Source organism: Microbacterium sp. ISL-59 (assembly GCF_018613945.1).
Lineage (GTDB): Bacteria > Actinomycetota > Actinomycetes > Actinomycetales > Microbacteriaceae > Microbacterium > Microbacterium oxydans_B.
Genome location: NZ_JAGGPG010000002.1, coordinates 1,198,105 through 1,844,894 on the forward strand (window position 1 = coordinate 1,198,105; position 646,790 = coordinate 1,844,894).

Here is a 646,790-nt window from a genome sequence, read left to right on the forward strand (position 1 = left end):
GGGTCGGGGATCACGAGACCGAGGATGTTCATGAGGTCGTGTTGTCCCTTCTTGCGACGAACCGGGCGACGGAGATCGAGCCGAACACCCCGATCGCGGCGATGATGAGGAGCACGGGGATGTTGCGGGTGTGACCGTTGATGGCCATCTCCGCCCCGAGCACGCACATGACCTCGGTCAGGAGCACATCGGAGGCGACGGCGCGGTCGAGGATCGACGGACCTCGGACGATTCGTATCAGCGTGAGGATCGCGGCGATACCGAAGACCACCATGATCAGCATCAGCAGGATGTTCATCGGGCACCGCCCTTCGTCGATCCGGTCAGGCCGGCGCGCTGGTCGGCCTTGAGCGCGCGGTACTGGGCGGGGTCGCCCAGCGCCCGGACGACCCGTCGCTCCCAGCGGAGCACCCCGGCGCGCTGCTTCTCGACGTCGGCGCGGTTCCTGACGCCGATCACGTGCAGGTAGAGGATGCGTCGGTCGCGGTCGGTCTCGACCACCAGCGAGCCGGGGACCAGCGACGACACGACGGCGACGTGGGTCATGACCAGGTCGTCGGCGTAACGCAGCGGCACCGCGATGATCGCTGTGCCCGGCTGGCGGCGGAAGTCGAACACCTGCAGGGTCACCGAGATGGCTCCGCTGAGCACTGCGAAAAGGAACTGCACCACGAACAGTGCGGCATAGCCGAGGTTGATCCGGCCGGAGAGCTCGACGGTCGGCAGCCGGAACACGCGGGTCACGAAGATCGCGACGACGAGTCCGGAGAGGAATGACAGCACGGTGAACTGCGCCCACAGCAACATCCACAGCACGACGAGCCAGGCGAGGAACGGCAGCTGGACCCGGATGTCTCGCCAGAGGTGGCGCTTGGTCTGACGTCTCATCCGCCCACCTCCTCTTCTAGCTGGACGAGGCTGACAGGCTGCAGCAGAGCGGCGCCGATGCGGTCGCAGAGCGCGTACAGGGGTCCGGCGAAGATCGTGAGCGAGACGGTGACGGCGACCATGCCGGCCGTGGCGATCGTCATGATCTTCGGGATGCGGCGTCGCTCCTGCTGCTCGTCGGCGGCCGGGGCGTTGCCGAGGTACGAGATGCGACCCTCGGTCTCGGTGGAGTCCTCCTCCTCGCGCCAGAACGCGAGGTTCCAGGCGCGCATGAGTGCGTACAGGGTGAGCAGGGAGGTGACGATGCCGCCGAAGATCAGCACGATCATGATCGGTGTGCCGACGGATGCTGCCGCCTCGAAGAGTGCGAACTTGCCGATGAACCCGGAGAACGGGGGGAGTCCGCCCAGGTTGATCGCGGGCACGAAGTAGAGCACGGCGATCACCGGCGCGACCTTGAGCAGCCCCTTGACCCGCAGGATCGACGTGCTGCCGGCTCGACGTTCCACGAGACCGACGGCGAGGAACAGGGTCGTCTGCACGACGATGTGGTGGACGATGTAGTACACGGTCGCCCCGATCGCGGCGGGTGTCGCTATCGCGAGCCCGAAGATCATGTAACCGACGTGGCTGACCAGCGTGAACGACAGGATTCGTTTGAGTTCCGCCTGCGCCACGGCACCGAGCACACCGACGATCATGGTCGCGAGCGCGATGATCAACAGCACCGTGTCGATGCTGTTCGAAGCGAAGAGCTGGGTCTCGGTGCGGATCAGGGCGTAGACGCCGACCTTGGTCAGCAGGCCCGCGAACACCGCCGTGACGGGGGCGGGAGCGGTCGGGTACGAGTCGGGCAGCCAGAACGACACCGGGAAGATGGCGGCCTTGATGCCGAAGGCGACCACCAGCATCAGGTGCAGCACCAGCTGCGTCTCCTGTGGAAGCTCCGACATGCGCTCGGCGATCTGCGCCATGTTGACCGTGCCGAGTGCGCCGTAGATCATGGCGATCGACGCGAGGAACAGGATCGACGAGACCAGCGAGACGACGATGTAGACGGCGCCGGTACGGATGCGGGACTCGGTGCTCCCGAGGGTGATCAGCACGTACGAGGCGACGAGCAGGATCTCGAAGCCGACGTAGAGGTTGAACAGGTCGCCGGCGATGAAGGCGTTGAAGATACCGGCTGCGAGGATCAGGTACGAGGGGTTGAAGATCGAGATCGGGGTCTCGTCGGTGCCGTCGGCGGCGCCCTGCCCGATGGAGAAGAGGAGGACGGCGAGGAGCACGATGCTCGAGATGAGCACGAGGAGTGCGGCGAGCCGGTCCACGTAGAGCACGATGCCGAAGGGCACAGGCCAGCCGCCGACCGAGACGGCGAGCGGGTCGCCGGAATCCACCACGACCAGGAGCACGGCGGCGATCACCGAGACCGCGGCGAGTGTGGCCACGGTCACGACGACCTGGAGCCGCGCGTTCCTGCCGAACACGAGGGTGATGGCGGCGCCGAGGAGCGGGAGCCCGACGAGGAGCGGGACGAGAGCGGTCATGGCCGGCCCTCCTCGTTCTCGTCGTGGTCGTCGGGTTCATCGGGGCGCGCGTCGTCGCCCTCGGTTGAGCGCGACGAGGGTTCGTCTCCCCACCCGGTCGGCGCATCGAACGGTGCATCGTCGTGGATGGAGGGGTGGTCGCGCATGTGCAGCACCGTGATCGGTGCGGTCTGCACGCCGACGAAGTCGGTGGTCGCCTCGTCCTCGTCCGTCTCGGACTCGTCGTCCATGAGGTCTTCGTCGGCGTCGGTGCGCTCGCGGAGCGCGATGTCGGCCTCGTCGTCCTCGACGGTGTCGGCCTGGCCGAGCTGCCAGGAACGATAGATCAGGGCGAGGAGGAAGGCCGAGACCGCGAAGGTGATCACGATGGCGGTCAGGGTGAGCGCCTGCGGGAGCGGATCGCTCATCTCGCCCTCGGTGCCGAAGAACGGCGCATTGCCCGGGACGCCCATCACGGTGAGCAGCAGCAGGTTCGTGGCGTTGCCGAGCAGCAGGAAGCCGATCAGCACGCGGGTGAGGCTGCGCTCCAGCATCGCGTACACGCCGCACGCGAAGAGGATGGCCATGATGACGATGAGGGTGAGCGAGACATCCATCAGCTGCTCCCCCGTCCCCGCGAGAGGAAGCCTTCAGGACCGGGGGTCGAGCGCAGCGCCGCCTGCCGGTCGACCTCGGCGCCGAGGCTGCGCAGCACGTCGAGCACGAGCCCGATCACGACGAGGTAGACACCCACGTCGAAGATGGTCGAGGTGACGAACTCCATGTGACCGATACCGGGGATCTCCCATTCCCAGAACGTGCTCGTCAGCGGCGCGAGCCCGAAGAAGAGCGGGACGACGGCCGTGCCGACGGCGAGGATGAGGCCGGTGCCGAGCAGCCGGCCGGCATCCGTCGGAGCGGCGGCGCCGAGCTCCCAGCGACCACCGGCGATGTAGCGCATGACCAGCGCCATGCCGGCGACGAGCCCGCCGGCGAAGCCGCCGCCCGGCAGGTTGTGCCCGGCGAACAGCAGGAAGATCGACACCACGATGATCGTGTGGAAGAGGATGCGGACGATCACCTCGAGCAGGATCGACCTGTTCTCGGGTTTCATCTTCTGACCGCCGACGAGCCACGCCCGCGGGCTGCTCTCGTTGTCGGAGTCCTGGAACCGGATGCCCTCGGTCGTCTCGACGAGCGGACGGCTGCGCGCGGCCCTCCGCGTCGCCTTCGGCAGGTTCTTGGTGGCGGCGAGCAGGTCGGCTCGGTGCGTGACGAACACCAGCGAGGCCACGCCGGTCGCGGCGAGCACGAGCACCGACAGCTCGCCCATCGTGTCCCAGCCACGCAGGTCGACCAGGGCCACGTTGACGACGTTCTTGCCGTGACCGATCTCGTACGCGAGCTGCGGGAACGCCTCCGAGATCGGATCGGCGATGCGGGATTGGGTGGCGACCACCGCGACGAAGGCCATGGTGACGCCGACGCCGATCGCGAGCAGCGCCCGGGGGACGCGTCCGACCGAGGCGTTGTGCTCGCCCATCCGGGCGGGGAGGCGGCGGAGCACCAGCGCGAACGTGACCATGGTGACGGTCTCGACGAGGATCTGCGTCAGTGCCAGATCGGGTGCGCCGCTCGTCGCGAACAGCACGACCATGCCGAGGCCGGTGACCGAGACCAGGACGACGCCGGTGTAGCGCTTCTGGGCGCGGACCGCGAACACTCCGGCGATCGCCATGATCGGGGCGACGACGATCTGCGCGGGCGTGTGCCAGGCGGAGAGGTTGTACCGATCGATGTCGCTGGCGATGAGCGCCGTGACCTCGGCGGCGACGAAGACCACGAAGATGGTGCCGACGTAGACCGGCAGCGAGCCGCGCTGCGTGAGAGTGGTGCTGAGCACGGAGAGCCGGTCGATACCGCGCATCACCAGGAAGTAGACATCGGCGGCGGTGAAGCGCAGGAGGCGGGGCTTGCGGTCCCAGCCGGTCCTGCGGGTGAGCAGGAAGAGCCCGATGCCGAGAAGGATCGAGACGATCGAGATGCCGAGGGCGGGCTCGAGGCCGTGCCACAGCGCGAGGTGACCCGGACCCTCGACGGCTTCGCCCGCGTGGTCGAGCCCGGGTGTCGCGGTGACGGCGTAGCCCTGCAGCGCCACGTCGAGCGCGGGGGCCCCGATCCCCGCAGCGAGAGTGACGCCGGCGAGGATGATCGGCGCCGACAGGAAGCCGACCGGCGGATCGGGCCAGGCGGTGTCGGGCAGCTGGCCCTGCTCGTCGCGCTTCTTCCAGAAAGCTCCCCAGAGGAATCGTGCTCCATATGCCGCGGTGAGCATAGAACCGAGTACGACGCCGATGAGCGCCACCAGCCCCCACGGAGAGCCACCCAGGGCGTCATCGAGCAGAGCCGTGAGCGTGGACTCCTTGGCGACGAAACCGATGGTCGGCGCGATGCCCGCCATCGATGCCACCGAGATGAATGCCGCCGTCGCCATGACCGGAGCCTGCCGCCCGACGCCGGAGAGCTCGGTGATGTCACGGGTCGACAGCTGGCGGTCGATGACGCCGACGATCAGGAAGAGGGCCGACTTGAACAGGGCGTGCCCGATCACGAGCGCGAGCCCTGCCAGCGCCGCCGCCTGCGTGCCGTAGCCGACGACGATCGCGAAGAATCCGAGCTGGCTGACCGTGCCGAAGGCGAGGATGCGCTTGAGGTCGGTCTCCCGCAGCGCCTGGATGCCGCCGATCAGCATCGTGAGGATGCCGAGGGTGATGACGATCGGGCGCCAGGGCGCGCTGAAAGCGAAGATCGGCGCGAACCGGGCGATCAAGTAGATGCCGGCTTTGACCATCGCGGCCGCGTGCAGGTACGCGCTGACCGGGGTGGGCGCCGCCATCGCTCCGGGAAGCCAGAAGTGGAACGGGAACAGGGCCGACTTGCTGATCGCGCCGATCAGGAGCATCACGATCGCGGCATCCACCGCGGGGCCCGTCGGGGCGATCTCGAGGATCTCCCGGATGCTCGACGTGCCGGTGTCGACGACGAGGACCACGACGCCCACGAACATCACGAGTCCACCGAGAGTGGTCACGAGCAGCGCCTGCAGTGCCGCACGTCGGCTGGCGGCACGGCGGCGATAGTGGCCGATGAGGAGGTACGAGAGGATGCTCGTCACCTCCCAGAACATGACGAGCATGACGAGGTCGTCGGTCAGCACGAGGCCGTACATCGCGCCGGCGAAGCCGAGGAGGACACCCGCGAACTGCCCGACCCCGGCCGAGTCCTCGTAGAAGTACCACCGGCAGTAGAGGAGCACGAGGGCGCCGACACCCGTGACGATCAGCGTGAGCACCCAGCCGAGCACGTCCATGTTCATGGAGAGGTTCAGCCCGAGCTGCGGAATCCACTCGACCGACTCGAACGGAACGGGGCCGTCGAGCACCTGCGGCGTCAGGACGAGCGCGTGCACGAAGGCCGCTGCGGGGACGAGTGCGGCGATGGCGAAGGCCTGAGCTCCGAGCCATCGCACCAGAACGGGCATCAACAGCGACCCGAGCAGGAACACGGCGAGGAGCGTCAGCATATACGCGGCTCCCTCGGGGGTCGTCGGCCTTGAGGCCAGGCGGGGGGTGTCGCCATTAGTTTACCCGGGCGAAAAGGCCGTCCGGTCCGCGGGTTGCACGATCGTGCAAGAGTGGTCGCATGCGGCGGGTCTGGGTGCGGGAGCTGGCCGGGTGGTTCGGCGCCCTGTCGCTCGCACTTCTCACCGCCGCACAGGTCGCATCATCGGCGCGATCGGAGTTGCTGTTCCGCGACGGAGATTCCCTGATCGTGGCGCTGTTCGCGCGGTCATTCCTTTCCGGTGAACCGCTGAATTGGGCGATGTCGAGCGTGCTCTTCCTTCCCGAATCCGCCGTGTTCTCGGGGCTCGACCTGCTCGTGCCGCTCGACGTGAACGGCCTGCTCGCGGTGAATGCCGTGATCAACATGCTCGCCTTCTACGGTGCGCTTCGGCTCGTGGCCGGTCGCCGGAAGGACGGCGGAGCACCCGTCGCGTGGGCGCTCCTCGGGCTCGCGGTGTTCTGCACCATCGCCGTGACCGAGCTCTCCGCATCGCGCGATGCCCTCGAGCTCGCCTCCCTGCAGCTCACGACGACCTACTACTCGGCCACCGTGATCGCGGTGGTGCTCTCGGTGGGGCTGGTGCGACGCGCGCTCGACCGCGAATCGATGAGCCTCGGTCTTCCGATCGCGCTCGGCGCCACGGCCGCCCTGTCGACGCTGTCGAATCCGCTGTATGCGGCGTGGGCGACGGTTCCGATCGCGGTGTTGCTCGCGATTCTGACCATCCGATCGCGGCAGCGCTTCCGGCTGGCGCTACTGCTCGGTGTGCTCCTGGGCGGCACGGCACTCGGCATCCTCGGACGCATTCCCTTTCGGGCATGGATCGCCAACACGGGCGCCGGCTACGTGCAGCCGGAGCGATGGGCCGAGTCGCTCGGGTACTACGGCGGGCTCGTGGCAGACCGCCTCTCGACCCCCGGCGGGGTGTTCGGCTGCCTGATCGTGCTGGCACTCCTCGTGCTCGCGGTGGTCCGCACGACACGTGCCGTGAGCGAGGGCTCGCGCTTCGTCGCCGCCATTTCCTGGCTCACGCCCGTTCTCGTCGTGATCGGCGCCATCGCCCTCGGCACCCACGCGGCCCGCTACCTGCAGCCCGTCGCGTTCGCGCCCGTTCTGGCCCTGGTCGCCCTGCCGCGCGCGGGGTGGATGCCGTTCCGCCCCCGATCGCTCCTCGCCGCCGTCGCCGCGGTGCTGCTCGCGATCGGCGGCATCCTGAGCATCCCTCGACTCGCTGCGGCCGCCGAGGCCGGCGACCCCGACCTCACCTGCGTCACCGACTGGGTCGGTGCCTCCGGCCGCACCGGAGCCGGTCAGTTCTGGACCGTGCGCCTGCCGAAGCTGCACCTCGACGACCCGGCGCAGCTCGTGCAGGTCGATCACGAACTGCGCGGCTATGCCTGGTTGGTGAACCGTGACGATTTCGGAGTCGGCGAGGTCACGTTCCTCGTGGAGGATGCCCAGTCGATCCCGTGGAACCTGCCCGCGCCGGCCATCCCCGACGAGGTGATCGACTGCGGCCGCTACCGCATCCTCGATCTCGGTGACACGGCGCTTCCGCTCGGCCCGCAGCGCAGCTGACCGCGGCCCCGGAGCCGCGTCGGGGGACGGATCTCAGCGTGCGGCCGGGCCGGTCGTGGTGCCGGCGCGGAAACGGCAGGTGAGATGCTGCGTGATCCCCGGCTCGCCTCGCAGCATGCGCGCGACCTGCTCTCCCGCGGCACGGCCCTTCTCGACGGCCGGCTGCACGCTGGTGGTGAGGGTGAGGTCGCCGAGGCCGTCCAGCGCGATGCCGTCGAAGCCCGCGACGGAGAGGTCCTCCGGGACGCGGAGTCCCAGCTCTTCGGCCGCCCGGATGACGCCGACGGCCAGCAGATCGCTCTGTGCGAGCACTGCGGTCGGCCGGGTGGCGGGGTCCGCGAGCAGCATCCTGCCGACCCGCACGCCTTCGTCGATGAGGCTGCCGGAAGCCGAGATCGCCGGGGCGTCGGGGAACACCTCACGGGTGCCGGCCAACCGGTGGACCGTCACGTCGACGGTCGCGTTCGCGAGGCGCTCCGGGGTGACGGCCGCGCACTCGCGGTCGCTGTCGAGCGGCAGGGTGACCAGCGCGACATCGCGGTGGCCGAGGTCGCGCACGTGCTTCGCGATATCGGCGGAGGCCGCCGCGTTGTCGAGTGTGACCCGCGGGATGGCCTCTCCGGCGTCGCCTTCGATCACGACGACCGGGAGGCCGCGGCCGACGACCACCTCGAGGGATGCCCGGGTGCGTCCGGAGCAGCCGATCAGCACGACGGCATCGACGGGAGCATCGGCGATCGCCGTGCCCTCCCCCGGCTCGTCGCGCATCAGCAGGATGCCGGCGCTGAGTTCGGCGAGGCCGTCGGTGAGGCCGTCCATCATGGCCGTCGTCACGGGGTCGAGGAAGGCCGCGCGCAGGTGTCCTTCGAGCACGACGGCGACGATGCCGCTGCGTCCGCGTCGCAGGGAGGCGGCGCGGGGGTCTGGTCCGGCGTAGCCGAGTTCAGCGGCCGCGGCGAGTACGCGCTCGCGGGTCGCGGGTGCCACCTTCGCCTTGCCGCTGAAGACGACCGAGGCCGTGGACGTGGCCACACCCGCCTCGCGTGCGACGTCGGCGATCGTGGGCCGACGCGGCGTCTCCTGACTGCTCATGCTTCGAGGATAGCTCGCTTCCGTCCCCCCGGGTCGAATCGATTCGATAGGCTGTCCGGCATGGAAGCAGCCCTGACCCGTTCGCAGTTCGTCCGCTGGCGCGCCGCGATCTTCGCCATCTTCCTGGCGAGCGGCCTCTCGATCGCGACCTGGGCGTCGCGCGTGCCGGGGATCAAGCAGGCGCTCGAGCTCGACAACGCGCAGGTCGGGATGCTGCTGCTGGGCATGGGTGTCGCCTCGATCATCGGCATCTCGACGAGCCCCGCGGTGATGGCGCGCACCGGCGCCCGGCGCGGCATGCTGGCGGCGATGCTCTTGTTCGCGCTGGGCATCGCACTCGTGGGCCTCGGCGCGACGGTGTTCGGCTCGGTGGCCGTCGTCCTCCTCGGCATGGCCCTGTTCGGATTCGGCAACGGCTGCGTCGACGTGATGATGAACGTCGAGGCCACCGCGATCGAGCAGCAGATGGGCCGCACGATCCTCCCCGTCTTCCACGCCTTCTTCAGCTTCGGAACCGTCATCGGCGCCGGCATCGGCGCCCTCGCCGCCCACCTCGCGATCGATGTCGCGACGCACGCGGTGTCCATGGGCGTCCTGATCGCCGTGATCGCGGTGGTCTGCTTCTTCCAGGTGCCGGCGCGCGAGGCCGCGCTCGACCCGGAAGACCACGTCAAGCCGCCGTTCCGCGAGCGCATGCACACCGCGCTCGAGGCCTGGCGCGAACCCCGCACCTACCTGATCGGCGTCGTCATGCTCGGCATGTCGTTCGCCGAGGGCGGCGCCAACGACTGGATCGCGCTCGGCACCGAACAGGGTCATGGTTTCGCCGAGGGCACGGGAGCCGTGTCGCTCGCCGTGTTCTCCATCGGGATGACGACGGTGCGCCTGTTCGGCGGCCCCCTCGTCGACCGATTCGGACGCGTCCTGGTGCTGCGCATCCTCGCGGTAGCCGCGGCATCGGGGATCCTGCTGTTCATCCTCGCGCCCACCTTCCCGCTGGTGCTCGTCGGCGCGGCGCTCTGGGGCATCGGGGCCTCTCTCGGCTTCCCTCTCGGCATGTCCGCCGCCGCAGACGACCCGGCCAAGGCGGCGGCTCGCGTGAGCGCGGCCGCCACGATCGGCTACATCTCGTTCCTCGGCGGCCCGCCCGTGCTCGGCGTCATCAGCGAACACATCGGCCTGCTGAACACCCTGTTCATCCTGGTCGCCCTGGTCGTCATGTCGGGACTGTTCTCGGGTGCTGCCCGCCCGCTGCGCGACGACGAGAAGACCCCGGCGGCGAGCGAAGGGCAGCGCTGAGCGCTCAGTCCTCGCGGCCGCGCACGATCGCGGCCGCGTGCGAGCGGCTGCGCGCACCGAGCTTGGTCAGCACGTTCGACACGTGCGTCTTGACCGTGGGCACCGAGATGCGCAGGCGCGCCGCGAGCTGCGCATTCGACCAGCCCTGCAGGATGCCGTCGAGGACCTCCCGTTCGCGGACGGTCAGGTCGGCGTGCTCCGTCGCACTCGATGCCGGTGGCGGTGCCGCCACACCCTGAGCCACGGCGGCGAGCGCGCGTCGCGTCACCCGAGGGTCCAACGCACCCTCTCCGGCAGCGACGGAGCGCACCGCTTGAACGAGTGCGGGGGCATCGACCGTCTTGAGGAGGAAGCCGACGGCACCCGCGCGTATCGCCCCGAGGACGAGCTCATCCTCATCGAAGCTGGTCAGCACGAGCACGTCGCCGAGTCCTCGTTCGACGATCTCCCGTGTGGCGGAGACGCCGTCCCTGCCGGGCATCCGCAGATCCATGAGCACCACGTCGGGTCGCAGGGCCGCCGCGTTGCGCACGGCGACGTCGCCGTCCGCCGCCTCGCCGACCACGGTGATCCCGTGCGCCTCGAGCATGATCCTCAATCCCGCTCTGATGGCGCCGTGGTCGTCGGCGAGCAGTACGGTTGGCGCGCTCATACGCGCACCTCGAGCGGAAGCCGGCCTTCGACGGACCACCCGTCCGGGACGGGGCCCGCCGAGAAGAATCCGCCGAGCGCTCCCACGCGCTCCCGCAGCATCTGCAGACCCCACCCTTCGCCTCCGTGCGCGGCTGCCGCGCTGGCCACACCTCCGCGGGACCGGACCCTCACCTGCACCTCGGCGTTCCGCTCCACGATCTCGATGTCGACCTCGGCGCCGCCCGCGTGCCGGATGCAGTTCGTCAGGGCTTCCCGCACGATGCGGACGACGGCCTGCTCTGCGGCGGCTCCGAGCTCGGGCTCGTCGGCGGCGTCGAAACGGACCACGAGCCCCGCGCGCTCGGCCTCTCGCACGATGCCGTCGAGATCGGCCCAGCGCGGGGTGGGGACGAGGGCGCCGTCGCCGCGACGGAGCACCGAGATCATCGACCGTAGGGCGCCATGGGCGTCCAGGCCCGCATCGCGCACGGCCTGCAGCGCTTCTCGGTCCTTCGTCTGGTCGGGTGCCGTGGAGAGGGCGGCTTCGGCTCGGATCGCCATCGCCATCACGTGGCCGGCCACCACGTCGTGCAGCTCGCGCGCCATCGCCTCGCGCTCGCGCTGCACGGCTTCGGCGCGGTCCCGTTCGGCGACGGCCGCCGCGTCCTCCGCGCGCTGACGGTGCAGCTCGGCCAGCTCCTGCGCCTGTGAGACCGCGACCGCCCACCAGTAGTCCGTGCCGAAGATCGCGCCGAACTGCACCCCGATGAGGACGGCGACCGCGAAGGGCATGTCGGTGAAGAGCCAGGCGACGACGAAGAGGATGACCGTCGCGGCGCTGAGGAGCACCAGAAGAGCGCGCCGGCGACGCGGGCCCGAGAGGAACACCGTCGTCCACAGCACGTCGAGCAGCACGAAGAGCGTCCCGATGCCGCCGACCGTGAGGAGGTCGGCGACGAAGAGGATCGTCACGAGTCCGAGCACGGTCATCGGCAGACGTCGCTTGACGAGCGCGAGCGCACACGCCGGAAGAGCGAAGGCGAGCGCCCACCACGGCGACACCGATCCCGACAGGAGGGAGAACGAGCCCCAGACACCGCGGAATCCGAGCGCGGCCATCACGACCGCGAGGAGCGCCATCCCGGCCGGGTCAGCCCACCCGCGGTGCCGGCGATACCAGGCGCCGATACCGTCGTCGACCTGCTCGTGCATGACCTCATGCAACCACGGCGGGGGTGCGGTCGCATCCGTCGAAGGGATGAGGGGCCCGCGGCGAACGATACTTTCGCCCGATCCCCCGCCTCGCCCGCTCGGGCGACAGTGGGGCCATGGAACTCTTCGGCGGGCTCCCGCTCCCCCTCTCCCTCGCGCTGCTGGCGCTGATCGACGGGCTCAGCGTCGGCACACTCCTCATCCCGGTCTTCCTCCTGCTGCACCCCGGGCGCGTGCGTGCCGGACGCATCCTCCTCTACCTCGTGACGATCGCGGCGTTCTACCTCGTCGTCGGCCTCCTCTTCCTGTGGGGGCTGGTGAACCTCGTCGACGTGGCCTCCGACTTCCTGGCCTCACCGACCGGCCTGGTCGTCCGACTCCTCGTCGGAGCCGCACTCCTCATCACCGCGTTCGTGATGCCGACCGGCGACAAGCAGTCGAAGGAAACTCCCGTGGGGGCGGGGACTCCGTCCGTCGCGGCTGCGCCCCAGGTCTCTCCATGGACGGGGATGCCCGGGCGCGACACCCCTGCTCCGGCGACGCTGACACCACCTCCGCCCTCCCCTGCCGCAGACCAGGCCGGAGCGACGGCGGCTCCTCGCCCCGGACGCATCACACGCTGGCGTGAGCGCCTGCTCGATCCGCGTACCCGTGGCACCGCCGTCATGGCCGTCGCGATCGCCGCCGGGGTGGTGGAGGTCGCCACGATGCTGCCGTACATCGTCGCGATGACGATGCTTGCGGATGCCGCGGTCGACACCCCGCTGCGTGTGCTCTCACTCGCGGGGTACTGCGCCCTGATGATCCTGCCGGCGATCGTCCTGCTCGTCCTGCGCATCGTCGCCGCTCCCCTCGTTCAGCGCCCGCTCGAACGCTTCGTCGCCTGGATGGAGCGCACGGGCGCGGAGAACACCGCCTGGATCATCGGCATCATCGGGTTCCTCATCACCCGCTCCGCAGCCACCGAGCTCGGAATCTTCGAGGCGCTCGGCGGGTTCCTCGGCAACTGATCGTCACGCACCCCGAGGCGGCGAACAACAGGACTCCGACGAAGTAGGCTCGACGGGTGCGTCTCGTCATCGCCCGCTGCTCGGTCGACTACACCGGTCGGCTCAATGCCCATCTCCCGCTCGCCACGCGTCTGCTCGTGCACAAGGGAGACGGGAGTCTGCTCGTGCACTCCGACGGCGGAAGTTACAAGCCGCTGAACTGGATGAGCCCGCCCTGCTCGCTGTCGAGCGAGGAACCGGGCGAGGAGGAGGCGAGCGCCGGCGTCGTCGAGGTGTGGCGCGTCACCCACAAGAAGACGGGCGATGCACTGCGCGTGCAGATCTACGAGATCATCCACGACACCTCCCACGAGCTGGGCCTCGATCCGGGACTCCAGAAGGACGGCGTCGAGGCCGACCTGCAGCGGCTGCTCGCCGAGCAGGTGGAGCGCATCTCCGAGGGCGCCACCCTGGTGCGCCGCGAGTACCCGACGGCCATCGGCCCGGTCGACCTGCTGGTGCGGGATGCCGACGGCGCCGCGATCGCGGTGGAGATCAAGCGCCGCGGCGACATCGACGGCGTCGAGCAGCTGACCCGTTACCTCGAACTGCTCGGCCGCGACCCGCACCTCTCCCCCGTGCAGGGAGTATTCGCGGCACAGGAGATCAAGCCCCAGGCCCGTGTGCTCGCCGAGGACCGCGGCATCCGCTGCCTGGTGCTCGACTACGACGACATGAAGGGCATCGAGTCGGGCATCCCCCGGCTGTTCTGAGCCTCTTCCGTCTGATCCCCGCACGGATCAGCGAGCCGCCATCAGCCGCGGAGCCGGACCCTCGAGTCGCGCGACCGCGATCTTCACCTCGGTCATCTCGAGCTCGACGAGACGGAGCCGCTGATCGACCCGGTCGAACCGTTCATTGAACCGCTTGAACCGTTCATCGACCCGTTCGAAGCGGCGGTCGATGCGATCGAACCGCAGTTCGAGCTTCACATCCTGCGCTTCGAAGCGTGCGTCCATCCGAGCGATCATCCAGCCGCACCCGCTGACGATCGCGACCAGAGTCGCCGCTGCTGTCGCCAGCATCGTGATGACTTCTACCGACACGTACATGCCCCCATTCTGACCTGCAACTCCGCTCTTGTCACGACCTTACATGAGGACATTTCGCCCTCACATAAGGTGTGAGCAAGCTTTTTCGGAGCACAGCTGTGCAGGAGGAATGGCCCTCGCCGCCGGGCCCATAGGCTGGAGGCATGCCCCACTCCCCCTATTCCTGCGTGCTGTGGGACGTCGACGGCACAATCATCGATGCGTCCGTCGGCATCCTCCGCCGACTGAACGTCGCCCTCACCCACTTCGGCCGACCGGCGCCGACGCGTGAGGAACTGGTGCACTGGATCGGGCCGCCCATGTTCCAGTCGTTCCAGGACCAGGCGGGGATGACGCCCGAGGAGTCCCGCGAGGCCGTCACCTTCTATCGCACGCTCGGCAAGGCCGACGGGTACACCACCGATGTGGCGACGTACCCCGGCGTCACCGACCTCATCCACGAACTGGCGGCGGCAGGCATCCCGCAGGCGACGGCCAGCTCGAAGCCGGAGCACCAGGTCGACGCACTCGTCGACCACTTCGGCCTCCGCCCGTCGTTCCAGACGACCGTCGGCGCGACACCCGATGAGGCGACTCTCGCGTCCAAGACCGACATCGTCGCCGAGGCTCTGCGCCGGCTGCGCGAGCTCGGCGCCGACACGTCACGACCGGTGCTCATCGGCGACCGGCACCACGACGTCGAGGGCGGCAAGGCCAACGGCGTCCCCGTGATCTTCGTCGGGTGGGGGTTCAGCGACGCGCACGAGGGCGACGACGCGGAGTTCCGCGTGACGAGCGTGGCCGAACTGCGCGCTCTCCTGATCGACTGACGCCGGCACCGGCGACCCGCGCGCATCCGGGGGTCGCCGTGTCGGCACATCGGAGCACACCGCCAGAAGCACAGAACTCCCCGCCGGATGACGCCGTCATGGCGCTCCGGTCGGGGAGTCCTGTGTATCGCCCGTCTCAGACGGGGCGGATGTTCTCTGCCTGCAGGCCCTTCGGGCCCTGTGCCACGTCGAACTCGACTCGCTGGTTCTCTTCGAGAGACCGGTAGCCGGACGATTCGATGGCGGAGTAATGTGCGAAGACGTCAGCGCCTCCGTCGTCGGGGGAGATGAAGCCGAAGCCCTTCTCCGAGTTGAACCACTTAACCGTGCCCTGGGTGCTCATGTACTGCCTGTTCTGCTGATGAAGAAGCCGACGCAGGGATGCCCCGACATCGCTAACGCTAGTGGAGGAGACCCCGAGGGGAATAGCCGCGGCAAGAAGGTAATCCAAATGTTGCACGAGCGGCACATGGCCGTCATGCGGCGGATTCCAGGGGCGCGCGAGCGGACGACGCCCAGAAAATGGTGTGGCCCTCACCGCGGGGGGAGCGATGAGGGCCGAAGACGACCGGAGGGTGCGTCAAGAACAGCCTAACTCCTTTTCGGAGCGCGTGTCCCCCTTTTGGGGGACAAATCCGAAAATCGGTGTGCAGGACCCGATAGCGACCCCCTCGAGCAGTCCATTGGGGACTGAACTACTCGAGGGGGCCCAATCGCATGCACGGATCGTCTTGCCCCTGGGGTGGGCCGTCCGTCTCCTGGGGAGAGACGGAGACGATCAATCCCCTTGTGCACGCACCTTCACCATAGGGGAGTGCGCACGGTCCCGTCACGGACCTCCTCCGGGTGAGATCGACCCACGTCGGGCACTGCTCCCGGTGCCCGAAAGGACGCGGAGGTAGCCTGATGCGGTGACGCTGCTCAACAAGGACATGACGCTCTGCATCTCGCTGTCGGCGCGGCCGAGCAACAACGGGACGCGCTTCCACAACCACCTCTACGAGGCGCTCGGACTCAACTGGATCTACAAGGCCTTCGCTCCGACCGACCTCGCGCAGGCCATCGCCGGCGTGCGCGGACTCGGCATCCGCGGCTGCGCGATCTCCATGCCGTACAAGGAGGACGTGATCGCGCTGGTCGATCGGATGGACCCCTCGGCGACGGCGATCGATTCGGTCAACACGATCGTGAACGACGCGGGCGTGCTCACGGCGTACAACACCGACTACTCCGCGATCGCGCAGCTGATCACGCGCAAGGAGCTGGATCCCGCAGCCTCCGTACTGCTGCGCGGCTCCGGCGGCATGGCCAAGGCCACCGCAGCCGCCTTCCGCGACGCCGGCTTCACCGACGTCACGATCGTCGCGCGGAACGAGTCGAACGGGCGCGCACTCGCCGACCTGTACGACTTCGCCTGGGCGGCGGAAGTCGGCGATGCGACGGCGGACATCCTCGTCAATGTCACTCCGATCGGGATGGCCGGTGGCGCAGAGGAGCACACGCTCGCGTTCTCGGAGGCGGCGATCGGGGCGGCATCCGTCGTCTTCGACGTCGTCGCGCTGCCCGCGGAGACACCCCTGATCATCGCGGGCCGCGCGGCAGGCAAGACCCTGATCACCGGGGCCGAGGTCGCGACTCTGCAGGCTCTCGAGCAGTTCGTGCTCTACACCGGCATCCGCCCGAGTGTGGAGCAGGTGCAGGCGGCTGAGGAGTTCATGCGCACCGGAACCGCGTGATCGGGAGCCCGATACATCGGTACCCTTGGCGCATGAGCGCCCCTCGCACCGCACGAAGGACCACCATCCGGCGAACACCTGCCGCCCTGGCGACGGCGGCGATCGTCGCGCTGGTGCTGGCGGCCTGCACCGGTGGGGGAGAAGAGCCCACCCCCGACGACAGCCAGGGTTTTCCCGACGACGGCTGCACGCACATCACCGTGGCGACCTCGTCGGAGAAGGTCAACATGCTCGACGAGCTGGCGACCGCGTTCAAGGACTCTCCGGAGCACGACAAGCTCGACACCTGCGCCACCGTGCGTCCGACGAACGTCTCATCCGGCAACGCCGCCCGCTACCTGACATCCGGCGAGGACTGGCCGAGCGACGACCGTGCACTGTGGCCCACTCTGTGGTCGCCCGCATCCACCGTCTGGACCGACCGTGTTGCGGCGGCCGCCTCGCAGAACCTTGTCGGCACACCCGCATCCTTCACCCGCACCCCCGTCGTGTTCGGCATGCCCGAGCCGATGGCCAAGGCGCTCGGCTGGCCGGACAAGCCGATCAGCATCACCGACCTCGAGGGCCTGTGCCAGGACCCCGACGGCTGGGGGAGCGTGGGCAAGGACATCTGGGGCGCCTTCAAGATCTCGAAGACGAACCCGAACACCTCGACCACCGGGCTGTCGACCATCCTGATGCAGTCGTACGAGGCGTCGGGCAAGGCGGAGGGGCTGACCTCGGCTGATGTGGATGCCGCAGCCGACTTCTCCCGCGTGTTCGAGGAGTGCGTGATCCACTACGGCGACACCACGGGCAACGTGCTGTCGACGCTGTACGACGAGACGCAGAACGGCGCCAACGGCTCGGCCTACGTGTCGGCGGTCGCACTCGAGGAGACCTCGCTGCTCAACTACAACAAGGGCAACCCCGACTCGCACACCGTGCAGCCGGGAGAGACCCTGGTCCCGCCGAAGACCAAGCTGGTCGCCGTGTACCCGGAGGGCGGCTCGATGTGGTCGGACAACCCTGTCACCGTGCTCGGTGCCGACTGGGTGACGCCGGAGCAGCGCACGGCGGGTGAGGCCTTCGCCGCGTTCCTGCAGACCGAGGCCGCGCAGACGATCCTTCCCGAGTACGGTTTCCGTCCGCTCGACGAATCGGTCCCGCTGGGCGACCTGTTCACCGCGAACTTCGGTGTCGATCCCGCACAGCCCACCGTGACGCTGCCGAAGCCCGAGGTCGACGTGATCTCCACCGCGATCGACCAGTGGACGCAGGTTCGCAAGCCCTCATCCGTGCTCGAGCTCATCGACATCTCCGGCTCGATGGACGAGCCGATCGGCGACGGACGCTCCCGGCTCGACGGGGCGATCCAGGGCGCACAGTCGACGCTCGACCATTTCCGCTCCACCGACGAGGTCGGCGTCTGGGCGTTCACCACCGGCGTCTCCTCCGACGAGGGCGAGAGCATCCAGGTGCTTCGCGGGGTCACGCCTCTGGGGGCCGACGGCGAGAAGCTCGACTCCTCCCTCGACGACCTCCGTTACGCCGAGCGCAACGGCACACCGCTGTACGACGCGGTGCTCACCGCGTACGAGGCCATGAGCGAGCGGGCAGAGCCCGGACGGATCAACGCGATCGTGGTGCTCTCGGACGGTGAGGACACGGACTCCACGACTTCACTCGACTCGCTGATCGCGAAGATCGGCAAGAGCACGAAGGAGGGCGGCACCGACGCCCCGGTGCGGATCTTCCCGATCGCGTACAGCTCGGCCGCAGACACCTCGGTGCTGCAGCGGATCGCCGACGCCACCGGGGGCCAGATGTTCGACGCGTCGGACGCCGAGCGCATCGACCTCGTCTTCGCCTCCGTGATCAACAACTTCTGAGGTGGGAATGATCATCGTCGCGGCATCCGACCTGAGCGGGGTCACCGACACTGTCGCCGGCGCTCTGCAATCGGAGAACGTCTACGTGGCCCCCGAGGTGAAGGGCGGAGACGCTCTGACCGCCGCGCTCACCGATGTCCTTCCCGCTGACGGCTCGATCGCCGTCGTGGTGCTGCCGACGGATGCCGATCTCGGCGCCGCATTCGACCTCGAACTGCTCAACCGGATCACCAAGGAGGCCCCGCAGAAGACCGTGGTGCTCGCCATCGGGGACGACCTCCAAGCCGCGTCGACAGCCATCGAAACCACAGAGGCGCTGCGGATCGCCAACGAGAACGAGGCAGCGGCGGGCGACACCCAGACCGCTCTCGTCGAGACCGTACAGCAGATCGTCGAAGAGACCCCCTCCTCTCCGGGTGCGAGCGGCACCGGTGGAGGAGCGGACTGGTTGCTGCCCGTCGTGATCAGCGGCGCCGTCCTGCTCGCGGCCGGCGGCACGGCGATCGGACTGCTCGCCCGACGCCGTCGCACGCCGAAGACCGCGGCGGATCCGGTTCCTCGCGGCATCCGCCTGCGGGTGAACCGACTGCGCGAGCTGCGGGTCGACTACGCGAACCTGCCGAACAACCCGGTGGCCGCGGAGACGGCCGCGGGCATCGACGCGCTCGCCTCACACGTCGAGCAGCTCTTCGTGCGACTCGACGCCAAGGCAGAGACCGACCAGGTCGCTCTGGCCGAGGCGGAGTACTCCGATAAGCTCGCCCGCCTCGTCGCCGCGCTGGAGCCCGACTATCTGCTCGACCTGCTCACCCGGCCCGACCTGTGGGATGCGCCGGAGGAACGGATCGCCGAGGTGCGCGAGGCGCTGGCGGCGGTGACGACGCAGATCGTCGACAACATCAAGCAGGTCAACGCCCGCAAGGGACTGCTGTTCCAGGTGTCGCTCGACTCGCTCATCGGGCGCTCCGAGCTGCGCGACTGGGAGCGGCAGTTCAAGAAGAACTCGGGGGAGTGATCCCGCCCGCGTTCCTGTCGTCGCCTCCCGCTCGCCCCTCGGCGAGGTAGGCGAGCCGGTGCAGCGTCTCGGCGTTGCGCCAGCGCAGCATCGGCGTGGTGAGGAATCGGGGGATGAGGGCGGCCGGCCCCTTCACGGGTTCCTCGTCGATGCGCACCTGACACCCGGATGCCGTCGTGCGCGCGCGCAGCGTGACCTTGGCCTCGCCCATCGGCCAGCCGCGCGCGGTGAGCACCATCCGGTGCGGCGGATCCCACTCCTGCACCTCGGTCCTGTCATCGAGCAGCGCCGGCCACACACCGAAGGAATGATGCAGCTGCGTGCCGACCTCGGGCCAGGAGGCGTCGACGTCGCGCATGCGCGAGGCTCCGACCACCCATCCGGGATACAGCCAGCCGTTCGCGAGCACGCGGAACACGTCTTCCGTGGTGCAGGTCAGGTCACGAGTGTTCGTCGCCATGATTCCTCCGTCCGCGATCATCCTGCACGCCCGGAGACGACCGCAGAAGACGCTTGACACGGGCGGCTGCGCGTCTGTCAACCCGGTTGGCTGTGCCGCATCCCTCGACGAACGTGGGCCGTCACGGACCGATGATCGGAGGACACCATGAAGGCACTCACCTGGCAGGGCAAGCGCAACGTGACCGTCGAGGAGGTCGCCGATCCGGTCATCCAAGAACCCACGGACGCCATCATCCGTGTCACCTCCTCCGCGATCTGCGGATCGGATCTGCACCTGTACGAGTTGCTCGGGCCGTTCCTCGACCGCGGAGACATCCTGGGCCATGAGCCGATGGGCGTCGTCGTCGAGGTCGGTGCGGGCGTTACGACGCTGTCGGTCGGCGACCGCGTGGTGATCCCGTTCAACATCTCGTGCGGCGAGTGCTTCCTCTGCCGGCGCGGACTGCAGTCCCAGTGCGAGACCACGCAGGTGCGGGAGTACGGCAGCGGGGCGGCACTGTTCGGGTACACGAAGCTCTACGGCCAGGTGCCGGGCGGGCAGGCCGAGTATCTGCGGGTGCCGCTCGCCGACTACAACCACATCCCCGTAGCGTCCGACCTTCCCGACGAGCGCTACCTCTTCCTCAGCGACATCCTCCCCACGGCCTGGCAGGGCGTCGAGTACGCGCAGGTTCCGGAGGGCGGGACGCTCGCCGTGATGGGCCTCGGGCCGGTCGGACAGTTCGTCTCGCGCATCGGACGGCATCGCGGGTATCGGGTGCTCGCGGTCGATCCGGTGCCGGAGCGGCGGGCGATGGCCGAGCGCCACGGCATCGAGACGTTCGACCTGACCGACACCGTCGTCGAGGAGCTGCGGGATCTGACCGAGGGGCGCGGCGCCGACTCGGTGGTGGATGCCGTGGGACTCGAGGCGCACGGCAACTCGGGAGTCGAGTTCCTGCAGAAGGCGGTCGGGCTGCTTCCCGACCCGGCCGCGCGACAGGTGTTCGACAAGGCCGGGGTCGACCGGCTCGCCGCCGTCTATGCCTCGATCGATATCGTGCGCCGGGGCGGAACCGTGTCGCTGAGCGGTGTGTACGCGGGGGACGCCGACATCATGCCCATGAAGACCCTCTTCGACAAGCAGATCACCCTGCGCATGGGGCAGTGCAACGTGAAGAACTGGGTCGACGACCTGCGGCCGCTCGCGGAGGATGCCGCCGATCCGCTGGGCGTCATGGACCTGACCACCCATCACGCACCGCTCGACGATGCGCCCGACCTCTACCGCACGTTCCAGAAGAAGGAGGACGGCTGCATCAAGGTCGTGCTGCATCCGTCGACCGTCTGAGGGGCCCCGCAGCGATCCCGGCGAAGCAACCCAGGTTGACACGGCGACCACGAGCAACGTAGGTTGACAGACATGGAATCCCTCGATGTCGCACAGATCGCCGCGGACACGACAGACCCCCGTGCGGGACTGCGGGCGGTCGCCTCCCTGCGCACCCTCGCCGATGCCCTCGAACTGCGCCAGGTCGAAGCCGGATTGCGCTCCGGCATGAGCTGGCAAGCCATCGCCGACGCCCTGGGTGTGACCAGGCAGGCCGTGCACAAGAAGCACTCGAAGCGGATCGATCCGACCATCGTCGTCCCCCGGAGGAACTCATGAGCCGGTTCATCGACGCCGCCAGCACGATGCATGCCCTGTCACTGGCCGCGATGGAGGAGGCCTCCCGCTTCGGAGTTCGTGATGCCGACATCGATCACCTCCTGCTCGCCCTGACGATCGACCCCGACACCGGTGGGCAGATCCTGCGCAGCATGGGCGCGGGCCTGAACGCGGCGCGTGCGGCCGTGACTGCCCAGCACGCGACTCAGCTCGACCTCGTGGGCATCGCCTCCGACACGGACAGCACCGGTCGCATCGTGTTCCACGAGACCTCGGGCTACGAATGGACCGAACGGGCGATCGCGGTGTGGAAAGAGGCGTCGAGTGGAGGTCGCCGGGGTGACTCCGCAGCGGTGCTGCGTGCACTCGTGGACGAGCCGAGCGGCCTCATCGAGGCGATCCTGCGACGACTCGACATCGATCCGGATGCGCTGCGGTCCCGCCTCGACGACGCGCGGCGATTCGGCCTCTCGCGGCGCCCGACATTCACCGAGAACACCTTCTCCGGCACGCGTGCGGTCTTCGTGCCCGCGTCGCTCGACGACGTGTGGGAACTGCTGTCGTCGGCGACCCGTATCCCCGAGTGGGACCATGTGGTCGACGAGGTCGACGCGCCCGCAGCACCCACGGGCCCCTGGGAGGCGAGGACGAGGACCACCGCTCGTGACGGCAAGCCGATTCCCGTCAAGGATCCCGTCCGGCGACAGCTGGTCCATCTCGATCGGTCCGAGGACCGGGCGTTCGTCACCTGGCGCTTCACGTATCCCGACTCCGACAACGGAGTCCCGCGAGTGGTGGCCTTCGCGCTCGAACATGCCGCGGGCGGAATGCAACTTCGGGTGACCCTCACATGGGAGACCGTCCCGCGCCGCCGCCGGGTCCTCCGTCGCGTCCGCCGCGCACTGCTGGGACCGATCCTCCGGCTCCTCGTCTACATCCAGCTCACCCAGATCGAGAGCGGCATCACCCGCGTCTTCCGGTGAGGGACGGAGTCGGCGGATGCATCACCGCCCACACGAGGATGCATCCGCCGTGGTCGAATCCGATCAGCCCTTGGCGCCCTTACGCGGCTTGATGAACTCGGCTGGTGCGTTCTTCTCCCGCTTCGCAGCGCGCTTCTCCTTGAGCGATAGCTGCGGCGTCTTCTTGCTGTCGCGACCCTGGATGGACTTTCCGGACATGGTTACTCGCTTCCCCTTCGGTGGCTGGCGTAACCTCCGACCATAGCCCGGAACCACAGGAAGTCAAATTTCCGCGTGACCGGGAAAAAAGTACTCTTCTTCAACCTCCTGCTCGCGTGCCGCGAAGGAGGGCGTAGGCCCCCAGCACCGGCATCCATCCGGGCGCCGATCGACCGTCGTCGGTGAGCAGCAGGACGTACCCCGACTCCTCCGCCGCGCGCCCCCAGCCCGGGGGGAGGGCGGTCAATCGGTCGGCGATGAGACTCGGGCGCCCGCCGAGGCCACGAAGGTCGTGCACCACCAGACCCCGATCGCCTCGGAACTCGACTCCGACTCCGTTCACGGGAGCGAGCGGTCCGTCGAACGGCGGCTCGAGCGTGCTCCAGCCGTGTTCGCGCAGATGATCCGCCGCTTCCTCCGCATCATCGTCAGGCATTCGGAACAGCATCGCCGCGATCGGCTGGTCACCGCCCCCCAGCACCAGGAATCGGCATGCCAGGCGCGGCAGCGAAGCCCGCCTCCGTCGGGCGTGACGAACCGCGGTGATGCCGACCGCGATCGCAAAGGCTCCGAGCGCGCCCTGAAAGCCGCCGAGGACGAACCCGAGTACGACGCCGGACGCACACAGTCCGAAAGCCACACTCGGGCGCCATGGATCAGCGCCTCGGGTCGTCGGCATTCCCGGTGCCCAGCATCTCGGTCTCTCGCCCGGCATCGACCGCGTGCTCATCGGATCCGCGCTTCGCGTGCGCATCGACCGCGTCGATGTCGGCCTGTGTGAGTGGCACCAGACGGTCCTCGAAGAACCAGCGCGACACGGCCGAGCGCACGTTCTCGGTCCACGGGATACGCCCCTTCGCATTCGGGCGCACCACCAGAGGCTCATACCCTTCGACGTCGATCAGCTTCCATCGGTCGTACTCGTCGACCGGCTGATGCACCTCGACGAACTCGCCACCCGGCAGACGGACGATGCGCCCCGACTCGAAGCCGTGCAGCACAATCTCGCGGTCCTTCTTCTGCAGCGCGATGCAGATGCGCTTCGTGACGAAGTATCCGAGGATCGGGCCCAGGAACAGCAGCGCCTGCAGCGAGTGGATGACGCCTTCCATCGTGAGCATGAAGTGCGTTGCGATGAGGTCGGACGATGCCGCAGCCCAGAGCACCGCGTAGAAGATCATGCCCGCCACGCCGATCGCCGTGCGGGTCGCCGCGTTGCGCGGACGCTCAGCGATGTGGTGCTCGCGCTTGTCGCCCGTGACCCACGCCTCGATGAACGGGTAGATCGCGACCGTGACGATGAACAGCCCCATGACGGCGACGGGAACGATGATTCCGAACGACCAGGTGCGGTCGAACATCACGACATCCCAGTTCGGCGGCGCGAGCCTGAGTGCCCCGTCAGCGAAGCCGATGTACCAGTCCGGCTGCGTGCCGGCCGAGATCGGCGAGGGGTCATACGGTCCGTAGATCCAGAAGGGCAGGATCTGGAAGAACGTGCCGAGGAGCACGATGACCCCGAAGACGATGAAGAAGAAGCCGCCCATCTTCGCCGCGTAGACCGGCATCATCGGGTAGCCCACGACGTTGGCGTTCGTGCGGCCGGGGCCGGCGAACTGCGTGTGCTTGTTGATGATCATCAGCATCAGGTGCACCACGATCAGCGCGATCACGAGCATCGGCAGGATGAGGATGTGCAGGGTGTAGAGCCGGCCGATGATGTCGGTTCCTGGGAACTCGCCGCCGAAGAGCATGAACGAGGTCCAGGTGCCGATCAGGGGGAGGCCCTTGATCATGCCGTCGATGATGCGCAGACCGTTGCCCGAGAGCAGATCGTCCGGCAGGGAGTAACCCGTGAAGCCCTCCGCCATCGCCAGGATGAACAGCACGAAACCGATCACCCAGTTGAGCTCACGCGGCTTGCGGAACGCTCCCGTGAAGAACACGCGAAGCATGTGGAGCCCGATGCCGGCCACGAACACGAGCGCCGCCCAGTGGTGGATCTGCCTCACCAGGAGTCCACCGCGGATGTCGAACGAGATGCGCAGCGCCGAATCGAACGCCGCGGTCATCTCCATCCCGCGCATCGGCGCATACGCACCCGTGTAGTGGGTCGGCACCATCGACGCCTGGAAGAAGAACGTCAGGAAGGTGCCGGAGATGAACACCACCACGAACGCCCATAGTGCGATCTCACCGAGCATGAACGACCAGTGGTCGGGGAAGACCTTGCGGCTCAGCTCCTTGAGGAGTCCGGAGACGCTGGTGCGCTCGTCGATGTAGTTCGAGGCGGCGCCGACGAAGCGTCCGCCGAGGGGCGGTGCCTTCTTCGGGGCCGTCTGGTCGAGAGTCGGAGACTCACGGGGCATGGTGCGATCCTCTTCGGTCGTGGCTGGCCAGGGAGCTCTGAGGCTGCGCATGCAGAACCGCCCGCGATCGGCCGGCAGCACGAGTTGGCTGCCGCGACGCGCGAGGAAGAGGCGTCCGCGAGGGACGACGGGGAGGATGCGGGACGGTTCCACACGCAAATGGCAACACGAGACGACCTTCTGGTCAGTCTTGTCGCTTTGCGGGTACTGCGCCCTCGTCCGCAGGTTCGTTTCATGAACCTGCCGCCAAGCTACCAGAGAACGCGACGGCCTGCCCGAGCCCTGGCACCAGGAGGAGCCTGCCCCCGATTTGCTACCCTGGAGAAAGCACGATCACGACGGAGGACGACCTCCGACGGTGAGACAGACCGGGGACGGCCCCGAGGGGAGTCTCCCGTGAATCATCCGTCCGTCTGGCCCATCTGGGTCGTATCCCGCGAACCGCGGGCCGCCTGCGCCACACTCGCGCTGTGCTTCGTCGCGTTCACGATGGTCAGCGCCGCAGCGCTCTCCGTCGGGCCTCGCGGTATCTGGCTCGAACTCGTTCTTTCCGCAGGATTCCTCGTGTGGGCGGTCGCGCAGTGGGCCTGCGTGGAGCGCCGCCGGCACCGTGAATCGCAGTTCCGCCGCGACGTGGAGCGCTACATCCACGCCCTCTCCCACTCCTCCTCGGAGTGACCCCCCTGCGGTCGAGTCCGAGGTCACCCTCCGACCTCGACCGCGTACCATCAGATGCAGTGCGCTGACACGGCGCTGCGACCGGGACGACCCGGTCGTGGTTATCATTCGGGGACGGCCCCACCTCGAAGGAGTCCGGCGATGTCACGCACGGAGCTTAAGCAGTTGATCGGACCGACGGACATCGTCCGCGTCGCACTCGGATGGGGAGCATTCGCGGCCCTGCTCCTGCTCCACCCGGTGCTGGCGCCGCCTGTGCCCGGCCCTGTCCTCATCATCGCGCTCGGGGCGATCATCGCCGTGATCCTCGTCTGCGCATTCGGCGTGGTGAAGCAGGCCGAGGCCCTCGCACATCGACTCGGCGACCCCTACGGATCCCTCGTCCTGACGCTCTCGATCGTGCTGATCGAGGTCATCCTGATCTCGGCCGTCATGCTCGGACCGGGCGAGCATGCGACCATCGCCCGCGACTCGGTGATGGCCGTCGCGATGATCATCATGAACCTCGTCATCGGTCTGGCGCTCCTCCTCGGCGGGCTCCGCCACCGCGGCATGGCCCACAACCGCACCGGCACCTCGGCCTACCTGTCGATGCTGGTGGTGCTGGTCGCCCTCGCGTTCGGACTCCCTGCGCTCATCGGGACGGACGGTTCGTACACGACGGGGCAGGAGATCCCCATCATCGTGCTCACCCTCGTGCTGTACGCGTTCTTCCTCTACCGGCAGATGGGTGCGCAGGCGAGCGACTTCACTGAGGTCGATCCGCGGCTGGTGCAGAGCGCCGCGCGTCAGGAGAAGGCGGAGGCAACCGGCGGGATCCGGCAGGTGCTGGCCGAGCACCGCACGGAGGTCCTCGTCCGCCTCGCGCTGCTGGTGGTCACCGTCATCCCCATCGTGCTCCTGTCGCACGACATGGCGGCGCTGCTCGACGACGGACTGGGCCGCCTCGGCGCTCCGGTCGCCCTCGCCGGCGTGGTCATCGCGGGAATCGTGTTCCTGCCGGAGTCGATCACCGCGGTGCGCGCCGCTCTCGGTGGCGAAGCCCAGCGCGTGAACAACCTCGGCCTCGGAGCGCTGGTCTCCACCGTCGGCCTGACGATTCCTGCAGTCCTGATCATCGGGATGCTCACCGGTCAGACGGTCGTCCTGGCGGAGTCTCCGGCGAACCTGCTGATGCTCGGCGTCACGCTGCTGCTCTCCGTGACCACGTTCGCGGCGAAGCGGGTGACCGCGATGCACCGCGCCGCGCACCTGGTGACGTTCGCGGTCTACGTGATCGTCCTGTTCGGCTGACGGTTCGGATGCCTGCGGGCATAGGGGATCGCGATGTTCACGCTCCGTGGCGGCGAACCGTGACGCGAGAAACAGTTGCCTCAGGCAACTAAAGGCGTAGACTGACGGCATGACGGTCGCAGACGGTGTCGCAGGCATCCATGTCGCGCTCGTCCGGGTCGTCTCCGAGTGGACCGAGAGCGACGTCCAGGCCTCGGTGGCGGAAGGCGTCGGCGTCGCACTCGACCCCACCGGCATCCGCGCCGTCTATCTGATCGGCCTCAACGGCGGGGCGATGGGGTTCGGGCAGCTCGCCGAGCATGGATCGATATCGCGCCCGACCGCGTCGAAACTGGTCTCCCGCCTGGAGCTGCAGGGCATCGTCGACCGGGTACGCTCCGGACGCACGGTCGAGGTGCGACTGACCGATGCCGGAACGCAGGCCTACGCACGCCTCGTCGCCGCCGGGCATCGCATGGTCGACGACGCACTGGCCGGCTGGGATCCGCGTGAGGTCGAGCAGTTCCAGTCGCAGCTCTCGCGCTTCGTCGTCGCCCTGTCCCGCACGAGCATGCAGCCGTCTCACGACGTCTCCACCGACGTCGCCATCCCCCAGGAGGAAACATGACACGCACGTACATCGTCACCGGCGCCGCCTCCGGCATCGGTGCAGCCACCACCGAGCTGCTGCGCAAGCAGGGCCACACCGTGATCGGCGTCGACCTCGCCGGCACCGAGGTCGAAGGCGACCTGTCGACCCCCGATGGCCGCAGGGCGGCGGCGGATGCGGCCATCACGGCCGCCGGCGGCATGATCGACGCGGTCATCGCGTGCGCGGGGATCGCCGCGCCGGTCTCGAAGACGATGGCCATCAACTACTTCGGCGTGACCGAGTTCCTGGAAGCGCTTCAACCGACGTTGAGCCTCGCCGACCAGCCCCGCGCCGCCGTGGTCTCGTCCATGGCCTCCCTGCAGCCGGTGTCGGCCGAACTCGTCGACGCCGCGCTGAGCGGCGACGAGACGCTGGCACTGTCGATCGGCGACCAGCTCGCGACCACCCCGGAGGCCGGATTCCTGAACTACTCGTCGAGCAAGCGTGCTCTCTCGCGCTGGGTCCGGCGCGAGTCGGTGTCCGCGGCCTGGGCCGGCGCCGGCATCCCCCTCAATGCGGTTGCTCCCGGCACGGTCACCACGCCGATGACGGCAGGACTGCTCGGGAACCCGGAAGGTCTGGCGCAGGTCGACGCCGCGGTGCCGATGCCGCTCAACTACCACCAGCCGGCATCCTCTATCGCCGAGCTGCTGGTGTGGTTGACGAGCCCTGCCAACACCCACATGGCCGGCCAGACCATCTATTGCGACGGGGGCGCCGACGCAGTGCTCCGCGGCGACGACATCTGGTCTTGGAACGACACTCCGCGCGGCTGACGCGCAGGGGATGACTGGGCCCGATCCGCAGCGGATCGGGCCTTTTCGCATTTCAGTGTCTCTGTTATTTTGAATGACTCAAAATAACGTGATACGGTCAGAGGGAACCGGACGGCCAGATCGTCCTTCCTGCGTCGACATCCGACAGTCTTCGGGAAGGCCCCTGGCCGCAGGACCGCGCGCCGTCCATCGGGGGCACTTCACCCCAGGGCTATTCGGCGTGCCCGCGCACGAGACCGAGTGCACCCGCATTCGACAGCGTCCGGCGAGACGAGAGGAAACGCTGATGGAAGAGACCCGAACCGGCTGGAAACCGAGCCCGGTGTTCAGCTCGATGCCGCACTCGATGGGCCGTGGCTCACGCGAAGACATCGTCTGGGAGGCGCTCGAACGCGTCAACGGAAAGCCGACACCCACGATGGGCGCCATGCAGGCCGCCATGGGGAACGAGTCGCAGATCCGTCTCGTGCACGATGTGATCCGCGCCTACCTCGACGCACACGATCTCCGCGATCTCGCCGAGCTGGGCGCCCGTGCCGGGGGTGCCGCGTGAAGGCCCGGCCGGGGCAGGCCGACCTGACCCTGCGCATCCGCCCGGCGGACCTGTGCCGCACGCCGCCGAAGAGCCCGGGCGCCGACCAGTTCATCGCCCATCTCGGCTCGACCGGACTCGGCAGCGTCTCCTACATCGTCGGGCGCCGTGATCCCGAGGCGCCCCGATGGATCGTGCTCGCCTACGCCGACGACGCGCATGAGCGAGTGTGGCGACGAGCGTGTGCGCACGCAGACGGTGTGCTGTCCTACGCCCTCGTCGAGGACGACTCCTCGAACGGGTACCTCAGCGTCGCCTGAGGGGAAGGCCCTGGGTTCCGGTCATCCTCCGAAGACGACCACTGAACCGGACCGCGACCTGGCGGCCCGGAGCGCCACGGCGCCCAGCGCTCCGGTGGCGAGGATGCGCACCAGGGTCAGCACGTTCGAGACGAGGATCATCGCGCCTTGGTCGGTCACACTGCCGGACATGAAGGCGACCTCGAGCAGTGACCCGAGGACAACGGCGGCGAGCGCGATCGCAGGAATGAGCCTCCAGGGGCTCGGCAGCGCACTGCGGAGGATGCCGGCGACGATCGCACCGCTCAGCCCCAACTTGACGAGGGCGTTCAGATAGAGCGGTGCCGCCGAGGTGATGCCGAATGAAGCGGTCAGCACCGGTGGAGCCACAGGAAGCCAGACCGCGAGGAGGAAGAGCGAGATGATCGCGACCCTCGGCAGGCGGAGGGTGTGGTCGTGGCGCACAGCCCCGACGCCGGCGGCGACGAGCGCGAGGCTGAAGGCCAGGGTTGCCGCGGTCGAGATCCCGATGAGAGCATCCAGGTCAAGCGAACCGGGAAGACTGCGGAACGCGGCCAGCAGTGCCGAGGCGATGAACAGCGCTCCGGATGCCAGCCACCACGGCGACCACCGCGACGGTGCATCTTCGACCCCGATCACCGGGGAATCAGGTCCACTCATCGTTCACCGCTTCATCGTCCAGGGGCAGGGCCTGCGTTCCACCCTGTCAGAAACCGCAGAGTATCGCCCTAAAGCCCGGACCGAGGGCCCACCGGGCTGACTCCCTCGCGAAGGCAGGACGCACTCACCTCACGACGCGGGTGTTCCCACTGGTCAGCGGCGCACCGTCGGCGCCGAGGGGCGCGGATGCGACTACCCGCTCGCCCGCAGCATCGACGAGAGTCGAATGAGATTCCCCGGCGGCGAAGGCATGGCGCTCTCCCCAGCCCCGCAGGGCGAGGATCACCGGGAAGAACTCTTCGCCGGCCGGGGTGAGCTCGTAGTGCTTGCGCTTGGCCGGGGGAGCATCGACCTGCTCGATGATCCCGTACGCGGCGAGGCGGCGGAGCCTGTCGGCGAGCATGTTGCGGGCGATGCCCGTGCGCTTCTGGAAGTCGGTGAACGTGCGGGCGCCGTCCATCGCGTCGCGGATGATCAACATGCTCCAGCGGTCGCCGACGAGGTCGACGGTGCGCGCGACGGGACAGGTCGGATCGGTCCATTGCGGACGATCGGGGGCATCGCTCATGAGATCTCCAAGAGTTGCAATATGCAACCATTATGCCCTACCGTCACTTTGGTAGCAATTTGCAACCAAAGGAACGATGTGACTCTCCGGATGAAGACACTGCTGGCCGCCATCTGCGCCGTCGCGGTCGCGACGGTCTATGCCGCGCAGCCCGTGCTCGGCGAGATCGGGAAGAGCCTTCAGGTGCCGACCGATGCGCTCGGCTGGCTGGTGTCGGCGGGGCAGCTGGGTTACCTCATCGGCCTCGTCCTGCTCGTACCGCTGGGCGACCGCTTCGACAGGCGACGCCTGATTCCTCTCCATCTGGGCCTGGTGGGCATCGGGATGCTCGCGGTCGCACTCGCTCCGGCCGCGTGGGTGGCGTTCGCCGGATTGGCGTTCGCCGGGCTGTTCGCTGTGGTCGTGCAGACGACGGTGGCCTACGCCGCAGCAGTGTCCGAACCCGGCGAGCGCGGACGGAACCTGGGCTTCGTGACGTCGGGCGTGGTGGTCGGCATCCTCGGCTCGCGGCTGATCGCCGGCATGATGGCCGATCTCTGGGGGTGGCGCAGCATCTACGTCCTGCTCGCGGCGCTCTCCCTCCTGCTGGGGGCCGCAGCGCTTCGACTGCTGCCCGTCGATGTGCGCCCGCCATCCCGCCACCACAGCGTCCTCGTCGGCGGCATCGGTCGGCTGCTCACCGAACCGGCCTTCCTCAGCCGGGGCGTGATCGCCTTCTTCCTCTTCGCCTCGTTCGGAACGCTCTGGAGCGGGATGGCGCTGCCCCTGTCCGAGGCGCCCTGGCACCTCACGGAGACCCAGATCGGACTCTTCGGCCTGGCCGGCCTGACGGGTGCTCTGGGCGCCGTTCGCGCGGGCCACTGGGCTGACGGCGGTAAGGCGAATCGCGTGACCGGTCTGGCCCTCGTCGCACTGGTCGCCTCCTGGGTGCTGATCGCACAGCTCCCGTGGTCACTGATGCTGCTGATCGTCGGCATCGTCGTGCTCGACTTCGCCGTTCAGGCCGTGCACGTCAGCAACCAGCACACCCTCACCACGCTGCATCCGGATCGGGTCTCGACGACCATCGGCGGGTACATGGTCTTCTACTCGCTGGGGTCTGCCGTCGGCGCCGTCACCACGACGGTCTCCTTCAGCGCGTGGGGATGGGCCGGATCCTCGATCCTGGGCGCGGTGTTCGCCGCCGCGGCTCTCGTCGCGTGGGGACTCGGACTTCCCTTCGTCCGGAAGCCCCGGAGTGGCGAGCCGGACTCGGCACGCCACTCGGGCTCGGTCACGCACCGGGAGTGACCGGCGACATCAGTGCGCCAGGTTGGTCCAGACCGTGCGCGTCTCCAGGTACGACTCCAGGTTGGCGTGACCCATGTCCCTGCCGTAGCCCGACATCTTGAATCCGCCGAAGGGGGCGGCCGCATCGGTCGCACCGTACATGTTGATGTAGACGGTTCCCGCCTGCAGGAGCGCTGCGAGTCGGTTCGCCTTGCCGATGTCCCGCGTCCAGATGCCCGCCGCGAGGCCGTAGGGCGAGTCGTTCGCCCGGCGCGCGATCTCGTCGATGTCGTCGAAGGGCTGCGCCACCACGACGGGGCCGAAGATCTCTTCACGCACGGCGGTGAAGGTGTCATCCACGTCGGTCAGCACGGTGGGACGGATGTAGTAGCCCCCGGGGATCGCGGCATCGGGGAAGGCGGATCCTCCCGCGGCGACCGTGGCCCCCTGTTCCTGAGCGCCGTCGATGTAGCCGAGCACGCGCTCGTGCTGGCGGGTGGAGATGACCGGCCCGATCTGCGCCGACGGGTCGAAGCCGTGGCCGACCGTCATCGACGAGGCGATGTCGGCGAGCCGACCGACCACGTCGTCGTACGAGCGCTTCTGCACGTACAGCCGCGAGCCCGCGGCGCAGGCCTGACCGGCGTTGAAGAAGATCGCGCTGGCCGCGGCGGCCGCGGCCTCCTCGACAGGACTGTCGTCGAAGATGATGTTGGGGCTCTTGCCGCCGAGCTCCAGTGTCACTCTCTTCACCATCGGCGCGGCACGCTGGGCGATGCGCGTGCCCACAGCCGTCGATCCGGTGAAGGCGACCTTGTCGACGTCGGGGTGGTCGACCAGCGCCTCGCCGGCCTCGGCGCCGTATCCGGTGAGGATGTTGAGGACGCCCTTGGGTATACCGGCTTCGAGGGCGAGCTGGCCGAGACGCAGCAGGGAGAGCGGGGTGTTCTCGGCGGGCTTCATGACGATGGTGCAGCCGGCGGCGAGCGCGGGAGCGATCTTCCACACGCCCATGAGCAGCGGGTAGTTCCAGGGCACGATCTGGGCAACGACCCCGACCGGGACCCGCTCGGTGCGCACCATCGCGTCCGTCACGGACACGGGGATCGTGTTGCCCTCGATCTTCGACGGCCAGCCGCCGAAGTACTCGAAGTGGTTGATCGCGAGCGGCAGGTCCACGCTCGCGGCGGCACTCTTGAGCTTGCCGCCGTCGAGCACCTCGAGCTCCACGAACTCGTCGGCCCGCTCCTCGAGCAGGCGGGCGAGGCGCAGGATGATCCGACCGCGGTCGAGCGCGCTCATCTTCCGCCAGGGCGCATCCGGTGCGAAAGCGCGACGCGCAGCCTGCACGGCACGGTCGGCGTCCACGGCGTCGGCGGCGGCCGAGCGAGCGATGACGGCACCGGTGCCCGGGTCGACGATGTCGATGGTGCGTCCGGAGTGGGCCTCGACGAGCTCCCCGTCGATGAGCAGCCGGGGAGGCTGGGCGAGGAAGCGCTTCGTCGCCTCGCTGATGTCGGGGTCGATGCTGATGTGCGTGGGGACGGTCGTCATCGCGGCTCCTGTTCAGGCGTGGTGCAGGGCGGCGAGCGCCTCGGCGGGGAAGGCGGACTCGGTGTCGCCGAGGAGCAGCGCGCGGTAGGTCGCGGTGGCCGCCTCCTCGAGGTTGAGTGCGCGGCGGAAGGCCATGCTCACGGAGTCGCCGAGGGCGGAGCAGCCGTGGTGGCCCATGATGATGCAGTCGTGGTGCGCGGCCTGCTCGGCGGCGGAGTCGGCGAGCTCGTCCGATCCGTTCGGGTAGTACGGAGTGGTCCCGACCGAGCGCACGTAATACGCGTGGTCGAGGGTGATCAGACGCACATCGTGACCGAGGGCGTTGAGGAGCACGGCGTGCTGCGGGTGCACGTGCACCACGGCGTTGACGTCGGCTCGTGTCGCGTAGCTGCGCTGATGCAGCTTCCACTCGCTCGACGGGCTCGGCGAGCCGCTGATCACCTCACCCGACAGGCTCATGACCGAGAAGTCCTCGGGCGTGAGCCTGTCGAGCCAGGTGCCGGAGCCCGTGACCACGAAGGTGTCCTCATCGATGCGCGCCGAGATGTTGCCTCCGGAGGCGAGGGCGAGCCCGCGGGCGACGATGTCGACACCGACGGCCGAGAGTTCTTCGATGAGTGATTCCACACGCGTGGTCATGGGTGACTCCTTGTCAGGGTGGGGGATTCAGGCGGTGACGGCAGTCGGGGCGGGGCTCGCCGAGACCGCGTCGTCCGCATCCTTGGGCGTCTTCAGCAGGAACGTCAGGCCGAAACCGACGAGGTAGAGCGAGGCGATGATCCAGACCGTGCCCTCGACGCCGACGGGTGCGGCGAGGCCGGCGATGACCGGCCCGATGAACTGACTGAGGCCGGCGCCGAGGTTCAGGATGGCGACCGCGGCGGCCTTGTTCTTCGGGGCGAGCAGCGGGACGATCGCCGACAACGGCACGAACATGCCCAGCGCGAGACCGTAGACGAAGGCGATCGAGATCGTGATCCAGAAGTTCGGCCCGATGAGGGTGGGGACGTAGAACAGCGCGAGAACCGTGACGAAGCATCCGATGCCACCGGCCCAGGCGACCACGTTGACGCGCCCGATCCAGTCGGCGAGGTAGCCGGAGAGCAGGTTCGCGGCCACGTTCGCGGCGAGCATCGTGCCCCAGATGATCTGCCACTGGGCGAGGTCGAAGCCGACGTCGCGGACCATGTAGGTCGTGAGGAACACGACGAACGCATAGAAGGAGAGCGTGTTGATGATGCGGACCACGCCGCCGACGCCCACCTTCGGGTTGGTCGCGACGATGGTGAGGGAGCTGACGACGCCCTTGACGCTGCTGGCCACGGTGACCTTCTTGGTCACGGGGTTGCGCAGCAGTACGAGCACCATCACTCCGCCGACGACGACGAAGGCCAGCGCCATCCACAGCGTGGCCAGCTCGCCGATGATCGGGATGACGGCTCCGGCGAAGTACGAGCTCAGGACGCCGAGTCCGAGCGTGGAGAAGAACCAGTACCAGCCGACGGCGCGGCCCATCACGTGCTCATCGGTGTCGATCGTGACCCAGACCAGGAACCCGTAGGCGAACATCGGGTATCCGAGCCCGCGGATTCCGAAGGCGAGGAGCATGATCTCGAAGTTGCCGGCCATGACGCCGAACACGAGGAAGAGCACCTCGAAGACGACCCAGATGCCGAAGCCGAGCATCATGACGCGCTTGGGCCCCCAGGCTTCGGCCAGCGCGCCGCTCAGCCAGGCGGCCACGGCGACGACGATGCCGTAGACCGACCAGAGCATGGCGATCTGGCTGCCGTCGAAGCCGCGCTCGTCGAGGTACGGCGAGAGGAAGCCGGCTTCGATGCCGTCGCCGATCATGAAGATCGTCAGGGCGACGAAGCCCCAGGCGATGGGCCGCGAGATGCCCTGAGAGCTGAGGAGGCGCGCGAAGCGGCCCTCGGCGGGAGGTGATGCGGGGGTGACCATGGGTGTCTCCTCGTTGAGCGCGTAGAGATTTCGGGATGTGGTGTACATTTGTTCAGCATCGTGAACGAATGCCCATGGACATCTTGGGCACGTGTCGCGGAATTGTCAAGCAGGACCGGAGGAGTCGGCGTGGGAGGATGTTCAGCATGCTGATGGGTCGCGTGGCGCGCATGTACTACGAACTGGGGCTCACGCACCAGGAGATCGCCGACGCACTCGGCCTGTCCCGCGTCCGCGTGACGAGACTGCTCGCCGAGGCCCGCGACAGCGGCATGGTCGAGATCATCGTGCACGTGGAGGAGTCGCTGTTCGCCGCCGAGGAGCAGGCGCTGCTCAGCCGCTACGGACTGCGCCAGGCCTGGATCGCCCCGAGTGTGGACGATCCGGCGAAGGCCTCCCGCGCGATGGCGACGGTCGGGGCAGAGGCGCTCGCGAGCGTCATCGACAAGGACACCACCGTCGCCATGGGTCTCTCCACGGCGGTCGCCGCCGTGGTCGACGCCTTCCCCGCCCGTCCTCTCGGCGCCCGCTTCGTGCCCCTCACCGGATCGAGCAGTGGTCTCGCGAACGGTGCCAACCCACACGAGCTCACCCTCGCACTGGCGCGCCGCACCGACGGATCGGCCTTCCACCTCCCCGCACCTCTCGTCGCCGCGACGCCGCAGGCCGCGGAGAGTGCCTACGCCGACCCCGGGGTGCGCGAGGTGCTCGCACGAGCGGCAGAGGCCAGCACCCTGATCGCGGGCATCGGCAGCACGCACGACAGCCGCGGACTGCTCTTCGGGTCGCTGAGCGAGCGCGAACGAGCCGCGCTTCTCGAGGCCGGAGCGATCGGCGACGTCGGCGGACGCTTCTTCGATGCGAACGGAGCACCGGTCCGCGGCGAGCTCGACTCCCGCGTCGTCGGACTCGACCTGGATCAGCTGCGCGCCATCCCGCACCGCCTCGCGATCGCGGCGGGCGCGGCGAAGCTCGACGCCGTGCGCACCGCCCTCTCGAGCGGCATGGTGAACATGCTCGTGACCGACTCGAACACCGTCACCGCGCTGCTCGACTGACGCGCTGAGGAGCGGACCGCGCGACGCACGATCCGCTCCCGGGGCTCAGACGCTCCTACGCTCAGACGCTCAGCCGACCGCGGCGAGCGCCTTCTCGTTCGCGGTTCCGGGAACGCGCTGCCCGCTCAGCCACCCCCGCAGCGCCGCCGCAGCGATGCGCGAGTGCTCGACGATGACGTCGTCCGAGGCTCCTGCGATGTGCGGCGTCAGCGTGACGTTGTCGAAGGAGAACAGCTCGTGGTCCTGCGGGAGCGGCTCCTGGTAGTAGACGTCGAAGCCGGCACCGGCGATCCGGCCGTCGCGCAGGACGGCCATCAGCGCCTGCTCGTCGATGATCGCCGCACGGCCGGCGTTGATCAGATAGGCGTCCGGGCGGAGGAGGGCGAGCTCGCGCTCACCGAGAAGTCCCTCGGTCTCGGGCATCAGGGGCACGTGCACGGTGACGATGTCGGAGGTCGAGAGCACCTCGTCGAGGGGCACGACGCTGGCCTCGTCTCCGAACGCATCGGGGGCGAGGAACGGGTCGTACACCTTGACGGTCATACCGAATCCGCGGGCACGGGTGACCATCCGGCGGCCGATCGCCCCGCCGCCGAGGATACCGAGCGTGCGCCCGCCGAGCCCGATCGAGCGGAAGACCTCGTAGGGCTCGAACACGTCGTCCTCGGTCCAGTTGCCGGCCCGCAGCCACCGTTCCGACTGGCTCACCTTGCGCACGGTGGCCAGCAGCAGGGCGAAGCTCAGGTCGGCCGTGACCTCGGCGTTGCGACCCGGGGTCGTGAACACCGGGATACCCCGAACCGTGCAGGCGTCGAGGTCGACGTTCGCCGGCTTCGCACGGCAGGAGACGACGGCCTTGAGGTCGGGAGCCTTCGCGAGCGCGCTCTCGTCGACCACGTCGAGCTCGGCGATCACGACATCCGCTGCAGCGAGTGCGTCGTCGACGCCGCGGTCGGCGAGGGATCCGCCGTCCATGGTCGGGTCGACCAGAGTGACGTCGAACGCGTCGGCGAGGGAATCGGCGATGCCGGCATCGAACGGAGCGGTGATGAGCACCTTCGGGCGGGACGTTTCAGTCATGTGTCTTCTTTCAGGTGGTGGTCAGTGAGCCGGGGATTCGGGGGCGGGATGCTGCTCGGCGCTGTCGCGTAGGCGGCGGAGTCCACCCCAGTGCGGGCGCAGGGCATCGCGCGTCGCGAGGAAGAGCGCATACGCGTCGTCGTACAGCGCGGTGCGGGCGGCGTCCGGCGAGAAGGTCGTCGTCGATGGCGTCAGTCGGCGCGATGCGTCGTGCAGGTCGTCGGCGAGTCCGATCGCTGCCATCGCGAGCGTGGCGACCCCGCGGGCGCCCACCTCCGGTTCGTCTTGACGCACGATGTCGCGTGCCAGGACGTCGGCCAGGATCGTGCACAGGAGGTCTGAGTCGGAGCCTCCTCCGCAGACGAGCAGCGGGCCGTCGAGCCCCAGTGCGTCGGTGGACTCGCGCAGGCTGAAGGCCAAGCCCTCGTAGACGCTCCGCAGCAGCTGGCCCGCCGTCGTGGTGACGCTCATCCCGAGCCAGGATGCCGAGGCGTCGGGGGCGAAGAACGGAGCCCGTTCGCCGCTCGGGGCGCCGTACGGGAGGTAGATCACGCCCCCGCTGCCTGGTGCGACCGCGACGGCCTGCTTCTCGACGACGACCCAGTCCTCGTCCGCGAGGCCGAGCGTGGCGCGCACCCAGTCGAGGTTGGGGGTACCGGTCATCGGGGCCATGGACTCCAGAACCTGGCTCCCTCGACCGGTGGCGAGCACGATGCTCGATTCGCTGCGCACGTCGGCACGCGAGGCGTGATTGATGCCGACGAGGCTCGTTGTGCCGAGGATGGCGTAGCCGCGGCCGTCGTCGAGCACGCCGAGTCCGATGCCGGCAGCCGCGGTGTCGACGACTCCGACGACGACGGGCAATCCTTCCGGGAGACCCAGTGCTGCCGCAACTCTCGGCTCGAGCCGGCCGGCGATCTGCTGCGGATCGAGCACCTCCGGCAGGTATTCGCGCACGTGCTCCTGTCTGAGTGCGGGGAACAGCTCTTCGGCGTACGCCCCCGTCGCGGTGTCGAGGTAGGTGCGCGAGGCCTCGCTGGGATCGGTCGCACGGCGACCGGTGAGCTTGAAGCGCAGCCAGTCCTTGCAGTTCAGCTGCGTCGTGACCCGCTCCCGCAGGGTCGGATCCGCCGCCATCAGCTCGTCGACGAGGATCGGCAGCGCTCCGGAGAAGAGGGGAGAGCCGGTGGCCTGGTGCACGGCCGCCGCGCGTCCGTCATCCAGCCACTCATCGAGGCGTTCGTGAGCGCGCCCGTCGAGCCAGAGGGCTGCGGGACCGACGGGCCGACCGTCGGCATCGACCAGCCAGGCGCCGTCACCCTGACCCGTCACGCCGATCGCCACGATCTCCGCGTCGCCGATGTCATCGACCACCGCCGCGATCGTGGTGGCCGCGGCATCCCAGATGTGGTTCATGTCGGCTTCGGCGCGCCCGTCCTCGGCGCGCTGCACGCGCACGCTCGAGCGGGAGACACTCGCGATGCGACCGTCGAGATCGAAGGCGACGGTCTTCACCGATGTGGTGCCGGCGTCGACGCCGAGGATGATGCGAGTGCGGCTCTGCACACTGAACTCCGAACAATAGTGCGGGCTGGTGATCTATTGTTCAGTATAGCTCGGTGTCCGCAGAGCGCAACGGCGGGGGTCGGCAGGGCCACGGACACGGCGCCTCGGCCCAGAGCACGCGCGCGAACCCGGGTGCCGGCCGGAAGGCGGGCACCCGGGTAGGACGAGCGCGACGCTACTCGATCGACTGACGTCGGCGGCGGATCGCCACCAGGAGCCCGCCCGCGACGAGCAGAACGACACCGGCAGCCAGTGCGCCGACGGCCACCTGGCCACCGGTCACCGCGAGTGGATCCGGTTCACCCAGCGGATGCGTGGTGCACAGGCCGTTCCCGTCGACGCAGATCGGTTCCTCACCGGTCACCGCGATCACGTTGCCGAGGCTGTGATTCCCCTGGTCCGCCCACGGCTGCACCGTGACCACGTATGTCACGGTGGCCGTGCCTCCGGATGCGACCGAGCCCGTGATGCGGATGGTCTGCCCCTCGACCGCCGTGGCCAGCGCCTCCGTCGACCCCTGGGGTCCGCGGGTCAGTGTCGCATCGTCGAGGACGTCATCCAGGTGATCGGTGTAGTCCACGTCTGCACCCGCCGCATCCGGGTCGGTCGAGACGTTGCGGAACGTCACGGTGTACTCCACCTGCTGCCCTTCCTCCACCTCGGTTCCCGAGGCCGGGTCGGCCGACTTCACGACCACCACGCTGCTGACGTGATCGACCGTGCAGTCCGGGTACTCCTCGCCCTCGGCGATGACGCACTCGGTCGGCGGGGCTGCGTCCGGGTCGAGGAGGTAGTTCGACAGGCGGTCGTCGCCACGCTCACCGTCCGCGTTGACCGTGGCCTGGTAGGTGACGGTCACGGCATCTCCGGGTTCGAGCGCTCCGGTGATCCCGAAGCGCCCGTCGACGATCCCGGAGACGGCGAGCAACTCGTCGGAACTCACCGGATCCGACGTGGCAGTCGCATCATCGATCACGGCCGTCAGATCGTCCTCGCGGTCGACCGTGATCGACCCGGTGCCCACGCTCTCGAAGTGCAGCGTGTACGTCACCACCTGTCCGGGCACGACCGTGCCTCCGGAAGCCGGATCGACCGTCTTCCAGTCGCGCAGTTCGCCGATGAAGTGCTCGGTGCGGGGTGGCACGAACGGGTCGCAGTCGGGGTCGCTGTCGTCGCACACGTAGGGCGGGGCGTCCGGGGTGAGGACGTTGGTGAGAATGTTGTCACCACGATCACCGTCCGGCAGCACCGTCACCTGGTAGGTCACCGTGACGACGGCGCCCGCGGGGAGGGAACCCTCGATGCGGATCTCCGCCGCGTCCGCATCGAAGGCCGTCATGATGCCGGCGACATCCGCCGTCGGCTCTGTCGTGACCTCCGCATCGTCGAGCACCTCCGACACGTCGTCGGTCGACGCCACGTCACCGGCGCCCTGGCCGCTGTTCGTGAACGTCAGCGTGTAGGTGACGATCTGGCCGGCCACGACGGTCGTCCCCGAAGCCGGGTCCGACGATTTCTCGGGAGTGATCCGCGGCAGATCGATGTCCACCGGCGGCGTCACCGGATCGCAGACGACACCCGGCGCGCACACCGGTGTCGCGGTGTTGACCAGGTCATCGTCACCGGCATTCGTCACCGTCACCGAATAGGTGATCGATACGGACTCGCCGACGGCGATCGGACCCGACCACGCGAGAACGGGACTCTCCAGAGTCGGAGCCGGCACCAGCGATCCATCCGACGCCACCGCTGCGGCGTCGCCGTTGTAGGAGGCGTCGTCGATCACATCGGTGAGGTCATCCGTGAAACCCGCGGGTACGAACGACGTGTACGCGCTCTCCCCGTCATTCGTCACGGTGACCGTGTACGTCACCACATCACCGGTCTGCACGCCCGCCGTCGCATCCGCAGCCTTCTCGACCGAGAAGTGGCGGATCGGGTTCGAGGTGTCCGGACAGTCCTCGATGCCGCACGATCCGTCCGGGTTCTGCACCACGTTCGCCAGAACATGGTTCTCCTGATCGGCGAACGCACTCACCGTCACGGAATAGGTGACCGTGTACGTCGCGCCGGCGGGCACGGATCCGGTGAGCACCAGATCGGTTCCCTGCAGTACCGCGGTCAGCGCGACGTTCGACGTCGTGATCGAACCGGCGACCAGCGCCGCGTCATCGAGCACGTCGGACAGGTCGTCGACCTTGTCCACCGTCGATGCCGCGGCACCGACACTCTCGAACGTGAGCGTGTAGGTCACGACCTGCCCGACCTCCACAACCGTGCCGGATGCCGGGTCCACCGTCTTGCCCACCGTGAGCTGGCCGACGGGGTGCTCGGTGCTCGGCGGCACGAACGGGTCGCAGTCCGGGTCGCTGTCACCACACACGTAGGGCGGCACATCCGGGGTCAACACATTGGTGAGGACGTTGTCCCCGCGTTCGCCGTCCGGAAGCACGGTCACCTGGTACGTGACCGTGACCGCGACACCCGCGGCGAGCGCGCCCTCGACACGGATCTCTGCGGCGGCCGCATCGAACGTGGCCGTGATGCCCACGACGTCCGCGGTCGGGTCCGTCGTGACCTCCGCGTCGTCGAGCACGGCGGAGAGGTCGTCGGTCGAGTCCACATCGCCCGCGGCCTGGCCGCTGTTCGTGAAGGTCAGTGTGTAAGTGATGACGTCACCCGCGACGACCCCCGCGCCCGAGACCGGGTCAGACGACTTCTCCGGAGTGATCCGCGGCAGGTCGATGTCCACCGGCGGCGTCACCGGATCGCAGATCACGCCCGGAGCGCACACCGGCGTCGCCGTGTTCACCAGATCCGCATCACCGGCGTTCGTCACGGTCACCGAGTACGTGACCGATACGGATTCGCCCGCCTCGAGCGGGCCCGACCACGCAAGCAGGGGCCCGGTGACCGTCGGCTCCGGCACCGTCGATCCGTCCGACGCCACCGCGGCCGCATCACCGTTGTAGGACGCATCGTCGATCACGTCGGTGAGATCGTCCGTGAACCCGGCCGGCTCGGTCGCCGTATAGGCACCCTCACCGTCGTTCGTCACGGTGACGGTGTACGTCACCACATCGCCCGTCTGCACGCCCGTGGTCGCATCCGCGTCCTTCTCGACGACGAAATGACGGATCGGGTTCGTCGTCTCGGGGCAGTCCTCGACACCACACGATCCATCCGGATTCTGCACGATGTTCGCAAGGAGGTGATTCGCCTGGTCGGCGAACGCACTCACGGTCACGGAATACGTCACGGTGTAGGTCTCGCCCGCTCCGACGGACCCGGTGACCACCAGATCCGTGCCCTGGAGCTCTGCGGTCAGCGCCGCATTCGACGTCGTGATCGACCCCGCCACCAACTCCGCGTCGTCCAGGACGTCGGACAGGTCGTCGACCTTGTCCACCGCCGATGCCGCGGCACCGACGCTCTCGAACGACAGGGTGTAGGTCACCACCTGCCCCGCGTCCACCGAAGTGCCCGACTCCGGGTCCACCGTCTTGTCCACCGCGAGCTGCCCGACCGGGTGCTCCGTGCTCGGCGGCACGAACGGGTCGCAGTCCGGGTCGCTGTCATCGCATACGTATGGCGGCACATCCGGGGTGAGGACGTTGGTGAGGATGTTGTCGCCGCGCTCACCGTCCGCCAGCACGGTCACCTGATACGTCACGGTCACCGTCGCACCGGCGGGGAGCGACCCCTCGATGCGGATCTCGCCCGCGCCCGCGTCGAACGTGGCCGTGATGCCCGCGAGATCGGCCGTCGGGTCGGTCGTGACCTCCGCGTCGTCGAGCACCTCCGACACATCATCGGTCGATGCGATCTCACCGGCGGCCTGGCCGCTGTTGGTGAAGGTCAGCGAGTACGTGATCACATCACCCGCGACGACCCCCGTCCCCGAGACGGGATCGGACGACTTCTCCGGAGTGATCCGCGGCAGGTCGATGTCCACCGGCGGTGTGACCGGATCGCAGATGACGCCCGGTGCGCACACGGGCGTCGCCGTGTTCACCAGATCGGCATCGCCGGCGTTCGTCACCGTCACCGAATAGGTGATCGACACCGACTCGCCGGCCGCAAGCGGTCCGGACCAGGCGAGAACCGCACCGGCCACCGTCGGAGCCGGCACCGTCGATCCGTCCGACGCCACCGCGGCCGCGTCACCGTTGTAGGACGCATCGTCGATCACATCGGTCAGGTCGTCCGTGAACCCGGCCGGCTCGGTCGCCGTATAGGCACCCTCGCCATCGTTCGTCACGGTGACCGTGTAGGTCACCACATCGCCCGTCTGCACACCCGTCGTCACATCCGCGTCCTTGTCGACCACGAAATGACGGATCGGGTTCTCCGTCTCCGGACATCCTTCGACATCACACGACCCGTCCGGGTTCTGCACCACGTTCGCCAGAACATGGTTCTCCTGGTCTGCGAACGCACCCACGGTCACGGAATACGTCACGGTATACGTCTCGCCGACCGCGACGGAGCCCGCGACGATCAGGTCGGTGCCCTGGAGTTCTGCCGTCAGCCCCGGGTTCGAGGTCGTGATCGAGCCCGCGACCAACTCCGCGTCGTCGAGCACGTCGGACAGGTCGTCGACCTTGTCCACTGCCGCCGCTGCCTCGCCCACACTCGCGAACGAGAGGGTGTAGGTCAAGACCTGACCCGCGTCGACCGCGGTGCCCGACTCGGGGTCCACCGTCTTGTCGATCACGAGTTCTGCCGCCGGGATGCGCACACTCGCGCAGTCGTCCTGTCCTGCTGCCGTCTCGTCCGTCGGGATGCAGACGAGGTTGTACAGGATGTTGTCGCCCGCGGCGGAGTCGTACGTCGCCGTGTACGTGATGGTGACACTCTCGCCGGCGGCGAGCGGACCGACCCAGGTGAGTTCGTCCCCGACCAGCTCGGCGGATCCATCGGTCGGCGAAGTGATACCTCCGAAGGTCGCGTCATCGAGCACGGCACTGAGGTCATCGGTCACGCGGGCGGGCTCGGCGGCCGTGTAGGCACCGGGTCCGGTGTTCGTGGCCGTGATCGTGTATTCGACCACGCCGCCGTCCGCAGGGAGCTCGGTCGTGTCGGCAGCCTTGGTGACCGACAGCTTCGGCAGCAGGAACTCCGCCTCGGCACAGGCGATCCCGGTGGTGGGGTCGACCCCGTCGCCGTTCGGGGGGTTGCACGCCGGGGTCGGGGTATCCGGCGTGCCGCTGAACACCACGTTCCGGGCGATGCCGTCTCCTCCGGCTGCGACCGTCGCCGTGTAGGTGAGCGTCATGCTCTGACCCACCGCGAGCGGGCCGGTCCAGGTCAGATCGGGGGCCGCGTACGCGATGGTGCCCGGCATCGTCGCGGTGGCGTCACCGTTGTAGGTGGCGTCGTCGAGGACGGCGGTGAGGTCATCGGTGACGACCGCCGGGTTCGCCGCGGTGTACGGCTCCTCACCGGTGTTGGTCGCGGTGATGGTGTACTCCACAGCGTCACCCGGACGGGTGTCGATGGTGGCGTCGGATGTCTTCGTCAGCGTCAGGCAGTTCCCGGGCGAAGACGCCTGCGCGCTGACGTCGATGTCGCCGTAGGCCCAGTTGTCGATGGCCGCGAAATTCCCCCACTGGTTCGTGCCGGTGGATGCCCACCCGTGGATGAAGCCGGCGCTGCTGAGACCGGCGAGATTGACGACCGGAGTGCTCGTCGTGGACTTGGGGCCCACACCCGACAACGGAACCTCGGTGTCGTCCCAATAGATGGTGTCGTTTCCGGCGCTCGACCCGACGATCTGCGTGATGCGGATGCCGCCGGGCAGAGTCTCCACGTCGCCGAGCACGAAGTGGATCTCGTCGGTCTTCTCGATCGCCACCTCGAAGTTCACCGTCGTGCAGACGTCGACGAGCGTGCCGGCGGAGTCCCGACCGTTCCACGGAGCGCTCACGGTGCCGTCCGTTCCCGACTGGGGGAGAGCGACATCCAGAGGATCCGTGTACGAGCCGTTTCCGTCGACATCGACCCGCACGACGTAGTTGCCCGTGAAATTACTCAGGTCATACGAGAGCGCTCCGGCGTGCGAAAGAGCGTTGGTACGCGTGTACGTGGTGTCATCGAAGCTCGGAGTGACGTAATCGGGATTGACGAACTCGTTCCCATCGGCCGACGAAGCGAACCCGGGAAGGTCGGCTGCCGGGGGTTCGAAGAAGAGGTTGTAGCCGGGCCCGCACTCCGGGCCCGGACCCTGATGCTCGGGCGAGTTACTCGTCTGCGCGAGCGATCGGTAGGCCGGGGTGCAGAGCGCCGGGTCGACGACGTTCCCGAAGGCATCGCTGCTGAAGCTCCAGCCACCACCGTTGAACACGGGCATCTCCACGGTGTACTGCGAGCCGTTCTCCGACACGACCCAGAAACCGAGGTCGGAGTTGGGGAAGGCGGTGCCCGATCCCGGAGTGAATGAGCTGTACGCGCGGTACTGCTTCGACCACACTCGACCTTCGATCGGTGCGCCGCCGGAGAGCACGGTGATGTCCCATCGCGTGTCGTTTCCCGACCCCGCCGGCCAGTTCGGCGTCTCCGCCCCGATTCCGTCCGTCTCGAGTAGCCATACCCCGCCGGGACCGGTCATGCCGGCCGGCACGGTGCAGACGGTTTCCGGGGCAGTGGCCGGCGGAAGGTCGCAGGTCCAGCGCACGGCGCCCGAGGGGTCGGTCAGGGTGAAGGTCTGTCCCTGCGTCGGATTGAGATCATTGGCGATGAACTCTGCTGTGACGACGTCGCCGGCGGCGGCGTACACATAGAAGGTGTTCTCGCCGATGAGCACCGTGTTCGGTGCATTCGACTCGGCCTGCGCTGGCGCAGCGGCCAGGGGACTCAGCGCCCCGAGCACACCGACGGTGAGGGCGACGGCCGCGGCCGTGAAGCGGCTCCTCAGAGAGTGCGGGTTCTGCCGGGCGCGCCTGTTGCGGGACTTGTCGGTCATCAGAACCTCTTCGTGTCGGGCGAGGTCCGTGCGGACTCGCGGGGCGCGCCCCTATGGACCCGCTCCCTCCCCCGAGAGGCTGCGCATATTCAACCACGCCCACACTTTTTTCGCACCTGATCCGGAGAATATCGCCAGGACTGAAGTGGCTGCCGCGGCATCCGACGCGTCACCTCAGTTCGGCATGCACCGGTTTCGGGATGAACATCGAGAAGATCAGCGCACCGACCAGCACGACGGCTCCGGTGACCAATGCGGCGATGTATCCGGTTCCCGCTCCCGCCGACTCCGAGGCGAACGACGTCTGAGCGGCGTAGATGACGACGAAGCTCAGCCCGGCGCCGAGGTTGATGGCGCCGGTGTTCAGCCCGGGAAGCGACCCCGGGCGCTCCTTCGGCGAGAGCACGACGCCCAGGCCGTTGAGCATGATGTTCCCGATCCCGGCGTAGGTGATGCCGACGGCGACGGAGAGCAGCAGCAGAACGAGGCGTGAGGCGGTCTCGACGTTGGCGACCATGAGCCCGAGCACCACGATGGTGCCGCCGAGGCCGATCCGCAGCATCGTCCGGTAGCCGACGGTGGCGGCGAGTCTGCCACTGAGGGGACCCATCAGCAGACCGGCGAGGGCATACGGCATGAGGATCCACAGGGACACCTCCTCGGCACTCATCCCGAGGTTCATCGAGGAGTCCTGCGCGAGGGCCGGCACGACGCCGTTCATGATCGCGAAGATCCCGGAGAGGGTGAGGAGTGAGGTGGCGCTCAACGCCCAGGTGGCGCGCTGCTTCAACTGAGGGATCGAGACGAGCGGGTGCTCGATCGTGGCCTCGAGCTTCCAGAAGGCGGCGAACGACACGACGGCGACCACGGCGAGGACGAGCACGAGGATCAGGTCCGCGTCGGCGAGCTTTCCGAGCTCGTTCAGAGCGACGAGCATCGAACCGACGGAGACGACCAGCAGCAGCGACCCCCACCAGTCCATCCGCGGACGGTCTTCGGCCATCGTCTCGGGCGCGAGGAAGCGCACGACGAGAGCAGCACCGACGGCGACACCGCCCATGGTCCAGAAGATCGAGGCGAAGCCGTGGTTGGTCGCCAGATACCCGCCGAGCAGAGCGTCACCGCCGGCGATCCCGCCGTTGACGGCGGTCACGACTCCGAGCAGGGTGCCGTAGACCTTCGGATCCGCGACGGCCGCGCGCAGCATGATCAGGCACAGCGGAACCACCGGTCCCGACACACCCTGGATGAGGCGACCGATGAAGAGCATCGGGACGTTGGTGGCGAGCGCCGCGACGACGCAGCCGACCGCCATCACGACGAGCATCCCGACGAGAACCCGTCGGCGACCGATCAGGTCGCCGAGACGGGGGAGGAAGAGAGTGAACAGCGCGGCAGCCGTGAAGAAGACGGTCTGGGTCGACGCGATCTCGGTGGCGGTCGCGTCGAGCTCACGCTCCATCGTGACCAGGGCCGGGCTCAGCATGCTGGCGTTGAGTTGGAACGCGAGGCATGCCGCGAGGAGCGCGATCATCAGCGAAACCACGCTGGAGCGGGTACGAACCGCATCTGTCTGGTTGTTCATTGCTCACTTCTTCGTGTCGAGTCGTCGGGTGTTCGGGTGCGTAGTCCTTTACGCACGCCATATCTTTGAGTCGTGGTGCCGTCGGCACCGGGGATGAGGGTCGTGATGAAGAAGGCGTCCGTCACACTGCACGAGGTCGCGGCCGCCGCCGGCGTGTCCATCGCGACGGTCTCGCGGGCCCTCAACGGCAAGGACCGCGTGTCGGGACGCACGGCCGAGCATGTCGCGCAGGTGGCCGAGCAGCTGGGCTACCGGGTCAACCTCATCGGTCGCGGCCTGCGCGCAGGCACAGGCGCCACCATCGGCGTGGTCGTCCCCGTCATCAGCAACCCCTTCTACGGTGAGCTCATACACCGCCTCGAGGACCATCTGCAGCGCCGCGGATTCGACCTCGTCATCGCGGATTCGCATGGCGATGTCGACCGCGAGCGCGACCGCCTGCGCATGCTGGTCGAACGGCGCGTGGAGGGCATCTTCGTGGTGCCCGCCGACGCCGAGCTCTCGTTCGAGGCGGTCGCCGACACCGCGCTGAGAGTTCCGCTGGTGCAGCTCGACCGGCGCGTGCTCGATCTTCCGGCCGACTTCGTCGGGGTCGACAACGACGCCGGGATCGACCTCGCCGTCGAGCACGTGACCTCCCGCGGTGCGAAGCGGGTCGTCCTCGTCTCCGGCAACGACGTGACCTCTGTGGGTCGCGAGCGGCGGACCGCCTTCGAGGCGACGGTGCGCACCCGGGCTCTGCCGCAGGAGGAGAACATCTTCGGCGAATACCTGCTGTCGTTCGGCGAGAGCGCCGCGGAAGCGCTGCTGGCCCGCGGTCCGCTTCCCGATGCGATCATCGCCGGAGACGACCTCGTCGCGGCCGGCGCGATCGCGGCGCTGAAACGTGCGGGGCGGAGTGTCCCGTCCGACGTGCAGGTCACCGGGTTCGACGGCACGATGCTCGCGGATGTCTGCGAGCCGCGGCTGACGACCGTGGTGCAGCCGTTCGACGAGCTGGCCCGCGAGGCGACGGAGGCGCTGGTGCGGCGGATGGAGGATCCCGACGCCCCGTACATCCTCAGCCGTCTGGCACCGAGTCTGCGCGTGGCCGAGTCGACGACGCCCGTCGCGCCGCGCTGAGCGTCAGGCCAGCGCGCCGACAGCATCCGTCACCAGATCCCAGAACTTCGGCACATCGAGGGTGATCGCGACATCGGCGTTCGGCTCCTTGCCCAGCATGTCGTGCAGGTCGACACAGGTCGCACCGGCGGTGAACTCGCCGGTCGTCTCGATGTCGACGTGGCAGCGCTGGATCGTGGCGACGGCCCGGTCGATCGCGATGGCGACGGTGATGGGATCGTGCAGAGGTCCCTCCGGCATCCCCTCGGCCTTCTCATAGGTGCTGCAGAAGAAGCGCAGCAGCTCCACTCCGAACGCCGAGGTATCGTTGCCGACCGCACCGATGCGCTGGATCACGTCTTCGGTGATCAGCGCCTGGTGGGAGATGTTGAGCCCGACCATGGTGAGCGGAACGCCGGATGCGAACACCACGGCCGCGGCCTCGGGATCTGCCCAGGCGTTGAACTCCGGATACGCGCCGACATTGCCGCGGCCGGTCGAGCCGCCCATCCAGATGATCTCCTTGATCTGGGGCACGACCTCCGGATGCTGCTGCAGAAGCAGCGCGATGTTGGTGAGCGGGCCGGTGGGGATCACGGTGATCGGCTCCGGCGAGGCGGCGAGCGTGTCAGCGAGGAACTGCACGGCGTGGCGCGGGTCGAGCGACACGGTCGGCTCGGGGAGAACCGGTCCGCCGAGCGCGTTCTCGCCGTGGATCCACGCGCCGGGGGTGAGTTCACGGACGAGGGGCTTGTCGGCACCGGCGGCGACCGGCACGTCCGTCACGCCGGCGACGGTGAGTGCGATCCGCGCATTCCGAGTGGTGTGCTCGAGGTAGCCGTTGCCGCCCACCGTCGTCACACCGCGCAGGTCGATGGCGTCGTTTCCGGCCGCGAGCCAGATGGCGAAGACGTCGTCGTGGCCGGGATCGCAGTCGAGAAGGACGGGAATTGTCATGGTGCTCCTTTGCAGATGTGCGTGCGTAAACGTTTACACTTTCTATCATGAACGTCAAGTCGACCGCGATCTCCGCGTTCCGATGCCTCCGCTCGATCCGAAAGATGCTGCCATGACCTCTCCTGCTCTTCCGTCCGTCGTCGTCGTCGGCAGCGCGAACGTCGACGTCACCGCGTTCGTCGAACGACTCCCCACTGCCGGGGAGACCGTGGCGGGCGGGCGGCTCTCCCGCGACCTGGGTGGCAAGGGCGCGAACCAGGCCGTCGCCGCCGCGAAGCTGGGGGGAAAGGTCCGGATGGTCGGCGCCGTCGGTGACGATGCCGACGGTTCCTGGACCCGGCAGGAGATGAAGCGGGCCGGGGTCGATGTCAGCGACCTGCGCACCGTGGATGACGCCACCGGCACCGCGCTCATCGTCGTCGACGCGGATGCCGAGAACCAGATCGCGGTCTGCCCCGGTGCCAACGACCACGTCTCGCTGGACGGCGTGACCTTCGGCGCAGACGAGGCCGTGCTCATGCAGCTGGAGATCTCGCTCGCGGTGGTCGAAGAGGTCGTCGCCACGGCGGAGGGATTCATCGCGCTCAACGCCGCGCCCGCCCAGCCGTTGCCCGAGGCTCTGCTGCGCCGGGTCGACCTGTTCATCGTGAACGAGACCGAGCGCGAGCTCATGCCCGAGCTGGCCGAGGCGGAACTCGTCGCGGTCACCTACGGCGCGGCCGGCGCTGCACTGTATCGCCGTGGCGAGGAGATCGCCCGAGCCGACGGCGTCCCCGCCGAGGCCGTCAACACCGTCGGTGCCGGTGACGCGTTCTGCGCGGCGCTCGTGCTCGCCCTGCGCGCCGGGCACGCACCGGCCGATGCACTGGCCGCCGCTTGTGCGGTGGGATCCGCGGCGGTGTCGCACCTGTCGTCCCAGCCGCCGTTCGAACACCTGAGTCGGTATCTGCCTGTGGCCTGAGCGGCGCCCGGAGACGGAGAAGGCCCGGTGTCCTCAAGGAAACCGGGCCTTCATCAGAATGACAAAGGCCGAACCCTCTGGGCCCGGCCTTCTGTCATTCGCTGTGCGCGAGGGGGGACTTGAACCCCCACGTCCTTACGGACACTGGCACCTGAAGCCAGCGCGTCTACCATTCCGCCACTCGCGCGAGTGTCTCGTTCCGAAGAACTCAACTTTCCAAAGATATCACGCGATTTCACCCCCTGATGCACACCCCGGAACCCCGATCGGCGGCGTTCCCCCAGGTCACCTGGCTACGATGTGTCTACCGGTCGGCATGCCAGAGGAGCCCAGTGGGACTACTTGACAGCTTTGAGAAGGGTCTCGAGCGCGCAGTCAACAGCGCGTTCGCGAAGACCTTCCGCAGCGGCATTCAGCCGGTGGAGATCGCTTCGGCCCTCCGCCGCGAGGCCGATACGAAGGCGGCGGTCGTGAGCCGCGACCGCATCATCGCGCCCAACAGCTTCGTCGTGCGCCTCAGCCCCGACGATGCGGAGCGGATGCGCGGCCTCGGTGGCGCCCTCACCGATGAGCTGCTCGCGCTTCTGACCAAGCACGCCAAGGCGCAGGGGTACAGCTTCTCGGGCCCCCTGTCGATCAACCTCGAGGCCGACGAGAAGGTCGCCACGGGAACCGTGCGCGTGAACTCGGGCACGGTCGAGGGCCGCGTGAGCTGGCAGGCCGTGGTCGACGTCGACGGCCGTCGTCACGCGATCAACCGCGCCCGCACGGTCATCGGCCGGGGGACGGATGCCGACATCACGATCGCGGACGCCGGATCGAGCCGCAAGCACGCCGAGATCCTGTGGGACGGCGAGCGCGCCATGATGCGCGACCTCGGCTCCACGAACGGCACCAAGGTCAACGGCCAGAAGCTGCGCGAGGCCGCCCTCCCCACCGACACCACCATCACCATCGGACGTACCGACCTGGTGTTCCGGATCGTCCCCGTGGCCAGCCCGTCGCGCCCCGCGCCACGCGGCGACGACGCCACCCGAGCGTTCGGAGCCCTCGGTTGAGTGAACTGATCCTCCTCCTTCTCCGCATCGGGTTCCTCGTCCTGATGTGGTTCTTCGTTTTCGGCGTCGTGTACTCGCTCCGCGCCGACCTGTTCGGCGTGCGTGTGCGCAAGCTCCCCGCCGAGGCGTCCACGGGCGCTCCCGCTCCTGCGGCAGCGCCGGCTCCGACCCCCGCGGCGAGGCCGGCATCCGCACGCCCGTCGACCGGACCCGCCACCGTCGCGACCGCCAAGCGCCTGGTCATCACCTCCGGCCCCAAGGCGGGCCTCGAACTGCCTCTCAGCGCCGACTCGCTCACGATCGGCCGCTCCAGCGAGTCGGCTCTCGTGATCCGCGACGACTACACATCCAGCCACCACGCGCGCCTGATGCTGCGCGGCGACAGCTGGGCGATCCAGGACCTCGACTCGACCAACGGCACCTTCGTCGCCGGCCAGCGCGTGTCGGGCTCACCGGTTGCCCTCTCGCTCGGCACCCCCATCAAGGTGGGCGCCACGACCTTCGAGCTGCGAGCCTGACCCCGGCATGGTCTTCGAAGGCTCGAGCGTCGCGATCTCCCACACCGGGAAGATCCGCTCCAACAACCAGGACTCCGGGTATTCCGGAGCGAACCTGTTCGCCGTCGCCGACGGCATGGGCGGCCACGCCGGTGGAGACGTCGCCTCGAGCATCGCGATCCAGCGACTGCAGCCCCTCGACCAGGGCTACTCCTCGGTCGAGGACGCGCAGGCTTCGCTGCAGGCCGCCGCGACGACCGCCGCGGGCGATCTCATCCGCGCCGCGAAGGAGCGTCCCGAACTCGCCGGCCTCGGCACCACGGTCAGCGCGATCATCATGGTCGACGAATACGCGGTCATCGGCCACATCGGCGACTCGCGCATCTACCTGTATCGCGACGACGCGCTGACCCAGATCACCGCCGACCACACCTTCGTGCAGCGCCTGGTCGACTCCGGTCGGATCACCCCGGAGGAGGCGCGCTACCACCCGCGCCGCTCGGTCCTCATGCGCGTTCTCAGCGACATGGATGCCGACCCCGAGCTCGACATGTTCGTCATGCACACGCAGCCCGGCGACCGGTGGCTGCTCTGCTCTGACGGTCTCTCCGGCGTGGTCGACGAGACGCGCATCCTCAAGGCGATGCAGCTGGGTGTCGCACCCGGCCGCACGGCGGACTACCTCCTCAAGCAGGCGCTCGACGGCGGGGCCCCCGACAACGTCACCATCGTGCTGGTCGACGTCGGCGGACAGCATCCGATCCACTCCGGCACCCCCACGATCGTGGGCTCGGCGTCGAACCCCGACGGCGTCTACGTCCCGCCGGTGCGCCCGCCGCGCGGAAACTGGCTGCACCCGGTGCGACAGGCCGCGAACGAGCCCAGCCACTTCGAGCCGGCCCCCGAGTACCTCGAGGAGCTCATCGAAGAGGATCGGCGTCGCGCGAAGCGCCGCCGGGCGGGCTGGATCGCCGGTGCGCTCCTGGTCGTCGCGATGCTCGTCGTGGCCGCCTTCGCCGCGTACAGCTGGACCCAGACCCGCTACTTCATCGGCGCCGACGACGACAGCGTCGTGATCTTCCAGGGCGTGCAGCAGAACATCGGCCCGATCACGCTGTCGACCCCAATCGAAGACACCGACATCCTCCTCGCGAACCTCCCGCAGTATCAGCGGGCATCCGTCGAGCGCACGATCAACGCGCGCTCGCTGGCCGACGCGATGGCCATCGTCGACCGCCTGCGGGCGGGCGCCGACGCGAACGTGATCGAGCAGACACCACTGCCGACCCCGCTGCCGACACCGGCACCGACCGCAACCCCCGCGGGAGGTGAGGGATGAGCACCGACCTGCAGGCCGACACCACCGTCATCAAGGCCCTCAAGCGGCTCCGGATGCCGCAGACGCAGCGCAACCGCGAGTTCTGGCTGCTGCTGTTCGCGTGCGCGATGAGCGGCGCTGCCCTCGCTCTCGTCCAACTGGGCGCACTCGGTGTGATCGACCCGATGATCCTCGCGATCGGCGGCGGTCTCGCGGCTCTCGCGTTCGCCCTGCACATCGTGCTGCGTTTCGTCGCCGCCGATGCGGATCCGTTCGTCCTGCCGATCGCGACACTGCTCAGCGGCCTCGGCATCGCGATGATCTACCGCATCGACATCGCCTTCAAGAACACCGGCTGGGACGCCTACTCCACCAAGCAGCTGGCCTGGACCGCGATCTCCCTCGCAGGTGCCATCGCGGTCGTGATCCTGCTGCGCAACTATCGGATCCTGTTCCGGTACACCTACATCTTCGGTCTCGCCGGAATCGTGCTCCTGCTGCTCCCGTTCGTCCCCGGTCTGCGCATCGACGACGCGAACGCGGCAGTCTGGGTGTCGTTGGGTGGCGTCTTCGCCTTCCAGCCGGGCGAGCTCGCGAAGATCTGTCTCGCGATCTTCTTCGCCGGCTACCTCGTGCGCACCCGCGAGAGCCTCACTTCGGTCGGCAAGAGGGTTCTCGGCATCACCTGGCCCCGCATGCGGGAACTGGGACCGGTCCTCGTGGTCTGGCTCATCTCGCTCGGGATCATCGTCTTCCAGCGTGACCTCGGCACCGGAACCCTGATCTTCGGCATGTTCGTCGCGATGCTCTACGTCGCCACGGGGAAGACCAGCTGGGTCCTCATCGGCCTCGGACTCGTGGTCGCCGGCGTGGCGGTCGCGACGCAGATCCTGAGCTACGTGCACGGCCGCTTCATCAACTGGCTGTTCCTGTTCGACGCGAACCAGGTCGACCCCGACGGAGCGGGTTATCAGCCCATGCAGGGCCTGTTCGGGCTCGCCCGCGGCGGACTCATCGGCACCGGCTGGGGCCAGGGACGCCCCGAGGTCACGCCGCTCGCGCACAGCGACTACATCATCACCAGCCTCGGTGAAGAGCTCGGCCTGATCGGGCTGTTCGCCATCCTCTGCCTCTACATGGTCTTCGTCAGCCGCGGCATGCGCATCGGTCTCGCCGGTCAGGACGACTTCGGCAAGCTGCTCGCCACCGGCCTCTCGTTCACCATCGCGCTGCAGGTGTTCATCATGGTCGGTGGCGTCACCCGACTGATCCCGCTGACCGGCCTGACCACCCCGTTCCTCGCCGCCGGCGGATCGTCGCTCGTGGCCAACTGGCTCATCGTGGCGCTGCTGCTGCGCATCTCCGACGGCGTCCGCCGCCAACCGAGGGTCGTGATCGGATGACGCGAGAGCTCCGCCGCCTCAGCATCGTGATGCTGTTCATGTTCATCGCCCTGTTCGCCGCGACCAGCTGGATCCAGGTCGTCGAGGCCGATGCCCTGGCCCAGAACAGCCACAACAAGCGCACGCGCCTCGACAGCTACGAGATCCAGCGCGGCGCGATCATCGTCGACGGCGCCACCATCGCCAACTCCGTGCCCAGCGACGACAGGTACCAGTTCCAGCGCGTGTACACGGATGCCGCGATGTGGGCGCCGGTCACCGGCTACTTCAACGCGGCGCTCGACTCGCGCACGGGCATCGAGCGCGCCATGAACGCCGAACTCTCGGGCACGGGCGCCAATGCCCTGCTCGCCGAGGTCGAGCGCATCATCTCCGGCCAGCCGCAGCGCGGTTACAGCGTGGAGCTGTCGCTGAACACGGCGGCTCAGCGCGCCGCCTACGAAGCACTCGACGGGCTGCAGGGTGCCGTCGTCGCGATGGATCCGAAGACCGGACGCATCCTCGCCATGGTCTCCACGCCCGGTTTCGACACGAATCAGATGGCGACGCACGATGCGGATGCGGCGAACGCCACCTACGATCAGCTCGTCGCCGACCCCGGCAAGCCGCTGTCCAACCGCGCGATCGCCGGCGACCTCAACCCGCCGGGATCGACCTTCAAGGTGGTCGTCGCGGCGGCCGCGTACGCCAGCGGGAACTGGACCCCGCAGTCGACACTGCCGAACCCCATCTCGTACACCCTCCCCGGCTCGTCCAATCGGGTGTCGAACGCCTGGGGCGGCAAGTGTGGACCGGGCGCAACGGTCACGATCGCCGAGGCCATCCGGCTCAGCTGCAACATCCCGATGGCGGAGCTCGCCGTCGAGCTCGGCGACGACACGATCCGCGAGATGGCCGAGAAGCTCGGTTTCAACAAGTCCTTCGAGACTCCGCTGGAATCGACCGCCTCCAACTACCCCCGCGCCCTCGACGACGCGCAGACCGCGCTCACCGGATTCGGTCAGGGCAAGGTCACCGCGACCCCCCTGCAGATGGCCATGGTGTCGGCGGGTCTCGCGAATGACGGGGTCGTGATGAACCCGCGGATGGTGGATGCCGTGATCGGGAACGATCTGTCGGTGATCGAAGCCTTCCAGGACAGCGAGTTCGGCCGTGCGATGGAGGCCGATGTCGCCAACGACGTGACCGCATCGATGGTGGCCAGCGTCGCTACGGGCGCGGCCCAGGGTGCAAGAATAGACGGGATCGACGTGGCCGGTAAGACGGGCACCGCAGAGAACGGAAACAGGCCGCACACGTTGTGGTTCACCGGCTTCGCGCCGGCGGACGACCCCGCGGTCGCAGTAGCGGTCGTCGTCGAAGACGGCGGCGGACAGGGACAATCAGGCAGTGGCGACACCATCGCCGCTCCGATTGCGAAGAAGGTCATAGAGGCGGTGCTGGGCAGATGAGGCCGACGCAGGGTGTGTCGTTCGGTGGTCGTTACGAGCTGCAGTCGCGTATCGCGATCGGTGGCATGGGCGAGGTGTGGGAAGCGACGGATCACGTCATCGGACGTACCGTCGCGATCAAGATCCTCAAGGACGAGTACATGGGGGACCCCGGGTTCCTCGAGCGGTTCCGTGCAGAAGCGCGGCACGCTGCTCTCGTGAACCATGAGGGCATCGCCAGCGTCTTCGACTACGGCGAGGAGAACGGCAGCGCCTACCTCGTCATGGAACTCGTGCCCGGCGAGGCTCTCTCGACCGTGCTTGAGCGCGACGGTGCGCTCAGCGCCGACAAGACGCTCGACATCGTGGCCCAGACGGCATCCGCTCTGCAGGCCGCACACGCGGCCGGTCTCGTGCACCGCGACATCAAGCCGGGAAACCTGCTGATCACGCCCGACGGCCGCGTCAAGATCACCGACTTCGGCATTGCCCGCATCGCCGATCAGGTTCCGCTGACGGCGACCGGTCAGGTCATGGGCACTGTGCAGTACCTGTCGCCCGAGCAGGCGTCCGGTCACCCGGCCTCGCCCGCCACCGACACCTACTCGCTCGGCATCGTCGCGTACGAGTGCCTGGCGGGCAAGCGTCCGTTCACGGGCGAGTCGCAGGTCGCGATCGCGATGGCGCAGATCAACGAGCAGCCGCCGCCGCTGCCGCCGACCGTGCCGATCCCGGTGCAGAACCTCGTCATGGCGATGATCGCCAAGAAGCCCAGCGACCGCCCCTCGTCGTCCGCGACGGTGGCCCGCGCAGCGCAGGCGCTTCGTCGCGGCGACCTGAACTCCGCAGCCATCGCCGTTCCCGCGATCGCGACCGGGGGGATCGCCGGCGACGACGACGCGACGCGCATGCTCACGGCGTCGGGAGACGACGGCACCACCCGCATCCTTCCCACCACCGCCCAGCTCCCCACAGACGAAGCGGCGGCGGACGAGAAGAAGAAGAAGAGCCCGTGGACCTGGCCGCTGATCGCTCTGATCGCCCTGCTGGTGATCGTGCTCGGCGGAGCCGTGTGGGCGATGCTGATGAACCAGGGTGACCCTGACGCGAAGCCGTCGAACTCGGCGTCGTCCACGCCGACGCAGACGCAGACGCAGCCACCGGCGACCACACCGCCGCCCGAGGTGGTCCGCGTCGACGTCACCGCGTTGAACCTGGTGAAAATGGACTGCGGCACGGCCACATCCACTCTCAAGGAGGCCGGCTTCACGGGCGAGATCACCTGCCCCGAGGGCGACCCGGCTCCGACCGATGGCGACGTCGGCAAGGTGTACCGCGTCGTCCCCTCCGGCAACGTCGAGACGACGCAGCCGATGACCCTCACGATCTACGCCGCGCGCGCAGCTCTGCCGACCCCGACCGACACTCCGACCATCACGGGTGACCCGATCGCCGGCAGCACGGTCACCATCTCCTGGGGCACCGGGTTCACATGCCCCAGCGGCACGACGCTCTCCGGATACGTCGTCTCGCTCCAGAACGGCACGTTCGTGTCGGGCGGGCCGAACTTCCAGCCGACGCAGCGGAACACGCAGATTCAGGTTGCTGATGCCGCGGGCCAGCAGCTCATCGTCACGTACCAGGGCATGTGCTCGGGTGGCGACCAGCGCACGTCGTCCGCGTCGCCGCCGCTCTCCGTGCCGATCGTCGCCGCGACCGACCCCGGCGAGGGTGACGGAGGCGGCGGCACCGAAGGGTAGCCTTTAATCCAGCTCAGCCGCAGTCGTTTTCCAGGGGGTAGTACGTGTCCACAGAGCCACGAGTCATCGCGGGTCGATACCGCGTCGACGAGCTCATCGGGCATGGCGGTATGGCCAAGGTCTATCGCGGCTACGATCTGACGCTCGGCCGTGAGGTCGCGATCAAGATCCTCGATCCCGACCTGGCACGCGACACCGCCTTCCGCACCCGGTTCCGCCTGGAGGCGCAGGCGGCGTCCCGCATGTCGCACCCGTCGATCGTGCGCGTGTTCGACGCCGGCGACCCTTCGTCGAACGACCCGTCGTCCGACGAGCCGCCGTACATCGTGATGGAGCTCGTCAAGGGCACGCTCCTCAAGCAGATCATCTCCGAGGGACCGGTGCCGGTGGCCGACGCCGTGCGCTACGTCGACGGCATCCTCGAGGCGCTCGACTACTCGCACCGCGCAGGTGTGGTGCACCGCGACATCAAGCCCGGCAACGTCATGGTGACCGACAAGGGCCAGGTCAAGGTGATGGACTTCGGCATCGCCCGAGCCGTCTCCGACTCCTCGTCGACCGTGGCCGAGACCACGCAGATCATCGGCACCGCTGCCTACTTCTCTCCGGAGCAGGCCAAGGGCGAGCCCGTCGATGCCCGCGCCGACCTCTACTCGACCGGTGTCGTGCTGTATGAGCTGCTCACCGGCCGCCAGCCGTTCCGTGGTGAGTCGCCGGTGGCCGTCGCCTACCAGCACGTCAGCGAGACCCCGATCCCGCCGACCGAGGTGAACGAGGATGCGCCGGGCGCACTCGACCCGATCGTCCTGCGGGCCCTCGCGAAGGACCCGTATCAGCGGTACCCGGATGCCGCGCACTTCCGCGCCGCCCTCGATGCCGCCGTCACCGGGATCGCGCCGACCCGCAGGCAGCTCGGTGCGCTGACGAGCGAGCTGTACGGTCCGAGCCCGCGTCAGGCGCAGGAGACCGCGCGTTCGCTGCGCCAGCTCAGCTCCGACACCACCATGACCCGCACCCAGTCCGGCCCTCCGGTCGCCTGGATCTGGGCTGGTGTCGCCCTGCTCGCGGTGCTGTTGGCGTCCGTGCTCTTCTGGGTGGTCACGATCAGCATGCGTCCGCCCGAGGTGCCGAGCACCTCGCGCATCATCCCCAATCTCGTGAACGTGTCGTCCGAGCGCGCGCAGGACGACCTCGCCAAGCTCGATCTCACGGCGAAGATCGTGATCGAGTCGAGCTCCGAGATCACCGAGGGCAACGTCATCCGCACCGACCCCGAGGCTGGAGTCTCGGTGGAGGAGGGCTCGACGGTCACCGTGCACGTCTCCTCGGGCGTGGAGACCGTGGTGGTGCCGAAGATCGAAGGCATGGGCCTCGACGATGCCACCAAGGCGCTGAAGGCCGCCGGCCTCGAACTCGGGACCGTGATCCAGCGGAACGACAAGGGTCTCGCCGCCGGCACCGTGATCTCCGCCAGCGAAGCGGCAGAGACCGAGGTCGCCCCCGACACCGTCGTCAATCTCGTCGTCGCCAGCGGCAAGGTGACGCTGACCGACCTCGTCGGCTGGACCGTCGAGGCCGCGACGACGAACCTCACCGACCTCGGGCTGACGCCGGTGCCCGTGGAAGAGGCGGACTGCGCTCCCACCGAGCCCCCGACCGTGCACTCGATGTCGGTCGCACCGGGCGACGTGCCGATCGGATCTCCCGTCGAGCTTCGCTACTGCACCGCGCCCTGAGTCTCTCGCGACGCGCCCCGTGCGCCGTCGTGTCAGCGTGAGAGTGGATGCAGGCTTTCGGATCGAGCCACGGCATCCGCGTCGCCGCAGAGCTCCAGCCAGTTCGCGAGAAGCCGGTACCCGCCTTCGGTGAGCACGCTCTCCGGATGGAACTGCACACCGTGCAGCGGCAGCTCTCGGTGCGACAGCGCCATGACCGTTCCGCTCTCGGTCCAGGCGGTGACGACGACCTCGGGAGGGAGGTCGGCTGCCGCGAGCGCCAGGGAGTGATACCGGCCGACGTCGAACGGCGACGGGATCCCCGCGAACAGCGCTGATCCGTCGTGCGTGACCGCGGAGACCATGCCGTGCATCAGCTCGGGTGCCTCACTCACCGCGGTGCCGAGCGCTTCGCCGATGGCCTGATGCCCGAGGCAGACCCCGAGCGTCGGCATCCGTAGTCGTGCGGCGATCCGTACCGCGTGGAGAGACATTCCGGCGTCGGCGGGGCGGCCGGGACCGGGGGAGAGCAGCAGGGCGTCGTATGCGGAGAGCATCCGCTCGAGTTCGGCGGCGTCCAGCGCGTCGGATTCGACCATCGTGGTCTCGGCGCCGAGCTCGTGGAGGTAGCCGACGAGGGTGTGCACGAAGCTGTCGTGGTTGTCCACCACGAGAACTCGGGTCATTCGACGTCGACCTCGCCGGGGGCGATGATCGGGCTGATCCAGGGGAACACGTACCAGAACAGCCCGTAGAGCACGGCGGCGATGACCACGACCAGGATGAGGACCCGCAGCCACCACGGGCCGGGCAGCAGGCGCCAGAGTGCGGCGTACATCAGTCTTCTCCCTCGTGAGCGTCCACGGTCACACCGATGGGGCGGCCGGAGGCGGCGGCGGGTCGGTCAGCGCGGTCGGAAGTCCCTCGGCGCGGGGCTGGAAGCTCTCGAACACCCCGTAGGCGACGATGCGCTCCGCGAGGGAGTACAGCGGGGAGCAAGCCGTGAGCGTGATGTACTGCTCTCCGGTCTGCTGCTCCGGCATCTGCGGCACGTCGGCGAGCACATCGGTCTGTGTCGGCTTGACGTATTCGAGCGTGCGGAAACGGTACGTGTACCAGCCGTCGGGCGTCTCGACGACGATCGCATCGTTCAGCTGCAGCTTGTCGAGCTGGTTGAACGGCTTGCCCCAGGTGGTGCGGTGTCCGGCCATTGAGAAGTTTCCGACCTCGCCGGGCATCTTCGAGTCCTTGTAGACGCCGATGCCCTTCTGATCCAGGGTTCGCGCACGGCTCGTTCCGCCGTAGATGCCGAAGTTGTAGTCGGCTCCGAAACGGGGGATGTGCATCTGCCCGAACCATGTGGCGTCCGCCGGTGCTGCGGGCACCGGGGGCACATAGGCGGTGGTGCCGTCGTCCTCTTCCACGACCGGCGGCAGCTCAGGCGCCTCGCCTTGTGCGAGCTCCTGCGAGATGGCTGCGCCCTCGTCGTTCTTCTGAGCGCTGATGATGATGTCGCCGATCCACATCTGCCACGCGACGAAGAGCAGGACGAGCACTCCGGCGGTGAGGAGCAGTTCGCCGAACACGCTCGCGAACGTGGCGCGAGAGCGTGGTCGCTCTCGCCGCGGGCGTCGCCCCCCAGGCACGACGGATGCAGTCATGCCGCGATCATATCCCGGGACGCTGAACGGCTGTCGGTGAGCCCGCCGTCCCTCGCTCGCTGCGGACTCGGCGGCTCATGGGTGTCATGGGTACAATGACGGCATGGCACGTGACCGTAAGAGTGAAGAACCCGTTGTCGAGCGCGCCGAAGGCGAGGCCGCTCCCAACGCGGTGTGGTTCAAGCCGGTGATGATCGGCTTCATGCTCCTCGGTCTCGCGTGGATTCTGGTCTTCTACATCTCGGGCATGCAGTTCCCGATCCCGGGGCTGGACAACTGGAACCTGGCCATCGGTCTCGGCATCGCTCTGATCGGCTTCCTGATGACCACTCGCTGGCGCTGACGCCACTCCTTCTTCCCGAAAGGCCCCTCGCACAGCGAGGGGCCTTTCTTCATGCTCCGAGTGAGGGACGGCTCAGGCAAGGGCGCGGGGTTGTTCCCGGAGCGAGCATCGGCAGGGCCCCGCGAAGCGGGAGGGACCCGCTCTGCGAGCGAAGGGAACGACCCCGCGCCCGACCCACAAGCCGAACCGAGCGAAAGTTATCCACAGATCTATCCACAGCCTGGGGAGAATTACACCGGTGTTATTCACAGGGGTTAACAACCCTGTTAACAACTCGGGATCAGGACAAAATGATCAGCGGCGGGATGAACGCGACGATGACGATCAACAGGACGACGAGCGCGGAGAGGAGAACGATCTGCCAGGTGCGCTGGTCGCGACGCCTCGTGCGGGTGTAGATGAGGGCCACCAGGGCGCCGACGATCGCACCGCCGAGGTGCGCCTGCCAGGAGATGCCACCGGCGAAGAAGCCGAAGGCGAAGTTGATGCCGAGGATCACGAGGATCCCGGTCACGTTCGCGCCGATGTGGCGGCCAATGATCAACAGTGAGGCCAGCATTCCGAAGATCGCACCGGATGCGCCGACCGTCGGGTCCAGGGGTGCGAGGAGAGCGACCGCCACCGATCCGCCAAGGCCGCTGATCAGATAGAGGGCCAGGAAGCGGGCGCGACCGAGCATGGGTTCGAGGCTCTGGCCCAGCATCCACAGGGCGAGCATGTTCAGCGCAAGATGGATGAAGCCGCCGTGCACGAACAGCACGGAGAGAAGGCGCCAGGGCTCGAAGCTCGCGCCGAAGAGGTTCGGGTAGAGATACGGCGCGTAGAAGGCGAGTGCCTGCGTGATCGGCCCGTTCATCCCGGGGATCAGCTGCACCAGGCCGATGAACGACGTGACGGCGAGCAGGATGTACGTGACGATCGGCTTGCCGCTGCGGGCGATCGCCATGGTGCCGCCGCTGCGAGCACCCCACCGACGCTGGGCCTTCTTCTGCGCGGGGGTGCGGTTCTTGCGCTCGGCGTTCATGCACTCCGGGCAGATGACGCCGACGGGCGCCTGTGTCTGGCACTCGGGGCAGATGGTGCGCATGCACCGCTGGCAGAGCACGAAGCTCTGCCGATCCGGATGCCGGTAGCAGAAGTTGTCGCGATTGCTCGTGAACTCAGGCGTGGTCATCCGGATCGGCCGCAGCTGTCGTCAGGCCGCGACGATGTCGATCGACTGCAGCACGACGGGCTCGACCGGACGGTCTCCGCCACTGGTCGGCACGGCACCGATCTTGTCGACGACAGCCCGCGAGGCGTCGTCGGCAACCTCGCCGAAGATCGTGTGCTTGCCCTGAAGCCACGGGGTCGGGTCGGTGGTGATGAAGAACTGCGACCCGTTGGTGCCCTCGGGCTTGCCGGTGATGGCGTTGCGGCGAAGGCCGGCGTTGGCCATCGCGAGGATGTACGGCTTGTTGAAGTCGAGCTCCATGTTGATCTCGTCGTCGAAGTTGTAGCCGGGACCGCCGACGCCCTGTCCGAGCGGGTCGCCGCCCTGGATCATGAAGTTCGGGATGATGCGGTGGAAGATGACGTCCTTGTAGAGAGGACCCTCGCCCGGCTTGCCGGTGGCGGGATCGGTCCACTCCTGGGTGCCGTCGGCGAGGCCGACGAAGTTCTTGACCGTCTTCGGTGCGTGATCGCCGAAGAGGTTGATGACGATGTCACCGTGGTTGGTGTGCAGGGTTGCGACGTGGGAAGCGTGAGCCATGCCCTCATTCTCGCAGAGCTTTCGGTGAGTTCGCCCGGCGTACCCCGGATCCGCCGACAGCGCAAGGGCCGGGCGATTCCCGCCCGGTATCCAGCCTCCCGTGGCAAGATGGGGAACCCGTACTCCAATGGACAGGAGAGCATCGTGAGCCTCAGCCGCAAGCGGAAGAAGGAACTGCGTCGTCTTCAGAACGACGCCAACCAGCTCTGGGAGAACCAGCAGGTGCTCGTCGGTCACGCCGCCGATGTCGCCCGCGAGGCCGGACGTCAGCTCGGAAACATCAATCGCGAGCAGGTCGTGCCGGTCATCCAGGACACGTACAACCGCCGTGTCGCCCCGGTCGTCGACCGTGGCGTGAAGCTCGGCAAGCACGTCGTCGACGACAAGTTCGTCCCGATCGTGGGCGGAGTCGTCGGTACGGCGCTGACCGCGTGGGACGTCGCGAACGCCAAGCGCCACGGTGTGGCCGTGCAGGTGCGCAAGGCGACCGCGCCGCAGAAGTCGGGCCCGGGCGTCGGCTCGGTCATCGCGATCATCCTCGGTGCTGCCGCGGCCGTCGGTGTGCTCTACGCCGCATGGCAGGCGCTGCGTGCCGACGACGAGCTCTGGGTCGCGGACGACCCGCTCGCCGCGCCCGACGCGTGACCCCGTCTGATCTCGCCTCCGTCGCCTCTGGTGGCGGGGGCGATCGGCATGCGCGGGTGCGTGAGGCCGCCGCCGCGCACGGACTCGACATCGAGATCCGCGAACGCCCTGCGGCCGGCAGCCTGTTCGAGGCGGCCGAGCTGCTGGGCATCCCCCCGTCGGGCATCGTGAAGACGCTCGTCGTGAAGCGCTCGGACGATACCTTCCTGTTCGCGCTCGTGCCCGGCGGACGCTCGATCTCGTGGCCGAAGCTGCGCGCCCTGGTGGGCGTGAACAAGCTGCGCCTGCCCGAGCCCGAGCTCGCGCTCCAGGCGACCGGCTACGAGCGGGGCACCATCGTTCCCATCGGCAGCACCACGGATTGGCCGATCTACGCCGACGAGTCCATCGTGGGTCAGCGCATCGCGATGGGTGCCGGCGCTCACGGTTACAGCCTCTTCGTCGAGTCCGACGACCTCATCGCCGCGTACGGAGCGACCGTCGCCGACATCTCGGTTCCCGAGGAGCGCTGACCTCAGAGGATGCCGGCCATGCGCATCGCGATGTCGACGAGCTTGACCCGCTGCAGTTCGGCCACGGACTTCAAGGGGAACCACTCGGCCATGTCGGTCGAGCCATCGGTCTCGAAGCGCAGCTTGCCGCCCGTGACCTGCGCGCGATAGACGATGCGCAGCGTGTGCAGCGGATCCGCGGCCTTCTGCACGCGGCGTCCCGCGGGGATGACCCGGGAGTGGATGCCGAGGAGCTCGCCGACCTTCACGGTGTAGCCGGTCTCCTCCCGGAGCTCGCGGCGCACCGCATCCTCCGGGGACTCACCGGGTTCGAGTCCGCCTCCCGGCATGGTCCACGCGACGCGACGCCCGTCGATCCACCGCGCCAACAGCAGACGCCCGTCGTCATCGGTGACGACCGCGTACGCCGCTACACGCAGGTCCATGGCTCACACACTATCCGGCGGCGGAGACCCCGGATGACCGCATGTCAGACGACCCGGGCGCCGCTCACATAGGTCGCGGTCACCTGAGTTTCGGCGAGGTCTTCCGCCGAGACCGTGAGGGGATCACGGTCGACCACGATGAAGTCGGCGAAGAGTCCGGGGGCGAGGGTGCCGACCTCATGCTCGCTGAAGAGCTGCCAGGCCGCGTTCGCGGTGTGCGCGAGAAGTGCCTGTTCGCGCGTGACCGGGGTGCCGCCCGGCATCCTGTATCCGTTGCGAGTCGTGCGGGTCTCGGCGACGGCCATGTTGCGGAAGGGCTCGTTGGGGGTGACCCAGCCGTCGTTGTGGAAGGTCGCCCGATGACCGGCGGCGAAGGCGGCACCGGCATCGGCCCACGCACCGCCGTGCTCCGGGCCGAAGAGGTCGTCGACCAGCACCTCTCCCCAGTAGGTGATGTGGTCGACGAAGAGACTGACGGTGACGCCGAGGGATGCCGCGCGCTCGAACTGCTCCGGCGTCATGGCTCCGCAGTGCTCGAGCCGGAAGCGGTGGTCGGTGAGCCCGTGCTGCCGGATGAGCTGCTCATACACGTCGAGGGTCGCGTCGATAGCGCGGTCTCCGTGCGCATGGCAGGCGAGCTGCCAGCCGGCGGCGGCATAGGGGTCGGCGATCGTCCGCAGCTGTTCGGCCGTGTAGTTCGCGTGCCCGACATGGTGCGGCTCGAGTCCGAGGGAGCGGGTCGCCGCGGTGTCGAGGTAGGGGAAAGAGGTGGCGATGTTGCCCACCCACGGGGAACCGTCGGACCAGGTCTTCACCCCGGTCTGCCGGAACACGGGATCGTCTTCTCCGCGCGGAGCCGCGACTCCGCCGGGGCGGGACATCTCGTACCACCGCAGCCGCACAGGCATCGCACCCTGCGCACGAAGGGCGTCGATGAGCGGGTTGAGCTCGGGGTTCCACGACAGGTCCGACACCGTGGTGATGCCGCGGGATGCGAGGTCGTGCAGGTGCGCGGGGAGGATCCGGGGGAGGTGCTGCTGCGCCTTCGCGAGCATCGGCGCCACGACCTGCTCGACCGCGGCGGCCTCGAGGGCGACGCCCGTGAGCTCCCCTGCGGCATCGCGGCCGAACGAGGCGCCGACCGGATCGGGGGTGTTCCGATCGAGGCCCGCGGCGAGCGCGGCCGCGGTGTTGAAGTACACGGAATGGCCGGAGTTGTGGATCACGACAAGGGGCACGCTGCCCGCGAGCTCGTCGAGGAAGTGGATGTCGGGGTCGGGCAGTCCGCGCTGCAGCAGAGCATCCCACCCGTTTGCGAAGACCGCTTCGTCCCCGGCATCCGCCACCGCCGCTCGGAGCGCGGCCAGGACGCCTTCCGCCTCGGGGATCAGGACGGGACGGAGGTCGACCACGAGGTCGGACAGCAGGATCGCGGAGAATCCCGGATGCCCGTGCGGCTCGATCAGACCGGGCATGACCCAGCCGTCGAGGGCTGTGGTCTCGGCATCCGGGAAGCGGCGGAGGAGGTCGTCCGCCGCCCCGACCGCGACGATCGTGCCGTCGTCGACGGCCATCGCCTCCACTTCGGCGTCAGCGCTCGGGGAGAGCGGACGGATGCGGCCGGTGAAGACTGTCGTCATGGCGCCAGTCTGGCAGTCACGGTGCCGTGGAGGATCGATCACAAATCAAGAAGCACATCGCGGCCGAGCATACGTAGTCTGAGTCCCACACCCGGCAGCACATCGAGAGGACCGACCATGGCCGAGAAAGAGAAGAACTTCAGCGCCGAGGAACGCGAGGCCATGCAGGCCGCCGCGAAGGAGGCCCGCACCCGTCGCTCCCGCGCGAAGAAGTCGCCCGAGGAGCTGCGCGCTGCGGGGGAGGCCGACATCAAGGAGGCGATCGAGAAGCTGACTCCCGAGGATCAGGCGCTGTCGAACAAGCTGCACGCCCTCGTCTCCGAGGTCGCGCCCGAGCTCGTGCCCCGCACCTACTACGGCATGCCGGCGTGGGGTCGCGACGGCAAGGTGCTCTGCTTCTTCCAGCCCGCGAGCAAGTTCAAGGTGCGCTACGGCACGTTCGGCTTCGAGCCCATCTCGAACCTCGACGACGGCACGGTCTGGCCGACCGCGTACGCGGTCACGGACCTCACGAAGGCCGATCTGGAGTTCCTCGCGGAGCGCATCCGCGTCGCGATCAGCTGACCGCGCGGCGAGGAGAGGTGCGCGGCGACGGACCGCGCACCTCTCGCTCAGCCGTTGATGATCTGCGGCACGGCGACCGACTTCAGCCCTTCGACTCCGAACTCGAGCCCGTAGCCCGACGACTTGTGGCCCCCGAACGGGATCATCGGATGCACACCGCCGTGCGAGTTGATCCACACGGTTCCGGCCTGGATGCGCGCGGCCACCTTGCGGGCCTCCTCACGTTCCCCCCAGACTGATGCGCCGAGGCCGACGTCGAGGCCGTTGGCGCTGGCGATCGCGTCATCCACGTCGGTGTAACGGATGATCGGCAGTGCGGGTCCGAACTGCTCCTCGTCGACCAAGGCCACCCCGTCTGTCACATCCGCCACGAGCGTGATCGGGTAGAAGAGCTCTCCGAGCTCCGTCGCCGGTGCACCACCCGTGACGATCCGGCCGCCGTTGCGCGCCGCGTCGTCGACCAGGTCGCGCACGATCTCGAACTGGGCGTGGTTCTGCAGCGGACCGAGCACGTTCTGCTCATCCAGGCCGTTGCCCATCGGGGTCTGCCGAGCGACATCGGCCAGCGCGTCGACGACCTCGTCGTAGACGGAGTCGTGCACGTACAGGCGCTTGAGCGCGGCACAGGTCTGTCCGGTGTTGATGAACGCGCCCCAGAAGAGATCTTGCGCGATCGCCGTCGCGTCGACGCCCGGCAGCACGATCCCGGCGTCGTTGCCGCCCAGCTCGAGCGTGAGGCGGGCGAGGTTCTGCGCCGAGCTCTCGACGATGCTGCGTCCGGTCGCGGTCGATCCCGTGAACATGACCTTGCCGATGTCGGGGTGCGACGCGATCCTGGCCCCCACCTCGCGATCACCGGCGACACCGATGAGCACGTCGCGGGGCAGCACCTGGTTCATGACCTCGATCAGCGCCAGCACGCTGAGTGTCGTGTATCCGCTCGGCTTCACGACGACCGTGTTGCCCATGCGCAGCGCCGGAGCGATCTGCCAGATGCCGATCATGAGGGGCCAGTTCCACGGGCCGATCGCACCGACCACGCCGATCGCGCGGTAGTGCAGCTCAGCATGAGTCTCACCGTCGTCCACCACGGTCTCCGGCTCGAGGGGCGTGGCAGCGGCGGTGCGCAGCCACGCGGAGCAGGCACCCACCTCGAAGCGCGCGTTCGGACCGTTGAGCGGCTTGCCCTGTTCGCGGGAGAGCAGCCGGGCGAGCGGCTCGGCGTTCGCGTCGATCGCATCGGCCACCCGGTTCAGAAGCGCACTGCGCTCCGCATGGCCGAGTGCATCCCACCCGGGCTGAGCCGCCTTCGCCCGCGCGACCGCGGCGTCGAGCTCGTCGACCGTGTGCACGGGTGCTCGTCCGATCGGTTCGCGCGTCGCCGCGTCGACCACTTCGCGACCCCGACCTTCGGGGGCGCCGACGCGCTCCAGCAGGGCGGCCTCGTCCAGAACCGGGGCGTTCTCCGACATCACTGTCTCCTCACGATGGGGTGCGCGACAGGTTCATCGCGCAGTTCGAGTCTGTGCTCGGCGGTCGAGCGGGGTTTGACTGCCCGTGCGGCGCGCTTGTCGGTCCGTGACCGAACAGCGGAGCCCGGAACGCGGCTCAGTGACCGCCGCCGCGGTACGGACCGACGGTCGCCAACCGGTCGAGGTGGGCGGCCAGCGAGAAGTGCGGGTCGATGCCGGCGTCGCCCGGCTGCGTGGCGAGCCGAGCGGCCCATTCCCCGAGTACGGGCGCGAACTTGAAGCCGTGGCCCGAGAGACCGGTCACCGTCACGACTCGCTCGCTCTCGCTCACGTCGACGATCGGGGTGCGATCGGGCGTGTAGGCGCAGTGATGCACGCTGGAGCGCACGGGCTCGGGGTTCAACGACGGGAAGAACTCCTTCGCCTGCTGCCCGATCTTCACGAGTTCGTGCCGGGTGTACTCCCGCGGAACCTCGTCGACATCGCGGGCGACCGGCCAGGTCGGGTTGCTGCTCGCCTTGATCGAGTAGCCGTCGAGGCTCGGCGCTCCGAAGAAGTGCACGGGGCCGACGTCGCGCAGGAACGCGGGGAACCGTTCAGGGAGGAAAGCGGCGATGTCCGTGGGCATGAACCAGGTGAGTCCCAGGACCTGCAGTCGCAGCAGGTCACGCAGTCGACCGTCGAGTCGAGTCGACCAAGACCCCGAGGCGAGGATCACGGTGTCAGCGCGGAGCGCCTCGGTCGGGGTCCGCACCACGACGCCACCGGGTTCTTCTTCGATCGCGAGCACCGGGGTGTGGAAGTGCAGCTGCGCGCCGGCGGCCTCGGCGAGATCGAGCGCGGCCATCAGCGAGACCTCGGGACGGATGCCTCCGCCGTGGTGGTCGAGCACCCCGACATCACCGTCGTGCACGTTGTGCTGTGGGTGGGCGCGACGCAGCTCTTCGGTGTCGTAGAGCGTGTGCGGCAGGTCGAACTCACGCACGGTCTCGAGTGTCGTGCGCATCTCCACGCGGTCGGGCTGCGCGATCGACAGCGCACCCACCTCGAGGTAGAGCTCCCGTCCCGACTGCTGCTCGAGTTCACGCCACAGCCGCCGCGACTCCTGGAGCATCGGCACGTAGCGCCCGCCCTCGTGATAGGCCGTGCGGAACACGCGGGATTCGCCGGCGTAGGAGCCGCGGTCGTGCACCTTGCCGTACTGCTCGATGCCGATGACCTCGACGTCGTCGCGCTGCGACAGTCGCCATGCGGCGAGCGCACCCACCGCGCCCAATCCGACGATGACGATCCGTTTCCTGACCTGCGCACTCATGGGGACTCCTGACGAGAAGACGATGGGGGACGCACGCCGATCATGCGAGAGCCGGGGTATCCCAGAGCAGCAGCTCCGTGCCGATACCTTCTGCCACCGCGCGCCGGTAGACGACGGTTCCCCACGCGACGTCTTCCACCGGCATCCCGCCGACGGAGTAGAGGAAGATTTCGTCCTCGCTCCCACGCCCCTCGGCCTCGCCGCTCATGATCGCGGGGAGGTTCTCGAGAACCTCGTCGCTCACGTCTCCCGAACGGATGCGGTCGAGCAGGTACATGCCGTGGAGGCCGATGTGCTCGTGCGCCGGGTGCGGCACCTCCTCGCTCCACGCCTCGTACAGGCCGCGGAAGTCGGCGACGTGCCGCGCTCCGCGGAGCAGCTCGTCGTCGATCATGATGTCGGCGGGCAGGCTCACCAGCGCGCCCGGCTTCAGCCAGCGCTTCTCGATCCGTACGTAGTTCGCCGAGCCGGCCGGCGTCGTGGGGGCGATCGTGACCAGGTCGCTGTCGCGCACGGCGTCCTCCACGCTGTCGACGACCGTGACCGTCGTGAACTGCGGGTACTCGCGCCGCACCCACTCGACGAAGGAGTCGATGCTCGATCGGCTGCGGCCGGCGACCTTCAGGGTGTCGAGCTCGGGGCGCACGGCCACGAAGGCTTCGAGCGTCGTCCGGTTCATGACGCCTGGCGCCACCACGCCCACGCTCCGGGCATCGGGGTTCGCGAGGTGGCGGGCACCGACTCCCGGGACGGCGCCCGTGCGATAGGCGCTCAGCAGGTTCGCCGACATGTGCGCGAGAGGTGCGCCGGTGTCCTTGTCGCTCAGCGTGAGCATCAGGATCGAACGCGGCAGGCCGTTCTCGCGGTTGGCCATGTTCGATCCGTACCACTTGCATCCGGCCGTCTGGAAGGTGCCGCCGAGGTACGCCGGCATCGCCATCATCCGGCGATGCGGTCCGTCGAGCGGCATGCCGTCGTGGGCGGATTCGGCGGGGAATGTGACCATCGAACCGTGCGAGTTCCCGTCCGGTCCGCCCATCCGGTAGTCGCCGGCGTCGACGAGACGCAGGGTCTCCTCCATCACGTCGACGCACAGCCCCATGTCTGTGACGCCCGCCGCGATCGTGTCCGGCTCCGACAGATACCGGAAGGTCAGTCTGGTGTCAGGCGTGCTCACGGGTTTCCTCTCGTCGCGTCGACCACCGGTTCCGGCTCGCCCAGGAGCGGAGCCTCCGGCAGCTCCGTGCCGTGACCGATCTGGCGATAGACCTCGGGCCTCGCCCTGCGCAGCCACAGCGCCCACACGACGGCCAGGGCGGAGGGCACGAGCAGCACGGCGGGGAGGATGAAGGTCGTCGGCGTGGACTCGGCCTGACCGAGCAGCACATCCCAGTTCAGAAGGATCAGCACCCACACGATCGCCAGCGCGACGAACGCGACGATCGGTGCGACCAGCCTGCTGCCGGTGCCCACTCCGCGCTGATCGCGGCGGAAGAAGCCGATCACGGCGACCGAGACGAGTACCAGGAGCAGCACGAGTCCGAACGCGCCGAGGTTGGTGAGCCAGGTGAAGAGCGTGATCACGGGGTACGGACCGTTCTCGGGGTTCCAGCCCTGCTCACCGATCGCGAAGCCGACGATCACGACGACCGCGATCGCGGACTGCAGCAGCGACCCTGCCCACGGCGCACCGCTGCGAATGCGGACGGTACCCAGCACCCGGGGCAGCACGCCCTCGCGGCCGAGCGAGAAGGCATATCGGGCGACCGCGTTGTGGAAGCTGACGAGGGCGGCGAACAGGCTCGTGATGAAGAGGATCGACATCACGTCGACCCAGATCACGCCCAGGTGCTCGGCGACGAAGTTGAAGAACAGCGGGGGACCGGCCTCCTCCGGCGAGATGCCCGCGGGGTCGGTGATCTTGCTCGGGCCGACGGCGAGCGCGAGCGCCCAGGAGGAGATGGCGTAGAAGATGCCGGACACGCAGACCGCGAGGAACGTCGCGCGCGGGATGGTGCGCTTCGGATCCTTCGACTCCTCGCCGTAGATCGCCGCCGACTCGAAGCCCATGAACGCGGCGATGCCGAACGCGAGCACGGCCCCGACCCCCGGGACGAACAGCGCCGACGGGGTGATGGGTGCCGCCGTGAATCCCTCGGCCGGGTTCCCGAAGGCGAAAAGGTCGAACACGATCACCGCCACGAACTCCAGCGCGACGAGCACTCCCAGCACCTTCGCCGAGAGATCCACCCGGTGCACTCCCAGCACGCCGACGAGCACGATCGTGAGGAGGACCCAGACCCACCAGGGGCTCGCCCAGCCGGTCTTCGACTCGATGAACGAGCTGATCTGGAACCCGAGCATCCCGTAGATGCCGATCTGCATGGCGTTGTACGAGAGGAACGCGAGCACCGACGCCCCGACGCCGGTCGGGCGACCGATCCCCTGCGCGACGTATGCGTAGAACGCCCCCGCATTCGTGACGAACCTGCTCATGGCGGCGTAGCCGATCGCGAAGATGCCGAGGGCCACCGCGAGCACGATGTAGCCGAACGGGATGCCGTCGACGTGGGTGACCGCGTAGGCGCTCGTCACCCCGCCGGCGAGCACGGTGAGCGGCGCGGAGGCGGCGATGATCATGAACGCGACCGCGAAGACGCCGAGGCGCCGATGTTCGGCCGTTCTCGTCGTCGACGTTGTGGGAGTGGACGTCACCATGGCACAGCTCCTTCGATGCTCGGGTAGTCCTCATACTCGCCACGGGGCGGCGTCGTCGATTGACGGCGAGAGCAGAACACTTGTCTACGCGGGCACAGCGCCCGAATGCTAAAATGCAGCATCGTATATGATCGGCCACAGTGAGGTGAGCCCTGATGCAGAGTCTGTCGTTCCTCGACTACCGCCATGCGGTCTCCCGCGCCGTCGTCGCGCTGGATGTGACCGCGCCGGAGCAGGATCGCTTCCGAGGTGCGATCGATGCCACCGCTGCCGGAGACATCCACGTCTTCGCGATCGACGCCGACGGGCACGGAGTGCACCGCACCCCCTCGCTCATCTCCCGTGCCCCGCAGCAGTACTTCAAGTTCTCCCGCATCGAACGCGGCAGCGGCATGATCGTGCAGGACGGGCGGGAGACCGCGCTCGGCAGCGGCGACATGGCGCTCTACGACACCGACCGTCCGTACTCCCTGCTCTTCGATGACGCCGTGCAGATGTCGGTGGTGATGTTCCCGAAAGTCCTCCTCGACATCCCCGCGGAGGACACCAGCCGCATCACGGCCACGCGCCTCAACGCCGGCGGAGCGCTGGGCGCGATGGTCGGTCCCTACCTCGGCTCGCTCGCCGAAGGGGCGCACCACCTCGACAGCCGCATCGCTCGGCGGATGCTGCGGACCGCGGTCGACATGCTGAGCACGGTACTGGAGGCGAACCTCGTCGCGACCGACGGGCCGGTGAGCGCGCATTCCACGACGCTGACGCACATCCTCACGTACATCGACGTGCACCTCGCCGACAGCGAGCTGTCTCCGTCCCAGATCGCGGCGGCGCACTACATCTCGGTGCGGCATCTGCACTCGATGTTCAGTGAGCAGGGCGCTTCGGTCTCCACGGTCATCCGACGGCGCCGACTGCAGCGGTGCTACGACACGCTGACCGACCCGTATCAGGCGCACCGCTCCATCGCCGAGATCGCGATCGGTGCGGGCTTCGTCGATGCGGCGCACTTCAGCCGTGTGTTCCGCGCCCAGTACGGAGTGCCGCCCCGCGCGGTGCGTGGCGGCTGACCCCGCGTTCACGGAACCGGATGCCGCTGCGAGCACCCGCGCAGTAGCGTGGAACCCGTGAGCACACTGCCCTTCCCCGCCTCCGTGTACGCCGCCCGCCTCGCCCGCGCCGCATCCCTCGCCGCCGAATCCGGGCTGGATGCGATCATCGTCGGGCCGGGCCCTGACCTGCAGTATCTGCTGGGCGTCGAGGGCGACACGATCGAGCGACTGACGGCCCTGGTGATCGGCCCCGACATCGCTCCGACGGTCGTCGTGCCGCGGATGGAGCTCGCGAAGGTTCGCACCACCGCTGTCGGTGAGCTCGGTCTCGCGGTCGCCGACTGGGTCGACGGCGAAGACCCGTACGCGCTCGTGACCGAGGCCGTGGGTACGGTCTCCCGCGTCGGCGTCTCGGATACGCTGCCCGCGCTGCACGTCGTCCCGATCGGCGAGCGTCTCGGAGTGCGTCTCGAGCTGGCGACACCCGTGCTCCGCGAAGGACGCATGATCAAGGATGCCGAGGAGATCGCCGAGCTGCGCCGAGCCGGAGATGCGATCGACGCGGTACACCGCCGCGTGCCGGAGTGGCTTCGGGGCGGACGCACCGAACGCGCGGTCGCGGCCGACATCGCGGAGGCCATCGTGGCGGAAGGCCACCGCACGGTCGAGTTCGTGATCGTCGGGTCGGGCCCGAACGGTGCCGACCCGCACCACGAGGTCTCGGACCGGATGATCGAAGAGGGCGATATCGTCGTGGTCGACATCGGCGGCGCGGTGCCGAGCGGCTACAACTCCGACAGCACGAGGACCTACGTCGTCGGCAGCCCTGACCCGGAGGCGGCCGAGCGCATCGCGGTTCTCGTGCGCGCGCAGCAGGCGGCGGTGGATGCCGTCCGTCCGGGCGCGACGGCCGCACAGGTCGATGCCGCGGCCCGCGACGTGCTCGCGGACGCGGGTCTCGGCGAGGCGTTCCTGCACCGCACCGGCCACGGCATCGGTGTCTCGGTGCACGAAGAGCCCTACATCGCGCCGGGCAACGACCTGGTGCTGCGGGAAGGGATGGCGTTCAGCATCGAGCCGGGCATCTACTTCGCCGGCGCGTGGGGCGCGCGCATCGAGGACATCGTGATCGTCACGGCCGACGGCGGCGAGCGGCTGAACGTCGCCCCGCACGAGCTCGTGTCGGTGGGTGCGCACGCGATCGGTTCCTGATGGACGACGTACCGGCGCGGCCACAGAGTCCCCAGAAGATCTCCGCCACCCACGGCGGTCTCATCCACGAGGTGAGGATCAGCTGGTGGCAGACCGATGACTGGCAGTGGGTGGTGGTCGTGAACTCCCCGGAGCTCGGCGCTGTCGAGAGGCAGGCGAACGATGCTTTCGAGGCGCTGTGCCTGTTGCGGGAAGAACTCGACCCGCGCGGGTGGCGGTTGGGGGTCGCCGGTGCACGGGCCGACGTCTGGCCCAGTGGCATGGCGCGCGATCAGGGTGGTGGTCTGAGCGCGTACCGGCTCGGCGCCGCTGGTCCGCAGGACCTCGTGTTCACGTTCAGCCCCGCGGATCCGACGACCGTCGCTTCCGTCGCAGAGCAGCGCACGGCGGCTGACCGCTTCTTCTCGAAGTTCGGCGGCGGCGGGCGTTGAGCCCGCATCCACCGCGGTAGCATCAGCGCATGCGCCGCCCCCGCAAGGTCTCCTCCGCCAACGCGTCGCCGGCGACACGTGCGCGGTACGCCAAGCGTCGGACGAACCGACTCGCCAAGGTCGACAACGATCTCACCGACGCCCAGTGGCACGACCTCATGGATGCCTGGGGCGGATGCGCCTACTGCGGCGGCGAGGGGGCCGCGTTGCAGCGCGACTGCATCCAGCCCATCTCGCGCGGCGGCCGCTACACGCTCGAGAATGTCGTCCCTGCCTGCGCATCCTGCAACGCCAGCAAGCACAACGACGAGGTGACCGGCTGGCTTCGCCGAAAGAAGCTCGACGAGCGCACGTTCCTCGTCCGGCAGGCGACGATCCTGCGCGATCTGCGTCCGGTCGAGTGAGGCTGTGCCGGGCGAACAGAAGAAGCCCCCGGCAACTGCCGGGGGCTTCTCGATCCTGTGGAGCCTAGGAGATTCGAACTCCTGACATCCTGCTTGCAAAGCAGGCGCTCTACCAACTGAGCTAAGGCCCCGTGAGGGAATTTCTTGAGTTAAAGGGTGGGGCTACCAGGACTTGAACCTGGGACCTCTTCATTATCAGTGAAGCGCTCTAACCGCCTGAGCTATAGCCCCGTCAACCTCCAAGACTTTACCGGAGAAACACGGAAAATCCGAATCGAGGGTGGGGACCCGGGAGAGTCCCCACCCTCGACGGTGTTCAGCGGCCGGGACGGATCGTCGCGGTGCCCGCGGAGAGCGACACGTCGATGGTCCTTCGCGAGCTGGAGCCCTCGTCGACCTTGGCGTTCAACGTGCCGGCACTGACGTCCTGGGTGATCGCGTACTCGACGTCCGGCACGGTCAGATCGAGCGTTCCGGCATTGACCTCGATCGTCGTCTCCGAGGGTGCCGTGCCGGTCAGCTCCACCGTGAGATCGCCGGCGGAGACACCGAGGTCGGCGCGGCTCACCCCGTCGAGGAGGATGTCGGCACGACCCGCGTTCATCTGCGCATCGAGCTCCGCGGCAGACCCTTCCACGTCGAGCGACCCTGCGTTGACGCTGACGTCGAGCACTCCGAAATCGCCCACGACATCCAGGCTGCCGGCGTCCAGATTGAGGTCGGCATCGATCGCGTCGCCGCGCAGGCTCTCCGGCAGCGTGAGGACGGCGATCTCCTCATCGCCGAACCAGTTACCGAACCACCAGCCGAACACACCATCGGGGCTGCGGACGATCAGTTCGTCGCCGTCCCGGTCGAAGGTCCATGCGGTGCCGCGGCCGTTGGTGATCGAGAGCTGTGCCTCATCCACATCGCCGAACTCGACACGCATGCTGCTGGCATCCGCATCGACGTCGATCCCCTCGATGCCGTCGACGCCCACGGTCTGCACCGAGTCCGGACGGCTCGAGGACACGATGTTCCCGGCCGCAACTGCGGCGGCCGTTCCTCCGGATCCGAGCAGGGCGATGCCGCCGACCACGGCCGTGATGACCATGACCGCCGTCGCTCCCGACGAGCGGCGATCAGAGCCCCCAGGCGGGGGCGTCGTCGGAGCCGCCTGCGCGGCGGGCGTCGGGGGTGCCGGCGTCTGCGGCGCGGAAGCGGGCGGGGGAGAAGCGGGCGGCGGGGTGAGCGGGGTGTGCTCGCCCGGGGCGCCGTTGTTGTCGGTGGTCATCGTGCCACTCCTGTCTGGCCGGTCGGCGGCGTCGGGCCACCGGTGTTCTCGATGTGGGCGAGCGCGGCGAGAACGCGGCGGTTGCCCGACTCGTCCTGCTCGAAACCCAGCTTCTGGAAGATGGCGGTGATGTGCTTCTCCACACTCGCCTCGGAGAGGAACAGGATCCCGGCGATCGCCTGGTTCGACTTGCCCTCGGCGATCAACGCGAGCACGGTGCGCTCCCGTTCGGTGAGACGCATCATCCTGTCGTCGCGGTTCCGCCGCGTGAGCAGCTGAGCCACCACCTCGGGATCGAGCACCGTCGCGCCCTCGGAGATGCGCTGCACCGAGGCGAGGAACTCCGACACGTCGGCGACGCGATCCTTGAGCAGGTAGCCGAGCGGGCCGCCCTGCGCCGCGATCAGGTCGGACGCGTAGCGCTCCTCGACGTACTGCGAGAGCACGAGGATGGCGAGCGACGGATGCGTGGACCTCAGTCCGAGCGCGGCCCGGATGCCCTCGTCGGTGAACGTCGGGGGGAGTCGCACATCCAGGATGCACAGATCCGGTGTCGTGTTCAACACGGCTTCCTCGAGTCCATGCGTGTCGGGGAGAGCGGCGACCACCTCGTGGCCGGCGTCCTCGAGCAGACGGACAAGACCTTCTCGCAGCAGGACCGAGTCCTCGCAGATCAGGATGCGCACGGTACATTCACCTCCAGGCTGGTGGGTCCGCCCTGCGGACTGTCGAGGCGGAACGTCCCGCCGGCGGCGAGGATGCGGTTCGCGATACCGTCGAGGCCGCCACCCGGCTGCACCTGCGCGCCGCCGATGCCGTTGTCCTCCACCCGCGCCCAGAGGGTGTTCCCCTCACGGAGTCGCACGATGACGCGGGCCTCACTGGCCCGCGAGTGCTTCGCGGCGTTGGTGAGGGACTCCGCTATCGAGAAGTAGACGGCGGCCTCGGCCTCACGGCTGCATCGTCCGTCCATGCGCACATCGAGGTGCACGGGGATGTGCGACCGGCTGGCGAGAGCCGACAGCGCGGCGTCGAGCCCGCGGTCGTCGAGCACGGAGGCGTGGATGCCGCGGGCGAGCTGGCGCAGCTCCGTGATGGCCGCCTTGGTCGAGGTGTGCGCCTCGTTGATGAGTTCCTTGGCCGTGTCCGGATCGCTGTCGATCTTCTGCTGGGCGAGCCCGAGGGTCATGCCGACCGAGACGAGCCGCGGCTGCACGCCGTCATGCAGGTCGCGCTCGATGCGAGTGCGCTCCAGGTCGGCGGCGCGGACCGCTCCTTCCCGCTGGGCGGTCGAGGTGCGGACCCGTTCAGTGAGCTCCGTCTCTTTGCTGCGGACCACGATCGCCAGTGACAGCGTGCGGTGCAGCAGAGCCAGCCCGATCATCCCGACCACCGAGGCCGCGATGCCGAGGATGCCGACCAGCGGCGCCCAGGCGACGGGGATGCCTCCGCCGCCGAACGGTCCCATGACCGCATCCGCCGCGGTGAGCGGGGCGAAGGAGATGATGATCGACCACACCAGGCTCCAGGCGAGCCGCAGCACGATGAAGCCGAGCACGGCTGAGATCGCGAAGTTCGCGACCGCACGCCACATGCGGGGGTCGATCGCCTGTCGCCCGAGGGAGCGCAGCCAGCCGACGAAACCGGGGCGGTCACGCTGCTGCAGTCGCAGCGGGGTGATCGGCGTGCGGTAGAGGGCACCGACACGGGCGACCTCGAACCAGCCGAGTCCGTACAGCGCGTATACGAGGCCGACGAGGAGCACGACGCCGACACCGGCGACGAAGAGGAGCCCGAGGCCGGTGCCGAGGAGTCCGCCGAGCATGCCGAAGATGGCGCCGCCGAGCGCGCCGACGCCTGCGAGATGCAGGATCGTGAGGAAGATGCGCAACGGCGGCTTCACCGCCGTGACGGGTGCCGCGGTCGCAGTCTGAGTGGTCATGGTTCCAAGGTACGGCGGGGCCGACACGCACGACACCGAGTCAGCCGGACACTCCGCTTCGGGTTTTCCGTAACCGGTCGCAGGTGATTTCCGCCCTATCGAGCGCACGGTCTGCTTCACTGGCTGCATGACAGCCCACGAAGGCGAGCTCCATCGCGCAGGTCTCGGCCAGCGACTGAACTGGTTGCGCGCAGGAGTGCTCGGCGCGAACGACGGCATCGTCTCGGTCGCCTCGCTCGTCGTAGGCGTGGCGGGCGCGACGAGCGACAACGCGGCACTGCTCACCGCGGGAATCGCCGGACTGGTCGGCGGTGCGATCTCGATGGCGCTCGGCGAGTACGTCTCGGTGAGCAGCCAGCGCGACAGCGAACGCGCTCTGATCGCGAAGGAGAGCGAAGAGCTGCGGACCATGCCGACCGCGGAGCTGGCCGAACTCACCGAGCTCTATCGCGATCGCGGTCTCTCCGAGGAGACCGCACGTCAGGTCGCCGAGGAGCTCACCGCCCACGATGCGCTCTCCGCCCACTTGGAGGTCGAGCTCGGCATCGACCAGAACGATCTCGTCAATCCGTGGCATGCGGCGATCTCTTCGGCCGTGTCCTTCACGCTCGGAGCGCTGCTCCCCCTGCTCGCCATCCTGCTGCCGCCGCCGGAGTGGCGTGTGCCGGTCACCTTCGTCGCCGTCATGATCGCCCTCGCGATCACGGGTGCGGTGTCGGCGCGGATCGGCGGTTCCCCGCCCCTGCGAGCGTCGATCCGACTGGTCATCGGCGGGGCGCTCGCTCTCGCCGCGACCTGGCTGATCGGTACCCTCCTCGGCACGACCGGCGTCGTCTGACCGCCGAGCACCTCGTGGGACGACGAAGGGCGGATGCCGCAGCATCCGCCCTTCGGAAATCCGGTTCGACGGTCAGTTCGACATGAACCCGACGAGCAGTCCTCCGGTCACCTTCACGGCGAGGTTGTAGATGCCGGCGACGACGGCGCCGAGCACCGTGACGACGATCAGGTTCAGGATCGCGACAACCGCAGCGAAGGCCATCACCTGCGGCAGGCCGACGACCTCCGACAGCACGAACTCGTTGCCGGTGATTCCGAGCAGGAAGCCCTCAGCGGTGTTCATGACGTTGGTTGCCTGGAGCACCAGGAAGATCAGGAAGAAGGCCACCATCGTGACCACGGCGAGAGCGACCGCTCCGAGGAACGAGAGCTTCACGGCCGACCAGAAGTCGACGTAGACGAGACGCAGGCGAACCTGCTTGCCACTGGTCTTTCGTGTCGACTTCTTCGCCAGCTTGTCGGCCACTGTACTCATGCGTCTGTATCCTCGGGGGTCTCTGTCGTCTCAGGTGCCTGTGTCTCGGCATCCTCCGCATCCGCCTCGTCATCGGCGAGGCCACGCTCGCCATTACGGGCGATGGCGAGGATGCGGTCGGCCTCCGTCGTCCGGGCGAACACCACTCCCATGGTGTCTCGACCCTTGGCGGGGACCTCGGCCACGGCAGAGCGTACCACCTTGCCGCTGGAGAGAACCACCAAGACCTCGTCGTCCTCGGCGACGATCAGACCACCCGCGAGAGTGCCCCGATCGTCGTTCAACTTGGCCACCTTGATGCCCGTTCCACCGCGTCCCTGGACCCGGTATTCCTCGACAGCGGTGCGCTTCGCGTAGCCGCCGTCAGTGACGATGAACACGAACTTCCCGGGGGCGGCGACGGATGCCGACAGCAGGCAGTCCTCGTCGATCTTGAACTTCATGCCGCGCACACCGGCCGTCGCCCGACCCATCGGACGCAGCGCCTCATCGGTCGCCTCGAAGCGCACCGACATGCCGCGACGGCTGATGAGGAGGATGTCGTCCTCGGCGTTCACGAGGAGAGCACTGACGAGCTCGTCCTCGTCGTTGAGGCGGATCGCGATGACGCCGCCCTGACGGTTGGTGTCGTATGCCTCGAGGCGGGTCTTCTTGACCAGACCCTCGCGCGTGGCGAGCACCAGGTAATCGGCTACCTGGTAGTCGCGGATGTCGAGCACCTGAGCGATGCTCTCGTCCGGCTGCAGCGCCAGCAGGTTCGCGACGTGCATGCCCTTGGCGTCGCGCCCGGCCTCCGGCACCTCATAGGTCTTCGCGCGGTAGACGCGACCCTTGTCGGTGAAGAAGAGCAGCCAGTGGTGCGTCGTCGTCACGAAGAAGTGCTCGACGATGTCGTTCGCACGAAGCTGCGCGCCCTTGACGCCCTTGCCGCCGCGGTGCTGGGAGCGGTAGTTGTCGCTGCGCGTGCGCTTGATGTAGCCCTCGCGCGTGACGGTGACGACCATCTCCTCTTCGGCGATGAGGTCTTCCATCGAGACGTCGCCGTCGAAGCCATGCAGGATGTGCGTGCGGCGCTCGTCGCCGAAGCGGTCGACGATTCCGGTCAGCTCTTCGCGGATGATCGTGCGCTGGCGACCCTCGTCGGCCAGGATCGACTTGTAGTCGGTGATCTGAGCCTCGAGCTCGTTCGCCTGGTCGATGATCTTCTGACGCTCGAGTGCAGCCAGTCGGCGCAGCTGCATCTGCAGGATCGCGTCGGCCTGGATCTCGTCGATGTCGAGGAGCTTCTGGAGTCCCTCATTCGCATCGGCCGTGGTCTGCGAACGACGGATGAGGGCGATGACCTCATCGAGCGCGTCGAGCGCCTTCAGGTATCCGCGCAGGATGTGCATGCGCTTCTCGGCCTCGCGCAGACGGTACTCCGTGCGCCGGACGATCACCTCGATCTGGTGCGTGATCCAGTGCGTGATGAAGCCGTCGATCGCGAGGGTGCGCGGCACTCCGTCGACGATCGCGAGCATGTTCGCGCCGAAGTTCTCCTGCAGCTGCGTGTGCTTGTACAGGTTGTTCAGCACGACCTTCGCGACCGCGTCGCGCTTGAGCACGACGACCAGGCGCTGGCCCGTACGGTCGGACGACTCGTCGCGGATGTCGGCGATGCCGGTGATCTTGCCGTCACGGGCGAGGTCGCCGATCTTCACCGCGACGTTGTCGGGGTTGACCTGGTACGGCAGCTCGGTGACGACGAGGCAGGTGCGACCCTGGATCTCTTCGACGTTCACGACCGCGCGCATCGTGATCGATCCGCGGCCGGTGCGGTACGCCTCGTGGATGCCCTTGGTGCCGAGGATCTGCGCGCCGGTCGGGAAGTCCGGACCGGGAACGCGCTGGATCAGACCGTCGAGCAGCTCCTCGCGGGAGATGCCGGGGTTGTCGAGCGCCCAGAGTGCCGCAGCCGAGACCTCGCGCAGGTTGTGCGGCGGGATGTTCGTGGCCATGCCGACCGCGATGCCGACCGATCCGTTGACCAGCAGGTTCGGGAAGCGGGCCGGGAGGACCGTCGGCTCCTGCGTCTGACCGTCGTAGTTGTCGGTGAAGTCGACGGTGTCTTCTTCGATGTCGCGCACCATCTCGAGCGCGAGCGGGGCCATCTTGGTCTCGGTGTATCGGGGAGCCGCGGCGCCCATGTTTCCGGGCGAGCCGAAGTTTCCCTGACCGAGAGCCAGCGGATACCGCAGCGACCACGGCTGCACCAGACGCACGAGGGCGTCGTAGATCGCCGAGTCGCCGTGCGGGTGGTACTGGCCCATGACCTCGCCCACCACACGGGCGCACTTCGAGAACGACTTGTCGGGGCGGAACCCGCCGTCGTACATGCCGTAGATCACACGACGGTGCACCGGCTTGAGGCCGTCGCGCACGTCGGGGAGCGCGCGCCCCACGATGACCGCCATGGCGTAGTCGAGGTAGCTGCGCTGCATCTCGAACTGCAGGTCGACCTGATCGATCTTGCCGTGGTCGTGTTCCGGCTCGGTGCGTTCTTCGTCAGTCATCAATCAATCTCTCTGTCACACATCTGGTCTGAGCCCGGGGGGCGTCAGATGTCGAGGAAGCGGACGTCCTTGGCGTTGCGCTGGATGAAGCTGCGTCGGGACTCGACGTCCTCACCCATCAGCACGCTGAAGATCTCGTCGGCGGCGGCGGCGTCCTCGATGGTGATCTGCTGCAGGGTGCGCGTGGTGTGATCCATCGTCGTCTCCCACAGCTCCTTCGGGTTCATCTCACCGAGACCCTTGTAGCGCTGGATGCCGGCATCCTTCGGGATCCGCTTGCCGTTGTCGAGACCGTGCTTGAGCAGGGCGTCGCGCTCGGAGTCGCTGAACACGTACTCGTGTGCGGAGTTCGACCACTTCAGGCGGTACAGCGGCGGCATCGCGAGGTACACGAAGCCGGCCTCGATGAGTCCGCGCATGTAGCGGAACAGCAGCGTGAGCAGCAGCGTGGTGATGTGCTGACCGTCGACGTCGGCATCCGCCATCAGCACGATCTTGTGATAGCGCGCCTTCTCGATGTCGAACTCTTCGCCGATGCCCGTGCCGAAGGCCTGGATCATCGCCTGGACTTCTTTGTTGCCCAGGGCCTTGTCGAGACGCGCGCGCTCGACGTTGAGGATCTTGCCGCGGAGGGCCAGGATCGCCTGCGTGTGCGGGTCGCGACCCTGCACGGCGGAACCACCGGCCGAGTCACCCTCGACGAGGAAGATCTCGCTGATCGAGGGGTCCTTGCTCGTGCAGTCCTTGAGCTTGTCGGGCATGGCCGCCGACTCGAAGACGCTCTTGCGTCGAGCAGTCTCGCGCGCCTTGCGGGCGGCGAGGCGAGCGGTCGCCGCATCGAGAGCCTTGCGGATGATGTTCTTCGCCTGGACCGGGTTGCGTTCGAACCAGTCTCCGAGCTGATCGCCCACGACCTTCTGCACGAAGGCCTTCGCCTCGGTGTTGCCGAGCTTGGTCTTGGTCTGGCCCTCGAACTGCGGCTCACCCAGCTTGATCGAGATCACCGCCGTGAGACCCTCTCGGACGTCGTCTCCCGAGAGGTTGTCGTCCTTTTCCTTGAGGATGTTGTTCGCGCGGGCGTACTTGTTCACCAGGGTCGTCAACGCAGCACGGAATCCCTCTTCGTGCGTGCCACCCTCATGGGTATTGATCGTGTTCGCGTAGGTGAAGACGTTCTCGGTGTACGAGGTGGTCCACTGCATCGCGACCTCGAGCGAGATCTTGCGCTGCGTGTCCTCGGACTCGAAGGCGATGATCTCGTCGTTCACGACCTCGGCATGGCGCACCTTGTTGAGGTACTCCACATAGTCGACGAGTCCGCGCTCGTAGAAGAAGACGTCACCGGGCTGCTTCGTGATCGTCGAGCCTTCTTCCTCCACCTCATAGGCGGAGGACTCGCGCTCGTCGCGCAGCTCGATGCGCAGCCCCTTGTTGAGGAACGCCATCTGCTGGAAGCGCGTGCGCAGCGTGTCGTAATCGAAGTCGATCGATTCGGTGAAGATGGACTCGTCGGGCCAGAACGTGATGCTGGTTCCGGTCTCGTCGGTCTCCTCGCCCTTCTCGAGCTTCTGCTGCGGGATGCCGCCGTCGGCGAACGAGTGGCGCCAGACGAAGCCCTTCTGCTTGACCTCGACGTCGAAGCGGGTCGACAGCGCGTTCACGACCGAGGAGCCGACGCCGTGCAGACCACCGGAGACGGCGTAGGCGCCGCCGCCGAACTTTCCACCGGCGTGCAGGATCGTCAGCACGACCTCGACCGTCGACTTGTTCGGGTCGGAGGAGTGCGGATCGACCGGGATGCCACGACCGTTGTCGACCACGCGCACGCCGCCGTCGGCGAGCATCGTCACCAAGATCGTGTCGGCGTAACCAGCGAGTGCTTCATCGACCGAGTTGTCGACGATCTCGTAGACCAGGTGGTGCAGACCGCGCGGACCCGTGGATCCGATGTACATACCGGGCCGCTTGCGCACGGCCTCGAGGCCTTCGAGGATCTGGATCGAGTCGGCACCGTACTCGCCGGGCTGCTTGATCTTGGGGGAGATCGTGTTGCTCGTGGTCTCGGAGCCGTCGATGGGGTCGGAGGGTCCCCCGGTGTTCGATTCCGTCTCGTCAGCAGGGGATTCAGGCGTCATCAGAGGGCATTCTCCACATCGATATCACGAACTCCCATTCTAGCGGGGTTTCGTCGGGAAATGCCGCTCAACGGCCGTGTGTGGCCCTCTGAGCGTTGCGGACCCCATTCGTGGTGTCCTACCCGTAAGTGTCGCGCGGACCCCGTCCTGGAACGACTCTGGGACCCCATTTCCAGGAGGGGACGTCCGGCCCGATGAAGCGGAGGTTCTCGACACCCGCATCCGGATACCGCCGTCCGATCTCGGTGAGAATCGTCGCGCGCATGAACTGGAGGTTCTTCGCCCACGCCGTCGAGTCGCACTTCACCGTGAGCAATCCGCGCTCGAGTGAGACCGGTTCCGAGTGCTTCGCGGTGTCGGCGCCGGCCAGATCGGCCCACTGCCGGACCAGGTCCTCGCGGGCGAGCGTGATCTGCCAGCCGGAGTCCCGACTCAGCTTGTCGAGCACCGCGCCGAGTGCACCCGGATCCCGACCCGGAGTGAACGGCGCGTTGTCGTCGTCGGTGACGATGCGGCGCTTGCGCTTCCAGCTCTTCGAACTCGGCTGCAAACCGCGCAGACGCAGGTACGTTCCCACGGTTTCGGGCACCTCGACAGGCGGGGTCGATGCGGCGTCAGTCATCCGCTGCCTCCCGCTCATCGCTGATCGTCCCGGCGTTGATGCGCACCACATGCGCATGCAGCACCTCGGGGATATCCTCCTCCACCGCTGCGGTCACCACCACCTGCTCGTAGCCGGCCGTGAGGGTCGCCAGTCGCTGACGCCGGTCGGCATCGAGTTCGGCGAAGACATCGTCGAGGATCAGGACCGGATCGCCCGCGGGGGATTCGCTGCGCAGCAGCTCGGCCGACGCCAGTCGGAGAGCGAGCGCCACCGACCACGACTCGCCGTGCGAGGCATAACCCTTCACCGGAAGATCGCGCACCCGCAGCACCAGGTCGTCGCGGTGCGGACCGGTGAGCGTGAGCCCTCGATCGATCTCGGTCGACCGTTTCGCCGCCAGCGATGCGCGGAACAACTCGGCGATGTGCTGCTGATCACCGAGCTTGGCGATGGCCGGTGCCTCCTCCGCATCCGTCGCTGCGTCGTCGTCTTCCTCCGGATCAGCGCCGCCGACCGACAACGCCCACTCCAACTGCGGACGATGGTCGGCCCCGGCGATGGCTTCGTACGCGTCGGCCACCGGTTGCTGAAGATCGGCAGCCAACCGCTGCCGCGCCGTGATGATCTCGGATCCCAGTGAGACGAGCTTGTCGTCCCAGACATCGAGTGTGCTCAGCCCTTCTCCGCGGATGCCACGAGCTCTCGCTGACTTGAGCAGAGCATTGCGCTGCTTGAGCACACGGTCATAGTCCGCGAGGACCGCCGAGATGCGAGGAATGCGCTGGATGAGGAGCTGATCCATGAATCGGCGACGCGCAGACGGATCGCCGCGCACGATCTGCAGGTCTTCCGGGGCGAAGAGCACGACATGCGCGTAGCGCGGAAGCTCGTTCGGCTTCGACGGCGAGCCGTTGATGCGGGCCTTGTTCGAGCCCTGCCGGTTCACCTGCACCTCGGCGAGAACGCGCCGTTCGCCGTGCGAGAGTCGCGCACGGATGATCGCGAACTCCTGCCCATCGCGCACCATCGGCGCATCCGACGACACCCGGTGCGAACCGAGAGTGGCGAGGAACACCACCGCCTCAGCCAGATTCGTCTTGCCCTGCCCGTTGCGACCCACCAGCACGTTCGGGCCGCGGTGGAGGGCGAGTTCGGCGGTCGCGTAATTACGGAAATCGACCAGACTCAGGTGCTCCACAATCACGGAGTCAGCCTACCTTCGGGGTCGGACAGTAACTTGTGGGTCGCGGACAGCGACGCACCCTTCGCTCGCAGAACGGGGACCCTCCCGCTTCGCGGGCCCCTCCCGATGCTCGCTCCGGGAGCATCGCCGCCCGCGAGAGTTGCGCCACCCGTGGCCAGGCTGAGATCCGGAACCGTTACGGGACAGGTGCCGCATCGTCTCGCTGCGCTCGACGACTGCGTGTCGTCTTCCCGATCAGCGGAGGAGGAGGTTCGGCTGAAGAAGGTACTTGAACGAGTCGAGACCGGCCTGATCGACCGAGGTCTGGCTCGTGATGAGCACGGGGCTGAGCTTGTTAGCGTTGTCGCTCGACGTGAACGTCACGCGGACGAACTCGCTCTTCACCGCACCGAGCGCCTCGATCAGATACTGCGGGTTCAGGCCGAGCGTGACCTCGTCGCCGCCGGAGAGGATCGCGTCGACCGACTCGGAAGCCCTGGCGTGCTCGCTACCCGAAGCATCCATCGTCACGCTGTCGCTCGAGAACGTGAATCGCAGAGGCGCGGCACGGTCGAGCACGAGCGACACACGCCGGACGGCCTCGACGAGATCAGCGGTGTTGACGACCGCGTAGTGGTCGGTCTGCTCGGGGAAGAGCCGGCGGACGGGCGGGAAGTTGCCCTTGATCAGCAGTGATGTGACGGTCTTGTTGCCGGCGGTGAAGGCGATGATCTCGCGGTCGCCTGCTCCGGAGAAGGCGATCTGAATGGTGCCGGCGTGACCGAAGGTCTTTCCGACCTCGAGCAGCGTGCGTGCCGGAACCAGTGCGGTCGCCTCGACGGATTCGCCGTCCCAGGGCACATCGCGGAGCGAGACACGGTAGCGGTCGGTGGCGACGAGGCTGAGGCTGTGGCCCGACACCTCGAGCTGCACACCCGTGAGCACAGGGGTCACGTCGTCGCGGGAAGCCGCGAAACCGACCTGCGAGATCGCCGTGCCGAAGTCATCCGCAGGGACGACGCCGGATGATCCGCTCACCTCGGGGATCGACGGGTATTCCTCGACCGGCATGGCCGCGAGGGTGAATCGAGCGGAGCCGCAGGTGACGGTGATGCCACCGTCTTCTTCGACCGCGATCTCGATCGGAGCATTCGGAAGGCGGCTGGCGATGTCGGAGAGAAGCCGACCGTGCACGAGGATCGTGCCGGGAGTCTCGACGGTGGCTTCGATGGTCGTACGTGCGGAGGCCTCGTAGTCGAAGGCCGAGAGTGTGAGTCCGGAACCGTCTGCCTCGATCAGCACTCCGGCCAGGATCGGCTGCGGATTGCGCTGCGGCAGAAGCTTGACGACGAACGAGACAGCCTCGCTGAAGACATCGCGGTTGACCTGAAACCTCACTGGTGCTCCCTTGTCGTCGAACTGTGACGCGTTGTCGTCGGCCCTGCCGGTGCAGGGCTTCCCATGCTAGCCCCCAGTCCGGTCTGTTCCCTACGTCGGAGTTCTTGTCGTTCGTTCGACGGTTCTCCCCACCGTCTGGTGATGGGATCGCGCCTTGAAAGACTTAACTCCTTAACGGTGTTAACAGCTGTGGATACTGTGGATAACTCGGTGGATAGCAAGAGCGAGTAAGGAACTACACGCTTGTCAGTTGTGGAATCCCTGAGGAATCCGGGGGTTACGGCCGACTAGGGGTGCGGAGGCTCCCCCAGAGTTATCCACAGGTTTGACCGATTGGCCCACATTCGTCCCGACCTGAGTGACAGTCATCCACAAGTTATCCACATGTGCATAGAGGCATCCTTCCGCGGCCGGGAATGCCTGTCCGGACGCGAAAAGGGGGACTCAGCACCCCTTCGGATGCCGAGTCCCCCTCATGCCCGCGTGTCGCGGCGTCAGCGTCGCCCGAGCTGCGTCGTGATCTCGGTGACCTGGTTGTAGATCGAACGTCGCTCTTTCATGAGCTCACTGATCTTCTTGTACGCGTACATGACGGTGGTGTGGTCACGGTTGCCGAACAGCTGACCGATCTTCGGCAGGGACAGACTGGTGCGCTCACGACAGAGGTACATGGCGATCTGCCGAGCGGTGGCGATCTGCTGCGACCGACTCGAGCCGTAGAGGTCGTCGACCGTGAGCTTGAAGTACTGTGCCGTGGCGGTGATGATGTCCGTCGGCGAGATGATGTTGTCCTCGGCCGTGTCGATGATGTCGCGGAGCACGGTCTGAGCCAGCGAGATGTCGAGTGCCGATCGATTCAGGCTGGCGAACGCCGACACCCGGATCAGGGCTCCCTCGAGCTCACGGATGTTCGACGAGACGACGGTGGCGATGTACTCGAGGACCTCGTCCGGGATGTGCAGTGCCTCGCTCTGCGCCTTCTTCCGAAGGATCGCGATGCGTGTCTCCAGGTCCGGCGCCTGAACGTCGGTGATCAGACCCCATTCGAAGCGGCTGCGCATCCGGTCTTCGAAGCCGGTGAGGTGCTTCGGGGCGACGTCGCTGGTGATCACGACCTGCTTGTTGTGATCGTGAAGCGTGTTGAAGGTGTGGAAGAAGGCTTCCTGCGTCTCCGCCCGCCCCTGCAGGAACTGGATGTCGTCGATCAGGAGGATGTCGACATCGCGGTATCTGGCCTGGAACGCGGCGCCACGGTTGTTCGCGATCGAGTTGATGAAGTCATTGGTGAACTCCTCACTCGAGACGTAGCGAACCTTGACCCCCGCATAGAGGGACTGTGCGTAGTCGCCGATCGCGTGGAGGAGGTGTGTTTTGCCGAGGCCGGAGTCGCCGTAGATGAACAGGGGGTTGTAGGCCTTCGCCGGGGCTTCGGCCACAGCGACGGCTGCCGCGTGGGCGAAGCGGTTGGACTGGCCGATCACGAAGTTGTCGAAGGTGTACTTCGGGTTGAGCCGCGACTCATGGCGCAGCTGTGTCGGCTGCTCCATGGGCGACTCCACGCGGATCTGCTCGTGTCGCCCGAAGTCGCCGACCGCGATCGGAGCCGCCTGCTGCTCGGCGAGCTCGTGGTTGACCACGACTCGATAGGAGGTGACCTCCTCGCCGATGTGCGAGAGCGCCTCCATGATGGGCAGCCGCAGGCGCTTGTTGATCTGCGCGGCGGTGAGGTCGTTCGGCACCTCGAGGTAGAGCGTCGCGGACATGACCCCGGCCGGGACCGCCAGACTCAGAAAGCCTTGTAGCTGGGGAGTGACGCGATCGTCATCGACCAGAAGCTCCTGCACCGTGGTCCAGATGGGGACGTCGGGCTGGGCAGGTGATGACATGACGCTCCGGACGAGGAATCGAGGCGGGGTCGACGTGCTGTGCCCCTGTGGATAACTTAGGATGCCACGGTAGTCACCGCGGCTGTGAACGGCAACCTGCCCTGGAAAATACGCGCGCGTGTTGTGCTCGTCGGGCGCCCGTCGGTTGTGGATAATGGCTGTGCGGTTCGTGCCGGTGTCCGATCACGGAAGCGCGCAGATTTGCTCTGCGCGCCGGTAAGACGTACCCTAAGTCGGTTGACTTATGCCTTTTTCGGCAGTTCCCCATGTCTCCGGTCGAAGTGAATCCGGTGGCAGCATTCCCGGAGTGATTCCATGAGCAAGCGCACCTTCCAGCCCAACAACCGTCGTCGCGCCAAGAAGCACGGCTTCCGTGCCCGCATGCGCACGCGTGCCGGCCGCGGCATCCTCGCTGCCCGCCGTGCGAAGGGCCGCACCGAGCTCTCCGCGTAGTCCACTGTGCTCGCCCGCCCGTATCGGCTGACCCGCGGGAGCGACTACCGTCTGGTCGTTCGACGCGGATCCCGTTGTGGCGGGGCGCGCGTCATCACCTCGGTGCTGACGACGGGCGAGAGCAGGGCCGCGAGGTTCGGATTCATCATCAGCAAGCAGGTAGGCACCGCTGTGGTGCGCAACACCGTGCGTCGGCGACTCAAAGCCGTCTGTGCGGAGTCGCTCCCGCGCGTTCCTGAGGGCACGGATGTCGTCATCCGTGCCCTTCCTGCGTCGGCGACCGCCTCCTTCGCGGAACTGCGCGCCGATGTCGATCGCTGTCTGAGCAGACTCGCGCCGGTGCCGGCCGCGGTGTCGGCATGACCGCTCTGCCGGCCTCGTCCATCGGGACGGCGCACATGCAGTCGCAGGATGTGCTGCGCAGCGTTCCTCTGGTTCCCCGCAATCTGGTGCTGGGGTTCCTCACCGCGTACCGCAAGGTGATCTCCCCGATGTATGGAGATGTCTGTGCGTACTACCCCAGCTGTTCCGCCTACGCTGTAGGTGCGGTGCAGCAGCACGGCGCGGTGAAGGGGGCGATGCTCTCGGCATGGCGCATCCTCCGCTGCAATCCCTGGACCAGCGGTGGCGTCGACGACGTCCGTCCGCATGAACACTTCCGCTACGACCTGACTGCACACGGTTTCGTCGTCCCTTCCCGAAAGGACTGATCGGTGGGTCTTGACCTTCTGCTAGCCAGCTCCACTCCCAGCGACGCCCCCGCTGCAGGTGGGTTCGATCTGCTCGGCACCATCCTCTGGCCGCTGAAGTGGGTGGTCGAGCTGATCCTCGTCGCCTGGCACTGGCTCCTGACGTCTGTCGGTCTCCCTGCGGCATCCGGACTGACCTGGGTGCTGTCGATCGTCGGACTCGTCATCGTCGTCCGTGCTGCGCTGATCCCGCTCTTCGTGAAGCAGATCAAGAGCCAGCGAAAGATGATGGAAATCGCTCCTGAACTGCGAAAAGTTCAGGAGAAGTATCGTGGCAAGAAGGATCAGCTCTCTCGCGAGGCCATGAGCCGCGAGACCATGGGCCTGTACAAGAAGCACGGCACGACACCGATGTCGAGCTGCCTGCCGCTTCTGGTGCAGATGCCGATCTTCTTCTCCCTCTTCAGTGTTCTGAGCGACGTCAAGAAGCATGCGGAGGCAGGCATCGGCGGCGTGGGCTTGATGAGCCCCGAGCTGACGAAGGAGTTCTACGACGCCAAGCTGTTCGGTGTCGCCTCGCTGCACGAGAACCTGGGCAACGCGGTCGACGCGAAGAACACCACGGCGATCGTCATCCTGGTCACCCTCGTCGTGCTCATGATCGCCTCGCAGTTCTTCACGCAGCTGCAGATCATCTCGAAGAACCTGTCACCCGAGGCCAAGACCGGCCAGGCGTACCAGATGCAGAAGATCATGCTCTACGTTCTGCCGCTGGGCTTCATCTTCTCCGGTGTGTTCTTCCCCCTCGGCGTCGTCGTCTACTGGTTCATCTCGAACCTCTGGACCATGGGCCAGCAGTTCCTCGTCATCCGCGAGATGCCGACTCCCGGCTCGGAAGCCGCCAAGGCCCGTGAAGAGCGCCTCGCTCGCAAGGGCAAGGCGCTCGACTCCTCGGGCAAGGTCGTCCCGATGGCCGCGTACGAGGCAGAGCAGCAGCGTCTGCTCGAAGAGGCTGAGAAGGCCAAGGCGGAAGCACCGAAGCGTCAGCAGCCGGTGGGCAAGAAGCGCGCGAAGAAGAAGGGGAGCGGTTCATGAGCGAGACCATGACCGAGAACACTGAGCCGACGGTTGCTCAGCTCGAGAACGAAGGCGATGTCGCGGCCGACTACCTCGAGGAGCTCCTCGATATCGCCGACATCGACGGAGACCTGAATCTCGACGTCCGTCAGGGTCGTGCCTACGTCTCGATCGAAGCCGAGGGCGACGGGCTGTCCCTGCTCTCCGCTCCCGATACCGTGCAGGCGCTGCAGGAGCTGACTCGCCTGGCGGTGCAGAGCAAGACCGGTTCGTTCTCGCGACTCATCCTCGACATCGCCGGTTCGCGCGACACGCGTCGCCGCCAGCTCGAGACCCTCGTCGACGCGGCTGCCGCGAAGCTCGATGAGGGTTCGTCGCAGGCATCGCTGCCCTCCATGTCGAGCTATGAGCGCAAGCTCGTGCACGACATCGCCGCGGAGCGCGGTCTTGTCTCCGAGTCCTACGGCGAAGGCGCCGACCGGCACACGGTCCTCCGCCGTCGTTGATGTTTCACGTGAAACATCGATTTATCGCGCACGCTCATGAGTGAGCTCGAGCAGGAACCCGAGATCTCCGCGGAACTCTTCGGAGATCGCATTGAGGTCGCCCGCGCGTTCACAGAAGCGCTCGCTCGCGAAGGTGAAGAGCGAGGACTCATCGGTCCTCTCGAGCTTCCTCGCCTGTGGACGCGGCACATCCTCAACAGCGTGATCGCCGCACCGCTCTTCCACGGTTCTGTTGCGGACATCGGATCGGGAGCAGGTCTTCCGGGGATCGTCCTCGCTATTGCTCGACCTGATGTGCAGTGGACTCTCGTCGAGCCGATGGAGCGCCGCGTCACCTGGCTGAACGAGCAGGTGTCGGAACTGGGACTGACCAACACAACGGTGCTGCGGGCGCGTGCCGAAGACGTGCCCCCCGCAGCTTTCGACATCGTCACTGCCCGCGCCGTGAGCGCGCTGCGAACTCTGATCCCGATCACTGCACCGCTGGTGCGTGACGGGGGAGAGCTCACTCTGCTCAAGGGCATGAATGCACCGAACGAGATCGAAGCCGCCCAGAAGCAGATCAAGAGGTTCCGCCTCTCCGACGTGCGAGTCGAAGTATTGGGCGAGGGTGTGCTCACGGAGACGACCCGTGTCGTTCGGGCTCGCATCCGCTGAAATTCTCGCATCACGACAGCGGGGTGTTTCACGTGAAACACCCCGCTTCGGATTTTCTGGACACGCTTATCTACACCGATGTTTCACGTGGAACATCGGGGTAGCTGCGTCGTGCCGTCCTTCTTCTCTCGCTTCATGAGGTGACCATCAGGCAGTCACCCTGTGAGCACACAGTGGTGACAGGGCTCACGTTCGAAGGATTGAAGAAGAGGTCGCGGTCCCGGGTGCGGAGTGCGCGTGGACAGTCCCCGTTCGGTTGAGGCATTCCATCCAGAGAGACAGCCGGAACTGGTCTTGTGTGGACGTCGATGGCTGGCAGCCCATCCTCTCGGCTCCGAAGTGTCGGAGCGCCATCTGTGCCCTGTGCGCGCGTTCGGCGTCTCCGCGATCCACGATGTTTCACGTGAAACGGCGCGGTGCGGCGTAGGGAGATGTCCCTGTCCCATGGGGTCATATCCGCATGTCGATCGTGGGCGTGGTGTCGGGGGAGGTAATTGACACCGTGCCGATCGCGACAGAGGGAGGGATGCGCAGGCGATGCCTCCGGCAATTGCGATTGTCGGGCTGCGTGCTTCGAGTCGACCTCGGTATCGGTTGTGTCGGACGGCTCTTCTGAACCGGAGCGCCGCTGGTCGGATAGTGCGCTCCTCGAGCATTAGTGCCGTGTTGATCGCGGGTCTGATGGCGTGGAGACGAGCCTTACCACCGGAAACAGGGGGAGGGGGAGGGATGCGCGGCGAATGCGTGCACGTCGTGCTTAGCCAAGCGGATGTTTCACGTGAAACGGACGTGTCTGCTCGAGAACGCGCAGGATTCTCGCGCGCCGACAAGCGCCAGGGAGCCTCCAAGGCGCCGTTGATCTCTCCGCATTCGTGGCCGCGATCGGGCATGGCCCCGCCCTTCGAACAGCCAACGGGGGTCGCCCCTCTGGCATCGGACTTTTCTCGCTCCGGATCGGCTGAAGGCGGTGAATCGGTCCTTGTTTCACGTGAAACATTGGTCCGGGCCACTCCGCGGTGGGGTCCGGGCCCGCGCACCACCCCGCTGTGGTCTCCACCACAAGCTGATTGTGGGAGTCCGGCCTCGTGGGGCGGCTTTCCCACAAGTGGGCGCACGTAAGCCGGTGTCGCCCGCAGCGATTAGAGTGGAACGCGGCCCCGAAAGGAGTGGATGTTTCACGTGAAACAATCCGAGAAAACATCGGCGAACGAATCGTTCGGGATGGATACGCCGCTCGCGCGGGAGATTGCCGACCTTTCGGCTCGGAGGCGCGCGCTGGAAGCCGCGTCGGTCGAGTTCACGGGTGAGACGCGCGTGCTGACGGTGTCGAACCAGAAAGGCGGCGTCGGTAAGACCACGACGGCCGTGAACGTCGCCTCCGCCCTCGCGGGCCTGGGGGCGAAGGTCCTTGTCATCGACCTCGATCCGCAGGGCAATGCCTCGACCGCGCTGGGTGTTCCGCACAGTGCCGACATCCCCAGCGTTTACGACGTTCTCATCGAGGAGGTCCCCCTCGCTGACATCGTGCAGCCCAGTCCGGAAGACCCGAACCTGTTCTGCGCACCCAGCACCATCCACCTCGCGGGCGCGGAGATCGAACTCGTCGCGCAGGTGGCCCGTGAGCACCGACTGCGTCGCGCACTGGTGGACTACCTCGCCGACAACCCGATGGACTACGTCATCATCGACTGCCCGCCGTCACTGGGTCTGCTCACGATCAACGCCTTCACGGCGGCATCCGAGGTGTTCATCCCGATCCAGTGCGAGTACTACGCACTGGAAGGGCTGAGCCAGCTGCTCGGCAGCATCCAGATGATCCAGAAGCACCTGAATCCCGACCTGCATCTCTCCACCATCCTGCTGACCATGTTCGACGGCCGCACCCGTCTCGCCCAGCAGGTTGCGGAAGAGGTGCGCACGCACTTCCCGGACCAGGTGCTGGAGACGGTGATTCCGCGATCGGTCCGAGTGTCTGAAGCGCCGAGCTTCGGACAGACCGTGATCGCCTATGACGGACAATCCGCCGGTGCCATCGCCTACCGCGAAGCCGCCGTCGAGATCGCATCGCGAACCGCGACGCAGAGCAAGGAGAAATGATGGCCAAGCGCACTGGACTGGGTCGGGGTATCGGAGCCCTGATCCCCACGGCTGATCAGGCGGAGCGTCCCGTCGATGTCTTCTTCCCCGGCGCGAGCCTGCGGCCGGCTGCCGCGGAGGCGACCATCGGGCCGGATGCCGAGGCCCCCGCGCTGGAAGAGGTGCCCGGGATCCATCTGGTCCAGGTGGACCCGAACGCGATCGTCCCGAACCCCCGCCAGCCGCGGACGCACTTCAACCCGGAAGACCTGGCAGAGCTGGTGCACAGCGTGCGCGAGTTCGGAGTGCTGCAGCCCGTGGTCGTTCGCAAGAACACCGAGGGCGAGTATGAGCTGATCATGGGGGAGCGGCGTACCCGCGCTGCTCGTGAGGCAGGACTCGAGACGATTCCCGCCATCGTCCGCGAGACGGCCGATGAGGATCTCCTTCGCGATGCCCTGCTCGAGAACCTGCACCGGTCCGAGCTCAACCCGCTGGAAGAAGCCTCTGCGTACCAGCAGCTTCTGGAGGACTTCGGCATCACTCAGGAGGAGCTGGCCACACGCATCGGCCGCTCGCGTCCCCAGATCAGCAACACGATCCGACTCCTGAAGCTGCCCGTCCCCGTGCAGCAGCGCGTCGCCGCCGGCGTGCTGACCGCCGGCCACGCCCGCGCGATCCTCAGTCTCGAGAATCCCGAATCGATGCAGCGCCTCGCCGACAAGGTCGTGAACGAAGACCTCTCCGTGCGCGCCACGGAAGAGGCCGCCAAGTCGCAGCCCTCGGCCAGCAAGACGACGAAAGCGACTCCCGGAGCACGACGGGCGTACCTCGACGAGGTCGCCGGCAAGCTCGGTGATCGGCTGAACACCCGCGTCAAGATCGCACTCGGCGCACGAAAAGGCCAGGTCACAATCGATTTCGCTTCGATCCAGGACCTCAATCGTATTCTCGAGGAACTCGGCGAGAGCGGCTACGGCTCCGCCAGGTAACACCCACCGTCGTCCGCCCTTCATCTAGACTCGCGTCATCTTGACGTCGAGGGGGAGTCAGTCATGTCCAAAGCATCAGGTCCAGCTGCCATCAAGCGCCGTGTGATCACGGTGAGCATCGCGGCGGCGTTGGGTGGTTTCCTTTTCGGATTCGACACCGCCGTGATCAACGGAGCGGTCGACGCTCTCGCCGGTGACGTCTCCGGCTTCGACCTCGGCACCGCACTGAAGGGCTTCGCCGTCTCGTCGGCCCTCATCGGCTGCGCCGTGGGTGCCTGGTTCGCGGGACCGGTGTCGAACAAGTACGGGCGCATCCCTGTGATGGTGGTCGCCGCGGCGATGTTCTTCATCTCGGCGATCGGATCCGGACTCGCGTTCGGCGTCATCGATCTGATCGTCTGGCGCGTGATCGGCGGCCTCGGAGTCGGCGCGGCATCGGTCATCGCCCCCGCCTACATCGCGGAGGTCTCGCCGGCCGCGGTGCGCGGGCGCCTCGGATCTCTGCAGCAGCTGGCGATCGTGACCGGTATCTTCGCGGCGCTCCTCTCCGACGCGCTGCTCGCCAACCTCGCCGGGGCCGCCGACCAGCCGCTCTGGGGACTCACCGCCTGGCGATGGATGTTCATGGTCGCCGCGATCCCCGCCCTCGTCTACGGGCTCATGTCGCTGCGGCTGCCGGAATCGCCGCGGTATCTGGTGCGCAAGGGCGAATTGGAACGGGCGGCCAAGGTCCTGGAGACCGTCACCGGGACCGTCGACACCGACGCGAAGATCAAGGAGATCACCGGGACGATCAACACGGAGCGATCCGAGTCGCTCCGGGACCTTCGGGGCAACCGCTTCGGGTTGAAGCCGATCGTCTGGATCGGCATCCTGCTCTCGGTGTTCCAGCAGTTCGTCGGCATCAATGTGATCTTCTACTACTCGACGACCCTGTGGCAGTCGGTCGGATTCGACGAGTCGAGCGCTCTGCTCACCTCCGTCATCACGTCGGTGACGAACATTGTCGTGACGATCGTCGCCATCCTGCTGGTCGACAAGATCGGGCGACGGATCATGCTCCTCGTGGGCTCCGTCGGCATGACCGTCACGCTGGGACTCATGGCCGTCGCGTTCTCGTTCGGCACGCTGAATGCCGAGGGCACGGCGACGCTCCCCGACCCGTGGGCGACTGTCGCACTGGTCTGCGCGAACGGCTTCGTGGTGTTCTTCGGCGCGAGCTGGGGTCCTCTGGTCTGGGTGCTGCTGGGCGAGATCTTCCCGAACTCCATCCGCGCCGGTGCTCTCGCGGTGGCCGCGGCAGCGCAGTGGGTCGCGAACTTCTTCATCTCGACCACGTTCCCGGCCTTCGCCGAGATCGGACTCACGTTCGCCTACGGTTTCTACGCGTTCTTCGCGCTCCTGTCGTTCTTCTTCGTGTTCTTCAAGGTTCCCGAGACCAAGGGCAAAGAGCTCGAGGAGATGACCGAGAACATGAAGGTCGTGCGACGCGGGCGCCCGCAGCAGACGTAGGCTTGTTGCATGACCGAGTCCGTTCAGCGCCGCGCCAGCCTGGAAGTGCTGCGCGCGGAGGCCGCCGACGAACTCGCGGTTCTCATCCAGGAGCGACTCCTCGGCGGGGAAGACCCCTGGGAGTTCATGGAGGAGTTGCCGAGCGTCGACGAGTTAGTCGTCTATCTTCTGCGGGCCGACAACATCAACGCGAACGACGGAGTGCGCCCCAACGCCGCTCGGCACTACCGTGTGCTGCGTCAGATCGCACTGGAGTACCCCGAGCTCACCTCGGCCGTCTGGGGGCTTCTCGACGAGAAGCAGCGCCACCGACGCTGGGACCCCAGCGTCGCCGACGCCTCCTGACCGCCTGAGGACACGAAAAGGCCGCCACCCCCGGGGGATGGCGGCCTTTCGACGTCAGAGGATCAGCCGATGAATGCGGCGAGGTCCTTCTCGAGCGCGAACTTCGGCTTCGCACCGATGATGGTCGTCTTGACCTCACCACCGTGGAAGACCTTCATCGCCGGGATCGACGTGATCTGATACTTCATCGCCAGCTCGGGGTTCTCGTCGACGTTGAGCTTGAGGATGGTGATCTTGTCGGGGTTGTCGGCCTGGATCTCGTCCAGAACCGGCGCGACCATGCGACACGGACCACACCACTCAGCCCAGAAGTCCACCAGCACCGGACCGTCGGCCTGCAGAACGTCCTGCTCCCAGGTCGCCTGGCTCGTAGCCTTTGCACTCATCAGAGTTCTCCTTGATTGGGGTTCGCCTGCTACAACAGCAGACGAGCGAAAAGTGTTCCCGCCGCCTCAGGCGACGATGATCTCGGCGGCCTCTGCGGCCGGAACCTCGACCGAGGCATCCTCGAGATCCGCGAGGAAGTGCTCCGCATCCAGGGCCGCGATCGTTCCGGTGCCGGCAGCCGTGATGGCCTGGCGGTAGGTCGGGTCGATCACGTCGCCGGCGGCGAACACACCGGGAACCGAGGTCTTCGACGAGCGGCCGTCGACCCAGATGGTGCCCTCGGGCGTCAGCTCGAGTTTGTCGTGCACGAGGTGCGTGCGCGGGTCGTTGCCGATCGCGATGAAGAGTCCGTCGATGGGAAGGTCGCTGAGCGTGCCGTCGATCGTGTTGCGCAGCTGCACACCGGAGACGGAGTCGCCACCGAGCACCTCGGCGACCTCGCTGTTCCACACGAACTCGATCTTCTCGTTCGCGAACGCGCGCTCCTGCATGATCTTCGAGGCCCGCAGGGTGTCCTTGCGGTGGATCACGTAGACCTTCGAGGCGAAACGGGTGAGGAACGTGGCCTCTTCCATCGCGGAGTCGCCACCGCCGACGACGGCGATCGTCTTCTCGCGGAAGAAGAAACCGTCGCAGGTGGCGCACCAGGAGACGCCGTAGCCGGAGAGGCGCTCCTCGCCGGCGATGTCGAGTTTGCGGTACGCCGAGCCGGTGGCGTAGATCAGCGACTGGGTCTCGTGCACCGCACCGGAGCCGAGCGTGACCGTCTTGACGGGGCCGGCGAGGTCGAGTTCGGTGACGTCGTCGTAGAGGACCTCGGTACCGAACTTCTCGGCCTGCTCCTGGAACTTCGCCATCAGCTCAGGACCCTGGATGCCCTCGGGGAAGCCCGGGTAGTTCTCGACCTCGGTGGTGTTCATGAGCTCGCCGCCGACCTCGACCGAACTCGCGATGAGCAGCGGCTTGAGGTTCGCCCTGGCCGCGTAGATGGCAGCCGTGAATCCGGCGGGGCCGGAGCCGATGATGATGACCTGACGCATGTGCTCTCCGTCTTAGAAACTGCGGTCGAATGACCTTCGACTGCTTCAACCCATGGTAACCGCGGGGCATTCCCTCAGCAGTGTGCGCCACCGGGCTGGGAGACGCCTCCGTGCGCGGATCAGCGGCCGGGCAGGAAACGGCGCACGAGGCCGCCGGCCGCCTTGAGCTCCGGGGCGCGCATGAGGGCGAGGATCGCGACGTAGACGACCACGACCGTGAGGCCGATGATCGCGGTCGCGAGAGTCGCCGGGATGACACCCGACGTCGCCCACCCGGCAGTGCCGCCCAGAAGCAGGTAGACGCCCCAACCGGCGAAGCCGGCGGGGATTCCCGCCACGGCGAAGCGCAGGATGGCGAGCATCCAGGATGCCACGCCGAGGCCGCCGATCTTCCGGTGCAGCAGCCAGGTGGCGACGATCGTCTGCAGGGTGCTCGCGATGGACTGGCCGAGCGCCACGGCTGCGGCGAGCTGGGTCAGCGGGATCACGTCTGCGGCGAGAAGCCCGGCGGCGGCCAGGGCGGTGATCACGATGAGCACGCACTGGAAGATCGTGAACCAGAACGGCGTGCGGGTGTCGTCATAGGCGTAGAACGTGCGCTGGACGATGAACAGGATTGTGAGCGGGATCAGGCTGATCAGGTAGCAGAGCAGAACCAGGGCGGCGCCCTGTGCATCGGGTGCGCTCTCGGTGAAGACGCGTGAGGCGGGAATTGCGGCGGCGGCGACTGCCGCGACGGCGGCGACGATGAAGAACAGAAGTGTGCGGATGCTGCGGGAGATGTCTCCGCGCACCTCGTCGTGACGACCCGCTGCCGCATGCTCGCTGATCTGCGTGAAGTATGGCGTCCCGATCGAGAGCACGATCACCGAGTACGGCAGCATGAAGATCAGCCAGGCATTGCCGGTGACGGCGAGCGAGGCACCCGATTCGGAGGCGGCACTGACGATCCGCCCCTGAAGGATCCCTGCAGCGAGCGATGCGAAGGCCATCAGGAAGGTCCAGCCAGCGAGTCTTCCGACACCTCCCAACCCGACGCCGCGCCAGTGGAAGTCCGGGCGGAGCGAGAGACCGGTGCGCCGCCAGAACAGCAGGAGGACCAGGGCCTGCACGGCGATGCCGAGGGTCGCGGTCCCACCGAGCGCGGCGATCATGTCCGGTGTCCAATCCCCAGCACTTCGGGATACGGGCGAGAACACCCATCCCAGCAGGAGGAAGCCGATGATCGAGACGATGTTGTTGATGACGGGGGCCCAGGTGAACGGGCCGAAGATGCGACGGGCGTTCAACGCCTCTCCGAGGAGCGCATAGAGGCCGTAGAACAGGATCTGCGGAAGACACCAGTATGCGAGTGCTGTCGCAAGTGCCTGGGTCGTGGGCGGGAGACCACCCGCGACGAGCTGGATCAGCCAAGGGGCGGCGATCGTCGCGACTGCGGTGACGGCGACGAGCACGACCGTCCCGAGCGTGAAGAGCTTCGAGATGAACGCGTTGCCGCCGTCGGCATCCGCGGCGGCTTTCACGATCTGCGGCACGATCACGGCCGTGAGGATGCCGACCGAGATGAGCGAGAAGACGCTGTTGGGCAGCGTGTTCGCGGCGGCGAAAGCATCGGCGGGACCCGACTTGTAGGAGCCGATCACTCCGACGAGGACGATACTGCGCAGCAGGCCGGTGAGACGGGAGACGAGGGTGCCGGCGCCGATGACGGCGCTCGCGCGGCCGAGGCTACTCACGCGGGTCTTCTGTCGTGGTGGCATCCGGGCGGGCTTCCACGGCATCCTCTTCTTCCAGGGCTTCGATCTGCGCTTCGACGGCCGACTCCTCGGCTGTTTCACGGCGCTTGCGGCGCACGGTGCGGATCACACCGAGCGCGATCAGCAGCACGATGATGCCGCCAAGGACGACGAGTCCGATCGTCTCCCACTCCGCACGCACCGCGACCCTGAGCGTCTGATCGCCCTGGATCTGCACGCCCGTGGGGCTGTAGAGACTGAGCCGGAGGTCGACCTCGCCGCTGCCCACGCGAGCCGACACCGGAACCTTGATGCGGGTCGTGGACCGGGCCTGCACGATCGTCTCGTCCGGGGACCTGACCTCGAGACGCGGATCCGTCGGCGAGACGAAGAGTTGCACCGTCACGGGCCACGGCAGGTCGTTGCGCACCGCGATCGGCAGATCGGCGTTCGCCGTGAGCAGTTGGATGGTGCTGGACGGGGGGATGTTGACCGCGTCGAGCGTGGCGCTCGTCTGTGCCTGATGATCCGCGAAACCCTCGGCGAACGCGGCGGCCGATGTTCCGACCGACAGCGTGCGTAGGATCCGGATGCGTTCGGGGCTGAGCAGCACCTGGGGGTCGGCGAGGATCGACGAGAACGCGGTGAGCCGGGACTCATCGGCGAGGAGTGTCGTCACGGCGGCGGATCGCGCAGCATCCGGCTCCCCGGTGACGGTCGCCGCGGCGGGCGGGGTCGCCCGGAGCGTCGCGAGCTCGAACCCGGCGGAGTCGGCGGCGGTGATCGCGTCGCGCAGCGCGTCGGAGGAGCGGTTCTCGTCTCGGTCCAGGCCGATGAGCAGGGGAGCGGTGGGGGCGGCACGCTGTGCCAGCTGGAGGAGGGCGGCCGCCTCGGCGAGAAGTCGCTGGCGGTCGGCGGGATTCCGCGCCGCCGCCACCCGCGAGAGCACGTCGGAGGTCGCGGCATCCGTGACCAGGAGGTCGTTGCCGCCGGCTGTCGCATGAGCCGTGCTCTGTCCGCCGACCGCCGTCGAGGAGACGATCGTCGTGGTGTCGGCGCCCACGTAGCCGGCGAAGGCGGTCAGGTCGGCGGAGGTGGGGGTCTGCGGCCACAGGATGTGCGGCAGAGCGCCGTCGATCGCCGTGAGCTCGTCATCGCTGGGGAGTGCCGGAGACTCCGTGGCGCTCGGGGTCGGACCGGGTGTCGCATCAGGCGCATCGGTCGGTGCGGCGGTTGCCGGGACTCCCGGGAAGTTCGCGGGATCGAGCAATGGGGTGAGAGCCCGGGGCTGCAGCAGCTCGGGCAGGCCCGCCTGCGCCTGCGCCGTCGCATCCGCATCACCGAACTGCAGCGCGAAACGCGCGTTCGGGAGGTTGTCGAGTCGTGTGAGCCAGTCGCGGGCGGTCTCCGGGGCGGCGGTGCCGAGCGCCCGGATCGCGGCGGGGATGGACGGATCGATGGCCAGCACGGCGGTCGTCCCAGCGACGCCGTCGAGCTGCGCGGTCAGGGCTCCTTCGGGAGCGGTGAGCTCCGAGAGCTCGGCGGCCGTCAGCAGTGCGCCGCCTTCCGGCGTCGCTGTGACGGGAACGAGCACCCCGACCTGCGCGGTCTGGGGGGCGGCGATCACCAGCACACTCGTCGCGGTCGCATCCACGGCCTCGGCGTCTGCGGCATCGCCGGTCGAGGCCGTGAGTTCCGCGCGCAGCGGGTAGACGCCGGGCGCGAGGTCACCCAGGGTCGCCTCGGACACGAAGATCGTGGTCGTCGCCGACGCACCGCCATCGATCGGGTCGGTGTCTTCGGCGCCGATGGAGGCGAACGAACCTGTCGCCTCGCCGTCGTCGAGCCAGGTGGAGACGGCCGCAGCATCGGTGAGCGGGATGCGATTGAGTTCGACCTCGACCTGACCCGTGGTGAGTGCCGAGTCGGTGGCGTTCTCCACGGTGACGATCGCCGACGTGGACGACCCCGGTGCGACGAGCCCGCGAAGGCCGGCCGAGACATGCAGCTCGACGCTCTTCTCGTCGTCGGATTGCGCCTGATCGGCGGCGACCGCGGCGCTCGGTGCGACGAACGCACAGCCGCTCACTGCGATCGCGAGAACAGCGGTCGCTCCTGCGAGCCGTCGCAGGCGCGCACGGAGGCCGATGTCGGGGGTGATCGCGGTCATGAAGGTCTTCCTCGAACGCCCGGGAAGAGGCTGCTCGTGAGTACTGACCTAGTGATTCTAGGAGGCTCTGCGAAAGAGAACCCTGAAGACGCGTAGAGTGACGGCCGTGTCCGACACCCCCGCACCGGTCCCAGACCCGCTCCGCACGGCCGCGCTCGCCGCGGATCTCGACGCTGCGGACCTCCGCTCCGAGCCGCTGCGGCGCCTGTGGGGTGAGGAGGCGGACGACGCACTCGCCCGTGGGATGCGGGAGCCGATCCTGCGGGCGATCGACGGCGAATCGGGGCCTCTCGCGACGCTCGGCCGTCTGCTCGTGCTGGGGATGCCGCAACCGCGCGCTCACGTCAGGGATGCCTTGCCGCGGCTCGGGGTGGACGGACTCGTCGCGCTCGGTCTCGCCGAAGCGGATGCCGAGACAGTGACGCCGACGGCCCTGCTGCGACCGCAGTCGTTCGTCGATGCCGAGGGCGTGGGGGAATGGTGGATCGCGAGCGATCTCGACGAGGTCGCCCTCGACGGCCCGCTGCCGGCAGACCACGTGCTCGGCGTCGGCGGGGCATCGCGCACGCTCGCCGAGACCATCGTTCCGATCGAAGTGGAGCGCGCGCTCGACCTGGGGACCGGATGCGGCATCCAGGCGCTCCTCGTCGCACGACGGGCCGGGACGGTGGTCGCGACCGACATCTCGACCCGGGCCCTCGCGTTCGCCGAACTCAACGCCCACCTCAACGGGGTGACGAACATCGATTTCCGCCACGGCAGCATGTTCGAGCCGGTCGCGGGGGAGGCGTTCGACCTGATCGTCTCGAACCCTCCGTTCGTGATCACCCCGCGCGTCGAGGGGGTTCCGGCGTACGAGTACCGCGACGGCGGACTCGTGGGGGATGCGCTGGTGGAGCAGTTCGTCCGCAGCGCCCCTGCCCATCTGACGCGGAACGGCATCGCGCAGCTGCTCGGCAACTGGGAGTCGAAGACCGCCGTCACCGGGCTCGCGCGTCTCGAAGCCTGGGTGCCGGCCGAGCTCGACCTGTGGGTGATCGAGCGGGAGGAACTCTCGCCTCTGGGCTACGCGGAGCTGTGGATCCGCGATGGTGGGACCACGCCGCGCGACCCCGCCTTCACGCCGCTGCTGACCGCGTGGCTCGACGACTTCGCGGCCCGCGGGGTGACTTCGATCGGCTTCGGCTACGTGCTGATGCGTCGGGGCACCTCGGGCGAACCACTGCGGCGCACCGAGCGCATCGTCCAGCACATCGCGAACGTCGGGGCCGCCCTGGCGACGGGCCTCGCGGCGCAGGATGTGCTCGCCGAAGGGCTGCCGGCCACCCTGGTGGTCGCTGCCGATGTCACCGAGGCGCGGCACCTGATGCCGGGAGATGACGACCCGAGCGTGATCGAGCTGCGTCAGGGCGGCGGCTTCGGTCGCACGATCTCTGTCGACCCGGCTCTCGCCGGTTTCGTCGGCGCCTGCGACGGCGAACTCACCGTGGTGCAGATCGCGGCCGCGCTGGCGGACCTCTTCGAGGTGCCGCTCGCCGACCTGTGGGCCGAGCTCGAGCCCCGCATCCGCTCCCTCATCCTCGACGGCATCCTGCTGCCGGGGGAATAGTCCTCAGATTCATGCGTTGGAATAGATCATGAAGGCTTTCGGATTCCTCTCTTTCGGTCACTACGCCGACGTGCCCGGCTCGGCGACCCGCACCGCGGGCGACATGTTGAAGCAGACGATCGAGATCGCCGAAGGGGCCGACGAGATCGGTGTGAACGGCGCCTCGGTGCGCGTGCACCACTGGGCGCGTCAGGCCGCGTCCCCGATGCCGCTGCTGTCGGCGATGGCCGCGCGCACGAAGCGCATCGAAGTCGGCACCGGCGTGATCGACATGCGCTACGAGAACCCGTTCCAGTTCGCCGAAGAGGCGGCCGCCCTCGACTTCATCGCCGACGGCAGGATCGCGCTCGGCGTGAGCCGTGGTTCACCCGAGACGGCGCTGCGCGGCTATGAGACGTTCGGCTACGTCGACGAAGAGGACCCGGAGCGCGGCAGTGTGCTCGCGCGGGAGAAGTTCGACCTGTTCCTGCGGGCGATCGACGGCGAGGGCCTCGCTCCCGGTGACCCGCGGATGGTGGGTGCCGGTCGGTACCTCGCGATCGAGCCGCAGTCGCCGACCCTGCGCGATCACATCTGGTGGGGCTCGGGTTCGCGCGCCACGGCCGAGGAGACCGGACGCAAGGGGCTCAACATGATGAGTTCCACCCTCGTGACCGAGGCGACCGGTCAGCCGTTCCACGAGCTGCAGCGCGAGCAGATCGAGCTGTTCCGCTCCTCATACAAGGAGGCAGGACACACCGGCCGCCCGCGGATCTCGGTCAGCCGCAGCGTCTTCCCGCTCGTCTCCGACATGGATCGGGCGTACTTCGGCCTGCGCAGCGAAGAGAACGCCGACCAGATCGGTGTGATCGACGGATTCCGCTCGACCTTCGGCAAGACCTACGCCGCCGAGCCGGACGTGCTCATCGCGCAGCTGAAGCAGGACGAGGCCGTGATGGCTGCCGACACCCTCCTTCTGACGATCCCGAACCAGTTGGGTCCGGAGTACAACCTGCACGTGCTGGAGGCGTTCGCGACGCACGTCGCGCCGGCGCTCGGCTGGAAGCCCAACACCGAGGGACCCGTTCAGGGATACGAGATCTGAGCGTGCCTCCCGGTTGACATGCACGCACTGTCGAGGATCGTCTAGGGCGGGCTGAGATCGCAGAGCCGTCGGTCTATTAGCCGTACGGTTCTGGACTCACATCAACGCGTCTAGCCTCGCGGATAGACGATCGTGATTCCGAGATGAGTAGCAAGCCCTGTCGAGGTAAGCCGGACAAGGCGGTTCAGGAATGCGATGCAACCCTCCGCGTCCTTCAGCTGGAGAGTTGGGTCGGAGGTAACTCCGAGATTGCGAACCGCAAGTAGCGCTTGATTGACGGGAAGAGTCTCGTGGCCATGTGCGAGCGCGTGTCGAATTTTCAGCCACTCGTTGAGCCTGACTGAGACCATGTGAGGTGTCCAAGTGGTGCGAGGTCTTCCTTGGCCGCCGGCGATGGTATATGTCCAGAGCGGCCGTGGATCAAAACCCGCACTGACCATCAGCCGCCGGGTGTTCTCAGCGTTGGGAGTTGCAAAGTCGGTGATCGCCTTTCTGGCTGATCCGGTTAATGTGTCGTAGCGCGCGATGTCGATAGGAGTCGGGCCGGTCGGTCGCGCAGTGTCCAGAAGCGCTGTGGTTAGGTCTTGCACCGCTGCTTGCCAAGCGGCTACTGCGAGCACAATGACTGCGCGGTCGATTGAGACCTCCAGGTACCGGCGCCCTCGATTTGCTCCGCCGTGGCCGCGGTGGACCGCGACGAGGTTGTCGCAGTGGGTGATCGCATTGTCAAACTGATCTACCGCTTGCTGAAGGTCCATGAGCGTCATACTCGCGCATAGGAAACCCCTGGGGCAATCCTCATGAGTATCCATACACGGCAATCTGAACCCGTCTCCTCGTCGACATGCACACACTGTCGAGGATCGTCCAAGGCGGGCTGAGATCGCAGCTTAGGCGCGCTGAGGGCACGAAGAAGACCGGGGATCAGCTGTCGAGATTGTGCCAGTCATCGCCGAGAACCCAGCGCACAGCCGAGATCCTGCCCGAGAGGTAGCCCCAGGTCCAGTCCGATGAGACATCCTTTGCCAGCTCCTCCACGCCGTATTGCTCCTCCATTCGACGCTTCGAGGCAAGCAGGCCAGCCTTCAGATCCTCGGACAGGTCCTCCCTGGTCGCTACATCCTCATCGGAGGGCTTTCGCCCGTACCAGAGCCGATCCATCAGCTCAGACTCTGCCGCCAGGATCTCGGTCACTCGCCTGAGCGTGCTCGTGCCGACATCATGCTTGAAGGCCAGATCGAGATTCGTCTCGACTAGCCGGAGGAGCTGAGGCTTCTCCCATACGCGGATGCGGAAAGGCGGGCGATTGCTGCGCTCGTACTTTGCCACCCAGTCCTTGGCTCCGTTCGTGAGGTAGCCAGAGGCGATGAAGAGAACCACAGCGGGACGGTCTGCGTTGGCCCAGGCAAGCGTGCCCTGGAGGGCATCGGGCGGCACGCCTCTTGCGTAGTGCTTGCAGTCGATGAACCAGCGCTCCTGGTACTCGTGGCCGTCGATGTCTCTGAGCGTCTTTGAAGCGACGATGTCGCGGCCTCGGTCCGAGGGTGAGGCAGCGAGCGGAGTTCCCTTCCTCCAGTCAACATTGGAGAAGCCACTTTCGGACACGAGGTCGAAGCAGAACTCCTCGAAGTCGGTGGGCGACAGACCCGAGAAATCGAGGGAGCCGAGGGCGAAGTCATCTTCGGATTCATCGAGATCCGGCTCCTGCACTTCGGGCCGATCCTCCGGCGTCTTCTCCATGCCCTGAGTATATGGATCGACCCGTGGGGGGAACGCGGCACGAACCAGAGGGCGGCGCGCTGAGGGCACGAAGAAGGCCGGGGATTCGTTTGATCCCCGGCCTTCAACACTTTGAACCTTCAACGGCGGATCAGGCGATCCGTCTGGTTTCTCATATCGGTCAGATGAATAGCTCTGCCACCCACGCCACCCCGAACAGGAGCGCCGTGACCACGACAACCGGCACGAGGAGTTTGGTGTGCCAGGGGAGCCACGCGTGGAACGAGCGAGCGATCCTCTTGGGCTGTTGCTTCAGCTTGATAGCCATTGCCACCACCTCCAAAGAGCGCACCGGCGACGACAGTCACGCCGATGCCGATCGAGAGCCAGACCCACCACGCACCACGAAGCTGCACAACCCGCTTGGGCTGTTGGCGCGGTTCGTAGCGGCGCGGCTGGTGGTGCTGAGGCGGAGCCTCGGGGGATGGTTCCGTTGTAGCGAGGGATCTCCTGGCTCGGGCGAGGGTTGTGGAATCGCTCAGGCATCAGCGGCCTCCTCTCGCTTGAGCTGGTTGACCCGGCGCATCGTGCCGGCTGTCTTGTACATCTGCTCCCGCACCTTGTCGTTGGTGACTTGCCACTCCTCTACCGTCATCTCGCACTTACCGTTGAGCACCTTTTGAACAGTCGTCGGGCTGATGGGCATCTCCCTGCCGTGCTTTCTTGCTGTGGACCTTGACGGCCCCGGCAATGTGCTTGATCCCGTGCCCTTCTGCGTAGAGTGTCTGGATGTATGCGACATGACTCCGCGAAAGCTTCGGCTCCTGACCGAGCTTCATCCCCGCCGCGCTCCGCAGCTTGAGTGCGGTCTTAGTCCGGGCACGAGTCTTCAGAACTTCAGAGGTTCCAGAGAAAGACTTGATGTTGAGGTTGAGGATCTGAGTCTCGTTGTTGATGTCGTCATAGATGAGACCATCGTCGAGTGTCCACACGCTCACGCCCCGCTTGTTGAGCTGGCCCACAGCATAGATCAGCTCGTGATTCTCTCTGCCGAGTCGAGAGAGCGAGATAACCACCACTCGATCACCCGGCTGGACCACTGTCGAAAGCTCCTGCCAAGCCGTTCCCTCGTCAGTCATGTTGCTCATGCCGGACTGGTCATCATCCACGAACACCCGGACGCTGCCAGCCGCTTCTAGCTCGTCCTTCTGAGTAATGAGCGTCCCGCGCTGCTCTTCGGTCGACGCTCGGATGTATCCGTAGCAAGTCGGTACTCGTTCCTCGTCCTCGACCTTCCAGAATGCCGACTCCTGTCTTTTTCTCGGTCATTTTCCTACTCCTTGCTCTGCGACTAAATGGCAACCGTTTAGTGGTGCCGAGAGTTCATATCAACTAACGGTTGACACGAAACGCTCGTTAAGTGATCCGCTCCAGGAACAGGTGTGCGACACCACAGGCCGCCCAGGAACGAGCGTCGGGCATGCTCGCTATTCTGATGTCGTGAGCGAAGAAGCATGGCGGCCCGTGATCCCGACCGGTCGAGAAGACGCACTGACCGAGGAGTTCCCGAGCTACCTGCGGGAAGCACTGTTCCGCTGGATGGCGCGCGCTGTCAATGAGGACCGAGGGTATGTCTACCGGAACAGGTTCATCGACTTCCAGAACGCCGCCCGCACTGATCTCGGATTTCGGGGAGAAGGCCTTCTGAGCTGGGATAACCAGGTGCTGCCGAGCTTGCGCAAGCTCGATGACGCCACCTTCACGAACCTGTTGGACTACCTCGCGAGCACCACTCACTTCGCCGGTGGAGCAAGCGAACACCCCCTGGAAAAACCGCTGAGCGACGGCGGCTCTGCCTGGACGGTCACCCGGTGGCATCAGACCAAGGCACGGCTCGTCAAGCGCGTTTCCGACGGGGTTCGCAAGGCGCTGGGCGAAGCGCTAAGCGGAACGGACGCAGCATCCAGCAAACTGCAGGAAGCGTGGCTCGATGCGTACGGCACCAATCCCAGAGCCTCCGTGGCCTACAGTCACGCCGTAGTAGCAGTCGAAACAGCGGCCCTCTCTGTGATCCCCGTCGGGGGACCGGACCCGACTCTCGCAAACCTCTTCTCGATCCTGGAAGCCGAAACCCCAAAGTGGCGATTGGTGCTTCGGGACAGCCCGAAGGCTCCGGGTGCCAAGAGTCTTGCCATGATGCTCCGGACCATCTGGAGAGGGCATGAGAGTAGGCACGGACGCCCTGACTACGCAGACGCGACGCTAGAGGAAGCTAGGGCGGCTGTCATCCTGGCGGCAACGCTCGTGCAATGGTTCACTTCAGGCGTCGTCGTGCCCGTTGTACCTAGCCCTATCTCGAACAACTAGCCGACGCTAGACCGATCGAGGAACCTGTGGCAACGAAGCAGCAGCCTGAGCTCAGCCCCGAAGCAGCGGAGTTGATGAGACGCATCCGAGAGCGCTATCTCGGATCCCGAGACTGCAACGGCCTGCATATCTACGGGAAGCTCGTAGACCCAGTGCGCCAACCCGCGATCGAGCTTGTCGATGCCGGCCTCGTCCAGGTGGTTACAGGCGCGGACTACATGAACATCCACATTCGCCCTTGGCCCTCACGGCGGACTACGGAGAACCAGATCGAAGACATGCGGGAGCTGTCCCCGTCGGACTACGGCGTTTGTCTGTATCCCACCCCTGCCGGGATGAAGGGAGTCCGGCTCCCGGCTCGTCTCAACGGCCGTCCCTACGGGAGAGCGATGGCACGGGGCAAAGGCACCTTGGAGCTGGCCTACTTTCAGTTCGATGTCCTTGAGCAATACCGCAACGACAGCCGGTTCCGATTCGGCTTCGGCGATTCGGGAGCGAGCATGGGCCTCACTGACGAGGCATTTGAGGACAAGGATGTGTTCGAGCGCGACCATGTGGGTCTGAGTCACATCGGCTTCGCCTATGACCTGAGTGGCTACGATCCTACGGACGCCGAGTCGCCGATCTTTCGTCGAGTGGCTGTCTTTTACTGCGACCTCATCACACTGACGCCGGAGCATCAGCGCCGATGGGAGACATACCAGGTCGACGAGGAGAATCTCGAGCCGCACCCCCTCTGGTGGATGGCTCAGATGGGTCATTGGCCTGACGGCGTCGGTCCGATCGAGAAGCTCTTCATGGAATTGAAGAACCTCAACGATCTCGCGATGCTGTCTTTCGGTGAACCGCTCTTCCGCTCGACGGACCGACCAGCAGACATGGGCTGGCTCCTCCGCCCCGATCAGCGCGAGTGGGATGACTTCATGCTTCAGCTCGACAAGGTTCTGTCGGACAACCTACGCTCGGACTTCTTCAAGGCCGCGGGCGTGCCCGCCGTCGAGGAGAACGGCGAACGGATCGGCACGCTCAATCGCTTCCAGCGCTTCATGCAGGGCGCAGGTGTGGCAGAAGAGCGGGCGAGGAGAGTTCTCGGACCGCTGCGAGATGTCAGGAAAGCTCGCCAAGCTCCCGCTCACTCGATTCGTCCAAACATGACCGACAGGACCTTCATCCATCGGCAGATTGAGCTTCTGGACGACATCAACTCGGCTCTGGGCGCGATTCGATACTGGCTCTCCACTCATCCAAAGTGCGCGAGCTGGAAAGACGAGGATAAAGACCTCAAGGTCTACATGCTCTGAAGGTGCCTTACTCCTCAGAGCTCAGGGAACAGCTGACCCGGGCGAGCATCGAAACCGCGGTTAGATAGCAGCAAATAGCCCATCGACCAGTCAGGCCAGGGAAGGTCCGGGCGCTCGGTCGGTGCGTAGAGGTAGTGCACCCCGAACCAGCCGAAGTTGATCTGATGCGAGACGAAGTAGGGATCCTCGTAGAACGGGGCGTCGGTCTCGAAGGGGTCTCCTAGCCCCCTCGGGACCATTTCCTCAGCTATGCGGAACTCGATTCTGGTCTTGCTGTTTGCCGCCTCCCAGGCTTCCGAGCCAAGGACGAAGTCGGCTACTTCGGGACTGATGTCTAGCTGGTCATCGCTCAGCCGGGAGAACTCAAGCTTCAGTAGTGCGCGGTAGAAGTTCAGGGGCTCGTGGGTGCCCAGCGCATCCGTGAGCGAGATAGTCCGAGTCGCAAGTACGGTGTCGTGGTTGTTCTCAAGGTAGGTCAGAAATGCGCTCAGCGCTCGGTCCTGCGGCGCGGTCCGTTCGTTGTTGCATCTTGGACAGAGAACCGAGTGCTTTAGATTCTTGGAGTTCGATGCCTTGGTGTTGAAGCGGTGGCCGTCCCAGCGACCATGCTGAAGCTCGCTCCAGTCGTTGGCGTGGTACTTCCTCAGGTACGAGTGTGGCCATTTGTGCTCACCCGTGGTGGCGGGCTCAGAGCGACAGACCCAGCAGGTTTTCGTCTGTTCCATGAGCCAACCGTACTGACAGCAGAAGCGAGGGCCACGATCCAGAACAGGTCGCGGCCCTCAGCCGTGGCGTGACACACCCAGTCAGCATGTGCTCCCATCGAGCCACGCTTGCCACTCCCCACGTGGCGCCGGCGCTCGGCTGGAGGCCGAACACCGAGGGACCCGTCCAGGGCGACGCGGTTTGACGCCGCGCGCGAGCATGCGCATCCGCAGAAAGCATGGCCTCACATAGATTGAGGCCATGCCCTCCCGTGTTCCCCTGCTTCGGCCGAAGTCCGGGATACGCCTGCTCGCACTCCTCGTGGACTACGCGGTCATCCTCGGCTGGATGGCGACCCTCGCGCTGGTCACGGTGATCCTCACCGCCATCACGGGAGAGATGTTCAACTGGCTCGAGCTGGGTACCGCCGGCGCGCAGCTCCTCGGGTTCTTGCTGCTGGTGCTGCCGGTGGGGGTCTACCTCTTCCTCGGCGAATCCTCCTCGCGGCAGGCGACCCTCGGCAAGCGTGCCCTCGGTCTCCGGGTCGTGGACGCGCGCAACGGCGACCGGCCGTCACGGCCCCGGATCCTCGTGCGGACCATCGTCAAGCTGCTTCCGTGGGAGATCGCGCATTTCGCGGTGTGGCACACGATCGCGATCGTGGCAGAGGGGGGATCCGAGTTCCCGGCGTGGTTGATGATCGTCCTCGTCGCGGCCGACGTGCTCCCGCTCGTCTACGTCGCGTTCGTGCTGTTCCAGAAGGACAGACGCGGACCCCATGACCTGATCGCGGGCACACGCGTGGTCCGCGGAGAGATATTCACTTCCGGTGAAACCGGTATACCAGTAATCTGACCGCATGCGTGCCTCCCGCAGAGCGACCATCGCCGGAACCATCGTCCTCATCGCGGTGCTCGTCGGCGCCCTTCCGGCCTCGGCCGCGACCGTCGCCTCCTGGGCGACCTGGCAGCCGCTCGTCGGTGTCGGCGGGGCATTCACGACGTCGGTGCAGGTGGCGGCGAAGCCCGCCATCACCGCGACCGTGACCAGCGATTCGCGCGGCGGACAGGTCGGCGTGATCAGCGGTGCCTCGACCTGGCTCTCGGAGGGCACCGCGATCGGGGCGAAGTACGGCTCGAGCAGGGACCAGCCGTACCTGAACCTGCGCCCCCGGGCCGACAACGCCACGAGCCCCTCGACCACGACGTACTCCTTCGCGACGCCGACCCCGACCTCGGGGTGGGCCTTCGCAGTGGGGGACATCGACGCGGACTCGGTGCGCATCCAGGCCGTCGCCCCCGATGGACACGTGCTCGACGCGACGGAGATCGGGCTGCGGGACCGGTTCAACTACTGCGCCCCCGGAATCGCGGGGAAGCCTTCGTGCACCGGTGCTGCCGATGACGTGCCGAGCTGGGATGCCACGACCCTCACCCTCACCGGCAACGCGGCGGCCCTGGACACCAGCGGCGCGGCGGCCTGGTTCGAGCCGAGCACCCCGATCAGCTCCCTCAGCCTGATCTTCACCCGCCGCTCGGGCCTTCCCGTCTACCAGACGTGGTTCGCGTCGATCGCCCAGGACATCACCGGCACCGTCACCGACACGGGGGCGCCGACGCCCGGCGTCACCCTCACGCTGACGGACGCGAACGGCACGGTCGTGGGGACGACGACCACGGCGGTGGACGGAACCTACTCCTTCCCCGGGTTCGTCGCATCTGACGGGTACACGGTGCGCGTCACCCCGCCTGCCGGCAAGATCTCGACGGGACCGACCACGGTCGCCGCGAACCTCAGTGCGGGCGACGCGGTCGCCGACTTCGGGCTCCGCGACATCGTGCCCGTCGCGGTCTCCGGAACCGTGACCGATACGACCGGCGCCACGGTCCCCGGTGCGACCGTCACGATCGACGGCCAGACCACGACGACGGATGCTGACGGGAACTACCTGTTCGACCAGGTGGCCGTCGGGACGCATCCCGTGTCGATCACGACCCCGCCGGGCTACACGGTCGCGACTCAGCCGCCGCCCGTGACGGTTCCGGACGGCAGCGAAGTCCCGATCACGGACGTGGACTTCGTGATCGCCGAGAACGCGGATCTTCGCGGCACGGTGCGTGCCAACGGATCGGGTGTGGCCGGCGTGACCGTGACCGCGATCGCTCCCGGCGGGGCGACCCTCACGCGCGTGACGGACGCGTCAGGGGCGTACACGTTCCCCCGACTCGCTGCCGGTGACTACACGATCACGATGACGACCCCCGCAGGATTCACCGCGACGTCTCCCGTCACACGGAACGAGCAGGTGGCCGCGGTCGACGTGGCGAACGTGGACTTCGAGCTGGCGCGCCTCGGTGCGATCGACGGCACCGTGCGCGACGACGACGGTGCCCCCGTCGCGGGCGTGGTGGTGACACTCACCGGACCGGGCGCGCCGCAACAGCTCACGTCCGACGCGGACGGCACGTTCGGGCTCGGCGCCCTGCCGCCCGGCACCTACACCCTCACGGTGGTTCCCCCGACGGGCACGAGCGTCGTCGGCTCGGCGACGCGCACGGTCGTGATCACCGCCGCCGGAGACGTGATCGCCGAGCAGGACTTCACGCTCGCCGCCGATGCCGTCGTCGTGCCGCCGGACCCGACCGACCCTCCGGACCCGAGCACCCCGCCGACCGATGGAGGCAACGGGACCGATCCGCTTCCCGCGACGGGACTCGGTCCCGAGACGCTCGCCTGGGCCGCAGGCGGTGCTGCCGTTCTCGTGCTCGGCGCGACACTCCTGATCCTCGGCCGCCGGCGCTCCGCGCGGAAGTAGTCCGGGCGGAGATTCGCACCCGCGTCGCACGGTTCCCCGAGAATCGTGCGACCGCGGGCAAAGACTGCGACCGCGGTCAGCTGCCCTTCGCCGGGCCGAAAAGCTCCTCGCCGTGCTCGTGGAGGATCTTGTACGCATCGGCGAAGGTCTCCGGCTCCTTCTCGCCGGGCTTGCCATAGCGGGCCAGAAGCAGTCCGAGCAGTCCGCGCGCCGGGGGCGTCAGCGGCTTGAGGTGCTCCTTCACGTCGGGTTGCGGCACCGCTTCCTCCGGGTTCGGCGGCGTGTAGGAGGGCTTCGTCGTCGGCCAGTCGGCCGGATGCCGCGGCTGATCCAGGTTCACCACGTTGAACAGGGTGTTGGCCGAGGCGTCCCGTTCGTTGAGGGGCTCCAGGCCGTGCAGCCGTGAGAGCGTCGCCGTGACCGAACCGTGGTGCATCTCGTCGTGGATGATCGTGCCGCGCTTCGTGTACGCCGACACGGCGATGGCCGGGACACGGCATCCGAGTCGATCGAAGGTGAATCCCATCTCACCCGCTTCGGTGTCTTTCGTCGGCTTCGTCGCGGCGGGCGGCGGCACGTGGTCGTAGCATCCGCCGTGTTCGTCGAAGGTGATCAGCAGCAGGGTGTTGACGGCGTTCGACCCCGTCGGCGACGCGCTCGTGCGCACCGCCTCGTAGATGTCGTGGATCAGCAGGTCACCGGCGCGCACGTCGGAGATCGCGCTGTCGAAGACCTCCTCGCCCTCGACGAAGCCCTCCCGGGGTGAGCCGAACGGCGGGTGGAAGTCGTTGTGGTCGTAGACCATCCGCGGCTCGATGAAGGCGTACGCGGGGAGCTTGCCGTCTTTCGCGTCGGCGTAGAAGTCCTCCATCGTGCCGAAGTGATCCGTGCGCCAGTACTTCTCCAGAACCGGGGCATGCAGCATGCCGGTGAAGGAGACGAGCTGGAGCTTGTCGATGTAGATCTTCCAGTCGAGCTTCTTCTCCTCGAGCCGGTTGAACACCGTCGGCGCTGCGGGTGCATCGATCCACTTGTCGTAGCCGCCGCCGGCCTGGTTCGTCACGAAGCCGTGCGACGTCGAGGCGTGGAAGAAGGAGCGATTGCAGAACGTCTGCGACGGGACGCCGGCGTACCAGTGGTCGAACACCGCGAACTCGGCGGCGAGCGTCGACAGCACCGGCAGCATCGCGGGGGAGAAGGAGCCCATGATGTGCTTCGCCTCGTCGACGCTCGGCTCCTTGCCCTTGCGCAGCCGACGGAAGTTGATGATGTAGTCCTGGAGGAACCCCGACATCGAGGCCTTCTCGCCGTTCGTCGGGGCGTTGTAGGGCGCCTGCATCTGGTCGACGAAGAGCTCGGCATTCGACTTCGGATCCACCGTTCCGAAGATCTGGGTGTTGACGTGCGGATACTCCTCACCCGGATCGGGATCGGGGTGACTCATGATGCGATCGGTCTCGCCCTCGTAGACGTGCGCCTCGACCACGGTGCCGTCGGACGCTTTGTTGCTGTGCGTGCCGAATGCCAAGCCCTCGAACTTCTCACCCGCCGGCAGGTTCTCCTTCGAGTAGAGATACCCGAGGAGATTGTCGAACGAACGGTTCTCGCCCATCACGACCACGACGTGGTCGAACCCCGGCTCACTGCGCGGGGTCAGCGCGGCGTACGGGTCCGGATCGTCGGCGAAGCCGTCGCGCGCACCCGCCGCGACGGATGCTCCGATGGCAGCGCCGCCTGCGCCACCGACGACCGCGCCCGCGAGGGCCGCCCCGCCGATCTTGAAGAAGCCTCGGCGGGAGGTGTCGGGTGCGGGGGAGGACTGCACGTCATCGTCGGCCATGCCGCGATCCTATGGCCGTGGCGTCTCATCGCCGTGGGATGCCGTGGAACTACCCCTGGTGAAGATGCGTCGGGTCGGTGATCGAGGGGCCGGGCCTTCAGGCGGCGGCGATCCAGAGCAGGGCGCCAGCACGCCAGCCGAGACCGGCGGTGCCTTCGGGGATCGGATCCTCGTGCCGGGGACGCACGACCCTCATCCGCTTGCCGGCGAGCTCGACGATGTAGACGATGTCGGCCCCGCGGTAGACGTGGGCGATGACGTCGACGCTCACCGGGGCATCCGCGCCGACGGTGGGGGACAGGTGCAGGTCCTCCTGACGGAGCACCACCTCTCCGCCGCCGTCCGGGCCCGCACCGGTCAACGGCATCTGGATCCCTGTTCCGTCGAGCGTCGCGACAGCGCCCGAGCGGGTCGCCGGAAGGAGGTTCGCCGCCCCGATGAAGTCGGCGGCGAACGGGGTGCGCGGTGCGCCGTAGAGCTCGGCCGGTGCACCCTCCTGCTCGATCACACCGCCGTTCATGAGGACGATCCGGTCGGAGAGGCTCATCGCCTCCTCCTGGTCGTGCGTGACGAACACGGTGGTGAGCCCGAGTGTGCGGTGCAGCTCCTTCAGCTCGACCTGCATGTCTTCACGCAGCCGGGCGTCGAGGTTCGACAGCGGCTCGTCGAGCAGGAGCACGCGGGGCTCGAAGGCGATGGCGCGGGCGAGTGCGACGCGCTGCTGCTGACCGCCCGACAGCTGCGCCGGCATCCGATCGGCGAGGTGTCCCATCTGCACGCGCTCCAGAGCTCGTACAGCCAGCTCCTTCTGCTCGGCCTTCGACTTCTCGCCCGACATCCGCAGACCGAAGCGCACGTTCTCGACCACGCTCATGTGCGGGAAGAGCGCGTAGCTCTGGAACATCATGCCGAGGTGCCGCTTCTCGGGCGGGAGCTTGGTCACATCCTGACCCGCGATCTCGATCGTGCCGCCGCTGGGCGACTCGAGACCCGCGATGCAGCGCAGGAGTGTCGTCTTTCCGCAGCCCGAGGGGCCGAGGAGGGAGACGAACTCTCCGGACTGCATCGAGAGGTCGATGCCCTTCAGCACCTTCGTTCCCTTGAAGTCCTTGGTGAGTGAGGTGATGGTGAGTGTTGTCATCAGACGAACAACCTTCCCAGGCCGATGATGCGTTCGAGCACGATCATGAGGACGACGGTGAGCAGGACCATGAGAGTCGAGACGGCCGCCACGGTGGGCGACGTGCTGAACTCCAGCTGGCCGTAGATGGCGATGGGGAGCGTCTCGAGCTGCGGGGTGCGCAGGAAGAGGGCGATGACCGCATCGTCGAACGAGATGTTGAAGGCGAAGAAGGCACCGGCGGCGATGCCGGGGCGGGCGATCGGGAGCACGACCAGCCGGTAGCGGTTCCAGGTGCTGGCACCGAGAGTGCGCGCCGCCTCCTCGGTGAAGTGGTCGGCGCGGGTCATCACGCCGGTCACGGTGCGCATCACGTACGGGATCGCGATGACGATGTGGATCGCGATCAGCACGCCCACGTTGGGCGAGCCGATCGTGAGCGACGCGATGGAGAGGGCGCCGATGGCGAGGATGATCGTGGGGATCGTCAGCGGCGACATCAGCAGCGCCTGGATCGCCGCACCGCCGGGAACCTTGAAACGGGTGAGCGCGAGCGCGGCCGCGGTGCCGATCGCGGCGGCGAGGATCGCGACGGCGATACCCACGAGCAGGCTCAGGCGGAACGGCTCGAGGTACGTGTCGGAGGTGAGCGCCTCGACGTACCAGTCGAGCGTGAAGCCCTGCCCGGGAAAGGTCAGGAAGCGGTTCTCGCCGACCGAGGCACCGGCGACGACCATGAGCGGCACGAGCATGTACAGCGTCACGATGACGCCGAGGACGATCGCGAGGATTCTGCCGAGGATCGGAACGGAACGGACCATGGTCACACCTTCTGCTTCCCGAGCCGGGACGTCGCTGCGAGCACGAGCATGACCCCGGCGAACAGCAGCACGGCCTGCGCGGCCGCGAACGACCAGTCGAGGTTGGTGGTCGCGTCGACGTAGATGGTCTGCGCGAACACCGGGATCTGGGCTCCGCCGATGAAGCGGGGGGTGATGAACGAGCTCACCGACAGGACGAAGACGAGCGAGGCGCCGGCGACGATGCCGGGCACAGCGAGGGGGAGGACGACGTGCCGCAGCGTGCGCCAGAATCCGGCGCCGAGAGTGCGGGACGCCTCTTCGAGCTGCGGGGTGATGCCCGAGATGACACCGAGGATGCTGAGCACCGCGAAGGGGAGGAGCACCTGCACCATGGCGATCACGACGCCGGTCTCGGTGCCGAGGAAGCCCTGGGTGCCGCCGACGAGGAACTCCGCGCCGGGGATCTGCATCATCAGCCCGGAGGGTCCCATCAGGACGACCCATCCGAACGTGCGGACCACGACGCTCGTCATGAGCGGGAGGATCACGACGATCAGGAGGAAGGAGCGCACCTTCGAGCCGGCCCGCGCCATCACGTAGGAGAGGGGGATGGCGATCACGAGCGTGATCACCGTCTGGATCACCCCCAGGCGGAGCGAACGGAGCGCCGCCTGGAGGTGATATTCACTCGTGAACAACCGGGTGAAGTTGTCGAGGGTGAACCCGCCTGCCGACGATTGCACGCTCATGAGGAGCATGCCGGCCACCGGCGTGACGAAGGCGAGCGCGAGCAGTGCGATCGCCGGCAGGAGCAGGAGCCAGGGCTCCCTACGGGTTCGGACGCTCATTTGGTGATCAGCGCATTCCACTCGTCGGTCCAGGACTGACGGTCGGCGGCGATGTCGCCGGGCGCGTAGACCACGACCGTGTCGAGCTCGTCGCCCGTGAGGACCGCATCCGCCGCGTCGTCCGAGAGCTCCGCCTTGGTGTTGACCGGCGAGTACCGCATGTTCTCCGCGAAGACGGCCTGCGCTTCGGGGCGCAGCTCGAAGTCGATGAAGAGCTTCGCGAGGTCGGGGTTGTCCCGGCCCTCGACGACGTTCGCCGTGATGAGGGAGGCGGTGGCGCCCTCATCGGGCACGATGAACTCGACCGGAAGACCCGCATCCTGCAGGGTGCCGGCGTAGTCCATCGCGTACGGAGCGATCCACGTGTCGCGCTGGGCGAAGGCGGTCTGCAGGTCGGGCGACGTCGGGACCACGATCGCGTCGCCCGCCGAGGCGAGTGCCCCGAGGTCGGCGATGGCCTTCGAGGGGTCGTCGATTCCGCCGCCGAGAGCGTCGGCGACACGGAGCATCGAGAGCACGCCGTACGTGTTCGAGAAGTCCGTGAGGGCGACGTGACCGGCGTACGCGTCGTCGAACAGGTCGAGCCACGAGGTGGGCGCCGGAGCATCCGCCTCGGTGTTGTAGACGAGTCCGATCGGCGCCAGCTGGATGACGGGGCCTTCGCCCCGCTCGAGCCCCGCGGTCGCGAGGTCGATCAGGTCACCGGACTCGGACAGGTCGTCGGCCGCGATCGGGGCGATGAGCCCGTCCTGAGCAGCCGTGAACTCCTGGCCGCCCGAGAAGTGCACGACATCGATCTGCGGGCTGGCCTTCTGGGCCGTGACCTGTGCGAGGGCGTCGGCGCTGTACAGCGTGATCAACTCGACCTTAGCGCCGGTCTCCTCCTCGAAGGGATCGACGACGGCCTCGATGAAGGCCTTCTCCCAGTCGCCGCCGAAAGAGGTGACGACGATGGTCTCGCCGGCGAACTCCTTGTCGCCGGAGGATGCGGTGTCGTCACCGGATGCGCAGCCGGCGAGGATGAGGGCGCCGGTGGCGACGAGCGCTCCGGTGGTGAGGATTCTTCGGGTATTCATGCACTGCTCCTTCGGGATGGGTCCAGCACTGAGTGAACGCCTTAGACCAGGCGTCCGATGGTGAGCTGCTTCGCTCCGTCGATGCGGATCGCGGCGCTCTCCTTGGCGAATTCCGCGAGTCCTTCGGTGATGCCGCCCCAGATGTTGACGGGTGTCCATCCGAGCGGGCCGAGAGTACGGGCACCACGATCGTAGAAGACTCCGATCTCGTACCACTCGAACGGCAGGCCGCCCATCTGCATCGGACGCTGCCAGTACCACTGCAGGTCACCCGGTGCGGGCACGACCTGCTGGTTCTCGAACGGCACCTTCTCGGGGTCGAAGTTCTGTGCCTCTTCGGGAAGGCCGACCATGACCTCGGGTCCGGCGTACATCGCGTGCATCGCCTGCATGGTGACCGGCTTCTCCAGCGCACCCCACATGGCTTCGCAGGTGCGAGGGGCGAGGTCCTCGAACAGGGTGGCGACGGCGCGGACGCCGTTCTCGTACTCGAGGAAGACCTGCTTGGTCATCGTGTTCCTTTCTCTGCAGCGGGGTGTTCCGCTGCGCGTTCACGGGCGGCCGAGACGAACGCCGCGAACAGCGGCATCTCCTCTGCGGCCTCATCGGGGGCGATCATCTTCTCGGGGTGCCACTGCACCGCCCAGAAGGGCCAGTCGTCGTCGGCCTCGACGGCTTCGACGATGCCGTCCGGCGCCCAGGCGGCCGGATGGAGGCCGGGGGCGGGGACGTCGATCGACTGGTGGTGGATGGTGTTCACGACGCGGTTCCGCGTGCCGTAGAGCGCCGCGAGACGGCTGCCTTCGGCGAGCGTGATCGGATGCCGAGCCGCCAGCTGCTGGTCGGCGCCGCGCACGGGCTGGTGGTCAGCGGTCGTCGGGATGTCGACGATCAGCGATCCTCCGAAGGCGACGTTGCTGACCTGGAGGCCGCGGCAGATCGCCAGCATCGGCAGACCACGTTCACGGGCTCCGCGGGCGAGCGCGAGTTCGTAGCCGTCGCGCGAGGGGTCGTAGTTCTTGCCCTCCTGCGGCGCGGCGCCGTAGCGCGAGGGGTGCACGTCTTCTCCGCCGGAGAGGACGAGCCCGTCCAGACGGTCGAGCACCTCGTCGACACCGGCGGTCGGCGGCAGCAGCACCACGGCACCACCCGCGGCCTCGATGGGCGCCGCGTACTCCGTGCCCAGGCTGTGGGCGGGGCGACCGCTGCCGAGGTCGGTGTCGATGAAACGGCGCCAGGTGGTGATGCCGATGAACGGGCGGATCACGAGAGCTCGATCCAGGTGGTCTTCAGGTCGGTGAACTTCTCCAGGGCGTGCAGGCTCTTGTCGCGGCCGAAGCCCGATCCCTTGACGCCGCCGAAGGGGATCGTCATGTCGCCCTCTTCGAAGCAGTTGACCCAGACGACTCCGGCGCGGAGGCGTCGCGACAGGGTGTGCACGGCATTGAGGTCGGTGCTCCAGAGGGCGGCGGCCAGACCGAACTCGGTGCCGTTGGCGATCGCGAGTGCGTCTTCGACGTCGTCGTATGCGATGACGGAGAGCACAGGACCGAAGACCTCGCGCTGGGCGACCTCGTGTTCGGGGGTGACGCCGAGCACGACCGGGGCGAAGTAGCTGCCGCCGTCGACGGCCCGGAACCGCTCGGCACTGCCGGCGGCGAGTTCGCCGCCCTCGGCCTGGGCGCGCTCGACGAATCCGGCGATGCCCGCGAGCTGCCTCTCGCTGACGATCGCGCCCATCGAGGTGGCGACGTCGAACGGGTCGGCGGGGAGGCTCGTGCGCGCGACCTCGGCCGCGATCTCCAGCGCGCGGTCGCGCTGAGCCCGCGGCACCAGCAGGCGGGACGATGCCGTGCACATCTGCCCCTGGTTGTAGAAGCAGCCGTCGGCGGTGGCGCGCACGGCCCGTTCCAGGTCAGCATCCGGCAGCACCAGGCTCGCGGTCTTGCCACCGAGCTCGGGCCAGACGCGCTTGCCGTTGGACGCGGCCGAGTAGCCGAGGAACTTCCGGCCGACCTCGGGCGAGCCGGTGAAGGTGACCACGTCGACGTCGGGGTGTTCGCCGAGTGCGCGGCCGGCGACCTGGCCGGTGCCGGGTGTGACGTTGAGGACGCCGGCGGGGATCCCGGCCTCGACCGCGAGCTCGGCGAGGCGCAGCGCGGAGAACGTGGTGTGCTCGGCGGGCTTGAGCACGACGCTGTTGCCGACCGCGAGGGCGGGGGCGAGCTTCCACGCGGTCATCGTCAGCGGGAAGTTCCACGGCACGACGGCTGCCACGACTCCGGCCGGCTCGCGGGTGACCAGGGCGAGGCTGTTCGGCGCGGTGACCGGCATCTCGTCGAGCACCTTGTCGGCGGCCTCGCCGTACCAGCGGAAGCAGTTCACGACCGCGCGCAGCTCGGTCTGCAGGGCCTCGCGGATGGGCTTGCCCATCTCGAGCGAGATCGTGAGGGCGAGCTCCTCGGCGTTGTCGTGGATCTTCTGCGCGAAGGCGATGAGCAGCTGTCCGCGTTCGCGGGGCGCGATGCGCGACCAGACGCCGGAGTCGAACGCGGCGCGGGCCGAGCGGACCGCCCGGTCGACGTCGGCGGCGGAGGCGGCCGTGATCGGCGGGAGCGCACGACCATCTCGCGGGCTCACGGGAATCAGCGGCTCGGCAGAGCCCGCCTCCCACGCGCCATCGATGAACATGCGCGTGTGCAGGGGCAGCGTCGCAGCGCGATCCGCCCAGTCGTCTCCCGTAGCCGTGAACACGATCGTCCTCTCCAGGGGTGTTGGCCCTGGAGAGGATACTCGCCCTATTTCGCCACTAGGTCAAGCGGTTAGGAACTATCTCGCCATTTCGTTACATGCCAGTAACAGAATCGGCCTATAGGCGGATGGCGCCGGTAGGCATGTCGTTCGCCAGCGCCTCGGGCGCTTCGTCGACGATCAGCGAGCCGCGCAGCACCGGGGTGATCACCACGAGCGACTCCACGACCTCGAGACCCTCATGCCCTGCGACTGCCGGGCCGGTGAGGAAGCGGTAGAACTCGTCGGCGTCCTTCACGAGCACATTGGCGAGCAGCTGCGAGGTGCCGGTGGTGGCCGCGATGAACTTCACCTCGGGGGCGGCGGCGAGGGCCGCGCCCACCTTCTCGAGCCGGGCCATCGGCACGCGAAGCCATACGAGCGCCTCGAGTCCCAGACCGAACAGGCTCGGCACGACCTCGGTGCGCGGATGCATCAGTCCGCGGCGGCTCAGCGACTCCATGCGTCGCCGGGTCGTCGTGACGTTGAGGCCCAGGGCGCGGGAGAGCTGGGCCACCGGCATCCGTCCGTCCTTCAGGAGCAGTCGGATCAGAGCCTCCTCATCGTCGCTCAGGGAGTCGGCGGGGTCGACCTCCGAGCCGGACGACTCGTCGAGCATGCGTGCCTGTTCGTCGGTGAGCACGCCCGCACGCCAGTCGTGCCCCGAGCGGAAGAACTTCAGGACAGTGGTGACGTTGATCGAGTCGATGCCCTCGAGCTCGGGGAAGTCGGTGAACAGCAGCTCGCGGATCGAGGCGTCGTCGTGGGGGAGCAGCATGCCGGCGATGTCACTGCTGCCCTCGAGAACCGAGACCGATGAGGCATCCGCGCGGCGGGCGAGGGTGCGTGCGACGTGCCACAGGGCGTGCGGGTCAGTCGTGATGCGGAACAGCACCGCGCGGGCGTGCAGCACGCGGGCGGGGTCGACGTAGGTGGAGACGCGAACCAGTCCGCGATCGAGCAGCCGCTGACCGCGACGGGCGACGGTGCGCTCGGGCAGGTCGACCACGCGGGCGATCTCTCCCCACGACGCACGGCCGTTCACCTGCAGGGCCGCGGCGACGATCCGATCGGTCTCGTCGGCCATCACATCGTTCGCGGGCACGGGCTCTCCTTCAGCGGGACGGACTCGGTGGAAGGTTATCCCAGTCCGGGGTCGCGCTGAGGCGGTCGGGTGTGCGAAAACGGAGACGGTCCGCGTGCCTGGCGGCGTGTCGGGGCGCGGCGCGCCGGGGGCAGCAGGGCGCGTCCGGGTTTTCGCAGGGCGCCGCGCAGCAAGGGCGCCGCCGAGGTCGAAACCCCGACGGCGCCCGTGGATGCTGCGGACTACTCCGCGTCGATGACCTCCACCGCCGCGTGCTGCCGACGGCGGCGCATCGCGAACAGGCCGAGGCCCGCCGCGAGGAGCACGACGGCCGCGACGATGTACGGCACGCTGTCGGCACCCGTGGTGGCGAGGTCGCCGTCCGGGCCATCGGAACCGCCCGAGCCGTCGCCCGGAGTGACCGCTCCGCCGCCGGACACCGCGGTGACGGTGACGGAGGCCGTGACCTCGGTGCCGTCCGGCAGGATCGCGGCGAGCGTGTGCGCCCCGGCCGGAGTGTTGGCCGGGATCGTCACCGTGCGCTGGAACGAGCCGTCCGCACCGGCGGTCGCCGTGCCCAGCTGCACCGGGTCGGAGCGCAGCTCGAGTCGCAGCTCGGCGCCTTCCGCGAAGCCACTGCCCGAGACCGTGAGGGTGCCGCCGGCCGTGACGGATGCTGCGCCCAGCTCGATCTCGGCGGGAACCTCGGGCTCCGGCGTGACCGGAGGCGTGACGCCCTTCTCGGTGACCCACTTCTCGCCGGCATCCGACTTCGTCACCGTGAACGTGTCGTACACGGCGCCGACGGGGAGGTCGGTGGTGGCATCCGGCTGCTTCTCCGCCAGGTACGAGCGGTAGACGAGCTGGTTCTTCGAGACGTCGATCACCTGGTAGGTGGTGACGCCCTGGCCGCGCAGCACCTGGGTGGCGCCGTTGTTGGTCCAGACGTTCTTCTCGGGCGTCTCGAGCTCGTAGTGCTTCGCGCCCGAGTTCGACACGACGTAGACCGGGCCGGTGGTGATGCCGGGCGTCTCGGTCGCATCGGTGTTCACGTAGCCGCGCGCGTAGGTGTGGTCGTGGCCCATGAGCACCAGGTCGATGTCGTTGCGCTGGAACACGGGGACCCAGTCGGCGCGGAGCTTCGGCTCGTCGCGACCCTCGGATGCCGAGAAGACCGGCTGGTGGAAGGTGACGACATTCCACTTCGACGGGCTGTTCTGCAGCAGCAGGTCGAGCCAGGCGCCCTGGAAGCGGATCCACAGCTCCTCGCCCTGGGCGATCGGGCAGTCGGCACTCGTGCAGGACGGCAGGGCCGGCGGGGTGAGGAAGGTCGCGTCGCGCGTCGCGTTGAGCGTGATGAAGCGCACGCCCTGGTAGTCGGTGTAGTACGCGGTCTCGGCGGCGAAGGCGCTCCAGTGCTCGAAGAGGGCGCGGTACTGGGCCGCGACCTCGGTGTCACCCTTGGCGAGATCGGCCAGCTCGCCGATGGAGCTCATCGACGGGTTGTTGTGCGGGTACTCGAAAGCGGCCTTCCACGCCGTGAGCAGCTTGTCGCCCGAGTACTCGTGGTTGCCGGGAGCGGCCATCACGTTGGTGCGCACGGCCGAGTCCTTCATGCCCTTGAACCAGTTGACCCACTCGTTCTCGTTGCTGGACGTGTTGATCAGGTCGCCCGCGTGCACGGAGCCGATGGAGCGCGGAGCGTTGGCCTCGGCCTGCTTCACGACGCTCGGCCACGTGGTGTCGAGTCCGATCTGCGCGTCACCGTAGTAGATGAACTGGAAGTCGGTGGCTTTCGGGTCGGCCGTGCGGAACTCGTACCAGTCGCTCCAGCTGCCGGGCAGGCCGACGCGGTAGCGGTATTCGGTTGCGGCGGTGAGGCCGGTGACCGTCGCCGAGAAATGCTTGTTCGGGTTGCCGTTGACCACACCGGCGTCGTACGCGTCGACGGTTCGGACGTCGCCACCGGCAGTCGGTGCGATCTCGACCTGTCCGACCGTGTGCGACGCGTCGCCGGCGAGCCACGAGAACGCCTGCGAGATGGCGGGCTGCTCGGTCGGAGTCAGGATGACGCGGGTCGGCGGGGCGATCACAGGCGTACCGGGGTCGGATGCCTTCACCAGGGTCAGCGACGACATGTCGAAGTAGATGTCGGAGCTGGTCTCGCGGTCTTGGAACAGGGACACGGCGATCGTGTTGGTGCCGTCGTGCAGCAGGTCGCCCTCGGCGCTGAACGTGGTCGTGAGCGGGTCGCCGTTGGAGTCGCCGGCGTACTCGACGTTCTTCGTGTCGGTGATGCGGCCGTCGACGTAGCGGGCGACCTCTTCGCCGTTGATCCACACGACCACGGCGTCGTCGTAGGTGATGGTGCTCTGCAGCGCCGCGACCTGCTCGGCCACCCCGGCTTCGAGCTCGAACGTCGTGCGGAAGAAGTACGTCGGCACGGTCGGCGCCTTCGCACCGTCGAGGTAGTGGTTCAGGAGCGTCTTCGGCGTCTGCGGGCCCACCGATCCGAGCTTGCCGTTCTTCGCGCCGAACGAGCCGGGCGCGGTCTTCCAGCTGCCGTCGTCGAACGCCGGGAGCGTCCAGTCGCGGAGTGCGGCCGGGGCGGGCGACGGGTCGGATCCGTCGTCGAGGTAGTGCCAGGCGGTGTCGCCGGTGACCAGCGAGCCGGTCGGCACCTCGGGCTCGGGGGCGGCGAGGGCCGCGGGGGCGACGACAGCGCCGCCGAGCAAGGCGAGGAGCGCGACGGACGTCAGTCCGTGACGCCGCCAGCGCACCGCAGGGGTGGGGGAGGTCATGTCAGTCCTTCATGGGGGTGGGGTTCCGTGCTCAGCCGCACGGGGCTCCTCCACCCCATCGGTGTCGGGTGACGGGAGGCTGGCCTTCGGGCGACCGGGAGGTGAACGGTGCGTCCGGTACCTGCCGAAGCCCCACCGGCCCGCCCCGGTACGCTGGAAACCATGCTCAACATGGCTGACGGCCTCGCCCGTCTCGGTGCGCTCGCCGAGAACCCGGTCGTCCGCACCCTCGCGACCGCGTTCGCGGATGCCGGTTTCGACCTGGCCGTGGTCGGTGGTCCGGTGCGCGATGCGCTGCTGGGTCGGGCGACGCACGACCTCGACTTCACGACGAACGCCGCGCCCGACGACATCCTGACCATCGTCACGCCGATCTCGACCGCGCAGTGGGACATCGGCCGCGCATTCGGCACGATCGGTGCGCGCGTGCAGGGCGAGCAGGTCGAGATCACGACCTATCGTGCCGACAGCTACGACGGCGTGACCCGCAAGCCCACGGTCGAGTTCGGCGACACGATCGACGGCGACCTCGTGCGCCGCGACTTCACCGTCAACTCCATGGCGCTGCAGGTACCCGCCGTGAAGCTGGTCGATCCGACCGGTGGCGTGGAAGACCTCATCGCCGGCATCCTGCGCACCCCGGCCGACCCGCGGATCTCGTTCGGCGACGACCCGCTGCGGATGCTGCGTGCTGCCCGCTTCAGCGCCCAGCTCGGGTTCCGCGTCGAGGAGGCCACGGCCGAGGCGATCGCCGAACTGCGCGAGACCCTCAAGATCGTGAGCCCGGAGCGCATCCAGTCCGAGGTCGTGCGCCTCATGCAGACTGACGATCCGGTGCGCGGCATCCGCGTGCTGGTCGACACCGGTCTGATCGACGAGTTCCTCCCCGAGGTCACCGAACTGCGCCTCGAGGTCGACGAGCACCACCACCACAAAGACGTCTACGAGCACTCCCTCACCGTGCTCAGCCAGGCGATCGAGCTCGAGCACTCCCGGCATCCGGGCGCCGCCCCCGATGTGCCGCTACGCCTCGCCGCGCTGCTGCACGACATCGGCAAGCCGCGCACGCGCAAGCTCGAGCCCGGTGGTGTGGTGACCTTCCACCACCACGACGTCGTCGGCTCGCGCATGGCTCGCAAGCGCCTGCAGTCCCTGCGGTTCGATACCGACACGACCGATGCCGTCTCCACGCTGATCGAGCTGCATCTGCGCTTCTTCGGTTACGCCGAGGGCACCTGGACGGATGCCGCAGTGCGGCGGTACGTGCGCGACGCGGGTGACCTGCTGGAGCGCCTGCACATCCTCACCCGCGCCGATGTCACCACGCGCAACAAGCGCAAGGCCGGACGCCTGGCCAGCGCGTACGACGACATCGAGTCGCGCATCGCGGCGCTGCGCGAGCAGGAGGAGCTCGACTCCATTCGTCCGGAGATCGACGGCAACCGCATCCAGCAGGTGCTCGGCATCGCGCCGGGCCGCGAGGTGGGCGAGGCGTACCGGTTCCTGCTCGATCTGCGTCTGGACGAGGGCGTGCGGGGTCCCGACGTCGTGGAGCAGCGGCTGCGCGAGTGGTGGGCTGCGCGTAGCTGAACCCCGGGGTCAGCGCAGTTCGGGGACGATGATCTCGACCTCGTCGGACACGAGCTCGAAGTCCTTCGGGTTCGGCGACCTGTCGTGCCGGGGCTAATCGGAGGGGCGGGCGATCACCGCGGCGGTGTCCGGCGGGAGGGCGGCCGCCCCGCTCTCGTGCACGGAGTCTCCCGTCGACAACAGCACCTCGTACCCCGGCGCGACCTCGAACGTCGCCGGCTCGGCCGAGAGGTTCACCAGCACCGAGAGCCCGCCCCGATCGATGCGGTACACCCGGTGCTCGGGGCACCCGTCCGTGTCGCGAACCTCGACCCGCGTGCTCCTCGCATCCGGATCGGTGAGCTCGCCGCGCTCACGCCGCAGTCGGGCGAGGTCGCGGTACAGCCTGAGAAGACGGTCGTGCGCCGGGTCGTCGAGCTCGCTCCAGTCGAGGTGCGACCACCGGAAGGTGTCGGGATCCTGCGGGTCGGGCACGGCATCCGGGTCCCACCCCATCCGCGCGAATTCCGCGGTGCGTCCCTCGGCGACGGCCCGCCCGAGCTCGGCCTCGGGGTGCGAGGTGAAGAACTGCCACGGGGTGGACGCGCCCCATTCCTCTCCCATGAACAGCATCGGTGTTCCCGGCGAGGTCAGCGTCAGTACGGCGGCCACCGCGAGCCGGTCGGGCGAGAGCGTGGCCGAGAGCCTGTCGCCCGCCGCACGGTTCCCGATCTGGTCGTGGTCCTGCGCGAACGTCACCAGGCGCCAGTCGGGCACCTCCGGCGGGATCGGCGATCCGTGCGGGCGCCCGCGGAAGGACGAGAACGTGCCGTCGTGGAAGAACCCGTGTTCCGTCACCTTGGCGAGAGCGTCGTGCGCGGCGAAGTCGGCGTAGTAGCCGGTCGTCTCGCCGGTGAGGGCGACGTGCACGGCATGGTGCCAGTCGTCGGACCATTGCGCGGTGAGCCCGTGGCCACCGGCCTCGCGCGGAAGGATCATCACGGGATCGTTGAGGTCGGACTCCGCGATGAGGCTGAGCGGACGGTTCAGCTGGGCGGAGAGGGCATCGACACGCGTCGCCAACTCCCGGAGGATGTGGACCGACTGCCGGTCCCGCAGGGCGTGCACGGCATCGAGCCGCAGCCCGTCGACATGGAAGTCGCGCAACCACATCAGCGCGTTGTCGATGATGTATTCCCGCACGGCCGGCTCGTCGAGGTTCACCGAGTCGCCCCAGGCGGTGCCGTCGCCCTCGCGCAGGTACGGCCCGAACTTCGGCAGGTGGTTCCCGCTGGGTCCGAGGTGGTTGTACACGACGTCCTGGATCACGGCGAGGCCGCGCCCGTGGGCGGCGTCGACGAACCGCTGATACCCGGCCGGGCCGCCGTAGGCCTCGTGCACGGTGTACCAGAGCACCCCGTCGTACCCCCAGTTCCACCGGCCGTTGAAGGCGTTCACCGGCAGGAGCTCGACGTGCGTCACACCGAGGTCGACCAGATGATCCAGTCGCTCCGTGAGCGCGTCGAGAGTGCCCTCGGGGGTGAACGTGCCGATGTGGAGCTCGTAGATCAGGCCGCCTGCGAGCTGCCGGCCCGTCCAGGAGACGTCGTTCCATGCGTGGGCCACCGTGTCGAAGACCGCCGACGGGCCGTGCACGCCCTCCGGCTGCCGCCGCGAGCGGGGGTCGGGCCGCAGCTCCTCCTCGTCGTCGATCACGAAGCCGTACCGCTCGCCGTCGCCGAGGGTGACGGCGCTGCGCCACCAGCCCTCGGCCGCGGGGCGGAGGTCACTCTCGTCGACCGTCGTGCCGTCGCTGTCGATCCGCCGCAGCCGCATCCGATTCGCGTGCGGCGCCCACACCTCGATCACCGGGGCTCCGTCTTCACCGTGCGAGCTCGATCAGCGCGACCGGGTAGGTGTCGAGCAGTTCGGCGAGTCGCACCGGGCCCGGCGCGATCCGGCGTCCGGTCAGCACATCTGTGCCGGGGATGTCCGGCCGCATCATCACGGTGTCGCCCCACCCACCGCGGGCCGTCAGGCCGACCGGAAGACGTGTCGCCACGGCGGTGACGCCGCCGCGATGGACCGCGACGGCGTGCTCCGCCGCGGGTCCTTCGACCACCGCCGGACGGTAGACGGTGAAGAGCTCGGGGCTGTCGCGCCGCAGTCGCAGCGCACGCGAGACGACGAGCAGCTTGGCCCGGCCCGAGTCGTCGATGCGCGGAAGGATGCCGCGGGCGACGTCGGCGTCGAGCTCCTCGAGCATCCGCGCGCGCAGGGCGAAGTCCACGGGGCGACGATTGTCGGGATCCACGAGCGACAGATCCCACAGCTCGCTGCCCTGGTACACGTCGGGGACGCCCGGCCCGGTGAGCTGCAGCAGCGTGGCCGACAGCGAGTTTGAGCGCCCCGCATCGACGATCTCGCCGACGAAGCGGTCGAGGACTGCCGCGGCATCGCCCTCGACGGCGTGGGCGATCCGGCCCAGTCCCTCTTCGAATGCCGCATCCGGCTGCTGCCAGGTCGTCGCCTCCGCGGCTTCCCGCGCGGCCTTCGTGGCATAGGCGAGAAGGCGATCGGTCGAGATCGGCCATGCACCCACGGTCGCCTGCCAGATCAGCGCATCGAGAGGACCCTGACCGGTCGTCGCGATCGCCCGCAGCTCGTCCAGCACCGCCGCCCAGCGCTCGGGCATCTCGGACAGCACGCTCAGCCGCGCGCGCACATCCGCGGAGCGCTTCGTGTCATGCGTCGAGAGCGTGGTCATCGACGCCGGCCATGCGGCGAGCCGCGCCCGCTGCGCCTCGTGGAACTCTCCCACCGTGAGAGCGGGGATCGACGGGTCGCCGCCCACCTCGGTCAGGGTGCCCAGGCGGGTGCAGCGGTAGAAGGCGGTGTCCTCCACGCCCTTGGCCATGACCGCTCCACTCACCTGCGGGAAGCGCTGGGCCACCTCGAGGCGAGGGTCGGCGAGAAGCGGCTCCAGCTCGGCGAACGTGGCGGCGAGGTCGGGCCGTCGGCGTCGTGCCTCGGTGAAGGCATGCTCCAGATGCTCGCGTCCCTCCGGCAGGTAGGAGCGGTACACGGGGAAGCAGGCCAGCAGCTCGACCAGCCCGTCCTCCGCCCGCACGATGCCGCGCGGCAGCGTGCGCACCAGTCGCCGCACCTCCGATCCGAGGAGCTCTTCCGCCACCAGGCGCTTGGTGTCGTGGATCAGGTCGGTCCATGACTGCGCCGGCGGCAGACCCGTCTCGGCGCGAAGGCGCTCGTCGAGACGGTCGAGCTGGTCGACGCCATCCCGGTCCACCAGCACGCGGTCGAACTCGACGAGCGCGTCGTACCCGGTCGTGCCGTCGGTGCGCCACCAGGCGGGCAGCGCCTCGCCCGGCTCGAGGATCTTCTCGACGACGGTGTATGCCCTTCCCGTCGCATCCGCCAGCTGCTCCAGGTAGCCACCGGGATCGGCGAGGCCGTCCGGGTGGTCGACGCGCAGCCCGTCGGCGAGACCCTCCCGGATCCAGCGGACGATCTCGCGATGCGAATCGGCGAAGACGTCGGGCAGCTCGACGCGGATGCCGGCGAGCTCGGACACCGCGAAGAAGCGGCGGTAGGTGAGGTCGGTGTTCTGGTCGCGCCAGAACCGCAGCTCGTAGTGCTGCGCGTCGAGCAGTGCGGGCAGGTCATCGGCCAGCGTCGAGGTGCCGGGAGCGAGCGGGAGCACGTGCTCGAAGTAGGTGAGCACGCCGTCCGGCGCATCGGGGGCGAAGGTCGCGTCGACGACGAGCTCGCCGTCTGCGATCGCCTGCTCGGGGGAAGAGCCGAGCACCGGCAGGATCACGCGTCCGCCGCCGGCGGCCCAGTCGATGTCGAAGGCAGCGGCCCGGCGCGTTCCCTTCCCGAGCCGCAGCACCTCCCACCACCACGGGTTCTGCCGCGGCACCGCGACACCGACGTGGTTGGGCACCATGTCGACGAGGATGCCGAGGTCGGCTGCGCGCGCGGCGGCGGCGAACCGGACGAGGCCCTCCTCGCCGCCTCGGTCGGAGTCGACGCGCGAGTGGTCGACGACGTCGTACCCGTGGTTCGATCCGCGCACGGCGGCGAGCAGCGGCGAGAGGTACGCCCACGAGACGCCGAGGTCGGCGAGATAGCCGGTCACCGCCGCGGCTTCCCCGAGAGGAAAGTGCTCGCTGATCTGCAGCCGGTAGGTCGACAGCGGTCTTCTCGTCACGATGTGGCCTGCTCGTTCTGGATCCGGAGGGAGGCATCGACCGAATCGTCGATCTGCGGCGGAGCCGCGTCGGCCTCCTGCAGCACGAGCATCGCCTTGCCTTCCAGAAGTACCGTATCGCCGGGCCGAACGGCAGTCGCCTCGTGGAGCGCGCCGGCCGTATCGACCGCGGCGTCCCACTGGTCTCCGTAGCCCTCATCGGGCACCACGACATCGACCGGGTCGTCGCCGCTGTTGAAGTACAGGAGGAAGTTCACGTCGGTGACAGGCCGTCCACGGCTGTCGTTCTCACGGATCCCTCGACCGTTCAGGAACACGCCGACGCAGCGTCCGAATCCCGAGTCCCAGTCCTCCGGCGCCATCGGAACGCCGTCGGGTCGCAGCCACACGACGTCGGGGATGCGCTCGGCATCCTCGGCGCGCACCGGACGCCCGTCGAAGAAGCGGCTCCGACGGAAGGTCGGATGCTCGCGCCGCAGCCGTGAGATCGCCGCCGTGAACTCGACGAGCGGCAGGTCGGCGTTCTTCCAATCGACCCAGGCGATCTCGTTGTCCTGCGCATAGACGTTGTTGTTGCCGCCCTGGGTGCGCCCCAGCTCGTCGCCGTGGGCGAGCATGGGAACACCCTGCGAGAGCAGCAGCGTCGCGAGGAGGTTGCGCTGCTGGCGCGCTCGCCGCCGGTTGATCTCGAGGTCGTCGGTCGGTCCCTCCGCGCCCATGTTGTCGGAGCGGTTGTGGGATTCGCCGTCGGCATTGTCCTCGCCGTTGGCCTCGTTGTGCTTCTCGGCATAGGAGACGAGGTCGCGCAGCGTGAAGCCGTCGTGCGCGGTGACGAAGTTGATGGAGGCCACCGGCCGCCGCCCCGAGTGCTCGTACAGGTCGGCCGAGCCGGTGATCCGCGAGGCGAACTCGCCGAGGGCCTGCGGCTCCCCGCGCCAGAAGTCGCGCACGGTGTCGCGGTACCGGCCGTTCCACTCCGACCACTGCGGCGGGAAGTTCCCCACCTGATAGCCGCCGGGGCCGACGTCCCACGGCTCGGCGATGAGCTTCACCTGCGACACCACCGGGTCCTGCTGCACGAGCTCGAAGAAGGCAGCCAGTCGGTCGACGTCGTAGAACTCCCGGGCCAGGGCGGAGGCGAGGTCGAAGCGGAATCCGTCGACGTGCATCTCGGTCACCCAGTACCGCAGCGAGTCCATCAGGAGCTGCAGCGCGTGCGGGTTGCCGGCGTTGAGGCTGTTCCCTGTCCCGGTGTAGTCGGTGTAGTAGCGGCGGTCCTCCTCGAGCCGGTAGTACGCCTCGTTGTCGATCCCTCGCATCGACAGCGTCGGGCCGAGGTGGTTTCCCTCGGCGGTGTGGTTGTACACGACGTCGAGGATGACCTCGATCCCGGCTTCGTGCAGCGTGCGCACCATCGCCCGGAACTCCTGCACCTGCTCGCCGCGCTCTCCCGTCGAGGCGTAGGCGTTGTGCGGGGCGAAGAAGCCGAGGGTGTTGTAGCCCCAGTAGTTGGAGAGGCCTCTGTCTTCGAGGACCGAGTCGTCGACGAACTGATGCACGGGCATGAGCTCGAGCGCGGTGATGCCGAGCCGCTGCAGATGCTCGATGACCGACGGATGCGCCACGCCCGCGTAGGTGCCGCGCAGCTCTTCCGGGATGTCCGGATGCAGCTGCGTGAGGCCCTTCACGTGAGCCTCGTAGATCACCGTCTCGGCGTAGGGCGTGTGCAGCGGCCGGTCGCCGGCCCACTCGAAGAACGGGTTGACCACGACGCCCTTGACCATCGCATCGGCCGAGTCGTCGTCATTGCGGGATTCGGGGTCGCCGAAGTCGTAGCCGAACAGCGACTGCCCCCAGTCCATCCGGCCGGCGACGGCCTTGGCGTAGGGATCGAGGAGGAGCTTGTGCGGGTTGAACCGCCGGCCCTGCTCGGGCTCGTGCGGACCGTGCACCCGGTAGCCGTACAGCTGTCCCGGCTGCACCGTGGGCAGGTAGCCGTGCCAGACATAGGCGTCGACCTCGGTCAAGGCGATGCGCTCCTCGTTGCCGTCTTCGTCGAAGAGGCACAGCTCCACACTCTCGGCACCCTCGCTGAACAGGGCGAAGTTGGTGCCCTGCCCATCGAAGGTCGCCCCCAGCGGGTACGCCGAACCGGGCCAGATCTCGCGGCTCATCCGGCGAGAGGGCGCTGTCGCGACCGGGCGGCGCGTTCGTCGAGCAGCCGCACGGCACGATCGAATTCGTGCACCTGCCCGACCTCTTCGGCCTGTGCGTACGGATGGCCGAGGTAGCAGACGAAGACCGGAGGTACGGCTTCGATGTAGCCGATCGGCCCGTCGTGCGACACGACGTAGCGGTCGAAGCCCACTCGGTCGTACTTCGGGGAGACGACGGCCTGGATGTCGGCCTGCTCTTCGCGCTGTGCGGAGCCAGTGGGGATGGGGGTGCGGACGTTCATGGCGCCTCCTGACTCGTGGTGTGCTCACACGCTAAGGGGGTGCGGCCGGCGGGGAAATGATCTTGCCAGGAGGGGCCCGAGGGGGTATGCGTTCTCGCGGGGGCCGCCCGAGGCCCCCGCGAGAATCGTCATCGGTCGAGCCGCCGTTCCAGCTCGGTGACGACGACGCCGGACTCGTACGCCGTCGTCGCGACGGCGTCGAACCGCTCGGGACGGTACGCGCGCTCGCCGAAGAGCGGGATGCCCGACCCGAACAGCAGGGGCTGCCGCTTCAGCACGAGCCGGTCGATCTCGTCGGCGAGCGACGCGGCGAGAGCTCCGCCTCCACAGAGCCAGATGTCGGCGCCGTCCTCCTGCTTCAGCCGCCGCACCACCTCGACCGGATCCTCGGCCGTGACCTCGAGGTTCTCGGCCTCCGCGGTCTTCGTGCGGCTGAACACGATCTGGCGGAGGTGGGAGTAGGGGCTGGGGAGGCCTCCCACCCGATAGGTGTTCCCGCCCATCAGCACCGTGTCGAACACGTCGCGCTTCTGGGTGATGCCGAGTGCTTCGGCCGCGACCGTGGGGAGCGTGTCGGCGAAACGCTGGTTGATGCCATCCATGTGGTCGCCCTCGACGAGGAAGGCGTCGAACTCGCCGTTCGGGCCGGCGATGTAGCCGTCGAGGGTGACGGCGGCGTAGTACACGAGTTCTCGCATGGTGCTCCAATCACTACAGATGTCGCAGTTACAGTACAACAGGTGTAGTGATTGCGCTAGTGTCGTGTCATGGTCAAGAACGACTCGCGGCGACGGACGATCGCGGATGCCGGACTCACGGTCCTCGCCCGAGAGGGTTCGCGGGGGCTCACCCATCGCGCGGTCGACAGCGCCGCACAGGTTCCCACCGGCACGACCTCGAACTACTTCCGCAGTCGGGACGCGCTGCTCGAGGGTCTCGTCGAGCGGATCGGGGAGCGCCTCGCACCCACGCCCGAAGATCTGGAGCGCCGCGCGACGACCGCTCCCGGCCCCGCCCTGTTCGCCGACTACCTCCGCGACATCGTGCGTCGGCTGACCGAGGATCGGGATGTCACCCTCGCGTTGTTCGAACTGCGGCTCGAAGGAGGGCGGCGACCCGAGGTCGCGGCGGTCCTCGGCGCCTGGCAGCGGGCCGGCTTCGACGGCGACGTCGCCTTCAACACCGCGGCCGGCCTCCCCGGTGGGCGCCGCGAGATCGCCCTGTTCCACTACGCCATCGACGGTCTGCTGCTCGACAGGCTGACCACGCCGATCGATCCGGAGACGTCCACCGACGAGGTGATCGACGACCTGGTCGCCGGGCTCATCCGCTGAGGCGACGGGGTGTTCCCTCGGGCGCGCGCTGCTCGTACACTGAGGCAACGCACCTCTTCGACGATCGGAGACCGCTGTGTCTGCGCCGTGGCAGGTATCCCGCGAGTCACTTCCGGCGACATCGCGACTGATCGTCGAGCGTGCGCATGAGGAGCTGCTGGCCGGCAACCTCGAAGACCGGCGGCTGCAGGAGGTGCGGCCCCTCGTGCGGGAGTCGTGGGAGCGGTCGTGGCGGCGCAGGGTCGGACCCGAGGCTGCGCCACCGCTGGAACTCGTCAGCGACGAGCTCGAGGAGTACCGCCTCGCTCACCCGCTGGCATCGGCCATGGACATGATCCGTGCGCTGCTGCTGCCGGGCGAGACCGAGGACACCGGCGTGATCATCGCGGTGGGCGACCAGGCCGGACGACTGTTGTGGATCGAGGGCGACGACCAGCTGCGCACGCTCACCGATGACATGGGTTTCGTCGCCGGGGCGAACTGGTCGGAGGATGCGGTCGGCACGAGCGCGCCCGGCACCGCCCTCGCTCTCGGGCAGTCGGTACAGATCCGCGGCGCCGAGCACTACAACCGGCTCGTGCATCCGTGGTCCTGCACGGCCGCGCCGGTGCGCGATCCGGAGACGAAGCGGGTGCTGGGCGTGATCGACATCACCGGTGGTCCCGAGGTCGTCTCACCGCAGGCTCGGCTGCTGGTCGATGCGACCGCCCGTGCCGTGGAATCGGAGCTGATGGTCGCGCGGCTGCGGGAACGGAGCGAGGCCCCCCGGAACAGGCCGACGACCTCGAAGCCGCGCACCCCCGTGACCGCCCGGGCGACGCTGCATGTGCTCGGACGGGACCGCGCGCGGTTGGAGACGGAGTCGGCGCACGACGAATCGATGATCGAGCTCAGCGCGCGGCACGCCGCCATCCTGCTGATGCTCGCCGTGCATCGGCAGGGTCTCTCTGCCGAGCGGCTGTGCGAACTCGTCTACGGCTCCGGCGTCTCGCCCGACACGCTGCGGCCCGAGATGGTGCGCCTTCGCAAGGTGCTCGAGCGCACGGCTCCCGACCTGGTTCCGGAGTCGCGTCCGTACCGGCTGCCCGTCGCCCTCGACACGGATGCGCACGACGTGCTCTCCCTGCTCGACCGCGGCGCGCACCGCGTGGCGCTCACCGCCTATCGCGGACCCGTGCTGCCCGAGTCGACGTCGCCCGGGGTCGAGGACTTCCGCGAATCGGTGCGCGCGGCGCTGCACGAGGCCATGCTGTCGGAGGCCAGCCTCGACGTGCTGCTCGCCTACGCCGAGATCCCGGAGGGGCAGGCCGATGCCGAGGCGCTGCGCCTCGCCCTCGAGATGCTTCCGGCGCGATCGCCGAAGCGCGCGGGAGTGGTCGCACGGATCGAGCGCCTCGCCGCCGAGTGACGATTCGAACGGAAGCCACCCGGTGTCGGTGGCCCGCAGTACGGTGCTCGCATGTCCGAGATCCGGCCGTTCCGACTCCATGTCCCCGACGAAGTGCTCGATGACCTGCGGGCCCGCCTTCGAAGAACCCGGCTGCTCGAAGATTCCCCGGGGCGGATGCCTTCGGGTATGAACGCCCGATGGCTGCGTGAGCTGGTCGAGACCTGGGCGGACTGGGGCTGGAGAGCGCGTGAGGAGTGGTTAGCCGGGTTCCCTCAATTCCTCGCCGACGTCGATGGCACCGACATTCACTTCGCTCATGTGAAGTCGGAGCATGCGGATGCCCCGGTGCTGCTCATCATGCACGGGTGGCCGCACACTTTCGCCCTGCAGCTGGACATCACGAAGATGCTGCCCGATTTCGACGTCGTCGTCGCGAGCCTGCCGGGCTTCGCCTTCTCGGAGCCGTATGCCGACGGGCCGATGAGCGAGCGGCGGATCGCCGAGACCATGCACCGGCTCATGACCGAGGTGCTCGGCTACGAGAGCTACATCACCTACGGAGAAGACGTCACGGCCAACGTCAGCGACCTCATCGCCGGTGCGTATCCGGGTCAGGTGGCCGGGATCGTCGCGACGCACGCCCACTTCGGCACGCCCGCCGAGCGCGAGGCATCGGACGACCCGGAGGTGCGGGCGTTCTTCGCGAGGCTCGACGCCGAAAGCGGCCCGAACGGCTCCTACGGGCATGTGCAATGGGCGCGTCCCGACACGCTCGCCGCCGCCCTCAACGACTCTCCGGCCGGGCTCCTCGCCTGGCTCGCCGAGAAGCTCGCCGAATGGTCCGACACCCCGGGCGACGACCCCGCGTCGGTCGAGGCGGTGATCTCGCGCGATCGCATCCTCACCGAGGCGATGATCTACTGGGTCACGCAGAGCATCGCGACTTCCTTCCGTCCCTACCACGACGACGCAGACACCCCCGAGGCGATGCCGCCGGTCGACGTTCCCGCTGTGGTCTACGTGCAGCGTCACGAGCACGACTTCCCGGAGCCTCTCGCCCGTAGCTTCTACCGAGACCTGCGCGTCTTCGAACGGCTCGAGCACGGCGGGCACTTCACGGTCGCCGAGGCGCCGGAGGCTATGGCCGAGCGCTTCCGGGCTTTCGCCGCGGCCCTCCGGGAGTAACGCAATATATTGCAACGTTGCGCATCTGCGTGCAACCTCACGCGACCTACCTTCGGAGCACAGCCGCGAACCGAAGCGCGGCTCCGTCGAAGGAGACCCCCATGAGCATCGTCGAAGAAGACGTATCCCTCGCCTACGCCGCTCCCGGGCAGCCGGGTGCCGTCGCGAACTATCGCCCGCAGTACGGCCACTACATCGGCGGCGAGTTCGTCGCACCCGTGAAGGGCCAGTACTTCGAGAACATCAGCCCCGTCAACGGCAAGCCCTTCACCGAGGTCGGCCGCGGCACCGCAGAAGACATCGATCGTGCGGTCGAGGTCGCCTGGAAGGCCTTCGCGAGCTGGGGCAAGACGAGTCCGGCCGAGCGCTCGGTGATCCTCAACCGCATCGCCGATCGGATCGAGCAGCACCTCGAAGAGATCGCGGTCGCCGAGACCTGGGAGAACGGCAAGCCCGTGCGCGAGACGCTCGCCGCCGACATCCCGCTGGCCGTCGACCACTTCCGCTACTTCGCCGGGGTTCTCCGCGCGCAGGAGGGCGGCATCAGCCAGCTGGATGAGAACACCGTGGCGTATCACTTCCACGAGCCGCTCGGTGTGGTCGGCCAGATCATCCCGTGGAACTTCCCGATCCTGATGGCCGTGTGGAAGCTGGCGCCGGCGCTCGCCGCCGGCAACTGCGTCGTGATCAAGCCGGCCGAGCAGACGCCGGCATCCCTGCTCTTCCTGTTCGACATCATCGGCGATCTGCTGCCCGCCGGCGTCGTGAACATCGTCAACGGGTTCGGCATCGAGGCGGGCGCTCCGCTCGCGCAGCACAAGCGCATTCGCAAGGTCGCCTTCACGGGAGAGACCACGACCGGGCGCCTCATCATGCAGTACGCCTCGCAGAACCTGATCCCGGTGACGCTGGAGCTCGGAGGCAAGAGCCCGAACGTGTTCTTCGAGGATGTCGCCCGCTCGACCAGCGACCCGTTCTACGACAAGGCGCTCGAAGGCTTCACGATGTTCGCGCTCAACCAGGGCGAGGTCTGCACCTGCCCGTCGCGCGCACTGATCCAGCGGTCGATCTACGACGGCTTCCTCGCTGACGGGCTGGAGCGGGTCGGCAAGGTCGTGCAGGGGAACCCGCTGGACCCGGCGACCATGATCGGCGCACAGGCGTCGAACGACCAACTGGAGAAGATCCTCAGCTACATCGACATCGGCAAGCAGGGCGGGGCGCGGCTGCTCACTGGCGGCGAGCGGGTCAACCTCGGCGGCGATCTGAGCGAGGGCTTCTACGTCGCTCCGACCGTGTTCGAGGGCACGAACGACATGCGCATCTTCCAGGAGGAAATCTTCGGCCCCGTGCTGTCGGTCACCTCGTTCGACGGTTTCGACGACGCGATCTCGATCGCCAACGACACCCTCTACGGCCTCGGCGCGGGAGTGTGGAGCCGCAGCGGTGACACCGCGTACCGCGCGGGCCGGGCGATCGAGGCCGGACGTGTCTGGACGAACACCTACCACCAGTACCCGGCGCACGCGGCGTTCGGCGGATACAAGCAGTCGGGAGTCGGGCGCGAGAACCACAAGATGATGCTCGACCACTACCAGCAGACGAAGAACCTCCTCGTCTCCTACGCGGAAGGCCCGATGGGCTTCTTCTGAGCTCGACTCCGGGCGGGCGCTGCGGCGTCCGCCCGGATCCATTCCCCGGGAGGCATGAATCATGGTCAGCATCGGCACCTATCAGCGAGTCGACGTGACGGATGCCGCGGCATCCCTCGTCCGCGATCTGACCGCGCAGCACGGGCCGCTCATGTTCCATCAGTCCGGCGGATGCTGCGACGGGTCATCGCCCATGTGCTATCCGGTCGGGATGTTCATCACCGGCCCGGGCGACGTGCTGCTCGGCGCGCTCGATGCCGGGCTCGAGGGGCCCGTCGAGGTCTACATGTCGGAGTCGCAGTTCGAGTACTGGAAGTACACGCACCTGACGATCGACGTCGTACCAGGGCGGGGAGCCGGCTTCTCGGTCGAGGGTCCGACCGGGATGCGGTTCCTGATCCGCTCGCGGATGCTGAACGACGCGGAGCTGGCGTACTTCGGGTTGGCGGCGTCGAAGACTTGAGGGGCGGAGGGGCTTCAGCGCGGCAGTCGCGGAACCGCGTCGACCAGCGCCCGGGTGTACGGGTCCTGGGGATCGTGCAGTACATCCGCCGTCGCACCCTGCTCGACGACGCGGCCGTTCTGCAGCACGACCGTGCGGTCGCACGCCGCGGCGATCGCGGTGAGGTCGTGCGACACCATCACGAGCGAGAGGCCGTTCTCGCGGCGCAGTCGGTCGAGCAGCTCGAGCACCTGCACCCGTGTCGTGACATCGAGCGCACTCACCGGCTCGTCGGCCAGAAGCACACGCGGGCGCGAGACCACGGCCCGCGCGATCGCGATGCGCTGACGCTGACCGCCGGAGAACTCGTGCGGGTACCGGCGTGCGGTGTCGGCGGGAAGCCCGACGGAGTCGAGGGCCTCGGCGATGCGGCGCTGTGCGTCAGCACCGGACGCCAGGCCCAGTGACCGGAGCGGTTCGCCGATGATCCGGTCGATGCGCTGGCGGGGGTCGAGCGACGAATACGGGTCCTGGAAGACGGGCTGCACGCTCGCGCGGAACCGCCGCATCTGCGCGCGGTCACGCAGCGACAGCGGAGCGCCGTCGAACAGCACCTGGCCGTCGCCCGGAGCGGCGAGGCCAAGCATCAGTCGCAGGATCGTGGACTTGCCCGCACCCGACTCGCCCACGAGACCGAGCGAGTCGCCGTCAGAGAGGCTCACCGAGATGTCGTCCAGCACCCGGCGGGAGCCGTACGCGAAGCCGGCGCCGTGCAGTTCGAGGATCGTCATCGCGTGCCCTCCCCGGCGTCGAGGTACGCGTCGAGGGCGCGGGCACTGTCGACCAGCATCCGCGTGTACGGCTCGGCCGGCTCCTGCAGCACCTGGGCCACCGGCCCTGCCTCGACGACACTTCCGTCGCGCAGCACCACGATGCGATCGACCATGCGCGAGACCACGGCCAGGTCGTGGCTGATGAACAGGAGTGCCATGCCCCGTTCGGCGATCAGCCGCTCGAGGAGCGTGAGCACGCCGTCCTGCACCGTCACGTCGAGCGCCGTCGTCGGCTCGTCGGCGATGAGGAGCTGCGGTTTGGCGGCGAGGGCGATGGCGATCGCCACGCGCTGACGCTGACCACCCGACAGCTCGTGCGGGTAGGCGCGCGCGAACCGCGGTTCCGACAGGGCCACCTCGTCGAGGGCGGCATCGACGGCTGAACGCAGCTCAGTACCGCGAAGCCCGAGATGGCGGCGCAGCGGTTCGGCGACCTGCCGGCCGACCCGCATCAGCGGATCGAGAGCGGTGAGCGGCTCCTGGAAAACGATCTGCGCCACCGGTCCGCGCAATGGGCGGAGGTCGGCATCCCGAGCGCCGACGACCTGATGCCCGTCGAGCAGCACGGAACCCGAGGCGACGAGGGCATCCGGCAGCAGACCGGTGACCGCCAACGAGGTCAGAGACTTGCCCGAACCGGACTCTCCGATGAGCCCCAGGCGTTCGCCGGCTCCGAGCGAGAACGAGACGTCGCGCACGAGCACGCCGGACGAGGAGCGGACCGTGAGGCCGTTGACATCGAGAAGGCTCATCGGCTCCTCCTGCGGGTCGGGTCGGCGAGGTCGCGCAGACCGTCGGCGAGGAAGTTCACGCCGAGCACGAGCGCGATGATCGCGACACCGGGAGCGATCGCGCCGACGGGGGCCGTGAGCACGGTGCCCTGCGCCTCCTGCAGCATCCGTCCCCACGAGGCGTTGGGCGGCGGCGCGCCGAGGCCCAGATACGACAAGCTCGCCTCCGCGAGCACGGCAGCGCCGAACTGCAGCGCGAGGCTCACGGCCAGAGTCGGCGCGATGTTCGGCAGGACGTGCTGGAACACGATTCCGATCACGCTCGTGCCGCTCGTGCGCGCCGCGGTGACGAACTGCTCCTGCAGCACGCGACGCGCGAGGATGCGGGTGAGACGGGCGATCACCGCCGACATCGCGAGCCCGATCGCGAGCACCGCCGACCACAGCGACGCGCCCTGGACGGCGACGACCAGCATCGCGAGCAGCAGCACGGGGAAGGCGATCACCACGTCGAGTCCGGCCGAGAGCGTGTCATCGACCCAGGGCCGGGCGAAGGCGGCGAGGAGGCCGATGATCGTGCCGAGGACAGCCGCGATCGCGACCGAGCAGGTTCCGACGATGAGGGCGATCCGCGCGCCCCACATCAGCTGCGAGAGCAGGTCGCGACCGAGTCGGTCGGTTCCGAGCAGGTGCAGCGTGCTCGGTCCTTCGAGACGGCCGCCGCTGGTGTCGGCGAGCGGGTAGGGAAGCCAGAACAGGGAGACCAGGGCCATCAGCACGATGAGGCCCGTGAGCACGATCCCGATGACGAGGGTCGCCTTCGGACGCCGGCGCACGGGCACGGATCCGGTGATCAGCTGTTCGGCGACGCGGCTCATCGGTTCCCCGAGACGCTGGTGCGCAGGCGCGGGTCGATCAGGCGCTGCACGATGTCGGCGGCGAATCCGACGAGCAGCACGAAGAGGGTGCTGACGACGAGGACGCCCTGGATGACCTGGAAGTCGTGCTGCTCGATGGCCGACAGCAGCAGGCTGCCGAGACCGGGAAGGGTGAACACGCTCTCGACGACGACCGCGCCGAGGAGCGTCGTCGACAGCTCGATGCCGAGGATCGCGACGACCGGCACCGCGCCGTTGCGCACACCATGACGCAGCAGCGCCTCACCCATACCGGAGCCTCCGGCGCGAGCGGTGCGCAGATAGTCGCTGCCGAGCACGTCGAGCGTGGCCGAGCGGACGTACCGGCTGAGGGAGGCGCTCATCACGATCACGATCGTGGTGATCGGCAGGGCGAGCGATCGCAGCGCGTCGGCGGGGTTTTCCCAGTCGTCACGCGGGAAGCCGCCGGAGGGCAGGACGCCGAGCCCGAGCGCGAACACCCAGACGAGCACGACGCCGACCCAGAACACCGGGACGGCGACGCCGAGCTGCGCGAACCCCGAGAGCACGATGCCGTACCAGCGGTCGGACTTCACTGCCGCCGTGATGCCGATCACGAGGGAGATCAGCAGGGCGATGGTGAAGGCGATGAGCGTGAGCGGAATGGTCACGGCGAGGCGGTCGGCGATGTCGGGTCCGACGGGTCGCGAGCTCAGGAACGACTCACCGAGGTCGAAGCGGAGCAGCTGCCCCGCCCACGTCGTGAACTGCTGCAGCAGGGGCTGGTCGGAGCCGACCTGCTCGCGGGCCGCGGCGATCTGCTCGGGGGTCGCGTTCACCGAGAGCAGCGCGTTGGCCGGGTCGCCGGGGAGCAGACGCAGCAGCACGAAGATCGCGACCATGGCGACGACGAGCGACACCACGAGGAACGCGAGGCGGCGCAGCAGGTAGGCGAGCATGTGTTCTCAGGATGACGAGGGGATGCCGACGCGCGGCATCCCCTCGCACGTCAGGACTTGACGATGTCGTAGGCGAAGAACTGCGAGTTCAGGCCGTTGACCGGGTACCCGCTGAGGTCACTCGAGGCGACCACGATCTGCGGGTACAGGTACAACCATACGCTCGCGGCATCCGCGGCGATCTTCTCGTTGACCTGCTTCAGCAGGGCCGTCTGCTCGTCGGTCGTGGTGGCCTGTTCGGCATCGGCGACCCACTTCTGCACCTCGGCATCGTTGTAACCCCAGTAGAAGTCGGGGTTGCCGTACCAGACCACATCGCGGTCGTTCACGTGCTCCTGGAGGGTGGCCTCGAAGTCCTGCTCTTTGAAGACCTTCGTGTACCACTCGTCGGCGCTGATCGTGTTGATCTCGACCGTGATGCCGACCTCGGCGAGCTGCGACTGCAGGAACTCCGCGACGGCGGGGTGCGGGTCGTAGCTCGGGGTGTCGAGGGTGAACGTGAAGCCGTCGGCGTAGCCGGCCTGCGCGAGCAGGTCCTTGGAGAGCTCCACGTCGTACGGGTTCACCGAGGTGAGGTCTTCGTACCAGGGGTCGGTCGGGGGAACCATCGAGCCGATCAGCGTGCCGTAGTCGCCCCAGATCGATTCGAGCAGCTTCTTGGTGTCGATCGCGGAGTAGATCGCCTTGCGCACGAGCGCGTCGTCGAAGGGGGCGACGCGGTCGTTGAACGCGAGCAGCTCCTTCGTGGTCGAGGTGCCCTCGCTGATCACGTACTCGTCGTTGTCGAACTGCGCGAGCGAGTCGGGGCTCTGCACGCTGGTGATCACGTCGATCTCACCGGTGAGCAGCGCGTTGTTCTCGGCCGTCGCGTCGGTGAAGTACGTGTAGACGACCTCGCCGTTCTTGGCGGGCTCGCCCCAGTAGTCGTCCCAACGATCGAGGGTGAGGGTCGAGCCCTTCTTCCACTCGTCGAGCGTGTACGGACCGGTGCCGTCTTCGGCGCTGGTGATGTCGCCGGCCTCGTCGTTCACGATCCAGACATAGCTGAGGTTGTAGAGGAACGAGATCGACCGCTGCGACAGCGTGAACACGACGGTCGTGTCGTCGGGGGTGGCGATGTCGGCGATCACGCCGAAGCTCGACTTGCGCGCCGACACGGAGTCTTCGGCGGTGACGGCCTCGACGCTCGACTTCACATCGGCGGAGGTGAGCGGGTCGCCGGAGTGGAAGGTCACGTCGTCGCGCAGCGTGATCGTGTAGGTCAGACCGTCGTCGGACACCTGGGCGTCTTCGGCGAGCAGGGGCTCGACCTCGCCGTCGTCCGTCAGCCGGTACAGGCCCTCGTAGACGTTGCCGGTGAGCGCCTCGGTCACGCCCTGGCCGCCACCCTGGGTGTTGCTCAGGTTGGTGGGCTCGTACAGCGAGCCGATGAAGATGGTGGCGTCTTCGCTCGAGGCGTCGTCGGTCGTTCCCGACGCGCAGCCGGCCACGAGGGCGAGCGTGGCGACGGCACCGAGCGCGCCGAGGATGCGAGTTCTTCTCATGACTACTCCAGGGTGAGAGTGCGCGGTGTCAGACCGCGTAGATGTCGAAGCCGTCGCGGAAGACGACGTTCTTCTCGCCTGCTCGGATAGGCAGGGGGAAGCGGTTGGATGCCGGCGGCAGCGGGCAGTTGTACTGGGCGCTGAAGCCGCAGGGTGGCACGAACGCGCGGTTGAAGTCGAGGGTGACGGAGCCCTCGTCGTCGCGCAGCTGGACGAACAGGAAGCGACCGGATCCGTAGGTCTCCGAGCCGTTGGTCTCGTCGCCGAAGACGAGCAGCAGCGTGCCGCCGTCGTCGAAGGCGGCGAGGTCATACTCGCGGCCGTTGAGCTCGAGGCGGATGTCGCCGGGGACGACGAGGTCGCGGGTGCCGCCGTTGTCGCGGATGTGCTCGAACGAGACGCGGCGACTACCCGACACAGGGGTGAAGTGGCCCTCGAGGACCCACTCCGGGTCGTACTCGTACGTGTCGATGCGGTCGAATGCGCGGATGGCGGGGGCGTCGGCATCCCAGAGCCGCAGGCCGTGTTCCGCCTGGCCGGTCTCGATGTTCGTGCGCTGGATCGGCGTCACGGTCTCGGTGGGGGACGCGGCGCGCTGCGCCGCATCCAGGTCGGGGAGCTCGCCGGTCCAGCGCGTCTCGACCAGGGCGAGGTTGCCGGTGGCAGACGTGACGGAGGCGCGGCGCTCGGCCTGCCACTGGGTGTGCTCTTCGCGTTCAGACATCACTCTCAATTCTCCTGCATGCAGAACGGGGTGGGGCCGGACCCGTCACTCGGGGTAACGAGGTCAGCGCGCGGCGATGATCTCCGCATCGACCGCCGCGCGCAGCCACGCGGCGTAGCGGTCGGTCGTCCACCCGGACTGCGCGACGAGCTGCTGGTAGCTCTCGGGGGAGAGCAGGAACGACAGGGCGTCGGCCGTCGTCGCCTCATCGATGCCGGGGGCGGCGATGCCGCGCCGTCGCAGCTCCGAGACCAACATGCGGTAGTCCGCGCCGCGACGCTCCAGGATGCGGTGCAGGGCGGCGTCGACGACCGGGTCGGAGAGTGCGGCACCGAGCAGCACCGTCCACAGCCCGTGACCTCGCGCGTTCGCAGTGGTGATCTGGGTCAGCACCACATCGAGGAAGGCCTCGTCCGGCAGCTCGAGCAAGCCGGCGGCGACCTCGGTGTCGGCGAGGGAATCCGCGCCCTCCGATCCCGAGAACGTGGTCTCGAATGCGGCGATCAGCAGCTCGGCCTTCGCGGCCGTCGTCTTCACGGTCTCGGCGGACACCCCCGCCTCGCGGGCGATCGCGGCGATCGTGGTCGCCTGATACCCCTGCGTCGCGAACAGGCGGGCGGATGCGGCGACGATGCGCGAGCGGGTCTCCTGCGCCTGGCGGGCGCGCAGCTCCGATCGATAGGCGCGGGGAGTGGCCTCAACCATTGACTTTCCTAACGGGGTGATGAATACTACGACGGTACATCCGATCTTAGGGAAAGAACCCGCCATGTCCCGCTACCTCATCACCTGCACGCCCGCGCACGGCCATGTCGTGCCCTTGCTGCAGATCGCTCGCCACCTCCTCTCCCGCGGCCACGACGTGAGCTTCCTCACGAGCAGCCGCTATGCCGAACGCGTGCAGGCCGCTGGTGCGCGCTTCCTCCCGCTGCCCGTCGACGCCGATGTCGATCTCGACGACGCCGACGGCGCGTTCCCCGAGCGTCGGGGGCTCACCGGTCCGGCTGCCCTGCGGTTCGACATGAGCAACCTCTTCGTCCGCCCCGGCGCTGCTCAACTGGCGGCGATCCGCGCCGAGCTCGAAGCCCGCCCCGTCGACGCCGTCCTCACCGAGCCGCTCTTCGTCGGCGGGGCGCTCCTGCAGCTGCTGCCCGCGCACGAGAGGCCGCCTGTCGTGGTGCTCGGCATCTTCCCGCTTGGGGCGCGCAGTGCCGACACGGCGCCGTTCGGACTCGGTGTCACCCCGTTGCCCGGCCCTCTCGGTCGCCTGCGCAATGCCGCACTGCGCACGGTCGCCGAGCGCGCGATCTTCGGTGGAGTGCAGAAGGAGGCTGACGCGATGGCGCGGCGTGAGGTCGGCCGCGACCTGGGCGGCTTCGTGCTCGATTGGGCGGGCCGCGCCGACGCCTACGTGCAGTTCACCGTGCCCGAGTTCGAGTACCCGCGCCCGGACCTTCCCGCCACCGTGCACTTCGCGGGGCCGCTGCCTCCGACCCCCTCCGACCCCGTCCTGCCGGAGTGGTGGTCCGACCTCGACGGTTCACGGCCGATCGTGCACGTCACGCAGGGGACCATCGCCAACTCCGACTTCGGACAGCTCGTGCAGCCGACCATCGCCGCGCTCGCCGCATCCGATGCCCTGGTCGTGGTGTCGACGGGTGGACGCCCGGTCGATGCGCTGGCCGGAAAGCTGCCCGACAACGTGCGCGTCGCCGAGTACCTTCCGTACGACCGTCTGCTGCCCCTCGTCGATGTGCTGGTCACCAACGGCGGCTACGGCGGCGTGCAGCAGGCGCTCGCGCACGGGGTTCCGCTCGTGGTCGCCGGGCAGACCGAGGACAAGGTCGAGGTCTGTGCGCGAGTGGGCTGGTCGGGTGCCGGGGTGAATCTGCGCACCAGCACCGCGACGCCGGCGCAGGTCGCGCGCGCCGTGGAGCGCGTGCGGTCGGACTCCTCCTATCGCGCGAACGCCGAGCGGATCGGTGCGGCCATGCGCGATGCCGATGCGTGGCGAGAGCTGGACCGATCCCTCGACGAGCTCGCGGGTCGGTGGGCGCGGGTCCGGGGCGGTGCCCGGAGCTGACCCCGCGCTAGAAAGCGCATTCCGGCGCATAGATGCAACGCGTTGCAACCCCATCCGGTATACCATTCGGATATACGCCCAGCAGTGTCAGTCCCCAGCTGACGGTGGGCGGGGCGGCTCAGCCGCCATGCGGAGGGAGAGTCGATCTTCTTTCGATCCCGAGGGGGGATGGGGTGGGAGTTCGGTCCCCAGCCGACACCCACCCCCACACTCGGACTCCGCCTCAGTTCATGCGACTCAGGAACCAGAACGCGGCGAACGCGATCACGACGATCAGCGGCAGCCACGTGCCGCCGCGCTTCAGTCGTCGTCCCTGCGGTGCGACGCCCGCCGGCGGCGTGAGCAGGCCCGCCGGCGCAGCGAACGGCAACGCCTGGCCCGGAACCGCAGCGGATGCCGTGGCACCCGGGTTCTCGGCGACCAGGCGCTCGTCGCGCCACCGCGCCCACTGATCGAACTTCGTCAGCAGCGCGCCGACCGTGCCGAACAGCCAGGCCCAGGTCGCCGGATCGAGGGTCGACACCTTGCGCTGCGTGTACAGGAAGAGCCAGTCGTCGACGATCTCGACGTCGAGCTGAGCGGCGTTGTCGATGAACCGCGCCATGATGTCGGGCGTGAACAGGTAGAGCGCATCGCGTTCGTAGCCGGCCGGGCAGTACAGGGTGAAGTGCTGGTCGAAGTCGCCCTCGAGCGACAGGCGCTGTTCCTTCTGGAACGAGGCGGGCAGGTTCGAGCCGAAGCCGTTGTTGCCCTTCGCGTCGAGCACGATGTTCGGCAGCGGCACGTCGAGCTTCACGGCCACGTAGCCCCAGCGGTAGGTGGTCGAGTTCTTGCCCGACTGCACCGTGTACTGGTAGTTGCCGAACTCCACGAAGCGCGGCCTCGTGCCCCGGAGCAGGTCTGTCGACTGCCGCGACCGGCCGAGGCTGAAGATCATGCCGGGCAGGGGAGGGTCGGCCACCTTCGGCTCGTACGACATACCGTTCGCCTGCGCGAACCGATGCAGCCGGTACCGCGTGGTCTGCGCATTGCGCACACCGAGCCAGATCATGACGCCCGCGGCCGCCAGCAGCAGGACGATCAGCACCAGCGGGATAGCCATCGCAGACGGGCTTCCGCCGAGCGACGCGATGCTCACGATCACACTGACCATGACCGGGATCAGCACGACCGCGGCGATCGCGACGGCGATGATGCCGATGACGGTGGATGCCGACGTCCGCGACGACGGACGCGAACGCAGCTCCGCGGCGAAGGCGCGCACGGCGGCTGCGTCGACCGGGTCGGTGAGCGGTCGCGCGTCGAAGGGCGTCTGCGGCGAAGTCACCGGTTCACCGTGTCGGCGTCCCAGGTGAGGTCGGCGCCCTCCGGAATCGCGAAGGCCTCGAGCCGCTCGTCGGCGCTGAGCGCGGCGATCAGCGCGGGGGAGCCGGCCACGATCGTCGAGTCGAAGTCGACCTCGCTCACCATCACCCAGGCGTGATCCTCGGGCCACAGCAGGCTCGGGCTCTGGGGCGGCCGGGGGAACCCGCGCTCTTCGGCGAGGCGATCGCGCCACGGAACCTGCCGGGCCCACTCCGGGTCGGCGAAGGCGCGCGGCGGCGCCGAGAACAGCACGTGATCGCGCATTGGGAGCCGGAGGCGCGGCCCTTCGGAGATCTCGCGCGAGAGGATGCCCTCCTGCCAGGTGGGCTTGCGGAAGACGTTGTTGAACGGATCGTGCGTGCTGCGATCGAGCATCGCCTGATGGTTCGGGTCGTCCGTGAAGGCCAGGGAACCGCCGGACGGGGTGATGCCGTAGAAGCCGAACAGATCGCCGCGGCCCTCCCAGAGCGCGGCGAAACCGGCATCCGGGGTCTGGGTGTGACCGACGAGGTGCGTCGCGATGGCCGCCAGATGCTCGGGGGCGAGCTCGCCTTCCAGTGGGGCGGAGAACTCGCGACCGTCCGGAGCGATCCGCGTGCGCCAGTCCTCATCGGTCGGTGTCCGCACGATCCGGTGCCACTGTGCGAGCGGGTGCAGGGTCGTGTCGAAGGCAGCGGCCGTCCGCGCCCAGGTGGCGGGCTCGTCGACGAACTGCCCGCGCAGCGCATGCTGCTCCGACTCGGGCAGCCGGTCCCACTCGTCCGAGGTCGGCACCGCACGGTCCGGCAGCGAGCGGACGATCGCCGGATGCAGGATCCGCGCATAGGCGGCGAAACCGCGCGGGACCACCGAATGCATCGTCTCGAGGTCCGTGTCGAGTCGCTCGCGCACCCAGGCTCCCGCCGAGGGATCAGACATCCACTCCATGCGACCACGCTACCCGGCCGTAAGGTGAGAGCCGTGTCCCCCACAGCCGCGCCTTCGTCCGGTGCGTTCGCCCCGGAGTATCCGATCCGCACCGAACGCCTGATCCTGCGTCCGATCGCTCCCGGCGACGCCACCGCGATGCACGTGTACAAGTCCGACGTGGATGCCGTGCGCTACGTGCCCTATGGGCCGCTGGAGCACGCGGACATCGAGCGGCGCATCGCCACGATCTGGTCGAACACGCGCTTCGACAACGAGGGCGACGCCGTGAGCCTCGCCGTCGAAGAGCGCGAGACCGGCGAACTCGTGGGTGACGTGGTGCTGTTCTGGCGGAGCGAGAACGATCGAGCGGGCGAGGTCGGCTACATCTTCGACCCTCGTGTCGCCGGACGCGGCTACGCGACCGAAGCCGTGCAGGCACTGCTCACGCTCGGCTTCGACGGACTCGGCCTGCACCGTATCGCGGCACGGATCGATGCACGCAACACCGCATCCGCGCGGGTCGTCGAACGACTCGGCTTCCGACTCGAAGCGCGGTTCGTCGAGAGCGAGTGGTTCAAGGACGAGTGGTCAACCCTGCTCGTCTACGCACTCCTCGAAGACGAATGGCGCGGGCGGCGAACGGCCGGCGCGTGACGGCATCCCGCATAATCGAGGGTGTGACTGCGACAGCAACCCTCCCCTCCCTCGACGGCCGCCGCTTCCGGATGGTCTCGTCCACGACTTCTGCGGTCGACCCCGAGTCCCCGAGCATCTTCGAGTACTTCGAGCGCGACGGCGCGATCTGGGGCGGGTACGAGGGCGACACGGTCACGTTCGGCAAGTTCGTCGGCACGCGCACCGCTGACACGATCTGGGTGTCTTTCGTGCACGTGCTCAAGGCCGACGGCACCGTGGTGACCGGCGACGGCGAGAGCGAGCTCGAGCTCACCGACGACGGCGGCATCCGCCTGGTCGAGCACTACGAGATGCACGGACTCCCGCAGCTCAGCGTGTGCGAGGAGATCGCCGCCTGACCCCTCAGCGGGGAGCGGGGGCTCAGCGCGGCGGCAGTGCGTCTCGACCGGCGGTGGCCGGCGTCCAGCGCGTCATCCCGAGCGGGATCTCGGTGCTGCGCTCGGGCAGATCGGCCGGCAGCAGGTAGGGCCGGCGGATCACTTCGTCGAGCACGACGACGCTGACCACGGTCCGCACCTCCGGGAGCTGCGCGATGACCCCCGTGGAGAACTCGTGTACGCCGCTCACGTCGACGGCGCGGATCAGTAGCATCGCGTCGTGCTCGCCGGTGGTGATGGCGCACCACTCGACATCGGGCATCTCGAGCACACGCTCCCGGAACGACGCCCAGGCCTGCGGCATCACCGTGACGAACACGAGCGCGCCGATCGAGAGTCCGGCCTTGGCCTGATCGACCCGGGCGCTGAACCCGGTGATGACCCCGTCGTGCACCAGCGACTCGACCCGCGTGTACGCACTTGCGCGGGAGATGCCGACCTTGTCGGCGAGAGCGGCGATCGAGACGCGACCGTTATCACGCAGCACATCGAGGATTCTGTATGCCGTCTCGTCCAATGGGGCGGCACTTCGTCCAGAATGCTTCGACTGATCCGCATCCTTGCTGGACATATTGCTCCTCACGACCGACGTTCTGGACAGAGCGTGCTGGGACCACCCACACTCGCTGGACACATCGTCGCATATGATGCGAATCTGAACCCCGGTCGTCCACATCGGTGGCGACTCACCCGAATGTACTCCTCGCCCCTGGAGGTCCTCATGTCGTCACGCCGTATCACGCCGGTCATCGCGCTCGGAGCGGTCGCGATCTTCGCGCTCGCCGGATGCTCGGGAGGGAACTCGGCAGGCAATGGCGACTCCGCCGGCTCCGACTCGCTCGTCATCGACACCGCGTTCTCGATCGAGACGGCCGACCCGGGTCACACCTACGACCCGACCGGCAACATGATCGCGAAGGCGCTGTACGAGACCCTCGTCGACTTCGAAGGCTCCGACGTCTCGACCCCGGTGCCCGGCCTCGCCTCGTGGGAGCAGAACGACGAAGCGACCGAGTTCACCTTCACGCTCGAGGGCGACCGCGTCTTCTCCGACGGCTCGCCGATCGAGGCGAAGGACGTCGTCTTCTCGCTCCAGCGCATCCAGGGCATGGCCGACGCCAAGCCGAACTTCCTGCTCGGCGGCCTCACCATCACCGAGGTCGACGACAAGACGATCCAGATCACGTCGGAGACCCCGCTGCTGCAGCTGCCCGCGATCCTCGCGAACCCGGCGCTCGGCATCGTCAACTCCGACGTCGTGATCGAGAACGGCGGCACGATCGACGGCACCGACTCGGCGCAGAAGTTCCTCGACGGCGAGTCGGCGGGTTCCGGTCCCTTCGTCCTCGACACCCTCGACCTCAGCTCGCAGGTCGTGCTGACGAAGAGCGACGAGTACAACGGTGACGAGGAGTCGGCGTACAAGCGCGTCGTCGTCCGCAACGTCTCCGAGAGCGCCACGCAGCTCGCCAACCTCAAGGGTGGCGACTCGATGGTCGCGATGGACCTCAACGGCGACCAGGTCGCCGGCCTCGGCGACGGTGTCACGGTCGACTCGGTTCCCTCCGGGCAGACCATCTTCCTGCTGCTGAACCAGTCCGAGGCGGTCGCCGGTGAGCTGGCGAACGTGAAGATGTCCGAGGCGATCCGCTACGCGCTCGACTACGACGCGCTGCTGGAGCTGGCCGGTGCCGGCTCCGTGCAGGCGACCGGCGTCATCCCGCCCGGATTCGAAGGCGCCCTGGACTCCGGCGTGGAGCAGGACCTCGACAAGGCTGAGGCGGCACTCGCCGAGGCCGGTTACACGGGCCAGACCCTCCAGCTGAAGTTCCCGAACGACTACCCGGTCGGCGGCGTGGAGTTCACCCCGCTCGCCGAGCGCATCCAGGCGCAGCTCGAGGATGCCGGCATCACGGTCGAACTGGCCCCCGCGCCCTTCGCGACCGAGCTCGACTCCTACGTCAACGGCACCGAGGGCTTCGGCCTGTGGTTCTGGGGTCCGGACTACGCGGACTCCGCGAACTTCCTGCCCTTCGCGCCCGGCCTGAAGGTCGGACTCCGTGCCGGCTGGGCTGCTGAGGCCAACCCCGAGATCGCGGGAATCGCCGCCGGTGCTGCCGCGGCGACCGACCCCGAGCAGCGCACGGCCGCGTTCACCGAGTTCGCCGAGGCGATGCAGGCCGAGGGCCCGTTCGTCCCGCTGATCGTCCCCGGTCGCAACATCTCGTCGGCCGACAGCGTGAGCGGTGCGGTGTACAACTCCGTCTGGGAGATGGACATCGCCGAGATCACGCCCGCCGGCTGAACGGAAATCCCATGACGACAGTGGCGGTGCAGAGGCAGGCGCAGCGGCGCCGATCGCCTCTGGTCGGATATCTGCTGCGGCGGGCGGGAACCTCCCTGCTCCTGCTGGTGGGCGTGACGCTCGTGACGTTCGCGCTCACCAACCTGGTGCCCGGAGACCCGGTCTCGGCCGCGCTCGGTGAGGGCGCGTCGCAGAACCCGGCGACGCGTGAGGCGTTCATCCAGGCGAACGGACTCGACCAGCCACTGTTCGTGCAGTACTTCATCTATATGGGGAACCTGCTGCGCGGGGACCTCGGCACGTCGCTGGTGACCGGACAACCGGTCACCAGCGACCTCGCCACCGCGGTGCCCGCGACCATCGAGATCGCGATCGGCGCGATCATCGTCAGCCTCGCGGTCAGCATCGTGCTCGGCACCCTCGCCGCGTACCGTCGCGGCCTCGTCACCGACCAGGTCATCCGGGTCGTGACCCTGGTCGGGCTGAGCGTGCCGACCTTCTGGCTGGCGCTCGTCAGCTTCTACGTCTTCTTCCTCGAGCTGCGCATCGCGCCGGGATCCGGGCGCATCTCGCCGTCGATCACGCCGCCGCCGCGCGTGACGGGCCTCTACACGGTCGACTACCTCCTGAACGGCGATGCGGTCGGCTTCTTCGACGCCCTCGCGCACCTCGCGCTGCCGGTCATGGTGCTCTCGCTCGTGACGATCGGACTGCTCACCCGCTTCATCCGCACCTCGGTGCTCGAGGTCCTCGGCAGCGACTACGTGCGCGCCGCCCGGGCCAAGGGCCTTCCCGCCATGCGCGTGATCCTCGACTACGTGCTCCGCGGAGCCTCGCTGCCGATCCTCACCGTCGTCGGTGTCGCATTCGGGGCCCTGCTCTCGGGCACGGTGCTCGTCGAGTCGGTGTTCGCCTGGCCGGGGCTCGGCACCTACGCCTACAACTCCGCCGCGAACCTCGACCTGCCCGGCATCATGGGCGTCGGTCTCGTGGTCGGCATGATCTACCTCCTCATCAACTTCATCGTCGACATCCTCTACGGCGTGCTCGACCCGAGAGTGAGGATCGCATGAGCCGCATCGCCGCCGCCACGCCCGCCGGCCGCTTCCGCTTCCGTTGGCCCCGCGCCTGGCGCACCCCGCTCGGCATCATCGGCACCGTCATCGCGGGCGCCTGGGTGATCGTGGCGTTCACCGCGCAGTGGTGGGTGCCGTATCCGCCGAACGCCCAGGTGCTGCCTCGCCTGCAGGCGCCCGGCATCGACACGCTGCTGGGCACCGACGGCAACGGCCGCGACATCTTCTCGCGTCTGATGACGGGTGCGACCGTGAGCCTGCCGCTCGCGCTCATGCTCGTGATCGCCGCGATGATCATCGGTACCGTCATCGGCGCCGTCGCCGGCTACTTCGGTGGCTGGATCGACGAGACGCTGATGCGCATCACCGACCTGTTCATGGCGTTCCCGACCGTGATCCTCGCGATGGTGGTCGCGGCCTCGCTCGGTCCGTCGCTGTTCAACGCGGTGATCGCGGCGATCGTGGTGTCGTGGCCGCAATACTCCCGCGTCACCCGCAGCATCGTGCTGGGTCTGCGCGGCCAGAACTACGTGATCGCCGGACGACTGCTCGGGCACTCGCCCGCCCGGACGCTGTTCGTCGACATCCTCCCGAACATCGCCGGCCCGGTCCTGGTGCTCGCGACGCTCGACATCGGCGCGGCCATCCTGCTGCTCTCCGGACTCTCCTTCCTCGGCCTCGGCGCCCAGCCGCCGACCGCCGAGTGGGGGTCCATGATCTCGGGTGCGATGCAGAACTTCGACGCCTGGTGGCTCGGGGTCTTCCCGGGTCTCGCGATCCTGACCGTCGTGCTGGCGTTCAACTTCCTCGGCGACGCGATGCGCGACGTGCTCGACCCCACGGCCGAGATCACGCACGAGAAGGCCGCGGAGCACAAGGCATCGGCGACGGGGGTGGCGGCATGACCACCGTGCAGGGATCCAGCGTGCTCAGCATCCGCGACCTGACCATCGACATCGGCCGCCCGCTCGTCAAGGGCGTCTCGCTCGAACTCGAGGCCGGTCGCATCCACGGTCTCGCCGGCGAATCCGGATCGGGCAAGACGCTGACCTCGCTCGCCGTGCTGGGACTGCTGCCCCGGCAGGCGAAGACGGGCGGATCGATCCTCCTCGGCGGTGAAGAGCTCGTCGGGCTGAAGCGTCGCTCTCTCAACCGGGTCCGCGGCAAGCGCATCGCGATGGTGTTCCAGGACCCGTCGGCGTCGCTGCACCCGCAGCTGCCGGTCGGCCGCCAGCTCACCGACCACATGCGCGTGCACCTCGGGCTCAAGGGCGCGGCGGCACGAGAACGGGCGATCGAACTGCTCGAGACCGTGCAGGTGCCGAACCCCGCCGAGGCCCTCAAGCGCTACCCGCACCAGTTCTCCGGCGGACAGCGGCAGCGCATCGCCATCGCGTGCGCCCTGGCCTGCGACCCCGAGGTGCTGCTGGCCGATGAGCCGACCACGGCCCTCGACGTCACCGTGCAGGCCGGCATCCTGCAGCTGCTGCGCGACCTCGCGGTGCAGCGCAACCTCGCGGTGCTGCTCGTGACGCACGACCTGGGTGTGATGAGCGCGATCGCCGACCGGGTGGCCGTCATGAAGGACGGCCGTGTGGTCGAGCTCGCCGATCGCGAGACGCTGTTCCTCGACCCGCAGCACGACTACACGCGGATGCTGCTCGCGGCCCTGCCGGGGTCGCGCATCGATGAGGCACCGGAGCAGGAGGCCGCAGATGAGTGAGGTCGCAGTCCTCGACGCGCAGGACGTGGTCGTGCGCTACCCGGGCAACCCGCCCGTGATCGCCGTGAACGGGGTGTCGATCCGTGTCGCCGCGGGTGAGACAGTCGCGCTCGTCGGCGAGTCCGGCAGCGGCAAGTCGAGCCTCGCCCGCGCCGTCGTCGGCATCGAGAAGACCGCCGGCGGAACGGTGCTCTTCCGCGATGAGCCCGTGGCCCCCCTCGGCATCCGTCGTCGTCCGACCGCGATGACCGGCATCCAGATGGTGTTCCAGGATCCGGCGACGTCGCTGAACCCCCGCCGCCGTGTGGGCGACCAGATCGCCGACGGCATCGCGACCGCCCGGGCGCGCGGCGCCGAGGGGTCGACCGTCGACGAGTGGCTGGAACGCGTCGGCCTGCCGACGACCGTGAGCACCCGCTTCCCGCACCAGTTCTCGGGTGGGCAGAAGCAGCGCATCGCGATCGCCAGGGCCCTGGCCGCGCGGCCATCGCTCCTCGTCGCCGATGAGCCGATCTCGGCACTCGACGCCTCGACGCAGACGAGTGTGGCAGGCCTGATGCGTGACCTGGTCGCGGAGTCGGGAGCCGGGATGCTGTTCATCTCGCACGACCTCGCCGTGGTGCGCCGCATCGCTGACCGCACGTTCGTGATGTTCGGCGGGCGTGTGCTCGAGTCCGGTCCGACGGATCAGCTCTGGGCGGCGCCGCAGCATCCGTACACGAAGGCGCTGCTCGCGGCGATCCCGGAGCCCGACGGTGCCGGCCGCATCCCCGCCGCACCCTCGGTCGACGACCGCACGGTGTGGGCCGAGATCCCGCCGGTCATGTACTGAGCGGCCATGTACTGAAACGCGTGACACGAAGGAGATATCCCGACCTGAAGGACCGGATCGGGCACGAGCTCCTTCACAACGCGCGATCTCCTGCATTCCGTGTGACCCGGAGCCTCGCGGAGATCCCCGAACGCACTGCGGGCCGAGGCAGCAGCCCCGGCCCGCAGCATCAGCTCTGGATCAGAGCGGTGCGACGATGTCCTGCTTCACGTCCCACTCGGTGATCTCCATCGAGATCTCGACCGACTGGCCCTCGAGCGAGGCGGTGCTGGTCGACGCGAGGTTGACGTAGTCCGCCGTGACCTCGAAGACGACGTCGACCGTGGTGCCCTGCTGGTCGATCGAGCCGGTCAGGAGGAAGACCTCTTCGCCCAGGCGCTCGCCGGTGCCGGTCACCGTGAACTCGCCGGTCATGGCCTCGGCGGCAGCAGCCGGGTCGAGCGACGTGACGTCGGCGGCGGTGGCGCTCAGCGCGGCGATGACCGGGTCGCTCGACTTCGGATCGGCGACCTGCCACTCGCTCGTCGCGGACTTCACCCAGACGTCGTCGCCGATGGCGATCAGCGAGCCGGCCGGAGAGATCGACTCGAGGGCCTTCTCCGACGGGTTGAACTTCGCCGTCGACTCGATGCCCATGACGGTGGTCTTCGCGGCGTAGCCCGCGGTGGTCGACATGGCGTCTGCGATGCAGGCGCCGAGTGCCGAGCCGTCGACGGTGTCGCCGTCCTTCAGCTCAGGGCAGTCCGTCGCCGGAGCCTCGGCCTCCTGCGAAGCGCCGCTGCTCGGCTTCGACTCGGCCGGCTTGTCCGATCCGCCCGCCGAGCATCCGGTGAGCAGCACGGCGGCGGCGAGAATCACGCCGACCCCCCATTTGTTGACGCGCATGGCGTCCCCCCTCTGGTCGAGTGCCTGATGACCGTCACCGGGCACGCCCTCCAGCATGCCAAGGGTGGGCGCCGACCCGTGCGGGCGACACGGAGGAATCTCCGCTAGACTGTCGAGGTTGTCTGCTTTCCGGCGTCCATTCGGGATTCCTGGGGCGGGCACGTGCACACACCCTCCTGCTCCCGGGAAAGTCCCGAGAGCCGTTCTAGTCCGAAGGAGGTGGGTAAGTGACGCACCAGTACGAACTCATGGTCATTCTGACTCCCGAGATCGACGAGCGCCAGGTCGCACCTACGCTCGACAAGTTCCTGAAGGTCATCACCAACGATGGTGGCTCGATTGACAAGGTCGACATCTGGGGTAAGCGCCGTCTGGCCTACGAGATCCAGAAGAAGAACGAAGGCATCTACGCCGTCGTCAACTTCACCGCTACCAGCGAGGCCACGCAGGAGCTCGACCGTCAGCTGAAGCTGAACGAGCAGATCATGCGCACCAAGGTCCTCCGCTCGGAAGAGGCTCAGGCGATGGTCGCTTCGGAGGCCAAGCGCTCCGAAGAGAAGGCTGCTCGCAAGGCCGCCAAGGCTGCGAAGGCCTGACGTCCATGGCCGGCGAAACCGTCATCACCGTTGTGGGAAACCTCACGGCCGACCCCGAGCTGCGCTACACGCAGAACGGGCTGCCGGTGGCGAACTTCACCATCGCTTCGACGCCTCGGAACTTCGACCGTGCCGCGAATGAGTGGAAGGACGGCGATGCGCTGTTCCTCCGTGCATCCGTCTGGCGCGAGTTCGCCGAGCACGTGGCGGGTTCGCTGACGAAGGGCATGCGCGTCATCGCGCAGGGCCGTCTGCGTCAGCGCTCCTACCAGGACCGCGAGGGCAACCAGCGCACCGCGATCGAGCTGGAGGTCGACGAGATCGGCCCCTCGCTCCGGTACGCGACCGCGCAGGTCACCCGTGCGGCCTCGACCGGTGGTGCCGGCGGTGCCGGTGGTGCCGGCGGCGGACAGGCTCGTCCCGCGCAGCAGCAGGTGTCGGAAGAGCCGTGGTCGACCCCCGGTTCCTCGACGAGCGCAGATGCCTGGAGCACTCCGGGCAGCTTCGGCGACGACACCCCGTTCTGAACAACTTCTGGATCCGGCCGCCGAGCTCGTCTCGGAAACCGGCATCCGCTCATCACTAAGGAAAAACAATGGCTGGAAAGTCGAGCGGCGACCGCCGCAAGCCGCGGAAGGGTGGCAAGCCCACCGCTCCCGCGAAGTCCATCCGGGTTGGTGTCATCGATTACAAGGATGTCGCCACCCTTCGCAAGTTCGTCTCGGAGCGCGGCAAGATCCGTGCCCGTCGTATCACCGGTGTCTCGGTGCAGGAGCAGCGTCTGATCGCCACGGCGATCAAGAACGCGCGCGAAATGGCGCTCCTGCCCTACGCTGGCGCCGGCCGGTAAGGGGTATCGAGATGGCAAAGCTGATTCTCACGAACGAGGTCGCCGGGCTGGGTAGTGCCGGTGACGTTGTCGAGGTCAAGAACGGGTACGCCCGGAACTTCCTCATCCCGCAGGGCTTCGCTACGGCGTGGACCCGCGGTGGCGAAAAGCAGGTCGCTTCGATCCAGGCCGCGCGTCAGGCACGCGCGATCCACGATCGTGACGACGCTGTCGCGCTGAAGAACGCTCTCGAGGGCACCAAGGTGCGTCTCGCGGTCAAGGCCGGCAAGGAGGGTCGTCTCTTCGGCTCCGTCAAGACCGACCACGTCGCGGATGCTGTCGCAGCCGCCGGCCTGGGTTCGATCGACAAGCGCAAGGTGCACATCCCGTCGCCCATCAAGGTGACCGGTGACCACGAGGCGACCGTGCGTCTGCACGAAGACGTCACTGCAGTCATCACGCTGCAGGTCGTCGCCGCCAAGTAAGGCACTTCCCGGAACGCCCCCTGTCCTTCGGGACAGGGGGCGTTCTGTGCGTGTGGGGCGTGTGCTTCCGCGGCACGCACAGACCGCGACGCGGGTGATTTTGGATCCAGAATGCAGAGTTCGGGGCGCTGATCCGATAACCTCGGCCCATGGTGCAATCAGGAAACGCCGCGTCGCCCAAGGAGCGGGCCGAGGCGCTGCAGAAGCTCGCGCAGCGGCACGGAGCCGGATACCGGTCGGTCGGCGCGATGGCGTACGACATCATCCGCGATGCGATCCTCGACGGCACACTCCCGCCGGGGATGAAGCTGCGCCAGGAGACGCTGGCCGAGTCCATCGGCATCTCGCGACTGCCCATCCGCTCGGCGCTGATCCAGCTCGAGGCCGACGGGCTCGTGATCTTCCACGCGCGCCGCGGTGCGATGGTGCGTGCGCTCTCGGTCGAGGAGGCCACAGAGGTCTACCACCTGCGCACTCTGCTCGAGAAGGAGGCGCTGCGGCTGGCGATGGCCGAGATCACGCCGGAACGGGTCGCCCGCCTGCGTGACCTCGCGAAGACGGCCGACGACATCTCCGAGGGCGGCGAGTTCGTCGAGGCACGCACCGAGTTCTACGCGACGCTGTACGACGCCGAATCGCGTCCGCTGATGTGGGAGATGATCGAGCAGCTGCGCCTGAAGCTCGGGCGCTATGTGCTCGGCTGGCGCCTGGTCTCGCCCGGTGCGCACGACCATTCGCACAGTGAGCTCATCGACGTGGTCGCCGCGGGCGATGCGGACGAGGCGCTGCGCGTGCTCGAGTCGCACCTGAACCACGTGCGCGACGGCGTGATCGCGCTGCTGGATGCCGCGGCGACCGAGGCGGCGGGCGAGAGCGCCTGACGGGCGACGCACCACCATGCGATGAGGGGACCGGCGACGTATCGCCGGTCCCCTCCTCGCATGGTCCCGCCGGTCAGGTGACGGTGCCGCGGCGGGCGAAGCGCGGTTCGCGCCAGATCTCGGTGCGCAGCACGTCTTCCAGCACGTCGACCGCATCCCACACGTCGGCATATGAGGTGTAGAGCGGCGTGAAGCCGAAGCGGATGAGGTCGGGCGCCCGGAAGTCGCCGATGACCCCGCGCTCGATCAAGGCCTGCATCACCGCGTAGCCGTCTTCATGGCGGAGCGACACCTGGCTGCCGCGGCGAACGGACTCGCGCGGGGTGACCGGCTCGATTCCCCAGTGGGGCGTGAGCCGCGTGTCGACGAGGGACATGAAGAGCTCGGTCAGCCGCAGGCTCTTCTCGCGAACTGCCTCCATGTCGACGTCGTCCCAGATGTCGAGGCTGGCCTCGAGTCCGGCGACCGACAGCAGCTGCGGCGTGCCGACCCGGAAGCGCTCGATGCCCGGGGCAGGAGCGTAATCGACGGTGAAGTCGAACGGGCGGGCGTGGCCGTGCCAGCCGGTCAACGCCGGACGCGCCGCGTCATGGTGCCGGGTGGCGGCCCAGATGAACGACGGCGAGCCGGGACCGCCGTTGAGGTACTTGTAGGTGCAGCCGACCGCGAAGTCGGCATCCGCTCCGTTCAGGTCGATCGGCACGGCACCGGCACTGTGGCACAGGTCCCAGACCACGAGGGCGCCGGCCGCATGCACCTTGCGCGTGACCTCGGCCATGTCGTGCATCCGACCGGTCCGGTAGTCGACCTGGGTGAGCACGACGACGGCGACGTGCTCGTCGAGCACGTCGTCGAGGGTGGGGCCGTCGTCGGAGATGAGCCGGCGCTCCAGGGGCGTTCCCCCGCCGAGCAGCTCCTGCACCGCCTCCAGCATGTAGAGGTCGGTGGGGAAGTTGCCGCGCTCCGCGACGATCACCCGGCGGCCGGGTCGAAGCCGCACCGCGGCGACCGTCGCCTGGAAGAGGCTCGCCGACGTCGAGTCGCCCAGCACGACCTCGCCGGCATCCGCCCCGATCAGCGGCGCGATGCGGTCGCCGACCGTGCGCGGCTTCGCGAACCACCCGGCGTCGTTCCAGCTGCGGATGAGTCCCGTTCCCCACTCCTCGGTGATCACCCGCTGCACGTGCGCGGCGGTGTGCCGGGGCAGCACGCCGAGCGAGTTGCCGTCGAGGTAGATCACGCCGTCGGGCAGCACGAAGCGCTCGCGCATCGGCGCCAGCGGATCGCTCTCGTCGAGGGCGGTGCACGTCGCACGGTCGATGGCCGGGCGGAGGGAGGTGGTGCTCATGAGGGTCCGTTCGAGGTCGGGATCAGCGGCCGAGGAAACGCAGGGCGTTGTCGCGGCGGATGGCGCTCTTCTGCGCCTCGTCGAGGAAGTCGGCGCGGTCGACGACGCTGCCGACGGGCCGCTCTCCCAGGGGGTAGGGGTAGTCGCTGCCGACCATGACCTGCGAGGTGCCGAGCGTCTCGACCAGCACGCGCAGGGCGATCGGGTCGAACACGACGCTGTCGACGCTGAACCGGTCGAGGTAGGCCGACGGCGGCCGTTCGCTCACACCGATGAGATCGGGCCGCTGCTGCCAGGCGTTCTCGAAGCGGCCCAACCAGAATGCGAAGGATCCGCCGCCGTGTGCGAATGCCAGGCGCAGCGTCGGCGGCACGCGGTCGAAGACGCCGCCCAGGATGAGGGCGATGATCGACAGGTGCGTCTCGGCGGGCATACCGGTGAGCCAGCGCGCCATCCACCGATCGAGCCGGGGCGAGCCCGCCATGTCCCACGGATGCACGAAGACGGGGATGCCCCGATCGGCGCAGTGCTGCAGGAACGTCACGGTGCCCTCGTCGTCGAGGTCGCGGTCGCCGACGTGGTTGCCGATCTCGACCCCCGCATGGCCGGAGGCGATGGCACGGTCGGCCTCGGCGCACGCGGCATCCGGATTCTGCAGGGGCACCTGCGCGAACGGGATCAGCCGGTCGGGGGCGGGTGCGCAGATCTCCAGGGCGAGGTCGTTGAAGATGCGCGCGACCTTGACCGCCTCATCGCCCGACTTGTCGTACGAGAAGAAGACGGGCGTGGGGGAGACGACCTGCATCTCGACGCCGTCGGCATCCATGTCGGCCAGGCGCACCTCGGCATCCCAGCAGTCGTCTCCGATACGCCGGAACTCGGTCTCGCCGAGCATGATCATCGCCTCGCGCTCGGAGTCCACGCGCAGCGTCGGCCAGAGACCCGGCCCGACCTGCGATGACAGGTCGGGCCAGGAACTCGGCACGAAGTGGGTGTGAACGTCGATCGTGCCCAAGGGGCTTCAGCCCTTGCCGGGATGGACGGCGCCGCACTCCGGGCAGGTGCGCCCCTCTTCGCTCTCGTAGAAGTCGCGGAACACCGGCGGCAGGTCTTCGACGATGTCGCGCACCTGCAGCTCGACCTCGTGCACCTTGGCGTTGCAGTTCGGGCAGAACCAGGCGAACTTCTCGAGCGTGCCCTCTTCGCGGATGCGCTCGATCACGATGCCGATGGAGCCCTCTTCGGGGCGCTGCGGCGAGTGGAAGACGTTGCCGGGCAGCAGCCACATCTCGCCCTCGCGGATGTCGATGCGCTGCAGCCCCTCGGGGGTCTGGATGTTCACGTGCATGTTGCCGCGGTACTGGTAGAACCACTCCTCGTACGGATCGAAGTGGAAGTCGGTGCGCTGGTTCGGGCCGCCGACGACCTGCACGATGAAGTCGCCCATCGGCGTCCAGGCGGCCTTGTTGTTGACCGGCGGCTTCAGGAGGTGTTCGTTCTCCTTGATCCATGCGGCGAAATCGATGACGGGTGGGATGGTGCTCATTTCTCCTCCTCGAGAGTGGCAGCGGTGGTGCGGTCGGTGATGGTTTCGGTTTCGGGGCGGCGCGCGATCGCCTGGATCTCGATGCGCAGGTGCGGATGCGGCAGGGCGTGCACGGCGACCGTGGTGCGGGCCGGGCCCTGCTCGTCGAAGTACTCGGCCCAGACGGCGTTGTAGGCGGCGAAGTCGTTCATGTCGACGAGGAAGGTCGTCGCCTGCACGAGGTCGTCGAGCCCGCAACCGGCGGCGGCGAGCACCTCGCGGATGTTCTCGATGACCGCGCGGGTCTGCACGGCCACGTCGAGGCGGGTGGCCCCGAACTCGTCGGCCTCGGCACCGGCGATGGTGTTGTCGGGGCGCCTGCTCGACGTTCCCGAGACGAAGACCAGGTCGCCCGAGACCTTGACGTGCGGGAAACGACCTCTCGGGGTCGCCTTGCCCTCGACGAGGATGCCGCCTGATCCGGTCATCGTGCTCCCTCCTGCGCGAGGCTGTCGGCCCCGTCGTGCGTGCGGATGCCGACACGACCGAGTCCGGCAATGGTCGCCTCGACGACGCCGTGGTCGGGGAGCGGAACCGCAGTGGTCGCGGCTCCGGCGAGCAGCACCGTGCCGGCACGCAGCGTGAAGCCGTGGCGGGCGGCGAGTCGTGCCGCCGCGGCGATGGCGCGGCCGGGATCGCCGAGGATCGCGGCGGTCGAGCCGGTGGCGCTCACCCGGCCGTCGACCTCGAGCTGCACCGCCCGGTTGTCGAGCGCGCCTGCCTGTGCGAACGCGGTCCACGGGCCGATCACGTAGGCGGCGGCCGAGGTGTTGTCGGCCACCACGTCGGCGAGGCTGAATCGGAAGTCCCGGTACCGGGAGTCGATGATCTCCAGCGCGGGCGCGACCGCGGCGACGACCTCCGACAGCGGGCGACCGGCCTCGGAGCCGTCGATGTCGGCCGCCAGAAGGTACGCGACCTCGGGTTCGATGCGTGGGTGGATGGCGGATCGGCGGTCGAACACCGCGCCGTCGTGGAGGCGCATGGCATCGGTGAGCGTGCCCATGATCACGTCGTGCACGCCCATCTGCTGCGCCTTCGCCTGGCTCGTGAAGCCGAGCTTGAGGCCGGCGATGCGCTCGCCGCGGGCGACACGACGGGCGATCAGCGCATGCTGCGTGGCGTAGGCGGTGTCGAGGCCGACGTCTGCGGTCGAGGAGAGCTGGCTGATCGGGCTCGCGGTGCGCTGCGCGGTGTCGAGCGCGGCGGCGAACACAGCATCGGCGGTCACGAGGTCACCCCCGCGCGGGCGGCGACGAGGTCGAGGGCGACGTCGACGATCATGTCTTCCTGGCCGCCCACCATCCGGCGGCGGCCGAGCTCCACGAGGATGTCGCGGGCATCGATGCCGTGCTTCTCGGCCGCGCGCTCGGCGTGCAGCAGGAAGCTCGAGTACACCCCCGCGTAGCCCAGAGTGAGCGTCTCGCGGTCGACGCGGACGGGGCGGCGCTGCAGCGGACGCACCAGCTCCTCCGCCGCATCCTGCAGCGCGAACAGGTCGCAGCCGTGCTCCCAGCCGAGCAGGTCGGCCACCGCGATGAACGCCTCGATCGGGCAGTTCCCGGCTCCGGCACCCTGCCCTGCGAGAGAGGCATCGACCCGGTACACGCCGTGCTCGACCGCCGTGACGCTGTTGGCGACACTCAGCGAGAGGTTCTCGTGGGCGTGGATCCCGATCTGCGTGCCGGGGTCGAGCACCTCGCGGTAGGCGTCGACGCGATCGGCGACATCGCGCATCGTGAGACGCCCGCCCGAGTCGGTGACGTACACGCAGTGCGCGCCGGCCGCCTCCATGATCTTCGCCTGCTCGGCGAGTCCGCGCGGGTCGTTGAGGTGGCTCATCATCAGGAAGCCCGACACATCCATGCCGTGTTCGCGCGCCCAGGTGATGTGCTGGATCGCGACGTCGGCCTCGGTGCAGTGCGTCGCGACGCGCACGCTCGCGACACCGAGGTCGCGGGCGCGGGCGAGGTCGTCGATCGTGCCGATGCCGGGCAGGATCAGGGTGGTCAAGACGGCGCGGTCCAGCACCTCGGCGGCCGCCTCGATCCACTGCCAGTCGGTGTGCGCGCCCTGCCCGTAGGCCACGCTCGAACCGCCGAGGCCGTCACCGTGCGCGACCTCGATGGCATCCACGCCCGCAGCTTCGAGAGCTCGGGCGATGCCCTGCACCTGCTCGGTCGTGTAGCCGTGGCCGATGGCGTGCATGCCGTCGCGGAGGGTGACGTCCTGCACGTACACGCGGGGAGGAGTGGTGGTCATGCGGGAACCCCTGTCCGTTCGGCGACGAGTCGCTCGGCCGTGCGCAGGGCGGCCGAGGTCATGATGTCGAGATTGCCCGCGTACTCCGGAAGATAGTGGCCGGCGCCCGCCACCTCCAGCAGGACGGTGACGCGCGTGCCGCGGAACGGGCGATCGAGGGCGGGCACGTAGGCCTCGTCGACCTCGTCGAACTGCACCTGCTGCTTGAGCCGGTAGCCCCCGACGTACGCCTGCACATCGGCGACCATGTCGGCGACCGACGCGCTGACGGCATCGCGGTCCAGCGCGGCGGGGTCTCCCTCGACCAGGCAGAACACGGTGTCGCGCATGATGAGGGGCGGGTCGGCGGGGTTGAGCACGATGATGGCCTTGCCGTGGTCGGCGCCGCCGATCACCTCCAGTGCGCGGGCGGTGGTCTCGGTGAACTCGTCGATGTTGGCCCTGGTGCCGGGCCCGGCCGACTTCGAGGCGATCGAGGCGACGATCTCGGCGTAGGCCACCGGGGCGACGCGCGACACCGCGGCCACCATCGGCACCGTGGCCTGGCCACCGCACGTGACCATGTTCACGTTCGTCGCACCGAGGTGCGCCTCGAGGTTCACGACCGGCACGACGTAGGGACCGATCGCCGCGGGGGTCAGGTCGACCATGATGCGTCCGACATTGCGCACGAGCGCGTCGTTGCGGGCGTGGGCTCCGGCCGAGGTGGCGTCGAACACGAGCTCGACGTCGGCGAATTCGGGCATCGCGATGAGTCCGTCCACGCCCTCATGAGTCGTGGCGACACCGAGCCGCCGCGCACGGGCGAGCCCGTCGGACTGCTCGTCGATGCCGGCCATCGCGACCACATGCAGCGTGGTCGAAAGTCGCTTGACCTTGATGAGCAGGTCGGTGCCGATGTTGCCCGAGCCGATGATGGCGATGCCGACGGTCATGCCGCAGCCCCTTCCGTCGATGTTCCGGATGCGGCGCCGGATGCCGTGCCGAAGAAGTCGGCACGCACCTCGCCGAGGCCGTCGAGCCGGGCGCGATACACCCCGGCGGTCGCGTCGACCATGGGGCCGAGCGCGCCGGAGAGGATGACCTCGCCCGCGCGCAGCGGCTGCCCGCGTCGCGCGACCTCGCGTGCCAGCCAGGCCACCGCGATCACCGGGCTCCCGAGGCACGCGGCGCCCGATCCGGTCGAGACCGGCCGTCCCTCGCGGTCGAGCGTCATGCCGAGCGCGGTCAGGTCGAACCCGTCGAGGCGTCGGGGCGTGGTGCCGAGCACGACCGCCCCGCTGGAGGCGTTGTCGGCGATGGTGTCGGTGATGCGGATGTCCCACCCGGCCACGCGGGAGTCGACGACCTCGATCGCGGGCAGCACGAACTCCGTGGCCCGGATCACGTCGGCGACGTGCGTGGTGGGGGAGTCGAGGTCGCGGCCCAGCACGAAGGCGACCTCGGCCTCGGCCCGCGGCTGCAGGAAGCGGGCGAGGTCGATCGGCTCGCGGTCGGCGAAGATCATGTCGTCCAGCAGCACGCCGTAGTCCGGGCTGTCGACGCCGAGCTGCGTCTGCACGGCCGGCGAGGTGAGGCCGATCTTGCGACCGACGATGCGGCGACCCTCGTCGAGGCGCCGGGCGATGCCGAGCGACTGCACCGCGTACGCGGCATCCTGATCGGTCTCGCCGAGCAGGTCGCGCACCGGTGCGCACGGACGCCCGGATTCGGCCGCCCGTCGCAGCCGCTCGTCCGCCGCACGGACAGCATCGGCGGCGGCGTCGGAATCCTGGATACCGGTCACAGCTGCACGCACACGTTCGTCGGCTCGGTGTAGAACTCCAGCGAGTGGTGTCCGCCCTCGCGGCCGATGCCCGAGAGCCCGACGCCGCCGAAGGGGCTCCGCAGGTCGCGCAGGTACCAGGTGTTGACCCACGACATCCCGGTGCGCATCTGCTGCGCGACGCGGTGTCCGCGGGTGAGGTCGGTGGTCCAGGTGACGGCGGCGAGCCCGTAGTCGGTGTCGTTCGCGAGCGCGATCGCCTCTTCCTCGGTGTCGAAGGGGATCAGGGCGGCGACGGGGCCGAACACCTCTTCGCGCACGGTGCGGTGGCTGTTGTCGAGGCCCGTCCACAGGGTCGGCTCGATCCACGATCCGCCGTCGAGTCCGTCGCCGAGGGTCGGGATGCCGCCGCCGGCGAGCACGGTCGCGCCCTCCGCGACGGCGAGGTCGAAGTAGGAGCGCACCTTCTCGCGGTGCGCCTGCGAGATGAGCGGACCGGTGGTCGTGGCCGGGTCCTCGGGGCGACCCAGACGCAGGCGGGCGGCGTGCTCGGCGAGACCCGCCGCGACGTCGTCGAAGACCGCACGCTGCACGTAGATGCGCTCGGTGCACAGGCACACCTGGCCGGTGTTGAGATACGTGGAGCGGGCGAGACCGGCGACGGCGGCGTCGAGGTCGGCATCCGCGAACACGAGAGCGGCGTTCTTGCCGCCGAGCTCGAACGAGACGGGGCGCACGCGGGGCGAGACCGCGCGCATGATGGCGGAGCCGGTGGACGACTCCCCGGTGAAAGTCACCCCGTCGATGCCCGGGTGCTTCGTGAGGGCCTCGCCCGCCGAGTCGGCACCGAAACCGTGCACGACGTTCACGACCCCGGCGGGGACACCCGCTTCGGCGAGGATCTCGGCGAGCAGGGTGGCCGACGACGGCGTCTCCTCCGAGGGCTTGATGACGACCGTGTTGCCGGTGGCGAGGGCCGGAGCCAGCTTCCACGTGAGCAGCAGCAGCGGCAGGTTCCACGGCACGATCACGGCGACGACCCCGAGCGGCTTGCGCACCGCGTAGTTCAGGGCGCGGCGTCCGTCGGGCAGCTCGGTCAGGAACGAGTCGAGACCCGCTGACGAGACCGTGTCGGCGAAGGAGCGGAAGTTCGCGGCGGCGCGTGCCACATCGAGGTCGCGGGCGAGGGCCTCGGGCTTGCCGGTGTCGCCGACCTCGGCCGCGACGAGCTGGTCGGCGCGGCGGTCGATCGCGTCGGCCACCCCGCGCAGCAGGCGGGCGCGCTCGGCGACGGTCATCCGTCCCCACGGGCCGTCGAACGCGGCGCGAGCAGCGGCCACGGCACGGTCGACCTGCTCGGTGCCGGCCTCGTGCACCTCGGCGATGACCGAGCCGTCGACCGGGCTGATCTTCTGGAACGTGGCGATCCCCTCCACGCGCTCGCCGGCGATCATGTTGTGGATCGCGCGCGGCGCCCGCCCCGGCTCGGCGGCACGGAGGGGAGGCGTCATCGTCTCGGAAGGCATGGGCTCAGGCTAGGAAGGTTCGAGGGATGCCGACAAATACTCTCTTGATGCACTGCCATGCCCATACGGCTATAGTCCCGATCATGGTCACCGATCGACTGCTCGACGGACGGGTCAAGATCCGCCACCTCGTCCTCATCACCGCCATCGCCGACGAAGGCACCCTGGTGCGCGCCGCCGAGTCGCTGCACATCACCCAGCCCGTCGTCACCCGCGGCCTCCGCGAGGTCGAAGACGTCTTGGGCGTGCCGCTGTTCGAGCGGCTGCCGCGCGGGGTCAGGCCCACGCAGTACGGACACTCGTTCATCGAACGCGCCCGCTCGGTACTCGCCGAACTGCGCGCTGCGGGCGAGGAGGTGCGGCTGCTGCAGGCCGGCCAGCTCGGCACCGTCACGGTCGGCACGCACCTCGCCGGCTCGAACCTGCTGCTGCCGCGGGCCATCGCCGGGCTCAAGGCCGAGCATCCGCGTCTGACCGTGGTGGTGCGCGAGGGCACGCCCGACACGCTGCAGCAGCTGCTGCTCTCGGGCGACCTCGACCTCACGGTCGGGCGGCTCTCACCGACGGTGCCGGTGCGGCTCGAGCAGGAACGGCTGCACCAGGAGCCGATCCGCCTGGTCGCGCGAGCGGGGCATCCGGTGCTCGGCGGCATCAAGGCCAACTCGCTCGCCGAGTTGATCTCGTATCCGTGGATCTTCCCCGTCGCGCAGACCGCGCTGCGCGCCGAGCTCGAGGCCGTCTTCTTCCACGAGGGGCTGCCCTTGCCGCCCGACCGGGTCGAGTGCACGTCGATGTTGACGCTGCGCACGCTGCTCATCTCGACCGACGTGATCGCGGCGCTGCCGATGTTCATCGCCGTCGACGACCGCGAGCTGCGGATCCTGCCCACGCCGCTGAGCTCCATCCGCCGTTCGGTGGGCGTGACGGTGCCGAAGGATCGGGCGCCGTCGCCCGCGGCATCCGCTCTGCTCACCCACCTGCGCGAAGAGGGTGCACGTCTCGCCGAGCTCGAGCGCGAGTACGCCCAGACGGAGCCGCGCTTCGCCGGCTGATATGTCCGAATGGTCATAGCTCTGACCCGTATGGATATTGGACAGCATCGCTCCCGCAGGGTGAACCTGATGAGACGACACGACGTCGTGACGATCTCACCCGATTCAGCCAATGGAGGCGACATGGCCGGCTCTCCCTACGTGCCCGATGCGAAGAAGTACCGCCCGGAGGACTTTCAGCGCGTCGAGGGTGAACCGGCCGACCCGGACCCCTCGACCTGGGGTATGCAGCCCGACGGCACCTTCCTGCCGCCGGAGCACACGCCGTCGGTTCCGCGTGATGTGTTCGTCGACTGGCCGGGCCAGCTCGACTACCGCGACCCCGAGACCTATTCCCTCAACGCGACCGCCGAGGCGTTCTACCCGATCGTGGTGAACACGAGCCACTCGTGGCAGTGCATCTACGACTGGGACGGCCGCCGGCTCATGCTGCACTACGGCGGCGGCAACCACTGGAAGCTGTACGACATCACCGACCCGCGCGACCTCACCATCGTCGACGAGGAGCAGTGGGGCTGGGACGACCCTCGCCCGCAGTTCGGCGCCACCACGGTGCAGTGGAACCAGAAGCTCGGCAAGCACATCGCCATCCAGGCGAGCGAGACCCCGCGGTACTTCCTCAAGGGACGTGTCGCCAACAAGTGGATCGACGACACCGTCGAGGGGCAGCTCAAGGAGTGGGAGGGCCTGCGCGGCTTCCGCACCTGGGAGATGAACGGCCCGAGCCCGCGCGACTGGACGCTCATCACCGAGGTCTCGACCGATCCGAACCACGGACCGGACGAGGTCCAGGAGGGCAATGGGGTGCTCGACCTGCCGGTGTACTACGGCGACAAGTACCTCTTCGTGGCCACCGCGCCCGACAACACATTCACCAACCAGCCGTACAAGACCACGCTGTGGACGGCGGGGCACGCGGCCTACGACGTGTCCGACCCGGCGAAGCCCGAACTGCTCTCGAACTGGTGGGTGCCCGGCTCCCGTGCCGGCGAAGAGGTCGACTCCGAGTACCTCGCCGACAACGCGCGCTGGAACAACAAGACTTCGTGGTTCGGCTCGCGCATGGGCATCTTCCTGCCGCGCTCGGTCGAGTCCGGCGCGAAGTACGGCTACGCGGCGCAGGGTGGTCAGGGCCTCTTCGTGCTCGACGTGTCGGACCCCACGAACATCCACCACGTCGGCTGGTGCGACCTGCCGGTCAGCGTCGCGGGCACCGAGGGCGACAACGTCGACACGACCCAGGTCGAGGAGACCGGATACGTCTACGTCTCGGGCTACCCGATGAACACCGACTGCTACGAACCGGCCAAGGAGATCTATCAGGTCGACGTGTCCGACCCCACGAACCCGCGGGTCGTGCGCACCCTGCCGCGGCCGACCCCGCCGGCCGAGGCCGCGTTCACCGACTGGGCGCAGCGCCGCGGATCGTTCGGTCCCAAGCGCTCGGGCTACTTCACCAACACGGGCACCCCGCACGGCGGAGTCGTCCCCTACGCGTTCTACGCCGCGGGGCTGCAGATCTTCGACGTGCGCGACCCGGAGAACCCGAAGGTCGGCGCGTACTTCGTGCCGCCGATGGGCCTCAAGGACGACGATGACCTCGCCGCCCCCGTGCACGGCATCTTCGTCGAGTGGGACCGCAACGTGATCTGGCTCTTCGCCAACCACGGCATCTACGCGGTCTCGACCCCGCTGCTGGGTGAGGTCGTCACCGGCATCCCCGCCACCGACGGCTGAGGCCGCCCCGGAACTTCGGCGTCCGTCCTGCACATCAGGGGCGTGCAGGGCGGACACCGGACCACGTTCCCGCAGCATCCACGACGATCCCTCCCGAAAGAGATCCATGAACCAGAACGTCCGACCGTGGCCGGCCCTGTGGGCACTGTGCATCGGCTTCTTCATGATCCTCGTCGACACGACGATCGTGGCGATCGCCAACCCGGTCATCCTCGCGGCGTTCGACGCCGACCTCACCACGGTCATCTGGGTCACCAGCGCCTACCTGCTCGCCTATGCGGTCCCGCTGCTGGTGACCGGCCGGCTCGGTGACCGGTTCGGCCCCAAGCGGGTCTATCTCGTGGGCCTCGTCGTGTTCACCCTCGCCTCGCTGGCGTGCGGGTTGGCCGACAGCATCGGGATGCTCATCGCCGCGCGGGCCGTGCAGGGTTTCGGAGCCGCGCTGATGACGCCGCAGACCATGGCGATCATCGCCCGGGTCTTCCCGCCGCGCGGTCGCGGTCAGGCGATGGGGGCGTGGGGCGCGGTCGGCGGACTGGCGACGCTCGTGGGGCCGATCCTCGGCGGTGTGCTCACCGACACGGTCGGCTGGGAGTGGATCTTCTTCGTCAACGTCCCGGTCGGCATCGTCGCCTTCGTGATCGCCTGGCGTCTGGTGCCGAACCTGGAGGGGCACCCGCATCGCTTCGACTGGCTCGGCGTCGCCCTCTCCGGACTCGGCCTCTTCCTGCTGGTGTTCGGCATCCAGGAGGGCGAGGTCTACGACTGGGGTGTGATCCTCGGTCCGATCACGGTGTGGGGACTGATCGTCACCGGCGCCGTGCTGCTGGTGCTCTTCGTGCTGTGGCAGCGCTTCAATCGCGCCGAGCCGCTCATGCCGCTCGCTCTCTTCCGCGACCGCAACTTCTCGGTCGCGAACGCCACGATCTTCCTCGTCGGGGTCGGCATCACGGCCATGCCGGTGCCGCTCGCCTTCTACTTCCAGGTCGCCCGCGGCCTCGACCCCACACTCGCGGCGCTCATGCTCGCGCCGATGGCGGTGGTCTCGGGAGTGCTCGGGCCGTTCGTCGGCAAGCTGAGCGACCGGATCGGCCCGCGCTGGGTGACCTTCGCGGCCTTCGTCCTCTCGGCTGTGGCCATGGCCTGGTACGCGGCGACCATGACCCTCGACGCGCCCTTCTGGCTCCTGCTGCTGCCGTCCGCGCTGCTGGGGGTGGGCGTCTCGGGGATGTTCGGCCCGCTCGCGTCGACGGCCACGCGGAACCTGCCGCACACGCAGGCGGGAGCGGGATCCGGGGTGTACTCGACGACCAGGCAGATGGGGTCGGTGATCGGATCGGCGTTGCTGGCCGTGCTGATGAACGTGACGCTCGCCGCACACATCACCGGCTTCGTGCCCGGCGCGATCCACCCGGGAACCGAGTTGTCGGCGAAGGACGGCGCCGGGCTGGCCGCGGCCATGTCGCAGTCGCTGCTGCTTTCGGCCATCGCCTTCGCGGTGTGCGCGATCGTCGTGGTGTTCTTCGAGAAGCCGCGGCCCTGGGGTGCACCGGCCGCCCCGCAGACGGTGAGCTCGGTCGTGAGAGAGGGACGATGATGACGGCACTCGCAGTGGATCCAACATCCAGAACAAGGAAGCAGGAGAAGGCTCCGATGACCGAGAGATCCGGAGGCGGCCGACTCGTCGTCGATGCCCTGAAGAAGGACTACGAGCTCGACGGCGCCGCCGTCCCCGTGGTCAAGGACGTCACCTTCACGATCGAGCCGGGGACGTTCTACTCCCTCCTCGGACCGTCGGGGTGCGGCAAGACGACGACGCTGCGCTGTGTCGCAGGCCTCGAGCGGAGCAACGGCGGCGTCATCTCGCTCGACGGCAACGTGCTCTCGACCGGCACCGAGCACGTGTCGCCCGACAAGCGCGACATCGGCATGGTGTTCCAGAACTACGCGATCTGGCCACACATGACGGTGTTCGCGAATGCGATCTTCCCGCTGCAGGTCGCGGGTTCCAAGCTGCCGAAGCAGGAGGCGCGCAAGCGGGCGATGGAGGCGCTGGAGCTGGTGCAGCTCGACCATCTCGCACAGCGTCCGGCCACCGCGCTGTCGGGCGGTCAGCAGCAGCGACTCGCCCTCGCTCGCGCCCTCGCTCATCGCCCGCGACTGCTGCTGCTCGACGAGCCGCTGTCGAACCTCGACGCCAAGCTGCGCGACACCATGCGCAACGAGCTGCGGAGCCTGCAGCGCACCCTCGGCATCAGTGCCCTCTACGTGACGCATGACCAGTCCGAAGCGCTGTCGATGTCCGACCGCGTGGCCGTGATGAACGGCGGGCGCATCGTGCAGGAGGCCACGCCCCGCGAGCTCTACGACCAGCCGGCCGACCGCTTCGTGGCGAACTTCGTCGGCCGCGCGAACATGATCCCCGCCGTGGTGATCGAGCGCGACGGTGCCGGCGACGCGGTGGTCGAGGCGCTCGGCACCCGGCTGCAGACGCCCGTGCCCGACGGCGTCTCGGCAGGCGACGAGGTCACGCTGACCTTCCGCCCGGAGACCGTGCGCTGGCACGAGACCGACGTCGAGCGCCCCAATGTGCTCCCCGTGCGCATCGTGCGGGTGGAGTTCCTCGGCGAGATCGTCGAGTACGAGGCCGAGGTGCTCACCGAGGGCGAGCCCGTCGCCACGATCGTCGGCCGCGGAGCACCGCTGGCGACACCCCCCGAGGGCGGCAGGGTCTTCCTCGAACTGGTCCCGCACGCCTGCCGCGTGCTGGGCGCATGATCCATCCCGCACCACACCCGCAATCACACACCTGATGTCAGAGAGGACATTCAGATCATGAAGAGAACACTGGGAGCAGTCGCCGTCACGGCGACGTTCGCGCTCGCCCTGACCGGCTGCGGCACGCAGAGCGAGGCCGCCTCCGGCGACAGCGCGCTCAAGGGCGATGCCGCCTCGGCCGTCTGCGACGCCGTCGAAGTCGGGGCGATCACCCGCTGCGAGAACTTCTACGACGACTACTGGCCCGAGATCGACAAGCAGCTCGACGCCCTCTACGAAGAGGCGAAGAAGGCCGACGACGGCACCCTGGTCATCTGGGACTGGTACGAGCTGTCGCCGGACGTGATCGCACAGTTCAACGAGCGCTTCCCCGACATCAAGGTCGAGACCCGCGGCCTCACCTACAACCTGTCGTCGGCGATCATCTCGGCCAAGGCCACGGGGTCGCGCAACACCGACGTCGTGTCCGGCTCGATCACCTCGATGGCCGCGATGTACGACGAGGGCTTCTGGGAGAAGGTCGACTGGGCGAGCTTCGGAGTGCCCGAGGAGTACCTCACCATCGGGGCGCCCGAGCTCATGCCGGACAGCATCAACGGCACGCTCATCCAGTACAACACCGAGAAGGTGGATGCCGTTCCGGAGACGCTCGACGGGCTGCTCGCCCCCGAGTACAAGGACAAGGTGTCGGTCGCCGGGTACAACGCGGTCGTCTTCGCCGGCTACGGCATGGCCGAGGGCGAAGACAAGATGGTCGACCTGATCGACGAGCTGATGTCGTCGGGCAACCTGAAGCTGCTGGAGGACCAGGGGGCTCCGCTGTCGAGCGGTGACGTGCCCATCGCGCTGAACCAGACGCTGTTCAACCCGAACCCGGCGCTGCAGGTCTCGCCGTTCGAGCACGCAGGGGTCTGGGCGCAGTTCTCCGGAGTCAACTCCGACGGGAAGAACAAGCCGGGAGCAGCACTGTGGACGCTGTGGAACGCGTTCGACCCCGACTGGATCAGTCTCCGCATGACGGACGAGCGCTTTGCCAGCACCCAGGTGCCGTTCGCCGGCCTCCCCGCCGAGACGTTCGCCGAGTCCACCGGACTCATGAAGACGAACTCCGACGCACTGCTGCTCGGCCTCGAAAGCGGCGCCGAGACCGAGACGCAGGCCACTCGTGACGACTGGCAGGCCATGATCAACGCCGCCGACAAGGCGCTGAACGGATAACCATGTTCAAGGCAGGACGGACCACGGGGCGAAAGCGCCCCACCTCGATGACGATCGCGATGGTCGTCTCGGGTGCGGTCATCTTCATCCTTCTCGCGGTACCGCTGATCGTTCAGGTGATCACCGCGTTCCGTGGTCCGTTCCTGCCCTTCGGCGTCTCATCGGCCCAGTGGGGTGTCGAGAACTTCGTCACCCTGTGGCAGCTGCGCGAGGACTTCTGGGGCGTGCTCGGTGCGACCGGCGCCTTCGTCGGCGGCTCCACACTGCTCACGCTGCTGATGGCGTTCGGCCTCGCCTGGATCACCGTGCGCACGGATGCTCCGTGGCGTCGGCTCATCTCGGTGCTCGTGATCGTGCCGTACATCATCCCGCCGATCGTGAAGGCGCAGGCCTACCTGCTGATGCTGTCGCCCGAATCGGGCGTGCTCAACCAGATGCTGCGGCTGCTGCCCTTCGCGAGCGACGTGCCGATCGATCCGTACGCGTTCCCGACCATGATCTTCATCCAGGCGCTCACGAACGTCACGTTCCCGTACCTGATGATCGTGCCCATCCTGACGAACATGGACGGCTCGCTCGAGGAGTCGGCGCGGGTGTCGGGGGCTTCCTGGCCGCAGACCCTGCGCCGCGTGACCCTGCCGATGCTCTGGCCGGGCCTGCTCGGAGTGACCGTGCTGACCTTCATCCTCGGCCTCGGCAGTCTCGAGGTGCCGCTGCTGTTCGGCCAGGAGTCGGGGCGCGACATCTTCGCCCTCAAGCTCTGGACGCTCATCAGCTCCAACGCGGGTGAACTGCCCCAGTACGGTCTGGCCGCCGCGTGGGGGCTCGTGTTCCTCGTGATCACGACCATCGCGTTCGCCATCTATCTGCGCGCGACGCGCAACGCCGAGCGCAGAGCCTCGGTGTCGGGCAAGGGCTTCCGACCCTCGACCATGCGGATGGGACCGTGGAAGATCCCGGTCATGGTGCTGGTTGCCGTGTTCGTGCTGCTCACCGGCATCCTTCCGCTGCTCGCCCTGCTGTGGGCGGCGATCACGCCCTACCCCGTGGCATTCTCGATCGACGCGCTGCTCGGCAACACCGACTTCGGGGCGTTCGGCACCGTGCTCGCCGACCCGGAGTTCTGGGTGTCGCTCGGACGCACGGTCATCATCGCGGGCGGCAGCGCCACGATCGCCGTGGTCTTCGCCACCGTGCTCGCCTATGGCATCGCGCGCAGCAAGAAGACCTGGTGGGTGAAGGCGATGGACCTGTTCGCGTCGTCGTCGGTCGCGATCCCCGCGACCATCGCCGGCTTCGCGATGTTCCTCACCTTCATGGTGATCAACCCGTACATCCCGATCGCCGGCACGCTGCTGGCGCTCGTGATCGCGTACTCGTACCGGGTGTCGATCGCCTACCGCTCGTCGTACAGCGCGACGCTGCAGATCCGCCCCGAGCTCGAGGAGGCCGCTCTCACCAGTGGTGCCAGTCGGTTCGAGGGGTTCCGCCGCATCATCGCGCCGCTGCTGATGCCCACCGTGATGGCCGTGTGGATCCAGATGTTCATCCTCGGCACCAACGAGTTCACGCTCCCGGCGTTCCTCGCGACCCCGTCGTCGCGTCCGCTGTCGATGTACATCTACGCGATGATCAACCCGCGGTCCGCGCAGCTCTACGCGCCGGATCAGGGTGCCGCGATGGCGCTGATCTTCACGCTGATGGTGTTCGCGATCGGCTACGGCCTGCAATGGGCGCTGTCCCGCCGGGCGATCGGTCGGGCCCGCAAGCCCGTCGCCGCCGGTCTCCCCGACCTCGCCGCGCCTCCGGTCCCCGCTGCCGATTCCGCGACGGTGACCCTGGCGGTGCAGCGCCAGAAGCGCTGACCCGTCCCGGTCCCCGTCCCGTCCCCGCCCACCGACGCCGACTGCACGGGTTCGTGACGAGTGCACGGCTTCTTGACGCGAAGAAGCCGTGAACTCGGCAGGATGCCGTGCACTCGGCGGACCTGCGAGGGGCGTGAGGGTGGGGGCGAGAGGCGCAGGCGGGTCTTGACTTTTGGATCCAGTATCCATTCAATGGGAACAACGGTAGAAGAACGGTGAGGAGGCGACATGCACATCGGGTACGCCGCGATGCTCGAGCAGGTCGAGCCGACCGCCGTGATCGCGAACTGCGTCCTCGCCGAGGCGCACGGGTTCCGCGGGATCATGGCCACCGACCACTTCCAGCCCTGGCTTCCGCGCCACCGCAACGCCGCCCACGTGTGGACCATGCTCGGCGCGATCGGCGCGCACACCACCGGAGACCTCGGTCCCGGTGTCACCACCCCCGGCTTCCGCACGCACCCCGCCGTGGTCGCACAGGCCGCGGCGACGCTCGCGATGCTGTATCCGGCACGCACCTGGCTCGGCGTCGGGTCGGGGGAAGCCCTGAACGAGCACATCGTCGGCGACTACTGGCCCGAACCCGCCGAGCGCATCGACCGCATGTTCGAGGCCGTCGATCTGATCCGCAAACTCTTCACCGCCTCGCTCGCGGGCCGCGACACCCGCCACCGCGGCGAGCACTTCCGCATGGAGTCGACCCGGCTCTGGACGATGCCGCCGACCGCACCGCCGGTCTATGTCGCCACTGCCGGCCCCGCCACCGCGCGCCGCGCCGGCCGCAATGCCGACGGACTGATCACGACCTCCGCCGAGGTGGAGCGTCTCGCACCGCTGCTCGCCCGGTTCACCGAGGGAGCGCGTGAGGCAGGCCACGACCCCGAGGCTCTCCCGAAGGTGCTGCAGCTGCGCCTCTCCTGGGCGCCGACCGACGAGCAGGCCCTCGCGAACGCGCTCACCGAATGGCCGGTCGCCGGACTCCGGATGCGCCGCGGCGACGTGCGCTCGCCCTACGACTTCGAGCAACTGGTGCGCGGGGTGACGGCCGAAGACATGCGGGCATCGATGCTGATCTCCGCCGACCCTGACGTGCACCGCGCGCAGATCCAGCGCTATGCCGACCTCGGCTTCACGCGCATCTACCTGCACAACGTCGGCCCCGACCAGCGGGAGTTCCTCGAGGTCTTCGGCCGCGATGTGCTGCCGCAGGTGCACGCATGAGCGCCCCCGCGATCACCGTCTTCGCCCTCACCGGTATGGGCGAGGTGCAACCGGGCGACGACCTTGTGGCCCTGATCCGCGCGACCGGCGTCGAGCTCGCGCACGGCGACATCCTCGTGGTCACCTCGAAGATCGTCTCCAAGGCGGAGGGCCGCTACGTGCAGGCCGCCGACCGCGAAGAGGCGATCACCGCCGAGACCGTGCGCCTCGTCGCCTCCCGCACCTTCGACGGGCACACCATGCGCATCGTCGAGAACCGCCTGGGCATGGTCGCCGCGGCCGCCGGCGTCGACGCCAGCAACACCCCCGACGGCTGGGTACTGCTGTTGCCAGAAGACCCCGACCGGTCGGCGCGAGCGCTCGCCGCGGGGCTGCGTGCGGCCACCGGCGCCGAGGTCGGCGTGATCCTCAGTGACACCCTCGGTCGCCCCTGGCGCGAAGGACAGACCGACGTCGCGATCGGTGGTGGCGGCGTGCGCATGATCGCCGATCTCCGCGGGACGACCGACCAGGCGGGCAAGGTGCTCAGCGTCACGACCCCGTGCGTCGCCGACGAGCTCGCCGCGGCATCAGATCTCGTCAAGGGCAAGGCCAGCGGAAACCCGGTTGCCGTGGTGCGCGGCCGCGCCGACCTCGTCGGCCCCCTCGACCTCCCCGGCGCCTCGAGCATCGTGCGCCCCTCGGAGCGCGACCTGTTCTGGTTGGGCACCGCCGAAGCACTCGACCAGGGATACCGCGACGGCTACGCCGCCGCCCTGGCAGACCTCACAGCACACGAACAGAAGGATGCGACATGACACTGACCCTCGGATACAAGGCCAGCGCGGAGCAGTTCGACCCACGGGAGCTCGTCGAGATCTCGGTCGCGGCCGAGGCGCACGGCATGCAGTCCGTGTTCGCGAGCGACCACTTCCAGCCCTGGCGGCACACCGGCGGGCACGCCCCGTTCTCGCTCACTTGGATGGCGGCGGTCGGCGAGCGCACGTCGAGCATCCGCATCGGCACCTCGGTGCTGACCCCGACGTTCCGCTACAACCCGGCGGTTCTCGCGCAGGCCTTCGCGAGCCTGGGCTGCCTGTATCAGGACCGCATCATCCTCGGCGTCGGCTCGGGGGAGGCGCTGAACGAGATCGCGACCGGATTCCGGGGTGCGGGCGAGCAGGAGTGGCCCGAGTTCAAGGAGCGCTACGCGCGGCTCCGCGAGTCGGTGCGCCTGATGCGGGCGCTGTGGTCGGGCGACCGGGTGAACTTCGACGGCGAGTACTACTCGACGCACGACGCCTCGATCTACGACCGCCCAGAGGGTGGCATCCCGATCTACATCGCCGCGGGCGGACCGATGGTGGCGCGCTACGCCGGCCGCGCCGGCGACGGCTTCATCTGTACCTCGGGCAAGGGGCAGGAGCTCTACGTCGACCAGCTGCTCCCCGCGGTGAAGGAGGGGCTGGAGCAGTCCGAGCGCTCGTTCGACACGTACGACCGGATGATCGAAATCAAGCTCTCCTACGAGGAGACGCGGGAGGCGGCACTGGAGAACACGCGCTTCTGGTCGCCGCTGTCGCTCTCGAAGGAGCAGAAGCACGACATCACCGACCCGGTCGAGATGGAGAAGGCCGCCGACGCGCTGCCGCTGGAGACCATCGCGAAGCGCTGGATCGTCGGGAACGACCCGGATGCCGTGGCCGCCGACATCCAGCAGTACATCGACTGGGGCTTCAACCACCTCGTCTTCCACGCGCCCGGACACGACCAGCGTCGCTTCCTGCAGCTCTTCGAGCGCGACATCGCGCCCCGGCTGCGCGGCTGAGGTCTCCGACATGATCCGCGGTTCGGGAATCGGGGTGCCGCTGCCGGGCGCCCCCGCACGGGAATGGGTCGTGGTGATCCCGGTGAAGCGTGCCGAGATCGGCAAGTCACGGCTGCGGATCCCCGGCGTGGATCGCGAGCCCCTCGCCCGCGCGATCGCGCTCGACACGGTCGAGGCCGCGGCCGCGTGCGAGCGGGTCGCCCAGGTCATCGTGGTGACGAGAGACGAGGTCACGGCGACCGCGCTGCGGCTGCTGCCCCGGGTGCGTCTGGTGCGCGACCGCAGCGAGGGGCTCACGGCGGCGATCGAGCAGGGGGTGCGTGCGGCACCGGGTGACCGGCCGCGGGCGGTGCTGCTCGGCGACCTCCCCGCACTGCGTCCGGACGAGCTCGCCAGGGCGCTCGCGTTCGCCTCGTCGCACCCGCGGGCGTTCGTGCCGGATGCAGAAGGGACCGGCACCGTGCTCGCCACCGCGCGCGCGGGTTTCGGCCTGCGCACCTGCTTCGGCGGGGACTCGGCGGCCGCCCATCGTGCCGCCGGGTTCGCCGAGGTCGGTCTTCCCGTGCTGAGCGGACTGCGTCGTGACCTCGACCGGGCCGAGCATCTCCGCGACGCGCGTCGCGCCGGTCTGGGTCCCCGCACCTCCGCACTCGTCGACCGGCCCCTGGTCCTCGCCTCATGACGGCATCCGGGGCGCCGCGCATCGTCGTCCTCGCGGGCGGCGTCGGCGGGTCGAAGTTCGTCGTCGGGGTGCGCGAAGCCGCGCGGCGGCGGTGGCCGGATGCCGCGGGCGGCACTCGTGCCGAGATCACGGTGATCGCCAACACCGGCGACGACCTGTGGCTGAGCGGCCTGCGACTGCAGCCCGACGTCGACTCGATGATCTACGCACTCGCAGGAGTCAACGACACCGAGCGCGGGTGGGGCAGGGCGGGGGAGTCGGAGCGCGTCGCCGCGGAACTGCATGCGTGGGGCTCCGGCTGGCCGTGGTTCACGCTCGGCGACCTCGATCTCGGCGCCCACATCGCTCGGACGGGGTGGCTGCGCGAGGGCGCTTCGGTCACCGAGGTCATCGCCCGGCTCGCGTCGCGCTGGCCGCTCGGGGTTCGGCTGCTGCCCACGACGGATGCCGAGGTCGACACGCATGTGACGACCGCTCAGGGCCGCATGCACTTCCAGGAGTGGTGGACCCGGCACCGGGCATCGCTTCCGGCGCAGAGCTTCGACTGGCCGGGCATCGAGCACTCCACGCCGGCGCCGGGCGTGCTCGCAGCGATGGCCGCGGCCGACGCCATCCTGTTCGCCCCGTCGAACCCGGTGGTGTCGATCGGCCCGATCCTCGCCGTCCCCGGCATCGCCGAGGCAGTGCGCGCGACACCCGGAACCGTGGTCGGGGTGTCGCCGATCATCGCCGGTGCTCCGGTCCGGGGCATGGCCGACGCGTGCCTGGCCGCCGTCGGGATCCCCGCCACGGCCGACGCGGTCGGACGGCACTACGGTGCGCGTGCGACGGGCGGTCTGCTCGACGCGTGGGTCATCGCCGAGGAGGATGCGGCGCTCGCCCCAGGCCTCGAAGCCGAGGGTCTTCGTGCGCCGGTGCGTCCGCTGTGGATGCGCGACCTCGACGCCTCGGCCTGTCTCGCCGCGGATGCACTCGACGTCGCGCTCCCCGTCTGATCGGCTCGCCAAAGCCCGGCCCGGCCGCACGAACCGCCCTGATAGGCCAAAGGTCGTAGACCGTCGCGCGAAGACTGGACGAAGGTTTTCGGCCTTTCGGCGTAATGACCGGACCCCCTTCACCGTCTCTCCCCGTGAGGGAATGTTCGGCCGAAAGGGGGCCGGATTGCAGGAGGGGTGAAGCAATGATGAATGATCGACGTCGCGTGGAGCGGCTGTTCGAAGAGCTGGAGGCCGAGTCCGGCACCAGCGTGGAGTGTCTGGCCGACCGCGTGTCGGCGCTGACCGGCATGGATGTCGAGATCGACGTCCTCGCAGACGAGGAGTGGATGGCGGTCGCACCCTTCGTGCTGGCCGAGGGAGATCGCGTGCGGATCCCCGTGCGTGGTTCCGATCCGCGGTGGTTTCGACTGCACGTCGTGACGCACGAGCTCGCGCACGTGCTGTGCGGGCACGCGCGGTGCGAGACGCTGCCGATGGCGTTCGACCAGCTGATGGCCCCGGCCCGATCCTGCGCGCTCGCCGGAGTCGGGGGCGGATCGTCGGGTGCTGCTCCGTCCGACACCTTCGTGGTGGAGTACGAAGCAGAGGCCGAAAAGCTCTCGCTGCGGCTGAGCGCGTTCGTCCGCGCACCGAGCCTGGCGCACGCCTAGTGCCGCTCAACTGACCGCCGCCGAAGGTTCCGGGGAGGCCGCCGTCGCGTCGGATCCCCCGAATAGACTGACGCTCCCGGCGCGCAGCGGCTCCGGGGGAGGGGACGCCATGGGGAAGCGCAAGACGCCGGAGCAGCTCGCGGATGAGGAACGCCGTTATCGGCTGGCTCGGGGCGCGCACACCCCGGAGGAGTTCGCGCAGCTCGTCGACGACCCGAATCAAGGGATCCGTGCGGCGGCGGCTCACAATCCGGATGCCGACGCGCAGGCCCTCGCCCGCTTCGCCACGGATCGGTTCTGGGGTGTGCGGATCGAGGTCGCCCATCACCCGAACGCCACTCGTGAGATCGTGCTGAGCCTGCTCGAGACCGACCCGCGCAAGCGCGGCGTCGTGCATCATGCCGCCCGTGAACGCCTGATCTCCGAGGGCGTCGTGTTCGATGAAGAGGGCCTGCCCGTCGTCGACTGAGGCTCTCAGCGACCCGGGGTCGGAGCCATCGCGGCGTCGAAGACGATCAGCGGTCGGTCACTGCCCGACCGGGTGAGCACCTCTGCCTCGACGCGCCACACACGGGCGATGAGTTCGCGCGTCAGCACCTCCTGCGGTGAACCGGCCGCCTGCACATGCCCGTCGGCGACCACCACGACGCGATCGGCGAAGGCCGCCGCGTGGTTGAGGTCGTGCAGCGCGGCGAGCACGGTCATCCCCTCGTGGGCGAGGGAGCGCAGCAGCACGAGCGCGTCGAGCTGTGCCCGGATGTCGAGGTGGTTCGTCGGCTCGTCGCACAGCAGCAGCGATGGACGCTGAGCCAGCGCCCTCGCGAGGTTCACGCGCTGGCGCTCGCCGCCGGACAGGGTCGCGGCGTTACGGTCTGCGAACTCGAGCGCACCGGCGCGCATCATGGCCGCATCCGTCGCGACGGCATCCGCCTCCTCGCCCTCGAACGACAGCCACCCGCGGTGCGGCAGCAGCCCGAGGCCGACGATGTCACGGCCGGTCATGCCCTCGGCCGCCGACCACTCCTGCTCCACCAGCGCCACCCGCTGCGCACGTTCGCGTCGCCGCATCGCAGAGAGGGAAGCGCCGTCGAGCGCGAGGGCCTCGACCTCGCCGCGCAGCGTGCCCGCGATCAGACGCAGCAGGGTGCTCTTGCCCGAGCCGTTGGGGCCGAGCAGCGCGGTCACCGCTCCGCCGGGAGCGGTGATGTGCATGCCGTCGACGACCAGCCGGTCGCCGTGACCGAACCGGATGCGGCGGGCGTCGAGGCCGCTCGCCCGCACGCCGATCATGCGCGGCTCTTCCGCATGCGCAGCATCAGCAGCGCGAACACGGGCCCGCCGATCAGGGCGGTGACGATGCCGACCGGTAGCTCGCGGGGCTCGAAGACGGTGCGGGCGATGGTGTCGGCCCAGATGAGAAAGACCGCCCCGGCGAGGAACGACACCGGCAGCAGCGCGCGATGCCGAGCGCCGACGACCGCGCGGACGGCGTGCGGCAGGATCAGCCCGACGAAGCCGATCGAGCCGCTGACGGCGACGAGGGCTCCGGTCAGCAGAGCCGTGCACACGAAGAGCAGCACCCGCAGGCGCGTCACGGGGATGCCGAGCGCCTCGGCGGCGGTGTCGCCAAGCACGAGGCTGTCGAGCGGACGGGCCGAAGCCAGCAAGGGGACCGCGCACACGACCACGGCGACCCCGGCCAGGGCGGCATCCGCCCAGTCGGCGCCGCCGAGCGAGCCGAGCAGCCAAGCGAGGATCTCGCGGTAGCTGTCGTTCGTGGCACTCCAGAAGATCACCAGACTGGTCAGCGCCGCGAGCACGGCCGACACGGCGAGACCCGCGAGCACTACGGCGGTCGCCCCCGCGGAGCCGGCCGCGCGCGCCAACCCGAGCGTCAGCGCCAGGGCCAGCAGCGCGCCGGCGAAGGCCGCGAACGGCAGCGCCACCGCGGCGCCCAGGACGATCACGATCACAGCGCCCGTCGAGGCCCCGGACGAGAGCCCGAGCAGGTAGGGGTCGGCGAGCGGGTTGCGGGTGAGCGCCTGCATCACCGCGCCGCACAGGGCCAGGCCGCCTCCGACCGCGGCGGCCGTCAGCACCCGCGGCACGCGGCCCTCCCAGATGATCGCGTCGCGGATGGGAGTGAGCCCGCTGGCGGCTCCGGTCAGGTGCGACCAGACGCTCGCCACGAGCTCTGCGGGCGTGATGGCGGCGGGACCGATCGCGACCGCCGCGACCACGGAGCCGGCCAGCGCGAGCAGCAAGACCGCGATCGCCGAGACCGTGCGTCGTCGCGGGCGAGGGGCGGATGCCGCTGCGAGGGGGATCGCCGCCCGCAGGGGAACCGTGACGCTCACTGCTCTCCGAGCTGCGTCACGATCGACTCCACGGCCTCGACGTTGCGGATGCCGGCCTCGGTCGCGGGGAAGTCGACGATCACGAACCGCTCGTTCCGCACGGCGTCGAGCTGCGCGGTGACCGGGTTCGACGTGAGCAGCGCGATCTTGGAGGCCGCCGTGTTCCAGGCCGCATCCACCAGCACGATCACGTCGGGGTCGGCCTCGGCGATCAGCTCCCACGAGCTCGACGTCCAGGTGTCGTGCACGTCGGCGAACACGTTCTCGAGCCCTGCCGTCGACATGATCATCTGCGGTGCCCCGATGCCCGCGCCGACGAAGGGCTGGTCGGTGCCGGACGAGTACCAGACGGCGGTGAGGCCGCGGTCGTCGGGGGTGATCGCGTCGAGCGCCGCCTGCTGCTCCTCGACCAGTGCCGCCGCGGCCTCCTCTTCGCCGAGCAGCTCCCCGGCCTCGGTGAAGCCGTCGAAGACCGTGTCGAAGGTGAGGGGATCGGGCATGTACCCCTCGGCCTTGCACGCGGCGGGCGCGACGTAGGTGGTGATACCGAGCTTCTGCAGGTCGTCGCGCTCGCCGGCTCCGTCGACCGAGAAGTTCGACTCCCACCCCGCGAACACCAGGTCGGGCTCGAGTTCGAGCACCGCCTCCTTCGACGGCACCTTGTCCGAGACGACCGGGATGTCTTCGGCCTCCGCGGCGAGGTCTTCGGGCACGGGGCCGTCAGAGAAGGCGGATCCGATGATCCGGTCGCCCGCCCCGAGCGCCAGAGCGAGTTCGAGCGTCGACGACTTGACGGTGAGGATCCGCTGCGGTGCGGCGTCGACCGACACCTCCGTGCCGCAGTTGTCGAGCACGACGGGTTTCGGGTCGGCGGCAGCGGCCGAAGTCGCGGGAGCTGCGGCGCATCCGCTCAATCCGGCGGCGAGGAGGAGGGCGAAGACGGGGGCGGCGCTGAGAGCGCGGGCGGTGGCAGGCATGGTTCTCCGGGAGACGAGGACGGGAAGGGGCGCAAGAGAGAGCACGTTCGCAGTCCAGGTCGGGACCACCGGCATCGACCAATCGGGTCGGTGCGATGCAGTCATGCTACCGCGGATACTGGATCCAAATCAATACTGGATTCTGGATCCAAAATGGGTCAAGATGGGAACCGCCCCACCGCAGCGGCACAGATCGCCGACCGCGATGCCGCGTTCAGCCGAGAGGAACCCATGCAGACCACACCCGTCTCGTACTTCAGCGAGGGTCAGCGCATCTCCGCCGTGTGGCGCACGCCCGACCACGACGGACCGTACCGCGCGATCGTGCAGGGGCCGGGCTGGCTCGGACTCAAGGACGCCAAGCTCTACGTCCGGTATCACGAGGCCCTCGTCGAGGCCGGCTTCGCCGTGCTCGTGATCGACTACCGCGGCTTCGGCGACTCCGAGGGCGACCGCGGCTACCTCTCGCCGGCCTGGCAGCTGCAGGACCTGGTGAACGCCGTGACCTACCTCACCACCCGCGATGACGTGATCGCCGACGCGATCGGCGTCTTCGGCACGGGCGGCACCGGCGGCGGCAACGCCGTGCTCCTCGCTGACGCCGACCCGCGCATCAAGGCCGCCGTCAGCCAGGTGCCCGTCGCCGACGGCGAGGACTGGCTGCACCGCATGCGCAGCGAGTACGAGTGGCTCGACTTCCAGAACTCCCTCGCCGAAGACCGCCGTCTGCGCGTCACCACGGGGGAGGGGCGCATCGTGCATCCCCGCGAGGAGATCATGATCCCCACCGCCGAGCGCCGCGCCACCAAGATCAAGGCCGACGTCGACGACCGTATCCCCACCGCCGTCCCGCTCGCGTGCGCCGAGGGCATCATCGCGTACCGGCCCATCGAGGCGGCCGCCCGCCTGACCACGCCGCTGCTCGTGATCGGCGTCGAGGGCGATGCGACCACCCCGACCGACCACGCCGAGGCGCTGTACGAGGCCGCGCGCGGCCCGAAGCAGCTGATCATGCAGCGGCACACCACCCACTACGCCGCGTACGACGCGTACTGGGAGCAGACCACCCCGGTGATCGTCGGCTGGTTCGACCAGTACGTGCGCCCGGCGCACCTGATCCACCGGTCTTCGCCGTCGCCCGCGATCGGCGAGTCCGTCACCACCGACTCCATCCAGGCGGAGTCCGTCAGTAAAGAGGAGGTCGCGCGATGAGCGTGGATCTGAAGATCACCGGCGGCACCGTCGTCACCCCCGCAGGACCGGTCGTCGCCGACCTGCTCGTCGCCGACGGCAAGGTCGCCGGCATCGTGGCCGCCGGCACCGAGATCGCGGCCGAACGCACGGTCGACGCCACGGGCAAGCTCGTGCTCCCCGGCATGGTCGACGTGCACGTGCACACCCGCGAACCCGGCTACGAGCACAAGGACGACATCTACACGACGAGCCTGCAGGCCGCGGCCGGTGGCGTCACGACGATGTTCGGGATGCCGAACCTCAAGCCGCCGACCACCGATGTCGCCACCCTGACCGACGTGTTCCACCGGTACGAGGAATCGTCGATCGTCGACTGGAACCACAACCCCGCGCCGACCAAGTTCGACGAGATCGCCGGCATGAGCGAGATGGGGATCCGCGCCTACAAGATCTACATGGTCGTCGACACGGGCCGCGACTACCCGCACCCCTCCGGCACCGGCATCCACAACCACGGGCACCTGCTCGAGATCATGGATCACATCGCCCAGACCGGCAAGCGCTTCATCGTGCACCCGCACGACCAGGCCCTCATGGACTACATCGAGGGCGCCTACCTCGCCCGCGGCGAGAACACCCCGGAGGGCTACGCCTCGGCCTACGCCGCCCGCGAGGGAGTGATCTGGGACACCGCGATCGACGTCGTGCTGCGTCTCGCCGAAGCATCCGGCTGCCCGGTGCACATCGCGCACATCCAGACCCGCCGCTCGATCGAGGCCGTGCGCCGCGCGAAGCAGAACGGCATCGACGTGACCTGCGAGGTCAACCACTGGGCCCCGTTCCTGTCGACCTGGAACGACGTCGAGACGCTCGGCCCCTACGCGCTCAGCTACTGGGTGCCCGACGACAACCGTGCCGCCGTGTGGGAGGGCATGCGCGACGGGACGATCGACATCGCCGCCAGCGACCACGCCCCGCACACGCGCGAGGAGAAGGAGGTCGGCTGGACGCAGATGTGGAGCTCGCACACCGGCACTCCCGGCATCCAGTACTACTACGAGCTCATGCTCGACGCCGTGAACAAGGGCGAGCTCGACCTGCAGCGCGCGATCGACATGGTCGCCCACATCCCCGCCGCCAAGTTCGGCCTCGAAGGCGTCAAGGGCGCGCTCACGATCGGGGCGGATGCCGACATCGTCATCGCCGACCTCGCCGAGGAGTGGACCATCACGAACGAGGGCGTGCTGTCGAAGATCGGGTGGACCCCGTACGACGGGCGCACGATCACGGCCCGCATCCAGCGCACCCTCGTGCGCGGTGTCGACGTCTACGTCGGCGACGAGGTCGTCGGCGATCGCACATTCGGAAAGCTCGCCGCATCGGCGGAAGACAGGGCGGCATTCGCCGCTAGAGAGGAACTGACATGAAATTCGGACTGCTGCTGCCGCACTTCGGCGAGGAGGCGAGCAAGGAGAAGCTCCTGGAGGGGTCCAAGCTCGCCGAGAGCTTCGGATTCGACTCGGTCTGGGTGCGCGATCACCTGGTGTTCGAGCCGCACGGCGAGATGGAGAAGCCGAATCGCACGTTCTACGACGCGCTGACGACGCTCACCGCCATCGGTGCCGTCACCGACAAGATCGAGCTCGGCACCGGATCGCTCATCCCGTTCCGGCATCCGCTGGTCACGGCCCTCATGGCCGGCACGATGACGCAGCTGCTCGGCCCGCGCCTGATCCTCGGGTTCGGCGCCGGCACGTTCGATCACGAGTTCGACGCGATCGGCTGGGGCGACCTCGACCGCGTGGAGATGGTGCGCTCGAACGCCGAGATCCTGCGTCGTGTGTTCACTGAGAACGACGTCACCTACGACGACGGCATCTTCACCTTCGAGAACGTCACGATCGAGCCGAAGCCCGTGGGCGGACGCATCCCGTTCTGGTACTGCGGCGCGACCCCGCGCTCGGCCCGTCTCGCGGCGGAGTTCGCCGACGGATGGATGCCGGGACGCACGGGCCTGCTCACCATGGAGAAGCGCATCCAGACCATGCGCGAGATGACTGACGAGAACGGCCGGCCGATGCCGACCATCGCCGTGATCCCGCCGACCTCGATCGAGGACACCCGCGAAGAGGCCCTGAAGCACGTGAACATCCCGGGCCTTCTCGCCTGGGCGAACAAGGCCAAGTTCGCGGTGAAGCCGCCGTCCGGCAGCTTCGAGACCGTCGAAGACCTCGAGGGCCAGCTGATCGTGGGCGACCCCGATCAGGCGGTCGAGCAGATCCGGCGGTTCGAGGAGGTCGGCACCGAGCACCTGGTGTTCGACTTCCGCTTCAAGTTCGATCGGTTCTTCGAGCAGATCGAACTCCTCGGCACCGAGGTGCTTCCGAAGCTGCGATAAGCCGCGCACCGACGCGCGGCGATGAGACGAGAGGTCGACGATGACTGACGTGAACGACACCGCACGGGACTCGGCGGATCCGCTGATCTCGGTCACCGGGCTCTCGGTGAGCTACGACGTCGCGCGGACGGGTAAGAAGCTGATCGCCATCGAGAACGTCGACCTCGACGTGTTCGAAGGCGAGTTCATCACGGTGCTCGGCCCGTCGGGGTGCGGAAAGACGACGTTCATGAACGTCATCGCCGGCCTTGTCGCGCCGAGCACCGGATCGGTCCTCGTCGACGGCAAGGAGGTGCACGGCCCCGGACCCGACCGGGCCGTGGTCTTCCAGGACTACGCACTGCTGCCCTGGCGCACCGTGTTCGACAACGTCAAGTTCGGGCTCGAGATGCAGAAGGGGCTGCGCACCGCCGACTGGCGTGCGAAGGTGCAGGAAGCCATCGACATGGTCGGGCTCAAGGGGTTCGAGTCGTCGTATCCCCGCGAGCTCTCCGGCGGCATGCAGCAGCGCGTCGGCCTCGCCCGCGCGTTCGTCGCGGAGCCGCGCATCCTGCTGATGGACGAGCCGCTCGGCGCCGTCGACGCCCTCACCCGCGAGGTGATGCGCGACGAGATCGAGAAGCTGATCGAGGCGACGGGCAAGACCGTCCTCTTCATCACGCATTCGATCGAGGAGGCCATCCTCCTCGGCGACCGCATCGTCGTCTTCAAGAGCCACCCCGGCGCGATCAAAGAGATCATCACCACCGGCATCCAACGGCCTCGGTCGGAGCGGTCTGTGCAGCACGATCCGCGCTTCCTCGAACTCCGCGACCACCTCTGGGAGGCGCTGGAGGGTGAGGCCACGGCGGCAGCGGTGTCGAAATGACCGCGCTCCTCGCGACCGGGCCCAACCTCGGTCGGGGTGGTGTCGCCGCCTGGCTCGCGGGCCTGAGTGCCCGGGGCAAGGCTGCCGTCATCGCGATCGAGGTCGTCATCCTGCTCGTGCTGTGGCAGCTCGTGGTGGGGGTCTTCGGGTGGATCAGCCCGGTCTTCCTCCCACCGCCCCTCGCCATCGCGCAGGGTTTCGGCGAGATCGTGGCGAACGGCTCGCTCGCCGCCAATGCCGGCATCTCGGTGCAGGCGTGGCTGACGGGCTTCGCGCTCGCGGTGGTCGTCGGCATCCCGGTCGGGCTTCTCATGGGTGCCTCGCTTCCGGTCGACCGGGTGATCGGCCCGATCGCCTGGACGATCTACGCGACGCCGTCGATCGCCTATCAGCCGCTCGCGAAGGCGTGGTTCGGCTTCGGCATCGGTCCGGTGATCTTTCTCGTGACGATCAGCGCGATCTTCCCGATCCTGCTCAACGTCGCCGCCGGCATGCGCACCACGAACCCCTCGATCATCCGCGCCGCCCGCGTCTACGGCGCCGGTCGGATGCGGCTCTACCGCTCGGTGTACCTGCCGTCGACGGTGCCGTTCCTGTTCGCGGGGCTCCGCCAGGCGGTCGTGCTCGCCACGATCGGCATGGTCGTGGCCGAGCTCGCGGGTTCGTCGAGCGGCATGGGCGCGCTCATCATCCGCGCCTCGAACACCTATCAGACCGACCAGGCGTTCGCCGCGATCGCGGTGGTCGTGCTGTGGAGCGTGGGCATGACCCAGGTGGTCACGGCCATCGAGCGCGGGGTCGCGCCGTGGACGAGGAAGGGCAAGCGATGAGTGTCGTCTCGGCAACCGGAACCGTCCGCATCGTGCGGCCGCGGCGCGTGGTGCGCTCGGGCGAGGGCAAGTGGACGCTGCTCCTGATCGGAGTGATCGCCGCGGTGCTGCTCCTGTGGGAGGCGGCCGTCAGCTGGTTCCACTGGATCCCCGAGGCGTTCCTGCCCGCACCGACCGCGGTGGCTGTCGCGTTCGGGCAGCTCATGGTCGACCCGGAGTTCTGGAGCGCCTTCGCGTTCAGCGTCACCAACCTGCTGATCGGGCTCGCGATCGCGATCGTCGTCGGTGTGGTCGTCGGTCTCGCGGTCGGCTGGTCGCCGGTGCTGCGCTTCATGGTCGCGCCGTTCCTGTGGGTGCTGTACTCCACGCCCAAGGTCGCGCTCGCCCCGCTGTTCATCCTCGGGCTCGGCCTCGGCAGCGAGTCGAAGATCGCGCTGGTGATCCTGCTGGCGGTGTTCCCGATCCTGCTGAACACGATGGAGGGTGCGGTCACCGTGAACCCGTCGCTCGTCAACGCGGCCCGGGTCTACGGCGCCAAGGGGATCGGCCTCGGGTGGAAGGTGATCTTCCCGGCCACGCTGCCGTACAGCCTCTCCGGTATCCAGCGCGGCGCGGCCCTCGGGTTCACGGGTGAGGTGCTCGGCGAGTTCCTCGGCGGCACCGGCGGCCTCGGCCACCTGCTCGAGTTCGCGGCGTATCAGTTCCGGATGGACGAGGCCATCGCGATGGTCGTGGTGATGGTGATCATCGCCAACCTCACGCTGCTGCTCATCTCGATCCTCCGGCGCCGGCTCGCGCCCTGGTACGACGAGCGCAAGATCGTCGGCTGACCCCGGCGCACGACTCCCGACTCCCGGCCCCCGTCTCATGCGCGACGGGGGCCGGGTCCTTGTGCCCCCACCTGAGGGGTCAAGACACGCCGCAGGCGCACCCGCGCACGCGGCGTGTTCTGACTCCTCGCGCGTGGGTGCGGGTGGGGTGCGGTGCGTGCGGGTGTGGGGGCACAAAGAGGCCCCACCGCCATGCGCAACGGTGGGGCCTCTTCGTGCGAGTCAGCGACTCACGGGTAGGTCAGTGTGGCCGGTCCCTCGTTGTCGAGGCCGAGGAGCTCCTGCGCCTTGCGGAGGTAGACGAGCTGCTCGTCGTCGAACTCGAGCGGCTCGAGCTTCTGCGTCTCGATGGTGGTGTCCCACGCCTCACCGTCGAAGTACAGGTTCGGGCAGGCGAGATGGCCGTCGAGGATCCAGACGCTGTCCGACTCCCGCAGCTCCGCGACGTCGAAGTCGTTGGCCTCGTAGATGTCCAGCGCCTCCTCCGCATTCTCGGGGAACTCGCCGGGTGCGGGTGCCGTCATGAAGTCGGTGCCCTTGAGTGTGGCGCGCAGGAACCGGACGAGGGTGTTCGGGTTCTCCTGCGCCCACTGGGTGCCGGCGATCTGCACGTCGTTGGCCCAGTTGCGCAGCGACTCCACGACGATGTTCGCGCCGTGGTCCTCGAGGGCGGCGCGGTCATCGGCGTAGAACGGCTGCAGGCTGATCTTGTCGTTGACGAAGAACTCCGTCCACGACTCCGAGCCCGGGCCCGGGTAGACGACCTCGGCGTTGATCGACGAGACGTCCCAGCCCTCCTCCTTCAGCACCTGCGCCCGCTGGAACTCGGCGGGGTCGCCGGGGGTTCCGGCGAGCACGATCGAGGTGCCGTCGAGGTCGTCGACGCTCTTCACGTCGGACTGCACCGCGAAGTCGAAGTTCTGCCGGCAGTAGTGACCGGAGACCAGGTCGATCTCGACGCCGCCGCGGATGGCGTCGATCACGGTGCCGGTGGATTCGACGCCGATGTCGGCGCTGCCGCTGGCGACCGCGGCCGTGACGTTGTCGGCGGTGATGACCTCGACGGTGAGGCCCTCTTCCTCGTAGTAGCCGAGGTCGCTCGCGAGGGTGAACATCGAGTACATCGTGATGTCGGGGAAGGGGATGGCCACCGTGATGTCGGTGTCTTCGGCGGCTCCGGGTTCGCCGTCGCCGAGGTCGACGGGCTCTGCCGGTGTCGGCGTCGGCGAGGCGCAGGCGGCCAGCAGCGTCAGTGCTGCGGCTCCTCCGACCACGGCGATGCCGAGTCTGTTTCGTGTCGTGCGCATGACTCTCCATTCGGGCAAGTGCGTGCGACTCCTCCGTGGAGTGGGGCGCCTCACGCGGATTTTGGGATACGGTATCCAATTTGGAATCCGGTGTCCATGCTTTGCGGGATATCGTGCTCGAACAGGGTCTAGACGGCCGTGATGGAAATTGGATACAGTATCCCAAACAGATTCCCGCGATGAAGAGGTGAAGATGCGTGCCGCCGTGCTGAGCCGTCATGACCTGGACGGGCTGACCCTCCAGGAGACGGCCGAGCCGACGCCCGGGGAGGGCGAAGTGCTCGTGCGTGTCGACACCGTCGGCGTGAATCAGCTCGACCTCAACGTCATCGCCGGCATCGGACCGGGAGCACAGGCGCAGCTGCCCCGCATCCTCGGCATCGACCCTGCCGGCGAGATCGTCGCCGTCGGGGCGGGTGTCGACCGGAGGCGCATCGGCCAGACCGTCGTCGTGAAGCCGAACATCGCCTGCGGAACCTGCGCGCACTGCCTGGCCGGAGACGAGGCGAACTGCCCGGCACAGACCGTCGTCGGCGTGCACCGCGATGGGGGAGCGGCCGAGTTCGTCACCGTTCCCACCCGCAACGCGATCGACCGTCACGGCCTCGACGCCGCACAGGCGACCGCGCTGGTGCACAGCGCCTCGATCGTCATCAACGCGGCCCGCACCGTCGCGCTCGCCGCCGACGACCGCGTGCTGATCACGGGAGCCGGCGGCACGCTCGGACGTGCGGCGGTGGCCATCGCCCTCGCTCGCGGCGCCGACGTGGTCGCCGCTTCACGCCGCGCCATCGCCCCCGTCGGCGATGAGCAGATCATCCAGGCATCGGATGCTGCCGCCCTCGCCTCTGCGCTGAGCGGGGGAGAGGGTTTCGACGTCGTGCTCGACGTGTCCGGCCACGCTCCGACCCTGAGCGCCGGGATCACCGCGCTCCGCTGGGGCGGTCGGGCCGTGTTCTGTGCGGCATCCGTCGACAGCGATCTACGCATCGACGCCCGCGACTTCTACCTGCGCCGCAAGCAGCTGTCGGGTGTCGCCAGTGCGCGCTACGCCGACGTGGCCGAAGCGCTCGCGCTCGCGGGGTCGGGGGCGCTGCCCTCGCTCGTCGGCACCCGCTACGCGCTGGACGACATCGCCACGGCGTATCGCGACTTTCCCCGCAAGGGCGACGGGAAGGTCGTCGTCGATGTGCGCTGACCACCCTCGGTATCGAAGAGGAGACCAGAAGTGACGAGTACTGCATCGCCGGGCGCCGGAGCGCTGGCCGGGATCCGCGTGGTCGAGCTGGGCCAGTACATCTCGGGTCCGTTCGCCGCCAAGCTGCTCGCCGACCTCGGCGCCGACGTCGTCAAGGTCGAGTCGCCCGAGGGCGACCCGATGCGCCGGTGGGAGGGGCGAGCGACGATGAGCCCGCAGTTCGCCGCTTACAACCGCGGCAAGCGCGGCGTCGTCCTCGACCTCAAGAGCACCGAGGGGCTCGCGGCCCTGTTCGGTCTGGTCGACGATGCCGACATCGTGCTCGACAACTTCCGTCCGGGCGTGGCCGAACGGCTCGGCTTCGGTCCTGAGGCGCTGCATGCCCGCAACCCGCGCGTGATCACGTGCTCGATCACCGGCTTCGGGCCTACCGGACCCGCCTCGAAGCGACCCGCCTACGACACCGTGATCTCGGCCACCGGCGGCATGTACAGCCAGGTGGTTCCCGCGTCCACGATCCGTCCGCTCGGGCCGGCCTTCTCCGATCTGCTGTCCGGCATGTCGGCGGTGCAGGCGGTGCTCGCCGCCCTCCACGCCCGTGACGTCAGCGGGGTGGGGGAGCACGTCGAGGTCACCATGGTCGGTGCGCTGCTCGACTTCCTCACCGAATCCGCCTCGGCGTTCCTCGAGACCGGCCAGGTCTCGTCTCCCGACTCGCGTCCCCGCCGCGCCCAGGCCTACGCCTGCCGGGGGTCGGACGACAAGGCGTTCGTCATCCACATGTCGGTGCCGGAGAAGTTCTGGACCGGTCTGCTCGTCGTGCTGGAGCGGCCCGACCTCGCCGACGACCCGCGCTTCTCGACGCGCGAGGGGCGCGTGCGCAACTACGACGAGCTCGACGGGGTGCTCAAGGAGATCGCCGCCACCCGACCCCGCCAGTACTGGCTCGACCGGCTCGTCGCGCACGACATCCCGCACGGCCCGCTGAACACGATGGGCGACCTGTTCGACGATCCGCAGATCGCGAGTATGGGGCTGGTGGAAGAGATCGAGGGGCCGGATGGTGCGCTGCGCGTGCCTGTCCCCAGCATCCGATTCCAGCGATCCGGGCGTCCCGAGCTGCGCTACGCCCCGGGGCTCGGCGCCGACACCGAGGCGATCACCGGACTGCGCCCCGCATCCGGATCCGCAGACACCGAACCCGTACCAGCGAAGGAAGGGGCTGCCTGATGCCCGGCATCGACGACCTCGTCGCGATCGACGTCCACACCCACCCGCAGACAGAGGAGTTCATCGCGGCGATGGGCCAGCGGCACTCGCAGATGTCGGCGCACTTCGGGCGGGAACGCCCGGTCGTGTCGTTCGCCGAGCAGGCGGATCAGTACCGCGACCGCAAGATGATGGCCGTGATCGTGAACTCCGACTCCGAGACCACGAGTGGCATCAAGGGTGCGCCCAACGACCTGCTCGGCAAGGCGCAGCAGGACCATCCCGACGTGTTCCTCGCCTTCGCCGGCATCGACCCGTGGAAGGGCGAGGCCGCGGTCGCCGAGATCCGTCGGATGCACGACGAGTACGGCATCAAGGGCGTCGGTGAGCTCAACCCGTCGCGGCAGAAGTTCCTCGCGAACGACCGGCGCTTCTTCCCGATCTGGGAGACCTGCGCCGAGCTCGGACTCGTGGTCATGTTCCACTCCGGATTCCCCGGCGCCGGTGCGGGCACCCCTGGCGGTGGCGGCTACCGTCTCGAGAACGCCCGCCCCGTGCCCTACATCGACGACGTGGCGGCTGAGTTCCCTGAGTTGAACATCATCAGCGCGCACCCGGCCTGGCCGTGGCACCTCGAGAACCTGGCGATGGTGTGGCACAAGTCGAACGTCTACCTCGACCTCTCCGGCTGGGCGCCGAAGTACCTGCCGCCCGAGGTGGTCCGCTACGCCGACTCGCTGATCTCCGACCGGGTGCTGTTCGGATCGGACTGGCCCGTGATGACCGCCGACCGCTGGATGGCCGAGTTCGACGAGCTCGGCCTCAAGGAGGAGTCGCGCCGGAAGATCCTGCTCGACAACGCACGCAAGCTGTTCCGGCTGTGAGCGGCAAGGAAGGAGCCGATCGTGGCTGAACTGGTGATGGCCGCGGCGACCCCGCACAATCCGCTGCTGTGGCGGGCGATGCGCGAGCCGATGCCCGACGATCTCGTCCAGGTCGAGGCGAACTTCCGTCGCATCCGCGAGGCGATCACGGATGCCGACGTCGACACGCTCATCGTGCTCGGCACCGACCACGTGCGGCAGTTCTTCTCGGACAACTCGCCCGCGTTCATCGTCGGCAAGGCGGCGTCGTACCACGGCACCTACGAGAACGAGGTGCGCACCTTCGGCATGGAGTACGCCGAGCTGACCGGCAACCCGGAGCTGGCGACGCAGATCACCGGCCGCGAAGTGCTGCCCGAGACGATCGACTTCTCGGTCTCGCACGAGTGGCGCCTCGACCACAGTTTCGTGTTGCCGCTGCAGTATGTGCGCCCCGAGCTCGACCTGCCGATCGTGCCGATCCACGCGAACTCGATCCTGCCGCCGCTGCCGACCGCCGCACGCTTCGCCGCTCTCGGGCAGCACCTGCGCACCGCGGTCGAGTCGTGGGAGAGCGACGCCAGGGTGGGGCTGCTCACCTCTGGCCACATGGCCACCGACGTCGGCGGACCCCGCACGTTCAACGGCTCACCCGACCCGGAGTTCGACGCCGAGGCGGTGGAGTGGATGCGCGACGGTGACCTCGACGGCGCGATCGCCGGATGCCGCTACGACCGCATCATGGCCGCCGGCAACGTCACCTACCAGTACGTGAACATCGTTGCCGCACTCGCCGCGATGCAGGGCCGCCCGGCCGACCTGGCGGAGGCCACGACCTCACGCTTCGCCTCCAGTCCGTTCTTCCTGTGGAGGGCCGCATCGTGAGCCGGTACATGATGAACAAGTTCATCCGCGCGGTCGAGATGAGCACCGCGAACGTGAACGCCTACGTCGCCGACACCGAGGGCTTCGTCGACGGGTGGCTCGCCGGGGGAGCGGGACCCGACGCGGTCGCCGACGACCGGGTGCTGACCCCCGAGGAGCGCGAGGCGTTCGTGAACCGCGACTACGGGATGCTCTACGGTCTTGGCGCGCATCCGTATCTGCTCTGGCACTTCACCGAGGCGGTCTACGAGCACGAGTACACCGAGGGCTTCGGGTGGCGCGAGCTCGTCGAGCGCTACCGTGCCGCGATCATCCCGCACGGCGAGGTCGACGACATCCCCTGATCCGTTCCGCATCCCCGTCGGAGATTCGCAGTTCCCTCGGCCACTTTCCTGCAGAGAGGCCGAGGGAACTGCTGTTCTCCGAGCGAACTGCAGCGGGCAGGGCGCGACGGATGCCCCGTGGTGGGGTCCACGGGGCATCCGCCCTTGTCGCGCCGGCGTCGAGCGACGAGCGGGGGACCCGTCGGCATGGGGATGGACGCCGTGCGCACCGGCGATGCGGGGTCTCCTCCCCCGAGGACGACCGCACCGCCGGCGTCTTCGCTACGCCGTCAAACGACGACGGCGCAGGAGTCCGGCCCCTCCGAGGAGGAGCAGGGCTGCGGCGAGGGCGATCAGTCCTTCGGTCGGAGCGCCGCCGGTCATGGCGAGCCCTTCCGCCTGGCCAGTGGTCACCGCGCCAGAGGCTGTCGCGGCACCGGCCGAAGTGCCCGGGTCCGTTCCGGGGTCGGTGCCAGGGTCAGTGCCCGGGTCCGTTCCGGGGTCGGTGCCAGGGTCAGTGCCCGGGTCCGTTCCGGGGTCCGTCCCCGGGTCAGTTCCCGGATCGGTTCCGGGACCGGGGTCGGTCACCGTCGCCTCGCCGACCACCGAGATGGCGTTCCCGCCGATCGTGATCGGCAGCGTCACCGGCAGCCCCAGCTGGGTGCCGCCGAGGATGCCGTCGGTTCCGGTGGTGGTGTTGCCTCCGGTGGTGGGTGCGGTGGGTGCGGCGGTGGTTCCGCCGGTGCCGGTGACGGTGGCGTCGTCGAGTGCGGAGATCGCGTTGCCGGTCACGGCCACGGGGGCGGTGACGGGTGCGGTGATCTGGGTTCCGCCGAGGATGCCGTCGGTTCCGGTCGTGGTGTTGCCGCCGGTGGCGGGTGCGGTGGGTGCCGGGGTGCCGGCCGTGCCGGATCCGGTTGCCGCGCTGTCGCCGAGCAGCGAGATCGCGTTGCCCGACACCGTCACCGGTGCTGTCACGGGTGCGATCGCCTGCGTGCCGCCGAGGGTGGCGTCATCGCCGGAGGTTTCCCCCGTCGCGGCGGGAGCGGAAGAGCCCCCGGTGCCGGCCGTGCCGGATCCGGCCGAGCTCGTGTCGCCGAGCAGCGAGATCGCGTTGCCCGACACCGTAACCGGTGCCGTCACGGGTGCGACCACCTGGGTGCCGCTGCCGGTCCCGTCGTCACCGGACGTCGTGCCCGATACCGCCGGAGCAGAGGATGCCGGTGCTGCGGCTCCCTCGCCACTCGGTGCGGCGCTCTCGGAGTCACCGAGCAGCGACACGGCGTTGTCCGTGACGGTGATCGGCGCATTGACCGCGAGTAGCGCCTGGGTGCCGGAGAGCACGCCGTCCACGCCGTTCGTGGTCACGAGAGGTGCCCCGGCAGGGGTCTCGGCCTGGGGAGCCGAGTTCTGGGGAGTTGCGGCCGGGGCGCTGGTCGATGAGCTGTCGTCGAGCACGCTCACGGCGTTGCCCGACACGGTGACGGGCAGGTTCACGGTCACCACTGCCTGGGTGCCGGATGCCGTGCCCGAGGACCCACTGGTCACCGGCGCCGGCGCCGGAGCCGGCGCGGCAGCGGGTGCGGGTGCCGGTGCGGGTGCAGGTGCCGGTGCCGCTGCCGGGGCCGGTGCAGGCGCCGCGACGACGTCGCCGAGCACGGAGATCGCATTGCCGACCGCCGAGATCGGTGCCGAGATCGCTGTCTCCGCCTGCGTGCCGGAGAGCAGTCCGTCGTCTCCGGATGTCTCGGCCGCGTTGGCGGCCGTCGCACCGAGGAGCGTGATGCCCCCGGCGATGAGCGTGCCCCACAGGGCTCGCTTGAGGTAAGTGCGCATGATCGTTTCTCCTGACTGGATGGATCGTCTGATGGGTGCGCGCGATCAGAGTGCGCGCGCAGCACGGCATCTGTCGTCCCCGGGGGAACGACGTGACGGTCCGTCAGTCAGGTGAGACGTCGGTGTCGGCGACCGGCGACGAAGGAAGCACGTCGTCGGATGCGCCGGATGTCCGCTCGCCAGCACGGAGCGGAGCAGGGTCCACGTCGCTGAGGCGCGCGTGGGCAGGACTGGAACCTCCGCCGGGGCCGGCGGAGGAAGATGCGGGAACGGGGGTTCCAGGCGGACTCCCGGACGGAGTGCCCGTGAGTGCCGTCGCGGTGTCTTCCCTTGCCGGGGCGGACTCATGCGAGACGAGGTCCGCGGCCGAGAACGACGCGCCGGATGCGCGCGCGGATGCGGCGCCCGAAGCACCGAGGATGGGCGAGGACGTCACCTGCGCCACGGAAGCAGCGACGGTCGACGGAGGCACCGGGGGATCGACGGCACCGGTCCCCGGAGTCGGATCGGGGGTCGTCGGATCGAGCGCCTCGAGCACCGGCGGCACGGTCCCGTTCGTCACCTCTCCGAGGAGAGCCGTTGTGTCATCGACCACTCCGACCACATCGGTCACCGCGGTGACCAGGCCGAGATCGGTGACGAGTTCGCCGACGACGGGGACGCCCGCGACGGTGTCGAGGATCGGGTCGGTGATCTGCGCGACCGGCGAAACCGTCAGAACCTCGGTGACCGGGGCGACGACCGCGTCGACCGTCTCGGTGACGGCGTGCACGACCGGCGCGGTCACAGGGCCAACGACGGGGGTCTTCGCGACGGTGTTCGTCACGGTCTCGACGACGGCGGGAACGGCCTTCTGCACGGGAGCGACGACCTTCGTGACGACGGGTGCGACGACCTTCGTGACGACGGGGGTCACGGGTGCGGTGACGGCCGACACGGTTTCACTGACGATCGAGGTCAGCCCGTCGAGCGGGCCGTCCTGCTGCTCGTCCGCGTGCGCGGATCCTCCCCCGAAGAAGAGGGTGAGCGTCGCCCAGGCGATCGCTCCGACGCCACCCCAGAGGACAACGGCAGGAACGCCGCGTCGGGTGGCCGGAACGTCCACGTCGACCTCCCCCTCCGAAGGCAACGTACCTCGACGCAGGTGCATCGATTGCGGGTGACGATACTCGCGAGCAGACCGTCTGTCTAGGGGGTTCTGCGCGCGTTTCCGGGGATGTCGGGTTGTGACGCGCCCGGTGAAATCTCGGCTTGACTTTCCCCAGGTTCTACACATCCCCCTCCCGAGAGGGGCAACCTTCAATGCGCGATTTAAACTGATTCTCATCCACAGGCTGGGGAAACAGCTAAACCCTGGTCAGAAGCAAGAAAAAAGTTTGAAGTCACACCCATCCACGGGGTTATCCACACCCGTTGTGCACAGACACTCCGGCTTTGTCCGCACGCTTTCCACATGGTTATCCACAGGCCGTGTTGCGTGTGGAAACAGTCGCTCGTAGCGTGGGCGAGCGACCGAATGTCGGAGGCACCTGTTTCGCTGTGCGGAGCGGCACTTTTGGCCGAGAGCCACGCGGGCCCGCCGTCGGAACGCCTCATCAGAACATCGCATCGGAAACGTCGCATCGAAGGGAAGACTGTGTCGATCGCCGACATCTCAGAGGAGCGGATGGGCGCGAAGCGCGCGCCGGAGCGTACGCCTCCTCACGACCTTCTCGCCGAGCAGAGCGCGCTGGGCGGAATGCTCCTCTCGAAGGATGCCGTCGCCGACGTGATCGAGACGCTCAAGGGCGCCGACTTCTACATCCCGAAGCACGAGCTCATCTTCGAGGCGATCCTCTCGCTGTACTCGCACGGCGAGCCGACCGACGTCGTCGCCGTCACCGACGAGCTCATCAAGACCGGCGAACTCGGTCGCGCCGGTGGCGCCGACTACCTGCACACCCTCACCTCGATCGTCCCGACCGCGGCCAACGCCGGCTACTACGCGGGCATCGTCTCGGAGCGCGCCATCCTCCGACGCCTCGTCGACGCCGGCACGCGCATCGTGCAGCTCGGCTACGCGGGCGAGGGCGACGCGACCGACATCGTCAACAACGCGCAGGCCGAGATCTACTCGATCACCGGATCCGAGACCGCCGAAGACTACGTCCCGCTGCAGATCGCCGTCGACGCCGCTCTCGAAGAGATCGAGGCCGCCAGCGGCCGCGACGGTTCGATGACGGGTGTCCCCACCGGCTTCCGGGAGCTCGACGAACTCACCAACGGCCTCCACGGTGGGCAGATGATCGTCGTCGCCGCGCGTCCCGCCATGGGTAAGTCCACGCTCGCGCTCGACTTCGCGCGCTCGGCGTCCATCGGCCACAACATCCCCTCGGTCTTCTTCTCGCTCGAGATGGGCAAGAGCGAGATCGCGATGCGTCTGCTCAGCGCCGAGGGCCAGATCCCGCTGCAGAACATGCGCAAGGGAAACCTCGACCCGCGCGACTGGACGACCGTCGCCGCGACCCGAGGCCGCATCAACGACGCCCCGCTCTACATCGACGACAGCCCCAACATGACGCTCGTCGAGATCCGCGCGAAGTGCCGTCGACTCAAGCAGCGCGAGGGCCTGCGTATGGTCATCATCGACTACCTGCAGCTGATGACCTCGGGCAAGCGCGTCGAGTCGCGTCAGCAGGAGGTCTCGGAGTTCTCGCGAAGCCTCAAGCTCATCGCCAAGGAGCTGCAGGTTCCCGTCATCGCCCTGTCGCAACTGAACCGTGGTCCCGAGCAGCGCACCGACAAGAAGCCCGCGATCAGCGACCTGCGTGAGTCCGGCTCGATCGAGCAGGACGCCGACATGGTCATCCTGCTGCACCGCGACTCGGTGTACGACAAGGACGTGCGTCCCGGCGAGGCCGACCTGATCGTCGCCAAGCACCGTAACGGCCCGACCGCCACGATCACCGTCGCGTTCCAGGGCCACTACTCCCGCTTCATGGACATGGCCCCGGGCGGCGACTTCAACTGACGCCAACGGTGTCAGCCGGGCACTACCGCCCGCCGACCAGCTGATTGCCGGATCGCGCGACCAGCGGACCGAGAACGGTGGCGGCGTCGAGCTCGGCCACACCGTCGATGCGGAACACCGTACGCTCGCCGGGAAGCAGGGTCACCAGGCCGCGGTCGACCCGGGCGTCGGGAGACAGCCGGTCGACGAGCAGGGTGAGGTCCCGCACCAGTGCGCCCGCCGTCACGGTCACCAGGTGCCCGCCGCCGTCGGTGCGCTCCACCTCGGCGGTGAGGCGCGGCTCGGCGAGGGCGCTGTCGCGGGGTTCGGCGAACCACCAGAGGCCGCGCGCTCCGGACACATCCGCGACGATCAGCTCGGCGGAGGCGTCGCCGGGCGCGGCGACGGCATCCGGAATCGCAACGCGCGTCGACTCCCGCGGAGCGATCGACACCGCCACCTCGACCGAGGCATGCACCGTGCCGTCGAAGCCGATCCGTCGCAGGGAGAGGCTGTCCGACCAGGAGTCATCGGTGTCGTTGTGCAGCACGGCTTCGAGGCCGTCGCCCGAGGGCTGCACCGTCACCACGCGGGGTTCGAAGGCGTTCTTGATGGCGAACAGCAGCGGCTTCTCTCGTCCGTCGCCGTCGATCGCCGCCCAGGAAGTCACCGGCCAGCAGTCGTTGAGCTGCCACACGATCGCGCCGGCGTTGTGCGGGGCCAGTGAGCGGAACCAGTCGAGCGCGAAACCCACCGCATTCGCCTGATTGAGCTGCATGGCCCAGTGCCAGGTCTCGATGTCGTCGGGGATCGGGTAGTGCGCGACCAGACCGGAGCCCAGCTTCGCGTTCCCATCGGCGGCCTTCTGGTGCACGATCATGCCGGGGGAGTCGGGCGTGATCGGATCGTCCGAGATGGATCGCGTCAGTGTCGACCACGCGGGCGGCCCCTGCCACCCGAACTCGGCGACGAAACGAGGGCGATGGTTGCGGTACGTCGGCCAGTCCCGCCGGTTCCACTGCTCCCACAGGTGCATGGTGCCGTGCGCCTCGTCGTTCGGATGCGGGCCGGTCTGCTGACGCCCGTCCCACCCCGCGCCCGGGCTGAAGGGGCTTCCGGGCGCGTAGGGAACGTGCGGGGCGAGCTCGTCGATGATCGCCGGGAACAGCTCGTAGTAGTAGTGGGCACCCCAGGTCTTGCCGTCGAGCAGCGTCTTCCAGCCCCAGTCCTCGTATCCCCAGTTGTTCTCGTTGTTGCCCGTGAGCAGAGCGAGTGAGGCGCGGTGCGCGAGGCGCGCGACGTTCTCCCGCGCTTCCGCCTCGATCTCGGCGCGCAGGGGATCCTCCTCCGCGTACGCGGCGCAGGCGAACAGGAAGTCCTGCCAGACCAGCAGGCCGAGCTCGTCGGCGAGATCGTAGAAGTCCTCGGACTCGTAGATTCCGCCGCCCCAGACGCGGACCAGGTTGAGGTTCGCGTCCTTCGCCTGCTCGAGCCGGGTGCGATACCGGTTGCGGTCGACCCGGCTCGGGAACGCGTCGTCGGGAATCCAGTTGACGCCCTTCACGTAGATCGGTCGGTCGTTCACGAACAGGGTGAACGGTGTGCCGGATGCATCCGCGGTGGTGTCCCAGCGCAGGTCGCGGAACCCGACGCGTCTGGTCGCGGAGTCCAGCGCCGTGCCATCGGCCAGGAGGGCGATCTCGACGTCGTACAGCGGCTGGGCGCCATGGCCGGCAGGCCACCAGCGCTCCGCATCGCTCACCCGGACCTCGATCTCACCCGACGTCTCCGAGGCGGCGATCGGAACCGTCTGCACGGTCCCGGCGACCTCGACCATCAGGTCGAGCGGGAGCGCCGAGGCGCGCTCGATCTCGACGGCGACGCGCACCGTGCCCTCCGTGCCGTCCGGTGTCGCGTGGACGCGGACGTCGCTCAGGCGGGCGTCGGACCAGGACTCCAGACGCACCTCGCGCCAGATGCCGCTCGAGTAGGTGGCGATGCCCCAGTCCCAGCCGAAGCTGCACGCCGACTTGCGCAGGGCGTTGAACGGCGAGGGGTAGGGGCGTGGGCGTGCACCGAGCGCCACGCTCTGCGCGTCGGCGTACCGGACCGGACTGCGGAAGGCGACGGTGACCGTGTTGTCGCCCGTGCGGAGCAGCGCGGTCACATCCAGGCGATAGGAGCGATGCTGGTTGGCGACCTCGGCGATCACCTGCCCGTTCACGGTGACGGTCGCCACGGTGTCGAGCCCGTCGAACACGAGCTCGTGACGGGACGTGGCCTGCTCATCCGGCTCGAGCGCGAAGCTGCCCTCGTAGGTCCAGTCCACGAGACCGATCCACGCGAGGGCGGATTCATTGTCGTCGAGGTACGGGTCGGGGATGAGGCCCGCCCGCAGCAGGTCGAGATGCACCACACCGGGGACGATGGCGGGGATCCACGCATCGGCCACCTGTGCGGGGCCGCCGTTCGGGCGGAGGCGCCAGCCCTCGGCGAGCGGACGGCGGATGAGGGGAAGGGTGGACGCGACGCTCACGGGACGGCTCCTGCTTCGACGCTTCTGCAGTTCCCACTCTGGAAGGAGCATGAAGGCGACGGGGGTGGGGGATGATGACGGCATCCAGCTTCGCAGCTTCGTCGACCGGGAGACGGATTTGCGGGACGAGTCGGGCGAAGACGCGCGAGTCCACCCGATCCCGGCCGGCGCCATCTCTCCGAGAGGACTACCCGGCGGATCCTGGTGCCGGCTTTTCTCCGCGGCTGCCCGCGGAGACCGGCGCGAACCGATCGGTCCCCGCTGTGCCCGCGCGGAGACGGATGCGGATCACCGGGAGCGGGCCCATCGGCCGATCCTGCGGGATCGAGATGACCAGGTTCCCCCAGGGGTCGTCGTCCCGGGCGTGCGCGGGATCGACGATGGCTCGGAAGTCGAGGTCTTCCCCCGTCGTCAGGAGTTCCACGCCGAGCACGGACTGAGGTCGAATGCCGCGCACGGTGGCGGTCTCGTCCGGCCAGGCGACGAGGTGCAGGTACAGGGCGTTCTCGTTTATCGTCGTCGGACCGTAGAACTGCCACGGTTCCAGCCCCGGTCGAGCGCCGATCACGCTCTCGCGATGGGTGCGCATCCAACCGGCGATCTCGTGGAGCGACTTCTCCTCTTCGGGCGGCAGAGCGCCGGTGCTGCTCGGCCCCACGTTCAACAGGAGCGAGCCGCCGTTCGCGACACAGTCGACGAGCGTCCGGATCAGGTGCGCGGTGGTCTTGTAGTCGTGGTCGCTCGGATCCCATCCCCACGTGTCGTTCATGGTGATGCACGCCTCCCAGGCGTCGCTGAGAAGCTCCGCAGGGATCGACTGCTCCGGCGTCACGTAGTCGCCGATGCCGGGGAGGCGGTCGTTGAGGACGATGTCCGGCTGATGGGACCGGATGTGTCTTTCCAGTTCCGCGCTGTCCCATTCCCCCTCGGTGCGCTCCCACCCGCCGTCGAACCAGAGCAGATCGATCGGCCCGTAGTTCGTGAGCAGCTCGCTGAGTTCGGCCTTCATCCCTTCGCGGAATCTCGTCCACTGTTCGGGCGTCGCGCGCGGGTACTCCTCGAACGCGTACGGTGCGAACTCGGCGCGCCATGCCGGGTAGTCGGGATCCGACCAGTCGGACACCGAGTAGTAGAAGCCGATGCGCAGTCCTGCCTCCCGGAAGGCATCCACGTAGTCGCGGACGAGATCGCCTCCGCGAGCTCCATAGGGAGACGTGGAGATGTTCAGCGGCGTCGCCTCGCTCGGCCAGGACGCCCAGCCCGAGTGATGCTTCGTGGTGAAGACGGCGTACTGCATCCCCGCATCCCTCGCTGCCTGTGCGATGGCGTGAGGATCCCACTCTCGAGGGTCGAATTCGTCGGCGTGCCGGAAGTAGTCGACCGCTCTTCGTGCGTGCACGCCCGTGCCGTCATCGCTGGTGAGCCCGACCATCGGCCAGGACAGATCGACTCCGAGCCGGCTCGCCTGGTCGAAGTGGATGAACAGTCCGAACGAGGCGGAACGGAACCAGTCGAGGCGGGAGTGGCGGGGGGAACCCACGGCGGCAGATGCCGGAATGGGAGGCGTGGCGATGGGCATCTGCTTCTCTTCGTCCAGGGCGTGATCAGGGTCGGATCGCCCGCAGATGCGAGCACTTGACAAGGCGACGCGCATCAATTTACGCTCGCCAGCAACGTTAGGCAACCGGTTACCTAAATATCGGTGCGGTGATGGGACAACCATCGACAACGTCCTCGCGTCCCGATAAGGAGATCCTTCAATGAAGAAGTCGCAGCAGCGAATGATTCGTTCCGCCAGTGCCTTCACCGCCCTCGTGACGGCACTGGCTCTGGCCGGTTGTTCATCCGGCGATTCGTCGACCACGACCGACGACGGCCGGACCGTTCTCACGGTGTACGGCTGGAAGGGCGGCGAAGGCGAGCCGGCGAACGTCGCCGAGATCAACGCGGCTTTCGAGAAGGCGAACCCCGACATCAAGCTCGAGTTCGAGGCCATCCCCGCGAACGAGGCCTATTCGCAGCGCGTGCAGCCTGAGCTGCTGGCCGGCAATGCCGCCGACGTGATCATGCTGGACAGCAACCTTCTTGCGACATGGGGGAAGTCCGGATACCTCGCCGACCTGTCCTCGGCGTCCTGGGCCGACGACATCACCCCCGAGGTCGAGAGCTTCGCGACCTATGACGACGCCGTGCTCGCCATGCCCATGGAGGCCATCGGTGTCGGCCTGTACTCGAACATGGAACTGCTGAGCGAGGTCGGTGTGACCGAGGTGCCGAAGGACTGGGAGAGCTTCCTCGACGCGCTCGCCAAGGTGAAGGCTGCCGGCCACGACCCGATCACTCTTCCCGACAAGGCCGGGTGGACGGGCGCGATGGCGCTGCTGAACGCTGCGGCCACGACCGTCGACAAGGGCTGGGACGAAGAGTTCTCCGAGGGTGATGCGAGCTTCTCGGACTGGAAGCCGGCGGTCGAGCAGCTGCTCGACCTGCAGGAGCAGGGCTTCATCGATTGGAAGACCGAGCTCGGTGAAGACGAATGGTCGCAGGGCGCAGACGACTTCACGGCGGGCGACACGGGCTTCTGGCTCCAGGGCGCGTGGAACCTCGGCGGCGTCGCCGAAGCCGGAATCAGGAGTCAGTTCACGGCCTGGCCGGGTGGGGAGCCGGGCGTCGACCCGAACGAACTGCTGTTCGTGGGGACGATGTGGGGCGTCAACGAGGCATCCCCGGTGAAGGACGCCGCGGAGAAATACGTGGACTTCTGGTCCCAGCCCGAGAACCTCGATCTGTTCCTCCAAGCGGAGAACGCGATCTCTCCGTTCGAATCGGGCACCAGCCCGAAGAACGACGCGACGGGCGAGTTCCTCGCGTCCTACGAGGCGGGGAACTACCGCTTCATGCAGACGAACACCTGGATGGCGGGCGACGTGCAGACGCAGATGGGCTCTCGCCTGCAGGCACTGTTCCTCGGTGAGATCACGACCGACGAGTTCCTCGACGAGATGGACGGGATCGCGAAGAAGGCGGATTAGTCCCGTTCCTGGTGCGGTCGCCCTCTCCGGCGGCCGCACCGCTCTCGCTGAAGGATTGTCATGATCTCCAAACGTCCCCTCGTCGCTCTCGGGTTCCTCCTTCCCGCGCTCGTCGTCTACGGGCTCCTCATCCTCTACCCGCTGGTCAACGGCCTCTGGCTCAGCTTCACGGACAGCAGCGGGGGCCCCCGGGCAAACTTCGTCGGCCTCGAGCAGTATTCACGACTGTTCACCGACGGGGAGGTGATCCGAGCAGTCGGCACGACCGTGCTCTACGCCGTCATCGTCGTCGTCCTGCAGAACCTCTTCGGGTTGCTCCTGGCCAGAGCGCTCTACAACCGGCCGCGGATCCGCAAACCGGTCAGCGTCCTCATCCTCATGCCGACGCTCGTCGCCCCGGTGATGGCATCGTTCATCTTCTCGTATCTCTACGCACCGGATGGAACGATCAACGAGGTGCTCCGCGCCCTCGGGCTGGACTCCCTCACCCGCATCTGGCTGGGCGAGACGAGCACGGCACTCGGCGCGGTGGCTCTGGTCAACATCTGGATGTTCGCCGGCTACTCCGCGGCGATCTTCCTCGCCGGATACCTCGCGTTGCCCGCCGATGTCCTCGAAGCGGCCGACCTCGACGGTGCGACGGGATTCCGCCGATTCCGCACGATCGAATGGCCTCTTCTCGCCCCCTCGCTCACGGTGAACATCACGCTCTCCCTCATCGGCTCGCTGAAGGTGTTCGAGTTCCCGTTCGTGCTGACCAACGGCGGCCCGGCGGGATCCACCACAACGCTCACCCTCCTCGTCTACCGCAAGGTATTCGGCGGGGCGGGCGAGTTCGCCTACGGAGTGACGATCGCGGTCCTCCTCCTCGTCATCGTCGTCGTGCTCAGCAGCGTCGCCACGTCCGTTCTGCGCATGCGCGAGAAAAGGATCTGAATCCATGTCCGCATCTCTCCCCGCCCCGGCCCGGTCACGCGACCACCGCCTGTGGAACGCGGGCAAACGTCGGCTCGGCGACATCGGGCTCGTCGTCGGCGTCGCACTGCTCGTGACACCGTTCGCGTTCGCCGTGCTGACCGCGATCCGACCGGCCGCTGACGTGTCGGCGAATCCGCTCGGGTGGCCCGAACACCTCACGCTCGACAACGTCGTGGATGCGTTCCAGCGCATCAACTACGCGCAGAGCGTCGCGAACACCCTCATCATCCTGGTGTGCTCCTGCGTGCTGACCGTCGCCTTCGGCGCCATGGCCAGCTACCCGCTGAGCCGGATCGGGCGCTCCTGGACGAACACCACCTACCGCGTGTTCATCATCGGGACCACCATCCCGATCTATGTGCTCATCGCACCGCTGTACCTGATGATCCGGGATCTGCACATCCTGGGCACGCATCTCAGCGTGATCCTCGTCTACACGGCCATGAACCTTCCGATCGCCGTGTTCTTCTACACCAGCTTCATGCGCCAGGTGCCGACCGAGCTGGAGGAGGCCGCGGCGATCGATGGTGCGGGTCCGCTGCGGATCTTCTTCGTCGTGATCTTCCCACTGCTCGCGCCCGTGACCGCGACGCTGGTGACGTTCATCAGCCTGGTCGTGTGGAACGACCTCATCGTTCCTCTCGTGTTCCTCCAGGGCGAGCAGAACCGCACGATCATGGCGAACGCCTATGCCCTGATCGACCCGAACACGGTGGAGCCGACGACGCTGTTCCCGGCGGCGCTTCTCGGCGTCCTGCCGCTGATCCTGGTGTTCAGCTTCCTGCAGCGCTACGTCGTCGCCGGTATGTCGGCGGGTGCCGTGAAGACCTGACCAGATGAGCGGTGCTCGGCGGCTCGTGGGATCCTGAGAGGATGAGGGATCGGGAAGGAGCGCGATGAGGCGGCCGGTGACCTTGAAGGATGTCGCGGCAGAGTCGGGTGTCTCTGTGCCCACGGCCTCGCGCGTGCTCAACGGCGGTGGACATGTATCCGTCGAGACGCGGCAGCGCATCCATGAGGCCGCGGCACGACTGGACTTCAGGCCCAATGCGCTCGCGCAGTCGTTCGCGCTCGGGCGCAGTTTCACGGTCGGTGTTCTCGCCCAGAAGGCATCCGGCAACTTCTCGACGCCGGTCATCACCGGGATCATCGCGGAGCTCAGCAAGCACGACGTCGCCGTGCTCGTCTACGACGATGAGGACAACGCCGCTGCCCGGCCGGACAATCTCCGCACCCTGCAAGCCCGTCGAGTCGACGGGATCATCGTGGTGGGCGACGGCACGGACGTTCCGTTCCCCTCGATATCGGAGTCGTTCCAGACACCGGTGATCCATGTCTTCGGAGTCTCGGACAACCCCGAGGACACGTGCTTTCTCCCGGACGATGTGCAGGCAGGGCGCCTGGCCGCCGCGCACCTCCTTCGCCAGGGGAGAACGAGGGTCGCGCATGTGACCGCGATGGAGTATTCGCGGGCGGTCCAGGATCGTCTGAGCGGTTTTCGTGCCGAGCTCGCTGATGCCGGCGTGGAGATCGCGCTGTCGGAACCCCTGTTCGGCGACTGGACCATTCCGTGGGGCTACCGTGCCGGTCTCGAGCTGCTCGAACGGCGCGGCGAGTTCGACGCCGTGTTCTGCGGCAACGACTACATCGCTCTGGGCGTCACCCGTGCGTTCGAACAGGCCGGGGTCCGAGTCCCGGAAGACGTCGCACTGGTCGGCTACGACAACTGGTCGAAGTACAGCGGGAGCCCCGATCGATTCCTCACCTCGGTGGATCCTCAGCTGAACAGCCTGGGGCGAGTGGCAGCCGAGGCATTGCTGGCGGACGACCCCGCAGCCCGGCAGCCGGGCGTCAGCTATCAGCCGTGCGTCCTCGTTCCGGGCATGTCGTCAGGGGCGGTCGCCTCCGACGGGCTGGGCGCGATCGCCCTCAGATGAGCGTGTGAAGCGGAGGAGCCGGTGAACCCGTCCACGCGCTGAGACGCGGGCAACCGTGCCGTGAACGGCGACGTGCCCTCCCCACCCGGCATCGCGGATGAGAAGGGCACGAGGGGCGGACGCGTCAGTCCGCAGGTGCAGTCGTGAAGGATGCGGAGAAGTCCGCCACTCCCTCCGGCAGGAACGGTGCCGTGCCGACCTCGACGAGCGGGTCGTCCTTGGTGTGCGTGTTCCACAGCTCCGGGAGCACGCGGAGGAGGAACTTCTCGATCTTGACGATGGAGCCCGCCTCGGGGTTGACCGTCAGGCGGAACCGGGCGTCGTCGGTCTCGTAGACGAGCACTTTGTCGGCCGTGGCGCCGTCTTCGACGGTGATCCCGTCGGCCAGAGCGAGCGCCTCGAGGAAGGTCGCTCGGTACTCGGGGGATGCCGTCAGGATCGGAACCGACCGCAGGAGCTCATTCAACATGTACTCGGCGGCCGGCATCTCGTACTTCTCCTCGATGCTCTCGTACAACCCGTTGGTCTCCGGCTCTCCGTCCTGAGGCATCTTCGCCGCCTCGGCCTTCTCGGCGATCAGCCGGTCTTCCATGCCGCTCTCCCATGCAGCGAGGAATGCCGCGGGTTCGGACGGGAAGTCGGAGGTGGGGACGGGGAGGTCTTCGACGAAGGCGTCATACGTGTGAACCTCAGCGAGCGTCCGAGGCTCCTTCCCGATCGGATACGAAGAGCCGTAGTACGACGTCCACGCCGCGTGGGCGGCCGCCTCATCGCCGAAGATCTCGACAGCGTGGAACTCCGTGTGAGAGGTCTCGGAGAACTTGCGATCCGGTGTGCTGAGATAGGTCGCGCTCGACTCGGTGAGGACGGCGGCCGTCGCATCCGTCCTGAGGTTGCCGAACGGCAGGAACTTCTCGTTCGGGCCGCCGATCATGCCCAGGTGCCGCGTCGTGATCGTCACTTCCATCGGCGCGGCGACGGCGGCGCGGATGGAGGCCGCGGTCTTGTTGAGGTACGTCGATGCTGAGGCCGCTTGCGGCTGGCCGACGACTCCCGGGGGAGTGAGGACGGTGGCTGTCACCGCCACCGCGGCGACGGCCGTGCCTGCCAGTGCCACCGCGACGATGCGTCCGACGGGGCGTCGGCGTCGCGACCGGGCGATCTCCTGGTGGAGGGCGCGACGGGGAGCCTGCGAAGACGCGGGGTAGGTGGGCTTCATCTCGCGCACCGTGTCAAGGATGTCCATGGATGATCTCTTTCTCAGCAAGTCGAATGTGTGCGGTCGCGGGCCGGGGCTCATGGGGAACCTTCGGCGGTGGCGACGGCGGTGGGGCCGCGAGTTTGGTGCGGATGCGGCTCAGCCTCGATCGCACCGTGCCGACCGGGATCCGCAGCGCGGCGGCGATCTGTTCATAGGTGAGGTCTCCCCACGCATGCAGGAAGAGCACTTCCCGATCGCGGGCGGAGAGAGCGGCGATCCGCGGATAGAGGCGCTCGATCTCACCGGCCGCATCGAGCTGTGCGGTCGATCGATCGTGGTCATCCGCGGCGACGGGCTCGCTCTGGGCGACGGACGCCTGCAGAGCTCGCCAGTGCTGGGCCTGTGCGCGGCGATGCTGGCCGAGGACGTTCGTCGCGATGCCCATCAGCCATGGCAGCGCCGATGGCCTGGACATGTCGTAGCGCCCGCGCTTGCGGAACGCGATCAGGAAGGTCTCGCTCACGACGTCGTCTCTCGCCGCCGGTCCGATGCGGCGGGCGACATAGCCGGAGACCGCGTCGATATGTCGTTCGAAGATCTCGGAGAATCGCTCCGCGGCGTCGAACGATTCACGGATGATGTCGTTGTCGTTGCTCACACTGGTTATTCGTCTCCCGCCGGCATCCGGTTCCATCCCTCCCTGTGGGATCGATCCGGGCCGCGCGACTACCGGCGCATCCGGTCGGTCGAATACTCCGCGCTCGCGTACGTCCCGCCCTGCGGCATCGACGCATCGAGCGGCTCTTCGGCGCCCCAGTCGGCGGCATCGTCCTGCGGCGTGAACCCGATCGCCGTGCCCGCGTCGAGATCCCACCAGCGCGTCGTGTTCGCGGACACGGCGTAGAAGACGGCCGTGTGCTCCGTCGTGCTCATTGCGGCGAGGAACGCGCGCACGGCATCCGCAGGGCTGAGCCAGGTGCGCTGTTCGCGCGCGGACCCCGGGCGCTGCTCATAGCTGCCGATGCGCACCGAGACCGTGATGATGCCGAACTTGTCGGCATAGAGCCGGCAGAGCGCTTCGCCCGCCACCTTCGCCACCCCGTAGAAGCCGTCGGGCCGAGGCGGCATCTCCGGCGAGACGCGCTCGCCGGTGGGATACATGCCCGTCAGGCGGTTGCTGCTCGCGAAGACCACTCGGGGAACTCCGGCTCGTCGCGCGGCCTCCAAGACGTGGTAGGTCCCGACGATGTTCACCTCGGCCAGGTCGTGGAAGTCGGCCTCGTCGGCGATCCCGCCGAGATGGATGACCCCGTCGGCGCCGGCGAAAAGCTCGACGAGTGACTCCAGGTCGCCGAGGTCCATCTCCGTGACGGAGTCATCGGGGCCGACCGGCGACGTCGGGCGGATGTCGGTGGACACCAGCTCGACCTGCTGTTCCGCGAGGGCGGCGCGCAGCGCTGATCCGATGGTTCCCGCAGCACCCGTGACGACCCAACGGCTTCCAGTGATCATGGTCGGATGCTACCCGCGGTTCGAGGGGTGGCGGCCGGATCGCGGAGCATCCGAGCGCCCGGGCTAGCGTGGGGCTGACCCTCGGCAGTGTTCGAGGCTGATCCGCTTGCGCTGACGACCACCCTCCCGGCTATGCTCGTGATTGCTATAGCAAACGGGAAGTGCATCCGACCCACTTCAGCGCCGAGAGGGACACATCATGACCGAATCCGCACGCAGCGTCGTGGTGACCGGCAGCGGAAAGGGCATCGGTCGCGCCATCGCCGAGCGACTCACCGCCGACGGATGGATCGTCGTGGGGCTGGAGAGGTCTCCCGGGTCGGGCACGCTCGAGGAGGGGATCGTGGCCGAGGTCGTGCTCGGCGACGCCTCCGACCGCGCCGTCCACCAGCGGGCTGCGGAGGCGGCGCTCGCACGGGCTCCACTGGCCGGTTGGGTGAACAACGCCGGCATCACGAAGCACACCCCGCTGCACGAGCTCGATGAGAGCGTCGTGCGCGAGATCCTCGACATCAACGGCTTCGGCTACATCTGGGGATGCTCGACCGCGGTGTCGGCGTTCATCGATCAGGGCCTCGCCGGGGCGATCGTCAACGTCGGCTCGATCCACGGCCGCGCCAGCCACCCCGACCACGCGGCTTACGAGTTCACCAAGGGCGGCATCGACGCGCTGACCCGCAGCGTGGCCGTGAGCTATGGCCGCCTCGGCATCCGCGCCAACACGGTGGCGCCGGGCGGCGTGCGCACCCCGCACCTCGAAGCGAAGATCGCCGCAGCCCCCGACCCCGCCGCCGAGGAGCGTGGACTCGCCGAAGGGCCGCCGATGGGACGCATCGCCCGATCCGAAGAGGTGGCCGCGGTGACCGCGTTCCTGCTCTCGGACGAGGCACCGTACCTGAGCGGCGAGTCGATCGCGGTGGACGGGGCGTGGACGGCATCCTTCGGCGATGTCGATGTCGACCCGGCGCTGGCCGCCCGGTTCCGGCGGGCGTGAGCGCCGGCGGGGAGACACGGGCGACTCAGCGGAGGATCGCGGCGTCGTCGCGCTGAAAGCGGCTCCGGTACTCGCTGGGCGTGAGGCCGTAGAGCGCGCGGAAGCGCCGGCTCGCATAGTTCGCGTCGTCCCATCCGACGGCCTGGCCGACCTCGGAGACGCTCTTGTCGGTGAGAGCGAGCTGCGTCGCGGCCGCTTCGCCCCGTGCGCGGGTGAGCCACGCCATGGGGGAGATGCCGACATGCGTCTTGAACACCCGATGCACCACCGCGGGCGAGAAGTTCGCGACCCTGCTCAGGTCGGCGATCGTCCAGCGGGCGCTGAGATCGTCCTGCATCAGATTCATCATCGTGATGACCGAGCGCGCGATCGTGCTATCCGTCGCCGGCTGCGGGGAGAGCGCGAGGGTGCTGAAGGAGTCGAGCACGCAGGTCGCCAGACCGATCAGTGTGGGCGCGTGAACCGTGCGCGAGTGCTGCGTGATCTGCTCGAGCCAGCTCAGTACCCGCGCGCACGACTCCTCGTCGAACTCACCGAGATTGGGCTCCCCTCCGAGGAGCGCACGCGCGAGATCGGGATACTCCACGATCCACGAGAGCTCGCGGAGCAGCAGCTCCGGGGCCAGGTAGAGGTTGAAGGTCCACAGCTCATCGGTGTCACGATAGGCATGCCACGAGCCGGGTCGGATGATGATGACCGACCCGCGCGCGATGGGCAGACGCCCCTCACGTGTCACGTGCACCCCGGTTCCCCGGGACACCACCGCGATCTCCAGGTAGTCGTGGGTGTGCTCGGGGATGCCGCCCAGGGCGGGCACGTCGTTCGAGGCGATGGGGAGGGCGCCGGCGCGGAAGACCTCGTAGCGCTGGATGGAGGGGTAACGGACGACCACCACCCCACACTGACATAGCGGACCTCATCGGAGAAGACACCCGCGAGGATCGTGCTAGTGATGAACAGCATCGTGCTGGCAGCGGCACGGAGCGCCGGACAGGATTGTCGATATCCCCCGCTGGGCGACGACGCGAGAACTCAGGGAGCAGTACACGCATGTTCAATGCCGAACAGAAGACCGCACCACCGATGAGGAGTGCCTTCGCACCCGCTCGTCGACGGCGGTGGCGTGGAGCGCACGTTCCGCTCTGGTTCATCGTGCCGGCACTCCTCCTCTACGCCTTCGTCACACTCGTGCCCTCGGCGCGCGGCACCGTCTTCGCCTTCTCGGACTGGGACGGGATCAGCGCCGACTTCGACCTCATCGGGTTCGGCAACTTCGTCGAGGTGTTCACGGACCCGCTCGCGACAGCGGCCCTGGTGAACACGTTCGTGTTCGCCGCGGTCACGATGATCCTGCAGAACGGTCTCGGCCTGCTGCTCGCACTGGCGCTCAACACGGTCGTCAAGAGCGGCGGGCTGCTGCGCACGATCTTCTTCGCCCCGGTGGTCCTGACCCCGCTCGTGTGCGGATACATCTGGAGCTACCTCCTCGCGCCGACGGGCGGCGTCAACGCCGTGCTCGGAGCCCTCGGACTCGACTCGCTGCAGCAGAACTGGCTGGGCGATCCGCAGTTCGCGCTCGGCGCCGTGTGCGTCGCGTACCTGTGGCAGTTCACGGGCTTCTCGATGGTCATCTATCTCGCAGGTCTCAAGGCGCTGCCCTCCGAGGTGATCGAGGCCGCCGTGATCGACGGTGCGGGCCCCGTGCGCCGATTCTTCTCCGTCGTGCTGCCGCTCATCAACGGAGCGGTCGTCATCAACCTGCTCCTGACGCTCATCAACGGCCTCGCGCAGTTCGACCAGGTGTACGCGATGACGGGCGGCGGACCCGCGCGGGCCACGGAGACCATCTCGACCGTCGTGTACAAGGTCGGATTCCAAGGAGGCGACGTGCCCTACGCCACCGCGCTCGCCACAGTGATGGCGATCGTCGTCGCGGTGCTCGCCACAGTCCAATACCGCCTCACTTCGAAGCAGGTCGACCGATGATCAACCGATACACGGGGCGCACCCTCACGCTCGAGATCGCACTGTGGGCAGTCGCGGCCGTCTTCCTGCTGCCGCTCTTCGCCCTCGTCAACCTCTCGCTCAAGGCACCGCACAACCCGACCGGCGCGTTCGTCATCTCGGGCCAGTACAGCGTCGAGAACTTCGGGCGCGCGTGGGAGGACGGCCACCTGGGTGCCGCTCTCATGAACAGCGCCGTCGTGGCCGTGGTCAGCATCGTACTGGTGCTCGTGGCGGCCTCGCTCGCCGCCTATCCGCTGGCGCGGCTCGGCTCCCGCTGGTCGCGGGGGATGTTCTACCTCTTCATGGTCGGGCTGGTCGTGCCCGCGCAGCTCGGCGTGCTGCCGCTGTTCCTGAGCATCCGCGACCTCGGTCTCAACGGCAGCCTGCTCTCGGTGATCCTCGCCGGGGCTGGCAGCTCGATCCCGTTCGCCGTGTTCATCATCACCATGTTCCTGCGCGAGAGCCCACGCGACTTCGAGGAGGCCGCATCCCTCGACGGATGCGGTCCGATCCGCACCTTCTGGCACATCGTGGTCCCGCTGCTGCGGCCCGCGATCGGCACCGTCGCCATCCTCAACGTGATCTCGATCTGGAACAGCTTCTTCATCCCGCTGCTGTTCCTCTCCGGAACCGGCAACGAGACACTGCCCGTGCGCATCAGCGGATTCGTGCGCACCTATCACGCCGACTGGCCGGCGGTCTTCGCCGCGCTCCTGATCTCAGCCGCCCCGATCCTGATCGCGTACTTCTTCCTGCAGAAGTACATCATCCAGGGATTCGCCGGCGGTCTGAAGAGCTGAACCCTCAGCCACCCCCTGCCCCACCCTGCCCCACCCGAGAGGAAAACCCGCATGTTACAACGCAGTGCACCCGCGGCGGCTGTCGGCATCGTCGCCGTCCTGGCCCTCACCGCCTGCTCGACGTCAGACGAACCCGCGAACCCGGGGTCGACCGGCGATCAGAAGACGCTCACCATCGCCACCGACAACGTCGCTCCGCTGGAGGCGGTCGTCGAAGAGTTCGAGGCGGCCCACCCCGACATCACCGTCGAGATCCAGGACGGTGGCAGCGACTATCCCACCTTCCTCCGCACGGGTCTCGCCGCCGGCACCGCCGCCGACGTCATCCGCACCTTCCCCGGCGCCGGCAACGTCGTGAGCGTCGTTCCGCTCGACGAAGCCAGCCAGCTCGTCGACCTCAGCGGGGCCGAATGGGCGGGCGAGCTGTCGCCCACGCAGAACAACCTCTTCAGCAACGACGACAAGCTGCTGTCGGTGCCGATCGGCGCGCTCGGCCTCGGGCCCGTGTACAACGACCAGACGATGGAGGAGCTCGGCCTCGAGATTCCCGAGACCTACTCCGAGGTGCTCGACCTGTGCGCCGCCGCGAAGGACAACGGCAAGGTCGCGTACACGATGTTCCTCAAGGGCGGCAGCTCGATCCCGAGCTACGCCATGCTGGCGCCGCTGCTCTATGGCCCGAACCCCGACTTCACCGTCGAGCAGATCGCGGGCGACCAGTCCTTCGCCGACTCGGAGTGGGTCGACGCCTTCGCCATGCAGCAGGAGATGCTCGCCGCCGGCTGCTTCAACGAGGGGCCGACCGGCACCGAGTGGAACGTCTCGTTCGAGCAGGTCGCCACCGGTCAGGCGCTCGCCACGTTCGCGTTCTCCGACACCACGTCGCTGGAAGACGTGGCTCCGGAGGGCACGACCTTCTCGATCGCCCCGTTCCCGGTCGACGACTCGGGTGACAACTACCTGGCCGCCGCCGACTCTTCGGGCTTCGGCATCAACGCCAAGTCCGACAACCAGGATGCCGCGAAGGTGTTCATCGACTTCCTCGCGACGGCGGATGCGCAGAACGCCTACGCGACCGCGTCGAAGGGGGCGCCCTCGCTCCCGAACGACTCCTTCTCGCCGGACAGCCCGAACCAGGCGACGGTGCTCGAGTATGTGGTTTCGGGCAAGACGGCGACCTGGCCCGACCAGGGATGGCCGGGGACGGCGACCCAGCTCGAGCTGAACGAGGTGACTCAGACGGTCATCCTCGGCTCCGATTCGCCTGAGGTCGCGGCCGAACGGCTCGATGCGGCCTTCGCCAAGGACCTCGCCGACAACTGAGCACGTGAGGTGGCGGGCCGTGACCGGCCCGCCACCCGCGCTGCCCGTCCTCACGGAGAACGAGCTGATGCCGAACACCTTTTCCCGCCTGCGCGTCAACGGGCTCGATTCTCCACTCGGGGTCGACTCGACGTCGGTGCGTCTGAGCTGGAGCGCCGACCAGCCGCTGCGGCCCGACGACCTCATCGTCGTCGAACTCGACACTGACTCGGCCACCGATCACCTGCACGTGCTGAGCGCCGATGCGCGGTCGATCGTGCTGCCCCGACCGGCAGGCCGGCTCGTGCAGTGGCGGGTGGGAGTGCGGCGAGAAGGTCGAATCGCGTGGGATGCCCCGCGCGGCTTCACGACCGCCCTCGATCTCGAATCGACGGGGGCGCAGTGGGTCGCCCATCCCGAGGTGGCGCGCGCTCGCGCCGAGGGCGACGACCGCACGGTGTGGTTCGCCTTCGACATCGAGTCCCGCGCCTCCGACACCCGCACGCTCCTTCACCTGGCAGCCCCAGGGGTGGTCGAGGTGCGCGTCGACGGACGTCTGCGACGCGACGGCCTGCTCGGCCCCGGTTACAGCGACCTGCGCACGGAGGCGTCTGCGGCGACGCACGACCTCGGCCTGCTCGCCCCGGGGCCGCACACGGTGACGATCGAGATGGCATCGGGTCCGTATTGGATCTCGGACGACCCCGCGCGCTACCGGAAGTTCGCCGCGCAGCATCAGGCTCCCCGCCTGCTCGCCGCGATCGAGCAGTTCGGAGCGAGCCCCCGGGTCACGACGACCACGGCGGGGCACACGCGCACCGGCCGCGGCGCGACGCTCGCCGCGCACTGGTATGGCGGCGAGGACTACGACGCGGGCGTCCCCGAACCGTGGGAGCACGGCGCCGACACGGTCGCGGTCGCGGCCGGCGCCCCCTCCCCGAAGATCTGGTGGCCGGAGCATCCGCCCCTCGCCGTGGTGGAGACGCGGGAGGCGAGCGCCGCCTGGGAGGGCTCGCGCGGACGTGTCGTCGACTTCGGGGTCAATATCGCCGGCGTGCCCGAGATCCGGTGGCAGCCCGCCGCGGAGGACCGCGTCGTGGAGCTGCACCCCGCCGAGCTGATCAGCGGTGACGGCGTCGACCAGGACAGCACGGGAACGCCGATCTTCGACAGCGTGCGCATCCCGGCGGGAACAGCCGGCTCGTGGTCGCCCCGGTTCGGCTATCACGGCTTCCGGTACGTCGAGCTCCGAGGACCCAGCGCGGGGATCGAAGTCTCCGCTCACGTCATCCGGGCCGCCAACGCGCGCGCCGGCGGTTTCACGAGCGGCGATCCGTTCCTCCAGCGACTGCACGAGGTGATCGACCGCGCCGTGCAGGGGAACATGCACAGCGTCTTCACCGACTGCCCGCACCGCGAGAAGCTCGGCTGGCTGGAGCAGCTGCACTTCTGCTTCGATGCGATCGCCCGCGGCTACGACGTCGAAGCGCACCTGCGCGACATGCTGCATCACGCGAGGACGGCGCAGCTGCCATCCGGCGCCATTCCGAACACGGTCCCCGAGTTCGTCGACTTCAGCGGACACGCCTACCTCGACGACGACGATGCGTTCCGTTTCGACGTCAACTGGGGCGGCGTCATCGTGCACCTCCCGCTCGCGCACTACCGGGAGTACGGCGACCGACGCGTGCTCGAAGACGACATCGCTGCCATGAAGGCGTACGTCGCCTATCTCGCAAGCCGTCAGGTGGCGGGGCTGATCGACTTCGGCCTCGGCGACTGGATCGCCATCGACGCCTCGGCCCCCCGCGAACTCGTGGCCTCGCACGGGTTCCTGCGCGTGCTCGAATCCGCCGAGGTGATCGCGGAGATCGTGGGCGAGCAGGCGTGGGCGTCGGAGCTCCGGGCGCTGGCGGGTTCCGTGCTCCACGCGCTCCGGCGGCATGAGGCTCCCGGCGCCGATGCCAGTCAGACCGAGCTCGTGATCCTCACGGACATCGCCGAGAAGCGCGGTGACGGCGCGGCATCCGACGCCTTCTTCGCCTCGCTGCTCGAGCGCATCGCGGCCGACGGCGACGCGTTCACCGTCGGCGAGGTCACTTTCGCGCTGCTCGTCGATCTGCTGCACCGGCGCGGTCATGCCGAGCTCGTGCATCGCACGATCTCGCGCACCGATGTTCCGGGCTACGGCATGCAGCTCTCGCGCGGGGTGACCGCCCTCGCGGAGACCTGGTCGGCCGAGAGGCTCACCGTCGGCGAGGGCTCCAACAACCACTTCATGCTCGGGATGATCGACCACTGGCTGCAGAGCGATGTCGCGGGTCTTCGTCAAAGCCCGACCTCCATCGCGTGGCGGTCAGCGGTGATCTCTCCGACCTTCCTGGCCGACGTGCCGAGCGCCGCATCGGTCTATCACTCGGTGCGCGGCACCTACCGGGTGGCATGGCACCGGGAAGGGCCGCACGTGCGCGTGGAGATCGAGATTCCGGTCGACGGGCAGGCGAGCGTGCTGATCCCGGGCGTCGCGCCGCATGACGTCGGCCCCGGTACGCACGTGTACCTCGCAGACGACACCGACATGGTCTTGGCTGCGGCGGAGGTGAGCGCTCATGGTTGACGTGCGCTCCGGCACGCCGGCTTTCGTGTCGGCACTCGAGGAGGATCACGCGCTCCGCGCCTCGGTGCAGAGGCTGCTGCGTGACGACTACGAGGTGGCCGACGTGATGCGGAGCACTCTCGAGAGCGACTGGCCGGGAGACCTCGCCGGGCGCCTGCTGCTCTCGCTCTCCCGGTACGCGCGGGCCGGAATGCCGACCCTCGAGCGTGCGACGCAGCTGAACGAGGCGATGCTCGATGTGCTCGTGCCGCGCGGGTATCTCGGCCCCGAGGTCGGGGAGGTCAGCGATGAGCAGCAGGTCGCCTGCCATGGGTGGGTGGCCGCGGGGCTGCTGCAGTTCTTCCACGTCACCGGCGACGAACGCTCCCGGAGGGCCGCGTTCCGCGTGATCGACGCGCTCATCGCCCCGGCTCTCCGGCGCCGCGACTATCCGTGGGCGCGCGTCGTCCCCACCTACGGCGGTGCGCCATCGGGCACCGCCACCGAGGTGATCGACGGGTGGGCCGTCTCGAGCGACGTGTGGTGCGTGCTGCTGTCCTTGAACGCGCTCGTGCCGGCGGCCCTCCTCAGCGGGCGCTCCGATCTCGCCGATCTCATCGTCGAACTGACGCAGACCGTGAGCACCCTGGATGTCGTCGCGCACCGGGCCCAGCTGCACGCGGTGCTCGCCGCCGCCCGCAACCTCGCCGACTGGTCGGTCGCGACCGGCGACGCACAGGCCGCCGATGTCGCGGCCGTGCTCTACGAGACATACGCGCGCGAGGGCCGCACGCTCAATCACGCCACCTTCAACTGGTTCGGCCGCCCCGACAGCTGGACGGAGCCGTGCGCGATCGTCGACTCGATCGGCGTCGCGGGATCCCTCCACGAGCTGACCGGCGATGGCCGGTACCGAGTGGATGCCGCCCGCATCGCGCACAACGGGCTGTCCTTCGCCGAGCGCCTCGACGGCAGCTTCGGGCTCGACACGATCGCCACCGCGAGCGATCCGATCCTCGCGGCGGTCGAACCCGATGCGCACTGGTGCTGCACGATCCGCGGGGCGATCGGGCTGCTCGAGGCTCGGGAGACCGCAGCCCGGCTGCACGGGGAGGTGTTGGTGGTCACCGACCTGTACCCCGGCACGCACGTGGTGCACACGGACGTCGGTGTCTGGCGCATCCGCCAGGAGACGCGCTATCCCGCGGACATGACGGTCGGCTTCACGGTCGTCGACGCGCCGGAGACGACCGGGGAGTTCGTGATCGAGATCGCGATGGAAGACGTTGTCCAGACCGTGTCGCTCCCCGCCCAGGCCGGTGCGACCGAGGCCGTCGAACTCGTCTTCTCACCGCACCGGGAACAGCTCACGGACGCGGATGTCGAGCGGGTGGGTCCGGTGCTGTGGGTGCGCGACGCACACGATCCCGACGCGCCGGCGCGGTCGCTCACCGACTTCGCGGGCACCTTCCCCGGCGTGGACGGCCCCCGCCTGATCCTCACTCTCGACGTCGACGGGCGGCGTCGATAACAGCCGAACACCGGACCGGCACCGATGCCGGACGCTCAAAGGAGAGCACATGAGATATCGCAATCTGATCGGGGCGCTCGCCGCGGTCGCGCTCGTGGCCACGGGTGCAGTGTCGCCCGCTGTCGCCGCGGTTGGCACCGCCGATACCGCCGCCGATGCCACCACCACCGGCGCGGCCGACACTGCCGCGACCGCGGCCGCTACGCCGAATGTCGGAATCTGGTACGCCACCTGGTACTCGAAGGTCCCTGCGCTGCCGATCACCTCCGCGACGGGCCACGGTGCCTCCAGCGCGAGCCAGTTCCTCGCCGATGTGAACGGCGACGGAAAGGACGATGCCGTCACGTTCGACGCCACGGGTGTGTGGAGGGTGGGGCTCTCGACGGGCACCGGTTTCGCGGCGGCGACCGCCTGGGTGTCCGGCCACGGAGCCGGGTCGAGTGAGCGCTTCATGGCCGATGTCAACGGTGACGGCCGCGCGGATGCGGTCGCGTACTTCGCCACTGACGGCAACGGCGACGGGCAGCCGGGCGACTGGTACGTCGCGCTCTCGTCGGGGACGTCGTTCCAGCAGTACACGCTCTGGAGGGCGAACACCGGGGCGAGCGCCAATGCACGTTTCGTCGCCGACGTGACCGGAGACGGCCGCGCGGATCTCGCCACCTTCACCAACGGTTCCGGAGCGGTGAACAGTGGCACGTGGCACGCCGGCGCCTCATCGGGCACCGGCTTCGCCGCCCTCACGACCTGGCGGACCGGTTTCGGCGGCAACACGACCCGCCAGTTCCTCGCCGACACGACCGGAGACGGCAAGGCGGATGCGGTGTACTTCGCCGCGTGGGACGGGTCCTGGTACACGACTCCGTCGACCGGCACCGCGTTCGGAGCCCCCGCCGCGTGGACCACCACGCACGGCATCGGATCGAACGACCAGTTCGTCACGGATGGCAACGGCGACGGCTACGCGGAACCCTACGTCTACTTCCACGCCGACGTCACAGGTGACGGTGTGGGCGGCGACCTGATGGGCCGCGAATACGACCGCGCGCTCAAGGCCATCTCGCCGGAGAACATCGCGCTGCACACGGGGTTCGGGGTGGGCGCGACGCGTCTGTTGCAGGGGAACATCACCGGCGACCGCTACGGCTGGAAGGCGACCGTCGCCTTCACCGCCGGAGTCGGCGGCGGAACCTGGAACGCTCTGCGATATCGTTCGGCGGACAGCGTCTCGACGAACACCTGGGCGGGATTCCCCGGCAAGCCGGCGATCCGGTACGTCCCGTACACCCTCGGCAGCTACCAGACGTACGACAGCGGGAACTCGGCGGTGATCGACGAGCACCTGAACACCATCTCCGGTGCGGAGATCGACTGGCTCCTGCTCGACGAGACGAACGGTCTGAACAACGTCAGCGGTGCCATCCTCAACCGGGCGGCCGACGTCGCGGCGCGCATCGCGGTGCACAACGCGCAACCCGCGAAACGCGACATCCGATACGCCTTCGCCATCGGCCGGGTGCAGTGGACGGGCACCCCCGTGACGATCGAGCAGGAAGCGGCCCAGACCTGGGCCGAGTTCGCCGGTGATCCCACGATCGGCGGGCCCGAGCACTACCACCAGGTCGACGGGAAGCCGCTGCTCGTGGTGTACGCGCCGGTCTCGACGCAGAACGCGTGGCGCTCCTACACGGGTGACAAGAGCGCGTCGAACCACTTCACCGTGCGCTTCGCCTCGAGCGCGCTGCCGGGTGAGTACGGCTGGCAGCTCGGCCCCGACGGCTCGCCCTCGAACGACGAGGTGATGCTCACCATGCCCGGGTGGAACAACAACGTGCCCGGCTACACCCCGGTCTCGCGTCAGAACGGGCTCTACTACATCGAGAAGACGTGGCGGCGGGTGCTCGACCGGCCGACCCCGCCCGAGAGCGTCGTGATCAACTCGTTCAACGAGTTCGCCGAGGAGACATCGGTGCAGATCGCCGACACGAGCGGTCTCGTGGCACCCGCCGAGAAGTGGACCAACACCGACGGCGTGATCGACAACTCGATGTACTGGAACATGACGAAGGACTTCGTGCGCCAGCTGAAGCATCCGGACGCCGTGCATCATGCGAAGTCCGACTTCGCCAGCACCCAGGGCGCCGGAGGGTGGTCGTACGAGCAGTGGACCTACCCGAGCGGCTCACGGGTGATCACGCCGATGACGTGGGATGCCGCCAACACCCGGTGGAAGGGAACGGCCACCTGGACCATGGTCCGGTCCGACGCACAGCATCCGGATGTCGGAGCCGATGCCGCGCGCGTCTATGTCGCCCCGACTGCGGGCAGCACGGTGGTCACGGGCGTCGTTTCCAAGCCGCAGGCGGGTGGTGACGGAGTGGTCGTGCGCATCCTCAAGAACAACACCCAGATCTGGCCGACCGGCACGACGGGCACCACTCTGACGACGGCCGCGGCGCGCACGTTCCGGGTGCCGGTGACGGTCGCGGCCGGCGACCGTCTGGAGTTCGTCACCCAGGCGCGCTCCACCGCGGCGTACGACACGACGGCGTGGGACGCGACGGTCACCTACCAGTAGGCGACGAAGCGGGCACCCTTCTCGGTCGAGGAGGGTGCCCGCTTCTTCGTGCCTCAGGGAATCGGCACCGCGCGGTCGGCGCCGAGGCGCTTCATCACCATGGTCGAGGTGAGCCGCTGCACGCCGGGGAGCGCTCCGAGGGTGCTGTCGTAGAGCTCCTGGTACGCGCTCATGTCGCGGGTGAGGATGCGCAGCATGTAGTCGGGGTCGCCGAACAGGCGCTGCGCCTCGGCGACCGCGGGGATGGCCACGACCGCCTCTTCGAACGCGACGATGGTGTCCTTGTCGGTGCGCCCGATCGTCACGAACACGATGGCCTCGAACGTGAGCCCGACCGCCTTCGGAGCCACCACCGCGCGGTACCGCTCGATCGCCCCGGACTGCTCCAGCTCCTTGAGCCGTCGATGACAGGCCGAGAGGCTCAGACCGACCTGCGAAGCGAGGTTCGTCGCGCTCATCCGGCCGTCATCCTGCAGCAGCGAGAGAATCTCCCGGTCAAGTGCATCCATGGCGACAAGTCTTGCAGGAATCGGTCGCGAGTACGCGAAGAATCGAAGCACCTTTCGCGGAATCCTTCGTAGTCTCTTCCTCGGATTGAGGAGGGTTGATGGATATCGCACTGGTCATGCAGTTCTGGGTGGTCGCGGTCATGCTCGCGCTGACCCCCGGCGCCGACTGGGCGTACGCGATCTCGGCCGGCTTGCGGGCCCGCTCGATCGCGCCGTCGATCCTCGGGATGCTCGCCGGCTACACGGTCGTCATCGTCGCCGTCGCGCTGGGGCTCGGCGCGCTCGTCACCGCGTATCCGGTCACGCTCACGACCCTGACTGTGGTCGGGGCGCTCTACCTGATCTTCCTCGGCGCGACGACGCTCGCCAGCCGCCCGGCTCCGATCGCCGAGAGCGGGGAGCCGATCGCGACCGGCGGATGGTCGCAGTTCCTGCGAGGGTCGGGAGTGAGCGGCATCAACCCCAAGGGATTGCTTCTCCTGCTCGCTTTGCTGCCGCAGTTCACGAGTCCGGACGGCTGGTCGTCGACGACGCAGATGCTCGCGCTCGGCGGACTGCACCTGCTCAACATCGCCGTCGTCTACACGACAGTCGGGCTGCTCGCCCGCCGCCTGCTGCGCACCCGCCCACGCGCGAGCTCGCTGGTCACCCGCCTCGCCGGCATCGCGATGACCGTCATCGGCGTCGGGATCCTCGTCGAGCAGGTGTTCGAGTGGTTGTGAGCAGCGCTTAAGCACGGTGCTCGGCGACGCCTCGATCACAGGGCCGGGGTAGCGTCGGACGCGGATTCATCTGGGGACGACGGGAAGGGTGACAGGCATGGCACGGACCACCACGGCCCTCCGTCTGCTGCTGCCGGCGTTCCTGCTCGGCGCGATCATCGCCCTCTCCTTCCTGGAAGCGCCGCTGAAGTTCCTGGCGCCGGGTGTCACGATCCCGATCGGACTGGGCATCGGGCGGCTCGTGTTCACGGCGTTGAACGTGCTCGCGGGCGTGGTGCTGATCGTCCTCACCGTGGTGAGCGTGCGCGCGCGGGCGGGGCGCGCGACGCGGGGGATCCTCGGCGCGATCTGGCTCGTCTACCTCGTCGAGGTCGCGGTCATCCGCCCCGTGCTGAACCAGCGCAGCGACCTGGTGATCGCAGGATTCGCGGCCGCCGGGACCAACTGGGCGCACTACGCGTACATCGTGGCCGATGTGACTCTGGTCGGTCTGCTGATCGCCCTGATCGTCGTGACCGTTCGGAAGGTCCTGCCGGGCGGCGCTCGCTGAGCTCCCGCGTCAGGGGCGGACGCGCACCGTTCGGCCCTCGAACGACACCAGGTCGCCGTCGCGCAGCTGGCGTCCGCGGCGGCGATCGACCTCACCGTTGACGGTCACATACCCGTCGATGATGACCTCTTTGGCGTTGCCGCCCGAGTCGAGGAGGCCGGCGAACTTGAGGAACTGTCCGAGGCGGATCACTTCGCCGCCGATGGAGATGTCGTCGATCGGTCCGGAGCTGCTCATCCCTGAATGCTAGCCGTCGCCGCGTCCGCCCCGGCGCATGATGATGCCGCCGCCCCCGGGGGAGGGGCGGCGGCATCGGGAGTGTCGGACGTCGCAGGACGGCCCGGGGACGAGGCCCTCGGCTCAGTCGATGTCGGTTCCGACGACGGCGAAGTCGGCGCTGAAGTCGATGTCGATCGAACGGTTGTCCGACGTGAGAACCGACGCGTCGTAGGGGCTCACGTCGTCGCCGTCCACATCGAGGTCGGTGATCATGCCGTCGGCCTCGGCGAGCGCGGCATCGACCAGCGAGCGGATCGCCGCGTCGTCGAGGGTGAGCGCGGGACCGGTGTCGTCGCCGTCAGCGGGATCGGTCTCGATGACGGAAGCCGCGAGGTTCTCGTCGACGCGGACGTCGGTCTCGGTCCCGTCGGTCGTCGTGAGCTGCACCTCCCAGGTGCCGTCGCGCTTCGCGTCGATCGACGTGACCTCGCCCTCGGCGGCGCCTCGTGCGGCATCCGCGATCTCGATGAGCTCGTCTGCTGATGCCGTGCCGATGCCGGTCACCGGGCCGCGGTCGTTCGACGAGGTGTTGTCGTCGTCCTGTCGATCGTCGTCGTGATCGCCCTGGGGCGCTCCTTCGTCGTGACGGGGGCCGTCGGACATCGAAGAGTGGTCGTCGTCGTCGCCGAACTCGTCGCCGATCGCCGCGCCGACTGCGATGCCGCCGCCCGCGAGGATCACGGCCGCAGCGATGCCGCCGCCGATGAGGAGGGCGCGCTTGCGTCCGGGCTTGGCCTCGGATGCGGCGGGGGCGGCGACCGGCTCGGCCGCGGCGAACGTCGGGTGCTGCCCGGCGTCGGCGGTCGGGGTTGCCGCGGGCGGAGCCGGGGCGACCGGGACGGTCTGCGCATCCGGGGTGCTCGCGGGGGTCTGGTCGGGAGTCTGGTCCGGGGTGGGTGTCTTGTCGTCCATGTCCCGATGGTCTCGCGCGGGCGCTGAAGCCTCCCTGAAGCCTCCTGAAGCCGTCTTCAGGAACGGGGGGATCCGCGCTCAGGCGCCGAGCGGCAGCGTGACGACGAAGCGGGCGCCACCCCAGCGGGAGTCGTCGACCGCGAGAGTCCCGCGGGCCGATGAGGCGATGCCGCGGGCGATCGCGAGACCGAGTCCGCTGCCGCCGGCGTCGCGGCTGCGCGCGTCATCGAGGCGGACGAAGCGCTCGAAGATGCGCTCCCGCTCCTCGGCGGGCACGCCGGTGCCGTCGTCTTCGACCGTCACGAACACGTGCCCGCCGGAGGGCGTCACGCCGATCGCGACCCGGCCGCGGCTGTGCCGCACGGCGTTGTCGGCGAGGTTGCGCACCAGCTGCCCGAGCAGACGGGGATCACCGTTCACCCTGGCCGCCCGGATGCCGGAGCCGTCGACATCGAATCCGGCCGCGCGCAGTCGGCGCACCTCACCGAGCGCGATGTCGTCGAGGTCGACCGCCTCGTCGTGCGTGCTCGCGCCCTCGTCGAGGCGGGCGAGCAGCAGCAGGGACTCGACGATGCCCTGCAGGCGCAGCCCCTCTTCCGAGACGACCTCCGCGAGCTCGCCGATGCTCGTCACGTCGGGGTGGGCTTGTGCGAGCTCGGCGTGCTGACGGATGGTCGCGAGGGGAGAGCGCAGCTCGTGCGAGGCATCCGACACGAAACGTCGCTGCGCGGTGGCCGCGGCATCGAGTCGATCGAGCATCCCGTTCATGGTGGTCGCGAGCGCCGCGATCTCATCCGCGGTCTCCGGCACCGGCACGCGCTGGTGCAGGCGCTCGGCGGTGATGCCGTCGACCTTCTCGCGGATGCGCTCGACCGGACGGAGCGCCCGGCCGACCACGAGCCAGGTGGTCACCGCGACGAGCAGCAGGAGCAGGGGGACGGCGATGGCGAGCAGGGTCGCGACCGTCGTCAGGGTCTCGGCGTCGTCATCCATCGACACGGCCAGCACGAGTGTCTGGTCGTCATCGAGGTCGTCCGAGACGACGAGCATCCGCTCCCCGTCGACGGTCAGCGTCTGCGGGTCGTCGGACACGGGCAGAGCCGCGGAACCGAGCGCTTCCCTGGCGTCTTCGCTGGCCGCCCGTACCGATCCGTCCGGGCCGACGAGCTGCACGAACTCGTCCTCGAGGGAGTCGATCCCGCCGCGGCCCGGTCCGTCGCTGCGCTCGGCGAGCTCATCGAGGCGCTGCTCAGCCGCCCGCTCTGTGCTGCCGTGGATGCTGGCGCTGAGCACGCCGTAAAACGAGAAGGCGCCGATGAGCAGGGCCACCGCGACGACGACCGTCGCCCCGAGCGTGGTCCTCCCGCGCACCGAGCGCCAGCTGCGCCTAGCCACCGTCGGCCGCCAGCCGGTAGCCCGCACCGCGGATCGTCTCGATCGCCTCGCGCCCGAACGGCTTGTCGAGCTTGCGGCGCAGATGCCCGACGTAGACCTCGACGATGTTCGGGTCGCCGTCGAAGTCGTCGTCCCAGACACCCTCGATGAGTGCGCGCTTCGACAGGACCTGACCCCGGTGGCGCATGAGGTACTCCAGCACCGAGAACTCGCGTGCAGTGAGCGTGATCGGGGTGTCGCCGCGCCAGACGCGGTGGGCGGCGGGGTCGAGTCGCAGATCGCCGGCCTCCAGGATCGCGGGGCGCGCGACGGCCCCGCGGCGCACGAGGGCACGGAGGCGGGCGACGAGGATCGCGAACGAGAACGGCTTGGTGACGTAGTCGTCGGCCCCGGTCTCGAGCGCCTCGACCTGGTCCCACTCGCCGTCCTTGGCGGTCAGCATCAGCACGGGCGTCCAGTTCTCCTCAGCGCGTAGCGCCTCGCACACCTTCCACCCGCTCATGCCCGGCATCATCAGGTCGAGCACGATCGCGTCATACCGGGTCTCCCGCGCCCGCCAGAGTCCGTCGACGCCGTTGTGCGCGACGTCGACGGCGAAGCCCTCGGCCTCCAAGCCGCGGCGTACGCCCTCGGCCAGGCGCACCTCGTCGTCCACCACCAGGATCCGCATTCCTCCAGTGTGGCCGGTGGACGCTGAATCGGGGCTGAAGCTCGGGAGGACGCATCAGCGGAGGTGAGCCTGGATCTCGCGGATCACCTCGCCCAGCGTGCCGGTGGCGAGCAGGCCGGGGCCGAGAGGGCCCGCGGAATCCTCGCCGAGCGGGGGGAGTGCGCGCAGAGCGGCGGATGCCTCAGGGGAGAGGGCGGCGAGTTGCCGGCGCACCTCCTCGGCGCGGGCCGATGGATTCGACGGATGCGCCAGCTCCACGGCTTTCGCGGCGTATGCCGCCGCTCCGAGTGCATGGGCGCCCATGTGTGCGACGCCCGCGGCCTGCGCGGCGGCACGGGCGGCTGCAGCCCCTGCCGGAGAGCTCGCACTGTGCGCAGCCCTGCCCGCGACGAATCGCCGACGGATCTCGCCGGCGGCGGTGAGCTCGCCCCGGGCGAAGGCTCGAGCTCTCGCGATCGCGTCGCGCGCGCGGTCGTCGTCCGGCGCCTCCGTCTCGAACAGGGGCAGCACCCGCTCGGCGCAATCGGCCGCCCACTCCGCGACGATCCGCCGGTCGGCCTCGGTCATGCCCTGGGGAGTGGTCATGCTCGCCTCGCCCGCCGCTCGGCCCGCTGTCGTGCGGATTCGTGCGCCTGGCGGAGCAGATCGAGCACGGCGCCCTCGGTTCGCTCGCCCGGGTCGATCACGCACACCCACCCGGCCGCACCGTAGAGCGGATGCCGGTGGAACACGTCGACCTCCGTCGGCGCGGGATCGATGGCGGCGAGTGACACGGCGCGCTCGCGGCCGACGTTGATGTTGACGCGGAACCGCCCTGGCGCATCCAGCGCGGATGTCGTGTCGTCGGGGTAGTCCTTCGTGATGATCGTTCCGTACGGCTGGGTGCGCTCCGGCATCCGCCCGTCCGGTGAGTGATAGAAGTAGGCGTCTCCCCAGGAGAGCGCGGGGAAGTCGCTGCCCTCTTCGGGGGTGACGACGAGGGCGCCGTCGAAGCCACGGACTGTTTCGATGATCTCCTGCATTGTCATCCCTCAATGATGAGGTTCACGTGCTTATGTGGACTTTGATGCGGGAAGGAGGATGAATCGCATGCTGAACCCTCAAGAGGATGTCATGACGACGGCTGCGCTCGGACGACGCGTGGGCTACTCGACGCAGCAGGTGCGCGACCTGGAGCGGCTCGGGGTCATCCCTCCGGTCGCGCGCGCGTCCAACGGCTACCGCCGCTACGCAGGGCGGCACGAGACCGCCGCGCGCGCCTATCGTGCGATGGCGGCCGCCATCGGCCCTGTGCCCGCCCGACGACTGATGCCGACTCTGATCGGCGCCTCGGTCGACGCCGCGGCCGAGCGCATCGACGAGGTGCATGTCGGCCTCGCGGACGATCGCTCCCGGGTGCGCGAGGCCCTGCACGGCCTCGATGTCGCTCTGGTCGAGGCCGACGACGACTTCGATGACGCGGACGCGATGACCATCGGCGAACTCGCGCAGGCTCTCGGCATCCGCCCGTCCGCGCTGCGTCACTGGGAGCGGGAAGGGCTGGTGCATCCGCTTCGCGGCACGGCATCCACGCGGTCGTACGGCGCGGCGGCGATCACCGAGGCGCGCATCGTCGCCGCCCTGCGCGCGGGTGGCTACGGTATCCCTGCGATCTCGCGCATCCTCGAACACGTGCGGCAGCATGCCGACACGGGCGAGGTGCAGCGCATCCTCCGGGACCGGCTGGTCGCGCTCACACGACGCAGCGTCGCGCTCCTCGCAGCCGCCGGGCACCTGCACGCGCTGCTCGCCGATCGGGGCGAGGGAGACTGACGGTCGTCGTCGACCGCGAGGTCGGACGGCTCGCTTAGGGTGGCTCGTATGACGTGCAGCTTGCGGTGGCCGAAGATGATGCGCGTGCTCGCGGCGCCGATCCGGAATCCGGGGTGCTGACCATGCAGAAGTCGGGACGATACGTCCGCGCCGGGGACACGGAGTACCCGCTCGCCAGCCCGGGCGGCAACTGGGCGCTCTGGAGCCCCACCCCGGTCGAGGGTTTCCGGAAGATCGGGAACGGGTGGGTCCGCAACATCGCACCCGACGAACAGCTGGAGTGCTTCCGCGTCGCGCACCGCGGCACGTATCGCGGCATCCCGGTCACCGTCGAGCCCGGCGGCGGAGCATTGGTACGCCTCGACACCCGCGATCCGCGCGCAGCCGAGCAGGGGTTCGAGAGGTTCGGGTTCGAGCGGCCCGAGCTGCAGTCGTGGCTCAAGTTCGTGTCCGCCGACGACCGGGACCTCGTCTTCACGACCACCCGCACACCCGAGCCGATGCCGTGGGCGGCGTCGGCCCGAGACGCCGTCGCGCAGCGCCCGGTCCCGCGGCCGTCCGACGCCGAGCCGTCGGCCTGGGGAGCGTTCACTCTCCGTCTCATCACGGCGCTCCGCGGTGTGACCGACGGCGTGTTCCTCATCGTCTGGGTCGATGGCGACCCGCTGCGCTACGTCCAGTTCGCCGGAAACCCCGAGACGCTCCACGCCGAGGCGCCCGCGAGCGATCTGGTCGCGGATGCCGATGAGGCGGTGCTGCGAGCCGCCGGATGGAACGAGCCGGGAGCCGCGCAGCCGAACTGGACCTCGGAGCTCCCGCTGCCCGCGTACGCGAGCGACTTCCGGGAACTCGCCGAGCGTTGCGGCGCGGCGCTGCGGGATGCCTATGGAGCGACGAGCCCCGACACCCTCGTGCACCGTGCCTGGCGGGATCCGGAGAAGACCTCACTTGAGTTCCCAGGACTCGGTCCCGCCCAGGTCTGATCAGCGCCTTCGGGACGCCGGCGCGGTTCAGCGACCGCCGAGGCCGGCCTGCTCGCGCATCGCGGTGCGGTCGAATTCCTTCGCGTCGAAGTAGAGCGCGGGATCCACGGCGACCGGCTCGGAGTCGATCCAGAGTTCCTTCCCCGCGACGCGGATCACGCCGATGTACATCGCCCGGTCGGCGTCGGAGGTCCAGATCGTGAGCAGTCGGTCGTCGCCCCGGTGTTCGATCACATCCTTCAGCGCGGCGACGATGCCGGCGCTGTCGGAGCTGCCGCGCTGCAGCGCGGAGACGGTCTGATCGAGCGGGAATCCCGCGGCGACACCGTGGATCACAGGATTCGTCAGGACGCCTCCGCCCTTGATCCGCCAGCGTCGGGCGCTGACGAAAAACATCACGATGCCGGCGACGAAGACAGCCGGCGGGAGGAAGAAGGCACCGGCGATCGCGAGTCCGCTGCGCACGCGGCCGCCGAGGAGCTCGGCCGTCGACTCCGGGTTGAGGTAGACGACGAGCATCACGACCACCATGAGCCCGGCGATCACGAGCCAGGTCGCCGACTTGCGGGGCGAGCGCTCGGAGACGAAGAGATCAGGGCGTGTGGCGAACCAGGTGTAGAGATTGCGCGACCGGGACCGGAGGGGCGTGAAGCTCATGGGAAGACGCTACTGGAGCGCGAAGGGCAGGCGGGGACCTCAGACGATCGTCCGGAAGAAGTCCCGGCGCACCGCGGTCACATCGGCGCCCTCCCGTGAGGGATGCACGCGATTCGTCAGCAGCACGCCCCAGCCTCCGGAGTCGAGATCGACCGCGAAGGCGGTGCCGGTGAAGCCGGTGTGGCCGACGGCGTGCACCTCGCCCATCCACGCCGAGTCCCGCACCCGCAGACCGACCGCCTGGCCGTAGCCCGCCGCCGCGGTGACGACCGGGGTCACCATCAGGCGCACGCTCTCCACAGAGAGAACCGGCCCACGAGCCCCCTCGCCGCCGTCGCGGATCGTGCGGGCGAGGGCGGCGACGTCGTGCACGGTCCCGAACAGCCCGGCGTGACCCGCGGGGCGAGCGAGCGCGTGCGCCAACTCGTCGTGGACCTCTCCCCGGACCAGCCCGCGATGCGGCTGCACTTCGGTGGCCACCGCACGGGTCACTGAAGGGCTCCAGGTGAGTGCCTCCGCGCCCATGACCGTGGCCGCGTCCGCGACGAGCTCCGCGAGAGAGCGGCCCGAGACCCGCTCGATCAGCTCACCGACGGCAATGAATCCGACGTCCGAGTAGAGGTGCGCGGTGCCCGGCTCGGCACGCAGTGTACTTCGCAGCACGGTGGAGCGCAGTTCTTCGCCCGCGAGCCCCGATCGCCACGCGCCGCCTTCGGCCGGAAGCCCAGCGGTGTGCGTGAGCAGGTGCCGGGGGGTGATGAGCGCGGCACCCGTGCCCGTGCCGACCGGGAGCACAGGCGCGACCGGTTCATCGAGGTCGAGAATCCCGGCATCCGCCAGGCGTAGCGCGGCAACGGTCGTGAAGATCTTCGTGAGCGAGGCCAGGTCGAACAGATGATCAGCGCCGAGCGGCTCGGGGTCGTCGTCCGCGGGGGTGCCGAGCAGCGTCAGCTCCTCGGCCACCCCTCGGTGCGTGCTCCGCAACGAGGCCCACGCCGAGCCCGGCGCGCCGTTCACCACGGGCGCCTCACTTGCTCATTCCGGAGGTGAGCCCGTTGATGATCTGCTTGGTCGCGAGCAGGAACAGCACGATCAGCGGGATCGTCGCGATCGTCAGCCCGGCGAACAACTGCGGCCAGTCGGTGGAGTACTCGCCGAAGAAGCGGGTGAGCCCGACGGGCAGCGTGTAGGAGTCGCGGTCGCGCAGCAGGATCAACGGATAGAAGAAGTCGTTCCACACCGGCACGAAGCGGAACACGATCACGGTCGCGAGGGCGGGCCGCACGAGCGGCAGCAGGATCTGGATGAACGTGCGGAACGGACCGGCTCCGTCGATGCGGGCGGCTTCCTCCAGCTCGATCGGCAGCGCCCGGAAGAACACCGTCAGCACGAACGTCGTGAACGGGATGCCGAGAGCGCCGTAGACGAGGATCAGGCTGAATACGTTGCTGGTCATCTTCAGCGAGTCGAGCAGGTAGAACAGCGGAAGGATCGCCAGGTGCACGGGCAGCATGAGCCCGGAGAGGAAGACCGCCTCGATGCCGCGGAAGAACTTCGCCCTCGCCCGGGCGAACGCGTACGCGGCGAGCACGGACACCACCGTCGTGACGATGACGGACCCGACCGTGACGGTGATGGAGTTGAGGAAGTAGGTGTCGAAGGATGCCGTGATCCACGCGCTCTGGAAGCTCGTGAAGGTCGGCGGCACCGGGAGGCCCAGCGGCTCGGTCGCGATCTGCTGCTGGGTGCGCAGCGAGTTGTTGACCATGAGCAGCAGGGGACCGATCGCGATGAGCGCATATCCCCAGAGGAAGATGTTCGCGAACAGCCGCCCGATGAACGGGGTGTCCGAGGTGCGGCTCGTGCGGCGACGCGGTGCGGAGGGACGGCCCGAGACGATCGCCTCGGTCGTCGGCTCGGTGCGGGGTTCGGTGGCGGTGCTCATCAGAACAGCTTTCGTTCGGCGCGACGCATCGTGGAGGTGATCACGACCGAGATCACCATGATGAAGATGAACAGGACGGTCGCGAGCGCGGAGGAGACGCCGATCGAGTTCGGGTTCCCCGACTCGAACGCGGTGCGATAGAAGAGCAGCATCATCACGTCGGTGGATCCGGCCGGGGCGCCGTTCGAGCCCGCGAGCGCGAACGGGATCGCCATGGCCTCCATGCTGCCGATGAAGGTGAGCACGGTGATGATGCCGATGGTCGGCGTGAGCATCGGGAGGGTGATGTACCGGAAGCGCTTGCCTGCGGTGGCGCCGTCCAGGGCGGCGGCTTCTTCGATCTCCTCGGGGATGCCGCCGAGCGCTGCGCCGTAGAGCAGGATCGGGAAGCCGATCCACTGCCAGGCGCTCACGAGCACGATCACCCAGATCGCGAGCTGCGGGTCGCCGAGCCATGGAAGGGCGAGGCTCTCGAGCCCGACGCCGCGGAGGATCGCATTGACGGGACCGAACAGCGGGGAGAGCATGAGCGACCACAGGTAGCCGATGACCATCGGGCTCACGAGGTAGGGGAGCGCGAAGATCGTCTGGAAGAAGCGCTTGGTGCGCTTGCGACGGTGCAGCAGCGTCGCGATGCCGAGGCCGAGCGAGTTCTGAAAGACGAGTGCGCCCGCGAACAGCAGCAGGTTGTGTCCGAACGCGTTCCACAGCTCGGAGGCGTACGGCTCCTTCGTGAGGAGGGTGATGTAGTTCGCGACGCCGGCGAAACCGCCCTGCTTGGTTCCCTGCCAGTCGAAGAACGAATAGCTGAGCGCGGCGAGCATCGGATAGAGGATGAGCACGGCGAACAGCACCGCGGCGGGAAGGACGAACAGCGTCGCGGTCGGGGTCGACAGCGCGATTCCCGCGCGTGAGCGCCGTGTCTTCTCCCGGCGGAGGGGGAGGGTCAGGGCCATGATGCCTCTTTCGCTGCGTGAGGGGCGCCGAGGCCGGCGCCCCTCACGGTCGGGTCAGGATGCGGGGGTGAACCAGGTGGAGATCCCGGTCTGCAGGTCGGTGCCGAGCTGCTCCGGGGTCTTGTCTCCGAGGAACATCGCCTGGATGTCCGGTCCGAGCACGGCCGTGCCGGTCGGGTCGCCGTAACGGAAGTCGACGAGCAGCAGGTACGGCGCCGGGTTGGCGGTGTACTGCTCGTTCATCTCCTGCATCAGCGGGTCGGAGTACTTCACACCGGGCAGGGCGGAGAACTGGTCGACCTCGTCGGCGACGAGCTGGCCGAACTCCTTCGTGGTCATCCAGTTCAGCAGCTCTGTCGCGGCCTCCTGCTGGTCGCTGGAGGCGTTGATGCCGAAGCTGCCGTCGGCGTAGCCGGGGGTGACGGCGTGGTCGAGCGCGCTGCCCGGAGCCGGCGGCACCTCGTAGACGCCCCACTCGGTGTCGGGTGCCGAGTTCTGGAAGGTCGGCAGGTCGAACGAGCCGCCGGGCCACTGCGCGGCCTGGCCCGACGTGAACTGCAGCACGGCATCCGCCACGGCGATCGCGTTGACGTTCTTGTCGAGGTACTTCTGCATGTCCTTGACGATCCCGAGCGACGACACGTAGGCCGGGTCGGTGAAGTCGACGTCGCCGGCGAGCACCTTCTCCTCGAAGTCGGCACCGCCGTAGTTCGCCGAACCGACGATGTCGTGGAACATCGGCAGGACCCAGTCCTCACGGGCGCCGAGGGCCATCGGGGTGACGCCCTCGTCGAGGAGCTTCTCCTGGAGCTCGATGAACTCGTCCCAGTCCTTCGGCTCCTTCAGTTTCATCTCGTCGAACATCGTCTTGTTGTAGAACATCTGCATCGTCTGGTACGCGAAGGGCACGCCGTAGGTCTTGCCGTCGTCCTTGCCCTGAGCCGCGCGCAGCACTGTCGGATCGAACTGGTCGAGCCCGTCGACGATGTCGTCGATCGGGACGATCTGCTCGGACTGGATCGCCGGCTGGATGCCGCCGTACGCGCGGAGCATGGCGATGTCGGGGCCGTCACTGCCCTCGAGGCCGGTTGCGAGGATCTGGTTGTACTCGGTCGGCTGGTAGCCCTCGAACTCGATGGTCACGCCGGGGTGCGATTCCTCGTACTTGTCGAAGACGGCTTCCCACTTGGGGGAGGAAGAAGCCTGCCACGACCAGATCTTCAGAGTGACGTCCTCGCCGCCGGCCTCTCCGCTGGAAGCCGCGGGTGCACATCCGGCCACGGCCAGCCCCGTGACCAGGAGACCTGCGGTGAACGCGAGTCGGGTGGTGCGGTATCGCATGGTGTTCCTCTCGGTTGTGAGAGCCGTCGGCGGGACCGGGGCATCTCTGCTGTGAAAGCCTCCGCCCACTTTGGGGAATCTTTTACAGAAACTCAAGCCCTTTCCGAAAATTACTTCCATTCGTAACATGGTCGTGTCATCCTGGTGCCGTGTCCACCAGTGCGATGACCGCCATCCATCAGCGCCTGTCCGCGCTCACGCCCACCGAGCGCCGCATCGCCACGCACGTGCTCGCCGATCCGCAGAGCGTGGTCGACAACTCGATCACCCATCTCGCCGCCGCCTGCGGTACATCGGTCGCCAGCATCGCCCGCTTCACGCAGAGCCTCGGGTTCTCCGGGTACCCGGATCTGCGCCTCGCTCTCGCGACCGAGCTCGACCGCAGCGCCTCCGACCGTGAGCGGTTCCAGGTGTCGGAGAGCGATGTCAGCCGGCACGACGACGCGCTCACCACCGTGCGCAAGATCGCGTTCGCCGAGGCGTCGGCCATCGAACGCACGGCACGGCAGATCGACATCGACGAACTGGAGCGCTGCGTCGATGCGGTGCGCGCCGCCCGCCGCATCGACATCTATGGCGCGGCCTCCAGCGGCCTCGCCGCGCAGGACCTGGAGCAGAAGCTGCACCGCGCGGGACTCGTGGCGCAGGCGCGGACCGATCTCCACCTCGCGCTCACCGGTGCCGCACTCCTCGACGAACGGGATGTCGCGGTCGCGATCTCGCACTCCGGTCGCACTCTCGAGATCGTCCAGTCGGCCAAGGTCGCAGCCCGCGCCGGGGCGACGACCATCGCCATCACCAACAATCCCCGGTCTCCGCTCGCACGGGTCTGCTCGCTGGTCCTCGTCACCGCGGTCTCGGAGTCGACGTTCCGATCCGGCGCGATGGCGAGTCGGATCGCCCAGCTCGCAGTGCTCGACTTCCTGTTCACCCGCATCGCGCAGGCCGACTACGACACCATCTCCGACAACCTGCAGCGCACCTACAACGCCGTCACCGACCACAGAATCGACTGATCCCATGCTTCTCGGCATCGACCGCCTGATCCGACGCGACATCCGTCCCGATCTGCTCGCGCGCCTCGAAGGGGGTCGCGTCGGGATGGTCACGAACGACCTCGCGCTCACCTCCGACCTCCGACGCGGACGGCAGCCGCTGGCCGAGACCGGATGGCGGTTCACTCGGCTCTTCGGACCGGAGCACGGGCTCAGCGGGCGTGCGCGAGAGGGTGAACTCGTCGGAGATCTCGTCGATCCGGTCACCGGCGTCGAGGTGCGCAGTCTGTACGGCGACGCCGTGCGTCCTGCCGCCTCCGACCTGGCCGACCTCGACGTGATGCTGATCGATCTGCCCGACGTCGGTGCCCGGTTCTACACGTACATCTGGACGATGAGCCACGTGCTCGAGGCGTGCGCCGATGCCGGTGTGGCGGTCGTGGTGCTCGATCGTCCGAACCCGATCGGCGGCCGCCTCGACCGGGCCGAAGGACCGATGCTCGACGAGCGGGCGCAGTCCCTGGTGGGACGCTGGAGCATGCCGATTCGGCACGGGCTCACGATCGGCGAGCTGGCCCGCCACTGGGTGCGGACGCGCGGGATCGATGTCGAACTCGAAGTCGTCACGGTGGACGGATGGTCTCGCGATACGGCTCGCCGCGTGGATGAGGGCACGTGGATGCCGCCGTCCCCGAACCTCCCCAGCCCCACGACGGCCCTGCTGTACCCCGGCACCTGCCTGGCGGAGGGCGTGAACGTCTCGGAGGGGCGAAGCACCGCGGTGCCGTTCCGCGTGATCGCGGCGCCCTTCATCGACGGGGAGCGCTATGCCGCAGCCATCATGGCGGCCGGGCTTCCCGGCATCGCCGCGGTTCCCTACGGCTTCACACCGCTGGTCCGCGATCACGCCGGTGACGCCTGCGAGGGAGTGATCCTGCACGTCACGGATGCCGAGGCGCTGCGGCCCGTGCACACGGGCGTGCGCCTGCTGTCGCTGATCGAGGAGATCCACCCCGGGATGCTCGAGGAGCGCTCCCTCGTGCCCATGCCCGGGGAGTCCGACTGGACCCCGCTCGAGAAGCTCTTCGGTGTGGAGGGGGCGTTCGCGCAGGTCGTCGGCGGCGAATGGGACGATCCCGAGCGCCTCGCCGTTCCCGGGTGGAGGGATGCGGTCGCCCAGGATCTGCTCTACGTCTGAGGTTCCCGCCCGTCTCGGGCCCGAAGCGGGGGTCAGTCTCCTCCGACCCGTCCCTCGATCTCCGCGATGAGCGGGTTGGTGTCGGCGGGGTCGGCGACGATCGCGGTGATGGCATCGAGTGCCAGCACGGGGTAGCGCGCGACGGCGCCGATCTTCTCCTCGCTCGCGAGCACGACGGTCTCGGTGCAGCGCGAGGCCAGTGCGCGCTTCGTCACGGCGTCGTCGAGGTCGCCCGTGGTGAGGCCGCGGTCGGGATCGATGCCGGTGGCGCCGAGGAAGAAGGTATCGGCGGCGAGGTGCTGGATCGCCTCGATCGCCAGCCCGCCGCCCGTCACGAGGGAGTGTCGGGAGAGTTCGCCGCCGATCATGATCACCCGCGCGTCCGAGTGCTCGGCGACGGCGAGGGCGACGGCGGGGCTCGGCGTGATGACGGTGATTCCTGTGCCGGAGGGCAGCATCCGGGCCATCGCCAGTGTGGTCGTGCCGGCGTCGAGAACGATCGTCGCTCCGGGCGGAATGGTGGCCACGGCCGCGCGGGCCACGCGTTCCTTGCTCTCGGTCGCCAGCGCGGTGCGTTCGCGTACGGGGGGCTCCGGGGCAGGGGCCGGGAGTGCGCCGCCGTACACGCGCAGGAGCTTCCCCTCCTCGGCGAGCTCACGGAGGTCGCGGCGGATGGCATCCTCCGAAACCCCGAGTTCGTCGGCGACGGCTTTCGCCACCACTCGTCCGTCACGGTCGAGGAGGGCGAGCAGGTGGTCTTTGCGTTGCGCGGCCAGCATGTGTTTCCTCACGAAGTTGCACGTTCTTGCATGATTCAGACTACAGTCATCTCCATGACAAAACCACTCCTGATCCTGATCGCCGGTCCGTACCGCTCGGGCACCGGCGGCGACCCCGAACTCATCGCCCGGAACCTGGCGCGCCTCGAAGAGGCCTCCGGGCCGATTTTCCGCCTCGGCCACGTGCCGATGATCGGCGAATGGGTCGCGCTGCCGATCCTGCGCACCCTCGATGCCGCCGAAGCCGGTGATGGCGACGGCGATGTGATGTACGAGACGGCGCACCGCCTGCTGCAGCACTGCGACGCCGTGCTGCGCCTTCCCGGTGGGTCGTCGGGTGCGGACAAGGATGTCGAGATCGCCCAGGAGCGCGGACTGCCCGTCTATCGCTCGCTCGAGGAGATCCCCCCAGCCTCGATTCCGTAGGCTGGAGGTATGACCAAGAACATCTGGACCATCCTCGGCGTCATCCTCGCCGTCGTGATCGCGTGGTGGATCGTGAGCGCGCTGTTCTCGGTGCTCGCGTTCATCTTCAAGCTCGCGATCGTCGCGGTCGTCGCCGTGGTGGTGTTCCTCGTTCTGCGCGGGATCTTCAGTCGCAGCGACGACTGACGCATTCGTCGGACGCGTTCTCGGCGAGACGTCCTAGCGGAGGACGCGGTAGCGGAGGTGGGTCTCACTCGCGTAGGCCGACGTCTCCAGGCGTTCCAGCTCGATGCGCTGCCCGAGACCGGCGAACAGCGAGATGCCGCCGCCCAGCAGGACCGGCGCGACGTCGAGGTGGAGTTCGTCGACGAGCCCGAGTTGGAGACACTGTCGCGAGATGCTCCCTCCGAGGAGGCTGACCCACTTGGCGCCCGCCGCCTGCGCGGCTGACTCGACCGCCTGCGCGATGTCGTCGACCACGAACGTGTAGGTGATCCCGTCGCGTTCGATCGGCTCGTGCTCGCTGTGGGTCATGAGGTAGACCGGCACCTTGAGCATGCCGCCGTAGGGGATCTCTCCGTCGTCGATGGTCTGCGTCTTGTTCGCCCCGCCGACGATGGCGCCGATGTTCTTCATGACGTTCTCGACGACGACATCGTCTTCGGGAGCGGAGGGGCGGCCGAACATCCAGTCGACTCCGCCGTCCGCATCCGCCAGGAACCCGTCGAGGGTCACGGTTGCGTGGACGATCACTCGAGCCATGATCTGCTCCTTCCGTGGAGGTGAGTCAGGTGACTTACCTACGGAGGGTACCGAGCCGGCGAGTCCTGTGTCAGCGAACCCTCAATCGGAGTACTGCTCTCAGGCGCTCGGCGCGAACGCCCCGACCCGGTACTTCGCGGCGCGGTGCGTGTCCTGTACGCGGTCTCCCTTGCCCTGCAGCTTGTTTCGCAGCGTGCCCGGCGTGTACTCATCCGGGTAGACGCCGCGCTCGCGCAGGACCGGGATCACGTGCTCGATCACGTCCTGCCAGGTGCCGGGCGTGACCGCGTAGGCGAGGTTGAAGCCGTCGATGTCGGTCTCTTCGACCCAGGACTGCAGCTCGTCGGCGATCTCGACACCCGACCCGACGACCGTGGGGCCGAGGCCGCCGATCGCGTTGTGGCGTCCGAAGTCGCCGACGGTCCATTCGCGGCCGAGGTCGGCCTCTTCCTTGAGGTGCTGCAGCACCGACTGGATCGCGTTCGACTCGACGTTCCCGACCGGCTCGTCCTCGGCGTACTGCGAGAGGTCGACGCCCATCCAGCCCGACATGAAGGTGAGCGCGCCCTCGGGGCTCGCATACGAGAGGTACTCGGCGTGCTTCGCGGTCGCCTCCTCGCTCGTCGCGGCGGTGATCACCGTGAGCAGTGTGTAGACGCGCGCGTCGTAGCGGTCGCGGCCGGCGGCTTCCAGGGCATCGCGGATGCGCTTCACGGTGCCGGCGAGCACCTCCTTCGAAGGGGCGGCGACGAAGATGGCCTCGGCGTTCTCGGCCGCGAACTTCACTCCGCGCGGGCTCGCTCCGGCCTGGTAGATCACCGGTGTGCGCTGCGGCGACGGCTCAGAGATGTGGATGCCGGGAACGCTGAAGTGCTTTCCCTCATGCCCGATCGGGTGCACCTTGGACGGGTCGGTGAAGATGCCGCGCTCGCGGTCCTCGACCACGGCGTCGTCTTCCCACGAGCCCTCCCAGAGCTTGTAGAGCACCTCGACGTACTCGTCCGCGTGGTCGTAGCGGTCGTCGTGCGCGAGCTGATCCTCCTGGCCCATGTTGCGGGCGGCGCTGGGCAGGTATCCGGTCACGACGTTCCAGCCGATCCGGCCTTGGGTGAGGTGGTCGAGGGTGCTCAGCCGGCGCGCGAAGGGGTACGGGTGCTCGAACGCGGTGCCCGCGGTGATGCCGAAGCCGAGGTTCTCGGTGACCGCGGCCATCGCGCTCACCAGCAGGATCGGGTCGTTCACCGGCACCTGGGCTCCGTTGCGGATCGCGGCCTCGTTCGTGCCGCCGTAGACGTCGTAGGTGCCGAGCACGTCGGCGATGAAGACGCCGTCGAAGGTCGCGCTCTCCAGCAGCTTCGCCAGATCCGTCCAGTACGAGATCGTGTTGTACTGCCGGGACCGGTCGTCGGGGTGCCGCCACAGGCCGGACGACTGATGGGCGACGCAGTTCATGTCGAAGGCGTTGAAGCGGATCTGACGGGTCATGCCCCCATGAAAGGCGAACGGCGCGGGGTGGTCCAGGGCCGCCGAAATGCGCGGACACATTCCGGGGATGTGCCGGGCAGGGTGGTCAGCGCTCGTAGACGTCCCGCCGATGACCCAGCGTGACGACCGCGACGATGAGCACGTCGTCGTCGATCGTGTAGATGATGCGGTAGTTCCCGACGCGGACGCGGAGTCCGTTGCGTCCCTGCAGCGCCTTCGTTCCCGGCGGGCGGGGGTTCTCGCCGAGCAGGGCGATGGCACCGCGGATCCGGTCGCGATCCTGATGGTCGACTTTCTTCAATGCTCGAACCGCAGCGGGGCGCAGTTCGATCCGATAACTCACGTCCAGCCCAGGTCGGCCTTCACCTGATCCCAGGGGATGTCCGGGCCTTCTTCGGCCATCGCCTCGTCGAACGCGGCCACGTCTTCGGCATCTTCGAGTGCCTCGATCATCCGCTCGTACTGCTCCGGGCTGACCACGACGGCGGCACGCTGACCGCGTCGCTCGATGAACACGGCCTCCTCCTGAGAGCGGGCGATGACCGTCGAGAGGTTGTTGCGCGCGTCGGCGACGCTGATCGTGGACATGGGCCAATTGTACATCTCGAAGGATGAGATGTACATGTTTCGTCCGGCGCCCTCCTCCCGTGGCTCTACCCTTGACAGGTGACCGACGAGACCGTGACCGCCCAGCGTCTGGTGCGCCGCTTCGCCCGCGAGACCAACCTGCTCGTGTCGGGTCGGGACTTCTCGGTCGTCGGGTCGGATGCCGTGGCCGATGCACTGCGTCAGCTGCTGCCCGCGCTCGGTGCACACCTGGGCGACGACGGCGTCACGTTCGTGACGGGGGAGGCGCCCGAGATCCTCCTCGACGGCCACCCGTTGCCGGTGCGGAAGACCGCCGAGGACCGCGTGGATGCGGCCGGACGCCACATGCCCGTCTCGTCGGACCTCGCCCGGCGTCTCGGCGAGGCCGGGACCGTGCGCGACGTCCGGATCGGCATCGCGATGGTGCTCGAACCCAAGACCGCCCAACTCGCCCTGCTGCTGCGGGATGCCGGAGCCACGGTCGCCGTCTACGCGCACCCCGACGAGATCGACGTCGAGGTGGCCGCGGTGCTGCGCGCCCGAGGCATCCCCGTCGACGGCGACCCGGCCCTCTCGGGCGCGGCCGAACGCACCGCTGCCGTGGCGTTCCTGCGCCGCGGATTCGACCTGCTGCTCGACGACGGCTCGCATCTGATCCGCCTCGCGCATGAGGGGGGCCTAGCCGTAGAACTGAAGGGCGCGGCGGAGGAGACCACGAGCGGGCTCACCCCGCTGCGGCTCATGCAGCGGGAAGGCGTGCTCGACATCCCGGTCATCGCGGTGAACGACGCCCTCACCAAGACCTCGTTCGACAACCGCTACGGCACGGGCCAGTCGTGCGTGTTCGCGATCGCCGATGCGCTGGATGCCGCGGGCATCGACCTCCGCGACCAGCCCGCGGTCGTGGTCGGATACGGCCCCGTCGGCGAGGGCGTCGCCGCGCACCTGCGGGCACTCGGCGTCGAGGTCGCGGTCACGGAGACAGACCCCGTCCGCGCGCTCCGCGCCGCCCACGACGGATACCGCATCGGTCGGCTGCATGACCTCGCACCGGGCACACTCGTCGTCTCGGCCACGGGTGCTCCGCACACGGTGGACGCCGAGGTGCTGCGCACGGCGGCGGTCGTCGCGGTCGCGGGCGGCGTTCCGCACGAGATCGACCTCGATCCCTCGACGCTGCGACCGTATGCGGGCGAGAACGGCGAAGCCTCTCCGTTCGTCGAACGCGCCGGAGACGGTGCCCTCGTGATCGCCCGCGGCGGCTGCGTGAACCTGTCGGCCGGCGAGGGCAACCCGATCGAGATCATGGATCTGTCGTTCGCGGTGCAGCTCTTCGCCGTCGAGCATCTGCTCACGCACGACCTGCCCGCCGGCGTGCATCCGCTGCCGCCCGAGGCCGACACCACGATCGGCACAGCCGCACTCGCCGCCCGCGGAGAACGCATCGACGAGCGCAGCCCGGCTCAAGTCGACGCACTGCGCGAGTGGCGCTCGCCGCGATTCCGGGGAGCATCCGCATGACCGCCGTCACCGTCTACTCCGCCGGGCTCGTGGTGCCGATCACCGCGCCACCGATCGTCGACGGCGCGGTCGCCGTGCGCGACGGCCGCATCATGCACGTGGGCGAGCGCGAGTGGGTGCTGCGGTCGCTGTCCGAGCGCGGGATCGAGGCCGACGAGGTGCACTGGCCCGGCGTGCTGACCCCGGGTCTCGTGAACGCGCACACCCACCTGCAGTACACCGGCATGGCCTCGGTCGGCCGCGGACAGTACGACGGCTTCGACGACTGGGTGCGGGCGTTCGACCCGGTCTACGAGGGCGGGCGTGACTGGGCCGCGGATGCTGCCGACGGTGCCGCTCAGGCACTGCGCTCGGGCACGACCGCGGTAGCCGACGTGGTGACCGACCGCGCGGCCGTGACCGCCCTGCACGACGCCCGACTGCACGGCATCACCTACTGGGAGGTGATGAGTTGGACCAACGACGACTGGGCGCGCACCGGACGCGCGCAGGTCGAGCAGGCTCTCGACGCGCTGCCGACCCCGCCCGGGACTGGCCTGTCGCCGCACGCTCCGTACTCGCTCGACATCGAGCCGCTGCTGGAGATCCCCGACATCGTGCGTGAGCGCGGCGGACGCATCCACATCCACCTCGGCGAGGCCGCGTTCGAGAGCGAGTTCGCGCACGAGCATCCGCAGGCCTGGCACACCGCCGGTCTCGCCAGCTTCCAAGAGCTGCGCAAGGCCGGATTCGGGACCAGCGCCACCGAGTTCGTCGACCAGCTCGGGGTCCTCGGGCCCGACTGCCACATCGCGCACGGCGTGTACATGAGCGCCAGGGATCGTGCCATCCTGCGGGAGCGCCGCACCACCGTGGCGCTGTGCCCGCGCTCGAACGCCGTCATCGGACTCGAGGAGCCGCCCATCGCCGCGTACCTGCGCGAAGGCAGCCCGATCGCCGTCGGCACCGACTCCCTGTCGTCCAGCCCCTCGCTCGATGTGCTCGCCGATGTGGCGGAGCTCGCCCGCATCGCCCGCTCGCAGGGCTACACCGACCGCGACCTGCACGCGCGCCTCCTCGGCGCCGCGACCCTCGGCGGCGCGCACGCCATGGGGATCGACGTCGGCCCCGAGCGCACCGGATACCTCGCCGTCGGCGCGCTCGCCGACCTCACCTTCTTCGACATCCCGGCCGGCCCGGATGCCGTCGCCGACCTCGTCGAGCACGGGGCCGGCCGCGCCGCCGCGACGGTCGTCTCCGGCGAGGTGCGCTTCGCGATCGAGTCCTTCGAGCGCGCATCCGTCGAATCCGCACCCGCCGAATCCGCACCCGTCGAATCCGCATCCGGAGGTTCCGCATGACACCGCGACCCGCGACCGCCGAACGGCTCGACCTCGCCCCGCACCCCGAGGGCGGCTGGTTCCGCCGCACGTGGACGAGCCCGCTGCCCGTGGAGACGCCGAACGGCCCGCGCCCGGCCGCCACCTGCATCCACTACCTGCTGCTGCCCACCGAGCGCAGCGAATGGCACGTCGTGACCAGTGACGAACTGTGGCTCTGGCACGGTCCGGGGCGACTCGAACTCAGCCTCGGCGGCGACGGTGCGGAACCGGGCGCGGCGACCACGGTCGTACTCGGCCCCGACGATGCCGCCCAGGTGCTGGTTCCCGCCGGTGTCTGGCAGGCCGCCCGCCCGCTCGATGCCGACGAGGTCCTGGTCTCGTGCTTCGTGTCTCCAGGTTTCGATTTCGCCGATTGGCGTCTCGCCGAATCGCCTACTCTGTAGAGGCAGACCGTCTCTGCAGAAGCAGACCCGCCTGCCTCGCCGTCTCCTCCACACCCTTCCTCGCACTGGAGTCATCGTGCCCTTCGCTCCCTCCCTCCGCCGCGCGACAGCTGCTGCCGCTGCCGCCGCCCTCGCCATCACCCTCGCCGCCTGCAGCGCTCCTGCTGCCGAGACCGGATCCGGCAGCGGTGACGACTCGGGCCTGCAGACCGTGACCGAGGGCAAGCTCACGATCGCGACCGGCGAGCCCAACTACGAGCCCTGGTTCGTCGATGACGACCCCTCCAACGGTGAAGGCTTCGAGGGTGCGGTCGCGAATGCGGTCGCCGAGCAGCTCGGCTACAAGGCCGACGACATCGTCTGGGTGCGCACGACCTTCGACGGCGCCATCGCGCCGGGCCCGAAGGACTGGGACATCAACCTGCAGCAGTTCTCCATCACGGATGACCGCAAGAAGGCCGTCGACTTCTCGTCGCCGTACTACACGACCACGCAGGCCGTGGTCGCGGTCGGCGACTCGCCCGCGGCATCCGCGACGACCATCGACGAGCTCAAGGCCAACAAGGTCGGCGTCGCCAGCGGCACCACCAGCTACACAGTCGCCAAGGCCGAGCTGGGCGAGGCGAACCTCAGCGTCTTCAACTCGGTCGACGACGTCGTGCTCGCGCTCAAGGGTGGCCAGATCGACGCCATGATCACCGACCTCCCCGGCGCGTTCTACGTCGTCGGCGCACAGCTCGACGACGGCGTCGTGACCGGACAGTTCGCCGGGGCCGACGGCGGCGACGATTTCGGCATCGTGCTGCCCAAGGGCTCGGCGCTCACGCCGGCCGTGACCGACGCGGTCGACGCCCTGCGTGAAGACGGAACGCTCGACGAGCTGCAGCAGAAGTGGCTCAGCGACGCGGTCGACGTCCCCGTCTTCAAATGACCTCACAGCCCGTCGACACGGCGTGGCAGCCGAGCGAGCTCGAGCTGTCGCGCCGCGTCCTGCGGCGCCGGGCGACCACCCGGTCCGTCCTGATCGCACTGATCAGCAGCCTCGTCGTCGCGGCGGTGCTGGTCATCGTCGTCGTCAACACCCCCGGGTGGGCGGTCGTCAGTCAGACGTTCTTCGACCCGCAGGTCGCGCTCGACAGCATCGGCCCGATCTTCCAGGGGCTGCTCGTCAACCTCCTGGTGCTGGTGATCGCCGCGGTCTGCGTCGCGATCTTCGGCACGACCCTGGCCACCATGCGCTCGCTGCGCGGTCCGGTGTTCTTCCCGCTGCGCGCGCTCGCGGCGGCCTACACCGACTTCTTCCGCGGCATCCCCCTGCTGATCGTGCTGTACCTGATCGGCTTCGGCATCCCGGCGCTGATGATCTTCCCGCGCATGCCCGCGATGTTCTGGGGCACGATCGCGCTCGTCCTCACCTACTCCGCTTACGTGGCGGAGGTGCTCCGCGCCGGCATGGAGGCCGTGCACCCGTCGCAGCGCATCGCCGCGCGATCGCTCGGACTGACCCACGGCCAGACACTCCGGATCGTCGTGATCCCGCAGGGTGTGCGCAAGGTCGTGCCCGCGCTCATGAACGACTTCGTGTCGATGCAGAAGGATGTCGGCCTGATCTCGGTGCTCGGCGTGGTCGATGCCGTCCGCGCCGCCCAGCTGATGGTCGCCGACACCTACAACTACACGCCGTACATCGTCGCCGGGCTCATGTTCATCATCCTCAGCTGGCCGATGATCCGGCTGACCGACGTCGTCACGGCACGGATGAACAAGCGCGAGCAGGCCGGAGGAGTCGTATGAGCGTCCCGGTGATCGAGGCCAGGGGAGTGCGCAAGCGCTTCGGCGACCACGACGTGCTCCGCGGCATCGACCTCGCCGTCGGCACGCACGAGGTGGTCGTGCTGATCGGCGCCTCCGGCTCGGGCAAGTCGACGCTGCTCAAGACGATGAACCTCATCGAGGGCATCGACGACGGACAGATCTTCCTCTCGGGTGAGGACATCACCGATCCCCGGGTGGATGCCGACGCCGTGCGCGCCCGGATCGGCGTCGTGTTCCAGCACTTCAACCTGTTCCCGCACCTGACCGTGCTCGACAACGTCACGCTCGCGGCCGTCCGCGTGCACGGCATGCGCAAGACCGAGGCGCGGGCCAAGGCACGCGAGCTGCTCGAGACGCTCGGGCTCGGCGCCAAGGCCGACGAGTACCCCGACCGGCTCTCCGGCGGGCAGCAGCAGCGCGTCGCGATCGTCCGCGCGATCCTCACGCAGCCCGAGGTGCTGCTGCTCGACGAGATCACCAGCGCGCTCGACCCCCAGCTGGTCGGCGAGGTGCTCGACCTGGTGCGCCAGCTCAAGCAGCAGGGTGCGACCATCGTGATGGCGACGCACGAGATGTCGTTCGCCCGCGAGGGCGCCGACCGCATCGTGTTCCTCGAGCACGGCGTGGTCGTCGAGCAGGGGCCGCCGTCGCAGGTGTTCGATGCGCCGCAGCAGGCCGCGACCGCGGAGTTCCTCGCGCGCGTCCGGCACTGAGCGCGGCCGACGGCGGCTCCGTCAGCGGCGGGCTCAGGAGAGCTCGTCGTCTTCCGGTCGTCGCGGGTTCGGGTCGGGCGGCAGGATCACGACCGGCTGCGCGGCGGTGCGCTGCGCCCGCCACCAGATGACGAATCCGACCGCGGTGAAGATGCCGTAGAAGACGTACATGAAGCCGGTCGCGTAGTAGCCGGAGCTGAACAGCAGGGGTACGCCGACCACGTCGACCGCGATCCAGATGAGCCAGAACTCGGTCCAGCCCTTGGCCATGCCGTAGGTGGCGAGCAGCGATCCGACGAAGGTCCAGGCGTCGGCCCACACCGGCTCCCACGAGCCCAGCGCGCGGAACAGCGGGGTCAGCGCGACGGTGCCGACGACCATCACGATCACCAGGCCGATGCGTGCCCCCGTCGGTGCCCACTTCGGCACGATCTGTCCACCCTCGGCGTTGCGCCAACGAATCCATCCGTAGATCGCGACGGCGATGAACATGATCTGCCGGCCGGCCTGACCGAGCAGATGCGGCAGCGAGGGATCGGGGCTGAGGGCGGATCCGAGGAAGACGGTGAGCAGCAGCAGGTTGCCGATGATGCCGACCGGCCACGCCCAGATCTTCCGGCGCATGCCGCCGAGCGCGCTCGCCAGGCCGAACGCGTTGCCGACGACCTCACGGACGAGGAGCGTCTGGCCGCCGGGCAGCGTCCAGTTCGAGTTGAAGCCGTCGACGAACCACTGCAGCAGGTCCATGGTCAGGATGCTGCGCCGGGTTCGGCGCGGTCGTCGAGCACGAGCTGGAGCATGCTCAGGTCGAGCCAGCGCCCGAACTTGGCCCCGACCTGCGGCATCCGGCCGACCTCGGTGAAGCCCAGGCGCTCGTGCAGGACGATGGAAGCGGCGTTCCCGCTCTCGATCCCGGCGATCATGACGTGCATCCCTGCGGCGCGGGCGCGTTCGACGAGTACGGCCATCAGCGCGGTGCCGATGCCGCGGCCGTGCTGACCGCCGACGACGTACACGGAGTGCTCGACCGTGTGCCGGTAGCCGCTGTGCGGACGCCACTGCGCGTACGACGCATAGCCCAGCACGCCGGAGTCGTCGACCGCGACGATCACCGGGTAGCCGCGGGAGGTGCGGTCGGCGAGCCAGGCGATGCGGTCGGCGAGGTCGACCGCATCCTCGTTCCAGATCGCGGTGGTGTGCAGCACTGCGTGGTTGTGGATCGCGGTGATCGTCTCGAGGTCTGCGGTCTCCGCATCCCTGATTCGGACGTCTGTCATCGGCGGGTGTCTCTCTTCCCGACTCAGACGTGCACGTCGGCGGGGGATTCCTCGCCCTCGTGGAAGTTCGGTGTCTTGCCGAACAGCTTCGCGATGCCCAGCACGATCCCGACGATGAGCAGCCCGAGGATGAGACCGGCGATCGCGGAGATGATGGTGTCGACGATCCAGACGACCACCGGGCCGAGGTTGTGGAGCGCGTGCTCCATGCCGTGCAGCACGTCGACCGGGAAGTGCCAGCCGACCTCGCCCAGGTTCACGAGCACGAGGTGTCCACCGACCCAGAGCATCGCGACCGTGCCCAGGATGCTGATGAAGCGGAACACCGCGGGCATGGAACGCACGATCCTGGTGCCGGTGTGCCGCACGCGTCGCACCGGGTTCTTCGCCATCTTCAGGCCGATGTCGTCGATCTTCACGAGCAGGGCGACCGCCCCGTAGACGACGCCCGTCATCAGGAGCGCGATCACGGCGAGGATGGCGAGCGTCGCCCAGATGTCGAGCCCCTTCTCGAGGCTCGCCAGCGAGATGAGCATGATCTCGGTCGAGAGGATCAGGTCGGTGCGCACCGCGCCCAGCACCAGCTTCTTCTCGTCGCGGTCGCCCTCGTCGGCATGGCCGTGCTGCACGCCGAACCACTCCAGCACCTTCTCGGCGCCCTCGAAGCACAGGTATGCGCCACCCAGGATCAGCAGATACGGCAGCACCCACGGCGCGAACGCGGTGAGGAGCAGCGCCGCCGGGATGATGATGAGGAACTTGTTCGCGAGCGAGCCGAGCGCGATCTTGCCGACCACCGGCAGCTCGCGCGCGGGCGTGATGCCCTGCACGTACTGCGGGGTGACCGCGGCATCGTCGATCACGACACCCGCCGCCTTGGCCGAGGCCTTCATCGCGGCGCTCAGGATGTCGTCGACGACGGCGAGCAGTCCTACGGACATGTGGTTCCCCTCGGGCGGTGTGCAGTGCGGAGGCAACTCTATCGACTTCGCAGAAACTCACAGCGCGCTCCCAGCCCTGCGGGACCAAAACGGCGCCGTCCACGGTTCTCCTTCTATGACGCCGCAGCCAGCGACGTCGGACTAAGGAGTCAGAGCATGTCGAACGACTACGGCAAGACCCCCGAGGCCGTCAGCGGTCTCACGAACCTGCAGTACGAGGTGACGCAGCAGGACGCGACCGAACCGCCGTTCCGCAACGCGTACTGGAACAACCACGACGACGGCATCTACGTCGACGTCGTCTCGGGCGAGCCACTGTTCTCGTCGACCGACAAGTTCGACAGCGGAACCGGATGGCCCAGCTTCACCAAGCCCATCGATGCGGATGCCGTCACGACACGGACCGACCGCTCGCTGTTCATGAAGCGCACCGAAGCGCGCTCCGCGAACGCCGACAGCCACCTCGGCCACGTCTTCGACGACGGCCCCCGCGATGAGGGCGGACTCCGCTACTGCATGAACTCGGCGGCCCTGCGCTTCGTCCCGGCTGACAGGCTGGAGGAGGAGGGGTACGGTCGCTACAGTCCCCTCTTCGCGAAGACGCCGAACACCCCCACCACCGACACCTCTGAGGAGCAGTCATGACCGACACCGGAACCATCACGCGCACGCCCGGGACCGAGACGGCCGTCCTCGCCGGCGGCTGTTTCTGGGGCATGGAAGACCTGATCCGCCGCCAGCCCGGCGTGATCGGCACGCGCGTCGGCTACACCGGCGGCTCGAACGAACACGCGACCTACCGCAACCACCCCGGCCACGCCGAGGCCGTGGAGATCGTGTTCGACCCGACCAAGACGACGTACCGCGACATCCTGGCGTTCTTCTTCCAGATCCACGACCCGTCCACCAAGGACCGTCAGGGCAACGACATCGGCTCGAGCTACCGCTCGGCGATCTTCCCGCTCTCGCCCGAGCAGGAGACGGTCGCGCGTGACACGATCGCCGACGTCGACGCCTCGGGCCTGTGGCCGGGTAAGGCCGTCACCACGATCGAGCCCGAGGGCCCGTTCTGGGAGGCTGAGGAAGAGCACCAGGACTACCTGATCAAGTACCCCAACGGCTACACCTGCCACTTCCCGCGTGCGGGATGGGTGCTGCCGAAGCGTGCGGAGAGCTCCGCCGTCTAGGCCGGGGTCCCGAGCCCCTCACGCCAGTCGCGCGGAACGAAGGAGAACTCACGGCATGAAGGAGCGGATGCTGCATCCGCTCCTTCATTCCGTGAGAACTCCTTCGCAATGGGCGGGCGGGCGCGCGGCTACGCCTCTTTCAGGAACTCCAGCGCGGCCTCTTTGAAGTCCCGCGAGCCCGGAGCGTTGAAGTGGTTCCGATTCGGGATCTCGAAGAAACGACCGTCAGGGGCAGCGGACGCCAGCGCCCGTGAGCCCTCGATGATCGCATCCTTCGACCCCGTGGCGAACAGGATCGGGCGGGTCGGCGCATCCGATGGATCGGGGTCGATCATGCCCGACGACCGCATGCCCTCCGCGAGCGCGACCAGCGCCTGCAGGTCGTTGCCGGGAACCCGCTCCGTCAGCGCGATGTAGTTCTGCGTCGTGGGGTCTTCGACCGGGGTGCCGTCGGCGATGTACGCCCGCACCTGGTCCAGGTCGAGGCGGGCCAGGGGGATGCCGTCCGGCACTCCGCCGAGCACCGCCCGGCCGATGCGGTGGGGCAGCTCGCGCACCACTTCCCAGCCCACGCGGGCGCCGAGCGAGTATCCGACGTAGAACGCATCGTCCACGAGGTACGTGTCCATCACGGTCTCGACATCGGTCACCAGTGTCCGGATGCGGTAGCCCTCCGGATCGTGCGGCTTCTCGCTGCGCCCGTGCCCCCGCTGATCGAGCGCGAGCACCCGGTAGCCGGCACGGTCGAGCTCGCGCACCCAGCCGGTGAGGACCCAGTTGTCGCGGGCGCTCGACGCGAATCCGTGCACGATCACGACGACCGGAGCATCCGGATCGCCCCAGGTGTACGTCGCCAGGCGTGTGCCGTCGGCGGCGTACACGTGCTGCGGGTCGGGCATGCTGGTCAGGTCGGAGAGGGGGGTGGCCACCCTTCCATCTTGGCCCGGTTCCGCGTCAGCGGCGCGGCTCCCACGGCCCTGCGCCGAGACCCGGCCTCCAACCCCGAGCCCCCGCCGTAACGCCGAGACCCCCTCCTGCCGACGTGCGCAGGAGGGGGTCTCGGTGCGAAGACGGGGTCTCAGCGGATGACGCGGATCAGACCCGATCCCGCAGGGCTGCGCCGAGCTCGGCATCCACGTTCGTCCAGTACTGGAAGAACCGCTCGCGGATGTCGTCGATGGTGATGGAGCGGCCCTGACCGGTGAGGGTCTCGAGGAACCGCGCCCGCTGCTCGCCGTCGAAGACCTCGCGGTAGAGCGTGCCCGCCTGGCCGAAGTCGTCGTCCTCGGCGTGCAGCGTGGCCGCCGAGCGCACGAGCTGGCCGTCGGCCTCCCAGTTCGCCTCGAGGGCCACGGTCGGATCCGCCTCGGGGCCCCCGGCTGCGCCGAACGAGTTCGGGTGGTAGGTGCGGTGTGCGGCGTCGTTGTGCTGGTACCGCATCGCCCCTTCGTGCTGGTAGTTGCGCGCCTCGGCCGCGTGCGGCTGGTTCACGGGCAGCTGGTTGTAGTTCGGGCCGATGCGGTGACGCTGGGCATCGGGGTACGCGAAGATGCGGCCCAACAGCATCTTGTCCGGCGAGAGCCCGGTGCCGGGCACCAGGTTGCTGGGCGAGAAGCCTGCCTGCTCGATCTGCGTGAAGAAGTTCTCCGGGTTGCGGTTCAGGGTCAGCGTGCCGACCTTGATGCGCGGGTAGTCCTTGAGCGAGATGGTCTTGGTGAGGTCGAACGGGTTGAACCGGTAGTCCTTCGCCTCGCCGTACGGCATGATCTGCACGTACAGGTCCCAGGAGGGGTGGTCGCCGCGGGCGATCGCGTCGAACAGGTCGCGGCGGTAGAAGTCGGCGTCGGATCCGGCGAGCTGCTGTGCCTCGTCGGCGCCCATCGCCTCGACGCCCTGGTTCGAGACGAAGTGGTAGCGCATCCAGAAGAGCTCGCCGGCTTCGTTCACCCACGAGAAGGTGTGCGAGCCGTAGCCGTTCATGTGCCGCCAGCTGCGGGGAAGGCCGCGGTCGCCCATGAGGTAGGTGACCTGGTGCGCGGTCTCGGGAGAGAGCGTCCAGAAGTCCCACTGCATGTCGGGGTCGCGCAGGCCCGAGTCGCCGAGGCGCTTCTGGGAGTGGATGAAGTCCGGGAACTTGATCGCGTCGCGCAGGAAGAACGTCGGGGTGTTGTTGCCGACGATGTCGAGGTTGCCCTCTTCCGTGTACAGGCGCAGCGAGAACCCGCGCACGTCGCGCCAGGTGTCGGGCGAGCCCTGCTCGCCGGCGACCGTCGAGAAGCGGATGAGCGCCTCGACCTTGGCGCCGGGCTGGAACACGGCAGCCCGCGTGAAGGCCGACACGTCTTCGGTGACGACGAACTCGCCGAAGGCGCCGCCGCCCTTCGCGTGCGGGTTGCGCTCCGGCACACGCTCGCGGTTGAACGCCGCGATCTTCTCGACCAGGTAGTGATCGTGCAGGACCGTGGGGCCGTCAGGGCCGACAGTCAGCGAATGCTCGTCGCTCACGATCGGGGCTCCGGCCTGCGTGGTGGTGGACGGACGGTACGAATCGGCAGGTTTCGTCATGGTTCTCTCCTTCTCCGCGCAGGCGCGACGAATACCCCCATCCGTGGATGGGTGTTCGTCGGTCGGCTATTGCGCGGCGTTCTGGCAGCTGGGGCAGAGGCCCCAGAAGGTGACCTCGGCGGTCTGGACGGTGAATCCACCCGTCGAGGACGGGGTGAGACACGGCGCTTCGCCGACGACGCAGTCCACATCGCCGACCGCACCGCAGGAGGTGCAGACGACGTGGTGGTGGTTGTCGTCGATGCGCCGCTCATAGAGCGCCGCGGAACCCGCCGGTTCGATCCGGCGGATGAGGCCCGCCGTCGTCAGGTCCGCGAGGATGTTGTGCACCGACTGGATCGACGTGGTCGGCAGCACTTCGGACACGGCACGGTAGACCCGCTCCGCATCCGTATGGGCCATGGAGTCGAGAGCCTCGAGAACGGCGACGCGGCCCGCGGTCGCCCGAAGCCCGGCAACGCGAAGCGCCGAGTCGAGTTCTGTCTCCATGCCTCGAGTGTACCCCGTTATTTGAATAACTCAAAAGAACGCATATCAGGATGCTGCGCCGAGGCGGTGGATTCTCGGCTCAGGCGCGTCCGGCCCAGTCGAGCACGCGGGTGCCGATCAGCGTGAGCCAGCGGGACGGGTGGCCCTCTCCGACATCGACGGGGAACCAGGTGCGACCGGCGAGCGGAGTGGTCTGCGTCCACGTGCCGTCCGCCCGTCGCGCGGTGCGGACCAGCTCGACGGCATCCGAGATCCGGTCGTCCGGAGCGCGGCCCTCGACGAGCGACGCTTCGCGGAAGTGGTCCAGGGCCGTCAGCGCGCTGTACCGATGGCGACTCGGATACACGAAGCGCCCCACGAACGGGCCGACCTGCTCTCCGGTCGACTCGCGGTACAGCAGCCGCCGCCGCAGCAGATACTCCTCGCCCGAGTGCCGCGCCTCGCGCAACGACGTGTCGCCGGTGAGTCGCTCGTAGGCGAGCATCCCGCGCAGGGCGTTGAGTGTGGAGTGGAAGGACGACCGCACCGAGTCGCCCTCCTCCGCCTCGCAGTTCCACCCGCCGTCGTCCAGGCGGTGGGCCGGGAACCAGGCGGCGAGGGCGGCCACGTCCGCCCCCAGCCAGGCGCCGTTCGCCAGCGTGTAGGCGTTGATGCACACGTCGACCTCGCCGCCCCAATAGGGCAGGTCGTCGTACTCCCACCGGCTGTTCTGCGCCAGGCGCTCCGCGGTGTCGCCGAGCACGGCGGCATCCACGCCCCACTCGCGCAGAGTGTTCAGCGACCAGGTCGTGGCCGTCCACGGCTGCCCCGGTTCCTCGGCCTCCGCGCTGCCGAAGAAACCTGCGGGGAAGTATGCGCCGCCGGCCCACTGGCCATCGTCATCCTGCCGGGCGAGGAGCGCGGCGCCGAAGCCCTCGGTCGCCACCCGGGCCCGCGTCGCCTGCCACACCTGCTCGGGCACCCGCAGCAGGTCGCGCTCCACCTGCCAGCGCAGCGCGGGGTCCCCGTCGAGCAGCCACTGCATCGTCTCCGTCGAGATCGCCATGCGGGCACGCTACTCCTCGGCGCGGCGGACGCATACCCCCTGGCGGATGCCGTCGCGTCAGGATTCGGCGGGTGCCGAAGGCAGCTCCGGGCCGTAGTTCCACGACAGGATGGCGGGCTGCTCGCGCGCGAAGCCGAGCACCGACACCGATCCGGCATCCAAGCTGATCTGGGCGCCGAAGCGCGGAGCGAGTCGCAGGTACACCGCCGTCAGGATGCGCAGGAAGTGGCCGTGGGCCACCAGCGCGACATCTCCCTGCGACATCGCCGGGAGGACCCGCGTGAGCACCCGCGACGCTCGCGCGGCGACCTCTTCCACGGTCTCGCCGGGGGTGCGTCCGGGGATCACGCCGTGGGTGAACGTGCTCCAGCCGTAGCCGAGCTCCGCGCGGATGTCCTTCGTCGTGCGCCCCTCGTATCCGCCGTAGTCCCACTCGACGAGCAGCGGGTCGATCTCGGCGTGGAGGCCCGCGAGTTCCGCGGTGCGCTGCGCACGGACGAGAGGAGAGGTCAGAACGAGGGAGAAGTCGTAGTCCGCGACGAGCGCACCGGCGCGACGGGCCAGATCCTCTCCGCGGGCGGTGAGGGGGATGTCGGTGAGCCCCGTGTGCCTCCCGGTCCGCGACCATTCGGTCTCGCCGTGGCGCAGGAGGATCAGCTTTCCGGCCGGTGCTTCGGGGGCGGGGTGTTCGAGTATCGGTTCGTCTGCGGGCACAACGACACCGTAACCCCCGCCGGCCTCCGAGTCAGACGAAGCGGACGGTCTGCTGCAGTCGGGTGCGCACGTCGAACAGCTCGTTGCCGCCGATGGCCCGCGCCTGTGGAACGCCCTGACGCAGCACCATCGCGAGCGCGCTGCGCCGCACCACCACGACCGGGACGCCGCGGGTCGTGCCGAGCGGGGTGACCGCCTGGGAGAGGTCGTCGTCGGGGAGCACGATGATCGCACCGCCGAACTTCACGCGGGCGGCCTTGGCGACCGTGCGCATCCGCCCGAGCGCGGCGGTCACGGGCGCGCGGGTGCCGAGGCTCGGACCGGTGATCTCGCCGCGGCGGAAGCCGACGACTCCGCCGAAGTCCTCCGACATCACGCCGTACAGACCCGACGGTCCGAGCACCACGTGGTCGAGCTTGTCGTCGGCGGTGGCTCCCGCGGCGACGTCGTGCCACACCGTGAAGCCCATGCCCAGGTCGGACACCGTGCGCGCGGTCGCCTCTTCCGCCAGCGCATCGGCGAGGAGCCTGCGCAGATCGCGCGGAGCCGAGCGTACGAGTGCGGGGTCGTAGGGGTCGGGGACCTCGACGCCACGCCCCACCCATTCGCGGATGAGGTCGAGGTAGCGCTCGCGCCGCCAGCCGCCGGGGTGGCCGTACGACCGGGCGCGAGGGCGGGTGTCGGTGCGGGTCGGCGGCGGCCGCCATCCGCTCCACTCGGAGCCCGCCTCGTGGGTCACACCGGTCCGGCGGTCGTAGGCGGCGCGGCCCTCTGCCGTGCCGATCAGCTCCCAGGCGCGCTGCACCTGGATGAAGATCGCCGCGTCACCACCGGTGTCGGGGTGGGTCTGGCGCAGGCGCAGACGGTAGGCGCGGCGCAGCTCGACGTCATCGACGCCGGGGTCGACCTCGAGGATCTCGTAGGCCGAAGCCGAGAGCGGACTGTCGAACATCGCTCTCCCTCCGCGACCGCGGCATCCAGGATATCCGCCGGATCTTGTGGTTTCGCCGTTCCCGCCGGGTTCAGTCGGGGACGTCGACGATGCGCTCGACGCCCAGCACGGGGATGACCGAACCCGCGGATGCGGCGGCCAGGTCGTCGGCGAGCCGGGGGAGTTCTGCCTCCGGAGCCCACAGCTCCAGCATGGCGGTCGCCGTGTAGGTCGGTTCGCCGAGCGTCGCACCGTGATGCACCGCCCACTCGCGCAGCAGGTTGTCGTAGCGCCCAGCATCCGCGTGCGGCACCTCGAGCGTCACCTGCCTGAGTGCCGCACGCCGCACGAGGGCCGCCCGGTCGAGCGCCTCCGACACCGCCGAGGAGTACGCGCGCACGAGCCCGCCCGCCCCGAGCTTCACGCCGCCGAAGTACCGCGTCACCACCGCGACCACATCGGTCAGCTCGCGTCGACGCAGCACCTCGAGCATCGGGATCCCCGCGGTGCCCGAGGGCTCTCCGTCATCCGACGACCGCGCCTGATCACCGAGCAGACCGGTGATCATCGCGGTGCAGTTGTGGTTCGCGTCCCAGGCCCGCTTGCGGATGCCGGCGATCACCGCTTCGGCCCGCTCGACCGACGAGACGGGCTCGACATGGGTGAGGAAACGCGACTTGCGGATGACCGTCTCGTGCTCGACCGTGGCCGCGATGGTCGCGGGGTAGCTGCGGGCGGAGGTCACCCGCCTCACGATACCGAGGCCGTCGGCGGCTCAACGGTCGACGAACGCCATCTGCTGCGGGTTGTAGCGGTCGCCGGCCACACCGATGCGCGCGGCCAGGGTCGACAGGTCGGCGACCTCGTCGGCGGAGAGCGCGGTGGCGGTGCTGCCTGCGTTCTCGGCGATGCGCGCGGTGCGCCGGGTGCCGGGGATGGGCACGATCCACGGCTGCTGGGCGAGCAGCCAGGCGAGGGCGATCTGGCCCGGGGTGGCCTCCTTCGTCGCGGCCAGCTCGGCGACGTGCGCCACGAGCGCCTGGTTCGCCGCCCGGTTCTCGGCCGTGAAGCGCGGGATCGTGGCGCGGATGTCACCTGCCGCGAAGTCCGCCGCGGCGTCGACCGTGCCGGTCAGGAACCCCTTGCCGAGCGGGCTGAAGGGCACGAACCCGATGCCGAGCTCGGCGAGCACCGGCAGGATCTCGGCCTCGGGCTCGCGCGTCCACAGCGAGTACTCGCTCTGCAGCGCGGTCACCGGATGCGCGGCATGGGCGCGGCGGATGGTGTCGGCCGAAGCCTCCGAGAGACCGAAGTGGCGCACCTTGCCCTCGGCGATCAGCTCGCCCACGGTGCCGGCCACGTCTTCGATCGGCACGTCGGGGTCGACGCGGTGCTGGTAGAAGAGGTCGATCACATCGGTGCGCAGACTCCGCAGCGATGCCTCGGCCACCCGGCGGATCTGGTCGGGTCGGCTGTTCAGCCCGACGCTCTTCCCCTCCTGGATGTCCCACCCGAACTTGGTCGCGATGACGACCCTGTCGCGGATCGGCTCGAGCGCCTCGCCGACGAGCTCCTCGTTCACATACGGTCCGTACACCTCGGCCGTGTCGAAGAAGTCCACGCCGTGGTCGACCGCCGACCGGAGCACCGCGATCATGTCGTCGCGGCTGCCGGGGTTCGGGCCATAGCTCTGCGACATCCCCATGCAGCCGAGTCCGACCGCCGAGACCTGGAGGCCCTGTCCGAGAGTGCGAGTGTGCATGAGTTGTCCTTTCGTCTTCGCCGCGGATGCGATCCGCGGCCGTCGATCCGACGCTACGCCCGGCGGCCGCGATGAGGGAGGGCCTGAGGGAACCCCGTTCGCGGGAACCTCCCGCGGCGGTACGGAGCATCCATCGAACGATGGAGACGCGTCTCACCCTCCCGCCCGATCCTCCTCGGCGCCGTCGCGGCTGGACTGGACCCATGCTCCGCACCCTCCGCTCCCTTCCGCTGTGGCTCACCTCTCGACGCGGCGGGTGGATCTCCCTGCTGATCGCGGTCGTGGCTTTCACGGCGCTCCTCGGCGCGCTCGGTCGCGCATCGCTCCCCTCGGGCAACGACGTGGCTCCGCCGGACTCCGAATCGGCTCGGGCGGCGGCGCTCGCCGAGCAGTTCCCCGACGCGGACGAGCACGCGGTGCTGCTGGTCGCGGCTCGCGATGACGGCGGACGCCTCGGCGATGCAGACCTCGCTGCACTCGGATCCCTCGCCACCGATGTCGAGGCGCAGACGGGGGTCGCACCGCGGGGTCCGATCGTCAGCGACGACGGGCAGGCAGCGGTGATCCAGGCGACGCTGACCCTGGACGAGGCCGAAGACGATGCCGCCGCGGATGCCGTGCACGGCATCCGCGACAGCGTGGCCGAGCACCCGATCGACGGGGTGAGCGTGCAGGTCACGGGTGGCCCCGCGTTCGGCGTGGACGTCGCCTCCGCGTTCGATGGTGCTGACTTCACGCTGCTGATGGTGACGCTCGGTATCGTCGCGCTGCTGCTCATCGTCACCTACCGCTCGCCCGTGCTCTGGATGATCCCGCTCGTGGTGGTCGCCCTCGCCGACCAGCTGGCCAACAAGGCGACGGCGGCTATCGGGGCGGGGCTCGGCCTGCAGTTCGATTCCGGGATCGTGAGTGTGCTCGTGTTCGGGGCCGGGACGAACTACGCTCTCCTGCTCATCTCCCGGTACCGCGAAGAGCTCGCGCGCGACACCGACCACCGGCGCGCACTGGTCGCCGCCTGGCGCGCGACCGTGCCCGCCATCGTCGCCTCGAACGTGACCGTGGTCCTCGCCCTTTCCACGCTCGCGTTCGCCGTGATCCCCGGCACCCGCGGGCTCGGCATCGCCTCGGCCATCGGCCTCCTCATCGCGCTCGCCGCGGTGCTGCTGGTGCTTCCGCCGGCTCTCGCCGTGTGCGGTCGACGGATCTTCTGGCCCTTCGCGCCGCGCGTCGGCGACGGCGCCGTGACCGGGCGCGCCTGGGGAGCGGTGGCGACGCGGGTCTCCCGCCGTCCGTGGGTGCTGCTTGTCGGCGGTCTCGCGCTTCTCGGCGTGTTCGCGGGTGGGCTGGCCGGAGCATCCGTCGGTCTCACGCAGGTCGAGAAGTTCCGGGTCGAGTCGGAGTCGGCGGCAGGGCTCACCGCGCTCGGCGAGCACTTCCCCGCCGGCGAGGCGCAGCCGATGATCGTGATCGGCGACACGGCCGAGGTCGAGGCGCTCACTGCCGCGGTCGAAGACGTGCCCGGTGTGCTCCGGGTGTCCGCGACGGGGGAGAGCGCCGACGGCACGCTCACCCGATTGCTCGTCGTCGGAGAGCCGGCGCCCGGCACGACCGAGAGCCTCGATCTCGTCCGGGAAGTGCGGGGCGCGGCGGCGGCGACACCGGATGCCGATGCCGTGGTGGGCGGACCGGTCGCCGCCGATCTCGACGCCCGCGACGGCAACCGGCGCGACCTGCAGCTCATCGTCCCGCTCGTGCTCGCGGTCAGTCTGCTCGTGCTCCTCCTACTGCTGCGCTCCCTGGTGGCGCCCGTGCTGCTGCTCGCCGTGAACATCCTCAGCGCCGTCGCGGCGATCGGCGCGGGCACCTGGCTGAGCCGGATGCTGTTCGGATGGGACGCGCTCGACCTGCAGGTGCCGCTGCTGTCGTTCCTGTTCCTGGTGGCGCTCGGCATCGATTACACGATCTTCCTGGTCCACCGCGCGCGGGTCGAGGCACGCACCGTCGGTACCCGGCAGGGGATGGTGGTGGCGCTCACCGCGACAGGTGGCGTGATCACCAGCGCCGGCGTCGTGCTCGCCGCCGTGTTCGCCGCGCTCGGACTGCTTCCGTTGGTCACGCTCGGTCAGATCGGGCTCATCGTCGGGATCGGTGTGCTCGTCGACACCTTCGTCGTGCGGACCCTGATCGTGCCCGCGCTCTTCGCCATCGTCGGCGATCGGATGTGGTGGCCGGGGAGTGTGGGGCGCGACGGATCCCGCGCCGATCGAGGTGCAGATCGACCGCACGGGGGAGAATACGAGGATGCCGCAGTCGCCACCTCTCCCGACGCGGGCTGAGCGCACCGCCCGTGACGAGCGGGCGGCCGGCTTCCGCGCACCGCGCACCTGGGCAAGCCTGGTCGGTTCGATCCGGATCGGGCAGGCCCTGATCACGGTCGTGCTGCTCGTGATCGGCGCCTGGCGTGCCGCGGTCGATGGGGTCCCGCTGCCCTGGGTCCTCGCCCTCTCGCTCGTGTTCCTCGGCTGGTACGGCGGCGGGTTGCTGCTCAGCGAGCGCACCTCGGATCGTCGTCTGGCGACCTGGTGGCTGCTCGGGCTGACTCTCATCTGGCTCGGAGCCGTCGTCGTCTCGCCGGAGTTCGTGTGGCTCGCCTTCCCGCTGTGGCTGCTGGCCGGATTCGTGATGCGTCTGCGGTGGGCGCTGCTGCTCAGCGTGGCGATCCTCGCCGTCGTGGTGACCGCCCCGCTGCTGCACACCGGCGCCACGAGCTACGCGAACGTGATCGGGCCCCTCGTCGGCGGTGTCTTCGCGCTGGGAATGTCTCGCGGCTATCTGGAGCTCGTCCGCGACGGGAGGGAGCGCCGTCGGCTGATCGCCTCGCTCGTCGCGACCCAGGAGGAGATGTCGGCGCTTCAGGACGAGCTCGCCCGCACCCAGCGCGAGTCGGGGGCGAGTGAGGAGCGCACCCGGGTGTCGCGCGACATCCACGACACGATCGCGCAGAGCGTGTCGTCGATCGGGATGCTGGCGCGCTCGGCGCTGGAGTCCGGCGATCCCGCGCAGAGTGACCGAGCGCTCGAGCAGATCGACGCGCTCTCCGTCGAGGGGCTGGCCGATGCGCGACGCATCGTGAACGCGCTGATGCCGGCCGAACTCGAATCCACGGCCCTCGGCGACGCGCTCGCCCGGATGCTGGAGCGCCTGATCGACGAGACCGGGATCGAGGCGACCCTGCACGCCGACGACGATCTGCCTTCGCTGGGGCTCGATGCCGAGGTCGCCCTGCTGCGGACGGCGCAGTCGGCTCTCGCGAACGTCCGCTCCCACGCATCCGCGTCGCGCGTGGTGGTGACCCTGGCCGATGCCGGTGATGCCGTGCGGCTGGACATCGTCGATGACGGGAAGGGATTCGACGCGACGCGGTGGGATGCGCAGGGTGGCGTCGGCGGCCAGGGCGGCGGCTACGGGCTGCGCTCGATGCGGGCACGGCTGCGGGAACTCGGCGGCGGACTCGACGTCGAGAGCGCCCCGGGCGACGGCACCGCGCTCTCGGCGCACGTCCCGCTCGGCGGCATGGCGCAGGGGCGACGGACCGGAGGCGAGGGATGACTCCGGTTCGCGTGCTGCTCGTCGACGATCACCCCATCGTCCGGGCCGGGGTGCGCTCGCTGTTCGACCGCCGCGACGACGTCGAGGTGATCGGCGAGGCGGCGTCGGGCGAAGAGGCCGTGGTGCTCGCGCGGCACCTACATCCCGACGTCGTGCTCTGCGATCTGCGGCTCGGCGAGGGCATGGACGGCGTGCAGACGACCGCCGCGCTGCGCGCGCAGCATCCGGCACCGGCCGTGCTCATCCTGACGACGTTCGACCGCGACGCCGAGATCCTCGGGGCGATCGAGGCGGGAGCGGCCGGTTACCTGCTCAAGGATGTCGCACCGGACGACATCGTGCGGGCGATCCGCCAGGCCGCGTCCGGCGGGCTCGTGCTCACCCCCGAACTCAGCGCGCGCGTCGTGCAGGTCATGCGTGCGCCGCGGGTGCGCCTGACCGATCGCGAGCTCGACGTGCTCCGGCTGCTCGACACGGGCGCATCGAACCGCGAGATCGCGAAGACCCTGTTCGTCACCGAGGCCACCGTGAAGACGCACCTGGTGCACGTGTTCGAGAAGCTCGGCGCCGTCAGTCGTGCCCGTGCCATCGCGATCGCCCGCGACACCGGGCTCCTCTGACCACCGGAGCTCAGTCCGTGTCCGCCTCGACCGAGTCGTCGCGCAGGTGCGCGATGTGCGCCGCGTGCCGGGCCAGGTGGTTCGGCGACTTCCGCACGAACAGCCACGCCACGAACAGCAGCACGAACCAGATCGGGGTGACCAGCAGCGCGGTCAGCGTGTCGGGCTGCGTCGTCAGCGCCCACAGGACGAACACGAAGAACGCGAGCACCACGTAGACCATGAACACCCCGCCCGGCATCCGGAACGTGGATGCGGCGACCTTGTCCTTGCGGGTGCGTCGGTACACGAGGTAGCTGCACAGGAAGATCGTCCACACGAACATGAAGCACAGCGCCGAGACCGTGGTCACCATGTCGAAGGCCGTGCCGATGTCCTTGCCCGCGTACAGCAGCACGACGCCGGACAGCAGCAGGATGCACGACAGGAACAGGGCGTTCTGCGGCACACGGCGACGCGAGAGTCGGCCGAAGATCCGCGGGGCATCCCCGTCCTGCGCGAGGCCGAACACCATGCGCGAGGTCGAGTAGATGCCGGAGTTGGCGCTCGACATCGCCGAGGTCAGCACGACCAGGTTCACGACCGTCGCCGCGATGCCGAGTCCGGCGAGGGCGAACATCGCGATGAACGGACTCTCGCCGGCGACGTACTCGGTCCACGGGGTCACCGCCATCAGCACGATGAGTGCGCCCACGTAGAAGAGCAGGATGCGGATCGGGATCGCGTTGATCGCCTTCGGCAGATTGCGCTTCGGGTCCTTGGTCTCGGCGGCCGCGGTGCCGACGAGCTCGATGCCGACGAACGCGAACACCGCGATCTGGAATCCGGCGACGAAGCCCATGAATCCGTGCGGGAACATGCCGCCGTGCTCCCACAGGTTCGAGAAGCTCGCAGTCCCCGCATCGTGCTGGAAGCCCGTGAAGATCATGACCAGACCGGTGACGATGAGCGCCACGATCGCCACGATCTTGATGAGCGCGAACCAGAACTCCATCTCCCCGAATGCGGCGACGGTCGGCAGGTTGAGGGCGAGCAGGATCACGATCACGAGGACGCCCGGGATCCACAGCGGGATGCCGGGGATGAGTGCATCCGTGTAGCCGGCGATCGCGATCACATCGGCGACGCCGGTGACCACCCAGCAGAACCAGTAGGTCCACCCGGTGAAGAATCCCGCCCACGGCCCGAGCAGATCGCTCGCGAAGTCGCTGAACGACTTGTACTTGAGGTTCGACAGCAGCAGTTCGCCCATCGCCCGCATGACGAAGAACAGCATGAAGCCGATGATCATGTAGACGAAGATCACCGAGGGTCCTGCCACCGAGATCGTCTTGCCGCTGCCCATGAACAGGCCGGTTCCGATCGCTCCACCGATCGCGAGCAGCTGGATGTGGCGGTTGCTCAGCGCTCGCCGCAGGTGCTGCTCCTCCCCGGCATCGGCATCGTGCGTGCTTCCGGTTCCCCCCGGGTGCTGCTTCGTCACTCTCGTCCTCCGGTCTCCGTCGACAGTTCGGCTCCGACGGTACCTTCCACCTGCCCGACCGACAGAATCGAGATCGGGGATACCGCTCCGCCGAATCGATTCGATAGGCTTGCCGAGCCCCGATCCATCCCCCAGTTCTGCGAGCCGCTCCTTCATGGCCACCTCTCTCACCACGGGCCGCCCGTGGCGCGTCATCCTCGCCTTCTCCATCCCGCTGCTCCTCGGCAACGTGGTGCAGCAGCTGTACCAGTTCGCCGACGCGATCGTCGTCGGACGGCACCTCGGCGTCACCTCCCTCGCGGCGGTGGGCGCCACCGGCAGCCTGCTGTTTCTGCTGCTCGGTTTCGCCTGGGGTCTGACGAGTGGATTCGCGATCCCCATCGCGCAGGCCTTCGGGGCGCGCGACGATGCGGCCGTGCGCCGTTCGGTGGCCACGGGAGTGCTCCTCAGCGCCATCACGAGCGTGATCCTGACGGTCGCCGCACCACTCCTCGCGGGCCCGATCCTCGCGCTGTTGCAGACGCCGCCCGAGCTGATGGCCGAGGCCACGATCTTCACGCAGATCAGCTTCCTCGGTGCCGGCGCGACGATGTTCTTCAACTACCTGTCCGCGATCATCCGCGCGATCGGCGACTCCAAGACGCCGCTGGTGTTCCTCACCGTCTCGTGCGTGCTGAACGTCGGGCTCGTCGTGCTCATGGTCGGTCCCCTCGAGTGGGGTGTCGGCGGCGCCGCGCTCGCGACCGTGGTCGCACAGGCCGTCTCGGTGGCGCTGTGCCTCGAGTTCGTCCGCCGACGCCTGCCGATGCTGCACCTGCGTCATGCCGACTGGCGGATCACCGCAGGCGACATCGCCGAGCACCTGCGCCTCGGCCTGCCCATGGGCTTCCAGGCGTCGATCATCGCGATCGGCACGCTCACGGTGCAGGTGGCGCTGAACACCCTCGGGGCCGACGCGGTCGCCGCCTACACGACCGGGTCCCGCGTCGATAGCCTCGCGGTCGCGCTGCTGTCGTCGCTGGGCCTCGCGGTCTCGATGTACGCCGCGCAGAATCACGGTGGCCGCCGCCCCGACCGCATCCGGCGCGGAGTCGTCGAGGCGACCTGGATGGCGGTCGCCGCCGGTGTGGTGCTCGGTGGCCTGCTGATCGCGCTCGGCGCCCCGATGGTGCGGCTGTTCATCGGTGCGGGGTCGGACGACGTGGTCGACATGGCCCACCGGATGCTCATCATCAACGGCTGCGGCTACTGGGCGCTCGGCATGCTGTTCGTGCTGCGCGGCGCGCTGCAGGGACTCGGCCATACCCTCGTGCCGACCGTGACCGGGGTGATCGAGCTCGTGATGCGCGTGGGCGCGGCCATCGTGCTGGGCGCGTGGATCGGGTTCGACGGCGTCGCGCTGAGCAACCCGCTCGCCTGGGTCGGCGCGATCGTGCTGCTGGTCCCGGCATACGTGCGCGCACACCGCGAGCTCGGACGGCTTCCCGTCGCGCCGGCCGAGGCCACAGAGACCTCGGCGATCGCGATCGTCGGACCGACCGACGGCTCGATGGTCGTGGATGCCGTCGTCACCCAGCCGTTGCGCGTCGTCCGCCCCCGTCGTCTGCGGTGGCCGAGCCGCCGCTGACCCCGCGCCGCTCCGTGTTCCGCGTCGGCAGATCTCCGTCTGCAGGATGATGCAGATGGGACTTGAGACGGATGGCCTTTCCGCGACACACTTCTAGTGTCGAGGTAGCGGAGTTTCCGCTGGACCGGGGGGTCGTCATGACGACAATGAGAGTGGCCAACGATTTGGCCGAAGTGATGGTGCCGATCGGTTACGTGGGTGCGGCCATCGCCGGTGCCTGTGCGATCGTCGCTGCGGTCGCGGTCATCCGCGGTTCCGGTGGTCTGACCGGGGGTGCGGTGGGCGTGTGGATCGTGGGCGCGCTGATGAGCTTCACCGCGTCGTTCGCACAGCAGTGGTTGCCGCTGATACTTGCGTGCTCCTCGCTCGTGGCGATGCTCGTCATCGGCGGTGTCGTGCGGGCCATCGTGAATGCGGCCGGAGTCGGGCGGACCGACGAGGCGGCGGCTGATGCACTGCCGCGCGCCGCGTCTACGGTCAAGCCCGCCGCGGTGTCGAAGCCGACGCTCGCGACGAAGTCCGCCGCGACGGCGTCGATCCCGGTCGTGTCCTGAGCGCTCAGCGGTAATCGCGGTCGCGGTGCTGTCCGGTCTCGTCGCCGGACTCGACCCGCGCCGCCTCTCGAGCGCGCAGCTCGACGCGACGGATCTTTCCGGAGATCGTCTTCGGCAGCTCGGGGACGAACTCGATGATCCGCACCCACAGGTGCGACGACAGGCGTGCGTGCGCGTAGGTGAAGATCGCACGGGCGGCGTCTTCCGCGCCGCCGGTGGCATCCGAGGTCAGGCAGACGTACGCCTTCGGCACGGCCAGCCGCGTCGGATCGGGGCTCGGGATCACGGCCGCCTCGATCACCAGGTCGTGCTCGAGCAGCACGGACTCGAGTTCGAAGGGCGAGATCTTGTAGTCGGAGGCCTTGAACACGTCGTCTGAGCGACCGATGTAGGTCAGGTAGCCGTCGTCGTCGCGCACCGCGATGTCGCCGGTGTGATGGAACCCGCCCACCCGTGACTCGGCCGTCTTCTCGGGGTCGTCGTAGTACCCGGCCATGAGTCCGAGCGGCGGCTGCGACAGATCGAGCGCGATCTCACCCTCGCCCTCGACGATCTCTCCGGTGACCGGATCGAGCAGCACGACCGGGTAGCCGGGGAGCGGGCGTCCCATCGAGCCGACCTTGACGGTCTGGCCGGGGGAGTTGCCGATGCAGGCCGTCATCTCGGTCTGTCCGAAGCCGTCGCGGATCGTGCCGCCCCAGGCGTCGCGCACGCGGTCGATGACCTCCGGGTTCAGCGGCTCGCCCGCGCCGACCAGCTCGCGCGGCGGGTGGGTGAGACGCGCGAGGTCTGCCTGGATCAGCATCCGCCACACCGTCGGCGGTGCGCAGAAGGTGGACACGTGGTGGGTGTCCATGACCTGCATGAGGGCGTTCGCGTCGAAGCGGTCGTAGTTGTAGACGAACACGGTCGCCTCGGCCAGGAAGGGGGAGTAGAAGCTCGACCACGCATGCTTCGCCCAGCCGGGGGACGAGATGTTGAGGTGCACGTCGTCGGGCCGCACGCCGAGCCACCACATGGTCGACAGGTGCCCGACCGGGTACGAGACGTGGGTGTGCTGCACGAGCTTCGGCCGGTTCGTGGTGCCCGAGGTGAAGTAGAGCAAGGCGGTGTCGGTCGCGGGGGTCGGGCCGTCGGGCTCGAAGGCGATCGGTGCGGCGGTCGAGTCGGCGAAGCGCGCCCACTCGGAAGGGACGCCGTCGCCCACGCCGATGCGAAGGATGCCGGGGTCGATGTCCGCGAGCCGGTCGGCGAGCGGGCCGAGGGTGATGACCGCGCCGGCACGACCGTGTTCGACGCGGTATGCGAGATCGGAGGCGGAGAGCAGGGTCGAGGTCGGGATCGACACGGCGCCGATCTTCGTGATCGCCAGCATCACCTCCCACAGCTCGATCGTGTTGTTCAGCATCACGATCACGTGGTCGCCGCGGCGGATGCCGAGACCGGTGAGCCAGGCCGCGACCTGATCGGAGCGCGTCGAGAGCTCGCCGTAGGTCCACGTGCGCAGGCTCAGGTCGGCCTCGACGATCTGCACCGCCGGCCGGTCGGGGTTCTCGCCGGCGATCACGTCGAACCACTCGAGCGCGAAGTTGAACTCGTCGACCTCTGGCCAGGCGAACCCCGCGCGGGCTGCGGCGTAGTCGGTGGCGTTCGCGAAGAGGAAGTCCCGCATCTCGCGAATGGTGTGCGTGGCGGCGGTGGCGCTGCGGCTCATGGTGCTCCCTTGCTCCGGTGCGGACGTGCATTCCATCTTCGCGCAGGTCATCCGGATCCCGGGGTCACCGCGACAGGACGCCCGGACCGTCGCGCAGTTCGAAGACGAGTTGGGTCTCGGTGCCGCGCACGACCGGGTGCACCGTGATGTGCTCCAGCACGATGTCGCGGAGGGCCGTCGCGTCCTCCACCGCCACGTGTACGAGGAAGTCGTCGACCCCTGCCACATGGAAGACCTGCAGCACCCGCGGGACGCTCGCGAGTGCGTCGAACAGCGCCGTCACCTTGGCGCCGGTGTGGTTCGCGAGGCGCACCTTGATGATCGCCTGCAGCGGGAATCCGAGGGCTGTGCCGTCGATGCGGATGCGGGTGTCGCGGATCACGCCCCGCTCACGCAGCGCCCGCACGCGGTGCGCGCAGGTCGATTCGGCGAGGCCGAGCCGATGCGCCAGGGCCTTGTTGGTCGTCTCGGCGTCACGGGTGAGGATCGCCAGCAGCTCGAGATCGATCTCGTCGAGTTGTGCTTTCGCCAATGTGCGCGCCTTTCCGATGTCGGATGCTGCACAGAATAGCGTTCAATGCCGAAACGATTGCATGTTCTGTCGGGTTCCTGCGCGGATCCTGTGATTCCGGCAACGTGGAGGCATGACTGCACCGCTGCATCCCGACACCGTCGCCGTCCACAGCGGGCGTTCCGATCTCGAGGGTCTCGGGGTCCACGCGCTGCCGATCGACCTGTCGACGACGAATCCGCTGCCCGACATCGAGCGCGGTGGCGACTCCTACGAGGCGATGGCCACCGGAGGCCGCCCGCCCGCCGACGGCAGCATGGTCTACGCGCGACTGTGGAACCCGACGGTCGCCCGCTTCGAAGAGGCGCTCGCCGAGCTCGAGCATGCCGAGGCTGCGGTGGCCTTCGCCTCGGGCATGGCGGCGATGACGGCCGTGATCCTCGCGCACACGGGGGCGACCGGCGCACGCCACGTCGTCGCGGTGCGTCCGCTCTACGGTGGCACCGACCACCTGCTCGGTTCCGGGCTGCTCGGCGTCGAGACGACGTACTGTCACCCCGACGAGGTGGCCGCGTCCATGCGGGCCGACACCGGACTCGTGGTCGTGGAGACGCCCGCGAACCCCACACTCGACATCGCCGACATCGCCGATGTCGTGCGCCAGGCGGGCTCCGTGCCGGTCGTGGTCGACAACACGTTCGCGACCCCGATCCTGCAGAACCCGATCGACCTGGGCGCCGCGATGTCACTGCACAGCGCGACCAAATACCTCGGCGGCCACGGCGATGTCATCGCCGGCGTCGTCGCCTGCAGCGAAGAGACCGCGGAGGCGCTGCGCCGCGTGCGGGCGGTGACCGGGGGGCTCCTGCATCCGCTCGGGGCGTACCTGCTGCACCGCGGTCTCACCACCCTGCCGGTGCGGGTGCGGCACCAGCAGGAGAGCGCGCGGCGGGTGGTGCAGTGGCTGATCGACCGTCCCGACGTCGCCGAGGTCTTCTATCCGGGGCTCGACGGAGACCCGCGCGGCATCCTCGAGCGACAGATGCGAGGGACGGGCGCGATGATCGCGATGCGGATGCGGGGCGGGTTCGCCGCGGCATCCGCCGTCACGACGGCGACCACCCTGTTCACGCACGCGGTCTCGCTCGGCGGGGTGGACTCGCTGATCCAGCATCCCGCCGCCCTCACCCACCGCCCGGTGCCTCCCGAGGCGCGTCCCGCAGCCGATGTGCTGCGTCTCTCGATCGGCCTCGAAGACGTCGACGACCTGATCGCCGATCTCGCTCAGGCGTTCGCGGCGGTCGCCGCTCAGAGCGAGGGAAGTCTGATCGTCCCAGTCGCGATGCGCTCGGTCGGCATCCGGTCGCGGTCGTAGGTGATCTCGCGGTAGCCGTGCGGGGTCGGCACGCCGTCTTCGTCGAGGCTGACGAACACGATCTTCTCGATCGTGAGGATGCGCCTGCGCGTGATCATGTTGCGGGCGACCGCGCGCATCGTCAGTGAGGTCGTGCCGAAATGCGTGGCCTGCAGGCCGATCTCGATCAGGTCGCCCTGGACCGCCGACGCCTCGAAGTTGATCTCCGAGATGTGCTTGGTGACGGCGCGGTAGTTGCCGAGCTGCACGATCGCGTAGATCGCCGCCTCCTCGTCGATCCACTTCAGCAGGCTGCCGCCGAACAGCGAGCCGTTCGCGTTGAGATCTTCGGGGCGCACCCACTTGCGGGTGCGGAAGTTGAGTCCGTCTTCCGACCACGCGGGTGTCTTCTGCTTCGCCATGGGCATGAGAGTAGGCGGGCAGTGAGTCCGCGATGTTACGGCTGGTTTTCCAGACAGCGACAAGGGCTACCGGGCCACGTTTGTGGACTCACGACAAGAAACTGAGTCCCAGCGACTCTGAGACTTGGTTTCGAACGGCAAATCCGTGGGTCGCGTACCGGCGCGCCCATACAGTCGCCCGTGGCAACGACGCCACTGACCCCCGGGAGTCCTCGATGACGAGTACGAAACCCCACGCGCACGGCAACGGCATGCGCATCGCCGTGATCGTGCTCAGCCTGCTGTTGGCCACGATGGTGATCCTGTTCTTCGTGGTGACGAACAAGATCGCCGCCGGCGCCTCCGAACTCGCCGACGGGACCACGTCGGCGAAGAGCGGTTCGTCCGAGCTCGCGGCGGGTGCCGCCGACCTCTCGGACGGCGCCGATCAGCTCGCGGAAGGCAGCGACGACCTCGCGTCCGGCGCGGCCAGCGCGCAGGACGGCTCGCAGAAGGTGAGCGACGGGGCCACGAAGGCGGCGACCGGCGCGACGACTCTCGCGGAGGGCGCCGGAAGTCTCGCCACAGGCGCGGCCTCGGCCGTGGACGGCGCGGGCAGGGTCAGCGGGGGAGCGCAGACCGCGTTCGCCGGAGCCCAGGAGCTCGCGTCGAAGATGGCGAAGGCGGATGCCGGAGCGCAGACCGTCGCGACGGGAGCAGCGAAGCTCGCGGCTGGGGTCGACGGTGCGCATCGATACACGAACGCCGTGCTCGCCGGTGCGACCACCCTGAGTGACACGTTGACCGCCGGCGTGACCCCCTCGGTGCGCACCCTCGCCCGCCCCGACACGAAGACTGCCCTCCAGGGCCTCGCAGCCACCGCGCCCGGGCATTCGCAGCAGCTCGCCGACGGCCTGGCCGGTCTGCTCGCCGCCGACCCGACCAACCCGAAGCTGCAGGCGCTCGCCGCGCTCGCCGCGGGCGTCGACAAGGAAGTCGATGCGATGGCCGCACCGACGGCGGCGGCCCCGGCGCTCGCACAGGGACTCGTCGGCGCCGCAGACGGTGCGACGCGCGTCACGGCCGGTGTCGGGGCGATCGTGAACGGTGACCCCACGCAGGGGTGGCCCGGGACCGTCGCCCTCGTCGCCCCCCAGGCGGCCCCCGCCCTCGCCGCCGGGGCGCAGACCCTGAAGTCCGGCACCGCACAGCTCTCGGCGGGTGCCGCCAAGCTGGCCTCGGGACTGCAGACGCTCTCTTCCGGAGCCTCCTCGCTGTACGCCGGAACCTCGAACCTCAGCGCCGGTGCGACCCGGCTGAACGACGGCGCGACCACGCTGGCCACCGGTATCGGCACGCTGCAGTCCGGAGCCGGTGATCTCGACGCGGGCATCGGAAAGCTGGCCGTCGGAGCCGATGCCGTGGCGCAGGGGTCGGGAGACCTCGCCGCGGGTGGCGACAAGCTCGAAGCCGGAGCCGCCGACCTCGCCGAGGGCAACGGCCTGATCGCGGAAGGATCCGGGACGCTCGCCACCGCGACGGCCGGAGCCGCGCCGTCGATCCTGCCCTGGATCCTCGGCATCGCGTTGGCCGGACTCGTCGCGATCGGCTTCTGGGTCGGCCACCGCGTCAGCCACCGTCGATCCCTGGCGCTGGCCGCCTGACCCCCACCCCACCCCACCCATCCCCCTGCCCTGAGCGGGTGCCGCCCCGCCGGCATCCGCTCAGGGCGCACCCGCACGGGCTGCGATCCACCGCGATTGGCGCGTCGCATCCGGAACGGGCACGATGGAATGCGGGGGAGTTTCCCGACGAGGATGCGATGCGGTTGTGTCCCGGGAAGAGGCCCCTCGCCCGTCCGCAATCGGGGAAGGATCTGTTCGTGGCTGGTCACGCGCCCGCAGGATCGACTCGGCCGCGTCGCCGCGCATGGTGGGTCATCGGGATCGTGGCGGGTGCCCTCGTCGCCCTCGTCATCGTCGCGCTGGCGATCCTGGATTCGAAGCCCGGTTTCGCGACGAACGTGACGATCTCGCTGAGCTACGTCGCCGATGACGGGCAGAAATACTCCTGCACGTACGACTACAGCACTCCGGACCGGCTGCCGATGCCCGCCGACATCGCCGAGAGCATGAACTCCCGCGACTGGTCGCGGACCGGCCAGGACATCTACGAATGGGCGAAGAGCCATCCCGCCGAGCACTGGACGACCGAGGATGAGCTGCCCGCAGACGACCCCGAGTCGACACGGGCGGACGCATCCTGGAGCCTCGCGAAGGAGAAGTACGTCAGGTTTCCCCCGTGGCTGATCGATGCGGGGGAGGGGGACGAGTACGCGCTGTGGTGGGAAGCGCGCGCGGGCAGCAACTGCGAAGACGGCTTGCGCTGAGACGGCGTCAGGACGCATCTGCTCAGGGCAGAGCGGCTCAGGGCAGAATCCGACCGCACGCGTGCGGCGGCGACGGATGCTGGGGGCATGAGCGAAGACAACCCCTCCATCCCGCAGTTCGGCCCTGAGGCTCGGCGCGCGCTGTTCCACGAGCGGGTGCTCGTGCTCGACGGCGCGCTCGACGACGACAACGGCACGCTGCTGATGACGCAGCTGCTCGCGCTGTCGGCCGAGGACCCCGCCGCCGACATCGCCCTCTGGATCCACTCGCCCGGGGGCTCGGTGCCGTCGATGCTCGCGATCCGCGACATCATGCGGCTCATCCCCAACGACGTGGCCACTCTCGCCCTCGGGCTGGCCTGCAGTGCGGGCCAGTTCCTGCTCTCCGCGGGCACTCCCGGCAAGCGGCGGGCCCTGCCGCACGCGCGCATCCTCATGCATCAGGGATCGGCGGGCATCGGCGGCTCCGCGGGTGAGATCGAGACGCAGGCCGACGACCTGCGGCACACGCGCGACACCGTGCTGGGCCTCATCTCCGCCGACACGGGCCAGCCCCTCGAGCGCATCTTCGAGGACTCGCTGCACGACCGCTGGTACACCGCGACCCAGGCGCAGGACTACGGCTTCATCGACGGGATCGTGGCCTCGATCGCCGAGGTGATGCCGCGACAACGCGCGCGCGTCGGGCTGGGGGTGAACGCATGAGCACGTACTCGATCCCCAACGTCATCGCGCAGCATCCGCGGGGCGAGCGCATCATGGACGTCTACTCCCACCTGCTCGCCGAGCGTGTCATCTATCTCGGGACCGGCATCGACGCGGGTGTCGCGAACGCCCTCATCGCGCAGCTGCTGCACCTCGACGCCGACAGTCCGGAGAGCGGCATCCAGTTCTACATCAACAGCGAGGGCGGTGACCCCGGAGCGGCGCTGGCGATCTACGACACCATGCAGCACATCCGTCCGGCCATCGCGACGACGTGCGTCGGTCAGGCGATCGGTCCCGCCGCGCTGCTCGTCGCGGCGGGTGCATCAGGTCAGCGCGCCGCGCTCGCGCATGCCCGGATCGTGCTGCATCAGCCGGCCGGCCAGTCGCGCGGCGCGATCCCCGATCTGATCCTCGCGGCCGACGAGGTCGTGCGGGTGCGGTCCGACATGGAGGAGATCCTCGCCAGGCACAGCGGGCGCACGGTCGCGGAGCTCCGCGCCGACACCGACCGCGATCGGGTGTTCACGGCATCCGCGGCCCTGGACTACGGACTGATCGACACGGTGCTCGGCCCGCGGGGGGTGTGAGTCAGGCGGCCAGGGCGAACGCGCCGCGCGACACCGAGACGGCAGCGGATGCCGGCACCGCGGCCGAGCGCAGGTCATCGGCCACGGCGCTCGTGAGGTCGATCAGACTCGTGTCGAGGGCACCGGCGATGGCGGCGATCATCTCGCTCGACGGCTCCTTCAGCCCCCGCTCGACCTCGGAGAGGTACTGGGGCGAGACGCCCGCCTTCTCCGCGGTCTCGGTGAGGGTCTCCTCGCGGTCGTGACGGCGGCGGCGCAGCTGGTCGCCCAGCATCTGACGCCACAGCGGCTCGGGCCCGCTCGACTTCGGGCGGTCGGGGCGAGGGGTGCGCGGGAACGAGATCAGGTCGGCCATGCCTCACGATAAACCGCGGTGTTCGGCGGGTTCGAGCGGTTCTGCTCAGAGCAGAACCGTGCGCTCAGGCGTCGGCGCGGCCGGTGGCGCGTTCGGGTGCCGTGTCGACGTCGTGCGCGGTTCCGGAGGCCACCGCTTCGGGTGCCGGTGCCTCGGATGCTGCCGCCTCGGTCGCCGCCCAGCTGGCGAGCATCCGCAGCTTGTCGGCCGATGCCGTCCCCGGCTCGGCCGTGTAGGTCGACAGGTGCAGCCCGGGGTCTGCCGGCAGCGCGAACGCCTCGTACGTCAACTCGATCTCGCCGACGACGGGATGCGCGATGCGCTTCACGCCCGTCCGGTGGAAACGCACATCATGCGCGGCCCACAGCGTGCGGAACCGCTCGCTTCTCGTGGAGAGCTCGCCGACGAGGTCGGTCAGCTTCCGGTCGAACGGGTTGCGCCCCGCCTCGCCTCGCATCGCTGCGACGAGCTCCCGGGTGTTGCGATCCCACTCCGGATAGAAGTCCTGCGCCGCCGGGTCGAGGAAGGCGAAACGCGCACTGTTCGGCTGCGGCTGCGCGAACACCGGCGCATAGAGTGCGCGGCCCAGCGCGTTCGCGGCCAGGTAGTCGAAGTAGTTGTTGCGCACGACCGCCGGGGCTTCGGTCATCGCATCGAGAAGACGGAGGATGCTGGGTCGCAGCTCGCCCGGTTTCTTCCGCGGCGTCCGGACGACCGGTGAGGCGTTCGCTGCGCGAGCGAGGTCGAACAGGTGCGCCGTCTCGGCCTCGTCCAACTGCAGTGCCCTGGCGAGGGCATCGAGCACGCTGTCGGAGGCCCCGGACAGGTCGCCGCGTTCGAGCCGCGTGTAGTAGTCGACGCTGACGCCTGCCAGCAGCGAGACCTCTTCGCGGCGCAGGCCGGGCACGCGACGGTTGCCACCGAATGCGGGCAGACCTGCCTGGTCGGGGGTGATGCGTGCGCGCCTCGTCGAGAGGAACTCGCGCACCTCGCTGCGGGTGTCCATGACTTCGACGGTACGCCTTCCGTGTCGGAGGAGGGAGGTACTGGCGGTACCGGGAAGAGAGGGGGCATGCCAGGCCCTCCCTCCGATCTCGACGGCGGCGCACACTGGAGGCATGACCATGAATCTCACTCTCAACAACGGCATCGAGATGCCCGCCCTCGGCTTCGGAGTGTTCCAGGCCGCCCCGGACGAGACCGTCGATGCCGTCAGCACAGCCCTCGAGACGGGCTACCGCCTGATCGACACCGCCGCCGCCTACGGCAACGAGCGCGAGGTCGGCGAGGCGATCCGACGTACCGGCATCGCTCGCGACGAGATCTTCATCGAGACCAAGGTCTGGATCAGCGACTTCGGCTACGGCGAGACGCTGCACGCCTTCGAGAAGTCGACCGGCAAGCTCGGCGTGGACCAGCTAGACCTGCTAATCCTGCACCAGGCGCTGCCCACCCGCTTCGACCTCACGCTCGGTGCCTACAAGGCACTCGAGACCCTGCTCGCCGACGGCCGGGTGCACGCCATCGGCGTCAGCAACTTCATGGTCGACCACCTCGAGAGGCTGGCAGCCGAGACGAGCATCGTCCCGGCGATCAACCAGATCGAGGTGCACCCCTACTTCCAGCAGCGCGAGGTGCAGCAGGCAGATGCCGCGGCGGGCACCGTCACCCAGGCGTGGTCGCCGATCGGCGGGATAACGGCGTACCGCCCCAACGGCGCCTCGGTCTTCGACGACGCGACACTCCAGGCGATCGCCGCCGCGCATGGCAAGTCGCCCGCCCAGGTGATGCTCCGCTGGCACCTGCAGCAGGGTCGCTCGGCCCTGCCGAAGTCGGTGCGTCCGGCACGTATCGCCGAGAACTTCGACGTGTTCGACTTCGAGCTGACGGCCGATCAGCTCGGCGCGATCGATGCGCTCGACACCGGAGTGCGCCGCGGCCCCGAGCCCGAAGCGGTCACCCTCGAGGCCTTCGGTCGGGAGATCCCCGAAGCATGACAGATCTGAACATCCTGCTCGTCGGCGGCACCGGCAGCATCGGACGCCACGTCGCGCGCGTCGCGACGGCGGCCGGCCACAGCATCCGCATCCTCAGCCGTCAGGGCGGAGCGCACACGGTTCGCGGAGACCTGACCGACCCGGCGAGCCTCGCCGACGCCGTCCGCGACATCGACGCGGTGATCTTCACCCATGGCACGCACGGCGCTGAGGCGGGCTACCGCGATGTCGACTACGGCGGAGTGCGCAATGTGCTCGAGGCCGTGGGTGATCGGCCTCTACGGATCGCACTGATGACAGCCATCGGGGTCACTTACCGCGAAGGCTCCTACAACCGCAGCAATCGCGCCCACGACTGGAAGCGTCGGGCCGAGCGGATCGTCCGCGCGAGCGGCCACGGGTACACGATCGTGCGCCCCAGCTGGTTCGACTACAACGACGACAACCAGCACGAGCTGCACTTGCTGCAGGGCGACACTCGCACCTCCGGCAGCCCCGCTGACGGAGTGATCTCGCGCGAACAGCTGGCCGAGGTGCTGCTCGCCGCCCTCACCTCCGACGCAGCGAACGGCAAGACGTTCGAACTCGTCGCTGAACGGGGGCCCGCTCAGACCGATCTCGAGCCTCTCTTCGCTGCCCTGGCGCCGGATACCGGCCTCGACGGCGCGAAGGATGCCGAGAACATGCCGGTCTCCGAGGAGCCGGCCGCGGTACGAGATGACCTCGACCGCATCGCGCCCCGCAGGGGCTGATCGCCCTAGAGTGCCGCAGTGACGCCCGGGAGCAGCTTGGTGAGGATCGTGCCGAGCTGCTCCCGCTCGTCGTCGGTCAGCGGATCGAAGACCAGCTCGCGGATCTGCGCCACGTGCACGGGGGCCGCTCCTCGGAGCAGTTCGCGACCGGCATCCGTGAGTGCCGCCGTCAGGGTGCGCTTGTCGCTGCTGCACGAGGTGCGGGTCACCCAGCCGCGCTCCTCGAGGGAGTCGATCGCATGGCTGAGGCGCGAGCGGCTGAGGCCGGCGATCTGGGCGAGCTCGGTCATCGGCACCGCTCGGTCGTCCTGGCCCGCGAGCGTGACGAGGATCGCATAGTGCGCGTGCTTGAGGCCCGTCTCGGCCTTCAGCGCGCGGTCCAGCACCTGTGGCAGAAGCTGCACGAAGCGGATGGTGGGCAGCCACGTCTGCATCTCGGCGTCGTCGAGGCGGCGGTCGCTCAACACCTGCGCAGTCATCAGGCGGCCGACAGGTCGAGCGTGTGGGCGGTGTGGTCCCGCTTGGCCTGCAGGTAGCGGGTGTTCGCCTCCGACAGGTGCACCTCGGTGGGCACGCGCTCGGTGACGCGGATGCCGAGGGCCTCGAGCTGCACGGCCTTGTCGGGGTTGTTGCTCAGCAGGCGGATGCCGTCGACGCCGACCGCGTTCAGCATCTGCGCGGCGACGGTGTAGTCGCGCTCGTCTTCGCCGTGGCCCAGGGCGACGTTCGCCTCATACGTGTCGAGTCCGGCATCCTGCAGCGCGTAGGCGTCGAGCTTGGCGTACAGGCCGATGCCGCGACCCTCCTGGCGCAGATACAGCAGGAATCCGCCCTCGTCGGCGATGCGCTCCACGGCCTCGCGCAGCTGGGGGCCGCAGTCGCAGCGCTCCGAGCCGAAGACGTCACCGGTCAGGCACTCGCTGTGCGGGCGCACGAGGGGAGCAGCTCCTCCCTCGGCCGCGCGCTCGAGTGCCGCGCGCCAGTCGCCGAGGCCGAGCAGCAGGTGTTCGCGGCCGTCGATCAGGCCGTCGAAGGTGACCACGTCGGCGGTGGTGGAGAAGCCGTCGCCGAAGCGCAGTGGCACGCGGACGCGGGTGCGCTCCGTGGCGACCGGAGCGACGGTTGAAGTTTCAATCATGCCGGGTGCAACGCGCGGCCCGTCGAACTATTCCCGTCCGCAGCGATCCGAGGGGTGCCATGAGAGAGCCTCCCACCTGTGACGGAATCGGCGTTGACTGGATTCACACGATAGAAGGAGCAGTAAGAATGCGTGGAGTAGTCATGTACGCCCCCGGCGACGTCCGGGTCGAGGAGCGCGAGAAGCCGACGATCACCCGGGCGACGGATGCCGTCATCCGGCTCGCCGCGACCTGCATCTGCGGGTCCGACCTGTGGCCGTACCGCGGCGACGACAACGTCGATCACACCCCGATGGGGCACGAGTACGTCGGCGTCGTCGAGGAGATCGGCGACGAGGTGCAGACCCTGAAGGTCGGCGACTTCGTGGTCGGGTCGTTCATGGCCTCGGACAACACCTGCGAGATCTGCCAGGCGGGCTACCAGTCCCGCTGCGTGCACGTGGTCCCGATGGGGAAGTACGGCACGCAGGCCGAGTACTCGCTCATCCCGCACGCGGACGGCACGCTCGTCGTCACGCCGGGGCAGCCCGACGCCGACCTGATCCCCTCCCTGCTCGCGGCATCCGACGTCCTCGGCACGGGCTGGTTCGCGGCGGTCGCCGCCGAGGCCGGACCCGGCAAGACCGTCGCCGTCGTCGGTGACGGAGCGGTGGGACTGCTGGGCATCCTCGCCGCCCGCGAACTCGGGGCCGAGCGCATCATCGCGATGAGCCGGCACGCCGACCGGCAGGCGCTGGCGCGCGAGTTCGGAGCCACCGACATCGTCGAAGAACGCGGAGACGAGGGTGTGGCGCGCATCAAGGAGCTCACGAACGGGCTCGGCGCGCACTCGGTGATCGAGGCGGTCGGCACTCAGGAGTCGATGATGCAGGCGATCCGTTCGACCCGTCCCGGCGGGCATGTCGGCTACGTCGGTGTCTCGCACGACGTGGCACTGCCCGGCGAGGAGCTGTTCTTCTCCGGCGTGCACCTGCACGGTGGCCCCGCTCCGGTCCGGCGCTTCCTGCCCGAGCTGATCCAGCTCATCTGGGACCGCAAGATCGACCCCGGCAAGGTGTTCGACCTCACCCTCCCGCTCGAGGACGCCGCCGAGGGCTATCGCGCCATGGACGAGCGTCGCGCCACCAAGGTGCTGCTCACGGTCTGACGACCGGGCTGACCTCGACCCGCTGACGCCCTGCCTCGGGCGGAGATCTACCTGTCGGGCGGAGGATCTACCGGAGGTTCTCCGCCCGGGGCGTGGTTCTCCTCCCGACGCGGCGGCTGTTGTGCGGCCTCTTCGGTCACCTGCCCCTGCCGCCGCTGCCCCTGCCGCCGCCGCCGCACGAGCTTCAGCTCGCTGGCGAGGATCCCGAGCACGACGAGCGCTCCGCCGATGAGCGCGGTCGCGGGCAGTCGCTCGCCGGCGATGCGCCCGATGATGCCTGCCCACACCGGCTCTCCGGCGTAGATGATGGTCGCGCGGGTGGGAGAGACCGACTTCTGCGCCCAGTTCATGGTCAGCTGGATCAGGCAGCTCGCCGCACCCAGCCCCACCGCGCAGCCGACCCAGATCCACGAGAACTCCGGCACGCCCTCGCCCACCACCGGCATCGTGAGCAGCCCCAGCACCCCGGCGGTCAGCAGCTGGATGACGGTGATGCGGCCCAGGTCGATCTTCCCGGCGAACAGGCTGATCAGGATGATCTCGGCCGCGATGGGCAGGGTGCTGATCATGGTCGCGATCTCGCCCGCGCCGAGGGTGAGCGCGAAGGCGTCGGGCCCGGCGATGAGCAGCAGTCCCACGAACGCCAGTCCCGCACCCACGAACGCCATCGCCGGCGGTCGCTTTCGGAACACGGCCCACTGCGCGAACGGAACCAGCGGCACGTACATCGCGGTGATGAAGGCAGAGGTGCTGCTGTCGATCGTCTGCAGCCCGAGCGTCTGCAGCCCGTAGCCGAGGTAGATCATGACGCCGACCGCGACGCCCGCGCCGATGTCGCGCCAGCGGATGCCGCGCAGCACACGGCGGAAGATCACGACGCTGATCAGCCCCGCGATGAGGAACCGGATGCCGACGAAGAACCAGGGACCCGAGTGCTCCATCGCCCAGTGCACGAGCAGGAACGTGCCGCCCCACACCGCGGTGATCGCGATGAGCGCGGCTTCCTGCGGGCGCAGGCGCATCCACCGAAGACGAGAGGGCATCGCTGCCCCTTTCTCGACGTTGCCGGATCGAGCTTAGTCGCGCGGATCGGGACGGGAGAAGACGGCCCCGAACCGGATGCTGCGGCAGACTCGGTAGCCTCGCAGGATGAGCGACTTCGTGAGTGCATCCGAGCTGAACGACCTGCTGAGCCGAGGCGCGCCGGTGCGTGTGATCGACGTGCGGTGGCGGCTGGATCGACCCGAGGCCGGGCATGACGATTACCTGACGGGCCACATCCCCGGTGCCGTGTTCGCCGCGCTCGACACGGAGCTCTCGACCCACGGCGAACCGTCGGAGGGGCGGCATCCGCTGCCGTCGACGGCCACCCTCCAAGCCGCGGCTCGTCGCTGGGGAGTCCGCGCTGGCGACACCGTCGTGGCCTACGACGACTTCACGGGCATCTCGGCGGCGCGCGCCTGGTGGCTGCTGCGCCAGGGCGGCGTCGATGTGCGCGTGCTCGACGGCGGCATCCGGGGCTGGCAGGCCGAGGGGTTCGAGGCCGCGACCGACGATGTGGTGCCCGAGCCGGGCGATGTCGTGCTCGACGAGATCGGCGGCGACGCGCTGTCGATCGACGAGACCGCCGCATTCCCGGAGTCGGGCGTGCTGATCGACGCGCGAGCGGCCGACCGGTACCGCGGCGAGTCGGAGCCGTACGACCCGGTCGCCGGACACATCCCCGGCGCGCGCAACCTCCCCGAACCCGTGCACTTCGATGCGGAGGGCCGGATCCTCGACCGCGAGACGATCCTGGCGTCCTTCGCCGAGATCGGGGTGACGCCCGGCACGCCGGTCGCCGCCTACTGCGGATCCGGCGTCACGGCCGCCCACACCGCACTCGTCCTGCACGAGGTCGGCATCGACGCGCGGGTCTTCCCCGGCTCGTGGAGCCAGTGGTCCAACACTCCCGGTCGCCCGGTCGCCACGGGAGATCAGCCCGGCTGACCCTCTCGCGGGCCGAACCCCCAGTGCAGCGCGAGCGCGCCGGGGCCGAACGCGCGACGCACCAGGTGCACCGATGTGCCGCGGGTGAGCGGCACGTCGGTGACGGTGACCCCCTCGGGGGTCTCGACCCGTTCCTCGCACCAGTCCGGCACGGCATCCGGGTGGAACCGGGTCCACACCAGCAGCTCTCTGGCTTTCTGCGCCAGGGCGTGGCCGGTGTCGCGCATCGGCGGATACTCGGGCGGATACGTCACCGACCACTCGACCATCGCGGTGTCCGGTGCGGTGAGCGGCACGTCGAGTTCGAAGAGCACCCCGTGCACCTCGCCGTCGGGGTGCGAGTAGCGCGCGGTGATGCGTCCGCCCGACACCGCGCTCAGGATCGGCGCCGGGGTGCTGACCCCTGGCGTGATCTCGAGGAACGGGATGGCCGTGATCGTGCCGATCGTGGACTGCACGATGCTCCGGGTGATGCTGAACGCCACGTTGCCGTCGGCATCGACGTCGGTCACGGAGTGGGTCGTCAGCTCGCGCGAGGTGTCGGGGTACGACGCACCCAGCGCGCTGAAGGCGACCATGACCGCACGTTCGAGTTCCTCCTCGTCGAGGGGGAACTGATTCGGCCCGAGCGGACCGGTCCGGTTCGTGGGGCCGAGGTGTCCGCGCAGCGCCCCGGCATCGAGGCAGAGGAGGTCTTCGATGTCGGCGAGCGCGGCGAGCGACTGCGCGCCTTCCGGGCGGCGTGCCCCCGAGCGCCAGTAGCTCAGCGTGGCCATCGACACGCGGTTCCCGCGCAGGTTGAGCTGCTGATGCAGCCACGACAGCGTCACGTGCCTCGCGTTGATCGCGTCGCGCAGAGCCGCCGCGAAAGCATCGGATCCGGACCTGCGTTCGTCATACTCGTAACTCATCACAGCCCCCGTCCGGTATGTGAAGACCACCGCCCTAAAGTGAGCATACGACCGCACGCGCGCACCTCAGGGGACCGGGTGGGCATGTGGGGTCACTTGGCCGTCATCGCAGGCAGGGTGCCCGACCCTGCGAAGACCGGTCTGACGCAGTGATGCCCCCCTTGCTGCGTACGTCGTGAAGCCCGGCAATCGATCTGGGGAGATCAGCCGGGCTTCACGAATCCTCCTCCGCACACCCGCGGGCGCTGCGGCTCCGCGCCCCCGCGTAGACTGGGAGGAACACCCCGGAGGACTCTGGACCGTCATGTCTGCCCCTGCTCGCGCATTCACCATGCGCCACGTGCAATTGCTGCGCGCGCTGTTCGCCGCCGTCGCCGCACTGATGATCACGTTCTCATCGGACCACTCCGCTCCGATCGGCCTCTCGGTCTTCAGCGGCTTCGTCTTCACCACCGCGCTCGTGCAGCTGCTCGCGGCCTGGCTGGTGCTCCCGGCGGGCTCGCGCTGGTCATACATCCTGCTCGCCGCGCTCGGCGTCGTCGCCGGTGGTGCGAGCGGCATCCCGGCCTGGCGATCCGACGATCTGTTCTTCATCGTCGTCTCCTCCTGGGCGATCGTGAGCGGCGGCATCGAGATCCTCGCCGGCATCCGCTCGCGTCGTACCGCTGATCCGCTCTCGCGCGACGCGATCACCGTCGGCGCGCTGGGCGTGCTGCTGGGCATCGTCCTGCTGCTGATCCCGGCCGGATTCCTGCAGGAGTACACGATCGAGAAGGCCGGCACGTTCGTGCTGTCCGGCATAATCCTCGGTGTCGGCATGTTCGGCGGCTACGCGGCGATCGTCGCGGTCTTCCTCGGCATCGCCGGGCTCACCCCGAAACGGGTGGATGCCGCCGCCGCGGTCACCGAATCGAACGACAGCGCCGCGCCTGCGGAGCACGGAGGAGAGCGATGAGCGACGAGAAGCCCACCCGTCGGGACATCCTGCGCCCGCTGCACCTGCTGCTGATCGCGCTGGGCTGCGGCGTCTTCGCCATGGTGGTCACGCTCGTCTCCACCGGGGCCTTCACGCTGCGTGTGAACACGGCGATCGCGAACGGCACCTACGACGGACTGACCCCGGTGGCGCTCGGGCTCGTGGTCGGCGGTGGGGCGTTCATCGTCACACTGCTGATCCTGGCGATGCTGATCCTCGCGGTCGACCCGGCCGACGTCACCAAGACCATCGACCGTCCGGTGCTGTACGACCCGGAGCCCGAGGGCGAGGCGGAGGGCGACGAGCCCGGCCGCACGTCGTCGTCCTGAGGACTCCGCCGCGCCGGTCCTGACGGGCTGGGGGAGCGGCTCAGCGGGCGGGCAGATCCATGCCGGCGAGGCGCGCCGGATCGAGGATCGACACGACGTCGACCATCCTTCCGTCGACGATCGTGCACGACATCAGCGCGATCGGCCGGCCGCTCGGACCCCAGGCGAGGATGCCGGGCTCGCCGTTCACGCTGACTCGGCGGGCTTCGACGCGGGTGGGGTCGCCCCGGCGCACGGCACGGAGCACCTCGTTCGCGCCGACCTGGACGGACCGTCCGCGCGCCATGTGCAGGTGCCAGGTCATCTCCGGATCGAGCACGCGGAGCAGAGCGTCGAAGTCGCCGCCGCGAGCGGCCGCGAGGAACGCATCGACCACGTCGCGCCGCTGCTGTCGGCCGCCGTTGGGCAGCGGGACGCCCTGCACCTTGCGACGCGCGCGACTCGCGAGCATCTTCGCGGCATCCGTCGAGCACCCGATGATCGACCCCACCTCTGCGAACGGCACCGCGAACAGGTCGTGCAGCACGAAGGCGAGCCGCTCGTCGGGTCGCAGCGACTCGAGCACGACAACCAGAGCGAGGCCGAGCGTGTCGGCGACGACCGCCGCATCCTCCGGGCCGTCGGTGTCTTCGGTGACGACGAGTTCGGCCTCCCACACCTCGAGCGCCGACTCGGAGCGTGTCGCACGGCTGCGCAGGATGTCGATGCAGATCCGGCCGACGACCCGGGTGAGCCACCCTCCGAGGTTGTCGATGTGCTCCGTCTGCCGGTCCAGGCGGAACCATGCCTCCTGAACGGCGTCCTCGGCATCGGCGCGTGAAGAGAGCATGCGGGTCGCCAAAGCCAGCATCTTCGGCCGGTTCTTCTCGAACCCCGCGGTGAGGGAGTCTGTGTCCATCGCTGTTACCTCCGTGCTCGTCGATCCGTCATCACTGTGACGAGCCCGCACGGGCGAACGTAACGACGAAAGGACGCGATCGTGAACATCGCATTGTGGATCATCACCGGGGTGCTGGCCGTCGCCTTCGCGAGCGGTGCGGCCGGACAGCTGCTGCTCCCGAAGGAACGGTACCGCGCTCTCGGCCCGAGCCAGCACTGGGCGGACGATTTCAGCGCCGGGAAGATCAAGGCGATCGGCACGATCAAGCTGATCGGCGTCATCGGTCTGGTCGTCCCGCCGCTGGTCGGTGTGGCCGTGATCCTGTCCCCGCTCGCCGCGTGTGGGCTCGCGCTGCTGATGTCCGGAGCAGCCACGACGCGATTCCGCCGCAGTGAGTGGGGGTACATGGTCGGCGACGTGACCTTCCTCCTGGCCTTCGCGTTCGTCGCCTGGGGGAGGTTCGCCCTGGTTCCGTTCGAGTGAGTTCGGAATAGTCCCGGCGCCGCGGGGCTTGTCCCTGAAGTGACTGCCTCCGTCGACCGCGCCTCCATCGGACTCCGGTCGCCGAGAGGCCCCATCCTCGGTGCGCTGATGCTCGCGACCGGGCTGATCGCGATCGACGCCACGATCCTCGCCACCGCGGTGCCCAGCATCGTCCGCGATCTCGGCAGCTACCAGCAGTTCCCGTGGCTGTTCTCGGTGTATCTGCTGGCGCAGGCCGTGAGCGTCCCCATCTACTCCCGGTTCGCCGACACGGTCGGCCGCAAACCCATCATCCTGCTCGGCATCGCCCTCTTCCTCCTCGGCTCGATCCTCTGCGGCTTCGCGTGGAGCATGCCGGCGCTGATCGTCTTCCGCATCATCCAGGGCCTCGGCGCCGGTGCGGTCGCACCGATGGCCATGACGATCGTCGGAGACATCTACACGGTCGCCGAGCGCGCCAAGGTGCAGGGCTACATCGCGAGCGTGTGGGCGATCTCGTCCGTCGTCGGACCGGCGCTCGGCGGCATCTTCGCCCAGCTCGACGCGTGGCGCTGGATCTTCTGGGTCAACATCCCGCTGTGTCTGATCGCGGCGTGGATGCTGCAGATCAAGTACAAGGAGCAGAAGCAGACCGAACGGCACCGGATCGACTACGCGGGAGCCGTGCTGCTCACGGTCGGGTTGACCGGCCTGATCCTCGGGATGCTGGAGGGCGGCAACGCCTGGGCGTGGATCTCCGTCCAGAGCGCGCTGTGCTTCGGGATCGGCATCGTCGCTCTGGTGCTCTTCGCGATGGTCGAACGCCGCGTCGCGGAGCCCATCGTCGACCTCCGCCTGGCGGCCAGGCCGCTGATCCTGACCACCACCCTCGTCTCGCTCGGGGTGGGTGCGCTCATGATCGGCGTCACCAGCTTCGCGCCCGCCTACCTCGAGGGCTCGCTGGGCATCGCGCCGCTGCTGTCGGGTCTGGCCGTCGCGGCGTTGACGCTCGGGTGGCCGATCGCCGCAGCGAACGTGGGGCGCCTGTATCTGCGCATCGGGTTCCGTCGCACCACACTCATCGGGATGAGCATCGCCTCGGTCGCGGCGATCGTCCTCGCGTCGGTGTCGGCCTGGCCGAACCCCTGGGTGCTGTCGCTGATCGCGTTCGTCCTCGGGTTCGGGCTCGGGTGGAGCGCCGCGCCGACGCTCATCGCCGCGCAGTCCTCCGTGGGGTGGGGCGAGCGCGGAGCCGTGACGGGCATGAATGCGTTCGCGCGGTCAGCGGGCAGCGCCGTGGGCGTCGCGGTGTTCGGGGCGATCTCGAACGCGGCCATCGCGCAGGGCGCCGGTCCCGACGACCCCGACACGATCATCCACGCCTCGGTCTGGGTATTCGTCGCGGTCGCCGTGACCGCGCTGCTCACGCTGCTCGCCGCCGCCTTCATGCCGAAGGACAAGGTCGAGGACCACTCCGGGGAACCCGCGGCCTAGATCGCTGGACCGGGCTGGGTCAGCGGGCGAGGCGCTCGGCGATGCCGGTGTACGTGGCCGGAGTCAGCGCGAGGAGGCGCTGCTTCGCGGCATCGCCGATCTCGAGCCCCTGCACGAACTCGGCGAGGTCGGCGGCGCCCACCCGGTGACCGCGCGTGAGCTCTTTGAGCAGGGCGTACGGGTCGGTGATCGTGGACCGACCGGCGACGACCTCGGCACGGATGACGGTCTGGATCGCCTCGGCGAGCACCTCCCAGTTCACGTCGAGGTCGGCCAGCAGCACGTCGCGCGAGAGCGAGATCGCATTGAGGCCACGGCGCAGGTTGTCGAGCGCGAGCAGCGAGTGCCCGAACGCGACGCCGATGTTGCGCTGCGTGGTGGAGTCGGTGAGGTCGCGCTGCAGGCGGCTGGTGACCAGGGTCTGACCGAGCGAGGCGAGCAGGGCACCCGAGATCTCGAGGTTCGCCTCGGCGTTCTCGAAGCGGATCGGGTTGATCTTGTGCGGCATCGTCGACGAACCGGTGGCACCGGCGACCGGGATCTGCGCGAAATAGCCGAGCGAGATGTAGGTCCAGATGTCGGTGGCGAGGTTGTGCAGGATGCCGCCGGCGTGACGCACGCGGTCGTACAGCTCGACCTGCCAGTCATGCGACTCGATCTGGGTGGTGAGGATGTTGAAGCCGAGTCCGAGGCCCTCGATGTACTCGCGGGCGATGGTCGGCCAGTCGGCGTCGGGGTCAGCCGCCAGGTGCGCCGACCAGGTGCCGGTCGCGCCCGAGAACTTGGCCAGGTACTCGGATGCCGCGATCTGGCCGCGCACGCGCTCCAGGCGCCACGCGAAGACCGCGATCTCCTTACCCATGGTCGACGGGGTCGCGGGCTGGCCGTGCGTGCGCGAGAGCATCGCGGCGTCGGCGTGCTCGACGGCGAGTTCACGGAGCTTCGCGATCACGGTGTCGAGGGCCGGCAGCCAGACCTCCTCCACGGCGCGCTTCACGGTGAGCGCATACGACGCGGAGTTGATGTCCTCGCTGGTCGCGGCGAAGTGCGTGAGCTCGGCGATGGCGTCGAGCCCGAGCGTCGAGAGGCGGTCGCGCACGAGGTACTCGATGGCCTTCACGTCGTGCTGGGTGACGGCTTCCTTCTCGGCGAGCCAGTCGATCTCGGCCTGCCCGAAGTCGCGGTACAGCGCACGCAGGCGATCCTTGTCGGCATCCGAGAGCGGAGCCGTCTCGAACAGCGAGCGGTCGGTGAGGGCGATCAGCCACTCCACCTCGACCTCGACCCGTGCGCGGTTGAGCCCCGCCTCGGAGAGGAAGTCGGCGAGACCGGTGACGGCGCCGCGGTAGCGACCGTCGAGAGGGCTCAGGGGCTGCGGCGGGAGCGAAGGCTGGAAAGTCAGGGGAGTCCTCCTGATGAGGCCCCGAAGGTTCGGGGCGAGCGGGGGAGACGAAGAGCGGGTTCGAGCTGGCGGAACAGGCCCCGAGTCGCCGCCTCAATCATACCGAGCACCGAATCGAACATCGCCGCCCCCGCGTAGTACGGGTCGGGGACGTCGTGGGTGGAGGCGTCCGGGTCGAACGCGAGGAGCAGCGTGACCTTGCCCTCCTCGTCCTCGTCGTGCGCCCACTCCCGCAGGATGCGCTCGTGGGTGCGGTCGAGCGCGACGACGAGGTCGTTGTCGGCGAAAGCCGCGGCGGTGAACTGGCGCGCCCGATGCCGGGAGCCGTCGTAGCCGCGCCGGGCGAGGGAGTCGATCGTGCGGTCGTCGGCGCGCTCGCCCAGATGCCAGTCGCCGGTGCCGGCGCTGCGCGAGACGATGCGCGAGCCGAGTCCCTGCCGCTCGGCGAGGTCGCGGAAGACGACCTCGGCCATGGGAGAGCGGCAGATGTTCCCCGTGCAGACGAAGATCACGCGGAAGGGATCCGGGGATGTCACAGATACATTCTGCCCGCCTCCGGCGATCCTGCACAGCGCGGGGTGCTCAGGCGCGCCCTCTCTGCACACCGAGATCCGGCTTTCCTCTCTCCACCGACCGCGGGAATCCGGTCGGGCCCGGAGCCGTCGAACGCAGAGGCTGAGAGCCATGTACTCCCTCGCGCAGAATCATGCCATCGCCTCCGACGCCAGCTGGGTCTGGATGCTGACCAGTCGCGAGATCGGCACGGCGATCTCGCTGCTCGAAGACGCCGGAGCCGTCCTGGTGTCGCTCGTCGACGCGTCGGATTGGCAGTCCGAGGGGTTCCGCGCCCTGCATGAGCGGCTGGCGCGACTGCGCGAAGACTGCGGTGCCGAGATCGGGCACCTCCGGGTGCGTCAGTGGGAGCTGAACGCCGGAGGAGCGGAATGAGCGGGCTGGACATCGAGCACGGCGGGGTGATCGCCGTCGACACCGAGCAGTTGCGCGATATCGGTTCCCGCATACGCACGGTGGTGATGCAGTGCGAGGAGGTCCGGACCGCGATCGTCCGCGCGGGTGCGCTCCTGGCCTCTGCGCCGGAGGCCGCCCCGCAGGTCGATATCGGTGCGCTGCATCGCAGCGGGGAAGGTGTGGAAGCGCTGCGGGCGGAGCTCGACGACGCACGCGCGGGCACCCTCCTGATGGCGGACGCGTTCGAGGTGGTGGAGCTTCGGGCGAAGGCGGAGGCGCTCACCCTCGCGGATGCCGCGGCCGCGAGGACGATCCAGGCGCGCATCGATCGGCTCATCGACGGCGATGCGCGCATCGGAGTGATGGCCGACTGGCTGGTGGCCGACTGGGCGGGGCGACGCCACGGAGGGATGCCCGAGCCGATGGGCATCTTCGGGATGCTGCCGTCACTGCTCTTGGCCGGAGCGTTCGCCGGCCTCACGTCCACACTCGGGAAGGTGCCGTCGGGAGCTCGGCTCACGGGGGCGGCCGACCCCGTGCGCGTGACTCCGACTGCCACGTCGACCCCGGCAGGTGCGCCGAAGGGCGTGGCGGGCGCACTGAAGCGCCTGCCGTCGACAAGTGCGCAGGTGGCGGTCGAGAAGTACACGATGCCCGACGGCGCGACCCGCTACGTGACCTACGTCAAAGGCACCCAGAACTCGGTGCCGTGGGAGGGCGGCGAAGAGGATCCGTGGGACATGAAGTCGAACGTGGAGCTCTATCAGGGGCAGCGGTCGGCGTCGTATCAGGCGACCGTCGACGCGCTGGCCGCCGCGGGCGCAGAGCCCGGAGACCGTGTGGACATCGTGGGGTATTCGCAGGGCGGGATGATCGCGGCGCACCTCGCGATGGAGAGCGGCTACGACGTCGCGTTGCAGCTGACGGCGGGAAGCCCGCAGGAGTCGTCGCTCGACGACGGCCAGACTCTCATCCAGCTCTCACACTCCGACGACGTCGTCGCGAAGCTCGCCGCGGGGGGATCGGCCACGGGCACCGGTTCGCCCGACAGCTTCACCGCGACACGCGAGGTCGACCCGCAGGACGGCGTGTTCGACCTGTCGCTGCAGCCGCACGCGATCGAGGCCTACATCGAGACCGCGCAGATGGTGGATGCCTCGTCCGATCCGCGTGCCGAGGCGCTCGACGCGTACTGGCGGGAGCTCGGCGATGCCGTCGAGATCGAACGCACCGAGTTCCATGCCGAGCGGGTGAAACAGTGACCGTGGCGGCTGGTGTATCCGAGGTGTACCGTGCGTGTATGGCTCGCACGAACATCGACATCGACGAAGAGCTCGTCCGGGAGGTCATGCGCAGGTACGACCTCTCCACGAAGAAGGAGGCGGTCGATCTCGCCCTCCGCAGGCTCGTCGGCGTGCCTCTCACGAAGGACTTCCTCCTCGGCCTGAAGGGCACGGGCTGGAGCGGAGACCTCGATGCGATCCGCGACGATCCGCCGTCGCCGTGGGGCGACGCGTGATCCTCGTCGACTCCTCCGCGTGGATCGCCTACCTTCGCGGGGTCGACGCACCGGTCGTCGAGCGACTCGACGGACTGATCGCCGCCGGCGCGGACATCGCGATCACCGAGCCGGTGATCATGGAGCTGCTCGCCGGAGCGCGGCGACCGCAGGAGCTCTCGAGGGTGGAGGCGCTCGCGAACGGGCTGCCACTCGCACCGCTGCACGCGGTCACCGACTTCCGAGACGCGGCAGAGCTCTACCGAGCCTCGGCGGCCGACGGCCACCCGATCCGCAGCATGATCGACTGCCTGATCGCCGCCGTCGCGATTCGCCGTGACATCCCGCTCCTGCACGGCGACCGCGACTTCGAGTTTCTCGCCGAGATCAGTCCGCTTCGCCTCGACGTTCCGGCGTAGTCGCCGGGCTCAGCCGCGCCGGGCTCAGTCGCGGCGGGCGGCCTTCTTCTGCGGGCGCAGGATGAAGCCGAAGATGCCGTTGATCACCGAGATGATGAGCGCGGCGAGCACGCCCCACCAGAAGTCTCCGACCGTCAGGCCCCAGCCGAAGCCGCTCGTGATCCACGCAGTCAGCCACAGCAGGAACCCGTTGATCAGGAAGCCGATCAGGCCGAACGTGATGATGTAGAGCGGGAACGCGACGATCTTCACGACCGTGCCGATGATCGTGTTGACGATGGCGAAGATCGCGGCCACCGCCAGCAGCGTCAGGACGACCTGCAGGGTCTCGCCGGGCGGGAACGCCCTGATCGTGACCTGGAGGGCGGGGATCAGCGTGACGACCCAGATGGCGAAGGCGTTGACGACGACGCGGATGATGAAGCGCATAGTCCGACCAGTGTCGCACGGACGCCGGCGAGAGTCAGCTGCGAGCGGTGCTCACGGGAATGCGGTTCGCGCGAATACGTCGCTCAGACTCGTCGAGATCGATCGCACCGGAGGCCACTCCGACGACGAGGTCGAATGCGTCGTCGGTGGTGAAGCGGTGCTTCCATCCGTTGATCCACAGGAACGCGACGAGGCTCGTCCACGCCGTCCGCTTGTTCCCATCGAATAGCGGGTGATTGCGCGCCAAGGATTCGAGGAGAGCAGCAGCTTTTCGGTCGATGGTCGCGTATGCGTCGTCGCCGAAGAGTGATGCGGAGGGTCGAGCGAGAGCCGAAGCGAGCAGTCCGGCATCGCGGACATGGAAGCCGAGTCGTTCGACGATCTGAAGGCCGTCCGCCAGAGTGAGGTACTCGGTCATGCGTCTTCGAGGCGCTCGAGCAGGGCTTTGTCATTGTCGAGCACGAAGTCGACGGCGGAATCCACGAGAGCCGAGCGGCTCGTGTCATTCGCGAACCGCTCCGCTGCTTCGATGATCACCGCGTGCTTCGACGTATGCCGCGCACGCGCGATCGCCTCGAGTCGTGCATCGAGTTCTTCCGGGAGTCGCACCGTCATCGCCATACCAAAATGGTATCACCGCACTTCTCCGCCCGACAGGGTGCCTGCCGCGCCATCCTGACCTGTGCCGCTCCCTCGTAGACTCGACCCGTGACCGAGCCGATCCTGCCCCGCATCCGCCCCGCCATCGCCGCCCTTGCGCCGTACCGGCAGGGCAAGCAGGCAGGGCCCGACGCGTTCAAGCTCTCCAGCAACGAGAACCCGTTCGATCCGCTGCCGTCGGTGCTCGAAGCGCTGCAGCACACGACGCCGATCAACCGCTACCCCGACGCCACCGCCGGTCGTCTGCGCGAGCGCCTGGGCGCGCGCTACGGCGTCGGCCCCGAGCAGGTGCACGTCGCCTCCGGCAGCGTCTCGATCCTGCACCAGCTGATCCTCGCGACCGCCTCCGTCGGCGACGAGGTCATCTACGCCTGGCGCTCCTTCGAGGCGTACCCGAGCCTTCCGCTCGTCGCCGGCGCGACCGGGGTCCAGGTGCCGCTCACCGCCGACTCCCGCCACGACCTCGACGCGATGGCGGATGCCGTCACCGAGCGCACGCGCGCGATCATCCTGTGCACCCCGAACAACCCGACCGGGCCGATCATCACCTCGGCCGAGTTCGCGGCCTTCGCCGAGCGCGTCCCGAGCGACATCCTGATCATCCTCGACGAGGCGTATGCCGAGTTCGTCACGGCACCGGATGCGGTCGACGGTCTGGCCGAGCGCGCGTTCGAGCAGCACCCGAATGTCGTGGTGCTGCGCACCTTCTCGAAGGCCTACGGTCTCGCCGGCCTCCGCATCGGTTACGCGATCGGGCACGAGAAGGTGCTCGATGCCGCACGCACCACGGGAATCCCGCTCTCGGTCACGTCCGCTGCCGAGAACGCCGCCATCGCGAGCCTCGATGCCGAGCCCGAACTCCTGGAGCGCGTCGCCGTCATCGTCGAACGGCGCACCCGTCTCGTGGAGGGACTCCGCGCGCAGGGCTGGGACGTCCCCGACTCCCAGTCGAACTTCGTGTGGCTGCCGGCCGGTGAGCGCACCGACGAGGTGGCTGCCGCGTTCGTCGAGAACGACCTCGTCGTGCGTCCGTTCTCGGGCGACGGCATCCGCATCTCTGTCGGCGAGGAAGCCTCCCTCGAGCGCGTGCTCGAGGTCGCCGCCTCGGTTCGCTGATCCGCGCTCGCCGCGGCTTTCCGCGGTTTTCTCCGGCTTCCGGGCAGTTACGAGGGCGTCCTAGGTATGCGTGACCGGGCATGCCGACGCGGGTAGCGTGAGAGCGTGACCACCCCCGAGACCCCCCTTGTGAGCGTTCTGGACGAGACCGGACGGTTCGCGCCGTCCGCCGCCGCCGAGCGATACCTTCCGCTGATCGAGGCCATCAGCGACGCGGAGCTCGAGCAGTTCTACCGCGACATGGTCGTCATCCGCGCGATCGACACCCAGGCGACGAACCTGCAGCGGCAGGGGCAGCTCGCCCTGTGGCCGCCGAGTCGCGGGCAGGAGGCGGCGCAGGTCGGCTCCGGTCGTGCGGCCCGTGCGCAGGACACGATCTTCCCCTCGTACCGCGAGCACGCCGTCACCCGCATCCGCGGCGTCGACCCGGTCGACATCATCAAGCTGATGCGCGGCGTCTCGCACGGCGGATGGGACCCGACCGACCCGAAGAACGGCAACACGCGGCTCTACACGCTCGTGCTCGGCTCGCAGGTGCTGCACGCCGCCGGCTACGGGATGGGCCTCGCCTTCGACGGCCGCACGGGCACCGGTGACGTCGACCGCGACGAAGCCGTCATCACCTACTACGGCGACGGGGCCTCCAGCCAGGGCGACGTGCACGAGGCGATGGTCTTCGCCGCGAGCTACCAGGCGCCGACCGTCTTCTTCCTGCAGAACAACCACTGGGCGATCTCGGTGCCGGTGTCGACGCAGTCGCGCGTGCCGCTCGTGCAGCGCAGCGCCGGCTACGGCATCCCGAGCGTCCGTGTCGACGGCAACGACGTACTCGCCAGCTACGCCGTCTCGCGGGTGGCGCTCGACGAGGCCCGCGCCGGCAAAGGCCCGCAGGCGATCGAGGCCGTCACCTACCGTCTCGGCGCGCACACCACGAGCGACGACCCGACGAAGTACCGCGGCAGCGACGAGGAGCAGTACTGGGCCGGTCGTGACCCGATCGTCCGGATGCGCGCGTTCCTCGAGAGCCGCGGAGCGTCCGCGCAGCTGTTCGCCGATGTCGAGGCCGAGGCGGCGGACGCCGCGGAAGACCTTCGCGCCCGCAGCGTCGAGCTCGGACCGCCCAGCGTCGACAAGATGTTCGACCACGTGTACAGCGAACCGCATCCGCTGATCGATCAGCAGAAGGCCTGGCACGCGCAGTACGAGGCGTCGTTCGAAGGAGAAACCCGATGACCCTCGAGACGATGCCGCTCAGCAAGGCCCTGAACGCGGGGATGCGCAAGGCGATGGAGAACGACCCGAAGGTCCTGCTCATGGGCGAGGACATCGGCAAGCTCGGCGGAGTCTTCCGCGTGACCGAGCACCTGCAGCGCGACTTCGGCGACCGTCGGGTGCTCGACACCCCGCTCGCCGAGTCCGGGATCGTCGGCACCGCGATCGGCATGGCGATGGTCGGCTACCGCCCGGTCATCGAGATCCAGTTCGACGGCTTCGTGTTCCCGGCGTTCGACCAGATCACCACGCAGCTCGCGAAGCTCACCAACCGGCACGAGGGCGCGCTCAGCATGCCGATCGTGATCCGCATCCCCTACGGCGGGCACATCGGCGCGGTCGAGCATCACCAGGAGAGCCCGGAGGCGTACTTTGCGCACACTCCCGGCCTGCGCGTGGTGTCGCCGTCGACGCCCAACGACGCGTATTGGATGATCCAGGAGGCGATCGCCTCGAACGACCCCGTGATCTTCATGGAGCCGAAGAGCCGCTACTGGCAGAAGGGCGAGGTCGATCTCGACGCTTCCGCCGTTCCCCTGCACTCGTCGCGCGTCGTCCGCACGGGCAGCGACGTGACCCTCGTCGGCCACGGCGCCATGGTCACCACGCTGTTGCAGGCCGCCGCGCTCGCCGAAGCCGAGGGCACGAGCTGCGAGGTCGTCGACGTGCGCTCGCTGTCGCCGGTCGACTACGAGCCGATCCTCGACTCGATCCGCAAGACCGGACGCATGGTCTACGCGCAGGAGGCGCAGGGCTTCGGAAGCATCGGCGGCGAGATCGCGGCCACCGTCATGGAGCGTGCGTTCTACGCACTCGAGGCTCCGGTGCTGCGCGTCTCCGGCTACGACACCCCGTTCCCGCCGGCGAAGCTCGAGGGCGTGTACCTCCCGGATGCGGACCGCATCCTCGAAGCCGTCGACCGTTCACTGGCCTACTGACCGCCCGCTCGGCCGAAAGGACTCGTCATGAGCACGCAGAACTTCAACCTCCCCGACGTCGGGGAGGGCCTGACCGAGGCGGAGATCGTCGCCTGGAAGGTCGCCCCCGGTGACACGGTCGCGATCAACGACGTCGTCTGCGAGATCGAGACGGCCAAGTCGCTCGTCGAGCTGCCGTCGCCGCACGCGGGCGTCGTGGGCGAGCTGCTCGTCGCCGAAGGAGCGACGGTCGAGGTCGGTTCACCGATCATCACCTTCGTGACGGATGCGCGCGACGACGCCGGCCCCGGAGTCGTCGCCACGGCCGAGGCCCCCGCGCCGGAGGAGGGCGGCGGTTCGGTGCTCGTCGGCTACGGCACGGGCGGCGGTGCCACCTCGCGCCGCAAGCGCCCGGCCGAGCGTCCGGTGCGCTCCTCGGTGGGCGTGATCGCCAAGCCCCCGATCCGCAAGCTCGCGCGCGATCTCGGCGTCGACCTCACCGCGGTCGCCGCGTCCGGTGCCGACGGCGAGGTCACTCGCGACGACGTGGTCAAGCACGCCTCGCAGGCCAGCGTCTTCCGCAACATCGAGACCCCGGAGTGGGGCGACGTCCGTGAAGAGACGGTGCCCGCGCCGCAGGCCGCTCCGGCCGGACTTGCCCGCGGCCTCACCGCGACCCGTCCGTCCTCCGCCGGCGACGACCGCACCGAGTCGATCCCGGTCAAGGGTGTGCGCAAGGCCACCTCCTCGGCCATGGTGCAGAGCGCGTACTCCGCTCCGCACGTGACGGTGTGGAAAGAGGTCGACGCGAGCCGCACGATGGAGCTCGTGAAGCGGCTCAAGGCCTCGCCCGACTATGCCGACATCAAGGTCTCGCCGCTGCTCATCGTGGCCAGGGCCGTGATCTGGGCGGCTCGTCGCACGCCGATGGTGAACGCCGCCTGGATCGAGACGGATGCCGGCGCCGAGATCGCCGTGCGCCACTACGTGAACCTCGGTATCGCTGCCGCCACCCCGCGCGGCCTGCTCGTGCCGAACATCAAGGACGCGCAGGACCTGAGCATGAAGGACCTGGCGCGGGCGCTGAACCGCCTGACGCTCACGGCGCGCGAGGGAAAGACGCCGCCGGCCGATCAGCAGGGTGGAACGATCACGATCACCAACATCGGTGTGTTCGGGATGGATGCCGGCACCCCGATCATCAACCCCGGTGAGGCCGGCATCGTGGCGATGGGCACCATCAGCCAGAAGCCGTGGGTCGTCGACGGCGAGGTGCGCCCGCGCTGGGTGACCACGGTCGCAGGATCCTTCGACCACCGCGTGATCGACGGCGACGGCATGAGCCGCTTCATTGCCGACGTCGCCTCCGTGCTCGAGGAGCCCGCGCTGCTGGTGGAGTGAGCTATGAGACTGCGCTGAAGGTGCGATTTCTCTAATTGAAGTTGAACCAACTCAGCGAAGTCGATCCAAAACGACATTGTTGATCCCGGTGTGTAAAGGGATCCAGGGTTGGGAGGCTGTGAGATGGCACGTAAGGAAGCACGAGCGAATCCTGCAATGCTCTCTCCGAAGTGGCCGGACGAACCATCCGCGGATCCGTCGGGTGAGGCCGCTCGCCGCTTCGCGCTGAATCTGCGGGCCGCCATCGGGGAGAGGTCGGTGCGTGGGGTTGCCCGCGATGTCGGGCTGGATGAGGGAACGATCCGGAAGATTCTGTTGGGTGAGTCGTGGCCGGACCTGCGCACCATTTGGAAGTTGGAGTCCGCCCTCGAGGCTCATCTATACACCCGGAGCTAGTTGTCGTCCGACCGCGGGGAGAGGAACGGGAGTTCTTCCGTCGTTACGGACGACGACAAACACTGCGATTCCGGTCGTTCCTTCCGCAAAGAGCTTGTTCGATTCGATGAGCTGGCGGAACTCACTGCCAGCGATGAGGAGCATGGTGATGGCGACCAGGGCTGCAATGACAGTGCCCACAACCTGCACAGCACTCCAGAAGACTGCTTCGGTCATATCTCTGTTGTAGCGGTGAGCACAGACATCACGCCGACTGTCTGCGCCCACCTTTACGCTCGACCATGTTCGGCCGGAGGAAGGATTCGCCGGCTTGGGTACCAGCAAACGACTAACGCCGCTCTACGACAGACAGATGCAACACCGCTCCATTATTCAGGCGTCGAAGGCAGGACCACTGCAGTCACTATCGGATCGGGAACTCGCCCTCCGCGAGCACCCGGTGACGATCTACCCGCGCCCGTACAAGAAGGTCACAGCGTGGGTGAGATTCGGGCCGGAGGCGATCCGGGTAGATGCGGTCCTGATGCGCTCGACTCCGATGGCTGCAGGGATCGCCTTTCGTGCTGAGGGCGAGACGTTCCGCTGTTGGGTGTGGGGAAATGCGGTGACAGCGAACGAGGAACGGTGAATTCCGAGGTCAAGGACGTTCAGCGACACCACCCTCGACTGAACTGTCGAGGGCGGTACCGCTGACCGAGGCGCTTCAGGTTACTCTGGAGGTTCGCTGTGGATCGGAGAGATGCTGTTCGGTTGCGTGAGCGCATGGCAGGCAGGGCACCCTGAGCCGCGGTGAGCGCGGCTGGTGCCCGTCGTCACCCACGCGTGGTCGAGAGCGCACTTCCAGTGGATGCGGACGTGGGTCCCCGCGACGATGTCCTGCGGAGTCAGTGTTCCGTTGGCGTCCCAGTCCCATTCCGTGACGAGGTCCGGCCGAGTCGTGCCCATGTCGTTCCACCCGACGAGGAGGCGCTTGTTGGCGCAGGTTGGGCAGCCGCTGCCTTTGCGGCGGTCGCTCCCCCTGGCCTCCCAGGTGTGCGAGTAAGTGCACTTCCAGTAGAGCTTCGTCCCCGTCCCAGCGGTGACATCCGTGGGGTGCGTGTCTCCGTTCTCCTCCCAGTCCCACTCAGTGAGCCAGTCCGGTCGGGTGGTGGCCAGGTCGTTCCATCCCGACCACACCCGGGTGTTGGAGCAGAACGGGCAACCGGTGCCCTGCCGCGCACGCACGCTGACAATGGCGGGCCAGTCATGCCCCTCCTCACAGAGCCAGATGAGCGTGCGTCCACTCTTGCCCGTGACGTTGTCGGCGTTCCATGAACCGTTCCTGGTCGGGTGGACCTCGTCAGCGAGAGCGGGGAACATCGTGCGCAGGGAGTTCTGAGCGTTCACGACTTTGCCCCTGCAGACGTTGCAACCCTTGCCGATGGTCTGCCCGTGAATCGGAGCCTCATAGTCGTGGCCCTCGGCGCACACGAACCAAGCCTTTTCCCCGGAACCCGACAGTACGTCGTACGGGGTGAGGTCTCCGTTCAACGACTCGTGCCAGCGGGCCGCGACAGCGGGGTCAGTAACCGCGAGCGAGCTCGTGCGGTGAACCTTCTGGCGGCTGCAGTATGTGCACGACCCGCCGGACGTGCGCCGAGAGATGAGCATCTTGTACTCGCCGTGCGACGGACAGGACCACCAGGCGACCTGCTCGGACCCGGCTACGTAGTCGTCAGGTGTACGGTCGCCGTTGAGCGTGGCGTGCCAGGCAGAGGCGACATCGCTGTGGGTGACGGAGAACGCGTTGACTGCAGCGTCGACCGCCTTGTTGGAGCACACTGGGCACCCCACGCCTTTACTGCTCCGGTTGTTCAGGCTCTGTTCGAACGAGTGACGGGCCGAACAGCGCCAATGCACCTTGTCCGCGGAGCCCGCGATGACGCCATCGGGACGGAGCTCACCGTTCTTGTCCCAGTCCCATTCGGAAATCAGATGCTTGTGAGTGTCGGCGAGCGTATTGAAACCAGCGAGGGGCTTACGGTTGGCGCAGTAGCCGCACCCGCCGCTCTCCTTGGAGGCGCGCAGCATGCGAAGCCGTGACGAGAACAGATGACCGCGGGCGCAGACGTAGTCGTTCAGCTGGAACTCGTGGCGCACACGGTCGCGCCGCGTGCCGGGCTTACTCGAGGAGACGTACTGGGTCGCGTGGAGATGCTCTGCACGCGGGAGGCGGCACGTGCGCAGTTGCTCGAGCTCGTCACGCTCGTCGACGTTCCCCTCCTTCGGGGTGCACACGAATGCGTGCGGGTTGTCCTGGTCCTGGTGGCCAAGCGCCCGAATGAGAAGCCAGATGGCATCGACGAGCACGACGCACGCCTCGGTGTTCGCGATGTCGATGACGACCAGGGACAACGTCGCGTAACGCTCCTGCGCTTCCACGCCGCGGTCTGCGTACGCGTCGAGTGATCGTGGCCGGAACACCTGCTGGCCGATGCGCACGGCCAGGGTGAACCGCTGCGCTGCGTCGAGCGGCGCGCCCTCCGCGTCGGCCCAGTCGTCGACGCACGCGAGGACTTCGGCGAGACGATGAGCGTCCAGGGCGCCCTGCCTACGCAGCCGGCGGTACATGCGGTCTGCGCGGAGTGCTTCGACACCGACCCGGAACTGATCCTCGGGTGCGATGCCGGGGCCCACCCACATGAGGTGGCGGCGGCAGACGCGCGGGCCGTCGTGGGCGTCTTGCTCGACACGCTCTCCTGGGGTGCAGCGTGCGCAGCCGAACCGGTTGTCGAGTCCGGTGACGCAGTTGACGCAGGTCTCACCGTCAGCGTGGCGCGGGAGTGCGGCCCCGTCTCGGGCGAAGTGGCCGGTGCTGAGGTCGCCCACGGCCTCTGCGATGAGTGGCAGGGCATCGTTTCTTCCGAGGCCGGTGGCGCGCACGGTCGGCTTGACCCATGCACCCCAGGTGGCATCGGTGATGAGGTTCGCAGAGCGCAGGCGCCGTAGGTAACTGGCGACGGTCTCGAACGAGCCGGGGCGGACCGAGAACGGCCACGTGCGCTCAGGCAGCATGGGGTGCCTCCTCGGCGGCGGCCTTGGCCTCGGAGAGCAGGCGTTCGCTCGTCAGGTCGAGCGGGATGGTGTCGAGCAGCTTCTTCGTGATGATCTCGGAATCGGGGTCCTCGTTCTCGATGAGGTCGAGGGCGGCTGTCGTCAGCAGTCGGGAGAGCGCGGCGATGGAGCCGCGGGTACGCGTCCACAGGTAGGCGGCGTGTTCGAGCAGCGACTGCGGCGGGTGGGCGAGCAGTGCGAGCTGCTCCTCGAATGCCACGATAACGCCACTCCAGAGCTCGCGGCCGGGGATAGTGGTGATGTTGAGCTTGCCCAGGTGCACGGGTGCGCACCGCGAGGCGAACTGGGCGCCGAGTTCGTCGTTCGTGAACTGGGAGTTGCCCAGGTTGAACCCGACGTACATCGGGACGGCTTTGACGGCGTTCATGAGGTTCTTGATGGCTTGCGCGCTCTCGAACCGACCGGTGGCATTGGACTGGGCGAGGTTCTGAATCTCGTCAAAGACGACGAGGGACGTGTGCGACTTGGCAAACAGCTCGGTGACCAGACGCGTGCGCTCCTCCAGTGTTTGCCGGGGCACGACGGGCTCGCCGAAGAAATTGAGGATGCGTCCCATCAACATCTTTCCGGTGCAATTCGGCGGAATTTCCAGGTATACGACGGACACGTGACCGTCTTCTTTCCAGTGAGGGTGAAGGTTGACGTGTCGGCGGTGCGCCTCGCCCATGAGCCACACCGCTGCGGTCGTCTTCCCGGTGGTGGGTTCGCCGTCAAGGATGATGCCGGTGCGTCCGACAGGGCGGTGCGCGACGCGTGCAGCGCGTCGGTAGGCCAGCCTCAGCTGCTTGAGGGCGGGGGTGAGGATGACGATGGAGTCGGCGATGCGGCGGCTGCGTTCCTGGTTGAACGCGAGCTTCTTGGCATGGGGCCAGCTCTTGTACTCGTCGAGGGTGACACGGGCGGGTGTGACGTGGGCGCTGGCTTCGAGAAGTTCAAGCAGCTGTTCGCGCTGGTCGAAGTGACCGATGAAGTTGGACATTATCGTGTCTTTCCTGATGGGGGTCAGCCGATATCCAACTTCGCGAAGATCGAGAAGTCGTGGCTGCTGTCGATGGTGGGGGTGAGAACGGCGGCGAGGGTCTCTGTGGCTTTCGTCTCCTTGTCTTTCTTCTTCTGTTCGAGGGCAGCGGCCTGCACACGGTCGGTGGATTCGGTCATGGCTTCGTTGCGGAAGCGCACCATCAAGTCGTCCGCCTCCTCGTCACTGAACGTCAGCGTCTCGAGCGTCCGACGGTGGGCTTCGAGGCTGATGGCGTCGGCGAGCGGACGGGACCTGCCGCGCTCTTCGATCCAGTAGCAGGTAATCCATCCCGCGTCGCCGGAGGAGCGGAGCCAGATGCGGTGCTCGTCGCTGGGGTCGTAGCTGACGACGACCTTGGGGGTGGAGTTGTTCGACCGCTTGCGGTTTCGGAGGGGCCCGAGGTGCGGGCTGTCGTACATGCGCCCGTTCATCTCGATGCCGTCGGACTGAACGGTGCGCTCATCTCTGGGAAGCAGGGCGATGAAGTCCTCCTCTTGGAATGCGAGAACGAAGTGTCCGGTCAGCTCCACGCAGGCGGCGTACATCGAATTCGGGGAGTGGCTCCAGTTCTTTCGGTAGTCATCGTCGAGGCCCTCGTGACGACGGTTCTGCCACACCAGCGCCGTCCATTTATCGAGGAGCTCAGCGAGCTCGGCCAGGGTGAGCAGCGGCCCCTTGGCGACGTCCTTGCCTCGGTTCAGAACGTCACCGCCGGAGTACCCGGGGACGAACTGGCAGAACTTCGTCTTCACGGAGTGGAAGAATCGTTCCACGATGGCCTTCGCTGTGGGGTCGTGGATGGGCGTCTGAGTTAGGGAGATGCCGTACCTGTCGCATCCGGCGCCGAAGACTGTGCCTCGGAAGTCCTGACCGTTGTCGATGAGGATGCGCGACGGGAAGATGTAGGGACGGTATGAGTCGTAGGTCTCCAGCTGCTCCTTGCTCAGGTGCTTCGACCACGGCATCTGGGGGAGCCCGAAGGCGTCGTAGTCCTTCGCCCACGCTCGGATCTTGCGGGGCACGAGAGCGTTGGCCAGGAGCACCGCATGGTCGATTGCCTTCGGCGGCGCTTCCGTGAGGTTGAGGCCGACGACGCTACGGGTGCGCTTGTCGACCAACGCTGTGAGGTGCGGTCGACCGATCTCGTTGTTCGGCATGCGGACGAGGATGTCGAGCTCGGTCGCATCCATCTGACATTCGTCTCCCGGCCCGAAGACCTGGCGTGAGCGGTGCATGCGCTTCGGGGAGAGTGCCGCCGTCTCTCGCCTCTTCGCAGGGAGGACGGGGTTCTGGTCCCCGCCCATGTGCTTGACGAGCCGCTCCACCGTGGACAGCGACGGCGCCTTGGGCCGGTCCGCGGGGTCGGGGAACTGGTCCATCAGCATCGCCTTGAGCTCCGCGCGGATGACGGTGTACGTGACAGTCGACTTGTTCTCGTAGCCGACGATGAGCTTCGCCAACGCATTCTGGACGGCCTCGGGCACCCGAGCGAAAGCCTTCTCCTTTCGGCCCTCCCGTCGGTCGACGAGGCCAGCGACTCCCTTCTGCTCGAACGCGGTGAGGCGACGCTTCAGCGTGCCGAGGGGTACCTCGAAGCCCGCCTTCGAGAGCGCGAGGACCGTCGAGTCGAGACGCTTCGTCTTCGACACATGAGTGGCGAACTCCGGCAGCGGATCGCCTCCGTCGACGGGAGTGCCGTCGATGAGCTGCTGCAGGAAAGGGATGACGGCACGCTTGGTCTCGTCGAGACCGTCGAGGACCTCGTCGATGGGCTTCGCGTCTATGGGGTCCGAGGTTTCCAGCGTCTCCCCGGGCGGCATCTGGGCAGCGAGCTCGAGGTGGTGCATGACCTGGTAATCGCCGGTGAGGTCATCGCGGAGGCGGTAGCTGCCGTTGGCGAAGCTGACGAGGGTGAAGTCTCCGGCTTCGAGGTGGACGGTCTGTCCGAGGGTGACGGTGCGCTGCGCAATCATGGTGGTTCTCCTTAGCTGGGGTTATGAAGCGGTGAGCGGTGTGTGCTCGGTGAACGCTCGGGTGAGGTCGAAGGTGAGTTCCCGGCGCCACATCAGGTGGAAGAGGAACGGCATGAGTTCGCCGGGCATGTCGGTGGCGAGAGCGCGGCGTAAGTCGCCAAAGCTCTCATTTGCCTTGGCTGTGAGGAGAATGTGTTCCTCGATAGCGGCAATCGGCGTGTACCGGTGGTGGCGGTAGCGGCCCATCATCTCCAGATTCATCCGGACGATGTCGCTGAGCTGGTCGATGAGCGTGAATCGCCATCCGAGGACCTCGCACACTCGCGCGGTGTTGGCGAATGCGAGATCACTGGCCTCAGTTGTCAGCGCCCGAGGGTGTATGTCGATGACGTGCGCAGTGCCGTCAGCTTCACGAGCAAGATAGTCCGGGTAGTGGACGGTGCCGTCGGCAAACGTCATGAACATTGGCTGCGCGTCGACCCTGACGATGTCGTACAGGTGGTCGATGAGCATCATCCCGGCGTACTCGGCCATCGACTCATGAAAGACCGATGTGCGCGAACCGGCGCACCAGTAGTGACCGTGGTAAGGCCTCTGCCCCTTCCACTTCCCAGGTTTCCGCGTGCGCTCGCCGGGCAGGACCGTCAGTGCGGTCACGGGGTCGTTCGCGCGGATCGTATGGGTGAAGCGCCTGCCGTCGAACCACTGAATACGGTCGTACCCGTCACCGGGTGTAGCGCGGAGCATCTGGTACTTCATGAACTCTCCTTTGAGTTGCATCGGTGAACCTGAGAAGCAGTCTAGCAAAACTTAGGTCTTTTAGACCTAATGTCTGTTCTTCAGTACACTTTCCGTGTGTCAGACCCGCGATACGTGCCCAGAGATTTTCTGGTCTACCCCGGAGAGTTCGGGCGACTTCCTTCCCTGCAGTGGAGGCGGGTTGAAGAAGACTGGTCGCTGGAGCGGCGGGCGCAACGCGAGGCGTCTATCACTCAGCATCAGATTTCATATGGTGTGCGAGCGCTCTACATGCAGAAGCCGCGTTCGACGAAACTCACCGACCTTGCGACAGAGCTGCAGGTTGAGTACCACCGCCTGCAGAAGATGCTGAGAGGTGTCGTCGTCATGCAGATGGTCGACGTCGCCCGCTTGCGCCTGCTAGTTGGTGTTGACCAGGGCTGCTGGTCGGAACGCGGTGGTTTCACGCATTTCTCGTGGGGGGACTGCGGCTGCCATGGGCGGTGCACATCCCCCAACACGCCGGAGGAATAGTCATGTGCGGAATTCTTTCCGCATTTCGGCTAGGATGCAAGCACTTCTTCTGAGGAGGCTTCATGAAGGCACTCGAATACGCCTCGGACTTCGACATGCCTGACCGGCGCGTAGCGGTGTGCGGTGACTGGCACGGCAATGTTGGCTGGACGCGAACACTGGCCCGCGCAATCCCCGCACTCGCACCGGACGTGACGACGATCCTGCAGTTGGGCGACTGGTGGATCGACCCAGAAGTGGTCGACGAGGTCTTCTCTGACACGAGCATCAGCCGCATCTTCGTCACGCTCGGCAATCACGAGCCGTGGGATCAGGTCACCCCGCTCCTTGACGCGAACGCCGGTTCTGCTGTGCGGGTATCGGAGATCACCTGGCTTCTGCCGCGACCTGGCAGGCTTACTATCGGGGGACGCACGGTCCTGTCGCTTGGAGGCGCTGCCTCGGTTGACCGACTATGGCGTATCGAGGGCGCCGGTTGGTGGCGAGACGAAGCCATCACTGACGTCCAGGTTGCCGAAGCTATCGCCGGAGGCCCCGCGGACCTGATGTTGACGCACGAGTCGCCGGCCCGAACCCCGGTCCGCGCTGTGCGGGAGGTGTTGCGAACGAATCCCATGGGTTTCCCCAACGAGAGGCTCGCTGAGTCGATGGCGTCGCGAGACAGAGTGAAGCAGGTGTGGGATGCGGTACGCCCGGAGCTGTTGATGCACGGTCACATGCATGTCGCGGGCGGCGGAGCGACCGACGACGGGCGTCGAGTCGCCAGCTTCGGACGCGACACGATGCAGGGAAGCCTCGCGTTCCTTGATCTGCAAACGCTGCGGCTTGAGGTGCCGACCGTCCAGCAGATGCGAAAAGCGGCGTTTCCCGATGGGTGACGACGGCGGTCTCGGCCGTACTCGGCAGGAGCGGCTGAACGGCGTGCTCGAGGCGTTTCATTCCTGCCGCCTCGATGGGCTCAAGCCGACGCGCGCTGCCGTCCGTGACGGCTGGGACTACATCGAGGGGCGACGGACCTTGGACGAGCTCATCGAAGATGTCGTTAGACGGCGCACAGGCGAGCGATGACCGATGAGGGCCCCTGGGTCAAGATCATCGGCCCCTGCTACACCGTGTCGAGCATGGCACGCGCGCTCGGGTGGATGGAGGCTGAGGTCACCACCGGCGGGAACTCGCTTCGCCTCCTGATGCTCACGAGCGACGAGGGCGTGTTGCTGTTTCCCGCGTTCCAGGTCAATGCGGGAGCCATTGTCGCAGGACTGAGAGAGGTCCTTCGCGTGCTCCAAACGGGCGTCGAGGACCCATGGACCTGGGCGCAATGGTTGAATTCGGAACCGTCCGAAGCAGACCCGAAAACTAGCATCCAACTCTTGTATGACGGGCGTATCGACGAGGTGCTTCGCGACGCTGAGCAGGATGCGAGGTCCTGGAGCTCATGAATGCGGAAAGTGCTGTGACCGGAGACAGCGGATGGCGGAAGATCGTCGGGCCCTGCTACACCACAACTGGCGTCGCGCAAACGCTCGGTTGGGACGAGGAAGAGGTGCGGAAGGCCAGCGAAGACCTTCGTCTGCTCTGTGTGCGCACCTCAGACGGCGTCCTGCTATACCCGGCGTTCCAGCTGCACGACGGTCATGTCGTCGACGGGTTGCAGGAGGTGCTTCGGATCCTGCGAACCGGAACTGCGGGCAGGTGGACCTGGGTCCAGTTTCTCAACGTCGCTCTCCCTGGTCAGGCGCCGCACATTCAATGTTTGCGCGAGGGGCGCCTCCAAGACGTGCTTCGTGACGCACGACATGAAGCCGCTGCCTGGGGTGAGTGATGTGCGGCGTCACCGACGTCGGACTCGGATTCATCTCCGCGTTGAGCGGCGGCTACCGCAGTCGGACTCCGGGTGTCACTTCCAAAGCTATTCCGGACTACGGGCTTGCTGGAGCGATGTTCTTCGGACAGAGGATCTCGCGGACCTTCCGACGCTACGCTGACGCGCTTTCCACAGCTACTCCAGACAAACTGTTCGGATAAAGCCAGTTCATATCGCCTATTTCTGGCCACGAGACATCGCCCGGTGGTGCTCCAGAGCCGACCTAGTAGGGTGAGTTCCGCATCACGTTTCATGGCGACCTAATCTTCGCGGCTGTCGCTTGCGATGAGGACGGCCCGTTCGACCCTGAGCATGAGGCTCGTCTGGCCATCGCGCACCGCGCACGTTCCTCAGCAACGCCCGTGGAGATCCGGTTCCGGTCGAGAACTTTAGCTGGTGCGACGACAAATGGGGAGACGCCTGTCAGTCAACTGCGACCGCGCTTGCCCTTCCCCTTCTTGCCTGGGTTCAGACGCTTTGTCGTCCGGCGCGCCGACGGTGGAACTGGACGCCCCATGACCGCTGCGGGGATAAGCCCCATCTCGATAGCGGCGTCGTCGAGTTCCTTGTTCTCTTCGGGAGGGCTGTTGTCGTACCGGACCGAACGAACTTGTTGGTCCTCATCGAAGATGACCATGAGAGCGCGGTCTGATTTGATCTGATGCTTCTTGGTGAAACCGTAGATCGCAAGTCTGCGGTTCGCCTCGTGATCAGACATCCCCTTGGGCTTGGTGCCCATGAACAATGTTGGGTATCCCCAGGCCCCCGCAAAGGTCATCAGCGAGTTGTGGTGGAGTCCATCACTCGCCGTTGTCCTCACCAGGTGCTGCACCATGTCGGCGACGGAGTCTTGCCCCTCCTTTGCCAGGTTCAGAAGGTCCGCACTGAAACGAAACCACCCAGGTTTCCGCCCGTCCTGAAGAAAGTTCACGAGATCGTTCACAGCGGGCATCGCCTCGAATACGGGCTTCGGAGCATCCTCAGCGCTTGAACCCTCCTGGTAATAGACCCATGCATCCAGCGGATCCGTGTGCGTCATCACCCGCGTGGGCGTCGCGGACTCTCGGTACCGGCGGCGTTCCTTTCCTGTCGGCCGGGGAACGCCGAGGAACTCCTCGCTCACCCGGTCCGGGTCGGGTTCCACCCACAGGCCCCCGGCGAGGAACAGCATGAACAGGTCGAGCTCATCGATTGCCTTGAACGTCAATGACACCTCCGACTCCGTGCGGCGCCGTAGGTAGAGAAGGAACTCTGCCGGCCGGTCCATCACCTCGGCGATGATCGTGAGGTCGTGAAGCGTGATCAACCAGGGGAAACGTTCGCTCTTGATGACGTCGGCGCGCACGAGCTCGTCGAGCGCGGTCGATATGGGGCCGAAGTCATCGAGGAACACCGTCACAGACCGAATTTCCCGGATCTCAGACAGGTCCAGCCAGGTGCGATCCTCAAGCCACAGTCCACCATTCGTGCGGATGTGGTCCTCGAGCCGTAGTGCCTGGGCGGTCGCGCTTCCGACTGTGTCACGGAGGTCGGCAGAGAGTCGCTGTACGTTGCCGCGGCGAGCTGCGCTAGAAAGGCTTTTCGCTTTCACCTCCACACAGATCGCGACGTCTTCAACGAGGAACAGCCCGTCCGCTTCAGTCTGCTCAGCGAGAGAGGTGATGTTCTGGGCGTCCGGTCCTAATCGGGCGACGTCGACGGCGGGGTTTGCGCGGAAGTACTTGAGGTTCGTGTAGGTCGTACTCGTGCCGAGCAGTGCGGCGAGCCGTTGCAGCGCAAGCTCTTCACTCACCGTGACACGTCGCTTCTCGTACAGCTTGAACTTCGGGGCGGAGCGTTTCAGCGCCTCCTCAGCGACCAAACGGAAGCAGTCGGTGCCGATGGGCTTGCCCGTGGAGATATAGACACCATCCGCATCACGAACGAGGGACGCAGACCGGAAGGGATGGTCTCCGCTGAGGAACTTCCTCACCACGTCGAGAGCGTCGGTCTCCTCGAAAGACAGACTGAACAAGTCCAGGACGGCCTGAGCACGCGCGGGGTCAACGTCCGCAGACGGTGCGATCTCTTCCACGCTGAGGGTGGCCCGGCTGCCCGGCAGTTCCATCATGCTCGTCAATGCAATGCGTGCCTCAGCCAGGAACGCAGGGGCATTCGCTCTCGCGTCCCTCTGCTCGAACATGGCCGCCGTTGCGTCACGAAGCGCGAAGAACTTCTCGCCGTGCACCTGAGCAACGGCCTCTCGAACAGCCAGGAAGTCCTCGTAGCTAAAGCCGAGTGCCTCGACCAGCAGGTCGCCAATGTGCTCCGACGCGAACAACGCCGTGTTGATCTCGTCGTGGACATGCAAGTACTGCTTGAACTGCACCGTCAGGTCGTGACTGACATAGGAGGCGGATAGTGCGGTCAGAGGGCCGTACTTATCCCGCTCGCCTGAGTCGAGAAGCGTGAACGACCCCAGGGTGAGTATCTCCGCTGCGCGGTCATGAAGATCGGGGACTACCCCGGCCGGTCGCGTTTTACTGGTGGGAGGGTAGACCGGTGCTCGCTGGCCTCGCGCGAGCAGGATGAGGGCGATGAGCTCGCCCGCCGACGGTAGATTGTCTTCCACGCTCTCGCGGTAACCCTCCAGGAACATGGGGAGTTCCCGCATGCGCATCAGTTCGATCACATCGAAAGCGTCCGCGTCCTTCAACAACTCGACGATGTGGCTGACGTGCTCTTCGATGATCCCCGGACCACGTTTGACGTAGTCGCGGGGATTCTCGCCCTCCCCGAGTCGCCCGAGAGTTTCACCCATCCTCTGGAACGCGGCGGCGAGACCCTCATCGTCGGCGGAGATGATGCGGCCCGCGGGCAGGTTCGGCGATTGCTTCTTTGCCATGTGTTGCCCCCCTAGTCACGGGAACCATAGCGCTGACTGCAGACACGCGCCGATACGTCGGCGCACCGCGGAGCGGTCGGAGCAAGGCAGCTAAAGCGAAGGTTGCTCGTGCTCGTGCTCGTGCTCGTGTTCGTGTTCGTGCTCGTGCTCGTGCTCGTTCAGTTCTACGACCCCTCGCCACCAATGAACACCAGAGGGCGTGGCGCCATCTACCCGGACCTCGACAGGAAACTCCAAGCTCGCGGCGGCGTAGACGGTCTTCAACTGTCCAGGAATCCACGTCCTTAATGTCGGTGTCGACGCCCACGACCGGAAGTCCGGCAACCTGCGACGGTCGTCCAGCTCGGTGTAGAGCGGAACGTTCGCGGTCCCGTACGGAAGCGGCCGCTCCGACACGCGCTGCGCCTGAATCGTCGCGCCGGCGAGCTCTTCGCCCATCCATGTGATGTCGAAGCGGATGCCCCCGTCCACCCGGCTGGCGGCCACCTCAGCCACAGGCGCACGCACGTCTGTCGGCCGAACGGCCAACGCATCAGCCAACTTGTCCCTCGTTTTTCCTTCCACGAGCAGAACCCGGGGCTGGAGCCAGTTGCCGTTTGAGTCGATCCGACGGGCGTACCCTGCGATGAGCGCGGAGCGGAAGTCAGTGATGTCCCGATACTGACGCTCGCGCGGCCAGTACATGTCCAGGATGGACACACTGCGTTCGGAGCTTCCCGCAAGCCAATCGCGGATCATGGCGTTGATGTGTGCGTCGCCGAAGGAGTATCCGACGATGGTCAGGTGAGTGGCCCGGTTGAGCGCCGTTCTCGCAGCGAAGTTCAGCGCCAGGGTAGGTCCGTCTGTCGCCAGCTTCTCGCGGTCACCCACCACAATCCAAGGCAGATCCTCGTGGTAGCGGTCCGCTATCGCTTGGGGTGCGGTCACCTGAATCTTGCGAGGCGAGATCTGCGAATGCATGCCCGGTTCGGAGATGGACGCCCGCCAATCCAGCGAACCGTGGAGCTTCATCAAGTTCAAAGTGCCGTCCGCTGCGGGAAACTGCAGCGGCTCGCTGGGAGACGCGTTCTCGACGCCTCGGTTGATGGGCACCCCCGCGTTCGCTGCAGCGGTCTCCACGGTGAGGTCATAGTTGAGCGTGATGACGTCGAGGCCACCCGCCTGCGTTCGGGCGAGGTCCAGGAGAGGCGTGAAGTACGACACGTCCTTATGGTCGCCGAGGAGATCAACGAGCGATGAAAGGACGAAAGCCTCGGCGTCTCGGAAGGGCTGCTCGAGGTTGGGTTGCACGGCGGCCCGAGCGATCTCTGCGACCGCCTCGGTCACATCGTTGTCGGCGAAAGGGTGTCCGCTGACGAGCGTCTTGCCGACGGCGTTTAAGAGTTTCTCGCCCGCACGGGTGGGGAGTTCCGAGGAATCGAAGTTGTTTAGCGACGGCACCCACGAGGCGACAAACGGCGCGACTTCGTGGTCATTCCGAGCCTGCAATAATCGGACTGCGGAGACAAGCGTTTCGATGTTCACCGCCGAGAGGGGGTTGTTTCCCCTAGCGCCCAGGTGCCCGATCATGCCGGCGTACACGGCGTTCAGGGCGCGCACCCAGTCCGGTTTCAGCACGCTGGCTGATTCGTTTGCCCGCTCGACGATGGCCCTGGCAAGTCCCGAGGTCAGGAGCAATCCGGCGTCAGCGGATGCGCCTGCGCCGAGGAGAACGGCGACGCGTTCACCAGCCATGGGCGCCTCGCCATCGGGTACCGCCTCTCCAGCCCCTAGCGGCGGAGCAGCAAGAGAGGTGTCAGCGGTGAGATCGTCACTCATGCCGACAACCTATCGGGGGCGCTGCGGGACTCGTGCGACACTTCCGAACCGCGCACGCTGACGGCGCTGGTCTTCGAATGGTCACAGCGAGTCCGGGATCCGGTTCGCGACCTAGGGGCCCCAGACAGATCTACTTTCGACTGACCCCGGAAACACTCCGAAACCCTTCGGCGAGCTCCGCGATACCCTCCCGATAGCGCCCGAAAGGTGGAGGCACACTCCGAGCCGAAGAATGCACACATGCTTCATGTCTGCGCCGGCGGGCTGAGCCTTGCTTTCTCGTGCGCCTCCATCAGATCTGTAGATAGCCGTCCTCGAACCCCGACCGGGTAACCGTTCGCGATACCCCAAGCACGAATCTCGCCCGGTGAGGCGGTGGTCGCGGTCGGCCGAGACGTGCTGATTGCCACTCCCGTCGTGGTTGCAGTGGGAACGACGCGCCTGGAGGCAGGTGCCGCGGCGGTCGCCGGTTGGAGATGCTTGACCAGTACCGCGTAAGTCTCGGGGTCGACGATGCGCGTCCCGAGTGCCTGCGCTCGCTCGAGCTTTCCGCCGGCGAACGATCCATCGGTCACCAACATTGCTGTCAACCCAGACACCGTGCCGAGGACCCGTACACCCAGTTCTTGCGAGCGTTGCTCCAAGCGAGTCCGTTGCCGTTCATGCTCGACGAAGCCGGTAAACACCACCCTGTCGCCGACGCGAAGAGGGTCCCCATGGGGCCAATCGATGGGTAGCGCGCCAAGCTTTGCGCTCAGCCGGGCCTTGCGGGCGGCGTCCGCCTCCGTGATGAGGCTCGGGACGAGGTCGGCGGGCAGCCGGAGGGACGACGCGATTGCCTCCAGCTGTGCGCGTTCATCGCCGGACACATGTCCGTCGTCGAGTGCCTTATGCGCGAGCGTTTGAAGGAGCGCGGTGTGAGCAGCCGTCACGTCGGTCTCGTCGAGATCGTAGACCTCGACAAGGTCCTGCAGAGCGGTCGCTTCCTGATTAGAAATGACGCCGTCCTCAAGCGCATCCAAGAGCGTTTCAACGTAGGTGAGCGACCCGGCTGGGGCGCCTTCGTCGATCACTTCCGCGAGGCTGAGCTCCGTCAGTTGTGCGATGAGTGCGGGCCGCGTCGGCCTCGCTGTCGCGATGCGGACGCGACCTGAAGCGTGAGCCGTTGGCTCCTTCGGGAGGAACGCGAGCGGTGGCCGCGCGGGGCCTGCCGGCCAGACGACGCTTCGCGCTTCGTGTGGCACCGACATGAGAGCCGGGTGAGGACGAACCCGATCCTGTGACTGGAGATAATGGCGGAGGAGGCCAGCGGTCGCGCGCGCGTCCCCGAGCGCGGAGTGAGCGTCGTGCAGCGGGACTCGAGCGCTCCAACAGCAGTCAACCAGGCGGCGCCGGTCGAGGTTGGGTAAGTAGTGGTGGCTGCCGTCGAGCGTGCAGTACGCGGGTAGCCACGGAACGTCCCAGCCAGCACGCCGGAACTCCGCCCGGAGGAAGGCGAGGTCGAAGCGGGCGTTATGGGCGGCGATAGGCAGGCCGGCGATGTACGGGACGATGGAGGGTGCGACGTCGCGGAAGAGCGGAGCGTGGGCGACATCGGCTTGCGTGATGCCATGGATGTGAGACGCGCCGACCGGGCCCTCGGGGTTGAACCTGGTCGACCACTCGTCGACCACGTGACCGCTTTGATCTACGCGCACTACAGCTAATTCAAGAACACGGTCCTTCTTGGGCGACAAGCCCGTTGTCTCGACGTCGATGATCGCAAAGTAGGGCGGCGTCCCGGCTGAGACTGGTGTGGTGGTTGCCCGTGCCATTGATGTCGTCTTGTCGCCGCCGAAGAACAAGCGATTGAGCCAGCTCATCCCACCCCTTTGCTTCCGTCGCCAACAAGCTGGCGCGCGTCACCATCATGCCGCGGACCGCGGACAGAACGGTGATCCCGAGTCGCTCCCGCCTCTGTGTTCTCGGAATTGACCGCGTGAGAATCGAGGGGTCGAGGTCTGTCCCATCCGCGGAAGAACCCCTCGCGTGCCACCCATGAGATTGTGCCACCTCGACCCCGTGCCTCGGCCCGTGAAAACCGTGCGCCTCACCGGTTGCCCGGCCGCTCATGCCATGGGCACCTCTTGCACCCGCCCGACAAACGTCGGTCGGGATGCTCTGGTGGGTCTCGTGCCCATCACGGCAACGCCAGTGGTGCTTGTCGGTCGAGCCGCGCATCACCTCGTCCGGGTTCTTCCGGTTGAGATAGGGGTGCCAGTCGACCACGAGCGCCAGGTCCGTGGTGATGAAGTCGTTGAACCCGGCGAGGATGAGCCGACCGGCACAGTATGGGCAGTCGCATCCTCGAGTGCGTGCTTCGAGGCGCATCTCGAAGGTGTGCTCGTGACCACTCTTGTCGCAGAACCAGACGACGTCGAGCTTGGAGCCCTTCGTGTAGTCGGCGGGCTCGCGCCCTTCATTGAGTTCCGGCAGCCATGTCGGGACCAGGTGCGGGTGAGTGTCGACGATGCTGCGCCCGGAGGTGCGGGTGCGCTGCTTTTTGCAGTCAGGGCAGGTCTTGCCGCGGACGCGTGCCTTCGCGGAGGCGCGATACGGGTGGTCCTGCGGGCACAACCAGTCCCGCGTCTTGGGGTCGCTCGCGTTCAACTGGGTAGCGGACTTCGCGTAGGCCTTGCTGGGGTTCAGCTCTCGGGCGATGCGGGGGTGGGTGGTGGCGAGGTCGTTGATGCCCGTGATGGTGACGCGGTTGAGGCACACGGCGCACCCGGCGTCGTTCACGGTGCGGTTGAAGGGCATCACCCGGAACGGGTGCTGCTTCTCCTCGCACTGCCACCAAACCACCGTGTGGCTCCGGGCCGAGATGTCGGAGGCGGTGGCGTGTCGATGAGTCTGCCCTGAAGTTGTTAGCGTTGGATATGTCCAACGGGCAATTCCGCGCCGACATGGCGCAGCGCCCTCAGTAGATCTTGGTGTGCGATGTGGGGTCAGGAAGCAGCGATACGGCTCGGTGCGGTCGTGCGCGAACATCGCATTGACCGTGGCATATCGCAGGAGATGCTCGCCCGCGGGGTCGGGATCTCAAAGAATCAGATGCAGCTCATTGAAGCCGGGCGCTCGGCCGGGGCGAAGGACGACGCTCGACCCTCGAACCCCCAGATGTCGACACTTTCCGGGATCGCCCACGTACTAGAAGTCTCAGTCGCGCAGCTGATGACAGAGTCCGGCCTTTAGCCGGAACCCGGCTCGGTTCAGTCGGACTGGCTGTGCACGCGAGTTCAGCCGCCAGAGCGAGCGAGATAGTCCTTCCGGAGGTCTTGGACCGTGAGCAGCGCTCTCGAGGCTGCTGACCGTGATCCACCGACACCCTTCACGGAGTCCGCAAGGAGTGTCGGTGTCGCGAGAAGCGAACGCCGACCAGCTGCTTCTGGAAGTGTCCGCGTCTGGCGAACGAGGTCCCGGAACTGCAGATCCGTGATCGTTTTCAGATCGCGCAGTCGCTGTGCCAGTACCCGTGGCCGAACGCCCCACCGGTCCGCGGCTGACGCGAGATCGAGATCCGGGCGGAGGGTATCGTCGTCGCGAACATCGCGGCCCGGCATGAGGAAGCCGGCTGCGAACATATCGGCGTCTCGCTCTGGTTCTTCGGAGAGTTCGTCAACGAAGGTGAGGTGACCGAGCTCGTGCGCGATTGCCCAGGCAAGGTCAGTTTTCGACGCGGACGAGTCTAGGAACATGAGGTATTGACCGCCCTCGGATGATGACAGGACAGCGTTGGAGGTGATGGCGGTCAGGTCGCGGTAGATGCAGATGATGCCGTGCGCCTCGAGCTCTGGCAACAGCTTGTTGATGGGGCCGGCGGGCAGCAGCCAGCGTCGGCGAAGGCGTTCGGCGAAGTCGTGGGGGTGGGTGTAGCCGTCGGGGTCACGGAGCACGCCGGTGAGCGTGGTTCTGGCAAGCAGGCTCACGTGCGCATGCGCCATCGTCACAGACGCGAGGAAGAGGTTGCGCGCCGTCCGAGGAAGCGACGCTTTGAATGCGTGCAAGATCCTCGGGCTCGGGTCCGGTTGCGCCATCAGCTCGCGAGGAATGGCCAGCGCGGCCGCGATGGCGTCGACAACCGCCGGTTCCGGGGGCTGTTCCCGGGACTCGATCTGGGAAACGGTCCACTGCGAGAGGCCCGCCGCTTTCCCGAGGTCAGTCTGCGTCCATCCGTGCATTACGCGCGCCGCCTGCATCACGGAACGAGGAGGTTGAGGCACGGGTCAAGCCTAGAACGCAGCCCCACACGTGCACCACTAAACCTCAATATGGTGTGTATGTATAAGTCGGAGCCACGGGAAACAGGGGGAATCGAACCTCGTTGGCGAAAGACGCCAAGTCCTGCCAAGGAGACCTTGGCTGGAGGGATCCCAGTGTTTTCAAGGGTTTGAGAGGCCCTGGCAAGGTTGCCAAGTAGTAATTGTTCTTCATGAGAGATCAAAAGAAGAAGTAGAGATAAGGGGCAACTTCTCTTCTGAAATCCCCTACAGGGCACTCCCCGCACTTGGTCGCCTTGGCAGGCTCACCGCCTGCCCAACTCCCGGCAGGGATCCGAAGGCATCGCGACCTTGGCAATGACCTTGGCAGCAGCTTGGAGTCAAAGAGTCTCAAAGTACTTTCGGAGCATCCTCCGATGGACCCCCGTTTCCGCCGCAGGGTAGAAGGCGAGAGAGAGGCGCGGAGAACACATCCCCGGTCGAAGCAGCCTGCGAGCTGCCGAGCGCGCCGCGACCGTTGCAGGAGGAGGAGTCCTCGCGCCGGGGCCGGTGTTCAACCTGTGACAACTACACAGAGCCGCAACACACCTCTGAAATCTCGCCCATCAGCTCGGCCCGTGTAGCGCTGTCGCGCGAGGACTCGGCAACGTCGACAGTTCGATGCGGCGGGCGTCATGCCTCGGCGGCGTCTCGAATCTGATGGAGACTGGGCGCCTCCATCCGAAGCGTCCGCATGTCAAGGAATCCGAGGTTGCCCTCCTGGCCGTCTCGGCCGAGGCTCGCCACGCGTCGTCCGTCCTTCGTCGCCCCACCTCCGGGGATGTGCAGATGCCCATGCAGGAGCAACTCGGGGCGAACCGCGTCCCATACCTCGGTCACGCGAGCGCGAGACGCCGCGGACTCGGCAAGCGTATCCTTGGGAAGCCTCCAGGGGTTGGTCCGTAGCAGCTCTCGGACGGCGCGCACGGGGCTGCCGGCGGGCGACTCGTGAGTGAGCATGACGTCTGCGGGCCCACCGGCGATTGCCTCGGCAACGTCCTCGTCGCTGATGGCTTCCTCTGGCCACCATGTCAGTCCTTCGATACGGGAGTGGCGGTCGATAGATGCCGCGCCTCCGAGCGAGAGAACCTTGCGTCCACCGATGGTGAGGCGCGCCGGTCGCGCGAGGAGCCAGGTCATGCCAGATACGCGCACAGAAGCGCCAGGATGGGCTTCGAACAGGGGAGTGATCTGACCGAAGTTCTCGTGGTTTCCGACGCAGACGAGGACCGTGTCGATGCCGGCGTTCTTGAACTCCGAGTCCATGGCGGATGGTTTCATGCCCCAGTCTCCGAGCTGCACGATGGTCGTCACGTCCGGCGCCAGGACCGGCAGTGCACGAGCTAGCATCCGTACCCAGCCGACGCTGCCGTGCCAGTCTCCGCACCCGGCCACGCGCTCGTCAGGTAACGCGAGATGCGTCGCATGCTCGAGGACTTTCATGAGGTCTTGGCCTGCCCACGGCTCGCACCGCGACTACCGCCCCGGGTCAGTTCGACCAAAGCGAGTTGCAACTCGGCATCGGCCGCTCCGGTTGCCTCGCCACCTCGTCGAGCGCTGACCGTTGCGTAGTTGATAGCGGACGAGCTACACGTTGGGCGGTTCCGGTAGCCGACCGTAGCGCCCATTCTCAACTGCTCCACGACGAGGCAGCGTGTCGCGCATCTCGAAGCACCTCTTCGAGTTGACTCGCGCCAAGCTGCTCGATGGCGCTGGGCGCTGTCTCCTCGGACTCATCGTCCACCCGCGTGTTCAACCATTGCGCCCAAGTCCGCGGATCGTGCGTCCCAAAAGCCAGCGCGGTCATGACGTCGGCGAAGCCATCCACCAGCCGCCCCTCCCCGACCTGGAAGGCCGGATAGAGACGATGTCCTCCCGAGACTCGAGCGCAAGCAGCGTCGACAAGGTCTCGTCCGCGACCTGTTCTTCTGTCCATCCGAGCTCGCGGGCGATGGTGGCCGCGGTGTAGCACGGGCCAATGGTGTCGGCCCAGGGGGGCGGTACGTCGATGCTCATCGTTCCAGCTCCTCGGGGCTGTTGGGGATGCGGGTGTGGCGAACGATGACGTCCTGGATGATCTCGTCCAGAGTTCGACGCCCTCGACGTAGTCCCAGGCGTCACGGATGGCCGCGGGCGTGACCCTGAGCCCGTCCAGACGTACCGAGTGCAGCGCCTCCAGCGATCCGATGAAGCGCTCGTCACGACTCGTGCGCATGTCCTACTCCTCGCTGTTCGGCTTCAGCGGTGCCAACGCGCTGTAAATTGAGTCTTGCTTCGCGGCCGCTGCGATACCGCATGACCATCTTGACATGGTCGAGTGTTGATTTGTGGACAAGGTCAGTTGGGCACTGCAGGATGCCGCCTGAACCTTCCACAAACGATGGCCCTCGCCGTTCAGATCAGGTGTCCACAAGACCGCGTTCGGCTCCGAAGTTCTAGGGTGATCTCTCATCGAGCTCAGCAACGGCTGCCTCGGCCAGTTCTCGTCACCCGTGCATCGGCGGAGGGACCGGCCACTCGCTCCGCCAAGGGGGGTCTGACCGCGCCTTCGCCTGTCCTGCCGTGTCGTCATGGCTATCGAACTGAACCGACCCGCCGTGAAGTTTGCTCGTTCACTCGTTCGCGAAGGCAGGGTCGTCCGCGACGAACGCGCTGACTGGTCCGAGGCAGCACCCAGCGCCGATGAGGAAAACAGATTCATCGAGAAGCATGGATGGACCCAGTTCTCCCACTGGCACCTCGGCGTCGACAGAGGCGAGAACTCCGAGACGAAGCAGGCTTACACCTTCCCCTTCGGGGACTTCCGAGCGGTTCGGCGCTCCGGTGTCATCTCGACGGAAAGCCGCGCGGGGCAGCACGGTCACACCGAGATGAAGGAAGAATTGCGCAAGCTTCTCGAACTCATCGACTCGGCGGACGGCTAACAAGCGACGCGCTGTTCGGGAGCCGGTGTGCTGCTCCCAACGGTCACTCGCCGGGCGATTCGGTCTGGCGGTTCTGGCGCGGGATCCATACTTTTCGGATGATGATCAGAATCGACGCGGTCAACGGGATGGCAACGAGCGCTCCGAGGAGGCCCAGGAGTGTGGCACCGATCATCGCCCCGATGATCACCAGCACGCCGGGCACCGCGGCTGCCTTGCCCATGACCCGCGGCGTGACGACGTACGCCTCCACCTGAATGTAGACGAGGTAGCACACCATGAAGATCAGCGCTGCCATCGGGCTGACGAGCAACGTCGCCACACCGCCGATCCCGAGGAACACGAGGGAACCGATCATCGGGACCAGGGTGATGAAGAACGCGACGATTGCCATGACCGCCGGCACCGAGGAGCCGACGGCGAGCTGGATCACGAACACGACGAGCGCGTTGATGGCCGACAGCGCGACGCCGCCCGCGACGACTCCCCCGACCGACTGGGTGATCTCCTCCAGGAGCGCGACGAAGCGGTCCCGCCGATACAACGGGACGAGATTGGCGACCGCCTCTCGAATGCTCTGCAAGGACGAGAGGAAGTACAGCGTGAGGACGACGACCATGATGAAGCTCGAGATGGCACCGATCACCCCGAATCCCGCTTTCAGCACTCCGCCGGAGATCGCGAGGAAGGAGGAGAGTGTCGTGAGCGACCGGAGTCCGTCGGCGATGAGGGCGGAGAGGTCGACGCCGAGGTTCGCCTCGAGCGAGAGAAACCAGTTGCTCTGCTGCACGGCGGCGATGGTCTCGGGTGCAGCCTCGACTGCTGCGGAGACCTGGCGGACGGTTGTCGGGACGAGGACGAGCAGGATCGCAGCGACGACGCCGAGGAACACGACAGCCACCATGGTGACGCCCGCGGCTCTACTCGCCCCCTGCCGTTCGATGGCGCGCACCGCAGGATCGAGGCCGAGGGCAAGGAACATACCAAGGAAAATCGAGATGAGAACCGTGGAGATCCCGGCGACGGTAGCGGCCAACGCAATGGCCAGCAAGACGCCCACCGCGACGGAGAAGCCGGAGAGCAACGGCTTCGCAGGGAGCACGAGCTGAAGCCGCGAATGCCGCCGTACGCCCCCTCGCTTCGGCTTTGGTCCAGGTTCGATCTCGTCCACACATGCACGCTACGGGAGGACCGGGGGCGCACGCATGCCCCTCACCCGTTCCTGGTGACCACGGAGACTCCGCCCTATACTCGCTGACACGCGCCTGCGCGGGCCGAGCGCGACCCTTCGACACGATCTGACACAGCTTCACCACGATGAGTGACATCGGGAAGGTTGGCGAGACGATGAGCGACGAGACAGAAGGCCAAGAGAGACAGCACGGCGTGCGGCGTCGCACGCTCCTGAGGGGCGCAGCGTGGTCTGTCCCCGTGATCGCGGTAGCGACCGCGACACCGCTCGCCGCGGCATCCACGGACGCGCGCGGCCGGTTCGTGATCGAGTCGATGCTCGGCGGCACGTGGGTGAATCCGCAGTACTACGGTGCGTCGATCCAGCTGCGCAACGACGACACTCAGGCGTCCACACTCCCTGTGGAGCCGATCACCAGCGGCATCGTCGTGGTGATCTTCGCGACCGTCGATGTGGGCGCTGTGCAGCCGGCGATCATCGCCAATGCAGGCGGAAGCAGTCCCGTCGTCGGCGCGCTCCCCGCCACCGACCCGACGTGGACGTCGGCCGGGGCGAGCGACAACGGCGATGGGACCGTTTCCTACACGCTGGCCTTCGTGGGGTCGATTGCAGGGCAGGGTGTGACCCACGTCAGCTTCGGTGTCCTCGGGTCGACTCCGCTGCATTCGGGTATCTCGGTTTCCGTCCAGGCCACGGGTTCGCCGACCGACGGATCGACGAGTTCCCGCACCGTGACGCTGTTCTGACGGAGACACCTCGTCGGGCGTTCACCCCGCCGGGGTGAACGCCCGCTTTCGCCTCCGCGGCATTTGGTCGAAGATCAAGGCCATGCAGACGGAAGCCTCGGATGAACCGCGCCGCACGACTCGGGTTCTCGACATCATCACCGTCGTTCTGCTTTCGGTGACCGCGGTCCTGACGGCGTGGTGCGGTTTCGAGGCCTCGAAGTGGGGCGGCGAGATGTCCATCGCCTTCAGCCAGGCATCGAGTGCGCGAGTCCAAGCAGCCTCGGCACAGTCGACGGCTCAGGCCGCACGTCAGTACGACCTGACGCTTTACACCGAATGGGTGCTCGCCGATGCAGAGGGGCGTGACGACCTGGTTCGGTTCGTCGAAGCACGCTTCACCGAAGAGTTCGCGGTCGCGTTCGATGCATGGACAGCCGAAGGACGCACCGCGCGCGGTCCCTTCGTGATGGACGAGTACGTGCCGCCCGGCGCGGTCGAGTCCGAAGAGCTGGGCGCCCGCGCCGATGCGAAGTTCGACGAGGCCCTCGCCAACAATCAGCGCGGCGATGACTACTCTTTGCTCACGGTCCTCTTCGCGCTCGTCCTGTTCTTCGCCGCGATCTCTCAGCACCAGGCAGCGCCGTGGAGGCGCTGGGTGTTCCTCGGCTTGAGCGGGGTCATCTTCATCGCCGGAATCGCAACGCTGCTGACCTTCCCCATCAAGATCTGAGGAGAGGCCCTTCGGGTCACCCCCTGGGGGTGATGCGCGGCCCACAAGCCGCAGTCGCCTGGGTAGCGTCACTGGTGGTGGCGGGTTCACCGCCCGATCTCGAGACGGGGGTATCGGCATGGCTGAACAGTTCAACGGCAAGATCGCACTCGACGTGCGGGACTCGGTGCCGGACTGGGAACCCTACCTCCTGCCGACCGCAGCCGAGAACACCCCGAATGTTCTCGTGATCCTCTACGACGACACCGGGATGGCCTCGTGGTCGCCATACGGCGGCCGGATCAACATGCCCGCCCTCGACCGGCTCGCCGCGAACGGACTCACCTACACGCAGTGGCACACGACCGCGCTCTGCTCGCCGACGCGCTCCGTCTTCCTCACGGGACGCAACCACACGCGCAACAGCATCGCCTCGCTCATGGAGTCGACCAACGGGTTCCCCGGCAACTCCGGCCGGATTCCCGACGACTGCGCACCGATGGCGCACATCCTGCAGGACAACGGCTACTCGACGTTCTGGCTCGGCAAGGATCACAACGTCCCCGAACAGGACAACGCCACCGGCGGCAGCCGCTACCAGTGGCCGCTGCAGATGGGCTACGACCGCTTCTACGGATTCCTTGGCGGAGAGACGAACCAGTGGTACCCCGACCTCGCCGAGGACAACCACTTCATCGAGCAGCCGTACACGCCCGAAGAGGGCTACCACCTCTCCAAAGACCTCGCAGACCAGGCGCTGCAGATGCTGCGCGGCCAACAGGCGACCAACCCCTCCAAGCCCTGGTACATGTGGTTCTGCCCGGGAGCTAACCATGCCCCTCACCAGGCGCCGCAGGAATACATCGATAAGTACAAGGGCGCCTTCGACGACGGGTACGACGTGTACCGCGAATGGGTGCTCGGCCGCATGATCGAGCGCGGCATCCTGCCCGCGGACACTGACCTCACGCCGTTCAACCCGATGCCGGAAGATCAGGCGAACGCCGCCGACCACGTCAAGCCCTGGGACACGCTCAGCGACGACGAGAAGACGCTCTTCCGTCGCATGGCCGAGGTCTTCGCCGGGTTCAGCGAGTACACCGACGCGCAGATCGGACGCATCGTCGACTACCTCGAGGAGACGGGCCAGCTCGACAACACGATCATCTTCTACTGCGCCGACAACGGCGCATCCGGAGAGGGGTCGTCCGACGGCTCCGTGAACGAGAACAAGTTCTTCAACAACTACCCCGACGACCTCGCAGAGAACCTCACCCGCATCGACGACCTCGGAGGACCAGAAGCCTACAACCACTACCCGACGGGTTGGGCAGCCGCCTTCTCCACCCCGTTCCAGATGTTCAAGCGCTACAGCCAGTACTCCGGCGGCACCTGTGACCCGATGGTCATCCACTGGCCCGCCGGCATCAAGGCCAAGGGCGAAATCCGGCACCAGTACCACCACGCCACCGACATCGTCCCCACGATCCTCGACGTCGCCGGCTTGGAGATGCCCGACGCGTATCGCGGTGTCGAACAAGCCCCCCTCCCCGGAGTGTCCATGCGGTACTCGTTCGACGCCGAACCGGACGCTCCCACCCGGAAGCGACGTCAGTACTACAACATGCTCGGCACCAGAGGGCTCTGGCAGGATGGCTGGAAGGTGGCGGCCACGCACGCCCCGATCTCCGGGCACGGTGACCTCGATCAGGACGCGTGGGAGCTTTACCACGTCGCCGAAGACCGCTCGGAGTCGAAGAACGTCGCCGCGGACCACCCCGAGAAAGTCAGAGAACTCGTCGATGCCTGGTTCGAAGAAGCCGACATCAACTACGGGCTCCCCATCGACGACCGCACCGCGATGGAACAGCTCACCATCGACCGCCCATCCTCCGAGCCTCCACGGCACCGCTACATCTACTACCCCGACAGCGGGGCAGTCCCCGAAGGCGTCGCCGTGAACGTGCGTGGCCGGTCGTTCAAGATCATCGCCGACGTCGACGTCGTAGACGGCGCCGAAGGCGTCATCTTCGCCCATGGTTCCCGCTTCGGAGGTCACTCGCTCTTCATCCAAGACGGACGACTGCACTATGTCTACAACTTCCTCGGCATCCAGCCGGAGCAGACGTTCGTGTCGGAGAAGCTCACTCCGGGGAAGCGCTCCCTCGGCATGGAGTTCAGCCGCGAAGGGGCCGGCGAGTACAAGGAGTCCGTCGGCACCACGACCCTCTACGTCGACGACCAGGCGGTGGCGACCGGCCCGATGCGCGCCCAAGTCGGGAAGTTCACATTGTGCGGAGACGGCCTGTGCATCGGATATGACAGCGCCGACTCGGTGAGTCGGTCCTACCGGGCCCCCTTCACATTCACCGGCGGGACGATCAAGGGAGTCGCCGTCGACGTCAGCGAGGAGCAGTACCTCGACCTCGAGCTCGAAGCGCAGGCGGCCTTCGCACGGGAGTGAAGCGATCCAGACGGGAACTCCTAAATGCCGACTTCCGACGTAACGGGTGCATTAGCTCGGCCACCGAGCCTGCCGGATGCGGCGCAACCGAGATGATTGAACGGCGTCTTCGACAATGACGCGGTCCTCGTCGACCCGTAAGTCTGCTCAGAGTTGAGGCTCACCGCTGTGGTGTGGGTGCGATGCTCGCAGCCATAGAGAAAAGAAGGGGCTCGATTTCTGCTGGCCGCTGAGCTACCAAGGGGTAAAGAGCGGAGAACCCTATGTCGAACGGTGTCGTGGAGACCTTTCACGAGGACGGTGCCTGGTACAACCGTGTTGAGGGCGAACCAGGCTATCTAGGTGACGGCTACAGCACGCAAGACGAGGCTGTATTGGCCGGTCGTGAGGCCGCGCTGGCGCGAGGTGCTGCGCAAATCGTCCAGAACACGGATCGACGCATCGGGCAGCGCAACTCTCGTGACGACGAACCTCGCCAAACCCGCGGGTGAGCGATGCTCGACTCACGTCAGGGATGTAGATCGCAGGAGGAAGCATGCGGGTTCGCCGGCGACGCATCGTGATGGGCGGGATGGCGTTCCGTGTCATGGAAACCATGGCTCCAGTGCGGTCAGCACGTGTGACGGTGGTGCTGATCCACGGCATCGGGATGTCTCATCGGTATCTGGCCAGCCTTCACCGCGAACTAGCACTGGCGACCAGGGTCGTATCCGTGGACTTGCCAGGTTTCGCGGGCTTACCCAAGCCGCGCGCCGACGTCGATATCCCGCAGATGGCAGCCGCTCTGGCCGACGCGCTCGCAACTCTCGGAGACGGGCGCCTCGTGCTTGTCGGGCATTCGATGGGTGCACAGTGGGCGGTAGAAGTTGCGATCCAGCAACCCGTTCTGGTGGCCGGTCTCGTTCTCATCGGCCCCGTCACTGACGACAAGCGCCAGACATTGGGCGGGCAAGCGAGGGCACTCGCCCTCGACACCGTCGGCGAAACTCCAGCGATCAACGCCGTCGTCTTCACCGACTACGTCCGCTGCGGAGTCCGCTGGTACCTCACTCAAGTCAGGCACATGCTGGCGTTTCCGATGTGGCGTCGCCTTGGTGCCGTCGCCATGCCTGTACTGATCATCCGCGGAGACAAGGACCCGGTCTCCGGAGGCGAATGGTGCGAGAGCCTGCGACGCCGTGCACAGTTCGGCAGGCTCGTCGAGCTCCCGGGACAGCATCATGTCGTGCAGCAATCCGCACCTGTCGCAGTGGCGTCGGAGATTTCACGTTGGGCAGGCTTCTAAGCGCCGCGCGCGCCGCCTTCGCAACCCTGGTGACCGTTGTGGTGGGGATCGGAGTAGGTTGCGTGGATGGCTGATGTGAAAACGATGGTCCAAACCGAAGTTGTCATCGATGGTGTGGTGTCCCTGCTCGCCCAAGATCAGAACGTCGAAGAGCTGATCCATCGCATAGAGGACGCAACCGCATCAACAGGAAGGTTCGTCCGCATGACAGTGGTGGGGAACCGAGAAGTGCATGTGCTCGTCACCCCGACGAGCCGTGCCTCGATCACGGTCGCCACGGTGCTACACGATGCTCGCGACAGCGGTGACATCGAGTTCCCCTACGGCGGATTCTACGACCCCGGGTTCGACGGCTAGGACGACACACGCGCCAGCGCTGGGCGCTTCTGCAGAAGGCTATGGTTTGACGTATGGGCACCATCCAGTACGGCACCGGCGACGAGATTCACATCGACGACCGCGCTTTGGCGCACCTGAAGGTCGTCATTGCGACCAAGCTTCGTCGAAACGAGAGTTTCACGCTCTCGTGGAAGCACCCTGAAGGTGACCCCATTGGGAGGTCGACGATCTGGTTGCACCCCTCGATCCCGCTGCGCTTCACCTTCGACGAACCGGAGGCACCGCAACTAAACACGCAGTGGATCCAGCAACTGATGCAGTCCGCGAGTTCGTCCGGTGGGATCTCCCTCGTCGACGAAGTACTCGACACGCCGGAGCTCTGAACCCGTCGCTACCGGCTTCCTAAGGCGGAATCAAGCCCTTTCCCTTCGCGCGGATGTAAGTCGTACGTTGAGGAGAATCGGTCGCGGCGTGAGGCCGTGCCGCGAGAGCGGAGGGCAGATACCAATGGATGGCACCGACAACCGCCAGACGAGGGCCGTCTTCTGGTTCTGGCTTGCGATGATCGGGCTGGGGCTTGCCGTGATGATCGTGCTCCCGCTCGCGGGACGGTAAGTCATGCGCAGAGTCATCCGCGACAACGGGCTGAGCCTCGCATTCCTCACGATCTTCCTACTCGCGCTCCTCGGGCAGTCGTTCGCCGGCCACGCCTACACGAACGAGCAGTTGCAGCAGCACAACCAGGCTCCTGTCGGTTACTTCGAGTTCATCACCTCGTCGGATTTCCTCGTCGATGTTGCGGAGAACTGGCAGTCCGAGTTCCTGCAGTTCTTCCTTTTCATCCTCGCCACAGTCTGGCTCGTCCAACGAGGCTCACCAGAATCCAAGAAGCCAGGCGACGAAGGAGTCGGTAGTGACCAGGACCAGTTCGTCGGACACCACGCGCGGTCGGACTCTCCACGCTGGGCGCGTGCACGGGGGGTGCGCTTGTGGGCGTACTCGAATTCGCTTCTCATCCTGATGGGGGCAATCTTCCTGCTGTCCTGGTTCGCGCAGTCCCTGGGCGGTCAGACCGTCGCGAACGAAGAGAACGCGCAGCACGGATCCCCGCCGCTCTCATGGATCGAGTACGTCGCGTCCCCCGATTTCTGGAACAGGACTCTGCAGAACTGGCAGTCGGAGTTTCTCGCCGTGGGGGCGATGGTCGTCTTCAGCATCTACCTCCGCCAGCGCGGCTCCAGCGAATCCAAACCCGTCGGCGCACCACATGGGACCAGCAGCGTCGAATCCGAGTAGCTACGTACTGACAGCCCCGTATCCCCGGGAATGTCGCTCGTCGAATAGCAGCAATGCGTCTCGACGGTAAGCGCGCGACGGTCAGCCTCGGCTGAGGCAACTCTTCGGCGTCCGCATAGTACGTCGGTTGTCGGCCCAGGTCGAGGGAGGCAGAGAAAGCCGTTCGCGGGTGCAGTGTGGCTCTCACACTGCACGACTTACCACCGGAGGCCGACATGTATTTTCACGTCCAGGAGTTCATCAACGAGATCGCTCACGACGAGCCGGACCCCGCTGCGGCGAATGCGCTTCAGGAAGGGCTGGGTGGTCAGTTCGGTGAGATGCGGACGATGATGCAGTACCTCTTCCAGAGCATCAATTTCCGGGGGCCGGACGGCAAGGCGTACAAGGACCTGATCCAGGGGATCGGCACCGAGGAGATCAGCCATGTCGAATTGATCGGCACGACGATCTCGCGACTGCTGGACGGATCTCCGCAGTATCAGGGCAAGCCGACCGACCCCCTGGATGAGCCGGGCGCGGGCGGGGCGACACCCCTGCGCATCGCTGTCGACACGAGCAACATCCATCACTATCTCGTCGGAGCTCAGGGAGCTCTTCCCGTCGATGCGGTCGGCAACCCGTGGTCCGGCAGCTACGTCTACAACTCGGGCAACCTCGTGCTCGATCTGCTCTACAATCTCATGCTCGAATCCACCGGCCGGTTGCAGAAGTGCCGGCTGTACGAGATGACGGACAACAAGATGGCCCGGAGCACGATCTCGTACCTCATCGTGCGCGATCAGGCGCACGAGAACGCCTACGCAAAGGCGCTCGAGACGCTCGGCGTGAACTGGCGCACCTCCCTGCCGATCCCGAAGACGAATGCCGAGCAGTTCCCCGAGGTGAAGAAACTCCTCGACCGCGGCCTGCAGAGCAAGCAGTACTCGTTCGACCTCACCGCCAAGTCCGAAGCCGGCAAGATCTTCCAGGGCGCGTCACCGTCGAACGACGGCACCGAACTCGACGCCAGCGAGCAAGCACCTGTCGGGCACCCCATGACGATCTCTCCGGAACGCCTCGAGGAGTTCGCCCCCGGTGCGGACGGCGAGCTCCGGGCACTGATCGAGGCGACGGCTGCCATGGAGATGGCCGACATCGATGCGACCTTCGGGCGCATGAAATGACCATCTCCGAGGCCTCCTGATGGCCACCAACACCCGACGCATGAGGTGCACTCCCGACGATGTGTTCCGAGTACTCCAAGACGGCTGGCTGTATCCGGTCTGGGTCGTCGGCGCCACCCGCATGCGCGAAGTCGACGAGAGGTGGCCCGCCCCCAATGCGGAGCTGCACCACACCTTCGGCACGTGGCCCCTCGTCCTCGATGACACGACGCGAAGCGTCGAATGGGCACCCCCGCACCGCATGCGACTCATCGCGCGAGGCTGGCCCGTCGGAGAAGCCAGCGTCACCATACGAGTGCGCACTGATGCTGATGGCTGCGTCGTGCGCATCGACGAAGAACCCCGCACGGGGCCAGCAACCCTCATACCCCGCTTCCTCACCAACCCGCTCCTCCGAGCACGCAACGCAGAAACACTCCGCAGGCTCGCCTACATCGCTGAAGGACGCGCCACCCAACGGGAGACGGACGAAATGAACACGGCCAGCAGCAAAAACGACATCGGCACAGAGCCATCCCCCGGCCCAGAAGACCACGACAACCTCGGAACCGTAGACGCCGAGGCAACACCACCGACCGTACCGCCCACCAGTAGAGGACACGATGACGGGACCGAAGTTGTAGCCGACGAGCGCGCCGACTGATTACCGAACGAGTCGTCACCGAGAAGGAACGCACGCGTCATCCCTCGAACGATGGTTGCAGCAACGAGCGCGCGAATTACGACCCTCGACAGGATGGGTTGAAAACACTGGCCCGCTCGTCGAAGTCAAGGGCCTGCACTCAGAGTGTCCCTCAGAGCATGCTGTGGCCACGATGAATGGAGACAAACATGTCTGATGCACAATCCACCCCTGAAGAACCGATGATTCCCGACAAGCTCGTTCCCCGCCAGATGTCCGACGACCCGGTCCCGACCGATCCCTCCGCAACCGACGATGAGTCACCGGATGAAGACGAGAACTTCGACCTCAGCGATCTGCCGTAGCTGAACCCATCGCGTCGCGCGATGACGAATCGGGTTCCGTCGGCCGATAAGGTGTGCGACGCTGGGAGGACACCACCAGCGACCATTTCGGTTACACCTCTTGGCACGGGTTCCGTGGCGAGCAGAGGAAACCCATCATGGGCAAGTTCATCTACGAAGGCACTGTCAAGACCGAGATCGAGGATCGTGCGCTCGCACACCTGCAGCTCGTGATGATAGCGAAGCTGCGTCGGGGTGAGCCGTTCGGGTTCACCTGGAAAGAAGACGTCAGCATCGGCGGCGGCCGTACCACAGTCTGGGTCCACGGGGGCAGCGACCTGGTCTTCAAGTACGGCGGAAGCCGCCAGCCGTCGATCAACCGGGAATGGATCGAAGCCCTGGCATTCACCGCCAACGCGCCCGGTGGCCTGTACATCGTGCCAGAACCTGCTGAGACTTCGTCGCACGACGTTCACCGCATCGCTGAGTCGGCGTAGCTACTCACTGGAGGGCAGCTACGTACTCGTCTTCACAGCCCGCTCTCACGTCACCGTTTCGGCCAGAGAGACAGACCGATCCTCAACGCTCAAACCGATCCGGTGCCTACGCAGGCGGGAAGCCCGGCAGCCCGATGAGACCTTCGAAGATCGAGTGTGCGACCCGCACGTCTAAGCCCCAGACATCCCCTGGACCGATGGCAAGCGATTCGCCCTACGACTCGGGTCGCAGGGAAGGCGACGGGATCGATTCGCAAGCCTGCCGCTGAGGTCGACCGTAGGCCGCCAACGGAGTCGTCGGAGATCAGTCCATCTGGCTCGCGAGCTTTAGCCGCTCATGCCCGGTCATCGGCTCGATGGCGGGGAAGTCGAATGTGACAGTGTGGATCTTGCCGGTGAAGGGGAAGAGGCCGCGGTCGGCGTAGTCGTCGCAGACGGGGGAGACGCAGTCCATGCCGACGTCCATGGTCTCTGTGCCGCATCGCTGGGGGATCTGCTCGGGTAGGTGAAGGTCTCCTGCGGGCTGACCGTCCACCGTCATCGTGACGTCCGCAGGTCCTCCTGCTCGCGGCGTCTGAGGTGTGATCTCGACGGTGACCGTGTGCGTGCCCGGCGTGAGTGGTTCAGGCGAGACGAGATCGTTGCGCCGGATTCCGAAGAAGTTGTAGTGGAACCGGACGGCGCCTTCCCATCCGAACAGCGACCAGCCCGCGGCGTCGCCGCCGACGGCGAAGATGACACCGTCGGCTCCCGCTTCAGGGATATCGATCTCGGCGGTGAGGGTGAGGGGGACGCTGACGAGTTTCGGTCCGCTGCCCTCGGGCAGGCGCACCATACCCTCGTGAAACGTGATGTGGTTGCGGCCGGCGAAGAAGCTGGGGCGCAGGGTCACGTCGAGGCGTTCGGCGAATCGGTCATCGAGGGGGAGAACGTTGTAGCGAGCGGCTTCGGCCATGAACATGTCCTGGAGCGCGCGGAGCCGCTCGGGTTCTTGAGTGGCAAGGTCGTGGGCTTGGCTGAAATCGGTTTCGATGTTGTAGAGCTCCCAGACGTCGTCGTTCCAGCTGTACGTGCCGGAAGTCTCCCAGGGCAGCCGGCCGTGGCGACAGGAGGCGATCCAACCGTCGGAGTACATCGCACGGTTGCCGAGCATCTCGAAGTACTGCTTCGTATGGCGACTCGGAGCATCGGCGTTCGTTTCGGCGAAGGTGTAGGCGAAGCTCGTGCCCTCGAGGGGCTTCTGGATGACGCCGTTCACCTCGGTCGGCTGAGTCATGCCGACGATCTCCAGCAGCGTCGGTGCGACGTCGATGACGTGATGGAACTGCGAGCGTGTTCCCGATGTGGTGATCTTGTCGGGCCAGGACACGATCATGCTGTTCCGGGTACCGCCGAAGTGGGAGGCGACCTGCTTCGTCCACTGGAACGGGGTGTCGCCGGCGTGGGCCCATCCGACGGCGTAGTGCGGGGACGTGCCCGGCAGCCCCCATTTGTCGATGAAACCGATGGCTTCGTCGATGGAAGGCTGCCGACCGTTGAGGCTCATGATCTCGTTCGGTGTGCCGACGAGCGAGCCCTCGCCGCTGGAGCCGTTGTCGCCGAGGATGTAGATCACGACGGTGTTGTCGAGCTCGCCCAGTTCCTCGAGCGCGTCGACGACGCGACCGACCTCATGGTCGGCGTGCTCCAGGAAGTCGGCGAAGTTCTCTGCCTGCCGCGCGAACAACGCTTGGTGCTCCGGCAGCTGGCTGTCCCACGAGGGAATCTGCTCCGGTCGCTCTGTGAGCTTCGTGCCCGCGGGGATGATGCCGGCGTCGAGCTGGTTCTGGTGCACGACTCTGCGGTACTCGTCCCATCCCGCATCGAACCGGCCCTTGTTGCGTCCGCGCCAGTCCAGCGGCGGCTGGTGCGGCGCGTGTGCTGCCCCTGTCGAGAAGTACGCCAACACCGGCCGTTCGGGAGCGATGGCCTTCTGGCTGCCGATCCAGGAGATGCACTTGTCTGCCAGGTCGGTCGTCAGGTGGTAGCCGTCCTCAGGGCGGGCGGGCGGCTCCACGGCCTTGGTGCCCTCGTAGAGCGAGGGGTAGAACTGGTCGGTCTCGCCGGAGATGAAACCGTAGAAGTAGTCGAATCCCTGATTGGTCGGCCAGTTCTCGAACGGGCCGGCCGGGCTCGTCTGGTTGTCGGGGACGTTGTGGTTCTTCCCGAACCACGCGGACGTGTATCCCGCGTGCTTGAGGAGTTCGGCGAAGGTCGCCGTCCCCTTGGGGATGATGCCGCTGTAGCCCGGATAGCCGGTGGCCATCTCCTGGATGACACCGGTGGCGACGGTGTGGTGATTGCGACCAGTGAGCATGGCCGCTCTCGTGGGGGAGCACAGCGCCGTGGTGTGGAACTGGTTGTAAAACAGGCCCCGGCCGGCGAGGCGTTCTGCTGTGGGCATCCGTACCAGTCCACCGTTGACGCTCGGCCACCCGAAGCCGACATCATCCAGCAGCACCAGCAGCACGTTGGGAGCGCCCGACCTCGCGGCCTTCGGCGGTGGGAAGTCCGGCACCGACTCCGTCGCGTGCAGGCCGATTTCGGCTGCGGGGTAGGACCATTCCGGTTCCGGGAGATGGTTGCGATCCAAGCTCAGCGGAAACTCGTCGTATTCGTCGTGGTTCGACACATCGATCCCCTCGTCGCTACTCGTGTGTTCGAGTATCCGCCGATTGCCGCGCCAGCAAGGTTGAGCCCTCGCCCGAACCGGGTGACTGCTTGCTCGAGTCGCGATGCTAGTGAGTTGGTGACCGCGGGCTGATTGCAAGCGTGGTCTCCTCGTTGCGGCAGACGATGGGCCTGTCGGAGTCCGAGGCTAGTGAGCGGCGAGCGCGAGGGACAGAGGAACAGTGAGTTCAACCCGTTCGGGTCGGTCTGAAGTAGCTCAAGAATGTCCGGAATAGCTTTGGAAGTGACACCGGGGGACTATGCGTCGTTGGCGGTGGCGCTGATGAACGCGCGCATGTCGGCTGGTCGCCGATCCGCGTTGGCACTCAAACGCTCGACCTCGGATCCCAATGCCTTACCTTGTTGTCAGCCAACATAACGACCGACGGGAAAAGTGCTCGCGCCGTCCCCCTGGACAACGACACGGTACACCGGACATACGCGGGTGCCGGGTCACCGGATGCCCCCGGCGTCGTTCGCGGCCGGAAGCACACCGAGCCTGACGATGTAACGCAAGGATAAGCGGGAGGGTGGTTGAAAGCGCTCAGGATCAGTAGCTCGCCAAGGCCCCTGCAGCCCAGCTTCGGGGAAGTGCCGCACCGGATCACATAGTTTGACGATCTCGCCCAGGACGACTTCTCACCTTCTCTTGTGTTTACCTGGATCAACAACGACAGGTGTGGATCACATGTAGTCGACGGGTCATATGAGCCTGCGGCGTCGAGCCCGGGAACGCGGCATCCCGCTCAACTTGATAATGGTTCTCATTAACGTTTAGAGTGAAGGCATGAAGAAGCCCGTCGTCGCCCTCGCCCTCGCATCCGTCGCCGCACTCACGCTGGCCGGATGCTCCACCCCGGCAGCGGGAGAGGGCGACGACGGCACCATCACGGTCGTCGCGAGCACCAACGTCTACGGCGACATCGCCGCGCAGATCGGCGGCGACCGCGTCGAGGTCGAGTCGCTCATCACCTCGGCCTCGCAGGACCCGCACTCCTACGAGGCGACCGCGCGCGACCGCCTCACGGTGCAGAAGGCCGACCTGGTGATCGAGAACGGCGGCGGCTACGACGCCTTCGTCGACACGCTGCTCGAGGACGCGAAGGACCCGCACGTCGTCACGGCGGTCGAGTTCTCGCACGACTTCCCCGGCAACGAAGGCCACGACGAGGCCGAGCACGACCACGCCGACGACGAGTCCCACGACCACGATCACGCCGAGGGTGAAGAGGGTCACGAGGGCCACAACCACATCGAGGGCTTCAACGAGCACGTCTGGTTCGACCCGCACACGATGATCCATGTCGTCGAGGCGATCTCCGACGAGCTGGCCGAGCTCGACCCCGACGGGGCGAAGGAGTTCGCGGCCAACGCCGACGAGATCGTCGCCGACCTGGAGGGCTTCGAGGCCGACCTCGAGACCATCAAGACGGATGCCGCCGGGGCGACGGTCTTCATGACCGAACCGCTGCCCGGCTACCTCGCCGCCGCGGCCGGCCTGACCGACGTCACGCCCGAAGGGTTCGCCGAGTCGGTCGAGGAGGGCACGGATGTCGCCCCCGCCGTCCTGCTCGAGGCGCTCAAGGTCATCGACGGCGGCGAGGCCACGGCGCTGCTGACCAACGCGCAGACCGGTGGCGCGGAGACCGAGCGCGTCGAGGCGGCCGCGAAGGATGCCGGCATCCCCGTCGTCGCGTTCACGGAGCTGCTCGAGGACGGATCGTCGTACTCTGAGTGGATGAGTGACGCGATCAAGAGCCTCGCCGCCGCTGTCCAGCCGTGAGCGGCGGCGCTCCGGTCCTCGAGATCACCGACGCCGCGCTCCAGCGCGGGGATCGCGAACTCTGGTCAGGGCTCGACCTGACGGTGCAGCCCGGGGAGTTCATCGCGGTGCTCGGCCCGTCCGGGTCGGGCAAGACCACGCTGCTGCGCAGCATCCTCGGTCTGCAGCCGCTGTCTTCAGGGTCGATCCGCGTCGCGGGGGAGCCCGTGCACCGCGGCAACTCGCGCATCGGGTACATCCCGCAGCAGCGCAACCTCGCCCCCGACACCAGCATGCGAGCCCGTGACCTGGTGGGGCTCGGCGTCAGCGGAAGCCGGTTCGGGTTCCCGATCCCGCATCGCGGCGACCGCGCCAAGGTCGACCGTCTGCTCGAGTCCGTCGGGGCCTCGCACTTCGCCGATCGTCGCGTCGGCCTGCTCTCGGGTGGCGAGCAGCAGCGGCTGCGGGTCGGTCAGGCCCTCGCCGACGAGCCGGCGCTGCTGCTGTGTGACGAGCCGCTGTCGAACCTCGACCTGGCCAACCAGCTGGCCGTGACCGACATCATCGACCGCCAGCGCCGTGAGCGCGAGGCCGCGGTGCTGTTCGTCACGCACGACATCAACCCGATCCTCGGTCGCGTCGACCGCATCCTCTACATCGCGGGCGGCAGGTTCCTCCTGGGCACTCCCGACGAGGTGCTGCAGACCCGCGTGCTCAGCGACCTCTACGGCACCCCGGTGTTCGTGCTCCGCGCGGGCGACCGGCTGGTCGTCGTCGGTGTTCCGGATGCCGAGCCGCACCACGACCACGGCGACCACGAGCATGGAGGAGCGGCATGAGGCCCCTGGTCGACTGGAGCGACGTCTTCTCGTTCCAGGACTACGGCGAACTCGTCGCCCTGCTGTCGAACTCGATCATCGCGGGTGCGGTCCTCGGCATCGTCGGCGGACTGATCGGCGTCTTCGTGATGCAGCGCGACCTCGCGTTCGCGGTGCACGGTGTGAGCGAGTTGTCGTTCGCGGGTGCCGCCGCCGCCCTGCTGTTCGGCGGCAGTGTGGTGTTCGGGTCGTTGGCCGGCGCCCTGGTCGCGGCGATACTGATCGGCATCCTCGGGGCCAAGGCCAGGGACCGCAACTCGATCGTCGGGGTGCTGATGCCGTTCGGCCTGGGCCTCGGCATCCTGTTCCTCTCCCTGTACGACGGCCGCAGCGCCAACCGGTTCAGCCTGCTGACCGGGCAGATCGTCTCGGTGTCCAGCCCCGACCTCGGGTGGCTCATCGGCATCAGCATGGTCGTGCTCATCGGGCTGCTGGTGATGTGGAACCCGCTGCGCTTCGACTCGCTCGACCCGGAATCGGCCGCGGCGCGCGGAGTGCCGACCCGTGCCGTGAGCCTGATGTTCATGGTCCTGCTGGGCCTCATCGTCGCGGTGAGCGTGCACATCATCGGTGCGCTGCTGGTGATGGCGCTGCTGGTCACACCCGCCGCCGCCGCGATGCGTGTGACGGCCGGCCCCATCGCGGTGCCACTGCTGTCCGCCCTGTTCGGATTCGTCTCGGCCGTCGGCGGCATCCTGCTCGCCCTCGCCGGCACGCTGCCCGTGAGCCCGTACATCACGACCCTGTCGTTCACCATCTACGTCGTGTGCTGGATCGTGCAGCGCTCGCGCGCCAGGGTGAAGCGCGTCCGGGCCTGAGTCATGCACGGGCGCATCCACTCCCAGCCCTCGCCAACTCCTGCGGCCTAGACTCGTCTCATGGCTCAGCGGAACACCTGGCAGCGCGAACGCGTGCGCGAAGCACTCGCCGACGCGCGCGGCTTCGTGAGCGCGCAGAACCTGCACGCCTCGCTGCGTGACGACAACACGGGCATCGGCCTCGCCACGGTGTACCGCGCGCTCGCCGGCCTCGCCGCCTCCGGTGACGCCGATTCGCTGCAGAGCCCCGAGGGCGAGGCGCTGTACCGCGCCTGCACGACGCAGGGGCACCACCACCACCTCATCTGCCGGTCCTGCGGCCTGACGGTCGAGATCGAGGCCAAGGACGTCGAGCAGTGGGCGCACCGCACCGCGGCGCTGCACGGATTCACGGATGCCGCGCACGTGGTCGACATCTTCGGGCTGTGCACCCCGTGCACGAACAAGCGCGACGCCGAAAGGGCTGCGAACGCGTGACCCCCTCGGCAGGTACGGCGACCCGTCACGGTCACACGCATCGCCCGGCGCCGTCCGCGCGCTCGGCCTGGATCGGAGTCGGTCTCGGCGTCGTCATCATCGCGGCGCTGTTCCTCATCGACGCCTTCCTGCCGACGCTCTTCCCCGCGGCTCTCCCGACCCGCGCACAGGACGGTCTCACCCTCGCGCTGAGCGTGCTGATCGAGGCGCTGCCGTTCGTGATCCTCGGCGTGCTGCTGTCGATCGTGGTTCAGGTGTGGCTGCCGCCCGACGTCATCCACCGCTGGCTGCCCCGGCGCGCATGGGCCCGTCGTGCCGTGCTGTCACTGCTCGGCATGCTGATCCCGGTGTGCGAGTGCGGCAACGTGCCCTTCGCCCGCGGGCTGATGATGCGCGGGCTGGCTCCGGCCGAGGCGATGACCTTCCTCATCGCGGCGCCGATCGTGAACCCGATCGTGATCCTCACCACGCACGCGGCATTCGGCTGGGACGGCGGCATCCTGGTCGCCCGCCTCGTCGGCGGCTACCTGATCGCGAACCTGATCGGCTGGATCTACAGCCGCCACCCCGACCCCGACGGCATGCTCACGCAGCGTTTCGTCGACACCTGCGACCGCGTGACGCACGAACCGGGCACGCCGGTGCGCCGCAGCCTGACGCAGTTCCTCGTCGAGCTGCGTGCCGTGATGCCCGCGCTGGTGATCGGCTCGGCGCTCGCCGGAGCCGTGCAGGTGCTCATCCCGCGCGAGTGGTTGCTCGCCATCGGGTCGAACCCGGTGCTGTCGATCGTCGCGATGATGATCCTGGCGATGACCGTCGCGATCTGCTCGAACGTGGATGCCTTCTTCGCACTGTCGTTCGCGTCGACGTTCTCGTCCGGTGCGATCGTCGCCTTCCTTCTGGTCGGTCCGCTCGTCGACGTCAAGATGCTCGCGCTCATGCGCACCACGTTCACGACGCGCACCCTGGTCGGCATCGTGGGAATCGTGCTCGCCTCGGCCTTCGCCATCGGGATCGGGGTGAACGTCCTTGTCTGAGCAGACCGCCATCCGTGCCCGCGCGCTCGGCACCCGCTGGCTGGGTGTGGGGCTCGCCGCGGTGATCTCGGTCGTCACGCTGGGCCTCGGACTCACCGGGCGCCTCAACCTCTACATCAGCCCCGAATCGGTGTGGTTCGCCTGCACCGCCGCGGTCGTGACGCTCGCCGGCGCGATCTGGTCGTGCACCCTCCCGCTCGGCGAGGAGGGCGACCACGGACACGATCACGGGCCTGCTCCGGAAGTCTCGGATGCCGCCGATGGCGCGGATCACGGCTCGCCCACCGCCTCCCCTCGACGTTCGCTCGCGGGTGTCGGGGCCGTCGCGGGCGGTGTGATCGCCACGGGCGTCGTCGCCGCCGCCCTCGTGCTGCCGCCGGCCTCGCTGTCAGTCGAGCTGGCGATGTCGCGCGCGGGGGAGCAGAGCGCCCTGTTCGCGGGGTCGGATACGGTCGCGCTCGGCGTCGCCGACACATCGACCTTCGGCGTGGGTGACTGGGCGAGCGTCTTCGCCGCGTCCACGAACACCGCCGCCTATGACGGCGCACCGGTGACCCTCACGGGATTCGTGACGCCCGACTCCTCGGCTGACGACGGCGTGAACCTCACGCGATTGGTCATCACGCACTGCGTGATCGACGCGCAGACCGCCGCACTCCCGGTCGACGTCGATCCGGATGACTACGCGACCGGACAGTGGGTCGAGATCACCGGGACCGTGCGCGCGGATGCCGATGGAAAGCTCCGTGTCGAGCCGACCGATGTCGTCGCGATCGACGAGCCGGGGGATCCGTATGAGTACTGACGACGAGCGCCCCGAGGTGCCCGCCGTTCCGCAGACTCGTGCGGAGATGCGCGCGGCCAGAGAAGCTGCCGAGGCGGCCGAGGCCGAGCGGATCGAGCGCGCGCTCGCGACGCACCATGAGCCCGAACCGAGCGCCGAGGAGCCGCGCGCCGATGCGGGCGAGCTTTCTGCTCGCGAGGCCGCTGCCCGTGAAGCTGCTGCTCGCGAAGCCGCCGCCCGTGAGGCCGCTGCCCGCGAGGCCGCGGTGCGAGAGGCAGGCGATCGCGAGGTCGCGGAGCAGGAAGCCGCCGCCCGCAAGATGGCCGCCTTCGAGGCTGCTGCGCGGGAAGACGCCGAGGCGACGGCGCTTCCGTCTGTTCCTCTCCCCACGGAGCCCGTCGTCGTGGGTGCGGCCCCCTTCGTCGCGTCCCCTGACGCTCCCGATGCCGCCGCCGCTGCCGACACCGAGGCCGAAACTGACGCCGATGCTGAGCCGCGCGATGAGGCGTTCGATCCGGCCGACTCCCGCGACCCGTCCGCCCGCGAGCCTGCCCGCACCCCTGCGACGTCACGCCGTTTCCTCCTCACGATCGGCGCTGTCCTCGGCGTTCTGGTGCTCGTCGGCACCGTGTTCGGCATCGTGAGCCTCCTGCAGGGGCCACGGATCAGCGAGGTGCAGGTCGACGCCGCGCAGGCGATCGAGTCCTCCGGGAGTCGGGTCATCCTCACGGCGAATCAGGCGCTCGCGGACATCGATCCCGAGCAGGTCACCGTCGAGCCGGCCGTGCCGTTCACGGTCGATGCATCGGGTCGGGGCGTCGGTGTGCGCTTCACGGTCCCGCTCGACGATTCCACGAAGTACACGGTGCGTGTCGCCGATGTCACCGGTGCCGGCGGGGGTCCCTCGACGACCCTGACGACGAGCTTCGAGACCCCGGCATCCCACATCTTCATCCTGCGCCGCGATGTCGACGGCAAGGACAAGATCTTCCTCACCGACCTCAAGGGCGACGGGGTCGCGGTCTACGAGCACGACAAGATCAACGACTTCCGCGCGACCTCGAACCAGCTCGTCGTCGCGGTCGAGGAGGATGACGGGTCCCGGTTGATCGTGATGGATCGCGACGGGGGGAACCAGCGCGAGCTGAAACTCCCGGGCGACGGCTACGTGGGGGCGGTCCAGGTCTCCGAGCGCGGAGGCCTCGTCGGCTACAGCTACTCCGACCGCGAGCTGAGCGACGACGAAGGACGAGCGAGCGTGCTGGTCACGCAGTCGCTGAACGGCAAAGACGACCCTCAGGTCATCGAGGTCGCGGGCAAGGAGGCGAGCGTCTTCGTCTGGCAGTTCGTGCCCGACAGTGCCGCCGTGCTCTTCATCGACTTCGACGGAGCGCTCTCGCTCGTCGACCGCTCGACCGATGCGGGGGTGCAGTCCCTCGGGCTTGCCGCGACCATCCAGGGCATCTCCCGCGGTACCTACACGGCGATCGTCGAGCGGCTCGACGCCACCGTGGTCGAGCTCAACCTCGCCGACGGATCCGAAGAGCCCCTCGCGGCATCCGATCCCGACTACGGCACGGCCTCCTCGATCACGCCGTACCCCGGTGGCACGCTGCGGCATGTGGTCTCGCGCGACGATGCGGGGCTGCCGATCGGGCAGGCCGTGATCCGCGTCGACGACGACGGCACGGCGACCCCGCTGGTCGAGGTCAGCTCGGCCGATTCGATCCTGCAGGCGTGCGCGTCGCCGAGCGGCCAGTACGCGGCGGTCGTCGTCGCCCCCGACCTGGCGAGCAACCCCTACGACGGGATGCTGCTGCCGCTGCCCGAGAACGTCGAGACGCATCTGATCGACATGGAGTCGGGCAAGGAGATGGTCGCCCTCACCGGCTTCGATGCCTCCTGGTGCCAGACGGCACCGCGGTTCTGACATGTCGACGCAGAATGCTCTGCGCCGTGCCGTTCGCGCCGATCTGGGCGGCTCTGCCGTCGACGTCGCGCCGCGACTGCTCGGCGCGGAACTGCGCACGGTCGTCGTCGGGCCCGAAGCCACCGGCCCGGTCGAGGTGCGGCTGCGCATCACCGAGGTCGAGGCGTACCACGGGCGGGGCACCGGCGAGATCGCGGATCCCGGATCGCATGCGCGGATGGGGCCGACCGCTCGCAACGCCACGATGTGGGGCGAGCCCGGGCACCTGTACGTGTACCTGAGCCACGGCATCCACTCGTGCGTCAACGTCGTGTGCGGGCCGGAGGGACAGGGCGACGGCGTGCTGCTGCGCGCGGGCGAGATCGTTGCCGGAGCGGATGCCGCGGCTCGCCGACGCGGTGCCGCACTGCCGCTCGGGCGCATCGCCCTTCGCGACCTCGCCCGCGGACCGGGACGCCTCGGTCAGGCCGTCGGGTTGCGGCATCCGCTGCACGACGGGATCGATGCCGTCACAGGGGAGGAGCGGCACGGAGCCCGCGCCGAGCTGTGGCTGGGCGATCAGCGAGACGACGTGGTGAGCGGCCCGCGCGTCGGTGTCGCAGGGGTCGCCGGCACGCACGCGTTCCCTTGGCGCTTCTGGATCGATGGTGACCCCACGGTGTCGCCGTTCCGCTGGGGACGGGGTGCTGCCGAAGCTGCGGCTCTCGTCGACCCTCCGCGCGTGCTAAACTGACTCTTTGTCTGCGCACACTCCTGTGCGCAGTTCGCGTGCTTCCCCTTCTGCGGCCGAGAGATCGGCGGGTCGTGGTTGCGTGCAGACAAGGGATCTTGGGTGAGGCCGTCCGGTCTCACGGTATAGAAGGAGTCACATCATGGCAGCAGTGTGCCAGGTGACCGGAGCTGTTCCCGGCTTCGGACACAATGTCTCGCACTCGCACCGCCGGACGAAGCGCCGCTTCGACCCGAACGTGCAGAAGAAGACCTATTTCGTCGCTTCGCTCGGTCGTAAGATCACGCTCAACGTGTCCGCCAAGGGCATCAAGGTGATCGACGTCCGCGGCATCGAGAACGTGGTCAAGGACCTCCAGGCGAAGGGTGTGAAGCTCTAATGGCCAAGAAGGCTCAGGACGTTCGTCCGATCATCAAGCTGCGTTCGACGGCAGGTACGGGTTACACGTACGTGACCAAGAAGAACCGCCGCAACACCCCCGACCGCCTCGTGCTCAGCAAGTACGACCCGGTAATCCGCAAGCACGTCGAATTCCGAGAGGAGCGTTGATCAATGGCTAAGAAGAGCAAGATCGCTCGCAATGAGCAGCGCAAGGTCATCGTCGAGCGTTACGCCGAGCGTCGCGCCGAGCTGAAGAAGACCCTGGTCGACCCGAACGCCACCGACGAGGCCCGCGAGGCCGCACGCGTCGGCCTGCAGAAGCTGCCGCGCAACGCGTCGCCGGCTCGCGTGCGTTCGCGCGACGTCATCGACGGCCGCCCCCGCGGTGTCCTCACGAAGTTCGGCATCTCGCGTGTCCGCTTCCGTGACATGGCACACCGTGGCGAGCTGCCCGGTGTCACCAAGTCGAGCTGGTAAGTCTCAGCTGACAGAAGGGGCGAGGATCTTCGGATCCTCGCCCCTTCTGCGTGCCCGGGCGCTTCGTCCTGCGTTGTGGTGCCCTCGCGTGAGGTGCCCTCGCGTTGTGAAGGACTTCTCGCGCTTTGAAGGACGCGAGGCAGCATCCACTCCTTCATTCCGCGTCTTCTCCTTCATTCGGTGCGCGGGCGCGGGCCGCGCGGGCGCTCTGAAGGAGTTCTCACGCTCTGAAGGCCTGCTGACGGCATCCACTCCTTCGCTCCGTGTTTTCTCCTTCAGATCGTGAGATCAGACGTGCCCGGCGGGAGAGCGGGCGCGTTCGTGGGGGCTGGATGCTCCGCAGGGAGCTGTCCTGCACAGCCACTGCTGACTGAAGAACAGTGCCCGTCTACCGAGGTCGTGGCCGTGCCCGTGCCAGGCGGGCGGGCACGATCGTTCGATGGATGCCGTGAGCGAGTTGCGACGTCGTGGGGGAGTCGCGCGAGTGCGCACGCTTCGAGAAGCCGGGGTGAGCGAGTACGCGCTGCGGCGGTCGAAGGAGCAGGGGGAGATCGCGACCGTGCGCCAGGGGTGGGTGGCGCTGCCCGACGCCGATCCGCAGACCGTCGGAGCGGTGTCACGCGGAGTCGTGCTGAGCTGCGTGACGGCGGCGGAGCGGTACGGGCTCTGGATTCCGGAGAAGTCGCCGCTCCACGTCGCCGCTCGACCGAACGCTGCGCGCATTCGGGTGCCGTCGCGGGTCGTCGTGCACTGGTCGAAGCCTGTTGTCCCCCGTGCTCCGGATGCCGCGGTTGACGAGCTCGTGAACGCCCTCGCTGTGATCGCGCAGTGTCAGCCGTTCGAGACCGCCCTCGTGATCTGGGAGTCGGCGATGAACAAGCGGCTCGTAGACACCGCGCGGCTCCGAGGCCTCGAGCTTCCGCCGCCCGCCCGAACGCTTCTCGCGAGGGCGCGCCCCTTCGCGGACTCCGGGCTGGAGACCATCGTCATCCATCGGCTCCGGTGGATGGGGCTCCGGATGCTGCCGCAGGCGTGGGTCGTGGATCGCCGGGTCGATCTCCTCATCGGTGACCGGCTGGTGATCCAGCTCGACGGCGCGACCCATGCGGGGGAGCAGCGGACCAAGGACATCGCGCATGACGCGCAGCTCATGATCCGTGGCTACCGTGTGATGCGTTTCAGTTATGAGCAGGTGATGGAGCGCTGGCCCGAGGTGCAGTCGGTGATCATGGAGGCCGTTACGCAAGGAACGCACCTTGCGTGACAGCGTGTTCCGCGCAACGTGAAGGAGATCTCGTGGAATGAAGGAGCAGATGCGGCATCGACTCCTTCATTCCGCGAGATCTCCTTCATTCCTGGAGTCTGCCCGTCGCAAGCCGGCGTCACGCGACGGCGGCGGCGGTGTGCGCGACGGCCCAGGCGAGGGCCTCGTCGGCGATCTCCTCCCAGCCGTCCTGGCTGACCAGGCGGTGGGTGCGCCCGGGGTACTCCTTGTACTCGACGACGGCGGGGCTGCCGGTGGCGAGGTACTTCTGCACGATCGCGCGACCGATGGCCGGCGGCACGACGTGGTCGATCTCGCCCGTGATGACATACAGCGGGGCCCGGTCGGTGCGCGCGTAGTCGACGTGGGTGACGCCGCCCTTCTCATTGAACGCGGATGCGACACCTTCGAAGAAGACCCGGTTGTAGGAGTTCACGGCCGATTCCTCCCAGAGGCGGTCGGATTCGGCGCGGCTCAGGTCGTTGCCGAACGTGAAGTGGAAGTGGCGCTTCGACAGCGGCTTGGCGCCGTTGCGGCCGAAGGGGTTCGCGAGGATCGGGGTGCCGGTCCACAGCGTCGACAGCGGCAGGGTGGTGATGCCCGCGGTCTGTCCGGGGGCGACGCCCACGTACGCGGCGCCGACGCCGCGGTCGGCCAACATCTGCGTGATGACGCCGCCGAAGGAGTGGCCCATGACGATCGGCTTCACGGGGAGTGCGCGGATGATGCGCTCGTAGGGGTCGACGATCTGCTTCAGTCCGATGCCCTTCAGTGCGGACGGATCGCGGCGGATGTCTTCGACCGAGCGGTCGTCGATGCCGGGCCAGCCCAGGACGATGACCTCGTGGCCCTGGGCGCGGAAGCGCTCGGCCCAGGTGTTCCAGCTGGCGGGGGTCATCCACAGGCCGTGGATCAGGACGATCGGGGTCTTGTCGGTGGTGTTCATGGTCTTCTTCTCTCTGTTCGGCTCCCGCTGATCGGAAGTGCGTTACGCTGATAGTAGACCGAACGTTCTATCTACCACAACCTATTCCCAAAACCGGGAAATCGGATTCGGATGCCGGGGTTCGGATGACACGATGAGAGGAAGATCATGGACACCAAGACGAAGCGCCCCAGCCCCGCCCGCGCCCGGCTGATCGATGCCGCCACCCGCCTCTTCTATGAACAGGGCATCCACGCGGTCGGCGTCGACCGCGTGATCGAGGAGGCCGGTGTCACCCGCGCCACGCTCTACAAGCAGTTCGGCGGCAAGGAGAACCTCGTGCTCGCCTACCTCGGCCACGAGGACGAGATGCTCCGCGCGATGTTCACGGAGGCGGGAGCGGCCGTCTCCGATCCCGACGCGCTGCTGGATGCGGTGGTCCAGGGCATCGCCGCCGACATCCGCGAACACCACACGCGGGGGTGCCCCTTCATCAACGCGGCCGCGGAGTATCCGGATGCCGGCGGCGCCGTGCGGCAGCTCATCGACGAGCACCGGGAGTGGTTCCGCTCGACCCTGCAGCAGGTCGCCGAGGCCGCCGGTCTCGAGCAGCCGGAGGAGGTCGCCGCGTCGCTCGTGCTGCTGCGCGATGCCGCGCTCGTCGGCGGATATCTCGACGGCGAAGGCCGTGTCAGCCCGGCGTTCGAGCGCACGGCCAGGGCCGTGATCGACGCGCACCGGGCTCGCTGACGACCCCGGAATCTGTGACTGGAGTGGCCAAAGTGGTGCGACACGCCCAGTAATTGCCCAAAACCCGCGAAATGACGCGGAAATGTGGGTGGTGGTTGATACATTCGAGGCGGTCACTAGACCAGGAGCATCCGCTCCGATACCCACAACGATGCGACGGGATCTCGTCGCTGGAGGATGACATGGCTGACAAGTCCATCACCAAGACCGAGCTCGTCGCGAGCATCGCAAGCGCCACGGGCCAGAGCCAGGCCACCGTCTCCGGTGTCCTCGACTCCCTGTTCGCCACGGTCTCCGACGCTGTTGCCAAGGGCAGCAAGGTCTCCATCCCGGGCTGGATCTCCTTCGAGCAGGTCGACACCGCTGCTCGCACGGGCCGCAACCCGCAGACCGGCGCCGAGATCAAGATCCCGGCCGGCAAGCGCGTCAAGGTGACCGCTGGCTCCAAGCTCAAGGCTGCCGTCAAGTAATCTGACCGCACCTCATCGAAGGCCGCTCCCGTTCCGACGGGGGCGGCCTTCGTGCTTTCCCCCCTCCGGGCGCGCCTAGGCTGGAGGGGTGAGTTCCCGCAGCGAGTCGACGAGCCGGATCTCGGCGTATCGCATCGCCGGGATCGTCATCCTCCTCGTCGCGGCACTGGTCGCCCTGACGCTCGCGCTCCTCGTCGGCGGAGGTGCGAAGCCTCCGCTCCTGCAGGACCCCGGCCCGTTCGTGCTCTGGGGCACGCCGATCGCCAAGCTCGTGATGAACATGTCCGGCGCGGTGATGCTCGGCTCCCTGGTGCTGGCCCTGTTCGGGTTGCGCGCGGGGGATCGCTCGTTCGACGCCGCGCTGAACATCGCCTCGGTCGGCGCCGCCGTGTTCACGATCTCGGCGGGCCTCGCCGGGTTCCTCGCCTTCATGGCCGCCTTCAACCCGAAGCTCAGCATCGAGCGCGAGTTCGGTACGCAGCTGGGCCGCTTCCTGCTGGAGCTGCCGCTCGGCCAGTCCTGGCTCATCACCACGCTCTTCGGCGCGATCATCACGGTGCTCGCGTTCGCCTGGCGCTCGTGGACGCCCACGCTCATCACGGCGCTGCTGGCCGCGGCATCCTTCCTCCCGCTCGCGACGCAGGGCCATGCGGGCGATCTCGCCGGGCACAACATGGCGGTCAACTCGATCCTGCTGCACACGATCGGCGCGGCCGTCTGGCTCGGCGGACTCCTGTTGCTGATCCTGCTGCGCGGACGAGCCGACGTCGACACCGCGCAGCTCGTCGGACGCTACTCGTCGCTCGCGATCGCCGCCTTCGCCGTGGTCGCCGTCTCGGGGGTCACGCGATCGATCGTCGCGGTCGGTGACTGGACCGCGCTGTGGACCACGCCCTACGGCTGGATCGTGCTCGCCAAAGTCGCGCTGCTGGGCGGCATGGGCCTGCTCGGCGCCTGGTACCGCGCCCGCCTCATCCCGAAGCTCGCCGGAGCCCGCGCCGCCGGCTGGTTCTGGCTGCTCGTGCTGTGCGAGGTCGCGCTGATGGGGCTCGCCTCCGGCGCCGCCGCCGCGCTGGCCCGCACGCCCCCTCCCACGGGCGAGACCGCCGCCTTCCTGCAGACGCCCGCCCAGATCCTGACCGGGGCCACGCTGCCGCCCGAGCTCACCCTCGAACGCTGGTTCACGGCGTGGGACATCGACGTGCTCTGGCTCATCGCGGCGGGCCTCGGACTGTTCTTCTACCTGGCGGGTGTGTGGCGCCTGCACCGGCGCGGCGACCGCTGGCCGATCCACCGCACGGTCTTCTGGGTGCTGGGGATGCTGCTGCTCGTCTGGGTCACCGGCGGGCCGATCAACGCGTACCAGGAGTACCTGTTCAGCATCCACATGATGGGCCACATGATGCTGTCGATGGCGATCCCGCTGTTGCTCGTCTCCGGGGCGCCGATTACCCTCGCGCTGCGTGCCATCCACAAGCGCGACGACGGCACCCGCGGCGGCCGCGAGTGGATCATGTGGGCCGTGCACTCGCCGTTCGCCCGCGTGGTGACGCATCCGTTCGTCGCGGCGGCCATCTTCATCCTGTCGCTGTGGGCCTTCTACTTCACCGACCTCGTGCGCTGGTCGATGTTCGAGCACCTCGGTCACGAGTGGATGGTCATCCACTTCCTGATCTCGGGCTACCTGTTCGTCATGAGCCTCATCGGCGCGGACCCGGTTCCCTACCGTCTGCCGTATCCCGGACGCCTGATCACGCTGATCGCCGTCATGGCGATGCACGCCTTCTTCGGCATCGCGATCATGATGCAGGAGGGGCTGATGGTCGCCGACTGGTTCGGGGCGATGGGTCGCGACTGGGGTGTGGACCCGATGCAGGACCAGTACGTCGGCGGCGGAATCGCATGGTCGATCGGGGAGATCCCGACGCTCATCCTCGCGATCACGGTCGCCATCCAGTGGAGCCGCAGCGACACGAAGCTGCAGCGTCGGGCGGACCGGCACGCGGACCGCACCGGAGACGCGGAGCTCGAGGAGTACAACGCCAAGCTCGCAGCGCTCGCCGAACGCGATCAGCGCCGTGAGGATCGCGAAGGCCGCTGAGACCCGTCGCGGAGTGCTCAGTCGTCCGGGACCTCAGTCGACCGGGACGTCACCCGGGGCACCGACCCTGATCGACGCCGAGCCGTTCGGCAGGATCACGATCGTGCCGTTGAGCTGGAACGGCACGTCTTCGGACAGCGGTGCGATCGACCCGTCGAACAGCGACTGGATCTCGACGTCGACGTGCGCCACGGCCTCGGTGGTCGGGATCTGCCACTGGCCCTCGTCGGGGATGACCGTGACCTGAGGCTGGCTCGCGATGGACCACTTCGGCGGGGCGGTGATCCGGTTCGTGACCCGCAGTCCGAACGGGCAGGCGGTCGGCTGCAGCACCTCCTGCGTCGTGCACTCGGTGAGGAACTGCTCGACCTGTTGCTGCACGACCTTGACGAACTCCTCGGTCGGCTCGGTCTGCACGTCGAGCGGCGTGACGGCCAGGGGCGTGTCTGACAGCACGCCGTGTCCGGATGCGGTCGCGATGGGGGTGTCGACCGTGATCGAGTACAGCCCGGGGGTGAACACCAGAAGCGGCAGGGGATCGAGTGCGCCCGCCTCGGGCCCGAGGGCCGACACCTGTCGACGGTCGACCTCGAAGCCGTTCACCGCGAACTGGTCGGCGCCGCGAACGGTGAGGTCGATCACGGCGAGGGGGCTGGTGGTGAAGCGCCAGTTGGGGGTCACGCCCGCCCAGCCGTCCTGCTCGATGAGGAACGTGCTCGTGCCGGAGTGGCCGCTCGCCTGGTAGCTCACGGTGACTGCGGTGCCGCCGTCTGCGGGCTTCTCCGACTCGACCTTCACATCGGTCAGCGGTGCGAGTGCCGAGCGCCGGAGCATCGCCTCCGAGGCTGCCGGGTCGATGCCCGCCTTCTCGAGGGTCTCGCGGTCGATCGCGACGCCGGGAATGCGGAGAGCATCGGCGGCGCGGCCCGCGGAGAGCAGGTCGAGATAGCGGGTCACGAAGGCGGAAGGGCCGTAGAACTGCTGGTACAGAGTCGCCCCGCCGGCACCGAGTGCGGCGACCAGCATGAGCCCGACGACGGCCAGCATCGCCAGATCGACGCCCAGGCGCGATCGCCGGGGCGCGCGCGTGCCGGCCCGTCCCATGGCGTCAGTCTAGGAGGGCGTCCTGAGGGGACGCCGAGCGTCGGCAGCCGCAGGCGGATGCCGGGACGTAGCATGGGTGGCGCCCCGTTTCCGTCTGCTTCCCCTGTGAGTGCCGTGTCCCTTCCCGCCCTGTCCGAGGAGCAGCAAGAGCTGTTCCGGCTCATCGAGGACACCGGCGAGCACGTGTTCATCACCGGGCGCGCCGGCACCGGCAAGTCGACGCTGTTGCAGCACTTCGCCTGGCACACGAAGAAGCAGATCGCGATCTGTGCACCCACCGGTGTCGCGGCGCTCAACGTCGAGGGCCAGACCATCCATTCGCTCTTCCGGCTGCCCATCGGCCTGATCGGCGACGCCGACATCGACCAGAACGATGCGACGCGACGCATCCTCAACGCCATCGAGACGCTCGTGATCGACGAGATCTCGATGGTCAACGCCGATCTGATGGATGCGATCGACCGCTCCCTGCGCCAGGCCAGAGGACGCAGGGGTGAACCGTTCGGCGGCGTGCAGGTGGTCATGTTCGGCGACCCGTACCAGCTGGCGCCGGTTCCCCCGAGGGGCGACGAGGCCCGCTACGTGCAGGACCACTACCGCTCGTTCTGGTTCTTCGACGCCAAGGTGTGGGCCGGCGGGTCCGGGATCTCCGATCAGGGAGGCCTGTTCGAGGTCGACACCCGTGCCGAGCTGCACGTGCGGGAGCTGGTGCAGATCCACCGCCAGTCCGACGACGGGTTCAAGGCGATGCTCAACGCCGTGCGCTACGGGCGGGTGACCGCCGAGATCGCCGGGGTGCTGAACACGCAGGGCGCGCGCACGCCGCCGGATCCGGAGCCGGGCGAGGTGCCGATGATCACCCTCGCCACGCGCAACGACATCGTGAACAGCATCAACAGCAGGCATCTTGCTGCACTGCCGGGCAAGGAGCAGACCGCGCGCGCCGAGGTCAGCGGCGACTTCGGGCGCGGCGAGGCGTCGCTGCCGGCCGAGTCCGAGCTCAAGCTCAAGGTCGGCGCGCAGGTGATGTTCCTGCGCAACGACACGGCGATGTCCGGAGAGCCGCCCCGCTGGGTGAACGGCACCATCGGAACAGTGGTCCGCATCATCGGCAGCGCGGTGCGCGTCGACATCGACGGCGAGGAGGTCGACGTCGAACCCGCCGTGTGGGAACGGTTCCGCTACGCGTACGACCAGAACACCAAGAAGCTGTCGCGCGACGTGGTGGCCGAGTTCACCCAGTTCCCGCTGCGGCTCGCCTGGGCGGTCACGATCCACAAGTCGCAGGGCAAGACCTACGAACGCGCGATCATCGACCTCGGCTCCGGGGCGTTCGCGCCGGGGCAGACGTACGTGGCGCTGAGCCGGCTGACCTCGCTCGAGGGGCTCTACCTGTCGCGCCCGCTGCGACCCCGCGACATCCGGGTGGACGAGGACGTGCGCCGGTTCATGCGCGACGCATGGCTGGCGGCATCGACGCCGGAGCTGCCGAAGAGCTGACGCCGATGCCTCAGGCCGCGGCGCGCGCCCGGTCGAGGTCTTCGAAGAGCTCGGTGTTGAAGCGGTAGGCGAGGAGCACCTCGTCGATCACGCGCTCGCGCTCGGCGTCGTCCCACGGCGCCGCATCCAACTGCTCGCGGTACACGTCCTTGAAGGCCGACGGGTCGGCGATGTCGTCGAACAGGTAGAAGCCGATGCCGTTGGTCTCGAAGCCGAAGCGACGGGCCATCACGCGGCCGATGAAGATCCCGCCGGAGAGGTCGCCGAGGTAGCGCGTGTAGTGATGCGCCACGAAGCCGCCGGCCCAGGTCGCCCCGACCTGACGGATGCGGTCGACGTAACGCTGCGTGGTCGGCAGCGGCACGATCTGCTCGCGCCAGTCGGCGCCCAGGAGGAACTCCAGGTCGGCCTCGAGCGCGGGAAGACGCGTGAGCTTGTCGCTGAGGAAGACCGAGGCGATCGGGTCCTGGCGCATGCGGTCGCCGGCGCTCTCGAGTGCCTCGTAGATGAAGTAGTGCTGAGCGACGAGCGAGATGTAGTCCTCGCGGGAGCCCTCACCCTTCAGGAGGTCGGACATGAAGCCGGCGGTCTCGCTGCGGGAGTGCGATCCGGACGAGCGCTCGCGCAGGGCGGCGGAGAAGGAGAGGATCTCGGGCATGACCTTAGTGTAAGGGTCGCCTTACCTCAGAGGAAAGCCCGGAGTCACCGGAAGTCGTCCGGCGCCACGTCTCCGCGACGATCAGGCGTGCGGACGCGGCTCGACCCCGAGGCGGGCGCAGGCCTCGTCGTAGAGCGCCACGACCTCGCGACGCACCGACGGGCGGTCGTCGATGGGTCCGCCGGGCCACGGCACGCGCAGCTCGGAGGCGGCACCGCCGGCGGTGATCGCCCACACCCCGCCATCGCCGTCGAAGCCCGTCATGACGGAGTCGCTGATCTCGGCGTCGGTCTCGGCGAAGGCGCGGGCGATGAGCAGATTGTCGTCGGTGTGGTCGCCGTTCATGTGGCGGAGAACGGCGGCGATCACGTCGGCATCGAAGAGGTGGGACACGATTCTCACCTTACGCGCGCGCAGGGATCGCACGGCGCGGGGCCGACTTTCAGGATCCGCGTTCTAGACTCGGGAGACACATCCTCGGGGGTTCTACATGCAGCTTCTCTCGTCGCGCCGTTGGCGCGCCGCAGCGGCCAGTGCGGCCGTGCTCGCTCTCGTCCTCACCGGATGCTCCTCCGAAGGCTCCTTCACCTACACGCCACCGGCTCAGGTCGACGGCGCACTGCCCGACGCGACGGTCGAGGCCATGCAGGCGGCCGTCGACAACGCGCTCACCGCATCCGGCGCCTCCGGGGCGATCGTGGGCGTCTGGGTCCCGTGGAGCGGCAGCTGGGTCACCGCATCGGGCACGCAGGACCGCGACGGCGGCGAGCTGTCCACCGACATGACCTTCCGCGTCGCCGACGTGACCCGCCTCATGACGTGCGACGTGCTCTACGCCCTCGCCGACGAGGGGACCGTCAAGCTCGACGCCAAGGTGCCCAAGTACGTCTCGGGCGTCGCCGACATGAAGGACGTCACCCTCCTTGACCTGTGCAACGGTACGAGCGGTGCCGGATCGTCCGAGCCGACGATCAAGGGCGCGCTGCTGAACACCCCGGAGCGGATATGGGCTCCGCTGGAGCTCGCCGGCTACGGGCTGGGCCGCGAGCGGGTGGCACCGGCGACGACCTTCCGCGATTCCGACGCGGGATACCTCCTCCTCGGCCTCGCTCTCGAGCGGGCCACGGGCATGTCGGCATCCGAGCTGATCGCGGAGTACGTCACGGAGCCGCTCGAACTCGCCGCCACCTCGCTCCCCGGCTCGACGCCGGCTGCGCCGGGAGACACCCCGTTGAACGGGCACTACATGTCGGCTGTCGAAGGCGGCTTCAACTGCGCCGCCCCCGTCGACATCACCACGCTCTCGGCCAGCTCCGGCTACACCGACTCCGGCGTCGTCTCGAACATCACCGATCTCGGTCGCTACGTCCAGGCCGAGGCGAAGCAGGTGCTGCGCACCAAGGACAAGCCGGCTCGCTTCGGCAGCCCGCTCCCGGCCGGTGCACACGACCCGTCCTGGTTCCAGACCGCCGGTGGGGCGTTCCTCGTGGGCTCGATGGTCGGTCAGCACGGCTCCGTCCCGGGCTACGCCACGGCCGCATACTCCGATCCGGCGACCGGGTTCACCGTCGCCGTGGTGCTGAACGACTCGACGGCAGGCGTGGCGATCGCGCAGCAGCTGTCGTGGGAACTCGCGGCGATCGCGTCGAAGGCCCCCGCGGCGTCCGGCCAGACGGCGCCGGAGTTCGGGCTCCCCTTCACGGCGGAGCAGTACCACGAGGCGATCTCGAAGTCCGCGCTCGCCTGCGTGCCGCCGCCTGCGGAGTGACCACCGGCCCGACCTCGGTGCGGAAGGGAAGGGCGACGATGGCGATCATCGACAACGCGATCTACGTGGACGGTGTGCGCGCCGAGAATCCGCAGAGCCTGAGCGAGACGTTCGAGCGCATGCGGGAACGCGGCGGGATGAGCTGGATCGGGCTGTACCGGCCCAGTGAGGAAGAGATCCGCGAGGTCGCCGACGAGTTCGGCATCCACGCCCTCGTCGTCGAGGATGCTCTCTCGGGGCACCAGCGCGCCAAGCTGGAGCGCTACGGCGATGTGCTGTTCATGGTGCTGCGCCCGGCCCGCTACCTCGACGAGGCCGAGGAGGTCGAGTTCGGGGAAGTACACGTGCTGGTCGGCCCCGATTTCGTCGTGACGATCAGGCACGCGGAATCGCCCGACCTCGGACGCGTGCGGCACCGGCTGGAGGGCGACCCCGCGCTGCTCGCCCTCGGTCCCGAAGCCGTGCTGTACGCCATCCTCGACGAAGTGGTCGACGAGTACGCGCCGGTCCTCGCGGGCCTCGAGAACGACATCGACGAGATCGAGAGCCAGCTCTTCGAGGAAGACGTGGATGCCACGCAGCGCATCTACGAGCTCGGCAGGGAGGTCATCGATTTTCAGCGCGCGACACAGCCGCTCTCCGGGATGCTCGAGGCGCTGCTGCGCGGCTCGGACAAGTATCTGGTGGGCGAGGAGCTGCGGAGCTACCTGCGTGATGTGCTCGATCACACGCTCCGGGTGAGCGACCGCGCGACGACTTTCCGGACCGTCCTCGACAACGCCCTCACCGTCGAGTCGACGATCGTGGCCCGTCGGCAGAACGAGGAGATGCGGCGGATGACGGAGCTCAGCATCCGTCAGAACGACGAGGTCAAGAAGATCTCGGGATGGGCGGCGATCCTCTTCGCCCCGACGCTGGTCGGCACGATCTACGGCATGAACTTCGATCACATGCCGGAGCTGCACTGGCTGCTGGGCTATCCGATGGCGGTCGGCATGATGGTCGCGCTGGGATTCGGCCTGTACGCGGCGTTCAAGCGCAAGGGCTGGCTCTGACGCTGGCCGGAACCATGCGGTCGTTGGCCGGATGGGACCTTGCCCGGCGCCTCGGCGGCGATCACGATGAGCCCATGACGACTTCTCCCGACACCGCCCTGCTGGTCATCGATGCACAGGAGTCGTTCCGCCAGCGCGCCGACGACTGGGCGGCGACCGCGAACCCGGCGGCGCTCGACAACATCGCGCTCCTCGTCGCGCATGCCCGCGAGATCGGCGACCCGGTCGTGTGGATCACCCACTCCGAACCGGGCACCGGAGGCGTGTTCGATCCCGCCAACGGATTCGTGCGGGTGATCGAGGAACTCGAGCCTCGGGAGTCCGAGGACGCGCTCACCAAGACCACCGTCAACGCGTTCGGCTCGACCGACCTCGAGGAGCGACTGCGGCGTGCAGGCATCCGCCGCGTCGTCGTCTGCGGCATCCGCACGGAGCAGTGCTGCGAGACGACCACCCGTATCGCCGCCGACCTCGGCTTCGAGGTCGAGTTCGTGACGGATGCGACGACCACCTCCGCCATCCCGGCTCACGGTGCGCTCGCCGCGGTGTCGGGGGAGGACCTCATGCGCCGCACCGAGAGCATCCTCTCGGCACGCGGGTTCGCGACCGTCACGAGCACGCGGGAGTGGATCGGCGCGACCGCGGGCGTCTGAACCGCGGATCAGTCCTCGTCGGCCTCGACCCCCGGACCAGGGCCCGGACGCACCGGAGCGTCGGGGGCGATGTCGATCCGGGTGTTGCCGTCGTGCTCGCTGACCTCGATGCGCGGGGCGGCATCGGCATCGGTCGCATCCGGCGCGGCAGTGAGCTGATCGTGGCGCTTCTCGGCGCTCGTCATCTCGTCGGCGTTGTTCTCAGGCGTGCTCATGATTCTCCTTCGGGTCGGTTGCGGTGTCAGGTTTCGGGCCGGTCCCGAGCGGTGCGCCACCGGTGCGCTTCCGGTTCCAGCGGGTGAGCAGGTACAGGACACCGCCGACGGCGAGCAGGATCGCACCGAAGAGCCAGACGACGGGGCGCTGCTGGGTGAGCAGCAGGATGCACGAGGCGATGCCGAGCACGGGGACGAACGTCCAGACCCGGAAGTGATCGTTCTCGACGTGATCGCGCCGGAGGACCAGCACCGAGATGTTCACGCTGAGGAAGACGACCAGGAGCAGCAGGACCACGGTCTCGGCGAGCGTCGCCAGATCGCCGACGAGGGTCAGTCCCATCGCGACGAGGGTCGTGGTGAGGATCGCGACCCACGGCGTCTTCCGCTTCGGGAGCACGCGGCCGAGCATCGGGGGCAACAGGCCCTGCTCGGCCATGCCGTAGGTGAGGCGGCTGACCATGATCATGGTCAGCAGGGCGCCGTTCGCGACGGCGACGAGGGCGATGAGGCTGAACAGCCAGGAGGGGATGCTGACGCCGGTGGCCTCGACCACCGCGAGCAGCGGGCCGCTGGACTCCTGCAGCTCGGCGGGCGGGAGGGCGATCGAGCTCGCCAGCCCGACGAGGACGTAGACCGCGCCGGCGGTGATGAGTGCTCCGAACAGGGCCCGCGGGTAGGTGCGCCGCGGGTTCTTGACCTCTTCGATCATGTTGGCCGAGGTCTCGAAGCCAACGAACGAGTAGTACGCGATGACGGCTCCGGAGAGCACCGCCATGGCGACGCTCGTTCCCTCTGGCGCCTGCCCCACGCGGGAGATGTCGCCACCCCCACCGCCGAGGAAGATCGCGACCACGGCGATCACGATGACGAGTCCGCTGAGCTCGATCGCGGTCATCACGAGATTGGCGCCCAGGGATTCGCGGATGCCGCGGGCATTCAGCAGGCCGACCAGGGCGAGGAAGGCGATGGCCACCGGGATCGTCGGCAGGTCGAGGAAGGTGCCCAGGTAGTCACCCGCGAACGCGATGGCGAGTCCTGCCGCGCTGGTCACGCCCGCCGCGAGCATGCTGAAGCCGACGAGGAACGAGACCAGTGGGCTGTGGAACGCGCGCTCGGCGAAGACCGCGGCCCCGCCGGCACGAGGGTACTTGGTGACCAGCTCGGCGTAGGAGCCGGCGGTGAGCATGGCGAGCAGCAGCGCGAGGAGCAGCGGCGCCCACAGCATGCCGCCCACCTTCTCGGAGAGCACGCCCATCAGCGCGTAGATGCCCGCACCGAGCACGTCGCCGAGGATGAAGGCGAATAGCAGGGGTCCGGTGATCGCTCGTCGCAGCCGCGTCGGGGCCTCGGCGCCGGAGGCAGTCTCGGTGGTCATCCTCGCACGCTACGGGGGAGGGGAGGCGCGGACCACGGGGTTGACATCACCGCCCTGATTCCGGCATCCGAACGACGTCGATGTCGCTTCTGTCGTGGCGCGGGTCCGAGTTCAGGGAATTCACAGCAATACCGCGCGGCATCCCGATATTCCGGCGCGCGCAGCGATAGCGTCGGTGCCGCACGAGGGGTGCGTCGGCCAGGGTGCGCGGGCAAACGGATGACTTTCCCCTCTCCTGAATTCCCAAGCAAAGGGCTCTCTCATGACCGGTACGGCACGCAAGGCGCTCGCAGAAGCGGTCGCCACCTTCCTCTTCGTTCTCGCGATCATCGCGGCGGTGAACAGCGGCAGCCCGCTGACGCCCCTCGCGATCGGCTTCACCCTGATGGTGCTCGTGTTCTCCACGGGCCACATCTCGGGCGCCCACCTCAACCCGGCCGTCTCGGTCGGTGTGTTCCTGCGCGGCGGCCTCAGCGTCGCCGACTTCATCGCCTACCTCATCGCGCAGTTCGTCGGTGGCGCGGTGGCCGCACTCGTCAGCATGTCGGTCTGGCCGGCCGGTGAAGAGGCCATGGTCATCGAGGTCGGCCCGGCGTTCCTCGTCGAGGCGCTGTTCACGCTGATCCTCGTGTGGGTCGTGCTCAACACGGCCACGTCGAAGGACACCGCGGGCAACTCGTTCTACGGTCTCGCGATCGGTGCGACCGTGTTCGTCGGTGCGGCCACGGTCGGCTCGATCTCGGGCGGCGGTTTCAACCCGGCCGTCGCGCTCGGCCTCTCGGTCAGCGGTCACTTCGCGTGGAGCTCGCTGTGGCTCTACATCGTCGCCCCCGTCGTGGGCGCCGTGATCGCCGCGATCCTGTTCCGCGTGCTCAACACGGACGACGCCAAGAAGATCGCCGCAGCGGAGTAACGCGCGCTGCACGGCCGAAGCGCCGCATCCTCTTCGGAGGGTGCGGCGCTTCTTGCGTGTGCGGGACCTGTGGGAGCCTGGGACCGATGGAAACCACCCCGGCGCCGCGGCGCACACTCCTGGTCGGATTCGGCAAGCTCGGCGCGCGCCTCGCGCCCCGGCTTCTCTCCGATGGCGGTGAGGTCTTCGCGTTGCGGCGGAGTGACGGGGAGCTGCCCGCCGGCGTGGTCGGCATCCGCGCTGATCTCTCCCAGCCGCTCACGACGCCGCTGCCCGCCGTCGACGCGATCGTGATCACGTTGCCGCCGGGCGCTGCGGAACACTCCTATCGCACGGCACTCGGACACCTTCGGGATGCCCTGCCGGCGCTGCCCGCCCGCACCGTGTTCGTGTCGTCGACCGGTGTCTTCGAAGGGAGCGCCTTCACGGCCGACCGTCCTCTCACCGAGCAGGATGAGCCCGCGGCGGAGACCGAGCGCTCGCGGGGGCTCCGTGACGGCGAGCGGGCGGCGGCCGAACTGTTCGACGCCGTGGTCGTGCGCCCGGCGGGGATCTACGGTCCCGGTCGCGAGTTCCTGCTGCGCAAGGTCCGCGAGGGCGCGGCGGTCGACCACTCCCGGCTCACGAACCGCATCCACGAGACCGACCTCGTGCGCACGCTCGACCTGCTCCTGCGCACCGACGATGCGCCACGGCTGGTGCACGCGGTCGACGAACGACCGGCACCTCTCGGCGACGTCGTCCGCTTCATTGCCGGGGAGCTGGGCGTCGAAGTTCCACCCGACGAGGCATCCGACGCCCCCCGCGGGTTCGTGTACGACGGGTCGCTGCTCCACTCGCTGCTCGGGCGTCTCGACTACCCCACCTACGAAGAGGGGTACGCCGAGATGATCGCCGGATCCGCCTCGCACCCGCTGCCCGGCCCGTAGCCTGGACGCATGACGAGCACCCGCACGAGCGCCCGCACCGCCCTCGAAGTCGCCGACTGGCGCCGCCGGGTCTTCGCCCTGTACGACGCCGTGCGTCTCGCCGACTCTCCCGAAGACGCCCACGAGCTGTGGCGGATGGAGCGGGACGAGCTGATGCTCCATCACCCCGCGACGCCGCTGCTGCCGGAGGACCGGCCGCTGTTCGAGGGTCTGCCCCTCGCCTCGTACGATCCCGACTGGCGCTTCGAGCTGCCGATCCTGCCCGCCGACCCCGGCGGCTTCGACTTCGCGACCGGGACCGACGGCGTCGTGCCGTTCGAGCGCATCGGCCGGGTCGAGATCCCCGATGCCGGATCGCTCGACGTCTGGCGGCTCACCACCTACGGCGGCGGTCTGTTCATCCCGGTGCGCGACGCGCTCGCCGGACGGGAGGGTGGAACGTACGGCGGCGGCCGCTACCTGATCGACACGATCAAGGGCGCCGACCTGGGATCGGATGCCGCAGGCGGCACGATCGTGCTCGACTTCAACTTCGCCTACAACCCGTCCTGCGCCTACGACCCGGCGTGGGCGTGCCCGCTCGCGCAGCCGGGCAACGTGCTCGCCGTTCCAGTTCCCGTCGGGGAGATGTACTGAGAGCTCTCAGTCGACGATCTCAATCGCGGTCGAGGTCTCCTCGTCGTCACAGGCGGCCCCGACCCACAGCCGGATCCGCCCCGGTTCCACCCTCCGCACACCGTCGACGCCCGTGAATGCGAGACGCTCTGTGGGAACCGTGAACTCCACGCGCTGCTCCGCGCCCGCTTCCAGCGCGACCCGCTGGAACCCGATCAACTGCGCGACCGGGCGGGCCACGCTCGCGACCTCGTCGTGCGCATACAGCTGCACGACGTCGGTGCCCGCGCGGGAGCCGGAGTTGCGCACGAGCACCGACGCCCGGAACTCCGCGCCCGCACCGACCGTCGCGTCGGCGGTCAGCTGCTCGTGCGCGAAGGTCGTGTAGCCGAGTCCGAACCCGAACGGCCGCGCCGGCGACGGATCGACGCTCGACACATCCGTGCGTCCGCCGAGGGCAGGATGCAGGTACGAATACGGCTGCACGCCCGCGGACCGCGGCAGCGACACGGGGAGCCGTCCCGACGGGGCGACGGCCCCGCTCAACACCGCCGCGACGGCCGGGCCCCCTTCTTCGCCGGGGAAGAAGGCCTGCAGCACGGCCGCCGGGACCAGGCGCTTCTCGGCGGTGGCGGAGCCGGACGGAGCAGGGGAGTTCACCGAACCGAGACCGGCGGTCAGGCCGGCCCCCGACTCCCGATGCGGCAGCGCCCAGTCCAGCGCATACGGGCGACCGGTGAGCGCGACGATGACCACCGGGGTGCCGGTCGCGACGACGGCCTCGACCAGGGCGCGCTGCACCCCGGGGAGTTCCAGCGAGTCGACGTCGTTGCCCTCGCCGACCGTGCCGCGCCCGAACAGTCCAGCGCGGTCGCCGACCACGACGATCGCCACGTCGGCCTCGTCGGCGGCGGAGACCGCGGCCGGGAACCCGCTGCGGTCCTCGCCCTCGACCTCGCCGCCGACGACATGGGTGATCGTGGCTGCGGGGAGCTCGGCACGGAGTCCGTCGAGCACGCTCGGCAGGGCGATGCCGGCGGGCACCTCGGGGTGATGCGCCAGTACGTGGTTCACGAACGAGTAGCACCCCATGAGCGCCTCCGCGCTGTCGGCGTTCGGTCCGATCACGGCGATCCGCGGCGCACCGGCGGCATCCAGCGGCAGCATGCCGTCGTTGCTCAGCAGCACGATCGACTCCTCCGCGAGGCGGCGGGCGAGTGCGCGATGCTCGGGGGAATCCAGGTCGATCGCGTCGGGCGCGACCGTGAAGTCGGCATCCAGCAGTCCCAGCTCCTCTTTCTGCGCCAGGACGCGTCCGACCGCCCGGTCCAGGATGCTCTGCTCCAGCGACCCGTCGCGCACCTGTGCGGCGAGAGTCGTGAACGCGTCCGGGGAGGGGAGCTCCACGTCGATCCCGGCGGTGATCGCCAGCGCGGCGGCCTGCGCGGAGTCGGCCGCGACGTGATGCATGCTCTGCAGGAAGTCCACGGCGAAGTAGTCCGACACGACCACCCCGTCGAACCCCCAGCGTCCGCGCAGCACCTCGTCGAGGTAGTACGGATCAGCGGCCACCGGCACCCCGTCGATGTCGGTGTACGAGTTCATGACGCTGCGCACCCCGCCCTCGCGCACGGCCATCTCGAACGGCGGGAGCAGCACGTCCTCGATCTCGCGCCGCCCGGCGTGCACCGGCGCGTGGTTGCGGCCCGCGGTCGACGCCGAGTATCCGACGAAGTGCTTGAGGGTGGCGTGCACGCCCTCCGACTGCAGGCCGCGGACGTAGGCGGTGCCGACGGTTCCCACGAGCAGCGGGTCCTCGGCGATGCACTCGTCGACGCGCCCCCAGCGCGGATCGCGGATCACGTCGAGCACGGGAGCGAGTCCTTGATGGATGCCGAGTGTCCGCATCGACGATCCGATCGCCCGCCCCACCTCCTCGACCAGCTCGGGATCGAAGGATGCGCCCCACGCGAGCGGGGTCGGGAAGGTCGCCGCCTGCCAGGCGGCCAGGCCGGTCAAGCACTCCTCGTGCACGAGGGCAGGGATGCCCAGCCGGGTCTCGCGCTGCAGCCGTGCCTGCTCACCCCACAGCCACTGCGCGCGCTCGATCGGATCGACCGGGCGCGTGCCGTACACACGTGTCAGGTGGCCGATGCCGTGCGCCGTCGCATCCTCGTACCGGGTCGAGGTCTTCTTCTCGCCGGCCATCGGGGCGACGAGCTCGTCTCCCTGATCCACCCAGAAGCCGACGAGCTGCGCCTGCTTCTCCTCGAGCGTCATCTGCTCGAGGAGGCCCTCGACGCGCGCGGAGAATCGGGGGCGGGGTGTGGGAGCGAGCACGTGCGTCTCTTTCTGTGGGGTCTGCGTCGACATCGTCAGCCCTTGACCGCGCCGGTCAGTCCGCCGACGATGCGGCGCTCGAACAGGCTGAAGAAGATCAGGGCGGGGATCATCGACAGCGAGGTGAAGGCGAGGACCTTCGCGGTGTCGACCGAGTATTGCGAGGCGAACGACTGCACGCCGAGCGGCAGGGTGAACGCCGCCGCATCGTTGAGCACGAACAGCGGCAGGAGATAGCCGTTCCAGCTGCCGATGAACGCGAGGATCCCGGTGGTGATCACGCCGGGGATCGAGAGTGGCAGCACCATGCGCCAGAAGAAGCCGATCCGGCTGCATCCGTCGATGAACGCCGCCTCCTGGATCTCGTCGGGGATCGCGCGCAGGAACGGGACCAGGATGATGATCGTCGTCGGCAGGGCGAAGGCGATCTGCGGCAGGATGACCCCGCCGAGCGAGTTCATCAGCCCGAGGCTGCGCACCACGATGTACAGCGGGGTGATCGCGACCGTCAGCGGGAACATGAGCCCCGCGGCGAAGAACGCGTAGAGCACTCCGCGTCCGGCGAACCGGTAGCGGGCGAGCACGTACGCGGCCATCAGTCCGAGCGCGACGACGCCGATCGTGGTGGCGAGGGCGACGATGGTGGAGTTGAGCACCTGCCGCCAGAACACGCCACCGGTGATGACGTCGAAGTAGTTCGAGAACACCCACGGCTGCGGCATCCCCGACGGGTCGGTCGTGATCTGCGCGTTCGTGCGGAATCCGCCGATGATGATGTACGCGATCGGGGCGAGCATGAGCCCGACGACGATCAGCGCGACGAAGTACACGGTCGGGTTGGCCCAGGGTGGCCGCGGGCGCGGGGCGCGTCCGGGGCGCCCGGCGCGTCCGGGTCGCTGGGTGACGAGTACCGAGGTGGCGGTCATCGCGTCGTCCTCTTCTTCCGTGCAGGGGCGCCGGTCAGGGCGCCGTCCGTGTCGCGACGCAGCACCGCGCGCTGGTAGATCAGCGCCACGACGAGCGAGATCAGGAACAGGACGACCGCGACCGCGTTGCCGTACCCGAAGTTGCCGGCGTTGCGACCCTCGGAGACCATGTAGGTCGCCATGGTCGAGGTGCCGGCGGTGGAGGCGATGTACTGCCCCCAGATGATGTAGACCAGGTCGAACAGCTGCAGCGAGCCGATGATCGACAGGAACGCCCAGATGCGCAGTGTCGGCGCGAGCAGCGGCAGCGTGATGCGCCACTGGATCTGCCAGTACGAGGCGCCGTCGATCGAGGCCGCCTCGTGCAGCTCCTCCGGAATGCCCTGGAGCCCCGCGAGGAACAGGATCACCGCGAACCCGACGTACTTCCAGGTGATGATCACCATCAGCGTCCAGATCGCGATGTCGGGGTTCGACAGCCAGTCGTTCGCGAGGAACCCGAGGCCCATCTTCTCCAGCAGGTCGTTGAACGCGCCGCTGGTCTGCAGCATCAGGCTCCAGCCCGTGCCCACCACGACCTCGGAGATCACGTAGGGGATGAAGATCAGCACGCGGATCAGCGACCGGCCGCGCATCCGCCGGTTGAGCAGGAGCGCGAGGAGGATCGCTGCCGGCCCCTGCAGGATGAGCGAGAACACGAGGATGAATCCGTTGTGGGCCAGCGCGTCGTGGAACAGCGGATCCTGCAGGATCGTCAGATAGTTCTTCAACCCGACGAAGTCGGTGGGCGGGCCGTAGCCCTGCCAGCTGAAGAAGCCGTAGTAGCCCGCCATCAGCACCGGGAAGATGACGAAGGCGAGGAAGACCAGGAGGGCGGGCCCGGCCAGAAGGATCACTTCCAGCCGGGCGGCCGCCTTATGCCTTGGCTGCGGCATCCTGGACGGCCTTGACGATGTCCTCCGGGGTTCCTTGACCGGCGAGCATGTTGACCACGGCGACGTTGAGCGCGTTGCCCACGTTCTGTCCGTAGACCGTGTCGAGCCACTGCGTCGCGTACGGCGCCGCGTTGTAGGCCGCGAGGATGTCCTTCAGGTACTGCTCGGTCACGGCCTCCTGCGCCACGGTGTTGACCGGCGGGGCGTTGAACGCCTTGTAGTAGGCGGTCTGCACGTCGGACGTGCCGAGGTAGTTGAGGAAGTCGACGCAGGCGTCGGGCGCATCCACCGAGCACGAGTATCCGTCGACGCCGCCCATCATCGAGCCGGCCTCTCCGTCGCCGCCCTCGACCTCGGGGAACGGGAACCACGACAGGTCGGGCAGCGGCTTCTGGTCGGGCGTGAGCGATCCGATGACGCCGGGGTTCCACGCGCCCATGAGCTCCATGCCGGCCTGGTGGTTGGCGATGAGCCCGGCCGAGCTGCCCGCGCCCTGCTGGGCGGTGGTGGTGAGGAAGCCGGAGTTGAACGGCTCGGTGGCCGCGAACGCCTGCAGGTCTTCGCCCGCGCGCACCCAGCAGTCGTCGTCGAAGTTCATCTCGTCGGCGGCCTTCGCGAGCGTCTCGGCACTGCACTCGCGCAGCGCCAGCCAGTAGTACCAGTGGGCTGCGGGCCAGGCGTCCTTCGCGCCGAGGGCGACCGGGTCGATGCCGGCGGCCTTGAGCTTCTCGGTCGCGGCTTCGAGCTCGTCCATCGTGGTGGGGTTCTCGGTGATGCCGGCCTCGTCGAACAGGTCCTGGCTGTAGAAGAGTCCGCCGGGGAGCACGGCCACCGGCATCGCGTAGATCTTGTCGTCCAGGCTGCTGGCCGAGTAGGCGGCGTCGGAGATCTCCTCCGCAGCGCCACCGCTGATCGAGTCGGTCAGGTCCTTGAGCTGGCCGGCCTTGACCATCGCGGCCATCTTTCCGCCACCGCGCTGCAGGAAGATGTCGGGAGCATCGCCGGAGTTGAGCGCGGTCTGGAGCTTGCCGTCGAGGTCTTCGTTCTGGACCGACTGGATCTCGATCGTGACCCCGGGGTTCTCCTTCTCGAAGTCGGCGACGGTCTGCTCCCAGAACTCCACGCCCGGTCCGGTGGTGGAGTTGTGCCAGAGGGTCATGGCGGCGTCGCCGCCACCTCCGCCGTCGGGGGTGCTGGCCGTGCACCCGCTGAGTGCGAGAGTTCCGACGGCGGCTATCGCGGCCGCGGAGATCAAGGAACGCCGTGTGCTGTTCATGTGATGGTTCTCCTCATCGAGAGTTGCGCCGCGTCTCTGCAGGCGCCGCGGCATCAGGGGGTGTGACCGCGTCGCGTTGCAGTCTGCTGTCGTTCGAGGGAGTCGTCAAACGTTTTCGAAAACAGTTTCCATCGAGGCCGCATCCCCGGATACGCTGGGCGACCATGAGCGGGAGAACCACGATCCACGACGTCGCGAAGGCCGCCGGCGTCTCGGTGTCGACCGTGTCGAAGGCGGTGAACGGGCGCTACGGGATAGCGGATGCGACGGTCCGGCGCGTGCTCGACGTAGTGCAGGAGCTCGGTTACGAATCGAGCCTGGTGGCCAGCAGCATGCGCGCCAGGCGCACCGGTGTGATCGGGGTGCTCCTGGCCGACTTTGAGCCCTTCAGCGCCGAGATCCTCAAGGGCGTCGGTGCGGCCGTGCACGACACCGCCTTCGACCTGCTGGCGTACAGCGGTTCGCGGCACGGACAGGGTGAAGGGTGGGAGCGGCGGTCACTCAGCCGGCTCTCCGGCACCCTCATCGACGCCGCGATCATGGTCACCCCCACGGTCGTCGGCGCGTCGACCGAGATCCCCGTCGTCGCGATCGACCCGCACACCGGCCGCGCCGACCTGCCGACCGTCGAGTCGGACAGCTTCGGCGGCGCGCTGACGGCGACCCGGCACCTGCTCGACCTCGGGCACCGCCGGATCAGCTTCCTGGGCGGGCGCCCCGATCTGCGGTCCGCGGGCCTGCGCGATGCCGGGTATCGACGCGCGCTGAGCGACGCCGGCATCCCGGTGGATCCCGACCTGATCCGCTCCGGACGCTACGAGCTCGAGGCCACGAGGGATTCGGCGCGGATCCTGCTGGCCGGACCCTCCCGGCCCACGGCCGTATTCGCCGCGAACGACCTCTCGGCCATCGCGGTGATCGAGGTCGCGCACGAGCTCGGGCTCCGGGTGCCGGAAGACCTCTCGGTGGTCGGGTTCGACGATGTGCCGGAGGCCTCCCGCCGCGCGTTGCCGCTCACCACGATCCAGCAGCCGATGCGACGCCTGGGGTCGGTGGCGGCCGAGATGGTCTTCGCCCTCCTCGCCGGGCAGCCCGTCGAGGAGATGCACGTGACCTTGCCGACGAGGCTGGTCGTGCGGGCGACCACCGCGGCGCTCGCCCGCACGTAAACGACGGACGTCAGGCCCGAGCGACGTCGAGCTCGATGACCGACCACGACAGCGGCGGCAGCGTCGCGCGCACGGCGCCGTCGACGACCTCGGCAGCCCCGAGCGGCACCATGTGCACGCTGTCGGGCGTGGTCTCGAGGTTCGACGTGTGGCGGTCGCCACCCTCGGGGATGGTCAGGGTCTCGGCGGTCACCACGCGCAGGTCGCCGAGTCCGTGCAGGTCGATCGTCAGATCGCTCGACTCGTCGAGTGAGCGGTTCGCGACGAACACGACCACACGACCGGTCGCCTCGTCCCAGGTCGCCGCCGCGTCGACAGCGTCGACCCCGCCGTAGCGCTTCGTCTCGATCTGCGGAGCCGACACCGCGAGGCGCAGGATGCGGCCCTTCGCGAGCCGCGCCATCCGCTCGAACGGCCAGAAGCTCGTCTGCCGCCAGGCCGGACCGTTCTCCTCCGAGCGGATCGGGGCGATCACGTTCACGAGCTGCGCCTGGTTGGCGATCTTCACTCGGTCGCCGTGGCGCAGCAGGCTGTTCAGCAGCGTGCCGACCACGACGGCATCCGTCACCGAGTAGGTGTCTTCGATGAGTCGCGGATGCTGGCGCCACCCGGCCTTCTCGATCTCCTTGGCCTCGACGTCGTTGTACTTCACCTGGTCCCACACGTTCCACTCGTCGAACGAGATGTCGACCTGCTTCGTGTGCTTGCCGGACGCCTTGACCGCGTCGATCGTGGCGATGACGCCCTCGATGAATGCATCCATGTCGACGGACTCGGCGAGGAACGACTCGGCGTCGCCGTCGTGCTCCTGGTAGTACGCGTGCATCGAGATGAAGTCGACCTCGTCGTAGGCGTGCGTGAGCACCGTGTGCTCCCAGGTGCCGAACGTCGGCATCGTCCGCCCCGACGACCCGACCGCGACCAGCTCGATCGAGGGGTCGACCAGGCGCATCGCCTTGGCGGACTCCTGGGCGAGCCGCCCGTATTCGGTCGCGGTCTTGCCGCCGATCTGCCAGGGGCCGTCGAGCTCGTTGCCCAGGCACCACAGCTTGATGTCGAAGGGCTGCTCGGCGCCGTTCTTGCGGCGCAGGTCCGACCAGTACGTGCCGCCGGGGTGGTTGGCGTACTCGACGAGCGCGCGCGCCTCCTCGACGCCGCGGGTGCCGAGGTTGACGGCCTCCATCACCTCGACGTCCGCCTCCTTCGCCCAGTCCATGAACTCGTGCAGGCCGAAGGCGTTGGTCTCGATCGTGTGCCAGGCGCCGTCGATGCGCACGGGCCGGTCCTCGACCGGGCCGACGCCGTCTTCCCAGCGGTAGCCCGAGACGAAGTTGCCGCCGGGGTAGCGGACCACGGTCGGTCCCATCTCCTTCACCAGGGCCAGCACGTCCTGACGGAAGCCGCGTGCGTCGGCCTGCGGATGCCCCGGCTCGTAGATGCCGGTGTAGACGCAGCGCCCCATGTGCTCGACGAACGACCCGAAGAGCCTCCGGGGGACGTCGGCGATCGTGAAGTCGCGGTCGATGGTGATGCGGGCCTGAGACATTGCTCTCCTAGATTTCTGGCTCTCGAGCCGGGTGGGGGACTACTGACCGCCGAAGCCGCTTGTCGCGACTCCCTTGACGATCTGCTTCTGGAAGATCATGAACACGATGATGAGCGGCAGCGCCGCGAGCACGGCCTGTGCCATCACCTGGGCGTACTGCACGCCGTAGGCGCTGATCACGGTCTGCAGTCCGACCGGCAGCGTCATCAGCGTGGTGTCGTTGATGACCAGGAACGGCCAGAGGAAGTTGTTCCACGCGCTGATGAACACGAAGATCGCGACCGAGGCCATGATCGGTCGGGAGAGCGGCAGCACGATCGACCAGAAGATCCGGAATCGGCCGGCGCCGTCGACCCGTGCCGCGTCTTCCAGCTCGATCGGGATGGCGTCGAAGAACCGCTTGAGGATGAACACCATCGCCGGGGCCACGACCTGCGGCAGGATCAGACCCCAGTAGGTGTCGACCATGTTGAACGCGAGCATCTCGTAGAACAGGGGGATGATCAGCACCTGCGGCGGCACGACGATCGAGGCGATGATCACCACGAACAGCCACTTGCGGCCGGTGAAGTCCAGGCGCGAGAAGGCGTAGGCCGCGAGTGCCGAGATCGCCAGGGTGATCACGGTGATCGCCACGGAGGTGAGCAGGCTGTTCAGCGCCCAGGTGTAGACGTTGCCCTGCGAGAGGATCGCGGTGAACGCCTCGATGGTGGGTCCGCTCGCGCCGATCCAGCCGGGGTCGCCGGATGCGGCATCCGTCTCGGTCTTGAACGCGGTCGCGACCGCCCAGAGGAACGGCAGCAGCCAGCCGATCGCGAGCAGCAGCAGCACGACGAACGCGGTGATGCGGAGCGGCCCGAACGGCTTCTGGCCGGGCAGGTGCGAGCGCCGGGGGCGACGCGACGACGCCGTCGTGATCGTCTCGGTTGCGGTGGGGGCGAGGGGGGATGCGGTGGCGGTGGACATCAGAACTGCTCCTTCCGGCGGCGCGTGATCAGGGCCTGCGCGACGCCGAGGATGACGATGAGAGCGAAGAAGACGTAGGAGATGGCGGCCGAGTAGCCGAACCGGTAACTGACGAAACCGGCCTCGTAGATGTACTGCACGATGGAGCGCGTGGTGTCGCTCGCGACCCCGCCGAGCATCTGGTACGCCTGGTCGAACAGCTTGAGCGAGGCGAGGATCTGCAGGATCAGGATGAGCACCGTCGCCGGTCCCAGCTGCGGGAGCGTGATCGACCAGAACTGGCGCCAGGCGCCGGCGCCGTCGAGGGAGGCGGCCTCGTACTGCTGCGGCGGGATGTTCTGCATGGCCGCGAGGTAGAGCAGGAAGTTGAAGCCGACCGTCCACCAGACGGTGGCGATCACGATCGACAGCATGTTCGTCTCGGGGTTCTGCAGCCACGCAAGCGGCTCGAGACCGAAGAACTCCAAGATGTTGTTGGCCGCGCCCACCTGGGGGTTGAAGATCCAGACCCAGATCTGCGAGATCACGGTGGAGGCGAGCAGGAACGGCATGAAGAACGACAGACGCCAGAGCCACTGGCCGGGGATGCCGCGGTCGACGAGGGCCGCCATCGCGAGGGCGATCACGACGAGGGGCACGGTGGAGAGCAGCGTGAACCAGACGGTGTTGCCCATCGACTGCCACATCTTCGGGTCGACGAACGCCTCGGCGTAGTTGGCGAATCCGATGAACGAGCCGCCGGCCCCGGTGAGGGACTGGTCGGTGAAGCTGAGGATGAGCCCGTGGATGATCGGCCAGGCGAGGAACAGCGCGAAGGCCACGAGGAACGGTGCGAGGAAGACCCAGCTGATGAGCTGCTCGCGGTTGCGGGAGCCGGCGCGGCGACCGCGCGGGGTGGTGCGCGACCCGGTGACGATCGTGCGGGTGGAGTCGGTGGCGGAGGTCATGATCCGAACGTCCCTTCGGGGTCTGCCGGGTTCGGCTGTCGGAGCAGGGTGTTCACCCGTGCCTCGAAGCGGTCGATCGCGGCCGCCGGGTCGTCGCCCGAGAGCAGCACGTTCTGGACGGCGGCACCGAACTCGGCCTGGAAGTTGGAGCCCGAGCCGGTGAACCACGCGGTCGGGTCGTACACGACGTGCTGCGCTGCCTCGGCGTAGTTCGCCTGCGGGATGAGGTCGGCGTACTCGGGGGATTCGGTCACGGGGAGGAACGCGGGGATGTGGCCGGCCTCGGCCCAACCGAAGGAGTTCTTCAGCATGTCGGCGACGAACTCGTAGGTGAGATCGCGCCGCACGGGGTCGGCACTGGACTGGTGCGGAAGGACGAAGGAGTGCGAGTCGGCGTACACGGCCGGGGTGCCGTAGAGCGTCGGGATCATGGTCGCGTCGAAGGGGATGCCGGCGGCCTGCATGGTGCGCAGCTCCCAGACTCCGGTGAAGAGCATGCCGCTCTTCCCGGTCGCGAACTCGGCGACGGCGCTGCCGTAGTCGTTCTGGGCGGCCGCGATCTCGCCGTCGAGCAGCGTCTGCATGAGGGTGAGCGATTCGACCGCGACGTCTTTGTCGATCACGGCCGGGCCGCCGGCGGGCAGTTCCATGGCGCCGCCGTGCTGCGCGTAGAAGGTGTAGAACAGGCGCCACATCTGCGCGCCGTCGCCCAGGTAGCCGTACGAGAGGGCGTGTCCGGAGGCGGTGCCGCTCACGGCGCGCAGCTGGTCGAGGAACTCCTCGGGCGAGCTCGTCTCCTGCAGCTTGCCGTCGGAGTCGAGGACGCCGGCGGCATCGCACACGTCGGTGTTGAACATCATCACGAAGGGGTGGGCGTCGAGCGCCACGCTGTACATGTCGTCGCCCACGAAGCCCTTCTCCCAGATCGGCTTCGGGAATTTCGAGCTGTCGACGCCGAGCTCGGCGAGACGGTCGAGGTCCCAGGTGTCGAGCAGGCCGCCGGGCGCCCAGCCGACCGTGCGCGTCGCGTGCATGATGGCGACGTCGGGGGCGCGGCCGCCGGCACCCGCCATCGCGAGCTTCGTGTAGTACGGGGTGCCCCAGGCGAGCACGGTCGGGCGGATGCGGAAAGCGGACTGTGCGCCGTTGACCTGATCGAGCAGCGACGACATCGTCACGCCGTCACCGCCGGAGAGCAGGTGCCAGAACTGCAGGGTCTGCGGGCCGGAGCCGGGTGTCGTGCCCGGCGCGCAACCGGCGAGCAGAGCCGTGCCGGCGGCGAGCGAGGCGGCAGTGAGGAACTGCCGACGGGACAGATCGAGTGGGGGTGTCATCGTCACTCCTTCGTGACTGTGCGGGGGTCGCCTCATCATTACATCGATGTAATCGACCGCGCAAGCATCAGATCAGTGCCCGGGTGCACGCGGGTGTCAGGGACGGTAGCCGCGCGGGCGACCCTGCGTGCTGGCGCGCTCGAGCAGGTGGTGGGGGAGGGTGAGCGCGCGCGGGGGAGCGGCGCGATCATCCATGCGCGACTCGAGCAGACCGAGTGCCGCGATCGCGAACGCCTGTCGATCGAACGCGACCGATGTCAGGGCCGGCGAGGTGTACCGCGAGAACTCGACGTCGTCGAAACCGGTCACGATCACGTCGTCGGGCACGCGGATGCCGTTGTCGTGCAGCGCATGCAGGGCCCCGAGCGCGAGTGAATCCGTGAACGCGACGATCGCGTCGAAGGGCACTCGACGGTCGAGCAGCATGCGCACGGCATCCGCCCCACCGCCCATCGACCACGGGAGGCGGTTGATCTCGAGGGCCGGATCCCGGGGGATGCCCGCTTCGCGCAGCGCGTCGTGCACGCCCTCGAGGCGCAGACGGCTGGTGGCAGTGGCGATCGACGGATCGTCGTCGGCGCCGACCACCGCGACCCGGGTCGCGCCGCGGGAGAGCACGTGGCGGGTGGCGTCGGCGGCGGCCTGCCGGCTGTCGATGCGCACGTGGTCGGCGCGGTTCTGCTCGACCTCGCCGATCACGACGAGCGGGGGGAGGCGGTCGGCGTACTTCAGCACGCTGTCCTCGAGGCGAATCGGGTTCAGGATGAGGCCGTCGACCAGGTGCGCCCGTGCGCGGGAGACGAGCTCTTTCTCGCGCTCGGGCTCGGATGCCGTCTCCTCGATCTGCACGGCGAGGCCCCGCTCGTGGGCGGCCTCGACGATGCGGTGCACGAGCTCGGCGGAGAACGCGGTGGCGAGATCGGGGAGGGCGACGGCGATGATCCCGGAGCGTCCCTTGCGCAGCCCCCTCGCGCTGAGGTTGGGCACGAAGTCGAGCTGCGACATGGCGGACTCGACCTTCGACCGCGTGCTCTCGTTGACCGGAACCGTGCCGGTGACCACGTTCGAGACGGTCTTCGTCGACACCCCGGCGAGGGCCGCGACATCCTTCATCGTGGCGCGGGGCGGCGGCTGCGCTGTCATCCGGTCAGCCTAGCGTCGAGGCCGGGAGTGGACGCTGTACATCGATGTAGTCGGCGCCGCCCTGGCTATCATGGCGCCATGACCACCGAACGCAACTGGGCAGGCAACCTCACGTACCGGGCCTCGACGATCGCGCACCCCGAGACGGTCGACGAGCTCGGTGCCCTGCTCGCCCAGGGTGGACCGGTGCGCTTCCTCGGCTCGCGGCACTGCTTCAACGACATCGCCGACACCGAGGGCGTGCTCATCGCGCTCGACCGGCTGCCCGCGGTGTTCGAGGTGAACACGAACCGCACGGCGGTGAAGGTCGCAGGCGCGGCCCGCTACGGCGACATCGCACCGCTGCTCGAGGCCGAGGGGCTCGCGCTCGCCAACCTCGCCTCGCTGCCGCACATCTCGATCGCCGGGGCGGTCGCCACCGGGACGCACGGTTCCGGTGACGCGATCGGCTCGCTCGCGAGTGCGGTCCGCGGCCTGACGATCCTCACGCCGTCGGGCGAAACGCGCACGCTCGAGCGCGGCGACGCCGACTTCGACGGTGCGGTCGTGAGCCTCGGCGCGCTCGGCGCCGTGCTCGACGTGACGCTCGACGTCGAGCCGACGTACGAGGTCGCCCAGCACGTGTTCGAGCGGCCCGACTGGGATGCCGTGCTCGCCGACTTCGACGACGTGACCTCGATCGGCACCAGCGTGAGCCTGTTCTCGACCTGGGAGCGCACCGACTTCGTCGACCAGATCTGGGTGAAGCAGCGTCAGCCCGAGGCGCGCGAGGCCGCGCGGGAATCGTTGTTCGAGAAGCTCGGCGCGGTGCCCGCCGTGAGCAAGCGGCATCCGATTCTCGGCGTCGATCCGGCAGCGTGCACCGAGCAGCTCGGGGTCTCCGGTCCGTGGTTCGAGCGGCTGGCGCACTTCAAGCTCGAGTTCACCCCGTCGGCCGGCGCCGAGATCCAGAGCGAGTACCTCGTGCCCCGTGCGGATGCGGTCGCCGCGATCCAGGCCGTGCGCACGCTCGCCGGGCAGATCGCGCCGCTGCTGCTCGTGAACGAGATCCGCACCGTGCGCGCGGACGACCTGTGGCTCAGCTCGTCGCACGGGACGGATGCCGTCGGCCTGCACTTCACCTGGAAACCCGACGAAGCCGCGGTTCGCGCCCTGCTCCCGACGATCGAGGCCGCGCTGCCCGAGACCGCCCGCCCGCACTGGGGCAAGGTGTTCACGCTCGACGGTGCCGAGACGCGCTCGCGGTATTCGCGGTGGGACGACTTCGCCGCGCTCGCCGCCCGCTACGACCCGGAGCGCCGTCTGGTGAACCCGTACCTGGAGCGCCTCGGACTGTAGGCGGGGCAGCGGTCGGGATCCCGGATCGGCGACCAATCGGGGAAGAAGTCTTGTGTTCCGGAATCTGTTACCGGTAACATCGAGCCAGTGGTGATCATCACACACGGCCCGCCGGGCCCGCCGGACTTGCTCTGCGCGCGGCTCCGGCTTCTCAACGAGGAGAGTGCATGAACAGCGTCGCCGGTCCCCATCTCTGCCGACACGTGCATCGCGCTGCACGCCGTCGCCCGGCGCGCGGATCCCGGCAGAGGCAGCCCCGACAGCCGCGCTGAGCGCACCCGGAGGACGCCGGTCCTCCCCGCCTGCAGACGTCGTGCGACGCGACGCACCCCCACTCGCGGAGCGGCGTGCGCGGTGTCCGGTGCGCCCGCGGCGGTGCGCCCTGAACCCATCGACCCCATAAGGGGACCGAAGTCCGTCTCGTGGCGATCCACCGCGTCGGGCGTTCGGTCGCAACCACTTTCGCCTGAGGTCACCATCCTCGACGGCCTCCTCCCGTGAGGGGGCCGCCATCGGAGCGCGCCCGCGCGCCCTCGAGCGAACCGATCCACAAGGAGAACACCAGTGAAATCACGTCCCAGATCCACCGATCGGCACCGCAGCCGATCCGTATCGCGCCCCGCAGCGCTGCTGGGGGTCGCCGCCCTCATCGCCTCGTCGGTGACCGCCGTGGGGCTGCCGGTGGCGGCCTTCGCCGCGCCGACGGACATCATCGAGAACGGCACCTTCGAGAGCGGGGTGTCGGGATGGACCGCTCCCCTGGGCGGCACGCTGAGTACGAGCACGGATGCTCGCACCGGTGCGAAGGCCCTCGCGATCGGTGATCGTTCCAGCTTCCAGTCCGGTCCCACCGCCACGGTGACCGGCCTGCTGAAGACCGATCAGTCCTACGACCTCTCGCTCTCGCTGAAGTTCGATGCCGGCCGTGCCACCCAGAACTTCAACGTCGTGCTGTGCACCTCGACGCGAAGCCGCTGCGACGTCGTGGCCTCCACCACGGCGACGGCGGGCGAGTGGTCCACGGTCGAGAAGACGTTCACGCCGCTGTCGGCCGACTACGACATCATGTTCGTCGAGACGCCCTGGAGCACCGACGTGCAGTCGTTCGTGATCGACGACGTCTCGCTGACGACCGACGACGGGGCCCCCGCGGTCACCGAGCCGCCGGCGGTGCCGGGCAACCTCCTGCCGGACGGTCGGTTCGTCTCCGACCTGACGGGCTGGACCAACACCCGCGGCGGCACGCTGAGCCTCAGCGACGACGCAGCGAGCGGCGCGCACTCTCTGAAGGTCACCGGCCGGGAGAACACCCAGTCCGGTCCGTTCGCGAGCGTCGCGGACAAGATCGAGCTCGGCGCCTCCTACCGGCTCACCGGCACGCTCAAGTACGACGAAGGCAACGCCACCCAGCAGTTCAACTTCACGTTCTGCCCCACGAACTTCAACGGCTGCGCCGACTACGGGCACACCTTCACGAAGGGTGAATGGGGCACGTTCTCGCAGGAGTTCACGGCAGAGGCCAAACACGTCGCCGCGGGCTGGTTGTTCGTGGAGACTCCGTGGGGTTCCGAGGCCCTGCAGGACTTCTCGGTTGACGAGCTCTCGCTCGTCAAGATCGCGGATGCTCCGGAGGTCCCCGCCTTCACCAGCCTGGAGAAGGTGCAGACCAAGCCGATCGGCGACCACAACCCGCTCGTCGGGCACAAGTTCGGCGCCGACCCGCACCACCTCGTCTACAACGGTCGTCTCTACATCTACTCGACCGATGACACCCAGCAGTACGACCTGAACAGCAAGGACGAGAACGGTCTGCCGACGCAGTCGAACGGCTACGGCGGCATCACCCGGCTCAACGTGATGTCCACGACCGACATGGTCAACTGGGTCGATCACGGCGCGGTGCCGATCGCTCGCGAAGGCGGTGCCGCCCCGTGGGCGCGCAACTCCTGGGCTCCGGCCGCGATCGAGAAGGACGGCAAGGTCTACCTGTACTTCTGCGACAGCGGAACCGGCACGGCAGTCGTCGTCGGCGGCTCGCCCCTGGGCCCCTGGGAAGACCCGCTGGGCAAGAAGATCATCCCCGACACGGTGTCGCGCGACTACATCGCCGAAGGCGGCTTCCCCGCAGGCATGTGGCTCTTCGACCCGGAGGTCTTCATCGACGACGACGGACAGGGATACCTGTACTTCGGCGGCAACTCGCAGATCGGCACCTCGCCGAACGTGCAGGGACCGCAGAACCCGAAGTCGACCCGTGTCGTGAAGCTGCAGGACGACATGGTCACCCTCGACGGCGACCCGGTCGAGATCGACGCCCCCGGCATGTTCGAAGCCTCGAGCATGTTCAAGCGCGACGGCAAGTACTACTACTCGTACTCGTCGAACTTCCAGGTGAACGAGGCGCCGGGGCTGTACCCGTCGCGCGGTGCGATCGCCTACATGATGACCGATGACCCGATGAAGCTCGGCTCCTCGGAGTACGCGGGTGTGGCATTCCAGAACCAGGGCACGTTCTTCGGAGCGGGCAACGGCGGCAACAACCACTCCGACACGTTCACGTACAAGGGCGAGACCTACTTCACCTACCACGCGCAGACGCGCGGGGCGGCGTGGGCGGCAGCGCTCGGAACTCCGGGCTCGACGCAGGGCTACCGTTCGGTGCACATCGACAAGCTCGAGTTCAACGCGGACGGCACCATCAAGCCGGTCGTCGGGACCAAGGCCGGCGTGGAGCAGGTCGAGAGCTTCGACCCGTACCGCACCTTCGAGGCGGAGACCCTGGCCTGGCAGCTGGGCATCACCACGACCAAGACGGATGCCGCCTCGGTCGAGTTCCCCGAGCACAACGGCTCAGGGAACATGGTGCTCTCGGGCGTCGATGACGGGGACTTCTCCGGCATCTCCGGTGTCGACTTCGGCTCCGGCGCACAGAAGGTGTCCGCGAAGGTGAAGCCGCTGGTTGCCGGCAGCAGCATCCAGGTGCGTCTGGACGACGTCGACGGCCCCGTCGTGGCGGAGATCCCCGTCGACGGCACGGTCGGAGAGTGGACCACGGTCGAGGCCGAGGTCACCGGTGCCACGGGCGAGCACGACGTGTTCTTCGTCTTCGCCGGTGCCGAGGGCACGGATGCCGAGACCGACCTGTTCGAGGTCGACAACTGGGCGTTCACCGCCATCGACGACAGCCCCGGCGCCGAGCTGAGTGCACAGCTGTCGGTCTCGACGGTCGCCGCGGGTGGCAAGGTCACCGTGACCGCCACCGGCGTGACGGCCGACGAGGTCGAGATCGGTATCGAGAGCACCTACCGTGCGCTCGCGACCGCGACGACGGCGGATGGCCGGATCGAGGCGACGGTGACGGTCCCCGCGGACACGACGGCGGGGGCGCACCACATCGTGCTGCGTGACGGTGAGACGGAGCTCGCGCGGCTGCCGCTCACGGTCACCAGGGAGAGCACGGGCGGCGGCACCGACGGCGGTACCGACGGTGGTCCCTCCACCGGTGGGGGAACCGGAGGTACAGACGGCTCCCTCGCGAACACCGGTGGCGATGCGAGTGCGTCGCTGACGGCGGCGTGGATCGGTGCGCTGCTGCTGGCGCTCGGATCCGCCTTCTGGATGCTGCGTCGTCGAGGCCGTTCGGTCATGGAGACCGAGACGGAATGAGGTGAGGTCGCCGCCTCCGGGCGGTGACCGGCCTCTCCCGGCCCGCCTCGTCCTGCTGCCCCCGCAGCAGGACGGGGCGGGCTTTCGCGCACTATCGTTGTACCGTTCGCGGTCATCGTGCGAGGGGGGCTTCATGACCACCGATTCCGCATCTGCCGCCGGGGCTCGCAAGCCGAGCATCTATGACGTGGCGGAGCGTGCGGGAGTCTCGCACATGACGGTGTCGCGCGTGCTCAACGGTCACCCGAACATCCGCGCGTCCACCCGAGACAAGGTGATGACCGCGATCGACGAGATGCACTTCACGCGCAGCTCGATAGCGCGCGCCCTCGCGACCAACCGGGCGATGCGGATCGGCGTGATCGTCGACAACCCGGGCTTCTACGGACCGAGCAGTGTCCTGCGGGCGATCGAGGTCGCTGCCCGGCAGAGCGGCTACGCCGTGAGCAGCTTCTCGGTGGGTGATGCCGACGGTCGCCGGGTCGATGCGGGTGTCGTCGAACTCGTCACTCAGGGCGTCGACGCTCTGTGCGTGATCGCGCCGCGTGCCTCTTCGCTCGATCTGTTGCGCCGGCAGGCGATCGCGGTGCCCACCCTGGTCGTCAAGGAAGAGCCCGACGGGCAGATGCACACGGCATCGGTCGACCAGCGAGCAGGGGCGACGGCGGCGGTGCGTCATCTGATCGACCTCGGGCATCGCACGATCCTGCATATCGCCGGCCCGCCCGACTGGTTCGATGCGAAGGCGCGGACCGAGGCCTGGCAGGCGGCGCTCGAGGCGGAGGGGTTGCCGGTCGTGCCACCGCTCATCGGCGATTGGTCCTCCGATTCCGGATACGCCTTCGGCCGCGAGCTCGAGCTCGGAGAGGCGACGGCGGTGTTCGTCGCCAACGACCAGATGGCGCTCGGGCTCATGCACGGGCTGGCGGAGCGCGGCATCCGCGTGCCGGAGGACGTGAGCGTGGTCGGGTTCGACGACGTGCCGGACGCTCGGCACTACCAGCCTCCGCTGACCACGGTGCGTCAGCACTTCGCGCTACTGGGCGAGGTCGTCATCGGCGAGCTGCTCGCCGCGATCGAGGGCGAGCAGATCGAGGCGCGCGAGCTGATCCAGCCCGAACTCCGCGTCCGCGCCTCGACCGCCGCGCCGCGGGGCTGACCTCCCGGCGCGCACCGGAGCGCGCGCGTCAGACGAGCGGGCCTCGCCGACGTGCGCGGTGGGGTCCGGTGCGCCGCACTGCTCGATTGCACGGCTGAGGCTGTTCTCGGTAACATCTCTGCAGGCGGGACCGACGGAGGTGCTCATGGCCAGCCTCGGCTCCGACAAACCCGGTCTCCGCCACGTGGCGGATCTCGCCGGCGTCTCGCACATGACCGTGTCTCGGGTGCTCAACGACCATCCGAACATCAAGCCGGACACTCGTCGGCGCGTGCTCGAGGCGATCGAAGAGCTCGACTATCGGCCGAACATGGTGGCCAGGGCGCTCGCGACCCAGCGCACGCACCGCATCGGCGTGATCATCGAGAGTGCCGTGTCGTTCGGGCCCACCAGCATCCTCCGCGCCGTCGAGATGGCCGCGCGCACCTCGGGCTACTCGGTCAGCGCCGTCGCCCTGCATGAGGGTGACACCCTGTCGCCGCAGGATGCGGTCGACAACCTCACCACTCAGGGTGTCGACGCGTTGTGTGTGATCGCTCCCCGGTCGTCGTCGGTCGCGGCGCTCCGGCGCATCTCGCTGAACGTGCCCATGCTCGTCGTCAAGGCGGATGCCGATCCCACCTTCCTCACGGTGTCGGTCGATCAGCACGCGGGCACCTCGCTGGTGGTCGATCACCTGGTCGCCCTCGGGCATCGTGACATCCTCCACATCGCGGGTCCTCTCGACTGGCTCGACGCCAGAGCCCGGGAACGCGCATTCCACACCAGGGCCAAGTCCTGGGGCATCCGCGAGCGTCCGATCGTGGTGGGCGACTGGACCGCCGACTTCACCTACGACTTCGCGAAAGGACTCACCCGGCTGCCGGACTACACGGCTGTCTTCGTCGCGAACGACGACATGGCGATCGGTCTCATCCACGGCCTGCACGATCGGGGATTCGAGGTTCCGAAGGACCTCAGCGTGGTCGGCTTCGACGATGTGCCGCTCGCCCGCCACTTCCTACCGCCGCTGACGACGGTCAGACAGGACTTCGCCGCTCTCGGCGCCGCCGTCGTCGAGATGCTCCGCGCGGCTCTCGAAGAGCGCGAGCTGCCGCAGCTGACCCGCATCCCGACCGAACTCGTCGCCCGCGGCTCCAGCGCCGCTCCCCGGCAGGTGCGCTGATGGCACCGCACGCTCACACCCCGATCGTCGAACTCACCGGCATCCGCGTCGAGTTCTCCGATGTCGTCGCGCTCGACGACATCGATTTCCGGCTGTTCCCCGGCGAGGTGCACGCGCTGATGGGCGAGAACGGCGCCGGCAAGTCGACGCTGATCGGCGTGATCACCGGAACGCGCACCCCGGTCGCCGGAACCGTCGTCGTGGCGGGGGAGGAGCGCCGGTTCTCGGGCGTCGCCGATGCGAGGGCGGCCGGCATAGCGACGGTGTTCCAGGAGGGTCAGCTCGGTCCGACACTGAGCGTGGCGGAGAACGTCATGCTCGGACGGGAACGACGCGGACGCTTCGGCATCGATTGGAAGCGCACGAGGGCGGACGCCGCGGACGCGCTGTCTCGACTCGGTCTGGACGACATGGATCCGCGGACGCCGATGACGATGCTGTCGCCCGCTCAGAAGCAGCTGGTCGCGCTCGCCCGCTCGATGGTCGACGATCCGCGGATCCTCGTCCTCGACGAGCCGACGTCGAGCCTGGACCGTGCCGAGGTCGATCTGCTGATGCGGGTGATCAGAGGGCTGCGCGACCGCGGAGTCGCGATCCTGTTCGTCTCGCATTTCCTCGAGCAGGCCTTCTCGATCAGCGACCGGATGACGGTGCTGCGCGGCGGGCGTCGGATCGCCGAGACCCCCACGCGCGAGCTTGAGCGCGCCGACCTCATCTCGCAGATGCTGGGCAAGGATCTCGAGGCGCTGCGCGCGCTCGGTTCCGAGCGCAAGGCGCATCACTACGCGGCCGACGGAGAACCTGCGCTGCGGGCGACGGGTGTCGGTCGCCGCGGGGAACTGGATCCGACCGACATCGACGTGTATCGGGGAGAGATCGTCGGGCTCGCGGGACTTCGCGGTTCCGGGCGCACCGAGCTGGCCTCGCTGCTGGGCGGGTCGGTCCGTGCGGACAGCGGTCAGCTCAGGGTCGACGGCGAACGCGTGCAGCTGCGGAGTCCCTCGGCTGCGCTCAAGAGCCGTATCGCGATGTCGGTCGAGAACAGGAGAACGGACGGCATCATCGCCGACCTCAGCGCACGCGAGAACATCGTGCTCTCCCTGCAGGCGCTGCGCGGATGGACGAGACCGTTGTCGCCGTCGGAGATCGCGGCGCTCGCCGAAACGTACATCGAGACGCTGCACCTCGACCCGGCCGATCTCGGGAGACCCGCAGGCCACCTCTCCGGGGGCACGCAGCAGAAGCTGCTGCTGGCGCGCGCGCTGGCGACCAGACCGCACGTGCTGATCCTCGACGAGCCCACCCGCGGCATCGACATCGCGGCGAAGCTCGACATCCAGCGACGGATCAGCCAGCTCGCCGGGGATGGGGTCGGAGTGGTCTTCATCTCTTCTGAGCTCGAGGAGGTCGTGCGCCTCAGCGACCGGATCGTCGTGCTCAAAGACCGCGACAAGATCGGCGAGCTCAGCAACGGCCCCGCGGTGACGGTCGACAGCGTCGTGGAGCTGATCGCCGCAGAACTGGATCCGCTGGACGACTGAGATGTGTCCGGTAACAACGAATTCATCACGAACCGTCCCCGAATCATCAGAAGTGCTTGTGTTCCGAAAATTGTTCCCGGTAACATGAACCGCGCGACGCCCTCCAGGTGTCCCGTCATCACATCCGGACCGGCACGGTCCACCCCCGGGAAACGACCCGGAATCTCGAGGAGGAGATCAAATGTCTGCAATGAAGCGCACTCGTACAGTTCTGGGGCTCGTCGCCGTCGGCGCGCTCGCGCTCGGCCTGGCCGCATGCTCGAGCGGAGGAAACGACGACGCCGGTGACTCCGGCGACTCGGGCGAGCTCACCACTGTCGGCTTCGTCGCCGTCGGCCCCGAGGGTGCATGGCGCCAGGCGAACGAGAGCAACATCCAGGACACGTTCACGAAAGAGGCCGGCTACAACCTGAAGTACGCGCCCGCCACGAACCTCGACCAGAAGTCGCAGATCGACGCGTTCACGTCGTTCGTCGACGAGGACGTCGACGTGATCCTCCTGTCGGCGACCGAGGCCAGCGGCTGGGAGGACTCCCTCAAGCTCGCCCAGGAGGCAGAGATCCCGGTGATCCTGCTCGACCGCGGTATCGAGCCCGATGACACCAGCATGTACGTCACCCGCATCGCTCCCGACAACATCGAGGTCGCCAAGGAGGTCGGGACCTGGGCCGCGGCCGAGTTCCCCGACGGCGGCAACTACGTCGTCCTCGAGGGTCCCGCCGGTGTCGGCGTCGTGAACGAGCGCAACCAGGGCTTCGACGAGGGCCTCGAGGGCTCCACGCTGAAGAAGGTCGACGCGCAGACCGCCAACTGGTCGGCCGAAGAGGGCAAGAGCGTCTTCGAGACCATGCTCAAGGCCAACAACAACGACATCCAGTTCGTCTTCGCCCAGAACGACGAGATGGGTCTCGGCGCAGCCCAGGCCGCAGAGGAAGCCGGTCTGGTCATCGGCACCGATGTGAAGATCGCCACGATCGACGGCACCAAGAACGCCATGCAGGCGCTCGCCGACGGTCAGCTCAGCTACGTGCACGAGTACAACCCGCTGTTCGGTGAGACCGCACTCGAGGTCGTCGAGAAGGCTCTCGCCGGCGACTCGGTCGAGTCCTACATCATCGTTCCGAGCGAGGCATTCGACTCGGCGGATGCGGCCAAGGCCGTTCTGGCGGACCGCAAGTACTGAGCATCACCCCGTGATCTCGGGGGCGGCGCCGACCGCGCCGCCCCCCGAGACCGGATAGACGGAGAGACAACGATGAACGAAGAACTGCCCATCGTCGAGATGCGCGGGATCACCATCGAATTCCCCGGAGTGAAGGCGCTCGACGGAGTCGACTTCCGCCTCTTCCAGGGTGAGGTGCACGCTCTCATGGGCGAGAACGGCGCGGGCAAGTCGACGCTGATCAAAGCCCTCACTGGTGTCTACCGCATCGACTCCGGATCGATCGTCGTCGCCGGTCAGGAGCGCAGCTTCGGCGGCACGAGCGACGCGCAGGCCGCCGGGATCTCGACCGTCTACCAGGAGGTGAACCTCGCCCCCAACCTCAGCATCGGTGAGAACGTCATGCTCGGGCACGAGGTGCGCGGAGTCCTCGGCGTCAACTGGCGAGCCACGCATCGCGCCGCCACCGAGGCGCTCGCCCGGCTCGGCCTGGACCACCTCGACACCCACCAGCCACTCTCGACGCTCTCGATCGCGATGCAGCAGCTCGTCGCGATCAGCCGGGCCATGGCGATCAAGGCCAAGGTCCTCATCCTCGACGAGCCGACTTCCAGCCTCGACGCGGCAGAGGTCGAAGGTCTCTTCACCGTGATGCGCACCCTGCGCGACCAGGGCGTCGCGATCCTCTTCGTCTCGCACTTCCTCGACCAGATCTATGCGATCAGCGATCGTCTCACCGTCCTGCGCAACGGGAAGTACGAGGGGGAGTACCTCACCCGTGACCTCGACAGGCACGCCCTCATCTCCCGGATGATCGGCAAGGACCTCGACACGCTGAAGTCGCTCGGCGGCAACCGTCGCACCACCCCGCGCGACGCCGACGAGGCGACCTTCCTCTCGGCATCCGGCATCTCCCGCGCCGGCGCCGTGCATGCCACCGACCTCGACATCCGGCCAGGAGAGGTCGTCGGCTTCGCCGGACTCCTCGGCTCCGGGCGCACCGAGCTCGCGCGTCTGCTCTACGGTGCGGACCGCAGCGAGTCCGGCCAGATCACCGTCAAGGGGCGCAAGGTCGACCTCTCGTCGCCGTCCGCCGCCCTCGCACAGCGCATCGCGTTCTCGACCGAGAACCGTCGGGACGAGGGCATCATCGGCGATCTCACGATCCGCGAGAACATGATCCTCGCCGTCCAGGCCAAGCGCGGCTGGGCACGGCCGATGCCGCGCAAGGAGCAGGACGCGATCGTCGACAAGTACATCGCGGCCCTCAACGTGCGCCCCGCCGATCCGGAACGGATGATCAAGAACCTCTCGGGCGGCAATCAGCAGAAGGTGCTCCTCGGACGCTGGCTCGCGACGGAGCCGGAGCTGCTGATCCTGGATGAACCCACCCGAGGTATCGATGTCGGTGCGAAAGCCGAGATCCAGGAGGCCGTCGCGGAACTCGCCGACCAGGGGGTCGCCGTGGTCTTCGTCTCGTCCGAGCTCGAAGAGGTCGTGCGCCTCTCCGAGCGGATCGTCGTCCTGAAGGACCACAGCAAGATCGGTGAGATCCTGAACGGCCCCGATGTGACCGCGCAGGAGATCGTCGACGTGATCGCCGCCCACGGAGTGGAGGCCGCGGCCACCACTCTCGAGGAGGAACTCGACGCGATCGAGGTCGCCCATGTCGCACCGGCCGCCGCTTCCGATGTGCAACCCGAAACCCTCGAGGGGGAGACCCGATGAGCGCATCCGCTCGTGCGTCCGTGTGGCGTGACCTGATCCGCAAGCCGTTCTTCTGGGGGATCGTCGCGATCGTCGCGCTGCTCGCCCTGAACGTGCTCAAGGATCCGACCTATCTCGCGATCTCGATCAACCCGAACAACGGCAACCTCGTCGGCAACCTGGTCGACATCCTCCGCCAGGCGGCACCCATCATGATGATCGCGATCGGCATGTCACTCGTGATCGCGACCGGCGGCATCGACCTCTCGGTCGGCTCGCTGATGGCTGTCGCCGGAGCCGTGTCGATGGAGTTCCTCGCCGCAGCGGGCGATTCCGGATCGGTCGGTGTCGCCCTCGCCGCCGTCGGTCTCGCGCTGCTCGTCACCGCCATCCTCGGCGCGGTGAACGGCATCCTCGTCGCCTACGTCGGCCTCCAACCCTTCATCGCCACACTCGTGCTGATGCTCGCCGGGCGGGGTATCGCCAAGGTCATCACCGGAGGCCAGAACACGGCGGCGTCGAGCGATCCGTTCCGCTGGATCGCGAACGGCTTCGTCATCGGCATCCCCGTGGTGTTCATCCTCGCCGTGGCGATCGTCCTGGTCGTCGCATGGGTGGTGCGCCGCAGCGCCCTCGGTCTCATGATCGAGGCGATCGGCATCAACCCGAAGGCGAGCCGGATGGCCGGAATCAAGCCGAAGGGGCTGCTGCTGACGACCTACGTGCTCAGCGGCATCCTCGCGGGCATCGCCGGGGTGATGTCGGTCGGCAGCGTCATGACGGTCGACATCTCCCGCACCGGCTACCAGCTCGAGCTGGACGCGATCCTCGCCGTGGTCATCGGCGGCGCCTCGCTCGCCGGTGGCAAGTTCTCGCTCAGCGGCGCCTTCGTCGGTGCTCTCCTGATCGCGACCCTCGACAAGACCGTGCTGTTCCTCGGCGTCTCGTCGTCGGCCACCCCGGCGTTCAAGGCGATCGTGATCGTCGCCATCTGCCTGCTGCAGTCCGAGCGGGTGCGCAGCTGGTTCCAACGTCGCAAGAAGGCGCAGACGCCCTCACCGCGAGTCGAGATCGTGAAGGAGGCTGCAGTATGAGCGTCATCGCCGCCGCACCAGTCCAGAGTGCCGGCCCGAGTTTCGTCGATCGGATCCGCCGACAGCTCACGTCGAATCCGTCGGTCGTCCCGACCATCGCCTCGGTGATCATCTTCGTCGGCATGATCGTCTACGGCGAGATCGCCTACGGGAAGATCGTGCAGGCGAGCACGCTGTCGAACCTGCTCATCAACAACGCGCACCTCATCGTGCTCGCGGTCGCTCTCACCTTCGTCATCCTCACGGGCGGCATCGACCTGTCGGTGGGCTCGGTCATCGCGGTCTCGTCGGTCGCGGGGGTCATGCTCTCGAACGCCGGGTGGAATCCGTTCGTCGTGATCGTGCTCATGATCGGCATCGGCGGGCTCTTCGGCCTCGTCTCCGGCGTGCTGATCCGGTACTTCAACGTGCAGCCCTTCATCGCGACTCTCGCCATGATGTTCCTCGGACGCGGCCTCGCCTCCCTGCTGAGCACCAAGCCGGAGCAGCTCCCGGCGGATTCGCCGATCCGCCTGATCGCCGAGAAGATTAAGATCATCGACGGACCGAAGGTGAACGACCTCGTCATCACCCCGGCAGTGATCATCGCGATCGTCGTCGTGCTCGTCGCCTTCTTCGTGCTGCACCGCACCCGCACAGGGCGCACCGTCTACGCGATCGGCGGATCCGAGAACTCCGCGCTGCTGATGGGTCTCCCCGTGGCGCGCACCAAGGTTCTCGTCTACGTGATCAGCGGATCGCTCGCCGGCCTCGCCGCCGTGCTCTACACCGCCCGGCTCGGCACCGCCCAGAACATCACCGGCATCGGCTGGGAGCTCGACGCGATCGCGGCGGCCGTGATCGGCGGAACCGTGCTGACCGGGGCCTATGGCTACGTGCTCGGCTCGGTCGTCGGAGCGCTGGTGCTCGGTCTCATGACCGTGCTCATCACGCGCGACGGCGGCATCCCGCCGGAGATGACGACCATCATCACCGGCGGCATCCTGCTCGTCTTCGTGCTGCTGCAGCGCGCGGTCACCCGAAAACGGGAGTAGCCCCGAGACGCGTGGTGTGACGTCGGGCCGGCCTCCGGCCCGACGTCACACGTGGTCGCGCCAGGAGTGCTGCGGGTCGTAGCCGAGGATCCGGCGTGCGCGGTCGATCGACAGCAGCGTCTCGTTCGGGCCGAACTCGCGGCGCTTCGGCACGTCGGGGAAGACCTCGGCGAGCAGTTCGTCGTTGGGCCGCGACATCACCGTGTCGGCCGCCGCGATGATGAACCGGTCGAATCCGGGGGCTGCGACCTCGAGCGACCGTTGCACCGCCTGGGCGCCGTCGCGGGCGTCGATGTAGCCCCACAGGTTCCACTTGCGCCCGAGGGCGTCGGCGTCGAACGAGGGGAACTCGGCGTAGTCCTCGGGGATCATCACGTTCGAGAACCGCAGGGCCGTGATCGACAGGTCGGGGTGCCAGCGCACGAGTTCGGTCGCGAGCTGCTCCTCGAGCGTCTTCACGAGCGAGTAGACGGATTCCGGCCGCGCGGGGTAGTCCTCGTCGACCGGTACGTAGGGCGGCGGCACGTCGAACGGCAACCCGAGCACCGTCTCGCTCGACGCGTACACGATGCGTCGGATGCCGAGGCGCACGGCCGCCCAGAACACGTTGAACGTGGCCGGCATGTTGTTGTGGAAGGTCGCGACGTCGGTGCGGATGCCGGGGGCCGGGATCGCCCCGAGGTGCACCACCGCGTCGATGCCGTCGTGCCTGTCGCCGACCGCCGTGAACGCGTCGACGACCTGGCCGTAGTCGGTCAGGTCGACCTGCACGAAGTCGGGGCCGCGGGTGCCGGTGAGGTCCATGCCGATGACTTCGTAGCCGTTCGCACGGAGTTCCCGCGCGACGACGCGGCCGAGCTTGCCGGACGAGCCGGTGAGAGCGATGCGCATGTCACCAGAGTGGCACGGCGGCGGGCGGAGTGGACCGGGCGTCGTACACTCGTCGGCGTGAGTGACACGAACAGCGGCCGCAGCCGACCCATCGGCGTCCGCGATGTCGCCGCCCGTGCAGGCGTGTCCCGGCAGACCGTGTCGAGGGTGCTGAACGACCACCCCGACGTCGCCACCGACACCAAGGATCGCGTGCTCGCCGCGATGGCCGAGCTCGGCTACCGCATGAACAACGCCGCCCGCGCGCTCGGCACCCGGCGTTCGCGGACGCTCGGCGTGCTGGCCTCGGATGCGCTGCAGTACGGGCCTTCGCGCAGCCTCGCCGCGCTGGAGGCTTCGGCCCGCGAGGCCGGGTACTGGGTGAGCGCGGCCTTCGCGGATGCGGCGGATGTCGCGGCCGTCGTCGCGGCGGTCGACCACCTCGTCGTGCAGGGGGTGGAGGGGATCGTCGTCGTCGCCCCGCACGCCCAGACGTTGGAGGCGCTCGCCGCGCTGCGCATCGACGTGCCGGTCGTGACGCTGCACTCCGCCGGACTCGGCGCGACCGGACTCTCGGTGGATCAGGCCGCAGGCGCGCGGTTGGCCGTCGCCGCGCTCGCCGACGCCGGACACACCCGCATCGCGCACCTCGCGGGGCCGGCGGACTGGCTCGAGGCGGAGTCGCGCGCCGAAGGTTTCGCCGCAGAGCTCGCCGCTCGCGGGTTGACGCCGGGGCCCGTGATCGCCGGGGACTGGTCGGCAGGGTCGGGGTATGCGGCGGTCGAGGCGGTTCGCGATTCCGGGGTCACGGCGGTGTTCGCGGCGAACGACCAGATGGCGCTCGGCCTGCTGAGTGCCCTGCACGAGGCGGGGCTCACGGTTCCGGGTGATGTCAGCGTGGTCGGGTTCGACGATGCCCCGGATGCCGCGTACTACTGGCCGCCGCTCACCACCGTGCGGCAGGACTTCGAGGAGCTCGCGCGTCGGGCCGTCGCCGCCGCGATCGGCGGAACCGCGACCGCGGCATCCGCTCTCGCCCCCGTCGCTCCGGTGCTGGTCTCCCGCGCCTCCGTGGCTCCGCCCCGCTGATGCCCAATCCTTGACGCCGCGAGCGCTCCCGTGACAGACTTCTGTGACCGGTCACAGTGGCCGGACGCGAACCCAGAGGCAGCTGTGAGCGACGACGCCCCCACCTTCGAACCCGACATCGAGCACGCGATCGCGGTCGTCCGCGCGGATGTGGCCCGTCTGCACGGCGAACTGGTCCGCTACGGCCTGGTCATCTGGACGGGCGGCAACATCTCGGGCCGCGTGCCCGGCGCCGACCTCTTCGTGATCAAGCCGAGCGGTGTGAGCTACGACGACCTCACCGCCTCGAACATGATCCTGTGCGACCTCGACGGCAACGTCATCCCCGGCACGCCCGGCAGCGACCGCTCGCCGTCGAGCGACACCGCAGCGCACGCCTACGTGTACCGGCACATGCCGACCGTCGGCGGGGTCGTGCACACGCACTCGACCTACGCCGTCGCGTGGGCGGCGCGAGGCGAGGAGATCCCCTGCGTCATCACCGCGATGGCCGACGAGTTCGGCGGGCCCGTCCCGATCGGCCCCTTCGCGATCATCGGCGACGACTCGATCGGCCGTGGCATCGTCGAGACGCTCAGCGGTCACCGCTCCCGCGCGGTGCTCATGCAGAACCACGGTCCGTTCACGATCGGCGCGGATGCGGAGGACGCCGTGAAGGCCGCCGTCATGGTCGAGGACGTCGCCCGCACGGTGCACCTCGCCCGCGAGGCCGGACCGCTCATCCCGATTCCGCAGGCCGCGATCGACAGCCTGTTCGACCGATATCAGAATGTGTACGGCCAGTCCGAGGACACCCGCCGATGAGTGCGCTCGACGACATCCGCGAGGGGCGCACGAGCCTCGGCATCGAGCTGGGCTCGACCCGCATCAAGGCCTGCCTGATCGGGGCCGATGCGACCGAGGTCCTCGCCACAGGCTCGTTCTCGTGGGAGAACCGCCTCGAAGACGGCCGCTGGACCTACGCGATCGACGAGGTGTGGCGCGGCCTCCAGGCGGCGTACGCGGCTCTGGTCGACGATGCGCAGGAGCGCCACGGCATCCGTCCCGACACGTTCGGCGCCATCGGGGTCTCGGCCATGATGCACGGCTACCTGGCGTTCGACGAGTCCGGCGAGCTGCTCGTGCCGTTCCGCACCTGGCGCAACACCAGCACGGGCGCGGCCTCCGCCGAGCTGGGGGAGCTGTTCGGCGTGAACATCCCGCTGCGCTGGTCGATCGCGCACCTGCACCAGGCCGTGCTCGACGCTGAGCCGCATCTCGCCCGGGTCGCGAGCGTGAACACCCTCGCCGGCTATGTGCACCACCGCCTCACGGGCGAGCGGGTGCTCGGGGTCGGCGACGCCTCGGGCATGTTCCCGATCGATGCCGCGACCGGTGACTACGACGCGCGGATGCTGCACGCCTATGACACGCTCGCGGGCGAACGTCTGCCCGCGCCGGCCGCCCAGCTCCTGCCGAGTGTGCTCCCCGCGGGGGCCGCGGCCGGCACCCTCACTGTCGACGGCGCGGCCCTCCTCGACCCGAGCGGCGCACTGCGCCCCGGCCTCCCGCTGTGCCCGCCCGAGGGTGATGCGGGAACGGGCATGGTCGCGACGAACTCCGTCGCCCCGCGCACCGGCAACGTGAGCGCGGGCACGAGCATCTTCGCGATGGTCGTGCTGGAGCATCCGCTGGCCGAGGTGCACCACGAGCTCGACCTCGTGACCACGCCGGCGGGCGATGCCGTGGCGATGGTTCACTGCAACAACGGCGCCAGCGAGCTCGCTGCCTGGGCGGGTCTGTTCACGCGCTTCGCCGCCGCGGCCGGTCAGCCGATCGACGACGATGCCGCGTTCGACGTCCTGTTCCGCGAGGCGCTCGAGGGCGAAGTGGATGCCGGTGGCCTCCTCGCCTACAACCACCTCGCGGGCGAGCCGATCGCCGGCCTGATCGAGGGGCGTCCGCTGTTCGTGCGCACCCCCGACAGCGCACTGACGCTCGCGAACTTCATGCGCGCCCAGGTCTACGGCGTGTTCGGCACGCTCGCGCTCGGCATGCAGGTGCTCGCGGCGGAGGGTGTGCAGCTCGACCGGATGTTCGCGCACGGAGGCATGTTCCGCACGGCCGGGGTCGCCCAGCGCTTCCTCGCGGGTGCGCTCGATGCTCCGGTCGCGGTCGGCGAGCTCGCCGCGGAGGGTGGCGCGTGGGGCATCGCCGTGCTCGCCTCCTACCTTTCTCACGCCGAAGACCTCTCGCTGGCGGACTACCTCGACCAGCGGGTGTTCGCCACGGCATCCCTCAGCACCGCCGACCCCGACCCGGCCGATGTCGCCGGGTTCTCCGCCTATCTCGACCGCTACCGAGCGGGCCTGGCCATCGAGGCCGCCGCCGTCGAATCCCTGTAAGGACCGTTCATGACCCGCACTCCGCTCACCACCTCCCTCGACGGCTACGAGGTCTGGTTCCTCACCGGCAGCCAGCACCTCTACGGTCCCGAGACGCTCGCGCAGGTCGCGGCGCAGTCGCAGGAGATCGCGCGACTGCTCGACGAGTCGCCCGAGGTCCCGGTCCGGATCGTCTGGAAGCCGGTGCTGACGGATGCCGCGGCCATCAAGCGCACCGCACTGGAGGCCAACGCCGACGACCGCGTGATCGGTCTCGTGGCGTGGATGCACACGTTCAGCCCGGCGAAGATGTGGATCGCCGGACTCGACGCGCTGCAGAAGCCGCTCGCGCACCTGCACACGCAGGCCAACGTCGAGCTGCCCTGGGCCGACATCGACTTCGACTTCATGAACCTGAACCAGGCGGCGCACGGCGACCGAGAGTTCGGATACATCCAGACGCGCCTGGGTGTGCCGCGCAAGACCATCGTCGGGCATGCGTCCGACCCGCGCCTGCGCAGCGAGCTCGGTACCTGGCAGCGGGCGGCGGCGGGCCTCGCGGCCTCGCGCGACCTGAAGCTCGCGCGCTTCGGCGACAACATGCGCTTCGTCGCGGTGACCGAGGGTGACAAGACCGAGGCCGAGCTGCGGTTCGGCGTGCAGGTGAACACGTGGGGCGTGAACGAGCTGGCAGAGGCCGTGGCCGCGGCATCCGCCTCCGACATCGACGCGCTCGTCGCCGAGTACGAGGAGCTGTACGAGGTCGTGCCCGAGCTGCAGAAGGGCGGCGAGCGGCACGAGTCGCTGCGCGACGGCGCGGCGATCGAGATCGGGCTGCGGTCGTTCCTCGAGGAGGGCGGCTTCGGGGCGTTCACGACGTCGTTCGAAGACCTCGGTGCGCTGAAGCAGCTGCCCGGTCTCGCGGTGCAGCGGCTGATGGCCGAGGGCTACGGCTTCGGTGCTGAGGGCGACTGGAAGACCGCCGTGCTCGTGCGCATCGCGAACGTGATGGGTGCGGGTCTGCCCGGCGGCGCGAGCCTGATGGAGGACTACACCTACGACATGACCCCGGGCGACGAGCTGATCCTCGGTGCGCACATGCTCGAGGTCTCCCCGTCGCTGACCTCCGCGAAGCCGACGCTCGAGATCCACCCGCTCGGCATCGGCGGCAAGGACGACCCGGTGCGCCTGGTCTTCACGGCTGATCCCGGCCCCGCCGTCGTGGTGGCGCTCAGCGACATGCGCGACCGTTTCCGCCTCACCGCGAACGTGGTCGAGAACGTGCCGCCGCGGGCCGCGCTGCCGAAGCTCCCGGTCGGACGCGCGGTCTGGAAGCCGCAGCCCGACTTCACCACCAGCGCCGCCGCCTGGCTCACCGCTGGTGCCGCCCACCACACGGTCATGTCGACCGCGGTCGGGATCGAGGCGTTCCGCGACTTCGCCGAGATGGCCGAGGTCGAGCTGCTCGTGATCGACGACAGCACCACGCTGCCCGAGTTCCAGAAGCAGGTCCGCTGGAACCAGGCCTACTACCGGCTGGCTCAGGGCCTGTGACGACGATGCCGCGCTCCGGCCGTCAGCTGCGGATCGCCGCGCACGGGTACGAGGCCGTGATCGCCAGCATCGGTGCGACGCTGCGGACGCTCACGTTCGAAGAGCGCGATCTTGTGGTGCCGTTCGATGCGGATGCCGTGCGCCCCGGATACCGCGGCGCGACGCTGGCCCCGTGGCCGAACCGCATCGTCGACGGACGCTACTCGTTCGGCGGAGAGGAGCAGCAGCTGGCGCTCACCGAGCCGGAACGCGCGCATGCGCTGCACGGCCTGCTCGCCTGGGTCGAGTTCGAAGACCGTCTGGTGCTCGACGACCGGGTCGTGCTGGCCGCCGTGATCCTGCCGCAGACCGGGTACCCGTTCCGTGTCGAGGTCGAGGTCGAGTACCGGCTCGATGCCGAGGGGCTGCAGCAGACGGTGACCGCGCACAACGTCGGGGCGGATGCCGCGCCCTGGGGCACCGGTCCGCACCCGTATCTCGTGGCCGGCCAGGGCTGCGTCGACGACTGGACCCTGCTGCTCCCGGCATCCGAGGTGCTCACGGTCACCCCCGACCGGCTGAGCCCGGTCGCCGTCGAGCCGGTGTCGCAGCATCCGGAGTGGGACTTCCGCTCGGCGCGCCCCATCGGCGACGTCTTCATCGATCATGCCTTCACCGGCCTCGCCCGCGACGGCGGTCTGGCCGAGGTGCGGCTGACGGCCGCCGACGGTCGCGGGGTCGGGATGGCGTGGGACGAGCGCTGCCCGTGGGTGCAGGTGCACACTGCGGACACTCCCGCCGTCGCGGACACTCACCGCATCGGCCTCGCGGTCGAGCCGATGACGTGCCCGCCCGACGCGTTCAACTCCGGCGTGGATCTCGTGACACTGGACGCCGGGGCGACGCACGCGGCGTCGTGGCGGATCTTCGCGGTGTAGGAGAGTTCGGGCTTCCCTCAGCCCGATGATCGCACTACTCGTCCAATACTTTAGACATAAACAATATTTAGGTCTAATCTATTGGACATGGGCAGAGTGCGAGTGGGAACGTCACGAGCTGCTGAAGACGCGCTCGCCGTGTTGGGCCAGCAGATCCGAATGGCGCGCGCGAGCCGCGGCATGACAGCCGACGAGCTTGCGGGCATCGCCGGCATATCCCGCACGACACTGAACTCGATCGAGCGCGGTAGTGCCGCGACCAGCATCGGAACGGTCTTCAACGTCGCCACCATCGTCGGCGTACCCCTGTTCGGCGTCGACGACCCCAGTGAACTGATCGCTCTACGTCGCCGCGGTGAAGAGCGCCTCGCCCTGTTGCCTGCGCGTGTCGACCGACCGCGGAGGGATGACGGCGATGGCCTCGACTTCTGACATCTATGTCTGGGCGTGGCTGCCCGGCGAGACCGACCCCGTGCCCGCGGGGAGGCTGCGAGAGAACGCCCCTGGCCAGTTCTCATTCGGTTACGGACGGCTGTATCGGAATCGGGAGAACGCCGTGTCTCTGTCGCCGACCCTTCCGTTGTCGGGCGACACGTATGGCCCGACAGGTTCGCTCGGGCTGCCCGGAGCGATCCGTGACGCCTCGCCGGATGCGTGGGGGCGCCGCGTCGTGCAATATCAGGTGACCGGCGATCGTGGCACGGACGTGGATACCGGCGACCTGGATGAGCGCACCTACCTCCTGCGCTCCGGGTCCAACAGGTTCGGGGCCATCGACTTTCAACTGTCGCCGACGGAGTACGTCCCCCGCAACGCTGCGCCGGCGCGACTGGATGAGCTTCTCGCCGCTGCCGACAGCGTCGATGAGGGGGCAGACCTGCCCTACGAGCTCGAGCGGGCCCTGCTGAGTGGCACCGCGATGGGTGGAGCGCGCCCGAAAGCCATCCTCCGCGATGGTGACCGCGAGTACATCGCGAAGTTCACCGCGTCCAATGACAACTTCCCGGTCGTCGGTGCAGAGGCAGCGAGCATGTTCCTCGCTCGACGAGCGGGTATCAACGTCGCCGAGACTCGCGTCGAAAGCGTACTCGGTCGCAGTGTCCTGCTCGTCGAGAGATTCGACCGCGTCGCCGTGGATCAGCGCGTGTTCGCCGTCAGCGCCCTGACGATGACCGGCCTCGACGAGCTGCAGGCGCGGAGCGGAAGCTACGTGGACTTCTTGGACTCGCTGCGGGTTCACCGGGCGCCCGAAGGAACAGCCGCAGAGCTGTTCACCCGCATCGCCTTCAACATGGCGATCTCCAACTCCGACGACCATCTCCGCAATCACGCCGCCTTGTGGGACGGGAAGAGGGCCATCCTCAGTCCGGCGTACGACCTGTCGCCCATGAGGCGCAGCGGGGAGACCGCGTCGCAGGCCATCGCCTACGACAGGCGGGGATCGCGGAGCAACAACTTCGCTGACCTCCTGTCCGCGAGAAGCCTCTACGGACTCACCGAGGCTGGGGCGACGAGCATCCTGGAACGGATCGAAGGGGTCATTCGCGAGGACTGGGGGGCCGCCGTGGAACATGGACGATTGACCTCAGCGGATCGCAGCCTCCTCTGGGGGAGGCAGTTCCTCAACCCGGGCACGCTCTACGGGTTCGGGGGACGCTGAGTTCCTGGAGGTGCGCCTGCTCGATGCGCGGATGATGCTCAGGACCGCACGAGCCGCGCGATCGCGTCCGACGCTTCCTTGATCTTCGCGTCGGCGTCGTCGCCGCCCATGCGAGCGGCGTCCACGACGCAGTGCTTGAGATGGTCGTCGAGAAGGCCGACGGCCACCGCCTGCAGTGCGCTCGTGAGCGCACTGATCTGGGTGAGGATGTCGATGCAGTACTTCTCGTCGTCGACCATCTTCGTGATCCCGCGGGCCTGACCTTCGATGCGACGCATCCGGTTCAGGTACTTGGTCTTGTCGGTGATGTAGCCGTAGGCGTGTTCGTCGGCCGTCGCTTCGGGGGTCATCTCTGCTTCCTTCGTCGCATGATCGGGTTCAGCGGCCGAGGACGGCGCGCGTGCTCGCTTCGGGGGTGATGTCGATGCGTCGCAGCAGCTGGGCGTTCAGCGCCACGACGACGGTCGACAGGGACATCAGGATAGCCCCGACCGACATGGGCAGGACGAATCCGATGGGCGCCAGCACGCCGGCGGCGAGCGGAACCGAGAGCAGGTTGTAGCCGGCCGCCCACCACAGGTTCTGCTTCATCTTGCGGTACGCGGCGCGGGACAGCTCGATCACGGAGACCACCGACCGCGGGTCGGAGCTCGCGAGGATCACGCCGGCCGAGGCGATGGCGACATCCGTCCCCGCGCCGATCGCGATGCCCACGTCGGCCTGGGCGAGGGCGGGAGCGTCGTTGACGCCGTCACCGACCATCGCGACCTTCTTGCCCTCGGCCTGCAGCTCGGCGACCTTCCTCGACTTGTCTTCGGGGCGCACGCCGGCGAACACCCGGTCGATGCCGAGCTCGGCGGCGACCGACTCGGCGACGGCCTGGGCGTCGCCGGTGATCATGACCACCTCGACGCCGAGCCGGTGCAGGGCATCCACGGCCTGCTGCGATTCCGGGCGCACCTCGTCGGCGAGCTTCAGTCCGCCCACGACCTGTCCGTCGACCACGACGTGCAGGATGATGGCGCCCTCGCCGCGCCACTGATCCGCGGCCGGGATCTCCTGCCCGCCGACCTCGTCGAGGAGCTTCGGGCCGCCGACGCGGACCTCGCGGCCGTCGACCGTCGCCGTCACGCCGACCGCGGGCGACGAGGTGAACCCGGATGCCTTCGCGAGAGCGGTGCCCTTCTCCTGGGCGGCCCGCACGATGGCGCGGGCGAGAGGATGCTCGCTGTCGGCCTCGGCGGATGCGGCGAGGAGCAGCAGGCGGTCGGCGTCGAGGTCGCCGGTCGGCTCGACGGCGGTCACCGTCGGCGCTCCCTTGGTGAGCGTGCCGGTCTTGTCGAAGAGCACGGCATCGACCGTGCGCATGCTCTCCAGTGCCAGGCGGTCCTTGATCAGGACGCCTCCGCGAGCCGCGCGCTCGGTGGCGATCGACACGACCAGCGGGATCGCGAGGCCCAGTGCGTGCGGGCAGGCGATGACGAGGACGGTGATGCTGCGCACCACGGCGGCATCCGGGTTCCCGACCAGGGTCCAGATGACAGCGGTGAGTGCGGCGGAGAGCAGGGCGAACCAGAACAGCAGCGCGGCCGCGCGGTCGGCGATGCGCTGGGCGCGCGAGGAGGAGTTCTGCGCCTCGGTGACCAGTCGCTGGATGCCGGCCAGGGCGGTGTCGTCGCCGGTGGCCGTGATCTCGACGCGCAGGCCCGAGTCGGTGGCGACGGTTCCCGCCGTGACGGTGTCTCCCGTGGCGCGGGTGACCGGACGGGATTCGCCGGTGACCATGGACTCGTCCATGGCCGCGGTGCCGTCGATGATGCGGCCGTCGGCCGGGATGCTTCCGCCGGGACGGACGACCACGACATCGCCGACGACGAGATCGGCGGGAGAGACGGTGACGACGGTGTCGCCCTCGACGCGCTCGGCCTCATCCGGCAGCAGGGCGGCGAGCGAGTCGAGTGCCGACGTGGTCTGCGCGAGCGACCGCATCTCGATCCAGTGGCCGAGCAGCATGATGACGATGAGGAGTGCGAGCTCCCACCAGAACTCGAGCTCGTGATGGAGGAGTCCCAGCGTCGCGCCCCACGAGGCGAGGAACGCCACCGTGATGGCGAGGCCGATGAGGAGCATCATGCCCGGCTTGCGCGACTTGAGCTCGCTGACGGCGCCGGTGAGGAAGGGCCAGCCGCCCCAGACGTACATGACCGTGCCCAACACCGGCGCGATGAACCGCGCCCACCCGGGGACCTCGTAGCCGAAGATCATCGCGAACATCGGCGAGAACGCCACCACGGGAACCGCGATGACCAGGTTGATCCAGAACAGGCGACGGAACTGACCGACATGGTCGCCGTGACCTGCGTGCCCGCCGTGACCTGAGTGACCCCCATGACCGCCGTGGTTCTCGTGCGCCTCGTGATCGCCATGGCTCTCGTGATCGCCGTGGTTCTCGTGGCCGCCGTGGTTCTCGTGCGCAGCCTCCGGGGCATCCATCGAGTGCGCGGGCGAGTGGTGGTGCGCATGCGGATCGGTCATGGGGTCATCCTCTCTCAGGCCATGTTGGCGGCGTACTTGGCGGGGTCGGAGTCGAAGGCCGGCCCGCATCCGGCGCAGCAGAAGTGGTACCGCTCGCCCTCGTGATCGCGGAAGAGGCCCGCCGCCTCTGCGGCCTTCTTGCTGACCGGGTTGCCGACCATGACCGGGCAGGTCGTCAGATCGTCACTCGCACCGCCGGCCAGCAGGTTCGCGCGTCCGTTTCCTGCTGCGGCGGGGTTCACTGCGGTGGTGCTGCAACAGCTGGCGGGTGCCTCGGTGTCGTTCGTCATGCGGGTGATTCCTCTCTCATTCTTCGGTGGGGGTCGGTGGTGGCGGAAGGTGCGTCAGGGCTTGGCGATGCTCTTGAAGCCGCGCAGGCGCAGGCTGTTGCCGACGACGAAGACGCTCGAGAGCGCCATGGCCGCACCGGCGAGCATCGGGTTCAGCATCCCGAGCGCCGCGACGGGGATCGCCGCGACGTTGTAGGCGAAGGCCCAGAACAGGTTGGTCTTGATGGTTCCGAGGGTCTTGCGCGACAGTCGGATCGCATCGACGGCGCTGCGCAGGTCGCCCCGCACCAGGGTGATGTCGGATGCTTCGATCGCGACGTCCGCGCCGGTGCCCATGGCGAGACCGAGGTCGGCCTGAGCGAGGGCAGGGGCGTCGTTGACGCCGTCGCCGATCATCGCGACGGTCTTGCCCTCGCGCTGCAGTCGGGTGACGACGTCGACCTTGTCCTTCGGGAGGACCTCGGCGATGACCTCTTCGATGCCCACTTCGGCGGCGATCTGGCGGGCGACCGCCTCGTTGTCGCCGGTGAGCAGGATGGGGGTCAAGCCGATCGCCTTGAACTGGGCGATCGCCTCGGCGCTGCTGGGCTTGACGGTGTCGGCCACCACGAGGATGCCGCGTGCCTGCCCGTCCCAGCCGACCGCGACGACGGTCTTGCCCTCGCCCTCGGCGCGTGCCTTGGTCGAGGCGAGCTCGCGGCTGAGCTTCTGCGACCACTCGGCGAGGAGCGAGTCACGGCCCACCAGCACGGCGTGACCGTCGACGACGCCCTGCACGCCCTTGCCCTCGATGTTCGCGAAGTCCTCGGGTGTCGGCAGTGCACCGACCTCCTGGGTCGCGCCCTTGGCGATGGCCTGCGCGATGGGGTGCTCGGAGGCATCCTCCAGTGCGCCGGCGAGCCGGAGCAGCTCCGCGCGATCGGTGCCGTCCTCGACGAACACGTCGACGAGGGTCATCCTGCCGGTCGTGACCGTTCCGGTCTTGTCCAGCACGACGGTGTCGATCTTGCGGGTGGATTCGAGAACCTCCGGGCCCTTGATGAGCACGCCCATCTGCGCGCCGCGTCCGGTGCCGACCAGCAGAGCGGTGGGGGTGGCGAGACCGAGCGCGCACGGGCAGGCGATCACGAGCACGGCGACGGCCGCCGTGAATGCCGCGGTCACCGGGAATCCGGCACCGAGCCAGCCGCCGAGCGCCACGACCGCGATCACGATGACGATGGGCACGAACACGCCGGAGATGCGGTCGGCGAGCCGCTGCACCTCGGCCTTCCCGGTCTGCGCGTCTTCGACGAGCTGCGCCATCTGCGCCAGCTGCGTGTCCGACCCGATGCGGGTCGCCCGCACCACGAGTCGACCGCCGACGTTCGTCGTGGCGCCTGTGACGGAGTCGCCCTCGGCGACCTCGACCGGCACGGCCTCGCCCGTGAGCATGGATGCATCCACGGCCGAAGTGCCGGAGACGACGATGCCGTCGGTGGCGATCTTCTCGCCCGGTCGCACGATGAACTCGTCGCCGACCTGCAGGTCTTCGACGGGGATCTTCGTCTCGACGCCGCCGCGCAGGACGGCCACTTCCTTCGCTCCGAGTTCGAGGAGAGCGCGCAGGGCGGCACCCGCCTGCTTCTTGGAGCGCTTCTCGAAGTAGCGCCCGGCGAGGATGAACATCGTCACCCCGGCACCCACCTCGAGGTAGATGTTGGCCGCTCCGTCGGAGGGGGCGAGCGCGAACTCGAAGGGGTGCGTCATGCCCGGCGTACCCGCGGTGCCGAAGAACAGTGCGTACAGCGACCACAGGAACGCGGCCGAGGTGCCCATCGAGATGAGCGTGTCCATCGTCGCGGCGCCGTGGCGGAGGTTCGTCCACGCGGCCTTGTGGAACGGCCAGGCCGCCCAGATGATCACGGGCGCGGCCAGGGCGAGAGAAGCCCACTGCCAGTACATGAACTGCAGCGCGGGGATCATCGCCATCGCGATCACGGGCACCGTCAGCACGACGGAGCCGATCAGCCGGTTGCGCAGCGAGCGCAGCTCCGGATCCTCGCCCTCGGCGTCACCGGTCGCTCCGGCGTCTGCGCGCTTGCCCTTCGGCGCCGGCAGTGCGGCCGAGTAGCCGGTCTTCTCGACCTCGGCGATCAGCAGTGCCGGGTCGTAGCCGTCGGGAACCGTGACCTTCGCCTTCTCGGTCGCATAGTTCACGGTCGCCACGACGCCCTCGAGCTTGTTGAGCTTCTTCTCGATCCGCATCGCGCAGGAGGCGCAGGTCATCCCGCCGATCTCCAACTCGACGCCGGACCCCACGCTCGAGGGTGCTGATGTGCTCATGTCCTTCTCTTTCTGCTCTGACTGTTGCTCGGGGCCGCGGTGGATGGCCGGCGGCCGGGCGTCGTGCGAGGCTCAGTGGCCGTCGTCGTGCGCGTCGTCGTCGGATGCCGGTGCGTCCCCTGCCGGGGTGGCATCGAGCACGAACTCGGCGGTGTGCACCGTGCCGTCGACCTGGAAGTCCAGGTACAGCAGGTAGCGGCCCGCGGTCGGGGCCTCGGCGGCGAACGCGATCTCCGGACCGGAGGTCTCCCCGGCCTTCGGCTCGTCACCCGCGGCATGCACGTGCAGGTAGGCGAGGTCGCCCTCGCGCAGCGCGACCAGGTGGCCGAAGGCACCGAGATACGGCTCGAGGCCGGTCACGGGAGTGCCGTCCTTCGTGAGGGTGAAGGTCAGGTCGCTCGCGGATCCGGCTTCGAGTGCCCCGTCGAGCGACACGGTGAAGCCGTCGACCTCGGCGACCTGCGTCGGCTCGGGCGTGACGGGTGTGAACTCGCCGGCGACCTGCACGGTCTGTGTGAGGGTGAGCGACGGTGCGTTCGCGCCGGCCGGCGTGAAGTCGGCGAAGACGCGGTAGGTGCCGGCGGCGTCCCATTCCCACGGCAGCGACCACGTGCCCGTGGCCTCGTCCAGCATGGGGTGCACGTGCCGGAACTGACTTCCGTCTGAGCGCACCACGATCAGGTGCAGGTCCTTGTCGTGCGCGGTCGTGTACTCCGTGACCGGGGTGCCGTGCGCGTCGCGGATCTGGAAGCTCAGCTCGCCGGGCTCGTCCGCCCCCGCCGGTGCCGCGACCGGAGACAGTGCGTATCCTTCGAGGCTCAGCGAGAGTCCCTTCAGGGTGTCCGCCGCCGCGCTCGCCGCATCCTCCGTGGTCGCGGCTGCGCCGTGTGCTCCGTGCTCTTCCATCTCCGTACCTTTCGTCCACTCACTGACAACGCTCGGGGGGTTGATGGCCTGGGCGAGGCCGAATGCCGCGCCGAACGCCACCACCACCCCCGCCCCGTACAGGGCGAGCCGCGCCCCGGCGTTCATGCCTTCCGCACCGCCGAGTACCCGGCCTCGGCGACGGCGGCCAGGATCTGCGCGTCATCGACGGAGTCGGAACCGGTGACGAGGAGCACGCCCGTCTGCGCACTCACCTGGATGTCTTCGACGCCCGGGACCTCGGCGACCTCTTCGCGGACCGACATCTCGCAGTGTCCGCAGGTCATCCCGGTCACCTGGAATTCGTTCGTGGTCATCGCGTATCCTCTTCTCGATCAGTACCCGTACCGGGTATCAGTGATAACGGTATACCCATGAGGGGTATTCCTCAACCGGCCGGATCCGTTGTGTGGACCCGGCCGGGTCGGCGGTCGGGGGTGTTCTACGACGCGGGTGTCGTGCTCCGTGTCCGGCGACGCGCATCCGCCACGTCATCCGAGGGGATCACGAGCGTGGGGCGGGTGGCGTGGTGCAGCACGTTCGCCGAGGTGCTCCCCAGCAGCGTCGCCTTGATTCCGCGCAGCCCTCGGGAGCCGAGCACGATCAGGTCGACGTCGAGCTCCTCGGCGGCATCCACGATCGCTTCGGAGGCGGTGGCCATCGTCGACGAGATGAGCGGCTCCGCCTGCAGTCCGAGGTCGCGGGCGAGCTGCGCACCGTCGGCGGCGATCTTCTCCGACACGTCGAGTGCCGCGGCGTCGAGGCCCTGCAGGCTCTCCAGAGCCGGATGGCCCTCGAGGTGCGCCGCGAAGCCTTCCAACGGTTGACGGGCGTAGAACAGCACCGCGGTCGCGCCGGGGAAGAGGCCGGCGACGGTGTGCATGGCGCTCTGCGCGTTGGGTGAGCCGTCGTAGGCGATGAGTACTTTCAGGGTGGACATGGTTCTTTCCTTACGGGTCAGGGGTCACTGGTCGTCGTCGGAGAGTCGGGGATCAGGCCGATACCGACTCCTCGGAGACGAAGGCCGCTGCCCGAGGCTTCCTCATGGCGATCGCCGTGATGATCGCTCCCAGCAGGGCGAGGATCGCCGCGCCGATGAAGGCGGCGGAGTATCCCTGGGTGAGCTCGACCGTGGTCGAGTCGTGCCCGGCGATGCCGTAGACGATCGCCGTGAGCACGGCGAGCCCGAGCGCGGATCCGATCTGGTAGCTGGTGCTGACCAGTCCGGAGGCGACGCCGGTCTCCGCCGGAGGCGCCGCGTTGATGGCGGTGCCGAGCGACGGGACGAAAGCCAGCGACATACCGAGAGCGGCGAGCAGCGAGGCGGGCAGGACGTCGACGGCGTAGGTGCCGTCCGGTCGGATGAAGGCGAGCCACGCCAGTCCGCCGGCCAGCAGGAGGAGTCCGCTGACGATCAGCGCCTTGGCGCCGAACCGCTCCTGAAGTCGGGGTGCCAGCGCGATCATGACGAGCACGACCAGTCCGGTCATCGGCAGCAGTGCGGCACCGGCGGCGAATGCGCTCGCACCGAGCACCTGCTGCAGGTAGAGGTTCAGGAAGAACCACATCGACACCCAGGCGGCGCCGAGCATCAGCTGGGCGATGTTCGCCGCTCCGAGAAGCGGGGCGCGCAGCAGTCCGAGGCGCAGCAGCGGGTTGCGGCTGCGGGCCTGGATGAGGAAGAAGATCAGCAGCAGGACGATGCCGGCCGCCAGCATCCCCAGGGTCGACCAGGTGAGCCAACCGATCTCCGGCGCGTTGACGACGGCGTAGACCACGGCCGCGAGTCCCAGGGTCACCGTGACCGCTCCGCCGATGTCGATCGAGCCCGATGCCTTGCGGACGGTGCGGGGGAGGGCGGTGCCGGTGAAGGCGAGCACGAGGAGCGCGATCGGCACGGTGACGTAGAACACCCACGGCCAGCTCACGTACTCGGTCAGGACTCCGCCGAGGAAGACACCGGCCGTGCCGCCGATGGGTGCGGCGGCGCCGTAGACCGCGAACGCCTTGGGGAGGTCGGAGGTTCCGCCGAACAGCATCATGAGCAGGGTCAGAGCTGCGGGGGCGATCATCGCGGATCCGGCACCCTGGATGGCGCGTCCGGCGATCTCGACGCCGACGTTGCCGGCGGCCCCGGCCATGATCGAGCCGACGATGAGGACGATCCAGCCGAGCACGAAGATCTTGCGGGCGCCGAATGCGTCGGAGAGGCGTCCGCCCAGCAGGAGCAGGCCGCCGAAGGCGACGACGTAGGCGTTGAACACCCAGGACAGCGACTCGGGGGTGAAGCCGAGAGCCCTCTGAATGTCGGGTAGGGCGACGCCGATGATCGATGTGTCCATGATCACGACGAATTGCGCGGTGGCTATCAGCACGAGGCCGAGCCACCGCTTCGCGGGTGACAGGGGTCGGGATGTGGACATGGTCGTTCCTCCTGGAAGCTCGCCGGGATGTCCGGGTCGCGGTGTAGCCTATACCCATAGGGGGTAGGGGTGCTCGACACCGCGAAGACGCCCGACCGAACGTGCAGGAGGCACACGATGATCGACACCACCTCGGCCGACCGGCGCGGCACGCGCGCTGTCGCGTTCGACCCGATGCGTCGCGCCATCGCGCGAACCGTCACCGAGAGCGCGGCGATACCCAGCTTCACCGTGACCGCCACGGCGGATGTCGATGCGCTGTTGAGCCTGCGAGAAGAGTTCAACCAGGAGCTGACCCCCACCGGGCAGAGGCTCTCCGTGAACGCCTTCCTCGTGCGCGCTGTAGCGCTGGCTCTCGCAGATCATCCCGAGATCAACGCCAGCTACTCGGACGAGGGCCGCGGACAGGTGCTCCTTCATGACCGCATCAATATCGGTGTCGCCGTGGACGCGCCCTCGGGGCTGATGATCCCGGTGCTCCACGACGTCGACCACGACTCGGTCACCGAGATCTCACGCAGGACCCGTGACCTCGCTGCGCGGGCGAAGGAGCGCAAGCTCCAACTCGCCGACCTGAGCGATGGCACCTTCACCCTCAGCAACCTCGGGATGTTCGGCATCCAGCACTTCACCGCGCTGATCATCCCGCCCCAGGGCGCAGTGCTCGCCGTCGGTGCGGTGACCGAACACGTCGCGCTCGTCGAGGGCGAAGCCGTCGCTCGCCGACTGCTCACGTACACCCTCACCGCCGATCATCGGATCATCGACGGTGCTCTCGCGGCGAGGTTCCTCGCCACCCTCACCGGCATCCTCGAGCGGCCCGACCGACTTCGTCGAGCCTGACCCGGACGTCTCGGCGGAGTCGGTGAGCCCGGGAGGCTCCCGGGTCAGCCCGGCGTCAGCGTGGCGAGCTCGCCGAGCAGGGGCGGATCCGCCCCCGGTCGGGAGACCGTGACCGCTGCGGCGCGCGCGCTGAAGCGGAGGAGCTCGGCCAGCGAGCTGCCGTCGATGCGACGCAGCTTCTCACGCGACTCCGCCGAATCGAGGCCGAGATCGAGGAGACCGTGGATGAGCGCGCTCATGAACGTGTCACCCGCCCCGACCGTGTCCACGACCTCCACCTGCCGGCCGGGAACATGCGTCACGCCGTCGCGGGCCACGGCGAAGGCACCGCTCGCGCCCTTCGTGACCACGATCACCGACGGCCCCTGCTGCAGCCACGACCGGGCCACGTCGAGAGGGTCGACGTCGGGATACAGCCACGCGAGATCTTCGTCGCTGGCTTTCACGAGGTCGGCGAGGGCCACGAAGCTCTCCACGTCGGCGACGGCCCGACGACGGTCGGGGAGAAGTGCTGGACGCACGTTGGGGTCGTACGTGATCAACGATGTCTCCCGCATCGCCGTGAGATGCGCGCGCACGACCGCGGCCCCGGGATCCATCAGGGCGGCGATGGATCCGGTGTGCACGATTCCGACGCGGTCGCCGTGTGCGGCCCCGGCCGCGGCCAACGACCAGGAGATGTCGAACTCGTAGCGGGCCGAACCGGATTCGTCGAGGTGCGCGGTCGCGGTCGCCGTCTTCGTCGTCGCCGAAGAGGTGACCCGGACCCCTGCCTTGTGCAGCCATGCGCGCACCTGATCGCCGTGCGGATCGTCGCCGAGCTGGGTCAGGAAGTGCGCGGTGTCGCCGAGGCGACCGAGGGCGAGGGCGACATTGGCGGGGCTCCCACCTGGGCTCTCGTCGATGCGTCCATATCCGCGATGGACGACATCGACGAGAGCTTCTCCGATGACGAGGACGTGACGGCTCATGAACGCCCGGTGGGCGTCAGGAAGGAGAGGATGCTCTGCGGTTCGACGATCTTCGGCACGAGCGCGGCGTTGAACGCGCGCCCGGCCTCCGCACCGAGGTGCGCGTCGAACGCCTCTCGGTCCCGGTACCGCTCGAAGACGACGAAGCGGTCCGGGTCGTCGGCCCGGCGGTACACCTCGAAGGTCTCGTTGCCGGGTTCGGCCCGCACCGTCTCCGCGTACTCCTGGATCAGGGCGTCGACCTCGTCGGCCGCGGCGGGCAGCGCCGTGAACTCGGCGGAGAGGACGACCTGGCTGTCGCTCATGCCTGCGCTGCTCCCGTCATGATGGCCACGGCATCGGTCATGCTGTGCGACTGCGGCGTGATGGTCGCGGCCTTCTTGCCGAGGCGCTGGATGTGGATGCGGTCGGCGACCTGGAACACGTGCGGCATGTTGTGGGAGATGAGGATGACGGGCACGCCGTTGCCGCGCAGGTTCTCGATCAGCTCGAGCACCTGGTTCGACTCGCGCACGCCCAGGGCCGCGGTCGGCTCGTCGAGGATGACCACCTTCGAGCCGAAGGCCGCCGCTCGCGCCACGGCCACGGCCTGACGCTGACCTCCGGAGAGGTTCTCGACCGAGACGGTCACGTCCTGCAGCGTGGAGATCCCGAGCTTCAGCACCTGGTCGCGGGCATCCTTGCGCATGCCGGCGGTGTCGAGCGCGCGGAACACAGAGCCGAGGATGCCGGGCTTGCGGCGCTCGCGCCCGAGGTACAGGTTGGCGGCGACGTCGAGCGCGGGGGAGACGGCGAGGTTCTGATAGACCGTCTCGATCCCGGCGTTGCGCGCATCCTGGGGTCCCTTGAACTGCACCGGCTGTCCGTCGAGGAGCAGCTGTCCCTCGTCGGGGATGTACGCGCCGGTGAGGCACTTGATCAGCGTCGACTTGCCGGCGCCGTTGTCGCCGATGATCGCGAGGACCTCGCCGGCGTGCAGCTGCAGGCTCACGCCATCGAGACCGACCACGCGGCCGAACGTCTTCACGAGGCGCTTGGCCTCGAGCACGGGAACGCCGGTGGGGGTCGGTGCCGGCGAGAGGGTTTCCGCTGTCTGGCTCATTTGCGTACCTTTCGGATCCACTGGTCGATGGCGACCGCGACGATGACGAGGATGCCGATCGCGAGGGTCTGGTAGAGACCGTCGACGCCGGCGAGGAAGAGGCCGTTGCGGAAGACGCCGACGATGATCGCGCCCAGCAGGGTGCCCCAGATGATGCCGCGGCCGCCGAACAGCGAGGTCCCGCCGATCACGACGGCGGTGATGGAGTCGAGGTTGAGGTCGGCGCCGGCGTTGGGGCTGGCTGCGCCCGAGCGGCCGATCTGGATCCAGGCGGCGACGGCGAGGATGGCGCCGGCCGCGATGTAGACGCTGAACAGCACCTTCTTGGTCGAGATGCCAGCAAGGCGTGCAGCATCCGCGTCGTCGCCGACGGCGTAGACGTGGCGACCCCAGGCGGTGCGGCCGAGGATGTACGCGACGAGGGCGTACAGCGCGAGCATGATCAGCACGCCCACGGTGAGGCGGACGTCGCCGATCGGCAGCGCGGTGGCGGTCCAGGTGAGCAGCTCCGGCATGTCCGACTTCCGGATCGTCTGGCCGCCGCTGTAGAGCAGTGTCAGGGCGATGAAGACGTTGAACGTGCCGAGGGTCGCGATGAACGGAGGCAGCTTCACGCGGGTGACGAGCAGACCGTTCAGGGCTCCCGCGGCGAGGGCGGCGATGAGTCCGGCGAGCAGGGCGATGGGCGCGGGGAGGCCGTTGTTCGCGGCGGTCTGCGCCATCACCATCGAGGTGCCGATCATCAGCGCGCCCACCGACAGGTCGATGCCCGCGGTGAGGATGATCAGGGTCTGCGCGATGGCGACGGTGCCGACGACCGAGACCTGGTCGAGCACGAGCGAGAGGTTCGCTGCGGCGAAGAAGCGGGGGTTGATCGCGCCGAACACGATGACGGCGATGACGAGCACGACGGCGGGGCTGATCGCCGGGTATCGGTGCAGGACGCCGCGGACGCGATCCACCGGCGTGCGGTGGTCGAGGAACTCGGCGGCGAGATCCAGAGAGGATGTGGGGGCTGTTTGCGTCACGATGTCACTTCCATAGGTCGTTCCGGGGATGCCGCGGACCGGTGTGCGGCCCGCGGCATCCGCAGGAGTACTGCTTACTCGCCGCCCCAGCAGATGCCGGAGGCTTCGGCGGTGTCGATCGACTTCACGCCGTCGACGGGCTGGTCGGTCACGAGCTCGACCCCGGTGTTGAAGAAGTCGAGGCCCTCGGAGTTCTCCGGCTTCGTGCCGTCGTTGACGAGGTCGACGATCGCCTGGACGCCGAGCTCGGCCATCTTCACCGGGTACTGCTGGCTCGTCGCGTCGATGATCCCGTCCTCGACCTGGCCGACACCGGCACAGCCGCCGTCGATCGAGACGATCAGGACGTCGTCCTTGCTCTTGCCGGCGGCTTCGAGGGCCTGGTAGGCGCCGTAGGCGGCGGGCTCGTTGATCGTGTAGACGACGTTGATGTCGGAGTTCTTGGCGAGGAGGTTCTCCATCGCGGTACGACCGCCGTCTTCGGCGCCCTGCGACGCCTCGTTGCCGACGATCGTGTACGAGCCGCCCTTGCCGCCGCTGTAGGAGCCGTCGGACTCCTCGTCGCCGTTGACCTGGTCGTCGCCGAGCTCGATGCCCATGCCGTCGAGGAAGCCCTGATCGCGGTTGTAGTCCACGCTCACGGCCTTGTCGTCGAACAGGTCGATCATTCCGATCACGGCGTCTTCACCGTCGAGCGTCGCCGCGGTCCACTGGCCGATGTACTGGCCGGCGAGGAAGTTGTCGGTCGCGAACGTGATGTCCACGGCGTCGGCGGGGTCGGGTGCGGTGTCGAGGGCGATCACGAAGATCCCCGCGTCGCGGGCCTTGTCGATCGCGTCGAGCACGGCCGGGCCGTTGGGGGTGATCAGGATGCCCTTGTCGCCCTTGGAGATCGCGGCCTCGATGGCCTGGATCTGGGTGTCCTCATCGCCGTCTTCCTTGCCGGCGGCGAGGGTGAGCGAGACGCCGTCCTTCTCGGCCGCAGCCTTGGCGCCGTCCTGCATCGCCACGAAGAACGGGTTGGAGTTGGTCTTCACGATGAGCGAGACGCCGATCGTGTCGTCGTCGGAACCGCCGCCGGCGTTCGTGCCGCCGGAGCAGCCGGTCAGCGTCAGCGCGAGACCTGCCGACACCGAGACCGCGGCCAGAACGGCGCGGGTGAATCGTGGGGTGTGCTTCGTCATTGAGTTCCTCTCGGCCGTCGTCGCCCGGTTGACAACGATGTCAAGGGCAGTTCTAGTCGATCGCTGAAGTAGAGTCAAGTCACCCTTCAGGAAATGAGACTCAAGCGTGACATCGATGTCGACAACTCCGGCACACCGGCCCCGCGCGACGATGAAGCACGTCGCCGCGCTTGCAGGCGTCGGGGTCAAGACGGTGTCCCGCGTGATCAACGACGAGCCGAACGTGACCGAGGCCACCGCGGAACGGGTGTGGAACGCGGTTCGCGAACTCGACTACCAGCTCGACCTGCAGGCGGGGAGTCTGCGCCGCGCCGATGGGCGCACCCGCACCCTGGGGCTCCTGGTCGGAAGTGTGGACAACCCGTTCGCCGGCGCCATCCATCGGGCTGTGGAAGACATCGCCTCCGCCCGCGGCGTGGCCGTCTTCGCCTCGAGCATGGATGACGATGCCGGGCGGGAGTCGGAGGCCGTGCGGGCATTCCTCCAGCGCCGCGTCGACGGGCTGATCCTCACCACGGCCAGCGATCACCCCGAGTATCTGCCCCTGCTCCGCGAGCGCGGTCTGCCCGTCGTCTACATCGACCGCGAGCCGGTGGAGCCCGAGGTCGACAGCGTCGCCAGCGACAACCGGGCGGGGGCAGCGGCCGCGACGGCGCACCTGCTCGCGCACGGGCATCGGCGCATCGCGCTGCTCACCGACCGGCTCGACCTCATCACCGCCCGCGAGCGTCGGCAGGGCTACTTCGATGCGCTGGCCGAGGCCGGGGTGCCGGTGGCGGAGGAGCTGATCGTCACGGGTCTGCGCGATGCGGAGGATGCGCAGGCCGCGCTCGCCGATCTCCTCGCGTCGGACGCCCCGCCCACCGCCGTCTTCAGTGCGCAGAACCTCATCACGATCGGGGCCGTGCACGCGCTCCGGGCCGCCGGTCTCTCCCGGTCGACCGCCCTCGTCGGCTTCGACGACGTCGCGCTTGCCGACCTCATGGATCCGGGTGTGACCGTGGTCGCGCAAGACCCGCAGCGCATGGGAACTTTGGCGGCGGAGAGGCTGTTCGCCCTCCTCGGTGACGACGACGATGCCCCGGCGAAGACCGTCGTCCCGGTCGCGCTGATCCCGCGAGGAAGCGGCGAGATCGCTCCGCAGTCGACCTCCTGATCGCTGTTGCGCTTCTCGGCGGCGACCCCCTAAGCTCCTGCATCAACGGTTGACATCGATGTCAATCCCCTGATCGCACGAAGGAGAGCGAACTGTTGCCTGAACCCAGACGTCCGCGTCGGACGCAGTCCCGCATGCCCGGAAGCATCATCATCGGCGGGGCGGTGAGCGCGATGCTGGCACTCGGCTGCGTGCTCCCCGCAGCGGCCGCCGAACCTCAGCCGGGGGATGAGCAGTACCGTCCGCTGATCCACTTCTCGCCCGAGAAGAACTGGATGAACGACCCGAACGGCATGATCTACGTCGACGGCACGTATCACCTCTTCTTCCAGCACAACCCGGCCGGAACCCGGTGGGGGAACATGAGCTGGGGGCACGCCACATCGTCGGATCTGCTGCACTGGGAGGAGCAGCCGCTGGCGATCGGGCAGACGTTCGATGAGGACGGCGACTCCATCGAGGACATCTTCTCGGGGTCGATCGTCGTCGACGAGGCCAACTCGGCGGGGTTCGGTCCCGCCGGATCGAAGCCGCTCGTCGCGATCTACACCTCCGCGTACACGGCCAAGCATCCGGAGCATGCGGGGCTCCAGGCTCAGTCGCTCGCGTACAGCCTCGATGACGGACAGACGTGGACCAAGTACGCCGGCAACCCCGTGCTGGATCGGAACTCGGCGAACTTCCGCGACCCGAAGGTGTTCTGGTACGACGGCCCGGCCGGTTCGTACTGGGTCATGACCGTGGTCGAGGCGCTCGACCACAAGGTGGTCCTGTACAAGAGCACCGACCTCAAGTCGTGGGAGCACCTCTCCGACTTCGGACCCGCGAACTCGACGGCCGGCATCTGGGAATGCCCCGACCTGTTCGAGCTGCCGGTCGACGGCGACCCGGAGAACACCAAGTGGGTCATGGTGGTCAATCTCAACCCCGGTGCGGTCAACGGTGGAAGCGGAGGGCAGCACTTCGTCGGCGAGTTCGACGGCGTGACCTTCACCTCGGAGACCACGGACGGGCCGACCGAGGTTCCTGCCGGCACGACGTTTGCGGGTTTCGACGACGGCGACTACGACGGCTGGACCGCGTCCAACGAGCCCGGCAACTGGGCGAACGGGCCGTGGGGAAGTGCGCCGGCCGCGGGTGCCTTGGAGGGCCAGAGCCCGGTCACGGGATTCGTCGGGGAGGGGCTCGCGAACAGCTTCCTCGACCACGACTGGGCGATCGGAACCCTGGAGTCACCCGAGTTCACCGTCGAGGACGACTACATCAACCTGCTCGTCGGCGGCGGCAAGCATCCGCATGTCCCGGGTGGCCAGATCGGCAATGAGCCGCCGGCGGGTCGGACGATCTTCGACTTCGAGCTGCCCGAGGGGGAGACGCTGCAGAGCACGGGCTGGGAGCTGGAGGGTGACTTCGCCGTGGACCCGACGCGGAACCCCGCGACGCAGGGCGGGGAGTACTACTTGGGCGAAAAGCGCGTGAACACCTTCGAGGGCGGCCCCAACGGCGACGCGAACGTCGGCACGATGACCTCGCCGACGTTCACGATCGACGGCGACTACGCGTCGTTCCTGATCGGCGGCGGTCGCCGGGACGACGGAACGCTCCAGGCGGAGCTGGTCGTCGACGGCGAGGCGGTGCGCTCCGCGACCGGACGCGACGGCGGTGAGCTCGACTGGGTCTCGTGGGACGTGTCCGAGTTCGAGGGCCGCGACGCGCAGCTGCGCATCCGCGACGAGGCGACGGGCGGCTGGGGCCATCTGACGTTCGACCAGTTGGTCATCGGCGACGAGGAGTCGAAGAAGCGGTCGAGCGAGACGAGCGTGAACCTGATCGTCGACGGCGAGGTGGTGCGCAGCGCCACCGGCTCGAACAGCGAGAACCTCGACTGGGCGTCGTGGGATGTCGAGGAGTTCCGGGGCACGCAGGCGACGATCCGCGCCGTCGACAACAACAGGCAGGGGTGGGGGCACCTCCTGTTCGACCAGGTGACCTTCTCGGACGCGCCGGTGCCGACCGCCCTCGAGGGCTATGACTGGCTCGACTGGGGGCGTGACTACTACGCCTCGGTGTCGTACTCCGGCACTCCGTCCGGATCGCGGATCATGCAGGGCTGGATGAACAACTGGGACTACGCCGGCGACATCCCCACTTCGACGTGGCGAAGCTCGATGAGCCTGCCGCGAGAGGTCGTGCTGACCGACACGGCAGACGGGCCGCGGCTGCGCCAGCAGGTGGTCTCGCAGATCGAGGGGCAGCTCGACACGAAGGCGGCCAAGGCTCTCAGCGATGTCGCGGTTGACGGTGACACGGCGCTGGGGCTGACCGCCGAGGTGGCGAAGCTCGATGTGACGCTGCGCCCGGGCGACGCGGATGCGGCGGGGATCACGGTGTTCTCCGATGGGAAGAAGGGCACGCAGATCGGCTACGACACCCGATCGGGCAGGCTCTTCGTCGACCGGACGAACTCCGGCAACGTCGGCTTCCACCCGTCGTTCGCCTCGATATCCGACGCTCCGCTTGCGCTCGATGACGACGGCACGGTCACACTCGAGATCTACCTGGATCGGGCATCCGTCGAGCTGTTCACCGACGACGGGATGCTGTCGATCACCGATCAGGTGTTCCCCGAGGCGGGCGCCACGGCTGTCTCCGCCTGGTCGCGCGGCGGCGTGGCCACCATCGAGGACATCACGGTCACGCCGCTCACGCCCACCATGTGGCAGGTGCCCGATCCCGTCGACGAGGCGGCGATCACGCTCAGCAGTAAGACGGTGAAGGCCGGTGGCACGGTCACCGTCTCGGGCACCGGGTTCGAGGCCGGGGCCGGTGTGAAGCTCGAGCTGAGGTCGGATCCGGTCTCGCTCGGGGCGGCGACGGCCGACGGGAACGGAGAGTTCCGTCAGCAGGTGACGATCCCCGCGGCCACACCGGTCGGGTCGCACACGCTCGTGGTGCTGCGAGCGGATGGCACCGAGGTGTCGGCGCCGCTGACGGTCACCGCCCGAGACGGCGGGGGGACCGGTGGCGGAACCGGCGGGGGAAGCGGCGGGACCGGCGGCGGTGCGGTCGGGGACCCGGGCGGTGACGGCAGTGGATTGCCGGGCGGTCTGGCGAACACCGGTGCCGAGCCGTGGATGCTGCTGGCGGCCGGCGTCCTGACCGTGCTCACCGGCGCGGCACTTCTGCGGCACCGCATCCGGAGTCGCCTCCGCTGATGCCGTGGCGGCGTGTGGGGCGTAGTGAATCTGCGTCCCACACGCCGCCGGACTGCGGCGCTCCGGTCAGCTGCCCGAGCAGAGGACGAGGGTGGAGCTGACGCTGCCGGCCGCCTTGGCGTTGGAGCCGCTGTAGCCCGTGGGCAGGGTCGCGACGGCGTTGAGCTGGAACGTGACGGTGATCGACAGTGTGGTGCGGAAGGCGATCGTCGCGCCGGCGGGCACTTCCGCGGTGAGAGTGATCAGTCTGCTCGAGCCGGAGAGGACCGCGATGTTGGCGGTGCCCCCGGTGGCGCCGAAGGCTCCGATGTTCGCGATACCGGAGCCGATGATGGTGACGGTGGTGCCGACGGGCAAAGGGGCGGTCGGTCCGGCCTGAAGGAGGAAGCCCGGTCCGAGGATGCCGAGCACGCCACAGTTGCCGCGGATGGCGAAGGCGCCCACGTCGGTGAACGATGCCGCCGCGAGCGGGGTCGCCACAGCTGCGGCGATGATCGGGACGGACCATGCGGCGCCCTTGACGAGCGTGCGGCGCGAAACGTCCCGGTTCTTCGTGTTCTCGTCGGTCACGCGCATCAACGTAGAAGCGTGATGACGGCCGCCGGCGCGGAGTGGGGGAAGTCGGCGCTGTGCGCGCGAATCCTGCGCGATCTGAGCGAATCCGCGGGCGTCGAGGAGGGGAGAAGAGGAAGAGAGGGACTGACGGGAATCGAACCCGCGCTATCTGCTTGGGAAGCAGAAGTTCTACCATTGAACTACAGTCCCGAACCCGCCCGAGAGCAGGTGAGGGCAAGCCTACCTGGCACACGGGCGTTGGCCAAAGTGCGACTCAGCGTCGCGCGTCGACCAGGCGCTGTCGCTGGCTCCCGAGTCCGTCGATGCCGATCTCGACCACGTCGCCGGCGCGCAGGTAGGGGAAGCGTCCGGAGAGCGCGACTCCCTGCGGGGTGCCGGTGTTGATGAGGTCGCCCGGCTCGAGCACGAGGTACTGCGACAGGTGGTGCACGATCTGCGCCACGGTGAAGATCATGTCGGCGGTGTTCGAGTCCTGACGCGCCTCGCCGTTCACCGTCGACCAGAGCCGCAGCGCCTGGGGATCGACTTCATCGGCGGGGATGAGTGCAGGGCCGAGCGGATTGAAGGTCTCGGCGTTCTTGCCCTTCGACCACTGCCCACCGGACTGCTCCACCTGGAACGCCCGTTCGGAGACGTCGTGAGAGACGACGTATCCGGCCACGTGTGCGAGCGCCTCCTCCGGGCTCGCGAGGTAGCGGGCGGTGGTACCGATCACGACGCCGAGCTCGACCTCCCAGTCCACCTTCTCGGCTCCCGGCGGGATCAGCACGTCGTCGAACGGGCCGACGATCGTGTTGGGGTGCTTGTGGAAGAGGATCGGCACGGTGGGCGGGGCGTCGCCGGATTCCGCGGCGTGCGCGGCGTAGTTCTGCCCGATGCACAGCACCGCCATCGGGCGCGCGATCGGCGCACCGACGCGCAGTGCCTCGGCGCCGTCGAACAGGGGGAGCTCACCCGCCGCGAGCGCCTCCCGCGTGCGGGTGATCCCGTCGCGGGAGAGGAACGCGCCGTCGATGTCGCCGGTGAGGGGCGTCAGGTCGTGGATGCGACCGTCGTGGCGCACGGCCGGTCGTTCGGCGCCGGCCGCGCCGAGTCGGAGGAATTCCATGTGTCGTGTCTCCAGGGTCAGTGCGTGTAGGGGCGGTGCTTGTCAATGGCGTCGGAGAGCTCGACGCCGAAGCCGGGAGTCTCCGGAACCTTGAGTCGGCCGTTGACCGGCACGGGCTCGCCCACAAGCATCGGCGAGAACATCGGCACGACCTCCTCGGCGGTCGGGTGCATCATGAGGAACTCCGCGAACGGGCTGTTCGTACGCGTCACGACGAAGTGGTACGAGTACACCGACGATCCGTGCGGAACGACCATGGTGCCGTGCGCGTCGGCGAGGACCGAGATCTTCAGCAGCTCGGTGATGCCGCCGCACCATCCCACGTCGGGCTGGATCAGGTCGACGCCGGTCTCGAGCAGCTGCCGGAATCCCCACCGCGTCGCCTCGTGCTCGCCGGTCGTGACGAGCACGGTGGAGGGTGCGCGCTTGCGCAGCTCGGCGTATCCCCAGTAGTCGTCGGGGATGAGCGCCTCCTCGATCCACTTCAGCCCGTGCTCGGCGGCGGCGTGGGCGAGGCGCGTCGCGTACTCGACGTCGAGCGACATCCAGCAGTCCAGCATGAGCCAGAAGTCGTCGCCGACCTTCTCGCGCATATCGGCCAGCTGTGCGATGTTCTTGCGAAGCCCCTCCTCGCCCTCGGCGGGGCCGTGGTGCAGCGGCATCTTGCCGCCGATGAAGCCGAGCTCCTTCGCGCGGTCGGGGCGCGCACCGGTCGCGTAGAACTGCAGCTCGTCGCGCACGGGGCCGCCCAGCAGTTCGAAGACGGGCACCTGTCGCACACGGCCGAGCAGGTCGTAGAGCGCGAGGTCGACGCCGCTGATGGCGTTGAGCACCACTCCGCGTCGCCCGTAATAGAGCGTCGACTTGTACATCTGATCCCAGATGCGCTCGATGTCGGTGATCTTGCGGCCTTCGAGGAAGCGCGCCAGGTGCTTCTCGACGATGAACGCGCCGATCTCGCCGGCGGTCGTCACCGAGAACCCGACCGTGCCGTCGCTCGCCTCGATCTCGACCACGAGGGTGCCGAGCACGTTGATGCCGAAGCTCTGCCGCGACTGCCGGTACTCGGGGTAGATGCTCATCGGCGTCGCGATGTGATCGTCGATCCAGTGCTCGGCGCCCTGGTCGTGGTAGTCCGCTCCGCCGCCGCGCACGGTGTAGGCGCGGACCTCGCGGATGGTGGGGGTGCCGGTCATCGTGTCTCTTCCTCTCGGTCGAATCGGACAAGGACCTTGCCCGGGGTGCCGTCGCCCGCCGCGAGGGCGGAGAAGGCGGTGTCTGCATCGGCGACGTCGATCTCGCGGCTGATCAGCGCGCGGTAGACGTCGGGGTCGGCGCCGATGATCTCGGTGGCATCGGCGAAGTCGTCGGATCCGTAGGTGAAGCTGCCGATGAGCGAGCGCTCCTCGGTGCTGACCAGGAACGCATCGATGGTCACCTGCGGAGCCCCCATCCCGACCAGGCAGATCGGGGCTCCGAGCGTCGTGCTGGTGAACGCGTCCCGCAGCGTCGGGGTGATCCCCACCGCGTCGAGTGCGGCGTCGGCGAGCCCGCCGCCGGCACGGAGCTGATCCGCGACCGGACCGTCCGCCGGATCGATCGTCTCGGCGCCGAGACGCCGGGCGAGCTCGCGGCGCGCAGCATCCATCTCGCTCACGATGATCGTCCCGACACCCGCGTCGCGCAGGGCGATCACGATGGACTGGCCGATCGGGCCCCCGCCGATCACGAGCACGCGCCCGAGGCTCCCGGCCGGGAGGCGGCGCACGGCGTGCACGGCCACCGCGAGCGGCTCGATCAGCGCACCCAATTCGATCGGCAGGCCGTCGGGGAGCGCCACCACGTTGCGTGCCGGGACGACGACGTAGTCCGCGAACGCGGCGGGGATGTCCTTCGCCACCCCGATCACATGCTTGCCGGGATGGTGCTGCTCGCGCCCGGCGTAACCCGCCGCATCCTCGGCGGGCACGATGACGGGGTTGAACGTCACCGCCGTGCCGACCGCGAGCTCGTCGACACCGGCACCGAGCGCGGCGATCGTCCCGCTCGACTCGTGCCCCATCACCTGCCCGGGGAAGCGGCGTCCGTTCTCGCCGGTGTAGCCGTGCACGTCGGATCCGCAGATCCCGGTCGCGGCCACCCGGATGAGTGCCTCGCCGGGGGCGGGCTGCGGAATCGGTGCTTCACGGACGTCGAGGCGTCCGATCTCGGTGAGGACGAGCTCGCGCATGGGCGTTTCTCCTTGTTCTGCCGGGCGTGGTCAGCGCTGGCGGGCGGTGGGGGTCGTGGCGAGTCCGACGCCGTCCGTCTCGCGGACGGTCGGGCTGACGACCTTGCTGAGGGCGATGAGGCCGGCGCCGACCAGGGCGATCGCGGCCAGGATGATGAGTCCGGCGCTGTCGCCGAACGTGGTGTCCGCCCAGTTCTTCAGGACCGGCGCGAGGAAGCCGCCGAGGCTGCCGAGTGAGTTGATGAGCGCGATACCGCTCGCGGCCGCCGCTCCCAGGAGGAACGACGTCGGCAGCGTCCAGAACACCGGCTGCACCGAGATGAACCCCGCCGCACCGACGCTGAGCGCGGCCAGGGCGATCAGCGGATCCTGGATGACGGCGGAGAGCACGATGCCGACGCCGGCCGCGGCGAGGGCGCACGTGGCGATCAGGCGGCGCTGACCCGTGCTGTCCGCGAGGCGGGAGAGCACGAAGGTGACGATCAGTGCGAAGGTCCACGGCACGGCCGTCAGCAGGCCGACCTCGAGACCGACGGGCTTGCCGACGATCGTGGCGATCTGGGTGGGCAGATAGAAGGTCACCCCGTAGACGCTCATCTGGATCGTGAGGTAGATCGCGGCGAAGTACAGCACCACCGGGTTGGCGAGCGCGCGCAGGGCGCCCCGCGGCGAGTGGTTCTCCTTCGCCGAGTCCTCGGCCTCGAGTGCGTCCAGGAGCGTCGAGCGCTCGCCCTCGCTCAGCCACTTCGCGTCCTTCGGGCCGTTGTCGAGGTAGAAGAACGCGACGATGCCGATGATCACCGTGAGGATGCCGGTCACCAGGAACATGAGCTGCCAGCCGTGGAGGCCGACCTTGCCGTCGAGGTCGAGCAGCATGCCCGACATCGGTCCGCCGAAGATGAAGGCGAGCGGTGCGCCGAAGTAGAACAGGCCGTTCACGCGGGCGCGGAACTTGAGCGGGATCCAGTAGGTGAGGAACAGGATGACGCCGGGGAAGAAGCCGGCTTCGGTGATGCCGAGCAGAACGCGCAGGATGTAGAAGATCCACTCGTTCGTGGCGAACATCATGAGCGAGGAGACGATGCCCCACGAGATCATGATGCGCGCGAGCCAGATCTTGGCTCCGACCTTGCGCATGATGAGGTTCGAGGGCACTTCGAAGACCGCGTAGCCGAGGAAGAAGATGCCGGCGCCGAGCGCGTAGGCGGCATCCGAGATCCCGGTGTCGGCCTGCCAGGCGGCCTTCGCGAATCCGAGGTTGGCCCGATCGAGGAAGGCCAGGATGTACATCAGGAGCAGGATCGGGATCAGCCGGAGCGTGACCTTGCGGACGATCGCGGCGAGTTCGGGCCGCGCGGGGGACTGGGTGGACATCGGTGCATCTCCATTGACGAGGGAATCCAATGCGTTCACGTATGTGAATCTGATGTCTCAGACCTGAACGCGCGATAGTGTGACACACGTTCGCGTCGGACACAATTCATCTCCGGGGGAGACATGACAGACATCGCGCAGGCGCCGAGTGCCGTGAAATCCGCCGGTCGGGCCCTGGAGATCATCGAGCACCTCGCCGCGACCGACACCCAGACATTTCCGGAACTCCTCGGGGCGCTGGGGCTGCCGCGATCGAGCGCGCACGGCCTGCTCCGCACCCTCGTCGACGCCGGATGGGTGGAAGTCGACCCGGTGAGCAAGCGCTATTCGCTGGGCCTCAAGGCCTGGCAGATCGGGCAGCGCTACGACGGACACCGCCTGCTGCTCGAGGCCGGGCCGGCGCTCATGCGCGCTCTCACCGACGAGACCGGGGAGACCGTGCAGATGGCTCGTCTCGACGGAGTGGAGAACGTCTACATCGCGATCAGTCCGTCGCCGAACCCCATGCGCCTGGCGTCGAACGTGGGGATGCGACTCCACGCGCACGCGACCGGCATCGGCAAGGCGCTGCTGAGCACGCTCGACGACGATGACGTCATGCGCCGCCTGCACCAGGTCGCGATCCCGCGCCTGACGGCCCGCACGATCACCGACCCGGACGAGATCCTCACGGTCATCGAGAAGGGGCGGGATGTGGGCTTCTTCGTGGATGACGAGGAGTTCATCGACGGATGCCGTTGCGTGGCGATGCCGCTCACCTGGCCGGAAGAGACGGGCGTTGCTGCCGCGCTGAGCGTGACGATGCCGACCAGCCGCACCGACGAGCGCTGGCCGCACTCCATGGTCGAGCCGCTGCGGCGCACGGTCCTCCGCCTGCGCCAGGACATGCATCTCCAGGGGATCAGCATCGGCAACTAGGCTGGGGCCGTGCTTCTCAGTGATCGCGACATCAAGGCAGAACTCGCATCCGGCCGCGTCGGCCTCGAACCGCACGAGCAGGGGATGGTCCAGCCGTCGAGCATCGATGTGCGCCTGGACCGCTACTTCCGGCTGTTCGACAACCACAAGTATCCGTTCATCGATCCGTCGGTCGACCAGCCGGAGCTCACGCGTCTGATCGAGGTCGACCCGGAGGAGCCGTTCATCCTGCACCCGGGCGAGTTCGCGCTCGGCGCGACCTACGAGCAGGTCACCCTGCCGGATGACATCGCCGCCCGCCTCGAGGGCAAGTCGTCGCTGGGGCGCCTCGGACTCATCACGCACTCGACGGCCGGCTTCATCGACCCGGGGTTCACCGGGCACGTGACGCTCGAGCTCGCGAATGTCGCGACCCTGCCGATCAAGCTGTGGCCGGGCATGAAGATCGGGCAGCTCTGCTTCTTCCGGCTCACCTCGCCCGCCGAGAACCCGTACGGCTCCGGTCCCTACGGCAACCGGTACCAGGGGCAGCGCGGACCGACGGCCTCGCGGTCGTTCCAGAATTTCCATCGGACGGATGTCGGCGTGACCGACATCGGAGCAGTCGGAGGCTGACATGACGGACGGCAGCGGTACCACCCCGGAACAGCCGGTCACCCCCGAGGAGACGGCGGTCCCCGAGGAGGCGCTGGCCACCGAGGAGGCGCTGATCCCGCCCGCCGACGCCGTCATTCCGCCGCCTCCGCCCGAGATACCGATCCCCGAGGGACTGCTCACGCCGCCGCCGTCGGCCGACATCCCCGATGCGGATGTCGTGATCCCGCCGCCTCCGCCGGACACGCTGCGTCGCTCCGACCGGGTGCGCCCGACGCCCCGCATCCTCGACGGCGAGGCGCCGGCCGCGGTGGCCGAGGACTGGGCGCAGCCGTCGGTCGCGCCCGAGGTTCCGACGTCCGGCGGCTACGGCGGGTTCGTCGCCGTGATCTTCGCGTTCCTGTTCCTGCTGCTCGTCGCCGCGATCGTCGTGATCGTGGTGCTGCTGAACACGGTCGGGCTGCCCTTCGCGGGCGGAGCGGTCGTGCCGCAGTCCGTCCTCGCGCTGCTGGTCTGACGCCGAGTCAGGGTTTCGACTGCCGCCGACGGAGCGCCGCCGACGCCACGGCGACCACGGTGCCGACGGCGACGCCGATCACGGTCTCGATCGCGCGGTCCTGCAGGAGCACGTCGACCGGTGTCGGCGCGGCGAGGTGCACCATCAGCAGGGCGAGCGGGGTGATGAACACCATCGCGATGCCGTAGTTGCGGCCGACGAACAGCTCGGCGGCCGCCTGCAGCAGCACCACGAGTGCGATGACGGCGAGCGGCGGCAGATCGATCGCAAGGACTCCCGCCGCGACGAGGATGCCGAGCAGGGTGCCGACGAGGCGCTGGATACCGCGGATCACGCGGGCGTTGAGCTGGGGGCCGCTGACTGCGGCGACCGCGCCGACCGCCGCCCAGTACCAGTGCGAGTCCATGATCAGGAATCCCGCGAAGCCCGCACCTACGATCGCGACGGCGACGGTTGCGGCCATCTCCCACGCGATCGGTCCCACAGGCTGCCGGGACCGGGGAGGCGCCTCCTGCGTGCCGCGCGTGAGCAGGCCGATGATCGCGGAGACGGCCAGCCCGAACAGTACGCTCGCGCCGCCGACCAGGAGCACGTCGCCGAAAGAGGCTGCCGTCGCGGGGATGGTGGCGCAGGCGCCGACCGCGAACACCGGGAACAGCGGCCCGGGCGGGTGCCATCTCATCGTGTACGCGAGCAGGGTGACGGCCGATGCGATGACGGCCAGCACGAGGACGCTGACGGCGGCAGGAGCGGACACGACCGAGAGCGCGGTGCCGATGAGCATCGCGGCGAGCAGGACTCCGCCGGCGCTCGCCTGCATCCGGATGCGGTCGCGGAACACGTCGTGGCGGCCGTACAGCGCGGCGAAGGCGCCGAAGCTGGCGTAGATGCTCAGGTCGAGGCGCCCCAGCATCCACAGCACGAGGAGGGGCACCGCCACGCTGATCGCGGCCCGGAGCGCCACCCGGTGATCGCCCCGGTGCGGTCCGACGCGCAGGACACCTGTCCACACTCGTCCCTGGGAATCCGCCACCGATCCAGCCTACGTCCGACAGCGGCCGGGCCGAAGCCGAGGGGTTACGCGTGCGTCGTGCGCAGGAGCGTCAGGCTCCGTTCGAGGACGACGTTCAGCACGCGGGTCGCAGTCTCCGCATCCTCGTCTTCGATCCCGTGCCACAGGGGTGCGGTGAGGGCGGCGATCTCCTGGCCGATCTCGGCGACCAGGGCGCTGCCCGCGGGAGTGAGTGCAGCGTCGGTGAGGAGCCCGCGGTCGCGCAGAGCGGCGGTGAGGCGGCCGGCATCCGGGTCGTGGAGCCGCTCGGCGACGAAGGCGTCGAGCGCGCCCGGGCCGTCGAACTGCGAGGCGAGTCTCAGCGTCACCCACTCGCGTTCGGTGAGGTCGCGGTCGACGAGGACGCTCTGGAGCAGGGCGTTCAGCGCCTTCTCCGTCTGGCCGATGAGTTGAGGGCCGAAGGGGATCATGGATTCTCCGTATCGTTGGTGCGGATCTCGTTGGTGTGTGAAGTGGGTGATTTCGCTCACGCGTGGCCGAGCAGCTCGAACAGGCTCGAGAACCCCTGGTCGCCGTGGCCGTCCGCGATCCGGCGGTCCATCAGACGCTTGACCTCGCGCATGCGCAGGGTGTCGACGCCGAGGGACTCGCGGTGGCTGATCAGGTCGTCCATCAGCGCGGCCTGCACGGTGAGTGAACCGAGGTCGGGCCCGTACTCCCCACTCGCGACGGCGGTGCCGAAGGCCTGCACCAGCGGCACGTAGCCGCCGACCGACCCGGCGACGCGGTCGGCGAACCCCTCGACGTCGGCGCCCTCCGCCTTCACGAGCGCGAACGTGTGCAGCAGGCCGAGGAGGAACTCGTAGCCGACGGCCACCTGAGCCAGGAACTCGACGGCAGCGAGCCCCGCATCCTCGCCGTAGTAGGTGAGGGTGCCGAGGTCTTCCAACACCTCGCGGTGAGCGTCGAAGCCGTCGCGATCGCCGCTGAACGACAACAGGAAGTTCGGTCTGCCGACATCCGACGGGTCTCCCATGATGCCCCCGTCCACGTACTTCGCGCCGCGCGTGCGGGCCCAGTCCGCGTTGCTCCGTGCCTGCGCGGGGGAGCCGCTGGTGACGTTCACGATGACTTTTCCCTCCACCGTCGCGTCGAGTGTTCCGAGGACCGCATCGACCGCGCCGCTGTCGAGCAGGCAGACGATGACGAGCGGGCTCGCCGCCACGGCATCCGCTGCCGTCGGGGCGACCTCGGCGCCGGCCGCGGTCAGCGGGTCGGCCTTGCTCGCGGAGCGGTTCCAGACGGTCGTGGAGTGACCGCGGTCGAGAAGGGCCTTCGCGATCGCGGAGCCCATCTCACCGAGGCCGATCACGGTGACCCGTGTGCTGCTGTTCATGTTCGTGTTCATGCGCTCGTTCCGTTCGGTCGCTCTGAGGTCGCGGTGGTGGGCTGCTCGTCGTCGCGGGTGATTCCTATGCCCCAGCTCGCGCCGCGCGCGACGAAGGCGCCGAGAACGGTGACGCCCGCGAACACGAGCATCAGCAGGCGGGCGGCATCCACGACGTCCGGCATCGCGAGGTTGACGAGGACTCCGGCCATCGCCGAGCTGAACGCGCTCGCGATGATGAAGACCGTGTTCACCGCTGCGGCTGCCTTGGCGCCTTCCTCTTCGCCCGACGTGCTGCCGAGCGCGGCGACGGTCAGGTGTGGGAAACCCAGGCCGATGCCGGCACCGGCGAGGAACAGCGTCGCGAACCAGAGTGCGATCACGACGGTGGAGGGGCCCTCATGCTGCAGCAGTCCGTACGCGGCGAGGCCGGCGGCGACGACGACCGGGCCGAGGGTGATGAGCACGCGGCGCGAGCGGATGCCGGTGGCGTTGGCCGTGAACACCTGGGTGATCGACCAGCCGAGGGACAGGGCGGCACCGAGCAGGCCGGCGACGAACGGCATCAGTCCACCGATCTCCTGGCCGAAGAGCGGGATGAACGCCTCGGTGCCGATCGCGAAGGCCAGGACCGCGACCGTGACGTAGACCCAGCCCAGCGAGGAGCCGGGGGCGAACGTGATGCGGGGGAGGATGCCGGTGCGCCCGCGGCGCTCGTGGCGCAGGAACCATGCGCCCAGGACGACGCCCACCACGATGGCGACCCCGGTGCCGAGACCGCTGGGGACGACGCTCGCGATGCCCACCGCGGCGACGCCGCCGGAGAGGAGCACGAGGGACCCCCACGGCACCGATTCGCTCGAGCGGGCTCGGGCGGTCCTCGGCAGGGCGCGCACCACGACGATGCCGATCAGCGCGGAGACGACGGCGAGACCGACGAACGTCACCCGCCAGGCGTCCAGCTGCGCGAACACGCCACCCACGACGGGGCCGACGATGTTGCCGACGCCCCACATCGCCGAGACGAGGGCGGCGCCTCGAGCCCAGAGACGCTCGGGCAGGGCGCGCTGGATGAGTGCGTAGCCGAGCCCTGCGAGCAGTCCGCCGCCGAGGCCCTGCACGGCGCGGCCGGAGAGCAGCGCCCACATCCACGGGCTCGCCGCGCACAGCAGCGAGCCGAGCGCGAACAGGCCGAGTGCGAGCAGGTAGGCGCGCACGGCGCCCTGCTGCGTGAGAATCCGGCTCACCATCATCGAGCTGACGACCGATGCCAGGAGGAAGGTCATCATCGTCCACGCGTAGAACTCCGCGCCGCCGATGTCGCCGACGATCGTGGGGAGCAGGCTGGTGGTGAGATACACGTTGCTCGCCTCGAGCAGCACGCCTCCGGCGAGGACCGAGGCGATCGGGGCGTAGCGACTGCCGAGGAGTTCGCGCCAGCTCCCCGCGGTGGCGGTGCGCTCGGGGGTGTGCGTCATGGGGTGCCCTTCGTGACGTCGGAGCAGGCGGTCATCCGCCCCGCGGCGCCGTTCTTCGGCGGCCGATCGTCACGCTAATACCTCGAGTAAACTCGAGGTCAAGAGGAGGTGCAGATGTCTTTGGAACCCGATGATCTGCTGCCGATCGGCGAAGTCGTCCGCCGCAGCGGGGTGCCGGCGACGGCACTGCACTTCTACGAGCAGCTCGGACTCATCGTCTCGACACGCACCGCGGGCAACCAGCGCCGCTACCGGCGGCACATGCTGCGGCGGATCTCACTGATCGTGGTCGCGAAGCGCCTCGGCATCCCCCTCACCGACGTGCACGAGGTGTTCGAGAGCCTGCCGACGGATGAGCCGCCCTCGCAGCACGACTGGCAGCGGGTGGCGAAGCTGTGGCGGGAGCAGCTCGACCTCCGCCGCACGCAGCTCGAGCACCTGCGGCGCGAGCTCACCGGATGCATCGGCTGCGGCTGCCTGTCGATGAAGGCGTGCCGTCTGCTGAACCCCGAGGATGCGCTCGGCACCGACGGTCCGGGACCGCGCCGGATCTGAGGGCGGAACTCGCGTGCGCGAGCCTCAGGAGGTCGCCGCTGTGAGGGCTTCCGGTGCGGACGGCGCGTCGGCTGTCTCGGTGAGCACGGACCGCTGCCGGCCGGCGTAGAGCGTGCCCCAGCGGGTCAGTTCGGTCAGCAGCTGCCCGGAGCTCGCGCCGAGTTCGCTGAGTCGGTACTCGACCTTGGGCGGCACCTCCCGGTACACGGTGCGGGTGATGAGTCCGTCTTCCTCGAGCTCGCGCAGCTGACGGGTGAGCACGCGCGCGGTCGGGTTCTCGAGCAGGCGTCCGAGCTCGCCGAAGCGCAGCACCTCGTGCTCGCCGAGCAGGGTCAGGATGCTGGGTTTCCAGGCCCCGCCGAGCACCGCGATCGACACCTCGGCGTCGCAGGTCTCGGTCCAGTCGCGGATGATGCGCTCGGTCTTCTCCCGCATGGCATGGCCCCCTTTAGTATCCGAAGTGTCAGTACGTATCAGAAATGACCGTACTTGTGGCTTCTGTCTGTACTTTACAGACTGAGACCGTGACCAACACCCCCACTCTCGTCAGCACTCGCTCCTCCCTTCGCCTCTGGTTCGCGATGGTCCCGCTCCTGCTCGGAGTGCTCATCGGCGCCCTCGCGATCAGCAGCGTCTCGACCGCCCTCCCCGCGATCCGCGGCGAGCTGGGCCTGACCGACACCGAGGGGCTCTGGCTGGTCGATGTGTACGCCCTGTCGTTGGCCGCGACGCTGATCGTGGCCGCGCGGATCGGCGATGCGTTCGGGCGCAAGAGCATCATCCTGATCGGTCTCGCCGGCTTCGCTGTTCTGAACGTGGTCGGCGGGCTCGCCAGCAGCGGCCTGGTGCTCATCGTCGTACGGGCCCTGCTCGGGGTCGCCGAGGCGTTCGTCATCGCGGGCGTGGTCGCGACGATCGGCGCCAAGTTCCAGGCGCGTGAACGCGTGCTGGCCTACGGCCTGTGGACGGCGACCTTCGGCACCGGAAGCGCGCTCGGGCCGGTGCTCGGCGGAGTGCTCGCCGAGGGGCCGGGGTGGCGTTGGCTGCTGTTGGGGAGCGTTCCGCTCGCGGTGATCGCGGGGCTCCTGGCCGCGTGGCTCGTGCCCGACTCGCGCAGCTCGCAGCGCCCGTCCTGGGACGTGCCCAGCATCCTGTCGTCGATCGTCGCGCTCGGTGCCCTCGTCTTCGCGCTGCATGAAGCCCTCGCGGCACCGATGTCGGCGGTGGTCGCGGCGGTGATCGCGATCCTGAGCCTGGTGTTCTTCGTGCGCAGGCAGCGGCGGCTGAGTGATCCGCTCATCGACACAGTGCTGTTCCGCATGCCGGGGTTCAGCCCCGCGATCATCCGGATCATCGTGAGCAGCGGAGTGTCATCGGCCTCGGTGCTGCTGGTGAGCCTGCACCTGCAGGACTCGCGCGGCCAGAGTGCCGCCGAGGCGGGAATCGCGCTGCTGCCGCAGGCCGTGGCCATCGCGATCGGTGGTGTCGTGGCGCCGTTCGCCCTGCGCTGGCTCTCGGCGAACGCGCTCACCGTGCTGGCGCTGATGCTGCAGGCGGTCGGGCTCGTCTGGCTCGCGTTCGACCCGGCGGTCGTGGCGATCCCGCTCGTGCTCGTCGGGCTCGGGTTCGGTGTCGGTGCCACGCTCGCCGCGACGGCGCTGTTCGAGGTGACGACCGAGGATCAGGCCGGCCAGGTCGGCGCGATCCAGGAGGTGGGCTTCGCGCTCGGCGGCGGGCTCGGCATCGCGGTGTTCGGCACGATCGCCGCGGTCCTCGTCACGGGTGGATTCGTGGCGGCGGTGCTCGTGGCGGCCGTCGTGGTCACGGCTGCTGCGCTGGTGCCGCGGGCACGCCGCGGCGTGCGTTGATCTGCCGCTGACAGCGAGAAGCGCCCCACCCGATTGTCGGGTGGGGCGCTTCGTGAGGGGTGACGGGAGGTCAGGCGTCGCGACCGCGGGTGAAGCCCGCGTCGAAGCCGCGCTCGAAGGCGTGCTGAGCGATGCGCTCGGCACGGTGCGGACCGTGTCCGCGGTGGCCGTGGTGTCCGTGGCCCCGGTCGTCGTGACCGTGGTCGCCGTGCCCGGGGTGTCCGTGCCCGCGGCCGTGACCGTGGTGTCCGGCACCCGCTTCGCCGTGGCGGCAGCCGTGCTCGGCATCCGCGTCCGGACCGAAGCCGTGCTCCGCATCCGGGCCGAAGCCGTGCTCGGGTCCGTGACCGAAGCCGCGGCCGAACGGACGCCCGAAGCCGCGCGGGAATCCGCGTCCGTGGCGGGGTCCGCCGAATCCGTGCCGACGGCCGCGGGGAAGAGGGGTCTCCTCGTCCCAGCCGAAGGCGCGGGCGATCTTCTCGAGCGAGGCGAGCGTCGTGGCCATCTCCTCGTCGGAGACAGCGCTCGACACCTTCGCGCGGATGCCGTCGACGAGGGCGCCGAGGCGATCCTTCGCCGCGCGGCCCTCGTCGGTGAGCGTCCAGCCGTCCCCGTCGGGGGCGACCCAGCCGCGCTCGATGAGGCGGTGCAGCTTGTGCTCGTTCAGTCGACGATCCGACGTGACGGTGCCGTCGACGATGTTGAGGATTCGCCAGTCGCGGCGGCTGGCGTGCTCGCCCTCGAAGGCGGTGGCGAACTCGGCCGCCATCAGGCGGTCGGCGGCCTTCAGCCAGTAGCCGAAGGGGCGGGAGGTGTTCTCGGGGTTCTGTGATTCAGAGGTGTTCATGGGAAGTCCTTAGTTGTCAGTGTGCATGTGAATGTCACAGTGCATGTACATGTAGTGTGACATGGAGTAGCGATGCATGTCAAGTCGCATGTAAAATCGGAGGGTGACCACCGAACCGCACGACCCCGCCGCGCAGGACCCCGCCGCGCAGGACCCCGCCGCGCAGGATCCGGCCGAAGCCATCGCGAAGGCACTGTCCCGATTGCGTGGGCGTCGTCCGGGTGAGCGCGGTCCGGGCGGTCGCGGTCCTGCCGAGCGCGGTCGTGGCCACGGTGGTCCGCACGGCTGGCACGGGGGTCCGCACGGGGGGTCGCAGGACGATGCCCGCGAGCACTTCGACCACCACCGCGGCCACCCCGGCATGCCGCCCTGGATGGCCGACCCGTCGGGTCGTCTCGGCGGACCGGCGCGCATGCGCATGCTCGAGGCGCTGGCCGCGGCATCCGCTCCGCTGAGCGTCAGCGATCTCGGTATCGCGATCGGCGTCGATCAGCCGCGCGCCTCACGGCTCGTGCAGCAGGGCGTCGATCACGGCTTCGTGCGCCGCGAGGCCGACCCCGACGACGCGCGACGCACGCGCATCGCGCTCACCGACGAGGGGCGCAAGCTCGCCCGCGGCATGCGCGGGGAGCGTCGCGAGATGCTCACGAACGCGCTCGCCTCCTTCACCGACGACGAGCGCGTCGAGCTCGCCCGGCTGCTGAACAAGCTCGCCGACAACTGGCAGCGCTGAACCAGCTGCGCCCTAGGCGCGCGCGAACTCGAGCGACGGCTCGTCGTCGACCGACAGCGACAGCACGACCGTCTCGACGGCCTCATGGGCTTCGATCCGCCGCTCGACGTCGCGCAGCCGGCGGGCCACATCGTGCTCGCGGGCGTCGCCGGCCAGGTCGATCTCGGCCACGATGAACAGCCGGTTCGGGCCCACGTACTCGATGTGCAGGTAGGTGACCCGCTCGATGTCGTCCAGCCCCAGCAGGGCGGTGCCGACGCGGGCCCGCAGCTTCGGCGCCGCCGTGGCCCCGACCAGGAAGGCGATGTTCCGCCGGATCAGGATGACCGCGACCACGCCGAGCAGCACGCCGACGAGGATCGAGCCGATCGCGTCCCAGGCCGCGACGCCGGTGATCTGATGCATCGCGATGGCGCCGGCCGCGATCGCCAGGCCGATGAGCGCCGCGGAGTCCTCGAAGAACACGGCGCGGAGCGTGGTGTCGCTCGTCTCCAGCACGAAGTCCCAGGTCGACGATCCGCGCTCCTTGGCCAGGCGCCGCGACTTGACCATCGCCTGCGTGAACGACGCACCTTCCAGCACGAACGAAACTCCCAGCACGATGTACGCGACCATCGGGCTCTCGACGGGACCGGTGTCGGACAGCTCCTGGATGCCGTGCATGATGGACACGATCGAGCCGGCCGTGAAGATTCCGAAGGCGGCGATGAGCGACCACACGAAGGCGTTGCGTCCGTAGCCGAGCGGATGCCGCGCATCCTTGGTCTTCGCGCCGCTGCGGTCGGCGATGAGGAGGAACACCTCGTTACCGGCATCCGCCCAGGAGTGCGCTGCCTCGGCGACCATCGATGCCGAGGAGGTGATGATCGCGGCGATCGTCTTCGCCACCGCGACGAGGATGTTGGCGAGGAAGGCGAGGATCACGGTCACGCGGTCAGGCTACTCCCGCCGCGGGTGTGCAGGACTCAGCGCGGCGCCTTCACCGGAAGCAGCAGCAGGAAGCCGGCGATCAGGACGACCACGATGCCCAGGATGCCGTAGGCGGTCTGACTCGTCAGCACGATCAGGAGCGTCCAGGCGCCGGAGGCCATCCAGCTCGCGGCGCGACCGGTCGTGGCGTAGAGGCCGAAGATCTCGCCCTCTCGGCCGGCCGGGGTGACCCGGGCGAGGAACGAGCGTGCCGCCGCCTGCGCCGGACCGACGAACGCGCACAGGACGAGGCCGCCGATCCAGAAGACCATCGCCCCGGCGTCCCGCAGGAAGAAGACCGCGAGGCCGGCGACGATCATCGATCCGATCGAGGCGAGGATGATCCGCTTCGGCCCGAGGCGGTCGTCGAGTCGGCCGGCGGCGATCGTGGAGACGCCGGCGATCAGGTTCGCGACGATGCCGAAGATGATGATCTCCTGCGCCTCGAAGTCGAACACGGCCGTGCCGATGATGGCTCCGAAGGCGAAAACGCCGCCCAGCCCGTCGCGGAAGACGGCGCTCGCCAGCAGGTACCAGAACGTGGGCCGCGTCTCCTCGTTGCGGTACAGCCCCGCGACGTCTTTCACCAGCAGCGGGTAGGAGGCGAAGAAGCCCACCTTGCGTTCCGGGCGACCGAGCGACGGCTCCGGCACGTTGAGGAAGATCGGGATGCTGAAGATGATCGCCCACACGGCGCATCCGACGGCGATCAGTCGATAGGCGAGGCCGTTGTCGGTCGACATGCCGAACCAGTCGAAGGTGTCGAGCACGACCACGATCACGAGGGCGATGATGCCGCCGAGGTAGCCGAAGCCCCACCCGAGGCCCGAGATGCGGCCGACGTTCTTCGGGGTAGCGATGCCGATGAGCATGGCGTTGGAGTTCACCGCGGCGATCTCCTGGAACACGGTCGCGGCCGAGATCAGGGCGACGCCCAGCCAGAACAGGCTCGGCGTCGGCTCGACGAACCACAGGCCCAGCATGCAGAGGATCAGGGCCCCGGTGCCGATCCCGAGCCAAAGCTTCTGGCGCCCGGCGGCATCCGCCCGCTGACCCAGCACCGGCGCGAGCAGCAGGATGCCGAAGGCGGCGATGGTCGAACCCAGCCCCAGCCCGGAGGCGAGATCCGCCTCGGCGGCGAGCCGCACCTGGTCGTTCTCGTCGAGCGCCGCCACGTCCGCGGGGAGGAATCCCTCACCGACGAGATACAGCGCCGTGAACACGAACGTCAGGATGACGGTGTTGAAGGGCTGCGTCGCCCAGTCCCACAGCGCCCAGGAGTAGACCTGCTTCTTGGGGGCGGGTGTCTCGCCGCGCAGGTCGAGGCCGACGACGGCCACGGCGCCGCTGTTGGCGGTCGCCACGGGCTCGGGGATGCCCTGGCGCGATTCGGGTTCGCTCATGGGGGAAGTCTGGCGGCCCCCGGTGAACGCCCGGTGACGGCGCGCCGCACACCGGATCGTGCGTGATCCGTCGCGGGTCAGAGCGCAGGACCGCGCCGGATGCGGATCGGGCCGCGGGTCTCGTCGATGCGCACGCGCTCGCCCTTCTGCGTCACCACGATCTCGTCGCGGGCGGCGAGTTCCGCCGTGACGCGTCGGACGTCGTCCATGCGCGCGCGCCAGCCCTCGCCGCCGACCGCGCGTGCGACGTCGCTGGGGCAGATCGAGGAGTCCGACCGCTTGCGGGTGAGCGCTCGGATCGCCGCGGCGATGCGTTCGTCGAAGGCGTCGCCCGAGCGCGCCTCCCACCAGGGGGCGCCTCGTTCGCCCAGTGCGTTCTTGGCGTCCTGCACCCGGCGCCGGGCGTCGGGCTCCGACGCCTTCACCGCGCGCCGGGCCGCAATCAGCTCGTCGACCAGCTCCTGGCGCAGCGCATCGGGGATCGACGGATCGGATGCGCGCCACCGTCGTCCGTTCGCGATGATGTGGTGGCCGTCGGGCGTGCGCTCCGGGCGGTCGTCCCGCTCGTGCTCCGCGTCCCGCTCCTGCTCCGCCATACCGACAGTGTCCGGGGCTGGCGGGGCGCCCTCCAGCCCCTTGACGAGCGACGCTCACGCGTACGACGCGGCGAGCATCTCGGCGAACAGCTCCTCGGCGTCGCATTCGACGCGGCGCCGGGTGAACCAGTCGCAGATGTTCACGCAGTCGCGGTGCAGCAGATCGAGCCCCTGCGGGTTCGCGATGATGTCGACGATCTGCGGCAGGTCGATCACCCGCACTCGCCCCTCGTGCACGAGCAGGTTGTACGCCGACAGGTCGCCGTGGGCGAAGCCGGCCGCGGCGAAGATGCGCGTCAGATCGACCACCTGGGCGTAGTACTCCTGCAGCTCCGCGCGGTCGCTGCGCACCTGGGCGAGTCGGGGCGCGGCCGTGCCGTCGGCGTCGCCGAGGAACTCCATCAGCAGCTCGGTGCCGTTGACCTGCACCGGGTAGGGCACGGGGGCACCGAGCTCCCACATCCGGCACAGCGCCGCGAATTCGGCGAACGACCACTGTGCCGCGGCGACCTCGCGGCCGTGGTCCGACTTCCTGGCGAGGGCGCGGGTGTCGCGGGTGTTCCGGGTGCTGCGGCCCTCGGTGTAGACGGACGAGCGGTGGAAGCTGCGGTGCTCGGCGCTGCGGTAGCGCTTCGCCGCGAGCAGCGTGTGCTGCGTCGGGTCGTCCGGCACGGCGCGTTCGAGCAGGAACATGTCGGCCTCCTTGCCGGTCTTGAGGATGCCGCGCTCGGTGTCGAGCGCGCCGGCCGAGGTGACCACCCACGCGGGCCACGGCTGGGGGCCGCGCTCGGACGGGGTGATCGCGGGCCAGGTGGACCAGCGCTGCCCCTCGCCGGGATCGACGTCGGCGAAGGAGAGTTCGGTTTCGAGGGAGTCGAATGAGGAAGTGAAGTGATCAGACAAGGTGTGGCTCCGGGAGCAGGAGGCCACGCCAGGGTCAGGAGCGGGTGGCCTCGAAGGGAAGGTGGTCGGCGGTGAGCGCGACAAAGACCGTGTTCATGTCTTCGGCTCCTTCCGCTCGGGCTTCCCGGGCTCTTCCCGGTGCGTCGTCGAGCATAGGGCGTGGGTGGCGGGCGTGTCCAGGGTGCGGGGAGTCGGACGATCGGTCGGTTGCGGCGGACGCCTGATCGGGCGACGGCATCCGGATGCTGCGACCGTGGAACCATGACCATCACAGCGCCCGTCCCCACCGTGCCGGCCTCGGCCGTCACCCGCATCCGCTACGGCGGACTGATCGTGTTGATGCTGATGGGCTTCCTGCTGGTCACGGCCGAGTTCCTCCCCAACGGCGTGCTGACCGAGATGGCCGACGGGCTCGGCGTCACTCCCGGTCAGGCCGGACAGACCGTCACTGTCACGGCTCTCGTCGGTCTCGTCGTCGCGCCGACGATCGGACTGATCTTCCCGCGCCTCGACCGACGGTCGCTGCTGGTGTGGATGGCGCTCGCCGCGGCGGTGTCGAACCTCATCGTGGCGATCTCGCCGAACCTGATCATCGTGTTGCTGGCGCGCTTCCTGCTGGGCGCCGCGATCAGCGCGTTCTGGGCGATGTCGATCACTGTCGCCGCCCGCCTCGCGGGGCCCGAGAACCTCGGTCGCGGCGTCATGTTCACGTCCGCGGGCGTCTCGCTGGCGACGGTGGCCGGCGTGCCGCTGGGCGTGATGCTGAGCGAGCTCGTCGACTGGCGGATGGTCTTCGCCATCGCGGGCGGGCTGATGGTGGTGCTCGCGGTCGTCCTGCGATTCACCCTGCCCTCGGTGCCGGCCGAGCGCGCGTCGAGCCTGCGCCTGCTCGTCGACACGCTGCGCCGGCCGGGCATCGGGCTCGGCATGGTCGGACACGTGCTCGTGGTGCTCGGGCACTTCCTCGCCTACACCTACGTGCGTCTCGCGCTGGAGCGCATCCCCGACGTCGACGCCTCGACGATCGTGGTGCTGCTCGCGCTGTTCGGCGTCGGAGGCCTCCTCGGCAACATCACGATCGGGCTCGTCATCGACCGCACGTTCGCCTTCTTCGCCGTGTTCGCGCCGCTGGTGATCGCCGTGTCCGTGATCTCGATGATCCTGTTCTCCGGCTCGATCCTGGGCGTGGGCATCGTGGTGGTGGTGTGGGGCTTCTTCTTCTCGTCCTGGTTGATCGTCGCGAATACCTGGGTCGGGCACCGGATGCCGGATCGGCTCGAAGCCGGCGGCAGCCTCGTGGTCGTGGGCTTCCAGGGGGCGATCACCATCGCGGCCGGCGTCGGCGGGCTGCTCGTCGACACCCTGAACGTCGAGCTGGTCTACGTGCTCGGTGCGGCCGCGCTGCTCGCCGGTGCCGTGCTCTTCGGGGTGTCGAATCGGGTCAGCAGTCGAGCCTGACGTGGCGCGGCGTCAGGCGGAGACCGGGATCCGGTTGGCCAGACGCCAGGATGTGGGGGTCAGCCCGGTGCGGCGTCGGAACGCGCGGCTGAATCCCTCGTCCGAGGCATAGCCCAGCTCGCGGGAGATCTCGGACACGCTCCGCCCGGCATCCAGCATGCGCTTGGCCGCATCCACCCGGACCTCGGTGACGTAGTCCGCGGGGGAGCGGCCGACGGCGTTGCGGAACCGCTCGGCGAACGTCGACCGCGACATGGCGCCGATGGCCGCGAGGCGTTCGACCGTCCAGTCGCGGCCGGGCTCCTCATGGATGGCGTCGACGACGCGGTCGAGGAACGGATCGTTCGACAGAGACGGCCAGCCCGCCGGTGCGCAGCCGTTCGCCGCCCAGGCGCGGATGACCGACAGCAGCACGGTCGTCGCCATCATGCGGCAGATGACCGGGTCGCCCTGACGGGCCGGGAGCACGGTGTGATCGACGAGGCCCATGTTCAGGGCCAGGGCGGCGGCGGCCGGCTCGACCGCGTCGAATCCGGTGACCGTGAGGAACGGCGGGAGCAGCGCAGGCAGCGGCGACGCGGCATCCGCGAGCACGATCTCGGCGATCATGATGCTCGTGTCGCCCCGGGCCTCGAGCGCGAACGGTGTGCGACCGAGGGTGAGGAAGGCGTCGCCCGCGACGAGGAGGTCGCGGCGGCTACCCGGATCGAGGGTGAGGCGATGCGAGTCCGGGTCGACCTCGAGGCGGCAGCCGTCGCCGAGCGGCGGATGCCCGTGCACGCCGCCCTCCACGATGTACACGAGGGTGATGGCGCCGGACGGGATCGGCAGCAGCGTGCCGGAGACGAGAGTCATCCGACGGCCGACGCCGACGCGGAGGTCGACGGCGCCGAGCACCTGCGAGATCGCGTCTGCATCCACTGTCACCATGCCTTCGGCAACGCCGCCGCCGGGCCTGCTATTCCGCCGTCGACTTTCTTCGAGGCGCGAGACGGGGCGCATCGTCGTGGCGTTCTCAACCATTCGGTTGATTCGACGGCGATGACCGCCGGATACGGTGGGAGGACCCCCACCCGAGGAGTTCCGTGTTCCGTACCCCCGACCGCCTGTTCCGTGTTCTCGCGATCGCGGAGGCGATCACCTGGACGATCCTGATCGCCGCGATCATCGCCCGTGCCGTCGGCGCGCCCGGGGTCGTGGTGACGGTGGGTGGCGGCATCCACGGATTCGTGTTCCTCGCCTATGCGGCGACGGCGATCCTGGTCGCGCTGAACCAGCGCTGGCACCTCGGCGTCGGTGTGCTCGCGGTGGTCAGTGCGGTGATCCCGTACGCGACGATCCCGATGGAGATCTGGCTGCACCGCACCGGATGCCTCGACGGTGCCTGGCGCTTGGAGGCCACGGACGACCCGCGGGATCGCCGCTGGTACGACCGGCTGATGCGGTGGTTCCTCCGCAGGCCCTGGGTGCTGGCGCTGCTTCTGGCCGTCGGCATCGTGGCGCTGTACGTGATCCTGCTGCTGGTCGGTCCTCCCGGCGGCAAGTGAGCCGTTTCGGAGTGCGCCCGGTCTGCGTGCCGGTCAGGGTGTGACGACGATCGCGTTCGCCTCGGTGACGGCGTCCATGATCTTCTCCGCGTCGTTCGCGGTGCAGTCCACGATCGTGTAGAGGCCGACTCCGGTCCGCGTGAACGCGCGCGCGGCCATGAGCCAGGAGCGGGAGCCGTCCACCGCGCTGACCTGACGCATCTCGACGCCCCCGTTGCCGCCCGCCATGTAGCTGAATTCGCCGGTTGTGGCGACGGGGGTGATGTCGGACGTCGGGGTCTCCAGCAGCACGCCGAGGATCGCATCGGACGACGCGCTGTCATCGCCCTCGACGACGGGCACATCGGTCATGTGGCCCTGCCAGAACCGCACCGTGCAGGTGCCGTCTGCCGTGCCGTACGTCCAGCCGCCGTTGCCGTCGTCGGGCGAGACCATCTCCCACTGCTCGTCGGCGATGAATCCGTCCCCCCACTCGATGTAGGTGTCGGGATCGAGGTCGAGGCCCTCCTCGAAGGTCAGCGTCGTGCCTCCGGTGGGGGCGTCCGGGGCATCCGTCCCGTCGGTCTCCGTGCCGGGCGACGGTGCTGAAGAGGGAGCCGCTGCCGGGATCTGTGCGTACAGGCATCCGCTCAGGGGCAGGATCGCGAGTGTCACGATGGCGGCTGCGGTGCCGAGTCGGCGGGTGGCGGAGGGGGTCCACGTCATGCCCGTCAGCCTAGCGGGGGCCGGCTACGCCGTCGGAGGGGGAGAGGAGGAGCCGGGGCGGTCCGCCGAGGGGATGGCGATGCGCGGTATCGGCCGGCTCGATCCGTCGACGGGAGCCGTCCTCTTGGGGTTTCCGGAGGATCCGCGACCGCATATCGGTATTTCGTTTTCCGGCCCTGATCTGGCCCTTTAAATGTCGGTGGCCCCTGATTGACTCGAGATATGGCAGCACTGGTGGATGCGACGGTCGAGCAGGTTGAGGCGCTGGCCGCGCTCACCGACATGCTCGTGGGGCTGGAACGCACGATCAGCAGTCTGCAGGCCGCGCGCGACGGCGTGCTCGCGGTCGGTTCCCGGTTGGCGCTGCAGGTGGCCGACGAGGCGGAGCATCCGGATTTCGGCGACCTGACGGCACGCACCGTCGCGGCAGAGATGGCGGCGGCGCTGCGGGTGAGTGACCGCACGGTGCAGGCGCGGATGACGGAGGCGGTGTGGCGGGTGGAGCGCTTCCCGCTGGTGTGGGCGGCCCAGGGCGCCGGCCGGATCAGCGCCGCACATGCGCGGGCGATCTGCGATGCGGCAGAGCATCTGGAAGACGCCGCCGATCGCGACGCATACTCCGCCGAGATGGTCCCGTTCGCAGAATCCGAGTCCCCGAACCGGGTGTCGCGGTACGGACGGCGAGTCGCGGAGCGGTTCCAGTCCCGGTCGGTCGACGAGCGGCACAGGGATGCTCGGGAGAAGAGGTCGGTGTGGGTGAAAGACGTCGGCGACGGCATGTCGCAGCTCGGGCTGCTCGGCCCGGCTGCGCTCGTCCACGGCGCGTTCGAGCGATTGATGCAGATGGCGCAGAGCGTGCAGAAGTCGGGATCTCCGGAGCAGGCCTCGGCGCAGGATCAGGAGCCAGCGCAGGAGCACGAGGATGACGATCGGCGCACCGTCGCGCAACTCCGCGCCGATCTCGCGCTCGACCTGCTGCTCACCGGTGCTCCGGCGGGGCACGACACCCCCGATGGCCTCCTTGCCGCGATCCGTGGATCGGTCTCGGTCACCGTTCCGGTCACGACCCTGATGGGGCGGGGCACGACTCCGGCCGAACTCGACGGACGCACGCCGATCGACGCCGCCTCGGCGAAAGCTCTTGCGGGTGCCGCGTCCGGATGGGATCGCATCCTCACCCATCCGATCACCGGGGCTCTTCTCGCGGTCGACCGCTACCGGCCCGGTTCCGAACTGAAACGGCATCTGCGGGCCCGAGATCAACGCTGCCGGTTCCCCGCCTGTGGATACGCGGCTCGCGACTGCGACATCGACCATCATCACGATGCCGCCCGCGGCGGGCCGACCGTCGCGAGAAATCTGGGTCACCTCTGCCGCCGTCACCACGTGCTCAAACACCATTCGCCGTGGGTCGTCGAAGTGCTCGGCGACGGTGCCTACGCCTGGACGAGTCCGACGGGCCGGGTCTACGTCGATCGACCGCAGCCTCAGAACACGGTCACGTTCGTGGAGGAGCACGACCCGGCGCCCTTCTGATCGCAGGCCCCGAAGCGCTGGCTCGAGGCGGTGCACAGAGGCCTCGCCGGCGCGCTTTCTGTAAAGTTGAGCCGACTCGTATCAAGTTGATTTGACACGGTTGAAGCTCGAGCGTACAGTTGAGCCATCGCGACTCAGGTTTCCCTGATCGCCGCAGATTTCCGCACCACAATGAACATCCAGTTCAACGAAACTTCCAACAAAGGAGAAAACACATGGCACGTGCTGTCGGTATCGACCTCGGAACCACCAACTCCGTCGTCAGCGTCCTCGAGGGTGGCGAGCCCAAGGTCATCGCCAACGCCGAGGGCTTCCGCACGACCCCCTCGGTCGTGGCCTTCACCAAAGACGGGGAGGTGCTCGTCGGTGAGACCGCGAAGCGCCAGGCCGTCACCAACGTCGACCGGACGATCGCTTCCGTCAAGCGCCACATGGGCACCGACTGGAGCTTCGACGTCGACGGCAAGAAGTGGACGCCGCAGGAGATCTCCGCGCGCATCCTCATGAAGCTCAAGCGCGACGCCGAGTCGTACCTGGGTGACACGGTGACCGACGCGGTCATCACGGTTCCCGCGTACTTCAACGACGCCGAGCGTCAGGCCACCAAGGAGGCCGGCGAGATCGCGGGCCTCAACGTCCTGCGCATCATCAACGAGCCGACCGCGGCCGCTCTGGCCTACGGTCTCGACCGCGGCAAGGAAGACGAGCTCATCCTGGTCTTCGACCTCGGTGGCGGAACGTTCGACGTGTCGCTGCTCGAGGTGGGCAAGGACGACGACTTCTCGACCATTCAGGTGCGCTCGACCGCGGGTGACAACCGCCTCGGTGGCGACGACTGGGACCAGCGCCTGGTCGACTACCTGATCAAGCAGTTCAAGGAGACCACGGGCGTCGACGTCTCGGGCGACAAGATCGCCCTGCAGCGTCTCAAGGAAGCTGCCGAGCAGGCGAAGAAGGAGCTCTCCTCCTCGACCTCGACCAGCATCAACCTGCCCTACCTGTCGCTGACGGAGTCCGGCCCGGTGTCGCTGAGCGAGACCATCACCCGCGCGAAGTTCGAGGACCTCACGAAGGACCTGCTCGACCGCACCAAGAAGCCGTTCGAGGATGTCATCCGCGAAGCCGGCATCAAGGTGTCCGAGATCGACCACATCGTGCTCGTCGGTGGATCGACGCGTATGCCCGCCGTCGCCGAGCTCGTCAAGCGCGAGACCGGCAAGGACGCGAACAAGGGCGTCAACCCGGATGAGGTCGTCGCCGTCGGAGCCGCGCTCCAGGCCGGTGTCCTCAAGGGTGAGCGCAAGGACGTCCTTCTCATCGACGTCACCCCCCTGAGCCTCGGCATCGAGACCAAGGGCGGCATGATGACCAAGCTCATCGAGCGCAACACGGCCATCCCGACCAAGCGCAGCGAGACCTTCACCACGGCAGACGACAACCAGCCGTCCGTCGCGATCCAGGTCTTCCAGGGTGAGCGTGACTTCACGCGCGACAACAAGCCGCTCGGCACGTTCGAGCTGACGGGTATCGCTCCGGCTCCCCGTGGCATCCCGCAGATCGAGGTCACCTTCGACATCGACGCCAACGGCATCGTGCACGTGTCCGCCAAGGACAAGGGCACCGGCACCGAGAAGTCGATCGTCATCTCCGGCGGCTCCTCGCTGTCGAAGGAAGACATCGAGCGCATGGTGCGCGAGGCCGAGGAGCACGCGGCCGAAGACAAGGCGCGCCGCGAGGCCGCCGAGGTCCGCAACCAGGCCGAGACGCTCGCGTACTCGATCGACAAGCTGATCACCGAGAACGACGACAAGCTGCCCGAAGACGTGAAGACCGAGGTCAAGGCCGACGTCGACGCGCTCAAGACGGCGCTGGCCGGCGACGACGACGAGGCCGTGAAGACCGCGTTCGACAAGCTCAACCAGTCCCAGTCCAAGCTCGGCGAGGCCATCTACGCCTCCTCGCAGGCGGATGCCGCTCCCGGCGCTTCGGCTGAGGGCGAGGCCCCGGCCGGTGACGCTCCCTCCTCTGAGGAAGACGTCATCGACGCTGAGGTCGTCGACGACGAGGACGAGAAGAAGTAATCATGACGGACAAGAACTTCGACGAGAACCAGAATCCTGAGTCCGCCGAAGGTCGCAGCGAGGGGTCGGACGCTCAGGCGTCCGGCCCCGCGCCGCACCACCCGGACTCCCGCGAGGCAGCAGCCGCCGAAGGGTCGGACGAGACCCCGATCGACGGCGCAGACGACCTCACGGTCGACGACATCCTCGGGGCGACGCAGACCGGTGAGGCCGCGGCAGAAGACGCCGTGCTCGCCGACCTCGAGTCGACCCTGCTGAACGACCTCAAGCGCCTGCAGGCCGAATACGCCAACTACCGTCGCCGCACCGAAGAGCAGCGCCAGGTCGAGATCGAGCGGGCGAAGGGCGAGGCCGCCAAGGGCCTGGTCCCCGTGCTCGACGACCTCGACCGTGCCGCTCAGCACGGTGACCTCGTCGACGGCACCCCGTTCGCCGTGATCGCCGACAAGGTGCGCACGGTCGTGGAGCGCCTCGGCGTGGTCGCGTACGGCGAGAAGGGCGAGGATTTCGACCCGCAGCGCCACGAGGCCATCTTCCAGCAGCCGACTCCGGGAGCCGAGAAGACCACGATCCTCGAGGTCGTCGAGGTGGGCTACCGCCTCGGAGACGTCGAGCTGCGCCCCGCGAAGGTCGTCGTCGCTGTCCCTGCGGAGTAGGTGATCGATGGCCAGCCAGGATTGGTTCGACAAGGACTTCTACAAGACCCTCGGGGTCTCCAAGGACGTCAGTGATGCGGATCTGAAGAAGACGTATCGCAAGCTCGCGCGGAAGTACCACCCGGACTCCAATCAGGGTGATGCCAAAGCAGAGGCGAAGTTCAAGGAGGTCAGCGAGGCCTACTCGGTTCTCTCCGACGCCGAACAGCGCAAGGAGTACGACGAGATCCGCGCCATGGGCTCGGGCGCTCGCTTCACCGCGAGTGGTCAGGGCGCCGGCGGCTTCGAAGACGTGTTCAGCCGGTACGGTCAGCAGGGCCGAGGGCAGACCGCGGACTTCGAGGACATCTTCGCGATGTTCAACCAGGGTCAGGGCGCGAGCTTCGGCAACGGCCGCTTCGGGCAGACGAGCGGCGGCTACCGCGGCTTCGGCGGTCCGCAGCGCGGCGCCGATGTCACCGCACGCACCACGCTCGACTTCGTCACCGCCGTGCAGGGGGAGACCATCTCCCTGCAGGGCGAAGACGGCAAGCCGTTCAAGGTGAAGATCCCCGCGGGCGTCGCCGACGGGCAGAAGATCCGTCTGCGCGGCCGCGGCCGGCCCTCGCCCGACGGCGGGGAGAGCGGCGACATCGTGGTGCAGATCGCGGTGCGGCCGCATCCGGTCTTCACGCGTGACGGCCTCAACCTCCGCGTCGTGGTGCCGGTGACGTTCACCGAGGCTACTCTCGGTGCGACGATCGAGGTTCCGACGCTCGGCGGCGACGTGGTCAAGCTCCGCGTCGCGCCCGGCACCCCCTCCGGGCGGGTGCTGCGCGTCAAGGGACGCGGCGTCGCCACCTCCAAGGGCACCGGCGACCTGCTCGCCGAGCTCCAGGTCGCGGTGCCCACGCACCTCGACGACGCCGCTCGCGAGGCGCTGCAGAAGTTCCAGGAGCTCGAGCCCGAGGAGAACCCGCGGGCCGAGCTGATGGCCAAGGCGCGGCGATGACCGGTCGTCGAAGTGGGCACCGGGGGCGGAGGCGTTCATGATGAACGCCGACACCCCGGTGTTCGCGATCGCGGCCGCCGCCGAGCTCTCCGGCCTCCACCCGCAGACCCTGCGGCAGTACGACCGCATCGGGCTCGTGGTCCCCGGGCGCACCACCGGCGGATCCCGCCGTTACTCCCCTCGCAACATCGAGCAGCTGCGCGAGGTCGCCCAGCTCTCTTCCGAGGGCGTGAGCCTTCCCGCCATCGCACGCCTGCTCGACCTCGAAGACGAGAACCGGATGCTGCGCAATCGCATCGCCGTGCTCGAGGGCGCGCTGCGTACCGAGCGCGAGAACCGTCCGGGCGTGCGCGTGTTCGCCGCCGGCTCCGCGGGAGTCGTGCCGATGCCGACCGGGCGCCGCATCCGTCGCTCGACCGAGGTCGTGCTCTGGGACCCGCGCGGGAGCGCCTAGGCGCCGTCCCGATCACGGTGTGTATCCTGTCAACAGTTAACAGGAGGTCACCATGACGCAGTCCGTGAAGCGTGGAGAGTCCCTCGGCGCGCAGGTGGCCCGTGTCCTGCGGCAGCGCATCGTGCGCGGCGAACTCGCCCCCGGCGCACGCATCACCGAGGAAGCACTGGCCGAGGAGTTCTCGGTCAGCCGCGGACCCGTGCGCGACGCGCTCACGCAGCTCAGCTTCGAGAAGCTCGTCGAGGTGCAGCGCCCCCGCGGCGTCTACATCGTCGGACTCACGCACGACGACGTCGATCAGCTCTACAGCCTGCGCGGCGCCCTCGAGCAGCTCGCGCTCTCCCGGGCGATGCGCGTCGAAGACGACTCCCGATGGACCGCGATGGCGGCCGCCGTCGGGCGCATGGGTGAGGCGGCGGATGCCGGTGATCACGCGGCCTTCGTGGCCGCCGACCTCGAATTCCACTCGCAGATCTATGCCCTCGCCGACCACCCCCGTCTGGAAGGCGCCTGGAATCAGTACCTCCCGACCTTCACCGCGCTGCTCGAGGTCACGATCAACCACGACGAAGACCTGCACGAGTCGTCCGGCGACCACGTCAAGCTCATGGACGTGATGCGCAGTGGAAAGCCCGCCCAGGCCGCGAACGTGCTGTCGGAACACCTCGACGGTGCCCGCGAGCGCATGCTCGCCGAGATCGCCGCCCGCGCCTGACCGCGAGCGTCCGTCGATCGAGAGGCTGCGTCGGTCGAGAGGCTGTAGCAGTGTTGACTGTTAACAGTCAACACTGCTAACCTCAGGGGGTCGACAACAAGGTCGACCCACGTAGAGGAGCAAAGATGCCCCGCAAGCGCATCACCCGGGCGGCCGCCGCGATCGCCGCCCTCGCAGCCACCGCTCTCATCGTCTCGGCCTGCACCAAGGTCGAAGAGGGCGAAGAGGCCGGCTCGGCCTTCCCCGAGAACGACATCCGGCTCATCATCCAGGCCAACCCCGGCGGAGGATCCGACCTCTCGTCGCGCGCGCTCGCCACGGAGCTCGAGAAGATCCTCGACGTCAGCGTCATCCCGGAGAACATGCCCGGTGCCGCCGGCGCTCTCGCGATGGAGTACGTGGGCGCGCAGGATCCCGACGGCTACGTCATCGGATTCGCGCCCGTCGAGATCGCCATGCTGAACACCACGCAGGGCGCCAACGTGCAGCCGGACGACTTCGACCTGCTCGGCCAGATCATGCTCGCCCCCGGTGTCGTCACGGTCGGCGCGAACAGCGGCATCGAGACCCTCGAAGACCTCGTCACCCAGGCGAAGGCCGGCGCGGTCACCGTCGCGAACTCGGGCGCCGGCTCCATCTGGGAGGCGGCGACCATCGGACTCGGCAGCGCGACCGACGCCGAGTTCACCCCGGTGCCCTACGACGGCGGAGCGACGGCCGTCGCCGCAGCCGCCTCGGGTGAGACCGTCGCGGCCGTCTCGGGCCTCGGCGAGGCTTTGGCGCAGGGCGACGCAGTGCGCATCCTCGCCGTCATGAACGACGAGCGCCACCCCGACGCGAAAGACGTCGAGACGGTCGAAGAGGCCATCGGCGAAAACGTCATCTTCGGCGGCTGGGGCGGCATCTACGCCCCCAAGGGCCTGCCCGACGACGTGAAGTCGACCCTCGAGGCCGCGGTCAAGGAAGCCGTCGACTCCGACAGCTACCAGAAGTTCCAGGCCGACGCCGGGAACCTGGTCGTCTACCGCGACTCCGCCGAATGGACCACGTTCGTCGACGAGCAGTTCGACCTGTTCAAGGACCTCCTGGGCTGAGAAGGCCCGGTTGAGAACACTGCGGGGCCGGCGCAGGCCGGTCCCGCAGCCGTTCCTCTTCGACGAAAGAAGGAGCATGATGTCCACCCCCGACACCGCCGCGGAACCGGCGGGCCACGACGAGCCTGCCGACGAATACCAGGGCGCGCCCGCATCCCGGCGCCTCGAGATCGTGTTCGCGGTCGTCGCCCTGGCGTTCACCTCCGGCTACCTCTTCCTCTCGACCCAGATCCCGCTGCGCCGCGAAGCTGCTCCCGGGCAGATCGACGCCCGCTTCTGGCCCCTCGTCATCGGAGTCACCGGAGTGGTGATCGCCATCGCGCTGCTCGCCGTCGCCATCACCCGCCCGGCCCCGACCCGCGAAGACCTCGAGCGCATCCAGCCCGGCGGCTACCTGCGCGTCATCGCCACCCTCGCCATCACCGGTGCCTTCATCGCACTGTGGTCGCTGGGAACGGTCATCCTCTTCGGCTACCGCGTCGAGGTCTTCCCCGTCGCCGCAGCCCTGCTGATGGCCGCCCTCATGCTCCTCTACGGCCACCGCCGCTGGCTGAGCCTCATCATCTATTCCGCCTCGGTCACGGCGTTCGTCTACGTCGTGTTCGGGATGCTCTTGAGGATTCCCCTGTGAACGCGCTCATGGAGGGGCTGAACTCGCTCCTCGACATCTCGATCCTGCTCTACATGCTCGTCGGCCTCGTGCTCGGCTTCATGGTCGGCGCCTTCCCCGGCATCACCGCGACCATGGCCGTCGCCCTCGCCGCCGGCTTCACGATGACCCTCGAGCCCGTGCAGGGTCTCGCGGTGCTGCTGACCATCTACGTCGCCGCGAACTTCGGCGACCGGGTGCCGTCGATCCTCATCAACACCCCCGGCACTCCGGCATCCATCGCCACCACCCTCGACGGATATCCGATGGCCAAGCAGGGGAGGGCAGGACTCGCCCTGACCATCTCCGCGATCGTCTCGGCCGTCGGCATCCTGGCCTCGCTCGTGCTCTTCGCGGTCGCCGCCGTGCCGATCGCCAGCTTCGCCCGCGACTACTTCAAGTCGCCCGAGCTGTTCGCCCTGGTCGTCTTCGGCATCGCGATCATGATCGGCATCTCGTCGAAGTCGATGCTCAAGGGCATCCTCGCCGGACTCTTCGGCCTCATGCTCGGCAGTGTCGGCACCTACGCCGCGACCGCCGACCAGCGCTTCACCTTCGGAGTCCTCGAACTCGTCGAGGGCGTGAACTTCATCGCCGTCATCATCGGACTCTTCGGCATCGCCGAGCTGTTCGATCAACTCCTCACGTACCGCAAGTCGGCCGTGCGTCCGATCTCGAGCCTCGGCCGCTGGTGGCCGAACCGCGCCGAGCTGAAGCAGAGCGGCCGCGCGACCGCGGTCGGTGGCGCGGTCGGACTCGGCGTCGGGCTCATCCCCGCGGCGGGCGGCGACATCGCCGGACTCATCGGCTGGGAGCGCGCACGCAAGGCCTCCAAGCACCCCGAGATGTTCGGCAAGGGATCCATCGAGGGCGTCGCGGCCAGCGACACCGCCTCCAGCGCCACGCTCGGTGGTTCGCTGACGACCACCATGGCCTTGGGTATCCCGGGCGACTCGGTGATGGCCGTGATGATCGGCTCGATGATCATCTGGGGCATCACGCCCGGTCCGACGCTGTTCACCAACCGCCCCGACCTCGTGGTCTCCATCGTGGGCATCATGCTGATCGCCACGATCCTGTCGCTCGTGCTGAGCCTCATCCGCATGAAGGGCATGGTCAAGCTCCTCGATGTGCCGCAGCCGTACCTGTGGAGCGGCATCCTCATCTTCTGCATCATCGGCACCTACGCCACCTCGAACAGCCTCTCCACGGTCGTCACCATGCTCGTCTTCGGCGTGATCGGCGTGCTGCTCAAGCGCATGCAGGTGCCCGCCGGTCCCATCGTGCTGGGTCTCCTCCTCGGGCCGCTCGCCGAGGAGAACCTCGCCCGCACGCTGGCGATCCTGCCCACGCGGCCGTTCTTCGAGGTCGTCAGCCCCATCGCGATCGTGCTGCTCGCGCTGGCCGTGCTCTCGATCGTGATGCCGGCGATCCGTGCGGCCCGCAAGCCCCGTGCCGAGCGCGCGGCGCTCGCGGACTCGATCCTGCACGACGACAGCATCCAGCAGATCGAGAAGGCGCACGACGAGCTCGCCGCGCAGCCGGATCTGCTCACCTCCACCGTCCGCAACGTCGACGCCCCGCGGCGTCGTGCCCGCAAGCCCCGCAAGAACTCCGAGGAGAACGAGAAGTGACCCGCTACGACATCCTGACCGCCGTCCCGACCGCGTTCCGCCGCGACGGCAGCCTCGACCTCGAGGGGTCGCGTGCGATCTTCCGCTTCGTCGGCGAATCGGGCAACGAGGGCGCGTTCATCCTCGGCACGACCGGCGAGTTCCCTGCCGTCGACGTCGCCGAGTTCACGGCCCTCGTCGCCGCCGCCGTCGAGGAGCTGAAGGATCGCATGCGCGTCATCGTGCACGTCGGCCAGCCGAGCACTTTCGAGGCGGTGCGGCTCGTCGAGATCGCCAAGGGCCTCGGCGTGGCAGAGTTCGCCGCCCTCACCCCGTACTACCTGAAGTCGACCGAGGACGCGATCTTCGACTACTTCCAGGCGGTGTCGGATGCCGTCGGCGACGGGCGCCTGTACGTGTACATCTACCCGGCGCGCAGCGGAAACACCGTCTCGCCCGCGCTGCTGGTGCGCCTCGCCGAACTGCCGAACATCGTCGGCGCGAAGCTCAGCGAGCTGTCCCTCGAAGAGATCGCGGCATACCGCGCGGTCGTCCCCGCCGACTTCGAGCTGTACACCGGCGCCGACCGCGACCTGATCGCCGCCGTCGACGCGGGTGCGCAGGGCGTCGTCTCCGGGGTCTCGTCCGTCACTCCGAAGCCGTTCCGAGCCCTGGCCGACGCCGGACGATCGGGCGATGCCGCGGCGATCGCCGCCGCCCAGTCCGCGGTCGACGACGTCGTCTCCCTGATCGGTGGAGACATGGCCCGCATGAAGGAGGCATACCGCGTGCTCGACGTCGTCGACGCATACTGCCGTATGGCCATCGCCGAGCCGACCGAAGCCGAGCGCACCGCCGTCGCCGAAGTCGTCGCCGCGCACCGCTGACCGGGGCCCTCGCAGGAGGGCGATCACAGGAGATGGAAAAGTGCGCTTCCTAGCGTGGAAGCAGGGAACGACCCTGCTCCGCGCCTGGCGCGCGGGTGTCCTGCCACGAAGGAAGAACTCCTCATGACGAACACCAAAGCCTCCTCCGCCGCCCCTTCGCTGGGACTCCTCGTCCTGCGCGTCGTGGTCGGTGCGATCTTCGCCGCGCACGGCGCACAGAAGATCTTCGAGTTCACGCTCCCCGGAACGATCGGCAGCTTCGCGGGCATGGGTATCCCGCTGCCCGAGATCGCGGCGCCCGTCGTCGCGTTCGTCGAACTCGTCGGCGGTCTCCTGCTGATGCTCGGGCTCTTCACGCGCCCGGTCGGCATCCTGCTCGCGGTCGACATGATCGTCGCGCTCGTCGCCGTGCATCTGCCCGCCGGCCTCTGGGTGGGCGAGGGTGGCTACGAGTTCGTCGCCGTGCTCGGTGCCGCAGCGCTCGCGCTCGCTTTCACCGGTGCCGGACGGTTCTCGGTCGATGGAGCGTTCCTGCGCGGTCGAGCGCCGGCGTGGCTCGCCTGACAGCAGAGCAGTGACACGGATGCCGCGGGGGTGACCCCGCGGCATCCGTCGTCTGCGGGCATGTGCGCCGTTCCGGTTGACGGATGAGGCACGATAAGGTTGCGTAACCATTTCATTCTTGACACCGCTGTGAATGCGGAGTTATGGTGATGAAACCGATTTCACGCAGACCCGGCGAGAACTCGGATGCACCGTCGCATAGAACTTGCTGCCCAAAGGAGTGAACAGTGAAGTCGAACCACGCACACCCGTCCCGCCGAGCCCGCGCGCTGCGGATCACCGGCCTCGTCGCTGCCGCGACCATCGCCCTGGCCGGATGCGCCGCCGGCGACGACTCGTCGGATGCCGGAAGCGCCGGGGGAGAGCTCACGTTCTCCAACTGGCAGTTCCTCGAAGACGGCAAGGGCCCGATCATCTGGGACGCCGTCAAGGGCTACACCGGACCCGATGACAACATCGAGCTCACCAAGGTCGAGATCCCGTTCGCGAACTACGCCGACAAGCTCAGCACCGAGCTGGGTGCCGGCGGCGGCCCCGACGTGATGGTGCTGCAGGACAGCCAGTTCGCCTCGCTCGTCGACGCCGGCGTGCTCGAGCCGCTCGACGACATCGCCGACGAGCTCGGCGACACGCTCAACAACACGAACGAGGCCGGAGTCTTCGACGGCGGGCAGTACGGCTTCAACTGGGAGCGCCCGACCTACAGCACCGTCATCTACAACAAGGACATCTTCGCCGAACTGGGGCTCGAGGTCCCGACGACGTTCGATGAGTTCCTCACCACGGCGAAGACGATCAAGGACGAGCTGGGCATCTCCGGCTGGGCCGGTCGTCACCAGACCGCCGAGATCGACGGTTGGACGCTGGAGATGGCGAACTGGATCTACGGATTCGGCGGCGAGCTCAGCGACGGGAAGAAGCTCACGATCGACAAGGCCGAGAACGTCGAGGCCGTCGAGGCGTTCCTCGAGACGTTCGCCTCGGGCGTCGCCCCCATCGGCGACGACGCGTCGACCTTCCGCGCGAAGTTCGGCCAGGGCCAGGTCGGAATGCTGTTCGAGAACTCCGGTGTCGCGACGACCATCACGAGCAACCCGGACAACGCCGTGAACGGCCAGAACATGGGCGCGGCTCCGCTGCCGCTCGCGAACCCCGGCTCGAACTCGCAGCTGATCATCGCCGTCAACGCGAACAGCGACAACAAGGAAGCCGCCAAGGACTTCGTGCGCTGGGTGCTCGGTGAAGAGGGCCAGACCGCCATCCGCGCCGGCCTCGGCGCCTCGGCCATGGCCACCGACGTCGAACCGGATGCGGCCTTCCTCGAGGCCAACCCCTGGGCGACGCAGTTCCTCGAGGCCGCCAAGACCTCGAAGTCGACGCTCGTCGAGGGCTTCGAGACCGAGAGCAAGGTCGTCTGGCGCGAGGTCCTCACCGCGGTCGAAGACCTGCGGGTCAACGGCGGCGACGTGAAGGCGAAGCTGGCCGAGGTTCAGGAGAACCTCGAAGCCGAACTCGGCTGAGCACCCCGAGGGGCGGGCATCACCCCGCTGCCCGCCCCTCGGTCATCCCGCGACACGCGAAAGGACCCCGGCCATGGCCACCCCCACGCTCGAGGCGCGACCACAGACGCCCTCAGCTTCGCCGCCACGGCGACGCCGCGACACCGGCGCGATCGGACGCTTCATCGAGCGCAACGGCGCCTACCTCTTCCTCTTCCCGGCGATCGCGTACCTGGCGATCTTCACGGTCTTCCCCCTGATCCGCGGCGTGCTGCTGTCGTTCACGGCGACCAAGCTGGTCAACCCCGCCGGGGGACGACCGGTCGGCATGGAGAACTACGAGTACCTGCTGTCGAGCGACAAGTTCTGGTCGTCCGTCATCACGACCCTCCTCTACACGCTCTTCACGGTGGTCTTCTCGGTCGGCATCGGAACCGCCGGAGCGCTGCTGCTCAACACCGCCTTCAAGGGGCGCGGCATCATCCGTGCCATCGCGACGATCCCGTGGGCCGTGCCGACGGTGGCCGCCGCCCTCATCTTCGTCTGGATCTACAACAACGAGCAGGGCATCCTGAACCGCACCACCTCGGCGCTCGGCCTCGGTGAGCACGGCTGGCTCGTCGATCCGAAGTACGGGCTGTTCGCGGTGACGCTCGCGACGGTCTGGAAGCTCACGCCGCTCGTGATGCTGGTCATGCTCAGCGCCCTGCAGAGCGTGCCGCACGAGCTCCGCGAAGCGACCTGGGTCGACGGCGCCACGCGCTTCCAGTCCTTCCGGGCCGTCACCCTGCCCCACATCATGCCGACCGTGCGCGTCATCACGCTGCTCATGACGATCTGGTCGATCCGGCGCTTCGAGATCATCTTCCTGATCACCGGTGGGGGACCGCTCGACGTCACCAACACGCTCGTCGTGAACGTCTACCGCACCGCGTTCCAGGATCAGAACCTCGGACGCGCCGCGGCCATCGGCGCCCTCGGCCTGGTGCTGTCGCTGCTGGTCACCGTCGTCTACTTCATCGTCGAGCAGATCCAAGAACGTCAGGAGAGCCAGCGATGACCACCGTGCGCATCCCCACCGACCTTCCGCGTCGCCGCGGGATCGGCGCCAAGTTCGGCAGCCTCGGCAAGGCCGTTCTCATCACGCTGCTCGTCGTCTTCGCCGGATTCCCGGTGTACTGGATGCTGGCGACGTCGCTCGGCACCGAGGCTTCGCTCTACGGCGGCAGCCAGCCGCTGCTCCCCGAGGTGCAGAACATCGGCCAGTGGGGCGGGTTCCTCTCCGACATCCCGATCCTGCGCTGGCTCGGCAACTCGTTCGTGATCGCCGCCGGCACCACGATCCTCAGCCTCGTGCTGGCGACCATGGCCGCCTATGCGCTCAGCCGCTACAAGTTCCACGGCCGCGGTGTCGCCGGCTTCATCTTCTTCAGCACGCAGATGCTGCCGGAGGCGCTGATCATCGTCCCGCTGTACGCGATCTTCGCCGGCGCCGGGCTGCTCAACAGCCACTGGGGACTCGTGCTCGCCGACACCGCGTTCGTGATGCCCGTGAGCATGTTCATCATCAAGAGCGGCATCGACAAGATCCCGTACGAGATCGAGGAGTCGGCCCGCATCGACGGCTGCTCGCGCCTGCGCATCCTGACCACGATCGTGCTCCCGCTGATCATGCCGAGCATCGCGGCCGCCGCCGTCATCGCGTTCTTCGACGGCTGGAACGAGTTCATGTTCGCGAACACCTTCATCTCGTCGTCCGACCTGTGGCCGGCATCCGTCGGACTGTCGTCGTTCCTCGGGCAGTTCTACACGCCGATGAACATCGTCATGCTGTGCGCACTGCTGTTCGCGCTGCCCGCGATCATCTTCTTCCTGTGGGCGCAGCGCGGCATCGTGTCCGGGCTCACCGCGGGATCCGTCAAGGGCTGACCGCCCTGCAATCTGGAGTATCGATACATGTCTGAAGGACTCGACCCGCTCTTCTCGGTGCGGGACAAGGTTGTCGTCGTGACCGGTGGCTTCGGCCAGATCGGAGCGGAGTTCGTCCGCTCGCTGCACCAGCGGGGCGCGCGCGTCGCCGTGACCTCCCGCAGCGAGGTGGCCGATCCCGCCGCGCGTCTCGGCATCGACGACCCGGATGGGCGGCTGCTCGCGGTGGCGATGGACATCACCGACCAGGCCAGCGTGGATGCGGGACTCGACCGTGTCGCTGCGACCTGGGGCGTGCCGACGGTCGTCGTCAACAACGCCGGTCTCGACACACAGCCCAGTGCGCCGCCGGAGGTCTCCGGCCCGTTCGAGGAGTTCCCCGTCGACGTGTTCCGCGAGGTCGTCGACACGAACCTCGTCGGCACGTTCCTCGTGACACAGGCCGCGGGTCGGCGGATGCGCGACGCCGGCGTCGGCGGCTCGATCGTGAACGTGGGATCCATCTACGGGATGGTGTCTCCCGTGCAGGACATCTACGCCTACAAGGCCGAGGACACCGGCATCCCGTTCATCAAGCCGGTCGCGTACTCCGCGGCGAAGTCGGGGCTCTACAACCTGACCCGCTATTGCGCCACGTACTGGGGTCGTGCGGGCATTCGCGTCAACACGCTCACGCCCTCGGGCGTCCGGCGTGACACGCAGGATGCCAAGTTCCAGGCGAACTACATCGCCCGGATGCCGATCGGCCGCATGGCCGAGGCCGACGAGTACAACGGCGCGCTGGTCTTCCTCGCGTCCGACGCGTCGACGTACATGACCGGCTCGAACCTCGTGGTCGACGGCGGGTGGACCGCATGGTGAGCGATCTTCTCGGCACGCGCCTGTTCACGGCGGCGGTCACTCCGATGCGCGGCGACGAGAGCGTCGATCACGGCGCGCTCGCGACCATGCTCGACACCGACATCCGTCGCGGCGTCGAGGGCCTCTACATCTGCGGGTCGTCCGGCGAGGGCGTGCTGCTCTCCGAGGCCGAGCGCATCGCCGTGGCCGAGACCGCGGTCACGGCTGCCGCGGGGCGCGTGCCCGTGGTCTCGCACGTCGGCGCGATGTCGACGGGAGAGGCGGTGCGCATCGCCGCCGCGGCGAAGGATGCCGGTGTCGCAGCGATCTCCATGATCCCGCCGCTGTACTACGGCTATTCGACGGCGGATGTCGTGCGGCACCTCCGCACCGTGATCGATGCGGTCGAGCTGCCCTTCATCCTCTACAACATCCCGCAGTTCACTGGGCGCGACATCTCCGAGGGCGGCTTCGACGAGCTGCTCGCTCTGCCCCAGGTGATCGGCGTCAAACACACCTCGCGCAACCTGTACGGGGCTGAGCGGATCCTCCGCCGCTACCCGCACCTGACGCTGATCAACGGCTTCGACGAGTTCTACCTGCCGGCGCTGTCGATCGGCGCACGCGGGGCGATCGGCACCACCGTGAGCCTGCAGATCGAGCTCTTCCTGTCGCTGCGCCGACGGTTCGAGTCCGGCGACCTCGCCGGCGCGCGCGCCGTGCAGGTGCGCATCAACGACACCGTCGAGGGCATGGTCGAGGTCGGCGTGTTCGGCGCGGCCAAGTACCTCGGCGGCACGCTGTCGGTGCCGCTCGGAGACTGCCGCTCCCCGCTCCCGACACTCGACGACGACGGTCGAGCCCGCCTGGACGCGGTCTTCGCGAGCCTGCAGGAGAACATCGCGATCACCGCCGAGGAGGACGCCCGCGAGACCGCATGACGCGCGATCGCGGGCGTCGTCCGGAGAGGCCGGTAGGGTGAAGCATCCGGGCAGCAGAGGGCGGGAAATGACCACGATCTACGACGTCGCGCGGCGCGCGGGCGTCTCGCCGGCGACCGTCTCGCGGGTGTTCAACGGCACCAGAGTCTCGCCCGAGAAGATCGAGGCCGTGCGTGCCGCGGCGCAGGAGCTGAACTTCACGCCGAACCGCGCCGCCCGCACGCTGCGCACCCAGACCTCCGAGGTCATCGCCCTCGTCATCCCCGACATCGAGAACCCCTACTTCACCGAGATGGCGCGCGGGGTCGAGGATGTCGCCTCCGAGGCCGGGTACTCGGTCGTGCTCTGCAACTCCGACTCGCAGACCGAGAAAGAGGCGACGTACCTGCAGATCGCGATCGCCGAGCACATGTCCGGCATGATCATCGCGGCGGCGTCGAAGGCGACGGATCTCGACAGCATCCTCTCCACCGGTCGGCCGGTGGTGGCCGTCGACCGTGTCACGCGCCATGAGCTCGATGTGGTCGTGATGGCGAACCGCGAGGCGGGCGTCGCGGCGGCCGAGTCCCTGATCGCCGCCGGCTATCGACGCATCGCCTACATCGGCGGTCCGGAAGATATCGACACTGCGGCCGAACGTGCCGCCGGCTGGCGGGCGGCGCTCACCTCGGCGGGCCGCCAGGCCGACATCGACCAGCTGCAGCGGTTCGCGACTTTCCGTGTCGACGGCGCGCGTGCGGCGATGGAGGAGTTGCTCGCCCTTCCCGAGCCGCCCGACGCCGTCGTCGCCGGAAACAACCTCATCGGCGTCGGGGCGATCCAGGTGCTCACGGAACACGGGCTCACCCCGCCGGCAGTCGGTGTCGCGGTCGTCGGGTCGCTGCCCTTCACCACGCTCTCGCCCACCGCCGTCACGATGGTGCAACTCCCCGCCCGGCACATGGGCGTCACAGCGGCGCGCATGCTGCTCGAGCGCATCGCCGGCGACACCCATGCCCCGCGCACGGTCGTGCTGCGGGGCGAGACCCGGCACGCGACGGCCCTGCGCCCCGCGTAGGTTTCGGCCCGCATCGCCTCAGAGACAGATAGTGCATGCGTAACCACGATTTCGTGGTTGCGCTGTGAAATCGATTTCAGTTACGCTTTCCCCAGGCGTGATCAAGGAGGACACCATGCGATGCACCCTCGGGGTGGACGTCGGCACATCGAGCACCAAAGGCGTGCTCGTGGCGCACGACGGCACCATCGTCGCCACCGCCACCCGCGCGCATGACGTCTCCCGGCCGCACACCGGCTGGGTGGAGATGGATGCCTCGATCTGGTGGGACGAGTTCGTCGACATCGCCCGCGAACTGCGCGCCGCACACCCCGATGCCGAGATCGTCGCCGTGGGCGTGAGCGGGATGGGCCCCTGCGTCCTCCTCGCCGACGAGAACGACCAGCCGGTCCGACCCGCGATCCTCTACGGCGTCGACACCCGCGCATCCGCCCAGATCGAACGGATCACCGCCGAGCTCGGCGTCGAGGAGATCACCCGCATCGGAGGCTCGGTGCTCACCTCGCAGGCCGGCGGGCCGAAGATCGCCTGGATCGAAGAGGAGGAGTCGGCGGCCTGGGCGCGCGCCCGACGGCTGTTCATGCCCGCATCGTGGCTCGTCCGTCATCTCACCGGCGCGTACGTGTTCGACCATCAGTCCGCGAGCCAGGTCTCTCCCCTCTACGACATCGAGAGCGAGAGGTGGCATGCCCCGTTCTGGGGCCGCTACGCCACCACGATCGTGCAGCCGCGCCTGGCGTGGGCGGGCGACATCGCCGGCACCGTCACCGTGCAGGCATCCGAATCGACCGGAATCCCGGCGGGAACTCCCGTCATCACGGGCACGATCGATGCCTGGACCGAGGCCGTCAGCGTCGGCGCGCATGAGACCGCCGACCTGATGCTCATGTACGGGACGACGATGTTCATGGTGTTCACCAGCGCGGTCACCCCGGGGGAGCCCGCGCTGCGCACCCCGTCTATGTGGACGACGGCCGGCGCGTTCCCCGGAACCCGGAACCTCGCCGGAGGCCTCTCGACCTCGGGCGCGCTGACCACCTGGCTCAAAGAGCTGACCGATGCCGACTACCCGCAGCTCCTCGCCGAAGCGGAAGCATCGGGTGTCGGCGCCCGCGGTGTGCTGATGCTCCCGTACTTCGCGGGCGAGCGCACCCCCATCCAGGACCCGGATGCGCGGGGCGTGATCGCCGGACTGACGCTGGAGCACACCAGGGGAGACCTGTACCGGGCGGCGCTCGAGGCCACCGCCCTGGGCGTGCGGCACAACGTCGAGACCATGCGGGCCGCGGGTGCCGACATCCGTCGGATCGTCGCGGTCGGCGGCGGTACGCAGGGGCGGCTGTGGCTGCAGATCGTCTCCGATGTCACCGGACTCGTGCAGGAGGTGCCGGAGACGACGATCGGTGCGAGCTACGGAGCGGCCTTCCTGGCTGCTGTCGCCGTGGCGGCCGAGGGCGAGGCGCCGCTCATCACCGACTGGAACCCCGTCGTCGAGCGCATCACGCCGAACCCTGAGCTGCGCGTCACCTACGACACCCTCTTCGACCGGTACGTGCGCCTGTACGACGGGACGAAGAGCGTCGTCCATGAACTCGCCGCCGAGCAGCGCGGCACGTCATCCCACTCAACCCCGGAGGAATCATGACCACCTACGCACTTCCCGCCCCCGTGTCCCGCCCGGCGTCCGCGCCGAAGACGGCATACCTGATCGCCTCGGGCGACCTGCGCGAGGCCGCCAACACCGGCGGCTGGCCGGTGCAGGTGGAGCTCGAAGCCGGCGTCACCGGCGTTTTCAACGACCTTGGATGGACCGTCGTCCGCGCCAACGACGTCGATCCCGAGACGGGCCACGGCTTCATCTCGAGCCAGCGCATGGGCCTCGAGGTCTTCAAGAACATCCCGACCGATGCTCCGCTCATCGTCGCCGAAGCCGTCTGGCAGTACTCCCACCACGTGCTCGCCGGCCTCCGCACGCACCAGGGCCCGATCCTCACGGTCGCGAACTTCGCCGGCGATTGGCCCGGCCTCGTCGGACTGCTCGGCCTGAACGCCGGTCTGACGAAGATGGACAAGCCCTACGCCACGATCTGGTCGGTCGACTTCTCGGACGACTGGTTCAAGGCCGGCATCAAGGAGTGGACCGAGACGGGTGCCATCACCCATGACGCTTCGCACGTGCGCGCGCTGCCCGCGCTGCCCGACAGCCCCGAGAAGCAGCTGGGCGAGGCGCTCGCCGCGGAGCTGCTCGCCGAGAAGGCCATCATCGGCGTCTTCGACGAGGGCTGCATGGGCATGTACAACGCCATCTTCGACGACGAGCTGCTCAACCAGACGGGCATCTACAAGGAGCGCCTGTCGCAGTCGGCCCTCTACGCCGAGATGCTCGAGGTCACCGAGGCCGAGGCGGACGCCGCCTACGACTGGCTGATCGATGCGGGCATGACCTTCCGGTACGGCGAGGATGCCGCCACCGAGCTCACCCGCGAGCAGGTGCAGTGGCAGCTGAAGATGTACATCGCCGCGCTCCGCATCGCCGACGACTTCGGCCTCGACGCGGTGGGCATCCAGTACCAGCAGGGACTGAAGGACCTGGTTCCGGCGTCCGACCTCGCCGAGGGCATCCTGAACTCGACTCAGCGTCCGCCCGTGACCTCCCGCGACGGTTCGCGGGTGCTGCACGACGGCCGCGCGTTCCCGCACTTCAATGAGGCCGATGAGGGCGTGGCGGTGGATGCGCTGGTGACCGACCGCGTGTGGCGCGCGATGGGGCTCGTTCCCGACAACACCCTGCACGACGTGCGCTGGGGCGAGGAGTACGACGGGCAGTTCGTCTGGGTCTACGAGATCTCGGGCTCGGTTCCGGCGTCGCACCTGGGTGGATGGCAGAACGCCGAGGGCTGGCGGCAGGGTCACGTGTTCTTCCCCGCGGGCGGAGCCACGATCAACGGCGTCTCGAAGCCGGGCGAGATCGTGCTGTCGCGCGTGTTCATCGCCGACGGGATCCTGCAGGCGGACATCTTCCGCGCGTCGGTCGTCGAGCTCCCGGCCGAGGAGACCCAGCGCCGCAAGGACGCGACGAACCCGGAGTGGCCGATCGCGCACGTCGTGCTGCACGGGGTCTCCCGCGATCAGTTCATGGCTCGCCACAAGGCCAACCACGCACAGCTCGTCTACGCTCCGGATGCCGAGACGGCGGACAAGGCTCTGATCGCCAAGGCCGCGATGTTCGCGGGAATGGGCATCAAGGTCAACCTGGTGGGAGACGTGACGGTCTGAACCGGGGGAGTGCTACTGCGACCGCCAGAACCGTACGGCGAGGTTCGTGAGTTCTTTGTCGAGGTCGTCGACCTTCGACTCGATGCCCCCCAGGCGCGCGTCGACGCCGTCGATGCGCGCCGAGAGGGTGCCTTCGATGCGACCGACTTCGGCGCGGATCACGCGGCTGAGCTGCGTCGTCATGAGCGTCATGCCGCCGAGCATCACGGCCGCGAACACGCCGATCAGCGTCCATACCTGCGGGTCGTTCAAGCGCATGCCTCCAGTCTGAATCCGGAGGCCCACGGTGTCACGGCATTCCGGTGCCGCATGAGTCCAGAACCGGCGATTGTGCACAGCTCGTCTTCGTCGCACTCGGTGCAGCAGGAGAGCGTGCGCCGAAAGGCCATGGCGTTGTGGTGATCGCCCGCGTACGCGACGATGGCGGGATGGCGAGCATCGACGACGTGCGGGCGATCGCCCTGGCGCTGCCCGGCGCCGAGGAGTCGGTGAGCGGCCACACCGGTGAGGCCGCGTTCCGGGTCAAGAGCGGGCAGTTCGCCTGGCTTCGCGGCCCGAGCGCGACCGACCTGCGGCAGCTCTCCGACCTCGGGCGCGAGTGGCCCGCGGGAGAGGTGCTCGCCGTGCGCGTCGCTGACCTCGAGGAGAAGGAGGCCCTGCTCGCCGCGGAACCCGAGGTGCTCTTCACGATCCCGCACTTCGACGGCTATCCGGGGCTGCTGGTGCGTCTCGACGCCATCGACCGAGATCGGCTGGACGAGATCATCACGGATGCCTGGCTGGTGCGGGCGCCCGCGAAGGTCGCGAAGGAGTGGCTCGCGGAGCACGGGCTGAGCTGAACGGCTTGCCGCCTCGGCGCAGGGCGTGCTCAGATCAGGAACGGGCGGGCGGCGTCGAGGAACGCGCGCGGCTCATCCGCCCAGAGGTGGATGCTCGTGACATCGTGCCGACCACCGCGCGGCGCGAGGCCGGGAAGGCGGATCGCGAACGGACGCTCCAACTCGATCTCGATGTTCGTCTCGTCCTGCATCCGCTCCGCATATTCGACCCCGCGCTCGCCGTGGGTGATGCGCGGCTGCTTCGGCTCATCGACGCGCTTCGCGATCGCCACCGACGCGACCGCGTCCCACGGGACGAACACGTCGACCTCGAGGCCGCTCCGCACGTGGATACCCTCCGGTGCCACGGCATGCGGACGCAGGAGCATCGCGCAGAGCAGTCCGATCATCCACGTCAGCCCCCAGATCCCGACGATGAGGATCGGGATCCGCACCGCCGGCCAGGGGTGCACGATGAGGTCGAGGATCGGGATCTCGACCGCCGACAGCACGATGAAGATGATGAGGATCGTCAGCACCGGGCGGTGGTAGCCGATGCCGGTTCCACCGGCGGGAACGGCGGGCCGTCGGGCGATCGCGCGGCCGATGCTCGAGTACACGCGGAGCTCGGCGATCCACGCCCGATGGAGCATGTTGAGGACGCGGGCGGTGCGGGTCGGGGCGGGCGGAGGAGCGGGAAGGTTCGCCCGACTCACGCTCGGCTCGGCGCTCACGGAGCGTCCTTCGGGGGCTCGTCCGCGGCCTGAGCCACGAGTTGCTCGAGGTGGTCGGCGATCGCGGTGATTCCGCGCTCCATGGCGTCGCGATCTTCCGGCGCGACGGCGTCCAGGAGGGTCGAGTTGAGCTCGGTGTGCTCCTTCTGCATCTGCGCCATCGTGTCGGCGGCCGTGGCGGTCAGCTCGACCAGAACGGCCCGCCGATCCGACGGATGAGGGGTGCGACGCACGTGCCCGGAGGCTTCGAGTGCATCGACAAGGCCGGTGATGTTGCGGGGACTGACCTCGCACAACCGGGCGAGCGTCTGCTGGGTGGACGGCCCCTCGTGCTGCAGCATCCACAGCAGGTGGACTCGGGCTGTCGTGAGTCCCGTGCCTTCGAACGCCCGCGCCATGTCGCGCTGGAACAGGTCGCCGATCTGGAGCAGGCGGTCGAGCAGCAGAGGGTCCATAACCGTGATGCTACTACATTGTTACCTAGCTTCACTAGTTGTGAAGCATGCCGTGCTCTCAGGCGGGATCGAGCCGCAGCACGTCGGGGGACTCGCCGCCGGCGAGGTCGTCGGCGATGCGGATGCTGCGCGCCAGCTCATCGAGCGCGCCGATGAGTGTGCCGAACCGCTCCTTGTCGCTGCACACCGCGGTCAGCGTCACCAGATGGGTGCCGGTATCCCAGGTGTAGGTCGCGAAGGGCGGCGACGCCGGCGAGGGCGGCATCGGGACGAGAAGCTTCTCACCCACACCGAGCCTGGTGGGGAACGACTGCGTGTCGTCGTAATCCATCGGCATCGACGCGCGCGCGATCCGCACATCCGGCGTCAGGACCTGTGCCGTCGCCATCGCCACGACCAGGTCCGGCTCGGCCTTCCAGGTCCACACCAGCACCCGGCCGTCCGCCCGCTTCATCAGCATCGGCGCCGCCTGGCTCATCGCCCACGCGCCGAACCGCGAACCGGGACGCTCGGTCGCGCCCACCGCGGCGTTGACCTGGCCGAGCAGCATGCGGATAGCCGCCTTGCGGTGCCGACGGCCCTTCCAGCCGAGCGAGTCCGTCACGGGAATCCACAGCTGGGGATCGGCGTCGGCAGTCAGTCGCATGGCTCCACGCTAACGGCTGAGGCTGGGGATGCCCGGTACGCCTCGGCCGTCCGCGCAGGGCGCTCGGGTAGAGTGGCCAGCGCCCGACCAGGGCTTTCCCTTGGCCGCCACATCGTAAGGCAGCATGTCTGTGACTCCCTCCGACGATCCGATCGATCCGTCGAGCGGCCCCGCCGCCGAATCCGCGCCCCGCCCCTTGAAGATCGTGATCGGCTGCGACACGTTCGCGCCCGACATCAACGGCGCCGCCCGCTTCGCCGAGCGCCTCGCCGCGGGCCTCGTGCAGCGCGGCCATGACGTGCACGTCGTCGCCCCCAACCAGGCCTACCGCCGTGCGCAGCCGCGCACCGAGGTCATCGAGGGCGAGCCGATGACGCTGCACCGGCTGCCGTCGGTGCGCTGGGCGCCCCACGACTGGCTGCGATTCGTCTGGCCGTGGCGCTCGAAGCCGTACGCCCGCAAGGTCATCGACCAGGTGCAGCCGGATGTCGTGCACATCCAGTCGCACATCGTGATCGGCCGCGGCCTGGCCTACGTCGCGCACGAGCGCGGCATCCCGGTCATCGCGACCAACCACGTCATGGCCGAGAACATCCTCGATCACACCACCATGCCGAAGTTCATCGATGACCTCGTCCTGAAGTTCGCCTGGGCCGACGCCAAGCGCACCTTCGACCTGACCCGCGCCATCACCACCCCGACGCGCCGCGCCGCCGACTTCCTCGAGAAGACGGTCGAGGTGGAGGGTGTGATCCCGGTGAGCTGCGGCATCGACCGCACGCAGTACACGCCGGTGATCGCCCCGCGCGATGCGAACCGCATCGTCTTCGTCGGACGCCTCACCGCCGAGAAGCAGGTCGAGGTCATCCTCAAGGCGATGACGAAGCTCGACCCGGCGCTCGACACGACGTTCGACATCGTCGGCGGCGGCGACCAGCGCAAGCAGCTGGAGCACCTGGCCGCGCAGCTCGGTCTCGCCGACCGCGTCACGTTCCACGGGCGCACCACCGACGAGGAGCTCCGGGCGCTGCTGTCCCGGGCGAGCCTGTTCGTGATCGCGTCGATCGCCGAGCTGCAGTCCATCGCGACCATGGAGGCCATGGCGTCGGCGCTGCCGATCGTCGCAGCGGATGCGGTGGCCCTCCCGCACCTCGTGCACGACGGCGAGAACGGCTACCTGTTCGAACCGGGCAACGTCGATGAGCTCGCCGCGCGCCTGACCGACGTGCTCACCGCGGAACCTGCCGAGTACGAGCGGATGCAGCGCGCGTCGCTCGACGGTGTCGCGATCCACGACATCAACCGCACCCTCGACACCTTCGAGGCGCTGTACCGCGACGAGCCGCTGCCCGAGTAGCGAGCAGCCGGACATGCACAGTATCCCCATCGGCTCACGGCGCCGCGACGCGTCAGCGGCGGAGTAGCCCGGACATGCACATCGTCTTCTTCGGCGATCAGCACCTCGACTCCCTCGGCGGAGCGCAGGTGTCGATGCGGCTCCAGCGGGAGTTCCTCGAACGCGCCGGACACACCGTCACGGTCGTCGCGCCGAAGATGCACGGCTCGCGCATGCCGTCCGGCTCGCACGGCGGGGCGTACATCGACCTGCCGTCGATGCCGATCACGCTCGACCGTGAATACTCGATGACATGGCCCGGTCGCGGGACCGACCGCTTCCTCGACAAGGCCATGACCCGCCGCCCGCCGGTGGACCTGGTGCACGTGCAAGCCGACTTCTGGGGCGCGTTCATCGGGCACCGCTACGCCCAGCGTCACGGCATCCCGGTCGTGCACACCATGCACAACCGCGTCGATGTCGGGATCGCGGCCGTCACTCCGCTGCACCGCCCCGTGCTCGCCGTGTTGAACGCCTGGCGCCGCGGGGCGATGCGCGGGATCGGCGACCCCGCGCGGGGCGTGGACGGCTGGTCGTTCCTGCGCGGTCTCGCCGCCGGAGCATCCGCCGTGACCGCGCCATCGACGCACTTCGCCCGACGCCTCGAGCAGCACGACGTGTTCCCGCGGGTCGACGTGATCTGGAACGGCATCGACGATGACCTGCGCGCACAGACGCTCGCTGCACGACCGTCGGCCAGGGAGCCCGGACGCCCCCGTTTCCTCTGGCTCGGACGGATGAGCCCCGAGAAGCGCCTGCTGCCGTTCCTGGAGGCGTTCGTCGCCGCCGGAATCGACGCGGAACTCGAGATCATCGGCGGTGGGGGGCAGCGCGCCGCGGCCGAGAAGATCGTGCGCGGGCACGACGGCGTGCGCTTCGCCGGACGACTGACCTACCCGCAGACCCTGGAGCGGATCGCCGCCGCCGACGCGCTCGTGCAGACCTCGATCGGCTTCGAGACCCAGGGGATGACCCCGTTCGAGGCGGCCACGCTCGGCACGCCCTCCGTGATCTGCGACCCCGACATCGCCGCCGAGCTCGGCGGAGGGCTGTGGGCGGTTCCGGATGCCGGCGCCACCGCGTCGGGCCGCGAACTCGAGGCCCGTCGGCTCGCCGCGCTCGCGGAGACCCTGCGGCTGGCGGCATCCGACATCGCCGCCGGCACCGCACCGACGCCGGTTCCCGAGGTCGCCGAGGCGTTCCGCCAGTCGTCGCGCACGGCGGCCATGGTCGAGGTCTACGAGCGGGTGCTCGCCGGGCGCTGACGCAGGCTGAGGCTGAGGCTGAGGCTGAGGCTCAGGCGAAGCGCAGGAAGGCGATGCCGATCCAGCTGAAGATCATCCCCAGAGCGCCGGCGCCCGCGATTCCGATCGCGATGCCGGCGAGAAGGCGCGCTCCCGGTCGGCGTGCGGCGATGATGCCCAGCACCAGGGCGACGACGTAGGCGAAGAACGAGATCACGCCGATCGCGTCATCGATCGCGTAGGCGGATCCGTATCCGAAGTCCGACGTGTAGATGAGCAGCCGGACGATCGACGAGATGAGGTTGACCGCGAGTGTGATGACGGCGATCACGAAGGCGGTCCGCCCGAGAGCGCTGCCCGCAGGCGCGGCGGGGGCTCCCGCCGCGGCCGGCCACGACGTGGGATAGCCGGGAACCCCGGCCGGGTGGGCCGGAGCGGCGGTCGGGTACGCCGTCGGATACGCGGGGTCGGCGGTCGGCTGCGCGGGAGTGGCGGGGGCGGATGGCGGCGCACTGGACGCATGGGCCGGGAACGCGTGCGTGCCGGGGTACTGCGGGGCGGCGGGCAGGTGCGCGGGGGGCTGCTGGGGCTCGCTCATGACGACGAGCGTAGTCGGGGCACTCCCCATCCGCACCGGGGAATCGGCTCAGCTCTTCGCGCCGGTCAGGGCCAGCGTGCCGCCCAGCCCGATCATCATCACGCCTCCGGTTCCGGACAGCGTCGACATGCGGCGCGGCGAGCGGGCGAACCAGGCGCGTGCGGTTCCGGCGGCCAGGGCCCACACGCTGTCGCAGACCAGCGCGAGCGTCTGGAAGGTGAGCCCGAGAAGCAGCAACTGTGCCCAGATCGGTCCGGCCGCGGGGGCGACGAACTGGGGGAGCACGGCCACGAAGAATGCGATCGTTTTCGGGTTGGTCAGCCCGACGATGAAGCCCTGACGCAGCAGTGTCGCGGCGGAGGCCGGTGCTCGATCCGCATCGGGGACGTGATCGTGGCGGTGGCGGATGGCCTGCACGCCGAGCCAGACCAGGTAGGCGCCGCCGATGATCTTGATGGTGGTGAACGCCACCACAGAAGACGCGACGATGGCGCCGACCCCGAAAGCCACGGCGAGAACGGCCGGTACGGTGCCGAGGGCGTTGCCGACGACACTGAGCACGCCCGCGCGGCGTCCGAGTGAGAGGGAGCGGCCGATCACGAACAGCACGCTCGGGCCGGGAATGGCGATGATCGCGACGGACGCCACGGCGAAGGCGACGAGGGTGTCGAGCGGGATCATGAGCCGACCATACACCGCGGCTCGAGCGGGGCTCAGCGGTAGCCGTGTCCGGATTCGGCCTGCTGGTGGACGTCGCGGCCGCCGACGCGGCTCCAGTCCGTCGGCGTGCGGTGGTAGCCGTCGCGACGGAGTTCGATGACGGTGGCGACGGTCGCCCACGCGACCAGTGCGATGAGTGCGATGACGAGTATCATGGCAGAAACGCTACGTTCGATGCCGAACTGTCACGAGTGGCAGAATCGACTATCATCGTACGAAAACTGCCAACCGGGAGTGTGCATGAAGACAGTCGCCTGCGTCATCCAGGACGGATTCGCGCCGTTCGAGTTCGGCGTCGCCTGCGAAGCGTTCGGACTCGATCGATCCAGCGACGGCGTGCCCAACTTCGACTTCCGCATCGTCGCCCCGCAGGCGGGTGTCGTGCAGTCGAAGATCGGCTTCTCCGTCAACGTCGAACACGACCTGGCCTTCGCGTACGAAGCCGACCTCGTGGTCTTCTGCCCGGTGCCTCGCGAGCGCTGGGGCGACATCGACCCGCTCCTGCTCGATGTCGCGCGACACGCGGTCGAGCGCGGCGCCTGGGTGATGAGCGTCTGCAGCGGGTCCTTCATCCTCGCGGCCGCCGGCGTGCTCGACGGACGTCGGGCGACGACGCACTGGATGTACGCCCACGTCATGGCCGACATGTACCCGAAGATCGACATCGATCCCGACGTGCTCTTCGTGCAGGACGGGAAGATCATCACCAGCGCCGGCACCGCCGCCGGCATCGATGCCTGCCTGCACCTGCTCCGGCAGGAGGTGGGTGCCGAGCTCACGAACCGCATCGCGCGCCGCATGGTGGTGCCGCCGCAGCGTGACGGCGGCCAGGCGCAGTTCATCGACCGTCCGATCCCCGTGGTGCCCACCGACTCGCTCGCCGCGGTCGCCGACTGGGCCGTCGAGCACCTCCGCGACGACCTCGGTGTCGATCAGCTCGCGGCCAGGGCGTTGATGTCGCCGCGCACCTTCGCCCGCCGCTTCAAGGCCGAGTACGGCGCGACGCCCGCCGCGTGGCTCGCACGCCAGCGCATCATCCACGCGCAGCGGATGCTGGAGCGCACCGACCTCCCGCTCGATCACATCGCCGACGAGTGCGGCTTCGGCTCGGCGGCGGTGCTCCGGCAGAACTTCGCGAGGGTCCTCGGACTCACGCCCACGGCCTACCGCGCGCGGTTCTCGTGCGCGACGGATTCGGTGGTTTCGGCGGCGCCGGCGGCCTGAGCGACGGCGGAGGAAGCCGCTCCGGTCAGAGCGCTCGGGTGGTCGAACGCTCGACCAGGGAGCAGGGCAGCAGCACATGCGCGGCATCCTGTTCCGGTGCCGCGAGACGCGCGAGCAGCAGCTCGACGGCCCCGTGCGCCATATCGAGGATCGGCTGTCGCACCGTCGTGAGATCGAACGCCTGCCACGACGACATCGCCACATCGTCGAACCCGAGCACCGACACCTCATCCGGCACGCCGATTCCGAGCGCCTTCGCGGCGTTCAGGGCGCCGAAGGCCACGAGGTCGTTGTGGCAGAAGAGCGCGGTGGGCGGTTCGGGCAGCTGCAGCAGGCGGGTCGCTGCCTCGAAGGCTCTGGTGTAGTCGAGGTCGGCGACGTCCAGGAGCGAGGGGTCGAACACGACCCCGGCGGCCTCGAGCTCCGACAGGAAGCCTTCGTGACGATCGCGGACGGAAGTCGTGCCGAGCGGACCGGCGATCACTCCGATGCGTCGATGCCCGAGGGATGCCAGATGACGGCCGGCGATGCGCCCTCCGTCGACGTTGTCGGGCGAGATCGAGTCGTTGTCGGGCACGGCGCCGGGGCCCATCGTCACCGCGGGAACGCCGAGCGACACGATGCGACCCTCGTCATCGGGTGAGAGCAGCGTCGTCGTGAGGATGACGCCGTCGACGTTCGTCTCCCGCAAGGTCCGCGCGAGGTCTTCGGTGGTGTCGGCGCGACCGCTGAGGATGAGCGCCCGGTATCCGGCGCGATTGAGATCGTCGCTGATCGTGTGCAGCAGCTCGGCGTAGTAGCTGTTGCGCGGGTCGCCGAGCACGACCCCGATCGTCTGCGTGCGGCTGGTGACGAGACTGCGGGCGCTGAGGTTGGGGCGGTAGTCGAGCTGCTGGATCGCCGCCTCGACCTTGGCGCGCACCCGCTCGGACACGCCCTCATGGCCGTTGACGATGCGTGACACGGTCGTCTGCGACACACCGGCCGCTCGGGCGACGTCGACGCTGGTCACACCGCGGGACTTCGGCGGCATGGGCCCTCCTCTTCCGTGCCGGGCTTCCCATGCTAGACCGCGCGGAGGTCAAGAATGACTACGCAGTCCTCGGTGTGGCGCATCCGTTGCCGGCACCGCGGGATGCGCGGAACGTACGCTCAGGCGCTCCAGTGCGCCGGAGAGGGGAGCGCGTGGTCGCGCACCTCGAACCCTGCGGGGGTGACGGATGCCGTCGCATACAAGAGCGACTGCGTGGGGTATCCGTGCGGGCGGTTGTCGCGGATGATCGCGCGGTCGTCCTCGGGCGAGAGCTCGGTGGAGGCCGCGAGGAGCGCTGTCCATTCGCCGGCCCAGTCCTCGAGGTCGGCCGTCGGGCCCAGAGCGCGGAACTCCGGCAGCCAGGCGGTGATCCGCGGAGTCGCCTCATCGTCGAGGTCCTCGTGCGCGATCATGTGCGTGCCGGGGCTGATGCGTGTCTCACTCAGGTCGACGCCGTCCCACGACAGCACTCGCGCCCCCTCGGGTCCGACCTCCAGCAGGTTGAAGCCGTGCATGGGCAGCGGGGCGATCGGGGAGCGGCCCATGACCGACTCGAGCGCGAGGGATCCTCGCGAGACCGCCTGAGTGTCGGGGAGGTCGCGCACATCAGCGCGATTCAGCAGCACCGCCAGCCGCCGTTCCGCAGGGTTCGCGGCGAGCCAGGCTCCGCCCGCACGTCGATCCCGGATGCCGATCACGCCCGGATACTGCTCCGGCCACCAGGGGCCGAGGGCATCCCATTCCCGCTGCGGGTCTTCGTCACGCACCGCCAGAAGCCTCGCGACACCGGCATCCTCGACATCGATCACGACCGTGCACACGGGTGCAAGTCTAGGTCGAGGATTCCGGCGTCGGCCCCGCGGCGGCGCATGCTGGGGCAGAATCGAGACGTGAACATCGTCGTCGGAGTCACAGGCGGCATCGCCGCGTACAAGACGGTGCACCTCGTGCGCCTGCTCACGAAGGGTGGGCACGATGTGACCGTGGTGCCCACCGAGGATGCGCTGCGCTTCGTCGGGCTGCCGACATGGGAGGCGATCAGTCGCCACCCGGTCACCACGAGTGTGCACGAAGACGTGGCCAAGGTGCGGCACGTCGCGCTCGGCCAGGCCGCCGAACTCGTGATCGTGGCGCCGGCGACCGCGAACTCGATCGCCAAGATCACTGCGGGTCTCGCCGACGACCTCCTGGGCACGACCCTGCTCGCCACCGAGGCGCCGGTGCTGATCGCTCCCGCCATGCACGCCGAGATGTGGCGGAACAGAGCCACGCAGGCGAACATCGCGACGCTGCGGGAGCGCGGCGTGCACATCGTCGGCCCCGCTGACGGCGAGCTCGCGGGCGGCGACAGCGGACCCGGGCGGATGTCGGAGCCCGAGGAGATCTTCGCCGCTGCCCAGGCGCTCCTGGCGCCCGGCGACCTCGCCGGGGTGCGGGTCGTCGTCTCGGCCGGTGGCACGCGCGAGCCGATCGACCCCGTGCGTTTCCTCGGCAACCGGTCCAGTGGCAGGCAGGGGGCAGCCCTCGCCGCTGAGGCCGCCGCCCGTGGGGCCGAGGTGACCCTGGTCGCGGCGAACATCGCCGGCGACGTGCTCGCCGAGGTGCGGCATCCGGCGATCCGCATCGTCCCCGTCGGCGCGGCTGCGGAGCTCGCCGAAGCGATGAAGCGCGAGGCCGCAGCCGCCGATGTGGTCGTGATGGCGGCGGCCGTGGCGGACTATCGGCCGGTGGAGGTCTCGGACCGCAAGCTCACCAAGGAGGCCGGGGGAGTGCCGACCATCGAGCTGGTCGAGAACGAGGACATCGTCGCCGCACTCGCCGCGACGCGGAAGCCGGGCCAGCTCGTCATCGCCTTCGCCGCGGAGACGCCCGAGGGCGAAGCCGAACTGCTCGCCCGCGCTCGCCGCAAGCAGCAGCGCAAGGGCGTCGACCTGCTCGTCGTGAACGAGGTCGGGTGGGAGCGCGGGTTCGAGAGCGCCGAGAACGCCGTGCACATCCTCGGCCCGGGTGGGGCGGATGCCGGCGCGGCATCCGGTTCGAAACGTGCGGTCGCGGCCGCGATCTGGGACGCCGTCGTACAGGAGCGCTGACGGGAGGCGGGGACTGGAGGAGAATGCGGCTGAATGCTAAACTTGAGTCAATACCACTCAACTTTGATCCCGCTGTCCGATCCGGCCGGCGGGAGACGACCATAAGGAGCATCTCCAGGAGGAGCGCATGAGCAACCCGCAGACCGGCAACCAGAACCAAGACCAGCAGTCCGCCCTCGAGCAGTTCGGCATCAACCTGACCGACCGCGCCCGCGAGGGCAAGCTCGACCCCGTGATCGGGCGCGACAGTGAGATCCGGCGCGTCAGCCAGGTTCTCACCCGCCGCACGAAGAACAACCCGGTGCTGATCGGCGAGCCCGGCGTCGGAAAGACCGCCGTCGTCGAGGGCCTCGCCCAGCGCATCGTCGCGGGCGACGTCGCCGAGTCGCTCAAGGGCAAAGAGCTGGTCACCCTCGACATCTCGGCCCTCGTGGCCGGCGCGATGTACCGCGGCCAGTTCGAGGAGCGGCTGAAGCAGGTGCTCAAGGAGATCACCGAATCCGACGGCCAGGTCATCACGTTCATCGATGAGCTGCACGTGCTGATGGGTGCGGGTGGTGGCGAGGGATCGGTCGCGGCCTCCAACATGCTCAAGCCGATGCTGGCCCGCGGTGAACTGCGGCTGATCGGCGCGACCACGCTCAACGAGTACCGCGAGTTCATCGAGAAGGATGCCGCGCTCGAGCGCCGCTTCCAGCAGGTGTACGTCGGCGAGCCCACGGTCGAGGACACCATCGCGATCCTCCGCGGGCTCAAGGGGCGCTACGAGGCGCACCACGGAGTCACGATCTCGGACAGTGCCCTCGTCGCCGCTGCCGCGCTCTCGAACCGGTACCTTCCCGCGCGTCAGCTCCCCGACAAGGCGATCGACCTGATCGACGAGTCGATGTCTCGGCTCAAGATGGAGATCGACTCCTCGCCGGTCGAGATCGACCAGCTCAAGCGCCAGGTCGACCGCCTGAAACTGGAGGAGCTGGCCCTCAAGCGCGAGAAGGACGCCGCGTCGAAGGAGCGCCTCGGTGCTCTGCGCGAACAGCTCGTCGGCATGGAGAAAGAGCTCGCGGGGCTCGAGGCCCGGTGGGCGCGCGAGCGTCAGGGCCTGAACCGGGTCGGTGAGCTCAAGAAGCAGCTCGACGACGCGATCACGCAGCGCGACCTCGCCATGCGCAACGCCGACTACACGAAGGCCTCGAAGCTGGAGTACGAGACCATCAAGCGCCTGGAGCGCGACATCGCCGAGGCCGAGCAGGCCGAGGCCGCGACCCCCGCCGAGCCGCGCATGGTCAACGAGCAGGTCACCGAGGAAGACATCGCCGCGGTCATCGCCGCGTGGACCGGCATCCCCGTCGGGCGTCTGCTGCAGGGCGAGAGTGAGAAGCTGCTGCACCTCGAGAGCGAGCTCGGCAAGCGCCTGATCGGACAGAAGGATGCCGTGAAGGCGGTGTCGGATGCCGTGCGCCGCTCTCGTGCCGGCATCAGTGACCCCGGGCGTCCGACCGGCTCATTCCTGTTCCTCGGACCGACCGGTGTCGGCAAGACCGAGCTGGCCAAGGCGCTGGCGCAGTTCCTGTTCGACGACGAGCACTCCATGGTGCGCATCGACATGTCGGAGTATGGCGAGAAGCACTCGGTATCGCGGCTCGTCGGCGCCCCTCCGGGATACATCGGCTACGAGCAGGGCGGTCAGCTGACCGAGGCCGTGCGGCGTCGCCCCTACAGCGTGATCCTGCTCGACGAGGTCGAGAAGGCCCACCCCGAGGTGTTCGACATCTTGCTGCAGGTGCTCGACGACGGTCGTCTGACCGACGGCCAGGGTCGCACCGTCGACTTCTCGAACGTCATCCTGATCCTCACGTCGAACCTCGGCTCGCCGATTCTCATCGATCCGGTGCTGTCGCCCGAGGCCAAGCGCGAGCAGGTAATGGCGCTCGTGCGACAGGCGTTCCGCCCGGAGTTCCTGAACCGTCTCGACGACATCGTGATGTTCTCGGCCCTGACCGAAGACGACCTCGCGCAGATCGTCGAACTCTCGGTCGACCAGTTGCACGACCGCCTGAAGGACCGTCGACTCACGCTCGCCGTGACGCCGGATGCCCGGTCGTGGCTCGCCGAGCGTGGGTACGACCCGATGTTCGGTGCCCGGCCGCTGCGCCGCCTCATCCAGAGCGAGGTGCAGAACAAGCTCGCGACCGCGCTGCTCTCGGGCGGTGTGCGCGACGGCGACACTGTGCGGGTCGATGTGGGCGCCGACGGTGCGGGCCTCGTGCTCACGTCGACGACGCCCGAGCCCGCGCCGGAGGATGACGATGATGACGTGGTCGAGGCGGAGCTGCTCGACGACTGAGTTGCGAGTCCGCGCGTTCTGAAGGAGAACTCACGCTACGAAGGAGCGGATGCTGCACAGCATCCTTCCCGGCGTGAGTTCTCCTTCATTTCGGGAGGGTGTGCGTGGGCTGGGAGACGGCGTCAGCGCAGCGGTGGGCGGTGCAGCCCGCCGAGCGCATCCTTCTCGAGCTCTCGCCCGATCAGCGAGTGCCGCCGCGAGTACGCGAAGTAGATCACCAGGCCGAGCGCGAGCCAGATGGCGAAGCGCACCCAGGTCTCGGTGCTGAGGTTCAGCATCAGCCAGAAGCAGGCGAGCGCCGAGATCCACGGCAGCCACGGCGAGAACGGCACCGTGAACGGACGCTCCAGGTCGGGCCGGGTCTTGCGGAGGATCGGCACACCGATGCTCACCAGCACGAAGGCTGACAGCGTTCCGATGTTGATCATGTCGCCCAGCACCTGCACATCCGTGAAGCCGGCGATGATCGCGATCACCACACCCACGATGAGCTGGATCCGGATCGGCGTCCCGCGCTTCGCGTCCGTCACGCTCAGCGAGCGCGGGAGCAGTCCGTCGCGGCTCATCGCGAACACGACGCGCGCGAGGCCCATCAGCAGCACCATCACGACCGTGGTCAGACCGACGAGGCTGCCGATGGCGATCACCTGCGCCGCCCACGTCGCCCCGACCAGCTCGAATGCGCTCGCCAGGGAGGGCTCATCGAGCTTCGCGAGTTCGGTGTACGAGACCATGCCGGTGATGACGATCGCGACCAGCACGTACAGCACGGTCACGATCACGAGGCCGAGGATGATGCCGCGGGGAACGGTGCGCTTGGGGTCCTTGGTCTCTTCGGCGCTCGTGGCGACCACGTCGAAGCCGATGAACGCGAAGAACACGAGGGCCGCACCGCTGAGGATGCCGAACACGCCGTAGATCGTGGGGTCGGAGCCGGTCAGGAACGAGAACAGCGACTGCGTCCACACGCTCTCCGAGGCCGCACCCTCCTGCGCCGGCGGCACGAACGGCGAGTAGTTGGCGCCGTTGATGAAGAACAGGCCGACGACGATGACGAACAGCACGATCGCGACCTTGATCACGGTGAACACGCTGTTGACCCGGCTCGACAGCTGCGTGCCGAGGGCGAGCAGCAGCGTGAAGATCGCGACGATCACGACGGGCCCCCAGTCGAAGCTGAGCGGCCCGATGTGGAGGGTCATCGGAATCTGGAGGTCGAACAGCGACACCGCATCGCCGAGGTAGACACCCCAGTACTTCGCGATCACGGCCGACGCCATGAGCATCTCGAGGATCAGGTCCCAGCCGATGATCCACGCGAGGAACTCGCCGAGGGTGGAATAGGTGAACGTGTAGGCGGAGCCCGCCACCGGGATCGAGGAGGCGAACTCGGCGTAGCAGAGGATCGCGAGTGCGCACACGGCGGCAGCGATGATGAACGAGACGATGACGGCCGGACCGGCGTGCCGCGCGGATGCCTCGGCGCCGACCGAGAAGATGCCCGCACCGACGGCGACCGCGACACCCATGACCGCGAGGTCCCATACGCCCAGGGAGCGTTTCAGGGAGCGTTTCTCGTCGTGCGTCTCCGCCATCGACTGCTCGACCGACTTGACCCTTCGCTGGATTGCCATGCCGACGATTGTAGGTCGGGGGATCGCGCCGCGCCCCTCACAAATCGCCACTGCGTCGCTCTGTGGTCAGGTTGCGGAGGCGGATGCCGCGGCGAGAGCCTTCCCGGTGAGTGAGTCGCCGTCGCGCACGATCTCCGTCGGGGTGCCGGCGAAGACCAGCCGGCCGCCGTCCGATCCGGCGCCGGGGCCGATGTCGATGACATGATCCGCGCGCGCGACCACCCGCATGTTGTGTTCGACGACCACCAGGGTCGCACCGTCGTCGAGCAGGTCGTCGAAGAGGGTGTTGATCGTGTCGACGTCGGTGGGGTGCAGTCCCGAAGTGGGCTCGTCGAGGATGATCCGGTCGGCGGAGTCGCGCCGCGGATCACTGAGATGCCGGGCGAGGAGCAGCCGCTGCTTCTCACCTCCCGAGAGGGTGTCGAGCGAACGTCCGACCGGGATGTAATGCAGCCCGGTGCGCTGTACCCAATCCAGCGCCGCGACCACATCGGGATGCGCGGAGAACAGCGTACTGACCTCGGCCGGAGTCGACGCCAGGACATCGGCGATCGAGGAGCCGTCGACCTGCACGCCCAGCGCCTGCGGGTTGAAACGCAGGCCGCCGCACGCGTCGCAGGGCAGCGAGACGTCGTCGAGGAACGCGAGCTCGGTCGTGATGTGACCGCGCCCGCGGCAGGTGGGGCAGGCCCCGCGCGAGTTGAAGCTGAACCAGGACGGATCGAGGCCCGACGCGGCCGCGAACACCCCGCGCACCGTGTCGGCGATGCGCAGGATGCTCAGCGTCGTCGACCGCGCTCCGCCACGCAGCGGGTCTTGCCCGACGACCGTGAACTCCGGATGCTGGCGCGGCAGCTCCACGGTGGCGAAGGAGCTCTTGCCCGAACCCGCGACCCCCGTGATCGCGGTGAGCACGCCGAGCGGGATGTCGACGTCGAACCCGCGCAGGTTGTGCGAGCGTGCATCCTTCACGGTGATGCGACTCGTAGGCTCCCGCGTCTTCTCGCGGATCGTCAAGGGCTCGGCGAGCACGCGCCCCGTGAGAGTGTCGCTGCCGCGCAATGCTGCGGGCGTGCCCTCGAACTGCACGGCGCCACCGGCGGACCCCGCACCCGGCCCGAGGTCGACCACATGGTCGGCGACCGCGATCACCTGCGGGTGGTGCTCGACGACGAGGATCGTGTTGCCCGCATCGCGCAGCCGCTGCAGCAGGGCGACGAGGCGTTGGATGTCGGCGGGGTGCAGCCCGGTGCTCGGCTCGTCGAACACGTAGGTCACGTCGGTCAGGGCGCTGCCGAGGTGCCGCACGATCTTGACGCGCTGCGCCTCGCCGCCGGAGAGGGTCGACGATTCGCGGTCGAGCGTGAGGTAGCCGAGGCCGACCGAGAGCAGAGCGTCGAGCACATGACGGATGCCCTCGACCGCCGGCGCCACCCGATGGTCGTCGAAGGCGTCGAGCAGCGCATGCAGCTCGGCCACCGGCATCCGCATCCAGTCCACGATCGATCGTCCGTCGACGAGGCTCGCCCGCGCCGCTTCGTTCACCCGCGCACCGTGGCAGTCCGGGCAGGTGTGGTGGGTCACGAGCCGGTCGAGCTCTTCACGCACCGGCGCCGACATCTTCACCGGGCGCTGCTTCAGGAACACGTCGCGCATGCGGGTGATCACGCCGTCGAACCGGGCGCTCTGCGGGAACCGCGGATCCGGATCGTCGAGCTTGAGCCTGTCGGCGTAGAGGAACTGGTCCATCTCCTCGGCCGTGTAGTCCTTCAGCGGCTTCTCGCGGTCGAACAGCCCGCAGTAGGCGAACCGCTTCCACCGATACACACCTGGGCGGAACAGGCTGAACCGCACCGGCCCCTCATCGATGTTCTTCTCGGGGTCGATCAGCGCGTCGATGTCGATGTCGTACACCGTGCCGAGCCCCTCGCAGGTCGGGCACATGCCGGACGGATCGTTGAACGAATAGGCGGGGGAGTACCCGGCCGACGGCTCACCGACACGGGAGAAGACCAGGCGCACGAGCGAGGCCAGGTCGGTCGCGGTCGCCACCGTCGAGCGCGCGTTGCCCGTGAACCGGCGCTGGTCGATCAGCACCGTGAAGGTCAGACCGTCCATGGACTGCACGTCGGGCGCCGGCATCTGCGGCAGCCGCGCACGGATGAAGGTCGAGTAGGAGTCGTTGACGAGTCGCTGCGCCTCGGCGGCGATCGTGTCGAGTACCAGCGACGACTTGCCTGATCCGGAGACGCCGGTGAAGACGGTCAGCAGCTTCTTGGGAACGTCGACGGAGACATCGCGGAGGTTGTTCGTCCGCGCGCCGGTGATGCGGAGAAGGTCCATCCGGACACGCTAACGGGGCCCCCGGACAATCCGGAGGCCCCGTCGGCAGAAGTCCTGTGGTGCGGGTCAGGCGCTGAGGACGACCGTCTCGTCGATCGGGCGACGCACGCGCGGGGCGACCTCGCGCTCCTGCAGCACCTCGGGGAGCGCGGTCACGTCACCGAACTCGCCGACGGCGAAGACCGTGGTCGGCACGAAGCGGGGCTCGAGGTCGGCGAACTCGCGAACGACCTCCGGGTCGAAGCCGCTCATCTGGTGCACGACGAGTCCGTCGTGGTGGGCCTGCACCGAGAAGTGCGCGACGGCCTGACCGAGGTCGTAGAGCGCGTGGGTGATGGGGGTGCCGTCGGCCGCTGCCGTCTCGGCGATCGCGACCACGAGCACGGCGGCGTTACCGGCCCATGCCTGGTTGAAGCCCATCAGGGCATCGACGACCTGGGCGTGCAGGGCGGTGCCGCGGCGGGCGACGATGAAGCGCCACGGCTGCGAGTTGTTGGCGGACGGGCTCCAGCGGGCGGCCTCGAGGGCGGTGGCGAGCTTGGCCTCGTCGATCGAGTTCTGCGCATCGAAGGCGCGGGGGCTCCAGCGGCCGGCGAGGACGTCGAGGACGGGGTGCTCGGTCGGGGCGGTGCGGTCGATCACGGGAGTGCTCACGGAAGTGCCTTTCGGAAGGAGTGGATCGGACTCCTTCGTCCGGGTACACGGGACAGAACAGATGCATGTGCATGCATATTCCCGAGTGTTGCGGTGTTCTGCGTCCCGCTAGACGGGCAGGTTGTGCGAGGCGGCGCCCGCAAGTGCGCTGCGCACCGCACGGATGGACGGGGCGGCGGCCGAGACCTTCCGTGCCGAGGAGAAGATCTCGCGGCGCGGCTCGTGAGGAAGCGGCGCCAGATCCACGGTCGGGGTGTCGCCGGCCCACACGAGTTCGGGCAGCAGGCCAACCGCGAGCCCGGCGTGGATCAGGCGCACGTGCGCCGTGAGGTCGGCGATCTCGAAGCGCACGTCGGGCTCGAACCCCGCGGTGCGGCAGAGCTCCTCGGCCCAGGCGCGCGAGGCGGTGCCGGCGGGCTCGAGCACCCAGGGCTCTTCGCGAGTCGACCACAGCTCCGCGAGGGCATCCGCGTGCCGAGGCGCTCCGGGCTGCCGGGCCAGTGCGATCGCATCGTGGGCGAGCACCACCCGGTCGAGGTCGGCGTGGATCGGGCGGGTGCGGCCGGGGTACTGCTCGGCGAGGATTAGGTCGAAGTCGCGGCTGGACACTCCGACGAGCCCGGTCTCCGGGTCGCACTCGGTGACCTCGACCCGAAGCGCCGGATGCCGCTCCCTGAGGGACTCGAGCGCGCGCGGCAGCAGGGAGTGCGCGGTCGACTGGAACACGGCGATGCGCGCGGTGCCCGTCACCTCGGTGAGCGACTCGGCGACCGCGACCTCGGCGTGCTCGAGCTGATCGAGGATGCCGATGGCCTGAGTGACGAGCACGTTCCCCTGGGGTGTGAACTGCACGCCGCGGCCGACTCGGCGCAGCAGTGGCACGCCCACATCGCGCTCCAATGCGCTCAGCTGCTGCGACACCGAGGCCTTGCTGTAGGACAGGGCGTCGGCCACGGCCGAGAGCGTTCCGCGGCGGGAGAGCTCTACCAGCATCCGCAGTCGATTTACGTCCAGCATGGCCTTTTCCTTCGTTCAGCTTGAGTGAACAGAATCCACGCAAATCGGTTGATAGACGGAGCCTACCGAGGGGAAGGACAATGATCCAGCCGCACACGAAACCCCGGTGTGCGCTCTCTTGGAAGGTCCCACCGATGCCTGTCGCCGCCGACACCACCACCCCCCGTACCGAAGACGTCGCCGCCCTCGTGCAGCGCTGGCTCGTCGAGAGTGAGACCCACCCCGTCGAGCCGGCCGCGCAGCGTCTGTCCGAGGTGCTCAAGGACCCGAACGGACTCGCCTTCACAGTCGGCTTCGTCGACGGCGTGATGCGTCCGGAAGACCTGCGTGTCGCCGGTCGCAAGCTCGCCGAGATCTCGGAGATCACTCCGGCCCTGCTGCCCGGATACCTGCGCGCCGCGATCAAGACCGGCGGCTTCTGGGCGCCGAAGCTCCCCGGCGTGGTCGTGCCGATCTCGCGCCGCGTGCTGCGCGCCATGGTCGGGCACCTCGTGCTGGATGCGACCCCCGCCAAGCTCGGCCCGGCCATCGCGAAGCTCCGCAAGAGCGGCAACCGCCTCAACCTCAACCTGCTCGGCGAGGCCGTGCTCGGCGAGCGCGAGGCCGGGCACCGTCTGCAGGGCACGCGCGACTTCCTGGCCCGCGACGACGTCGACTACGTCTCGATCAAGGTCTCCAGCGTCGTGAGCCAGCTGTCGATGTGGTCGTTCGACGAGGCCGTGGCGGATGTCGTCGAGAAGCTGACCCCGCTCTACGAACTCGCCGCGAAGGCCGAGGCCAAGGGCAAGGCCAAGTTCATCAACCTCGACATGGAGGAGTACCGCGACCTCGACCTGACGATCGCGGCCTTCACGAGCATCCTCGACCAGCCGGGGCTGGAGAACCTCGAGGCCGGCATCGTGCTGCAGGCCTACCTGCCCGATGCCCTCGGCGCGATGCAGCACCTGCAGGAGTGGGCCACCGCCCGCCGCGTGAAGGGCGGGGCGCCCATCAAGGTGCGTGTCGTCAAGGGCGCGAACCTCGCGATGGAAGAAGTGGATGCGGCGATCCACGCCTGGCCGCTCGCGACCTACGACACCAAGCAGGACTCCGACACCAACTACAAGCGGGTGCTCGACTGGGCGATGACCCCCGAGCGACTGGATGCCGTGCGTATCGGCGTCGCGGGCCACAACCTGTTCGACATCGCCTACACCTGGCTGCTCGCGCAGGCTCGCGGGGTCGCTGACCCTGACAGTGCCGACCCGCTCGTCGAATACGAGATGCTGTTGGGCATGGCGACCGGCCAGGCCGAGGCCGTCCGCAAGGACGTCGGCCGCCTGCTGCTCTACACGCCGGTCGTGAACCCGGCCGAGTTCGACGTCGCGATCGCCTACTTGGTGCGCCGCCTCGAAGAGAACGCCAGCCCCGAGAACTTCATGTCGGCGGTGTTCGAGCTGGCCTCCAACCCGACGCTCCTCACCCGGGAGCGGGAGCGCTTCGAGCGCTCGCTCGCCGCCCTCGCCACCGACGAGCCGGAGTTCGTCCCGGCATCGCACCGCGTGCAGGACCGCATGGCAGAGGTCGCCCAGGGGACGACGACGGGCTTCGAGAACCAGGCCGACACCGATCCCGCCATCGCCGCGAACCGTGCCTGGGGTCGTGAGATCCTGGGTCGCTCGGTCGGATCGACGCTGGGTCTCGACACCATCGCGATCGCCAAGGTCGAGACGAATGCGGAGCTCGACGGCATCTTCGACGCTGCGACCGCGGCCGCCGAGAGATGGGCCGCCCTGCCCGCCGCCGACCGCGCCGCCGTGCTGCACCGTGCCGGAGACGAGCTCGCCGCGCGCCGTGGACAGCTCATCGAGATCATGGCCAACGAGGCGGGCAAGACCATCGCCGAGGCCGACCCTGAGATCAGCGAGGCCATCGACTTCGCGCACTACTACGCCGAGCGCGCCAAGGACCTCGAGACCGTCTCGGGCGCCGAGTTCGTGCCGTCGAAGGTCACCGTGGTCACGCCGCCGTGGAACTTCCCGGTCGCGATCCCCGCCGGTGGTGTGCTCGCGGGTCTGGCCTCGGGATCTGCCGTGATCATCAAGCCCGCGAAGCTCACCCAGCGCTGCGGTGCCGTGATGGTCGAGGCGCTGTGGGCCGCCGGTGTGCCGCGCGATCTGCTCGCGCTCGTCGACCTCGCTTCCCGCGACCTGGGCACGCGCCTGGTCGCCGGTCCCGCGGTGGACCGTGTGATCCTGACGGGTGCGTACGAGACGGCGCAGCTGTTCCGCTCGTTCCGCTCCGACCTGCCACTGCTCGCCGAGACGAGCGGCAAGAACGCGATCATCGTGACCCCCTCCGCCGACCTCGACCTCGCGGCCGCGGATGTGGCCCGCAGTGCATTCGGGCACGCCGGGCAGAAGTGCTCCGCCGCATCACTGGCGATCCTCGTGGGATCGGTCGCCGACTCGAAGCGGTTCGAGCGTCAACTGGTGGATGCCGTGACCTCGATGCGCGTCGGACTGCCCGACGACCCGGCGACGCAGATGGGTCCGATCATCGAGCCCGCGAACGGCAAGCTGCTCACCGCGCTCACGAAGCTCGAGAAGGGCGAGCGCTGGCTCGTGAAGCCGCGCAAGCTCGACGACGAGGGCAAGCAGTGGACTCCTGGCGTCAAGACCGGTGTGCGGGAGGGCTCGTACTTCCACCTGACCGAGTTCTTCGGCCCGGTGCTCGGCATCATGCACGCCAAGGACCTGGATGAGGCCCTGCGCCTGCAGAACGCGGTCGACTACGGCCTGACCGCCGGCATCCACTCGCTCGATTCCGATGAGGTCGCCACCTGGCTCGACCGGGTCGAGGCCGGCAACCTGTACGTGAACCGCGGCATCACCGGCGCGATCGTGCAGCGGCAGCCGTTCGGCGGCTGGAAGCGCTCGGCCGTCGGCGCCGGAGCCAAGGCCGGTGGACCGAACTACCTCTTCGGCCTAGGCGAGTGGACCCCTGCTGAGCTTCCGGCGGTCGCGCCCGGCGCTGCCGTCGTGCCCGCGGTCGGCGCGCTGCTCGACGCCGCGGGTGCCGAGCTCGACGCGGTCGAGGGGGACTGGCTGCAGCGCGCCGCGGCATCCGACGAGCGTGCCTGGGTCGACGAGTTCGGCGCCGTGAGCGACAAGTCCGGCCTCGGAGTCGAGCGCAACCTCTTCCGCTACCGTCCGGTCGCGGTTGACGTGCGTATCGCCGAGCACGCCCCGCTCGTCGACGGCATCCGTGTGCTCGCCGCCGCCCTGCGCAGTGGCAGCCCGTTCACGGTGTCGGCTCCGGCGCTGCCCTCGCGCATCGAGAAGGCGCTGCGGGCGCACGGCGTGACCGTCAAGCACGAGTCGGATGCCGCATGGACGAAGCGCTACGCGAAGGCGGCGAACTCGTGGCACCGCGTGCGTTTGGTCGGTGGCGACGCCGCAGCGCTGCACGAGGCGCTCGACGGAAGCCCCGATGTGGCGGTCTGGTCGCACGCCGTGACCGGTGCCGGCCGCGTCGAGATGCTGCCGTTCCTGCACGAGCAGGCCGTGTCGATCACGAACCACCGCTTCGGCAACCCGACCACCCTCGCCGACGGCGTGATCTGACCCGGGTCTGAGCCGCAGCACAACAGAGAAGCCCCCTGCCCCGCGCGATGCGGAGCAGGGGGCCTTCTCTGTTGCGCAGTCTCAGGCGCGCAGTGCGTCCCTGAGCTTGACCCGCGAACCCATGCGCAGCAGCGAGTTCTCGTAGATCTTCGCGCCGATGGCGATCGCGGCCACGCAGCTCGCGAGCAGGATCACCAGGCTCAGCAGCGGCTCCCACCACTGCGCCTCGCCGACGAACAGGCGCATCGGCATGCCGACCGGGGCCGAGAACGGCACGTACGACATGATCGTCAGCACCAGCGGATTGTCGTTGAACACGATGACCAGGATGTACGGCGCCATGATCAGCATCGTGATCGGCGTGGTCGTGGAGCCGATGTCCTCCTGGCGCGACACCATCGAGGCGGCGGCGGCGAACATGGCCGCCAGCAGGATGAAGCCGAACAGGAAGAACACGGCGAACCAGATGATCGGCGCGCCCAACGTGGTCAGCACCTCGCGTTGACCGGTGACGATCAGCCCGATCGTGGCGACGGCCGCGAGGGCGAGGATCTGCCCCATCGCCAGCACGGTGTTGCCGATGACCTTTCCGGCCAGGAGTGTGCGTGCCGGGATCGCCGACAGGAGCACCTCGACCACGCGGGTCTGCTTCTCCTCCACGACGCTCTGCGCGATGGTGCCGCCGAACGTCGCGGCGGCCATCATGAACACGAGGCCGAACGCAATCGCGATGAAGTAGCGCAGGAGCGGGTTCGTCGTGACCGGCTCGAGGATCACGACGTCGGGCGACTGGGACAGTGCCGAGACCAGCGAACTCGGCGCATCCTGCAGTGCGACGATCGTGTATCCCGAGGGTCCGTCGCCGGGCAGCACCGCGGCGTCGACCTTGTCGTCACGCACGAGCGCCTCGGCGGCGGCCTGGTCGGCCACCTCGGTGACTTCGAAGCCCGGGATGGCGGAGACGGCGGCAGAGGTCTCCGCGGTCGCGGCGATCGGCGTCGTCTCGGTGTTCTTGCTCGCGAAGCCGCCGAGGATGATGCCGGCGAGGGCGAGCACCAGCAGGATGCCGGTCGAGATCAGGAAGGCCTTGCTGCGCAGCTTCGATCCGATCTCGCGCTCGGCGACGAGCCAGATGCCGTTGGTGCTGCGGACGGGGGCAGGAGTGCTCACTGGATGACCTCCTTGAAGATCTGGGCGAGGGACGGATGCTTCGGCGCGAAGCTCGCGACGTCGCCGCGCTGCACGGCGGAGTGCAGCACCCGCTGCGCCGTCTCAGGGCCGTCGGCGTCGAACAGGGCATAGCCGCCCTCGAAGTCGACGACCGTCACACCGGGCTCGGTGCGCAGCCATCCGGCGTCTCCGGCCGAGACGAGTTCGTAGCGGTCACGGGCGTGCTCGGCGCGCAGCGCATCGCGCGAGCCGGAGGCGCGGATCGTGCCGCCGGCGAGGATGACGAGGTCGTCGCACAGGCGCTCGACCACATCGAGCTGGTGGGAGGAGAACAGGATGGATGCGCCCTTCGCGGCGCTGGACTGCAGCACGCCGGCGACCACATCGACCGCGAGCGGGTCGAGGCCGGAGAAAGGCTCGTCGAGGATGAGCACCTCGGGGTCGTGCACGAGCGAGGCGGCGATCTGCGCACGCTGCTGGTTGCCGAGCGACAGCGACTCGATCGTGTCGTTCAGTCGTTCGCCGAGGCCGAGCTCGGTGAGGAGCTCCGTCGCCCGGTCGGTCGCATCCTGCTTGCCGAAGCCGTGCAGGCGGGCGAGGTACACGATCTGCTCGAGCACCTTCATCTTCGGGTAGAGGCCACGTTCCTCGGGCATGTAACCGAAGCGCCGGCGGTCCTCGGCGGTGAGCGGTGCGCCATCGAGGGCGACGTTGCCGCCGTCGGAGGACAGCAGCCCCAGGACGATGCGCATGGTGGTGGTCTTGCCGGCGCCGTTGCCGCCGACGAAGCCCGTCAAGCGGCCGGGGGCCACCGTGAAAGACACGTCGTCGAGCACGCGCCGAGAGCCGTAGCTCTTGGTGATGCCGGAGAGTTCGAGCATTCCTGTCGTCATACCCTCACGCTACGGAGCGCAGGCATCCCGGGGCATCCCCCCTGTGGCGGACTCACCCCCGTCCACCCCGTCCGCCCCGCGGCTGACCCCGGGCTAGCGACGACCGGCGTGGAGGACCGTGCGCACGACGAGACCGGCGACCAGCGCCCAGAACGCGGCGCTGACGCCGAAGACGGCGATGCCGGATGCCGCGACCAGGAAGGTCACGACCGCGGGAAGCCGCTCGCCGGGGTCGTCGATCGCCTGCTGCACGGAAGACCCGAACGCGGCGAACAGCGCGAGGCCGGCGACCGCGGGGATCACGGCGGCGGGCGCGAGCACCACGAGCGCGGCGAAGGCTGCGGAGAACGCACCGAGCACGAGGTACGAGACCCCGGTCGAGACGCCGGCCACCCACCGCCGCTTCGGGTCGGGGTCGGCATCCGGTGAGGCGGCCAGGGCGGCGCTGATCGCGGCGAGGTTGATGGCGTGACCGCTCGCCGTCGCCCCGAGCGCGGTGCCGAGCCCGGTGACCAGCATGGCCGGTCGCCACGGCACCTCGTACCCGAAGCTGCGCATGATGGCGATGCCCGGCACGTTCTGCGAGGCCATCGTCACGATGAACAGCGGCAGCGCGAGGCCGACCAACGCGCCCACGGTGAACGTCGGCGCCGTGAACTCGAGCCGGGGCAGCAGCACGGCGGGGTCGAACGGGGCGCCTTCGTCCACCGGGGAAGCGCCGATCAGCGACACCGCCACGACCGCGGCGGCAGCGACGAACGCGAGTGGAACCGCCCAACGCGGCGCGAGCCGGGCGAACACCAGCCAGGTGAGCACGACCGGAATGACGCCCCACGGGTTCGCGACGATGCCGGTGATCGGAGCCAGGCACAGCGGCAGCAGCACTCCGGCCAGCATCGCCTGCGCGATCGAGGGCGGGATGCGGGCGATCAGGCCACCGAGTGCCGGCCACAGGGCCGTGAGCAGGATGAGTGCGGCGGTCACGAGGAACGCCCCGACCGCCGCCGGCCAGCCGCCCTCGACGGTGCCCGTCGCCACCAGCAGGGCTGCGCCGGGAGTGGACCACGCGACCGTGATCGGCATCCGATACCGCCACGCGAGCACGACGCACGCGAGGCCCATCGTCACGCTCGCGGCGAGCAGTCCGCTCGCCGCCTGCGCCGCGTCCGCTCCGATGGCATCGAGCCCGGTCAGCACGACCGCGAAGGAGCTCGTGAATCCGACCAGGGCCGTCACCACCCCCGCCAGGATCGGGCGGGACAGGGGTGCGGCTTCGGGCATGGCTCCGAGGTTATCGCGGAGGCGTATCGGCTCGCCTACGCGAGGCCCATGCGGTGCGCGAGTACGACGGCCTGCACGCGATCGCGGGCCCCGAGCTTCTGCAGGATGCGGGAGACGTGTGTCTTCACCGTGGCCTCGCCGATGTACAGCGCCCGCGCGATCTCGGCATTGCTGCGTGCATCGGCGAGCAGCGTCAGCACCTCGGCCTCACGCTCGGTGAGCGGCTCGGCGAGTGTGACCCTGGGGGTCGTGCTGCTCCCGATAGGCGCGGCTGCCGGTTCCGGTGCGGGGGTCGCGGCGAACCGCGCGAGCACCCGGCGAGTCACCTCGGGGGCGAGCATCCCGTCGCCGGCCGCCAGAGCGCGGACGGCGGCGATCAGATCCTCGGCGCCGGCGTTCTTGAGCAGGAATCCGCTGGCTCCGGCATCCAGCGCCTGGTACAGGTAGTCGTCGCGGTCGAAGGTCGTGACGATCGCGATGGCCGCCGCGACCGCGGGATCGGCGACGATGCGACGGGTCGCCTCGATGCCGTCCATGTCGGGCATCTGCACATCCATCGTGATCACGTCGGGATGGAGGGCGGATGCCTGCGCCACGGCCTCTGCTCCCGATGAGGCCTCGCCGACCACCGTGATGTCGGGCTGGGTGTCGAGGATGGTGCGGAAGCCCGCGCGCAGCAGCGCGTGGTCGTCGACCAGCAGCACCCGGATCGGTTCGCTCATCGCACGCTCGATCCGGTCGGTGTCGGGAGTGGCACGCGGGCGCGCACACGCATCCCGCCGAGCGGCCGCGACGTCACCTCGAGCGTGCCTCCGGATGCCGCGGCACGCTCCCGCATCCCCAGTTGCCCGAGCCCCGGACGGAGGTGGGCGACCGTACGCCCGGTGTTGACGATCTCGACCTCCACGCCGTCGTCGTCGTAGCGCACGCGGACGTCGGCTGTCGCGCCGCTGCCGGCATGGCGACGGGCGTTCGTGAGCGACTCCTGGGCGATGCGGTACAGGTTCACGGCGACGAGCGAGGGGACCCGCACCGGGTCGCCGATCACGGTGTACTCGGTCGGCAGACCCGCCTCGGTCGACGCCTCCACGAGCTCGGCGATGTCGTCCAGGGCGAGGGTGGATGCCGCATCCGTCGTCTCGCCACCCGGCGTGCGCAGGGTCTCCAACAATTGGCGCAGCTCATGGATCGCGTCGCGCGCCGAACCCTCGACGCCGGAGAGGATGCGGGCGGCTTCCGCGGGATCGCGCTCGAGCACGAGACGCGCGGCGCCGGCTTGCACCCCCATCACCGACACGTGGTGGGCGACGACGTCGTGCAGCTCGCGGGCGATGCGCACGCGGTCGAGAGCGACGGCCTGGGCTGCGGTGACCTCGCGCTCGCGCTCGAGCTCGACGGTGCGCTGCTCGAGCACGGCCAGCTGCGCAGCTGCCGCCCAGGAGCGCTCGCCGAAGTAGTACGCGCCGCCGAAGTAGAGCACATTCAGCAGCAGCTGGATGAGCATGAAGGCGACGTACGGCGACATGGCTCCGGCGGCGACATCGGCCTTGTCGGCCTCGCTGATCGCGTCGCGGTACATCGTGATGATCAGCCACACGAACATGCCCACGATGATCCCGACCCGCACGAGCATCGCGCGACGACGGTCGTTCATCCACGCGCCGACCGTGTACAGCGTGAGGAACATCACGATGTTGCCGACGTAGATCTCGGGGACGCGGATCGTGACGGCTGTGAAATAGGCCGCGGCCACGATCACGGCGGCGGTCCCGGGCCAGCGGCGGCGGAACGCGAGGGGAGCGGTGGCGACGACGGCGTAGACGAGCGCCCACCACAGGGGCGCCTGCTCGTCGCCGTAGATCTCTGCGATCGAGGAGAGCCCCGCGCTCAGCACCGCGCCGACGAACATGACGGCGGCGAGGATGACATCGGCTCGTCGTTCGCGCGCGGTCGGCGTGCGGGTGAACGCGGGGGCAGGCATCTCTCCACCGTAGAGCGGCGACCGCGCCGGAGCATCCCCCGAGCGGCGGATCGGCGCCGTGGGGATCGCGGTACTTGCTATTGACAAGCGAGGTTGTTATTTGCAAGTATCGAGCCATCACCTCGACAAGGGAGTCATCATGACCAAGGTCTTCGTCAACCTGCCCACCAGCGACCTCGAGCGCGCCAAGGCGTTCTACACGGCGCTCGGCTGCCAGATCAGCCCGCAGTTCACCGACGAGAACGCCGCCTGCATCGTGTGGAGCGACGACATCTACTTCATGGTCCTCAAGCGCGAGTTCTTCGCCACGTTCACCGACAAGCCCATCGCCGACCCGAACGAGGTCGCGCAGGTGTCGGTCGCTTTCAGCCAGAATTCGCGCGAAGAGGTCGACGCCATCCTCGCGAAGGGCCTGGCTGCCGGCGGCGTCGAGCCGAAGCCCGTGCAGGACTACGGCTTCATGTACTCGCGCGACCTCGACGACCCTGACGGCAACTCGCTCGGTTTCCTCTACATGACCCCCGAGGCGGTCGAGAACGGTCCCGACCACGTGGCGGATCACGCCGCGTCAGCCTGACATGGCGGCGCGCAGCTACGGCCAGTACTGCGGTGTGACGACGGCCGTCGAGCTGATCGGAGAACGGTGGGCACTGCTCATCGTTCGCGATCTGCTCGTCGGGCCCCGTCGCTACACCGATCTCAAGCAGGGGCTGCCGCGCATCCCCACCAACATCCTCTCCACACGGCTGAAAGACCTGCAGGAAGGCGGGGTCGTCCGCCGCGTGCCGCTGCTGAACTGCGGCCTCGTCTACGAGCTCACCCCGTACGGTCGGTCGTTCGAGCCGATCATGCTCGCCCTCGGCCGCTGGGGATTCCAGGCGATGGCTGACCCGGAAGAGGGCGATGTCGTCACCCCGGATTCGCTCACGATGGCCTTGCGCACGGCGTTCCAGGCGGATGCCGCGACCGATGCCGAGTACGAGCTGCACGTCGGCGACGTCGCCCTGCGGGCCTCCGTGCGCGACGGTGAGCTGCGGGTCGCGCAGATCGCACCCCCGGCCCCGCCCGTCGGCGGCCGACTTCCCGACGGGGAGCCGGATGCCGTGATAGTCGCCGGCCCCGGCATCCGGCGCCTCATCGGCGGCGAGATCACGCCGGAGGAAGCACTCGCGCAGGACGTGGTCGCAATCGTCCGGGGTGAGGCGTCGTGGCTCGATTCGTTCGCGGCCGCCTTCCACATCGCGCGGATGCACGAGGAATTGAACGTCTGAATCGCACGTCTGAATCGCACGTCTGAATCGAGCAGAGGAGCACGACATGAGCGCTGACAAGACCGAAGACGCATCCGGCCGCATCCTGATCGACCTCTTCATGACCCTCGACGGCGTCGCGCAAGGACCGGGCGGCGTCGGCGAAGACACGTCGGGCGGTTTCCGCTTCAGCGGCTGGCAGGCGGGATACCCGTCACCCGGTATGGGCGCCGAGGTGGACAACGGGATGCGGGGCCTCGACGCTCTGCTGCTCGGTCGCCGCACGTATGACATCTTCGCGTCGTACTGGCCGCACCACACCGATGGCCCCGAGGGGCACATCGGCCGGCTGTTCGACCGCGTCCCGAAGTACGTGGCGACGAGGGATGCCGATCTCGCGCTCGACTGGCAGGGCAGCACCCGGGTGGGGGATGACCTGGCGGCGGAGGTCACGGCGCTGCGGGCCGCTCATCGCGAGGTGCACGTGATCGGCAGCATCGACTTCGTGCACACGCTGCTCGCCGAGGGGCTCTTCGACGAGCTGAACCTCTGGGTCTATCCGATACTGCTCGGCACCGGCAAGAAGGTCTTCGACGACAACGCGCTGCCGTCGGTGCTGCGGCTGCTGCAGCCGCCGGTCACCGACGAGGCCGGCGTGATGTTCCTCCGCTACGGCCGCACCGATCGCGTGCCGGAGGTCGGGACCTTCGGGTGAACGTTGATACAGGGAATCGACTATTCCCCTCCCGCGCTGCTACCCCCTAGATTCGAGCTGGACGTTGCCGCATGATCGGCACGGAATTCGAGGCCGCCGCGACAGCGCGATCGTTGCGCGGGTGGACTCCTTCACGGGGTGGGACGATGACGCGACGACGCGCGACGATCAAGGCGATAATCGGTGGAATGGCGGCGTTCGCGCTGGCCCTGGGCGGCGCGACCGCGGCGGTCGCGGCGGAACCGACGGCCGCCATCACGGGCACGGTGGTCACCTCCGCCGACGGAGCGCCGATACCGTTGATCTCGGTCCACGCCAGCAACGAAGACTTCACGGAGTCCGGATTCGCGGTGACCGACGAGAACGGCGAGTATCGGATGGAAGGCCTGCCGGCGGGCGAGTACACCGTGCGGTTCGAGACCGACGGGACCGATTTCGTCTCTGAGTACTGGAACGACGCCGCCGACCGGGAGAGCGCGCAGCGGGTCGCCCTCACCGAGGGCGAGGGTGTCGACGGGATCGACGCGGCGCTTGACCTGGGCGGCTCGATTTCCGGTCGCGTGATGCGGCAAAGCGACGGCGAACCGCTCGAGAGCGTCACGGTGCGGGCCAGCACGCCGGACGGTTCGAGCACCGCGTCGGTCGCGACTGACAGCGACGGTGCCTACCGGATTCCGGGTCTGCGCGGCGGCGACTACATCGTGAGCTTCACTCCGGACGATGCGACCTTCTCGAACGAGTACTGGGACGACGCGTACGACGTCAGCATGGCGGCGCCCGTGACGGTGGCGTCGGGTGAGGAGAGCGCGGCGATCGATGCGTTCCTCGCCGAAGCGGGCACGATCAGCGGAAAAGTGATTCTCGCGGTGGACGGTTCACCGGTGCCGGGATGGGTGCAGGCTCACGACCCCCGCACGTCCACCACGGTGCAGGCGGACATCGCACCGGACGGCAGCTATGCGCTCACCGTACCTCCGGGAAAGTATGAAGTGGTGTTCACCCCCAGCAGCGGTCGAGGTATCGCCGAGTACTGGGAGGATGCGCTTCGCGTGGAGGATGCCACTGCGGTCGACGTCGCGCAGGGACAGATCGTCGCCGGGATCGATGGCGTGCTCGACTCCTACGGCGTGATCTCCGGTGTGGTCGAGACGGCGGGGACTCCATCGGGTGATGCCCTCGTCGAGGCTTTCCAGGGCGGCAAGCCGGCAGGAATGGCCTATACCAGGCCGGACGGCTCGTACGAGATATCCCTCCCGGCCGGTTCCTACACGCTTCGCGCGCGGGCTCAGGTCTACGATCCGATCTATGCACCGCAGTACTTCGACGGTGTCGCGCTGGCTTCGCAGGCCACACCGATCACACTCGCCACATCCGCTGATCGAGCCGGAGTCGATTTCGATCTCGCGCTCGGTGGCAACATCGCCGGCACCATCTCGACTGCGGACGGGTCTGCATTCTCTGATGCGCGGGTCACCGTGCTGCTTCAGCGCGCCGGGACGTGGCACGAGGTCGCCTCTGTCGACAGCTCCGGCGCCTTCACATTCCGTGAGGGGCCGGATGGTTCGGCTCCCGGGGGTTCGCTGCCCGCGGGAACGTACACAGTGCGCGTCGAGGCCGCCGGTTACTGCACCCAGTACTATGGCGGCGTGTCCGCCCTCGGCGATGCCGAGACGTTCACTCTCCGTGCCGGCGAAACCGCAGGCGGCATCGACTTGGACATTGCTGTGGAGTGCGCGGAGCCGCAACCGAAGCCCACGCTGTCCCTGTCCACGGGATCGATCCGGGCGGGCAAGGACATCACTGTCTCCGGCACCGGGTTCGCGCCGGGCGCGACCATCGCCTTCGAGCTGCGTTCCGACCCGATCGCGCTCGGAACGCTGAGGGCTGGCGCTGATGGCGCGCTCGAGGGCACACTGCGCATTCCGGCGAGCGCGCCCGCAGGTGCGCACACCCTGGTGGCGCTGTCGGGCACCACGGTTCTCGCCAGCACGGCGCTGACGGTGACCGCGGCTGCGGCAACAGGTGGTCAGACCGGCGGCGCCACGGCTCCGGGAGGCGGGCTGGCCAACACCGGTGCCGATGCTCCGGTCGCGGTCATCGCGCTCGGCGTCATGTTCGCCGTCCTGGGAGGAATGCTCGTGCGTCGGCGCCGCGTCGGGAGCTGACCTCAGCCGAGCAGTCGCTACCAGACCTCCCGAGACCGAACTCCGGCGGAGATCGTATATCGGACCCGCCTGAGGGCGGGTGTTAGCTTTCTCAGAGGGCTGACTTACCTGGCGTGTCTCGGGCCGGCGTTGGCGTGCTGCGTTCGCCGGTCGGTCCCTGTCACGATCGTGGCAGTCGAACCTCATGGGAGAGCTCGGGAGGCGGGTTGGTGAGCCGAGATCGACCGAGTGGGAGCCGTCGCAATCGACGCTTCTTCATCAGTCGGTCGTTCGCTCTGCTGTGGTCGGCTCAGGCACTGTCGTCGTTCGCGGAGTACTCCGTCGCGTCTACGGCGACGGTCTGGATCGTCACCGATCTCGGAGCCGGTGATGCCGCCACCCCCCAGGTCATCGCGCTGATGATCGCTGCGGTCGCTGTTCCCCGGTTGGTCCTTGCGCCGTTCGCGGGCGTGTGGGTTGACCGCTGGAACGCGAAGCGGGTGATGATCGGCAGTGACCTCACGCGCGCCGCCATCTACCTGATCGTCGTGGGCATCGCGGTTTCGCTTCCCGACCAGGTGATAGTGATCACGCTCGTCGTCGCACAACTCGCGGCCAGCATCAGTTCGCAGTTCTTCGACCCGGCCCGAAACGCGATGATGCAGATCGTGATCCCGCAGGATCGCCGGGCCGACGCTGCCGGCCGATCGATGTTCGCCAGTATGGGCGTAGGAATCCTCGCGACGGTGTCGGGCCCGTTGGTGTACGCGGTCAGCGGGCCGGCTCTCGCGCTCACACTCTCCACAGTCTGCCTGCTGGTGTCGACTGTTCTCGTCCGGGCGGTGCCGATCCGCGCCGCTTTCACCAGCAGCGAAGATATCGGCTACTGGCGGTCGCTGCTGGATGGGCTGTCCATCGCCTGGCGGGATCCGGGAATCCGTCTTCTTATCCTGGGCATGGGGGCGTACGGGCTGTCGCTCGGAACCAACAACGTGTCCCTCGCCCTCTTCGCGCTGGAGACGATGGGGCTCTCGCCCGCGGAGTACGGAGTGGTATCGGGGATGTTCTCGGTCGGCGGTTTGATCGGTGCTGTGTTCGCGCCGTCGATCGTGTCTCGTTTCACGCCCGAGCGACTCTTCCCCGTCGCGCTGATCTCGCTCGGACTGACGTACATCGGATACTCGTTCCTGCGCGCATTCGTGCCTGCCGCGATCACGATGGGTCTCGCCGGGCTTCTGTTCTCCCTGTACATCGTGTGCCAGGGGCCGATCCTCCAAGCGAAGGTGCCGATGGGAGCGATGGGGCGGCTGTCGGCCCTCACTGCGCCGATCCTCGCGGTCTGCTCCCTGCTCGCGACCGCTGTCGTTTCGCAGGTGTTCACGTCCCTCGGGCCCGCGGAATCCCGGGAGTCGGCATATGCCACGGCGATCGCCGTATCCGCCGCGGTGATGAGTCTCGCGAGCCTGATGTTGATCATGGGCCGGCGACGAACCGAGAATCGTCCGGTCGCTGCGACCTGAGCGTTCCGCGTCAGCCGAGCAGTCGCTCGATCACCTGAGCAACGCCGTCGTCGTCGTTCGACGCGGTCGTCTCGTCGGCCGCGTCCTGAACGAGGGGTTCCGCATGGGCCATGGCGACACCGCGCCCGGCCCAGCGCAGCATCTCGACGTCGTTGAGCGCGTCGCCGAACGCCACGACATCGGCGCGGTCGATGCCGAGGTGCTCGCACAGACGGGCGAGGCCGGTGGCCTTCGTGACGCCCTCGGCCATCACCTCGACGAACGGAGCGCCCGACAGGGTCGCCTCGAACCCGGTCAGCCCGAGGCTGCGCAGCGTGTCGAAGAGAGCGGCAGGGGCGAGTTCCGGATGCCGGATGACGAGCTTCAGGCTGGGCGCCGCGAGCACCTGCTCGAGCGGCACGCCACCCATCGTTCGAGGGTCGCGCTTGTGGTCGGAGAGCTGCGCGATTTCGGCGTAGCCGTCCTGTGCCACGAAGGTCTCGCCGGCCTCCCGCACACTCGCGAACAGCAGGCCCGGGATGCTGGCGCGCAGCGCCTCGACGAGCGTGCGGATCGTGTCCGGTGGAAGCTCTTCGGCGAACAGCATCCGCCCGTCGTCCAGGCGCACGGCATAGGCGCCGTTGCTGCACAGCGCCCAGCCGTCGAAACCCGCATCGGCCGCGATCGCCCGCAGCCCGATCGGCTGACGTGCCGTGACGGGGACGACATGGATGCCGCGCTCGCGAGCCGCATCGAGCGCCTCGCGCGTGCGCGGCGTGACAGCGGACGAGGAGTCGAGCAGCGTGCCGTCGAGATCGGTGGCGATCAGCCGCACGGTCACAGGAACGATCGTCAGGAGAAGATCATCGGAAGGTCGTCGTCGTCATCGGCGCCGCCGAAACTGAGGTCGACCACCACGGGAACATGGTCGCTGGGCTGCTCGCCCTTGCGCTCGTTCCGGTGGATCGACGCACCGGTCACGGCCTCGGCCAGAGTGCGCGAACCCAGGACGAAGTCGATGCGGATGCCCTCGTTGCGCGGGAACTTGAGGCGCTGGTAATCCCAGTACGTGAACCCCTCCGGCAGCAGCGGGCGCACCACATCGGTGACCCCGGCATCGGCGAACGCGAAGAAGGCATCGCGCTCGGGCTGCGAGACATGCGTCGAGCGGCCGACCACGATGTCGGGATCGCCGTTGTCGTGGTCGAACGGGATGATGTTGAAGTCGCCGACCAGAGCGAGCGGCAGGTCGGGGTTCGCCGAGAGCTCGGCCGCCGTCGACTTCTTCAGCTGCTCGAGCCAGTGCAGCTTGTAGAGGTAGTGCGGGTCGTCGAGCGAACGGCCGTTCGGCACGTACAGGCTCCACACCCGAACCCCGTCGACCATCACTCCGAGTGCGCGGGCCTCGAGCGGAGCATCCGGTCCCTCATGCCCCTTCGCGAACCCCGGCATCCCGTCGAACGCCGTGCGTACGTCGGTGATCGGCAGGCGGCTCGCGATCGCGACGCCGTTCCACTGGTTCAGGCCGTGCACCTCGACGTGGTACCCGGCCTCTTCGAACGGTCCGTAGGGGAACTGCTCGGGCTTGCACTTGATCTCCTGCATCGCCAGCACGTCGATGTCTTCACGGACGGCGAACTCGACGGTGCGGGTGACGCGGGTGCGGATGGAGTTGACGTTCCAGGTGGCCAAGCGCATGCGTCCAGCCTAGAGCCCACCTCCTACACTGGATGCCGTGACCGCACTCGACGCAGACCGCCAGACCCTCCTCGACCTGATCAAGGACGAGGCGGTGTTCCACGGCGACTTCACCCTCTCCAGCGGCAAGAAAGCGACGTACTACGTCGACATGCGCAAGCTCACGCTCGACCACAGGGCGGCTCCCGCGATCGGCCGGATCATGCTCGACCTGATCGGCGACCTCGACGTCGTGGCCGTCGGCGGGCTCACCCTCGGCGCCGACCCGATCGCGAACTCCGTGCTGCACGCCTCGGTCGCCACCGATCGTCCGCTCGACGCGTTCGTCGTGCGCAAGGAGCCCAAGGACCACGGTCGCGGCCGCCAGATCGAAGGTGCCGACGTCAAGGGCAAGCGGGTCGTCGTGCTCGAAGACACCTCGACCACCGGCCAGTCGGCGCTCAAGGCCGTTGAGGCACTGCGCAAGGAAGGCGCCGAGATCGTCGCCGTCGCCGTGATCGTCGACCGCAAGACCGGGGCGCAGGCCGCCATCGAAGCCGAGGGGCTCGAATGGCGCGCCGCCTTCGACCTCGACGACCTCGGACTCGACCCCCAGTGACGCGCTACGCGCTGGCCGTCGACGTCGGCGGCACGAAGATGGAGGCCGCGCTCGTCGCGGAGGACGGCGTGCTCGTCACGGGCAGCCGCAGCCGGCAGGCGACCGGGCGCGAAGCCACGGTCGAGTCGTTGAACGCCGCCGTCGTCGCGATCGTCGAGCACGCGCTCGCCGCCCTGCCCGCGGATGCCGAGCTCGTCGGCGCGGGCGCGGGCAGCGCCGGCCCCGTCGACCGGACCCTCGGCACGATCATGCCCGTCAACATGCCGCTCGCACGCGGCTTCGCGCTCGCCGAGGCGGTTCACGCGGCAGCATCCACGGTCGTGGGGAGTGACGTGCGTACCGTCCTCGGCCACGACGGTGGTGCGCTCGCGCTCGCCGAATCCTGGCTCGGAGCGACGCAGGGTGCCGGTGCCTCGCTGTCGATCGTCGTCTCGACCGGTGTCGGCGGCGGCTTCGTCGCGAACGGCGCGTACATCCCCGGTGCGACCGGCAACGCCGGACACCTCGGACAGGTGCGTCGCGAGGGCGGGCTGACGCTTGAAGAGATCGCCTCCGGGCCGGCGAGCGCAGCCTGGGCGCAGGAGCAGGGCTGGACCGGTGCCACCGGCGAAGACCTCGCGCGCGACGCAGCGGCCGGCGACACCGTCGCTCGCTCGGCGATCGAGCGCTCGGCCCGAGCTGTCGGGGAAGCGCTCGCGGACGCCGCGACCCTGGTCGACCTCGACGTGGTCGCCATCGGTGGCGGCTTCTCACGCGTGTCCCCCGACTACATCGACCTCGTGCAGCAGGCGCTGACAGAGAGTGCGGTGCATGAGTATTCGCGGCGCACCCACGTCGTGCGCTCGGGGCTGGGCGACGAGGGGCCGCTCATCGGCGCCGCCGCCCTCGTGCTGCGGTAGGTCGTACCGGAACGCTGCTCAACGGCTGGCGGTGAGCAGGTGCCGTGGCGGTCCTTCGAGGCGGGCGACGGAGATCTTGAGGTCGGTCACGTCGGCGGCGACGGCATCGATGCGGGTGCTGAGCTTCTCGTCGACGTCGTCGATGCGGGTGCTGAGTTTCTCGTCGACGGCGTCGATGCGGTCGTCGAAGCGGCGGATCATCCACGCGCTGGCAGCGAAGAGGCTCGTGCCGAGGGTGAGCACGATGCCGATCGCGCTGATGACGATGGTCCAGGTCTCCGTGGTCACGGTGTCATCCTCTTCCTGCGGTGAGGAGGTGCCGCGGCGGGCCTTCGAGTCGGGCGACGGAGATCTTGAGGTCGGTGACATCGGCGGCCACCGCGTCGATGCGGGTGCTGAGTTTCTCGTCGACGGCGTCGATGCGGTCGTCGATACGGCGGATCATCCATGCCCCGGCGGCGAAGAGGCTGGCGCCGAGGGTGAGCACGATGCCGACGGCGCTGATGACGATCGTCCAGGTCTCCGTGGTCACGGGGTCATCCTCTTCCCGCGGTGATGAGGTGCCGCGGTGGGCCTTCGAGGCGAGCGACGGAGATCTTCAGGTCGGTCACGTCAGCGGCGATCGCGTCGATGCGCTCGTCGAAGCGGTGAATCATCCACGCGCCGGCAGCGAAGAGGCTCGTGCCGAGGGTGAGCACGATGCCGACGGCGCTGATGATGATCGCGAGGATCTCAGTGGACACGGGTGCTCTCCTTGCCGTGGTGCGGGTGCAGAAGCGACGTTACGCCGCTTCTTCGGCGGCGACCCGCGGTATTCCGGCATCCGTGGAAAGGTCTTCGACACTCGGAAAGGGGGAGGAGAAGTCAGTAGCTCGTCGGTGCCGGGTGGTGGGATCGCGCCGCGATCAGCACCAGCACCGGCACGAGCGCACAGAGGGCAGCCGACACGAAGAACGTCGTGCTGGATGCCGGGTCACGGCCGACCAGCAGGATGAGCGTGGGGACGAACGTGCCGCCGACAGCGCCGCAGGCAACGAGCGCACCCGTCACGGCAGCGCTGCGAGCCGGATCCAGCCGGTCGAGGGCGAGCCCCAGGATGAGTCCGTAGCTCGGAGCGAGGAGCACGACCACCGCGGCCAACGCGATGAGTGCGCCCACCGGCGCGGCCCCCACGAGCAACCCGGCCGCGGCCATCAGCACGGCTGCCCCGCTCGTCGCGGTGGCGAGGATCACGATCGGCGACACGGACGCCCGGCGCAGGGCCGCCGCGCCGAAGCGGCCGACGGCCATCAGCGTCCAGAACGCCGAGGTTCCCAGGGCGGCGAGAGCGGGATTGACCTCGAGGATCCGCTCCGGGATCACGGCCGACCAGCCGGACAGCACGGTCTCGACACCGACGTAGAGCGGCAGTGCCACGGCGAACGGCAGCAGCACGAGCAGCCCGCGCACATCGCGATGCGCGGGAGCTTCGGGGGCGGAGACCGCGGAAGTCGGTCCGGCGAGCATCACGACCGAGACGAGCGGCACCACCGCGAGGAGGCCGAGAGCCGGGCGCACGTCTGACCCGAGCGCGACGAGCAGTGGCGTGACCGCGGCGCACACCGCGACCGTGCCCAGCAGCGCGCTCAGCAGTCCGGTCGCGCTGCCGACAGCCAGGGACTTCGCCGCCACCGAGCCCGAGGCTTCGACCAGCCCGAACCCGAACCCGGCGACGGCCGCCGCGGCGATGAACAGCCCGGGCGTGCCCGCCGCGGCCACAGCGATGACGGCGGCAGCCTGGAGTGCGCTGCCGAGGATGAGTGCGGTCTGCGGCGGTCGGCGCATCAGGAGGGGCCCGGAGACCAGCACGCCCACCAGCAGCCCCGCGAACAGGGCGGGGACCGCGGCGCTGAGGTCGGCCCCGATCGCCCGCTCGGCGGAGGGGAGGATCGCCGGGACGAAGGCCGCTGTGACGCCGAGCCCCGCGAATGCGGCGAACAGTCCTGTCCGTGCGCGCCCGGCGTTCGTCACGCTCCGCCCGTGCGCACGCGGTGCACGGCGGCGAAAGTGTCACGCAACGCCTCCATCGAGCGGTCGTAGTTCGACTGGGCGACGCCGATGAAGATGCAGTCGACCACCATGAGCTGGGCGATCCGGCTTCCGAGCGCGCCCGAGCGGAACCCCGTCTCGCGAGCGGCGGTCGTGAGCACGATGTCGGCCTGATCGGCCAGTGGAGCCCCGGCGTGGTTGGTGATCGCGATGGTGGTCGCGCCGGCCCGACGGGCGAGCAGCAGGAACTCGATCGTGTCGGTGGTGGCACCGCTGTGCGACACCGCGATCGCGACATTGCCCGGTCCGAGGGTCGCCGCCGAGGTCCAGGCGGCATGTGGGTCGGACCAGTCCAGCGCCGTGCGACCGATGCGGGTGAGCTTGCGCTGCAGGTCGAGTCCGACGATGGAGCTCGCGCCCACGCCGAAGATGTCGACCCTGGTCGACGACGTGATGGCTTCCACCGAGGCGCGCAGCGATTCGGTGTCGAGCACCTTCGCGGTGTCGGCGAGGGAGAGCGTCTCGGCGAGCGAGACCTTGGCGACGATGTCGGCCAGGGTGTCGTTGCGGTCGATGTCGCCGGAGACGGCGGGGAGGGCGGCGGTGTCGAAGGTCTCCCGTTCGACGTCGCGCAGCACGTGGTTGCGCAGCTCCCGCACGTGCTCGTAGCCGAGCCGCTTGCAGAACCGCACGACCGAGGTGGTCGACGTGTCGCAGCGCTGAGCGAGCTCGGCGACCGAGAGCCCCGCGGTGCCTGCAGGATCGGCGAGGAAGAGGTCGGCGATGCGCTGCTCGCTCGGACGCAGCTCGGGACGGATCGCGCGCATGCGGACGAGGACGGGGTGTGCGCCAGCTTCTTCGCGGGCAGCTTCATGGGGCATTGCGGTCTCCGATCGCTGTTCATAACAGTAGAGGAACTTCTGTTACATCTGTAGTGACGTTCGTGTACTTTTGGTACCAACCAAGACCGACGACGTTCACGGGGCGGCAGGCAACAGCGCCTGACCCGACGCCACGGCGACGCGTCCCAGCCAGGAGGAATCTGCAATGAGCACAGCACGGCGAGCGTCATTCGGCGCTCTCACCGCCACGGCCGCCGCATTGGCGCTCGTGATCACCGGTTGTTCCGCACCGGCATCGAATCCCGACTCCTCGGAGGGCGCGGCCGGCGGCGACCTCGTCATCGGCGTCACCAGCGATCCGGACACCCTGTTCCCCTGGAAGGCCACGCAGTTCCAGGCCGTCAACGTGCTGCAGAACCTGTACGGCACGCTGACCGAGTTCGATGAGAACCTCAACGTCGTGCCCGGTCTCGCCGAGTCCTGGGACGTCTCCGACGACGGTCTCACCGTGACCTTCCACCTGCGGGAGGGCGTCACCTTCGCCGACGGCAGCACGTTCGGCTCCGAAGACGTCAAGTACTCGCTCGACGCGATCGCCGCCGAGGCCACCGCCGCCGTCGCGAGCAGCTCCCTCGCCTCCGTCACCGCGGTCGAGGCCACCGACGAGACGACCGTCACCCTCACGCTGAGCGCTCCCGACGCCGCTCTCCCCGCCAACCTCGCCGTGATCAACATGGCCATGCTGTCGTCCGACGACACCGAAGAGGCGCTCAACACCACCCCGAACGGCACCGGTCCCTTCATCCTCGACGGACGCAAGGCCAGCCAGTCGATCACGCTCGCCAAGAACGAGGACTACTGGGGCGACGCCGCGCTGCTCGACACCGTCGAGTTCCGCGTGATCCCCGACGAGTCGTCGATCGTCTCGGCGATGCAGTCCGGCAACGTGCAGCTCGCGGTGTTCGACGACCCGCTGGTCGCGCAGACCGCCGAGGGGGCCAACGTCGAGGTCGCCACGACCCCGCAGCTGAGCTACCACGCCCTGCAGCTGAACGCCACGCGCGGCGACCTCGCCGACGTCAACGTGCGACTCGCCATCCAGTGCGCGATCGACCGCCAGGAGGTGCTCGACACCGCCGCCCTCGGCGAGGGTGAGGTCACCGGTCCGATCACGTCGCCCGCGTACAAGTCCGACCCCGAGGCGCGTCCGTGCCCCGAGCGCGACCTCGACAAGGCCGCCGACTACCTGAAGAAGGCGGGCAAGGAAGACGGCGTCACCGTCAAGACGATCGTCTCGCAGGGCGAGTACGCCACCTCGGTGAACGAGGCGCAGAACCTCAAGGCTCAGCTCGCCGATGCGAAGATCACGCTCGACATCGAGGTCCTCGAGTCCGGCGCGTTCGTCGACCGCTGGATCGCGGCCGACTTCGACGCCGCCGTCGCGCTCAACGGCGGTCGTCCCGACCCCGACGGCATGTACGGCCGCTACTTCACCAGCACCGGAAACCTGAACAAGGTCGCCGGCTACTCCTCGCCCGAGCTCGACGCGCTGTTCGCCGAGGGACGCCAGACGGCCGACCCGGAGAAGCGCAAGGACATCTACGCGCAGGTCTCCGAGAACCTCGAGGACAACGCCGCGTGGATCTGGCTGTTCACGAGCTACACCTACACGGCGACGGCCTCGACCGTCGACGGCTTCGTCCCCATGGTGAACGGCTCGCTGCAGTACCTGCGGACCACCTCCATCAAGTAGCGGATCGAGGGGGCGCGGCAGGCCCGCGCCCCCTCCCTCCCCGACGACAGGCACCCCCACACGCGCATGTTCAGACAGCTCCTCCGCAACAGCGTGCTGCGACGCATCCTCGCAGCCCTCGGCACGCTCCTCGGCGTCGCCATCTTCGTCTTCCTGATGCTGCGCGCCATCCCCGGCGACCAGATCAGCTCCGGCCTCGGCACCGAGGCGGCCGCTCTCACGCCCTCCCAGCGCGCAGCGCTCGAGGCGTACTACGGCCTGGACCAGCCGCTCTTCGTGCAGTTCTTCTCGTGGCTCGGCAACATCTTCACCGGCAACCTCGGCTTCTCATCCCGGGCGCAGACCAGCGTCCTCGAGCTCACCGCCGCGGCCCTCCCCGTCACGTTCGAGCTCGCGATCTTCTCGATCGTGATCGCCCTCGCCATCGGCATCCCGCTCGGCATGCTCTCGGCGTCGAAGCCCGACTCGGTCCGCGACGGCTTCGGCCAGGTGGTCGGTCTCGCCGGTCTCTCGATCCCCGCGTTCCTGCTTGGCACCGCACTGCTGGCGGTGCTCGCCTCGTCGTTCGGCTTCAACCCCAACGGCCAGGCCTACGCCACGCTCTTCGAGGACCCGCTGCTCAACCTCCAGCAGATGCTGCTGCCGTCGATCGTGCTGGGCTTCGGCATCGCCGCGCCGATCATGCGCACGACCCGCACGGCGGTGCTCGAGATCCGCGCCAACGACTTCATCCGCACCGCGAAGGCGAAGGGCGTCCCGCCGCGCCGCCTGCAGGTGCGCCACGTGCTCGGCAATGCGCTCGTCCCCATCGTCACGATGACCGGCCTGCAGTTCGGCTACCTCCTCGGCGGCGCCGTGGTGGTGGAGCAGATCTTCTCGCTCCCCGGCATCGGACGACAGGTGCTGCTCGGCATCCAGCAGAAGGAGTACGCGCTCGTGCAGAGCACCGTCCTCGTGATCGCGCTCGCCTTCGTCATCGTCAACCTGCTCACCGACCTGCTCTACCGGGTCATCGATCCTCGGGTGCGTGCCGCATGACCGACATCTCTCAGACATCCGCCCTCGCCCCCGGCGGCGGGCGCACCGGGGAGCGCGTGCGCCTCCTGCTGCGCAGCCGAAGCGGGCTCACCGGCCTCATCATCGTCGTGCTGCTCGCGGTGCTCAGCCTCGTCTCGGCGTTCGGGCTGCTGCCCTTCGACCCGCTCGCCCAGGATCCGCCCTCGCGCCTGCAGCCGCCGTCGGCCGTGCACTGGTTCGGGACGGACCAGTTCGGTCGCGACGTGTTCTCCCGCGTCGCTGCGGGCGTCGCGAACTCGGCGCTGATCTCGGTCGTCGCGGTCGCCTTCGCCACCGTGGTCGGCACTGTGTGCGGACTCATCGCCGGGTTCTACCGCGGTTTCTCCGACGGCGCGATCACCGCCGTCACCAACGTGCTGTTCGCCTTCCCGCCGCTGCTGCTCGCGCTGTCGCTGGCGTCGGTGTTCGAGCGCAACTGGTTCACCATCGCCGTGGCCATCGCGATCGTCTACGTGCCGATCTTCATCCGCGTCACCCGCGGCCCCGTGCTGTCGCTGCGCGAGGTCGAGTACGTCAAGGCTGCCAAGAGCACGGGGCAGAGCCGCATGGCGACGATGTTCCGGCACGTGCTGCCGAACATCACGTCGATCATCATCGTGCAGGTCACGCTCTCGCTGTCGTGGGCCGTGCTCACCGAGGCCTCGCTGAGCTTCCTCGGACTCGGCACCCCGCCGCCTGCGCCCTCGCTCGGTTCGATGATCTTCGAGGCGCGCACGCTCGTCACCATCGCCCCGTGGACCATGATCGCGCCCGGAGTCATCGTGGTGCTGCTCGTGGTCGGGCTGAACCTGCTCGGCGACGGCCTGCGCGACAGTCTCGACCCCCGGAACAGAGGAAAGCGATGACCATGGAGGACCTCGGCGGACTCGCCACGGAGGCCAGCGATCCCCGCTACGCGGAGCTCGACCTGATGAGCGTGGCGGAACTCGCGCAGACCATGAACGAGGCGGATGCCACGGTGCCGGCCGCCGTGCAGCGCGCCCTCGGACAGATCGTCCCGGCGATCGAGGCCACGGCCGCACGCATGGCGCAGGGCGGTCGCCTGGTCTACGTCGGCGCCGGAACCCCCGGCCGCATCGGCGTGCTCGACGCCTCGGAGTGCCCGCCTACGTTCAGCACCCCGCCCGAGCTGGTCTTCGCGATCATGGCCGGAGGCCCGGGCGCGATCGTGAACCCCGTCGAGGGCGCGGAAGACGACGCGGAGGCGGGCGCTGCGGCCATCGACGCCGCCGGCATCGGCCCGCTCGACACCGTGATCGGCATCGCCTCGAGCGGACGCACGCCGTATGTGATCGCGGCCGTCCGTCGGGCGCGCGAGCTCGGGGCGCTCAGCATCGGCCTGTCGTGCAACGTCGGGACCGCACTCAGCGCGGTGGCGGAGCACGGCATCGAGGTCGAGGTCGGACCCGAGGTGCTCTCCGGCTCGACGCGACTCAAGTCGGGTACCGCGCAGAAGCTCGTGCTCAACATGTTCTCGACCATCTCGATGGTGCGCAACGGCAAGGCCTACGGCAACCTGATGGTGGATGTGAAGGCCACGAACCACAAGCTGCGCGAGCGGGCCATCCGGATGGTGCAGACCATCGCGGATGCCGACCGCGACACGGCGGTGGCTGCGCTGGAGACCGCCGCCTACGACGTGAAGCTCGCGTCGATCATGATCCGCCGCGGTGAGGACCTCGCCGCGGCCACCGCACGACTGGGCGCCGCCGACGGACGGCTGCGCACCGCACTGGAGGAGAACTGATGCGCGTCCTCGGACTGATCTCCGGCACCTCGCACGACGGGATCGATGCCGCCGTCGTCGACTTCACGACCAGCGGCGGGTTCACCGCGCACGGTGTGGATCTGCACGGCACGGTGCTCGCGGCGACGAGCGTGCCTTACGCCCCCGAGCTGCGGGCCCGGCTGATCGCTGCCCTGCCGCCCGCCCAGACGACCCTCGCCGAGGTGGCGGAGCTCGACACCCTCATCGGGCAGGCGTTCGCCGATGTCGCGGCCGACATCGCAGCCAAGGTCGGCGGCGTCGACGCGGTGTGCTCGCACGGACAGACCGTCTACCACTGGGTCGACGGCGCGCACGCGCTGGGCACCCTGCAGATCGGGCAGCCGGCCTGGATCGCCGAGAAGGTCGGCGCCCCGGTGGTCTCCGACATCCGCATCCGCGACATCACGGTCGGTGGTCACGGCGCCCCGCTGGTGTCGTTCCTCGACGAGCTGCTGCTGCGCTCGCGCGCCGGTATCTCGGCGGCCCTCAACCTGGGCGGCATCTCGAACATGACCGTGGTGCGCCAGGACGGCCTCGTCGCGTACGACATCGGCCCCGCGAACGCGCTGGTCGACGCGGTCATCGTCGAGCACGACCTCAACCCGCTCGGCTACGACGACGATGCCGCGATCGCCCGCACCGGGCAGGTGGACGAGGCGCTGCTGGCGGTACTGATCGAGGACCCGTACTACGCCCTCACCCCGCCCAAGAGCACCGGCAAGGAGCACTTCCACCTCGGCTACGTGCACGAGCACCTCGCCGCACAGGGGCGGGAGATCGCGGTCGCCGATGTGGTGCGCACCCTGACGGAGTTGACGGTCCGCACGGTCGCGCGCGACGTGGAGGCCGCGGGCATCGGGTTCCTGGCGGTGTCGGGTGGTGGGTGCCGCAACCCGCTGATCCTCGACGGACTGCGCGCCGCTCTGCCGGCGACCGAGGTCGTGCTCGCCGACGAGCTGGGCGCCGCGGCCGACAGCAAGGAGGCTATCCTCCTCGCGCTCATCGGCTGGTCCACGATGCACGGCGTTCCCGCGATCGTCCCCGGCGGCACCGGTGCGCGCGAGCCGCGCATCCTCGGCACCATCACCCCGGGCGTCGGCCCGCTGCAGATGCCCGAGCCTGTCGCCTCCATCGACTCCCTCGTGCTCACGGAGGCCTCGGCCTCGTGAGCCTGCAGGTGCGCCCCGCCACCCCGGACGACCTGTCCGGGGTGCTCGAGGTGTTCCTCGCGTGCTGGCGGGAGAGCTACCGGGGTCTGCTCCCCGACGCGGCGATCGACGCGATGACGGATCAGCGGGCCGAGGCGCTGTGGCGCCGGGTGCTCGCTGATCCGGTGGGCGTCGTGCTCGTCGCGGAGCGCGACGGCGAGATCGTCGGGATCACCCGGTACGCCGCGAGCCCCGGCGCGGGTGGCCGCATCGACGGCGCCGTGCACTCTCTGTACGTCTCGCCTCGTGCTCACGGGGGCGGGATCGGCGGAGCGCTGCTGGCGCAGGCATCCGCGGAGTTGCAGGATGCCGGGGCCGAGGCCGCGACGCTGTGGGTGTTCGCGGCGAACCTGCCGTCGATCGGGTTCTACGAGGCCAAAGGATGGCACCGCGACGGAGCCACCCGCACCCAGCCGGAGTTCGGTGAGCCCGAACAGCGCATGCGCAGGGAGTGGACATGAGTGCCGCCGCAGCGGTCGCCGCCGTCCTCGCCACGGACTCCGCCCCGCGGGGCGCCGTCGCGGGTGTCGTCACAGATGCCGGGCGCGACGTCGCCGCGGGCGGCCTGGCCGACCTGGCCGGAACGCCGATGACGACCGAGACCGCGTTCGACATCGCCTCGGTATCGAAGGTCGCCGCGACAACGACCGCGATCCTGCGACTCGTCAGCCGTGGGGAGCTGGGCTTCGACGATCCGGTCGACCGCTTCGTTCCCGGCACGTCCTGTGCGCCGAGAACGACCGTGCGCCACCTGCTCCAGCATCGCGCGGGTCTGTGGGAGTGGCAGCCGCTCTACCTCGATCACTCGCACGCCGGCGACCCCGCGGCCGCGGCCGACGCGATCCCGCTCCGCTACGGCCTCGACGAGGGCCGTCACTACTCCGACCTGGGATTCCTCCTGCTCGGCCGCATCATCGCCGCCATCGCCGGGCTGCCTCTGGATGCCGCCGTCCGCGAGCTCGTGACCGCACCCCTCGGGCTCAGCCGTACCGGATACGGCCCGTTCGCAGCGCCGGTCGCCTCATCTTCGCTCGGTGACGCCGCCGAACGCCGCATGGTCACCACCGGTGAGCCCTATCCGATCCTCGCCGCCGACCGCACATTCGCCTGGCGCGAAGACGAGATCACGGGCCGCGTGAACGACGGCAACAGCTTCCACGCCGCCGGCGGCGTCTCCGGCCACGCCGGGCTCTTCAGCACCGCCGACGACCTGCTCACCCTCGGCGCCGCACTCGCCGCTCCCGAGCGGCACCCCGAGCTGTGGCATCCGGATGCCGTGGCCGAGCTGTTCCGCGACGGACCCGATGCCGGGCAGGCGCTGGGCTGGCGCAGCGACACGGTCGCGGTCGGCGGCCGACCGACCCGGATGCTCTGGCACCCGGGCTTCACGGGCTGCGTGCTGGGGTTCGCGCCGGGCACCGGCACTGCCGCGGTCCTGCTGAGCAACCGCCTCTTCGCCCCCGAACCCGCGTCGACCGAGGCGCTGTGGCGCACGGCGCTCCCCGCACTCCTGGGTGACAACGATCTGGACGACAACGACCTGGACGACAACGAAGGAACGAGAACACCATGAGCACCACCGAGCCCGTGCTGAGCATCAGCGGCCTCGCCGTCGCCTTCCGAACCGGTTCCGAACTGGTCACCGCCATCAGCGACATCAGCATCGACGTCGCCGCCGGTGAGACCGTCGCGATCGTGGGGGAGTCCGGGTCGGGCAAGTCGACCACCGCCGCCGCGGTCAACCGTCTGCTGCCCGAGAACGGTGTGATCACCGCCGGCAGCATCCGCTTCGACGGGCGCGAGCTGACCGATCTGCCCGAGAACGCGATGGTCTCCCTGCGCGGTGCCGGGATCGGTCTCGTGCCGCAGGACCCGATGTCGAACCTCAATCCACTCATGCGCGTGGGCGAGCAGATCGGCGAGGCGCTGGAGGTGCACGGCCACACGCACGGCGACGCCACCAAGGCGCGGGTCGTCGAGCTGCTCGAGATGGTGGGCATCGCGGATGCCGCGCAGCGGGCGCACCAGTACCCGCACGAGTTCTCCGGCGGCATGCGCCAGCGCGTGCTCATCGCGATGGGCCTCGCCTGCAAGCCGCGCCTGCTGATCGCTGACGAGCCCACCTCGGCCCTCGACGTGACGGTGCAGCGGCGCATCCTGGACCAGCTCGATGCGCTCACCGATGACCTCGGCACCGCCGTGTTCCTCATCACGCACGACCTGGCCCTCGCCGCCGAGCGCGCCGACCGCATCGTCGTGATGTTCCGCGGTCACATCGTGGAGGAGGGCACCTCGGCCGAGGTGCTCGGCAACCCGCAGCACGAGTACACGAAGCAGCTGCTCGCCGCGGCGCCGAGCCTCGCCTCCCGCCGCGATGTCCTGCCGCAGCGCGAGGCCGGCACCGGGACGCCGTTCGTCGAGATCCGCGACCTCCGCAAGGAGTTCGCCCTCCGGTCTCCCAAGGCAGGCGAGCCGCAGACGTTCACCGCGGTCGACGGGGTGAGCTTCGAGATCCGTCGCGGCACGACCGTCTCGATCGTGGGCGAGTCCGGCTCGGGCAAGTCGACCACGGCGAACATGGTGCTCGGACTCGAGGACGCGACGTCGGGCTCGATCCTGTTCGACGGGCTCGACCTGACCACGCTCCGCCGCAAAGAGCTGTTCGCGCTGCGCCGCCGCGTGCAGCCGGTGTTCCAGAACCCCTACGCCTCGCTCGACCCCCGTTACACGGTCGAGCAGTCGATCGCCGAGCCGCTGCGCGTGCACCGCATCGGCACCGCGGCCACCCGTCACGCGCGCGTGCTCGAGCTGCTGGAGCAGGTCGCCCTGCCCGCGGCGATGGCCGAGCGCCTGCCACACGAGCTGTCCGGCGGGCAGCGCCAGCGCGTGGCGATCGCCCGTGCGCTCGCGCTCGAACCCGAACTCGTGGTGCTCGACGAGGCCGTGTCGGCGCTCGACGTGCTGGTGCAGGCGCAGATCCTCGACCTGCTCGCCGACCTGCAGAAGCGCCTGGGCCTGAGCTACCTGTTCATCAGTCATGACCTCGCGGTCGTGCGGATGATCTCCGACGAGGTGCATGTCATGCAGCGCGGCATCGTGGTCGAGAGCGGCACCCCCGAGCGCATCTTCGACGCCCCGCAGCATCCGTACACTCGCGAGCTGCTCGCCGCGATCCCGGGGGCCTCGCTGGCGTCCTGATCGGGCCCCGGCTCCGGGGTCAGCGGGACTTGTCGTCGTCGTCCCAGGGGCCTTCCCACCAGCCGGCGCGGCCGTCGTCCGAGCCACCGCGTCCGCGGCGGGACCGCACGAACTGCACGACGAACACCGTCAGTGAACTGAGCAGGATCAGGAAGACCACCAGGAACAGCACGTCGCTCTGATTCATGGGCGCTTCCCCTCCGCGGCATCCGCCACGATCTTCGCGATGCGGGCCGCCCGGGTCTCGGGGCGCTTGGCCATCGCGATGTGTGTGAGCCCGAACTTCTTGACCGACTTCGGGAACGCATCCCAGTTCTCCCGCGCGGCGGGAACCGCATCGAGCGCGGCGGCGAACTCCTCCGGTTCGATCCCGGCCTCCGGGCCGTCGAGCAGGGTCCACGAGCCGTTCGCCTTCGCGACCTCGAGCACGCGGATGCCGGCCGGCGCGAGCATCTCCTCCGCCTCGAGCTCCGCGATCCGCGCCTTGTTCGTCGCGGCCCACCCGCTGCCGGGGCGGCGCGGAGAGAACCACTGTCCGTTGGCGCGGTCGTCGGTTCCCTCATCGAAGACGCGCACCGGGCCGTCGATCCACCCGAAGCACAGCGCCTGCCGCACGGCATCCTCGTAGCCGACGCCCTCCGACGATCCGCGCACGCTCAGCAACCAGACGCCCGCCGCGCGCTCGTGGTTCGCCTCGAGCCAGGCACGCCAGGCCGCGGCGTCCGCCGCCCGGAGTCGTTCACCCTCGTCGAGTGCGCCCATCGGCTACTTCTTGATCTTGACCGTCGTGATCGTCTCGGTGATCCGCGGGAGCAGGTCGGCAACCGACTGCACGATCTCATCCGGGCGGAACGGGTACTTCTCGATCTCGGCCTGGTCGCTGATGCCGGTGAGCACCAGGATCGTGTGCAGACCCGCCTCGATGCCGGCGACGACGTCGGTGTCCATGCGGTCGCCGATCATGCCGGTGCGCTTCGAGTGCGCGCCGATCTTGTTCAGGGCCGAGCGGAACATCATCGGGTTCGGCTTGCCGACCACGTACGGCTCCTTGCCGGTGGCCTTCGTGATGAGCGCGGCGATGGCGCCCGTCGCGGGCAACGGTCCGTCGGCGCTCGGGCCCGTGGCATCCGGGTTCGTCACGATGAAGCGCGCGCCGCCGATGATGAGGCGGATGGCCTTGGTGATCGCCTCGAACGAGTAGTTGCGCGTCTCCCCGACGACCACGAAATCGGGGTTGGTCTCGGTCATGATGAAACCGGCATCGTGCAGAGCGGTGAGGATGCCGGCCTCGCCGATCACGAAGGCCGAGCCCCCGGGGAGCTGCTGCTTCAGGAAGTCGGCGGTCGCGAGGGCCGAGGTCCAGATGCGCTCCTCGGGCACGTGCAGTCCGCTGGTGCGGAGGCGAGCCGACAGGTCGCGGGCGGTGAAGATCGAGTTGTTCGTCAGCACCAGGTACGGGATGCCCGCGCTCTCCCAACCGGCGAGCAGCTCGGATGCTCCGGGGATGGCGTCGTTCTCATGGACGAGCACGCCGTCCATGTCGGTGAGCCAGCATTCGATGTCGTCACGTTGAGCCATGTGCACAGCCTAGAGGCCACAGGCGACGTGCACCTGACCGTGTTGCGGAGCGGTCAGGCGCTGAGCCAGACCACCTGCGCCGCGCCGTCGGGCAGTGTCGTCTGCGCGCCGTCGATCTCCACTCCGGATGCCGTCACCGCGACCGTCGATGCGACCGCCAGGCCCAGTGCCTCGAGCGCTCGCAGCAGTTCAGGGTCGCGGTCGTCGACGCGCAGCACCCGACCCGCGTGTCCGGCCGGCGCATCGGCGAGCAGCACGAACGGCTCACGCTCGATGTGACCGTCGGCGTCGGGGATCGCATCGCCGTGCGGGTCGAAGCGCGGGCGACCGAGGCGCGCGTCGATGCCCTCCAGCAGCCGGTCGCTGATGGTGTGTTCGAGCACCTCGGCCTCGTCGTGCACCTCGTCCCAGCCGTAGTCGAATTCCTGCACCAGCCAGGTCTCGATCAGGCGGTGCCGGCGCACCATCGCAAGGGCGCGCACGGTCCCGGCATCCGTCAGCCGCACCGCACCGTAGGGCACGTGCGAGACGAGACCCGCGGCGGCGAGCTTCTTCACCATCTCGGTGACCGACGAGGGGGCGATGCCGAGCTTCGCGGCGAGCACCGAGGGAGTGATGGGGGCGTCCTGCCACTCGGTGTGCGCGTAGACGGTCTTCAGATAGTCGTCAGCTGCAGGGGATGCCACCGGACCAGCTTAGGTCAGTTCGTCGCGGCGGCCAGGAGGCTGTACGCGGCCTGACCCGCGAAGAACAGGACCAGGAAGCCGAGGAGGGCGGCGGCCAACGAGAGCCGGCCGTCGAACCCCTCGATCTCGGCGATGCCGATCTTGCGCGCGCGGAACGCCAGGACGAGAGTGGCGACGCCGAGAGCCAGCTGCACCCACGGGCTGCCGGGGCCGATGACCTTCGGGAACGCGATCAGCAGGCCGCCGAGAACGCCCGTCGCGAGGCCGATCCAGGTGAGGATGCGGACGTTGCGGCGGGCGTTCTCGGCAGACATGCTGTCGAGCCTATCCGGGGTCAGGCCCCCGTCAGGACGAGCCAGAGCAGCGCTCCGTTGAGGGCGATCAGCAGCACCGAGGCGATGATTCCGGCGGCCGTCGTCCAGCGCCGGTTGACCCAGGCCCCGAGAGTGCGTCGCTGCGCAGTGAGCACGACCAGCGGGATCAGGGCGAAGGGGATGCCGAACGAGAGCACCACCTGGCTGAGCACCAGGGCGAGTGTCGGATCGAAGCCGATGCCGAGGATGATGAGCGCGGGGATCAGCGTGACCAGGCGACGGGCGAGCAGCGGGATCCGCACGTGCAGCAGGCCGTGCATGATCTCGGCGCCGGCGTACGCGCCCACCGAGGTCGAGGCCAGTCCGGACGCGAGGAGTCCGACGGCGAAGAACGTTGCGACGACGGGCCCGAGCCCCGCGGCGAGAGCGGCGTGCGCGCCCTCCAGCGAGTCGGTGCCCTCGACGCCGGCGAGGTTCGCGGCGGCGAGCAGCAGGATGCAGAGGTTCACGGAGCCGGCGATCACCATCGCGATCGACACGTCCCAGCGGGTGGCGGTGAGTAGACGGCGGATGCGCGAGGTCTCGGTACGCACCGCCTCGTCGCCGGCGTGGGCGGTCGTGGCGCCGAAACGGTCGCGGGCGAGGGAGGAGTGCGCGTAGATCGCGTGCGGCATGATCGTCGCGCCGAGGATGGATGCGGCCAGCAGGACCGAGCCGGTGTCTTCGAAACGGGGGACCATTCCGCCCAGCACCCCTGCCGGGTCCGGCGGAGCGACGAAGACGCCGGCGACGAAGCCGATCGTGATGATGACCATGAGCCCGATGATGACGAACTCGAAGGGGCGGGCCCCGCGGCGGGACTGGACCGTGAGCAGGATCATCGAGACCGCGCCGGTGATCAGTCCGCCCAGGAGCAGCGGCACGTCGAACAGCAGGTTCAGGGCCACCGCGCCGCCGATGACCTCGGCCAGGTCGGTGGCCATGGCGACGAGCTCGGCCTGCAGCCAATACGCGCGGCGAGCCCATGGCCGCTTCAGTCGTGCGCCCAGCACTTCGGGGAGACTCTGCCCGGTGACGACGCCCAGCTTCGCGGAGAGGTACTGGATCAGCCACGCCATGATGTTGCCCGCGAGCACGACCCACACCAGCAGGTAGCCGTACTGGGCCCCCGCGGTCATATTGCTGGCGACATTGCCGGGGTCGAGGTACGCGACGCCGGCGACGAGGGCCGGGCCGAGCAGCCAGAGGCTGCGCGGAGCCCTGGCCGGAGGTGCGGTCGGGGCCGTCATCGGGAGCGAGGAATTTTTAGGCACACCGAAACCGTAGCGTATTTTTCGGTGGGCCTAAATATCTGAGTGGTTCGTCGCGGCGATAGCCTGGCGGGATGGACGACGCCGCTTCGGAACACACGACCGCCGACACTCCGGCGGGCCCGACGCACGGCGGCTCGACTGCCCAGCCCGGCTATGGAGTGGGCCCCTGGCCCGGGGGCGAAGAGGCGTGGCCTGCAGGTGAGCAGTACGACCCCGAGCTCCTCGCGGCAGGCGATACCCGCAACGTGATCGACCGCTACCGCTACTGGCGGATGGAGGCGATCGTCGCCGACCTCGACACCCAGCGGCACCCGTTCCACGTCGCCATCGAGAACTGGCAGCACGACATGAACATCGGATCGATCGTGCGCAGCGCCAACGCGTTCCTCGCCGACACCGTGCACATCATCGGTCGCCGGCGCTGGAACAAGCGCGGGGCCATGGTCACCGATCGCTACCAGCACGTCGTGCACCACGAAGACGTCGAGACCTTCGCGGCCTGGGCTGCGACAGAGGGCCTCCCGATCATCGCGGTCGACAACGTCGAGGGCGCCGTGCCCGTGGATCGGGCCGATCTCCCGCAGCGCTGCGTGCTCCTGTTCGGTCAGGAGGGTCCGGGGCTCTCCGCCGAGGCGCTCGCCGCAGCATCCGCCCACATCGAGATCACCCAGTACGGCTCGACGCGCTCGATCAACGCCAGCGCCGCCGCCGCCGTCATCATGTACGAGTGGTGCCGCAGGTACGCGGGCTGATCGCCGTCGGAACCCCTCGACAGGCCGTGGCCGCGGGCGTAGCGTGAGTGCCGATCAAGGAGGCCGACATGGCAGTCGTCACACCAATCCGCCCGTTCCTCTGGTTCGTCGACAGGGCGCAGGAGGCGATGGAGTACTACGTCTCGGTGTTCCCGAACTCGTCGATCGACAGCGTGACCTACTATCCGGATGAGAATCTCAGCGAGCACTTCGAGGGCATGACCGGGAAGGTCATCAACGGGGAGTTCACTCTGAACGGGACGCGATTCGGTTGCCTCGACGGGGGACCGGAGTTCACCTTCAACGAGGCCGTCTCTTTCGTGATCGAGTGCGCCGACCAGGAAGAGATCGACCGCTACTGGCAGGCGCTCTCCGCGGTGCCGGAGGCGGAGGCATGCGGCTGGTGCAAAGACCGGTTCGGCGTCAGCTGGCAGGTGGTCCCCGCCGGGCTCGACCTTCTGCAGCAGCGGCCGGAGCAGATCCAGGCGCTGATGCACATGAAGAAGATCGTGATCTCGGAGCTCGAAATCGCCTGAGCTCGCGCTCTCGGTGGCAATGAACGGCGCGGTCAGCCGCGGTCGATGCCGAAGAGGTGGCGGTAGATCGCGTTGACGTCGCGATCCAGATGATCGATGCGCCCGTGCACCGAGCTGATCTCCGTCCGCACATGCGCGAATTCGCTCCGCATCTCGGTCCGCACGCTGGCGAACTCGTTGCGGACCTCGGTTCGCACGCTCTCGAACTCGTTCTGCATCGTGCGCAGGAACATCGTCGAGATCAGCGTGATCGTGCCGAACATGCCCGCGGCGAACACGCCGATCAGCGTCCATACCTGTGGTTCCGTCATCCCCAGCATCCCTTCAGTGTCCCCCGATCATCGTCGAGTGCACCAGGGTTTCCGCGCGTAGTATTCCGCGGATTCCGGTGGTGGGGAAGAAGTCGCGATGGAGCGGATCGGTGCAGTGCCGGCCAGCGGCGTCAGGCTGTCGCCGCGAGCCAGCGCCCGGATCGCACGCGCCAGCCGAGAGTGCCCAGACGCGCGAGCAGATAGACGCCGAAGAAGGCGACCGCGAGCCAGATGAGCCCCGCCGTGCCGTCGACTCCGGTCGCGGCGATGATCCACAGCGCCGGCAGGAACGGCACCAGGTTCAGGCCGCCGGCGATGGCGAGGTAGCGGGCGTCGTTCGCACCCATGAGCACCCCGTCGAGCACGAAGACGACACCCGCGATCGGCTGGGCGACGGCGAGCACGAGCAGCGCCGGCTGCACGAGGGCGGCGATCTCCGCCGATCCCGTGAACACGATGCCGAGCATCCCGGAGAGCGCGGCGATCAGGCCGCCGACGATCACACCGAACCACGCGCCCCAGGCCACGGTGCGGGCCAGCACCCGGTGGACCTGCCGTTCGTCTCCGGCGCCCAGCTCCTTGCCGATGAGTGCCTGCGCGGCGATCGCGAGGGCATCGAGCGCGAATGCCGCGGCGGAGAAGATCGTGAACACGATCTGCCACCCGGCCAGCTCTTCGGTGCCGATGCCGGTGGCGATGCCCACGGTCGCGAGCAGGGCGACGCGCAGGCTCACGGTGCGCAGGAACAGCCACCCGCCCGACGTCGCCGTGCTCCGGATGCCGGCGCGCTGGGCGCGCAGCGAGGCGCTGTGACGGGTCGCCAGGCGGCGGATGACGAGTGCGTATGCGGCGACCATGCCCCACTGCGCGGTCACGGTGCCGGCGGCCGAGCCCGCGATGCCCCATCCGAGTCCGTAGATGAAGAGCCAGTTGAGCAGGGCGTTCGCGCCGAAACCGAGCCCCGCGATCCAGAGCGGCGTCATCGTGTCCTGCATGCCGCGCAGCAGCCCGGTCGCGGCGAAGACGATGAGCATCGCCGGCAGGCCCCACATCGAGATCACCAGGTACTCGTTGGCCTGGGCGGCGACTTCCTCGCCGGCTCCGAACAGCGAGACGAGCCATGGTGAGGAGACCGCGCCGACCACGGCGAGCACGGCCCCGAGTCCGAGCGCGAGCCACATCCCGTTGATGCCGACCGACACGGCCTCGCCCGGCTGTCCGGCGCCGAAGCGGCGGGCGACGGCCGGGGTGGTCGAGTAGGCGAGGAACACCATGAGTCCGACGATGGTCTGCAGCACCGCTCCCGCGATGCCGAGGCCGGCGAGCGGGGTGGTGCCGAGGTGTCCGACCAGGGCGGCATCCACGATCAGGAACGCGGGCTCCGCGATCAGCGCGCCGAGGGCGGGGACCGCGAGGCGCAGGATCTCTCGGTTGAGGGAGGGGCGCGCGGTCATCCTCCGAGCCTATGACCTGGTGCCGACCTCGCCCGCCCGTGCCCCGAGAGCCGTCGTAGGGTGGAACGGAATCGGATGCGGCGGAGGTGCATCATGACGGATCCCCGAGAAGCGGCCGCGCGCTATCGCGCGAAGCAGCAGCACGCCGAGAGCACGGACGACGACGAGGAGTCGGGCGTCCCGCCGGGGGCCGGTGCCGCGGTCGACAGTGCCGCCTTCATCGAGACGGCCATCCAGGTGGCGATCCGCCGCGGCGACTTCGACGACCTGCCCGGCGCCGGCAAGCCGCTGGAGGGACTCGGCACGCATCACGATCCGGATTGGTGGATCCGCCGCAAGATCGAGACCGAGAATCTCACCGGGCTCGGCCCGCCCGCCATCCTGCTGCGCACCGAGGATCGGGAGCTGAACGATCAGCTCGACCTGCTCGGCCGCGAGTCCGACGTGCGCGACGTGCTCGACGACTTCAACAAGCGCGTGCGCGAGGCGCGTCGCCAGTTCCGGGGCGGCCCTCCCGTCGTGACCGAACCGCGGGATGTCGATGCCGAGGTGGTGGCCTGGGCGGAGCGTCGGGCGGTGAGGCCCGCGGCCGCGCCGGTATTGGGCCGACCTGCTCGCCGTCGTTGGTTCCGGAAGGGCTGAACCGGCCCGGAGTCCGAGGGGGGTCATAGGCTGGTGCGCATGACTGACGTTCTTCCCGTAGGCCTCGCCCTTGATGAGTTCAGCTCCGACATCCGCCCGCAGGACGACCTCTATCGTCACGTGAACGGCGCCTGGCTTTCGCGCACCGAGATCCCCGGCGACAAGGCGCGCTGGGGTTCGTTCCACCTCCTCGCCGAGCAGGCCGAGAAAGACGTCAGGGCGATCATCGAGGAGTCGCAGGATGCCGAGGAGGGCACGCTCGCTCGCAAGATCGGCGACCTGTTCGCGAGCTTCATGGACACCGAGCGCATCGATGCCGCCGGTCTCTCTCCGCTGACGGAGACCCTCGCGGAGGTCGACGCGATCGACGGAATCCCGGCGTTCCTGCGCACCGTCGGCGCCTACGACCGCGACGGCCGCGCGGCCGTGATCGGCATGTACGTCGACGGCGACCCGGGCGACCCCGAGCGCTACCTGCCCGTGCTCATGCAGGCCGGGCTGTCCCTGCCGGACGAGAGCTACTTCCGGCTCGACACGTTCGCCGACACCAGGGCCGCCTATCGCGCGCACCTCGAGCGGCTGCTCGACCTCGCCGGCGTCCCGGATGCCGGGGCGAACGCCGACCGTGCGATCGCACTCGAGACCGAGCTCGCGGGCCATCACTGGGACAACGTGCGCAGCCGCGACGCCGTGGCGACCTACAACCTCAAGACCTGGGACGAGCTGCAGGAGCTCGCGGGCGTCGACCTGACTCCGTGGCGCGAGGCCGTCACACCGTCGAACCCGGCCGCCTTCGACGAGGTCGTCGTCTCGCAGCCCAGCTTCTTCGAGGGACTCGGCTCGTTGCTCACGCCCGAGCGTCTCGACGACTGGAAGGCATGGCTGCGGGCCAAGGTCGTGCACGCCGCGGCCCCGTACCTCACCGACGACCTGGTGCACGAGAACTTCTCGTTCTACGGCACCGAGCTCACCGGCGTGCCGACGATCCGCGAGCGCTGGAAGCGCGGCGTCTCGCTCACCGAGGGCGCTCTCGGCGAGGCGATCGGCAAGGTCTACGTCGAGCGGCACTACCCGCCGACGGCGAAGGTGGCGATGGATGAGCTGGTCGCCCACCTGATCGAGGCATACCGGCAGAGCATCACCGAGCTCGAGTGGATGACGGCCGAGACTCGGGAGCGCGCGCTCGCCAAGCTCGACTCCTTCACCCCCAAGATCGGCCACCCCGAGGTGTGGCGCGACTACTCGAGCCTCGAGATCGACCGCGCCGACCTGTTCGGCAACGTTCGTCGGGCGTCGATCTTCGAGCACGACCGGCACGTCGACAAGGTCGGCAAGCCGATCGACCGCCTCGAGTGGCACATGCCGCCGCAGATGGTCAATGCGTACTACAACCCGTCGATGAACGAGATCGTGTTCCCCGCCGCCATCCTGCAGTATCCGTTCTTCGACGCGAGCCGTGACGCCGCCGCGAACTACGGCGGGATCGGCGCGGTCATCGGGCACGAGATCGGTCACGGCTTCGACGATCAGGGCAGCCGCTACGACGGCGACGGCCGCCTGCAGGACTGGTGGACCGACGCCGACCGTGCGGCCTTCGAGGAGCGCACCAAGGCGCTCATCGCGCAGTACGACGCGCTCGTCCCCGAGGGGCTCGACGCCGAGCACCATGTCAACGGCGCCCTCACGATCGGTGAGAACATCGGCGACCTCGGCGGCCTCGGCATCGCGCTCAAGGCCTACGAGCTCTCGCTCGGCGGCGCGGAGGCCCCGGTCATCGACGGGTATACGGGCGTGCAGCGCCTGCTGCTCTCGTGGGCGCAGGTGTGGCAGCAGAAGAGCCGCGACGCCGAGACGCTGCGGCTGCTGACCATCGACCCGCACTCGCCGAACGAGTTCCGCTGCAACCAGATCGTGCGCAACATCGACGCGTTCTACGAGGCGTTCGGCGTGGGCCAGGACGACGCCCTGTGGCTCCCCGAGGCGTCGCGTGTGACCATCTGGTGACCAATCGTCTGACTCTGTGATGCATCCCCCGGCGGTGGGGTTACGATAGCCCTGCCGCTGGGGAGTGCCTCCCCGTGGTATCCCGCAAATCCCCCCCTCGTAAGGATCACGCGTGGGCGCTCTCGAGCCTGGTGAAGGGTTCCGCAACTCCTCGGCCCCCGAGTCCCTCGGCGGTGCGCCGGAGTCTTCTGCGGGCCGTCGCTCGCAGCGGACCAGCCGCCGCCTCCCGCGTCGCGCCGCGCTCGGGCGCCGCTCCTTCACGGCCACCCTGCGTTCGCTCGAGGGACTGGTCGATTCCGGCGCTCAGGTGTCGGTGCACGTCGTCGACCTCGACAATCACGTGCACGTGCTGGCCGGCGACGATCACGTGACCATGCCCGTCGCGGGGCTCGGCGTGGTGCCGCTGCTGATCGAGGTGGCCGCCGGATTCCAGAGCGGTGCGCTCGATCCGTTCGAGATCGTGGAGCGCGAGAGTGTCGACGCCGTCGAGAGCTCCGGCCTGTGGCGGCATCTGCACGCCCCGGCGCTGCCGCTCGAGGATCTCGCCGTTCTGGCCGCGACAGCCGGCGATCCGATCGCCGTGAACGCCCTGCTGCAGAAGGTCGGTCACGACCGGGTGCGCGAACGCATCGAGTCGCTCGGACTGCGCCGCACCGCCCTGCTCGACCGCTTCCGCGACCGCCGGGGGCCCGACGACGCGCCGCAGGTCGCCGTGGGCTCCGCCCGCGAACTCGCCGGTCTCTTCTCCGCTCTCGTGAACTCGCAGGTCGTCGACGCCGCGGTCAGCGCGCAGGTGTCGGAATGGCTGAGCCTGAACCAGGACCTGAGCCTGGTCGCGGCATCCACGGGCCTCGACCCCTTCGCGCATGATCATGACGCGCACGGACTGCTGTTCGTGAACAAGACCGGCCGCGACCGCGGGGTTCGCGCCGAGGCGGGCGTGCTCGCGGGGCCCCGCGCCGGCGTCGCCTACTCGCTCATCGTCTGCTTCGACGACCTGTCGATCACGCACCGGCTGCGCGCGCATGACGCCTTCCGGGTGCTCGGCGTCGAACTCATGGAGTACACGCACTGAGATCACGCTCCCCTCGCTAGCATCGAGGGATGCCCCGACCCGACTGGACCCCGCACCGCCGCGACGACGGCGAGCTGCTCGGGTGGATCCATCCTGAGGGCGACGACTGGGTCGCGGTCGACGTGCTGGGTCGACCGGCATCCGATCCGACCGAATGGCTCGACGCCGAGGTGGCGCTCGAAGAGCACGGCATCGCCTGGCTCGCCGATCCGTGGATGCTGGAGGGCGAGAGCGACCGCCCACTCCGGGTGCGCATCCTCGAGGTCACGCCGGACGAGGAGGGCGTGCCGGGTCGCATCGTGGTGAAGCTCGACGACTTCGGCGACATGTCCCGCCCGGCGACGGCGCAGTTCGTGCTGGCCTGGCCGATCCCGGACCGGCTGCGCCCGCCGCGGGACGGTGATCCGGACCCGCGCACGATCTCCCGTTGAAACGGTTTTGCAGCCTCGCGGCTCGAAAGGGCTCGCGCAGTTCGACGCGCCGGGCCCACCGCAATGCAGCTACGAAGCGCAGCTCTCGGCGAAGGCAAGGCCAACAGGGTGCGACTGACCGGCGAGTATCCGACGATCCTCAAGTTCCTGGAGCTCTGCCTCTCCGCGGGTGAGGAGCTTCCTCGGCTCCGTTCGCCGCATCGCGGCCGTCGGCCTTGGCGAGGTCATGGCAGAGACGGTCAGGTGGTGCTCGCGGTCGGTGCCGCATCGCCCCTCGGTGATGCGATGCGCTAGATGGCCCGACGCCGGCGATTGCAGGGCGGACGCGCGCCGTCGACCAAGTGCCGGCAGCCCTCGAACATGGCGCGCCGCTCGCTGCGGTGCTGCATACGCAGGCGAGTGACGCTGCGCGAGCAGGAGAAGCGCACCCTCGTCAAGCAGGCAGAATGCGAGGAGATTCTGCTGTTCCCCCCAACACAGCTGAGAAGACGTGCTACAGACGGACGACCTTGATACCCCGAACTGCCCGAAGTGCCTAGATCGGATGGAATCGCGCGCGGCCCGGTGGTTCTGCCACGGGTGCCGCGACTACGTAGACGCCTGGACGCGGCGTCCCCGCATCAAGATATCCTTCGGCTGTGCCCGAGATTCTCCTTACTGTTCCCTATGCCGTCGTCACTGCTGACACAATTCGTGAGGTCCGAGAGCGACTCGCTCCTTTCACGCTGTGGTCGGACTACGACAAGCTCGCGTGGGAGGAGAACTCGGACGAGACACCGGAGGAAATCGAGTACGGCAACGCGTACATCCGGGCGCAGAAGGAGGAAGCCCAGGAGCGGATCGACGCTGGTGGTGCGGTCTCGCTAGCGAGCTTGTCGGTGACGTCGCCGGACTACACCGAGTTCAGTTGGTCGAATGACGAGAGCGCACCGCTGGAGAGAATCAACGGGTGCTTCAGTGCCCGCGTCCGTTTCGAGAGCGCCGAGGCCAACCTTGCCGTCGAGCTGGAGGTCGATCTAAGGTCTGTGCGTTTGAGGGTCAACACAGACTTCGAGCAGTATGCCGTGAAGGAGTCGGATCGGGAAGGCTACGAGGCCGCAACGATCGCCAACGCCGTCCGCGAGATCCTTGAGCGAAACATCGATACGGCTCGACTCGCTCACGAGGTGAGGCCGTTCAAGGTCTTCATCGGCCACGGCGGCGACACGAAGTGGGAGGTCGTGCGCGACTTCATCGACGCGGCGGGATACGACACGACGTACTTCGAGGGCGACGATCGAATCGGACGGACGACCTTTGAAGTGGTTGAGCAGATGATCTCCGAGGCGTCCGTCGCGGTTATCGTCATGACCGGCGTGGACGTGCTGACGGACGGGCGCAAGCTCGCCAGGCAGAACGTCATCCATGAACTCGGCTTTTCGCACGCCCGCCTCGGTCAGCGAAACACGTTGATCCTCCTCGAAGAAGGTGCCGACGAGCCCTCGAACATCGCCGGAGTTACACAGATCCGTTTCCCGAACGGCGATGCCAACCGCACCAAGGTGGAACTCCTCGCAGCGCTGGCGAACCGTAAGCGTGAGCACGAGACGCCAACGCACGGCGGCTACTGAGACTCAACACCCAGCCAGCGCCAGATCGTCGCGCCACCGACGCCGAGCTCGGCGGCCTCGTGCAGGGGTGCTCCGACGGAGCTCAGCCGGGCAGCGACGGATGCTGCTCGGAGCTGCGCTGCTTCGGGATGAAGAGCGACAGCACGACCGCGATGATGCCGGCGGCGATCGCGAGCCAGAAGCACACCTCGAAGGCGGCCCTGGTGGGGACGGCCACGCCGTCGATGTCGATGCTCATCGCGGCGAGGACGCCGCCCATCACGGCCGAGGCGCTGGAAGTGCCGACCGAGCGGAACAGGGCGTTCAGTCCGTTCGACGCGCCGGTCTCGTTGGCGGGAACCGAGCGCATGATGATCATCGGCATCGCAGCGAACGTGAACCCGATGCCCACCCCGATCAGCAGGTTCGCGACGAGGACGTGCCACACCTCGCTCGACCACAGCAGGACGAACACGTAGGCGAGCACGATCGCGGTGGCGCCGACCGTGAACAGTGGGCGCGGCCCCACGGTGCGCTCCAGCCAGCCGGAGAGAGGCGAGATCACCATCATCACGAGGCCGGCAGGCATGATCACGAGCGATGCGGCGACCATGTCGAGACCGAAGCCCCCGCCGATCGACGGAGCCTCGAGCATCTGCGGGAACGTCACGTTCGAGGCGAACAGCGCGAAGCCCATGCCGATCGCGGCGATGTTCGTGAACAGCACGGCGGGGCGCGCCGCCACCCGCAGGTCGAGCAGCGGGTCCTTCGTGCGCAACTGGTACCAGCCCCACACCAGCAGCACCACGAGTCCGCCGATGATGCAGACCAGGGTGAGCGGTGACGTCCAGCCCCACTGCGCACCTCGGGAGACGAAGAGCAGGATGCCGGTGAGGCCGATGGCGAGCCCGATGGCGCCGAGCACGTCGAGTCGCCCGGGGGAGCGGAGCACATCCTCGGGGATCACGGCCAGTACGAGCGCCAGGCCGACGACCCCAAGGGCTGCCGCGAGCCAGAACAGCATGTGCCAGTCGGCGTTCTGCGCGAGGAGGGCAGCCACCGGCATGCCGATCGCGCCGCCGACACCCATGGTCGCGCTCATCAGGGCGACCGCGGTGCCGAGCCGCTCGGGCGGCAGTACGTCGCGCATGATCGCGATGCCGAGGGGAACGACGCCCGTCACGGCCCCCTGGAGTGCGCGCCCGATGATCACGCCGATGATCGAGCCGGAGACCGCGGCGATCACCGAGCCGAGGATCAGGATCGCGAGCAGCGCGATCACCACCCGGCGCTTGCCGTACATGTCGCCGAGTCGGCCCGAGATCGGGGTGGCGACGGCGGCGACGAGCAGCGTGATCGTGACGACCCAGGTCGTGTCCTCGCGGGAGGCGTTCAGCAGCTGCGGCAGCTCGGCCTGCAACGGCACGACGAGCGTGAACATGAACGACGAGCAGAGTCCGGCGAAGGCGAGGACCGCGACGATCGCCCACTTCGGCGGGGTGCGGGAGAGGCGCTTCCTGGCCCTGTCGTCGTTCGCACCCACCGGCCCAGGCTATCGGCGATCCCACGGTGCAGGGTCGCCGGGCCCCTGACTAGCATGTGGTCATGGTCACGAGCAGCGTCGCTCCGGACGATCCCGCCGCCCACCGCGGCATCTCCCGGCGCACCCAGTCCGACATCTACCGCGCCGGCATCAGCGGGACGAGACCCGCGGTGCCGATCGACGCCGTGGCGCTGAAGGCGGCCGCCCGCAAGGCACTGAGCGCCGAGGCATTCGCCTACATCGCCGGTGGTGCGGGGTCCGAGCGCACCATGATGGCCAACCGCCGCGCGTTCGACCGCTGGCAGGTGTGGCCGCGCCCGCTGCGCGACGTCTCGACCCGCGACCTCGGCGTGGAGTTCCTCGGCAAGAGGAGGCCGACCCCGCTGCTGCTCGCCCCGCTCGGAGTGATGGAGATGGCGCACGCGGATGCGGATCTCGCCGTGGCCCGCGCGGCGGCATCCCTCGGCGTCCCGTACACGCTGTCGAACCAGGCGTCGTTCCCGATGGAGCAGGTGGCGGATGCCGCACCCGACGGCCCCCGTCTGTTCCAGCTCTACTGGTCGGCGTCCGACGACCTCAACCGCTCGCTGCTCGCCCGCGCCGAGGCATCCGGCTGCGAGGCGATCGTCATCACGCTCGACACCCATCTGCTCGGCTGGCGCACGCGCGATCTCGATCTCGCGTACCTGCCGTTCACGCGGGGGATGGGCATCGCGCAGTACACGAGCGACCCGGTGTTCCAGCAGCTGGTGCGGGAGCGGGCCGCGGCACCGAAGGGCGATGCGCCCCGCGTCAAAGTCACGCCGAAAGCGGTCGCCGCCGCCCTCACGATCGCGCGCAAGGGTGCGCCGCTCACGGGCGGTGGGTCGCTGCGTGACAACCTGCGCTCGCCGCTGCCTCGGACCGCGGTCGAGACCTTCCTCGACGTGTTCTCCACCCCGGCACTCACCTGGGGCGATCTGGCGAAGGCACGGGAGTGGACGAACCTGCCGATCATCCTGAAGGGCATCGTGCATCCCGACGATGCCCAGGCCGCGCTGGACGCCGGGATGGACGGCATCTGGATATCGAACCACGGCGGCCGCCAGATCGACCGGTCGGTGCCGACGCTCGACGTGCTGCCCGAGATCGCCGAGCGCGTCGCGGGTCGCGTGCCGATCGTCTTCGACTCCGGCGTGCGTGGTGGTGCGGATGCCGTGATCGCCCTGGCTCTCGGAGCCGCGGTCGTGGCGCTCGGGCGGCCGTACGCCTACGGCCTCGGCATCGCCGGGGAGGCCGGCGTGCGCGAGGTCGTGCGCAACGTGCTCGCCGAGGTCGACATCACGCTCGGTCTCGCGGGGCTGACGTCCGTGTCTCAGCTCGATCGCGACGCGCTGCGCCAGGTCTGATCGCGGTCGCGTTTCCCCGAACCGCCCGAGGAGGGGCAGACTGGGTGCGTGCGAACCATCCGTGATCTCGACACCGTTGAACTCATCCTCGACGCGCAGGGCCTGCTCGACTCCATCCGGGGTCCGCAGCGCGTGGTGGATGCCGGCACCCTGCGCGCCCTGCAGCAGTCGGGCAACTACGTCGTCGGGTTCTTCGACGGCGAGGGCGAGGAGGAGCGCATGGTCGGCGCCTCCATCGCCTTCTTCGGCGAGCCCGCCCGACGTGCGATGCACTCGCACATCACCGCGCTGCTGCCGGAGTACCGCGGGCGCGGCTGGGGTCGCGAACTCAAGGAGCACCAGCGTCAGTGGGCGTTCTCACGCGACGTCGGGCGCATCACCTGGGTGTTCGACCCGCTCGTGGCGCGCAATGCGCACTTCTTCTTCTCAGTGCTGGGCGCTCGTGCCACCGGCTACTCCGTGAACCGCTACGGCATCTTCGGCGGCGGCGACGCGGGTGACGAGAGCGACCGCCTGGACGTCGAGTGGGCGCTCGCCGACATCGCGAAGCCCCCGGCCGACGATGCGGTCGTCGAGACCCTCGAGATCCCGGCCGACATCGAGGCGATGCGCGTCTCCGACCCGGAAGCCGCTCACGAGTGGCGTCTGCGTCTGCGCGCGCAGATGGAGGGCCTGCTCGGCAGCGGCCTGACCATCGCCGGCTACGACAACGCGCGCGGCTACCTCTTCACTGCGTGACCCGCGGCGCCGCCCGAACAGCGGCGCGCGCGCTCAGCGCACCCCGCGCATGAGCTTCAGCACGGGCTTGACGCTCACCAGCAGTCCGATGCCGACGACGATGGCGATCCCCCCGAGGATCGAGAAGAAGGGCACCTCGTCGTCGGGGTTGTAGAACTGCACGAGCCATCCGGAGATCGCCGTCCCGAGCGCGATCGACAGGAAGAACAGCGCGACCATCTGCGTGCGGAACACACCAGGTGCGAGCTTGGTGGCGGCCGACAGGCCGACCGGCGAGATGAGCAGCTCCGCCACCGTGAACACGAAGAGGATCCCGACGATCGCCAGCAGCGGTGTGGAGTTCTCGCCGCCGCCGGCGAAGGGGAGGAAGAGCAGGAACGCCGATCCCATGATGATGGCCGCGAGTGCGAACTTCACCGGCGTCGATGGTTGACGCTTTCCGAGCTTGGTCCAGATCGCGGCGAAGACACCGGACAGGATGATGATGAAGACCGGGTTGATCGACTGCACCCAGGAGACGGGCATCTCCCAGCCGAACAGGTTGCGGTTCAGGCGCTGGTCGGAGTAGATCGTCAGCACCGTGAACTGCTGCTGGTACAGCGACCAGAACGCGACGCTGGTGATGAAGAGGGGCAGGAACGCCCACACTCGCGATCGTTCGGTGGCGTCGATGCGACGGCTGCCGAGGATCACCGAGAAGTAGGCGACCGCGGCGACGATCGTGACGCCGATCACCAGGGTGGCGAGGTTGTCGGGTCGGATCACGCCGGTGAGCACGAGGACGGCGATGAGCACGATCGCGGCGGCCGCGATGAGCCCGACCAGCAGATAGCGGGACTTCGGAAGCGGGTTGGGCACCTCCCGCGCCGAGGCGGGCAGCGCTTTGCGGCCGAACGAGTACTGGATGAGCCCCAGCGTCATCCCGATCGCCGCGAGGCCGAAGCCGTAGTGGAAGCCGAGCGAGGACTGCAGGATGCCGGTGAGGATCGGCCCCAGGAACGCGCCGAGGTTGATCCCGAGGTAGAAGAGCGAGAAACCGGCGTCCCGGCGCGGGTCGTCGGCGCTGTACAGACTGCCGACGACTGATGTGGCGTTCGCCTTGAGCCCGCCGGATCCGAGTGCCACGAGCACGAGGCCGACGCCGACGCCGACCGCGCCCGGAAGAAGGGCGAGGGCGAGGTGCCCCGCCACGATCACCATCGCGCTGACGAACAGCACTCGCTCTGCGCCGAACAGGCGGTCGGCGAGCCAGGCCCCGAGGATCGTCGAGAGGTAGACCGACCCTCCGTACGCGCCCACGATGCCGCCCGCAACAGCCTTGGGGATGCCGAGGCCGCCCTCGGTCACCTCGAAGTAGAGGTAGATGAGCAGGATGCCCTGCATGCCGTAGAAGCTGAACCGCTCCCACATCTCGACGCCGAAGATGTGCACGAGCGCCCAGGGTTGTCCGAAGAAGCGAGTGTCTTCGTCGCGAGTTCGCCGAGTGCGCGCAGGAGTGCTCATGCCAGGACGGTACTCCGCGGCGGGCTGAGGGGCCAGGTCCCGCGCGGGACGACGGATAGAATGGGGTGCCCGTGTTCACGGGTTTCCTCCCGCATCCGACCATTGGAGCCACCATGGCCGAACAGTCCCGCCTCGACAAGGTCATCGCCCTCGCCCGCCACCGCGGGTTCGTGTTCCAAGCGGGTGAGATCTACGGCGGTTCTCGATCGGCCTGGGACTACGGGCCCCTCGGCACGGAGCTCAAGGAGAACATCCGCCGCCAGTGGTGGCAGACCTTCGTCCGCGGCCGCGGCGACATGGTCGGCCTCGACTCCAGCATCATCCTCCCCAAGCGCGTGTGGGAGGCGTCGGGTCACGTCGCCACGTTCACCGACCCGCTGGTCGAGTGCCTGCAGTGCCACAAGCGCTTCCGTGCCGACAACCTCATCGAGGACTTCGAGGCGCGCAAGGGCCGCAAGGCCGAGAACGGTCTCGCCGACATCCCCTGCCCGAACTGCGGCACCAAGGGTCAGTACACCGAGCCGAAGGCGTTCTCCGGTCTGGTGAAGACCTACCTCGGCGTCGTGGACGACGAGTCGGGCCTGTACTTCCTGCGCCCCGAGACGGCGCAGGGCATCTTCGTGAACTTCTCGAACGTGCTCACCGCGAGCCGCAAGAAGCCGCCGTTCGGCATCGGCCAGGTCGGCAAGGCGTTCCGCAACGAGATCACCCCCGGCAACTTCATCTTCCGTACCCGCGAGTTCGAGCAGATGGAGATCGAGTTCTTCACGCCCCCGGCCGAGGCGCAGGAGTGGTTCGAGCACTGGGTCGAGGCCTGCTGGAACTGGTTCATCGATCTCGGCATCGACCCGGAGAACATGCGTCAGTTCGACGTGCCGGAAGACGACCGCGCGCACTACTCGGCGGGCACGATCGACGTCGAGTACAAGTTCGGCTTCGCGGGCAAGGAGTGGGGCGAGCTCATGGGCGTCGCCAACCGCACCGACTACGACCTCTCCAGCCACAGCGAGGCGTCGGGCCAGAGCCTGACGTACTTCGACCAGGCCACGGGCGAGCGCTACACCCCGTACGTGATCGAGCCGTCGTTCGGCCTCACCCGCGCGATGATGGCGTTCCTCGTCGATGCGTACGTCGAGGAGCAGGTGCCCAACGCCAAGGGCGGCACCGACGTGCGCACGGTGCTCAAGCTCGACCCGCGCCTCGCCCCGGTCAAGGCCGCTGTCCTGCCGCTGTCGCGCAACGAGAAGCTGTCGCCGCTCGCCCGCGAGGTCGCCGACACGCTTCGCAGCTCCTGGGCCGTCGACTTCGACGACGCGGGTGCGATCGGTCGCCGCTACCGTCGCCAGGACGAGATCGGCACGCCGTTCTGCGTCACGGTCGACTTCGACTCGCTCGACGACCGCGCCGTCACGGTGCGCGACCGCGACACCATGGCGCAGGAGCGCGTCTCGATCGACGAGCTGCACGCCTACCTCGCGGAGCGTCTGCGCGGCGCCTGAGGATTCGCATCCTGACCCCGTCGGCCTCGTGCAGGCCGGCGGGGTCTTTCATGCGCTGCCGTCGACCGCGCGCGCATAGCGCTCGGAGAGCAGCTGCAGGCGCGGGATCAGCTCGGGCGGGCTCTCGACGGTGAAGTCCATCATCAGCATCCCGATGTACGCGGCGACGGTGTCGAGACTGTCGGCGCCGGTGACGAGGATGCAGTGCTCGTCGTCGACCGGTTCGACCACACCGACCGCGGCGTGGATCCGGTCGAGCACGGCTTCGGCGGGGGCGTCGATCCGCAGTCGGGCGTGCACCTTCCAGCCGCTCACCGCGATGGTCCGCATCGCGAAGGCGGTGTAGTCGCCGCCGGGCAGCGGCTGCGGATCGAAGCGCCGATGGGTCGGCATCCGCAGGTCCATCCAGTCGACGCGGTAGGTTCCCCACTCGTCTGTCTGCGGATCCCGGGCCACGAGGTACCAGCGCCGCACCCACGTGAGCAGCCGGTAGGGCTCGACCAGCACGGCCCCGCCTTCGTAGCCGAAGCGCAGCCACTCCTCGTTGCGGATCGCGCTCGCGATGGCTTGCAGCGCGGCGGCGTCGACCTCGGGGTCGGGGGCGTCGGTGTCGTTGTTCTCGGGGGCGCGGTCGACGCTCGAGCGGAGGGCGTCGACCGTGGGGCGCAGGTGCGACGGCAGCACCTGCTCGAGCTTGGCGAGTGCCCTCGCCCCCGATTCGGCGATGCCGGAGATTCCGGCCGCCGCGCGGAGACCGACCGTGACGGCCACCGCCTCCTCGTCGTCGAGCAGCAGGGGCGGCAGCTTTCCTCCGGCACCGAGCCGGTAGCCGCCGACGGATCCGCGGGTCGCATCGACGGGATAGCCGAGGTCGCGCAGTCGCTCGATGTCGTGTCGGACGGTGCGCGCCGAGACGCCGAGACGCGACGCGAGGTCGCTTCCGGAGCGCTCCGGACCGGTCTGCAAGAGCGCCAATAACGCGAGCAGTCGGGCGGTCGGGTCGGCCATCGGAACTCCTCGAAAGTCATCCATCCATTAGGAACGAATCCAACCTAATTCCCTCCTACCTTCGAGATATGGAAAACACGACGCTCGCCTTCCGCCCCTTCACCGTCTCGGTCTCCGCCACCGAGGTCGCCGATCTCCAGGATCGCCTCGCTCGCACCCGTCTTCCGCAGCCCTCGCCGACGGATGACTGGGATGCCGGCACCCCCAACTCCTACCTCCGCGAGGCCGTCGCCGCCTGGCGAGACTTCGACTGGACGGAGGCCCAGGAGCGGATCAACGCCGTCCCGCACTTCACGACCGAGATCGATGGCCAGACCCTCCACTTCATCCACGTGCGCTCGGCCCACCCGAGCGCGACGCCGTTGCTGCTCGCCCACACCTACCCCGGTTCCTCGATCGACTACCTCGACCTGATCGACCGGCTCGTCGACCCGGTGGCTCACGGTGGTCGTGCCGAGGACGCCTTCGACGTCGTGATCCCGGATGCTCCGGGCTACGGTTTCTCGCAACCCCTAGCCTCGACGGGCTGGACGGTCGGTCGGGTCGCCGCCGCCTACGACCGCCTGATGCGCGGGCTCGGCTACGACAGCTACGGCATCCACGGCTCCGACAACGGCGCGATGGTGGCCCGCGAACTGGGGCTGCTCGAGCCCGCGGGCTTCCTCGGACTGCACGTGCTGCAACTGTTCTCCTTCCCCTCGGGCGACCCGGCGGAGTTCGCGAAGCTCGAGCCCGCCGACTACGCCGGCCTCGAGCACATGCAGTGGTTCCAGTCGGTCGGCGGCTACAACACGATGAACGCCTCGCGCCCGCAGACGGTGTCGGTCGGGCTCAGCGACTCCCCGGTCGGGCTGCTCGCCTACAGCGAGCTGTTCAACTCGTTCGGCAACGGCACCTCTCTGGTGCCGCTCGAGAAGATCCTGCTCGAGGTCAGCGTGAACTGGTTCGCGAATGCGGCCTCCGGCATGAGCCGCAGCTACCTGGAGAACGCCAGAGCGGATGCCGCGGACGACGGCGCTGAGGGTGCCGAGCCGCGCATCAACGCCGCGCGGACCGGGGTGGCCGTGTTCGCCGACGACTTTCAGACGATCCGGGTCTTCGCCGAGCGCGACAACTCGAACATCGTGCACTGGAGTCGTTTTGACGAGGGCGGGCACTTCGCGGCCCTGGAGCGTCCGGACGTGCTGGCAGCCGACATCCGCGTGTTCTTCGCCGACGTCCGCTGACCTCCGAACCCGACTCGGCTGTCCAGACCCACTCGTGCGACGGTCGCGCGGGTGGGTCTAGCATGTCGGCATGTTCGAGTCGTGGAGCGAGTTCAACGTCGCGATGGCGGGAGCGACCGCTGCGCTCGCCGGTCTCGTGATCGTCGCTGCGAGCGTGAACATCGCCGAGATCGTCAAATCGCGCACGCTGACCGCAAGGCTCCTCGCCGGAATCGCCGCGCTGCTCCTCGCGCTCGCGGTGTCGGCGCTGGGGCTCGTGCCCGGTATCGACGCGGCATGGTTCGGGGCGGTGACCGTCGTGGTCGCACTGCTGGCCGCGGTGTTCCAGGTGCACGCGACGCGACTCATCGCGACCGATCCGAATCCCGAGGATCGCGTCCGTCCGCTCAAGTACCTGGTCGGCTTCCTACCGATCTTCGCCTATCTCGCGGCGGGCGTGCTGGTGTGGTTCGGGCATCCGGCCGGGCTGTACCTCGCGGCGGCGGGCTGTCTGCTCGCGATTGCCTCGGCCGTCGTGGTGTCGTGGGTCGCGCTCGTCGAGGTCCTGCGCTGAGAGCGGAGGGCGGCGTCAGCCCGTTACGGTGAGCTGCGTCTCGTGCAATGTCGAGCAGGGGCCGACCGGTCCTCCGATAGTGTTCGAGGTATGGATGTCCCCCCGCGTTCCGACGTTTCGCGACGCTCCGTCGTCATCGCCGGCGCCTGGTCGCTGCCCGTCGTGGCGGCCGCTTTCGCGGTTCCGGCCAGCGCGAGCTCGGCGCTCGTCTGCCCGAACACCTCTCGGTGGTATCTCGAGTATGTGCCGGGCGCCGGCTACGGCTTGGATTCGGCGAGCTACGCAGAACTGGTGGCATGGTGCGCGGAGGCGGGTGTTCCCGTGCCGTCCACCGCGGCCTTCACCTACGAGTACGTGAACAACGGTTTCTTCTGGACCGAGGGTGCCGTGGTGGGTCACTCGCCCGACCCGACGGGGGTGACCTCCATCCCCTACGACGCCTCGGCGGGCCCCGAGACGCGGGCGCTCGCCTTCACCGGCGGCATTCTGGTCGGGTCGATCCCCCTGATGGACGAGGTGCAGGCGCAGGTTCAAGCGAACATCGCGACCCTCACCGCCGCACTCCCGGCATCGGGTGGAGGGGTGTGGACCAGGCAGGGGTCGAACGTGCTCGGTCGCTCGACCGCCACGCTCGCCTTCGGCGATTGCACCGCGACGTTCACCCAGACCCCGCCGCCTCCCCAGCCGTAGCCCCGGTCCACGGTCTTGAGGGCACGGCAGATCCCTCGGAGTACGGGTCTCGCGCGTCAGCCGGTGACGGTCAGCTGCACCTCGGGGGTGCCGCCCGCCTCGACCCACGCCAGTGAACGTTCGAGGATGCCGCGCAGCACCTCGAGGTCGATCTGCTCCAGGTCTTTGATGTACAGGCATCCGACGCCCGTGGTGTGCGGGCCGAGTTCGGCCAGGGCCGCGGTGTGGGCGTCGACGCCGTCGAAGAGGTAGATCGTGGTCGCGGCCTTGCGGGGTGCGAATCCGAGCAGTCCGCTGTCGCCCTCGGTGCCGGTCGGGTAGCGGTAGTGGCACGACCCGAAGCCGATGATCGTGCCCCAGGTCTGCGGTTCGCGGCCGGTGATCTCCTGCATGAGCGCGGTCAGCGTCTCGGCATCCCGGCGGCGGACGGCGGGGGAGGAGCGAGCGATGAGCCCCGCGACATCATCGCCCGTGGGCTTCACTTCGGAGCCTTCGCCGCGGCCTTCATGGCCTTCTTGTGCTCGCGCACCTTCGCGAGCGACTCGGGAGAGACGATGTCGGCGACACTGCGGTACGAGCCGTCTTCGCCGTATGCACCCGCGGCCTCGCGCCAGCCTTCGCCCGTGAAGCCGTACTGCTTGCCCAGCAGAGCCAGGAAGATCTTCGCCTTCTGCTCGCCGAATCCGGGGAGGGCCTTCAGGCGCTTCAGCACCTCGGGTCCATCCGGAGCGCCCTCGGTCCAGAGTGCGGCCGCATCGCCGTCCCAGTCATCGACGAGCGTCTGGCACAGCGTCTGCACGCGGGCGGCCATGGATCCGGGGAAGCGGTGCACGGCGGGCGTCTGCTTGAACGCCTCGAGGAACTCGTCCGGTGCCATGTGCGCGATGGTCGCGGCGTCCGCCGCTCCAGTGCGCTGTTCGATCTTGAGCGGACCGGCGAACGCGGTCTCCATGGGGACCTGCTGATCCAGCAGCATCCCCACCAGGAGGGCCAGCGGGTTGTCGGTCAGCAGCTCGTCGGCGGCGGTGTCTCCGGTGATGTGAAGGGCCATGCCTCCAGTGTCCCACCGGATGGAGAAGAGGATGCCGGCGCCTAGAGGAAGTAGTAGTAGCTGCTGCCCTGGAAGTCGCGGTCGAACCGCTCCTTGCTGTCGAGTTCGAACACCGGCGGCAGACGCGGCACGAGATCGAATTCGTCGCGGGGCCGGGCGGCGGAGAGGAACTCTGTCGTCCATCTGTCGAACTCCGGCCCCTCCCGGAGCGCGGTGGCCTCGGCATCCGTGTGGACGAAGAACACCACTCGTCCCCAGGCGACCATGATGCGCCACAGCGCCGGGGATGCGAGTCCGTCCCGCAGAGTCTCCAGCTCGGTCGGTGCCAGGTCGATCGCGCCATCGCGGGCTTCCGGCTCGAAGGCTCGGAAGGTGACGAAGGGCTCAGGGTCGGAAGCCGATCGGGGTCGGGTCGGACGCGTCTCCACGTACCGTCGTGAGACTGCGGTCTGTTTCGCCCGGTCGTAGTTTCCGCCGTCACCATTACGGAAGGCCCGGGCCTGGGCGGCTGAACGGAGCCAGACGTTCACGCGCGGAGTCGCGTCGTGGAGGGCGTCCACGACGATGTTCACCACGTCGGTGTCGAAGGTCTCGGAGATCCACCTCGCCAGCGTCTGCAATTCGTCGCTGAGCTCGCGATCGCCGCGCAGCACCGCGGCCGTGGCCTCGAACTGCTCGCGATCATGCATGGCGCCACCCTAGGGCAGGGGCCGTCAGGCAGTGGCTGCGTCCCTGCCGGCGGAGGCGTCGGCCTCGGGCGCGATGCCGTACAGCGCCGCAAGTGCCGCGGTGAATTCGTCGGCGCGACCGGCGGCGGCGAGCTCGTGGGCGCGCACGGTCGGCGTGTGCAGAAGCACGCCCGAGAGGTGACGCAGAGCCTGCTCGACCTTGCCGTCCTCGTCGCCACGCGCACGGGCACGGTCGATCTCGCGCTCGAGCAGCTCGAAGATGTGCGAGCGCAGGGCCACGACCGACGGGGTCACGCTCTGGCGGGAGCCCACCACATGGAAGGTCTCCGCGGCCTCGCGCACGACGCTGCGTGCGGCATCCGTCGCCTGCAGCTCTTCGAGCGGGGCGTGCAGACGGATGGTCTCGAGGTCGAGCAGTGCGACACCCTCGAGCGTCGCGACAGCGGGGTCGACGTTGCGCGGCATCCCCAGGTCGACCACGAGCCGGCTGTGGGCGCCGACCGGGCAGCCCACGGCGGCAGCGCCGACCGGGAGCTGCAGGTGCTCCGGGCCGAGCACGGGTTCGGTCGCGGTGGTGCAGGTGATCAGCAGGCTCGAGTGCGCGGCGGTGCGGGCGTACTCGTCGGCGGTGACCGGACGGATGCCGTGCTTCGCGGCGAACACTGCCGCGCGGCCGGAGGGGGAGTACACCGAGATGTCGACGGCGCCGCGCTCACGGAGCGTGGCGAGGGTGACCGCGGCGTAGGCGCCGGTGCCGACCAGCAGCACGCGCTCGGCGGACCAGTCGGCGATGCGGCTGTCGGCCAACTCCAGCGCGAGGCGCACGAGCGAGCGGCCGGCACGACCGAGGGCGGTGACGTTCTTGACCTTGCGCTGCGCCTGGCTGGCGCGCTGGAAGAGGCGCTCGAGCTCGGGCGACGTGGTGCCGTCCTTGCGGGCGGACTTCAGTGCGCGGCGCACCTGACCGGCGATCTCGCCCTCGCCCGAGACGACGGATTCGAGGCCGGAGGCGACGGAGAAGAGATGCTCGGCCACGCGGCGGCCCGAGTGCACCGTGTAGGCGCCGTCGAGTTCGGTGGCGGGGATGCCGGTGGCGGATTCGACCGCCTCGATGACCGCTTCGACGCCGATGGCGCCGGCCGCGGTGAGCGGTTCGTCCATTTCCACGTACGCCTCGAACCGGTTGCACGTCGCGAGGACAACGGCACCCTGCACACACGGCGTCATGCCCACGATGGTGGGAGCGACGTCGTCGGGGGTGCGGCTCAGGCGTTCGAGCAGTTCGAAGGAGGCGGTCTTGTGACTCGCCGTGACACACAGCAGCACAGATCGATAGTACCGGAGTGTGCGGCGACCGGGATTCGACCGGGCGAACTCGGCGGCCCCATAAGGGCGGAATGGGAGGATGGGGGCATGGCTCTCTCCGACGCTCCGCTCCTGCGCGCCCTCGCAGGCTCCCGCCCCGCCCACGTTCCGGTGTGGTTCATGCGGCAGGCCGGCAGGTCGCTGCCGGAGTACCGCGACCTGCGGGTCGGGACGCGGATGCTCGACGCCTGCCTCACTCCCGACCTCGCCGCCGAGATCACGCTGCAGCCCGTCCGTCGGCACGGTGTGGACGCGGCCGTGTTCTTCAGCGACATCGTCATCCCGCTGCGCCTCGCCGGTGTCGACGTCGAGATCGAGCCGGGGCGCGGGCCGGTGTTCGCGAACCCGGTGCGCACCGCATCCGACGTCGATCGCATCACCGCGATCGATCCTGACGGCCTCGACGGCGCGGCGATCGCGGAGGCCGTGCGCCTCGTCACGGCTGAACTCGGCGACACCCCGCTGATCGGCTTCGCGGGCGCCCCCTTCACCCTCGCGGCGTATCTCGTCGAGGGCGGCCCCTCCAAGGAGCACCTGCGCGCACGGGCGATGATGCACTCCGACCCCGACTCGTGGAACCGCCTCGCCGGCTGGCTCGCGAAAGTCTCGCGCCGCTTCCTCGAGACGCAGCGCGACGCCGGAGCATCCGTCGTGCAGCTCTTCGACAGCTGGGCCGGCTCGCTGAGCACGGCGGACTACCGCGCGTTCGTCGCCCCGCACTCCCGCGCGGCACTCGACGACATCGGCCTGCCGACCATCCACTTCGGCGTCGGCACGGGCCCGTTCCTCGCCGACATGCGGCTCGACGGTATCGCCGACGGCGTCGGGGTCGACTGGCGTCAGCCGTTGGATGAGGCCGCCGCGATCCTCGGACCGGATGTCACGGTGCAGGGCAACATCGACCCCGCACTTCTCTCCGCCCCCTGGTCGGTGCTGGAGGCGCACGTGCGCGACGTGATCGAGCGTGGCCGCGCGGCCCGGGCGCACATCCTCAACCTCGGCCACGGCGTCCCGCCCGAGACCGACCCCGACCAGCTCACGCGCATCGTCGAGCTGGCGCACACCGTCTGACGCTCAGGCCGCGACGGCCCGATGGGAGAATTGACCGCATGACCTCTGAGCCGTCTTCCGCCGAGCCGTCCGACCTCGCCGCCCGCGCGGCGGAGAAGCACGTCGTCGTCATCGGCGGCGGCATCGGCGGACTTGTCGCCGCACGCGAGTGCGCCAAGGTCGGCATGCAGGTGACGCTGCTCGAGGCCACAGGCGAGCTGGGTGGGGCGATCCGCCGGATCGAGCTCGACGGAGTCGTGGTGGATGCCGGCGCCGAGAGCTATGCGACCAGGGGCGGCCTGGTGCGCGCGCTGGTCGAAGAGCTCGGACTGGCCGACCGCATCGTCACCCCGCGGTCGGGCGGCGCCTGGCTGGCCGGCATCCCTGGCGTCGGCGCGGCACCGCTGCCGGTCGGCGGCATCCTCGGCATCCCCGCGAACCCGTTCCAGGACGACGTCCGCCGCATCCTCGGGTGGTCCGGCGTCTGGCGCGCCTACCTCGACCGAGTGCGTCCGCCGCTCACGATCGGCCACCAGCTGAGCCTGGGCAAGCTGGTCTCCTCGCGGATGGGATCGAAGGTGCGGGACCGCCTCGTCGCTCCCGTGACCACCGGCGTCTACTCCGCATCTCCCGACGACGTCGACATCGACATCGCGGCTCCCGGTCTCAACGCCGCGCTCACCCGCGTCGGGTCGCTGTCCGGTGCGGTGCAATCTCTTCGGGACGATGCGGCAGCGAAGGCCGGCGTCGCCACGGTGGCGAAGACCCCCGGCGCTGCGGTCGAGGGCCTGTCCGGCGGCATGAGCGGGCTCGTCGATGCGCTGGCCGACGACCTGAACCGTCTCGGGGCCGAGGTGCGCACGGGCGTGCGCGTGCGGGGCATCCGCAAGACCGCGAAGGGCTGGGACGTCGAGACCGAGGCCGCCCCCGAGATCGCCCCCGCGGCGGCTGACGAGACCGGTCCGCTGGTCGCCGAGCTGCACGCGGCCGAGGCGGTCGAGGTCGAGCCCGTGATCGAGGAGATCGAGGCCGACGCCGTCATCGTCGCCACCCCCGAGACCGCCGCCAGGGCGCTCCTCTCCGCCGCAGTGCCGGCGCTGAAGAACGCCGAGGCCGCCTCGTCGCCCGAGATCGAGATCGTCACGCTCCTGCTCGACGCGCCCGCGCTGGATGCCGCGCCGCGCGGAACCGGGGTGCTCACGGTTCCGGGCAGCCACACGGCCAAGGCGCTCACGCACTCGACCGCGAAGTGGGCCTGGGTGCGGGAAGCCGCAGGGCGGCGACACCTCGTCCGGGTCTCGTTCGGTGCGCAGGGCGAGCCCGCCGCGACGGCGGCGCTGAGCGACGAGGCCGCCGCTGATCTCGCGCGGACCGAAGCCGCGACGATGCTCGGAGTCGCCCTCGCCCCCGAGGCCGTGATCGCCACGCACCGCGGTCGGTTCGTGCAGTCACAGCCGGCGTCGATCATCGGTTCCGGTGAGCGTCGCGCCGCCGCGCGTGACGCGGTGCAGGCCGTCCCCGGTATCGCGGCCGTCGGCGCCTGGCTCGCCGGCACGGGCCTCGCACAGGTGATCCCGGATGCGCGCGACGAAGCCGACCGCCTGCGCCGCGCCCTGTTGTGGGAGTGAGTGCACGCTCTGTGTCAACCCTCTGACCCATAGATGCCGAAATCGGCATACGGGGCTACGCTGGGAGCCTGGTCGCGGGGAGCGGAAGCCTGCGGGCCATCCAAGCCGGGCGAAGCAGGCCGGACAACCGGAACTAGGTGAGGAGACCCCATGAAGGGGAAGATCGGACTCGTCGTCGGACTCGGCGTGGGCTACGTCCTCGGCACCCGTGCCGGACGTGAGCGCTATGAGCAGATCAAGACGCAGTGGCTGAAGGTGTGGGAACTCGATCCCGTGCAGGAGCAGGTCTCCAAGGTCAAGGGCTTCGTCGGTGACAAGGCTGCGGCCGTGCCGGGCGCCCTCTGGACCGGCGTCGTCAAGGTGGCCAAGTCGGTGACCGGCAACGGCACTCCGGGACAGCGGCTCGACTCCGCCATCGCCACCGGTCGTGAGGCCGCGGAAGACCTGGCCGAGGCGACCGAAGAGGCTGTCGAGGCCGCGAAGGCGACCGCCAAGACGAGCAAGCCCGCGTCGAAGCCGGCCGCCTCCAAGTCCACGGCCACGAAGTCGACTGCCGCCAAGTCCGCGCCCAAGAAGACCGGCGCCTGACATGCCCCGCGGATACCGAGATCGTGCCGACGACAGCCTGCTGACCCTCCTCGGGGATCTGCCGGAACTCGTCACGAATCTGGTCAAGGCCGAGATCGACGCCGCCAAGGCGTGGGTCTCGCGCACCTCGAAGGATGCCGGCATCGGTTCCGTGTGGTTCGTCGTCGCGCTGTTCTTCCTGTTCTGGGCGGTGCCGGTGATCCTGGTCTTCGCGATCGCGGGCCTCTCCTCCTGGTGGCCCGTGTGGCTGTCGGCGATCGTCGTGTTCGGCATCCTGATCCTCGCCGTGCTGCTGTTCGCGCTGCTCGGCATCCTGAAGTTCCGCAAGGTTCTCCGCCGTCAGAACCCGGCACAGGCCGTCGCCGAAGACATCCGACTCGTGAAGGAGGCCGGCGATGACGAATTCTGAGTCCCTGCCGCGCACCGTCGTTCCCGCAGGCATCATCGACCCGGTGACCTCTGCTCGAGCCGAGCTGAAGGCCGCGCTCGCCGCCATCGAGGTGAAGGGCAACATCCCGCGTCGGGTCGAGAAGGCGTCGACCCGGGCTGCGGCCAAGGCCAGGGTCTTCGCCGACCGCAATCCGCTCGGTGCGATCGCCGCGACTGTCGGAATCGCCGCGGTCGTGGGGGGCGCGGTCTGGGCGATCGCGCGCGCCATCTCGCGCTGACGACGTCATTCCAGGATGCCGCTGATTGCCCCGGTCGGGGTGATTAGCGGCTCCTGCGTAAACGAGGCAGACTGGGGAGCATGATGTCCGAAGAGCGCGATGAGAACCCGTCCGGCTTCACCCTCTGGGCCGTCTGGCGACGAAACCCCGACGTTCCCGTGACGGAGACCGAGTCGACCGAGCTCGAGACGATCGTCGCCTACATCGAGGACTCCGGCGTGACCGTCCGCGGCTTCTACGACGTCTCGGGCCTCAAGGCCGACGCCGATCTCATGGTGTGGCTGCACGGCGAGACCGCCGAGGAGCTGCAGAAGGCGCTGCGTCGCCTGCGCCGCACCGAACTGCTCCGCCCGCTCCTCCCGGTGTGGAACGTCATGGGCGTGCACCGTGACGCCGAGTTCAACCGCGCCCACGTGCCCGGCTTCCTCCGCGGAGTCGAGCCGAAGGACTGGCTGTGCCTGTACCCGTTCGTGCGCACGCCGGAGTGGTACCTGGCCCCCGAAGAGGAGCGTCGCAAGATGCTCGCCGACCACGGCCGCAAGGGCGCCGCGTTCACCGGCGTCCTCGCCAACACGGTCGCCTCGTTCGCGCTCGGCGACTACGAGTGGCTCCTGCCGCTCGAGGCCGATGAGCTCACCGACCTCGTCGACCTGATGCGCGACCTCCGCTACACCGACGCCCGCCTGTATGTGAAGGAGGAGGTGCCCTTCTACACGGGGCGCAGACTCCGGTTCGACGAGATCGCGGACGTTCTGCAGTAAGCGCCATGAGCACCCCCATCCGTCTGGGCACCCGTCGCAGCGCGCTCGCGCAAGCGCAGTCCGGTCATGTCGCCACGGCCCTCGAGAAGATTTCGGGCCGTCGGGTCGAACTCGTCCCCATCACCAGCGAGGGCGATACCAACCGCGCCTCGCTCTCCGAGATCGGCGGCCAGGGCATCTTCGCCACGCGTCTTCGCGAGGCCCTGCTCGCCGGGGAGTGCGACTTCCTCGTGCACTCCCTGAAAGATCTGCCGACGGCGATCCCCGACGGGCTCATGATCGCGGCGACCCCGAAGCGGGAGGACCCGCGTGATGTGGTGCTCACCCGCGACGGCATCCCGCTGCACGAGCTGCGCTCCGGGAGCACGGTCGGCACCGGATCGCCGCGCCGCATCGCCCAGGTGCGCAGGCGCGCACCGGGCGCCGAGGTCGTCGACATCCGTGGCAACGTCGACTCCCGGCTGGCGCGGGTCACCTCCGGCGAACTCGACGCGGTGATCCTCGCTGCGGCAGGGCTCTCGAGGCTCGGGGCGAAGTCTCCGCTGCGACGCGAGGAGCTCGGTCTCGCCGAGTGGCCGACCGCGCCGGGCCAGGGCTCCCTCGCCGTCGAGACGCGGGAGGATGCGCCCGAGGAGCTGCGCTCGGCACTCGCCGGTCTCGACGACCTCGACACCCGACTCGCCATCACGGTGGAGCGCGCGATCCTCGAAGGACTCGACGCGGGATGCCAGGCGCCGATGGCCGCGCACGCCGTGGTCGACGGCTCCTCGATCCGTGTCAGGACCGTCGTCTACGCCGTCGATGGCGGGCGCCGGATCGGCCTCGACGTCACCGAAGACCTGAACGGGGAGTATATTCGTCGGAACGGCAGTGGCAATGGAGCGGATGCTGCCGATGGTGCAGACCCGGTGCACGCAGCGCGCGAGTTCGGGTTCACTGTTGCCCGTCGGCTGCTCGATCAAGGGGCGGCCGGCCTCGTACCCCGAGAGCAATAAACCCTCATGACCACTTCCGAAATCAAGCACGACCGACCGCTGGACGGCTGGCGCATCCTGGTGCCGCGTGGCGGGCCGTGGGGCGACGGCGTCGCCGCGAGCCTTCGCGCCCAGGGCGCCGTGCCCGTGGTCGCGCCCCTCATCAACTTCGCGCCCACCACCGACCAGGCGGCGCTCGACGCCGCCCTGGCGGAACTGGCGGCCGGATCCTTCGACTGGCTCACGATCACCAGCGCCACGACGGTCGACGTGCTCTTCGCGCACCGCGCCATCGTCCCCCGCACGACCAAGATCGCGGCCGTCGGAGAGACGACTGCCGCTGCGCTGCAGGCCGTCGGCTACGAGGTCGCACTGGTGCCGGAGCAGGACAACTCGGCCGAGGGCATGGCGCAGCAGCTGATCGCGCTCGAGACCGCACCGCGCCGCATCCTGGCCCTGCGCAGCGAGATCGCGAAGCCGGTCCTGAGCAAGCAGCTCGCCAAGGCGGGCCACGAGGTCGCCAGCGTCGTCGCCTATCGCACGGTCGGTGTTCCGGTGACCGAGCGCATCCGCCGCGACGTCGAGAACGGCCGCATCAACGCGATCCTCATCACCAGCGGCTCGGTCGCCGAGCAGGTGCGCGAGCAGTTCCCGGAGATCCCCGACGAGACGCTGCTCGCGGCGATCGGACCGCGGACCGCGAAAGATGCGCAACGCGCGGGCCTCCCGGTGTCGGTGGTGGCCGACCGGCAGACCGTCGATGCACTGATCGACGCGGTCTCGCACTTCACGCTTCCGCACGCGGCCGACGAGTTCGCGCCGTGAGCTACCCCGATGTCCGACTGAGGCGCCTGCGTCAGTCGCGGGCCGTGCGCGATCTCGTTCGCGAGACCTCGCTGCAGCCCCGACAGCTCGTCCTGCCCCTCTTCGTCCGCGAAGGCATCGCGGAGCCGGTGCAGCTCGGATCGATGCCCGGGGTCGCCCAGCACTCGATCGACTCGCTGCGCGCTGCCGCCGTCGAAGCGGCGGAGGCGGGCGTCGGCGGCGTGATGCTGTTCGGTGTGCCGGCGGTGCGCGACGCTCGCGGGTCCGGTGCCGACGATCCGCGCGGCATCCTGAACGTCGCGACCGAAGCGCTGGCCGCCGAGGTCGGAGACGCGCTGGTGGTGCAGACCGACCTGTGCCTGGACGAGTTCACCGACCACGGCCACTGCGGTGTGCTCGCGGCCGACGGGTCGGTCGACAACGACGCGACGCTCGAGCGCTACACCTCGATGGCTCTCGCCCAGGCTCGCGCCGGATCCCAGCTGCTCGGGCTGTCGGGGATGATGGACGGCCAGGTCGCGGTGATCCGCGCGGCGCTCGACGCCGAGGGCTTCACCGACACCCTCCTCCTGGCCTACGCCGCCAAGTACGCGAGCGCCTTCTATGGCCCCTTCCGCGAGGCCGTGGATTCTCAGCTCCAGGGCGACCGTCGCACCTACCAACTCGATCCGGGTAACCGGCGCGAGGGCGTCCGCGAGGCCGTCGTCGACGAGGCTGAGGGTGCGGACATCGTCATGGTGAAGCCGGCGATGGCCTTCCTCGACGTGCTGCGCGAGGTGCGTGACACCGTGAACATCCCGGTGTGGGCATACCAGGTGTCGGGCGAGTACGCGATGATCGAGGCCGCCGGCGCGAACGGCTGGATCGATCGCCGGGCCGCCGTGCTCGAATCCCTGCTCTCCATCCGCCGTGCGGGTGCCGATGCCGTGCTGACGTACTGGGCGACCGAGGCCGCCGGCTGGCTGCGCGACTGATATCTCCGAGGAGTCCTCATGACCGATCGCAATGACGACCTGTTCTCCGCTGCCCGCGCGGTGATCCCGGGTGGGGTCAACTCGCCCGTGCGCGCCTACGGGTCGGTCGGGGGGACACCGCGATTCCTCGCTTCGGCGAAGGGTGCCACGGTGACGGATGCCGCGGGGCGTGAATACGTCGACCTCGTCGCTTCGTGGGGCCCCGCTCTTCTCGGGCATGCACACCCGGAGATCGTCGCGGCGGTGCAGGAGGCCGCGGCTCGAGGGCTCTCGTTCGGTGCCCCGACCGAGGGCGAGGTCGAGCTCGCGGCGCTCATCGCCGACCGGGTCCGCTTCGGGGAGATCCGTCCCATCGAACGTGTGCGTCTGGTGTCCACCGGCACCGAGGCGACCATGACGGCGATCCGTCTCGCGCGCGGTGCGACCGGCCGCGACCTGCTGGTGAAGTTCGCCGGGCACTACCACGGCCACTCCGACGGGCTTCTCGCCGAGGCGGGTTCGGGTGTCGCGACGCTGGCGCTCCCCGGCTCGGCCGGTGTCCCTGCCCCGATCGCCGCGCAGACCCTGGTGATCGGCTACAACGACCCCGAGGCGCTGGCCGCGGTGTTCGCCGAGCACGGCCCGCGCATCGCCGCGGTGATCGTCGAGGCGTCGGCGGCGAACATGGGCGTCGTCGCCCCGCTGCCCGGCTTCAACCGGCTGATCGCCGAGACCGCGCACGCGCACGGCGCCCTGATGATCCTCGACGAGGTGCTCACCGGCTTCCGTGTGCACCCGGCAGGGTTCTGGGGTCTGCAGGCGACGGCGGGCGAAGACTATCTGCCCGACATCTTCACGTTCGGCAAGGTCGTCGGCGGGGGCATGCCCCTGGCCGCGCTCGGTGGGCGCGCCGAGGTCATGGACCTGCTCGCACCGCTCGGCCCGGTCTACCAGGCGGGAACCCTGTCGGGGAACCCGTTGTCCGTCGCGGCGGGCCTGGCGACGCTGCGACTCGCGACGCCCGAGGTGTACGCCACGGTGGATGCGGCATCCGCCCGGGTATCGACCGCCCTCGATGCCGCGCTCACCTCGGCCGGCGTCACGCACGCCGTGGCCCGAGCGGGCAACCTGTTCAGTGCGTCGTTCCGGGCGTCCGAGCCACGGAATTATGCCGAGGCGCAGGCGCAGGAGTCGTTCCGCTACGCCCCGTTCTTCCACTCCCTGCGCGAGCAGGGAGTGGCTCTTCCGCCGAGTGTCTTCGAGGCCTGGTTCCTCACGTCCGCGCACGGTGAGCGCGAGCTCCAGCTCATCGAGGCGGCGCTCCCGGCGGCCGCCGAGGCCGCTGCTGCAGCAACCCCCTAGCTCTCGGTTCCGGCGAACCGGGAGCGAGGCTCCGGGTGAATGGTGGCAATCGACAAGGGATCGTTGCGTTCCTGTGAGCAACTTCCAGACAACTGGCAGGGCCGCGCTGGCAGACTGAGTGCATGGTGACGTTGCTGCTGGACCAGACGCAACTCGAAGTCGTGCTCTCGCCGCTCGAACGGGCAGCCACCTTCCACCGGGCGAACGTCCGCATCGCGCGCGACACCATCACCAAGGTCCAGCTCACGGACGACGCGTGGACGTGGCTGCGGGGTGTCCCGAACCCCGGCACGCACATCCCCGGCATCCTCGCCGCCGGCAGCTGGAAAGCGGCCGGCAGCCTGGACTTCGTGCTGATCCGCAAACGTCGTCCGAGCGTCGTGATCGACCTCGAGGGCGACGAGCAGTACCGCCGCCTGATCCTGACCACACGGCACGGACTCTCGCTCACTCAGGCACTGCGTCTCGACGTGTCCACCGAGCCGGCAGACGTCGAAGAGATCGTGGCGACCTCGCCCACCGCCGTCCCGAAGGGCAGCCGTCGGCCGGTCATCCGCCCCCGACCCGCCTGACGACGGGGCGGCCGGCTACGACCGCCGCTGACCGAACAGAGGAACGCCCTCCGCGACCATGTGGTCGGGAGGGCGTTCTCGGTTCTCGTCGGCGCTGGAGCTCAACCGTGGTGGTTCTCGTCCTCGTGGTGGTGCTCGTCACCCTCGTGGTGGTTTTCGCCACCGTCGTGGTTCTCGCCACCGTCGTGGTTCTCGCCACCCTCGTGGTTCTCGCCACCGTCGTGGTTCTCGCCGGCCTCGTGACTCTCCTCGGCGCCACCCTCGTGGTTCTCCTCGGCGCCGGATTCGTCGTTCGCCTCATCCGATGCGGCCAGGGGTACGGTGTCGATCACGCCGGTGGAGGCGATGCTCCAGTGGGCGTTCTCGGTTGAGGCATCGCCTGCCGATTCCTCGGACGCCGGGCTGAGGGGATAGTCCTTGGGCTCGTCCTCGTAGTAGGCGCGTGCGGCTGCGGCCAGCATCGAGCTGACGGCAGCGGAGCGGGGGTCCTCGTCGGCAGCCTCGTCGACAGCCTCATCGGCGGCCTCTGGCCTGTCCGAGGAGTCGAGGTCAGCGGCGTCGAGGTCTGACGCGTCATCGCCGGCATCGGCATCGGCATCGGCATCGGAGTTGTCGGCATCGGAGCTGTCGGCGAGGTCGGCGAAGATCTCGACGCCCGAGGCATGGTCGTCGGTGTCTTCGACGTCGGCAGGCTGCTGCTCGGAAGCCTCGTCCGCGGCGTGCTCGTCATCCGACGTGTCGACGATCTCGGCAACGCTGTGGCGTGCCTCCTCGGTGACCGTCGGTGCGTCGGCCGCGACCGGCGCCGCCGCCCCGAACAGGATCTCGTCGAAGGACCGTGCCGGGGGCGCGGTGGACTCGGACTCGTCCGCGCTCGCCTCGTCGGCATTCGCCTCGTCGGCATTCGCCTCGTCGGCTACGTCGGCATCGGCTTCGGCAGGCTCAGCGTGCGCGTCGTCTGCGGCAGGAACCTCATCCGCGGGCGTGGACTCGTCGGTGGCGGGCTCGTCGCTGACCTCTTCCTCGGAGTCACCGTCTTCCTCGGAGTCACCGTCGGTGCGGGCGGTGCCCACCGCGGCGAGATCGTCGGCGACGGCCTCATCGGCGGGAGCTGCGGCGGCCTCGGCCGCCCATGCTGCCGCTGCGGCGACGGGGATCGCGACCACGGACTCGTTCGGCGCGAGGGTGGCGTCGGCGGCCAGGGCCTCAGCGGCCACGGGAGGAGCGATCGGCTGTGCCTGTGCCGGGTAGGCGGGCGGCGCGTGCCGACCGCCACGCATCAGATCGATGAAGACGTCTTCCAGCGTCGGTCCGCGCTGCACGAGCGTGCTCAGGGCGATGCCTGCTTCGGCGGCCACAGCGCCGACCGTGCCGGCGTCACCGCCACGGACGGTCAGGCCCGAGCGCAGCACCTCGATGTCGAACCCGGCTGCGGAGAGAGCGGCGCTGAGCGCATCACGATCCGCGGCATCGACGATGACGGAGCCGCCCTTCGGGTCGGCCAGGGTCTCGATGCCGCTGGCCAGCACCAGCTGGCCCTTCGACAGCACGAGCACGTTGTCGGCGACCTGCTCCACCTCGCTGAGGACGTGCGACGACACGAGCACCGTGCGCCCTTCGTCCGCGAGGCGGCGCATCAGCAGACGCATCCAGCGGATGCCTTCCGGATCCAGCCCGTTGGCCGGCTCGTCGAAGACCAGGGCGCCGGGGTCGCCGAGAAGCGCGTGCGCGACGCTGAGCCGCTGGCGCATGCCGAGCGAGAATCCGCCGATCCGCGAGTCGCCCTCACCGTCGAGACCGACCAGAGAGAGGACCTCGCCCACGCGCGCCAGGGGCACGCCGTTCGCCTTCGCGGCGATCGTCAGCTGCCGTTCGGCGGTGCGCCGCGGGCGGTAGGCGGTCTCTTCCAGCACGGCGCCGATCGTGCGCAGCGGCTGACGCAGCTCGCTGTAGGCCGTGCCGCCGATCGTCGCGGTTCCGGATGTGGCGCGCACCTGACCGAGCAGGATGCGCAGCGTGGTGGTCTTGCCGGCTCCGTTGGGGCCGAGGAAGGCGGTGACGGCTCCCGGCTCGACGCGCGCGGAGAAGTCCGAGACGGCGGTCACCTCATTGAAGCGCTTCGTCACGTGCGTGAACTCCAGCACCTGTCCTTCGGGCATCGTGACCTCTCGTCGCGTTGAACAGTTCCTCCCTATCCTGCCGGAAAAGCCTGTCGGATCCCGCATTTCGCGCGGAATACCGCCCTTCGGGAGAGGTAGCCTGGCACGCGTGACCGATTCTCAGGCTGCCCCCCGTGTCCTCGCCCGCACCGAAGGGGCACTCGGGCGGCTCACCCTCAACCGCCCGGAGGCGATCAACGCCCTCGACGCGGAGATGATCGGGATCCTCACCGAGACCCTCACCGCATGGCGCGACGACACCGATGTGCAGATCGTGCTGATCGACGGCGCGGGGGAGCGCGGCATGTGCGCCGGTGGCGACGTGCGCGCGCTGCACGGGCAGATCGTGGCGGGGCAGGCCGAACGGACCGCGGAGTTCTTCCGCGCCGAGTACGCCCTGAACGCGATGATCGCCGAGTACCCGAAGCCGGTCGTCGCCTACGCGGACGGCATCACCATGGGCGGCGGCATCGGGCTCGCCGGCCACGCCGCCATCCGCATCGTCACGGAGCGGTCGAAGCTCGCGATGCCCGAGACCCGCATCGGCTTCACGCCCGACGTCGGCGGCACCTGGCTTCTCGGACGGGCGCCTGGGCGTTTCGGCGAATACTTCGGACTCACCGGATCGACGATGAACGGCGCGGATGCCGTGTATCTCGGCTTCGCCGACCACTTCGTGCCCTCGGACCGTCTGGAGGCGCTGAGCGAAGCACTCGCCTTCCGCGCGGACCCGACCGGGCCCAGCGAGATCGTGCTGCTCTTCGACGAGACGCCCGAGCCCACGCAGCTGCCGGCATCGCGGGAGTGGATCGACGAGGCGTTCTCCGCACCGACCGTGACCGAGATCGTCGAGCGTCTGCGTCGGCAGGGGACCACGGATGCCGTCGCCACGGCCGAGCTCCTGGAGAGCCTCGCGCCGACCGGACTCACCGTGACCCTCGATGCCGTGCGCGAGGCGAGGGAGATGTCGGGCCTGCGCGCGGCACTCGAGGGCGAGTACCGACGGGTGCTGTGGTTCGTGAACCAGCATCCCGACCTCGTCGAGGGCATCAGGGCGCAGCTGGTCGACAAGGACCGCAACCCGAAGTGGGACCCGCCGACCCTGGCGGAGCTCGTTCCGGACGCCGGTGCCCCCGCCCGGGACTACGTGCCGCAGCCGGCCCTTTTCTGAGGTCGCGTCGCGCGATCCGGCCCTACGCACCCTCGTCGGCCACGGACGGATCCGGGGTGCGCGTCTGCCAGATCGTCCGGAGCACGTCGACCACGTCATCCGGATCGGCATCGACGGATGCGGCCTCCTCGACCAGTTCGCGGATGCGACGGATGACGGATGCCGGAAGCACACCCGCGGTCTCCGCCACCCGTGTGCCCGCTGCGGTGCGCGAGATCACGAGCCCCTCACCCTCGAGCATCTTGTATGCGCGTGCGGCCGTGCCGGGAGCGACGCCCAGATCGCTCGCGGTCTGGCGCACCGTCGGCAGCCGTTCGCCGGCGCCGAGTTGTCCCGAGACGATCAGGCCACGCAGCTGTCGGTAGATGTCGAGAGCCGGATTCGCCTCGTCGGCCGGCGACAGCTTCGGGTTCGGGCTCACTGTGCGGCCCTCGACTCGGCGGTGCGCGGGGCCGGAGCGGTGGACTCGGAGCCCTGCGCCAGCTGCGCGGTCACGAGGAACAGGATCGCGAACCCCGTGATCTCGAGCGCCGGAGCAACCCAACCGCCGATGGCGGCGAGCTCTCCGTATCGCCAGAACGCGTCGTAGGTGTCGCTGCGGCCGTCGCTCCCGACCGTGAGGCCGGCGATCGATCCCCCCTCGGCGATGAACCGGAGTGCGCCCGCCAGGGCGAGCAGGGCCGCAGATGCCGCGAGCCGGCTGATCCCGCTCGCGATGTCGCGACGCTCGCGCTGTTCGGCGACGACCGTCTCCGGGCGGAGGAACGCGCGAGCAGAGTTGGCCTGCAGTGCCGCCACGACGACGGCGATGAGGGCGGCGGTGCAGATGAGCACGGGGATGCCGTACGCCCATCCGTAGAACCAGGGCCGGATCGGATCGATGGTCTCGTTGGGGACGTCGATCTCGAGGTAGACATACGGACCGCCGTTGAGGTTCGACGATGCGAGTCCGGCGAGCAATGTGGTCGTCGTGAGGGCGAGAAGGGCGAGGGCGGTGCCCACCGACCCCACGCGGGAGCTGAAGGTCAGCCAGGTCCGGCGTGCGGAGACGACGGGACGCTCCGGAGGGGTGCTGCCTCGTGTCGCGATCATCGCCAGCAGGATGGCCACGCCGACGGATGCCGTGAAGACGGGAGTCGCGTACCGCCACCAGCCGACGACGCCGTTGAGGCTCACGCCGAACATCCCCAGGACGTACCCCGTGATCAGGTTCTCGGCGGCGAAGATCACGATCACGGCGATCGCCGCGATGCCGAGGGCGCGGTGCTCCGGCGTATAGCGGGCGGACACGGCGGTGGACGCCGAGGGCGTGAGCCGGACGCGGCTCCGTCGCCGTGCCGCCCCTCGGGGCGAGACGGCGATCCCCACCGCGATCCCCACCGCGATGATCGCCGCGAGGATCAGGGAGACCAGCGGCAGCGACAGGAGCGCGCCCAGCAGCGGGATCGGGTCGAGCAGAGATGCGATGTGCGGAAGCATAGGGGGTCCGTTCTCGTTTGTGTCGTATGTCTATCACAAGTTGTATCAACGAGTAAACACAAGGGATGCTCCGTCCGGGTCGTCCATTTTTTCGCCGGCGTGCAGAAACCGATGATCTCCGGGTGGAGGGGTTCGCTGTCAGCGAAGGTCAGCCCCGAGGGGGATACGAATGTCCACGGTTCGTGGCACTCTGTCTTGTGGCCGGTTGTCGGTCGGCATCCGTCTGCCGAGAAACCCGCCGTTTCATCCTTCCTAGAAAGTCCGCCTGTGCTGGGAAAAATCCTCTTCCGCTATCTCTCCCGATACCGGTGGCTGCTGCTCGGTGTGCTGGTGTTCCAGCTCGCCAGCGCTGCGGCGACCCTCTACCTCCCGCGCCTGAACGCCGACATCATCGACAAGGGCGTCGCCCAGGGTGACACCGCCTACATCTGGGGCACGGGTCTGTTCATGCTCGCCGTGTCGCTGGGGCAGATCATCGCCTCGGTCACCGCGACCTTCTTCGCCGCGCGCGCCGCGATGGGCGCCGGCCGCGACATCCGCGCCGACGTCTTCGGCAAGGTCAGCGGCTTCTCCGAGCGCGAGGTGTCGCAGTTTGGCGCCGGCTCGCTCATCACCCGCAACACCAACGACGTGCAGCAGGTGCAGATGCTCGCGATGATGGGCGCCACCATGCTCGTCACCGCCCCGCTGCTCGCGATCGGCGGCATCTTCTTCGCCATCCAGACCAACGTCGGCCTCAGCTGGCTGATCGCGGTCTCGGTGCCGGCGCTGCTGATCCTCGCCGCGCTCGTGATCGGCCGGATGGTGCCGCTGTTCCGCAGCTACCAGGGCAAGCTCGACAACGTCAACCGCATCATGCGCGAGCAGCTCACCGGTGTGCGCGTCGTGCGCGCGTTCGTGCGCGAGCGCATCGAAGAGGAGCGTTTCCGCGGGGCCAACACCGACATCATGGTCGTCGGCCGCAAGGTCGGCTCGCTGTTCGTGCTGCTGTTCCCGCTGTTCATGCTCATCCTCAACGTCACCGTCGTCTCGGTCATCTGGTTCGGCGGCATCGAGGTCAACAACGGCACGGTGCAGGTCGGCACGCTGTTCGCCTTCATGCAGTACATCGGCCAGATCATGGGCGGTGTCATCATGGCGAGCTTCATGGCGATGATGATCCCGCGCGCCGCGGTCTCCGCCGAGCGCATCGGCGAGGTGCTCGACTCCGAGTCCACCCTGGCGCGCCCCGAGAACGGCGTCACCGAGTTCCCGGTGCCCGGAGCAGTCGCGCTCGACGACGTCGAGTTCACCTATCCCGGCGCCGACTCCCCGGTGCTGCGCGGCATCAGCTTCGCGGCCGAGCCGGGAGAGACGGTCGCGATCGTCGGCTCGACCGGTTCCGGAAAGACGACCCTCATCTCGCTCATCCCGCGGCTGTTCGACGTCTCGGGCGGCTCCGTCCACGTCGGCGGCACGGATGTGCGCGAGGCCGACGTCGAGTCGCTGTGGGACAGCATCGGCCTCGTGCCGCAGCGTCCGTTCCTCTTCACCGGCACCGTCGCGTCGAACCTGCGCTACGGACGCGAGGAGGCGACCGATGAAGAGCTCTGGCACGCGCTCGACATCGCGCAGGGTCGCGACTTCGTCGAGGAGATGCCCGATGGGCTCGACTCGCGCATCGCCCAGGGCGGCACGAACGTCTCCGGCGGTCAGCGGCAGCGTCTCGCGATCGCGCGTGCGATCGTGCACCAGCCGCAGATCCTCGTGTTCGACGACTCGTTCTCGGCACTCGACCTCACCACGGATGCCCGGTTGCGCCAGGCGCTGTGGCGGGAGCTTCCGCACGTGACGAAGATCGTGGTCGCGCAGCGCGTCTCCACGATCACGGATGCCGACCGCATCGTCGTCCTCGACGGCGGCACCATGGTCGGCGTCGGCACGCATGAGCAGCTGCTCGAGACGAACGACACCTATCGAGAGATCGTCGAGTCGCAGCTGGGGGTGGACGCATGAGCGAGCAGAACAACGAACAGGGCACGGTCAAGCGCGGCCGCGGCCGCGGCCGCGGCAAGGCGGCAACGGCAGTGGCCGAGGTCGAGCTGTCGGCCGAGGAGCAGTACGAGGCCGAGCTCGCCGAGCAGGCGCGCCAGAACTCGGGTGACTGGGACAGTGTGGCGCCGGGCAAGGCCGACAACTTCGGTCCGAGCTTCGCGCGCATGATCGGGCTGCTGAAGCCCTCGGCGATCTGGTTCGTCTTCGTGTCGATCCTCGGCGCCTTGGGCGTCGTGCTCACGGTCGCCGCGCCCAAGGTGCTCGCCGAGGCGACGAACCTCGTCTACAAGGGCTTCATCTCCATCCAGCTCGGGCAGCCGAACGGCGACTTCCCCGGCTTCCCGGCCGGCACACCGCAAGACGTCGTGATCGATGCCCTGCGTGGTTCGGGTCAGGACGACTTCGCGAACCAGGTCGGGGCGCTGGGCGACTTCACCGTCGGCCAGGGCGTCGATTTCGAGGCGCTGCGTCTGGTGATCGCCGCGGTGCTCGCGATCTACGTGGCTGCGGCATTCCTCACCTGGATCCAGGGTTACGTCATCAACGTGATCATGGTGCGCACCATGTGGCGACTGCGTGAGTCGGTCGAGGCGAAGATCAACCGCCTGCCGCTGGCGTACTTCGACAAGGTGCAGCGCGGTGAGCTGATCTCGCGCGTCACGAACGACATCGACAACATCACGCAGACGATGCAGCAGTCGCTCTCCGGTGCACTCACCTCGGTGCTCACCGTGATCGGCGTGCTCGTCATGATGTTCTCGATCTCGTGGCAGCTCGCGCTCGTCGCACTCATCACGCTGCCGCTCATGGCGGTCATCTTCGGCATCATCGGACCGCGTTCGCAGAAGGCCTTCGGCACGCAGTGGCGCAAGGTCGGCCGGCTGAACGCCCGTGTCGAGGAGGCATTCTCCGGTCACGCGCTGGTGAAGGTCTTCGGACGCGAGAAAGATGCGCTGGACAAGTTCCAGGTCGAGAACGAAGAGCTGTTCCAGGCGAGCTTCAAGGCGCAGTTCCTCTCCGGCATCATCATGCCGGCGATGATGTTCGTCGGAAACCTCAGCTACGTGGGCATCGCGGTGCTCGGTGGCCTGATGGTCGCGAACGGCCAGCTGCGTCTCGGTGACGTGCAGGCGTTCATCCAGTACTCGCAGCAGTTCACGCAGCCGCTGTCCGAGTTGGGGGGCATGGCTGCCGTGGTCCAGTCGGGCACGGCATCCGCCGAGCGGGTGTTCGAGCTGCTCGACGCCGACGAGCAGGAGGCGGACGACGCCGATGCTCCCGAGCTCGTCGAGGGCAAGGGCGTCATCGAGTTCGAGAACGTCGCGTTCTCGTACACGCCCGACCGCCCGCTCATCCGGGACCTGTCGTTCCGGGTGGAGCCGGGGCAGACGGTCGCGATCGTCGGACCCACCGGAGCGGGCAAGACGACGCTGGTCAACCTGATCATGCGCTTCTACGAGCTCAGCGGCGGACGCATCACCCTCGACGGTCAGGACATCGCCGAGGCGACCCGCGACGAACTGCGCTCACGCACCGGCATGGTGCTGCAGGACCCGTGGCTGTTCGCCGGCAGCATCCGCGAGAACATCCGATACGGTCGCTCCACGGCGACCGATGAAGAGGTTCTCGCCGCCGCCAAGGCGACCTACGTCGACCGCTTCGTGCATGCCCTTCCTGAGGGTTACGACACCGTGCTCGACGAGGATGCCGCGAACGTCTCGGCGGGCGAGCGTCAGCTCATCACCATCGCCAGGGCATTCGTCGCGCAGCCGTCGATCCTCATCCTCGATGAGGCCACGTCGGCGGTCGACACCCGCACCGAGCTGCTGCTGCAGCACGCGATGGCTGCGCTCCGCGAGGGGCGCACGTCGTTCGTGATCGCGCACCGCCTGTCGACCATCCGCGACGCCGACCTCATCCTCGTGATGGAGCACGGCGACATCGTGGAGAAGGGCACGCACGACGAGCTCATCGCCGCGCAGGGCGCTTACTGGCGTCTGTACCAGTCGCAGTTCGAGCAGGCGGCGACCGACATCGACGCCGAAGACGCTCTCACCGGATCGACGCCCGTCGTCGTCACCGGAGAGGCCGGCGACGACGAGAGTGCGAAGGAAGAAGCCGCCGCCGTGGCCGGAGCATCGGTCGGGGCCCAGGCGCCCGCGGCCGAGGTCGCCGCCGCGCAGGCTCTGCTCGAGGACGGCGCCGACGGCTCCGCTCCTCGCGGCTGATCCCGCCGCACACGCCTCACGCACAGCGCCCCATCCCGCACACGCGGGGTGGGGCGCTGTGCTGTGTGCGCGTTCTGTGCGCGAGGTGCTGTGTACGCAGCAGGTGAGGAGCCAAAGAACGCCGCATCCTCAGGCCTGGAGGCGGCGTTCTTTGACTCTTCAGGGCGAGAGAGTCAGCGGGTGTCGGTGGTGATGCCGAGGAGCTCGAGCGGGTGGGTCAGACGCCACCAGGGACTCGGGCCCTCGACGTCTCGCGCCAGGACCAGGGGAACCGTCGCGCTGTCGAGGGGTCCGACGGCGGTCATCGTTCCCACCGTGTCGTCTTCATCGCGCTCGTCCGCGAGGTCGAAGGTCGGCGTCGCCGTCGCAAGGGCGCCGTTCCAGAGCACCACATCGGCGTCGGAGTCGGTGACGACCTCGACATCCTCGCCCCACAGGGTCGTGACGCGTCCGACGACCGTGCCCGCGGCGACCGCCGGGCCCTGCGCCTGCAGTGCAGCTTCCGTCTCGGCGAACAGCGAGCGGGTCAGGGCGAGCCGCTCATCGTCGCCCGCCTGGTTCAGCGCGGCGGCGTACAACTTCACCGTCGTGTCGCCGACCGTCACATCCTTCGCCGTGAGCAGGTTCCAGCCGACCAGCGTGCCGGTCTTGATGCCGACGACACCCGGGTCGGCGAGCATCTTGTTCGTGTTGACGACCGTGCCCGCGCCGGGCAGGTCGACCGATTTCGTTCCCACGATCTCGGCGAACACCGGATTCTGCATCGCCAGCTCGCCCAGTGCGATGAGCGAGTCGGGCGTCGAGACGTTGCCTTCGTCGAAGCCCGACGGGGTCACGACCGTGATGCCGGTGAGGCTGCGCTCTCTCAGCCAGGTCTCTGCGGCGGACGCGAATTCCCGGTCGGAGCCCCAGATCTCGGAGGCGAGCCGATCGATGTAGTTGTTCGCCGATCCGAGGAGCGTGCCCTGCAGCAGCTGGTATTCGGTCAGCACGCCGTCGACGGGCACATCCAGCGCGGATTGATCACTGCGCCGGTAGTCCCAGTACTCCACGCTGTCGCGGTAGCTGAAGCGGAACTCGGGGCCCTGCTCGCCGAGGGCCAGCGGCATCCGGTCGAGCACCATCAGGCTGCTCACGACCTTGGTGATGCTCGCAATGCTGACGGCTCCGGGGTTCGAGGCCACTGTGCTCAACCCGCCGATGCCGACAGCGGCGCTGCCCTCGCCGGGCCATGTGGGCGCAGCCACGGCGGCGGGGACGGTGCTGAACTCGACGGACTGCACCGTGGGCGGCACTTCGTGCAGCGGCCAGAGCATCGTCGTGCCGGCGTAGGCGGCGACGATCGCGACCAGCGTCGCCAACGGCACCAGGATCCCCGGACGGGCGATCGCCGGTCGCAGGTGGGCCCCGCGCATCAGTCCGCCTGTCTGCTCAGCCTCGGCCGGCTCGTCGAGGGTGGCGAGAGGCGGGTGCGCGGCGACCGTCGCGGCATCGACCCAGGTGAGGGCCGTCGCCCCGGTCGTGTCATCCGCCCACTGCGGTGTGCCCGCGTCGAGGAGAGCATTCGCGTCGTCCGCCGGCTCTTCACCGGTCGTCCGCTCGGACGGGACGAACGGCGGTTTGGTCAGCGGGGGTGTCGTCGGGATCGCATCCCCGGGCTCAGCGGGCTCCATGGCCTCGACGGGCTCGACGGGCTCGACGGGTTCGGTGACGGGCTCAGCGACGGGTTCGGTGAGGAACTCGGGTTCCGGCTCGACGTCGCCGCCCGTGGACTTCTGCGTCGTGAACAGCGCGCCGATCGCCGCGGAGTCGACCGGGATCGCCGGGGCCACGACGGCGTCCGGAGGGCGCACATCGCCCGCGAACAGCCGGTCGGCGGCGAAGGCGGAGGTGTCGCCGGAGTCCACTGCGAGAGCGTCCCGCGCGACCGGCAGGTCGTCGACGGGTCCGGAGGGGACGGCGTCCGGCGAGCCGTCGCCATCGACGACGCCCGTCGCCTCGTCGGCGGGATCTGAAGCGGTCACTCGTTTACGGTACCCAATCCCGTGCGCGTTGCGCGGCGCGCAGCCTCGTCGCGCACGGGGTGTCGTGAGCCGGTAGGCTCTTCAGCACAACCACGGGAGTCCGGCGAGCCGGGCTGAGAGGGAGCGAATCGCGCTTCGACCGTCGAACCTGATCTGGGTCATGCCAGCGCAGGGAGGAGTTCAGATGAGCACGTCCACGTCCACATCGGCGTCCGCGAAGGCCCAGGCCTCGACCCCGGCCAGGAGTTTCCTGCGCTGGCGCATCGTCGACATCGTCGTCGCCAGCGTCATCGGTGTCGCCGCCGGCCTGATCTTCCTCGCGTGGAACGTCGGCTACCTCGGCCCGAAGGCGCTGCTCGAGCCGTTGCTCCCCGGCGTCCAGGGCCTCCTCGACGGCCCGTGGCTCTTCGCCGGCGTCCTCGGCGGGCTGATCATCCGCAAGGCGGGCGCGGCGATCTACGTCGAGCTGCTCGCGGCGGTCGTCTCGGCCCTCATCGGCAACCAGTGGGGCGGATTCCTCACACTCGAGGCAGGACTCGTGCAGGGTCTCGGCGCCGAACTGGTCTTCCTCCTCTTCTTCTACCGCCGCTGGTCGCTGCCGGTCGCGATCCTCGCGGGCGCCGGTGCAGCCCTCGCCGGCGGGATCAACAACCTCGTGCTCTGGTACGCCGGTTCCGGCCCCGCCTTCACGACGATCTACCTGATCAGCACGGTCGTCTCCGGTGCCGTCATCGCGGGTGCGCTGTCGTGGGTGCTGGCGCGAGGCATCGCCGCGACCGGAGCGCTCGACCGATTCGGCTCCGGGCGCGAGGCGCGCGTCCGCGTCTGATGACGGCGGATCACACCGTCCCCGCCGCCGTCGAGGCACGCGGCTGGGGGTGGCGCCACGCGAGTCGCCTCGCCTGGGCGCTGAGCGACGTCTCGTTCCGCATCGACCCCGGTGAGCGCGTGCTGGTGCTCGGCGCGTCCGGCGCGGGCAAGTCCACCCTGCTGCACGGACTCGCGGGCGTGCTCGGCGGCGAGGAAGAGGGCGAGAGCACGGGCGAACTGCTCGTCGACGGTGCTCCCGCCGTCGCCACCCGGGGGCGTGCCGGCCTCGTGCTGCAGGACCCGGACTCGCAGGTGATCCTGGCGCGAGCGGGCGACGACGTCGCCTTCGGCTGCGAGAACCTCGGCGTTCCGCGGGCGGAGATCTGGCCGCGGGTGGAGGCGGCGCTGGATGCCGTCGGCCTCGATGTGCCGCTGGACCACCCGACCAAGGCGCTCTCCGGCGGACAGAAGCAGCGGCTCGCGCTCGCCGGCATGCTCGCGATGCGTCCGGGTCTCGTGCTGCTCGACGAGCCGACCGCCAACCTCGACCCGACCGGGGTCGTCGAGGTGCGTGACGCGGTGCAGCGGATGCTGCAGGCGCAGCCCGCGACGCTCATCGTCGTCGAGCACCGCCTCGAGGTCTGGCTGCCGCTCATCACCCGCGTGATCGTGATCGGGGCCGGGGGAGTGGTGGCCGACGGGGCACCCGGCGAGGTGCTCGGCGACCAGGGTGCACGGCTCGCGGCCGACGGCGTGTGGGTGCCGGGGCACGCTCCCGCCGCCCCGCCGCCCCCGCGCGGGATGCCGGGGGAGACTCTGCTCTCGGCGCGCGGACTCGCCGTCGCCCGCGTCAAGGGACGCCCGGTCGCCACCGGTATTGACCTCGACGTGCACGCCGGCCAGGCGCTGGCGATCACCGGGCCGAACGGCGCCGGCAAGTCCACGCTCGGGCTCACTCTCGCGGGACTCCTTCCGCCGGCCGCGGGTGACCTGACGGCATCCGCCGTGCTCGCCGCCGGGGCGGATCCCTCGCCGATCCGATGGGCGTCGCGGGATCTGCTGACCCGCATCGGCATGGTGTTCCAGGAGCCGGAGCATCAGCTGCTCGCCAAGACCGTGCGTGACGAGCTCGCCGTCGGGCCGCGCGCGCTCGGAATGGGCGAGGACGAGATCGCCGCGCGCAGCGACGAGCTGCTCGCGCGCCTGCGCCTGACGCACCTCGCCGCCGCCAATCCCTACACGCTGTCCGGCGGTGAGAAACGCCGTCTCACGGTCGCTGCGGCGATCGCGACCCGGCCCCGGGTACTCGTGCTCGACGAGCCCACCTTCGGGCAGGACGCCCGCACCTGGGCAGAACTCGTCGCCATGCTCGCGACGCTCCGCGACGAGGGATCGGCGATCGTCACGATCACCCACGACCTCGATGTCGCGCGCGCGCTGCACGCCGAGAGATTCGAACTCGGAGGCGTGTCATGACCCTGCTCGACACGCAGGCGCGCACCGGAGCTCTCGCCGCCGTCAATCCGGTGGCCAAGCTCGGCGTCAGCGCTCTGATCGCGGTGCCGCTGATCCTGACGCTCGATCCGGTGTCGGCATCCGTCGCTCTCGTGCTGGAGTTCGTGCTGTTCCTGTTCGCCGGTATCGGCTGGCGCGAGTTCTGGATGCGCACCTGGCCGGTCTGGCTTGCCGCACCCCTGACCGGCCTGACCATCGCGCTCTACGGCGAGACGAGCGGCACCGTCTACGTCGACTGGTTCGTGCTGCGGATCAGCGAGGGGTCGCTCGCGCTCGCCCTCGCCACCATGCTGCGGGTGCTCGCGATCGCGCTGCCCTCGGTCGTCCTGTTCATCACGGTCGACCCGACCGACCTCGCCGACGGCCTCGGCCAGATCCTGCGGCTCCCCGCCCGGTTCGTGCTCGGCGCGCTCGCCGGCTTGCGGATGGTGGGTCTGTTCCTCGACGACTGGCGCGCGCTCGAGCTCGCCCGCCGAGCGAGGGGCGTGGCCGATCGTCGTCGCATCCGCCGGTTCCTCGGCATGGCGTTCGCGCTGCTCGTGCTGTCGATCCGCCGCGGAGCGAAGCTCGCCACCGCCATGGAGGCCCGGGGATTCGGGGCTCCGGGGCGGCGGACCTGGGCGCGCGAGTCGCGGTTCGGCGCGGCCGAATGGATGCTGCTCGCCGTGGGCGCCGCGATCTCGGGTATCGCGATCGCCGCCGCCGTCGCCACCGGGGCGTGGAACTTCATCCTCGGCCCCGGAGCCTGAGTCGGGGCCGCTCGTCCACGCTCGAGAACCCCTCGATACTTCGACGCGACCCCGATACGGTGGGCGGCAAGGCAGCCCGGATGCCCCGGCGAAAGGTTCCGCGCATGAGCACTCCTTCTTCTGACTACGAGCCGATGTTCACCAGACCCGGTGAGGCGACAGTCGCTCCTCGCCACGCCATCCCGCCGCAGGGAACCCTCCCCGCCACGGCGAGGCAGATCGTCGAGGACGAGACCATCCTCGACGGCAACGCGCGGCTGAACCTCGCGACGTTCGTGGGCACCTGGATGGACGACGAGGCGAAGCAGGTGTACACCTCGTCTTTCGACAAGAACATGATCGACAAGGACGAGTATCCGCAGACCGCCGCGATCGAGGACAACTGCTGGCACATGCTGGCCAGCCTCTGGAACGCCCCGAATGCCGCGAACAGCATCGGCACCTCGACGATCGGCTCCTCGGAGGCGTGCATGCTGGGTGGCCTCGCGTTCAAGCGGCTATGGCAGCAGGCGAGACGTGCCGCGGGGAAGGACGCCTCCGCGCCGAACCTCGTGATGTCGGCGGCCGTGCAGGTGTGCTGGGAGAAGTTCTGCAACTACTTCGACGTGGAGCCCCGCTACGTGCCCATCAGCGCGGACCACAAGACGCTCGACGGGCACGACCTGGCGAAGTACGTCGATGAGAACACGATCGGGGTGGTCGCGATCATGGGGGTGACGTACACGGGCATGTACGAGCCGGTCGCCGCGATCGCCGCAGCCCTCGACGAGATCCAGAAGAGCACCGGCCTCGACATCCCGATCCACATCGACGGCGCATCCGGCGCGATGATCGCGCCGTTCCTGCAGCCCGACGTCGTCTGGGACTTCCGGCTCGAGCGCGTGCATTCGATCAGCACCTCCGGGCACAAGTACGGTCTCGTGTACCCGGGGCTCGGCTGGATCGTCTGGCGCGACGCACAGTGGCTGCCCGAGGACCTGGTGTTCAAGGTCAGCTACCTCGGCGGCGAGATGCCCACGTTCGCGCTGAACTTCTCACGCCCCGGAGCCCAGGTGCTGCTCCAGTACTACCTGTTCCTGCGGTTGGGATTCGAGGGGTATCGCGCGGTGCAGCAGGCCTCACAGGACGTCGCGAAGTTCCTCTCCGCCGGTATCGCGAAGCTCGACGCGTTCGAGCTCTGGAACGACGGCAGCGACATCCCCGTCTTCGCCTGGCGGCTGAAGGACGGCCATACGAAGAACTGGACGCTCTACCATCTGCAGGACCGGCTGCGGATGCGGGGATGGCTCGTTCCGGCGTATCCGATGCCGGCCGATCTCGAGCAGATCACCGTGCAGCGGATCGTCGTGCGCAACGGACTGAGCATGGACCTGGCGGCGGACCTCCTGGATGCGATCACCGCGGAGGTCGCCCACCTCGACGCGCTCACCGCGCCGATGCCGGACGACCACCCCGACTCCGCCTTCCACCACTAGGAAGCGGCGTCACGTCGCGTTCCAGAGATCTCGGTAGTAGGCGAGGCGCTCGCGGTCGGGCTCGACGCCGTAGGCCTCGATGAGTGCGTCCTCCCAGCCGGGGCCGTAGTTCCACTCGGTGCTCATGGTGGCGACGGCGATGTCGGCCCAGCGGTCGGCCACACCGAGCATGGCCAGGTCGACGTGCGCGAGCCAGCGACCGTCGTCGCCCACCAGAGTGTTCGGGCAGCAGGCGTCGCCGTGGCAGACGACGAGGCGGTCGATCTCGGGTGCGGTTCGGAGCGCCTCCGGCACGACGATGCCGCGCTGTTCGGCGTTCTCGATGCGCGACGACACGCTCCAGTCCCAGGGGCACTCCGCGACGGGCAGGGCGTCGTGCATGGCGCGGAGTGCCTCGCCGACGGCACGAACGGCGACCGCGGGCTCGGCGACCCACCGCGGGTCCACGGCGCTCAGCCCGTCGAGCGCGGCCGTGACCATCCACTCGTGCGTCTCGTCGCCGCCGCTGTCGAGCACGGTCGGCACCGTGATCCACTGCGAGGCCCACTGCATCCGCTCCGCCTCGTCGCGCAGTGTGGACTCGAGGTTCCGCGGACCCCACTTGATGAAGAACGGTTCGCCCTGGCCTGTGGCGCGGAAGGTCAGCCCGCCGGCATTGTTCCGCCACACGCACTCGAGGTCCGCGCCTCGGGCGAGGAGTCGGACGCGATCGGGCACGACGACGTCGTCGGTGGGGATGGTCATGTTCCCATCCTGCCGGAGGCTTCGGGCGGGGGGACCGATCCTGCCGCAGGCTTCGGGTGTCTGGACCGTTCTCGGTCGAGGCGGTGTCGTAGGCTCGCTGTGAACGCAGCTCCTGCGGGCGGGCGCCACCCGTTTCGTGGTGGAACCAGGAACCACGTAGGCTGAGACCGCGTTCCAGCGAAGCGTGTCGCGCAACGACGTTCGAAGGAGAACCTCAGATGCAGATCAGCGGTCAGGGTGCACTCATCACCGGAGGGGCCTCTGGCCTCGGGCTCGCCACCGCACGCAGGCTCGTGGCGGCAGGAGCCCATGTCACGATCATCGACCTCCCCTCGTCGAAGGGCGCGGAGATCGCGGACGAGCTCGGCGGACTCTTCGTCGCCGCCGACGTCACGAGCGCCGACGAGGTGCAGGCCGCCGTGGCCGCCGCGCAGTCCGCGGCCCCGTTGCGCGTCGTCGTGAACTGCGCCGGCATCGCGCCGCCCGCCAAGGTGCTCGACCGCGAGGGCAATCCCGCGGTGCTCGCCGACTTCGAGCGCGTGATCCGCATCAACCTCGTCGGCACGTTCAACGTCATCTCGCAGGCCTCGGCCGTGATCGCGAAGAACGAGCTGCACGACGAGGAGCGCGGCGTCATCGTCAACACCGCGAGCGTCGCGGCGTTCGACGGTCAGATCGGTCAGCCCGCCTACTCCGCGTCGAAGGGCGGCGTGCACGCGATGACCCTCCCCGTCGCACGCGAACTCGCGCGCCACGGCATCCGGGTGTGCACGATCGCCCCCGGCATCATGGAGACGCCGATGCTGATGGGTCTCCCGCAGGCCGCGCAGGACTCCCTCGGCCAGCAGGTTCCCTTCCCGTCGCGCCTCGGTCGCCCCGATGAGTACGCCGCCCTCGTGCAGCAGATCGTCGAGAACGGCTACCTCAACGGCGAGACCATCCGTCTCGACGGCGCCATCCGCATGGCCCCGAGATGACCGCAGCTCCCACTTCCCGTCGCGATCAGAACCCAGGAGAAACCATGTCCCTTGCCGGAAAGACCATCCTGATGTCGGGCGGCAGCCGCGGAATCGGACTCGCGATCGCGCTGCGGGCAGCCGCCGACGGCGCGAACATCGCGATGCTCGCGAAGACCGACACCCCGCATCCGAAGCTCGAAGGCACCATCCACACCGCCGCCGAGCAGATCCGGGCAGCCGGCGGCAACGCGCTCCCGATCGTCGGTGACGTGCGCGACGACGACGACATCACCGAAGCGGTCATGAAGACGCAGGGCGAGTTCGGCGGCATCGACATCGTCATCAACAACGCCAGCGTCATCGACCTCTCGCGCTCGCTCGACCTGGGCGCCAAGAAGTACGACCTGATGCAGGACGTCAACGTGCGCGGCACCTTCATGCTGTCGCGCGCGGCCGTGCCGATCCTGAAGGACGCAGAGAACCCGCACATCCTCTCTCTCTCGCCGCCGCTCAACCCGAGCCCGAAGTGGCTCGGCGCGCACACGGGGTACACGCTCGCGAAGTTCGGCATGACGCTGGCGACGCTCGGCCTCGCGGCGGAGTTCGCGCGCGACGGGATCGCCGCCAACACGCTGTGGCCCCGCACCACGATCGCGACGGCGGCCGTGCAGAACCTGCTCGGCGGCGACAAGGTCATGGCCGCGAGTCGCACGCCCGCGATCTATGCGGACGCCGCGTACGCCGTGCTGCTCAAGCCCGCCGCGTCGTACACGGGGCAGTCGCTCATCGTGGAAGACGTGCTCGAGGCCGACGGGGTGACCGACTTCTCGGGCTACGCCGCGATCCCCGGCACACCCGACAGCGCGCTGTTCCCGGATATCTTCCTGGACTGAGGGCGGGGCACGCCGCTCAGATCAGCAGGTACACCGCGCCGAGGATCGTCAGCACGATCACGATGCGGTCGAACACGCGCTGGTTCATGCGCGGCGCGACCCGGAGGCCGAGCAGCGCACCGATCACCACGAGCGGGGCGAGCACGGCATCCATCAGCAGCACCGGCGGGTGGAACAGTCCGAGGCCGGCGAGGAACGGCACCTTGATCACGTTGATGATGGCGAAGAACCACGCCGAGGTGCCGAGGAACACCTGCACGGGCGTGCGGGTGGCCAGGAAGTACATCGACATGACCGGTCCGCCCGCGTTGGCGACCATGGTCGTGAATCCGCCGAGCGTGCCGTAGGCACCCGCGAGCACGATGCCACCCGACGGCGGGGCCACTGTGTCGGCCTTCGCGTCGGCCTTGCTCTGCCGCCACCGGCGCCACAGGGTCACGGCGATCATCAGGAGCAGGATCACGCCGATGGCCCGCCGGACGACCCCGTCACCGGCGAGTGCGAGGAACGCGAATCCGACGAGGAGCCCCGCGATGACCGCGGGGGCGAGGCGCAGCAGCGTCGGCCAGTGGGCGTGCCGGCGGTAGGCGAACAGCGCGAACAGGTCACCCACCATGAGCAGCAGCAGGGTCGCGGCTGTCGAAGTGCGGGCGGGCAGCACCGCGGCGAACAGGGCGATGGCCAGGATGCTGCCGCCGGGCAGCGCGGTCTTCGAGATGCCGATCGTCACCGCGGCCACGGCGAGGGCGACCCATGCCCACGGGTCGAGCGCGATCACCGTTCGAGCTCGGCGACGATCGCGTCGTAGCCGCGGCTCCTCGCGAGGTCGACCGGCAGCACACCGTCGCCGTCGCGGATGCCGATGTCCGCCCCGCCGTCGATGAGCGCGCGCACGACCTCGACGTAGCGGGAGGAGCCGTCGCCGAGCACGATCGCCTCGTGCAGCGCCGTCCAGTTCAGGTTGTTGACGTGGTTCGGGTCGACACCCGCCTCGAGCAGGATCTCGACCGTCGCCAGCAGTCCGCGTTCGGAGGCCGGGATCAGGGCGGTGCCGCCGAAGCGGTTCGTGCTCGTCAGGTCGGCGCCGCTCTCGAGCGTCAGACGCAGGATCTCGTCGTGACCGCGGGCCCCGGCGTACAGATAGGCGGAGTCCTGGATGTCGTCCTTCGCGTTCACGTCGGCGCCGGCCTCGATGAGCGCCCGTGCCGCGTCGACCTGATCCGCCTTGGTCGCCGCGACCAGGGCGGTCATGCCGCCGTCGCCCCGGCCCTCGATCGCAGCCCCCGCATCGAGGGCCGCGCGCACGGCATCCGCATCTCCGTCTCCGGCGGCGATGAGCAGGTCCTGAGTGGCGTCGGACATGGAGACCTCCGGTGTCGGTGCGGACGGGGCGCGGTTCGCGGTGCAAGCCGTCGCGGTCAGCAGCACGGCGACGAGTGCACCGAGGATGAGGGTCGGGTGCACACGCATGCGTCTGGTATACCAAACGATGCTGAACGCCGTCGGTCGATCAGCTGCAAGTGGCGGCGAGTGCGGCCGTGAACCGGGCGGCGCGCTGCTCGATGTCGGCCCAATCGGATGCGGCGATCGATGCCCCGTTGGCCAGGTCGCCACCGGCGCCGACCGCGACCGCACCCGCCGCGAACCAGGCTGCGAGGTTGTCGGGGCTCACGCCGCCGGTCGGCATGAGCGGGGCGTCGGGGAACGGGCCCCGCAGTGCGCCGAGGTACGACGGGCCGCCCAGCGATGCCGGGAAGATCTTCACGACGTCGACGCCGAGTTCGAGCGCGCTCATGACCTCGGTGGGGGTCATGGCCCCGGTCATCACGACGCGATCGGTGTCGAGCATCGAGCGGGTCAGGTGAGGGAGCGTGCCGGGGCTGACGAGGAACTCCGCCCCCGCATCCGCGGCCGCCGCTGCCTGCGCGGCGGTCGTCACGGTCCCGGCGCCGATGTACGCGGCGTCGCCGTGGCGGGCGATGAGTTCGCGGATCACGGCGGGCGCGTCCGGAGTCGAGAAGGTCACCTCGATGCCGGTGACCCCGCCGCGGATGATCGCCTCGGAGGCCTCCAGGGCCAGCTCGGGGGACGAAGCGCGGAGCACGGCGAGGATGCCGGTGCTGCGGGCGCGGTCGAGACGGTCTGTCATGAGGCTCCTTGCGGTGGGGGACCCTCCCATTCTCCCTCGCCGGGGAGTCCGCTTCCGCGCGGGGAGGTACCGGTCCGTCGCTCTCAGCTGCGGTGCGGAACCCAGGCGTCGATCAGGAGCTTCGACTCCTTGAGCCCGAGGCCCGTCTGCTCCCGGAGCAGCTTGATCGCCCCGATCTGGGAATCGCGGGCGATGAGACCGTCGATCTCGGATGCCACGGATGCCGGCAGCGAGGCGCGCACGGTCGACGGCGTCAGCGCACTCGGGGTGATGGAGGAGTGCACGGCGCTGGCGTTCGACACGGCGGCGAGGTGCGGAGCGGTCGTGCTGGCCGACCAGTGCTCCACGCGATCCTTCGCCTCTTTCAGGCCCACGCCGGTGTGGTCGCGGTAGAGCTTGATGGCGTGGATCTTGTGCCCTGCTCCGACGAGCCGGTCGATCTCGGCGACGACGTCGGGGGTGAGTCCGGAGGCGGGTGCCGACGCCGAGGAGGCGGGAGCGGAGCGCGGCGTCGCGGCCGTCGGCGTGAAGACCTGCGGTTCCGGCAGCTTCGGCCGCATCCCGCGCAGCGCGACCGTCAGGATCGCGACGACGACGATCAGGCCGACGACGATCCCGACGATCCACAGCACAGCATCCATGGGGTCAGTCTACGGAGACGCCATCCGCCGCCCCAGGGGCTCGCGGGCTACTTGGCGACGAGCGTGGTCTCGAAGCGGTAGAGGTCGGGACGGTAGCAGTGGTGTCCGAACTCGATCGCCGCGCCGGACTGGTCGAACGAGATGCGCTCCATCGTCAGCAACGGCCCGCCGGCTTCGATCTCCAGCAACTCGGGCTCGTCGGCCTCCGCCCGCCGGGCTCCGATCTTCTGCTTGGCGACGCGGATGGCCACGCCGCGCGCACGCAGCACCTGGTAGAGGCCGCGGGATTCGAGCTGCTCCGACGAGATGTTCGCGAACTCGCCCGGCAGGTAGTTCTCCAGCACGGCGACGGGGACGCCGTCGGTGCTGCGTCGTCGGCGCAGATGCAGCACCTCGGTGCCGGGGGCGAGGCCCAGCGCCGCCGCGACCTCGTCGGATGCCGCGATCACCTCGTGGGTGAGCACCTGTGTCCCCGGTTCGTGATGGGCGCTCTGCAGGTCTTCGAACAGGCTGGTGAGCTCGACCTGGCGTGTGACGGAGCCCTGCACGACCTGGGTGCCGATGCCACGGCGCCGTACGAGCAGGCCCTTGTCGACGAGCTCCTGGATGGCGCGCCTGATGGTGGGCCGGGACAGGCCGAGCTGCTCGGCGATCGAGATCTCGTTCTCGAGGCGGGCGCCGGCGGGGATGGCGCCGGATTGGATCGCGCTCTGGAGGCGCGTCGACACCTGGAAGTAGAGCGGGACGGGTCCCGTGCGGTCGATGTCGGCGAACAGATCGTTCGGCCACGGAGTGACGAGATCGGCCATGGTGCTCCGCTTTCTGTGAGGGAGTCATATTGTAGCGACAATCATACGATCGCCCATGTCACCTCTCTTTCGGCGGATCCGGGCGGTGAGGCGCGCGGAGATATCCGTTCCGAGGGCGACCTGACCCGTGAAATGCATAAAGTGCTATTGTTCGGACATGATGGAGTTCTCGTGAGCATCGTGGGGGATCCGCACCTGCTCGTGGAGCTCGGACTCCTCGCTCTGGCGTTCGTCCTCTCGCTCGCCGTCGGGATCGAGAGATCGCGCAAGCTCAAGAGCGCCGGGCTGCGGACGCACGTCCTGGTGGGGATCGGCTCCGCGATCTTCACGCTGATCTCGGCGTACGGATTCGAGGGAGTGCTCGGCCCGGACGTGGCCGTCGATCCCTCTCGCATCGCGGCGCAGGTGGTCTCCGGCATCGGCTTCCTCGGGGCCGGGGTCATCTTCGTGCGCAACAACGCCGTCTCCGGGCTGACGTCTGCCGCGACCATCTGGGTCGTGGCGGCGATCGGCATGGCGTGCGGGGCCAACATGCCGCTGCTGGCGATCGCTGGCACGGGGCTGCACCTGCTGACGGTCGGCCCCCTGTCCCGCGTGCGCGACCGGTTGCGGCCCGAGCCGGAGCGGCTGCGGGTCACGCTGCAGTACGAGTCCGAGCGCGGCGCCATCCGCGAGGTGCTCGCCGCCGCCGAGCGCCGCGGTCTGCCCGCCACCCTCCTCGGTGCCGCACGGATCCACGGGGACTCCGACATGCGCGCGACGCTCGAGTTCGCGGAGGCTTCGCCCGAGATGCGGTCGGAGCTGATCGACGCGATCGCGCGGCTCGACGGGGTGCGATCGGTCGTCGTCCAGGGCTTCTCGGACGACGATTGATGCATATGTAATTACCTGCTAACATTTTCACCGGGCCTCGGGTCCGCCGTTCAATGGAGAAAGGAAATCGAGTGATCCGTATCGCGAATGCGCCGGTGAGCTACGGAGTCTTCGAGCTGGCTCGGCCGGATCTCGTCGCTCTCCCCGAAGGGGAGGAGCTCGCGCGCTGGATCAGCGAAGCCGGCTACCAGGGCATCGACCTCGGTCCGGTCGGCCTCCTCGGTCGCGGGACGGATCTCACGGATCGCCTGCAGAGGTACGGCCTCGAACTCGCCGGCGGCTGGATCGATCTGCCCTTCGCGGGCACCGATGACGAATTCGAGCGCGCGCTCGCCGACCTCGACGGCATCCTCGACGTCTTCGTCGCCGCAGCGGAGACCGGTCCGGTCCTCGCCCCGCTCCCGACCCTCGCCGATTCCGGCAGCGCCGAGCGCAAGGCACGCCCCGGTGGCGCTCCCGAGCTCACCCTCCGCGGCGACGACTGGGCCCGGTTCGCCGATCGCGTGAACATCACGACCGCCCGGGTACGCGACCGCGGCCTCGAGCCCACGTTCCACCACCACGCCTGCACCTACGTGGAGACGCCGGAAGAAGTCGACGCGCTGCTCGCGTCGACCGATGTCGGACTCACCTTCGACTCGGGTCACCTCCTCATCGGCGGAGGCGACCCGCTGCCCGACTACCGTCGCTGGCGCGACCGCATCAACCACCTGCACCTCAAGGATGCGCGCACGCAGATCCTGCGCGAGGCGCTGCAGACCGACGACCCGATGCGGTCGGTGTGGGAGAAGCGCGTCTTCGTGCCCCTGGGCGATGGCGACCTCGCCGTCACCGAACTCGTCGACGAGATCATCGACAGCGGATACGACGGATGGCTGATCGTCGAGCAGGACGTGGTTCCCCGCTCCACCGCCGAGGTCGAGCAGGCCAAGGCCGAGCAGATCGCCAACCGCGACGCCCTCCGGAAGTGGTTCGCATGAGCATCACGCGCGTCGCCGTCATCGGCCTGGGAGCGATCAGCCAGAGCGTCCACCTGCCGCTGCTGCGCAGGAACGCCGAGAGCTTCGAGATCGCCGCCCTCGTCGACCTCTCCGCCGAGCGCACCGCCGACATGGCCGCCCGCTACGGGGTCGCCGACGAGCGTCGGTTCTCCTCCGTCGACGACCTGATCGCCGCGAAGGACGAGGGTGCGCTCGCGATCGACGCCGCCATCCTCGCCACCACCGGCTCCCACGCCGGCGACACGCTGCGCCTCGTGCGGGCCGGCATCCGGGTGCTCGCCGAGAAGCCCCTCGCCTACTCGCTCGGCGAGCTCGACGCGCTCGCCGCCCACGCCGCCGAGGTGGGGATCGACCTGCGCGACTGGGTGCGGGTCGGCTACATGAAGGAGTACGACCTCGCGTCGCGCCGTGCGAAGGAGCTGCTCGCCGACGTCGACCTGCGCGCGGTGAGCGTGCAGGTGATGCACCCGCTGGACGGTTCCCAGTTGGAGTACGCCCGCCTCGCGGCGCCCACCGGCGACGTGTCCCGCGAGACCCTCGCTCCGCTGATCGACGCGACGTCGGGGATCGTCGACTCGGCCGTCGGCTCCGACCTCCCCGTCGACCTGCGCACGCTCTACACGAACGTCGTGCTCGGCTCGATCGTCCACGACGTCGGGCTGCTGCGCATGCTCATCGGCGGTCTGGGCGAGGTGCAGTTCGCGCAGCACTGGGGGCCGAAGATGCCCGGTTCGGTCCACCTGCGCGGTGCGCTCGCCCGCGACGAGACACCGTGGACCCTCGACTGGCATTACATCGACGCCTACCCCGACTACCAGGAGACCGTCACCTTCCACCACGAGACCGGCTCGATCGAGCTCGTCTTCGGGGTGCCGTATGTGACGAACCTCCCCACGATCCTCCGCGTGACCGAGAACCACCCGGAGCTGGGTATCCGCGTGAGCGAATCGCGCTGGATGCAGCAAGAGGCTTTCGAGAACGAGCTGTTCGCGCTGGCGGCACTGGTCCGCGGCGAGCGCCCCGACGGGGCGAGCGTCGAGGAGTCGATCGCCGATGTGCGCGTCGGGCAGCGGATGATCCGCGCGCTCGCGCTCTCGAAGGGCTTCGCACTCGACCCGAGCGCCGAAGCCGCGCAGTAGTCACCCCCACCCGAGACCGAGCGGCATCCGCTCGGCGATCAGCGACACAGAAAGGTCCAGAAATGGTCACGAATGGAAAGCGCCGCCTTCTTGCGGCGTTCGCCCTCACCACTGTCGGTGCGGTCGTCCTCGCCGGCTGCTCCGGAGGATCAGAGCCGGAGGCCGAGGAGGAAACCGGACCGGTCACCCTCACCCTCACGACCAACTCCATCACCGGCGGCAAGAACGCCGCCGAGGCGGATTGGATCGCGGACTGGGTCATCCCCGAGTTCGAGAAGGCCATGAAGGCGGAGGACAAGGACGTCACCGTCGAGTTCCAGCCCCAGGGCGTCGATGACGAGGACTACAAGACCAAGATCGCCCTCGACCTGCAGTCGGGCAAGGGCGCCGACATCATCGGCATGGACGGCATCTGGGTCGGCGAGTTCGCCGAGGCCGGGTACATCAAGCCGCTCGCCGACGTCGGCGGAGACGCGGTCGACGACTGGGACGGCTGGGCGCAGATCCCGGATGCCGTGCAGAACGCCCTCTCGTTCGACGGCGACCGCTACGGGGTGCCGCAGGGCGCCGACGGCCGCGTGCTCTACTACAACAAGGACCTCTTCGCGCAGGCGGGGCTCGACGAGGACTGGGCTCCCGAGAGCTGGGACGACATCCTCGATGCGTCGCGCGACCTCAAGAAGCTCGACGGCGTCACCCCGATCCAGCTCAACGCCGGCACGGCGATGGGCGAGGCGACCACCATGCAGGGGCTGCTGCCCATGCTGGTCGGCACCGGCGAGCAGGTGTACGAGGACGGCAAGTGGATCGGCGCCACAGACGGCATGGAGAAGGCGCTCGACCTCTACGAGACCATCTACGTCGACGAGGGCCTCGGCGACCCGGTCCTCCAGCAGGAGGCCTCGGGACGCGACACCTCGTTCCAGCTCTTCGCCGAGGGCAAGATCGGCATCCTGCTCGAGGGCGACTACTTCTGGCGCTCCGTGATCAACCCCGAGGAGGGTGTGGGAACCGCCCCCATGGCCGACCGTGACAGCGCCGTCGGCTACGCCAAGATCCCGGCGGTCGAGCCCGGCGAGGGCATCGACGGTCAGGACTTCGTCTCGATGTCCGGGGGAACCGGCCGTGTGCTCAACCCCAACTCGAAGCACGCCGAACTCGCCTGGGAGCTGCTCGCCTTCATGAACTCTCCCGAGGCGTACGAGGCGCGTGCCGCCGGCACCCTGGCCATCTCGCCCCGCAACGACGTGAACGAGAAGCTGCTCTCCTCCGACCCGATGCTCACCTTCGTCAGCGAAGAGGTGCTGCCGATCACGGCCTACCGTCCGGGACTCGCGGCCTACCCGCAGGTGTCGGTGCTGCTGCAGCAGGCCACGCTCGACGTCGCCACCGGAACCTCGGTCGACGATGCACTGAAGACCTACGTCCGTGGTCTCGAAGGCGTCGTGGGTCCGGACGCGATCTCCGAGTGACCATGACGCAAGCAACGATGCCGGCGGGGAGCGTCACCACTCCCCGCCGGCGCCGCGCAGAGGATGTCGCGGGTCTCGGTCGGGCCAGGGCCACGCTCTTCGCGGCACCCGGTCTGCTCCTGATCGGCCTGTTCCTCCTCTTCCCGGCGATCTGGACCGTCTACCTCGGCATGACCAACTACCGGTTGACCGGCTTCGCCGCCGCCAACCCGGAGTTCATCGGCCTGGACAACTTCTCCACGGCTCTCAACGATCCGCGCTTCTGGAACTCGCTGTGGCTCACGCTCGTCTTCGTCCTCGTCTCGGGGATCATCGGGCAGACGATCCTCGGCTTCGCCCTGGCCTGGATGCTGCGCAACGTGCGTGCGGGGGTGAAGACCTTCATCGAGACGCTCGTGCTCGCCGCCTGGGTCATCCCCGCTTCGGTGGCGTCGTTCCTCTGGCTCGCGCTCCTGGATCGGCGCACCGGCACCCTGAACTCCCTCCTCGGCACCGAGGGCGCCGCGTGGCTCATCGAGCACCCGATGGAGTGCATCATCATCTTCAACATCTGGGTCGGGACCGCGTTCTCGATGCAGCTGTTCTCCTCGGCGATCAGCGCGGTGCCGCCGTCGCAGCTCGAGAGCGCGCGCATGGTCGGCGCCAACACGTGGCAGCAGCTGCGCGATGTGATCCTGCCCAACATCAAGGGCCACCTGCTGACCAACACCCTGCTGATCACGCTGTGGACGTTCAACACCTTCACGCCCTACCTGCTCACCGCGGGCGGGCCGAACGGTCAGACCGACATCCTGTCGGTGTACATCTACCAGACCGCCATCCCCGGCGGGCAGCTGGGCCTCGGTGCAGCGATCTCGCTCATCATGCTCCTCATCAACCTCGTGATCGCGCTGATGTACACGCGCGTCTCGCGGGGTAAGAGCACCAAGAAGAAGAAGAAGAAGGTGACCTCATGATGACCACCATCAAGACGGTCGTGCGCGACCGCTCGGTGACCCACTTCGTCTCGCGGATCCTGTTCACGGTCGTGCTCGTCATCGTGTCGCTGTTCTTCGCCCTGCCGATGGTGTGGCTGGTCCTGGCCCCGTTCGACGCGACCCCGTCGCTGACGGTGTCGTGGCCGGACTGGACGCTCGACAACTTCGCGCGGCTGGTCGAGAACCCCTACGCGATGAAGTCGATCCTCAACTCGCTGATCCTCGGCGTCGGAACCATGGCGCTCGTGATCGTCCTCGGCGCGCTGGCGTCGTATGCGATGAGCCGGATCAGCATCCCCGGCCGCGACGGCATCCTCTACGGCCTGCTACTGCTCTCGTCGATCGTGACGGGGACGGCGGCCATGGTGCCGACGTTCCAGCTGATCAACCAGCTGCAGCTGATCAACACGCACGTCGGCGTCATCCTGGTGCTGGCGGGCGGCATCCTGCCGACGGTGATCTTCATCCTCAAGGACTTCATGGACTCGATCCCGAAGTCCTACGAGGAGTCGGCGCGGCTGTACGGCGCCGGCCCCTTCCGCATCCTCAAGGACATCGTGGTGCCGATCGCCCGCCCGGGTCTCGCGTTCATCGCGATCTGGACGATCGTGCAGGTCTGGGGCAACTTCCTCGTTCCGTTCCTGCTGCTGCGCACGCCCGACATGCAGCCGGCCGCCGTGCTCATGTACACCTTCTACACCGAGAGCGGCCAGGCCGACCTCCGTCTGATCTCGGCGTTCTCGCTGGTGTTCTCGGTGCCTGTCCTGCTCATCTACTTCTTTGTGAACCGTCGCTACGGTTTCCGCTTCCACGGAGGGATCAAGTCCTGATGGCCGCCATCATTGCAACCGAACTCGTCAAGGAGTACCCCGGCGGGGTGCGCGGCGTCGACAGTGTCGACGTCGAGATCGCGGACGGCGAGTTCTTCGCGCTCCTCGGCCCCTCCGGCTGCGGGAAGACCACGCTGCTGCGGTCGATCGCGGGTCTGGAGAGCATCACCTCCGGAAAGCTCACGATCGGCGAGAAAGACGTCACGAATGCGGAGCCGGGCGAGCGCGGCGTCGCGATGGTCTTCCAGGACTACGCGCTGTTCCCGCACATGGACGTGGGCGACAACATCGCCTACCCGCTGCGGATCCGGCGCGTGGGGAAGACCGAGCGCCGCACCACGGCCGAGTCGGTCGCCAACGGACTGTCGCTGAACGGACTCATCGAGCGCCGCCCCGGCCAGCTCTCCGGTGGTCAGCAGCAGCGCGTGGCTCTCGCCCGCGCCGTCGCGACCCGCCCCGACGTGCTGCTGCTCGACGAGCCGCTGTCGAACCTCGACGCCCGTCTGCGCCTCGAGGCGCGCACGTTCCTCAAGGAGCTGCAGCGCGACCTGGGCGTCACGACCGTGTTCGTGACCCACGACCAGGCCGAGGCGCTCGCGCTCGCCGACCGGATCGCGGTCATGAAGTCGGGCAAGCTCCAGCAGATCGGCTCGCCGCGCGAGATCTTCCACCGCCCGAACAATACGTTCGTCGCGGGGTTCATCGGCTCGGTGCCGATGAACCTGCTCGAGACCGCGGTCTCGGGAGGAACCGTGCGGATCGGTGAATCCGATGTGACGGTTCCCACCGAAGCCGCCGCCTCGGCGCGCGAGGGGCAGACCGTGATCTGGGGCATCCGTCCCGAGTACCTGCGCTGGTCGACCGAGCCCGTCGAGGGCGGTATCGCCGCCGAGGTCGTCGTGACCGAGACCCTCGGTGCGACGAGCCTGGTGCTCGTGAGCGCGGGAGAGCACAAGCTGCAGGTCGTCGTCCCCGAGGAGCAGGAGCCGGCGCCGGGCGACCGCGGCTGGATCGTCCCGCAGCTCAACCGGGTGCTGCTGTTCGACGCCGAGAGCACCGAGCGGATCGGCTGATGAGCACCATCCGCACCACCCTCCACCTCACCCACGAGATCCAGAACGCCGACCGCTACGTGCGGGTGCCGTTCGACGTGCCCGCGGGCACCGACTCGCTCGAGGTGCGCATCTCGTACGACAGCGAGGCGGCGGTGATCGACCTCGGCTGCGAGGGCGCCGCAGGGTGGCGCGGATGGTCGGGCGGTGCGCGTACTTCCTCCGTGATCCGCACCGACGACGCCACGCCCGGGTACCTGCCGGGGCGTCCCGAGGAGGGCGAGTGGAACGTGATCCTCGGCGTGCACCGGCTGAGTGCCGGCGGCGCCGACATCACGGTCGAGATCTCCCTCCCCGCGGAGTCGACGATCGACCACGGGCCGGATGCGGCCCCCGTGACCGGGGTGTCGCGGGGGAGTTCGAGAAACCTCCCGGCGCCCGCCGGCCTGCGATGGTTCGCCGGCGACTTCCACGCGCACACCCTCCACTCCGACGGCCGCGAGAGCATCTCGGGGCTCGCCGCACTGGGCGCGAGGGCCGGGCTCGACTTCCTCGCCGTCACCGACCACAACACCACCAGCCATCACGCGCACCTCCCGGGTGTCGGGATGCAGCACTCCATCACGCTGCTCCCCGGGCAGGAGGTGACCACGCACCGCGGTCACGCGAACGCCTTCGGTGACATCGGCTGGATCGACTTCCGCCGCCCCGCGCAGGAGTGGGTCGACGAGGTCGAGCGCCGCGGCGGCGTGCTCAGCGTGAACCACCCGATCTCGGGCGACTGCTCGTGGCTGCATCCGCTGGAGCGCGCCCCGCGGGCGATCGAGCTGTGGCACTCGACCTGGTACCGGGAGCTCATCGCGACCTCGCCGCTCGCCTTCCACGAACGGTGGGACAAGGATGCCGTGCTCCTCGGCGGCGCCGACTTCCACATGCAGAGCCAGGGCGTCGGCCCGGGCACCCCGACGACCTGGGTCGCGGCGGAGGACGCCTCGCCCGAGGCGATCCTGGCCGGAGTCGCCGCCGGGCGCACCGCCATCATGGGCGGGGTGACCGTGCGCGACGGGCTCACCGCACCGGACCTCTTCACCGCCCCCGTGCTCCTGCGCATCGAGGACGAGCTGCTCGCCATCGACGCCGACGGTCTGATCCTCGTCGACGGCGCCGGCGAGCGTCGCTCGGTGCACGGCGATCGCGTCGCGTTCGCGGCCGCGCGCTCCGCCGGCCCCCACTACCTGCTGTACCCCGACCGCAGCATCGCCGCCCTGTGCGCCTGACCGGCCGCACGCCCCACACCTTTCCCCAGAGAATCAGGAGTCCCCGCCCGTGACCAGTGAGATCGTCGTCGTCCCCCACACCCACTGGGACCGCGAGTGGTACGAGCCGCACGATGTGTTCCGTCTGCGCCTGGTGCACATGCTCGACCGGCTGATCGGCATCCTCGAGGCGGAGCCGGAGTACCGGTTCACGCTCGACGGACAGGCCGCGGCGATCGAGGACTACCTCGAGATGCGCCCGGACATGCGCGACCGGGTCGTGGCGCTGGTCGAGCGGGAGCAGCTCAGCGTCGGCCCGTTCCTCATCCTCCTCGACGAGTTCGGCTGCGACGGCGAGACGATCATCCGCAACCTCGAGCTCGGCCGCGCCGCGAGCGCCCGCCTCGGACGCACGATGCCCGTCGGCTACCTCCCCGACATGTTCGGCCACGCGGCCCAGATGCCGCAGATCCTGTCCGGCTTCGGCATCCGTCACAGCGCCCTCTGGCGCGGCGTCCCCGCCGACATCGCCGAGCACGCCTTCTCCTGGGTCGCCCCCAACGGCGACGCCGTGCGGTGCGAGTACCTCTTCGACGGCTACGGCAACGGACTCGACATGTTCGCCCTGCCGGGGCAGCTGCCCGAACTCGCCCCCGACTACGCCGCCCGCACCGCATCCTGGTACGGCGACGACCCGGTGCTCGCGATGCTGGGCACCGACCACTCGGCACCGCCCGAGGACCTCGCCGAGGTCATCCGCGACTACGACGCGGACGGGCGCGAACCGCACCTGTCGATCGCGACGCTCGACGAGCACCTCTCCCGGTATGAGACGGATGCCGCATCGCTTGCGGCCCTCCCGCAGGTGCACGGCGAGATGCGCTCGCACGCCCGCGGCAACCTCCTGCCCGGCGTCTTCTCGATCCGCACGAACCTCAAGCGCGAGATGGCCCGCTCCGAGCAGGCGCTCACCGCCGCCGAGCGCCTCGACCTGATGTACGGCACCCGCGACCACCGCTCGTTCTTCGACACCGCCTGGTACCGCATCGTGGAGAGCACCGCGCACGACTCCGTGACCGGATGCGGCGTCGACGCGACAGCCGAGCAGGTGGGCACGCGCATCCACACCGCCGGCCACATCGCCCGCGGCGTGATCGACACCGTGCTCCGCGACGTCTCGGCGGCCGTCTCGCCCGCGCAGCACCTGGTGTTCAACCCCTCGGGGTTCGCCCGGCGCGCGCAGGTCGAGGTCACGCTGCACGGTGTCGACGCGGGCTCGCTCTCCGCGGGCGTGCAGCTGCTCGACCCGCTGACCACCGTCCTCGGCGACGAGCGGATGCGCACGGCCGACCTGCCGAAGGTCCTCCGCCGCATCCACGGCCGCGAGCTCTTCGGCCAGCAGATCAACGGCTACGAGTGGGGCGAGCGGTCGCTGCGCTTCCAGGTCGCCGAGAGCCCGCAGGGCGTGTGGGACCTGGCCGCGTTCACCGTCGAGCTCGAGGAGCGCGTCGCCGCGGATGCCGCGGGCGACGACGTCTGGCACGTCGAGACCATCGCCGACCCTCGGCACCGGGCGCTCCTGGCCGTCGACGTCGACGGCCTCGCGCTCGCCGCGGTCGGCGAGACCACGGCGCCGGCATCGGCCGACGCGGTCACCGTGTCGTCCGGATCGCTCTCGAACCGGGCCCTCACCGCGACCGTGAACGCCGACGGGACCGTCCGCATCGACGGCGCGGACGGCTCGTCGATCGACGGCGCGCTCGCTCTCGTCGACGACGGCGACTGCGGCGACTCCTACAACTACGGCCCGGTCGATGCGGCATCCGCCGTCTCGGCGCCCTCGTCGGTCGAGGTGACCGTGCTCGAGGAGGGGCCGCTGCGCGGACGCATCCGCATCCGCCGGGTCTACGACCTGCCGGAGCGCTTGGACGCGGACCGCCGGCGCTCGACCTCGACGGTGCCGCTCGTGACCGAGACCACGATCGAACTGCGCGAGGGCGAGGGCTTCCTGCGCGTCGGCATCGACTACGTGAACACCGCCTCCGATCACCGGCTCCGGGTGCTGGTGCCCGTCGACGGCGCCGGGCTCGACTCCTCCCGCAGTGCCGGGCAGTACGGCACGACCGTGCGCGGACGCGAGGCCGAGGGTGGCTGGGGCGAATTCCCGCTGCCGACCTATCCGGCGTACCGCTTCGCCGCGGCGGGCTCGACCGCGGTGCTGGTGCAGAAGCTGTCGGAGTACGAGCTGGTGTCGACGGCCGACGCGCCGGATGCTCTCGCGGTCACGCTGTCGCGCTCGGTCGGGATGATGAGCGTGAACGTGCATCCGCTGCGCGACGAGCCGGCCGGATCCGAGATCCCCGTGCCGGGCGCCCAGTACCTCGGAGTCGCCGTGCACACCGATCTGGCGATCCTGGTCGGCGCCGACGATGCCACCGCGGTGCGCGCCGCCGATCTCTTCCGGCACGACCCGCTCGTCGTTCGCGGTTCGGGTGCGGCCGACGGCCCGCTGCCCGAGGCGGCGTTCCCCGTGCGGCTGTCGGGTGATGTGGTGCTGGAGTCGGCGCGGCGCGTCGGCACCGAGGCGGAGCTCCGGTTCGTGAACTACCTGACCGAGGAGCGCGATCTGGCGTTCACGTCACCCGGCGACTGGGCGCGGGTCGACCTGGCCGGTGCGGTTCAGGACGGCGCCTTCGACGCCGCGGCCGCTCGTGCCGTCGGCGGCGGGATGCTCAGCATCCGCCGGGCGATCGACTGATCTCGGCGAGTGAGCTACTAAGTGCTAATGTTAAGACAAATGAGCGAGAGGGAGGAGGCGCGATGACCGAGCACTCACCGGTCCCGGAGATCCTGGCCATCGGGCGTCTGGGCGTCGACCTGTATCCGCTGCAGGACGGCGTCGGCCTCGGCGAGGTCACCAGCTTCGGCAAGTACCTCGGCGGCAGCGCCGCCAACGTCTCGGTCGCCGCCGCACGGTACGGCCACGACACCGCCCTGCTCTCCCGCGTCGGGGACGACCCCTTCGGGCGGTATCTGCGCACAGAGCTCGAGCGTCTCGGGGTGCACAGTCGGTACGTCGCGACCGACCCGACCTACAAGACCCCGATCACGTTCTGCGAGATCTTCCCGCCCGACGACTTCCCGCTGTACTTCTATCGCGAGCCGACCGCCCCCGACCTGCAGATCCGGCCGGGCGACGTCGACGAGGCCGCCGTGCGGCAGGCTGCGCTCGTCTGGTTCACCGCGACCGGCCTGAGCGAGGAGCCGAGCAGGCAGACGCACCTCGACCTCCTCCGGGCACGCGGCCGCCGGGCGCACACGGTGTTCGATCTGGACTACCGCCCCATGTTCTGGGAGACGCCCGACGAGGCTCGCGTGCAGATCCAGCGGGCGCTGGAGTTCGCCACGGTCGCCGTGGGAAACCGCGAGGAGTGCGAGGTCGCGGTCGGCGAGACCGACCCGCAGCGTGCCGCGGATGCGCTCCTCGAGCGCGGCGTCGAGCTGGCGATCGTGAAGCAGGGACCGCGCGGCGTGCTCGCGAAGACCCGGTCGAGGCAGGTCGAGATCCCCGCGACCGCGGTCGAGGTCGTGAACGGGCTCGGTGCCGGCGACGCGTTCGGCGGCGCGCTCTGCCACGGACTGCTCGCCGAGTGGGAGCTGGAGAAGACTCTGACCTATGCGAATGCGGCGGGCGGCATCGTCGCCGGACGCCGGGAATGCTCGACGGCGATGCCGACCGAGCGCAAGGTCGCCGAGGTCGTGAACGGAGATGCGTGAGATGACAGCCCTGACCGAAGAGGACTTCCACCGACTCCGGACGGTGCGCGCGGAGTCCCCGCACGCGATCCGCGAGACGCTGGCCGGACGCCGCCGCCGCGACATCATCCGCGGGGACGGGCGGCTGTTCATCATCGCCGCCGACCACCCCGCGCGCGGTGCGCTCGCGGTCGGCGGGTCGCCGTTCGCCATGGCCGACCGCTACGAGCTGCTCGATCGGCTCGCGATCGCCCTGCGGCATCCGGGTGTGGACGGTGTGCTCGGCACCCCCGACATCATCGACGACCTGGCGATGCTGGGCCTGCTCGACGACAAGATCGTCGTCGGGTCGATGAACCGCGGCGGGCTCCGCGGAGCGACCTTCGAGATGGACGACCGCTACACCGGGTACGACGTGCCGGCGATGGTGGACTCCGGCATCGACTTCGCCAAGGCCCTGCTGCGCGTGAACCTCGACGACGACGGGACGGCGCCCACGTTGGCCTCGACGGCCGACGCGGTGACCGCGGCCGCACGGGCCGACCTGCCGATCATGCTCGAGCCGTTCCTCAGCCGCCGGGTCGATGGCCGGGTCGTCAACGACCTGAGCCCGGATGCCGTGATGCTGTCGATCGCGATCGCCAGCGGTCTCGGCGCGAGCAGCGCGAGCACCTGGTTGAAGCTGCCGGTCGTCGACGACATGGAGCGCGTGCTCGCGGCGACGACGCTGCCCGTGCTGCTGCTCGGCGGCGACGCGGGCGCCGACCCCGACGACACGTTCTCGTCCTGGGAGGACGCTCTGTCGCTCCCCGGCGTGCGCGGCCTGACCGTCGGCCGCACGCTCCTCTATTCGTCGGACATCGACGTGGCATCCGCCATCGACGTCGCGGCCTCCCTCGTCCACCCCGGGCTGACCGCCTGATCGCCCTCTCTGCAGAAGGACACGCATGACCTCCGCTTCCGACATCCCCGTCATCGGCCACTGGATCGACGGTGCCGCCCGCGCCTCGGCGAGCGGTCGCACCGCTCCCGTCCACAACCCCGCGACGGGTGCGGTGACCGGGCATGTCGCCCTGGCCGACGACTCCGAGATCGCGGACGCCATCGCCTCCGCGCAGCGCGGATTCCAGGTGTGGAGCGCCTACTCGATCGCGCGGCGCCAGGCGGTGATGTTCGCGTTCCGCGAGCTGCTGAACGCGCGCAAGGGTGAGCTGGCGGCGATCATCACCGCCGAGCACGGCAAGGTCCGCTCCGATGCGATGGGCGAGATCCTGCGCGGCCAGGAGGTCGTGGAGCTCGCGACCGGGTTCCCGCACCTGATCAAGGGCGCGTACTCGGAGAACGTGTCGACCGGCATCGACGTGTACTCGCTCAAGCAGCCCCTCGGCGTCGTCGGCATCATCTCCCCGTTCAACTTCCCGGCGATGGTGCCGATGTGGTTCTTCCCGGTCGCGATCGCCGCGGGCAACGCCGTGGTGCTCAAGCCCAGCGAGAAGGACCCGTCCGCGGCGCTCTGGCTCGCCGCCCTCTGGGCCGAGGCCGGGCTGCCCGACGGCGTGTTCACCGTGCTGCAGGGCGACAAGCAGGCGGTGGACGGGCTGCTGGAGAGCCCGGACGTCGCCTCGATCTCGTTCGTCGGCTCGACGCCCATCGCCCAGTACATCTACGAGACCGCGTCCCGCAACGGCAAGCGGGTGCAGGCACTCGGCGGCGCGAAGAACCACATGCTCGTCCTGCCGGATGCCGATCTCGACCTCGTCGCCGACCAGGCCGTGAACGCGGGATTCGGCGCGGCGGGGGAGCGGTGCATGGCCGTCTCGGTCCTGCTCGCGGTCGAGCCGGTGGCGGACGCGCTGATCGAGCGCATCTCGCAGCGCATCGCGGGGCTGCGCATCGGCGACGGTGCGGGCGGTGCCGACGGCGAGCCCGACATGGGTCCGCTGATCACGGCGGAGCACCGCGAGAAGGTGTCGGGCTACGTCGACATCGCCGAGGCCGACGGGGCGCGCATCGTGGTCGACGGCAGAGGGTTGACGGTCGACGGGAACGAGGACGGCTTCTGGTTCGGGCCGACACTCATCGACGAGATCCCGACCTCCTCGCGGGCCTACCAGGAAGAGATCTTCGGGCCCGTGCTGTCGGTGGTGCGGGTGCAGACCTTCCAGGAGGGGGTCGACCTGATCAACTCCGGCCGGTTCGGCAACGGGACCGCGATCTTCACGAACGACGGCGGGGCGGCCCGCCGCTTCCAGCACGAGGTCCAGGTCGGGATGATCGGCATCAACGTGCCCATCCCGGTCCCCGTGGCCTATCACTCGTTCGGCGGGTGGAAGGCATCGCTGTTCGGCGACGCGAAGGCGTACGGTGTCCATGGCTTCGACTTCTTCACCCGCGAGAAGGCGATCACCAGTCGGTGGCTCGACCCCGCCCTCCACGGCGGCATCGACCTCGGCTTCCCCCAGAACAGCTGACCAGCGGATGCGGGCAGGAGACGCCATGACCGAGGACGGGAACTGGTTCCACCGCCGCGGCACGATCGGCCGCGACGGCTGGGAGAGCGTCGTCGACGACACCACACCTGGCTGGGCGCACACCGGCATCCGCATCGGCGAGCTCGGCGCGGGGGAGAGCCTCGCGCTCGCCGACACCGGGGTGGAGCGGATCATCGTGCCGCTCTCCGGGTCGTTCTCCGTGGCGCACACCGAGGAGGGATCGACCACCGAGACAGCGCTCGCCGGTCGCCGGTCCGTGTTCGACGGTCCGAGCGACGTGCTCTACCTCTCGGCGGCGGCCACGGCTGTCATCACGGGCTCGGGTCGGGTGGCCGTGGCTTCATCGCCCACCTCCGTCGTGCATCCCACGCGGCACATCCTCGCGGCCGAGACCCCGGTCGAGCTCCGTGGCGCCGGCGCCTCCAGCCGGCAGGTGCACAACTTCGGCACGCCGGAGGCGCTCGACGCCGAGCGCCTCATCGTGTGCGAGGTCATCACGCCCGCCGAGAACTGGTCGTCGTACCCGCCGCACAAGCACGACGAGCACGTGGCGGGGCGAGAGTCCCGACTCGAGGAGATCTACTACTTCGAGGCGGCGCCCACGCGCGCGAGCGGAGACGCCGCCGCCGCCGACGCGGCCTTCGGGATGTTCGCGACCTACTCCTCGGGTGCCGGCGAGATCGACATCGCCGAGCGGGTGCGCACCGGCGACATCGCGCTGGTGCCGTTCGGGTTCCACGGTCCTGCCGTGGCTGCCCCCGGCTACGACCTCTACTACCTGAACGTCATGGCCGGCCCTGACCGGGAGCGGTCCTGGCTCATCACCGACGACCCCGCGCACGCGTGGGTGCGCGACAGCTGGAGCGGGCAGGACATCGATCCGCGGCTGCCCTACCGAGCAGAGGGAGAACTCTGATGCAGACCAGACGGATGACGGTCGGCCAGGCACTGGTCGAGTTCCTCTCGCGGCAGTGGACGGTCGACGGCGACATCCGCGAGCGCACCGTGCCCGGCATGTTCGGCATCTTCGGTCACGGGAACGTCGCCGGTCTCGGTCAGGCGCTGCAGCAGTACAACCTCGAGCAGCCCGACCTGATGCCCTACCACCAGGCCCGCAACGAGCAGGCGATGGTGCATCAGGCGGTGGGGTTCGCCCGGATGCATCGCCGCAGGGCGACGTTCGCGAGCACAGCCTCGGTCGGTCCCGGCGCCACGAACATGCTGACCGGTGCGGCGCTCGCGACCACCAACCGGCTGCCGGCGCTGCTGCTGCCGAGCGACACCTTCGCCACGCGGGTCGCCGACCCCGTGCTGCAGCAGTTGGAGCGCCCGCACGACATCGGTCTCACCGTGAACGACGCGTTCCGCCCGCTCTCGGTCTTCTTCGACAGGGTGCAGCGCCCGGAGCAGCTGTTCTCTATCGCGCTCGCCGCGATGCGCGTCCTCACCGATCCCGCCGAGACCGGTGCGGTGACGATCGCCCTGCCCGAAGACGTGCAGGCCGAAGCGCTGGACGTCCCCCTCGAGTTCCTCCAGGACCGGGAGTGGCACATCCGCCGACCACTGCCGGAGCGCGGACCGCTGGCACGGGCCGTCGCGGCGATCCGTGGCGCGAAGCAGCCGCTCCTCGTCGCGGGCGGTGGCGTCATCTACTCCGAGGCGGAGCAGGCGCTGCGGGCGCTGGTCGAGGCCACGGGCATCCCGGTCGGCACGACGCAGGCGGGTGGTGGCGCCCTGCCGTGGGATCACCCTCAGTACCTGGGCGGCATCGGCGCGACCGGCACCACCGCGGCGAACCGCATCGCGGCGGAGGCCGACGTCATCATCGGCGTCGGCACCCGGTACAGCGACTTCACGACGGCGTCCCGCACGGCCTTCCAGAACCCCGATGCGGTGTTCGTCAACATCAACGTCGCGGCCTTCGACGCCTACAAGCACGGCTCGCAGCTGCCCGTCGTCGCGGATGCCAGGGAGACCCTGGTCGCGCTGCGCGACGAGCTCGACGGATACCGCGTCGCACCGGCCCTGAGCTCACGGATCGCCGACGAGAGGCGCGAGTGGGATGCGGTGGTCGACCGGGCCCTCGCCCCCACGGGCCGCGAGCTGCCGGGTCAGCCCGAGATCATCGGCGCCGTGCGTGGGGCCGTGGCTGACGAAGACGTGATCGTGCAGGCGGCCGGTTCGCTCCCCGGCGACCTGCACAAGCTGTGGCGCGTGAGCGACCCGCTGGGCTATCACGTCGAATACGCGTACTCCTGCATGGGGTACGAGATCGCGGGAGGACTCGGGGTCAAGCGCGGGCTCACGGCATCCGGCGACGAGCGCGACGTCGTCGTCATGGTCGGCGACGGCTCGTATCTGATGCTGAGCTCCGAGCTCGCGACGGCCGTGGCCGAGGGCATCAAGATCATCGTCGTGCTCATCCAGAACCAGGGCTATGCCTCGATCGGGCATCTCTCGGAGACGGTCGGCTCGGAGCGCTTCGGCACGAAGTACCGCCGCTACGACGACGAGGCGCGCAACTTCCAGCGCGGCGACGTGCTGCCGGTCGACCTCGCCATGAACGCGCGCAGCTACGGCGTCGACGTCGTCGAGATCGCGAAGGGATCCGCGGCGGTCGACGACCTGCGCGCCGCGGTCGCCGCTGCGAAGGCCTCCGAGCGGACGACGCTCATCCACGTCGAGAGCGATCCGACGGTCTACGGCCCCGACGGCGAGGGCTGGTGGGATGTGCCGGTGGCCGAGGTCTCGAGCACCGAGACCGCGCAGCGGGCCCGCGAGGAGTACGAGGGTCAGCGCGCCGCGCAGCGCCCGCTGCTGGGGTGAGTCGCGTCGGGCTGCCTGTGCTCCAGGCGCTTCCCACCCGGCACCGCGTACCCTGGAGGGTATGACCGAGACTCCCCGCACGCGCGAGACGCGCCCCGCAGCATCCGCGTCCGCCCCGCAGGGTCGGCCGGCCCAGGGCAAGGTCCGTGAGACGCGCCCGGCGCAGGTGCGCCCGGCGACCGAGGGATGGACCCAGCAGAAGGATGTCGAGGGGCGTCCGCTCCTGCAGTTCGCGAGCCCCAAGCGCGGCAAGCCGCCCGTGCACCTGGCCGACCTCACGCCGGCCGAGCGCATCGAGAAGGTCAAGGAGCTCGGGCTTCCCGGCTTCCGTGCGAAGCAGCTGTCGACGCACTACTTCCGCCACTACACGTCCGACCCCGAGCAGATGACCGACCTCCCGGCCGACACCCGGGAGCAGCTCGTCGCCGGGATGCTGCCGCCGCTGCTCACCGAGGTCCGCCGCCTCGAGACCGACAAGGGCGACACGATCAAGTTCCTGTGGCGTCTGCACGACGGTGCCCTGGTCGAGTCGGTGCTCATGCGCTACCCCGGCCGCATCACGCTGTGCGTGTCGAGCCAGGCCGGCTGCGGCATGAACTGCCCGTTCTGCGCGACCGGACAGGCGGGGCTGACCCGCAACATGTCCACCGCCGAGATCATCGAGCAGATCGTCCGCGCCAACCGGCTCATCGCCGAGGGTGGCCTGGGTGGCAAGAAGTCCGACGACCACAGCATGGAGCGCGTCTCGAACATCGTCTTCATGGGCATGGGTGAGCCGCTCGCCAACTACAAGCGCGTCATGGATGCGGTGCGGTCGATGGTCGCCCCGCAGCCCGACGGTCTCGGCATGAGCGCCCGCGGCATCACGGTGTCCACCGTCGGCCTGGTGCCGGCGATCAAGAAGCTCGCCGACGAGGGCATCCCCGTCACGTTCGCACTGTCGCTGCATGCGCCGGACGACCACCTGCGCGACGAGCTCATCCCGGTGAACTCCCGCTGGAAGGTCGATGAGGCGCTGGATGCCGCCTACGACTACTACGCCAAGACCGGCCGCCGCGTCTCGATCGAGTATGCGCTCATCAAGGACATGAACGACCACGGCTGGCGTGCCGACCTGCTGGCCGACAAGCTCAACCAGCGCGGACGCGGCTGGGTGCACGTGAACCCGATCCCGCTGAACCCGACGCCCGGCTCGATCTGGACGGCATCCGAGAAGGACGTCACCAACGAGTTCGTGCGCCGCCTGAACGATGCCGGCATCCCGACCACCCTCCGCGACACCCGCGGCAAGGAGATCGACGGCGCCTGCGGTCAGCTCGTCGCCACCACCGAAGACGAGGCCGCCTCCGCCGCGATGGCCTGAGGCGCACCGGCGCGACGGGCATCTGTCGCGCCGAGCTGCTCGGCGCGGTCGAGCCAGCGTGTGATGGTCGCCGCCTTGGCATCCTTCACACCGAGCATGCGGTGCGTGCGCACCGAGCGGATGCCGCAGAACTTCATGGTGTTGCGCACGATCTGCGTCTGTGCCGGGAGGCCGGTGAACGGCAGGAAGAACCAGGGAGTGTCGGCGAGCAGGAGCAGACGTCCACGGCGCGCGGGGATCAGGCCCTCGGGGAGGCCGAGCTTCGAGTAGCGGTATTCCTGCTGCGGCAGCAGCGCCCGATCGAAGAAGCCCTTGAGGAGGGCCGGCGGTGCGCCCCACCACACCGGTGTCGCGACGACGATCGTGTCGGCATCGTGCAGAGCCTGCTTCGCCTCGACGAGGTCGGGCTCGAGCGTCATGCGCTCGCGGTAGCCGAAGCGCAGGTTCGGATCGAAGTCGAGGTCGCGCAGAGCGAGCACGCGGGCATCGCCGTGCCCCGCGGCATAGCGCTGCGCGAGTGCGGCGGTCAAGGAGCGGGCGTCGGGGTGGCCGTCGATCACGAGAGAGGTCATGGCGTTGTTCCTATCTGGACAGTGTCAAGCTGGTGGACAGTGTCAAGATAGGAGATGATGTTGCTCATGTCAAGTTCGAAGGACGGCTACCACCACGGCGATCTCGCCCGTGCCCTGGAAGACGCCGCCATGCAGCTGCTGGAGCGGATGCCGGCGGCGGAGATCAGCCTGCGCGAGGTCGCACGGGCGGCGAACGTCAGCCACAACGCGCCGTACCACCACTTCTCCGATCGGCTCGGCCTGCTCAAGGCGATCGCCGAGCGCAGCATGGCCGACCTCCTCGCCCAGGTCCGCGCCGCCGCCGAGAAAGCCTCGACCCCGCGGGCGGCTCTCGTCGACGGCGGTTCGGCGTACATCCGCTTTGCGATCGAGCATCCGCACGCGTTCGACGCCGTCTACGACCCGACCGTCTGCGTCCCCGGATCCCCGACCGCCACGATGGCACCACTGATCGACGGGCTCGAGGCCGTGCTCGCCGAGGGCGCGGCCGCGGTGGGGCTCGACCGGCCGACCGATGTCGTGGCGCTGTGGGGGCTGATCCACGGTCTCGGCACACTCGCCGCCGCCGGACATTTCACCCTCGACGACGGGCTGGCCGCGTACGCCGCCGCCCTCGACCGTCTGCTCCCGGCATCCTGATTCCGCCGGACGGCACGGAACCTGTGAGGCACTCCAAGGACTTTTCCACGCTATCCACAGGCGACCTTTCGTAGATTGTTCGGATGCCCTATTCCGCCCATCGACCGGGTCGCTACGACTCGCAGGGTCGGATCATCATCGACGGCGAACCCGACGCCGTCACCGATGACCTCGACTTCCTGCGCGAATTCGAGCCGACCGGCGCCGACGACGCCACCCGCGAGGTCCCCGTCGCAGATCCTGCCGAGGCGACCCCGATCGCCGATGCGGTCGCCGCCGACGAGGAGTCCGCGCCGGTGAAGCCCCCGCGCGAGCCCCGTGCCCGCAAGCCTCGCCGCAAGCGCGCCCCGCGCACGCCAGGCTCCCGCGCTCGGACCCTCGCGATCCTCGGTGGCGCGGAGGGCGAGATCCTCGACCGCGTTCCCGGCGAGACGCCCCGCTTCGTGCAGATGTTCTTCGTGCTCGCCGGCACCGCGCTGGTCTCCGCCATCTCGATGCTCTTCGCGCTCACCACCGGTGTGCAGGCCGCGATCTGGCTGGCCGTGCCGCTCGCGCTCGTGTGGGCGCTCATCATCTTCAACCTCGACCGCTTCCTCACCTCGACCATGAGCTCGACGCGGAACGTGTGGCGGCTCATCGGCCTCGCGATCCCGCGTGTGATCATGGCCGCGATCATCGGCTTCGTCGTCGCCGAGCCGCTCGTGCTGCAGATCTTCCACAACGACATCGCCCGCGAGGTCGCGTCGACCAACATCACGCAGTCGCAGTCCGATCAGGAGGCGCTCGAGACCGGTCCGGAGAAGATCGCGCTGGATTCCGCCACCGCCAAGGTCGCCGAGCTCGAGAACCAGGCCGCGACCGGCATCGTCGCAGGAACCGAATCCTCCTCGGCGACGGAGTCGGCTGCCCAGGCCACGGTCGACGATGTGACCGCGAAGATGACCGCGCAGCAGGCCGTGATCGACCAGGCGCGCGTGCTCTACCAGTGCGAGTTGACCGGGGAGGGCGCGGGCACGGTTCCGGGCTGCACCGGGGTCAACGGCGAGGGCGCGAGCTCGGATGCCGCCCAGGCGCAGCTCGCCGAGGCGCAGCAGACGTACGACGCGCTCGCCGCGCAGCTGCGCACCGCGAACGAGGAGCTCGCCGCCGCCGGCACCGCCGCCAAGGAGAACACCTCGACGTCGGAGTCGACGAACCGCGAGCAGGCGAAGTCCCAGCTGCCGGCGGCGCGCGACACCTACGACCAGGCGCTCGCCGCATACAACGCACGAGCGGATGCCGTGGCCCAGGGCAACGCCGGAGCCGTCGGACTGCTCAGCCAGATCAGCGGCCTGAACCGCCTGAGCGAGAAGGAGCCCACGATCCTGTGGGCGCACATCCTGATCGCCGCGCTGTTCTTCATGATCGAGCTGTTGCCGGTGCTGGTCAAGGTGCTCACGAGCTACGGCGACCCGAGCCTCTACGAGAAGGCTGCGGCCATCCGCAAGCAGGTCGCCCTGGACCGGGTGACGGCCGAAGGCTTCCGCGACCGCGCCGAGATCGTGACGACTCCCGCGCCACCGTCAGCCTCTGCGCAGGCGACCTGACCTGACCTGGCCCGCGCTCCCGTCGAGCCGTCGCTCCTAGGCGACGAGCGTCAGGCTTCGCGACGGGAGCAGGACGTCGGCGATCACGGACGACCCGTACGGCGGCGCGGCGAGGGTCAGCGAGCGGATCAGCGCGACGGTCGACGGCGGCCGCGACCAGGGCTCGCCGGTCAGGGCCGCCTCGATCAGGGACAGCGGATGCTGAAGCGCGGGGTCGTGCTGGCGGGAATCATCGCTGAGCCATTCGATGAGCTGGCCGATGGTCCAATCGGGGTCGATTGGACCGAGATCTGCCGCGAGGGTGGTCGTAGAGGTGCTCATTGGTCCAGAATCGGGTCTTATGAGCGTCGATGACAGGGCCAATACCCGGCCGATGGACCACGGATCGGCCATTCCTGCACGATCCGCCGATGCCTCCGCGACTCTCGTGCGCTCGGGCGAGGTCGCCTCGGAGGCACTGTCCGCGCGGCTGGGGCGCTGGACCCACGGAGACGGCACGCTGGCGGCGCGGCTGTCCCGCGGCATCGAGGCTCTGATCACGCGCGGCGAGCTGCGCCCCGGCGACCGTCTGCCGGCCGAGCGCGCTCTCGCCGCCGCGAGCTCCGTGTCGCGCGGCACGGTCGTCGCCGCGTACGCCGACCTGGCCGAGCGCGGCCTGGTGGATCGGCGGCAGGGGAGTGGCACGCGCGTCGCCGGTGCGGCGGCATCCGTGTCTCCCGTGCAGCGGCAGGGACGCGGCGAGGCGCTGTTCTCGGCCCTGCCCAATGCGATCGACCTGCTGCGTACCGTGCCGCAGATCTCCGAGCTGGGCGTGCAGCTCATCAGCGAGCACAAGCCGCGACTCGAGCTCGCGCTGCTGCCCGAGACCGATCCGGCGGGCCTCCCCGCACTGCGGACGCTCATCGCCGACATGTACACCGCGGAGGGCACGCCGACGACACCCGAGCAGATCCTCGTCACGCACGGCGCGCAGCAGGCCATCAGCCTCGTCGTCAATGCTCTCGTGAGCCCCGGCGACATCGTGCTCGCCGAGGAGATCACCTGGCCGGGCGTCACCGACTCGGTCAGCCTGCGCGGTGGCACGGTGCACGGTGTCCCGATGGGTCCGGACGGACTCGACGTCGACGCGCTCGAGCAGGCGCTCGCCCGGCTGCGGCCCGTACTCGTGGCCCTCAACCCGCACCACCAGAACCCGACGGGCTCGCGGCTCCCTGCCGCCGCGCGGCATCGCGTCGCCGAGCTGGCCGCCCAGTACGGCGTGCCGGTGATCGAGGACCGCGTCGTGGCCGGCATCTCCTTCGACGGCGTGGTGCCGCCGACCCTCGCGGCCGAGCGGGCGGACGCTCCGATCATCGTCGTGGAGTCGGTCTCGAAGTGGGTGTGGGCGGGGCTGCGGATCGGATGGCTGCGCGCCGACCCCGTGCTCGTGCGCCGCCTGCGCGGGGCCCGGCAGCTCGCCGACCAGTCCACCAGCGTGCCGGGCCAGCTGCTCGCGCTCGACCTGATCGCCCGTGCCGACGACCTTCGTCGGGCGAACAGCCGCATCCACCAGGAGCGCCTGCGGCTGCTGCAGGAACTCATGGCCGAGCACCTGCCCGACTGGAGGGTCGAGCCGCCCCGCGGCGGGCTGTCGCTGTGGGTCCGGGTCCCTGCCGGCTCCGCCGCCGCGCTCGCCCGGGTGTCCGCGGCGCACGGCGTCTCGATCGCGGGGAGCGCGGCGTTCGCGGTGTCGGTGTCTCCGGACGACCACATCCGCATCCCGTTCACCGCCCCGGACGACGTGCTCGCCGAGGGCATCCGTCGTCTCGGAGCGGCCTGGCGAGAGTATCGGGAGACTCTCGGGATGCCTTCCTAGGATGTCCCGCATGACACCGCTGCCGCGCCGGACACTCTGGATCTCGATCGCCGGCGTGCTCGCCATCACGGCCTACGCGTCGGTGGCCGCGGTGCAGATCCTCGTGCTCAATCCGCTCGCCGCCGTTCCCGGGCGCACGCTCGACGAGATCCGCGCCGAGATGGATGCTGCGGGCGAGGTCCTCCTGTGGGAGCCGGTGGCCTTCATCCTCGGTATCGGCGTGGTGCTGGCGGTGGTGGTCGCGATCGCCTCGATCCGCGGGCGCGCACATCCGATGGTTCCCGTGATGAGCTTCCTGGCGCTGCTGATGCTCGGTGCGTTCGGCTACTTCGCCGCGTCGTTCGGCGTGGGAATGAGCCTCGCCGACACGTTCGGGATCAGCGGCGGGGACTACTCGCCCTGGGCGCGACCGCTCTATGCCGTGAGCCTCGTCGCCGGCGTCGCGCTCGTCGTCGTCCCCCTCGTGATGCTGATGCGCCGGCCGGCGGCTGTCGCTCCCGCATGACGGCGGATGCCGGCATCCAGCCCTGTCATCACACGCAGCCAGTAGCGTTGTTCCATGGTCAACTATCGCTATCTCGGCAACAGCGGTCTCAAGGTCTCGGAGATCACCTACGGCAACTGGGTCACCCACGCCTCGCAGGTCGGTGACGACGCCGCCGTCAAGACCGTGCACGCCGCGCTGGATGCCGGAATCACCACTTTCGACACCGCTGACACCTACGCCAACACGGCGGCGGAGGTCGTGCTCGGCAAGGCTCTGGAAGGACAGCGCCGCGAGGGGCTGGAGATCTTCACGAAGGTCTACTTCCCGACCGGCCCCAAGGGCCCGAACGACACCGGCCTGAGCCGCAAGCACATCTTCGAGTCGATCAACGGCTCGCTGCAGCGCCTCGGCACCGACTACGTCGACCTGTACCAGGCGCACCGCTTCGACTACGAGACTCCGCTCGAAGAGACGTTCCAGGCGTTCGCCGACGTCGTCCGCCAGGGCAAGGCGCTCTACATCGGCGTTTCCGAGTGGACCGCCGAGCAGCTGCGCGAGGGGCACGCGCTGGCGAAGCAGCTCGGCATCCAGCTCATCTCGAACCAGCCGCAGTACTCCATGCTGTGGCGCGTGATCGAGGGCAAGGTCGTTCCGGCATCTGAAGAGCTCGGCATCTCGCAGATCGTTTGGTCGCCCATGGCGCAGGGCGTGCTCAGCGGCAAGTACCTGCCCGGTCAGCCGGTGCCCGAGGGCTCGCGCGCAACCGACCCGCACAGCGGCGCCGACTTCATCAAGAGCTTCCTGCAGGACGACATCCTCACCGCCGTCCAGCGCCTGAAGCCCATCGCCGAGCAAGCCGGGCTCTCGATGCCGCAGCTCGCGATCGCGTGGGTGCTGCAGAACCCGAACGTCGCGGCCGCGCTGGTCGGAGCCTCCCGTCCCGAGCAGCTCGCCGAAACGGTCAAGGCCTCGGGCGTGAAGCTCGACGCCGACACCCTGGCCGCGATCGACACGGCCCTGGGCGACGCGGTCAACCGCGACGCCGAGCACACGTACTCGGTGTCGCCGAAGGCGCGCCTGACCTGAGGCCAGAGACGCAGAAGGCCGCCGTTCCTCGGAACGGCGGCCTTCTCGTTGTCCGGGGGGAGCTCGGTCGGGTCCCGGTCAGCCGAGGGTGATGTCGACCTGGATCTCGGCGGCGAGGCGCTCGAGGTCGTCGCGCAGCGCATCCAGGTCGACGGACGCCGGCACCTTCGCGGAGACGGATGCCTCGAACAGGCGGCCGCCGGCCATGGCGGCATCTCGGGTCTCGGTCGCGAGCTCCTCGATGCTCAGCGCGTGGGCGCTGAGCACGGCAGAGACCTCGCGCACGATGCCGGGTCGGTCATTGCCGAGCACCTGGATCTCGAGCAGCCGATCGTCGGCAGTATCCGCATCCGGCGTCCCGGTGAGCACGGCGAGAGTCAGCAGTCCCTGCCCCTGGAGCCCGCGCAGCGCGGAGCTCAGTTCGGGTGCCCGATCTTCCGCGACGGACACCTCGATCACGCCCGCGAACGTGCCGGCGAGCTCCGCCAGTGAGCTGTTCTCCCAGTTGCCGCCGTGGGCCTCGACGACATCGGCGACAGCGGCCACGAGGCCAGGACGGTCTGCACCCGCGACGGTGAGGATCAGAGTTGTCATGCGGCCAGCGTAGCCCGACGCCGTCACTCGCCCCAGACGCCCGATTCCAGGAACCGATCGAGCCGCGCGCGATGTGGGGCGAGGTCCCAGCCCTGCGCCGCGACCCACTCATCGGAGTAGTACGTGCCCGCGTAGCGGACCCCGCTGTCGCAGATCAGAGTGACGACGCTGCCGGTCTCGCCCGCGGCCCGCATCCGGGCGATGAGCTGGAACGCGCCGTAGAGGTTCGTGCCGGTCGAGCCGCCGGCCCAGTGCAGGGTGCGCTCGCGCAGCATCCGGATCGCGGCGATCGACCCGGCATCCGGCACCCGGATCATCTCGTCGATCACGGTGGGCACGAACGAGGCCTCGACCTGAGGCCGGCCGATGCCCTCGATGCGGCTCGGGCGCCCGGCGGGCGGATCGACCGTGCCGGCCCAGCCGTCATAGAACGCCGAGCCCTCGGGGTCGACCACGGCGACCTTCGTCTCGTGGCGGCGGTACTTCACATACCGCCCGAACGTCGCGCTCGTGCCGCCCGTGCCGGCGCCGGTCACGATCCAGGTGGGGATCGGATGCCGCTCCTGCGCGAGCTGACTGAACACGCTCTCCGCGATGTTGTTGTTGCCCCGCCAGTCGGTCGCGCGCTCGGCGAACGTGAACTGGTCGAGGTAGTGGCCGGTGCAGTCGGACGCGAGGCGCTGCGCCTCCGGCGACATGTCCTCGGCGCGGTCGACGAAGTGGCAGGTGCCACCGTAGAACTCGATGAGATCGATCTTCTCCTGCACGGTCGAGCGCGGCACCACCGTGATGAACGGCAGCCCCAGCATGCGGGCGAAGTACGCCTCGGAGACGGCGGTCGATCCGCTCGACGACTCGACGAGCGTGGTGTCCTCCCTGATGCGGCCGTTGACCAGTCCGTAGAGCAGGAGCGAGCGCGCCAGGCGGTGCTTGAGCGAACCGGTCGGGTGGACCGACTCGTCCTTGAGATACAGGTCGATGCCCCACTCGGGCGACAGCGGGAAGAGGTGCAGGTGCGTGTCGGCACTGCGGTTCGCGTCGGCTTCCAGCAGGGCGATCGCGGTGCTGGTCCAGTCGCTCATACCCTCGAGACTATCGGCCGCCTCGTCGATCATTCGGGTGTGCTCACCCCTCGGCGGGATGTTCCGGCCCGAGTGTCGATGCCATCGGTTCGCCGGCCGCATCGCCCTTGAGTTCGACGAGGATCGTGTGCGTCGGCGTCGTCCCGGTGTTCTCGCCGGAGTGACGCTGCGCGGGTATCCAGACCGCCTGCCCGGAGGTGAGGGCCGTGTCGAACGTCCGCTCACCGGCGCTGAGGCGACGGGAGAAATCGCTGAGGGTGACCATGACGCTGTTGGGATGGTCGTGCGGCGTCGTCCTGTCGCCGGGGACGTCGGTGTATTCGAGCACGCGGACGTGCTCGTTCTCCCAGAGGGTGCGGTAGTGGTCGGGGTTGGTGAGGGTGGGATCGTCGGTGATCATGCGGTGAAGCTACACCTCTCACCGTGGTGCCGTCAGACCCACTTCCGCGCCCGGATGCCGGGGCGCCCGGAACCGCTCAGGGTGCCGTCGCGTGGCGCAGCCAGCGCTCGATGCCCGCGATGTGCGCAGTCGTCAGCGAGGTCGCCAGTGCGGGGTCGCGCTGGGCGACCGCGTCGGCGATCGCCCGGTGCTCCGACAGGGTGCGCTCGACGGCCCCCGTCTCGGTGAGTCCGCGCCAGGCACGGGCGCGCACCGTCTGGCTGCTCAGGTGCTCGATCAGGCTCGCGAGGTACGCATTGCCCGCCATCGCCACGATCTCGCGGTGGAACCGGATGTCGTGGTCGACGAGCTCTTCGATACTGACGGAGGCGTCCACGCCCTCGACCTCGCGCTGCAACTCGGCGATTTGCTCGTCGGTGCCCAGCGTGGCGGCGAGGCCCGATGCCTGCGACTCCAGCATCCGGCGCACGGCGAAGATCTCGAGCATCGAGTCGTCGTCGTGCATGTCGACGACGAACGAGATCGCCTCCAGCAGCAGGTGCGGCTCGAGACTCGTCACGTAGGTGCCGTCGCCGCGCCGCACGTCGAGCACGCGGATGACCTCGAGCGCCTTGACCGCCTCGCGCATCGAGCTGCGGGAGAGACCGAGCCGCTCGGAGAGTTCCTTCTCCGGAGGCAGACGATCGCCGGGGGCCAGCTCGCCCGACACGATCATCGCCTTGATCTTCGCGATCGCGTCATCCGTCACAGCCATGGCGTCATCCTAGCGATTGCTCCGATGTCTGCGGCAGGATGAGGGGATGCGAGTTCTCGATGCACATCTGCACCTGTGGGATCCGGAGGCGCTGACCTACACGTGGCTCGAGGGCCCGATGGCGTACCGGTTCGCCGACCTGGAACTCGAGCACGCCCGCCTGGAACGCGCCGAGACCGAGAAGTGCGTGTTCGTGCAGGCCGGGACCGTCGACGACGACTTCCTCGATGAGGTGCTCTGGGTCGCAGGGCTCGCGCCCGCGCTCGGAGTGGTCGGCATCGTCGCCGGCATCCGCCTCGACCGGGGGACCGACACGGTCGCGCACCTCGAAGGTCTCGCGGCCGAGCCGCTCGTCGTCGGCGTGCGGCACAACCTGCAGGGCGAGCCCGACGGGCTGGCGGTGTCGGCGGCCTTCGTGACCGGCGCGCGCGAGGTCGCCGCGCGCGGTCTGACCTTCGACGCGTGCGTGCGCGCCGCGCAGCTGCCGGATGTCGCCCGCCTCGCCGGAGCCATCCCCGAGCTGCGCCTCGTGCTCGATCATCTGGGGAAGCCCGCCGTGGGCACGGCCGCGGCTCCGCTGGCGCCGACCCCGGAATGGGCCCGCGACCTGACCGAGCTGGCACGGCATCCGAACACCTTCTGCAAGCTCTCGGGGCTGCCCGGTGAGGCCGGTGGCGACTGGGATGCCGCGCAGTTGATCCCGTTCCTCGATGTGGCGGCCGATGCGTTCGGGATCGAGCGGCTGATGTGGGGGAGCGACTGGCCCGTCTCGGTCATCGGACCGGCCGAGGACGACGACCCGCACGCACCGGAGGACGGCTCGCCGACCTACCAGCCCACGGCCCGCACGCGCTGGGCCGACACGGTGATCGCCTGGGCGGATGCGCGGGGCCATGACCTCGACGCGATCTTCTGGACCACCGCCGAACAGTTCTATCGCACGGATGCCCGGCCGCCGGCGCCGACCGCGGAGCCTCCGCGTCACGGCATCCGGGGCTGGTTCCGCGGCAACCGCGGGTGACGTCGCGCGGAACTCACTCCGCGCGAAGCCGCAACCGTGCCATGCCGCCGTCGACCTCGATGGACGTGCCGGTCGTCGAACCGGCGGCGGGGCTCACGAGGTAGGCGACCGCGGCGGCCACCTCATCGGGGTCGACGAGTCGCCCGTGCGGCTGGCGGGCCTCGAGCGCGGCGCGTTCGGCCGCGGGGTCGACGGCCGAATCCAGCAGGCGCCCGACCCACGGGGTGTCGGCCGTGCCGGGGTTGACCGCGTTCACTCGGATGCCCTCGCGCAGGTGGTCGGCCGCCATCGCGCGGGTCAGTGCCGAGACGGCTCCCTTCGACGCGCTGTACAGCGCCCGCTGCGGGAGTCCGGTGGTGGAGGCGATGGATGCCGTGTTGCAGACCGCCGCGGCAGGAGACTTCCGCAGCCAGGGCAGTGCGGCCGCGGTCACGCGGGCGATGCCGGTCACGTTGATCGAGAGCACTCGTGCCCATTCGTCATCGTCGTTCGCGGTGACGTCGCCCTGCGCGCCGATCCCGGCATTGTTCACGACGATGTCGATGCGCCCGAACCGCTCGGCCACCGCCGCGATCGCCACGTCGACGCTCGTGCGATCCGAGACATCGGCGGTGAAGGCCGCGAAGGCGGGGTCGGCGCCGGCGGTGTCGCGGTCGAGCACCGCGATGCTCGCCCCGTCGGCGTGCAGACGCTGCGCGATCGCTGCGCCGATTCCGGATGCTCCGCCGGTGACGATCGCCACCAGCCCGTTCAGTGCACTCACTTCTGTGCCTCCCATGCCACGAACTCCTGTCGCTGGCGGCCGAGGCCGTCGATCTCGATCTCGACCACATCGCCGGGTGCGAGGTAGGGGTACTTGCCCGAGAGCGCGACGCCCTGCGGGGTGCCGGTGAGGATCAGGTCGCCCGGCTCGAGCGTCACGTACTGCGAGAGGTGGTGCACGATGTGCTCGACCGTGAAGATCATGTCGCTCGTGTTCGAGTCCTGCCGCGGCTCGCCGTTCACGAAGCTGCGCAGTCCGAGCGCGTGGTGATCGACCTCGTCGGGCGTGACGAGCCACGGTCCCGTGGGGTTGAAGCCCGGCGCGATCTTGCCCTTCGACCACTGCCCGCCCGACACCTCGATCTGGAACGCCCGCTCGGAGACGTCGTTGGCGGCGACGAAGCCGGCCACATGGGCGAGCGACTCCTCGGGGGAGTCGAGGTAGGCCGCGCGGGCGCCGATCACGATGCCGAGCTCGACCTCCCAGTCGGTCTTCTCGCTGCCGCGGGGGATCGTCACCGCGTCGTCCGGGCCGACCACGGTGTTGGGCGTCTTCAGGAAGAGGATGGGGATGGTGGGCGGCTCCGAGCCCGACTCGGCCGCGTGGGCGGCGTAGTTCATGCCGATGCAGATCACGGCGCTCGGACGGGCGATCGGTGCGCCGATGCGCATCGCCGCGGCATCCGCGAGTTCCGGAAGCTCCCCGGCATCGCGTGCGGCCGCGACCCTGGCGAGGAAGTCGCCCTCGAGGAAGTCGCCATTCACATCGGATGTCAGGGGGCGGAGGTCGAGGTAGTGATCACCCTCCACGAGGACGGGGATCTCCGTGCCGGGGGTGCCGAGCCGCGCGAACTTCATGATTCTCCTGATCGGTGGGGAGGCCACGACGCTGCGGCCCGTCTCGTTGACAGTATAGACATCGGATGTTTACACTCCAAGGTATCCGCACGGAAGAGATCCGCCGTGCACGGAGAGGACCCCCGTGACCCGTATCGTCGCCCTCGACACCACCGACATCCGCTTCCCCACGTCGTTGAGCCTGGATGGTTCGGACGCGATGAACCCCGACCCCGACTACTCCGCCGCCTACGTGATCGTGCGCACGGACGCCGAGGACGGCATCGAGGGCCACGCGTTCGTCTTCACGATCGGACGCGGCAACGATGTGCAGGTCGCCGGGATCGACGCGCTCGCCGGACACCTCGTCGGCCGCGAGCTCGAGCCCCTGCTCTACGACATGGGCGGCACGTTCCGGGCGATCATCGGCGACTCGCAGCTGCGCTGGCTCGGCCCCGAGAAGGGCGTCATGCACATGGCCATCGGTGCGGTCATCAACGCCCTGTGGGACATCAAAGCCAAGCGCGCGGGGCTGCCCCTCTGGCAGCTGCTCGCTCGCATGACCCCGGAAGAACTCGTCGACCTCGTCGACTTCCGCTACCTCACGAACGCCCTCACCCGCGAGGACGCCCTCGACATCCTGCGCGACGCGGAGCCCGGCCGGGCCGAGCGGGAGCAACAGCTGCTCGCCACCGGGTATCCGGGCTACACCACGAGTCCCGGCTGGCTCGGATACTCCGACGAGAAGCTCGAACGGCTCGCCCGCGAGGCCATGGCCGACGGCTTCACGCAGATCAAGCTCAAGGTCGGCGCCGACCTGCAGGACGACATCCGCCGCTTCCGCAAAGCCCGCGAGGTGTGCGGACCGGACTTCCCCATCGCGATCGACGCGAATCAGCGCTGGGAGGTGTCGGAGGCGATCGAGTGGGTGAACGCGCTCGCCGAGTTCCACCCCGCGTGGATCGAGGAGCCGACCAGCCCCGACGACGTCCTTGGTCACGCCGAGATCGCTCGAGGTGTGGCACCGATCCGCGTCGCCACCGGCGAGCACGCCCAGAACCGTGTCATCTTCAAGCAACTGCTGCAGGCGGATGCCATCTCCGTCATGCAGATCGATGCCGTGCGCGTCGGCGGCGTCAACGAGAACATCGCCAACCTGCTGCTCGCCGCCAAGTTCGGCGTTCCGGTGTGCCCGCACGCGGGTGGGGTGGGTCTGTGCGAAGCGGTGCAGCACCTGTCGATGTTCGACTTCGTCGCGGTCACCGGCACCCGTGAGGGCCGCATGATCGAGTTCGTCGACCACCTGCACGAGCACTTCGTCGTGCCGACCGACATCCGCGGTGGCTCCTACATGGCGCCGACGGCACCGGGCAACGGCATGGAGATGAAGGCCGACACCATCGCGGCGTACACCTGGACGGGCGCGCACGTCGGCGCCTGAGTCCGTGCGTCAGTCCACGGCCCGGCGCGCCCGATAGGCGGCGACGGCGTTGCGGTTCGCGCAGGTCGTCGAGCAGTAGCGCTTCGAGCGGTTGCGGGAGAGATCCAGGGCGATCGCCAGGCAGGTGTCGTCCGCGCACACGGAGAGGCGCGAGCCCTCCTCGGCCCGGATGACGTCGATCAGCGCCATCGCGGTCTCGATCAGCACGCGCTCGGCCAGTGGATGCTCGTCGGCCACGGCGTGGAGGTGCCAATCGACCCCGTCGTGTCGGAGCAGTCGCGGGGTGAGGCGGGACTCGGCGAGGGCGGCGTTGACGAGTTCGGCCATCTCATCGCGCGGCGCCAGCAGCATGGATCGCAGACGCGGGCGCAGGCGGCGCAGGGAGTCGAGCTCGTCTTCATCGCGGTCGAGTCGTCCGGTGTAGGGGAACTCGCGAAGGAAGGCGCGTTCGTCGTCGAGGTCGACCAGCGTGTCCGGATCCTCGGCCGAGTTCACGAGCCAGACGGCGGCGCGGAGCCCCTCTTGGGTGTCATCGGTGAAGATCACGTTGACATCTTACAATGCACGCGAGTAGCGTCATCGATCATGGGCAGGGTGAGCAATGACAGAGTGGCGGTCGCGTCCGCACGCGGTGTGCGCCTGGGGTTGCCGCTCGCGATCGCGGCCGCGCTGTCGTTCGGCATGTCCGGCGCGTGGGCGCGCGGGCTCATCGACGCGGGGTGGACGCCGGGGGCCGCCGTCACCGCGCGCATCTGGGTGGCGGCCCTCGTGCTGCTCATCCCCACGATCCTGTCGCTGCGCGGACGGTGGGGTCTCCTTCGCCGCAACGCCGGCATGATCCTCGCCTACGGACTGCTCGCCGTCACCGCGACCCAGCTCTTCTACTTCCAGGCCGTCGCCGTCATGGATGTGGGGCTGGCGCTGCTCATCGAATACACCGCACCGGTTGCGGTGCTGCTGTGGTTGTGGGCCCGGCGGGGTGAGCGTCCGAGTCGCAAGAGCGCCATCGGCGCGGCCATCGCTTTCGTCGGCCTGGTGCTCATGCTCGACATCCTCACGGGGGCCGACGTGAACGTGGCCGGCATCCTGTGGGCGCTCGGAGCCATGGTGGGTGCGGCGACGTACTTCGTGCTGTCGGCGAAGGTCGACACCGGCCTGCCGCCCCTCGCGCTCGCGGGAAGCGGGCTGCTGCTCGGTGCTCTCGGTCTCACGGCGGCCGGGGCGATCGGTGTCCTGCCGATCGCGTGGACGACCGACGACATCGCCTACCGTTTCGGCAGCGTGCCCTGGTTCGTCCCCGTGCTGGCGATGGGGGTCGTCGCGACAGCGCTCGCGTACCTGCTCGGCATCGCGTCGACCCGGATGCTGGGGTCGCGGCTCGCGTCGTTCGTCGCGCTCGCCGAGGTGGTCGCCGCGCTCCTGTTCGGCTGGCTGCTGCTCGGGCAGCTCCCCGATCTGCTGCAGGGGCTCGGTGGGGTGCTCGTGCTCGTGGGGGTCGTGGTGGTCAAGCTGGGCGAGCCCGTCGCGGCAGGGTTCGTGGAGCCGGTCCCCACCTCCGGGAATGTATACGGGAAGCCTGCGCAGCAAGACTGAGGGGCTGGTGGCGCTCCTTTATGTATACAATGAGGGCATGGCCCCTGTTGTCGAGCGTCTCTCCGCGAGTGATCGCGCGTACACGGCCCTTCTCGACGACATCCAGTCCGGTGCTCTTCCGGCCGGCTTCGTTCTCGGCGAGGTCGAGCAGGCCGAGCGTCTCGGCGTGAGTCGCACCCCGATGCGCGAGGCGCTGCGCCGACTGGCCGGCGACGGACTCGTCGTGCAGCAGTCGCCGCGCGTCACCGTGGTCGCCGACCTGGATGCCGACGACATCCGCTCGCTCTTCGAGATCCGCCGCGCGCTGGAGGAGAGCTCCGCCCGTCTGGCCGCCGTGCGCGGGGATGCCGGCCTGTTCGCCGAACTCGCCGAGGAGTTCGCGCACGTCGATCTCACTGCGCCCGCCGGTCGCGACGCGTACTACGCCCTGATCGCCCGGTTCGACGCCGCCCTCGATGCGGCCGTCGCCAACGACTACATCGCCTCGGCCCTGCGCACCGTGCGCACGCACCTCGTGCGGGTGCGGCGGATGGCCCGCGACAAGCCCACCCGACTCGCGGCATCCGCCGCCGAGCACCGCACGATCGCCGACGCGCTCGCCGCCCGCGACGGCGACCTCGCCGCCCATGCCACCCACGTGCACCTGCACAACGCCCTCACCGGCATCCTCGACTCCCTCGACTCCAGCAACCGTGAAGGATAAGAAATGACCGTCACCCACCACGTCCGTGTGCACCGCAGCGACGAGAACCTTGCCCGGGAAGACCAGCTCGCCTGGAAGATCGCCGAGGTCGCCGCCGACCAGGTCGAGGTCGAGCAGGACGTCGTCGACATGATCATCAACCGCATCATCGACAACGCCTCGGTGGCGGCGGCATCCCTCACCCGCGCGCCGATCAACGCCGCCCGCGCGCAGGCGTTCAGCCACCCCGTCTCCACCGGCGGCGTCGGAGCGAACCTGTCCGGTGCGGCGCTCGACCACCGCACCAGCCCCGAGTGGGCGGCCTGGGCGAACGGCGTGGCCGTGCGCGAACTCGACTACCACGACACCTTCCTCGCGGCCGAGTACTCGCACCCCGGCGACAACATCCCGCCGATCCTCGCGGTCGCGCAGCACGTCGGCAAGGACGGCCGGGCGCTTGTGCGCGGCATCGCGACCGGCTACGAGATCCAGATGGACCTGGTGCGCGCGATCTGCCTGCACAAGCACAAGATCGACCACGTCGCCCACCTCGGCCCGTCGGCCGCGGCCGGCATCGGCACCCTGCTCGGCCTCGACGTCGAGACGATCTACCAGGCCGTCGGACAGGGCCTGCACACCACGACCGCCACGCGTCAGAGCCGCAAGGGCGAGATCTCCACCTGGAAGGCGCACGCCCCGGCCTTCGCGGGCAAGATGGCCGTCGAGGCGGTCGACCGGGCGATGCGGGGGCAGACGAGCCCCGCGCCCATCTACGAAGGCGAAGACGGTGTGATCGCCTGGATGCTCGACGGCAAGGACGCCGCGTACGAGGTGCCGCTGCCCGCCGCGGGTGAGCCCAAGCGCGCGATCCTCGACTCGTACACGAAGGAGCACTCGGCCGAGTATCAGGCGCAGGCGCTCATCGACCTCGCCCGCAAGCTCGGGATCGAGAACCCGGCGCTGCGCGATCCCGCGAACATCGACTCGATCGTCATCCACACCAGCCACCACACCCACAACGTGATCGGCTCGGGCGCGAACGACCCGCAGAAGTATGACCCGACCGCGTCGCGCGAGACCCTCGACCACTCGGTGCCGTACATCTTCGCGGTGGCGCTGCAGGACGGCGGCTGGCACCACGTCGACTCGTACGCCCCCGAGCGTGCGGGCCGCGCCGACACCGTCGCGCTGTGGCACAAGATCACCACGGCCGAGGATGCGGAATGGACGCGCCGCTACCACTCCGAGGACCCGGCCGAGAAGGCGTTCGGCGGTCGCGTTGAGATCCGACTCACTGACGGCTCGACCGTGGTCGACGAGATCGCCGTGGCCGACGCGCATCCGCTGGGCGCCCGTCCGTTCGCGCGCGAGAACTACATCGCGAAGTTCCGTCTGCTGGCCGAGCCCGTGCTCGAGCCTGCCGAGATCGAGCGGTTCCTTGCGCTCGTGCAGCGTCTGCCCGAGCTCACGGCCGCCGAGGTCGGCGAGCTGTCGATCGTCGCGAAGCCCGGCCTGCTCGAGGCAGCGCCGGCGCCTGCGGGACTCTTCTGATGCTGTACTCCACCGTCACGCCCGCCGAGAAGCGACGGCTGTTCCGCGAGCGGCTCCGCTCCGGCGAACTGCTGCGCTTCCCGGGAGCCTTCAACCCCCTGAGCGCCCGCCTGATCGAGCAGAAGGGCTTCGACGGGGTCTACATCTCGGGCGCCGTGCTCGCAGCCGACCTGGGCCTGCCCGACATCGGCCTCACGACGCTGACCGAGGTCGCCGGCCGGGCGAAGCAGATCGCCCGCATGACCGATCTCCCCGCGATCGTCGACGCCGACACCGGCTTCGGCGAGCCGATGAACGTGGCCAGGACGATCCAGGAGCTCGAAGATGCGGGCCTCGCCGGCACGCACATCGAGGACCAGATCAACCCGAAGCGCTGCGGCCACCTCGACGGCAAGGCCGTGGTCGACGAGAACACCGCGATCAAGCGCATCCGCGCCGCCGCCGACGCCCGACGCGACCCGAACTTCCTCATCATGGCGCGCACCGACATCCGCGCGATCGAGGGGTTGGACGCGGCGATCGACCGCGCCAAGGCGCTGGTGGATGCCGGTGCCGACGCGATCTTCCCCGAGGCGATGCGCACGCTCGCCGAATTCGAGGCGATGGCCGAGGTGCTCGACGTGCCGATCCTGGCGAACATGACCGAGTTCGGCAAGAGCGAGCTGTTCTCCACCGACCAGCTGCGGGATGCCGGCGTCAACCTGGTCATCTGGCCGGTGTCGCTGCTGCGCATCTCGATGGGGGCCGCAGGCCGTGCTCTCGATACGCTGAACGACGAGGGGCACCTGACCTCGAAGCTCGGCGAGATGCAGCACCGCGCCGATCTCTACGATCTGATCGACTACGAGTCGTACAACCATTTCGACTCGGGCGTCTTCAACTTCACCATCACGAAGGAGTGACCATGACCGAGCCGGACATCAAGAAGGGCCTCGCGGGGGTCGTCGTCGACACGACCGCGATCTCGAAGGTCAACCCCGAGACGAACAGCCTGCTCTACCGCGGCTACCCCGTGCAGGAGTTGGCCGACACGCAGCCGTTCGAGGCCGTCGCCTACCTCCTCTGGAACGGCGAGCTGCCGACGCCGGAAGAGCTCGCGGCCTTCCGGCTCGAGGAGCGCAAGAACCGCGCACTCGCCGACAACGTCAAGGCCGCGATCGACCTGGTGCCGCTCGACGCCCACCCGATGGACGAGGTCCGCACCGCGGTCAGCCTGATCGGCGCCTCCGACCCCGGTGCGGGCGGTTCGGTGCTCGACGCCGGTGGCAGCCCCGAACAGAACCTCGAGCGCAGCATCCGTCTGTTCGCCGCCCTGCCCGCGATCGTCGCCTACGGTCAGCGTCGCCGTCGCGGGGAGGAGATCATCGCCCCGCGCGACGACCTCGACTACTCCGCGAACTTCCTCTGGATGACGTTCGGCGAAGAGGCGGACGAGGTCGTGGTCGACGCCTTCAACCGCTCGATGATCCTGTACGCGGAGCACTCCTTCAACGCCTCGACGTTCACGGCGCGCGTGATCACCTCGACCCTGAGCGACATCTATTCGGCGGTGGTCGGGGCGATCGGCGCCCTCAAGGGGCCGCTCCACGGCGGGGCCAACGAGGCCGTGCTGCACATCTTCGACGACATCGGCACGGCCGAGAACGTCGTGCCCTGGCTCGACAAGGCCCTCGCCGAGAAGCGCAAGATCATGGGCTTCGGGCACCGCGTCTACAAGAAGGGCGACTCCCGGGTGCCGACCATGAAGGCGGCGCTCGACACGCTCGTGGAGCACTACGACCGCCCCGAGGTCGCCGCCCTCTACGACACTCTCGAGTCGGAGTTCGTCGCCCGCAAGGGCATCTATCCGAACCTCGACTACCCCTCGGGCCCGGCGTACAACCTGATCGGCTTCGACACCCTGACCTTCACGCCGCTCTTCGTGGCCGCGCGGGTCACCGGGTGGACCGCGCACGTGATCGAGCAGGCCGGATCGAACGCGCTGATCCGTCCGCTGTCGTACTACGACGGCCCCGACGAGCGGCACATCGAGAGCTGACCCTGGTCGATCGAAGACCCCGATGCGTCGAGCGCATCGGGGTCTTTCGCCGTTCTTAGCGTGCGGGGTCCCTGCGGTCAAGGCCGTGCAGCGGATCCGCCCCCGGAGTAAGACAGATGCCGGGGCGATTCCGCCCGCGTACGAAGGAGGGTCCATGTCCGCATCCGACGCCACCGTCAAGGAGGTCAGGTCGCTCGTTCCGGCACGCATGGACCGACTGCCGTGGTCGCGATTCCATTGGATGATCGTCGTCGGACTCGGGTTCTCCTGGATCCTCGACGGGCTCGAGGTGCAGATCGTCGCCGCGAACGGCTACGCCGCGACTCTGGGCATGGGGCCGGCCGAGGTGGGCTTGGCGGGTACCTGCTACCTGTTGGGTCAGGTGTTCGGTGCGCTGGTGTTCGGACGCCTCGCCGACCGACTCGGCCGCAAGAACCTCTTCCTCGTGTCGCTCGCGGTGTACCTGGTCGGGTCGGCGGTCGCCGGTCTCTCCTTCGCCCCCTGGTTCTTCTACATCTGGCGATTCGTGGCGGGCGCGGGCATCGGCGGCGAGTACGCGGCGATCAACTCGGCGATCGACGAGATCATCCCGGCGAAGTACCGCGGCCGTGTCGACATCGCGATCAACGGCACCTACTGGGGCGGCGCGGCCCTCGGTGCCGTGGCGAACATGTTCTTCCTCAACACCGACATCCTCCCCGCCGACCTCGGCTGGCGGCTCAGCTTCTTCGTCGGACCGGTGCTCGGCATCCTCATCATCTGGCTGCGTCGGCACATCCCGGAGAGCCCGCGCTGGCAGATGACGCACGGGCGCGAGGACGAGGCGGAACGCAACGTCGACGAGATCGAGGAGCGCATCCGCAAGGAGGGCAAGACGATCGACCCGGTCGACGAGAGCAAGGCGATCACGGTCAAGGAATACGGCAGCGTCCCGTTCCTCGTGATCGTGAAGGTGCTGTTCAAGAAGTACCCGCGGCGCACCCTCGTCGGCATCACGATGATGGTGACCCAGTCGTTCCTCTACAACGCGATCTTCTTCACCTACGCCCTCGTGCTCGAGAACTTCTACGACACCCCGCCGGCCTCCGCCTCGCAGTACTTCATCATGTTCGCGGTCGGAAACCTGGCCGGCGCGCTCATCCTCGGGCACTTCTTCGACACCTGGGGTCGACGGAGGATGCTGTTCTCGACGTACGTTCTCGCGGGCCTGATCCTCCTCGTCAGCGCGTTCCTGTTCAACGCGGGCGTGCTGAACGCGGCCACGCACACGGCATTCTGGTGCGCGTCGTTCTTCTTCGCCTCGGCCGGTGCGTCGGCGGCATACCTGACGGTGAGCGAGATCTTCCCGCTCGAGCTGCGCAGCCAGGTGATCTCGTACGTCTTCTCGATCGGGCAGCTCGTCGGGGCCATCGCTCCGGTGCTCTACGGGTCGCTCATCGGTGCGAGTGCCGAGTCGGGCGACCGCGGCCCGCTGTTCTGGGGGTACGTGCTCGGGGCGGCGATCATGATGTTCGGCGGCGTCATCTGCGGCATCTTCGGGGTGAGCGCCGCGGGCAAGTCGCTGGAGGACATCGCGGATCCGCTCTCGCTCGTGGAGTCGGCCGACGAGGGGGTCTCGCCGGGAAAGGGGAGCTGAGCCCGCGCTCAGCGCGTCCGGAGCCAGCGGCGGATGCGGCCGCGGGCGTTCCGGTAGGGCGATGAGGTGTTGAGCGAGATCATGCGCCCCATCGTCCAGGTGCGGTACCACGGGGCGCCGTAGAGCTCCTCGTCCGAACGACTCAGGACGAGGGCTTCGATCCGCTGCTCTGCGTCGTCGAGGTGTGCACGCAGCTCGGCCCAGGACGCGCCCTCGTGGTCGCGGTAGAAGCGCTGCGCCAAGGCCCCGAGGTCATTCCAGCCGAAGTCGGCGGCCGGCAGCTCGTCGGGGAGTCCGGCGGCGCGACGCTCGTGCCAGGTGAGCACCTGCTCGTTCCAGCCGATCAGGTACGCGAGAAGGTCAGCCGGACTCATCATCGTGTCCTTGACGTGACCGGGCAGCACGAGTTCGCGGGCGGAGTCCGTAGGTACCCGATCGAGGTCGGCGCACAGGCGGGCATACTCCGTCCGGATCGCGGTGAGCAGCTCGTCCTTCGTCGCGGGAACAGCCATCAGCGGGTGAGCCAGCTCCGCAGTGAACGGGTGACAAACGGGAGCACCCAGTACGCCATGATCGGCGTGAGCACGAGGGTCGTGACGAGCACGCGCAGCCAGATCGGCAGCTCGTTCCATCCGGGGACGGGGCTCATCGCGTAGGTGAATGCGAGGTTCACCGGGAAGAAGCCCAGCCAGATCGAGGTCGCCTGCTTCCATCGCGGCGGAGCGGGGGCGACGGTGACCGTCTCGGTGGTGCCGTCGGCTGCCGGGAGGGTGATGGTTCCGGTCGTCGGCTCATCGAACCAGCCCTCGATCCCGGTGCGCCGCTTGGAGCGCTCGCTGCGCACGAAGCCCTCGCCCATCGAGAGCCACCAGGCCCGCTCGGCCGACTGCTCCCACGCGGTGAGCGAGTCCTCGCTCGCGAAGCGGTACAGCATGTGCCACACCTGCGAATCCTCGCCGGCACGCACCCAGCCCGAGCCGAGGAAGCCCGGGTACTTCGTCGCGAGGTTCACGCCCGTCTGCACCCAGGCGGTCGCCTCGACGATGCGCTCGGGGTCGACTTCGCGGCGGATGGAAACGGTGAGAGGTTCGGACATTGTGCGGTCCTCGGGGGAACGGGCGTCCGGGGTCGGGACGCCGAAGCGGATGCGCCAAGGGTGGCAGCGCACCGTCGATTCTAATTCGGATGCGGAGGGCCGCAGGCCGCTTCCGGCCCGGACGAAGAGGACCCCCGCCGACCCGATTCGGCGGGGGTCTCGCGGCGTGGGCGCCGCGACGGGAGCGAGAGTGCTCACCGTGCGCGCGGTAGACGTGACACCCGATCCGGTCTGAGTCTCTGTCCGCGCACTTGCAGTTGTACCCGGGCGAGATGACGCGGCGGTGAACGGGGCGCGAACAACCACGATCCGGGGCATTCTCGGATCGGCGGAAAATACAAGGGTGTCCTAGTAAATATCCGGCCCTCCGAGTAAACTCCCCAATGTGCCAACGACGGCACGAAGGGACGTCACACAATGACTCGTACTATCCCGCACTTCGTGGGCGGATCGCTTCTCACCCCCGACTCCGGTCGCTTCGCCGATGTGTTCGATCCGAGCACCGGGGCCGTGCAGGCCCGCGTGCCGCTCGCCTCGGCCGATGAGGTGCGCCGCGTGATCGCGAACGCCGAAGAGGCGCAGGTCGCCTGGGCCGCGACCAACCCCCAGAAGAGGGCCCGCGTGCTGCTGCGCTTCCTCGACCTGGTGCAGCGCGAGATGACCTCGCTGGCCGAACTGCTGGCGAGCGAGCACGGCAAGACCGTCGACGACGCGAAGGGCGACATCCAGCGCGGACTCGAGGTCATCGAGTTCTCCGCCGGAGCCCCGCATCTGCTCAAGGGCGAGTACTCGACGGGTGCCGGTACCGGCATCGACGTCTACTCGATGCGGCAGCCGCTCGGGGTCGTCGCTGCGATCACCCCGTTCAACTTCCCCGCGATGATCCCGCTCTGGAAGGCCGGGCCCGCGCTCGCCGCGGGCAACGCGGTCGTGCTCAAGCCGAGTGAGCGCGACCCCTCCGTTCCGGTGCGCATCGCCGAGCTGTTCCTCGAGGCGGGCCTCCCGGCAGGAGTGCTCAACGTCGTGCACGGCGACAAGGAGGCCGTCGACACACTGCTCACAGACGACCGCATCCGAGCCGTCGGGTTCGTCGGCTCCACGCCCATCGCCGAGTACATCTACGCGACCGCGACGGCGCACGGCAAGCGGGCTCAGTGCTTCGGCGGCGCCAAGAACCACATGATCGTGATGCCGGATGCTGATCTCGACCAGGCCGTCGACGCGCTGATCGGTTCCGGATACGGCTCAGCGGGCGAGCGGTGCATGGCGATCTCGGTCGCGGTGCCGGTCGGACACGAGACGGCAGACGCGCTCGCCGCCAAGCTCACCGAGCGCGTGGCGCAACTGCGTATCGGACCCTCTCTCGCGACCGATGTCGACTACGGACCTCTGGTCACGCGGGCGGCCGTCGAGCGGGTCGAGGGCTACATCCAGCAGGGCATCGACGAGGGTGCGACGCTGCTCGCCGACGGCCGCGGGTTCGTCGTCGAAGGGCACGAGGAGGGCTTCTACCTCGGACCGACCCTGTTCGACCACGTCACCACCGACATGGCGATCTACCGCGAAGAGATCTTCGGCCCGGTGCTGGTGATCGCCCGTGCCGCCGACTACGAGGAGGCGCTGCGGATGGCGTCCGAGCACGAGTACGGCAACGGTGTCGCGATCTTCACCCGCGACGGCGATGCCGCCCGCGACTTCGCCGCACGCGTCGAGGTCGGGATGGTCGGCGTGAACGTCCCGATCCCGGTGCCGATCGCGTACTACACGTTCGGCGGATGGAAGCGCAGCGGTTTCGGCGACCTCAACCAGCACGGCACCGACGCGTTCCGCTTCTATACGAAGACCAAGACGGTGACGAGCCGTTGGCCCGCGGCGGGCATCCGTGACGGAGCCAGCTTCGTCATCCCCACCATGCACTGATCCCCACGTCCCGTCACGAGATCCCACAAGGACACATGATGACCATGACCACCGTCACCACCACCGCCGAGGAGCGCGAGGCGATCCTCAGCGCCGTCCGCGAGTTCGCCGAGGCCGAGCTCGCCCCCTTCGCCGCCGAGCGCGACGAGAAGCACATCTTCCCGCGCGAGTCGCTGAACCGCGGCGGAGAGCTGGGGCTCGGCGGCATCTATGTGCGCGAGGACTTCGGCGGCGCCGGCCTCAGCCGCAGCGACACCGTCGCGATCTTCGAGGAACTCGCCAAGGGCGACCCGGCCGTCGCCGCGTACATCTCGATCCACAACATGGTCGTGTGGATGATCGACACCTACGGAGACGACACGCAGCGCGAGACGTGGCTGCCGCCGCTCACCGCGATGCAGGAGTTCGGCGGCTACTGCCTCACCGAGCCCGGCGTCGGTTCCGATGCCGCCAACGTCGCCACCAGTGCGGTCCGCGAGGGCGACGACTATGTGCTCACCGGGATGAAGCAGTTCATCTCCGGTGCCGGCGAGGCTGCCGTGTACGTCGTGATGGCCCGCACGGGGGAGCCCGGCGCCCGGGGCATCAGCGCATTCCTCGTCCCCGGCGACGCCGAGGGCCTGAGCTTCGGTCCGCTCGAGAAGAAGATGGGCTGGCACGCGCAGCCGACCCGACAGGTGATCTTCGACGGGGTCCGCGTTCCGGCATCCGCGATGCTCGGCGACGAGGGGCGCGGGTTCGCGATCGCGATGTCGGCGCTCAACGGCGGACGCCTCAACATCGCCGCCTGCTCGCTCGGCGGCGCGGAGTGGGCACTCGACAAGGCGGTGCGGTACGTGCACGAGCGAGTCGCGTTCGGCGAGCCGCTCGCCGAGAAGCAGTCGATCCTGTTCGCGATCGCCGACATGCGCACCGAACTGCACGCCGCCCGGCTGATGGTGCGCGACGGTGCCCAGGCCGTCGACGAGCACGCACCCGACGCCACCATGCGCTGCGCGATGGCCAAGCGCTTCGCCACAGACGCCGGCTTCGACGTCGCCAACCGGGCGCTGCAGCTGCACGGCGGATACGGATACCTGCAGGACTACGGGATCGAGCGAGTCGTCCGCGACCTGCGGGTGCACCAGATCCTGGAGGGGACGAACGAGATCATGCGACTGATCGTCGGACGCGAGATGCTGCGACCCGCGGGCTCGAGCTCCCTCCAGCGCAGCGGCGGAGACCAGATGCGGAGCGCATCATGACGCGCGTGGCTTTTCTCGGCCTGGGGCACATGGGCCTGCCGATGGCGAAGAACCTCGTCGCCGCCGGCCATGAGGTGCACGGCTTCGATCTCGTGCCTGCAGCCATCGAGGCGGCGCAAGCGGCCGGCATCCCCGTGGCGGCGAGCGGGGCGGATGCCGTGGCGCATGCGGATGTCGTCATCACGATGTTCCCCGCGGGGAAGCACGTGATCGAGGCGTATCGCACGGAGCTGCTCGCGGCGGCCCGACCGAACACGCTGTTCATCGAGTCGTCGACCATCGCGGTCGACGAGGCCCGCGCGGCTCACGCGCTCGCGCTCGCCGCGGGACACCGCAACGTCGATGCCCCGGTCTCGGGCGGAGTCGTCGGGGCCGAGAACGGCACGCTCGCGTTCATGGTCGGCGGGGCGGAGGAGGACTATGCGGCAGCGCTCCCGCTGCTCGAGATTATGGGCAAGCGCATCGTGCACTGCGGTGGTCCCGGGCTCGGCCAGGCGGCGAAAGTCTGCAACAACATGGTGCTCGCGGTCTCGCAGATCGCCGTCGCCGAGGCCTTCGTGTTGGGGGAGCGGCTCGGGCTCGAGCACCAGGCGCTGTTCGACGTCGTCTCGCAGGCATCCGGACAGTGCTGGTCGATCACCACGAACTGTCCTGTTCCGGGGCCTGTGCCCACGAGTCCCGCCAACCGCGACTATCAGCCGGGCTTCGCGGGAGCGCTGATGGCGAAGGACCTCGGCCTCGCGCTGCAGGCCATCGAGCAGACCTCGACGGATGCCCGCATGGGCCGGCTCGCGCAGGAGCTGTATGCCGCCTTCGCCGCGGGGGATGGCGCGGGGCGGGACTTCTCCGGCATCATCACCGACATCCGCGACGGCGTCGTGTGATGATCGGTACTTCGACGGAGAGGGCGATATGACCGAGTACGAGACGATCCTGGTCGAGCAGCGCGGACGAGTCGGGTGGATCACCCTGAACCGTCCCGAGGCGCTGAACGCGTTGAACAGCCGGCTTGCCGAGGAGGTCACCGCCGCGGCCGTCGCCTTCGATGCCGACGAGGGCGTGGGAGCCATCGTCGTGACCGGATCCGAGAAGGCCTTCGCCGCCGGTGCTGACATCAAGGAGATGGAGGGCATGTCCGCCGCGGAGATGCTCGAGACCGACCACTTCGGCGTCTGGCACGAGTTCGCTGCGGTGCGTACGCCGGTGATCGCGGCCGTCTCCGGCTTCGCCCTCGGCGGCGGATGCGAGCTGGCGATGATGTGCGACATCATCCTGGCCGCCGACAACGCCAAGTTCGGCCAGCCCGAGATCAACCTCGGCGTCATCCCCGGCATGGGCGGTACGCAGCGCCTGATCCGCGCGGTCGGCTACTACAAGGCGGCCGAACTGGTTCTCTCCGGGCGCTTCATGGGCGCCGAAGAGGCGGAACGCGCCGGGCTCGTGTCGCGCGTCGTGCCGACATCCGATCTCCTCGCCGAGGCGACGAAGCTGTCCGACACGATCGCCTCGAAGTCGCTGCCGTCGGTGTACGCAGCGAAGGCCGCACTCGACGCCGCGATGGAGACGACCCTGGCCGAAGGCCTCGCACACGAGAAGCAGGCGTTCGCCACGCTTTTCGACACCGCTGATCAGAAGGAGGGCATGTCGGCCTTCCGGGAGAAGCGGTCGCCCGATTTCCAGAACCGCTGATCCGCTGACCTGATGAGCGCGGGACTCGAGGGGCGGTCAGTCGCGGAGGGTGTCGACGATCTTCGTGATGCGGCGCTCGCGCGTCGCGTCCTGCTTCGCTTCGGTGACGGAGCGCGCGTGCTCCTTGCGGACGGAGTAGGACAGGGCGTCGAAAGCGGCGCGCACCCCGGGGTCGGCATCCAGAGCAGTGGCGAGCTCGGGCGGAACGTCGACCGTGCGCTCGGCCGAATCCACGCGGATCACGGCATCGACCTCCTGCCCGATCTCGAGTCCGAGGTCGGCGCGCACGGCTTTGCTGAAGCCGATCATGTTCTCGCTGCCCATGCGGGCCACGCGAAGCCGCGCCGTGCGTCCGCCGATGGTGACGGCGACGGGGAAGGCCTTGCCGGCACCGAGCGACGCGACCTGCTCGTCCGTGAGCAGGATCGCCGCAGCGGGGCCGCGGCCGGTGAGGACGGTGTGCAGCCGCAGTTCGCTCATGCCGAAAGAGTACGCCCGGGAGCCTCGAATTCGGCGGCCAGGATCGCGTTGCGCTCCACGATCAGTCGGCGCACGTACGCGCGCAGGAACATCGCATCGACAACGCGGCCGAGCGGCCCCAGCGGCGAATGGAAAGTCACGGTGTCGTGCATGAGCGTGCCGGCCGGATGCTCCTCGAACCGGTGCTCGTGCAGGAAATCCCGGAAGGGGCCGGCGATCTGGCGGTCCGAGAACCCGCGCGGGGGATCGACGTCGAACACGATCGACCGGAGGCGGAAGGGGATGCCGAAATGGCGTGCTCGCCACGTCGCCGTCGAGCCCTCGGTGAAGACCCCGCCCGACGGCGCTTCGATCATCGTCTCGCCGTACCGGGCCATGCTCTTCACGTGGAGCCCGGGGTCGAGCGAGGCGGCGAACACCTCGGCCGGCGGGGCCGCGACGACCGTCTCGAGCGCGAACCGCGCCATGTCAGAGGGCGTCGGGCTGTGGACGCGGATCGGCGAAGTCTCCGGCGTCCTTGCGCAGGCGGGCGACGATCGCGACGAGCTCGGCCGCGTCGTCGCGGCTCATGCCGGGGTCGGCGAAGACCTCGGAGTTCAGCGCCTGGGTGGCCCGTTCGACCAGCTCTCGACCGGCATCCGTGAGTGCGAGGAGTGCGGCGCGTCCGTCGTGCGGATGCGGCTCCCTGGCGATGAGCCCGTCGCGGACCAGGCGTTCCGCCGTGCTGGTCACCGTGGTCGGATGCACCTGGAGGCGGGCGACCACGCTCGACAGGGGGAGGCGGCCGGCGCGGCTGAACGCCAGCAGGCGCAGCACCTCGAACCGGGCGAAGCTGAGCGCGAACGGCTTCAGCGCCGCATCGACCCGGGCGAGCAGCAGCTGCTGAGCGCGCATGACCGACGTGACCAGCGCCATGCCGTCGGCGGCATCTGTCCATCCGTGGGCGACCCACTGCCGCTTGGCTTCGGCGAGCGGATCGATGGGGAGCGGACGGGGTCGGACCATTTCTCCACGGTACTGGCGGGAGGGCATCGGGCGGCGACGGCGCGCGATGCATCCGATGTCACCAGCCGTGACTCCCAGTCGCAGGGGGTTTGGAACTCAGTATCGCCGTCTAGAATTGCAGCAGTCGTGAGGAGCATTCGATGAAGATCTTCGTCCTGGTCAAAGAGGTGCCGGACACCTATGGCGATCGCAAGCTGAATCTCGAGACCGGACTCGCCGATCGGGCGGCCGGCGATGTCGTCCTCGACGAGATCACGGAGCGGGCTCTCGAGGTCGCGCTCAGCTACGCCGACAAGAACGACGGCACGGAGGTCGTCGCGCTGTCGATGGCTCCCGGCGGCTCGACCGCCTCGGTGCGCCGCGCGCTCGCGATCGGCGCCGCGTCGGCCGTGCACATCGCCGACGAGCAGCTCGCCGGCGCCGACCTCGGTCTCACCGCCGAAGTGCTCGCCGCTGCCATCCGCCGCGGTGCGCCCGATCTCGTGATCACGGGAAACCTGTCGACCGACGGCTCCGGAGGCGTCATCCCGGCGATGCTCGCCGAGCACCTCGGATTCGCTCAGGCCACCGCGCTCAGCTCGGTGGAGATCACCGCCGAGGGCGTCTCCGGCACCCGCGCCGCCGACGCCGGTGGGCAGCCGGTCTCGGCCCCGCTGCCCTCGGTGATCTCGATCACCGAGGCGCTCCCCGATGCACGCTTCCCCAACTTCAAGGGCATCATGGCGGCGAAGAAGAAGCCCCTCGAGGTGCTCTCGCTCGCCGACCTCGACGTCTCGGCAGATCCGTCCGCCGCTCCGCGGACGATCATGACCGCCGTGTCCGAGAAGCCCCCGCGCGCCGCCGGCGTGAAGATCACCGATGAAGGCGACGCGGCCGACAAGCTCGTCGAGTACCTCGTGCAGAACAGGCTGGTGTGAGATGACTTCGTCCGAGAACCCGATCCTCGTCCTCATCGACGTCGACCCGTCCGGCTACGTCGCGAGCAGCACGGCGGCGCTCATCGGTGCGGCCTCGACGATCGGCTCGCCCGTGGCGCTCATCGTCGGTGGCAGCCCGGCCGCGGTGGATCAGGCCGCTGCGGCAGGAGCGTCCGTCGTGCTGACCTCCGACGGCGACCCGTCCGTGCTCACCGTGCCGATCGTGGATGCCCTGCAGGCCGCGGCCGCACAGGTGCGCCCCGATGCCGTGCTGATCTCGAACTCGATCTCCGGCCGCGATGTCGCCGGACGCTTCGCGGCGCGCACGAAGAGCGCTCTGTCGGTGGATGCCGTGGGCGTCTCCCGGGACGAGGAGGGGGTCGTCGCCCACCACTCCGTCTACGGCGGGGCGTACCTCGTCGACTCGGCTGCCACCTTCGGTACTCCGGTGATCACGGTGCGTCAGGGCGCGGTGGATGCGCGTGCCGAAGCCGTGCCGTCGCACTCGGTCGAGGTGCTCGACGTCATCCCGTCCGGTGCGGTCGCCGCGACGGCCGGTCCGGTCGAGGCGGTCGAGGTCGCCTCCTCCCGCCCCGAGCTGCGCGGAGCCACACGAGTCGTCTCCGGCGGGCGCGGTCTCGCGTCGAAGGAGAAGTTCGTGCTCGTCGAAGAGCTCGCCGATGCGCTCGGCGCTGCTGTCGGTGCCTCCCGGGCCGCCGTCGATGCGGGATACATCCCGCAGTCGCACCAGGTCGGCCAGACCGGCGTCTCGGTATCGCCGCAGCTGTATGTCGCTCTCGGCATCTCGGGTGCGATCCAGCACCGCGCGGGCATGCAGACCTCCAAGAACATCGTCGCGATCAACAAGGATCCGGAGGCGCCGATCTTCGACGTCGCCGACTTCGGCATCGTCGGCGACGTGTTCGCGGTGGTCCCGAAGGTGATCGCCGCCCTCGAGGCGCGGAAGAAGTAGTCATGGCGACGCGGATGCTGCGACGCGGTCTGCCGCGTGTGCCGGGCGGGGAGCCGTGGCCGCCGGCCGATGCCGTGGTCTCGGATGCGGTGGTGTCGGATGATGCATCGTCGGATGCGGTGGCGGAATCGTCGGTCGCACCGGTCGCGGATGCCGTCGTCGAACCGGTCGCCGCGACGGTGACGACCGATGCGGTCGCCGAGGCGGAGGGGGCAGGTGCCCCTGTCGCAGCTGCTTCTCCGGTTGTCGACGTCGCGGGGAGCGGTGGATCGCGTATCCGTCGCGGGCTGCCGCGCGTTCCGGGTGGCGAGCCATGGCCTCCGACCGATGGGGCTCCCGCGACCGCAACGGGCACGGCCGCCCCGCAGGTGGCGCCCGTCGTCCCCGCGCCGGCCGCGACCAGCGCCGCGGCGACGACCACCGCGAGCACAGCGGCCACGACCACCGCGACTTCTGCTGCCGGCGCCGACCCTGCTGCTGCTGCGCCCAGCCCACAGGGGGCTCCGGCTGCAGGCATGGAGGCGGTTTCCGCCAGTCGCGTCCGTCGCGGTCTGCCGCGTGTCGTCGGCGGAGATCCGTGGCCGCCCGCAGACACCGTGCCGACCCTGTCCGGCGTCGCGGCGACTGCCGCCGCACCCGTTGCGGACGAAGGTGCGGATGCGGTCACGCTCGTCGAGCCTGTCGCCGCCCCGGAACCCGCCGCCCCGGCCACCGGTTCCGCCCTGGTCGTCCCGGTCCTCGCCGACCTCGACACCCCGCTGCCGTGGACGCGTACGGTCTGGAGAGGTCGCGCTCCGCGCCACATCACCGAGGCACCGGCGACGGGTCGCCCGCGTCCGACCTGGCCGCAGGCGATCGCGGTCCTGTTCGGCGCCGCGGCACTCGGGGTGCTGGCTGGTGCCGCCATCGCCTTCGTGCGTGCGCTCCTGAGCTTCCCCTTCATGCAGGACTTCCTCGCGGCGTTCCCCGGCGAGTACGAGCCCGCGATCGCGGTCGAGCCCGGCTTCGCGCCGTGGGTCAACTGGGCGCACTTCTTCAACATGTTCCTGATCGTGCTGATCATCCGCTCGGGGCTGCAGGTGCGCACCGAGAAGCGGCCGACCGTGTTCTGGACGCCGCGGGGAAATGCGAAGGGCAAGATCAGCCTGAACCTCTGGTTCCACCAGTCGCTCGACATCCTGTGGCTCCTGAACGGCCTGATCTTCGTCGTGCTGCTGTTCGTCACCGGGCACTGGGTGCGCATCGTGCCGACGAGCTGGGAGGTCTTCCCGAACGCGCTGTCGGCGGCCCTGCAGTACGTCTCGTTCGACTGGCCGCACGAGAAGGGCTGGAACAACTACAACAGCCTGCAGCAGCTCGCGTACTTCGTGACCGTGTTCGTCGCCGCGCCGCTGGCCGCGATCACCGGGTTCCGCATGTCGGGGCTGTGGCCGAAGCGGGCAGAGAAGCTGTCGAAGGCGTACCCGGTGGAGTGGGCGCGCGCGCTGCACTTCCCGATCATGCTGTACTTCGTGGCGTTCATCATCGCCCACGTCGCGCTGGTGATGCTCACCGGATTCCTGCGCAACCTTAACCACATGTTCGCGTCGCAGGATGCGGTCACCTGGACCGGGTTCTGGGTGTTCATCCTCTCGCTCGTGGTGATCGCGCTCGCCTGGGTGGCCGCCCGCCCGCTGGTGCTCGCGCCGATCGCGAAGGTCTTCGGCAAGGTCTCGGGGCGCTGACATGGTGGACCAGGCCACACGTATCCAGGACTACTGGCGCGACGCGCGAAGTGCGATGCCGGAGCTGCCGGAGACGCCGCCGGAGGCCTGGGCTTTCGGCGCCACTCCGGAGCACGCCGATGAGCTTCTGGCGCTGGTGCTCGCCGAGATCAAGGTGGGTACCGCCTCGTCGCTGTGGGACTACGACGAGAGCGGAGACCCGCTGCCGGTCGTCGGCGAACTGAGCATCATCCTCGACGGATCGGGCGCGCCGCGGGCCGTGATCGAGACCACCGCGATCGACATCGTGCCCTTCGACGAGGTCGACGAGGCGCACGCATACGCCGAGGGAGAAGACGATCGCACCCTCGCACAGTGGCGTGAGGTGCATGAGCGGTACTGGCGTCGGCACTCCGAGAATCCGCGCGGCTACGCGCCGGACATGCCGGTGATCTGCGAGCGCTTCCGCCTGCTGCTCCCGGCGGGCCCGACTACATCTCCCGGGCCCGGAAGCTGATCTCGTCAGTCTGCGAGCCGCCGTCATGGATCAGGGTCAGGAGCAGCTTCGTCTCCCAGGCGGCCGCCACGTAGTATCCGGTCACGCCGGCCGCCACGGTCGCGGAGCTCTGCGGCGGGATGGTGATGGTGCCGGTGAGCGGGCCGCTGAGCGAGTCGAGCGTCGGCGTCACCTCGATCGACCAGGTCAGCGTCAGCGGGGTCGTCCCGTTGTTCGCGATCAGCGCCCCCGGCCAGGTGAACGTCGCGCCGTCGACACTCGCCGGTGCCATCTCGACGGCGAACTCCGCCCGGCGCGATGCGGCGGCGAGCGGAGTGGCCACCGCCACCGCGACCACCGGTACGGACCATGCGGCGGCGCGTATCAGCGCCCGCCGGGTGACTTCGGTCGACGTGCTTGACTGCCCCATGAAACTCCCCATTCTCCATCTACGACTTTTGGCCATAGATCCCAAGACTTAAGGCTAGTCGATGACTTGTCCGTGCGATGATCGGCTCACGTATCGAGACGGCGGCGGCGCACCCCACGAAAGGAAGAACATGGCAGAGGCATTTATCGTCGACGCGGTGCGCTCGCCCGTCGGCAGACGCGGCGGTTCACTTTCCGGCATCCATCCGGCCGACCTCGGCGCGCACAGTCTCACCGCACTCGTCGAGCGCACGGGCATCGATCCCGGCGCCGTCGACGACGTCGTCTTCGGGGCGATCGACGCGATCGGCGGGCAGGCGGGAAACGTGGCCCGCACCGCGCTGCTCGTCGCCGGCTTTCCCGAGCACGTGCCCGGAGTCACGATCGACCGACAGTGCGGGTCGAGCCAGCAGGCCGTGCACTTCGCCGCGCAGGCCGTGATGAGCGGCACGAGCGATCTGGTCATCGCGGGCGGACTGCAGAACATGTCGCAGATCCCGCTCACGGCGGCGGCGACGGTGGGGGAGGCGTACGGCTTCACGACCCCGTACGCGGAATCACCCGGTTGGCGTGCGCGCTACGGCGACCAGGAGATCTCGCAGTTCCGCGGTGCCGAGCTGATCGCCGAGAAGTGGGACATCACCCGCGAGGCGATGGAGCAGTTCGCCCTGGAGAGCCACCGGCGTGCGGCACACGCACAGGACGAGGGGCGCTTCACGAACGAGATCGCGCCGCTGAACGGTCTGGATCACGACGAGGGTGTGCGCCGCGACACGTCGCTCGAGCGGATGGCCGGGCTGCAGCCGCTCGCTCCGAACGGCAGGATCACGGCGGCGGTCGCCTCGCAGATCAGCGACGCGTCCAGTGCTGTGCTGATCGCGGGCGCACGTGCGGTGAAGGAGCACGGGCTCGCCCCGCGCGCCCGCATCCATCATCTCTCCGTGCGCGGCGACGACCCCGTGCTCATGCTCACCGCGCCCATCCCCGCGACGCGGCACGCTCTGGAGCGCACGGGCCTGCGCCCGGAGGACATCGACCTGTTCGAGGTGAACGAGGCCTTCGCCTCGGTCGTGCTCGCCTGGATGCAGGAGACCGGGGTGCCGCACGAGAAGGTCAACGTCAACGGCGGCGGGATCGCGCTCGGACACCCGATCGGTGCCACCGGCACACGCATCCTCTCGACGCTGCTCAATGAGCTGGAGTGTACGGGTGGGCGCTACGGCCTGCAGACCATGTGCGAGGGCGGAGGCGTCGCGAACGTGACGATCATCGAGCGCCTCTGACCCGATCCGCCCGCCCCACGAGAACGGGCCGCCTCCCCGAAGGGAAGCGGCCCGTCTCTGGTGAAGAGTGGATCAGGGGCGGACGAAGCGGACCTCGGTCAGCGTCTCGCCGAGGAACGGCTCGGTGTGCGTCGCGCCGTCGAGGGCGAAGCCGTTGCGCGTGTAGAAGCGGTGCGCGCGGGGGTTGTCCTCGGCGACCCACAGGTACAGGGGCTCGTCGGTCTCGACCGCGGCGTCGAACAGCTTCTGGCCGATGCCGGTGCCGTGCAGCGCGTCGAGCAGGTAGATGAAGTACAGCTCGCGGAACGCCGGAGCATCCTTGTCGCGGGCGGGGCCGGAGCCGACGAACCCGACGATCTCGCCGTCGACGAGCGCGGCGTTCATCTTGAACTCGGGACCCTGCGAGGCCCAGTGCGTCCACAGCTCGGCCATGCGCCGGGGCGAGACCTTCTCGAGCGCAGCCTTGCTGATCAGGTGGTCGTAGGTCTCGTGCCAGCACTGGGCATGCACGCGACCGAGGGCTTCCGCATCCACATCACGGACCGGACGGACGATGACTTCAGGCTGGGCTTCGGCGCTCATGATCGTGACTCTACGCGCGGCATCCGCGAAGGAGAAATCGAGTGGATGTTCGATGACGCTCGACGTGCCGGCCTGGAGGGTTCGTACAACGATGTTCGCGAATCGTGCACTCCTGGCTACGATCAATCCTCGTGAACGTGATCTGGCGGACCCTCCTGGTGATCCTCGGCGCCCGACGCCGCGTGCGTCGGGGGAAGACTCTCGACCCGACGGCGGTGGGCAGCATCACCATCACCACTCTGCCGACCGACCTCGACATCCTGCGGCACATGAACAACGGTCGCTACCTGTCGCTGTTCGACCTCGGACGCTGGGACCAGCTCATCCGCACCGGACTGTTCGATGCCATGAAGGCTCAGGGGTGGTACGCGGTCGTCTCCAGCGAGACGATCACGTTCCGCAAGTCGCTGCAGCTGTGGCAGCGGTTCGAGGTGCAGTCGCGGTTCATCGGGCACGACGAGAAGGCGCTGTTCCTCGAGCACCGCGCCGTGGTCGACGGCGAGGTCTACGCCCGGGCGATCGTGCGCGCGCGGATGCTGCGTCGCACCGGCGGCACGGTCAGCAACGAAGAGCTGTTCGCCGCGGTCGGCAAGCCCGAGGGCGTGCCGGAGATCGACGCGTGGGTGCACGACTGGGCCGCGGCATCCGCCCTCCCGCCCGTGCGGGTGAAGGCGCCGAGCATCTGGGGCTGACCCCGTCCGCAGCGCTGGCCGGCGGCAGCGATATATTGACCGTGTGCTGGCGATCCTGAAGACCACCGGGCGCGTGCTGTGGCGACACTGGCCCGCGCTCATGGCGTGGTATCTGGCCGGCGTCCTGGTGCACTACGTGATCACCGAGGTCGCCGGATTCATCGGCGCGTACTCCGCCACCCTCGGGTTCCTCGTCCTTCCGATCGGGATCCTCGCGCGGTTGATCAGCCTGGTCGCGATGTTCCTGGTCCTGCGTGACGGGCTGCGCAACCTGCAGGAGGTCGCGCCGCTGCCCGAAGCCGCTGCGGACCGCCGCCGCACCTTCCTCTCGGCGTTGCTCGCCGGCATCCTCCCCTTCTTCGCGGTGTACTGGGCACAGGGGCTGCTGGGTGAGGACGTGCGGGCATACTCGCTGCGCGCTCTCGAGGTGCGCAACGGCGTCATCTGGACGGCGGCTGCCAACGGCGAAGGTCCGGTGAGCTCGGTCGACACGGTGCTCAATCTGCCGATCAACGTGTGGACCATCTCGATCATCGTGCTCGCGTTCGCCGGTCGCTGGGCGTGGTCGAAGTGGTCGGCGAAGCTCGCGAAGTGGCTGTCGCCGGTCGCGGTCTACTTCGAGGTCGTCTGGGTCTTCTTCTCGGTGATGGTGCTCGGCGACATCTTCGACACGATCAAGGCGTGGGTCGACAGTCGCGCAGCCATGGCCTTCTTCGAGACGGTCAGGGAGCAGATCCTGGATGCCGTCGCTCCGCTGCGCTGGCTCTGGGAGGGGATCGGCTGGCTGCTCTCCGAGGCGGGGCCGGTGCTGCTCGCTCCGCTCGCGTGGCTGACCATCGCCGGTGTGGTGTTCGGCCAGGCGATCGTCGCCGAGAAGCTGCGTGTGGAGAGCGAGCTGATCGCCCGCGTGCGCGAACACGCGGCCGTGATCCCGAACCCGCTCGTGCGCCGGCTCAAGGATCTCGGCGAAGAGCTCGGTGCCCGCTTCCGCCCGATCGGACGAGCGCTGCTGCTCATGTGGCGCGCAGGTCCCCTCCTCGTCGGCTCCTACGCGCTGCTCTACGTCATCGTGAAGGCGCTCGAGTCGTACCTCGGCTTCGGGATCACCCGCCTGGTCGGCCCGCAGGAGTTCGTGTTCTGGGCGATCGCCGCGCCGCTCGTCTCGCTCGTGCCGCTGCTGCTCATGGAGCCGGTGCGCATCGCGGTGATCAGTGGGGCGTACGACGCCACTCTGGCGCGGCTGCGCAAGCGGCAGCAGGACCGCACCGACACGGTGGGCGTCTCGGAGGCGGAGGGAGAGATGCGCGCCGTCGCCGATGCCGCCGGACTCCTGCCCTCGTCGGTGGATGCCGTCGCCGCCGCGATGGTCACCGCCCCCGCCAGGGACAGCGTCGAGGGTCAGGGCTCGAACTCGAACCTCACGAAGGACCCGCCGGCGTCGTAGGGGCGCACGTCGACCCAGAAGGGGCCTTCGACATCCTCGGGCACCACGAACGGCACGATCAGCTCGTACGAACCGGTCTGCGAACCGAGGCAGAGCTCCGGTTCCTCCGCGCTCGAGTCCAGGCCGATCTCCGCGCGCACGGGACTCCATTCGCGTCCCGTGGACTGCTCCACGAGCGTCGGCGTCTCGCACGCGACGCCCTCGGTGCCGGCGTCCACGGGCACCCCGACCGCGATCAGGCGCGTGTCGTCGGGGACGTCGAGGCCTGACAGATCCTCGATCTCCCCACCGCGCACCGGCCCCCAGGTTGCGCCGGCGAGATCGGTCGTCTCGTCCTCGGCGACCACCACAGGTGTGACCGCACGGGCCCCGAATCCGAAGAACTGGTACCACTCCTGCCATCCGACCGCGATGGCGGTCGCCGGCAGCAGCACGACGAGTGCGACCAGAGCCAGAGAGTTGCGACGCCACCAGGAGGGCGGCTTCGCCGGGGCAGCGGCGGCCTCCGGGTCTTCCCGGGGCGCGGGCGGCACGGGCGGGAGCGGGATGGTCATCGGGCCCAGCCGTTCTCGTCCAGGAGCACCTCGGCCTCGACGGGCAGCGCGGCGAGGTCGATCGACAGCTCGATCACGGTGTCGCGCAGCACCTCTCCGAGGCCGGACCCCGGCATGCCCAGTCGGAGCGTCGCGCGGTCGCCGGTCACGTCGTCGGGGAGCTCGAACGCGAGGCTCCCGGAGCGCGGGACGCCGGTGACCAGGCGCTGATCGACGAAGCTGGTGCCGCGATCCGTCGCGCTGAACGTACGGTCGCCGATCGTGAGTTCCGCGAGCCGTGAGCCGCTCTGATCCTGCGTCATTCCGGTGGCGGCCTCGAGGTCGACGACGAGCCAGGTGCCGTCGGCCGACCAGCCCTTCGCATCCGTGACCCGACCCGCGAGGTGCACGTCGGTCACGGTCGCGACGAGGTTGCGCGTCGAGGCCTCTTCGCCGATCTGTGCGACCGAGGCGAACGCGGCATTCGGGGCGTCGTCGGGGAGCGTCGCCTTCGAGACACCCCACGCGCAGACGAGCAACGCCACGGTGGCGACCCAGATCAGGATGTGCTTCTTCACGGGAGCGGCACCTCGTCGATAGTCGCCGTCAGCGTCGCTCCGACGCGGACGTCCACCCAGTAGTCGCCGCGCATCACGCTCTGCCCGACGTAGTGGTCCGACTCGGGGAGGGGCACAGTGATCTCGTCGCCGTCGTGGAAGTCGTCCGGCCCGACGGTCCAGGTGAGCAGTATGCGGGCGGGGACGTCAGGCTGCAACTGGGGCGCGCGCTCGCCGTCGTCGGCACGGAAGACGTCGCCCTTTTCGTCGAGACCGTCGATGCGGATGCCGTCGAGGACCGGGGATTGCGGGGGATTCGCTGTCGACGCTCGCGGCTTGTCGAACGTGTTGACGACGTCGACCGTGACGACCAGGATCCGCTCGCCCTTCTCCTCGTCCGGGAAGACCAGGGTCTGGCCGCTCTCCGCGCTCAGCTCGTCGCGCAGTTCCACACCGACGACGGTCATCTCCAGATCGGAGCCGGCGAACGTCTCGCCGACCTCGACGACCGGGGTGGGATCGACGGCCGCGGCCTCGAGTCCGCCGAAGACGGCGGTGGTCGCGAGCAGCACGGCTCCGGCGCCGGTGATGAGCCAGGACGTCGGGATCAGGTCGATGCTGCGCCGTGCCCAGCTGAGGACTTTCGCCCGCGCGCTCGCGTTCGCCGCGGTGACGGCCGGATCCTGCCCCTGGGCGGGGCTCTCCGGCGGCGTCGTGGTCACGGCAACAGCTTAGGACCGCGCGCGCGGCTGATCGCTCCTCCGCTTTCCGCAAGAACGAGACTTCTTTCCGCGTCATGCGGGCGAAGGAGGGGCGCATCCGGAGCCGCGCTCAGTACTCTGAGCGAAAGTCAGGGGCAGAGGCGCCCCGGAGCGGCCCCGTCGATGCAGACGGGCGGAGGAGGATGCAGTGGCAGTCATCGGCATCGTGCGGGAGCCTGCGGGCGAAGCACGGGTCTCGGCCACCCCGGCGACGATCGCGTCGCTGAGGAAGCTGGGCCACACGATCAGAGTGGAACGCGGAGCGGGCGCTGCGGCCTCGTACCCCGACGCGGAGTATGAGGCGGCGGGTGCCGGGCTCGTCGAGCGCGCCGAGGCGTGGGGCAGCGAGGTCGTGCTCGCCATCACGGCGCCCGGCCCCGACGAGATCGCCCTCCTCTCCGACGGCGCGACCCTCATCGCGCTGCTCTCGCCCGCCCTGCGCCCCGACCTGGTCGAGTCGCTCGCCCAGCGGAGGATCACGGCGCTCGCGCTCGACGCCGTGCCGCGCATCTCGCGTGCGCAGTCGATGGACGTGCTCAGTTCGATGGCGAACATCTCCGGGTACCGGGCCGTGGTCGAGGCCGCCCACGAGTTCGGTCGCTTCTTCACGGGACAGGTGACCGCCGCAGGCAAGGTGCCGCCGGCGAAGGTGCTGGTCGCGGGAGCCGGCGTCGCCGGGCTGGCGGCCATCGGAGCGGCGTCGAGTCTCGGTGCCATCGTCCGTGCCACCGATCCGCGCCCCGAGGTCGCCGACCAGGTCACCTCGATCGGCGGCACGTACCTGCCGGTCGACGTCGCGGTCGCCGCCTCCACCGACGGCTACGCGAAGGCGACCAGCGCGGACTACGACCGGCGAGCGGCCGAGATCTACACCGAGCAGGCCGCCGACGTCGACATCATCATCACGACGGCACTCATCCCCGGTCGCGCGGCGCCTCGCCTCATCACGGCATCCGATGTCGCGCAGATGAAGCCCGGCAGCGTGATCGTCGACATGGCTGCGGGGCAGGGCGGCAACGTCGAGGGCTCGGTCGCGGGCGAGCGGACCGTCACCGACAACGGGGTGATCATCCTGGGCTACACCGACCTGGCGTCGCGCCTGGCCGCCCAGGCCTCGCAGCTCTACGGCACGAACCTCGCCAACCTCGTGGCCCTGCTGACCCCCGCGACGGACGGCCGGCTGGTGATCGACTTCGACGACGTGGTGCAGCGCTCGGTCACGGTCGTGCGCGACGGCGAGGTCACCTGGCCGCCGCCCGCCGTGCAGGTCGCGGCCGCCCCCGCGGCGAAGGCGGCCGCGACGCCGGTCGAGGTCGCGCCGCCGAAGAAGATGTCCACCGCGCGCAAGGTCACGCTGATCGTGGTGGGCATCGCGGCGCTGTTCGCCGTGAACGCGTTCGCCCCGGCTCCGCTCCCGCAGCACTTCACGGTGCTGGTGCTGTCGGTCGTGATCGGCTTCTACGTCATCGGCAAGGTGCACCACGCGCTGCACACCCCGCTCATGTCGGTGACCAACGCGATCTCGGGCGTGATCGTGGTCGGGGCGATGCTGCAGATCACCTCGCCGCTGCCGGTGGTGCAGGTGCTCGCCGCGATCGCGGTGCTGCTGGCGTCGATCAACATCTTCGGAGGGTTCGCGGTCACCCGTCGGATGCTCGCCATGTTCACACTCGGGAACTCCGCGAAGGGCGGCCAGAAGTGACCGTCGACGCGCTCGCCGGAGCGGCCTACATCGTCGCCGCCCTGCTGTTCATCCTCAGCCTCGCCGGCCTCAGCCGCCACGAGTCCGCCCGCTCGGGCGTGGTCTACGGCATTGCGGGCATGACGATCGCGCTCGTCGCGACCGTTGCCCTCACCGTGGCGGATGCCTGGAGCACCGGCGCCTTCCTCGGCCTCGGACTGCTCGTGGCCGCACTGCTCATCGGCGCCGCGATCGGCCTGTGGCGCGCGCGGGTCGTGGAGATGACCGGGATGCCCGAGCTCATCGCGCTCCTGCACAGTTTCGTCGGACTCGCGGCCGTGCTCGTGGGCTGGAACGGCTACCTCGCGCATCCGGAGATCGCCCCCGAGCTGTTCGGCATCCACAACGCCGAGGTGTTCATCGGTGTCTTCATCGGCGGGGTGACCTTCACCGGATCGATCGTCGCCTACCTCAAGCTGTCGGCGAAGATGTCGTCGAAGCCGCTCATGCTCCCGGGCAAGAACGGGCTGAACATCGGGGCCCTCGTCGCGTTCGTCGCCCTCACCGTGTGGTTCGTGAACGACCAGCAGCTGTGGCTCCTGATCGCGGTCACCGTGCTCGCGTTCGCCCTGGGCTGGCACCTGGTCGCCTCGATCGGCGGCGGTGACATGCCGGTCGTCGTCTCGATGCTCAACAGCTACTCCGGATGGGCCGCGGCCGCGGCGGGCTTCCTGCTCAACAACGATCTGCTGATCGTCACGGGTGCGCTGGTCGGATCGTCGGGTGCCTACCTCTCCTATGTCATGTGCAAGGCCATGAACCGCTCGTTCCTCTCCGTCATCGCGGGCGGCTTCGGGATCGCGGCACCGGCCGCCGACGACACCGAGTACGGCGAGCACCGCGAGATCACCGCCGAGAGTGCGGCCGAGATGCTCGCCGCAGCCAGCAGTGTCGTGATCACGCCCGGCTACGGCATGGCGGTCGCGCAGGCGCAGTACCCGGTGGCCGACCTGGTCCGTCGGCTCCGCGAGCGGGGAGTCGCCGTGCGGTTCGGCATCCATCCGGTCGCGGGTCGCCTTCCCGGCCACATGAACGTGCTGCTGGCCGAGGCCAAGGTGCCGTACGACATCGTCCTCAGCATGGACGAGATCAACGATGACCTCGCCTCGACCTCGGTGGTGCTCGTGATCGGCGCGAACGACACCGTGAACCCCGCGGCCGCGGAAGACCCGTCGAGTCCCATTGCCGGGATGCCCGTGCTCAAGGTGTGGGAGGCCGAGAACGTCATCGTGTTCAAGCGCTCGATGGCCGCCGGTTACGCGGGCGTGCAGAACCCGCTGTTCTTCCGCGACAACGCGCAGATGCTGTTCGGCGACGCGAAGCAGCGCGTGGAGGACATCATCGCCGCGCTGTGAGCTGTCCAGAGGGGTGCGGGCTCCCGGCCTGCGAGGGTATGCAGACCTAGGGTGGACACATGGCAGAGTCGTCGTCTTCTCCGGCGGATGCCGTGGCATCCGCACCCCTCGCAGACCGTGCCGTCGAGCTTGCTCGGCGGTGGGCGATCGAGGCCGCCGCGATCGAACCCGACCCCGCTGCCGCCCGTCTCGCCGGAGTGCTGCAGGACGCGAACGGGCTGCCGTTCACGCTCGGCTTCGTCGACGGTGTCATGCGCCCCGAGAGCCTGAGCGCCGCAGCCTCGCAGCTGCACCGCATCGCGCCGATCGTGCCCGAGTTCCTGCCCTGGTACCTGCGCTCGGTCGTGCGTCTCGGCGGGGGAGTCGCGCCGATCCTGCCGTCGCCGGTCGTGCCGATCGCGCGGAAGGTGCTGCGCGACATGGTCGGGCATCTCATCGTCGATGCGCGGCCCGCCAAGCTCGAAGCCGCCATCGAGCGCATCACGGCCACGGGCTCGCGCCTGAACCTCAACCTGCTGGGCGAAGCCGTGCTGGGCGAGGCCGAGGCGAAGCGCCGGCTCGACGGCATCCACGAGCTGATCCGACGGCCCGATGTCGACTACGTCTCGGTCAAGGTCTCGGCCATCGTCAGCCACCTGTCGATGTGGGCGTTCGACGAGATCGTCGACGAGGTGGTGGAGCGGTTGCTCCCGCTGTACCTCACGGCGGCGGCGGACGGCACCTTCATCAACCTCGACATGGAGGAGTACCGCGACCTCAACCTGACGATCGCGGTGTTCACGCGCATTCTCGAAGACCCTCGGCTCGCCGGGCTCGAGGCCGGGATCGTCCTGCAGGCGTACCTGCCCGACGCCCTGCCCGCCCTGCAGGAGCTCACCGCCTGGTCGCAGGACCGCGTCGCGCACGGTGGCGCCCGCATCAAGGTGCGACTCGTCAAGGGCGCCAACCTCGCGATGGAGCACGTCGAAGCCCGGATGCACGGCTGGACGCCCGCGACCTACGACACCAAGCTCGACACGGACGCGAACTACCTGCGCTGCCTGGACTGGGCCCTGCGCCCCGAGCATGCCGCCGCGGTGAAGGTCGGCGTCGCCGGACACAACCTGTTCGGTATCGCCTATGCCTGGCTGCTCGCCGGCGAGCGGGATGTGCGCGAGGCCGTCGAGTTCGAGATGCTGCTCGGCATGGCGCAGGGGCAGGTGCAGGCCGTCTCGCGCGAGGTCGGGCCCGTGCTGCTGTATGTGCCCGTGGTGGCACCCGCCGAGTTCGACGTCGCGATCAGCTACCTGGTGCGCCGGCTCGAAGAGAACGCCTCGCCGGACAACTTCCTCTCCGCGGCATTCCGACTCGGCGAGGACGAGGCCCTGTTCGTGCGGGAGCAGGACAGGTTCCTCGACGCACTCGACCGGTCGGACGATCCCACTCTGTGGACCGGACCGCGTCGCACGCAGGATCGGAGCGCGCCCGTGCACGAAGCGCTGCGCCCCTCGCCCGTGTCACCGCTGCCGGAGACCGACCTCACCCAGGCCGTACTCGGCATCTCGCGCGGCTCCGACGACGGCGACGGTCGCGAGGCCTTCCTCGAGACCGCGGTGTACTCCGCTCGTGAGTTGGAGCAGGATGCCGGTGGTGCCCCGGGCTTCTCGAACACCGTCGACAGCGACCCCGCCCTGCCGGTGAACCGGGAATGGGCGCGCGAGGTGCGGGAGCGCATCGGCTCGTCCGACCTCGGTGACGCCACGATCGCGGCCGCACGCGTCGACGAGGCGGACTCTCTGGAGCGGATCGTGCAGGGGGTCCGCGGTGCGGCTCCGGCGTGGGGTGGGCGTCCCGCCGCCGAGCGGGCCGAGGTGCTCCTGCGCGCCGCCGCCGCCCTGGAAGCGCGACGCGGTGACCTGATCGAGGTCGCCGCCTCCGAGACCGGCAAGATCTTCGCCGAGGCCGACATCGAGGTGAGCGAGGCCGTCGACTTCGCCCGGTACTACGCGGCCACCGCGCGCGAGCTCGACGCGATCGCCGGCGCCGTGTTCGTCCCGGCATCCGTCACCGTCGTCGCGCCGCCGTGGAACTTCCCGCTCGCGATCCCCGCCGGCGGAGTGCTCGCCGCGCTCGCCGCCGGTTCGGGTGTCGTCTTCAAACCGGCACCGCAGGCCCGCCGGTGCGCCGCCGTGATCGCGGAGACGCTGTGGCAGGCGGGCATCCCGCGCGATCTGCTCGCGCTCGTCGACATCGAGGAGGGCGAGCTCGGCCGCGAGCTCATCACCCACGACGCGGTCGACCGCGTGATCCTCACCGGCGCGTGGGACACCGCCGCGCTGTTCCGCTCCTGGCGTCCCGACCTGCCGCTGCTCGCCGAGACCAGCGGCAAGAACGCGATGATCATCACCCCCTCGGCCGACCTCGACCTGGCCGTCGCCGACCTGGTGAAGAGCGCCTTCGGGCACGCCGGTCAGAAGTGCTCGGCCGCCTCCCTCGCGATCCTCGTCGGCCCCGTCGGGCGCTCACCGCGGTTCAAGCGGCAGCTCGCGGATGCCGTGCGCTCGCTGCACGTGGGCCCGCCCACCGATCCGCTCGCCGAGGTCGGCCCGGTGATCGAGCCGCCGCAGGGCAAGCTCGCCTGGGCGCTGAGCGAGCTCGAGGGTGAGGAGCAGTGGCTGATCGAGCCTGCGCTCGCGGCCGACGACGACGGCAGCGGACGGCTGTGGCGGCCCGGCATCCGCGTCGGCGTGCAGCCGGGGTCGCGCTTCCACACCGAGGAGTTCTTCGGGCCGGTGCTCGGCATCATGCACGCACCGACCCTCGAGAAGGCCGTCGAGCTGCAGAACGCCGTCGCCTATGGGCTCACCGCCGGGCTGCACACGCAGGATCCGGGCGACCTCGCCTTCTGGCTCGACCGCGTGCAGGCGGGCAACCTCTACGTGAATCGCGGCATCACCGGGGCGATCGTGCAGCGGCAGCCGTTCGGCGGCTGGAAGCGGTCGGCCGTCGGACCGGGCGCCAAGGCGGGTGGCCCGAACTACCTGATCGGTCTGGGGTCCTGGCGCTCGCAGCCGGGCGGACCGGCATCCAGCACCCTGCATCTGCGCGGGCTCGACTCCCGCATCACGGCGCTCATCGAGTCGGCGCAGTCGTCGCTGGAGTACGAGAAGTTCGAATGGCTACGGCGCTCGGCGCTCTCGGATGCCCTGGCGTGGGACCGCGAGTTCGGTCAGGTGCGCGACGTGTCGCACCTCGGTGTGGAGCGGAACCTGTTCCGGTACCGCCCGGTGCCGGTCGAGATCCGGGCGACGGAGGATGCGGCCCTGCAGGATCTGCTGCGCGTCGTGATCGCGGGCGTGCGCTCGGGGGCGGCCTTCGTGCTCTCGACGCCGGTCGGCCTGCCCGGCGATGTGCGCCGCGCGCTCGGCGACCTCGATGCCTCGGTCTTCCTCGAGACCGACGAGGAGTGGATGCAGCGGATGCTTCGCGAGGAGGATGCCGTCGAGGGCGTCGTCGCGCTGCCCGTGAGCGACCGGGTGCGTCTGGTCGGCGGTCGTGCCGCGGTCGCCGCGCTGCACACGGCCCTGGCGACGGCATCCGGAGGGAATCCCGACCTCGCGGTGTACGACGGCGAGGTCACAGCGGCCGCACGGATCGAGCTGCTGCCGTTCGTGCACGAGCAGTCGATCTCGATCACCGCGCACCGCTACGGCAACCTCGACCCCTGGAGCAGCGACGTGATCTGACTCGATGTAAAGAATTCTTGACACAGCCGCATTGGCGGCGTAGCGTGAGTGTCAAGAATCTTTTACATCGGAGGCATCATGGTCTACGAGGAACGCAACGCCTGGGCGGGACTCATCGTCAGCCCGATCGCGCTGGTCGTCTACGTCGTGCTGGTGCTGCAGCAAGCCGGGGGAGGGCCGCTCACCGCCGTCGACTGGTTCCCGCTCATGCTGTGGACGATCGGCGGAGGCATCGTCGCGACGATCGTGATCAGCATCGTCTGGGGCATCCTCGCCGGGATGAGGGACCCGGATGGCGTCGGCCGCTCCGACATCCGCGACCGTGACATCGGTCGCATGGGCGGCCGGGTCGAGCAGGCCTTCGTCGTGATCGCCGGGCTCGGGGTCATCGCACTGTGCGCGGTCGGCGCCGATGTGTTCTGGATCGCGAACACCATGTACCTCGGCTTCGCGGTGTCCGCGCTCGTCGGGGGCATCGCCCGCGTGATCGCCTACCGGCGGGGGCTCGTCTGATGGTGAAGCCGACCCTCGTCTCCAACAGCATCCGCGCGCATCGCGAGCAGGCCGGGCTCACCCAGGCCGAACTCGCCCGCACCGTCGGCGTGACGCGGCAGACGCTCATCGCCATCGAGCAGCAGAAGTACTCGCCCACGCTGGAGCTGGCGTTCCAGATCGCGCGGGCGTTCGGGGTCGGGATCGACGACCTGTTCGCCTACCCCGCCCCACCCGCATCCGGAGGAGCATCATCATGACCGAGACGATGAACGCCTGGCGACGCGAGACCTACGGCCCGTCATCCGGGGTGAACCTCGAGCAGATCCCGGTGCCGGCGCCGCACCGCGGCGAAGTGCTCCTTAAGGTCCGGGCCACTTCCCTGAACGCGGGTGACGTGCGGCTGCTGCTGGGCGATCCACTCCTCGTGCGCCCGGTCTTCGGCCTCACCCGTCCGAAGCATCCGGTGCGCGGGATGGAAGTCGCCGGCACCGTCGTCGCGGTCGGGCCCGACGTGGTGAGCGCCGAGATCGGCGAGGAGGTCGTGGGCGAGCTGGTCGGAGGCGGAGGACTCGCCGAGTACGTGCGCGTTCCCGCCTCCCGACTCGTGCCGATCCCGCCCGACATCACGCCCGAGGCCGCATCCTCCCTCCCCATCGCCGGCGGCACCGCGTGGCAGGCCCTGGACCTGGCGGGCGTCGGCTTGCGCGGGGGTGAGGCGCCTCGGGTGCTGATCATCGGCGCATCCGGTGGCGTCGGCACGTTCGCGGTGCAGCTCGCCGCCCTCCGTGGCGCCGAAGTCTGGGCCACGTGCAGCGCCCGCAATGCACCGCTGGTCGAGCGCCTCGGCGCCGTGCGCACGTTCGACCATCGGGTGTCGCCGCTGAGCGAGATCCCGGCCGGCCGCTTCGACGCGATCGTCGACATCGCCGGAGGGATGCCGCTGCGCGAGCTGCAGCGCCTCGTCGGGCACGGCGGCCGGATCGTGCTGGTCACGGGCGATGGCGGTCACGTGCTGGGTCCCATCCCGCGGATGCTGCGGGCCGCGGTCCTGTCGATCGGCTCGCGGAGCATCCGTCCCCTCGCCGCGACGCCGCGACCCGAGGTCCTGGCCAAGCTCCTCGAACTCGTCGCCGACGGCCGCATCGTGCCCGTGATCGAGCGCGAGTATCCGTTCGCGGAAGCATCCGCAGCCCTCGCCCACCTCGAGGCCGGGCACACCGTGGGGAAGATCGTGGTCCGCGCCTCGGGGGTCTGAGCGCCTCGGATGGAGCGCGGCTCTGGCGGCGTACAGGGGGTGGGTGACACAATGGACTCCGGCGTGCCCGAGTCGCATCTTCCCCGTCGCCGGCTCTGAACGAGCAGCGGGTCGAAGGACCGTCGGGCCCCAGGACAGCGTCCGCCGCGCCCGTCCATTCGAGGAGCATCCATGTCGACGCCTGAAGCCGCCGTCACCACAGCACCCGCCCGCACCGCGCACCGCCGTCACTACCTGATGTGCAAGCCGGAGCACTTCACCGTGAACTACTCCATCAACCCGTGGATGGAGCCGTCGCGGCCCACCGACACCGCCAACGCCGTGGCGCAGTGGCAGAAGCTGCACGACCTGTACCTCGAGCTCGGCCACACCGTCGAGCTCATCGAGCCGCTCGCCGGCTACCCCGACATGGTCTACACGGCCAACGGCGGATTCCTGATCGACGGTCGCGCGTACGTGCCCGAGTTCCGTTTCGTCGAGCGCCAGGGCGAGTCGCCGGCGTTCGCCGACTGGTTCCGCGCCGCAGGCTACGACACCGTGATGCCGAAGGAGGTCAACGAGGGCGAGGGTGACTTCCTGCTCGTCGGCGATGTGATCCTGGCCGGCACCGGCTTCCGCTCCACCGGAGACAGCCACCGCGAGGTCGGCGAGGTCTTCGGCCGCGAGGTCGTGTCGCTGAACCTCGTCGACCCGCGTTTCTACCACCTCGACACCGCGATCGCCGTGCTCGACCCGGTGCAGGGCACCGAGAACGGCGGCCCCGAGCGCGCGAACATCGCCTACCTCCCCGGCGCCTTCGACGACGCCAGCCGTGCCGAACTCGAGAAGCGCTTCCCCGACGCGATCCTCGTGTCGGACGAAGACGGTTCGGTGTTCGGGCTCAACTCGGCGAGCGACGGCTACAACGTGATCATCTCGCCGCGCGCCAAGGGCTTCGAGAAGCAGCTGCGCGAGCGCGGCTACAACCCGATCACCGTCGACCTCTCCGAGCTGCTGCTCGGCGGCGGCGGCATCAAGTGCTGCACGCTCGAGCTGCGGGGTGCCAAGTGACCGCGGTCGACCTCGCGAACGAGGGCGAGGCCACCGAGGTCGTCGCCGAGCCGCACGTCGCGCACAACTACCACCCGCTGCCGGTGAACATCGCCCGCGGTGAGGGCGCCTGGGTGACGGATGTCGAGGGCAAGCGCTACCTCGACCTGCTCGCCGCGTACTCGGCCGTGAACTTCGGGCACCGGCATCCGGCGCTCGTGGCCGCGCTCACCGAGCAGCTCGGCCGGGTCACGCTCGTCAGCCGCGCATTCCAGAGCGACCGGCTCGAGCCGTTCGCCGCGGCGCTCGCAGAGCTTGCCGGCAAGGACCTGGTGCTGCCGATGAACACCGGCGCCGAGGCGGTCGAGACCGGCATCAAGGTCGCCCGCGCCTGGGGCTACCGGGTCAAGGGGATCGCTGCGGGCAAGGCGCGCATCATCGTCGCGGCCGGCAACTTCCACGGCCGCACGACCACGATCGTCAGCTTCAGCGACGACGAGCAGGCTCGTGATGACTTCGGTCCGTACACGCCCGGCTTCGACGTCGTGCCGTACGGCGACGCGGAGGCCATCGCCGCGGCCATCACCGACGACACGGCCGCCGTGCTCGTAGAGCCCATCCAGGGTGAGGCCGGCGTCGTGATCCCGCCGGAGGGATACCTGCGCCGCATCCGCGAGATCTGCGACGAGAAGAACGTTCTGTTCATCGCCGACGAGATCCAGGCCGGGCTCGGCCGTGTGGGCGAGACGTTCGCCTGCGACCGCGAGGGCGTCGTGCCGGACCTGTATCTGCTGGGCAAGGCTCTCGGCGGCGGCATCCTCCCCGTCTCGGCCGTGGTCGGGAACACCGATGTGCTCGGTGTGATCCGTCCGGGCGAGCACGGTTCGACCTTCGGTGGCAACCCGCTGGCCGCGGCCGTGGGTCTGCGCGTGGTCGAGATGCTGCAGACCGGTGAGTTCCAGGAGCGCGCGCGGGCGCTCGGTGCGCACCTGGAGCAGGCGCTGCAGCCGCTGATCGGACACGGCGTGACCGCGGTGCGCATCGCGGGCCTGTGGGCGGGCGTCGACATCGATCCCGCCCGGGGAACCGGCCGCGAGATCGCCGAGAAGCTGCTTGATCGGGGTGTGCTCGTCAAGGACACGCACGGTCAGACGGTGCGCATCGCGCCGCCGCTCGTGATCCGCGCGACCGAGCTCGACTGGGCGGTGGAGCAGCTCAAGCTCGTCCTCGGCGCGTAGTACTCGGCGTCAGGCCGGTGTTACGGGCAGCGCCACCGCAGGGGGGAGGCCGTCTCTGGGGGAGACGGCTGCGGTGACGCTGCCCTCTCGGAGCGCTCAGGCCGGTGGGGAATCCGGGTCGAGCGTCTTGAACGTGTCTTCCTCGGCGGCGTTGTCGGCGTCGAGTTGGTCTTCGGTCCCCTCGTCGCCCCCGAGGGCAGAGCGGTGGCCCTGGCCGGCATCGCCCTGGATGGCGCCGCCGGTCGATTCGCCGCGCGAGCTGTCGCCCTGGATCGCGCCGCCGGTGCCGTCGCCCTGACCGGCATCCTCATCGGGGACGCCGACGCCGGGAGCGCCCTCGGCCGGGTCCTGCGGGTGGGGTGTGCGTTCCGTGTTGTCGTCCATGTACCGACGGTACGTACGCCAGGTGCACTCCGTAGAGGGCGTTGACAAACCGAGGAAAGAGGCTCAGCCCTCGAGGTCGTTCCTCTTCGCCGTGCGGATGGGCGTGGTGACGGCTGCTTCGTCGCTGAACTCGATCGGGTCGGGCCGCTCGACCACACTCAGCGGGCGGGTCTCGTCGAGGGTGAGCAGGAAGCGGCGGTTCTCGGCGCGGCGCAGGCGGCCCGAGGTCGCCACCCAGATCACCCCGATCGCGCAGGCGACGAATCCGGCCGTACCGCCGAGCATGATGGCCGCGCGCGGACCGAAGGAGTCGGCGACCCACCCGGCGATGGGAGCACCCACGGGGGTCGAGCCCATGATGACGGCCATGTACAGGGCGAGCACGCGCCCGCGCAGCGCCGGCTCGGTCGTGATCTGCACGTAGCCGTTGGCGGTGGTGAGCAGCGTCACGATCATGAAGCCGGTGAAGGTCAGGGTGACGGCATACGAGGCATACGTCGGCATGGCGGATGACACGAACGCGGCGATGCCGAATCCACCGGCGGCGAGGATCACCACGCGCACCCGCGCGCGATCACGGCGAGCCGCGAGCAGCGCGCCGATCAGCGAGCCGATCGCGAGCACCGAGCTGAGCACGCCGTAGCCGTCGGCGCCCGCGCCGAACTCGAGCGCCATGGTCGAGGCGAAGATCGGGAAGTTCATGCCGAACGCGCCGATCAGGAACACCGTGACGAACACGACCCGCAGGTCGCTGCGCCCCCACACGTAGCGGAACCCGGCCGCGAGTCCGCCGCGGTTGCGGTTCTTCAGCCGTGGCGCGAGCAGGCCGGTGCGCAGCATCGACAGCGCGAGGATCATCGCGAGGAAGGTCGCGGCGTTCACGATGAAGACCCAGCCGGAGCCGATCGCCACGATCAGCAGACCGCCGACCGCCGGGCCGACCATGCGGGCGAGGTTGAAGGATGCCGAGTTCAGGGCGACCGCGTTCGAGGTGTCGCCCGTCGACACCATGTCGGAGACGAACGCCTGCCGGGCCGGAGCGTCGAACGCGTTCACGACACCGAAACCGAGGGCGAAGGCGAACATCATCGGCAGGGTCATCACATCGTTGAGCAGCAGCACGCCGACCGCGATGGCCAACCCCAGCAGTGCCGACTGGGTGGCGAACAGGATGTGGCGTCGATCGAAGCGGTCGGCCACCCATCCGGTGAGGCTCACCAGCACGAGCGGCGGACCGAACTGCAGCGCCATGGTGACGCCCATCGCGGTGGCGTCGTTGTCGGTCAGCTCGGTGAGCACGACCCAGTCCTGGGCGGTGGCCTGCATCCAGCCGCCGACGTTCGAGACGAGGGCGCCGGCGAACCAGATGCGGTAGTTGATGTTCGCGAAGGAACGGAACATGGCGCTCATCGCTCCACCACCCGTCGCATCAGCGCACTGGCTTCTCGGAGAGTGGTGAGCTCGGCCTCGGTGTACTCGACCTCGCGCAGCATGTCGGCCAGCAGCTCGTCGCGGCGGCGGATCGTCTCGACGACGAGCTCGACGCCGGCGTCGGTGATGTCGACCTGCACGCGGCGGCGATCTTCTTCATCGGGAGTGCGCACGACGAAGCCCTGCTCCTCGAGACCGTTGATGGTGCTGGTCATCGACGGTGCGGTCACGCGCTCGCGCACGGCGAGGGTCGAGATCGTGCGGCGGCCGTTCATGCGCAGGTCGGCGAGCACCGCCAGCTGGGCATCGCTCATCGAGTCGGCGGCCCGGGCGCAACGGAGGCGGCGGGCCAGCCGGAACGTGGCCATGCGCAGGTCTGTGGCGGTGAGGGCGAGGGATTCATCGGACGCAGACATTACTTAGATAGCCTATCTAATTTTCTGACACCATCGCGGCGCCGGGCACAATGGAGGAGTGACCCGAACACTCGCCTTGGAAATCGCCGTGCAGGACCCCGCCGGAGTGCGCATCGCCGCCGAGATCGGCGCCGACCGCGTCGAACTCGCCACGGCCCTCGCCCTCGGTGGACTGACCCCGTCTCCCGCCACGCTCGAGCTGGCGGTCGAGGCAGCCGGAGCGGACGGACCGGAGGTGCACGTGCTCGTCCGGCCGCGCGGCGGCGGCTTCCACTACACCGACGACGAGCTGGCGATCACCGAGCGCGACGTGCGCCGAGCGATCGCTGCCGGTGCCACCGGCGTCGTCATCGGCGCGCTCGACGCAGAGGGTCGCCTCGACCTGTTCGCCATGGCGCGGCTGCGCGATGCCGCGGGCGGAGCACCCGTCACCCTGCACCGCGCCATCGACGTGACGGCCGACCCCGTGGCGACGCTGCACAGCGCCCGCGAACTCGGCCTGCGTCGCGTGCTGACCTCGGGCGGGGCGTCCGCCGCGATCGACGGCATCGACACCCTGCGTGCACTCGTCGCCGCGGCCGAGGGCGAGATCGAGATCATGGCCGGTAGTGGAGTCGACGTCGCCAGTGCGCCGGTGCTCGCCGCGGCGGGGGTGGACGCGATCCACTTCTCCGCGAAGCGCTCGGTGATCGAGGAGGGCGGCGTGCGGATGGGGTCCGCCTCCGACGGCGTCGGCGGCTACGAGGTCACCGACCGCGACATCGCTTTCGCGATCCGGGATGCCGTCGCACGGTAGGCGCTCTCGGCCCGCGGTCGCTAGGCTCGCAGCGTGACGGATACGCGTGAGTTCACCGACGCCCATGGCGTGGCCATCGTCTACGACGTGCATCCGGCTGCGGGTACTCCGCGCGGAGTCGTGCAGCTCCTGCACGGTGTCGGCGAGCATGCCGGACGATACGGCGCCCTGATCGGCGCCCTCACCGGCGCGGGTTTCCACGTCTACGCCGACGATCACCGGGGCCATGGCCGCACCGGCATCCGTCAGCACGGCGGACCCGAGAAGCTGGGGCGACTCGGCATCGGCGGACTCCGCGCGGCCGAGGATGCGATCTGGCAGCTGACCGGGATCATCCGCGACGAGAACCCCGACCTGCCGCTGGTGCTGCTGGGCCACTCGTGGGGTTCGTTCCTGGCGCAGATGCTCGTGAACCACCACCCGGAGGCGTGGGATGCGGTGATCCTCTCGGGCTCCGCGCTGCGCACGCCCGGGTTCCTCAACGCGGCACCCCTGAACGCGCGGTGGGCGAAGGACGAAGACGCCACCGGGCTCGAATGGCTCAGCCGCGATCCCGCCGTATGGGCCGCGTTCGCCGACGATCCGCTCACGACCGACGTCCCGCTGCTCAAGCTCTTCGGTCCGATCGAGGCCGCGCGGCTCTACGGGCGTCCGGCCAAGGACCTGGGTCGCGACATCCCGATGCTGCTCCTCGTCGGTCGCGACGACCCGGTGGGCGGACCCCGCAGCGTGCACAAGCTCGCCGACGAATACCGCAGCCGTTCCGGGCTCACCGACATCACGACCCTGGTGTACCCGGATGCGCGGCACGAGATCTTCGCCGAGCTGCAGCAGGAAGAGGTGCGCGCCGACGTGCTCGCCTGGCTCGACGCGCACATCCCCGCGCGCTGAGAACCGTCCATCGCATTCCCGCTTCCGCGCGGTGTGACGCGGCGTTACGCCCGGTGAAGGCGTGTGACGGACCCGTTCTCCGGGCTCGGTGACGACCGTAGATTCGGGTCAGTATTCCGCGCAGGAGCGAGGAGCGCGCCGCTGTGCGGTGCCCTCGCACGGGAGGGACCGCACCGATGAGCTTCGTGAAGGACTGGCAGGACTGGCACGCGTCGCGCGAGCGCTACGCAGGGTCGGAGTACGGTCCGTCGGCGCTCGAGTCGACGAACTGGCTCATCACGGAGGCGGCAGCGGTCGACGGCATCCCCGGGCTCTGGGCGCTGACCGGCGACGGCGGCATCCGGGGGAGCGAGCTGGGTCAGACGGGATCGACCGTGGTGCTGCGCGGTTCGGAGAGCGTCCGCCTCGGCCGGCGTGAGCTACGGGTCTTCGATCGCCACGGTGCGCTGGCGCTGCGGGTGCTGAATCCGGCACGGCCGCAGCGCGAGTGGTTCACCGCGATCGACGCCTACGCGCCCGACGAGCGTTGGCGACTCCCCGCGGTGTTCGAGGCGACGCCCGACGAGCAGATCCTGATCACGTCGGTCGACGGTGAGGCCCGGGAGACGCCGGTCGCCGGGCGGTTGCGGTTCGAGCTGGCGGGGGCAGCCCAGACGCTGACCGTCACCAGGAACGGCCAGGGGGCGTTGAGCGCGGTCTTCGCCGACGGCACCAACGGCCTGGAGACGTACCGCTTCCGGTTCCTGCCGGTCGACGAGCCCGCCGCCGACGGCACGGCCGTGATCGACTTCAACCGCGCCTATCTGCCGCCGTGCGCGTTCTCGGACCAGTACGTCTGCCCGTTGCCGCCCGCCGGCAACCGGTACTCGACGCCGATCCGCGCCGGAGAGCGCGTGGTGGTGCTCGGGGGCTGATCCATCCGGTGGTTGCTCCGCCACGGCTGAGCCGCCGGATCGGGGCTCTCGCGCCTTAAGCTGGAACCGTGCACGGTGAATACAAGGTCCCAGGTGGAAAGCTCGTCGTCGTCGACCTCGAGATCGAGGACGACCGGATCGCCCGCTTCCGCCTCGCCGGCGACTTCTTCCTCGAGCCGGACTCGGCGCTCGACGACATCAACGCCGCGGTCAACGGGCTGCCCGCCGAGACGGACTCGACGGCGATCGCCGCGGCCGTCCGCAGTGCCCTTCCGGATGGCGCTCAGCTGCTCGGCTTCTCGCCCGAAGCCGTCGGCACCGCCGTGCGCCGCGCACTCGTGACGGCCCCGGGGTGGCGCGACTTCGACTGGGAGATCGTGCACGACCAGGCGGTCTCGCCGCGCATGAACCTCGCCCTCGACGAGGTGCTCACCGCCCGGGTGGGCGAGGGGCGACGGCGTCCCACCCTGCGCATCTGGGAGTGGAACGAGTCGGCCGTCGTGATCGGGTCGTTCCAGTCGTACCGCAACGAGGTCGACCCCGAAGGCGCCGCCCGGCACGGGTTCGACGTGGTCCGCCGCATCTCCGGCGGTGGGGCGATGCTCATGGCCGCGGGGCAGATCATCACGTACTCGCTGTACGTGCCGGCATCGCTCGTCGCGGGCATGACCTTCGCCGACTCCTACGCCTTCCTCGACGACTGGGTGCTGCAGGCGCTGCGGTCGCTCGGCATCGACGCGGTCTACCAGCCGCTCAACGACATCGCGAGCCCGACCGGCAAGATCGGCGGTGCCGCGCAGAAGCGCCTCGCCAACGGGGGAGTGTTGCACCACGCGACCCTGTCGTACGACATCGACGGCCAGGTCATGACCGAGGTGCTGCGCATCGGCCGCGAGAAGCTCAGCGACAAGGGAACCACCTCCGCCGCCAAGCGCGTCGACCCGCTGCGCAGCCAGACCGGACTCGAGCGCGCCGAGATCATCGAGCGTTTCAAGGACACCTTCCGCTCGCTGACCGACGCCGAGACGGGGTCGATCACGGCCGACGAGTATGCCGACGCGGAGGCTCTCGTCGAGTCGAAGTTCGCCACCGAGGCGTGGCTGCATCGGGTGCCGTGACCGCGGGCGCGGTCACCATCATCGAGGGCGACAACCTCGCCGTCGCGGCGACCCTGCCGTCGGGCTCCTTCACGCTCGTGTACCTCGACCCGCCGTTCAACACCGGCCGGACGCAGGGGCGGCAGGTGGTCACCGCGCGGCGGACGTTCACAACTCAGGAAGAGTCCGCAGATTCGGGCGCGGAGCCCGTCGAATCGAGCGATGCGGCACCGGTCTTCCTGAGTTCTGAACCGTCGGCGACCGAGACCGAGCCCGCGACCGAGGTGCGGCACGGGTTCCACGGGCATGCCTACGAGCGGGTGCGCGGGATGCTGCGCGCCTACGACGACCGCTTCGACGACTACGGCTCCTTCCTGATGCCGCGGCTCGAGGAGGCCTGGCGGCTGCTCGCCGACGACGGCACCCTGTACCTGCACCTCGACTACCGCGAGGCGCACTACGCCAAGGTCATGCTCGACGCCGTGTTCGGTCGGGACTGCTTCCTCAACGAGCTCATCTGGGCGTACGACTACGGGGCGAAGTCGCGCAGCCGCTGGCCCACCAAGCACGACACGATCCTCGTCTACGTGAAGAATCCGCGGGAGTACGTCTTCAACTCCGAAGAGGTCGACCGCGAGCCGTATATGGCGCCGGGACTGGTCACGGCCGAGAAGGCCGCGCGCGGCAAGCTGCCGACCGACGTGTGGTGGCACACGATCGTCCCGACGACCGGACGCGAGAAGACCGGCTACCCCACGCAGAAGCCGGAGGGGATCCTCCGCCGCATCGTGACCGCGTCGAGTCGCCCCGGCGACCGGGTGCTCGACCTCTTCGCCGGTAGCGGCACGACCGGCGCCGTGGCCTCGGCGCTCGGTCGTGATGCCGTGCTGGTCGATGACAACCCCGAGGCGATCGGGGTCATGACGACGCGGATGCCGCACGCTGAGGTCACATCGATCCTCGCCTGAGAGCGCTCGCGGTGTCGCCGCTCGCCGCCTGCGACCAGGAGAATGCTGTGATGACCGATATCGACTTCGAGACGACCGCCGAGTTCGTCGAGGTGACGACCGCCGCAGGACGAGTGCGCGGCCGTTGGCGTCCGACCACCGGAGGGCGCGGTAATCCGCGGTCGGCGGCATTCCTGGGCATCCCCTTCGCGGAGGCTCCGATCGGCGAGCTGCGCTTCCAGGCGCCCGTGCCGAAGGCGCCGTGGGAGGGTGTGCGCGACGCGCTCGAGTTCGCCGCCACCGCGCAGCGCGGCGATCCCGGCGTCACGCTCATCCCCGAGCCGAGCGTCGAGGGCGAGTCGACACTCAACGTCAACGTGTTCACGTCGAGTCCGACCCGCGCCGAGCAGGGAACCGGGATGCCGGTGCTGGTCTGGATCCACGGGGGCGGGTACTTCGCCGGCTCGCCCGCGAGCGTCTGGTACGACGGCCGCAACTTCAACCGTGACGGCGTCGTGACCGTGTCGATCTCGTACCGCCTCGGCTTCGACGGCTTCGGGTGGATCGAGGATGCTCCCTCGAACCGCGGCGTGCGCGACTGGCTGCTCGCGTTGGAATGGGTGCAGCAGAACATCGCCGCTTTCGGCGGAGACCCGTCGCGCGTCACGATCGCCGGCCAGTCCGCGGGTGGCGGTGCGGTGCTGACCCTGCTCGGGATGGAGAAAGCGCAGCACCTGTTCCACGGTGTCTACGCGATCTCGGGCGCGCTCGCCGATGTCGCCTCCGCCCGCGCCGAGACGTTCGGCCGCGGACTCGCTGCCGCAGGTGGGGTCGAGCCGACCGTCGCCGGGTTCTCGACCCTGGACGAGGAGCGCGTGCTCGAGCTGCAGAAGAAGGCGACCGAGCTCGGGCCGTCATCCGTCGGCAGCATGATCGAGGAGGGGCTGCCGCTCGGGCCGAGCATCGACGGCGATCTGCTGCCGCGGTCGACGCGCGAGGCGCTCGCCGCGGGCGTCGGCGCCGACAAGCCGCTCGTGCTCGGCGCGACCGACGACGAGTTCACCATGGTGTTCTCGGATGCGGCGAAGAAGCTCCGTTGGGTACCCCGGTCGCTCCTGCTGGGAAAGCTCGGGCTGCCGAAGGCCGCGCGCCGCGAGTACCTCGCCGCCAACGCCGACATCACGGGCCTCGGCAATGCCCGCATTGCCGGACGGCTGCTGACCGACCGGATGTTCCGCTCGGCGCTGCTGAAGGTCGTCGCCGATCGGGGCGCGGCGCCGACCTGGGTCTACCGGTTCTCGTGGCCGTCGGGGCGCTTCGGTTTTGCGGAGCACTGCCTCGACGTGCCGTTCTTCTTCGACTGCCTCGACGGGCCCGCGATCGAGCCGCTCGCCGGCCCGAACCCGCCGCAGCAGCTGGCCGATGAGGTGCACGGGGCGGCGGTCGCGTTCATCGTCGACGGCGACCCCGGCTGGCCGCGTCATCAGGGGGGTGCGGGCATCGTCCGGGTCTACGACGTGCCGACGCGCGACGTCCGCGATGCCTACGCCTCCGTGCGACCGCTGCTGGGCGAGTCGTCCTGACGATCTGAGCCGACCTGCCGTCAGGCCACGTACACCTTGCGGAGCGTCTCGGTCACGGTCCAGGTCGTGCGCATGCCCTCGGCGAGGCGCACCACCGAGCCGGGCCCGACCTCGAGGTCGGGCAGCCCCGGCGAGGCGAACGAGATCGTGGCGCGGCCGCTCAGCACGACGAACACCTCGTCGGACTCGGTGTCGGTCGCAGTGCCCGGGGTCATCTCCCACACGCCGACCTCGACCCCGCCGAGACTCGCCAACTCGTGCACGGCGGTCGTCGGGGCGCCGGCGAGCACCTCGCCCGCGGGCAACGGCTCGTGCGCGAGTGCGAGACCACGAGCATCCACCCCGCTCCCCGCCGCGAGAGCGTTCACGAGTCGAAGCCCATGCCGACGGCGTCGAGCGTCTTGAGGAACAGGTTGCGCTTGCCCTCGTTGTGGTCCGCCCGGTCCATGGCCGCGCGCACCAGGTTCACGCCGATCGAGGCGGCGGGTTCCGGCGGGAACGGGATCGGCTTCTCGCGCACCATCCGCAGCTCGGTGCGTTCGGTCGCCTCGCCCGACAGTTTGTCGAGCATGACGTCGGCGGCGAAGCGTGCGGCCCCCACACCCAGTCCGGTGAAGCCGGTCGCATAGGTGACGCGGCCCTTGCGGGCGGTGCCGAAGAACGCGCAGAAGCGGCTCGACGAGTCGATCGCCCCGGCCCAGCGGTGCGTGAAGCGCAAGCCCTCCAGCTGCGGGAACGTCGTGAAGAAGTGCGAGGCGAGCTTGCGGTGGCTCTCGATGCGGTCCTCGTACTCCGCACGCACCTTGCCGCCGTAGTGATAGACCGCGTCGTAGCCGCCGAACAGGATGCGGTTGTCACCCGTGAGCCGGTAGTAGTGGAACTGGTTCGCGCTGTCGGCGAGGCCCTGCCGGTTCGACCAGCCGATCGACGCGAGCTGTTCGGCGGAGAGCGGCTCGGTCATCAGCACGTAGTCGTAGACCGGCACGGTCATCTGACGGTTGCGTTTGAGGAGCGAGGGGAAGACGTTGGTGCCGAGCGCCACGGCATCCGCCACGACCCGACCATTCGGCGTGACCAGCGCGATCGGACCCGAGCCGTCGCCCTCGATGGCGCGCACGATGCTGTGCTCGTAGATCTCGACGCCGAGGTCCGCGGCCACGCGTGCCAGCTCGACGCCCAACTTGGCCGGGTGCACCATCGCCGAGCCCTCGCGGTCCCAGGCTCCGGCGAGGAACGTCTCGGAGTGCACCTCCGCCTGCACGGCTTCGCGGTCGAGGAAGCCCGGTTCGTCGCGGAGCCACTCGACCTGGTGCGGCTCGACCGCGACGGCCAGCTGACCGGTGCGCTCGAACTCCGCGTCCATGCCGTAGCGCGCGACGGTCTGCTCGATGCCGTCGAGGTTCTCGTGGCCCAGCTCCTCGAGCCGGTCGATCTCCTCGGGCCACCGGGTCACGCCGTTCTCATGACCGTGGGTGAGGCTCGACTCGCAGAAGCCGCCGTTGCGACCGGATGCCGCCCACGCGATCCGCGCTGCCTCCACGAGGACGATGCGGCGCTCGGGGTCGCGCTCCTTGGCGCGCACGGCGGTCCACAGCCCGGCGTAGCCGCCGCCGACGATGGCGAGGTCGGCGCGGACCGTGCCGTTCAGGCGCGGATGCGTCGGTCGATCGACATCGTCGAGCCAGAAGACGCGCAGAGCGGTGTCGCGCAGGGAGTCGTCGGCGACCCCCTGCGGCGGCTGCCGGCGTTCGAAGACGGTGGTTCCCATGATCACTCCGATGCGTCGGGGGTGCGCCTCAGCGCGTTCCCCAGTTGTAGAGGTCTTTGTAGAGGCCTGCGTAGAGCAGGCTCTCGGTGTGGACGATGCCCGGGATGGTGCGGATGCGGGTGGCGATGAGGGTGATCAGGTGCTCGTCGTCCTCGCACACGGCCTCGACGAGGATGTCGAACGTCCCGAGAGTGACGACGACGTAGGCCAGCTCGGGGATAGTGGTGAGCTCTTCAGCGATCGCGCGGGGGTCGCCGGAGACGCGGATGCCGATCATCGACATGCGGTGGAAGCCGAGCTGCATCGGATCGGTGACCGCGACGATCTGGATGATGCCGGCCTCGGTCATCCGCTGCACACGCTGACGGGCGGCGGCTTCGCTGAGCCCGACCTCGCGCGCGATCTCGGCGTAGGGGCGGCGGCCGTCCTCCTGCAGGAGTTCGACGATGCGCTTCGAGATGTCGTCCAGTGCAGGCTGGGCAGGCTTGGGGTTCATCTGTCGATATTGACAGTCATGGCTCGATCCTGCAACTGATTCAGTCGCTGCGTGCGGCCGATATCTTCCGATTCCGCAGGTCGCGCGCTACCATGACGGCATGTCCCGCAGCCTTCTGAAGAACTCCGCGCCGTTGCAGAACTTCATCGGCGGTCGCTACGTGCCCGCGTCCGGGATGGAACGGATGCCGCTCCTCGATCCTGTCACCGAAGCCGCCTACGGTGAACTGCCGATCTCCGACGGTGCCGACGTCGACGACGCCTATGCCGCGGCATCCGCGGCCTTCCCGCTCTGGCGTGACACGACGCCCGCCGATCGACAGCTGGCGCTGTTCCGCATCGCCGATGAGATGGAGTCGCGGGCCGAGGAGTTCGCCGACCTGGAATCGCAGGACACCGGCAAGCCGCGTGCGAGCCTCGTCGCCGACGAGATCATGCAGTCGGTCGATCAGCTGCGCTTCTTCGCGGGCGCTGCCCGCAGTCTCGAAGGTCGGGCGGCGGGGGAGTACCTCGCCGGGCACACGTCGTTCGTGCGCCGGGAGCCGGTCGGCGTGATCGGTCAGGTGACGCCGTGGAACTATCCGCTGAACATGGCCGTCTGGAAGATCGCGCCAGCGCTCGCCGCCGGGAACACGGTCGTGCTCAAGCCCGCGGAGTCGACGCCGTTGACCACGCTTCTGCTCGCCGAGATCGTCGCGCTGCACACCCCTGCCGGCACTCTGAATGTCGTGCTCGGCGATCGCGACACGGGGGTCGCGCTCGTCGAGCATCCGACCCCGCAGATGGTGGCGATCACCGGTTCGGTACGGGCGGGCATGGCGGTGGCGCGCTCGGCGGCGAACGACGTGAAGCGCGTGCACCTGGAACTCGGTGGCAAGGCGCCCGCGATCGTGTTCGCGGATGCCGTGCTCGAGAAAGCGGTCGACGGGATCATCACCGGGGCCTTCTTCAACGGCGGACAGGACTGCACGGCGGCCACACGCGTGCTCGTGCACGAGTCGCGGCACGATGAGCTCGTCGCCGCGCTGGTGGCGAGGGCGAAGACGCACGCGCGCACCGGTGGACCGCACGAGGAGGGGGTGCTGTACGGGCCGCTGAGCAGCGCGGCACAGCTCGCTCAGGTGCAGGGTTTCATCGACCGGCTTCCTGCACACGCGACCATCGAGACCGGCGGACGCCGCCAGGGAGACCGGGGCTACTTCTGGGAGGCCACGATCGTGTCGGGCGTGCGGCAGGACGACGAGGTCGTACAGGGTGAGATCTTCGGCCCGGTGCTCACCGTGCAGGCGTTCTCCGACGACGACGAGGCGCTCCAGTGGGCGAACGACGTGCCCTATGCGCTCGCGGCCTCGGTGTGGACGACCGATCACACGCGGGCGATGCGCTTCTCGCGCGACCTCGACTTCGGCTGCGTGTGGATCAACACGCACATCCCGTTCGTGTCGGACATGCCCCACGGCGGGTTCAAGCACTCCGGGTACGGCAAGGACCTCTCGCAGTACGGGTTCGAGGACTACACCCGCATCAAGCACGTGATGAGCGCGCTCGACTGAGTGGCCGCTGCCGAGTCGGTGGACCGGGTCAGCTCACGTGCGTCTGGAGCCAGGGCATCGGGTCGACGGCGACCGTGTTGATGTGGACCTCGAAGTGCAGGCAAGAGCCGAACACGTAGCCGGTCGATCCGACGTCGCCGATGTACTGACCCTCGTCGACGCAGTCGCCGACCTCGACCGCACGGGTTCCGTAGTTCATGTGCGAGTAGACGGTGCTGACGGCCTGTCCGTCGACGATGCTCTCGATCTGGATCGTCACGCCGTAGCCCTGGTAGCTCTCGGTGGAGCGGGAGACGCAGCCCTTCATGGCGGCGTTGATCGGCGTGCCGACGCCGGCGGCGAAGTCCTGGCCGAGGTGAGACCGGCCCGGGCGGGAAGCGCCGAAGCCATCGGTGAACGAATAGGTGCCGTCAGCCATCGGCATGACGATGCGATCGGCGATGGGGATGTCGACCGCGCTTCCGAGCGGCATGCCGGCAGCGAGTGCGGCCGCAACGGCACGGGAGCGCGTCTCTTCGATCTCTTCGGGCGTCGTCGCCGAGAAGGTCCCGCGCGGAGCGATCTCGGCACGGATCTCGTCTGAGGAGGAGGAAGATGCCGACGTCGGTGTGTAAGACTGCGCGGCGTCGGCTGCGGCCGCCGTGGTGAGGCTGGTGGTGGCGCCGGCGACCGCCCCTTCGCTGCCGGTGGCGAGCGCGGGCAGTGCGGCGCCGGTGACCATCACGCCGATTGCGAACGTGGCGCCGAGCGCCTTGGCCTTCGCCCACGGACGCTTCGCGCGGCGGGGACGGACCGGAGATGCTGCGGGCTTTCGCGCGAGACGCCCTCGCGGGTTCCGGGCGCGGCGGGGCTTGCCGGTGGCCTTCGAGTGCGACGGGCGTGGGGTGTCCGTGGCGGCGGTGTTTGCGGCGACGGGAGGCTGCGCGTCTGTGGGGGTGCTCGCGGCGACGGGGGACTGCGTCTCGGTGGATGCGTCGGTCGTGCGGGGAGGCTGTGCGTCCGAAGGTGCGTCCGCCGTACGGGGAGCTTCAGGAGTCGTGGGGGCGGAGTTCCGCCGATCGCGCCGCAGCAGCGGGCGGGGTGCGGCAGGCGCTTCTTCGGGGGTGTCCGGGGCGTCGTGAGCGCGCTCGGGTGGCAGGGAATTCGTGACGGGGTCCTTCCGGAGGGCAGATGTACGCGGCGGTCGATCCCCCCGGATGCCACCGTTACCGATCTGTAATTTAGTTGGCGAACCTGTGAGCGTCAAATCGAAGAGCGGATGATCGGCTCCGTTTCGTCGACGGATGCTCGGTCTCCGTCGACATCGGTAGGTGTGATGTCGACGTGGATACTCACACTCTGCCCTGGTGTGCGGTGTCCGCGTGCGTGATGGCGAACCTTGCTGCGGCGAGTGTGGACAAGTGCTTTGCTGGCGTTTCTGTGGAGAGATTGTCGGCGTTTCGCGTGTTTCGGAATATTGCTCTGGTCTGGGGTTATCGGGGTTCGAA

General features: G+C 68.7%; 629 protein-coding genes, 4 tRNA genes, 1 pseudogene and 2 riboswitches (1 of these 636 running past the window's edge). Of the genes and pseudogenes, 347 read left to right on the forward strand and 287 right to left on the reverse strand.

Translation table 11 applies throughout. The annotated features are described in order from the left end of the window. The 6 genes in view from mnhG to J7E45_RS09845 are tightly spaced (each overlapping or abutting the next) and all read right to left on the reverse strand, a layout consistent with a single transcriptional unit that may run on beyond the window. Positions 1 to 32, reverse strand: the start of a protein-coding gene (gene mnhG, locus J7E45_RS09820) for a monovalent cation/H(+) antiporter subunit G (protein ID WP_091028298.1). The gene continues 358 nt to the left of window position 1, outside the view; 32 of the gene's 390 nt are visible here — the first part of the coding sequence; the start codon lies at positions 30 to 32; its stop codon lies off the left edge, out of view. Further along, a complete protein-coding gene (locus tag J7E45_RS09825) occupies positions 29 to 298 on the reverse strand; it encodes a monovalent cation/H+ antiporter complex subunit F (RefSeq protein ID WP_091028295.1) in 270 nt (89 codons plus the stop codon). Before J7E45_RS09825 ends, mnhG begins: the two co-directional genes overlap by 4 nt. After that, positions 295 to 888, reverse strand: coding sequence for a Na+/H+ antiporter subunit E (locus J7E45_RS09830; protein WP_091028291.1), 594 nt, complete (start codon positions 886 to 888; stop codon positions 295 to 297). Before J7E45_RS09830 ends, J7E45_RS09825 begins: the two co-directional genes overlap by 4 nt. After that, positions 885 to 2,438 carry a Na+/H+ antiporter subunit D gene (locus tag J7E45_RS09835; RefSeq protein ID WP_029264128.1) on the reverse strand — a complete coding sequence of 518 codons (1,554 nt, stop codon included), beginning with the start codon at positions 2,436 to 2,438 and terminating at the stop codon, positions 885 to 887. The genes J7E45_RS09830 and J7E45_RS09835 overlap by 4 nt, the downstream gene beginning before the upstream one ends. After that, positions 2,435 to 3,034 carry a Na(+)/H(+) antiporter subunit C gene (locus J7E45_RS09840; RefSeq protein ID WP_091028284.1) on the reverse strand — a complete coding sequence of 200 codons (600 nt, stop codon included), beginning with the start codon at positions 3,032 to 3,034 and terminating at the stop codon, positions 2,435 to 2,437. The genes J7E45_RS09835 and J7E45_RS09840 overlap by 4 nt, the downstream gene beginning before the upstream one ends. After that, the gene (locus J7E45_RS09845) at positions 3,034 to 6,000 is read right to left on the reverse strand and encodes a Na+/H+ antiporter subunit A (protein ID WP_215068861.1); all 2,967 of its coding nucleotides are present in this window, start codon (positions 5,998 to 6,000) and stop codon (positions 3,034 to 3,036) included. Before J7E45_RS09845 ends, J7E45_RS09840 begins: the two co-directional genes overlap by 1 nt. A gap of 119 nt (positions 6,001 to 6,119) precedes the next feature. Here J7E45_RS09845 and J7E45_RS09850 point away from each other — a divergent pair, with 119 nt between their 5' ends. Next, positions 6,120 to 7,619, forward strand: coding sequence for a hypothetical protein (locus tag J7E45_RS09850; RefSeq protein ID WP_215068863.1), 1,500 nt, complete (start codon positions 6,120 to 6,122; stop codon positions 7,617 to 7,619). A gap of 33 nt (positions 7,620 to 7,652) precedes the next feature. Here J7E45_RS09850 and J7E45_RS09855 read toward each other — a convergent pair whose 3' ends face one another. Continuing rightward, positions 7,653 to 8,711: a LacI family DNA-binding transcriptional regulator gene (locus J7E45_RS09855; RefSeq protein ID WP_091028274.1), complete on the reverse strand. Its 1,059-nt coding sequence runs from the start codon at positions 8,709 to 8,711 to the stop codon at positions 7,653 to 7,655. Between the two features lie 60 nt (positions 8,712 to 8,771). Here J7E45_RS09855 and J7E45_RS09860 point away from each other — a divergent pair, with 60 nt between their 5' ends. After that, on the forward strand, positions 8,772 to 10,010 hold the full coding sequence (locus tag J7E45_RS09860) for an MFS transporter (RefSeq protein ID WP_215068865.1): 1,239 nt from the start codon (positions 8,772 to 8,774) through the stop codon (positions 10,008 to 10,010). A gap of 4 nt (positions 10,011 to 10,014) precedes the next feature. Here the strand turns inward: J7E45_RS09860 and J7E45_RS09865 are convergent, their stop codons facing one another. Together J7E45_RS09865 and J7E45_RS09870 are read right to left on the reverse strand one after the other, a co-directional pair. Beyond that, complete coding sequence (locus tag J7E45_RS09865; protein WP_215068867.1) at positions 10,015 to 10,662, reverse strand: response regulator transcription factor; 648 nt, start codon at positions 10,660 to 10,662, stop codon at positions 10,015 to 10,017. After that, the gene (locus J7E45_RS09870; protein ID WP_091028265.1) at positions 10,659 to 11,855 is read right to left on the reverse strand and encodes a sensor histidine kinase; all 1,197 of its coding nucleotides are present in this window, start codon (positions 11,853 to 11,855) and stop codon (positions 10,659 to 10,661) included. The genes J7E45_RS09865 and J7E45_RS09870 overlap by 4 nt, the downstream gene beginning before the upstream one ends. A 116-nt stretch (positions 11,856 to 11,971) precedes the next feature. Here J7E45_RS09870 and J7E45_RS09875 point away from each other — a divergent pair, with 116 nt between their 5' ends. After that, positions 11,972 to 12,865, forward strand: coding sequence for a GAP family protein (locus J7E45_RS09875; protein WP_215068869.1), 894 nt, complete (start codon positions 11,972 to 11,974; stop codon positions 12,863 to 12,865). Between the two features lie 56 nt (positions 12,866 to 12,921). Continuing rightward, positions 12,922 to 13,617, forward strand: a complete 696-nt coding sequence (gene nucS / locus J7E45_RS09880; RefSeq protein WP_029264137.1) for an endonuclease NucS — start codon at positions 12,922 to 12,924, stop codon at positions 13,615 to 13,617. Between the two features lie 27 nt (positions 13,618 to 13,644). Here nucS and J7E45_RS09885 read toward each other — a convergent pair whose 3' ends face one another. Next, the gene (locus J7E45_RS09885; protein WP_215068871.1) at positions 13,645 to 13,956 is read right to left on the reverse strand and encodes a response regulator; all 312 of its coding nucleotides are present in this window, start codon (positions 13,954 to 13,956) and stop codon (positions 13,645 to 13,647) included. 143 nt (positions 13,957 to 14,099) lie between these two features. On the opposite strand from J7E45_RS09885, the gene J7E45_RS09890 reads away from it, so the two are divergent. Further along, entirely contained in the window at positions 14,100 to 14,765 is a 666-nt protein-coding gene (locus J7E45_RS09890) for an HAD hydrolase-like protein (RefSeq protein ID WP_215068873.1), read from the forward strand. A gap of 136 nt (positions 14,766 to 14,901) precedes the next feature. Here J7E45_RS09890 and J7E45_RS09895 read toward each other — a convergent pair whose 3' ends face one another. Then, entirely contained in the window at positions 14,902 to 15,108 is a 207-nt protein-coding gene (locus J7E45_RS09895) for a cold-shock protein (RefSeq protein WP_028501254.1), read from the reverse strand. 568 nt (positions 15,109 to 15,676) lie between these two features. Between J7E45_RS09895 and J7E45_RS09900 the strand changes: the two genes are divergently transcribed. From J7E45_RS09900 to J7E45_RS09910, 3 genes are read left to right on the forward strand one after another with little or no spacing between them, the layout of a single operon-like run. Then, positions 15,677 to 16,501, forward strand: coding sequence for a shikimate 5-dehydrogenase (locus J7E45_RS09900; RefSeq protein WP_308162095.1), 825 nt, complete (start codon positions 15,677 to 15,679; stop codon positions 16,499 to 16,501). Positions 16,502 to 16,533: 32 nt separating this feature from the next. Next, complete coding sequence (locus tag J7E45_RS09905) at positions 16,534 to 18,372, forward strand: substrate-binding and VWA domain-containing protein (RefSeq protein WP_215068875.1); 1,839 nt, start codon at positions 16,534 to 16,536, stop codon at positions 18,370 to 18,372. Position 18,373: 1 nt separating this feature from the next. Continuing rightward, positions 18,374 to 19,387 (forward strand): hypothetical protein, encoded by a 1,014-nt coding sequence (locus J7E45_RS09910; RefSeq protein ID WP_215068877.1) that lies wholly within the window; start codon positions 18,374 to 18,376, stop codon positions 19,385 to 19,387. Here J7E45_RS09910 and J7E45_RS09915 read toward each other — a convergent pair. After that, positions 19,365 to 19,847 carry an SRPBCC family protein gene (locus J7E45_RS09915; RefSeq protein ID WP_215068879.1) on the reverse strand — a complete coding sequence of 161 codons (483 nt, stop codon included), beginning with the start codon at positions 19,845 to 19,847 and terminating at the stop codon, positions 19,365 to 19,367. The genes J7E45_RS09910 and J7E45_RS09915 overlap by 23 nt on opposite strands. Positions 19,848 to 19,994: 147 nt before the next feature. On the opposite strand from J7E45_RS09915, the gene J7E45_RS09920 reads away from it, so the two are divergent. From J7E45_RS09920 to J7E45_RS09930, 3 genes are all read left to right on the forward strand, one after another. Next, positions 19,995 to 21,179: an alcohol dehydrogenase catalytic domain-containing protein gene (locus J7E45_RS09920; RefSeq protein WP_215068881.1), complete on the forward strand. Its 1,185-nt coding sequence runs from the start codon at positions 19,995 to 19,997 to the stop codon at positions 21,177 to 21,179. A gap of 72 nt (positions 21,180 to 21,251) precedes the next feature. Next, positions 21,252 to 21,497: a hypothetical protein gene (locus J7E45_RS09925; RefSeq protein WP_091028239.1), complete on the forward strand. Its 246-nt coding sequence runs from the start codon at positions 21,252 to 21,254 to the stop codon at positions 21,495 to 21,497. Continuing rightward, entirely contained in the window at positions 21,494 to 22,480 is a 987-nt protein-coding gene (locus tag J7E45_RS09930) for a Clp protease N-terminal domain-containing protein (protein ID WP_215068883.1), read from the forward strand. The genes J7E45_RS09925 and J7E45_RS09930 overlap by 4 nt, the downstream gene beginning before the upstream one ends. A gap of 63 nt (positions 22,481 to 22,543) precedes the next feature. Here the strand turns inward: J7E45_RS09930 and J7E45_RS18060 are convergent, their stop codons facing one another. From J7E45_RS18060 to J7E45_RS09940, 3 genes are all read right to left on the reverse strand, one after another. Beyond that, on the reverse strand, positions 22,544 to 22,678 hold the full coding sequence (locus J7E45_RS18060) for a hypothetical protein (RefSeq protein ID WP_258131296.1): 135 nt from the start codon (positions 22,676 to 22,678) through the stop codon (positions 22,544 to 22,546). Positions 22,679 to 22,778: 100 nt separating this feature from the next. Further along, positions 22,779 to 23,318 carry a hypothetical protein gene (locus J7E45_RS09935; RefSeq protein WP_215068885.1) on the reverse strand — a complete coding sequence of 180 codons (540 nt, stop codon included), beginning with the start codon at positions 23,316 to 23,318 and terminating at the stop codon, positions 22,779 to 22,781. Between the two features lie 16 nt (positions 23,319 to 23,334). Then, positions 23,335 to 25,047 (reverse strand): ubiquinol-cytochrome c reductase cytochrome b subunit, encoded by a 1,713-nt coding sequence (locus tag J7E45_RS09940; RefSeq protein WP_215068887.1) that lies wholly within the window; start codon positions 25,045 to 25,047, stop codon positions 23,335 to 23,337. Positions 25,048 to 25,226: 179 nt separating this feature from the next. Continuing rightward, positions 25,227 to 25,292: riboswitch (guanidine-III (ykkC-III) riboswitch) on the reverse strand. 151 nt (positions 25,293 to 25,443) lie between these two features. Here J7E45_RS09940 and J7E45_RS09945 point away from each other — a divergent pair. The 6 genes from J7E45_RS09945 (at position 25,444) to J7E45_RS09970 (ending at position 29,277) form a co-directional block, all read left to right on the forward strand. Further along, the gene (locus J7E45_RS09945) at positions 25,444 to 25,725 is read left to right on the forward strand and encodes a hypothetical protein (RefSeq protein ID WP_215068889.1); all 282 of its coding nucleotides are present in this window, start codon (positions 25,444 to 25,446) and stop codon (positions 25,723 to 25,725) included. A 141-nt stretch (positions 25,726 to 25,866) separates the two neighbouring features. Next, positions 25,867 to 27,018 (forward strand): calcium:proton antiporter, encoded by a 1,152-nt coding sequence (locus J7E45_RS09950; RefSeq protein WP_215068891.1) that lies wholly within the window; start codon positions 25,867 to 25,869, stop codon positions 27,016 to 27,018. Positions 27,019 to 27,127: 109 nt separating this feature from the next. Continuing rightward, positions 27,128 to 27,625, forward strand: coding sequence for a MarR family winged helix-turn-helix transcriptional regulator (locus tag J7E45_RS09955; RefSeq protein WP_215068893.1), 498 nt, complete (start codon positions 27,128 to 27,130; stop codon positions 27,623 to 27,625). After that, positions 27,622 to 28,425, forward strand: a complete 804-nt coding sequence (locus J7E45_RS09960) for an SDR family oxidoreductase (RefSeq protein WP_091028228.1) — start codon at positions 27,622 to 27,624, stop codon at positions 28,423 to 28,425. The genes J7E45_RS09955 and J7E45_RS09960 overlap by 4 nt, the downstream gene beginning before the upstream one ends. A gap of 286 nt (positions 28,426 to 28,711) precedes the next feature. Beyond that, complete coding sequence (locus tag J7E45_RS09965) at positions 28,712 to 28,978, forward strand: hypothetical protein (RefSeq protein ID WP_167633083.1); 267 nt, start codon at positions 28,712 to 28,714, stop codon at positions 28,976 to 28,978. Further along, positions 28,975 to 29,277, forward strand: a complete 303-nt coding sequence (locus tag J7E45_RS09970; RefSeq protein ID WP_215068895.1) for a hypothetical protein — start codon at positions 28,975 to 28,977, stop codon at positions 29,275 to 29,277. Before J7E45_RS09965 ends, J7E45_RS09970 begins: the two co-directional genes overlap by 4 nt. Before the next feature lie 21 nt (positions 29,278 to 29,298). On the opposite strand, the gene J7E45_RS09975 is transcribed toward J7E45_RS09970, so the two are convergent. Beyond that, entirely contained in the window at positions 29,299 to 29,937 is a 639-nt protein-coding gene (locus J7E45_RS09975; protein WP_215068897.1) for a hypothetical protein, read from the reverse strand. Between the two features lie 124 nt (positions 29,938 to 30,061). Beyond that, entirely contained in the window at positions 30,062 to 30,505 is a 444-nt protein-coding gene (locus J7E45_RS09980) for a helix-turn-helix domain-containing protein (RefSeq protein WP_215068898.1), read from the reverse strand. Positions 30,506 to 30,595: 90 nt separating this feature from the next. On the opposite strand from J7E45_RS09980, the gene J7E45_RS09985 reads away from it, so the two are divergent. Further along, on the forward strand, positions 30,596 to 31,795 hold the full coding sequence (locus J7E45_RS09985; protein ID WP_251053601.1) for an MFS transporter: 1,200 nt from the start codon (positions 30,596 to 30,598) through the stop codon (positions 31,793 to 31,795). Positions 31,796 to 31,804: 9 nt separating this feature from the next. On the opposite strand, the gene J7E45_RS09990 is transcribed toward J7E45_RS09985, so the two are convergent. The 3 genes from J7E45_RS09990 to J7E45_RS10000 are packed head-to-tail and all read right to left on the reverse strand — an operon-like array spanning position 31,805 to position 35,290. Then, positions 31,805 to 33,328 carry an aldehyde dehydrogenase family protein gene (locus J7E45_RS09990; protein WP_215068902.1) on the reverse strand — a complete coding sequence of 508 codons (1,524 nt, stop codon included), beginning with the start codon at positions 33,326 to 33,328 and terminating at the stop codon, positions 31,805 to 31,807. 12 nt (positions 33,329 to 33,340) lie between these two features. Then, entirely contained in the window at positions 33,341 to 33,967 is a 627-nt protein-coding gene (locus tag J7E45_RS09995; protein ID WP_215068904.1) for a class II aldolase/adducin family protein, read from the reverse strand. A gap of 27 nt (positions 33,968 to 33,994) precedes the next feature. Continuing rightward, a complete protein-coding gene (locus tag J7E45_RS10000) occupies positions 33,995 to 35,290 on the reverse strand; it encodes an MFS transporter (protein WP_215068906.1) in 1,296 nt (431 codons plus the stop codon). A gap of 146 nt (positions 35,291 to 35,436) precedes the next feature. Here J7E45_RS10000 and J7E45_RS10005 point away from each other — a divergent pair, with 146 nt between their 5' ends. Then, a complete protein-coding gene (locus J7E45_RS10005; protein ID WP_215068908.1) occupies positions 35,437 to 36,348 on the forward strand; it encodes a sugar-binding transcriptional regulator in 912 nt (303 codons plus the stop codon). Positions 36,349 to 36,417: 69 nt separating this feature from the next. Here the strand turns inward: J7E45_RS10005 and J7E45_RS10010 are convergent, their stop codons facing one another. From J7E45_RS10010 to J7E45_RS10025, 4 genes are all read right to left on the reverse strand, one after another. Continuing rightward, positions 36,418 to 37,428, reverse strand: a complete 1,011-nt coding sequence (locus J7E45_RS10010) for an NAD(P)-dependent oxidoreductase (RefSeq protein WP_215068910.1) — start codon at positions 37,426 to 37,428, stop codon at positions 36,418 to 36,420. Between the two features lie 21 nt (positions 37,429 to 37,449). Beyond that, positions 37,450 to 38,994 (reverse strand): FGGY family carbohydrate kinase, encoded by a 1,545-nt coding sequence (locus tag J7E45_RS18065; protein WP_215068912.1) that lies wholly within the window; start codon positions 38,992 to 38,994, stop codon positions 37,450 to 37,452. A 175-nt stretch (positions 38,995 to 39,169) separates the two neighbouring features. Beyond that, complete coding sequence (locus J7E45_RS10020) at positions 39,170 to 45,958, reverse strand: isopeptide-forming domain-containing fimbrial protein (RefSeq protein WP_215068914.1); 6,789 nt, start codon at positions 45,956 to 45,958, stop codon at positions 39,170 to 39,172. A 169-nt stretch (positions 45,959 to 46,127) separates the two neighbouring features. Further along, complete coding sequence (locus J7E45_RS10025; protein WP_215068916.1) at positions 46,128 to 47,543, reverse strand: MFS transporter; 1,416 nt, start codon at positions 47,541 to 47,543, stop codon at positions 46,128 to 46,130. Positions 47,544 to 47,648: 105 nt separating this feature from the next. Here J7E45_RS10025 and J7E45_RS10030 point away from each other — a divergent pair, with 105 nt between their 5' ends. Beyond that, positions 47,649 to 48,665 (forward strand): LacI family DNA-binding transcriptional regulator, encoded by a 1,017-nt coding sequence (locus J7E45_RS10030; RefSeq protein ID WP_215068918.1) that lies wholly within the window; start codon positions 47,649 to 47,651, stop codon positions 48,663 to 48,665. A 3-nt stretch (positions 48,666 to 48,668) separates the two neighbouring features. Here J7E45_RS10030 and J7E45_RS10035 read toward each other — a convergent pair whose 3' ends face one another. After that, positions 48,669 to 49,601 (reverse strand): nucleoside hydrolase, encoded by a 933-nt coding sequence (locus tag J7E45_RS10035; RefSeq protein ID WP_215068920.1) that lies wholly within the window; start codon positions 49,599 to 49,601, stop codon positions 48,669 to 48,671. A 112-nt stretch (positions 49,602 to 49,713) separates the two neighbouring features. Here J7E45_RS10035 and J7E45_RS10040 point away from each other — a divergent pair, with 112 nt between their 5' ends. After that, positions 49,714 to 50,562 carry a ribokinase gene (locus J7E45_RS10040; RefSeq protein ID WP_215068923.1) on the forward strand — a complete coding sequence of 283 codons (849 nt, stop codon included), beginning with the start codon at positions 49,714 to 49,716 and terminating at the stop codon, positions 50,560 to 50,562. A gap of 104 nt (positions 50,563 to 50,666) precedes the next feature. Here J7E45_RS10040 and J7E45_RS10045 read toward each other — a convergent pair. Further along, positions 50,667 to 50,749 (reverse strand) — tRNA-Leu (locus J7E45_RS10045). 145 nt (positions 50,750 to 50,894) lie between these two features. Between J7E45_RS10045 and J7E45_RS10050 the strand changes: the two genes are divergently transcribed. Genes J7E45_RS10050 through pknB form a run of 7 tightly spaced genes read left to right on the forward strand, consistent with a single transcriptional unit; the run spans position 50,895 to position 59,764 of the window. Next, positions 50,895 to 51,620: a DUF3662 and FHA domain-containing protein gene (locus J7E45_RS10050; RefSeq protein ID WP_105711469.1), complete on the forward strand. Its 726-nt coding sequence runs from the start codon at positions 50,895 to 50,897 to the stop codon at positions 51,618 to 51,620. Then, on the forward strand, positions 51,617 to 52,138 hold the full coding sequence (locus J7E45_RS10055; RefSeq protein ID WP_091028166.1) for an FHA domain-containing protein: 522 nt from the start codon (positions 51,617 to 51,619) through the stop codon (positions 52,136 to 52,138). The genes J7E45_RS10050 and J7E45_RS10055 overlap by 4 nt, the downstream gene beginning before the upstream one ends. A gap of 7 nt (positions 52,139 to 52,145) precedes the next feature. Further along, positions 52,146 to 53,456, forward strand: coding sequence for a PP2C family serine/threonine-protein phosphatase (locus J7E45_RS10060; protein ID WP_091028162.1), 1,311 nt, complete (start codon positions 52,146 to 52,148; stop codon positions 53,454 to 53,456). Further along, positions 53,453 to 54,838, forward strand: coding sequence for an FtsW/RodA/SpoVE family cell cycle protein (locus J7E45_RS10065; protein ID WP_091028156.1), 1,386 nt, complete (start codon positions 53,453 to 53,455; stop codon positions 54,836 to 54,838). The genes J7E45_RS10060 and J7E45_RS10065 overlap by 4 nt, the downstream gene beginning before the upstream one ends. Further along, positions 54,835 to 56,289, forward strand: coding sequence for a penicillin-binding transpeptidase domain-containing protein (locus J7E45_RS10070; RefSeq protein WP_215068925.1), 1,455 nt, complete (start codon positions 54,835 to 54,837; stop codon positions 56,287 to 56,289). Before J7E45_RS10065 ends, J7E45_RS10070 begins: the two co-directional genes overlap by 4 nt. Further along, positions 56,286 to 58,028 (forward strand): protein kinase, encoded by a 1,743-nt coding sequence (locus J7E45_RS10075; protein ID WP_251053603.1) that lies wholly within the window; start codon positions 56,286 to 56,288, stop codon positions 58,026 to 58,028. The genes J7E45_RS10070 and J7E45_RS10075 overlap by 4 nt, the downstream gene beginning before the upstream one ends. Before the next feature lie 44 nt (positions 58,029 to 58,072). Further along, positions 58,073 to 59,764: a Stk1 family PASTA domain-containing Ser/Thr kinase gene (gene pknB, locus J7E45_RS10080; RefSeq protein WP_215068927.1), complete on the forward strand. Its 1,692-nt coding sequence runs from the start codon at positions 58,073 to 58,075 to the stop codon at positions 59,762 to 59,764. A gap of 32 nt (positions 59,765 to 59,796) precedes the next feature. On the opposite strand, the gene J7E45_RS10085 is transcribed toward pknB, so the two are convergent. Genes J7E45_RS10085 through J7E45_RS10095 form a run of 3 tightly spaced genes read right to left on the reverse strand, consistent with a single transcriptional unit; the run spans position 59,797 to position 61,404 of the window. Continuing rightward, positions 59,797 to 60,429: an aminodeoxychorismate/anthranilate synthase component II gene (locus J7E45_RS10085; protein ID WP_215068929.1), complete on the reverse strand. Its 633-nt coding sequence runs from the start codon at positions 60,427 to 60,429 to the stop codon at positions 59,797 to 59,799. After that, on the reverse strand, positions 60,426 to 60,581 hold the full coding sequence (locus J7E45_RS10090; protein WP_140403281.1) for a DUF4175 domain-containing protein: 156 nt from the start codon (positions 60,579 to 60,581) through the stop codon (positions 60,426 to 60,428). The genes J7E45_RS10085 and J7E45_RS10090 overlap by 4 nt, the downstream gene beginning before the upstream one ends. A 28-nt stretch (positions 60,582 to 60,609) precedes the next feature. Then, positions 60,610 to 61,404, reverse strand: a complete 795-nt coding sequence (locus J7E45_RS10095) for a class E sortase (RefSeq protein WP_215068931.1) — start codon at positions 61,402 to 61,404, stop codon at positions 60,610 to 60,612. Between the two features lie 103 nt (positions 61,405 to 61,507). Here J7E45_RS10095 and J7E45_RS10100 point away from each other — a divergent pair, with 103 nt between their 5' ends. Beyond that, on the forward strand, positions 61,508 to 61,747 hold the full coding sequence (locus tag J7E45_RS10100; protein ID WP_091028134.1) for a cell division protein CrgA: 240 nt from the start codon (positions 61,508 to 61,510) through the stop codon (positions 61,745 to 61,747). A 280-nt stretch (positions 61,748 to 62,027) separates the two neighbouring features. Here the strand turns inward: J7E45_RS10100 and J7E45_RS10105 are convergent, their stop codons facing one another. Together J7E45_RS10105 and J7E45_RS10110 are read right to left on the reverse strand one after the other, a co-directional pair. Continuing rightward, positions 62,028 to 62,921 carry a rhomboid family intramembrane serine protease gene (locus J7E45_RS10105; RefSeq protein WP_215068933.1) on the reverse strand — a complete coding sequence of 298 codons (894 nt, stop codon included), beginning with the start codon at positions 62,919 to 62,921 and terminating at the stop codon, positions 62,028 to 62,030. A gap of 21 nt (positions 62,922 to 62,942) precedes the next feature. Next, positions 62,943 to 63,500, reverse strand: a complete 558-nt coding sequence (locus J7E45_RS10110; protein ID WP_029264182.1) for a peptidylprolyl isomerase — start codon at positions 63,498 to 63,500, stop codon at positions 62,943 to 62,945. A gap of 144 nt (positions 63,501 to 63,644) precedes the next feature. Between J7E45_RS10110 and J7E45_RS10115 the strand changes: the two genes are divergently transcribed. Both J7E45_RS10115 and J7E45_RS10120 read left to right on the forward strand, forming a co-directional pair. Then, the gene (locus tag J7E45_RS10115; RefSeq protein WP_029264183.1) at positions 63,645 to 64,145 is read left to right on the forward strand and encodes a hypothetical protein; all 501 of its coding nucleotides are present in this window, start codon (positions 63,645 to 63,647) and stop codon (positions 64,143 to 64,145) included. A gap of 56 nt (positions 64,146 to 64,201) precedes the next feature. Beyond that, positions 64,202 to 64,657, forward strand: a complete 456-nt coding sequence (locus J7E45_RS10120) for an aminoacyl-tRNA deacylase (protein WP_215069768.1) — start codon at positions 64,202 to 64,204, stop codon at positions 64,655 to 64,657. A 2-nt stretch (positions 64,658 to 64,659) separates the two neighbouring features. On the opposite strand, the gene J7E45_RS10125 is transcribed toward J7E45_RS10120, so the two are convergent. Both J7E45_RS10125 and J7E45_RS10130 read right to left on the reverse strand, forming a co-directional pair. Next, positions 64,660 to 65,082, reverse strand: coding sequence for an NUDIX hydrolase (locus J7E45_RS10125; RefSeq protein WP_091028127.1), 423 nt, complete (start codon positions 65,080 to 65,082; stop codon positions 64,660 to 64,662). Between the two features lie 44 nt (positions 65,083 to 65,126). Beyond that, on the reverse strand, positions 65,127 to 66,722 hold the full coding sequence (locus J7E45_RS10130) for an amidohydrolase (RefSeq protein ID WP_215068935.1): 1,596 nt from the start codon (positions 66,720 to 66,722) through the stop codon (positions 65,127 to 65,129). 117 nt (positions 66,723 to 66,839) lie between these two features. Here J7E45_RS10130 and J7E45_RS10135 point away from each other — a divergent pair, with 117 nt between their 5' ends. Next, a complete protein-coding gene (locus J7E45_RS10135; protein ID WP_091028115.1) occupies positions 66,840 to 67,286 on the forward strand; it encodes a DUF1801 domain-containing protein in 447 nt (148 codons plus the stop codon). Between the two features lie 47 nt (positions 67,287 to 67,333). On the opposite strand, the gene J7E45_RS10140 is transcribed toward J7E45_RS10135, so the two are convergent. From J7E45_RS10140 to J7E45_RS10155, 4 genes are all read right to left on the reverse strand, one after another. Continuing rightward, the gene (locus J7E45_RS10140) at positions 67,334 to 68,758 is read right to left on the reverse strand and encodes an aldehyde dehydrogenase family protein (RefSeq protein ID WP_215068937.1); all 1,425 of its coding nucleotides are present in this window, start codon (positions 68,756 to 68,758) and stop codon (positions 67,334 to 67,336) included. Between the two features lie 136 nt (positions 68,759 to 68,894). Next, positions 68,895 to 70,073 (reverse strand): N-methyl-L-tryptophan oxidase, encoded by a 1,179-nt coding sequence (gene solA, locus J7E45_RS10145; protein ID WP_215068939.1) that lies wholly within the window; start codon positions 70,071 to 70,073, stop codon positions 68,895 to 68,897. Between the two features lie 40 nt (positions 70,074 to 70,113). Then, positions 70,114 to 71,250 carry a tyramine oxidase subunit B gene (locus tag J7E45_RS10150; protein WP_215068941.1) on the reverse strand — a complete coding sequence of 379 codons (1,137 nt, stop codon included), beginning with the start codon at positions 71,248 to 71,250 and terminating at the stop codon, positions 70,114 to 70,116. Next, a complete protein-coding gene (locus J7E45_RS10155) occupies positions 71,247 to 72,791 on the reverse strand; it encodes an APC family permease (protein WP_215068943.1) in 1,545 nt (514 codons plus the stop codon). The genes J7E45_RS10150 and J7E45_RS10155 overlap by 4 nt, the downstream gene beginning before the upstream one ends. 155 nt (positions 72,792 to 72,946) lie before the next feature. On the opposite strand from J7E45_RS10155, the gene J7E45_RS10160 reads away from it, so the two are divergent. From J7E45_RS10160 to J7E45_RS10175, 4 genes are read left to right on the forward strand one after another with little or no spacing between them, the layout of a single operon-like run. After that, a complete protein-coding gene (locus J7E45_RS10160) occupies positions 72,947 to 73,858 on the forward strand; it encodes a helix-turn-helix domain-containing protein (protein WP_215068945.1) in 912 nt (303 codons plus the stop codon). 57 nt (positions 73,859 to 73,915) lie between these two features. Then, positions 73,916 to 75,052, forward strand: coding sequence for a Xaa-Pro peptidase family protein (locus tag J7E45_RS10165; RefSeq protein ID WP_215068947.1), 1,137 nt, complete (start codon positions 73,916 to 73,918; stop codon positions 75,050 to 75,052). Beyond that, positions 75,052 to 75,483, forward strand: a complete 432-nt coding sequence (locus J7E45_RS10170) for a hypothetical protein (protein ID WP_215068949.1) — start codon at positions 75,052 to 75,054, stop codon at positions 75,481 to 75,483. Before J7E45_RS10165 ends, J7E45_RS10170 begins: the two co-directional genes overlap by 1 nt. Positions 75,484 to 75,512: 29 nt before the next feature. After that, positions 75,513 to 75,887: an HNH endonuclease gene (locus tag J7E45_RS10175; RefSeq protein ID WP_029264195.1), complete on the forward strand. Its 375-nt coding sequence runs from the start codon at positions 75,513 to 75,515 to the stop codon at positions 75,885 to 75,887. A gap of 58 nt (positions 75,888 to 75,945) precedes the next feature. On the opposite strand, the gene J7E45_RS10180 is transcribed toward J7E45_RS10175, so the two are convergent. The 5 genes from J7E45_RS10180 to J7E45_RS10200 form a co-directional block, all read right to left on the reverse strand. Beyond that, a tRNA-Ala gene (locus tag J7E45_RS10180) sits at positions 75,946 to 76,018 on the reverse strand. Positions 76,019 to 76,044: 26 nt separating this feature from the next. Then, a tRNA-Ile gene (locus J7E45_RS10185) sits at positions 76,045 to 76,118 on the reverse strand. Between the two features lie 85 nt (positions 76,119 to 76,203). Continuing rightward, positions 76,204 to 77,163, reverse strand: a complete 960-nt coding sequence (locus J7E45_RS10190; protein WP_215068951.1) for a DUF4097 family beta strand repeat-containing protein — start codon at positions 77,161 to 77,163, stop codon at positions 76,204 to 76,206. After that, a complete protein-coding gene (locus J7E45_RS10195; RefSeq protein ID WP_215068953.1) occupies positions 77,160 to 77,849 on the reverse strand; it encodes a response regulator transcription factor in 690 nt (229 codons plus the stop codon). Before J7E45_RS10195 ends, J7E45_RS10190 begins: the two co-directional genes overlap by 4 nt. Continuing rightward, positions 77,837 to 79,105 (reverse strand): histidine kinase, encoded by a 1,269-nt coding sequence (locus J7E45_RS10200; RefSeq protein WP_167635298.1) that lies wholly within the window; start codon positions 79,103 to 79,105, stop codon positions 77,837 to 77,839. Before J7E45_RS10200 ends, J7E45_RS10195 begins: the two co-directional genes overlap by 13 nt. Positions 79,106 to 79,232: 127 nt before the next feature. Here J7E45_RS10200 and J7E45_RS10205 point away from each other — a divergent pair, with 127 nt between their 5' ends. Continuing rightward, complete coding sequence (locus tag J7E45_RS10205; protein ID WP_167635299.1) at positions 79,233 to 79,943, forward strand: VIT family protein; 711 nt, start codon at positions 79,233 to 79,235, stop codon at positions 79,941 to 79,943. A 72-nt stretch (positions 79,944 to 80,015) separates the two neighbouring features. Here the strand turns inward: J7E45_RS10205 and J7E45_RS10210 are convergent, their stop codons facing one another. From J7E45_RS10210 to dnaA, 7 genes are all read right to left on the reverse strand, one after another. Next, complete coding sequence (locus J7E45_RS10210; RefSeq protein ID WP_091028070.1) at positions 80,016 to 80,420, reverse strand: DUF3566 domain-containing protein; 405 nt, start codon at positions 80,418 to 80,420, stop codon at positions 80,016 to 80,018. After that, positions 80,417 to 82,972 (reverse strand): DNA gyrase subunit A, encoded by a 2,556-nt coding sequence (gyrA, locus tag J7E45_RS10215; RefSeq protein ID WP_215068955.1) that lies wholly within the window; start codon positions 82,970 to 82,972, stop codon positions 80,417 to 80,419. Before gyrA ends, J7E45_RS10210 begins: the two co-directional genes overlap by 4 nt. 44 nt (positions 82,973 to 83,016) lie before the next feature. Beyond that, positions 83,017 to 85,107, reverse strand: coding sequence for a DNA topoisomerase (ATP-hydrolyzing) subunit B (gene gyrB / locus J7E45_RS10220; protein ID WP_205829377.1), 2,091 nt, complete (start codon positions 85,105 to 85,107; stop codon positions 83,017 to 83,019). A 118-nt stretch (positions 85,108 to 85,225) separates the two neighbouring features. Further along, positions 85,226 to 85,729 (reverse strand): DUF721 domain-containing protein, encoded by a 504-nt coding sequence (locus J7E45_RS10225; RefSeq protein WP_029264204.1) that lies wholly within the window; start codon positions 85,727 to 85,729, stop codon positions 85,226 to 85,228. After that, positions 85,722 to 86,915 carry a DNA replication/repair protein RecF gene (gene recF, locus J7E45_RS10230; RefSeq protein WP_029264205.1) on the reverse strand — a complete coding sequence of 398 codons (1,194 nt, stop codon included), beginning with the start codon at positions 86,913 to 86,915 and terminating at the stop codon, positions 85,722 to 85,724. The genes J7E45_RS10225 and recF overlap by 8 nt, the downstream gene beginning before the upstream one ends. A gap of 234 nt (positions 86,916 to 87,149) precedes the next feature. Further along, positions 87,150 to 88,292, reverse strand: a complete 1,143-nt coding sequence (dnaN, locus tag J7E45_RS10235; RefSeq protein WP_091028059.1) for a DNA polymerase III subunit beta — start codon at positions 88,290 to 88,292, stop codon at positions 87,150 to 87,152. 494 nt (positions 88,293 to 88,786) lie between these two features. Next, positions 88,787 to 90,178, reverse strand: a complete 1,392-nt coding sequence (gene dnaA, locus J7E45_RS10240; RefSeq protein ID WP_215068957.1) for a chromosomal replication initiator protein DnaA — start codon at positions 90,176 to 90,178, stop codon at positions 88,787 to 88,789. Positions 90,179 to 90,493: 315 nt separating this feature from the next. Here dnaA and rpmH point away from each other — a divergent pair, with 315 nt between their 5' ends. From rpmH to J7E45_RS10290, 10 genes are all read left to right on the forward strand, one after another. Next, on the forward strand, positions 90,494 to 90,631 hold the full coding sequence (rpmH, locus tag J7E45_RS10245) for a 50S ribosomal protein L34 (protein WP_013584598.1): 138 nt from the start codon (positions 90,494 to 90,496) through the stop codon (positions 90,629 to 90,631). 6 nt (positions 90,632 to 90,637) lie between these two features. Next, on the forward strand, positions 90,638 to 90,994 hold the full coding sequence (gene rnpA / locus J7E45_RS10250; protein ID WP_215068959.1) for a ribonuclease P protein component: 357 nt from the start codon (positions 90,638 to 90,640) through the stop codon (positions 90,992 to 90,994). Then, entirely contained in the window at positions 90,991 to 91,341 is a 351-nt protein-coding gene (gene yidD / locus J7E45_RS10255; protein WP_167635302.1) for a membrane protein insertion efficiency factor YidD, read from the forward strand. Before rnpA ends, yidD begins: the two co-directional genes overlap by 4 nt. 3 nt (positions 91,342 to 91,344) lie before the next feature. Continuing rightward, positions 91,345 to 92,415, forward strand: coding sequence for a membrane protein insertase YidC (gene yidC / locus J7E45_RS10260; RefSeq protein WP_091028046.1), 1,071 nt, complete (start codon positions 91,345 to 91,347; stop codon positions 92,413 to 92,415). After that, the gene (locus J7E45_RS10265) at positions 92,412 to 92,903 is read left to right on the forward strand and encodes a R3H domain-containing nucleic acid-binding protein (RefSeq protein WP_091028043.1); all 492 of its coding nucleotides are present in this window, start codon (positions 92,412 to 92,414) and stop codon (positions 92,901 to 92,903) included. Before yidC ends, J7E45_RS10265 begins: the two co-directional genes overlap by 4 nt. 36 nt (positions 92,904 to 92,939) lie before the next feature. After that, the gene (gene rsmG, locus J7E45_RS10270; protein WP_215068960.1) at positions 92,940 to 93,560 is read left to right on the forward strand and encodes a 16S rRNA (guanine(527)-N(7))-methyltransferase RsmG; all 621 of its coding nucleotides are present in this window, start codon (positions 92,940 to 92,942) and stop codon (positions 93,558 to 93,560) included. Positions 93,561 to 94,781: 1,221 nt separating this feature from the next. Next, positions 94,782 to 95,657: a ParA family protein gene (locus J7E45_RS10275; protein ID WP_237682582.1), complete on the forward strand. Its 876-nt coding sequence runs from the start codon at positions 94,782 to 94,784 to the stop codon at positions 95,655 to 95,657. Further along, positions 95,657 to 96,628, forward strand: a complete 972-nt coding sequence (locus J7E45_RS10280) for a ParB/RepB/Spo0J family partition protein (protein WP_215068961.1) — start codon at positions 95,657 to 95,659, stop codon at positions 96,626 to 96,628. The genes J7E45_RS10275 and J7E45_RS10280 overlap by 1 nt, the downstream gene beginning before the upstream one ends. 63 nt (positions 96,629 to 96,691) lie before the next feature. Next, positions 96,692 to 98,140, forward strand: a complete 1,449-nt coding sequence (locus J7E45_RS10285; protein ID WP_215068962.1) for a sugar porter family MFS transporter — start codon at positions 96,692 to 96,694, stop codon at positions 98,138 to 98,140. Positions 98,141 to 98,149: 9 nt separating this feature from the next. Next, positions 98,150 to 98,485 (forward strand): hypothetical protein, encoded by a 336-nt coding sequence (locus J7E45_RS10290; protein WP_017829903.1) that lies wholly within the window; start codon positions 98,150 to 98,152, stop codon positions 98,483 to 98,485. 62 nt (positions 98,486 to 98,547) lie between these two features. Here the strand turns inward: J7E45_RS10290 and trxA are convergent, their stop codons facing one another. The 4 genes from trxA to J7E45_RS10310 form a co-directional block, all read right to left on the reverse strand. Next, on the reverse strand, positions 98,548 to 98,871 hold the full coding sequence (trxA, locus tag J7E45_RS10295; protein ID WP_021201395.1) for a thioredoxin: 324 nt from the start codon (positions 98,869 to 98,871) through the stop codon (positions 98,548 to 98,550). A 66-nt stretch (positions 98,872 to 98,937) separates the two neighbouring features. Beyond that, on the reverse strand, positions 98,938 to 99,912 hold the full coding sequence (gene trxB, locus J7E45_RS10300) for a thioredoxin-disulfide reductase (RefSeq protein ID WP_091028028.1): 975 nt from the start codon (positions 99,910 to 99,912) through the stop codon (positions 98,938 to 98,940). A gap of 119 nt (positions 99,913 to 100,031) precedes the next feature. Further along, positions 100,032 to 101,648, reverse strand: coding sequence for a murein biosynthesis integral membrane protein MurJ (murJ, locus tag J7E45_RS10305; RefSeq protein ID WP_215068963.1), 1,617 nt, complete (start codon positions 101,646 to 101,648; stop codon positions 100,032 to 100,034). Further along, positions 101,641 to 103,818 carry a DUF6049 family protein gene (locus tag J7E45_RS10310; protein ID WP_215068965.1) on the reverse strand — a complete coding sequence of 726 codons (2,178 nt, stop codon included), beginning with the start codon at positions 103,816 to 103,818 and terminating at the stop codon, positions 101,641 to 101,643. The genes murJ and J7E45_RS10310 overlap by 8 nt, the downstream gene beginning before the upstream one ends. 97 nt (positions 103,819 to 103,915) lie before the next feature. Here J7E45_RS10310 and J7E45_RS10315 point away from each other — a divergent pair, with 97 nt between their 5' ends. After that, a complete protein-coding gene (locus J7E45_RS10315; protein ID WP_215068967.1) occupies positions 103,916 to 105,427 on the forward strand; it encodes a methyltransferase in 1,512 nt (503 codons plus the stop codon). 28 nt (positions 105,428 to 105,455) lie between these two features. Continuing rightward, positions 105,456 to 106,511 (forward strand): LLM class flavin-dependent oxidoreductase, encoded by a 1,056-nt coding sequence (locus tag J7E45_RS10320; RefSeq protein WP_215068969.1) that lies wholly within the window; start codon positions 105,456 to 105,458, stop codon positions 106,509 to 106,511. Between the two features lie 110 nt (positions 106,512 to 106,621). On the opposite strand, the gene J7E45_RS10325 is transcribed toward J7E45_RS10320, so the two are convergent. The 5 genes from J7E45_RS10325 to J7E45_RS10345 all read right to left on the reverse strand — a co-directional run bounded on the left by J7E45_RS10325 (position 106,622) and on the right by J7E45_RS10345 (position 109,483). Continuing rightward, a complete protein-coding gene (locus J7E45_RS10325; RefSeq protein ID WP_215068971.1) occupies positions 106,622 to 107,269 on the reverse strand; it encodes a hypothetical protein in 648 nt (215 codons plus the stop codon). Positions 107,270 to 107,435: 166 nt separating this feature from the next. Then, a complete protein-coding gene (locus tag J7E45_RS10330) occupies positions 107,436 to 108,251 on the reverse strand; it encodes a restriction endonuclease (RefSeq protein WP_215068973.1) in 816 nt (271 codons plus the stop codon). 160 nt (positions 108,252 to 108,411) lie between these two features. Then, complete coding sequence (locus J7E45_RS10335) at positions 108,412 to 108,558, reverse strand: hypothetical protein (protein ID WP_215068976.1); 147 nt, start codon at positions 108,556 to 108,558, stop codon at positions 108,412 to 108,414. Between the two features lie 210 nt (positions 108,559 to 108,768). Then, positions 108,769 to 108,906: a hypothetical protein gene (locus J7E45_RS10340; protein ID WP_215068977.1), complete on the reverse strand. Its 138-nt coding sequence runs from the start codon at positions 108,904 to 108,906 to the stop codon at positions 108,769 to 108,771. Continuing rightward, positions 108,893 to 109,483: a recombinase family protein gene (locus J7E45_RS10345; RefSeq protein ID WP_215069769.1), complete on the reverse strand. Its 591-nt coding sequence runs from the start codon at positions 109,481 to 109,483 to the stop codon at positions 108,893 to 108,895. Before J7E45_RS10345 ends, J7E45_RS10340 begins: the two co-directional genes overlap by 14 nt. A gap of 247 nt (positions 109,484 to 109,730) precedes the next feature. Here J7E45_RS10345 and J7E45_RS10350 point away from each other — a divergent pair, with 247 nt between their 5' ends. Together J7E45_RS10350 and J7E45_RS10355 are read left to right on the forward strand one after the other, a co-directional pair. Next, on the forward strand, positions 109,731 to 110,597 hold the full coding sequence (locus J7E45_RS10350; RefSeq protein WP_215068978.1) for a hypothetical protein: 867 nt from the start codon (positions 109,731 to 109,733) through the stop codon (positions 110,595 to 110,597). 26 nt (positions 110,598 to 110,623) lie between these two features. Further along, a complete protein-coding gene (locus tag J7E45_RS10355) occupies positions 110,624 to 111,898 on the forward strand; it encodes a hypothetical protein (protein ID WP_308162097.1) in 1,275 nt (424 codons plus the stop codon). A 14-nt stretch (positions 111,899 to 111,912) separates the two neighbouring features. On the opposite strand, the gene J7E45_RS10360 is transcribed toward J7E45_RS10355, so the two are convergent. Then, positions 111,913 to 112,623, reverse strand: coding sequence for a hypothetical protein (locus tag J7E45_RS10360; RefSeq protein ID WP_215068979.1), 711 nt, complete (start codon positions 112,621 to 112,623; stop codon positions 111,913 to 111,915). A 241-nt stretch (positions 112,624 to 112,864) separates the two neighbouring features. Between J7E45_RS10360 and J7E45_RS10365 the strand changes: the two genes are divergently transcribed. Together J7E45_RS10365 and J7E45_RS10370 are read left to right on the forward strand one after the other, a co-directional pair. Beyond that, a complete protein-coding gene (locus tag J7E45_RS10365) occupies positions 112,865 to 113,458 on the forward strand; it encodes an RDD family protein (RefSeq protein WP_215068980.1) in 594 nt (197 codons plus the stop codon). Between the two features lie 4 nt (positions 113,459 to 113,462). Further along, positions 113,463 to 115,418 carry a collagen binding domain-containing protein gene (locus tag J7E45_RS10370; RefSeq protein WP_215068981.1) on the forward strand — a complete coding sequence of 652 codons (1,956 nt, stop codon included), beginning with the start codon at positions 113,463 to 113,465 and terminating at the stop codon, positions 115,416 to 115,418. Between the two features lie 76 nt (positions 115,419 to 115,494). Here the strand turns inward: J7E45_RS10370 and J7E45_RS10375 are convergent, their stop codons facing one another. From J7E45_RS10375 to J7E45_RS10420, 10 genes are all read right to left on the reverse strand, one after another. Next, a complete protein-coding gene (locus J7E45_RS10375; protein WP_215068983.1) occupies positions 115,495 to 117,258 on the reverse strand; it encodes an alkaline phosphatase family protein in 1,764 nt (587 codons plus the stop codon). Positions 117,259 to 117,355: 97 nt separating this feature from the next. After that, complete coding sequence (locus tag J7E45_RS10380) at positions 117,356 to 118,399, reverse strand: ABC transporter ATP-binding protein (protein WP_091027956.1); 1,044 nt, start codon at positions 118,397 to 118,399, stop codon at positions 117,356 to 117,358. After that, positions 118,399 to 119,199, reverse strand: coding sequence for an ABC transporter permease (locus tag J7E45_RS10385; RefSeq protein ID WP_251053605.1), 801 nt, complete (start codon positions 119,197 to 119,199; stop codon positions 118,399 to 118,401). Before J7E45_RS10385 ends, J7E45_RS10380 begins: the two co-directional genes overlap by 1 nt. Positions 119,200 to 119,201: 2 nt before the next feature. Further along, positions 119,202 to 120,029 (reverse strand): ABC transporter permease, encoded by an 828-nt coding sequence (locus J7E45_RS10390; RefSeq protein ID WP_029264225.1) that lies wholly within the window; start codon positions 120,027 to 120,029, stop codon positions 119,202 to 119,204. Beyond that, a complete protein-coding gene (locus tag J7E45_RS10395) occupies positions 120,026 to 121,105 on the reverse strand; it encodes an ABC transporter substrate-binding protein (protein ID WP_215068987.1) in 1,080 nt (359 codons plus the stop codon). The genes J7E45_RS10390 and J7E45_RS10395 overlap by 4 nt, the downstream gene beginning before the upstream one ends. Positions 121,106 to 121,146: 41 nt before the next feature. Further along, positions 121,147 to 121,617: a DUF3830 family protein gene (locus J7E45_RS10400; RefSeq protein ID WP_017829890.1), complete on the reverse strand. Its 471-nt coding sequence runs from the start codon at positions 121,615 to 121,617 to the stop codon at positions 121,147 to 121,149. Beyond that, positions 121,614 to 122,372, reverse strand: coding sequence for a gamma-glutamyl-gamma-aminobutyrate hydrolase family protein (locus J7E45_RS10405; RefSeq protein WP_215068989.1), 759 nt, complete (start codon positions 122,370 to 122,372; stop codon positions 121,614 to 121,616). The genes J7E45_RS10400 and J7E45_RS10405 overlap by 4 nt, the downstream gene beginning before the upstream one ends. Next, on the reverse strand, positions 122,369 to 123,859 hold the full coding sequence (locus J7E45_RS10410) for an aldehyde dehydrogenase family protein (RefSeq protein WP_215068990.1): 1,491 nt from the start codon (positions 123,857 to 123,859) through the stop codon (positions 122,369 to 122,371). The genes J7E45_RS10405 and J7E45_RS10410 overlap by 4 nt, the downstream gene beginning before the upstream one ends. A 115-nt stretch (positions 123,860 to 123,974) precedes the next feature. Further along, the gene (locus J7E45_RS10415; RefSeq protein ID WP_167635312.1) at positions 123,975 to 125,000 is read right to left on the reverse strand and encodes an Lrp/AsnC family transcriptional regulator; all 1,026 of its coding nucleotides are present in this window, start codon (positions 124,998 to 125,000) and stop codon (positions 123,975 to 123,977) included. 221 nt (positions 125,001 to 125,221) lie between these two features. Beyond that, positions 125,222 to 127,780 (reverse strand): metallophosphoesterase family protein, encoded by a 2,559-nt coding sequence (locus J7E45_RS10420; protein ID WP_215068991.1) that lies wholly within the window; start codon positions 127,778 to 127,780, stop codon positions 125,222 to 125,224. Between the two features lie 162 nt (positions 127,781 to 127,942). Between J7E45_RS10420 and J7E45_RS10425 the strand changes: the two genes are divergently transcribed. Next, positions 127,943 to 129,370, forward strand: coding sequence for a CCA tRNA nucleotidyltransferase (locus J7E45_RS10425; protein ID WP_215068992.1), 1,428 nt, complete (start codon positions 127,943 to 127,945; stop codon positions 129,368 to 129,370). 93 nt (positions 129,371 to 129,463) lie between these two features. On the opposite strand, the gene treZ is transcribed toward J7E45_RS10425, so the two are convergent. The 5 genes from treZ to J7E45_RS10450 all read right to left on the reverse strand — a co-directional run bounded on the left by treZ (position 129,464) and on the right by J7E45_RS10450 (position 136,736). Then, positions 129,464 to 131,218 carry a malto-oligosyltrehalose trehalohydrolase gene (gene treZ / locus J7E45_RS10430; RefSeq protein ID WP_308162098.1) on the reverse strand — a complete coding sequence of 585 codons (1,755 nt, stop codon included), beginning with the start codon at positions 131,216 to 131,218 and terminating at the stop codon, positions 129,464 to 129,466. A 13-nt stretch (positions 131,219 to 131,231) separates the two neighbouring features. Next, positions 131,232 to 133,580, reverse strand: a complete 2,349-nt coding sequence (gene treY / locus J7E45_RS10435; RefSeq protein ID WP_215068993.1) for a malto-oligosyltrehalose synthase — start codon at positions 133,578 to 133,580, stop codon at positions 131,232 to 131,234. Then, a complete protein-coding gene (gene glgX / locus J7E45_RS10440) occupies positions 133,577 to 135,754 on the reverse strand; it encodes a glycogen debranching protein GlgX (protein ID WP_215068994.1) in 2,178 nt (725 codons plus the stop codon). The genes treY and glgX overlap by 4 nt, the downstream gene beginning before the upstream one ends. Beyond that, positions 135,751 to 136,038 (reverse strand): hypothetical protein, encoded by a 288-nt coding sequence (locus J7E45_RS10445; protein ID WP_215068996.1) that lies wholly within the window; start codon positions 136,036 to 136,038, stop codon positions 135,751 to 135,753. Before J7E45_RS10445 ends, glgX begins: the two co-directional genes overlap by 4 nt. Positions 136,039 to 136,166: 128 nt before the next feature. Continuing rightward, positions 136,167 to 136,736 carry a dihydrofolate reductase family protein gene (locus J7E45_RS10450; protein WP_215068999.1) on the reverse strand — a complete coding sequence of 190 codons (570 nt, stop codon included), beginning with the start codon at positions 136,734 to 136,736 and terminating at the stop codon, positions 136,167 to 136,169. Between the two features lie 69 nt (positions 136,737 to 136,805). Between J7E45_RS10450 and J7E45_RS10455 the strand changes: the two genes are divergently transcribed. From J7E45_RS10455 to J7E45_RS10475, 5 genes are all read left to right on the forward strand, one after another. After that, positions 136,806 to 137,372 carry a TetR/AcrR family transcriptional regulator gene (locus tag J7E45_RS10455; protein ID WP_215069001.1) on the forward strand — a complete coding sequence of 189 codons (567 nt, stop codon included), beginning with the start codon at positions 136,806 to 136,808 and terminating at the stop codon, positions 137,370 to 137,372. 76 nt (positions 137,373 to 137,448) lie between these two features. Continuing rightward, positions 137,449 to 138,780, forward strand: a complete 1,332-nt coding sequence (locus J7E45_RS10460; protein ID WP_091027899.1) for a GAF domain-containing protein — start codon at positions 137,449 to 137,451, stop codon at positions 138,778 to 138,780. Between the two features lie 51 nt (positions 138,781 to 138,831). Next, positions 138,832 to 139,947 carry an epoxide hydrolase family protein gene (locus J7E45_RS10465; protein WP_215069003.1) on the forward strand — a complete coding sequence of 372 codons (1,116 nt, stop codon included), beginning with the start codon at positions 138,832 to 138,834 and terminating at the stop codon, positions 139,945 to 139,947. Positions 139,948 to 140,048: 101 nt separating this feature from the next. Next, positions 140,049 to 141,599 (forward strand): aldehyde dehydrogenase family protein, encoded by a 1,551-nt coding sequence (locus J7E45_RS10470; RefSeq protein WP_215069006.1) that lies wholly within the window; start codon positions 140,049 to 140,051, stop codon positions 141,597 to 141,599. 61 nt (positions 141,600 to 141,660) lie between these two features. Further along, on the forward strand, positions 141,661 to 142,062 hold the full coding sequence (locus J7E45_RS10475; RefSeq protein ID WP_215069008.1) for a DUF779 domain-containing protein: 402 nt from the start codon (positions 141,661 to 141,663) through the stop codon (positions 142,060 to 142,062). Positions 142,063 to 142,076: 14 nt separating this feature from the next. Here the strand turns inward: J7E45_RS10475 and J7E45_RS10480 are convergent, their stop codons facing one another. The 7 genes from J7E45_RS10480 to J7E45_RS10510 all read right to left on the reverse strand — a co-directional run bounded on the left by J7E45_RS10480 (position 142,077) and on the right by J7E45_RS10510 (position 148,415). Continuing rightward, on the reverse strand, positions 142,077 to 142,832 hold the full coding sequence (locus J7E45_RS10480) for an ABC transporter ATP-binding protein (protein WP_215069010.1): 756 nt from the start codon (positions 142,830 to 142,832) through the stop codon (positions 142,077 to 142,079). Next, a complete protein-coding gene (locus J7E45_RS10485; protein WP_215069012.1) occupies positions 142,829 to 143,626 on the reverse strand; it encodes an ABC transporter ATP-binding protein in 798 nt (265 codons plus the stop codon). Before J7E45_RS10485 ends, J7E45_RS10480 begins: the two co-directional genes overlap by 4 nt. Continuing rightward, complete coding sequence (locus J7E45_RS10490; RefSeq protein ID WP_215069014.1) at positions 143,623 to 144,483, reverse strand: ABC transporter permease; 861 nt, start codon at positions 144,481 to 144,483, stop codon at positions 143,623 to 143,625. Before J7E45_RS10490 ends, J7E45_RS10485 begins: the two co-directional genes overlap by 4 nt. Then, on the reverse strand, positions 144,480 to 145,442 hold the full coding sequence (locus J7E45_RS10495; protein WP_215069017.1) for an ABC transporter permease: 963 nt from the start codon (positions 145,440 to 145,442) through the stop codon (positions 144,480 to 144,482). Before J7E45_RS10495 ends, J7E45_RS10490 begins: the two co-directional genes overlap by 4 nt. Positions 145,443 to 145,492: 50 nt before the next feature. After that, a complete protein-coding gene (locus tag J7E45_RS10500; protein WP_215069019.1) occupies positions 145,493 to 146,986 on the reverse strand; it encodes an ABC transporter substrate-binding protein in 1,494 nt (497 codons plus the stop codon). Positions 146,987 to 147,014: 28 nt separating this feature from the next. Next, entirely contained in the window at positions 147,015 to 147,710 is a 696-nt protein-coding gene (locus J7E45_RS10505; protein ID WP_215069021.1) for a DUF1684 domain-containing protein, read from the reverse strand. A gap of 63 nt (positions 147,711 to 147,773) precedes the next feature. Further along, positions 147,774 to 148,415, reverse strand: a complete 642-nt coding sequence (locus J7E45_RS10510) for a TetR/AcrR family transcriptional regulator (RefSeq protein ID WP_215069024.1) — start codon at positions 148,413 to 148,415, stop codon at positions 147,774 to 147,776. Between the two features lie 64 nt (positions 148,416 to 148,479). Between J7E45_RS10510 and J7E45_RS10515 the strand changes: the two genes are divergently transcribed. Next, entirely contained in the window at positions 148,480 to 149,793 is a 1,314-nt protein-coding gene (locus J7E45_RS10515) for a glycosyltransferase (protein ID WP_215069025.1), read from the forward strand. Positions 149,794 to 150,016: 223 nt separating this feature from the next. Here the strand turns inward: J7E45_RS10515 and J7E45_RS10520 are convergent, their stop codons facing one another. Both J7E45_RS10520 and J7E45_RS10525 read right to left on the reverse strand, forming a co-directional pair. Next, a complete protein-coding gene (locus tag J7E45_RS10520; RefSeq protein WP_215069026.1) occupies positions 150,017 to 151,120 on the reverse strand; it encodes a DUF3137 domain-containing protein in 1,104 nt (367 codons plus the stop codon). Beyond that, on the reverse strand, positions 151,117 to 152,085 hold the full coding sequence (locus tag J7E45_RS10525; protein WP_215069027.1) for a hypothetical protein: 969 nt from the start codon (positions 152,083 to 152,085) through the stop codon (positions 151,117 to 151,119). The genes J7E45_RS10520 and J7E45_RS10525 overlap by 4 nt, the downstream gene beginning before the upstream one ends. A gap of 33 nt (positions 152,086 to 152,118) precedes the next feature. Here J7E45_RS10525 and J7E45_RS10530 point away from each other — a divergent pair, with 33 nt between their 5' ends. Continuing rightward, positions 152,119 to 152,721, forward strand: coding sequence for a GNAT family protein (locus tag J7E45_RS10530; RefSeq protein WP_308162101.1), 603 nt, complete (start codon positions 152,119 to 152,121; stop codon positions 152,719 to 152,721). Positions 152,722 to 152,744: 23 nt separating this feature from the next. After that, complete coding sequence (locus tag J7E45_RS10535) at positions 152,745 to 153,101, forward strand: hypothetical protein (protein ID WP_231481877.1); 357 nt, start codon at positions 152,745 to 152,747, stop codon at positions 153,099 to 153,101. A gap of 22 nt (positions 153,102 to 153,123) precedes the next feature. On the opposite strand, the gene J7E45_RS10540 is transcribed toward J7E45_RS10535, so the two are convergent. Then, positions 153,124 to 153,711: an Lrp/AsnC family transcriptional regulator gene (locus J7E45_RS10540; protein ID WP_237682566.1), complete on the reverse strand. Its 588-nt coding sequence runs from the start codon at positions 153,709 to 153,711 to the stop codon at positions 153,124 to 153,126. A 150-nt stretch (positions 153,712 to 153,861) separates the two neighbouring features. On the opposite strand from J7E45_RS10540, the gene J7E45_RS10545 reads away from it, so the two are divergent. From J7E45_RS10545 to J7E45_RS10565, 5 genes are read left to right on the forward strand one after another with little or no spacing between them, the layout of a single operon-like run. Further along, the gene (locus tag J7E45_RS10545; protein ID WP_215069029.1) at positions 153,862 to 155,445 is read left to right on the forward strand and encodes an ABC transporter substrate-binding protein; all 1,584 of its coding nucleotides are present in this window, start codon (positions 153,862 to 153,864) and stop codon (positions 155,443 to 155,445) included. An 11-nt stretch (positions 155,446 to 155,456) separates the two neighbouring features. Further along, positions 155,457 to 156,518 (forward strand): ABC transporter permease, encoded by a 1,062-nt coding sequence (locus J7E45_RS10550; protein WP_215069030.1) that lies wholly within the window; start codon positions 155,457 to 155,459, stop codon positions 156,516 to 156,518. Beyond that, entirely contained in the window at positions 156,515 to 157,426 is a 912-nt protein-coding gene (locus J7E45_RS10555) for an ABC transporter permease (RefSeq protein ID WP_091027829.1), read from the forward strand. The genes J7E45_RS10550 and J7E45_RS10555 overlap by 4 nt, the downstream gene beginning before the upstream one ends. Continuing rightward, on the forward strand, positions 157,423 to 158,244 hold the full coding sequence (locus tag J7E45_RS10560) for an ABC transporter ATP-binding protein (protein ID WP_215069031.1): 822 nt from the start codon (positions 157,423 to 157,425) through the stop codon (positions 158,242 to 158,244). The genes J7E45_RS10555 and J7E45_RS10560 overlap by 4 nt, the downstream gene beginning before the upstream one ends. Further along, entirely contained in the window at positions 158,237 to 159,076 is an 840-nt protein-coding gene (locus tag J7E45_RS10565; RefSeq protein WP_215069032.1) for an ABC transporter ATP-binding protein, read from the forward strand. The genes J7E45_RS10560 and J7E45_RS10565 overlap by 8 nt, the downstream gene beginning before the upstream one ends. Positions 159,077 to 159,256: 180 nt before the next feature. Here the strand turns inward: J7E45_RS10565 and J7E45_RS10570 are convergent, their stop codons facing one another. Continuing rightward, a complete protein-coding gene (locus J7E45_RS10570; RefSeq protein ID WP_251053606.1) occupies positions 159,257 to 159,961 on the reverse strand; it encodes a hypothetical protein in 705 nt (234 codons plus the stop codon). A 227-nt stretch (positions 159,962 to 160,188) separates the two neighbouring features. Between J7E45_RS10570 and rpsF the strand changes: the two genes are divergently transcribed. From rpsF to J7E45_RS10595, 5 genes are all read left to right on the forward strand, one after another. Then, the gene (rpsF, locus tag J7E45_RS10575; RefSeq protein WP_029264265.1) at positions 160,189 to 160,557 is read left to right on the forward strand and encodes a 30S ribosomal protein S6; all 369 of its coding nucleotides are present in this window, start codon (positions 160,189 to 160,191) and stop codon (positions 160,555 to 160,557) included. Positions 160,558 to 160,562: 5 nt separating this feature from the next. After that, positions 160,563 to 161,084: a single-stranded DNA-binding protein gene (locus J7E45_RS10580; RefSeq protein ID WP_091027809.1), complete on the forward strand. Its 522-nt coding sequence runs from the start codon at positions 160,563 to 160,565 to the stop codon at positions 161,082 to 161,084. A gap of 68 nt (positions 161,085 to 161,152) precedes the next feature. Beyond that, positions 161,153 to 161,407, forward strand: coding sequence for a 30S ribosomal protein S18 (rpsR, locus tag J7E45_RS10585; RefSeq protein WP_017829850.1), 255 nt, complete (start codon positions 161,153 to 161,155; stop codon positions 161,405 to 161,407). 11 nt (positions 161,408 to 161,418) lie between these two features. Next, the gene (rplI, locus tag J7E45_RS10590) at positions 161,419 to 161,871 is read left to right on the forward strand and encodes a 50S ribosomal protein L9 (RefSeq protein ID WP_029264267.1); all 453 of its coding nucleotides are present in this window, start codon (positions 161,419 to 161,421) and stop codon (positions 161,869 to 161,871) included. A 149-nt stretch (positions 161,872 to 162,020) separates the two neighbouring features. After that, the gene (locus tag J7E45_RS10595) at positions 162,021 to 162,752 is read left to right on the forward strand and encodes a GntR family transcriptional regulator (protein WP_215069034.1); all 732 of its coding nucleotides are present in this window, start codon (positions 162,021 to 162,023) and stop codon (positions 162,750 to 162,752) included. A 73-nt stretch (positions 162,753 to 162,825) separates the two neighbouring features. Here the strand turns inward: J7E45_RS10595 and kynU are convergent, their stop codons facing one another. From kynU to J7E45_RS10640, 9 genes are read right to left on the reverse strand one after another with little or no spacing between them, the layout of a single operon-like run. Continuing rightward, positions 162,826 to 164,100 (reverse strand): kynureninase, encoded by a 1,275-nt coding sequence (kynU, locus tag J7E45_RS10600; protein WP_215069035.1) that lies wholly within the window; start codon positions 164,098 to 164,100, stop codon positions 162,826 to 162,828. A 22-nt stretch (positions 164,101 to 164,122) separates the two neighbouring features. Further along, positions 164,123 to 165,115 carry an amidohydrolase family protein gene (locus J7E45_RS10605; RefSeq protein WP_167635183.1) on the reverse strand — a complete coding sequence of 331 codons (993 nt, stop codon included), beginning with the start codon at positions 165,113 to 165,115 and terminating at the stop codon, positions 164,123 to 164,125. A gap of 6 nt (positions 165,116 to 165,121) precedes the next feature. Beyond that, entirely contained in the window at positions 165,122 to 165,646 is a 525-nt protein-coding gene (locus J7E45_RS10610; RefSeq protein ID WP_167635182.1) for a 3-hydroxyanthranilate 3,4-dioxygenase, read from the reverse strand. Then, positions 165,643 to 166,113, reverse strand: a complete 471-nt coding sequence (locus tag J7E45_RS10615) for a RidA family protein (protein WP_215069036.1) — start codon at positions 166,111 to 166,113, stop codon at positions 165,643 to 165,645. The genes J7E45_RS10610 and J7E45_RS10615 overlap by 4 nt, the downstream gene beginning before the upstream one ends. Further along, positions 166,110 to 166,916, reverse strand: a complete 807-nt coding sequence (locus J7E45_RS10620; RefSeq protein WP_215069037.1) for a 2-keto-4-pentenoate hydratase — start codon at positions 166,914 to 166,916, stop codon at positions 166,110 to 166,112. Before J7E45_RS10620 ends, J7E45_RS10615 begins: the two co-directional genes overlap by 4 nt. After that, positions 166,913 to 167,947 (reverse strand): 4-hydroxy-2-oxovalerate aldolase, encoded by a 1,035-nt coding sequence (dmpG, locus tag J7E45_RS10625; protein WP_215069038.1) that lies wholly within the window; start codon positions 167,945 to 167,947, stop codon positions 166,913 to 166,915. Before dmpG ends, J7E45_RS10620 begins: the two co-directional genes overlap by 4 nt. Beyond that, a complete protein-coding gene (locus J7E45_RS10630) occupies positions 167,944 to 168,882 on the reverse strand; it encodes an acetaldehyde dehydrogenase (acetylating) (protein ID WP_215069040.1) in 939 nt (312 codons plus the stop codon). The genes dmpG and J7E45_RS10630 overlap by 4 nt, the downstream gene beginning before the upstream one ends. After that, positions 168,879 to 169,733 (reverse strand): fumarylacetoacetate hydrolase family protein, encoded by an 855-nt coding sequence (locus J7E45_RS10635; protein WP_308162102.1) that lies wholly within the window; start codon positions 169,731 to 169,733, stop codon positions 168,879 to 168,881. Before J7E45_RS10635 ends, J7E45_RS10630 begins: the two co-directional genes overlap by 4 nt. Further along, complete coding sequence (locus J7E45_RS10640) at positions 169,730 to 171,238, reverse strand: 2-hydroxymuconic semialdehyde dehydrogenase (RefSeq protein ID WP_215069042.1); 1,509 nt, start codon at positions 171,236 to 171,238, stop codon at positions 169,730 to 169,732. The genes J7E45_RS10635 and J7E45_RS10640 overlap by 4 nt, the downstream gene beginning before the upstream one ends. Before the next feature lie 83 nt (positions 171,239 to 171,321). On the opposite strand from J7E45_RS10640, the gene J7E45_RS10645 reads away from it, so the two are divergent. The 13 genes from J7E45_RS10645 (at position 171,322) to J7E45_RS10705 (ending at position 185,715) form a co-directional block, all read left to right on the forward strand. Beyond that, entirely contained in the window at positions 171,322 to 172,290 is a 969-nt protein-coding gene (locus tag J7E45_RS10645) for a LysR substrate-binding domain-containing protein (RefSeq protein WP_167635177.1), read from the forward strand. A gap of 123 nt (positions 172,291 to 172,413) precedes the next feature. Then, complete coding sequence (locus J7E45_RS10650) at positions 172,414 to 174,027, forward strand: LVIVD repeat-containing protein (protein ID WP_215069044.1); 1,614 nt, start codon at positions 172,414 to 172,416, stop codon at positions 174,025 to 174,027. A 106-nt stretch (positions 174,028 to 174,133) separates the two neighbouring features. Further along, positions 174,134 to 175,624, forward strand: coding sequence for a DHA2 family efflux MFS transporter permease subunit (locus tag J7E45_RS10655; RefSeq protein WP_215069046.1), 1,491 nt, complete (start codon positions 174,134 to 174,136; stop codon positions 175,622 to 175,624). Between the two features lie 56 nt (positions 175,625 to 175,680). After that, positions 175,681 to 176,805, forward strand: a complete 1,125-nt coding sequence (locus tag J7E45_RS10660; RefSeq protein ID WP_105712032.1) for an ABC transporter ATP-binding protein — start codon at positions 175,681 to 175,683, stop codon at positions 176,803 to 176,805. 57 nt (positions 176,806 to 176,862) lie between these two features. Further along, entirely contained in the window at positions 176,863 to 178,023 is a 1,161-nt protein-coding gene (locus tag J7E45_RS10665) for an ABC transporter substrate-binding protein (protein WP_136042488.1), read from the forward strand. 2 nt (positions 178,024 to 178,025) lie between these two features. After that, on the forward strand, positions 178,026 to 179,888 hold the full coding sequence (locus J7E45_RS10670; protein WP_215069049.1) for an iron ABC transporter permease: 1,863 nt from the start codon (positions 178,026 to 178,028) through the stop codon (positions 179,886 to 179,888). 228 nt (positions 179,889 to 180,116) lie between these two features. Further along, a complete protein-coding gene (locus J7E45_RS10675; protein ID WP_215069051.1) occupies positions 180,117 to 181,109 on the forward strand; it encodes a TIGR03557 family F420-dependent LLM class oxidoreductase in 993 nt (330 codons plus the stop codon). Further along, positions 181,106 to 181,906 (forward strand): coenzyme F420-0:L-glutamate ligase, encoded by an 801-nt coding sequence (gene cofE, locus J7E45_RS10680; protein ID WP_215069053.1) that lies wholly within the window; start codon positions 181,106 to 181,108, stop codon positions 181,904 to 181,906. The genes J7E45_RS10675 and cofE overlap by 4 nt, the downstream gene beginning before the upstream one ends. Further along, positions 181,903 to 182,916, forward strand: a complete 1,014-nt coding sequence (fgd, locus tag J7E45_RS10685) for a glucose-6-phosphate dehydrogenase (coenzyme-F420) (protein WP_167632990.1) — start codon at positions 181,903 to 181,905, stop codon at positions 182,914 to 182,916. Before cofE ends, fgd begins: the two co-directional genes overlap by 4 nt. Before the next feature lie 10 nt (positions 182,917 to 182,926). Further along, positions 182,927 to 183,598 (forward strand): 2-phospho-L-lactate guanylyltransferase, encoded by a 672-nt coding sequence (cofC, locus tag J7E45_RS10690; protein ID WP_215069055.1) that lies wholly within the window; start codon positions 182,927 to 182,929, stop codon positions 183,596 to 183,598. After that, positions 183,595 to 184,593, forward strand: coding sequence for a 2-phospho-L-lactate transferase (cofD, locus tag J7E45_RS10695; RefSeq protein WP_215069057.1), 999 nt, complete (start codon positions 183,595 to 183,597; stop codon positions 184,591 to 184,593). The genes cofC and cofD overlap by 4 nt, the downstream gene beginning before the upstream one ends. A 185-nt stretch (positions 184,594 to 184,778) precedes the next feature. Then, positions 184,779 to 185,246: a hypothetical protein gene (locus J7E45_RS10700; protein WP_215069060.1), complete on the forward strand. Its 468-nt coding sequence runs from the start codon at positions 184,779 to 184,781 to the stop codon at positions 185,244 to 185,246. A gap of 109 nt (positions 185,247 to 185,355) precedes the next feature. Further along, positions 185,356 to 185,715: a hypothetical protein gene (locus J7E45_RS10705; protein ID WP_215069062.1), complete on the forward strand. Its 360-nt coding sequence runs from the start codon at positions 185,356 to 185,358 to the stop codon at positions 185,713 to 185,715. A gap of 5 nt (positions 185,716 to 185,720) precedes the next feature. Here the strand turns inward: J7E45_RS10705 and J7E45_RS10710 are convergent, their stop codons facing one another. The 3 genes from J7E45_RS10710 to J7E45_RS10720 are packed head-to-tail and all read right to left on the reverse strand — an operon-like array spanning position 185,721 to position 188,580. Continuing rightward, positions 185,721 to 186,536 carry an ABC transporter ATP-binding protein gene (locus tag J7E45_RS10710; RefSeq protein ID WP_215069064.1) on the reverse strand — a complete coding sequence of 272 codons (816 nt, stop codon included), beginning with the start codon at positions 186,534 to 186,536 and terminating at the stop codon, positions 185,721 to 185,723. Beyond that, positions 186,533 to 187,603 carry a putative F420-0 ABC transporter permease subunit gene (locus J7E45_RS10715; RefSeq protein ID WP_374225460.1) on the reverse strand — a complete coding sequence of 357 codons (1,071 nt, stop codon included), beginning with the start codon at positions 187,601 to 187,603 and terminating at the stop codon, positions 186,533 to 186,535. Before J7E45_RS10715 ends, J7E45_RS10710 begins: the two co-directional genes overlap by 4 nt. Beyond that, complete coding sequence (locus J7E45_RS10720; RefSeq protein WP_215069066.1) at positions 187,600 to 188,580, reverse strand: putative F420-0 ABC transporter substrate-binding protein; 981 nt, start codon at positions 188,578 to 188,580, stop codon at positions 187,600 to 187,602. Before J7E45_RS10720 ends, J7E45_RS10715 begins: the two co-directional genes overlap by 4 nt. 231 nt (positions 188,581 to 188,811) lie before the next feature. Between J7E45_RS10720 and J7E45_RS10725 the strand changes: the two genes are divergently transcribed. Genes J7E45_RS10725 through J7E45_RS10750 form a run of 6 tightly spaced genes read left to right on the forward strand, consistent with a single transcriptional unit; the run spans position 188,812 to position 194,700 of the window. Next, on the forward strand, positions 188,812 to 189,792 hold the full coding sequence (locus J7E45_RS10725) for an alpha/beta hydrolase (protein ID WP_215069068.1): 981 nt from the start codon (positions 188,812 to 188,814) through the stop codon (positions 189,790 to 189,792). Continuing rightward, the gene (locus J7E45_RS10730; protein ID WP_215069070.1) at positions 189,789 to 191,201 is read left to right on the forward strand and encodes a dihydroorotase family protein; all 1,413 of its coding nucleotides are present in this window, start codon (positions 189,789 to 189,791) and stop codon (positions 191,199 to 191,201) included. The genes J7E45_RS10725 and J7E45_RS10730 overlap by 4 nt, the downstream gene beginning before the upstream one ends. Then, positions 191,198 to 192,172, forward strand: a complete 975-nt coding sequence (locus J7E45_RS10735; protein WP_215069072.1) for an LLM class flavin-dependent oxidoreductase — start codon at positions 191,198 to 191,200, stop codon at positions 192,170 to 192,172. Before J7E45_RS10730 ends, J7E45_RS10735 begins: the two co-directional genes overlap by 4 nt. Before the next feature lie 40 nt (positions 192,173 to 192,212). Beyond that, positions 192,213 to 193,040 carry an ABC transporter ATP-binding protein gene (locus J7E45_RS10740; protein ID WP_215069074.1) on the forward strand — a complete coding sequence of 276 codons (828 nt, stop codon included), beginning with the start codon at positions 192,213 to 192,215 and terminating at the stop codon, positions 193,038 to 193,040. Further along, a complete protein-coding gene (locus J7E45_RS10745) occupies positions 193,037 to 193,870 on the forward strand; it encodes an ABC transporter permease (RefSeq protein WP_105712151.1) in 834 nt (277 codons plus the stop codon). Before J7E45_RS10740 ends, J7E45_RS10745 begins: the two co-directional genes overlap by 4 nt. Continuing rightward, a complete protein-coding gene (locus J7E45_RS10750) occupies positions 193,867 to 194,700 on the forward strand; it encodes an ABC transporter permease (RefSeq protein WP_215069075.1) in 834 nt (277 codons plus the stop codon). Before J7E45_RS10745 ends, J7E45_RS10750 begins: the two co-directional genes overlap by 4 nt. 230 nt (positions 194,701 to 194,930) lie before the next feature. Here J7E45_RS10750 and J7E45_RS10755 read toward each other — a convergent pair whose 3' ends face one another. Then, positions 194,931 to 196,007, reverse strand: coding sequence for an ABC transporter substrate-binding protein (locus J7E45_RS10755; protein WP_215069076.1), 1,077 nt, complete (start codon positions 196,005 to 196,007; stop codon positions 194,931 to 194,933). A gap of 193 nt (positions 196,008 to 196,200) precedes the next feature. Here J7E45_RS10755 and J7E45_RS10760 point away from each other — a divergent pair, with 193 nt between their 5' ends. Genes J7E45_RS10760 through J7E45_RS10780 form a run of 5 tightly spaced genes read left to right on the forward strand, consistent with a single transcriptional unit; the run spans position 196,201 to position 200,506 of the window. Continuing rightward, complete coding sequence (locus tag J7E45_RS10760; RefSeq protein WP_215069077.1) at positions 196,201 to 197,205, forward strand: alcohol dehydrogenase catalytic domain-containing protein; 1,005 nt, start codon at positions 196,201 to 196,203, stop codon at positions 197,203 to 197,205. A 30-nt stretch (positions 197,206 to 197,235) separates the two neighbouring features. After that, entirely contained in the window at positions 197,236 to 198,435 is a 1,200-nt protein-coding gene (locus J7E45_RS10765) for a CaiB/BaiF CoA-transferase family protein (protein WP_215069078.1), read from the forward strand. Beyond that, entirely contained in the window at positions 198,435 to 199,298 is an 864-nt protein-coding gene (locus tag J7E45_RS10770) for an amidohydrolase family protein (RefSeq protein WP_215069079.1), read from the forward strand. The genes J7E45_RS10765 and J7E45_RS10770 overlap by 1 nt, the downstream gene beginning before the upstream one ends. A 21-nt stretch (positions 199,299 to 199,319) precedes the next feature. After that, entirely contained in the window at positions 199,320 to 200,162 is an 843-nt protein-coding gene (locus J7E45_RS10775) for a hypothetical protein (protein ID WP_215069081.1), read from the forward strand. Then, positions 200,159 to 200,506: a hypothetical protein gene (locus tag J7E45_RS10780; protein ID WP_215069084.1), complete on the forward strand. Its 348-nt coding sequence runs from the start codon at positions 200,159 to 200,161 to the stop codon at positions 200,504 to 200,506. The genes J7E45_RS10775 and J7E45_RS10780 overlap by 4 nt, the downstream gene beginning before the upstream one ends. 261 nt (positions 200,507 to 200,767) lie before the next feature. Here J7E45_RS10780 and J7E45_RS10785 read toward each other — a convergent pair whose 3' ends face one another. Continuing rightward, positions 200,768 to 202,321, reverse strand: coding sequence for a hypothetical protein (locus tag J7E45_RS10785; protein WP_215069086.1), 1,554 nt, complete (start codon positions 202,319 to 202,321; stop codon positions 200,768 to 200,770). A gap of 103 nt (positions 202,322 to 202,424) precedes the next feature. Beyond that, complete coding sequence (locus J7E45_RS10790) at positions 202,425 to 203,426, reverse strand: hypothetical protein (protein ID WP_308162103.1); 1,002 nt, start codon at positions 203,424 to 203,426, stop codon at positions 202,425 to 202,427. Positions 203,427 to 203,957: 531 nt separating this feature from the next. On the opposite strand from J7E45_RS10790, the gene dnaB reads away from it, so the two are divergent. Next, on the forward strand, positions 203,958 to 205,331 hold the full coding sequence (dnaB, locus tag J7E45_RS10795) for a replicative DNA helicase (protein ID WP_029264272.1): 1,374 nt from the start codon (positions 203,958 to 203,960) through the stop codon (positions 205,329 to 205,331). A gap of 22 nt (positions 205,332 to 205,353) precedes the next feature. Here the strand turns inward: dnaB and J7E45_RS10800 are convergent, their stop codons facing one another. Both J7E45_RS10800 and J7E45_RS10805 read right to left on the reverse strand, forming a co-directional pair. Continuing rightward, positions 205,354 to 207,897 carry a sugar-binding domain-containing protein gene (locus J7E45_RS10800; RefSeq protein WP_215069090.1) on the reverse strand — a complete coding sequence of 848 codons (2,544 nt, stop codon included), beginning with the start codon at positions 207,895 to 207,897 and terminating at the stop codon, positions 205,354 to 205,356. A gap of 136 nt (positions 207,898 to 208,033) precedes the next feature. Further along, entirely contained in the window at positions 208,034 to 209,425 is a 1,392-nt protein-coding gene (locus tag J7E45_RS10805) for an alpha-L-fucosidase (protein WP_215069092.1), read from the reverse strand. A 181-nt stretch (positions 209,426 to 209,606) separates the two neighbouring features. Here J7E45_RS10805 and J7E45_RS10810 point away from each other — a divergent pair, with 181 nt between their 5' ends. The 4 genes from J7E45_RS10810 (at position 209,607) to J7E45_RS10825 (ending at position 213,793) form a co-directional block, all read left to right on the forward strand. Then, complete coding sequence (locus J7E45_RS10810; protein WP_215069094.1) at positions 209,607 to 210,878, forward strand: ABC transporter substrate-binding protein; 1,272 nt, start codon at positions 209,607 to 209,609, stop codon at positions 210,876 to 210,878. A gap of 60 nt (positions 210,879 to 210,938) precedes the next feature. Beyond that, on the forward strand, positions 210,939 to 211,814 hold the full coding sequence (locus J7E45_RS10815) for a carbohydrate ABC transporter permease (RefSeq protein WP_029264277.1): 876 nt from the start codon (positions 210,939 to 210,941) through the stop codon (positions 211,812 to 211,814). A 4-nt stretch (positions 211,815 to 211,818) separates the two neighbouring features. Next, positions 211,819 to 212,688, forward strand: coding sequence for a carbohydrate ABC transporter permease (locus J7E45_RS10820; protein WP_215069097.1), 870 nt, complete (start codon positions 211,819 to 211,821; stop codon positions 212,686 to 212,688). 76 nt (positions 212,689 to 212,764) lie between these two features. Then, positions 212,765 to 213,793 (forward strand): LacI family DNA-binding transcriptional regulator, encoded by a 1,029-nt coding sequence (locus J7E45_RS10825; RefSeq protein ID WP_215069099.1) that lies wholly within the window; start codon positions 212,765 to 212,767, stop codon positions 213,791 to 213,793. A 124-nt stretch (positions 213,794 to 213,917) separates the two neighbouring features. Here the strand turns inward: J7E45_RS10825 and J7E45_RS10830 are convergent, their stop codons facing one another. The 3 genes from J7E45_RS10830 to J7E45_RS10840 form a co-directional block, all read right to left on the reverse strand. Further along, positions 213,918 to 215,039, reverse strand: coding sequence for a hypothetical protein (locus J7E45_RS10830; RefSeq protein ID WP_215069102.1), 1,122 nt, complete (start codon positions 215,037 to 215,039; stop codon positions 213,918 to 213,920). After that, the gene (locus J7E45_RS10835) at positions 215,026 to 215,652 is read right to left on the reverse strand and encodes an RNA polymerase sigma factor (protein WP_215069104.1); all 627 of its coding nucleotides are present in this window, start codon (positions 215,650 to 215,652) and stop codon (positions 215,026 to 215,028) included. Before J7E45_RS10835 ends, J7E45_RS10830 begins: the two co-directional genes overlap by 14 nt. Before the next feature lie 68 nt (positions 215,653 to 215,720). After that, positions 215,721 to 216,506 carry an NAD(P)-dependent oxidoreductase gene (locus J7E45_RS10840; RefSeq protein WP_215069106.1) on the reverse strand — a complete coding sequence of 262 codons (786 nt, stop codon included), beginning with the start codon at positions 216,504 to 216,506 and terminating at the stop codon, positions 215,721 to 215,723. Between the two features lie 199 nt (positions 216,507 to 216,705). On the opposite strand from J7E45_RS10840, the gene J7E45_RS10845 reads away from it, so the two are divergent. Further along, positions 216,706 to 217,500 carry an SDR family NAD(P)-dependent oxidoreductase gene (locus tag J7E45_RS10845; protein WP_215069108.1) on the forward strand — a complete coding sequence of 265 codons (795 nt, stop codon included), beginning with the start codon at positions 216,706 to 216,708 and terminating at the stop codon, positions 217,498 to 217,500. Between the two features lie 25 nt (positions 217,501 to 217,525). Here the strand turns inward: J7E45_RS10845 and J7E45_RS10850 are convergent, their stop codons facing one another. After that, positions 217,526 to 218,392, reverse strand: coding sequence for an AraC family transcriptional regulator (locus J7E45_RS10850; protein WP_167635406.1), 867 nt, complete (start codon positions 218,390 to 218,392; stop codon positions 217,526 to 217,528). Positions 218,393 to 218,550: 158 nt separating this feature from the next. Between J7E45_RS10850 and J7E45_RS10855 the strand changes: the two genes are divergently transcribed. Genes J7E45_RS10855 through J7E45_RS10880 form a run of 6 tightly spaced genes read left to right on the forward strand, consistent with a single transcriptional unit; the run spans position 218,551 to position 228,314 of the window. Then, a complete protein-coding gene (locus J7E45_RS10855) occupies positions 218,551 to 219,486 on the forward strand; it encodes a carbohydrate ABC transporter permease (protein WP_231481646.1) in 936 nt (311 codons plus the stop codon). Further along, positions 219,483 to 220,307 (forward strand): carbohydrate ABC transporter permease, encoded by an 825-nt coding sequence (locus J7E45_RS10860; protein ID WP_215069110.1) that lies wholly within the window; start codon positions 219,483 to 219,485, stop codon positions 220,305 to 220,307. Before J7E45_RS10855 ends, J7E45_RS10860 begins: the two co-directional genes overlap by 4 nt. A gap of 51 nt (positions 220,308 to 220,358) precedes the next feature. Next, positions 220,359 to 221,630 (forward strand): ABC transporter substrate-binding protein, encoded by a 1,272-nt coding sequence (locus tag J7E45_RS10865; protein ID WP_215069112.1) that lies wholly within the window; start codon positions 220,359 to 220,361, stop codon positions 221,628 to 221,630. Between the two features lie 19 nt (positions 221,631 to 221,649). Further along, positions 221,650 to 224,226, forward strand: a complete 2,577-nt coding sequence (locus J7E45_RS10870) for a family 78 glycoside hydrolase catalytic domain (RefSeq protein ID WP_215069115.1) — start codon at positions 221,650 to 221,652, stop codon at positions 224,224 to 224,226. Next, a complete protein-coding gene (locus J7E45_RS10875) occupies positions 224,219 to 225,736 on the forward strand; it encodes a hypothetical protein (RefSeq protein WP_215069116.1) in 1,518 nt (505 codons plus the stop codon). The genes J7E45_RS10870 and J7E45_RS10875 overlap by 8 nt, the downstream gene beginning before the upstream one ends. Before the next feature lie 49 nt (positions 225,737 to 225,785). Beyond that, a complete protein-coding gene (locus tag J7E45_RS10880; protein ID WP_215069119.1) occupies positions 225,786 to 228,314 on the forward strand; it encodes a VCBS repeat-containing protein in 2,529 nt (842 codons plus the stop codon). A 53-nt stretch (positions 228,315 to 228,367) separates the two neighbouring features. On the opposite strand, the gene J7E45_RS10885 is transcribed toward J7E45_RS10880, so the two are convergent. Continuing rightward, positions 228,368 to 228,823 carry an Lrp/AsnC family transcriptional regulator gene (locus tag J7E45_RS10885; RefSeq protein ID WP_029264299.1) on the reverse strand — a complete coding sequence of 152 codons (456 nt, stop codon included), beginning with the start codon at positions 228,821 to 228,823 and terminating at the stop codon, positions 228,368 to 228,370. A gap of 98 nt (positions 228,824 to 228,921) precedes the next feature. On the opposite strand from J7E45_RS10885, the gene J7E45_RS10890 reads away from it, so the two are divergent. Next, positions 228,922 to 229,545: a LysE family translocator gene (locus J7E45_RS10890; protein ID WP_215069120.1), complete on the forward strand. Its 624-nt coding sequence runs from the start codon at positions 228,922 to 228,924 to the stop codon at positions 229,543 to 229,545. A 97-nt stretch (positions 229,546 to 229,642) separates the two neighbouring features. Beyond that, positions 229,643 to 230,095 carry a hypothetical protein gene (locus J7E45_RS10895; RefSeq protein ID WP_215069122.1) on the forward strand — a complete coding sequence of 151 codons (453 nt, stop codon included), beginning with the start codon at positions 229,643 to 229,645 and terminating at the stop codon, positions 230,093 to 230,095. A gap of 9 nt (positions 230,096 to 230,104) precedes the next feature. On the opposite strand, the gene J7E45_RS10900 is transcribed toward J7E45_RS10895, so the two are convergent. From J7E45_RS10900 to J7E45_RS10925, 6 genes are all read right to left on the reverse strand, one after another. Further along, positions 230,105 to 230,332, reverse strand: coding sequence for an RNA-binding S4 domain-containing protein (locus J7E45_RS10900; RefSeq protein ID WP_215069125.1), 228 nt, complete (start codon positions 230,330 to 230,332; stop codon positions 230,105 to 230,107). A gap of 123 nt (positions 230,333 to 230,455) precedes the next feature. Further along, a complete protein-coding gene (locus tag J7E45_RS10905) occupies positions 230,456 to 231,286 on the reverse strand; it encodes a hypothetical protein (RefSeq protein ID WP_215069127.1) in 831 nt (276 codons plus the stop codon). A 78-nt stretch (positions 231,287 to 231,364) separates the two neighbouring features. Next, the gene (locus J7E45_RS10910) at positions 231,365 to 232,681 is read right to left on the reverse strand and encodes a HAMP domain-containing sensor histidine kinase (protein ID WP_308162107.1); all 1,317 of its coding nucleotides are present in this window, start codon (positions 232,679 to 232,681) and stop codon (positions 231,365 to 231,367) included. Continuing rightward, positions 232,674 to 233,351 (reverse strand): response regulator transcription factor, encoded by a 678-nt coding sequence (locus J7E45_RS10915; protein ID WP_215069129.1) that lies wholly within the window; start codon positions 233,349 to 233,351, stop codon positions 232,674 to 232,676. Before J7E45_RS10915 ends, J7E45_RS10910 begins: the two co-directional genes overlap by 8 nt. Before the next feature lie 54 nt (positions 233,352 to 233,405). After that, a complete protein-coding gene (locus tag J7E45_RS10920) occupies positions 233,406 to 233,936 on the reverse strand; it encodes a putative immunity protein (protein WP_215069132.1) in 531 nt (176 codons plus the stop codon). Continuing rightward, the gene (locus tag J7E45_RS10925; RefSeq protein WP_215069134.1) at positions 233,933 to 234,379 is read right to left on the reverse strand and encodes a DUF6194 family protein; all 447 of its coding nucleotides are present in this window, start codon (positions 234,377 to 234,379) and stop codon (positions 233,933 to 233,935) included. Before J7E45_RS10925 ends, J7E45_RS10920 begins: the two co-directional genes overlap by 4 nt. Positions 234,380 to 234,440: 61 nt before the next feature. Here J7E45_RS10925 and J7E45_RS10930 point away from each other — a divergent pair, with 61 nt between their 5' ends. Both J7E45_RS10930 and J7E45_RS10935 read left to right on the forward strand, forming a co-directional pair. Continuing rightward, entirely contained in the window at positions 234,441 to 235,163 is a 723-nt protein-coding gene (locus J7E45_RS10930; protein ID WP_251053612.1) for a MerR family transcriptional regulator, read from the forward strand. Positions 235,164 to 235,228: 65 nt separating this feature from the next. Then, a complete protein-coding gene (locus tag J7E45_RS10935) occupies positions 235,229 to 236,146 on the forward strand; it encodes a hypothetical protein (protein WP_215069135.1) in 918 nt (305 codons plus the stop codon). A 27-nt stretch (positions 236,147 to 236,173) separates the two neighbouring features. Here J7E45_RS10935 and J7E45_RS10940 read toward each other — a convergent pair whose 3' ends face one another. Genes J7E45_RS10940 through J7E45_RS10960 form a run of 5 tightly spaced genes read right to left on the reverse strand, consistent with a single transcriptional unit; the run spans position 236,174 to position 241,045 of the window. After that, a complete protein-coding gene (locus J7E45_RS10940; RefSeq protein WP_215069136.1) occupies positions 236,174 to 236,803 on the reverse strand; it encodes a hypothetical protein in 630 nt (209 codons plus the stop codon). A 39-nt stretch (positions 236,804 to 236,842) separates the two neighbouring features. Then, positions 236,843 to 237,820 (reverse strand): serine hydrolase domain-containing protein, encoded by a 978-nt coding sequence (locus J7E45_RS10945; protein WP_308162108.1) that lies wholly within the window; start codon positions 237,818 to 237,820, stop codon positions 236,843 to 236,845. Positions 237,821 to 237,830: 10 nt separating this feature from the next. Next, the gene (locus J7E45_RS10950; RefSeq protein ID WP_091030597.1) at positions 237,831 to 238,748 is read right to left on the reverse strand and encodes a carbohydrate ABC transporter permease; all 918 of its coding nucleotides are present in this window, start codon (positions 238,746 to 238,748) and stop codon (positions 237,831 to 237,833) included. After that, positions 238,748 to 239,704, reverse strand: a complete 957-nt coding sequence (locus J7E45_RS10955; protein ID WP_091030601.1) for a carbohydrate ABC transporter permease — start codon at positions 239,702 to 239,704, stop codon at positions 238,748 to 238,750. The genes J7E45_RS10950 and J7E45_RS10955 overlap by 1 nt, the downstream gene beginning before the upstream one ends. A gap of 54 nt (positions 239,705 to 239,758) precedes the next feature. Further along, positions 239,759 to 241,045 (reverse strand): ABC transporter substrate-binding protein, encoded by a 1,287-nt coding sequence (locus J7E45_RS10960; RefSeq protein ID WP_091030604.1) that lies wholly within the window; start codon positions 241,043 to 241,045, stop codon positions 239,759 to 239,761. Between the two features lie 149 nt (positions 241,046 to 241,194). Here J7E45_RS10960 and J7E45_RS10965 point away from each other — a divergent pair, with 149 nt between their 5' ends. Beyond that, positions 241,195 to 242,061: a MurR/RpiR family transcriptional regulator gene (locus tag J7E45_RS10965; protein ID WP_244175903.1), complete on the forward strand. Its 867-nt coding sequence runs from the start codon at positions 241,195 to 241,197 to the stop codon at positions 242,059 to 242,061. 4 nt (positions 242,062 to 242,065) lie between these two features. Then, on the forward strand, positions 242,066 to 243,238 hold the full coding sequence (locus J7E45_RS10970) for an exo-beta-N-acetylmuramidase NamZ domain-containing protein (protein WP_215069138.1): 1,173 nt from the start codon (positions 242,066 to 242,068) through the stop codon (positions 243,236 to 243,238). A 32-nt stretch (positions 243,239 to 243,270) separates the two neighbouring features. Here J7E45_RS10970 and J7E45_RS10975 read toward each other — a convergent pair whose 3' ends face one another. Beyond that, the gene (locus J7E45_RS10975; protein ID WP_215069139.1) at positions 243,271 to 244,017 is read right to left on the reverse strand and encodes a DeoR/GlpR family DNA-binding transcription regulator; all 747 of its coding nucleotides are present in this window, start codon (positions 244,015 to 244,017) and stop codon (positions 243,271 to 243,273) included. 54 nt (positions 244,018 to 244,071) lie between these two features. On the opposite strand from J7E45_RS10975, the gene J7E45_RS10980 reads away from it, so the two are divergent. Together J7E45_RS10980 and J7E45_RS10985 are read left to right on the forward strand one after the other, a co-directional pair. Further along, positions 244,072 to 244,443 (forward strand): DUF4406 domain-containing protein, encoded by a 372-nt coding sequence (locus J7E45_RS10980; RefSeq protein ID WP_215069141.1) that lies wholly within the window; start codon positions 244,072 to 244,074, stop codon positions 244,441 to 244,443. A 9-nt stretch (positions 244,444 to 244,452) separates the two neighbouring features. Beyond that, positions 244,453 to 244,629, forward strand: coding sequence for a hypothetical protein (locus J7E45_RS10985; protein WP_047522894.1), 177 nt, complete (start codon positions 244,453 to 244,455; stop codon positions 244,627 to 244,629). Positions 244,630 to 244,662: 33 nt separating this feature from the next. On the opposite strand, the gene J7E45_RS10990 is transcribed toward J7E45_RS10985, so the two are convergent. From J7E45_RS10990 to J7E45_RS11005, 4 genes are all read right to left on the reverse strand, one after another. After that, entirely contained in the window at positions 244,663 to 245,205 is a 543-nt protein-coding gene (locus J7E45_RS10990; RefSeq protein ID WP_215069143.1) for a dihydrofolate reductase family protein, read from the reverse strand. 99 nt (positions 245,206 to 245,304) lie between these two features. Further along, entirely contained in the window at positions 245,305 to 246,690 is a 1,386-nt protein-coding gene (locus J7E45_RS10995; protein WP_215069145.1) for an LLM class flavin-dependent oxidoreductase, read from the reverse strand. Positions 246,691 to 246,775: 85 nt separating this feature from the next. Beyond that, the gene (locus tag J7E45_RS11000) at positions 246,776 to 247,033 is read right to left on the reverse strand and encodes a type II toxin-antitoxin system RelE/ParE family toxin (RefSeq protein WP_091030635.1); all 258 of its coding nucleotides are present in this window, start codon (positions 247,031 to 247,033) and stop codon (positions 246,776 to 246,778) included. Continuing rightward, the gene (locus tag J7E45_RS11005) at positions 247,030 to 247,278 is read right to left on the reverse strand and encodes a type II toxin-antitoxin system Phd/YefM family antitoxin (protein ID WP_029264316.1); all 249 of its coding nucleotides are present in this window, start codon (positions 247,276 to 247,278) and stop codon (positions 247,030 to 247,032) included. Before J7E45_RS11005 ends, J7E45_RS11000 begins: the two co-directional genes overlap by 4 nt. 78 nt (positions 247,279 to 247,356) lie before the next feature. On the opposite strand from J7E45_RS11005, the gene J7E45_RS11010 reads away from it, so the two are divergent. The 6 genes from J7E45_RS11010 (at position 247,357) to J7E45_RS11035 (ending at position 253,092) form a co-directional block, all read left to right on the forward strand. Further along, entirely contained in the window at positions 247,357 to 248,799 is a 1,443-nt protein-coding gene (locus tag J7E45_RS11010; RefSeq protein WP_215069147.1) for an adenosylhomocysteinase, read from the forward strand. Next, positions 248,796 to 250,139: an amidohydrolase family protein gene (locus tag J7E45_RS11015; protein ID WP_215069149.1), complete on the forward strand. Its 1,344-nt coding sequence runs from the start codon at positions 248,796 to 248,798 to the stop codon at positions 250,137 to 250,139. Before J7E45_RS11010 ends, J7E45_RS11015 begins: the two co-directional genes overlap by 4 nt. Then, positions 250,136 to 250,564, forward strand: a complete 429-nt coding sequence (locus J7E45_RS11020) for a cupin domain-containing protein (protein WP_215069151.1) — start codon at positions 250,136 to 250,138, stop codon at positions 250,562 to 250,564. Before J7E45_RS11015 ends, J7E45_RS11020 begins: the two co-directional genes overlap by 4 nt. A 76-nt stretch (positions 250,565 to 250,640) precedes the next feature. Next, entirely contained in the window at positions 250,641 to 251,495 is an 855-nt protein-coding gene (locus tag J7E45_RS11025) for an ABC transporter substrate-binding protein (protein WP_215069153.1), read from the forward strand. Next, complete coding sequence (locus J7E45_RS11030) at positions 251,492 to 252,358, forward strand: amino acid ABC transporter permease (protein WP_091030652.1); 867 nt, start codon at positions 251,492 to 251,494, stop codon at positions 252,356 to 252,358. The genes J7E45_RS11025 and J7E45_RS11030 overlap by 4 nt, the downstream gene beginning before the upstream one ends. Continuing rightward, positions 252,355 to 253,092: an amino acid ABC transporter ATP-binding protein gene (locus tag J7E45_RS11035; protein ID WP_215069155.1), complete on the forward strand. Its 738-nt coding sequence runs from the start codon at positions 252,355 to 252,357 to the stop codon at positions 253,090 to 253,092. Before J7E45_RS11030 ends, J7E45_RS11035 begins: the two co-directional genes overlap by 4 nt. A 33-nt stretch (positions 253,093 to 253,125) precedes the next feature. On the opposite strand, the gene pnuC is transcribed toward J7E45_RS11035, so the two are convergent. The 3 genes from pnuC to J7E45_RS11050 are packed head-to-tail and all read right to left on the reverse strand — an operon-like array spanning position 253,126 to position 255,310. Beyond that, positions 253,126 to 253,839, reverse strand: a complete 714-nt coding sequence (gene pnuC / locus J7E45_RS11040) for a nicotinamide riboside transporter PnuC (protein ID WP_215069156.1) — start codon at positions 253,837 to 253,839, stop codon at positions 253,126 to 253,128. Between the two features lie 2 nt (positions 253,840 to 253,841). Then, positions 253,842 to 254,369: a GNAT family N-acetyltransferase gene (locus J7E45_RS11045; protein WP_215069157.1), complete on the reverse strand. Its 528-nt coding sequence runs from the start codon at positions 254,367 to 254,369 to the stop codon at positions 253,842 to 253,844. A gap of 23 nt (positions 254,370 to 254,392) precedes the next feature. After that, positions 254,393 to 255,310 (reverse strand): DUF808 domain-containing protein, encoded by a 918-nt coding sequence (locus J7E45_RS11050; protein ID WP_215069158.1) that lies wholly within the window; start codon positions 255,308 to 255,310, stop codon positions 254,393 to 254,395. 156 nt (positions 255,311 to 255,466) lie between these two features. Between J7E45_RS11050 and msrB the strand changes: the two genes are divergently transcribed. Together msrB and msrA are read left to right on the forward strand one after the other, a co-directional pair. After that, a complete protein-coding gene (gene msrB, locus J7E45_RS11055; RefSeq protein WP_091030668.1) occupies positions 255,467 to 255,955 on the forward strand; it encodes a peptide-methionine (R)-S-oxide reductase MsrB in 489 nt (162 codons plus the stop codon). Further along, a complete protein-coding gene (gene msrA / locus J7E45_RS11060) occupies positions 255,952 to 256,497 on the forward strand; it encodes a peptide-methionine (S)-S-oxide reductase MsrA (protein WP_167635118.1) in 546 nt (181 codons plus the stop codon). Before msrB ends, msrA begins: the two co-directional genes overlap by 4 nt. A gap of 128 nt (positions 256,498 to 256,625) precedes the next feature. Here msrA and J7E45_RS11065 read toward each other — a convergent pair whose 3' ends face one another. From J7E45_RS11065 to J7E45_RS11100, 8 genes are all read right to left on the reverse strand, one after another. Further along, positions 256,626 to 257,426, reverse strand: coding sequence for an alpha/beta fold hydrolase (locus J7E45_RS11065; protein WP_167635119.1), 801 nt, complete (start codon positions 257,424 to 257,426; stop codon positions 256,626 to 256,628). 166 nt (positions 257,427 to 257,592) lie between these two features. After that, a complete protein-coding gene (locus tag J7E45_RS11070) occupies positions 257,593 to 259,062 on the reverse strand; it encodes a catalase (protein ID WP_215069159.1) in 1,470 nt (489 codons plus the stop codon). A 66-nt stretch (positions 259,063 to 259,128) separates the two neighbouring features. Then, on the reverse strand, positions 259,129 to 259,551 hold the full coding sequence (locus J7E45_RS11075) for a Fur family transcriptional regulator (protein ID WP_029264333.1): 423 nt from the start codon (positions 259,549 to 259,551) through the stop codon (positions 259,129 to 259,131). 79 nt (positions 259,552 to 259,630) lie between these two features. After that, complete coding sequence (locus tag J7E45_RS11080; RefSeq protein WP_215069161.1) at positions 259,631 to 260,596, reverse strand: squalene cyclase; 966 nt, start codon at positions 260,594 to 260,596, stop codon at positions 259,631 to 259,633. A 57-nt stretch (positions 260,597 to 260,653) separates the two neighbouring features. Beyond that, entirely contained in the window at positions 260,654 to 261,310 is a 657-nt protein-coding gene (locus J7E45_RS11085; protein WP_308162109.1) for a histidine phosphatase family protein, read from the reverse strand. A gap of 31 nt (positions 261,311 to 261,341) precedes the next feature. Continuing rightward, positions 261,342 to 262,262, reverse strand: a complete 921-nt coding sequence (locus tag J7E45_RS11090) for a J domain-containing protein (protein WP_215069163.1) — start codon at positions 262,260 to 262,262, stop codon at positions 261,342 to 261,344. A 70-nt stretch (positions 262,263 to 262,332) separates the two neighbouring features. Then, positions 262,333 to 262,986 carry a YigZ family protein gene (locus J7E45_RS11095; protein ID WP_215069165.1) on the reverse strand — a complete coding sequence of 218 codons (654 nt, stop codon included), beginning with the start codon at positions 262,984 to 262,986 and terminating at the stop codon, positions 262,333 to 262,335. Between the two features lie 30 nt (positions 262,987 to 263,016). Continuing rightward, entirely contained in the window at positions 263,017 to 264,003 is a 987-nt protein-coding gene (locus tag J7E45_RS11100) for an aldo/keto reductase (protein WP_215069167.1), read from the reverse strand. Between the two features lie 203 nt (positions 264,004 to 264,206). Here J7E45_RS11100 and J7E45_RS11105 point away from each other — a divergent pair, with 203 nt between their 5' ends. Genes J7E45_RS11105 through J7E45_RS11115 form a run of 3 tightly spaced genes read left to right on the forward strand, consistent with a single transcriptional unit; the run spans position 264,207 to position 268,232 of the window. Continuing rightward, positions 264,207 to 266,339 carry an MMPL family transporter gene (locus J7E45_RS11105; RefSeq protein WP_215069169.1) on the forward strand — a complete coding sequence of 711 codons (2,133 nt, stop codon included), beginning with the start codon at positions 264,207 to 264,209 and terminating at the stop codon, positions 266,337 to 266,339. Beyond that, a complete protein-coding gene (locus J7E45_RS11110; protein ID WP_215069171.1) occupies positions 266,305 to 267,612 on the forward strand; it encodes a histidine kinase in 1,308 nt (435 codons plus the stop codon). Before J7E45_RS11105 ends, J7E45_RS11110 begins: the two co-directional genes overlap by 35 nt. Beyond that, positions 267,609 to 268,232 (forward strand): response regulator transcription factor, encoded by a 624-nt coding sequence (locus J7E45_RS11115; protein WP_215069173.1) that lies wholly within the window; start codon positions 267,609 to 267,611, stop codon positions 268,230 to 268,232. Before J7E45_RS11110 ends, J7E45_RS11115 begins: the two co-directional genes overlap by 4 nt. 10 nt (positions 268,233 to 268,242) lie before the next feature. On the opposite strand, the gene cycA is transcribed toward J7E45_RS11115, so the two are convergent. Further along, on the reverse strand, positions 268,243 to 269,715 hold the full coding sequence (gene cycA / locus J7E45_RS11120) for a D-serine/D-alanine/glycine transporter (protein ID WP_215069175.1): 1,473 nt from the start codon (positions 269,713 to 269,715) through the stop codon (positions 268,243 to 268,245). 154 nt (positions 269,716 to 269,869) lie between these two features. Here cycA and J7E45_RS11125 point away from each other — a divergent pair, with 154 nt between their 5' ends. Both J7E45_RS11125 and J7E45_RS11130 read left to right on the forward strand, forming a co-directional pair. Next, on the forward strand, positions 269,870 to 271,342 hold the full coding sequence (locus J7E45_RS11125) for an MATE family efflux transporter (RefSeq protein WP_215069178.1): 1,473 nt from the start codon (positions 269,870 to 269,872) through the stop codon (positions 271,340 to 271,342). 137 nt (positions 271,343 to 271,479) lie between these two features. Next, on the forward strand, positions 271,480 to 271,896 hold the full coding sequence (locus tag J7E45_RS11130) for a hypothetical protein (protein ID WP_140403304.1): 417 nt from the start codon (positions 271,480 to 271,482) through the stop codon (positions 271,894 to 271,896). Between the two features lie 4 nt (positions 271,897 to 271,900). Here J7E45_RS11130 and J7E45_RS11135 read toward each other — a convergent pair whose 3' ends face one another. Both J7E45_RS11135 and J7E45_RS11140 read right to left on the reverse strand, forming a co-directional pair. Continuing rightward, entirely contained in the window at positions 271,901 to 273,610 is a 1,710-nt protein-coding gene (locus J7E45_RS11135) for an AMP-binding protein (RefSeq protein ID WP_215069181.1), read from the reverse strand. Between the two features lie 64 nt (positions 273,611 to 273,674). Continuing rightward, positions 273,675 to 274,142, reverse strand: coding sequence for an Lrp/AsnC family transcriptional regulator (locus J7E45_RS11140; protein WP_215069183.1), 468 nt, complete (start codon positions 274,140 to 274,142; stop codon positions 273,675 to 273,677). Positions 274,143 to 274,254: 112 nt separating this feature from the next. Between J7E45_RS11140 and J7E45_RS11145 the strand changes: the two genes are divergently transcribed. Further along, positions 274,255 to 275,496, forward strand: coding sequence for a PLP-dependent transferase (locus tag J7E45_RS11145; protein WP_251053615.1), 1,242 nt, complete (start codon positions 274,255 to 274,257; stop codon positions 275,494 to 275,496). Here the strand turns inward: J7E45_RS11145 and J7E45_RS11150 are convergent. Next, entirely contained in the window at positions 275,430 to 275,897 is a 468-nt protein-coding gene (locus tag J7E45_RS11150) for an acyl-CoA thioesterase (RefSeq protein ID WP_091030723.1), read from the reverse strand. The two genes, J7E45_RS11145 and J7E45_RS11150, sit on opposite strands and share 67 nt — an antisense overlap. A gap of 215 nt (positions 275,898 to 276,112) precedes the next feature. Between J7E45_RS11150 and J7E45_RS11155 the strand changes: the two genes are divergently transcribed. From J7E45_RS11155 to J7E45_RS11170, 4 genes are all read left to right on the forward strand, one after another. Continuing rightward, positions 276,113 to 277,540: a hypothetical protein gene (locus J7E45_RS11155; RefSeq protein ID WP_215069185.1), complete on the forward strand. Its 1,428-nt coding sequence runs from the start codon at positions 276,113 to 276,115 to the stop codon at positions 277,538 to 277,540. Between the two features lie 218 nt (positions 277,541 to 277,758). Further along, a complete protein-coding gene (locus J7E45_RS11160; protein WP_251053617.1) occupies positions 277,759 to 278,265 on the forward strand; it encodes a hypothetical protein in 507 nt (168 codons plus the stop codon). 87 nt (positions 278,266 to 278,352) lie between these two features. Then, on the forward strand, positions 278,353 to 278,970 hold the full coding sequence (locus J7E45_RS11165; RefSeq protein ID WP_205828690.1) for a ClpP family protease: 618 nt from the start codon (positions 278,353 to 278,355) through the stop codon (positions 278,968 to 278,970). Then, complete coding sequence (locus tag J7E45_RS11170) at positions 278,967 to 279,560, forward strand: ClpP family protease (RefSeq protein ID WP_105711724.1); 594 nt, start codon at positions 278,967 to 278,969, stop codon at positions 279,558 to 279,560. The genes J7E45_RS11165 and J7E45_RS11170 overlap by 4 nt, the downstream gene beginning before the upstream one ends. Position 279,561: 1 nt before the next feature. On the opposite strand, the gene J7E45_RS11175 is transcribed toward J7E45_RS11170, so the two are convergent. After that, positions 279,562 to 279,915 (reverse strand): helix-turn-helix domain-containing protein, encoded by a 354-nt coding sequence (locus J7E45_RS11175; protein WP_029264353.1) that lies wholly within the window; start codon positions 279,913 to 279,915, stop codon positions 279,562 to 279,564. A gap of 64 nt (positions 279,916 to 279,979) precedes the next feature. Next, the gene (locus J7E45_RS11180) at positions 279,980 to 280,921 is read right to left on the reverse strand and encodes a helix-turn-helix transcriptional regulator (RefSeq protein WP_251053619.1); all 942 of its coding nucleotides are present in this window, start codon (positions 280,919 to 280,921) and stop codon (positions 279,980 to 279,982) included. 118 nt (positions 280,922 to 281,039) lie between these two features. On the opposite strand from J7E45_RS11180, the gene J7E45_RS11185 reads away from it, so the two are divergent. Both J7E45_RS11185 and J7E45_RS11190 read left to right on the forward strand, forming a co-directional pair. Next, a complete protein-coding gene (locus J7E45_RS11185) occupies positions 281,040 to 281,912 on the forward strand; it encodes an aldo/keto reductase (RefSeq protein ID WP_285228996.1) in 873 nt (290 codons plus the stop codon). Continuing rightward, positions 281,909 to 282,664, forward strand: coding sequence for an SDR family oxidoreductase (locus J7E45_RS11190; RefSeq protein ID WP_215069189.1), 756 nt, complete (start codon positions 281,909 to 281,911; stop codon positions 282,662 to 282,664). Before J7E45_RS11185 ends, J7E45_RS11190 begins: the two co-directional genes overlap by 4 nt. 5 nt (positions 282,665 to 282,669) lie before the next feature. Here the strand turns inward: J7E45_RS11190 and J7E45_RS11195 are convergent, their stop codons facing one another. Next, positions 282,670 to 283,143, reverse strand: a complete 474-nt coding sequence (locus tag J7E45_RS11195) for a MarR family winged helix-turn-helix transcriptional regulator (RefSeq protein ID WP_215069191.1) — start codon at positions 283,141 to 283,143, stop codon at positions 282,670 to 282,672. Then, positions 283,143 to 283,802 carry a GTP cyclohydrolase II gene (gene ribA / locus J7E45_RS11200; protein ID WP_215069193.1) on the reverse strand — a complete coding sequence of 220 codons (660 nt, stop codon included), beginning with the start codon at positions 283,800 to 283,802 and terminating at the stop codon, positions 283,143 to 283,145. The genes J7E45_RS11195 and ribA overlap by 1 nt, the downstream gene beginning before the upstream one ends. Before the next feature lie 128 nt (positions 283,803 to 283,930). Between ribA and J7E45_RS11205 the strand changes: the two genes are divergently transcribed. Continuing rightward, positions 283,931 to 284,950 carry a zinc-dependent alcohol dehydrogenase family protein gene (locus tag J7E45_RS11205; RefSeq protein ID WP_215069196.1) on the forward strand — a complete coding sequence of 340 codons (1,020 nt, stop codon included), beginning with the start codon at positions 283,931 to 283,933 and terminating at the stop codon, positions 284,948 to 284,950. Positions 284,951 to 284,997: 47 nt separating this feature from the next. Here the strand turns inward: J7E45_RS11205 and J7E45_RS11210 are convergent, their stop codons facing one another. Beyond that, positions 284,998 to 285,993 (reverse strand): DMT family transporter, encoded by a 996-nt coding sequence (locus J7E45_RS11210; RefSeq protein ID WP_251053621.1) that lies wholly within the window; start codon positions 285,991 to 285,993, stop codon positions 284,998 to 285,000. 106 nt (positions 285,994 to 286,099) lie between these two features. On the opposite strand from J7E45_RS11210, the gene J7E45_RS11215 reads away from it, so the two are divergent. Continuing rightward, on the forward strand, positions 286,100 to 286,939 hold the full coding sequence (locus J7E45_RS11215) for a sulfurtransferase (RefSeq protein WP_215069198.1): 840 nt from the start codon (positions 286,100 to 286,102) through the stop codon (positions 286,937 to 286,939). On the opposite strand, the gene J7E45_RS11220 is transcribed toward J7E45_RS11215, so the two are convergent. Continuing rightward, positions 286,927 to 287,850, reverse strand: a complete 924-nt coding sequence (locus J7E45_RS11220; RefSeq protein WP_215069200.1) for a hypothetical protein — start codon at positions 287,848 to 287,850, stop codon at positions 286,927 to 286,929. The genes J7E45_RS11215 and J7E45_RS11220 overlap by 13 nt on opposite strands. A 304-nt stretch (positions 287,851 to 288,154) precedes the next feature. Here J7E45_RS11220 and J7E45_RS11225 point away from each other — a divergent pair, with 304 nt between their 5' ends. Together J7E45_RS11225 and J7E45_RS11230 are read left to right on the forward strand one after the other, a co-directional pair. Further along, positions 288,155 to 288,805, forward strand: coding sequence for an acyl-CoA synthetase (locus J7E45_RS11225; RefSeq protein ID WP_215069202.1), 651 nt, complete (start codon positions 288,155 to 288,157; stop codon positions 288,803 to 288,805). Beyond that, positions 288,802 to 289,155, forward strand: a complete 354-nt coding sequence (locus J7E45_RS11230) for a hypothetical protein (protein WP_091032210.1) — start codon at positions 288,802 to 288,804, stop codon at positions 289,153 to 289,155. Before J7E45_RS11225 ends, J7E45_RS11230 begins: the two co-directional genes overlap by 4 nt. A 40-nt stretch (positions 289,156 to 289,195) precedes the next feature. Here J7E45_RS11230 and J7E45_RS11235 read toward each other — a convergent pair whose 3' ends face one another. After that, on the reverse strand, positions 289,196 to 290,053 hold the full coding sequence (locus J7E45_RS11235) for a sigma-70 family RNA polymerase sigma factor (RefSeq protein WP_215069204.1): 858 nt from the start codon (positions 290,051 to 290,053) through the stop codon (positions 289,196 to 289,198). Positions 290,054 to 290,134: 81 nt separating this feature from the next. On the opposite strand from J7E45_RS11235, the gene J7E45_RS11240 reads away from it, so the two are divergent. Both J7E45_RS11240 and J7E45_RS11245 read left to right on the forward strand, forming a co-directional pair. Further along, positions 290,135 to 290,518, forward strand: a complete 384-nt coding sequence (locus J7E45_RS11240; RefSeq protein WP_215069207.1) for a DoxX family protein — start codon at positions 290,135 to 290,137, stop codon at positions 290,516 to 290,518. 39 nt (positions 290,519 to 290,557) lie between these two features. Then, positions 290,558 to 291,991: an MDR family MFS transporter gene (locus tag J7E45_RS11245; RefSeq protein WP_215069209.1), complete on the forward strand. Its 1,434-nt coding sequence runs from the start codon at positions 290,558 to 290,560 to the stop codon at positions 291,989 to 291,991. Positions 291,992 to 292,010: 19 nt separating this feature from the next. Here the strand turns inward: J7E45_RS11245 and purB are convergent, their stop codons facing one another. Then, positions 292,011 to 293,393: an adenylosuccinate lyase gene (gene purB / locus J7E45_RS11250; RefSeq protein WP_215069785.1), complete on the reverse strand. Its 1,383-nt coding sequence runs from the start codon at positions 293,391 to 293,393 to the stop codon at positions 292,011 to 292,013. Beyond that, the gene (locus tag J7E45_RS11255) at positions 293,390 to 293,929 is read right to left on the reverse strand and encodes a low molecular weight protein-tyrosine-phosphatase (protein WP_029264367.1); all 540 of its coding nucleotides are present in this window, start codon (positions 293,927 to 293,929) and stop codon (positions 293,390 to 293,392) included. Before J7E45_RS11255 ends, purB begins: the two co-directional genes overlap by 4 nt. 148 nt (positions 293,930 to 294,077) lie before the next feature. Between J7E45_RS11255 and J7E45_RS11260 the strand changes: the two genes are divergently transcribed. From J7E45_RS11260 to J7E45_RS11275, 4 genes are read left to right on the forward strand one after another with little or no spacing between them, the layout of a single operon-like run. Beyond that, entirely contained in the window at positions 294,078 to 294,341 is a 264-nt protein-coding gene (locus tag J7E45_RS11260; RefSeq protein WP_215069211.1) for a hypothetical protein, read from the forward strand. Further along, entirely contained in the window at positions 294,338 to 295,624 is a 1,287-nt protein-coding gene (locus J7E45_RS11265) for a hypothetical protein (protein WP_215069213.1), read from the forward strand. Before J7E45_RS11260 ends, J7E45_RS11265 begins: the two co-directional genes overlap by 4 nt. A gap of 38 nt (positions 295,625 to 295,662) precedes the next feature. After that, on the forward strand, positions 295,663 to 295,881 hold the full coding sequence (locus J7E45_RS11270; protein ID WP_167381565.1) for a type II toxin-antitoxin system VapB family antitoxin: 219 nt from the start codon (positions 295,663 to 295,665) through the stop codon (positions 295,879 to 295,881). Beyond that, positions 295,878 to 296,279, forward strand: a complete 402-nt coding sequence (locus J7E45_RS11275) for a PIN domain nuclease (protein ID WP_215069215.1) — start codon at positions 295,878 to 295,880, stop codon at positions 296,277 to 296,279. The genes J7E45_RS11270 and J7E45_RS11275 overlap by 4 nt, the downstream gene beginning before the upstream one ends. A gap of 24 nt (positions 296,280 to 296,303) precedes the next feature. Here J7E45_RS11275 and J7E45_RS11280 read toward each other — a convergent pair whose 3' ends face one another. The 3 genes from J7E45_RS11280 to J7E45_RS11290 are packed head-to-tail and all read right to left on the reverse strand — an operon-like array spanning position 296,304 to position 297,329. Next, a complete protein-coding gene (locus tag J7E45_RS11280; RefSeq protein ID WP_029264370.1) occupies positions 296,304 to 296,708 on the reverse strand; it encodes a phage holin family protein in 405 nt (134 codons plus the stop codon). 34 nt (positions 296,709 to 296,742) lie between these two features. Beyond that, complete coding sequence (locus J7E45_RS11285) at positions 296,743 to 297,126, reverse strand: type II toxin-antitoxin system death-on-curing family toxin (RefSeq protein WP_105711712.1); 384 nt, start codon at positions 297,124 to 297,126, stop codon at positions 296,743 to 296,745. Next, entirely contained in the window at positions 297,123 to 297,329 is a 207-nt protein-coding gene (locus J7E45_RS11290) for a ribbon-helix-helix protein, CopG family (RefSeq protein WP_215069217.1), read from the reverse strand. The genes J7E45_RS11285 and J7E45_RS11290 overlap by 4 nt, the downstream gene beginning before the upstream one ends. Before the next feature lie 87 nt (positions 297,330 to 297,416). On the opposite strand from J7E45_RS11290, the gene J7E45_RS11295 reads away from it, so the two are divergent. The 5 genes from J7E45_RS11295 (at position 297,417) to J7E45_RS18260 (ending at position 302,470) form a co-directional block, all read left to right on the forward strand. Further along, a complete protein-coding gene (locus J7E45_RS11295) occupies positions 297,417 to 298,484 on the forward strand; it encodes a histidinol-phosphate transaminase (protein WP_215069219.1) in 1,068 nt (355 codons plus the stop codon). Positions 298,485 to 298,589: 105 nt separating this feature from the next. Further along, the gene (pdhA, locus tag J7E45_RS11300; RefSeq protein WP_215069221.1) at positions 298,590 to 299,717 is read left to right on the forward strand and encodes a pyruvate dehydrogenase (acetyl-transferring) E1 component subunit alpha; all 1,128 of its coding nucleotides are present in this window, start codon (positions 298,590 to 298,592) and stop codon (positions 299,715 to 299,717) included. Beyond that, positions 299,714 to 300,694 carry an alpha-ketoacid dehydrogenase subunit beta gene (locus J7E45_RS11305; RefSeq protein ID WP_215069223.1) on the forward strand — a complete coding sequence of 327 codons (981 nt, stop codon included), beginning with the start codon at positions 299,714 to 299,716 and terminating at the stop codon, positions 300,692 to 300,694. The genes pdhA and J7E45_RS11305 overlap by 4 nt, the downstream gene beginning before the upstream one ends. Positions 300,695 to 300,721: 27 nt before the next feature. Then, a complete protein-coding gene (locus tag J7E45_RS11310; protein WP_215069225.1) occupies positions 300,722 to 302,074 on the forward strand; it encodes a dihydrolipoamide acetyltransferase family protein in 1,353 nt (450 codons plus the stop codon). 156 nt (positions 302,075 to 302,230) lie between these two features. Next, positions 302,231 to 302,470 carry a helix-turn-helix domain-containing protein gene (locus J7E45_RS18260; RefSeq protein WP_374225468.1) on the forward strand — a complete coding sequence of 80 codons (240 nt, stop codon included), beginning with the start codon at positions 302,231 to 302,233 and terminating at the stop codon, positions 302,468 to 302,470. Here the strand turns inward: J7E45_RS18260 and J7E45_RS11320 are convergent. The 5 genes from J7E45_RS11320 to J7E45_RS11340 all read right to left on the reverse strand — a co-directional run bounded on the left by J7E45_RS11320 (position 302,453) and on the right by J7E45_RS11340 (position 309,337). Beyond that, positions 302,453 to 302,686 (reverse strand): hypothetical protein, encoded by a 234-nt coding sequence (locus tag J7E45_RS11320; RefSeq protein WP_215069230.1) that lies wholly within the window; start codon positions 302,684 to 302,686, stop codon positions 302,453 to 302,455. The two genes, J7E45_RS18260 and J7E45_RS11320, sit on opposite strands and share 18 nt — an antisense overlap. 492 nt (positions 302,687 to 303,178) lie before the next feature. Next, positions 303,179 to 305,524, reverse strand: a complete 2,346-nt coding sequence (locus J7E45_RS11325; RefSeq protein WP_215069232.1) for a zinc-ribbon domain-containing protein — start codon at positions 305,522 to 305,524, stop codon at positions 303,179 to 303,181. Then, on the reverse strand, positions 305,514 to 306,563 hold the full coding sequence (locus tag J7E45_RS11330; protein WP_215069234.1) for a TniB family NTP-binding protein: 1,050 nt from the start codon (positions 306,561 to 306,563) through the stop codon (positions 305,514 to 305,516). Before J7E45_RS11330 ends, J7E45_RS11325 begins: the two co-directional genes overlap by 11 nt. A gap of 23 nt (positions 306,564 to 306,586) precedes the next feature. Further along, positions 306,587 to 308,578, reverse strand: a complete 1,992-nt coding sequence (locus tag J7E45_RS11335) for a Mu transposase C-terminal domain-containing protein (protein ID WP_215069235.1) — start codon at positions 308,576 to 308,578, stop codon at positions 306,587 to 306,589. A gap of 21 nt (positions 308,579 to 308,599) precedes the next feature. After that, positions 308,600 to 309,337, reverse strand: coding sequence for a TnsA-like heteromeric transposase endonuclease subunit (locus J7E45_RS11340; RefSeq protein WP_215069237.1), 738 nt, complete (start codon positions 309,335 to 309,337; stop codon positions 308,600 to 308,602). Between the two features lie 96 nt (positions 309,338 to 309,433). On the opposite strand from J7E45_RS11340, the gene J7E45_RS11345 reads away from it, so the two are divergent. The 4 genes from J7E45_RS11345 to J7E45_RS11360 all read left to right on the forward strand — a co-directional run bounded on the left by J7E45_RS11345 (position 309,434) and on the right by J7E45_RS11360 (position 311,289). Beyond that, positions 309,434 to 309,850, forward strand: coding sequence for a hypothetical protein (locus tag J7E45_RS11345; protein WP_215069239.1), 417 nt, complete (start codon positions 309,434 to 309,436; stop codon positions 309,848 to 309,850). Between the two features lie 62 nt (positions 309,851 to 309,912). After that, positions 309,913 to 310,728, forward strand: coding sequence for a metallophosphoesterase (locus J7E45_RS11350; protein ID WP_215069241.1), 816 nt, complete (start codon positions 309,913 to 309,915; stop codon positions 310,726 to 310,728). Further along, positions 310,721 to 310,918: an antitoxin VbhA family protein gene (locus J7E45_RS18265; protein ID WP_215069243.1), complete on the forward strand. Its 198-nt coding sequence runs from the start codon at positions 310,721 to 310,723 to the stop codon at positions 310,916 to 310,918. The genes J7E45_RS11350 and J7E45_RS18265 overlap by 8 nt, the downstream gene beginning before the upstream one ends. Beyond that, positions 310,915 to 311,289: a hypothetical protein gene (locus J7E45_RS11360; RefSeq protein ID WP_215069246.1), complete on the forward strand. Its 375-nt coding sequence runs from the start codon at positions 310,915 to 310,917 to the stop codon at positions 311,287 to 311,289. Before J7E45_RS18265 ends, J7E45_RS11360 begins: the two co-directional genes overlap by 4 nt. 852 nt (positions 311,290 to 312,141) lie before the next feature. Here J7E45_RS11360 and J7E45_RS11365 read toward each other — a convergent pair. The 4 genes and pseudogenes from J7E45_RS11365 to J7E45_RS17955 all read right to left on the reverse strand — a co-directional run. Beyond that, complete coding sequence (locus J7E45_RS11365) at positions 312,142 to 314,598, reverse strand: hypothetical protein (protein WP_215069248.1); 2,457 nt, start codon at positions 314,596 to 314,598, stop codon at positions 312,142 to 312,144. A gap of 90 nt (positions 314,599 to 314,688) precedes the next feature. Continuing rightward, complete coding sequence (locus tag J7E45_RS18070) at positions 314,689 to 316,416, reverse strand: SIR2 family protein (protein ID WP_215069250.1); 1,728 nt, start codon at positions 316,414 to 316,416, stop codon at positions 314,689 to 314,691. A gap of 245 nt (positions 316,417 to 316,661) precedes the next feature. Next, the gene (locus J7E45_RS11375) at positions 316,662 to 318,278 is read right to left on the reverse strand and encodes an exonuclease domain-containing protein (RefSeq protein WP_215069252.1); all 1,617 of its coding nucleotides are present in this window, start codon (positions 318,276 to 318,278) and stop codon (positions 316,662 to 316,664) included. A gap of 304 nt (positions 318,279 to 318,582) precedes the next feature. Then, positions 318,583 to 319,446, reverse strand: a pseudogene (locus J7E45_RS17955) (zinc-ribbon domain-containing protein); the annotation flags it as partial. Between J7E45_RS17955 and J7E45_RS18270 the strand changes: the two are divergent. Then, the gene (locus J7E45_RS18270) at positions 319,396 to 319,650 is read left to right on the forward strand and encodes a helix-turn-helix transcriptional regulator (protein WP_215069254.1); all 255 of its coding nucleotides are present in this window, start codon (positions 319,396 to 319,398) and stop codon (positions 319,648 to 319,650) included. The pseudogene J7E45_RS17955 and the gene J7E45_RS18270 sit on opposite strands and share 51 nt — an antisense overlap. A 44-nt stretch (positions 319,651 to 319,694) precedes the next feature. Here J7E45_RS18270 and J7E45_RS11395 read toward each other — a convergent pair whose 3' ends face one another. The 3 genes from J7E45_RS11395 to J7E45_RS17960 all read right to left on the reverse strand — a co-directional run bounded on the left by J7E45_RS11395 (position 319,695) and on the right by J7E45_RS17960 (position 322,730). After that, positions 319,695 to 320,678: an XRE family transcriptional regulator gene (locus tag J7E45_RS11395; RefSeq protein WP_215069257.1), complete on the reverse strand. Its 984-nt coding sequence runs from the start codon at positions 320,676 to 320,678 to the stop codon at positions 319,695 to 319,697. Between the two features lie 669 nt (positions 320,679 to 321,347). Continuing rightward, entirely contained in the window at positions 321,348 to 322,157 is an 810-nt protein-coding gene (locus J7E45_RS11400; protein ID WP_215069259.1) for a metallophosphoesterase, read from the reverse strand. Positions 322,158 to 322,517: 360 nt separating this feature from the next. Beyond that, entirely contained in the window at positions 322,518 to 322,730 is a 213-nt protein-coding gene (locus J7E45_RS17960) for a hypothetical protein (protein ID WP_251053623.1), read from the reverse strand. A gap of 554 nt (positions 322,731 to 323,284) precedes the next feature. Between J7E45_RS17960 and J7E45_RS11410 the strand changes: the two genes are divergently transcribed. Further along, the gene (locus J7E45_RS11410; RefSeq protein ID WP_215069264.1) at positions 323,285 to 323,638 is read left to right on the forward strand and encodes a hypothetical protein; all 354 of its coding nucleotides are present in this window, start codon (positions 323,285 to 323,287) and stop codon (positions 323,636 to 323,638) included. Positions 323,639 to 323,681: 43 nt separating this feature from the next. Here J7E45_RS11410 and J7E45_RS11415 read toward each other — a convergent pair whose 3' ends face one another. Continuing rightward, complete coding sequence (locus J7E45_RS11415; RefSeq protein WP_308162126.1) at positions 323,682 to 324,689, reverse strand: AI-2E family transporter; 1,008 nt, start codon at positions 324,687 to 324,689, stop codon at positions 323,682 to 323,684. Positions 324,690 to 325,069: 380 nt separating this feature from the next. Between J7E45_RS11415 and J7E45_RS11420 the strand changes: the two genes are divergently transcribed. The 12 genes from J7E45_RS11420 to J7E45_RS11475 all read left to right on the forward strand — a co-directional run bounded on the left by J7E45_RS11420 (position 325,070) and on the right by J7E45_RS11475 (position 334,280). Then, the gene (locus tag J7E45_RS11420; RefSeq protein WP_215069268.1) at positions 325,070 to 325,576 is read left to right on the forward strand and encodes a hypothetical protein; all 507 of its coding nucleotides are present in this window, start codon (positions 325,070 to 325,072) and stop codon (positions 325,574 to 325,576) included. Positions 325,577 to 325,658: 82 nt separating this feature from the next. Next, complete coding sequence (locus tag J7E45_RS11425; RefSeq protein ID WP_215069270.1) at positions 325,659 to 326,288, forward strand: hypothetical protein; 630 nt, start codon at positions 325,659 to 325,661, stop codon at positions 326,286 to 326,288. Between the two features lie 118 nt (positions 326,289 to 326,406). After that, complete coding sequence (locus J7E45_RS11430) at positions 326,407 to 328,731, forward strand: arylsulfatase (protein WP_215069272.1); 2,325 nt, start codon at positions 326,407 to 326,409, stop codon at positions 328,729 to 328,731. Between the two features lie 263 nt (positions 328,732 to 328,994). Next, positions 328,995 to 329,222: a DUF2188 domain-containing protein gene (locus J7E45_RS11435; RefSeq protein WP_215069274.1), complete on the forward strand. Its 228-nt coding sequence runs from the start codon at positions 328,995 to 328,997 to the stop codon at positions 329,220 to 329,222. Between the two features lie 44 nt (positions 329,223 to 329,266). Further along, the gene (locus J7E45_RS11440; protein ID WP_215069277.1) at positions 329,267 to 330,016 is read left to right on the forward strand and encodes an alpha/beta fold hydrolase; all 750 of its coding nucleotides are present in this window, start codon (positions 329,267 to 329,269) and stop codon (positions 330,014 to 330,016) included. Positions 330,017 to 330,082: 66 nt separating this feature from the next. After that, on the forward strand, positions 330,083 to 330,373 hold the full coding sequence (locus tag J7E45_RS11445) for a hypothetical protein (protein WP_215069279.1): 291 nt from the start codon (positions 330,083 to 330,085) through the stop codon (positions 330,371 to 330,373). A gap of 53 nt (positions 330,374 to 330,426) precedes the next feature. After that, on the forward strand, positions 330,427 to 330,738 hold the full coding sequence (locus tag J7E45_RS11450) for a hypothetical protein (protein WP_215069281.1): 312 nt from the start codon (positions 330,427 to 330,429) through the stop codon (positions 330,736 to 330,738). Between the two features lie 235 nt (positions 330,739 to 330,973). Next, on the forward strand, positions 330,974 to 331,651 hold the full coding sequence (locus tag J7E45_RS11455; RefSeq protein ID WP_215069282.1) for a DUF6766 family protein: 678 nt from the start codon (positions 330,974 to 330,976) through the stop codon (positions 331,649 to 331,651). 215 nt (positions 331,652 to 331,866) lie between these two features. Next, a complete protein-coding gene (locus J7E45_RS11460) occupies positions 331,867 to 332,817 on the forward strand; it encodes a manganese catalase family protein (protein WP_215069283.1) in 951 nt (316 codons plus the stop codon). A gap of 19 nt (positions 332,818 to 332,836) precedes the next feature. Continuing rightward, positions 332,837 to 333,460 (forward strand): SRPBCC family protein, encoded by a 624-nt coding sequence (locus tag J7E45_RS11465; RefSeq protein WP_215069284.1) that lies wholly within the window; start codon positions 332,837 to 332,839, stop codon positions 333,458 to 333,460. A gap of 188 nt (positions 333,461 to 333,648) precedes the next feature. After that, complete coding sequence (locus tag J7E45_RS11470; RefSeq protein ID WP_215069285.1) at positions 333,649 to 333,804, forward strand: hypothetical protein; 156 nt, start codon at positions 333,649 to 333,651, stop codon at positions 333,802 to 333,804. A 137-nt stretch (positions 333,805 to 333,941) separates the two neighbouring features. Beyond that, positions 333,942 to 334,280: an ATP-dependent DNA ligase gene (locus J7E45_RS11475; protein WP_215069287.1), complete on the forward strand. Its 339-nt coding sequence runs from the start codon at positions 333,942 to 333,944 to the stop codon at positions 334,278 to 334,280. Positions 334,281 to 334,584: 304 nt separating this feature from the next. Here J7E45_RS11475 and J7E45_RS11480 read toward each other — a convergent pair whose 3' ends face one another. Then, positions 334,585 to 336,951: an arylsulfatase gene (locus tag J7E45_RS11480; RefSeq protein ID WP_215069289.1), complete on the reverse strand. Its 2,367-nt coding sequence runs from the start codon at positions 336,949 to 336,951 to the stop codon at positions 334,585 to 334,587. Between the two features lie 825 nt (positions 336,952 to 337,776). Here J7E45_RS11480 and J7E45_RS11485 point away from each other — a divergent pair. The 12 genes from J7E45_RS11485 to J7E45_RS11540 all read left to right on the forward strand — a co-directional run bounded on the left by J7E45_RS11485 (position 337,777) and on the right by J7E45_RS11540 (position 347,527). Next, the gene (locus J7E45_RS11485) at positions 337,777 to 338,772 is read left to right on the forward strand and encodes a metal ABC transporter solute-binding protein, Zn/Mn family (protein ID WP_091032180.1); all 996 of its coding nucleotides are present in this window, start codon (positions 337,777 to 337,779) and stop codon (positions 338,770 to 338,772) included. Further along, positions 338,769 to 339,590: a metal ABC transporter ATP-binding protein gene (locus J7E45_RS11490; protein WP_091032175.1), complete on the forward strand. Its 822-nt coding sequence runs from the start codon at positions 338,769 to 338,771 to the stop codon at positions 339,588 to 339,590. Before J7E45_RS11485 ends, J7E45_RS11490 begins: the two co-directional genes overlap by 4 nt. Then, entirely contained in the window at positions 339,587 to 340,447 is an 861-nt protein-coding gene (locus J7E45_RS11495) for a metal ABC transporter permease (RefSeq protein WP_215069291.1), read from the forward strand. The genes J7E45_RS11490 and J7E45_RS11495 overlap by 4 nt, the downstream gene beginning before the upstream one ends. Positions 340,448 to 340,507: 60 nt before the next feature. Continuing rightward, entirely contained in the window at positions 340,508 to 340,924 is a 417-nt protein-coding gene (locus tag J7E45_RS11500; protein ID WP_029264380.1) for a Fur family transcriptional regulator, read from the forward strand. Then, positions 340,921 to 341,961, forward strand: coding sequence for a permease (locus tag J7E45_RS11505; protein WP_215069293.1), 1,041 nt, complete (start codon positions 340,921 to 340,923; stop codon positions 341,959 to 341,961). The genes J7E45_RS11500 and J7E45_RS11505 overlap by 4 nt, the downstream gene beginning before the upstream one ends. Further along, the gene (locus J7E45_RS11510; protein ID WP_215069296.1) at positions 341,954 to 342,766 is read left to right on the forward strand and encodes a TIGR03943 family protein; all 813 of its coding nucleotides are present in this window, start codon (positions 341,954 to 341,956) and stop codon (positions 342,764 to 342,766) included. Before J7E45_RS11505 ends, J7E45_RS11510 begins: the two co-directional genes overlap by 8 nt. After that, the gene (locus J7E45_RS11515; protein ID WP_251053625.1) at positions 342,756 to 344,675 is read left to right on the forward strand and encodes a hypothetical protein; all 1,920 of its coding nucleotides are present in this window, start codon (positions 342,756 to 342,758) and stop codon (positions 344,673 to 344,675) included. Before J7E45_RS11510 ends, J7E45_RS11515 begins: the two co-directional genes overlap by 11 nt. Position 344,676: 1 nt before the next feature. Next, complete coding sequence (locus J7E45_RS11520; RefSeq protein ID WP_215069298.1) at positions 344,677 to 345,408, forward strand: DNA-3-methyladenine glycosylase; 732 nt, start codon at positions 344,677 to 344,679, stop codon at positions 345,406 to 345,408. A gap of 139 nt (positions 345,409 to 345,547) precedes the next feature. After that, positions 345,548 to 345,784 carry a 50S ribosomal protein L28 gene (rpmB, locus tag J7E45_RS11525; protein ID WP_042540533.1) on the forward strand — a complete coding sequence of 79 codons (237 nt, stop codon included), beginning with the start codon at positions 345,548 to 345,550 and terminating at the stop codon, positions 345,782 to 345,784. Beyond that, on the forward strand, positions 345,784 to 345,954 hold the full coding sequence (gene rpmG, locus J7E45_RS11530; protein ID WP_028500995.1) for a 50S ribosomal protein L33: 171 nt from the start codon (positions 345,784 to 345,786) through the stop codon (positions 345,952 to 345,954). The genes rpmB and rpmG overlap by 1 nt, the downstream gene beginning before the upstream one ends. Before the next feature lie 3 nt (positions 345,955 to 345,957). Further along, a complete protein-coding gene (gene rpsN / locus J7E45_RS11535) occupies positions 345,958 to 346,263 on the forward strand; it encodes a 30S ribosomal protein S14 (protein WP_017829734.1) in 306 nt (101 codons plus the stop codon). Between the two features lie 439 nt (positions 346,264 to 346,702). Further along, positions 346,703 to 347,527 carry an endonuclease domain-containing protein gene (locus tag J7E45_RS11540; RefSeq protein ID WP_215069300.1) on the forward strand — a complete coding sequence of 275 codons (825 nt, stop codon included), beginning with the start codon at positions 346,703 to 346,705 and terminating at the stop codon, positions 347,525 to 347,527. A gap of 118 nt (positions 347,528 to 347,645) precedes the next feature. Here J7E45_RS11540 and J7E45_RS11545 read toward each other — a convergent pair whose 3' ends face one another. After that, complete coding sequence (locus J7E45_RS11545) at positions 347,646 to 348,473, reverse strand: alpha/beta hydrolase (RefSeq protein ID WP_215069303.1); 828 nt, start codon at positions 348,471 to 348,473, stop codon at positions 347,646 to 347,648. Positions 348,474 to 348,620: 147 nt separating this feature from the next. Here J7E45_RS11545 and J7E45_RS11550 point away from each other — a divergent pair, with 147 nt between their 5' ends. The 3 genes from J7E45_RS11550 (at position 348,621) to J7E45_RS11560 (ending at position 351,773) form a co-directional block, all read left to right on the forward strand. Continuing rightward, positions 348,621 to 349,202, forward strand: a complete 582-nt coding sequence (locus tag J7E45_RS11550; protein WP_215069305.1) for a TetR/AcrR family transcriptional regulator — start codon at positions 348,621 to 348,623, stop codon at positions 349,200 to 349,202. Positions 349,203 to 349,384: 182 nt separating this feature from the next. Beyond that, positions 349,385 to 349,672, forward strand: coding sequence for an HU family DNA-binding protein (locus J7E45_RS11555; protein ID WP_017203554.1), 288 nt, complete (start codon positions 349,385 to 349,387; stop codon positions 349,670 to 349,672). An 88-nt stretch (positions 349,673 to 349,760) separates the two neighbouring features. Next, positions 349,761 to 351,773 (forward strand): cytochrome c oxidase assembly protein, encoded by a 2,013-nt coding sequence (locus tag J7E45_RS11560; protein WP_215069307.1) that lies wholly within the window; start codon positions 349,761 to 349,763, stop codon positions 351,771 to 351,773. 33 nt (positions 351,774 to 351,806) lie between these two features. Here the strand turns inward: J7E45_RS11560 and J7E45_RS11565 are convergent, their stop codons facing one another. Next, complete coding sequence (locus J7E45_RS11565; protein WP_091032150.1) at positions 351,807 to 352,877, reverse strand: hypothetical protein; 1,071 nt, start codon at positions 352,875 to 352,877, stop codon at positions 351,807 to 351,809. A gap of 114 nt (positions 352,878 to 352,991) precedes the next feature. Between J7E45_RS11565 and J7E45_RS11570 the strand changes: the two genes are divergently transcribed. Beyond that, the gene (locus tag J7E45_RS11570) at positions 352,992 to 354,377 is read left to right on the forward strand and encodes an ATP-dependent RecD-like DNA helicase (RefSeq protein ID WP_208617638.1); all 1,386 of its coding nucleotides are present in this window, start codon (positions 352,992 to 352,994) and stop codon (positions 354,375 to 354,377) included. 10 nt (positions 354,378 to 354,387) lie between these two features. On the opposite strand, the gene J7E45_RS11575 is transcribed toward J7E45_RS11570, so the two are convergent. Then, positions 354,388 to 355,035 carry a heme oxygenase (biliverdin-producing) gene (locus J7E45_RS11575; protein WP_091032145.1) on the reverse strand — a complete coding sequence of 216 codons (648 nt, stop codon included), beginning with the start codon at positions 355,033 to 355,035 and terminating at the stop codon, positions 354,388 to 354,390. An 81-nt stretch (positions 355,036 to 355,116) separates the two neighbouring features. Continuing rightward, complete coding sequence (locus J7E45_RS11580) at positions 355,117 to 355,428, reverse strand: DUF2470 domain-containing protein (protein ID WP_215069308.1); 312 nt, start codon at positions 355,426 to 355,428, stop codon at positions 355,117 to 355,119. Positions 355,429 to 355,525: 97 nt separating this feature from the next. On the opposite strand from J7E45_RS11580, the gene J7E45_RS11585 reads away from it, so the two are divergent. The 3 genes from J7E45_RS11585 to J7E45_RS11595 all read left to right on the forward strand — a co-directional run bounded on the left by J7E45_RS11585 (position 355,526) and on the right by J7E45_RS11595 (position 358,511). Beyond that, entirely contained in the window at positions 355,526 to 356,803 is a 1,278-nt protein-coding gene (locus J7E45_RS11585; protein WP_091032140.1) for a serine hydrolase, read from the forward strand. Positions 356,804 to 356,841: 38 nt separating this feature from the next. Beyond that, entirely contained in the window at positions 356,842 to 357,858 is a 1,017-nt protein-coding gene (gene corA / locus J7E45_RS11590; RefSeq protein ID WP_215069311.1) for a magnesium/cobalt transporter CorA, read from the forward strand. Between the two features lie 74 nt (positions 357,859 to 357,932). Then, the gene (locus J7E45_RS11595) at positions 357,933 to 358,511 is read left to right on the forward strand and encodes an isochorismatase family protein (RefSeq protein ID WP_215069313.1); all 579 of its coding nucleotides are present in this window, start codon (positions 357,933 to 357,935) and stop codon (positions 358,509 to 358,511) included. An 8-nt stretch (positions 358,512 to 358,519) separates the two neighbouring features. Here the strand turns inward: J7E45_RS11595 and J7E45_RS11600 are convergent, their stop codons facing one another. Together J7E45_RS11600 and J7E45_RS11605 are read right to left on the reverse strand one after the other, a co-directional pair. After that, positions 358,520 to 358,726 (reverse strand): multidrug transporter, encoded by a 207-nt coding sequence (locus J7E45_RS11600; protein ID WP_215069315.1) that lies wholly within the window; start codon positions 358,724 to 358,726, stop codon positions 358,520 to 358,522. Next, positions 358,713 to 360,104: an APC family permease gene (locus tag J7E45_RS11605; protein WP_251053628.1), complete on the reverse strand. Its 1,392-nt coding sequence runs from the start codon at positions 360,102 to 360,104 to the stop codon at positions 358,713 to 358,715. The genes J7E45_RS11600 and J7E45_RS11605 overlap by 14 nt, the downstream gene beginning before the upstream one ends. A 262-nt stretch (positions 360,105 to 360,366) precedes the next feature. Here J7E45_RS11605 and J7E45_RS11610 point away from each other — a divergent pair, with 262 nt between their 5' ends. The 3 genes from J7E45_RS11610 (at position 360,367) to J7E45_RS11620 (ending at position 362,582) form a co-directional block, all read left to right on the forward strand. Then, a complete protein-coding gene (locus J7E45_RS11610; RefSeq protein ID WP_215069317.1) occupies positions 360,367 to 361,017 on the forward strand; it encodes an MIP/aquaporin family protein in 651 nt (216 codons plus the stop codon). Positions 361,018 to 361,103: 86 nt separating this feature from the next. Next, on the forward strand, positions 361,104 to 361,946 hold the full coding sequence (locus J7E45_RS11615) for a sugar nucleotide-binding protein (RefSeq protein WP_215069320.1): 843 nt from the start codon (positions 361,104 to 361,106) through the stop codon (positions 361,944 to 361,946). Positions 361,947 to 361,955: 9 nt separating this feature from the next. Further along, positions 361,956 to 362,582, forward strand: coding sequence for a DUF1684 domain-containing protein (locus tag J7E45_RS11620; RefSeq protein WP_215069323.1), 627 nt, complete (start codon positions 361,956 to 361,958; stop codon positions 362,580 to 362,582). Between the two features lie 6 nt (positions 362,583 to 362,588). Here the strand turns inward: J7E45_RS11620 and J7E45_RS11625 are convergent, their stop codons facing one another. The 4 genes from J7E45_RS11625 to J7E45_RS11640 all read right to left on the reverse strand — a co-directional run bounded on the left by J7E45_RS11625 (position 362,589) and on the right by J7E45_RS11640 (position 368,038). After that, a complete protein-coding gene (locus J7E45_RS11625) occupies positions 362,589 to 364,841 on the reverse strand; it encodes a beta-glucosidase (protein ID WP_215069790.1) in 2,253 nt (750 codons plus the stop codon). Positions 364,842 to 364,936: 95 nt separating this feature from the next. Further along, positions 364,937 to 365,827: a carbohydrate ABC transporter permease gene (locus tag J7E45_RS11630; RefSeq protein WP_029264402.1), complete on the reverse strand. Its 891-nt coding sequence runs from the start codon at positions 365,825 to 365,827 to the stop codon at positions 364,937 to 364,939. Next, positions 365,824 to 366,762 carry a carbohydrate ABC transporter permease gene (locus J7E45_RS11635; RefSeq protein WP_251053630.1) on the reverse strand — a complete coding sequence of 313 codons (939 nt, stop codon included), beginning with the start codon at positions 366,760 to 366,762 and terminating at the stop codon, positions 365,824 to 365,826. Before J7E45_RS11635 ends, J7E45_RS11630 begins: the two co-directional genes overlap by 4 nt. Next, on the reverse strand, positions 366,743 to 368,038 hold the full coding sequence (locus J7E45_RS11640) for an extracellular solute-binding protein (protein WP_215069325.1): 1,296 nt from the start codon (positions 368,036 to 368,038) through the stop codon (positions 366,743 to 366,745). Before J7E45_RS11640 ends, J7E45_RS11635 begins: the two co-directional genes overlap by 20 nt. Positions 368,039 to 368,202: 164 nt before the next feature. Between J7E45_RS11640 and J7E45_RS11645 the strand changes: the two genes are divergently transcribed. Further along, positions 368,203 to 369,207 carry a LacI family DNA-binding transcriptional regulator gene (locus tag J7E45_RS11645; RefSeq protein ID WP_215069327.1) on the forward strand — a complete coding sequence of 335 codons (1,005 nt, stop codon included), beginning with the start codon at positions 368,203 to 368,205 and terminating at the stop codon, positions 369,205 to 369,207. A 10-nt stretch (positions 369,208 to 369,217) separates the two neighbouring features. Here J7E45_RS11645 and J7E45_RS11650 read toward each other — a convergent pair whose 3' ends face one another. The 5 genes from J7E45_RS11650 to J7E45_RS11670 form a co-directional block, all read right to left on the reverse strand. After that, on the reverse strand, positions 369,218 to 370,753 hold the full coding sequence (locus J7E45_RS11650) for an alpha-N-arabinofuranosidase (RefSeq protein WP_215069330.1): 1,536 nt from the start codon (positions 370,751 to 370,753) through the stop codon (positions 369,218 to 369,220). A 39-nt stretch (positions 370,754 to 370,792) separates the two neighbouring features. After that, the gene (locus tag J7E45_RS11655) at positions 370,793 to 371,719 is read right to left on the reverse strand and encodes a carbohydrate ABC transporter permease (RefSeq protein WP_105711679.1); all 927 of its coding nucleotides are present in this window, start codon (positions 371,717 to 371,719) and stop codon (positions 370,793 to 370,795) included. Further along, positions 371,719 to 372,666, reverse strand: a complete 948-nt coding sequence (locus J7E45_RS11660) for a carbohydrate ABC transporter permease (RefSeq protein ID WP_215069332.1) — start codon at positions 372,664 to 372,666, stop codon at positions 371,719 to 371,721. Before J7E45_RS11660 ends, J7E45_RS11655 begins: the two co-directional genes overlap by 1 nt. Continuing rightward, the gene (locus J7E45_RS11665; protein ID WP_215069334.1) at positions 372,663 to 374,000 is read right to left on the reverse strand and encodes an extracellular solute-binding protein; all 1,338 of its coding nucleotides are present in this window, start codon (positions 373,998 to 374,000) and stop codon (positions 372,663 to 372,665) included. The genes J7E45_RS11660 and J7E45_RS11665 overlap by 4 nt, the downstream gene beginning before the upstream one ends. Positions 374,001 to 374,096: 96 nt before the next feature. After that, positions 374,097 to 375,143: a LacI family DNA-binding transcriptional regulator gene (locus J7E45_RS11670; protein ID WP_215069335.1), complete on the reverse strand. Its 1,047-nt coding sequence runs from the start codon at positions 375,141 to 375,143 to the stop codon at positions 374,097 to 374,099. 78 nt (positions 375,144 to 375,221) lie between these two features. On the opposite strand from J7E45_RS11670, the gene J7E45_RS11675 reads away from it, so the two are divergent. From J7E45_RS11675 to J7E45_RS11715, 9 genes are all read left to right on the forward strand, one after another. Next, positions 375,222 to 376,481 (forward strand): FAD-binding protein, encoded by a 1,260-nt coding sequence (locus tag J7E45_RS11675; protein ID WP_215069336.1) that lies wholly within the window; start codon positions 375,222 to 375,224, stop codon positions 376,479 to 376,481. 564 nt (positions 376,482 to 377,045) lie between these two features. After that, the gene (locus tag J7E45_RS11680; protein ID WP_308162114.1) at positions 377,046 to 380,147 is read left to right on the forward strand and encodes a carbohydrate binding domain-containing protein; all 3,102 of its coding nucleotides are present in this window, start codon (positions 377,046 to 377,048) and stop codon (positions 380,145 to 380,147) included. A 133-nt stretch (positions 380,148 to 380,280) separates the two neighbouring features. Continuing rightward, positions 380,281 to 381,306 (forward strand): LacI family DNA-binding transcriptional regulator, encoded by a 1,026-nt coding sequence (locus J7E45_RS11685; protein WP_091032094.1) that lies wholly within the window; start codon positions 380,281 to 380,283, stop codon positions 381,304 to 381,306. A 145-nt stretch (positions 381,307 to 381,451) separates the two neighbouring features. Further along, positions 381,452 to 382,471 carry a LacI family DNA-binding transcriptional regulator gene (locus J7E45_RS11690; RefSeq protein WP_215069337.1) on the forward strand — a complete coding sequence of 340 codons (1,020 nt, stop codon included), beginning with the start codon at positions 381,452 to 381,454 and terminating at the stop codon, positions 382,469 to 382,471. Next, positions 382,471 to 384,012 carry a sugar ABC transporter ATP-binding protein gene (locus J7E45_RS11695; protein WP_091032089.1) on the forward strand — a complete coding sequence of 514 codons (1,542 nt, stop codon included), beginning with the start codon at positions 382,471 to 382,473 and terminating at the stop codon, positions 384,010 to 384,012. Before J7E45_RS11690 ends, J7E45_RS11695 begins: the two co-directional genes overlap by 1 nt. A 181-nt stretch (positions 384,013 to 384,193) precedes the next feature. Then, positions 384,194 to 385,195 (forward strand): substrate-binding domain-containing protein, encoded by a 1,002-nt coding sequence (locus tag J7E45_RS11700; RefSeq protein ID WP_091032086.1) that lies wholly within the window; start codon positions 384,194 to 384,196, stop codon positions 385,193 to 385,195. Between the two features lie 72 nt (positions 385,196 to 385,267). After that, positions 385,268 to 386,902 (forward strand): sugar ABC transporter ATP-binding protein, encoded by a 1,635-nt coding sequence (locus tag J7E45_RS11705; protein WP_215069338.1) that lies wholly within the window; start codon positions 385,268 to 385,270, stop codon positions 386,900 to 386,902. Then, the gene (locus tag J7E45_RS11710; RefSeq protein ID WP_215069339.1) at positions 386,899 to 387,975 is read left to right on the forward strand and encodes an ABC transporter permease; all 1,077 of its coding nucleotides are present in this window, start codon (positions 386,899 to 386,901) and stop codon (positions 387,973 to 387,975) included. The genes J7E45_RS11705 and J7E45_RS11710 overlap by 4 nt, the downstream gene beginning before the upstream one ends. After that, a complete protein-coding gene (locus J7E45_RS11715) occupies positions 387,972 to 389,009 on the forward strand; it encodes an ABC transporter permease (protein ID WP_215069341.1) in 1,038 nt (345 codons plus the stop codon). Before J7E45_RS11710 ends, J7E45_RS11715 begins: the two co-directional genes overlap by 4 nt. A 45-nt stretch (positions 389,010 to 389,054) precedes the next feature. Here J7E45_RS11715 and J7E45_RS11720 read toward each other — a convergent pair whose 3' ends face one another. Beyond that, the gene (locus tag J7E45_RS11720; RefSeq protein WP_215069343.1) at positions 389,055 to 389,900 is read right to left on the reverse strand and encodes an NAD(P)-dependent oxidoreductase; all 846 of its coding nucleotides are present in this window, start codon (positions 389,898 to 389,900) and stop codon (positions 389,055 to 389,057) included. A gap of 57 nt (positions 389,901 to 389,957) precedes the next feature. Here J7E45_RS11720 and J7E45_RS11725 point away from each other — a divergent pair, with 57 nt between their 5' ends. From J7E45_RS11725 to J7E45_RS11755, 7 genes are all read left to right on the forward strand, one after another. After that, positions 389,958 to 390,968 (forward strand): LacI family DNA-binding transcriptional regulator, encoded by a 1,011-nt coding sequence (locus tag J7E45_RS11725; RefSeq protein WP_215069345.1) that lies wholly within the window; start codon positions 389,958 to 389,960, stop codon positions 390,966 to 390,968. Positions 390,969 to 391,052: 84 nt separating this feature from the next. Next, positions 391,053 to 391,772, forward strand: a complete 720-nt coding sequence (locus J7E45_RS11730; RefSeq protein WP_091032064.1) for an L-ribulose-5-phosphate 4-epimerase — start codon at positions 391,053 to 391,055, stop codon at positions 391,770 to 391,772. After that, on the forward strand, positions 391,769 to 393,352 hold the full coding sequence (locus tag J7E45_RS11735) for a xylulokinase (protein ID WP_215069347.1): 1,584 nt from the start codon (positions 391,769 to 391,771) through the stop codon (positions 393,350 to 393,352). The genes J7E45_RS11730 and J7E45_RS11735 overlap by 4 nt, the downstream gene beginning before the upstream one ends. Positions 393,353 to 393,361: 9 nt before the next feature. Continuing rightward, positions 393,362 to 394,885 (forward strand): L-arabinose isomerase, encoded by a 1,524-nt coding sequence (araA, locus tag J7E45_RS11740; RefSeq protein ID WP_215069349.1) that lies wholly within the window; start codon positions 393,362 to 393,364, stop codon positions 394,883 to 394,885. Between the two features lie 5 nt (positions 394,886 to 394,890). Next, positions 394,891 to 395,802 (forward strand): aldose 1-epimerase family protein, encoded by a 912-nt coding sequence (locus J7E45_RS11745; RefSeq protein WP_215069794.1) that lies wholly within the window; start codon positions 394,891 to 394,893, stop codon positions 395,800 to 395,802. 87 nt (positions 395,803 to 395,889) lie between these two features. After that, complete coding sequence (locus J7E45_RS11750; RefSeq protein ID WP_215069351.1) at positions 395,890 to 396,234, forward strand: helix-turn-helix transcriptional regulator; 345 nt, start codon at positions 395,890 to 395,892, stop codon at positions 396,232 to 396,234. Then, positions 396,218 to 397,462 carry a type II toxin-antitoxin system HipA family toxin gene (locus J7E45_RS11755; protein WP_215069353.1) on the forward strand — a complete coding sequence of 415 codons (1,245 nt, stop codon included), beginning with the start codon at positions 396,218 to 396,220 and terminating at the stop codon, positions 397,460 to 397,462. The genes J7E45_RS11750 and J7E45_RS11755 overlap by 17 nt, the downstream gene beginning before the upstream one ends. A gap of 38 nt (positions 397,463 to 397,500) precedes the next feature. Here J7E45_RS11755 and J7E45_RS11760 read toward each other — a convergent pair whose 3' ends face one another. From J7E45_RS11760 to J7E45_RS11795, 8 genes are all read right to left on the reverse strand, one after another. After that, a complete protein-coding gene (locus tag J7E45_RS11760; RefSeq protein ID WP_215069355.1) occupies positions 397,501 to 397,812 on the reverse strand; it encodes a metal-sensitive transcriptional regulator in 312 nt (103 codons plus the stop codon). Positions 397,813 to 397,840: 28 nt separating this feature from the next. Beyond that, positions 397,841 to 399,997 (reverse strand): heavy metal translocating P-type ATPase, encoded by a 2,157-nt coding sequence (locus J7E45_RS11765; RefSeq protein WP_215069357.1) that lies wholly within the window; start codon positions 399,995 to 399,997, stop codon positions 397,841 to 397,843. A 14-nt stretch (positions 399,998 to 400,011) separates the two neighbouring features. Then, complete coding sequence (locus J7E45_RS11770; RefSeq protein WP_167632733.1) at positions 400,012 to 400,287, reverse strand: YHS domain-containing protein; 276 nt, start codon at positions 400,285 to 400,287, stop codon at positions 400,012 to 400,014. A gap of 54 nt (positions 400,288 to 400,341) precedes the next feature. Further along, positions 400,342 to 402,612, reverse strand: coding sequence for a cation-translocating P-type ATPase (locus J7E45_RS11775; protein WP_215069359.1), 2,271 nt, complete (start codon positions 402,610 to 402,612; stop codon positions 400,342 to 400,344). A 72-nt stretch (positions 402,613 to 402,684) separates the two neighbouring features. Beyond that, positions 402,685 to 403,644, reverse strand: a complete 960-nt coding sequence (locus J7E45_RS11780; protein WP_215069361.1) for a heavy-metal-associated domain-containing protein — start codon at positions 403,642 to 403,644, stop codon at positions 402,685 to 402,687. Then, complete coding sequence (locus J7E45_RS11785) at positions 403,641 to 403,853, reverse strand: heavy-metal-associated domain-containing protein (protein ID WP_091032028.1); 213 nt, start codon at positions 403,851 to 403,853, stop codon at positions 403,641 to 403,643. Before J7E45_RS11785 ends, J7E45_RS11780 begins: the two co-directional genes overlap by 4 nt. 125 nt (positions 403,854 to 403,978) lie before the next feature. Then, positions 403,979 to 404,476 carry a universal stress protein gene (locus J7E45_RS11790; RefSeq protein WP_215069364.1) on the reverse strand — a complete coding sequence of 166 codons (498 nt, stop codon included), beginning with the start codon at positions 404,474 to 404,476 and terminating at the stop codon, positions 403,979 to 403,981. A gap of 52 nt (positions 404,477 to 404,528) precedes the next feature. Further along, a complete protein-coding gene (locus J7E45_RS11795) occupies positions 404,529 to 405,959 on the reverse strand; it encodes an MFS transporter (RefSeq protein ID WP_215069366.1) in 1,431 nt (476 codons plus the stop codon). Between the two features lie 117 nt (positions 405,960 to 406,076). Between J7E45_RS11795 and J7E45_RS11800 the strand changes: the two genes are divergently transcribed. After that, the gene (locus J7E45_RS11800; protein ID WP_215069368.1) at positions 406,077 to 406,802 is read left to right on the forward strand and encodes a 2-oxo acid dehydrogenase subunit E2; all 726 of its coding nucleotides are present in this window, start codon (positions 406,077 to 406,079) and stop codon (positions 406,800 to 406,802) included. A gap of 44 nt (positions 406,803 to 406,846) precedes the next feature. Here the strand turns inward: J7E45_RS11800 and J7E45_RS11805 are convergent, their stop codons facing one another. The 5 genes from J7E45_RS11805 to J7E45_RS11825 form a co-directional block, all read right to left on the reverse strand. Continuing rightward, complete coding sequence (locus tag J7E45_RS11805; RefSeq protein WP_215069370.1) at positions 406,847 to 407,773, reverse strand: carbohydrate kinase; 927 nt, start codon at positions 407,771 to 407,773, stop codon at positions 406,847 to 406,849. Then, positions 407,770 to 408,078: a putative quinol monooxygenase gene (locus tag J7E45_RS11810; RefSeq protein WP_215069372.1), complete on the reverse strand. Its 309-nt coding sequence runs from the start codon at positions 408,076 to 408,078 to the stop codon at positions 407,770 to 407,772. The genes J7E45_RS11805 and J7E45_RS11810 overlap by 4 nt, the downstream gene beginning before the upstream one ends. Further along, complete coding sequence (locus J7E45_RS11815) at positions 408,075 to 408,875, reverse strand: ATP-binding cassette domain-containing protein (RefSeq protein WP_091032017.1); 801 nt, start codon at positions 408,873 to 408,875, stop codon at positions 408,075 to 408,077. The genes J7E45_RS11810 and J7E45_RS11815 overlap by 4 nt, the downstream gene beginning before the upstream one ends. After that, on the reverse strand, positions 408,872 to 409,903 hold the full coding sequence (locus tag J7E45_RS11820; protein ID WP_167381562.1) for an ABC transporter permease: 1,032 nt from the start codon (positions 409,901 to 409,903) through the stop codon (positions 408,872 to 408,874). The genes J7E45_RS11815 and J7E45_RS11820 overlap by 4 nt, the downstream gene beginning before the upstream one ends. Before the next feature lie 74 nt (positions 409,904 to 409,977). After that, positions 409,978 to 411,087 (reverse strand): substrate-binding domain-containing protein, encoded by a 1,110-nt coding sequence (locus tag J7E45_RS11825; protein WP_215069374.1) that lies wholly within the window; start codon positions 411,085 to 411,087, stop codon positions 409,978 to 409,980. A 115-nt stretch (positions 411,088 to 411,202) separates the two neighbouring features. Here J7E45_RS11825 and J7E45_RS11830 point away from each other — a divergent pair, with 115 nt between their 5' ends. After that, positions 411,203 to 412,243 carry a LacI family DNA-binding transcriptional regulator gene (locus J7E45_RS11830; RefSeq protein ID WP_251053638.1) on the forward strand — a complete coding sequence of 347 codons (1,041 nt, stop codon included), beginning with the start codon at positions 411,203 to 411,205 and terminating at the stop codon, positions 412,241 to 412,243. Positions 412,244 to 412,377: 134 nt separating this feature from the next. Continuing rightward, positions 412,378 to 415,458 carry a GH32 C-terminal domain-containing protein gene (locus J7E45_RS11835; RefSeq protein WP_374225465.1) on the forward strand — a complete coding sequence of 1,027 codons (3,081 nt, stop codon included), beginning with the start codon at positions 412,378 to 412,380 and terminating at the stop codon, positions 415,456 to 415,458. Between the two features lie 66 nt (positions 415,459 to 415,524). Here the strand turns inward: J7E45_RS11835 and J7E45_RS11840 are convergent, their stop codons facing one another. The 6 genes from J7E45_RS11840 to J7E45_RS11865 all read right to left on the reverse strand — a co-directional run bounded on the left by J7E45_RS11840 (position 415,525) and on the right by J7E45_RS11865 (position 420,746). Continuing rightward, a complete protein-coding gene (locus J7E45_RS11840; RefSeq protein ID WP_215069376.1) occupies positions 415,525 to 416,028 on the reverse strand; it encodes a hypothetical protein in 504 nt (167 codons plus the stop codon). 124 nt (positions 416,029 to 416,152) lie between these two features. Then, a tRNA-Gly gene (locus J7E45_RS11845) sits at positions 416,153 to 416,223 on the reverse strand. Between the two features lie 64 nt (positions 416,224 to 416,287). Beyond that, positions 416,288 to 417,142 (reverse strand): fumarylacetoacetate hydrolase family protein, encoded by an 855-nt coding sequence (locus tag J7E45_RS11850; RefSeq protein ID WP_215069378.1) that lies wholly within the window; start codon positions 417,140 to 417,142, stop codon positions 416,288 to 416,290. Between the two features lie 17 nt (positions 417,143 to 417,159). Then, the gene (rhmD, locus tag J7E45_RS11855) at positions 417,160 to 418,338 is read right to left on the reverse strand and encodes an L-rhamnonate dehydratase (protein ID WP_215069381.1); all 1,179 of its coding nucleotides are present in this window, start codon (positions 418,336 to 418,338) and stop codon (positions 417,160 to 417,162) included. Further along, positions 418,335 to 419,372 carry a zinc-binding dehydrogenase gene (locus J7E45_RS11860; protein WP_215069383.1) on the reverse strand — a complete coding sequence of 346 codons (1,038 nt, stop codon included), beginning with the start codon at positions 419,370 to 419,372 and terminating at the stop codon, positions 418,335 to 418,337. The genes rhmD and J7E45_RS11860 overlap by 4 nt, the downstream gene beginning before the upstream one ends. Before the next feature lie 30 nt (positions 419,373 to 419,402). Then, positions 419,403 to 420,746 (reverse strand): MFS transporter, encoded by a 1,344-nt coding sequence (locus tag J7E45_RS11865; protein WP_215069385.1) that lies wholly within the window; start codon positions 420,744 to 420,746, stop codon positions 419,403 to 419,405. Between the two features lie 123 nt (positions 420,747 to 420,869). Here J7E45_RS11865 and J7E45_RS11870 point away from each other — a divergent pair, with 123 nt between their 5' ends. The 3 genes from J7E45_RS11870 to J7E45_RS11880 are packed head-to-tail and all read left to right on the forward strand — an operon-like array spanning position 420,870 to position 422,775. After that, positions 420,870 to 421,664: an IclR family transcriptional regulator gene (locus J7E45_RS11870; protein WP_215069387.1), complete on the forward strand. Its 795-nt coding sequence runs from the start codon at positions 420,870 to 420,872 to the stop codon at positions 421,662 to 421,664. Positions 421,665 to 421,673: 9 nt separating this feature from the next. Further along, the gene (gene dcd, locus J7E45_RS11875; RefSeq protein ID WP_091031994.1) at positions 421,674 to 422,279 is read left to right on the forward strand and encodes a dCTP deaminase; all 606 of its coding nucleotides are present in this window, start codon (positions 421,674 to 421,676) and stop codon (positions 422,277 to 422,279) included. Position 422,280: 1 nt separating this feature from the next. Then, positions 422,281 to 422,775, forward strand: a complete 495-nt coding sequence (locus J7E45_RS11880) for a hypothetical protein (protein WP_215069390.1) — start codon at positions 422,281 to 422,283, stop codon at positions 422,773 to 422,775. 7 nt (positions 422,776 to 422,782) lie between these two features. Here the strand turns inward: J7E45_RS11880 and J7E45_RS11885 are convergent, their stop codons facing one another. Genes J7E45_RS11885 through J7E45_RS11900 form a run of 4 tightly spaced genes read right to left on the reverse strand, consistent with a single transcriptional unit; the run spans position 422,783 to position 426,652 of the window. Then, positions 422,783 to 423,808 carry an FUSC family protein gene (locus tag J7E45_RS11885; RefSeq protein ID WP_215069392.1) on the reverse strand — a complete coding sequence of 342 codons (1,026 nt, stop codon included), beginning with the start codon at positions 423,806 to 423,808 and terminating at the stop codon, positions 422,783 to 422,785. Between the two features lie 44 nt (positions 423,809 to 423,852). Then, entirely contained in the window at positions 423,853 to 424,257 is a 405-nt protein-coding gene (locus J7E45_RS11890; RefSeq protein ID WP_215069394.1) for a hypothetical protein, read from the reverse strand. A 56-nt stretch (positions 424,258 to 424,313) separates the two neighbouring features. Further along, positions 424,314 to 425,195, reverse strand: a complete 882-nt coding sequence (locus J7E45_RS11895) for an NAD(P)-dependent oxidoreductase (RefSeq protein ID WP_215069396.1) — start codon at positions 425,193 to 425,195, stop codon at positions 424,314 to 424,316. Beyond that, complete coding sequence (locus J7E45_RS11900) at positions 425,192 to 426,652, reverse strand: MFS transporter (protein ID WP_251053647.1); 1,461 nt, start codon at positions 426,650 to 426,652, stop codon at positions 425,192 to 425,194. Before J7E45_RS11900 ends, J7E45_RS11895 begins: the two co-directional genes overlap by 4 nt. A 114-nt stretch (positions 426,653 to 426,766) precedes the next feature. On the opposite strand from J7E45_RS11900, the gene soxR reads away from it, so the two are divergent. Then, positions 426,767 to 427,207 (forward strand): redox-sensitive transcriptional activator SoxR, encoded by a 441-nt coding sequence (gene soxR / locus J7E45_RS11905; RefSeq protein ID WP_091031975.1) that lies wholly within the window; start codon positions 426,767 to 426,769, stop codon positions 427,205 to 427,207. Between the two features lie 24 nt (positions 427,208 to 427,231). On the opposite strand, the gene J7E45_RS11910 is transcribed toward soxR, so the two are convergent. Then, positions 427,232 to 427,642 carry a helix-turn-helix domain-containing protein gene (locus J7E45_RS11910; RefSeq protein ID WP_215069398.1) on the reverse strand — a complete coding sequence of 137 codons (411 nt, stop codon included), beginning with the start codon at positions 427,640 to 427,642 and terminating at the stop codon, positions 427,232 to 427,234. 89 nt (positions 427,643 to 427,731) lie between these two features. Between J7E45_RS11910 and J7E45_RS11915 the strand changes: the two genes are divergently transcribed. After that, complete coding sequence (locus tag J7E45_RS11915) at positions 427,732 to 429,075, forward strand: MFS transporter (RefSeq protein ID WP_215069399.1); 1,344 nt, start codon at positions 427,732 to 427,734, stop codon at positions 429,073 to 429,075. Positions 429,076 to 429,145: 70 nt separating this feature from the next. On the opposite strand, the gene J7E45_RS11920 is transcribed toward J7E45_RS11915, so the two are convergent. After that, positions 429,146 to 429,922 carry a MarR family winged helix-turn-helix transcriptional regulator gene (locus J7E45_RS11920; protein ID WP_215069400.1) on the reverse strand — a complete coding sequence of 259 codons (777 nt, stop codon included), beginning with the start codon at positions 429,920 to 429,922 and terminating at the stop codon, positions 429,146 to 429,148. Positions 429,923 to 430,025: 103 nt separating this feature from the next. Here J7E45_RS11920 and J7E45_RS17965 point away from each other — a divergent pair, with 103 nt between their 5' ends. Beyond that, positions 430,026 to 430,655, forward strand: a complete 630-nt coding sequence (locus J7E45_RS17965) for a MarR family transcriptional regulator (protein WP_308162117.1) — start codon at positions 430,026 to 430,028, stop codon at positions 430,653 to 430,655. Positions 430,656 to 430,667: 12 nt separating this feature from the next. On the opposite strand, the gene J7E45_RS11930 is transcribed toward J7E45_RS17965, so the two are convergent. The 4 genes from J7E45_RS11930 to J7E45_RS11945 form a co-directional block, all read right to left on the reverse strand. Beyond that, the gene (locus J7E45_RS11930; protein WP_215069401.1) at positions 430,668 to 431,585 is read right to left on the reverse strand and encodes a cation diffusion facilitator family transporter; all 918 of its coding nucleotides are present in this window, start codon (positions 431,583 to 431,585) and stop codon (positions 430,668 to 430,670) included. A 35-nt stretch (positions 431,586 to 431,620) separates the two neighbouring features. Further along, on the reverse strand, positions 431,621 to 433,027 hold the full coding sequence (locus J7E45_RS11935) for an MFS transporter (protein ID WP_215069402.1): 1,407 nt from the start codon (positions 433,025 to 433,027) through the stop codon (positions 431,621 to 431,623). 77 nt (positions 433,028 to 433,104) lie between these two features. After that, a complete protein-coding gene (locus tag J7E45_RS11940) occupies positions 433,105 to 433,623 on the reverse strand; it encodes a DUF3253 domain-containing protein (RefSeq protein WP_215069403.1) in 519 nt (172 codons plus the stop codon). A gap of 54 nt (positions 433,624 to 433,677) precedes the next feature. After that, positions 433,678 to 434,526: a serine protein kinase RIO gene (locus J7E45_RS11945; protein ID WP_251053649.1), complete on the reverse strand. Its 849-nt coding sequence runs from the start codon at positions 434,524 to 434,526 to the stop codon at positions 433,678 to 433,680. A gap of 261 nt (positions 434,527 to 434,787) precedes the next feature. Here J7E45_RS11945 and J7E45_RS11950 point away from each other — a divergent pair, with 261 nt between their 5' ends. Next, complete coding sequence (locus J7E45_RS11950) at positions 434,788 to 435,984, forward strand: MFS transporter (RefSeq protein WP_215069407.1); 1,197 nt, start codon at positions 434,788 to 434,790, stop codon at positions 435,982 to 435,984. A gap of 12 nt (positions 435,985 to 435,996) precedes the next feature. Here the strand turns inward: J7E45_RS11950 and J7E45_RS11955 are convergent, their stop codons facing one another. Next, a complete protein-coding gene (locus tag J7E45_RS11955; protein ID WP_215069410.1) occupies positions 435,997 to 436,914 on the reverse strand; it encodes a helix-turn-helix domain-containing protein in 918 nt (305 codons plus the stop codon). A gap of 155 nt (positions 436,915 to 437,069) precedes the next feature. On the opposite strand from J7E45_RS11955, the gene J7E45_RS11960 reads away from it, so the two are divergent. Further along, entirely contained in the window at positions 437,070 to 437,531 is a 462-nt protein-coding gene (locus J7E45_RS11960) for a DUF3817 domain-containing protein (RefSeq protein ID WP_215069412.1), read from the forward strand. Positions 437,532 to 437,564: 33 nt separating this feature from the next. On the opposite strand, the gene J7E45_RS11965 is transcribed toward J7E45_RS11960, so the two are convergent. Next, entirely contained in the window at positions 437,565 to 438,236 is a 672-nt protein-coding gene (locus J7E45_RS11965; RefSeq protein WP_215069414.1) for a hypothetical protein, read from the reverse strand. Positions 438,237 to 438,458: 222 nt separating this feature from the next. Between J7E45_RS11965 and J7E45_RS11970 the strand changes: the two genes are divergently transcribed. The 19 genes from J7E45_RS11970 to J7E45_RS12060 all read left to right on the forward strand — a co-directional run bounded on the left by J7E45_RS11970 (position 438,459) and on the right by J7E45_RS12060 (position 459,018). After that, positions 438,459 to 439,772 (forward strand): HNH endonuclease signature motif containing protein, encoded by a 1,314-nt coding sequence (locus tag J7E45_RS11970; protein WP_215069416.1) that lies wholly within the window; start codon positions 438,459 to 438,461, stop codon positions 439,770 to 439,772. A 215-nt stretch (positions 439,773 to 439,987) separates the two neighbouring features. Beyond that, positions 439,988 to 441,853, forward strand: coding sequence for a molecular chaperone DnaK (gene dnaK / locus J7E45_RS11975; RefSeq protein WP_215069418.1), 1,866 nt, complete (start codon positions 439,988 to 439,990; stop codon positions 441,851 to 441,853). A 2-nt stretch (positions 441,854 to 441,855) separates the two neighbouring features. Continuing rightward, the gene (locus tag J7E45_RS11980) at positions 441,856 to 442,509 is read left to right on the forward strand and encodes a nucleotide exchange factor GrpE (protein WP_167632707.1); all 654 of its coding nucleotides are present in this window, start codon (positions 441,856 to 441,858) and stop codon (positions 442,507 to 442,509) included. Positions 442,510 to 442,516: 7 nt separating this feature from the next. Further along, on the forward strand, positions 442,517 to 443,500 hold the full coding sequence (locus J7E45_RS11985; protein ID WP_091031920.1) for a DnaJ C-terminal domain-containing protein: 984 nt from the start codon (positions 442,517 to 442,519) through the stop codon (positions 443,498 to 443,500). A 40-nt stretch (positions 443,501 to 443,540) separates the two neighbouring features. After that, positions 443,541 to 443,954 carry a heat shock protein transcriptional repressor HspR gene (locus J7E45_RS11990; protein WP_215069803.1) on the forward strand — a complete coding sequence of 138 codons (414 nt, stop codon included), beginning with the start codon at positions 443,541 to 443,543 and terminating at the stop codon, positions 443,952 to 443,954. A gap of 52 nt (positions 443,955 to 444,006) precedes the next feature. Continuing rightward, the gene (locus tag J7E45_RS11995) at positions 444,007 to 444,669 is read left to right on the forward strand and encodes a GntR family transcriptional regulator (protein WP_215069420.1); all 663 of its coding nucleotides are present in this window, start codon (positions 444,007 to 444,009) and stop codon (positions 444,667 to 444,669) included. 125 nt (positions 444,670 to 444,794) lie between these two features. Then, entirely contained in the window at positions 444,795 to 445,763 is a 969-nt protein-coding gene (locus J7E45_RS12000; protein ID WP_215069422.1) for a tripartite tricarboxylate transporter substrate binding protein, read from the forward strand. A gap of 79 nt (positions 445,764 to 445,842) precedes the next feature. Then, entirely contained in the window at positions 445,843 to 446,394 is a 552-nt protein-coding gene (locus J7E45_RS12005; protein ID WP_251053651.1) for a tripartite tricarboxylate transporter TctB family protein, read from the forward strand. Further along, positions 446,391 to 448,046 carry a tripartite tricarboxylate transporter permease gene (locus J7E45_RS12010; protein ID WP_215069427.1) on the forward strand — a complete coding sequence of 552 codons (1,656 nt, stop codon included), beginning with the start codon at positions 446,391 to 446,393 and terminating at the stop codon, positions 448,044 to 448,046. The genes J7E45_RS12005 and J7E45_RS12010 overlap by 4 nt, the downstream gene beginning before the upstream one ends. Then, on the forward strand, positions 448,043 to 448,912 hold the full coding sequence (locus J7E45_RS12015; protein WP_215069428.1) for a dihydrodipicolinate synthase family protein: 870 nt from the start codon (positions 448,043 to 448,045) through the stop codon (positions 448,910 to 448,912). The genes J7E45_RS12010 and J7E45_RS12015 overlap by 4 nt, the downstream gene beginning before the upstream one ends. 123 nt (positions 448,913 to 449,035) lie before the next feature. Next, a complete protein-coding gene (locus J7E45_RS12020) occupies positions 449,036 to 449,476 on the forward strand; it encodes a DoxX family protein (RefSeq protein ID WP_105711546.1) in 441 nt (146 codons plus the stop codon). 227 nt (positions 449,477 to 449,703) lie between these two features. Beyond that, on the forward strand, positions 449,704 to 450,996 hold the full coding sequence (locus tag J7E45_RS12025) for an ABC transporter substrate-binding protein (protein WP_091031893.1): 1,293 nt from the start codon (positions 449,704 to 449,706) through the stop codon (positions 450,994 to 450,996). Positions 450,997 to 451,069: 73 nt separating this feature from the next. Continuing rightward, positions 451,070 to 452,035 carry a carbohydrate ABC transporter permease gene (locus tag J7E45_RS12030; protein WP_091031891.1) on the forward strand — a complete coding sequence of 322 codons (966 nt, stop codon included), beginning with the start codon at positions 451,070 to 451,072 and terminating at the stop codon, positions 452,033 to 452,035. After that, on the forward strand, positions 452,032 to 452,904 hold the full coding sequence (locus tag J7E45_RS12035) for a carbohydrate ABC transporter permease (RefSeq protein ID WP_081860046.1): 873 nt from the start codon (positions 452,032 to 452,034) through the stop codon (positions 452,902 to 452,904). Before J7E45_RS12030 ends, J7E45_RS12035 begins: the two co-directional genes overlap by 4 nt. A gap of 27 nt (positions 452,905 to 452,931) precedes the next feature. Continuing rightward, positions 452,932 to 453,765 carry an SDR family oxidoreductase gene (locus tag J7E45_RS12040; RefSeq protein WP_167632699.1) on the forward strand — a complete coding sequence of 278 codons (834 nt, stop codon included), beginning with the start codon at positions 452,932 to 452,934 and terminating at the stop codon, positions 453,763 to 453,765. After that, positions 453,762 to 454,685 carry a dihydrodipicolinate synthase family protein gene (locus J7E45_RS12045; protein ID WP_215069431.1) on the forward strand — a complete coding sequence of 308 codons (924 nt, stop codon included), beginning with the start codon at positions 453,762 to 453,764 and terminating at the stop codon, positions 454,683 to 454,685. Before J7E45_RS12040 ends, J7E45_RS12045 begins: the two co-directional genes overlap by 4 nt. Before the next feature lie 67 nt (positions 454,686 to 454,752). Beyond that, positions 454,753 to 455,742, forward strand: a complete 990-nt coding sequence (locus J7E45_RS12050) for a LacI family DNA-binding transcriptional regulator (RefSeq protein ID WP_215069433.1) — start codon at positions 454,753 to 454,755, stop codon at positions 455,740 to 455,742. A 115-nt stretch (positions 455,743 to 455,857) separates the two neighbouring features. Further along, entirely contained in the window at positions 455,858 to 457,387 is a 1,530-nt protein-coding gene (locus tag J7E45_RS12055; RefSeq protein ID WP_215069435.1) for an FGGY-family carbohydrate kinase, read from the forward strand. Then, positions 457,384 to 459,018, forward strand: coding sequence for a fucose isomerase (locus J7E45_RS12060; RefSeq protein ID WP_215069437.1), 1,635 nt, complete (start codon positions 457,384 to 457,386; stop codon positions 459,016 to 459,018). The genes J7E45_RS12055 and J7E45_RS12060 overlap by 4 nt, the downstream gene beginning before the upstream one ends. A gap of 12 nt (positions 459,019 to 459,030) precedes the next feature. On the opposite strand, the gene J7E45_RS12065 is transcribed toward J7E45_RS12060, so the two are convergent. Further along, positions 459,031 to 459,276, reverse strand: a complete 246-nt coding sequence (locus tag J7E45_RS12065) for a hypothetical protein (RefSeq protein WP_215069439.1) — start codon at positions 459,274 to 459,276, stop codon at positions 459,031 to 459,033. A gap of 170 nt (positions 459,277 to 459,446) precedes the next feature. Between J7E45_RS12065 and J7E45_RS12070 the strand changes: the two genes are divergently transcribed. After that, positions 459,447 to 459,857, forward strand: a complete 411-nt coding sequence (locus tag J7E45_RS12070; protein WP_215069441.1) for an MmcQ/YjbR family DNA-binding protein — start codon at positions 459,447 to 459,449, stop codon at positions 459,855 to 459,857. A 29-nt stretch (positions 459,858 to 459,886) separates the two neighbouring features. Here the strand turns inward: J7E45_RS12070 and J7E45_RS12075 are convergent, their stop codons facing one another. From J7E45_RS12075 to J7E45_RS12085, 3 genes are read right to left on the reverse strand one after another with little or no spacing between them, the layout of a single operon-like run. Further along, positions 459,887 to 460,570 (reverse strand): hypothetical protein, encoded by a 684-nt coding sequence (locus J7E45_RS12075; RefSeq protein WP_244175930.1) that lies wholly within the window; start codon positions 460,568 to 460,570, stop codon positions 459,887 to 459,889. Then, positions 460,567 to 461,025, reverse strand: coding sequence for a MarR family winged helix-turn-helix transcriptional regulator (locus J7E45_RS12080; RefSeq protein WP_215069443.1), 459 nt, complete (start codon positions 461,023 to 461,025; stop codon positions 460,567 to 460,569). The genes J7E45_RS12075 and J7E45_RS12080 overlap by 4 nt, the downstream gene beginning before the upstream one ends. Before the next feature lie 58 nt (positions 461,026 to 461,083). Next, positions 461,084 to 461,671: a hypothetical protein gene (locus tag J7E45_RS12085; protein WP_215069445.1), complete on the reverse strand. Its 588-nt coding sequence runs from the start codon at positions 461,669 to 461,671 to the stop codon at positions 461,084 to 461,086. A gap of 124 nt (positions 461,672 to 461,795) precedes the next feature. On the opposite strand from J7E45_RS12085, the gene J7E45_RS12090 reads away from it, so the two are divergent. Together J7E45_RS12090 and J7E45_RS12095 are read left to right on the forward strand one after the other, a co-directional pair. Further along, positions 461,796 to 463,028 carry a glycosyltransferase gene (locus J7E45_RS12090; protein ID WP_215069447.1) on the forward strand — a complete coding sequence of 411 codons (1,233 nt, stop codon included), beginning with the start codon at positions 461,796 to 461,798 and terminating at the stop codon, positions 463,026 to 463,028. 74 nt (positions 463,029 to 463,102) lie between these two features. Continuing rightward, positions 463,103 to 464,332, forward strand: a complete 1,230-nt coding sequence (locus J7E45_RS12095) for a glycosyltransferase (RefSeq protein WP_215069450.1) — start codon at positions 463,103 to 463,105, stop codon at positions 464,330 to 464,332. Positions 464,333 to 464,363: 31 nt separating this feature from the next. Here J7E45_RS12095 and J7E45_RS12100 read toward each other — a convergent pair whose 3' ends face one another. From J7E45_RS12100 to J7E45_RS12110, 3 genes are read right to left on the reverse strand one after another with little or no spacing between them, the layout of a single operon-like run. Further along, entirely contained in the window at positions 464,364 to 464,909 is a 546-nt protein-coding gene (locus J7E45_RS12100; protein WP_215069452.1) for a hypothetical protein, read from the reverse strand. Positions 464,910 to 464,957: 48 nt separating this feature from the next. Beyond that, the gene (locus tag J7E45_RS12105; protein WP_215069454.1) at positions 464,958 to 465,590 is read right to left on the reverse strand and encodes a LysE family translocator; all 633 of its coding nucleotides are present in this window, start codon (positions 465,588 to 465,590) and stop codon (positions 464,958 to 464,960) included. 32 nt (positions 465,591 to 465,622) lie between these two features. After that, the gene (locus J7E45_RS12110; protein ID WP_215069457.1) at positions 465,623 to 465,784 is read right to left on the reverse strand and encodes a hypothetical protein; all 162 of its coding nucleotides are present in this window, start codon (positions 465,782 to 465,784) and stop codon (positions 465,623 to 465,625) included. A gap of 85 nt (positions 465,785 to 465,869) precedes the next feature. On the opposite strand from J7E45_RS12110, the gene J7E45_RS12115 reads away from it, so the two are divergent. Then, a complete protein-coding gene (locus J7E45_RS12115; RefSeq protein WP_091032299.1) occupies positions 465,870 to 466,853 on the forward strand; it encodes a GlxA family transcriptional regulator in 984 nt (327 codons plus the stop codon). A gap of 25 nt (positions 466,854 to 466,878) precedes the next feature. Here the strand turns inward: J7E45_RS12115 and J7E45_RS12120 are convergent, their stop codons facing one another. Together J7E45_RS12120 and J7E45_RS12125 are read right to left on the reverse strand one after the other, a co-directional pair. Next, positions 466,879 to 467,886, reverse strand: a complete 1,008-nt coding sequence (locus J7E45_RS12120; RefSeq protein WP_215069459.1) for a LacI family DNA-binding transcriptional regulator — start codon at positions 467,884 to 467,886, stop codon at positions 466,879 to 466,881. 119 nt (positions 467,887 to 468,005) lie between these two features. Next, a complete protein-coding gene (locus tag J7E45_RS12125; RefSeq protein ID WP_215069461.1) occupies positions 468,006 to 468,707 on the reverse strand; it encodes an NRDE family protein in 702 nt (233 codons plus the stop codon). 69 nt (positions 468,708 to 468,776) lie between these two features. On the opposite strand from J7E45_RS12125, the gene coaBC reads away from it, so the two are divergent. Both coaBC and J7E45_RS12135 read left to right on the forward strand, forming a co-directional pair. Continuing rightward, positions 468,777 to 469,976 (forward strand): bifunctional phosphopantothenoylcysteine decarboxylase/phosphopantothenate--cysteine ligase CoaBC, encoded by a 1,200-nt coding sequence (gene coaBC, locus J7E45_RS12130; RefSeq protein ID WP_215069463.1) that lies wholly within the window; start codon positions 468,777 to 468,779, stop codon positions 469,974 to 469,976. Between the two features lie 127 nt (positions 469,977 to 470,103). Beyond that, on the forward strand, positions 470,104 to 472,320 hold the full coding sequence (locus J7E45_RS12135) for an ATP-dependent Clp protease ATP-binding subunit (protein ID WP_215069465.1): 2,217 nt from the start codon (positions 470,104 to 470,106) through the stop codon (positions 472,318 to 472,320). Positions 472,321 to 472,442: 122 nt separating this feature from the next. Here the strand turns inward: J7E45_RS12135 and J7E45_RS12140 are convergent, their stop codons facing one another. From J7E45_RS12140 to J7E45_RS12155, 4 genes are all read right to left on the reverse strand, one after another. Further along, the gene (locus J7E45_RS12140) at positions 472,443 to 473,954 is read right to left on the reverse strand and encodes an amino acid permease (RefSeq protein WP_215069467.1); all 1,512 of its coding nucleotides are present in this window, start codon (positions 473,952 to 473,954) and stop codon (positions 472,443 to 472,445) included. Between the two features lie 66 nt (positions 473,955 to 474,020). Then, positions 474,021 to 476,297, reverse strand: coding sequence for an ATP-binding cassette domain-containing protein (locus J7E45_RS12145; protein WP_215069468.1), 2,277 nt, complete (start codon positions 476,295 to 476,297; stop codon positions 474,021 to 474,023). Positions 476,298 to 476,363: 66 nt separating this feature from the next. Further along, complete coding sequence (locus tag J7E45_RS12150; protein WP_215069469.1) at positions 476,364 to 476,951, reverse strand: nitroreductase family protein; 588 nt, start codon at positions 476,949 to 476,951, stop codon at positions 476,364 to 476,366. Between the two features lie 108 nt (positions 476,952 to 477,059). Next, the gene (locus J7E45_RS12155) at positions 477,060 to 477,968 is read right to left on the reverse strand and encodes a LysR substrate-binding domain-containing protein (RefSeq protein ID WP_215069470.1); all 909 of its coding nucleotides are present in this window, start codon (positions 477,966 to 477,968) and stop codon (positions 477,060 to 477,062) included. 134 nt (positions 477,969 to 478,102) lie between these two features. Between J7E45_RS12155 and J7E45_RS12160 the strand changes: the two genes are divergently transcribed. After that, the gene (locus tag J7E45_RS12160) at positions 478,103 to 481,573 is read left to right on the forward strand and encodes a bifunctional proline dehydrogenase/L-glutamate gamma-semialdehyde dehydrogenase (protein WP_215069471.1); all 3,471 of its coding nucleotides are present in this window, start codon (positions 478,103 to 478,105) and stop codon (positions 481,571 to 481,573) included. An 81-nt stretch (positions 481,574 to 481,654) separates the two neighbouring features. Here J7E45_RS12160 and J7E45_RS12165 read toward each other — a convergent pair whose 3' ends face one another. The 5 genes from J7E45_RS12165 to J7E45_RS12185 form a co-directional block, all read right to left on the reverse strand. After that, positions 481,655 to 482,743 carry an ABC transporter permease gene (locus J7E45_RS12165; RefSeq protein WP_167632679.1) on the reverse strand — a complete coding sequence of 363 codons (1,089 nt, stop codon included), beginning with the start codon at positions 482,741 to 482,743 and terminating at the stop codon, positions 481,655 to 481,657. After that, positions 482,740 to 483,624 carry an ABC transporter ATP-binding protein gene (locus tag J7E45_RS12170; protein WP_091031812.1) on the reverse strand — a complete coding sequence of 295 codons (885 nt, stop codon included), beginning with the start codon at positions 483,622 to 483,624 and terminating at the stop codon, positions 482,740 to 482,742. Before J7E45_RS12170 ends, J7E45_RS12165 begins: the two co-directional genes overlap by 4 nt. A gap of 105 nt (positions 483,625 to 483,729) precedes the next feature. Beyond that, a complete protein-coding gene (locus J7E45_RS12175) occupies positions 483,730 to 484,917 on the reverse strand; it encodes a benzoate/H(+) symporter BenE family transporter (protein WP_215069472.1) in 1,188 nt (395 codons plus the stop codon). 35 nt (positions 484,918 to 484,952) lie between these two features. Beyond that, the gene (locus tag J7E45_RS12180; RefSeq protein WP_215069473.1) at positions 484,953 to 485,639 is read right to left on the reverse strand and encodes a response regulator transcription factor; all 687 of its coding nucleotides are present in this window, start codon (positions 485,637 to 485,639) and stop codon (positions 484,953 to 484,955) included. Beyond that, positions 485,636 to 486,898, reverse strand: coding sequence for a sensor histidine kinase (locus J7E45_RS12185; protein WP_215069475.1), 1,263 nt, complete (start codon positions 486,896 to 486,898; stop codon positions 485,636 to 485,638). Before J7E45_RS12185 ends, J7E45_RS12180 begins: the two co-directional genes overlap by 4 nt. Positions 486,899 to 487,037: 139 nt before the next feature. Here J7E45_RS12185 and J7E45_RS12190 point away from each other — a divergent pair, with 139 nt between their 5' ends. The 5 genes from J7E45_RS12190 (at position 487,038) to J7E45_RS12210 (ending at position 492,527) form a co-directional block, all read left to right on the forward strand. Beyond that, a complete protein-coding gene (locus tag J7E45_RS12190) occupies positions 487,038 to 487,475 on the forward strand; it encodes a VOC family protein (RefSeq protein ID WP_215069477.1) in 438 nt (145 codons plus the stop codon). Between the two features lies 1 nt (position 487,476). After that, positions 487,477 to 488,169: a helix-turn-helix domain-containing protein gene (locus tag J7E45_RS12195; RefSeq protein ID WP_215069478.1), complete on the forward strand. Its 693-nt coding sequence runs from the start codon at positions 487,477 to 487,479 to the stop codon at positions 488,167 to 488,169. Between the two features lie 46 nt (positions 488,170 to 488,215). After that, on the forward strand, positions 488,216 to 488,863 hold the full coding sequence (locus J7E45_RS12200) for a dihydrofolate reductase family protein (protein WP_215069479.1): 648 nt from the start codon (positions 488,216 to 488,218) through the stop codon (positions 488,861 to 488,863). Between the two features lie 146 nt (positions 488,864 to 489,009). Beyond that, a complete protein-coding gene (locus J7E45_RS12205) occupies positions 489,010 to 491,028 on the forward strand; it encodes a carboxypeptidase-like regulatory domain-containing protein (protein WP_215069480.1) in 2,019 nt (672 codons plus the stop codon). A 209-nt stretch (positions 491,029 to 491,237) separates the two neighbouring features. Beyond that, positions 491,238 to 492,527 carry an MFS transporter gene (locus tag J7E45_RS12210; RefSeq protein ID WP_215069481.1) on the forward strand — a complete coding sequence of 430 codons (1,290 nt, stop codon included), beginning with the start codon at positions 491,238 to 491,240 and terminating at the stop codon, positions 492,525 to 492,527. A gap of 10 nt (positions 492,528 to 492,537) precedes the next feature. On the opposite strand, the gene J7E45_RS12215 is transcribed toward J7E45_RS12210, so the two are convergent. Both J7E45_RS12215 and J7E45_RS12220 read right to left on the reverse strand, forming a co-directional pair. Then, positions 492,538 to 493,347: a Cof-type HAD-IIB family hydrolase gene (locus J7E45_RS12215; RefSeq protein WP_215069482.1), complete on the reverse strand. Its 810-nt coding sequence runs from the start codon at positions 493,345 to 493,347 to the stop codon at positions 492,538 to 492,540. Between the two features lie 11 nt (positions 493,348 to 493,358). Next, complete coding sequence (locus J7E45_RS12220) at positions 493,359 to 494,204, reverse strand: exodeoxyribonuclease III (protein WP_215069483.1); 846 nt, start codon at positions 494,202 to 494,204, stop codon at positions 493,359 to 493,361. Positions 494,205 to 494,241: 37 nt separating this feature from the next. On the opposite strand from J7E45_RS12220, the gene pyrE reads away from it, so the two are divergent. Both pyrE and J7E45_RS12230 read left to right on the forward strand, forming a co-directional pair. Next, entirely contained in the window at positions 494,242 to 494,802 is a 561-nt protein-coding gene (gene pyrE, locus J7E45_RS12225) for an orotate phosphoribosyltransferase (RefSeq protein ID WP_029262822.1), read from the forward strand. Beyond that, entirely contained in the window at positions 494,799 to 495,701 is a 903-nt protein-coding gene (locus J7E45_RS12230) for an ROK family protein (RefSeq protein ID WP_215069485.1), read from the forward strand. The genes pyrE and J7E45_RS12230 overlap by 4 nt, the downstream gene beginning before the upstream one ends. 18 nt (positions 495,702 to 495,719) lie before the next feature. Here the strand turns inward: J7E45_RS12230 and J7E45_RS12235 are convergent, their stop codons facing one another. The 5 genes from J7E45_RS12235 to J7E45_RS12255 all read right to left on the reverse strand — a co-directional run bounded on the left by J7E45_RS12235 (position 495,720) and on the right by J7E45_RS12255 (position 498,610). Next, entirely contained in the window at positions 495,720 to 495,989 is a 270-nt protein-coding gene (locus J7E45_RS12235) for a hypothetical protein (RefSeq protein WP_215069487.1), read from the reverse strand. A 4-nt stretch (positions 495,990 to 495,993) separates the two neighbouring features. Next, positions 495,994 to 496,233: a hypothetical protein gene (locus tag J7E45_RS12240; protein WP_215069489.1), complete on the reverse strand. Its 240-nt coding sequence runs from the start codon at positions 496,231 to 496,233 to the stop codon at positions 495,994 to 495,996. 4 nt (positions 496,234 to 496,237) lie between these two features. Continuing rightward, positions 496,238 to 496,444: a hypothetical protein gene (locus J7E45_RS12245; RefSeq protein WP_215069491.1), complete on the reverse strand. Its 207-nt coding sequence runs from the start codon at positions 496,442 to 496,444 to the stop codon at positions 496,238 to 496,240. Positions 496,445 to 496,565: 121 nt separating this feature from the next. Then, entirely contained in the window at positions 496,566 to 497,711 is a 1,146-nt protein-coding gene (locus tag J7E45_RS12250; protein ID WP_215069493.1) for a sugar MFS transporter, read from the reverse strand. Next, on the reverse strand, positions 497,708 to 498,610 hold the full coding sequence (locus J7E45_RS12255; RefSeq protein ID WP_091031753.1) for a MurR/RpiR family transcriptional regulator: 903 nt from the start codon (positions 498,608 to 498,610) through the stop codon (positions 497,708 to 497,710). Before J7E45_RS12255 ends, J7E45_RS12250 begins: the two co-directional genes overlap by 4 nt. Before the next feature lie 166 nt (positions 498,611 to 498,776). Between J7E45_RS12255 and J7E45_RS12260 the strand changes: the two genes are divergently transcribed. The 8 genes from J7E45_RS12260 to J7E45_RS12295 all read left to right on the forward strand — a co-directional run bounded on the left by J7E45_RS12260 (position 498,777) and on the right by J7E45_RS12295 (position 507,575). Continuing rightward, on the forward strand, positions 498,777 to 500,324 hold the full coding sequence (locus J7E45_RS12260; RefSeq protein ID WP_215069495.1) for an ABC transporter substrate-binding protein: 1,548 nt from the start codon (positions 498,777 to 498,779) through the stop codon (positions 500,322 to 500,324). A gap of 66 nt (positions 500,325 to 500,390) precedes the next feature. Next, the gene (locus J7E45_RS12265) at positions 500,391 to 501,362 is read left to right on the forward strand and encodes an ABC transporter permease (protein ID WP_091031746.1); all 972 of its coding nucleotides are present in this window, start codon (positions 500,391 to 500,393) and stop codon (positions 501,360 to 501,362) included. Continuing rightward, positions 501,359 to 502,246, forward strand: a complete 888-nt coding sequence (locus tag J7E45_RS12270; protein WP_091031742.1) for an ABC transporter permease — start codon at positions 501,359 to 501,361, stop codon at positions 502,244 to 502,246. Before J7E45_RS12265 ends, J7E45_RS12270 begins: the two co-directional genes overlap by 4 nt. Beyond that, positions 502,243 to 503,148 (forward strand): N-acetylmuramic acid 6-phosphate etherase, encoded by a 906-nt coding sequence (gene murQ, locus J7E45_RS12275; RefSeq protein WP_215069496.1) that lies wholly within the window; start codon positions 502,243 to 502,245, stop codon positions 503,146 to 503,148. Before J7E45_RS12270 ends, murQ begins: the two co-directional genes overlap by 4 nt. Then, positions 503,148 to 504,338, forward strand: coding sequence for an anhydro-N-acetylmuramic acid kinase (locus J7E45_RS12280; RefSeq protein WP_215069499.1), 1,191 nt, complete (start codon positions 503,148 to 503,150; stop codon positions 504,336 to 504,338). The genes murQ and J7E45_RS12280 overlap by 1 nt, the downstream gene beginning before the upstream one ends. Next, positions 504,335 to 504,838 (forward strand): GNAT family N-acetyltransferase, encoded by a 504-nt coding sequence (locus tag J7E45_RS12285; RefSeq protein WP_215069501.1) that lies wholly within the window; start codon positions 504,335 to 504,337, stop codon positions 504,836 to 504,838. The genes J7E45_RS12280 and J7E45_RS12285 overlap by 4 nt, the downstream gene beginning before the upstream one ends. After that, entirely contained in the window at positions 504,835 to 505,950 is a 1,116-nt protein-coding gene (locus J7E45_RS12290; protein ID WP_215069503.1) for a serine hydrolase, read from the forward strand. Before J7E45_RS12285 ends, J7E45_RS12290 begins: the two co-directional genes overlap by 4 nt. After that, a complete protein-coding gene (locus J7E45_RS12295; protein WP_215069506.1) occupies positions 505,947 to 507,575 on the forward strand; it encodes an ABC transporter ATP-binding protein in 1,629 nt (542 codons plus the stop codon). Before J7E45_RS12290 ends, J7E45_RS12295 begins: the two co-directional genes overlap by 4 nt. Before the next feature lie 19 nt (positions 507,576 to 507,594). On the opposite strand, the gene J7E45_RS12300 is transcribed toward J7E45_RS12295, so the two are convergent. Genes J7E45_RS12300 through J7E45_RS12325 form a run of 6 tightly spaced genes read right to left on the reverse strand, consistent with a single transcriptional unit; the run spans position 507,595 to position 511,442 of the window. Next, positions 507,595 to 507,762, reverse strand: coding sequence for a hypothetical protein (locus J7E45_RS12300; protein ID WP_181156300.1), 168 nt, complete (start codon positions 507,760 to 507,762; stop codon positions 507,595 to 507,597). Next, positions 507,759 to 508,337 carry a YdeI family protein gene (locus tag J7E45_RS12305; RefSeq protein ID WP_167632662.1) on the reverse strand — a complete coding sequence of 193 codons (579 nt, stop codon included), beginning with the start codon at positions 508,335 to 508,337 and terminating at the stop codon, positions 507,759 to 507,761. The genes J7E45_RS12300 and J7E45_RS12305 overlap by 4 nt, the downstream gene beginning before the upstream one ends. A gap of 3 nt (positions 508,338 to 508,340) precedes the next feature. Beyond that, complete coding sequence (locus tag J7E45_RS12310; RefSeq protein ID WP_029261258.1) at positions 508,341 to 509,153, reverse strand: HAD-IIA family hydrolase; 813 nt, start codon at positions 509,151 to 509,153, stop codon at positions 508,341 to 508,343. Positions 509,154 to 509,206: 53 nt separating this feature from the next. Continuing rightward, entirely contained in the window at positions 509,207 to 509,839 is a 633-nt protein-coding gene (locus J7E45_RS12315) for a metal-dependent transcriptional regulator (protein ID WP_215069508.1), read from the reverse strand. Between the two features lie 14 nt (positions 509,840 to 509,853). Further along, positions 509,854 to 510,153, reverse strand: a complete 300-nt coding sequence (locus tag J7E45_RS12320; protein WP_215069510.1) for a hypothetical protein — start codon at positions 510,151 to 510,153, stop codon at positions 509,854 to 509,856. A 20-nt stretch (positions 510,154 to 510,173) separates the two neighbouring features. Beyond that, positions 510,174 to 511,442 (reverse strand): Nramp family divalent metal transporter, encoded by a 1,269-nt coding sequence (locus J7E45_RS12325; protein WP_215069805.1) that lies wholly within the window; start codon positions 511,440 to 511,442, stop codon positions 510,174 to 510,176. A 95-nt stretch (positions 511,443 to 511,537) separates the two neighbouring features. Here J7E45_RS12325 and J7E45_RS12330 point away from each other — a divergent pair, with 95 nt between their 5' ends. Then, positions 511,538 to 512,218 carry a TrmH family RNA methyltransferase gene (locus J7E45_RS12330; RefSeq protein WP_205828683.1) on the forward strand — a complete coding sequence of 227 codons (681 nt, stop codon included), beginning with the start codon at positions 511,538 to 511,540 and terminating at the stop codon, positions 512,216 to 512,218. Positions 512,219 to 512,286: 68 nt separating this feature from the next. Further along, positions 512,287 to 512,754: a VOC family protein gene (locus J7E45_RS12335; RefSeq protein WP_091032286.1), complete on the forward strand. Its 468-nt coding sequence runs from the start codon at positions 512,287 to 512,289 to the stop codon at positions 512,752 to 512,754. Positions 512,755 to 512,786: 32 nt separating this feature from the next. Here the strand turns inward: J7E45_RS12335 and J7E45_RS12340 are convergent, their stop codons facing one another. Continuing rightward, positions 512,787 to 513,065 carry a hypothetical protein gene (locus J7E45_RS12340; protein ID WP_029261253.1) on the reverse strand — a complete coding sequence of 93 codons (279 nt, stop codon included), beginning with the start codon at positions 513,063 to 513,065 and terminating at the stop codon, positions 512,787 to 512,789. Positions 513,066 to 513,196: 131 nt separating this feature from the next. Continuing rightward, positions 513,197 to 514,519: an MATE family efflux transporter gene (locus tag J7E45_RS12345; RefSeq protein WP_215069513.1), complete on the reverse strand. Its 1,323-nt coding sequence runs from the start codon at positions 514,517 to 514,519 to the stop codon at positions 513,197 to 513,199. A 93-nt stretch (positions 514,520 to 514,612) separates the two neighbouring features. Between J7E45_RS12345 and J7E45_RS12350 the strand changes: the two genes are divergently transcribed. The 5 genes from J7E45_RS12350 (at position 514,613) to J7E45_RS18195 (ending at position 520,281) form a co-directional block, all read left to right on the forward strand. Then, positions 514,613 to 515,161: a DUF1992 domain-containing protein gene (locus J7E45_RS12350; protein ID WP_251053664.1), complete on the forward strand. Its 549-nt coding sequence runs from the start codon at positions 514,613 to 514,615 to the stop codon at positions 515,159 to 515,161. Between the two features lie 39 nt (positions 515,162 to 515,200). After that, the gene (locus tag J7E45_RS12355; protein ID WP_215069518.1) at positions 515,201 to 517,165 is read left to right on the forward strand and encodes a M13 family metallopeptidase; all 1,965 of its coding nucleotides are present in this window, start codon (positions 515,201 to 515,203) and stop codon (positions 517,163 to 517,165) included. A 112-nt stretch (positions 517,166 to 517,277) separates the two neighbouring features. Continuing rightward, positions 517,278 to 518,240: a serine hydrolase gene (locus tag J7E45_RS12360; protein ID WP_167632656.1), complete on the forward strand. Its 963-nt coding sequence runs from the start codon at positions 517,278 to 517,280 to the stop codon at positions 518,238 to 518,240. A gap of 29 nt (positions 518,241 to 518,269) precedes the next feature. Next, entirely contained in the window at positions 518,270 to 518,671 is a 402-nt protein-coding gene (locus tag J7E45_RS12365) for a hypothetical protein (protein WP_215069519.1), read from the forward strand. Positions 518,672 to 519,309: 638 nt separating this feature from the next. Next, positions 519,310 to 520,281: a TIR domain-containing protein gene (locus J7E45_RS18195; protein ID WP_215069522.1), complete on the forward strand. Its 972-nt coding sequence runs from the start codon at positions 519,310 to 519,312 to the stop codon at positions 520,279 to 520,281. Positions 520,282 to 520,363: 82 nt separating this feature from the next. On the opposite strand, the gene J7E45_RS12375 is transcribed toward J7E45_RS18195, so the two are convergent. Further along, entirely contained in the window at positions 520,364 to 521,803 is a 1,440-nt protein-coding gene (locus J7E45_RS12375) for an MFS transporter (RefSeq protein ID WP_215069524.1), read from the reverse strand. A gap of 62 nt (positions 521,804 to 521,865) precedes the next feature. On the opposite strand from J7E45_RS12375, the gene J7E45_RS12380 reads away from it, so the two are divergent. Both J7E45_RS12380 and J7E45_RS12385 read left to right on the forward strand, forming a co-directional pair. Next, positions 521,866 to 523,191: an alpha-hydroxy-acid oxidizing protein gene (locus J7E45_RS12380; RefSeq protein ID WP_215069526.1), complete on the forward strand. Its 1,326-nt coding sequence runs from the start codon at positions 521,866 to 521,868 to the stop codon at positions 523,189 to 523,191. A 48-nt stretch (positions 523,192 to 523,239) separates the two neighbouring features. Beyond that, the gene (locus J7E45_RS12385) at positions 523,240 to 523,929 is read left to right on the forward strand and encodes a GNAT family N-acetyltransferase (protein WP_215069528.1); all 690 of its coding nucleotides are present in this window, start codon (positions 523,240 to 523,242) and stop codon (positions 523,927 to 523,929) included. Between the two features lie 33 nt (positions 523,930 to 523,962). Here the strand turns inward: J7E45_RS12385 and J7E45_RS12390 are convergent, their stop codons facing one another. Continuing rightward, entirely contained in the window at positions 523,963 to 525,432 is a 1,470-nt protein-coding gene (locus tag J7E45_RS12390) for a peptide MFS transporter (RefSeq protein WP_091031678.1), read from the reverse strand. Between the two features lie 113 nt (positions 525,433 to 525,545). Here J7E45_RS12390 and J7E45_RS12395 point away from each other — a divergent pair, with 113 nt between their 5' ends. Next, the gene (locus J7E45_RS12395; protein ID WP_215069530.1) at positions 525,546 to 526,931 is read left to right on the forward strand and encodes a glycine--tRNA ligase; all 1,386 of its coding nucleotides are present in this window, start codon (positions 525,546 to 525,548) and stop codon (positions 526,929 to 526,931) included. A gap of 48 nt (positions 526,932 to 526,979) precedes the next feature. On the opposite strand, the gene J7E45_RS12400 is transcribed toward J7E45_RS12395, so the two are convergent. Further along, on the reverse strand, positions 526,980 to 527,939 hold the full coding sequence (locus tag J7E45_RS12400) for a YafY family protein (protein WP_215069532.1): 960 nt from the start codon (positions 527,937 to 527,939) through the stop codon (positions 526,980 to 526,982). Positions 527,940 to 528,007: 68 nt separating this feature from the next. On the opposite strand from J7E45_RS12400, the gene J7E45_RS12405 reads away from it, so the two are divergent. The 3 genes from J7E45_RS12405 to J7E45_RS12415 all read left to right on the forward strand — a co-directional run bounded on the left by J7E45_RS12405 (position 528,008) and on the right by J7E45_RS12415 (position 530,408). Continuing rightward, positions 528,008 to 529,165: an epoxide hydrolase family protein gene (locus tag J7E45_RS12405; protein WP_215069534.1), complete on the forward strand. Its 1,158-nt coding sequence runs from the start codon at positions 528,008 to 528,010 to the stop codon at positions 529,163 to 529,165. A 70-nt stretch (positions 529,166 to 529,235) separates the two neighbouring features. Then, positions 529,236 to 529,718 (forward strand): hypothetical protein, encoded by a 483-nt coding sequence (locus tag J7E45_RS12410; protein WP_215069536.1) that lies wholly within the window; start codon positions 529,236 to 529,238, stop codon positions 529,716 to 529,718. 90 nt (positions 529,719 to 529,808) lie between these two features. Beyond that, on the forward strand, positions 529,809 to 530,408 hold the full coding sequence (locus J7E45_RS12415; RefSeq protein WP_215069538.1) for a hypothetical protein: 600 nt from the start codon (positions 529,809 to 529,811) through the stop codon (positions 530,406 to 530,408). Between the two features lie 56 nt (positions 530,409 to 530,464). On the opposite strand, the gene J7E45_RS12420 is transcribed toward J7E45_RS12415, so the two are convergent. The 4 genes from J7E45_RS12420 to J7E45_RS12435 are packed head-to-tail and all read right to left on the reverse strand — an operon-like array spanning position 530,465 to position 533,474. Beyond that, positions 530,465 to 530,890, reverse strand: a complete 426-nt coding sequence (locus J7E45_RS12420) for a DUF1801 domain-containing protein (protein ID WP_167632647.1) — start codon at positions 530,888 to 530,890, stop codon at positions 530,465 to 530,467. Continuing rightward, positions 530,887 to 531,459 (reverse strand): HhH-GPD-type base excision DNA repair protein, encoded by a 573-nt coding sequence (locus J7E45_RS12425; RefSeq protein WP_215069540.1) that lies wholly within the window; start codon positions 531,457 to 531,459, stop codon positions 530,887 to 530,889. The genes J7E45_RS12420 and J7E45_RS12425 overlap by 4 nt, the downstream gene beginning before the upstream one ends. 41 nt (positions 531,460 to 531,500) lie before the next feature. Further along, entirely contained in the window at positions 531,501 to 532,148 is a 648-nt protein-coding gene (locus J7E45_RS12430; RefSeq protein ID WP_215069542.1) for a hypothetical protein, read from the reverse strand. Between the two features lie 24 nt (positions 532,149 to 532,172). Beyond that, on the reverse strand, positions 532,173 to 533,474 hold the full coding sequence (locus J7E45_RS12435) for a glutamyl-tRNA reductase (RefSeq protein WP_215069544.1): 1,302 nt from the start codon (positions 533,472 to 533,474) through the stop codon (positions 532,173 to 532,175). A gap of 87 nt (positions 533,475 to 533,561) precedes the next feature. Here J7E45_RS12435 and hemE point away from each other — a divergent pair, with 87 nt between their 5' ends. The 11 genes from hemE (at position 533,562) to J7E45_RS12490 (ending at position 542,894) form a co-directional block, all read left to right on the forward strand. After that, positions 533,562 to 534,584 (forward strand): uroporphyrinogen decarboxylase, encoded by a 1,023-nt coding sequence (gene hemE / locus J7E45_RS12440; protein ID WP_215069547.1) that lies wholly within the window; start codon positions 533,562 to 533,564, stop codon positions 534,582 to 534,584. Between the two features lie 38 nt (positions 534,585 to 534,622). Next, a complete protein-coding gene (locus J7E45_RS12445) occupies positions 534,623 to 536,191 on the forward strand; it encodes an NAD(P)/FAD-dependent oxidoreductase (protein ID WP_215069549.1) in 1,569 nt (522 codons plus the stop codon). 150 nt (positions 536,192 to 536,341) lie between these two features. Then, the gene (locus tag J7E45_RS12450) at positions 536,342 to 536,779 is read left to right on the forward strand and encodes a hypothetical protein (protein WP_091031652.1); all 438 of its coding nucleotides are present in this window, start codon (positions 536,342 to 536,344) and stop codon (positions 536,777 to 536,779) included. A 1-nt stretch (position 536,780) separates the two neighbouring features. Continuing rightward, positions 536,781 to 537,188 (forward strand): phage holin family protein, encoded by a 408-nt coding sequence (locus J7E45_RS12455; RefSeq protein WP_029261236.1) that lies wholly within the window; start codon positions 536,781 to 536,783, stop codon positions 537,186 to 537,188. Further along, positions 537,175 to 537,447 carry a hypothetical protein gene (locus J7E45_RS12460; protein ID WP_091031644.1) on the forward strand — a complete coding sequence of 91 codons (273 nt, stop codon included), beginning with the start codon at positions 537,175 to 537,177 and terminating at the stop codon, positions 537,445 to 537,447. Before J7E45_RS12455 ends, J7E45_RS12460 begins: the two co-directional genes overlap by 14 nt. Before the next feature lie 80 nt (positions 537,448 to 537,527). Continuing rightward, complete coding sequence (gene hemQ / locus J7E45_RS12465; RefSeq protein WP_091031640.1) at positions 537,528 to 538,208, forward strand: hydrogen peroxide-dependent heme synthase; 681 nt, start codon at positions 537,528 to 537,530, stop codon at positions 538,206 to 538,208. A 5-nt stretch (positions 538,209 to 538,213) separates the two neighbouring features. Then, the gene (hemC, locus tag J7E45_RS12470; protein WP_215069551.1) at positions 538,214 to 539,203 is read left to right on the forward strand and encodes a hydroxymethylbilane synthase; all 990 of its coding nucleotides are present in this window, start codon (positions 538,214 to 538,216) and stop codon (positions 539,201 to 539,203) included. A 6-nt stretch (positions 539,204 to 539,209) separates the two neighbouring features. Further along, positions 539,210 to 540,007 carry a uroporphyrinogen-III synthase gene (locus J7E45_RS12475; RefSeq protein WP_091031633.1) on the forward strand — a complete coding sequence of 266 codons (798 nt, stop codon included), beginning with the start codon at positions 539,210 to 539,212 and terminating at the stop codon, positions 540,005 to 540,007. Further along, on the forward strand, positions 540,004 to 540,981 hold the full coding sequence (gene hemB / locus J7E45_RS12480) for a porphobilinogen synthase (RefSeq protein ID WP_215069553.1): 978 nt from the start codon (positions 540,004 to 540,006) through the stop codon (positions 540,979 to 540,981). Before J7E45_RS12475 ends, hemB begins: the two co-directional genes overlap by 4 nt. Before the next feature lie 18 nt (positions 540,982 to 540,999). Beyond that, positions 541,000 to 542,322: a glutamate-1-semialdehyde 2,1-aminomutase gene (locus J7E45_RS12485; RefSeq protein WP_215069555.1), complete on the forward strand. Its 1,323-nt coding sequence runs from the start codon at positions 541,000 to 541,002 to the stop codon at positions 542,320 to 542,322. 122 nt (positions 542,323 to 542,444) lie between these two features. Next, entirely contained in the window at positions 542,445 to 542,894 is a 450-nt protein-coding gene (locus tag J7E45_RS12490; protein WP_215069557.1) for a hypothetical protein, read from the forward strand. Positions 542,895 to 542,995: 101 nt separating this feature from the next. Here the strand turns inward: J7E45_RS12490 and J7E45_RS12495 are convergent, their stop codons facing one another. Continuing rightward, a complete protein-coding gene (locus tag J7E45_RS12495) occupies positions 542,996 to 545,053 on the reverse strand; it encodes an ATP-binding cassette domain-containing protein (RefSeq protein ID WP_215069560.1) in 2,058 nt (685 codons plus the stop codon). 109 nt (positions 545,054 to 545,162) lie between these two features. Between J7E45_RS12495 and J7E45_RS12500 the strand changes: the two genes are divergently transcribed. Then, on the forward strand, positions 545,163 to 546,224 hold the full coding sequence (locus J7E45_RS12500) for an enoyl-CoA hydratase/isomerase family protein (protein WP_215069561.1): 1,062 nt from the start codon (positions 545,163 to 545,165) through the stop codon (positions 546,222 to 546,224). A 22-nt stretch (positions 546,225 to 546,246) separates the two neighbouring features. Here the strand turns inward: J7E45_RS12500 and J7E45_RS12505 are convergent, their stop codons facing one another. Together J7E45_RS12505 and J7E45_RS12510 are read right to left on the reverse strand one after the other, a co-directional pair. Further along, the gene (locus J7E45_RS12505; protein ID WP_091031614.1) at positions 546,247 to 546,645 is read right to left on the reverse strand and encodes a GntR family transcriptional regulator; all 399 of its coding nucleotides are present in this window, start codon (positions 546,643 to 546,645) and stop codon (positions 546,247 to 546,249) included. Then, positions 546,642 to 547,703 carry a hypothetical protein gene (locus tag J7E45_RS12510; protein WP_215069562.1) on the reverse strand — a complete coding sequence of 354 codons (1,062 nt, stop codon included), beginning with the start codon at positions 547,701 to 547,703 and terminating at the stop codon, positions 546,642 to 546,644. The genes J7E45_RS12505 and J7E45_RS12510 overlap by 4 nt, the downstream gene beginning before the upstream one ends. Positions 547,704 to 547,970: 267 nt before the next feature. Between J7E45_RS12510 and J7E45_RS12515 the strand changes: the two genes are divergently transcribed. Next, entirely contained in the window at positions 547,971 to 549,698 is a 1,728-nt protein-coding gene (locus tag J7E45_RS12515; RefSeq protein ID WP_167632637.1) for an ABC transporter ATP-binding protein, read from the forward strand. Beyond that, positions 549,695 to 551,965: an ABC transporter ATP-binding protein gene (locus J7E45_RS12520; protein ID WP_215069563.1), complete on the forward strand. Its 2,271-nt coding sequence runs from the start codon at positions 549,695 to 549,697 to the stop codon at positions 551,963 to 551,965. Before J7E45_RS12515 ends, J7E45_RS12520 begins: the two co-directional genes overlap by 4 nt. A 173-nt stretch (positions 551,966 to 552,138) precedes the next feature. Here J7E45_RS12520 and J7E45_RS18200 read toward each other — a convergent pair whose 3' ends face one another. After that, on the reverse strand, positions 552,139 to 553,989 hold the full coding sequence (locus J7E45_RS18200; RefSeq protein ID WP_215069564.1) for a D-alanyl-D-alanine carboxypeptidase family protein: 1,851 nt from the start codon (positions 553,987 to 553,989) through the stop codon (positions 552,139 to 552,141). 82 nt (positions 553,990 to 554,071) lie between these two features. Further along, a riboswitch (TPP riboswitch) is annotated at positions 554,072 to 554,183 on the forward strand. Here J7E45_RS18200 and J7E45_RS12530 point away from each other — a divergent pair. The 4 genes from J7E45_RS12530 (at position 554,174) to J7E45_RS12545 (ending at position 558,538) form a co-directional block, all read left to right on the forward strand. Beyond that, entirely contained in the window at positions 554,174 to 554,818 is a 645-nt protein-coding gene (locus J7E45_RS12530; protein WP_215069565.1) for an ECF transporter S component, read from the forward strand. (Overlaps the previous riboswitch by 10 nt.) Further along, on the forward strand, positions 554,818 to 556,275 hold the full coding sequence (locus J7E45_RS12535) for an ABC transporter ATP-binding protein (protein WP_215069566.1): 1,458 nt from the start codon (positions 554,818 to 554,820) through the stop codon (positions 556,273 to 556,275). The genes J7E45_RS12530 and J7E45_RS12535 overlap by 1 nt, the downstream gene beginning before the upstream one ends. Further along, the gene (locus tag J7E45_RS12540; RefSeq protein WP_215069568.1) at positions 556,272 to 557,063 is read left to right on the forward strand and encodes an energy-coupling factor transporter transmembrane protein EcfT; all 792 of its coding nucleotides are present in this window, start codon (positions 556,272 to 556,274) and stop codon (positions 557,061 to 557,063) included. Before J7E45_RS12535 ends, J7E45_RS12540 begins: the two co-directional genes overlap by 4 nt. Before the next feature lie 104 nt (positions 557,064 to 557,167). Beyond that, on the forward strand, positions 557,168 to 558,538 hold the full coding sequence (locus tag J7E45_RS12545) for a glutamate decarboxylase (protein WP_215069570.1): 1,371 nt from the start codon (positions 557,168 to 557,170) through the stop codon (positions 558,536 to 558,538). 9 nt (positions 558,539 to 558,547) lie between these two features. Here the strand turns inward: J7E45_RS12545 and J7E45_RS12550 are convergent, their stop codons facing one another. Continuing rightward, positions 558,548 to 559,282: an aminoglycoside 3'-phosphotransferase gene (locus J7E45_RS12550; protein WP_215069572.1), complete on the reverse strand. Its 735-nt coding sequence runs from the start codon at positions 559,280 to 559,282 to the stop codon at positions 558,548 to 558,550. Positions 559,283 to 559,500: 218 nt separating this feature from the next. Here J7E45_RS12550 and J7E45_RS12555 point away from each other — a divergent pair, with 218 nt between their 5' ends. Continuing rightward, on the forward strand, positions 559,501 to 560,259 hold the full coding sequence (locus J7E45_RS12555) for an SDR family NAD(P)-dependent oxidoreductase (protein ID WP_091031587.1): 759 nt from the start codon (positions 559,501 to 559,503) through the stop codon (positions 560,257 to 560,259). A 44-nt stretch (positions 560,260 to 560,303) separates the two neighbouring features. After that, positions 560,304 to 561,134, forward strand: coding sequence for an NAD(P)-dependent oxidoreductase (locus tag J7E45_RS12560; protein WP_167632631.1), 831 nt, complete (start codon positions 560,304 to 560,306; stop codon positions 561,132 to 561,134). A 16-nt stretch (positions 561,135 to 561,150) separates the two neighbouring features. Here J7E45_RS12560 and J7E45_RS12565 read toward each other — a convergent pair whose 3' ends face one another. The 5 genes from J7E45_RS12565 to J7E45_RS12585 all read right to left on the reverse strand — a co-directional run bounded on the left by J7E45_RS12565 (position 561,151) and on the right by J7E45_RS12585 (position 564,733). After that, positions 561,151 to 561,912, reverse strand: coding sequence for a sulfite exporter TauE/SafE family protein (locus tag J7E45_RS12565; protein WP_215069574.1), 762 nt, complete (start codon positions 561,910 to 561,912; stop codon positions 561,151 to 561,153). Beyond that, the gene (locus J7E45_RS12570; RefSeq protein ID WP_215069576.1) at positions 561,909 to 562,604 is read right to left on the reverse strand and encodes an ankyrin repeat domain-containing protein; all 696 of its coding nucleotides are present in this window, start codon (positions 562,602 to 562,604) and stop codon (positions 561,909 to 561,911) included. Before J7E45_RS12570 ends, J7E45_RS12565 begins: the two co-directional genes overlap by 4 nt. A 40-nt stretch (positions 562,605 to 562,644) precedes the next feature. Next, positions 562,645 to 563,283: a bifunctional 4-hydroxy-2-oxoglutarate aldolase/2-dehydro-3-deoxy-phosphogluconate aldolase gene (locus tag J7E45_RS12575; protein WP_215069578.1), complete on the reverse strand. Its 639-nt coding sequence runs from the start codon at positions 563,281 to 563,283 to the stop codon at positions 562,645 to 562,647. An 83-nt stretch (positions 563,284 to 563,366) separates the two neighbouring features. Further along, positions 563,367 to 563,924 carry a ribosomal protein L7/L12 gene (locus J7E45_RS12580; RefSeq protein ID WP_237682261.1) on the reverse strand — a complete coding sequence of 186 codons (558 nt, stop codon included), beginning with the start codon at positions 563,922 to 563,924 and terminating at the stop codon, positions 563,367 to 563,369. Positions 563,925 to 563,971: 47 nt separating this feature from the next. Further along, positions 563,972 to 564,733: a GntR family transcriptional regulator gene (locus J7E45_RS12585; protein WP_167632627.1), complete on the reverse strand. Its 762-nt coding sequence runs from the start codon at positions 564,731 to 564,733 to the stop codon at positions 563,972 to 563,974. Positions 564,734 to 564,904: 171 nt separating this feature from the next. Between J7E45_RS12585 and J7E45_RS12590 the strand changes: the two genes are divergently transcribed. The 15 genes from J7E45_RS12590 (at position 564,905) to rlmN (ending at position 583,770) form a co-directional block, all read left to right on the forward strand. Next, entirely contained in the window at positions 564,905 to 565,606 is a 702-nt protein-coding gene (locus tag J7E45_RS12590) for an MgtC/SapB family protein (RefSeq protein ID WP_308162119.1), read from the forward strand. A gap of 71 nt (positions 565,607 to 565,677) precedes the next feature. After that, the gene (locus J7E45_RS12595; protein ID WP_215069580.1) at positions 565,678 to 566,586 is read left to right on the forward strand and encodes a TIM barrel protein; all 909 of its coding nucleotides are present in this window, start codon (positions 565,678 to 565,680) and stop codon (positions 566,584 to 566,586) included. After that, entirely contained in the window at positions 566,583 to 567,746 is a 1,164-nt protein-coding gene (locus tag J7E45_RS12600; protein WP_215069582.1) for a Gfo/Idh/MocA family protein, read from the forward strand. The genes J7E45_RS12595 and J7E45_RS12600 overlap by 4 nt, the downstream gene beginning before the upstream one ends. A gap of 62 nt (positions 567,747 to 567,808) precedes the next feature. Next, entirely contained in the window at positions 567,809 to 569,218 is a 1,410-nt protein-coding gene (locus tag J7E45_RS12605; RefSeq protein WP_167632623.1) for an extracellular solute-binding protein, read from the forward strand. 2 nt (positions 569,219 to 569,220) lie between these two features. Then, positions 569,221 to 570,174 carry a carbohydrate ABC transporter permease gene (locus J7E45_RS12610; RefSeq protein ID WP_251053668.1) on the forward strand — a complete coding sequence of 318 codons (954 nt, stop codon included), beginning with the start codon at positions 569,221 to 569,223 and terminating at the stop codon, positions 570,172 to 570,174. Next, positions 570,171 to 571,025, forward strand: a complete 855-nt coding sequence (locus J7E45_RS12615; RefSeq protein ID WP_205828681.1) for a carbohydrate ABC transporter permease — start codon at positions 570,171 to 570,173, stop codon at positions 571,023 to 571,025. The genes J7E45_RS12610 and J7E45_RS12615 overlap by 4 nt, the downstream gene beginning before the upstream one ends. Beyond that, positions 571,025 to 572,098: an ABC transporter ATP-binding protein gene (locus J7E45_RS12620; protein ID WP_091031545.1), complete on the forward strand. Its 1,074-nt coding sequence runs from the start codon at positions 571,025 to 571,027 to the stop codon at positions 572,096 to 572,098. Before J7E45_RS12615 ends, J7E45_RS12620 begins: the two co-directional genes overlap by 1 nt. After that, entirely contained in the window at positions 572,098 to 573,354 is a 1,257-nt protein-coding gene (locus J7E45_RS12625; protein ID WP_215069584.1) for a CehA/McbA family metallohydrolase, read from the forward strand. The genes J7E45_RS12620 and J7E45_RS12625 overlap by 1 nt, the downstream gene beginning before the upstream one ends. A 49-nt stretch (positions 573,355 to 573,403) precedes the next feature. Continuing rightward, on the forward strand, positions 573,404 to 576,091 hold the full coding sequence (locus J7E45_RS12630; RefSeq protein ID WP_215069586.1) for a hypothetical protein: 2,688 nt from the start codon (positions 573,404 to 573,406) through the stop codon (positions 576,089 to 576,091). A 62-nt stretch (positions 576,092 to 576,153) separates the two neighbouring features. Beyond that, the gene (iolC, locus tag J7E45_RS12635; RefSeq protein WP_215069588.1) at positions 576,154 to 577,110 is read left to right on the forward strand and encodes a 5-dehydro-2-deoxygluconokinase; all 957 of its coding nucleotides are present in this window, start codon (positions 576,154 to 576,156) and stop codon (positions 577,108 to 577,110) included. A gap of 1 nt (position 577,111) precedes the next feature. Next, on the forward strand, positions 577,112 to 578,011 hold the full coding sequence (locus tag J7E45_RS12640) for a deoxyribose-phosphate aldolase (protein ID WP_105711241.1): 900 nt from the start codon (positions 577,112 to 577,114) through the stop codon (positions 578,009 to 578,011). 25 nt (positions 578,012 to 578,036) lie between these two features. Continuing rightward, entirely contained in the window at positions 578,037 to 579,560 is a 1,524-nt protein-coding gene (locus J7E45_RS12645) for a CoA-acylating methylmalonate-semialdehyde dehydrogenase (RefSeq protein ID WP_215069590.1), read from the forward strand. A 25-nt stretch (positions 579,561 to 579,585) separates the two neighbouring features. Continuing rightward, complete coding sequence (gene iolB, locus J7E45_RS12650; RefSeq protein WP_215069592.1) at positions 579,586 to 580,497, forward strand: 5-deoxy-glucuronate isomerase; 912 nt, start codon at positions 579,586 to 579,588, stop codon at positions 580,495 to 580,497. Next, on the forward strand, positions 580,497 to 582,407 hold the full coding sequence (gene iolD / locus J7E45_RS12655; protein WP_215069594.1) for a 3D-(3,5/4)-trihydroxycyclohexane-1,2-dione acylhydrolase (decyclizing): 1,911 nt from the start codon (positions 580,497 to 580,499) through the stop codon (positions 582,405 to 582,407). The genes iolB and iolD overlap by 1 nt, the downstream gene beginning before the upstream one ends. Before the next feature lie 61 nt (positions 582,408 to 582,468). Then, the gene (rlmN, locus tag J7E45_RS12660) at positions 582,469 to 583,770 is read left to right on the forward strand and encodes a 23S rRNA (adenine(2503)-C(2))-methyltransferase RlmN (RefSeq protein ID WP_215069596.1); all 1,302 of its coding nucleotides are present in this window, start codon (positions 582,469 to 582,471) and stop codon (positions 583,768 to 583,770) included. Here rlmN and J7E45_RS12665 read toward each other — a convergent pair. Then, positions 583,719 to 584,342 carry an NAD(P)H-dependent oxidoreductase gene (locus tag J7E45_RS12665; protein WP_215069599.1) on the reverse strand — a complete coding sequence of 208 codons (624 nt, stop codon included), beginning with the start codon at positions 584,340 to 584,342 and terminating at the stop codon, positions 583,719 to 583,721. The genes rlmN and J7E45_RS12665 overlap by 52 nt on opposite strands. A 66-nt stretch (positions 584,343 to 584,408) precedes the next feature. On the opposite strand from J7E45_RS12665, the gene J7E45_RS12670 reads away from it, so the two are divergent. Together J7E45_RS12670 and J7E45_RS12675 are read left to right on the forward strand one after the other, a co-directional pair. Further along, complete coding sequence (locus J7E45_RS12670; protein ID WP_167632615.1) at positions 584,409 to 584,981, forward strand: TetR/AcrR family transcriptional regulator; 573 nt, start codon at positions 584,409 to 584,411, stop codon at positions 584,979 to 584,981. Positions 584,982 to 585,064: 83 nt separating this feature from the next. Then, positions 585,065 to 586,567, forward strand: a complete 1,503-nt coding sequence (locus tag J7E45_RS12675) for a DUF4407 domain-containing protein (protein ID WP_215069601.1) — start codon at positions 585,065 to 585,067, stop codon at positions 586,565 to 586,567. A gap of 36 nt (positions 586,568 to 586,603) precedes the next feature. On the opposite strand, the gene J7E45_RS12680 is transcribed toward J7E45_RS12675, so the two are convergent. Continuing rightward, positions 586,604 to 586,888: a hypothetical protein gene (locus J7E45_RS12680; RefSeq protein WP_215069603.1), complete on the reverse strand. Its 285-nt coding sequence runs from the start codon at positions 586,886 to 586,888 to the stop codon at positions 586,604 to 586,606. Positions 586,889 to 586,907: 19 nt separating this feature from the next. On the opposite strand from J7E45_RS12680, the gene J7E45_RS12685 reads away from it, so the two are divergent. The 3 genes from J7E45_RS12685 to J7E45_RS12695 are packed head-to-tail and all read left to right on the forward strand — an operon-like array spanning position 586,908 to position 589,995. Further along, positions 586,908 to 588,422 (forward strand): PLP-dependent aminotransferase family protein, encoded by a 1,515-nt coding sequence (locus J7E45_RS12685; protein ID WP_251053678.1) that lies wholly within the window; start codon positions 586,908 to 586,910, stop codon positions 588,420 to 588,422. A 10-nt stretch (positions 588,423 to 588,432) separates the two neighbouring features. After that, positions 588,433 to 588,927 (forward strand): hypothetical protein, encoded by a 495-nt coding sequence (locus tag J7E45_RS12690; protein WP_215069605.1) that lies wholly within the window; start codon positions 588,433 to 588,435, stop codon positions 588,925 to 588,927. A gap of 54 nt (positions 588,928 to 588,981) precedes the next feature. Next, positions 588,982 to 589,995 carry an aldo/keto reductase family protein gene (locus tag J7E45_RS12695; RefSeq protein ID WP_167632611.1) on the forward strand — a complete coding sequence of 338 codons (1,014 nt, stop codon included), beginning with the start codon at positions 588,982 to 588,984 and terminating at the stop codon, positions 589,993 to 589,995. A gap of 78 nt (positions 589,996 to 590,073) precedes the next feature. On the opposite strand, the gene J7E45_RS12700 is transcribed toward J7E45_RS12695, so the two are convergent. The 4 genes from J7E45_RS12700 to J7E45_RS12715 all read right to left on the reverse strand — a co-directional run bounded on the left by J7E45_RS12700 (position 590,074) and on the right by J7E45_RS12715 (position 592,825). Continuing rightward, a complete protein-coding gene (locus tag J7E45_RS12700) occupies positions 590,074 to 590,589 on the reverse strand; it encodes a glycine cleavage system protein R (protein ID WP_215069607.1) in 516 nt (171 codons plus the stop codon). Positions 590,590 to 590,612: 23 nt separating this feature from the next. Beyond that, on the reverse strand, positions 590,613 to 591,671 hold the full coding sequence (locus J7E45_RS12705) for a PLP-dependent cysteine synthase family protein (protein WP_215069609.1): 1,059 nt from the start codon (positions 591,669 to 591,671) through the stop codon (positions 590,613 to 590,615). A 43-nt stretch (positions 591,672 to 591,714) separates the two neighbouring features. After that, positions 591,715 to 592,071 carry a cupin domain-containing protein gene (locus tag J7E45_RS12710; protein ID WP_091031505.1) on the reverse strand — a complete coding sequence of 119 codons (357 nt, stop codon included), beginning with the start codon at positions 592,069 to 592,071 and terminating at the stop codon, positions 591,715 to 591,717. 76 nt (positions 592,072 to 592,147) lie between these two features. Beyond that, positions 592,148 to 592,825 (reverse strand): FadR/GntR family transcriptional regulator, encoded by a 678-nt coding sequence (locus J7E45_RS12715; protein ID WP_091031498.1) that lies wholly within the window; start codon positions 592,823 to 592,825, stop codon positions 592,148 to 592,150. 46 nt (positions 592,826 to 592,871) lie between these two features. On the opposite strand from J7E45_RS12715, the gene J7E45_RS12720 reads away from it, so the two are divergent. Further along, entirely contained in the window at positions 592,872 to 593,846 is a 975-nt protein-coding gene (locus tag J7E45_RS12720; protein WP_215069611.1) for an amidohydrolase, read from the forward strand. A gap of 13 nt (positions 593,847 to 593,859) precedes the next feature. Here J7E45_RS12720 and J7E45_RS12725 read toward each other — a convergent pair whose 3' ends face one another. Together J7E45_RS12725 and J7E45_RS12730 are read right to left on the reverse strand one after the other, a co-directional pair. After that, on the reverse strand, positions 593,860 to 594,609 hold the full coding sequence (locus J7E45_RS12725; protein ID WP_374225467.1) for an SDR family NAD(P)-dependent oxidoreductase: 750 nt from the start codon (positions 594,607 to 594,609) through the stop codon (positions 593,860 to 593,862). Continuing rightward, positions 594,606 to 595,466: a fumarylacetoacetate hydrolase family protein gene (locus J7E45_RS12730; RefSeq protein ID WP_215069615.1), complete on the reverse strand. Its 861-nt coding sequence runs from the start codon at positions 595,464 to 595,466 to the stop codon at positions 594,606 to 594,608. The genes J7E45_RS12725 and J7E45_RS12730 overlap by 4 nt, the downstream gene beginning before the upstream one ends. A gap of 124 nt (positions 595,467 to 595,590) precedes the next feature. On the opposite strand from J7E45_RS12730, the gene J7E45_RS12735 reads away from it, so the two are divergent. Continuing rightward, positions 595,591 to 596,886 (forward strand): L-fuconate dehydratase, encoded by a 1,296-nt coding sequence (locus tag J7E45_RS12735; RefSeq protein WP_215069617.1) that lies wholly within the window; start codon positions 595,591 to 595,593, stop codon positions 596,884 to 596,886. Between the two features lie 9 nt (positions 596,887 to 596,895). Here the strand turns inward: J7E45_RS12735 and J7E45_RS18205 are convergent, their stop codons facing one another. Further along, a complete protein-coding gene (locus tag J7E45_RS18205; protein WP_215069619.1) occupies positions 596,896 to 597,432 on the reverse strand; it encodes a CGNR zinc finger domain-containing protein in 537 nt (178 codons plus the stop codon). A 39-nt stretch (positions 597,433 to 597,471) separates the two neighbouring features. Here J7E45_RS18205 and J7E45_RS12745 point away from each other — a divergent pair, with 39 nt between their 5' ends. The 6 genes from J7E45_RS12745 (at position 597,472) to J7E45_RS12770 (ending at position 604,386) form a co-directional block, all read left to right on the forward strand. Continuing rightward, entirely contained in the window at positions 597,472 to 598,479 is a 1,008-nt protein-coding gene (locus J7E45_RS12745; protein WP_215069621.1) for a DMT family transporter, read from the forward strand. A gap of 37 nt (positions 598,480 to 598,516) precedes the next feature. After that, complete coding sequence (locus J7E45_RS12750; protein ID WP_215069623.1) at positions 598,517 to 599,182, forward strand: GntR family transcriptional regulator; 666 nt, start codon at positions 598,517 to 598,519, stop codon at positions 599,180 to 599,182. 3 nt (positions 599,183 to 599,185) lie between these two features. Beyond that, the gene (locus J7E45_RS12755) at positions 599,186 to 600,712 is read left to right on the forward strand and encodes an MmgE/PrpD family protein (RefSeq protein ID WP_215069625.1); all 1,527 of its coding nucleotides are present in this window, start codon (positions 599,186 to 599,188) and stop codon (positions 600,710 to 600,712) included. After that, positions 600,712 to 601,614, forward strand: coding sequence for a methylisocitrate lyase (prpB, locus tag J7E45_RS12760; RefSeq protein WP_215069627.1), 903 nt, complete (start codon positions 600,712 to 600,714; stop codon positions 601,612 to 601,614). Before J7E45_RS12755 ends, prpB begins: the two co-directional genes overlap by 1 nt. A 2-nt stretch (positions 601,615 to 601,616) precedes the next feature. Then, entirely contained in the window at positions 601,617 to 602,750 is a 1,134-nt protein-coding gene (locus J7E45_RS12765) for a bifunctional 2-methylcitrate synthase/citrate synthase (protein ID WP_215069629.1), read from the forward strand. 154 nt (positions 602,751 to 602,904) lie between these two features. Next, positions 602,905 to 604,386 carry an MFS transporter gene (locus tag J7E45_RS12770; RefSeq protein WP_215069630.1) on the forward strand — a complete coding sequence of 494 codons (1,482 nt, stop codon included), beginning with the start codon at positions 602,905 to 602,907 and terminating at the stop codon, positions 604,384 to 604,386. Between the two features lie 8 nt (positions 604,387 to 604,394). Here the strand turns inward: J7E45_RS12770 and J7E45_RS12775 are convergent, their stop codons facing one another. Beyond that, on the reverse strand, positions 604,395 to 604,898 hold the full coding sequence (locus J7E45_RS12775) for a ClbS/DfsB family four-helix bundle protein (RefSeq protein ID WP_215069632.1): 504 nt from the start codon (positions 604,896 to 604,898) through the stop codon (positions 604,395 to 604,397). After that, a complete protein-coding gene (locus J7E45_RS12780) occupies positions 604,898 to 605,482 on the reverse strand; it encodes an antibiotic biosynthesis monooxygenase (protein WP_091031451.1) in 585 nt (194 codons plus the stop codon). The genes J7E45_RS12775 and J7E45_RS12780 overlap by 1 nt, the downstream gene beginning before the upstream one ends. A gap of 417 nt (positions 605,483 to 605,899) precedes the next feature. Between J7E45_RS12780 and J7E45_RS12785 the strand changes: the two genes are divergently transcribed. Genes J7E45_RS12785 through J7E45_RS12800 form a run of 4 tightly spaced genes read left to right on the forward strand, consistent with a single transcriptional unit; the run spans position 605,900 to position 610,335 of the window. Next, on the forward strand, positions 605,900 to 607,402 hold the full coding sequence (locus J7E45_RS12785; RefSeq protein ID WP_215069634.1) for a CoA-acylating methylmalonate-semialdehyde dehydrogenase: 1,503 nt from the start codon (positions 605,900 to 605,902) through the stop codon (positions 607,400 to 607,402). 38 nt (positions 607,403 to 607,440) lie between these two features. Then, positions 607,441 to 608,646 (forward strand): acyl-CoA dehydrogenase family protein, encoded by a 1,206-nt coding sequence (locus J7E45_RS12790; RefSeq protein WP_091032258.1) that lies wholly within the window; start codon positions 607,441 to 607,443, stop codon positions 608,644 to 608,646. After that, a complete protein-coding gene (gene mmsB / locus J7E45_RS12795) occupies positions 608,643 to 609,530 on the forward strand; it encodes a 3-hydroxyisobutyrate dehydrogenase (protein ID WP_215069636.1) in 888 nt (295 codons plus the stop codon). Before J7E45_RS12790 ends, mmsB begins: the two co-directional genes overlap by 4 nt. A gap of 28 nt (positions 609,531 to 609,558) precedes the next feature. After that, positions 609,559 to 610,335: an enoyl-CoA hydratase-related protein gene (locus J7E45_RS12800; RefSeq protein WP_215069639.1), complete on the forward strand. Its 777-nt coding sequence runs from the start codon at positions 609,559 to 609,561 to the stop codon at positions 610,333 to 610,335. Between the two features lie 36 nt (positions 610,336 to 610,371). Here the strand turns inward: J7E45_RS12800 and J7E45_RS12805 are convergent, their stop codons facing one another. The 3 genes from J7E45_RS12805 to J7E45_RS12815 are packed head-to-tail and all read right to left on the reverse strand — an operon-like array spanning position 610,372 to position 611,820. After that, positions 610,372 to 610,815, reverse strand: a complete 444-nt coding sequence (locus J7E45_RS12805) for a YdeI/OmpD-associated family protein (RefSeq protein WP_091031436.1) — start codon at positions 610,813 to 610,815, stop codon at positions 610,372 to 610,374. After that, positions 610,812 to 611,282, reverse strand: coding sequence for an SRPBCC family protein (locus J7E45_RS12810; RefSeq protein WP_215069642.1), 471 nt, complete (start codon positions 611,280 to 611,282; stop codon positions 610,812 to 610,814). Before J7E45_RS12810 ends, J7E45_RS12805 begins: the two co-directional genes overlap by 4 nt. A 1-nt stretch (position 611,283) precedes the next feature. After that, positions 611,284 to 611,820 carry a MarR family winged helix-turn-helix transcriptional regulator gene (locus tag J7E45_RS12815; RefSeq protein WP_091031433.1) on the reverse strand — a complete coding sequence of 179 codons (537 nt, stop codon included), beginning with the start codon at positions 611,818 to 611,820 and terminating at the stop codon, positions 611,284 to 611,286. 140 nt (positions 611,821 to 611,960) lie between these two features. Here J7E45_RS12815 and J7E45_RS12820 point away from each other — a divergent pair, with 140 nt between their 5' ends. From J7E45_RS12820 to J7E45_RS12835, 4 genes are read left to right on the forward strand one after another with little or no spacing between them, the layout of a single operon-like run. Further along, positions 611,961 to 612,737, forward strand: coding sequence for an electron transfer flavoprotein subunit beta/FixA family protein (locus J7E45_RS12820; protein ID WP_215069645.1), 777 nt, complete (start codon positions 611,961 to 611,963; stop codon positions 612,735 to 612,737). 1 nt (position 612,738) lies between these two features. Then, the gene (locus J7E45_RS12825; protein WP_215069647.1) at positions 612,739 to 613,710 is read left to right on the forward strand and encodes an electron transfer flavoprotein subunit alpha/FixB family protein; all 972 of its coding nucleotides are present in this window, start codon (positions 612,739 to 612,741) and stop codon (positions 613,708 to 613,710) included. 2 nt (positions 613,711 to 613,712) lie between these two features. Next, positions 613,713 to 615,434 (forward strand): cytochrome b/b6 domain-containing protein, encoded by a 1,722-nt coding sequence (locus J7E45_RS12830; protein ID WP_215069649.1) that lies wholly within the window; start codon positions 613,713 to 613,715, stop codon positions 615,432 to 615,434. A 1-nt stretch (position 615,435) separates the two neighbouring features. After that, the gene (locus J7E45_RS12835; RefSeq protein WP_215069651.1) at positions 615,436 to 615,930 is read left to right on the forward strand and encodes an ASCH domain-containing protein; all 495 of its coding nucleotides are present in this window, start codon (positions 615,436 to 615,438) and stop codon (positions 615,928 to 615,930) included. Here the strand turns inward: J7E45_RS12835 and J7E45_RS12840 are convergent. Then, positions 615,905 to 616,339, reverse strand: coding sequence for a hypothetical protein (locus J7E45_RS12840; protein WP_167632595.1), 435 nt, complete (start codon positions 616,337 to 616,339; stop codon positions 615,905 to 615,907). The genes J7E45_RS12835 and J7E45_RS12840 overlap by 26 nt on opposite strands. A 130-nt stretch (positions 616,340 to 616,469) precedes the next feature. Here J7E45_RS12840 and J7E45_RS12845 point away from each other — a divergent pair, with 130 nt between their 5' ends. Continuing rightward, positions 616,470 to 617,621 (forward strand): acetyl-CoA C-acetyltransferase, encoded by a 1,152-nt coding sequence (locus J7E45_RS12845; RefSeq protein WP_215069653.1) that lies wholly within the window; start codon positions 616,470 to 616,472, stop codon positions 617,619 to 617,621. Between the two features lie 72 nt (positions 617,622 to 617,693). Here the strand turns inward: J7E45_RS12845 and J7E45_RS12850 are convergent, their stop codons facing one another. Next, on the reverse strand, positions 617,694 to 618,203 hold the full coding sequence (locus J7E45_RS12850) for a GNAT family N-acetyltransferase (RefSeq protein WP_215069654.1): 510 nt from the start codon (positions 618,201 to 618,203) through the stop codon (positions 617,694 to 617,696). A 131-nt stretch (positions 618,204 to 618,334) separates the two neighbouring features. On the opposite strand from J7E45_RS12850, the gene J7E45_RS12855 reads away from it, so the two are divergent. Both J7E45_RS12855 and J7E45_RS12860 read left to right on the forward strand, forming a co-directional pair. Next, positions 618,335 to 618,895: an acyl-CoA thioesterase gene (locus J7E45_RS12855; RefSeq protein ID WP_029262119.1), complete on the forward strand. Its 561-nt coding sequence runs from the start codon at positions 618,335 to 618,337 to the stop codon at positions 618,893 to 618,895. A 43-nt stretch (positions 618,896 to 618,938) separates the two neighbouring features. Beyond that, entirely contained in the window at positions 618,939 to 620,339 is a 1,401-nt protein-coding gene (locus J7E45_RS12860; protein ID WP_215069655.1) for a hypothetical protein, read from the forward strand. On the opposite strand, the gene J7E45_RS12865 is transcribed toward J7E45_RS12860, so the two are convergent. The 3 genes from J7E45_RS12865 to J7E45_RS12875 are packed head-to-tail and all read right to left on the reverse strand — an operon-like array spanning position 620,294 to position 622,151. Further along, entirely contained in the window at positions 620,294 to 620,893 is a 600-nt protein-coding gene (locus J7E45_RS12865; RefSeq protein ID WP_215069656.1) for a hypothetical protein, read from the reverse strand. The two genes, J7E45_RS12860 and J7E45_RS12865, sit on opposite strands and share 46 nt — an antisense overlap. Beyond that, positions 620,890 to 621,450, reverse strand: coding sequence for a DUF4352 domain-containing protein (locus J7E45_RS12870; protein ID WP_215069657.1), 561 nt, complete (start codon positions 621,448 to 621,450; stop codon positions 620,890 to 620,892). The genes J7E45_RS12865 and J7E45_RS12870 overlap by 4 nt, the downstream gene beginning before the upstream one ends. Further along, positions 621,447 to 622,151: a hypothetical protein gene (locus tag J7E45_RS12875; protein WP_215069659.1), complete on the reverse strand. Its 705-nt coding sequence runs from the start codon at positions 622,149 to 622,151 to the stop codon at positions 621,447 to 621,449. The genes J7E45_RS12870 and J7E45_RS12875 overlap by 4 nt, the downstream gene beginning before the upstream one ends. A gap of 187 nt (positions 622,152 to 622,338) precedes the next feature. Between J7E45_RS12875 and J7E45_RS12880 the strand changes: the two genes are divergently transcribed. From J7E45_RS12880 to rocD, 8 genes are all read left to right on the forward strand, one after another. Next, a complete protein-coding gene (locus J7E45_RS12880; RefSeq protein ID WP_215069661.1) occupies positions 622,339 to 623,892 on the forward strand; it encodes a Re/Si-specific NAD(P)(+) transhydrogenase subunit alpha in 1,554 nt (517 codons plus the stop codon). Beyond that, positions 623,889 to 625,286 (forward strand): Re/Si-specific NAD(P)(+) transhydrogenase subunit beta, encoded by a 1,398-nt coding sequence (gene pntB, locus J7E45_RS12885; protein ID WP_215069663.1) that lies wholly within the window; start codon positions 623,889 to 623,891, stop codon positions 625,284 to 625,286. Before J7E45_RS12880 ends, pntB begins: the two co-directional genes overlap by 4 nt. 59 nt (positions 625,287 to 625,345) lie before the next feature. Next, positions 625,346 to 629,011: a bifunctional proline dehydrogenase/L-glutamate gamma-semialdehyde dehydrogenase gene (locus J7E45_RS12890; RefSeq protein WP_215069665.1), complete on the forward strand. Its 3,666-nt coding sequence runs from the start codon at positions 625,346 to 625,348 to the stop codon at positions 629,009 to 629,011. Positions 629,012 to 629,089: 78 nt separating this feature from the next. Beyond that, positions 629,090 to 629,524 carry a hypothetical protein gene (locus J7E45_RS12895; RefSeq protein ID WP_215069667.1) on the forward strand — a complete coding sequence of 145 codons (435 nt, stop codon included), beginning with the start codon at positions 629,090 to 629,092 and terminating at the stop codon, positions 629,522 to 629,524. Continuing rightward, positions 629,524 to 629,763, forward strand: a complete 240-nt coding sequence (locus J7E45_RS12900; protein WP_091031373.1) for a helix-turn-helix transcriptional regulator — start codon at positions 629,524 to 629,526, stop codon at positions 629,761 to 629,763. Before J7E45_RS12895 ends, J7E45_RS12900 begins: the two co-directional genes overlap by 1 nt. Continuing rightward, positions 629,760 to 630,761 carry an NAD(P)-dependent alcohol dehydrogenase gene (locus J7E45_RS12905; RefSeq protein WP_167632587.1) on the forward strand — a complete coding sequence of 334 codons (1,002 nt, stop codon included), beginning with the start codon at positions 629,760 to 629,762 and terminating at the stop codon, positions 630,759 to 630,761. Before J7E45_RS12900 ends, J7E45_RS12905 begins: the two co-directional genes overlap by 4 nt. A gap of 171 nt (positions 630,762 to 630,932) precedes the next feature. Continuing rightward, positions 630,933 to 631,811, forward strand: a complete 879-nt coding sequence (gene ddaH / locus J7E45_RS12910; RefSeq protein ID WP_215069669.1) for a dimethylargininase — start codon at positions 630,933 to 630,935, stop codon at positions 631,809 to 631,811. Further along, entirely contained in the window at positions 631,808 to 633,028 is a 1,221-nt protein-coding gene (gene rocD / locus J7E45_RS12915) for an ornithine--oxo-acid transaminase (RefSeq protein ID WP_215069671.1), read from the forward strand. The genes ddaH and rocD overlap by 4 nt, the downstream gene beginning before the upstream one ends. Positions 633,029 to 633,124: 96 nt before the next feature. On the opposite strand, the gene J7E45_RS12920 is transcribed toward rocD, so the two are convergent. The 3 genes from J7E45_RS12920 to J7E45_RS12930 form a co-directional block, all read right to left on the reverse strand. Then, positions 633,125 to 633,412 carry a hypothetical protein gene (locus J7E45_RS12920; protein WP_215069673.1) on the reverse strand — a complete coding sequence of 96 codons (288 nt, stop codon included), beginning with the start codon at positions 633,410 to 633,412 and terminating at the stop codon, positions 633,125 to 633,127. 63 nt (positions 633,413 to 633,475) lie between these two features. Next, positions 633,476 to 634,813 carry an MFS transporter gene (locus tag J7E45_RS12925; protein ID WP_091032247.1) on the reverse strand — a complete coding sequence of 446 codons (1,338 nt, stop codon included), beginning with the start codon at positions 634,811 to 634,813 and terminating at the stop codon, positions 633,476 to 633,478. Between the two features lie 5 nt (positions 634,814 to 634,818). Continuing rightward, positions 634,819 to 635,259 carry a MarR family winged helix-turn-helix transcriptional regulator gene (locus J7E45_RS12930; RefSeq protein ID WP_091031361.1) on the reverse strand — a complete coding sequence of 147 codons (441 nt, stop codon included), beginning with the start codon at positions 635,257 to 635,259 and terminating at the stop codon, positions 634,819 to 634,821. Positions 635,260 to 635,317: 58 nt separating this feature from the next. On the opposite strand from J7E45_RS12930, the gene J7E45_RS12935 reads away from it, so the two are divergent. The 6 genes from J7E45_RS12935 to J7E45_RS12960 all read left to right on the forward strand — a co-directional run bounded on the left by J7E45_RS12935 (position 635,318) and on the right by J7E45_RS12960 (position 641,487). Further along, the gene (locus J7E45_RS12935) at positions 635,318 to 636,055 is read left to right on the forward strand and encodes a copper homeostasis protein CutC (protein WP_215069675.1); all 738 of its coding nucleotides are present in this window, start codon (positions 635,318 to 635,320) and stop codon (positions 636,053 to 636,055) included. A 33-nt stretch (positions 636,056 to 636,088) separates the two neighbouring features. Beyond that, a complete protein-coding gene (locus J7E45_RS12940) occupies positions 636,089 to 636,946 on the forward strand; it encodes an alpha/beta fold hydrolase (protein ID WP_167632583.1) in 858 nt (285 codons plus the stop codon). Between the two features lie 176 nt (positions 636,947 to 637,122). Continuing rightward, positions 637,123 to 637,860 (forward strand): DUF1684 domain-containing protein, encoded by a 738-nt coding sequence (locus tag J7E45_RS12945; RefSeq protein WP_091031350.1) that lies wholly within the window; start codon positions 637,123 to 637,125, stop codon positions 637,858 to 637,860. 68 nt (positions 637,861 to 637,928) lie between these two features. Next, entirely contained in the window at positions 637,929 to 638,978 is a 1,050-nt protein-coding gene (locus J7E45_RS12950; protein ID WP_091031347.1) for a biotin/lipoate A/B protein ligase family protein, read from the forward strand. Further along, a complete protein-coding gene (locus J7E45_RS12955; protein ID WP_308162121.1) occupies positions 638,957 to 639,925 on the forward strand; it encodes a site-specific DNA-methyltransferase in 969 nt (322 codons plus the stop codon). The genes J7E45_RS12950 and J7E45_RS12955 overlap by 22 nt, the downstream gene beginning before the upstream one ends. A 50-nt stretch (positions 639,926 to 639,975) precedes the next feature. After that, positions 639,976 to 641,487, forward strand: coding sequence for a carboxylesterase/lipase family protein (locus J7E45_RS12960; protein WP_215069677.1), 1,512 nt, complete (start codon positions 639,976 to 639,978; stop codon positions 641,485 to 641,487). Between the two features lie 20 nt (positions 641,488 to 641,507). Here the strand turns inward: J7E45_RS12960 and J7E45_RS12965 are convergent, their stop codons facing one another. The 3 genes from J7E45_RS12965 to J7E45_RS12975 are packed head-to-tail and all read right to left on the reverse strand — an operon-like array spanning position 641,508 to position 643,751. Continuing rightward, positions 641,508 to 641,855 (reverse strand): cupin domain-containing protein, encoded by a 348-nt coding sequence (locus J7E45_RS12965; protein WP_215069679.1) that lies wholly within the window; start codon positions 641,853 to 641,855, stop codon positions 641,508 to 641,510. Beyond that, positions 641,852 to 643,255 carry an FAD-binding oxidoreductase gene (locus J7E45_RS12970; protein ID WP_215069681.1) on the reverse strand — a complete coding sequence of 468 codons (1,404 nt, stop codon included), beginning with the start codon at positions 643,253 to 643,255 and terminating at the stop codon, positions 641,852 to 641,854. The genes J7E45_RS12965 and J7E45_RS12970 overlap by 4 nt, the downstream gene beginning before the upstream one ends. A gap of 28 nt (positions 643,256 to 643,283) precedes the next feature. Beyond that, positions 643,284 to 643,751 (reverse strand): Lrp/AsnC family transcriptional regulator, encoded by a 468-nt coding sequence (locus J7E45_RS12975; RefSeq protein WP_215069684.1) that lies wholly within the window; start codon positions 643,749 to 643,751, stop codon positions 643,284 to 643,286. Between the two features lie 100 nt (positions 643,752 to 643,851). Between J7E45_RS12975 and J7E45_RS12980 the strand changes: the two genes are divergently transcribed. Continuing rightward, positions 643,852 to 645,303, forward strand: a complete 1,452-nt coding sequence (locus tag J7E45_RS12980; protein WP_215069685.1) for a gamma-aminobutyraldehyde dehydrogenase — start codon at positions 643,852 to 643,854, stop codon at positions 645,301 to 645,303. Positions 645,304 to 645,331: 28 nt separating this feature from the next. Here the strand turns inward: J7E45_RS12980 and J7E45_RS12985 are convergent, their stop codons facing one another. After that, positions 645,332 to 646,024 carry a M23 family metallopeptidase gene (locus tag J7E45_RS12985; protein WP_251054219.1) on the reverse strand — a complete coding sequence of 231 codons (693 nt, stop codon included), beginning with the start codon at positions 646,022 to 646,024 and terminating at the stop codon, positions 645,332 to 645,334. Positions 646,025 to 646,790 lie beyond the last annotated feature (766 nt).

Excerpts from the sequence above, each read along its gene's own strand:
- J7E45_RS10785 (WP_215069086.1), bottom strand. The coding sequence starts at position 202,321 with ATGCGCACTTACCTCAAGCGAGCCCTGTGGGGCACGCTCATCGCCGGG.
- J7E45_RS12190 (WP_215069477.1), top strand. The coding sequence starts at position 487,038 with ATGACCAAGGTCTTCGTCAACCTGCCCACCAGCGACCTCGAGCGCGCC.
- J7E45_RS12720 (WP_215069611.1), top strand. The coding sequence starts at position 592,872 with ATGCGAGTTCTCGATGCACATCTGCACCTGTGGGATCCGGAGGCGCTG.
- J7E45_RS12110 (WP_215069457.1), bottom strand. The coding sequence starts at position 465,784 with ATGATACTCGTCATCGCACTCATCGCACTGGTCGCGTGGGCGACCGTC.
- J7E45_RS10450 (WP_215068999.1), bottom strand. The coding sequence starts at position 136,736 with ATGCGAGAACTCGTGTACTACGCCGCCGTCACCCTCGACGGCTACATC.
- J7E45_RS11910 (WP_215069398.1), bottom strand. The coding sequence starts at position 427,642 with ATGCGGGAGAAGACCGAGCGCATCATCCGCGACTGGACCGAGACCTGC.
- J7E45_RS12095 (WP_215069450.1), top strand. The coding sequence starts at position 463,103 with ATGCACATCGTCTTCTTCGGCGATCAGCACCTCGACTCCCTCGGCGGA.
- J7E45_RS12415 (WP_215069538.1), top strand. The coding sequence starts at position 529,809 with ATGGATGTCCCCCCGCGTTCCGACGTTTCGCGACGCTCCGTCGTCATC.
- J7E45_RS10580 (WP_091027809.1), top strand. The coding sequence starts at position 160,563 with ATGGCCGGCGAAACCGTCATCACCGTTGTGGGAAACCTCACGGCCGAC.
- J7E45_RS11170 (WP_105711724.1), top strand. The coding sequence starts at position 278,967 with ATGAGCACGTACTCGATCCCCAACGTCATCGCGCAGCATCCGCGGGGC.
- J7E45_RS10900 (WP_215069125.1), bottom strand. The coding sequence starts at position 230,332 with ATGAGCAGCTCCGGACCGATCGACGACATCTCCATCGGCGGCGAAGTG.
- J7E45_RS11985 (WP_091031920.1), top strand. The coding sequence starts at position 442,517 with ATGGCCAGCCAGGATTGGTTCGACAAGGACTTCTACAAGACCCTCGGG.
- J7E45_RS10975 (WP_215069139.1), bottom strand. The coding sequence starts at position 244,017 with ATGCTGGCCGCGCAACGCAAAGACCACCTGCTCGCCCTCCTCGACCGT.
- J7E45_RS12310 (WP_029261258.1), bottom strand. The coding sequence starts at position 509,153 with ATGGCTCAACGTGACGACATCGAATGCTGGCTCACCGACATGGACGGC.
- J7E45_RS18060 (WP_258131296.1), bottom strand. The coding sequence starts at position 22,678 with ATGTCCGGAAAGTCCATCCAGGGTCGCGACAGCAAGAAGACGCCGCAG.
- J7E45_RS12980 (WP_215069685.1), top strand. The coding sequence starts at position 643,852 with ATGTCCCGCAGCCTTCTGAAGAACTCCGCGCCGTTGCAGAACTTCATC.
- J7E45_RS11015 (WP_215069149.1), top strand. The coding sequence starts at position 248,796 with ATGACCGCCGTCACCGTCTACTCCGCCGGGCTCGTGGTGCCGATCACC.
- J7E45_RS11180 (WP_251053619.1), bottom strand. The coding sequence starts at position 280,921 with ATGGACACCCGCAGCGAGGTGCGCGAGTTCCTCTCGACGAGGCGCGCA.
- J7E45_RS10095 (WP_215068931.1), bottom strand. The coding sequence starts at position 61,404 with ATGACTGCATCCGTCGTGCCTGGGGGGCGACGCCCGCGGCGAGAGCGA.
- J7E45_RS12750 (WP_215069623.1), top strand. The coding sequence starts at position 598,517 with ATGGCCCCTGTTGTCGAGCGTCTCTCCGCGAGTGATCGCGCGTACACG.
- J7E45_RS12490 (WP_215069557.1), top strand. The coding sequence starts at position 542,445 with ATGGTGACGTTGCTGCTGGACCAGACGCAACTCGAAGTCGTGCTCTCG.
- J7E45_RS10035 (WP_215068920.1), bottom strand. The coding sequence starts at position 49,601 with ATGACAATTCCCGTCCTTCTCGACTGCGATCCCGGCCACGACGACGTC.
- J7E45_RS12050 (WP_215069433.1), top strand. The coding sequence starts at position 454,753 with ATGACCACGATCTACGACGTCGCGCGGCGCGCGGGCGTCTCGCCGGCG.
- J7E45_RS12700 (WP_215069607.1), bottom strand. The coding sequence starts at position 590,589 with ATGACAACTCTGATCCTCACCGTCGCGGGTGCAGACCGTCCTGGCCTC.
- J7E45_RS11980 (WP_167632707.1), top strand. The coding sequence starts at position 441,856 with ATGACGGACAAGAACTTCGACGAGAACCAGAATCCTGAGTCCGCCGAA.
- J7E45_RS11440 (WP_215069277.1), top strand. The coding sequence starts at position 329,267 with ATGCGGGTTCGCCGGCGACGCATCGTGATGGGCGGGATGGCGTTCCGT.
- J7E45_RS10130 (WP_215068935.1), bottom strand. The coding sequence starts at position 66,722 with ATGACGACAGTCTTCACCGGCCGCATCCGTCCGCTCTCCCCGAGCGCT.
- J7E45_RS11550 (WP_215069305.1), top strand. The coding sequence starts at position 348,621 with ATGGACACCAAGACGAAGCGCCCCAGCCCCGCCCGCGCCCGGCTGATC.
- solA (WP_215068939.1), bottom strand. The coding sequence starts at position 70,073 with ATGAGTGCGCAGGTCAGGAAACGGATCGTCATCGTCGGATTGGGCGCG.
- ribA (WP_215069193.1), bottom strand. The coding sequence starts at position 283,802 with ATGATTGAAACTTCAACCGTCGCTCCGGTCGCCACGGAGCGCACCCGC.
- J7E45_RS11555 (WP_017203554.1), top strand. The coding sequence starts at position 349,385 with ATGGCTGACAAGTCCATCACCAAGACCGAGCTCGTCGCGAGCATCGCA.
- J7E45_RS12695 (WP_167632611.1), top strand. The coding sequence starts at position 588,982 with ATGGTCAACTATCGCTATCTCGGCAACAGCGGTCTCAAGGTCTCGGAG.
- J7E45_RS09920 (WP_215068881.1), top strand. The coding sequence starts at position 19,995 with ATGAAGGCACTCACCTGGCAGGGCAAGCGCAACGTGACCGTCGAGGAG.
- J7E45_RS10725 (WP_215069068.1), top strand. The coding sequence starts at position 188,812 with ATGCAGACCACACCCGTCTCGTACTTCAGCGAGGGTCAGCGCATCTCC.
- J7E45_RS10070 (WP_215068925.1), top strand. The coding sequence starts at position 54,835 with ATGACGCGAGAGCTCCGCCGCCTCAGCATCGTGATGCTGTTCATGTTC.
- J7E45_RS10160 (WP_215068945.1), top strand. The coding sequence starts at position 72,947 with ATGCAGAGTCTGTCGTTCCTCGACTACCGCCATGCGGTCTCCCGCGCC.
- J7E45_RS10545 (WP_215069029.1), top strand. The coding sequence starts at position 153,862 with ATGTCGTCACGCCGTATCACGCCGGTCATCGCGCTCGGAGCGGTCGCG.
- J7E45_RS10760 (WP_215069077.1), top strand. The coding sequence starts at position 196,201 with ATGCGTGCCGCCGTGCTGAGCCGTCATGACCTGGACGGGCTGACCCTC.
- J7E45_RS11620 (WP_215069323.1), top strand. The coding sequence starts at position 361,956 with ATGACGAGCACCCGCACGAGCGCCCGCACCGCCCTCGAAGTCGCCGAC.
- J7E45_RS12815 (WP_091031433.1), bottom strand. The coding sequence starts at position 611,820 with ATGGTCCGACCCCGTCCGCTCCCCATCGATCCGCTCGCCGAAGCCAAG.
- J7E45_RS10205 (WP_167635299.1), top strand. The coding sequence starts at position 79,233 with ATGACAGCCCACGAAGGCGAGCTCCATCGCGCAGGTCTCGGCCAGCGA.
- J7E45_RS10485 (WP_215069012.1), bottom strand. The coding sequence starts at position 143,626 with ATGAGCCTTCTCGATGTCAACGGCCTCACGGTCCGCTCCTCGTCCGGC.
- J7E45_RS11585 (WP_091032140.1), top strand. The coding sequence starts at position 355,526 with ATGCAGCTTCTCTCGTCGCGCCGTTGGCGCGCCGCAGCGGCCAGTGCG.
- J7E45_RS10730 (WP_215069070.1), top strand. The coding sequence starts at position 189,789 with ATGAGCGTGGATCTGAAGATCACCGGCGGCACCGTCGTCACCCCCGCA.
- J7E45_RS12850 (WP_215069654.1), bottom strand. The coding sequence starts at position 618,203 with ATGAGCGCCGAAGCCCAGCCTGAAGTCATCGTCCGTCCGGTCCGTGAT.
- J7E45_RS10445 (WP_215068996.1), bottom strand. The coding sequence starts at position 136,038 with ATGAACGTCCGCACCCCCATCCCCACTGGCTCCGCACAGCGCGAAGAG.
- J7E45_RS11865 (WP_215069385.1), bottom strand. The coding sequence starts at position 420,746 with ATGTCCACCCAGTCCCCCGCGCGGCCCGAACTCGCCGCGATCGTCCGC.
- J7E45_RS10515 (WP_215069025.1), top strand. The coding sequence starts at position 148,480 with ATGTCCCGCTACCTCATCACCTGCACGCCCGCGCACGGCCATGTCGTG.
- hemC (WP_215069551.1), top strand. The coding sequence starts at position 538,214 with ATGAGCACCCCCATCCGTCTGGGCACCCGTCGCAGCGCGCTCGCGCAA.
- J7E45_RS10840 (WP_215069106.1), bottom strand. The coding sequence starts at position 216,506 with ATGATCACTGGAAGCCGTTGGGTCGTCACGGGTGCTGCGGGAACCATC.
- J7E45_RS10710 (WP_215069064.1), bottom strand. The coding sequence starts at position 186,536 with ATGATCGGCGTGCGGGCGAGCGGCCTCGACGCCCGCCGCATCCGGTTC.
- J7E45_RS11720 (WP_215069343.1), bottom strand. The coding sequence starts at position 389,900 with ATGCGCATCGCTCTCACCGGCTCGTCCGGCAAGCTCGGCCGCGTCGTC.
- J7E45_RS17960 (WP_251053623.1), bottom strand. The coding sequence starts at position 322,730 with ATGAGCATCGACGTACCGCCCCCCTGGGCCGACACCATTGGCCCGTGC.
- J7E45_RS10475 (WP_215069008.1), top strand. The coding sequence starts at position 141,661 with ATGGTCAGCATCGGCACCTATCAGCGAGTCGACGTGACGGATGCCGCG.
- J7E45_RS11215 (WP_215069198.1), top strand. The coding sequence starts at position 286,100 with ATGAGCGACTTCGTGAGTGCATCCGAGCTGAACGACCTGCTGAGCCGA.
- J7E45_RS12690 (WP_215069605.1), top strand. The coding sequence starts at position 588,433 with ATGACACCGCTGCCGCGCCGGACACTCTGGATCTCGATCGCCGGCGTG.
- J7E45_RS11450 (WP_215069281.1), top strand. The coding sequence starts at position 330,427 with ATGGGCACCATCCAGTACGGCACCGGCGACGAGATTCACATCGACGAC.
- J7E45_RS11920 (WP_215069400.1), bottom strand. The coding sequence starts at position 429,922 with ATGAACACCTCTGAATCACAGAACCCCGAGAACACCTCCCGCCCCTTC.
- J7E45_RS11900 (WP_251053647.1), bottom strand. The coding sequence starts at position 426,652 with ATGACGCACACCCCCGAGCGCACCGCCACCGCGGGGAGCTGGCGCGAA.
- J7E45_RS12330 (WP_205828683.1), top strand. The coding sequence starts at position 511,538 with ATGGACGACGCCGCTTCGGAACACACGACCGCCGACACTCCGGCGGGC.
- trxA (WP_021201395.1), bottom strand. The coding sequence starts at position 98,871 with ATGAGTGCAAAGGCTACGAGCCAGGCGACCTGGGAGCAGGACGTTCTG.
- J7E45_RS12020 (WP_105711546.1), top strand. The coding sequence starts at position 449,036 with ATGACGAACACCAAAGCCTCCTCCGCCGCCCCTTCGCTGGGACTCCTC.
- J7E45_RS10550 (WP_215069030.1), top strand. The coding sequence starts at position 155,457 with ATGACGACAGTGGCGGTGCAGAGGCAGGCGCAGCGGCGCCGATCGCCT.
- J7E45_RS11500 (WP_029264380.1), top strand. The coding sequence starts at position 340,508 with ATGGCTCAGCGGAACACCTGGCAGCGCGAACGCGTGCGCGAAGCACTC.
- J7E45_RS11465 (WP_215069284.1), top strand. The coding sequence starts at position 332,837 with ATGGCCACCAACACCCGACGCATGAGGTGCACTCCCGACGATGTGTTC.
- J7E45_RS10915 (WP_215069129.1), bottom strand. The coding sequence starts at position 233,351 with ATGCGGATCCTGGTGGTGGACGACGAGGTGCGCCTGGCCGAGGGCGTA.
- J7E45_RS10500 (WP_215069019.1), bottom strand. The coding sequence starts at position 146,986 with ATGAGAAGAACTCGCATCCTCGGCGCGCTCGGTGCCGTCGCCACGCTC.
- J7E45_RS10490 (WP_215069014.1), bottom strand. The coding sequence starts at position 144,483 with ATGAGCCGCGTCGCCGAACAGCTGATCACCGGATCCGTGCCCGTGCGC.
- J7E45_RS12925 (WP_091032247.1), bottom strand. The coding sequence starts at position 634,813 with ATGTTCCGTTCCTTCGCGAACATCAACTACCGCATCTGGTTCGCCGGC.
- J7E45_RS09890 (WP_215068873.1), top strand. The coding sequence starts at position 14,100 with ATGCCCCACTCCCCCTATTCCTGCGTGCTGTGGGACGTCGACGGCACA.
- J7E45_RS10735 (WP_215069072.1), top strand. The coding sequence starts at position 191,198 with ATGAAATTCGGACTGCTGCTGCCGCACTTCGGCGAGGAGGCGAGCAAG.
- J7E45_RS12830 (WP_215069649.1), top strand. The coding sequence starts at position 613,713 with ATGGCGACGCGGATGCTGCGACGCGGTCTGCCGCGTGTGCCGGGCGGG.
- J7E45_RS12040 (WP_167632699.1), top strand. The coding sequence starts at position 452,932 with ATGTCTGAAGGACTCGACCCGCTCTTCTCGGTGCGGGACAAGGTTGTC.
- J7E45_RS11650 (WP_215069330.1), bottom strand. The coding sequence starts at position 370,753 with ATGTCTCAGGCCCGCATCACCATCGACCGCGACTTCACGATCGCCGAC.
- J7E45_RS11360 (WP_215069246.1), top strand. The coding sequence starts at position 310,915 with ATGACCGATGAGGGCCCCTGGGTCAAGATCATCGGCCCCTGCTACACC.
- J7E45_RS12625 (WP_215069584.1), top strand. The coding sequence starts at position 572,098 with ATGAGCACCATCCGCACCACCCTCCACCTCACCCACGAGATCCAGAAC.
- J7E45_RS09870 (WP_091028265.1), bottom strand. The coding sequence starts at position 11,855 with ATGCACGAGCAGGTCGACGACGGTATCGGCGCCTGGTATCGCCGGCAC.
- J7E45_RS10955 (WP_091030601.1), bottom strand. The coding sequence starts at position 239,704 with ATGGCCCTGACCCTCCCCCTCCGCCGGGAGAAGACACGGCGCTCACGC.
- J7E45_RS09960 (WP_091028228.1), top strand. The coding sequence starts at position 27,622 with ATGACACGCACGTACATCGTCACCGGCGCCGCCTCCGGCATCGGTGCA.
- J7E45_RS12545 (WP_215069570.1), top strand. The coding sequence starts at position 557,168 with ATGAGCACTCCTTCTTCTGACTACGAGCCGATGTTCACCAGACCCGGT.
- J7E45_RS12605 (WP_167632623.1), top strand. The coding sequence starts at position 567,809 with ATGGTCACGAATGGAAAGCGCCGCCTTCTTGCGGCGTTCGCCCTCACC.
- J7E45_RS12005 (WP_251053651.1), top strand. The coding sequence starts at position 445,843 with ATGTCCACCCCCGACACCGCCGCGGAACCGGCGGGCCACGACGAGCCT.
- J7E45_RS11665 (WP_215069334.1), bottom strand. The coding sequence starts at position 374,000 with ATGACACCCCCACTCGATCTGTCCCGTCGGCAGTTCCTCACTGCCGCC.
- J7E45_RS10090 (WP_140403281.1), bottom strand. The coding sequence starts at position 60,581 with ATGTACGCCGCACTCTGGCGCCTGCTGCCCGGCCCGTGGTGGCTGCGG.
- J7E45_RS10040 (WP_215068923.1), top strand. The coding sequence starts at position 49,714 with ATGACCTCTCCTGCTCTTCCGTCCGTCGTCGTCGTCGGCAGCGCGAAC.
- J7E45_RS10470 (WP_215069006.1), top strand. The coding sequence starts at position 140,049 with ATGAGCATCGTCGAAGAAGACGTATCCCTCGCCTACGCCGCTCCCGGG.
- J7E45_RS11545 (WP_215069303.1), bottom strand. The coding sequence starts at position 348,473 with ATGAACACCACCGACAAGACCCCGATCGTCCTGATCCACGGCCTGTGG.
- rplI (WP_029264267.1), top strand. The coding sequence starts at position 161,419 with ATGGCAAAGCTGATTCTCACGAACGAGGTCGCCGGGCTGGGTAGTGCC.
- J7E45_RS12145 (WP_215069468.1), bottom strand. The coding sequence starts at position 476,297 with ATGGACCTTCTCCGCATCACCGGCGCGCGGACGAACAACCTCCGCGAT.
- J7E45_RS12615 (WP_205828681.1), top strand. The coding sequence starts at position 570,171 with ATGATGACCACCATCAAGACGGTCGTGCGCGACCGCTCGGTGACCCAC.
- J7E45_RS11870 (WP_215069387.1), top strand. The coding sequence starts at position 420,870 with ATGACAGACATCGCGCAGGCGCCGAGTGCCGTGAAATCCGCCGGTCGG.
- J7E45_RS10020 (WP_215068914.1), bottom strand. The coding sequence starts at position 45,958 with ATGACCGACAAGTCCCGCAACAGGCGCGCCCGGCAGAACCCGCACTCT.
- J7E45_RS10465 (WP_215069003.1), top strand. The coding sequence starts at position 138,832 with ATGTCCGAGATCCGGCCGTTCCGACTCCATGTCCCCGACGAAGTGCTC.
- J7E45_RS11890 (WP_215069394.1), bottom strand. The coding sequence starts at position 424,257 with ATGATCCCCTTCGGCCCTCAACTCATCGGCCAGACGGAGAAGGCGCTG.
- J7E45_RS09950 (WP_215068891.1), top strand. The coding sequence starts at position 25,867 with ATGTCACGCACGGAGCTTAAGCAGTTGATCGGACCGACGGACATCGTC.
- rpmB (WP_042540533.1), top strand. The coding sequence starts at position 345,548 with ATGGCAGCAGTGTGCCAGGTGACCGGAGCTGTTCCCGGCTTCGGACAC.
- J7E45_RS12985 (WP_251054219.1), bottom strand. The coding sequence starts at position 646,024 with ATGGTCACCGGCGCCGCACTGCCCGCGCTCGCCACCGGCAGCGAAGGG.
- J7E45_RS11260 (WP_215069211.1), top strand. The coding sequence starts at position 294,078 with ATGTACTCCCTCGCGCAGAATCATGCCATCGCCTCCGACGCCAGCTGG.
- J7E45_RS11270 (WP_167381565.1), top strand. The coding sequence starts at position 295,663 with ATGGCTCGCACGAACATCGACATCGACGAAGAGCTCGTCCGGGAGGTC.
- J7E45_RS12390 (WP_091031678.1), bottom strand. The coding sequence starts at position 525,432 with ATGAGCACTCCTGCGCGCACTCGGCGAACTCGCGACGAAGACACTCGC.
- J7E45_RS11685 (WP_091032094.1), top strand. The coding sequence starts at position 380,281 with ATGACCACCGATTCCGCATCTGCCGCCGGGGCTCGCAAGCCGAGCATC.
- dmpG (WP_215069038.1), bottom strand. The coding sequence starts at position 167,947 with ATGACCACCACTCCTCCCCGCGTGTACGTGCAGGACGTCACCCTCCGC.
- J7E45_RS10655 (WP_215069046.1), top strand. The coding sequence starts at position 174,134 with ATGAACCAGAACGTCCGACCGTGGCCGGCCCTGTGGGCACTGTGCATC.
- J7E45_RS11365 (WP_215069248.1), bottom strand. The coding sequence starts at position 314,598 with ATGGCAAAGAAGCAATCGCCGAACCTGCCCGCGGGCCGCATCATCTCC.
- J7E45_RS10190 (WP_215068951.1), bottom strand. The coding sequence starts at position 77,163 with ATGACCACCGACAACAACGGCGCCCCGGGCGAGCACACCCCGCTCACC.
- J7E45_RS10960 (WP_091030604.1), bottom strand. The coding sequence starts at position 241,045 with ATGCGATACCGCACCACCCGACTCGCGTTCACCGCAGGTCTCCTGGTC.
- J7E45_RS11515 (WP_251053625.1), top strand. The coding sequence starts at position 342,756 with ATGAGTACTGACGACGAGCGCCCCGAGGTGCCCGCCGTTCCGCAGACT.
- J7E45_RS11165 (WP_205828690.1), top strand. The coding sequence starts at position 278,353 with ATGAGCGAAGACAACCCCTCCATCCCGCAGTTCGGCCCTGAGGCTCGG.
- J7E45_RS10920 (WP_215069132.1), bottom strand. The coding sequence starts at position 233,936 with ATGACCACTCCCCAGGGCATGACCGAGGCCGACCGGCGGATCGTCGCG.
- J7E45_RS11205 (WP_215069196.1), top strand. The coding sequence starts at position 283,931 with ATGCGTGGAGTAGTCATGTACGCCCCCGGCGACGTCCGGGTCGAGGAG.
- J7E45_RS11190 (WP_215069189.1), top strand. The coding sequence starts at position 281,909 with ATGACAGATCTGAACATCCTGCTCGTCGGCGGCACCGGCAGCATCGGA.
- J7E45_RS11105 (WP_215069169.1), top strand. The coding sequence starts at position 264,207 with ATGCTCCGCACCCTCCGCTCCCTTCCGCTGTGGCTCACCTCTCGACGC.
- J7E45_RS12865 (WP_215069656.1), bottom strand. The coding sequence starts at position 620,893 with ATGACCATCCCGCTCCCGCCCGTGCCGCCCGCGCCCCGGGAAGACCCG.
- J7E45_RS11675 (WP_215069336.1), top strand. The coding sequence starts at position 375,222 with ATGACCACCGAACGCAACTGGGCAGGCAACCTCACGTACCGGGCCTCG.
- J7E45_RS10595 (WP_215069034.1), top strand. The coding sequence starts at position 162,021 with ATGGTGCAATCAGGAAACGCCGCGTCGCCCAAGGAGCGGGCCGAGGCG.
- mmsB (WP_215069636.1), top strand. The coding sequence starts at position 608,643 with ATGACGCGCGTGGCTTTTCTCGGCCTGGGGCACATGGGCCTGCCGATG.
- J7E45_RS11830 (WP_251053638.1), top strand. The coding sequence starts at position 411,203 with ATGTCGACAACTCCGGCACACCGGCCCCGCGCGACGATGAAGCACGTC.
- J7E45_RS10630 (WP_215069040.1), bottom strand. The coding sequence starts at position 168,882 with ATGACCGTCGGCATCGCCATCATCGGCTCGGGCAACATCGGCACCGAC.
- J7E45_RS12840 (WP_167632595.1), bottom strand. The coding sequence starts at position 616,339 with ATGGGGCAGTCAAGCACGTCGACCGAAGTCACCCGGCGGGCGCTGATA.
- J7E45_RS12120 (WP_215069459.1), bottom strand. The coding sequence starts at position 467,886 with ATGCCGCCGAAGTCCCGCGGTGTGACCAGCGTCGACGTCGCCCGAGCG.
- J7E45_RS11030 (WP_091030652.1), top strand. The coding sequence starts at position 251,492 with ATGACCTCACAGCCCGTCGACACGGCGTGGCAGCCGAGCGAGCTCGAG.
- J7E45_RS11540 (WP_215069300.1), top strand. The coding sequence starts at position 346,703 with ATGGATGCCGTGAGCGAGTTGCGACGTCGTGGGGGAGTCGCGCGAGTG.
- J7E45_RS11645 (WP_215069327.1), top strand. The coding sequence starts at position 368,203 with ATGAGCGGGAGAACCACGATCCACGACGTCGCGAAGGCCGCCGGCGTC.
- trxB (WP_091028028.1), bottom strand. The coding sequence starts at position 99,912 with ATGCGTCAGGTCATCATCATCGGCTCCGGCCCCGCCGGATTCACGGCT.
- J7E45_RS12430 (WP_215069542.1), bottom strand. The coding sequence starts at position 532,148 with ATGCATGATCGCGAGCAGTTCGAGGCCACGGCCGCGGTGCTGCGCGGC.
- J7E45_RS09855 (WP_091028274.1), bottom strand. The coding sequence starts at position 8,711 with ATGAGCAGTCAGGAGACGCCGCGTCGGCCCACGATCGCCGACGTCGCA.
- J7E45_RS10770 (WP_215069079.1), top strand. The coding sequence starts at position 198,435 with ATGCCCGGCATCGACGACCTCGTCGCGATCGACGTCCACACCCACCCG.
- J7E45_RS09840 (WP_091028284.1), bottom strand. The coding sequence starts at position 3,034 with ATGGATGTCTCGCTCACCCTCATCGTCATCATGGCCATCCTCTTCGCG.
- J7E45_RS10665 (WP_136042488.1), top strand. The coding sequence starts at position 176,863 with ATGAAGAGAACACTGGGAGCAGTCGCCGTCACGGCGACGTTCGCGCTC.
- J7E45_RS09825 (WP_091028295.1), bottom strand. The coding sequence starts at position 298 with ATGAACATCCTGCTGATGCTGATCATGGTGGTCTTCGGTATCGCCGCG.
- J7E45_RS10555 (WP_091027829.1), top strand. The coding sequence starts at position 156,515 with ATGAGCCGCATCGCCGCCGCCACGCCCGCCGGCCGCTTCCGCTTCCGT.
- J7E45_RS10400 (WP_017829890.1), bottom strand. The coding sequence starts at position 121,617 with ATGACCAAGCAGGTCTTCCTCGAGTACGAGAACGGCGTCCGCGCCGTC.
- J7E45_RS09865 (WP_215068867.1), bottom strand. The coding sequence starts at position 10,662 with ATGAGCGCGCCAACCGTACTGCTCGCCGACGACCACGGCGCCATCAGA.
- iolD (WP_215069594.1), top strand. The coding sequence starts at position 580,497 with ATGCAGACCAGACGGATGACGGTCGGCCAGGCACTGGTCGAGTTCCTC.
- J7E45_RS09985 (WP_251053601.1), top strand. The coding sequence starts at position 30,596 with ATGAAGACACTGCTGGCCGCCATCTGCGCCGTCGCGGTCGCGACGGTC.
- J7E45_RS10010 (WP_215068910.1), bottom strand. The coding sequence starts at position 37,428 with ATGACTGAAACGTCCCGCCCGAAGGTGCTCATCACCGCTCCGTTCGAT.
- J7E45_RS12270 (WP_091031742.1), top strand. The coding sequence starts at position 501,359 with ATGACCGACATCTCTCAGACATCCGCCCTCGCCCCCGGCGGCGGGCGC.
- J7E45_RS12340 (WP_029261253.1), bottom strand. The coding sequence starts at position 513,065 with ATGACGGAACCACAGGTATGGACGCTGATCGGCGTGTTCGCCGCGGGC.
- J7E45_RS12380 (WP_215069526.1), top strand. The coding sequence starts at position 521,866 with ATGGTCACGAGCAGCGTCGCTCCGGACGATCCCGCCGCCCACCGCGGC.
- J7E45_RS11565 (WP_091032150.1), bottom strand. The coding sequence starts at position 352,877 with ATGGGACGGGCCGGCACGCGCGCGCCCCGGCGATCGCGCCTGGGCGTC.
- J7E45_RS11780 (WP_215069361.1), bottom strand. The coding sequence starts at position 403,644 with ATGAACGCCGGGGCGCGGCTCGCCCTGTACGGGGCGGGGGTGGTGGTG.
- J7E45_RS11595 (WP_215069313.1), top strand. The coding sequence starts at position 357,933 with ATGACGACTTCTCCCGACACCGCCCTGCTGGTCATCGATGCACAGGAG.
- J7E45_RS12845 (WP_215069653.1), top strand. The coding sequence starts at position 616,470 with ATGGCAGAGGCATTTATCGTCGACGCGGTGCGCTCGCCCGTCGGCAGA.
- J7E45_RS11220 (WP_215069200.1), bottom strand. The coding sequence starts at position 287,850 with ATGAGTTACGAGTATGACGAACGCAGGTCCGGATCCGATGCTTTCGCG.
- J7E45_RS10985 (WP_047522894.1), top strand. The coding sequence starts at position 244,453 with ATGACCAAGAACATCTGGACCATCCTCGGCGTCATCCTCGCCGTCGTG.
- J7E45_RS12575 (WP_215069578.1), bottom strand. The coding sequence starts at position 563,283 with ATGACAGACCGTCTCGACCGCGCCCGCAGCACCGGCATCCTCGCCGTG.
- J7E45_RS10155 (WP_215068943.1), bottom strand. The coding sequence starts at position 72,791 with ATGGTGACGTCCACTCCCACAACGTCGACGACGAGAACGGCCGAACAT.
- J7E45_RS10425 (WP_215068992.1), top strand. The coding sequence starts at position 127,943 with ATGCTCAACATGGCTGACGGCCTCGCCCGTCTCGGTGCGCTCGCCGAG.
- J7E45_RS10820 (WP_215069097.1), top strand. The coding sequence starts at position 211,819 with ATGTCCGCATCTCTCCCCGCCCCGGCCCGGTCACGCGACCACCGCCTG.
- J7E45_RS10065 (WP_091028156.1), top strand. The coding sequence starts at position 53,453 with ATGAGCACCGACCTGCAGGCCGACACCACCGTCATCAAGGCCCTCAAG.
- J7E45_RS11990 (WP_215069803.1), top strand. The coding sequence starts at position 443,541 with ATGAACGCCGACACCCCGGTGTTCGCGATCGCGGCCGCCGCCGAGCTC.
- dnaK (WP_215069418.1), top strand. The coding sequence starts at position 439,988 with ATGGCACGTGCTGTCGGTATCGACCTCGGAACCACCAACTCCGTCGTC.
- J7E45_RS11070 (WP_215069159.1), bottom strand. The coding sequence starts at position 259,062 with ATGACGAAACCTGCCGATTCGTACCGTCCGTCCACCACCACGCAGGCC.
- J7E45_RS11445 (WP_215069279.1), top strand. The coding sequence starts at position 330,083 with ATGGCTGATGTGAAAACGATGGTCCAAACCGAAGTTGTCATCGATGGT.
- J7E45_RS18265 (WP_215069243.1), top strand. The coding sequence starts at position 310,721 with ATGGGTGACGACGGCGGTCTCGGCCGTACTCGGCAGGAGCGGCTGAAC.
- iolC (WP_215069588.1), top strand. The coding sequence starts at position 576,154 with ATGACCGAGCACTCACCGGTCCCGGAGATCCTGGCCATCGGGCGTCTG.
- J7E45_RS12645 (WP_215069590.1), top strand. The coding sequence starts at position 578,037 with ATGACCTCCGCTTCCGACATCCCCGTCATCGGCCACTGGATCGACGGT.
- J7E45_RS12425 (WP_215069540.1), bottom strand. The coding sequence starts at position 531,459 with ATGGCCCTTCACATCACCGGAGACACCGCCGCCGACGAGCTGCTGACC.
- J7E45_RS10135 (WP_091028115.1), top strand. The coding sequence starts at position 66,840 with ATGGCCGAGAAAGAGAAGAACTTCAGCGCCGAGGAACGCGAGGCCATG.
- J7E45_RS12195 (WP_215069478.1), top strand. The coding sequence starts at position 487,477 with ATGGCGGCGCGCAGCTACGGCCAGTACTGCGGTGTGACGACGGCCGTC.
- J7E45_RS09850 (WP_215068863.1), top strand. The coding sequence starts at position 6,120 with ATGCGGCGGGTCTGGGTGCGGGAGCTGGCCGGGTGGTTCGGCGCCCTG.
- J7E45_RS11460 (WP_215069283.1), top strand. The coding sequence starts at position 331,867 with ATGTATTTTCACGTCCAGGAGTTCATCAACGAGATCGCTCACGACGAG.
- J7E45_RS12365 (WP_215069519.1), top strand. The coding sequence starts at position 518,270 with ATGCCCCGACCCGACTGGACCCCGCACCGCCGCGACGACGGCGAGCTG.
- J7E45_RS11410 (WP_215069264.1), top strand. The coding sequence starts at position 323,285 with ATGGCTATCGAACTGAACCGACCCGCCGTGAAGTTTGCTCGTTCACTC.
- J7E45_RS10210 (WP_091028070.1), bottom strand. The coding sequence starts at position 80,420 with ATGAGTACAGTGGCCGACAAGCTGGCGAAGAAGTCGACACGAAAGACC.
- J7E45_RS10745 (WP_105712151.1), top strand. The coding sequence starts at position 193,037 with ATGACCGCGCTCCTCGCGACCGGGCCCAACCTCGGTCGGGGTGGTGTC.
- J7E45_RS11005 (WP_029264316.1), bottom strand. The coding sequence starts at position 247,278 with ATGTCCACGATCAGCGTCGCCGACGCGCGCAACAACCTCTCGACGGTC.
- J7E45_RS10200 (WP_167635298.1), bottom strand. The coding sequence starts at position 79,105 with ATGACCACTCAGACTGCGACCGCGGCACCCGTCACGGCGGTGAAGCCG.
- J7E45_RS11265 (WP_215069213.1), top strand. The coding sequence starts at position 294,338 with ATGAGCGGGCTGGACATCGAGCACGGCGGGGTGATCGCCGTCGACACC.
- J7E45_RS10700 (WP_215069060.1), top strand. The coding sequence starts at position 184,779 with ATGATGAATGATCGACGTCGCGTGGAGCGGCTGTTCGAAGAGCTGGAG.
- J7E45_RS12765 (WP_215069629.1), top strand. The coding sequence starts at position 601,617 with ATGACCGAGCCGGACATCAAGAAGGGCCTCGCGGGGGTCGTCGTCGAC.
- J7E45_RS12825 (WP_215069647.1), top strand. The coding sequence starts at position 612,739 with ATGACTTCGTCCGAGAACCCGATCCTCGTCCTCATCGACGTCGACCCG.
- J7E45_RS10030 (WP_215068918.1), top strand. The coding sequence starts at position 47,649 with ATGAAGAAGGCGTCCGTCACACTGCACGAGGTCGCGGCCGCCGCCGGC.
- J7E45_RS12460 (WP_091031644.1), top strand. The coding sequence starts at position 537,175 with ATGACGAATTCTGAGTCCCTGCCGCGCACCGTCGTTCCCGCAGGCATC.
- J7E45_RS10940 (WP_215069136.1), bottom strand. The coding sequence starts at position 236,803 with ATGAGCTTCACGCCCCTCCGGTCCCGGTCGCGCAATCTCTACACCTGG.
- J7E45_RS11970 (WP_215069416.1), top strand. The coding sequence starts at position 438,459 with ATGGCAGCACTGGTGGATGCGACGGTCGAGCAGGTTGAGGCGCTGGCC.
- J7E45_RS12640 (WP_105711241.1), top strand. The coding sequence starts at position 577,112 with ATGACAGCCCTGACCGAAGAGGACTTCCACCGACTCCGGACGGTGCGC.
- J7E45_RS11035 (WP_215069155.1), top strand. The coding sequence starts at position 252,355 with ATGAGCGTCCCGGTGATCGAGGCCAGGGGAGTGCGCAAGCGCTTCGGC.
- J7E45_RS11850 (WP_215069378.1), bottom strand. The coding sequence starts at position 417,142 with ATGGAATTCCTCCGACTCGGCGCGGCCGGCGCCGAACGACCGGCCGTG.
- J7E45_RS12600 (WP_215069582.1), top strand. The coding sequence starts at position 566,583 with ATGAGCATCACGCGCGTCGCCGTCATCGGCCTGGGAGCGATCAGCCAG.
- J7E45_RS12570 (WP_215069576.1), bottom strand. The coding sequence starts at position 562,604 with ATGCGTGTGCACCCGACCCTCATCCTCGGTGCACTCGTCGCCGTGCTG.
- J7E45_RS12065 (WP_215069439.1), bottom strand. The coding sequence starts at position 459,276 with ATGCGCTTGAACGACCCGCAGGTATGGACGCTGATCGGCGTGTTCGCG.
- J7E45_RS12960 (WP_215069677.1), top strand. The coding sequence starts at position 639,976 with ATGACCGATATCGACTTCGAGACGACCGCCGAGTTCGTCGAGGTGACG.
- J7E45_RS12535 (WP_215069566.1), top strand. The coding sequence starts at position 554,818 with ATGACGGCGGATCACACCGTCCCCGCCGCCGTCGAGGCACGCGGCTGG.
- J7E45_RS18270 (WP_215069254.1), top strand. The coding sequence starts at position 319,396 with ATGTGGGGTCAGGAAGCAGCGATACGGCTCGGTGCGGTCGTGCGCGAA.
- J7E45_RS09905 (WP_215068875.1), top strand. The coding sequence starts at position 16,534 with ATGAGCGCCCCTCGCACCGCACGAAGGACCACCATCCGGCGAACACCT.
- J7E45_RS10880 (WP_215069119.1), top strand. The coding sequence starts at position 225,786 with ATGAGATATCGCAATCTGATCGGGGCGCTCGCCGCGGTCGCGCTCGTG.
- J7E45_RS10275 (WP_237682582.1), top strand. The coding sequence starts at position 94,782 with ATGGATACGCCGCTCGCGCGGGAGATTGCCGACCTTTCGGCTCGGAGG.
- J7E45_RS11335 (WP_215069235.1), bottom strand. The coding sequence starts at position 308,578 with ATGATTGCGCAGCGCACCGTCACCCTCGGACAGACCGTCCACCTCGAA.
- J7E45_RS12350 (WP_251053664.1), top strand. The coding sequence starts at position 514,613 with ATGACGGATCCCCGAGAAGCGGCCGCGCGCTATCGCGCGAAGCAGCAG.
- J7E45_RS18260 (WP_374225468.1), top strand. The coding sequence starts at position 302,231 with ATGCTCTCTCCGAAGTGGCCGGACGAACCATCCGCGGATCCGTCGGGT.
- J7E45_RS11130 (WP_140403304.1), top strand. The coding sequence starts at position 271,480 with ATGACGACAATGAGAGTGGCCAACGATTTGGCCGAAGTGATGGTGCCG.
- J7E45_RS09930 (WP_215068883.1), top strand. The coding sequence starts at position 21,494 with ATGAGCCGGTTCATCGACGCCGCCAGCACGATGCATGCCCTGTCACTG.
- J7E45_RS11340 (WP_215069237.1), bottom strand. The coding sequence starts at position 309,337 with ATGAAGTACCAGATGCTCCGCGCTACACCCGGTGACGGGTACGACCGT.
- J7E45_RS11825 (WP_215069374.1), bottom strand. The coding sequence starts at position 411,087 with ATGACGAAGCACACCCCACGATTCACCCGCGCCGTTCTGGCCGCGGTC.
- J7E45_RS10855 (WP_231481646.1), top strand. The coding sequence starts at position 218,551 with ATGTTCAATGCCGAACAGAAGACCGCACCACCGATGAGGAGTGCCTTC.
- J7E45_RS11815 (WP_091032017.1), bottom strand. The coding sequence starts at position 408,875 with ATGAGCCAGACAGCGGAAACCCTCTCGCCGGCACCGACCCCCACCGGC.
- J7E45_RS11520 (WP_215069298.1), top strand. The coding sequence starts at position 344,677 with ATGTCGACGCAGAATGCTCTGCGCCGTGCCGTTCGCGCCGATCTGGGC.
- J7E45_RS11965 (WP_215069414.1), bottom strand. The coding sequence starts at position 438,236 with ATGACGTGGACCCCCTCCGCCACCCGCCGACTCGGCACCGCAGCCGCC.
- J7E45_RS11860 (WP_215069383.1), bottom strand. The coding sequence starts at position 419,372 with ATGCGCGAGCTCGTCCTCACCGAGATCGGACGCCTCGACGTCCGTGAA.
- J7E45_RS10565 (WP_215069032.1), top strand. The coding sequence starts at position 158,237 with ATGAGTGAGGTCGCAGTCCTCGACGCGCAGGACGTGGTCGTGCGCTAC.
- J7E45_RS10265 (WP_091028043.1), top strand. The coding sequence starts at position 92,412 with ATGAGCGAGACCATGACCGAGAACACTGAGCCGACGGTTGCTCAGCTC.
- J7E45_RS12475 (WP_091031633.1), top strand. The coding sequence starts at position 539,210 with ATGACCACTTCCGAAATCAAGCACGACCGACCGCTGGACGGCTGGCGC.
- J7E45_RS18070 (WP_215069250.1), bottom strand. The coding sequence starts at position 316,416 with ATGAGTGACGATCTCACCGCTGACACCTCTCTTGCTGCTCCGCCGCTA.
- J7E45_RS11325 (WP_215069232.1), bottom strand. The coding sequence starts at position 305,524 with ATGCTGCCTGAGCGCACGTGGCCGTTCTCGGTCCGCCCCGGCTCGTTC.
- J7E45_RS11485 (WP_091032180.1), top strand. The coding sequence starts at position 337,777 with ATGAAGAAGCCCGTCGTCGCCCTCGCCCTCGCATCCGTCGCCGCACTC.
- J7E45_RS12705 (WP_215069609.1), bottom strand. The coding sequence starts at position 591,671 with ATGAGCGACTGGACCAGCACCGCGATCGCCCTGCTGGAAGCCGACGCG.
- J7E45_RS10365 (WP_215068980.1), top strand. The coding sequence starts at position 112,865 with ATGCCCTCCCGTGTTCCCCTGCTTCGGCCGAAGTCCGGGATACGCCTG.
- J7E45_RS12755 (WP_215069625.1), top strand. The coding sequence starts at position 599,186 with ATGACCGTCACCCACCACGTCCGTGTGCACCGCAGCGACGAGAACCTT.
- J7E45_RS10335 (WP_215068976.1), bottom strand. The coding sequence starts at position 108,558 with ATGGCTATCAAGCTGAAGCAACAGCCCAAGAGGATCGCTCGCTCGTTC.
- J7E45_RS12665 (WP_215069599.1), bottom strand. The coding sequence starts at position 584,342 with ATGACCTCTCTCGTGATCGACGGCCACCCCGACGCCCGCTCCTTGACC.
- J7E45_RS10005 (WP_215068908.1), top strand. The coding sequence starts at position 35,437 with ATGCTGATGGGTCGCGTGGCGCGCATGTACTACGAACTGGGGCTCACG.
- J7E45_RS10830 (WP_215069102.1), bottom strand. The coding sequence starts at position 215,039 with ATGGACATCCTTGACACGGTGCGCGAGATGAAGCCCACCTACCCCGCG.
- J7E45_RS12485 (WP_215069555.1), top strand. The coding sequence starts at position 541,000 with ATGACCGATCGCAATGACGACCTGTTCTCCGCTGCCCGCGCGGTGATC.
- J7E45_RS10505 (WP_215069021.1), bottom strand. The coding sequence starts at position 147,710 with ATGTCTGAACGCGAAGAGCACACCCAGTGGCAGGCCGAGCGCCGCGCC.
- J7E45_RS10990 (WP_215069143.1), bottom strand. The coding sequence starts at position 245,205 with ATGGCTCGAGTGATCGTCCACGCAACCGTGACCCTCGACGGGTTCCTG.
- J7E45_RS09955 (WP_215068893.1), top strand. The coding sequence starts at position 27,128 with ATGACGGTCGCAGACGGTGTCGCAGGCATCCATGTCGCGCTCGTCCGG.
- J7E45_RS11610 (WP_215069317.1), top strand. The coding sequence starts at position 360,367 with ATGACCGGTACGGCACGCAAGGCGCTCGCAGAAGCGGTCGCCACCTTC.
- J7E45_RS11090 (WP_215069163.1), bottom strand. The coding sequence starts at position 262,262 with ATGTTCGACAGTCCGCTCTCGGCTTCGGCCTACGAGATCCTCGAGGTC.
- J7E45_RS12185 (WP_215069475.1), bottom strand. The coding sequence starts at position 486,898 with ATGCCTGCCCCCGCGTTCACCCGCACGCCGACCGCGCGCGAACGACGA.
- J7E45_RS10380 (WP_091027956.1), bottom strand. The coding sequence starts at position 118,399 with ATGACAACACTCACCATCACCTCACTCACCAAGGACTTCAAGGGAACG.
- J7E45_RS12790 (WP_091032258.1), top strand. The coding sequence starts at position 607,441 with ATGACCATGACCACCGTCACCACCACCGCCGAGGAGCGCGAGGCGATC.
- J7E45_RS11710 (WP_215069339.1), top strand. The coding sequence starts at position 386,899 with ATGAGCGCATCCGCTCGTGCGTCCGTGTGGCGTGACCTGATCCGCAAG.
- J7E45_RS12290 (WP_215069503.1), top strand. The coding sequence starts at position 504,835 with ATGAGTGCCGCCGCAGCGGTCGCCGCCGTCCTCGCCACGGACTCCGCC.
- J7E45_RS11790 (WP_215069364.1), bottom strand. The coding sequence starts at position 404,476 with ATGTCCACCCTGAAAGTACTCATCGCCTACGACGGCTCACCCAACGCG.
- J7E45_RS12000 (WP_215069422.1), top strand. The coding sequence starts at position 444,795 with ATGCCCCGCAAGCGCATCACCCGGGCGGCCGCCGCGATCGCCGCCCTC.
- J7E45_RS11775 (WP_215069359.1), bottom strand. The coding sequence starts at position 402,612 with ATGAGCACATCAGCACCCTCGAGCGTGGGGTCCGGCGTCGAGTTGGAG.
- rsmG (WP_215068960.1), top strand. The coding sequence starts at position 92,940 with ATGAGTGAGCTCGAGCAGGAACCCGAGATCTCCGCGGAACTCTTCGGA.
- J7E45_RS11020 (WP_215069151.1), top strand. The coding sequence starts at position 250,136 with ATGACACCGCGACCCGCGACCGCCGAACGGCTCGACCTCGCCCCGCAC.
- J7E45_RS09995 (WP_215068904.1), bottom strand. The coding sequence starts at position 33,967 with ATGACCACGCGTGTGGAATCACTCATCGAAGAACTCTCGGCCGTCGGT.
- J7E45_RS12155 (WP_215069470.1), bottom strand. The coding sequence starts at position 477,968 with ATGCTGGACGTAAATCGACTGCGGATGCTGGTAGAGCTCTCCCGCCGC.
- J7E45_RS12810 (WP_215069642.1), bottom strand. The coding sequence starts at position 611,282 with ATGGCGCGGTTCGCGCTCGAGACGGTCGTCGCGGCCCCGCCGGCCGAG.
- J7E45_RS09845 (WP_215068861.1), bottom strand. The coding sequence starts at position 6,000 with ATGCTGACGCTCCTCGCCGTGTTCCTGCTCGGGTCGCTGTTGATGCCC.
- J7E45_RS10390 (WP_029264225.1), bottom strand. The coding sequence starts at position 120,029 with ATGAGCGTCCGAACCCGTAGGGAGCCCTGGCTCCTGCTCCTGCCGGCG.
- J7E45_RS09925 (WP_091028239.1), top strand. The coding sequence starts at position 21,252 with ATGGAATCCCTCGATGTCGCACAGATCGCCGCGGACACGACAGACCCC.
- J7E45_RS10375 (WP_215068983.1), bottom strand. The coding sequence starts at position 117,258 with ATGGCCGACGATGACGTGCAGTCCTCCCCCGCACCCGACACCTCCCGC.
- J7E45_RS11375 (WP_215069252.1), bottom strand. The coding sequence starts at position 318,278 with ATGAGCTGGCTCAATCGCTTGTTCTTCGGCGGCGACAAGACGACATCA.
- J7E45_RS11455 (WP_215069282.1), top strand. The coding sequence starts at position 330,974 with ATGCGCAGAGTCATCCGCGACAACGGGCTGAGCCTCGCATTCCTCACG.
- J7E45_RS10100 (WP_091028134.1), top strand. The coding sequence starts at position 61,508 with ATGGCACGTGACCGTAAGAGTGAAGAACCCGTTGTCGAGCGCGCCGAA.
- pnuC (WP_215069156.1), bottom strand. The coding sequence starts at position 253,839 with ATGGACCTGCTGCAGTGGTTCGTCGACGGCTTCAACTCGAACTGGACG.
- J7E45_RS11735 (WP_215069347.1), top strand. The coding sequence starts at position 391,769 with ATGAGTGCGCTCGACGACATCCGCGAGGGGCGCACGAGCCTCGGCATC.
- J7E45_RS10675 (WP_215069051.1), top strand. The coding sequence starts at position 180,117 with ATGCACATCGGGTACGCCGCGATGCTCGAGCAGGTCGAGCCGACCGCC.
- cofC (WP_215069055.1), top strand. The coding sequence starts at position 182,927 with ATGATCCGCGGTTCGGGAATCGGGGTGCCGCTGCCGGGCGCCCCCGCA.
- J7E45_RS12325 (WP_215069805.1), bottom strand. The coding sequence starts at position 511,442 with ATGACGGCCCCGACCGCACCTCCGGCCAGGGCTCCGCGCAGCCTCTGG.
- J7E45_RS12335 (WP_091032286.1), top strand. The coding sequence starts at position 512,287 with ATGGCAGTCGTCACACCAATCCGCCCGTTCCTCTGGTTCGTCGACAGG.
- J7E45_RS10330 (WP_215068973.1), bottom strand. The coding sequence starts at position 108,251 with ATGGAGAAGACGCCGGAGGATCGGCCCGAAGTGCAGGAGCCGGATCTC.
- J7E45_RS11640 (WP_215069325.1), bottom strand. The coding sequence starts at position 368,038 with ATGAACAGCACACGGCGTTCCTTGATCTCCGCGGCCGCGATAGCCGCC.
- J7E45_RS10930 (WP_251053612.1), top strand. The coding sequence starts at position 234,441 with ATGCTGAACCCTCAAGAGGATGTCATGACGACGGCTGCGCTCGGACGA.
- J7E45_RS10875 (WP_215069116.1), top strand. The coding sequence starts at position 224,219 with ATGGTTGACGTGCGCTCCGGCACGCCGGCTTTCGTGTCGGCACTCGAG.
- J7E45_RS11635 (WP_251053630.1), bottom strand. The coding sequence starts at position 366,762 with ATGCCGCAGCCAAGGCATAAGGCGGCCGCCCGGCTGGAAGTGATCCTT.
- J7E45_RS11630 (WP_029264402.1), bottom strand. The coding sequence starts at position 365,827 with ATGACCGCCACCTCGGTACTCGTCACCCAGCGACCCGGACGCGCCGGG.
- J7E45_RS10060 (WP_091028162.1), top strand. The coding sequence starts at position 52,146 with ATGGTCTTCGAAGGCTCGAGCGTCGCGATCTCCCACACCGGGAAGATC.
- J7E45_RS11705 (WP_215069338.1), top strand. The coding sequence starts at position 385,268 with ATGAACGAAGAACTGCCCATCGTCGAGATGCGCGGGATCACCATCGAA.
- J7E45_RS11605 (WP_251053628.1), bottom strand. The coding sequence starts at position 360,104 with ATGACCACCGAGACTGCCTCCGGCGCCGAGGCCCCGACGCGGCTGCGA.
- J7E45_RS12785 (WP_215069634.1), top strand. The coding sequence starts at position 605,900 with ATGACTCGTACTATCCCGCACTTCGTGGGCGGATCGCTTCTCACCCCC.
- J7E45_RS10995 (WP_215069145.1), bottom strand. The coding sequence starts at position 246,690 with ATGACCCGTCAGATCCGCTTCAACGCCTTCGACATGAACTGCGTCGCC.
- J7E45_RS10540 (WP_237682566.1), bottom strand. The coding sequence starts at position 153,711 with ATGTCCAGCAAGGATGCGGATCAGTCGAAGCATTCTGGACGAAGTGCC.
- J7E45_RS12770 (WP_215069630.1), top strand. The coding sequence starts at position 602,905 with ATGTCCGCATCCGACGCCACCGTCAAGGAGGTCAGGTCGCTCGTTCCG.
- J7E45_RS10105 (WP_215068933.1), bottom strand. The coding sequence starts at position 62,921 with ATGACCACGCCTGAGTTCACGAGCAATCGCGACAACTTCTGCTACCGG.
- yidD (WP_167635302.1), top strand. The coding sequence starts at position 90,991 with ATGACCGCTCTGCCGGCCTCGTCCATCGGGACGGCGCACATGCAGTCG.
- J7E45_RS12395 (WP_215069530.1), top strand. The coding sequence starts at position 525,546 with ATGGCCGAACAGTCCCGCCTCGACAAGGTCATCGCCCTCGCCCGCCAC.
- J7E45_RS11660 (WP_215069332.1), bottom strand. The coding sequence starts at position 372,666 with ATGACCTCCGCCACCGACTCCACCCGCACGATCGTCACCGGGTCGCGC.
- J7E45_RS10170 (WP_215068949.1), top strand. The coding sequence starts at position 75,052 with ATGGACGACGTACCGGCGCGGCCACAGAGTCCCCAGAAGATCTCCGCC.
- J7E45_RS12280 (WP_215069499.1), top strand. The coding sequence starts at position 503,148 with ATGCGCGTCCTCGGACTGATCTCCGGCACCTCGCACGACGGGATCGAT.
- J7E45_RS11785 (WP_091032028.1), bottom strand. The coding sequence starts at position 403,853 with ATGACCACGAACGAATTCCAGGTGACCGGGATGACCTGCGGACACTGC.
- J7E45_RS11075 (WP_029264333.1), bottom strand. The coding sequence starts at position 259,551 with ATGGAGACAGAACTCGACTCGGCGCTTCGCGTTGCCGGGCTTCGGGCG.
- msrB (WP_091030668.1), top strand. The coding sequence starts at position 255,467 with ATGTCGAACGACTACGGCAAGACCCCCGAGGCCGTCAGCGGTCTCACG.
- J7E45_RS11655 (WP_105711679.1), bottom strand. The coding sequence starts at position 371,719 with ATGTCCACCGCCACCGCATCCCCCCTCGCCCCCACCGCAACCGAGACG.
- rhmD (WP_215069381.1), bottom strand. The coding sequence starts at position 418,338 with ATGACCGGCACCCCCACCATCCGCGAGGTCCGCGCCTACACCGTGCGC.
- J7E45_RS10805 (WP_215069092.1), bottom strand. The coding sequence starts at position 209,425 with ATGCCCATCGCCACGCCTCCCATTCCGGCATCTGCCGCCGTGGGTTCC.
- J7E45_RS11135 (WP_215069181.1), bottom strand. The coding sequence starts at position 273,610 with ATGAGCCGCAGCGCCACCGCCGCCACGCACACCATTCGCGAGATGCGG.
- J7E45_RS10570 (WP_251053606.1), bottom strand. The coding sequence starts at position 159,961 with ATGCGCGTCAACAAATGGGGGGTCGGCGTGATTCTCGCCGCCGCCGTG.
- J7E45_RS11210 (WP_251053621.1), bottom strand. The coding sequence starts at position 285,993 with ATGCCCTCTCGTCTTCGGTGGATGCGCCTGCGCCCGCAGGAAGCCGCG.
- J7E45_RS12945 (WP_091031350.1), top strand. The coding sequence starts at position 637,123 with ATGAGCTTCGTGAAGGACTGGCAGGACTGGCACGCGTCGCGCGAGCGC.
- J7E45_RS12035 (WP_081860046.1), top strand. The coding sequence starts at position 452,032 with ATGACCACCGTGCGCATCCCCACCGACCTTCCGCGTCGCCGCGGGATC.
- J7E45_RS10980 (WP_215069141.1), top strand. The coding sequence starts at position 244,072 with ATGACAAAACCACTCCTGATCCTGATCGCCGGTCCGTACCGCTCGGGC.
- hemQ (WP_091031640.1), top strand. The coding sequence starts at position 537,528 with ATGATGTCCGAAGAGCGCGATGAGAACCCGTCCGGCTTCACCCTCTGG.
- J7E45_RS10175 (WP_029264195.1), top strand. The coding sequence starts at position 75,513 with ATGCGCCGCCCCCGCAAGGTCTCCTCCGCCAACGCGTCGCCGGCGACA.
- J7E45_RS10645 (WP_167635177.1), top strand. The coding sequence starts at position 171,322 with ATGGTCACCGATCGACTGCTCGACGGACGGGTCAAGATCCGCCACCTC.
- J7E45_RS12900 (WP_091031373.1), top strand. The coding sequence starts at position 629,524 with ATGGTGAAGCCGACCCTCGTCTCCAACAGCATCCGCGCGCATCGCGAG.
- J7E45_RS12730 (WP_215069615.1), bottom strand. The coding sequence starts at position 595,466 with ATGAAGTTCGCGCGGCTCGGCACCCCCGGCACGGAGATCCCCGTCCTC.
- cofD (WP_215069057.1), top strand. The coding sequence starts at position 183,595 with ATGACGGCATCCGGGGCGCCGCGCATCGTCGTCCTCGCGGGCGGCGTC.
- J7E45_RS12585 (WP_167632627.1), bottom strand. The coding sequence starts at position 564,733 with ATGGCCGATCTCGTCACTCCGTGGCCGAACGATCTGTTCGCCGACATC.
- J7E45_RS10225 (WP_029264204.1), bottom strand. The coding sequence starts at position 85,729 with ATGACTGACGCCGCATCGACCCCGCCTGTCGAGGTGCCCGAAACCGTG.
- J7E45_RS12715 (WP_091031498.1), bottom strand. The coding sequence starts at position 592,825 with ATGGCTGTGACGGATGACGCGATCGCGAAGATCAAGGCGATGATCGTG.
- J7E45_RS11805 (WP_215069370.1), bottom strand. The coding sequence starts at position 407,773 with ATGAGCCGTCACGTCCTCGTCATCGGAGAAGCTCTCGTCGATGTCGTC.
- J7E45_RS11125 (WP_215069178.1), top strand. The coding sequence starts at position 269,870 with ATGGCCACCTCTCTCACCACGGGCCGCCCGTGGCGCGTCATCCTCGCC.
- J7E45_RS11435 (WP_215069274.1), top strand. The coding sequence starts at position 328,995 with ATGTCGAACGGTGTCGTGGAGACCTTTCACGAGGACGGTGCCTGGTAC.
- J7E45_RS10755 (WP_215069076.1), bottom strand. The coding sequence starts at position 196,007 with ATGCGCACGACACGAAACAGACTCGGCATCGCCGTGGTCGGAGGAGCC.
- J7E45_RS12345 (WP_215069513.1), bottom strand. The coding sequence starts at position 514,519 with ATGACCGCGCGCCCCTCCCTCAACCGAGAGATCCTGCGCCTCGCGGTC.
- J7E45_RS11895 (WP_215069396.1), bottom strand. The coding sequence starts at position 425,195 with ATGAACACGAACATGAACAGCAGCACACGGGTCACCGTGATCGGCCTC.
- J7E45_RS10815 (WP_029264277.1), top strand. The coding sequence starts at position 210,939 with ATGATCTCCAAACGTCCCCTCGTCGCTCTCGGGTTCCTCCTTCCCGCG.
- J7E45_RS10560 (WP_215069031.1), top strand. The coding sequence starts at position 157,423 with ATGACCACCGTGCAGGGATCCAGCGTGCTCAGCATCCGCGACCTGACC.
- J7E45_RS12805 (WP_091031436.1), bottom strand. The coding sequence starts at position 610,815 with ATGAGCGAACTGCGGCTGCACACCGTCCTCACCGGCCGCGGCCCCGCT.
- J7E45_RS12445 (WP_215069549.1), top strand. The coding sequence starts at position 534,623 with ATGACCTCTGAGCCGTCTTCCGCCGAGCCGTCCGACCTCGCCGCCCGC.
- J7E45_RS09835 (WP_029264128.1), bottom strand. The coding sequence starts at position 2,438 with ATGACCGCTCTCGTCCCGCTCCTCGTCGGGCTCCCGCTCCTCGGCGCC.
- J7E45_RS12300 (WP_181156300.1), bottom strand. The coding sequence starts at position 507,762 with ATGAATCAGAGCGACGTGCTGTTCCTGGTGGTCTTCCTGATCCTGCTC.
- hemE (WP_215069547.1), top strand. The coding sequence starts at position 533,562 with ATGGCTCTCTCCGACGCTCCGCTCCTGCGCGCCCTCGCAGGCTCCCGC.
- J7E45_RS12455 (WP_029261236.1), top strand. The coding sequence starts at position 536,781 with ATGCCCCGCGGATACCGAGATCGTGCCGACGACAGCCTGCTGACCCTC.
- J7E45_RS12680 (WP_215069603.1), bottom strand. The coding sequence starts at position 586,888 with ATGAGCACCTCTACGACCACCCTCGCGGCAGATCTCGGTCCAATCGAC.
- J7E45_RS10640 (WP_215069042.1), bottom strand. The coding sequence starts at position 171,238 with ATGCCTTCCGAGACGATGACGCCTCCCCTCCGTGCCGCCGAGCCGGGG.
- J7E45_RS11760 (WP_215069355.1), bottom strand. The coding sequence starts at position 397,812 with ATGACCCCCGAAGCGACGGCCGACGAACACGCCTACGGCTACATCACC.
- J7E45_RS11400 (WP_215069259.1), bottom strand. The coding sequence starts at position 322,157 with ATGAAAGTCCTCGAGCATGCGACGCATCTCGCGTTACCTGACGAGCGC.
- J7E45_RS10125 (WP_091028127.1), bottom strand. The coding sequence starts at position 65,082 with ATGGACCTGCGTGTAGCGGCGTACGCGGTCGTCACCGATGACGACGGG.
- soxR (WP_091031975.1), top strand. The coding sequence starts at position 426,767 with ATGTCTTTGGAACCCGATGATCTGCTGCCGATCGGCGAAGTCGTCCGC.
- J7E45_RS12205 (WP_215069480.1), top strand. The coding sequence starts at position 489,010 with ATGACGCGACGACGCGCGACGATCAAGGCGATAATCGGTGGAATGGCG.
- J7E45_RS12685 (WP_251053678.1), top strand. The coding sequence starts at position 586,908 with ATGAGCGTCGATGACAGGGCCAATACCCGGCCGATGGACCACGGATCG.
- J7E45_RS11280 (WP_029264370.1), bottom strand. The coding sequence starts at position 296,708 with ATGCGCTTCATCATCCGCGTCGTCGTCAACGCCTTCGCCATCTGGGTC.
- J7E45_RS11185 (WP_285228996.1), top strand. The coding sequence starts at position 281,040 with ATGAATCTCACTCTCAACAACGGCATCGAGATGCCCGCCCTCGGCTTC.
- J7E45_RS11225 (WP_215069202.1), top strand. The coding sequence starts at position 288,155 with ATGTCTGCCCCTGCTCGCGCATTCACCATGCGCCACGTGCAATTGCTG.
- J7E45_RS12355 (WP_215069518.1), top strand. The coding sequence starts at position 515,201 with ATGACTGACGTTCTTCCCGTAGGCCTCGCCCTTGATGAGTTCAGCTCC.
- J7E45_RS09990 (WP_215068902.1), bottom strand. The coding sequence starts at position 33,328 with ATGACGACCGTCCCCACGCACATCAGCATCGACCCCGACATCAGCGAG.
- J7E45_RS11795 (WP_215069366.1), bottom strand. The coding sequence starts at position 405,959 with ATGTCCACATCCCGACCCCTGTCACCCGCGAAGCGGTGGCTCGGCCTC.
- J7E45_RS10110 (WP_029264182.1), bottom strand. The coding sequence starts at position 63,500 with ATGGCTCACGCTTCCCACGTCGCAACCCTGCACACCAACCACGGTGAC.
- kynU (WP_215069035.1), bottom strand. The coding sequence starts at position 164,100 with ATGAGCACCACCTCCCTCCGCCCGGCCATCGACCGTGCGACGTGCACC.
- J7E45_RS09895 (WP_028501254.1), bottom strand. The coding sequence starts at position 15,108 with ATGAGCACCCAGGGCACGGTTAAGTGGTTCAACTCGGAGAAGGGCTTC.
- J7E45_RS12265 (WP_091031746.1), top strand. The coding sequence starts at position 500,391 with ATGTTCAGACAGCTCCTCCGCAACAGCGTGCTGCGACGCATCCTCGCA.
- J7E45_RS12080 (WP_215069443.1), bottom strand. The coding sequence starts at position 461,025 with ATGGACCCTCTGCTGCTCGACCGCCTGCTCCAGATCGGCGACCTGTTC.
- J7E45_RS10395 (WP_215068987.1), bottom strand. The coding sequence starts at position 121,105 with ATGAATACCCGAAGAATCCTCACCACCGGAGCGCTCGTCGCCACCGGC.
- J7E45_RS12895 (WP_215069667.1), top strand. The coding sequence starts at position 629,090 with ATGGTCTACGAGGAACGCAACGCCTGGGCGGGACTCATCGTCAGCCCG.
- J7E45_RS11050 (WP_215069158.1), bottom strand. The coding sequence starts at position 255,310 with ATGTCCGTAGGACTGCTCGCCGTCGTCGACGACATCCTGAGCGCCGCG.
- J7E45_RS11285 (WP_105711712.1), bottom strand. The coding sequence starts at position 297,126 with ATGACCGAGTACCTCACTCTGGCGGACGGCCTTCAGATCGTCGAACGA.
- J7E45_RS12200 (WP_215069479.1), top strand. The coding sequence starts at position 488,216 with ATGAGCGCTGACAAGACCGAAGACGCATCCGGCCGCATCCTGATCGAC.
- J7E45_RS12905 (WP_167632587.1), top strand. The coding sequence starts at position 629,760 with ATGACCGAGACGATGAACGCCTGGCGACGCGAGACCTACGGCCCGTCA.
- J7E45_RS12090 (WP_215069447.1), top strand. The coding sequence starts at position 461,796 with ATGTCTGTGACTCCCTCCGACGATCCGATCGATCCGTCGAGCGGCCCC.
- J7E45_RS12175 (WP_215069472.1), bottom strand. The coding sequence starts at position 484,917 with ATGCCCGAAGCCGCACCCCTGTCCCGCCCGATCCTGGCGGGGGTGGTG.
- J7E45_RS12890 (WP_215069665.1), top strand. The coding sequence starts at position 625,346 with ATGGCAGAGTCGTCGTCTTCTCCGGCGGATGCCGTGGCATCCGCACCC.
- rlmN (WP_215069596.1), top strand. The coding sequence starts at position 582,469 with ATGACCGAGACTCCCCGCACGCGCGAGACGCGCCCCGCAGCATCCGCG.
- J7E45_RS12670 (WP_167632615.1), top strand. The coding sequence starts at position 584,409 with ATGTCAAGTTCGAAGGACGGCTACCACCACGGCGATCTCGCCCGTGCC.
- J7E45_RS11755 (WP_215069353.1), top strand. The coding sequence starts at position 396,218 with ATGGCCTCGACTTCTGACATCTATGTCTGGGCGTGGCTGCCCGGCGAG.
- J7E45_RS09875 (WP_215068869.1), top strand. The coding sequence starts at position 11,972 with ATGGAACTCTTCGGCGGGCTCCCGCTCCCCCTCTCCCTCGCGCTGCTG.
- corA (WP_215069311.1), top strand. The coding sequence starts at position 356,842 with ATGGCGATCATCGACAACGCGATCTACGTGGACGGTGTGCGCGCCGAG.
- J7E45_RS11935 (WP_215069402.1), bottom strand. The coding sequence starts at position 433,027 with ATGAGCGAACCCGAATCGCGCCAGGGCATCCCCGAGCCCGTGGCGACC.
- J7E45_RS10670 (WP_215069049.1), top strand. The coding sequence starts at position 178,026 with ATGTTCAAGGCAGGACGGACCACGGGGCGAAAGCGCCCCACCTCGATG.
- iolB (WP_215069592.1), top strand. The coding sequence starts at position 579,586 with ATGACCGAGGACGGGAACTGGTTCCACCGCCGCGGCACGATCGGCCGC.
- J7E45_RS10810 (WP_215069094.1), top strand. The coding sequence starts at position 209,607 with ATGAAGAAGTCGCAGCAGCGAATGATTCGTTCCGCCAGTGCCTTCACC.
- J7E45_RS11305 (WP_215069223.1), top strand. The coding sequence starts at position 299,714 with ATGACCCTCGAGACGATGCCGCTCAGCAAGGCCCTGAACGCGGGGATG.
- glgX (WP_215068994.1), bottom strand. The coding sequence starts at position 135,754 with ATGAGCCGCGAGATCTGGCCCGGTTCGGCGTACCCGCTGGGGGCGACC.
- J7E45_RS10420 (WP_215068991.1), bottom strand. The coding sequence starts at position 127,780 with ATGACCTCCCCCACCCCTGCGGTGCGCTGGCGGCGTCACGGACTGACG.
- J7E45_RS11810 (WP_215069372.1), bottom strand. The coding sequence starts at position 408,078 with ATGAGCGACAGCCAGGTCGTCCTCTCCGCCGAGTTCACGGCGCTGCCC.
- J7E45_RS12180 (WP_215069473.1), bottom strand. The coding sequence starts at position 485,639 with ATGAGCGAACCGATCCGGGTGCTGCTGGTCGACGACCACGCGCTGCTG.
- gyrA (WP_215068955.1), bottom strand. The coding sequence starts at position 82,972 with ATGACTGACGAAGAACGCACCGAGCCGGAACACGACCACGGCAAGATC.
- J7E45_RS10895 (WP_215069122.1), top strand. The coding sequence starts at position 229,643 with ATGGCACGGACCACCACGGCCCTCCGTCTGCTGCTGCCGGCGTTCCTG.
- J7E45_RS11495 (WP_215069291.1), top strand. The coding sequence starts at position 339,587 with ATGAGGCCCCTGGTCGACTGGAGCGACGTCTTCTCGTTCCAGGACTAC.
- J7E45_RS12550 (WP_215069572.1), bottom strand. The coding sequence starts at position 559,282 with ATGACCATCCCCACCGACGACGTCGTCGTGCCCGATCGCGTCCGACTC.
- J7E45_RS12520 (WP_215069563.1), top strand. The coding sequence starts at position 549,695 with ATGAGCGAGCAGAACAACGAACAGGGCACGGTCAAGCGCGGCCGCGGC.
- J7E45_RS10370 (WP_215068981.1), top strand. The coding sequence starts at position 113,463 with ATGCGTGCCTCCCGCAGAGCGACCATCGCCGGAACCATCGTCCTCATC.
- J7E45_RS11100 (WP_215069167.1), bottom strand. The coding sequence starts at position 264,003 with ATGCACACTCGCACTCTCGGACAGGGCCTCCAGGTCTCGGCGGTCGGA.
- fgd (WP_167632990.1), top strand. The coding sequence starts at position 181,903 with ATGACACTGACCCTCGGATACAAGGCCAGCGCGGAGCAGTTCGACCCA.
- J7E45_RS12560 (WP_167632631.1), top strand. The coding sequence starts at position 560,304 with ATGTCCCTTGCCGGAAAGACCATCCTGATGTCGGGCGGCAGCCGCGGA.
- J7E45_RS10860 (WP_215069110.1), top strand. The coding sequence starts at position 219,483 with ATGATCAACCGATACACGGGGCGCACCCTCACGCTCGAGATCGCACTG.
- ddaH (WP_215069669.1), top strand. The coding sequence starts at position 630,933 with ATGTCGACGCCTGAAGCCGCCGTCACCACAGCACCCGCCCGCACCGCG.
- J7E45_RS12775 (WP_215069632.1), bottom strand. The coding sequence starts at position 604,898 with ATGGCTGTTCCCGCGACGAAGGACGAGCTGCTCACCGCGATCCGGACG.
- J7E45_RS11695 (WP_091032089.1), top strand. The coding sequence starts at position 382,471 with ATGGCACCGCACGCTCACACCCCGATCGTCGAACTCACCGGCATCCGC.
- J7E45_RS10650 (WP_215069044.1), top strand. The coding sequence starts at position 172,414 with ATGGCCGGCTCTCCCTACGTGCCCGATGCGAAGAAGTACCGCCCGGAG.
- J7E45_RS11230 (WP_091032210.1), top strand. The coding sequence starts at position 288,802 with ATGAGCGACGAGAAGCCCACCCGTCGGGACATCCTGCGCCCGCTGCAC.
- J7E45_RS11080 (WP_215069161.1), bottom strand. The coding sequence starts at position 260,596 with ATGGCGATCTCGACGGAGACGATGCAGTGGCTGCTCGACGGGGACCCC.
- J7E45_RS11115 (WP_215069173.1), top strand. The coding sequence starts at position 267,609 with ATGACTCCGGTTCGCGTGCTGCTCGTCGACGATCACCCCATCGTCCGG.
- J7E45_RS09915 (WP_215068879.1), bottom strand. The coding sequence starts at position 19,847 with ATGGCGACGAACACTCGTGACCTGACCTGCACCACGGAAGACGTGTTC.
- J7E45_RS11800 (WP_215069368.1), top strand. The coding sequence starts at position 406,077 with ATGATCGACACCACCTCGGCCGACCGGCGCGGCACGCGCGCTGTCGCG.
- J7E45_RS12450 (WP_091031652.1), top strand. The coding sequence starts at position 536,342 with ATGAAGGGGAAGATCGGACTCGTCGTCGGACTCGGCGTGGGCTACGTC.
- J7E45_RS11475 (WP_215069287.1), top strand. The coding sequence starts at position 333,942 with ATGGGCAAGTTCATCTACGAAGGCACTGTCAAGACCGAGATCGAGGAT.
- J7E45_RS11750 (WP_215069351.1), top strand. The coding sequence starts at position 395,890 with ATGGGCAGAGTGCGAGTGGGAACGTCACGAGCTGCTGAAGACGCGCTC.
- J7E45_RS10140 (WP_215068937.1), bottom strand. The coding sequence starts at position 68,758 with ATGTCGGAGAACGCCCCGGTTCTGGACGAGGCCGCCCTGCTGGAGCGC.
- msrA (WP_167635118.1), top strand. The coding sequence starts at position 255,952 with ATGACCGACACCGGAACCATCACGCGCACGCCCGGGACCGAGACGGCC.
- J7E45_RS12530 (WP_215069565.1), top strand. The coding sequence starts at position 554,174 with ATGAGCACGTCCACGTCCACATCGGCGTCCGCGAAGGCCCAGGCCTCG.
- J7E45_RS11615 (WP_215069320.1), top strand. The coding sequence starts at position 361,104 with ATGGAAACCACCCCGGCGCCGCGGCGCACACTCCTGGTCGGATTCGGC.
- J7E45_RS10885 (WP_029264299.1), bottom strand. The coding sequence starts at position 228,823 with ATGGATGCACTTGACCGGGAGATTCTCTCGCTGCTGCAGGATGACGGC.
- J7E45_RS10865 (WP_215069112.1), top strand. The coding sequence starts at position 220,359 with ATGTTACAACGCAGTGCACCCGCGGCGGCTGTCGGCATCGTCGCCGTC.
- J7E45_RS09940 (WP_215068887.1), bottom strand. The coding sequence starts at position 25,047 with ATGCCCCGTGAGTCTCCGACTCTCGACCAGACGGCCCCGAAGAAGGCA.
- J7E45_RS12295 (WP_215069506.1), top strand. The coding sequence starts at position 505,947 with ATGAGCACCACCGAGCCCGTGCTGAGCATCAGCGGCCTCGCCGTCGCC.
- J7E45_RS12260 (WP_215069495.1), top strand. The coding sequence starts at position 498,777 with ATGAGCACAGCACGGCGAGCGTCATTCGGCGCTCTCACCGCCACGGCC.
- J7E45_RS11745 (WP_215069794.1), top strand. The coding sequence starts at position 394,891 with ATGCCGCGCTCCGGCCGTCAGCTGCGGATCGCCGCGCACGGGTACGAG.
- J7E45_RS12115 (WP_091032299.1), top strand. The coding sequence starts at position 465,870 with ATGAAGACAGTCGCCTGCGTCATCCAGGACGGATTCGCGCCGTTCGAG.
- J7E45_RS12085 (WP_215069445.1), bottom strand. The coding sequence starts at position 461,671 with ATGCGACTGACTGCCGACGCCGATCCCCAGCTGTGGATTCCCGTGACG.
- J7E45_RS09975 (WP_215068897.1), bottom strand. The coding sequence starts at position 29,937 with ATGAGTGGACCTGATTCCCCGGTGATCGGGGTCGAAGATGCACCGTCG.
- araA (WP_215069349.1), top strand. The coding sequence starts at position 393,362 with ATGACCCGCACTCCGCTCACCACCTCCCTCGACGGCTACGAGGTCTGG.
- J7E45_RS12800 (WP_215069639.1), top strand. The coding sequence starts at position 609,559 with ATGACCGAGTACGAGACGATCCTGGTCGAGCAGCGCGGACGAGTCGGG.
- J7E45_RS12030 (WP_091031891.1), top strand. The coding sequence starts at position 451,070 with ATGGCCACCCCCACGCTCGAGGCGCGACCACAGACGCCCTCAGCTTCG.
- J7E45_RS11670 (WP_215069335.1), bottom strand. The coding sequence starts at position 375,143 with ATGACAGCGCAGCCGCCGCCCCGCGCCACGATGAAGGATGTCGCGGCC.
- J7E45_RS09885 (WP_215068871.1), bottom strand. The coding sequence starts at position 13,956 with ATGTACGTGTCGGTAGAAGTCATCACGATGCTGGCGACAGCAGCGGCG.
- J7E45_RS10950 (WP_091030597.1), bottom strand. The coding sequence starts at position 238,748 with ATGAGCACCGCCACCGAACCCCGCACCGAGCCGACGACCGAGGCGATC.
- J7E45_RS12710 (WP_091031505.1), bottom strand. The coding sequence starts at position 592,071 with ATGATCACCGACGATCCCACCCTCACCAACCCCGACCACTACCGCACC.
- J7E45_RS12835 (WP_215069651.1), top strand. The coding sequence starts at position 615,436 with ATGGTGGACCAGGCCACACGTATCCAGGACTACTGGCGCGACGCGCGA.
- J7E45_RS09830 (WP_091028291.1), bottom strand. The coding sequence starts at position 888 with ATGAGACGTCAGACCAAGCGCCACCTCTGGCGAGACATCCGGGTCCAG.
- J7E45_RS10025 (WP_215068916.1), bottom strand. The coding sequence starts at position 47,543 with ATGAACAACCAGACAGATGCGGTTCGTACCCGCTCCAGCGTGGTTTCG.
- J7E45_RS11625 (WP_215069790.1), bottom strand. The coding sequence starts at position 364,841 with ATGACGCTCGAGGAGAAGCAGGCGCAGCTCGTCGGCTTCTGGGTGGAT.
- rpsR (WP_017829850.1), top strand. The coding sequence starts at position 161,153 with ATGGCTGGAAAGTCGAGCGGCGACCGCCGCAAGCCGCGGAAGGGTGGC.
- J7E45_RS12675 (WP_215069601.1), top strand. The coding sequence starts at position 585,065 with ATGCCCTATTCCGCCCATCGACCGGGTCGCTACGACTCGCAGGGTCGG.
- J7E45_RS12255 (WP_091031753.1), bottom strand. The coding sequence starts at position 498,610 with ATGCCCCATGAAGCTGCCCGCGAAGAAGCTGGCGCACACCCCGTCCTC.
- J7E45_RS10720 (WP_215069066.1), bottom strand. The coding sequence starts at position 188,580 with ATGCCTGCCACCGCCCGCGCTCTCAGCGCCGCCCCCGTCTTCGCCCTC.
- rpsN (WP_017829734.1), top strand. The coding sequence starts at position 345,958 with ATGGCTAAGAAGAGCAAGATCGCTCGCAATGAGCAGCGCAAGGTCATC.
- J7E45_RS10845 (WP_215069108.1), top strand. The coding sequence starts at position 216,706 with ATGACCGAATCCGCACGCAGCGTCGTGGTGACCGGCAGCGGAAAGGGC.
- J7E45_RS11955 (WP_215069410.1), bottom strand. The coding sequence starts at position 436,914 with ATGGTGACAGTGGATGCAGACGCGATCTCGCAGGTGCTCGGCGCCGTC.
- J7E45_RS11600 (WP_215069315.1), bottom strand. The coding sequence starts at position 358,726 with ATGAGCACGCCTGAGAACAACGCCGACGAGATGACGAGCGCCGAGAAG.
- J7E45_RS11770 (WP_167632733.1), bottom strand. The coding sequence starts at position 400,287 with ATGACGAACGACACCGAGGCACCCGCCAGCTGTTGCAGCACCACCGCA.
- J7E45_RS12320 (WP_215069510.1), bottom strand. The coding sequence starts at position 510,153 with ATGTCTGCCGAGAACGCCCGCCGCAACGTCCGCATCCTCACCTGGATC.
- J7E45_RS12555 (WP_091031587.1), top strand. The coding sequence starts at position 559,501 with ATGCAGATCAGCGGTCAGGGTGCACTCATCACCGGAGGGGCCTCTGGC.
- J7E45_RS10495 (WP_215069017.1), bottom strand. The coding sequence starts at position 145,442 with ATGCTCGCCTACCTGCTGCGCCGCCTCGCGTTCCTCGTGGTGTCGCTC.
- J7E45_RS10970 (WP_215069138.1), top strand. The coding sequence starts at position 242,066 with ATGCTTCTCGGCATCGACCGCCTGATCCGACGCGACATCCGTCCCGAT.
- J7E45_RS12170 (WP_091031812.1), bottom strand. The coding sequence starts at position 483,624 with ATGCTCGAACTCTCCGGCATCACCAAGAGCTACGGCTCTCGGCGCGTG.
- J7E45_RS12580 (WP_237682261.1), bottom strand. The coding sequence starts at position 563,924 with ATGGATGCTGTGCTGTGGATCGTCGGGATCGTCGTCGGCCTGATCGTC.
- J7E45_RS10660 (WP_105712032.1), top strand. The coding sequence starts at position 175,681 with ATGACCGAGAGATCCGGAGGCGGCCGACTCGTCGTCGATGCCCTGAAG.
- J7E45_RS11995 (WP_215069420.1), top strand. The coding sequence starts at position 444,007 with ATGACGCAGTCCGTGAAGCGTGGAGAGTCCCTCGGCGCGCAGGTGGCC.
- J7E45_RS10385 (WP_251053605.1), bottom strand. The coding sequence starts at position 119,199 with ATGGTCCGTTCCGTTCCGATCCTCGGCAGAATCCTCGCGATCGTCCTC.
- J7E45_RS10360 (WP_215068979.1), bottom strand. The coding sequence starts at position 112,623 with ATGGAACAGACGAAAACCTGCTGGGTCTGTCGCTCTGAGCCCGCCACC.
- J7E45_RS09980 (WP_215068898.1), bottom strand. The coding sequence starts at position 30,505 with ATGAGCGATGCCCCCGATCGTCCGCAATGGACCGATCCGACCTGTCCC.
- J7E45_RS11175 (WP_029264353.1), bottom strand. The coding sequence starts at position 279,915 with ATGGCCGACCTGATCTCGTTCCCGCGCACCCCTCGCCCCGACCGCCCG.
- J7E45_RS11765 (WP_215069357.1), bottom strand. The coding sequence starts at position 399,997 with ATGACCGATCCGCATGCGCACCACCACTCGCCCGCGCACTCGATGGAT.
- J7E45_RS11320 (WP_215069230.1), bottom strand. The coding sequence starts at position 302,686 with ATGACCGAAGCAGTCTTCTGGAGTGCTGTGCAGGTTGTGGGCACTGTC.
- prpB (WP_215069627.1), top strand. The coding sequence starts at position 600,712 with ATGCTGTACTCCACCGTCACGCCCGCCGAGAAGCGACGGCTGTTCCGC.
- J7E45_RS10510 (WP_215069024.1), bottom strand. The coding sequence starts at position 148,415 with ATGGTTGAGGCCACTCCCCGCGCCTATCGATCGGAGCTGCGCGCCCGC.
- J7E45_RS12105 (WP_215069454.1), bottom strand. The coding sequence starts at position 465,590 with ATGATCCCGCTCGACACCCTCGTCGCCTTCGCCGTGGCGTCCGTCGCG.
- J7E45_RS12610 (WP_251053668.1), top strand. The coding sequence starts at position 569,221 with ATGACGCAAGCAACGATGCCGGCGGGGAGCGTCACCACTCCCCGCCGG.
- J7E45_RS10280 (WP_215068961.1), top strand. The coding sequence starts at position 95,657 with ATGGCCAAGCGCACTGGACTGGGTCGGGGTATCGGAGCCCTGATCCCC.
- J7E45_RS12510 (WP_215069562.1), bottom strand. The coding sequence starts at position 547,703 with ATGCTTCCGCACATCGCATCTCTGCTCGACCCGATCCCGCTGCTGGGC.
- J7E45_RS10000 (WP_215068906.1), bottom strand. The coding sequence starts at position 35,290 with ATGGTCACCCCCGCATCACCTCCCGCCGAGGGCCGCTTCGCGCGCCTC.
- J7E45_RS10325 (WP_215068971.1), bottom strand. The coding sequence starts at position 107,269 with ATGGACCTTCAGCAAGCGGTAGATCAGTTTGACAATGCGATCACCCAC.
- murQ (WP_215069496.1), top strand. The coding sequence starts at position 502,243 with ATGACCATGGAGGACCTCGGCGGACTCGCCACGGAGGCCAGCGATCCC.
- J7E45_RS10705 (WP_215069062.1), top strand. The coding sequence starts at position 185,356 with ATGGGGAAGCGCAAGACGCCGGAGCAGCTCGCGGATGAGGAACGCCGT.
- gyrB (WP_205829377.1), bottom strand. The coding sequence starts at position 85,107 with ATGACGCCTGAATCCCCTGCTGACGAGACGGAATCGAACACCGGGGGA.
- J7E45_RS12400 (WP_215069532.1), bottom strand. The coding sequence starts at position 527,939 with ATGGCCGACCCGACCGCCCGACTGCTCGCGTTATTGGCGCTCTTGCAG.
- J7E45_RS10480 (WP_215069010.1), bottom strand. The coding sequence starts at position 142,832 with ATGACGATCCTCGAACTGCACGGCGCCGGCTTCGCGTACGGCTCCCGC.
- J7E45_RS10290 (WP_017829903.1), top strand. The coding sequence starts at position 98,150 with ATGACCGAGTCCGTTCAGCGCCGCGCCAGCCTGGAAGTGCTGCGCGCG.
- J7E45_RS11110 (WP_215069171.1), top strand. The coding sequence starts at position 266,305 with ATGCCGCAGTCGCCACCTCTCCCGACGCGGGCTGAGCGCACCGCCCGT.
- J7E45_RS12055 (WP_215069435.1), top strand. The coding sequence starts at position 455,858 with ATGCGATGCACCCTCGGGGTGGACGTCGGCACATCGAGCACCAAAGGC.
- J7E45_RS10750 (WP_215069075.1), top strand. The coding sequence starts at position 193,867 with ATGAGTGTCGTCTCGGCAACCGGAACCGTCCGCATCGTGCGGCCGCGG.
- J7E45_RS11690 (WP_215069337.1), top strand. The coding sequence starts at position 381,452 with ATGGCCAGCCTCGGCTCCGACAAACCCGGTCTCCGCCACGTGGCGGAT.
- J7E45_RS11155 (WP_215069185.1), top strand. The coding sequence starts at position 276,113 with ATGACGAGTACGAAACCCCACGCGCACGGCAACGGCATGCGCATCGCC.
- J7E45_RS11195 (WP_215069191.1), bottom strand. The coding sequence starts at position 283,143 with ATGACTGCGCAGGTGTTGAGCGACCGCCGCCTCGACGACGCCGAGATG.
- dnaA (WP_215068957.1), bottom strand. The coding sequence starts at position 90,178 with ATGTCATCACCTGCCCAGCCCGACGTCCCCATCTGGACCACGGTGCAG.
- J7E45_RS12140 (WP_215069467.1), bottom strand. The coding sequence starts at position 473,954 with ATGGCAATCCAGCGAAGGGTCAAGTCGGTCGAGCAGTCGATGGCGGAG.
- J7E45_RS10285 (WP_215068962.1), top strand. The coding sequence starts at position 96,692 with ATGTCCAAAGCATCAGGTCCAGCTGCCATCAAGCGCCGTGTGATCACG.
- J7E45_RS11715 (WP_215069341.1), top strand. The coding sequence starts at position 387,972 with ATGAGCGTCATCGCCGCCGCACCAGTCCAGAGTGCCGGCCCGAGTTTC.
- J7E45_RS12745 (WP_215069621.1), top strand. The coding sequence starts at position 597,472 with ATGGGCAGGGTGAGCAATGACAGAGTGGCGGTCGCGTCCGCACGCGGT.
- J7E45_RS10455 (WP_215069001.1), top strand. The coding sequence starts at position 136,806 with ATGGTCAAGAACGACTCGCGGCGACGGACGATCGCGGATGCCGGACTC.
- J7E45_RS12160 (WP_215069471.1), top strand. The coding sequence starts at position 478,103 with ATGCCTGTCGCCGCCGACACCACCACCCCCCGTACCGAAGACGTCGCC.
- rpmG (WP_028500995.1), top strand. The coding sequence starts at position 345,784 with ATGGCCAAGAAGGCTCAGGACGTTCGTCCGATCATCAAGCTGCGTTCG.
- J7E45_RS12970 (WP_215069681.1), bottom strand. The coding sequence starts at position 643,255 with ATGGGAACCACCGTCTTCGAACGCCGGCAGCCGCCGCAGGGGGTCGCC.
- J7E45_RS11350 (WP_215069241.1), top strand. The coding sequence starts at position 309,913 with ATGAAGGCACTCGAATACGCCTCGGACTTCGACATGCCTGACCGGCGC.
- J7E45_RS10800 (WP_215069090.1), bottom strand. The coding sequence starts at position 207,897 with ATGCTCCTTCCAGAGTGGGAACTGCAGAAGCGTCGAAGCAGGAGCCGT.
- J7E45_RS11145 (WP_251053615.1), top strand. The coding sequence starts at position 274,255 with ATGACTGCACCGCTGCATCCCGACACCGTCGCCGTCCACAGCGGGCGT.
- J7E45_RS11950 (WP_215069407.1), top strand. The coding sequence starts at position 434,788 with ATGACCATCACAGCGCCCGTCCCCACCGTGCCGGCCTCGGCCGTCACC.
- J7E45_RS10905 (WP_215069127.1), bottom strand. The coding sequence starts at position 231,286 with ATGGACGACAAGACACCCACCCCGGACCAGACTCCCGACCAGACCCCC.
- J7E45_RS12920 (WP_215069673.1), bottom strand. The coding sequence starts at position 633,412 with ATGGACGACAACACGGAACGCACACCCCACCCGCAGGACCCGGCCGAG.
- J7E45_RS10890 (WP_215069120.1), top strand. The coding sequence starts at position 228,922 with ATGGATATCGCACTGGTCATGCAGTTCTGGGTGGTCGCGGTCATGCTC.
- J7E45_RS11425 (WP_215069270.1), top strand. The coding sequence starts at position 325,659 with ATGCAGACGGAAGCCTCGGATGAACCGCGCCGCACGACTCGGGTTCTC.
- J7E45_RS11310 (WP_215069225.1), top strand. The coding sequence starts at position 300,722 with ATGAGCACGCAGAACTTCAACCTCCCCGACGTCGGGGAGGGCCTGACC.
- rpmH (WP_013584598.1), top strand. The coding sequence starts at position 90,494 with ATGAGCAAGCGCACCTTCCAGCCCAACAACCGTCGTCGCGCCAAGAAG.
- J7E45_RS12780 (WP_091031451.1), bottom strand. The coding sequence starts at position 605,482 with ATGTCCGAACCTCTCACCGTTTCCATCCGCCGCGAAGTCGACCCCGAG.
- J7E45_RS11430 (WP_215069272.1), top strand. The coding sequence starts at position 326,407 with ATGGCTGAACAGTTCAACGGCAAGATCGCACTCGACGTGCGGGACTCG.
- J7E45_RS12100 (WP_215069452.1), bottom strand. The coding sequence starts at position 464,909 with ATGAGCGAGCCCCAGCAGCCCCCCGCGCACCTGCCCGCCGCCCCGCAG.
- J7E45_RS11150 (WP_091030723.1), bottom strand. The coding sequence starts at position 275,897 with ATGGCGAAGCAGAAGACACCCGCGTGGTCGGAAGACGGACTCAACTTC.
- J7E45_RS12410 (WP_215069536.1), top strand. The coding sequence starts at position 529,236 with ATGTTCGAGTCGTGGAGCGAGTTCAACGTCGCGATGGCGGGAGCGACC.
- J7E45_RS11045 (WP_215069157.1), bottom strand. The coding sequence starts at position 254,369 with ATGACAGACGTCCGAATCAGGGATGCGGAGACCGCAGACCTCGAGACG.
- J7E45_RS12405 (WP_215069534.1), top strand. The coding sequence starts at position 528,008 with ATGGAAAACACGACGCTCGCCTTCCGCCCCTTCACCGTCTCGGTCTCC.
- J7E45_RS10925 (WP_215069134.1), bottom strand. The coding sequence starts at position 234,379 with ATGACAATGCAGGAGATCATCGAAACAGTCCGTGGCTTCGACGGCGCC.
- J7E45_RS12820 (WP_215069645.1), top strand. The coding sequence starts at position 611,961 with ATGAAGATCTTCGTCCTGGTCAAAGAGGTGCCGGACACCTATGGCGAT.
- J7E45_RS09965 (WP_167633083.1), top strand. The coding sequence starts at position 28,712 with ATGGAAGAGACCCGAACCGGCTGGAAACCGAGCCCGGTGTTCAGCTCG.
- J7E45_RS12540 (WP_215069568.1), top strand. The coding sequence starts at position 556,272 with ATGACCCTGCTCGACACGCAGGCGCGCACCGGAGCTCTCGCCGCCGTC.
- J7E45_RS12975 (WP_215069684.1), bottom strand. The coding sequence starts at position 643,751 with ATGAACCCCAAGCCTGCCCAGCCTGCACTGGACGACATCTCGAAGCGC.
- J7E45_RS12495 (WP_215069560.1), bottom strand. The coding sequence starts at position 545,053 with ATGCCCGAAGGACAGGTGCTGGAGTTCACGCACGTGACGAAGCGCTTC.
- J7E45_RS10310 (WP_215068965.1), bottom strand. The coding sequence starts at position 103,818 with ATGACCGCGATCACCCCCGACATCGGCCTCCGTGCGCGCCTGCGACGG.
- J7E45_RS09860 (WP_215068865.1), top strand. The coding sequence starts at position 8,772 with ATGGAAGCAGCCCTGACCCGTTCGCAGTTCGTCCGCTGGCGCGCCGCG.
- J7E45_RS11330 (WP_215069234.1), bottom strand. The coding sequence starts at position 306,563 with ATGTCCAACTTCATCGGTCACTTCGACCAGCGCGAACAGCTGCTTGAA.
- J7E45_RS12060 (WP_215069437.1), top strand. The coding sequence starts at position 457,384 with ATGACCACCTACGCACTTCCCGCCCCCGTGTCCCGCCCGGCGTCCGCG.
- J7E45_RS12070 (WP_215069441.1), top strand. The coding sequence starts at position 459,447 with ATGGCGAGCATCGACGACGTGCGGGCGATCGCCCTGGCGCTGCCCGGC.
- cofE (WP_215069053.1), top strand. The coding sequence starts at position 181,106 with ATGAGCGCCCCCGCGATCACCGTCTTCGCCCTCACCGGTATGGGCGAG.
- J7E45_RS11575 (WP_091032145.1), bottom strand. The coding sequence starts at position 355,035 with ATGCCCGAGATCCTCTCCTTCTCCGCCGCCCTGCGCGAGCGCTCGTCC.
- J7E45_RS12930 (WP_091031361.1), bottom strand. The coding sequence starts at position 635,259 with ATGTCTGCGTCCGATGAATCCCTCGCCCTCACCGCCACAGACCTGCGC.
- J7E45_RS11235 (WP_215069204.1), bottom strand. The coding sequence starts at position 290,053 with ATGGACACAGACTCCCTCACCGCGGGGTTCGAGAAGAACCGGCCGAAG.
- J7E45_RS11940 (WP_215069403.1), bottom strand. The coding sequence starts at position 433,623 with ATGGCGGAGCAGGAGCGGGACGCGGAGCACGAGCGGGACGACCGCCCG.
- J7E45_RS10320 (WP_215068969.1), top strand. The coding sequence starts at position 105,456 with ATGAAGGCTTTCGGATTCCTCTCTTTCGGTCACTACGCCGACGTGCCC.
- J7E45_RS11290 (WP_215069217.1), bottom strand. The coding sequence starts at position 297,329 with ATGGCGATGACGGTGCGACTCCCGGAAGAACTCGATGCACGACTCGAG.
- J7E45_RS10615 (WP_215069036.1), bottom strand. The coding sequence starts at position 166,113 with ATGACCGGATCAGGCGGCATCCTCGTCGAGGGCAAGGCGACCCCGAGA.
- J7E45_RS10525 (WP_215069027.1), bottom strand. The coding sequence starts at position 152,085 with ATGGAGTGGATGTCTGATCCCTCGGCGGGAGCCTGGGTGCGCGAGCGA.
- J7E45_RS10085 (WP_215068929.1), bottom strand. The coding sequence starts at position 60,429 with ATGACCCGAGTTCTCGTGGTGGACAACCACGACAGCTTCGTGCACACC.
- J7E45_RS12220 (WP_215069483.1), bottom strand. The coding sequence starts at position 494,204 with ATGCGCTTGGCCACCTGGAACGTCAACTCCATCCGCACCCGCGTCACC.
- J7E45_RS11880 (WP_215069390.1), top strand. The coding sequence starts at position 422,281 with ATGACGGACGGCAGCGGTACCACCCCGGAACAGCCGGTCACCCCCGAG.
- J7E45_RS12135 (WP_215069465.1), top strand. The coding sequence starts at position 470,104 with ATGAGCAACCCGCAGACCGGCAACCAGAACCAAGACCAGCAGTCCGCC.
- J7E45_RS11700 (WP_091032086.1), top strand. The coding sequence starts at position 384,194 with ATGTCTGCAATGAAGCGCACTCGTACAGTTCTGGGGCTCGTCGCCGTC.
- J7E45_RS11835 (WP_374225465.1), top strand. The coding sequence starts at position 412,378 with ATGCCCGGAAGCATCATCATCGGCGGGGCGGTGAGCGCGATGCTGGCA.
- J7E45_RS10610 (WP_167635182.1), bottom strand. The coding sequence starts at position 165,646 with ATGAGCACCATCCCACCCGTCATCGATTTCGCCGCATGGATCAAGGAG.
- J7E45_RS10740 (WP_215069074.1), top strand. The coding sequence starts at position 192,213 with ATGACTGACGTGAACGACACCGCACGGGACTCGGCGGATCCGCTGATC.
- J7E45_RS12305 (WP_167632662.1), bottom strand. The coding sequence starts at position 508,337 with ATGGGCGCACTCGACGAGGGTGAACGACTCCGGGCGGCGGACGCCGCG.
- J7E45_RS12620 (WP_091031545.1), top strand. The coding sequence starts at position 571,025 with ATGGCCGCCATCATTGCAACCGAACTCGTCAAGGAGTACCCCGGCGGG.
- J7E45_RS10075 (WP_251053603.1), top strand. The coding sequence starts at position 56,286 with ATGAGGCCGACGCAGGGTGTGTCGTTCGGTGGTCGTTACGAGCTGCAG.
- J7E45_RS11470 (WP_215069285.1), top strand. The coding sequence starts at position 333,649 with ATGTCTGATGCACAATCCACCCCTGAAGAACCGATGATTCCCGACAAG.